General features: G+C 72.8%; 856 protein-coding genes, 7 tRNA genes, 1 other RNA gene, 4 pseudogenes and 2 riboswitches (1 of these 870 only partly in view). Of the genes and pseudogenes, 479 read left to right on the top strand and 389 right to left on the bottom strand.

The features are described from left to right. The 19 genes from J2X64_RS04875 to J2X64_RS04785 all read left to right on the top strand — a co-directional run. Positions 1-4,510: the 3' portion of a DUF4082 domain-containing protein gene (locus J2X64_RS04875; RefSeq protein WP_310150439.1), read on the top strand. 1,694 nt of this gene lie to the left of the window's left edge; the window shows 4,510 of its 6,204 coding nt (coding positions 1,695-6,204); the start codon falls outside the window, past its left edge; the stop codon is at positions 4,508-4,510. 14 nt (positions 4,511-4,524) lie between these two features. Then, positions 4,525-5,592 carry a glycosyltransferase family A protein gene (locus tag J2X64_RS04870; protein WP_310150437.1) on the top strand — a complete coding sequence of 356 codons (1,068 nt, stop codon included), beginning with the start codon at positions 4,525-4,527 and terminating at the stop codon, positions 5,590-5,592. 256 nt (positions 5,593-5,848) lie between these two features. Continuing rightward, on the top strand, positions 5,849-6,550 hold the full coding sequence (locus tag J2X64_RS04865; protein WP_310150434.1) for a nucleotidyltransferase family protein: 702 nt from the start codon (positions 5,849-5,851) through the stop codon (positions 6,548-6,550). Further along, positions 6,547-7,536, top strand: a complete 990-nt coding sequence (locus J2X64_RS04860; RefSeq protein ID WP_310150431.1) for a hypothetical protein — start codon at positions 6,547-6,549, stop codon at positions 7,534-7,536. The genes J2X64_RS04865 and J2X64_RS04860 overlap by 4 nt, the downstream gene beginning before the upstream one ends. 24 nt (positions 7,537-7,560) lie before the next feature. Continuing rightward, positions 7,561-8,685 carry a DegT/DnrJ/EryC1/StrS family aminotransferase gene (locus tag J2X64_RS04855; RefSeq protein WP_310150429.1) on the top strand — a complete coding sequence of 375 codons (1,125 nt, stop codon included), beginning with the start codon at positions 7,561-7,563 and terminating at the stop codon, positions 8,683-8,685. Next, entirely contained in the window at positions 8,685-9,815 is a 1,131-nt protein-coding gene (locus J2X64_RS04850) for a DegT/DnrJ/EryC1/StrS family aminotransferase (protein ID WP_310150426.1), read from the top strand. The genes J2X64_RS04855 and J2X64_RS04850 overlap by 1 nt, the downstream gene beginning before the upstream one ends. Positions 9,816-9,857: 42 nt before the next feature. Next, positions 9,858-11,378: a lipopolysaccharide biosynthesis protein gene (locus J2X64_RS04845; RefSeq protein ID WP_310150423.1), complete on the top strand. Its 1,521-nt coding sequence runs from the start codon at positions 9,858-9,860 to the stop codon at positions 11,376-11,378. 167 nt (positions 11,379-11,545) lie between these two features. After that, on the top strand, positions 11,546-12,865 hold the full coding sequence (locus J2X64_RS04840) for a nucleotide sugar dehydrogenase (protein ID WP_310150421.1): 1,320 nt from the start codon (positions 11,546-11,548) through the stop codon (positions 12,863-12,865). Then, positions 12,862-14,154: a glycosyltransferase family 4 protein gene (locus J2X64_RS04835; protein WP_310150417.1), complete on the top strand. Its 1,293-nt coding sequence runs from the start codon at positions 12,862-12,864 to the stop codon at positions 14,152-14,154. Before J2X64_RS04840 ends, J2X64_RS04835 begins: the two co-directional genes overlap by 4 nt. Positions 14,155-14,165: 11 nt before the next feature. After that, positions 14,166-16,073, top strand: coding sequence for an asparagine synthase (glutamine-hydrolyzing) (asnB, locus tag J2X64_RS04830; protein ID WP_310150414.1), 1,908 nt, complete (start codon positions 14,166-14,168; stop codon positions 16,071-16,073). 112 nt (positions 16,074-16,185) lie between these two features. Then, a complete protein-coding gene (locus tag J2X64_RS04825; protein ID WP_310150411.1) occupies positions 16,186-18,387 on the top strand; it encodes a bi-domain-containing oxidoreductase in 2,202 nt (733 codons plus the stop codon). Then, positions 18,384-20,486 carry an alginate lyase family protein gene (locus tag J2X64_RS04820; RefSeq protein ID WP_310150408.1) on the top strand — a complete coding sequence of 701 codons (2,103 nt, stop codon included), beginning with the start codon at positions 18,384-18,386 and terminating at the stop codon, positions 20,484-20,486. Before J2X64_RS04825 ends, J2X64_RS04820 begins: the two co-directional genes overlap by 4 nt. Further along, positions 20,483-22,072 (top strand): Wzz/FepE/Etk N-terminal domain-containing protein, encoded by a 1,590-nt coding sequence (locus tag J2X64_RS04815; protein WP_310150405.1) that lies wholly within the window; start codon positions 20,483-20,485, stop codon positions 22,070-22,072. The genes J2X64_RS04820 and J2X64_RS04815 overlap by 4 nt, the downstream gene beginning before the upstream one ends. After that, on the top strand, positions 22,069-23,700 hold the full coding sequence (locus tag J2X64_RS04810; RefSeq protein WP_310150403.1) for a hypothetical protein: 1,632 nt from the start codon (positions 22,069-22,071) through the stop codon (positions 23,698-23,700). Before J2X64_RS04815 ends, J2X64_RS04810 begins: the two co-directional genes overlap by 4 nt. Next, positions 23,697-24,992, top strand: coding sequence for a hypothetical protein (locus J2X64_RS04805; protein WP_310150400.1), 1,296 nt, complete (start codon positions 23,697-23,699; stop codon positions 24,990-24,992). The genes J2X64_RS04810 and J2X64_RS04805 overlap by 4 nt, the downstream gene beginning before the upstream one ends. Positions 24,993-25,348: 356 nt before the next feature. Next, a complete protein-coding gene (locus J2X64_RS04800) occupies positions 25,349-26,545 on the top strand; it encodes an HAD-IIIA family hydrolase (protein ID WP_310150398.1) in 1,197 nt (398 codons plus the stop codon). 3 nt (positions 26,546-26,548) lie between these two features. After that, on the top strand, positions 26,549-27,691 hold the full coding sequence (locus J2X64_RS04795) for a glycosyltransferase family 1 protein (RefSeq protein ID WP_310150395.1): 1,143 nt from the start codon (positions 26,549-26,551) through the stop codon (positions 27,689-27,691). Continuing rightward, positions 27,688-28,800, top strand: coding sequence for an NAD-dependent epimerase/dehydratase family protein (locus J2X64_RS04790; RefSeq protein ID WP_310150391.1), 1,113 nt, complete (start codon positions 27,688-27,690; stop codon positions 28,798-28,800). Before J2X64_RS04795 ends, J2X64_RS04790 begins: the two co-directional genes overlap by 4 nt. Further along, positions 28,797-30,155 carry a glycosyltransferase family 4 protein gene (locus J2X64_RS04785; RefSeq protein WP_310150388.1) on the top strand — a complete coding sequence of 453 codons (1,359 nt, stop codon included), beginning with the start codon at positions 28,797-28,799 and terminating at the stop codon, positions 30,153-30,155. The genes J2X64_RS04790 and J2X64_RS04785 overlap by 4 nt, the downstream gene beginning before the upstream one ends. On the opposite strand, the gene J2X64_RS04780 is transcribed toward J2X64_RS04785, so the two are convergent. Beyond that, positions 30,062-30,796 carry a phosphatase PAP2 family protein gene (locus tag J2X64_RS04780; protein ID WP_310150386.1) on the bottom strand — a complete coding sequence of 245 codons (735 nt, stop codon included), beginning with the start codon at positions 30,794-30,796 and terminating at the stop codon, positions 30,062-30,064. The two genes, J2X64_RS04785 and J2X64_RS04780, sit on opposite strands and share 94 nt — an antisense overlap. Before the next feature lie 294 nt (positions 30,797-31,090). Further along, positions 31,091-31,708: a hypothetical protein gene (locus J2X64_RS04775; RefSeq protein WP_310150383.1), complete on the bottom strand. Its 618-nt coding sequence runs from the start codon at positions 31,706-31,708 to the stop codon at positions 31,091-31,093. Between the two features lie 209 nt (positions 31,709-31,917). Between J2X64_RS04775 and mfd the strand changes: the two genes are divergently transcribed. The 3 genes from mfd to J2X64_RS04760 are packed head-to-tail and all read left to right on the top strand — an operon-like array spanning position 31,918 to position 37,079. After that, positions 31,918-35,514 (top strand): transcription-repair coupling factor, encoded by a 3,597-nt coding sequence (mfd, locus tag J2X64_RS04770; protein ID WP_310150380.1) that lies wholly within the window; start codon positions 31,918-31,920, stop codon positions 35,512-35,514. A gap of 20 nt (positions 35,515-35,534) precedes the next feature. Continuing rightward, the gene (locus J2X64_RS04765) at positions 35,535-36,071 is read left to right on the top strand and encodes a hypothetical protein (protein WP_310150377.1); all 537 of its coding nucleotides are present in this window, start codon (positions 35,535-35,537) and stop codon (positions 36,069-36,071) included. A gap of 9 nt (positions 36,072-36,080) precedes the next feature. Next, positions 36,081-37,079, top strand: a complete 999-nt coding sequence (locus tag J2X64_RS04760; RefSeq protein WP_310150374.1) for a MazG family protein — start codon at positions 36,081-36,083, stop codon at positions 37,077-37,079. A gap of 13 nt (positions 37,080-37,092) precedes the next feature. Here the strand turns inward: J2X64_RS04760 and J2X64_RS04755 are convergent, their stop codons facing one another. Further along, positions 37,093-37,617, bottom strand: coding sequence for a 2'-5' RNA ligase family protein (locus tag J2X64_RS04755; RefSeq protein WP_310150371.1), 525 nt, complete (start codon positions 37,615-37,617; stop codon positions 37,093-37,095). Positions 37,618-37,690: 73 nt separating this feature from the next. On the opposite strand from J2X64_RS04755, the gene J2X64_RS04750 reads away from it, so the two are divergent. From J2X64_RS04750 to J2X64_RS04720, 7 genes are all read left to right on the top strand, one after another. After that, positions 37,691-38,845 (top strand): carbohydrate kinase, encoded by a 1,155-nt coding sequence (locus J2X64_RS04750; protein WP_310150368.1) that lies wholly within the window; start codon positions 37,691-37,693, stop codon positions 38,843-38,845. Next, positions 38,842-39,768, top strand: coding sequence for a pseudouridine-5'-phosphate glycosidase (locus J2X64_RS04745; RefSeq protein WP_310150365.1), 927 nt, complete (start codon positions 38,842-38,844; stop codon positions 39,766-39,768). Before J2X64_RS04750 ends, J2X64_RS04745 begins: the two co-directional genes overlap by 4 nt. Positions 39,769-39,960: 192 nt before the next feature. Continuing rightward, positions 39,961-41,250, top strand: coding sequence for a phosphopyruvate hydratase (eno, locus tag J2X64_RS04740; protein ID WP_310150362.1), 1,290 nt, complete (start codon positions 39,961-39,963; stop codon positions 41,248-41,250). A gap of 62 nt (positions 41,251-41,312) precedes the next feature. Then, positions 41,313-41,993: a septum formation initiator family protein gene (locus J2X64_RS04735; RefSeq protein ID WP_310150359.1), complete on the top strand. Its 681-nt coding sequence runs from the start codon at positions 41,313-41,315 to the stop codon at positions 41,991-41,993. Then, positions 41,990-42,502, top strand: coding sequence for a DUF501 domain-containing protein (locus J2X64_RS04730; RefSeq protein WP_310150356.1), 513 nt, complete (start codon positions 41,990-41,992; stop codon positions 42,500-42,502). The genes J2X64_RS04735 and J2X64_RS04730 overlap by 4 nt, the downstream gene beginning before the upstream one ends. Beyond that, complete coding sequence (locus J2X64_RS04725; RefSeq protein WP_310150353.1) at positions 42,499-43,452, top strand: Ppx/GppA phosphatase family protein; 954 nt, start codon at positions 42,499-42,501, stop codon at positions 43,450-43,452. Before J2X64_RS04730 ends, J2X64_RS04725 begins: the two co-directional genes overlap by 4 nt. A gap of 198 nt (positions 43,453-43,650) precedes the next feature. Continuing rightward, positions 43,651-45,099 carry an MCE family protein gene (locus tag J2X64_RS04720; RefSeq protein ID WP_310150350.1) on the top strand — a complete coding sequence of 483 codons (1,449 nt, stop codon included), beginning with the start codon at positions 43,651-43,653 and terminating at the stop codon, positions 45,097-45,099. 12 nt (positions 45,100-45,111) lie between these two features. Here J2X64_RS04720 and J2X64_RS04715 read toward each other — a convergent pair whose 3' ends face one another. Beyond that, positions 45,112-45,747, bottom strand: coding sequence for a TetR/AcrR family transcriptional regulator (locus tag J2X64_RS04715; RefSeq protein WP_310150347.1), 636 nt, complete (start codon positions 45,745-45,747; stop codon positions 45,112-45,114). A gap of 53 nt (positions 45,748-45,800) precedes the next feature. On the opposite strand from J2X64_RS04715, the gene J2X64_RS04710 reads away from it, so the two are divergent. The 3 genes from J2X64_RS04710 to J2X64_RS04700 all read left to right on the top strand — a co-directional run bounded on the left by J2X64_RS04710 (position 45,801) and on the right by J2X64_RS04700 (position 48,239). Continuing rightward, entirely contained in the window at positions 45,801-47,294 is a 1,494-nt protein-coding gene (locus J2X64_RS04710) for an NAD(P)/FAD-dependent oxidoreductase (protein WP_310150345.1), read from the top strand. Then, a complete protein-coding gene (locus J2X64_RS04705; RefSeq protein WP_310150342.1) occupies positions 47,278-48,138 on the top strand; it encodes an SDR family oxidoreductase in 861 nt (286 codons plus the stop codon). The genes J2X64_RS04710 and J2X64_RS04705 overlap by 17 nt, the downstream gene beginning before the upstream one ends. A gap of 26 nt (positions 48,139-48,164) precedes the next feature. Then, positions 48,165-48,239 (top strand) — tRNA-Leu (locus J2X64_RS04700). A gap of 68 nt (positions 48,240-48,307) precedes the next feature. Here the strand turns inward: J2X64_RS04700 and J2X64_RS04695 are convergent. Beyond that, positions 48,308-49,141, bottom strand: coding sequence for a hypothetical protein (locus tag J2X64_RS04695; RefSeq protein ID WP_310150339.1), 834 nt, complete (start codon positions 49,139-49,141; stop codon positions 48,308-48,310). 216 nt (positions 49,142-49,357) lie between these two features. Here J2X64_RS04695 and J2X64_RS04690 point away from each other — a divergent pair, with 216 nt between their 5' ends. After that, a complete protein-coding gene (locus tag J2X64_RS04690; RefSeq protein ID WP_310150336.1) occupies positions 49,358-50,215 on the top strand; it encodes a Bax inhibitor-1/YccA family protein in 858 nt (285 codons plus the stop codon). Positions 50,216-50,235: 20 nt separating this feature from the next. Then, positions 50,236-50,520: a hypothetical protein gene (locus tag J2X64_RS04685; RefSeq protein WP_310150334.1), complete on the top strand. Its 285-nt coding sequence runs from the start codon at positions 50,236-50,238 to the stop codon at positions 50,518-50,520. A gap of 33 nt (positions 50,521-50,553) precedes the next feature. On the opposite strand, the gene J2X64_RS04680 is transcribed toward J2X64_RS04685, so the two are convergent. Further along, positions 50,554-51,777 (bottom strand): acetyl-CoA C-acetyltransferase, encoded by a 1,224-nt coding sequence (locus J2X64_RS04680; protein ID WP_310150331.1) that lies wholly within the window; start codon positions 51,775-51,777, stop codon positions 50,554-50,556. 41 nt (positions 51,778-51,818) lie between these two features. Next, entirely contained in the window at positions 51,819-52,997 is a 1,179-nt protein-coding gene (locus J2X64_RS04675; protein WP_310150328.1) for an SGNH/GDSL hydrolase family protein, read from the bottom strand. 181 nt (positions 52,998-53,178) lie between these two features. Here J2X64_RS04675 and J2X64_RS04670 point away from each other — a divergent pair, with 181 nt between their 5' ends. Beyond that, complete coding sequence (locus tag J2X64_RS04670) at positions 53,179-54,555, top strand: cystathionine beta-synthase (protein WP_310150325.1); 1,377 nt, start codon at positions 53,179-53,181, stop codon at positions 54,553-54,555. 43 nt (positions 54,556-54,598) lie between these two features. On the opposite strand, the gene J2X64_RS04665 is transcribed toward J2X64_RS04670, so the two are convergent. Then, the gene (locus J2X64_RS04665) at positions 54,599-55,489 is read right to left on the bottom strand and encodes an ABC transporter substrate-binding protein (protein WP_310150321.1); all 891 of its coding nucleotides are present in this window, start codon (positions 55,487-55,489) and stop codon (positions 54,599-54,601) included. A 35-nt stretch (positions 55,490-55,524) separates the two neighbouring features. Here J2X64_RS04665 and J2X64_RS04660 point away from each other — a divergent pair, with 35 nt between their 5' ends. Continuing rightward, a complete protein-coding gene (locus J2X64_RS04660; RefSeq protein ID WP_310150318.1) occupies positions 55,525-56,046 on the top strand; it encodes a DUF1992 domain-containing protein in 522 nt (173 codons plus the stop codon). On the opposite strand, the gene J2X64_RS04655 is transcribed toward J2X64_RS04660, so the two are convergent. Next, positions 55,967-56,458, bottom strand: coding sequence for a GNAT family N-acetyltransferase (locus tag J2X64_RS04655; RefSeq protein ID WP_310150315.1), 492 nt, complete (start codon positions 56,456-56,458; stop codon positions 55,967-55,969). The genes J2X64_RS04660 and J2X64_RS04655 overlap by 80 nt on opposite strands. 235 nt (positions 56,459-56,693) lie before the next feature. Between J2X64_RS04655 and J2X64_RS04650 the strand changes: the two genes are divergently transcribed. After that, complete coding sequence (locus J2X64_RS04650) at positions 56,694-57,158, top strand: lamin tail domain-containing protein (protein WP_310150313.1); 465 nt, start codon at positions 56,694-56,696, stop codon at positions 57,156-57,158. Between the two features lie 30 nt (positions 57,159-57,188). On the opposite strand, the gene msrA is transcribed toward J2X64_RS04650, so the two are convergent. Then, entirely contained in the window at positions 57,189-57,875 is a 687-nt protein-coding gene (gene msrA, locus J2X64_RS04645; RefSeq protein ID WP_310150310.1) for a peptide-methionine (S)-S-oxide reductase MsrA, read from the bottom strand. A gap of 178 nt (positions 57,876-58,053) precedes the next feature. Here msrA and J2X64_RS04640 point away from each other — a divergent pair, with 178 nt between their 5' ends. The 9 genes from J2X64_RS04640 (at position 58,054) to J2X64_RS04600 (ending at position 66,433) form a co-directional block, all read left to right on the top strand. Continuing rightward, on the top strand, positions 58,054-59,049 hold the full coding sequence (locus J2X64_RS04640; protein WP_310150307.1) for a GNAT family N-acetyltransferase: 996 nt from the start codon (positions 58,054-58,056) through the stop codon (positions 59,047-59,049). Next, entirely contained in the window at positions 59,046-59,414 is a 369-nt protein-coding gene (locus tag J2X64_RS04635) for an MOSC domain-containing protein (RefSeq protein WP_310150305.1), read from the top strand. The genes J2X64_RS04640 and J2X64_RS04635 overlap by 4 nt, the downstream gene beginning before the upstream one ends. 244 nt (positions 59,415-59,658) lie before the next feature. Beyond that, a complete protein-coding gene (locus J2X64_RS04630; protein ID WP_310150301.1) occupies positions 59,659-60,846 on the top strand; it encodes a cystathionine gamma-synthase in 1,188 nt (395 codons plus the stop codon). A gap of 71 nt (positions 60,847-60,917) precedes the next feature. Next, positions 60,918-62,240, top strand: coding sequence for a glutamate mutase L (locus J2X64_RS04625; protein ID WP_310150298.1), 1,323 nt, complete (start codon positions 60,918-60,920; stop codon positions 62,238-62,240). 9 nt (positions 62,241-62,249) lie between these two features. Next, entirely contained in the window at positions 62,250-62,690 is a 441-nt protein-coding gene (locus tag J2X64_RS04620; protein ID WP_310150295.1) for a VOC family protein, read from the top strand. A gap of 105 nt (positions 62,691-62,795) precedes the next feature. Next, positions 62,796-63,770: an ATP-binding cassette domain-containing protein gene (locus tag J2X64_RS04615; protein WP_310150291.1), complete on the top strand. Its 975-nt coding sequence runs from the start codon at positions 62,796-62,798 to the stop codon at positions 63,768-63,770. After that, positions 63,767-64,624: an ABC transporter permease gene (locus tag J2X64_RS04610; RefSeq protein ID WP_310150288.1), complete on the top strand. Its 858-nt coding sequence runs from the start codon at positions 63,767-63,769 to the stop codon at positions 64,622-64,624. The genes J2X64_RS04615 and J2X64_RS04610 overlap by 4 nt, the downstream gene beginning before the upstream one ends. A gap of 52 nt (positions 64,625-64,676) precedes the next feature. Further along, entirely contained in the window at positions 64,677-65,900 is a 1,224-nt protein-coding gene (ilvA, locus tag J2X64_RS04605) for a threonine ammonia-lyase (RefSeq protein WP_310150285.1), read from the top strand. Continuing rightward, positions 65,900-66,433, top strand: coding sequence for a GNAT family protein (locus tag J2X64_RS04600; RefSeq protein ID WP_310150282.1), 534 nt, complete (start codon positions 65,900-65,902; stop codon positions 66,431-66,433). The genes ilvA and J2X64_RS04600 overlap by 1 nt, the downstream gene beginning before the upstream one ends. An 84-nt stretch (positions 66,434-66,517) precedes the next feature. Here the strand turns inward: J2X64_RS04600 and greA are convergent, their stop codons facing one another. Then, on the bottom strand, positions 66,518-67,012 hold the full coding sequence (greA, locus tag J2X64_RS04595) for a transcription elongation factor GreA (RefSeq protein WP_310150279.1): 495 nt from the start codon (positions 67,010-67,012) through the stop codon (positions 66,518-66,520). 248 nt (positions 67,013-67,260) lie between these two features. Next, positions 67,261-67,626 (bottom strand): DUF4307 domain-containing protein, encoded by a 366-nt coding sequence (locus J2X64_RS04590; RefSeq protein ID WP_310150276.1) that lies wholly within the window; start codon positions 67,624-67,626, stop codon positions 67,261-67,263. A gap of 95 nt (positions 67,627-67,721) precedes the next feature. Here J2X64_RS04590 and mca point away from each other — a divergent pair, with 95 nt between their 5' ends. Together mca and J2X64_RS04580 are read left to right on the top strand one after the other, a co-directional pair. Beyond that, positions 67,722-68,657 carry a mycothiol conjugate amidase Mca gene (gene mca, locus J2X64_RS04585; protein ID WP_310150274.1) on the top strand — a complete coding sequence of 312 codons (936 nt, stop codon included), beginning with the start codon at positions 67,722-67,724 and terminating at the stop codon, positions 68,655-68,657. Further along, positions 68,654-68,965 (top strand): hypothetical protein, encoded by a 312-nt coding sequence (locus J2X64_RS04580; RefSeq protein ID WP_310150272.1) that lies wholly within the window; start codon positions 68,654-68,656, stop codon positions 68,963-68,965. The genes mca and J2X64_RS04580 overlap by 4 nt, the downstream gene beginning before the upstream one ends. 7 nt (positions 68,966-68,972) lie before the next feature. Here J2X64_RS04580 and J2X64_RS04575 read toward each other — a convergent pair whose 3' ends face one another. Further along, a complete protein-coding gene (locus J2X64_RS04575) occupies positions 68,973-69,677 on the bottom strand; it encodes a hemolysin III family protein (RefSeq protein WP_310150270.1) in 705 nt (234 codons plus the stop codon). Positions 69,678-69,707: 30 nt separating this feature from the next. Beyond that, the gene (locus J2X64_RS04570; RefSeq protein ID WP_310150266.1) at positions 69,708-70,523 is read right to left on the bottom strand and encodes a thioesterase family protein; all 816 of its coding nucleotides are present in this window, start codon (positions 70,521-70,523) and stop codon (positions 69,708-69,710) included. Between the two features lie 90 nt (positions 70,524-70,613). Between J2X64_RS04570 and J2X64_RS04565 the strand changes: the two genes are divergently transcribed. The 3 genes from J2X64_RS04565 (at position 70,614) to J2X64_RS04555 (ending at position 74,170) form a co-directional block, all read left to right on the top strand. Next, positions 70,614-71,375 carry an isoprenyl transferase gene (locus J2X64_RS04565; RefSeq protein WP_310150263.1) on the top strand — a complete coding sequence of 254 codons (762 nt, stop codon included), beginning with the start codon at positions 70,614-70,616 and terminating at the stop codon, positions 71,373-71,375. A gap of 508 nt (positions 71,376-71,883) precedes the next feature. Then, positions 71,884-73,122 (top strand): PhoH family protein, encoded by a 1,239-nt coding sequence (locus J2X64_RS04560; RefSeq protein ID WP_397444032.1) that lies wholly within the window; start codon positions 71,884-71,886, stop codon positions 73,120-73,122. 298 nt (positions 73,123-73,420) lie between these two features. Then, the gene (locus tag J2X64_RS04555; protein WP_310150257.1) at positions 73,421-74,170 is read left to right on the top strand and encodes a hypothetical protein; all 750 of its coding nucleotides are present in this window, start codon (positions 73,421-73,423) and stop codon (positions 74,168-74,170) included. 78 nt (positions 74,171-74,248) lie between these two features. Here the strand turns inward: J2X64_RS04555 and J2X64_RS04550 are convergent, their stop codons facing one another. Together J2X64_RS04550 and coaA are read right to left on the bottom strand one after the other, a co-directional pair. Continuing rightward, a complete protein-coding gene (locus J2X64_RS04550; RefSeq protein WP_310150255.1) occupies positions 74,249-75,688 on the bottom strand; it encodes a class II fumarate hydratase in 1,440 nt (479 codons plus the stop codon). A gap of 163 nt (positions 75,689-75,851) precedes the next feature. Next, the gene (coaA, locus tag J2X64_RS04545; RefSeq protein WP_310150252.1) at positions 75,852-76,823 is read right to left on the bottom strand and encodes a type I pantothenate kinase; all 972 of its coding nucleotides are present in this window, start codon (positions 76,821-76,823) and stop codon (positions 75,852-75,854) included. A 57-nt stretch (positions 76,824-76,880) separates the two neighbouring features. On the opposite strand from coaA, the gene glmS reads away from it, so the two are divergent. The 3 genes from glmS to J2X64_RS04530 are packed head-to-tail and all read left to right on the top strand — an operon-like array spanning position 76,881 to position 80,609. Then, complete coding sequence (gene glmS, locus J2X64_RS04540) at positions 76,881-78,740, top strand: glutamine--fructose-6-phosphate transaminase (isomerizing) (RefSeq protein WP_310150249.1); 1,860 nt, start codon at positions 76,881-76,883, stop codon at positions 78,738-78,740. 58 nt (positions 78,741-78,798) lie between these two features. Continuing rightward, a complete protein-coding gene (locus tag J2X64_RS04535) occupies positions 78,799-79,149 on the top strand; it encodes a holo-ACP synthase (protein ID WP_310150247.1) in 351 nt (116 codons plus the stop codon). 53 nt (positions 79,150-79,202) lie between these two features. After that, positions 79,203-80,609: an NAD(P)H-hydrate dehydratase gene (locus J2X64_RS04530; protein ID WP_310150242.1), complete on the top strand. Its 1,407-nt coding sequence runs from the start codon at positions 79,203-79,205 to the stop codon at positions 80,607-80,609. Positions 80,610-80,694: 85 nt separating this feature from the next. On the opposite strand, the gene J2X64_RS04525 is transcribed toward J2X64_RS04530, so the two are convergent. Further along, the gene (locus tag J2X64_RS04525; protein WP_310150240.1) at positions 80,695-81,918 is read right to left on the bottom strand and encodes an MFS transporter; all 1,224 of its coding nucleotides are present in this window, start codon (positions 81,916-81,918) and stop codon (positions 80,695-80,697) included. 59 nt (positions 81,919-81,977) lie between these two features. Here J2X64_RS04525 and alr point away from each other — a divergent pair, with 59 nt between their 5' ends. From alr to tsaD, 6 genes are read left to right on the top strand one after another with little or no spacing between them, the layout of a single operon-like run. Continuing rightward, positions 81,978-83,159, top strand: coding sequence for an alanine racemase (alr, locus tag J2X64_RS04520; RefSeq protein ID WP_310150237.1), 1,182 nt, complete (start codon positions 81,978-81,980; stop codon positions 83,157-83,159). Beyond that, positions 83,156-84,346 carry an alpha/beta hydrolase gene (locus J2X64_RS04515; protein ID WP_310150234.1) on the top strand — a complete coding sequence of 397 codons (1,191 nt, stop codon included), beginning with the start codon at positions 83,156-83,158 and terminating at the stop codon, positions 84,344-84,346. Before alr ends, J2X64_RS04515 begins: the two co-directional genes overlap by 4 nt. Next, complete coding sequence (gene tsaE, locus J2X64_RS04510) at positions 84,339-84,845, top strand: tRNA (adenosine(37)-N6)-threonylcarbamoyltransferase complex ATPase subunit type 1 TsaE (RefSeq protein WP_310150231.1); 507 nt, start codon at positions 84,339-84,341, stop codon at positions 84,843-84,845. Before J2X64_RS04515 ends, tsaE begins: the two co-directional genes overlap by 8 nt. Further along, positions 84,845-85,504 (top strand): tRNA (adenosine(37)-N6)-threonylcarbamoyltransferase complex dimerization subunit type 1 TsaB, encoded by a 660-nt coding sequence (tsaB, locus tag J2X64_RS04505; RefSeq protein ID WP_310150226.1) that lies wholly within the window; start codon positions 84,845-84,847, stop codon positions 85,502-85,504. The genes tsaE and tsaB overlap by 1 nt, the downstream gene beginning before the upstream one ends. Then, positions 85,501-85,956 (top strand): ribosomal protein S18-alanine N-acetyltransferase, encoded by a 456-nt coding sequence (gene rimI / locus J2X64_RS04500; protein ID WP_310150223.1) that lies wholly within the window; start codon positions 85,501-85,503, stop codon positions 85,954-85,956. The genes tsaB and rimI overlap by 4 nt, the downstream gene beginning before the upstream one ends. Next, positions 85,953-87,002 (top strand): tRNA (adenosine(37)-N6)-threonylcarbamoyltransferase complex transferase subunit TsaD, encoded by a 1,050-nt coding sequence (gene tsaD, locus J2X64_RS04495; protein WP_310150220.1) that lies wholly within the window; start codon positions 85,953-85,955, stop codon positions 87,000-87,002. The genes rimI and tsaD overlap by 4 nt, the downstream gene beginning before the upstream one ends. A gap of 9 nt (positions 87,003-87,011) precedes the next feature. Here the strand turns inward: tsaD and J2X64_RS04490 are convergent, their stop codons facing one another. Next, positions 87,012-88,271 carry a glycoside hydrolase family 3 N-terminal domain-containing protein gene (locus J2X64_RS04490; RefSeq protein ID WP_310150218.1) on the bottom strand — a complete coding sequence of 420 codons (1,260 nt, stop codon included), beginning with the start codon at positions 88,269-88,271 and terminating at the stop codon, positions 87,012-87,014. 118 nt (positions 88,272-88,389) lie between these two features. On the opposite strand from J2X64_RS04490, the gene J2X64_RS04485 reads away from it, so the two are divergent. Continuing rightward, positions 88,390-89,373, top strand: coding sequence for a nucleoside hydrolase (locus J2X64_RS04485; RefSeq protein ID WP_310150216.1), 984 nt, complete (start codon positions 88,390-88,392; stop codon positions 89,371-89,373). Beyond that, a complete protein-coding gene (locus J2X64_RS04480; protein ID WP_310150215.1) occupies positions 89,373-90,197 on the top strand; it encodes a PfkB family carbohydrate kinase in 825 nt (274 codons plus the stop codon). The genes J2X64_RS04485 and J2X64_RS04480 overlap by 1 nt, the downstream gene beginning before the upstream one ends. Positions 90,198-90,207: 10 nt before the next feature. Here J2X64_RS04480 and J2X64_RS04475 read toward each other — a convergent pair whose 3' ends face one another. From J2X64_RS04475 to J2X64_RS04465, 3 genes are all read right to left on the bottom strand, one after another. Next, a complete protein-coding gene (locus tag J2X64_RS04475) occupies positions 90,208-90,921 on the bottom strand; it encodes a hypothetical protein (RefSeq protein WP_310150212.1) in 714 nt (237 codons plus the stop codon). Between the two features lie 159 nt (positions 90,922-91,080). After that, entirely contained in the window at positions 91,081-92,310 is a 1,230-nt protein-coding gene (locus tag J2X64_RS04470; RefSeq protein ID WP_310150209.1) for a THUMP-like domain-containing protein, read from the bottom strand. 36 nt (positions 92,311-92,346) lie between these two features. Then, positions 92,347-93,135 (bottom strand): GNAT family N-acetyltransferase, encoded by a 789-nt coding sequence (locus tag J2X64_RS04465; RefSeq protein ID WP_310153123.1) that lies wholly within the window; start codon positions 93,133-93,135, stop codon positions 92,347-92,349. Positions 93,136-93,490: 355 nt separating this feature from the next. Between J2X64_RS04465 and groES the strand changes: the two genes are divergently transcribed. From groES to J2X64_RS04450, 3 genes are all read left to right on the top strand, one after another. Continuing rightward, complete coding sequence (groES, locus tag J2X64_RS04460) at positions 93,491-93,784, top strand: co-chaperone GroES (RefSeq protein WP_310150207.1); 294 nt, start codon at positions 93,491-93,493, stop codon at positions 93,782-93,784. A 140-nt stretch (positions 93,785-93,924) separates the two neighbouring features. Beyond that, entirely contained in the window at positions 93,925-95,541 is a 1,617-nt protein-coding gene (groL, locus tag J2X64_RS04455) for a chaperonin GroEL (RefSeq protein WP_310150204.1), read from the top strand. A gap of 189 nt (positions 95,542-95,730) precedes the next feature. Continuing rightward, positions 95,731-97,227, top strand: a complete 1,497-nt coding sequence (locus J2X64_RS04450) for a hypothetical protein (RefSeq protein WP_310150201.1) — start codon at positions 95,731-95,733, stop codon at positions 97,225-97,227. A gap of 13 nt (positions 97,228-97,240) precedes the next feature. Here the strand turns inward: J2X64_RS04450 and J2X64_RS04445 are convergent, their stop codons facing one another. Both J2X64_RS04445 and J2X64_RS04440 read right to left on the bottom strand, forming a co-directional pair. Beyond that, positions 97,241-97,462: an RNA-binding S4 domain-containing protein gene (locus tag J2X64_RS04445; RefSeq protein WP_310150198.1), complete on the bottom strand. Its 222-nt coding sequence runs from the start codon at positions 97,460-97,462 to the stop codon at positions 97,241-97,243. A 19-nt stretch (positions 97,463-97,481) separates the two neighbouring features. Then, on the bottom strand, positions 97,482-97,775 hold the full coding sequence (locus J2X64_RS04440) for a WhiB family transcriptional regulator (protein ID WP_310150196.1): 294 nt from the start codon (positions 97,773-97,775) through the stop codon (positions 97,482-97,484). 230 nt (positions 97,776-98,005) lie between these two features. On the opposite strand from J2X64_RS04440, the gene guaB reads away from it, so the two are divergent. The 5 genes from guaB to J2X64_RS04415 all read left to right on the top strand — a co-directional run bounded on the left by guaB (position 98,006) and on the right by J2X64_RS04415 (position 105,840). After that, the gene (guaB, locus tag J2X64_RS04435) at positions 98,006-99,592 is read left to right on the top strand and encodes an IMP dehydrogenase (protein ID WP_310150194.1); all 1,587 of its coding nucleotides are present in this window, start codon (positions 98,006-98,008) and stop codon (positions 99,590-99,592) included. Positions 99,593-99,928: 336 nt separating this feature from the next. Then, on the top strand, positions 99,929-101,050 hold the full coding sequence (locus J2X64_RS04430; protein ID WP_310150192.1) for a GuaB3 family IMP dehydrogenase-related protein: 1,122 nt from the start codon (positions 99,929-99,931) through the stop codon (positions 101,048-101,050). Positions 101,051-101,207: 157 nt separating this feature from the next. Further along, the gene (locus tag J2X64_RS04425) at positions 101,208-102,800 is read left to right on the top strand and encodes a succinic semialdehyde dehydrogenase (RefSeq protein ID WP_310150187.1); all 1,593 of its coding nucleotides are present in this window, start codon (positions 101,208-101,210) and stop codon (positions 102,798-102,800) included. Continuing rightward, a complete protein-coding gene (locus tag J2X64_RS04420; protein ID WP_397444014.1) occupies positions 102,797-104,545 on the top strand; it encodes an FAD-dependent oxidoreductase in 1,749 nt (582 codons plus the stop codon). The genes J2X64_RS04425 and J2X64_RS04420 overlap by 4 nt, the downstream gene beginning before the upstream one ends. 713 nt (positions 104,546-105,258) lie before the next feature. Then, entirely contained in the window at positions 105,259-105,840 is a 582-nt protein-coding gene (locus J2X64_RS04415) for a hypothetical protein (protein ID WP_310150184.1), read from the top strand. A gap of 109 nt (positions 105,841-105,949) precedes the next feature. Here the strand turns inward: J2X64_RS04415 and J2X64_RS04410 are convergent, their stop codons facing one another. Beyond that, the gene (locus J2X64_RS04410) at positions 105,950-107,728 is read right to left on the bottom strand and encodes an ABC transporter ATP-binding protein (RefSeq protein ID WP_310150181.1); all 1,779 of its coding nucleotides are present in this window, start codon (positions 107,726-107,728) and stop codon (positions 105,950-105,952) included. After that, a complete protein-coding gene (locus J2X64_RS04405) occupies positions 107,725-109,509 on the bottom strand; it encodes an ABC transporter ATP-binding protein (protein ID WP_310150179.1) in 1,785 nt (594 codons plus the stop codon). Before J2X64_RS04405 ends, J2X64_RS04410 begins: the two co-directional genes overlap by 4 nt. Positions 109,510-109,614: 105 nt before the next feature. Here J2X64_RS04405 and J2X64_RS04400 point away from each other — a divergent pair, with 105 nt between their 5' ends. The 5 genes from J2X64_RS04400 (at position 109,615) to J2X64_RS04380 (ending at position 113,635) form a co-directional block, all read left to right on the top strand. Further along, a complete protein-coding gene (locus J2X64_RS04400; RefSeq protein ID WP_310150176.1) occupies positions 109,615-110,361 on the top strand; it encodes an SURF1 family protein in 747 nt (248 codons plus the stop codon). Then, on the top strand, positions 110,351-110,692 hold the full coding sequence (locus J2X64_RS04395; protein WP_397444013.1) for a DUF3817 domain-containing protein: 342 nt from the start codon (positions 110,351-110,353) through the stop codon (positions 110,690-110,692). Before J2X64_RS04400 ends, J2X64_RS04395 begins: the two co-directional genes overlap by 11 nt. Before the next feature lie 77 nt (positions 110,693-110,769). Then, a complete protein-coding gene (guaA, locus tag J2X64_RS04390; protein WP_310153116.1) occupies positions 110,770-112,350 on the top strand; it encodes a glutamine-hydrolyzing GMP synthase in 1,581 nt (526 codons plus the stop codon). 5 nt (positions 112,351-112,355) lie between these two features. Beyond that, positions 112,356-113,081, top strand: a complete 726-nt coding sequence (locus tag J2X64_RS04385; RefSeq protein ID WP_310150170.1) for a lysophospholipid acyltransferase family protein — start codon at positions 112,356-112,358, stop codon at positions 113,079-113,081. Positions 113,082-113,272: 191 nt separating this feature from the next. Then, entirely contained in the window at positions 113,273-113,635 is a 363-nt protein-coding gene (locus J2X64_RS04380) for a hypothetical protein (RefSeq protein ID WP_310150167.1), read from the top strand. A gap of 102 nt (positions 113,636-113,737) precedes the next feature. On the opposite strand, the gene J2X64_RS04375 is transcribed toward J2X64_RS04380, so the two are convergent. Then, positions 113,738-114,982: an AGE family epimerase/isomerase gene (locus J2X64_RS04375; protein WP_310150164.1), complete on the bottom strand. Its 1,245-nt coding sequence runs from the start codon at positions 114,980-114,982 to the stop codon at positions 113,738-113,740. Between the two features lie 117 nt (positions 114,983-115,099). Here J2X64_RS04375 and J2X64_RS04370 point away from each other — a divergent pair, with 117 nt between their 5' ends. From J2X64_RS04370 to J2X64_RS04360, 3 genes are read left to right on the top strand one after another with little or no spacing between them, the layout of a single operon-like run. Further along, the gene (locus J2X64_RS04370) at positions 115,100-116,410 is read left to right on the top strand and encodes a MurT ligase domain-containing protein (RefSeq protein ID WP_310150161.1); all 1,311 of its coding nucleotides are present in this window, start codon (positions 115,100-115,102) and stop codon (positions 116,408-116,410) included. Next, positions 116,407-117,336 carry a cobalamin biosynthesis protein CobB gene (locus J2X64_RS04365; RefSeq protein ID WP_310150158.1) on the top strand — a complete coding sequence of 310 codons (930 nt, stop codon included), beginning with the start codon at positions 116,407-116,409 and terminating at the stop codon, positions 117,334-117,336. Before J2X64_RS04370 ends, J2X64_RS04365 begins: the two co-directional genes overlap by 4 nt. Beyond that, positions 117,333-118,232 carry an aminoglycoside phosphotransferase gene (locus J2X64_RS04360; RefSeq protein ID WP_310150155.1) on the top strand — a complete coding sequence of 300 codons (900 nt, stop codon included), beginning with the start codon at positions 117,333-117,335 and terminating at the stop codon, positions 118,230-118,232. Before J2X64_RS04365 ends, J2X64_RS04360 begins: the two co-directional genes overlap by 4 nt. A gap of 143 nt (positions 118,233-118,375) precedes the next feature. Here J2X64_RS04360 and J2X64_RS04355 read toward each other — a convergent pair whose 3' ends face one another. Then, positions 118,376-118,666: an antibiotic biosynthesis monooxygenase gene (locus J2X64_RS04355; RefSeq protein ID WP_310150152.1), complete on the bottom strand. Its 291-nt coding sequence runs from the start codon at positions 118,664-118,666 to the stop codon at positions 118,376-118,378. Positions 118,667-118,739: 73 nt separating this feature from the next. Between J2X64_RS04355 and J2X64_RS04350 the strand changes: the two genes are divergently transcribed. Further along, a complete protein-coding gene (locus tag J2X64_RS04350; protein WP_310150149.1) occupies positions 118,740-119,504 on the top strand; it encodes a 4a-hydroxytetrahydrobiopterin dehydratase in 765 nt (254 codons plus the stop codon). Positions 119,505-119,619: 115 nt separating this feature from the next. On the opposite strand, the gene J2X64_RS04345 is transcribed toward J2X64_RS04350, so the two are convergent. From J2X64_RS04345 to J2X64_RS04335, 3 genes are read right to left on the bottom strand one after another with little or no spacing between them, the layout of a single operon-like run. Beyond that, entirely contained in the window at positions 119,620-120,081 is a 462-nt protein-coding gene (locus tag J2X64_RS04345; protein ID WP_310150146.1) for a hypothetical protein, read from the bottom strand. Next, entirely contained in the window at positions 120,078-121,145 is a 1,068-nt protein-coding gene (locus J2X64_RS04340) for a lysylphosphatidylglycerol synthase transmembrane domain-containing protein (protein ID WP_310150143.1), read from the bottom strand. The genes J2X64_RS04345 and J2X64_RS04340 overlap by 4 nt, the downstream gene beginning before the upstream one ends. Continuing rightward, entirely contained in the window at positions 121,142-121,963 is an 822-nt protein-coding gene (locus tag J2X64_RS04335) for a PIG-L family deacetylase (RefSeq protein ID WP_310150140.1), read from the bottom strand. The genes J2X64_RS04340 and J2X64_RS04335 overlap by 4 nt, the downstream gene beginning before the upstream one ends. A gap of 34 nt (positions 121,964-121,997) precedes the next feature. Between J2X64_RS04335 and J2X64_RS04330 the strand changes: the two genes are divergently transcribed. Both J2X64_RS04330 and J2X64_RS04325 read left to right on the top strand, forming a co-directional pair. Beyond that, complete coding sequence (locus tag J2X64_RS04330; protein WP_310150137.1) at positions 121,998-123,182, top strand: glycosyltransferase; 1,185 nt, start codon at positions 121,998-122,000, stop codon at positions 123,180-123,182. Then, positions 123,179-123,874, top strand: a complete 696-nt coding sequence (locus tag J2X64_RS04325) for an NUDIX domain-containing protein (RefSeq protein WP_310150133.1) — start codon at positions 123,179-123,181, stop codon at positions 123,872-123,874. Before J2X64_RS04330 ends, J2X64_RS04325 begins: the two co-directional genes overlap by 4 nt. A 90-nt stretch (positions 123,875-123,964) precedes the next feature. On the opposite strand, the gene J2X64_RS04320 is transcribed toward J2X64_RS04325, so the two are convergent. After that, the gene (locus J2X64_RS04320) at positions 123,965-124,702 is read right to left on the bottom strand and encodes a hypothetical protein (protein WP_310150131.1); all 738 of its coding nucleotides are present in this window, start codon (positions 124,700-124,702) and stop codon (positions 123,965-123,967) included. Positions 124,703-124,876: 174 nt separating this feature from the next. Between J2X64_RS04320 and J2X64_RS04315 the strand changes: the two genes are divergently transcribed. Together J2X64_RS04315 and J2X64_RS04310 are read left to right on the top strand one after the other, a co-directional pair. Next, a complete protein-coding gene (locus J2X64_RS04315; RefSeq protein ID WP_310150129.1) occupies positions 124,877-125,995 on the top strand; it encodes a histidine kinase in 1,119 nt (372 codons plus the stop codon). After that, positions 125,992-126,648: a response regulator transcription factor gene (locus tag J2X64_RS04310; RefSeq protein WP_310150125.1), complete on the top strand. Its 657-nt coding sequence runs from the start codon at positions 125,992-125,994 to the stop codon at positions 126,646-126,648. Before J2X64_RS04315 ends, J2X64_RS04310 begins: the two co-directional genes overlap by 4 nt. Before the next feature lie 75 nt (positions 126,649-126,723). Here the strand turns inward: J2X64_RS04310 and J2X64_RS04305 are convergent, their stop codons facing one another. After that, positions 126,724-127,188 (bottom strand): hypothetical protein, encoded by a 465-nt coding sequence (locus J2X64_RS04305; protein WP_310150122.1) that lies wholly within the window; start codon positions 127,186-127,188, stop codon positions 126,724-126,726. Positions 127,189-127,193: 5 nt separating this feature from the next. Then, positions 127,194-128,510, bottom strand: coding sequence for a PspC domain-containing protein (locus J2X64_RS04300; RefSeq protein ID WP_310150120.1), 1,317 nt, complete (start codon positions 128,508-128,510; stop codon positions 127,194-127,196). A gap of 125 nt (positions 128,511-128,635) precedes the next feature. Between J2X64_RS04300 and J2X64_RS04295 the strand changes: the two genes are divergently transcribed. The 3 genes from J2X64_RS04295 to J2X64_RS04285 all read left to right on the top strand — a co-directional run bounded on the left by J2X64_RS04295 (position 128,636) and on the right by J2X64_RS04285 (position 131,086). After that, complete coding sequence (locus J2X64_RS04295; RefSeq protein WP_310150117.1) at positions 128,636-129,967, top strand: PspC domain-containing protein; 1,332 nt, start codon at positions 128,636-128,638, stop codon at positions 129,965-129,967. After that, positions 129,954-130,631: a response regulator transcription factor gene (locus J2X64_RS04290; RefSeq protein ID WP_310150114.1), complete on the top strand. Its 678-nt coding sequence runs from the start codon at positions 129,954-129,956 to the stop codon at positions 130,629-130,631. Before J2X64_RS04295 ends, J2X64_RS04290 begins: the two co-directional genes overlap by 14 nt. Before the next feature lie 92 nt (positions 130,632-130,723). Next, the gene (locus J2X64_RS04285) at positions 130,724-131,086 is read left to right on the top strand and encodes a hypothetical protein (RefSeq protein ID WP_310150111.1); all 363 of its coding nucleotides are present in this window, start codon (positions 130,724-130,726) and stop codon (positions 131,084-131,086) included. A gap of 60 nt (positions 131,087-131,146) precedes the next feature. Here the strand turns inward: J2X64_RS04285 and J2X64_RS04280 are convergent, their stop codons facing one another. The 3 genes from J2X64_RS04280 to J2X64_RS04270 are packed head-to-tail and all read right to left on the bottom strand — an operon-like array spanning position 131,147 to position 134,491. Then, positions 131,147-132,301 (bottom strand): DNA polymerase IV, encoded by a 1,155-nt coding sequence (locus J2X64_RS04280; protein WP_397444012.1) that lies wholly within the window; start codon positions 132,299-132,301, stop codon positions 131,147-131,149. 47 nt (positions 132,302-132,348) lie between these two features. Then, positions 132,349-133,332, bottom strand: coding sequence for a quinone oxidoreductase (locus tag J2X64_RS04275; RefSeq protein WP_310150106.1), 984 nt, complete (start codon positions 133,330-133,332; stop codon positions 132,349-132,351). Between the two features lie 10 nt (positions 133,333-133,342). After that, the gene (locus J2X64_RS04270; protein WP_310150104.1) at positions 133,343-134,491 is read right to left on the bottom strand and encodes a hypothetical protein; all 1,149 of its coding nucleotides are present in this window, start codon (positions 134,489-134,491) and stop codon (positions 133,343-133,345) included. A 159-nt stretch (positions 134,492-134,650) separates the two neighbouring features. Between J2X64_RS04270 and J2X64_RS04265 the strand changes: the two genes are divergently transcribed. Further along, complete coding sequence (locus J2X64_RS04265) at positions 134,651-135,343, top strand: response regulator transcription factor (protein ID WP_310150102.1); 693 nt, start codon at positions 134,651-134,653, stop codon at positions 135,341-135,343. Further along, positions 135,340-136,722, top strand: a complete 1,383-nt coding sequence (locus tag J2X64_RS04260; RefSeq protein WP_310150099.1) for a HAMP domain-containing sensor histidine kinase — start codon at positions 135,340-135,342, stop codon at positions 136,720-136,722. The genes J2X64_RS04265 and J2X64_RS04260 overlap by 4 nt, the downstream gene beginning before the upstream one ends. On the opposite strand, the gene J2X64_RS04255 is transcribed toward J2X64_RS04260, so the two are convergent. Both J2X64_RS04255 and J2X64_RS04250 read right to left on the bottom strand, forming a co-directional pair. Next, positions 136,698-137,267, bottom strand: a complete 570-nt coding sequence (locus J2X64_RS04255) for a GNAT family N-acetyltransferase (protein WP_310150097.1) — start codon at positions 137,265-137,267, stop codon at positions 136,698-136,700. The two genes, J2X64_RS04260 and J2X64_RS04255, sit on opposite strands and share 25 nt — an antisense overlap. Before the next feature lie 7 nt (positions 137,268-137,274). Beyond that, complete coding sequence (locus J2X64_RS04250; protein WP_310153113.1) at positions 137,275-138,081, bottom strand: uracil-DNA glycosylase; 807 nt, start codon at positions 138,079-138,081, stop codon at positions 137,275-137,277. Positions 138,082-138,254: 173 nt separating this feature from the next. Between J2X64_RS04250 and J2X64_RS04245 the strand changes: the two genes are divergently transcribed. Next, positions 138,255-139,589 carry an aromatic acid exporter family protein gene (locus J2X64_RS04245; protein ID WP_310150096.1) on the top strand — a complete coding sequence of 445 codons (1,335 nt, stop codon included), beginning with the start codon at positions 138,255-138,257 and terminating at the stop codon, positions 139,587-139,589. Between the two features lie 136 nt (positions 139,590-139,725). Further along, the gene (gene pcrA / locus J2X64_RS04240; RefSeq protein ID WP_310150094.1) at positions 139,726-142,194 is read left to right on the top strand and encodes a DNA helicase PcrA; all 2,469 of its coding nucleotides are present in this window, start codon (positions 139,726-139,728) and stop codon (positions 142,192-142,194) included. Between the two features lie 85 nt (positions 142,195-142,279). Here pcrA and J2X64_RS04235 read toward each other — a convergent pair whose 3' ends face one another. Both J2X64_RS04235 and J2X64_RS04230 read right to left on the bottom strand, forming a co-directional pair. Beyond that, on the bottom strand, positions 142,280-143,068 hold the full coding sequence (locus J2X64_RS04235) for a M23 family metallopeptidase (RefSeq protein ID WP_310150092.1): 789 nt from the start codon (positions 143,066-143,068) through the stop codon (positions 142,280-142,282). Positions 143,069-143,184: 116 nt separating this feature from the next. Then, a complete protein-coding gene (locus J2X64_RS04230; protein ID WP_310150088.1) occupies positions 143,185-144,063 on the bottom strand; it encodes an alpha/beta fold hydrolase in 879 nt (292 codons plus the stop codon). Between the two features lie 237 nt (positions 144,064-144,300). Here J2X64_RS04230 and J2X64_RS04225 point away from each other — a divergent pair, with 237 nt between their 5' ends. Next, a complete protein-coding gene (locus tag J2X64_RS04225) occupies positions 144,301-144,702 on the top strand; it encodes a cobalamin B12-binding domain-containing protein (protein ID WP_310150085.1) in 402 nt (133 codons plus the stop codon). Between the two features lie 118 nt (positions 144,703-144,820). On the opposite strand, the gene J2X64_RS04220 is transcribed toward J2X64_RS04225, so the two are convergent. Further along, entirely contained in the window at positions 144,821-145,402 is a 582-nt protein-coding gene (locus J2X64_RS04220) for a hypothetical protein (RefSeq protein WP_310150082.1), read from the bottom strand. A 137-nt stretch (positions 145,403-145,539) separates the two neighbouring features. After that, complete coding sequence (locus J2X64_RS04215) at positions 145,540-147,438, bottom strand: alpha/beta fold hydrolase (RefSeq protein WP_310150079.1); 1,899 nt, start codon at positions 147,436-147,438, stop codon at positions 145,540-145,542. Between the two features lie 378 nt (positions 147,439-147,816). Here J2X64_RS04215 and J2X64_RS04210 point away from each other — a divergent pair, with 378 nt between their 5' ends. The 5 genes from J2X64_RS04210 to sucD all read left to right on the top strand — a co-directional run bounded on the left by J2X64_RS04210 (position 147,817) and on the right by sucD (position 154,863). Then, a complete protein-coding gene (locus J2X64_RS04210) occupies positions 147,817-149,856 on the top strand; it encodes a M4 family metallopeptidase (RefSeq protein ID WP_310150077.1) in 2,040 nt (679 codons plus the stop codon). Between the two features lie 110 nt (positions 149,857-149,966). Further along, on the top strand, positions 149,967-151,514 hold the full coding sequence (locus J2X64_RS04205; RefSeq protein WP_310150075.1) for a M4 family metallopeptidase: 1,548 nt from the start codon (positions 149,967-149,969) through the stop codon (positions 151,512-151,514). 106 nt (positions 151,515-151,620) lie between these two features. Next, the gene (locus J2X64_RS04200; protein ID WP_310150072.1) at positions 151,621-152,631 is read left to right on the top strand and encodes a DUF3048 domain-containing protein; all 1,011 of its coding nucleotides are present in this window, start codon (positions 151,621-151,623) and stop codon (positions 152,629-152,631) included. 135 nt (positions 152,632-152,766) lie between these two features. Continuing rightward, positions 152,767-153,951, top strand: coding sequence for an ADP-forming succinate--CoA ligase subunit beta (gene sucC, locus J2X64_RS04195; protein ID WP_310150069.1), 1,185 nt, complete (start codon positions 152,767-152,769; stop codon positions 153,949-153,951). 18 nt (positions 153,952-153,969) lie between these two features. Next, positions 153,970-154,863 (top strand): succinate--CoA ligase subunit alpha, encoded by an 894-nt coding sequence (gene sucD, locus J2X64_RS04190; RefSeq protein WP_310150067.1) that lies wholly within the window; start codon positions 153,970-153,972, stop codon positions 154,861-154,863. A gap of 122 nt (positions 154,864-154,985) precedes the next feature. Here the strand turns inward: sucD and J2X64_RS04185 are convergent, their stop codons facing one another. Both J2X64_RS04185 and J2X64_RS04180 read right to left on the bottom strand, forming a co-directional pair. After that, positions 154,986-156,401, bottom strand: a complete 1,416-nt coding sequence (locus J2X64_RS04185) for a hypothetical protein (protein WP_310150064.1) — start codon at positions 156,399-156,401, stop codon at positions 154,986-154,988. Beyond that, a complete protein-coding gene (locus J2X64_RS04180; RefSeq protein ID WP_310150061.1) occupies positions 156,394-156,894 on the bottom strand; it encodes a SigE family RNA polymerase sigma factor in 501 nt (166 codons plus the stop codon). The genes J2X64_RS04185 and J2X64_RS04180 overlap by 8 nt, the downstream gene beginning before the upstream one ends. A gap of 159 nt (positions 156,895-157,053) precedes the next feature. Between J2X64_RS04180 and J2X64_RS04175 the strand changes: the two genes are divergently transcribed. Next, the gene (locus J2X64_RS04175) at positions 157,054-158,289 is read left to right on the top strand and encodes a DUF6350 family protein (RefSeq protein ID WP_310150058.1); all 1,236 of its coding nucleotides are present in this window, start codon (positions 157,054-157,056) and stop codon (positions 158,287-158,289) included. Here J2X64_RS04175 and J2X64_RS04170 read toward each other — a convergent pair. After that, positions 158,239-159,786 (bottom strand): MFS transporter, encoded by a 1,548-nt coding sequence (locus J2X64_RS04170; RefSeq protein ID WP_310150055.1) that lies wholly within the window; start codon positions 159,784-159,786, stop codon positions 158,239-158,241. The two genes, J2X64_RS04175 and J2X64_RS04170, sit on opposite strands and share 51 nt — an antisense overlap. 108 nt (positions 159,787-159,894) lie before the next feature. Here J2X64_RS04170 and J2X64_RS04165 point away from each other — a divergent pair, with 108 nt between their 5' ends. Beyond that, on the top strand, positions 159,895-160,881 hold the full coding sequence (locus J2X64_RS04165; RefSeq protein ID WP_310150052.1) for an LLM class F420-dependent oxidoreductase: 987 nt from the start codon (positions 159,895-159,897) through the stop codon (positions 160,879-160,881). A 47-nt stretch (positions 160,882-160,928) separates the two neighbouring features. Here J2X64_RS04165 and J2X64_RS04160 read toward each other — a convergent pair whose 3' ends face one another. Continuing rightward, positions 160,929-161,417 (bottom strand): ester cyclase, encoded by a 489-nt coding sequence (locus J2X64_RS04160; protein WP_310150049.1) that lies wholly within the window; start codon positions 161,415-161,417, stop codon positions 160,929-160,931. An 83-nt stretch (positions 161,418-161,500) separates the two neighbouring features. Here J2X64_RS04160 and J2X64_RS04155 point away from each other — a divergent pair, with 83 nt between their 5' ends. The 3 genes from J2X64_RS04155 to purH all read left to right on the top strand — a co-directional run bounded on the left by J2X64_RS04155 (position 161,501) and on the right by purH (position 164,455). After that, positions 161,501-162,109 carry a helix-turn-helix domain-containing protein gene (locus tag J2X64_RS04155; RefSeq protein ID WP_310150047.1) on the top strand — a complete coding sequence of 203 codons (609 nt, stop codon included), beginning with the start codon at positions 161,501-161,503 and terminating at the stop codon, positions 162,107-162,109. 97 nt (positions 162,110-162,206) lie between these two features. Beyond that, positions 162,207-162,833 (top strand): phosphoribosylglycinamide formyltransferase, encoded by a 627-nt coding sequence (gene purN / locus J2X64_RS04150; RefSeq protein WP_310150044.1) that lies wholly within the window; start codon positions 162,207-162,209, stop codon positions 162,831-162,833. Further along, positions 162,830-164,455: a bifunctional phosphoribosylaminoimidazolecarboxamide formyltransferase/IMP cyclohydrolase gene (gene purH / locus J2X64_RS04145; RefSeq protein WP_310150041.1), complete on the top strand. Its 1,626-nt coding sequence runs from the start codon at positions 162,830-162,832 to the stop codon at positions 164,453-164,455. Before purN ends, purH begins: the two co-directional genes overlap by 4 nt. 156 nt (positions 164,456-164,611) lie before the next feature. Here purH and J2X64_RS04140 read toward each other — a convergent pair whose 3' ends face one another. The 3 genes from J2X64_RS04140 to J2X64_RS04130 form a co-directional block, all read right to left on the bottom strand. Then, positions 164,612-165,754: a ring-opening amidohydrolase gene (locus tag J2X64_RS04140; protein ID WP_310150038.1), complete on the bottom strand. Its 1,143-nt coding sequence runs from the start codon at positions 165,752-165,754 to the stop codon at positions 164,612-164,614. A gap of 5 nt (positions 165,755-165,759) precedes the next feature. After that, positions 165,760-166,764, bottom strand: coding sequence for a carbamate kinase (locus tag J2X64_RS04135; protein WP_310150035.1), 1,005 nt, complete (start codon positions 166,762-166,764; stop codon positions 165,760-165,762). A 67-nt stretch (positions 166,765-166,831) separates the two neighbouring features. Then, positions 166,832-168,001 carry a helix-turn-helix domain-containing protein gene (locus J2X64_RS04130; RefSeq protein ID WP_310150033.1) on the bottom strand — a complete coding sequence of 390 codons (1,170 nt, stop codon included), beginning with the start codon at positions 167,999-168,001 and terminating at the stop codon, positions 166,832-166,834. Between the two features lie 200 nt (positions 168,002-168,201). Between J2X64_RS04130 and J2X64_RS04125 the strand changes: the two genes are divergently transcribed. Together J2X64_RS04125 and J2X64_RS04120 are read left to right on the top strand one after the other, a co-directional pair. Then, on the top strand, positions 168,202-169,308 hold the full coding sequence (locus J2X64_RS04125) for a ferredoxin reductase (RefSeq protein ID WP_310150030.1): 1,107 nt from the start codon (positions 168,202-168,204) through the stop codon (positions 169,306-169,308). A gap of 115 nt (positions 169,309-169,423) precedes the next feature. Beyond that, positions 169,424-170,740, top strand: coding sequence for an acyl-CoA desaturase (locus tag J2X64_RS04120; protein WP_310150027.1), 1,317 nt, complete (start codon positions 169,424-169,426; stop codon positions 170,738-170,740). Positions 170,741-170,776: 36 nt separating this feature from the next. Here J2X64_RS04120 and J2X64_RS04115 read toward each other — a convergent pair whose 3' ends face one another. Both J2X64_RS04115 and J2X64_RS04110 read right to left on the bottom strand, forming a co-directional pair. Then, the gene (locus J2X64_RS04115) at positions 170,777-171,277 is read right to left on the bottom strand and encodes a hypothetical protein (protein WP_310150024.1); all 501 of its coding nucleotides are present in this window, start codon (positions 171,275-171,277) and stop codon (positions 170,777-170,779) included. A 108-nt stretch (positions 171,278-171,385) separates the two neighbouring features. Next, positions 171,386-172,555, bottom strand: coding sequence for a CoA transferase (locus tag J2X64_RS04110; RefSeq protein ID WP_310150021.1), 1,170 nt, complete (start codon positions 172,553-172,555; stop codon positions 171,386-171,388). Between the two features lie 155 nt (positions 172,556-172,710). Here J2X64_RS04110 and J2X64_RS04105 point away from each other — a divergent pair, with 155 nt between their 5' ends. From J2X64_RS04105 to J2X64_RS04095, 3 genes are all read left to right on the top strand, one after another. Continuing rightward, positions 172,711-173,634 (top strand): hypothetical protein, encoded by a 924-nt coding sequence (locus J2X64_RS04105; protein ID WP_310150019.1) that lies wholly within the window; start codon positions 172,711-172,713, stop codon positions 173,632-173,634. Between the two features lie 191 nt (positions 173,635-173,825). Next, the gene (locus J2X64_RS04100) at positions 173,826-175,499 is read left to right on the top strand and encodes a M28 family peptidase (RefSeq protein WP_310150015.1); all 1,674 of its coding nucleotides are present in this window, start codon (positions 173,826-173,828) and stop codon (positions 175,497-175,499) included. A gap of 164 nt (positions 175,500-175,663) precedes the next feature. Beyond that, entirely contained in the window at positions 175,664-175,936 is a 273-nt protein-coding gene (locus J2X64_RS04095) for a hypothetical protein (RefSeq protein ID WP_310150012.1), read from the top strand. Positions 175,937-175,983: 47 nt separating this feature from the next. On the opposite strand, the gene J2X64_RS04090 is transcribed toward J2X64_RS04095, so the two are convergent. Further along, entirely contained in the window at positions 175,984-176,370 is a 387-nt protein-coding gene (locus J2X64_RS04090) for a VOC family protein (protein WP_310153110.1), read from the bottom strand. A 204-nt stretch (positions 176,371-176,574) separates the two neighbouring features. Here J2X64_RS04090 and J2X64_RS04085 point away from each other — a divergent pair, with 204 nt between their 5' ends. Continuing rightward, positions 176,575-176,802: a hypothetical protein gene (locus tag J2X64_RS04085; protein ID WP_310150009.1), complete on the top strand. Its 228-nt coding sequence runs from the start codon at positions 176,575-176,577 to the stop codon at positions 176,800-176,802. A gap of 100 nt (positions 176,803-176,902) precedes the next feature. Here J2X64_RS04085 and J2X64_RS04080 read toward each other — a convergent pair whose 3' ends face one another. Continuing rightward, a complete protein-coding gene (locus J2X64_RS04080) occupies positions 176,903-177,334 on the bottom strand; it encodes a DUF309 domain-containing protein (RefSeq protein WP_310150005.1) in 432 nt (143 codons plus the stop codon). A gap of 156 nt (positions 177,335-177,490) precedes the next feature. On the opposite strand from J2X64_RS04080, the gene J2X64_RS04075 reads away from it, so the two are divergent. Further along, positions 177,491-178,225, top strand: a complete 735-nt coding sequence (locus J2X64_RS04075) for a hypothetical protein (protein WP_310150002.1) — start codon at positions 177,491-177,493, stop codon at positions 178,223-178,225. An 83-nt stretch (positions 178,226-178,308) separates the two neighbouring features. Further along, positions 178,309-178,758, top strand: coding sequence for a VOC family protein (locus J2X64_RS04070; RefSeq protein ID WP_310150000.1), 450 nt, complete (start codon positions 178,309-178,311; stop codon positions 178,756-178,758). Here J2X64_RS04070 and arr read toward each other — a convergent pair. From arr to J2X64_RS04030, 9 genes and pseudogenes are all read right to left on the bottom strand, one after another. Beyond that, positions 178,751-179,161, bottom strand: coding sequence for an NAD(+)--rifampin ADP-ribosyltransferase (gene arr, locus J2X64_RS04065; RefSeq protein WP_310149997.1), 411 nt, complete (start codon positions 179,159-179,161; stop codon positions 178,751-178,753). The genes J2X64_RS04070 and arr overlap by 8 nt on opposite strands. Next, on the bottom strand, positions 179,158-179,880 hold the full coding sequence (locus J2X64_RS04060) for a DinB family protein (RefSeq protein WP_310149994.1): 723 nt from the start codon (positions 179,878-179,880) through the stop codon (positions 179,158-179,160). The genes arr and J2X64_RS04060 overlap by 4 nt, the downstream gene beginning before the upstream one ends. 9 nt (positions 179,881-179,889) lie before the next feature. Further along, positions 179,890-180,018 carry a hypothetical protein gene (locus J2X64_RS04055; RefSeq protein ID WP_310149990.1) on the bottom strand — a complete coding sequence of 43 codons (129 nt, stop codon included), beginning with the start codon at positions 180,016-180,018 and terminating at the stop codon, positions 179,890-179,892. Then, positions 180,015-180,683, bottom strand: coding sequence for an arylamine N-acetyltransferase (locus J2X64_RS04050; RefSeq protein ID WP_397444031.1), 669 nt, complete (start codon positions 180,681-180,683; stop codon positions 180,015-180,017). The genes J2X64_RS04055 and J2X64_RS04050 overlap by 4 nt, the downstream gene beginning before the upstream one ends. After that, positions 180,596-180,874: pseudogene (locus J2X64_RS19155) on the bottom strand (arylamine N-acetyltransferase); the annotation flags it as partial. The pseudogene J2X64_RS19155 and the gene J2X64_RS04050, both read right to left, overlap by 88 nt. Positions 180,875-180,940: 66 nt before the next feature. After that, the gene (locus J2X64_RS04045; protein ID WP_310149984.1) at positions 180,941-181,534 is read right to left on the bottom strand and encodes a YdeI/OmpD-associated family protein; all 594 of its coding nucleotides are present in this window, start codon (positions 181,532-181,534) and stop codon (positions 180,941-180,943) included. Positions 181,535-181,629: 95 nt separating this feature from the next. Then, complete coding sequence (locus J2X64_RS04040) at positions 181,630-182,232, bottom strand: hypothetical protein (RefSeq protein WP_310149982.1); 603 nt, start codon at positions 182,230-182,232, stop codon at positions 181,630-181,632. Between the two features lie 407 nt (positions 182,233-182,639). Beyond that, positions 182,640-183,155, bottom strand: a complete 516-nt coding sequence (folE, locus tag J2X64_RS04035) for a GTP cyclohydrolase I FolE (RefSeq protein WP_310153107.1) — start codon at positions 183,153-183,155, stop codon at positions 182,640-182,642. 111 nt (positions 183,156-183,266) lie between these two features. After that, a complete protein-coding gene (locus J2X64_RS04030; protein ID WP_310149979.1) occupies positions 183,267-183,767 on the bottom strand; it encodes a hypothetical protein in 501 nt (166 codons plus the stop codon). 206 nt (positions 183,768-183,973) lie between these two features. Here J2X64_RS04030 and J2X64_RS04025 point away from each other — a divergent pair, with 206 nt between their 5' ends. The 3 genes from J2X64_RS04025 to J2X64_RS04015 are packed head-to-tail and all read left to right on the top strand — an operon-like array spanning position 183,974 to position 185,168. Continuing rightward, positions 183,974-184,213: a hypothetical protein gene (locus J2X64_RS04025; protein ID WP_310149977.1), complete on the top strand. Its 240-nt coding sequence runs from the start codon at positions 183,974-183,976 to the stop codon at positions 184,211-184,213. Then, complete coding sequence (locus tag J2X64_RS04020) at positions 184,210-184,926, top strand: sigma-70 family RNA polymerase sigma factor (protein ID WP_310149974.1); 717 nt, start codon at positions 184,210-184,212, stop codon at positions 184,924-184,926. The genes J2X64_RS04025 and J2X64_RS04020 overlap by 4 nt, the downstream gene beginning before the upstream one ends. Further along, entirely contained in the window at positions 184,923-185,168 is a 246-nt protein-coding gene (locus tag J2X64_RS04015) for a hypothetical protein (RefSeq protein WP_310149971.1), read from the top strand. The genes J2X64_RS04020 and J2X64_RS04015 overlap by 4 nt, the downstream gene beginning before the upstream one ends. Before the next feature lie 93 nt (positions 185,169-185,261). Here the strand turns inward: J2X64_RS04015 and J2X64_RS04010 are convergent, their stop codons facing one another. Further along, the gene (locus tag J2X64_RS04010) at positions 185,262-185,567 is read right to left on the bottom strand and encodes a hypothetical protein (RefSeq protein WP_310149968.1); all 306 of its coding nucleotides are present in this window, start codon (positions 185,565-185,567) and stop codon (positions 185,262-185,264) included. A 159-nt stretch (positions 185,568-185,726) separates the two neighbouring features. Continuing rightward, positions 185,727-185,969 (bottom strand): hypothetical protein, encoded by a 243-nt coding sequence (locus tag J2X64_RS04005; RefSeq protein ID WP_310149966.1) that lies wholly within the window; start codon positions 185,967-185,969, stop codon positions 185,727-185,729. Positions 185,970-186,157: 188 nt separating this feature from the next. On the opposite strand from J2X64_RS04005, the gene J2X64_RS04000 reads away from it, so the two are divergent. After that, positions 186,158-186,457, top strand: a complete 300-nt coding sequence (locus tag J2X64_RS04000) for a DUF1905 domain-containing protein (RefSeq protein ID WP_310149963.1) — start codon at positions 186,158-186,160, stop codon at positions 186,455-186,457. A 158-nt stretch (positions 186,458-186,615) separates the two neighbouring features. Next, positions 186,616-188,412, top strand: coding sequence for a hypothetical protein (locus J2X64_RS03995; protein WP_310149960.1), 1,797 nt, complete (start codon positions 186,616-186,618; stop codon positions 188,410-188,412). Positions 188,413-188,467: 55 nt separating this feature from the next. On the opposite strand, the gene J2X64_RS03990 is transcribed toward J2X64_RS03995, so the two are convergent. After that, the gene (locus J2X64_RS03990) at positions 188,468-190,276 is read right to left on the bottom strand and encodes a SpoIIE family protein phosphatase (RefSeq protein ID WP_310149957.1); all 1,809 of its coding nucleotides are present in this window, start codon (positions 190,274-190,276) and stop codon (positions 188,468-188,470) included. Positions 190,277-190,403: 127 nt separating this feature from the next. Beyond that, positions 190,404-191,195, bottom strand: coding sequence for an SDR family NAD(P)-dependent oxidoreductase (locus tag J2X64_RS03985; protein WP_310149954.1), 792 nt, complete (start codon positions 191,193-191,195; stop codon positions 190,404-190,406). A gap of 130 nt (positions 191,196-191,325) precedes the next feature. Between J2X64_RS03985 and J2X64_RS03980 the strand changes: the two genes are divergently transcribed. Further along, the gene (locus J2X64_RS03980) at positions 191,326-191,832 is read left to right on the top strand and encodes a MarR family transcriptional regulator (protein WP_310149952.1); all 507 of its coding nucleotides are present in this window, start codon (positions 191,326-191,328) and stop codon (positions 191,830-191,832) included. A gap of 64 nt (positions 191,833-191,896) precedes the next feature. Here the strand turns inward: J2X64_RS03980 and J2X64_RS03975 are convergent, their stop codons facing one another. The 12 genes from J2X64_RS03975 to J2X64_RS03920 all read right to left on the bottom strand — a co-directional run bounded on the left by J2X64_RS03975 (position 191,897) and on the right by J2X64_RS03920 (position 208,054). Beyond that, positions 191,897-192,457: an NYN domain-containing protein gene (locus J2X64_RS03975; protein ID WP_310149949.1), complete on the bottom strand. Its 561-nt coding sequence runs from the start codon at positions 192,455-192,457 to the stop codon at positions 191,897-191,899. Between the two features lie 9 nt (positions 192,458-192,466). Further along, positions 192,467-194,413, bottom strand: coding sequence for a hydantoinase B/oxoprolinase family protein (locus J2X64_RS03970; RefSeq protein ID WP_310149946.1), 1,947 nt, complete (start codon positions 194,411-194,413; stop codon positions 192,467-192,469). After that, positions 194,413-196,548, bottom strand: coding sequence for a hydantoinase/oxoprolinase family protein (locus J2X64_RS03965; RefSeq protein WP_310149940.1), 2,136 nt, complete (start codon positions 196,546-196,548; stop codon positions 194,413-194,415). Before J2X64_RS03965 ends, J2X64_RS03970 begins: the two co-directional genes overlap by 1 nt. Positions 196,549-196,606: 58 nt before the next feature. Then, entirely contained in the window at positions 196,607-198,157 is a 1,551-nt protein-coding gene (locus J2X64_RS03960; protein ID WP_310149937.1) for a serine hydrolase domain-containing protein, read from the bottom strand. 55 nt (positions 198,158-198,212) lie between these two features. Next, positions 198,213-198,905 carry a GH25 family lysozyme gene (locus tag J2X64_RS03955; protein ID WP_310149932.1) on the bottom strand — a complete coding sequence of 231 codons (693 nt, stop codon included), beginning with the start codon at positions 198,903-198,905 and terminating at the stop codon, positions 198,213-198,215. Between the two features lie 165 nt (positions 198,906-199,070). Then, positions 199,071-199,967, bottom strand: coding sequence for a carbon-nitrogen hydrolase family protein (locus tag J2X64_RS03950; RefSeq protein WP_310149929.1), 897 nt, complete (start codon positions 199,965-199,967; stop codon positions 199,071-199,073). Beyond that, entirely contained in the window at positions 199,967-200,620 is a 654-nt protein-coding gene (locus J2X64_RS03945; RefSeq protein ID WP_310149926.1) for a carbon monoxide dehydrogenase subunit G, read from the bottom strand. Before J2X64_RS03945 ends, J2X64_RS03950 begins: the two co-directional genes overlap by 1 nt. Next, on the bottom strand, positions 200,617-203,061 hold the full coding sequence (cutA, locus tag J2X64_RS03940; RefSeq protein WP_310149923.1) for an aerobic carbon-monoxide dehydrogenase large subunit: 2,445 nt from the start codon (positions 203,059-203,061) through the stop codon (positions 200,617-200,619). Before cutA ends, J2X64_RS03945 begins: the two co-directional genes overlap by 4 nt. Further along, positions 203,058-203,579 carry a 2Fe-2S iron-sulfur cluster-binding protein gene (locus J2X64_RS03935; RefSeq protein WP_310149921.1) on the bottom strand — a complete coding sequence of 174 codons (522 nt, stop codon included), beginning with the start codon at positions 203,577-203,579 and terminating at the stop codon, positions 203,058-203,060. Before J2X64_RS03935 ends, cutA begins: the two co-directional genes overlap by 4 nt. Next, a complete protein-coding gene (locus tag J2X64_RS03930) occupies positions 203,576-204,460 on the bottom strand; it encodes a xanthine dehydrogenase family protein subunit M (protein ID WP_310149918.1) in 885 nt (294 codons plus the stop codon). The genes J2X64_RS03935 and J2X64_RS03930 overlap by 4 nt, the downstream gene beginning before the upstream one ends. A gap of 82 nt (positions 204,461-204,542) precedes the next feature. Next, positions 204,543-206,180, bottom strand: a complete 1,638-nt coding sequence (locus tag J2X64_RS03925) for a solute carrier family 23 protein (RefSeq protein WP_310149915.1) — start codon at positions 206,178-206,180, stop codon at positions 204,543-204,545. 137 nt (positions 206,181-206,317) lie between these two features. Further along, on the bottom strand, positions 206,318-208,054 hold the full coding sequence (locus tag J2X64_RS03920) for a helix-turn-helix domain-containing protein (RefSeq protein ID WP_310149912.1): 1,737 nt from the start codon (positions 208,052-208,054) through the stop codon (positions 206,318-206,320). A gap of 66 nt (positions 208,055-208,120) precedes the next feature. Between J2X64_RS03920 and J2X64_RS03915 the strand changes: the two genes are divergently transcribed. The 5 genes from J2X64_RS03915 to J2X64_RS03895 all read left to right on the top strand — a co-directional run bounded on the left by J2X64_RS03915 (position 208,121) and on the right by J2X64_RS03895 (position 213,288). Beyond that, positions 208,121-208,993: a DUF2877 domain-containing protein gene (locus tag J2X64_RS03915; RefSeq protein WP_310149906.1), complete on the top strand. Its 873-nt coding sequence runs from the start codon at positions 208,121-208,123 to the stop codon at positions 208,991-208,993. Continuing rightward, positions 208,990-210,627 carry an FdrA family protein gene (locus tag J2X64_RS03910; protein ID WP_310149904.1) on the top strand — a complete coding sequence of 546 codons (1,638 nt, stop codon included), beginning with the start codon at positions 208,990-208,992 and terminating at the stop codon, positions 210,625-210,627. The genes J2X64_RS03915 and J2X64_RS03910 overlap by 4 nt, the downstream gene beginning before the upstream one ends. Further along, a complete protein-coding gene (locus J2X64_RS03905) occupies positions 210,624-212,036 on the top strand; it encodes a DUF1116 domain-containing protein (protein ID WP_310149901.1) in 1,413 nt (470 codons plus the stop codon). The genes J2X64_RS03910 and J2X64_RS03905 overlap by 4 nt, the downstream gene beginning before the upstream one ends. Before the next feature lie 79 nt (positions 212,037-212,115). Continuing rightward, positions 212,116-213,006 carry a bifunctional methylenetetrahydrofolate dehydrogenase/methenyltetrahydrofolate cyclohydrolase gene (locus tag J2X64_RS03900; RefSeq protein ID WP_310149899.1) on the top strand — a complete coding sequence of 297 codons (891 nt, stop codon included), beginning with the start codon at positions 212,116-212,118 and terminating at the stop codon, positions 213,004-213,006. A 12-nt stretch (positions 213,007-213,018) separates the two neighbouring features. Then, positions 213,019-213,288, top strand: a complete 270-nt coding sequence (locus J2X64_RS03895; RefSeq protein WP_310149896.1) for a DUF3017 domain-containing protein — start codon at positions 213,019-213,021, stop codon at positions 213,286-213,288. Positions 213,289-213,421: 133 nt separating this feature from the next. Here J2X64_RS03895 and J2X64_RS03890 read toward each other — a convergent pair whose 3' ends face one another. Continuing rightward, complete coding sequence (locus tag J2X64_RS03890; protein ID WP_310149893.1) at positions 213,422-214,411, bottom strand: malate dehydrogenase; 990 nt, start codon at positions 214,409-214,411, stop codon at positions 213,422-213,424. A gap of 147 nt (positions 214,412-214,558) precedes the next feature. Here J2X64_RS03890 and J2X64_RS03885 point away from each other — a divergent pair, with 147 nt between their 5' ends. Next, positions 214,559-215,659: a GNAT family N-acetyltransferase gene (locus J2X64_RS03885; protein ID WP_310149890.1), complete on the top strand. Its 1,101-nt coding sequence runs from the start codon at positions 214,559-214,561 to the stop codon at positions 215,657-215,659. 9 nt (positions 215,660-215,668) lie between these two features. Beyond that, positions 215,669-216,160: a hypothetical protein gene (locus tag J2X64_RS03880; RefSeq protein WP_310149887.1), complete on the top strand. Its 492-nt coding sequence runs from the start codon at positions 215,669-215,671 to the stop codon at positions 216,158-216,160. A 75-nt stretch (positions 216,161-216,235) separates the two neighbouring features. Here the strand turns inward: J2X64_RS03880 and J2X64_RS03875 are convergent, their stop codons facing one another. Next, on the bottom strand, positions 216,236-216,733 hold the full coding sequence (locus J2X64_RS03875; protein WP_310149884.1) for a DUF2867 domain-containing protein: 498 nt from the start codon (positions 216,731-216,733) through the stop codon (positions 216,236-216,238). 94 nt (positions 216,734-216,827) lie between these two features. On the opposite strand from J2X64_RS03875, the gene J2X64_RS03870 reads away from it, so the two are divergent. Beyond that, positions 216,828-218,309, top strand: coding sequence for a cryptochrome/photolyase family protein (locus J2X64_RS03870; protein WP_310149882.1), 1,482 nt, complete (start codon positions 216,828-216,830; stop codon positions 218,307-218,309). A gap of 101 nt (positions 218,310-218,410) precedes the next feature. On the opposite strand, the gene J2X64_RS03865 is transcribed toward J2X64_RS03870, so the two are convergent. Next, positions 218,411-220,621: an NADP-dependent isocitrate dehydrogenase gene (locus J2X64_RS03865; RefSeq protein WP_310149880.1), complete on the bottom strand. Its 2,211-nt coding sequence runs from the start codon at positions 220,619-220,621 to the stop codon at positions 218,411-218,413. Positions 220,622-220,744: 123 nt separating this feature from the next. Next, on the bottom strand, positions 220,745-221,536 hold the full coding sequence (aqpZ, locus tag J2X64_RS03860) for an aquaporin Z (protein ID WP_310149877.1): 792 nt from the start codon (positions 221,534-221,536) through the stop codon (positions 220,745-220,747). A gap of 270 nt (positions 221,537-221,806) precedes the next feature. On the opposite strand from aqpZ, the gene J2X64_RS03855 reads away from it, so the two are divergent. After that, complete coding sequence (locus J2X64_RS03855) at positions 221,807-222,259, top strand: hypothetical protein (RefSeq protein ID WP_310149874.1); 453 nt, start codon at positions 221,807-221,809, stop codon at positions 222,257-222,259. Here J2X64_RS03855 and J2X64_RS03850 read toward each other — a convergent pair. From J2X64_RS03850 to J2X64_RS03840, 3 genes are read right to left on the bottom strand one after another with little or no spacing between them, the layout of a single operon-like run. Beyond that, positions 222,256-222,573 (bottom strand): PqqD family protein, encoded by a 318-nt coding sequence (locus tag J2X64_RS03850; protein WP_310149871.1) that lies wholly within the window; start codon positions 222,571-222,573, stop codon positions 222,256-222,258. The genes J2X64_RS03855 and J2X64_RS03850 overlap by 4 nt on opposite strands. Beyond that, on the bottom strand, positions 222,566-222,826 hold the full coding sequence (locus J2X64_RS03845) for a hypothetical protein (protein ID WP_310149868.1): 261 nt from the start codon (positions 222,824-222,826) through the stop codon (positions 222,566-222,568). The genes J2X64_RS03850 and J2X64_RS03845 overlap by 8 nt, the downstream gene beginning before the upstream one ends. Then, on the bottom strand, positions 222,823-223,683 hold the full coding sequence (locus tag J2X64_RS03840; RefSeq protein ID WP_310149866.1) for a hypothetical protein: 861 nt from the start codon (positions 223,681-223,683) through the stop codon (positions 222,823-222,825). The genes J2X64_RS03845 and J2X64_RS03840 overlap by 4 nt, the downstream gene beginning before the upstream one ends. Positions 223,684-223,727: 44 nt before the next feature. Here J2X64_RS03840 and J2X64_RS03835 point away from each other — a divergent pair, with 44 nt between their 5' ends. Next, positions 223,728-225,212: a polysaccharide biosynthesis tyrosine autokinase gene (locus tag J2X64_RS03835; protein WP_310149863.1), complete on the top strand. Its 1,485-nt coding sequence runs from the start codon at positions 223,728-223,730 to the stop codon at positions 225,210-225,212. Positions 225,213-225,253: 41 nt separating this feature from the next. Here J2X64_RS03835 and J2X64_RS03830 read toward each other — a convergent pair whose 3' ends face one another. Next, positions 225,254-226,798: a S10 family serine carboxypeptidase-like protein gene (locus J2X64_RS03830; RefSeq protein ID WP_310149860.1), complete on the bottom strand. Its 1,545-nt coding sequence runs from the start codon at positions 226,796-226,798 to the stop codon at positions 225,254-225,256. 49 nt (positions 226,799-226,847) lie between these two features. Here J2X64_RS03830 and J2X64_RS03825 point away from each other — a divergent pair, with 49 nt between their 5' ends. Continuing rightward, on the top strand, positions 226,848-227,651 hold the full coding sequence (locus J2X64_RS03825; RefSeq protein ID WP_310149858.1) for an exodeoxyribonuclease III: 804 nt from the start codon (positions 226,848-226,850) through the stop codon (positions 227,649-227,651). A 131-nt stretch (positions 227,652-227,782) separates the two neighbouring features. Here J2X64_RS03825 and galK read toward each other — a convergent pair whose 3' ends face one another. Genes galK through J2X64_RS03805 form a run of 4 tightly spaced genes read right to left on the bottom strand, consistent with a single transcriptional unit; the run spans position 227,783 to position 232,864 of the window. Next, a complete protein-coding gene (gene galK / locus J2X64_RS03820) occupies positions 227,783-228,946 on the bottom strand; it encodes a galactokinase (protein ID WP_310149854.1) in 1,164 nt (387 codons plus the stop codon). Beyond that, positions 228,943-230,073 (bottom strand): galactose-1-phosphate uridylyltransferase, encoded by a 1,131-nt coding sequence (gene galT / locus J2X64_RS03815; RefSeq protein WP_310149851.1) that lies wholly within the window; start codon positions 230,071-230,073, stop codon positions 228,943-228,945. Before galT ends, galK begins: the two co-directional genes overlap by 4 nt. Continuing rightward, the gene (locus J2X64_RS03810; RefSeq protein WP_310149847.1) at positions 230,070-230,876 is read right to left on the bottom strand and encodes a DeoR/GlpR family DNA-binding transcription regulator; all 807 of its coding nucleotides are present in this window, start codon (positions 230,874-230,876) and stop codon (positions 230,070-230,072) included. The genes galT and J2X64_RS03810 overlap by 4 nt, the downstream gene beginning before the upstream one ends. Before the next feature lie 2 nt (positions 230,877-230,878). Next, positions 230,879-232,864, bottom strand: coding sequence for a beta-galactosidase (locus J2X64_RS03805; RefSeq protein WP_310149842.1), 1,986 nt, complete (start codon positions 232,862-232,864; stop codon positions 230,879-230,881). A 278-nt stretch (positions 232,865-233,142) separates the two neighbouring features. Here J2X64_RS03805 and J2X64_RS03800 point away from each other — a divergent pair, with 278 nt between their 5' ends. The 7 genes from J2X64_RS03800 (at position 233,143) to J2X64_RS03770 (ending at position 241,267) form a co-directional block, all read left to right on the top strand. After that, positions 233,143-234,492 carry an ABC transporter substrate-binding protein gene (locus J2X64_RS03800; protein ID WP_310149839.1) on the top strand — a complete coding sequence of 450 codons (1,350 nt, stop codon included), beginning with the start codon at positions 233,143-233,145 and terminating at the stop codon, positions 234,490-234,492. Positions 234,493-234,557: 65 nt separating this feature from the next. Further along, positions 234,558-235,451 (top strand): sugar ABC transporter permease, encoded by an 894-nt coding sequence (locus J2X64_RS03795; protein WP_310149835.1) that lies wholly within the window; start codon positions 234,558-234,560, stop codon positions 235,449-235,451. Then, the gene (locus tag J2X64_RS03790) at positions 235,448-236,374 is read left to right on the top strand and encodes a carbohydrate ABC transporter permease (protein ID WP_310149833.1); all 927 of its coding nucleotides are present in this window, start codon (positions 235,448-235,450) and stop codon (positions 236,372-236,374) included. The genes J2X64_RS03795 and J2X64_RS03790 overlap by 4 nt, the downstream gene beginning before the upstream one ends. Continuing rightward, positions 236,371-238,527 carry an alpha-galactosidase gene (locus tag J2X64_RS03785; protein ID WP_310149829.1) on the top strand — a complete coding sequence of 719 codons (2,157 nt, stop codon included), beginning with the start codon at positions 236,371-236,373 and terminating at the stop codon, positions 238,525-238,527. The genes J2X64_RS03790 and J2X64_RS03785 overlap by 4 nt, the downstream gene beginning before the upstream one ends. Positions 238,528-238,602: 75 nt before the next feature. Beyond that, entirely contained in the window at positions 238,603-239,625 is a 1,023-nt protein-coding gene (gene trpS / locus J2X64_RS03780) for a tryptophan--tRNA ligase (RefSeq protein ID WP_397444010.1), read from the top strand. A 10-nt stretch (positions 239,626-239,635) separates the two neighbouring features. Continuing rightward, positions 239,636-240,178, top strand: a complete 543-nt coding sequence (locus J2X64_RS03775) for a 2'-5' RNA ligase family protein (protein ID WP_310149823.1) — start codon at positions 239,636-239,638, stop codon at positions 240,176-240,178. Positions 240,179-240,181: 3 nt separating this feature from the next. Continuing rightward, positions 240,182-241,267 (top strand): YihY/virulence factor BrkB family protein, encoded by a 1,086-nt coding sequence (locus J2X64_RS03770; RefSeq protein WP_310149820.1) that lies wholly within the window; start codon positions 240,182-240,184, stop codon positions 241,265-241,267. A 69-nt stretch (positions 241,268-241,336) separates the two neighbouring features. Here J2X64_RS03770 and J2X64_RS03765 read toward each other — a convergent pair whose 3' ends face one another. From J2X64_RS03765 to J2X64_RS03740, 6 genes are all read right to left on the bottom strand, one after another. Continuing rightward, positions 241,337-242,587, bottom strand: coding sequence for a hypothetical protein (locus J2X64_RS03765; protein WP_310149817.1), 1,251 nt, complete (start codon positions 242,585-242,587; stop codon positions 241,337-241,339). Between the two features lie 33 nt (positions 242,588-242,620). Beyond that, entirely contained in the window at positions 242,621-243,385 is a 765-nt protein-coding gene (locus J2X64_RS03760; RefSeq protein WP_310149814.1) for a succinate dehydrogenase iron-sulfur subunit, read from the bottom strand. Continuing rightward, positions 243,385-245,163, bottom strand: a complete 1,779-nt coding sequence (gene sdhA / locus J2X64_RS03755) for a succinate dehydrogenase flavoprotein subunit (protein WP_310149812.1) — start codon at positions 245,161-245,163, stop codon at positions 243,385-243,387. Before sdhA ends, J2X64_RS03760 begins: the two co-directional genes overlap by 1 nt. Positions 245,164-245,197: 34 nt before the next feature. After that, positions 245,198-245,659: a succinate dehydrogenase hydrophobic membrane anchor subunit gene (locus J2X64_RS03750; protein WP_310149809.1), complete on the bottom strand. Its 462-nt coding sequence runs from the start codon at positions 245,657-245,659 to the stop codon at positions 245,198-245,200. A gap of 11 nt (positions 245,660-245,670) precedes the next feature. After that, positions 245,671-246,048 (bottom strand): succinate dehydrogenase, cytochrome b556 subunit, encoded by a 378-nt coding sequence (gene sdhC, locus J2X64_RS03745; RefSeq protein ID WP_310149807.1) that lies wholly within the window; start codon positions 246,046-246,048, stop codon positions 245,671-245,673. Positions 246,049-246,351: 303 nt separating this feature from the next. Further along, the gene (locus J2X64_RS03740; protein WP_310149804.1) at positions 246,352-247,503 is read right to left on the bottom strand and encodes a glycosyltransferase family 1 protein; all 1,152 of its coding nucleotides are present in this window, start codon (positions 247,501-247,503) and stop codon (positions 246,352-246,354) included. 102 nt (positions 247,504-247,605) lie between these two features. Between J2X64_RS03740 and J2X64_RS03735 the strand changes: the two genes are divergently transcribed. After that, positions 247,606-248,685, top strand: a complete 1,080-nt coding sequence (locus J2X64_RS03735; protein ID WP_310149802.1) for a mannose-1-phosphate guanylyltransferase — start codon at positions 247,606-247,608, stop codon at positions 248,683-248,685. A 15-nt stretch (positions 248,686-248,700) separates the two neighbouring features. Here the strand turns inward: J2X64_RS03735 and J2X64_RS03730 are convergent, their stop codons facing one another. Next, the gene (locus J2X64_RS03730; RefSeq protein ID WP_310149799.1) at positions 248,701-250,287 is read right to left on the bottom strand and encodes a polyketide antibiotic transporter; all 1,587 of its coding nucleotides are present in this window, start codon (positions 250,285-250,287) and stop codon (positions 248,701-248,703) included. After that, positions 250,284-251,210, bottom strand: a complete 927-nt coding sequence (locus tag J2X64_RS03725) for an ABC transporter ATP-binding protein (protein ID WP_310149796.1) — start codon at positions 251,208-251,210, stop codon at positions 250,284-250,286. The genes J2X64_RS03730 and J2X64_RS03725 overlap by 4 nt, the downstream gene beginning before the upstream one ends. Before the next feature lie 54 nt (positions 251,211-251,264). On the opposite strand from J2X64_RS03725, the gene J2X64_RS03720 reads away from it, so the two are divergent. The 10 genes from J2X64_RS03720 (at position 251,265) to J2X64_RS03675 (ending at position 263,157) form a co-directional block, all read left to right on the top strand. Next, positions 251,265-251,798 (top strand): MarR family transcriptional regulator, encoded by a 534-nt coding sequence (locus J2X64_RS03720; RefSeq protein WP_310149793.1) that lies wholly within the window; start codon positions 251,265-251,267, stop codon positions 251,796-251,798. Positions 251,799-251,891: 93 nt separating this feature from the next. Beyond that, complete coding sequence (locus tag J2X64_RS03715; RefSeq protein WP_310149789.1) at positions 251,892-253,487, top strand: methylmalonyl-CoA mutase family protein; 1,596 nt, start codon at positions 251,892-251,894, stop codon at positions 253,485-253,487. A 122-nt stretch (positions 253,488-253,609) separates the two neighbouring features. Continuing rightward, complete coding sequence (locus J2X64_RS03710; protein ID WP_310149786.1) at positions 253,610-254,827, top strand: amidohydrolase; 1,218 nt, start codon at positions 253,610-253,612, stop codon at positions 254,825-254,827. A gap of 135 nt (positions 254,828-254,962) precedes the next feature. Further along, positions 254,963-256,027: a BMP family ABC transporter substrate-binding protein gene (locus J2X64_RS03705; RefSeq protein WP_310149783.1), complete on the top strand. Its 1,065-nt coding sequence runs from the start codon at positions 254,963-254,965 to the stop codon at positions 256,025-256,027. Positions 256,028-256,237: 210 nt separating this feature from the next. After that, complete coding sequence (locus J2X64_RS03700; protein WP_310149780.1) at positions 256,238-257,749, top strand: ABC transporter ATP-binding protein; 1,512 nt, start codon at positions 256,238-256,240, stop codon at positions 257,747-257,749. After that, positions 257,746-258,861, top strand: a complete 1,116-nt coding sequence (locus J2X64_RS03695; protein ID WP_310149777.1) for an ABC transporter permease — start codon at positions 257,746-257,748, stop codon at positions 258,859-258,861. Before J2X64_RS03700 ends, J2X64_RS03695 begins: the two co-directional genes overlap by 4 nt. Continuing rightward, positions 258,858-260,126 carry an ABC transporter permease gene (locus J2X64_RS03690; RefSeq protein WP_310149775.1) on the top strand — a complete coding sequence of 423 codons (1,269 nt, stop codon included), beginning with the start codon at positions 258,858-258,860 and terminating at the stop codon, positions 260,124-260,126. The genes J2X64_RS03695 and J2X64_RS03690 overlap by 4 nt, the downstream gene beginning before the upstream one ends. 5 nt (positions 260,127-260,131) lie before the next feature. Next, positions 260,132-260,596 (top strand): cytidine deaminase, encoded by a 465-nt coding sequence (locus J2X64_RS03685; RefSeq protein ID WP_310149772.1) that lies wholly within the window; start codon positions 260,132-260,134, stop codon positions 260,594-260,596. A 208-nt stretch (positions 260,597-260,804) separates the two neighbouring features. After that, the gene (locus tag J2X64_RS03680) at positions 260,805-261,710 is read left to right on the top strand and encodes a DUF559 domain-containing protein (protein WP_310149769.1); all 906 of its coding nucleotides are present in this window, start codon (positions 260,805-260,807) and stop codon (positions 261,708-261,710) included. A gap of 157 nt (positions 261,711-261,867) precedes the next feature. Next, complete coding sequence (locus J2X64_RS03675; protein WP_310149766.1) at positions 261,868-263,157, top strand: thymidine phosphorylase; 1,290 nt, start codon at positions 261,868-261,870, stop codon at positions 263,155-263,157. Here the strand turns inward: J2X64_RS03675 and J2X64_RS03670 are convergent. Continuing rightward, entirely contained in the window at positions 263,138-264,190 is a 1,053-nt protein-coding gene (locus J2X64_RS03670; RefSeq protein ID WP_310149762.1) for an alpha/beta fold hydrolase, read from the bottom strand. The genes J2X64_RS03675 and J2X64_RS03670 overlap by 20 nt on opposite strands. A 65-nt stretch (positions 264,191-264,255) precedes the next feature. Then, complete coding sequence (locus J2X64_RS03665) at positions 264,256-264,855, bottom strand: TetR/AcrR family transcriptional regulator (protein ID WP_310149759.1); 600 nt, start codon at positions 264,853-264,855, stop codon at positions 264,256-264,258. A gap of 66 nt (positions 264,856-264,921) precedes the next feature. On the opposite strand from J2X64_RS03665, the gene J2X64_RS03660 reads away from it, so the two are divergent. Beyond that, entirely contained in the window at positions 264,922-265,284 is a 363-nt protein-coding gene (locus J2X64_RS03660; RefSeq protein WP_310149757.1) for a cupin, read from the top strand. Between the two features lie 65 nt (positions 265,285-265,349). Then, a complete protein-coding gene (locus J2X64_RS03655) occupies positions 265,350-266,471 on the top strand; it encodes an adenosine deaminase (RefSeq protein ID WP_310153104.1) in 1,122 nt (373 codons plus the stop codon). Here the strand turns inward: J2X64_RS03655 and J2X64_RS03650 are convergent. Then, the gene (locus J2X64_RS03650) at positions 266,450-267,337 is read right to left on the bottom strand and encodes an RDD family protein (protein WP_310149755.1); all 888 of its coding nucleotides are present in this window, start codon (positions 267,335-267,337) and stop codon (positions 266,450-266,452) included. The two genes, J2X64_RS03655 and J2X64_RS03650, sit on opposite strands and share 22 nt — an antisense overlap. Before the next feature lie 41 nt (positions 267,338-267,378). Between J2X64_RS03650 and J2X64_RS03645 the strand changes: the two genes are divergently transcribed. Continuing rightward, complete coding sequence (locus J2X64_RS03645) at positions 267,379-268,374, top strand: stage II sporulation protein M (RefSeq protein ID WP_310149752.1); 996 nt, start codon at positions 267,379-267,381, stop codon at positions 268,372-268,374. 118 nt (positions 268,375-268,492) lie between these two features. Here J2X64_RS03645 and J2X64_RS03640 read toward each other — a convergent pair whose 3' ends face one another. Further along, entirely contained in the window at positions 268,493-269,059 is a 567-nt protein-coding gene (locus tag J2X64_RS03640; RefSeq protein WP_310149749.1) for an XRE family transcriptional regulator, read from the bottom strand. Positions 269,060-269,123: 64 nt separating this feature from the next. Here J2X64_RS03640 and J2X64_RS03635 point away from each other — a divergent pair, with 64 nt between their 5' ends. Continuing rightward, on the top strand, positions 269,124-270,734 hold the full coding sequence (locus tag J2X64_RS03635) for a bifunctional NAD(P)/FAD-dependent oxidoreductase/class I SAM-dependent methyltransferase (protein ID WP_310149746.1): 1,611 nt from the start codon (positions 269,124-269,126) through the stop codon (positions 270,732-270,734). A gap of 68 nt (positions 270,735-270,802) precedes the next feature. Here the strand turns inward: J2X64_RS03635 and J2X64_RS03630 are convergent, their stop codons facing one another. The 11 genes from J2X64_RS03630 to J2X64_RS03580 all read right to left on the bottom strand — a co-directional run bounded on the left by J2X64_RS03630 (position 270,803) and on the right by J2X64_RS03580 (position 282,346). Then, complete coding sequence (locus J2X64_RS03630) at positions 270,803-272,095, bottom strand: DUF58 domain-containing protein (protein ID WP_310149744.1); 1,293 nt, start codon at positions 272,093-272,095, stop codon at positions 270,803-270,805. 2 nt (positions 272,096-272,097) lie between these two features. Next, a complete protein-coding gene (locus tag J2X64_RS03625) occupies positions 272,098-273,144 on the bottom strand; it encodes an AAA family ATPase (protein WP_397444009.1) in 1,047 nt (348 codons plus the stop codon). After that, positions 273,141-274,370, bottom strand: coding sequence for a DUF4350 domain-containing protein (locus tag J2X64_RS03620; RefSeq protein ID WP_310149742.1), 1,230 nt, complete (start codon positions 274,368-274,370; stop codon positions 273,141-273,143). The genes J2X64_RS03625 and J2X64_RS03620 overlap by 4 nt, the downstream gene beginning before the upstream one ends. Next, complete coding sequence (locus J2X64_RS03615) at positions 274,367-275,041, bottom strand: DUF4129 domain-containing protein (RefSeq protein WP_310149739.1); 675 nt, start codon at positions 275,039-275,041, stop codon at positions 274,367-274,369. The genes J2X64_RS03620 and J2X64_RS03615 overlap by 4 nt, the downstream gene beginning before the upstream one ends. After that, on the bottom strand, positions 275,038-276,312 hold the full coding sequence (locus J2X64_RS03610; RefSeq protein WP_310149735.1) for a glycerophosphoryl diester phosphodiesterase membrane domain-containing protein: 1,275 nt from the start codon (positions 276,310-276,312) through the stop codon (positions 275,038-275,040). The genes J2X64_RS03615 and J2X64_RS03610 overlap by 4 nt, the downstream gene beginning before the upstream one ends. 127 nt (positions 276,313-276,439) lie before the next feature. Next, positions 276,440-277,042, bottom strand: a complete 603-nt coding sequence (locus tag J2X64_RS03605) for an ATP-binding protein (RefSeq protein WP_310149732.1) — start codon at positions 277,040-277,042, stop codon at positions 276,440-276,442. Continuing rightward, positions 277,039-277,959, bottom strand: coding sequence for an aldehyde dehydrogenase family protein (locus J2X64_RS03600; RefSeq protein ID WP_310149729.1), 921 nt, complete (start codon positions 277,957-277,959; stop codon positions 277,039-277,041). Before J2X64_RS03600 ends, J2X64_RS03605 begins: the two co-directional genes overlap by 4 nt. After that, positions 277,956-279,404 (bottom strand): aldehyde dehydrogenase family protein, encoded by a 1,449-nt coding sequence (locus tag J2X64_RS03595; RefSeq protein ID WP_310149726.1) that lies wholly within the window; start codon positions 279,402-279,404, stop codon positions 277,956-277,958. The genes J2X64_RS03600 and J2X64_RS03595 overlap by 4 nt, the downstream gene beginning before the upstream one ends. Positions 279,405-279,480: 76 nt before the next feature. Next, positions 279,481-280,485 carry a deoxyribose-phosphate aldolase gene (gene deoC, locus J2X64_RS03590; protein ID WP_310149723.1) on the bottom strand — a complete coding sequence of 335 codons (1,005 nt, stop codon included), beginning with the start codon at positions 280,483-280,485 and terminating at the stop codon, positions 279,481-279,483. A 70-nt stretch (positions 280,486-280,555) separates the two neighbouring features. Next, positions 280,556-281,827: a trypsin-like peptidase domain-containing protein gene (locus J2X64_RS03585; RefSeq protein ID WP_310149722.1), complete on the bottom strand. Its 1,272-nt coding sequence runs from the start codon at positions 281,825-281,827 to the stop codon at positions 280,556-280,558. Between the two features lie 156 nt (positions 281,828-281,983). After that, the gene (locus J2X64_RS03580) at positions 281,984-282,346 is read right to left on the bottom strand and encodes a response regulator (RefSeq protein ID WP_310149719.1); all 363 of its coding nucleotides are present in this window, start codon (positions 282,344-282,346) and stop codon (positions 281,984-281,986) included. Between the two features lie 158 nt (positions 282,347-282,504). Here J2X64_RS03580 and J2X64_RS03575 point away from each other — a divergent pair, with 158 nt between their 5' ends. After that, positions 282,505-282,996 (top strand): hypothetical protein, encoded by a 492-nt coding sequence (locus J2X64_RS03575; RefSeq protein ID WP_310149716.1) that lies wholly within the window; start codon positions 282,505-282,507, stop codon positions 282,994-282,996. A gap of 87 nt (positions 282,997-283,083) precedes the next feature. Here J2X64_RS03575 and J2X64_RS03570 read toward each other — a convergent pair whose 3' ends face one another. Then, positions 283,084-284,793 carry a phospho-sugar mutase gene (locus tag J2X64_RS03570; RefSeq protein ID WP_310149709.1) on the bottom strand — a complete coding sequence of 570 codons (1,710 nt, stop codon included), beginning with the start codon at positions 284,791-284,793 and terminating at the stop codon, positions 283,084-283,086. A 12-nt stretch (positions 284,794-284,805) separates the two neighbouring features. Beyond that, a complete protein-coding gene (locus J2X64_RS03565) occupies positions 284,806-285,657 on the bottom strand; it encodes a purine-nucleoside phosphorylase (protein WP_310149707.1) in 852 nt (283 codons plus the stop codon). Positions 285,658-285,740: 83 nt separating this feature from the next. On the opposite strand from J2X64_RS03565, the gene J2X64_RS03560 reads away from it, so the two are divergent. The 4 genes from J2X64_RS03560 (at position 285,741) to J2X64_RS03545 (ending at position 290,050) form a co-directional block, all read left to right on the top strand. Next, complete coding sequence (locus J2X64_RS03560; protein ID WP_310149705.1) at positions 285,741-286,619, top strand: polysaccharide deacetylase family protein; 879 nt, start codon at positions 285,741-285,743, stop codon at positions 286,617-286,619. Beyond that, complete coding sequence (locus J2X64_RS03555) at positions 286,616-287,866, top strand: YncE family protein (RefSeq protein ID WP_310149702.1); 1,251 nt, start codon at positions 286,616-286,618, stop codon at positions 287,864-287,866. Before J2X64_RS03560 ends, J2X64_RS03555 begins: the two co-directional genes overlap by 4 nt. Before the next feature lie 79 nt (positions 287,867-287,945). Further along, positions 287,946-289,361 (top strand): NAD(P)H-quinone dehydrogenase, encoded by a 1,416-nt coding sequence (locus J2X64_RS03550; protein WP_310149700.1) that lies wholly within the window; start codon positions 287,946-287,948, stop codon positions 289,359-289,361. 122 nt (positions 289,362-289,483) lie between these two features. After that, positions 289,484-290,050, top strand: coding sequence for an Rv0909 family putative TA system antitoxin (locus J2X64_RS03545; protein ID WP_310149697.1), 567 nt, complete (start codon positions 289,484-289,486; stop codon positions 290,048-290,050). Positions 290,051-290,126: 76 nt separating this feature from the next. Here the strand turns inward: J2X64_RS03545 and J2X64_RS03540 are convergent, their stop codons facing one another. Next, on the bottom strand, positions 290,127-291,896 hold the full coding sequence (locus J2X64_RS03540; protein ID WP_310149694.1) for a biotin carboxylase N-terminal domain-containing protein: 1,770 nt from the start codon (positions 291,894-291,896) through the stop codon (positions 290,127-290,129). A gap of 73 nt (positions 291,897-291,969) precedes the next feature. Beyond that, entirely contained in the window at positions 291,970-294,060 is a 2,091-nt protein-coding gene (locus J2X64_RS03535) for a PQQ-dependent sugar dehydrogenase (protein WP_310149690.1), read from the bottom strand. Positions 294,061-294,126: 66 nt separating this feature from the next. Here J2X64_RS03535 and kynA point away from each other — a divergent pair, with 66 nt between their 5' ends. Further along, complete coding sequence (gene kynA, locus J2X64_RS03530) at positions 294,127-294,984, top strand: tryptophan 2,3-dioxygenase (RefSeq protein WP_310149687.1); 858 nt, start codon at positions 294,127-294,129, stop codon at positions 294,982-294,984. Here the strand turns inward: kynA and J2X64_RS03525 are convergent. Then, positions 294,981-295,730, bottom strand: coding sequence for a lysophospholipid acyltransferase family protein (locus J2X64_RS03525; protein WP_310149684.1), 750 nt, complete (start codon positions 295,728-295,730; stop codon positions 294,981-294,983). The two genes, kynA and J2X64_RS03525, sit on opposite strands and share 4 nt — an antisense overlap. A gap of 77 nt (positions 295,731-295,807) precedes the next feature. On the opposite strand from J2X64_RS03525, the gene J2X64_RS03520 reads away from it, so the two are divergent. Then, a complete protein-coding gene (locus J2X64_RS03520; protein ID WP_310149681.1) occupies positions 295,808-296,731 on the top strand; it encodes a PfkB family carbohydrate kinase in 924 nt (307 codons plus the stop codon). A gap of 97 nt (positions 296,732-296,828) precedes the next feature. Here J2X64_RS03520 and J2X64_RS03515 read toward each other — a convergent pair whose 3' ends face one another. Then, complete coding sequence (locus J2X64_RS03515) at positions 296,829-297,530, bottom strand: M50 family metallopeptidase (protein WP_310149679.1); 702 nt, start codon at positions 297,528-297,530, stop codon at positions 296,829-296,831. A gap of 161 nt (positions 297,531-297,691) precedes the next feature. Further along, positions 297,692-298,252, bottom strand: coding sequence for a TetR family transcriptional regulator (locus J2X64_RS03510; RefSeq protein ID WP_310149676.1), 561 nt, complete (start codon positions 298,250-298,252; stop codon positions 297,692-297,694). 93 nt (positions 298,253-298,345) lie between these two features. Between J2X64_RS03510 and J2X64_RS03505 the strand changes: the two genes are divergently transcribed. Then, on the top strand, positions 298,346-299,794 hold the full coding sequence (locus tag J2X64_RS03505; protein WP_310149672.1) for an MFS transporter: 1,449 nt from the start codon (positions 298,346-298,348) through the stop codon (positions 299,792-299,794). A 226-nt stretch (positions 299,795-300,020) separates the two neighbouring features. On the opposite strand, the gene J2X64_RS03500 is transcribed toward J2X64_RS03505, so the two are convergent. Then, positions 300,021-300,419 (bottom strand): MerR family DNA-binding transcriptional regulator, encoded by a 399-nt coding sequence (locus J2X64_RS03500; RefSeq protein ID WP_310149669.1) that lies wholly within the window; start codon positions 300,417-300,419, stop codon positions 300,021-300,023. Positions 300,420-300,520: 101 nt separating this feature from the next. On the opposite strand from J2X64_RS03500, the gene J2X64_RS03495 reads away from it, so the two are divergent. Together J2X64_RS03495 and J2X64_RS03490 are read left to right on the top strand one after the other, a co-directional pair. Then, on the top strand, positions 300,521-301,702 hold the full coding sequence (locus J2X64_RS03495; protein ID WP_310149665.1) for an acyl-CoA dehydrogenase family protein: 1,182 nt from the start codon (positions 300,521-300,523) through the stop codon (positions 301,700-301,702). Positions 301,703-301,766: 64 nt separating this feature from the next. Then, positions 301,767-303,389, top strand: a complete 1,623-nt coding sequence (locus J2X64_RS03490) for an acyl-CoA carboxylase subunit beta (RefSeq protein ID WP_397444008.1) — start codon at positions 301,767-301,769, stop codon at positions 303,387-303,389. A gap of 99 nt (positions 303,390-303,488) precedes the next feature. On the opposite strand, the gene J2X64_RS03485 is transcribed toward J2X64_RS03490, so the two are convergent. Together J2X64_RS03485 and J2X64_RS03480 are read right to left on the bottom strand one after the other, a co-directional pair. Further along, a complete protein-coding gene (locus tag J2X64_RS03485; protein WP_397444030.1) occupies positions 303,489-304,154 on the bottom strand; it encodes a Maf family protein in 666 nt (221 codons plus the stop codon). A 37-nt stretch (positions 304,155-304,191) separates the two neighbouring features. Further along, on the bottom strand, positions 304,192-306,063 hold the full coding sequence (locus J2X64_RS03480) for a Na+/H+ antiporter (RefSeq protein WP_310149656.1): 1,872 nt from the start codon (positions 306,061-306,063) through the stop codon (positions 304,192-304,194). Positions 306,064-306,281: 218 nt separating this feature from the next. Between J2X64_RS03480 and J2X64_RS03475 the strand changes: the two genes are divergently transcribed. From J2X64_RS03475 to J2X64_RS03465, 3 genes are read left to right on the top strand one after another with little or no spacing between them, the layout of a single operon-like run. Further along, a complete protein-coding gene (locus J2X64_RS03475) occupies positions 306,282-307,952 on the top strand; it encodes an NAD(P)-binding protein (protein ID WP_310149653.1) in 1,671 nt (556 codons plus the stop codon). Between the two features lies 1 nt (position 307,953). After that, the gene (gene nifJ, locus J2X64_RS03470) at positions 307,954-311,523 is read left to right on the top strand and encodes a pyruvate:ferredoxin (flavodoxin) oxidoreductase (RefSeq protein ID WP_310149651.1); all 3,570 of its coding nucleotides are present in this window, start codon (positions 307,954-307,956) and stop codon (positions 311,521-311,523) included. After that, on the top strand, positions 311,520-312,557 hold the full coding sequence (locus J2X64_RS03465; protein ID WP_310149648.1) for a dihydroorotate dehydrogenase-like protein: 1,038 nt from the start codon (positions 311,520-311,522) through the stop codon (positions 312,555-312,557). The genes nifJ and J2X64_RS03465 overlap by 4 nt, the downstream gene beginning before the upstream one ends. Positions 312,558-312,608: 51 nt before the next feature. On the opposite strand, the gene J2X64_RS03460 is transcribed toward J2X64_RS03465, so the two are convergent. Beyond that, positions 312,609-314,315 (bottom strand): DUF885 domain-containing protein, encoded by a 1,707-nt coding sequence (locus J2X64_RS03460; protein WP_310149645.1) that lies wholly within the window; start codon positions 314,313-314,315, stop codon positions 312,609-312,611. 86 nt (positions 314,316-314,401) lie between these two features. Here J2X64_RS03460 and J2X64_RS03455 point away from each other — a divergent pair, with 86 nt between their 5' ends. Next, positions 314,402-315,088 (top strand): MOSC domain-containing protein, encoded by a 687-nt coding sequence (locus J2X64_RS03455; RefSeq protein WP_310149642.1) that lies wholly within the window; start codon positions 314,402-314,404, stop codon positions 315,086-315,088. 8 nt (positions 315,089-315,096) lie between these two features. Here J2X64_RS03455 and J2X64_RS03450 read toward each other — a convergent pair whose 3' ends face one another. From J2X64_RS03450 to J2X64_RS03440, 3 genes are all read right to left on the bottom strand, one after another. Beyond that, positions 315,097-315,582 (bottom strand): C40 family peptidase, encoded by a 486-nt coding sequence (locus J2X64_RS03450; RefSeq protein ID WP_310149638.1) that lies wholly within the window; start codon positions 315,580-315,582, stop codon positions 315,097-315,099. 350 nt (positions 315,583-315,932) lie between these two features. Continuing rightward, complete coding sequence (locus J2X64_RS03445) at positions 315,933-316,163, bottom strand: acyl-CoA carboxylase subunit epsilon (protein WP_310149635.1); 231 nt, start codon at positions 316,161-316,163, stop codon at positions 315,933-315,935. 74 nt (positions 316,164-316,237) lie between these two features. Beyond that, the gene (locus tag J2X64_RS03440) at positions 316,238-317,881 is read right to left on the bottom strand and encodes an acyl-CoA carboxylase subunit beta (protein WP_310149632.1); all 1,644 of its coding nucleotides are present in this window, start codon (positions 317,879-317,881) and stop codon (positions 316,238-316,240) included. A 24-nt stretch (positions 317,882-317,905) separates the two neighbouring features. On the opposite strand from J2X64_RS03440, the gene J2X64_RS03435 reads away from it, so the two are divergent. The 5 genes from J2X64_RS03435 to J2X64_RS03415 are packed head-to-tail and all read left to right on the top strand — an operon-like array spanning position 317,906 to position 322,449. Continuing rightward, complete coding sequence (locus J2X64_RS03435; RefSeq protein WP_310149631.1) at positions 317,906-318,688, top strand: biotin--[acetyl-CoA-carboxylase] ligase; 783 nt, start codon at positions 317,906-317,908, stop codon at positions 318,686-318,688. Between the two features lie 9 nt (positions 318,689-318,697). Then, entirely contained in the window at positions 318,698-319,918 is a 1,221-nt protein-coding gene (locus J2X64_RS03430; RefSeq protein WP_310149627.1) for an adenylate/guanylate cyclase domain-containing protein, read from the top strand. Beyond that, the gene (locus J2X64_RS03425) at positions 319,915-320,706 is read left to right on the top strand and encodes an enoyl-CoA hydratase-related protein (RefSeq protein WP_310149624.1); all 792 of its coding nucleotides are present in this window, start codon (positions 319,915-319,917) and stop codon (positions 320,704-320,706) included. The genes J2X64_RS03430 and J2X64_RS03425 overlap by 4 nt, the downstream gene beginning before the upstream one ends. 30 nt (positions 320,707-320,736) lie before the next feature. After that, positions 320,737-321,411: a response regulator transcription factor gene (locus tag J2X64_RS03420; RefSeq protein WP_310149621.1), complete on the top strand. Its 675-nt coding sequence runs from the start codon at positions 320,737-320,739 to the stop codon at positions 321,409-321,411. Between the two features lie 9 nt (positions 321,412-321,420). After that, entirely contained in the window at positions 321,421-322,449 is a 1,029-nt protein-coding gene (locus J2X64_RS03415; protein ID WP_310149618.1) for a HAMP domain-containing sensor histidine kinase, read from the top strand. Positions 322,450-322,627: 178 nt separating this feature from the next. Here J2X64_RS03415 and J2X64_RS03410 read toward each other — a convergent pair whose 3' ends face one another. Continuing rightward, positions 322,628-323,107 carry a GtrA family protein gene (locus J2X64_RS03410; protein ID WP_310149616.1) on the bottom strand — a complete coding sequence of 160 codons (480 nt, stop codon included), beginning with the start codon at positions 323,105-323,107 and terminating at the stop codon, positions 322,628-322,630. A 113-nt stretch (positions 323,108-323,220) separates the two neighbouring features. Here J2X64_RS03410 and J2X64_RS03405 point away from each other — a divergent pair, with 113 nt between their 5' ends. The 3 genes from J2X64_RS03405 (at position 323,221) to J2X64_RS03395 (ending at position 326,147) form a co-directional block, all read left to right on the top strand. Then, positions 323,221-324,432: a 5-(carboxyamino)imidazole ribonucleotide synthase gene (locus J2X64_RS03405; protein WP_310149614.1), complete on the top strand. Its 1,212-nt coding sequence runs from the start codon at positions 323,221-323,223 to the stop codon at positions 324,430-324,432. Beyond that, positions 324,429-324,956, top strand: a complete 528-nt coding sequence (gene purE, locus J2X64_RS03400; protein WP_310149611.1) for a 5-(carboxyamino)imidazole ribonucleotide mutase — start codon at positions 324,429-324,431, stop codon at positions 324,954-324,956. The genes J2X64_RS03405 and purE overlap by 4 nt, the downstream gene beginning before the upstream one ends. A gap of 135 nt (positions 324,957-325,091) precedes the next feature. Beyond that, positions 325,092-326,147: a cell wall-binding repeat-containing protein gene (locus J2X64_RS03395; RefSeq protein ID WP_310149609.1), complete on the top strand. Its 1,056-nt coding sequence runs from the start codon at positions 325,092-325,094 to the stop codon at positions 326,145-326,147. A 102-nt stretch (positions 326,148-326,249) separates the two neighbouring features. Here J2X64_RS03395 and J2X64_RS03390 read toward each other — a convergent pair whose 3' ends face one another. Then, positions 326,250-326,705, bottom strand: coding sequence for a CoA-binding protein (locus J2X64_RS03390; protein ID WP_310149607.1), 456 nt, complete (start codon positions 326,703-326,705; stop codon positions 326,250-326,252). 164 nt (positions 326,706-326,869) lie between these two features. Here J2X64_RS03390 and J2X64_RS03385 point away from each other — a divergent pair, with 164 nt between their 5' ends. From J2X64_RS03385 to J2X64_RS03360, 6 genes are read left to right on the top strand one after another with little or no spacing between them, the layout of a single operon-like run. Beyond that, positions 326,870-328,174 (top strand): nucleotide sugar dehydrogenase, encoded by a 1,305-nt coding sequence (locus J2X64_RS03385; protein WP_310149605.1) that lies wholly within the window; start codon positions 326,870-326,872, stop codon positions 328,172-328,174. 2 nt (positions 328,175-328,176) lie between these two features. Further along, positions 328,177-328,770 carry an acyltransferase gene (locus tag J2X64_RS03380; protein ID WP_310149602.1) on the top strand — a complete coding sequence of 198 codons (594 nt, stop codon included), beginning with the start codon at positions 328,177-328,179 and terminating at the stop codon, positions 328,768-328,770. 5 nt (positions 328,771-328,775) lie between these two features. Then, a complete protein-coding gene (locus J2X64_RS03375) occupies positions 328,776-329,897 on the top strand; it encodes a DegT/DnrJ/EryC1/StrS family aminotransferase (RefSeq protein WP_310149598.1) in 1,122 nt (373 codons plus the stop codon). A 2-nt stretch (positions 329,898-329,899) separates the two neighbouring features. Next, on the top strand, positions 329,900-330,913 hold the full coding sequence (locus tag J2X64_RS03370) for a Gfo/Idh/MocA family oxidoreductase (protein WP_310149596.1): 1,014 nt from the start codon (positions 329,900-329,902) through the stop codon (positions 330,911-330,913). A 2-nt stretch (positions 330,914-330,915) separates the two neighbouring features. Then, complete coding sequence (locus J2X64_RS03365) at positions 330,916-332,082, top strand: glycosyltransferase family 4 protein (protein WP_310149588.1); 1,167 nt, start codon at positions 330,916-330,918, stop codon at positions 332,080-332,082. Then, positions 332,079-333,248, top strand: a complete 1,170-nt coding sequence (locus J2X64_RS03360) for a glycosyltransferase (RefSeq protein ID WP_310149585.1) — start codon at positions 332,079-332,081, stop codon at positions 333,246-333,248. The genes J2X64_RS03365 and J2X64_RS03360 overlap by 4 nt, the downstream gene beginning before the upstream one ends. A 6-nt stretch (positions 333,249-333,254) precedes the next feature. Here the strand turns inward: J2X64_RS03360 and J2X64_RS03355 are convergent, their stop codons facing one another. From J2X64_RS03355 to wecB, 3 genes are read right to left on the bottom strand one after another with little or no spacing between them, the layout of a single operon-like run. Beyond that, the gene (locus J2X64_RS03355) at positions 333,255-334,757 is read right to left on the bottom strand and encodes a lipopolysaccharide biosynthesis protein (protein WP_310149582.1); all 1,503 of its coding nucleotides are present in this window, start codon (positions 334,755-334,757) and stop codon (positions 333,255-333,257) included. Between the two features lies 1 nt (position 334,758). Continuing rightward, complete coding sequence (locus tag J2X64_RS03350) at positions 334,759-335,901, bottom strand: glycosyltransferase (RefSeq protein WP_310149578.1); 1,143 nt, start codon at positions 335,899-335,901, stop codon at positions 334,759-334,761. Between the two features lie 9 nt (positions 335,902-335,910). After that, on the bottom strand, positions 335,911-336,996 hold the full coding sequence (gene wecB / locus J2X64_RS03345; protein ID WP_310149575.1) for a non-hydrolyzing UDP-N-acetylglucosamine 2-epimerase: 1,086 nt from the start codon (positions 336,994-336,996) through the stop codon (positions 335,911-335,913). A gap of 150 nt (positions 336,997-337,146) precedes the next feature. Between wecB and J2X64_RS03340 the strand changes: the two genes are divergently transcribed. The 4 genes from J2X64_RS03340 (at position 337,147) to J2X64_RS03325 (ending at position 343,761) form a co-directional block, all read left to right on the top strand. Then, positions 337,147-339,288, top strand: coding sequence for an acyltransferase family protein (locus J2X64_RS03340; protein WP_310149573.1), 2,142 nt, complete (start codon positions 337,147-337,149; stop codon positions 339,286-339,288). Positions 339,289-339,363: 75 nt separating this feature from the next. Further along, entirely contained in the window at positions 339,364-340,428 is a 1,065-nt protein-coding gene (locus J2X64_RS03335) for an LLM class F420-dependent oxidoreductase (RefSeq protein WP_310149570.1), read from the top strand. Positions 340,429-340,540: 112 nt separating this feature from the next. Beyond that, positions 340,541-341,704 carry an acyl-CoA dehydrogenase family protein gene (locus tag J2X64_RS03330; RefSeq protein WP_310149568.1) on the top strand — a complete coding sequence of 388 codons (1,164 nt, stop codon included), beginning with the start codon at positions 340,541-340,543 and terminating at the stop codon, positions 341,702-341,704. Between the two features lie 80 nt (positions 341,705-341,784). Continuing rightward, entirely contained in the window at positions 341,785-343,761 is a 1,977-nt protein-coding gene (locus tag J2X64_RS03325; RefSeq protein ID WP_310149567.1) for a cell wall-binding repeat-containing protein, read from the top strand. A 21-nt stretch (positions 343,762-343,782) separates the two neighbouring features. On the opposite strand, the gene J2X64_RS03320 is transcribed toward J2X64_RS03325, so the two are convergent. Further along, positions 343,783-345,024 (bottom strand): LCP family protein, encoded by a 1,242-nt coding sequence (locus tag J2X64_RS03320; protein WP_310149566.1) that lies wholly within the window; start codon positions 345,022-345,024, stop codon positions 343,783-343,785. A 160-nt stretch (positions 345,025-345,184) separates the two neighbouring features. Here J2X64_RS03320 and J2X64_RS03315 point away from each other — a divergent pair, with 160 nt between their 5' ends. The 4 genes from J2X64_RS03315 to J2X64_RS03300 all read left to right on the top strand — a co-directional run bounded on the left by J2X64_RS03315 (position 345,185) and on the right by J2X64_RS03300 (position 349,791). After that, positions 345,185-346,732, top strand: coding sequence for an LCP family protein (locus J2X64_RS03315; protein WP_310149564.1), 1,548 nt, complete (start codon positions 345,185-345,187; stop codon positions 346,730-346,732). Then, on the top strand, positions 346,729-347,802 hold the full coding sequence (locus J2X64_RS03310; protein ID WP_310149562.1) for a glycosyltransferase family 2 protein: 1,074 nt from the start codon (positions 346,729-346,731) through the stop codon (positions 347,800-347,802). The genes J2X64_RS03315 and J2X64_RS03310 overlap by 4 nt, the downstream gene beginning before the upstream one ends. A 66-nt stretch (positions 347,803-347,868) precedes the next feature. Then, on the top strand, positions 347,869-348,675 hold the full coding sequence (locus J2X64_RS03305) for a methyltransferase domain-containing protein (RefSeq protein WP_310149559.1): 807 nt from the start codon (positions 347,869-347,871) through the stop codon (positions 348,673-348,675). 84 nt (positions 348,676-348,759) lie between these two features. Continuing rightward, positions 348,760-349,791, top strand: a complete 1,032-nt coding sequence (locus J2X64_RS03300; protein WP_310149556.1) for a glycosyltransferase family 2 protein — start codon at positions 348,760-348,762, stop codon at positions 349,789-349,791. 52 nt (positions 349,792-349,843) lie between these two features. On the opposite strand, the gene J2X64_RS03295 is transcribed toward J2X64_RS03300, so the two are convergent. Next, positions 349,844-351,925, bottom strand: coding sequence for a DUF6541 family protein (locus J2X64_RS03295; protein WP_310149553.1), 2,082 nt, complete (start codon positions 351,923-351,925; stop codon positions 349,844-349,846). 142 nt (positions 351,926-352,067) lie between these two features. Between J2X64_RS03295 and J2X64_RS03290 the strand changes: the two genes are divergently transcribed. After that, positions 352,068-354,707, top strand: coding sequence for a glycosyltransferase (locus J2X64_RS03290; protein WP_310149550.1), 2,640 nt, complete (start codon positions 352,068-352,070; stop codon positions 354,705-354,707). Next, positions 354,700-356,226 (top strand): hypothetical protein, encoded by a 1,527-nt coding sequence (locus J2X64_RS03285; RefSeq protein ID WP_310149547.1) that lies wholly within the window; start codon positions 354,700-354,702, stop codon positions 356,224-356,226. The genes J2X64_RS03290 and J2X64_RS03285 overlap by 8 nt, the downstream gene beginning before the upstream one ends. On the opposite strand, the gene J2X64_RS03280 is transcribed toward J2X64_RS03285, so the two are convergent. Together J2X64_RS03280 and J2X64_RS03275 are read right to left on the bottom strand one after the other, a co-directional pair. After that, a complete protein-coding gene (locus J2X64_RS03280) occupies positions 356,155-357,279 on the bottom strand; it encodes a glycosyltransferase (RefSeq protein ID WP_310149544.1) in 1,125 nt (374 codons plus the stop codon). The two genes, J2X64_RS03285 and J2X64_RS03280, sit on opposite strands and share 72 nt — an antisense overlap. Continuing rightward, positions 357,276-360,101: a CDP-glycerol glycerophosphotransferase family protein gene (locus J2X64_RS03275; protein ID WP_310149541.1), complete on the bottom strand. Its 2,826-nt coding sequence runs from the start codon at positions 360,099-360,101 to the stop codon at positions 357,276-357,278. Before J2X64_RS03275 ends, J2X64_RS03280 begins: the two co-directional genes overlap by 4 nt. A 143-nt stretch (positions 360,102-360,244) precedes the next feature. Here J2X64_RS03275 and J2X64_RS03270 point away from each other — a divergent pair, with 143 nt between their 5' ends. From J2X64_RS03270 to J2X64_RS03245, 6 genes are all read left to right on the top strand, one after another. After that, positions 360,245-361,045 carry an ABC transporter permease gene (locus tag J2X64_RS03270; RefSeq protein WP_310149538.1) on the top strand — a complete coding sequence of 267 codons (801 nt, stop codon included), beginning with the start codon at positions 360,245-360,247 and terminating at the stop codon, positions 361,043-361,045. Next, entirely contained in the window at positions 361,045-361,794 is a 750-nt protein-coding gene (locus J2X64_RS03265; protein WP_310149533.1) for an ABC transporter ATP-binding protein, read from the top strand. The genes J2X64_RS03270 and J2X64_RS03265 overlap by 1 nt, the downstream gene beginning before the upstream one ends. After that, positions 361,791-363,905 (top strand): DUF5941 domain-containing protein, encoded by a 2,115-nt coding sequence (locus J2X64_RS03260; RefSeq protein ID WP_310149531.1) that lies wholly within the window; start codon positions 361,791-361,793, stop codon positions 363,903-363,905. The genes J2X64_RS03265 and J2X64_RS03260 overlap by 4 nt, the downstream gene beginning before the upstream one ends. Further along, complete coding sequence (locus J2X64_RS03255; protein WP_310149528.1) at positions 363,902-364,717, top strand: CDP-alcohol phosphatidyltransferase family protein; 816 nt, start codon at positions 363,902-363,904, stop codon at positions 364,715-364,717. The genes J2X64_RS03260 and J2X64_RS03255 overlap by 4 nt, the downstream gene beginning before the upstream one ends. Beyond that, entirely contained in the window at positions 364,714-365,706 is a 993-nt protein-coding gene (locus tag J2X64_RS03250) for a glycosyltransferase (protein ID WP_310149526.1), read from the top strand. Before J2X64_RS03255 ends, J2X64_RS03250 begins: the two co-directional genes overlap by 4 nt. 112 nt (positions 365,707-365,818) lie before the next feature. Continuing rightward, the gene (locus J2X64_RS03245) at positions 365,819-366,223 is read left to right on the top strand and encodes an adenylyltransferase/cytidyltransferase family protein (protein ID WP_310149523.1); all 405 of its coding nucleotides are present in this window, start codon (positions 365,819-365,821) and stop codon (positions 366,221-366,223) included. On the opposite strand, the gene J2X64_RS03240 is transcribed toward J2X64_RS03245, so the two are convergent. Beyond that, on the bottom strand, positions 366,173-366,571 hold the full coding sequence (locus J2X64_RS03240; protein WP_310149520.1) for a DUF2304 domain-containing protein: 399 nt from the start codon (positions 366,569-366,571) through the stop codon (positions 366,173-366,175). The two genes, J2X64_RS03245 and J2X64_RS03240, sit on opposite strands and share 51 nt — an antisense overlap. Continuing rightward, the gene (locus J2X64_RS03235) at positions 366,568-367,236 is read right to left on the bottom strand and encodes a glycosyltransferase family 2 protein (RefSeq protein WP_310149517.1); all 669 of its coding nucleotides are present in this window, start codon (positions 367,234-367,236) and stop codon (positions 366,568-366,570) included. Before J2X64_RS03235 ends, J2X64_RS03240 begins: the two co-directional genes overlap by 4 nt. A gap of 180 nt (positions 367,237-367,416) precedes the next feature. On the opposite strand from J2X64_RS03235, the gene J2X64_RS03230 reads away from it, so the two are divergent. Continuing rightward, positions 367,417-369,828 carry a cell wall-binding repeat-containing protein gene (locus J2X64_RS03230; RefSeq protein WP_310149514.1) on the top strand — a complete coding sequence of 804 codons (2,412 nt, stop codon included), beginning with the start codon at positions 367,417-367,419 and terminating at the stop codon, positions 369,826-369,828. A gap of 52 nt (positions 369,829-369,880) precedes the next feature. Then, positions 369,881-372,277, top strand: a complete 2,397-nt coding sequence (locus J2X64_RS03225) for a cell wall-binding repeat-containing protein (RefSeq protein WP_310149511.1) — start codon at positions 369,881-369,883, stop codon at positions 372,275-372,277. A 106-nt stretch (positions 372,278-372,383) separates the two neighbouring features. Here J2X64_RS03225 and J2X64_RS03220 read toward each other — a convergent pair whose 3' ends face one another. Together J2X64_RS03220 and J2X64_RS03215 are read right to left on the bottom strand one after the other, a co-directional pair. Next, positions 372,384-373,025 (bottom strand): CoA transferase subunit B, encoded by a 642-nt coding sequence (locus tag J2X64_RS03220; RefSeq protein ID WP_310149508.1) that lies wholly within the window; start codon positions 373,023-373,025, stop codon positions 372,384-372,386. Position 373,026: 1 nt separating this feature from the next. Continuing rightward, positions 373,027-373,806, bottom strand: coding sequence for a CoA transferase subunit A (locus J2X64_RS03215; protein WP_310149504.1), 780 nt, complete (start codon positions 373,804-373,806; stop codon positions 373,027-373,029). Between the two features lie 292 nt (positions 373,807-374,098). Between J2X64_RS03215 and J2X64_RS03210 the strand changes: the two genes are divergently transcribed. Further along, positions 374,099-375,571, top strand: a complete 1,473-nt coding sequence (locus tag J2X64_RS03210) for a peptidoglycan-binding domain-containing protein (RefSeq protein ID WP_310149503.1) — start codon at positions 374,099-374,101, stop codon at positions 375,569-375,571. Positions 375,572-375,589: 18 nt separating this feature from the next. Here J2X64_RS03210 and J2X64_RS03205 read toward each other — a convergent pair whose 3' ends face one another. Beyond that, complete coding sequence (locus J2X64_RS03205) at positions 375,590-376,342, bottom strand: TIGR03089 family protein (protein WP_310149499.1); 753 nt, start codon at positions 376,340-376,342, stop codon at positions 375,590-375,592. Positions 376,343-376,375: 33 nt separating this feature from the next. Between J2X64_RS03205 and J2X64_RS03200 the strand changes: the two genes are divergently transcribed. Then, positions 376,376-378,493 carry a hypothetical protein gene (locus tag J2X64_RS03200; protein ID WP_310149496.1) on the top strand — a complete coding sequence of 706 codons (2,118 nt, stop codon included), beginning with the start codon at positions 376,376-376,378 and terminating at the stop codon, positions 378,491-378,493. Positions 378,494-378,559: 66 nt separating this feature from the next. Here J2X64_RS03200 and J2X64_RS03195 read toward each other — a convergent pair whose 3' ends face one another. Together J2X64_RS03195 and J2X64_RS03190 are read right to left on the bottom strand one after the other, a co-directional pair. Then, on the bottom strand, positions 378,560-380,731 hold the full coding sequence (locus J2X64_RS03195; RefSeq protein ID WP_310149493.1) for a cell wall-binding repeat-containing protein: 2,172 nt from the start codon (positions 380,729-380,731) through the stop codon (positions 378,560-378,562). Positions 380,732-380,863: 132 nt separating this feature from the next. Then, entirely contained in the window at positions 380,864-381,655 is a 792-nt protein-coding gene (locus J2X64_RS03190; protein ID WP_310149490.1) for an inositol monophosphatase, read from the bottom strand. 73 nt (positions 381,656-381,728) lie between these two features. Here J2X64_RS03190 and J2X64_RS03185 point away from each other — a divergent pair, with 73 nt between their 5' ends. Genes J2X64_RS03185 through J2X64_RS03170 form a run of 4 tightly spaced genes read left to right on the top strand, consistent with a single transcriptional unit; the run spans position 381,729 to position 386,595 of the window. Beyond that, entirely contained in the window at positions 381,729-382,808 is a 1,080-nt protein-coding gene (locus J2X64_RS03185) for a glycosyltransferase family 2 protein (protein ID WP_310149487.1), read from the top strand. Further along, positions 382,805-384,727, top strand: a complete 1,923-nt coding sequence (locus J2X64_RS03180; protein ID WP_310149484.1) for a glycosyltransferase family 4 protein — start codon at positions 382,805-382,807, stop codon at positions 384,725-384,727. Before J2X64_RS03185 ends, J2X64_RS03180 begins: the two co-directional genes overlap by 4 nt. Beyond that, positions 384,727-385,710 (top strand): lysylphosphatidylglycerol synthase domain-containing protein, encoded by a 984-nt coding sequence (locus tag J2X64_RS03175; protein ID WP_310149482.1) that lies wholly within the window; start codon positions 384,727-384,729, stop codon positions 385,708-385,710. The genes J2X64_RS03180 and J2X64_RS03175 overlap by 1 nt, the downstream gene beginning before the upstream one ends. A gap of 9 nt (positions 385,711-385,719) precedes the next feature. Next, entirely contained in the window at positions 385,720-386,595 is an 876-nt protein-coding gene (locus tag J2X64_RS03170; protein WP_310149478.1) for a class I SAM-dependent methyltransferase, read from the top strand. A gap of 103 nt (positions 386,596-386,698) precedes the next feature. On the opposite strand, the gene J2X64_RS03165 is transcribed toward J2X64_RS03170, so the two are convergent. Continuing rightward, the gene (locus J2X64_RS03165) at positions 386,699-387,400 is read right to left on the bottom strand and encodes a DUF3105 domain-containing protein (RefSeq protein WP_310149476.1); all 702 of its coding nucleotides are present in this window, start codon (positions 387,398-387,400) and stop codon (positions 386,699-386,701) included. Positions 387,401-387,525: 125 nt separating this feature from the next. Between J2X64_RS03165 and J2X64_RS03160 the strand changes: the two genes are divergently transcribed. After that, positions 387,526-388,461, top strand: coding sequence for a DNA-3-methyladenine glycosylase 2 family protein (locus J2X64_RS03160; protein WP_310149473.1), 936 nt, complete (start codon positions 387,526-387,528; stop codon positions 388,459-388,461). A 20-nt stretch (positions 388,462-388,481) separates the two neighbouring features. Here J2X64_RS03160 and J2X64_RS03155 read toward each other — a convergent pair whose 3' ends face one another. Both J2X64_RS03155 and cofD read right to left on the bottom strand, forming a co-directional pair. Beyond that, positions 388,482-389,513, bottom strand: a complete 1,032-nt coding sequence (locus tag J2X64_RS03155; RefSeq protein ID WP_310149470.1) for a coenzyme F420-0:L-glutamate ligase — start codon at positions 389,511-389,513, stop codon at positions 388,482-388,484. 1 nt (position 389,514) lies between these two features. Continuing rightward, entirely contained in the window at positions 389,515-390,489 is a 975-nt protein-coding gene (gene cofD, locus J2X64_RS03150) for a 2-phospho-L-lactate transferase (RefSeq protein ID WP_310149467.1), read from the bottom strand. Between the two features lie 140 nt (positions 390,490-390,629). On the opposite strand from cofD, the gene J2X64_RS03145 reads away from it, so the two are divergent. The 8 genes from J2X64_RS03145 to J2X64_RS03110 all read left to right on the top strand — a co-directional run bounded on the left by J2X64_RS03145 (position 390,630) and on the right by J2X64_RS03110 (position 398,974). After that, positions 390,630-390,995 (top strand): hypothetical protein, encoded by a 366-nt coding sequence (locus tag J2X64_RS03145; protein ID WP_310149464.1) that lies wholly within the window; start codon positions 390,630-390,632, stop codon positions 390,993-390,995. After that, the gene (locus tag J2X64_RS03140; RefSeq protein ID WP_310149462.1) at positions 390,992-391,963 is read left to right on the top strand and encodes an FAD:protein FMN transferase; all 972 of its coding nucleotides are present in this window, start codon (positions 390,992-390,994) and stop codon (positions 391,961-391,963) included. The genes J2X64_RS03145 and J2X64_RS03140 overlap by 4 nt, the downstream gene beginning before the upstream one ends. Further along, entirely contained in the window at positions 391,960-392,523 is a 564-nt protein-coding gene (locus J2X64_RS03135) for a ferric reductase-like transmembrane domain-containing protein (protein WP_310149460.1), read from the top strand. The genes J2X64_RS03140 and J2X64_RS03135 overlap by 4 nt, the downstream gene beginning before the upstream one ends. Further along, positions 392,520-393,608 (top strand): NADH-ubiquinone oxidoreductase-F iron-sulfur binding region domain-containing protein, encoded by a 1,089-nt coding sequence (locus tag J2X64_RS03130; RefSeq protein ID WP_310149457.1) that lies wholly within the window; start codon positions 392,520-392,522, stop codon positions 393,606-393,608. Before J2X64_RS03135 ends, J2X64_RS03130 begins: the two co-directional genes overlap by 4 nt. Next, positions 393,605-393,847: a ferredoxin gene (locus J2X64_RS03125; protein WP_310149455.1), complete on the top strand. Its 243-nt coding sequence runs from the start codon at positions 393,605-393,607 to the stop codon at positions 393,845-393,847. Before J2X64_RS03130 ends, J2X64_RS03125 begins: the two co-directional genes overlap by 4 nt. A gap of 139 nt (positions 393,848-393,986) precedes the next feature. Continuing rightward, positions 393,987-394,250: a WhiB family transcriptional regulator gene (locus J2X64_RS03120; RefSeq protein WP_310149452.1), complete on the top strand. Its 264-nt coding sequence runs from the start codon at positions 393,987-393,989 to the stop codon at positions 394,248-394,250. Between the two features lie 33 nt (positions 394,251-394,283). Next, positions 394,284-397,478 carry a glycosyltransferase gene (locus J2X64_RS03115; protein ID WP_310149450.1) on the top strand — a complete coding sequence of 1,065 codons (3,195 nt, stop codon included), beginning with the start codon at positions 394,284-394,286 and terminating at the stop codon, positions 397,476-397,478. Continuing rightward, entirely contained in the window at positions 397,475-398,974 is a 1,500-nt protein-coding gene (locus J2X64_RS03110; protein WP_310149447.1) for a DUF5719 family protein, read from the top strand. The genes J2X64_RS03115 and J2X64_RS03110 overlap by 4 nt, the downstream gene beginning before the upstream one ends. Positions 398,975-399,120: 146 nt before the next feature. Here J2X64_RS03110 and J2X64_RS03105 read toward each other — a convergent pair whose 3' ends face one another. Beyond that, the gene (locus J2X64_RS03105) at positions 399,121-399,564 is read right to left on the bottom strand and encodes a metallopeptidase family protein (RefSeq protein WP_310149444.1); all 444 of its coding nucleotides are present in this window, start codon (positions 399,562-399,564) and stop codon (positions 399,121-399,123) included. 59 nt (positions 399,565-399,623) lie between these two features. Between J2X64_RS03105 and J2X64_RS03100 the strand changes: the two genes are divergently transcribed. From J2X64_RS03100 to J2X64_RS03085, 4 genes are read left to right on the top strand one after another with little or no spacing between them, the layout of a single operon-like run. Continuing rightward, positions 399,624-400,010 carry a DUF3499 domain-containing protein gene (locus tag J2X64_RS03100; protein WP_310149442.1) on the top strand — a complete coding sequence of 129 codons (387 nt, stop codon included), beginning with the start codon at positions 399,624-399,626 and terminating at the stop codon, positions 400,008-400,010. Positions 400,011-400,053: 43 nt separating this feature from the next. Then, on the top strand, positions 400,054-401,493 hold the full coding sequence (locus J2X64_RS03095; RefSeq protein WP_310149439.1) for a phosphomannomutase/phosphoglucomutase: 1,440 nt from the start codon (positions 400,054-400,056) through the stop codon (positions 401,491-401,493). Beyond that, the gene (locus J2X64_RS03090; protein ID WP_310149436.1) at positions 401,493-401,699 is read left to right on the top strand and encodes a Trm112 family protein; all 207 of its coding nucleotides are present in this window, start codon (positions 401,493-401,495) and stop codon (positions 401,697-401,699) included. The genes J2X64_RS03095 and J2X64_RS03090 overlap by 1 nt, the downstream gene beginning before the upstream one ends. 39 nt (positions 401,700-401,738) lie before the next feature. Continuing rightward, positions 401,739-402,950, top strand: a complete 1,212-nt coding sequence (locus J2X64_RS03085) for an SIS domain-containing protein (RefSeq protein WP_310149433.1) — start codon at positions 401,739-401,741, stop codon at positions 402,948-402,950. 136 nt (positions 402,951-403,086) lie between these two features. On the opposite strand, the gene J2X64_RS03080 is transcribed toward J2X64_RS03085, so the two are convergent. The 4 genes from J2X64_RS03080 to J2X64_RS03065 form a co-directional block, all read right to left on the bottom strand. Then, on the bottom strand, positions 403,087-403,614 hold the full coding sequence (locus J2X64_RS03080) for a YbaK/EbsC family protein (protein WP_310149430.1): 528 nt from the start codon (positions 403,612-403,614) through the stop codon (positions 403,087-403,089). Positions 403,615-403,624: 10 nt separating this feature from the next. Next, positions 403,625-405,076 carry a hypothetical protein gene (locus J2X64_RS03075; RefSeq protein ID WP_310149427.1) on the bottom strand — a complete coding sequence of 484 codons (1,452 nt, stop codon included), beginning with the start codon at positions 405,074-405,076 and terminating at the stop codon, positions 403,625-403,627. 121 nt (positions 405,077-405,197) lie between these two features. Next, the gene (locus tag J2X64_RS03070) at positions 405,198-406,145 is read right to left on the bottom strand and encodes a DUF808 domain-containing protein (RefSeq protein ID WP_310149424.1); all 948 of its coding nucleotides are present in this window, start codon (positions 406,143-406,145) and stop codon (positions 405,198-405,200) included. Positions 406,146-406,253: 108 nt separating this feature from the next. Further along, entirely contained in the window at positions 406,254-406,514 is a 261-nt protein-coding gene (locus J2X64_RS03065; protein WP_310149421.1) for a hypothetical protein, read from the bottom strand. Between the two features lie 334 nt (positions 406,515-406,848). On the opposite strand from J2X64_RS03065, the gene J2X64_RS03060 reads away from it, so the two are divergent. Beyond that, positions 406,849-411,039: a cell wall-binding repeat-containing protein gene (locus J2X64_RS03060; RefSeq protein WP_310149417.1), complete on the top strand. Its 4,191-nt coding sequence runs from the start codon at positions 406,849-406,851 to the stop codon at positions 411,037-411,039. A gap of 82 nt (positions 411,040-411,121) precedes the next feature. On the opposite strand, the gene J2X64_RS03055 is transcribed toward J2X64_RS03060, so the two are convergent. After that, a complete protein-coding gene (locus J2X64_RS03055) occupies positions 411,122-411,988 on the bottom strand; it encodes a glycosyltransferase family 87 protein (RefSeq protein ID WP_310149414.1) in 867 nt (288 codons plus the stop codon). Positions 411,989-412,213: 225 nt separating this feature from the next. On the opposite strand from J2X64_RS03055, the gene ahcY reads away from it, so the two are divergent. From ahcY to J2X64_RS03030, 5 genes are all read left to right on the top strand, one after another. Next, a complete protein-coding gene (gene ahcY, locus J2X64_RS03050; protein WP_310149412.1) occupies positions 412,214-413,650 on the top strand; it encodes an adenosylhomocysteinase in 1,437 nt (478 codons plus the stop codon). A gap of 224 nt (positions 413,651-413,874) precedes the next feature. Continuing rightward, positions 413,875-415,101: a glycosyltransferase 87 family protein gene (locus tag J2X64_RS03045; RefSeq protein ID WP_310149409.1), complete on the top strand. Its 1,227-nt coding sequence runs from the start codon at positions 413,875-413,877 to the stop codon at positions 415,099-415,101. Between the two features lie 47 nt (positions 415,102-415,148). Further along, positions 415,149-415,826, top strand: coding sequence for an MtrAB system response regulator MtrA (gene mtrA / locus J2X64_RS03040; protein WP_310149406.1), 678 nt, complete (start codon positions 415,149-415,151; stop codon positions 415,824-415,826). A 29-nt stretch (positions 415,827-415,855) separates the two neighbouring features. After that, positions 415,856-417,613 carry an MtrAB system histidine kinase MtrB gene (gene mtrB, locus J2X64_RS03035; protein WP_310149403.1) on the top strand — a complete coding sequence of 586 codons (1,758 nt, stop codon included), beginning with the start codon at positions 415,856-415,858 and terminating at the stop codon, positions 417,611-417,613. Further along, entirely contained in the window at positions 417,610-419,379 is a 1,770-nt protein-coding gene (locus J2X64_RS03030; protein ID WP_310149400.1) for an LpqB family beta-propeller domain-containing protein, read from the top strand. The genes mtrB and J2X64_RS03030 overlap by 4 nt, the downstream gene beginning before the upstream one ends. Positions 419,380-419,426: 47 nt before the next feature. Here the strand turns inward: J2X64_RS03030 and J2X64_RS03025 are convergent, their stop codons facing one another. The 3 genes from J2X64_RS03025 to J2X64_RS03015 are packed head-to-tail and all read right to left on the bottom strand — an operon-like array spanning position 419,427 to position 423,447. Continuing rightward, the gene (locus J2X64_RS03025) at positions 419,427-420,650 is read right to left on the bottom strand and encodes a hypothetical protein (protein WP_310149398.1); all 1,224 of its coding nucleotides are present in this window, start codon (positions 420,648-420,650) and stop codon (positions 419,427-419,429) included. A 5-nt stretch (positions 420,651-420,655) separates the two neighbouring features. Then, a complete protein-coding gene (locus tag J2X64_RS03020) occupies positions 420,656-422,083 on the bottom strand; it encodes a hypothetical protein (protein ID WP_310149395.1) in 1,428 nt (475 codons plus the stop codon). Next, positions 422,080-423,447: a hypothetical protein gene (locus J2X64_RS03015; protein ID WP_310149392.1), complete on the bottom strand. Its 1,368-nt coding sequence runs from the start codon at positions 423,445-423,447 to the stop codon at positions 422,080-422,082. The genes J2X64_RS03020 and J2X64_RS03015 overlap by 4 nt, the downstream gene beginning before the upstream one ends. Positions 423,448-423,690: 243 nt before the next feature. Between J2X64_RS03015 and J2X64_RS03010 the strand changes: the two genes are divergently transcribed. From J2X64_RS03010 to J2X64_RS02970, 9 genes are all read left to right on the top strand, one after another. After that, positions 423,691-423,861 carry a Flp family type IVb pilin gene (locus J2X64_RS03010; RefSeq protein WP_310149388.1) on the top strand — a complete coding sequence of 57 codons (171 nt, stop codon included), beginning with the start codon at positions 423,691-423,693 and terminating at the stop codon, positions 423,859-423,861. A 100-nt stretch (positions 423,862-423,961) separates the two neighbouring features. After that, on the top strand, positions 423,962-424,204 hold the full coding sequence (locus J2X64_RS03005; protein ID WP_310149385.1) for a Flp family type IVb pilin: 243 nt from the start codon (positions 423,962-423,964) through the stop codon (positions 424,202-424,204). Continuing rightward, entirely contained in the window at positions 424,201-424,611 is a 411-nt protein-coding gene (locus J2X64_RS03000; protein ID WP_310149382.1) for a pilus assembly protein, read from the top strand. Before J2X64_RS03005 ends, J2X64_RS03000 begins: the two co-directional genes overlap by 4 nt. Next, complete coding sequence (locus J2X64_RS02995) at positions 424,608-425,843, top strand: pilus assembly protein (RefSeq protein WP_310149379.1); 1,236 nt, start codon at positions 424,608-424,610, stop codon at positions 425,841-425,843. The genes J2X64_RS03000 and J2X64_RS02995 overlap by 4 nt, the downstream gene beginning before the upstream one ends. Positions 425,844-425,858: 15 nt before the next feature. Continuing rightward, a complete protein-coding gene (locus tag J2X64_RS02990; protein WP_310149376.1) occupies positions 425,859-426,674 on the top strand; it encodes an RcpC/CpaB family pilus assembly protein in 816 nt (271 codons plus the stop codon). Further along, positions 426,671-427,855 carry an AAA family ATPase gene (locus J2X64_RS02985; RefSeq protein WP_310149373.1) on the top strand — a complete coding sequence of 395 codons (1,185 nt, stop codon included), beginning with the start codon at positions 426,671-426,673 and terminating at the stop codon, positions 427,853-427,855. Before J2X64_RS02990 ends, J2X64_RS02985 begins: the two co-directional genes overlap by 4 nt. Then, the gene (locus tag J2X64_RS02980; protein ID WP_310149370.1) at positions 427,855-429,234 is read left to right on the top strand and encodes a CpaF family protein; all 1,380 of its coding nucleotides are present in this window, start codon (positions 427,855-427,857) and stop codon (positions 429,232-429,234) included. The genes J2X64_RS02985 and J2X64_RS02980 overlap by 1 nt, the downstream gene beginning before the upstream one ends. Positions 429,235-429,245: 11 nt before the next feature. After that, positions 429,246-431,222 (top strand): type II secretion system F family protein, encoded by a 1,977-nt coding sequence (locus J2X64_RS02975; RefSeq protein ID WP_310149367.1) that lies wholly within the window; start codon positions 429,246-429,248, stop codon positions 431,220-431,222. Positions 431,223-431,224: 2 nt separating this feature from the next. Then, positions 431,225-432,148 (top strand): type II secretion system F family protein, encoded by a 924-nt coding sequence (locus J2X64_RS02970; protein WP_310149364.1) that lies wholly within the window; start codon positions 431,225-431,227, stop codon positions 432,146-432,148. Between the two features lie 61 nt (positions 432,149-432,209). On the opposite strand, the gene J2X64_RS02965 is transcribed toward J2X64_RS02970, so the two are convergent. Together J2X64_RS02965 and J2X64_RS02960 are read right to left on the bottom strand one after the other, a co-directional pair. Beyond that, the gene (locus J2X64_RS02965) at positions 432,210-432,860 is read right to left on the bottom strand and encodes a response regulator transcription factor (protein WP_310149359.1); all 651 of its coding nucleotides are present in this window, start codon (positions 432,858-432,860) and stop codon (positions 432,210-432,212) included. Next, positions 432,857-434,470, bottom strand: coding sequence for a histidine kinase (locus J2X64_RS02960; protein ID WP_310149356.1), 1,614 nt, complete (start codon positions 434,468-434,470; stop codon positions 432,857-432,859). Before J2X64_RS02960 ends, J2X64_RS02965 begins: the two co-directional genes overlap by 4 nt. Positions 434,471-434,738: 268 nt before the next feature. Between J2X64_RS02960 and J2X64_RS02955 the strand changes: the two genes are divergently transcribed. The 4 genes from J2X64_RS02955 to J2X64_RS02940 all read left to right on the top strand — a co-directional run bounded on the left by J2X64_RS02955 (position 434,739) and on the right by J2X64_RS02940 (position 438,234). After that, positions 434,739-435,353, top strand: a complete 615-nt coding sequence (locus J2X64_RS02955; protein WP_310149354.1) for a phosphoribosyltransferase family protein — start codon at positions 434,739-434,741, stop codon at positions 435,351-435,353. Between the two features lie 231 nt (positions 435,354-435,584). Then, positions 435,585-436,232, top strand: a complete 648-nt coding sequence (gene hpf, locus J2X64_RS02950) for a ribosome hibernation-promoting factor, HPF/YfiA family (RefSeq protein ID WP_310149351.1) — start codon at positions 435,585-435,587, stop codon at positions 436,230-436,232. Between the two features lie 83 nt (positions 436,233-436,315). After that, positions 436,316-437,014: a response regulator transcription factor gene (locus J2X64_RS02945; RefSeq protein ID WP_310149348.1), complete on the top strand. Its 699-nt coding sequence runs from the start codon at positions 436,316-436,318 to the stop codon at positions 437,012-437,014. Then, positions 437,011-438,234, top strand: a complete 1,224-nt coding sequence (locus J2X64_RS02940) for a DNA glycosylase AlkZ-like family protein (RefSeq protein ID WP_310149345.1) — start codon at positions 437,011-437,013, stop codon at positions 438,232-438,234. Before J2X64_RS02945 ends, J2X64_RS02940 begins: the two co-directional genes overlap by 4 nt. Here the strand turns inward: J2X64_RS02940 and J2X64_RS02935 are convergent. Further along, on the bottom strand, positions 438,184-440,034 hold the full coding sequence (locus tag J2X64_RS02935; protein ID WP_310149341.1) for a histidine kinase N-terminal 7TM domain-containing protein: 1,851 nt from the start codon (positions 440,032-440,034) through the stop codon (positions 438,184-438,186). The two genes, J2X64_RS02940 and J2X64_RS02935, sit on opposite strands and share 51 nt — an antisense overlap. A 214-nt stretch (positions 440,035-440,248) precedes the next feature. Here J2X64_RS02935 and J2X64_RS02930 point away from each other — a divergent pair, with 214 nt between their 5' ends. The 3 genes from J2X64_RS02930 to secA all read left to right on the top strand — a co-directional run bounded on the left by J2X64_RS02930 (position 440,249) and on the right by secA (position 444,994). After that, on the top strand, positions 440,249-441,598 hold the full coding sequence (locus J2X64_RS02930) for an MFS transporter (RefSeq protein WP_310149338.1): 1,350 nt from the start codon (positions 440,249-440,251) through the stop codon (positions 441,596-441,598). Positions 441,599-441,636: 38 nt separating this feature from the next. Continuing rightward, on the top strand, positions 441,637-441,924 hold the full coding sequence (locus J2X64_RS02925) for a GNAT family N-acetyltransferase (RefSeq protein WP_310149337.1): 288 nt from the start codon (positions 441,637-441,639) through the stop codon (positions 441,922-441,924). 172 nt (positions 441,925-442,096) lie between these two features. Continuing rightward, on the top strand, positions 442,097-444,994 hold the full coding sequence (gene secA, locus J2X64_RS02920) for a preprotein translocase subunit SecA (protein WP_310149334.1): 2,898 nt from the start codon (positions 442,097-442,099) through the stop codon (positions 444,992-444,994). A gap of 101 nt (positions 444,995-445,095) precedes the next feature. Here secA and J2X64_RS02915 read toward each other — a convergent pair whose 3' ends face one another. Next, complete coding sequence (locus tag J2X64_RS02915) at positions 445,096-445,722, bottom strand: Rv3235 family protein (RefSeq protein ID WP_310149332.1); 627 nt, start codon at positions 445,720-445,722, stop codon at positions 445,096-445,098. Further along, entirely contained in the window at positions 445,719-446,582 is an 864-nt protein-coding gene (locus tag J2X64_RS02910; protein WP_310149329.1) for a hypothetical protein, read from the bottom strand. The genes J2X64_RS02915 and J2X64_RS02910 overlap by 4 nt, the downstream gene beginning before the upstream one ends. A 125-nt stretch (positions 446,583-446,707) precedes the next feature. Here J2X64_RS02910 and J2X64_RS02905 point away from each other — a divergent pair, with 125 nt between their 5' ends. Further along, on the top strand, positions 446,708-447,250 hold the full coding sequence (locus J2X64_RS02905) for a hypothetical protein (RefSeq protein WP_310149328.1): 543 nt from the start codon (positions 446,708-446,710) through the stop codon (positions 447,248-447,250). A 192-nt stretch (positions 447,251-447,442) separates the two neighbouring features. Here J2X64_RS02905 and J2X64_RS02900 read toward each other — a convergent pair whose 3' ends face one another. Continuing rightward, positions 447,443-447,667 (bottom strand): helix-turn-helix domain-containing protein, encoded by a 225-nt coding sequence (locus tag J2X64_RS02900; protein WP_310149325.1) that lies wholly within the window; start codon positions 447,665-447,667, stop codon positions 447,443-447,445. Between the two features lie 238 nt (positions 447,668-447,905). On the opposite strand from J2X64_RS02900, the gene J2X64_RS02895 reads away from it, so the two are divergent. Further along, complete coding sequence (locus J2X64_RS02895) at positions 447,906-448,574, top strand: SAF domain-containing protein (protein WP_310149322.1); 669 nt, start codon at positions 447,906-447,908, stop codon at positions 448,572-448,574. Next, a complete protein-coding gene (locus J2X64_RS02890) occupies positions 448,571-449,830 on the top strand; it encodes a hypothetical protein (RefSeq protein WP_310149319.1) in 1,260 nt (419 codons plus the stop codon). The genes J2X64_RS02895 and J2X64_RS02890 overlap by 4 nt, the downstream gene beginning before the upstream one ends. Positions 449,831-449,917: 87 nt before the next feature. On the opposite strand, the gene J2X64_RS02885 is transcribed toward J2X64_RS02890, so the two are convergent. Both J2X64_RS02885 and J2X64_RS02880 read right to left on the bottom strand, forming a co-directional pair. Further along, entirely contained in the window at positions 449,918-451,246 is a 1,329-nt protein-coding gene (locus J2X64_RS02885) for a hypothetical protein (protein ID WP_310149316.1), read from the bottom strand. Further along, positions 451,243-451,701, bottom strand: coding sequence for a cupredoxin domain-containing protein (locus J2X64_RS02880; protein ID WP_397444007.1), 459 nt, complete (start codon positions 451,699-451,701; stop codon positions 451,243-451,245). The genes J2X64_RS02885 and J2X64_RS02880 overlap by 4 nt, the downstream gene beginning before the upstream one ends. 40 nt (positions 451,702-451,741) lie before the next feature. On the opposite strand from J2X64_RS02880, the gene J2X64_RS02875 reads away from it, so the two are divergent. Genes J2X64_RS02875 through J2X64_RS02865 form a run of 3 tightly spaced genes read left to right on the top strand, consistent with a single transcriptional unit; the run spans position 451,742 to position 454,588 of the window. Then, a complete protein-coding gene (locus tag J2X64_RS02875; RefSeq protein ID WP_310149314.1) occupies positions 451,742-453,166 on the top strand; it encodes a wax ester/triacylglycerol synthase family O-acyltransferase in 1,425 nt (474 codons plus the stop codon). After that, positions 453,163-454,161 (top strand): patatin-like phospholipase family protein, encoded by a 999-nt coding sequence (locus J2X64_RS02870; RefSeq protein ID WP_310149313.1) that lies wholly within the window; start codon positions 453,163-453,165, stop codon positions 454,159-454,161. Before J2X64_RS02875 ends, J2X64_RS02870 begins: the two co-directional genes overlap by 4 nt. A 4-nt stretch (positions 454,162-454,165) precedes the next feature. Further along, positions 454,166-454,588 carry a DUF6912 family protein gene (locus J2X64_RS02865; protein WP_310149311.1) on the top strand — a complete coding sequence of 141 codons (423 nt, stop codon included), beginning with the start codon at positions 454,166-454,168 and terminating at the stop codon, positions 454,586-454,588. Between the two features lie 109 nt (positions 454,589-454,697). On the opposite strand, the gene J2X64_RS02860 is transcribed toward J2X64_RS02865, so the two are convergent. Beyond that, positions 454,698-455,519 (bottom strand): alpha/beta hydrolase, encoded by an 822-nt coding sequence (locus J2X64_RS02860; RefSeq protein ID WP_310149309.1) that lies wholly within the window; start codon positions 455,517-455,519, stop codon positions 454,698-454,700. 80 nt (positions 455,520-455,599) lie between these two features. On the opposite strand from J2X64_RS02860, the gene pruA reads away from it, so the two are divergent. Beyond that, positions 455,600-457,228, top strand: coding sequence for an L-glutamate gamma-semialdehyde dehydrogenase (pruA, locus tag J2X64_RS02855; protein ID WP_310149307.1), 1,629 nt, complete (start codon positions 455,600-455,602; stop codon positions 457,226-457,228). Positions 457,229-457,328: 100 nt separating this feature from the next. On the opposite strand, the gene J2X64_RS02850 is transcribed toward pruA, so the two are convergent. The 6 genes from J2X64_RS02850 to J2X64_RS02825 form a co-directional block, all read right to left on the bottom strand. After that, the gene (locus J2X64_RS02850) at positions 457,329-457,820 is read right to left on the bottom strand and encodes a DUF2505 domain-containing protein (protein WP_310149306.1); all 492 of its coding nucleotides are present in this window, start codon (positions 457,818-457,820) and stop codon (positions 457,329-457,331) included. A 58-nt stretch (positions 457,821-457,878) separates the two neighbouring features. Beyond that, positions 457,879-459,552 carry a 5-oxoprolinase/urea amidolyase family protein gene (locus tag J2X64_RS02845; RefSeq protein ID WP_310149305.1) on the bottom strand — a complete coding sequence of 558 codons (1,674 nt, stop codon included), beginning with the start codon at positions 459,550-459,552 and terminating at the stop codon, positions 457,879-457,881. 6 nt (positions 459,553-459,558) lie between these two features. After that, entirely contained in the window at positions 459,559-460,329 is a 771-nt protein-coding gene (locus J2X64_RS02840) for a 5-oxoprolinase subunit PxpA (RefSeq protein ID WP_310149303.1), read from the bottom strand. Continuing rightward, entirely contained in the window at positions 460,326-460,841 is a 516-nt protein-coding gene (locus J2X64_RS02835) for a hypothetical protein (protein ID WP_310149300.1), read from the bottom strand. Before J2X64_RS02835 ends, J2X64_RS02840 begins: the two co-directional genes overlap by 4 nt. Beyond that, entirely contained in the window at positions 460,838-461,134 is a 297-nt protein-coding gene (locus J2X64_RS02830; RefSeq protein WP_310149298.1) for a hypothetical protein, read from the bottom strand. Before J2X64_RS02830 ends, J2X64_RS02835 begins: the two co-directional genes overlap by 4 nt. Before the next feature lie 94 nt (positions 461,135-461,228). Beyond that, complete coding sequence (locus J2X64_RS02825; protein WP_310149296.1) at positions 461,229-461,384, bottom strand: DUF6131 family protein; 156 nt, start codon at positions 461,382-461,384, stop codon at positions 461,229-461,231. Positions 461,385-461,626: 242 nt separating this feature from the next. Between J2X64_RS02825 and J2X64_RS02820 the strand changes: the two genes are divergently transcribed. The 3 genes from J2X64_RS02820 to J2X64_RS02810 all read left to right on the top strand — a co-directional run bounded on the left by J2X64_RS02820 (position 461,627) and on the right by J2X64_RS02810 (position 468,835). Continuing rightward, positions 461,627-466,501, top strand: a complete 4,875-nt coding sequence (locus tag J2X64_RS02820) for an NAD-glutamate dehydrogenase (protein WP_310149294.1) — start codon at positions 461,627-461,629, stop codon at positions 466,499-466,501. Positions 466,502-466,608: 107 nt separating this feature from the next. Next, the gene (locus J2X64_RS02815) at positions 466,609-467,289 is read left to right on the top strand and encodes an MOSC domain-containing protein (protein ID WP_310149292.1); all 681 of its coding nucleotides are present in this window, start codon (positions 466,609-466,611) and stop codon (positions 467,287-467,289) included. 52 nt (positions 467,290-467,341) lie between these two features. Next, complete coding sequence (locus tag J2X64_RS02810; RefSeq protein ID WP_310149290.1) at positions 467,342-468,835, top strand: histidine kinase N-terminal domain-containing protein; 1,494 nt, start codon at positions 467,342-467,344, stop codon at positions 468,833-468,835. Positions 468,836-468,920: 85 nt separating this feature from the next. Here the strand turns inward: J2X64_RS02810 and J2X64_RS02805 are convergent, their stop codons facing one another. Then, entirely contained in the window at positions 468,921-469,169 is a 249-nt protein-coding gene (locus tag J2X64_RS02805) for a WhiB family transcriptional regulator (protein WP_310149287.1), read from the bottom strand. 376 nt (positions 469,170-469,545) lie between these two features. On the opposite strand from J2X64_RS02805, the gene J2X64_RS02800 reads away from it, so the two are divergent. Beyond that, positions 469,546-469,980, top strand: coding sequence for a hypothetical protein (locus J2X64_RS02800; RefSeq protein WP_310149284.1), 435 nt, complete (start codon positions 469,546-469,548; stop codon positions 469,978-469,980). A gap of 60 nt (positions 469,981-470,040) precedes the next feature. Here the strand turns inward: J2X64_RS02800 and J2X64_RS02795 are convergent, their stop codons facing one another. Next, the gene (locus tag J2X64_RS02795; protein WP_310149281.1) at positions 470,041-474,297 is read right to left on the bottom strand and encodes an FtsK/SpoIIIE domain-containing protein; all 4,257 of its coding nucleotides are present in this window, start codon (positions 474,295-474,297) and stop codon (positions 470,041-470,043) included. A 178-nt stretch (positions 474,298-474,475) separates the two neighbouring features. Here J2X64_RS02795 and J2X64_RS02790 point away from each other — a divergent pair. From J2X64_RS02790 to J2X64_RS02755, 8 genes and pseudogenes are all read left to right on the top strand, one after another. After that, a pseudogene (locus J2X64_RS02790) lies at positions 474,476-475,300 on the top strand (CpaF family protein); the annotation flags it as partial. Positions 475,301-475,582: 282 nt separating this feature from the next. Then, positions 475,583-475,771 (top strand): hypothetical protein, encoded by a 189-nt coding sequence (locus J2X64_RS02785; protein ID WP_310149279.1) that lies wholly within the window; start codon positions 475,583-475,585, stop codon positions 475,769-475,771. A 1,143-nt stretch (positions 475,772-476,914) separates the two neighbouring features. Then, the gene (locus J2X64_RS02780) at positions 476,915-477,655 is read left to right on the top strand and encodes a hypothetical protein (RefSeq protein WP_310149276.1); all 741 of its coding nucleotides are present in this window, start codon (positions 476,915-476,917) and stop codon (positions 477,653-477,655) included. A 1-nt stretch (position 477,656) separates the two neighbouring features. Next, on the top strand, positions 477,657-478,310 hold the full coding sequence (locus J2X64_RS02775) for a hypothetical protein (protein ID WP_310149274.1): 654 nt from the start codon (positions 477,657-477,659) through the stop codon (positions 478,308-478,310). A 675-nt stretch (positions 478,311-478,985) separates the two neighbouring features. After that, positions 478,986-479,762, top strand: a complete 777-nt coding sequence (locus J2X64_RS02770) for a hypothetical protein (RefSeq protein ID WP_310149270.1) — start codon at positions 478,986-478,988, stop codon at positions 479,760-479,762. A gap of 255 nt (positions 479,763-480,017) precedes the next feature. Continuing rightward, complete coding sequence (locus tag J2X64_RS02765) at positions 480,018-480,728, top strand: recombinase family protein (RefSeq protein WP_310149268.1); 711 nt, start codon at positions 480,018-480,020, stop codon at positions 480,726-480,728. Beyond that, positions 480,725-480,973 (top strand): hypothetical protein, encoded by a 249-nt coding sequence (locus tag J2X64_RS02760; protein ID WP_310149265.1) that lies wholly within the window; start codon positions 480,725-480,727, stop codon positions 480,971-480,973. The genes J2X64_RS02765 and J2X64_RS02760 overlap by 4 nt, the downstream gene beginning before the upstream one ends. Before the next feature lie 376 nt (positions 480,974-481,349). Further along, positions 481,350-482,162: a nucleotide-binding protein gene (locus J2X64_RS02755; RefSeq protein WP_310149262.1), complete on the top strand. Its 813-nt coding sequence runs from the start codon at positions 481,350-481,352 to the stop codon at positions 482,160-482,162. A 73-nt stretch (positions 482,163-482,235) separates the two neighbouring features. On the opposite strand, the gene J2X64_RS02750 is transcribed toward J2X64_RS02755, so the two are convergent. Next, complete coding sequence (locus J2X64_RS02750) at positions 482,236-483,702, bottom strand: recombinase family protein (protein ID WP_310149259.1); 1,467 nt, start codon at positions 483,700-483,702, stop codon at positions 482,236-482,238. A 24-nt stretch (positions 483,703-483,726) separates the two neighbouring features. Between J2X64_RS02750 and J2X64_RS02745 the strand changes: the two are divergent. The 6 genes and pseudogenes from J2X64_RS02745 to J2X64_RS02720 all read left to right on the top strand — a co-directional run. Next, a pseudogene (locus tag J2X64_RS02745) lies at positions 483,727-484,149 on the top strand (ATPase, T2SS/T4P/T4SS family); the annotation flags it as partial. A gap of 1 nt (position 484,150) precedes the next feature. Then, entirely contained in the window at positions 484,151-485,020 is an 870-nt protein-coding gene (locus J2X64_RS02740) for a type II secretion system F family protein (RefSeq protein ID WP_310149256.1), read from the top strand. A gap of 5 nt (positions 485,021-485,025) precedes the next feature. Then, the gene (locus J2X64_RS02735) at positions 485,026-485,910 is read left to right on the top strand and encodes a type II secretion system F family protein (RefSeq protein WP_397444029.1); all 885 of its coding nucleotides are present in this window, start codon (positions 485,026-485,028) and stop codon (positions 485,908-485,910) included. 38 nt (positions 485,911-485,948) lie between these two features. Further along, positions 485,949-486,419: a hypothetical protein gene (locus J2X64_RS02730; protein ID WP_310149249.1), complete on the top strand. Its 471-nt coding sequence runs from the start codon at positions 485,949-485,951 to the stop codon at positions 486,417-486,419. A gap of 149 nt (positions 486,420-486,568) precedes the next feature. Next, positions 486,569-487,285, top strand: coding sequence for a DUF3800 domain-containing protein (locus tag J2X64_RS02725; protein WP_310149247.1), 717 nt, complete (start codon positions 486,569-486,571; stop codon positions 487,283-487,285). A gap of 176 nt (positions 487,286-487,461) precedes the next feature. Further along, positions 487,462-487,719 (top strand): hypothetical protein, encoded by a 258-nt coding sequence (locus tag J2X64_RS02720; protein WP_310149245.1) that lies wholly within the window; start codon positions 487,462-487,464, stop codon positions 487,717-487,719. On the opposite strand, the gene J2X64_RS02715 is transcribed toward J2X64_RS02720, so the two are convergent. The 9 genes from J2X64_RS02715 to J2X64_RS02675 form a co-directional block, all read right to left on the bottom strand. Then, positions 487,716-488,204 carry a hypothetical protein gene (locus tag J2X64_RS02715; RefSeq protein ID WP_310149242.1) on the bottom strand — a complete coding sequence of 163 codons (489 nt, stop codon included), beginning with the start codon at positions 488,202-488,204 and terminating at the stop codon, positions 487,716-487,718. The genes J2X64_RS02720 and J2X64_RS02715 overlap by 4 nt on opposite strands. Next, positions 488,201-488,842: a hypothetical protein gene (locus J2X64_RS02710; protein ID WP_310149240.1), complete on the bottom strand. Its 642-nt coding sequence runs from the start codon at positions 488,840-488,842 to the stop codon at positions 488,201-488,203. The genes J2X64_RS02715 and J2X64_RS02710 overlap by 4 nt, the downstream gene beginning before the upstream one ends. 603 nt (positions 488,843-489,445) lie before the next feature. Further along, positions 489,446-489,676: a hypothetical protein gene (locus tag J2X64_RS02705; RefSeq protein ID WP_310149238.1), complete on the bottom strand. Its 231-nt coding sequence runs from the start codon at positions 489,674-489,676 to the stop codon at positions 489,446-489,448. Between the two features lie 14 nt (positions 489,677-489,690). Continuing rightward, positions 489,691-490,125, bottom strand: a complete 435-nt coding sequence (locus tag J2X64_RS02700; RefSeq protein WP_310149234.1) for a hypothetical protein — start codon at positions 490,123-490,125, stop codon at positions 489,691-489,693. A gap of 421 nt (positions 490,126-490,546) precedes the next feature. Next, positions 490,547-490,993 (bottom strand): HNH endonuclease signature motif containing protein, encoded by a 447-nt coding sequence (locus J2X64_RS02695; protein WP_310149233.1) that lies wholly within the window; start codon positions 490,991-490,993, stop codon positions 490,547-490,549. A gap of 100 nt (positions 490,994-491,093) precedes the next feature. Further along, positions 491,094-491,405 (bottom strand): hypothetical protein, encoded by a 312-nt coding sequence (locus J2X64_RS02690; protein WP_310149230.1) that lies wholly within the window; start codon positions 491,403-491,405, stop codon positions 491,094-491,096. A 295-nt stretch (positions 491,406-491,700) separates the two neighbouring features. After that, entirely contained in the window at positions 491,701-492,381 is a 681-nt protein-coding gene (locus J2X64_RS02685) for a hypothetical protein (protein WP_310149227.1), read from the bottom strand. Positions 492,382-493,095: 714 nt separating this feature from the next. Continuing rightward, positions 493,096-493,368, bottom strand: a complete 273-nt coding sequence (locus J2X64_RS02680; protein ID WP_310149225.1) for a hypothetical protein — start codon at positions 493,366-493,368, stop codon at positions 493,096-493,098. Positions 493,369-494,053: 685 nt separating this feature from the next. Beyond that, a complete protein-coding gene (locus J2X64_RS02675) occupies positions 494,054-495,421 on the bottom strand; it encodes a recombinase family protein (protein ID WP_310149220.1) in 1,368 nt (455 codons plus the stop codon). 159 nt (positions 495,422-495,580) lie between these two features. On the opposite strand from J2X64_RS02675, the gene J2X64_RS02670 reads away from it, so the two are divergent. The 5 genes from J2X64_RS02670 to J2X64_RS02650 all read left to right on the top strand — a co-directional run bounded on the left by J2X64_RS02670 (position 495,581) and on the right by J2X64_RS02650 (position 497,727). Next, positions 495,581-495,778 (top strand): hypothetical protein, encoded by a 198-nt coding sequence (locus J2X64_RS02670; RefSeq protein ID WP_310149217.1) that lies wholly within the window; start codon positions 495,581-495,583, stop codon positions 495,776-495,778. 2 nt (positions 495,779-495,780) lie between these two features. Next, on the top strand, positions 495,781-496,185 hold the full coding sequence (locus J2X64_RS02665) for a pilus assembly protein (protein ID WP_310149214.1): 405 nt from the start codon (positions 495,781-495,783) through the stop codon (positions 496,183-496,185). Beyond that, positions 496,182-496,670: a pilus assembly protein gene (locus J2X64_RS02660; RefSeq protein ID WP_310149211.1), complete on the top strand. Its 489-nt coding sequence runs from the start codon at positions 496,182-496,184 to the stop codon at positions 496,668-496,670. The genes J2X64_RS02665 and J2X64_RS02660 overlap by 4 nt, the downstream gene beginning before the upstream one ends. Next, a complete protein-coding gene (locus J2X64_RS02655; RefSeq protein WP_310149207.1) occupies positions 496,667-497,179 on the top strand; it encodes a pilus assembly protein TadG-related protein in 513 nt (170 codons plus the stop codon). The genes J2X64_RS02660 and J2X64_RS02655 overlap by 4 nt, the downstream gene beginning before the upstream one ends. A gap of 131 nt (positions 497,180-497,310) precedes the next feature. After that, positions 497,311-497,727: a hypothetical protein gene (locus tag J2X64_RS02650; protein ID WP_310149206.1), complete on the top strand. Its 417-nt coding sequence runs from the start codon at positions 497,311-497,313 to the stop codon at positions 497,725-497,727. 90 nt (positions 497,728-497,817) lie between these two features. Here J2X64_RS02650 and J2X64_RS02645 read toward each other — a convergent pair whose 3' ends face one another. Continuing rightward, positions 497,818-499,728: a DUF5107 domain-containing protein gene (locus J2X64_RS02645; RefSeq protein WP_310149203.1), complete on the bottom strand. Its 1,911-nt coding sequence runs from the start codon at positions 499,726-499,728 to the stop codon at positions 497,818-497,820. A gap of 231 nt (positions 499,729-499,959) precedes the next feature. Between J2X64_RS02645 and ngcE the strand changes: the two genes are divergently transcribed. From ngcE to J2X64_RS02575, 14 genes are all read left to right on the top strand, one after another. After that, positions 499,960-501,378, top strand: coding sequence for an N-acetylglucosamine/diacetylchitobiose ABC transporter substrate-binding protein (gene ngcE, locus J2X64_RS02640; RefSeq protein ID WP_310149196.1), 1,419 nt, complete (start codon positions 499,960-499,962; stop codon positions 501,376-501,378). 86 nt (positions 501,379-501,464) lie between these two features. Further along, the gene (locus tag J2X64_RS02635) at positions 501,465-502,448 is read left to right on the top strand and encodes a sugar ABC transporter permease (protein ID WP_310149193.1); all 984 of its coding nucleotides are present in this window, start codon (positions 501,465-501,467) and stop codon (positions 502,446-502,448) included. Further along, complete coding sequence (locus J2X64_RS02630) at positions 502,448-503,356, top strand: carbohydrate ABC transporter permease (protein ID WP_310149189.1); 909 nt, start codon at positions 502,448-502,450, stop codon at positions 503,354-503,356. The genes J2X64_RS02635 and J2X64_RS02630 overlap by 1 nt, the downstream gene beginning before the upstream one ends. Before the next feature lie 105 nt (positions 503,357-503,461). Next, entirely contained in the window at positions 503,462-504,670 is a 1,209-nt protein-coding gene (locus J2X64_RS02625) for an acetyl-CoA C-acetyltransferase (protein WP_310149187.1), read from the top strand. 46 nt (positions 504,671-504,716) lie between these two features. Further along, positions 504,717-505,679 carry a methylmalonyl Co-A mutase-associated GTPase MeaB gene (gene meaB, locus J2X64_RS02620; RefSeq protein WP_310149184.1) on the top strand — a complete coding sequence of 321 codons (963 nt, stop codon included), beginning with the start codon at positions 504,717-504,719 and terminating at the stop codon, positions 505,677-505,679. 74 nt (positions 505,680-505,753) lie between these two features. Then, entirely contained in the window at positions 505,754-507,346 is a 1,593-nt protein-coding gene (locus J2X64_RS02615; protein ID WP_310149180.1) for a serine/threonine-protein kinase, read from the top strand. Between the two features lie 32 nt (positions 507,347-507,378). Next, on the top strand, positions 507,379-509,082 hold the full coding sequence (locus J2X64_RS02610; protein WP_310149178.1) for an FAD-dependent oxidoreductase: 1,704 nt from the start codon (positions 507,379-507,381) through the stop codon (positions 509,080-509,082). A gap of 106 nt (positions 509,083-509,188) precedes the next feature. Further along, positions 509,189-510,274 (top strand): GNAT family N-acetyltransferase, encoded by a 1,086-nt coding sequence (locus tag J2X64_RS02605; protein WP_310149176.1) that lies wholly within the window; start codon positions 509,189-509,191, stop codon positions 510,272-510,274. 82 nt (positions 510,275-510,356) lie between these two features. Continuing rightward, positions 510,357-510,665 carry a thiamine-binding protein gene (locus J2X64_RS02600; protein WP_310149173.1) on the top strand — a complete coding sequence of 103 codons (309 nt, stop codon included), beginning with the start codon at positions 510,357-510,359 and terminating at the stop codon, positions 510,663-510,665. Between the two features lie 137 nt (positions 510,666-510,802). Further along, positions 510,803-513,916, top strand: a complete 3,114-nt coding sequence (locus J2X64_RS02595) for an FtsX-like permease family protein (RefSeq protein WP_310149170.1) — start codon at positions 510,803-510,805, stop codon at positions 513,914-513,916. A gap of 5 nt (positions 513,917-513,921) precedes the next feature. Beyond that, positions 513,922-514,800 (top strand): ATP-binding cassette domain-containing protein, encoded by an 879-nt coding sequence (locus J2X64_RS02590; RefSeq protein ID WP_310149167.1) that lies wholly within the window; start codon positions 513,922-513,924, stop codon positions 514,798-514,800. Further along, positions 514,793-515,491 (top strand): ATP-binding cassette domain-containing protein, encoded by a 699-nt coding sequence (locus J2X64_RS02585; RefSeq protein ID WP_310149164.1) that lies wholly within the window; start codon positions 514,793-514,795, stop codon positions 515,489-515,491. Before J2X64_RS02590 ends, J2X64_RS02585 begins: the two co-directional genes overlap by 8 nt. 23 nt (positions 515,492-515,514) lie before the next feature. Beyond that, positions 515,515-516,030 carry a MarR family transcriptional regulator gene (locus J2X64_RS02580; RefSeq protein WP_310149161.1) on the top strand — a complete coding sequence of 172 codons (516 nt, stop codon included), beginning with the start codon at positions 515,515-515,517 and terminating at the stop codon, positions 516,028-516,030. 183 nt (positions 516,031-516,213) lie between these two features. Continuing rightward, positions 516,214-517,971, top strand: a complete 1,758-nt coding sequence (locus tag J2X64_RS02575; protein ID WP_310149159.1) for a methylmalonyl-CoA mutase family protein — start codon at positions 516,214-516,216, stop codon at positions 517,969-517,971. A gap of 37 nt (positions 517,972-518,008) precedes the next feature. Here the strand turns inward: J2X64_RS02575 and J2X64_RS02570 are convergent, their stop codons facing one another. Next, positions 518,009-518,656, bottom strand: coding sequence for a TetR/AcrR family transcriptional regulator (locus J2X64_RS02570; protein WP_310149156.1), 648 nt, complete (start codon positions 518,654-518,656; stop codon positions 518,009-518,011). 139 nt (positions 518,657-518,795) lie between these two features. Here J2X64_RS02570 and J2X64_RS02565 point away from each other — a divergent pair, with 139 nt between their 5' ends. The 4 genes from J2X64_RS02565 to J2X64_RS02550 all read left to right on the top strand — a co-directional run bounded on the left by J2X64_RS02565 (position 518,796) and on the right by J2X64_RS02550 (position 523,037). Beyond that, the gene (locus J2X64_RS02565; protein WP_310149154.1) at positions 518,796-519,566 is read left to right on the top strand and encodes a hypothetical protein; all 771 of its coding nucleotides are present in this window, start codon (positions 518,796-518,798) and stop codon (positions 519,564-519,566) included. Then, positions 519,563-520,546 (top strand): hypothetical protein, encoded by a 984-nt coding sequence (locus J2X64_RS02560; RefSeq protein ID WP_310149152.1) that lies wholly within the window; start codon positions 519,563-519,565, stop codon positions 520,544-520,546. The genes J2X64_RS02565 and J2X64_RS02560 overlap by 4 nt, the downstream gene beginning before the upstream one ends. An 81-nt stretch (positions 520,547-520,627) precedes the next feature. Next, positions 520,628-521,599: a tetratricopeptide repeat protein gene (locus J2X64_RS02555; protein WP_310149150.1), complete on the top strand. Its 972-nt coding sequence runs from the start codon at positions 520,628-520,630 to the stop codon at positions 521,597-521,599. Positions 521,600-521,726: 127 nt separating this feature from the next. Further along, on the top strand, positions 521,727-523,037 hold the full coding sequence (locus tag J2X64_RS02550) for a hypothetical protein (RefSeq protein ID WP_310149148.1): 1,311 nt from the start codon (positions 521,727-521,729) through the stop codon (positions 523,035-523,037). Positions 523,038-523,548: 511 nt separating this feature from the next. Here J2X64_RS02550 and pgm read toward each other — a convergent pair. Genes pgm through J2X64_RS02525 form a run of 5 tightly spaced genes read right to left on the bottom strand, consistent with a single transcriptional unit; the run spans position 523,549 to position 532,954 of the window. Continuing rightward, entirely contained in the window at positions 523,549-525,192 is a 1,644-nt protein-coding gene (pgm, locus tag J2X64_RS02545) for a phosphoglucomutase (alpha-D-glucose-1,6-bisphosphate-dependent) (protein WP_310149145.1), read from the bottom strand. Continuing rightward, a complete protein-coding gene (gene glgB / locus J2X64_RS02540) occupies positions 525,189-527,708 on the bottom strand; it encodes a 1,4-alpha-glucan branching protein GlgB (protein ID WP_310149144.1) in 2,520 nt (839 codons plus the stop codon). The genes pgm and glgB overlap by 4 nt, the downstream gene beginning before the upstream one ends. After that, entirely contained in the window at positions 527,705-529,144 is a 1,440-nt protein-coding gene (locus tag J2X64_RS02535; protein WP_310149141.1) for a maltokinase N-terminal cap-like domain-containing protein, read from the bottom strand. Before J2X64_RS02535 ends, glgB begins: the two co-directional genes overlap by 4 nt. Continuing rightward, the gene (gene treS, locus J2X64_RS02530; protein WP_310149137.1) at positions 529,137-530,849 is read right to left on the bottom strand and encodes a maltose alpha-D-glucosyltransferase; all 1,713 of its coding nucleotides are present in this window, start codon (positions 530,847-530,849) and stop codon (positions 529,137-529,139) included. The genes J2X64_RS02535 and treS overlap by 8 nt, the downstream gene beginning before the upstream one ends. Then, positions 530,849-532,954, bottom strand: coding sequence for an alpha-1,4-glucan--maltose-1-phosphate maltosyltransferase (locus J2X64_RS02525; RefSeq protein WP_397444006.1), 2,106 nt, complete (start codon positions 532,952-532,954; stop codon positions 530,849-530,851). Before J2X64_RS02525 ends, treS begins: the two co-directional genes overlap by 1 nt. A 152-nt stretch (positions 532,955-533,106) precedes the next feature. Here J2X64_RS02525 and glgP point away from each other — a divergent pair, with 152 nt between their 5' ends. Continuing rightward, on the top strand, positions 533,107-535,701 hold the full coding sequence (gene glgP / locus J2X64_RS02520) for an alpha-glucan family phosphorylase (protein WP_310149134.1): 2,595 nt from the start codon (positions 533,107-533,109) through the stop codon (positions 535,699-535,701). Between the two features lie 150 nt (positions 535,702-535,851). Here glgP and J2X64_RS02515 read toward each other — a convergent pair whose 3' ends face one another. Beyond that, the gene (locus tag J2X64_RS02515; RefSeq protein WP_310149132.1) at positions 535,852-536,454 is read right to left on the bottom strand and encodes a YdeI/OmpD-associated family protein; all 603 of its coding nucleotides are present in this window, start codon (positions 536,452-536,454) and stop codon (positions 535,852-535,854) included. Positions 536,455-536,580: 126 nt separating this feature from the next. On the opposite strand from J2X64_RS02515, the gene J2X64_RS02510 reads away from it, so the two are divergent. Next, positions 536,581-537,201, top strand: coding sequence for a LysE family transporter (locus J2X64_RS02510; RefSeq protein ID WP_310149129.1), 621 nt, complete (start codon positions 536,581-536,583; stop codon positions 537,199-537,201). A 30-nt stretch (positions 537,202-537,231) separates the two neighbouring features. Here J2X64_RS02510 and map read toward each other — a convergent pair whose 3' ends face one another. Continuing rightward, positions 537,232-538,002, bottom strand: coding sequence for a type I methionyl aminopeptidase (map, locus tag J2X64_RS02505; RefSeq protein ID WP_310149126.1), 771 nt, complete (start codon positions 538,000-538,002; stop codon positions 537,232-537,234). A gap of 102 nt (positions 538,003-538,104) precedes the next feature. Beyond that, positions 538,105-540,273, bottom strand: coding sequence for a glycogen debranching protein GlgX (glgX, locus tag J2X64_RS02500; RefSeq protein ID WP_310149123.1), 2,169 nt, complete (start codon positions 540,271-540,273; stop codon positions 538,105-538,107). A gap of 35 nt (positions 540,274-540,308) precedes the next feature. Here glgX (J2X64_RS02500) and J2X64_RS02495 point away from each other — a divergent pair, with 35 nt between their 5' ends. From J2X64_RS02495 to J2X64_RS02465, 7 genes are all read left to right on the top strand, one after another. Continuing rightward, a complete protein-coding gene (locus tag J2X64_RS02495; protein ID WP_310149120.1) occupies positions 540,309-540,800 on the top strand; it encodes a T3SS (YopN, CesT) and YbjN peptide-binding chaperone 1 in 492 nt (163 codons plus the stop codon). Next, positions 540,797-541,576 carry an enoyl-CoA hydratase-related protein gene (locus tag J2X64_RS02490; protein ID WP_310149117.1) on the top strand — a complete coding sequence of 260 codons (780 nt, stop codon included), beginning with the start codon at positions 540,797-540,799 and terminating at the stop codon, positions 541,574-541,576. The genes J2X64_RS02495 and J2X64_RS02490 overlap by 4 nt, the downstream gene beginning before the upstream one ends. Beyond that, positions 541,576-542,544 carry a methyltransferase domain-containing protein gene (locus J2X64_RS02485; RefSeq protein WP_310149115.1) on the top strand — a complete coding sequence of 323 codons (969 nt, stop codon included), beginning with the start codon at positions 541,576-541,578 and terminating at the stop codon, positions 542,542-542,544. Before J2X64_RS02490 ends, J2X64_RS02485 begins: the two co-directional genes overlap by 1 nt. 12 nt (positions 542,545-542,556) lie before the next feature. Then, positions 542,557-543,210 (top strand): acyltransferase, encoded by a 654-nt coding sequence (locus J2X64_RS02480; protein WP_310149113.1) that lies wholly within the window; start codon positions 542,557-542,559, stop codon positions 543,208-543,210. A gap of 102 nt (positions 543,211-543,312) precedes the next feature. Further along, entirely contained in the window at positions 543,313-543,789 is a 477-nt protein-coding gene (locus tag J2X64_RS02475) for a DUF2231 domain-containing protein (protein ID WP_310149110.1), read from the top strand. Between the two features lie 50 nt (positions 543,790-543,839). After that, a complete protein-coding gene (locus tag J2X64_RS02470) occupies positions 543,840-544,520 on the top strand; it encodes a response regulator transcription factor (protein WP_310149108.1) in 681 nt (226 codons plus the stop codon). Further along, positions 544,517-545,773, top strand: a complete 1,257-nt coding sequence (locus tag J2X64_RS02465; RefSeq protein WP_310149105.1) for a HAMP domain-containing sensor histidine kinase — start codon at positions 544,517-544,519, stop codon at positions 545,771-545,773. The genes J2X64_RS02470 and J2X64_RS02465 overlap by 4 nt, the downstream gene beginning before the upstream one ends. A 22-nt stretch (positions 545,774-545,795) precedes the next feature. On the opposite strand, the gene J2X64_RS02460 is transcribed toward J2X64_RS02465, so the two are convergent. Further along, entirely contained in the window at positions 545,796-547,424 is a 1,629-nt protein-coding gene (locus tag J2X64_RS02460) for a 1,4-alpha-glucan branching protein domain-containing protein (protein WP_310149102.1), read from the bottom strand. Here J2X64_RS02460 and arfB point away from each other — a divergent pair. Then, complete coding sequence (gene arfB, locus J2X64_RS02455) at positions 547,417-547,905, top strand: alternative ribosome rescue aminoacyl-tRNA hydrolase ArfB (RefSeq protein WP_310149099.1); 489 nt, start codon at positions 547,417-547,419, stop codon at positions 547,903-547,905. The two genes, J2X64_RS02460 and arfB, sit on opposite strands and share 8 nt — an antisense overlap. A 54-nt stretch (positions 547,906-547,959) precedes the next feature. On the opposite strand, the gene J2X64_RS02450 is transcribed toward arfB, so the two are convergent. Then, positions 547,960-548,721 (bottom strand): methyltransferase domain-containing protein, encoded by a 762-nt coding sequence (locus J2X64_RS02450; RefSeq protein WP_310149095.1) that lies wholly within the window; start codon positions 548,719-548,721, stop codon positions 547,960-547,962. Between the two features lie 132 nt (positions 548,722-548,853). On the opposite strand from J2X64_RS02450, the gene J2X64_RS02445 reads away from it, so the two are divergent. Continuing rightward, complete coding sequence (locus tag J2X64_RS02445) at positions 548,854-549,642, top strand: electron transfer flavoprotein subunit beta/FixA family protein (RefSeq protein ID WP_310149091.1); 789 nt, start codon at positions 548,854-548,856, stop codon at positions 549,640-549,642. Positions 549,643-549,677: 35 nt separating this feature from the next. Beyond that, complete coding sequence (locus tag J2X64_RS02440; protein WP_310149088.1) at positions 549,678-550,637, top strand: electron transfer flavoprotein subunit alpha/FixB family protein; 960 nt, start codon at positions 549,678-549,680, stop codon at positions 550,635-550,637. A gap of 72 nt (positions 550,638-550,709) precedes the next feature. Here the strand turns inward: J2X64_RS02440 and J2X64_RS02435 are convergent, their stop codons facing one another. The 3 genes from J2X64_RS02435 to J2X64_RS02425 form a co-directional block, all read right to left on the bottom strand. Then, positions 550,710-552,173, bottom strand: coding sequence for a S8 family serine peptidase (locus J2X64_RS02435; RefSeq protein WP_310149085.1), 1,464 nt, complete (start codon positions 552,171-552,173; stop codon positions 550,710-550,712). Between the two features lie 139 nt (positions 552,174-552,312). Next, positions 552,313-553,497 (bottom strand): hypothetical protein, encoded by a 1,185-nt coding sequence (locus tag J2X64_RS02430; protein WP_310149083.1) that lies wholly within the window; start codon positions 553,495-553,497, stop codon positions 552,313-552,315. Then, positions 553,487-554,041, bottom strand: coding sequence for a SigE family RNA polymerase sigma factor (locus tag J2X64_RS02425; RefSeq protein ID WP_310149080.1), 555 nt, complete (start codon positions 554,039-554,041; stop codon positions 553,487-553,489). Before J2X64_RS02425 ends, J2X64_RS02430 begins: the two co-directional genes overlap by 11 nt. A gap of 41 nt (positions 554,042-554,082) precedes the next feature. On the opposite strand from J2X64_RS02425, the gene J2X64_RS02420 reads away from it, so the two are divergent. The 5 genes from J2X64_RS02420 to J2X64_RS02400 all read left to right on the top strand — a co-directional run bounded on the left by J2X64_RS02420 (position 554,083) and on the right by J2X64_RS02400 (position 558,864). Beyond that, positions 554,083-555,270, top strand: a complete 1,188-nt coding sequence (locus tag J2X64_RS02420) for a cysteine desulfurase family protein (RefSeq protein ID WP_310149078.1) — start codon at positions 554,083-554,085, stop codon at positions 555,268-555,270. Further along, positions 555,270-556,355, top strand: a complete 1,086-nt coding sequence (mnmA, locus tag J2X64_RS02415) for a tRNA 2-thiouridine(34) synthase MnmA (protein WP_310149075.1) — start codon at positions 555,270-555,272, stop codon at positions 556,353-556,355. Before J2X64_RS02420 ends, mnmA begins: the two co-directional genes overlap by 1 nt. 26 nt (positions 556,356-556,381) lie before the next feature. Further along, positions 556,382-556,780 carry an MmcQ/YjbR family DNA-binding protein gene (locus tag J2X64_RS02410; RefSeq protein ID WP_310149073.1) on the top strand — a complete coding sequence of 133 codons (399 nt, stop codon included), beginning with the start codon at positions 556,382-556,384 and terminating at the stop codon, positions 556,778-556,780. Positions 556,781-556,859: 79 nt separating this feature from the next. After that, entirely contained in the window at positions 556,860-557,846 is a 987-nt protein-coding gene (locus tag J2X64_RS02405) for a methionine synthase (protein WP_310149070.1), read from the top strand. A 7-nt stretch (positions 557,847-557,853) separates the two neighbouring features. Then, positions 557,854-558,864 carry a DMT family transporter gene (locus J2X64_RS02400; RefSeq protein WP_310149067.1) on the top strand — a complete coding sequence of 337 codons (1,011 nt, stop codon included), beginning with the start codon at positions 557,854-557,856 and terminating at the stop codon, positions 558,862-558,864. An 87-nt stretch (positions 558,865-558,951) separates the two neighbouring features. On the opposite strand, the gene J2X64_RS02395 is transcribed toward J2X64_RS02400, so the two are convergent. Further along, the gene (locus tag J2X64_RS02395; protein WP_310149064.1) at positions 558,952-560,454 is read right to left on the bottom strand and encodes a long-chain fatty acid--CoA ligase; all 1,503 of its coding nucleotides are present in this window, start codon (positions 560,452-560,454) and stop codon (positions 558,952-558,954) included. Between the two features lie 165 nt (positions 560,455-560,619). Here J2X64_RS02395 and ligA point away from each other — a divergent pair, with 165 nt between their 5' ends. The 3 genes from ligA (at position 560,620) to J2X64_RS02380 (ending at position 564,781) form a co-directional block, all read left to right on the top strand. Beyond that, complete coding sequence (gene ligA, locus J2X64_RS02390) at positions 560,620-562,830, top strand: NAD-dependent DNA ligase LigA (RefSeq protein ID WP_310149062.1); 2,211 nt, start codon at positions 560,620-560,622, stop codon at positions 562,828-562,830. After that, positions 562,827-563,273, top strand: coding sequence for a DinB family protein (locus J2X64_RS02385; RefSeq protein ID WP_310149059.1), 447 nt, complete (start codon positions 562,827-562,829; stop codon positions 563,271-563,273). The genes ligA and J2X64_RS02385 overlap by 4 nt, the downstream gene beginning before the upstream one ends. Positions 563,274-563,386: 113 nt before the next feature. Beyond that, positions 563,387-564,781: a tannase/feruloyl esterase family alpha/beta hydrolase gene (locus tag J2X64_RS02380; protein ID WP_310149057.1), complete on the top strand. Its 1,395-nt coding sequence runs from the start codon at positions 563,387-563,389 to the stop codon at positions 564,779-564,781. 123 nt (positions 564,782-564,904) lie between these two features. Here J2X64_RS02380 and J2X64_RS02375 read toward each other — a convergent pair whose 3' ends face one another. Then, on the bottom strand, positions 564,905-565,663 hold the full coding sequence (locus J2X64_RS02375) for a FadR/GntR family transcriptional regulator (protein WP_310149055.1): 759 nt from the start codon (positions 565,661-565,663) through the stop codon (positions 564,905-564,907). Between the two features lie 155 nt (positions 565,664-565,818). Between J2X64_RS02375 and J2X64_RS02370 the strand changes: the two genes are divergently transcribed. The 8 genes from J2X64_RS02370 to J2X64_RS02335 all read left to right on the top strand — a co-directional run bounded on the left by J2X64_RS02370 (position 565,819) and on the right by J2X64_RS02335 (position 575,243). Further along, positions 565,819-566,352: a gluconokinase gene (locus J2X64_RS02370; protein WP_310149052.1), complete on the top strand. Its 534-nt coding sequence runs from the start codon at positions 565,819-565,821 to the stop codon at positions 566,350-566,352. Next, on the top strand, positions 566,349-567,764 hold the full coding sequence (locus J2X64_RS02365) for a gluconate:H+ symporter (RefSeq protein ID WP_310149048.1): 1,416 nt from the start codon (positions 566,349-566,351) through the stop codon (positions 567,762-567,764). The genes J2X64_RS02370 and J2X64_RS02365 overlap by 4 nt, the downstream gene beginning before the upstream one ends. Before the next feature lie 100 nt (positions 567,765-567,864). Continuing rightward, a complete protein-coding gene (gene prfB / locus J2X64_RS02360) occupies positions 567,865-568,983 on the top strand; it encodes a peptide chain release factor 2 (protein ID WP_310149046.1) in 1,119 nt (372 codons plus the stop codon). Positions 568,984-569,658: 675 nt separating this feature from the next. Next, a complete protein-coding gene (gene ftsE / locus J2X64_RS02355; protein WP_310149042.1) occupies positions 569,659-570,348 on the top strand; it encodes a cell division ATP-binding protein FtsE in 690 nt (229 codons plus the stop codon). Continuing rightward, complete coding sequence (gene ftsX, locus J2X64_RS02350) at positions 570,348-571,253, top strand: permease-like cell division protein FtsX (protein WP_310149039.1); 906 nt, start codon at positions 570,348-570,350, stop codon at positions 571,251-571,253. The genes ftsE and ftsX overlap by 1 nt, the downstream gene beginning before the upstream one ends. Positions 571,254-571,356: 103 nt before the next feature. Continuing rightward, positions 571,357-572,706 carry a peptidoglycan DD-metalloendopeptidase family protein gene (locus J2X64_RS02345; protein WP_310149036.1) on the top strand — a complete coding sequence of 450 codons (1,350 nt, stop codon included), beginning with the start codon at positions 571,357-571,359 and terminating at the stop codon, positions 572,704-572,706. A gap of 123 nt (positions 572,707-572,829) precedes the next feature. After that, positions 572,830-573,297 carry an SsrA-binding protein SmpB gene (smpB, locus tag J2X64_RS02340; RefSeq protein WP_310149034.1) on the top strand — a complete coding sequence of 156 codons (468 nt, stop codon included), beginning with the start codon at positions 572,830-572,832 and terminating at the stop codon, positions 573,295-573,297. A 74-nt stretch (positions 573,298-573,371) separates the two neighbouring features. Next, a complete protein-coding gene (locus J2X64_RS02335; protein ID WP_310149030.1) occupies positions 573,372-575,243 on the top strand; it encodes a DUF2207 domain-containing protein in 1,872 nt (623 codons plus the stop codon). A gap of 60 nt (positions 575,244-575,303) precedes the next feature. On the opposite strand, the gene J2X64_RS02330 is transcribed toward J2X64_RS02335, so the two are convergent. Continuing rightward, on the bottom strand, positions 575,304-575,477 hold the full coding sequence (locus J2X64_RS02330) for a CsbD family protein (RefSeq protein WP_310149027.1): 174 nt from the start codon (positions 575,475-575,477) through the stop codon (positions 575,304-575,306). A 131-nt stretch (positions 575,478-575,608) separates the two neighbouring features. After that, positions 575,609-578,998 carry a pyruvate carboxylase gene (locus J2X64_RS02325; protein WP_310149025.1) on the bottom strand — a complete coding sequence of 1,130 codons (3,390 nt, stop codon included), beginning with the start codon at positions 578,996-578,998 and terminating at the stop codon, positions 575,609-575,611. A gap of 191 nt (positions 578,999-579,189) precedes the next feature. Here J2X64_RS02325 and J2X64_RS02320 point away from each other — a divergent pair, with 191 nt between their 5' ends. After that, a complete protein-coding gene (locus J2X64_RS02320) occupies positions 579,190-579,591 on the top strand; it encodes a hypothetical protein (RefSeq protein WP_310149023.1) in 402 nt (133 codons plus the stop codon). A gap of 63 nt (positions 579,592-579,654) precedes the next feature. On the opposite strand, the gene J2X64_RS02315 is transcribed toward J2X64_RS02320, so the two are convergent. Continuing rightward, positions 579,655-580,266 carry an NAD(P)H-binding protein gene (locus J2X64_RS02315; protein WP_310149020.1) on the bottom strand — a complete coding sequence of 204 codons (612 nt, stop codon included), beginning with the start codon at positions 580,264-580,266 and terminating at the stop codon, positions 579,655-579,657. Between the two features lie 87 nt (positions 580,267-580,353). Here J2X64_RS02315 and J2X64_RS02310 point away from each other — a divergent pair, with 87 nt between their 5' ends. Continuing rightward, positions 580,354-580,740: a winged helix-turn-helix transcriptional regulator gene (locus J2X64_RS02310; RefSeq protein ID WP_397444005.1), complete on the top strand. Its 387-nt coding sequence runs from the start codon at positions 580,354-580,356 to the stop codon at positions 580,738-580,740. Positions 580,741-580,874: 134 nt separating this feature from the next. On the opposite strand, the gene J2X64_RS02305 is transcribed toward J2X64_RS02310, so the two are convergent. Next, on the bottom strand, positions 580,875-581,519 hold the full coding sequence (locus J2X64_RS02305; protein WP_310149018.1) for a fasciclin domain-containing protein: 645 nt from the start codon (positions 581,517-581,519) through the stop codon (positions 580,875-580,877). Positions 581,520-581,738: 219 nt separating this feature from the next. Here J2X64_RS02305 and ssrA point away from each other — a divergent pair. Together ssrA and J2X64_RS02295 are read left to right on the top strand one after the other, a co-directional pair. Next, positions 581,739-582,105: a transfer-messenger RNA gene (gene ssrA / locus J2X64_RS02300) on the top strand. Positions 582,106-582,194: 89 nt separating this feature from the next. Next, complete coding sequence (locus J2X64_RS02295) at positions 582,195-582,959, top strand: phosphatase PAP2 family protein (protein WP_310149015.1); 765 nt, start codon at positions 582,195-582,197, stop codon at positions 582,957-582,959. A 15-nt stretch (positions 582,960-582,974) separates the two neighbouring features. Here the strand turns inward: J2X64_RS02295 and J2X64_RS02290 are convergent, their stop codons facing one another. Beyond that, positions 582,975-583,352: a thioredoxin family protein gene (locus J2X64_RS02290; protein ID WP_310149012.1), complete on the bottom strand. Its 378-nt coding sequence runs from the start codon at positions 583,350-583,352 to the stop codon at positions 582,975-582,977. Then, complete coding sequence (locus tag J2X64_RS02285) at positions 583,334-583,960, bottom strand: SIMPL domain-containing protein (protein ID WP_310149007.1); 627 nt, start codon at positions 583,958-583,960, stop codon at positions 583,334-583,336. Before J2X64_RS02285 ends, J2X64_RS02290 begins: the two co-directional genes overlap by 19 nt. Before the next feature lie 22 nt (positions 583,961-583,982). Between J2X64_RS02285 and J2X64_RS02280 the strand changes: the two genes are divergently transcribed. The 4 genes from J2X64_RS02280 to J2X64_RS02265 all read left to right on the top strand — a co-directional run bounded on the left by J2X64_RS02280 (position 583,983) and on the right by J2X64_RS02265 (position 588,222). Continuing rightward, the gene (locus J2X64_RS02280; RefSeq protein ID WP_310149004.1) at positions 583,983-584,714 is read left to right on the top strand and encodes a class I SAM-dependent methyltransferase; all 732 of its coding nucleotides are present in this window, start codon (positions 583,983-583,985) and stop codon (positions 584,712-584,714) included. Then, entirely contained in the window at positions 584,711-585,253 is a 543-nt protein-coding gene (locus J2X64_RS02275; RefSeq protein ID WP_310149002.1) for a hypothetical protein, read from the top strand. The genes J2X64_RS02280 and J2X64_RS02275 overlap by 4 nt, the downstream gene beginning before the upstream one ends. A 133-nt stretch (positions 585,254-585,386) precedes the next feature. Then, positions 585,387-586,745 (top strand): amino acid permease, encoded by a 1,359-nt coding sequence (locus J2X64_RS02270; protein WP_397444028.1) that lies wholly within the window; start codon positions 585,387-585,389, stop codon positions 586,743-586,745. A 16-nt stretch (positions 586,746-586,761) separates the two neighbouring features. After that, the gene (locus J2X64_RS02265) at positions 586,762-588,222 is read left to right on the top strand and encodes an NAD-dependent malic enzyme (RefSeq protein ID WP_310148995.1); all 1,461 of its coding nucleotides are present in this window, start codon (positions 586,762-586,764) and stop codon (positions 588,220-588,222) included. Between the two features lie 43 nt (positions 588,223-588,265). On the opposite strand, the gene J2X64_RS02260 is transcribed toward J2X64_RS02265, so the two are convergent. Next, complete coding sequence (locus tag J2X64_RS02260; protein ID WP_310148993.1) at positions 588,266-589,300, bottom strand: LLM class flavin-dependent oxidoreductase; 1,035 nt, start codon at positions 589,298-589,300, stop codon at positions 588,266-588,268. 56 nt (positions 589,301-589,356) lie between these two features. Between J2X64_RS02260 and J2X64_RS02255 the strand changes: the two genes are divergently transcribed. The 11 genes from J2X64_RS02255 (at position 589,357) to J2X64_RS02205 (ending at position 599,555) form a co-directional block, all read left to right on the top strand. Beyond that, positions 589,357-589,731, top strand: a complete 375-nt coding sequence (locus tag J2X64_RS02255; RefSeq protein WP_310148990.1) for a VanZ family protein — start codon at positions 589,357-589,359, stop codon at positions 589,729-589,731. Positions 589,732-589,943: 212 nt separating this feature from the next. Then, complete coding sequence (locus J2X64_RS02250) at positions 589,944-592,052, top strand: DEAD/DEAH box helicase (RefSeq protein ID WP_310148985.1); 2,109 nt, start codon at positions 589,944-589,946, stop codon at positions 592,050-592,052. Between the two features lie 74 nt (positions 592,053-592,126). Then, positions 592,127-592,684: a YqgE/AlgH family protein gene (locus J2X64_RS02245; RefSeq protein WP_310148982.1), complete on the top strand. Its 558-nt coding sequence runs from the start codon at positions 592,127-592,129 to the stop codon at positions 592,682-592,684. A 23-nt stretch (positions 592,685-592,707) separates the two neighbouring features. Further along, entirely contained in the window at positions 592,708-593,016 is a 309-nt protein-coding gene (locus J2X64_RS02240) for a DUF3039 domain-containing protein (RefSeq protein ID WP_310148980.1), read from the top strand. Positions 593,017-593,200: 184 nt separating this feature from the next. Further along, positions 593,201-594,163 carry a zinc metalloprotease gene (locus J2X64_RS02235; RefSeq protein ID WP_310148977.1) on the top strand — a complete coding sequence of 321 codons (963 nt, stop codon included), beginning with the start codon at positions 593,201-593,203 and terminating at the stop codon, positions 594,161-594,163. Between the two features lie 137 nt (positions 594,164-594,300). Next, positions 594,301-596,052, top strand: a complete 1,752-nt coding sequence (locus J2X64_RS02230; protein ID WP_310148975.1) for a DEAD/DEAH box helicase — start codon at positions 594,301-594,303, stop codon at positions 596,050-596,052. 154 nt (positions 596,053-596,206) lie between these two features. After that, positions 596,207-596,827 carry a hypothetical protein gene (locus J2X64_RS02225; protein ID WP_310148972.1) on the top strand — a complete coding sequence of 207 codons (621 nt, stop codon included), beginning with the start codon at positions 596,207-596,209 and terminating at the stop codon, positions 596,825-596,827. Beyond that, positions 596,824-597,573, top strand: a complete 750-nt coding sequence (locus J2X64_RS02220) for a hypothetical protein (RefSeq protein WP_310148970.1) — start codon at positions 596,824-596,826, stop codon at positions 597,571-597,573. Before J2X64_RS02225 ends, J2X64_RS02220 begins: the two co-directional genes overlap by 4 nt. Continuing rightward, entirely contained in the window at positions 597,573-598,142 is a 570-nt protein-coding gene (locus J2X64_RS02215) for a hypothetical protein (RefSeq protein ID WP_310148968.1), read from the top strand. The genes J2X64_RS02220 and J2X64_RS02215 overlap by 1 nt, the downstream gene beginning before the upstream one ends. Before the next feature lie 69 nt (positions 598,143-598,211). Then, positions 598,212-598,496 (top strand): hypothetical protein, encoded by a 285-nt coding sequence (locus tag J2X64_RS02210; protein ID WP_310148965.1) that lies wholly within the window; start codon positions 598,212-598,214, stop codon positions 598,494-598,496. A 183-nt stretch (positions 598,497-598,679) separates the two neighbouring features. After that, positions 598,680-599,555 carry an LLM class flavin-dependent oxidoreductase gene (locus J2X64_RS02205; protein WP_310148962.1) on the top strand — a complete coding sequence of 292 codons (876 nt, stop codon included), beginning with the start codon at positions 598,680-598,682 and terminating at the stop codon, positions 599,553-599,555. On the opposite strand, the gene J2X64_RS02200 is transcribed toward J2X64_RS02205, so the two are convergent. Further along, positions 599,536-600,024, bottom strand: a complete 489-nt coding sequence (locus tag J2X64_RS02200; protein WP_310148959.1) for an Lrp/AsnC family transcriptional regulator — start codon at positions 600,022-600,024, stop codon at positions 599,536-599,538. The genes J2X64_RS02205 and J2X64_RS02200 overlap by 20 nt on opposite strands. A gap of 108 nt (positions 600,025-600,132) precedes the next feature. On the opposite strand from J2X64_RS02200, the gene hppD reads away from it, so the two are divergent. Beyond that, complete coding sequence (hppD, locus tag J2X64_RS02195) at positions 600,133-601,350, top strand: 4-hydroxyphenylpyruvate dioxygenase (RefSeq protein WP_310148957.1); 1,218 nt, start codon at positions 600,133-600,135, stop codon at positions 601,348-601,350. A 98-nt stretch (positions 601,351-601,448) separates the two neighbouring features. On the opposite strand, the gene J2X64_RS02190 is transcribed toward hppD, so the two are convergent. Further along, entirely contained in the window at positions 601,449-602,942 is a 1,494-nt protein-coding gene (locus J2X64_RS02190; protein WP_310148955.1) for an amino acid permease, read from the bottom strand. An 86-nt stretch (positions 602,943-603,028) separates the two neighbouring features. Between J2X64_RS02190 and J2X64_RS02185 the strand changes: the two genes are divergently transcribed. Next, positions 603,029-603,955 (top strand): RDD family protein, encoded by a 927-nt coding sequence (locus tag J2X64_RS02185; RefSeq protein WP_310148953.1) that lies wholly within the window; start codon positions 603,029-603,031, stop codon positions 603,953-603,955. Between the two features lie 25 nt (positions 603,956-603,980). On the opposite strand, the gene fahA is transcribed toward J2X64_RS02185, so the two are convergent. The 3 genes from fahA to J2X64_RS02170 form a co-directional block, all read right to left on the bottom strand. Beyond that, positions 603,981-605,225 (bottom strand): fumarylacetoacetase, encoded by a 1,245-nt coding sequence (gene fahA / locus J2X64_RS02180; RefSeq protein WP_310148950.1) that lies wholly within the window; start codon positions 605,223-605,225, stop codon positions 603,981-603,983. Then, positions 605,222-606,088: a hypothetical protein gene (locus J2X64_RS02175; RefSeq protein ID WP_310148947.1), complete on the bottom strand. Its 867-nt coding sequence runs from the start codon at positions 606,086-606,088 to the stop codon at positions 605,222-605,224. Before J2X64_RS02175 ends, fahA begins: the two co-directional genes overlap by 4 nt. 87 nt (positions 606,089-606,175) lie before the next feature. Beyond that, positions 606,176-607,342: a papain-like cysteine protease family protein gene (locus tag J2X64_RS02170; protein ID WP_310148944.1), complete on the bottom strand. Its 1,167-nt coding sequence runs from the start codon at positions 607,340-607,342 to the stop codon at positions 606,176-606,178. 219 nt (positions 607,343-607,561) lie between these two features. On the opposite strand from J2X64_RS02170, the gene J2X64_RS02165 reads away from it, so the two are divergent. The 4 genes from J2X64_RS02165 to J2X64_RS02150 all read left to right on the top strand — a co-directional run bounded on the left by J2X64_RS02165 (position 607,562) and on the right by J2X64_RS02150 (position 612,201). After that, complete coding sequence (locus J2X64_RS02165; RefSeq protein WP_310148941.1) at positions 607,562-608,827, top strand: homogentisate 1,2-dioxygenase domain-containing protein; 1,266 nt, start codon at positions 607,562-607,564, stop codon at positions 608,825-608,827. Positions 608,828-608,830: 3 nt separating this feature from the next. Beyond that, the gene (locus J2X64_RS02160) at positions 608,831-609,232 is read left to right on the top strand and encodes a DUF5959 family protein (protein ID WP_310148938.1); all 402 of its coding nucleotides are present in this window, start codon (positions 608,831-608,833) and stop codon (positions 609,230-609,232) included. 228 nt (positions 609,233-609,460) lie between these two features. After that, entirely contained in the window at positions 609,461-611,365 is a 1,905-nt protein-coding gene (locus tag J2X64_RS02155; protein WP_310148935.1) for a 5'-nucleotidase C-terminal domain-containing protein, read from the top strand. Continuing rightward, positions 611,248-612,201: an SDR family oxidoreductase gene (locus J2X64_RS02150; protein ID WP_310153093.1), complete on the top strand. Its 954-nt coding sequence runs from the start codon at positions 611,248-611,250 to the stop codon at positions 612,199-612,201. The genes J2X64_RS02155 and J2X64_RS02150 overlap by 118 nt, the downstream gene beginning before the upstream one ends. Positions 612,202-612,221: 20 nt before the next feature. Here the strand turns inward: J2X64_RS02150 and J2X64_RS02145 are convergent, their stop codons facing one another. The 3 genes from J2X64_RS02145 to J2X64_RS02135 form a co-directional block, all read right to left on the bottom strand. After that, complete coding sequence (locus J2X64_RS02145) at positions 612,222-612,821, bottom strand: isochorismatase family protein (protein WP_310148932.1); 600 nt, start codon at positions 612,819-612,821, stop codon at positions 612,222-612,224. A 9-nt stretch (positions 612,822-612,830) separates the two neighbouring features. Further along, entirely contained in the window at positions 612,831-614,090 is a 1,260-nt protein-coding gene (locus J2X64_RS02140; RefSeq protein WP_310148930.1) for an aminotransferase class V-fold PLP-dependent enzyme, read from the bottom strand. A gap of 165 nt (positions 614,091-614,255) precedes the next feature. Beyond that, on the bottom strand, positions 614,256-615,581 hold the full coding sequence (locus tag J2X64_RS02135) for a nicotinate phosphoribosyltransferase (protein ID WP_310148927.1): 1,326 nt from the start codon (positions 615,579-615,581) through the stop codon (positions 614,256-614,258). Between the two features lie 22 nt (positions 615,582-615,603). On the opposite strand from J2X64_RS02135, the gene clpS reads away from it, so the two are divergent. From clpS to J2X64_RS02105, 6 genes are all read left to right on the top strand, one after another. Then, complete coding sequence (gene clpS / locus J2X64_RS02130) at positions 615,604-615,894, top strand: ATP-dependent Clp protease adapter ClpS (RefSeq protein WP_310148924.1); 291 nt, start codon at positions 615,604-615,606, stop codon at positions 615,892-615,894. Next, on the top strand, positions 615,895-616,563 hold the full coding sequence (locus tag J2X64_RS02125; RefSeq protein ID WP_310148923.1) for a DUF2017 domain-containing protein: 669 nt from the start codon (positions 615,895-615,897) through the stop codon (positions 616,561-616,563). A 75-nt stretch (positions 616,564-616,638) separates the two neighbouring features. After that, entirely contained in the window at positions 616,639-617,463 is an 825-nt protein-coding gene (gene murI / locus J2X64_RS02120; RefSeq protein WP_310148921.1) for a glutamate racemase, read from the top strand. Next, the gene (locus J2X64_RS02115; RefSeq protein WP_310148919.1) at positions 617,460-618,227 is read left to right on the top strand and encodes an MBL fold metallo-hydrolase; all 768 of its coding nucleotides are present in this window, start codon (positions 617,460-617,462) and stop codon (positions 618,225-618,227) included. The genes murI and J2X64_RS02115 overlap by 4 nt, the downstream gene beginning before the upstream one ends. Before the next feature lie 34 nt (positions 618,228-618,261). Next, positions 618,262-618,756 carry an ASCH domain-containing protein gene (locus tag J2X64_RS02110; RefSeq protein ID WP_310148916.1) on the top strand — a complete coding sequence of 165 codons (495 nt, stop codon included), beginning with the start codon at positions 618,262-618,264 and terminating at the stop codon, positions 618,754-618,756. Between the two features lie 14 nt (positions 618,757-618,770). Further along, complete coding sequence (locus J2X64_RS02105) at positions 618,771-619,490, top strand: MBL fold metallo-hydrolase (RefSeq protein WP_310148913.1); 720 nt, start codon at positions 618,771-618,773, stop codon at positions 619,488-619,490. Between the two features lie 25 nt (positions 619,491-619,515). Here J2X64_RS02105 and J2X64_RS02100 read toward each other — a convergent pair whose 3' ends face one another. Further along, positions 619,516-620,319 (bottom strand): deoxyribonuclease IV, encoded by an 804-nt coding sequence (locus J2X64_RS02100; RefSeq protein ID WP_310148910.1) that lies wholly within the window; start codon positions 620,317-620,319, stop codon positions 619,516-619,518. A 45-nt stretch (positions 620,320-620,364) separates the two neighbouring features. On the opposite strand from J2X64_RS02100, the gene rph reads away from it, so the two are divergent. The 3 genes from rph (at position 620,365) to J2X64_RS02085 (ending at position 621,865) form a co-directional block, all read left to right on the top strand. Continuing rightward, positions 620,365-621,132, top strand: coding sequence for a ribonuclease PH (gene rph, locus J2X64_RS02095; protein ID WP_310148906.1), 768 nt, complete (start codon positions 620,365-620,367; stop codon positions 621,130-621,132). Between the two features lie 8 nt (positions 621,133-621,140). After that, complete coding sequence (gene rdgB / locus J2X64_RS02090) at positions 621,141-621,749, top strand: RdgB/HAM1 family non-canonical purine NTP pyrophosphatase (RefSeq protein ID WP_310148904.1); 609 nt, start codon at positions 621,141-621,143, stop codon at positions 621,747-621,749. A gap of 34 nt (positions 621,750-621,783) precedes the next feature. Further along, a tRNA-Leu gene (locus J2X64_RS02085) sits at positions 621,784-621,865 on the top strand. A 38-nt stretch (positions 621,866-621,903) separates the two neighbouring features. On the opposite strand, the gene J2X64_RS02080 is transcribed toward J2X64_RS02085, so the two are convergent. Continuing rightward, positions 621,904-622,254 (bottom strand): extradiol dioxygenase, encoded by a 351-nt coding sequence (locus J2X64_RS02080; RefSeq protein ID WP_310148900.1) that lies wholly within the window; start codon positions 622,252-622,254, stop codon positions 621,904-621,906. A 257-nt stretch (positions 622,255-622,511) separates the two neighbouring features. Between J2X64_RS02080 and J2X64_RS02075 the strand changes: the two genes are divergently transcribed. Then, entirely contained in the window at positions 622,512-623,183 is a 672-nt protein-coding gene (locus J2X64_RS02075; protein ID WP_310148897.1) for a DUF72 domain-containing protein, read from the top strand. 60 nt (positions 623,184-623,243) lie between these two features. Here the strand turns inward: J2X64_RS02075 and J2X64_RS02070 are convergent, their stop codons facing one another. Continuing rightward, positions 623,244-623,375 (bottom strand): hypothetical protein, encoded by a 132-nt coding sequence (locus J2X64_RS02070; protein ID WP_310148895.1) that lies wholly within the window; start codon positions 623,373-623,375, stop codon positions 623,244-623,246. A 258-nt stretch (positions 623,376-623,633) separates the two neighbouring features. Between J2X64_RS02070 and J2X64_RS02065 the strand changes: the two genes are divergently transcribed. Beyond that, complete coding sequence (locus tag J2X64_RS02065; protein ID WP_310148893.1) at positions 623,634-624,530, top strand: oxidoreductase; 897 nt, start codon at positions 623,634-623,636, stop codon at positions 624,528-624,530. A 268-nt stretch (positions 624,531-624,798) separates the two neighbouring features. On the opposite strand, the gene J2X64_RS02060 is transcribed toward J2X64_RS02065, so the two are convergent. Both J2X64_RS02060 and J2X64_RS02055 read right to left on the bottom strand, forming a co-directional pair. Then, positions 624,799-625,479: a hypothetical protein gene (locus J2X64_RS02060; protein ID WP_310148890.1), complete on the bottom strand. Its 681-nt coding sequence runs from the start codon at positions 625,477-625,479 to the stop codon at positions 624,799-624,801. 125 nt (positions 625,480-625,604) lie between these two features. Next, the gene (locus J2X64_RS02055; protein ID WP_310148887.1) at positions 625,605-626,069 is read right to left on the bottom strand and encodes an SRPBCC family protein; all 465 of its coding nucleotides are present in this window, start codon (positions 626,067-626,069) and stop codon (positions 625,605-625,607) included. Positions 626,070-626,377: 308 nt separating this feature from the next. On the opposite strand from J2X64_RS02055, the gene J2X64_RS02050 reads away from it, so the two are divergent. Next, positions 626,378-626,677 (top strand): hypothetical protein, encoded by a 300-nt coding sequence (locus J2X64_RS02050; protein WP_310148884.1) that lies wholly within the window; start codon positions 626,378-626,380, stop codon positions 626,675-626,677. Positions 626,678-627,132: 455 nt separating this feature from the next. On the opposite strand, the gene J2X64_RS02045 is transcribed toward J2X64_RS02050, so the two are convergent. From J2X64_RS02045 to J2X64_RS02030, 4 genes are all read right to left on the bottom strand, one after another. Then, complete coding sequence (locus J2X64_RS02045) at positions 627,133-627,660, bottom strand: hypothetical protein (RefSeq protein ID WP_310148881.1); 528 nt, start codon at positions 627,658-627,660, stop codon at positions 627,133-627,135. Positions 627,661-629,233: 1,573 nt separating this feature from the next. Continuing rightward, positions 629,234-629,662, bottom strand: coding sequence for a pyridoxamine 5'-phosphate oxidase family protein (locus J2X64_RS02040; RefSeq protein WP_310148879.1), 429 nt, complete (start codon positions 629,660-629,662; stop codon positions 629,234-629,236). A gap of 437 nt (positions 629,663-630,099) precedes the next feature. After that, on the bottom strand, positions 630,100-630,483 hold the full coding sequence (locus tag J2X64_RS02035; protein WP_310148877.1) for a nitroreductase family deazaflavin-dependent oxidoreductase: 384 nt from the start codon (positions 630,481-630,483) through the stop codon (positions 630,100-630,102). Between the two features lie 326 nt (positions 630,484-630,809). After that, positions 630,810-631,586 carry a hypothetical protein gene (locus tag J2X64_RS02030; protein WP_310148875.1) on the bottom strand — a complete coding sequence of 259 codons (777 nt, stop codon included), beginning with the start codon at positions 631,584-631,586 and terminating at the stop codon, positions 630,810-630,812. A 445-nt stretch (positions 631,587-632,031) separates the two neighbouring features. Between J2X64_RS02030 and J2X64_RS02025 the strand changes: the two genes are divergently transcribed. After that, positions 632,032-632,634 carry a DUF1326 domain-containing protein gene (locus tag J2X64_RS02025; RefSeq protein WP_310148874.1) on the top strand — a complete coding sequence of 201 codons (603 nt, stop codon included), beginning with the start codon at positions 632,032-632,034 and terminating at the stop codon, positions 632,632-632,634. 151 nt (positions 632,635-632,785) lie between these two features. Next, the gene (locus J2X64_RS02020; protein WP_310148872.1) at positions 632,786-633,457 is read left to right on the top strand and encodes a DUF2182 domain-containing protein; all 672 of its coding nucleotides are present in this window, start codon (positions 632,786-632,788) and stop codon (positions 633,455-633,457) included. A 737-nt stretch (positions 633,458-634,194) separates the two neighbouring features. Here the strand turns inward: J2X64_RS02020 and J2X64_RS02015 are convergent. Beyond that, positions 634,195-634,851, bottom strand: coding sequence for a response regulator transcription factor (locus J2X64_RS02015; RefSeq protein ID WP_310148869.1), 657 nt, complete (start codon positions 634,849-634,851; stop codon positions 634,195-634,197). After that, positions 634,848-635,993 (bottom strand): sensor histidine kinase, encoded by a 1,146-nt coding sequence (locus J2X64_RS02010; RefSeq protein WP_310148866.1) that lies wholly within the window; start codon positions 635,991-635,993, stop codon positions 634,848-634,850. The genes J2X64_RS02015 and J2X64_RS02010 overlap by 4 nt, the downstream gene beginning before the upstream one ends. A gap of 211 nt (positions 635,994-636,204) precedes the next feature. Here J2X64_RS02010 and J2X64_RS02005 point away from each other — a divergent pair, with 211 nt between their 5' ends. Continuing rightward, the gene (locus J2X64_RS02005) at positions 636,205-636,645 is read left to right on the top strand and encodes a DUF6326 family protein (RefSeq protein WP_310148863.1); all 441 of its coding nucleotides are present in this window, start codon (positions 636,205-636,207) and stop codon (positions 636,643-636,645) included. Positions 636,646-636,683: 38 nt separating this feature from the next. On the opposite strand, the gene J2X64_RS02000 is transcribed toward J2X64_RS02005, so the two are convergent. Next, entirely contained in the window at positions 636,684-637,721 is a 1,038-nt protein-coding gene (locus tag J2X64_RS02000) for an SDR family NAD(P)-dependent oxidoreductase (protein WP_310148861.1), read from the bottom strand. Further along, positions 637,718-638,902 carry a zinc-dependent alcohol dehydrogenase gene (locus J2X64_RS01995; RefSeq protein ID WP_310148858.1) on the bottom strand — a complete coding sequence of 395 codons (1,185 nt, stop codon included), beginning with the start codon at positions 638,900-638,902 and terminating at the stop codon, positions 637,718-637,720. The genes J2X64_RS02000 and J2X64_RS01995 overlap by 4 nt, the downstream gene beginning before the upstream one ends. A 133-nt stretch (positions 638,903-639,035) precedes the next feature. On the opposite strand from J2X64_RS01995, the gene J2X64_RS01990 reads away from it, so the two are divergent. After that, positions 639,036-639,626: a TMEM175 family protein gene (locus J2X64_RS01990; RefSeq protein WP_310148855.1), complete on the top strand. Its 591-nt coding sequence runs from the start codon at positions 639,036-639,038 to the stop codon at positions 639,624-639,626. A gap of 7 nt (positions 639,627-639,633) precedes the next feature. Further along, positions 639,634-640,257 (top strand): DUF1684 domain-containing protein, encoded by a 624-nt coding sequence (locus J2X64_RS01985; protein WP_310148852.1) that lies wholly within the window; start codon positions 639,634-639,636, stop codon positions 640,255-640,257. Positions 640,258-640,352: 95 nt separating this feature from the next. Here the strand turns inward: J2X64_RS01985 and J2X64_RS01980 are convergent, their stop codons facing one another. Further along, positions 640,353-641,897, bottom strand: coding sequence for a S53 family peptidase (locus J2X64_RS01980; protein ID WP_310148849.1), 1,545 nt, complete (start codon positions 641,895-641,897; stop codon positions 640,353-640,355). A 163-nt stretch (positions 641,898-642,060) separates the two neighbouring features. Here J2X64_RS01980 and J2X64_RS01975 point away from each other — a divergent pair, with 163 nt between their 5' ends. Further along, on the top strand, positions 642,061-643,416 hold the full coding sequence (locus J2X64_RS01975; protein WP_310148846.1) for a CoA transferase: 1,356 nt from the start codon (positions 642,061-642,063) through the stop codon (positions 643,414-643,416). 33 nt (positions 643,417-643,449) lie between these two features. On the opposite strand, the gene J2X64_RS01970 is transcribed toward J2X64_RS01975, so the two are convergent. Next, the gene (locus tag J2X64_RS01970; protein WP_310148843.1) at positions 643,450-644,205 is read right to left on the bottom strand and encodes an ABC transporter ATP-binding protein; all 756 of its coding nucleotides are present in this window, start codon (positions 644,203-644,205) and stop codon (positions 643,450-643,452) included. After that, entirely contained in the window at positions 644,202-646,109 is a 1,908-nt protein-coding gene (cbiQ, locus tag J2X64_RS01965) for a cobalt ECF transporter T component CbiQ (RefSeq protein ID WP_310148840.1), read from the bottom strand. Before cbiQ ends, J2X64_RS01970 begins: the two co-directional genes overlap by 4 nt. 117 nt (positions 646,110-646,226) lie before the next feature. Here cbiQ and bcp point away from each other — a divergent pair, with 117 nt between their 5' ends. From bcp to J2X64_RS01950, 3 genes are read left to right on the top strand one after another with little or no spacing between them, the layout of a single operon-like run. Next, positions 646,227-646,700, top strand: coding sequence for a thioredoxin-dependent thiol peroxidase (gene bcp, locus J2X64_RS01960; protein ID WP_310148837.1), 474 nt, complete (start codon positions 646,227-646,229; stop codon positions 646,698-646,700). Between the two features lie 46 nt (positions 646,701-646,746). Next, positions 646,747-647,016 carry a DUF3618 domain-containing protein gene (locus tag J2X64_RS01955; protein ID WP_310148834.1) on the top strand — a complete coding sequence of 90 codons (270 nt, stop codon included), beginning with the start codon at positions 646,747-646,749 and terminating at the stop codon, positions 647,014-647,016. A 25-nt stretch (positions 647,017-647,041) separates the two neighbouring features. After that, positions 647,042-647,335: a co-chaperone GroES gene (locus tag J2X64_RS01950; protein ID WP_310153090.1), complete on the top strand. Its 294-nt coding sequence runs from the start codon at positions 647,042-647,044 to the stop codon at positions 647,333-647,335. Positions 647,336-647,429: 94 nt separating this feature from the next. On the opposite strand, the gene J2X64_RS01945 is transcribed toward J2X64_RS01950, so the two are convergent. Together J2X64_RS01945 and J2X64_RS01940 are read right to left on the bottom strand one after the other, a co-directional pair. After that, complete coding sequence (locus J2X64_RS01945) at positions 647,430-647,981, bottom strand: rhodanese-like domain-containing protein (RefSeq protein WP_310148831.1); 552 nt, start codon at positions 647,979-647,981, stop codon at positions 647,430-647,432. After that, entirely contained in the window at positions 647,978-648,463 is a 486-nt protein-coding gene (locus J2X64_RS01940; RefSeq protein WP_310148829.1) for a cysteine dioxygenase, read from the bottom strand. The genes J2X64_RS01945 and J2X64_RS01940 overlap by 4 nt, the downstream gene beginning before the upstream one ends. A gap of 408 nt (positions 648,464-648,871) precedes the next feature. Between J2X64_RS01940 and J2X64_RS01935 the strand changes: the two genes are divergently transcribed. From J2X64_RS01935 to J2X64_RS01925, 3 genes are read left to right on the top strand one after another with little or no spacing between them, the layout of a single operon-like run. After that, positions 648,872-650,479, top strand: a complete 1,608-nt coding sequence (locus tag J2X64_RS01935) for a M81 family metallopeptidase (protein ID WP_310148826.1) — start codon at positions 648,872-648,874, stop codon at positions 650,477-650,479. Continuing rightward, complete coding sequence (locus tag J2X64_RS01930) at positions 650,476-651,213, top strand: copper homeostasis protein CutC (RefSeq protein ID WP_310148823.1); 738 nt, start codon at positions 650,476-650,478, stop codon at positions 651,211-651,213. Before J2X64_RS01935 ends, J2X64_RS01930 begins: the two co-directional genes overlap by 4 nt. A gap of 49 nt (positions 651,214-651,262) precedes the next feature. Next, positions 651,263-651,961, top strand: coding sequence for a hypothetical protein (locus tag J2X64_RS01925; RefSeq protein ID WP_310148821.1), 699 nt, complete (start codon positions 651,263-651,265; stop codon positions 651,959-651,961). A 57-nt stretch (positions 651,962-652,018) separates the two neighbouring features. Here J2X64_RS01925 and J2X64_RS01920 read toward each other — a convergent pair whose 3' ends face one another. Next, positions 652,019-652,612 (bottom strand): dihydrofolate reductase family protein, encoded by a 594-nt coding sequence (locus J2X64_RS01920; protein WP_310148819.1) that lies wholly within the window; start codon positions 652,610-652,612, stop codon positions 652,019-652,021. 26 nt (positions 652,613-652,638) lie between these two features. Further along, a complete protein-coding gene (locus J2X64_RS01915) occupies positions 652,639-653,073 on the bottom strand; it encodes an NUDIX domain-containing protein (RefSeq protein WP_310148816.1) in 435 nt (144 codons plus the stop codon). 277 nt (positions 653,074-653,350) lie between these two features. On the opposite strand from J2X64_RS01915, the gene J2X64_RS01910 reads away from it, so the two are divergent. Both J2X64_RS01910 and J2X64_RS01905 read left to right on the top strand, forming a co-directional pair. Continuing rightward, positions 653,351-654,295, top strand: a complete 945-nt coding sequence (locus tag J2X64_RS01910; protein ID WP_310148813.1) for a hypothetical protein — start codon at positions 653,351-653,353, stop codon at positions 654,293-654,295. Beyond that, positions 654,292-655,782 (top strand): choice-of-anchor X domain-containing protein, encoded by a 1,491-nt coding sequence (locus J2X64_RS01905; RefSeq protein ID WP_310148810.1) that lies wholly within the window; start codon positions 654,292-654,294, stop codon positions 655,780-655,782. The genes J2X64_RS01910 and J2X64_RS01905 overlap by 4 nt, the downstream gene beginning before the upstream one ends. A gap of 108 nt (positions 655,783-655,890) precedes the next feature. Here the strand turns inward: J2X64_RS01905 and J2X64_RS01900 are convergent. Together J2X64_RS01900 and J2X64_RS01895 are read right to left on the bottom strand one after the other, a co-directional pair. Continuing rightward, positions 655,891-655,966: transfer RNA gene (locus J2X64_RS01900), tRNA-Lys, on the bottom strand. Between the two features lie 147 nt (positions 655,967-656,113). Next, on the bottom strand, positions 656,114-656,740 hold the full coding sequence (locus tag J2X64_RS01895) for a copper resistance protein CopC (RefSeq protein ID WP_310148807.1): 627 nt from the start codon (positions 656,738-656,740) through the stop codon (positions 656,114-656,116). Positions 656,741-657,043: 303 nt separating this feature from the next. On the opposite strand from J2X64_RS01895, the gene J2X64_RS01890 reads away from it, so the two are divergent. From J2X64_RS01890 to J2X64_RS01880, 3 genes are read left to right on the top strand one after another with little or no spacing between them, the layout of a single operon-like run. Beyond that, entirely contained in the window at positions 657,044-657,250 is a 207-nt protein-coding gene (locus J2X64_RS01890; protein WP_310148804.1) for a hypothetical protein, read from the top strand. Continuing rightward, the gene (locus J2X64_RS01885) at positions 657,247-657,846 is read left to right on the top strand and encodes a hypothetical protein (protein ID WP_310148801.1); all 600 of its coding nucleotides are present in this window, start codon (positions 657,247-657,249) and stop codon (positions 657,844-657,846) included. Before J2X64_RS01890 ends, J2X64_RS01885 begins: the two co-directional genes overlap by 4 nt. 9 nt (positions 657,847-657,855) lie before the next feature. Next, positions 657,856-658,020, top strand: coding sequence for a hypothetical protein (locus J2X64_RS01880; RefSeq protein ID WP_310148798.1), 165 nt, complete (start codon positions 657,856-657,858; stop codon positions 658,018-658,020). Here the strand turns inward: J2X64_RS01880 and J2X64_RS01875 are convergent. Continuing rightward, positions 657,989-658,273, bottom strand: coding sequence for a hypothetical protein (locus J2X64_RS01875; RefSeq protein ID WP_310148794.1), 285 nt, complete (start codon positions 658,271-658,273; stop codon positions 657,989-657,991). The two genes, J2X64_RS01880 and J2X64_RS01875, sit on opposite strands and share 32 nt — an antisense overlap. A gap of 155 nt (positions 658,274-658,428) precedes the next feature. On the opposite strand from J2X64_RS01875, the gene J2X64_RS01870 reads away from it, so the two are divergent. Together J2X64_RS01870 and J2X64_RS01865 are read left to right on the top strand one after the other, a co-directional pair. Continuing rightward, positions 658,429-658,683, top strand: a complete 255-nt coding sequence (locus J2X64_RS01870; protein ID WP_310148792.1) for a hypothetical protein — start codon at positions 658,429-658,431, stop codon at positions 658,681-658,683. Further along, complete coding sequence (locus tag J2X64_RS01865; protein ID WP_310148789.1) at positions 658,683-659,099, top strand: hypothetical protein; 417 nt, start codon at positions 658,683-658,685, stop codon at positions 659,097-659,099. The genes J2X64_RS01870 and J2X64_RS01865 overlap by 1 nt, the downstream gene beginning before the upstream one ends. 753 nt (positions 659,100-659,852) lie before the next feature. On the opposite strand, the gene J2X64_RS01860 is transcribed toward J2X64_RS01865, so the two are convergent. From J2X64_RS01860 to J2X64_RS01555, 63 genes and pseudogenes are all read right to left on the bottom strand, one after another. Then, positions 659,853-660,128 carry a hypothetical protein gene (locus tag J2X64_RS01860; RefSeq protein ID WP_310148787.1) on the bottom strand — a complete coding sequence of 92 codons (276 nt, stop codon included), beginning with the start codon at positions 660,126-660,128 and terminating at the stop codon, positions 659,853-659,855. Positions 660,129-660,137: 9 nt separating this feature from the next. After that, complete coding sequence (locus tag J2X64_RS01855; protein ID WP_310148784.1) at positions 660,138-660,869, bottom strand: peptidoglycan-binding protein; 732 nt, start codon at positions 660,867-660,869, stop codon at positions 660,138-660,140. Next, positions 660,866-661,177, bottom strand: coding sequence for a hypothetical protein (locus J2X64_RS01850; protein ID WP_310148781.1), 312 nt, complete (start codon positions 661,175-661,177; stop codon positions 660,866-660,868). The genes J2X64_RS01855 and J2X64_RS01850 overlap by 4 nt, the downstream gene beginning before the upstream one ends. 3 nt (positions 661,178-661,180) lie before the next feature. Then, on the bottom strand, positions 661,181-661,855 hold the full coding sequence (locus J2X64_RS01845; RefSeq protein WP_310148779.1) for a hypothetical protein: 675 nt from the start codon (positions 661,853-661,855) through the stop codon (positions 661,181-661,183). After that, entirely contained in the window at positions 661,852-662,130 is a 279-nt protein-coding gene (locus J2X64_RS01840) for a hypothetical protein (RefSeq protein WP_310148776.1), read from the bottom strand. Before J2X64_RS01840 ends, J2X64_RS01845 begins: the two co-directional genes overlap by 4 nt. Before the next feature lie 3 nt (positions 662,131-662,133). Then, entirely contained in the window at positions 662,134-662,550 is a 417-nt protein-coding gene (locus tag J2X64_RS01835; protein ID WP_310148774.1) for a hypothetical protein, read from the bottom strand. Between the two features lie 149 nt (positions 662,551-662,699). After that, positions 662,700-663,626, bottom strand: coding sequence for a hypothetical protein (locus J2X64_RS01830; RefSeq protein ID WP_310148772.1), 927 nt, complete (start codon positions 663,624-663,626; stop codon positions 662,700-662,702). A 1-nt stretch (position 663,627) separates the two neighbouring features. Then, positions 663,628-666,381: a peptidoglycan-binding domain-containing protein gene (locus J2X64_RS01825; protein ID WP_310148770.1), complete on the bottom strand. Its 2,754-nt coding sequence runs from the start codon at positions 666,379-666,381 to the stop codon at positions 663,628-663,630. 3 nt (positions 666,382-666,384) lie between these two features. Then, positions 666,385-667,410 carry a hypothetical protein gene (locus tag J2X64_RS01820; protein WP_310148769.1) on the bottom strand — a complete coding sequence of 342 codons (1,026 nt, stop codon included), beginning with the start codon at positions 667,408-667,410 and terminating at the stop codon, positions 666,385-666,387. Between the two features lie 28 nt (positions 667,411-667,438). Then, positions 667,439-667,780, bottom strand: coding sequence for a hypothetical protein (locus J2X64_RS01815; protein ID WP_310148767.1), 342 nt, complete (start codon positions 667,778-667,780; stop codon positions 667,439-667,441). Between the two features lie 21 nt (positions 667,781-667,801). Continuing rightward, positions 667,802-668,206 (bottom strand): hypothetical protein, encoded by a 405-nt coding sequence (locus J2X64_RS01810; protein ID WP_310148765.1) that lies wholly within the window; start codon positions 668,204-668,206, stop codon positions 667,802-667,804. 1 nt (position 668,207) lies between these two features. After that, positions 668,208-668,663 (bottom strand): hypothetical protein, encoded by a 456-nt coding sequence (locus tag J2X64_RS01805; protein WP_310148763.1) that lies wholly within the window; start codon positions 668,661-668,663, stop codon positions 668,208-668,210. Then, the gene (locus tag J2X64_RS01800; protein WP_310148761.1) at positions 668,663-671,896 is read right to left on the bottom strand and encodes a phage tail tape measure protein; all 3,234 of its coding nucleotides are present in this window, start codon (positions 671,894-671,896) and stop codon (positions 668,663-668,665) included. The genes J2X64_RS01805 and J2X64_RS01800 overlap by 1 nt, the downstream gene beginning before the upstream one ends. A gap of 15 nt (positions 671,897-671,911) precedes the next feature. Then, on the bottom strand, positions 671,912-672,265 hold the full coding sequence (locus J2X64_RS01795; RefSeq protein ID WP_310148759.1) for a hypothetical protein: 354 nt from the start codon (positions 672,263-672,265) through the stop codon (positions 671,912-671,914). After that, entirely contained in the window at positions 672,262-672,762 is a 501-nt protein-coding gene (locus tag J2X64_RS01790) for a hypothetical protein (protein ID WP_310148757.1), read from the bottom strand. The genes J2X64_RS01795 and J2X64_RS01790 overlap by 4 nt, the downstream gene beginning before the upstream one ends. A gap of 98 nt (positions 672,763-672,860) precedes the next feature. Then, the gene (locus tag J2X64_RS01785) at positions 672,861-673,373 is read right to left on the bottom strand and encodes a hypothetical protein (RefSeq protein ID WP_310148755.1); all 513 of its coding nucleotides are present in this window, start codon (positions 673,371-673,373) and stop codon (positions 672,861-672,863) included. A gap of 6 nt (positions 673,374-673,379) precedes the next feature. Then, on the bottom strand, positions 673,380-673,640 hold the full coding sequence (locus J2X64_RS01780) for a hypothetical protein (RefSeq protein WP_310148753.1): 261 nt from the start codon (positions 673,638-673,640) through the stop codon (positions 673,380-673,382). A gap of 167 nt (positions 673,641-673,807) precedes the next feature. Continuing rightward, a complete protein-coding gene (locus tag J2X64_RS01775; RefSeq protein WP_310148751.1) occupies positions 673,808-674,230 on the bottom strand; it encodes a hypothetical protein in 423 nt (140 codons plus the stop codon). Then, positions 674,227-674,598: a hypothetical protein gene (locus J2X64_RS01770; RefSeq protein ID WP_310148749.1), complete on the bottom strand. Its 372-nt coding sequence runs from the start codon at positions 674,596-674,598 to the stop codon at positions 674,227-674,229. The genes J2X64_RS01775 and J2X64_RS01770 overlap by 4 nt, the downstream gene beginning before the upstream one ends. Then, the gene (locus J2X64_RS01765; RefSeq protein ID WP_310148744.1) at positions 674,598-675,014 is read right to left on the bottom strand and encodes a DUF6093 family protein; all 417 of its coding nucleotides are present in this window, start codon (positions 675,012-675,014) and stop codon (positions 674,598-674,600) included. The genes J2X64_RS01770 and J2X64_RS01765 overlap by 1 nt, the downstream gene beginning before the upstream one ends. A 16-nt stretch (positions 675,015-675,030) precedes the next feature. Then, positions 675,031-675,432, bottom strand: a complete 402-nt coding sequence (locus tag J2X64_RS01760; protein WP_310148742.1) for a Gp19/Gp15/Gp42 family protein — start codon at positions 675,430-675,432, stop codon at positions 675,031-675,033. A gap of 32 nt (positions 675,433-675,464) precedes the next feature. Continuing rightward, positions 675,465-675,737, bottom strand: a complete 273-nt coding sequence (locus J2X64_RS01755) for a hypothetical protein (protein ID WP_310148741.1) — start codon at positions 675,735-675,737, stop codon at positions 675,465-675,467. Next, positions 675,737-676,765 (bottom strand): major capsid protein, encoded by a 1,029-nt coding sequence (locus J2X64_RS01750; RefSeq protein ID WP_310148739.1) that lies wholly within the window; start codon positions 676,763-676,765, stop codon positions 675,737-675,739. Before J2X64_RS01750 ends, J2X64_RS01755 begins: the two co-directional genes overlap by 1 nt. 14 nt (positions 676,766-676,779) lie before the next feature. Next, a complete protein-coding gene (locus J2X64_RS01745; RefSeq protein ID WP_310148737.1) occupies positions 676,780-677,175 on the bottom strand; it encodes a head decoration protein in 396 nt (131 codons plus the stop codon). A gap of 20 nt (positions 677,176-677,195) precedes the next feature. Further along, the gene (locus J2X64_RS01740) at positions 677,196-677,954 is read right to left on the bottom strand and encodes a hypothetical protein (RefSeq protein WP_310148734.1); all 759 of its coding nucleotides are present in this window, start codon (positions 677,952-677,954) and stop codon (positions 677,196-677,198) included. 67 nt (positions 677,955-678,021) lie between these two features. Next, entirely contained in the window at positions 678,022-678,807 is a 786-nt protein-coding gene (locus J2X64_RS01735) for a hypothetical protein (protein WP_310148731.1), read from the bottom strand. Positions 678,808-678,817: 10 nt separating this feature from the next. Then, on the bottom strand, positions 678,818-680,287 hold the full coding sequence (locus tag J2X64_RS01730) for a phage portal protein (RefSeq protein WP_310148728.1): 1,470 nt from the start codon (positions 680,285-680,287) through the stop codon (positions 678,818-678,820). Positions 680,288-680,307: 20 nt separating this feature from the next. Next, positions 680,308-682,011 carry a hypothetical protein gene (locus J2X64_RS01725; RefSeq protein ID WP_310148725.1) on the bottom strand — a complete coding sequence of 568 codons (1,704 nt, stop codon included), beginning with the start codon at positions 682,009-682,011 and terminating at the stop codon, positions 680,308-680,310. A 1-nt stretch (position 682,012) separates the two neighbouring features. Continuing rightward, positions 682,013-682,642 (bottom strand): hypothetical protein, encoded by a 630-nt coding sequence (locus tag J2X64_RS01720; RefSeq protein ID WP_310148722.1) that lies wholly within the window; start codon positions 682,640-682,642, stop codon positions 682,013-682,015. Between the two features lie 750 nt (positions 682,643-683,392). Continuing rightward, positions 683,393-683,656, bottom strand: coding sequence for a hypothetical protein (locus J2X64_RS01715; RefSeq protein ID WP_310148718.1), 264 nt, complete (start codon positions 683,654-683,656; stop codon positions 683,393-683,395). A gap of 55 nt (positions 683,657-683,711) precedes the next feature. Continuing rightward, positions 683,712-684,308, bottom strand: coding sequence for a hypothetical protein (locus tag J2X64_RS01710; RefSeq protein ID WP_310148715.1), 597 nt, complete (start codon positions 684,306-684,308; stop codon positions 683,712-683,714). 97 nt (positions 684,309-684,405) lie between these two features. Next, the gene (locus J2X64_RS01705) at positions 684,406-684,618 is read right to left on the bottom strand and encodes a hypothetical protein (RefSeq protein ID WP_310148712.1); all 213 of its coding nucleotides are present in this window, start codon (positions 684,616-684,618) and stop codon (positions 684,406-684,408) included. Then, positions 684,611-684,982, bottom strand: coding sequence for a hypothetical protein (locus J2X64_RS01700; protein WP_310148710.1), 372 nt, complete (start codon positions 684,980-684,982; stop codon positions 684,611-684,613). Before J2X64_RS01700 ends, J2X64_RS01705 begins: the two co-directional genes overlap by 8 nt. 184 nt (positions 684,983-685,166) lie before the next feature. After that, entirely contained in the window at positions 685,167-685,634 is a 468-nt protein-coding gene (locus tag J2X64_RS01695) for a hypothetical protein (RefSeq protein ID WP_310148708.1), read from the bottom strand. After that, positions 685,631-687,061 (bottom strand): hypothetical protein, encoded by a 1,431-nt coding sequence (locus J2X64_RS01690; RefSeq protein WP_310148706.1) that lies wholly within the window; start codon positions 687,059-687,061, stop codon positions 685,631-685,633. Before J2X64_RS01690 ends, J2X64_RS01695 begins: the two co-directional genes overlap by 4 nt. Positions 687,062-687,075: 14 nt before the next feature. After that, on the bottom strand, positions 687,076-687,927 hold the full coding sequence (locus J2X64_RS01685) for a hypothetical protein (RefSeq protein WP_310148703.1): 852 nt from the start codon (positions 687,925-687,927) through the stop codon (positions 687,076-687,078). Further along, entirely contained in the window at positions 687,924-688,310 is a 387-nt protein-coding gene (locus J2X64_RS01680; protein WP_310148700.1) for a hypothetical protein, read from the bottom strand. The genes J2X64_RS01685 and J2X64_RS01680 overlap by 4 nt, the downstream gene beginning before the upstream one ends. Then, positions 688,310-688,435 (bottom strand): hypothetical protein, encoded by a 126-nt coding sequence (locus tag J2X64_RS01675; protein ID WP_310148698.1) that lies wholly within the window; start codon positions 688,433-688,435, stop codon positions 688,310-688,312. The genes J2X64_RS01680 and J2X64_RS01675 overlap by 1 nt, the downstream gene beginning before the upstream one ends. Continuing rightward, a pseudogene (locus J2X64_RS19150) lies at positions 688,432-688,623 on the bottom strand (hypothetical protein); the annotation flags it as partial. The gene J2X64_RS01675 and the pseudogene J2X64_RS19150, both read right to left, overlap by 4 nt. 141 nt (positions 688,624-688,764) lie before the next feature. Then, entirely contained in the window at positions 688,765-689,526 is a 762-nt protein-coding gene (locus J2X64_RS01670) for a helix-turn-helix domain-containing protein (protein WP_310148695.1), read from the bottom strand. A 62-nt stretch (positions 689,527-689,588) separates the two neighbouring features. Next, positions 689,589-690,086 (bottom strand): hypothetical protein, encoded by a 498-nt coding sequence (locus tag J2X64_RS01665; protein WP_310148693.1) that lies wholly within the window; start codon positions 690,084-690,086, stop codon positions 689,589-689,591. 118 nt (positions 690,087-690,204) lie between these two features. Beyond that, positions 690,205-690,717, bottom strand: a complete 513-nt coding sequence (locus tag J2X64_RS01660) for a hypothetical protein (protein ID WP_310148690.1) — start codon at positions 690,715-690,717, stop codon at positions 690,205-690,207. Further along, positions 690,717-693,251 (bottom strand): DNA methyltransferase, encoded by a 2,535-nt coding sequence (locus tag J2X64_RS01655; RefSeq protein WP_310148688.1) that lies wholly within the window; start codon positions 693,249-693,251, stop codon positions 690,717-690,719. Before J2X64_RS01655 ends, J2X64_RS01660 begins: the two co-directional genes overlap by 1 nt. Next, on the bottom strand, positions 693,248-694,186 hold the full coding sequence (locus J2X64_RS01650) for a phage Gp37/Gp68 family protein (RefSeq protein WP_310148685.1): 939 nt from the start codon (positions 694,184-694,186) through the stop codon (positions 693,248-693,250). The genes J2X64_RS01655 and J2X64_RS01650 overlap by 4 nt, the downstream gene beginning before the upstream one ends. Beyond that, a complete protein-coding gene (locus tag J2X64_RS01645) occupies positions 694,183-694,569 on the bottom strand; it encodes a hypothetical protein (protein WP_310148683.1) in 387 nt (128 codons plus the stop codon). The genes J2X64_RS01650 and J2X64_RS01645 overlap by 4 nt, the downstream gene beginning before the upstream one ends. Beyond that, positions 694,566-695,126 (bottom strand): hypothetical protein, encoded by a 561-nt coding sequence (locus tag J2X64_RS01640; RefSeq protein ID WP_310148680.1) that lies wholly within the window; start codon positions 695,124-695,126, stop codon positions 694,566-694,568. The genes J2X64_RS01645 and J2X64_RS01640 overlap by 4 nt, the downstream gene beginning before the upstream one ends. Next, positions 695,123-695,503, bottom strand: a complete 381-nt coding sequence (locus tag J2X64_RS01635; RefSeq protein WP_310148677.1) for a hypothetical protein — start codon at positions 695,501-695,503, stop codon at positions 695,123-695,125. The genes J2X64_RS01640 and J2X64_RS01635 overlap by 4 nt, the downstream gene beginning before the upstream one ends. Next, entirely contained in the window at positions 695,500-695,973 is a 474-nt protein-coding gene (locus J2X64_RS01630; protein WP_310148674.1) for a hypothetical protein, read from the bottom strand. Before J2X64_RS01630 ends, J2X64_RS01635 begins: the two co-directional genes overlap by 4 nt. Further along, positions 695,970-696,215: a hypothetical protein gene (locus tag J2X64_RS01625; RefSeq protein ID WP_310148671.1), complete on the bottom strand. Its 246-nt coding sequence runs from the start codon at positions 696,213-696,215 to the stop codon at positions 695,970-695,972. The genes J2X64_RS01630 and J2X64_RS01625 overlap by 4 nt, the downstream gene beginning before the upstream one ends. Beyond that, positions 696,212-696,538 carry a hypothetical protein gene (locus tag J2X64_RS01620; protein WP_310148669.1) on the bottom strand — a complete coding sequence of 109 codons (327 nt, stop codon included), beginning with the start codon at positions 696,536-696,538 and terminating at the stop codon, positions 696,212-696,214. Before J2X64_RS01620 ends, J2X64_RS01625 begins: the two co-directional genes overlap by 4 nt. Then, complete coding sequence (locus J2X64_RS01615; protein ID WP_310148666.1) at positions 696,535-697,044, bottom strand: hypothetical protein; 510 nt, start codon at positions 697,042-697,044, stop codon at positions 696,535-696,537. The genes J2X64_RS01620 and J2X64_RS01615 overlap by 4 nt, the downstream gene beginning before the upstream one ends. Next, positions 697,037-698,035 carry a hypothetical protein gene (locus tag J2X64_RS01610; protein WP_310148663.1) on the bottom strand — a complete coding sequence of 333 codons (999 nt, stop codon included), beginning with the start codon at positions 698,033-698,035 and terminating at the stop codon, positions 697,037-697,039. Before J2X64_RS01610 ends, J2X64_RS01615 begins: the two co-directional genes overlap by 8 nt. Beyond that, entirely contained in the window at positions 698,032-698,316 is a 285-nt protein-coding gene (locus J2X64_RS01605) for a helix-turn-helix domain-containing protein (protein ID WP_310148661.1), read from the bottom strand. Before J2X64_RS01605 ends, J2X64_RS01610 begins: the two co-directional genes overlap by 4 nt. A gap of 92 nt (positions 698,317-698,408) precedes the next feature. Further along, the gene (locus tag J2X64_RS01600) at positions 698,409-698,645 is read right to left on the bottom strand and encodes a hypothetical protein (RefSeq protein WP_310148658.1); all 237 of its coding nucleotides are present in this window, start codon (positions 698,643-698,645) and stop codon (positions 698,409-698,411) included. Beyond that, entirely contained in the window at positions 698,642-700,345 is a 1,704-nt protein-coding gene (locus J2X64_RS01595; RefSeq protein WP_310148654.1) for a DNA cytosine methyltransferase, read from the bottom strand. The genes J2X64_RS01600 and J2X64_RS01595 overlap by 4 nt, the downstream gene beginning before the upstream one ends. Continuing rightward, positions 700,342-700,608, bottom strand: coding sequence for a hypothetical protein (locus J2X64_RS01590; protein ID WP_310148651.1), 267 nt, complete (start codon positions 700,606-700,608; stop codon positions 700,342-700,344). The genes J2X64_RS01595 and J2X64_RS01590 overlap by 4 nt, the downstream gene beginning before the upstream one ends. Beyond that, positions 700,608-700,913 (bottom strand): hypothetical protein, encoded by a 306-nt coding sequence (locus J2X64_RS01585; RefSeq protein WP_310148648.1) that lies wholly within the window; start codon positions 700,911-700,913, stop codon positions 700,608-700,610. Before J2X64_RS01585 ends, J2X64_RS01590 begins: the two co-directional genes overlap by 1 nt. After that, positions 700,910-701,272: a hypothetical protein gene (locus tag J2X64_RS01580; protein ID WP_310148645.1), complete on the bottom strand. Its 363-nt coding sequence runs from the start codon at positions 701,270-701,272 to the stop codon at positions 700,910-700,912. The genes J2X64_RS01585 and J2X64_RS01580 overlap by 4 nt, the downstream gene beginning before the upstream one ends. Then, positions 701,269-701,808 (bottom strand): hypothetical protein, encoded by a 540-nt coding sequence (locus J2X64_RS01575; RefSeq protein ID WP_310148642.1) that lies wholly within the window; start codon positions 701,806-701,808, stop codon positions 701,269-701,271. Before J2X64_RS01575 ends, J2X64_RS01580 begins: the two co-directional genes overlap by 4 nt. After that, a complete protein-coding gene (locus J2X64_RS01570; RefSeq protein WP_310148639.1) occupies positions 701,805-702,266 on the bottom strand; it encodes a hypothetical protein in 462 nt (153 codons plus the stop codon). Before J2X64_RS01570 ends, J2X64_RS01575 begins: the two co-directional genes overlap by 4 nt. Next, entirely contained in the window at positions 702,263-702,460 is a 198-nt protein-coding gene (locus J2X64_RS01565) for a hypothetical protein (RefSeq protein ID WP_310148636.1), read from the bottom strand. The genes J2X64_RS01570 and J2X64_RS01565 overlap by 4 nt, the downstream gene beginning before the upstream one ends. Beyond that, positions 702,457-702,858 (bottom strand): hypothetical protein, encoded by a 402-nt coding sequence (locus J2X64_RS01560; RefSeq protein ID WP_310148633.1) that lies wholly within the window; start codon positions 702,856-702,858, stop codon positions 702,457-702,459. The genes J2X64_RS01565 and J2X64_RS01560 overlap by 4 nt, the downstream gene beginning before the upstream one ends. Positions 702,859-703,102: 244 nt before the next feature. After that, entirely contained in the window at positions 703,103-703,327 is a 225-nt protein-coding gene (locus J2X64_RS01555) for a helix-turn-helix domain-containing protein (RefSeq protein ID WP_310148630.1), read from the bottom strand. 234 nt (positions 703,328-703,561) lie between these two features. Here J2X64_RS01555 and J2X64_RS01550 point away from each other — a divergent pair, with 234 nt between their 5' ends. Beyond that, the gene (locus J2X64_RS01550; protein ID WP_310148627.1) at positions 703,562-703,939 is read left to right on the top strand and encodes a hypothetical protein; all 378 of its coding nucleotides are present in this window, start codon (positions 703,562-703,564) and stop codon (positions 703,937-703,939) included. A gap of 269 nt (positions 703,940-704,208) precedes the next feature. On the opposite strand, the gene J2X64_RS01545 is transcribed toward J2X64_RS01550, so the two are convergent. The 3 genes from J2X64_RS01545 to orn form a co-directional block, all read right to left on the bottom strand. After that, a complete protein-coding gene (locus tag J2X64_RS01545; protein WP_310148624.1) occupies positions 704,209-705,528 on the bottom strand; it encodes a tyrosine-type recombinase/integrase in 1,320 nt (439 codons plus the stop codon). Positions 705,529-705,652: 124 nt separating this feature from the next. After that, positions 705,653-705,725 (bottom strand) — tRNA-His (locus J2X64_RS01540). Positions 705,726-705,858: 133 nt separating this feature from the next. Further along, positions 705,859-706,485, bottom strand: a complete 627-nt coding sequence (orn, locus tag J2X64_RS01535; RefSeq protein WP_397444000.1) for an oligoribonuclease — start codon at positions 706,483-706,485, stop codon at positions 705,859-705,861. Positions 706,486-706,555: 70 nt separating this feature from the next. Between orn and J2X64_RS01530 the strand changes: the two genes are divergently transcribed. The 3 genes from J2X64_RS01530 to J2X64_RS01520 all read left to right on the top strand — a co-directional run bounded on the left by J2X64_RS01530 (position 706,556) and on the right by J2X64_RS01520 (position 709,099). Beyond that, a complete protein-coding gene (locus J2X64_RS01530; protein ID WP_310148619.1) occupies positions 706,556-707,734 on the top strand; it encodes a PrsW family intramembrane metalloprotease in 1,179 nt (392 codons plus the stop codon). A gap of 53 nt (positions 707,735-707,787) precedes the next feature. Continuing rightward, entirely contained in the window at positions 707,788-709,011 is a 1,224-nt protein-coding gene (locus J2X64_RS01525) for a M20 family metallopeptidase (protein ID WP_310148616.1), read from the top strand. Positions 709,012-709,025: 14 nt separating this feature from the next. Next, positions 709,026-709,099, top strand: a tRNA-Arg gene (locus J2X64_RS01520). Between the two features lie 283 nt (positions 709,100-709,382). On the opposite strand, the gene J2X64_RS01515 is transcribed toward J2X64_RS01520, so the two are convergent. Together J2X64_RS01515 and thpR are read right to left on the bottom strand one after the other, a co-directional pair. Beyond that, a complete protein-coding gene (locus tag J2X64_RS01515; protein ID WP_310148613.1) occupies positions 709,383-710,270 on the bottom strand; it encodes a hypothetical protein in 888 nt (295 codons plus the stop codon). A 163-nt stretch (positions 710,271-710,433) separates the two neighbouring features. Then, a complete protein-coding gene (gene thpR / locus J2X64_RS01510; RefSeq protein ID WP_310153084.1) occupies positions 710,434-710,997 on the bottom strand; it encodes an RNA 2',3'-cyclic phosphodiesterase in 564 nt (187 codons plus the stop codon). 80 nt (positions 710,998-711,077) lie between these two features. On the opposite strand from thpR, the gene J2X64_RS01505 reads away from it, so the two are divergent. From J2X64_RS01505 to J2X64_RS01495, 3 genes are all read left to right on the top strand, one after another. Beyond that, positions 711,078-711,905 (top strand): hypothetical protein, encoded by an 828-nt coding sequence (locus tag J2X64_RS01505; RefSeq protein WP_310148610.1) that lies wholly within the window; start codon positions 711,078-711,080, stop codon positions 711,903-711,905. Positions 711,906-712,152: 247 nt separating this feature from the next. Beyond that, positions 712,153-713,844, top strand: a complete 1,692-nt coding sequence (locus J2X64_RS01500; protein WP_310153081.1) for a dynamin family protein — start codon at positions 712,153-712,155, stop codon at positions 713,842-713,844. Continuing rightward, positions 713,841-715,640, top strand: a complete 1,800-nt coding sequence (locus tag J2X64_RS01495; protein ID WP_310148608.1) for a dynamin family protein — start codon at positions 713,841-713,843, stop codon at positions 715,638-715,640. Before J2X64_RS01500 ends, J2X64_RS01495 begins: the two co-directional genes overlap by 4 nt. A 129-nt stretch (positions 715,641-715,769) precedes the next feature. On the opposite strand, the gene J2X64_RS01490 is transcribed toward J2X64_RS01495, so the two are convergent. Then, positions 715,770-716,756, bottom strand: coding sequence for a class I SAM-dependent methyltransferase (locus J2X64_RS01490; protein WP_310148606.1), 987 nt, complete (start codon positions 716,754-716,756; stop codon positions 715,770-715,772). Between the two features lie 153 nt (positions 716,757-716,909). Between J2X64_RS01490 and J2X64_RS01485 the strand changes: the two genes are divergently transcribed. Next, a complete protein-coding gene (locus J2X64_RS01485) occupies positions 716,910-717,506 on the top strand; it encodes a single-stranded DNA-binding protein (protein ID WP_310153079.1) in 597 nt (198 codons plus the stop codon). 55 nt (positions 717,507-717,561) lie between these two features. Next, positions 717,562-719,244 carry an energy-dependent translational throttle protein EttA gene (gene ettA, locus J2X64_RS01480; RefSeq protein ID WP_310148603.1) on the top strand — a complete coding sequence of 561 codons (1,683 nt, stop codon included), beginning with the start codon at positions 717,562-717,564 and terminating at the stop codon, positions 719,242-719,244. A gap of 127 nt (positions 719,245-719,371) precedes the next feature. On the opposite strand, the gene J2X64_RS01475 is transcribed toward ettA, so the two are convergent. After that, entirely contained in the window at positions 719,372-719,668 is a 297-nt protein-coding gene (locus tag J2X64_RS01475) for a hypothetical protein (RefSeq protein ID WP_310148601.1), read from the bottom strand. Between the two features lie 175 nt (positions 719,669-719,843). On the opposite strand from J2X64_RS01475, the gene J2X64_RS01470 reads away from it, so the two are divergent. Continuing rightward, a complete protein-coding gene (locus J2X64_RS01470; protein WP_310148598.1) occupies positions 719,844-720,977 on the top strand; it encodes an acyltransferase in 1,134 nt (377 codons plus the stop codon). Positions 720,978-720,999: 22 nt separating this feature from the next. Here J2X64_RS01470 and J2X64_RS01465 read toward each other — a convergent pair whose 3' ends face one another. Then, positions 721,000-721,623, bottom strand: a complete 624-nt coding sequence (locus J2X64_RS01465) for a TetR/AcrR family transcriptional regulator (RefSeq protein WP_310148595.1) — start codon at positions 721,621-721,623, stop codon at positions 721,000-721,002. Positions 721,624-721,694: 71 nt separating this feature from the next. On the opposite strand from J2X64_RS01465, the gene J2X64_RS01460 reads away from it, so the two are divergent. From J2X64_RS01460 to J2X64_RS01445, 4 genes are read left to right on the top strand one after another with little or no spacing between them, the layout of a single operon-like run. Continuing rightward, positions 721,695-722,849, top strand: a complete 1,155-nt coding sequence (locus J2X64_RS01460; protein ID WP_310148592.1) for an acyl-CoA dehydrogenase family protein — start codon at positions 721,695-721,697, stop codon at positions 722,847-722,849. A 2-nt stretch (positions 722,850-722,851) separates the two neighbouring features. Next, entirely contained in the window at positions 722,852-723,610 is a 759-nt protein-coding gene (locus J2X64_RS01455; RefSeq protein ID WP_310148589.1) for an SDR family oxidoreductase, read from the top strand. Beyond that, on the top strand, positions 723,607-724,407 hold the full coding sequence (locus J2X64_RS01450; RefSeq protein WP_310148586.1) for an SDR family oxidoreductase: 801 nt from the start codon (positions 723,607-723,609) through the stop codon (positions 724,405-724,407). The genes J2X64_RS01455 and J2X64_RS01450 overlap by 4 nt, the downstream gene beginning before the upstream one ends. Positions 724,408-724,445: 38 nt before the next feature. After that, entirely contained in the window at positions 724,446-725,438 is a 993-nt protein-coding gene (locus J2X64_RS01445) for an NADPH:quinone oxidoreductase family protein (RefSeq protein ID WP_310148583.1), read from the top strand. A gap of 13 nt (positions 725,439-725,451) precedes the next feature. Here the strand turns inward: J2X64_RS01445 and J2X64_RS01440 are convergent, their stop codons facing one another. The 4 genes from J2X64_RS01440 to fabG form a co-directional block, all read right to left on the bottom strand. Further along, on the bottom strand, positions 725,452-725,940 hold the full coding sequence (locus J2X64_RS01440) for an SRPBCC family protein (RefSeq protein WP_310148581.1): 489 nt from the start codon (positions 725,938-725,940) through the stop codon (positions 725,452-725,454). Continuing rightward, positions 725,937-726,278, bottom strand: coding sequence for a metalloregulator ArsR/SmtB family transcription factor (locus J2X64_RS01435; RefSeq protein WP_310148578.1), 342 nt, complete (start codon positions 726,276-726,278; stop codon positions 725,937-725,939). The genes J2X64_RS01440 and J2X64_RS01435 overlap by 4 nt, the downstream gene beginning before the upstream one ends. Before the next feature lie 231 nt (positions 726,279-726,509). Continuing rightward, entirely contained in the window at positions 726,510-727,550 is a 1,041-nt protein-coding gene (locus J2X64_RS01430) for a hypothetical protein (RefSeq protein ID WP_310148575.1), read from the bottom strand. Between the two features lie 87 nt (positions 727,551-727,637). Further along, complete coding sequence (fabG, locus tag J2X64_RS01425; RefSeq protein WP_310148571.1) at positions 727,638-728,393, bottom strand: 3-oxoacyl-ACP reductase FabG; 756 nt, start codon at positions 728,391-728,393, stop codon at positions 727,638-727,640. A gap of 188 nt (positions 728,394-728,581) precedes the next feature. On the opposite strand from fabG, the gene glgX (J2X64_RS01420) reads away from it, so the two are divergent. The 3 genes from glgX (J2X64_RS01420) to treZ are packed head-to-tail and all read left to right on the top strand — an operon-like array spanning position 728,582 to position 735,085. After that, positions 728,582-730,747: a glycogen debranching protein GlgX gene (gene glgX, locus J2X64_RS01420; RefSeq protein ID WP_310148568.1), complete on the top strand. Its 2,166-nt coding sequence runs from the start codon at positions 728,582-728,584 to the stop codon at positions 730,745-730,747. After that, positions 730,744-733,245 (top strand): malto-oligosyltrehalose synthase, encoded by a 2,502-nt coding sequence (gene treY, locus J2X64_RS01415; RefSeq protein WP_310148566.1) that lies wholly within the window; start codon positions 730,744-730,746, stop codon positions 733,243-733,245. Before glgX (J2X64_RS01420) ends, treY begins: the two co-directional genes overlap by 4 nt. Beyond that, positions 733,232-735,085: a malto-oligosyltrehalose trehalohydrolase gene (gene treZ / locus J2X64_RS01410; RefSeq protein WP_310148564.1), complete on the top strand. Its 1,854-nt coding sequence runs from the start codon at positions 733,232-733,234 to the stop codon at positions 735,083-735,085. Before treY ends, treZ begins: the two co-directional genes overlap by 14 nt. A 124-nt stretch (positions 735,086-735,209) precedes the next feature. Here treZ and J2X64_RS01405 read toward each other — a convergent pair whose 3' ends face one another. Together J2X64_RS01405 and J2X64_RS01400 are read right to left on the bottom strand one after the other, a co-directional pair. Then, complete coding sequence (locus J2X64_RS01405; protein WP_310148561.1) at positions 735,210-736,157, bottom strand: acyl-CoA thioesterase II; 948 nt, start codon at positions 736,155-736,157, stop codon at positions 735,210-735,212. 23 nt (positions 736,158-736,180) lie between these two features. Further along, positions 736,181-737,632, bottom strand: coding sequence for a PLP-dependent aminotransferase family protein (locus tag J2X64_RS01400; protein WP_310148559.1), 1,452 nt, complete (start codon positions 737,630-737,632; stop codon positions 736,181-736,183). Between the two features lie 62 nt (positions 737,633-737,694). Between J2X64_RS01400 and J2X64_RS01395 the strand changes: the two genes are divergently transcribed. Then, a complete protein-coding gene (locus tag J2X64_RS01395) occupies positions 737,695-738,525 on the top strand; it encodes a hypothetical protein (protein ID WP_310148556.1) in 831 nt (276 codons plus the stop codon). On the opposite strand, the gene J2X64_RS01390 is transcribed toward J2X64_RS01395, so the two are convergent. After that, entirely contained in the window at positions 738,448-739,065 is a 618-nt protein-coding gene (locus tag J2X64_RS01390) for a helix-turn-helix domain-containing protein (protein ID WP_310148553.1), read from the bottom strand. The two genes, J2X64_RS01395 and J2X64_RS01390, sit on opposite strands and share 78 nt — an antisense overlap. Before the next feature lie 104 nt (positions 739,066-739,169). Between J2X64_RS01390 and J2X64_RS01385 the strand changes: the two genes are divergently transcribed. Next, the gene (locus tag J2X64_RS01385) at positions 739,170-739,721 is read left to right on the top strand and encodes an NAD(P)H-dependent oxidoreductase (RefSeq protein ID WP_310148551.1); all 552 of its coding nucleotides are present in this window, start codon (positions 739,170-739,172) and stop codon (positions 739,719-739,721) included. Between the two features lie 33 nt (positions 739,722-739,754). Here the strand turns inward: J2X64_RS01385 and J2X64_RS01380 are convergent, their stop codons facing one another. After that, complete coding sequence (locus tag J2X64_RS01380; protein WP_310148548.1) at positions 739,755-741,872, bottom strand: RecQ family ATP-dependent DNA helicase; 2,118 nt, start codon at positions 741,870-741,872, stop codon at positions 739,755-739,757. 48 nt (positions 741,873-741,920) lie between these two features. Here J2X64_RS01380 and J2X64_RS01375 point away from each other — a divergent pair, with 48 nt between their 5' ends. Beyond that, complete coding sequence (locus tag J2X64_RS01375) at positions 741,921-742,397, top strand: thioesterase family protein (protein ID WP_310148545.1); 477 nt, start codon at positions 741,921-741,923, stop codon at positions 742,395-742,397. Continuing rightward, complete coding sequence (locus J2X64_RS01370) at positions 742,394-743,023, top strand: hypothetical protein (RefSeq protein ID WP_310148542.1); 630 nt, start codon at positions 742,394-742,396, stop codon at positions 743,021-743,023. Before J2X64_RS01375 ends, J2X64_RS01370 begins: the two co-directional genes overlap by 4 nt. Positions 743,024-743,025: 2 nt before the next feature. Here the strand turns inward: J2X64_RS01370 and J2X64_RS01365 are convergent, their stop codons facing one another. Together J2X64_RS01365 and J2X64_RS01360 are read right to left on the bottom strand one after the other, a co-directional pair. Beyond that, on the bottom strand, positions 743,026-744,258 hold the full coding sequence (locus J2X64_RS01365) for a hypothetical protein (RefSeq protein WP_310148539.1): 1,233 nt from the start codon (positions 744,256-744,258) through the stop codon (positions 743,026-743,028). Beyond that, complete coding sequence (locus J2X64_RS01360) at positions 744,255-744,842, bottom strand: TetR/AcrR family transcriptional regulator (RefSeq protein WP_310148537.1); 588 nt, start codon at positions 744,840-744,842, stop codon at positions 744,255-744,257. Before J2X64_RS01360 ends, J2X64_RS01365 begins: the two co-directional genes overlap by 4 nt. 78 nt (positions 744,843-744,920) lie before the next feature. Here J2X64_RS01360 and J2X64_RS01355 point away from each other — a divergent pair, with 78 nt between their 5' ends. After that, on the top strand, positions 744,921-745,820 hold the full coding sequence (locus tag J2X64_RS01355; protein ID WP_310148534.1) for an NAD(P)-dependent oxidoreductase: 900 nt from the start codon (positions 744,921-744,923) through the stop codon (positions 745,818-745,820). Between the two features lie 10 nt (positions 745,821-745,830). On the opposite strand, the gene J2X64_RS01350 is transcribed toward J2X64_RS01355, so the two are convergent. The 6 genes from J2X64_RS01350 to pepN all read right to left on the bottom strand — a co-directional run bounded on the left by J2X64_RS01350 (position 745,831) and on the right by pepN (position 753,824). Further along, the gene (locus tag J2X64_RS01350; RefSeq protein ID WP_310148531.1) at positions 745,831-747,243 is read right to left on the bottom strand and encodes an MFS transporter; all 1,413 of its coding nucleotides are present in this window, start codon (positions 747,241-747,243) and stop codon (positions 745,831-745,833) included. Next, entirely contained in the window at positions 747,240-748,034 is a 795-nt protein-coding gene (locus J2X64_RS01345) for a glycerophosphodiester phosphodiesterase (RefSeq protein WP_310148528.1), read from the bottom strand. The genes J2X64_RS01350 and J2X64_RS01345 overlap by 4 nt, the downstream gene beginning before the upstream one ends. A 114-nt stretch (positions 748,035-748,148) precedes the next feature. Beyond that, positions 748,149-749,852, bottom strand: coding sequence for a glycoside hydrolase family 13 protein (locus J2X64_RS01340; protein ID WP_310148525.1), 1,704 nt, complete (start codon positions 749,850-749,852; stop codon positions 748,149-748,151). Between the two features lie 90 nt (positions 749,853-749,942). Next, positions 749,943-750,338: a globin gene (locus tag J2X64_RS01335; RefSeq protein ID WP_310148522.1), complete on the bottom strand. Its 396-nt coding sequence runs from the start codon at positions 750,336-750,338 to the stop codon at positions 749,943-749,945. After that, entirely contained in the window at positions 750,335-751,267 is a 933-nt protein-coding gene (locus tag J2X64_RS01330; protein ID WP_310148519.1) for a mechanosensitive ion channel family protein, read from the bottom strand. The genes J2X64_RS01335 and J2X64_RS01330 overlap by 4 nt, the downstream gene beginning before the upstream one ends. After that, entirely contained in the window at positions 751,260-753,824 is a 2,565-nt protein-coding gene (gene pepN / locus J2X64_RS01325) for an aminopeptidase N (protein ID WP_310148516.1), read from the bottom strand. The genes J2X64_RS01330 and pepN overlap by 8 nt, the downstream gene beginning before the upstream one ends. 129 nt (positions 753,825-753,953) lie before the next feature. Between pepN and J2X64_RS01320 the strand changes: the two genes are divergently transcribed. The 3 genes from J2X64_RS01320 (at position 753,954) to J2X64_RS01310 (ending at position 756,387) form a co-directional block, all read left to right on the top strand. Then, positions 753,954-754,583: a DsbA family protein gene (locus tag J2X64_RS01320; protein WP_397443998.1), complete on the top strand. Its 630-nt coding sequence runs from the start codon at positions 753,954-753,956 to the stop codon at positions 754,581-754,583. A gap of 115 nt (positions 754,584-754,698) precedes the next feature. Beyond that, positions 754,699-755,166: a ribose-5-phosphate isomerase gene (locus tag J2X64_RS01315; RefSeq protein ID WP_310148513.1), complete on the top strand. Its 468-nt coding sequence runs from the start codon at positions 754,699-754,701 to the stop codon at positions 755,164-755,166. A 126-nt stretch (positions 755,167-755,292) separates the two neighbouring features. Next, positions 755,293-756,387: a PP2C family protein-serine/threonine phosphatase gene (locus tag J2X64_RS01310; RefSeq protein WP_310148510.1), complete on the top strand. Its 1,095-nt coding sequence runs from the start codon at positions 755,293-755,295 to the stop codon at positions 756,385-756,387. 81 nt (positions 756,388-756,468) lie between these two features. On the opposite strand, the gene J2X64_RS01305 is transcribed toward J2X64_RS01310, so the two are convergent. After that, positions 756,469-756,981 (bottom strand): DUF4395 domain-containing protein, encoded by a 513-nt coding sequence (locus J2X64_RS01305; RefSeq protein WP_310148506.1) that lies wholly within the window; start codon positions 756,979-756,981, stop codon positions 756,469-756,471. Between the two features lie 120 nt (positions 756,982-757,101). On the opposite strand from J2X64_RS01305, the gene trmB reads away from it, so the two are divergent. Further along, the gene (gene trmB, locus J2X64_RS01300; protein ID WP_310148503.1) at positions 757,102-757,758 is read left to right on the top strand and encodes a tRNA (guanosine(46)-N7)-methyltransferase TrmB; all 657 of its coding nucleotides are present in this window, start codon (positions 757,102-757,104) and stop codon (positions 757,756-757,758) included. A gap of 156 nt (positions 757,759-757,914) precedes the next feature. On the opposite strand, the gene J2X64_RS01295 is transcribed toward trmB, so the two are convergent. Beyond that, positions 757,915-757,988: transfer RNA gene (locus tag J2X64_RS01295), tRNA-Pro, on the bottom strand. Between the two features lie 83 nt (positions 757,989-758,071). Between J2X64_RS01295 and J2X64_RS01290 the strand changes: the two genes are divergently transcribed. Further along, positions 758,072-758,145 (top strand) — tRNA-Gly (locus J2X64_RS01290). 12 nt (positions 758,146-758,157) lie between these two features. On the opposite strand, the gene J2X64_RS01285 is transcribed toward J2X64_RS01290, so the two are convergent. From J2X64_RS01285 to J2X64_RS01265, 5 genes are all read right to left on the bottom strand, one after another. After that, positions 758,158-758,766: a hypothetical protein gene (locus J2X64_RS01285; RefSeq protein WP_310148500.1), complete on the bottom strand. Its 609-nt coding sequence runs from the start codon at positions 758,764-758,766 to the stop codon at positions 758,158-758,160. 157 nt (positions 758,767-758,923) lie between these two features. Then, on the bottom strand, positions 758,924-760,117 hold the full coding sequence (locus J2X64_RS01280; protein ID WP_310148498.1) for a S53 family peptidase: 1,194 nt from the start codon (positions 760,115-760,117) through the stop codon (positions 758,924-758,926). 447 nt (positions 760,118-760,564) lie between these two features. Then, the gene (locus J2X64_RS01275; RefSeq protein ID WP_310148495.1) at positions 760,565-760,744 is read right to left on the bottom strand and encodes a hypothetical protein; all 180 of its coding nucleotides are present in this window, start codon (positions 760,742-760,744) and stop codon (positions 760,565-760,567) included. 116 nt (positions 760,745-760,860) lie between these two features. Continuing rightward, the gene (locus J2X64_RS01270) at positions 760,861-762,282 is read right to left on the bottom strand and encodes an NAD(P)/FAD-dependent oxidoreductase (RefSeq protein WP_310148493.1); all 1,422 of its coding nucleotides are present in this window, start codon (positions 762,280-762,282) and stop codon (positions 760,861-760,863) included. Beyond that, positions 762,279-762,815: a hypothetical protein gene (locus J2X64_RS01265; RefSeq protein ID WP_310148490.1), complete on the bottom strand. Its 537-nt coding sequence runs from the start codon at positions 762,813-762,815 to the stop codon at positions 762,279-762,281. The genes J2X64_RS01270 and J2X64_RS01265 overlap by 4 nt, the downstream gene beginning before the upstream one ends. Positions 762,816-762,999: 184 nt before the next feature. Between J2X64_RS01265 and tig the strand changes: the two genes are divergently transcribed. Beyond that, a complete protein-coding gene (gene tig / locus J2X64_RS01260; protein ID WP_310148487.1) occupies positions 763,000-764,325 on the top strand; it encodes a trigger factor in 1,326 nt (441 codons plus the stop codon). A 125-nt stretch (positions 764,326-764,450) separates the two neighbouring features. Then, a complete protein-coding gene (locus J2X64_RS01255) occupies positions 764,451-764,906 on the top strand; it encodes a hypothetical protein (RefSeq protein ID WP_310148485.1) in 456 nt (151 codons plus the stop codon). Between the two features lie 15 nt (positions 764,907-764,921). Here J2X64_RS01255 and J2X64_RS01250 read toward each other — a convergent pair whose 3' ends face one another. Further along, the gene (locus J2X64_RS01250; protein WP_310148482.1) at positions 764,922-766,016 is read right to left on the bottom strand and encodes a substrate-binding domain-containing protein; all 1,095 of its coding nucleotides are present in this window, start codon (positions 766,014-766,016) and stop codon (positions 764,922-764,924) included. 83 nt (positions 766,017-766,099) lie between these two features. Here J2X64_RS01250 and J2X64_RS01245 point away from each other — a divergent pair, with 83 nt between their 5' ends. The 6 genes from J2X64_RS01245 (at position 766,100) to J2X64_RS01220 (ending at position 770,414) form a co-directional block, all read left to right on the top strand. Continuing rightward, positions 766,100-767,347 carry an MFS transporter gene (locus J2X64_RS01245; RefSeq protein WP_310148480.1) on the top strand — a complete coding sequence of 416 codons (1,248 nt, stop codon included), beginning with the start codon at positions 766,100-766,102 and terminating at the stop codon, positions 767,345-767,347. Between the two features lie 44 nt (positions 767,348-767,391). Continuing rightward, positions 767,392-767,553, top strand: coding sequence for a hypothetical protein (locus tag J2X64_RS01240; RefSeq protein WP_310148478.1), 162 nt, complete (start codon positions 767,392-767,394; stop codon positions 767,551-767,553). Continuing rightward, positions 767,550-768,614 carry a UbiA family prenyltransferase gene (locus tag J2X64_RS01235; protein WP_310148476.1) on the top strand — a complete coding sequence of 355 codons (1,065 nt, stop codon included), beginning with the start codon at positions 767,550-767,552 and terminating at the stop codon, positions 768,612-768,614. Before J2X64_RS01240 ends, J2X64_RS01235 begins: the two co-directional genes overlap by 4 nt. A 42-nt stretch (positions 768,615-768,656) precedes the next feature. Continuing rightward, positions 768,657-769,298 (top strand): ATP-dependent Clp protease proteolytic subunit, encoded by a 642-nt coding sequence (locus tag J2X64_RS01230; protein WP_310148473.1) that lies wholly within the window; start codon positions 768,657-768,659, stop codon positions 769,296-769,298. A 32-nt stretch (positions 769,299-769,330) separates the two neighbouring features. Then, on the top strand, positions 769,331-769,984 hold the full coding sequence (locus tag J2X64_RS01225) for an ATP-dependent Clp protease proteolytic subunit (protein ID WP_310153072.1): 654 nt from the start codon (positions 769,331-769,333) through the stop codon (positions 769,982-769,984). A gap of 121 nt (positions 769,985-770,105) precedes the next feature. Further along, complete coding sequence (locus J2X64_RS01220) at positions 770,106-770,414, top strand: DNA-formamidopyrimidine glycosylase family protein (protein WP_310148471.1); 309 nt, start codon at positions 770,106-770,108, stop codon at positions 770,412-770,414. Positions 770,415-770,620: 206 nt separating this feature from the next. Here the strand turns inward: J2X64_RS01220 and J2X64_RS01215 are convergent, their stop codons facing one another. Then, entirely contained in the window at positions 770,621-771,760 is a 1,140-nt protein-coding gene (locus tag J2X64_RS01215; protein WP_310148468.1) for a TerC family protein, read from the bottom strand. A 298-nt stretch (positions 771,761-772,058) separates the two neighbouring features. On the opposite strand from J2X64_RS01215, the gene clpX reads away from it, so the two are divergent. Next, positions 772,059-773,336 carry an ATP-dependent Clp protease ATP-binding subunit ClpX gene (gene clpX / locus J2X64_RS01210; protein ID WP_310148465.1) on the top strand — a complete coding sequence of 426 codons (1,278 nt, stop codon included), beginning with the start codon at positions 772,059-772,061 and terminating at the stop codon, positions 773,334-773,336. A gap of 88 nt (positions 773,337-773,424) precedes the next feature. Here clpX and J2X64_RS01205 read toward each other — a convergent pair whose 3' ends face one another. The 5 genes from J2X64_RS01205 to J2X64_RS01185 are packed head-to-tail and all read right to left on the bottom strand — an operon-like array spanning position 773,425 to position 777,534. After that, a complete protein-coding gene (locus J2X64_RS01205; protein ID WP_310148462.1) occupies positions 773,425-773,940 on the bottom strand; it encodes a hypothetical protein in 516 nt (171 codons plus the stop codon). Beyond that, positions 773,940-775,313, bottom strand: a complete 1,374-nt coding sequence (locus J2X64_RS01200) for a DUF58 domain-containing protein (RefSeq protein WP_310148460.1) — start codon at positions 775,311-775,313, stop codon at positions 773,940-773,942. The genes J2X64_RS01205 and J2X64_RS01200 overlap by 1 nt, the downstream gene beginning before the upstream one ends. Next, on the bottom strand, positions 775,310-776,308 hold the full coding sequence (locus tag J2X64_RS01195; protein WP_310148458.1) for a MoxR family ATPase: 999 nt from the start codon (positions 776,306-776,308) through the stop codon (positions 775,310-775,312). Before J2X64_RS01195 ends, J2X64_RS01200 begins: the two co-directional genes overlap by 4 nt. Continuing rightward, on the bottom strand, positions 776,309-776,812 hold the full coding sequence (locus J2X64_RS01190) for a hypothetical protein (protein ID WP_310148454.1): 504 nt from the start codon (positions 776,810-776,812) through the stop codon (positions 776,309-776,311). Then, positions 776,809-777,534: a DUF4129 domain-containing protein gene (locus tag J2X64_RS01185; RefSeq protein WP_310148451.1), complete on the bottom strand. Its 726-nt coding sequence runs from the start codon at positions 777,532-777,534 to the stop codon at positions 776,809-776,811. Before J2X64_RS01185 ends, J2X64_RS01190 begins: the two co-directional genes overlap by 4 nt. A gap of 226 nt (positions 777,535-777,760) precedes the next feature. On the opposite strand from J2X64_RS01185, the gene J2X64_RS01180 reads away from it, so the two are divergent. The 3 genes from J2X64_RS01180 to J2X64_RS01170 are packed head-to-tail and all read left to right on the top strand — an operon-like array spanning position 777,761 to position 780,098. After that, on the top strand, positions 777,761-778,765 hold the full coding sequence (locus J2X64_RS01180) for a sigma-70 family RNA polymerase sigma factor (protein WP_310148445.1): 1,005 nt from the start codon (positions 777,761-777,763) through the stop codon (positions 778,763-778,765). A gap of 7 nt (positions 778,766-778,772) precedes the next feature. After that, entirely contained in the window at positions 778,773-779,351 is a 579-nt protein-coding gene (locus J2X64_RS01175) for a TIGR03086 family metal-binding protein (RefSeq protein WP_310148442.1), read from the top strand. Between the two features lie 45 nt (positions 779,352-779,396). Next, entirely contained in the window at positions 779,397-780,098 is a 702-nt protein-coding gene (locus tag J2X64_RS01170) for a hypothetical protein (protein ID WP_310148439.1), read from the top strand. Here J2X64_RS01170 and valS read toward each other — a convergent pair. From valS to eccD, 5 genes are all read right to left on the bottom strand, one after another. Then, positions 780,029-782,659, bottom strand: coding sequence for a valine--tRNA ligase (gene valS, locus J2X64_RS01165; protein ID WP_310148436.1), 2,631 nt, complete (start codon positions 782,657-782,659; stop codon positions 780,029-780,031). The genes J2X64_RS01170 and valS overlap by 70 nt on opposite strands. 50 nt (positions 782,660-782,709) lie before the next feature. Further along, a complete protein-coding gene (locus J2X64_RS01160; RefSeq protein ID WP_310148434.1) occupies positions 782,710-783,930 on the bottom strand; it encodes a S8 family serine peptidase in 1,221 nt (406 codons plus the stop codon). Beyond that, complete coding sequence (gene eccB / locus J2X64_RS01155) at positions 783,927-785,267, bottom strand: type VII secretion protein EccB (protein WP_310148432.1); 1,341 nt, start codon at positions 785,265-785,267, stop codon at positions 783,927-783,929. The genes J2X64_RS01160 and eccB overlap by 4 nt, the downstream gene beginning before the upstream one ends. A gap of 88 nt (positions 785,268-785,355) precedes the next feature. After that, entirely contained in the window at positions 785,356-786,168 is an 813-nt protein-coding gene (locus tag J2X64_RS01150) for a hypothetical protein (RefSeq protein ID WP_310148429.1), read from the bottom strand. Positions 786,169-786,290: 122 nt separating this feature from the next. Then, positions 786,291-787,628, bottom strand: a complete 1,338-nt coding sequence (gene eccD, locus J2X64_RS01145) for a type VII secretion integral membrane protein EccD (RefSeq protein ID WP_310148427.1) — start codon at positions 787,626-787,628, stop codon at positions 786,291-786,293. A gap of 216 nt (positions 787,629-787,844) precedes the next feature. On the opposite strand from eccD, the gene J2X64_RS01140 reads away from it, so the two are divergent. The 8 genes from J2X64_RS01140 to J2X64_RS01105 all read left to right on the top strand — a co-directional run bounded on the left by J2X64_RS01140 (position 787,845) and on the right by J2X64_RS01105 (position 794,201). Next, entirely contained in the window at positions 787,845-788,144 is a 300-nt protein-coding gene (locus J2X64_RS01140; protein WP_310148424.1) for a WXG100 family type VII secretion target, read from the top strand. A 2-nt stretch (positions 788,145-788,146) separates the two neighbouring features. After that, positions 788,147-788,428, top strand: a complete 282-nt coding sequence (locus tag J2X64_RS01135; RefSeq protein ID WP_310148421.1) for a WXG100 family type VII secretion target — start codon at positions 788,147-788,149, stop codon at positions 788,426-788,428. A gap of 92 nt (positions 788,429-788,520) precedes the next feature. After that, on the top strand, positions 788,521-789,156 hold the full coding sequence (locus tag J2X64_RS01130; protein WP_310148419.1) for a hypothetical protein: 636 nt from the start codon (positions 788,521-788,523) through the stop codon (positions 789,154-789,156). 31 nt (positions 789,157-789,187) lie between these two features. Continuing rightward, the gene (locus tag J2X64_RS01125) at positions 789,188-790,594 is read left to right on the top strand and encodes a S8/S53 family peptidase (protein ID WP_310148414.1); all 1,407 of its coding nucleotides are present in this window, start codon (positions 789,188-789,190) and stop codon (positions 790,592-790,594) included. A 2-nt stretch (positions 790,595-790,596) separates the two neighbouring features. Beyond that, a complete protein-coding gene (locus J2X64_RS01120; protein WP_310148410.1) occupies positions 790,597-792,030 on the top strand; it encodes a WXG100 family type VII secretion target in 1,434 nt (477 codons plus the stop codon). Positions 792,031-792,053: 23 nt separating this feature from the next. Next, positions 792,054-792,992 carry a hypothetical protein gene (locus tag J2X64_RS01115; protein ID WP_310148403.1) on the top strand — a complete coding sequence of 313 codons (939 nt, stop codon included), beginning with the start codon at positions 792,054-792,056 and terminating at the stop codon, positions 792,990-792,992. Continuing rightward, positions 792,989-793,738: a hypothetical protein gene (locus tag J2X64_RS01110; protein ID WP_310148400.1), complete on the top strand. Its 750-nt coding sequence runs from the start codon at positions 792,989-792,991 to the stop codon at positions 793,736-793,738. The genes J2X64_RS01115 and J2X64_RS01110 overlap by 4 nt, the downstream gene beginning before the upstream one ends. A 4-nt stretch (positions 793,739-793,742) precedes the next feature. Continuing rightward, positions 793,743-794,201 (top strand): hypothetical protein, encoded by a 459-nt coding sequence (locus J2X64_RS01105; protein WP_310148397.1) that lies wholly within the window; start codon positions 793,743-793,745, stop codon positions 794,199-794,201. A gap of 16 nt (positions 794,202-794,217) precedes the next feature. On the opposite strand, the gene J2X64_RS01100 is transcribed toward J2X64_RS01105, so the two are convergent. Further along, positions 794,218-794,988, bottom strand: coding sequence for a hypothetical protein (locus tag J2X64_RS01100; RefSeq protein ID WP_310148394.1), 771 nt, complete (start codon positions 794,986-794,988; stop codon positions 794,218-794,220). 77 nt (positions 794,989-795,065) lie between these two features. Beyond that, positions 795,066-796,616 (bottom strand): hypothetical protein, encoded by a 1,551-nt coding sequence (locus tag J2X64_RS01095; protein WP_310148391.1) that lies wholly within the window; start codon positions 796,614-796,616, stop codon positions 795,066-795,068. Between the two features lie 248 nt (positions 796,617-796,864). Here J2X64_RS01095 and eccCa point away from each other — a divergent pair, with 248 nt between their 5' ends. Both eccCa and J2X64_RS01085 read left to right on the top strand, forming a co-directional pair. Next, positions 796,865-800,788 (top strand): type VII secretion protein EccCa, encoded by a 3,924-nt coding sequence (eccCa, locus tag J2X64_RS01090; protein WP_310148388.1) that lies wholly within the window; start codon positions 796,865-796,867, stop codon positions 800,786-800,788. A gap of 16 nt (positions 800,789-800,804) precedes the next feature. After that, positions 800,805-801,551, top strand: coding sequence for a lysophospholipid acyltransferase family protein (locus tag J2X64_RS01085; RefSeq protein ID WP_310148385.1), 747 nt, complete (start codon positions 800,805-800,807; stop codon positions 801,549-801,551). Between the two features lie 25 nt (positions 801,552-801,576). Here the strand turns inward: J2X64_RS01085 and J2X64_RS01080 are convergent, their stop codons facing one another. From J2X64_RS01080 to J2X64_RS01045, 8 genes are all read right to left on the bottom strand, one after another. After that, positions 801,577-803,259 carry a hypothetical protein gene (locus J2X64_RS01080; RefSeq protein ID WP_310148382.1) on the bottom strand — a complete coding sequence of 561 codons (1,683 nt, stop codon included), beginning with the start codon at positions 803,257-803,259 and terminating at the stop codon, positions 801,577-801,579. Between the two features lie 79 nt (positions 803,260-803,338). Beyond that, a complete protein-coding gene (locus J2X64_RS01075; RefSeq protein WP_310148380.1) occupies positions 803,339-803,875 on the bottom strand; it encodes an NUDIX hydrolase family protein in 537 nt (178 codons plus the stop codon). 136 nt (positions 803,876-804,011) lie between these two features. Then, entirely contained in the window at positions 804,012-805,367 is a 1,356-nt protein-coding gene (locus tag J2X64_RS01070; protein ID WP_310148377.1) for an FAD-linked oxidase C-terminal domain-containing protein, read from the bottom strand. Beyond that, positions 805,364-806,332 (bottom strand): ECF transporter S component, encoded by a 969-nt coding sequence (locus J2X64_RS01065; protein WP_310148375.1) that lies wholly within the window; start codon positions 806,330-806,332, stop codon positions 805,364-805,366. Before J2X64_RS01065 ends, J2X64_RS01070 begins: the two co-directional genes overlap by 4 nt. Then, positions 806,329-808,083 (bottom strand): ATP-binding cassette domain-containing protein, encoded by a 1,755-nt coding sequence (locus J2X64_RS01060; RefSeq protein ID WP_310148373.1) that lies wholly within the window; start codon positions 808,081-808,083, stop codon positions 806,329-806,331. The genes J2X64_RS01065 and J2X64_RS01060 overlap by 4 nt, the downstream gene beginning before the upstream one ends. Next, positions 808,080-809,168, bottom strand: coding sequence for an energy-coupling factor transporter transmembrane component T (locus J2X64_RS01055; RefSeq protein ID WP_310148370.1), 1,089 nt, complete (start codon positions 809,166-809,168; stop codon positions 808,080-808,082). The genes J2X64_RS01060 and J2X64_RS01055 overlap by 4 nt, the downstream gene beginning before the upstream one ends. Positions 809,169-809,175: 7 nt before the next feature. Continuing rightward, positions 809,176-810,009 (bottom strand): hypothetical protein, encoded by an 834-nt coding sequence (locus J2X64_RS01050; RefSeq protein ID WP_310148368.1) that lies wholly within the window; start codon positions 810,007-810,009, stop codon positions 809,176-809,178. After that, entirely contained in the window at positions 810,009-811,646 is a 1,638-nt protein-coding gene (locus J2X64_RS01045; RefSeq protein WP_310148365.1) for a prenyltransferase/squalene oxidase repeat-containing protein, read from the bottom strand. Before J2X64_RS01045 ends, J2X64_RS01050 begins: the two co-directional genes overlap by 1 nt. A 158-nt stretch (positions 811,647-811,804) precedes the next feature. After that, a riboswitch (cobalamin riboswitch) is annotated at positions 811,805-811,873 on the bottom strand. 360 nt (positions 811,874-812,233) lie between these two features. Between J2X64_RS01045 and ileS the strand changes: the two genes are divergently transcribed. Beyond that, positions 812,234-815,554, top strand: coding sequence for an isoleucine--tRNA ligase (gene ileS, locus J2X64_RS01040; protein WP_310148362.1), 3,321 nt, complete (start codon positions 812,234-812,236; stop codon positions 815,552-815,554). Then, the gene (locus tag J2X64_RS01035; RefSeq protein ID WP_310148360.1) at positions 815,554-816,969 is read left to right on the top strand and encodes a folylpolyglutamate synthase/dihydrofolate synthase family protein; all 1,416 of its coding nucleotides are present in this window, start codon (positions 815,554-815,556) and stop codon (positions 816,967-816,969) included. Before ileS ends, J2X64_RS01035 begins: the two co-directional genes overlap by 1 nt. Before the next feature lies 1 nt (position 816,970). On the opposite strand, the gene J2X64_RS01030 is transcribed toward J2X64_RS01035, so the two are convergent. Next, positions 816,971-817,963, bottom strand: coding sequence for a hydroxyacid dehydrogenase (locus J2X64_RS01030; RefSeq protein WP_310148357.1), 993 nt, complete (start codon positions 817,961-817,963; stop codon positions 816,971-816,973). Then, the gene (locus tag J2X64_RS01025; protein WP_310148354.1) at positions 817,960-818,790 is read right to left on the bottom strand and encodes a sugar phosphate isomerase/epimerase; all 831 of its coding nucleotides are present in this window, start codon (positions 818,788-818,790) and stop codon (positions 817,960-817,962) included. The genes J2X64_RS01030 and J2X64_RS01025 overlap by 4 nt, the downstream gene beginning before the upstream one ends. Before the next feature lie 196 nt (positions 818,791-818,986). Here J2X64_RS01025 and J2X64_RS01020 point away from each other — a divergent pair, with 196 nt between their 5' ends. Together J2X64_RS01020 and ndk are read left to right on the top strand one after the other, a co-directional pair. Then, positions 818,987-819,391: a DUF4233 domain-containing protein gene (locus J2X64_RS01020; RefSeq protein WP_310148351.1), complete on the top strand. Its 405-nt coding sequence runs from the start codon at positions 818,987-818,989 to the stop codon at positions 819,389-819,391. A gap of 10 nt (positions 819,392-819,401) precedes the next feature. After that, positions 819,402-819,836 carry a nucleoside-diphosphate kinase gene (gene ndk / locus J2X64_RS01015; protein WP_310148348.1) on the top strand — a complete coding sequence of 145 codons (435 nt, stop codon included), beginning with the start codon at positions 819,402-819,404 and terminating at the stop codon, positions 819,834-819,836. A 16-nt stretch (positions 819,837-819,852) separates the two neighbouring features. Here the strand turns inward: ndk and J2X64_RS01010 are convergent, their stop codons facing one another. Beyond that, a complete protein-coding gene (locus J2X64_RS01010; RefSeq protein ID WP_310148345.1) occupies positions 819,853-820,374 on the bottom strand; it encodes a MarR family transcriptional regulator in 522 nt (173 codons plus the stop codon). A gap of 67 nt (positions 820,375-820,441) precedes the next feature. On the opposite strand from J2X64_RS01010, the gene J2X64_RS01005 reads away from it, so the two are divergent. From J2X64_RS01005 to J2X64_RS00940, 14 genes are all read left to right on the top strand, one after another. Continuing rightward, the gene (locus J2X64_RS01005) at positions 820,442-821,770 is read left to right on the top strand and encodes an MFS transporter (protein ID WP_310148341.1); all 1,329 of its coding nucleotides are present in this window, start codon (positions 820,442-820,444) and stop codon (positions 821,768-821,770) included. Between the two features lie 49 nt (positions 821,771-821,819). Next, the gene (gene lpdA / locus J2X64_RS01000; RefSeq protein ID WP_310148339.1) at positions 821,820-823,217 is read left to right on the top strand and encodes a dihydrolipoyl dehydrogenase; all 1,398 of its coding nucleotides are present in this window, start codon (positions 821,820-821,822) and stop codon (positions 823,215-823,217) included. A 69-nt stretch (positions 823,218-823,286) separates the two neighbouring features. Beyond that, entirely contained in the window at positions 823,287-823,868 is a 582-nt protein-coding gene (locus tag J2X64_RS00995) for a GNAT family protein (RefSeq protein WP_310148336.1), read from the top strand. Next, positions 823,778-824,992, top strand: a complete 1,215-nt coding sequence (locus J2X64_RS00990; RefSeq protein WP_310148333.1) for an acyltransferase — start codon at positions 823,778-823,780, stop codon at positions 824,990-824,992. The genes J2X64_RS00995 and J2X64_RS00990 overlap by 91 nt, the downstream gene beginning before the upstream one ends. After that, the gene (locus J2X64_RS00985) at positions 824,989-825,798 is read left to right on the top strand and encodes an SIS domain-containing protein (RefSeq protein WP_310148330.1); all 810 of its coding nucleotides are present in this window, start codon (positions 824,989-824,991) and stop codon (positions 825,796-825,798) included. The genes J2X64_RS00990 and J2X64_RS00985 overlap by 4 nt, the downstream gene beginning before the upstream one ends. Further along, positions 825,795-826,745 carry a BadF/BadG/BcrA/BcrD ATPase family protein gene (locus J2X64_RS00980; protein ID WP_310148327.1) on the top strand — a complete coding sequence of 317 codons (951 nt, stop codon included), beginning with the start codon at positions 825,795-825,797 and terminating at the stop codon, positions 826,743-826,745. The genes J2X64_RS00985 and J2X64_RS00980 overlap by 4 nt, the downstream gene beginning before the upstream one ends. Before the next feature lie 377 nt (positions 826,746-827,122). Continuing rightward, on the top strand, positions 827,123-827,731 hold the full coding sequence (locus tag J2X64_RS00975; RefSeq protein WP_310148324.1) for a helix-turn-helix transcriptional regulator: 609 nt from the start codon (positions 827,123-827,125) through the stop codon (positions 827,729-827,731). A gap of 120 nt (positions 827,732-827,851) precedes the next feature. Further along, positions 827,852-828,121 carry a 30S ribosomal protein S15 gene (gene rpsO, locus J2X64_RS00970; protein ID WP_310148318.1) on the top strand — a complete coding sequence of 90 codons (270 nt, stop codon included), beginning with the start codon at positions 827,852-827,854 and terminating at the stop codon, positions 828,119-828,121. Between the two features lie 160 nt (positions 828,122-828,281). Further along, positions 828,282-830,699 carry a polyribonucleotide nucleotidyltransferase gene (locus J2X64_RS00965; RefSeq protein WP_310148316.1) on the top strand — a complete coding sequence of 806 codons (2,418 nt, stop codon included), beginning with the start codon at positions 828,282-828,284 and terminating at the stop codon, positions 830,697-830,699. 88 nt (positions 830,700-830,787) lie between these two features. Then, entirely contained in the window at positions 830,788-832,011 is a 1,224-nt protein-coding gene (locus J2X64_RS00960; RefSeq protein ID WP_310148315.1) for an FAD-dependent oxidoreductase, read from the top strand. A 155-nt stretch (positions 832,012-832,166) separates the two neighbouring features. Beyond that, complete coding sequence (locus J2X64_RS00955; protein WP_310148312.1) at positions 832,167-834,710, top strand: ExeM/NucH family extracellular endonuclease; 2,544 nt, start codon at positions 832,167-832,169, stop codon at positions 834,708-834,710. A gap of 148 nt (positions 834,711-834,858) precedes the next feature. After that, positions 834,859-835,626: a 4-hydroxy-tetrahydrodipicolinate reductase gene (gene dapB, locus J2X64_RS00950; RefSeq protein ID WP_310148309.1), complete on the top strand. Its 768-nt coding sequence runs from the start codon at positions 834,859-834,861 to the stop codon at positions 835,624-835,626. Further along, positions 835,627-835,974, top strand: coding sequence for a hypothetical protein (locus J2X64_RS00945; protein ID WP_310148306.1), 348 nt, complete (start codon positions 835,627-835,629; stop codon positions 835,972-835,974). Between the two features lie 110 nt (positions 835,975-836,084). Further along, positions 836,085-836,453, top strand: coding sequence for a VOC family protein (locus tag J2X64_RS00940; RefSeq protein ID WP_310148304.1), 369 nt, complete (start codon positions 836,085-836,087; stop codon positions 836,451-836,453). Positions 836,454-836,472: 19 nt separating this feature from the next. Here J2X64_RS00940 and J2X64_RS00935 read toward each other — a convergent pair whose 3' ends face one another. From J2X64_RS00935 to J2X64_RS00915, 5 genes are all read right to left on the bottom strand, one after another. After that, positions 836,473-836,787, bottom strand: coding sequence for an AzlD domain-containing protein (locus tag J2X64_RS00935; RefSeq protein ID WP_310148302.1), 315 nt, complete (start codon positions 836,785-836,787; stop codon positions 836,473-836,475). After that, positions 836,784-837,518, bottom strand: coding sequence for an AzlC family ABC transporter permease (locus tag J2X64_RS00930; protein ID WP_310148300.1), 735 nt, complete (start codon positions 837,516-837,518; stop codon positions 836,784-836,786). Before J2X64_RS00930 ends, J2X64_RS00935 begins: the two co-directional genes overlap by 4 nt. Next, positions 837,515-838,093, bottom strand: coding sequence for a GNAT family N-acetyltransferase (locus J2X64_RS00925; protein ID WP_310148298.1), 579 nt, complete (start codon positions 838,091-838,093; stop codon positions 837,515-837,517). The genes J2X64_RS00930 and J2X64_RS00925 overlap by 4 nt, the downstream gene beginning before the upstream one ends. A 69-nt stretch (positions 838,094-838,162) precedes the next feature. Continuing rightward, on the bottom strand, positions 838,163-838,630 hold the full coding sequence (locus J2X64_RS00920; protein ID WP_310148295.1) for a dihydrofolate reductase: 468 nt from the start codon (positions 838,628-838,630) through the stop codon (positions 838,163-838,165). Next, the gene (locus J2X64_RS00915; protein ID WP_310148292.1) at positions 838,627-839,436 is read right to left on the bottom strand and encodes a thymidylate synthase; all 810 of its coding nucleotides are present in this window, start codon (positions 839,434-839,436) and stop codon (positions 838,627-838,629) included. Before J2X64_RS00915 ends, J2X64_RS00920 begins: the two co-directional genes overlap by 4 nt. 141 nt (positions 839,437-839,577) lie before the next feature. Here J2X64_RS00915 and dapA point away from each other — a divergent pair, with 141 nt between their 5' ends. Beyond that, entirely contained in the window at positions 839,578-840,468 is an 891-nt protein-coding gene (dapA, locus tag J2X64_RS00910; RefSeq protein ID WP_310148289.1) for a 4-hydroxy-tetrahydrodipicolinate synthase, read from the top strand. After that, on the top strand, positions 840,465-842,150 hold the full coding sequence (locus tag J2X64_RS00905) for a ribonuclease J (RefSeq protein ID WP_310148286.1): 1,686 nt from the start codon (positions 840,465-840,467) through the stop codon (positions 842,148-842,150). The genes dapA and J2X64_RS00905 overlap by 4 nt, the downstream gene beginning before the upstream one ends. 162 nt (positions 842,151-842,312) lie before the next feature. Here J2X64_RS00905 and J2X64_RS00900 read toward each other — a convergent pair whose 3' ends face one another. The 3 genes from J2X64_RS00900 to J2X64_RS00890 form a co-directional block, all read right to left on the bottom strand. Then, complete coding sequence (locus J2X64_RS00900; RefSeq protein ID WP_310148283.1) at positions 842,313-842,888, bottom strand: WHG domain-containing protein; 576 nt, start codon at positions 842,886-842,888, stop codon at positions 842,313-842,315. A gap of 1 nt (position 842,889) precedes the next feature. Further along, positions 842,890-843,558, bottom strand: a complete 669-nt coding sequence (locus J2X64_RS00895) for a hypothetical protein (RefSeq protein ID WP_310148280.1) — start codon at positions 843,556-843,558, stop codon at positions 842,890-842,892. Positions 843,559-843,716: 158 nt separating this feature from the next. Then, entirely contained in the window at positions 843,717-845,156 is a 1,440-nt protein-coding gene (locus tag J2X64_RS00890) for an aminotransferase class V-fold PLP-dependent enzyme (protein ID WP_310148277.1), read from the bottom strand. A gap of 39 nt (positions 845,157-845,195) precedes the next feature. Next, a riboswitch (SAM riboswitch) is annotated at positions 845,196-845,308 on the bottom strand. A 357-nt stretch (positions 845,309-845,665) separates the two neighbouring features. On the opposite strand from J2X64_RS00890, the gene J2X64_RS00885 reads away from it, so the two are divergent. From J2X64_RS00885 to J2X64_RS00870, 4 genes are all read left to right on the top strand, one after another. Further along, positions 845,666-848,347, top strand: coding sequence for a DNA translocase FtsK 4TM domain-containing protein (locus J2X64_RS00885; protein ID WP_310148274.1), 2,682 nt, complete (start codon positions 845,666-845,668; stop codon positions 848,345-848,347). Positions 848,348-848,396: 49 nt separating this feature from the next. Further along, positions 848,397-848,927, top strand: a complete 531-nt coding sequence (locus J2X64_RS00880) for a hypothetical protein (protein WP_310148271.1) — start codon at positions 848,397-848,399, stop codon at positions 848,925-848,927. Then, positions 848,924-849,127, top strand: coding sequence for a DUF6186 family protein (locus tag J2X64_RS00875; protein WP_310148268.1), 204 nt, complete (start codon positions 848,924-848,926; stop codon positions 849,125-849,127). The genes J2X64_RS00880 and J2X64_RS00875 overlap by 4 nt, the downstream gene beginning before the upstream one ends. 73 nt (positions 849,128-849,200) lie before the next feature. Next, positions 849,201-850,457 carry a multidrug effflux MFS transporter gene (locus J2X64_RS00870; protein ID WP_310148264.1) on the top strand — a complete coding sequence of 419 codons (1,257 nt, stop codon included), beginning with the start codon at positions 849,201-849,203 and terminating at the stop codon, positions 850,455-850,457. Here the strand turns inward: J2X64_RS00870 and J2X64_RS00865 are convergent. Then, on the bottom strand, positions 850,447-851,235 hold the full coding sequence (locus J2X64_RS00865) for a DUF4118 domain-containing protein (protein WP_310148262.1): 789 nt from the start codon (positions 851,233-851,235) through the stop codon (positions 850,447-850,449). The two genes, J2X64_RS00870 and J2X64_RS00865, sit on opposite strands and share 11 nt — an antisense overlap. A 127-nt stretch (positions 851,236-851,362) precedes the next feature. Here J2X64_RS00865 and kdpF point away from each other — a divergent pair, with 127 nt between their 5' ends. The 7 genes from kdpF to J2X64_RS00830 all read left to right on the top strand — a co-directional run bounded on the left by kdpF (position 851,363) and on the right by J2X64_RS00830 (position 859,618). Beyond that, positions 851,363-851,461, top strand: a complete 99-nt coding sequence (kdpF, locus tag J2X64_RS00860) for a K(+)-transporting ATPase subunit F (RefSeq protein ID WP_310148259.1) — start codon at positions 851,363-851,365, stop codon at positions 851,459-851,461. Continuing rightward, positions 851,461-853,110 (top strand): potassium-transporting ATPase subunit KdpA, encoded by a 1,650-nt coding sequence (gene kdpA, locus J2X64_RS00855; RefSeq protein WP_310148256.1) that lies wholly within the window; start codon positions 851,461-851,463, stop codon positions 853,108-853,110. Before kdpF ends, kdpA begins: the two co-directional genes overlap by 1 nt. Continuing rightward, on the top strand, positions 853,107-855,131 hold the full coding sequence (kdpB, locus tag J2X64_RS00850) for a potassium-transporting ATPase subunit KdpB (RefSeq protein WP_310148255.1): 2,025 nt from the start codon (positions 853,107-853,109) through the stop codon (positions 855,129-855,131). Before kdpA ends, kdpB begins: the two co-directional genes overlap by 4 nt. A gap of 2 nt (positions 855,132-855,133) precedes the next feature. Further along, positions 855,134-855,700 carry a potassium-transporting ATPase subunit KdpC gene (kdpC, locus tag J2X64_RS00845; RefSeq protein WP_310148253.1) on the top strand — a complete coding sequence of 189 codons (567 nt, stop codon included), beginning with the start codon at positions 855,134-855,136 and terminating at the stop codon, positions 855,698-855,700. Further along, the gene (locus tag J2X64_RS00840) at positions 855,697-858,204 is read left to right on the top strand and encodes a DUF4118 domain-containing protein (protein WP_310148251.1); all 2,508 of its coding nucleotides are present in this window, start codon (positions 855,697-855,699) and stop codon (positions 858,202-858,204) included. The genes kdpC and J2X64_RS00840 overlap by 4 nt, the downstream gene beginning before the upstream one ends. Beyond that, positions 858,201-858,890, top strand: a complete 690-nt coding sequence (locus J2X64_RS00835; protein WP_310148247.1) for a response regulator transcription factor — start codon at positions 858,201-858,203, stop codon at positions 858,888-858,890. Before J2X64_RS00840 ends, J2X64_RS00835 begins: the two co-directional genes overlap by 4 nt. 65 nt (positions 858,891-858,955) lie before the next feature. Next, positions 858,956-859,618 carry an ion channel gene (locus J2X64_RS00830; protein ID WP_310148242.1) on the top strand — a complete coding sequence of 221 codons (663 nt, stop codon included), beginning with the start codon at positions 858,956-858,958 and terminating at the stop codon, positions 859,616-859,618. Here J2X64_RS00830 and J2X64_RS00825 read toward each other — a convergent pair. Beyond that, positions 859,599-860,807 carry a dipeptidase gene (locus tag J2X64_RS00825; RefSeq protein WP_310148239.1) on the bottom strand — a complete coding sequence of 403 codons (1,209 nt, stop codon included), beginning with the start codon at positions 860,805-860,807 and terminating at the stop codon, positions 859,599-859,601. The two genes, J2X64_RS00830 and J2X64_RS00825, sit on opposite strands and share 20 nt — an antisense overlap. 55 nt (positions 860,808-860,862) lie before the next feature. Between J2X64_RS00825 and rimO the strand changes: the two genes are divergently transcribed. From rimO to J2X64_RS00800, 5 genes are all read left to right on the top strand, one after another. Further along, a complete protein-coding gene (gene rimO, locus J2X64_RS00820) occupies positions 860,863-862,434 on the top strand; it encodes a 30S ribosomal protein S12 methylthiotransferase RimO (protein ID WP_310148236.1) in 1,572 nt (523 codons plus the stop codon). After that, entirely contained in the window at positions 862,431-863,126 is a 696-nt protein-coding gene (gene pgsA / locus J2X64_RS00815; RefSeq protein WP_310153069.1) for a CDP-diacylglycerol--glycerol-3-phosphate 3-phosphatidyltransferase, read from the top strand. The genes rimO and pgsA overlap by 4 nt, the downstream gene beginning before the upstream one ends. Beyond that, positions 863,123-863,671 (top strand): nicotinamide-nucleotide amidohydrolase family protein, encoded by a 549-nt coding sequence (locus tag J2X64_RS00810; RefSeq protein ID WP_310148230.1) that lies wholly within the window; start codon positions 863,123-863,125, stop codon positions 863,669-863,671. Before pgsA ends, J2X64_RS00810 begins: the two co-directional genes overlap by 4 nt. A gap of 106 nt (positions 863,672-863,777) precedes the next feature. Beyond that, positions 863,778-864,077: a helix-turn-helix transcriptional regulator gene (locus J2X64_RS00805; RefSeq protein WP_310148227.1), complete on the top strand. Its 300-nt coding sequence runs from the start codon at positions 863,778-863,780 to the stop codon at positions 864,075-864,077. A 13-nt stretch (positions 864,078-864,090) separates the two neighbouring features. Further along, positions 864,091-864,678 carry a GrpB family protein gene (locus J2X64_RS00800; RefSeq protein WP_310148225.1) on the top strand — a complete coding sequence of 196 codons (588 nt, stop codon included), beginning with the start codon at positions 864,091-864,093 and terminating at the stop codon, positions 864,676-864,678. 14 nt (positions 864,679-864,692) lie between these two features. On the opposite strand, the gene J2X64_RS00795 is transcribed toward J2X64_RS00800, so the two are convergent. The 3 genes from J2X64_RS00795 to J2X64_RS00785 are packed head-to-tail and all read right to left on the bottom strand — an operon-like array spanning position 864,693 to position 870,940. Continuing rightward, positions 864,693-865,559, bottom strand: coding sequence for a DNA-formamidopyrimidine glycosylase family protein (locus J2X64_RS00795; protein WP_310148222.1), 867 nt, complete (start codon positions 865,557-865,559; stop codon positions 864,693-864,695). Between the two features lie 15 nt (positions 865,560-865,574). Beyond that, positions 865,575-870,428 (bottom strand): ATP-dependent helicase, encoded by a 4,854-nt coding sequence (locus J2X64_RS00790; RefSeq protein ID WP_310148219.1) that lies wholly within the window; start codon positions 870,426-870,428, stop codon positions 865,575-865,577. A 41-nt stretch (positions 870,429-870,469) separates the two neighbouring features. Then, complete coding sequence (locus J2X64_RS00785) at positions 870,470-870,940, bottom strand: phage tail protein (protein WP_310148216.1); 471 nt, start codon at positions 870,938-870,940, stop codon at positions 870,470-870,472. A gap of 255 nt (positions 870,941-871,195) precedes the next feature. Between J2X64_RS00785 and J2X64_RS00780 the strand changes: the two genes are divergently transcribed. The 3 genes from J2X64_RS00780 (at position 871,196) to J2X64_RS00770 (ending at position 873,667) form a co-directional block, all read left to right on the top strand. After that, on the top strand, positions 871,196-872,068 hold the full coding sequence (locus tag J2X64_RS00780) for an ABC transporter ATP-binding protein (RefSeq protein WP_397443995.1): 873 nt from the start codon (positions 871,196-871,198) through the stop codon (positions 872,066-872,068). Further along, positions 872,065-872,823, top strand: coding sequence for an ABC transporter permease (locus J2X64_RS00775; protein ID WP_310148214.1), 759 nt, complete (start codon positions 872,065-872,067; stop codon positions 872,821-872,823). Before J2X64_RS00780 ends, J2X64_RS00775 begins: the two co-directional genes overlap by 4 nt. Positions 872,824-872,902: 79 nt before the next feature. Beyond that, positions 872,903-873,667 (top strand): MerR family transcriptional regulator, encoded by a 765-nt coding sequence (locus J2X64_RS00770; RefSeq protein ID WP_310148211.1) that lies wholly within the window; start codon positions 872,903-872,905, stop codon positions 873,665-873,667. A 4-nt stretch (positions 873,668-873,671) separates the two neighbouring features. Here J2X64_RS00770 and J2X64_RS00765 read toward each other — a convergent pair whose 3' ends face one another. After that, on the bottom strand, positions 873,672-874,403 hold the full coding sequence (locus J2X64_RS00765; protein ID WP_310148208.1) for a hypothetical protein: 732 nt from the start codon (positions 874,401-874,403) through the stop codon (positions 873,672-873,674). A 199-nt stretch (positions 874,404-874,602) separates the two neighbouring features. On the opposite strand from J2X64_RS00765, the gene J2X64_RS00760 reads away from it, so the two are divergent. Beyond that, positions 874,603-875,265 carry a DUF1345 domain-containing protein gene (locus tag J2X64_RS00760; RefSeq protein WP_310148205.1) on the top strand — a complete coding sequence of 221 codons (663 nt, stop codon included), beginning with the start codon at positions 874,603-874,605 and terminating at the stop codon, positions 875,263-875,265. Positions 875,266-875,359: 94 nt separating this feature from the next. Here the strand turns inward: J2X64_RS00760 and J2X64_RS00755 are convergent, their stop codons facing one another. Together J2X64_RS00755 and J2X64_RS00750 are read right to left on the bottom strand one after the other, a co-directional pair. Next, entirely contained in the window at positions 875,360-876,904 is a 1,545-nt protein-coding gene (locus J2X64_RS00755; RefSeq protein WP_310148203.1) for a phospholipase D-like domain-containing protein, read from the bottom strand. Positions 876,905-876,984: 80 nt separating this feature from the next. Further along, complete coding sequence (locus tag J2X64_RS00750) at positions 876,985-877,974, bottom strand: aldo/keto reductase (protein WP_310148201.1); 990 nt, start codon at positions 877,972-877,974, stop codon at positions 876,985-876,987. A 230-nt stretch (positions 877,975-878,204) separates the two neighbouring features. Here J2X64_RS00750 and J2X64_RS00745 point away from each other — a divergent pair, with 230 nt between their 5' ends. The 3 genes from J2X64_RS00745 to J2X64_RS00735 all read left to right on the top strand — a co-directional run bounded on the left by J2X64_RS00745 (position 878,205) and on the right by J2X64_RS00735 (position 883,262). Beyond that, a complete protein-coding gene (locus J2X64_RS00745) occupies positions 878,205-879,119 on the top strand; it encodes a polysaccharide deacetylase family protein (RefSeq protein ID WP_310148197.1) in 915 nt (304 codons plus the stop codon). A 139-nt stretch (positions 879,120-879,258) separates the two neighbouring features. Next, entirely contained in the window at positions 879,259-881,940 is a 2,682-nt protein-coding gene (locus J2X64_RS00740; RefSeq protein WP_310148194.1) for a zinc dependent phospholipase C family protein, read from the top strand. Further along, positions 881,937-883,262, top strand: coding sequence for a hypothetical protein (locus tag J2X64_RS00735; protein WP_310148191.1), 1,326 nt, complete (start codon positions 881,937-881,939; stop codon positions 883,260-883,262). The genes J2X64_RS00740 and J2X64_RS00735 overlap by 4 nt, the downstream gene beginning before the upstream one ends. 59 nt (positions 883,263-883,321) lie before the next feature. Here J2X64_RS00735 and J2X64_RS00730 read toward each other — a convergent pair whose 3' ends face one another. The 3 genes from J2X64_RS00730 to J2X64_RS00720 form a co-directional block, all read right to left on the bottom strand. Continuing rightward, positions 883,322-883,681 (bottom strand): MmcQ/YjbR family DNA-binding protein, encoded by a 360-nt coding sequence (locus J2X64_RS00730; protein ID WP_310148188.1) that lies wholly within the window; start codon positions 883,679-883,681, stop codon positions 883,322-883,324. 98 nt (positions 883,682-883,779) lie between these two features. After that, entirely contained in the window at positions 883,780-884,220 is a 441-nt protein-coding gene (locus tag J2X64_RS00725; RefSeq protein ID WP_310148185.1) for a VOC family protein, read from the bottom strand. After that, positions 884,217-884,801 (bottom strand): dihydrofolate reductase family protein, encoded by a 585-nt coding sequence (locus J2X64_RS00720; protein WP_310148183.1) that lies wholly within the window; start codon positions 884,799-884,801, stop codon positions 884,217-884,219. Before J2X64_RS00720 ends, J2X64_RS00725 begins: the two co-directional genes overlap by 4 nt. Positions 884,802-884,993: 192 nt before the next feature. Here J2X64_RS00720 and J2X64_RS00715 point away from each other — a divergent pair, with 192 nt between their 5' ends. The 3 genes from J2X64_RS00715 (at position 884,994) to J2X64_RS00705 (ending at position 887,872) form a co-directional block, all read left to right on the top strand. Next, entirely contained in the window at positions 884,994-886,115 is a 1,122-nt protein-coding gene (locus J2X64_RS00715; protein ID WP_310148180.1) for an aminotransferase class V-fold PLP-dependent enzyme, read from the top strand. A 133-nt stretch (positions 886,116-886,248) separates the two neighbouring features. Beyond that, complete coding sequence (locus tag J2X64_RS00710) at positions 886,249-887,343, top strand: M4 family metallopeptidase (RefSeq protein ID WP_310148177.1); 1,095 nt, start codon at positions 886,249-886,251, stop codon at positions 887,341-887,343. A gap of 142 nt (positions 887,344-887,485) precedes the next feature. Then, positions 887,486-887,872, top strand: a complete 387-nt coding sequence (locus J2X64_RS00705) for a protealysin inhibitor emfourin (RefSeq protein ID WP_310148175.1) — start codon at positions 887,486-887,488, stop codon at positions 887,870-887,872. A 28-nt stretch (positions 887,873-887,900) separates the two neighbouring features. On the opposite strand, the gene J2X64_RS00700 is transcribed toward J2X64_RS00705, so the two are convergent. From J2X64_RS00700 to J2X64_RS00680, 5 genes are all read right to left on the bottom strand, one after another. Next, positions 887,901-888,632, bottom strand: coding sequence for an isoprenylcysteine carboxylmethyltransferase family protein (locus tag J2X64_RS00700; protein ID WP_310148173.1), 732 nt, complete (start codon positions 888,630-888,632; stop codon positions 887,901-887,903). 43 nt (positions 888,633-888,675) lie between these two features. Then, a complete protein-coding gene (locus J2X64_RS00695) occupies positions 888,676-889,710 on the bottom strand; it encodes an alpha/beta fold hydrolase (protein ID WP_310148167.1) in 1,035 nt (344 codons plus the stop codon). A gap of 198 nt (positions 889,711-889,908) precedes the next feature. Beyond that, on the bottom strand, positions 889,909-890,349 hold the full coding sequence (locus J2X64_RS00690; protein WP_310148164.1) for an SRPBCC family protein: 441 nt from the start codon (positions 890,347-890,349) through the stop codon (positions 889,909-889,911). A gap of 99 nt (positions 890,350-890,448) precedes the next feature. After that, positions 890,449-891,126, bottom strand: a complete 678-nt coding sequence (locus J2X64_RS00685; RefSeq protein ID WP_310148161.1) for a maleylpyruvate isomerase family mycothiol-dependent enzyme — start codon at positions 891,124-891,126, stop codon at positions 890,449-890,451. 20 nt (positions 891,127-891,146) lie between these two features. Continuing rightward, the gene (locus tag J2X64_RS00680; RefSeq protein WP_310148158.1) at positions 891,147-891,776 is read right to left on the bottom strand and encodes a DsbA family protein; all 630 of its coding nucleotides are present in this window, start codon (positions 891,774-891,776) and stop codon (positions 891,147-891,149) included. 73 nt (positions 891,777-891,849) lie between these two features. Between J2X64_RS00680 and J2X64_RS00675 the strand changes: the two genes are divergently transcribed. Further along, on the top strand, positions 891,850-892,284 hold the full coding sequence (locus J2X64_RS00675; RefSeq protein ID WP_310148155.1) for a MarR family transcriptional regulator: 435 nt from the start codon (positions 891,850-891,852) through the stop codon (positions 892,282-892,284). Positions 892,285-892,358: 74 nt separating this feature from the next. Here J2X64_RS00675 and J2X64_RS00670 read toward each other — a convergent pair whose 3' ends face one another. After that, positions 892,359-892,496: a hypothetical protein gene (locus tag J2X64_RS00670; protein WP_310148152.1), complete on the bottom strand. Its 138-nt coding sequence runs from the start codon at positions 892,494-892,496 to the stop codon at positions 892,359-892,361. Then, the gene (locus tag J2X64_RS00665; RefSeq protein ID WP_310148149.1) at positions 892,480-893,355 is read right to left on the bottom strand and encodes a mechanosensitive ion channel family protein; all 876 of its coding nucleotides are present in this window, start codon (positions 893,353-893,355) and stop codon (positions 892,480-892,482) included. The genes J2X64_RS00670 and J2X64_RS00665 overlap by 17 nt, the downstream gene beginning before the upstream one ends. A gap of 282 nt (positions 893,356-893,637) precedes the next feature. Here J2X64_RS00665 and cax point away from each other — a divergent pair, with 282 nt between their 5' ends. Next, a complete protein-coding gene (gene cax / locus J2X64_RS00660) occupies positions 893,638-894,813 on the top strand; it encodes a calcium/proton exchanger (RefSeq protein ID WP_310148147.1) in 1,176 nt (391 codons plus the stop codon). Positions 894,814-894,954: 141 nt separating this feature from the next. Further along, entirely contained in the window at positions 894,955-896,373 is a 1,419-nt protein-coding gene (locus tag J2X64_RS00655; protein WP_310148144.1) for a wax ester/triacylglycerol synthase family O-acyltransferase, read from the top strand. Between the two features lie 55 nt (positions 896,374-896,428). Here the strand turns inward: J2X64_RS00655 and J2X64_RS00650 are convergent, their stop codons facing one another. Both J2X64_RS00650 and J2X64_RS00645 read right to left on the bottom strand, forming a co-directional pair. Then, positions 896,429-897,682, bottom strand: coding sequence for an ROK family protein (locus J2X64_RS00650; protein WP_310148142.1), 1,254 nt, complete (start codon positions 897,680-897,682; stop codon positions 896,429-896,431). Next, positions 897,679-899,598, bottom strand: a complete 1,920-nt coding sequence (locus J2X64_RS00645) for a hypothetical protein (protein WP_310148140.1) — start codon at positions 899,596-899,598, stop codon at positions 897,679-897,681. Before J2X64_RS00645 ends, J2X64_RS00650 begins: the two co-directional genes overlap by 4 nt. A 234-nt stretch (positions 899,599-899,832) precedes the next feature. Between J2X64_RS00645 and J2X64_RS00640 the strand changes: the two genes are divergently transcribed. Further along, on the top strand, positions 899,833-900,456 hold the full coding sequence (locus J2X64_RS00640; RefSeq protein ID WP_310148136.1) for an N-acyl homoserine lactonase family protein: 624 nt from the start codon (positions 899,833-899,835) through the stop codon (positions 900,454-900,456). Between the two features lie 17 nt (positions 900,457-900,473). On the opposite strand, the gene J2X64_RS00635 is transcribed toward J2X64_RS00640, so the two are convergent. Beyond that, positions 900,474-901,409, bottom strand: a complete 936-nt coding sequence (locus tag J2X64_RS00635; RefSeq protein ID WP_310148133.1) for a LysM peptidoglycan-binding domain-containing protein — start codon at positions 901,407-901,409, stop codon at positions 900,474-900,476. Between the two features lie 215 nt (positions 901,410-901,624). After that, positions 901,625-901,852 carry a hypothetical protein gene (locus J2X64_RS00630; RefSeq protein ID WP_310148131.1) on the bottom strand — a complete coding sequence of 76 codons (228 nt, stop codon included), beginning with the start codon at positions 901,850-901,852 and terminating at the stop codon, positions 901,625-901,627. 250 nt (positions 901,853-902,102) lie between these two features. Here J2X64_RS00630 and J2X64_RS00625 point away from each other — a divergent pair, with 250 nt between their 5' ends. From J2X64_RS00625 to J2X64_RS00565, 13 genes are all read left to right on the top strand, one after another. After that, positions 902,103-902,312 (top strand): DUF6582 domain-containing protein, encoded by a 210-nt coding sequence (locus J2X64_RS00625; protein ID WP_310148128.1) that lies wholly within the window; start codon positions 902,103-902,105, stop codon positions 902,310-902,312. Positions 902,313-902,358: 46 nt separating this feature from the next. Next, positions 902,359-902,532 carry a hypothetical protein gene (locus tag J2X64_RS00620; RefSeq protein WP_310148125.1) on the top strand — a complete coding sequence of 58 codons (174 nt, stop codon included), beginning with the start codon at positions 902,359-902,361 and terminating at the stop codon, positions 902,530-902,532. Positions 902,533-902,603: 71 nt separating this feature from the next. Further along, positions 902,604-903,323: a class I SAM-dependent methyltransferase gene (locus J2X64_RS00615; protein WP_310148121.1), complete on the top strand. Its 720-nt coding sequence runs from the start codon at positions 902,604-902,606 to the stop codon at positions 903,321-903,323. Positions 903,324-903,438: 115 nt separating this feature from the next. Further along, positions 903,439-904,032, top strand: a complete 594-nt coding sequence (locus J2X64_RS00610; RefSeq protein ID WP_310148118.1) for a hypothetical protein — start codon at positions 903,439-903,441, stop codon at positions 904,030-904,032. Between the two features lie 55 nt (positions 904,033-904,087). Further along, entirely contained in the window at positions 904,088-904,516 is a 429-nt protein-coding gene (locus J2X64_RS00605) for a hypothetical protein (RefSeq protein ID WP_310148115.1), read from the top strand. Positions 904,517-904,651: 135 nt separating this feature from the next. Next, positions 904,652-906,136, top strand: a complete 1,485-nt coding sequence (locus J2X64_RS00600) for a glycosyltransferase family 39 protein (protein WP_310148112.1) — start codon at positions 904,652-904,654, stop codon at positions 906,134-906,136. Between the two features lie 19 nt (positions 906,137-906,155). Further along, positions 906,156-906,377 carry a DUF3046 domain-containing protein gene (locus J2X64_RS00595; protein WP_310148109.1) on the top strand — a complete coding sequence of 74 codons (222 nt, stop codon included), beginning with the start codon at positions 906,156-906,158 and terminating at the stop codon, positions 906,375-906,377. Beyond that, positions 906,374-907,393 carry a nitronate monooxygenase gene (locus tag J2X64_RS00590; RefSeq protein ID WP_310148107.1) on the top strand — a complete coding sequence of 340 codons (1,020 nt, stop codon included), beginning with the start codon at positions 906,374-906,376 and terminating at the stop codon, positions 907,391-907,393. Before J2X64_RS00595 ends, J2X64_RS00590 begins: the two co-directional genes overlap by 4 nt. Before the next feature lie 81 nt (positions 907,394-907,474). Continuing rightward, positions 907,475-907,789, top strand: coding sequence for a DUF1905 domain-containing protein (locus J2X64_RS00585; protein WP_310148104.1), 315 nt, complete (start codon positions 907,475-907,477; stop codon positions 907,787-907,789). Positions 907,790-907,900: 111 nt separating this feature from the next. Then, a complete protein-coding gene (locus J2X64_RS00580) occupies positions 907,901-908,818 on the top strand; it encodes an ABC transporter ATP-binding protein (protein ID WP_397444027.1) in 918 nt (305 codons plus the stop codon). Next, entirely contained in the window at positions 908,818-909,714 is an 897-nt protein-coding gene (locus J2X64_RS00575) for an ABC transporter permease (RefSeq protein WP_310148099.1), read from the top strand. The genes J2X64_RS00580 and J2X64_RS00575 overlap by 1 nt, the downstream gene beginning before the upstream one ends. Beyond that, a complete protein-coding gene (locus tag J2X64_RS00570) occupies positions 909,711-910,568 on the top strand; it encodes an ABC transporter permease (protein ID WP_310148096.1) in 858 nt (285 codons plus the stop codon). Before J2X64_RS00575 ends, J2X64_RS00570 begins: the two co-directional genes overlap by 4 nt. A 10-nt stretch (positions 910,569-910,578) precedes the next feature. Further along, entirely contained in the window at positions 910,579-911,043 is a 465-nt protein-coding gene (locus J2X64_RS00565; RefSeq protein ID WP_310148094.1) for a GNAT family N-acetyltransferase, read from the top strand. A 144-nt stretch (positions 911,044-911,187) separates the two neighbouring features. On the opposite strand, the gene J2X64_RS00560 is transcribed toward J2X64_RS00565, so the two are convergent. Genes J2X64_RS00560 through J2X64_RS00550 form a run of 3 tightly spaced genes read right to left on the bottom strand, consistent with a single transcriptional unit; the run spans position 911,188 to position 914,481 of the window. Then, positions 911,188-912,351, bottom strand: coding sequence for an ABC transporter permease (locus tag J2X64_RS00560; RefSeq protein ID WP_310148091.1), 1,164 nt, complete (start codon positions 912,349-912,351; stop codon positions 911,188-911,190). Continuing rightward, positions 912,348-913,514, bottom strand: coding sequence for an ABC transporter permease (locus tag J2X64_RS00555; RefSeq protein WP_310148086.1), 1,167 nt, complete (start codon positions 913,512-913,514; stop codon positions 912,348-912,350). Before J2X64_RS00555 ends, J2X64_RS00560 begins: the two co-directional genes overlap by 4 nt. Before the next feature lies 1 nt (position 913,515). Then, the gene (locus tag J2X64_RS00550; protein ID WP_310148083.1) at positions 913,516-914,481 is read right to left on the bottom strand and encodes an ABC transporter ATP-binding protein; all 966 of its coding nucleotides are present in this window, start codon (positions 914,479-914,481) and stop codon (positions 913,516-913,518) included. Between the last annotated feature and the right edge of the window lie 25 nt (positions 914,482-914,506).

Genomic DNA, 914,506 nt, shown 5'->3' with positions numbered 1-914,506 from the left:
CAAGGTGACCATCAGCGGCACGGCCAGCGACACCGGTGGTGTCGTCGCGGGTGTCGAGGTGTCCACCGACAACGGCGCCACCTGGCACCCGGCGACGGGCACGACGAGCTGGTCCTACACCTGGAACGCGCACGGGAGCCCCAGCACGACGCTGCGCTCGCGGGCCGTCGACGACAGCGGCAACCTCGAGACGCCGAAGCCCGGTGTCGTCCTCAACGTCGGCTGCACGTGCTCCATCTGGGGCACCGGTGCGACGCCCACCAAGACGGACTCCGGCAGCGCCACAGCCACCGAGGTCGGCGTGCAGTTCAAGTCGGACGTGTCCGGCTACGTCACCGGCGTGCGCTTCTACAAGGCGAGCACGAACACGGGCACCCACGTCGGCAGCCTGTGGACGTCGTCGGGGACGAAGCTCGCCTCCGCCACCTTCACGAACGAGAGCTCGACCGGCTGGCAGCAGGTGACCTTCTCCTCGCCGGTCCAGGTCAATGCGAACAGCGTCTACGTGGCCTCGTACTACGCCCCCGTCGGGCACACGTCGCGCGACGACGCGTACTTCTACCCGAACCCGTCACCCAGCCCGTACACATACAGCACCGTCGACAGCCCGCCGCTGCACGCCCTGCGCAACGTCAACGGGACGCTCAACGGGCTGTCCCGCAGCGGCGCCGGCTTCCCCACGGCAGGGGCGACCGCGACCAACTACTGGGTCGACGTGATGTTCACGCCGAACACCGGTCCGGCGAACGCACCGGGCGCGCCCACGGGCGTCACGGCCACGCCGGGCAACGCCTCCGCCCAGGTGACGTGGACCATCCCGTCGGACGGTGGCAGCGCGATCACGTCCTACACCGTGACCCCGTACGTCGGCACGACCGCCCAGACCCCGACGACGGTCCCGGGCGGCTCCGCCGACGCGAGTTCCACGATCCAGGGCCTCACCAACGGCACGACGTACACGTTCACCGTCTCGGCGACGAACGCGGTCGGCACCGGACCCGCGTCCGCAGCCTCCAACGCGGTGACGCCCTCGCCCGTGGTCTGCAACCCGTGCACGATCTGGACGCCGACGACCGTGCCCAACACCCTCGACGAGGGCGACACCGGCTCGATCTCCCTCGGCACCAAGTTCACCTCCGACGTGAACGGGCAGGTCAAGGGCCTCCGGTTCTACAAGGGCCCGACCGGCACCGGCACGCACGTCGGCGGCCTCTACACCCTCTCCGGCACCAGGCTGGCCTCGGCGACCTTCACCAGCGAGACGGCGTCGGGCTGGCAGCAGGTCAACTTCTCGACGCCCGTCTCGATCACGGCGGGCACGGTCTACGTCGCCGTGCTCTTCGCCCCGGCCGGTCACTACGCCGCGGACACCGGGTACTTCGCCGCCTCCGGCGTGGACAACCCACCACTGCACGCCCTGCGTGACGGCGTCAGCGGCGGCAACGGCGTGTACATCTACAGCTCGTCGATGACCTTCCCCACCAACACGTTCAACTCCGAGGGCTACTACGTCGACCCGGTGTTCGCGACGGTCACGGCGACCGTGCCCGGGGCGCCGACCGGCGTGGGCGCCACGGCCGGGAACGGGACCGCGACGGTGTCGTGGACCGCCCCGGCGGACGGCGGCAGCCCGATCACGAGCTACACCGTCACGCCGTACGTCGGCACGACCGCGCTCACGCCCACCACCGTCAGCGGCACGCCTCCGGCGACGACGGCGACGGTGACCGGGCTCAGCAACGGGACGACGTACACGTTCAAGGTGTCGGCGACCAACGCGCTCGGAACCGGTCCGCAGTCGGCGGCCTCACCTGCCGTCACGCCCCAGCCCCCGACGGCTCCGGCGGCACCCACGAACGTCGTGGCAACGGCGGGCAACGGCTCGGCGAGCCTCACCTGGACCGCGCCGTCCGACGGCGGGAGCCAGATCACCCAGTACACGATCACGCCCTGGGTCGGCACGACGGCGCAGGCCACCACCACGGTGACCGGCACCCCGCCCGCCACCGGTGGCACGGTCTCCGGCCTGACCAACGGCACGACGTACACGTTCACGGTGACGGCCACCAACGCCGTCGGGACCGGACCGGCCTCGGCAGCGTCGGCCCCGGTGACGCCCAGCAGCAACACCGTCCCGAGCGCGCCCACGGGCGTGACGGCGACGGCGGGCAACGCCTCGGCGACCGTCAGCTGGACCGCGCCCGCGGACGGCGGCAGCGCCATCACGGCATACACCGTGACACCGCACGCGGGGAGCACCACTCTCGCGGCCACCGTGGTCACCGGCACCCCGCCGGCGACGACCGCGACGGTCACCGGGCTCACCAACGGGACCGCGTACACCTTCACGGTCACGGCGACGAACTCCGTCGGCACCAGCGCGGACTCGCTGCCCTCGAACACGGTGACCCCGGCGGCGCCGACGAGCTGCACCCCGTGCACCATCTGGCCGTCGACGACGACTCCGGCGACCGCCAGCGTCACCGACACCTCGTCGGTCGAGCTGGGCGTCAAGTTCACATCCGACGTGTCCGGCTACGTCTCCGGCGTGCGCTTCTACAAGGGCTCCGGAAACACCGGAACGCACGTCGGCTCGCTGTGGTCGTCGACGGGCACGAAGCTGGCCTCGGCCACCTTCACCGGCGAGAGCGCCTCGGGCTGGCAGCAGGTCAGCTTCTCCAGCCCCGTGGCCGTCACCGCCGGGACCGTCTACGTCGCGTCGTACTTCGCCCCCGCGGGCGGCTACGCCCTGGACGGCGGCTACTTCACGGCGGCCGTGGACAACGCACCGCTGCACGCGCTCAAGGACGGGACGAGCGGCGGGAACGGCGTGTACGCGTACGCCGGGTCGAGCACCTTCCCGTCGAACACCTACAACTCGTCGAACTACTGGGTGGACGTCGTCTTCAGCACGACGACCGCCACCAGCGCACCGTCCGCACCCACCGGTGTGACGGCGACGGCCGGTGACTCGAGCGCCACCGTGACGTGGGCGGCGCCCGCGGACGGCGGCAGCCCCATCACCTCGTACACGGTCACGCCGTACGTCGGGACCACGGCGCAGACGGCGACCACGGTGAGCGGCAGCCCGCCGCAGACGTCGGCCACGGTGAGCGGCCTGACCAACGGGACGGCATACACCTTCAAGGTCACGGCCACGAACTCCGTCGGCACGAGCCCGGCCTCGACCGCCTCGAACAGCGTGACGCCCGCGCCGGTGACGTGCAGCGCCTGCACGATCTGGTCGAGCTCCGCCACGCCGACGAACGGCGACTCGGGCGACACGTCCTCGGTCGAGCTCGGGGTGAAGTTCACGTCCGACGTGGGCGGCACCGTGACCGGCGTCCGGTTCTGGAAGAGCACCGCCAACACGGGCACCCACGTGGGCAGCCTGTGGAGCTCCACGGGGACCAGGCTGGCGTCGGCGACGTTCGCCTCCGAGACCGCCTCCGGCTGGCAGCAGGCGTACTTCTCCACGCCGGTCACGATCACCGCCGGGACCGTCTACGTGGTGTCCTACCTGGCGCCCGTCGGCCACTACGCCGCCGACTCCGGGTACTTCGGCTCGGCGGTGGACAGCCCACCGCTGCACGCCCTCAAGGACGGCACGAGCGGCGGGAACGGCGTGTACGCCTACGGCAGCACGAGCACCTTCCCGACCAACTCGTTCAACGCCTCGAACTACTGGGTCGACGCCGTCTTCAGCAACGCGGCGGCCACGGCCCCGGGTGCCCCCACGGGCGTGACGGCCACGGCCGGCAACGCGAGCGCGGTGGTGACCTGGGGTGTTCCGTCCAACGGTGGCAGCGCGATCACGAGCTACGCGGTCACGCCGTACGTGGGCACGACCGCCCAGACCCCGACCACGGTGACCGGCAACCCGCCCGCCACCACGGCCACGGTCACGGGCCTGACGAACGGCACGACGTACACGTTCACGGTCACGGCGACGAACTCGGTCGGCACCGGGCCGGCGTCGACCGCCTCGAACGCGGTCACGCCGAAGTCGGTGACCTGCACCGCCTGCACCATCTGGGCCGCCACGGCGACCCCGGGGACGGCGAGCAGCACCGACACCTCCTCGGTCGAGGTGGGCGTGAAGTTCAAGTCGGACGTGAGCGGCTTCGTCACCGGCATCCGCTTCTACAAGGGCTCCACCAACACCGGGACCCACGTCGGCAACCTGTGGAGCTCGACCGGCACGAAGCTGGCCTCCGCCACCTTCAGCGGCGAGACCGCCTCGGGGTGGCAGCAGGTGAGCTTCGCGACACCCGTCGCCGTCAGCGCGGGCACGGTGTACGTCGCGTCGTACTTCGCACCCATCGGCCGCTACGCCCAGGACAGCCAGTACTTCAACTCGGCCGGGGTGGACAACCCGCCCCTGCACGCGCTGAAGAACGGTGCGAGCGGTGGGAACGGCGTCTACGCCTACGGCTCCAGCAGTACGTTCCCGAACAACTCGTTCAAGTCGACGAACTACTGGGTCGACATCGTCTTCAGCACCGGGTGAGAGGGGACAGGGGTATGAGCTCGGTCAGCGTCGTCATCCCGTGCTACGCGTACGGCCGGTTCCTCGAGGACGCGGTGGCCAGCGTCCTCGAGGACCAGCCGGGGGTCGACGTCCGCGTCCTGATCATCGACGACGCGTCGCCGGACGACAGCGCGGAGGTCGCCGCCCGGATCGCCGCCCGCGAGCCGCGGGTCGAGGTGCTGCTGCACCGGGAGAACAAGGGCAACATCGCGACCTTCAACGAGGGCCTGATGGAGTGGGCGGACGGGGACTACTGCACGTTGCTGTCGGCCGACGACCTGGCCACGCCCGGGTCGCTGCGCCGGGCCTGCAACCTGCTGGACGCCCACCCCGAGGTCGGCTTCGTCTACGGCAGGGCGGCGTGGTTCACCGACGGTGTCCCGACGCCCCCGGCACGCACGCATCTGCGGGGCGAGTCCGTCATCCGGGGAAGGGAGTGGCTGGAGCACCGCTTCCGCCAGGCGGAGAACCCGATCGTCACCCCCGAGGTCGTGGCCCGGACCTCGCTGCAGCACCGCCTCGGCGGCTACGACCCGAACCTGCCCAAGGCCGCGGACATGGAGCTGTTCATGCGGTTCGCGGCGCACGCCGACGTCGGGTTCCTCCGCGGCGTGGACCAGGCCCTCCACCGCCGGCACGGCACCAACATGAGCACGGGCGTGGACCCGCTGGCCGACCTCGTGCAGCGCAGAGCCGTCTTCGAGCAGGTGCTGGAGCGCTACGGGCACCGGCTCTCCGGGGTGCGGAACCTGTCGACGACCGTGCACCGCCAGCTCGCCCGGGAGGCCTTGTGGACCGCCGGTCGCGAGTACGACCGGAGCGCACTCACCCGGTCGGCCCCGGGGCGGCTGTTGCTGCGCAGCACCGGGACCGGCACGGCCGAGGACCGGAACGAGCTGCTCGCGTTCGCCGCCGAGTGCTGGCCGGAGGTCAAGCGGTTCCCCCTCTACCGGACCCTGGAGGGCGGTCACCGGCTCGGGCCCCGCGACGTCGCCTTCATGGCGCGTGAGCGGGGTCGCTGGTGGGCGCGGCGCCGGGCCTGGACCTACCGCGGCTACTAGGACGGCCGCGGCCCTGACGCGGCCCCGGTCGGCGCGCAGACGCGCCCGTCCCGTCGCCCCCGGGGCTCCGAGTGACGGCCACGGCACGGACGCGCCTCATGCCGTCGGCCCCCTCCGGCCTTCAGCAAATGGCTGAGGTGTCCTGCGCGTCACGGCGGAAGGATTGCCGCGTCCACCGCTAAAGGGAGCTGGTGGGCACGGGGGACGCGGCCCGGCCGGGCCGGGCACGCCCGATGCCAGGAGAGGGGACCGGAGCATGAAGGCCGTACTGCTCGCGGCGGGGCTGGGGACCCGCCTGCGCCCGGTCACCGACGCCGTCCCCAAGTGCCTCGTCGAGGTCGGGGGCCGCACGCTCCTGGACACCTGGCTCGACGCGCTGGCGGCCGCGGGCGTCGACGAGGTGCTGGTGAACACACACCACCTCGCCGACCAGGTCGCCGACCACGTCGCGGGCCGCGCCACGGGCCCGCTGGTCCACCTCGCCCACGAGCCGGTGCTCCTCGGCAGCGCCGGCACCCTGCTGCGCAACAGGGACTTCCTCGACGGCGAGGACATGTTCCTCGTCCTCAACGCCGACAACCTCACCGACTTCGACCTGCGCGTGCTGGTGGACGCCCACCGCGAGGGGGGAGCCGTGGCGACCCTGACGGTCTTCCGGACGCCCCGGCCGTCGGAGTGCGGGATCCTCGAGGTGGTCGACGGCCGCGTGGTCGGTTTCGTGGAGAAGCCTGCGGCACCGCGCAGCGACCTCGCCAACGCGGGGATGTACGCGTTCGGTCCCGAGGTCCTGGACGAGATCCCCGACTCCCTGCCACGGGACGTGGGCTTCGACCTGCTGCCGCGGCTGGTCGGCCGTGCGCGGGCGGTCTCGATCGGGGATAGCTGGTTCCTGGACATCGGCACGCCGCAGGCGCTGGAGCGCGCGCGGGCCGAGTGGGGAGCGAGGGCGAGCGCATGATCATCACGCAGACCCCGTTGCGGGTCGGCCTCGTGGGGGGCGGCACGGACCTGCCCGACTTCTACCGCGAGCACGGCGGTCGGGTCCTCAACGCGGCCATCGACAAGTACGTCTACGTGGTCGTCAAGCAGCGGTTCGACGACGACGTCTACGTCAACTACTCGTCCAAGGAGGTCGTCTCCCGCGTCGAGGACCTCCAGCACGAGCTGGTGCGCGAGGCGATGCACATGACCGGCGTCCGGGGCGGTGTCGAGATCACCACGCTGGCCGACATCCCCTCCGCCGGCTCGGGGCTCGGCTCGTCGTCCGCGGTGACCGTGGGCCTGCTGCACGCGCTCTTCGCCTACAAGGGCCGGCAGGTGACGGCCGAGGAGCTCGCCGACCGGGCCTGCGCGATCGAGATCGACCGCTGCCGCAAGCCGATCGGCAAGCAGGACCAGTACGCCGCCGCGTACGGCGGGATCTGCGACCTGCACTTCGGCCCCGGCGACCGCGTCGTGGTGGACCAGCTCGACCTCGCGTCCCCGGTCCGCCGCCAGGTGCAGGACGAGCTGCTGCTGTTCTACACGGGCACGACCCGCAAGGCCGACAACATCCTCGGCGAGCAGAAGGCGAACATCGGCGACCGGATCACCCAGCTCGTGCAGCTGCGCGAGCTCGCGGCCGAGGCCTCCGCCGGCCTGCGCGAGGGCGACGTCGACGCGCTCGGCGTGGCGCTCAACAAGAGCTGGGCCGCCAAGCGCGAGCTCGCCTCGGGGGTGTCCAACAGCCAGATCGACGAGGCGGTCGAGTCCGCCCTCGCCGGCGGCGCGACGGGCGCCAAGGTGACCGGCGCGGGGGGTGGCGGGTTCCTGCTCGTCGTCTGCCCGCTGGAGCGCCAGCGCGCGGTGCGCGAGCGCCTGGCCGCCATGAAGGAGCTTCCCATCAAGATCGACCCGTTCGGGTCCCGCGTGGTCCTGAACGTCCACCGAGACATCTGGAGCTGAGGTGCGTACTGCATGATCCCCGTGATGAGACCGTGGCTCGACGACGCGGAGGCCAGGGCCGCCGCGGACGTCGTCGCCTCCGGCTGGCTGGCCCAGGGGCCGCGGGTCGCCGAGTTCGAGTCGGCCTTCGCCGCCAGGGTCGGCGTGGCCGAGGGTGTGGCGGTGTCGTCGTGCACGACGGCCCTCCACCTCGCCCTGCACCTGCTCGGCGTGGGGCCGGGTGACGAGGTCGTCGTGCCGTCGTTCTCCTTCATCGCCACCGCGAACTGCGTCCGCTACGTCGGCGCCGAGCCGGTGTTCGCCGACGTCGAGGCGCTCGACGGCAACCTCAGCGTCCGCACCGTCGAGGCGGTCCTGACCGACCGCACGAAGGCGGTGGTGGTCGTCGACCAGGGCGGGATGCCGGCCGACGTCCAGCCCCTGCGCGAGCTGTGCGACGCCCGGGGGATCGCCCTCGTCGAGGACGCCGCCTGCGCCGCGGGGTCGACCTACCGCGGGCAGCCCGTGGGAGTGTCCTCCGACCTGGCGGCCTGGTCGTTCCACCCGCGCAAGCTGCTCACCACGGGTGAGGGCGGCATGCTCACGACCACCGACGCCCAGCTCGCCGGGCGCGCCCGCCGGCAGCGGGAGCACGGCATGAGCGTCAGCGCCGCTGCCCGCCACGCCAGCAGGCAGCCCGTGCTCGAGCAGTACCTCGAGGTGGGCTTCAACTTCCGGATGACCGACATCCAGGCGGCGGTCGGCCTGGTCCAGCTCGGCAAGCTCGACGCCATGGTCGCCCGCCGGCGCGAGCTCGCCGAGGGCTACCGGGCGATGCTCGCCGACGTCCCCGGCCTGCGCAGCGTGTGCGACCCCGAGTGGGGCACCTCGAACTTCCAGTCGTTCTGGGTCGAGCTGGAGCCCGGTTTCCCGTTGTCCCGCAACGACCTCCTGGCCCAGCTCGCCGACCGGGGCGTCTCGGCCCGCGCCGGGATCATGGCCGCCCACCGACAGCCCGCGTACTCCGACCACCCGAGGGGGGACCTCACCGTGACCGAACGGCTCACCGACTCCACGCTCATCCTGCCGATGTTCCACACGATGACCGAGGCCGAGCAGCACCACGTCGTCGACTGCGTCCGCGGCGCGGCCGGGCTGAGGGCAGCCTGATGGGCGCCGAGCAGCGGGCCGGGGTGCCCCTGGTCGACCTGTCGGTGCAGCATGCGCAGGTGGCGGAGGAGGTCGCCCAGGGCTTCGCCGAGGTGCTCTCGACCGGCGACTTCATCGGCGGCAAGGCGGTGGGCGCCTTCGAGCGCGCGTATGCCGAGTTCACCGGCGCCCGTGCGTGCGTGGGCGTGGGGAACGGCACCGACGCCCTGGAGCTCGCGATGCGCGCGGTGGGGGTCGGCCCCGGCGACGAGGTCGTCCTGCCGGCCAACACCTTCATCGCCACGGCCGAGGCCGTGCTGCGTGCCGGTGGCACGCCCGTCTTCGCCGACGTCGACGACGACGCGCTCCTGCTCGACCCCGCCGCGGCGGAGGCGGCCCTGACCGCTCGCACCCGAGCCGTCGTGCCCGTCGACCTCTTCGGCCAGGTCGCGCCCTTCGAGCAGCTGCCCGCGGCGCTGGCGCAGCGCGGCGTACGCGTCGTCGAGGACGGTGCGCAGTCGCAGGGGGCGACGCGGCACGGGAAGGCCGCGGGGACCTTCGGCGACGTGGCCGCCACGAGCTTCTACCCCGGCAAGAACCTCGGTGCCTACGGCGACGCCGGTGCGGTGCTGACCGACGACGAGGAGGTCGCCGCGATGGTGCGGCTGCTGGGCGCCCACGGCAGCCCGGCCAAGTACGAGCACACCGTGGTCGGCTTCAACTCCCGGCTCGACACCCTCCAGGCCGTGGTCCTCTCGGCGAAGCTCGCGCGGCTGCGCGGGTGGAACGCCGAGCGGCGCGCGGCCGCCGCCGCCTACGACGAGCTGCTCGCCGACACGGACGGCGTGCGGCTGCCGACGACGCTGGCGGGCAACGAGCACGTCTGGCACCTCTACGTCGTGCGGGTCGACCGCCGGGACGACGTCCTGCGCCACCTCCAGGAGGAGGGCGTCGGCGCCGGTGTGCACTACCCGACGCCGGTGCACCTGACCCCGGCCATGGGCCACCTCGGGTACGGCCCCGGCCGGTTCCCCGTGGCCGAACGGGCAGCGCAGCAGATCCTCTCGCTGCCGCTGTTCCCGGGCATCACCCACAGCCAGCAGGAGCGGGTCGCCGACGTGCTGCGCCAGGCCATGGGTCGCCAGGGGTGATGGTGCCGGCATGACCCCGTGCGCGCCGGGCCCGGTGTGGCCGTGAGCGTCGAGCCGAAGACCGCGCAGGTCGGCCTGGGGCGCGCGGCCGCGTCCGGCGTGCTGTGGCTGGCGGTCCAGAAGTGGCTCGTCCGGCTCAGCGCGTTCGCGACCCTCATCGTCCTGACGCACCACGTCTCGCCCCGCGACTTCGGCGTCGTGGCCGCCGCCTCGACCTTCATCCCGATCATCTACCTGCTGTCGGACGTCGGGTTCTCGACCTACCTGCTGCAGAGCGAGGACTCCGACCGCCGCAGCCTGAGCACCGCGTTCTGGACGACGGTGGTGGCGGGTGCCGTCCTGTCCGGCGTGCTGTGGGTCGCGAGCCCGCTCGTGGGCACCGCCTTCCGGAGCGAGGCGCTGGGCGCGGTGCTGCGCGCGCTCATCCTGTCGGTGGTGCCGACGGTGCTGGCCGGTGTCCCGCTCGCCCTGCTCCGACGGGCCCTGCGCTTCCGCGCCGTGGCCGTGCAGAGCCTCGTCGCCGCGATCTCGGGGCAGGTGGTCGCGATCGTCGTGGCGGTGTCGGGCGGCGGCGTCTGGGCGCTGGTGTCGCAGGTGGTCGTGACGCAGTGGGTCATCGCCGTGCTCGCGTGGTGGAGCGTCCGTTGGCTGCCGGGCCTGGCGTTCAGCCCGCAGAAGTTCCGGCAGATGGCGGCGTTCGGTGTCCGGGTGTCCAGCGTCGACTTCGTCGGCACGGCACGCCTGTGGGCCGAGAGCCTCGTCGTGACGGTGGTGCTCGGCCCGGCCGCGATGGGGCAGCTCAACGTCGGTCAGCGCGTCGTCCAGGTCGCCCAGGACCTCGCCGCCGGCTCGCTCGTGCCCGTCTCGACCGTCGTCTTCGCCAAGGTGCGCGAGGTCCCGGAGCGCCTGGCTGCCTCGTACATCAAGGCGCTGGGCGTGGCGTACGGAGTGGTGTCCCCGCTGATGGTGCTCATCGCCGTGACGGCACCGCAGTCGATCCCACTGGTCTTCGGCAGCCAGTGGTCGGCGAGCATCGTGCCCGCGCAGGCGCTGTCCGTGGCGGCCGTCATCACCCTCGGCGCGATGGTGGACCACGGCCTGTTCTACGGCCTCGGCCGGCCGGGCACGTGGCTCGCGTATGCCGTCGTCATCGACGCCCTGACGCTGACCACCACGGTGGTGGCGGTGCACTGGGGCCTGCCCGGCGTCGCGTTCGGCTTCCTCGTCGTCGCCACCGTCGCCACCGCGGCCCGCTGGGTGCTCGTGGGCCGGCTCCTCGGCATGCGTCCCGCCCAGGTCGCGCGGCCGTTCGTCACGGCGCTCGTGCCGACCGCGGTCACCCTCGCCGTGGGCGGGCTCGTGTCCACGTGGACGTCCCGGGTCCCGTCGGTCTGGCTCGGCCTCGCCCTGCTCGGGGCCGTCACGGTGCTCGTCAACGTCCTGCTCCTGCGGCTCGTCGGGGGCCGCGTCCTGCGCGACGCGTTGGGCCTGCTGCCCGTGCCGGCCAGGGTGACCCGGCCCGTGGTGCGCCTGCTGCGCCTGCAGCCGCTGGACGGGTCCTGAGCACACGCTGACCCCGCGCTGGTCGCGCCCTGACCCGCCTGGTCCGGGAGGCCGTCCGCGGCGGCAGGCGCCTCCACCATTTGGCCTACTCCACGCTTCCGCATCGGGACGACCCGCCTCGCGCTGCTGCGCGGTTCGATGAAGTCTCCAGTGGGAGGGGAAAGCTCATGAAGGTTGCTGTCTTCGGTCTCGGCTACGTCGGCACGGTCACTGCCGCCGGCCTCGCGTCGCGGGGCCACCACGTCGTCGGGGTCGACGTCGACACCATGAAGGTCGACGCGATCGCCTCGGGGCGCAGCCCCGTCGTGGAGCCGGGCATCGACGAGCTGGTGCGCGACGCGGTTGCCGCCGGCCGGCTGCAGGCCACCACCGACGCCAGGCTCGCCGTCGAGGGAGCGGACGTCTCCCTCGTGTGCGTGGGCACGCCGTCCTCGCCGCGCGGCGACACCGACCTGACCTACATCTCGCGGGCGGTGACGGACCTGCGCGAGGCGATGGAGGTCGCCAGGCCGCCGGCATCCGGCATGCACTCCGTGGTCGTCCGCTCGACGGTCCCGCCGGGCACGGTCGCGGGGGTCGTCGCGCCGGTCTTCGACGGCGAGCTGCCGGACGGCTGGGAGGTCGGCACGGCCATGTGCCCCGAGTTCCTCCGCGAGGGCTGCGGCGTCGAGGACTTCTTCGCGCCGCCGTTCGTCGTCGTCGGCACCGCAGACACCCGGACCCGCGCCGCAATGAGCGAGCTGTTCGCGTTCCTGGGCATAGAGATCCACCACGTCGACGTCGCGTCGGCCGAGGCTCTCAAGTACGCCTGCAACGCCTTCCACGCCGTCAAGGTCACGTTCGCCAACGAGATGGGCCGCGTCTTCGCCGCCCACGGTGTCGACAGCCGTCGCGTCATGGAGATCTTCTGCGAGGACCGCAAGCTCAACATCGCCCCGTCCTACCTGCGCCCCGGCTTCGCCTTCGGCGGGTCGTGCCTGCCGAAGGACCTGCGTTCCCTGCAGAGCCTCGCCCGGGTCAGCGGCGTCGAGATCCCGATGGTCGGCTCGGCCATGGTGAGCAACGAGATCGCCGTCCGGGCCGTCGTCGACCGCGTGCTCCAGACCGGCCTGCGCAGCGTCTGCATGCTCGGCCTCAGCTTCAAGATGGACACCGACGACCTGCGCGAGAGCCCCAACCTCGAGGTGGCCGAGCGGTTCGTCGGCAAGGGCCTCGACGTGCGGATCTATGACCCGATCGTCAACCCCGACAAGCTCGTCGGCGCCAACCTGCGCCACCTGCAGAGCAAGCTGGCGCACGTCAACCGGCTGCTGGCGCAGACGCCGGAAGAGGCGCTCGAGGGCGCCGAGGTCGTGCTCGTGTCGTCCTCCGACCCGGCAGCCCTGCGGGCGCTCGCCGCGAGCCGCCCGGCGCTGGTCATCGACCTGCACGGCCGGCTCGGTGCCGACGTCGAGGCGCTGGAGTCCTACGAGGGCGTGGCCTGGTGAGCCGACGGCGCGGCAGCGGCTCGGCGCGGCCCCGCGTCCTGGTCATCGTCCAGAACCTGCCCGTGCCCTTCGACCGCCGGGTCTGGCTCGAGTGCCAGACGCTCACCGGTGCGGGCTACGACGTGACCGTCGTGTGCCCGCAGGGGCACGGGACGGGGGCATCGCAGGTCGTCGACGGAGTGCGGATCCTCGCCTACCGCCCGTACGCCCCGGGCGGGGGAGCGATGGGCTTCATCACCGAGTACGCGTACTCCTTCCTCGCCACCGCGCGGCTGGCCCTGCGCGCCCGGCGCAGCGGCGCGTTCGCCGTCGTCCAGGCCTGCAACCCCCCGGACATCTTCTGGCCGCTGGCGTGGGCCCTGCGCGTCCTCGACGGGACGCGCTTCGTCTTCGACCACCACGACCTGTGCCCCGAGCTGTTCGAGTCGCGCTTCCCGACCGGGCGGCGCGCGTTCCTGCGCGGCCTGCTCTTCCTCGAGCGGATGACGTTCCGGACCGCCGACCGGGTCACCTCCACCAACGAGTCGTATGCCGCGATCGCCACCTCACGGGGCGGCAAGCCGCCGGAGCGGGTCACCGTCGTGCGCACCGGGCCGGACCCGGAGAAGCTCCGTGCCCGCGAGCCCGAGCCGGAGCTGCGGCGCGGCCACGACCACCTGGTTGCCTACCTCGGGGTCATGGGCCCCCAGGACGGGGTCGACGTCGCCCTGCAGGCGGCCGACATCGTCGTCAACCGGCTGGGGCGCACCGACATCGGCTTCGCCCTCATGGGTGGTGGCGACTGCTGGACCGACCTCGTCGCCGAGCGCAACCGGCTGGGCCTCGAGGACCACGTCGAGATGCCCGGGAGGGTCCCGGACGACTTCGTCGTCTCCGTCTTCTCCACCGCCGAGGTCGGGCTGTCGCCTGACCCCCTCAACCCGCTCAACGACGTCTCCACGATGAACAAGACGATGGAGTACATGTCGTTCGGCCTGCCGGTCGTGGCCTTCGACCTGCACGAGACCCGCGTGTCCGCCCAGGACGCCGCGCGGTACGTGCAGCCCGGTGACGTCGAGGCATACGCCCGGGCCATCGTCGAGCTCGTCGACGACCCGGAGGCCCGTGCCGAGATGGGTCGCTACGGTCGCGAGCGGGTCGAGACCCAGCTCGCGTGGGAGCACCAGCGCGGCGGCTACCTCGCCGTGTTCGACGACCTGAGCGGGCGGACCCGGTCCGCCTCCGCCACGCCGGCGCGCTCGGCGCGGTCGACGGCTGCCGGTCGCCCGCGGGTGGGGTCGGGGGCCTAGCCGTGTGCGGTGTGGCAGGGGCGTACCAGCAGCCCGACGGCAAGGTCGTGGTCAGCACGATGGTCGAGCGCATCGACCACCGCGGTCCCGACGCGTGCGGCGTGCTCGAGCTGGTCGACCCGGAGACGTCCGTGGTGCTGGGGCACCGGAGGCTGTCGATCATCGACCTGTCGACCGCGTCGGACCAGCCGTTCGCCAAGGACGGGCTGACGCTGAGCTACAACGGCGAGGTCTACAACTACCGCGAGCTGCGGTCCGAGCTCGAGCGGCACCACGGCATCCGCTTCGCCACCGGCTCGGACACCGAGGTGGTGCTGGAGGCCTGGCGTGCCTGGGGGCCGGCGTCGCTGGCGCGGCTGCGTGGCATGTTCGCCTTCGCCGTCCACGACGCGTCGACGGGCTCGATCACCCTCGCCCGCGACCCGCTGGGCATCAAGCCGCTGTACGTCATGGAGCGCGGTGAGGGAGTCGTCTTCGCCTCCGAGCTCAAGGCGATCCTCGCCGCGGTCGGCCGGGAGCTGACCGTCGACCCGCAGGCGATGGTCGCCTCCGCCCTCTACTACTGGGTCCCGCAGGAGTTCGACTCCGTCCGCGGCGTCTCCAAGCTGCCGCCCGGGACGTGGCGCACCTACCACCGCGACGGGTCGCGGTCCGCCGGCGCCTTCTGGGACGTCGTCGAGGAGGCCGCGCGGGCCTCGCGCGGCCCGCAGGCCGACCTGCGGGAGGTGGTGGCCGAGTCCGTGAAGGCGCACCTCGTGTCCGACGCCCCGGTCGCGTCGTTCCTCAGCGGCGGGCTCGACTCCTCGATCATCACGGCCCTGGCCCACCGCCAGGACCCGTCCATCGAGGCGTACACGATCGCGTTCCGGGCCGAGGACCAGAAGCTCGAGGCCATGCCGGACGACGCGAAGTACGCCCGCATCATGGCCCGCACGCTCGGGATCCGCCTGCACGAGATCGAGATCCGGCCGGACGTCGTCAGCCTGCTGCCGCGGATGGTCGACATCCTCGACGAGCCGATCGGCGACCCGGCGGCGATCAACACGCTCCTCATGTGCGACGCGGCACGCGACGCCGGCGTCAAGGTGCTGCTGTCCGGAATGGGCGCCGACGAGCTCTTCGGCGGCTACCGCAAGCACCTCGCCACCCTCGCCACGGCCCGGTACCGCCGGCTGCCCGCGCCGTTGCGCACAGGCGTCATCGCGCCCCTCGTCCGGGCGACGCCGGTCGCGGTCGGTGGCCGCGGCATACGCACCGTCCGGTGGGCGCAGCGGTTCCTCACCTTCGCCGAGCTGCCGGAGGAGGAGGCGTTCCGGCGCAGCTACACGATGTACGACCGTGACGAGCTGGTCGACCTCGTCGACCCCGCGCTGGCCGGCACGGTCGACCGGGTCCTCGACCGGCACCGCGAGGTGTACGAGGACAACGCGCTCGAGCACCAGGTCGACCGGATGTGCCTGGCTGACGCCCGGATGTTCATGGTGGGGCTCAACCTGACCTACACCGACCGCGCCAGCATGGCCGCGTCGACCGAGGTGCGGGTGCCGTTCGTCGACATCGAGGTCTTCCGGGCCGCGTTCTCGGTGCCAGGGCCGGAGAAGATCCGCGGGCGCGTGCAGAAGGCCGCGCTCAAGGACGCCGCCCGCGCCTGGCTCCCCGACGAGGTCATCGACCGTCCCAAGGCGAGCTTCGGTGTGCCGCTGCGGGCCTGGGTCGGCAACGACCTCAGGGAGCTGGTCGACGACACGCTGCTGCGCGGCGAGCTCGTCGGCTCCGGCTTCCTGCGCCGGGACCCGTTGCAGCGGCTGGTCGACGACCAGCGCTCGGGTCGGCGCGACGAGTCCAAGCAGATCTGGCAGCTGCTGTGCCTGGAGTACTGGTACCGCAACGTGAGGGCCTCGGGGGTGGCCACCGCATGAACGGAACCGACAGCGGCCGCGACGGCAGCTGCAACAGCACCGACAGCAGGAACAGCACCGACAGCAGGAACAGCACCGACAGCGGGAACAGCACGAGCAGGGGGCAGGCGTCGTGAAGCAGGTCGCACAGAACTACCGGTCGGGCGAGCTGACGGTGCTCGACGTCCCGGTGCCGTCGTGCAAGCCGGGGGGTGTGCTGGTCCGCTCGCTGTTCTCGCTCATCTCCACGGGCACCGAGATGATGAAGGTGACCGAGGCGCGGCTGTCGCTGCTGGGCAAGGCGCGCGCCCGGCCCGACCAGGTCAAGAAGGTGCTCGACTCGATGGCCCAGCAGGGTCCGGTCGCCACCTACAAGAAGGCCATCAACACCCTCGACAGCTACACCCCGCTGGGCTACTCGCTGTGCGGGGTCGTCGTCGAGGTGGGCGCCGGCGCGGAGGAGTTCGCGGTCGGCGACCTCGTGGCCGCGGCCGGCAACGAGTTCGCGCTCCACGCCGAGCTCAACTGGGTGCCGCGCAACCTGTGCGTCCGAGTCCCCGACGGTGTCGCCCCCGAGCACGCGGCCTTCGCCACGGTCGGTGCCATCGCCATGCAGGGCGTGCGTCGCAGCGAGCCGCAGCTCGGCGAGCTCGCGTGCGTCATCGGCCTCGGCCTCATCGGCCAGCTCGTCGTCCGGCTGCTCGTCGCGTCGGGGGTCCGTGTGGTCGGTGTCGACACCGTGCCCGCACGCTGCGCCATGGCCGAGGAGGCCGGCGCCATCGCGAGCGGGACGCCCGACGGCGAGGGCGGCGTCGCGCTCGAGCGCGCGATCGCCGCCGCGACCGGCGGCCTGGGCGCCGACCACGTCTTCCTCGCCGCCGGCGGCGACAGCAACGGCCCGGTGGAGCTCGCCGCCCGGATCGCCCGCGACCGCGCGCGCGTGGTGGACATCGGCAAGACCAAGCTCGACCTGCCGTGGAACGCCTACTACGAGAAGGAGCTCGACGTCCGGTTCTCGCGCTCCTACGGACCGGGCCGCTACGACGACCGGTACGAGCTCGAGGGCGTCGACTACCCGGCCGGCTACGTCCGGTGGACCGAGCGCCGCAACCTCGAGTGCTTCCTGCAGCTCCTCGCCGCGGGCTCGGTCGACGTCGGCCCGCTGGTGTCCGGGACGCACCCGATCGCCGACGCCGAGTCGGTCTACGGACAGCTGCGCGACGGCTCGCTGAAGGGCATCGGCTTCCTCTTCGAGTACCCGGAGGCCGCCGACCAGGCGCCGGCCGCGGCGGCGCCGGCCACGGCACACACCCGCACCGTGGCTGCACCGCGGACGGCCGGCACGTCGCAGCGGACCGGCACCGGCACGGACAGCGGGACGGTGCGGCTGGGCTTCATCGGCGCGGGCGCGTACGCCAGCTCGATGCTGCTGCCGCACCTCGCGAAGCTGCCCGCCGCCACGCTCGGCACCGTGGCGACCACCCGGTCCCTGTCGGCGGTGAACGCGCAGCGCAAGTTCGGCTTCCGTGCCCTGACGACCGACGCCTCGAGCGTGCTCGAGGACCCCGCCATCGACGCCGTCTTCGTCGTCACGCGGCACCACTCGCACGCCGACTTCGTCTGCCGTGCGCTCGAGGCAGGCAAGGCGGTGTTCGTCGAGAAGCCGCTGGCGCTGACCGCCGAGCAGGTCGACCGGGTGCTGGAGACCGTCGACCGCACCGGGAACGACCGGGTCATGGTCGGCTTCAACCGCAGGTTCGCCCCACTGTTCACCGACCTGCGGCGGCGGTTCGGCCCGACGGCCGGACCGGTGAGCGTGCGCTACCTCGTCAACGCCGGCGAGCTCTCGTCGGGCAGCTGGTACCTCAACGAGGAGCAGGAAGGGTCCCGCTTCCTCGGCGAGGGCGGCCACTTCATCGACACCGTCGGTGCGTGGATCGGGTCGGCACCGGTGGAGGTGACCGCGTTCCAGACGGGCGACGGCGCAGACCTGCAGGCCACCCTGCGGTACGCCGACGGCTCGCTGGCGACCCTGACGTACGCCACGGACGGCAACGCCCGCTTCCCGAAGGAGACGATGGACGTCTCCGGGGCGGGCCGCAACGCCCGGCTCGACAACTTCACCCGCGCCACGGTCTGGAGCCGGTCCGGCAAGGACGTCAAGCGGTCCTACGCGGGCCAGGACAAGGGCCAGCGCGCCGAGGTGGCCGCGTTCGTCGAGGCGGTCCGGACCGGGGCCCCGATGCCGATCGGCCTGGACTCGCTGGTCTCCACGACCCTCGCCACGATCGCGGTCGAGGAGAGCCTGACCTCAGGGGGGCCGGTCAAGCTGTGAGCAGGTCCCTGTCCTGGTACGCCCGCCGGCTGCGCGCGATGTCGCCCGGCGAGGTCGGTGCGCGCGTCGGTGACCGCGCCCGGCAGCTCGCGTGGGCGCGTCGCCGGGTCGCCCCCGGAGCCGTCCCGCCCGGCGGTGCCGATGTCGACGGCGTCCCAGGGGTCCTCGGCCGGCGTCGGTTCACCTCGACCGTGCCGGCCGGCACGCGCGAGGACGTGCCCGCCGCCGCACGGGAGGCCGTCCTCGCTGCGGCCGAGGGCATCCTCGCCGGGCACTGGCTGGTCCTCGGCGTGCCGCGCCCGGACGTCGCCGACCCCGACTGGTTCGCCGACCCCGTGACCGGGCGGCGCGCACCGCAGGACCTGCTCGCCTTCCGCGTCGACCACAGGGACGAGTCCGTCACAGGCAACGTGAAGTCCGTGTGGGAGCTGTCGCGGCACCACCACCTCACCGTGCTCGCCGCTGCGTGGTGGCTCACCGGCGACGACCGGTATGCCGTGGCCGTGGACCGCCAGCTCCGGTCCTGGTGGGCGGCCAACCCGTTCCTGTCTGGCATCCACTGGACCAGCGGGATCGAGCTGGGCACCCGCCTCGTGAGCTGGGTGTGGGTGCGGCGGCTGCTCGACGGCTGGGCCGGTGCGCCCGCCCTGTTCGAGGACAACCCCGACGCCCTGCGGCAGCTGCGCTGGCACCAGGAGTACCTCGCCGCCTTCCGGAGCCGGGGCTCCTCCTCGAACAACCACCTCGTCGCCGAGGCGGTCGGCCGGCTCTCCGCGGCGTGCGCGTTCCCGTGGTTCGAGGAGAGCGGCCGGTGGCGCCGGTCCGCGGCCGCCAGCCTCGAGTCCTCGTTGCGGGCCAACACCTTCCCCAGCGGCGTGAACCGGGAGCAGGCCAGCGACTACCACCGCTTCGTCGCCGAGCTGGGCCTGCTGGGCCTGGTCGAGGCGGACGCGGCGGGGGAGCCGCTGGGTGCCGGCACCCGCCGTCTGCTGGCCTCCTCCCTCGACGCGGCTGCCGCGATGGTCGACAGCACCGGACGGCCCCCGCGCCAGGGAGACGGTGACGAGGGCCGCGGCCTGGTCGTCGACGACCCCGAGCGCGACCCGTGGGCCTCGCTGCTGGCGTGGGGTGCGGCGGTCGTCGGACCCCGGCCGTGGTGGCAGCCGGTGCCTGCAACCGTGGGCTCGGTGCTGCTCGGCTCGCTGGCCGGGTCGGCGCAGGAGCACCCCGTCGCCGGCCGGCCGGACCGTGCGCCCGTGCAGTTCGCCGACGCCGGCTTCCACCTGCTGCGGACGCGGGACGGCGCTCCCGAGATCTGGTGCCGCTGCGACGGGGGACCGCAGGGGTTCGGCGCGATGGCGGCCCACGGCCACGCCGACGCGCTGTCGGTCGAGGTCCGGTGCGACGGTGTGGACCTGCTCGCGGACCCCGGCACCTACTGCTACCACGGCGAGCCGCAGTGGCGGTCGTACTTCCGCTCCACGGTGGCGCACAACACGATCGAGGTCGACGGGCAGAGCCAGTCGGTCGAAGGCGGCCCGTTCCTGTGGTCGACCCGCACGGACGCGGTGGTCGACGAGTGCGACCTCGACGGCGAGGTGCAGGCCTGGTCGGCGCACCACACCGGCTACCGAAGGCTGGACCCGGCGCTGCGCCACGACCGGCAGGTCCGGCTCGACACGCGGGGGCGGCTGCTCACCGTGCGCGACACCCTGACGTCCTCGCGCCCGCACGCCGTGCGGCTCGCCTGGCACCTCGGCCCCGACGTGGAGGTTGCGCTCGACGGCCCTGTCGCCGAGCTGTCCTGGGACGGCCCCTCCGGCCGCGGAACCGCTCGGCTGCGGCTCCCCGGGGAGCTGGGCTGGACCGCCCACCGCGGCGGGACGGACCCGGTGCTCGGCTGGTACTCACCCCGGTTCGGGGAGCGGGTCCCGGCCACCACCCTGGTCGGCTCCGGCTCGCTGGACGGGGAGCTCGTCCTGACCACCACGCTCGACCTCGCAGCGACCCGCGACATCGAGGCGACGCACCAGCTGGTCGGCGCGACCGACGGCGGCACCCGGACACCCACAACGACCCGGCAGGAAGGACGGCGATGAGCGAGCAGGTGATCGACCTCCGGTCGACGTGGGCCATCCTGCGCCGCCGCGCCGGTGTCCTCGTCGCAGCAGCGGCGCTGGGTGCCGCGGGCGGTGCCGCCACCGCCTACGTGCAGCCCCCGGCATACACGAGCACGAGCATGGTGCTCCTCCCGTCCGCGGCCCCCGGGTCGAACGCTGCGGCCTCGAGCCACAGCATCGACACCCAGGTCGCCATCGCCCAGAGCCAGGCCGTCCTCGGCCCGGCGGGACAGGCGCTGTCGCCGCCCCTGCACGGCGAGCAGGTCTCGCGTCTCGTGACCGTCGAGTCGCCGACGACGGACGTGCTCACCATCACCGCGACTGGCGCGACACCGGCCCGAGCCCAGGCCCTGGCCAACGCCGTTGCCAACGCCGAGCTGCAGTACCTCAAGGACGCCGCGAACTCCCTGACCCAGGACAAGAAGAGCGCGCTGAACGAGCGGTCCACCACGCTCAAGTCGAGCCTGGACTCGGTCACGCGCGAGATCAAGGACGCGCAGACGCGCATCGGCACCGAGTCCCCGACGTCGACGGCCGGCCGGGCGGATGCCGCGGCGCTCGCCGAGCTGACGGCCCAGCAGGCCAACCTCGTGCTGCAGCTCGACCAGATCGAGAAGGAGGCCGCGGGCGCCGGCAGCGGCGACACCTCGGCGGCCCCCAGCGCGAGCGTCATCCAGCAGGCGTCGCCGGCGCAGCGGACCCCGCTCGCGCTGCGCATGGGGCTGAACGGCCTCGCGGGGGCAGGCCTGGACCTCCTCGTCGTGGCCGGGGTCATCGTGGTGCGGGGCCGTCGCGAGCGCAGCATGCGCTCCCGGGACGAGATTGCCGACGCGGTGGGCATCCCGGTCGTCGCGTCCCTGCGCAGCCGGGCCCCGAAGTCGGTGGCGGCCTGGACCACCCTGATCGGCGCCTACACGCCCGACAACGTCGAGATGTGGACGCTGCGGCAGGTCGTGCGCCTGCTCACGCCCGGGCACCCCGGGAGCCTCGTCCCGGAGCCCGACACGGGCGCCGGCCCCTCGCACGTCGTCGTCATCACCCTTGCGGGGGACATGCGGGCGCTCGCCATCGGCCCGCAGCTCGCCTCGTTCGCAGCCTCGACGGGTCTGCGGACCCGGCTCGTCACGGCGCAGACCCACGATGCGGGTGACCCGCTGTGGGCCGCCTGCGCCGGCATACCGACCGAGGCGCAGCCCCGACCCGGTCTCTCGGTGGACACACGCGCCAGCGCCCACGCCACCGGGGACCTGTCCGTGGACCTGGCGGTGATCGACCGGGTCCGGCCGCACGTGCAGCTCAAGGGCTCGGACCGGGCAGCGGTCCTGCTCGCCGTCACCGCGGGAGCGGCCACGGCCGACGAGCTCGCCCGGGCGGCGCTCGCCGCCGACGACTCGGGCCACCCCATCGACCGCATCGTCGTCGTCGACGCCGACCCGCTCGACCGCACGACGGGTCGCCTGGCGCCCGCCGAGCGGGCCCAGCACGTCGTGCTGCCCTCGCTCATGACCGGCTCTGAGGTCGCCGGTGAGGCGACCGCCCTCGACGCACGCAGGAGGCTGCGGTGATCGACGCCACCTGGCGGATCCAGGACGAGGACGGGGACGCCGACCTGACGGGTGCGCCCCGCCCCCTCATGGGCACCTGGCACTACCTGCGCAACTCCCTGCGCCGCGACTGGCGCACCTGGGCCTCGGTGTCCGCGGCCGGCGCCCTGGTCGGGCTGGCGCTCGTCGTCCTCGTGCCCCCGCCCAGCCAGGGCTCGGTGAGCCTGCTCATGGCCCACCCGGCGAACATGGAGGCGCAGTCGGCCATGTCGACGGACGTGAGCCTGCTGACGACCCGGGAGGTGTCGGCCCGGACCGTGGCCAAGCTGGACCTGCCGCTGACGCCGGAGGCCTTCCGCGCCACGATCACGGCCGAGCCGGTGACGACCGAGGTCCTCACCATCACGGTGTCGGCCCCCGACACCGAGTCGGCCGTCAAGCGTGCGGCCGCCCTCACGTCGGTGTACCTCGACTTCCGTGCCACCCAGCTGCGCTCGCTGAGCAGCGGCCTGGTGAACGGCTACCAGGCGCGCGTGGCCGCGATGGAGAAAGAGGTGTCGCAGATCAACGCGCAGTACGCCACGGCGAGCCAGGAGGGCGGCAACCAGACCCGCGCCACCGAGCTGCTGACGCGTCGCAGCCAGCTCGAGTCCCAGATCTACGACATGCAGCAGTCGATCGCCGATGCCGCCCTCACGACCGACGCGGCCGTGTCCTCGACCCACGTGATCGACGCGGCCCAGCCCGTGAAGGGCTCGCTCAAGCGCACGGCGGCCCTCGACCTCGTCTCCGGCCTCATCGGCGGCACGGCACTGGGGGTGGGGTTCGTGCTGTTCCGCGCCCTCACGTCGACCAAGGTGCGCCGCCGCGAGGACGTGGCCCTCGCGATGAACGCCCCCGTCCGGTACAGCGTCGCGTCGCACTCACGACTGGTGCGCCGCCTCCGCGGGCGCCGGCGCGCCACGAGTGACGTCGGCACCCGGCGCGGGGACCTCGACGTCCTCGTCAGGGGGCTGGAGACCCTGCTCGAGGAGTCGGCGCCTCCTGACGGCGGGCGGCTGCTCGCGGCGACCGGTCCGACGCACGGCGTCGCCCTGGCGGCCATCGGCGACCCCAGGATCGCCGCCGCGGTCGTCGACTCGCTGGACGCCAGCCTGCGCGCGCGGGGCCGGACCCCGTTCGTCGTGGACCTCAGCGCCTCCGGCGCGCTCGCGCGGCGCCGTGGCACCGGCCGGCGCGCGCCCCGGGGCCAGACGGGGTCGAGCGCACCGGGAGCGGTGGTCTTCCGTCCCACCGGGGTCCCGGCCCTCGCGACGGGACCGGCAGCCCTGCGTGGCGGACCGGTGGACCTGCCCGACGACGTGCCCTGGCGCGAGGCGTGGGAGCAGGCGGACGTCGTGCTGGCGCTCGTCGAGGTCGACCCCGGCATCGACGCCGAGCACCTGCGGTCCTGGGTCTGCCAGGTGGTCCCCCTGGTCACCGCAGGCGACTCCTCGGCCGAGCTGCTCGAGACCACCGCCGAGCTGGTGAGGGCGGCCGGGCTCGCCCTGCCGTTCGCCATGCTCGTCGGGGCCGACCGCACCGACGAGAGCTTCGGTGCGGTGGCCTTCGGTGAGGCGGTGCCGCGCAGCCTGGTCCCGCAGCCGTGAGCCTCGCCGCGCGCGCCAGGCTGCTGCCGGCCGGTGAGCGGGCAGCCACCGTCTCGCTGCGCGCGAGGGCGAGCGAGGTCCCGAGGCTCCTGATCCTGGCCTGGGGCGCCTTGCTCCTCAACGTGCTCCCGCCCTTCGGCGCCGCGTCGGTCATCCCGATCCCGCACGCGATGAACCAGGCCATCGCCCAGGGCTCGCTGCTCCTCGCCATCGTCCTCGCGCTGCTCGTCAACCCGCGCATCGTCATCCGCCCGAACCTGTTCCTGGTGCTCGTGTCGACGATGGCGGTCGTCGCGCTCATCGTCAGCATCCACAGCGAGTTCATCGTGGGCTCGACGTACCGGGCGATCCGGCTCTGCGGCTTCGTGCTCGCCCTGTGGCTGCTGACCCCGTGGTGGGGCCGTCGCGAGCTCCTGCTGCTCCGCGTGCACCGGCTGTGCCTGTGGGCGGCGGTCGGGTCGGTCGTCCTGGGCCTGGTGATCTCGCCGGGCACCGCGATGGGCGACCAGGGCCGGCTGTCCGGGACCATCTGGCCCATGCCGGCGCCGCAAGTGGCGCACTACGCCGCGGTGCTCCTCGGCACCACCGCCCTGCTGTGGATGTGCCGTGTCATCGGGGGCCGCCATGCCGCCCTGGCCATCGTCGTCAGCGTCGGCGTGCTGCTCGGCACCCACACGCGGACGGCGCTGCTCGGCTGCGTCGTTGGCCTCGCCGTGGGCTCGGCCAGCCTGTTCCTCGGGCACGCGCGGGTGCGGCGCACCTCGGTCTGGACCATCGTCACGGCGATCGTCGGAGGCACGGTGTTCGCCCCCCAGATCGTCAAGTGGCTGGCGCGGGGCCAGAGCGCCCAGGACGCCGCCGAGCTGACCGGCAGGACGAAGGTGTGGAGCGCGGCGACCGAGGGCCAGCGGCCCCTCGTCAACCAGCTGTTCGGCAACGGCCTGTCCAACAAGTCCTTCAACGGCCTGCCCGTCGACAGCAACTGGGTCGCGACCTACATCGACCTCGGCTGGTTCGGGATCGTCATGCAGGTGGCGTTCCTGCTGCTCCTGCTGCTGATGGCGGCGACGCACGTGCGGGGCCTGCGGCGGGCGACCGCCCTGTTCCTCACGGTGTACTGCATCACCTCCTCCTTCACCGAGGTCGGACCGGGGGACGCGTCGCCGTACCTGCTGGACCTGTTCGTCGCCGCCTCCCTCCTCGCGCCACAGCCCGATGCGCTGCGCGCCCGCTTCGTCCGGTCGAGACGGTCGGCGCCGTCGCCGCACGCCCAGCGGCCAGTGCGCGCCTGAGGCCTCGGCAGCCGGGGAGTGCCGCGGTATGCCGTGCGCCGCGCGCCGTGTGTCGCGGTATGCCGTGCGCCGCGCCCGCGGCTCCGGTCGTGGTTCGGGCGGCGCCCCGGAGCCGCCCGGGCTACTGCACGTGCAGTAGGGCCTCGTAGTACCGGGGACCGTGCCGCACACCCGGCCGCGGGACGACGATTCTCGAGTGCTCATCAGCCATGGCGCACCGACGTCCGCGACCGACTCCGCACGGGTCGCGGAGCGGGGACGCCGGGACGCGGCGCGAGTCGACCGAGGTGGTCGAGCCGTGCCGGTGGCTGCGGTCGCGGGGGCGACCGGTTGACGACGGCGCACGGGAGACGGACATGGTTGGTGCACAAGGCGGCCGGGGCGTGCTGCTCGACCGGGACGGGACGATCATCGTCGACAGCGGCTACGTCGGGTCGGTCAACGACGTGGTGTTCCTCGACGGCGCGATCGAGGCCATCGCCCGCCTCAACGCGGCCGGTGTCCCCGTCGCCGTCGTGACCAACCAGGCGGGGGTCGCCCGCGGGTACTACGAGCTCGAGGACGTCGAGCTGGTGCACAAGCACATGGCTGCGGAGATGGCCCGTGGTGGCGCGCACGTCGACGCGTGGTTCTCCTGTCCCTACCACCCGGACGGCACGGTGGCGCCGTTCGCCCGGGCCAGCGCCGACCGGAAGCCGGGGCCCGGCATGGCGATCGCCGCCGCCGGTGCGCTCGAGCTGGACCTCGCCCGCTCGTGGGTCGTGGGCGACAGCGCCTGCGACGTCGGCCTGGCGCGAGCCGTCGGCGCCTCCCCGCTCCTCGTCGGCAGCGGTGAGCCGGCGGAGCCCGGCGTCACGGGCGTGGCGAGCCTCGCCGACGCCGTCGAGCTGATCCTCGCCGAGCTGGCGACGCCGGTGGCACCGGCCGCGGCGAGCGCGTTCCCCGACCACGCCTACGGCGACGCCTCCTGGTTCGCCGGCGACTACGCCGGCGAGCTGACCCGCGCGCTGGCCACGGTCGAGGAGGGCCGGTTCGAGGCGGCCGCGCGGATCCTCGACGCGGCATACACGCGGGGCGCGACCGTCTTCTCCATCGGCAACGGCGGCTCGGCCTCGATCGCCAACCACTTCCAGTGCGACCACGTGAAGGGTGTGCGCATCGGCACCGACCTGCTCACCCGCGTGCAGAGCCTGAGCACCAACGTCGAGATCCTCAGCGCGATCGCCAACGACATCGGCTACGACAGCGTGTTCGAGTACCAGCTGCAGTCGCAGGCGCGTGCCGGCGACGTCGTCGTGGCCGTCAGCTCCTCGGGCCGCTCGCCGAACATCGTCCGGGCGCTGGAGTGGTGCGCCGCCAACGGCGTGGAGACCATCGCGCTCACCGGCTTCAGCGGCGGCCCGTCGCGCGAGCTGGCCACGGTGTCGATCCACGTCGACTCGCTCAACTACGGCGTCATCGAGGACAGCCACCAGGCCTGCATGCACCTGCTGGCGCAGTACGTCCGGCAGTCGCACATGGAGCCCGCGGCGGTCGAGAGCGCGGTGTTCTGAGCGATGCGTGTCGCCATCAACCTGTTGACCGACGACCCCGACCACCCCTCCGGAGCGCACTGGTTCTGGACCCGCGTCATCCCCGAGATGGCCGCCAACCTCACCGAGGACGAGGAGCTGCACCTGCTGGTCAGCCCGCGGACCCGGTCGATGCACGAGGGCTACGGCCGCGGGGTGCACTACGTCACCTTCCCGTGGTCCAACGAGCGGCGGAACCTGCGCACGCTCAGCGAGCACCTCTACGCACCGATCCGCCTGCCCCTGAAGAGGATCGACGTCTTCAACACCCTGATCGCGCCGATGGTCAAGCCGGCGCCCGGTCTCGTCGCGCACTTCAAGACGATGCACGCGTTCACGGCACCGGAGGCGATCGGCGCCGCGGCCCGGATGTACCGGCGCATCGGCTACCCGCGCACCGCGAGCGTGGCCGACGCGATCATCATCAACTCCGAGAGCCTGCGGGCCGAGGTGGAGAAGCACCTCGACGTCGACCCGGCCAAGCTGCGGCTCATCCCCGAGGCCGTGGACCACGAGGTGTTCCGGCCCGGTGACCCCGAGCAGGCGCGACGGCGCCTCGCCGAGAGGTATGCCGTGGACGGGCCGTTCGTGCTCTTCGTGTCCTCGCTGTGGCCCTACAAGAACTGCGAGGGGCTGCTGCGTGCCTTCGCCCTCGTCAAGGGCGACCTCGACGGCCACAAGCTGGTCGTCGTGGGACCCGGCCGCGACACGGCATACGTCGCGCAGCTGCACGCCCTCGCCGAGGAGCTGGGCATCGCCGAGGACGTGGTGTGGGTCGGGGGCGTGGCGCTCGAGGAGACGGTCGACTTCTACCGGGCCGCGGACGTGTTCGTGTACCCGTCGCACAACGAGACGTTCGGGCTGACCATCCTCGAGGCGATGGCCTGCGGGTGCCCGGTGGTGACGTCGGACCGCAGCGCGATGCCCGAGACGGCCGGTGGCGCAGCGGTGCTCGCCGATCCCGAGGCGCCCGAGACGATCGGCCGCGCCATCCTCGAGGCGATGGGGTCGGCAGACGGCCTGCGGGCGCGCGGGCTGGCCCGCGCCGGCGAGTTCACCTGGGCGCAGACGGCGAAGGCGACCCTCGAGGTCTACCGCGAGGTCCACGCGATGAGGAGCGGACGATGAGGATCCTGGTCACCGGAGGCGCCGGCTTCATCGGCTCGCACACCGCCGACCGCCTGGTGGAGCTGGGGCACGAGGTCGTCGTGCTGGACGCGCTCACCGCGCCGGTCCACCGGGACGGCAAGCCGAACTACCTGACGCCCGGGGCGGAGCTGTGGGTGGGCGACGTGCGCGACAAGGACCTGCTCGCGAACCTGCTGCGGCGCGTCGACGCGGTCTACCACTTCGCCGCCTACCAGGACTACCTCACCGACTTCTCGCGGTTCACCTCCACCAACGTCGTCTCCACGGCACTGATCTACGAGGTCGCGGTGGCCGAGGGGCTCGACCTGCAGAGGGTCGTCGTCGCCTCGTCGCAGTCGGCCATGGGGGAGGGCCTGTACTCCTGTCCGGTCGACGGACCGCAGGCCCCGGACATGCGCCCGGAGTCTGCTCTCGCCAGGGGGGAGTGGGACCACCGGTGTCCGCAGTGCGGCGGCCCTCTGGAGATGCTGCTCACCCCGGAGTCGTTCTCGCACCCGCAGAACGCCTACGGGATGTCGAAGTACGGCGAGGAGATGGTGGCGGTCAACCTCGGCCGCCGCTACGACATCCCGACCGTCGCCCTGCGGTACAGCATCGTCCAGGGCCCGCGGCAGTCGATCTACAACGCCTACTCGGGTGCCTGCCGCATCTTCTGCCTGCACTACCTGCTCGGCTCGGCGCCGACGCTGTACGAGGACGGCGGCATGGTCCGCGACTACGTCAACATCCACGACGTCGTCGCCGCGAACGAGCTCGCGCTCACCGACGACCGCGCGGCCGGCCGGGTGTTCAACGTCGGCGGCGGCACGGCATACACGACAGCGGAGTTCGCCGACGTCGTCCGGGCGCACTACGGGTCCGAGCTGCCGGCGCGGGTCTCGGGGGAGTACCGCTTCGGCGACACCCGGCACATCCACTCGGACATCTCCGCGCTGCGCGACCTGGGCTGGGAGCCCAAGCGGATCCCCGCCGACTCCGTCGCGGAGTATGCCGCCTGGCTCGAGGGGATGCCGGGCCTGGACGACGTGCTCGCCGATGCCGACGCGAAGATGCGCCAGCTCGGGGTCGTGCGCAGGGCGGCGACGTGACGCTGCAGCAGCCACGGGATGCCGCCGCGGCGGCGGGCCCGCTGCCGCTGGTCGTCGCGATGGTGGCGCGCGAGCGCGGCATCACCGGGGTGCACACCCACGTCCGGCAGCTGCGCCGCTACCTCGACCGCACCGGCACGCCGGCGGAGCTCGTGACCCCGCACTCGTGGGTGTCGGGCACGGGGGACGCGAGGTCGGCGGGCGCGTGGTGGCGCCGGCTCGTCCTCGCCCCGGCCTTCGGCGCCAGGGTGGTCCTCGAGCGGGTCTGGGGGCCGGGCAACGTGTGGTGGTACCGCACCTCGCACGAGGTCGTCCTGCGCAGCGCCCTGCGGCAGCGCCTCGCCGGGGCGGGTCCCTGCGTGGTCTACGCCCAGTGCCCGGTGTCCGCGCGGGCCGCCCTCGCAGCTCGGACCGGCCCGGAGCAGCGGGTGGTCCTCGCCGTCCACTTCCGGATCTCCCAGGCCGACGAGTGGGCGGACAAGGGTCAGGTCCACAAGGGCGGGCCTGTCTACCGGTGGATCCGTGCGACCGAGCGCGAGGTCGTGCCCGCGGTGGACGGGATCGTGTTCGTCTCGCGGTGGGCCCGCGACGTCCTCCGCGCCTGGCTGCCGGCGGTCGACACGGTGCCCGGCACGGTGATCCCCAACTTCGTGGACGTCACCCCCGCCGACTCGGGCGACCCCGACTCGGGCGACAGCGACCCGGGCCCCGAGTCGGCTGCGGCGGACCCGGGCGCCGCCGAACCGCTCGCGGCGCGCGATGTGGAGCCGGCCGCCGCGGGGCGCACCGCCGACCTGGTGAGCGTCGGCAACCTCGAGGCGGTCAAGAACCACCGCTACCTCCTGCGCGTCCTCGCCGCCGCTCGCGCGCTGGGCCACGACTACACCCTCGACGTCTTCGGGCAGGGGGTCGAGCGGGGGAACCTGCTCGCGCTCGCCCGCGAGCTGGGCGTCTCGGACCTGCTGCGGCTGCCGGGTTTCCAGCCCGACGTGCAGCAGCGCCTACCCGGCTACCGGGCCTACGTGCATGCCTCGTACTCGGAGTCCTCCTCGCTCGCCATCATGGAGGCGATGGCAGCTGGACTGCCCGTCGTGTCCGTGCGCGAGAACGCCCTCGGCGAGCTCTTCGTGGACCCCGACGAGGGCCGGTTCTGGCCGCTCGACGACGCGGAGGAGGCCGCGCGGGTCCTGGTCGACCTGCTCGAGGACGACGCCGAGGTCGCCCGGGCGGGCGCTGCGGCCCGGGCCGCCTTCCTTGACCGCTACGACGCGGAGGTCGTCGCCCCGCGGCTGGTGCGCTTCCTGCTCGACGGAGCTGCATCCGAGGTGGATGCCGGGCTCGAGCGCGTCGGCTGACCGGGCGCCGCGCTGCGGCGCCCCGGTCGCGGCGCGCCGCGCAGCGGCAGCAGGCTGACGCCTGTGAGGACCACGAGGGCAAGCAGGACGCCGCCGGCGACGTCGCTGGGCCAGTGCGCGGCGGAGACGAGGAGCGCCCGGGCCATCAGGGCTCCGGCCAGGACGGCGGGCGCCCAGTGCCACCAGCGCACCCGCGGGGACAGGACCATCACCGAGCCGGCGCAGCACACGAGCACCGCCACCACGTGCCCGGACGGGAAGGCGCCACCGGTGGGTGCGACCCAGCCGTGCGGGTCGGGGCGCTGCAGGGCCAGCTTGACCGCCGCCGTCAGCACGACCGCGCTCGTGGCGAGCACCGCGGCGAACAGTGCCGGCCGCCACGTCCTGCGCCACGCGCACGCGGTGGCCGTGGCGGTGGCCAGGACGAGCACCATGTGCTGGGGCGACAGGCGCGCCATCCACGGGCTCGCGGCGACCTGGGCGCCGCCCCAGGCGTCGCCCGGGCGCAGGCGGGCGGTCGTCGCGACGTCCAGGGCGTGCGTGGCGCCGGTGGCCACGAACAGGCCCAGGGCGACGAAGCAGACCGCGCAGCCGATCCCGAGCCACGCGGTGCCGGGCAGCCTGCCGAGGACGACGCGCATGGACGGGACCCCCTGGGGACGGCGACGGTGGGCCGCGGCGGCTCCGTCGTGCGCGAGCTGCCGGACCCCCATGCCCTGCACATGGGGACGTGCGACTGACGGCCGACGCTACCCGGGGGGAGGGGTGGGGACATCGGCCGGAATGCGTACGCACCGGCACGGACCACGCCATGACGGACGACCGCCGCACTCCAGTGGTGTCGCCCGGCACCGCTGCCCTGCGGAGTGCTGCGGCAGCGGTCAGCCTGTGGGCGGTGTCGCCCGGACCGCCGCCGCCGGCGCTGCGGCAGGCGGTCAGCCCTTGAGCGGTGTCGCCCGGACCGCCGCGGCCAGCGCTGCGAGGTCGGGCTGGTTGCCCTGCCGCAGCACCAGGACCAGCTGGTTCGAGCTGACCCACCCCGCGACGGACCTCGTGCCCGTGGACAGGGCCATGACCTGCGTCCCGACCTTGACGAAGCGCGGCTCGGAGGACGACTTGGAGACGGCGTTGAGCAGCTGCACGACGTACTGGTCCTGGAAGGTGGCGCTCTTCGACGAGCCGGGCTTGAGCGTGTAGACCGCCACGACTCCGGCATCCTTGCCGCCCACCCGCACGGTCGTGACCGACCGCTGGGTCGCCAGGCCGCCCGAGGCCTTGGCCACCGGGCTGAACAGCTGCATGCGACTCGCAGAGGCCTTGGCGTACGACACGTCGGCCAGCTTCGCCGGGCTCACCCGCGGGACGTCGGCGCGGGTGTCCTTGACCGTCGTCCGGGACGGCGTCGGCCCCGAGGTGCCCGAGCTCGAGCTGCCCGCCGGGGCGGCCGTCCCGTGGCTGTTCGAGCCGGACCCGGAGCCGCCGCTGCAGGCGGCGGTGCCGAGGGCCACGACGGCCACGACGCTCGTCAGGGCCAGGCGGGTCCGTGCGGTCATGGTCTCTCCCCGGTGGTCGGTCTGCCCATGCCCTTCGACGGTACGAGCGGCGGCTGGCCGGCACCCCATGCCGATGCTGTAGGCGGTCGTGGGCCGGGTGCACGACCGCCCGTGCCCGGGTGCCCTGTCCGCGGTCGCGGTTACAGTGGGAGCACCCCCACCTGCTCCTTGCGGTGGGGCGTTCGTGCTGCCCCAGGAGAGATATCCCCGTGTCGCTGGCCCCCCTGCTCGACGTCCTCGCCACCGACCCCGCGGTGGCCGGTGCCCTGACCGTCGCCCGCTCCGGCGAGCCGTCGGCCGACCTCAGCGTCGCCGCCGGCGCGCGCCCGGAGCTCATCGCGGCGATGACCCGCGAGTCGGGGCGGCCGCTGCTCGTCGTCACCGCGACCACCCGCGAGGCCGAGGACCTCGTCGACGCCCTCGGCTGCTTCCTCGAGCCGGCTCGCGTCGCCGACTTCCCGGCCTGGGAGACGCTGCCGCACGAGCGCCTCAGCCCCCGCAGCGACACCGTCGGCAAGCGGCTCGCCGTGCTCCGCCGGCTGCGCCACCCTGACCCCACCGACGCCACCTGGGGCCCGCTCGACGTCGTCGTCGCCCCGGTCCGCGCCGTCCTCCAGCCGCTCGCGCAGGGCCTCGGCGAGCTCGCCCCGGTCTCGCTCCGTGCCGGCGACGAGGCACCCCTCGAGCAGGTCGTCGAGGACCTCGCGGCCGCGGCATACACCCGCACCGACCTCGTCGAGCGGCGCGGTGAGTTCGCCGTCCGCGGTGGCATCCTCGACGTCTTCCCGCCCACCGAGGACCACCCCGTCCGCGTCGAGTTCTGGGGCGACACGGTCGAGGAGATCCGCTGGTTCAAGGTCGCCGACCAGCGCAGCCTCGAGGTGGCCGAGCACGGGCTGTGGGCGCCGCCGTGCCGCGAGGTCCTGCTCACCGACTCCGTCCGCGAGCGCGCCCGGGCCCTCATGGACCAGCTGCCAGGTGCCCTGGACCTGCTCGGCAAGCTCGCCGAGGGCATCGCCGTCGAGGGGATGGAGTCGCTGACGCCGGCCCTCGTCGACGGCATGGAGAGCATCCTCGACACCCTGCGCGAGCGCAGCGCCGTCGTCCTGTGCGACCCCGAGCGCGTGCGCACCCGCGCCCACGACCTCGTCGCCACCAGCCAGGAGTTCCTCGACGCCGGCTGGGCCAACGCCGCCGCGGGCAACGCCGTGCCGATCGACCTACAGGGCGTGCTGGGCACCGCCTCGTTCTGGACCGTCGCCGACCTGCGCTCCCACGCCGCCGAGCTCGGTATGCCGTGGTGGGACCTCTCGCCGTTCGTCGCCGACGAGGAGACGGCCGCCGACGACGCGGTCGTGGTCAACACCGGGCTCGAGGAGGCTCCGCGCTACCGGGGCAGCACCCCCGACGCCGTGGCCGACCTGCGCCGCTGGGTCACCGAAGGCTGGCGCGTCGTCGTGGTCACCGAGGGGCCCGGCATGGCCCGGCGGGTGGCCGAGGTGCTCGCCACCGAGTCCGTGCCGGCCCGCCTCGACGCCGACCTCACCGACCTGACCGACGGTGTCGTCCACCTCACGAACGGGTCGGTGGGCAGCGGGTTCCTCTGTCCCGCGAGCAGGTTCGCCGTCATCACCGAGAACGACCTGACCGGCTCGACCGGCACGGGCGGCTCGACCAAGGACATGCGCAGGATGCCGTCGCGGCGCCGCAACCAGGTCGACCCCCTCCAGCTCAAGCCCGGCGACTTCGTCGTCCACGAGCAGCACGGTGTCGGCAAGTTCGTCGAGATGGTCCAGCGCACCGTCGGCGGCGCCACCCGTGAGTACCTCGTCATCGAGTACGCCGCGTCCAAGCGCGGCCAGCCGGGCGACCGGCTGTTCGTCCCCACCGACCAGCTCGACCAGGTCACCCGGTACGTCGGCGGCGAGCAGCCGACGCTGAACCGGATGGGCGGCTCGGACTGGAAGCAGACCAAGAGCAAGGCCCGTCGCTACGTCAAGCAGATCGCGGCCGAGCTGATCCAGCTCTACTCCGCCCGCATGGCCAGCAGCGGCCACGCCTTCGGCCCGGACACCCCGTGGCAGCGCGAGCTCGAGGACGCCTTCGCCTACGTCGAGACGCCCGACCAGCTGTCGTCCATCGACGAGGTCAAGGCCGACATGGAGCGCACGGTGCCGATGGACCGCCTCATCTGCGGCGACGTCGGCTACGGCAAGACCGAGATCGCCGTCCGCGCCGCGTTCAAGGCGATCCAGGACGGCAAGCAGGTCGCCGTGCTCGTCCCGACGACCCTGCTCGTCCAGCAGCACCTGCAGACCTTCACCGAGCGCTACCAGCAGTTCCCGGTGACGGTGAAGGCCCTGTCGCGGTTCCAGTCCGACAAGGAGGCGCGCGAGACGATCGCCGGCCTGGCCGACGGCAGCGTCGACCTCGTCATCGGCACGCACCGGCTGCTGTCCAAGGACATCCGCTACAAGGACCTCGGCCTGGTCGTCATCGACGAGGAGCAGCGGTTCGGGGTCGAGCACAAGGAGCAGCTCAAGAGCCTGCGCACGTCGGTCGACGTCCTCGCCATGTCGGCGACGCCGATCCCGCGCACGCTCGAGATGGCGGTGACCGGCATCCGCGAGATGTCGACGCTGGCCACGCCCCCGGAGGAGCGGCACCCGGTCCTGACCTACGTCGGCGCCTACGACGAGAAGCAGATCGTCGCCGCGATCCGGCGCGAGCTGCTCCGCGACGGCCAGGTGTTCCTCGTCCACAACAAGGTGTCGAGCATCGAGAAGGGCGCGAGCCGCATCCGCGAGCTCGTGCCCGAGGCCCGCGTCGCGACCGCCCACGGCAAGATGGGCGAGCACAAGCTCGAGCAGGTCGTCCTCGACTTCTGGGACAAGCAGTTCGACGTCCTCGTCTGCACCACCATCGTCGAGACGGGCCTGGACATCTCCAACGCCAACACCCTCATCGTCGAGCGCGCCGACGTCCTCGGACTGAGCCAGCTGCACCAGCTGCGCGGTCGCGTCGGCCGTGGTCGCGAGCGGGCCTACTGCTACTTCCTGTACCCGCCCGAGAAGCCGATGACCGAGACGGCGCACGACCGGCTGCAGACCATGGCCAGCCACACCGACCTCGGCGCCGGCATCCAGATCGCCATGAAGGACCTCGAGATCCGCGGCGCCGGCAACCTGCTGGGCGGCGAGCAGTCCGGCCACATCGCCGGGGTCGGCTTCGACCTCTACGTCCGGCTGGTCGGCGAGGCCGTGGCCGACTTCCGCGGCGAGGGCGAGACGGCCCCGGCCGAGATCAAGATCGAGCTGCCGGTCGACGCCCACCTTCCGCACGACTACGTGCCGGGGGAGCGGCTGCGGCTCGAGGCGTACAAGAAGCTCGCCAGCGTCGTCGACGAAGCCCAGCTGGCCGAGATCGTGGCCGAGCTCGAGGACCGCTACGGCACGCCGCCGGAGCCGGTGCAGCACCTGTTCGAGGTCGCGAGGCTGCGCACCGTGGCCCGCCAGGCGGGGGTCGCGGACATCTCCGTGCAGGGCAACTACGTGCGGTTCGGGCCGGTCGAGCTGCCCGAGTCGGCGCAGCTGCGGCTGCAGCGGCTGTACCCGAAGTCGTTGGTCAAGGACGCGGTGCATACCATTCTCGTGCCGAAGCCGACCACGGCCCGGGTGGGTGGAAAACCGCTGCGCGACACGGCAGTCTTGCAGTGGGCCAGCGACCTCATCCGCGCCGTGCTGCTGGGCAGCGTCTCCGACGCGGCCCGCGTCGGTGCCGGTCAGGGAGCGGCGACCGCCCGTTGAGCACCGAGAGAGGGAACTTCGTGAACGCAACTCGCGTCCTGCGCGCGTCCGCCGCGGCCGTGCTGGCTGCCGGCGTGCTGGCCGTGTCCGGCTGTGCCACCGCCGACACCGCCGCCGTCGTCAACGGCGAGCGCATCTCCGAGACCGAGGTGCAGCAGGCGGTGACCTCCATCAAGGAGGTCGTGCCCAACGCGCAGATCGACACGGCGACCGCGCTCACGCTGCTGGTGTACGCCCCGTTCGTCACGCCGGTCGCCGACCGCGCGGGCAAGGGCGTCTCCGACAGCCAGGTGCGCGCGAGCATGGACGACAGCTCCGGCCGGCTCAACGAGGCCGCCGTGGAGCTGATCCGCACGAGCGACCTGCTCAACCCCAACAACCCCTCGGCGCTGGACCAGCAGCAGCAGAACGAGGCGATCGAGGCGCTGCACAAGGCGAAGATCACGATCAACCCCCGCTACGGCACCTTCGACCCGAAGAGGATCGCGTTCGACGCGACGTCGCCCAACTGGATCAAGCAGCAGACGCCCACGGCGACCGCCACGCCCCAGGGCTGACGCGCCGTCGTGGCCGGCCGCCTCAGCCTGCTCATGGCCAGCCCCCGGGTCGCACCGGGGCTGCTGAGCCGGTCCGCCTGGCAGGCCGTCGAGGCGGCCGACCACGTGCTGGCGCGCGGGGCCGACGAGCCGCTGGCCGCCGCCCTCGTGGAGTCCGGTGTGCCGGTGGCGTATGCCGGTGACGTGCCGCCCGCTGCCCTCGCCCGCGACCTCGTGGCCCGGGCGGGGCAGGGGCAGGTCGTCTGGGTGTCGTCGGCCGATGCCGACCCGGGCCTGACGGACGCCGTCGCCGCGGAGGTGTCGAGGCTGCCCGAGCCGCCCGAGGTCGAGGTGGTCGTCGGATCCTGGGACGTCCAGGGTGCCCGGCTGCTCGACGTCGTGGCCGTCATGGACCGGTTGCGCTCGCCGGGCGGCTGCCCGTGGGACGCCGAGCAGACCCACGAGTCGCTGGTGAAGTACCTCGTCGAGGAGTCGCACGAGGCCGCCGAGGCGATCGAGTCCGGCGACCGCGACCACATGCGAGAGGAGCTCGGCGACGTCCTCCTCCAGGTCGCCTTCCAGTCCCGGGTCGCCGAGGAGCACCCCGAGCAGCCGTTCGACATCGACGACGTCGCCGGCGGTCTCGTCGCCAAGCTCGTCCGCCGCCACCCGCACGTGTTCGCCGACGACGCGGCTGCGACGCCCGAGGAGGTCGAGCGCAATTGGGAGCTCATCAAGGCCCAGGAGCGCGCGGCCAAGGCCGAGCGCGCCGGCGGTGAGGCCGAGCACGCCGGCGGTGAGGCGGGGCACGCCGGGCTGCTCCACGGCATACCGGCGTCGCTGCCCGCGCTGCTCGCGGCGGACAAGGTCGTCGCCCGGCTCGAGCGCCGGGGCGACGCGCTGCCGGCTGCCGGGGAGGACGTGGCCTCCCAGCTGCTGGCCCTGGTCGCGCGCGCCCGCGCCGAGGGCACGGACGCCGAGGCCGAGCTGCGCCGGGCGCTGCGCCGGCTCGACCAGCAGCAGGCCTGACCCGGGCGCCGCGTCAGGTGGGCGCCGGCAGGTCCCACCGCTGGCCGGTGCTGCTGTCGACCAGGGCGACCCGGTCGGCGACCGCCCGCAGGGGCAGGATCTCGAAGGCCGTCGTGGCGGCGGTCGCGACGTCGTCGCGCCGCACGCTGGTGGCGAGGCTCGCGTGCGGGATCCACTGGCCCGGGCGGTAGTGCACGTGCAGGTCCGCGCCGGTCGCCTCGCCGGCGGCGACGACGGCGGCCTGGCGAGCGAGGAGCTCCGGGGTGGCGGCCGCGACGAGGGCCGCGCGACGCCGCCGGAACAGCGCGACCGCGTCGAAGTGCAGGGTGACCGGCTCGATGGGGGCCAGGTCGGCGACCGCCGACCTCACCCGGTCCACGTCGAAGGTGCGGTACACGGCATACGACACGTGGGGCACGTGCCGGCGGTGGGTGTGGGTGAGCAGCGTCGGTATGCCGTGCTCCTCGAGCCGGGCCCACAACCCCCGCATCGCGCGGTCGGTCGGGGTGTCGAAGAGCAGGCACACAGCCAGGGCCACGGAGCCATTGTGCGCGACGCGCCCGTGAGATGAGGTCTGTTTGGTTTCCTGAAGATGTCTTAGAGTTCCAAGCATGAGCCTGACGCAGCGCGAGCGCGAGATCGTGGACCTGCTGCGGGCCGACCCACTGCTCGACACCGCAGCCCTCGCCGAGCGCGTCGGGTCGACCAAGGCCGCGGTGTCGGTGCACCTGTCCAACCTCACCCGCAAGGGCGTCATCCTGGGCCGCGGCTACGTCGTGCGGGCGGCGGCGCACTCGGTCGTCGTGGTCGGCGGCGCCAACATGGACATCAAGGCGCACTCCCGGGCAGCGGTGGAGCTGCGCACCTCCAACCCGGGGGAGGCGTTCACGACCCCCGGTGGGGTCGGGCGCAACATCGCCGAGAACCTGGCCCGGCTCGGGACCCCGACCCACCTCGTCGCCCCCATCGGCCGCGACCCATTCGGCGACCAGGTGGTGGCGCTCACCCGCAGTGCCGGGGTCGTGGTCGACCACATGGTCCCCGTCGACGGCCCGACGGGCACCTACCTCGCCGTCCTCGACGCCACCGGCGAACTGCTCGTCGCCATCTCGAACATGACGGTCACCGACGCCCTGACCGTCCGGCAGCTCGGTGCGGCCCGCGACCTGCTCGCCCACGCCGACCTGCTCGTCGTCGACGGCAACATCCCCGCCGCGCCCACCGCCTGGCTGCTCGACTTCGCCCACGCGGTCGGGGTGCCGGTGGTCCTGGACCCGGTGAGCGTCCCCAAGGCCCGGCACCTCGCCGCCACGCTGTCGCCGGAGCGCCCCGTCCTGGCGGTCACCCCCAACTCCGACGAGCTGTCGGCCATCGTCGACGAGCCGGTCGCCGACACCAAGGCCGCCATCTCCCGGGCAGCACGTGTCCTCCACGCCCGTGGTGTCACGCACGTCTGGGTGCGCCGCGGCGTCCGCGGCAGCATCCTCAGCAGCCGGGACGACGACGGCCGCGTCATGGTGACGACGCTGGCCGCGCCCAGCGTGGAGGTCGCCGACGTCACGGGCGCCGGTGACTCCATGACCGCCGCGTTCGTCCACGCATGGCTGCGTGGCGACAGCCCGGTCGAGGCGGCGCGCTTCGGCCAGGCGGCGGCAGGCCTGACCGTGGCCAGCACCGAGACCGTCCGCCCCGACCTGACCGCCAGCCTCGTCGACGCCGAGCTGCGCCGGCACGCACCCCGACCCAGCCAGGAGAAGAAGCGATGACCACCCCGCACCCGTCCCTCGCCCTGCGCGACGAGGTCGCCGACTCGCTGGCCGCCGGCCGGCCGGTCGTCGCCCTGGAGTCGACGATCATCAGCCACGGCATGCCCTACCCGCGCAACGTGGAGATGGCCCTCGAGGTCGAGGGCATCATCCGCGCCGGCGGCGCCACACCTGCCACCATCGCAGTCCTCGACGGGGTGCCCCGGATCGGCCTGTCGCCGGACGAGCTCGAGACCCTCGCCAGCTCACCCGACGTCGCCAAGGTGAGCCTGCGCGACCTGCCGTACGTCATGGCCCGCAAGGTGCACGGCGCCACGACGGTCGCCAGCACGATGCGCCTCGCCGCGCTCGCCGGCATCCGGGTCTTCGTGACCGGCGGCCTCGGCGGCGTGCACCGTGGCGCCGAGCACAGCTTCGACGTCTCCGCCGACCTCACGGAGCTCGGCCGGACCGACGTCGCCGTGGTCTCCGCGGGCGTGAAGTCGATCCTCGACATCGGCCTGACCCTCGAGACCCTCGAGACGCTGGGCGTGCCGGTCGTGGTGCACGGCAGCGAAGAGTTCCCGTCCTTCTACTCGCGCTCCAGCGGCCACCCGGCGCCGCTGCGGGTCGACTCGCCCGAGGAGGTCGCCGCCATGATGCGGGCGAAGTGGGGCCTCGGGATAGAGGGGGCGATCTCCGTGGCCAACCCGGTGCCGGAGGCCGACGAGATCCCGGCCGCCGAGATCGGCCGGCTCATCGAGCAGGCGCTCGCCGAGTGCGACGAGCGGGGCATCACGGGCAAGGACATCACGCCGTTCCTCCTCGGCCGGATCGTCGAGCTGTCGGGCGGGCAGTCGCTCGAGACCAACATCGCCCTGGTGCGCCACAACGCCCACCTCGGCGCCGCCATCGCGGCCGCCTACCAGCGCCTGACCGCCTGACGCCGCACTCCGCGAGGTGGGTGCGCCCCTCTCGCGGACCCGGGGGAGGGCGGGATCAGGTGTGCCGCGCAGCCGGCTGTGCGGCATACGTCCCAATGGTCCGGTCCGGCGAGCGGGTCGGTCGTCGATGCCGACCCGCTCGCCCGGTAGCCTCGGGACGTACCCCTTCGGAGCACCACGATGGAGAAGTCTGTGGCCAGCATTGACGCAGTCGGCGCCCGCGAGATCCTCGACTCGCGCGGCAACCCCACGGTCGAGGTCGAGGTGGCCCTCGACGACGGCACCATCGCCCGCGCGGCGGTCCCGTCGGGTGCCTCCACGGGTGCCTTCGAGGCGGTCGAGCGCCGGGACGGCGACAAGGGCCGCTACCTCGGCAAGGGCGTCGAGGCGGCCGTGGACGCGGTGCTCGACGAGATCAACCCCAAGCTCGTCGGCTACGAGGCCAGCGAGCAGCGGCTCGTCGACCAGGTGATGCTCGACCTCGACGGCACCGACAACAAGGGCAAGCTCGGCGCGAACGCCATCCTCGGCGTCTCGCTCGCCGTCGCCAAGGCCGCGGCCGAGTCCGCCGGCCTCCCGCTCTTCCGCTACGTCGGCGGCCCCAACGCCCACGTCCTGCCGGTCCCGATGATGAACATCCTCAACGGCGGCAGCCACGCCGACTCCAACGTGGACGTCCAGGAGTTCATGATCGCGCCGATCGGCGCCGAGTCCTTCCGCGAGGCCCTGCGCTGGGGCGCGGAGGTCTACCACGCGCTCAAGTCCGTGCTCAAGGAGCGCGGCCTCGCGACCGGCCTCGGCGACGAGGGCGGCTTCGCCCCCAACCTCGAGTCCAACCGCGCGGCGCTGGACCTCATCCTCGAGGCGATCGAGAAGGCCGGCTACCAGCCGGGCACGCAGATCGCCCTCGCCCTCGACGTGGCCGCCAGCGAGTTCCACAACGAGGACGGCACCTACCAGTTCGAGGGTGTCGCCAAGAGCAGCGGCGAGCTGATCGACTACTACGCCGAGCTCGTCGAGTCCTACCCGCTGGTGTCCATCGAGGACCCGCTGGACGAGGAGGACTGGGACGGCTGGAAGGCCATGACCGAGCGCCTCGGCAGCAAGGTCCAGATCGTCGGCGACGACCTGTTCGTCACCAACCCCGAGCGCCTCGGCCGCGGCATCGCCTCGGGCACCGCCAACGCGCTGCTGGTCAAGGTCAACCAGATCGGCTCGCTCACCGAGACCCTCGACGCCGTCGACCTCGCGCACCGCAACGGCTACCGCTGCATGATGAGCCACCGCTCCGGCGAGACCGAGGACGTCACCATCGCCGACCTCGCGGTCGCCACCAACTGCGGCCAGATCAAGACCGGCGCCCCGGCGCGGTCCGAGCGCGTGGCCAAGTACAACCAGCTGCTGCGCATCGAGGAGGAGCTCGACGACGCGGCCGTGTACGCCGGCGCCGGCGCCTTCCCGCGGTTCAGCGCCGGCCGCTGACGCCACCTCAGCGCACGACACGACCGACGACACGCCACCGAGGGGACGAGGGAGGGCTCGACATGGCGGGCACCGGGCACGGCAGCGCCGGCCGCGGGCGTCCGGCACGCCGCACCCCGGCGTCGCCGGGCGGCGCGTCGGGCCGGCCTGCCTCGCCCCGCGGGTCCTCCCCGCGAGGGGCGTCGCCGCGCGGGTCAACCCCGCGCCCGTCGGCTGCTCGCGGTGCGGCCGCCCGGGGCATCTCCGCCCGGCCGGGCGCCGGGCCCGGGCGCTCGCGCGCCACTGCGTCGGGCGCCCTGCGCAGGGCGACGTCCGTCCAGGTCTCGCAGGAGCGCAAGGCCGCCCGCGGCGTCATGCGCGTGGTCGTGCTCGCCTCGATCCTCGTGCTGCTCGCCGTGACCCTCGTGCCGACCCTGCGCTCCTACCTGCGCCAGCAGGGGGAGATCGACGCGCTGCGCGGCCAGGTGGCCAGCCAGCGCGACGACGTCATCGGGCTCCAGAAGGAGCAGGCGCGCTGGAACGACAACGCCTACGTCATGCAGCAGGCGCGGGAGCGGCTCAAGTTCGTCAAGGTCGGGGAGAAGTCGTACACCGTGATCGACGGCAAGCCGGCCGCCCAGTCCGAGCCCGGCGTCGCGAAGGCGCCGGCCGGGGCGAGCGACCACCCGTGGTACGGCCAGCTGTGGGAGTCGGTCCGGGCGGCCGACGCCGGGCCGCGCGAGACGACGGCTCCCGGGAAGTGACCGATCAGCCGACCGCGGCGGACCTCGAGGCCGTAGACGCCCAGCTCGGTCGCGTGCCGCGCGGCGTCGTCGCCGTCGCCCACCGCTGCCCCTGCGGCCGTCCTGACGTGCTCACCACCGAGCCCAGGCTGCCCGACGGCACGCCGTTCCCGACGACCTTCTACGCCACCTGTCCCAAGCTGACCGGCGCCATCTCCACGCTGGAGAGCCAGGGGGTCATGCGCGAGATGACCGAGCGCCTCGGCACGGACGAGGAGCTCGCCGCCGCGTACGCCGCGGCCCACGACGACTACCTCGCCCGCCGCGCGGCGCTCGGCTCGGTCGCCGAGATCGAGGGCATCTCCGCCGGCGGCATGCCGACCCGCGTCAAGTGCCTGCACGTCCTCGTGGCGCACTCCCTCGCCGTCGGCCCGGGCGTCAACCCGCTCGGTGACGAGGCGCTGGCGATGCTGGGCGAGTGGTGGGCCGACGGCTCCTGCGTGCCCGACCAGCCGGCGGCGGACGCGTGACCCGCGTCGGGGCCGTCGACTGCGGCACCAACTCGATCCGCCTGCTGGTCGCCGACGTCGACCCCGCCACGGGCGAGCTCACCGACGTGCTGCGCCGGATGGAGGTCGTGCGCCTGGGCTACGGCGTCGACCGCACCGGCTCGATCGACCCGCAGGCGATGGCCCGCACGCTGGCCATGGCGAGCACGTATGCCGGCCAGTGCCGCGTGCTGGGCGCCGAGCAGGTGCGGTTCGTGGCCACCTCCGCCTCCCGGGACGCCTCGAACGCGGGCGAGTTCGTGGCCGGGGTGCGTGACGCCTTCGGCGACTACGATGTCGCCCCCGAGGTGGTCTCCGGTGACGAGGAGGCCGCGCTGTCCTTCCGTGGCGCGACGGGCGACCTGCGCGCCCACGGCATCCCCGGGCCCTACCTCGTCGTCGACCTCGGCGGCGGCTCGACCGAGCTCGTCCGCGGCACCGACCGGGTGGAGTCGGCCCGCTCCGTCGACATCGGCTGCGTGCGCATGACCGAGCGCCACCTCGTCTCGGACCCGCCCACGCCCGAGCAGGTCGAGGCCGCGGTGCGCGACGTCCGCGCGGCCCTCGACCTGGCCGAGGAGGTCGTCGGCCTCGACGGCGTCGCCTCGCTCGTCGGCCTCGCCGGCAGCGTCACGACGATCACGGCGAACGCCCTGCACCTGCCCGAGTACGACCCCACCCGGATCCACCTGTCGACCCTCACCCCCGACGAGGTCGTCGCCTCGTGCGAGGACCTGCTGCACCGCACGCGGGCCCAGCGCGCCGAGCTCGGCTTCATGCACCCCGGCCGGGTCGACGTCATCGGCGGCGGGGCGCTGATCTGGCGCGAGGTCGTCTCCCGGCTCGCTGCACGCGGCGTCACCCGGGTCGTGACCTCCGAGCACGACATCCTCGACGGCATCGCGCTGTCGGTCGCCGACCGCACCGCCTGACGCCCCACGCCTGACGCCCGAAGTCTGGGACTTCGGGGCTTCACCCCTGTCTGAGTGCCGAAGTCTGGGACTTCGGGGCTTCATTGGGGTCTGAGCCCCGAAGTCCGGGACTTCGGAAGCGCGCCGGAGCTGACCGGCCGTAACCCCGCGGGCCGCCCCCTCGTTGGCCCGGTGACGCACATCACGCGACGAGGGGTGGTGAGGACGGTCGACGGACGCGTGCGACCGCCGCAGGACGACCGGGCAGCCGACCCGGGAGCCCTCGATGCCGCCGTGCTGCCGACCACCCCGACGTCGCCCATCGGCCCGGCCCGAGGCTGGATCGCCCGGCTGAGCGACCGGGCGTACGGCGCGGCCTTCCTCCTCGTGGTGGGCCTCCTCATGGCCCTGTGCGTCGCCGCCTACGCCAAGGTCTTCACCCGGTCGGTCGACGTCACGCTGCTCACCGACCGCATCGGCTCGCAGCTGCAGACCTCCGCCGACGTCAAGCTGCGCGGCCTGATCGTCGGAGAGGTGCGAGGCATCTCGACCACAGGCAGAGGCGCGCGCCTGGTGCTCGCCCTCGACCCCTCGACGGTCGACCTGATCCCGGCCGACGTCTCCGCACGGCTGCTGCCCAAGACGCTGTTCGGCGAGCGGTTCGTCGACCTCGTGCCCCCCGATCACCCCTCTGGGCGCCACCTCGAGTCCGGGGACACGATCCAGCAGGACCGCACGAGCGTGGCGATCGAGCTGGAGAAGGTGTTCGACGACCTGCTGCCGCTGCTGCGGACGGTGCGTCCCGACAAGCTGGCGACGACCCTGAACGCGCTGGCGTCGGCGCTGGAGGGCAGGGGGACGCGGCTGGGCCAGAACCTTGTGCTGGTGGACGACTACTTCAAGGCTCTGAACCCGAAGATGCCGGTGATCAAGGCGGACATCAGCGGGCTGGCGGACCTGGCGAGCACGTATGCCGTGGCCGCGCCGGACCTGGTGCGCGCGGCGACGAACCTGATCACGACGAACACGACGATCGTGACGAAGAAGGACCAGCTGGCGGGCTTCCTGGCCGGGACGGCCGGCTTCGCCAACACGACGGCTGACTTCCTGGACGCGAACGGTGACCGCATCATCCGCGTCGGGCAGGTCGGTCGGCCGACCATGGAGCTGTTCGCGAAGTACTCACCGCAGTACCCCTGCTTCACCCAGGCGCTGGTCGCCTGGCAGCCGCGCATCGACGACGCGTTCCGCGACCAGCGGTTCCACATCACCGTCGAGCTCAGCTCCTCCCAGCGACCGGGGTACCGGCCGGGGGAGGAGCCGCGCTGGGGCGAGCACCGCCCCGCGGCCTGCAACCTGCTGCCGAGCCCGCACGACCGGTTCGGGCACCCGACGAGCCAGCAGTACCCCGTCCCGGGCAAGAAGTTCGACGACGGCACGTCCAACGTCGGCGGCTACAGCTCGGACCCGTCCTACTCCGCGCTGCCGCAGATGTTCGCGGGTGCCGCGGGGGCGGCGATCCCGGACCCGGACGCCGGGCTCGCGGGGACGCTGCAGGAGCAGCAGCTCGTGACGGCCCTCCTGCAGCCGCAGGCAGCCTCGCCGTCGGCGATCACCACCCTGCTCGCGGGCCCGATGCTCCGCGGCAGCACCGTCGACCAGCGCTGACCTCGGGCGCCCTCAGACCGCGTCGGGCTGCAGCGACGCCAGGCCGCCCCACAGCGCCGAGACCACCAGCTCCGTCGCCTCCGCCGCAGTCGTGCCGGGTCGCCGGGCCCGCCACACGGCAACCCGCTCGCACGCGCCGACGACCACCTCGGCATACCCCTGCAGGAGCTCGAGCGGCACCGCGTCGAGCCCGGGCGCGGACGCGAGGGTGCGGGCGATGGCCTCGGACTGCTGCTCGCGGATGCTCTCGATGAGGGGGCTCGCCTGCGAGGCCATCGCGCCCTCCTGCTGGATGAGGACGAAGGCGTTGGCGTGCTCGTCGATGAACTCGAAGAACGCGAGCACCCCCGCCCGGAACACGTCCACGAGCTCGGCGCCGGGCCCGGCAGCCTCCCAGGCGGCCTCGGTCACCGCGCGCAGCTGCGTGCGCGCCCTGACGATGCAGGCGGAGAGCAGGCCCTCCTTGGACCCGAAGTACTCGTAGATGAGCGGCTTGGTGACACCCACGCGCTCGGCGACGTCCTCCATGGTCGTGGCCGAGTACCCGCGCTCGGCGAAGACCTGCTCGGCGACCACGAGGATCTGCGCCTCGCGCTCGGCGCGCGGCATCCGGCGACGGGTCGGGCGGTCCCGGGGGGCGGTGCTCACCCGGCGATCCTAGGGCCTCCCGCCCACAACTTACCCATGGTAAGTTTTGCCGCATGTCCGTCCCCCACCACTCCGTGGCGATCGTGGGCACCGGGTTCTCCGGCCTCGGCATGGCGATCCGGCTCGCCCAGCGCGGCGAGCACGACTACGTCGTCCTGGAGAAGGCCGCCGAGGTCGGCGGCACCTGGCGCGACAACCGGTACCCAGGGTGCGCGTGCGACGTGCCCTCGCGCCTGTACTCCTTCTCCTTCGAGCAGAACCCCACGTGGTCGCGCGACTACGCCACGGCCGGCGAGATCTGGGCCTACCTGCGCGACGTCGCCGACCGGTATGCCGTGCGCGAGCGCACCGTCTTCGGCGCCGACCTGCGCGCGGCCGAGTGGGACGAGCAGGGGCGCCGCTGGCACCTCACCGCCGCCGACGGACGGCAGTGGACGGCCGACGCGCTGGTCCTCGGCGTGGGTGCGCTGCACGAGCCACGCGTTCCCGACGTGCCCGGGCTCGACACCTTCTCCGGGCCGGTGCTGCACACGGCCGACTGGCCCGAGCAGGACGGCCTCGACGGCAGGCGCGTCGCGCTGGTGGGCACCGGCGCGAGCTCGGTGCAGCTCCTGCCCGAGCTGGCCCCGAGGGCCGCGCACACGACCGTGTTCCAGCGCACCCCGGCGTGGACCATGCCGAAGAAGGACCGCCCGTGGAGCCCGCGGCGCCAGCGGCTCTTCCGGCGCTACCCGGCCCTGCAGCGCGCAGTCCGGTGGCGCACCTACTGGGAGCTCGAGGCCCGCGCGCCCCTGTTCGTGCGGTTCCCGGCCATCGCCCGGCTCGTCGAGCGTCTGGCCCTGCGTGAGCTGCACAGGGCCGTCGACGACCCGCAGGTCCGTGAGCAGCTCACGCCGCGCTACCGCATCGGCTGCAAGCGCATCCTGCTCTCGAGCGACTACTGGCCCACCTTCAACCGCCCCGACGTCTCGCTCGTGACGTCTGCCATCGCCGCCGTCGAGGACGGTGCGGTCGTCGCGGCGGACGGCTCGCGCCACGAGGTCGACGCCATCGTCCTCGGCACGGGGTTCGACATCCGCGGCAGCTACGAGCGGATCGACATCCGCGGACTCGGCGGCCGCACCCTCACCCAGGCCTGGGCCGACGGGATGCGCACCAACCTCGGCGTCACGGTGGCAGGCTTCCCCGAGCTGTACGTGCTGCTCGGGCCCAACACCGGCCTCGGCCACAACTCGGTCGTGCTCATGATCGAGCTCGCCACCCGCTACGTCCTCGACTCGCTGGCCCGCGCCCGGGTGCAGGGCCCTGCCGTCACCACGCCCGCGGCGCAGGAGGCGTTCCGCCGCGAGGTGGACCGGCGTTCGCAGCACACGGTGTGGACGACCGGCTGCCACAGCTGGTACCTCGACGAGCACGGCAGGAACGCGACGCTCTGGCCCGGCTCCACGATCTCGTACTGGTGGCGCACCCGGCGCCGCCGCGACGAGGACTTCCAGCCCCTGACCACCCCGACCGCCTCGGAGGCCGACCGTGTTCTCGCGCAGTGACTTCACCCCGCAGGTCTCGATCGTCACCGGTGGCGGGTCCGGCATCGGCCTGGCGATCGCCGCCGAGCTCGTGGCCCGCGGCAGCTCGGTGGTCGTCGCCGACATCGACCCCGCCAAGGCGCAGGCCGCGGCCACGCGCCTAGGGCCCGCGGCGACCCCGGCGACGCTCGACGTGGCCGACGCCGACGCCGTCAGGGCCCTCGTCGACCGCGTCGTGGCGGAGCGGGGCCGGCTCGACGTCATGGTCAACAACGCCGGTGTCGCGATCGGGGGCCTGCTCGAGGAGCTCGACGAGCGGCACTGGGCCAAGGCCCTCGACGTGAACCTGCGCGGCGTCATCCACGGCGTCACCGCGGCATACCCGCACCTGCGCCGGCAGGGGCACGGCTCCATCCTCAACACGGCCTCGCTCGCCGGCCTCATCCCGGCGCCGGCGATGCTGCCGTACACGACGACCAAGCACGCCGTGGTCGGCCTCTCGACGGCGCTGCGCGTCGAGGCCGCCAGCCAGGGGGTGCGGGTGAGCGTGCTGTGCCCGGGCTTCGTCGACACCCCGCTGCTCGACGAGGTGTATGCCGCGCCGCCGAGCTTCGGGGGCGACAGCGTCCGCGCCCGCGTGCGCCTCATGCAGCCGTCGTTCCTGACCCCCGAGGTCGTGGCGCGCAGGGCGGTCGACGGCCTCGCTGCGAACAAGGCCGTCATCCCCGTCGGGTTCCTCGCCCACCTGACGTGGCGCACGCTGCGCTACCTGCCGCCGGTGGCCCGCGGGATGATCCAGGTGCAGGCCACCGGTCACCGCCGGCTCAACGAGCGCGCGGCACGCAGGGCGGCCGCGTCCGCCTGAGCCACGGCCCCCGGCATACTGGGCGCGCCCCCGTGGCCCAACTGGCAGAGGCAGGCGACTTAAAATCGCTCCGGGTGCGGGTTCGACTCCCGTCGGGGGCACAAACGGCACCTCGACCCGCGCGGCCCGGTCCCCGTCGGGGAAGGTCCGGTCGGGGGGCCGGAGGCGGTCAGTCGAGGGGGCAGTGCACCGCACGCGCCTGCGTCTGCGCCGCCTCGAAGGCCGCGAGCTGGCGCTGGCCGGTGTGCCAGTTCCGGCGCCACATCGAGGTCGCCTGCGCGGGCGTGATGTCCCCCATCCGCAGCATCTCCATGTCGTGGATGTGGTGCTGCCAGGTGGTGACCGCCGCGTCGGCCCGGGTGAGGGCGGTGGAGGCGCGCCCCACGTAGGTGACGCACTGGTTGAGCTGGTTCACCGGCCCGTAGGGCAGCGACGCGGCCACGTCCGGGTCCAGCGCCTGGCACTGGGAGCGGCTGTCCCGCGTGGATCCCTGCGTGCGCCGGTACTCCGCGGCGTTCTGGGCCGCCCCCACCCGCGTCTGGTCCCAGAACTGCGTGGCCACCGCGAGGCTGATCTTGCCCGCGACGAGCAGGTTCATCGCGTCGATGTGCTTGTCGAACTGCTGGAGGGACACGTCGGCCGCGCCCATGGAGGCCGCCACGCGGAGGGACGCCAGGCGACAGGTCGCCATGGCCTGCCCGAGCGGCGAGCCGGGGGACACGTCCGTCCCGACCTGGTCGGCTCCCGCGACGTCCCCGCCGCCGGTCGAGGGGGTCGAGGTCGGCCCGGCCGTCCTGGACGAGGAGGTGGGCGCCGGCGAGGCGGTCAGCCTCGCCACGCCGTTCGAGGTCGTGATGACGCTGTGGGCGGCGGTGTCCTGTGCGTCCGAGGGGGTGGCGCGGGTGAGGATCACGTACGGCCCGAGGAGGGCCAGGAGGCCGCCGAGCACGAGGGCGGCGGTGCGCCACCGCGTGCTCGGGTCGCCTGAGCTCGGTCCGACCATGGCAGTGCTCCCCTCGAGTGGCCCCGGTTGCGCACGAGTATGTGCCGGGGTCGCAGCCACCGGGTCGGCCGGGAGCATCAGGGAAAATACGCACAAAGGTGGACGTGTCCGGTTCCGGACCTGCCGTCACGGGAACTGCGCACGGGGTGCCGCACGTAGTCTGGGCAGCAGGCGGCCGACCGCAGGGCCGCCACCAGCCTCCCGAGGAGACGAACGATGGCCAGCAACCCGGTGTTCGACCGGATCGACAAGGAGTCCCGCCGCGGGTACGCCGGATTCGGCCGTGCCCCGCAGCAGCCGACGACGAGCTGGGGCGCGAACGACGCGATGTCGCAGCGACAGCTCGAGGACCTCTACAACGGCCCGTCCGCGGGCCCGGTCCAGACCGGCCGCGTCACGATCGACGACGTCATCATGAAGACGGCGAGCCTCTTCGCGATCCTGCTCGTGTTCGCCTTCGTCGGGTGGAACCTGCCCGTCCAGATGCAGATGGTCGGGCTCCTCGGCGGTATCGCCGTGACGCTGGTCCTGGGTCTGGTGATCGCCTTCAAGAAGACGATCAGCGTCCCCCTGATCCTGCTCTACGCCGTGGCCGAGGGCGTCTTCGTCGGCGTCATCAGCAACGTGTACCACGACGCCTTCCCCCTCCAGCAGGGCCAAGGAGCGCTCCAGGGCATCGTGCCGCAGGCCGTCATGGGGACGCTCGCGGTGTTCGCGGGGATGCTCGTCGCCTACAAGACCGGTGTCGTCAAGGTGACGGAGAAGTTCCGCCGCGTCGTGACCTTCGCGGTCATGGGCTACGCGATCTTCGCCCTCTTCAACTTCCTCTACGCCTGGATCGGGAACCACCCGTTCGGCCTCGGCGGCACGGGCATGCTCGGCTTCGGCATCTCGATCTTCGCGATCGGGCTGGCCTCGCTGATGCTCGCGGTCGACTTCGACTCGATCGACCGGGCCGTCGCCGCCGGCGCGCCCCAGAAGTACTCGTGGCTGCTCGCCCACGGCCTCGTCGTCACGCTGGTCTGGCTGTACCTCGAGATCCTGCGGCTCCTGGGCCGCATGCGCAGCAACTGATCCCGGGGACGGCGCACTCCGTGACACCGACCTCACCGGTGCCCCAGGAGGTGTCGACCGAGCTCGAGCGCGTGGCCCGGCGGTGGCGTGAGCTGCCGCTGGACCACGCGCTCGCTCGCGTCCCCGCGGTGCGGGCCCTCGTCGACGACCTCGCCGCGGCCGACCGTCCCGGCGCGACCGTGCCCGACCTCGGCCCGGCGGTCCTGCTCGACCAGCTCACCGTCCTGGTGTTCGACGCCTGTGCGGCAGGGAGGGGCGAGGGGCTGGACAGCCGCCTGGCCGACCTCCGCCGCACGCTGGGCTGAGGCGCGCCCCGGACGGGGCGCGCCCCCGGCGGGTCAGCTCAGGCGCTCGTAGATGATCGCCATGCCCTGGCCGCCGCCGACGCACATCGTCTCGAGGCCGAACTGGCCGTCGCGCGCCTCGAGCCCGTTGAGCAGGGTCGTCGTGATGCGCGCGCCGGTCGAGCCGAACGGGTGGCCGAGCGCGATGGCGCCGCCGTGCACGTTGAGCTTGTCGAGGTCCATGCCGAGGTCGTCGGCGCTGGGCAGCACCTGGGCCGCGAACGCCTCGTTGATCTCGTACAGGTCCATGTCGCCGATGGTCATGCCGGCGCGGGCCAGCGCCTGCTTCGACGCCTCCACCGGCCCGAGGCCCATGATCTCGGGGGAGAGGCCGGATACGCCGGTCGCGACGACGCGGGCCAGCGGCGTGAGGCCGAGCTCCTTGGCCTTGGTGTCGCTCATGACCACGACCGCGGCGGCGCCGTCGTTGAGCGGGCAGCAGTTGCCCGCCGTGATGGTGCCCTGCTCGCGGAACACCGGCTGCAGCTGCGAGACGGCCTCGAGGGTGACGCCGGCGCGCGGGCCGTCGTCCTTGCTCACGACCGTGCCGTCCGGCAGCGTCACCGGGGCGATCTCGCGCTCGAAGAAGCCGTCGGCGATGGCCTTCTCGGCGCGGTTCTGGCTCGTGACGCCCCACTCGTCCATCCGCTGGCGGGAGATGCCGCGCAGGGTGGCGACGTTCTCCGCGGTCTGCCCCATCGAGAGGTAGACGTCCGGGAGGAGCCCCTGCTCGCGCGGGTCGGTCCAGGTCTCGTTGCTCTTCGCGATCTGCTCCGAGCGCGCCTGCGCGTCGGCGAAGATCGGGTTCTGGTCGTCGCCGGCGGAGCCGCCGGCCCCGGCCCAGTTCGTGTACTGCGACACGCACTCGACGCCGCCGCTGATGAAGACGTCACCCTCGCCGGCCTTGATCGCGTGGTAGGCCATGCGGGTCGTCTGCACGGACGAGGCGCAGAACCGGTTCACGGTCGCGCCGGGCAGGTGGTCGTGGCCGGCGAGCACGGCGATGACCCGCGCCATGTTGGAGCCGTGGCGGCCGGACGGCTCGGCGCAGCCCCAGTAGAGGTCCTCGACGAGGGCGGGGTCCAGGCCCGGCACCTTGTCCAGCGCGGCCCGGATCACCTGCACGGACAGGTCGTCGGGCCGCATCTCCTTGAGCGAGCCCTTGAACGCGCGCCCGATGGGCGTGCGGGCGGTGGAGACGATGACGGCTTCGGTCACGGGGGTTCCTCCTCGTCGAGGGCCGCGCGATAAGCGGCCGCTTAGTCCGTGTCGATGGTATGCCGTGGAGCCGGTCCGGGGGATGTGGGCTTGCTCTCGCCCGAACCGGCCGGGGATGTGTCCCCAGCCCGGGTGCCCGCGTCCGTGGCCCCCACAGGGGTCGCGTCGCTCGGGTCGCCCGTCGTCGCGGTCGCCTCGGCCATCGCATCGACGCTGCGCGTCGACGGCGAGCCACCGCGCGGGCGACGCAGCAGCATCGCCCAGCGGCCGCGCGGTCCGCGGCTCTGGCCGCCGACGTCGGTCGCGCTGACCTCGGTGCCGGGGTCCATGACGGCATACTTGGCGGCCACCGCGACCGGGCCCACGCCCTCGCCGCGGCGCGAGTCCGGGGTGCGGGGCTGGCCGGAGCCGTCCGGCCACACGCCCAGGGCGGCGCAGACGCTGGGCAGCAGCGCGGCCGCAGCCCGCGCGTACCCCGCCGGGGAGGGGTGGAAGCGGTCCGCGCTGAACATCTCGTGCGGGCTCTCGGCGAACTCCGGCCCGAGCAGGTCACCCAGGGACACCGTGCGCCCGCCCGCCTCGACGACGGCGACGGTCTGGGCGGCCGCGAGGTCGCGGGAGAACCGGCGGCCGAGCAGGCGCAGGGGCTGCGGGATCGGCTGGATGGTGCCGAGGTCCGGGCAGGTGCCGACGACGACCTCGGTGCCCAGCTCGCGCAGGGCCCGCACCACCTGTTCGAGGTGGCGGACCGCCACGGCCCGGTCGATCCGGTGGGTGACGTCGTTGGCGCCGACCATGATGACCGCGACGTCGGGCCGGGGGACCACGTCGAGGGCGTTGGCGAGCTGCAGCTCGAGGTCGGCGGACTCGGCGCCGACCACCGCGGTGTTGGTGAGGCGCACCGGCCGGCCGGTCAGGGCGCTGACGCCGTTGCCGATGATCGCGCCGACGGTCTCGTGCGGGTGGTCGCAGCCCATGCCCGCGGCGGAGCTGTCGCCGAGCACCACGAGGTCGACGGGGTCCCCGGTGCCGGCGCCGTAGACGCCGTTGTCGTCGGGCGCGCCGTCGAACGGCTGGCCGACGATGCGGCGCGCCATCATGGCCTCGACCTTGAGCACGCCGTAGCCGAGCGCGCCCAGCGCACCGATCCCGGCCGCCAGCCCACCGCCACCGTAGGCGGCGGTCGCGGCGATCCTGCGTGCGCGTCGAGCCCGGCCCATCGGCACACCCCTCTCGTCGACTCTTCCACTGACGCTAACGGTCGAGGTCGTCATCCTTGTTTCCACCCCCTACCCCCTTCTCCGCATGGTGCACCCGTGACCGGGTCTGCACCTCCGCCCTGCGGCGGAGTCCCGGGGCGGGCGGCCGGATGCGCTGTCCAGCATCTGAGAGGATGACCGGGTGAAGTACGCAGAGCACATCGCCGACCTCGTCGGGAACACGCCCCTCGTCAAGCTCAACACCGTCACGGAGGGGATCGCAGCGACGGTCCTCGCCAAGGTGGAGTACCTCAACCCGGGCGGGTCGGTGAAGGACCGCATCGCCCTGAAGATGGTCGAGGCCGCGGAGGAGTCCGGGGAGCTCAAGCCCGGTGGCACCATCGTCGAGCCGACCTCGGGCAACACCGGTGTGGGCCTGGCCCTGGTCGCGCAGCGTCGCGGCTACAAGTGCGTGTTCGTCTGCCCCGACAAGGTGAGCCAGGACAAGCGCGACGTGCTCAAGGCGTACGGCGCCGAGGTCGTCGTCTGCCCGACCGCGGTCGCCCCCGACCACCCCGACTCCTACTACTCGGTCTCCGACCGGCTGGTGAAGGAGATCGACGGCGCCTGGAAGCCCAACCAGTACGCCAACCCGAACGGCCCGGCCTCGCACTACGAGTCGACCGGCCCGGAGATCTGGGCCGACACCGACGGGACGGTCACGCACTTCGTCGCGGGCGTCGGCACCGGCGGCACCATCACCGGCACCGGCCGCTACCTGCGTGACGTCTCGGCGGACCGTGAGGGCGGCCGCGTCCGCATCATCGGCGCCGACCCCGAGGGCTCGGTCTACTCCGGCGGCTCCGGCCGTCCCTACCTCGTCGAGGGCGTCGGCGAGGACTTCTGGCCGAGCGCCTACGACCCCGAGGTCGTCGACGAGGTCATCGCCGTCAGCGACGCCGACTCCTTCGCCATGACCCGGCGCCTGGCCAAGGAGGAGGGCCTGCTCGTCGGCGGCTCGTGCGGCATGGCCGTCGTGGCTGCCCTGCGCGCCGCCAAGGACCTGCCGGCCGATGCCGTCGTCGTCGTGCTGCTGCCCGACAGCGGCCGCGGCTACATGAGCAAGATCTTCAACGACGAGTGGATGAGCTCCTACGGCTTCATGCACTCCCAGTCCGAGACCACGGTCGGCGAGGTCCTGCACAAGAAGGCCGGCGACCTGCCCGCCCTGGTCCACACGCACCCGACCGAGACCGTGCGCGACGCCATCGAGATCCTGCACGAGTACTCCGTGTCGCAGATGCCCGTCGTCAAGGCCGAGCCCCCCGTCATGGCCGGTGAGGTCGCAGGCTCGGTGAGCGAGCGGGCGCTCCTGGAGGCGCTGTTCAACGGCACCGCCCACCTCACCGACCCGGTCGAGAAGCACATGGAGCAGTCCCTGCCGCTCGTCGGCGCCGGCGAGCCGGTCTCCGCCGCCCGGGCCGAGCTCGAGAAGCACGACGCGATCATGGTCGTCGAGGACGGCAAGCCGGTCGGCGTGCTGACCCGCGCCGACCTGCTCATCGCGCTCGTCGACTGAGCCAGACCAGCAGCAGCTCTCGCTTCTGCCGCAGCTGACGCGGCTACCGCAGCCGCCGCGCCATGTCCGGGCGCGGCGGCTTCGCCGCGTCCGGGTGCATGACCGCCGCGAGCGCCTCGACCCCGTCGACGAGCCGGGGCCCGGGGCGGGCGAACGACGCGTTCGCGTCCACCGCCCACACCGGTATGCCGTCCGGCAGCTCGCCGGTGTCGAGGGCCGCGCGGGCGAGGGCCGTGGACCCCTCCAGGTCGTAGCCGCACGGGGCGCACACGACGACCTCGGGCGCGCTCTCGCGCACGTCGTCCCACGTCACGCGGACGGACTTCTCACGGGCCGAGCCGAGCGCGCTGACGCCGCCGGCGGCCTCCACCATCTCCGGCACCCAGTGGCCGGGGGCGAACGGCGGGTCGGTCCACTCGAGCACCAGCGCCCGCGGGCGGGGACGGTCCCGCACGCGGCGCTCCACGGCATACAGGCGCTCGCGCAGGCCGGCCACGAGGCGGGCGGACTCGTCCTCGCGGCCGGTCGCGCTGCCGAGGGTGAGGACCGAGCCCAGCACCTCCTCGAGGCTGTGCGGGTCGATGGTGAGGACCTCCGCGGTGCAGCCGAGGTGGGCGAGGGCGTCGTCCACCTTCGAGACGTCGACGGCGCAGACGGCGCACAGGTCCTGGGTCACGACGAGGTCGGCGTCGAGGTCGGCCAGGGCGCCCGCGTCGAGGTGGTAGAGGTCCTCGCCCGCGGCCATCGCCCGCGTCACGAACGCGTCGATCCCGCTCGACGACAGCCCCTCGGGGATGGCCGTCGTCGACACGATCCGGCGCTCGCGGGCCTGCGCCGGGGTGTCGCACTCGAACGTCACGCCGACGACGTCGTCGCCCGCGCCGATCGCGAAGAGGATCTCGGTCGTGGAGGGCAGCAGGGAGACGATCCGCACCCGGGCGACCCTACGCCGCGGGTTAGGGTCGGGAGGTGGACCCCTGGGAGTCGCCGGTGGAGCGCGCGATCCGCGAGGCGCAGGAGCGCGGCGAGTTCGACAACCTGCCCGGCGCCGGGAAGCCGCTGCGCGGAATCGGGGCCTCCGACGTCGACGACCCGGACTGGTGGGTCAAGGGGCTGGTCCAGCGCGAGCAGCTGGACATGACCGGCGCGATGCCGCCCGCGATCGCCCTGCGCAAGGAGCGGCAGACCTACCCCGAGTCGCTGCTGGACCTGCGCACCGAGGAGTCGGTGCGGGCCGTGCTCGAGGACTTCAACCGGCGGGTGAAGCTGGACCGGCTGCGCCCGGCGGTGGGCCCGGTGCCGCCGCTGCTGGCGCCCACCGTCGACGTCGAGGACATGGTGGGCCAGTGGCGGCGCCTGCGGGAGGAACGGGCCGAGCAGGCGCGCCGGACGGCTGCCGCGGCGGCCGCTGTCAGCCCAGCGGCAGGTACATCACGTGCAGCCCGACGCGGCCGTGCCGCCTGGATTCGAAGGCTCCTGGGACGGTCGTGAGCACCTCGAACCCGAGGTCGTGCCACAGCCGCACGGCCGCCGTGTTCGTCTCGACCACCGCGTTGAACTGGATGCCCGCGTAGCCCTCGCGCCGGTGCCAGGCCAGCACCTCCTGCGCGAGCGCCCGTCCCACCCCGCGACCGCGGGCGGCCTCGGCCACCATGAAGCTCGCCGTCCCGACGTGCGAGCCGCGGCCCGGCCGGTTGGGGCCCATCTTCGCGCTGCCGAGAAGGGTGCCGTCGTCGTCCACCGCGACCACGGTCCGGCCGGGAGGCTGCTCGAGCCAGACCGCCCGGACAGCGTCCTCGTCGAGGCCCTCCGGGTACGCGTACGTCTCGCCGTCGTCGACCACGGCATGGAAGGTGGGCAGGAACGCCGGCACGTCCTGCGCCGTCATCTCGCGGATCAGCACGAGGGCACCGTATGCCGCCGCGCTGCGCCGCCCGGTGGTCCGGGGCGGCGCAGCGCGGGTGCTCCGACCGTTCGTGGCGCGAACGCCACGGACGGCGCTCCACGGCGGCCTCGCGGCGCCGTTCGTGGCCCCGTGGCCACGAACGTGCCCTCGGTCCTCGTCCGTTCGGCCGGAGTCCGGGCTCGAGGGGACGAATCGGCACGTGTGCCGCACCAGGCCTCAATACGGTCGGGACATGCGCCGCACCGCTGTCTCCCTCGCCCTGTCCGCCACCGTCGCCGTCGGGGTCGGCCTCGCCGTGCCGTCCACCGCGTCGGCCACGACCCCGCCGATCCGCATCGTGAAGATCCAGTACGACTCGCCGGGCTCGGACACCGGCAGCAACTCCAGCCTCAACGCCGAGTACGTCGTCCTGAAGAACACGACGAGCACCAACCGGTCGCTGACCGGCTGGACCCTGCGCGACAAGCAGGGCTACACGTACCGGTTCCCGACGTTCACGCTCAAGGCCGGGGCCTCCGTCACCATCCACACCGGCAAGGGCTCGGCCACGGCGTCGCACCGGTACTACAACCGCTCCTGGTACGTCTGGAACAACACCGGCGACACGGCATACCTGCGCGACTCCAAGGGCGTGCTCCGCGACAGCTGGGCGTTCAAGGACGCCAGCGCTGCGGCGTACTACGTCACCCGCCGCTGACGCACCGCGGGACCCGGCGTCGGACCGCCGTCAGGCGCCCGAGTCGTTGGTGCGCAGGACGCTCTCCTGCGACGGCAGCTGGTCCTGCTTGACGATGCCCACCGGGCAGGTCATGCCCTTGAACCCGTGGTTGCAGTAGCCGCCGGGGTTCTTGAAGAGGTACTGCTGGTGGTAGTCCTCGGCGTAGTAGAAGGGCCCCGCGTCCTGCGCCGACCGGACCTCGGTCGTGATGGCGCCGTACCCGTGCTCGGTGAGGACCTTCTGGAACGACTCCTTGGTGGCCTCGGCCGCGAGCCGCTGCCCCTCGGTGGTCCAGTAGATGGCCGAGCGGTATGCCGTGCCGATGTCGTTGCCCTGCCGGTTCGCCGTCGTCGGGTCGTGGTTCTCCCAGAACTCCTTGAGCAGCAGCTCGGGCGAGGTCTGCTCGGGGTCGTAGGCGACGAGCACGGTCTCGGCGTGGCCGGTGCGACCCGTGCAGGTCTCCTCGTACGTCGGGTTGGGGGTGAACCCGCCCATGTAGCCGGCAGCCGTCGCGACGACGCCGGGCTGCTGCCAGAAGATGCGCTCGGCCCCCCAGAAGCAGCCCATGGCGACGTAGAGCACCTCGGTGCCCTCGGGCCAGGGCCCCTCGACGGGGGTGTGCAGCACCAGGTGCTCCGGTGCGATCGAGAACGGCCGGGTGGGGCGGCCCTGGAGGGCCTCCTCGGCGGTGGGCATGGTCGACTTGCTGCGGCTCCCGAAGATCACGCCCTGTGCAACGCGACCGCCCCCGCGGCTGTTCCTGCCCCCGCACGGACGCCGACGTGCAGCGACGCGACGGCGGCCGTGCCTGCCTCCCCGCCCGGCAGCCACAACCCCTTTGCCGTCGCCGCGCCGGGTGCGACAGGGTGGGCGGGTGGACGGCATCGTGGCGATCGACCCCGACGGGCCGGACGAGGTGTTCCTCGCCTGGTGCGACGTGCTCCACGCGTCCGCGGTGCACGACCTCGGGGACCTGCACTCCGCCCGCACCCCTGAGGAGCGCCGGGTCCTGCTGGGCGACCCCGCCCGGCGCACCATCGCCCTCGGTGCCTGCGACGAGCGCGGTTCCCTGGTCGGTGCGGCGACCCTCGCCATGCCCCTGCACGACAACCTGCGCCTGTCGATGCTCGACCTCGCCGTCCACCCCGACCAACGGGGGCGGGGGCACGGGCGCCGGCTGCTCCAGCACGCGGAGGGCCTCGTGCGCGAGGCGGGGCGGGACCTGGTCGTCGCCGACACCCAGTGGCGCGCCGGCGCGGACGACGTCCACGGCGGGTTCGCCGGCCGGTTCGGCTACCAGGCCGCCCAGACCAACCTGCGCAGCTCGCTGGCCCTCCCGCTCGACCGCGACCGCCCCACCGGCCTGCTCGCCGACCACGACGGTGACGGGTACGTCCTGCGGACGGCGCTCGGCGGCATACCGGACGCGTGGGTCGGCGCCCGCGCGCTCCTGGCGCGGCGGATGAGCACCGACGTGCCGCTCGGCGACCTCCAGATCGAGGAGGAGGTGTGGGACGAGGAGCGGGTCCGCGCGGACTACGAGCGGATCGTGCACGCTGGGCGGACGGCCGTCGACACCTTCGCGTTCACCGCGGACGGCTCGGTCGCCGGCTACACCCAGACGACGGTCACGAGCGACCCGTCCGTCGTGTACCAGCAGGACACGCTCGTCCTGCGCGAGCACCGCGGCCACCGGCTCGGGCTGCGCATGAAGGCCGCCAACACCCTCGCCCTCATGGACCACCTGCCGGGGCCCGCGACGGTCCGGACGTGGAACGCCGAGGAGAACGCACCGATGCTCGCCGTCAACCGCGAGCTCGGGTATGCCGAGGACGCGGCCATGCGCGAGTGGCAGAAGGAGCTGCGGTGAGCCTGGTCGCAGTCGAGCCCGGGACGTCCCTCGGCGAGGTCGTCTCGATCCACGTGGCACCGGCCCGCCGCATCCCGACGCGGTCGGTGCCCGAGGTCGTCGCAGAGGCCGGGGCCGGCCTGGTCGGCGACCGGTACCACGGGTCGCGGCACCGGCACGTGACGATCCAGTCGGCCCTCGACCTCGAGGCGGCGGGCGCGGCGCTGGGGTCGGTCGTGGAGCCCGGCGCGACCCGGCGGAACCTCACGGTGTCCGGTGGCCCGGTGCCGGGGAAGCCCGGGACACGGGTGCGGGTGGGGGAGGTGCTGCTCGAGGTGGTGCGCCCCGCCGCCCCGCCGCCCCGTGCCGCCTGCTCGACGACTTGATCGCTCCCGGTGCCATGAAGGCGATGCACGCCCGGGGAGGCACGGTGTTCCGCATCCTCGAGGGCGGCCGGCTGCAGGTCGGTGACCCGGTGGTCGTCGAGGCTGCGCCGGAGGCCCCACGGGAGGACCCGGCGGGCTGAGCCGCGGGGACCGGCTGGAGGAGCCGCGGGGGGACCGGCGGGCGGCGCCGCAGGAGGACCCGGCGGTGGGCGACGGGTCCTGGGCGACGGCTAGCCTTGCCGCCATGAGCGACGACGTGCGGCAGCAGGGGTTCTCGACCAGGGCGATCCATGCCGGGCAGGAGCCCGACGCGGGGACCGGCGCGGTCATCACGCCGATCTTCCAGGTCTCGACCTACAAGCAGGACGGCATCGGCGGCTTCCGCGGCGGCTACGAGTACTCGCGCTCGGCGAACCCGACCCGCACGGCGCTCGAGGAGTGCTTCGCCGCGCTCGAGGGCGGCGTCCGCGGGTTCGCGTTCTCCTCCGGGCTGGCCGGCCAGGACACCGTGCTGCGCGCCCTGCTCGCCCCCGGTGACCACGTGGTCGTCCCCAACGACGCGTACGGCGGCACGTACCGCCTCTTCAACAAGGTCCTCACGCCCTGGGGCGTCGAGCACTCCATCGCCCCCATGGGCGACGTCGACGCGGTCCGCGCGGCCATCCGGCCCGGCACGACGAAGATCGTCTGGGTCGAGACGCCGACCAACCCGCTGCTCGGCATCGCCGACATCGAGGCGCTCGCGGCGGTGGCCCACGAGGCCGGCGCCCTGCTCGTCGTGGACAACACCTTCGCGAGCCCGTACCTCCAGCAGCCCCTGTCGCTCGGCGCCGACATCGTCACGCACTCGACCACCAAGTACTGCGGCGGCCACTCGGACGTCGTCGGCGGCGCGGTCGTCGTGGGCCACGACATCGCGGTGCCGGGGTACGCCGACGCGGCGGACCGGATCGCCTTCCACCAGAACTCGATGGGCGCGGTCGCCGGGCCGATGGACGCCTGGCTCGTGCTGCGCGGCCTCAAGACGCTCGCGGTCCGGATGGAGAAGCACAGCGACAACGCCGAGCGGGTCGTGGAGTTCCTCAGCAGCCACCCGGCCGTCAAGGCCGTGCACTACCCGGGCCTGGAGAGCCACCCCGGCCACGAGGTCGCGAAGAAGCAGATGCGCCGCTTCGGCGGGATGATCTCGTTCCAGGTCAAGGCGGGCGAGGACGTCGCGGTCAAGGTCTGCGGCGAGACCCAGCTGTGGACCCTCGGCGAGTCCCTCGGCGGCGTCGAGTCGCTCATCGAGCACCCGGCGCGCATGACGCACGCGTCCGTCGCTGGCACCGAGCTCGAGGTGCCGGCCGACCTGATCCGCCTGTCCTGCGGCATCGAGGACGTCGACGACCTCATCGCCGACCTCGGCCAGGCGCTCGACCGCCTCGGCTGAGCCGCGGGCACCGGAGCCACCGAGACACCAGCCACCACGACACCGCCACAGGCGAAGACCCTCCTGCCGCCATGCCCCTCGCGCTCGCCGTCGACTTCGGGTCGACGTTCACCAAGGCCGCCCTCGTCGACACCGGCGACGGCCGGCTCGTGGCGACGGCCTCGACGCCGACGACCATCGGCACCGACGTGCTCGACGGCTACCGCACGGTCCTCGACGAGCTCGCGGCGCACGGCACCCCCGACGAGGTCGTCGCCTGCTCCAGCGCCGGCGGCGGCCTGCGGCTGGCGGTGGTCGGGTACGAGCGCGACGTCACCGCCGAGGCCGGGCACCGGGTCGGCCTGAGCGCCGGCGCCCGGGTCGAGCACGTGGCAGCGGGACGGCTCGACGGCGCCGGGGTGACCGCGCTGCGGGCCAGCCGGCCCGACATCGTCCTGCTCGTCGGCGGCACCGACGGCGGGAACGCCGACGTCCTGCTGCACAACGCGACGCGCCTGGCCAGGGCCCGTGTCACGGCACCGGTGGTCGTCGCCGGCAACTCCGACGCCGCCGACGAGGTGGCCGCGGTCCTCGCCTCGACGGGGCGCACCTTCACCGTCACCGACAACGTCCTGCCGCGGATCGGTGTCATCGCCCCCGACGCTGCCCGGGCCGCGATCCGGGCGGCGTTCCTGCACCACGTGATCGGCGGCAAGGGCCTGTCCCGCGGCCCCGAGTTCGGCCGGCTGGTGCGCGCCGCCACTCCTGACGCCGTCCTCGGGGGAGTCGAGGTGCTGGCCGACGCCGTCGGCGGCGACGTGCTCGTCGTCGACATCGGCGGCGCCACGACCGACGTCTACTCCGTCATCACGCCGCAGGGCGAGGACGCCGGGCTCGCCAAGGACGTCGTCGCACCGCTCTGGCACGCGCGCACGGTCGAGGCCGACCTCGGCATGCGCTGGAACGCCGAGGGCGTCGTCGCTGCCGCCGCCCGCGAGCACCTCCCGGTGCCCGACGGCCTCGAGGCGTATGCCGCGCGGCTGGCCGCCGACCCCGGTCACCTCCCCTCGGACGACCACGAGCGCGGGCTCGACCTCGCCCTGGCCCGGACCGCCGCGGTGGTCGCCGTGCGCCGCCACGCCCGTCCGGCCGGCCCCGGGAGCAGCCCGCGCCCACTCGCGGACGTGACCGTCGTCGTGGGGTCCGGGGGCGTGCTCCGGCACTCGCCGGCGGCGGACCGCGACGCGGTGCTGACCGCCGTCGCGACGGACCACGCTGGCGGCTGGAAGGTCCCCCGGGACGCACGGGTGGTGACCGACACGGCATACCTGCTCGCGGCGGTGGGGCTGCTCCGCGAGCTGCACCCGGAGGCGGCACGGGCGCTCGCCTCGACCGTTGTCGGGGGTCGGGCCTAGCGTCGGCCCATGGCCGACGACACCGCTGTCCCGATCCCGCCCAAGCCCCTGCTCGACCTCGTCATCCTCGACTGCCCCGACGCGCTCGAGCTCGCGAGGTTCTACTCCGAGGTCCTGGGGTGGCCGCTCGAGGACGGGTCCGACCGCGACTGGTCGACCCTCGTGCCCCCGGGTGGCGGCCTCTCGCCGGACAACCCGGACGGACGCCCGGCACTGGCGTTCCAGCGCATCGACGACTACCGGGAGCCGACCTGGCCCGGGGGCTCGCACCCGCAGCAGTTCCACCTCGACCTGTGGGCCGGCGACATCGACGCCGCCGAGCCGGCGGTGCTGGCGGCTGGGGCGCGCGTGCACGACCACCAGCCCTCGGAGACCGGGACGTTCCGCGTCTACACCGACCCGGCCGGCCACCCGTTCTGCCTCATCGGCCGCGCGACCACGACCGGCTGAGACCACGACCGGTTGGGACCACGACCACTTGAGACCACGACCGAGCGCCGGGGGGACGGAGAAAATGGGTCGAACGAGCGTCGCGGACCGGCCTAGGCTCGAACGATGAGCGCGCCCGCGATCGAGGCCGAGCACCTCGTCAAGACCTTCGGCGACACCCGGGCCGTCGACGACGTCAGCTTCGTCGTGCCGGAGGGCACCGTGCTGGGGCTGCTCGGGCCCAACGGTGCGGGCAAGACCACGACCGTGCGGATGATGACGACGCTCACCGCCCCGACCGCCGGGACGGCGCGGGTCGCCGGGCACGACGTGCGCACCGACCCGGACGCCGTGCGCCGCTCCATGGGGCTGACCGGCCAGGCCGCCACGGTCGACGAGCTGCTCACCGGGCGCGAGAACCTGCGCCTCATCGGATCGCTCTACGGGCTGTCCTCCTCCTACGTGCGCAGCGCGAGCCGTGACCTGCTCGAGCGGTTCTCGCTCACCGACGCCGGCGACCGCGTCGTCAAGACGTACTCGGGCGGGATGCGACGACGGCTCGACCTGGCCGTCAGCCTCATCGCGACGCCGCCGGTGCTCTTCCTCGACGAGCCCACCACCGGGCTCGACCCGCGCAGCCGGGTGGAGCTGTGGGAGGTGCTGCGCGGGCTCGTCCGTGACGGGACGACCCTGCTGCTCACGACCCAGTACCTCGAGGAGGCCGACCAGCTCGCCGACCGCATCGTCGTCGTCGACCGGGGGCGGGTCATCGCCGAGGGGACGGCGCTCGAGCTCAAGGACCGCAGCGGCGCTGCGGCGATCGTGCTGACCGTCTCGCGGGCCGAGGAGCTGGACGCCGCCGAGGCGCTGCTGCGCGCGCACGTCAGCGAGGTGCACGTCGACCACGGCGCCCGCCAGCTGACCGCCCCGGCGGAGGGGCTGCGCGACATGACCCGCATCGCGGCAGTGTTCGAGGGCAGCGAGATCGAGCTCGACGACCTCGGCCTGAAGCGTCCGAGCCTCGACGACGTCTTCCTCAGCCTCACCGGGCACCGGGCCGAGGACGGCGAGGCACCGCACGACGAGGAGGTCGTCGCATGAGCACCGACACCGGGGTCCGCCGGACCGCGAGCGGACTGGCCAGGCCGCAGATCCAGCGCACAGGCCTGCTGCGCCAGTCCCTCGCCATCACCCGGCGCAACCTCATCCACATCAAGCGGATGCCCGAGATGCTCATGGACGTCACCATCCAGCCGGTGATGTTCGTGCTGCTGTTCGCCTACGTGTTCGGCGGCTCGATCGCCGTGCAGGGCTCGCCGGCCGGGTACCGCGAGTGGCTGATGGCCGGGATCATGGGCCAGACGATCGCGTTCGCCTCGTTCATCGTGGCCGTCGGGCTGACCGCCGACATCGACAAGGGCATCGTCGACCGCATGCGGTCGCTGCCGATCCACCCGTCGGCCGTCCTGGTGGGCCGCAGCATCTCCAGTCTCCTGCACTCGAGCATCGGCATCCTCGTCATGTCGCTGACCGGCCTGTTCGTCGGCTGGCGCATCCGCGGCGGGTTCGTCGACGCCGTCCTGGCCTACCTGCTGCTGCTCCTGTGGGGCTTCGCGATGATCTGGGTCGGCATCCTGGTCGGCTCGGCCATGCGCTCGGTCGAGTCCGTCAACGGCCTGATGTTCACGACGATGTTCCCGATCACGTTCCTCGCCAACACGTTCGCGCCCAGCGACCGGATGCCGCACTGGCTGCGCGTCATCGCCGAGTGGAACCCGATCTCCTCGCTCGTGCAGGCGGTCCGGCAGCTCTGGGGCAACGACCGCCCCGTGGCCGCGGACGCCCAGCTGCCGCTGCACCACCCCGTCGTGACGACGCTGATCTGGACGGTAGGGCTGACCCTGGTGATGGCGCCGCTGGCGATCCGGGCGTTCAACCGCAGGGTGCACGACTAGCGCCCCCGCCGGGTGGTCCGGAGGGCGTCCGGCGGGTACTAGCCTGCTCGCCATGGCACCACCGATGCTGTCCGTCTCCCTGGAGGACATCCGCGCTGCGCAGGACCTGCTCAGCGGGGTCGTCCGCCCCACGCCCCTCGAGTACAGCCGCGCCCTCACCGACCGGGTCGGCTGCGAGGTCTTCCTCAAGTGCGAGAACCTCCAGCGCGCCGGGTCCTTCAAGATCCGCGGCGCGTACACCCGGATGTCGCGGCTCTCCGACGAGGAGAAGGCGCGCGGCGTCGTCGCGGCCAGCGCCGGCAACCACGCCCAGGGCGTCGCCCTCGCCGGCCAGATGCTCGGCATCGACGTCAAGGTCTACATGCCGCACGGTGCCCCCATGCCCAAGCTGCTCGCGACCGAGGCCTACGGCGCGACGATCGAGCAGGTCGGCACGACCATCGACGAGTGCCTCGTCAAGGCACGGGAGTGGGAGGCCGAGACGGGGGCGGTGCTGATCCACCCGTTCGACCACCGCGACATCGTCGCGGGCCAGGGCACCGCCGGGCTCGAGATCCTCGACCAGTGCCCCGAGGTCAAGACCATCGTGGTCAGCACCGGCGGTGGCGGGCTGCTCGCCGGCATCTCGGTCGCGGTGAAGTCCGCCCGCCCGGACGTGCGGGTCATCGGCGTCCAGGCCGAGCAGGCGGCGGCCTACCCGCTCTCGCTCGCCGCCGGCAAGCCGGTGCCGTACGAGCGCATGCAGACCATGGCCGACGGCATCGCGGTGGGCATGCCCGGCGACGTGCCCTACGAGCTCGTCCGCGACCTCGTCGACGCCATCGAGACGGTGAGCGAGGAGGAGCTGTCGCGGGCGCTGCTGTTCGTGCTCGAGCGGGCCAAGCTGGTCGTCGAGCCGGCCGGGGCCGCTGCCGTCGCGCACCTGCTCGCCCGGGCCGGCCAGCCGGTCGACGGCCCGGTCGTCGCGGTGCTCTCCGGCGGCAACATCGACCCGCTGCTGCTCCTGCGGATCATCCGGCACGGCATGGCCTCGGCCGGCCGCTACCTGCAGTTCCGGGTGCGGGTGTCCGACACCCCCGGCCACCTCGCCCGGCTGCTGGCCGACTGCGCCGCCGTCGACGCCAACGTCCTCGAGGTCGAGCACATCCGCACCGGGACCACGATCCGCGTCGACGAGGTCGAGATCGGCCTGCAGCTGGAGACCCGCGGGCGCCAGCACTGCGAGGAGGTCCTGCGCACGCTGCGGGGCAAGGGCTACCAGCTGAAGTTCGGCTGATGGCCCAGCCCAGGGGACGGGTCACCCGGCTGGTCCGGGAGTCCGACGCCGAGGTGCTCGCCGAGCTGCTCGTCGCCAACCGCGACTTCCTCGCGCCGACCATGCCCGACCGTCCAGCCGGGTACGACACGGTGGACGGTCAGCGCGAGCTCGTCGCGAGCCTGCTCGCCGAGCACCGCGCGGGCACCCGGCTGCCGCTGGTCGTCCTCGACGAGGACGACGCGGTCGTCGGCCGGATCACGCTCAACGAGATCGTCCGCGGACCCTCCCAGTCGGCCAACGTCGGCTACTGGCTCGCCGAGCGGGCCGGCGCGCGCGGGCTGGCGACCGCCGCGCTCCGCGAGGTCGTGGACCTCGCCTTCGGCGAGCTCGGGCTGCACCGGCTCCAGGCGGGCACCCTGCTCGACAACGTGCGCTCGCAGCGCGTCCTGCTCAGGGCGGGCTTCACGGTGATCGGCGACGCACCGTCATACCTGCACATCGCGGGGCGCTGGGCGGACCACCGCCTCTTCCAGCTCGTCTCCGACCGCTGACCGGACCGGCCGCAACCGCCGGGCACGACGAAGGGGCCGCCCGGTCGCGGGCGGCCCCTTCGTTCGTGCGGGTGCTGGGGGAGGTCAGGCGCCGTAGGGCTTGGCGGCCTTGACGGTGACCTCGATGGTCTTGCCGTTGGGCGCCTCGTAGGACGCGGAGTCACCGACCTTCTTGCCGTTGATGGCCGCGCCGAGCGGGGACTTCTCGCTGTAGACCTCGAGGTCGGAGCCGTCCGCGATCTCGCGCGAGCCCAGGAGGAAGGTCATGTCGTCGCCGAACATGTCGACGGTCACGACCATGCCGGGCTCGACGATCCCGTCGTCCGCGGGCTTGGTGCCCACGACGGCGTTCTCGAGCAGCTGGGTCAGCTGGCGGATGCGGGCCTCCATCTTGCCCTGCTCCTCCTTGGCCGCGTGGTAGCCGCCGTTCTCCTTGAGGTCGCCCTCCTCGCGCGCCGCCTCGATGCGCTTGGCGATCTCGGTGCGGCCTTCCCCGGAGAGCTGGTCCAGCTCGGCCTTCAGGCGGTCGAAGGCGTCCTGGGTCAGGTAGCTCGCGGTGGGGGTCGCGGTCTCGCTCACGGTTGTACTCCTTGGCTGGGGTCCCGCCCGGCGCGGTGTCGGCCGGTGTGCGGGGTGCTACGCAATGCGGCCCGGACCCTCGCCACGCAGGTGGCAGGAGGTCCAGACCGCTCGGTGAATGGACGAGTCTAACGCGGCGCCGTCCGAACGGTCCATTTCGTGCCGTCCCGGGCGCCCGTGCCCGAGGGTATGCCGGGAGGCCCGCTCGCGTCCGGGATTTCCGCCCGTCGGGACCGCGAACCCGCTGGTCAGGAGGGGTCGCAGCTCTTGACCGTGCCGGTGACGGCGCGCGCGGCGGTCCGCACGACGACCACCTGGTGCACCGACCGCTCCGCGGACGCCGGGACGCGGACCTCGATCGTGCCGACGACGCCGAAGGACTGGTCCAGCGCGTTGACCTGGCACGTGACCGCCTCGCCCGAGGGGCGGTGGACGTCGAACTCGACTCGGACGCTGCGGTCGTCGACGACCTTGTACCCGGTGTCGACCCACGTCACCCGGCCCACCGAGTTGGCCAGCCCGAGCCAGACGGCGAGGGCCGTGGCGAGGCCGATGCCGACGATGCCGACGACCCACCAGCGGCCGGTGCCGGGCGCGGGGCGGGGGAGTGGCATGACGGAGCCTTCCGGTGCGGTGAGAGGATGAGAGCAGGTGGTGTCCGCTTGATCGCGGACACCCATTGTCCGTGATGACCCAGGAGAGGGTGACAGTGGCTGACCGGTGGCGGCTCATGGCGGTGCACGCGCACCCCGACGACGAGTCGAGCAAGGGCGCGGCGACGATGGCCAAGTACGCGGCGACGAGCGCCGACGTGCTCGTCGTGTCGTGCACGGGTGGCGAGCGCGGGGACGTGCTCAACCCCAAGCTGAAGGGGGACCCGCAGATCGAGCGCGACCTCCCGCAGGTGCGGCGGGTGGAGATGCGCAAGGCGCAGGAGATCCTCGGGGTGCAGCACACGTGGCTGGGCTTCGTGGACTCCGGCCTGCCGGAGGGCGACCCGCTGCCGCCGCTGCCCGAGGGCTGCTTCGCCCTCGAGCCGCTGGACGTGACGACCGAGGCCCTCGTCCGCGAGATCCGGCGGTTCCGCCCGCACGTCATGACGACGTACGACGAGAACGGCGGCTACCCCCACCCCGACCACATCATGACCCACACGGTCTCGATGGCGGCGTTCGCCGCGGCCGGCGACCCCGAGGCGTACCCGCACGCGGGCGAGCCGTGGCAGCCGCTGAAGATCTACTACAACGCGCACAACCGGGCCAAGTACGTCGCCTTCCACGAGGCCTTCCTCGCGGAGGGCCGGGAGAGCCCGTATGCCGAGTGGCTCGAGCGGTGGACCGAGGAGGACGCCCGGACCATCACCACCCGCATCCACTGCGCCGACTGGTTCGACCAGCGGGACCAGGCGCTGCTCGCGCACGCCACGCAGATCGACCCCGACGGTCACTTCTTCCAGGTGCCGCGCGACCTGCAGGTGCGGATCTGGCCGACCGAGGACTTCGAGGCGGCGGTGTCGTACGTGCCGGTGGAGCCGGTGGAGGACGACCTGTTCGCCGGGATCGACGACGTCGCCACGGGCGACGCCCTGGCCACGAGGTCCGGGCTCGAGGTCGCCTACGACGGCCGCGTGGCGGTGTCGGCGTGAACGGCGCGCCGTCCTCGCTGGTCTCGCCGGGCCTGTGGGGCTTCGTCGCCTTCTTCGTGCTGGCGATCGCCCTCTACCTGCTCATGCGCAACATGAACGCGCGGATGCGCCGGATGTCCTACCGGGCCGAGGAGCTGCGCAAGGAGGCCGAGTCGGGGACGGACCGCAAGGCCGCCCAGGGCTCCCCCGAGGCGGACGGCCCGGCGGCCGGCACAGCCGAGGACGGCGCAACCGGGGACGGCGCGACCGGGGACGGCACGGACACCACGACCGGTGAGGGCCCGGACGAGCACCACCGCACCGCCTGACGACGCGTCAGGCGTTGGTGCGGTACAGCGACATCGACGCCGCGATGTAGTGCACGGCGAAGGCGGCCACGGTCAGGGTGTGAAAGATCTCGTGGAACCCGAACCAGCGCGGTGAGGGGTTCGGCCGCTTGATGCCGTAGACGAGCGCCCCCACGGTGTAGAGCACGCCGCCGACCGCGATGAGCGTGACGATGGCCGGGCCGCCGAAGTGCAGCAGCGGGCCCATGTAGAACACGGCCACCCAGCCCAGGGCGACGTAGATCGGCGTGTAGAGCCAGCGCGGGGCGCCGACCCAGAACACCCGGAACAGCACGCCGGCGATGGCGCCGATCCAGACGATGAGCAGCATCTGGGTCGCCTGCGCCCGGGGGAGCAGCATCGCGAACGGCGTGTAGGTGCCGGCGATGATGAGGAAGATGTTCGAGTGGTCCATCCGCTTGAGCACGGCGGCCACGCGGGGCGACCAGTTGCCGCGGTGGTACACCGCGGAGGTGCCGAACAGCAGCCACGCGGTGACCGAGAAGACGGTGGCCGCGATGCGTGCGGGCGTGGTGGGGGCCAGGGCGATGAGGACGATGCCCGCGGCGACTGCCAGGGGCACCATGCCGGCGTGCAGCCAGCCGCGCAGACGCGGCTTGACCGCCGCCACGACGGCCTCGATCGGCCCCTGGTCGGGGGACTCCGGGCTGTGGTGGGTGGGCGTCGGGGTCATGCGGGCAAGCATAACCTACGGATACGTAGGTTACCGGCCGGTAATCTGTGAGGTCGGCCGCACGAGGAGCGACTGCGTGCTCCGCCCGACGAACCCGTGCTCGTCGAAGAGCTCCGCGGCGGCCAGCCCCACGGCGGTCCCGGCCAGCGTGGTCTCGGCCCGCAGCCCCACCCACTCGCCGTCTGGTTCGCGCACGAGGTGGGCCGTGAGCTCGGTGTTCATGAACTGCCACCGGGCGACGTCGAGGGCCGCGCTGGCGCCCGACGCCGAGTCGACGCACGCGAGCAGTCGCTCCACCGGCGTCCACGGCTCGCCCGGCACCAGCGCGGGGCGCGGGCGCATCCACACGGTGGCCGGACCGGGCTGCTCCAGCGCGCCGTCGACCCAGGACCACTCGATGGCGTCGAGGTAGCCGGGGCTCCAGCCGGGCGGCGTCGCCCGGGTCGTCCCCGAGCCCGGACCGGGCGGCACGGCCGGCGGCGGTGTGGCGGGTCCGCCCTCGACCCTGGGCCCGAACCAGCAGGCGGCCCGTGCGACGACACGGTCGGTGTCGAGGTCGGTCAGCCGGCACTCGACCAGCTCGACGCTGCGCCCCGGGCGGGCGACGGTCGCCTGCACCCGCAGCCGCCCCACCGGCACGGGGCCGAGCAGGTCGGCGGTGAACCGCATGACGACCCGTCCCGGGTCGGCCACCCGGGCGGCCTCCCGCGACATGAGCGCCATCGGCGGACCGCCGTGCTGGGCCGTCGCGGACCACGGCCCGGCGGTCTGCGACGTGGCGGTGACCACCGTTGCGTCGGGGGTGACCTCCTCGAGCACGTAGAACGACTCCTGCGCGCCGGACATGGGGTCATCCTGCCGCACCGTCGGGGTCGGACAGGGGTAGCGTGGGAGGTCGGGCGGATCCGTCGTCCCCGGACCACGTGAGGAGTCGTTGTGGCGCTGTCCGACCTCCTGTATGCGGCATACGAACGGCGCCTGAGGCGACGCCTCGACAAGGCCACGCTTCCCCGCCACGTGGGCGTGATGCTCGACGGCAACCGGCGCTGGGCCGCTGCCCGCGGGCACGGGACCAAGGAGGGGCACCAGGCCGGCGCGGACAACATCGCCAACTTCCTCGAGTGGTGCGAGGAGGCGCGGGTCGAGGTCGTCACCCTCTGGCTGCTGTCGACCGACAACCTCAACCGGCCCGAGGCAGAGGTCGTCCCGCTGCTGTCGATCATCGAGAACGCCGTCACCGACCTGGCGGCGACCCAGCGCTGGCGGATCAACCCTGTGGGGTCGCTGGACCTGCTCCCCGCCGAGACGGCGCGCAAGCTCAAGGAGGCCGCCGACGCGACGGCCGCCGTGCAGGGGATGACGGTCAACGTCGCCGTCGGGTACGGCGGTCGGCAGGAGATCACCGACGCCGTGCGCTCGATGCTGACGGCGCACGCGGCCAACGGCACGACGATCGAGGAGCTCGCCGAGACGCTCCAGGTCGAGCACATCGCCGAGCACCTCTACACGAAGGGGCAGCCGGACCCTGACCTCGTCATCCGCACATCGGGGGAGCAGCGGCTCTCCGGGTTCCTGCTGTGGCAGTCGGCGCACTCGGAGTTCTACTTCTGTGAGGCGTACTGGCCGGACTTCCGCCACGTCGACTTCCTCCGTGCGCTGCGCGCCTACTCCGAGCGCAACCGCCGCTTCGGCGGCTAGCCGCCGAACAAGGGCTCAGCGGCGGCTAGCCGCCGAACAAGGGCTCAGCGGGGGCTGGCCGCCGGCGGCTGCTGCACGAACGGTGGGGGACGGCCTCGGGCCAACGGGTTAACTCTGTGTGACACGCCGCGATCCTGCGCGTCGCGGGCCCGCGCGAGCCGTAGCGTCAGCGCTGACGCAGGGCACCCGTCCGGCGTTCGGGAGGTCCACCACATGGGGCGAACTCAGCTCCGGACGGAGGGTCGGACCCGGCCCATCCGTGGGTGGGCGTGGTCCCGGCACCTGGTTCGCGAGTAGGCGCACTGCGCCGGCCGGCGCGCTGTGCCGAGGAGAGACATTGGCCTCGAACGCTTCGACTCCCGACTCCACCCGTCGCGCCCGCTCCGCCGCGCGCGACACGGCGCCCGCCCAGGCCGACCCGAGCGCCACGAGCGCCGCGTCCCGCCGCAAACCGGCCCACCGCACGTTCGTCCTCGACACGTCGGTGCTGCTCTCCGACCCGCGCGCCATGATGCGGTTCGCCGAGCACGAGGTCGTCCTGCCGGTCGTGGTCGTCACCGAGCTCGAGGGCAAGCGGCACCACCCGGAGCTGGGCTACTTCGCCCGCCAGGCGCTGCGGCTGCTGGACGACCTGCGGGTCCGCGAGGGGCGTCTCGACGCGCCGGTGAAGGTGGGCGAGGACGGCGGCACGCTGCGCGTCGAGCTCAACCACACCGACCCGACGAGCCTGCCGGCCGGGTTCCGCCTCGGCGACAACGACACCCGCATCCTGGCGGTCGCCAAGAACCTCTCGCTCGAGGGCCACGACGTCACGGTCGTCAGCAAGGACCTGCCCATGCGGGTCAAGGCCTCCGCCGTCGGCATGCAGGCCGAGGAGTACCGCGCCGAGCTCGCCGTCGTCGACTCCGGGTGGACCGGCATGGCCGAGCTCGACGTCACCGTCGAGGAGATGGACACCCTCTACGAGCACGGCCGGCTGGAGAGCGAGGCTGCCGCCGAGCTGCCGTGCCACACCGGGCTCGTGCTGCTCTCGCCGCGGGGAAGCGGTCTGGGGCGCGTGGGTGCCGACAAGCAGGTGCGGCTGGTCCGTGGCGACCGCGACGCGTTCGGGCTGCACGGCCGCAGTGCCGAGCAGCGCATCGCCCTGGACCTCCTGCTCGACCCCGACGTCGGCATCATCAGCCTCGGCGGCCGCGCCGGCACCGGGAAGTCGGCGCTCGCGCTGTGCGCCGGGCTCGAGGCCGTGATGGAGCGCCGCCAGCAGCGCAAGGTGGTCGTCTTCCGTCCCCTGTATGCCGTGGGCGGCCAGGAGCTCGGGTACCTCCCGGGCAGCGAGCAGGAGAAGATGGGGCCCTGGGCCCAGGCCGTCTTCGACACGCTCGGCGCGCTGGTCTCGCACGAGGTGGTCGAGGAGGTCATGGACCGCGGCATGCTCGAGGTGCTGCCCCTGACCCACATCCGCGGTCGCTCGCTGCACGACGCGTTCGTCATCGTGGACGAGGCGCAGAGCCTCGAGCGCAACGTCCTGCTCACCGTGCTGTCCCGGGTCGGGCAGAACTCCCGCGTGGTGCTCACCCACGACGTCGCCCAGCGCGACAACCTGCGGGTGGGGCGTCACGACGGCGTCGCGGCCGTGATCGAGGCACTCAAGGGTCACCCGCTGTTCGCCCACGTGACGCTGACCCGCAGCGAGCGCAGCCCGATCGCGGCGCTGGTCACCGACCTGCTCGAGGGCCTGGAGGTCTGAGGGCGCACGGACGACCACCGGTGGCGCGCCGCTCCCGAGCGGTGCGCCACCAGTGCGTGCAGCACCTTCGCCACCGGTGCGTGCAGCACCTTCGCCCCCGAAGTGCCTCGGTCAAAGGGATGACTTCTTCGCCTCATTGGTCACATCCGTCCCAGAAACCTGGGGGTAGTTGGAGATCGCAGGCAAAGTTCGGTTAAAGTCTCGGTTTCATAACGCCAGGCCCCCGCGTCGGTCGGGCGGCATGTCCCCCCGACATCGATGAGGCCATCCTCCCGTGGCTTCTTGGAGGAATTCGTACATGAGTCAGCCCTACCAGGGGCGGCACCGCAACGTGCCGCGCCAAGGCAGGTCAGCCTCCCGTTCCTCCGGTCTCGTCCGGGCCGTCCGTCGCCCCGCCGTGACCTCGAGCCTGCTGCTCGCCGTCGTCGCGACCACCGCGGCCGGCTACCAGGCCACCGACGGTCGCCAGACCGGCACCGCTGCGTTCACCGTGAGCAGCGAGGCGATCGAGCAGGCCAACGAGCAGTCCGACAACCAGATCGAGGACACCGCGCGCCTCGCTGCGGACCGCAACGAGACCAACACCAGCATCGCCGCCGCGCAGGAGAAGGACCGCGTCGCCGCCCTGGCCGCGCAGGCCGCGGCCGAGAAGGCCCGTCGCGACCGCGCCGAGCAGGTGGCCCGCGACAAGGCGCGCCAGGCGCTCGAGGCCAAGAAGCAGGCGCTGCTGGCGAACGCCCAGAAGGACCCGCGGGCCGCTGCCCGTGCGCTGATGGGCGACTACGGCTTCGGTGACGGCCAGTGGAGCTGCCTGGACAACCTCTGGATGGGTGAGTCGGGCTGGCGCTGGACCGCCACGAACTCCTCGTCCGGCGCCTACGGCATCCCGCAGTCCCTCCCGGGCTCGAAGATGGCGACCGTGGCCGACGACTGGCAGACCAACCCGGTCACCCAGATCAAGTGGGGCCTGCAGTACATCAAGTCCTCCTACGGCACCCCCTGCGGCGCGTGGAGCGCCTGGCAGAGCCGCAGCCCGCACTGGTACTGAGCCACCACCCCGAACCACGACGAGGGCCGCACCCACCGGGTGCGGCCCTCGTCGTGTCCGGCAGGGGTGTGCCGAGGGTCAGCGGGGTGGGCGGGCCATGCGCAGGACGTCGAGGGCCTCGTCGAGCTGCTCCTCGGTGAGCTCGCCGCGCTCGACGTGCCCGCGCTCGACGACGATGTCGCGGATCGACCGCCGCTCGGCGATCGACTGCTTGGCCACGGCCGCTGCCGCCTCGTAGCCGATGAAGCGGTTGAGCGGCGTCACGATCGACGGCGACCCCTCGGCCAGCTCGCGCGCACGGTCCCGGTCGGCCGTGATGCCGTCGACGCACCGGTCGGCCAGCACCCGCGTGGCCGCGGCGAGCAGCGAGGCCGACTCGAGGACGGTGCGTGCCAGGACCGGCAGCATGACGTTGAGCTCGAACGCCCCCGACGCCCCGGCGATGGTGGCGGTCGTGTCGTGACCGATGACCTGGGCACAGACCATGAGGGTCGCCTCGGGCAGGACCGGGTTCACCTTGCCGGGCATGATGCTCGAGCCCGGCTGCAGGTCGGGCAGGTGGATCTCGCCGAGGCCGCTGCGCGGGCCCGAGGACATCCAGCGCAGGTCGTTGCAGATCTTGGTCAGGCTCACGGCCACGACCCGCATCGCACCGCTGAGCTCGACCACCGCGTCCTGGGCGGACTGCGCCTCGAAGTGGTCGGCCGCCTCCCGGAAGGCGACCCCGGTCTGGGCGCTGACCCGTTCGATCACGGCGGCGGCGAAGCCGGGCGCGGCGTTGAGCCCGGTGCCGGCGGCCGTCCCGCCCAGGGGGAGCTCCGCCGTGGCCTGCGCGCCGACCAGCACGCGCTCGGCACCCAGCTCGACCTGCCGCGCGTAGCCGCCGAACTCCTGGCCGAGGGTGACGGGCACGGCGTCCATGAGGTGGGTGCGGCCGGCCTTGACGACGTCCGCGAACTCCGACTCCTTGCGGCGCAGTGCCGTCGCCAGGTGGAGCAGGGCGGGGGCGAGGTCCTGCGTGGCGGCCAGTGTGGCGGCGACCCGCAGCGCACTGGGGAACGTGTCGTTGCTCGACTGGCCCGCGTTGACGTGGTCGTTGGGGTGGACGTCGAGCCCGGTGGCGAGGTGCGCCAGCCGGGCGACGACCTCGTTGACGTTCATGTTGGTCGAGGTGCCCGAGCCGGTCTGGAAGACGTCGACGGGGAACTGGTCGTCGTGCTCGCCGGCCGCCACCTCGCGGGCCGCGGCGGCGATCGCCTCGGCGCGCGGCTCGTCCAGCACGCCGAGCTCGGCGTTCACCTCGGCCGCGGCCGCCTTGAGCTGGGCCAGGGCGTGGACGACCCCGGCGGGGACGGGCTGGCCGGAGATCGGGAAGTTCTCGACCGCCCGGGCGGTCTGCGCCCCCCAGAGGGCGTCGGCCGGTACCTCGACGTCCCCCATCGAGTCGTGCTCGGTGCGGGTGCGCGGCGGGTCGGCGTCGGCAGGTGCGGTCTGGGCGCTGTCGGAAGCACTCGGCATACCCCCATCATTACCCGGCTGATCGGACCCCGCGCCCTTCGCTCAGCGGACCTTGGCGCACTCAGCACACGTTGCGCCCTGTGCTGAGTGCACGAACCTCTGCTAGCAGAGGTTCGTGCCGGCCCAGCAGGGGTTCGTGCGGCCGCCCGTGGGGGATGCCGGGTCAGAGCTTGCGCAGGCGGACGCGGCGGACGCCGTGGTCGCGGCCCTTGGCCAGCACCAGGGTGGCGCGGCTGCGCGTGGGCAGGACGTTCTCGCGCAGGTTGACCTCGTTGATCTCGGTCCAGATCCGCAGGGCCGTCGCACGCGCCTCCTCGTCGGAGAGCACGGCGTAGCGGTGGAAGTAGGAGCCGGGGTCGGCGAAGGCGGTCTGGCGGAGCCGCAGGAAGCGGTCGACGTACCACTCCCGGATGTCCTCGAGCCGGGCGTCGACGTAGACCGAGAAGTCGAAGAAGTCGCTCACGGCCAGGCCGGTGCGACCGTCCTCGTGGATGCGCGGCGCCTGCAGGACGTTGAGCCCCTCGACGATGAGCACGTCGGGCTGGCGCACCACGATCTGCTCGTCGGGGACGATGTCGTACGTCAGGTGCGAGTAGACGGGTGCGGTGACCTCGGCGCGGCCCGACTTCACCTCGGCGACGAAGCGCAGCAGGGCCCGGCGGTCGTACGACTCGGGGAAACCCTTGCGCTGCAACAGGTTCCGTCGCTCGAGCTCTGCATTGGGATAGAGGAAGCCGTCGGTCGTCACGAGCTCGACCTCCGGCGTGCCCGGCCACCGCGACAGCAGCTCCTTGAGCAGGCGGGCCGTGGTGGACTTGCCCACGGCCACCGACCCCGCGACACCGATGACGAACGGGGTCTTGGCGGGCCGCTCCCCGAGGAAGTCGGACGTGATCCGGTGCAGCCCCGCGGTGGCGCCGACGTAGAAGTTGAGCAGCCGGGACAGCGGCAGGTAGACCTCCTCGACCTCGACGAGGTCGATCCGGTCGCCGAGCCCGCGCACCCGGGCGACGTCGGCCGCCGTCAGGCTGAGCGGCTGGTTCTCGCGCAGTCGCGCCCAGGCCTCCCGGTCGAGCTCCACATAGGGGGAGGGAAGGGTGGAGGTGCCGCCTGCGGGGTGGGTCACGCGCGCCATTGTGGCCCACGGTGCCGGTGGCGTGCGGCAGGCCGGGCGGCCGTTACGCTGCTTCCCATGTGCGGAATCGTGGGATACGTCGGGCCGAACGCCGACGGCAAGGCGCTCGACGTCGTCATGGAGGGGCTGGCGCGGCTCGAGTACCGCGGCTACGACTCGGCGGGCGTCGCGCTCGTGACCGAGGGCGGCGTGGCCACGGAGAAGCGCGCGGGCAAGCTCGTGAACCTCCAGGGCGCGCTCGACGCCGACGAGCTCCCAGGAGCCACCACCGGCATCGGCCACACCCGGTGGGCCACGCACGGCGGCCCCACCGACCAGAACGCGCACCCGCACCGTGGTGGCGACGACGGCAAGCTCGCGCTCATCCACAACGGCATCATCGAGAACTTCCACGCGCTCAAGGGCGAGCTCCAGCGCGACGGCGTGACCTTCGACAGCGAGACCGACACCGAGGTCGCGGCCCACCTCGTGGCCCGCGAGTACGCCAGGACGGGCGACCTGACCGAGGCGATGCGCGGTGTCGTCAACCGGCTCGAGGGCGCGTTCACGCTCCTCGCCGTGCACGCCGACAGCCCCGGCGTCGTCGTCGGCGCCCGCCGCAACAGCCCGCTCGTCGTGGGCCTCGGCGAGGGCGAGAACTTCCTCGGCTCGGACGTCGCCGCCTTCATCGGCCACACCCGCAACGCCCTGGAGCTCGGCCAGGACCAGATCGTCACGATCACCCCTGACTCCTACGAGGTGACCAACTTCGACGGCACCCCGGCCGACGGCACCCACTACGAGGTGACCTGGGACGCCGCGGCTGCCGAGAAGGGCGGCTACCCGACCTTCATGGAGAAGGAGATCCACGAGCAGCCGCACGCCGTCGGCGACACGTTGCTCGGGCGCACCGACTCCGAGGGCCGGCTCGTGCTCGACGACATGTCGATCACCGAGGAGCAGCTCACCCAGGTCGACCGCATCATCATCGTGGCGTGCGGCACCGCGGCATACGCCGGGATGGTCGCCAAGTACGCCATCGAGCACTGGACCCGCATCCCGGTCGAGGTGTCCCTCGCGCACGAGTTCCGCTACTCCGACCCGATCGCCAGCGAGCGCACCCTCGTCGTCTCGATCAGCCAGTCCGGCGAGACCATGGACACGCTCATGGCCGTCAAGCACGCCCGCGAGCTGGGCGCGCTCACCCTGAGCATCTGCAACACCCACGGCTCGACCATCCCGCGCGAGTCCGACGCGGTGCTCTACACCCACGCCGGGCCCGAGATCGCCGTCGCGTCCACCAAGGCGTTCCTCGCCCAGATCACCGCCTGCTACGTGCTCGGCCTCTACCTCGCGCAGCTGCGCGGCGGCACCTTCGCCGACGACGCGCAGGCCGTGATGAAGGAGCTGCACGAGGTCCCGGCCAAGCTCGAGGAGCTGCTCGGCCGGATGGACCGCGTCAAGGAGATCGCCCGGTTCATGGCCGACACGCGCTCGGTCCTGTTCCTCGGCCGCAACGTCGGCTACCCGGTCGCGATGGAGGGCGCGCTCAAGCTCAAGGAGCTCGCCTACATCCACGCCGAGGGCTTCGCCGCCGGGGAGCTCAAGCACGGGCCCATCGCGCTCATCGACGCCGGCCAGCCGGTGTTCATCGTCGTCCCCGGCCCGGGCACGCCGCACGAGCTGCACAAGAAGGTCGTCTCCAACATCCAGGAGATCCGCGCCCGCGGCGCCCGCACCCTCGTCATCGCCGAGGAGGGCGACGAGGACGTGGTGCCGTTCGCCGACGAGGTGATCCGGGTGCCGCAGACGTCGCCGCTGCTCGCGCCGCTGCTGACCGTCGTGCCGCTGCAGGTCTTCGCGCTGCACCTGTCGACGGCCAAGGGCCTCGACGTCGACCAGCCCCGAAACCTCGCCAAGAGCGTCACCGTCGAGTGACCGGCATGCCCCGGCGCTCCACCCGCAGCACTGCGGGCAGCCCCTCGGGGCGCTCGCGGTGATCGTCGGCGTCGGGATCGACGTCGTCGACGTGGAGCGCTTCGGGGCGACGCTCGAGCGCACCCCGGCGCTGCGCGACCGCCTCTTCACCGAGGAGGAGTGCTCGCTGCCGCTCAACTCCCTCGCCGCCCGTTTCGCGGCCAAGGAGGCGCTCGCCAAGGCGCTCGGCGCCCCGGTCGGGCTCGAGTGGCACGACGCCACCGTGCGCCGGGGCGACGACGGCCGCCCGCACCTCGTCGTCTCCGGCACCGTTGCGGCCCGCGCAGAGGCGCTGGGCGTGCACGCGCTGCACGTGTCGTTGTCCCACGACGCGGGGATCGCGTCGGCCGTCGTCGTCGTGGAGGGCTGACCATGTTGAGGGCGTATGCCGCGGACCGCGTCCGCAGTGCCGAGGAGTCGCTCATGGCGAACCTCGGGGACGGCGAGCTCATGGGCCGGGCCGCCCTCGGCCTGGCCGAGGTCTGCCTGGCCCGGGTGCGGGAGCGCGACGGTCGCCGGGTCGTCGGCCTCGTCGGCCCCGGCAACAACGGCGGCGACGCGCTCTGGGCCCTGGCCCACCTCGCCGGTGGGGGCCTGGAGTGCGCGGCCCTCGTGGGCGACTGGCCGGTGCACGAGGCCAGCCGGGCCGCGGCGGTCGAGGCCGGCGTGCGCGTCGTCGGCCCGGGCGAGGACGCGGTGACCGCGCTGGACGGCGCCGACCTCGTGCTGGACGGAGTGCTCGGGATCGGTGGGCGTCCCGGCCTGCCCGACGCGGCCCGCGCCTGGGTCGAGGCGGTGCCGGACACGGCATACGTCGTCGCGGTGGACCTGCCCTCGGGGCACGACCCGGCCGGCCGCTCCGCCTCGGACACGGGGGTCTTCGCGGACGAGACGGTGACGTTCGGCGTGGCCAAGCCCGTGCACCTGCTGCCCGCCACCGAGCCGGCCGTCGGCGCGCTCACGCTCGTCGACATCGGGCTCTCGCTCGAGGGTGCGGCGGACGTGGAGCGCGTCGACTTCGACGACGTGCGCGACCTGTGGCCGGTGCCCGGCGCGTCCGCCGACAAGTACTCCCGCGGCGTGCTCGGCGTCGTGGCCGGTGGCGAGAGCTACACCGGCGCGCCCGTGCTCTGCTGCACCGCGGCCGTGGAGGCGGGCGTGGGCATGGTGCGCTACGTCGGCACGCCGACGCCGACCGCGCAGGTCCGCTCGGCCGTCCCGGAGGCGGTGCTCGGCGAGGGACGGGTGCAGGCCTGGGTGGTCGGCCCCGGCCTCGACACGGCGTCGCGGGCCCAGGGCAGCAAGGCCCAGCTCGACACGGCGCGGGACGCGCTCGCGTCCGACCTCCCGGTCCTCGTCGACGCCGGGGGGCTCGACCTCGTCACGGGTCCCCGCAGGGCCCCCACCCTCCTCACCCCGCACGCGGGGGAGCTCGCGCGGCTGCTGTCCCGCCTCGAGGGCGGCGAGGTGACCCGCGAGCAGGTCAGCACCGACCCCCTGGGGCACGCCCGCCGGGCCGCCGACGCGACGGGAGCGACTGTCCTGCTCAAGGGCGCCACCACGCTGGTGGTGCCGCCGAGCGATTCCGGTGTGCCGGTGCGCTCGCAGCGCGACGCCCCGCCGTGGCTCGCGACGGCAGGGGCGGGCGACGTCCTCGCCGGGATCGCGGGGACGCTGCTGGCCGCCGGCCTCGACCCCGTCGACGCCGGCAGCCTGGCCGCGCTCGTCCACGGCGTCGCCGCCGACTGCGCCAACCCCGGTGGCCCCGTGCGCGCCCTCGCCGTGGCCCGGGCCGTCCCGGGGACGGTCGCCGCCCTCCTGCGTCGCTGAGGCTCCCGCGCCCTTGCCACCCGCGGTCGGCCGGCGCCGGCGGGAGGGTGCCGGTGCACGGCATGGGGAGGCCCTGGTGGGCGCCTCAGCCGGCCCTGCGCGTGGGGAGGCTGGGGGAGAGCAGGAGCACGACGACGGCCGCCGCAGGCAGCGCCCACAGGACCGCCGGCAGCCCTCTCGCCTGCGCCAGCAGTCCCGTCCCCAGCGGTGACAGCAGCAGCGTCACGCGCAGTCCCATCCCCACGACGGTCAGCCCGGACCCCGGGCGCAGACCCGGCACGCCGTCGGCGGCCCGCAGCCCCGCCGGGATGAGGGTGCCGATCCCCAGGCCCACGACGGCGAACGCCGCGACGACTGACGCCGGGCTCGGCACGAGCAGCGCCACGGTCATCGCGGTGCCGGCGAGGACGACACCGGCGCGGGCGACGAGCCGGTCGCCGTGGGAGGTGACGAGGCGGTCGCCCACGAGCCGCCCGCCCGTCTGGGTGACCTGCAGCGCCACGAACCCGAGGCCGCCGACGGCCGCTGCGGCCCCGAGCGACTCGCGCAGGTAGAGGGCGCTCCAGGTGGCCGTGACGTCCTCTATGAGCTGGCCCATCGACGCCACGGCCGCCAGGGCGAGGAGCAGGCCCGCCCGCCGCACGTGGTGGCCGCGACGGGGCGGCGCCGTCGCGGCCGGCTCGTCCTGCGGCAGGGCCTCGTGGCCCGGGAGCATCGCGCGGCCGGCGAGCAGCGCGACCACGGCGGCGACCGCGCCGACCGCCCCGAGGTGGAGGACCACCGGGATCCGCAGGCCCGCGGCGGCGCTGCCCAGGGCACCGCCCGCCACCGCGCCGACGCTCCACATGGCGTGCATGGACCCGAGCACCGACCGTCGCAGGCTGCGCTCCACCCGCAGGCCCTGGGCGTTCTCGGCGATGTCGGTGAGGGAGTCCAGCGCCCCGGCCAGCGCCAGCGCCGTCGCGAGGAGGGCCCACGCGGGCGCGGCGCCGATGAGCAGCAGGTTGGCCGCGACCCCGATGGTCGTGGCGACGGCGAACCGGGCGGAGCCGAAGCGGCGCACCAGCGACGCGGCGAACGGCCCCGCCACGACCGCGCCCACCCCGTAGCCCGCGACCGCCGTGCCGAAGGCCGCGCTCGACAGGTGCAGGGTGCCCGTGATGTCGGGGTAGCGCGGCACGACCCCGGCGAAGAGCGCGCCGTTCGTGGCGAACATCACCGAGACCGCCCACCGGGCCCGCCGCGCCGCCAGGTCGCCGGAAAGGTCCGGTTCGCCGGGGGAGTCCGGGGTGTCGGCGGGCGGGGTCACGCGCCCAGCATGCCCGGTCGCCGTGAGCGCTGGTCGGCGGCATGGAACACTGGATCCCGATGAGCGACACCACCTCCCGCATCCCTCCCGCCCCGGCTCCGCCGGGGTTTCCCGCGTGCGCGCAGGTCGACCTGGGGGCGATCAGCGCCAACGTCACCGCCCTGCGCGAGCGCGCCGGCTCGGCCGAGGTCATGGCCGTCGTCAAGGCCGACGCGTACGGCCACGGCCTCGTGCCGGCTGCCCGGGCAGCAGTTCGCGGGGGTGCCACGTGGCTCGGCGTCGCCCAGCTGCCCGAGGCCGTCGAGCTGCGGCAGGCCGGCATCGAGGTCCCGGTGCTGTCCTGGCTGCACGTGCCGGGGCAGGACTTCACCGAGGCGGTCGCCCTGGGCATCGACCTCGGCATCGCCGCCCAGTGGTCCCTGCAGCAGGCGCTCGACGCCGCTGCCGCCACCGGCCGCACCGCCCGCATCCACGTCAAGGTCGACACCGGCCTGGGCCGCAACGGCGCGTGGGACGCCGACCTCGACACCCTCATCGGCGAGGTCGCGCGAGCGCAGGCCGACGGCGCGGTCGAGGTCGTCGGGGTCTTCTCCCACTTCGCCTACGCCGACGCGCCGCAGCACCCGACCGTGCGCGCCCAGCAGGAGCGCTTCGAGGGGCTCCTCACGCAGTTCGAGCAGGCCGGCATACGCCCCCAGGTGCGCCACCTCGCCAACTCGGCGGCCACGCTCACCAACCCGTCCGCGCACTACGACCTCGTGCGCCCCGGCGTCTCGGTCTACGGCCTGTCGCCGGTGCCCGACCTCGGCGCGCCGGAGGACTTCGGGCTGCGCGAGGCCATGCGGCTCGTGGCCCGGCTCGCGCTGGTCAAGGACTGCCCGGCGGGCCAGGGCATCTCCTACGGCCACACGTACACGACGAGCGAGCAGACGCGCCTGGGCCTCGTGCCCATGGGCTACGCCGACGGGATCCCGCGCCACGCCTCCAGCCGGGGACCGGTGCAGGTCGGCGGGAGCCGGTATGCCGTGGCCGGCCGGGTCTGCATGGACCAGTTCGTGCTCGACCTCGGCGCCGACAGCGCTGCCGAGGCGGGTGACGAGGCCGTCCTGTTCGGCGTCGGCGCCTCGGGCGAGCCGACCGCCCAGGACTGGGCCGTCGCCGCCGGGACCATCAACTACGAGGTCGTGACCCGGGTCGGGGCCCGCGTGCCGCGCGTCCACGTCGGGGGTGAGGACCTGTGAGTCCCGCCAACCGCGGGCTCGTCGGGCTCGGCGTCGGGCTGGCCGCGGCCGGCGTCGCCACGGCCGCCGGGGTGGCCGCGCGGCAGGTCCGGGGGGAGCGGCAGGCGCGGCTGTCCGTGCTCTCGCCTCACGGGACCTACACGCACACCGCCGACCGCGAGATGCAGATCCTCGCGGACGACGGCGTGAGCCTGCACGTCGAGGTCGACGACGGCAACCCGGCGGCCGCCTCGGCGGACAAGCCGACCGTCGTCTTCTCGCACGGGTACACGCTCAGCCTGCGCAGCTGGGTGCTGCAGCGGCGCGCGCTCGTCGAGGCCGGCTACCGCGTGGTGCTCTGGGACCAGCGCAGCCACGGACGGTCGGCGCTCGCCCCGGCGGAGTCCTGCACCATCGACCAGCTCGGCCGCGACCTGCACCGGGTCGTGCAGGAGACGGTCCCGGACGGCCCGCTCGTGCTCATCGGCCACTCGATGGGCGGCATGACCGTGATGTCCATGGCCGAGCAGTTCCCCGAGGTGGTGCGCGAGCGCGTCGTCGCCGCTGCCTTCGTGGCGACCAGTGCCGGCGGGGAGAACATGCTGACGCTGGGGTTCGGCCAGTTCGTCGGTCGCGTCCTGGGCCGTCTCGGACCCCGCCTGCTGTCCCGCCTCGGGACCCGCCAGACGCTCGTCGACACCGCGCGCCGCGTCGGCCGCGAGGTCGAGGACCTCATCGTCGAGCGGTACAGCTTCGCCTCCCCGGTCTCGCCGGAGACGGTGCGCTACACGGCGGACATGATCATGGGCACGCCGCTGCAGGTGATGGCCGACTTCCTGCCCTCGATCGACGTCCACGACAAGCGCAAGGCCCTCGCCCAGTTCCACGGCATCGAGACGCTCGTGCTCAACGGCGCCCAGGACCTGCTCACGCCGCCGGCGCACTCCGAGGCGATCGTGCGGCTCGTCCCCGGTGCCGAGCACGTCGTCGTCGAGGAGGCCGGGCACATCATCATGCTCGAGCACCCCGAGGTGCTCGACGAGCAGTTCCTCTCCCTCATCGAGCGGGGCATGCGCGCGGCCGAGGCCGGCGTCCCCGTCGAGAGCAAGCCCCGCGTCCGCCGCACCCTCACCGACCTGGCCAAGAAGCGCCGGGTCGCCGACGCACGACGGACGCCCGCACAGCGCCGGAGGTCCCGTCGTGCCTGAGCCGTCGTCCGCCGTCAGCCGGCAGTCCTGGTCGGTCACAAGCCCGCCCCTCGCCGCCGCCGAGGACACCCGCGCCTGGGGCGAGCGGCTCGGCCGCGTGCTGCGGGCCGGCGACCTCGTCGTACTGACCGGGGAGCTCGGTGCCGGCAAGACCACCCTCACCCAGGGACTGGCCGAAGGGCTGGGGGTGCGCGGGCCCATCACGTCGCCCACCTTCGTCATCGCGCGCGTCCACCCCTCGCTGGTCGGTGGCCCGGCCCTCGTGCACGTCGACGCGTACCGGCTCGGCGGGTTCGCCGAGCTCGACGACCTCGACCTCGACGCCTCGTTGGAGGACTCCGTGACGGTCGTCGAGTGGGGCCACGGCCTGGCCGAGGACCTCGCGGACGACCGGCTCGAGCTGGTCCTGACCGGCGAGGACACCCGTACGGTGCGGCTCGACGCGCACGGGTCCCACTGGGACACCGAGGCGCTCGCGGCCCTGGCGCAGGAGGCCTGATGCTGCTGCTCGCGATCGACACGTCGACCTCGGCGATCACCGTCGCCCTGCGCGACGACGACGGGACCCGTTCGGCCGCAACGGTCCTCGACGCCCGCGGTCACACCGAGCACGTCAGCCCGCTGGTCGAGCGCTGCCTGGCCGAGGCCGGCTGCACCCCCGCCGACGTCACCGACGTCGTGGTGGGCACCGGTCCCGGCCCCTTCACCGGACTGCGAGTGGGCATCGTGACGGGCGTGGTGTTCGGGCACGCCCGCGGCATACCCGTCCACGGGGTCTGCAGCCTCGACGTCCTCGCCGCGCAGGCGAGCGCCCTCGTCGAGGGCGACGAGCTGCTCGTGGCCACCGACGCCCGCCGCAAGGAGGTCTACACGGCCCGGTATGCCGTGGAGCCGGCCGGCGTGCGCCGGCTCACCGAGCCGCACGTCGACCGCCCGGCAGACCTTCCCGAGGACCTGCGCGCCCTGCCGACGGCCGGTCGTGGTCCCGTGCTCTACCCCGACCTGTTCCCCCGCGCGGTGGACGTCCTCGACGTCGACGCGGCGGTGCTGGCCGAGGTGGCCGCCGCCCGGATCGCGGCCGGGGAGCCGATGCCCGTCGAGCCGTTGTACCTGCGGCGGCCCGACGCCCTGACCACCGCGGAGCGGGCGCGGCGGTGAGGGACGTGCACTGGACCGACATCCCCGCGCTCGACGCCCTCGAGCAGCGGCTGTTCCCCGACGACGCGTGGTCGCAGGCCACCTGGTGGTCCGAGCTGGCCGGCCGCCCGCGCCGGTCCTACGTCGTCGAGGAGGACCCGTCGGGGGCCGTGGTCGCCTACGGCGGCCTGGACCTCGGCGGCGAGGTCGCCGACGTCATGACCATGGCCGTCGCCCCCGAGGCGCAGGGCCGTGGGCTCGGGCGCGCAGTGCTCGAGGAGCTCGTCGCGCGGGCCCGTGCGGACTGCGCCGAGCACCTCATGCTCGAGGTCAGGGCGGACAACGAGCCCGCCCGGAAGCTCTACGACAGCAACGGATTCGAGGTGCTCACGGTGCGACGCCGCTACTACCAGCCTGGTGACGTGGACGCCCTCGTGATGCGTCGCGTCCTCACCGAGGAGGTGCCGGCATGAGCGCCGACCAGCCGCTGGTGCTCGGCATCGAGACGTCCTGCGACGAGACCGGTGTCGGCATCGTCCGGGGCGAGAACCTGCTGGTGGACGCGATCGCCAGCAGCGTCGACGAGCACGCGCGCTTCGGTGGCGTCGTGCCCGAGGTCGCCAGCCGTGCCCACCTCGAGGCGATGATCCCGACGATCGAGCGCGCGACCCGCGACGCGGGCGTCCGCCTGGCCGACCTAGACGCCGTCGCGGTCACCTCCGGCCCCGGGCTCGCCGGCGCGCTCATGGTCGGCGTCGCCGCCGCCAAGTCGCTCGCGGTCGCCCTGGGCAAGCCGCTCTACGGCGTCAACCACCTCGCGTCGCACGTCGCCGTCGACATCGTCGAGCACGGCCCGCTGCCCGAGCCGACCTTGGCGATGCTCGTCTCGGGCGGCCACTCCTCGCTGCTGCTCGTCCCCGACGTCACCTCCGAGATCACCTCGCTGGGGTCGACGATCGACGACGCGGCGGGCGAGGCCTTCGACAAGGTGGCCCGCGTGCTCGGCCTGCCGTTCCCCGGCGGACCGCACATTGACCGCGCGGCCCGTGAGGGCGACCGGGTCGCGATCGACTTCCCCCGTGGCCTGACCACCGGCCGGGACCTCGAGCGCCACCGGTTCGACTTCTCGTTCTCCGGGCTCAAGACGGCCGTCGCCCGCTGGGTGCAGGCCCGCGAGGCGGCCGGTGAGCCGGTGCCGGTGGCGGACGTCGCGGCGTCCTTCCAGGAGGCCGTGACGGACGTGCTCACCCGCAAGGCGGTCGCCGCCTGCAAGGAGCACGGCGTCGAGAACCTGCAGATCGGCGGCGGCGTGGCCGCCAACTCGCGGCTGCGGGCGATGGCGCAGGAGCGTTGCGACGAGGCGGGCATCGCGCTGCGGGTGCCGCGGCCGGGCCTGTGCACCGACAACGGCGCGATGGTCGCCTCGCTCGGTGCCCAGATGGTGCTCAAGGGCCGCACGCCCTCCGACCTCGCCCTGCCGGCCGACTCCTCGATGCCGGTGACCGAGGTCCAGTCCTAGCGGTCGCGGTCAGTCGCAGCTGACGAGCTTCAGGTCGGCCTTGAGGTCGAGCACGCGTGCCGCCGCCGCGTCGACCTGCGCGGCGAACGCGGGGCTCGCCCTCCGCTTCGCGGCGATGGCGGCCAGCATCGTCGACGCCTGACCGGCCTCGGCGGTCAGCACGATGTCGCCACCGGCGGCGATGAAGCGGGTCGCCCGCTGCCCCACGGGGATCGCCGCGACGGCCTGGGCGGCACCGACGTCGTCGGTGATGACGACACCGTCGAACCCCAGCTCGCCCCGCAGCAGCCCGGTGACCACGGCCCTGGAGAACATCGCCCGGTTGTCGGGGTCGATGCGCGGGTAGCGCGCCGAGGAGATCATGACCAGCGGCGCCCCGGCCGCGATCGAGGCCCGGAAGGGTGCGAGGTAGGGGTCGTTGCGGTCGGTCGTGGAGTCGGTCGTGCCCACGGTCGTGACGTCGGTGTTGCCGGTGACGCGCCCCAGCCCGGGGAAGTGCTTGGCGGTGGGCGCGACCCCGGCGGCGAGGGAGCCACGGACGAAGGCCGCGGCATACGTCGCGTTGGTGGTGGGCGAGCCGGGGGCGAAGTCCCGGCGGTAGCGCCCGATCGGCTGGTTCGCCGCGCCGAGCGAGGTCGGGACGGTGTCGGCGACGGGGGCGAGGTTGAGGTTGACCCCGGCGCGCAGCAGCTCGCGCGACCAGGTCGTGACGTTGCGCTGCTCGGTCGCCGCCGAGGTGGTCGCCTGGGTGCGGGCGGACGGCATGCGGGTGAAGCCCGGGCCGCGCAGCTGCTGGACCTGCCCGCCCTCCTGGTCGGCGGCGACGAGCAGGTCGCCCCCGGCCGCGGCCTGCAGCCGCTCGGAGACCACCCGCACGCTTGCCGAGCCGGAGGTCCAGCCCCCGAGGTAGATCACCCCGCCCAGCCCCTGGCGCCGCACCTGGGCGGCGAGCGCCCGCGAGCTGCCGGTGGGCTGCAGCCCGACCATGAGCAGCTGGCCGGCGCGCTGCGCGGGTGTGAGCTTCGCGGCGAGGCGGGTGCCGCAGGACGGGGCGGCCGTCGTCGTGGAGGAGCTCGGTGGTGACGTACGGCTCGGCGTACCCGTGGTCGTCGTTCCCGGGGTCGTGGAGCCGGGGCTCGACGGAGCGCTCGAGGCCGTCGTGGTGCCCGAGCCGCCACCGCTCCCGCTCGTGCACCCCGCGGCCAGGACGAGGGCAAGCACTGTCGCGCCGACGGCCCGGAACGGTCGGGTCCGGCGCGTCCAGGTCATCCCACGAACCTATCCCGGCGCGGGCTGCCGACCGAACCGGCACCGACCGGACCGGCACCGACCGGACCGGCACCGACCGGACCGGCGTCCGCCGGAGCTGCTCTGGCAGGATCGCCGCATGGCTCTGCCGGTCGTGCTGGACGTGGACACGGGCGTCGACGACGCGTGCGCCCTGCTGCTCGCGGCGCAGCACCCTGCCCTCGACCTGCGGGCCGTGACCTGCGTCGGTGGCAACGCCCCGCTGGACACGGTCGTGACGAACACCCTGACGGTGCTCGACGTCGTCGGCCGCCAGGACGTCCCGGTCGCGGCCGGGGCGGCGCTGCCGCTGCTCGAGGACCCGGTCGACGCCCGGCACGTGCACGGTCGGGACGGCATGGGGGACCTCGGCTGGCCAAGGTCCACGCGCGAGCCGGACCCCCGCCACGCCGTGGAGCTGCTGCGCGACGTGCTCCTCGCGGCCGCGGCGACGCGCGACCCGGCCGAGCGCGTCACCCTCGTACCGCTGGCACCCCTGACGAACGTCGCTCTCCTGCTGCGGACCTACCCGCAGGTCGCCGCCGGCCTGCGCGAGGTCGTGTTCATGGGCGGCGCCGCGGCCGAGGGGAACGCCACCGCGTCCGCCGAGTTCAACGTCTTCCACGACCCCGAGGCGGCCGCGATCGTCCTCGACGCCTGCGCCGACCTCGGCATCCCCGTCACGATGTACGGCCTCGACGTGTTCTACGAGCCCCGTGTCTCCCGGGCGTCCGTCCAGCCGCTGCTCGACGCGGCCGCCGGGGACGGAGCGGACCTCGCGGCGCGGCTCATCGCCTTCCAGTGCGACCGTTTCGGGGGCGACTCCGCGACCATCGGCGACGCCGGTGCCGTGTGCGCCGTCATCGAGCCGGCCGGTGTCACCCGCGCCACCCTGCCCGTGCGCGTCGAGCTCGCCGGCACCTGGTCGCGCGGGCGCACGATCGTCGACCGCCGCGACTGGAGCCGCGACCTCACCCACGACCCGCACGGCCGCGCGCGGTCCACGATCGACGTCTGCCTCGAGGTCGACGGCCGGCGCTACGCCACGCTCTGGTTCGACACGGTCACCGGCGGCCTGGCCTGATGGGGCGCGTCCTCGTCCTCGGCTCCCTGAACGTCGACCTCGTCGCGTCCGTCGAGCGGCACCCACGGCCGGGGGAGACCGTGCTCGCCGACCCGGACCTGCGCCGGTTCGCCGGGGGCAAGGGCGGCAACCAGGCGGTGGCAGCGGCGGAGGCCGGTGCCTCGGTGGCGATGGCCGGCGCGGTCGGCGACGACGGCGCCGGCACGGCATACCTCGACCGCCTGCGGGAGCGGGGCGTCGACGTGGCCCAGGTGCGCGTCGTGCCGGGCGTGGCCACGGGCCAGGCCTGGGTCACGGTGGACGGCGACGGCGAGAACGCGATCGTCGTCGTCCCCGGCGCCAACTCGCGCGCCACCACGCCGGACCTCGACGGGTGGGGAGCCGGCGACGTCCTGCTGCTCCAGCTCGAGGTGCCGCTGGACGTCGTCGCGGCGACCGCGCGGGCGGCGCACGCCCGCGGTGTGCGGGTGGTCGTCAACGCCGCGCCGTATGCCGCCCTGCCGCACGACGTGGCCGCGCTCGCCGACCCGCTCGTGGTCAACGAGCACGAGGCGATGCTGCTCGCCGACGGTGACGTGCTGCCCGGGTCGCTGCTCGTGACGTTCGGGGCAGCGGGCTGCTCGTGGGACGGGGTGCGGCACGAGGGTGTCGCTGTGCCCGCGGGCGAGGTGGTGGACACCACCGGCGCGGGGGACGCCTTCTGCGGCGCCCTGGCCGCCGCGCTCGCGGGCGGGGCCGACCGGGCCGGGGCGGTGGCGCGGGCGTCCGAGGCCGGTGCCGACGCGGTGCGCCGGCTCGGTGCCCAGCCGGACCCGGGGCTCTAGGGGGCCGGGGTCAGTTCACCGAGACGTGGACGTGGTCCATGTGGTTGGCGGTGGGGCTGCCGCGGTCGGACATGGCCTTCCACGTGCCGCTGCTGGGGTACCAGATCCGCTGGTACCAGATGACGTACTTCACGTCGAGCTCGGCGGCGTGCTCCATGACGTAGGCCGCGACCGCGTCGCCCTGCGCCTTCGAGCTGATCATCGTGTCGACGGCGTTGCCGGTGCCGTGGTCCATGTCGCCGGCCCGGAAGCCGCCGTAGCTGTGGATCTCGGGGAAGTGGTCGCGGATCGCGTTGAGGACGACGAGTCCGTGCTGGGTCAGCCCCAGCTCCGGGGTCAGGCCCGTGCGCCGGATGCCACGGGAGGCGGCCTTGTCGGCGCGGTCCGCCGACGCGGCCTTCGTGGGGGAGGCGGAGGTGCCGCGACGTGGCGTCGCGGCGAAGCCGATGAGGCCGTAGGTCTGCGGCGCGGTCAGGGCGGTCTCCGGGGCCCGGACCGTGGTGGCGGCGACGGGGCGTGGGGCGTCGGCCAGGTCGAAGACGGGCGCCGCCGTCATCGGACCGGACCACGCGCTCAGGGCGCCGACCGCGGCGACCAGGCCACCGGTGGTCTTGAGCAGGCCGGCGCGGGTCGGGCGCAGGAGGGCGAACAGCAGGGGCCGCGGCAGGGGTCGGGGCGCGGCGGGCGCGCGGTGGCGGCCGGAGCGGGTGGGCTGGTCGGGCATGGGGTGGCAGTTCCTGGTTGGCGGGGGGGGACCAGCGGTCACCGTACCGAAGGCCCTGCCAGGTCACAAAGAGGTCACGGCGAGTCGCTGTGGACGTGAGGGGAACCGTGGGGGCGCCTGTGGACGGACGAGTTTGCTGCGGGTCCCGGCGGGGTCGACTCAGGCGGGGCGGACGATGAGGGCCACCTGGTTGCTGCGCACGCGGGTCAGGACGACGGTCGCCTCGGAGGAGCCCTTGGCCGGCAGGCGCAGCTGGCGGCGCAGCAGGTCCGCGTCGACGGACACGCCACGCTTCTTGACGGTCAGCCGGTCGAAGCCGTGGTCGCGCAGCCACCCGCGCAGCGCCTTGACGTTGAACGGCATCGCCTCGACGACGACGAACCGGCGGGCGAACGGCACGTCCTCAGCCCGGTCGGCGCTGACGTAGCCCACGCCCTCGTCGAGCTCGCACCCGTCGACGGCCGCTGCCACGGCACCCACGAGCCCCGCCCGCAGGACGGCCTTGTCCGGCTCGTAGAGCCACGAGCCCACCGCGCCCAACGACGCGACCCGCTCGTGCTCCGGGGCGTCGGACTCGGTCACGACGACCGGGGCTGTGCCGGGGCGCAGCAGGGCGGCCGTGCGACCCGGCGTCCGGACCAGCGGACCGAACCAGACGGCGCACTCCAGTACCTCGCCGGCGAGGGAGGTCCACTGGGCCTCGGCCCCGGCCGGCAGGGCGTGGTGGGGGAACGCGGGCGCGAGCTTCACGCCGGTCGCGGGCAGCGCACGGGCGACTTCCTGGACCTGCTCCCAGCTCGGCGACATGGCCCCGAGACCGAAGAGACGGCGGGTGCGCCCGTGCACGTCGGCGACCCCGGGCGTACGCCGCGCCGGGTCGAGCCACGCGCCCACGCCGCGGGCGCCCTCGCCCGCAGGGGGCACGAACTCCTCGACCCGGCCCTGGACGGCGGTCGAGTCGGGCCAGTGCCGCAGGTTGACCGCGGCGATGGCTGCCGTCACCTCGTCGGCGTCGATGGCCCGGACCCGCAGGTCGAGGCCGGCCATCGCCATGGCGTCGGCGCCGATGCCGCAGCCGAGGTCGTGGACGGTGGAGATGCCTGCCTGGCGGAAGCGCTGGGCGTGCCGCGCCGCGACGTCCAGCCGGGTCGCCTGCTCGAGGCCGTCGGAGGTGAAGACCATGCCCTGGGCGAACTCGCCGAACTTGTCCGCCGCCCGGGCGCGCAGACGCGACTGGTTGAGCGCCGCCGCGACGAGGTCGGCGTCGAAGCCCACACCGCGCAGCCGGTCCTGCAGCGCCAGCGCCTCCTTCTCGTCGTACGGCGGGAGCGACTGGAGCAGGCCCCACCCCTCACCGGTGGTGAGCCGTCGCAGCAGGGCCAGGTCCATGCGCGGCATTGTTCCCTACCGCGCTCGAGAGGTCGGTCAGCGGCCGCGGCGCCACTCGTAGGGGGTCGTGGTGGTGACCTTGACCAGGCCGGACTGCTCGAGGATGGGGCGGGAGAACTCGGTCGAGTCGCTGTTGACGTACCGCTTGCCGTGGCGCAGGGCCGACCGTGCGCGGGCCGACGTGAGCGCGCGGTAGATGCCGCGGCCGCGCCACTCGGGGCGGGTGGCCCCGCCCCAGATCCCCGCGAACTCGGTGCCCTCGACCGGCTCGAGCCGGCCGGCGCTCACGACCTCGCCGCCGACCTCCGCCACCCACATCTCCATGTCGTCGCGGGTCCGGAGCCGGTGGAAGACCTGCTCCTCGATCTCGGCGGCGAACTCGGGGGAGTCGCCGAACACCTCGGCCTGCATCGCCAGCATCCGCCGGACGTCGCCCTCGTCGGTCACCTGCCGGACGACCACCCCCTCCGGGAGGTCCACGTCGTAGGCGAGCAGCCGGGCCTCGCCGACCATCACCGACTCGGGCTCGTCCGGCACGAAGCCGGCGCCCACCAGGGCCTCGTGCAGGCCGGGGGCGTGGTCGTGGCCACGCGTCTTCCACTCCACCCGGGCTGTCGACGGGTCCTGCTCGTAGTGCGCCAGCGCCGCCTCGACGAGCTCGCGGACGCGCTCCTCGGTCGCGGGCTCGCCGTCGGCGTTCAGGCTCCGGTAGGTGATGAAGCCGCGGCCGCCAAGGTAGGTGGCGCAGTGCAGCGGCCCGATCCGCTCGACCCCGACGGCCGAGGCGACCTCGACGCGCAGCTGCTCGTCGTACGCGCGCAGCAGGGCGGCGGGGTCCGCAGCGGCCCCGGGGGCGTCGGCGAGAGGGGAGTGGGGCGGCGTGCTCACGGGGTCGGTCACGGCCCTGACCCTGCCCGTGGGCGGCCCGCACCGGCAACCGCATTTCGGTGTCGGCCGCGCGGTGGCCGGCCGGCCGCCGTCCGCCCTCGGCGAACGGCGCCACACAGGTTGGCACTCGAGTTGACCGAGTGCTAACACGGTGCCTAGATTTGCCGTTGGCACTCCGGTTCGCCGAGTGCTAACGCAGGAGCCAGGCCGACCCCCGCGACGGCGGCCGAACGACTGCGACGCACAGCATCCACCTGTCCACTCCGACATTCCCGAAGGGGAGGTCACCATCGTGTCGGTTTCCATCAAGCCGCTCGAAGACCGCATCGTCGTCAAGAGCGTCGAGGCCGAGCAGACCACCGCGTCCGGCCTCGTCATCCCGGACACCGCGAAGGAGAAGCCCCAGGAGGGCGAGGTCCTCGCGATCGGTCCCGGTCGCATCGACGACCACGGCAACCGCATCCCGCTCGACGTCACCGTCGGCGACCGCGTGATCTACAGCAAGTACGGCGGCACCGAGATCAAGCACGGCGGCGAGGAGTACCTCATCCTCTCCGCGCGCGACGTCCTCGCCGTCGTCGGCTGACGACGCACCACACACAGCACGCCCCGGCGGGCCCCGCTGGGGTCGCGCGCGGGGCGTGCTGCGTTGTGCGCAACGCACCCTTCCCGCCTATGCCGGCAGCTCGGCATACCGCCGAACTTCACTGAGAACGAAGGACTTTCATGGCCAAGACGCTGGAGTTCAACGACTCCGCTCGCAAGTCGCTCGAGCGCGGTGTCGACGCGCTCGCGAACGCCGTCAAGGTGACGCTCGGCCCCAAGGGCCGCAACGTCGTCATTGACAAGAAGTGGGGCGCCCCCACCATCACGAACGACGGTGTCACCATCGCCCGTGAGGTCGAGCTCGAGGACGCCTACGAGAACCTCGGCGCCCAGCTCGCCAAGGAGGTCGCCACAAAGACGAACGACGTCGCGGGTGACGGCACCACCACCGCCACCGTGCTCGCCCAGGCCATGGTCAAGGAGGGCCTGCGCAACGTCGCCGCCGGTGCCGCCCCGTCCGGCCTCAAGCGCGGTATCGACAAGGCCGTCGAGGCCGTGTCCGACCAGCTGCTCAAGGTCGCCCGCGAGATCGAGGGCAAGGACGAGATCGCCCAGGTCGCCGCGCTCTCCGCGCAGGACCAGACCATCGGGTCGACCATCGCCGACGCCTTCGACAAGGTCGGCAAGGACGGCGTCATCACCGTCGAGGAGTCCTCGACCGCGACGACCGAGCTCGAGTTCACCGAGGGCATGCAGTTCGACAAGGGCTACATCTCGCCCTACTTCATCTCCGACGCCGAGCGCATGGAGGCCGTGATCGAGGACGCCTACGTCCTCATCAACCAGGGCAAGATCTCCGCGATCGCCGACGTCCTGCCGGTCCTGGAGAAGGTCGTCAAGAGCGGCAAGCCGCTGCTGATCATCGCCGAGGACATCGACGGCGAGGCGCTGTCGACCCTGGTCGTCAACAAGATCCGCGGCACGTTCAACGTCGTGGCCGTCAAGGCGCCCGGCTTCGGCGACCGCCGCAAGGCGATGCTGCAGGACATGGCCGTCCTCACCGGTGGCCAGGTCATCTCCGAGGAGGTCGGCCTCAAGCTCGACCAGGCCGACCTCGACGTGCTGGGCCAGGCCCGCCGCGTCGTCGTCACCAAGGACACCACCACGATCATCGACGGGGCGGGCTCGGCCGACGACGTCACCGGCCGGGTCAACCAGATCAAGGCCGAGATCGAGCGCACCGACTCCGACTGGGACCGCGAGAAGCTCCAGGAGCGCCTCGCCAAGCTCGCCGGCGGCGTCTGCGTCATCAAGGTCGGCGCCCACACCGAGGTGGAGCTCAAGGAGAAGAAGCACCGCATCGAGGACGCGATCTCCGCGACCCGCGCGGCCATCGAGGAGGGCATCGTCGCCGGTGGCGGCTCCGCCCTCGTCCACGCCTCCTCGGTCATCGAGGGCCTCGGCCTCGAGGACGACGAGAAGGTCGGCGCCGCGATCGTGGCCAAGGCCGCGGCCGAGCCGCTGCGCTGGATCGCCGAGAACGCCGGCATGGAGGGCTACGTCGCCGTCTCCAAGGTGCGCGAGCTCGAGGTCGGCAACGGCCTCAACGCGGCCACCGGCGAGTACGTCGACCTGGTCAAGGCCGGCGTCATCGACCCGGTCAAGGTCACCCGCTCCGCCCTGCGCAACGCCGCCTCGATCGCGTCGATGGTCCTGACCACCGACACCCTCGTCGTGGAGAAGAAGGAAGACGAGCCCGAGGCCGCAGGCGGTCACGGACACGGCCACGGCCACTGAGCCAGCCGCCTTCCCGGTTCGCGAGGGCCCGCTCCCACCACGGTGGGGGCGGGCCCTCGCCGTGCCCGGCCCCGTCCGGCGTCCCGGGCTTCCCCTGTCCGTCCCTGCACAGCGCCCGGACCGTGTGCGACATTGGGGAGGTCGCCCGGGTGCCACGGGGTGTGCGGGCGCACCGGCTAGGTGGTCGCGATGGAGCGGTATGCGTCCGCGCCGGGCTTCGAGGAGTACGTCGAGGCCCGTGGCGTCGACCTGCTCCGCACCGCCTGGCTGCTCACCGGCAGCGACGAGGGTGCACGCCGGCTCGTGGGGGCGACGCTCGCGCGGGCCTGGCCGCGGTGGGCCCACCTGGCCGAGGTCGGTGCGGGCTCGTACGACGTCGAGCTGCGGCGGGTGCTCGTCGACCTGCACCGGCACGGCCACGGTCGGCCGGGCCGGCCAGGGCAACGGCAGCTCCCGGCCCCGCCGGCGGGGGACCGTGAGGTGCTCCAGGCGCTGATGGACCTCGCGCCCGCCGACCGCGCGCGGGTGGTCCTGGCGCTGTTCGACGGGCTCGCCGACGCCCGGCTCGCCGCGGCGCTCGACGAACCCGTGGCAGCCGCGCGCCGTCGCCGCGAGGGCGCCGTCGGTTCGCTGGCCGCGACCACCGGGCTCGACGAGCCGGCGCTCGCCGCCGCCCTGGACCGCCTCGCCCCGGCGGATCCATCCCTCGACGGGCTCACCGGGGTGCCGGTCCGGCGCCCGCCGAGGGCTCGACGGCTCGTCGGGTGGGCCGGGGCCGCCGTGGTCCTGTTGGGTGCCGCCGCCGTGGCGGCCTCCGTGGCCGCACCCAGGCTGGGGGCACCGGCACCCCCCACGTCGGCTCCCACGCCGTCCCGCACGGCGCTCGGTTCCTCGGACTGCGAGCGGCGCCAGGACGCACCTTCCGTGCCGCCCGGGTCGGGGCTCGGGGCGCCCGGCAACCCGGTGGTCGCGGTCGTGGTGTGCGCCCGGACCGACGACGACTCGGTCTGGACCGGCTACCTGCCCCCGTCGCAGCCCGTGACGGACGCCCGGGCGGTCGCGATGATCTCCATCGCGAGGCGGGATGCCGGGTCGGGCTGCGGCGACGTCCCCCAGGGACCTGCCTTCCGAGTGGTCGTCGAGTCGTCCGACGGCCACGTCGCGACCTATGCGAACGAGAGCCTGCGCTGCAACGGGTGGCCCGCCCTCGACAGCTTCTACCGCGCCGAGGCGGAGCAGGACACCGTGCGCGCCCAGTCGCGCTGGGACGACGGCTTCCTCACCTGCCCGCCGGTCTTCGACCTGCAGCCGGCCGCGTCGCCGGCCGAGCCGCTTCCGCGCGGGACGCGTTTCGACCTGGCGACCCTGTGCCTGCACCCGCTGCCGGTGAGCGGCCGGGTCCCCAGGATGCGCCCCGTCACGAGGCTGGTCCTGGCGCAGTCACAGGTGGCCCAGCTCGACGCCGAGCTCGCGACGCACGGCTCCACCCGCCGGGCGCGACCGCCGTGCCGGCCCTCCAACGGCCTGTTCGTCATCCGGGCCCGGACCACGAGCGGCCGGGTCGTGGACCTCGCGGGGGCGTGCCCGGAGCAGCTCGGCGTCGACTTCGACCGCGGAGAGTGGCTCCGGCTCGGCCCGGCGTCCGCCGCGATGGTCAGCACCGGGCTCGACGTCTCCTACCGCTAGGTGCGATGTCCAGCTAGGCGGGGCCGACCACCTGGATGGACTCCCCGGCATACTCCACGGTCTGGCCGGGACGCACCTGGGTGCCGCGGCGCAGGCAGACGGCGCCGTCGAGCAGGACCTCGCCGTTCTCGACCACCGCCCGTGCCATGGCGCCGTCCTCGACCACGCCGGCGAGCTTGAGCAGCTGGCCGAGCCGGATGGACTCGTCACGGATCGGGATCTCGAGCAGGCTCACGCCCTCGAGTCTAGGAGCGTCAGCTGGCCGCGGGGGCCGCGTGTCCGGCGTAGTGCGCCTCGCGCTCGTCCTCGGTCATCGCACCCCACACGCCGTACGGCTCGCGCACCCGCAGGGCGTGCTCGCGGCACTGGGCCAGGACCGGGCAGCCGAGGCAGACCTGCTTGGCCTCGGAGTCCCGGGACCGGCGGGCGGGCCCGCGCTCACCCTCGGGATGGAAGAAGACGTCGGGGTTGCTCTGGCGGCAGGAGCCCTGCAGCTGCCACTCCCACAGATCGGCGACGGGTCCCGGCAGCCGTGACAACTCAGCCATGTCGTCCTGCTCTCCCGCGGCACGCTGCCGCACGCTTCGGACGCTACCGCTCGGGGAGGACCCCCGGGCCGTGCGGAACGTATGGACTTGTTCAAGGCCGCGCAGGTCCCCGTCGAGGTCCCGGATGGTGGACACCGGGCCGGGACGGCCGTATGCCGTGGCTGCGCCGGCCCGCTGCCCGGGCACCATGCGCGCACGAGGGGCGTCCGCGGCCGGTTTACGATTGGGCAATGAGCCTTGGTGTCGACGACCGCCTGCCCGACCTGACCGCTCACGAGGCCGCTGCGGCCCCCGCGACCGGCGCCGCGCTCGCCGAGCCGGCCCACGACCCCTTCGCCAAGCTGGGCCTGACCTACGACGACGTCCTGCTCCTGCCGAACGAGACGGACGTCATCCCGTCCGACGTCGACACCACCGCCCGGCTGACCCGGGAGATATCGCTGCGGATCCCGCTCATCTCGGCGGCCATGGACACCGTCACCGAGTCGCGCATGGCGATCGCGATGGCCCGACAGGGCGGCATCGGCATCCTGCACCGCAACCTGTCGATCGAGGACCAGGCCTACCAGGTCGACCTCGTGAAGCGGACGCAGACGGGCATGATCAGCAACCCCGTCACCATCGGCCCCGACGCGACCCTCGAGGAGCTCGACCGCCGCTGCGGCGAGTACCGCGTCTCGGGCCTGCCCGTCGTCGACGAGGGCAACCACCTGCTCGGCATGATCACCAACCGCGACCTGCGCTTCACCCCGGTGGCGGAGTGGCAGACCACCAGGGTCCGCGACGTCATGACCCCCATGCCGCTGGTCACCGGAGGCGTCGGCATCTCGCGTGAGGACGCCACCGCCCTGCTTCGCCAGCACAAGCGCGAGCGCCTGCCACTTGTCGACGACGAGGGCCGGCTCGCCGGACTCATCACCGTCAAGGACTTCGTGAAGTCCGAGCAGTTCCCGGACGCGAGCAAGGACGACCACGGCCGGCTGCTCGTCGGTGCGGCGATCGGCTTCTTCGGCGACGCGTGGGAGCGCGCGACCCGGCTCGTCGAGGCCGGCGTCGACGTGCTCGTCGCGGACACCGCCAACGGCCACGCCCGGCTGATGCTCGAGATGGTCCGCAAGCTCAAGGCCGACCCCGCCATGAGGCACGTCCAGGTCATCGGCGGCAACGTCGCGACCCGCGCCGGTGCGCAGGCGCTGGTCGACGCGGGCGTGGACGCGGTCAAGGTCGGCGTCGGCCCCGGCTCGATCTGCACGACCCGCGTCGTCGCCGGTGTCGGCGTCCCGCAGGTCACCGCCATCTACGACGCGTCGCTCGCCTGCCGCGAAGCCGGGGTGCCGGTCATCGGCGACGGCGGCCTTCAGTACTCCGGCGACATCGCCAAGGCCATCGTCGCCGGGGCGGACACGGTCATGCTCGGCTCGCTGCTCGCGGGCTGCGAGGAGTCGCCGGGCGACCTCATCTTCGTCAACGGCAAGCAGTTCAAGTCCTACCGCGGCATGGGCTCCCTCGGCGCGATGGCCTCCCGCGGCAAGAAGTCCTACTCCAAGGACCGGTACTTCCAGGCCGACGTCAGCAGCGACGACAAGATCATCGCCGAGGGCATCGAGGGTCAGGTGGCCTACCGCGGCCCGCTGGCCAACGTCGTGCACCAGCTCGTCGGCGGGCTGGGGCAGTCGATGTTCTACGTGGGCGCCCGCACCATCCCCGAGCTCAAGGCGAGGGGCCAGTTCGTGCGGATCACCTCGGCCGGGCTCAAGGAGTCGCACCCGCACGACATCCAGATGACCGTCGAGGCGCCGAACTACGGCGGTCGCTGACTCGCCCACCTCCCGGCCGGGCACGCCGGGCCGGTCGGCGGAGGTGTCCAGGAGGGCGGGGCCGCGTCCGGCCGGACAGTCCGCGCGGGCGTCCAGACGCGTGCGGGAGGTCGCGTACGCCTTTGGGGTGATCCGCCGCCCGACCGGGCGACCGTACGCTTCCAGGACGGCCCGCCCCCCTCGGGCCGAGCAGGGGAGCACCATGGTTTCGTCGTCACCACGCTGTGCGTGGTACGGCGTCCCAGGCGTCCCGTCGTCGGCACCCCTCACCCGGCGGCGGGGCGCCGTGCATCCCGCGCATTCGGCCGGGCGGGCCGTGGCCGATAGCCTTGCGCGGTGACTGAGATCGAGATCGGACGCGGCAAGCGCGGACGCCGGGCCTACTCCTTCGACGACATCGCCGTGGTGCCCTCGCGCCGCACGCGCGACCCCGAGGAGGTCTCGGTCGGCTGGCAGATCGACGCCTACCACTTCGACATCCCGGTCATCGCGGCTCCGATGGACTCGGTGATGTCGCCCGAGTCGGCCATCGCGCTCGGCCGCCTCGGGGGGCTGCCCGTCCTCGACCTGGAGGGGTTGTGGACCCGCTACGAGGAACCGGCGCCGGTCCTGGCCGAGATCGCCACGCTCGACCCGGCCACCGCGACCGCCCGCATGCAGGAGCTGTACGCCCCGGAGATCCAGCCCGAGCTCATCGCGCAGCGCCTGCGCGAGGTCCGCGAGGCCGGTGTCACCGTGGCGGGCGCCCTGAGCCCGCAGCGCACCCAGCAGTTCTGGAAGACCGTGGTCGACGCCGGGGTCGACCTCTTCGTCATCCGCGGCACCACCGTCAGCGCCGAGCACGTGTCCGGCCGGGCCGAGCCGCTCAACCTCAAGCGCTTCATCTACGAGCTCGACGTGCCGGTCATCGTCGGCGGCGCGGCGTCGTACACCGCGGCCCTGCACCTCATGCGCACCGGCGCGGCCGGCGTCCTCGTCGGCTTCGGCGGCGGCGCGGCGCACACCACCCGCCGCACCCTCGGCATCCACGCCCCCATGGCCAGTGCCATCGCCGACGTGGCCGCCGCCCGCCGCGACTACCTCGACGAGTCCGGCGGCCGCTACGTCCACGTGATCGCCGACGGCGGCGTGGGCACGAGCGGCGACATCGTCAAGGCGATCGCCTGTGGCGCCGACGCCGTCATGCTCGGCGCGGCGCTCGCCCGGGCCACCGACGCGCCGGGTCGCGGGCTGCACTGGGGCCCGGAGGCGCACCACCAGGAGCTTCCGCGTGGCTCGCGGGTCGAGGTCGGGGCGGTCGCCTCGCTCGAGCAGATCCTCTTCGGGCCGGGTCGCGTCGCCGACGGCACGACCAACCTCGTGGGCGCCCTGCGCCGCGCCATGGCCACGACCGGGTACTCCGACGTCAAGGAGTTCCAGCGGGTCGAGGTCGTCGTCGCCCCCTACCAGCAGAGCTGACCCGCGCGGGGGTCTTCCCGACGCGTTGCCGGCAGGACGTCACCGCCGTGCGCTGATGGGCGGCTGCGTGACGACCACGTGGCAGCAAGGGGGCGTGTGGGGCAGGTCGCGTAACTGACTACTGGTAAGGAAGGCATCGCGGACCTAGGCTGACGCCATGGCTCCGGACCTTATCGCCGATCCCGAGACCGACCCCACCGCGACGTATGCCGTGGACCCGGGGCTCGTGCGCCGGCTCACCCGGCGCGTCGTGTGCGCCCCGCGGGCGGCCGAGCACCGCAGCGTCACGCCCTTGACCGGCGCGCCGCTCGCGACGCTCCCGCTCTCGACGCGCGAGGACGTCGCCGTGGCCGTCGACGCCGCCCGCGCGGCGCAGCGGGCCTGGGCACGGACGCCGATGGAGGTGCGGCAGCGCGTCTTCCTGCGCTACCACGACCTCGTGCTCGAGCGGCAGGTCCAGCTGCTCGACATCGTGCAGCTCGAGTCGGGCAAGACCCGCGCGCAGGCCTTCGAGGAGGTCGCCGACGTGGCGATCGTGGCGCGGCACTACGCCCGCTCGGCCGCGGCATACCTGCGCCCGCGGCGGCGCCCCGGTCTGTTCCCGGTGCTCACGCAGAGCACCGAGCACCACCACCCCCGCGGGGTGGTGGGTGTCGTCAGCCCGTGGAACTACCCGCTCAGCCTCGCCATCACCGACGCCATCCCCGCGCTCATGGCGGGCAACGCGGTCGTCCTGCGTCCCGACCTCCAGGCCTCGCTCACCGCGCTCCAGGCCGTGCAGCTGCTGACCGAGGCGGGGCTGCCCGAGTCGGTGCTGCAGGTCGTCCTCGGTGACGGTCCCACGGTGGGCCAGGCGGTCGTCGACCTCACCGACTACGTCTGCTACACCGGGTCGACCGCGACCGGCCGCGCCGTGGCCGAGTCCGTCGCCAGCCGGCTGGTGGGGTACTCCCTCGAGCTCGGCGGCAAGAACTCCATGTACGTCGCCGACGACGCCGACCTCGACCGCGCGGTCGACGGAGCGGTGCGGGCGTGCTTCTCCTCGGGTGGCCAGCTGTGCATCTCGGTCGAGCGGCTGCTCGTCCACGACGCGGTGGCGGAGGAGTTCACCAGCCGGTTCGTCGCGGCCGTGAAGGCGATGCGGCTCGGCGCCGACCTCGCCTACGGGCCCGACATGGGTTCGCTCGTCTCGCAGGCCCAGCTCGACCGCGTGAGCGCGCACGTCGAGGACGCCCGCGCCAAGGGTGCGCGTGTGCTGGCCGGCGGCCGGCCCCGCCCGGACCTCGGTCCGTACTTCTACGAGCCGACGGTCCTCGAGGGCGTCACGAGCGCGATGGACCTGCGTGACGGCGAGACGTTCGGGCCGGTCGTGTCGGTCTACCGGGTGGGCAGCGACGAGGAGGCCATCCGGCTCGCCAACGACACCGACTACGGCCTCAACGCCTCCGTCTGGTCGCGTGACGTCGCGCGGGCCCGGCGCGTCGCGACCGCCATCCACGCCGGCACCGTCAACGTGAACGAGGGGTATGCCGCGGCGTGGGGGAGCGTCGCCAGCCCGATGGGCGGCATGAAGCAGTCGGGCGTCGGCCGGCGGCACGGTGCCGAGGGCATCCTCAAGTACACCGAGTCCCAGAACGTCACGGTGCAGTACGGCCTGCCGATCGCGCCGGCGTTCGGCATGTCGCAGGAGACCTACGTGCGGGTGATGACCTCGGCGCTGCAGGCGCTCAAGGCGGTCGGTCGCCGGTGAGCGTGGACGGCGGCTTCGACCACGACGTGGTGGTCGTCGGGTCGGGCTTCGGTGGATCGGTGACGGCGCTGCGGCTGGCCGAGAAGGGCTACCGGGTGCACGTGCTGGAGTCCGGGCGCCGGTTCGCCGACGAGGACTTCGCCAGGACGTCGTGGGACCTGCGCCGGTACTTGTGGGCGCCGCGCCTGGGGTGCTTCGGCGTGCAGCGGGTGCACCGGCTGCCCGACGTGGTGGTGCTCGCCGGTGCGGGCGTCGGCGGCGGGTCGCTGAACTACGCGAACACTCTCTACGTGCCGCCGGCCGAGTTCTTCGCCGACCGGCAGTGGGCCGACATCACCGACTGGCAGGCCGAGCTCGGGCCGCACTACGAGACCGCGAGCACGATGCTCGGGGTCGTCGATAACCCGTGCGACGGGGTGGTCGAGCAGGTCATGCGGCTCGCCGCCCGCGAACTCGGCGTCGAGGACACCTACCGCAAGACGCCCACCGGCGTGTTCTACGGCATGCCCGGGCGCCGCGTCCCCGACCCCTACTTCGGCGGCGCGGGGCCGGAGCGCACCGGCTGCACCCAGTGCGGCAACTGCATGGTCGGCTGCCGGGTGGGTGCCAAGAACACCCTGGTCAAGAACTACCTCGCGCTCGCGGAGTCGCTCGGCGCCACGATCGAGCCGATGCGCACCGTGGTCCGGGTCGAGCCGCGCCGCGGTGGCGGGTATGCCGTGACGCACGAGCGGACAGGCGCGTGGTCCCGGCGCACCCGGGAGACCGTCACCGCCGAGCAGGTCGTGTTCGCGGCCGGCACCTGGGGCACCCAGAAGCTGCTGCACCGCATGCGGGAGGAGCGGGTCCTGCCGCGGCTGTCCGACCGGCTCGGGCACCTCACCCGGACGAACTCCGAGGCGCTCAACGGCGTCATGACCGAGCGCGTGCCGCAGGACGCCGACCTGTCGCGCGGGGTGGCGATCACGTCGTCGTTCCACCCGACCGCGGACACGCACGTCGAGAACTGCCGGTACGGCCCCGGCTCGAACGCCATGGGCCTGCTCGCGACGATCCTCGTGCCCGGCGGGCGGCTGCCCCGGCCCGTGCAGTTCCTCGTCGAGGCGGTCAAGCACCCGGTCGTCTTCGTCCGGTCGTTCTCGGTGCGGCGCTGGAGCGAGCGCACCGTCATCGGGCTCGTCATGCAGTCCAAGGACAACTCGCTGCGCGTCAGCGGCCGTCGCGGCCTGCTCGGTGGGTGGGGGCTGACCTCGCGCCAGGGGCACGGCGAGCCGAACCCGACCTTCATCCCCGAGGGGCAGGAGGCGATGCGGGTGCTGGCGCGACGGCTCGCCGAGGCGACGGGGTTGCGGGCGTTCGCCGGCAGCAGCCTGGGCGAGGTGGCCGACATCCCGCTGACGGCGCACTTCCTCGGCGGCGTGGCCATCGGCTCCAGCCCGGAGCGCGGCGTGGTCGACGGGTACCAGCGGGTGTGGGGCTACCCCGACCTGCACGTCGTCGACGGGTCGGCCGTCTCGGCGAACCTCGGCGTCAACCCGTCGCTGACGATCACGGCGCAGGCGGAGCGGGCGATGTCGTTCTGGCCGGTCAGGGGCGGTGCCGACCCGCGTCCGGCGCAGCAGGACGGGTACGCGCGCGTCGAGCCGGTGCCCGCGCCGCGGCCGGCGGTGACCCGCTACGGACCGGCGGCGCAGGAGGCGTCGGCCCTGCCCTCGACCGACACGGCGCCCAGCTTCGGCGCCTGAGCGCAGGTCGGGAGGCGCCGCCGGACCCGGCTGCCCGTTCCCTGACACGGAGGACGGTTGACGGGGCCCCCTGCCCCCCGCCAACCGTGACCGTGGGCGGTGTGGCTGGAGACGAGCCGGGGGTGGGTCTCCAGCCACACCACCCAGACAACGACGGCTCCGTCACGGGGTTACGCGCCGTCCCGGAAATTTCTTGCGAGCGTGTTCTCGGCCCGCGTCCCGCGCGTCGAGGGGTCAGGACACGCCGACGGCAGGCCGGGACCTTCGGCGTGTCCTGACCCCTCGACCGGGCGCCCGTCCTGGTGGCTGTGGACAGCCGCGAAACCGCCTCGGCGTCGGACCACAGTGGAGCCGTGGACGGAGTGTGGTTGCCGGAGTCAGTCGCCAGCTCGCCGTTCACGGTCGCGGAGGCCCGTCGCCATGAGGTGCCGATGTGGCGTCTGCGCGCACCACACCTCGTGAGCCCGACGCGGGCGGTGCGGATGCTACGGGCGCCGACCACCACGTCGCAGCGTGCGAGGGCCTTCGCCTTGGCGCTGCCAGCGGATGCGGCTTTCAGCCACCTGACCGCCGCCCACCTCTGGGGGCTCGACCTGCCGGTGCCCCACGCAGTCGACGACGTCCTTCACGTGATGCGGCCCTCCGGCAAGAGCCGGACGCGGCGAGAGGGCTGTCAAGGGCACCGCGGTCTGGAGCGCCGGAAGGTCGTGCGGGTGTCCGGGCTCCGTGTCACCGGCCTGGCGGACACGTGGCTCGACCTCGCCGAGCTCTCTGCTCCCGCGTTCGGCCTCGACGACCTCGTCGTCGCGGGAGACCAGGTCGCGACGCACCTGGTCGGGCCTCCCGAGCCGGGCACCGGCTTCGTCGATCGTGCTGCTGGTGTGCTGGCGATGGGGCGAGCGCTCGACGCGCGGGTCCGACCGCGTGGCGCGACCATGCTGCGAGAAGCCCTCGGGCTCGTCCGGGCGCCGGTGCGCTCACCGATGGAGACGAGGGCACGGCTGATGTTCCTCCGGTCCGGTTTGCCTGAGCCGGAGGTGAACGCCGCTGTCCACGGACGCGACGGGCAGTGGCTGCTCGAGGGGGACCTGGTGTGGCGCCGGCAGCGGGTGGTGGGGGAGTACCAGGGCTCGGACCACGCCTCGATCAGCCGTCGCAGCTATGACGCCCACCGGACCGCCGTGGCGGCGGACGAGGGATGGCAGGTGCTGGAGATCTACGCGGACGACGTCTACCGACCTGCGCAGCGGGCGGACTGCGTGCGACGGTTCGCGCGAGCGTTGGGCCTCGGCTGAGTAGGACGAGGGGTCAGGACACGCCGGTGGCGACCGGCGACCGTCGGCATGTCCTGACCGCTCGACAGGGCGCCGGGCCTCAGGTGGTCGTGCCCCAGGTGGTCGGGCCTCAGGTGGTCGTGCCCCGGGTGGCCGGTTCGTCGCGCCACGACGCCCAGAGGGCGGCATACGGGCCGTCCGCGGCCACGAGCTCGTGGTGCGTGCCGATCTCGCTGACCAACCCGTCCTCCACCACCGCCACCCGGTCGGCGTCGTGGGCGGTGTGCAGCCGGTGCGCGATGGCGACGACCGTGCGGCCCTCGACGACGGCGGCCAGCGAGCGCTCGAGGTGCCGGGCCGCGCGGGGGTCGAGCAGCGAGGTCGCCTCGTCGAACACCAGGGTGTGCGGGTCGGCGAGCACGAGCCGGGCGAGCGCGACCTGCTGCGACTGCGCCTCGTTGAGCACGTGGCCGCCGCTGCCGACGACCGTCGCCAGCCCCTCGGGCAGCCCCAGCGCCCACTCGTGCGCGTCGACGGCGCGCAGCGCCTCCTCGAGCTCCTGCGTGCCGGCACCGGGACGGGCGAGCAGCAGGTTGTCTGCCAGGGACCCGACGAACACGTGGTGCTCCTGCGTCACCAGCGCCACCTCGCCGCGCAGGTCGCCGAGGTCGAGGTCGACAAGCGGCACCCCGCCGACGTCGATCCGCCCCTCGCGCGGTCCGTCGATGCCGGCCATGAGGCGGCCGAGGGTCGACTTGCCCGCGCCGGACGGCCCGACGATCGCGAGCCGCTCGCCGGGCCGCAGGTCGAGCGAGACGCCGTGCAGGACGTCGTGGCCGGCGCGGTGCGCGTACCGGACGTCGTCGACCTCGATCCTCGGGCCGTCGGGGCGCGCGCCGGTGGCCACCCGGTCCGGCGGCACCTCGCCCACGCCGATGACGCGGGCGAGCGACGTGGCCCCGACCTGGATCTCGTCGAGCCAGCCGAGCAGCTCGTCGAGCGGGCCGACCATCTGCTGGATGTACAGCGTCACCGCGGTCGCCACCCCCGCCGAGATGTGACCGTTGACCGCCAGCCAGCCGCCCCACACGATCGCGCCCGCGGTCGGCACGTAGTAGCCGAAGACGACGGCCGGGAACCAGCGCAGCCGCAGACCGAGGGTGTACCGCTCCGCCCGGTAGCACTCGCGCAGCGCGTCGTGGAAGCGGCTGCGGCGCACGCCCGCCAGCGACAGGGCGTCGATGGTGCGTGCGCCGTCGACGGTCTCGGCGACGACGCCGTTGAGCGCGGCGTACGTCGCGCGCTCCCATAGGTACCCGTCGCCGGCCTTGCGCAGGTAGCGGCGCGTCGAGATCCAGTAGAACGGAACGCCGAGCAGGATCGGCAGGGTCGCCAGCGGCGAGGTGAACAGCGCCGCCACGACCGTCATCACGACGGTCATCGAGGCGACGAAGAGCGAGGGCACCCCGAACCGCACGACGTGCGACAGCGCCTCGACGTCGTTGGTCGTGCGGGCGACGAGGTCGCCCGTGCCCGCCCGCTCGACCGTCGACAGCGGCAGGTTGACCGCCCTCGCCACGAACTGCTCGCGCAGCTGGGCGAACACCGTCTCGCCGAGGAGGAACGCCGCCCGCCGGGCCGCCCACGTCAGGCCGGTCTGCACGACGACGGCGACGGCGAGCAGGATGCCGATCCGGTCGACATCGCCGGTGTGGCCGCGACCGCTGACGAGGTCGACGAGCCGACCCACCAGCCAGGGCGCGGCCAGGGCGGCCAGCGCGGCCAGCGCGTGCAGGACCAGCACCTGGGCGACGAGGCCACGGTGCTCGGCCGCGAGCGCGCGCGTGTGCCGCCAGACGGCGGCCTTGTCCGCGACGGGCAGGGTGCGCCGGGCGTGGTCGGTCATCATGCCGGCTCCTCCTCCCTGATGACGATGTGCCGGTATGCCGGGTGCTCGGGGTCCGCGAGCAGCTCGCGGTGGGTGCCGCGGGCGGTGACGAGACCGTCCTCGAGCAGGACCACCTCGTCGGCCTGCCCGAGCAGCAGCGGGCTGACCGAGGTGACGACGGTCGTGCGGCCGCGCCGGTGCTCGGCCAGCCGTTCGGCGACGCGGGCCTCGGTGTGGGCGTCGACCGCGCTCGTCGGCTCGACGAGGACGAGGACGTCGGCGTCGGTGAGGAGCGCCCGGGCGAGGGCGAGCCGTTGCCGCTGGCCGCCGGAGTAGGAGCGGCCGCGCTCCTCGACGAGGCCGTCGAGCCCGTCGGGAACCGCCTCCAGCACGTCGAGCGCGCTCGCCGTCTCGAGGGCGCGGTGCACCTCCGTGTCCGACGCCGTCCCTGGATCCGTCCCTGCCGACCTCCCGCTCCCGCCCCCGGCCGCAGCGGGCGTGGGACGGCGCGCGGCCAGCAGCTCCTCGCGCAGCACGCCGGTGAACAGGCGCGGGTCGGGCTCGCTCACCACGACCGACCGCCGCACCTGCTCGATCGGCAGGTCGTCGAGGCGCACGCCGCCCCACGTCGTCTGGTGCGGCCCGGGCCCGTGGCGGCCGAGGCGCTCGGCGACCGCCGCCGACTCCTCGGGCCGCGCCGAGACGATCGCCGTGAGCAGGCCGCCACGGACGACCGTGCCCGAGAGCGGGTCGACTAGATCGGCGCCGGGGTCGGGCAGCTCCGCGCGTGCGGGCTGGCCTGGGGCGTGGTCCGGCTCGACCGCCAGGACCCGCAGCATCTTCCCGGCTGCGATGTGCGCCCGGATGCCGCGGTCGATCACCTCGACCGCCGTCTGCAGCGGCATGGTGAGGAACGCGGTGTAGCCGTAGAACGCCACGAGCTGTCCCGGCGTGATCCGTCCCTCCACGGCCTGGCGGGCCCCGAGCCAGGTGACGAGCACGACGAAGACGCCGGGCAGCAGCACCTGCGCGGAGTCGAGCGCCGCCTGGAGCCCGGCCACCCGGAACCCCGTGGCGCGCACCCGGGCCGTCTGCGCCTCGTACCGCCGCAGGAACGTCTGCTCCCCGCCGATCCCGCGCAGCACCCGCAGCCCGGCGACCGTGTCGGCGCCGAGGGTGGTGAGCCGTCCGGCCTCCTCGCGCTGTCGGGCCTGGCGCCGCTGGAGCGGTCGCACGATCAGGGTGAGGCTGCCCAGCATGACCGGGCCGCCGAGCAGCACCAGCCAGCCGAGCGGGGGAGAGGCCGCCAGCAGGATCGCCCCCACGACGACGTAGCTGACGATCGCCCCGGCGAACCGGCCCATGACGTCGTAGAGCCCCCCGAGCCGCATCACGTCGTTCGCGAACACCGCGACCACCTCGCCCGACGGCAGCGTCCGGGTCAGGGCGGGCCCGGCCCGCTCGGCGCCGAGGGCGGTGAGCTGGGCACCGCGGTAGGACGCGAAGAGCCAGTTGTGGACCGCGAACCAGTGCCGTACCGCGGCCATCGAGGCGGCCACCGCACCCAGCCCGAGGAGCGCGAGCGCCCACCGGACCAGGCCCGCGGGGTTGCCGGGCACGATGCCCTCGTCGACGCCCTTGCCCACCGCGGCCGGGATGAGGGCGATGGCCAGCATCCAGACCGCGCCGCTGGCCATGCCGACGAGCTGGGTGGGCCACTGCCGCGCCGCGACCCACGCGAGGAACCGGACCGTGCTCCGGGTGTCGGGACGGCCCGGGTCGGGGAAGGGGATCTCGCGCATCAGGGGCACCACGGTAGGCGCGGGCACGGACACGACGACACCGGTTTTCCGGCTGCCCACGGGCCTCGTGTCCGTGCGCACAGGGACGTCACGTAGCCTCGTCGCGTGCTGCGAACCGCCCTGAAGCCGCGCTGGCTCGGCCTGTTCGCGGTCGTCCTGGTCGTGGTCGCCGGCTGCATCCAGCTCGGTCTGTGGCAGCTGCACGTGGCCCAGGACAAGGGCCTGGCCGATGCGCTGCGCAAGGCGCACGAGGCGCGGCCGGCCCTGCTCGACACCGTCATCCGGCCGCACCAGCCGTTCCCGAACCCCCAGTCCGGGCGCAGCGTCACCGCTGTGGGGACGTATGCCGCGGACGGCCAGTTCCTCGTCGGTCCCCGCCGTCTCCAGGGCCGGACCGGCTACTGGGTGGTCACACCGCTGGACGTCACCGAGAGCAGGGCCCGGATCGCCGTGGTGCGCGGCTTCGTGACGGACACGACGAGGCCGGTCCAGCCGCCGACGGGGACGGTCTCTGTGGACGGCTCGCTGGCCCCGGGTGAGTCGCCCTCCGACCCGCCGCAGGGGCTGCCGGCCTGGCCGCAGCAGGCCCGCGGCTCGGTCGACCTGGCCGTGCTCGTCAACGAGTGGCCGGGGGAGCTCTACAACGCCTTCGTCTTCGCCCAGACCGAGCGGACGGCGACCGGGTCCGGCATCCCCGCACCCACCGGGGTGCAGCGGGTGCCCCCGCCCGAGGTGGAGGGCGGCCTGAAGTGGCGCAACGCGGCATACGCCGTGCAGTGGTGGGTCTTCGCGGCGTTCGCCGTGTTCATGTGGTCCAGGATGGTGCGAGAGGATGCCCGACGTGACGACTGAGATCCGGGATGTGCAGGGCGCGCGCCGCGCGCTCGGCTGGTTCAAGGTGATGGCGATCCTCGCGGGCCTCGCGATGTTCGTGCTGATCGCCGAGATGGTCCTGAAGTACGGCTTCGACAACGCGGCGCTGTCGTGGTGGAGCCCGGTGCACGGCCTCATCTTCATGGTGTTCGTGTTCACCGTGGCGAACCTCGGCTTCAAGGTCGGCTGGTCGTTCGGGAGGATGGCGGCGATCGTCGTGGGCGCGTGCGTCCCGCTGGTCGCGTTCTGGATCGAGCGGCGGGTGGCGACGGAGGTCGAGCCGCGGCTGGCCGGTAGCCTTTCCCCGTGACCGACGCCGCAGCCAGTGACGTGACCCAGGCCCAGGACGACGACCGGGTGGAGGCGCCCGAGGGCGACCGCGTCGAGGTGCCCGCCACCCCGCTGCAGTCCCGGCCCGTGCTGGTCGTGGACTTCGGCGCGCAGTACGCCCAGCTCATCGCGCGGCGCGTCCGCGAGGCCGACATCTACAGCGAGGTCGTGCCGCACACCGCGTCCGTCGACGAGCTGCTCGCGAAGGACCCGGCGGCGATCATCCTGTCCGGCGGCCCGTCGTCGGTGTATGCCGAGGGCGCGCCCGGTCTCGACCGCGCGGTGCTCGAGGCGGGGGTCCCCGTCTTCGGCATGTGCTACGGGTTCCAGGCCATGGTGCAGGCGCTCGGTGGCACGGTCGCGCACACCGGCCTCGGCGAGTACGGCGCCACGCCCGCGCAGGTGTCCGACCCGTCCTCCACGCTCTTCAACGGCCAGCCCACCGACCAGTCGGTCTGGATGAGCCACGGCGACTCGGTGACCGCGGCGCCGGAGGGCATGCGCGTGACCGCGTCCACCGCCGGTGCGCCTGTCGCGGCCTTCGAGGACGACGAGCGCCGGCTCTACGGCGTGCAGTGGCACCCCGAGGTCATGCACTCCACCTTCGGCCAGCGGGTGCTCGAGAACTTCCTCTACAAGGGGGCCGGCCTCTCCGGCGACTGGACCGCGGCGCACGTCGTCGACGAGCTCGTCGACGCGATCCGCGAGAAGGTCGGCGAGTCCCGCGTGCTCTGCGCCCTGTCCGGTGGAGTCGACTCCTCGGTGGCGGCGGCGCTGGTGCAGAAGGCCGTCGGCGACCAGCTCACGTGCGTCTTCGTCGACCACGGGCTGCTGCGCTCGGGCGAGGCCGAGCAGGTCGAGAAGGACTTCGTCGCCGCGACCGGGGTCGACCTGGTCGTGGTGGACGCCAAGGACCGGTTCCTCGACGCGCTCGCCGGGGTGTCCGACCCCGAGGAGAAGCGCAAGATCATCGGCCGCGAGTTCATCCGCGTCTTCGAGCAGGCGGCCCGCGACGTCGTCGGCAGCCGCGGCGACGACGAGCACCCGGTCGAGTTCCTCGTCCAGGGCACGCTGTACCCCGACGTCGTCGAGTCCGGCGGCGGCACCGGTGCGGCCAACATCAAGAGCCACCACAACGTGGGCGGCCTGCCCGAGGACCTGCAGTTCAAGCTCGTCGAGCCGCTGCGCTCGTTGTTCAAGGACGAGGTGCGCCAGGTCGGTCTCGAGCTCGGCGTCCCCGAGGCGATCGTCTGGCGCCAGCCGTTCCCCGGCCCGGGCCTCGGCATCCGCATCGTCGGCGAGGTGACGGCCGAGCGCCTGGAGGTCCTGCGCGCGGCGGACGCGATCGCCCGCCACGAGCTGTCGGCCGCGGGCCTCGACCGCGACATCTGGCAGTGCCCGGTGGTCCTGCTGGCCGACGTGCGGTCGGTCGGGGTCCAGGGCGACGGCCGCACCTACGGCCACCCGGTCGTCCTGCGGCCCGTCTCCTCCGAGGACGCCATGACCGCGGACTGGACCCGCGTGCCGTACGACGTGCTCGCCAAGATCTCCACCCGCATCACCAACGAGGTGCGCGAGGTCAACCGCGTGGTCCTCGACGTGACGAGCAAGCCGCCGGGCACCATCGAGTGGGAGTGACGCGGGTGGGTCGGCCCGTCTCGCTGGCGACGCTGGAGGACTCCGCCAGCCGCTGGGTGATGCGGCACGTCCTCATCGGCCCGCCGCTGTCGCTGGCCACCCGCCTGTCGGTCGAGGGCCGCCGGAACGTCCCGCGCTCGGGCGCCCTCATCGTCGCCTCGAACCACCTGTCGTTCATCGACTCGATCGTCATCCCTCTCGCCTCCGGGCGGCAGGTGCACTTCCTCGGCAAGGCCGAGTACTTCCAGGGCCGCGGGCTGCGCGGTGGCCTGGTCCGCTGGTTCCACGCGACGGCGGGGACGATCCCGGTCGACCGGTCCGACCCCCGGGCGGCGATGAAGTCGCTCGAGCTCGGCGAGGAAGTGCTGCGCGAGGGTGGCGCGTTCGGCGTCTACCCCGAGGGCACGCGCTCGCCGGACGGCCGGCTGCACAAGGGCCGCACCGGGGTGGCGCGGATGGCGCTCGCGACCGGGGCGACCCTGCTGCCGTGCGCGGTCGTCGGCACCGACAAGGTGCAGCCGGCCGGCTCCAACGGCTTCCGCCCGGCCAAGGTCACCGTGCGGTTCGGGCCGCCGGTCGACGTCGAGGGGCTGTCGCGGCAGTACTCCAAGGGCGCGCTGCTGCGGGCCGTCACCGACGCGACCATGGACGCGATCGCCGAGCTGTCGGGCCAGGAGCGCTCCGACCAGTACGCCTCCGACGTCAAGGCCGCCCTCGCCTCTGGGAGCTGACTCCCTCCCCGAAACGGCGGTTGCTCGACGAACCGCGGGACAACATCCCGCGGGAAGCCGAGCAACCGCCGTTTCGCGGCTGTCCGGGCTCGCCGGGTCGCCGGTTCCGCCGGGGACCTTCGCCTCTGCACCCCGCTGGGTCTCCGATGGACGCTGGAGGAGTGGAAGGAGGTGTAGTGATGAGACTGACGATGAGAGACCTTGTGGCAACGGTGCTCGTGCTGGCCATCGGCATCCCCTACGTGGGGTACCTGGTCAACGGCGAGATGCCCTTCATCAAGGACCCCCGAGGGATGTCCGCACTAGGCCTGGTTCTGGGTGCTGCGGCATTCCTCACGTTCAGGGGTGCCAACGAGCACGACCGTGTCGGGACGACACAGGCAGTGGTGGCCGGCCTGGCGGCGGTGCTGGGGATCGTGACCCTGGTGCTGGCGGAGACGGCGGCCGCTGAGGTCCTGCTGGCCGTGTTCATGGGATCGATCCTGGTCGTGTGGGCGTTCGAGGTGGCCGACCACGCTGGTTGGGTCCACGCGCACGCCGCTGCGCACAGCTGACCGACCACACCGCGGGTGGGGTGACGACTCGTCACCCCACCCGTCCACGTCCAGGAGGGCGCAGGCGTATGCCGTGGAGCCCGGTGGGCGCCGCCCGGCGCGTCAGGCGGAGGTGGCAGTGCCTCGCAGGGCGCCCGCGAACGAGGCCGCCGGGCGCAGCGAGGGCAGCAGCGCGGCCTGGTAGGCGTGGTACACGTCCGGCTTGCCCTTCCACACGGTGGCCGCGGGCTGGTTGCGCTCGTCGAGCTCGTGCCGCCACGACCCGTGCTTGCGGTCGATGAAGCACGCCTCGGCGTGCGCCCACCACGCGGCACACCAGTCGGCGTAGTCGTCCTCGCCGGTCTCGCGGGAGAGGACCCAGGCGGCGCCGATGCCCTCGGCGACCACCCAGTGCAGCCGCTGGCGCACGACCGGCGTCCCGTCGAAGTCGGTCGTGTAGACGAACCCGTCGCAGTCGTCGGCGTGCCACCCGTCGGCCACCGCGCGGTCGAACAGACCCGCGGCGTCCTCGAGCAGCCAGTCCGGGGCGTCGTCCCCGAGCGCGGTGCGCAGGTGCAGGGTGAGGCGTGACCACTCCAGCAGGTGCCCGATGGTCACGCCGTAGGGGCGGAACGGGTCGGCCGGCGAGTCGCGGTTGTAGTCGGGCAGGGCCGTCCAGTCGGGGGTGAAGTGCTCGGGCAGCCGCCAGTCGGCGTCGCGCGCGAACCCGTGCACCACGCGCTCGACGACGCGGCTCGCCTGCCGCAGCGGCTCGGGGTCGCCGGTGACCTCGTGGACGGCGAGCAGCGCCTCGACGGTGTGCATGTTGGCGTTGACGCCGCGGTAGTCCTCCAGCGTCGTCCAGCCGCGGTCCCACGCCTCGACGGCCATGCCCGCCTGGTCGTCCCAGAAGTGGTCGGCGAAGACGGCCCGCGCCTCGGCGAGCAGCGCCGCACCGTCGGGGTGGCCGGCTGCTGTGGCGCTGGACGACGCGAGCAGGACGAAGGCGTGGTCGTAGCAGGCCTTGCTGGTTGACACCGGCTCGCCGGTGGCGGTGTCGACCGCCGAGAACCAGCCGCCGTGCTCGGAGTCGCGCAGCACCTCGCGCAGGGCCCGGACGCCGTGGTCGAGGACCCGCTCGGCGTCGCGGTTGCCGGCGAGGACCTCGAGGGCGGCGACGTGCGTCATCCGGCAGGTGATCCAGGCCTCGACCGGGCGGTCGAGCTCGGGACGGCCGTCGTCGTCGAGCCACGCGAACCCGCCGGCGGGGTGCACGGAGCCGCGGGCGAAGTCCCATAGCCGCGCGCGCTCGGCGGCCAGCCAGCCTGCGTCGGGGGTGAAGGGCGCGGTGGTGGGCTCCGAAGGCATGGCTGAGATCGTATGCCGCCGTGCCCGGCCGCCCGCGCGGACCCGCGCCGCGGTGCCGTGTCACCGGCACGCGGTGCCGTGTCACCGGTGCGCCGTGTCGCTGGCTAGGGTTGACCCGTGCTGAGGACGACGGCGGCGGTGGTCGCGGGCAAGGCGGCGCGGGCTGCGTCGAGGCTGCGCGGCGGCGGGTCGGCCCTGCCCGGCCTGGTGGCGGAGCGGGTCGACCCCGGGTTCCTCGCCCAGGCGCTGCGCGACGTCCGCGGCGGGATCGTGGTGGTCAGCGGCACCAACGGCAAGACGACGACGACCAAGATGCTCGTGGCGGTGCTGCGCGCGCACGGGCGCACCGTCTTCACGAACCCGACCGGCTCGAACTTCACCCGGGGCGTCATCTCCTCGATGCTCGGCGAGCTGCCGCTGAGCGGCCGCCTCGCCGCCGACATGGCGGTGCTCGAGCTCGACGAGGCGCACGCGCTGCGGTTCGCCGCCTCGGTGAAGCCGACCCACGCCCTGCTCCTCAACGTGGCCCGCGACCAGCTCGACCGGTTCGCCGAGATCGACCACACGGCGCAGCTGCTCGCCTCGCTGGCCGAGCAGACGACGACCGGCGTCGTGCTCAACATCGACGACTCGTTCATCGCCCGGATCCGTGACCGGGTCGGGGCCGGCGTGGACGTGACGTGGTTCGGCGTGGACGCGTCGATCGCCGACCGGCTGCCCGAGCTGCAGGAGCAGGACGTCCGGTTCGAGGACGACTTCACCCCGCCGGTGGCCGGTCCCGACGACGGCCTGCTCAAGCCGGCCGACGAGCGGACCTTCTCGATCCGGTTCGGGGAGAACGGCTCTGCTGCCGTCGGTCCCCTCGAGCTCCAGCAGCGCGGCCTCGCGGCGATGATCAACGCGACCGCCGCGACGACCGCCGCCCGCGCCCTGCTCGGCGACGCGTTCGACCCTGCGGTGGCCGCCGACGCCCTGCGTGCGGTGACCCCGCCGTTCGGCCGCGGCGAGGTCGTCATGGTCGACGGCCAGCCGCTCGAGCTCGTGCTCGTCAAGAACCCTGCGGGCTTCACCGTCGCACTCGGCACCTACGGCTCGACCCCGGTCGCGACGATGGTGGCGATCAACGACAACTACGCCGACGGCCGCGACGTGTCCTGGCTCTACGACGTGAGCTTCGAGAGCCTGCGCCAGCGCGGGGTCGCCCTCACCTCGGGCGTCCGGGCCTACGACATGGCGCTGCGCCTGCAGTACGACGACGTGGCCGTCGGAGCCGTCGAGGCCGACCTCGACCGGGCCCTCGACGCCTTCCTCGCCGGCCACCCCGACGAGCCCAAGCGGATCTTCTGCACCTACACGGCGATGATGGCCCTGCGACGGACCCTCGCGGCCCGGTACGACCTGCCCGACATCGGCGAGGAGGCCTCATGACCGGCGGCCAGCACCTGCACGACGAGGGGCAGCACCTGCACGACGAGGGGCCCGGTCTCCAGGGCGCCGGTCCGGACGGGATGGGCCCGATCCCCTCCGGCGACGGCACGGCATACGCGGGCGCCCACCCGGCACCGGTCGACGTGCCGATCCCCGGGGAGCCGGCCGGCTCCGCCCGGGTGCCCGACGCCGGGCGCGAGGGCAAGGGCGTGATCCACGTCGTGCACCTCTACCCGCGCGAGATGAGCATCTACGGCGACCTCGGGAACACGCGCACCATCGCCGCCCGCATCCGCCGCCACGGCTACGTCCCCGTCGTCCACCAGCACCACCCGGGAGCGCCGTTCCCGGAGGAGGCGCACCTGCTGCTCGGTGGCGGCGGCCAGGACTCCGGGCAGGTCCGGGTCGAGGACGACCTCGAGCGGCTGGGCGACCGGCTGCGCGCGATGGCGACCGACGGCGTGCCGATGCTGATGATCTGCGGGATGTACCAGCTGTTCGGCAACGCGTTCATCACCGTCGACGGCAAGCGCCTGCCCGGGCTGGGCATCCTCGACGTCACGACGCAGGGCAACGCCAAGCGGATGATCGGGCCGGTCGTGCTCGACACGGACTTCGGGCCGGTCGTGGGGTACGAGAACCACTCCGGGTCGACCACCCTCGGTGAGGGGCAGGCGGCGTTCGGCCGGGTCCGTTCCGGCATGGGCAACAACGGCACCGACGGCACCGAGGGCGCGCGCTCCGGCAACGTCATCGGCTCCTACCTGCACGGGCCGATCCTCCCCGCGAACCCCGCCCTCGCCGACGCCCTCATCGGGCTCGCGGCCGAGCGCGCCACCGGCCGCCCGTTCGAGCCGGTCCCGCAGGACGACGCGTATGCCGATGAGGCGCGGACCCGGCAGGTGCGTCGCCTCGTGCGACGGTGACGGAACACCCCGGCGGGACGGCGGCGCCCGGGACGGCGACGCCGCCCGCGTGCCCTGTGCCCGAGCGGGTCCTCGACCTCTTCGCGGTGCCCGGCGACGTGCGGTCGGTGCCGGGCGGCCAGGGGCACAGTGTCGTGGCCGGCGACCTCGTGCTGTCCCCCGGGCGCGACGCGCAGACCGCCGCGTGGCTCAACCCGGTGCTGGCGCCGCTGGCGGTCCGGCTGGACCTCGAGCGCGTCTCCGGGCGGGCAGCGGTACGGGTCGCCATGCCGATCCCGGCGCGGGACGGCTCGTGGGTGGTGGACGGCTGGGGCGCGAGCCGGTACGAGCCGGACACCACCGCGTGCCACGACCCGGCCCTGCTCGCGGCGACCGGCAGGCTGCTGCACGCCCGGTTCGACGAGGCCGTGCGCAGCCGCCCGACCGGGCTCGACGCGCGCACGGACCGGTGGGCGGTGGCCGACCGGCTGGCCTGGGGGCCTTCGGAGGAGCTGGCCGCCGCGGCCGACCGGTCCGGCTCGGCGCTGGTGCGGCTGCTCGTGCAGGAACGCGCCGACGTCGACCTCGGGCCGGACCAGCTCGTCCACGGCGACCTCGCCGGCAACGTGCTGCTCGACGCCTCCGGGACGCCGGTCGTGATCGACGTCGCGCCCTACTGGCGGCCCGCTCGGTGGGCGGAGGCCCTGTGCCTGCTCGACGCGGTGGCGTGGCACGGAGCTGACAGGTCGGTCCTCGAGCCGTGGTCGACGGGCGTCGACCGGCAGGCGTTGGTGCGGGCGGCCCTGTTCCGGCTGCTGGCCGACTGCCTCGACGGCCGCGGGGCGGAGTCGACGAGAGGGGCCTCTCGGCAGGCCGAGCGAGCCTACGGACGGGCGCTCTCGCCACTGCTCGCCTGAGGCGGTGACCTCTGGCGCACGGCATGAGCCCCCGGGGCGACCCACCCGCTGAGCCGACATCCATGTCCTGCCGTGCCCTGACTGTTCGCGCTGCCGATGCACGCGCACGGCGGAAGGGGTGGGAGCGGTTGCGCGCGTGGCGCCTACTGGCCGCTGTCCACCAGGACGCGCATGACGACCAAGGTCGGGTCGGCCGAGAAGCGACGGAAGAGCGTGGGCGCCGCGGGCGGTTCCGGCGCTGCACGCATCGCATCGAGGGCATCCCGGTCGCGCCACGTCGAGGAGATGACCCAGCTTCCCTTGCCGTCACCGAGCAGCTGCGTCCGGAGCAACCCGTCAGGCAGGCCCTCGGCCACAAGTGCCTCGAAGGCGGCGACCAGTTCTGGGGCCCGGCGCTCGTCCACCTGCGCGGACACCATGGTCACGATCCTCATGGACCCAGCGTCCTCCGATTCGCCCACAGTTCACCAGCCTCATGGGGCCGCGGCGGCACTAGAGTCCTCGAGCATGCACATGGTGAGGGGGCGGCAGATCGCCGAGGCGAACCTGACCGACTGGCGGAAACTGGCTCAGGGGCTGCACGCCCGGTACCTCATCGGCGACTTCGGTGCCGGCGTGCGGTTCCTGGCGGCGGTGGGCGAGGCCGGGGACGAGCTCGGGCACCACCCGCGCGTGGCGATGGGCGCAGGGTACGTCGACCTCGAGCTCGTCAGCGACGACGCCATCTACCGCGACGACGAGGGCACCGAGCACGTCGTCGAGTGGGTGACCCAGCAGGACGTCGAACTGGCTCGCCGGGTTGCCGACATCGCACGGGACCACGGGCTGCAGGCGGACCCCGCCTCGGTCAGCGAGATCGAGCTGGGGCTGGAGACCGGGCGGTCGGCGACAGTGGCGCCCGTGTGGGCCGCGCTGCTGACGGGCGACGCCGGGTCCCAGGGCCGGGGCACCCCGGGCGACGAGGTCCGGGACGCCACGGGACGCGTGCCGAACCTGTGGTTCGGCGACGGCGCCAGTGACAGCGACGGCGCCAGTGACAGCGACGGCGCCAGCGACAGCGGCGACGGCGACGCGGCAGGGCCGCGGGGCCAGCGCTTCCACCTCGAGGTCTACGTGGCGCCGGAGGTGGCCGAGGCGCGGATCGCCGCAGTCCTCGCAGCGGGCGCGACGGTCGCCGACGACAGCGGGGCGCCCGGCTGCACGGTGTTCGCCGACCAGGACGGCAACCGGGGAGCCCTCTGCGTCGACACCTCCGCCGCCACTACCGGCTGAGCGGCGACGCAGGCGGCGCAGCGCGACCCGCGCGGGGGCGAACGTCGGAAGGGGGCGCAGCGCGAGAAGCGCCGCCGGACGTCAGTAGTGGTCGCCGGAGCGGTCTGCCGCGCGGTCAGTCGACGAAGTCGTCGCCGGCCTCGAGCCGCAGCCGCAGCAGCTCGGCGAGGGCGATGGACTCGCCGTCCCGCGCGCCCTCACCCACCTGCAGCGGCGGGTCGCTCGGCGCCACCTCCACACCCCGGAACCGCGCGAGCGACCGTGGCGGCACCAGCAGGGAGTAGTAGCGCCCGTCGGGGTCGACCGCCACGGAACGGTCCAGCCGGAGGTACCAGCCGCGCACGCCCGTCCGGTACCGGCTCGAGCCCTTCCACGTGCGCGCCGTGAGGTCGGTGGTCGCGAGCCCGCGCTCCAGCGCCGTGCGGACGAACTCGTCGACCAGCACCTGCGCCTTGGCCGACTCCCGCGCGCGGCGCTGCTCCTGCATGCGCACGTGGTAGTCGGCGCGCTCGGCGGCGTCGTTGACGGGACGCCCGCCCTCGCGGCTCGCCTCGCCCGGTTCGCCCGTGCCGCTCACGTCGTGTGCTCCAGCGGTGCGTCGTCGACGGGCTCCTTCTTGGGGCTCAGGGTCCACGCGGCCCAGCCGAGCGCACCGAGGGGGATCTCCATGAAGTGCGTGTATGCCGAGAACAACACCGCCCCCGCGACCGCCGCGTCGGGCTGGGCGCCCCACGCGACGAGGGCCGCGGCAGTGACCGACTCGGTGATGCCCAGGCCTCCGGGTGTGACGCCGACCGCGGTGGCGAGCCGGCCGATGGCGTAGGCCGCGAACAGCTGGCCGTAGAACAGGTGCACCCCGGTGACGTGCATGCACACGAGGAAGATCGCGTAGTAGACGCCGAAGAACCCGACGAGCCCGAGCGTCATGGAGATCCAGCCGGTCCGGACGATGTCGCTGATGCGGGCGCGGAGGTCGACGACCAGGTCGCGCACGCTCATCGAGCGCCGATGCCACAGCCGGCCCCCGACCCGGTCGATGCCCTGGCCGATCGCGATGGCCGCCCGCTCCGACACGAGGACCGCGACGAACGCCCCGAACAGCAGCGTGCCCGTGAGTGCCCCGGCGAGGGCCGCGTCACCCAGGGTGCGCGGCACGTCCGGGTCGGTCCCGGCATACAGGCCCACGATCGCCAGCAACGGCAGGGCGATCCGCGCAAGGACGTTCCACACCCCGGTGACGATGGCCGACGTCGAGATCTCGCGGCGGGAGAAGCCCCACGACCGGCAGATCGTGTAGGTCGCCGCGAGCCCCACGGCCCCGCCGCCCGGCAGGAGGTTGCCGACGGCCGACCCCGCCACGTTGACGATGAGCGCCTGCCAGTGCCTGAGGCCGTGCATCGACGCGGTCAGCGTGAACGTGTAGCAGTACAGCCCCACCACCACGCCACCGAGCAGGAGGACGGCGGTGGTCCAGTGGACCCGCGTGAGCACGTCCCAGACGTGCGACCACGACGTCTTGCCGAAGTACGGGAGTCCCCAGATCAGCAGCGCGGCGGCCAGGCCGAGCCCGAGGACCGCCTGGGCGACCCGTCGCACCCGGTTGCGGCTCCTCGTCGGCTCGGTGACGACCACCGTGCTCACCCGAGCCCCTCGAACACGTCACGGCTCACCGGCGCGCCCGGCGGCCGCGCGGGGTCGACGTACCACTCGCGCCCGAACACCAGGTCGTAGAGCGGACGCGGGATCCGCAGGAACGCCGCGAGCGTGCGGTCGGCACCGTCGTCGGCCCTGGACTGCGAGGCATGGGCGCGCATGGACGCCCGCTTCTGCGCGGCATACCTCCACACGGGGATGCGGTGGGTGATCTCCGAGCGCGCGCTGAAGGCCCGGGTGAAGGACTCCTTGTCGAACTCCGGCGGGAACCGGTACACCTTCGCGGCGAGGTCGACGGCCCGGACGATCGCGTCGCGCGGCACGGTCGCCTGCAGGACCCGCGGGGTCCCGGCCAGCTCGGCCGCGCGCGCCCCCACCTCGTGCACCCGGACGTGGTCGCGGTGGCCGTAGCCGCCGTTGCGGTCGTAGGTGAGCAGCACCGCCGCCTGCTCCTCGGTCAGGACCTGGGCCAACCGCGAAGCCGCCTCCTCCAGCGGGGCGCGCACGAACCGCACGCGGCCCGGTGGGTCAGGGTGCGTCTCCGGGCCGAGGCCGCTGTCGGCGTACCCGAGGTAGACCACCCGCGAGGCGCGCAGCGCGCTCGCCGAGCGGCGCAGCTCCTCGAGCCGCCGCTCACCCAGCCGGCCGTCCGCGGCGTACTCCGACGAGGTCAGGCCGAGGTCGCCGTCGGTGGCGACCACCACGACGACCCGGTGGCCCTGCGCGGCGGCGCGCGCGAGCGTGCCGGACGTCAGCAGGGCCTCGTCGTCCGGGTGGGCGTGGAACGCCACCAGCGTGTGGGTCATCACCGCCATCCTGTCGCATGGGAGGCTCTTGATCGTGAAGGTGGCCCTCCTGACCGACTGTTACCTGCCCCGGCTGGGCGGTATCGAGGTCCAGACGCACGACCTGGCCGCCCACCTGCTCGCCCGCGGCCACGAGGTGGAGGTCTTCACCGCCACCCCCGGCCCGCGCGGCGAGCGGCACGGCGTCGTGCAGCCCGTCGACGGCGTACCCGTGCACCGGATGGCGGTGCGGCTGCCGTTCGAGCTGCCCGTGAACCCGCTCGCGCCGCCCGAGGTCCGGCGGCGGCTCGCCGGGGGCGGCTTCGACGTGGCGCACGTGCACATGGGAGTGGTGAGCCCCTTCGCGACCGACATGGTGCGGGTGGCCTCGGGCATCGGCCTGCCGACCGCGATCACCTGGCACTGCCTCATGGACCGGTCGGCGCCGCTGTTCCGGCTGCTGGGGCAGGCGCGTCGCTGGGGTGCCGCGGGTGCCGCCCTGTCGGCGGTGTCCGGCATCGCCGCCTCGAACGTGGCCGCGGTCGTCGGCCACGACGTGCCCGTGAACGTGTTCCCGAACGGCATCGACGTGGCCCACTGGCAGGCCCCGGGACCTCCCGACGGCGGTGGTGCGGGGGAGGGCCGGCCCGTGCGCGTCGTGGCCGCGATGCGCTTCGCGGCGCGCAAGCGGCCCCTGGCCGTGCTCGAGGTGGCGCACCGCGCCCGGCAGCTCGCGCCGGCCCACGTCCCGATGTCGCTCACGCTCTTCGGCGAGGGGCCCGAACGCCGCCGGCTCGAGGCGTACGTGCGCCGCCACGACCTCGCCGACTGGGTCTCGCTGCCCGGGCGCGTCAGCCGCGAGGAGCTGCGGGCCGCCTACTGGGACAGCGACGTCTACCTCACCCCGGCGCGGCTCGAGGCGTTCGGGATCGCGGCGCTCGAGGCGCGCACGGCGGGCCTGCCGGTGGTGGCCCGGCGCGACACCGGGGTCGGCGACTTCGTCGTCGACGGCGTCAACGGGCTGCTCGGGGGGGACGACGACGCCCTCGCCCGCGGCCTGGCACGGCTGGTGACCGACCCCGGGCTCCGCCGCACCATCGCCACGACGAACCGCACCGAGCCCCCGGCCCAGGGCTGGTCCGCCGTGGCCGCGCTCGCCGAGCAGGAGTACGCCCGGGCCGCCTCCGCACCCGGCCGGCGGGCCCGCGGACCTGTGGCAGGCGAGTCGGCGGCTCCGTGAGCGCACCCCACTCGGTCCCCATCACCGTCGTCGCCGCCACCGGGCCCGGCCGTGAGGTCGACCGGTTCGCGCTCGAGCACGGCGCAGACCCCGTCCGCGAGCTGGCACGCCGGGGGTGGGCGGTGCTGCGCGTCGAGTCCGCCGACGTCGTCGAGGCCGTGATGCAGCTCCGGTATGCCGTCGCGGCGGCCACCCCCGCGCCCGCGTCGCCCCGCTCGGTGCCCACCGATCCCGGACTGGTCGTGGCGGAGGGCGAGCGCCCGGAGCCGTACCAGCGCACCGCCGCCTACGGCGTCGTGACCAGCATGCGGGGCGTGCTGCTGACCGAGCTGTCCGACCGCACCGCCGCACCCGGCCGCTGGACCCTCCCCGGTGGTGGCCTCGACCCCGGCGAGTCGCCGCTCGCGGCGCTGCACCGCGAGGTGTGGGAGGAGAGCGGGCAGCGCGTCGACGCACCGCAGCTGATCGAGGTGACGACCTCGCACTGGGTCGGCCGGGCGCCGAGCGGCCGGCTCGAGGACTTCCACGCCGTGCGCGTCGTGTATGCCGCGTGGTGCCCGGAGCCGACCGACCCCGTGGTCCACGACGTGGGTGGGTCGACGGAGTCGGTCCGCTGGGTCGCCCGGGACGAGGTGCAGGGGTTGCCGCTCACGGGCTTCGCCACCTCGCTGCCGCGCTGGCTGTCGACCTGAGTCCCCTCGGTGGGCCTGAACGCTTGGCCGCGGTGGGCCCGAGCCCCGCTCACCGGGCCGCGGCCGACCCGTGCCCGATCGCGGGACGGGTCAGCGCGTGGACCGGAGCCAGTACACGGCGAGGGCACCCACCCACAGCTCGTAGCCGAGGGTGCTGAGCGCGAGCAGCGGGAACAGGGCACCGTTCACCAGCGTGGCGCTCCCGGCGAGGGCCAGCGGGACCAGGACCACACCCGTGCGCTGCAGCCACGGCGCCGAGCCGGCGGCCCGCAGGCCGAGGATCACCGCCGCGAGGAAGAACACCCGCGGCAGGGCCGAGAAGGCGAGGCTGAACGGCGCGACCGAGTCCCACCCGGCGAGGATGCGCAGGTCGGTCCCGCCCGCGGCCGTCTCGATCGCCACGTCGTGGAACAGCCCACCCAACGGCCAGATGAGGGAGAGCAGGAGGCCCGCTGCGCCCGCCACCGTGGCGAGCGTCCCGGACCGGTCCGCCCGGCGCAGGTGGGTGACGACGGCGCCGACGAAGCCCAGCAGCAGGGTGCCGGCCACCATGAAGGCGAAGTTGCCCAGTCGGTAGGCGCCCTGGGCGTCGAGCACCCGCTGCCCCCGCTCGAGCGGCGGGTCGCTGGGCGAGCCGGCGCGCGGCAGCACGAGGGTGGCCATGCCGACCATCACGGCCAGCTGGCAGGCGGCGAAGGCCACCCCGAACCGGGTGCTGAGCCGCGTCATCGGGTGGCGCCTGGGGTCGTCGTCCGGACCCGGGCTCCCGGGGGCAGGGCCGGCGGCGGGGACCAGCGACTCGGTCGTCGTGGTGGTCATGGTGGTCATGGTGGTTCCTCTCGTGGACGGTGGGGCAGGTGCGCCCTCGACGTCGACGGTAGGAACAGCCCGCCGGTGTCCACATCGACCTGCGGACTGCACCGCGGTCGGCCCGGGGGCGGGTCGTGCGGTCATCCCGCGGGGTGATGCCCGCCGGCGAGCCCACTGCCTACGCTTCGGCTCGTGGGTGTGGTCGAGCGGCTCCGGAGCACCAGGCTCGACGCTGCCCTCGCCGCGGCGCTCATCGGCGCCGCCCTCGTCCAGCTGGTCGTCGTGCCGTTCGCAGCCCCGGCCGTGGGTGTGCTCTACGTGCTCGGCTCGATGCTGCCCCTCGCGTGGCGGCGCACCTTCCCGGTCGAGTCCGCACTGGTGTCGTCGGCCCTCTGGCTCGTCCCCCTCGAGGGCTACCCGGTGCTCGGCTTCGTCGCCGTGGTCCTCCAGTTCTTCGCCCTCGGGGACCGCGGACGGCCACTCAGGGCCGTCGTGCTGACGACGGGGTGGGCCGTAGGGACGTCGGTGGTCGGCACCCTGCTCGGCCCCGAGGTGCCGGTCGCCGCGGTCGGGGCGGTCCTCGTCGTCGTGGCGCCGGTCCTGGCCGGCCGCGTCGTCCGCCGGCTCCGCGAGCAGAACGCGTCGCTCACTGCGCTCACCCGTGAGCTGCACGAGGAGCGTCGTCGGGTCGAGGAGGCCGCCGTCGGCGGTGAGCGGGCGCGGATCGCACAGGAGCTGCACGACGTGCTCGGCCACGAGCTCACGCTCATCGCGATCCAGGCGGAGGCAGCCGGCATGGCGCTGCAGGTGGACCCCGAGCGCGCGGCTGCCTCCGTCGAGACGATCCGGACGACGTCGCACCGGGCCCTGGCCGAGATCCGCGAGGTGGTCGGCGTCCTGGCCCCGGCGCCGGGTGCCGAGCGGCCCGAAGCCCCCGAGGACCTGGTGGCGTTGGCGGACCGTGCCCGGGCGGCGGGCGTCGCCAACACCCTGTCGGTGAGTGGCACGCCCGAACCCGAGCACACCGCGCTGGGGCTGGCCGTCCACCGCATCGTGCGCGAGTGCCTCACCAATGCCGGGCGCCACGCGCCGGGGCAGACCGTCACGGTGGCGGTGGACTGGGCTGCCCACGAGGTGGCTGTGGAGGCGGTCAACCCCACCGAACCCGGTGCCCGCGTCGAACCGGGTCGCGGGCTGACCGGCATACGCCACCGGGCCGAGCTGCTCGGGGGGACGTACCACGCAGGCGCGGTCGGGTCCCGGTTCGAGGTGCGGGTCGTCCTTCCCCGGGCAGGGCGGGTGGCGTCGTGACGCGGGTGCTCCTCGTCGACGACCAGGACCTCCTCCGCACCGGCCTGCGGACGATCCTCGAGCTGGCCGGGGTGGAGGTGGTGGGGGAGGCGGGCGACGGCGCCGGCGCCGTCACGGCGTGCGAGGAGCTCGACCCCGACGTCGTCCTCATGGACCTGCGTATGCCGGGGACGGACGGGGTGGAGGCGACCCGCCGGATCGTGGCCTCGGGCTCGCGCGCCCGCGTGGTGGTGCTCACGACCTTCGACCTCGACCAGCACGTCCTGGACGCGCTGCGAGCCGGTGCCGTGGGGTTCCTCCTCAAGGACGTCACCGCGCAGGCGCTCGTCGACGCCGTGCACCGCGCCGCTGCAGGGGAGCCAGTCCTCGCCCCGGCGGTGCTCGCCCGGGTCATGGACCACTGGGCGCGCCAACCGCCGCAGCCGGTCGCCCTGCCGACCACGCTGGACGACCTGAGCGAGCGTGAGCGCGAGGTGCTCGCGCTGATCGGGGCCGGCCGGACCAACGCCGAGATCGCCGAGGAGCTCGTGATCAGCATGGCGACGGTGAAGACGCACGTCCGGCACCTCTTCGCCAAGCTGGACCTGCGCGACCGCGTGCAGGCGGTGGTGCTCGCCCGGGACGCCGGTCTCCACGGGCCCGGCTCAGGCTGAGGCGGCCAGAGCGCGCCGGGACGTGACGGGGCCGGCCGGGCACCGCCCGGCCGGCTCCGTACACCGTCCCGCCCGTCAGGTGCTGGGGTGGCGGCGCGAGCCGAGCAGTCCGACCAGGCCGAGCAGCACGAGCAGGGCGCCGATCGCGACGATCCCGAGGGGCCCGACGTTGCCCCAGTCGACCTGGACGTCGGTCACCTCCTGCCAGATCGCGAGGCCGGCGATCGCGAGGCACACGATCCCGAGCAGGACGGGCGGCAGGTGCGGCCCGGTCGGACGCCTCGGCTGCTCCAGCTCGGCCGGGGCGGGTACGGGCGCCGCGTGGGTCGCGCCGCCGTGCGCCGCTGAGGCCCAGGACGGGGATGCGGCCTGAGTCGGCCCGGTCCCGGAGGCGTCCGGGTGCTCGCTGCCGAAGACGCGGGTGTGGGTGGACTCCTGCTCCTGCGTGGGCGGGTCGAGCTCGATCTCGCGGGTGGGGTCGCTGCCCGCGGACTCGGGGCGCTGGGGGTCGCCGGCAGTGCCGGGCGTGGGGGTGGTCATGGGGGTCACTCCTTGCCGATGAGGATCTGGCCGAGGCCGACGTGGGCGTCGACGACGACGTCGGGCGTGCCGGTGCCGAAGGTCTCGGTGGTGCTCACGTTGCGGCCGTCGCGCACGGTGCTCGAGCTGCCGAACAGGTCGGGTTCGGACGGGGAGCCGGGGAAGAGCTCCGGCGCCGGGTCGGTCCGCGACACGTCGCCCGCCCCGACCTCGCTCCGGACCTCCACGGTGAGGTCCTTCGGGATGCGAATGCGCAGCTCGCCGATCCCGACCCGGGCGTCGACGCGGACAGGCGTCGAGGGGGTGGTGGGCACGTTGGTCAGGTCGAGCTCGGCCGAGCCGATGCCGAGCCGGTAGCGCGGGTCGGTCTGGGTCGGGGTGGGTCGCCAGACGCGGTCGCCGATGCCGCCGCCGAGGTTGAGGTTCGGCACCACCGACGCGCTCCAGGTGCTGAAGGCCAGCACGATCGCCACGAATGCGGTGAGCCCGGCCCGGAAGCCCGCCAGCCCGAGGCCGACCAGGGCCACGCCGAAGACGGCGAGCGAGGCGGCGAGGGCGACGGTCTCGCCGCTGCCCGGCCACGAGTTCGCGTCGTGCAGCCAGAGGGTGAGCCCGTAGACCGCGAGGGCGACACCACCGACGAGCAGCGCTCCGACGAAGCCGGCGCCGCGGCGGCGCGGGGGCCGCGGAGCCCTCGGCGGACGCGGGGCGACCGGTGTCGGCGGCACGGGGCCCTGGGGCGGCCCGGCCGGGGAATCGGCGGTGGAGCCGCCGGCCCGGGCGCCCGGCTCCGTGGTCGTGGTGGACCCCGGCGCGGCGTACGTGGCAGGCGCGGCATACGCGGTCCCGCCGGCGGTCGCGCCGGCCGGCCTGGCATCGCGGTGCCTGGTCACGAGCAGGACCACGACGCCGACCAGGATCGCCGCCCACCACAGCCACACGAACCCGTTGTCGTGGCCCGCGATGCCGGGTCCGCCGATGAGCGACAGGGCGATGACGACGAGCAGGATGATGCCGAGGACGTCGCCCTGGCGGATCGCGCGCTCGGCCACGATCTCCTCGCGGTTGTTGGGGATGAACGCCCATGCGAGGAGGTAGACGGTGATGCCGATGCCGCCCATGAGGACGAGCAGCACGAGCGCGGCGCGGATGACGATGGGGTCGACGCCGAGGCGGGTGGCGATGCCGGAGCAGACCCCGGCCAGCCACTTCTCCTCGCCGTCGCGGCGGAGGTCGATGGACCGGAGCCAGTCGAAGAACCGGTCCAGCCCGGAGGCGGGTGCGGCGGTGGGGCCGGTGGCCGGCCCAGGGGTCTGCGTCATACCGACCATGCTGTCGACCGGCCCCGGGCGCTGCCATGAGGGTCGACCCTGAACGGACCCTGAAGCAGCCCCGGACGACCCTTGTTCTGCTCGGATTCGGCTCGCGCGTGCGTCAGGATGAGGACATGCCCACCCCGTACGAGCGACCTGCGTTCACGCAGGAGGCGAGGACCGCCGAGCGCCGCGCCGCCCGGCGCGTGTTCAGCCGTCCTGCCGAGGGCAAGGTCATCGCGGGCGTGGCCGCCGGGCTCGCCGAGCACCTCGGCTGGCCGGTCTGGTGGGTGCGTGCGGCGTTCGTCCTCACCAGCATCCCGACCGGTGCCGGCCTCGTCGCGTACGTCTTCCTGTGGGCGCTGTCGCCGCAGTCGCGCGGAGGCGTGGTCCGGGGTGGTCGGCGCACCATGGACCCCGCGGCCGCCCCGGTCGCGCCGGCGGTGGACCCCGAGGAGGCCCAGGCCGAGGAGGGGGAGCGCGACGCGACGAGGGTCCTCGTCGTCGGCGGGCTCGTCCTGCTCGTCGGGCTCGTCGTGGTCGCGCAGAACGCCGGCTTCAACGCGCGTCTGGGCATCCTCGTCCCGCTGCTCGTCGTCGCCGTCGGTGCGGTGATCGCGTGGTCGCAGCTCGACGAGGCGCAGCGGGGCCGGTGGCTCGGCTCGGAGTCGGGCACCCGTCGCTTCAGCGCCGCCCGGTTCGTCTTCGGCGGCGTGCTCGCGCTCGCGGGCCTGGTGATCATGGCGACCCGTGGCCGCTCGCTGTCGGCGATCTGGGACATCGGCGCAGCCGTCGTCGCCGTCCTCGCCGGGGTCGCGCTCATCGCGGCGCCCTGGGGCCTGCGCCTGTGGCAGGACCTGCGCCACGAGCAGGCGGAGGCCGCCCGCGCGACCGAGCGCGCCGACATCGCGGCCCACCTGCACGACTCGGTCCTGCAGACCCTCGCGCTGATCCAGCGCAAGGCCGACGACCCCGGGGCGGTCACCCAGCTCGCCCGCGCCCAGGAGCGCGAGCTCCGCTCGTGGCTGTATGCCGGGCCCTCCGACTCCGAGGCGACGCTGGCTGCCGCGGTGGCCGGGGCGGCGCACGAGGTCGAGGACCTGCACGGCACACCCATCGACGTCGTGTCCACCGGTGACCGGCCCCTCGACGACGGGGGACGGGCCCTGGCCCGGGCCGTGCGCGAGGCGCTGCTCAACGCCGTCCGGCACGGCGCGCCCCCGGTGTCGCTCTACCTGGAGGTGGGGCCGGCCGGGGTGGAGGCGTTCGTCCGCGACCACGGTCCCGGGTTCGAGCTCGACGACGTGCCGGAGGACCGGCTCGGCGTCCGCGGCTCGATCCTCGGCAGGATGGAGCGCCACGGCGGGACCGCCAGGGTCCGCCGGCTCGAGCAGGGCACCGAGGTGAGCTTCACGCTGCCGCCCGTGGCAGCAGACGTCCCGGAGGAGAGCAATGAACACGCCTGAGACCCGAGTGCCCGTCGTCCTCGTCGACGACCACCGGATGTTCCGGTCGGGGGTGCGGGCCGAGATCGGCGAGACGGTCGACATCGTCGGCGAGGCGCCCGACGTCGACACCGCGGTCGCCGTCATCCGCGAGACGCGACCCGCGGTCGTGCTGCTCGACGTACACCTGCCCGGCGGCAACGGCAACGGCGGCGTCGACGTCCTCCACGGCTGCCGCGGCCTCGAGACGGCCGGCGGCCAGCCGGTGCGGTTCCTCGCCCTGTCCGTCTCCGACGCTGCCGAGGACGTCATCGCCGTCATCCGCGCCGGGGCTCGCGGGTACGTCACCAAGACCATCAACGCGACCGACCTGACCCGGGCGATCCGTCGGGTGGCAGACGGGGATGCCGTGTTCTCGCCCCGGCTCGCCGGCTTCGTCCTCGACGCGTTCGGCGCGGCCGCGGGCGAGATCGCCGAGGTCGACGAGGAGCTCGACCGGCTCAGCGCGCGCGAGCGCGAGGTGATGCGGCTGATCGCCCGTGGCTACCAGTACAAGGAGGTCGCCAAGGAGCTGTTCATCTCGGTGAAGACGGTCGAGACCCACGTCTCCTCGGTGCTGCGCAAGCTCCAGCTCTCCTCGCGGCACGAGCTGACCGCCTGGGCCATGGGCCGCCGCCTGCTCTGAGCCGGTCGTCGCGTCGCCCAGGTCCGTCGCGGCCGACCCCCGTCCCGTCGAGCCGCGTCAGGGTGCCCGGGCCGCCCGGTTAGGGTGGCGCCATGAGCTTCGTCTACAACCTCCTCGTCGTCCTCCACCTGCTCGGCATGGCCGCCCTCGTCGGTGGCTGGGCGGCGTTCGCGTGGAGGGGCCACGACACCGTGGAGCTCATGGCCTGGGGTGCCCGGGCCCAGCTCGTCACCGGCCTGCTGCTCGTCGGCCTGGCCGAGTCGGTCTCCTCCCTGGGCGAGGACCTCAACCACGCCAAGATCGGCGTCAAGCTCGTCGTGGCGATCGCGGCCCTGGCCTGCATCGAGATCGCCCGTGCCCGTGGCCGTCGCGGTGGGCAGTCGACCCGCGGCCTGGTCATGGCTGCCGGCGGCCTCGGCGTCCTCAACGTGCTCGTCGCGGCGCTCTGGAGCTGACCGCTTCCCCCTGCGGCTGACGCTCCCGTCCGGGAGACGAACCCTCCGGGAGGGCCCGGGTCACCGCTCCGGCGCGACCTCCTCGGTCGCGCCGGCCGTCCCCGCACCCCGCGCGCTCGGGCCGCCGCGCCCGGTGCTGCGCGGGTCGGCATACCCGCCCTCCGGCGGCACCATCTCGGCCCGCACGCCGAGCAGCCGGACCGGGCGGTCGTCGTCGAGGGCGCTGAAGAGCTCGAGCGCCGTCGTCGCGATGACCTCGGGGTCGAAGGTCGGGGTGGCGAGCTTGCGCAGGCGGTTGGTCGTGAAGAACGGCGCGAACCGCACCTTGAGGCCGACGCGCTGGCAGGGCCGTCCCTCGGCGCGGATGTCCTCGACCACCTGCGCGGCGAGCGCACGGATGGCGTCCTCGACCTCCTGGGGCGCAAGGAGGTTCGACTGGAAGGTGGTCTCGCGGCCGTGCGCCCGGGCGACCCACGGGGTGTCGTCGACGCGAGCGGAGGAGACCCCGCGGCCGAGCCGGGCGTAGTGCGGTCCCATGGCCGGGCCGAACTCCCCGACGAGGACGGCCTCGTCGGCATCGGCGAGCTCCTGCACCGTCCGGTAGCCGTGGCTCGCGAGACGGGCCGCGATGCGGGTCCCCACGCCCCACAGGGCCGTCGTCGGCCGCTCGCCCATGACCTCGAACCAGTTGTCCCGGGTCAGCTCGTAGACGCCCTGCGGCTTGCCGAAGTCGGTCGCGATCTTCGCGCGGACCTTGGTGTCGCCGATCCCCACCGAGCAGTGCAGCCCCGTCGCCTCCAGCACGGCGGCGCGGATCGACTCCGCGCACGCCACGGGGTCGGCCGTCGTCACCCCCATGAACGCCTCGTCCCAGCCGAGCACCTCGACGACGGCACCCGGTACCGCCCTCAGGGTCTCCATGACCCGGGCCGACGCCTCCTCGTAGACCGGGGCGTCGACGGGGAGGAAGACCGCCTCGGGGCACTTGCGCACCGCCGTCTTGAGCGGCATCCCCGACCGGACGCCGAAGGCCCGCGCCTCGTACGAGGCGGTCGACACCACGGCTCGCTCGGTCGGGTCGCCGCGGCCGCCGACGACCACGGGCAGCCCTGCGAGCTCGGGACGCCGCAGCACCTCGACCGCCGCGAGGAACTGGTCGAGGTCGACGTGCAGCACCCACGGGCGGGCCGTCGGCGAGGTCGTCACGGCACCCATCCTGCCGTGGCGGACCGACGCCCGCCCCTGCCGCGGACCACCGGCGGTCAGGGGACGAGCAGCAGCTTGCCGGTCGTGCGCCGGCCCTCGAGGTCGTCGTACGCCTGCTTGGCGTCGTCGAAGGAGTACCGGCCGCCGATCTCGAGCTCGAGCGCGCCGGACGCCAGGTCGCCGAGGACCGACGTGCCCCGCTCGAGCAGCTCCTCGCGCGTCGCGATGTAGTGGCCGAGCGTGGGTCGGGTCAGGAAGAGCGAGCCCCCCGAGTTGAGCCGCTGGATGTCGAACGGCGGCACCTGCCCGCTCGCCCCGCCGAAGAGGACCATCATCCCGCGCGGCCGCAGCGAGGCCAGCGAGGCGTCGAACGTCGACTTGCCGACGCCGTCGTAGACGACGTCGACTCCCTTGTCCCCGTTGGCCTTCCGCACCTCGGCCGCGAGGTCGGACGACTGCGTGTAGTCGATCGTCGCGGCGGCGCCGAGGCGCCGGGCGATCTCGAGCTTGTCCTCCGACCCCGCCGTGGCGATGACGCGACCACCCTTGGCCGTGATCATCTGCACGAGCAGCTGCCCCACCCCGCCGGCCGCGGCGTGGACCAGGGCGCTCGTGCCCTCGTGCACGGCATACGTGCTCGTGACGAGGTAGTGCGCGGTCATGCCCTGGAGCATGGCCGCGGCGGCCACGTCGAGGTCGAGCCCCTCGGGGACGGGGACCAGGGAGTCCATGTCGCGGTTCGCCACGGTGGCGGCCGCGCCGAGGCCCTGCCCCCACGCCACCCGGTCGCCCACGGCGACCTCGGTCACGCCGTCCCCGAGCGCGGTCACCGTGCCGGCGCCCTCGGAGCAGGCGACGAACGGCGTCTGCAGCGGGTAGACGCCCTGGCGCTGGTAGACGTCGATGAAGTTGACGCCGACAGCGGCCACCTCGACCTGCACCTGGCCGGGCCCCGGCCTCGGCACCTCGACCTCCCGCACCTCCAGGACGGAGGAGTCGCCGGTGCGGGGGACGAGGAGCGCGCGGGCGGTCGTGGTCATACCTGCGACCCTAGGCGAGCGACTTCTGGTAGGCGAGCAGTGCCTTGACCGGGGCCCGACGGGCGAACGCCTGCGCCAGCTTGTCGGGGCTCACGAACCACACGTGGGTCATCGCGCCCGTCTCGCGCTCGGTCGTCCCGGCCGGGCAGGAACCGTTCTCCGGCTTGACCTTCGGCGTGCCGCCGCCGACGCAGAAGGTGTGCGTGTGCCACCGCAGGTACGGCTGGTAGAGCGCGGGCGGCGTCTTCCTCTCGGCCGTGAACATCACCCCGACGAGCTCGAACTTCCCCTGGGCCGTGTGCGCGTAGACCAGCGTCTCCGGCTTGGTCGGGTCGAGGATGCGGCCGTCCTTGCGGTTGGCCTTGTTGGGCACGTGGATCGCCATGACCAGGCCGTTCCTCGGCGTGTGCCCGGCGGCGGTCATCTTCGCCACCTTGCGCTCGTAGGCGGCCTGCACGTCGAAGCCCGCCTTCGTGGCGACGGCCGGGTCCCGGTATGCCGCGGTCGCGGCGATGGTGCGCTCCAGCAGGTCGCGGGCGGCGGCGGTCTGGGCTGCGGTGGCCTTCGAGGTGTCCGGCAGGTTGGGCACGTCGTGGTGGCCGTGCCCGGGGCCGCCGGCCGTGCCGGTGCCCGTGGCGTGGTCGTGGGCTCCGGTCGTGGCCGAGGCGAGGTCGGTGTGGTCGTGGGACGGGGCGGCGAGGGCCGACCCGCCGGCGAGCACGACGAGCGCCGCGACGCCCGCGGTGATGCCCGCGGCCCGGCGGGGTGCCGGCCCGGCGAGGCGCTGCCGCGTCGTGGCGGTGGCGACGACTGCCAGCGCTGCGGCCAGCACCTCGAGCACCCCGCAGACGACGTCGGCGGCACCGACCGGCTCGGCGACGCCGGCCCCCGGCCCGAACGGCAGCCCGCTGGTGCGGGACACCACCCAGAGCAGGACCAGCGCCACCGAGCCGGCAGCCCCCGCCAGGAGGATCGTGCGCGTCGCCGGCCGCGACCAGACCCACAAGGCCCAGCCGATCTGCGCGGCGGCGACGACGAGGAAGAACAGTCCCGCGGCCCACCACTCCGAGAAGTGCTGGCCGGCGACACCGACGTGGACGAGGGCCGCACCGGCAGTGAGCAGGGCGGCGCACCGGACGAGGAGAGTGCGCGTTGTCATGCCGGCAACGGTGCCGGGTCGGTGTGCGGGGAGTGTGACGGGAATGTTCGGGGAGTGTTCGGGTTCGGGCGCAGGGGGCCCTCGATCGGCGCCGACCGCCGCGTCGGCCTTGCCGCGGCCCCGGCACGTCCGCCAGCGTTGCGCCATGGGACCCCGCCGATGACCGCGACCACGGTGCTGCTCGTGGAGGACGAGCCGGCCATCGCCGAGGTCGCCCGGCTCTACCTCGAGCGCGACGGGCACGACGTCGTCCTCGTCGGCGACGGTGCCTCCGCCCTCGACCGGCTCGCAGCCGGTGGCGTCGACGTCGTGCTGCTCGACATCGGGCTGCCCGGGGCCATGGACGGGATCGAGGTGTGCCGGCGGCTCCGCGCGGCCGACGACTGGACGCCGGTCGTCTTCGTCACCGCGCGCGACGACGAGGTGGACCGGATCCTCGGTCTCGAGCTGGGCGCCGACGACTACGTCACCAAGCCGTACTCGCCCCGGGAGCTGGCCGCTCGGGTGCGCTCGCTCGTCCGCCGCCAGCAGCGGGCCCGCGACGCCGCCTCGACCCCCGCGCCCCGCCTCGCCGTCGGCGCGGTCGTGCTCGAGCCGGACACCCGGCGGGCGACCGTCGGCGGGACACCGCTGGCGCTGACCACCACCGAGTTCGACCTGCTGGCCCACCTCATGGCGCGGCCGGGCCGGGTCTACACGCGGGCCGAGCTGTTGTCGGCGGTCTGGGGCTACCCGGCGGACGACGCCTCGCGCACGGTCGACGTCCACGTGGCGCAGCTGCGCTCGAAGCTCGGTGCGGCCAGCCCCATCCGGACCGTCCGGGGCGTCGGCTACGGCGTGGAGCGTTCGTGAGGCGGCCGGGCGACCTCGTCCGCCGCACCGCGGTGGCGATGGCGGCCGTGGCGACCGTCGCCGTCGTCGTGGCTGCCCTCGTCTCCCTCGGGCTCGTGCGGTCGGCCGACCAGTCGCAGGCCCGCAAGGCGTTGCACAGCAAGGCCGACCTCGTCGCCGCAGTCCTCGACGCGAGCCGCCCCGCCGACATCGGCCCGTCGCTGCGCGTCGTCCGGCGGCAGGACACCCCCGCCGCCTGGCTCACGACGACCGGACGGCTCGTCGGCGACCCACTCGCCCGCGCGGCATACACCCGCCTGCCGCAGGGGGACCGGGACCAGGAGGTGTCCCGCACGCTGCGCATCGACGGCCGTCAGGTCCTCGTCGAGGTCCGGCCCCTGGCCTCGGGGCAGGTCGTCGTGTTCGCGCAGCGCACGGACCTGGCGATCGGGCAGACGCTACGGCTCTTCGACCGGGTGCTCCTCGCCCTCGTCGTCGGGCTGGTGGTCGCGGTCGGCGTGGCGGTGCCGTTCGCACGGCGCCTCGCCGCCCCGCTGAGGCGGACAGCGGCTGCCGCCCACCGGCTGGCCTCGGGGGAGCGGTCGGTGCGGGTCACCCCCGAGGGGCCGGCGGAGCTCGCTGAGGTCGGCGCCTCGCTCAACGTCCTCGCCGAGGCCCTCGAGCACAGCGAGCGCAGGCAGCGGCAGTTCCTCATGTCCGTCTCGCACGAGCTGCGCACGCCGCTGACCGCGATCCGCGGGTTCGGCGAGGCGCTCGCCGACGGGGTCGCCACGGGGCCGGCGGTGCCCGCCGCGGGCGCGACCATCGTGGCCGAGTCGTCGCGGCTGGAGCGGCTGGTCTCCGACCTGCTCGACCTCGCCCGGGTCGGCGCCGACGACTTCCGGTACGACGTCGGGCCGTTCGACCTCGGCGGGCTCGTGGACGACGCCGGCCAGGTGTGGCGCCGGCGGTGCGAGGCCGAGGGTCTCGCCTTCGGCCTCGACCGCCCGCCCGGCGCCGTGGTCGTGGTGGGCGACCCTGCCAGGGTCCGGCAGGCGCTCGACGGGCTGGCCGAGAACGCGCTCCGCGTGACGCCGGCCGGACAGCCGCTCGTGCTGGCCCTGCGGGTCGCGGGAGGCGAGGCGGTGCTGGAGGTACGCGACGGCGGCCCCGGGCTGACCGAGGAGGACCGGGCCGTCGCGTTCGAGCGGTCGGCCCTGCACGACCGGTACCGGGGCGTGCGCCCCGTCGGCACGGGTCTGGGCCTGGCCCTGGTGCACGAGCTGGTGACCGGCATGGGCGGCCGCGTCGAGGCGGACGTCGCCCCCGAGGGAGGCGCATGCTTCCGGGTCCGGCTGCCGCTGGCGGCCCGGGGTCAGGCGCCCGTGTCGACCCAGTAGCGGCGCTTGCCCTGGAGCTCGCCCTCGAGCACGCCGCCGCAGGATTCGATGACCCGGGCGGAGGCGACGTTGTCGACGTCGCAGGTCACCAGCAGCCGCGGGATGCCGCGCCGGGCCGCACGCGGGACGACCTGCCGCAGTCCGTCCTTGGCGATGCCGCGCCGCCTCGCCGTGGGCCGGACGCCGTAGCCGACGTGACCGCCGGTGCTGGCCAGCAGCGGGTGGGTGATGCTGTGCCGCAACGAGATCGCGCCGACGTAGCGGTCCGGTTCGTCGGGGTCCTCGAGCCACCAGTGGGTGGCGGTGGTCCAGCCGGGCGGGCGCAGGCTCCCGGGGAGCTCGTCGCCGGTCCGGTTGTCGACGAGGCGCCGGAACTGGTCGGGGTCCTCGAGCCCCTCGCGGGTGAACCGCAGGCCGGGGAAGTCCCCCTCGGGCGGCCAGTCGAGGATCCCGTCGTACTGTTGCTCCCCGGCCGCCCTGAACTCGTCCGCCGCCTCGAGGAACGAGCGGTGGAACCGGACGTGCGGGGTGGCGAGCAGGACCACCCGGGCACTATCGCAGCCGGGCGATCGCGGCGTCGAGCATCGCCTCGGTGAGCTTGCCCGTGAACGTGTTCTGCTGGCTCACGTGGTAGCAGCCGACGAGCCGCACCTCGCGACCGTCGGGCATCCCCAGCACGGCCTCGGCGCCGTGGCCGAACCGCGGCTTCGGGCGCGGCACCACCCACCCCAGCCGGCGCGCCGCGCCCAGGGCGGCGTCCCAGCCGATCGAGCCCAGCGCCATCATCGTGCGCAGCCGCGGTGCCGCCAGCTGCAGGTCGCGGTCGAGCCACGGTGCGCAGGTGGCCTTCTCGGCCGTGGTCGGCTGGTTGGCCGGCGGGGCGCAACGCACCGTCGCCACGATGCGTATGCCGTGGAGCTCCAGCCCGTCGCCCGCCGCCACCGAGGTCGGCTGGGTGGCGTACCCCGCGCGGTGCAGCGCGGCATACAGCCAGTCCCCGGAGCGGTCGCCGGTGAACATGCGCCCGGTGCGGTTGGTGCCGTTGGCGGCCGGGGCCAGCCCGACGATCATCCGCTCGGCGGCGGGGTCGCCGAAGCCGGGACCGGGGCGGCCCCAGTACGGCTGGTCGGCGAACGACGCCCGGCGCCCCGCGGTGGCGACGTCCTCGCGCCACTGCACGAGTCGGGGGCAGGCACGGCAGACGGAGATGCGGGCGTCGAGCTCGGCGACGGTGGTCGCGTCGCCCGCGAGGCGCGTGACGTCGGCAGGCCGTTGCGCCGCGGGGGTGGCTGCGGTCGCCGGGTCACCGGGCCAGCCCGTGCCTGGCGGGACGGGGGAGGGGAACAGCTGGCCGGTCAGCGGGTGCGGCGCCTCGGCGGGGTATGCCGGGGACGGGGACCGCCCGCCACCCGGGCGCCCGAGGTCCTCGACGGCTGCGTCCTGCCCGGTGTCGGCCACCCGGTCACCGTAGACGTCCCTGCCCGGCGTCGCTCCGCCTGTCGCACCGGCCCCGGCCGTGCAACCCTTCCGTGGTGGCGGACAGGAGCCGGGTGCGCGCGGGGCTGTCGGCTGCCGCGGACCGAGCGTGGCCGGGGCGGCCGACGCGCTGGCGCGACGTGCCCGCACGGCTGCGCCCGACCGTGTCCTGGGTGCTCCGGCTGACGACCGCTGCCGTCGTCGCGTGGCTCATCGCGCGCCAGGTGACCGGGATCTCCGTCGACCTCACGGCGCCGCTGACCGCGCTGCTCGTCGTGCAGGCCTCGGCGTTCTCGACTCTGCGGATGAGCCTGCTGCGGGTGGGCGCCGTCCTCACGGGCGTCCTCGTCGCAGTGGGGTTCTCGGCGCTGGCGGGGTTGTCGTGGTGGAGCCTCGCGGCGGTCATCGCCGCCTCGCTCTTCCTGGCCCGTGTGTTCCGGCTCGGCGAGCAGGCCCTCGAGGTCCCCATCAGCGCGATGCTCATCCTGGCGGTGGGGTCGCCCGACGTCGCCGCCGAGGCCCGCGTCGCCCTGACCCTCGTGGGCGCCGCCGTCGGGGTCCTGTTCAACCTCGTGCTGCCCTCGGCCGTGCCCACAGGCCGGGCCGGCGTGGCGGTGCTGCGCGTCGCGTACGCCACGGCGGACTGCCTCGACGGCGCGGCGAGGTCCATGGCCGACCAGCGCCTGCGCCGCGCCGAGGTCGAGCGGTGGGCGGACGAGACCCGCGGCGTGGCCTCGCAGGTGGCCGAGGCGTCGGCGGTCGTCACGCAGGTCAAGGAGGGCAGGCGGTTCAACCCGCGCGCCCTCACCACGGCCGACGTCGAGCCCGGGCTGCGTGAGGGCCTCGACCGGCTCGAGGCGACGGTGCTGGCGATCCGCGCCCTCTTCACGGTGATCCTCGCCGAGCTGCCGCCGGAGGAGGACGAGCACGCCGACGCCGAGGCCGACGCCGCCTTCGACGAGGACGCCCGGCTCGCGTTCTCGGTGGTGCTCGCCGACATCGCCGACTGCCTGCGCGCCTACGGCCGCCTCGTCCACGCGGAGGCGGGTGGCGCCGAGGAGCGGGCCGAGGAGGCGCTCGCGGAGAGCCTGGAGATCCTGCGGGAGACCCGGGCCATCCTCACCGAGCTGCTCACGAGCCGGCCCGAGGGGCGCCTCGAGCTGTGGCTGCTGCGCGGCTCGGTGCTCGCGGCCGTCGAGCAGGTGCTCGTCCAGCTCGACCTCGAGCGACGGGCGCGGCTGCGGTCCGCCTGGCAGCGCCCGGCCCCGATCGCCGTGGTCGCACCGCTGGTCCGCGACGCGCTGCCCCGGGCGCGGGTCCGCCGCACGGCCGGCTGGGGGGACGCGCCGGATGCCGTGTCCGCCCCGACCGGCCGCGACCACCCCCGCTGAGCCGCGGCGCGACCACCCCGGGTGGGCGCTGTACGCACGCGCTGTCCCGATGCTCACGACACCGCCCGCGCCCGCCCTGCTGGCCCGGCTCGTGGCGTTCGTGGGTGTCGTCCTCGCCACGTAGGCTTGGGGGGACATGAGCACGCTGTTCGACGACCTCTTCCCCTCCGACAAGCAGGGGCCCTCCGGCGACTCCGGCGGGCGCCCGAGCGCGGCGACGGCGCGCGCGACCGCCGTCGACGAGCGTGGCGTGCCCACGTGGGCGCAGGCCGCGGCCGAGGGCCGGCCCGGCGGCATACCCGGTGGGCCCGGCGAGGGATCGCACGCCGCGGTCGACCCCGAGGCGCTGCTCGAGGGGCTCAACCCGCAGCAGCGTGCAGCGGTGCTGCACGAGGGCAGCCCGCTGCTCATCGTCGCCGGTGCCGGCTCGGGCAAGACCCGCGTGCTCACCAACCGCATCGCCTACCTGCTCGCGGCCCGTGGGGTGCAGCCGGGCCAGGTCCTCGCGATCACCTTCACGAACAAGGCCGCCGCCGAGATGCGCGAGCGCGTCGCGGCCCTCGTCGGGCCCCGGGCCAAGGCGATGTGGGTCATGACGTTCCACAGCGCGTGCGTGCGGATCCTGCGCCGCGAGGCGGGCAAGGTCGGCCTGAAGTCCACCTTCTCCATCTACGACGCGGCCGACAGCCAGCGGCTCATGGCTCTCGTCCTGCGAGACCTCGACCTCGACCCGAAGCGCTACCCGCCGCGGTCGTTCAGCCACCAGGTGAGCAACCTCAAGAACGAGCTCGTCGACGAGGAGACCTTCTCCTCCCGGGTCACCGAGGGCACGCACCAGGAGCGCATGCTCGCCGAGGCGTACACCGAGTACCAGCGCCGCCTGCGGGCCGCGAACGCGCTGGACTTCGACGACCTCATCATGACGACGGTCAACATCCTGCAGGCCTTCCCCGACGTCGCCGAGCACTACCGACGCCGGTTCCGCCACGTCCTCGTCGACGAGTACCAGGACACCAACCACGCCCAGTACCAGCTCGTCCGCGAGCTCGTCGGCGGCTACGGCTCGGCGCCCGGGCGCTCCGACGGCCCCGTCGTCGAGCCGGCCGAGCTGGTCGTGGTCGGTGACGCCGACCAGTCGATCTACGCCTTCCGCGGCGCCACGATCCGCAACATCATCGAGTTCGAGCAGGACTACCCGGACGCCCGGACCATCCTGCTCGAGCAGAACTACCGGTCGACCCAGACGATCCTCCAGGCCGCGAACTCGGTCATCGCCCGCAACCCCGAGCGGCGCAAGAAGAACCTGTGGACCGACAGCGGCGACGGCGACCTGATCGTCGGCTACGTCGCCGACAACGAGCACGACGAGGCCGCCTTCGTCGCCAAGACGATCGACGAGCTCGCCGACAGGGCAGGCGTCAAGCCCAAGGACGTCGCGGTCTTCTACCGCACCAACGCCCAGTCCCGTGCCCTGGAGGAGGTCTTCGTCCGCGTCGGCCTGCCGTACAAGGTCGTCGGCGGCACGCGGTTCTACGAGCGCCGCGAGGTCAAGGACGCACTGGCATACCTGCGCGTGCTCTCCAACCCCGCCGACACGGTGAACCTGCGCCGCATCCTCAACGTGCCCAAGCGGGGCATCGGCGACCGCGCGGAGGCGTGCATCGCCGCCCTCGCCGAGCGCGAGCGGATCCCGTTCGTCGCCGCCCTCGGCCGTCCCGAGGACGCCCCCGGCATCGCCACGCGCTCGGTCACCGCGATCAAGGGCTTCACCTCCCTGCTCGAGGGCCTCGGCGAGGTCCACGCCGACGACGAGCGCGGCGTGGCCGAGCTGCTGGAGGCCGTGCTCGACCGGTCCGGCTACCTCGCCGAGCTCCGGGCCTCGCACGACCCCCAGGACGAGACGCGCATCGAGAACCTCGCCGAGCTCGTCGCCGTCGCCCAGGAGTTCGACGAGACGCGGGCCGAGACGGGTGAGGTCGCCAGCCTCGAGGACTTCCTCGAGCAGGTGTCGCTGGTCGCGGACGCCGACGAGATCCCCGACAACGAGGAGGCGGCCGACCAGGGCGTCGTCACCCTCATGACGCTGCACACGGCCAAGGGCCTGGAGTTCCCCGTCGTGTTCCTCACCGGCCTCGAGGACGGCACGTTCCCGCACCTGCGGGCGCTCGGCGACCCCAAGGAGCTCGAGGAGGAGCGCCGGCTCGCGTACGTCGGCATCACCCGGGCCCGGGAGCGGCTCCACCTGTCGCGGGCCGCGGTCCGCTCGGCGTGGGGTGCGCCGCAGTACAACCCACCGAGCCGGTTCCTCGACGAGATCCCGGTGCACCTGCTCGACTGGCAGCGGGCCGAGGCTGCGACGTCGACCCGCCGGCCGTCGACGCCCGCCGTGGCGACCCTGGCCGCGCGTCCGGGTGTCCGGTCGCCCGGCAACCGGCCCCTCATCGCGCTGCACGCCGGCGACAAGGTCACCCACGACTCCTACGGCCTCGGCACGGTCGTCAAGACCGAGGGCGAGGGTGACAAGACCCAGGCCCACGTCGACTTCGGCGGCGACACCGGCGTCAAGCGCTTCCTGCTGCGCTACGCCCCCCTCGAGAAGCTCTGACGCCAGCCACGGCCCACCAAGCCAGCACGACGGAGCCCCGCGACCGGGTGGTCGCGGGGCTCCGTCGTGACGGGTGCGAAGCCGGTTACTGCAGGCCGTGGGCGTGCAGCCACGGGGCCGGGTCGATGGCCGCGCCGCCGTTGGGGTGGATCTCGAGGTGCAGGTGGGGGCCGGTCGAGTGGCCGGTGTTGCCCGACAGGGCGACGACCTCACCGGGGTCGACCTTGTCGCCGACCGAGACCTGGATCGAGCTCAGGTGGGCGTACACGGAGAGGGTCCCGTCCCAGTACGTGATCTCGACCTTGTTGCCGTAGCCGCTCTCCCACCCGGCGAACGTGACCGTGCCGGTGGACATCGAGTGGACCGGCGTCCCGACCGGGGTGGCGAAGTCGTTGCCCTCGTGCATCTTGCCCCAGCGCCAGCCGAAGCCCGAGGTGAAGGCGGCCCCCGCGATGGCGGGCACCCACTTCTCGCGGGCCTTGCGGGCGGCCTCGGCCTTGCGCACCGCCGCGGCAGCGGCCTGCTTCTTGGCGATGCTGCGGCGCTCGGCGTCCCGCGCGATCCGCTGGGCCTCGGTGGCGCGGGTGGCGGCCGCGGAGGCCTGCACCTCACGCTGCTGCTCGGACTCGACGCGGTCGAACTCGGCGGCCGCGGCGTTCGCCGCCCTGGTCTTGGCCACCGACCCGGACAGGTCGAAGACGGTGGGGGCGGACTCGGCGACGGTGGCGCCGCTCGCAGTGACGACGAGTGCGGCGGCGGCTGCGCTCGGGAGGAGGAAGCCGCTCTTCAGTCCGACAGGGATGCGGGCACCACGACGGGGTGCGCGGTGGCGACCCGGGGCGCGGTGACGGCCCTCGTAGGAGGAAGAACTCACGAAGTGATGACCTGACGTGCGGGGGGACACGGGAGTCACCGAGGTTAGCGTGACCGGTTCGTTACCCAAAATCGACTCGGCGAAAACCGTCCGTTTCGTCCCGGTATTTTTTCCCGTCAGGACCCGTTCGGGTGCAGTTCCGTGACGCCCGGCGTGACCGTGTGGCCCTCGGTGTCGAGGTGGGCCAGCGTGGAGGAGATGCCGTGGACGACGCTCCCCAGGATCGGCAGCGACATGTGCCCGACCCCGTGGAGCGGGATGTTGCGCGCCGCCAGGTCGGGGTGGTCGAGGGCGCCGTGCCGCTGCGGGAAGACCATCTGGTCCAGGTCCGACCAGTAGACGACGAAGCGGGTGCGGCAGTCCTCGACGGGCTGGTCGAGCTCGCGCATGAGGCCGCTGCCGGGTCGCAGCTGGCGGGTGAGCGAGCTGTGCCAGCCGTATGCCGTGTAGGTGCCCTGGTGCGGGGTTCCGAGTGTGACGAGGGTGTGGACGCGCTCGTCCCCGCCCAGGCGGGTGACGTAGTAGCGCGCGATGAGCCCGCCCATCGAGTGGCCGACGACGTGGATCCGCTCGTAGCCGGTCTCGGCCACCAGGGCCTCGACCTCCTCCGCCAGCCGGGCTGCTGCCGTGCGGACGTCCGTGGTGAAGGGCGAGTAGTTCATGCTGGTCACGCGGCCGAACCCGCGCCGGCGCAGCCCCAGCCGCAGCAGCGTGAAGATCGACCGGTTGTCGACCATGCCGTGCACGAGCAGGATCGGGGTCCCGGCGGCCTCGACGTCGGAGATGACCAGCCCACGCTGCACCGGGGGCAGGTGCTCCACCCGGTAGCCGAGCTGGCTCTCGCGCCCGTGCCGGCCGAGCAGGCCCCAGGGGTACAGGGCCATGTGGGTGGTGAGCCAGGCGGCTTCCACGGCGGCCCCCACCACGCCGGTCGGCGTGGCGAGCGCCTTGGCGGCCCCGCCGACGATGTCGCCCGCGGCCTCGGCGGCGGACACGGCGCGTGCCGCCGCTCGTGCGAGGGGGTGGCCGGGGCGCGCGGGCGAGTGCGACGTGGCCCGCGGCGCTGCGGGACGTCGACGCGGGCGGGAGGCGCTCTGCGACATGACGTGCCGAACCTAGACGGTGTCGGCGCATCCTGCAGGCCGGACGCGCCCGCACGAGACGGCCCTGCGGGACGTGGGTCACCTCACGCCGTGTCGGGGAGGGCCCCGGGGAGTGGCTAGTCTGCGCTCATGAGTGACTCCCCCCTGCGCGTCGTCGTGGCCAAGCCCGGGCTCGACGGACATGACCGTGGCGCCAAGGTCGTCGCCCGCGCACTTCGCGACGCGGGCATGGAGGTCGTCTACACCGGCCTGCACCAGACCCCCGAGCAGATCGTCGAGGCAGCGATCCAGGAGGACGCCGACGCGGTGGGCCTGTCGGTCCTCTCCGGCGCCCACATGACCCTGTTCGCCAAGGTCATGGAGCTCCTGCGCGAGCGCGACGCGGCGGACATCGTGGTCTTCGGTGGCGGGATCATCCCCGAGGGCGACCTCCCCGAGCTGGAGAAGATCGGCGTGGCGAAGGTCTTCACCCCCGGCGCCACCACGACCGAGATCGTCGAGTGGGTCCGGGGGAACGTCACCCCCCTCTGACCCTCGCGGGCACGGATCGAGCACGACGCGGGCACGAGCCGCCCGGGCACGAAGAAGGGGCCGGGCGTCCGCCCCGGCCCCTCCCGTGCCGCGCCGTGGAGGCGCGGCCTGCTGCGGGTTACCGCAGCCATCCGTACCGGCGAACCAGGGACGTACGGGCCCAGCGCTGCCCGAAGCCCCACTCGTCACCGGCGAGGACGAGCGCCAGCGCGATCACGGTGACCGCACCGATGACGTGGTCGTCGATCACAGGGTTGTTGGCCAGCGGGAACGATGCCGCCCACATGAAGGCGTAGAGCAGCGCGCCGGTCGCTGCGGCGATCCGCATCCCGATGCCGAGGGTCAGGGCGAGCCCGATCCCGGCGAGGCCGATCATGAACAGCCAGTCCGCGTAGGCGTGCCCGGCCATGCCGGTGAAGAAGCCGTGGAACCAGTTGCCCGGGTCGACGGACTTCAGGAAGCCCGTCGTGGGGCTGCCGCCGTGGATCCACGCGGCCGGTCCGAACCGGTCCACCGCTCCGGTGGTCTGGCTGGTGCCGGTCGCCCAGCCGAGGGCGAGCAGCTTGTCGAAGAAGGCCCACAGGAAGGTGAGCCCGAAGGCGACGCGCAGCACCGCGAGCATCCTGCGGGCTGCCACATGGGTCACCACGTCATGTTCGACGAGGACGTCGAGCCTGGGGTGGCGCTGGACGGTTGTCATTGCGGTTTCCTCCTCGGTGGGCCGATGGCCCGGTTGTCTGCACCTCCATGCTTCAACCGGCCCACCGGCCCCACGAGGGCCCTAGGTCCTGCGCGGCAACGCCTTCCGTGTGACCCGGGCCACGCCCGGGCGGCGCCTCAGCCGACCGTAGGGATGGACAGCGTCGCGGGCTCCGTCGGCGAGGCGTGCACCGTCACCGGCTGCACGGCATACGCGTTCTTGTATGCCGCGTCGGTGCTGGCCAGGACGAGCCGCAGCCGGTGCCCGGCTTCCACGCGGTGGACGATCGCCGGCAGCTCGATGTGCACCGGCTGGGTGACGTCGGCGACGCGGACCGGGCTGATCAGCTTGTGCACCAGCACCTGCGTGCCGTCGGGCGCCACGTCGTAGAGCTTGGCGAAGACCTGGAGCTGGCCGCTCGGGCCGATGGCCTGCGTCCCGGCGACGACGGGCGAGTCGAACCGGACGTCGAGCGTCGGGGAGCCCACGACGGTCACCGGCGTCGCCAGGGGGGAGGTCGTCCAGGCGCCGAAGGTCCCCGGGGTGTCGTACGGCGTCGTCAGGCCGGACGGCAGCGAGACCTGGCCCTCGAGGCCGGACACCTCGGTGTACGACGCCGGGGCGCCGCCCCCGGGGTTGGACCAGGAGGTGGTGCCGGGCAGGATCGCCGACCTGGAGGACACGAGCTCGTCGCCGGCCGAGAGGTACCAGGACCGGCGGGTCCCGACCGGGTAGCTCGGCGCCGACGCGTAGGCGGGCGCGGCGCTGCCGGTGTAGGACACCCAGTCGCGGAAGTACGCGAAGCCCGGGCCGGTCGAGACGGTGCTGTCCTTGAGGTAGTGGTCGAACCAGTTCTTGATGCGCAGGCCGAGGTAGGTGTCCTCGATGTGCTGGCCGGAGAGGTCGAGCTCGCCCGGGGCCGCGCCGCTGTTGCCGTTGGCACCACCGGAGTGGCCCCACGACTGCCAGGCCATCGTCACCGGCACGCCGCGCGACCGCAGCTGTCGGTAGGTCGCGACCGCCTCCTGCAGGTTGAACAGGGTGTCGTTCTCGCCCTGGATGAGGAAGGTCGGGACGTCCACCCGGTCGGTGTAGTGGCCGACGGAGACCCGGTCGGTGAGCCGGTAGGTGTCGCTCGTCGGGTACCCGAGGGTGTCGAGGGTCGCCTTCGCCTGGCACGCCTCGAGGACGAAGTTGGGGCAGCCGACGTCGCGGGTCGGGTCGACCGTCGCGCCCTGGACGCCGTCGGCGATGCCCACCCCGAAGAACAGGTCGGTCCAGCCGAGCTTCTCCGTGCCCGGGGCCGAGTTGGCGTACGTGACGCCCTTGGTGAAGCTGGTGTTGTTCGGCGCCAGGGAGTACCGCAGGTCGTTCCACGTGATGAGCGGGACGAGGGTGTCGACGCGCGGATCCGTTGCGGCAGTGGCGAACTGGATCTGTCCGCCGTACGAGCCGCCGATCATCCCGATGCGCGGGTCGTGGGTGGCGGCGTCGTCGAGCTTCGTGAAGTCCACGGCCAGCGAGCCCGGCCCGGTCGTCGTGCCGCCCACCTCCGCCGAGTCGTATGCCGCGCTACCGCCGCCACCGAGGAACGTCACCAGCGCGCTCGCGGCCCTGCCGTCGACGCCCGGGTCGTCGAGCGAGATCTTGCAGCCGCTGTCGGGGAAGCCGAGCCCGGTGTACGACAGGACGGCGTAGCCACGCTCGGCGAAGGCCCGGCCCAGCCCGGCCTGGTCGGTCTTGCTCCCGCCGAACCCGTTCGTCGTCAGGATGGCCGGGACGCGGGACGCCGGGCCCGAGGAGTGCGGCCGGTACAGGTCGGCGTCGATGGTGCAGGTCTGCGGCTGCCCGAGGTCGTCGTTCCCGGCCGGGACGCTGAAGTGCAGGCCGGTGTAGACGTCGACCCCGTCGCCGGAGGTGGCGGCAGCGGCGCCGGTCGCGCCCGTCGCCAGCACCCCGGCGCCCGCCAGGACGACTGCGGTCAGGGCCGAGGTGGTGCGGGTGCGGCTGTGGTGCCTGGGGGAGCGGCGCGTCATCGGGCCTCCACGGTTCGGGGGCGGGCCCGCTGGCGCCGCCGGTGTGCTGACAACGAGGCGGCGGGGGAGCGGGTTACGCGCCCACATGCTGGTCGGACGGTCCGCATGCCGGAAGCCTGACCGTTCGGTCGGGTGCGGGCATGGACGGCGCTTGGCGAAAGGCGGGGGAAATCCGGGTCCGTTTTCGGTGTCGCAGAGGGGTTTCCACGCTTTTGGCAAAGTCTTCGCCAGATTCGTTGACCGGCGCTCGGGACGCGGGGTTGGGTCGGCACGGCGCCCGAGCCAGCGACCAATCCCCGCGTCGCGCCGGAGGGACCGCGGCGTCACCCCATGCAGCGCAGGAGCACACACCTGCGCCCGCTCAGAGAAGAGGAACCCGTGATCCGACTGTCCACCGGCGCCGCCCTCGGCGTCGCAGTCGCGGCGGCAGTGGCGACCCCACTGTCCGCAGCAGCAGCCGCACCGCAGTCCGCCACTCCCGCCCCCTCCGCCAGCTCGGCCGCAGCCGACCGCGACCACGACGCGCTGGGCCTCTCCAAGGACCAGACGCTGGTACCGCGGTCCGTCGTCACCGACCGCGACGGCACCCAGCACGTCCGCTACGACCGCACCTTCAAGGGACTGCGCGTGCTCGGCGGTGACCTCGTGCTCGACAAGACCTCGAGCGGTGCCCTGCGCACGGTGCGCTGGAACGCCACCGGCAAGGTCGCGGTCTCCTCCACGACCCCGACCGTCAGCGAGTCGGCGGCTGAGGCCTCGGGCTCGCGCCGGGCCGGCTACGCCCCACGGACCAACAACGGCGACCTGGTCGTCTGGGCGGGCAGCGGGTCCCCGCGCCTCGCGTGGGACGTCCTCACCGAGGGGGTCCGCGCCGACCAGACGCCGAGCCGGCTGCACACGGTCGTCGACGCGAGGACGGGTGCCGTCATCACCTCGTGGGACGAGATCGAGAACGGCAGCGGCAACTCGATGTACTCCGGCACGGTGACCCTGAACACCACGCTGTCCGGCAGCTCCTACCTGCTCAAGGACTCGGTGGGGAACTACACGACCGACCTCAACGGGGCGACGAGCGGCACCGGCACCCAGTTCACCGACGCCGACGACGTGTGGGGCAACGGCTCCACGTCCTCGCGCCAGACCGCGGCCGTGGACGCCGAGTACGGCGCCGAGAAGACCTTCGCCTACTACAAGAACGTGCTCGGCCGGAACGGGATCTGGAACAACGGGACCGGCGCCCGCAGCCGCGTCCACTACGGCAACGCGTACAACAACGCGTTCTGGGACGGCACCCAGATGACCTACGGCGACGGCGCGAACAACGCCAAGCCGCTGACCGCGATCGACGTGGCGGCGCACGAGATGAGCCACGGCGTCACCGAGAACACGGCGGGCCTCAACTACAGCGGCGACGCCGGCGGCCTCAACGAGGCGACCTCGGACATCTTCGGCACCGCCGTGGAGTGGTACGCCAACTCCTCCGCCGACCCCGGCGACTACCTCATCGGCGAGAAGATCGACATCAACGGCAACGGGACGCCGCTGCGCTACATGGACAAGCCCTCCAAGGACGGCGCCTCCAAGGACTGCTGGTCCTCCTCGCTCGGCGGCCTCGACCCGCACTACTCCTCGGGCCCGCTGAACCACTGGTTCTACCTGGCCTCCGAGGGCTCGGGCGCCAAGACCATCAACGGCGTCTCGTACAACAGCCCCACCTGCGACGGCTCCACCGTCACGGGCGCAGGCCGCACCAACATCGAGAAGGTCTGGTACCGCACGCTGTCCACCAAGCTCACCTCGGGCAGCACCTACCTGAACGCCCGTGAGGGCGCCATCACCTCGGCGATCGAGCTGTTCGGCGCGAGCAGCACCACCTGCGCCGCGGTCGAGAAGGCCTTCACCGCCATCGCGGTCCCGGCCGGCAGCGCGAGCTGCAGTGGTGGCACCACGCCGCCGCCGAGCGGCAACCTGCTGCAGAACCCGGGCTTCGAGTCGGGCGCGACGATCTGGACCGGCACGTCCGGCCCGATCACCAACGACACCGGGCGTCCGGCCCGCACCGGCTCCTGGAAGATGTGGCTCGGCGGCAACGGCACCACCGCCACCGAGACCGAGCAGCAGAGCGTCTCGATCCCCTCGACCGTGACCAGCGCGACACTGTCGTTCTACCTGCGCACGGACACCGCGGAGTCGGGCACCACGGCATACGACACGATGAAGGTGCAGGTCGTCGACGGCTCGACCACGACGACGCTGGCCACGTACTCCAACGTCGGCACCAACGCGACGTACACGCTGAAGTCCTTCAACCTCACCGCCTGGAAGGGCAAGACGGTGGCGGTGAAGTTCCTGATGAACGAGGACTCGTCTCTCCAGACGTCCTTCGTCGTCGACGACACGTCGGTCGCCACGAGCTGACGCGTCGCCCCTGAACCGGTGGGGGCGGCCCCGGGCGTCCTCCGGGCCCGGGTCCGCTCCCACCGCACCAGCGCCGCCCCCGGCGCGCCCATCTCATGGAGGAGATCGCAGTGAACCGTCTCACCACCGGTGCCGTCGCAGGCATCGCAGTCCTCGCCGCAGGAGTTCCGCTCTCCTCGGCGTCCGCGGCCCCCGCCGCAGCAGTCCGCCCCGCCCCCGGCGTGGCCGCCGAGCAGTCCCGTGTCGCCGACGCGGCCCGTGCGCTGGGCCTCGGCCCGGGGCAGGCCCTTGTCGTCCGCTCCACGGTCACCGATCCGGACGGCACCGTCCACGTCCGCTACGACCGCACCTTCGACGGCCTGCGTGTCGTCGGCGGCGACCTCGTCGTCGAGCGCTCTGCCGCGGGCGTCACCCGGTCCGTGCGCTGGAACGCCGCCAGGTCCGTCGCCGTCGCCTCGACGTCCCCCAGGCTGAGTGCGGCCCAGGCCTCGTCGCGCGCCGGCGGGGCGACCCGCTCCGACCTCGTCGTGTATGCCGCGAAGTCCGGTGGGCGCCTCGCCTGGGACACGGTCCGCGAGGGTGTCAAGGCCGACCAGACCCCGAGCCGCCTGCACACCGTCGTGGACGCCACGACCGGGGCGACGCTCGACTCCTGGGACGAGATCACTCCCGGCACCGGCAGCTCGATGTACTCGGGCACCGTCTCGCTCGGCACGACCCTGTCGGGGGGCAGCTACCTGCTCAAGGACTCGGTGGGCAACTACACGACCGACCTGAACGGCGCGACCACCGGCACCGGCACCCAGTTCACCGACGCCGACGACGCCTGGGGCAACGGCTCGGTGTCGTCGCGGCAGACCGCTGCGGTCGACGCGCACTACGGTGCCGAGAAGACGTTCGACTACTACAAGAACGTGTTGGGCCGCAACGGGATCTGGGACGATGGCACCGGCGCGCGCAGCCGGGTCCACTACGGCAACGCCTACGTGAACGCCTTCTGGGACGGCACCCAGATGACGTACGGCGACGGCGCGAACAACGCCAAGCCCCTCACCGCGATCGACGTCGCCGGCCACGAGATGAGCCACGGCGTCACCGAGAACACCGCAGGCCTCGTCTACCGCGGTGACGCCGGCGGTCTCAACGAGGCCACCTCGGACATCTTCGGCACCGCCGTGGAGTGGTACGCCAACTCCTCCGCCGACCCGGGCGACTACCTGATCGGCGAGAAGATCGACATCAACGGCAACGGCACCCCGCTGCGCTACATGGACAAGCCGAGCAGGGACGGCCGGTCGCAGGACTGCTGGACCACCAGCACCCGGAACCTCGACCCGCACTACTCGTCGGGGCCGCTGAACCACTGGTTCTTCATGGCCTCGGAGGGCTCGGGCGCCAAGACGGTCAACGGTGTCGCCTACAACAGCCCCACCTGCGGTGGTGCCCCCGCCGTCACGGGCGCGGGCCGCGCAGCCGTCGAGAAGGTCTGGTACCGCACCCTGTCCACCAAGCTGACCTCGCGCAGCGACTACAAGGCGGCCCGCGAGGGCGCCATCGCCTCGGCGAAGGAGCTGTACGGCGCCGGCTCGCCGACCTGTGTGGCGGTCAAGAGCGCGTTCGACGCGATCGCCGTCCCTGCGGGGTCGCAGACCTGCTGACCCCCGCGTGACGCACGTGGTGCGCCGTCGACCCCCAGGTCTGCGGCGCACCCGTGTGCCAGCGCGCCGTTGCCGCGCGAGGGGCGACGCGACCTACCCTGAGGACATGAGGCGCGGTGCCCACCGGGCGGTCCCGGCAGCACTGGCGCTGGCCGTCGTCGCCGGTGCGGCTGCGTGCTCCGGCGGCTGCTCGGGGCCCTCGTGCGGGGGTCCGACGAAGGCGCCGACCACGACGACGGCCACCACCACGACCGCCCCGGCGGGGCCGGTGCCCCTCACCGGCGGCCCGGTCCTGGCCGTCAAGATCGACAACACCTCGGCGGCCCGGCCGCGCATCGGCCTCGACAAGGCCGACGTCGTCTACGTCGAACCGGTCGAGGGTGGGCTGACGCGCCTGCTCGCGGTGTTCAGCCGCCACCAGGCGCGCGAGGTCGGGCCGGTGCGCAGCGGCCGCGAGTCCGACGTCACGCTGCTCGCGAACTGGGGCAAGGTCGCCTTCGTCTACTCGGGCTCGTCGTCCTACACCGCCAGGATCCTGGCGCGGGGCGCGCAGGTGAACCTCAGCAACGACCAGTCCGGCCGCGGCTACCGGCGTGACCACTCCCGGCCGGCCCCGTACAACCTGATCGGTGACCCCACGGCGCTGCTGGCCCGCGCGGGAGGAAGCGTCAGGCCGCACGACATCGGGTTCCGGTACGGCCCGCCGATCGCCGGCGGGGCGGCGGCGACCTCCGTCACCGCCACGTGGCCGGCGGCGACGGTCTCGCTGCGCTGGAACGCCAAGCGGGGGCAGTACCTCGTCGTCACCGACGGCCGCCCCGACGTGAGCCCGTCGGGGACGCAGTACGGCGCGGGCACGGTGGTGGTGCAGTACGTGACGAGCAAGCCGTCGGCGAACCGCGACGTCAACGGCAGGCCCACGCCGGTGGAGCAGCTCGTGGGGTCGGGGAAGGCGATCGTGCTGCGCGGCGGCCGGGCCTGGCAGGCGACGTGGTCCCGGGCCGGCGCGACGTCGCCCACGACGTTCACCGCCTCGGGCCAGGTGGTCACCTTCGCCCCGCAGGGTCCCGTGTGGGTGCTGCTCGAGCCGACCGGACGAACCGCCACCGTGCGCTGAGCGGCGAGCGCGGCCCGTCCACGGACCGTCCGCGGTGAGATTGGTCCCACTCGCCGCACCCGGGAGCACCGTCCCGCACGCACGGGACTAGTCTCGGGCGCGAACCACACCCTTCCCCAGACGAGGACGTCAGACGTGGATCTGTTCGAGTACCAGGCCCGAGACATGTTCGAGGCGCACGGTGTGCCCGTGCTCGCCGGCAAGACCGCCACCACCCCCGCCGAGGCCCGCGCGGCCGCGGAGGAGATCGGCCCGAAGTCCGGCGGCGTGACCGTCGTCAAGGCGCAGGTGAAGACCGGTGGCCGCGGCAAGGCCGGCGGCGTCAAGGTCGCCAAGACCGCCGACGAGGCCGAGCAGCACGCGCAGGCCATCCTCGGCATGGACATCAAGGGCCACACCGTCGGCACCGTGATGATCGCCCAGGGCGCCCGGATCGCCGAGGAGTACTACTTCTCGATCCTGCTCGACCGCGCCAACCGCTCCTACCTCGCGATGTGCAGCAAGGAGGGCGGCATGGAGATCGAGCAGCTGGCGGTCGAGCGGCCGGAGGCCCTCGCGCGCATCGAGGTCGACCCCAACACCGGTGTTGACGAGGCGAAGGCCCGCGAGATCGTCGAGGCTGCCGGCTTCGACGCTGAGACCGGTGCGAAGATCGTCCCGGTCCTGCAGCGGCTGTGGGAGGTCTACCGCGACGAGGACGCGACGCTGGTCGAGGTGAACCCGCTGGTCAAGACCGAGGACGGCGACATCATCGCCCTCGACGGCAAGGTCACCCTCGACGGCAACGCCGACTTCCGCCACCCGGACCACGCCGCCCTGGAGGACAAGGCCGCGGCCGACCCGCTCGAGGCCGCCGCCAAGGAGAAGGACCTCAACTACGTCAAGCTCGACGGCTCCGTCGGCATCATCGGCAACGGCGCCGGGCTCGTCATGTCCACGCTCGACGTCGTCGCGTACGCCGGTGAGGAGTTCCCCGGCTCGCCGAAGCCCGCCAACTTCCTCGACATCGGTGGTGGCGCATCCGCCGAGGTCATGGCCAACGGCCTGCACATCATCCTCGGCGACGAGCAGGTGAAGTCGGTGTTCGTGAACGTCTTCGGCGGCATCACCGCCTGTGACGCGGTCGCGAACGGCATCGTCGGCGCCCTCAACGCGCTCGGCGACGAGGCGACCAAGCCGCTCGTCGTGCGCCTGGACGGCAACAACGTCGAGGAGGGCCGCCGGATCCTCGCCGAGGCGAACCACCCGCTGGTGACCATCGAAGCGACCATGGACGGCGCGGCCCGCAAGGCCGCCGAGCTGGCCTCGCAGGCCAACTGAGCAAGGGACAGAAGCGAAATGGCAATCTTTCTCGACGAGAACTCCAAGGTCATCGTCCAGGGCATGACCGGCTCCGAGGGCATGAAGCACACGCAGCGCATGCTCCGCTCCGGCACCGCGATCGTCGGTGGCGTGAACCCCCGCAAGGCCGGTACGACGGTCGACTTCGAGGACGGCGTGACCGTCCCGGTGTTCGGCACCGTGGCCGAGGCGATGAAGGAGACCGGCGCCAACGTGTCGGTCATCTTCGTCCCGCCGGCGTTCGCGAAGTCCGCCGTGGTCGAGGCGATCGACGCCGAGATGCCGCTGGCCGTCGTCATCACCGAGGGCATTGCGGTCAAGGACACCGCCGAGTTCTACGCGTACTCGCGTGAGAAGGGCACGACCCGCGTCGTCGGCCCGAACTGCCCCGGCCTCATCAGCCCCGGCAAGTCCAACGCCGGCATCATCCCCGCCGACATCGCGGGCTCCGGCCGCATCGGCCTCGTCTCCAAGTCGGGCACCCTGACCTACCAGATGATGTACGAGCTCAAGGAGTTCGGCTTCTCCTCCGCGGTCGGCATCGGCGGCGACCCGGTCATCGGCACCACCCACATCGACTGCCTCGAGGCGTTCGAGAAGGACCCGGAGACCGACGCCATCGTCATGATCGGCGAGATCGGCGGCGACGCGGAGGAGCGGGCCGCGGCATACATCAAGGAGCACGTGACCAAGCCGGTCGTCGGCTACGTCGCGGGCTTCACCGCCCCCGAGGGCAAGACGATGGGCCATGCCGGCGCCATCGTGTCCGGCTCGTCCGGCACCGCCGCCGCCAAGAAGGAGGCCCTCGAGGCCGCCGGCGTCAAGGTCGGCAAGACGCCGTCCGAGACCGCCGAGCTCATGCGCGAGATCATGCGGGGCCTGGGCGGCTGAGCGCGGCCAGGGCGATCGCCCGAGCCCACCGACGAAGGGCCGCCACCCCACAGGGTGGCGGCCCTTCGCGTGTCGCCGGCGAGGCGGTTCCCCTGCGACCCGCCCGCCGGCAGTCCGGTGACCTACTTCTGCCGCGCCAGGGCGAGCAGCCGGTCGAGCTCGGCGAAGCCCTGCTTCGGGTCGGCGACCTTCGTCAGGACGACCGTCGAGACGGCCCCCGGGGTCTTCTGGGCGGTGACGCCGACCCACTCCGACAACGTGGCGGTCCCGTCCTTGAAGACGGTGTCGAGCCGCCAGGTCCCTGCGGTGGGGCCGGGCGTCGCCGTCACCGTGGAGTTCGGCGTCGAGCACCCCTGACCGAACAGCTTCTTCGCCTCGGACAGCCGCGCGTCGACGTACGCCTGCTGCGGGTCCGACCCCGTGGAGTCGTCGAGCTGCACCCGCTGCCGCCCGATGTAGCCGGCCGCGCTCGTGCCGACGCGCACCGACACGACGCCCACCCGGCCGCCCACGGCGGCCTGCTGCTGGTCGGTCTCGCATGAGGCCACCGCGGTCGACCCCTCGAGGGCGCCGGGTCCGGCGTCGGTCGCGGCCCCGCCGGTGAGGGCCGCGGAGCTCCACTGCGACGCGGCGACGAACAGCGACGACGCCGGGAGGGGGCCCGGACCGACGACCGGCATCTGCTCGTCGACCGCCTTGGGGCCGCTCGTGTCCGGTGTGGACGTGGCGGTCTTCGTCGTCCCCGAGCCGTAGCGGGCCAGCCGTTGCTGTGCGACGTCCGCGAGCTCGAGCACCTGCGCGCGGGTGAAGCCGGACTTCGGGCGGTCGTTCTGGTTCAGCTGGAGGACGGCGACGTCGTGGGGGCCCGCCACGACCACCCACCAGCCGGACCCGGCGTCACCGGCGGTGAAGGAGAACAGCCGCGGGAAGGCACCCGACGACTGCGGCGTCACCGCATAACCCGGCGCGAGCTGGCAGCCTGCGATGTCCGAGGCGATGTTCTCGGCAGCCGTCTGCGGGTCCTGGCCCGTCCCGATGCGGAACCGGGTCGCACCGCCCTGGAACTCGGGCGCGCGGGTGACCTCCTCCTGCTGGACCTTGGTGCCCGGCTCGGACGACAGGCACTCGATGGGTCCGAACGGCTTCACCGGGGTGAGCCGCACGGTACCGGTCAGCTGCAGGGCCGAGGTCCACTCCGTCAGCAGCGGCAGGGCACCCGGCACGGCCAGCCTGTCGGTCGCGGTGATGGTCGTCGACGCGGGAGTGGTCGCCGCCGTCCGGGCGCTCGAGGCCGGCGTGACCGGGGTCCGCGACGAGGCGGGGCCCCACACGGCGTACCCAGCGGTGCCGGCGACCACCACGGCAGCCGCGGCTGCGGCGCTCAGCGCGAGAAACCGGTGGCGCCGACGCGCCCGCCCCCTCGCCCTGACGAACCGGACGTCGGGCAGCGGCACCGACTCGACGTCGGTGCGCAGGGTCGCCATGGCGCGGCGCACCAGGGCGTCGTCCGCCGCGGTCCACTCGTCGTGCTCAGCCATGGTCGGTCTCCTCGTGCTTCAGGGCCTGCGCGAGCAGTGCGCGACCCCGGTGCAGGCGGGCCTTGACGGTTCCTGCGGGGGTGTTGGTCTCGTGGGCGATCTGGTCGATCGACAGGTCGCCGATGTAGTGCATGGCCACGGCCTCGCGGACCGGGTCGGGCAGCTCGCGCATCGCGGCCACGACGGCGACCCGGTCCTCGCTCGGCGGTCCGGTGGTCTCGTGCGCGCCGTGCCGCTCGTACGCGCGGTCCTGGCTGGTGCGCTTGCGCCAGGCCGAGATCGCGATGCGCCGGGCGACCGTCCTGACCCAGGCGAGCGGGTCGTCGTGGTTCCGCACGGTCGACCACTGCTGCCAGGCGCGGGCGTACGCCTCCTGGGTGCTGTCCTGCGCGACGGTCAGGTCACCGGTGAACCCGTAGACGAGGTGCACGACGCGCCGTGAGGTGTCGCGGTAGAACGCGTCGAACTCGTCCTCGTCCGACCGCGGTCCCATCGACACCTCCCGGGCGTTGCCTCCTCGGGTCCCCAGTGCCATCACACCGCAGCAGACGCGGCTCGGCACGGACGGGTTGCGGCGCGTTCGGACTTTTCTCGCCCGCCCTCGGCGTTGCTCGGCGGATCGGCGCCGCCGGTCGGCGACCATGGAGCGGTCATGACTGTGATGGAGCTGCTGCGCGGGGGAACGACGACCGGCCGGGGGAGTGTCGACCCCGCCGGGCTGCGGCGGGCGGCGCTCGCCGGGGCCGGTGCGGCCGCCGTCAGCGCCTGCGTCTTCGTCCTGCCCGCCCTGCTCGTCTGGGTGGCCGCGTCGCAGTCGACCGTTCCCTGGACCTCGGCCCTCGGGACCGGTGCCAGCCTGTGGCTGCTCGGCGGAGGCGCGCACCTGCGCGTCGATGCCGCCACCGTCACCGTGGTGCCGCTGCTCTTCCTGCTGCTGGCCGTCCTCGGGGCGACGTGGTCGGCCGGGCGCGCGACGTTCGACTCCGCGCAGGAGCGCGAACCGCGCCCGCTGCGCGGCCTGGTCCACCAGCGCCTCGCCGCCGAGCTCGGGGCCTGGGCCGGCGGGTATGCCGTGTGCGCGGCCCTGTGGTGGCTGGCGGCCGCGCTGGCCGGGCCGGAACCCGTGCTGTGGACCGTGGCCCTGCCGGTGCTGGTGGTCCCGGTCCTCGCGGCCGTGCTCGCCCTGGTGCGGCACGTGCGCCGGCGGCCCGAGCTGCTCGGCGAGGCGATGCGTCGTCCCGGCTGGCTGCCCGCGGCCGTCCCGAGGGGCCTGCGCGCCGGGCTCGAGGGCGCGGCGGTCCTCGTCGCCGCGGGGATCGTCGTCTGCGTCGTGATGGTCGTCCTGCACTTCGACCGGGTGGCCCACCTGCAGTCGGAGCTGGCTCCCGGGGTCGTCGGCGGTGCTGTCCTCGTGCTCGCGCAGCTGGCCGTGCTGCCGAACCTGGCGCTGTGGGCGGTGTCGTTCCTCGCCGGGACCGGGTTCTCGGCCGTCGAGGGTGCGTCGGCGACCTGGACGGGGAGCCGGACGTCGATCCTGCCCATGGTCCCCGTGCTCGGAGCCCTGCCGGAGCCCGGTGCCTTCCCCGGCGCGCTGCCGCTCCTGGTGCTCGTGCCCGTGTCCGTCGGGGCCTTCGTGGGCTGGCGGGCGCTGCGCAGCGTCTCCCGGCTGTCGAGCCAGCGGACCAAGCTGGGTGTGGTGGCCGTCGCGGTGGTCGTGACCGCGGCCGCGGTCGGCCTGCTCGACGTGCTCGGCGGCTCGTCCCTGGGCTCGGCCAGGCTCGCGCGCATCGGCGCTCCTGCCGGGTCCATGACGCTGGCCCTGCTGGTCGAGGTCGCCCTAGGGTCGCTGGTCGCCCTCGGCCGGGACCGGTGGAAGCTCCGCCGCTGACGCGACCGACACCACGGCCGGGGGCGTGGCGACCGAGCACGAGGGCACCGCGTGGGGACGGCGGTGGGGCCGCGGACGCCGCCGCTCGCTCAGCAGGGCTGCCGCAGCGGCGCCGAGCACGAGCAGCCCCACCGCGCACAGCAGCACCCCCCGGAAGCCGGCCGCGAACCGCTCCGGGTCGTCGTACACCTCGCCGGTGAGCCCGGCGAGGGCCGGCACCGCGGCGACGGCGAGCAGGCCGCCGGTCCGGGCGACCGCGTTGTTGACACCGGAGGCGAGCCCGGCGTGCTCGGCGGGTGCCGACGACAGGGCCGTCGCGGTGAGCGGCGCGACGAGGACCGAGAGCCCGAGCCCGAAGACGACCACGCCGGGCAGCACGGTCGTCACGTAGTCCGCGTCCCGCCCGATCCGCAGCATGAGCAGCAGCCCCAGGGCGCAGACGAGCGGCCCGGTGGTCAGCTGCAGCCGTGGACCGATGCGGTCGGCCAGGGCCCCCGACCGGGCCGACAGGACGAGCATGAGCCCGGTCACCGGCAGCAGCGAGACCCCGGCGGCGATGGGCCCGTAGCCGGACACGACCTGCAGCTGGAGCACGAGGACGAGGAAGACGAGCGACAGGGCGCCGTAGACGATGAAGGTCACCACGTTCGTGGCGCTGAAGGCCCGCGAGGAGAAGATCGAGAACGGCAGCATGGGCGCGTCCGACCGTCGCTCGACGACCACGAACGCAGCCGCCGCGACCAGGGCGAGTGCCGCGCTGGCGGCCACCAGGGACGGGCTGCCCCCGCCCCCGACGGCGATCAGCGCGTAGCTCGCGGCGGCCAGGGCGACGGCTCCCAGGACCGCGCCGGGCACGTCGAGGTGGCCCCCGGCGGTCTCGTCATGCGACTCAGGGACGTGTCGCAGCGTCGCCGCCACCACGACCGCCGCGACCGGGAGGTTGACGTAGAAGACCCAGTGCCACGACACCGCGTCGACCAGCCAGCCGCCGAGGAACGGGCCTGCCGCGGTCGCGACGCCGCCGAGACCCGACCAGAGCCCGATGGCGCGAGCCCGGTCGGAGGGGGCGATGGTCGACTGGAGGATGGCCAGGCTGCCGGGGGTGAGGAGGGCGCCGCCGACGCCCTGGAGCGCCCGGCCCGCGGTCAGCAACGGCGCCGACCCGGCGGCGCCGCAGAGCAGGGAGGCCACCGCGAACCAGACGACCCCCACGACGAAGATGCGCCGCCTGCCGAACCGGTCGCCGAGGGAGCCGCCCACGAGGATGCAGGCCGCGAGCGTCAGCGCGTATGCCGTGACGACCCACTGCAGCGACGCGAACGAGGCGCCGAGCGACCTCCCGATCGCCGGCAGCGCGATGTTGACGACGGTGGCGTCGATGCCCACCACGCCCGACCCCAGCACGGTCGCAGCCACGATCCACCGGCCCTGCGCGGTGGCGAGCGGCACGGCCGGTCCACCGCTGGTGGTCGAGGTGGTCGAGGGCACCCCCGTCATGGACGCCGAGCCTACGTCGCCCCGTCCCCGTCGAGGGCTCGAACGGGTGAAGCGCGATCGGCTCTCGCCTGGCGTGCGAGGCCGCGCGGGCCGTGTGAGGTTGGGGTCATGACGCGTTTCGGGTACACCCTCATGACCGAGCAGTCCGGCCCCCGTGAGCTGGTCGGGTACGCCACCGGCGCCGAGAAGGCCGGGTTCGACTTCGCGGTGAGCAGCGACCACTACTCGCCGTGGCTGACCGAGCAGGGGCACGCGCCGTACGCCTGGACCGTCCTGGGCGCCGTGGCGCAGGCGACCGAGCGGCTCGAGCTCATGACGTACGTGACCTGCCCGACCACGCGGTACCACCCGGCGGTCGTCGCGCAGAAGGCAGCCACGCTCCAGCTGCTGTCCGAGGGGCGCTTCACCCTCGGCCTCGGCAGCGGCGAGAACCTCAACGAGCACGTCGTCGGCGAGGGCTGGCCGTCGGTCGGCGTCCGCCAGGACATGCTCGAGGAGGCCATCCACATCATCCGCGAGCTGCACACCGGCGAGCTCGTGACGTGGGAGGGCGAGTACTTCCGGGTCGACTCGGCTCGCGTCTGGGACTGCCCCGACGGCGGCGTGCCGATCGGTGTGGCCGTGTCGGGGGAGAAGTCGTACGGGCGCTTCGGGCCGCTGGCCGACCACGTGATCGCCGTGCAGCCGGAGAAGGAGCTGATCGAGGGCTTCCTCGCGTCGCGCCCGGACTCCGCCTCGAAGCCGCGGGCGATCGGCCAGATCCCGATCTCGTGGGACCCTGACCGCGACACGGCGGTCAAGCGCGCGCACGAGCAGTTCCGCTGGTTCGGGGGCGGCTGGTCGGTCAACGCGGACCTGCCGACCCCGGCCGGGTTCGCCGGGGCGTCGCAGTTCGTCCGGCCGGAGGACGTCGCGGACTCGATCCCGTGCGGCCCCGACCTCGACGGGGTCGTCGAGGCCGTGAGCGCGTACTGGGAGGCCGGCTTCACCGACATCGCACTGGTGCAGGTCGGCGACGAGGGACAGCAGCGCTTCCTCGACGAGGCCGCCGAGCCGCTCCTGGAGAAGCTGCGGGACGCGGCCCCCTCCAGCTGACTCGCCTGCTCCTGCGGCCATCGCCCCCCGTAGGTCCGGCCGGCACGTCAGCCCTGCAGCCGGTCGAGCACACCGGTCTGGGCGAGGAGGGCGAACCGGTCCGGCACGCCCCAGTGCTCGACGATGCGCCCGTCGACGACGCGCACCACGTCGATCACCGTGATCTCCACGGGGCGGCCGCTCGGCGGCCCGAAGAACGGGCCGGTGGCCGTCCCGCGCCCGGTGACGCGTGCCCACAGGGTGTCGCCGCGCTGCACGGCGTCCTCGATCGTGAACTCGATGTCCGGGATGGCCGCGTGCACCTGGGCCATCGCCTCCCGGAGGTGGTCGAGCGCCTCGGTGCCCCTGCCGGCCATGCCGAACTGGTGCTCGACGAGGTCGGGCGAGCAGAGCTCGTCGACGACGGAGCCGTCCCCCGTGGCGAAGCCCTCGTCGAACACGCGACGCAGCACCGTCAGTGCGGGCGGCTCCGGGACGGAGCCCAGGCGGGCAGTGCCGCTGGACCCCGGGGACGAGGTCGTCGTGGTGGTGGTCATGGTGCGCTCCTGTCGATCGAAATACAGTGAAGGTGCATTGAGTGCAGTAATACTGCAGTGAGTGCACTGCTACTGTCCTCCACATGGCGGACGAGGTCAAGAGGTCGCTGTCCCTCCGGGAGGAGCAGGCTGCCGCGACGAGGAGGCGGATCGCCGACGCCGCCCGGCGGCTCTTTGCCGAGCAGGGGTACTCGACGACCTCCCTCGCAGAGGTCGCGCGCGAGGCCGGGGTCGCCGCGCGGACCGTCTACACGGTGTTCGGCACCAAGCGCGAGATCCTCTCCGCGATCTGCGAGGCCTGGCTCGAGGACGCCCGCGCGAGGGAGCGCGCCCAGGAGGTGCTGGCTCTCGAGGACGCCGCCGAGAGACTGCACGGCGCGGGTGCGTGGCTCGCCGCCCTGTATGCCGCGGGCTTCGACGTCGTCCAGGTGCTCGACTCCGCGGTCGACGAGGACGGTGAGACCAGGCGGCTGCTGCGCGCCAAGCTGGCCGGGCGCAACCGGGTCATGGACGCCATGGTGGCTTCGGCGCAGGACCGCCTGGCCGCGCCGCTGCCAGAGGCGCAGGCCCTGTTCCGGGCCATGGCGGCGCCGGGGGTCTACCAGTCGCTCGTCGTGGAGGCGGGATGGGCGCCCGAGCGGTTCGGCTCGTGGCTGGGCGACCTGCTCGTCCGCGAGCTGCTCGGCGGCTGACGGACGTCGCGCCGCCGGGTGACCGGGCGCTCGCCGCTTGACCGCTGCCCGGACGCGGCGGCCGGACCCCGGGCCCGGGTCGGTATCGTTCCTCCACGTGACGACGCCCGAGCGCAGCACCGCTGAGCGGACCGGCATCGTCGTCCTCGTCTCCGGCTCGGGCACCAACCTCCAGGCGCTCATCGACGCCGCCGCCGACCCGGCATACGGGGTCCGCATCGTCGCAGTGGGCGCGGATCGTGCGGGCATCACCGGCCTGCACCGCGCCGCCGCCGCGGGCATCCCGACGTTCGTGTGCCGTGTGCAGGACCACGAGGACCGCGCCGCGTGGGACGCCGAGCTGGCGCGCCGGATCGGCGACCACGAGCCGGCGTTCGTCGTCTCGGCCGGCTTCATGAAGCTGCTCGGCCCGCAGGTCCTCTCGCGCTGGGTCGTCCTCAACACCCACCCCGCCCTGCTGCCGCTGTTCCCCGGCGCGCACGCCGTCCGCGACGCGCTCGCCGCCGGCGCGACCGAGACCGGCTGCACCGTTCACGTCGTCGACTCGGGCGTCGACACCGGGCCGGTGCTGGCGCAGGCGACCGTGCCGGTGCTGGAGGGGGACACCGAGGAGGCGCTGCACGAGCGCATCAAGGCTGTCGAGCACCCGCTGCTCGTCGAGTACGTGGGCCGCGCGGCCCGCGAGGGAATCACCGTCACCGATGGGAAGGCCAGCATTCCGTGAGCACCGTGAGCACCCCCGGGCCGAGCGAGGACGTCCGCCAGGTCCGTCGCGCCCTCGTCTCCGTCTACGACAAGACCGGGCTCGAGGAGCTCGCCCAGGGGCTGCACGCCGCCGGGGTCGAGATCGTGTCGACCGGCGGCTCGGCGTCGCTGATCGCCGGGCTCGGGATCCCGGTGATCGAGGTCGCCGACCTAACCGGCTTCCCCGAGTGCCTCGAGGGGCGGGTCAAGACGCTGCACCCGGTCGTGCACGCGGGGATCCTCGCCGACACCCGCAAGCCCGACCACGTCGAGCAGCTCACCGACCTCGGCGTCGCGCCGTTCGAGCTCGTCGTCGTGAACCTCTACCCGTTCCGCGAGACCGTCGCCTCCGGCGCGACCCCCGACGAGTGCGTCGAGCAGATCGACATCGGCGGCCCGACCATGGTCCGCGCCGCGGCCAAGAACCACCCGAGCGTCGCGATCGTCACCGACCCCGCGGCATACCCGGCGGTGCTCGACGCGATCGCGGGCGGTGGCTTCACGCTCGAGCAGCGGCGGGCGCTCGCGGCGCAGGCGTTCGCGCACACGGCGTCGTACGACGTGGCGGTCGCGTCCTGGTTCGGCACGGTGCTGTCGCCCGGCGAGGACCACTGGCCGGCCTTCACCGGTGCGACGTGGGAGAAGAAGGCGGTCCTGCGGTACGGCGAGAACCCGCACCAGGGCGCCGCGCTGTACACGCACTGGCGGCCGGGGCTGGCGCAGGCGGAGCAGCTGCACGGCAAGGAGATGTCGTACAACAACTACGTCGACGCCGACGCCGCCGTGCGCGCCGCCAACGACCACGGCGACCAGCCGACCGTCGCGATCATCAAGCACGCCAACCCCTGCGGCATCGCCGTGGGCGCCACCATCGAGGACGCGTATGCCGCGGCGCACGCGTGCGACCCGGTCTCGGCGTACGGCGGCATCATCGCGACGAACCGCCCGGTGACCGCGGCCATGGCGGCCGCTGCGAACGAGACGTTCAGCGAGGTCATCGTCGCGCCGGACTTCGACGAGGACGCGCTGGAGCTGTTGCGGCAGAAGAAGAACCGTCGCCTCCTGCGCCTGCCCGCCGACATGGTGCGGTATGCCGACCCGGTCGAGTTCCGGGCGATCAGCGGCGGGATCCTCGCGCAGACGGTCGACCGGGTCGACGCGGTCGTCGAGGGCGACGTGCCCGGCGGCGACGACGCGGAGCGCTGGCGCCTCGTGTGCGGTGAGGCCGCGGACGAGGCGACGCTGGCCGACCTGCAGTTCGCGTGGCGGGCGGTGCGCGCGGTGAAGTCCAACGCGATCCTGCTCGCCAAGGACGGGGCATCGGTCGGCATCGGCATGGGCCAGGTCAACCGGGTCGACTCCTGCCACCTCGCGGTCTCGCGGGCCAACGGCGGGGACGGCGGTGCCGAGCGGGCACGGGGTGCGGTCGCCGCGTCGGACGCGTTCTTCCCGTTCGCCGACGGCCTGCAGGTGCTGCTCGACGCCGGCGTGCGCGCGGTCGTCGCGCCCGGCGGGTCGGTCCGCGACGAGGAGGTCGTCGAGGCCGCGAAGGCCGCCGGCGTGACCATGTACTTCACCGGCACCCGCCACTTCGCCCACTAGGCCCAGCGCCCACCGACCGACCCAGACGCTTTCCGCAAAACGGCAGTTGCTGGCACGAGACGGCAGTTCTGAACCGCCGTTTCACGCCAGCAACTGCCGTTTTGCGCGGTTGGTCAGGCAGCCGACGCGAGCGGATCAGGTCAGGCGGGGCGGCGGTCAGGCGGGTTCGGGGGCGCGGTAGCCGGTCGGCTCACCGGGGCCCAGGTCGACGATCGCAGCCACGGGGCCGCCACCGTCCGGGCCCTGGTGGGCGGCCGACACCGACACGAACACCGCCGGGTCGCCGGTCACCGCGGCCGTCACGCCACCGACCGCGGCCTTGATCTGCCGGTGCCAGTGCACGTCGGAGTCGTCGAGCATCGCGTTGCGGCGACCGCGCACCTGCCCGTCCTGGCTGACCTCGCACTTGAGGAACACGTTGACCAGCCGGCCCTGCAGGTCCGAGGAGTGCGGCCGCTCGGGCAGCTCGAGCCCGGCGTCCCGGATCGCCGACCACACGCCGTCGGCGTCCAGCGCGTCCCGCATGACGGAGTGGCCGATCCGGTACCGGCCGCCCACCCCACGGGCGTTGCCCACCACGACGACCTGCGCCCGGTCGAGCTCGACGCCCGACGAGCACGACGCCACCGACGAGTAGAGCGAACGGTCGCCCAGCACGTCCTCGTCGCGCGGCATCTCGATCTCCCCGAGCGCGACGGCGATGCCGAGCGCCGTCCCGCCGTTGGAGACGTCCATCGAGGCCAGCGTGTCCTCGGTGAAGACGTCGTGCCCGCGGCTCTTGGCGTCGCGGATCGTGTCGATGGTCAGCAGTGGCGTCTTGGTCTGCACGTAGTGCACGTCGGCCGGGTCGGTGATCCCCGCGCGCTCCATGGCGACCTTCACGGCGTCGGCCACCTTGGTCACCATCGCGGTCCGGCCGATGTCCTCCGGCAGCAGCACCTCGCTCATCGCGAACCCGACCGTCAGCCGTGGTTCGTCGGTCGGCTCGGCCTCCTCCGCCGGGACGGTCGCGAAGATCGTCGCGTGCGGGCTGATGACCCCGTCCGTGCCGCCGGACCACACGATCGGCACCTCCTTGACCCGCTCGGCGTCCGCGCCCTTGGCCACCAGCGCCTCGCGGAACGCCCGGTCGGCGAGGATCCGCGTGTAGTCGTTGACACCGCCGTTGCCCTCCGTCTTGCCGATGATGGCGATGACTCGGTCCGCCTCCAGCACGCCGTCGTCGATGAGCTTGGTCAGCTCGGACGCGTCGGAGACGCTGTGGATCGGGACCTTGCGCACCTCGATGGGCTCGGGCATGGGTGTCACCTTCCGTCTCGTGGGGATTCCGTTGCAGCAGTGGGGGACTCGGTATGCCGTGTGCCTGGGGCTGTCGTGCCGCTCACCGTGGTGCCGACGGCGCCCGGGTCGGAGACGGCCTCGGTGATCCGCTCGAGCGAGGTGATCACCGACGTGCCACCCGCCCTCGCGAACCGGAGCGCCGCCTCGACCTTGGGCCCCATCGACCCCGACGCGAACTCGCCGCTCGCGGCACACCCCTCGAGCTCGGCGACCGACACGACGCCCAGCGGTCGCTCGTCCGCGGTCCCGTAGCCGACGACGGCGTGGTCGACGTCCGTCGCGATGACCAGCACGTCGCACCCGACGGCCCGGGCGAGCAGGGCGGCGGTGAGGTCCTTGTCGATGACGGCCTCGACGCCGTGCACCGAGCCGTCCTCGACGCGCACGACGGGGATGCCGCCACCGCCGGCCGCGACGACGACGTACCCCTCCTCGAGCAGCGTCAGCAGCGTCGGCGTCTCGAGCACCTCGACCGGCTCGGGGGAGGCGACCACGCGGCGCCAGCCCCGATCGCCGCGGTCCTCCCAGGTCTCGCCGTGGTTGACGAGCACCTGCGCCTGCTCGCGCGGCAGGAAGCGCCCGATGGGCTTGGTGGGCCGCTGGAAGCCCGGGTCGTCGGCGTCGACCAGGGTGCGGCTGACCAGCGCCGCCACGCGGCGCCGCACCCCGTGCCTGGCGAGGGCCGCCTCGAGCGTGTCGAGGATCGTGAAGCCGATCGTCCCCTGCGTCTGGGCGCCGCACCAGTCCAGCGGCACGGGCGGGACGACGTGCGCGGCGAGCTCGTTCTTGACGAGCAGGTTGCCGACCTGCGGGCCGTTGCCGTGCGTGAGGATGACGTCGTGCCCGGCCGCCACGACCTCGGCGACGTGCTCCATCGCGCCGGCGATCGCGTCGCGCTGGGCCTGTGGGGTGGCGCTGCCGTCGGGGCCGGTCATGGCGTTGCCGCCGAGCGCGATGAGTACGCGCATGCCACCTCCCCGCCCGACGCCCGACCTGTGCGGCGAGCCTAGGCAGGGTCCCGGCGACCTGACGTCGTCAGGTCCTGCCCAACACGGGGGCGGGCGTTGGCAGATCTGCCACCCCCAGCGCGACGAGCAGGTCGGCCACGGCGCGGGGGTCGTCCAGGGCGTCGCCGAACAGCTCGCGCAGCTGCCCCACCCGGTAGCGCACCGTCTGCGGGTGCACGAACAGCGCCTCCGCCACCGGCTCCCGCCGGCCCCGCAGGAGCAGCCACAGCCGCAGGGTCTCCTCGAGCTTCTCGCGTGCGGCGGGGGTGAGGTCGTCCAAGGGGGCGAGCGCCCGGGCGCGCAGGTCGGCCAGCGCCTGCGGGTCGGCGGCCAGCACGATCTCGGCCAGGTGCGCGTCGGTGTCGTATGCCGTGTGCTCGCCACCGCGCGCCAGGCGCCCGCGCAGGGCGCGGGTGTGCGAGGCGGCTGCCTGGCGCCACGGGACGGTCGGTCCGACCACGGCGTCGTGGCCCTCGAGCTGGCGCACCAGCCGGCGGCGGGTCGTCGGCGTGAGACCGGGGACCACGAGCGCCACCACGTCCTCGGGGGCCTCGACGCCCGGCACGTCCTCGCTCAGGACGAGGGTGCGCCCCTCGACCAGCGAGCGGACGTGGTGCGTCTCGGCGTCGGGGACGAGCAGCACGGTCACCGTCCTCGGCAGCTCCCACCCGGCGCGCTCGGCGCGACGGGTGACGACGTCCTCCGTGGTGCCGCGCAGCAGGTCGAGGGCGAGCCGCTCGAGCGTCCGCTGCTGGAGCCGCTCGGCGGAGGCGAGCTGGTCGGCGTGGCCGCTGACGCTGGCGGCGGACAGCTCGTCGATGTAGGCGAACACGAGCTCGGCGAACCGCGCCAGCGCCTCGGCGCTCATCCCCGCGCGCACCGCCTCCTCGCTCAGCCCGCGCCACGAGACGCGGGCGCCGATGCGGTACGCCGACAGCAGGGCGTCCATGCTGCGGCCGCTGCGGGCCTCGCCGCGGCCGAGGTCGTACGACGCGACGAGCGCCGGCCCGAGGGGCGTGCTCGGGTCGTCGGACCTCGCGGCGATCGACAGGAACGTCCCGAGGGCCACCTGCACGGCCGTCTCGATGTTCCCGACGAGGTACTCCCGGGCGCTGGCGTAGCTCGGGACCTCCTCGATGATGGCCTCGACGGCGTGGGTGGCCACGCCCGGCAGGGCGCCCTTGAGGCGGGACAGCACGTCGGGTGGCAGGGTGAGCCCGGCGGCACGCTCCGTGGCCGAGCCGGCCGGCGGCGCGGCGGCTCGTCCACCGCTCGAGGGGCTGGATGGGTCTTGTGGGGCCGATGCGACCATCTTTTGTCTCCTGCGAACAACAATGCGCGCCGAACTCACGCGTCTCGGTCAGGAAACTAGCCTACCCGGGCAGCCATGATGGTTCCATGACCGCAGTTCTCCCACTTCGCACCGCGTCGACGGCGCCCACGAGGCGTCCCCTGCGCACTGCCCTGTGGCGGGTCGCCGAGGCCGTCGTGCACCCCCTGCTCCCCTCCGACTACCTCGACCTCGTCGCGCCGCTGCGCGCCGGGGCCGACCTGCGCGCCCGGGTCGTCTCGGTGACCCCCGAGACCCGTGACGCCGCCACCGTGGTCCTGCGCCCCGGCCGCTCGTGGCGCGGGCACGTCCCCGGCCAGTACATCCGCATCGGCGTCGACGTCGACGGCGTCCGCAACTGGCGCGCGTACTCCCTGACCTCCCCGGTCGACGCCCCCGACGGGCTCATCTCGATCACGGTCAAGGCGATCCCCGACGGCAAGGTCAGCAACCACGTCGTCCGCGCGCTCCAGCCCGGCACCCTCGTGCACCTCGACCAGGCGACCGGCGACTTCACGCTCGGCGAGCAGGCCCCGGCCCGCGCGCTGTTCGTCACGGCCGGCTCGGGCATCACGCCGGTCATGGGCATGCTGCGCAACCACCTGTACGAGCTGCGCGACGTCGTCGTGGTGCACTCCGCCCCGACCCGTGACGACGTCGTGTTCGGCGCCCAGCTGCGGGCCTGGGCGCAGGAGGGCCGCATCCGGCTCATCGAGCGGCACACCGACACCGACGGCATCCTCGCCCCGACCGACCTCGACGAGCTCGTGCCCGACTGGCGCTTCCGCGAGGCCTGGGCGTGCGGCCCGACCGGGCTCCTCGACGCGTTCGAGGAGGCGTATGCCGGGGCCGGCCTCTCCGAGCGCCTGCACACCGAGCGCTTCCGCCCCGTCGTCATCGCCGAGGGCGAGGGCGGCACCGTGACCTTCGGCCGACAGGGGACCGTCGTCGAGGCCGACGGCGCCACCCCGATCCTCGACGCCGGCGAGGAGGCCGGCGTGCTGATGCCGTCCGGGTGCCGCATGGGCATCTGCTTCGGCTGCGTCGTGCCGCTCAAGCAGGGCGCCGTCCGCGACCTGCGCAACGGCGAGCTCACCGTCGCCAGCGAGGGCGACGGCGTCCGCATCCAGACCTGCATCTCCGCCGCCGCCGGCGAGTGCGAGATCGACCTCTGACCCTTCCGGGCGCCGCGCCACGCAGACGCAGCCGCCCCACAGACCAACGCGCCGCCGACCCGGCGCACCGAGACCCAGCTCTGAGACCCCCCACAGAACGGGAGAACCACCACTCATGACCGCCACCGCCAACAAGGCCACCGAGGACTTCGACCTCAGCATCGACGGCTCGCTCGCCGGCACGCCCCGCGCGCCGCAGCGCACGACCTCGCTCAACAGCCGGCTGTCGGCCGTCACCACCGAGCGCCGCCACGTCGCCAAGCCGTCCGGCAAGCCGGACCCGGCGGGACACCTGACCGCCGAGGAGATCGAGGCGCTCGGCGCCGAGCTCGATGCCCTGCGCCAGGAAGTCCTCGACTCGCGCGGTGCCGCCGACGCGGCATACATCCGCAAGGTCCTCAAGTGGCAGCGCGGCCTGGAGATGGGCTCGCGCGCGGTGCTGCTGTTCTCGCTCTTCCCGCCGGCGTGGTTCGTCGGGACGGCCGGCCTGTCGGTCGCGAAGATCCTCGAGAACATGGAGCTCGGGCACAACATCATGCACGGGCAGTGGGACTGGATGCGCGACCCGCGGATCCACAGCCAGGAGTGGGAGTGGGACAACGCGTCCCCGTCGGAGTTCTGGAAGCACTCGCACAACGAGCTGCACCACACGTTCACCAACGTGATCGGGCGTGACAACGACCTCGGCTACGGCATCATGCGTGTCGACGAGGACCAGCGCTGGACCCCGTCCTACCTCGGTCAGCCGGTCTACAACTTCGTCAACATGCTCTTCTTCGAGTACGGCATCGCCGCGTACGACCTCGAGGTCGGCGCGTACCTGAAGGGCCGCGGCAAGGACAAGGAGACGTTCCGCCGCGACGCCGGCAAGGTGCTGCGCAAGATCGGCCGCCAGGCCCGCAAGGACTACCTGCTGCACCCGCTGCTGTCGGGGCCCTCGTTCTTCCACACGCTCGGGGCGAACTTCGTCGCCAACACGGTCCGCAACGTGTGGACCCACTCGGTCATCATGTGCGGCCACTTCCCCGAGGGCGTCGAGACGTTCGCGAAGTCCTCGATCGACGGTGAGACCCGCGGCGAGTGGTACCTGCGCCAGATGGTGGGCTCGGCCAACATCAGCGGCAGCAAGGCCATGCACCTCATGACCGGCAACCTGTCGCACCAGATCGAGCACCACCTGTTCCCCGACCTGCCGAGCAACCGGTACGGCGAGATCGCCCCGCGCATCCAGGAGATCTGCCAGCGGTACGGCCTGTCCTACACGACCGGTCCGCTGCCCAAGCAGGTCGCCTCGGCCTGGAAGCAGGTCGTCACCCTCGCGCTCCCGAACGCGCAGCCGGGTCGGTCGCGCGTCGGCATCGCCGCCGAGGCCGTCGGCAAGAGGGTCCGCCGCAAGCTGCGCGGCGGCCGCGGCTCCGCCCGCACCGCCTGACCCCGGTCACCCTGCCGAGGCCTGACGCTCCCCGCGTCAGGCCTCGGCTGCGTCGTCCGCCGGTTCGGTGTGGGTCATGAACTCCCACACCAGCCAGTGGGCGAGCGTGACGAGCAGGACGAGCAGGATCGCCTCGGCCTGCAGCGGGGTCACGCCGAACGGCTCGGCCAGGACGGGTGCGACGCCGAGCACCGCGACGAGGGCGTAGAGCACCGCGGCAACCCCACGCGGGCGCGCGAGCGAGCCGGCCGAGCCGTTGCGGCGGGAGCGGCTGAGCAGGTGCAGGGTCGACCAGCAGCCGACCCCGGCGACGACCACGAAGGTCGTGCGCCAGACGCCCGGGTCGGTCGTGCCGCCGACCTGCGCGAACAGACCCATGAGGGCCGGCAGCAGGAACGACAGGTACACGCCTCCGGCGTCGCGTCGCCCGGCAGCGGTGTGCAACCAGCCCTCGTGCCGCTGGACGACGTTCCACCACAGGCCCACCAGGGTGAAGCAGGTCGCGGAGAACAGGGCGTAGAAGGTGGACACGTCCATACGGGCCTCCGGGTCATGCGACGGCCGACGTCGTCCCCTCGACGGTCGCAGGTCGGCGCCGTACCGGTCCAGCCCCCGGGGCATCCGTGCGCCGGTGGCCGTGGCGCGTCAGTCCAGCTCGTCGAGCCACGTCCGGACGGACTCGTCGTGCTGACCCAGCGTCGGCGGGGCGACGTGCTCTGCGCGCCCACCGGCATACGCGTTGTCGTCGAAGCGGATCGGCGGCCCGGGCAGCTCGATGGTGCCCAGGGACGGGTGGTCCACCTCGATGACGAGGCCCTGCGAGCGGGTCTGGTCCCAGTCGTAGACGCGGTCGATGGTGCGCACCTCGCCGGCGGGTATGCCGAGTGCCGCGAGCCGGGGGAGCAGCTCGGCGAGCGGGTGGTCGGCGAACGCGGCGTTGAGGGTCGCGGTGACCTGGTCGCGGTTGACGGTGCGCTCGCGGTTGGTGGCCATGCCGGGGGCCGCCGGGTCGATGCCGAACGCGGTGGCCAGCTTGACCCACAGGGACTCGCTGCCGCAGGCGACCTGGATGTCGCCGTCCTTGCAGTGGAAGAGGCCGTAGGGCGACAGGCTCGGGTGGTGGTTGCCCTGCGCGCGGCCGACGTGGCCTGCGACCGTGTAGGCCGTGCCCTGGAACGCGTGCGCGCCGACGATGGCGGCGAGCAGGCTGGTCCGCACGACGCGTCCGCGGCCGGTGCGGAACCGCTCGTGCAGGGCCGAGACCACGCCGTACGCGCCGTACATGCCGGCGAGCAGGTCGCCGATCGGCACGCCGACGCGCTGCGGGGTGTCGGCGTCGGGCCCGGTGACGGACATGAGGCCGGCCTCGCCCTGGGCGATCTGGTCGTAGCCGGGGCGTCCGCCCTGGGGGCCGTCGTGTCCGAAGCCGCTGATGGACAGGACCACCAGGCGCGGGTTGAGCTCGTGCAGCTGGTCGACGGGGAAGCCGAGGCGGTCCAGGACGCCGGGGCGGAAGTTCTCGACGAGGACGTCGGCGGCGCGCACGAGCCGGGTGAGGACGTCGCGGCCGTCGTCGGACTTGAGGTCGAGGGTGATCGACTCCTTGTTGCGGTTCGCGCTGAGGTAGTAGGTCGAGACCGGGTCGTCCTCGGGCCCGACGAAGGGCGGACCCCAGCCCCGGGTGTCGTCGCCGGCGCCGGGCGTCTCGACCTTGATGACGCGGGCTCCCATGTCGCCCAGCATCATCGCCGCGTGCGGCCCGGCGAGGGCGCGGGAGAGGTCGACGACGGTGATGTCCTCCAGCGGTGCTGTCACGGGGTCATCCTGTCAGCGCCCGGCGCCGGGCAGTACGCCATTTGGCGGTGCCGCGCGGCGTCCCGGCGGCGTGCGCTGGGGGTGCCGCCCGCGCAGGGAGGCCGGCACGGACCCACCGGCGTACCCCGCGCCGGGCGCGCGAGAGGACCAGGTCGATGGCGTCGAAGCTGCTGAGGTCGGTACTGGCCGTGACGACGGCCGTGGTGGGAGGTGTGGCCCTGCTTGCAGGTCCTGCGGCGGCCACGGTGGGGACGGGGGCCATCACCCTGCCGGGCGCGACCGGTACCGAGGGGGTCGCGGCGGCCGGTGGGACGGGCTTCTACGCCGGCGACCTGCTCACGGGTGACGTCTACCTCGGCGACATCCGCACCGGCACCGCGGCCAAGGTCGTGCACGCCCCCGCCGGACGGTGGGCGGTGGGGATGAAGGCCGACCTCGCCGACCACCTGCTGTTCGTCGCGGGTGGCCCCACGGGCGACGGGTACGTCTACGACACGCGATCCGGGTCGCCGGTCGCGGCCTACCACTTCGCATCGGCGCCGACGTTCGTCAACGACGTCGCCCTGGTGCCGGGCGGTGCGTGGTTCACCGACTCCTCACGGGCGACGCTGTACTTCGTCCCGGTCATCGACGGTGTCCCCGGCGCGCTGAGCACGCTCGCCCTGAGCGGTCCCGCGGCCGACACCAGCGGCGCCTTCAACAACAACGGCATCCAGGCGACGGCGGACGGGCGCTGGCTCCTCGTCGCACACACCGGCCAGGGAGCCGTCAACGTCGTCGACCCCACGACGGGGACCAGCCGTGCGCTGCCGGGGGTGTCGGTGCCGAACGTCGACGGCATCCTGCTGTCGGGCCGGACCCTCTGGGCCGTGCGGAACTTCGACAACGAGGTCGTGCAGTTCCAGCTCGCCGGGGACCTGAGCGGCGGCACGCAGACAGCGGTGCTGACCAGTCCGCTGTTCGAGGTGCCCACCACGGTGGCCAGGCTCGGCGACCGGCTCGTCGTGGCGAACGCCAAGTTCGACACCGGGCTCCCACCGACGGCACCGAGCTACGAGGCGGTCGTCATCCGCCGCTGACGGCGTGCCGGGTCGCCACCGAGGCCGTCGCCCGCGCTCGGCCGGGCTCCACGGCATACGGGGGCCTCCGGAACGAGCCGCACGCAAACTACGCAGATTGGGGGGTGTGGGGTCTACGGCGGGGGCGAAACATGGTGGCGGTTCGTGACATTTCCGCCCGAGCCGGAGCGCTGTCAACAAGGGAGCACACCATGAGCCCACGACGCGGACGCCCACGAGGACGCCGGCTGGCACTCGTCATCGCAGCAGCGGTGGCGGCGACGACCGGATTCCTGCCCATGCTCGCCTCGAGCGCGGACGCCGGCACGGCGTCCGCGGCCAACCCGACGGCCTGCGCCCAGCGGGTCAACGACACCCCGCAGAAGCTCGTCGACTGCGTGACCAGGGCAGACCTGTGGGCGCACATGGTCAGGTTCCAGCAGATCGCGGACGCCAACCCCGGTGCGGACGGCCACCCCTCCCGCAACTCGGGTGAGCCGGGCTACAAGGCGTCGGCCGACTACGTGGCCGACGTGATGAGGGCTGCCGGCTACGACGTGACGCTGCAGGAGTACACGTTCCACTACTTCAGCTTCGTGGGTACGCCGGTGCTGAAGGAGGTCTCGCCGATCCCGAGGTCGTTCGTCCTCGGCACCGACTTCAACCCGGGACCTGTCGCCGGAACGACCACCGCGAGGCTGCAGCCCGCACGGGGCATCGTCGTGCCGCCGACGCCCACGCCGAGCTCCGCGAGCGGCTGCCAGGCCGGTGACTTCGCCGGCTTCGTGCCGGGCAACATCGCGCTCATCCAGCGCGGCACCTGCACGTTCTCGCAGAAGGTCGCGAACGCCCAGGCCGCCGGAGCGACCGCTGCCGTGATCTTCAACGAGGGCAACCCCGGACGCACCGGTGTCTTCGCCGGGTCCCTGTCCGGTGGGGAGCGGATCCCGGTCATCTTCACCTCGTATGCCGTGGGCAGCCAGCTCCTGGGCCAGACCGCGGGCGGCACGGGCCCCATCCTGACGATCGACGTCAGGGCGATCGACGACCCGAACCGGTCCGACTGGAACGTCATCGCCGACTCCAGGGGTGGCGACCCGAACAACATCCTCGTCGTCGACGCGCACCTCGACGCCATCTACGGGGCAGGGATGCTCGACAACGCCTCGGGCTCGGCCGCGATCCTCGACATCGCGCAGCAGCTCAAGAACACGAACACCCGGAACAAGCTGCGCTTCATCTGGTTCGGCGGCGAGGAGCTGGGCCTGCTCGGGTCCGACTACTACGTCAACACGCTGCCGGCCGACGAGCTCGCCAAGATCAAGTACGACCTCGACGCTGACGTGCTCGCCACGCCCAACTACGTTGCCGGCGTGCTCGACCCGAAGGACGGGGTGGACCTGTTCTCGCGTGACCCCGGCACGCCGATGCCACCGAGCATCTGGGCCCCGTCGGCGATCGCCCGTGACTACGGGATCGACTACCTGAGCTCGATCGGGAAGAACCACATCCTCTTCTCGGCCGACGGCACGGACGCGTTCATGTTCCAGCTGGCGGGCATCCCGGCCAGTGGCGTCCTCACCGGCCAGGACTGCTGCAAGCTCGCGTCCGACGTCGCCCTCTTCGGCGGCCACACGGGCAACTTCGAGGGGACGGTGCCGGGCGACGACGGCGGCTGCGTCGACAACCCGTTCCGGTGGTGCGACAACCTGTCGAACAACGACCCCGACGTGCTGACCTGGATGTCGAAGACGTTCGCGAACATGGTCGGCCACATGGCCTACGACCGACAGGCGTTCACGTCCTCGCCGGCCAACGGCGGTCACGCGAAGAACCTGTCGCACCCCGTGCGGGTGGGGACCCTGAAGGGTGCCGTCGCCAGCTGAAACCCACGCGTGGTCGGTGACCTGGGACGGTCGGAACCGACGACGCGGAACCCGCAGTGTCCCGACCGGTGCACCACCGGTCGGGACACTGCGGCCGGGGCGACGGGGAGTGGCCGTCGTGGGCGGCGGGCATGGCAGAGGTCAGGTGCTGGAGGAGGAGGCCGATGAAGCTCTACATCTGCTGGGGCACCGGCGGCAGCGACCACCACGACTGCCACAAGGCGCACCAGGCGCTGGTGGACGCCGGTCACACACCCGAGGTGGTGAAGGCGCGAGGACGGGAACACCTGCCCTCGTTCCTGCAGCTCAGGGTGCGGCGGGAGGTGCATGCCCTGACCGGCTCCTACTTCGTGCCGGTCCTCGTCCTCGACGACGGCACGGCCATCAGCCGTCCTGACGACATCGTCGCCTGGGCGAAGGCGCACCCCACCCGCTGAGACCGGTCCGGCGAAGGATCCGGTTCAATGCTCGACGGCCCTCGGGCCTAGTACGACTGGCCTTTTCGCCATGCCATCTCCTGCAGCTCGAACGAGTTGCCGTCCGGGTCGGAGAAGCTCGCCCCCCTGACGCCTCCGCCGTAGTCGCGTATCTCGCTGACCTGCACGCCTCGACCGACCAGCTCGGCCCGTGCCTCGTGGAGGTCCTCGACGACCAGGTGCAGCCCCCTGATGCTCCCCGGCTCGCCTCCGTACACGTCCAGTCCGGTCCCGAAGCCGACCGAACAACCCGACCCGGGCGGGGTGCACTGGACGATCCGCACGCCCTCGCTGGGCCGCACGTCCACGTCCTTGGCAAAGCCGAGCATCCCGACGTAGAAGGCGATCGCCCGCTCCACGTCGGACACGGGCAGCGGGGTCAGCTCGAGCTTCATCTCCACGGTGCTGACCCTCCCACACCCGCATTCCTCAGCATCGCCCCAGTTGTTGCTCGCCCGCCAGTGTGGGTCCCGTAACGGTCCGGCGCCGCGTCATGCCGCGTGGTCGACTGAGTGGTCTGGAAGCCGTTCGCCGGCTCGGACCGACGCTTCTAGAGTGGTGACCGGCCACAGGGTTCGGCCGGCGCGACGGGATGTGAGGTGCGTGCGATGGCGGAAGTAGTGCTGCGGGTCCGACTCGTGAGTGGCGACCAGCTCGATGTCACGTTCGAGGATGACGGCGACGAGGCCGAGGTCCTCGAGCGGGTCGTCGGCACCCTCGCGGCGCCCTCCGGCGTGCTCCGCACGAACCATGGTGAGCGGCTCCTGGTCCTCTTTGCCAGGGGTGTGGCCGCGGTTGAGGTGGCGCCGCGCGGCGCCGTCCTCTGAGCGCAGCCGAACGGTCTCCTCCGAGCCCGAGCCCACCGCAGGCCCCTGTCGGGCGATCTGTGGGAAGGACGCGTCAGCTCGCCGCCGGGCCGGGGTGCGTTCAGAAGCTCCCGATGTGACGGCGCGCCTGCTGCGCGGCTGCTGCCACGTCCAGGCCGTAGGCCGGACGTCCCGTGGCTGCAAACTGGGCCAACCGTTCGGCGGCACGTTCGAAGAGTCGATCGGCTCCCACCTGGTTCCCACGCGCCGCGTGTGTCATGGCGACGCAGACCTGCGCGAGGCCCTGCCAGAGATCCCGCTCCTCGATCGGCCCCGCCTTCCACCGTGCCTCCAGCACCTCATGGGCGGAGAAGGGGCGGCCGGCCGCCACGAGTCCTCGCGCCGCGGCGAGCGTCTCGTTGGGCGGCAACGGGTCCTCCGATACCGGCTCGACACCGGAATCGCCGTAGGGCAGAGGTCGCCCCAGGGCATCGCGGGGCCGTGCCTGGCGAGCCCGGCCCTCGGTGTCCCGGTCGCGATCAGAGGCCGTCATAGGACCAGTCTGCCAACAAGAGCGTCCACACCGGACTTCCGGACAGGTCCTGAAGACCCGCTGGTGGGAGGGTGCGGCCAACTCCGAGGCAACCGGAACGAGTCGGGGGCAAACTACGACGATTGCATGGTGACTCGACCTGACCGGGATCGAACCATGGTGAGGGAGAGCAACGCCCGCTGCGACCGAGCAGGCAGCCGCGAGGGCCCGGGAGATCCGCTGCGGCCGCAGGTATGGGACGACGGCCAGCACGAGGCAGAGGAGATGCCGCCCATGGTCGAGGGACGGCGAGCAGGCTGGTGGTCCACCGCGCCCGGTGTCCTGACGGCGGTCGCGGCCCTGATCACGGCAGCCACGGGGCTGCTGCTGGGCCTGAACCAGGTCGGCTGGCTCAGCGCCTCGTCCACGCCGTCGACCTCAGCAGCCAGCACGAAGGCACCACCGCCCGTTGGGCTGACCGGTTCACCCTCGGTAGCCGCGGCGACCGGGTCCCTTCCGGCCTCGGGCTCGTCCGGGTCCGGCTCGACCTCCGCGTACAAGGTCTCCATCCCGTTGAAGCGCGAGTTCCGTGTCGGGGACATCTCCTACGAGGTCCTCGCAGCCACCGCCAGGCCGGACGCCGACGGCAAGCTCGCGCTGGTCATGTCGGTGCGAGGGCGCAGCTACCGTGCCTACGACGCGAACTTCTGGGACGCGAGCTTCGCCGTGACGGTCGGCGAGGACATCGTGCCGGCCTCGGGCGGACTCGATGAGCTCCTCCCGGCGAACGCCACCCAGCGGGGCGACGTGCTCTTCGTGGTTCCCGCGGACACGCGGAACGCGGTCCTGACCCTGCGGTTCCAGGGAGGGGAGACCCGGACGGTCCCCTTCCGCATCGCGCCGAGTCCCTAGCGAGGTCGTGGTGGCCGCGACCGGGAAGCCGGCATCGCGGCATACCCATCTGTGCGTCCTGGTCCTAGGGTGGCTGGGTGCTCATGAACAGGTCAGCGCCGCACGCCCGCGTCACCCCTGTGCTCACCGTGGCCGACGTCAGGGAGGCGGTCGCGTGGTACGAGGACATCTTCGGTTTCGTCGAGCACGTCCGCATCGGTGAGGGGCACCGTGCGCAGCTGGGTATGCCGGACGGGCCGGCGGCCGAGCTGGTCGTGGCCGAGGTGCGACCCGGTCGGCGGACGCCGCAGGAGATGGTCTCCCACCAGGTGATGCTCAAGGTCGCCGATGTCACGGCGGTCGTCGAGCGCGCGACCTCGCAGGGTGCAAAGGTCGTCGACCCTCCCCATGACTGGCAGTACGGCGAGCGCCAGGCCTGCGTCACGGATCCGTTCGGGCACCAGTGGGTCCTCAACCAGACGCTGCGGGACGTCGAGCCTGAGGAGTGGGGCGGGCAGACCGTGACACCACGCCCGTCGTCGCAGGTCAGTTGATGATCTCGCCGCGTTCGTCGGCGAGGACGGCAGCCAGCCGGTCGCGCCAGGCCTGGAGCGCCTCGGGCGCCAGGCGCGTCCAGTCGTCCACCCCGCCGACGACCCTGAGGGGCTCGGTGCTGCGGTAGGACCGGGTCGGGTTGCCGGGGAACTTCTTGTCGGTCACGTTCGGGTCGTTCTCGAAGGCGCCCGTCGGCTCGACGAGGTAGACCCGCGGGGCGCCGTCCCTGGCCGCCAGCTCCGCGGCGAGACCGGCACCGTCCCGCAGGGCGGTGAAGTAGATGTGGTTCATGACGACCTCGGGCCGGTAGTTCGACCGGAAGCCCGCGGTGAGGAGGTCACCCACCGCCAGGTCCGCCTTCGTGCCGTGGAAGAACGGCCCCTCGTCCAGCACGTCGGTCACCGCGACAGCGTAGGTCGTCCCAGCTTGTCGAGGTCACGGACGCAGAACCCGTGGTGCGCCCACTCCTCGTTGAGCACGGTCCCCAGGCACTGCCGCACCGTCCGCCCCGCGGCATACGGGGGCCACCGGTCGTCGTCGGGGACGGGCGCGACCTGAGCGAGCCGGTCGGGGGTGACCCCGGCCAGCCAGGCCTCGACCTCCGCACCCTGGCGGCGTCGCACGGCGAGCACCTCGTCCAGCCTCGGCTGCGCGGACGGGTCCAGGTCGTCCTCCCGCTCCATGACGTCATCGGGACCCAGTCCGAAGGCGGTGAACGGCTCGGTCAGGCCGAGCACGCACCGCCTGAACCAGGAGTCGTGCACGAAGACCAGGTGGCGCAGGGTCTGGACCATCGACCACTCGCCGTCCACGCCGCGGTGCTCGCTGCCCCCGGGCATGGCCCGGACCCGCTCGGCGGTCCTCGCCCAGTCGTCCTGGAGCCGACGCCACGCCTCGCGCAGGTCGTCCGGCCGGTCGGAGCGGATCAGCACGCGCACCGGGTGGCGGCGGTCGAGCTCGGCCTCGACGTAGGGCATGACGTCGACGCCGTTGACCACGAGGTTGGTGACCAGGCCGTCGATCTCGGCGTCCTGCATGACCACGCCGACCATCCGCACCCTGCTGAGGTCGCACTCGCGGAACTCGGCGCCGGTGAGGTCCTCGTCGTCGAAACGTCGCATGCGGTCAGGCTAGGGCGCACCGCCGACGACGACGCCGACGCCGACGCCGACGCCGACGCCGACGCCGAACCCCGACGCCGAGCCGACCCGCACCTGGCGCCAGACTCGGCTGCCCCACCGGAGGGGGCGCCTGCTCACGCCTCGGTGTCGCGCGACCCCTGCTCCTCCAGCCACCGTTGGTGCGCAGCCGCCGCGCTGGTCCAGAGCCGGTCGCGGGCCTCGGGCTCCAACCGGTCCAGCCGCAGCCCGAAGAGCTGCGCCAGCGCGTCGAACCACGCGTCCCGGTCGGTGACGGCCTCGCTGCGGGCGCCCTCCCCGATGCGGCTCATGAGCAGGCCGCGGACGACGTCGACGCCCGTGGCGTCGCGCCGCTCTGCCATGGGCACCTGGACGAAGCCCGACTCCGGAGAGGTCGAGAGCCGCTGGTGCTGCTGGGCGAAGTCGTCCAGCCCCGCCTCGGCCATGTCCCACGTCATCCCCTTGAACCCACCCCGCGGGTCGTGGACCAGGTGCCACCGCGTCCCGTCCGGGGAGCCCTCGAGCGTGAGGTCGAACGGCCGCTGCCGGTGGGTTCCCGAGACGAGCGGCAGCGGATCGTGCAGCGCGTCCCCGAGTCCGGTGTCGACGTACCAGACGCCTGTCGGGCTGGCCTCGCTCGGCGCCAGGTCGACGGTGAGCACCAAGTGGTTCCCTCGCGACGAGGGCGAGGGCCCTCGGGTCCGTGGACGCCGCCGACGTGGGCGTGGACGGCATACCCGAGCGAGGTGAGCAGCAGACCGAGCGCCCCGTTCAGGTGGTAGCAGTAGCCGCCCCGACCGTGACGGGCGATGCGCTCGGCCGACTCGACCGGGTCGATGCCCCATCCCTCCCCGGCCTGGATCCAGAGGGTCTCGTAGGGCACCCGTTCCGCGTGGCGCCGGACGAGCAGTCGCAGCGCCTGCTCGGAGGGCGCTTCCGGGGCGACGCCCAAGCGGTCCAGGTACGCCTGCCGCACGCCGGCGTCGAGGCGGGGCAGCTGCGCGAACACGTGGCGATTATGGTCCGCCGACGGCGCCGCGGGTCAGTGGATCGCCTCGTGGTTGTGGCACATCGCGACGAACTTCTCGATGCGGGCGGCTCGGGTCTCCGGCTTCTTGGCATCGTTGACCCGGTAGAGGATCGCGTAGCGGTTGGCGCCCGAGAGGGTCTCGAAGAACGCCTTCGCCTCGGGGTCGGCCGCGAGCGCGGCCGCCAGGTCGTCGGGCACGGTCGCGGACCGCTGTCCTGCGTATGCCGCCGCCCACCGGCCGTCCGCTTTCGCCGCGTCGACCTGGGCCTGGCCTCCTGGGCGCATCCGCCCGGCCTCGACCAGTGCCTCGGCCTTGTCCCGGTTGACCTGCGACCACGTGCTCCGTGGGCCTCGCGGGGTGAAGCGCTGCAGCCAGTGGCGCTCGTCGTACCCGCGCTTCTGGCCGTCGATCCAGCCGTGGCAGAGGGCGACCTCGAGCGCCTCGGCATAGGTCACGGTCTGCGCCGCGCCCGTCCGCCCGATCTTGAGCCAGATGCCGCGCTGGTTGGCGCCGTGCTCGGCGAACCATGCCTCGCAGTCCGGGACGCCCGCGAACGAGACCACCGGCAGCCCGGCCAACTCCTCGAACGGCTCCTTCTCGAGCATGCGGTCATCCTGTCCAGCGCTTGTCGACATCTCGGCCCCCTCACTGAGCAAAGTGGCTCCTAGGCCTATGGCTCTCGCCCTGCGTACGCCGCGCATCAGTGGGCTTCCCGCCAAGACTCAACTACCCGGTCCACGGTTCTGTAGTGACGAACCATTTCTCTCGTCTGCCAAACGGAGACCACGATGAAAAGGAGCGCCAAGCCTGTCGAGAATGTGAATGCGGTGCCGCCATCCCCGGCGGGCTTGGACCACGTGATCTCGGTGATGAGGGAAAGAGTGGCCGCCACCAGGCTCAGGACGAGGAGTTGGAACGCTTCATTCCCCAGGAGCAGCACGCCAGCCAACCGCCGGGTGCGACTCCGTCGAACCTCATCGATGAAGATCTCGTATTGCAGGACGTCCCGGCCGACGAGCTGTGCGATTCGGGGGCGAAGGACGGACCGGACGTACGCCCCATAGTCGGCGATATTGACCTCGTGGTCGAGCTGGCGCAGGTGAAATGTGCTGAGCAGCAGGCTTGTCACAGGAATGAGGAGCGCCACCTCTCCTTCGAACAGCCTGGGGAGCCCCTTGCTGCTGGCGTAGACCACGAGATATCCAGTGACGCTGGTGACTAGAACGAGGGCCACATTCATGTTTCGGTGCTCGAGGTCCTGGCGGTGTCGGATCGCCTCTGTGCGCGCCTTCAGCTCCTCCACCAAGACGGCCAACTGACCCTGTTTCACTGACAGTTCAGGTGCCTCACTGACCGATCCACCAGCAGAACCTGTATTTGGCGCGCGTCCGTGTACTTGGGCTCGACCGCGTGTCCAGAACCCCATGACATCCCCCACTTCTCGGCTCACCGCCACCCTGCCCGGACGCCGCCGGCTCCGGGTTCACCGGTATGCGGTGGCAACGACTCCGCCACCGAGGTCGGACTCTATCGGTGGATGCATCGACAGCGAGGGGCTGATCGTGGTGGACGTTGACTGGCGTGCTACGGGTGGCGGACCCGTGCTGGGGCCGCTGGCCTGATCGACCGAGCCCGCGAGGCCAAGGCAATCCCACATTCAGCGGGGCCTCTCCCACGGCCACAGGCTCGACCCCCTATCCGGCCTCCCTCTCAGGGTTTCGCGCGGGTCAGGGCAAGGAACTCGGCACGCGTACGGGGGTCGTCGCGCAGCGCGCCGAGCAGGCTCGAGGTGACCGTGGTCGTCCCGGGGGCCTGGACCCCGCGCAGTGTCATGCAGAGGTGCTCCGCCTCGATGACCACCCCCACCCCGGCGGCCCCCAGCCGGTCGCGCAGCCACGTGGAGACCTGCGTCGTCAGGCGTTCCTGCACTTGAGGCCGCCGGGCGAAGTGCTCCACCACCCGGGCCAGCTTGGACAGCCCCAGGATGCGGTCGCCCGGGAGGTAGCCGATGTGCGCGGTGCCGACGAAGGGCAGCATGTGGTGCTCGCACAGGGAGGTGACGGGTACGCCGCGGGCGACGATGAGCTCGTCGTAGCCGCCGTCGTTGGGGAAGGTCGTCAGCTGGAACGGCCGCGGCGTCAGCATCTCGGCCAGGGCCGAGGCCATCCGCTCGGGCGTCCTCAGCAACGACTCGGTGCCCACGTCGATGCCCAGCGCGGCGAGCATCGCCAGCGCTCCGGCGGTCGCGCCGGGCAGGTCCACCTCCTCGACCGCCCCTGTGCCGGACCAGCCGCCCGCGACGGCGATGTGTGCCGGTCCCGGCGACCGCCGGCACGGTCATGCCGCGGCCTCGCCCGGCCGCACCGGGGCGTCGGCAGCTCGCCGCAGTGGCCAGAGGACCGGTCGCGGGTCGTACCGCGTCGCGAGGCGTTGCAGGGCAACGGCGGCGAGCAGCAGGCCGAAGTCGCGGAGCGCCACGTCGTAGTAGCCGGGGATGAGCATCAGGTTGACGATGATGCCGGCGAGCCAGGCTGCGACGACCAGCCCGCCCAGCCGGGGATGGAGGAGGACGACGAGACCGGCGACCACCTCGACGACGCCCACGGCATACATCGCCTGGTGCGGTGAGACGGGCAAGGGGTTCGACAGGACGGGCGCCAGGTAGCGGTCCCAGTGGACCAGGACGTTGCTGAACTTGTCCAGGCCGAAGACGATCGGGGCGATCGTGAACGCGCCCCGGAGCACGGTGAACGCCTGCTGGCCGGCGTCGGCGCGCGCTGTGGGGGCGGCGACGCCCTGCCGCCGCTGGGTCGACCTGTGGGTGGAGGTGGTTGCCACGACGAGCTCCTCGCTGGTTGCGATGGTCCTCACCGAGGGCCGGGGCGCCGGGGTCCGAGGACCCGCTGACGCCGACGTCCTTGCGGTGGGAGGCTGACAGCGTGTTAGTCGTCGGGTCGCGAGGATGTCTTACCGACCGCGGTGCGGCCGGGTCCGCCAAGGCACTGGCCGGTAAGACGAGCCCGTCGACCGACGGCACATAAGGCATGACCACCCATCCGAGCCAGACCACGCGGAGGTGCGCGTCCCCGGGACCGCCTGTCGACGTCAGGGAGTGGCGCACGTGCCGGCTGCTCGAGGCCGGCTTCCCGAGGGAGCTCGCCACCTCGCTCGCTGCCGGTCACGTCGACCTGCACGCACTCCTCGAGCTCGTCGACGCCGGGTGCCCGCCGGAGCTCGCCGCGCGCATCCTGTCCCCGCTGGACGAGCCCGTGGGCCCCCGATGAGCGCCCCCAGCCGGGACGGCTCGGCCGAGCTGGCAAGGACCCGGTCCGGTCGGCAGGCGGACCGGGACGAGCCGGCTGACTGGGTCCAGGCCCTCGGCTGCAGCGGTCCGGAGCAGGACCGGGCGATGAGGCAGCTGCACTCCCTCATGCTCCGGGCCGCCGGGCACCAGGTCAGCCGCATGCGCAGTGCGCTGCCCGACAGTTCACCGGGTGCTGTCGACGTCATCGTCAACCAAGCCGCCGACGAGGCCATGACGGCCCTGCTCGCCAAGCTGCACACCTTCGAGGGGCGCAGCCGCTTCACGACCTGGGCGTACAAGTTCGCGATCCTGCAGGTGGCCACCGACGTGCGCCGGCTGCAGTGGCAGCACCGGGAGGTCCGGCTCCGTGACCTCGACCTCGAGTCGGCGCCCGCAGACGTGGGCCGGAGCCCCGAGTGCGTCGCCGAGGCGGGCGACCTGGCGTCCGCCTTGGCGCAGTCGATGCGTACGGTCCTCACGCCCCACCAGCGCCGCGTCGCGATCGCCCTCCTCGTCGACGGTGTGCCGATCGACGTCCTCGCCGAGCGCCTCGGGACCAGTCGGGGCGCCCTCTACAAGACCGTGCACGACGCCCGTTGCCGGCTGCGCGCCGACCTCACGAGCAGGGGCTACCTGGCTCCAGCCGCCCGTCCCGAAGTCCGACCCTCGCAACCCTTGGCAGGCACGCCGTGACCGAGAACCGATCGCACGCCGAGCGGGCACTCTCCCCGCGCGCCGTCGACGCACTCCTGCTCGACACCACGCCGTGGCTGTCCTGCGACGACTGCTTCACCCGGATGGACACCCACGTGGAGGCACTCCTGCGCACCGGCACCTCGCCGGACCCCGTCATGGACCGCCACCTGCAGGGCTGCGTCGCGTGCAGCGAGGAGGCCGAGTCAATGCTCGCGCTGCTGCGGGACGACTCCCTCTGACCTGTGCCTGCCGGGCAGGCGCGTCCGCGCCCAGCGGACGCGACAGCGCGCGGCGGGCAGTGCCCGCCGCGCGCCGTGGTCGAGCTCAGCCCGTCACGGCTCCTCGCCGCCACCGGCCAGGAAGCCCGTGTGCCCGTTGCAGGCGAAGCCCGGGGCGGGGACGGCGTCCTTGAGCCCGACCCTGACCAGCTGGCCGTAGCTCTGCACGCGCCCGCCCTCGGGGAACGGGTCGTTCGGGGTGTCGTTCTGCCCCGAGTAGGCGCAGATCGAGTTGGCGTGGGTGGCGCCCTGAGCGGGCTTGCCGTTGCCGGTGATCTCCCCGGCGCTGGCCGAGGACACCCCGACGAGGACGAGGGCCCCGGCGACTGCCGGGACCAGGATGATGCGCTTGCCGACCATGGCGCTCCTTCATGTTCAGTGACGGTCACAGCTGAACGCGCTGTGCCGTGACCCTAGGAGCGGCGCCCGGGTGGCGCCTCGGCCATGGTGGCTAGGCGAAGTGTCCAGTGCCTCCCGTGCAGGAGGGTGACGGCTGCACCGGAGCTGTCCGCGGTCCGACTACTGGCGGGGCGGCTGGTGCCCCTGGTCGCGGCCCCCTGTCGCGGGACGACTTCCCCCTGCTGCGGGACGGCTTCCCTCGGACGCGTCGACGTGCAGCGCACGGTCGATCTCGGCCTGGCACAACGGCTCCGGGGAGTCCGCCACCTTCTCGAGGAGCTCGGCCAAGAGCTCGATCTCCTGGCGCAGGGCGGTGTCGTCCAGCTCCTCCGCCGCAGGCCCCACGTCGTCCCTCTCAACCACCGTGCCCGGTTCCCTTCTCTGCCCGCTCCCGTACGTGCCCGGTACAACGAGACGGCACACCGCGCGGTCCGGCCGGGGTGCCGGATTCACCCGAACGGTCGATGCCAAAAGCCCCATGCGAGGGACAAACGGGCGTGCCAGCCACGCTCGTCCGATGAGTCCCGCCGCCCCGCGCGGTCCAATGGAGCATGAGCACTGCAGCGCACGGCGTGGGCCGGTTGGACGTCACCTTCACCGAGACCCTCTGCAAGGCCACGAGCAGCGACGACGCGTGGACCTGCGTGAAGTGGGAGCCGTCCGTCGAGTACTTCGGGACGCGGGGGAGGGTCAAGGTCCGCGGCACCATCGACTGCCGGCCGTTCACGACCTCGTTCATGGCCCTCGGCGACGGCAGCCACATGCTCCCGGTCGCAGCCACGCTGCAGAAGCAGCTCGGCAAGGGTGTCGGCGATGCCGTCGAGGTGCGGCTGGAGGAGCGCCTGGCCTGACAAGCGGTTGCGACGACCCGGAGCGGAACCCGCTGCTGCCTACGACATTTCGCGCATTTGGGTCCGTTCGAGGCCGGACGGGTATCAGTGCCTCCGGCCGCTGCTCCTTCAGGCGTACAGGCTCGTCGGGTCTGCCGTACGCAATAGGAGTCAAACCCATGTCACACGTGATCTCGGGCCGCCTCGTCGGCCTGCTCTGCGACGACTGCTGGGAACCGCTGGTGGGAGCCACCATCCGCCTCGTCGGCGCCACCGGCGACCGCGTCAGCCAGGCTGCGGCCGCGGAGCCGAAGCACACCACGACGGTGCTCGAGGAGTCCGTCGCCACCGAGCGTGCCACGTCCCTGCTCGGCGAGGGGGTCGTCGGGCAGGACGGAGCCTTCACCATCGAGCTGCGCGAGGGCTACGAGGGCGGCGCCTTCGACGTCGACGTCTACTGCGGCACCATGACCGGCCACAAGGTCCCGCCCAAGCCGCTCACCTTCACGCTGACGACGCTGGCGCCCCAGTGGCGTGAGAGCAAGGAGGGGTATGCCGCGGCGTGGTCGTACGAGATCCCGCACCGCATCTGGTGCGGCCTGCGCGGGCGGCTCGGCTGGTGGTCGATCTGCGGCCACGTCCGGGTGTGCGACACCGAGATCGGCGTGCCCGGGGCGAAGGTCAGCGCGTTCGACGTCGACTGGATCCAGGACGACGCCCTCGGAAGCGCCACGACCGACGTCAGCGGCCACTTCCGCATCGACTACACGGTGGCGGACTTCAGCCGGACGCCGTGGTCGCCGTGGATCAACATCGAGCTCGTCGCCGGTCCGGACGTCTACTTCCGGGTCGACGGCCCCACCGGTGTGCTGCTGCAGGAGCCGCGCTCCCGCGGGCGTGCGCAGGACCGCCAGAACGTCGGCCCGTGCTTCTGCGTCGACCTGTGCGTCAAGGACGTGCCGGGCGACACCGACCAGCCCTACCCGTGGTTCGACCACATCGGCGTCTACAAGACCGTCACCGGCTTCGACAGCGGGCCCGGCGGCACCGGGCGCACGTTCGGTGACGACCGCGCCTTCTACTCCGCGCTGCGGCTCAACGGAGTGCTCGGCCGGCTGCTCGGCGGCCAGCCGGCGGAGTACCGGTTCGAGTACGACGACGGCAGCAGCTGGAAGCCGGTGCTACCCGGGCAGATGGTGCCGATGCAGATCGGCACGTGGGAGCGGCTCACCGGCTCGCTACCACCCGTCGAGACCAAGGCGGTCGTCGTCCTGGGAGCCAACGGGCCCGACCAGATCGCTGTGACGCCCGACGCCCAGGGCTGGATCGCCGTGCCGCAGGACAACAGCCTCACGACCGGCCTGTTCGTGCCGAACAACAACCTGCTCGGTCTCGACAGCCGCGCCCTCTCCTCCCAGACGCACGACCTCGCGGCGGTCGTCGCCGGCCAGAGCACGGCGTCGGCGGGCCTGGCGGTCGACGAGTACGTCTCGCTGCGGATGGTCATGCGCCAGGTCGGCCAGCCGACGACCGAGGTGCAGGCCGGCATCGCCGAGCGCGTGGCCCTCGCCAACACGGCATACGACCACGTGCAGAAGCACGGCTCCTGGGTGCCGACGCGGGTGGACGGCCAGCTCGGCGCCGTGAGCATCGACATCGAGGAGCTCATCGGGCACGGGTGCGCGCGGATCCACAACAGCCTCACGGTCGACTACACGGCGGCGCACCCGAACCTGGGGAGCATGTCGCTCGGCGTCTCGGGGCCGGGCGGGCCGTACCACTACGCGCTGCCCGCGATCGCGCCGGACTTCCACGGGACCGTCAGCCAGCTGCTCGACGCGGCCGACAACCCGGTCGCCGTGTCGTCGCTGCCGAAGTGCAGCTACATCCTCACGGCGTCGATCGACCTGCTGCTCACGACCGGTGACTCCACGCCGCTGCCGATCTACGACGACATCGCGTTCACCACGCAGTAGGCGCGGTCCGGTCCGGTCGGCGCAGGCGGGGCCTCGACCGGACCGGGGGAGCGCCTCAGGCCGGCTGTCGGCGCAGCGCGAGGATCGCGACGTCGTCGTGCCGCTCGGGCCCGAGCATGCGCTCCGCGAGGGCCACCAGGAAGTCGCCGAGGGTTCCCTCCCGTGCGTCGAACCGCACGCCCTCCGCGACGACCTCCCGCAGCTCGCGCAGCCGTTCCCCGAGGTCCTCGCCCCGGCGCTCGACCAGCCCGTCGGTGAACAGCAAGAGCATGTCGCCGGGGCCGAACGAGAACGCCGACGCCGCGCGTTCCGTGGGCCCGACCCCGAGCAGGGGCGAGCGCCCGAGCTCCATGAACTCGGTCGAGCCGTCGGCGCGGACCAGCAGGGGCGGCGGGTGGCCAGCAACGGTCGCCCAGGCCTCGTCGTGGTCCTCGTCGAGCAGCAGGTATGCCGCGCTCGCCAGGGGGATGAGCGGGTCGCGTTCCATGAACGCGTCCACGGCGGTCGCGAGGGCGTCGGGGTGCGGGTCCTGCGTCATCAGGACCCGCGTGGCGGCGCGCAGCCTGGACCCGGCCACGGCCGCGTCCACCCCGCGGCCCATGACGTCGCCCATGACCACCGCGAGCCGGCCGTCCGGCAGCACGTCGACGTCGTAGAAGTCACCTCCGACCTCCGTGCGTCCGGACTGCTGGTAGAGGTCGGCGAACTCCCAGCCGCCGAGCGCGGGCAGCTCCTGCGGCGAGAGCGTTGCCTGCAGCTCGGCCGCGACGCGACGGCTCTCGGAGTACAGCTCGGCGTTGTCGATCGCCAGGGCCGCGCGGCGCCCGAGGTCCTCGGCGAAGGGGATGTCGGCCGCGGAGTACCGGCGCCCGGACTCGGCGGAGACGAAGGTGAGCACCCCGAGCACCCGCTCGTGCGCGCGCAGCGGCACGGAGAGGGCGCTGCGCAGCCCGAGCTCGCGGGCGACGCGCAGGTGCTCGGGGTCCCGGGTGCCCTCGACGAGCATCTCGTCGGTGACCTCCTCGATGAGCAGGCTCTGGCCGGTGCGGGCCACGACGGCCGACCCGCTCGGCCGCTCCGGGTCGGACGGCCAGCGGGACTGCACCTCCCGCGCCAGCGCGACCTTCGCGGGGTCGACGTGGGCGACCGTGAGGCTGCGCAGGACCCCCGCCTCCAGCACCTCGACCGCGCACCAGTCGGCGTGGAACGGCACCGCGAGGCCGGCCACCTGGGTGAGGGTCTCGTGGTAGTCGGTCGTCGAGGCGAGCACGGTCGAGGCGTCGGCCAGGAACTGCAGGCGTGCCTCCTGCTCCGCGCGCTCCGCCTCGGCGGCCAGCCGCTGCACGGTCGCGGCGCACACGTCGGCGAGCACCGACAGGACGGCCAGCTCGTCCTCGGCCAGGTCCACGCAGCGGTCGTCGAACCGGAAGGCCATCGCGCCCAGGGCGGTGGTGTCGTCGCCGCGACCCAGCAGGGGCAGCGTCACCGAGGACCGCTCCACACCGTCGTCCAGGGACGGGTAGCGCGCGACGAGGTCGGCGCGGTCGCGGATCCGGACGACGGCACCCGTGCGCACCGCCTCACCGAGCGGACCCTCGAGGTCGAGGTCGAAGACCGAGTACTGGGTGATCTGCTCCGGGGTGAGCCCGACCGTGCCGTGGGCGCGGAGCAGCCGTGGTCCCTCGCGGACGACGACGATCGCCGCATCCGCCTCGAGCACCCGGCCGGCCTCACGGGTGATGACGTCGGACATGGTGGCCAGGTCGTCGGCCTGGGCGAGCTGCGCCGTGACCGCGGACAGCGCGACGAGCCGCGACGACGCAGCCGCGTCGCCCTGCCGGGCCGCCGCTGCCCTGCTCGCCATCGGTCCTCCTCCTCGAGATGAACGCGCGACGGTGCGCGTCCGCTCCATGGAGGCCGTGGGCTCGACCGCATGCTCGATGGCCCAAGGTACCGCCCAGCGGGTGCCCTGCACCCCTATCGCTGCGAACTCAGAGCATCGTCGTGAGGACTCCGCCGTCGGCCCGCAGGGCGGCGCCGTTCGTGGCGGACGAGCGGGGGCTGGCGAGGTAGACGGCGAGGTCCGCGATCTCGGACGGCTCGAGGAAGCGCTGCACCAGCGACGTCGGGGTCGCGGCGGCGAGGTCCGACCGCAGGTCATCGACCGACCTGCCCATGCCGTGCGCGACCTGCTCGACGGCCCGGGCCACGCCGTCGGACCAGGTCGGTCCGCCCAGGATGGTGTTGACCGTGACGCCCGTGCCCCGCGTGCGCTTGGCGAGCCCGTTGGCCAGCGCGAGGGTGGCCGCCTTGGTGACTCCGTAGTGGACCATGTCGGCCGGGACGTTCACGCCGGACTCGCTGCTGACGACGATGATGCGGCCCCACCCGCGCTCGAGCATCGGTCCGAGCAGCCGCCGGGAGAGCCGGACGGCACTCATGACGTTGACGTCGACGTAGCGCTGCCAGTCTTCGTCGCCGATCTCCTCGAACGCCCTGACCTCGAACAGGCCGACGTTGTTGACCAGGATGTCGACGTCGTCCAGCGCGGCCACGAGCCGGCTCACCTGGTCGGCGTCGGCGAAGTCGGCCGCGATGCCGCCGACGGTGCTGCCCGGGTGGTCCACCTCGAGGCTCTTCACCGTCTGCCGAACCGTGTCCTCGTCGCGGCCGTTGACGACGACCGCCGCTCCCTCGGCGAGCAAGGCCCGGGCGGTGGCCAGCCCGATCCCCTTGGTCGAGCCGCTCACGAAGGCCCTCTTGCCGGTCAGTCCCAGGTCCATGCTGTCTCTCCACATCCGCGTCGTCGGCACTGCATTTACTTGACTGAGCAAGTGACCGTAGACGACGAGGAGTTTCCTGATCAAGTCAGTCCGGCCGCGGACCACCGGCCTGCTCGCGTACGCTGCCGCCATGCCGGAGCAGCCTGCGCCCACCCGCCTCACCACCGAGGCCCTCGAGACCTGGGCCTCGCTGGCCACCGTGCTGGAGTGGCTCCCCGCCGCCCTCGACGGTCAGCTGCAGCGGGACTCCGGCCTGACACACTTCGAGTACGGCGTCCTCTACGCCCTCGCCGACGCCCCCGAGCACACGCTGCGCATGAGCGTCCTCGCCGGCTACGCCAACAGCTCGCTGTCACGCCTGTCGCGCGCCGCCACGAGGCTGGAGTCGAGGGGCTGGCTGCGCCGCACCCCGGACCCGGGCGACGGGCGCTTCACGCTCGCCCAGCTCACCGACGAGGGGCTGGAGGCCTTCGAGGCGGCGACGCCCGGGCACGTGCGCACCGTGCACGACCTCGTGCTCGACCGGCTGACCGCAGCCCAGGCCAGGCAGCTCCGCGAGATCACGCGGCGGATCATGCTCGCCATCCGCGAGGAGGGCGGCTGGGCCCCCGCCGCGGACGCGAGCCCACCCGCCTGACCGACGTCGACGTGGCCCGACCCTGCGAGCGGATGTCGCCCACACGCCGGGACGCTCCCGGCGTCTAGAGGAACTGGACCGGGTCGAACTCCTCGATCGGGATGATGCGGACCCGGGGGAGCCGATCGTTGAACGCCTGCACGTCGTACTCGAGGTCGAACATCTCCAGCCCGTCCTCGGCGAGCTCGACGAAGTCCCGGTTGCGGAACTCGGTGAAGCCCACGAGCCCGACCCGGCGCCCGTCGAGCAGGTTCTCCACCTGGTCGACGAAGTCGCCGTCGTTGCTCACGAGCAGCACGTCCGCCTCGCGGCACCGCAGCTCCTCGAGGGTCCGCTGGATGGCGATGTCGACGACCTTCTGGCCGGCCGCGCCGGACAGGGCGATCGGCCGGTAGCCGATGGCGAGCAGCGCCTGCACGAACGCCATCGGCAGCTCGGTGTTGGCGGCGAGGAAGAACAGGCCGCTCGCGTCCTGGCCCCAGCGCTCGCGGGCGAACTGCAGCAGCCGCTCCCACCGAGGCCGCTCCTCGGGCCGGGGCCGCCGGCCCAGGATCGAGTTGCCGAGGGTGGCGTCGAGGTTCTCCCCGTCGACGAGGACGTAGGTCGTGCGCGCGGCCTGGGACATGACCCGAGGCTAGAGCCAGTCGACGTCGGCCGCCGCACTGCCGTCGGCGAGGCGGGCGTACCCGGGTCCGCGGTCGAAGAACGGCTGCCCGCCCGCCCCTTCCCGCTCGGCGCGCAGCCGGGCGCGCAGGGCGTCGCTCGCCGGCTCGTCGACGACCGGCTCGTCCTTGCCGCCCGACGCCACGACGCCGTATGCCGCGTGCGCGCCCTCGAAGGACACCTTCCCCCAGCGCAGGTCCTGCTCGACCTCGGCGTAAGGCCGCTCGAGCGGGTCGCCCCACCCGCCTCCGCCGGTCGTGCGGATCCGGATGACCTGTCCCGCCCGCACCGGTTCGGCGTCGGCCAGCGCGTCGACCTCCCGCTCGTCCGGCCCGCCGGGGTCGATGGTGACGCTGAACGGCATACCGGCCCTGCCTCCCTTGACCCCCCAGCAGGCGAGGATCGAGCGGTCGGCGATCGACATGAAATGGGCGTCGCGCAGCATCCGGATGTGCTTCTCGTAGCCCAGACCGCCGCGGTGCCGCCCGGCACCGCCGGAGTCGACCGCCAGCCCGAGCCGCTCGACGACGAACGGGAAGCGGGACTCGGTGAACTCGGTCGGGAGGTTCCGGCTGTCGGGAACGACGTGGATGGTGTCCTCGCCGTCGGCGTAGTAGCGCCCACCGGATCCGCCGCCGAGGACCTCGCGCATGAGGTAGTCGTTGCCGTCGCGGTCCTTGCCGTAGACGCCGGTGTAGCGGATCGTCTCCTGGTCGGCCGGCATCCGGCCGTCGACCGCCTTGGCGACGACGCCGGCGAGCACCCCGAGCAGCCGCAGGATGACGAACGTGCGGGCGTTGGTCGGGGCGGGGTAGATCGGCGTGAGCAGCGTGCCCTTGTCGGGGAAGCGCATCTCGATCAGCGGCACGACGCCCTCGTTGACGTCGAGCTCGGCCATCCGCTCAGGCGACTCGGCGAGGTTGCGCAGGATCGGCGCGAGCCACTTCTTGAGGAAGTTGCCGCCGACGTAGTCGCCGCAGTGGTTGATCGGGCCCTTGGCCTGCGGGCTCGTGCCGGTGAAGTCGATGACGAGGCGCGGTCCGGCGGGACGGCCGTTCTCGGGGTCGGCCGTGGCGTCGCTGACCTTGGTGAGGGTGATCCGCTGCGTGTGCAGCTGTGGCTCGTCGACGCCGTCGTGCTCGGCGTAGTCCTCCCAGACGTAGGTGCCGTCCGGGATCTGCGACAGGATCTCGCGCCGGTACGTCTCGGTGGTGCGGTCGAGGATCGTGTCGAACGCCGCCTCGATGTCGGCCCTCCCGTAGCGCGCGAACAGCTCACCGAGGCGCCGCGCGCCCATCAGGCAGGCGGAGCACTCGGCGTCGAGGTCGGCGGCCAGGCTGTCGGGCATGCGGCTGTTCCGGGTCATGATGCGCAGGGCGGCGCGGTTCGGGACTCCCTTGTCCCACAAACGGATCGGTGGCACCGACAGGCCCTCTTCGAAGACCGTTCTCGCGTTGCTCGGCATCGACCCCGGCACCGCGCCGCCGATGTCGTCGTGGTGCCCGAACGCCTGCACGAACGCGACGACCTCGCCCTCGTGGAAGACGGGCACGGTCACGCACAGGTCCGGCAGGTGCCCGATTCCGCCCTCGGACTCGTAGACGTCGTTGTGGAAGAACACGTCGCCCTCGGACATCTCGGCGATGGGGAAGTCGCGCACGACCGGGTGGACGAGCGCGGAGTACGAGCGCCCGGTCAGCTTGCGCAGCTGCCGGTCGTGGATGCCGGCTCGGAAGTCGTGCGCGTCGCGGATCATCGGGCTGCGGCTGGTGCGCGCGATGGCGGTCTCGACCTCCATCTCGACGCTGGCCAGGGTGCCCTGGACGATCTCGACGAGGATCGGGTCGACGTCCGTCCCCTCGGGGGTGAGCCGCTTCCCGTGCTCGTATGCCGTGGGGAGCCCGGCGTTGTTGACCATCAGTCCTCCCTGGTGACGACGAGGTTGCCGAGCTGGTCGACGCGGACCGCGAAGCCGGGGTGGACCGGCACCGTCGAGCCGAACTCCTCGACGACAGCCGGCCCGGCGAACGTGTCCCCGGCGCGGAGGTCGGGCCGCCACAGCACCGGGGTCTCGACATACCCCTCGTCGGCGTCGAAGCAGACCCGCCTGCTCGAGGTCTTTGAGCGATCCGGGCGGTCAGGGGCGCCGGGATCGCTCAAAGACTCGGGGCGGGACGGGAGGTCGCGCAGCTCGGGGCGGGACGGGAGCGCACGGAGCTCGGGACGCGCGATCGGGCCGATGCCGGTGACCCGCAGGTTGACCCACTCGACCTGCTGGGTCGGGTCGCCGGCGAAGTCGTAGCCGTAGAGCGCACGGTGCTCTGCGTGGAACGCGTCGGCGACGGCATCGGCATACGCCGCGTCGACCTGTCCCGACCCGCCACCGGGCGCGGGCACGCGCACCTCGAAGGCCTGCCCGAAGTAGCGCAGGTCGACGGTCCGGACGTACCGGTGCCGGTCGCGCGGGAAGCCCTCGGCGTCGAGCGCGGAGGCTGCGCGGTCGGTGAGCTCGTCGAACGTCTTCTGCACCGCGGCGAGGTCGAGCGACCCGTGCCGGGCGACCATCGTCTGCACGTAGTCGTTCTTCACGTCGACGGTGAGCAGCCCGAACGCGCTGACGTTGCCCGGGTCCCGCGGCACGACGACCCCGGCCAGGTCGAGGATGTCCACGAGCCGGCACGCGAGCAGCGACCCCGAGCCCCCGAACGTCGCGAGCATGAAGTCCCGGACGTCGAGCCCGCGCTTGACCGACACCTGGCGCAGCGCGTTGGCCTGGTTCCAGGCCGAGATCTCGAGGATGCCGGAGGCGCAGCGGACCGGGTCGAGGCCCAGCCGCTCGGCCAGCGCCTCGACGCCCGCCCGGGCGGCGTCGACGTCGAGCGGGATCTCGCCACCGAGCAGGTGCGGCGGGATGCGGCCGAGGACGACGTGCGCGTCGGTGATGGTCGGGTCGGTGCCGCCCTTCGCGTAGCAGAGCGGGCCGGGGTCCGCGCCCGCCGACTGGGGTCCGACCTTGAGGGTGCCCTCGGGGGAGACCCACGCGACCGAGCCGCCGCCCGCACCGACCGTGACCACGTCGATCATCGGGATCTTGCTGGGGTACGCGCCGACGGTGCCCTCGGTGGTCAGGGTCGGCTCGCCGTCGAGCACCACCGACACGTCGGTCGAGGTGCCTCCGCCGTCGCACGTGAGCACCTTGGCGAACCCGGCCCGGGCGGCGACCAGCCCGGCACCGAGCGCGCCGGCCGCTGGGCCGGACAGCACCGTGGTGATCGGCTGGTGCACCACCTCGTCGGCCGACAGGACGCCGCCGTTGGACTTCATGATCGAGAACGGGACACCGGGCGCGATCGCGTCGAGCCGCTCGTGGATGTTGGCGACGTAGCGCGACACGCTCGGCTTCACCGCGGCGTCGACGAGCGTCGTCATCGCCCGCTCGTACTCGCGGTACTCGCGCAGCACCTCGCTCGAGATCGACACGACGGCCTCGGGGTGCTCGCGCCGCAGGACCTCGCGCATGGCGACCTCGTGCCGGTCGTCGGCGTAGGAGTGCAGGAAGCAGACGCCGATCGTCGTGATGCCGCGGTCGCGGAACCAGCGGGCTGCCCCCACCGCGCCCGCCTCGTCGAACGGCCGGATCTCGTTGCCCTCGTAGTCCATCCGGCCACCGACGGTGCGGACGTGGTCAGCCGGGACGATGCGCGGCGGCTTCACCCAGAAGTAGGAGTTGCCGTACCCGTCGGGCACCGCCTGGCGCGCGATCTCGAGCAGGAACTCGTACCCCTCGGTCGTCACGAACCCGAGCCGTTCGACCTTGCCCTCGAGCAGCTTGTTGGTGGCGACGGTCGTCCCGTGGCTGACCGACGTGACGTCCGCGCCGGTCGCGTCCATGAGGCCGAGGACCTTCTCGACGCCCGTGATGAAGCCGTCAGCAGGGTTGGCAGGGGTCGAGGGCGTCTTGGTCGTGACGAGGTCGCCGGTGTCCTCGTCGAGCGCGACGACGTCGGTGAACGTCCCGCCGGTGTCGATGCCGATCCGGATCCGTCGCGCCATGCGAGCGATTCAACCCATTCGCCCCCGCACGGGCGTCGGCACATGTTGCCAACCGGGCCTAGGGGGAGAGGTAGGCCCGGTCCCCGGGTAGGACGAGCGCGAGCGGGTCCGACCCGTGCAGCGGCACCTGGTGCCAGCCCAGCCACGCGGTGCCGTCGTGGCGCGTGCGCACGAGGACCCGGTGCGGGGTCTCGACGAGCCGCAGGTCCGCCTCGAACGTCCCCTCACCCGTCCAGCCACCCGACGCGGCGACGACCAGCTCGACGTCGCCGACGGTGAGCCGCGTGTCGACCCAGCGCCCGTCCCCGACCTCGACCGTCGCCGTGGTGCCGTGCGCCTCGACCGTGAGCCGGTATGCCGCCGAGCCGCCGGTGGCCTGCCCGGCGTCTGTCGCCTCACCGGCGCCTGTCGCCTCACCGGCGGGGCCAGGGCCGTCGACCCCTTCGACGCGCACCCCGGCATACGCCTCGGGGAGCTGGCTGTCGGCGGACCGGGTCCAGGACCCCATGCCGAACCGGCCGGGGGCCGACCGTGGCGTCGGGACGGCGAGGGCGGCCATGCGCGCTGCCAGCGCGTCGTCCGCCCCCGGGTCGCCGTCGCGGTCGACCGCGGGGAGCAGGTGCTCCCAGACCAGGTCCAGGACTGCCTGCATGTCGACGGTCTCCGACGTGATGGCCAGGGCGATGTCCTGCTCGGGCAGCACGATCGCGTACTGGCCGTAGGCGCCGTCGCCGCGGTAGCCGTGGCTGGCGCCCCAGAAGGAGCAGCCGTACCCGTGCGTCCAGTCGGGGTTGGGGGCGGGCTCGCGGTTGGGCAGGCCGGTCGGGGACGTCGCCGTCGAGACCCAGTCGGGGGACAGCAGCCGGTCGCCCGCCCACGTGCCGTGGTCGAGGTAGGTCTGGGCGAGACCGAGGATCGCGTCGGTGCCGACGTGGATGCCCGAGAAGCCGAGCTCGCGGCCGGTCGCGGTGCGGTGCCAGCGCACGCGCTCGGCGCCTGCGGGGTCCAGCACGGACACGACCCGCGAGCGGACCAGGTCGAGCACGCCGCTGCCCGTCACCTCGCGGACGCACGACGCCGCCAGGTAGGTCGCCAGCTGGTTGTACGCCCAGGCGGTGCCCGGCTCGTGCTCGGGCTCGTGCGCCAGGATCGCGCCCAGCACGGGGTCGGTGCCGTCGTTCGACGGCATGGTCGCCGACAGGGCCACCCGCCCCGGCCAGGCGTCGACGTCGTGGCCGGTCGCCATGGTGAGGCAGTGGCCGAGGGTGAGCTTCCTGTACCGCTCGGACACCTCGGCTCTGGCCGGCAGCAGGCTCGCGGGCAGCACGTCGAAGACGCGGTCGTCGAGCGAGAGCCGCCCCTCGTCGACGAGCAGCCCGACCGCCGTCGCGGTGAACGACTTGCTCAGCGAGTACACGAGCTGGACGCGCTCCGCGGCATACGGCGCCCACCACCCACGTGCCACGACGTGGCCGTGCCGCGCGAGCAGGAGGCTGTGCGGGTCGTGGCCGTCGGCCTCGAGGGCGTCGACGAGGGCGAGGACGCCGCGGGCGTCGATGCCCTGGGCGGACGGGGAGCTGGTGGGCAGGACGGGGGAGGCTGCGGTCACCCTGCCGACGCTAACCCGACGACGGCCGACGCGCCCCGTCGAGTCCCGCGGTGCGTCAGCGGGTGGGCCGGACGACGTTGAGGTCCACCGGTCCGTCGACCCCGTCGACCCGCGCGCGGTTGCTCGCCTGCCACCAGACCCACGCGCCGGGCGGCCGCACGACGATGCTGCGGACCCAGCGTGGGCGGTCGCGGTTCGGCGGGTACCTCGCGTCCCAGCTGTTGAGGACGTAGTAGCGGACCGGCCGTCCCGTGCCCTTCTCCACCGCGTCGACGAAGGCGTCGAGCTCGCGCTGGACGGTCGCGCGCGGCGGCCGGGCGGAGCAGTTGCCGCTGAGCTCGAGGTCGACGACGACCGGCAGCGAGCGGGTGTCGCGGCGGCCTTCCACGCCGTCGAGGGCGCCGAGGAGGTTCACCGCCTGCTCGGCCCCGCCGCGGCAGAGCGTGAAGAAGTGGTACGCGCCGACCTCGAGCCCCGCCGCGCGGGCCTGCTGCCAGTTGCGCGCGAACGCCGGGTCGCGGAACGTCGCGCCCTCCGTCGCCTTGAGGTATGCCGCGGACACCCCGTCCGCGGCGACGGCCGGCCAGTCGATGGTGCCCTGGTGGGCGGAGACGTCGACGCCGTAGGTCTCGCCGGCCAGCAGCGCGGGGCGCCGGCCGGGCAGCCACAGCTCGATCGCCAGCACGCCCGCGAGCGTGAGCACGAGGACCGCGCCCAGGAGGACGACCACCCCCCGTCGCCGTCGCATACGGGCACCCTAACCGCGCGGCGGCGGACCGGACGACCGATCGTGGCGTCTGGGCCACGAACGGCGGCTCGCGCCCGGTCGGACGACCGTTCGTGGCCTCTGGGCCACGAACGGCGGCTCGCGCCCGGATCGGACGACCGATCGTGGCGTCTGGGCCACGAACGGCTAGTGGGGGAAGGAGGTCCGGGCCTCGCCCTCGAGCTCGGCGCGGTGCCGGCGGATCAGCTCGAGGTTGCGGTCACGGAGGTGGTCGAAGCCCTGGCCGATGTTCGAGCCCGGGGTGAGCGAGGCCAGCGCCGTGTCGGGGTCGAGCAGGGCGCTCACCCACCCCTCGTGCGAGGCGGCCTTGGCGACGATGTGGCCGACCGGCGTCACGATGTGCGAGTTGCCGAAGTAGAGGACCCCAGCCGGGTCGGTGCCGGTGGCGTTGGCCCCGACGACGAAGACGTGGTTGTCGTAGGCGCGCGCCCGCGACGTGAGCTCCCAGACGTCGGCCGAGCGCAGCAGCGCCGACGGCCGGACCATCACCTCGGCGCCGCGGACCGCCTGGATCCGGGACAGCTCGGGGTAGTCGCCGTCGAAGCAGATGATCATGCCGATCCGCCCGAGGTCGGTCTCGACCACCGTGACGTCGTGGCCCGGGGTGACCCAGCCGCCGCCGTCGACGTGCTCGGTGCAGAACGGGTGCGTCTTGCGGTAGACCCCCGCGACCTCGCCGTCGCGCCCGATGAGCACGGCCGCGTTGTAGACCACGCCTCGCTCGGGACCGCGCTCGTACGTGCCGAGGACGACGTGGACGCCGAGGTCGCGTGCCACCTGCTGCACCGGCTCGGTCACCGGACCCGGCACCTCGGAGACGAGGTCCCACAGCTCCTCGGTGGAGCAGTCCGGCGTGAACCCGGTCGTCGCGGTCTCGGGCAGGACGACCAGCTCGGCGCCGGTCGCGTCGACGCAACGGCGCACGAAGTCGACGCACTTGTCGAGGTTCTTGCGCACGGTCTCGGGCGACAGCGGCCCGGGAACCGGCGCGACCTGGATCGCGGCCGTGGTGAATGCGCGCATCAGCGTCCTCCGATCGCCCATCCCACGATAACCCCGGCCAGCGCGACCACCCCGCCCGTGAGCACGCCCCAGCCGAAGTCGCGGTTGCCGCGGCCCCCGGCGCCCATCCCGGCCTCGGCGGCAGGCACGGCCCGCCGCCCGGCATACACGGGCGCGCCGGCGGGCGCACCGGGGTGGCGGGTCAGGACGGGCTGCTCGATCGGCACGGGCCGCACGCCCGCGATGTCGTCGTCGACGGCGGTGAAGAACTGGCCGGCCATCTTGCGCGTGACGCCGGTGAGCATCCGCTGCCCGACGCCGCCGAGCATGCCGCCGACGGTGGCGTCCGCGTCGTACGCGAGGGCGGTGCCGCCCCCGTCGGCCGCGGCCAGCCGCACGACGACGTCCGCGTCGACGGTGCCCGGGCTGCCGGCGCCGCTCGCCTTGAGGGTGAAGCCCTCCGGCGGGTTCGGGTCGTGCAGCGCGACCGTGCCGTCGTAGGTCCCCTTGACCGCCGCGACCCCGGCCGTGACCGTCATGGCGTACCGGTACGGACCGATCTCGGTGAGCGACTCGCAGCCGGGCAGGCAGCGGGCGAGGACGGCGGGGTCGTGGAAGGCGTCGAACACCTGCTGCGGGTCCGCCTTGAGCTCGGCGGTGCCGGAGATCCTCATCGCTGCTCCTCGGGTCGGGTGGCGGTGTCTGGTGTGCCGTGGACGTGCCGCAGGGAGGGCCACTCGCCGCGTTCGTGCCGCCGGCGCAGCTCCCACAGCTCGACCGGCGAGATCGGCATCGAGCGGATCGGGAAGCCCTCGGCGTCCTCGATCGCCGAGGCGATGACGGCCGACACCGGGATGCAGCCCGCCTCGCCGGCTCCCTTGATGCCCAACGGGTTCAGCGGCGAGGGCGTCTCGAGGTGGTCGGTCTCGATGAACGGCACCTCGGACGCGTACGGCATGAGGAAGTCCATGAAGCTGGCGTTGAGCAGCTGGCCGCCCTCGTCGTAGACCATCCGCTCGTAGAGTGCGCCGCCGACGCCCTGCGCGACCCCGCCGTGGACCTGGCCCTCGACGACCATCGGGTTGATCATCGGCCCGCAGTCGTGGACGACGCAGTAGCGCAGGATGCGGACCTCGGCGGTGACCGGGTCGGTCTCGACGACGGCGGCGTGCATGCCGTTGGCGAACGTCGCCTGCGTGGGGGAGTAGAAGTCCTTGCCCTCCAGGCCGGGCTCCTCGTCGTCGGCGACGGGGGGCCGGTCGGGGTCGTTGCTGCCGGCGAACTGCGTGGCCGCCTTGGCCGCCTCGTCGAACGCGTAGCGCAGCGGGTTCGACATCACCGAGACCGTGCCGAGGCCCATGTGCGTGTCGGGTGCCCCCTTGACCCGGACGTCGCCGTCGACGATCTCGAGGTCGTCGGGGCTGACCTCGAGCGCGTCGGCCGCGATCCGCAGCGCCTTGGCCCGGACCTGGCGGGCCGCGAGCGCGATCGCGTTGCCGCTCATGACCGCGGCGCGCGAGGCGAACGTGCCCACGGCATACGGCATGCGCCTGGTGTCGCCGGTCGTGACGTGGACGTCCTCGAGCCGCACGCCGAGCTCGCTGGCCACCACCTGGGCGAACACGGTCTCGTGCCCCTGACCCTGCGAGGTGAGGCCGGTCGAGACGTTGACGCGGCCGCTGGTCTCGACCTGGATGTGGCCGCCCTCGTAGGGGCCGACGCCCGTGCCCTCGACGTAGCAGCCGATGCCGAGCCCGACCCTGCGCCCCTCGGCGCGCGCCTGCTCCCGGTAGGCCGCGAAGTCGTCCCAGCCGACGAGCCGCTCGAGCATGGCGAGCGTTGCCGGGAAGTCGCCGCTGTCGTAGCGCAGCGGCCGGCCGTCCTGGAAGAGCAGACCGTGGTCCCACGGCATCTCGTCGGACTGGATGAAGTTGCGACGGCGGACCTCGGTGCGGTCCAGGCCGAGGTCGTCGGCGATGGCGTCCATGGTGCGCTCCATGGCGAAGCAGCCCTGGGGTCGGCCCGCGCCGCGGTACGGCGTGACGAGGACCGTGTTGGTGTAGAGCGACCAGAACTCGACCCGGTAGGTGCCCGGCTTGTACGGACCCAGCAGCTGGGTCGAGGTGATGATCGGGACGATGATGCCGTAGGGCGTGTAGGCGCCGTTGTCGTGCCAGAACCTCACGTCGAGGGCCAGCAGCCGGCCGTCGTCGTCGAACCCGACCCGCACCCGGTGGAGCTGGCCGCGCTCGTGCGCGCTCGAGACGAAGTGCTCGCGCCGGTCCTCGGTCCACTTCACCGGACGCCCGAGAAGCCTTGCGGCCCAAGGGACCAGGACCTCCTCGGGCCACGGGTGGTTGATCTTGACGCCGAACCCGCCGCCGACGTCGGGGGCGATGCACTCGACCTTGGCCAGGGGCAGGTCGAGCTTGGCGGCGACCGCGGCCCGCACGCCCGTCGAGGTCTGCGTGGAGGAGTAGATCCGCAGCTCCTCGCGCTCGTCGTCCCAGCGCGCGTAGACGCCCCGGCCCTCCAGCGGCATGCTCGCGCTGCGCTCGATCGACAGCTCGAGCTCGAGCGTGTGCGGCGCCGACGCCATGGCGGACTCGACGTCGCCGACCTCCTGCAGCATGTGCGCCGAGACGTTGTCGGGGACGTCGTCGTGGACGAGATGCGTTGCGGCACGGGCGTTCTCGATCCCAACGACGGGAGTGAGCAGCTCGTAGTCGACGCGGATGCGCTGGCAGGCGTCCTCGGCGACGTAGCGGTCACGTGCGACGACGAGGACGACCGGCTCGCCGACGTGGTTCACCTCGTCGCGGGCCAGGGCGTACTGGGTGCGGCCGTGGGTGAGCGTCGGGTGGGGGATGAGCAGCGGCAGGGGCTCGCCGACCCGTCCGGGCAGGTCCTCGTGGGTCCAGATGCCGACGAGCCCGTCGACCTCGAGCGCGTCGGTGACGTCGATGTCGCGGATGCGGGCGTGCGCGTGCGGGCTGCGGACGAGCGCGGCGGCCAGGGCGTCGTGGCCGAGGTCGTCGAGGTAGCGGCCGCCACCGGTGAGCAGCCGCGGGTCCTCGCGCCGCTGGACGGGCGCCCCGAACATGCTGGTCGTCACGAGCCGGCCCCGGTCCCGTCACCGGCGGCCTCGCGCAGCTCGGCGGCGCGCAGGACGGACTTCACGATGTTCTGGTACCCGGTGCAGCGGCACAGGTTGCCCGAGATCGCCTCGCGCGCCTCGTCCTGCGTCGGGTGCGGGTTCTCCTCGAGGTATGCCGTGATGGTCGTGAGGAACCCCGGGGTGCAGAACCCGCACTGCAGGCCGTGGCACTCGGCGAACGCGCGCTGGACAGGCCCCATCGCCTCGCGGGTGCCCAGCCCCTCCACGGTCGTCACGGTGTGCGCCTGGGCGGTGACCGCGAAGACGAGGCACGCCCTCGCGGGCCGGCCGTCGAGCAGGACGGTGCAGGCGCCGCACACCCCGTGCTCGCAGCCCACGTGGGTGCCGGTGAGGCCGAGGTCGTGGCGCAGGAAGTCCGACAGCAGCCGCCGGGCGGGGACGCGCGCGTGGCGCGGGACGCCGTTGACGGTCACGGTGACGTCGAGCAGCTCCTCGACGACGGGGTCGCCGCTCATGCCGCACCTCTCCCGGCCCCCGGAGCGGCGGAGCGTGCCGCCTCGGCCAGCGCGATGCGGGAGAGCTCGACCGCCAGCATGCGGCGGTACTCGGCGGATGCGTGGATGTCGCCCTCCGGGGTGACCGCAGCGGCGACGAGGTCGGTCGCGCCGGACCAGTCGACCGCGGAGGGCTCGGCCCCCGCGAACGGCTCGGTCACGTCGAGGACGACCGGCACGTCGGTCACCGACACGAACGTGAGCCGCGCCCGGTCGACGGCCCCGTCGACCACCGTCACCGCTGCCCCCACGCCGGCGAGCGCGTAGTCACCGTGCCGGCGGGCGCGCTCGACGAAGGTCGTCCCCGTCCCCTGGGGAAGGCACCCGAACCGGACGGCGACTGCGAGCTCCTCGGGCGCGAGCGAGGTCTCAAGTGGGCCGAGGAAGAAGTCGTGCCAAGGGATCTCGCGCGTCCCGGAGGCACTGGCCACCTCGACGACGCCGTCGCACAGGGCCAGCACCGACGGCATCTCGCCCGCCGCGTCGGCGTGCGCGATCGATCCGACGGTGGTGCCCCGGTTGCGGATGACGGGGTGGGCCACGTGGCGCAGGGCCTGCCGCAGCAGCGGTGACGCGGCATACGCCTGCTCGTGCCGCTCGAGGTCCGCGTGCCGGACGAGCGCGCCCACCCGGACGTGGTCCGCGGTGACCTCGACCCCGTCGAGTCCGGTGACGCGGTCGAGGTCGACGAGGTGGGCCGGTGTGGCCAGGCGCATGTTGAGCATCGGCACGAGGCTCTGCCCGCCGGCGAGGACCTTGCCGTCGTGGCCCACGTCGGCGAGCACGCTCGTGGCCTCGTCCACGGTGCGTGGCGCGTGGTGCACGAACGGTGCTGGCTTCACGGGGAGAGCTCCTGCCTGCTCGGGCCTGCGGGGGAGGGGGCGTGGGCCCCCGACGCGGTCGGGGGCCCACCCGGCAGACAGGTCAGGGGTTCCCGTCTCCGGCCTGTCCCGGGAGCGACCCGGAGTGCGGGGTGCGGCCCGCGCCGGTGGCGTCGGTGCCGGCCGCCCCGGTGTGGGTGCCGGGCATGCCTGCCGAGCCGGGCGTGCCCGCCGAGCCCGTGGTGCCCGTCGTACCCGCGCGGTGCGCGCCGACGTGGCCCGCGTGGGTGTCCTGGTAGAGGTCGTCGACGTCGCTCTCGCCGTACGTGTCGCGGCCCAGGACGATGGCCGCACCGCCGGGCCGGTTGGCGCGGTCGCGCAGCTCGCGCGGGGCCACGGCCTTGGCGAGGTGGTAGCCGCCGACGGCGACGATGGTGCCCAGGGCGATGCCGCTGAGGGAGAAGTTGTCGGAGAACTTCAGCGCGACGTTGCCGATGCCCATGATGATGCCCGCGGCGAGCGGCACGAGGTTGATCGGATTGCCGAAGTCGACGCCGTTCTCCTTCCAGATCTTGGCGCCGAGAAGGCCGATCATCCCGTAGAGCACCACCGTGATCCCGCCGAGGACGCCGCCGGGGACGGAGGCCACGAGCGCGCCGAACTTGGGCGACAGGCCGAAGACGATCGCGACGACCGCGGCGACGTAGTACGCGGCGGTGGAGTAGACCCGGGTGGCCGCCATGACACCGATGTTCTCGGCGTAGGTCGTCGTCGGTGAGCCGCCGACCGACGTCGCGAGGACGGTGGCGATGCCGTCGGCCGCGATCGCACGACCCATGTAGGGGTCGAGGTCGTGGCCGGTCATCTCGGCGACGGCCTTGACGTGGCCGGTGTTCTCGGCGATGAGGGCGATGACCGCGGGCAGGACGAGCAGGATCGCTGTGACGGAGAAGGACGGCGTGTGCCAGCCGACGACCTCCTTGCCGTCCGCGGCGATGGTGGTCTGAGACGGGAAGCCGAACCAGGCGGCCTCCTTGACGGCGCCGAAGTTCGTGCGGAAGTGGTCGGTGGCCTTGGTGGCGCCGCCGAGGACGCTGTTGATCTGGCCAGCCGTCCTGTCCAGCACCCACGACAGGACCGTGCCGAAGATGAGCGCGAGGAAGACCGCGATGCGACCGATGAAGCCGCGGAACGCCACGGCGCACACGATGGTGAACACCATGACCGCCAACGCGACCCACTGGTCCTGCGGCCAGTAGATGCCGGCGACGACCGGGGCGAGGTTGAAGCCGATGAGCATGACGACCGCACCGGTCACCGACGGCGGCAGGACCTTGTGGAGCAGCCCCGAGCCGAGGAAGTGGATCAGCAGGCCCACGATCGCGAGGACGACGCCCGCGACGAGGATCGCCCCGGTGACCTCCTTGGAGTCGCCGCCCTGGGCACGTATGGCCGCGACACCACCGACGAACGACGCCGACGTGCCCAGGTAGCTCGGCACCCGGCCGGAGACGATGAGCAGGAACACGATCGTCGCGATGCCGCTCATCATGATCGCCAGCTGGGGGTTGAGGCCCATGACGATCGGGAAGACGAAGGTCGCGCCGAACATGGCGACGACGTGCTGGGCGCCGAGGCCGACGGTCTTGCCCCAGCCGAGGCGCTCGTCGGGGGCGACGACGTCGTCCGGTCCGGCGAGGTTGCCGTCGCCGTGCAGCTTCCAACCCAGGCCCAAGCTCATCCGGACTCCTTCTCGCGGACCGCGTGCCGGCAGGCACGCGGCATACGGTCCCTGCAGGTTAGGCGGCAACCTAGCGGCCGGGACAGCACCTGCGTTGGGCAATTGTTGCCATCGGAGGGGGAGGTCGTCCGGCGGAGTCAGATGCCGCGCATCTGGTGCACCTTCAGGGCCAGCGCGAGCTTGAGCCGCAGCTGCGGGTCGGTCGTGAAGGGGCCGAGCATCCGCTCGAGCTTGGCGATGCGGTAGCGCAGCGTGTTGTAGTGGAAGAACAGCAGCCGGGCGGTCTCGGCGACGTTCATGTTGGTGTCGATGAGGATGCTGAGGGTGGTGCGCAGGTCGGCGTGCTCGGGCACGTCGTCGTTCGCGAGCGGCCCCAGCGCCTCCTCGACGAACCGGCGCAGGTCGGCGCTGTCGGGCACGAGGGCGAGCAGCCGGAAGATGCCGAGCTGGTCGAAGTGCGCGACTGAGCCGTCCCCGTTGAGCTGCCGCCCGACGCTGACCGCGCTGAGCGCCTCCTCGTAGGCCCGCGGCAGGTCCGCAGGCGACTCCACCGGGCGGGAGACGCCGGTGGAGAACGTCCGTCGGCCACCGCCGCCGTCGCCGCGCACCACCCGGACGACCTCACCGACCGACCGCATCACCGTGTCGGTGTCCGCATCGGCCGCCACTGCGAACAGCGCCACGACCTCTTGGCTGAAGCCCATCACCGGCGCCCGCGGGTCGCGCACGGCCATGGCGCGGCTCCACGCCCGGGAGAACCGCTGCTGCAGGTCGGTGACCTCCTCGCTGGTGCGGCTCGTGTGCTCGTCGTCCTCGTCGGTCTCGGCGACGACGACGACCAGCGGGCGGTCGATGTCCCAGCCGAGTGCGGCCGCGTGCAGCAGCGCCTCGGCCGGCGCACCGGCGCGGCCGGCGAGCGCGTCGCGCAGGAACTCGGCGCGGTACTTGCCCTCGACGGCCGACACCGCCTGCTCCTTGGTGATGGCCAGGGCGGCCACGGTCGCCGCCCGCTCGAGCAGGTGGACGTCGTCGGCGGTGAGGCTGCGGTCCGGCACGAACGCGGCGAGCAGGCCGTGGCCCACGCCGCCGGCGACGATCCGCACCAGGGCCCGGCCGGACGACGGCGTGCCGGGCGGGCGGATGCCCACGGCCTCGCGCTCGGTCACGAGCCGGCCGGTGCGGTCGAAGCAGTCGAGGGCGTGCGCGGCTGCAAGCGCCTGCTCGGACCCCGCCTCGGCCAGCACCCGCCCGTCGGTGCTCGTCACCATCGCGGCGCCGCCCAGGAAGCCGGCCAGCCGCTCGCACAGGTCCTCCAGCCCCCCGCCGGCGAGCACGACGTCGACGAGGATCCGGTGCGCCTCGTCGACGCGCGCGAGGATCGCCGTCTGCTGGTCGAGCAGGGCGCCGAGGACCTCCGTGACGACCGCGTCCGGTTCCCCCGCGTCGAGGACCAGCATCGGTATGCCGTGCAGTGCCGCCCGCTCGCGTGTCGCCTCGAGCTCATCAGCCGCGGCGGTGGAGGCCGTCGCGGACCCGGTCACGAGGAGAGCAGCTGCCCCGGCGGCCGCCAGGGTGGCGACGACGTCGTGGTCCTGCGCCTCGTGCTGGGCCAGGACGTCCGCAGGCACGACGACCAGGTGGCCCGCACAGCCCGGCAGCGGTGCGTCCGGACCGCCGAGCCGGCTGGCCCGGGTGAGGACCGCCCCGGTGTCGGCGACGGTGGTGGCCACCCGCGCACCGGCGAGGGACGGCAGGGAGAGCAGGCGCTCGAGCGACAGGCCGGCGACGAGCTCGCGGACGGCGGGGGAGGTGGCTGCCGTCGCGGATGGCAACTCCACGTCACGCAGGTCGCGATCGTTGGCAACATTCACCATGAGGTGACTGTAATCGCACTGGATACGGTCGCAGGACCTGTCCGCGAAACCCTCGGAGGTCGGTCGGTGTCCCTGCCCGCGACGGCCTGGCCGGCGGCTGCGTCGTGCCGGTCGTCGCAGGTGCTCGACCAGCCCACCCGGCCGGCGACCGTGCTGGCGGCGTTCCCCGCCGCGCTCTACCTCGACGTCGACGGGTCCCTGCTCCCGGTCGTCACGCCCGACGGCCTACGGCCCCCGACCGCCCTGGTCCTCGGCGGCTGCCTGCCGCCGTCCGGCTGGGGCGTCGGGCCCGGCGACACCGTGGACGTCGGCGCGGGCCGGGTCCGGCTGCCCGGGGCCGTCGTCGTGGCGGTGCGCACCTGGCAGCCGCAAGGGGTGGCGCCCGCCCCCGGACCCGTCCGCGTGCCGGCGGGCTTCGACCGCGGCAGCGAGACGTGGCGGCTGGCGGCCGCCGACCTGGCCGGGCTCATGCTCGACGGAGTCGACCCCGCGCCGGCGGTGGGCGCGCTGGTGGGTGCGGGGCAGGGGCTGACGCCGGGTGGTGACGACGTGCTGTGCGGCGTGCTGCTCGGCCTGCGGCTCGCAGGCCACCTGGATGCCGTGGCGCGGCTCTGGGCCGCGGTGCGCGGCAGGCTCGGTTGCACGACCACGCTCTCGGCCGCGCTGCTCACCGAGGCCGCCGACGGGTATGCCGTGCCGCAGGTCGTGCGGCTCGCCTCCGCCCTCGCGCGCGGGGACTCCGCAGCCGCCGTCGGGGCCGCCGGTGCGGTGGCCGCGGTGGGCCACTCCTCGGGAAGGGACCTGCTCGCCGGACTCGTCGGCGCGCTCGAGGCCTGCGCGCTCGAGGCCGGCGCGCTCGAGGCCTGCGCGCTCGAGGCCGGCGCGCTGGAGGCCTGCGCGCCCGCGGCGGGCGCCCCGTCCCTCAGGGAGGCGTCGTGACCGAGCACGTGGAGGTGAGGCGCGGGGCGTACCACGACTCCGTGAGCCTCATGCAGGTCTCGCGTCAGGTCGCGACGAGTCCCGGTGTCACGGCCGCGCAGGTGGCGATGGCGACCGACCTCAACGTCGACGTGCTCCGCGGCATGGGGTTCGAGGTGCCGGCGGACGCCCGTCCCAACGACCTGCTGCTGGCCGTCCGGGGCGAGGACGATGCAGCCGTCCAGGCCGCGCTCGCGACGGCCGCGGCCGCCCTGGACGGGCTGCGCACGGCGTCGCAGCAGGCGGGAGGGTTCGGCGACGCGCCTGCACCCCGGACGCTGGGCCGGGCCGTGGACGCCGGCGGAGCGACGCTCGCCCTCGTCTCGGTGCCCGGCCCGTACGCCGTGGTCGAGGCCCTCGACGCGATCGAGCACGGCGTCTCGGTCATGGTGTTCTCCGACAACGTCCCGGTCGAGGACGAGGTCCAGCTCAAGGACCTCGCCGCCGAGCGGGACGTGCTCGTCATGGGCCCGGACTGCGGCACCGCGGTCGTGGGTGGCGTCGCCCTCGGCTTCGCGAACGTCGTCGACCGCGGCCCGGTCGGCATCGTCGCGGCGTCCGGTACCGGCGCCCAGCAGGTCATGGCCCTGCTCGACGCGGCGGGTCTCGGCGTCAGCCACTGCCTCGGCGTCGGCGGGCGCGACCTGTCCGCCGCCGTCGCCGGGCGGTCGACCCGCCAGGCGCTCGCCGCACTCGCTGCCGACGAGGGCACCGAGCGGATCGTGGTCGTCTCGAAGCCGCCGGCGCCCGAGGTGCTCGCCGACCTCGAGGCACATGCCGCGGGGCTGGCCGTGCCGGTCCACTGGGCGACGCTCGGGCCCGGCCGTCCCGACCTGACGGCCGCGGTCGAGGAGGTCGTGGCGGCGGCAGGCGGGTCGCTGGGCGAGGGCTGGCCGCCGCAGTGGCACCCGCGCCGCGACCCGGACGGCACGGCCGCCCGGCAGGAGGGCGAGTCGCTCCTCCTGGACGGGCTGGACGAGGCGCCGGAGCGCGATCTCGGCTCTCCGACCTGGGCGCTGGCTCCCGACCCCGCGGAGGGCGGCCACGACACCGCCACCGCACCCGGGACCTACCTGCGGGGACTCTTCTGCGGGGGGACCCTCGCGGACGAGGCGATGCTCGTCGCGGGCGAGGCGCTCGGCCCGATCCGCTCCAACACCCCGCTGTCGCCCGAGCTGGCCCTCGGCACGGACCTGCGCGCCGACGCCCACGTCGTCATCGACTTCGGTGACGACAGGCTCACCAGGGGCCGGGCCCACCCGATGATCGACCCGACGCTCCGGCTCGAGCGCATCGCGGCCGAGGCCGCCGACCCGACCTGCGGGGTGCTCCTGCTCGACCTGGTCCTCGGCCACGGCGCCCACCCGGACCCGGCCCCCGAGCTGGCCGCGGCCGTCACCGCGGCCCGGGCCACCGCCGCGGACGCCGGCCGCGAGCTGCCCGTCGTCGTCTCGCTGACGGGTACGCCCGGCGACCCGCAGGACCTGTCCGCCTGCGCCCGGCAGCTCACCGCCGCCGGCGCCCACGTCCACCTCTCGAACGCCGCCGCTGCCCGGCACGCGGTCGAGCTGCTCGCCCGCGAGGAGGAACGGTGACCTCACCGCTGCACGGCCTGCTCTCGGAGGACCCGGTGGTCGCGACCGCCGGCGTGGGGCTGTTCGCCGACGCCCTGCGCGACCAGGCCGTCCCGGTCACCGAGGCCGAGTGGCAGCCGCCGATGGAGGGGACGGAAGGCCACCTCGCCACCGTGCTCGCCGACCGCCGCCGGGCGGAGGCCAACGCCCTGGCCTTCGAGCGGATGACCGCCGCGGGTGCCGACCTCGTCGACGTCCGCCCGGCCCGCGAGGCGCTCGGCCTCGAGCGGGGGACCTTCCTGCACGCCGGACCGCCGATCGAGTGGGAGCGGGCCTCGGGCCCGCTGCGGGGTGCCCTCGTCGGAGCCGTCCTGTTCGAGGGACTGGCCGACACCGCGGAGGAGGCGGAGCGCCAGCTGGCGGCCGCGGCATACGACCTCGAGCCGTGCCACCACCGCGACGCGGTGGGGCCGATGGCGGGGGTGGTCTCACCGTCGATGTGGGTCTACGAGCTGCGCGACGAGGTGCACGACCACACCTCGTGGTGCTCGCTCAACGAGGGGCTCGGGAAGGTGCTGCGGTACGGCGCGTACGGCCCCGAGGTGATCGACCGGCTGCACTGGATGAACGCCGTCCTCGGGCCGCTGCTCCGGCAGGCCGTGCGGGCGCGGGGCCCGGTCGACATCAGGGCGATCCTCGCCCAGATGCTGCAGATGGGCGACGAGGGGCACAACCGCAACCGCGCGGGGAGCCTGATGCTGCTGCGCGAGCTGCTGCCGACGCTCATCACGGCCGACGGCAGCTCCGCGGACATCGCCGAGGCCGTGCGGTTCTCCGGCGCCAACGAGCACTTCTTCCTCAACCTCGGCATGCCCGCCTGCAAGCTCTCGACGCTGGCCGCGGAGGGCATCCCCGGCTCGACGGTCGTCACCACGATGGCGCGCAACGGCACCGACTTCGGCATCCGGACCGCAGGCACGGGCGACCGCTGGTTCACCGGGCCGGCCAACACCCCCGACGGCCTCTTCCTGGGCGACTACGGCCCCGACGACGCGAACCCCGACATCGGCGACTCGGCCATCACGGAGACCGCGGGCATCGGCGGCTTCGCCATGGCGGCCGCCCCGGCGATCGTGCGGTTCGTCGGCGGCGACGTCCCGATGGCGCTGCGGGCCACGCGCACGATGTACGAGATCACCGTCGGCGAGCACCCGGCGTACCAGGTGCCCATCCTGGAGTTCCGCGGCACGCCCACCGGCATCGACGTGGTGGCCGTCGCGCGGACCGGCATCCTGCCGCAGATCAACACCGGCATGGCCGGACGCGTCGCCGGGACGGGGCAGGTCGGGGCCGGTCTGGTGACGCCGCCGGCCGGGTGCTTCCCGGCGGCGCTGGCCGCGCTCGCGGACGCCGTGCCGTCCCGGGACTGAGGAGCCTCCCGTATGCCGTGCAGCCCGCCCGCGTGGGCGGCTCCGGTGGCGGCCCGGCGCCGTGGCAGGATGGGCGTCCGTGACGGCAGGCATCCTCGACGGCAAGGCGGTCCTCGCGACCATCAAGGACGAGCTCAAGGTCCGCGTCGCGGCCCTGCGTGAGCAGGGGGTCGTGCCCGGTCTGGGCACCGTCCTCGTGGGCGACGACCCGGGCAGCCGCTGGTACGTCGGCGCCAAGCACAAGGACTGCGCCGAGATCGGCATCACCTCGATCCGCCGCGACCTCCCGGCCGGGACGCCGCAGGCCGAGGTCGAGGCCGTCATCGACGAGCTCAACGCCGACCCCGAGTGCACCGGGTTCCTCGTGCAGCAGCCCACCGGGCTCGACGAGTTCGCGCTGCTGTCGCGGGTCGACCCGGTCAAGGACGTCGACGGCCTGCACCCGACCAACCTCGGCTGGCTGGTGCTCGGCAAGGCCGCGCCGCTGCCCTGCACTCCCGCGGGGTGCATCGAGCTGCTGCGCCGGTTCGACGTGCCGATCGCCGGGGCGCGGATCGCCGTGGTCGGCCGCGGCATCACCGTCGGGCGCCCGCTCGGCCTCATGCTGACCCGCCGCTCCGAGAACGCGACCGTCGTGCTCTGCCACACCGGGACCCGCGACCTCGCGGCCGAGGTGCGCCAGGCCGACATCGTCGTCGCGGCGGCCGGTGTGCCCGGTCTGGTCACGGCCGACATGGTCAAGCCCGGCGCCGCCGTGCTCGACGTCGGTGTCAGCCGGATCGAGGCCGAGGACGGCCGGTCGGTCGTCGCCGGTGACGTCGCCCCCGACGTGGCCGAGGTCGCCGGCTGGGTCAGCCCCAACCCCGGCGGTGTCGGCCCGATGACCCGCGCCATGCTGCTGTCCAACATCGTCGCCGCCGCAGAGCGCCAGGCAGCCGCCGGCGGCCGCGGTGCCGCCGCTGCGGGCTGACCCGGTCCGCACGTGACGCCGCCCAAGCTCGGCTGGTGGTGGGTCGCCACCCCGGTCCTGCTGCTCGGGCTGTACGCGTTCACCCGGGGTGAGGTCCGGCTGGCCGGCTACGTCATGGCCGCCGGTGTCGGCCTCGCCGCAGTGCTGCGGCTGGTGCTGCCCGCCGGCCGCGGGGGAGGGCTGGCGGTCCGGTCGCGGTTCGTCGACGTGGCGACGCTGGTCCTGCTGGCCCTCGGCCTCGCCGTCATCACCCACGTGCTCGACCTGCGCCCCCGCGGCTGACCCCACGGCATACGCCCGTCGCACCACGGCTCCCACGCACAACGGCGGTTGCTCGGCTTCCCGCGGGACAACAACCCGCGGTATGCCGAGCAACCGCCGTTTTGCGGTCGGGGGCCGACAGCCCCCTGGTGCGTCAGATGAGGCCGAGACCCTTGACGGCCTCGCGCTCGTCGGCCAGCTCGGCCGTCGAGGCGTCGATCCGCGCGCGGGAGAAGTCGTCGATCTCCAGGCCCTGGACGATCTCCCACTGGCCGTCCTTGACGGTCACGGGGAAGGAGGAGATCAGGCCCTCCGGGACGCCGTAGGAGCCGTCGGAGCAGACCGACATCGACACCCAGTCGCCCTCGGGGGTGCCGAGCGCCCAGTCGCGGGCGTGGTCGACGGTGGCGGAGGCGGCCGACGCCGCGGACGACGCGCCCCGGGCCTCGATGATCGCGGCGCCGCGCTTGGCGACGGTCGGGATGAAGGTGTTCTCCAGCCAGTCCTGGTCGCCCACGGCCTCGGCGGCGTTGCGGCCGCCGACCTCGGCGTGGAACAGGTCGGGGTACTGGGTGGCGGAGTGGTTGCCCCAGATCGTCATCTTGCGGATCTCGGTGACCGGCACCTGCAGCTTGGCCGCGAGCTGGGAGATCGCACGGTTGTGGTCCAGGCGGGTCAGCGCGGAGAAGCGCTCGCGGGGGATGTCGGGGGCGTTGCTCATGGCGATGAGTGCGTTGGTGTTGGCCGGGTTGCCGGTGACGGTGACGTGGATGTCGTCGGCCGCGACCTTGTTGAGGGCCTTGCCCTGCGGGGCGAAGATGCCGCCGTTCGCCTCGAGCAGGTCACCGCGCTCCATGCCCGGGCCGCGGGGGCGGGCGCCGACGAGCAGGGCGTGGTTGACGCCGTCGAAGATCTTCTCGGCGTCGTCGCCGATCTCGACCTTGGCCAGGGTCGGGAACGCGCAGTCGTCGAGCTCCATGACGACACCCTCGAGCGCCTTGAGCGCCGGGGTGATCTCGAGCAGGCGCAGCTCGACCGGGGTGTCCGGTCCGAAGAGCGAGCCGCTCGCGATGCGGAACAGGAGGCTGTAGCCGATCTGGCCGGCCGCGCCGGTGACGGCGACCTTGACGGGGGTAGTGCTCACGGTGGGGACCCTTCGCGTCGCTGGTGGGGTGTCTGCGGCCGACGCTAGCAGGATGGCCGTGCGCGCCGACCGGGTGGTTGCCGCCTCCTGCGGGGGTGCGCAGTGGCCGACCGGGTCCGGCGGATGCCGGGTGGCTAGGGTCGGTCCATGCCCGTCCCCGAGTTCATCGTGGCCCTGCGCGAACGGGTCGGCACCGACCTGCTGTGGCTCAGCGGTGTCAGTGCCGTCGTCCGCAACGACCGCGGCGAGGTGCTGCTCGTCCGGCGGGCCGACAACGGCCAGTGGGCGCTGGTCAGCGGCATCCTCGAGCCGGGCGAGCAGCCTGCCGAGGGGCTGCGCCGAGAGATCGAGGAGGAGACCGGCGTCGTCGCGACCGTCGACACCCTCACCGGCGTCTGGACCCTCCCGCCGATCGAGTACCCGAACGGTGACCGCGCGCAGTACCTCGACCTCTGCTTCCTCGCGACGCACGTCTCCGGCGAGGCCCGGGTCAACGACGACGAGTCGCTCGAGGTGGGCTGGTTCGCACCGGACTCGCTGCCCCCCATGATGGAGCGCTCGCGGGTCAGGCTCGACCGTGCGCTCGCGCACGACGGCCGCGTCTGGTTCCTCACCGGCGACGCCTCCACCGGCGATGCCCCGACCGGCGACGTCTCCACCGGTGACGTCTCCACCGGTGACGTCCCCAGCGACGGGCAGGACGGGTATGCCGGCCGGCCGGCTCGCGACGAGCCCCTCGCCACCCTGCGCGACGGGGACCGCGAGGTCCTCGTGCGCCGGGCCCACGAGGCGGACCTGGCCGCCATCGTCCACCTGCTGGCCGACGACCGGCTCGGGGTGACCCGCGAGGACGAGGGCGACCTCACGGCATACCGGCGCGGGCTCACGGCGATCGACGCCGACCCCAACCAGCTCCTCGTCGTCCTCGACGACGACGGCGACGTGGTGGGGACGCTGCAGCTGACCTTCATCCCGGGCATCTCGCACGGCGGCGCCTGGCGCGCGCAGGTCGAGGGCGTGCGCGTCGCGACCGACCGGCGGGGCAGCGGTCTCGGCGGCCAGCTCATGGAGTGGGTCGCGCAGGAGAGCCGCCGGCGCGGGTGCCGGATGGTGCAGCTGACGACGAACAAGACGCGCACCGACGCCCACCGGTTCTACGAGCGGCTCGGCTTCGTCGGCTCGCACGAGGGCTACAAGCTCGACCTGGGCGCGCGGCCCGCTGCGGTGACGGACGACGTCGCCCCCTAGGTTGGCCGCATGAGCGATGTGGGGGAGCGTGTCGTCACGCAGGGGTTCTACGTCCGGCCGAGGTACCGCAACTACCTCGTGCTGCACCCGGCCATCCTCACCGTCGCCGAGGGGCGGATGCGCCTCGTCGACCACAAGGACCGCGTGCTGCTCGACGCCCCGGCGACCGAGGTGTCGGCGCGGTTCAGCCGGTTCGGGCTGATGCACCTCACCCACGCCGGCCGGCGTCTCGCGCTCCAGCGGCAGGGGCTCAACTGGTCGCCCAACTTCACGACGCGCCAGGTCGAGCAGCTCAAGGCCGTCGGCATGCCGGTGCCGGGGCTGGCGGGCGGCATGTCCGGCGGTGGTGGCGACGGGCTGGTCGACGCCCTGGCCGGGCTCTCGGCGCTGGGGGAGGCGGCCGACGGGGTCGCGGAGCTGGCTGCCTCGGGCGGGCCGCTCCGGCGCACCTGGACGCCGATCCTCACCGCGCTCGGGTGCCGGGTCCAGACGCGCGGCTGACGACACCGGGCGGGACGGGCACGCCGGCGCCGGGAGCCGGGCGCCCGGGACCGGACGGGCCGCGCGGCGCGGTCGTCAGCGCGTGGCGGCCGCCTCGGCGGCGCGCAGCATCGCCGTGCGCATCCACGCGTACAGCGCCTGGTCGCCCGCGGCGGTGGTCAGGCCGTAGGCGAGCCCGGCCGGCCCGGACGGCGTGAACACGTGCCGCACCGTGAGCCGGCTGCGCGAGGCCGCCTCGCGGTCCACCTCGAGGTGCAGCTGCATCGTGCCGGGCAGCTTCGTCAGCGGGCTCAGGACGAGGCGCCGGTGCGGGCCCGTGGCCACGACGTCCTCGACCCGCCAGAAGTCGAGCAGGTCGCCGGCGCGCGGTGGGCGGTCGGGGCGGGTGCGACGCCGGCCGGGTCCGCCGAGCAGCCGGTCGACGCCGCAGCGGGCGGCCCACACGACCTCAGGGGTGAACCACCCGGTGTCGCCGCCGACCGAGGTCACGACCCGCCACAGCCGGTCCACCGGCACCTCGGCCGTGCCGGTGTGCGTGCCGCTCAGCAGGTCGGTCGGGTCGGGGAGGTCCACCGCTCCCACGCTAGGGCCTCGCGCGCGGACGTGCCGGGTCGGCGCCCGTCGCCGAGACTGGCCGGGTGAGGACGACGAGGGGCGGGACTGCACGATGACGCGGCGCTGGCTGTTCGCGGACCAGCTCGGCCCGCACTTCGACGTCGGCCGTGACGGGGTGCTGCTCGTCGAGAGTCGCGCCGCCTTCGGGCGCCGCACCTACCACCGGCAGAAGCTGCACCTCGTCCTGTCGGCGCTGCGCCACCGTGCCGCCGAGCTCGGCGACTCCGCGGTGCTCCTGCGCACGAGGACGTATGCCGAGGCGCTCGCCGAGGTGGGGGAGCCCGTGCGCGTCTACGAGCCGACGTCGCGGTCGGCGGAGCGGTTCGTGCAGCGCCAGGTGGAGGCCGGCACGGTCGAAGGGGTGGACCCGACGCCTGGTTTCTCGTTGCCGCGCACCGAGTTCCGGTCCTGGGCCGACGGCCGGCGCCAGCTGCGGATGGAGGACTTCTACCGGTTCCAGCGCCGCCGACTCGGGCTGCTGCTCGAGGGCGACGGCCCGGTGGGCGGGTCGTGGTCCTACGACTCGGAGAACCGCGAGCCGCCGCCGAAGGGGGCCGAGCGGCTGGACGTTCCGGCGCCGTACAAGCCTCGCGAGGACGACGTCGACGCGCAGGTCCGCGACGACCTCGACCGGTGGGAGCGCGACGAGGGACTGCGGACGGTCGGCCGCGACGGACCGCGGCTGTTCGCCGTGACCCGCAGGGAGGCGCTGGCCGCCCTCGAGCGGTTCGTCACCGAGCGGCTGGCCGCCTTCGGGCCGCACGAGGACGCGATCCTCGGGGGCGACTGGGCGATGGCGCACAGCCTGCTGTCGGTCCCGATGAACCTCGGCCTGCTCGACCCGGTCGAGGTGGCCGAGCGTGCGGTCGCCGCGTACCACGACGGCAGCGCACCGCTGGCCTCGGTGGAGGGCTTCGTGCGCCAGGTGGTCGGCTGGCGCGAGTACGTCTGGCAGCTCTACTGGCACTTCGGCCCGACCTATCGCCGGCGCAACGCGCTCGCCGCACGCCGGTCCCTGCCGGCCTGGTTCGACGAGCTCGACGCCGACGCGGTCGAGGCGGCCTGCCTGCGGGACGTCCTCGAGGGCGTGCGCGACCGCGGCTGGGTGCACCACATCCCGCGGCTGATGGTGCTGGGGAACTGGGCGGCGCAGAGGGGCTACGACCCCGCCGCCCTGACCGAGTGGTTCCAGACGCGGTTCGTCGACGGGTACGACTGGGTCATGCCGGCCAACGTCGTGGGCATGAGCCAGCACGCCGACGGCGGCGCGATGGCGACCAAGCCCTACGTCTCCGGCGGGGCCTACGTGAACCGCATGTCCGACTACTGCGGCGGCTGCCGCTACGACCCGAAGGTCCGCGTCGGGGAGCACGCCTGCCCGTTCACGGCCGGGTACTGGGCGTTCCTCGACCGGACCGCCGACCGGCTCGAGGGCAACCTGCGGATGGCGCGGCCGCTGCAGCAGCGGCACCGGCTGGCCGACCTCGACGACCTCGTGGAGCAGGAGCGCCGCCGCGGAGCCGCCGCCCCCTGACACGCGCCCCGCGACACGACTCGGGGGTGCAGGGTGACGGGTTCGTCACTCCTGCACCCCCGAGGTCGGTGCGAGGTGCGGCGGGTCGTCCCCGCCTGCAGTCAGCGCAGCTCGGCGAGCACCGCGTTGAACGTCGCGGACGGGCGCATCACGGCGGACGCCTTCTCCGGGTCGGGCCGGTAGTAGCCGCCGATGTCGGCCGGGTGGCCCTGCACGGCGAGCAGCTCCTCGTTGATCTTCTGCTCGTTCGAGGTCAGGGCCTCGGCGACCGCGGCGAACGCCTCGGCCAGGGCGGCGTCCTCGGTCTGCCTCGCCAGCTCCTGCGCCCAGTAGAGCGCGAGGTAGAAGTGGCTGCCGCGGTTGTCGATCTGGCCGACCTTGCGGGCCGGCGACTTGTTCTCCTCGAGCAGGGTGCCGGTCGCGCGGTCGAGGGTGTCGGCGAGCACCTGCGCCCGGGCGTTGCCGGTCGTGGTGGCCTCGTGGCGGAAGGACTCGGCCAGCGCGAGGAACTCACCGAGGCTGTCCCAGCGCAGGTAGTCCTCGGCCACGAGCTGCTGCACGTGCTTGGGGGCCGAGCCGCCGGCGCCGGTCTCGAAGAGGCCACCGCCGTTCATCAGCGGGACGACGGAGAGCATCTTGGCCGAGGTGCCGAGCTCGAGGATCGGGAAGAGGTCGGTGTTGTAGTCGCGCAGCACGTTGCCGGTCACCGAGATGGTGTCCTCGCCCTTGCGGATCCGCTGCACGGACAGGGTCGCCGCCTCGACCGGGGACAGGATCGAGATGTCCAGGCCCTCGGTGTCGTGCTCGGGCAGGTACGCCCTCACCTTGGCGATGAGGTTGGCGTCGTGCGCGCGGGTCTCGTCCAGCCAGAACACCGCCGGCGTCTGCGAGGCGCGGGCACGCGTCACGGCGAGCTTGACCCAGTCGCGGATCGGGGCGTCCTTGGTCTGGCACGCGCGCCAGATGTCGCCCGGCTGCACGTCGTGCGACATGAGCACGTCGCCCCCGGCGTTGACGACCTCGACGCGGCCCGCCTCGGCGATCTCGAACGTCTTGTCGTGGCTGCCGTACTCCTCGGCCTTCTGGGCCATGAGCCCGACGTTGGGCACCGAGCCCATGGTGGTCGGGTCGAAGGCGCCGTTGGCCCGGCAGTCCTCGATCACGGCCTGGTAGACGCCGGCGTAGGACGAGTCGGGGATGACGGCGAGCGTGTCGTGCTCCTGACCGTCGGCACCCCACATGTGGCCGGAGGTGCGGATCATCGCCGGCATCGAGGCGTCGACGATGACGTCGCTCGGCACGTGCAGGTTGGTGATCCCCTTGTCGGAGTTGACCATCGCGAGCTCCGGGCCGTCGGCGAGGGCGCGGTCGAAGGCGGCCTTGATCTCGGCGCCGTTGGGCAGGGCGTCGAGCCCCGCGAGGACCGCGCCGAGGCCGGCGCTTCCGTCGAGGCCAGCCGCGAGCAGGGCGTCGCCGTGCTCGGCATACACGTCGGCGAAGAAGGCGCGCACCACGTGGCCGAAGACGATCGGGTCGGAGACCTTCATCATCGTGGCCTTGAGGTGGACGGAGAACAGCACGCCCTCGGCCTTGGCCCGGGCGACCTGGTCGCGCAGGAACGCGTCGAGCGCCGCGGCGCGCATGACGGTCGCGTCGACGACCTCGCCCTCCAGCACCTTCAGGCCGTCCTTGAGGACCGTCGTGCCGCCGTCGGTGACGAGCCGGATGGTGAGCGTGTCGGCGGCCGGCATGACGACCGACTGCTCGTTGGAGCGGAAGTCGTCCTGCCCCATGGTGGCGACGTTGGTCTTCGAGTCCGGCGACCAGGCACCCATCGAGTGCGGGTGCTTGCGCGCGTAGTTCTTGACCGACTCCGGAGCTCGGCGGTCCGAGTTGCCCTCGCGCAGGACGGGGTTCACGGCGCTGCCCTTGACGCTGTCGTAGCGCGCCCGGGCGTCCTTCTCGTCGTCGGTCCTCGGCTCGTCGGGGTATGCCGGGAGGTCGTACCCCTGCGCCTGCAGCTCGGCGATCGCGGCCTTGAGCTGCGGCACGGAGGCCGAGATGTTGGGGAGCTTGATGATGTTCGCCTCGGGGGTGGTGGCGAGCTGGCCGAGCTCGGCCAGGGCGTCCCCGATGCGCTGCTCCTGCGGCAGCTTGTCGTCGAAGGCGGCGATGATGCGCCCGGCGAGGGAGATGTCACGGGTCTCGACGTCGACCCCGGCGGTGCCGGCGAAGGCCTCGATGACGGGGAGGAACGAGTAGGTCGCCAGCATCGGCGCCTCGTCGGTGAGGGTGTAGATGATCGTGGCCATGGTGCGCGTGGACGCTCCTCGCTGTGTGGTCGTTCGCTGGGTCGTGCCGATTATCTTGATGTCAAGACAAATCCTACCGGAGTCACCCGCCCCGGGGAACCCGGAGCCCGGGTCGCGGGCGCCTCAGGCGACCGGCGTGAGGTCCTCGGGGTCGACGACGCCGGTGATGTCCTCGTCACGCCGGTCGATGCCCGTGACGAGGTGGTACGTGGCGCCCGCGATGGCGGCCCCGAGCAGCGGCGCCACCCAGAACGCCCACAGCTGGGCGGGCGCCCCGTCGCCGTTGAAGAACGCCACGGCGGTCGACCGCGCCGGGTTGACCGACGTGTTGCTGATCGGGATCGAGATGAGGTGGATCAGCGTGAGGGCCAGCCCGATCGCCAGGGGTGCGAAGCCGACGGGCGCCCGCTCGTCGGTCACGCCGAGGATCACGTAGAGGAAGAACGCCGTCAGGATCGCCTCCGCGCACAGGACCGCCACCAGCGTGTAGCCGCCGGGGGAGTGGTCGCCGTAGCCGTTGGCCGCCAGGTGCCCGGTCGGGTCGAAGCCGCGGACGCCCCGGGCGACGCCCCACAGGGCGAGGCCGGCGAGCAGGCCGCCGACCAGCTGGGCGACGACGTATGCCGGCACGTCCCGCCAGGGGAACCGCCGCGCGACCGCGACGCCCAGCGTGACCGCGGGGTTGAAGTGCGCGCCGGAGACGTGCCCCACGGCATACGCCATCGTCGTCACGGTGAGCCCGAAGGCCAGCGCCACGCCGAGGAACCCGATGCCGAGCTGCACGCTCTGGCCGGCGACGACGTTGGGGGCCAAAAACTTCGCCGCGAAGACCGCGCTCCCGCAGCCCCCGAAGACCAGCCAGAACGTGCCCAGGGCCTCGGCGGCCAGGCGTGAACGCAGTGCAGGAATGCGCATGGGTGTCCCTCCCGGTGCGGCGGACCCCGCGGCGGGCCCGGTCGGGACCACTGTCCCGCACCGGGGCGCCGTGCACACCCCGGATTCCTCCCTCGTCCGAACGGATGAGGCCCGGGTCGGCGCATACGTCGGATGAATGAGGCGCAACCCGCGCGAACCGGACAGACGTCCTTACCCTTTCTTTACCAAAGCGAGGCATTCCTTTGACTAAGCCGCCACGATGGGTCCACACGAGAGGGGCCTGCGGGGGCCCCGGACAAGGGGTGGAACATGGACGAGCGACCCAGCAGGGTGGGCGCCGCCGACAACGGTCTGGTCAGCAGACGGACCGTCAACCTGGGGGCGGCGTGGTCCGTCCCCGTCGTCCTCGCGGCGGTCGCCGCCCCGGCGGCCCAGGGGTCACAGCCGCCGGTCGACCAGCGGTCGGCGTCCTTCGGGACGATCACGGCCCAGAAGGGCATCAAGGTCGGTGGGAACCGCCAGGTGATCTTCACGCTCCTGTTCACCAACGTGGTGGGGAGCAACACGGTGCAGATCACCGACATCGACACCGGCGGTCCGTGGCAGACGCTGCCCACCCCGGACGTCACGGTCACCCCGACGAGCACCAGCGCGACCTTCACCCTGCTGCGGCCGGACAACAACGCGGCCCTCCTCGGCGTGAAGGTGACCTACCTCCTGAACGGCCAGTCGTTCACGACGACGGTCGACATCAAGAACTAGGGGCTCGTGGTGGCGGGGGTGGCGTCCGTGTCGTCGGGCGGGGGCTCGACGACACGGACGGCTGCCAGCCGCAGGAGGAAGCCGGCGACGTCGGCCTCCACCTCGGCGGCGGGGACGCCCACCGCGTCGGCCACCCGCCTCGCGACCTCCTGGCTCGTCCCCGGCTCGTCCAGGGCGTGCCAGACGGCAGCCGCCGGGCCCTCCAGCACCATCGGGCGGCCGGTGGCAGGGTCCGCGAGCGGGAGCACCACGACCCGGGCACCGCGGTCCACGACCGCGACCTCGGCGCAGCGCCGCCACCGCCCCTCAGCCACGCTCGACCAGCCGGTGCTCGGTGAGCGTCGCGAGGGCCCGGGCAACCAGCTCCGCAGGGTCCTCGCCCCCGGGCGGCGTCCCGAACCGCTCCACCAGCAGTGCCACGAGCCGCTCCTCCTCGGTCCAGTCCGGGCAGGCGTCGAGCAGTGTCGTGGCCAGCGCCGAGAGGCGAACCACCTCGCGGCCCACGAGCACCACAGACTCCCCGTCGCGGTCCACGCGGTCCGCGACCGGCAGCCGGCGAGCCCTCACCGGGGCACCGCCAGCCAGCCGTCCACCAGCTCCGCGAGATCCGCGGACTCCCGATAGGTCACCAGATGCACTCCACCGAGGGACTCGACCAGCGCGGCGACGCGCTGGAGGGGCCGGTCGAGCGACGGCAGGTGCGACGCGTGGTGCGTGAGCTCCACGACCGCGTCGAGCGTGCCGAGCGTCGTCACGGCCGGGCCGCCGACGTGCGCGTCGTCGCGGCGCAGCACCGCCAGGGCAGCAGCGCGGACCGGGCCGGTGGGTGCCTGCAGGCCGGCAGCGCTCGGGGCGGTCTCGTCCTTGAAGAGGCTGCCCGGTGCGCGACGCACGGACAGGGGTTTGGGGTACGGCTCGATGCTCCCGTCGGCACGGATCACCGCGGTCTCGTCGGTGACGTACCAGCGGCCGGGGCCGAGGGTGCGCACCAGGGTCGTCTTGCCCGTGCCGCCCGGCGCGACGAAGACGGCCGCGCGGCCACTCCCCGGGTCGGCGAGGCACGCGGCGTGGAGCATGAGGTGACGGCCGGCGAGGGCGTCGATGGCCGCGACGGTGACGCGCTGGGTCAGCAGCTGCAGCAGGTCCTCGAGCTCGGCCGCGGCAACGGGCTCGGCGCGGTGGCGGACCGGGCCGCGGGCGCCGGGCGGGTCGCCGTCCGCCGCGCCGGTCGTGTCGCCACGACCGTCGAAGTGGACCGGGACGTGCGTCTCGGGCACCGCGTCGTGGGCGGCGCGGCAGTGCTCCCAGAGCTCGGGCAGCCGGGCGAGCACCTCGCCGGCCCGGGCACCGGTCACCTCGATGCCCACCACGACGCCCATGGCCGACACGGCGGTGCGCAGCGCCGCACCCCTGTCGTCGGTCACAGCTCGCAGGGTAGAGGACGCTCCACCACGAGGGGGGCGATCGCATGGAGCTGACCGACTACCTGCGCGTGGTCCGGGCCTACTGGCGCGGTGTCGCCCTGCTCGTCCTGCTGGGCATCGGCGCCGCGGCCGGGCTCAGCCTGGCCACGCCGAAGGTGTACCAGGCCGACGCGAGCGGGTTCGTCTCCGCGGGGTCCGCGACGACGACCGGTGAGGCCTCGGTCGGGGACAGCCTGGCCAAGTCGCGCGCCGCGTCCTACGTCGACCTCGCGACCTCCCGCGCGACCGCCCAGGCGGTCATCGACGACCTCCACCTCACGGCGTCGCCGGCCGCGCTCATCGGCCAGGTCAGCGTCACGCAGCCGACCGACACGGTCCTCATCAAGATCAGCGCACGTGCCGCGTCCCCGCTCGGGGCACAGCACCTGGCCGACGCGTGGGTCCGCGCGCTCAGCGAGCAGGTGCGCAAGGTCGAGGACCCGGCCGGCACGTCGCTGCAGGCCCTGCGGCTCGAGCCCGTCGAGTCCGCGTCGCTGCCCACCGCCCCGATCTCGCCCAACCTCACCCGCAACGTCGGGATGGGCTTCGCCGCCGGGCTGCTGCTGGGCCTGGGGTATGCCGTGGTCCGCAGCCAGCTCGACCGCAAGGTCCGCCGCGCGGAGGACGTGCAGCGCATGTTCGGCGTCACCGTCGCCGCCACCATCCCGCGGAGCCCGGCGATGGTCCGCAAGGACGGCGACCTCGTGCCCCTCGTGGTGGGCACCGAGCGCCGCGACGACCCCGCCCACGCGGCGGAGGCGTTCCTCAAGCTGCGCACCAACCTGCAGTTCATGGACATCGACGACCCGCCCCGGATCATCGTGGTGACCAGCCCGCTGCCCGGCGACGGCAAGTCCAGCGTCGCCGCCAACCTGGCCGCCGCCCTGTCGCTCTCCGACCGCCGGGTCGTGCTGATCGACGGCGACCTGCGCCGGCCCGTGGTGGCCGAGTCGTTCGGCCTCGTCGAGGGCGCCGGCCTCACCGACGTCCTCATCGGGCGGGTGCGGTTCGCCGACGTTGCCCAGGGCGTCGGCTCGCTGCCCAACCTCACCGTCCTCGCCGCCGGTGGCACCCCGCCCAACCCGAGCGAGCTGCTGGGGTCCAAGGCGATGGGGCGCCTGCTCCGGGGCCTGGCCGACCGCGGGTACACCGTGATCGTCGACGCCCCACCGCTGCTCCCGGTCACCGATGCCGCGGTCCTCACCGCGTCGGCCGACGGCGCCCTGGTCGTCGTCACCGCCGGCCAGACACTCGACAGCCAGCTGGGCGCCGCCCTCGGCAACCTCGACGCCGTCCAGGGACGCACCCTCGGCGTCGTCCTCAACCGGGTCGCGCCGCGGGCCACCGACAGCGGCCACTACGGCGGCTACTACGGGCGCGGGCACGCCACGGCCCCGGTGGCGCTCGCCGCCCTCGAGCCCGACGAGCTCATCCTGCCCACGCCAGGGGCGGCCGCGACCACCGACCAGCTCGTCGCGAAGTCGGCCTAGCCGCGAAGGCGCGTCCGGGCCGGACGCGCTGCCGCGAGGGCCTACCCGCGGGTGCTCGCGCGGGTCACGAACGCGGCCAGGTCCGCGCTCTGCGCCAACCGGCTCGGCTCGTGCACGTACATCATGTGACCCGCCTCGTAGTAGGCGTGCTCGATGTTGGCCCGCAGCTCCGGGGTCAGGTCCAGGTGCGCCACGGCGTCCTCGGCGGCCCAGTACGGCGTCGCGGCGTCGTGGTACCCGTAGGACACGTGCACCTGCAGGTGGGGGTTTGCCCGCATCGCCCGCGACAGCTTCCCGCTCACGTCGACCGGCTTGCCCTCGAACTCCTTGAACGACCACTCCTTGTACGCCCGTGACGAGCTGGCGGTGTAGGCGAGGTCCTGCCGGTAGCCGAGCTCCTGCCGCAGGTAGTGGTTGAGCGCTGCCGAGTACGGCCCGAGGATCGCGTCCATCGAGGGGTCGGCGTCCCAGGTGGCGGCGTTGCCGTGGTGCAGGGGGCCGGTGAACCGCGTGTCGAGGCGGCCGACGGCCAGGCCCCGGTCGCGGAGCAGCTCGGTGAGGAAGTGGACGTGCTCGATGCGCAGGTCGGCCCGGTCGACGTACTCCGGCGACAGGCCGGTCAGCTCCGAGATCCGCCGCACGTGCTCCGCGCGCTCGGCGGCGGTGAGCCGGGAGCCGCGGGCGAGCGCCCACGGGTAGTCGCGCGCGGCATACTCCTCGGCCTCGGCGAGCACGGTGCGCAGGGCCTTGCGTCCGTGCTTGCCGTGGTGGTGCGCCGTCGCGGCATACGTCGGCAGGTAGTCGACGTACGCGCGGTCGTTGCGGTACTCGAAGTCCACGGTGTCGAGGTCCAGGACCGAGCTGATCAGCATGATGCCGTTGAGGTACAGCCCGTGGGCGCTCTGCAGGTGCTCGGCCAGCGCGGCCGCGCGCACGGTGCCGTAGGACTCGCCGGCGACGAACTTCGGTGACAGCCAACGGTCCTCGCGGCTGGTCCACATGCGGATCAGCTCGCCGACGCTCTCGATGTCGCCCGTGAAGCCGTGGTAGTCCTTGGCCTTCCCGCCCTGCACGGCGCGGGAGAATCCGGTCGACACCGGGTCGATGAAGACGAGGTCCGAGACGGCCAGCAGCGACTGCGGGTTGTCCAGCAGGCCGTACGGCGGCGGCGTCAGGGCGCCCGCATCGCCGGAGTCGACGCGTCGCGGGCCGAGCAGCCCCAGGTGCAGCCACATCGAGCTCGACCCGGGGCCGCCGTTGAACGCGAAGGTCACCGGCCGGTTCGTCCCGGCCGGCGCGTCCACGACGTATGCCGTGATGCTCAGCTCCGCCTTGGCCCGCAGCCCCTTGAAGACGTCGTCCTCGAAGACCTCCTCGCGCAGCACGACCCGGCCCGTGGTGGCCGTGTAGTGCAGGCGACGCCGGCCCACCGCGAGGGTGTGGCGGGTGGTGACCAGGTCGTCCTTGGGCGGCGCCGGGGTCGTCGTCACCGTGGTGGTGTCGGTGGTGGTCGTCGTCGAGGAGCCCTCCGCCCTGGCGGTCTCGGCGGGCGTGGAGGTGGGCGCGTGTTGGGCGTCGTCGGCCATGGCTGCACCCTAGTGCGGGGAAGCCGCACGGGTCCCGGAGAATGGGCGGGTGCGTGTGATCTCGGCCAACGTCAACGGAGTTCGCGCTGCCGCTCGTCGCGGTGGCATGGAGTGGCTGGCCGAACAGCAGCCGGACGTGCTCTGCCTGCAGGAGGTGCGGGCCTCGGACGAGCAGCTCGCGCAGGCCCTGGAGACCGGCGGGATCGGCGACTGGCACGTCGCCCACACCGAGGCCGAGGCGAAGGGCCGCGCCGGCGTCGCGGTCGTGAGCCGCGACCCGCTGCTGCGCGTGGCGACGTCCGTGGGCACGCGCGACTTCGACGGGGCGGGCCGCTGGGTCGAGGCCGACGTGGCCACCCCGGCCGGCACGGTCACGCTGGCCTCGACGTACGTGCACACGGGGGAAGCCGGCACGCCGCGGCAGGAGGAGAAGTACCGCTTCCTCGACGCGGTCACCGCGCGGCTCACCGAGTGGGCGGCCGCCGGTGCGCTCGCTGTCGTGACCGGCGACCTCAACGTCGCCCACCGCGAGGACGACCTCAAGAACTGGAAGGGCAACCGCACCAAGTCCGGCTTCCTCGCCGACGAGCGCGCCTACCTCGACCGCTGGTTCGCGGACGGTGACTGGGTCGACGTCCACCGCCGGCTCCACGGACCCGGGCCGGGGCCGTACACGTGGTGGTCCTGGCGGGGGAAGGCCTTCGACAACGACGCGGGGTGGCGCATCGACTACCAGGTCGCCAGCCGCGACCTCGCCGCCAGGGCGACGGCTGCACGGGCCGGCCGCGCTGCCGCCTACGACCAGCGCTGGTCCGACCACGCCGCGGTCGTCGTCGACTACGACCTCGGCTGACCGGCGGACAGCCGCGCCTCCGGAGTCGCGGGCCGGCCCACCCGGTAGCCCCGTCCTCGGCGTTCCCGCCCCACGAGGCGCGGGGAGGTGGCACTGCCCGGCCGGGCTGGACGGCCGGCCGGGCAGGCCGTCTAGTGGTCGCGCGCGGCAGCGCCCGAGGCCGTCACGGCGAAGGCCTGCGGGGCCCGGAAGCCCTTGTCGGCGAACGCCGCCTCCACCCGCTCGGTCGTCGCGTCGACGGCGTCGGCCCGCACCAGCGCGATGGCGGACCCGCCGAAGCCGCCGCCGGTCATGCGCGCGCCGAGCGCCCCGGCCGCGACCGCGGTCTCCACGACCGTGTCGAGCTCGTCGACGGAGATCTCGAAGTCGTCGCGCATGGAGGCGTGGCTCTCCAGGAACAGGGCACCCAGCCGCTCGAAGTCGTCGTGCCGCAGGGCCTCCCGGGCGTGGACGACCCGGTCGATCTCGGTGACGACGTGCCGGGTGCGACGGCGCAGCAGGTCCGAGGAGAGCCGGCCCAGCGCGTCGTCGAGGTCCCCGACCGCCACCTCGCGCAGCGTGGGCACGCCGAGCTCGCGGGCCGCCTGCTCGCAGCTGTCGCGCCGCTCGGCGTACTGGCCGTCGACCAGCGCGTGCTCGGCCCGGGTGTCGACCACGAGCAGCGCCAGGCCGGCCTCGGCCAGGTCGAACGGCACCTGCTCGGTGTGGTGGTCACGGCAGTCGAGCAGCAGGGCGTGACCGGGCTCGGCGAGCATCGCGGCGGACTGGTCCATGCCGCCGGTGGGCGCCTGCGCGACGGTGTTCTCGGCGTCGACGCACGCGGCGGCCAGGGCAGTGCGCCCCGCCGCGTCCGCGAGCAGGCCGAGCCCGAAGAGGTCGGACGCGGCCGCGGCCACGGCGCACTCGAGCGCGGCCGAGCTCGACAGGCCGGCACCCAGGGGCACCCGGCCGTCGACGGCGACGTCGAGGCCCGACACCTCGTGCCCCGCCCGGCGGAGGGCCCACGGGACGCCGGCGACGTACGCCGCCCATCCCTCGGGCCGCCCGGGGCCGACGTCGTCGAGGGCCACCTCGACGACGTCCCCGCCCTGCGCGGACACCATGCGCAGCATCCCGTCGTCGCGTCGGCGGACCGCCGCGAACGTCCGCTGCGGCAGCCCGATCGGCAGGCAGAGGCCGCCGTTGTAGTCGGTGTGCTCGCCGATGAGGTTGACGCGGCCCGGGGCCGACCAGACGCCCTCGGGCTCGGCGGCGAAGGTGTCGCGGAAGACCGCGGAGGCCGACTCCGTGCTCATGCACCCACCTCGCGCAGCCGGGCGGCGATGTCCTCGGGGGACACGTCGTTGACCCAGCCGCCGACACCCGACTCCGACCCGGCGAGGTACTTCAGCTTGCTGGGCGAGCGCAGCACCGACATCACCTGCAGGTGCAGCCGCGAGACGTCCCGGCCCTCCTTCGCGGGGGCCTGGTGCCACCCGGCGATGTACGGCAGTCGCACGTCGCGTCCGTCCTTCTTCAGGTAGTAGCGGTCGAGCCGCTGGAGCAGCTCGAGGTAGAGCACCGCGAGCTCGTCCCGCTCGTCGTCGTCGAGCGCGGGCAGGTCGGGCACGTCGCGGTGCGGGGCGAGGTGCACCTCCACCGGCCAGCGCGCGGCATACGGCACGTATGCCGTCCAGCGCTGCCCGCTGAGGACGACCCGCCGGCCGTCGCGGCGCTCGGCCTCGAGCAGGTCCGCGCCGAGGAGCCGCCCGGTGGCGGCGTGGTGTTCGCGCGCCCGGGCGAGGATCGCGGCCGACCGCTGCGGCACGTAGGGGTAGGCGTAGATCTGGCCGTGCGGGTGGTGCAGGGTGACGCCGATCTGCTGGCCGCGGTTCTCGAAGCAGAACACCTGCTCCACCTCGGGGACGGCCCCGAGCGCGGCGGTCCGGTCGGCCCACGCGTCGATGACCGTGCGGGCGCGCTGCGGGCTCAGCTCGGCGAAGGTCGAGTCGTGGTCGCTGGTGAAGCAGACGACCTCGCAGCGGCCCAGTGCGGGGCCCGAGCGTTCCAGGTCGGAGCGGTCCTCGGGGGCGAAGTCGGACACCGGGGCGTAGGAGGGGAACCGGTTCTCGAAGACGACGACGTCGTACGAGCTCTCCGGGACCTCCGACGGGACCGTGCCGGTGCCCGTCGGGCAGAGCGGGCACTCGTCCTTCGGCGGCAGGAAGGTCCGGTTCGAGCGGTGGCCCGCGATCGCGACCCAGTCGCCGACCAGGGCGTCGTAGCGAACCTGGCCCGCGCGCGCCCGGGGACCGAGCGGGCGGCCGTCGACCGCCTCGCGCGGGGGCGCGTCCGGGCTGTCGTCGAAGTAGATGATCTCGCGGCCGTCCGCCAGGGTGCGGCTCGTGCGACGCACGCGGACGCGCTCACCGTGGGTGGTCATGCGGTGCCCTCCCGTCGGTCGGTGCGGCCGTGGTCGCGCGCCACGACGAGGGTGTCCACGACGTCGGCGATGGTCGCCCGGGCCCGCTGCGACAGCTCGTCGTCGGTGACGAGGACGTCGACCTGGTCGAGGTCCAGGAACGTGCTGAGGCCGATGACACCGAACTTCGAGTGGTCGACGAGCACGCAGGTCCGGCGCGCGCAGGCGACGAGGGCGCGGTTGGTCTCGGCCTCGACCAGGTTGGGGGTGGTGAGGCCTGCGCCGGCGTCGACGCCGTGCGCGCCGAGGAACAGCAGGTCCACGTGCAGCGAGCGCAGCGCCGCGACGGCGACCGGGCCGACCAGGGCGTCGGACGGGGTGCGGATCCCGCCGGTGAGGACGACGGTCTGCCCGGGCGTACCCGACTCGTGCAGCAGCTGGGCCACTGGCACGGAGTTGGTGACGACCGTGATGTCCGGGACGGCGCGCACCGCGCGGGCGAGCTCGTAGGTCGTGGTCCCCGCGGAGATGCCGATCGACGACCCCGGCTCGACCAGCCTGGCGGCTGCCTCGCCGATGGCCCGCTTCTGGGCCGTCATGAGTGTCGACTTCGCGCGGAAGCCCGGCTCCTCGCTCGTCGGCGTGCTCACCGCGACCGCACCGCCGTGGACGCGCTCGAGCAGGCCCTGGTCCGCCAGCTGGTCGATGTCGCGCCGGATCGTCATGTCCGAGACACCGAGCTCGGCGACGAGGTCGGACACCCGGACGGCGCCGGTCTGCTCGACGAGGTCGGCGATCCGGCTGCGGCGCTGGCTGGCGAGCACGGCTAGGACTCTCGGACCACGGCGACGCCGCCGGCCGGCAGCGTCACCTGCGGCCCGACGGCCGCCTCGCGCACCAGGTCCGTGCCGGACGCCGGGACGGTCTGCTCGCTGTCGGTGTGGTTGACGAGGAAGAGCCACGAGCCGTTTGCGCCGCTGCGCCGGACGGCCTCGACACCGGGGGGCACGGCCGCGGCGGGCTCCACGCCCGCGTCGGCCAGCACCCGGTCGAGCAGGCTGCCGAGCAGCTCGTCGTCCGGCAGGGTGCCCAGGTACCACGCGCTGCCCTCGCCCACGGTTGCCCGCGTGATGGCGGGCTTGCCGGCGAGCGGGCCCGACGCATACGCCTCGACGGTCTCGGCGCCGGCGGTGGTGAGGTCCTCGCTCCACAGGCTGCCGGTGCCGGAGCCCACGGCGACGGTCTCGCCGACCCGCAGCGGGAAGAACTCCTCGGCGCGGACCTGGAGCAGGTCGCGGAACGCGCCGGGGTAGCCGCCGAGCCGCGCGTGGTCGTGCTCGTCGCTGATCCCGGAGAAGAAGGTCACGATGACGTGGCTACCCGAGGCTGCCGCCTCCGTAACACGGCGGGCGTGCTCGTCGGTGACGGAGTAGAGCGTGGGCACCACGACGACCCGGTATGCCGAGAGGTCGGCACCGGGGTGCACGACGTCGGCCGTCACGCCCCGGTCGCGCAGCAGGCGGTGGACCGCGTGCGGGACGGCGGTCGGGTGCAGGGCACTCGATGGCATCGCGGGACCGGTCGCCGCCCAGTTCGACTGGTAGTCCCACAGGATCGCGACCTGCGCCTCGACCGTGCTGCCGACGACCTCGCCCAGGCGCGACGCGAGGGCGCCGAGCTCGGCCACCTCGCGGAAACGGGCGCTGTCACGGCCCGCGTGCGGCACGAGCGCGGAGTGGAACTTCTCGGCGCCCGCCCGCGACTGGCGGAACTGGAAGAAGCCGAGGGTGTCGGCACCTCGCGCCACGTGGACCACGCTGTTGCGGGTCATCTCGCCGGGCGCCTTGGCGGGGTTGACCGGCTGCCAGTTGACCGCGCTGGTCGAGTGCTCCATGAGCAGCCACGGCCGGCCGCCGGCGAGGCCGCGGGTCAGGTCGCCGCAGAAGGACAGCTCGGCCTGCGGGTGCTCGAGGGCGTCGACGACGTAGTGGTCGGTGCTGACGACGTCCTGCTCGGGCGCCCACTGGGAGTAGTCGAGGTGCTCGAAGTGGGCGAGGGTCATGAAGTTCGTCGTGACCGGGACGCCGGGGGAGACCTCGGTCAGGACGGCCTTCTCCGCGCGGAAGAAGTCGAGCAGCTGGTCGGACTGGAACCGGCGGTAGTCCAGCACGTGCGTCGGGTTGTGGAACGTGGTCGTCCGGCGCGGGGGGAGGACCTGGTCCCACTCGGTGTACCGCTGGCTCCAGAACGCGGTGCCCCACGAGTCGTTGAGGGCGTCGAGGCTCTCGTGCCGGCGGCGCAGCCAGACCCGGAACGCCGCGGCGCAGGTGTCGCAGTAGCAGGGGATGTTGTGGCAGGCGTACTCGTTCGAGACGTGCCACAGCGCCAGGGCCGGGTGGTCGTGGTACCGCTGCGCCAGCTGTCGGGTCAGGGCCAGGGCGTACTCGCGGTACACCGTCGAGCTCGGGCACCATGCCTGCCGGCTGCCCGGCCACAGGGTGTGGCCGTCGACGTCCACGGGGAGGATGTCGGGGTGGGCCGTGGAGAGCCACGGCGGGGGAGTGGCGGTGGCGGTGGCAAGGTCGACCGCGATGCCGTTGGCGTGCAGCAGGTCCATGACGTCGTCGAGCCAGCCGAACTCGTACTCGCCCTTGGCAGGCTCCAGCCAGGACCACGAGAAGATCCCGAGGGACACGAAGCTCACGCCGGCCTCACGCATCAGGGCCATGTCCTCGTCCCAGACCTCACGCGGCCACTGCTCGGGGTTGTAGTCGCCACCGAAGGCGATCCGGTCACTCGGCCATGAGCGCATGACGGCCAGTGTCGGGACTCGTCTGGCAAATGTCAACAGAAACCAACACGTCTCCAGACCGGCCGCGGAAGTTGGTGCCGCCGGCTGCATCGCTGCTGAAAATCGTTGGCGCCACGCACGAAGGCGGCGGGAAAGAAGTGGTGACGAATCGGTTTCAAGCCCTTGACAGAAATATGACCGCCGGTCATTCTCAGTCCGGAGCTGTTGGTTTCTGATCGAATGTGTGGCTATCGATCCGGAGCCCTCGGCGCATCGTCGTCGCGTCAAAGGAGACCGTCATGACCCGCCCCGCCACCGAGGCCGAGTACCTCGCCAGCCTTGTCCCGCCCTCCGTCCGTGGCGTGGACCGCCGGACCCTGCTGCGCGGTGCCCTGGGCGCCGGGACGCTGCTGGCCGCCCCCTCCCTGCTCGCTGCGTGTGGCGGCGGGGGGAGCACCGGCGGTGGCGGTGGCAAGGCCACCGGCACCGTCACCCTCGGCTCGAACCAGTCGGACGCCGTGCCGAAGGCTGCCGTCCAGTCCGTGATGGACGCCTTCCAGAAGGCCAACTCCGGGATCACGGTCAAGATCAACACGATCGACCACAACACGTTCCAGGAGAACATCAACAACTACCTCCAGGGCTCCCCGGACGACGTCTGGAGCTGGTTCTCTGGCTACCGCATGCGGTTCTTCGCCAGCAAGGGCCTCGCCGGTGACATCTCGGACGTGTGGAAGGACCTCTCGGGGATGTCCGACGCGCTGAAGAAGGCGTCGACCGGCGACGACGGCAAGCAGTACTTCGTGCCGTCCACCTACTACCCGTGGGCCGTCTTCTACCGCAAGAGCGTCTTCGCGGACAAGGGCTACCAGATCCCGAAGACCCTCGACGAGTTCAAGGCCCTCGGCGCGCAGATGAAGAAGGACGGCCTCGTCCCGATCGCGTTCGGCGACAAGGACGGCTGGCCCGCCATGGGCACCTTCGACCAGCTCAACCTGCGGGTCAACGGCTACGACTTCCACGTCAGCCTCATGGCCGGCAAGGAGGCCTGGAACGGCGACAAGGTGAAGAAGGTCTTCGACACCTGGGCAGGCCTGCTCGACCTGCACCAGCCCGACTCCCTCGGCCGCACCTGGCAGGAGGCCGCGCAGAGCCTGCAGCAGAAGAAGGCGGGCACCTACGTGCTCGGCGCCTTCGTGGCCCAGCAGTTCGCCAAGGGCGCCGAGCAGGACGACCTCGACTTCTTCAACTTCCCCGAGGTCGACTCCGCCATCGGTGCGGACGCCATCGAGGCGCCGATCGACGGCTACATGATGGCCAAGCGACCGAAGAACGAGGCGGCGGCCAAGAAGCTGCTGGGCTACCTCGGCTCCGCGGACGCGCAGAACCTCGCGGTCAAGGCCGACCCGTCGGTCATCGCCACGAACGACGGTGCCGACCAGGGCAGCTACACCGCGCTGCAGAAGAAGTCGGTCGAGTTCGTCAAGCAGGCCAAGTCGATCGCGCAGTTCATGGACCGCGACACCCGGCCCGACTTCGCGTCGACCGTGATGATCCCCGCGATCCAGAGCTTCATCAAGAACCCGAAGGACATCGACGGGCTCTGCAACAGCATCGAGAACCAGAAGAAGAGCATCTTCGGCTCCTGAGCCACCGGGGCCCGGGCGGAAGCTCCCGCCCGGGCCCCGTGCTCGCCCCCATCGAGGAGGTTCTCGTGGCGAGACGCAAGTACAAGGGCATCGACCACCTCAGCCCGGTCGACCGGGTAGTCGTGGCGCTGATGATCGCGGTCCCGACCGTGCTGGTGCTGTGGCTGGTGTGGGTACCGGCCGTCGGGTCGGTCCTGCTGTCCTTCACCGACTGGGACGGCATCGGCCCGATCTCGTCGGCCAAGGTGATCGGACTGAAGAACTACCACGACGTCGTGAGCATCTACCCGCCGTTCTGGCCGGCGGTGCAGCACAACCTGATCTGGCTGGCTGTCATGTTCCTCGTGGCGACGCCGTTCGGCATCTTCCTGGCGGTGCTGCTCGACCGCGAGCTCAAGGGCACGCGGATCTACCAGACCGCGATCTACCTGCCGGTCGTCCTGTCGCTGGCGCTGGTCGGCTTCATCTGGCAGCTCATCTACAGTCGCGACCAGGGCCTCATCAACCAGGTCACCGGCAGCACCATCGACTGGTACGGCGACCAGCGGTACAACCTCTGGGCCGCGCTCGTCGCCTCGAGCTGGCGGCACGTCGGCTACATCATGCTGCTGTACCTGGCCGGGCTGAAGGGCGTCGACCCCAGCCTGCGCGAGGCCGCCAAGGTCGACGGCGCCAACGAGCGGACCACCTTCTTCAAGGTCGTCTTCCCGGTGATGGCGCCGATCAACATCATCGTGCTGGTCGTGACCGTCATCGAGTCCCTGCGCGCCTTCGACCTCGTCTGGGTCATCAACAAGGGACGCAACGGCCTGGAGCTCATCTCCACGCTCGTCACCAGCAACATCGTCGGTGAGGCCAGCCGGATCGGCTTCGGCTCGGCGCTGGCGACGATGATGCTGCTCATCAGCTCGATCTTCATCGTCTTCTACCTGCGAATCGTCATGAGGGAGCAGCGATGACCGCCTCCGAGACCCCCGTCGCGGCCCCCGCGGGCGCCAACCCGCTCACCGCCAAGCGCGCCAAGCCCGCGGGTGGCGCCCGGGGCCACGTGCTCATCCAGGTGTTCCTGGCCGTGGTCGCCCTCCTGTGGATCTTCCCCGTGGCGTACGCCGTCCTGGGCAGCTTCCGGGACTACGCCTACACGTCCAAGCACGGGTACTTCTCGTTCGGCGGGTTCACCCTGCAGAACTACAAGGACGCGTGGCAGCAGGCGAACTTCTCGCACACGATGCTCAACTCGGCGATCATCACGATCCCGGCGGTGCTGCTCACGCTGTTCCTGTCGTGCTGCATCGCGTTCGTCGTGGCGCGGTTCTCGTGGAAGTTCAACCTGGCGCTGCTCGGCGTGTTCACGGCGGCGAACCTCCTGCCCCCGCAGGCACTGCTGATCCCGGTCTACCGGATGTTCCGGTCGATCGAGGTGCCGTTCTGGTTCAGCGAGTCCGGCACCCTGCTCAACAGCTACTGGGGCCTGATCGCGGTCAACGTCGCCTTCCAGACCGGCTTCTGCGCCTTCGTCCTGTCGAACTACATGAAGACGCTCCCGCGCGAGCTGTACGAGTCGGCCGTCGTCGACGGTGCCGGCGTGCTGCGCCAGTTCTTCAAGCTGACGCTGCCGCTGTGCCGGCCGCCGCTGGCCGCGCTGGCGACGCTCGAGGTCACCTGGATCTACAACGAGTTCTTCTGGGCGACCGTGCTGCTGCAGTCCGGTGACAAGTTCCCCGTGACGAGCTCGCTGAACAACCTGCGCGGCCAGTTCTTCACCGACAACAACCTGGTCGCGGCCGGGTCGGTCGTGGTCGCCCTGCCGACGTTGATCATCTTCTTCGTCCTGCAGAAGCAGTTCGTCGCCGGTCTGACGCTGGGAGCAACCAAGGGATGAGCCCCGACCTCGAGGTCCTCCGATCCGCCGGCACCCTCATGGTGCTCGACACCTCGGGGCCGGGTCTCCCGCGGGTGCTGCACTGGGGTGCCGACCTGCCGGACGGCGCGGTCGAGGCGCTGCCCCTGCTCGCGCAGGGTCCCGTGCCGCCGAACGCGCTGGACCAGCCGTGGCCGCTCACGCTGCTGCCCACCGGCAGCGACGGCTGGCTGGGGACGCCGGCGTATGCCGCGCACCGCGCTGGCGGCGCCACGGCGCCGCGGTGGCGGGCCACCACGACCCGCGAGGGCGCGGGCACGGTCCGCACGGTCGCCGAGGACGGCGGGGTCCGGGTCGAGGTCGTCCTCGAGCTCGACGACCACGGGGTCCTGCGCGTCGCCCGCTCCGTGACGAACGCGGGCTCCGACGCGACCGACGGCGGCGCGACGCTCGACCTCGCGGCGCTGCGGGCGGTGCTGCCCCTGCCGTCCCGCGCCACCGAGGTGCTCGACCTCACCGGTCGCTGGTGCCGGGAGCGTTCGCCGCAGCGCGCAGCCCTCGACGAGGGCACGCACCTGCGGGCCTCGCGCCGTGGCCGCACCGGGCACGACGCCACCTTGCTGCTGCTGGCGGGGACTCCCGGGTTCGACTTCGGCCACGGAGAGGTGTGGGCGACGCACGTCGCGTGGAGCGGCAACCACGAGCACCTCGTCGAGCGGCTGCCCGAGGGCGCCGGCATGCACGGTGCCGTGCTCGGCGGCGGTGAGCTGCTCGAGGCGGGCGAGGTGCGCCTCGCGCCCGGCGAGGCGTACACGGCTCCCGACGTCCTCTTCGTGCACGCGACCGACGGGCTCGACGGCATCTCGTGCCGGCTGCACCGCCGGCAGCGGGCCACCCGCACACGGGCGACCGGCCCCCGGCCGCTGGTCCTCAACACGTGGGAGGCCGTCTACTTCGACCACGACCTCGACCGGCTCAAGGGCCTGGCCGACACCGCCGCCTCGATCGGCGTCGAGCGGTTCGTCCTCGACGACGGCTGGTTCGGCGGGCGCCGCGACGACCTCCGGGGCCTCGGCGACTGGGTGGTCTCGGACGAGGCGTGGCCGACCGGGCTCGAGCCGCTCGTGCGGCACGTCAAGGACCTCGGCATGGAGTTCGGCCTGTGGTTCGAGCCGGAGATGGTCAACGAGGACTCCGACCTCGTGCGGGCACACCCCGACTGGGTGCTCGGCCCCCGCGCCGGCCGTCCCCGCGAGTCCCGCCACCAGCAGGTGCTCGACCTGGCCAACCCCGAGGCAGCGGCGCACGTCGAGCGGCAGATCAGCTCCCTGGTCGGCGACCTCGGCATCGACTTCATCAAGTGGGACCACAACCGCGACCTGCACGAGGCCGTCCGCAGCGACGACCGCGGCACCGACCGGCCGGCCGTGCACGAGCAGACGCTCGCGTTCTACGCGCTGCTCGACCGGCTGCGCGAGGCGCACCCGGACCTCGAGATCGAGTCCTGCTCCAGCGGGGGCGCGCGCGTCGACCTCGGGGTGCTGTCCCGCACCGACCGTGTCTGGACCAGCGACTGCAACGACCCGCTCGAGCGCGTCCAGATCCAGCGCTGGACCTCGCTGCTCGTGCCGGCCGAGACGATGGGCACGCACGTGGGGCCGGCGACCGCGCACACCACCCACCGCACCTTCGACCTGCCGTTCCGCATGCTCGTCGCCCTGCAGGGCCACGCGGGGCTGGAGTGGGACGTCAGCGCCTGCACGCCCGAGGAGCTCGACACCCTGCGCGCCTGGGCGGGCCTGTACCGCGAGCTGCGCGGGCTCCTGCACACCGGTGACCTCGTCCGCGACGCCGTCGACGACGGCACGCTGCTCGTGACCGGCACGCTCGCCGCGGACCGGTCGCAGGCGGCATACACGGTGCTGCGCACCGACAGCGCGCGGCGGGCCACGCCCGGCCTCGTCCGGTTGCCGGGACTCGACCCCGAGCGCAGGTATGCCGTGCGGGTGCGGCCCGAGGCCGGCTTGCCGGCTCTCGTGCAGCACGTGGCCCCGGGGTGGTGGGAGCAGGCGCTCGCCGGCGACCTCCACCTCGACGGCGCGCTGCTGTCGCAGGTCGGGCTGCCGATGCCGGTGCTCGCACCGGCCCAGGGGTTCCTGCTCCACCTGACCTGATGCCACGCCGCCCAGGCCCGGAGCCGACGGCACCGGGGCCACCCGGCGCGCGGCCCACCTGACAGAATGGCCGCCATGTCCGATGCGCCCACCCAGCAGGCGCTGCCCCGGATCCTCTCCGGCATGCAGCCCACCAGCGACTCGCTCCACCTCGGCAACTACCTCGGGGCGCTGGTCAACTGGGTGAAGCTGCAGGACGACTTCGACGCGTTCTACTTCGTCGCCGACCTGCACGCGCTGACCGTGCCGACCGACCCCGAGGTCCTGCGCCGCCGGACCCGGGTCACGGCCGCGCAGTTCATCGCCGGGGGAGTCGACCCCAAGCGCTCCGCCGTGTTCTGCCAGAGCCACGTCACCGAGCACGCCGAGCTCGGCTGGGTGATGAACTGCCTCACCGCGTTCGGCGAGGCGAGCCGGATGACGCAGTTCAAGGACAAGACCGCCAAGGGCCAGAACGCCAACGTCGGGCTGTTCACCTACCCGATGCTCATGGCGGCCGATATCCTCATGTACGACGCGGCCTACGTGCCCGTCGGCGAGGACCAGCGCCAGCACCTGGAGATCACGCGTGACCTCGCCGAGCGGTTCAACACCCGCTTCGGCGGCGGCCTCGTCGTGCCGGAGCCGTACATCGTCAAGGGCTCGGCCAAGATCCAGGACCTGCAGGACCCGACCGCGAAGATGAGCAAGACCGGCTCGTCACCCAAGGGCCTCATCGACCTCATGGAGGACCCGGCCCGGATCGCCAAGAACATCCGCTCGGCCGTCACCGACACCGAGGCCGAGGTGCGGTACGACCCGGACGCCAAGCCCGGCGTCTCGAACCTGCTCGTCATCCACTCCGTGCTCTCGGGCACGCCGGTGGAGCAGGTCGCGGACTCGTTCGCGGGCAAGGGCTACGGCGACCTCAAGAAGGAGGTCGCCGACGTCGTGGTCGCGGCGCTGACGCCGTTCCAGGAGCGCATGCGCGAGCTGCTCGACGACCCGGCCGAGCTCGACCGGATCCTCGCCGACGGCGCGGACCGGGCGCGCGAGGTGGCCCGGGGCACCATGGCCCGGGTCCGCGACCGGGTCGGCCTCCTGCCCGCAGTTCGGTAGGGTCGCTCGGGTGCCGACCATCGGTGTGTCGATCGCCATCCCCTCACCGCACGCGGAGATGCTGCAGGCGAAGAGGGCGTCCTTCGGCGACCCCCTCGCCGACTCGATCCCGACGCACGTGACCCTGTTGCCGCCCACCGAGGTGGAGCCGGAGCGGATGGACGTCGTCAACGAGCACCTGACCCAGGCCGCCGCGAGCCGCGAGCCGTTCCCGATGGTGCTGCGGGGCACGGGCACCTTCCGGCCGATCTCGCCGGTCGTCTTCGTCCAGGTCTCCGGCGGCATCGGGGAGTGCGAGCTGCTCGAGCAGGCCGTCCGGCGGGGCCCGCTCAAGCGCAAGCTCGACTTCTACTACCACCCGCACGTGACCGTGGCGCACCACGTCCCGGACGAGAGCCTGGACCGCGCGTTCAAGGAGCTCGCCGACTTCGAGTGCACCTTCGAGGTGACCGAGTTCCACCTCTACGAGCACGGTGCGGACTCCGTGTGGCGGCCGGTGACGTCGTTCCCGCTGGGCGGCTGCCCGGACGCGTCCCGACCGAGCGGAGCCTGACCGGTGCAGACCCTCAAGCAGTGGTGGGCCCGGTTCCAGACCACGTCGGCCTGGCGCGCCTGGAAGCGGTACGGCGACGCGCGGGGCAACCTGCTCGCGGGCGGCGTGGGCTACTTCGCCTTCTTCTCCGTCTTCCCGGCGGTGCTGCTCGCCTTCACGATCTTCGGGTTCGTCCTGCGTGGCCAGCCGGGCCTGCTCGAGGAGAGCAAGAACGCCATCAACGACCTGCTGCCGGGCTTCGTGCAGTCCAAGGCCAACCCGAACGGCGTCATCCGGGTCTCCATGCCGACGTCGGCGACCCTGTCGGTCAGCGGCATCATCTCCGTCGTCGGCCTGGTGCTCGCCGGGACGGGGTGGCTGAGCGCGCTGCGTGACGGCATCCGTGCCGTCTTCGGTGTCGAGGGGTCGGTGGGCAACCCGGTCGTGGCCAAGCTGCGGGACCTCGGCGTGCTCCTCGTGCTCGGGGTCGGGATCGTCCTGTCGGCCGCGGTCGGGGCCGTGGCCGGGGCCGCTGCCAGGTGGCTCGGCGGCCTCATCGGCCTCGGCGGGCAGGGCTGGGTGCTCACCCTCGTGTCGCTGCTCGTCGGCGTGGCACTCGACGGCGCGATCGTGCTCGTCATGCTGCGGCTGCTCTCCGGGGTCGACGTCCCGTGGCACGGGCTGCGCAACGCCGCGGTCTTCGGCGGCATCTCCCTGACCCTGCTCAAGAAGTTCGGGTCGGTCCTGCTGGCCAGCACCACGCACAACAAGCTCTACCTCGGCTTCGCGCTCGTCGTCGGGCTGCTCGTGTGGCTGAACTTCATGTCGCGGGTGCTGCTCATCTCCGCCGCCTGGGCCGCCAACGACCTCGACGAGAGCGCCGGCACGGCCCGACAGCTCTCGCCGGCCCAGCGGGACAAGCTGCGCGAGGGCCCCGCACCCGAGCCGCTGGACTCCGTGCGCGCCCGCACCGACGCCGGCCTGCCGACGTTCGGGCCGGTGGCCGCCGACCGCACCACCCTCGCGGCCGGCCTCGTGCTCGGCGCGGTCGGGGCGACCGCCCTCGGGACGGCCCGCCGGGGCCTGCGCGCCCTCCTGCGCCGCCACTGACCCCCCGGGGCCCACACACCCGGCATACCCCCTCGCCCCGGCACCCGGCATACCGGGCGCGCGGCTGCGTCAGGAGAGGGCGCGGTGGCGGCCCCGGACGGCGCGCTTGGCCCGCAGGCGCAGGCCGGCGACCGCCCCGACGAGGGCCGCGAGACCACCGAAGCCCAGCCACGGCGTCACGGAGGCGGCCGACCCGAGCTGGGCCGGCGGCACCGCCGCAGCGGCGGCGGTCCGCTGGGCCGGGGACCCGCCGTCGCCGGGAGCACCCGCGGCGCCGGTGGGCGGAGCTGCGAGGGGCGCGGTGACCTCGCCGGGCTCCACCAGCCGACCGACGGGACGCGCCTTGGACGCGTACCGGAACGCCCAGTCGTACATCGCCGCCTGGGGGCGCCACGAGTGGTCGAGGCCGTACATCTCGGTGAGCAGGTACGTGTGCCCGCCGCGGGTGACGGCCGAGATGAACGTGCGGTGGGCGGCCACCGTGTAGCCGTTCTTGACCCCGATCGTGCCGGGGTAGTTGTACAGCAGGGCGTTGTGGTTGTTGATCTTGTACGTCTTGCGCTTCTTGGTCCTCGGGTCGACCAGCCCGGGGAAGTCGGCCTGCTTGGTCGTGACGTAGGCCCGGAAGTCGGGCAGCTGCAGCGCAGCGCGGGCGATGAGGGCGAGGTCGTAGGCGCTCGACGTCTGGCCGGGCGCGTCGAGCCCTGACGGGTCCTTGGCGACCGTGTCGTGGGCGCCGAGGTGGGCGGCGTTGGCGTTCATCTCGGCCAGCACCTTCTCGCGGCCCCCGCCGGCCTCCGCGAGGGCGTATGCCGCGTCGTTGCCGGACGACATGAGGAGGGCTTGGAACAGCTGTCGGCCGGTGTAGCTCTGCCCGGGGACCATGCCCACGCGGGTGCCGTCCGCCGCGGCGTCGGCCGGGCTCGCCTTGACCAGCTGGTCCTTGGGCACCTGCGGGATCAGCGTCAGGGCCGTGAGCGTCTTCAGGGTGCTGGCGGGCAGCAGCCGCGCGTGCGGTGCCTTGGCCGCGACGACCTCACCGGTGTCGAGGTCGGCGAGCAGCCAGGAGACGTCCCGCAGCTTCGGCGGCGCCGGGACGCCGGGGGGCAGGTCGGTGACGACGCCGGTCGCCGCGAGCCTCGGGCCGCCCACGGACTGCAGCGGCTGCACCGTCGCCCGCGGCACGGGCAGCGTGGGGGTGGGCGCCGGCGTCGGCTTGGGGGCAGCCGCAGCGGGCGCGGTGAGGGCGGGAACGACGACGCCGCCGACCGCCAGCAGGGCGCTGGCGGTGGCGGCGGTCAGGTGTCGTCGGCTGAGCACTGGCGACAGTGTGCCCCAGAGGGGGCCGTTTCGTCAGAACCTGCTGGTCAGGAGGGCGCGCTTGACCTCCTGGATGGCCTTCGTGACCTGGATCCCGCGGGGGCAGGCCTCCGTGCAGTTGAAGGTCGTGCGGCAGCGCCACACGCCCTCCTTGTCGTTGAGGATCTCCAGGCGCTGGGCCCCGCCCTCGTCACGGCTGTCGAAGATGAACCGGTGGGCGTTGACGATCGCGGCCGGACCGAAGTACTGGCCGTCGTTCCAGAACACCGGGCAGCTCGTCGTGCACGCGGCGCACAGGATGCACTTGGTGGTGTCGTCGAAGCGGTCGCGGTCGGCCTGGCTCTGGATGCGCTCGCGAGTCGGCTCGTTGCCCGTGGTGACGAGGAACGGCATCACCTCGCGGTACGCGTCGAAGAACGGCTCCATGTCGACGATGAGGTCCTTCTCGAGCGGAAGGCCCTTGATCGGCTCGACGGTGATCGGCTTGTCCGGGTTGACGTCCTTGATGAGCGTCTTGCAGGCGAGCCGGTTCTTGCCGTTGATCCGCATGGCGTCGGAGCCGCACACCCCGTGGGCGCAGGAGCGGCGGAACGACAGCGAGCCGTCCTGCTCCCACTTGATCTGGTGCAGGGCGTCGAGCACGCGGTCGGTGGCGTGCGAGGTGACCTCGTAGGTCTCCCAGTGCGGCGCGCTGTCGACCTCGGGGTTGTACCGCTGGACCTTGAGGGTCACCGTGAAGGTCGGGACGGCCCCTGCCTTCTGCTCCTCGGTGGTCTGCTTCTCGGCAGTGGCAGTCATCAGTACTTGCGCTCCATCGGCTGGTAGCGGGTCACGGTCACGGGCTTGTAGTCGAGGCGGACCTCGTCGGCGAAGGACGGCCCCGCGCTGAGGTCGCCGTCGACCGCCGGGCGGTAGGCCATCGTGTGCCGCATGAAGTTCACGTCGTCGCGCGCGGTGTAGTCCTCGCGGAAGTGGCCGCCGCGGGACTCCTTGCGGGCGAGGGCACCGAGCGTGATGACCTCGGCCAGCTCGATGAGGAAGCCGAGCTCGACGGCCTCGAGCAGGTCGGTGTTGTACCGCTTGCCCTTGTCCTGGACCACGACGTTGGCGTAGCGCTCCTTGAGCTCGTCGATGACGCCGAGCGCCTCCTTCATCGAGGCCTCGGTGCGGAACACCTGGACGTTGCGGTCCATGGTCTCCTGCAGCTCGCGGCGCAGGTCGGCCACGCGCTCGCCGCTCTCGCGCGAGCGGATGCCCTCGACCAGACCGGTGACGAGCGACTCGGGGGCCTCGGGGAGGTCGACCCACGGGGCGTCCACGGCATACTCCGCGGCGGCGATGCCGGCGCGGCGGCCGAAGACGTTGATGTCGAGCAGGCTGTTGGTGCCCAGGCGGTTCGAGCCGTGGACGGACACGCACGCCACCTCGCCCGCGGCGTACAGGCCGGGGACGACGTCGGTGTTGTTGCGCAGCACCTCGGCCTCGACGTTGGTCGGGATGCCGCCCATGGCGTAGTGCGCCGTCGGGTAGACCGGGACCGGCTCGGTGTACGGCTCGACACCGAGGTAGGTGCGGGCGAACTCGGTGATGTCGGGGAGCTTGGCGTCGATGTGCGCCGGCTCGAGGTGGGTCAGGTCGAGCAGGACGTAGTCCTTGTTCGGCCCGGCGCCACGGCCCTCGCGGACCTCGTTCGCCATGGAGCGGGCGACGATGTCGCGCGGGGCGAGGTCCTTGATGGTGGGGGCGTAGCGCTCCATGAAGCGCTCGCCGTCGGCGTTGCGCAGGATGCCGCCCTCACCGCGGGCCGCCTCGGACAGCAGGATGCCCAGGCCGGCGAGGCCTGTCGGGTGGAACTGGAAGAACTCCATATCCTCCAGCGGGATGCCGCGGCGGAAGGCCACGCCCATGCCGTCACCGGTGAGGGTGTGGGCGTTGGAGGTGGTCTTGAATACCTTGCCGGTTCCGCCGGTGGCGAAGACGACCGACTTGGCCTGGAAGATGTGCAGCTCACCGGTGGCCAGCTCGTAGGCGACGACGCCCGCGGCGCGCTCGACTCCGTCTGCGCCGGTGTTGAGCAGCAGGTCCAGGACGTAGAACTCGTTGTAGAACTCGACGCCCTGCTTGACGCAGTTCTGGTAGAGCGTCTGCAGGATCATGTGTCCGGTGCGGTCCGCGGCGAAGCAGGACCGGCGCACGGCGGCCTCGCCGTGGTTGCGGGTGTGCCCACCGAAGCGGCGCTGGTCGATCTTGCCCTCGGGCGTGCGGTTGAACGGCAGACCCATCTTCTCGAGGTCGATGACCGCGTCGATGGCCTCACGGCACATGACCTCCGCAGCGTCCTGGTCGACGAGGTAGTCGCCGCCCTTGACGGTGTCGAAGGTGTGCCACTCCCAGTTGTCCTCCTCGACGTTGGCGAGGGCGGCGCACATGCCGCCCTGGGCCGCGCCGGTGTGGGAGCGGGTCGGGTAGAGCTTGGTGAGCACGGCGGTGCGGGTGCGCTTGCTCGACTCGAGGGCGGCGCGCATGCCGGCCCCGCCGGCGCCGACGATCACGACGTCGTACTTGTGCGTCTGCATGGGTGTCTGTGTCCTTACTGCGCGGGGTGCGGGGTCAGCGCGTGCACACGGAGAGGGTGGAGTTCGGGTCGATGCAGGGGTCGAAGGTGAAGATCACCAGCGTGCCCAGGACGACCGTGAAGAAGGTCGCCAGCACCAGCAGGCCCTTGAGGACCCAGCGCGTGTTCTCGCGCTCGGTGTAGTCGTTGATGATCGTCCGGACGCCGTTGAAGCCGTGCAGCATCGCCAGCCACAGCATGAGCATGTCCCAGACCTGCCAGAACGGGCTGGCCCACTTGCCGGCGACGAACGCGAAGTCGATCGCGTGGATGCCCTCGCCCAGCATGAGGTTGACGAACAGGTGCCCGAAGACGAGCACGAGCAGCAGGATGCCGCTGCCGCGCATGAAGACCCACGACCACAGCTCGAAGTTGCCGCGGCCGCGGCTCACCCGGCGGTAGGGGGACTGGCGGACCGGCTCGGTCGGCACAGGGGTGGTCTGGCTGGTGGCGCTCATTCTCTGCCCCTTCAGTGCGAGAAGACGTTGGTCAGGTGCCGGACCGCGAACGGTGCGAACAGCACGACGAAGCCGACGACGACGCCCCAGAACATCTGCCGCTGGTACTTCGGGCCCTTGCCCCAGAAGTCGACGGCGATGATCCGCAGGCCGTTGAGCGCGTGGAAGATGACCGCGGCCACGAGGCCCGCCTCTCCCAGCCCGACGACCGGGTTCTTGTAGGCCGACATGACCTCGTTGTAGGCGTCCGGCGAGACCCGGACGAGCGCCGTGTCGAGCACGTGCGCGAAGAGGAAGAGGAAGAGGAGTACGCCGCTGATGCGGTGGGCCACCCACGACCACATGCCCTCACGGCCGCGGTAGAGAGTCCCCGTGGTTGCCTGCGCCACTGCGCGTCCCTTTCGAGAAGGTGGAGACGGCGTCGCTCGTCCGACGAGGGCGGCGGTTGCCGTAGTTCGTCCGTCAGGTTATCTGGCCGCTCCGCGGACCCGCGCGCCGCCCGCCTGTGAGAAACAAGACAGGACTGGTTACCAGTGGGTATGCCGCGTGGTCGCGCGACGCCCGACCCCCAGTCTCCCGATTCACGCTCGTCTGCGCGCAGACCTCCGTCCCACTGCGCTCGGACCCGCTCTCTGCCCAGTGACACGCGGGTCTGTGCGCAGACCTCCGGGCCGCGGCTCAGGCGACCCGGCTCAGGCGACCCGGTGCCCCGCGGCGACGTGCTCGTAGTGGTCGACGAGCGCTCCGGTGACCGACGCCCAGCTGCGGCCGGCCACGCGCTCGAGCCCGCCCCGCCCCAGGGCCTCGCGCTTGGCGCGGTCGCCGACGAGGTGCCGGACGGCGTCGACGAGGGCCGACGGGTCGTCGGGGTCGAAGAGCAGGCCGGTGCGGCTGTGGTCGACGAGGTCGAGCGGGCCGCCGCGGGCAGGGGCGGTGACGGGCAGCCCGGTCGCCGCCGCCTCCTGCAGAGTCTGGCCGAACGTCTCCCTCGTGCCGGTGTGGACGAAGACGTCGAGCGCTGCGTACGCCCGGGCCAGGTCGTCGCCGTCGCGCCGGCCGAGGAGCGCCGGGGCCGGTGCGCCCGCGGACTCCGCGGTGCGGGTGAGGGCGGCTCCGATGCGCTGGTGGTCGGGGCCGTCCCCGACGAGCACGAGCCGGGTGCCGGGCAGCGTCGCCACCGGGAGGAGCCGGTCCAGCTCCTTCTCGGGGGCCAGCCGCCCGACGTACCCCACGACGACCTCGCCCTGCGGCGACAGGCGCCGGCGCAGCGCGCGGGTGCCGGCGTCGAGGCGCCAGTGGGGGGAGAACTGGCGGGTGTCGACACCACGCCCCCACAGCGCCGTCCGCGCGACCCCGTGGGTGTCGAGGTCGGCCAAGGCGGCGGTCGACGGTGCGAGGGTGAGGTCGGCCATGCCGTGCAGCCGCCGCAGCCAGCGCCACGCCGCGCGCGACGCACCGGCGCCCACCGCGGCGGGGGCGTGCTGCTTGAGGTAGGACGGCAGGTCGGTCTGGTAGACGGCCACGCTCGGCAGCCCGAGGCGGGACGTGGTGGCGAGCGCGCTGGCGCCGAGCACGAACGGCGAGGCGACGTGGACGACGTCGGGGCCGAACCCGCGCAGCACGTCCTCGATCTCGCGTGACGGCATCCCGAGGGGGAAGCCCCGCACGGGCACCGAGGCGACCCCGTGCACCGGGCACCCGGCATACGACTCGGGGGCCGGTCGTGGCGCCACGAGCAGGACGTCGTGACCCGCGGCGACGAGGCACTCGGTGACCCGGCACACGCTGGTCGTGACGCCGTTGAACGTCGGGAGGAAGGACTCGGTGACGATGGCGACCCGCACGTCCCCCACGGTCCTTCGCCGGGGTGTGGTGACGGCGACACCGAGGGGGGTGTCGGGTGAGCGGCAGGTGACGGGAGGGTGCGGTCGGCTAGCGTTCCGGCCATGTCGACCGAGCACTTCTGGGCCGTGATCCCGGCCGGGGGAGCGGGCACCCGCCTGTGGCCGCTGTCGCGCGCCGCCGCCCCGAAGTTCCTGCACGACCTCACCGGCAGCGGTCGCACGCTGCTCCAGGCGACCTGGGACCGCCTCCTCCCGCTGACCGGCGACCGGGTGCTCGTGGTCACGGGCGCCGCGCATGTCGACGCCGTCCGCGACCAGCTCCCCGACCTGCCCGGCGACCAGCTGCTCGCCGAGCCGGCCCCGCGCGACTCGATGGCCGCGATCGGCTGGGCGGCCGCGCTGCTCGAGGCCCGTGACCCCGAGGCGGTGCTGGGCTCGTTCGCGGCCGACCACGTGATCCGTGACGAGGACGCGTTCCGGGCGTGCGTGACGGCTGCCGTCGAGGCCGCGGCCGACGACCTCGTCGTGACGATCGGCATCGAGCCGACCCACCCGGCGACCGGGTTCGGCTACATCGAGCTGGGTGAGCAGCTGGGGGACGGCCCGGCGCACGCGGTCGCGCAGTTCGTCGAGAAGCCGGACCGCGAGCGCGCGGAGCAGTACCTCGCCACCGGCCGGTTCCGGTGGAACGCCGGCATGTTCGTCGTCAAGGCCCGCGTCCTGCTCGACCTGCTGGCGCAGTGGCACCCCGAGCTGGCCGCGGGACTGCGGGCCCTCGCGGCCGACCCGTCCCGGCTCGACGACGCGTGGCCCGGGCTGGAGAAGATCGCCATCGACCACGCGGTCGCCGAGCCCGCGGCCGCCGCCGGCCGGGTCGCGGTCGTGCCCGGCGGCTTCGGCTGGGACGACGTGGGCGACTTCGCCTCCCTGGGTGCGCTGCTCCCCGACGCCGCCGGTATGCCGGGGGTGCAGGTCCTCGGCTCCGCCGACACGGTGCGGGTGGCCGACGCCACGGGAGTGGTCGTGCCGGGGACCGGCCGCGTGGTGGCGCTCGTCGGGCTCGACGACGTCGTGGTGGTCGACACCCCGGACGCCGTCCTCGTGGTGGCCAGGGACCGCGCGCAGGAGGTCAAGGCCGTGGTCGACGCGCTGCGGGCGCAGGGGCGCACCGACCTGCTCTGAGCCGCCCGGCCGGGCTCAGGTGACGAGGTCGCGGCGGCGGAACCCGGCATACCCGAGCGCCCCCGCGGCGAGCGCCACGAGCAGCAGGCCCGTGAGGCCGACCGGGTTGGCGTCGCCGCCCGGCAGGCTGCCCAGGTGGTCGAACGGCGAGAGCCCCATCGCCCACCCGGGCAGGTCCACCAGCGGCCCGAGCTCGCCGATGAGGACGAACGCCGCGAGCAGCCCCCAGGCGGCAGCCGTCCACCGCGGCACGGTCCCGAAGAGCAGCACCGTCAGCGCCACGCACACGAGCACGGCCGGGGCGGTCGCCAGCGCGGCGGGCAGCACCTCGGCGACGCCGACGTCGCTGACCGCGCCACCGGAGAGGCCGGCGGACAGCCCCATGACGACGAGCAGCCACAGCGACCCCAGCACCGCCACGAGCACGTGGCTGGACAGCCACCGGTACCGGCCCACGTGGGTGGCGAGCGTGACCTCGGCGCGGCCCCCGCTCTCCTCCGACCGCAGCCGCAGGGCCGTGGTGATGCCGTATGCCGCGGCGCCGACGGCGAGGAACCTCACCTCGGTGCCGAAGAAGACCTCGAGCAGGGACCCCTGGCCGCCGCTCATCTTGCGGAACATCTCCTCGATGCCGGGGCTGCTGGCGATCTCGTCGACGGACCGGGCGATGCTGCCGACGACGAGGCCGAGGACGGCGTACCCGATGGTCCAGCCGAGCAGGGCCCCGCGCTGCAGCCGCCAGGCCAGGCCGAGCGGGGAGCCGAGGGAGGCCGACGCGCGCGACGCCCCGGACCGAGCGGCCCACAGGCCGGACCCGAGGTCGCGCCGCTGCAGCAGGACGTCGGCGACGACGAGCAGCCCGGCCAGCGCGGCCAGGGCCGGGAGCACGAGCCAGAGCCGGTTGTCTCCGAACGGGCTGACCCGCTCGGCCCAGCCGAGGAAGGAGGCGTACGCCAGGTCCTGGCCGTCGGTGGACGTGTCGGCCACCGCCCGGACGACGAAGGCCAGCAGCAGGATCGTCAGCGCGAGCCCGCCGGCCCCCCGTGCGGTCGTGGTCAGCTGGCAGGCGACGGCCGTGATGCCGACCATGACGAGCCCGGCCACGACCTCGACCACGCCGAGGGCCAGCGACCCGGTCGGGTCGACGCCGGTCGCCACGAGGCTGAGGGCGGAGAAGCCGCCAGTGGCGAGGACCGTCGCCGTGGCGAGCAGGACTGCCGCGGCCAGCGGCGCGCGGCGCCCGACCACGCCACCGGCCACGAGCTCGAAGCGGCCTTCCTCCTCCTCGGTGCGGGTGTGCCGCCGCACGAGCGCGAACGCGAGGAAGGCCGTGAAGACGCTGCCGAGCATGATCGTCTTGAGCACGCCGACGGCAGGTGCGGTGAGCGAGGGGAGCGGGCCGTAGAGCGCGGTGATGGAGGGGTTGTCCGCCATGACCTTCGCGCCGGCGGCCGCCTCGGCGTCGGTGGGGTAGAGGTCGAGGGTGGCCACCATCGAGGAGTAGGCCGTCACCACGAGCGCGAGCACGCTGGCGGTCACCACCCACCGGTCGCGCCGCCACGCCAGGCGCAGCAACGGCCAGGTCCCGGCGAAGGTGCTCACGCCCGGACCTCCTCGCCCCTGTCCGCGGCGGACAGGTCGTCGCGGTACTGCGAGAGGAACAGCTCCTCGAGGGTCGGCGGCTGGCAGGTGAGGGCGTCGATGCGGTAGCCGCCGAGGCGGCCGACCACGTCGCCCACGGCGCTGGACTCGACCGACATCACCAGCCGGTCGCGGTCGAGGCGCACCACGTCCACGCCCGGCCACGCCCGGACCTGCGCCAGGTCGGGCACGGTGCCCAGGGTCGCGGTGACGCTGGTCCGGGTGAGGTGCCGCAGGTCGGCGAGGGTGCCGGAGTCGACGATGCGGCCGGCCCGCACGATGCTCACCCGGTCGGCGGTGGCCTCCACCTCGGACAGGATGTGGCTGGAGAGCAGGACCGTCCGGCCCTCGGTCCTGGCCCGGGCGACCTGCGCCTCGAAGACCTTCTCCATGAGCGGGTCGAGGCCGGAGGTCGGCTCGTCGAGCACCAGCAGCGGGACGTCGCTGGCCAGCGCGGCCACGAGGGCGACCTTCTGCCGGTTGCCCTTGGAGTAGGAGCGGCCCTTCTTCGTCGGGTCGAGCTCGAAGAGGGTGAGCAGCTCGTCGCGGCGCGCCCGGTCGACGCCGCCACGCAGCCGGCCGAGCAGGTCGATGACCTCGCCGCCGGTGAGGTTGGGCCACAGGACGACGTCGCCGGGGACGTAGGCGAGCCGGCGGTGCAGCTCGGTGGCGTCCCGCCACGGGTCGCGGCCGAGGAGGGTGACCGACCCGCCGTCGGCGCGCAGCAGCCCGAGCAGGATCCGGATCGTCGTGGACTTCCCCGCGCCGTTGGGGCCGAGGAAGCCGTGGACCTCGCCGCGGCGGACCGTGAGGTCGAGGCCGTCGAGGGCGACCGTGGAGCCGAACGTCTTGCGCAGGCCGGTGGCCTCGAGCACTGCATCCATGCGGCCGAGTGTACACAGTATTCAGAAGATACTGAATGATCTAAAGTTGCTTCCATGACCACCCGCGCCGCCCGCCAGCCCGACGCCGGCACCAGGCCCGGCGAGCGCCGACCCGACGAGTGCCGACCCGACGCCGCCAGGTTCGTCGAGCGGTTCGGCTCGGCCCTCACCGAGGCCGGGATGCAGCGACTGCCGTCGCGGGTCTTCGCCGCGCTGCTGGCCGACGAGGACGGGCGGATGACGGCGGCCGAGATCGGCGAGGCGCTGTCCGTGAGCGCGGCCTCGGTGTCGGGTGCGGTGCGGCACCTGCAGCAGATGCGGATGATCCACCGCGAGCGCGAGCCGGGCACCCGGCGCGACGTCTACGTCGTGGCCGACGACGCCTGGCACGACGTCATGCTCAACACGCCCCGGATCTACGAGCCGCTCACCGCCGCCCTGCGCGAGGGCGTGGAGGAGGTCGGCGGTCGCGGGTCCGGCGCGGGGGACCGGCTCGCGCTCAGCGTCCACTTCCTCGAGTTCGTCACCGAGGAGATGCAGCAGCTCTCCGCCCGGTGGGACCGCCGACGGGCCGAGCTGGGCTACTGACCCGACGGGTGTGTCGCGGCCACACGCCCCCCGCGGGTGAGGTTGGCCACGAGCCATGAGCAGGCGGCATACCGGCTCACTATCGTGTCCGGCATGGCCGCCGACGTCCCCGACGCACGTTCCGAGTCCGACCTGCCGATCAAGGCGGTGTACGGGCCGGAGGACCTGTCCGGCTTCGACGCGGCGGCCCAGCTGGGGGAGCCGGGCGCGTTCCCGTACACCCGCGGCGTCTACCCGAACATGTACACGGGGCGGCCGTGGACGATGCGGCAGTATGCCGGGTTCGGCACCGCCAAGGAGTCCAACGAGCGGTACCACGAGCTCGTCGCGAACGGCACCGGCGGCCTGTCCGTCGCCTTCGACCTGCCCACCCAGATGGGCTACGACTCCGACGAGGCCATCGCCCACGGCGAGGTCGGCAAGGTCGGCGTCGCGATCGACTCGGTCGACGACATGCGCACGCTCTTCGGCGGCCTGCCGCTCGGCGAGCTGTCGACCTCGATGACGATCAACGCGCCAGCCTCGACCCTGCTGCTGATGTACCAGCTGGTGGCGGAGGAGATGGGCGCCGACCCGACGCGGCTGGCCGGCACGATCCAGAACGACGTGCTCAAGGAGTACATCGCGCGCGGCACCTACATCTACCCGCCGAAGGCGTCGCTGCGGCTGATCAGCGACATCTTCGCCTACTGCGCCAAGGAGCTCCCGCGCTGGAACACGATCTCCATCAGCGGCTACCACATGGCCGAGGCGGGGGCGACGCCCGCGCAGGAGATCGCGTTCACCCTCGCCAACGCCAAGGAGTACGTGCGGGCAGCGATCGCCGCCGGGCTCGACGTCGACGAGTTCGCTCCGCGGCTGTCCTTCTTCTTCGTGGCGCGCACGACGCTGCTCGAGGAGGTCGCGAAGTTCCGGGCGGCCCGCCGCATCTGGGCCAGGGTGATGCGCGACGAGTTCGGGGCGAAGAACCCCAAGAGCCAGATGCTGCGCTTCCACACGCAGACCGCGGGCGTGCAGCTCACCGCCCAGCAGCCCGAGGTCAACCTCGTCCGCGTCGCGCTCCAGGGCCTGGGTGCGGTGCTTGGCGGCACGCAGTCGCTGCACACCAACTCCTTCGACGAGGCGATCGCGCTCCCGACCCAGAAGGCCGCCCGCCTCGCGCTGCGCACCCAGCAGGTCATCGCCTACGAGACCGACGTGACCAAGACGGTCGACCCGTTCGCCGGCTCCTACGTCGTGGAGTCGATGACCGACGACGTCGAGGCCGCCGCGCTCGAGCTCATGCAGGCCGTCGAGGACCGGGGCGGCGCGGTCGCCGCGATCGAGCAGGGCTTCCAGAAGTCCGAGATCGAGCGCTCCGCGTACCGGATCGCCCTCGAGATCGACCACCGCGAGCGCACCGTCGTCGGCGTCAACCGGTTCACCCTCGACGAGGAGGAGCCGTACGAGCCGCTGCGGGTCGACCCGCAGATCGAGGTCGACCAGCGCGAGCGCCTCGCCGCCCTGCGCGCCGACCGCGACAACGCCGCCGTGGAGGCCGCGCTCGAGGCCGTCCGCGAGGCGGCCCGCGGCACCGACAACGTGCTCTACCCGATGAAGGAGGCGCTGCGGCTGCGCGCCACCGGTGGCGAGATCAGCCACGCGCTGCGCGACGTCTGGGGCCTGTACGTCCCGCGCGAGACCTTCTGACCCCCGGCTGGCCGCCGGGTGACGGGCGGGCCGGCCGCCGGGTGACGGGCGGGCCAGCCGCCGGGTGGCCGCCGCCCGACCTGCGGTCGCCACCCGTGGGGGCGCGGGTACAGTGCGCCCTGATGACCACGAACGCCCTGCTGGACGCGGTCTGCGCCAGCGTCGAGACCCTCGCCCCCCACCTGCTCGAGGTCCAGCGCGACGTCCACGCGCACCCCGAGCTGTCCCGGGGGGAGCTGCGCACCACCGCCCTCGTCGAGCGGCGGCTGCGCGAGGCGGGCATCGCCGTCACCACGCTGCCGGTCTCGGGCCTGGTCGCCGACCTCGGCGCCGAGCAGCCGGCATACCGGGTCGCGCTGCGGGCCGACCTCGACGCCCTGCCGGTCAGCGAGCGCACCGGGCTCACCTGGTCCTCCACCACCGAGGGCATCTGCCACGCCTGCGGCCACGACGTCCACGTCGCGGCAGTTCTCGGCGCGGGACTCGCCCTCAAGGAGCACGAGGACGGCCTGCGCGAACGGGGGATCGGCGTCCGGCTGCTGTTCCAGCCCGCCGAGGAGGTCATCCCCGGCGGGGCGGTCGACCTCATCGCCGCCGGCGCCCTCGACGGGGTCGACGCCGTCTTCGCGGTGCACTGCGACCCGACGATCGACGCCGGCAGCGTCGGCCTGCGCGAGGGCCCGATCACGGCCGCGGCCGACCGCGTGACCGTGCACCTCAACGGCCGGGGCGGCCACACCTCGCGCCCGCACCTCACCGAGGACCTCACCTTCGCCCTCGCCAAGGTCGTCACCGAGCTGCCCGCCGTCCTGTCGCGGCGACTCGACCCCCGCACCGCCTTCGCCCTCGTCTGGGGCGAGGTCCACGCAGGTCAGGCGGCCAACGTCATCCCGCCGAGCGGCACCGCCGCCGGCACCCTGCGGATGCTCGACGCCACGGCGTGGACCACGATCGGCCCCCTGCTGTCCGAGGCGGTCCAGCACGTCGTCGCCCCGTATGCCGTGACGGCGGTTCTCGAGCACGTCCAGGGCGTGCCGCCCGTGGTCAACGACGTCGCGGCGATCGACGTGCTGCGCCAGGCCACCGAGGGCAGTGGCATGACCGTGGTCGGTACGCCGCAGTCGCTGGGCGGGGAGGACTTCGCGTGGTACCTGCGCCGGGTGCCCGGTGCCATGGCCCGGCTCGGCACGCGCACGCCCGGCGGCCGCACCTACGACCTGCACCAGGGGGACCTCGTCGTGGACGAGACGTCCGTGGCCCACGGCGCCCGGCTGCTCGCCGGCGCTGTCGTGGCCGGGGTGGTCAAGAGTTCGGCCGAGCGCACCGTCGCGGATCGGTAACGGTTTCCGGGAATTGCAAGTTCTACGGCCAAAGGCGGTCGGAGGGCCGAGTTCTTGCGGCTATCCTGCCGCCCTAGTGGCGCACCATGGCGCCTCGTGCAGACCAAAGAACAGGAGACAGCCTTGCGTCACACGATGAAGGTTGCAGCGGTCGTGTCAGTGGCAGCACTGGCGCTGGCCGCGTGCGGTGACTCGGGCAACGGCTCGGGCGGTACCAGCTCGAGCAGCGGGGGCGCCAGCAGCTCGAGCTCGAGCGGCAAGAAGCTCAAGGTCGGCATGGCCTACGACGTGGGTGGTCGCGGTGACCAGTCGTTCAACGACGCTGCCGCAGCCGGCCTGGACAAGGCCAAGTCGGAGCTGGGTGTCGACACCAAGGAGGCCGCGGCCGTCAACGGTGAGAACGAGGCCGCCCGCGAGGAGCGCCTGCAGCAGCTCGTCGACGCCGGCTACACGCACGTGGTCGCCGTCGGCTTCGCGTACGCCGCCTCGGTCGGCAAGGCCGCCAAGGACAACCCCGAGGTCCACTTCGCCATCGTCGACGACGCCTCGGCCGACTCCAAGGGCCCGAACGTCGACCAGATCACCTTCGCCGAGAACGAGGGCTCGTTCCTCGTCGGTGCGGCGGCCGCGCTGAAGACCAAGACGAACCACATCGGCTTCGTCGGCGGCGTGAACGTCCCGCTGATCAAGAAGTTCGAGGCGGGCTACATCGCCGGCGCCAAGGCGGTCAAGCCGGACATCAAGATCGACTCCCAGTACCTCACCCAGCCGCCGGACTTCAGCGGCTTCGGTGACCCGGCCAAGGGCAAGACCGCGGCCGAGGGCATGTTCCAGAAGGGCGCGGACATCGTGTACCACGCCGCTGGTGGCTCCGGTGGCGGCGTCTTCACGGCGGCCAAGGCTGCCGGCCCGAACCACTGGGCGATCGGTGTCGACTCCGACCAGGCGCTCACCGCCCCGGCCGCGGTCCGCGACATCATCCTGACCTCGATGATCAAGAAGGTCGACGTCGCCGTGTACGACTTCATCAAGTCGGCCTCGGAGGGCAAGGAGCTCACGGGCAACAACGTCTACGACCTCAAGGCCGGCGGTGTGGACTACTCCACGACCGGCGACCACCTGTCCGACATCAAGGCCAAGCTCGACGCCTACAAGGCGGACATCATCTCCGGCAAGATCAAGGTCCCCACGACCCCCTGATCACCGGCTGAGGGTTGGTTACACGGCCCGGGCGGCGCGGTAGCGTCTGACCCGGGCCGTGTGCTTCCCCGAACCGAGCCCCTCCGCTCGCCGCGACGGCGGGCCCCAGCGCCACACTGCTCGCGACGCCGCGGGCCCGGACCAGGAGCGTGACCCATCACCGCCTCCCCACCCCTGCAGCGGACCGCAGCGCAGACGTCTCCCGCGGGCGTGCCCGCCGTCGAGCTCGAGGGCATCACGAAGCGGTTCCCCGGCGTCGTCGCCAACAGGGACATCACCTTCGCCGTCCAGCGCGGCACGGTCCACGCGATCGTCGGCGAGAACGGTGCCGGCAAGTCGACGCTGATGAAGATCCTCTACGGCGTGCAGCGCCCCGACGAGGGCACGATCAAGGTCGACGGCACGGTCGTCGACCTGCACTCGCCGTCCGACGCGATCGCCGCCGGCATCGGCATGGTGTTCCAGCACTTCATGCTGGCCGACAACCTCACCGTGCTGGAGAACGTCGTCCTCGGCGCCGAGAAGCTGCACGGCATCGGTGACGGCGCCCGCCGCGAGATCGCCCGCATCTCCCAGGCGTACAAGCTCGACGTCGACCCCGACGCCCTCGTCGCCGACCTCGGTGTCGGCTCGCGGCAGCGCATCGAGATCCTCAAGGTCCTCTACCGCGGCGCCAAGACCCTCATCCTCGACGAGCCCACCGCCGTCCTCGTGCCGCAGGAGGTCGACGAGCTCTTCGACCAGCTCGCCGAGCTCAAGGACGAGGGCCTGACCGTCCTGTTCATCTCGCACAAGCTCGACGAGGTGCTGCGGGTCGCCGACTCGATCACGGTCATCCGTCGCGGCACGACGATCGACACGGTCGACCCGTCCTCGGTCAACGCCCGCCAGCTCGCCGAGCTGATGGTCGGCTCCGAGCTGCCGTCGCCGACGACCGAGGAGTCGACCGTCACGGACCGTGTGCTGCTGCGCGTGGAGGACCTCGTCCTCGGCGACGGCACCGGCCGCCCGGTCCTCGACGACATCTCGCTGACCATCCACGCCGGCGAGGTCCTCGGCATCGCCGGGGTCGAGGGCAACGGCCAGGCCGAGCTGGTCGAGGTCATCATGGGCATGCGCGAGCCCACGTCCGGCAAGGTCTTCCTCGGCGACACCGACATCTCCGAGTGGGGAGTGCGCGAGATCCGCGAGGCCGGCGTCGGCTACATCCCCGAGGACCGCCACCGCCACGGCCTGCTGCTCGAGGCGCCGCTGTGGGAGAACCGCGTCCTCGGCCACCAGACCGAGGAGCCCAACGTCAAGGGCGCCCTCATCGACGCGGCCTCCGCCAAGGCCGACACCGAGCGCATCGTCAAGGAGTACGACGTGCGCACGCCGTCGATCTTCGTGACCGCCGGCTCGCTGTCGGGCGGCAACCAGCAGAAGCTGATCATCGGCCGCGAGATGAGCCACCACCCGAAGGTGCTCATCGCCGCCCACCCGACCCGCGGCGTCGACGTCGGCGCCCAGGCGAGCATCTGGGACCACATCCGGGCGGCGCGACGCGAGGGCCTGGCGGTGCTGCTCATCTCCGCCGACCTCGAGGAGCTCATCGGGCTCTCGGACACCATCCGCGTCATCCTGCGCGGCAGGCTCTCCGGCGACTTCGACCCCGACCACGTGACCGCAGAGGACCTCGGTGCCGCGATGACCGGCGCCGGCGAGAAGGAGCAGACCGCATGAACCGGCTCAACCCCCGCCGGGTCCTGCTGGGCCTCGCGGCACCGGTGCTGGCGCTCGTCGTGGCCTTCGTCATCACCTCGCTCATCCTCGCGCTGTTCGGCGACCCGGTCGGCGACGTCTGGAAGACGATCCTGCACGTGCCGAAGCCGCGGCAGACGGTCCAGATCGTCAACGCCGCCACCGTCTACTACCTGTCGGCCATCGCCGTGGCGGTCGGCTTCCGGATGAACCTGTTCAACATCGGCGTCGACGGCCAGTACCGCGTCGCCGTCTTCGCGGCCGCGGTCTTCGCCGGCCAGGCCTGGCTGCCCGGCTGGCTCAACATCCTCGCGGCCATCGTCGTCGCGATGGTGGCCGGCGGTCTCTGGGCCAGCATCGCGGCATACCTCAAGGTGAAGCGCGGCGTCTCCGAGGTGATCTCCACGATCATGCTCAACGCCATCGCCACCGGCGTCGTCAGCTGGCTGCTGCTCAAGGTCGCCGACCGGCAGGAGGGGAGCAACGCGGTCAACACCAAGACCATCCCCGACTCCTCCCAGCTGCAGGGCCTGAAGCTCATCCCCGGCGCGACCAACCGGGTCTACACGCTGATCGTGCTGGCGATCCTCGTCGGCCTGGCGTACTGGTTCGTGCTCGGCAAGACGCGGTTCGGCTTCGACCTGCGCGCCACAGGCAGGTCCGAGACCGCCGCGGTCGCCAGCGGGGTCAAGGTCCCGCGCATGGTGATGACGGCGATGATCGCGTCGGGCGCGCTGGCCGGGCTCATCGGCATGCCGCTGCTGTTCGGGCAGGACCACAACTACGGCACGACGTTCCAGTCCGGGCTCGGGTTCGCCGGCATCGCGATCGCCCTGCTGGGCCGCAACAACGCCGTCGGCATCGCGTTCGCCTCGGTGCTGTGGGCGTTCCTCGACATCCAGTCCAACGCCCTGCAGATCACTGCGGGCGTGGCCCAGGAGATCGTCTTCATCATCCAGGGCGTCATCCTCTTCGCGGTCGTCATCGCCTACGAGCTGATCCGCCGCACCGACAAGCGCCTCGAGCAGCAGCGCGTCGCCCGGGAGCTGAGTTCGCAGGGCAAGGTCCCCGCGACGGAAGGAGCCCCGGCATGAGCGCCGCAGGACTCGAGGTCGGCGCCAAGCCGGTGACCGACCGCGCGCCGAAGCGGCGCCGTTACGGCCTGCGCGAGTACGCCCTGATCGCGGTCGGCGTCCTCGCCGTCATCGCCGTGCTGCGCGTGGTCACCGGCGCCGACGACATCGCGTCGTCGGGTGCGCTGGCCGCCGCCATCGGCCTCGCCGTGCCGATCGGCCTCGCCGGCCTCGGCGGCCTGTGGTCCGAGCGCGCGGGCGTCGTCAACATCGGCCTCGAGGGCATGATGATCCTCGGCACGTGGGGGGCCGGGTTCTTCGGCTACCACATGGGTCCGTGGATGGGCGTCGTCGGCGCGATCCTCATGGGCGCGCTCGGCGGCCTGATCCACGCCGTCGCCACCGTGACCTTCGGCGTCGACCACATCGTCTCCGGTGTCGCCATCAACATCGTCGGCCTCGGTGTCGCGAAGTACCTCGCAGCCCGGTTCTTCAGCGGGCTGCCCGGCGGTGGCCCGACCCAGTCGCCGCCGATCAAGGACCTGCCGGCCTTCACCCTGCCCGGGGTCTCCGACGGGCTCGGGACGGTCGAGCGCAAGAACTGGTTCTTCGTCAGCGACGTCGCCGCCGTGCTGCGGGCCCTGTGCACCAACCTGTCGATCCTGACGATCATCGCGGTGCTGCTGTTCGTCGGGACCTGGTGGGTGCTGTGGCGCACGCCGTTCGGGCTGCGGCTGCGGTCCGTCGGCGAGTCGCCCGTGGCCGCGGAGTCGCTCGGCGTGCACGTGCTCCGGTACAAGTTCCTCGCGGTGCTGGTCTCCGGTGGCCTCGCCGGCCTCGGTGGCGGGTTCCTCGCCCTCGTCGCCGCGAACATCTACCGCGACGGCCAGACCGGCGGCCGCGGCTACATCGGCCTCGCGGCGATGATCTTCGGCAACTGGCGACCCGGTGGACTGCTCAGCGGCGCGGCCCTGTTCGGCTACACCGATGCGGTGCAGCTGCGTGGTGGCGCGACCGTGCACGCGTTCCTGCTGCTGTTCGCCGTCATCCTCGTGGCCGTCGGCGTGTGGCAGATCGTGCGCAACCGCCGCCTCGTGCAGGGCATCCTGGCGCTCGTCGTCGGCGTGCTCGTCGCCTGGTGGTACTTCGCCGCCGACGCCGTGCCGGCCGAGCTGACCGGCACGACGCCGTACGTCACGACGCTGCTGGTCCTCGCGTTCGCCTCGCAGCGGCTGCGGATGCCGGCCGCCGACGGCCAGATCTACCGCAAGGGCGAGGGGGCCTAGTGCCCATGCCCGAGCACGCGCCTGCCCCGGTCCACGGCAGCCCGCACGGTGCCGAGCACATCGACTGGGAGGTCCTGCGCGAGCAGGCCGTCGCGATCATGCGCAAGGCGTACGCGCCGTACTCCGGCTTCCCGGTCGGTGTCGCGGGGATCGTCGACGACGGCCGCGTCGTCGTGGGCTGCAACGTCGAGAACGCGGCATACGGCGTCGGCCTGTGCGCCGAGTGCGGCATGGTCTCCTCGCTGCACGCCAGCGGCGGTGGCCGGCTCGTCGCGGTGTCGTGCGTCGGGGGCGACGGGCAGCCGCTCATGCCGTGCGGTCGGTGCCGCCAGCTGCTGTGGGAGAACGGTGGGCCCGAGTGCCTGCTGCTCACCCCCGAGGGCGTGCTGCCGATGCGCGAGGTGCTGCCGCAGGCGTTCGGCCCCGACAACCTGACCGCCGCGGCCGCCCGGGAGACCCACCCCGCCTGACCCGCGCCGCCCGGCCTCCGGCCCAGCCACCACGGTGCCGTTCGTGACGTCGGGGCCACGAACGGTCGTGAAATGGCCCCCCGGGTCGACCGTTCGTGGCCTCGCGGTCGCGAACGTCTTCGCGTGCGCCGGGCGAGACAGGGCTCCGAGGCGTACCAGGCCTGTGGACGACGGCTGGACCCTCTGGTTTCCGGGACAGGCTCGGACCATGGAGGGGAGCAGCCTGCCGCTGGTGTTCAGCCGGTCCGAGGCCGTAGCCGCAGGTGTCAGCGTGGGCCGGTTGCGTGGCCCGGCATACCGCCAGATCTTCCACGACGTGCACTCGCGTGCGTCGGATTCCCGAGACCTGAGAGTGCGGGCCGTTGCGGCGCTGCGGGTGGCGCCTGAGGGGGCGCTCGTGGCTCGTCGGACAGCGGCAGAGCTGCTCGGCGGGGTGGTCCCGCGGAGCCGGGAGATCGAGGTCGCGCTGCCCTCGGGGCGCATGCGGGTGCGCGGGGTGCGCGCTCGGCGGCGCGTGTCAACGTCGACTGCTCGGATCGGTGGGGTGCCGGTGACCACGGCGGAGGACACGTTCGTCGACCTGGCGGGTGAGCTGGGGCTGGTGGACCTCGTGGTGCTGGGGGACTCGCTCGTCGCGCGGCGTCGCACCACTCCCGAGGCGCTCGTGGCGGCCGCCGCTGCCGTGCGGGGACGGCGTGGGGCGCTGGCTCGGCGGGCAGCCGGCCTCGTCCGCGCTGGTGTCGACTCGCCGATGGAGTCACGCCTGCGCCTGCTGCTCGTGCTGGCCGGTCTGCCGGAGCCGGTGGTCAACCACATCGAGTACGACGAGTGGGGCCGGTGGGTGCGCCGGTACGACCTGTCGTACCCCGATCTCCGGCTGGCGGTCGAGTACGACGGGCGCCAGCACGCGGAGTCGCAGCGCCAGTGGGAGCGGGACGTCGAGCGCCGCGAGGAGCTGGACGTCGAGGGCTGGCGGATCGTCGTGGTCCTCGCGAAGGGGATCTACCGCGAGCCCGAGCGCACCCTGGCCCGAGTGACCGCGGCGCTCGCCGCCCGGGGATGCCCGGCACGGGTCACGTCGGACGAGTGGCGCCTGCACTTCCCGAGCGCCTGAGCGGTGCCCTGCCTGGTGGCCGCGTATGCCGTTCGCGGCACCTGTGCCGCGAACGGTCGCCGATGTCGTGGTGAGAGTGCCGTTCGTGGCCGTGGCGCCTTGAACGGCGGCCCGAGGGTCGTGGTGGGGGCCGCAGCCGGTCTGACACGATGAGCCCATGAGTGAGTCCTTCGACGCCGTCGACGTCATCATCACCAAGCGCGGCAAGCGGGAGCTGTCCGACGCGCAGATCGACTGGGTGATCGACGCCTACACCCGCGGGGTCGTCGCGGACGAGCAGATGTCGAGCCTGGCCATGGCGATCCTGCTCAACGGCATGAACCGGCGCGAGATCTCGCGCTGGACGGCGGCGATGATCGCGTCCGGCGAGCGGATGGACTTCTCCTCGCTCTCGCGGCCCACCGCCGACAAGCACTCGACCGGCGGCGTCGGCGACAAGATCACCCTGCCGCTGGCCCCGCTCGTGGCGGCGTGCGGCGTGGCGGTGCCGCAGCTGTCGGGCCGCGGTCTCGGCCACACCGGCGGCACCCTCGACAAGCTCGAGTCGGTCCCCGGGTGGCGCGCCGCGCTCAGCAACGACGAGATGATGCGCCAGCTCGAGGACGTCGGCGCGGTCATCTGCGCCGCCGGCGCCGGGCTGGCCCCGGCCGACAAGAAGCTCTACGCGCTGCGCGACGTGACCGGCACGGTCGAGGCGATCCCGCTCATCGCCTCCTCGATCATGAGCAAGAAGATCGCCGAGGGCACGGGCGCGCTCGTCCTCGACGTCAAGGTCGGCAGCGGCGCCTTCATGAAGACGGTCGAGGACGCGCGCGAGCTCGCCCGGACCATGGTCGACCTCGGCACCGACGCAGGCGTCAACACCGTCGCTCTCCTCACGAACATGCAGGTGCCGCTCGGCCTCACCGCGGGCAACGCCCTCGAGGTCCGCGAGTCCGTCGAGGTCCTCGCCGGAGGTGGACCCGAGGACGTCGTCGAGCTCACCCTGGCGCTGGCCCGCGAGATGCTGGCTGCGGCGGGTCGCGACGACGTGGACCCGGCCGACGCGCTGGCGGACGGTCGCGCCATGGACGCCTGGAAGGCGATGATCCGCGCGCAGGGCGGCGACCCGGACGCCGAGCTGCCCGTCGCGAAGGAGACGCACGAGGTGCTCGCGCCGGCCGACGGTGTCCTCACCGAGCTCGACGCCCTCAAGGTGGGTGTTGCGGCCTGGCGCCTCGGCGCCGGCCGGGCCCGCAAGGAGGACCCGGTGCAGGCCGGAGCCGGCGTCGAGATGCACGCCAAGCCCGGCGCCGTCGTCCGCGGCGGCGAGAAGCTGCTGACGCTGCACACCGACACCCCGGAACGGTTCGAGCGCGCCCTGGAGGCGCTCGATGGCGCCTTCACGATCGCACCCGAGGGCTCGCGCCCCGACCTGCTGCCGCTCGTCATCGAGCGGATCGCCTGACCTCCTCCGCCGCGTCATCCGCGAAGCCGGCGACGCGGGCGACGACGTCCGGGTGCCACATGACCCGGTGGTGACCGAGGCGATCGGTGACCAGCAGCCGGGCGCCGTGCCACGCGGTGACCAGCTCGACCGCGCCCGCGAGCGGCGCCTCCCGGTCGTGGCGGTCGTGCACCACGAGCAGCCGGGGGAGCGAGCGCTGGCGTGAGGCGAGGTCGACGAGGTCCAGGGCCTGCATGGGCAGGCCCACGCGGCGCTCGGCGCGCTCGCGCATGACCCGCTCCGACCGCGGGCCGACGCCCAGCGACGTCGCCACCAGGCGCTGGATCGGCTCGACCGAGACCGGTGGCGCGAGCAGCGCCAGCGCCTCGACGTCGAGGCCCGCGTCGATGGCCAGCAGCGACGCCATCGCCCCGGCGGAGTGCGCGACGACGACGGCAGGACGACCGAAGTCGGCGGCGACCGCTGCCAGGGCCTCGCCCATCTCGACGAACGTGGTCGACCGGCCGCCGAAGCGACCGGCGTCCGACCCGCCGTGGCTGGGCGCGTCGAACGCCACGACGCACATCCCGCCGTCGACCAGCGGCTGGATGTGCGCGGACAGCTGCTGCCACCAGCCGCCCCAGCCGTGGACGAGGTATGCCGTGGGCAGCCCCCAGTCGCCGTAGACCCGTCCGCGGACGACGCCGCCGGCCCAGGTCGTCTCGAACGGCTCGCCGCCCGGCGGGGTCCGTCGCTCGCGCTCGGCCGCGGACGGGGGTGCGGGAAGGCGGAACCAGAGCCGCTCGGCGAGCCAGCCACCGACCGCGGGCGTGCGCTCGAGCTGGCCGAACGCCAGCCGCACCAGCGGGAAGATGGCCGGCGGCCCGGTCCGCCGTGCGCGTCGCAGCGGGGCGGCGGGCGGCGTGGCCGCGACAGGTGGCGGTGGCGACCCGACGGGCGGCGGGACCGGCGGCGACGTGGGGTCCGGCAGCGACGCGGCGGCCCCTGGGACCGGCGACGGCGCGGCCGCGAGTCCGGCGGCGGCACCCGGCATACGGAAACGATCGATCGTGCTTTTTTCTGCCGACATGGCAGCTCCTCGGGGAGGTGACCCGCAGGTCAGGCGCGGATGTGGTCGATCAGGCGGTCGAAGGCCGCCCGGGCGCGCTCGGCGGCTGCGTCGTCGCGCAGCAGCCGGGCGGAGAAGTTGTAGCCGAGGACGATCGCCAGCATGTCCTGGGCGAACGCTCCGGCATCGGTGTCCTCGGTGAACTGGCCCTCGGCGACGCCGCCGCGGACGATCGTCTCGATCGTGTCGAGGAGGTCGCGCTCGGTGGTGACGACCTTGTCCCGGACGGGCGTGTCCGGTTCGTCGTCGAACTCGCTTGCGACGGAGACGAAGATGCAGCCGCCGGGGAGGGCGTAGTCGCTGTACCCGCCCCAGCCGAGCCAGCGCTCGAACAGCATGCGCAGGCGGGGCTCGCCACGCGGCTCGCGCAGCGCGGGCCGGATGACGAGGCGCGCGAAGTGGTCCGCGGCGAACTCGAGGACCGCGGTCTGCAGCCCCTCCTTGGAGCCGAAGTGCGAGAACAGCCCGCTCTTGGACATGCCCATCGCGTCGGCGAGGCTGCCGATGGTGATGCCGCGCAGGCCGACCCGGCTGGACTGGGCCAGCGCCTCGGCCAGCACCGCCTCGCGGGTCTCCTCGCCCTTGCTCACCGACCCATAAAAGCACGACCGTTCGGATCCGGCAAGAGGGCGGAGCGCACGGACTAGGGTGGGCCCGTGCCAGAGCTGATCGCGTCCCCCACCACCATCCCCGTCCCCGGCGGCAAGGTCATCGACGAACACGTGGGCCGGGTGAACACCGGCTCCGAGGGCGTCTCGATCGCCCACATGAAGGCCCCGGCGGACTGGACCGAGCCGTTCCAGGCGCCGGCCTTCGACGAGTACACCCTCGTCCTGGCCGGTGCGGTGCTCGTCGACCACGACGGCGGCCGGCTGCGGGTCGAGGCCGGGCAGAGCGTCCTGACCCGGGCGGGCGAGCGGATCCGCTACTCCACGGGCGCTGAGGGCGCGGAGTACGTCGCGGTCTGCCTGCCGGCGTTCTCGCCCGAGACGGTCAACCGCGAGGAGGAGGGCGCGTGATCTTCGGACGCAAGGACGGCAAGGACGGTCAGGACGGTCAGGGCGCCGAGGGCGGGACCGCCGCGCTGACGACCGAGGAGCTGATCGCCCGAGCGCCCAAGGCGCTGCTGCACGACCACCTCGACGGCGGCCTGCGCCCGCAGACGATCCTCGAGATCGCCGACGAGGTCGGCTACACCGGCCTGCCGGCGGGCGACGCCGAGGCACTCGGCGACTGGTTCCGCGAGAGCGCGGACTCCGGGTCGCTGGTGCGCTACCTCGAGACGTTCGACCACACCCTGGCCGTGATGCAGACCGCCGACGGCCTGCGCCGCGTCGCGCGCGAGTGCGTCGTCGACCTGGCCGCCGACGGTGTCGTGTACGCCGAGAGCCGGTACGCGCCCGAGCAGCACCTCACGCAGGGCCTGGAGCTCGAGGACGTCGTCGAGGCGGTCAACGCCGGCTTCCGCGAGGGCGAGGAGGAGGCGGCGAAGGCAGGCAACCCCATCCGCGTCACCGCGCTGCTCACCGCCATGCGGCACGCCGCCAAGAGCACCGAGATCGCCGAGCTCGCCGTCCGCTACCGGGACCGCGGGGTCGCCGGGTTCGACATCGCCGGTGCGGAGGCAGGCTTCCCTCCCACCCGGCACCTCGACGCGTTCGAGTACCTCCGCCGCGAGAACGCCCACTTCACCATCCACGCCGGTGAGGCGTTCGGCCTGCCGAGCATCTGGGAGGCGATCCAGTGGTGCGGCGCCGACCGGCTCGGGCACGGCGTCCGCATCGTCGACGACCTCGTCGTGAAGGGCCGTCCCTTCGGCGACGACGTCGCGGCGGCGATCGCCGCGGACCCGGCCGACGTGCACCTCGGCCGGCTCGCGGCATACGTCAGGGACATGCGCATCCCGCTCGAGATGTGCCCGAGCAGCAACGTCCAGACGGGTGCAGCGGAATCCATTGCGCTGCACCCGATCTCGCTCCTCAAGCGACTGCGGTTCCGGGTCACGGTCAACACCGACAACCGGCTCATGAGCGGCACGTCGATGAGCCGCGAGATGGGGCTGCTGGTGCAGGAGGCCGGCTGGTCGCTGGAGGACCTGCGCTGGGTCACGATCAACGCGATGAAGTCGGCGTTCATCCCGTTCGACGAGCGGCTCGCCATCATCGACGACGTCGTGAAGCCGGGTTACGCCGAGCTGCTCGCCTGAGTCGGCGCGCCGCCGGAGGCAGCTCCGGGCGTCGGCGGCTGGGGGTGGACGCCGCCCACGGGGTCGGGCGGGAGGAGCCGCTCGCGCAGCCGCGCCTCGCGGGCCAGCCGGTCGGCGTCGCGGGTGCGGCGCTCGGCGAGCATCGCCATGAGGACGTACTCGGCGTGGTGGCCGGGCGGGGGCGCCGGCGCGACGTACGGGCGCGCCTCCTCGAGCAGGCGCGTGCCGAGCTGCTCGCGCACGGGCGGTGCGAAGGTGTGCGCCCGCGCGAGGAACTGGCGGACGGCGACGGCCAGCTGGTCCGGCAGCGGCGCGAGGTCCGCGGTGGCCGCCCAGCCGGCGAGCTGCTGCGGCATGGGCGTCGGTGGCGTCAGCTTGATCCGCTGGCGGTCGCGCACGACGTAGGTGCCGGCCAGCAGGTCCCCGAGCCGCTTGCCCCGGGACGACACGGCCGCACTCACGAGCGCGGGGACGCCGCTGCACCCGTACACCTCGACGACGCCGAGCATCGCCCGGGTGAGGGCCTGGCGGAAGCCGATCGGGCCCGCGTCGTCGCGCACGGTCCGCAGCCCCAGCGCCAGGTGACCGAGCGTCTTGCCGCGGGTGAGGGTCTCGAACGTCGTGGGCAGGGCGACGAGCGCAGCGATGGTCGCGAGGGTGGTCATGGCGAGGGCGATCGCCGTGTCCACGCCGCCGAAGACCGCGTCGGCGCCGATCTGCAGCGCGATGAGGACGAGCATCCCGACGACGTAGTCGATGAGGCCCGAGACGATGCGCAGGCCGATGCCCGCGCTCGGCAGGTCCAGGGCGACGGCCTCACCCGTCACCAGGTCGTCCGCACCGACCCCCACGGTGCTGCTGCTCATGTCGGCCACTGTAACGGCGGCCGGCGGTTAGGGTGGCCGATGTGGACCTGGACGCCTTCGTGGCCGCCCACCGGGGGGAATGGGAACGGCTCGACGAGCTGACCAGGCAGCGACGGCTGACCGGGGCGGACGCCGACGAGATCCTCGACCGCTACCAGCGCGTGGCGACGCACCTGTCGATGATCCGCTCGACCGCGCCCGACGCCTCGCTCGTCGGCTACCTGTCGATGCTGCTGGCCCGGGCCCGCTCGCGGTCGGCCGGCACGCGGGCGCTGTCGTGGTCGGACGCCGGGCGCTTCGCCGCCGTGTCGTTCCCCGCCGCGCTGTACCGCATGCGCTGGTGGTGGCTCACCGTCCTCGTGGTGAACGTCGTCCTCGCGTTCGTCATCGGCTGGTGGCTGCTCGACCACCCCCGCGTGGAGAGCTCGTTCGCGACCCCGCAGGAGATCGACCAGCTCGTCAACAACGACTTCGCCAGCTACTACAGCGAGTACGCCGCGACGTCGTTCGCGCTGCACGTGTGGACCAACAACTTCTGGCTCGCCGCGCTGTGCGTGGCCCTCGGCGTCTTCTGCCTGCCCGTCGTCTTCCTGCTCGTCACGAACGTGCTCAACGTCGCGGTCGTCGGCTCGATCATGGTGCGCCACGGCCGGGGCGACCTGTTCTTCGGCCTGATCCTGCCGCACGGGATGCTCGAGCTCACCTGCGTCTTCGTGGCGGCCGGGGTGGGGCTGCGGCTGTTCTGGGCGTGGGTGTCGCCGGGTCCTCGCTCGCGCGTGCGGGCGCTGGCGGAGGAGGGGCGTGCGGCCCTTGGCGTCTCGCTCGGGCTCGTCGTCCTGCTGCTCGTGTCGGGGCTGATCGAGGCGTTCGTGACACCGTCCGGCCTTCCCACCTGGGCCCGGATCGGCGTCGGCCTCCTCGCCGAGGGCGCCTTCCTGACGTACGTCTTCACCCTCGGCCGGTGGGCCCACCACCGCGGCGAGACCGGCGACCTCGCCGAGTCGGAGCGCGGCTTCGACGTACCCGTCGCCGGCTGACGCCGCGCCGGCTCGACCCGGGGCCGGCGGAGCTCGAGCGCGCCCATCCAACAGGCGCGGGCGGGTATGCCGTGGAGCTGCGCCCCGACGTGTCACCGTCCCCGACGTGTCACACGGGCTAATCCGTGGCGCCGTGGACGTGGGCGCGCTGGCCGTCTCGGTCGAAGATCATCAGCAGCTCCGCAGGTCCGTCGATCGCGACGAACGCGTGCGGGGTCATCGTGGCGAACTCAGCGGCCTCGCCCTCCTCGACGGTGATCTCGCGATCGCCGAGCAGGAGCAGGAGGCGTCCGCTGAGGACGAAGAGCCAGTCGTGGCCGGGATGGACCCGCTGGCGGGGCCGGGCCGCGACCGGCTCCACCCGCGTCTTGACTGCGACCGTGCTGCTGTCGGGTCGGCTCAGCGCCCAGGTCGTGCGTCCTTCGGCACGACTCGGCGTGGGCCGGATCACGACGTCCTCGTCGCCACTCACGTCGAGCAACACGTCCAGCCCCACCTGGAGCCCGGCGGCAAGCGGCAGCAGCACGTCCAGGCTGATGGTGCGCTTCCCGGTCTCCACGCGACTGATCGTGGAGGGACTCAGGTTGGTCCGTGCGGCAAGGTCGTCGAGGGAGAGGCCGAGCGTCGTCCGCAGGCTGCGCAACCGGGTGCGGACGACGTGTTCGATGTCGGCGAGGGCGGTCATGGTTCTCCTTGCGAATAGTGCAAGGAGTCTAGCGGTTAGTGCTAGGCGTACCTAGGGTCGTGCCATGAACAATCCGCACCAGCACACCGATCCGCACCACCACGCGGATGCCGCCACCCCGGCACTCGTACGCCACTGCGACGTCGCCGTCATCGGCGGATCGGCCGCCGGTCTCGCGGCCGCGCTGCAGCTGGGTCGTCAGCGCCGGGCGGTGATCGTCGTCGACTCCGGTGAGCCGCGCAACGCGCCCGTCGCGCACATGCACAGCTTCCTGGGCCGTGATGGCACCGACCCGGTGGAGCTGCTCGCCACGGGCCGGGCGGAGGTGCGCAGCTACGGGGGTGAGGTGCTGTCCGGCCGGGTCCTCCAGACACAGCGCGACGGCGAGCGGTTCGTCGTCGACCTCGCCACGGGGGACAGCATCGTGGCGCGCCGGATCGTGGTCGCGACCGGTCTGGTCGACGAGCTGCCCGACGTCGAAGGGCTGACCGAGCACTGGGGTGGTGCGGTCATCCACTGCCCGTTCTGCCACGGCTACGAGGTGCGGGACCAGCGGTTGGTCCAGCTGGTCACCCATCCGATGGGGATGCACGTCGTTCCGCTGCTGCGCCAGCTCACCGACCGACTGACCGTCCTGGTCCCCGACGGGGTCGGCATCGACCAGGACGAGATCGACACCCTGACCGCTGCGGGCGTTGACGTGCGCGTGAACACGACAGCGCAGCGAGTCCTCGCCGACTCCGACGGCCGGCTGACGGGGGTCGACCTGGCCGACGGGTCGCGGGTGGAGGCCGACGCGATGCTCGTGGGACCACGGTTTCGGCCGCGCACGGAGCCATTCGCCGGGCTCGGGTTGTCTGCGGCGTCGCACCCCTCGGGCCTGGGTGACGTGATCGAGGTCGACGTCACTGGTGCCACTGCTGTGGACGGGGTCTTCGCCGCCGGCAGCATCACGGACCCGGGCCAGCAGGTGCTCCCAGCCGCCGCCCACGGCAGCCGTGTCGGTGGTGCCGTGGCGGTGAGCCTTGCCGCAGAGGACGTGCAGACGGCTGCTCGGTCGTCCGGCTCGGTCGCGGACTGGGACCACCGCTACTCGGGCGACCCGGTCTGGAGCAACCCGAACGGCTCACTGGTCGCCGAAGTCACCGACCTGGCCCCCGGGCGAGCCCTGGACGTGGGCGCAGGCGAGGGCGGCGATGCGCTCTGGTTGGCCGAGCAGGGCTGGGAGGTGACCGCGACGGACATCTCCTCGCGCGCGCTCCACCGGATCCAAGCCGAGGCTGGGCGGCGCGATCTGCAGGTTGCCTGCCAGCTCGCCGACGCGAACGCGCTCGAGCCGTTCCTGCGCAGTGGGTTCGACCTCGTCACCGCTGCGTACGCGTCCATCCCGCGCACGCCCGACCTGCGCGGGGTCCACAACGTCCTGGGGGCGGTCGCCCCCGGGGGCACGCTCCTCGTCCTCAGCCACGACCTCGATGCGATGCGCGACCCGCAGCACCAGCATCGTCCCTTCGACCCCGAGGCATACCTCCACATCAACGACTTCAGGGCGGTGCTCGCTGGCACGTCGACCTGGACGATCGAGGTGGACGAGAAGCGTCCACGGCCGGCCGGATCAGCCAGCGCCGCTCACCACGCCGACGATCGCGTCCTGCGCGCGCGCCGGACGAGCTGACCCAGCCGACCCCGCAAGGTGAGCACTGGCCCGCCGGCACCCACGCCTCACTGCTGAGGGCACTCCCGTCAGAGCAGGCCGCGGGACTTCAGCAGCAGGTAGTGGTCGGCGAGGGCGACGGGCAGCTGCTCGGGATCGGCGTCGAGGACGTCCACCCCCAGCCGGCCCAGGGCGGCACCCGTGCGCTCGCGCAGCGCGATCGTGCGCGCTGCGGCAGCCGCGTCGTAGGCCGCGCGGCCGTCGTCGTGCGCCTCGACCATCGCCGTGAGCGCGGGGTCCGACACGGACGCGAGCACGACGCGGTGGCGCTGCGCGAGGACGGACAGCGGCGCCAGGAGCGACTCCTCCACGGCGGACGGCTCCAGCGGCGTCAGCAGCACCACGAGCCCGCGCTGGCGGCTCACCCGTGACACCTCCGAGACGAGCAGGGACCAGTCCGCCTCGACGAGGGCCGGCTCGAGCGGCGCCATCGCGGTGACGAGGTCCGGGAGCAGCTCGGTCCGGCTGGCCCCGACCACCTTGCGGTGCACCCGGCGGTCACCAGCAACGAGGTCCACGCGGTCGCCCGCCCGGGACGCCAGGGCCGCCAGCAGCAGCGCGGCATCCATGGCCGAGTCGAGGCGCGGGACGTCGCCGACCCTGCCCGCGGACGTCCGGGACGTGTCGAGCACGAGGATGATGTGGCGGTCCTTCTCGGGCTGCCAGGTGCGCACGACGGTGGTGCGGCGCCGGGCCGTGGCGCGCCAGTCGATGCTGCGCACGTCGTCGCCGTCGACGTAGTCGCGCAGTGAGTCGAACTCGGTGCCCTGCCCGCGGGTGCGGACCGCCGAGCGCCCGTCGAGCTGGCGCAGCCGGGCCAGTCGCGACGGCAGGTGCTTGCGGGAGTGGAACGGCGGCAGCGCGCGGACGTGGCCCGCGACGACAACCGACACCTGCCGACCCACCAGACCCAGCGGACCGAGCCGGCGGACCGTGACGCGGTCGGCGAGCCGGTCGCCGCGCCGGGTGGGCAGCAGCGACGTGGTCACCTGCCTGCGCTCGCCGGCCGGCACCGCGAGGCGGTGGCGCGTCCCGGTGGCGCCTGCCGACGGCTGCCACGCGTCGCGCAGCGAGCCACGGAACCGCCGGGTGCCCGGGTTGTCGACGAGCAGGGTCGTCAAGGTGCCCTCGCCGAGGCGCACAGGCGCCACCGGCACACGGTCGACCCGCACCGCACGCGGCGACCCGGTGAGCGCCAGGTCGAGCGCGGCCGCGACGAGGCACACCCCGACCCAGGTCCACACGGTGGTGGTGTCCGGGCGCACGAGGACGGGCACGGCTCCGAGGAGCACGAGCGCGAACAGGCGGCCGGTGACGAACACGGTCAGCGGGGCACCGGCACCGAGCCGATGGCGGCGTCGAGCACGGCCGACACGGCCACACCCTCGAGCTCGGCCTCCGGGCGCAGCGAGAGTCGGTGCGCGAGCGTCGCCTGCGCGAGCGACTTCACGTCGTCCGGCGTGACGAAGGTGCGGCCGTTGAGCCACGCCCAGGCGCGGCTCGTGGCGAGCAGCGCCGTCGCCCCGCGCGGGCTCACCCCGAGGGAGAGCGACGGTGAGCTCCGCGTCGCCCGGGCGATGTCGACGATGTATGCCGCGACCTCCGGGCTCACCTGGACGTGCCGGACCCGCGCCGCACCCGCCTCGACGTCCTCGGCGCTCGCGACCGCGCGCAGGCCCGCTCCCGCGAGGTCGCGGGGGTCGAAGCCGGCCGCGTGGCGGCTGATCACCGAGATCTCGTCCTCGCGCGGCGGCAGTGGCAGGACGGCCTTGAGCAGGAAGCGGTCGAGCTGGGCCTCGGGCAGCGGGTAGGTGCCCTCGTACTCGACGGGGTTCTGGGTGGCGGCGACGAGGAACGGGGTCGGCAGCCGGCGCGGGGTTCCGTCGACGGAGACCTGCCGCTCCTCCATCGCCTCGAGCAGGGAGGCCTGCGTCTTGGGCGGCGTCCGGTTGATCTCGTCGGCCAGCAGCAGGTTGGTGAAGACCGGTCCCTCGCGGAACGAGAACTCGGAAGTGGCGTTGTCGTAGACCAGCGACCCGGTGACGTCGCCCGGCATGAGGTCGGGGGTGAACTGCACCCGCTTGGTCTGCACGTCCAGGGCCGCGGCGACGCTGCGGACCAGCAGGGTCTTGGCCACGCCCGGCACCCCCTCGAGCAGGATGTGCCCGCGGCACAGCAGCGCGATGAGGATGCCCGCGACCGCGGCGTCCTGGCCCACGACCGCCTTGCCCACCTCGGTGCGCACCGCCATGAGGGCGGCGCGGGCGCGCTCGTCCCGCTCGTCGCGCGCACCCGACGGCGGGTGGGACGTGCCGATCGAGGTGGCACCGGTCCCGGTGGACGGGGCGGGGGTGGTCGGGTGGTCGGTCATGCGCGGCGCACATCCTTCTCGAGTTGCGACAGGTCGTGGGCGAGGTCGACCAGGGTCGACTCCGAGGTTGGGGGAGGCCCGGCCAGCGTGGCCGAGACGTGGACCGGGTTCTGGCCGGTGGCCTCGGCCGCGGCCTGGGCCACGGCCGCTGCGGACGCACCGGTGGGCAGGCCCAGCCGAGAGGCGAGGCGGCGCACGGCCCGGGCGCGGAGGGCCTCACCGGCCCGGCCGGCGTCGCCCGCCTTGCGGTAGAGCCGGCCGCGGCTCTGGGTCGTCTCGATCGCCTTCACCACGGCGGGCAGCGGCTCGGTCACCAGCGGCCCGAAGCGGCGACCCCGCCAGACCATCAGCACCAGCAGCGCCCACATCGCCAGGAACGCCAGCGGGCCGATGGCCTTCGGGACCTCCGAGGTGGCGGTGGTGTCGCGGCTCGTGATGTCGAGGAACGACGGCACGTACCAGACCACCGAGTCGCCCCGGGCGAGCAGCCGGACCGCCACCCCCGCCGCGTCGAACCGGGTGATGGAGTCGTTCCGCAGCAGGTCGGTGTCGCCGAGGACCACGACCTCGGGACGTCCGCCGGACGGCGGCAGGGCCACGAGGCCCGAGCCGTCGCCGACGGTGAAGCACGAGGTGGCTCCCGGCGCCTCGGCGGTGTACCGGTCGGCGCCGCCGGCCACCGTGTCGGTCGGCGAGAGCCCGTCCAGCGTGCACCCGGCCCGAACCACCCGCGGACCGGTGGCGGACGTGGCCGGTGCGACCGGCAGCTCGAGTTCCCGGAGCACGAACCGGCTGGGACCGACGAGGACGACGCGTCGGGCGCCGCGGGCGTGGTCGAGCAGCGAGCGGGCGGTCTCGGCGGAGAGCGCGTCCGTGCGGGTCACGACCACCGTGGTGCCGCCGTCGACCTCGGCACCGTTGAAGGCACCCTCGCTCCGGACGATGCGCACCCGCGTGCCGTGGTCGTCGACGACCCGGGCCACGGCGCGTGCGCCCTCGGGGCCGGTGTTCTGCGGGTCGAGCTCCTGGCCCTTGTGGGCCGACCGGGTGAGCCCCACCTGGACGGCGATCGCGACCAGTGCCAGCGCCGCCAGCACCGCCGCGGCCCAGAGCAGCCGCCCGCGCCAGCGTCGCCGGTCGCGGGCCGGCGGCTCGCCACCGCCGGGCGACCCCGGGGCCGCGTCCGCCGTCGCCGCGGCCGCGCGCTCCCAGACCTGCAGTGTCACGGCAGCACCACCGCACCGACGGGCTCGTGCTCCACGCGGACCGGACGGGTCGCGGACACCGCCCGCTCCAGCCGCAGCAGCTCCGCAGCCGCCTCGCGGGTCGCCGGCTGCTCGCCGTAGGCCACCGCGTCGAACAGGTCGGCCGCCTCCCGGAGTCCGGTCGCGTGCTGTGGGAAGACCGGCCCGAGCCGGGTGGCGATCTCGTGGGCGGTGAGGGACGGCGCGTCCTGCAGCAGGGTCCGCTCGACGGCACCGGCGGCGACGGCGCGCACGGCGTCGAGGACGCTCGCGGCATACCGGCCCTCCTCCAGCGCGCGGGTGGCGCGGGCGCGGTACTCGGCAGCGGTGAGCGCGTCGGTGCCCAGCACCGGCAGGGGGCTGTCGTCGGCGCGACGCGCGGTGCGGCGCACGTACCTCAGGGCGACGAGCGCGAGCACCAGCAGCAGGACCGCCACGACTCCGGCGACCACCGACGGCAGCAGGGTCGACGGCCCGTGGACCCCGCTGAGCAGGTCCGAGAGCCACCGGCCGAAGGCGTCGAGCGCACGCTGGAGGGGGTCGCGGGTGTCGCGGTAGACCGGGTCGGACAGCTCCCTGCGCAGCCACGCGCGGGCCTCGTCGTTGCCGGGGTCGAGCCGGGCGGGCAGCGCGGCGAGGGCCGACAGGGTCACAGACCCACCGGGGCGCCGGAGACGGCGCGGGCCAGGGCGAGGTCGAAGCCCTCGGCCCGGATGCGCGCGTCGGTGTAGAGCAGGGCCGAGACGGCCGCCGAGAACGGCTGGGTGAGCAGGGCTGCCAGGCCGGCACCGAGCACGGACGTCCCGACGGTGACGAGCGCGACGAGCGGGCCGTTGGGGTCGCCGTGCGTGGTCGACACCAGGCCGAACCCGAGCGCCATCCCGGCGAACTGGAAGCCGAAGCCCAGCACCTGCTGGACGATCCCGACGAGCAGGCCGGTCACGATGAGCACGCCGAGGGTGCGCCAGAAGCGCCCCTCGGTCAGCTGCCACGAGCGCTTCAGCGACGCCACGACGCCGAGGTCCTCCAGCACCAAGGCCGGCGTGGACAGCACCAGCCGGATGGTCAGGTAGACGGTGAGCCCCACGGCCACGAACACCGCGAGCAGCGCCACGACCCCGCCGGCGTCCGACCCGCGGCTGAACGCGAGGACGACCAGCGCGATGAGCCCGCCGAGGACGGCGACGACGGGTATGAGCAGGAGCAGGCAGAGCCCGGTCAGCCGGGGGATCATCCGCCGGGTGTGCCGCCACACCTCGCCGGTGGTCGGCTTGCGGCCCAGGACGGCCTCGCCGACGGGGTAGGAGAGCATGCCGGTGAGGACGACGCCGGTGACCGCGCTGAGCGCGTAGAGCACGGTGAGGCCGCCGACGGCGCCCGCTGCGAGCACGGCGTCGCTGGCCGAGCCGCCGAGGGTGGTCGCGGCGAGGTAGCCCAGGGCGCCGAGGGCGCCGAGCAGGACGACGACGGCGAGGGTCACGAGCAGCGCCAGGCCGAAGAAGGTGCGCGGGTTGCGCCGCATCGCCGCGAAGCCGCCCTCGATCATGTCGCCGAGCCCGAGGGGGCGCAGCGGGATGATGCCCGGCTTGTGCGCCGTGAGGGCCGAGGACCAGTGGGCGGCCGGGAGTGCGGTGCCGGGCGCCCCGCTGCCGGCGTATGCCGGTGCCTGCGGCGGGTACTGCGCCTGCGGGTACTGCGGCGCGGGGGACTGCCACTGGGCTGGCTGCTGCGCCGACGCCGGGTACTCAGGCGGTGGGCCGGGCGTGACAGGCGACCCGGGCGGGACCGCTGCTCCGGGCGGGACCGCTGCTCCGGGCGGGACCGCTGCTCCGGGCGAGACCGGCGGCTCGGGAGGGGTGGGGGCCCCGGGCGCGGACCAGCCGGGCGTCGCGGCACTCCCGTTGCCGCCCGCGGGTTGCGTCATCCGACCTGCCCCCTCCTGGTCCACCCCGTGCGTGGTGCGAACCTACCAACTCCGCGGGCGTTACCGGAGCCGTTCGGGGAGCTCGTCAGGGAGGTCCCGCCACACCGGTGCCGTCAGGGAGGTCCCGTCAGCGGGCCAGGGCGGACAGCAGCGGCTCGAGCTCGCTGGCCCGGGCCGGGTGGGCGCCCAGGGACTCCTGGCGGGCGACGACCCGCGGCTCGTCGCGCATCAGCGCGAGACCGCGGCGCACCAGCGTCCACGGCGGCTTGCGGCGCTCGGAGAGGTCACGCGCCAGCCGGTACACGAAGGTCACGAACCGGTGGTGGTGCACGCAGTACGCGCCGGCCAGCAGCCCCCGCTCGCGCAGGTCGGCGATGATCTCCGCGGCGAAGATGCCCTCGGTCAGGACCAGGTCGTCCGGGTGCGCGGTGACGACCGTCGACCCCACGGCCCGGCTGAGCCCGATGTCGTAGACCGGGGTCGCGACGGAGCCGGTGGCCACGAGGGTGGCCAGCGCCTCCACGGCCGCCTCGCGGTTCCACGAGTCGGGGTGGTCCCAGTCGACGATGCCGAGCTCGGCCGAGCGCGGCATCGCCGGGTCGTCCTCGTCGCGGTAGAAGTCGTCGAGCCGGACGATCGGCCACCCGTGGGCGTCGTGCAGCCGGGCGGCCAGGCGCGACTTGCCGGCCCCGCTGGGGCCGGCGAGGACGACGACGCGGGCCGCGGTCAACGGCCCTTGGGGTGCCAGACCGTCTTGGTCTCGAGGAAGGCGGTGACGCGGGACAGGTCGGGCTCGCGCGTCCAGTCGGGCTCGACGGCCTCCGTGCCCTCACCGGCGGGTCGCACGACCCGCTTGAGGTTCTCGGCCGCCGCGAGCTCGAGGTCTCCCCAGCTCACGCCGTCGGCGTCGGCCGCGCCGGCGAGGTCGATCGCGTTGACGTCGCGGTGCGAGGCGACCCACGGCGCCACCTCGGCCGTGCGGCCGGTGACGAGGTTGACGACGCCACCGGGGACGTCGGAGGTCGCCAGCGCCTCGGACAGCGTGATCGCCGGCAGCGGCCGCTGCTCGCTCGTGAGCACGACGGCGGTGTTGCCGGAGACGATGACCGGGGCGAGGACCGACACCAGACCGAGCAGCGAGGAGCGTTGCGGCGCAAGGACGCCCACAACGCCCGTGGGCTCGGGGGCGGAGATGTCGAAGTACGGCCCGGCCACGGGGTTGAGCCCGCCGAGGACCTGCGCGAGCTTGTCGGCCCACCCGGCATACCAGACCCAGCGGTCGATGGACGCGCTGACGAGCGCCTCCGCGCGGCGCTCGGTGACGCCCTCGCCCGCGCGCACCTCGGCGACGAACTGGGCGCGACGCCCCTCCATCACCTCGGCGATGCGGTAGAGGACCTGACCGCGGTTGTATGCCGTGGCGCCGGCCCAGCCCGCGAACGCGCCGCGCGCCGCGACGACGGCGTCACGGGCGTCCTTGCGCGAGCCCTGCGCCGCGTTGGCGAGGAACCGGCCGCGGGAGTCGACGACCTCGTAGGAGCGGCCGGACTCCGAGCGGGGGAACTTGCCGCCGATGTAGAGCTTGTAGGTCTTGCGGACGTCCAGGCGGGTGTCCGCCGCGGCGGACCTCTGGGCGGTGGGGCTCACTTGGCGTCTCCCGTCGTGACGTAGGCGGACAGGCCGTGGCGCCCGCCCTCGCGGCCGTAGCCGGACTCCTTGTAGCCGCCGAAGGGGCTGGTCGGGTCGAACTTGTTGAAGGTGTTGGCCCACACGACACCGGCCCGGAGCTGGTCGGCCATCCAGAGGATGCGCGAGCCCTTCTCGGTCCAGATGCCGGCGGAGAGGCCGTACGGGGTGTTGTTCGCCTTGGCGACCGCCTCGTGCGGGGTGCGGAAGGTCAGCACCGACAGCACCGGCCCGAAGATCTCCTCCTGGGCGATCCGGTGCGTCTGGCTGACGCCGGTGAACACGGTCGGTCGGAACCAGAAGCCCCTGGTCGGCAGCTCGCAGCCGTTGTCCCAGCGCTCGGCACCCTCGGCCTCGCCGACGGCGGTGAGCTCGGTGATGCGGTCGAGCTGGGCGCGGGAGTTGATCGCGCCCACGTCGGTGTTCTTGTCGAGCGGGTCGCCGACGCGCAGGGTGGCGAGGCGGCGCTTGAGCCGCTTGTCGACCTCGTCGGCGATGGACTCCTGGACGAGCAGCCGGGAGCCGGCGCAGCAGACGTGGCCCTGGTTGAAGAAGATGCCGTTGACGATGCCCTCGACAGCCTGGTCGATGGGGGCGTCGTCGAAGATGATGTTCGCGGCCTTGCCGCCGAGCTCGAGGGTGGCCTTCTTGCGGGTGCCGGCGATCGAGCGGGCGATCATCTTGCCGACCCCGGTGGAGCCGGTGAACGCGAGCTTGTCGATGCCCGGGTGGTCGACGATCGCCTGGCCGGTCGCGCCGGCGCCGGTGACGATGTTGACGACACCCGGGGGGAGCTCGGCCTGCTGGAGCACCTCGGCGAAGAGCAGCGCCGACAGCGGGGTGGTCTCGGCGGGCTTGATGACGACGGTGTTGCCGGTGGCCAGGGCGGGGGCTATCTTCCACGCGAGCATGAGCAGCGGGAAGTTCCACGGGATGACCTGGCCGACGACACCGTGCGGTCGGGGGTTGGTGCCGAGGCCGGCGTAGTCGAGCTTGTCGGCCCAGCCCGCGTGGTAGAAGAAGTGCGCCGCCGCGAGCGGGACGTCGACGTCGCGGCTCTCCTTGATCGGCTTGCCGTTGTCGAGGCTCTCGAGCACCGCGAACTCGCGGGCGCGCTCCTGCAGGATCCGCGCGATGCGGAAGAGGTACTTGCCGCGGTCGGCGCCGGACATCCGGCTCCAGACGCGGTCGTACGCCCGGCGGGCGGCGGCGACCGCGCGGTCGACGTCGGCCTCGCTCGCCTCGGTGACCTCGGCGAGCACCTCCTCGGTGGCGGGGTTGGTCGACTTGAACGCCGACCCGCCCTGGGACTGCGTGAACTCGCCGTCGATGAACAGCCCGTAGGAGGGCTGGAGGTCGACGACGGCACGCGACTCGGGTGCCGGTGCGTACTCGAAGGTGGCCATCGGGTTCGTGTCCTCGGTTCGGTGCGGATGGAGGATGGACGGGCGGGGGCCGCGGCCGGTGGGCGCGGCGGGGAGGTCAGTACAGGCTGGGGGAGTCGTCGGTGACGTAGTCGGAGCCGGAGTACGCGCCGATCCGCATGCGCTGGCGCTGCAGCAGCAGGTCGTTGAGGAGGCTGGAGGCGCCGAAGCGGAACCAGTGGTTGTCGAGCCAGTCCTCGCCCGCGACCTCGTTGACGGTGACGAGGAACTTGAGCGCGTCCTTGCTGGTGCGGATGCCGCCGGCGGGCTTGACCCCGACCATCTCGCCGGTGAGGTCGCGCCAGTCGCGCACCGCCTCGAGCATGACGAGGGTGACGGGCAGGGTCGCCGCGGGCGAGACCTTGCCCGTGGAGGTCTTGATGAAGTCGCCGCCGGCCAGCATCGACAGCCAGGAGGCGCGGCGGACGTTGTCGTACGTCACGAGCTCGCCGGTCTCCATGATGACCTTGAGCCGCGCGGACCCGCAGGCCTCCTTCACTGCCGCGATCTCGCGGAACACCGTGAGGTAGTCGCCCGACAGGAACGCACCCCGGTCGATCACCATGTCGATCTCGTCGGCCCCGGCCTCGACCGCCGCGGCCGTGTCGGCGAGCTTGACGGGCATGATCGCGCGGCCGCTCGGGAAGGCGGTGGCGACAGCGGCGACCTTGACGCCGCTGTCGACGCCCAACGTCTGCTTGGCGGTGGCGACCATGTCGCCGTACACGCACACGGCCGCGGGACGCGGGGTCGTCATGTCGGTGGCGTCCGGGGTGAGGGCCTTGGACGCCAGGCCGCGGACCTTGCCGGGGGTGTCGGCGCCCTCGAGCGTCGTCAGGTCGATCATCGAGATCGCGGTGTCGATGCCCCACGCCTTCGACGTCGTCTTGATCGAGCGCGTGCCGAGGGACGCGGCGCGGGCCTCGCAGCCGACCTGGTCGACGCCGGGCAGGCCGTGCAGCCAGCTCGTCAGCGCGCTGTTGGACAGGCGCGAGACGCCGAGGAGGTCACGGGCGCGCGCCGTCGCGTCGACGACGGGGGCCGCGGCGGGGGAGGTGCTCACCGACCAATCCTAGCCGGGCCACGGGGGTGCCCCGGCCGGGTCGGCGAGCGCACCCCCGCCGGGCCGCGCGTCAGTCCGCGGGTCCGGAGCCGAGGGTCACGGTCGCGTGGTGGGCCGCCCCGGAGGAGTCGACCCAGGCGACGACGACCCGGTCGCCGGGTGAGCGCCGCGCCAGCACACCGGTGAGCCCGGTCTGGGACGAGACGGCCGTGCCGCTCACCCGGGTGATGGTGTCGCCGGCCTGCAGGCCCGCGCGCTCGGCGGCGGAGCCGCTGACGACGCCGACGACCGGCACGCCCGCGGCGGTCGACCCGGCATACGCCGTCGCGCCACCGGTCTGCACGCCGAGGAACGCCGGCAGGCCCTGGTGGTACGTCGCGTCGTCGGTGCCGGAGAGGATGGCGGCGGCGACGTCGAGCGCGTGGTCGACCGGGGTGGCGTATCCCGCGACGGTCTGGCCGCCGTAGCCGCTGGTCTCGGCGGCCGTGTCGATGCCGACGACCTTGCCCGCGCTGTCGAGGAGCGGTCCGCCGGAGTCACCGGACTGGATCGGCGCGCTCGTGCGGATGAGGCCGGTGACCGTCTCGCTCGTGCCGTCGCCGTCGCTCGCGGTGACCTGCTGGTCGAGGGCCGTGACCGTGCCGCTCGCCGCGGAGGTGCCCGGGTCGTTGCCGGCGTTGCCGACACCGGTGACCGCGTCCCCGACGGCGACCGAGGACGACGTGCCCATCGGTGCCGCGGTGAGGCCGCTGGCGCCGCGCAGGCGCAGGACGGCGAGGTCGTTGGTCGGGCTCGTGCCGACGACCGTGGCGGCGTAGCTGCGCCCCGTCGACAGCACGGTCACGGTGATGGTCGTGGCGCCGTCGACGACGTGGTTGTTCGTGAGGACCTCACCGCCCGAGGTGAGGACGATGCCGGTGCCGGCGGCCTGGGACTGCCCGTAGTCCACCGTCGTGACGATGTCGACGACGCCCCGCAGCTGCCGCGCGGTGGCCTCGGTGGTGGTGCCGGTTGCCGTCACCGTGCCGGCGCTGCCGGTGCCCCCGCTACCGCTCCCTGTGCCGCTGCCCGCGCCGCCGGTTCCCCCGCTGCCCGTGCCGCCGCCCACCGAGCCGCCGCTGCCGGCGCCCGACCACCCGTCGCCGTCCCACGTGCCCCCGGCATACCAGCGACCACCCCAGCGGGCCGGCTCGGTGCCGGCGCGCGTGCCACCCACCGCGACCGCGGTGCCGGAGGAGCGCAGGGCGCTCTCGAGCTGGTACCCGCCGTAGCCGACGGCTCCGCCGGCCAGGGCGGCGGCGGTGACGAGGGAGAGGGCGAGGGGGCGGCGGAGGGTCGGCATCGGGGTCACCTGCGGTTCGGGTCGGGGATCGATGGACCCCACGACACACCCCTCGGGTGGACCCCGGCTGTACCGAGCCTTTGTGGTCGCTGTGGGAGCGCCCGCCCGACGACCGCGCGACGACCGCGCCGGCACCGAACCTCGCGTGGCGCGCCGTCAGCGGGTCACGAGGTCCCGGACCCGGCTGACCAGCTCGCGCCCGCGGAACGGCTTGACCATGTAGTCGTCGGCCCCCGCCGTGAACGCCTGGTCGATGTCGGCCTCCTGCGCCTTGGAGGTGAGCATGAGGACGGGGACGTCCTTGGTCCGCGGGTCGTCACGCAGGGCGCGGCAGACCTCCACCCCGCTCATGCCCGGCATCATCCAGTCGAGGACCACGAGGTCGGGTGCCTGCGCCAGGGCGGTGGCAAGGCCGGTCCAGCCCTCCGCCTCGGCGACCACGGTGTGGCCGTCACGAGTGAGCAGGGTGACGACGAGGTCCTGGATGTCCAGGTCGTCCTCGACCACGAGAACCTTCATCGCTGGTCCTTCCCGAGCGCCGTCACGGCCGGGAGGGACGGCCGGAAACCTCACCCCGCACCCTATGGTGCGGCGGCCCGGATCCGGGCGGATCGGGGCGACGCGCCGCGAGGTGGCGCCCGTTGCCGTTTCCGCCCAAGTCGGGCACGCTCGCACGCGTGGACCGTGCCGAATTCATGCAGCTCCGGGAGGCGGTGACCAACAACCTGCCGCCCGCCTCCGGTGCGCCGCTGGCCGACGCCGCGGCCCGGCTGCGTCGCCGGCTCGTCGCCAGCGTCATGTTCGCCCAGGTCGAGGTGGAGGTCACCGACGACCCCGAGCGGCTGCTGGTGGCCCTGGTCCGCTACCGGCCGGGCACGCGGCCGCGGCAGGTGTCGAGCTTCCTCGAGGCGGTGTGGATCACCGAGCTGCGCCTGTCGGCCCTGGACGCCTTCAACTTCCTCGTCGAGGACGGCCAGGTGGAGCTCGAGGCCGTGACGGGGGACCAGGGGGCCGGCTACTTCGTCAGCCTGCTTCTCGTCGCCCTCGAGGGCGACGCCCAGGACTTCGACGGCGAGCCGAAGCCGGTCGACGACGCCGACGCCGCCACGCCGTCCCCCGAGCCGGCCGACGCGTCGCGGGCCAGGAAGCGGTTCTGGCGGAAGTCCTAGCCCGGCGCAGTGCCCGTCCGCCCGGGCCCAGCCCGGTCCCGGGCGGACGGCGCCCAGCCTGACGGAGGGCTCGGCCGGGCCGAAGCCTCAGGCGGCGGTGAGCGCCGCCATCGCCTCGCGCAGGCCCGAAAGACGCTCCGCGGCGACGGCCTTGGCCGCGTCCAGGGCGTCCTCGTCGGCGACCGGCTCGACCACCTCGAGGTAGACCTTGAGCTTCGGCTCGGTGCCGGACGGCCGGACGATGACCCGGCTGCCGTCCTCGAGGTGGTAGCGCAGCCCGTCGGTCGGCGGCAGCGACTCGCTGCCCTTGGCGAGGTCGTCGGCCCGGGCCACGGCGGTCCCGCCGATGTCGGCCGGGGGCTGCTCGCGCAGCCGCGCCATGACGGTGCCGATGAGCGACAGGTCCGCCACCCGCACCGAGAACGAGTCGGTGGCGTGGACGCCGTGCTTCACGGCGAGCTCGTCGAGCAGGTCCGTGAGGGTGCGCCCCTCCGCCTTGAGCGTGGCGGCCAGCTCGGCCATCAGCAGGCAGGCGCTCACGCCGTCCTTGTCGCGAACGGTCGCGGGGTCGACGCAGTAGCCCAGCGCCTCCTCGTAGCCGTAGCGCAGCCCCTCGACCCGCGAGATCCACTTGAAGCCGGTAAGCGTCTCCTCGTGGCGGATCCCGGCGTCCTTCGCCATGGCCGCGAGCAGCCGCGAGGACACGATCGAGTTGGCGAACACGGCATCCTCCGGCACGCCGCGGGCCAGCAGGTGAGCCCCGAGCAGCGCACCCACCTCGTCGCCGCGCAGCATGTGCCACTGCCCGCCGTCGGGGACGGCGACGGCGCACCGGTCGGCGTCGGGGTCGTTGGCCAGGACGATGTCGGGCCGGACCTCCTCGGCGAGGGCGAGCGCGGCGTCGATGGCGCCGGGTTCCTCCGGGTTGGGGAAGGTCACGGTCGGGAAGGCGGCGTCCGGGTGCTCCTGGCTGGCCACCGGGGTGGGCGCCGGGAAGCCGGCCCGCTCGAAGACCTGCATGAGGGTGTCGCTGCCGACGCCGTGCAGGGCGGTGTGCACGACCGACAGGTCGCGCGGGCTGTCGGGCGCGACCACGCGCGCGGTCGCGTCGAGGTAGGCCTCGAGCACGTCGTCGCCGAGGGTCTCCCAGCCGTCGTCGGCGAGCGGCACGTCGGCGACCTGCGCGACCCGGGCGATGTGCCCGGCGATCCGGCTGTCGGCCGGCGGGACGATCTGCGAGCCGTCGCCGAGGTAGACCTTGTACCCGTTGTCCTGCGGCGGGTTGTGGCTCGCGGTGACCATCACGCCGGCGTCCGCCCCGAGGTGGCGGATGGCGAAGGCCAGCACGGGGGTCGGCAGCACGTGCGGAAGGACCATGGCCCGGCCGCCGGCCCCGACGACGACCGCCGCGGTGTCGCGGGCGAAGACGTCGGACTTGGTCCGCGCGTCGTAGCCGACCACCACGAAGGGCTCGGGGTCGGTCTCCTGGAGGTATGCCGTGAGCCCGGCGGCCGCACGGATGACCACTGCGCGGTTCATCCGGTTGGGACCGGCGCCGAGGGCGCCGCGCAGCCCGGCGGTCCCGAACTCGAGCATCCCGGCGAACCGGTCCGACAGGTCGGCCAGCGCCTCCTCGTCGCCCTGCTTGGCGCGGACGAGGACCTCACCGAGCTCGACCCGGGTGTCGTGGTCGGGGTCGTCGTCGATCCAGTGCTGGGCGGCCTCGACGAGCTCGTCCTCGTGCCCGTGGGTCTCCGGCGTGGACCCGTCGCGTCCGTGGCGCGCGGCATACGTCATGGGGTGCTCCTCTCAGATCCGGCCGACGACGGCGGCGAGCAGGCGGCCGCACCGTTCCGCGGCAGCTTGGCCGGCCTCGAGGACCTCCTCGTGCGAGAGAGGCTGGTCGCTGATGCCGGCGGCGAGGTTGGTGACGAGGGAGATGCCGAGCACCTCGAGCCCGCTCTGGCGTGCCGCGATCGCCTCGAGGGTGGTCGACATGCCGACGAGGTCGCCGCCGATCACCTTGGCCATCTGCACCTCCGCCGGCGTCTCGTAGTGCGGGCCGCGGAACTGCACGTAGACGCCCTCGTCGAGGTCGGGGTCGACGGTGCGCGCGAGCTCGCGCAGGCGGGGCGAGTACAGGTCGGTCAGGTCGACGAAGTTCGCGCCCTCGATGGGGGAGTGCGCCGTGAGGTTGATGTGGTCGCGGATGAGGACCGGGGTGCCGGGGCGCCAGGCGGGGTTCAGCCCGCCGCAGCCGTTGGTCAGGACGATGGTCGAGCAGCCTGCTGCGGCAGCGGTGCGCACGGCGTGGACCACGGAGCGCACGCCGCGGCCCTCGTAGAAGTGGGTGCGGGTGCCGTAGACGAGGGCTCGCCTGCCGGTGTCGCCGATCGCGACCGAGCGCATCGTGCCCGAGTGGCCGGCGACGGCCGCCCGGCCGAAGCCGGGGACGTCCTCGTTGTCGACGGTCGCGAGCGTCTCCCCGATGAGGTCGCCGGTCTGGCCCCAGCCGGAGCCCAGGACGAGGGCTACGTCATGGCGCTCGGCGCCGGTGCGCTCGGCGATGACTGCGGCGGCGGCGCGCGCCACCTCGAAGGGATCCGTGGCCGGGTCGGACAGGTCGGGGGCGCCCGGCGACGGGCGGCTCTGCTCACTCACCCCGGAAGCGTAGCGACGGCCGGGGCCCTGCGCGCAGGCGCGTCTTGATCGACTTCCCAACTTGACCTGCGAGCATGCCCGCCGTGAACAGCGACGCAGAGCCGGTCCTGCCCGACCCCTCACCCGGGCGGACGCCGGCGCCCACGCGGCGGGCGGTGCTCGGGGCCGCGGCCGTCGCCTTCACCACCGCGGCGTGCTCGACCCCGGACCACCCGGGCGGCCAGTCCGGTTCGGGTGGCTCGTCGAGCTCTGCGTCCTCGCCCTCCACCTCGGGTGCGGCGACCACGACGGCGACCGGGTCGCCGACGGCCACGGCCGGCGGCGGCCTCGTGAAGCCGGGCATCGCCTCCCGCCCCGGCGACGACATCGTCCACGGGCCGCGCGACCGGTCCGAGGTGGCGCTGACCTTCCACGGCCAGGGGCCGGCCTCGCTCACCACGCAGGTGCTCGAGGCCTGCCGGGCAGCGGACGCCCACATCACCGTCTTCGCGGTCGGCACCTGGGTCACCGCCGCCCCGGAGCTCGCCCGCGCCGTGCTGGCTGCCGGGCACGAGGTGGGCAACCACACGTGGAGCCACCAGCAGATGAAGACCCTCGACGCCGCCACCGCCGACGCCGAGGTGGCCAAGGGCGTCTCGGCGCTGGAGAAGGCCGTCGGCACGGCCGGCTGGTGGTTCCGGCCGAGCGGCACCCTGCACAGCACGGCGCGCATCCGCGCAGCGGCCCGCCGGGCTGGTTACGCTCGCTGCGTGTCGTACGACGTCGATCCCCAGGACTTCCTCGACCCCGGTGCCGTCGCGGTCCGGCAGCGCACCCGCACCCAGGTGCGGGCCGGGTCGATCGTGAGCCTCCACCTGGGGCACGCCGGCACCGCCGAGGCTCTGCCCGGCATACTCACCGACCTGTCCCGGATGGGGCTGCGCCCGGTCGGGCTCAGCACCCTCCTGCGGGACGTCGCGTGAGGACAGTCCGACCGGCCGGCGCACGCCTGCGCCTCGGCGCGATCGCCGCCGTCGTCGCGGCCGGGTGCGCGCTGTCCGCCTGCAGCCCGTCGGTGCGCGACACGGCAGGGACGACGACGCCGTCCGGCAGCACCTCGACGACACAGTCGTCGAGCACGACCACGGCCGCGACGACGAACGTCTACGAGCACGACGGCGCGGGCATGCTCTCGCCCGAGGCGGCGAAGGCCCGTGCGCTCGTCTACGTGCCCAACACCATGGCCGACACCGTGCAGGTCATCGACCCGCGCACCTACAAGGTCATCCGCCGGTTCAGCACCGGGCGCGAGCCGCAGCACGTGGTGCCGTCGTGGGACCTCAAGACGCTCTGGGTCAACGACGACCTCGGCAACGACCTCATCCCCATCGACCCCGTCACGGGCAAGCAGGGCAAGGCCGTCCCGGTGGCCGACCCGTACAACCTCTACTTCACGCCCAACGGCAAGCACGCCCTCGTCATGGCGGAGCGGCTGCGGCGCATCGACGTCCGCGACCCGCGGACCATGAAGCTGCAGCGCTCGCTGCCGGTCCCGTGCCACGGCGTCAACCACGCCGACTTCAGCGCCGACGAGAGCTTCTTCGTCGCCAGCTGCGAGTTCTCGGGCAAGCTGCTCGTGATCGACGCGGAGGCCCGGAAGGTCCGCAAGGTCATCGACCTGAACAGGGTGAAGACCCCCGGGGCGACGTCGCCGCACGAGGCGATGAACATGCCCGGCAGCCCGAAGCAGGGCCTGATGCCCGGGGCGTCGGCCATGCCGCAGGACGTCCGGCTCACCCCGGACGGGCGCTGGTTCCTCGTCGCCGACATGCTGCGCAACGGCGTGTGGGTCATCGACGCGAAGACGCAGAAGATCTCCCGCTTCATCCACACCGCCATGGGAGCCCACGGCATCTACCCCTCGCGGGACGCCAGGCGACTGTTCGTGTCGAACCGGGACGCCGGCTCCATCACCGTCCTCGACAGCAGCACCCTGGCCAAGGTCGCCCTGTGGAAGATCCCGGGCGGCGGCTCTCCCGACATGGGCGGCGTGACCGCGCTGGGTGACGAGCTGTGGCTCGCCGGACGGTACGACCACGTCGTCTACGTGTTCGACACCACGACCGGCAAGGTCACCCACACGATCAAGGTCGACAGCGGCCCCCACGGCCTGGCCGTCTGGCCGCAGCCCGGGCGGTTCTCGCTGGGCCACACCGGCAACATGCGCTGACGGCCGACGCGGTGGCGGTCGTCGCGGCGGTCCGGCCGGCCCTGACGCGGTGGCGGGCGCCGACGGCCCCAGTGGTTGGATGGGGGCCGTGAACGCGCCCCAGCCCTCCGTCGTGATCCTCGGTGGCGGCCCCGGCGGGTACGAGGCCGCCCTCGTCGCCGCCCAGCTCGGCGCGTCCGTGACGGTCGTGGACCGCGACGGCCTCGGCGGCGCGGCGGTGCTCACCGACTGTGTCCCGTCCAAGGCGCTCATCTCCACCGCGGACTTCCGCTCCCAGTTCGAGACGGCCTCCGACCTCGGACTGCACCTCGAGGACCACGAGGGCGACGAGGTGTCCGACTCGGTCGCCGAGCTCGTCACCGTGAACCGCCGCGTCATGGCGCTCGCCGCCGCGCAGTCCCGTGACATCGGCGAGCGGCTGGCGTCCGACGGGGTCGAGGTGCTTCGGGGCACCGGTCGGCTGCTGTCGCCCTCCAGGGTCGAGGCCACGCTCGAGGACGGCTCGACCCGCACCCTGGACGCCGACGTGGTGCTCGTCGCGACCGGCGCCACCCCGCGCGTGATGGACACCGCGCGGCCCGACGGGGAGCGCATCCTCACCTGGCAGCAGATCTACGAGCTGCCCGAGCTGCCCGAGCACCTCGTCGTCGTCGGGTCCGGCGTCACCGGTGCCGAGCTGGCCCAGGCCTACCTCGGCCTGGGCGCCCGCGTGACCCTCGTGTCCTCGCGCGACCGGGTCCTGCCCGGCGAGGACGCCGACGCCGCCACGGTCATCGAGGACGTCTTCCGCAAGCGGGGCATGGAGGTCCTGGGGCGCTCGCGGATGGAGTCCGTCCGGCGCACCGACGACGGGGTCGTCGTCCGGCTCGTCGACGGCCGCGAGGTCGAGGGCTCGCACGCCCTGCTCGCCGTCGGCTCGGTCCCGCAGACCTCCGGGCTCGGCCTCGAGGAGGTCGGGGTCGCCCTGAGCGAGTCCGGTCACGTCGTCACCGACCGCGTCTCGCGGACGTCCGTGCGAGGCGTGTATGCCGCGGGCGACTGCACGGGGGTGCTGCCCCTCGCGTCCGTGGCCGCCATGCAGGGGCGGATCGCCATGGCCCACGCCCTCGGCGACGCGGTGGCCCCGCTCAACCTGCGCGGCGTCTCGGCGAACATCTTCACCGACCCCGAGATCGCCACGGTCGGCTACTCGCAGAAGGACGTCGACGAGGACACCGTCGATGCGACCTGCGTGATGCTGCCGCTCGCGACCAACCCCCGCGCCAAGATGCAGGGCATCACCGACGGCTTCGTCAAGCTCTTCGCCCGTCGCGGGGTCGGCACGGTGGTGGGTGGGGTGGTCGTGGCGCCCAAGGCGTCCGAGCTCATCTACCCCGTCACGATCGCGGTGCAGCACGGGCTGACCGTGGACCAGCTCGCGGGCACCTTCACGGTGTACCCGTCGCTGTCCGGCTCGATCGCCGAGGCCGCGCGCCAGCTCCACCCCCGGGACTGAGCCATCTCCGATCGGAGTCGGCGGCCGCCTGCACGACGGGCCGGGTGGGGCGGGCGTCGGTAGGGTCGAAGGACGGGTGCCGCCCGGTGCCCGGCACGACCCGTTCCAACCGGAGGCAGACGATGGCTGGCGAGTGGCTCGACAAGATCAAGGACTTCGCGAAGGGGAACCCCGACAAGGCCGACTCGGCGATCGACAAGGTCGAGGACCTCATCGACCAGCGCACGGGCGGCCGGTACGCCGACCAGGTGGACAAGGGTGGCGACGTCCTGCGCGACAAGCTCGGGCTGCCGCCGCAGGGCGTGCCGGCCGACCCGGACCCGGGCCAGCCGCCGACCGCACCGGCACCGGTGCCCACTCCCGAGCCCGAGCCGCTGCCGACCCCGGAGCCCGAGCCGCTGCCCACCCCCGACCCGGAACCGGGCCCCGGGTCGTCGCCGGAGCCGCCTTCGGCGTCGCAGGACAGCCCGGTGCCGGCGCCGAACCCCAGCCCGGGCACCGGTGACCCGGAGCCGGGACAGCCAGTCGACGCCGGGTCGCCGGCCGACGTCCCCACCACCCCGGAACCCAGGGACCCGGACGCCGACCCGCTGCCGCAGGGCGGCCCGACCCAGCAGGGTGAGCCGCAACCCGAGGAGCCGGCTCCCGGCGGGGAGCAGCCGGACAGCGGTGGACCGCTGCGGTCCTGACCGACCACGGACGACGAGGGGCGCCTCCCGGCCGGGAGGCGCCCCTCGTCGTGTGCGCGGGACGGGGCCGGGTGCGTCAGTCCTTGATCTCGGCCAGGACCGCGCCGTTGGTGACCGTCTGGCCGACCTCGGCCGCGAGGCCGGTGACGGTGCCGGCCTTGTGGGCGTTGATCGGCTGCTCCATCTTCATCGCCTCGAGGACCACGACGAGCTCGCCGGCCTCGACCTGCTGGCCCTCCTCGACGGCGATCTTGACGATGGTGCCCTGCATGGGGGCGGTGAGGGAGTCGCCGGATGCCGCGCCGCCGCCCTTGGCGGACGACGAGCGCCGGGGCGCCTTCTTCTTGGCGGCGGTGCCGCCACCACCGAGGGAGAGCCCGCCCGGAAGGACGACCTCGAGCCGCTTGCCGCCGACCTCGACGACCACCGTCTGGCGCTCGCCGGCCTCCTCGGGCGCGTCGGCGACGGGCCCGGCATACGGCTGGATCTGGTTGTCGAACTCGGTCTCGATCCACCGCGTGTGCACGGTGAACGGCTTGTCGCCCTCCGGCGCGAAGGCCGGGTCCTCGACGACGACGCGGTGGAAGGGCAGCACCGTGGGCATGCCCTCGATGACGAACTCGGCCAGCGCCCGGCGCGAGCGCTCGAGCGCCTGCTGGCGGTCGCGTCCGGTGACGATGAGCTTGGCCAGCATCGAGTCGAACGCCCCGGCGACGACGTCGCCCGAGACGACGCCGGAGTCCAGGCGCACGCCCGGGCCCGACGGCGGCTCGAACACCGACACGGTGCCGGGCGCGGGCAGGAAGCCGCGGCCGGCGTCCTCGCCGTTGATGCGGAACTCGATCGAGTGGCGCACCGGCTCCGGGTCGTCGTAGCCGAGCTCCTCGCCGTTGGCGATCCGGAACTGCTCGCGGACGAGGTCGATGCCGGTGACCTCCTCGGTGACCGGGTGCTCGACCTGCAGGCGGGTGTTCACCTCGAGGAAGGAGATGCGGCCGTCCTGGGCGACGAGGAACTCGCACGTGCCGGCGCCGACGTACCCGGCCTCGGACAGGATCGCCTTGGACGCGCGCCGCAGCTCGGCGTTCTGCTCGTCGGTGAGGAACGGCGCGGGCGCCTCCTCGACGAGCTTCTGGTGACGGCGCTGCAGCGAGCAGTCACGGGTGGAGACGACCACGACGTTGCCGTGCTGGTCGGCCAGGCACTGGGTCTCGACGTGGCGCGGCTTGTCGAGGTACTGCTCGACGAAGCACTCGCCGCGGCCGAAGGCGGCGACCGCCTCGCGAACCGCGGAGTCGTACAGGTGCGGGATCTCCTCGATGGTGCGGGCGACCTTGAGGCCGCGGCCGCCGCCGCCGTAGGCCGCCTTGATGGCCACGGGCAGTCCGTGCTCCTGCGCGAAGCCCACGACCTCGTCGGCGTCGGCGACCGGGTCCGCCGTGCCGGCCACGAGCGGGGCGTTGGCGCGGGCGGCGATGTGCCGGGCCTTGACCTTGTCGCCCAGGGAGTCGATGGCCTCCGGGGGCGGGCCGATCCAGGTCAGCCCGGCGTCCATGACGGCCTGGGCGAAGGAGGCGTTCTCGGAGAGGAAGCCGTAGCCGGGGTGCACCGCGTCGGCGCCCGCCTTCTTCGCGACCTCGATCAGCTTCTCCTGCACGAGGTAGGAGTCGCCGGGCGTGGTGCCGCCGAGGGCGTAGGCCTCGTCGGCCACGCGCACGTGCAGGGCGTCCCGGTCCGGCTCGGCATACACGGCCACCGACGTGAGGCCGCTGTCGGCGCAGGCACGGGCGACGCGGACGGCGATCTCGCCGCGGTTGGCAATGAGGACCTTGGAGATGGGCGCCATGTCGCGGAGCCTAGCCGTTTCCGCCACGGCACCCACGGCGACGGGGGTGTGGCATGGGTGACAGTCCTGCGGGTCAGCGCAGCGCCCCGCCGACCTTGCTCCAGCCGTACCGGCCGGCCCTGCCGTCGTAGGCGTACAGCGCCCCGTCGAGGCCGCGTCCCAGGCCGACGAAGCTCGTCGAGCTGCGTGACGTCACGGCGGGCGCGCCGCTGAGCTGACCCGACCCCATCGCGATGGCGAGCCGGCCGCGGATGTACACGGGCGTGGTGCCGTTGCGCGTCAGGACGACCCGGTCGGCACCGCCCTGGCTCGCGCCGAGGCCCGACCAGGTCTGGCGGCCCCACCGCTGCCAGCCGGTCGTCCGGCCGGCGGCGGTCCAGCTCGACCCGTAGACGAACGCGTCGGACCCGCGGACCAGCACCGCGATGGTGCCGTGGGCGCGGTCCGCGGAGGCGGCCGGGGCGGCGCTGAGGACTCCGCCGCCGCTGGTCCACGGCAGCCAGCGCGAGCCGTCCCAGCGCCGGTGGACGAGCGCGTCGCCGGTGCCACGCGCGAAGACGTCGATCGTGCCCCTGCTGAGCGAGGCGGCGGACGGTGCGCTGGTGAGGCTGCCGCCCAGGTCCTCCCACCGACGCCAGCCCGTGCCCGGGTCCCAGGTGTGCAGCAGGTGGCCGGAGGCGCTGCGGGCGAAGACGTCGACCCGCGAGCCGTCCCAGGAGACGGCGGTCGGGGCGGACGCGACGGTCCCGGGCAGCGAGCGGAACGAGGCCCAGGCGCCGCCGGCGCCGGCCTGGCTGGTGTACCAGACCCTGTCGTCGGTGCCGCGCACGAACGCCAGGACCTGCTGGCCCCGCAGCACCGTCCCGACCCCGCTGGGGGAGACGTCGGTGCCAGGGCTCCATGCGGGCGTCGCCGGAGGGACGGGGGCGACCCGGGCGAGGCGGTCGCCCGAGCCGTTGGAGGTGGTCAGCAGGAAGGCACCGCCCGGCACGGACTGCACGGTGCGCACCCGGCCGACGGTCCCGTCGAGGGCCGCGACCTGCTCGCTGCCCGTGACGCGCCCGTCCGGAGTCATCGACAGCACGCGCACGCCCGCGCCCTTGAGCTCGGCGACGGCGAGCGCCCCCTCCCAGCGGCCCCAGCTGCTGCCCTGCAGGAACGTCAGCCCGCTCGTCGCGACGGTGGGGTAGCCCGAGCTCCAGCGGGCACGGACGGCCGAGGGGAACTTCGCGGTGTCGGTCATGGGGACCGTCTGGTTGTAGCCGGGCACCGGGTCCCAGCCGTAGTTGCCGCCGCGCACGAGCGCGTTGACCTCGTCGTCGCGGTCGGGCCCGTGCTCGGCGCTCCACATCTGCGTCGTGCCCGGGCGCAGCGCCAGCCCCTGCACGTTTCGGTGGCCGTACGTGTAGACCAGCGCGGCCCGGCCACCGCGGGAGACGAACGGGTTGTCCGCCGGCGCGGTGCCGTCGGTGCGCACCCGCAGCGTCTTGCCGCCCAGCGAGGACAGGCTCTGGGGGTTGGTACCGGTGATGGCGTCACCGGTGCCGACGTGCAGCGTCCCGTCGGCGGCGAAGCGCAGCCGGCAGCCGCCGTGCTGCCCCGTCGTGATCGGTATGCCGGTGACGACCGGCGCGCCCGACCGCGCCGCCGAGGTGCCGTCGGCTGAGAGCACCCAGCGCAGGACGCGGATGTCGATCGGCGAGGCGCCGGTGCCGCGGTAGGCCTGGCAGGTGTAGTACCGACGGTTGCTCGCGAACGCCGGGTCGAGCACGACGCCCATGAGCCCGGACTCGGACCCGACGAACAGGTCGGACTGCGTGGTCGCGACCACCTGCACCGCGCCGGTGGTGCGCCGCAGCGAGGTGGTGCCGGCCTTCTGCGTGAAGAGCACGTCGCCGTTCGGCAGCTGGGCCGCGTCCCACGGCAGCGCCAGGCCGCTCGCCAGCGTCGTCAGCGTCACCCCGGGGGTCGGCGGGGCGGCGGAGACCAGCGACGGTGGTGCGGACACCGTCGAGGGCGGTGCGGACACCGTCGACGGCGGGGCGTGCCCGGGCGCGGATGCCGCGGCGGGCGCGACCTGCGCGAGCGCCGGGAGCAGCGCGGCGGCGGACACCAGCGCCACCGTGGTGGTGCGGTGCGTGGACACGTTCCCCTTGACGTGCATGTGTCGAGGGTAGGTCGGCTCGGGCGCCTCCGCCTGCGCAGACTGCCGGGCCCTATCGTGTGCCCCATGAGCTCCGCCGACGACGCCCGCGCCCTGCGCCACCTCGAGGAGACGGTCGAGCGCGACTTCTCCCGCGCGATGTCCTACGGCGACTACCTCGACCTCGACCGGCTGCTGTCGGCGCAGCACCCGCGCAGCGTCCCCGCCCAGCACGACGAGCTCCTGTTCATCATCCAGCACCAGACGTCCGAGCTGTGGCTCAAGCTCATGCTGCACGAGCTGCGCTCGGCCCGGGACCTGCTCGCCGCCGACGACCTCGCACCGGCCCTCAAGCGCCTCGCCCGGGTCAAGCACATCCAGGTGGTCCTCACGGGCCAGTGGTCGGTGCTGGCCACCCTCACCCCGAGCGAGTACGCCCTGATCCGGCCGTTCCTCGCCACCAGCTCGGGCTTCCAGTCCTGGCAGTACCGCGCGGTGGAGTTCCTCCTCGGCAACAAGAACGCCGAGATGCTCCAGGTCTTCGAGCACGACGAGGAGGCCCGCGCGATGCTCGCCGAGCTCCTCCACCAGCCGAGCCTCTACGACGAGTTCCTGCGCTACCTGTCCAGGGCTGGGTATGCCGTGCCGCAGGGCCTGCTCGAGCGCGACTGGTCCCAGCCCCACCGGGCCGACGAGGAGCTCGTCGACACCTTCGCGAAGGTGTACGCCGCGCCGCACGACCACTGGGGCGTCTACGAGACCTGCGAGGAGCTCGTCGACATCGAGGACAACTTCCAGCAGTGGCGCTTCCGCCACCTGCAGGTCGTCACGCGCACCATCGGCCACAAGCGGGGGACCGGCGGCTCGTCCGGCGTCGACTTCCTGCGCCGCGCGCTCGACCTCACCTTCTTCCCCGAGCTCTACGCCGTCCGCACCCGCGTCTAGGGACGGTGCGCTGCCCGGCGCGCCCTCTCCTCGGCGTCGAGCCGGGCGGCCTCGTCGGGAGTCGGCGCCGAGCCGCCGAGCCGTGCCGGGAGCCACCACGACCCGGGCGGCTGCTCCTGCGCCGGGTGCGCGGCGATGGCGCCCTCGAGCATCCGCCCCATCACCGCGCGCAGGTCGGCGGTGTCGGCGACCGGGTCGCTCGCGGCATACGTCCTCGGGGCGCCGACCCGGATGGTGACGGTGCGCCCACGTGCGAGGTCGCGCGGGTGGTCCTTGGTGAGCACCCGCTGGGTGCCCCACAGCACGACCGGCACGACGGGCACGCCGGCCGCCGCGGCGATGCGCACGGCGCCGGTCTTGAATTCCTTGAGCTCCATCGACCGCGAGATCGTCGCCTCCGGGAAGATGCCGACGGCCTCGCCGGCGCGCAGGTACTCGACCGCGGTCTCCAGCGACTTCCCTCCCTCGGCCCGGTCGACCTCGATGTGGTGCACGCCCCTCATGACCGGGCCGATCCACCGGTGCTCGAACAGCTCGCGCTTGGACAGGAACCGCACCAGCCGCCCCGACGGGTCGGCGGCCAGCCCGCCGTAGACGGGGTCGAGGTAGCCGACGTGGTTGAGCGCGAGCACGACGCCGCCGTGGCGCGGGACGTTCTCGGCGCCGGTCAGGTCGACCCGCTGGCCGAGCAGCCGCAGGCCGAGCTTGGCCGCGACCACGATCGGCGGGTACACCAGGTCGCGCACGTCCCCTCCTGCCCTGCCCGGGCCGGGGTTCGCCGGCCTCCCTGCCGACGGTAGCGGCCACCGGCATACTTCCGGGCATGACGCGGGTGATCCACACGGCACAGGCCCTCGTCGACGTGGTCGTGGAGGTGGACGCACTGCCGCGGCGCGGCGGGAACGCGGTGGCCCGCAGCTACGAGCGGTATGCCGGGGGAGCCGTCAACATCCTCGTCGCCGCCGCCCGCTCGGGCGCCGATGCCGTGCTCGCCGGGGCGGTGGGCGAGGGGCCGAACGGCGACCTCGTGCGCTCGGCGCTCGCGGCCGAGGGTGTCGTGGTGTCGAGCCCGGTCGTCGACGGCCTCGACACCGGGATCTGCGTCGTCATGGTCGAGCCGAGCGCCGAGCGGACGTTCGTGACGACCCAGGGTGCCGAGCGGCGGATCAGCGCGGCCAGCCTCGCGACGAGCCGTCCGGTCGCCGGGGACCTCGTCTGCGTGAGCGGGTTCTCGCTCGTGGGACGGACCCGCGACCCGCTGCTGGAGTGGCTCGACGACCTCGTGGACGGTGTGCTGGTGGTCCTCGACCCGGGTGCGGCGTTCGGGGACCTCGCGCCCTCGCTGCAGCAGCACGTGCTCGAGCGCACCGCGGTGTGGACGAGCAACGCCGAGGAGGCGGGGCAGCTGACCGGTTGCGCCGACCCGGCTGACTCCGTCGCGGCGGTCGCCGAGCGGCTCGCCGAGGGCGCGGTGGCGGTGGTGCGCGACGGCGCGCGCGGGTGCCACCTGCGGCTGGACGGCCGCACCGAGTCGCTGCCCGGGTACCCGCAGGAGGCCGTCGACACCAACGGCGCCGGGGACACCCACACGGGCGTGCTGGTCGCCGAGGTCTCGCGAGGGACCGACTGGGTGACGGCGGCACGGCGGGCCAACGCGGCCGGGGCAATCAAGGTGACGCGTCGCGGACCGGCGACGGCGCCGACCGCCCCCGAGATCGACGCCTTCCTGGCGGCCCGGCACCCCTGACCGAGCCCCGTCGAGCGGCCAGGACATGCCGGTGCCACGGCCGCGTCGTCGGCATGTCCTGACTCCTCGACGCCCCCGCAGGTGAGCGGACGCAGGGTCAGCGCACGAGGTCGAGCAGCACCCGGCCGGCCCACGCGGTCGCGGCGGCGCAGACGAGGACGAAGGACGCCGTCCAGAGCCCGCGCGGCACGCGGGTCAGCGCGGCGAGCACCGCCGGGTCACTGCCGCGCTCGCGGCTGCCGGCGACGGCCCCCAGGTGCCGCCAGGCCCCGACGAGCAGGACCACGCCGAGGGCGACGAGCACGGTCGCCTGCAGCCGGTCGTCCCGCCACCACCAGAGGGCCCCGTTCGCCGCGAGGACGAGCACCATCACCACGCCGGTGAGCGCCGACCGCACCCGCAGCAGCGCGACCACGAGGACGACCAGGCCGGCGGTGACCATCGGGGCCGACCAGCCGCGACCGGCGGCCCAGACCATGACCGCGCCGAGGACGGCCGGGGCCGGGTAGCCCGCCCACGTCGTCACCACGCGCCCGGCGCCACGCGAGGGCCCGACCGTCACCGCGTGGCCGGACATGTCGCCCCGCAGCACGAAGCCGGTGAACCGTCGGCCGACTGCGAGGCCGACCACCGCGTGGCCGAGCTCGTGCACCAGCGTCACGACGACGCGCAGGGACTGCCAGACCGGGGCGACGCCGACCACGACGAGCGCGGCGCCGAGCGCGGTGAGCGCGGCCGACGGGGCCAGCGCGATGCCGGCGGTCGGTACGACGCGTGCGCCGACCTCGTCCCAGTTCACGGCGGCGAACCTAGCCCACCGCGCTGGGCGCCCGCTGTGGCGGGACGGCTGGATGTACTCGGCCTGGAGGTTGGTGACAGGTAGGCGTTGACGGTGCGGAGCGGCGGACCACGAGATGGACAAAGCATCGGCAAGGCCGCCTCACGCTGGTGTCCGGAGGATCAGTCGCCAGCCACCAGCCGGCGGACGCTCTCGACAACTACCTCGCGACAACGCGCGCGGTTCGGTCGTCGTACGAGCGCGAGCTCTGGTGTGTGCAGGTGCCAGCTCATGCACAGGGCGCGCACTTCGGTGAGCAGCTCGAGCGCCGAGTACGTAGTCGTCAGGAGGCCGGCCTCCTGTGCCTGCTCGATCTTGGCGAGCTTGGCGTTGTTCGACTCGACGATCGCCGGCAGCCGACCGTCGGCGCGCTCGAGCTGGTACCACGTCGAGAGCCGGAGCGTGTTCGGGTAGCGCTCGTACAGGTCGAACGCCCGACCCGCGTACCCAGGCAGGTCCGTGGCGTCGAACTCGACTTGGTCGACGAACGACAGGGCGCGCGCGGCGAAGACGGCGTCGAACAGCTCCTCCTTGCTGCCGAAGTACTTGTAGATCAGCGCCTTGTTGGCTGAGGCGGTCTCGGCGATCCGATCGACGCGAGATCCAGCGATGCCGTAGCTCGCGAACTCGGCCTCGGCCGCGTCCAGGATCCGCCCTCGGGTCGCTTCTGCATCTCTCGCCATGGACGGATCCTAACAAGTAACCGGTTAGTTGCATGGAAGGAGCAGACGTGATTCACTGGAACAACCAACTTGTTAGTTACTTAGGAGGAGCCCATGTCCGTTCCCGCTCTCCGTCCCTCGACACGGAAAAGGGGCGTCGTTCTTGCCGTCATCCTCGGCTGCCAGCTGATGATGACGCTCGACGCCTCGATCGTGACGACGGCGCTGCCCCACATCAAGGACGAGCTCGAGTTCACCGACTCCTCGCTCTCCTGGATCCAGAACAGCTACGTGCTCGTGTTCGGCGGCCTGCTGCTGCTCGGTGCCCGCACCGGCGACCTCGTCGGCCGGCGCCGCGTCTTCATGGTCGGCACGGGCCTGTTCACGGCGGCATCGCTGCTGGCCGGCGTTGCCCAGTCTTCGGAGGTCCTCGTCGGTGCACGGGCCCTGCAGGGGCTCGCCGCGGCCTTCGCGATCCCCGCGACGCTGGCACTGCTCATCACCAGCTTTCCCGCCCCTGAGGAGCGCACTCGCGCGATCGCGATCTACAGCGCTGTGATCGGCGCGGGTGGCAGCGTCGGCATCATCGTCGGCGGCGTCTTCACGGAGTACCTCTCGTGGCGCTGGGGCCTGCTCGTCAACGTCCCCATCGGAATCGCGATCCTGGCGCTCTCGCCGCGCCATCTGCCCGACACCGGCCGCCAGTCCGGCCGCGTCGACGTCCTCGGGGCCATCTGCATCACCCTGGGCATGTCGGCCCTGGTCTACGGGCTCGTCGAGGCCGCCGAGGCCGGCTGGGCCAGCCCCACCACCTTGGTGCCGCTCGGGTCAGCGCTCGCGCTCATCCTCGCGTTCGTGCTGCTCGAACGCCGCCACTCCCAGCCGATCGTGCCGCTGCGCCTGTTCGCAGACGTCGAGCGCTCCGGCGCCTACCTCGGACGCGTCCTCATCGTCGGCGCCATGTTCTCCACGTTCTACTTCCTGAGCCAGTTCCTGCAGAACGTCCGCGGACTCAGCCCACTGGCCACGGGATTCGCCTACATCCCGCTGACCGGGATGTTCTTCGCGATGGTCTACGTCGTCCGCCTGCTCGCTCCACGCGCGAGCAAGGCCGTACTCCTCGTCGTGTCGCTGGCCCTCGCGACCATCGGCATGGCCTGGTTGAGCCGCATCGACGCCGGCACCGCGTTCTGGCCCGGCATCCTGCTGCCGCTTCTCGTCCTCGGGGTCGGACAGGGCATCGCCATCATCCTGTTCACTGACTTCGGGATGTCCGGGATCGAACCCCACGACGCCGGCGCCGGATCGGGCCTGGTCAACACCGCACATCAGCTCGGGGGATCCATCGGCCTGGCCCTGCTGACCGTCGTGTTCGGCTCCGCGGTGGACCACGACAACAGCCCCAGCACTGTCCTCGCCGCCCACGGCTACGCCACCGTCTTCGAGGTCGCGACCCTCTTCTACGTCCTGGCGGTCCTCGTCGGAGTCGCGATCCTCACCGCCGACCTCCGCCGCAGGGTGCAACCGGCGAACGCGACTCCGGCTTCGGTCGCGACTAGCTGAGCACCCCAGCTGCAGCGCTACTCCCCGAATCACCATCTGCATGGAATTAACGCACCCATGTCCACCCGGGCATCACCGGAGCCTCGACCGGTCTCGGCCGGCTCCTGACCGCACGAGCGCTCGAGGAAGGACACCACGTGGTCGCCGTCGGCCTCGACGTCGCTCCTCTGGCCGATTCGGCCGCCGCCCACCCCGAGAGGCTGGGCGAGCGGAGAGACGGGCAGGTTCAGCGGAGCCGGTCGAGGTCCTCGCGGCAGCGGCGCTCGAACTCGTCGAGCTCGGTGAGGGCGTCCTCGAGGTCGCGGCGGCGCTGCTCGAGGTCGGTGCGGCGCTCGTCGATCTGCCCCAGGACGTACTCGAGCTGGCTGGCCTTGCCCCGCGGCCGGTCGTAGAGGTCGATGATCGTGCGGATCTCCTCGAGCGGGAACCCGAGGCGCCGACCGCGCAGGATCAGGCCGAGGCGGGTGCGGTCGCGGCGGTGGTAGACGCGCTGGGTCCCGCGACGCTCGGGGGAGATGAGCCCGAGGTCCTCGTAGTGCCGGACCGTGCGGTGCGTGACCCCGAACTCCTCGGCCACCTCGCGGATCGTCCAGGTCCGCTGCTCGGTCACGGTGGGGCTTGGCATACCCGCGAGTATTGCTTTACGTTTACGTCAACGTCAAGCAATGACACGGATGCCGCGCGGCCGGGCGACCCCCGAAGGCGCATGCCACGAAGGAGTGAGCGATGTTCGAGCTGAGCAAGGAGCACGAGGACTTCCGCAAGGTCGTGCGGGAGTTCGCGCAGGCCGAGGTCGAGCCGCACATCGCCCAGTGGGACAAGGACCACCACTTCCCGTCCGACCTCGTGCCCAAGATGGGCGAGCTGGGGCTCTTCGGCCTCGTCGTGCCGGAGGAGTTCGGCGGCATGGGCGACGACGGCGACTTCACCTCGCTCTGCGTCGCGATCGAGGAGCTGGGCCGGGTCGACCAGTCGATCGGGATCACCCTGTCGGCCGGCGTCGGCCTGGGCATCAACCCGATCCTCACGTACGGCACGCAGGAGCAGAAGGAGCGCTTCCTGCCCGACCTCGTCGCCGGCCGCGCGCTCGCCGGCTTCGGCCTGACCGAGCCGGATGCCGGCTCCGACGCCGGCGCCACCCGCACCAGGGCCGTCCGCGAGGGCGACGAGTGGGTCGTCAACGGCGCCAAGGCGTTCATCACCAACTCCGGCACCGACATCACCTCCGTCGTGACCGTCACCGCCCGCACGGGCACGGCCGACGACGGCTCCGCCCAGATCTCGGCCATCATGATCCCTTCCGGCACAGCGGGATTCACGGTCGAGCCGGCATACGACAAGCTCGGCTGGCACGCCTCCGACACCCACGGGCTCACCTTCGAGGACTGCCGCGTCCCCGCCTCGAACCTGCTCGGCAACGAGGGCGACGGGTTCAAGCAGTTCCTCAAGACGCTCGACGACGGCCGCATCGCCATCTCGGCGCTCGCGGTCGGGATGAGCCAGCGGATGCTCGAGGAGACGACCGAGTACGCGAAGACCCGCAAGGCGTTCGGCAGGCCGATCGGGATCAACCAGGGCGTGTCGTTCCAGATCGCCGACCTCGCCGTCATGGTCGAGGCGTCGCGCCAGCTGACGTACAAGGCCGCCTGGCTCAAGGACGAGCTCGAGCGCGGACGCCGTTCGGTCAAGGAGGTCAAGCAGGCCGCAGCGATCTGCAAGCTCTACTCGACCGAGGCCGCGGTCACCGCGACCCGCATCGCCACCCAGGTCTTCGGCGGCAACGGCTTCATGGAGGAGTACCCCGTCGCGCGCTTCTACCGCGACGCCAAGATCCTGGAGATCGGCGAGGGCACCTCGGAGGTCCAGCGCATGGTCATCGCCCGCCACCTCGGCCTGCCGACCGCCTGAGCCGGCCGCGCCGCAACACCCTGCCCCACAACGCTTTCCGTCGTCCACCGAAGTTCGAGAGGGTATGCCGGTGACCTCCACCCCAGCGTCGTCCACCCGTCCCGGGTCCGCACCGTTCGCGGTCGGGGGTGACTCGGGGTCCGACCCCAAGGTGACCGACGTCCGCGAGCGGCTCGCCGCGGCACACGAGGCCTCCGCCTCGGCGCCGGAGAAGGCCCAGGCCAAGCTCGACGGCCAGGGCAAGCTCTACGTCCGCGACCGGATCGCGCTGCTGTTCGACGAGGGCTCGTTCGTCGAGGACGGCCGCTACGCCAACGCGACCGCGTCCGGCCTGCCGGCCGACGGCGTGGTCACCGGCCGCGGGACGGTCGACGGCCGCCCTGCCATCGTCATCGCCAACGACCCGACCGTGAAGGCCGGCTCCTGGGGTGCGCGCACGGTGGAGAAGATCGTCCGGGCGACCGAGATGGCGCTGCGCGAGGAGCTGCCGGTCTTCTGGTTCGTCGACTCGGCCGGCGCGCGGATCACCGACCAGGTCGAGATGTTCCCCGGCCGACGGGGGGCCGGACACATCTTCCACAACCAGGTCGCGCTGTCCGGCAAGGTGCCGCAGGTCTGCTGCCTGTTCGGGCCGAGCGCGGCGGGCGGGGCGTACATCCCCTCGTTCACCGACCTCGTGATCATGGTCGAGGGCAACGCGTCGATGTACCTCGGCAGCCCGCGCATGGCCGAGATGGTCGTGGGGGAGAAGGTGTCGCTCGAGGAGATGGGCGGCGCCCGGATGCACTGCACCGTCTCCGGCGTGGGGGACCTGCTCGTGTCGGACGACGCCGAGGCGATCGAGATGGCCCGGCTCTACTTCTCCTACCTGCCGGCGTCGTGGCGCTCGGAGCTGCCGACGTACGCGCCCGAGGAGCCCTCGCGCCCGCTGACCCGGCACACGGTGCCCGAGCGGGAGAGCCAGCCGTTCGACATCCACGAGGTGATCGACGGCCTCGTCGACGACGAGTCGTTCTTCGAGGTCAAGCCGCTGTTCGCGCCCGAGCTGGTCGTCGGGTTCGGCCGGATGGCCGGCGAGACGGTCGGCATCGTCGCCAACAACTCCGCGGTCAAGGGCGGCGTGCTGTTCACCGACAGTGCCGACAAGGCCGCCCGGTTCATCTGGCTGTGCGACGCGTACTCGATCCCGCTCGTCTACCTCGCCGACGTGCCGGGCTTCATGATCGGCTCGGAGGTGGAGCGCGGCGGCATCATCCGCCACGGCGCCAAGATGGTCTCGGCCGTCTCCTCGGCGACCGTGCCGCAGTTCTGCGTCATCGTCCGCAAGGCCTACGGCGCAGGGCTCTACGCCATGGGCGGCCCCGGGTTCGCGCCCGACGCGACGATCGCGCTGCCGACCGCCCGCATCGCGGTGATGGGTCCCGAGGCAGCCGTGAACGCGGTCTACGCCAACAGGATCGCGGCCATCGAGGCCGAGGAGGGCGCCGAGGCCAAGGACGCGTTCGTCCAGCGGATGCGGCGCGAGTACGAGGAGGACGTCGACCTCGAGCGGCTCGCCGCCGACCTCGTCCTCGACCAGGTCATCGAGGCCGACGCGCTGCGTGCCGAGCTGCTCCTGCGACTGCGGTACGCGAGGAACCGCGAGCGCCACTTCGCCACCAAGCGCCGCGACATCCCCCCGGTCTAGACCGCCCGGTCCGGGGTTGCCCCGCAGAACGGCGGTTGCGCGGCATACCGCGGGTTGTTGTCCCGCGGGTCGTCGAGCAACCGCCGTTCTGCGCGCGGGTCAGGCGCCGCGCTCGCCCTGGGCGCCGCGGAAGGCGGCGGCGCGCAGCTCGCGCCACGGCACGCCGACCTCGGCGAGCAGCTCGCGCAGCAGGGGCAGCGAGAGACCGACGACGTTGCTGGGGTCGCCCTCGATGCCGGCGACGTAGGGCGCGCCGAGCCCGTCGAGGGTGAACGCGCCGGCGACGCGCAGCGGCTCACCGGTGGCGACGTACGCCTCGACCTCCTCGGGCTCGAGGCGCGCGAAGTGGACGGTGGTCGCCGCCGTCGCGCCGAGGGTCGCGCCGGTGCCGCCCTCGTCCGCGTCGCGGGTGTCGACGACCCAGTGCCCGGTGTGCAGCACGCCGGAGCGGCCGCTCATCCGCGACCAGCGCGAGACGGCCTCGGCGGCCGACGCGGGTCTGCCGTGGATCTCGCCGTCGAGCTCCAGCACCGAGTCGCAGCCCAGCACGAGCGCGCCGTCGACCTGCGCGGCGACGTCCTCGGCCTTGGCGCGGGCGAGCAGGAGGGCGACGTCCTCGGCACCGAGCTCGTCGCCGTGGATGTGCCGGGCGTCCCGGACGGCCGCGTCCTCGTCGACCTCGCTGACGACGACGCTCGCCTCGACGCCCGCGGCGACGAGGAGCTTCTTGCGGGCGGGGGAGGCGGATGCGAGGACGAGGTGCAGGGTCACGCGCACAACCTAGCCGGTGCCGCCGGGCCGCTCAGCCGACCTGCTCGTCGACGAAGCACCAGCGCCAGGCCTCGCCCGGCTCGAAGCTGCGCATGACCGGGTGGCCGGTCTCCTCGAAGTGCTTGTTCGCGTGCTTGTTGGGCGAGGAGTCGCAGCAGCCCACGTGCCCGCAGTCCAGGCACAGCCGCAGGTGCACCCACGTGTCGCCGAGCTCGAGGCACTCCTGGCAGCCGTGCGGCGTGAGCGGCGGCACGAACCGGTCGTGGTGGGCGGCCAGGTGCTCGCACTCGTCGACCGCCCGCTCGGGCGGCAGCAGCGGGTCCTCGCGCAGCTCGTCGGTGCGCTCCTCGATCCGGTCCAGCATCGACTCCTCGAGGTCGAGCTGGGCCAGCACGTGGACCAGGACCTCCTGGTCGACGTTGCCCGCGTCGCGGATCTTGAGCAGCTCCTCGCGCTCCGCCGTGAGCATGTGCATGCGCAGGCGCCGGTATGCCGCGCTGGGGGTCTCGCTCGCGTCCTCCCGGCCCTGCCCGAGCCGCTCCCAGACGATGTTGGTCCGGTTCTCGGCGCGACGACGCAGCTGTTCGATGGTGCCCTCGTCCGCCTCGTCGTGCTCCTCGAGCGCCTTGAGGCCCGCCGCGACGGACGCCTGGAGGATGGTGGCCTCCTGCAGGGCGTCCTCGCGCGGGTCCGGGCCGCGCACCCCGAGGCGTCGGGCCAGCCACGGCAGCGTCAGGCCCTGGAGCAGCAGGGTGCCCACGGTGACGGACATGGCGGCCAGCACGAGGACCGGCCGCTCCGGCGTCTCCTCGGGCAGCGCGAACGCGGCCGCGAGGGTCACGACGCCGCGCATCCCGGCCCAGGAGATGACGGCGCTGTTGGACGGCCGGTACTGCGGGCCCCCGCCCTTGAGCTTCGACTCGACCCACTTGAACGGGAAGACGTACAGGGGCCGCAGCACCACGACGGTGACGACCACGAGGGTGCAGATCCCGATCAGCCGCCCCAGCCCGACCCCGGAGTCGAGGGCGTCCTTGACCAGCCGGCGCATCTGCATGCCGAGCATGAGGAAGACGACGTTCTCGAGGATGAACTGGATCGTGCGCCAGTTGATCCGCTCGCTGAGGCGCGACGACGCGTTCTGCACCACGGGTGACTTGTGGCCCAGCACCAGGCCGGCGACGACGACGGCCAGCACGCCGGACCCGTGGAAGTGCTCGGCCGGCAGGTAGGCCACGTAGGGAACGATGAACGAGATCGAGGTGTCGATCACCGGGTCGGTGACCTTGCGGCGCACGAACGCCACTCCGAAGGCCACGAGTGCCCCGAAGCCGACACCGAGCACGACGGCCCGGCCGAAGTCCACGGCCGTGGAGGCGAAGGTGACGCTGCCGGCGGCGACGATCGCCGCCGACGCGGTCCGCAGCGACACCAGGGCGGTCGCGTCGTTGAGCAGCGACTCACCCTCGAGGATCGTCACGATCCGGCGGGGGAGGCCGATCCGCCGCCCGACGGCGCTCGCCGCCACGGCGTCGGGCGGGGCGACGACGGCGCCGAGGGCGAAGGCCACCACGAACGGCACGCCGAGGGCCCACCACGTCACGAGACCGACGCCGACGGCCGTGAACAGCACGAGCCCCACGGACAGCGCCAGGATCGGGCTCGCGTTCGCCCGGAAGTCCACCAGCGACGTGCGGATCGCGGCGGCATACAGCAGCGGGGGCAGCAGTCCCACGAGGACGAGCTCGGAGCTCAGCGCCGGCTCGGGGATGACCGGCACGAAGCTGATGCCGACCCCCACGACGAGCAGGGCCAGGGGAGCCAGGAACCCGAACCGCTGGGCGAGCCCGGCGACGACGACGACCGTGGCGATGATGGCGACGATCACCGTTGCTGATTCCACGGGGGGAATCCTCGCACCCGCCGGGGCACGCCGCCGACTCCCGTCTCACCACGGGCCGCGGGAGCTCGCGGGCCGCGGGAGCCCGCAGGCCGCGGGAGCCCGCCGCTGCGGCTCCGTCCCGCCAGGGCCACGGGTCGGCGCCGTGCCCCGCGACCGTGACCAAGGGCCCTGTCCGGCTTGTCCTCCTGCCGTGAGCATCGGACGCGACGGAGGTGGACATGGGACTCGACGACCGCGACCTGACACCCGTGGCCCCCCTGGGGCTCGGGCGGCTGCGAGCCGGCCCGCAGCGTGCCCAGCGGCCGGTCTACGTGGACCTGCTGCCGCCCTGCAACGCAGGGTGCCCCGCGGGGGAGAACATCCAGGGGTGGCTGGCGCTGGTGCGTGCCGGCAGGCACGAGGACGCGTGGCGCCTGCTCACCACCGACAACCCCCTGCCCGCCGTGCACGGCCGCGTCTGCTACCACCCGTGCGAGGGCGCCTGCAACCGCGTCGAGCTCGACGACGCCGTGTCCATCCACGGGGTCGAGCGGTTCCTCGGCGACCTCGCGATCGAGTCCGGCTGGCGCTTCGACCCGCCGCCGCAGCGCACCGGTCGGCGGGTGTTGGTCGTCGGCTCCGGGCCCAGCGGCCTCAGCGCGGCATACCACCTGGCCCGCCTGGGGCACGAGGTCGTGGTCAGGGACAACGGACCGGAACCCGGCGGCATGATGCGGTACGGCATCCCCTCCTACCGGCTGCCGCGGGACGTGCTCGATGCCGAGATCGCGCGGATCGCCGCGCTGGGGGTGGTCTTCGAGCAGGACCACCGGGTCACCGACCTCGCCGCCGAGATGCGCGACGGCGGGTTCGACGCGGTGTTCGCCGCGGTGGGTGCGCACCTGTCCAAGCGGGTGGACATCCCCAACGAGGACGCCAGCCGGGTGGTCGACGCCGTCTCGTTCCTGCGAGGTGTCGAGTCCGGTGAGCAGGGCTCGCTGGCAAGCCGCCACGTGGCCGTCTACGGCGGCGGCAACACCGCCATGGATGCCGCCAGGGTGGCGCGCCGGCTCGGCGCCGACGACACCGTGATCGTGTACCGGCGCACCCGCGCCCAGATGCCTGCCCACGAGGAGGAGGCGGCCGACGCCGAGCGCGAGGGCATCCGCATCAGCTGGCTGCGCACCATCAGCTCCATGAACGAGCACGAGCTCACCGTGGAGGTCCAGGCCCTCGACGAGGACGGGCGGCCCCACGGGACGGGCCAGTTCGAGAAGCTTGCCGCTGACACCGTGATCCTGGCGGTCGGCCAGGAGAGCGACACCGGGTTCCTGCGCTCCGTCCCGGGGGTCCGGCTCGACGGCGACACCGTGCAGGTGGACCCCGTCACCCTCATGACCGGCGCACCCGGGGTGTTCGCCGGTGGCGACGCCGTGCCGAGCGAGCGGACGGTGACCGTCGGTACCGGGCACGGCAAGAGGGCGGCCCGCAGCATCGACGCCTGGCTCAGCGGCCGGGAGCACGTCCCGCAGCCGAAGCACCCGCCGGCCGACTTCGGGAAGCTCAACCTCTGGTACTTCGGCGACCACAGCCGTCGGGACCAGGTCGAGCGCGACCCGGCCGAGCGGGTGCACACCTTCGTCGAGGTGACGGCGGGGCTGACCCCGCAGGAGGTCGCCTACGAGGCGGCCCGGTGCCTGTCGTGCGGCAACTGCTTCGAGTGCGACGGCTGCCTCGGGGCCTGTCCGGAGGACGCCGTCGTGAAGCTCGGCGCCGGCCACCGGTACCGCTTCGACTACACCGCCTGTACCGGCTGCGGCACGTGCTACCGACAGTGCCCGGTCCACGCCATCGAGATGGTCGCCGAACCGGTGGCGGAGGGCCAGGACGTCTTGGGCGGGGGGATCTGACGTGCGGGCGACCGTCGACGGCAACGAGGCCGCAGTCGGGGTGGCCTACCGGCTGAGTGAGCTGTGCGCCATCTACCCGATCACCCCGTCCTCGGCCATGGCCGAGCTCGCCGACGAGTGGGCGTCGCGCGACCGGCCCAACGTCTGGGGCAGCGTGCCCACCGTCATGGAGATGCAGAGCGAGGGCGGCGCCGCCGGGGCGCTCCACGGCGCGCTCCAGGGCGGGGCCCTGAGCACCACCTTCACCGCGTCGCAGGGCCTGCTGCTGATGGTGCCCAACATGTACCGGATCGCCGGCGAGCTGACCTCGACCGTCTTCCACGTGGCGGCCAGGTCCCTCGCGGCCCAGGGGCTGTCGATCTTCGGCGACCACTCCGACGTCATGGCGGTGCGCCAGACCGGCTTCGCGCTGCTGGCGTCGGCGTCGGTGCAGGAGGCGCACGACCTCGCCCTGGTGGCGCACGCGGCGACCCTGCGCTCGCGGGTGCCCTTCGTCCACTTCTTCGACGGCTTCCGCACCTCCCACGAGCTGGCCACGGTCGAGCTGCTGCCCGACGACGTGCTCCGTGCCCTCGTACCGGAGGACCTCGTCCGCCAGCACCGGCTGCGGGCCCTCAGCCCCGAGCGTCCCTTCGTGCGCGGCACCGCCCAGAACCCCGACGTCTACTTCCAGGCCCGGGAGACGGTGAACCCGTTCTACGCCCGGACGCCCGGCATCGTGCAGTCGGTCATGGACGAGCTCGCCGAGCGCTGCGGCCGGGCCTACCGGCTGGTGGAGTATGCCGGCCACCCCGAGGCCGAGCGGGTCGTGGTGGTCATGGGGTCGGCAGCGCAGACCGTCCGGGAGACGGTGGACCACCTGGTGGCGAGGGGAGAGCGCGTGGGCGTGCTGCAGGTGCGGCTGTACCGGCCCTTCCCCGCCGAGCAGGTCGTGGCGGCGCTCCCGTCCGGTGTCCGCGCGGTGGCCGTCCTCGACCGCACCAAGGAGCCGGGCTCGGCGGGGGAGCCGCTGTTCCTCGACGTCGTGGCCGCCCTGGCCGAGGCGCACCAGCGCGGCGACCGGGGGCACATGCCCGTCGTCGTCGGAGGTCGGTACGGCCTGTCCTCCAAGGAGTTCACGCCCGGCATGGTGGCAGGCGTCCTGGAGGAGCTCGCCAAGCCCGAGCCCCGGCCACGGTTCACCGTCGGCATCGTCGACGACGTCAGCGGCACCAGCCTCCCGTGGGACCCCGACCTCGACATCGAGGACCCGGCCACGGTGCGCGCGGTCTTCTTTGGGCTGGGCTCCGACGGCACCGTCGGGGCCAACAAGAACACGATCAAGATCCTCGGCGCCGACCCCGGGATGCACGCCCAGGGCTACTTCGTCTACGACTCCAAGAAGTCAGGCGGCCAGACCGTCTCGCACCTGCGCTTCGGGCCGCACCCCATCCGTGCGCCCTACCTGGTGCACCGCGCCGGCTTCGTCGGCTGCCACCACCTCGGGCTGCTCGAGAAGGTCGACGTCCTCGGCCGCGCGGCCGACGGCGCCACCCTGCTGCTCAACGCCCCGCAGCCGCCCGACGAGCTCTGGGACGCCCTGCCCGGGACCGTGCAGCAGCAGGTGATCGACAAGGGCCTTCGGCTCTTCACGATCGATGCCGACCGCGTCGCCCGCGAGTGCGGCCTGCCGGGCCGGACGAACACGGTCCTGCAGACGTGCTTCTTCGCGATCTCCGGTGTGCTGCCACGCGAGCGGGCCGTCGAGCAGGTCAAGGCCGCCATCCACCGGACCTACTGGAAGCGCGGCAGCGCAGTGGTCCGCAGGAACGAGGAGGCGGTGGACGCCGCCCTCGCCGCCCTGCACCGGGTGCCGGTGCCTGCCGTGCAGACGTCGCGGCGGGTCTCGCCGCCCGCCGTGCCGGCCTCAGCACCACAGTTCGTCCGGGAGGTGACGGGAGCGATGATGGCGGGCCGCGGCGAGGACCTCCCCGTGAGCGCGCTACCGGTGGACGGCACCTTCCCCAGCGGCACCACCGCCTACGAGAAGCGGCGCATCTCCGACCTGGTCGCCCAGTGGGACCCCGACACCTGCATCCAGTGCGGCACCTGCTCCTTCGTGTGCCCGCACAGCGTCATCCGGGCGAAGTACTACGACGAGCAGGACCTGGCCGGTGCACCCGCCGGCTTCGCGTCCGCGCCGCTCGATGCAGTGGGGCTGCCGTCGGCGCGGTACACGCTGCAGGTCTACGCGGAGGACTGCACCGGCTGCTCGCTGTGCGTCGAGGCGTGCCCTGTCAGCCCGATCGGGAGACCGGACCGCAAGGCGATCAACCTCACGGCGGCCGCCGAGCGGTTCGAGGTCGAGCGCGAGAACATCGCCTTCTTCGAGACGCTCGACGTCAACGACCGGGCCCACGTCGACTTCGGGACGGTGCGTGGGACGCAGTTCCTGCAGGCGCTGTTCGAGTTCTCGGGGGCGTGCGCGGGCTGCGGTGAGACGCCGTACCTCAAGCTCCTCACCCAGCTCTTCGGCGAGCGGGCGGTCGTGGCCAACGCGACCGGCTGCTCCTCGATCTACGGCGGCAACCTGCCGACGACGCCGTGGGCGAAGAACGCGGCCGGGCGCGGCCCGGCCTGGTCGAACTCGCTGTTCGAGGACAACGCCGAGTTCGGGCTGGGCATGCGGCTCGCCGCGGACCTGCACTCGCGGCTGGCGCGCGAGCGGCTGGTCGAGCTCCGCGACGAGGTCGGCGCGGAGCTGGTCGACGCGATCCTGGACGCCCCGCAGGTCCGCGAGCACGAGCTGGTCGCCCAGCGCGACCGGGTCGCCGAGCTGCTGCGCCGCCTGACCGACCTCGACGGGCCGGCGGTGGCGGACCTGCGCAGCGTCGCGGACCACCTCCTGCGACGCAGCCTGTGGATCGTGGGGGGAGACGGGTGGGCCTACGACATCGGCTCCGGCGGGCTCGACCACGTGCTGGCGAGCGGTCGGGACGTCAACGTCCTCGTCCTCGACACCGAGGTGTACTCCAACACCGGTGGGCAGTCCTCCAAGGCGACGCCGCTCGGCGCCGTGGCCAAGTTCGCTGCTGCGGGAAAGACCGCGGCCAAGAAGGACCTTGCACTGCAGGCGATCGCCTACGGCAACGTGTACGTGGCGCGCGTCGCGATGGGGGCCGACCCGCAGCAGACCCTCACCGCGTTTCGCGAGGCCGAGGCCTACGACGGGCCGTCACTGATCATCGCGTACAGCCACTGCATCGCCCACGGCATCGACATGAAGGACGGGCTCGACCAGCAGTACCGCGCCGTCGCCAGCGGGCACTGGCCGCTGGTGCGCTACGACCCGGTGGCGCGCGACCACGGCCGCAACCCGTTCCAGCTCGACTCGCCGAGGCCGCGGATCCCGTTGGCGGACTATGTCTATCGCGAGCTGCGCTACCGCCTGCTGCGCAACTCCGACCCGGCTGAGGCGGAGCGCCTGCTCGGGCTCGCCCAGGACGCGGTGGACCTGCGCTGGGCCACGTACGAGGAGATGGCGACCCGTGGGCCGGCAGCGTTCACCGCCGACGCCAGGAGGAGCAGGTGACCGACCTCGCGACGCGCTACCTCGGGCTGGCCCTGCGCAACCCGCTCGTCGCCTCCGCCTCCCCGCTCTCGCAGACCGCGGAGGGCGTGCGGGCCCTCGCCGACGCGGGAGTCGGCGCCGTGGTGCTTCCGTCGCTGTTCGAGGAGCAGGTCCGGCAGGAGCAGCTGCGCGACCTGCGGGTCACCGAACCGCACGACGAGTCGTTCGGGGAGGCCCTGTCGTACTTCCCCAGCCGTGCGGATTCTGCCGGCGCGGGCGCCCACTACCTGCACCTCGTCGAGCGCGCGGTCGGGGCGGCAGACGCCCTGGGGGTGCCGGTCGTCGCCAGCCTCAACGGCTCGAGCCCGGGTGGGTGGGCCGGCTTCGCCGCGTCGCTGCAGGACGCCGGGGCGGCGGCGATCGAGCTCAACGTCTACCTCGTCCCGGGTGACCCGCACGTCTCTGGCCGTGACGTCGAGGACTGGCACGTCGAGATCCTCCGGACCGTCCGCGACGTGGTGTCCGTCCCCGTGGCGGTGAAGCTGAGCCCGCACTTCAGCTCGGTCGGCGAGATGGCCCTGCGGCTGGACGGTGCGGGGGCCGCCGGACTGGTGCTGTTCAACCGGTTCCTGCCGCCGGACGTCGACCTCGAGACGGTCTCCGTGCATCCCCACGTCTCCCTGTCGGGACCCGAGGAGGCGCGGCTGCCGCGCACCTGGATCGCGATCCTGCGCAGCCGCGTGCGCGCCTCGCTGGCCGCGACGACGGGGGTGGCGACCGGCGAGGACGTGGTGAAGTACCTGCTCGCCGGAGCGGACGTCGTCATGACCGCCTCCGCCCTGCTGCGTCACGGGGAGGCGTATGCCGCAACGCTTCTCGCCGGGCTCGAGGACTGGATGGTGCGCAAGGGCTTCGCGTCGGTCGACGACGTGCGTGGTCTCCTGGCCGTACCGCCCGGCACGGACGCCACGGCATACGAACGGTCTGCGTACGTCAGCGCGCTGGACGGGGCGCGACGCACGTACGGCGACCTGCGGATGCGCGACGACGCCTGACCTGCCGGGACACCCCGCCGGGCGCCGTCCCGGGCGACCGGCGGGGTGGAGTCAGCCGAGCTCGCCGAGCACGGCCTCCCGCAGCGTGTCGAGGCCGACGCCGCCGATGTCGAGCGCCCGGCGGTGGAAGTCCTTGAGCGAGAACGACTCGCCCTCGCGCTCGCGGACCTGGTCGCGCAGCTGCATCCAGAGCCGCTCGCCGATCTTGTACGAGGGTGCCTGGCCCGGCCAGCCGAGGTAGCGGTCGAGCTCGAACCGCAGCCACGCCTCGCCCTGGTTGGCGTGCGCGGTGAGGTACTGCCACGCCTTGTCGTAGGTCCACTCGCCGCCGCCTACCTCCTCCGGCGCCTCGAACCCGCAGTGGACGCCGATGTCGATGACGACGCGGGCCGCGCGCAGCGACTGGCTGTCCAGCAGGCCCATGAGGTTGCCGGGGTCGTCCATGTACCCGAGCTCCTCCATGAGCCGCTCGGCATACAGGGCCCAGCCCTCGCCGTGGCCGGAGGTCCACGCGGCCATGCGCCGCCAGGAGTTGAGCAGCTCGGAGCGGAAGACCGTCTGGGCGACCTGGAGGTGGTGGCCCGGGACGCCCTCGTGGTAGACGGTCGTGAGCTCCTTCCAGGTGCCGAACTCGGTGACGCCCTTGGGCACCGACCACCACATGCGGCCCGGGCGGGAGAAGTCCTCCGACGGCCCGGTGTAGTAGATGCCGCCGGTCTGGGTCGGGGCGATGAGGCACTCGATGGTGCGCACCGGGTCGGGGATGTCGAAGTGGGTGCCGGCGAGGTTCGCGATGACCTCGTCGGCGCGCTCCTGCATCCACGCCTTGAGCGCGTCGGTGCCGTGCAGCTGGTACGCCGGGTCGGCGTCGAGGGCGGCGATCGCCTCCTTGACGGTGGCGCCGGGCTTGATGCGCTCGGCGACCTCCTCCATCCGGGCGGTGATCTGCGCGACCTCGGCCTGCCCCCAGCGGTAGGTCTCCTCGAGGTCGACGGTGGCACCGAGGAAGGAGCGGGACAGCAGGGAGTAGCGCTCGCGCCCGCACGCGTCGGCCTCGGGGGCGCGGTCGAGCAGGTTCTCGCGCAGCCAGGTCCCGAGCTCCCCGTATGCCGCGGACGCCGCCTGCGTCGCAGCGGCGAGGCCGGCGCGTGTGCCCTCCGAGAGGTCGCCGTCGTCCTCGCCATCGGACAGGCGCGCGTCCTTGAGCAGGGTCGCGAAGTAGCCGTCGCCCGCGGTGAGGTCGGCGCACTGCTGGATGCACGCCTCGACCTGGCGGCGCGGCGCGACGTTCCCCTTCCCCGCGGCGGCGAGCAGGCTCTGCTTCCACTGCTCGAGGGCGGCGGGCACCTTCTCCATGCGCCTGCTGATGACGCCCCAGTCCTCGTCGGTGGCCGTCGCCATGAGGTCGAAGCAGCCGCGGACCTCCTGCAGGGGGGAGGCGATGACGTTGAGCGCCATCTCGTCCAGCCCGGCCGCGTGGGTCTCCTCGGCGAGGCCCAGGCGCTCGCGCATGGCGGCCAGCGTGACCCGGTCGATGTCGTCGACGGGCGAGGCGGCCTCGAGCCGGGACAGGGTCTCCCGCCGCAGCTCGGCGTGGGCCTCGTGGCCCGCGGGGGAGAAGTCGTCGAGCTCCTCCTCGTGCCCCGGGATGCCGAGGTAGGTCGCCGTGATCGGGCTCAGGGTCACCACGGCCGAGAGGTACTCGTCGGCGATCCGGTCGATGTCGGTTGCTGGGCGCGGGGTCGTCTCGGTCGTCACAAGGGGGGAACGTACCCCAGGGTTCCGGGAGGAGGCATCGGCAATATCCGGGCGATTCCGGCGGCCGCTGCTCGTAGGGTGGCGCCATGAGCGCCTCCGTCCTGTCCCTCAACGTCGGGGCGCCGCAGCCCAACAGCGCCAAGAAGGTGGGCACCACCGGCATCGGCAAGGTCCCGGTCGAGTCCGTCGAGGTCCGCGCCCCGGGGCCCAAGCACGGTGGCCTGGGCAGCGGGCTGGTCGGCGACTTCCTCGGGGACACCCGGCACCACGGTGGCGACACCCAGGCGGTCTATGCCTTCGCCCGCGAGGAGCTCGACTGGTGGGCGGGCGAGCTCGGCCGCGACCTGCCCAGCGGGATGTTCGGCGAGAACCTCACGACCACCGGGCTGGACGTCGACGGCGCCCTCGTCGGCGAGGTGTGGGCGGTCGGCGACGAGGTCGTGCTCGAGGTGTGCGGCCCGCGGATCCCGTGCTCCACCTTCACCGCGCGCATGGGCGAGCGCGGCTGGGCCAAGCGGTTCGCCGCCCGGGGCCGCACCGGGGCATACCTCTCCGTCGTCGTGCCCGGCACGATCCGCAGCGGCGACGCCGTCGTGGTGCGCTCGCGGCCCGACCACGCCATCACGGTGCCGGTGACGTTCCGTGCGTTCATGGGCGACCTCGACGCGGCGCGGCAGGTGCTCGACTCCGGCTGCCTCGTCGAGACCGAGGCCGCCGAGCTGCGCGACATGGTCGAGCGCCGCGCCCCCGCCGGGGTCGAGCTCGACGCCTGACACGACAGTCAGCGGACGCGGCCGTAGGTGACGGCGGTGGTCCAGAGGCGGACCTTGGCGACCCGCTTACCCGGCTTGGGGGCGTGCCAGATCCAGCCGGAGCCGGCGTAGACCGCGACGTGGTAGATCGTGCTGCCGCTGTGGAAGAACACGAGGTCCCCCGGGCGGGCGCTGCTGCGGCTGATCCGGGTCGACGCGGCGTACTGCTGCTGCGCCGTCCGGGGCAGGCGCTTGCCGGCGCGTCCGTAGGCGTAGAGCGTCAGGCCGGAGCAGTCGAACCCGGTGCTGGGGCTGGTGCCGCCGTACCGGTACGGCACACCGACCTGGGCGGCGGCGACGCGGGCGGCGGACGACACGGTGCCGAGGGACACGGCGGCGTGCGCCTCCGGGGTGGCGACCGGGCTCACGACGAGCCCGAGGCCGAGCAGGAGGGCGAGGAGGTGGGCCGGCCAGGACGAGGGCAGGGCACGGCGCAGCGAGGTGGGACGGGACATGGGGAGGGGCCAATCTTCGGACCGCCTGCGAAGAGTGACCTGTCGGGTTCGGGCTACCGAACTGCCCGGCCCTGGCTGTGTGCCAGCGGCTTCACCCCGAGGAAGCGCTCGTACCGCTCCCGTCCTGCTGGGTTCTCCGTCCCCGACACTCTCGGCAAGAGTTCTCTTGCCGTCCGCACGGGTGTCGGGGCTCGGCGACCGTGCGGACCGCCCCACCCTGGCTGGCGGGGACTGGCTTCCACGGTAGGTCGGGCCCCGGCGAGGACCTAGCCGCGCGCCGGATCCCGGCCGAACGGCCCATGCGGCCTCGGGGTCGTTGGTACTAGTGCGTCAGGGTGGTGCCGGGTGGGCTATCGGGGCCAGCCCGAGGCGCGCCAGGCGCCATGGCCGGGGGTGTGCGGCCGGCGCACGGCGCGCTCCCGCGAAGCCCACCGGGACACCGGTCGGGGCGCCGGCGCTGGGTCCTCGCCGCCGGCGGCCGCGGACAGCACCGCGAGCAGTGCGGCGACCTCCTCGGGGGTCGCGTCACCCCGCACGAGGCGCAGCGGCGGGCGCTCAGCCCCCGGCTCCTCGCCGTTCACAACCTGCTCGTTCGCCTCCGCGCTCCCTCCGGGCCTCGCTCGTCCCTCGCTCGGGTCCTCGCTTCGCTGTCGGCTCACAGCGGGATGTTCCCGTGCTTCTTGGGCGGCAGGGTCTCGCGCTTGGTGCGCAGCGCCCGCAGCGCCTTGGTGACGTTCATCCGGGTGTTGCTCGGGGTGATCACCGTGTCGACGTAGCCGCGCTCGGCCGCGACGTACGGGTTCGCGAGGGTGTCCTCGTACTCGGTGATGAACCGCTGTCGGACGTCGTCGACGTTCTCGCCGGCCTCCTGCGCGGCCGCGAGCTGGCGGCGGTAGAGGATGTTGACCGCGCCCTGCGCGCCCATGACGGCGATCTGCGCGGTCGGCCAGGCGAGGTTGATGTCGGCACCGAGGTGCTTGGAGCCCATGACGTCGTACGCGCCGCCGTACGCCTTGCGGGTGATGACGGTGACGAGCGGGACGGTGGCCTCGGCATACGCATAGATGAGCTTGGCACCGCGCCGGATGATGCCGTCCCACTCCTGGTCGGTGCCCGGCAGGAAGCCCGGCACGTCGACGAAGGTGAGCACCGGGATGTTGAAGGCGTCGCAGGTGCGCACGAACCGGGCGGCCTTCTCCGAGGCGTCGATGTCGAGCGTGCCGGCGAACTGCATCGGCTGGTTGGCGACGACGCCGACCGAGCGGCCCTCGACCCGGCCGAAGCCGCAGACGATGTTCGGCGCGAACAGCGGGTGCACCTCGAGGAACTCGCCGTCGTCGAGCACGTGGTCGATGACCGTCTTCATGTCGTACGGCTGGTTCGCGCTGTCGGGGATGAGGGTGTCGAGCTCGCGGTCGTGGTCGGTGACCTCGAGGTCCGCCTCCTCCTCGAACGCGGGCGGGTCCTCGAGGTTGTTGCTCGGCAGGTAGGAGATGAGCGCCTTGACGTAGTCGATGGCGTCCTGCTCGTCGCTGCCCATGTAGTGGGCGACACCGGACCTGGTGTTGTGCGCCTTCGCGCCGCCGAGGTCCTCGAACGACACGTCCTCGCCGGTGACGGTCTTGATGACCTCGGGGCCGGTGATGAACATGTGCGAGGTCTGGTCGACCATCACGGTGAAGTCGGTGACGGCGGGGGAGTAGACGGCGCCGCCCGCGCACGGGCCCATGATCAGTGAGATCTGGGGGATGACGCCGGACGCGTGCACGTTGCGCCGGAAGATCTCGCCGTAGAGCCCGAGGCTGACCACGCCCTCCTGGATGCGGGCGCCGCCGGAGTCGTTGAGCCCGATGACGGGGCAGCCGACCTTCATGGCGAAGTCCATGACCTTGCAGATCTTCTCGCCGAAGACCTCGCCGAGGGAGCCGCCGAAGACGGTGAAGTCCTGCGCGAAGACCGCGACCGTGCGCCCGTCGACCGTGCCGTAACCCGTGACGACCCCGTCGCCGTAGGGCCGGTTCTGGTCCTGGCCGAACGCCGTCGAGCGGTGCCGGGCGTACTTGTCCATCTCGACGAACGAGCCCTCGTCGAGCAGCATCTCGAGCCGCTCGCGCGCCGTCTTCTTGCCGCGCGCGTGCTGCTTCTCGACCGCCCGCTCGGAACCGGCGTGGGCGACCTCGGCAACCCTGCGCTTGAGGTCCTTGAGCTTCCCCGCGGTGGAGTGGATGTCGATGTCGTCAGGGACGTCCGTGCCGCCCGTCGTGGTGAAGCTGTCGAGGGGATCGGTGGTCGAGGCCATGGCGGCGAGCCTAGCCTTGGAGTCATGCGCGGACCCCTTGACAGTGAGGCATTGCACGAGGCGTTGGTCACGTCGGGGACGCCGTGGACCGGCGTCGACGTCCACCCCGCCCTCGGCTCCACCAACGCGGAGGCGGCGCGGCTCGCCCGCCCGTTCCACGTCGTGGTCACCGACCACCAGCAGGCGGGCCGGGGACGGCTCGGCCGCACCTGGGAGACGCCCGCCTCGACCTCGGTGACCATGTCGGTCCTGCTGCCGGCCCCCGACGCGGGCCGCGGGTGGATGCCGCTCGTCACCGGTCTCGCCGTCCGTGACGCCGTCGCCGAGGTGACCGGCCTGCAGGCGGACCTCAAGTGGCCCAACGACGTGCTCCTGCCCGCCGACGAGGAGCGCAAGGTCTGCGGCATCCTCTGCGAGCTGCAGCCCGGCGGCGTCGTCGTGGGCCTGGGGATCAACGTCGACCAGTCGCGTGAGGAGCTGCCCGTCGACACGGCGACGTCCCTGCGCCTCGCCGGCGCCGAGGACGTGCGGCGCGAGGACCTCGTCGTGGCGGTGCTCGAGCGGCTGGCCCACTGGCACGGCCTGCTCTCCTCGGGCCCGCAGGGGCGCGCGGAGGTCCACGCGGCATACCGCAGGGCGTGCGTCACCATCGGGCGCGAGGTGGACCTGCACGTCACCGGGGGCGACGTCCGGCGCGTGCGCGCCGTCGGCGTGGACGACGACGGGCGCCTCGTGGTGGCCGGCGCGTCGGGGGAGTATGCCGTGGCGGCGGGTGACGTGGTCCACGTGCGGTCCGCCGCTGGCTAGGGTGGCGGCGTGACGGACGCCGGTCGACACCGCATCGTGCGGCCCGAGGACCTGGCGGGGCTCAGCCCCGACGACCTCGAGGCCCGCCTGCTGGGCCGACCGGCGACGATGGGGCGCCGGGACGTCAGCCGCGGCGCCGAGGTCTCGCTGCTGTCGGCCCGCAAGTTCTGGCACGCCCTCGGGTTCCCGATCGTCGAGGACGAGGACGCCATGTTCACGGAGGCGGACCTCATGGCGCTCAAGGCCGTCGCTCGGCTCGTGCGCGACCAGGAGCTCGACGAGGCGACCGCGCTGGCGATGACCCGCGCCTTCGCCCGCACCGCTGACCGGCTCGCCGTCTGGCAGACCCAGCTCATGGCCGAGGCGCTCGCCGCCCCCGACACCGAGGCCGCCCTCGACGAGGCCGACGCCCGCGCCGTGCCCGACCTGTCGGCCGCCCGGGCGTCCGCCCTCAAGCTCGCCGACATGGCGGACGAGCTCGAGCCCCTGCTCGTGTACGCGTGGCGGCGCCACCTCACCGCAGCGATCTCGCGCATGCTCGCCGACGCCGACCCGCAGTCCTCCTCCGAGGGAGTCGTGCGGGTCGTGGGCTTCGCCGACCTCGTCAACTTCACCTCCCTGGTCCGCCGGATGACCGAGCGGCAGCTCGCCGTCATGGTGCAGCGGTTCGAGGCCCTGGCCACCGACGTCGTGACGGCGCACGGGGGACGGGTCATCAAGACGGTGGGCGACGAGGTGCTGTTCGTGCACATCGAGCCCTCGCCCGCAGCCGCCATCGCGCTCGACCTGGTCGACCTGATGGGCGAGGACGAGCTGCTCCCCGACGTGCGCGTCGGCATGGCGTTCGGGCCCGTGCTCTCCCGCCTCGGCGACGTCTTCGGCACGACGGTCAACCGGGCCAGCCGGCTGACGAGCGTCGCGCCGGGTGGTGGCGTGCTCGTCGACGACGCGCTCGCGACCGCGCTCGCCAGCCTGTCCGGCTTCCAGACCACCCCGCAGCGACGTCGGACCCTGCGCGGCATCGGCCAGGTCACCCCGAGCGCCCTGCGCCGCTCCGCCGGCGGCCGGTCGGCGGTCCTCGCCGACCTCGACCTCGTCGGGACGCCGGTGGGCCTCGCCCCGCTGCCGACCGGCCCGGGAGACGGTGAGGGCGGGGCCTCGACGGACGAGGACGCCGCGGGGCTCGCGGTGACGACGTGGAACCCGACGACGAGAGGAACGACCTCATGACGACCGACCTGGTCCGGATCGAGCGCCACGGCGAGGACGGGCACGTCGCCGAGCTCGTGCTCGACCGTCCCGAGGCGATGAACGCCGTCTCCACCGAGATGGCGCACGCGCTGGGCCGCGCCACCCGCGAGGTCGCGGGCGACCCGACCGTGCGGGCCGTCGTCGTCAGCTCCACCCACCCCAAGGCGTTCTGCGTCGGCGCCGACCTCAAGGAGCGCAACTCCTTCACCGACGAGCAGCTGCGCGCCCAGCGCCCGCTGGCGCAGGCGGCATACCGGGGCGTGCTCGACCTGCCCGTCCCGGTGGTGGCGGCGGTGGACGGGTACGCGCTGGGGGGCGGCTTCGAGATCGCGCTGTCCTGCGACCTGGTGGTCTGCGGGGAGGCCGCGGTCGTCGGGCTGCCCGAGGTGTCGGTCGGGGTCATCCCCGGTGGCGGGGGCACGCAGCTCCTGACCCGGCGGGTCGGCTGGAGCCGTGCCGCGCGGATGGTCTTCACCGCCCAGCGGTTCACGGCACAGGAGGCCCACGACCTCGGCGCCGTCGACGAGGTCGTGCCGGCCGGTACCGCGCGGGAGCGTGCGCTCGAGCTGGCGACCGTCGTCGCGGGCAACTCGCCGGTCGGCGTGCGCAACGCCAAGGCGGCGATGCGCCGCGGCTTCGACACCGACCTGGCCGCCGGGCTGCGCATCGAGGACGAGATGTGGGCGGCCACGGCGTTCTCCGCGGACCGTGCCGAAGGGGTTGCCGCGTTCAACGAGAAACGCCGACCACAGTGGCCCGGTCGCTGAGAACGCGTCGCTTTGCCTACGATTCCCCCCATGACCCGAGTGCTCCTCGCTGAGGACGACCCCGCCATCTCCGAGCCGCTGGCCCGCGCGCTGCGCCGGGAGGGCTACGACGTCGACGTGCGCGCCGACGGACGGGCAGCGCTCGAGGCCTCCGCGGAGAACCCCGACCTGGTCGTGCTCGACCTCGGACTCCCGTACGTCGACGGCCTCGAGGTCTGCCGCCGGATCCGTGCCGAGGGCCGCACCGTCCCGGTCCTCATCCTCACCGCGAGGGCCGACGAGGTGGACACCGTCGTCGGTCTCGACGCCGGTGCGGACGACTACGTCACCAAGCCGTTCCGGCTGGCAGAGCTGCTGGCGCGCGTCCGGGCGCTCATGCGCCGCAACCCGTCCGACGCCCCGGCCGCCCACGAGCTCGTGCGCATCGACCCCGAGGGCCGGCGGGCGTGGTTCAAGGACGAGGAGCTGCAGCTCACCGCCAAGGAGTTCGACCTGCTGCGGGTGCTCGTGCGCGAGCAGGGCAAGGTCGTCTCGCGGGAGCAGCTCATGCGCGAGATCTGGGAGACCGCGTGGTTCGGGTCGACCAAGACCCTCGACATGCACATCTCCGTCCTGCGCCGCAAGCTCGGCGACGACGCCGCGCAGCCGCGCTACATCGCCACCGTCCGCGGTGTCGGCTTCAGGTTCGAGCGCGACGACGTCTGACCCGGACCCATGCGTCAGCAGCTGATCCGTTCGACGGTGCTCGCGGTCGGCCTCGCCATCGTCATCACGATGGCGCCGGTCGGCTTCGCGATCTGGAACGCGAGCGTCGGCGACGGGCGGGGGGTCGTCGGCCGCTGGCTGGCGGACGGGACGCCGTCCCAGACGTCGATGCGGCTCGTCGGTGTCGTGGTCGCGCTGGCGGTCCTCGCCCTGGCGGCGGGGGTCTTCGTGGCCATCCGGCAGGCGCACATGATGTCCCAGCCCATGCGGGCGCTGGCCGACCGGGCCGAACGGCTCGGCGCGGGTGAGTCCCGCATCCAGCCGCTGCACTCCGGGATCGCCGAGCTCGACCAGGTCTCCGAGGTGCTGTCGCGCAGCGCGCAGCGGCTGACCAAGTCGCTGGCGTCCGAGCGCGACTTCGCCGCCGACGCGTCGCACCAGCTGCGCACGCCCCTCACGGCGCTGCTCATGCGGCTCGAGGAGATCTCGGTGACCGACGACCTCGACGTCGTGCAGGAGGAGGCCACGATCGCCATCGCGCAGGTCGAGCGCCTCACCCGGGTCGTCGACGACCTCATGGCGCGCACCCGGCGCGGCGGCGACGAGCCCAAGGCGACGGTCTCGCTCGACTCGGTCATCGCCGCGCTGCAGAGGGAGTGGCAGCCGGCCTTCGAGCAGGCGCGCCGCAGCGTGCACGTGCACGGCGAGCGCGGCCTCGTGGTGCAGGCGAAGCCGGTGGACCTGTCGCAGGTGCTGTCCACGCTGCTGGAGAACGCGCTGGCACACGGCCGCGGGACGGTCGACGTCCACGCCCGGCGCAGCGGTCCGTCGGTCGTGGTCGAGGTCAGCGACCAGGGCGAGGGCGTCCCCTCGACCATCGCGCCGCACATCTTCGAGCGGTCGGTCACCACCACGGGCACCGGTCTCGGCCTCGCCCTGGCGCGCGACCTGGCCGAGTCCAACGGCGGCCGGCTCGAGCTGATCCAGGCCCAGCCGGCGATCTTCGCCCTCTTCCTCAGCGAGTCCGACGCCGCCTGACCGGCCACGCCCACCCGCTGCGAACCGCCGGCTGCCCGGCACACCCGCACCCCGGCATACCCGCGCGCCTCCGGGTCGTCCCCGCAACACGGCAGTTGCTGGCGTGAAACGGCACCTCAAAGGTGCCGTTTCATGGCCGCAACTGCCGTTTTGCCGGAAGGGCGCTCGGCCCGAGGGGTCAGTGGTGCTCGGAGATGGGGGAGGTGTCGACCAGGGGCTCGCGGCGGAAGACGAACTGGCGGTAGGCCCAGAACCGGAAGAGCGTGCCGAGGGCGATGCCGACGACGTTCGCGATGTTGTCGGCGGTCAGCGACTTCAGGCCGAACCCGTAGTGCGACAGCGCGATGCAGCCGGCACCGATCAGCAGCGCGATGCCGTTCGTGAGGAAGAACAGGCCGGCCTCGTGGTGCGCGGGACGGTTGCGCCGGTGCCGGAAGGTCCACGCGCGGTTGCCGATCCACGCGATGGCGGTCGCGACCGAGGCCGAGACGACCTTGGCGCCCGTGGGCTTGTCCTCCATCACGGTGTGCCGCAGCACGTTCATGAGGCCGACGTCGACGACGAACGAGACCGCACCGACGACGCCGAACTTGATCATCTCGCGGTAGAGGACCCCGACGGCACCGCGGGCGCGGTCGAGGACGGAGGTGGGGGCCACCGCTGGAGCGTACCGGGGCAGCCTGTGCCCGGATGCCACCACGACCGGGTGCCGGACGAACGGGACCGGGTGCCGGACGAACGGTGGGCCCCGCCCGTCGCTATCCTCGCGGCGTGACCTCCCCGCAGCGCGCCCCCGGCGGCTTCCCCGTGGTCGGTGTCATCGGTGGCGGCCAGCTGGCCCGCATGTGCGCGGGCCCGGCCGCCGAGCTCGCCGTCTCCCTGTCGGTCCTCGCCGAGGCGCCCGACTCGGCGGCGGCGCAGGTGATCCCCTCCGCCCCGGTGGGGTCGCACACCGACGTCGACGCGGTGCTCGCCTTCGCGGCCGAGTGCGACGTCGTCACCTTCGACCACGAGCACGTGCCGCCGGAGGTGCTCGCGGCGCTGGAGGAGCGCGGCGTCGCCCTGCACCCCAGCCCCGCCGCGCTGGTCTTCGCCCAGGACAAGCTGGCGATGCGCCACCGCCTCACCGAGATCGACGTCGCCTGCCCGGCGTGGGCCCAGGCCCGGACCGCCGCGGACGTCGAGACGTTCGCCGAGCAGGTCGGGTGGCCCATCGTCGCCAAGACGCCACGGGGCGGGTACGACGGCAAGGGCGTACGGGTGGTCGGCTCCGTCGAGGAGCTCGCGGACTGGCTGGAGCAGGCCGACAGCGATGCCGCGCAGGGCAGCGGACCGCTGCGCGACGGCCTCCTGCTGGAGGAGAAGGTCGACTTCGTCCGCGAGCTGGCCGTCCTGGTGGCGCGCAGCCCGTCGGACCAGGCCGCCGCGTGGCCGGTCGTCGAGACCGTGCAGACCGACGGCATCTGCACCGAGGTGCTCGCCCCGGCCCCCGACCTCGACCCGCACCTGGCGGCCGTGGCCACCGAGGCCGCGCTGCGCATCGCCGAGGACCTCGGCGTCACCGGCGTCTTCGCCGTGGAGATGTTCGAGGTGCGCGACCCCGAGACGGGCGCGCCCGAGTACGTCGTCAACGAGCTGGCCATGCGCCCGCACAACTCCGGCCACTGGTCTATGGACGGCGCCGTCACCGGGCAGTTCGAGCAGCACCTGCGTGCGGTCCTCGACCTCCCGCTCGGCTCGCCCGCAGCGCGGGCGCCGTGGACCGTGATGGCCAACGTGCTCGGCGGCGACTACCCGGAGCTCTACCCGGCATACCGGCACGTCATGGCGCGCGACCCCGGGCTCAAGGTGCACCTGTACGGCAAGTCCGTCCGTCCCGGTCGCAAGATCGGCCACGTCAACGTCAGCGGCACCGACCTCGCCGACCTGCGCGAGCGTGCCCAGCACGCCGCCGACTACCTCACGGGAGTGGTGACGGAATGAGCGACACCGAGGCGACGCAGCCCCTCGTCGGGCTGGTCATGGGCAGCGACAGCGACTGGCCGGTCATGGAGCAGGCGGCGCTGGCGCTGGAGGAGTTCGGGGTGCCCTACGAGGCGGACGTCGTCTCCGCGCACCGCATGCCCGACGAGATGGTCGCCTACGGGCAGCAGGCTGCCGGCCGCGGTCTGCGCGTCGTCATCGCCGGGGCCGGGGGAGCCGCCCACCTGCCCGGGATGCTCGCCGCCGTCACGCCGCTGCCGGTCATCGGCGTGCCGGTGCCGCTCAAGCACCTCGACGGCATGGACTCGCTGCTGTCGATCGTCCAGATGCCCGCGGGCGTGCCCGTCGCGACCGTGTCGATCGGCGGGGCGCGCAACGCGGGCCTGCTCGCCGTGCGCGTGCTGGCTGCCGGCGAGGGTGCGTATGCCGAGGGGCTGCGCGAGCGGATGACCGCCTTCCAGGCGTCGCTGCGCGACGCCGCCCACGCCAAGGGCGCCGCGCTGCGGGAGCGCACCGCCCGCTGAGGCATCCGCGTCGACCGGCGGGCGACACGTGGGGTTTTGTCCGTTTCGGGCCCGCGGCGGGGTGCGGCGGGCTAACCTCAGGCGTCACATCTCCCGCGGGCCGCACCTCCCGCGCGTACGGAAAGACGCCACCGCATGAACCGTCTTCGTCTGGTGCTGCCCGTCGTGGCAGCCGTCACCCTCGTCGCGGGGAGCACCACCGCCCTCGCCGCCCCCAGTGCCGCGCCGGGCGCCGCCCCCGCGACCGCCACGGCCCTCACGGCCCTCACGACGGGCCGCCTCGCCGGCTCCGACCGCTACAAGACCGCCGTCGCGATCTCCAAGGCGAACTTCGTCGCCCCCCAGGACTCCGTGGTCGTCGCGTCCGGGCAGTCGTTCCCGGACGCCCTCGGCGCCGGCCCGATGGGTGCGTTCCTCAACGCGCCCCTCCTGCTCGTGCCCACCTCCGGCACCCTGCCCTCATCGGTCGCGGCGGAGCTCGACCGGCTCCAGACGCAGCAGATCATCGTGGTCGGTGGCCCGGCCGCGGTGAGCAACTCGATGGTCGCCCAGCTGGCCAAGCACGCGCCGGCCAACGCGACGTTCACCATCGACGGCCTCAACCGCTACGACACGGCGGCGCAGACCTCGGACGGTTTCCAGCCGCCGATCACCGGCGTCCCCGTCTACCTCGCGAGCGGCACGACCTTCCCCGACGCCCTCGGCGGCGGCGCGGCGGCCGCGATCGCCGGCGGCACGCTGCTGCTGACCACGCCCACCAAGCTCCCCAGCGAGACGGTCACCGCCCTGAAGCGGATCAAGCCCAGCAAGGTCGTCGTCCTCGGTGGCACCGGGGCGATCTCCGACACCGTCCTCGGCCAGGTGAGGTCGACGGTCGGCAGCGCCGTCCCGGTGACCCGGGTCGGTGGCGCGAACCGCTTCGAGACGGCGGCCAAGGTCTCCGCGGCCACGGTGCCCTCGGCCCAGGAGGTGTTCCTCGCCAACGGCATGAACTACCCGGACGCCCTGGCGGGTGCGCCCGTGTCCATCTACGGCCCGGGTGACACCTTCCGGCCGCTGCTGCTCACCCAGGCGAACTGCGTCCCGAAGGCCACGCTGGCCGAGATCACCCGGCTGGGGGCCACGAAGGTCACCGCGCTCGGTGGCACCGCGGCCGTGTCCGACGCGGCCCTGGCGCTCAAGCCCTGCTGACGCCGCCGGCCGCCGCCTGACCCCTCGGGGCCGGGTGGCGGCGGAGGTGTCCCGCACACCGGCCGGGGTGGTCCTGAGTGACCGCCCCGGCCGTGCCATGTGTCAGCGGGCCATGCCGGCGGAGCGCACGGTCCGCCACTCGATCCGGGGACAGGTGTCCATGACCACCGCCAGGCCCGCCTCCCGGGCCCGGTGCGCAGCCGCCTCGTCGACGACGTCGAGCTGCATCCACACGGCGTCGATCTGCAGGCGGTCGCGGTGCTCGATGGCCTCGTCCACGACGGCGCCGACGTGCTCGGAGTTGACGAAGCAGTCGACCACCTTGAGGTCGGTGCCGTCGGGGATCGCGGCGAGCGAGGCGTACGCGGGGGAGTCGTGCACCTCCTGCGCCGAGGGGTGGACCGCGATGAGGCCCTTGCCGAGCTCCATCTTCAGCCAGCGGGCGACGTCGTAGGCCGGGCGGTCCCGGTTGGGGGACAGGCCCACGACGGCCCAGATCCCGGGGTCGACGAGCAGCTCGCGGATGAGGTCCGGGTCGTTCTGGTGCTTCAACGTCACCCTCCCAGCATCACACGTGGCGCCGAGCACGCAAGGCGCACCCGGTGCGTCACCCGTGCATCCCCCGCGCATGCCCGTTGCACCCTCGGGGCCCGAGGTGCGCGGACGGACCACCTGCTGGGACCCTCTAGGATCGACCGGGATCCCCAACGTGAAGGAACACCGTGAAGATCACAGTCGTCGGGCTGGGCAAGATCGGCCTGCCCCTCGCCGTCCAGTTCGCCAAGTCGGGCCACGAGGTCCTCGGAGCAGACGTCAACGCAGGCGTCGTGGAGCAGGTCAACGCCGGCACCGAGCCGTTCCCGGGTGAGGCGCACCTCGCGGAGTACCTCGCCGAGGTCGTCCCCGCGGGCAACCTGCGGGCCACCACCGACACCGCCGCCGCGGTCGCCGAGAGCGACGCCGTCGTCGTGGTCGTGCCGCTGTTCGTCGACGAGGAGGCCCGCCCCGACTTCGGGTGGATGGACTCCGCGACCGACGACATCGCCCGCGGCCTCAAGCCGGGCACCCTGGTCGTCTACGAGACCACCCTCCCCGTCGGTACCACCCGCACCCGGTGGAAGCCGAAGCTGGAGCAGGGCAGCGGCCTCACCGAGGGCACCGACTTCCACCTGGTCTTCTCCCCGGAGCGCGTGCTCACCGGCCGCGTCTTCGAGGACCTGCGCAAGTACCCCAAGCTGCTCGGCGGCCTGTCCGACGAGGGCGCCAAGCGCGCGGTCGAGTTCTACGAGCAGGTGCTGCAGTTCGACGAGCGCCCCGACCTCGCCCGCCCGAACGGCGTCTGGGACCTCGGGTCCGCCGAGGCGGCCGAGATGGCCAAGCTCGCCGAGACCACCTACCGCGACGTCAACATCGGCCTTGCCAACCAGTTCGGCGCCTTCGCCGCCAAGAACGGCATCGACGTCTTCCAGGTCATCGAGGCCAGCAACTCCCAGCCGTACAGCCACATCCACCGTCCCGGCATCGCCGTCGGCGGGCACTGCATCCCGGTCTACCCGCGGCTCTACCTGTGGAACGACCCGGACGCCACGGTCGTCCGTGCCGCCCGCGAGGCCAACGCGGCCATGCCGGCATACACCGTCGGGCTCACGGTCGGCGCCGCCGGCGGCTCGCTCGAAGGCAAGACGGTCGCCGTGCTCGGCGCCTCCTACCGCGGCGGGGTCAAGGAGACCGCGTTCTCCGGTGTGTTCGCGACCGTGGACGCCCTGCGCGAGGCCGGCGCCTCCGTCGTGGTCCACGACCCGATGTATGCCGCGGACGAGCTCGCGAAGTTCGGCTGGGACGCGTACTCCGTCGGTGAGCCGGTGGACGTCGTCGTCGTCCAGGCCGACCACGCCGAGTACCGCGACCTGTCCGCCGCCGACTTCCCGGGCGTCCAGGTCGTCGTCGACGGCCGTCGGGTCCTGGACCCGGCCCGCTTCGACGGGGTGCGCTTCCTCGTCGTGGGCCAGGCCGAGAAGGTCGGCTGAGCGTGACCGCCCGCATCGTCGACTCGGCCGACGTCTCCCCGGAGGCGACCGTCGGTGACGGCAGCTCGATCTGGCACCTCGCGCAGGTGCGCGAGGGCGCGACGCTGGGCAGCAACTGCGTCGTCGGCCGCGGTGCCTACGTCGGACCCGGCGTGACGCTCGGCGACAACTGCAAGCTGCAGAACTACGCCCTCGTCTACGAGCCGGCCGTCCTCGAGGACGGCGTCTTCGTGGGCCCGGCCGTCGTCTTCACCAACGACTTCTACCCCCGCGCGGTCAACCCGGACGGCACGCTCAAGAGCGGCGCCGACTGGGAGGCCGTGGGGGTCACCTGCCGCACCGGCGCGTCCATCGGCGCCCGGTCCGTCTGCGTCGCCCCCGTGACCATCGGCCGCTGGGCGCTCGTCGCGGCCGGCTCGGTCGTCACCAAGGACGTCCCCGACTTCGCGCTCGTGGCCGGTGTGCCGGCCAGGCGCATCCGCTGGGTCGGCAAGGCCGGCACCCCGCTGGAGCCCGGCAGCGAGCCGGGCACGTGGGTGTGCCCCACGACCGGCGACACCTACCTCGAGAACAACGACACCCTCACGGAGGCCTGACCGCCATGTCCCAGACCACCAGCACGGCGACCGGCGAGTTCATCCCGCCCGCCAAGCCGCTCATCGGCGACGAGGAGCGCGAGGCGGTCGACCGCGTCCTGCGCTCCGGGATGCTCGCGCAGGGCCCGGAGGTCAAGGCGTTCGAGGAGGAGTTCGGCGCCCACTTCGGCCTCGGCCGCGCCTGCGTCGCCGTCAACTCCGGCACCTCGGGCCTGCACCTCGGCCTGCTGTCCTCCGGCGTCGGCCCCGGCGCCGAGGTCATCGTCCCGTCGTTCACCTTCGCGGCGACCTGCAACTCGGTCGCGCTGACCGGTGCGACCCCGGTCTTCGCCGACATCAGCGCCGACGACTTCTGCCTCGACCCGGCCGCCGTCGAGGCTGCCATCACGGACAAGACCGTCGGCATCATGCCGGTGCACCTGTACGGCCACCCGGCCAAGATGCCGCAGCTGCAGGAGGTCGCCGACAAGCACGGCCTCAAGGTGTTCGAGGACGCCGCGCAGGCCCACGGCGCCTCGCTCGGCGGCACGCCGGTCGGCGCGTTCGGCCAGTTCGCGATGTTCTCGCTCTACCCGACGAAGAACATGACCGCCGGTGAGGGCGGCATGGTCTCCGTCGCCGACGACGAGACCGAGCGGCTCATGCGGCTCTACCGCAACCAGGGCATGCTGCAGCAGTACCACAACGAGGTCGTCGGCCTGAACAACCGCATGACCGACATCCACGCCGCCATCGGCCGGGTCCAGCTGACCAAGGTCGACGGCTGGACCAAGCAGCGCCAGGACAACGCCGCGTTCCTCTCCGCGAACCTCGAGGGCGTCACGCCCCCGCCCGTCGCCGAGGGTGCCGTGCACGTCTACCACCAGTACACGGTCCGCGTGCCCCAGGACCGGGACGGCTTCGCCAAGGCGCTGCGCGAGGAGTTCAACGTCGGCTCGGGCATGTTCTACCCGGTGCCGAACCACCAGCTGAAGCCGTTCGCCGGCACCACGTCGGACTCCGACCTGCCGGAGACGATGAAGGCCGCCGCCGAGTGCCTGTCGCTGCCGGTCCACCCCTCGCTGAGCCAAAGCGACCTCGAGCGCATCGTGACCGCGGTGAACACCCTCGCGAAGGCGGGTGCCTGACGATGGCGAACCTGCGCGCGGGCCTCATCGGCCTCGGCATGATGGGGCGCCACCACGCCCGTGTCCTCGGCTCGCTCGAGGGCGTCGACCTCGTCGCCGTGGCGGACCCGGGTGGTGACGTCCACGGTGTCGCCGGCGGCCGTCCCGTCCTCGAGACGGTCGAGCAGCTGATCGAGACCGGCATCGACTACTGCATGGTCGCGGTCCCGACCGCGTTCCACGAGCAGGTCGGTCTCGCCCTGGCCGAGGCCGGGGTGCACGCGATCATCGAGAAGCCGCTCGCCCAGGACACCCCCTCGGCCACGCGGCTCGCGGAGGCGTTCGCGGCCAAGGGCCTCGTCGGCGCCGTCGGGCACATCGAGCGGTACAACCCCGCCCTCCAGCAGGCGCGGGCGCGGCTCGAGGCCGGCGAGCTCGGCGACGTCTACCAGGTGACCACGCGGCGCCAGGGCCCGTTCCCGGCCCGCATCGCCGACGTCGGCGTGGTCAAGGACCTCGGCACCCACGACATCGACCTCACCGCCTGGGTGACCCAGCAGGAGTACACCTCGGTCGCGGCGCGCACGGCATACAAGTCGGGGCGCGAGCACGAGGACCTCGTGGCGGTCGTGGGCCAGCTGGCCAGCGGCACGGTGACCAACCACCTCGTCAACTGGCTGTCGCCGCTCAAGGAGCGGGTCACGGTCATCACCGGCGAGCGGGGCACGTTCATCGCGGACACCCTCACCGCCGACCTCACGTTCTACGCCAACGGCGAGATCCAGACCACGTGGTCTGGCCTCGCGCAGTTCCGCGGCGTGTCCGAGGGCGACGTGGTGCGGTACGCCATCGCCAAGCCCGAGCCGCTGCGCGTGGAGCACGAGAACTTCCGCGACGCGGTCCTGGGCAAGGACGCCGACATCGTCACGATGGAGCAGGGCCTGAGCACCGTGCGGGTCGCGGAGGCGTGCATCGAGTCCGCGAAGACCGGGCGCTCGATCGACCTCACCGCGGCGGCGCTCGACTCCACCTCCTGACCGTGGGCGCGCCGCTCGTCCGCATCACGGCGCGGCTGTTCGCACCCGAGGTGGCCGCGGCGGCGTTCCGCCTGCGGACCCTCGGGCAGGCGTTCGCCGACACGGGGTGCCGGGTCGAGGTGCTCACCACCCGGCCCCCGGCCGGCTCGGCCCCGGCGGACGACGGCGCCCTGCGGGTGTCGCGCTGGCCGGCCCTGCGGGACGAGAACGGCAACATCCGCGGGTACGTCCAGTACCTCAGCTACGACCTGCCGCTGGTGCTGCGGGCGCTGCTGCGCCCCCGCCCGGACCTGTACGTCGTCGAGCCGCCGCCGACCACCGGCGCGGTGATGCGGGTCGTCGCCGCGCTGCAGCGACGGCCGTACGTCTGGTTCGCCGCCGACATCTGGAGCGAGGCGTCCTCGGCGGCCGGCGCACCGGGCTGGGTCAGCCGGGCGCTGCGGTTCGTCGAGTCGCGGGTGCTGCGCGGGGCACGGGCGGTGCTGTCGATCTCCGACGGCGTCACCGAGAAGGTCGAGGCCCTGGGCGTGCCCGCCGAGCGGGTCGTCACCGTGGGCAACGGCGTCGACACCAGCGTCTTCCGCCCCGACGGGCCGCGCACCGAGGCCGCGGAGCCGTACTTCGTCTACACCGGCACCATGTCGGAGTGGCAGGGCGCCACCGTCTTCGTCGAGGCCCTCGCCGAGCACCGGCGGCGCGGCGGCCGCAGCCGGCTCGTCTTCGTCGGCCAGGGCAGCGAGCTGCCGCACCTGCGCGAGCTCGCCGAGCGGCTCGTGCCCGGCGCGGTGGACTTCCCCGGGGTGGTCGCGCCCCCCGAGGCCGCGACCTGGCTGCGCGGGGCGCAGGCGGCCCTGGTGTCGATCCGCCCCGGCCTGGGCTACGACTTCGCCAAGCCGACCAAGATCTACGCGGCCACGGGCTGCGGCACGCCCGTGGTGTTCGCCGGGGTGGGGGCCAGCCGCCAGCTCGTCCACGACGAGGGCCTCGGCTGGGCGGTGGACCACGACCCGGTGGCCGTCGCCGACGCCATGGACGCCGCCACCACGGGAACGGTCCCGGCGGCGGACCACCTCGTCACCTGGACCGCCGCGAACGCCTCGCTCGACGCCGCCTGCCGCGCCGCCGCCGCGGCCGTGCTGGAGCGGGTCGGACAGGTCCCGGCACGGTGAGCGGGTCCGGCGCGGTGAGCGGACCCGGCGTCGTGAGGGGGCCCGGCGCCAGGCCGCGCGTCGCCGTCGTCCACGGGACGCTGCGGGTGCCGCCGACGTACTTCACCCTCGAGCAGGCGCTGCCGCTGCGGGACCGGTTCGAGATCGAGTTCCACGCCCTCGCGACGCAGATCGCCGAGCCGCTGCCCCTGCCCGTCCACGACGCGCTCGGCCTGCACCGGGTGCCGTTCCGCCGGCGCGAGTTCCTGCTGCCGCTGGTCCTCGGCCGCCTCTCGCGGGAGCTGCGGCGGTCCGGGCCGGACCTGCTGCACCAGCAGTTCGGCACGTGGTCCAGCCCGGCGCGCCACGCCGCGGCCGCGCTGCGGGCGCCTCTGCTCGCCACCCTGCACGGCTCCGACGTCTTCACGACCTCGTATGCCGGGCGCGACCCCCGCTACGCCTGGCACCGCCGCAACGTGCTCGGCGTGCTCCACGAGGCCGACCGCGTGTTGTGCGTGAGCCGGTTCCTGGCCGACGCCGCCGTGGCCGCCGGCGCCGACCCCGGCCGCGTCGAGGTGCACCACCAGGGCGTCGACACCGACTTCCTCACGCCGGGGGAGGGGCCGGACGCCGCTGCCGGGGCGGGACCGCCACGGGTGCTGTTCGTCGGACGGCTCGCGGCGTACAAGGGCGTCCCCGACCTGGTCGAGGCCTCGCTCGACCTCGCGCGGCGCGGCGTCGAGCACGAGCTGGTCCTCGTCGGGGACGGCCCGCTGCGGCCGGTCCTGGAGGAGCAGGCCCGCAGAAACCCCCATCTCACGGTGGCGGGCCCGCGGGACCGGGAGGGGGTCCGCGACGCGCTGCGCGGGGGGCACGTCCTGGTCCTGCCGAGCACGCCCCGTGAGGCTGCCGGTCTCGTCCTGCTCGAGGCGCAGGCGTGCGGCGTGCCGGTGGTCGCGTACGCCAGCGGTGGCAAGCCCGAGATGCTCGAACCGGACCGCACGGGCTCCCTGGTGCCCCACGGCGACGTGACGGCCCTCGCCGACGCCGTCGCCGGCATACTCGGCCTCGACCCGGCCGAGCACGCGGCCATGGCGGCGCGGGCCCGCGAGTTCGTCGTGACGCAGCGCAGCATGCCGGTCAGCGCCGCCGCCCTCGGCGAGCACTACGAGGCGCTGCTGGGCTGAGGCGCGTCAGCGACGGCGCAGCCGCTGCAGGCGGCCGCCCACGAGGGTGCGCACCTCGCCACGGCCGGCGACCAGCCACGCCGCGAGGAAGAGCACGGCGGTGCCGAGCTGCGCGACCGCTCCCCACTGCTGCTGCCAACCGACGACGCACGCCGCCCCCACGGCGACGACCGCGACGAGCAGCCTCAGCACCAGGCCGGCCCACTCGTGGCCGTACCGGCGCCAGGTGGCCACGAACGGCACCCCGGCGATGATCGTCGTCCCGGCGAGGTACCCCAGGGCCACGCCCATCGGGCCCATCGACGGCACGAGCAGCAGCCAGGCGACGACGCCCACGAGCATCCCGGCCAGGCTGGCGAGGGTGGTCAGCAGCATCCCGCGACGCTCACCGGTGGTGATGGCGTTGACGCTCGCGACGCCGAGGGTCGTGGCCAGCACCGCGGCCAGGAGCACCGGCAGCAGGCGCCCCGTCTCGACGTAGGCCGAGCCCCAGATGAGGGCGACGACGAGCCGGCCGCACAGCGCGAGGGTCCCGAAGACGGCGACCATCGTGACGAAGAGCGCGCGCGTCGCCTGGTCGGTCTGGCGCCGGAAGCCCTCGACGTCCGCACGCCCCCACGCCTCGGCCATGGACGGGAACAGCACGAGGCTGAGCGAACCGGCGAGCAGGGAGGCCGGGGTGGCCAAGGTCATGGCGGCGGCGTAGTGCCCGGCCTCCGCCTTGTCCGAGACGGCCTTGACGACCAGCATCGACAGCTGGAGGAAGCCGGCGCTGGCGATCGAGCCGGCCGCGCCGAGCGCGACGAACGAGTCGATCTCGCGGCGCAGGTCGCGGTCGAGGGTGCCACGGGAGCCGTGCGGCCAGCCGGCGAACGTGTAGAGGCCGTACGTGCACGCCAGCGGCAGCAGCAGCGCCGGCCCGCGCACCCCGGCGGCGAGGGCGATGCCGGTCGCCACCAGGCCCAGGCTCGAGGTCATGACGTCCCAGACGGTGCCGCGCCACACCTCACCCACGCCGTACTGCACGCCCCGGCTGAACGCGTACCCGCTGTAACCGAGCACGAGAAGCACCACGCACAGGGCGCCCGGCACGCTGACGTCCTCGCCGGAGGTGAACCACCACAGCGGCGCGGCGGCCACCCCGAGCAGCAGACCGGCCTGGACGGTCCGCCGGGACAGGTGCGCGGCCACGGCCCGGGCCTGCTCGGGGTCCTGGGCGCCACGGGCCCGCGCCAGGAACTTGGCAGCGGCCGATCCGGTGGTCGTCGGCCACAGCAGCGACAGCAGCATGGCCAGGGAGATCGCGCCCTGGAACGCGCCGAGCACGGCCGGCCCGGCGAGGCGACCGACGAGGGCGTTGGAGAGGAACCGCAGCGCCCCCTGCGAGCCGGTGCCCATGAGGCCGAGCAGCCCCCGCGTGGCCATCGACGTCGTCACCGGCCGGTCGAGCCGGACCGGCCGGAAGAGGACGGCGCGACCCGACGCGGGCTGGTCGGACGGAGTGGTCACGTCAGCGGCCGAGCAGCCGGGTCACGAGCGCGTGCGAGGTGGCCACGTCGGTGGCGCTGCTCAGCTCGTGCGCGTGGCGGTCGGACGCCGCCTTGTATGCCGTGACGGACTCGGGCGTGAGGGTGCGCAGGGCCTCGACGAAGGACTCGCCCGAGTAGTCGGCGCTGACGACCCCGAGGCCGTGCTCCCGGACGAACCGCGCCATCTCCGGCGACGGGCTGACGGCGAACGCGAGCCGGGCCTGCAGGAAGTCGAACAGCTTGTTCGGCAGGCAGTTCTCCATGTTGAAGTTGTCCGGCGGCAGCGAGAACACGCCGACGTCGTAGGCGTTGAGGGTGCGCGGCAGCTCCGACGGCGGCACCGGGTCGTGGATCGTGACGCGCTCGCTGCCGCCGGCCCGCTCCTGCAGGGTGCGCAGGTACCTGCCGCCGTCGCCGGCCGGGACGAGGTAGAGGTCGAGCGTCAGGTGGGGGAGGGCGAGGGCCGCGTCGACCAGCATGGTCAGGTTGCGGTTCGGCTCGGCCCCGCCGCTGTGCACGAGCCGCAGCGTGCCGTCCTCGGGCACCGGCTGCGGGGTCAGGGCCTCGAACGGCCGGGCGTTGCGGACGAGCTCGGGGGTGACGCCATAGACCCGGGCGTACTCCTCGACGAGGCTCTGGGCGACCGTCGTCACCGCGGCGCAGCGCGGCAGGTAGGTGCGGCACATGTGGTCCATCAGCGGCGCGACCATGTGCCGCCAGACGAAGTACTGGTCGCGCTGGCCGGGCGCCCACTCGTGCATGTCGCCCCAGACCGGGGCGCCGCCGGCGACCTCGAACGCGAACGCCAGGGCCCGCGCGTCGTTGGCGACGACGAGGTCGAACGACTGGCCGGCGAGCGCGCCGAGTGCGTACTTCACGGCGGGGGCGTCGAGCTCGGCGCTGCGCAGCCGGTGCAGCGCCAGCTTCACCACGCCGACCGGCGTCTGCGGCAGCGTGAGCGCCGAGTCGGGGACCTGGACGTGGGAGGTCGCGTGGGCCGGGGTCGGCCCGTAGCCCACCGTGGTCACCTCACCGTGCTCGGCGAGCACCGCGAGCTGCCGGAGGACCCGTGCGTCCCGGTGGATCGGGGACAGGGAGATGCACAGGATCCGGGGGCTCGGCACGTCGGAATCCTATGCGAGCGCGACGTCCCGGCCCGCGTGCGCCTCGACCAGGGCGGCGACGGCCCGGTCGGCGGCGTCGCCGGTGCCGTACGGCGCGGCGTCCGTCGGGGAGGGGGCCGGGCGCGCGACGGCGACGGCCAGGGTCGACGGGTCCGGCACCAGGACGTTCCAGCCCAGGTCCACCGTCTCGGTCCACTCGGTCTCGGTGCGGATCGTGGTGCAGGGCACCCGCAGCAGGAAGGCCTCCTTCTGCAGCCCGCCGGAGTCGGTGACGACACCCACGCTCGACATGACCGCGCGGATGAGTGCCGGGTAGGGGAGCGGGTCGGCCACCGTCAGGGCCCCACCGGCGAGGTCGAGTCCCATCTCCGCGGCCTTGGCCCGCAGCCGCGGGTGGGCCAGGAGCAGGACCGGCTCGTCGAGGCCGGCCAGCGCCTGCACGATGGCCCGCAGGCGCTGCGGGTCGTCGGTGTTCTCGGCCCGGTGCAGGGTCGCGACGCGGTACGGCGCGCCCTCGTCCAGGCCCGGGGGCAGCTCGGGCTCGCGGTCGGCGACGGCGTCGCGGACGGTGAGCAGCACGTCGGTCATGACGTCACCGACCATGACGCTGCGCGCGGCCAGGCCCTCGTCGGCGAGGTGTCGCATGGCCACGTCGGTGGGGGCGAGGCACAGGTCGGCGGCGTGGTCGGTCAGCACGCGGTTGTGCTCCTCGGGCATGCGCCGGTTGAACGAGCGCAGACCGGCCTCGAGGTGGGCGAGCGGGATGTGCATCTTCACCGCGGCGAGGGCGCCGGCGACGGTCGAGTTCGTGTCGCCGTAGACGAGGACCCAGTCCGGTCGGTGCGTCTCCAGCACCTCGTCCATGGCGGCGAGCATGGCCCCGGTCTGGCGGCCGTGGGTGCCCGAGCCGACCGCGAGGTGCACGTCCGGCTGCGGGATGCCGAGGTCGCGGAAGAAGACGTCGGACATCCCGGCGTCGTAGTGCTGCCCGGTGTGCACGATCACGTGCTCGCTGCCGGCCCGCTCCAGGGCCGAGGCAACGGGTGCGAGCTTGACGAACTGCGGGCGCGCGCCGACGACGCTGAGGACCTTCACGAGCGGAACCCTACTGGCCCGGGGACCGGGACCAGACGCCGCGCCGGGGCCGTCGGTTGGGGTCCGGGGCGCCTCCTGGCCTATCCTCGACGGCGGCCCGGTGATCCCGGGCCCGTGGACGCGAGCACAGGACGACGAGGAGAGCGCGGCATGGCCGGACGGTCCCCGTCGGGCTTCCGCGCCGACGTCCAGGCCCTGCGGGCGCTCGCGGTCACCGGCGTCGTGCTCAACCACCTCTGGCCGAACCGGCTGACCGGCGGCTACGTCGGCGTCGACGTCTTCTTCGTCATCTCGGGCTACCTCATCAGCCTGCACCTTCTGCGCGAGCTGACCACGACCGGCTCGGTCGACCTGCTCGCCTTCTACGCCCGCCGGGCCCGCCGCCTGCTCCCGGCCGCGCTGCTCGTCGTCACCGTCACCCTGCTCGCCATGCTCCTGGTCGTGCCCGTGACGGTGTGGGACCGGAACATCGGCGAGGCGGTCGCGTCGACCCTCTACGTCGAGAACTTCCAGCTCGTCCGGCTGTCGGTCGACTACATGGCCCACGACCAGGCGGCGAGCGCGTTCCAGCACTACTGGTCGCTGAGCGTCGAGGAGCAGTTCTACCTGCTGTGGCCGGGCCTCCTGCTGGCCGCGGTCGCGCTCGGCCGCCGCTGGGCGGCGAGCCGCGCCGAACGGGATCCCGCCCCCGTGCTGCGGTCCGTGGCCACCGGGGTGTCGGCCGTCGTGCTCACCTCGCTGGTCCTCAGCGCCCTGCAGACCGCCCACAACCCCACGGGCGCGTACTTCCTCACCTGGACCCGCGCCTGGGAGTTCGGGGTCGGGGCCCTCGTGGGCGTCCTCGCCACGGCACGTCTCGGGCGCGTGGCCGAGGGCCGGCAGCGGCCCCGGCCCCTCGTGCCCGCCACCGTCGCGGGCGGCCTCGCGGTCGCGGGGTGGGCGGCCATGGGCGTCGCCATGGTGGTGTTCGACGCGAGCACGCCGATCCCCGGCACGTGGGCCCTGCTGCCGGTCCTCGGTGCCGCAGCCGTGATCGCCGGGGGCGAGGGCCGGGCCCGGGCGCCGCTCGCGCCGCTGACCGGCCTGCGGCCCGTGCAGCTGCTCGGTGACGTGTCGTACTCGGTCTACCTGTGGCACTGGCCCCTCATCGTGGTGCTGCCCTACGTGACCGGGGAGGACGGCAGGCTGACCCGCGCCCTCGTGCTCGCCCTCACCGTCGTGCTCGCGTGGTCGACCCGCCGGTACGTCGAGCTAGCGGGCCAGCGCTGGGCCCCGCTCAAGGCGACCCGCCGGCGCGCCTTCGTCGCCACCGCCGCAGGGATGGCCACCGTCCTGGCCCTCTCCGGCGGTCTGGTCCTGGTGGGCGACGCCCGGACCGCGGCGGCGGCCGACCGGCTCGCCGCCGCACGCACGGGGAGGTGCTTCGGCGCCGCGGCCCTCGACCCCGCCTGCGGGGACCCGTACCGCATGCCGCTCGTCGGTCCCGTGTCCGCCGCCGACAAGGACTTCCACCCGGCAGCACCGTGCGCCGAGGACCCGGACACCACCGTGGCGGACTGGAAGCCGCGGACCGACTGCGACTTCTCCGGTGGGGACGACGCGGCCCTGTCGGTCTTCCTCGTCGGCGACTCGCACGCCCAGATGTACCTGCCGGCGCTGGCGCGGGCCGCCCGGCAGGAGGGCTGGCGCGCCACCGGCATGGCGATCGGCGGCTGCCTGCCGTTCAGCGTCCCGCAGTCGCCACGCGGCATACCGGGACGCGCGGCGAAGGTGTGCCCGGGCTTCGGGCCGGCCATCGACCGGGCGATCGCGCAGGACCACCCCGACGTGGTCGTCGTCTCGGTCGCGAGCACCCGCGAGTGGCTCCAGGACGGCTCCGGCCGCGGCCAGGACGAGCAGTACCGCGACGCCATGGCGGCCGCCTTCGGCCGGTGGCGGCAGCAGGGTGCCGTCGTCCTGGGGCTGGTGGACGTGCCGAACAAGCCCGGCGTCCTCGACCCGGGGTGCACCAACCAGCACCTCGACGACCTGTCGGCCTGCTCGGTGGAGCGCTCGTCGGTCGCCCGTCCGGGCCCGTTCGAGAACGCGATGCGGCAGCTGTCGCGCGGCACCGGCGCGGTGGCGCTGGTCGACCTCACCGACCACGTCTGCGACCCCCGGACGTGCCGCAGCGTCGTCGGCGGTGCCAACGTCCTGCACGACACCAACCACCTCAGCGCCACCTACTCGGCCACCCTCGGGCCGTACCTCGCCCGGGCGGTCCGCGAGCACGCGCCCGACGACGGCTCCTGAGCCCGCGCGGCGTGCGCCCGGCGGCACACCTAGGGTGAGGGTCGTACGCCGCAGGCACGCGACCCGAGGAGCGCCATGAAGTTCGGACTGTTCATCCCGCAGGGCTGGAAGATGGACCTCGTCGGGATCGACCCGAGCCAGCACTGGGGCGTGATGGCCGGTCTCGCGCGCCGTGCCGACGCCAACGAGGACTGGGCGTCGATCTGGGTGTACGACCACTTCCACACCGTGCCGGTCCCCACCGAGGAGGCCACCCACGAGGCGTGGACCCTCATGGCCGCCTTCGCCGGTGTCACCGGCCGGGTGCGGCTCGGGCAGATGTGCACCTGCATGAGCTACCGGAACCCGGCCTACCTGGCGAAGGTCGCGGCCACCGTCGACGTCGTGTCCGAGGGCCGGCTCGAGATGGGCATCGGCGCCGGCTGGTACGAGCACGAGTGGAAGGCCTACGGCTACGGCTTCCCCGGGGCGGGCGAGCGGCTCGCGCGCCTCGACGAGGGCGTGCAGATCTTCCGCCAGATGTGGACCGAGGGGACGTCCACCTTCTCCGGCAAGCACTGGACCACCGACGGCGCGCTGTGCCGCCCGCTGCCCCTGCAGGGGACCGCCCAGCCGGGTTCGAAGGCCAACAACATCCCCATGTGGGTCGCCGGCGGCGGCGAGAAGGTCACCCTGCGGATCGCCGCGCAGTACGCCGACTACACCAACTTCGGCTCCGGCGTCCCCGAGGACTTCCAGCACAAGTCCGAGGTGCTGCGGCAGCGGTGCCAGGACGTGGGTCGCGACTTCTCCGAGATCACCCGCACCACCAACCTCGACATCGTCATCGGCGCGGACGAGCGGGAGATCGCGGACCGCCTGGCCTGGCTCGACGACCACATGAAGGGCGCCGGTGTCCCGGACGCCCAGCGCGAGCGCCGGATGGAGGAGCTGCGCCGGTCGCCCGGCGTCGGCACCGCCGAGCAGCTGGTCGAGCGGCTGCGTGAGCTCGAGGGCCTCGGGATGCGGTACCTCATCACCTACTTCTTCGAGGCGGCGTACGACACCACCGGCATCGCGATGTTCGAGCGCGACGTCATGCCAGAGCTGCTCGACCGCGAGGAGCACGGCCACCTCTGGCACCTCCGCCAGGAGATCTGAGGCCCGTGCCCACCCGCTCCGGCCCGCGCCCCACCGCGGTGCCGCGGGCGTGGTGGGCACCACAGCCGGGAGCGGTGCCGCCACGGCGTACCAGCGGGTAACCTGACCCCCTGTGAGCGGTAACCCTGACTTCGACCTCTTCCGGATCTCCGAGGACCACGAGGCGCTGCGCGAGGCCGTGCGCGCCGTGGCGCAGGACAAGATCGCCCCGTATGCCGCGGCGGTCGACGAGGAGGCGCGCTACCCGCAGGAGGCGCACGACGCCCTCGTCGCGAGCGACTTCTTCGCCCCGCACATCGGCGAGGAGTACGGCGGCGTCGGCGCCGACGCGCTCGCGACCTGCATCGTCATCGAGGAGGTCGCCCGGGTCGACGCGTCGGCGTCCCTGATCCCGGCGGTCAACAAGCTCGGCACGATGCCGCTCATCCTCGCGGCGAGCGAGGACGTCAAGCAGCGCTACCTGCCGCCGGTCGCCGAGGGCCGGTCCACGTTCTCCTACGGCCTGTCCGAGCGCGAGGCCGGCTCCGACACCGCATCGATGAAGACCCGTGCGCGGCAGGACGGCGACGGCTGGGTCTTGAGCGGCCAGAAGTCGTGGATCACCAACGCCGGCGTCTCCGACTACTACACGGTCCTCGCGGTCACCGACCCCGAGGGCCGCCGCGGCGCCAACGTCACCGCGTTCGTCGTCGAGAAGTCCGACGAGGGCTTCTCCTTCGGCGAGAAGGAGCGCAAGCTCGGCATCAAGGGCAGCCCCACCCGCGAGCTGCACTTCGACAACGTCCGCATCCCCGGCGACCGGGTCGTCGGCGAGGTCGGCAGCGGCCTGAAGATCGCCCTCGAGACCCTCGACCACACCCGCGTCACCATCGGCGCGCAGGCGGTCGGCATCGCCCAGGGTGCGCTCGACCACGCCGTCGCGTACGTCAAGGAGCGCAAGCAGTTCGGCAAGCACCTCGCCGAGTTCCAGGGCCTGCAGTTCATGCTCGCTGACATGGCGATGAAGGTCGAGGCCGCCCGCCAGATGGTGTATGCCGCGGCCGCCAGGTCCGAGCGCGGCGACAAGGACCTCACCTTCTTCGGTGCCGCCGCCAAGTGCTACGCCTCGGACGTCGCGATGGAGGTCACGACCGACGCGGTGCAGCTGCTCGGTGGCGCGGGGTACGTCCGCGACTTCCCGGTGGAGCGGATGATGCGCGACGCCAAGATCACCCAGATCTACGAGGGCACGAACCAGATCCAGCGCGTCGTGATGGCCCGCCAGATCCTGAGGTAGGGCGCCCGCCCGGGTCCGACACCGGCGGGACCGGGCGGTTTGGCCCGGTCTGGGCCCTCCCGTCCGTTACGGTGTGCGTCATGCGGGGGAGAGGGATGCGGGCCGCGCTGTGCCTGACCGCCCTCGCCTCGGTCCTCGCGGTCTCCCTCGTCCACCCTCCGGCGGCTCACGCCGACGACCGCAACCGTGAGCCCGCGCGGCTCGCCGCAGCTGCGACGCGCGGCGGCCTCGTGACGTCGACGTCCGCGGCACCCGTCTCCACGAGGGTGCTGGGCGGACCTGCCGTGGTGCCCGACGCCGTGCTGGGCCGTGCCGACCTCGTGTCGGGCACCGCCTCCCGGCTGGCCGGCCCCGACCGGTACTCGACCTCGGTGGCGGTCTCCCGGTCCGTCGCGCCGTCCGGTGCGACCGAGGTCGTGCTGGCGTCGGGCGACGACTTCCCGGACGCCCTCTCGGCGACACCGCTCGCCGCACGGCTGCACGCCCCGCTCCTGCTCACGACGAGGACCCGCCTCCCGGCCTCGGTCGCCGCGGAGCTGCGTCGCCTCGCCCCGCGCCGGATCACGGTGGTGGGCGGCTCGGGAGCGGTGGCCGACGCGGCGGCCTCGGCGGCGCGGTCGGCGGCAGGCGGCACCAGGGTCGCGCTGCGACGCCTGGCCGGCTCCGACCGGTACGCGACGTCCGCCCGCGTCGCCGCGGAGTACGCCGGCGGTGTCGGCGGCGTGGTCCTCGCCTCCGGCGCCACCTTCCCCGACGGGGTCTCGGCCGGCCCGGTGGCCGCCGGCCTCGGAGGCCCGGTGCTCCTCACCGCACCCACGCTGCTCCCGCCGTCCGTCCGGACCCAGCTCCTGCGGCTCGCCCCCAAGCGGCTCGTCATCGCCGGCGGGTCGGGTGCCGTCGGCACCGGACCGGAGGGCGCGGCGAGGACGGCCACGGGCCGGACCCCCGAGCGGGCCGCCGGAGCCGACCGGTATGCCACGTCCTCCGCCCTCGCGCGCCTCCTCGCCACCGTGCGGGACGCCCAGGGGGCGGCCGTTGCCACCGGGGCCGCGTTCCCCGACGCGCTGGTGGGCGGCGTCGCGGCCGCCGCGAAGGGGGGTCCCGTGCTCCTGTCCGGACCCCAGCGTGGGTCCGTCGCGACCCTCGCGGCCGACCTCGGCCGCGTCCGGCGGGTCGGGGACTGGCTGCAGATGTCCCTGGACCTGCTCGCCCGGCAGCAGTCCCTGTCGGCCGGCGCCTATGTCGCGTACGACGCGGCATACCAGGCGGCCTCCATCGCCACCCTCTACGGCTGGGACGACCCGGAGGCGCTGGCCCAGCTCGCGCGCCTGCGCTCGGTCCGCAAGCCCGACGGCGGCTACGGCATGGAGCGGTCGTGGGACGCCTTCGGCGACGGCACCGTGAACCCCGCCTCGACGAGCTACCTCATCAGCGTCACCGACCACGCGGGCGTCGGCCTGCTGGCGGGGCTGCGCGCCGGTGCGGTGCCACCCGCCGAGGTGGGCGCCCTCGTCGACCTCGTGCTGGCGTGGCCACGCGTGACCGGCGACGACGACTGCCTCGCGTACTCGACCGCGCTGTGGGACCGCCGCACGTGCGTCTACAACGTCAACTCGTCCGCGGCGTGGTTCCTGCAGTCCGCCTGGGACGCGGGCGTGCAGCGGCCCGGGCAGCAGGAGCTGGCGCAGCGGCTGTACCAGCACGACGTGGCGCTCGAGTACGGCGGCTGGTGGCCGTACAGCGCGCTCACCCCGACCCGGCGCCAGGACTGGAACCACAACGCCGCGAGCATCGACTTCCAGTTCCAGCTCGACGCGCCCGCGGGCCAGGCGTCGCTCGACGACGTCATGCCCGGCGGCTGGCTGCACCCCGACCCGGCGTCGCGCACGGCGGCGGACGTCATGGGCTACCTGCGGCTGCTGCCCTATGCCTGCGGGTACCGCGACGGCGTGCCCGACGCGGCCCGGTCCCTCGCGGCGTCCCAGCGCAGTGCCAGCGAGGTCGGCCAGGTGACCCTGTGGTCCGTGCGCACCACCGCGTCCTGCGGCGGGGCGTGAGACCGGAGCCCGGGAGGCGGGTCAGCCGGCGGAGGGCTTCCCGTCGGTGCCGGCCGGTGGCGTCTCGAGCGGCTTGTCCTCGCGCAGGTCGGCGAACAGCGCCCGGGCCCGCGCGGTGTTCCACTTGACCGACGACCCGGCGCTGGTCTGGTAGTTCAGGCTCTGGATCGGCACGACGAGGCTCAGGCCCTGGTCCTGCGACACGGCCCGCATCGCCAGCAGCACGCGGCTCGCGTCGCGCATCGACGTGTCGTCGCCGACGATGAGGCCGCGGGCGGCGGCGTGGGTGAAGTCCCAGTAGCGCGTCGGCACGAGCACGGTGGACGGCGTCGCCGCCTTCTTCATGATGGCGCCGAGGAACTGGCGCTGGCGCTCGGCGCGGCCGATGTCCCCGCGCGGGTCGGAGTACCGCGCCCGGACGTACCCGAGGGCGTTGCGACCGTCGAGGAGCTGGCAGCCCTTCTGCAGGTTGATGCCGGCCTTCTTGTCGTTCATGTGGAACGGCACGCAGATGTTGACGCCGCCGACGCTGTCCACGACACCGGCGAACCCGGCGAACCCGATCTCGACATAGCCGTCGATGCGCAGGTCGGTGACCTTCTCCACGGTCTCGACGAGCAGCTTGGGGCCGCCGAAGGCGAAGGCGGCGTTGATCTTGTTGCTGCCGTGGCCGGGGATCGGCACGTAGGAGTCGCGCGGGATCGAGATGAGCACCGGCTTGCCGCCGCTCTGGGAGGTGTGCACCAGGATGATCGAGTCGGTGCGGCGCCCGACCGCGTTGCCGGTCGAGTACGCCTTCTTCTGGGCCTTCGTCAGGCCCTCGCGGCTATCGGAGCCGACGAGCAGGTAGTTGTAGCCCTTCCCGGCGGCCGGCCGCTGTCCAGCGGGAGTCGTGTCCTCCTTGTGCACCGAGTTCCACGCGGAGATCGGGGTGTAGACCATGAACGCCAGCCACGCCGCCACGAGCAGCAGGACGAGGCGCACGACCGGCACCCGGCGGCGGCGCCGCGGGGCGTCGTCCTCCCAGTCGCCGTCCACGGGCGGTGCGGGCCGGCGCCCGCCCGCCGCGGGCCGTGCCGCTGCTGCGGCGACGCCGTCACGGCCGGCGCCGCCACGTCCGGCCCCTCCGGCGGGCCGGGAGCCCGTCCGCCGGCGCCCCCGCACGTCGACGGTGTAGACCTCGCCGGCGTCGTCGGGGTCGCCCGAGGCGCCACGCTGGGGGATGGCGCGGGCGTCGTCGGGGCCGGCAGCGCGTGAGGACATGCCGACCAGTGTCGGGGGAGTGGCTGGGAGTGGCAAAACGCGGCGGGGACCCGGCGCACGGGGAAGCGGACGAAGCGGTCACCCGTACCACGACGCGCCGACACTCGGAACATCACTCACGTCACAGAAATCACAGGAGTCACGCGGATACTGGTCCACCATGAGCCGGACCCTCGTCGCGCCGCCGGACGCCGACCCCGACGTCCACCTCTCCGGGCGACGCGACCGCAGCCTGGCGGACGCCGACGTCCTCGGTCCGCGCATGCACCGCCGCCGCGCCTTCACCCTCGTCCTGCTCACCCTGCTCGTGCCGGGGAGCGCCCAGCTCGTCGCCGGCAACCGCCGCGTGGGCCGGGCCGCCCTGCGGCTGTGGCTCGTCGCCGTCGCCCTGCTCGCGGGGCTCGGCCTGCTCTTCGTCGCCAGCCGGTCGACGGCCATCACCCTGCTCGGCCACAGCTGGGTGCTCACGGCCCTGCAGGCCCTGCTCACGGCATACGCCGTCGGGTGGGCGCTGCTCTTCGTGGACGCCTGGCGCCTCGGGCGCCCCAGCTCGATGGTGATGCGCGGCCGCCGCTGGCTCACGCTGGTCACCGCGGCGCTGCTCGTGGTCACCTCCGGTGGCCTCGTGTATGCCGCCAACACCGTGGGTGCCGGGCGCGACGCCATGAACTCGCTGTTCACGGGCAAGGACGCGGTGCCCCCGTCGAAGGGGCGCTACAACATCCTGCTGCTCGGGGCCGACAGCGGCGGGGACCGGGTCGGCACCCGGCCCGACAGCATCCAGCTCGTCAGCGTCGACGCCAGGACCGGGCGCGCGGTGACCTTCGGCTTCGCCCGGGACACCGAGAACATCGACTTCCGGCCCGGGTCGACCATGGCCCGGCTCATGCCGCAGGGGTGGAACTGCGGTGACCAGTGCCTGCTCAACGGCCTGTACACGTGGGGCCAGCAGCACCGGGCGGAGTTCCCCGCGGGCACCAGGGACGCCGGCCTCGTCGCGACCCGCGAGGCGGTCGAGGCGCTCAGCGGCCTGGACATCCAGTACTACGTCATGGTCGACCTTCAGGGCTTCAGCAAGATGGTCAACGCCGTGGGCGGTCTGGACGTCAACGTCAAGTACCGCACCCCCATCGGTGGCGGGACCTCGCCGATCGTCGGGTGGATCGAGCCCGGCCACCGGCACCTCGACGGCTGGCACGCCCTCTGGTACGCCCGGTCGCGGCAGGGGTCGACGAACTACGAGCGGATGGCCCGCCAGCGCTGCGTCATGACCGCGATGGTCGACCAGCTCGACCCCCAGACCGTGCTCACCCGGTTCCAGAAGATCGCGGCGGCCAGCTCGGGCCTCATCTCGACCGACCTGCCCGCCTCCGAGCTCGGGAAGTTCGCCGACCTCGCCCTGCAGACGCGGGCGCAGAAGATCCGCAGCGTGAACTTCGTCCCGCCCCTGATCAAGCCGTGGGACTACGACCCGACCGTGGTGACCAGGACGGTGGCCTCCGCCATCTCGGCCTCGGAGAAGGCCTCGAGCGCGAGCGCCCGTGCCCGGCCCGCCACGGCGCACCGGCCGGCGAGCACCCGCGGCGGCACCTCCTCCGGCTCGTCGTCGGCCACCCGGCCGGCGCGCGGCGCCGTCACCGACCCGGCGAAGGCTGCGGGCAACGCGGCGGAGAGCGACCTCTCCTCCGTATGCTCGGCAGCCTCATGAGCAGCACACCCCCCGGAACGACTCCCGACGGACCCCTCCCTCCCGACCCCCGTGTCGGCGTGGTCATGCCGATCCTCGACGAGGAGCGGCACCTGCGTGAGGCGGTCGACGCCGTGCTCGGCCAGGACTACCCCGGCCCGGTCCACCTCGTCCTGGCGCTCGGGCCGAGCCACGACCGCACGGACGAGATCGCCGCGTCCCTCGCAGCGGCCGACCCCCGGGTCCGGACCGTCGCCAACCCCTCGGGGCGGACCCCCGAGGCGCTGAACGCGGCGATCGGGGCGCTCGACGACGTGGACGTCGTGGTGCGGGTCGACGGCCACGGCGTGCTCGACCGCGACTACGTGCGCACGGCGGTCGAGCTGCTCGCGCAGACCGGTGCCGCGAACGTGGGCGGGCTCATGGACGCCGAGGGCGTCACGTCCTTCGAGCGGGCCGTGGCTGCCGCGATGACCTCACGGCTGGGGGTGGGGGCGTCCCGCTTCCACACCGGGGGCGACGCCGGTCCGGCCGACACGGTCTACCTCGGGGTCTTCCGCCGCGAGTGGCTGCGACGGATGGGCGGGTACGACCCGCGCTTCACCCGCGCCCAGGACTGGGAGCTCAACCACCGCATCCGGGAGGCCGGCGGGCTGGTGTGGTTCTCGCCCCGGCTCCGCGTGGCCTACCGCCCGCGGCCGACCCTCGCCGCGCTCGCCCGGCAGTACCGCGACTACGGGCGGTGGCGGCGGGTGGTGGCGCGCACCCACGCCGGCACGATCAACGCCCGGTACCTCGCGCCCCCGGCCGCCCTGGTCGGCGTCGTCGTCGGGGTGGTCGGCGGCTTCGCCTGGTGGCCCCTGTGGCTCGTGCCGGCGGCATACCTCGTCCTCACGACGGTCGGCGGGCTCACGGTGCGCGACGCCCGCCTCGAGCCGCGGGACCGCTGGTGGCTCCCGCTGGTGCTGCCCACCATGCACCTCGCGTGGGGGTGGGGCTTCCTCACCAGCCGCGTGCGCATCGCGGCCGTGCCCCCCGGCACGCAGCAGGACGTGACCACCGGGACGGCGGACGACGCGCCGTCGAGTTGACCACCGCGCGGCGCGCACCCGTACCCTCGGGGCCACACCGACGACAGCAAGTGGAGGAGCCGCACCATGACGCCCGAGCCGGACCACAGCCAGCCGACCACTGCCGGGAGCAGCCCACGGACGACCTCGGTCACGGAGGAGCCGGCGGCAGGGGCCGCGGCCCCTGCCGTCGCCGGCGACAGCGTCCTGCAGACGGTCTCGCTGGAGTCGCTCTCGGAGGCGCAGCGCTACCACTCCTGGCTCACGGACCTGGCCTTCCCGCACCTGGGTGACTCCCCCGTCGAGATCGGCAGCGGCCTGGGCGGCTATGCGCGCACGTGGCTCGAGGCCGGTCTGCCCTCCATCACGGTGACCGAGCGCGACCCGAGCCGGCTGCAGGTGCTGCACGACACGTTCGGGGAGGACCCCCGCGTCTCCGTCAGCGACCTCGACGTCTTCGCGCCCCCGGCCGGTGAGCACTCGGCCATGGTGGCGATGAACGTCCTGGAGCACATCGAGGACCACGTCGGCGCCCTGCGGGCCGCGCACACGCTGCTGCGCCCCGGCGGCAGGGTCATCATGTTCGTCCCCGCGTTCCAGTTCGCCATGAGCCGCTTCGACCGGGCGATCGGCCACTACCGCCGCTACACCGTGCCCTCCCTGCGCGGTGTGTACGAGGCGGCCGGCCTCGAGGTCGAGTCGATCCACTACGTCAACGCGCCGGGCCTGCTCGCCTGGTTCACCGGGATGCGGCTGCTGCGGATGACGCCGAAGTACGGGCCGACGGTCAAGGTCTGGGACTCCGCGGTCGTGCCGGTGGCCCGGGCGGTCGAGACCCGGGTGCGGCCGCCGTTCGGCCAGTCGGTGTTCGCCGTCGGGCGGGTGCCTGCCTGAGGCGCCACGCCGCCACACGCGCCCGCCGGGGTCGCGCCCGTACACTGCGTCGTCACCCGTCCGCGCCCAGGAGTCGTCCACTTCATGCCCCAGACCCGGAACATCGCCGCCGTCGTCCCGTGCCACAACGAGGAGGCCGCGATCGGCACCGTGGTGCGTGACCTCAGGGCCGCCCTGCCCGACGCCGTGATCTACGTGTACGACAACGCCTCCACCGACCGCACCGTCGAGGTGGCGCGCGAGGCCGGCGCGGTGATCCGGCACGAGCCGCGCAAGGGCAAGGGCAACGTCATCCGGCGCGCCTTCGCCGACGTCGACGCCGACGCCGTGCTCATCATCGACGGGGACGACACCTACGACGCGTCCCGCGCCGGCGAGCTCGTCGACCTGCTGTTCGAGGGCCCGTACGACCAGGTCCTCGGCGCCCGCGAGGAGGTGTCGAGCGAGGCGTACCGGCCCGGCCACGCCATCGGCAACAGGATGCTGACCGGCGCCGTGGCCGCGCTGTTCGGCCGCGAGGTGACCGACATGCTCAGCGGCTACCGCGTCTTCTCCCGGCGGTTCGTGAAGTCGTTCCCGGCGCTGTCCTCGGAGTTCGAGACCGAGACCGAGATGACCGTCCACGCGCTGCACCTGCGGCTGCCCAGCGTCGAGGTCAAGACGGCGTTCAAGGACCGGCCGGCCGGCTCCGAGAGCAAGCTGCGCACCTACCGCGACGGCTGGCGCATCCTGCGGCTCATCGCCAGCCTGGCCCGCCGGGAGCGGCCGGCCCTGTTCCACGCGATCCTGGCCGGGGTGCTCGCGCTCGTGGGCCTGGTCCTCGGCGTGCCCGTCGTCGCGGAGTACCTGCGGACCGGGCTGGTGCAGCGCTTCCCGACGGCGATCCTCGCGGCGGCCGTCATGATCATCGCCGCGGTCGTCCTCATGGTCGGCTACGTCCTCGAGGCGACGGCCCACCAGCGGCAGGAGGCGGCGCGGCTCGCCTACCTGCAGTACCCGGCTCCCGCGGTCCCGCCGGAGGTCGGCCGGGCGGCCACCTCACCGGCCGGTGCTTCTGCGGGCGAGGCTTCGCCGGCGGGCGAGGGCTCGCTGGCGGGGGAGCCCGGCTCGGCCTGACGAGTCGTCAGGTGCCCGCGCCGCGGAGAGCCCGGCTCCACCGGACGAGCGGTCAGCTGCCGGCGCAGCGGGTGAGCCGGTAGAGCGTGTATGGCCCGGCGGTGGCCACCTTCGTGAACGCGGGGGACGTGCCGACCCCGTCGATGCCGCGGTAGAGGGCGACCCGTGCCGCGCCGGCCCAGGCGAACGGCCGGCCGCCGACGATGGCGTATGCCACGTGCTGGCGCCGGGCGGCCGCGCACACCTCCGGGGACGTGCCGGCCTGGTCGAGCCGCTCGGCCAGCAGGGTGCGGTCACCGGCGAACAGCGCCTTCTCGGTGGGCACGAGCAGCGGGCGGCCACTGACGACGTACAGGTAGGTGCCGCCGTTCCAGGCGTTGGCCGCCGTGACCGCGCCCGGGGGGATGTGCCCGGACAGGGTGCGCAGGGCGCGCAGCTCGGTGTCGCTGGCCCAGGAGTGGGCGCTGTCCGGGTGGTAGTAGGAGTCGAGGAAGTCGCGGTGGACCCGGGCGTAGCCGGCCGTGCCGACGACGAACAGGCCGACGACCAGCAGCGTGCCGAGCAGCGGCGTCGCCGTGAGGCGGCCGCGGCCCGGGACCCGGCCTCTCGCCGGCAGCCGGTCCGGCTCCCGGTCCTCGGCGGGCGCGGGGTCGTCGGGCAGCGCGTCCCGCCGGCCACCGGTCAGGCGCCTCAGCCCGGCCGTGAGGGCCGTCCCGATCGCGACGAAGCCGGCCGCCGCGCACAGCACCGCCGGCAGCGAGCCGGCGACCGCGAGCCGGATGGCGTTGTTGTACCAGGGCCAGGTCAGGTACCGGGTCGCGTCGTCGTCGACGACGACGTTGAGGAGGTACAGGCCGGCGAAGAACGCGCCGGCCACGGGCACCCAGCCGGCGCCCCGGTGCCGCCACCACAGCCAGAGGCCGCCGACGAGAACGACGAGGCTCAGGGCGTGCAGCTGCTCCGCGTCCCGGGGGCCGAAGAAGACGGTGTCGACCAGCGCGCCGCGCAGGGGCTTCTCGCCCCCGGGCGCCCCGGTGGCGACCATGGACGGGCTGCGGACGGCCACGGACGCGGCTGCGGTGGCGGCCACGAGCGCCGCCACGCCCACGACCAGCGCGCCCGCACGTGCCGGGCGCCGCCGCGACTCCCACGCCCCCCGCAGGCCCGCGGCCACCACGACGAACAGCCCGAGCACGAGGAAGGTGACGAGGGCGTTCGGGTGGGCCGTGGTGAGCCCGGGCACCGCGGCGACCGTGACGAGGGCGGCCGGGACGGTCGGTCCCACCGGGGCGCGGTGGGGCACGACCCGGGCGACGGCCGCGAGGGCAGTGGCTACCACACCCGGCAGCAGCGCCTGGCCGAACAGGTTCGGCCAGAGCACGCCGAACCCCATGATCGTGTACGGGAAGGCGGTGAACAGGACGCTGGCGACAGCAGCGCTGCCGACCACCTCGGGCCGCGGGCCGAGCAGGGCGCGGGCGAGCAGGACGACCCCCGCCGGCCAGACGACGCCGGCCATGACGAGCACCGCGGCCTGCGTCGCCACCACGATGTTGGCGCCGCTCAGCATGCTCGTGGTCGCCGTGACGAGGTGGAACGCCGCCGGGTAGAGCGAGGTGCGACCGGCCTGCATGAACCCGTAGGCGTGCAGCAGCGACACGTCGCGGTGCTGGGTCATCCAGAGCGCGTCGCCGAGGTGGAAGATCGTGTCGGGGTGCTGGGGGAAGTGGTCCGGGGTCCGGGTGACGGCGACGAGGACCACCGCGACCGAGGCGAAGGCGAACGCGATCCCGGCCAGCGCGGCGAGCGCGGACAGTCGATCCTGCGACCGGTGGGGGCCGCCCCTCGGGACCCGTGACCAGCGCCGCAGCGGCAGCCCGACCAGGGCGGCGACGACCCAGCCGGCGAGGGTGGTGACGAGCACCGGCCCGAGGCCCCAGGGGATCCCGGCAGCGCCGCACGCCACGCCGGCCCCGACGAACAGGCTCGTGCCGACGGCGGGCCCCACGCCCACCGCCGCCCACCAGCGGAGGCCGAGCAGGCGTACCGCAACGGGCCCGGGGAGGAGCAGCAGGACGGCGGCGACGGCCACCGCCGGGACGGCTTCGAGCCACGTCGTCGCGCCGGGGGTCACGCCGTGCACAGTACCGGTCGCGCCCGAGGGCCCGGCAGCCACGGCGTCCGCCGGCCACGGACCCGGGGGCGCCGGGCGGTTAGCATCGTGGGGCCGCCGTGCGGCACGACGCACCCGAGGACGAACGGACACCACCCCTGCGATGGGTACCACCGCCAAGCTGACCAGCCTCGCCCGCCGGGCCACCGACCCCAAGCGCTGGCTGCGGGTCGCCCGCAAGACCGTGAAGTCGGCCCCGGTCGAGTGGCGGGCCCAGGTGCGGCGGATGCCCGTCCGGCCCGAGCTGGTCGTCTACGAGTCGTTCGCGGGCAACGGGATGCTCTGCAACCCCGAGGCCATCTTCCGCACGCTGCTGGCGGATCCGGAGCGGCAGCACCTGCGCCACGTCTGGGTCCTCACCGACCCCAAGGCGTTCCCCGAGACCGTGGCCGAGTTCGCCGGCGACAAGCGCGTCCGGTTCGTCAAGCGGCGCTCGTTCGCGTACTGGAAGGCGCTCGCGACGGCGGGCCACCTGTTCAACAACGCGACCTTCCCGCCGGAGTTCGGCAAGCGCGAGGGGCAGGTCTACGTCAACACGTGGCACGGCACGCCGCTCAAGGCGATGGGCTACGACGAGCCGGGCGGGGCGGTCGGCGCCCGCAACGTCATCCGCAACTTCATGATGGCGGACTTCCTGCTGTCCACGAGCCCGTTCATGTCCGAGCAGATGTACGAGAAGGCCTACCGGCTGACGAACGTCGCTCCGGGCCGCATCGTCGAGGTGGGGCACCCGCGCACCGACCGCCAGCACCTCACGGCAGCGGAGCGCGAGCGCCTGCTGGGGTCCCTGCGGGCGTCCGGCGTGCGCCTGGGCGACGGAGAGACCGTCGTGCTCTACGCGCCGACCTGGAAGGGCGAGTCGTTCCACACGCCGCTCGACGAGTCGGCCGAGCTGGGGGAGCGGGTCCGCGAGCTGGCCTCGCGGCTCCCCGCCGGCCACCGGGTGCTGCTCAAGGTCCACCAGCAGGTCTACGAGCAGGCGCGCCGCCGCCCCGAGCTCGCGCCGCTGCTCGTGCCGAACCACCTGGCGACGAACGCCGTCCTCGGCCTCACCGACGTCCTCGTCACCGACTACTCGAGCATCTTCTTCGACTTCCTCTCCACCGGCCGCCCGGTCGTCTTCTTCACGCCGGACCTCGCCGAGTACGACGGCTACCGCGGCCTCTACCTCGACCCGGACGACCTCCCCGGTCCCCGCGTGGCCACCGCCGCCGAGCTCGCCGACGTCGTGTCGGCCGTCGGCACCGGCACCACTCCCGACCCGCTCGTCACCCATGCCGAGGCGTATGCCGCCGCTCGCGACCGGTTCGCGCCGCTCGACGACGGCGAGGCGACGCAGCGCGTGGTCGAGGTCGTCCTCGACGGGCGCGTCGAGGGCCGGGTCGTCCGGCAGCCGGCCCGGGACGGGCGGCAGACCCTGCTGGTCTACCTCGGCGGGATGAAGCCGAACGGCATCACCGCGTCCGGCCTGAACCTGCTTCACCACATCGACCACGACCGGTTCGACGTCTCCGCGCTCTACGGCCACGCGACGGACCCCGCCCGCGCGTCCGGCGTCCGGGCCATCGACCCGCGGGTGCGGCACTTCCCGCGGGTGGGTGGCTTCGCCCCGAGCAAGTCCCAGCGCCGCCGCCGGCGCGCGCTGCAGACGCGCGGCACGGCCATCCCCGCGACCGACCTGGCCATCATGGACGGGCTGCTGCGCGAGGAGTGGCGCCGGTGCGTCGGCGACGCCCGCTTCGACCACATCATCGACTGGAGCGGGTACTCCTCGTTCTGGGCGTTCCTGCTGACCGCTGCTCCCGCGGGGTCGCACTCGATCTGGCTGCACAACGACCTGCGCGCCGACCAGCTGCGCGAGGTGGACGGGCGACGCCCGCACTTCCACAACCTGCAGGCGACGTTCTCGGCATACGGCCGCTTCCAGCACCTCGTGTCGGTGTCGCCGGCGCTGCGCGACGTCAACGCCGAGAAGCTCGCCGAGTTCGCCCCTGCGGAGAAGTTCGTGGCGGCGCGCAACACCATCAACCACGAGCGCGTGCTGCTCAAGGCGAACGGGCTGCCGGGGGCCGCGGAGGCGCTCGACGCCGCCTGGCCGGGTGACCACGTCCTGGCCGTCGCCGCGACGGACGTCCTCGAGGCCGTCGAGTCGATCGTGGCCGAGCACGGGCTGCAGGAGCACTACGACGAGGTCGAGCGCCGGGTCGCGGTGTCCTCGGTGGCGCCGCCCGAGCCGGGCGTGCGGACCTTCGTGACCGTGGGCCGTCTCTCCCCGGAGAAGAACCACAAGCGGCTCGTGAAGGCCTTCGCGGCGGTCCACGGCGAGGACCCGCTCACCCGGCTGGTCATCATCGGCGGCGGCCCGCTGCTGCCGGCCCTCACCAAGCAGGTGCGCAAGCTCGGGCTCGAGGACAGCGTCGTGCTGGCGGGCCCGCAGCCGAACCCCTGGGTGATCATGCGCGAGTGCGACGTCTTCGTGCTGTCCAGCGACTACGAGGGCCAGCCCATGGTGATCCTCGAGGCGCGGACGCTCGGGCTGCCCGTCGTGTCGACGGCGTTCTCCTCCGTCGCCTCGGCCCTCGGCCCCGGGGAGGGGCTGGTCGTCGACCGCAAGGTCGACGCGCTCGCCGACGGCATGCGCAAGGCGCTCGCCGGCGGCGTGCCCAACGCCCCGTTCGACCCCGTGTCGTACAACGACGCGGTGCTGCGTGAGTTCTACGCTGCCATCGGTGCCGATGCCTGAGCCGCAGACCGAGCCGAACCGCGTCCAGGACGCCCCGGCGGGGCAGGAGCGCGTCCAGGACGCCGAGTCGGAGCAGGAGCGCCCCGTGCCGACCCCCGGTCGCCGACTCGCACGCGTCGCCTCCGGGCGCGGCTGGACCGTCCTGCTCGGCGTGGCGGCCGTGGTGCTCGCCCTCCTCGGCGTGGCCACGTTCGCCCCGGGGTTCATGAGCAACGACACCCTCTACCAGCTGCGGCAGGCCCGCGGTGTCGACCCGCTCACCGACTGGCACCCGCCGGTGATGAGCCTGCTCTGGCGGCTGCTCATCTCGCTGACGGGCACGTACGCCAGCATGGCCGTCGTCCAGCAGCTGGTGGTGTGGGCTGCCCTGTTCGGGATCGCCGCGGTGGTGCACCGTGCCACCGGCTCACGGGGCTGGTCGCTCGCCTTCCTCGCCATCGGGCTCGCACCGCACGTCGTCACCTTCTCCGGCGTCGTCTGGAAGGACGTCCAGATGGCGCAGGCCATGCTGGCCGCCACGGCGGTCGTCATGCTCGGCATGGTGTGGCGCCGGCCGCCGGCGTGGGCGCGGTGGGTGCTCGTCCCGCTGGCCGTGCTCCTGCTCGCCTACGCCCTGCTCGTGCGCAAGAACGCGGTCGTGGCGATGCTGCCGATGCTCTACCTGCTCTACCGCGCCTGGTTCCCCGTCCGGTCCCGCCGGGCGCTCGCCGCGGTGGTGGTCGGCTTCGTAGCCGTCTCCGTCGTCGCGTCCGGCCTCATCACCGTGCTGGCGAAGCCGCAGGGCACGGCGCAGCTGTCCGCGATCGCGATCGACGACGTCATCCACGTGGTGCCGCGCCGCGCCATCGAGAGCTCGGACCTGCCCCCGCGGCTGAAGGACAAGCTGGTCGCCGCCCAGGCCAACTGCCTGAAGCGGAACTCGCTCATGAACAACTACTGGACCTGCTACGGCCGGGGCGAGCACGGTGCCTTCACCCCGATCGCCGACCACGCCGAGCTCACCGCGGCGTGGCCGCGGCTGATGCTGGAGCGGCCCGTCGGCTACCTGCAGTACCGCACGCAGGTGTACACCCAGTTCCTCTTCGACAACCGCGACCTCTGGCAGGAGGGCGTGCTGGCGAACAACCAGGGCATCACCGTCGACAACCCCCGGCTCGTGGCGTCCCTGCGCAGCTACGTCCTCGACCTCGGCAACCGCAACCTGCCCTGGCTGTTCGGCGCCTGGTTCTGGCTGGTCGTCGCGGCCGTGCAGTCGACGCGCTGGCGGGCGTCGCGCCGCTCGACCTTCGGGGTGCTCGTGCCGTGCCTGGGGCTGTCCTCGCTGCTCTACATCGCCGCGTACTTCCCGACGGCCCCGGCGACCGACTTCCGGTACGTCTACTGGCCGGCGGTGGCCGGGACGTTGGGCCTGCTGGTCATGGCCCTCGACCGGTTCGGCCCGCGACGCTCAGCGCATGGTGCGGGCGATGAGGTCCTCCCAGCGGTCCATCACCCGGTCGACGGAGAAGCGCGAGGCTGACTCGCGGGCGGCCTGCGCCATCCGGCCCCGGCGCTCGTCGTCGCCCATGAGCTCACGCAGGGCGCCCACCAGGCCGCTGACGTGGTTCTGGGCCACGACCCTGCCGCTCTCGCCGTCGGTGACGATGGCGCGCACGCCGGGGGAGCAGTCGTACGTCACCGCCGGCACCCCACACGCCATCGACTCGGCGAGGGTCATCGGCAGGCCCTCGTACCGTGAGCACAGCACGGACAGGCTCGACCCCAGCAGCACGCCCTCGACGTCGTCGGTGACGCCCATCAGCTCGGCCGTGTCGCCGATGCCGAGCTCGTCGATGACGCCCTGCAGTCGCGCCCGGTCGGGCCCCTCGCCGTACAGCTCGAACCGCCAGTCGGGGAAGTCCGGGCTGACCCGGGACCAGGCGGTCAGGGCGTGGTCGAGCTGCTTCAGCTCGTCGTAGCGCGCCACCGCGACGATCCGCTTCTGGCGGGGGGTGTCGACCGAGGCGGGGAAGAACGAGAGCGGGTTGGGCATCCAGCCGGTGTTGTTGAAGTTGTGCCGGCAGAACGCATCGGCGTCCTGCGGCGTGAGCAGGAGGAACTTGTCGATCCGGCGGTAGACCCGGCCGATCCGGTCGAAGTCCTTGGTGGTGTGGGCCGCCTCGTACGACGAGTGGTACATGCCGATCATCCGCGGGCCCGACGCGATGACGTCGTCGAACCCGACCTCGGCGACGTGCTCGGCGACGAACACCTGCATGCAGATGAGCAGGTCGTCCCGGTACTCAGCGAGGGTGGTCCGCAGCGTGTCGACGGCCTCCGCCCGCATCGCCCGGCGGGTCACCCACGGCCACGGCTTCTCGCCCGGGGGCTTCTCCGCCACCGGCGACATGAAGCCGGTCGTGTAGCTCGGGTCCGTCATCGGCATCGCGTGCTCGGCGGTCGGCCTGATGCCGCGCAGGGCCACGTCGTAGCCGCGTGCCGCGAGCCCGGCGGCCACGCCGTGGGAGACCCGCTCGGCACCGCCGAGGCCGTCGATGTGGTTGGCCATGATGAGGATCCGGGGCCGGCTCACCGGGCACCTCCAGCGTCGCCGAGCAGGGCCCGGACGGCGCGCTCGGACGCGTGGCCGTCCTCCTGCCCGCAGTAGTCGGTGAGGAACTTCTCGTAGCGCCCGGCCCACGGGCTCGGGTCGGCCAGCACGCCCGCGACGGCGTCGACGAGCTGTTCGGTGGTGGTGGCCATCGGGCCCGGTGCGGCCTCGACGAGGTCGAAGTAGGTGCCGCGGCCGGCGAGGTACTCGGTGTAGTCGTAGGTGTAGAGGACGACCGGCCGTCGCAGCAGCGCGTAGTCGAACATGACGGAGGAGTAGTCGGTGACCAGGACGTCAGCCGCGTGGTACAGCACGTTGACGTCCTCGACCTTGGACACGTCGAGGGTGTTGTGGCGCCGTGACACCGGGACCTTGATCCGGTTGAGGTAGTGCGGGCGCAGCAGGACGTACGCGTTCTCGCCCAGCCCCTCGAGCAGCGCCTCGACGTCGAACGGCACGGTGACGGCCACCTCGCGGTTGGCGTTGTCCTCGCGGAACGTCGGGGCGTACAGGACCACCGTCGCGTCCGGCGGCAGGTCGAGCGCGCGGCGGGCGTCCTCGCGGGTCATGCTGCCGTCGACGAGGGGGTCGTTGCGCGGGGTGCCGTACCGCACCAGCCCCTGCCCGTACTCGAAGGCGGGGACGAACGTCTGCTCGAAGTACGGGTTGGGCACGACCAGCTCGTCCCACGCACCGGTGCCACGGTCCGGGAGCTGCTTCGGCAGCCGGACGCCGATCTTGTCCTTGCCCATCTTCTTCAGCGGGATGCCGTGCCAGGTCTGCAGGTACCGCTGGCCGGGGCGCTTGCGGACGTACCGGGGGAAGGTCTGGTTGTCGACCCAGTACGCGGCCCGGGCCAGGGCGCGCATGTACGCCAGCGTGCCCCGCTGCACGACGTCCACGTCGGGGTGGGGTGGGCGGTGCCCCTTGGGCAGCACCCACACGGCCTTCTTCTCCGGGTGCAGGCGGCGCATCGCCTCGTGGACGTACTTGGGGCTGTCGCCGTAGATGGTGCCGAGGTTGGCCTCGTACACGACCAGGTCGTGGTCGAGCGGCAGGTGGCGCCAGCCGGAGTAGAGGCGGCGCAGGACCCGGCCCTTCTCGACCTCGTCCCACCGGGTGCGGACGCGCTCCTCGTAGACGGGCAGGTAGCGCTTGACCATCCGGTTGGTCACCTTGCGGCGCAGCCCGGGTGCCGAGGACAGCGTCACCTGCGCGGTCCCCGCCTCGCCCGGCCCGAAGCGCCCCTTGGCCGCGAGGGCCACCGCGGAGGTCGGGGGCACGGGCATGGCGATGGGCCGGACCCCGGGGTGCCAGATGAGCGGCGTCTTCGACACGTGCTCGCGGATGCGCGTGCGGACCCACAGGCTCCACGTCACCTCGGTGTCGACCGGGGTCAGGGCGTGTGTCGAGCGCAGGACGGCGTGCCAGTGCACGTCGTGCGGGCCGACCCGGTCGACCGTGATCTCGAACGGCACGCGTTCCTTGGTGATCGGGCGCTGGGCGAGGAGCGAGAGGCCCCAGTCGCCGGCCGCCTGCAGCTTGCCGAGGGTGTCGTACGTGCGGCCGGTGATCTCGACGCGGCCGCCCAGCCGGGTGCGCACCCCCGTGAGCTCGTGCATGAGGTGGTAGGTGCCGACGGGCGCCCGGAGGACGGGGTCGCCGGTGGCCTCGAGGAACGTGTTCTCCGGGGCGTCGAGCGGGTGGTCCGGGTCGGGTCCCGGCGGCCGCTCGGCGTTGGACAGGTATGCCGCGCCGTCCTGCTCGCTCACGCGCGGCGCCAGGATGTTGCGCCGGTCGAAGAGCATGAGCTGGCGCAGGCCCTCGAGGTCGTGCCGCAGGGCCATGCCGTAGGCGCCGCGCAGGGCCAGGGGCAGCGCGCGGTACCGGTCCTCGGGGATGGCCCGCAGGTACTCCTCGCCCTCGCGCAGGACCTCTGCGGTGACCGTGCCGTCCCCGTCGATGATGTCGGCGAGGTAGAGCCGCATGTCGTTCTGGAGGAACTTGAGGTCCTTGGCCCGCTGGAGCTCGGGCGTGCCGTGCTCGGCGATGTACGCGTCGAGCCTGCGGTGCACCTCTAGCCGGTCGTGGAAGTTCGTGATCTGGTTGCGCTGCTGGGTGATCGAGCCCTCGGTCCGGACCGGGAAGATCCGCCAGAGGTAGACGTTCTCCGGGATCACCGCGATGCGGCGCGCCGAGTTGTACGCCATGAGGCTGAACAGCTGGTCCTCGTAGTGGACGTCCTCGGGGAAGGCCAGGCCGTGCTCGGCGAGGAAGGAGCGCCGGTAGAGCTTGTTGACCGACAGGACGTCCTGGATGAGGTCCGGCTCCTCGGCCAGGCCCGCCACGACCCGACGCTCCTCGAACAGCGCCGGGTACCACTTCGTCTGGCGCCCGGTGGCGACGTACTGGCGCCGCACCAGCCCCATCGCGAAGTCCGCGCCCGAGTCCTCGAGCGCCTCGAGGAGGTTCTTGCAGGCGTGCCGCTCGAGCCGGTCGTCGCTGTCGAGGAACATGACGTTCTGCCCCGCGGCGTGCTCCACGCCCACGTTGCGCGGCCGTCCGCAGCCGCCGGAGTTCTGCGGCAGCCGCACGTAGCGGACGCGCGGGTCCTCGGCCTGCAGGGCTGCCGCGACCTCGGGCGTCTCGTCGGTCGAGGCGTCGTCGGCGATGACGACCTCGACGTTGCGCAGCGTCTGGTTCAGGACGGAGCGGACCGCAGTCGGCAGCCGGCGGGCGTCGTTGAAGACGATGACGACCACGCTCACATCGGGGCCCGGGGCCGGGATGGGGGGCTGCGTCACCGGGTCACTCCTCGGGGCCGTCGGGTGGTCGGTCAGGATAGCGTGGCGCCCGGGCGCCGCCGGGGACGGGCGGCGCGGGTGCACGCAATACAATTCCCCGTCACGTGCACATCCGCTCGGCAGACAGGTAGGTCGCCCGCATCATGATCCTGGCCCCCCAAGTCCGGGGGATCGTGGCCAAGCGCCGCATCCTGCGGACACTCGTGGTCCGCGACCTGCGCGTCCGGTACGCCGGGTCGGCCCTCGGCTACCTCTGGACCATCATCGACCCGCTGGCGATGGCGGCGATCTACTTCGTCGTCTTCACGGTGATCTTCAAGTCCCGGCACATCGGCTACCAGCCGTACGTGCTGTTCCTGATCATCGGGCTGCTCGCCTGGCAGTGGTTCTCCAACTCGCTCACCGACACCTCCCGGGCGCTGCTGGCCGAGTCGCGGCTGGTGCGCTCGACCAACCTGCCGCGCGAGCTGTGGGTCGTGCGGGTGGTCATCGCCAAGATGATCGAGTTCCTGCTGTCGGTGCCGGTGCTGGCCGGGTTCACGATCTTCTACCTGTTCAAGGGCCAGGCGCACCTGAACTTCCGGCTGGTCTACATCCCGCTCGGGCTGTTCCTGCAGTTCGTCCTGCTCGTCGGCATCGGCCTGCTCCTCGCGCCGATCACGACGCTGGTCACCGACACCGCCCGCGTCGTGCGGATCCTGCTGCGCATGGGCTTCTACTCGACGCCGATCATCTACGGGGTGCACGCGGCGCCCAAGGGCATCCGGGACGTCCTGCTGTTCAACCCCATGACCGGCATCCTCGAGTGCTACCGGGCCGGCTTCTTCCATGCCGACCTCAACCACAAGTCGGTGGTGTTCTCCGCCGTGATCTCGTTCCTCGTGCTCATCGCGGGCACGCTCGTCTTCGAGCGGCTCGAGCCGAGCGTGCTCAAGGAGATCTGATGGCCAAGCCCGTGATCGAGACCGAGAACCTCGGGATCGAGTTCTTCCGCAACCGCCGGCGCAAGATGTCGCTGCGCGAGATGCTCTTCAAGGGCGGCAGCTCCCACGACAAGGAGAAGTTCGCCGCCCTGCAGGACGTCAGCTTCAAGGTCATGCCGGGCGAGGCCGTCGGCCTCATCGGCGGCAACGGCAGCGGCAAGTCGACGCTGCTCAAGATGATCGCCGGCGTGCTGCTGCCCGACCAGGGCAAGGTGCGCGTGCGCGGGGGAGTGGCCCCGCTCATCGAGCTCACCGGCGGTTTCGTGGGCGAGCTGTCGGCCCGGGAGAACGTCTACCTCGCCGGCGAGCTGCACGGCCTCACCAAGCGCCAGATCGACGAGCGCTTCGACGAGGTGGTCGACTTCGCCGGCCAGCAGGTCAAGGACGCGCTCGACACGCCGTTCCGGCACTTCTCCTCCGGCATGCAGGTGCGGCTCGGCTTCGCGGTGATCACCACCCTCGACGAGCCGATCGTGCTCGTCGACGAGGTGCTCGCCGTCGGCGACCGTGCGTTCCGCGAGCAGTGCTACGTCCGGATGGAGCAGATGCTCAGCGGCGGCAAGACGCTCTTCCTGGTCTCGCACAGCGAGTCCGACCTGCAGCGCTTCGCCGAGCGCGGCCTCTACCTCAAGCAGGGCCGGCTCGTCGGCGACGGACCCGTCCAGGAGGTCATCGACCAGTACAACGCCGACGTGGACTCCGGGAAGTGAGCCTGACCGCGACGCCGTTCGTGGGGACGGCGTCGGCCCGTGCCGTGCACGGGTACTCGGCAGGTGCGACCGCCGTGCTCGTCCCCGGGCCGGTCGCCGGCCCGCGGGACGGCGAGCCTCCGGGCCCGCCGGCAGCCGTCGGCGCGCAGGACGTCGCCGAGGCCCTCGTCGAGCTGGGGCTGGTGCCGCACGTGCTGCCGGGCGTGGTCCCCGCAGCAACGCTGACCTCCCTGGCCGAGCAGGCCGAGGCGCTCGTGGAGGCCTCTGCCCGGCAGCCGCTGGCCGTCGTCTCGGCGGACCTGCGTGTGTCGGCGGTGGCCCTGCTCGACCTGTTCGACCGTCCGCGCGCCCGCACGTCGGTGGCGACGCTCGAGCCCGACGTCGTCCCCGGCGACCCCCGGGGCTTCACGACGGTCCGGGTCGAGCGCGACCAGGGGCTCGTCCACTCCGCCGGCTCAGCCCGCCACGTCGTGACCGCGCCCACCGGCCTCGCCGCCGGCGCCCTCCTCGTCGCTCCCGGCGACCTCGCCGCAGCCGCCCGGGTGTGGCGGGACGCAGCGGCGTGCAGGGTGTCCGCGGACACCGCCGTCGACGCGTTCGACCTCGCCCTCGTCGCGCTCGTGCGCGGTGGGGTCGACGTGGCCGCCCTCCCCATGGGGCCCTTCCTCGTCGGGCGCGGTCCGAGCGCCGCCGTCGGTGCGGCCGGCTCCCCGTGGCAGCAGCGGCTGCGCGGCGCCTCGCGCGGCGGTGACGGCTTCTTCTCCACCTTCGCCGTGCGGCCCCTGTCGCGACGGCTGACCGGCTTCGGCCTGGCCCACGGCTGGACCCCCAACGTCGTCACCGTGACCAGCCTGCTCATGGGGGTCCTCGCCGCCGCGCTCGCGGCCGTCGACACGCGCCCCACGTGGGCCCTGGCCGCCGTGCTGCTGCTGCTCGCGCTCGTCGTCGACTGCGTCGACGGCGAGATCGCCCGGTTCACGCGCCGGTTCAGCGCGCTCGGCGCCTGGCTCGACGCGGTGGGGGACCGCGTCAAGGAGTACGCCCTGCTCGCCGCCGTGGCGTGGGTGTCGGTACGCCGCGGCGAGCCGCTCTGGCTGCTCGCCTGTGTGGCCCTGGCGCTGGTCACCGTGCGCCACCTGGAGGACTACGCGTATGCCGACCGGGGCCGCGGGTCACGCGCCGGCATCCACCCGGACCGGCTGGGACTCGACGAGGAGCGCGACCTGGGGCCGCAGGGCGCCCGGGTCGACCTCCCCGCCCCGCAGACGCGGCGCCAGCGCTCGGTCCACTGGGCCAAGAAGGTCGTGCACATGCCCATCGCGGAGCGCTACCTGCTCCTCGCGCTGGGCCTGCTCACCTTCAGCACGCACGTCGTGCTCTGGGCCCTCACCGTGGCCGTGGCCGTCGCCCTCGCGTGGACCGCGGGGGGACGCACCGTCAAGGCACTCCTCGGCACCGACGGCTTCCGTCGCGACGAGCGCCTGTCGGCCGGTGACTCCGGACACCTCGACCACCAGCTCGACCTCGGCCCCCTCGCCCGGGCCTGCGGCCGGCTGGTGGCCCTGCCCTTCCCGGCCGCGGTGGCGGGCGTCGCGCTCGTCGTCGTCGCGGCGGCCACCGCCCTCGTCGCCGGGTCCGTGGGCTGGCTGCCCGTCGTGCTGGTCGTCGCCGGTGTCGTGCTCGTAGGGGCCGGCTGTCGGCCGCCGCTGCAGCACCCCCTGGGCTGGCAGGCCTCCGCGCTGCTGTGGGGTGCCGAGGCGGTCCTCGTCCTCGCGGTCGCCGCCCCGCTGGCCGGCGCCTCGCAGTGGTGCGCATACGCCTACCTCGCTGCCGTCGCCTGGCACCGCTACGACGTGGTCTACCGACTGCGCGACACCGGTGAGCCCGCAGCGGCCTGGGTCACCACGGTGACCCTCGGCGTCGACGGACGCCTGGTCGCGCTGGCGGTCCTCGCCGCCCTGGACGCGCCCATGGCGCCGGTGCTGGCCTGGGCCGCGCTCGCGCTCATCGTCGTCTACGGCGCCGAGTCCGGCCGCGGCTGGCGCGAGTGGCTGCGCGCGCAGTCCGCCCGTGAGGCCTCCCGCACCGACGGCGCGGAGGTGGCGGCATGAGCGCGCCGGCGCACGACCCCACCGAGGACCGCCCGAGCCTGGCCGAGCTGCGCGCGGTCGCGCAGCCGCCGGAGCACATCGCGCGGTACAACTCCGAGCACTGGGCGGGCGCGCTCTACATCCGGCACGTGTCGATCCACGCGACCCGCGCCCTGCTGCCCACCGGCATCACCCCCAACGGCGTGACCTGGCTGATGGTCGCGGTCGGCGTGCTGGGGGCGTCCGCGCTGCCGCTGCCCGGGCTCGTGGGGCCGCTGCTGTGCGTGCTCGCGATGCAGCTGCAGATCCTGCTCGACTGCAGCGACGGCGAGGTCGCCCGGTGGCGCCAGCGGTTCTCGCCCGCGGGCATCTACCTCGACCGGGTCGGGCACTACCTGACCGAGGCGGCGATCCCCGCGTTCCTCGGCCTGCGGGCCGACGGGTGGACGCTCGCCCACCCCGGGCGCGTCGGCGGCTGGACCGTGCTGGGGCTGCTCGTCGCCGTCGTCGTGCTCCTGAACAAGGCCTTCACCGACCTCGTGCACGTGGCCCGCGCCAAGACCGGCCGCCCCCCGCTGGAGGACGTGGCCGACACGGCGCGCTCGCGGGTGTCGGGGCTGGCGGCGGTCCGCCGGGCGGTCGGCTACCTGCCCTTCTTCCGCGCCTTCGTCGCCATCGAGGCCTCCCTCCTCGCGCTCCTGGCCGGCGTCGTCGACGTCGCGCACGGCGACCTCCTGGGCACCCAGGTCCTCGTGGTCGTCCTCGTGCCGCTCGCGGTCGTCACGGCCGGGGGGCACCTGCTCGGCGTCCTCACGAGCTCGAGGCTGCGATGAGGGTCGTGCAGTGGGCCCAGGAGCACGGTGAGGTCGGGGGCGTGATGAACGCCCACAGCGAGCTCACCCGCCTGCTGCGCGGGGAGGGCCACGAGGTCCGCTACGTCGACACCGGGTCCGCGAGGCGCGCACTGGCTGCTGCGCCCGGGCTGTGGCGGCGGAGCCTGCACGTCTTCCACATCACGCGGCTGTGGCGGGCCGTCGTCATGGCGCCCCTCTTCGCGGTGCTCCCCGGCCACAGCATCCTGGTGCTGCACTCGGGCTCCACGCACCTGCAGCTGCAGCGCCAGTCCGCCCTGCTGCGAGCGGTGACCCGCCTGTCCCTCCGGGCGTACGACGAGGTCTGGGCGGTCAGCGGCCAGATCCGCGAGGCGCTGCCGCCCGGGCTGCGGGACCGCGTGTCCGTCGTCCGGTTTCCGGTGGTCGTCGGCCCGGCCGCCGCGTCCGCCGAGGACGCCGGCGCGACCGGCCCCGCACCTGCCGCCAGCCGCGACCCGCACGCCGTCTCCGTGGCCACGAACGCCGGCCAGTGGTACTACCACGCCGACCTCGCGGTCGAGGCCGTGCAGCAGGTGCGGCAGGAGTGGCCCGACGCGACGCTGCGGATCCTCGCCTACGGCGACGACGGGGCCGACATGGCACGGCTGCGCGAGCTCGTCGGCGGCCTGCCGTGGGTGACCCTGTCCTTCGACGCCGGTCCGCAGGAGGTGGCGTCGGTGCTCGAGCGGTCGGGCGTCTTCCTGCGCCCGACGGCCTGGGACGGCGACTCGCTCATCGTCCGGGAGGCCCAGGGGGCCGGCGCCCGGGTCGTGGCCAGCGACACCTGCCCGCGCGCGGCGGGCGTCGAGCTGAGCGCCCTCACCGCCCCCGCCCTCGCCGAGGCGATCCTGCGCGGAGGCGAGGTCAGCGACGGTGCCGGTCTCGCGGAGACCACGATGGAGCAAGCGGCCCTGCGGGCCGTCGCCGCGCTCGGCGACCGCCGCCGCTGACGGGCCCGCCGCCGGTGGCCGCCGTCCCCGGACGGTAGCCTTCGCCAATCGTCCGCGACCCCGCAGCGGACGCGCCGGCACCGCCGGCCACCCGGCATACGAGGAGCACCTGGTGAGCAGTCGCACCGTCATCACGTTCGGCACGTTCGACGTGCTGCACGTCGGGCACGTCCGCGTGCTCAAGCGGGCCGCGGAGTTCGGCGACCGGCTCGTGGTGGGCATCTCCTCCGACGAGCTCAACATGGCCAAGAAGGGCCGTGCGCCGGTCTTCGACCAGGACGAGCGGCTCGAGATCGTCAGCTCGCTCGCGGTCGTCGACGAGGTGTTCGTCGAGGAGTCGCTGGAGAAGAAGCGGGACTACATCGTCGAACACGGTGCCGACGTCCTCGTCATGGGCGACGACTGGACCGGCAAGTTCGACTGGGTGTCCGACGTGTGCGAGGTGGTCTACCTGCCCCGCACGCCGTCAGTCTCCACCACCGGGCTCATCGAGCACATCGCCAAGATCGCCCCCTGAGGCGGACGGCGGCCGGGTCATGGCCGCCTCGTCGAGCGCGAGCCGGCGGGCCAGCTTGGTGTAGCGGGTCTCGAGCTCGCGGAATCGCAGGTAGGTCGTCACCGTGAACGACAGGAACGCCACCACCAGGGCGTAGAGCACCATGTCGGTGCCCCGGCCGACCCCCACGACGTGGGCGATGCGGTTCCACACCTCGGGGAAGAGGATCGACACCACGGCGAACGCGGCGAACAGCACCAGGCCGAGCCGCCGGATCGCCTGGGCGCGGGCGCCGCGCGAGCGGAACAGCCGTGCCACGACGACGATGACGACGGCGATCAGGAGGATCTGGATCAGCACGAGCTTCATCGCAGCATCAGCTCCACGAGGATGTTGACGGCGTTCCACAGGGACTGGCCCTTGGAGCGCGAGTAGTCGGTGTACAGCACGTGCACGGGGCTCTCGCCGTAGCGGACGTCGAGGGCGCCGATCTGCGCGACCAGCTCGGACGCGTGGGCCATGCGGTTCTGGGTGATGTTGACGCGGGACACCACGTCGCGGGAGATGACCCGCAGCCCGTTGTGCGCGTCGGTGAGCTTCGTGCTCGTCGTGAGGTTGGTGTAGGCGACGGCAGCGCGCAGGACCAGCTTCTTCAGCACGCCGGCCTCGGTCCGGTCGTCGAGGAACCTCGAGCCGAAGACGACGTCGAGCTGCTCGGTACGCGCCTTGTCGAGCATGGCGACGACGTCCTGCACCTGGTGCTGCCCGTCGGCGTCGAACGTCACCACCCAGCGCATGCCGGGCACGGCGAGGGCGTACTCGAACCCGGTCTGCAGGGCCGCGCCCTGGCCCAGGTTGACCGGGTGGCGCACGACGACGGCCCCGGCCCGCTCCGCCTCCTGGGCGCTGTCGTCGCCGGAGCCGTCGTCGACGCACACCACGTTCGGGAAGACCGCCCGCGCCTGGCGGACGACCTCACCGATCACGGCGGCCTCGTTGTACAGCGGGACGACCAGCCACACTTCCTCGTTCATCGGGGGGAAGCCTAGTGAGGTGCAGGGCCGGTCCGGGACGCGCCGTGCTGGCAGCGCGGGGACACCGTGCCAATCCATCACAATTCGGCCACGGGTCGGGATGACGGTTGGGACGCATGTGACTGCTGTGTGACTCTGGACGGGCTGCCTGCCTGCCGAGACCACCGTCTGGACCTCTCCATGAGACTGCCGCTGCGCCTGCGTGCCCTGTCCGTCACGACCCTCACGACCAGCCTCGTCCTCACCGGGGCCGTGCTGAGCACCCGGCCGCCGTCGGCCCAGGCGGTGCCGCACCCGGTGGCGAGCCAGGACCGCCAGGTGGGCCTCGCGCCGATGAGCGCAGCGGGGGTCCGCGACGCCGCGGGCACCCCGCAGGTCGACGACCAGGGACACCGGACCCGCCGGTCCACCGCCCCCAGGGCAGGGCTCGAGACGGCCGCCCAGCCGACTCGCGGCCGGCTGCACGTCGTCGGCGTCACCTGGCCCGAGGGCTCCGTGCGCCCAGGGGACCAGGTGGAGTACCGCGTCCAGGACCACGGTCGCTGGGGCCAGTGGACGACCATGGTGAGCGATGCCGACCACGGCCCCGACCCGGACACCGCCGAGGGGCGCCGCCAGCGCGGCGGCACCGACCCGTACGTCGTGACCTCGGACGCCGTGCAGGTGCGCGTGCTCACCGGCGCCACCCGCGCACCCCGGGACGTGCGCCTCGACGTCATCGATCCTTCGACGTCGGCCGCGGACCAGCCCCCGTCCACCGGTGGGGCCGCGCAGGCTGCCGGCACCCGGCCCACGATCTACACCCGGGCCCAGTGGGGCGCCGACGAGAGCAAGCGGACCGGCGTGCCCGAGTACGGCACGATCAAGGCCGGCTTCGTCCACCACACGGTCAACGCCAACAACTACACCGCGGCCCAGGTGCCGGCGATCATCCGCGGCATCTACGCCTTCCACACCGGCTCCCGGGGCTGGAGCGACATCGGCTACAACTTCCTCATCGACCGCTTCGGCCGCACGTGGGAGGGCCGGGCCGGGGGAGTCGACCTGCCGGTCATCGGCGCGCACACCGGCGGGTACAACTCCCAGCTGTTCGGCGCGGCCGCCATCGGCACCTTCAACACCGCGACGCCGTCCTCGGCCATGATGGCCGCGTTCAACCGGCTCTTCGCCTGGAAGCTCAGCCTCGCCCACGTGAACCCGGCGGCCACGGTGACCCTCACCGGCATGAGCCGCGCGATCTCCACGGTCTCGGGGCACCGCGACGCCGACGGCGCCCCCAACGACACCGAGTGCCCGGGCAACGCCCTCTACGCCCGGCTGGGGTCGATCCGCACCGCGGGGGTCTCCCTCATGGGCGCCGCGTTCTTCAACCCGCGGATCGACGTCACGCAGTGGAGCTACGGCCAACCCGTCACCACGACCGTGCGCGCCACCCCGAACCGCAGCATGACCTGGACCCTGCAGGTGCGCAGCGTGTGCCGGACCGACGTCCTGGCCACGGCCCGCGGCTCGGCCACCACGGCCGGCCTGAGCGCCTCGTGGGACGGCAGGCTCGCCGGCGGCGCGTTCGCCCCACCCGGCGACTACGACGTCAGCGTCTCGGCGAGCGCCGGCACCGGCACCATCAACTCGGTGCCGCCCTACACGGCCCGGGTGCGCGTGCTCGCGACGCCGGGGTCGCCTCCCGGCTACTGCCCGCCGCGCATCGGCGGCTCCGACCGGTACGAGACTGCGGTGCTCGTGGCCCGCGCGGCCAACCCGACGAGCCGCAGCGTCGTCCTCGCGAGCGGCGACGACGCGAGCATGGCCGACGCCCTCGTGTCGGCGCCCCTCGCGTCCGCCAAGGGTGCGGCGATGCTCCTCACCGCCCAGGGCTCGCTGCCCTCGGTCGTCTCCTCCGACCTCCGCCGCCGGGGCGCCACGACGGCATACATCGTCGGCGGGACCGGGGTCATCTCGACCACGGTCGAGACGCAGCTGCGATCGCTGGGCGTCACCACCATCGACCGGGTGGCGGGGCGCAACCGCTTCGACACCGCGGCGGGCGTCGCGTCGCGGATCGGCCCCAGCCCCGACGTGCTCGTGGCGTCGGGGAACCAGCCGTCGATGGCCGACGGGCTCGTGCTCTCCGGCCCCGGAGCCGCGCTGAAGCGTCCCGTCCTGCTCGTGTCGGCCACGACGGTCCCCGCCGAGACCCGGTGGGCGCTCACCCGCGTGGGCGCCAAGCGCTCGGTCGTAGCCGGTGGGTCGGGCGTGGTCCCCGACTCGGTCCTGCGGGCGCTGCCCGGACCGCGCCGCGTCGCCGGCGCCGACCGGTATGCCACGGGCACCGCCGTCGCGTCGTGGGCCCGGGGGCTCGTCCCCGCATCCTCCGTCCTGCTGTCCTCGGGCCAGCCGGCCGCACTGGTCGACACGCTGTCCGGCGGCCAGTTCGGCCGGATCACGCTGTACGCCATGGCGACGACCATGCCCTCGACGACGGCTGCCTGGCTCGACGCGGCCCCCGACCTCACCTCGGTCACCGTGCTCGGCGGCACCGGAGTGCTGAACGACCTCGTGGCGGGTCGCGCCCAGCGCGCGGTCCTGCAGTGAGACCCTGACCTCCGCACCCGGCTCCCGCCGGTCCCCGAAAGGAAGTACTGCCGTGCGACGAACCTCCGTCGTCCCGCCACGCCCCCGGCGTCGTGGCGGCTCCACCCGGCGCGCCCTGCGCTCGGGCCTGGTCGCCGCCGTGGCCGTCGGGCTGGTCGGGATCGCGGTCCCGTCCGGTGCCTTCGCCGCCGGTGGGACCCCTGGTCCCGAGTGGGGCGCCGACCAGGCCCGCCCGGTCGGTCCCCCCGGCGGGGCCTCGGCCGTCCCCGACGGCACCGGCCAGGCCGTGCCGCGGGGCACGACCAGCCTGTCGCCGATGACGTCGTCGCGGACCGCGACCGACAGCACCACCACGGCAACGGCCAGCGCCGCCGCGACCCCCGGGTGGGTGCTGCACGGCGCCGGCTGGGGCCACGGCATCGGCATGAGCCAGTACGGCGCCTACGAGATGGCCAAGGACGGCTACAAGGCCGCGCAGATCCTGAACCACTACTACACCGGCACGTCCTACTCCGCGGTCCCCGACGACATGTGGGTCAACGTCAACATCGTCTACGGCGCCACCAACGCCAGCGCGACGACCAGTCCCGTCACGTCCGGGAACGGAGGAGGCGGGTTCACCCTGACCCTCGGGGGCGGGACGATGACGTCGGCCACTCCCACCACCGTCGCCTTCTCGGTGGCGGGCGGTGTCGTCAAGGCGACCTGCTCGACCTGCGCGGTGACCTCCCTGACCGGTGCGCAGGCGGTCCTCAACTGGGACCACGCGCCGTACACGGGCGACAAGACCCTCGTGAAGATCGGCGGCGGGCAGTACCGCGACGGCGCCCTCATCATCACCCCGAAGTCGTCGACGACGATGAACGTGGTGAACCAGGTGATCGTGCACGACGAGTACCTCGACTACATCGCCGAGAGCCCGTGGTCCTGGAACGTGGAGGCCCTCAAGGCGCAGGCCGCGGCGGCTCGTGGATACGTCCTGGCCAAGTACAACCGGCTCGGCGGCAAGGTGCAGTCGTCCTGCAACTGCCACGTCTTCGACACCACGATGGACCAGGTGTACGGCGGGTACTCGACCGTCCTGAGCAACGGCAACGCCCCGTACTGGCAGAACTGGAAGAACGCCGTCCGCGCCAGCGGCTCGACCACGACCGGCTACGTCGCCACGTACGGCGGCAGCATCATCCAGGCCTTCTTCTCCTCCTCGTCCGGCGGTCGCACCGAGAACAACGAGGACGTCTGGGGCGGGACACCGCTGCCCTACCTGCGCGGCGTGTCCGACCCGTGGAGCCTGCGTCCCTCGAACCCGCTCCGGGCGTGGAAGCAGACCACGAACGGCTCCTCCATGGCCGCTGCCTTCGGGCTGCCGGACGTCCAGCGGCTCGACCTGCGCGACCGGACCGTCAACGGCGGCGTCCACACCGCCGTGGCCACCTCGAGCACGGGCCAGACCAGCACGATCACCGGCGACCGCATGCGCGGCATCGCAGCAAGCGGCTCGGCGTACTCCAGTGCGCTCAACTCCACGATGATCCGTCACCTCACCGGGCGGCTCGCCGGCTCGGACCGGTACGCCTCCGCGACCGCGGTCGCCTCGCGGGTGCCCCTCTCGGCCCCGGCCGTCGTCATCGCCGGTGGGGACACCACCCTCTCCGACGCCTCCGTCTCCGGCCCGCTGGCCACGACGGTCGGCGGCCCGCTGCTGCTCACCCAGCAGGGGCAGCTGCCCGCAGCCACCGTCGCCGAGCTGAACCGGCGCGGCTCGGCCGTCAAGACGGCATACATCGTCGGTGGGACGGGCGTCGTCTCCTCGGCCGTGGAGACCCAGCTGCGCAACCGCGGGCTGGCCGTCACACGCCTCGGTGGCCGCGACCGGTACGAGACCTCGGCCCTGGTGGCCAAGGCGATCCGCGCCAAGCGGTCGACGCCGACCGTGGTCGTCGCTGGCGGCGACGGCCTCGTCGACGCCCTCGGTGCCTCAGGCCCGGCCTCCGCGCTCAAGGAGCCGATCCTGCTCACCCAGGCGAACACCCTCACCCCGTCGACGAGCGCGGCCATCACCGCGATCGGGGCCACGCAGTCCCGGATCGTCGGCGGCACGGCGGTCGTCTCCTCGACGGTGCAGAGCCAGCTGGCGGCCATGGGGGTCAAGCCGATCCGGCTCGCCGGCGCGGACCGCTACGGCTCCTCGGCCGCGGTGGCGTCGTTCTACCGGCCGTACATGCCGACGCGGTCCGAGGTCGTGCTGACGTCCGGCGCCGACACGTCCCTCGTGGACTCGCTGGTGGCAGGGACGCTGCAGCGGCTCATCGTGCTCACGGCGAAGTACTCGCTGGTGGAGGCGGCGGCGCAGACGCTGGAGACGACCCCGGCCCTCGAGACGGTCACCGCCGTCGGCGGCACCGGATCGCTCGCCGCGTCGGCCCTCACGGCGGCAGCCAACAGCTGACCCGACGACGAAGGGGCCCGGACGCAGCGTCCGGGCCCCTTCGTCGTCGGGTCAGCACCGGCCGGGCCGGGTCACCGCTGGAGTGGGCTACTGCGTGAGGTCCGTCCTACTGCGTGAGGTCCACGGCGAACGTGGGCTCGGTCCGCTCGCGCACCTCGTCCTCGGTGACCCCCTCGGCGAGCTCGCGCAGGACGAGGCCGTCGTCGGTGACGTCGAAGACGCACAGGTCGGTGATGATCCGCTGGACGACGCCGCGGCCGGTGTAGGGCAGCGAGCACTCGTCGACGATCTTGTACGAGCCGTCCTTGGCGTTGTGCTCCATCAGGACGATGACCTTCTTGGCGCCGTGGACCAGGTCCATCGCGCCGCCCATGCCCTTGACCATCTTGCCGGGGATCATCCAGTTGGCGATGTCGCCCTTGGCGGACACCTGCATGGCGCCGAGGATGGCCGCGTCGACCTTGCCACCGCGGATCATCCCGAAGGACGTGGCGGAGTCGAAGAACGAGGACCCGCGCCGCAGGGTGACGGTCTCCTTGCCGGCGTTGATGAGGTCGGGGTCCTCCTCCCCCTCCACCGGGTAGGCGCCGACGCCGAGGATGCCGTTCTCGGACTGCAGGACGATCTCGACGTCGTCGGGGACGTAGTTCGGCACGAGGGTCGGCAGGCCGATGCCGAGGTTGACGTACGAGCCGTCGGACAGCTCGCGGGCGGCGCGGGCCGCCATCTGCTCACGGGTGAGTGCCATGTCAGGCCTCCTGCTTGGGTCGGACGGTGCGGCGCTCGATCCGCTTCTCGGCGGCCTGCTCCGGGGTCAGCGGCAGCACGCGGTGCACGTAGATGCCGGGCAGGTGGATCGTGTCGGGGTCCAGCTCGCCGGGCTCGACGAGCTCCTCGACCTCGGCGACCGTGACCCGGCCGGCCATCGCGGCGAGGGGGTTGAAGTTGCGGGCGGACTTGTTGAAGACGAGGTTGCCGTGCCGGTCGCCCTTCCACGCGCGGACCAGGCCGAAGTCGGCGACGATCGCGTGCTCGAGGACGAACTCCTTGTCCTCGCCGTCGACCGTGAAGACCTTGGTCTCCTTGCGCGGCGACTGCGTGACGACGTTGCCCTCGGCGTCGTACTTCCACGGCAGGCCGCCCTCGGCGACCTGGGTGCCGGCACCGGTCACGGTGTAGAACGCCGGGATGCCGGAGCCGCCGGCCCGCAGCCGCTCGGCCAGGGTGCCCTGGGGCGTGAGCTCGACCTCGAGCTCGCCGTGGAGGTACTGGCGCTCGAACTCCTTGTTCTCCCCGACGTAGGAGGAGACCATCCGGCGGATCCGCTTGTCCTTGAGCAGGATCCCGAGCCCCCAGTCGTCGACGCCACAGTTGTTGCTGATCGCCTCGAGGTCGCTCACCCCCGCATCGTGGATCGCCGCGATGAGCACGCTCGGGATGCCGCAGAGCCCGAAACCGCCCACCGACAGGGAGGAGCCGTCGACGATCCCGTCGATGGCCTCGGCAGCAGTGGAGACGACTTTGTCCATGGCGTGGACTCTAGTGGGCCGGTGCGGGGCGTCCTGCGTGGCGCCTCCCCACCGTCCGGCCGGAAGCGCGTGGCCCGGCCACACCCCGCAGCAGCGACCGGTCGAGCGCCGGGCTGCATCGTCCGAACGGCTGATGAAAGGAGGAGTTCCACGTCTGTAGTTCGCACGACGGGCTTGTGACGGCTGTGAACTGCTGGGACAAATGTCTGGCCCGGTTGCACGACACAACCGGGTGCCCCCGTCAGACCCGCCGCACCATCCCTGCGGCACGAGCCTCCCGGAGCGTCAGCCAGTGCGAGCGTCCTACGCGGTCCGCGCCATCGGTGCGGTCACCATCCCCGCCGTCACCCTCCCGCTCGCCGCGGCGTCGGTGAGCGCGTCGGTGCTGCCGGCTGCGACCGTGACGATCCCGCCGCCCCCGAGCAAGGCCCTCCCGTCGGCCCTCGACATCGCCGAGCCGTACGTCGGCCAGACCACCTGCGACCCGACCGCGAAGCCCTACGTCGTGAAGTTCGGCGACCTGCTCAAGAGCCACTACGCCTCGGTGACCACCACCTCGTACGGCATCGGCCGCAACTGCAACAGCGGGGTCACCGAGCACTCCGAGGGCCGCGCGCTCGACTGGATGCTCAGCGTCAACAACCCCACCCAGAAGGCCGTGGCCGACTCGGTGACCCAGTGGCTGTCCGCGCCGGACGCCCAGGGCCGTCCCGGGGCCATGGCCCGCCGCTTCGGGATCATGTACATCATCTGGAACCGCAAGATGTGGCGCGCCTACGACCCGGGCCGCGGCTGGGCGCCCTACACCGGCTCCGCCCCGCACACCGACCACATCCACTTCTCGTTCTCCTGGGACGGCGCCTACGGCCGTACCTCCTGGTGGACCGGCAAGGCGCTCACCGTCGCCGGCACCCGCAGCGGCACGCCCCTGTCGACGACGCCGACCACGCCGCCCCCGACGACGGGGCAGGGGACGGTCTACGGCGTCCTGTCCCAGGGCGCGACCGGGCCCGACGTCGCCCTCGCCCAGAAGGCGCTCAAGGTCACCGCCGACGGGGTCTTCGGGCCCAAGACCCTGGCCGCCCTCACCGCCTGGCAGAAGGCGCAGAAGCTCCCCGTCACCGGCGTCCTGGACGCGGCCACGTGGACGCGGATGATCGCCCTCAAGCTGGTGCCCGCCCGCCCGGTCGCGAGCAGCCCGGTCCCGCCCTCCACCGAGGGGTCGCCCGCCACCGGCGGGACCACCCCACCCGTCACCGGCGGGGCGACCTCCTCGCCGAGCAGCACCCGGGTACCCCTGATGCGGACGGTCGTGAACCCGTCGGCCGCGACGGCATACACCCCCTACCTCGGCACCGTGCTCCGGTCCGGCTCGCGCGGCGAGGCGGTCAAGGCGCTGCAGCGGGCGCTCGGCGGCCTCGCGGTGGACGGGGACTACGGGGCTCGCACGGCCAGCGCCGTCTCGACCTTCCAGAAGTCGGCCCGGCTCAAGGCCACCGGCGTCGCGGACCCGGCCGTCTGGACCGCGCTCGAGACGCGCGACTACCCGTTCAAGGCCTACTACGGCCGCGTCCTGCGGCTCGGCTCGACGGGGCCTGCGGTGACCGCCCTCCAGCGGGCGCTGCGGATCCCGGCCTCGGGGTCCTACGACCTGTCGGTGGTCTCCGCGGTCAAGGCGCTGCAGGGTCGCTCCAAGCTCGCGCGCACGGGGTCGGTCGGGACGCTGACCTGGCAGGCGCTCGAGGCCGAGCTGCGCTCCCGGTAGGACGCAGCCGGGAGTCGGCTAGGCGCCGGCGAGGTCGAGGGTGACGCCCTCGGACTCCAGTCGGGCGGCCCGCCCGGCGGCGCCCCCGGGTCCCCGTGACAGGACGACGGAGCCGTCGACCGCCCACGCGGCCAGCGCCACCTCGAGCAGCTCGGCGAGGTCGTCGCCGGCCACGTGCACGCGGACCTGCGCCGGCCAGTCGCGCCGGGGCACGACGTCCTCGTACGCCGTGGTGCCGGCGGCCGTCCGCACCGCCGGGTCCTGCTCCCCGGCCTCGTCCCAGGCCGCGAACTGGTCGCCGTAGGTCGACAGCTCCCTGGCCTCGTCCATGGCGTCGGCGGGTACGGGCTCCCCGGACTGCCGGGCGAGCGCCGCCAGGGTCACGAGGACGGCCGGGCCGTCCGCCGCCGCGGCTGCCTCCGCGTCGTCGGTGACGAGGAGGTCGACGGGCGTCGCACCCGCGTCGGCCGGTGAGCCGGCACCGGCCCCGGCCCCGAGGACCACGGTGGCGCCGACCGACCACGTGGCCAGGGCCCAGTAGAGGGAGCGCCAGTGCGCCGGCAGGTCGAGGCGCACGGTCGAGCCGACCCCGAGGTCCCACTCCTCCTGCAGCGCGTTGGCTGCCTTGCTCACCCAGTTGCCCAGCACCTTGGCGCTCAGCTCGATCCGCTCACCGGCGGTCGGGCCGGGGGTGTCGTCGTAGCAGGTGATGCGTGGGCGGCCGGGGTCCGTGCGGAGCATCGTGGCCAGGACGTCGGACGGGGTCGGCATGCTGCCACCCTAGGGGCGCTAGCGTTGCGGGTTGTGAGCAGCCGCGCGCCCCGCAGCTACCCGTACACCCCCGACCCCGGCGACCTGCCCCTGCTGCGGGGTGAGGCGTGGGGCGGCCTGCTCGTCTCCCGCATCGTGGTCGGGGTCGCCTCGTGGCTCGTCCTCGGCGCGGTCGCCGCCGGTGTCCTCGCCCTGCTCGGGTGGTGGCAGCCGTGGGTGGCCGGACTCGTCCTGCTCGTCCTGCTCGCCGTGGCGGCTCGGGTCGCCGCGATGGTCCCGGCCCGCCCGCTGCCCGTGTGGTCAACGGCGCTGCTGCTGCTCGTGTGCGTGGGCGCGACCGTGTGGGCCGGCTCGACGCACTCCGAGCAGGTGCTGCCCCGCCGGGACTCCGGCTCCTACCTGCAGTCCGCGATCCAGCTGGCGGCCGGGCACGCCCGTCCCATCGACGTGCCGGCCCGGTCCGTCGGTGGTGCCGGCGTCCTGCGGCTGCCCGGCGTCACGCTGGCGAGCCCCGCCTTCTACTCCGTGGGGTCGCCGACCTCACCGACGATCCAGCCGCAGTTCCCGATCGGCCCCAGCGCCTGGTACTCCGTCGCCTGGTGGCTGGGCGGCGCGGACGCGGCGTTCTGGCTCGCGGCGGCGTTGTTCGGGGTGACCGTGCTCGCGGTCGGGCTGCTGGGCTCGCTGCTCGTCGGCCCGCGGTGGGGACCGCTCGCCGCGCTCGCCACCACCCTGCTCTTCCCGCTCCTGCACGTCGCGCGGTCGACCTACTCCGAGCCGGTCGCGCTGCCGGCCCTCGGCGCCGCGCTCGTGGCGCTCACCATGGCGGCGCGGTCGGGCACTGCGGGGGACGCAGCCGCGTCGCGACGTGCCGCCGTCGTCGCGGGCGTGCTGCTCGGTGGCAGCATCGTCGTGCGCGTGGACGCCCTGCGCGAGGTGGTCCTGCTCGTCGTCGTGGCCGCGCTCGCCGGCGCCCAGCGGCAGGTGTGGGCCCGGGCCCTCGTCGTGAGCGCGCTCGCCGCCTCGGCCGTCGCGTTCGGCCTGACGTGGCTGACGTCGTCCGAGTACCTCGGCAGCATCGCCGGCTCGCTCCTCCCGCTGGTCGCCCTGGCCATGGTCGTCGGGGTCGCGGGTGCCGTGCTCGTCGCCGGCGCGCGCCGCGGCTGGTCCCTCGGCACCCTCGTGACCGCGTGGCTGCCCCGGGCGCTGACCGGCGCCTTCCTGCTCGTCGGGGCCTTCCTCGCCTCGCGGCCCCTGTGGCAGACGGTGCGGCAGTCCGCCGCCGACCCCGGGTCACGGGTGGTCGCCGGCCTCCAGGCGCGCCAGGGGCTCCCCGTCGACGGGGGCCGCACCTACGCGGAGCAGTCGGTCGTCTGGATGTCGTGGTGGCTCGGGCCCGTGGCCCTGGTGCTGGCCCTGGTCGCCACCGCCGTCCTCGCCCACCGGGCCGCGTCGTCCTGGGTGGACGGGCGCGAGCTGCCGGCATGGACCGGTCCGGCCGTGGTGGGGGTGGGGTCCACGCTCCTCACCCTCTACCGGCCGGGCATCACCCCCGACCACCCGTGGGCCGACCGGCGCCTCGTGATCGCGCTCCCGACGGTCGTGCTGCTCACCGTGGCGTGCGCCGCGGTGGTGTCGCGGTGGTCCACCCGGCGCCTGCCGTATGCCGTGAACGTCGCCACCAGCCTGCTCGTGGCGGTGGCGCTCGTCGTCCCGGCGGCCCTGGCGACCTGGCCGCACCGCGACGAGCAGGTCGAGCAGGGGGAGCTGACCGCGGTCGACGCGGTGTGCTCGGCGATGCAGCCCGGCGACGTGGCGATCATGGTCGACTCCCGCGCGGCCAACGAGTGGCCGCAGGTGCTGCGCGGCTACTGCGGGGTGCCGGCCCTGTCGATGACGACCGCCCTGCGCCAGGACCCGCCACGGCTGCGCTCGACCCTGTCGCAGGTCGCGTCAGCGGTGCGGGCCCGCGGTGGCCGCCTGGTCCTCGTGGCCGCCGACGGCCCGAAGGCCCTCACGGACCTCGGGCTGACGACCGGGACCAAGGCGGTGGACACCACGGTCCGCGAGGACGCGCGGCTGCTGGAGCGCCGGCCCGACGACCTGGTCGACCTGCCGCTGCTGGTCTGGCTCGTCCGGCTCGACGGCTGAGCCCGCAGACGGCGACGGCCGCCCCCGCGGGTGCGGGGACGGCCGTCGGCCTCTCGGGCTCGCAGGTCAGCGCACGGTGCTCCGCGGGTCGAACTGCGGGCGGACCTGGTCCGCGCCCAGCCGCGACGTCCCCAGCCGGGAGGAGCCGACCTTGCCCGGCTTGGCCTGCAGGCTCCGTGCTGCCGCCGAGGTGGCCGGGTAGTACGGGTTGTCGTCCCAGGCGGTGTCCGGGCCCCAGACGGCGGTCTGGGTGCCGGCCGCGGTCGCCAGCGCGCCCCGCACCGCGTCGGACACGACGGCCGAGCCGCCGAAGGTGAGGACCTCGTCGGTGGTCGGGCGGTACAGGTTCGCCATGCTCGACACCGGCGCCGGGGTGCTGCCGGCCTGGACCAGCATCAGCGGCTCCCACATCGCGCTCATCAGCGCGCCACCGGTGAGGGCGTCGGGGAAGGTCATCCCGTTCGCGTAGCCCACCGTGAGCGCGTCCGCGAAGAACCGCTGGGCCACCTTGGCGCTGGTGTCGAACCGGTCCTTGCCGACGATTCGCTCACCGGCACGACCACCGAAGACCCCGACGGCCTTGGCGGCGTTCCCGCCGATGGCGTGGACGGTGCGGATGTTCGTGCGACCGTTGACGTAGCTCTTCACCGACGTGGGGACCGAGGTCTTGTTGGTGAGCAGGACCGGGCCGTAGAACTGCGTGGCGACAGGACCCGCCGACAGCGCGTCGGGGAAGTTCATCCCGTCGGCGAGCACGGCCGTCGTGCGCGGGCTGGTGCTGCCGGAGTACCCGTCGTCGAGGTTCCTTGCCACCGCGACGCTGGTCTCGAAGCGGTCGCGCCCGGCGAGGCGGACGACCTGGAACCCGTTGGCCTCCAACGTCTTCCGGACGGCGTCGGACACCGAACCGGTGCCGCCGACGATGAAGACGAACCGGCTGTTCGCCGTGGGCATGAGCCGCTTGAGCTCGGCCAGCACGCGGCTGTCCAGCGACGACTTGCCGGTGACAAGCAGCGGGTAGCCCGCGGCGCCGGAGAGCGGACCCGCGACGAGCGCGTCCGGGAACGACTCGGCGCTGGCGATGATCGCGCCGTCGGTGCCCGTCGGGTAGCCGTGCTGCGAGACGGCGATGCCGGTCGCGATGCGGTCGCGCCCACCGAGGCGCGTGTTGGCGGCCTTCGGGGTCTTCGCGCGCCACGAGGCGTTGGCGAAGTGGTGGGTGACGGTGGTCGTGTCCAGCGCGGTGCTGGCGACGACGGTGGCGTCGGTCCCGCCGACGAAGGAGTTGCCGGCCTTGTCCAGGACGTGCAGCACGCTGGCCGTGCAGCCGCCGGACGACGCCACGTACGCCAGCGACTTGCCGCTGGGGGCGAAGGCCGGACGCTGCGTTCCGGCGCAGTCCTCGCCGAGCTGGGCGACGGCGACTGCACCCTTGCCCTCGTCCACGAAGACGGCGGGTCCGTCGGTGCTGGTGCCGACGAACGCGAGCGTCCCGTCATTGGAGACCACCGGGTCGTGCGGGGCGAGGGAGGCGTAGCCGAGCGCCGTGGGTGCGGCGGACGGCCGGTTGTTGGCGGCGTTGCCCTGGCGCGGGAAGCCGGTGACGACGACGCCGAGGTCGGTGTTGCCGCCCGAGTCCTTCATGACCACGACGGTGCGGTTGCCCAGCGGTCCCACGGCGCCGGCGCCGGGGCTGGTCGCCTGGGTGGGGGTGAGCGCGTCGCTGGTGTTGCGGGCGACCCACTGCGCCCGGGCCTGGTACGACCCGGCGCTCCCGGTCGCCCCGACCGTGCTGTCGCCGTAGGGCGACCACAGGCTCGGGGTGGGCCGGCTGATCTGGGAGACCCGCTCCAGCGGCGTCGGAGAGATGGTCGTCGTGGTGAAGCCGCCCGCCGGGACGGTGAGCAGCTGGTCGCCGGCGGGACCCCAGGCGAGGTCCTTGGCGTTGAACCGCGAGGCGTACTGCACGGCGCTGCCGCCACGCGTGTAGGAGACGACCTCGGAGTTCTTGGCGTCGGCGTTGTCGACCAGCGCGAAGGAGATCTCCCCGTCGGTGCTGGTGGCCGGCGTCCACGGCAGCGCGACGCTGGTGATGTCCCAGATGCCGTCGGCCGCCTGGGCCGGGCCGCCGGTGGCGACGGTGAGCCCGAGGGCGGTGGTGAGGGCGACGACCGCCCCCGTGGTGGTGGCTGTCCTTCGACGCGACGACGGCGCGCACAGTCCAGTGGTCCTGGTCATGGTCTCCCCTGAAGATGCTGCCCCCCGTGGGCAGAGCGTGCTCATGCTAGGGGCGGCCACGAGAGGTTCGTGCCGTTGTGCGGCATTCCGCTAACGGCGGATCTCCGCCACCGAGGCGCCGGGCCCGTGCGGTCAGCCGCGGCGCGCGAAGGCGTCCGCGGCGAGCCGGCGCACGGCGGCATACGTGCCCCGGTCGGCGGCCACGATGATGCCGGGGGTCATGGCGGAGGGGGAGTAGGGCGTGCCGTCGGGGTGACCCACGGTGCCGCCGGCCTCGCGCACCATGAGCGAGCCGGGGGAGTGGTCCCAGGGGCTGTTGCGCGCATAGAGGATGTAGTCGGTCGCGCCCTCGATGAGGCGCGGGTAGTCCACGCCGCAGCAGACCCACGACCCGGTGAGGGCGGGCAGGTCGCCCAGGCTGTGCCCGCGCAGCGGCCAGATCGAGGTGACGCCGTGGGGGGCGACGTCGTCGGCGACCGGCTCGCGGGTGACGCGGCGGCCGTTGCGGTAGACGCCGGCGCCCTTCTCGGCGACCCAGCCGACCTCGTGCTCGGGCTGCCAGATCCAGCCGCGCACGGTCTCGCCGCCCTTGACCTCACTGACCATCACCGCGTGGTCGGGGGAGCCGTGGACGAAGTTCTTGGTGCCGTCGACCGGGTCGACGGTGAAGGCGTGGTCGGCTGCGACGAACCGGCTGATCGCCGTGGGGTCGGTGGCCGTCCGCTCCTCGCCGAGGACGAAGGCGTCCGGGTATGCCGCGGAGAGCTCGCGCGTGAGGATCGCCTCGGACTCCTGGTCGGCGACCGTGACGAGGTCGCCCGGGTTCTTCTCCATCACCTCGCCGTCGGCCAGCGACCGGAAGCGGGGGGTGATGACCTCGGCGGCCACGGTCTTGAGCAGGTCCAGCACCTCGTCGGTGTCCACGGACCCACCGTTCCACACCGCGCCGCGCCGCACGAACTCGGGGCGGGCCCCGGCCGGTAGGCTCGCGGACGAGATGAGCGAACCTACCCAGACCTTCCCGGTGCCCGAGAGCCCGGCGACCGAGGTCATCAGCACCGGCCTGTCCGACCCGTCGACGACGACCCCGGCCGCCCCGGCACACGGTGACGTGCCGGTGCACCCGGCCGACGCGGCATACCTGCCGGCCACGGAGGTGGCCACCCGCGCGCCCGGCGACGACGCGGCGAGGCCGTACGTCACCATCGTGCTGCCCTGCTACAACGAGGGCCGGCACGTCATGCGCGAGATCGAGCGGATCACCGCGGCGATGGACGTCAGCGAGCTGACGTACGAGCTGCTGTGCATCGATGACGCGTCGACCGACGACACCCTCGAGGTGCTGCACCGGGCGGCCGCCGAGTACCCCAACATCCGGGTGATGCCGTTCCGTCGCAACGGCGGCAGCGGGACGGCCCGGCGGATCGGCACCCAGCAGGCGTACGGCGAGATCGTGGTCTGGACCGACGCCGACATGACCTACGAGAACGAGCGCATCCCCGAGCTCGTGCGGATCCTGCGCGACGACCCGACCTACGACCAGGTCGTCGGCGCCCGCACCACCGAGGAGGGCACGCACAAGTGGGCCCGCGTCCCGGCGAAGTGGCTCATCCGCAAGATCGCGGAGAAGCTCACGAACCAGACGATCCCCGACCTGAACTCCGGCCTGCGCGCGTTCCGGCGCGAGGTGTCGCTGCCGTACCTGCGGCTGCTGCCGCCCGGGTTCAGCTGCGTCACGACGATCACCCTGGCGTTCCTGTCCAACCAGCACGACATCAAGTACGTGCCGACGAGCTACGCCAAGCGGGCGGGCGAGAGCAAGTTCCACTTCGTGCGCGACGCCTACCGCTACATCCTGCAGGTCCTGCGCATGGTCATGTACTTCGACCCGCTCAAGGTCCTCATGCCGCCGGCGCTGTGGATGCTGGTGATCGGCGTCGTCAAGGCCGTGGTCGACATGGTCCGGCACCCGTTCTACTTCCCGGCGAGCACCGTGCTGCTGATCGTCAGCGGCATCATGATCGGGTCGCTGGCGCTGCTGTCCGACCTGGTCGTGCGCTCGCGGGCGGGTGTGTGAGCACGGCGTCGCTCAAGGTCGCGGTCGTCGGTCCGACCCACCCGTACAAGGGCGGGGTCGCCGCCCACACGACGAGCCTCGCGCACGAGCTCGCTGACGCCGGGCACGACGTCACCCTGGTCTCGTGGTCGCACCTGTACCCCAGCCGGCTCTACCCCGGTGAGCAGGCTGTCCCCGGCGGCGCCCCCGACGTGGAGCCGTTCCCGCGCACCGTCCGCGCCCTGAGCTGGGCGCGCCCCGACACGTGGGTGCGCACCGGACGCCGGCTGCGCTCGTTCGACGTCGTGCTCGTCGTGCACGTCATCCCGGCCGTCGTCCCGGCACACCTGGCGCTGCTGCGCGCCGCCGGCGTCGGTCGCCGCCGGGCCCCCCGTGGTCCCGGCCGTGGTCCCGGGCACCCTCGCACCGTGGTGATCGCGCACAACGTCCTGCCGCACGAGCCCCACGTCGGCGACCGGGAGCTCATGCAGCAGTTCCTCGAGCGGGTCGACGCGGTGCTGGTGCACAGCGAGGACCAGGCCCGCCTGGCCCGCGAGCTGCACGCCCCGCACGTCAGCGTCGCCGAGCTGCCGCCGCACCTGCCCGGCGGCCCGCCCGTCGACCGGCCCGAGCACGACGGCCCGCCACGCCTGCTCGCCCTCGGGCTGGTGCGCGAGTACAAGGGCGTCGACCTCCTCCTCGAGGCGCTCGCCGAGGTCCCGGGCCCCACCCTCACCGTCGCCGGGGAGATGTGGGGCGCCGCCGGTGACCGGGTCAAGCAGCTCGCCGCCGACCCGCGGCTGCGCGGCCGGGTCGAGGTCCACGGCGGCTACGTGCCCGCCGAGCGGCTCGCGCCGCTGCTGGCCGGCCACGACGTCCTCACCCTGACCTACCGCAGCGCCACCGCGTCGCAGAACGCCCTGCTCGGCCAGCGGCACGGCCTGCCCGTGCTCGCCACCGACGTGGCCGGCTTCGGCCGCCAGGTGCGCGACGGGGTCGACGGGCTCGTCGTGCCCCCCAACGACCGCGAGGCCCTCGTCGGCGCGCTGCGCCGCCTCGCCGAGCCCGGGTATGCCGAGCAGCTCCGGTCGGCCGTGCGGCCGCCGGACCTGTCCGGGCCCTGGGCGCGCTACCTCGGTGCCATCGAGGCGCTCGCGAGCGTCGAGCCGGCAGCCGAGCCCGACTCCACGGACGAGGACGAGCCGCGCGAGACCGGCGCCGCCGCGGTCGCCGGCCGGCTCGGCCGACGGCTCGCGACCGGGGTCCGCGGGCTCGTGGCCGCAGCCCGGCCCGACGTCGAGGTCGGCCCCACCGACCTGCCCGACTGGATCCGCCCCTCCGACGTCCTCGCCGACGCCCAGGACGCCGACGACGCCAAGGCCTTCGCCCGCGCGCTCGGCCTGCCGCGGTGCTCCGACGGCATCGCCGCGTGGGCGGCCCTCGGCACACTCGCCGCGATCGTGCGCGTGCGCGACGACGGCCGGCGCAGCGCGGTCATCGTCGACGAGAGCGGCAGCCGCTCGCCCCTGTCCCGCTGGGCCCGGGCGATCGGCTTCGCGCCGGTGGAGCTCGAGCTCACCGGACCGCGCTCCAGCGTCGAGGTGCTCGACGTCGACACCGCCTCGCTCGACGTCATCGTGCGGCTCCACCCCGGCGGCTGCGACGCCGACGACGTCGACGAGGCCATGAGCCAGGCGTCGTGGGCGCTGCGCTCCGGCGGCCTGCTCTGCCTCACCCTGCCGATCGGCCACCCGGGCGCCGACGGGGCGCTCGGCCCGGCCGACGTCCGCGGTGTCCTGGCCCGCGCGCACGACCTCGGCTTCGTCCTCGTGGGCGACCTCGACGGCGACATCACCGAGCGCATGCGGCGAGCCAGCGGCACCTCGCGGCGCACCGACGCGGCATACAGCCTGCTGCGCCTGACCCTGAGGCGGCGCTGATGACGCGCGCCCGGGTGTTCACCGTCCTGCGGATCGCCCTCGCCCTGCTGGTGGTCGCGGCCGTCTCGCTCGCCGTCGCCCGCAACTGGGCCGAGGTGTCGGAGGACATCGACCGCATCGACGGCGGCACGTTCGCGCTCGCTGCCCTGCTCGTCTGCATCCCCCCGGTCCTGACCATGCTGGGGTGGCGGGTGCTGCTCGCCGACCTCGGCACCCCCCTGCACGTGGCGCCGGCCGGCGGCGTGTTCTTCGTCGGCCAGCTCGGCAAGTACCTGCCCGGCGCCGTCTGGAGCATCGTCGCGCAGGCCGAGATGGGCGCGCGGCTGGAGATCCCGCGGCGCCGCTCGGCCGTGGTCGCGTTCGTCAGCGTCGCACTCGCCGCGATCTGCGGGCTCATCGTCGGGCTCCCCGCGCTGCCGCTGCTCCTCGGCCTCGGCGGGGGAGCGGCGACCACCGGCTGGTTCCTCCTGCTCGTCGTGCCGCTGCTCGCCGTCGTGCTCTACCCGCGGCTGCTCAACTGGGGCATCGCCCTGGTGCTGCGCGTCCTGCGCCGCGAGCCGCTCGAGCACACCCTGTCCGGCCGCGCCGTCCTCACCTCCAGCGCCCTGTTCATCGGCGCGTGGGTCGCCTCCGGATCCCACGTCCTGGTGCTGGCGCGGGCCACGAGCAGCGGGTACGACGGCGGCAAGCTCCTGCTCGGGACCCTCAGCGGCTTCGCCCTGGCGTCCTCGCTCGCGATGTTCAGCGTCCTGCTGCCCGCGGGTGTCGGGGTCCGCGAGGGGCTGCTCGTGCTCATCCTCGGACCCGTCACCTCGACCTCGGCCGCGACGGCAGTGGTCGTGATCTCGCGGTTCCTCACCGTGATGGCCGACGTCCTCTTCGCACTCGTCGGCTGGGCGTACGCCCGCTCGCACCACCTGCTGACCTCGCGCGAGGAGCGGGTGGCGGAGCACGTCGTCGTGCCCGAGGACCGGGAACGATAGGTTGCGCCAATGACGACTCCAGACGAGGCCGCCGCCTCGGGCCAGGTCGCCGCGCCGCCCGGGGGACCCCTGCTCGCCGTCGCCAAGCGGGCCGCCGAGCACGTCCTGTGGGCGCGTGTCGCCGTCCAGCGCCGGGCAGAGGCCCGGCGCGGGTATGCCGCCAACCGCCCCGTCCCGCGGTCGGTCCCCCCGACCGCGGTCCTGCGGACCGCCGCCGACTGGGAGCGCGCCGTGGCCGAGGGCAGGCACCTGCGGCTGCCGCTGCACCGCGACGCCCCGAAGAACTGGGACGCCCTGGGTGCGGTGGGCGCCGTCCTCACCCTGGCCGACGACGGCTCGCGCACGGCGCGGGTCATGGACGCCGGGAGCGCGCGCTACTCGCCCGTCCTGCCGTGGCTGCGGCTCTACGGGCTGGGCGACGCCCCCGACTCGCTCCTCGGCATCAACCTCGAGTTCGGCGACGAGGTGCGCCGCGACGGCGTGGTGTTCCGGCACGGCGACGTCACCGCGACGGGCCTGCCGGACGGCTCGCTCGACGCCATCACCTGCATGTCCGTCATCGAGCACGGCGTGCCGCTGGAGGGCTTCCTGCGCGAGAGCGCGCGGGTGCTGCGTCCCGGCGGGGTGCTCTGCGTCTCGACCGACTACGACCAGGACCCGCCCGACACCACCGGCCGCACGGCATACGGCACGCCGGTGAAGATCTTCGGACCGGCGGACATCAGCGCCCTCGTCTCGATGGCCGACGCCGCCGGCCTCGAGCTGGTCGGCGACCTGTCGACGTCGGACGCGCTGTCGCACGCCGAGCGGCCCGTCCACTGGGACCGGGTCGACCTGGACTACACCTTCATCCTGCTGACCTTCCGCCGGCGCCAGGCCCGCTGACGCACGAGGGCCGCCCGCGGGTTGCGGGCGGCCCTCGTGTCGGTCGTGGTGCGGCTCTCGCGCCGGGTGGCGCGGGGCCGGCGTCACGCCGTGCCGGGCGGCGTCAGGCCGCGCCGGGCTCTTGGGTGTTGTCCTTCGGGTACTTGGTGATGAAGTCCATCACGGCCTTGCCGGACAGGTCGCCGCACATCTGGCGGTGACCGGCGTCGGAGGCCCAGTGCGACAGGGCGTACGGCGTGCCGGCCGGGAACGCGCCGCGGCTGGCGTCCCACTCGACCACCTTGAACTTGCCGGAGGCCTCGGGCTGCTTGTCCGCCTTGTCGGCGATCTCCTTGAGCAGCTTGGTGTCCTTCACCTTCGTGCCGTCGTACCAGAGGATCGTGTAGCCGTGCTCGAGGTTGTGCACCAGCACCTCGAGCGGCGGCCGGTCGGCGGCGGTGTAGAAGTCGCGGCCGCTGACGTCCGGGGTGGCGAAGTGGGGGCCGTGGCTCGGCGGGACCGTGTCGTACTTCACCGACGTCTCGTCCGGCTTGTTGGTGCCGGGGCCGACGTGCTCGCCGCTGCCGGTGTTCGGGTCGGTGGTGATCGGCTGGCACTTGGCGGCCGCGAGGGAGGCCCCGAGGTTCGGCAGCTGGCCCGCCTTGGCGTCGTTGACCGCGAACAGCACGACGCCACCGAGGGCGGCCAGCAGCACGAGGCAGCCGACGATGATCATCCCGGCGACCCTGCGCTCCTTGGCCTTCTGCTGCTGTTGGATCTCGGCCAGTCGGGCCTTGCGGTCCTGGCTCGCTCGCTTGTTGCTCACGGGTTCCTCGGGGAGTCGGGGGCGGTTCGCGCAGAGTCTACGGTCCCTGCCCGGTGGCCCGGTCGGAGTCCGGCGAGCTGCCGGGCGACCGGTGGTCTGTCGGGGCAACGCGCGAGAATGGCCGGGTGTCCCCGTCCGCCGAGTCGACCCGCGTGTGGCGGCCCGGTCGCCCGACGGCGGTCGGGCTCGTCGTGGCGGCGTTCCGCCGTGGCGCCGGCGACCCGACGTTCCAGTCCGACCGGGGCGACGGCTGGTGGCTGGGGCTGCCGACGCCTGCCGGTCCGGCGACGCTGCGGCTGGTGCAGCGCTCGGACCTCGCGGAGGTCCACGCCACGGCCTGGGGCCCCGGAGCAGCGTGGGCGCTCGAGCAGGTGCCGTCCCTGCTCGGGGCCGAGGACGACGACAGCGACTTCGTGGCGCACCACCCGCAGGTGGCACAGGCGCACCGGCGGTATGCCGCGTGGCACGTCCCGCGGTCGGGCCTGGTCCTGCACGCCCTCGTGCCTGCCGCCATCGAGCAGAAGGTGACCGGGCAGGAGGCGTTCGGCGGGTACCGCGTGCTCGTGCGGCGGTTCGGGTCGCGCGCGCCCGGGCCCGGGGCCGACCGGCGGCTGTGGGTCGCGCCGGACGCCGCGGGCTGGACGGCCATCCCGTCGTGGGAGTGGCTGCGGGCCTCGGTCGACGGCGCCCGGTCGGGCACGGCCGTGCGGGCCGCCAAGGTCGCCGGCCGGCTGGAGCAGGCCACCGCGATGACGACGACGGAGGCCTCGCGGCGGCTGCGGGCGGTGCCCGGCATCGGGGTGTGGACGGCGGCGGAGACGGCCCAGCGCGCGTTCGGTGACGCCGACGCGGTGAGCTTCGGCGACTACCACGTGGCCAAGAACGTCACGTGGGCGCTGACCGGCGAGGCGCTCGGCGACGAGGAGATGGCCGAGGTGCTCGAGCCGTACCGCGGGCACCGGTTCCGGGTGCAGCGCCTGCTCGAGCTGAGCGGCGCCATGCGTCCCCGGCGCGGGCCCCGGATGGCGCCCCGGACCCACCTGCCCAACCGCCAGCGCTGACGCGGCCCTCCCCCCGGGCCCTAGGGCGTGGGGAGGTGCAGGACCGCCTCGAGCCCGGTCGGCTCCGCGGGCTCGGGCACCTCGACGCCCTCGCCCCACAGGGCCGTCCGGAGCCGGCTGACGGCCACCCCGAGCTGGTAGCCCGAGTCGGCCTGGACGCGCAGGTGGCCGGGACCGACGTCGACGGCGGCGTCCGGGCAGCCGCGCAGCGCCACCCGCACGGCCCGGGCCACGCGCTCGGCCACGACCTCGGGGGCGACGGAGGCGATGCCGTCCTCGAGGGCGGCGGGGGAGCCCGGTGGGACGCCCAGCGCGGACCGCACCGCCTCGACCCGGCCGAGGCCGAACCAGTCCTCGCGACCCGTCCGGACCAGGGAGCGCGCGCCCGCCCCGACGACCTCGGTGGCCCAGCCGGAGCCGCGGACCACGGCGGCAGGGACGTGCGAGACCTTGCCCTTGACCAGGTCCGCGGCGGCGGCGAGCTCGTCGGCCACGGCCCGGCTCGTCACGCTCAGGGCGGCGCCGTCGGCGTCCGCCGCACCGCGCAGGTCGTCGGTGACCTGCACCCCGGCGGAGCCGAGGGCGAAGTCGGTCTGGCCCACCCGCCACGGGCGGCCGGCGGTGTCGCTCACGACCACGCCGAGCCGGGTCAGCCCGGTGAGCACGAGCAGCCGCTCGCGCAGCCGCGCGGCCTCGGCGTCGGGGTCGTCGGGCAGGAGCAGCAGGCCGTCGACCCCGCCGGTGTTCGAGGCGTCGACCCCGGCCGCGGCCATGACGGGGCCGCTCGTGGCCTGCACGATCCGGGTCACGCGGTCGCCTGCCATCCGCTCGGCGACCACGCGCACGGTCTGGCCCACCACGGCGGCGGTCCGGTCGCGGGCGTCGGCCCAGAGGCCGAGCGACTTCGACACCACCTTGCTCGACACGACGACCACGTCGCCGTCCACGAGGTCCAGGGGCATCGCCGCGCAGGCGGCGACGAGGAGGCCGGCGAGGTCGTCGTCGGCACGGACCTCCGGGACCCCCTCGACCCCGACGACCTCGAGCCGCACCTCAGCGCGCCCGGAGCTCGAGCGCGAGGTCGAGGGCGGCGCCGGCGATGTCGGCTGCCGCCTCGCGGTCGGTCATGAGCAGGGGGCGCCCGAGCACGGTGGCCCGGGAGAGCTTCACCGCGTCGACGTCGTCGGGGGCGACGAGCCAGCCGTCGAGGAAGTCCTCGTACAGACCGGCCACCGCGCCCGCGGTGGACTCGACCCCGATGGCGGACAGGCAGGCGTCCGCGTGCCCGCGCACCGGCATACCGCCGATGAGCGGTGACACGCCCACGACCGGCGCACGGCTGCCGCGCAGGGCGTCGCGCACCCCGGGGACCCCGAGGACGATGCCGATGGAGACGACCGGGTTGCTCGGGGGCAGCAGGACGACGTCGGCCTCACGGATCGCCTCGAGCACGCCGGGCGCAGGCGTGGCCCGGTCCATGCCCACGGCGAGGAACTGCTCCGCCGGTACCCCGGCCTGCATCCGCACCCACCACTCCTGGAAGTGGACCGCGCGCCGCCCCTCGTCGTCCTCGACGACGACGTGGGTCTCGACGGGGGAGTCGGTCATGGGCAGCAGCGTGATCCCCTTGGCCGGCAGGCCCCACCGGTCGGCCAGGCGCGCGGTGACCTCCGACAGGGTCAGGCCCTGGCCGAGCCACTGGCTGCGGACCACGTGGGTGCCGAAGTCGAGGTCGCCGAGGGCGAACCACTGGGGCTCCGCGCCGTATGCCGCGAGCTCACCCTGGAGCCGGTGGCTCTCGTCCGCGCGGCCCCACCCCTGGCCCTCGTGGACGCCGCCGCCGAGGGTGTAGAGCAGCGTGTCGAGGTCGGGGCAGACCCGCAGGCCGAACAGCGTGATGTCGTCGCCGGTGTTGCCGACGACGGTCAGGGTCGCGTCCGCGAGGTCGGGGGTGCGGTCGAGGTGGTCGCGCAGCCCGCGCAGGAAGCGGGCGCCGCCGACGCCACCGGCCAGTGCCGTGATGCGCATGCCACGCAGTCTGTCAGTGCACCTCGACGGGCTGCTCACGAGGGCGGGAGAGAACCCCCATGGCTGCCACAGCAACCACACAGGGAGCGACTCCACGGTGGGGACATGGACAGGACCCTCGACCGGGGAAGGACCCAGCGATGACCCGCCGCACCCACCCGCTGACCACCGCACGACGGTGGACCACCGGGGCCATGCTCTCGGCCACCGCCATCAGCGCCGCGCTCGGCCTCCACCTCGCCGAGGACCACGGCAAGGCCACCGCGGCGGGCAGCAGCACCGGCAGCAGCTCCACGACCGGCTCGGCCTCGAGCTCCTCGACCCCGTCGTCGAGCACCTCGAGCTCGTCGACGACGTCGGCCGCGAAGGCCAAGGCCAAGGCCAAGGCCAAGGCCGCGGCGAAGGCGTCGACCTCGTCCTCGTCGTCGTCCTCGAGCAGCTTCGGCTCGGTCGGGTCGGTCGGCTCGGGGACCGGGTCCTCCCAGGCGACCTCGAGCGGGTCATGACCACCCGCCACGACGCCCGCGGCGCCTTCACCGCGGCCGCGACCTTCCGCGCCATCGGGACCACCCACCGCATCGTGGTGACCCGCCCGGAGGTCCTCGGCGACGCCATCGTCACCGCCCGCACCCACCTCGCCGAGCTCGACCGGGCGGCCTCGCGCTTCCGCGCCGACTCCGAGGTCAGCGCTCTCGCCCGCCGGGCCGAGCGCGGCCCCGCCACCGCGCTGGTGTCCGAGGTCCTGGCGGACGCCCTCGACGCCGCGCTCGCGGCCGCCCGGCTGACCGACGGCCTCGTCGACCCGACCGTGGGGGCGGCCGTCGTGGCCAGCGGCTACGACGACGACCTCGAGGTCGTGCGGGCGGGCGACCGCCCGCTGCGGACAGCCCACCCCCTGGCCGGCGCCTGGTGGCAGGTGCGGCTCGACCGCGAGCTGGGCCTGGTCGGCGTGCCGCAGGGTGTCCTGCTGGACCTGGGCGCCAGCGCCAAGGCGCACGCCGCGGACGTCATCGCCGCCAGGCTCGCCGCCGCCCTGCCCGGCGGGTTCCTCGTCGGGCTCGGCGGCGACATCGCCGTCTCCGGCGAGCTGCCGCCCGGCGGGTGGCAGATCGGCATCGAGGGCACGGCCGGCGAGGAGCGCCAGGTGGTGACCGGGACGGGGCAGGCGTTCGCCACCTCCTCGACCACCCGGCGCACCTGGACCCAGGGCGGCCAGCCCCGCCACCACATCGTCGACCCCCGCACCGGGCGCACCGCCTCCAGCCACTGGGAGCAGGTCACCTGCGCCGGCGCGACGGCTGTCGAGGCCAACGCGGCCTCCACCGCGGCCGTCGTCCTCGGGCCCGACGCGCCCGCCTGGCTGGCCCGGCACGGCATACCGGCCCGGCTCGACCGCGCCACGGACGGCGCCGTCACGACCACGCCCGGCTGGCCGGACCCGGCCCGCCACGACCTCACCGGGAGTGCGGCATGAACGAGCTGCTCTGGTACACCTCACGCGCCACCGGCGTCGTCAGCCTCGCGCTGCTGACCGCGGTGCTCGTCCTCGGGGCGCTCACCGCCGGCCGCCGCGCACCGCACCGCGTGTCGCCCGCCGTCGTGATGGGCCTGCACCGCTCGCTGGCCCTCGGGACGACGACGTTCCTGCTCGCGCACATCGCGACTGCCGTGGGGGAGACCTACGTCAACATCGACCTCGTCTCGGCGTTCCTGCCGTTCACCTCCGGCTACGAGCCGCTGTGGGTCGGGTTCGGGACCATCGCGTTCGACCTCGTCCTCGCGCTCGTCGTCACCTCCCTGCTGCGCCACCGCCTGCCGGAGCGGCTCTGGAAGGCGGTGCACGTCCTCGCCTTCGCGCTGTGGCCCTCCGCCGTCGTCCACGGCTGGGCGATGGGCACGGCCAACCAGCCCCTGCTGCGGGGAGCCACCCTCGCCTGCGCCGCCATCGGGCTCGCCGCCCTCGGGTGGCGCGTCGTCAGCACCCACCACGACCGCGACCGCCGTCGTGCCGTCGCCCTCCAGGAGTGGTCATGAACCTTCTCGCCCAGCTCGACTCCGCCGGCCTGACCGGGCGCGGTGGATCCGCCTTCCCGACGGCCACCAAGATCCGCTCCGCGCACCAGCACCGCGCGTCGCTCATCGTCAACGCCTGTGACGGCGAGCTCGGGGCGGCCAAGGACGCCTTCGTCGTCGAGCACCACCTCGACGAGCTCGTCCGCGGCGCGCGTGCCGTCGCCGGCAAGCGGGTCCGCTTCGCCGCCCACCGCGACTCGGCCACGGCGGCGCGTCTGCACGCGGCCCGCCTGCCCGTGCTCGAGGTGCCCCACCGCTACGTCTCCTCCGAGGAGTCCTCGCTGATCTCCCTGGCCCAGGGCGGCCTCGCGAGGCCGATGACCAAGCGGGCGCCGTTCGTCGTCGGCGGCTCGGACTCCACCGGGCGCCGGATCGCGCCCACCGTGGTGCTCAACGCCGAGACCGTGTGGCGGGTCGCCCAGGTGCTCGAGCACGGGCCGGAGTGGTTCCGCCTGCACGGCACGGCCGCCGAGCCGGGCCCGCGCCTGGTGACCGTGAGCGGTGCCGTGAGCCGGCCGGGCGTGGTCGAGACCGCTGCCGGGGCCCGCCTGGCCGACCTCGTCGAGGCTGCCGGTGGCCCGCTGCCCGAGGGGCCCGTCGTCGTCGGCGGCCTCGGCGGGGTGCTGCTGTCCGCCGAGGAGGCCCGGACCCTGCGGTGGTCGCGGGAGGACCTGGCGGCGTACGGCACGAGCACCGGTCCCGGCGTGGTCCACGTGCTGGACCCGGCCGTGTGCCCGGTCGAGGAGGTCGCGCGGTGGCTGCGGTATGCCGCGGGCGAGAGCGCGGGGCAGTGCGGCCCGTGCATGTTCGGGGTGCCCGCGCTCGCCGAGGACTGGGAGCTGCTGGCCGGTGGAGCGGTGTCGCGCAGCTGGGACGCAGCCCTGGACCGGATCGGCCGACGGGCCGAGCTGCTGCAGGGGCGTGGGGCGTGCCGCTTCCCCGACGGGGTCGCGGGCTTCGCGACCTCGGCCGTGCGGGTGCTCGCCGAACACCTCGGGGAGCACGCGTCCGGCCGCTGCTCGACCACCTCGGGGGTGGCCGCATGAGCGCCGGGGCGAGCCCAGGGGTCGGCACGGCGCACGCCGGTGCCGCCGAGCTGAGGGTGGACCGGGTGGCCTGCAGCGGCCACGGGATCTGTGCGAGCCTGCTGCCCCGGACCGTCGAGCTCGACGAGTGGGGCTACCCGGTGCTCGCGCCCGGCGGCGGGCACGACGACCCGGCCGACGTCGAGGCCGCCGTGCGCCTGTGCCCCGCCCGCGCGCTCTACCTCATGGACCGCGGCTGAGGGCACCCGGGTCCGCCCACCTCCTCCGATCGGGCGGATATCAGAGTTCGGCTTGACGAACCACGTATGACACGCGTGTAATTCCAGTGTTGTGACGAACCGGTCACGACGACGGCGGCACCGGGTCGAGGAGGAAGCCGTGCAGGAACTTCAGTTGATCGCCCTCGACGGGGGCGACGAGGGTGAGCTGTCCTGGCAGGAGCGCTCGCTGTGCGCCCAGACGGACCCCGAGGCGTTCTTCCCCGAGAAGGGCGGGTCGACCCGCGAGGCCAAGAAGGTCTGCGTGGGGTGCGAGGTCCGGTCCGAGTGCCTCGAGTACGCGCTGGCCAACGACGAGCGGTTCGGCATCTGGGGTGGGCTGTCCGAGCGCGAGCGTCGCAAGCTCAAGAAGCGTGCGGTCTAGCCGCCCGCGCGGCGGCCCCCTCGTGACGAGCGCATGACGCTTGCCCCACCCCAGCACGGCCTGACCGACCCCCCGGGTGGGTCCCTCGCCGACGCCGTGGTCACCGCGGTGCTCGTGCTCCGGGGGCCGGCATCGGCCCTCGACCAGACCCTCGACTCCCTCGCGCGGCAGACCCGCCGCCCCGACCGCCTCGTCGTCGTCGACGCGGGCCTGGACGGCAACGCCGTCGAGCAGGTGCGAGCCCACGACGGCGTCGCCTCGGCCGTCCCCGACATCCTCTACGTCACCATCCCGCGCCTCCGCTCGGTGTCCGCCGCCGTCCGCACCGCCCTGGCGGAAACCTCCCACCGACCACTGACAGCCGGGACCGCGAACGGGTCCGACGACGTCGTGCGCCACGTCTGGGTGCTGACCTCGGACAGCGTCGCGGCCCCCATGGCCCTGGCCCGGCTGCTCGACGCGGTCCGACGCAGCCCCTCCGTCGGCGTGGCCGGTCCCAAGCTCCTCGACTGGGAGCGCCCCGGCGCGCTGCACTCGGTCGGCGTGCAGCTCACGCGCTCGGGACGGGTCATCCCGGCGCCCGCGCCCGGTGAGCCCGACCAGGGCCAGTACGACCGGCGCACCGACGTCCTGGCGGTCCCCTCGACCGGCATGCTCGTGGAGCAGGACCTCTTCGAGCACCTCGGTGGCCCCGACCGGGCACTCGGCGACTTCGGCGGCGACGTCGACCTCGCGTGGCGCGCCCACCAGTCCGGCCGCCGGGTCGTCGTCGTGCCGCGCGCCACCGTCCGCACGGGCGCCCCGGTCCTCGAGGGCGACGCCGCCCCGCCGCCCGACCTCCCCTCCCGACGCCGCCGCGAGGCCCGGCGGGTCGCGCTCGCCCGGTGCGCCACCTGGGCCGTGCCCTTCCTCGCCGCCTGGGTCGTCCTGACCAGCCTCGCCGCCGCCGCCGCGCTCCTGCTGGCCAAGCGCCCGCGCGCCGCCTGGACCGAGCTCTCGGACGTGGGGGCGGTGCTCACGCCCGGCCGCGTCCTCGGCGCCCGGTGGCGCTCGCGCGGCACCCGCCGCGTCCGGCGTCGCGACCTGCACGGGCTGTTCGTCCCGCCCCGGACGGTCCTGCGCCACACCACCGACCTCATCCACGACCAGGTCGGCGTCGACGACACCGACGACCCCCGCGTCGACGGGGCGGAGTCCGGCCCCGTCGCGGACGAGGCGCAGGACCTGCACGTCCTCGGCTCGACCTGGGCCTCCCGCGCCGCCCGGAACCCCGGCCTGCTCGCCGTGGTGCTCATGGCGGTCGTCGCCGTGGTCGGCACCCGCCACCTCGGCGGCAGCTGGGTCGACCGGCTCGGCTCGGGGATGAGCGGCGGCGAGCTGCTGGGGGTTCGCGCCACGTCGTCCTCGCTCCTGCACGCCTGGCTCGACGGGTGGCACGGTGCCGGTCTGGGTGGGTCCGGCGAGGTCGGCCCCCACCTCGTCGTGCTGGCCGGCCTGGCCTGGGTCGTCTCCCACGTGCCGTTCCTGTCCGCCCCGGACTCTCCCGCCGGTGCCGCCGTCGCGCTGCTCGTCACGCTCGCCCTCCCGCTGGCCACGACCGTTGCATACCTCGCCGGCCGGGTGGTCACCCACTCGCGCTGGCCGCGCGCCCTGGCCGCCCTCGTCTGGTCCACCACGTCGGTGCTGACGTCGGCCGTCGCCGGCGGCCGGCTCGGCGGCGTGGTCGCCGCCGTCCTCCTGCCGCTCGTGGCCGCCGGGGTCGTGCTGGCGGCCCGCCGCTCGGGCACCGCGACCGCGACGGCCGCCACGGTGCTGGCGGCCGCGGCGCTCGGCTCCTTCGCGCCGGCCCTGCTCGTGCCCGTGCTCGTGGCCGGCCTCGTGCTCCTCGTCGCCGGGCCCGGGGGCCGGCGCTGGCGCGGCCTGGCCCTCCTCGGCGGACCGCTCGCCCTCCTCGGACCCTTCGTGGGCGCCGTCCTCGACCGGCCCGCCCTGATCGTCACCGGCCCCGGCCTGGCCGTGTGGGGGACCGCCCAGGCCGCCCCGTGGCAGCTCGCGCTGCTCCACCCCGGCGGTCCCGGCTCGTTCCCGGTCCTGCTCTCCGCCCCCGTGGTCGCAGCCGGGCTGCTGGCCCAGCTGCGCGCCGGGCGCAGGGGAGCTGCCGCCGGCGCCGTCGCGCTGCTCGGCCTCGCCGGGCTCTCGTATGCCGTCGTGGCGCCCCGCCTCGTCGTCGGCACCGTCCCCGACGGCCTGCCGCACGCCGGGCAGCCCGTCACCGTGTGGGCCGGGACCGGCCTGCTGCTGTGGGCCCTCGGCCTGGTGGCAGCCGCACTCCTGGGGGCCGACGGCCTGCCCGTGAGCCGCGCCCGGGGCGGGTGGCTCGCGCTGCTGCGCTGGCCGGTCGGGGTCGCACTCGTCGCGGGCGTCCTGCTCAGCGCGGGGTGGACCACGTGGCGCACCGTCGGGTCCACGCTGGGGGCCTGGTCCGACCCGCGCCCGGCCGTCGCCGTCGACCAGGCCGAGAGCGGCATCTCCAACCGCATGGTCCTCATCGCGCCCGCGGGCGACGGCCTGTCCTACCGGCTCGTCGGTCGCGAGCCCGGCGACGTCGCCCGCTCCCTGCCGGTGCCGACCGAGCGCCCGGACACCCGGGCCCTGTCCATCGCAGTCACGACCCTCTTCCAGGAGGGGGACGCACCCACGACGAGCCCCACGGCGACCCTGTCGGACCTCGCCGTCGGCTTCGTCGGGCTGCAGGCCGACTCCGACGACCCGCGGGTGCGCGCGCTCGACGCGACCGCGGGCCTGAGCCGCCTCGGCGAGCACGACGGCACGATCTTCTGGCGGGTGCTGCCCGGTGGCGGTTCGGCGGCCGACGACAGCCTCGCCCCCGCCCGCGCACGGCTGGTCACGAAGTCCTCCGAGCAGGTGGTCCCCACCGCCGGCGACCACGCGCGACTCGACGCGCAGGTCGTGGCCCCGCAGGGGACGACCCTCGTGCTGGCCGAGCCGCAGGCGTGGACCCGGCACGCCCGGGTCACCAGCGACGGGCAGGTGCTGGCGCCGGTCGGCGACGCCGCGGCATACAAGGTCCCGGCCGGCTCGCACCGGCTCGAGGTGACAGTCCTGCCCAGCGACACGTACTGGCGCTACCTGCAGGGCCTGGCCCTGCTCGTGGCGGCGTTCCTGGCCATCCCGTTCGGCAACCGCGCGTCCCGGAGGCGTCGATGACCGTCCCCGTCGCCGCCCTCGTCCGCACCGCCCTCGTCGCCGCAGCCGGCGCCGGGGTCGTCCTGGCCGCCACCCAGCACGACGGCGCGTTCGCCATCGGCTCCGCCGCCCGCGCCACCCCACCCGCACCGGCCAGCGCCGCGGTGCGCGATGCCTCGTTGCTGTGTCCCGGACCGGAGCTGCGGGGCGTACCCGGCCTCGATGACGAGTCCGTCCCCGTCGGGGTGGCCGCGGTGACCGCTCCGGACCGCGTGCTCGGCAGCACGCGGCCGCTGGGGACCGGGGGCCGGGTCACGCTGCGCACGATGCCCGGGGGCGCAGCCCAGGGGTCGCCGGCGACCCAGCGCGGGGGGAGCACCTCCACCACCGTGGGCGCCTCCGCGGGCGTGCAGGTCCGCGCCACCCAGGACCTCGCCCCAGGCCTCGCCGCCGCGCAGTCGTGGCTGGAGCCGTCCGGTGACCGCCGCGCCCTGTCGGTGACGGCCTGCGGCGACCCCGGCTCGGACCTGTGGCTGCTCGCCGGCGGTGGCGCGCCCGGCCGCCAGGAGCGGCTCGTGCTCACCAACCCCGGCGGCAACCCCGTCTCCGTGGACGTCACCCTGCACGGCGCCAAGGGACCCGTCGCCTCGCCCGGTGGCTCCGGCCTCGTGGTGCCCGCGCACGGGCGCACCGCCTTCCTGCTCGACTCGATCTCCTCCGACCTGGCCAACCCGGCGGTCCACGTCGTCGCCCACGGCGGCGTCGTCGGCGCCGTCGTGGCGGACACCTGGCTCGACGGCACCCGCCCCGCCGGCTCGGACGACGCGGTGCCGAGCGCGTCGCCGTCCCGCGAGCAGGTCGTCCCCGCCGTGTCGGTCAACGGGCACGCCACCCTGCGCGTGGTCGTCCCCGGCCGCGACGAGGCCGTCGTCCAGGCCCGCGTGCTCACGAGCAACGGACCCCGAGCCCTGCCCGCCGGCGGCGTCGTCCGCGTCGACGGCGGCGCGGTCCACGACATCGACCTGTCGGGGCTCCCGGGCGGGTCGTTCGCCCTGCAGGTGCGCGCCGACCACCCGGTCGTCGCGGCCGCCATGGTGGTCCGCGACGGCCCCGGCAAGCCGGGCGACCTCGCGTGGACCTCGTCCACGCCCGCCATCGCCGGGGTGGCCGGTATGCCGCTCACGAAGCCGGCAGGGACGCCGGACGGCTTCGCCCTGCGCCGCACCCTGCTGCTGACCGCCACGGGCGCGCCCGCCGGGGTCGAGGTCGTCACCGTCGACGCGTCCGGCGCCGCCTCGTCCAACCGTGTGTCGGTCGCCGCCGACAGCACCACCACGGTTGACGTCTCGGCGGCGTCGTCGGTGTGGGTGCACCGGGTCTCGGGCTCGGGCGCCCTGCGCGCCGGGGTCGTCTCGTGGGGCAACGACTCGTCCGGGACGCTCATCTCGAGCACGCCGCTGCGGGACACGACCCTGCGCTCGACGACCGTGGCCGTGCGCGAGGCCCCCCAGGGCTGACCGGCAGGCGCCGTGGCCGGGACGGTGCCCGCTGCCACGATGGTGCCCGCGGTCGGCTGCCGCGTGGTCGGCGGGCCGCAGGGCTACCCGTCGAGCCGGTGACGTGCCGAACCTGCAGGCCGCCGAGTGGGATCGCGTCGAGCCGGCTACTCGTCGTCGTAGCGGGGGTCGAGCTCCTCGGGGTTCAGCCCGAACAGGGCCGCCACCTGCTCGACGACGACGTCCTGGACGACGGCCGTGAGCTCGCGCGAGCTCTCCGCCCGGTTCTCGACCGGGCGCCGGTAGACGACGACCCGGGCCGGCTGCCGTCCGTGCGCGGGGAAGGTGCGCCCCAACGGGACGCCGTCGCGCTCCCACGGCGCAGGGTCGGAGGGTGGGACGTCCTCGACGGCGAACTCGACGTCGCGGATCCGGGGCCCGACGCGGCCCTCGAGCCGGGCCGCGCTGTCGAGCACGAGGTCGTCGAACTGCTCGCGCCGCGTCGCCATCGCCGGCACCGCGGGCCACGCCAGGGGGCCCCTCAGGCCGCGGCCGCGGCGGTCGCGGGTGCGCCCGCGCCCCTGCCCGGACGCCCCTCGGGTCGAACTCACGCAGCCACCCTACGGCGTGCCGGGGCGGCGCTGTCGGAGCCGTGGCATACAGTCCTCGCGTGAGTCTGTCGAGAAGGTGCTCCCGCACCGCGTGCCCCAAGGCAGCCATCGCCACGCTCACCTACGTCTACGGCGACCAGACCGCGGTCGTCGGGCCCCTGGCCACCTACGCCGAGCCGCACACCTACGACCTGTGCGCCGACCACGCCGACCGGCTCACCGCCCCGCGCGGGTGGGAGATCGTGCGGCTGTCCGGCGAGTACGTCGAGCCCGAGCCCTCGCACGACGACCTGCTGGCCCTCGCCAACGCGGTCCGCGAGGCCGGCCGCCCCAAGCTCGGCGAGCCGCCGGCTCCCTCCCGCGTCGTCGGCCAGGCCGACGAGGGGTCCTCGGGCGCCGTCGAGACCAGCCGTCGCGGCCACCTGCGCGTCCTGCGGGACCTCTGAGCCTGCGACCGCCGTGCCCGGCGGCCCCGCTAGGGTCTGTGCCGTGCCCGTTCCCGTGCTGACCGACTTCGTCAAGGCCTACGACGTCCGTGGTGTCGTCCCCGAGCAGCTCAACGTCGACGTGGCGTGGGCGATCGGTGCGGCCTTCGCCCGGCTCGTCGCCGCGGACGGGGCCACCGGCGTCGTCATCGGTCACGACATGCGGCCCTCCTCGCCCGAGCTGTCGCGCGCGTTCGCGGACGGCGTGACGGCGCACGGCCTGGACGCGACGCTGATCGGCCTGTGCAGCACCGACGGCCTGTACTACGCGAGCGGTGCGCTCGACCTGCCCGGCGCCATGTTCACCGCCTCGCACAACCCGGCCCGGTACAACGGCATCAAGCTGTGCCGCGCCGGCGCCCGACCCGTCGGCCAGGACTCCGGCCTGGCCACCGTGCGCGACACCGCGCAGGCGCTGCTGGACTCCGGGACCTCCGCGGGACCGACGGACGTCGAGCCGGGGACGCTGCACGAGCGCGACGTCCTCGCCGACTACGCCGCGTTCCTGCGCGGCCTCGTCGACCTGTCCGGCGGACGCCCGCTCAAGGTCGTCGTCGACGCGGGCAACGGCATGGGCGGCCACACCGTCCCGGCGGTCCTCGGCACCGGCGCCGGCCTGCCCGAGCTGCCGCTGGACGTCGTCCCGCTCTACTTCGAGCTGGACGGCACCTTCCCCAACCACGAGGCCAACCCGCTCGAGCCCGAGAACCTGCGCGACCTCCAGGCGGCCGTCGTCCGCGAGGGGGCCGACATCGGGCTGGCCTTCGACGGCGACGCCGACCGGTGCTTCGTCGTCGACGAGCGCGGGGAGCCCGTCAGCCCGAGCGCCGTGACGGCCCTGGTCGCCTCCCGCGAGGTCGCCCGCGAGGTCGCCGCCGGGCGCGACGCGGCCGAGGTCGGCATCGTCTACAACGTCATCTCCTCGGCCGCCGTCCCCGAGATCATCGGCGAGCAGGGCGCCCGCGGCATCCGCACCCGCGTGGGCCACTCGTTCATCAAGGCCGAGATGGCGCGCGAGGACGCGGTGTTCGGCGGGGAGCACAGCGCGCACTACTACTTCCGCGACTTCTGGTTCGCCGACACCGGGATGCTCGCGGCCATGCACGTCCTCGCCGCCCTCGGCGAGCAGGACGAGCCGCTCAGCCGGCTCACCGCGGCATACAGCCGGTATGCCGCGTCCGGCGAGATCAACTCGACGGTCACCGACGCGGGTGCCGCGACGGGCCGCGTGCGCGAGTGGGCGGCCGGGCAGGGTGCCGAGTTCGACGAGCTGGACGGCCTCACGGCGACCCACGCGGGTGGCAACGGCGACCCGATGTGGTGGCTCAACCTCCGCGCCTCGAACACCGAGCCGCTGCTGCGGCTCAACGTCGAGGCGGCGGATGCAGACACGATGGCACGGGTGCGGGACGATGTCCTCGCCCTGGTGAGAGGAGAACAGTGATGGCGCACGACACGGGGGCGACCGCCTCCATCGAGCCGTGGCTGCGCGAGATCCTGCGCTGCCCCGCCTGCCGGTCCGAGCTGGCCGACGCGCAGGGTGAGACCGGCGCCGAGCTGCACTGCACCAACACCTCGTGCGGCCTGCAGTACCGCATCGACGAGGGCGTCCCGGTGCTCCTGGTCGACGAAGCCCGCAAGCCCGCCTGAGCCGAGGGCGACATGGCGCCGTTCCTCGACGAGGCTCGCATGGACAGCGAGGAGGCGGTCGCCGCCCTCGACTCACGGCAGACCCTGCGCGGGCTCGCGACGGCCGGCGCCCAGGTGCGCGAGGCGGTGGCGCTCGCCACGGAGGGCGGTATCGACCGCGTCGCCGGGGGAGAGCGGCCGAGGTCGGTGCTCGTGGCGTCGCTGGGTGGTTCCGCGGTGGTGTGCGACGTGCTCGACCTGCTGGCCGAGCCGGGGTCGCCGGTGCCGGTGTCGACCCGGCGCAACGTGCCGCTGCCCGGGTGGGTGGGGCCGCTCGACCTCGTCATCGCGGTGTCGCTGTCCGGGCGGGCGGCGGGTCCGCTGGCGCTGGCGGCGGAGGCCGCCCGGCGCGGTGCCGCACTGCTGACGGTGGGGGCCTCGGACTCGCCGCTCGCGGACGTCTGCGCGCGGGCGCGCGGGGTGCACATCGACATCGGCCGGGAGCGGGCGTCGTCGCGCACGGCCCTGTGGTCGCTGCTCGCGCCGGTGCTGCTGGGCGCAGGGCGGCTGGGGCTCGTCCACGTCGACGAGCGCGTGCTGTACGACACCGCGGACCGGCTCGACGAGGTGGCCGAGGCCTGCCGGCCGTCGTCGGAGTCGTTCGTCAACCCGGCCAAGGTGCTGGCCACCGACCTCGCCGACGGCGTGCCCGTGATCCTCGGCGACGGGCCGCTGGCCGGTGTCGCCGCCCTGCGCGCCGCCTCGATGCTGGCGCGGACGGCTCGTGTGCCCGCGACGACGGGTGAGCTCCCGGACGACGCGGCCCAGGTGGTCTCGTGCCTCGACGGCCCGTTCACGACGGCCTTCTCCGGGGTGGGCGGACCCAGCGGCTCCGGTGGCCTGAGCGGGTCCGGTGGGTCCGGCGGGCCAGGTCGAGGGTCGGGTGAGGTGGACATCTTCGCGGACCCCTACCTCGACGGCCCGGCCCCACCCCGGCTGTCGCTGCTCATGCTGCGCGACGCGCCGGTCGAGCCGCCGACGCGGGAGTCGGACGAGGCGTTGCGGCTGGCCGACACCGTGGCCGACGCTGCCCGGGAGGCCGGGGCGCGCGTGACCGAGGTCGTGGCCCAGCCGGGGGAGCCGGTGACGAGGCTGGCCGGGCTGATGGCCACGACCGACTTCGCGTCCACTTACCTTGCTCTGGGGCTGGGGCTCGACCCCGGCGTCTCCCCGCACGTCGCCGACCTCGCCGACCGCACCGGCCGGGGCTGACGCGCCTGAGTGGCTGATCCGCGCCCCGGGGCTGGCGCGCGAACGGCAGAGCTGACAGGCGCCCCGGGCCGAGCGGGGAAGGACAGGGGCCCCGGGCCGAGCGGGGAAGCCAGAGCGCGCCCGGGAGGGCCAGTGGTCAGAGGGACAGCTGCAGGACCTCGGCCGTGGGCAGGGCGGCGAGCTCGGTGGCGGCCACGAGCAGCTTGCTCGCGCGGATGCCGCTGCCGATGACGACCGTCCCGGCGGCCATGACTCCCTCGTCGACCAGGACCGGCCAGTCGCCGGGCAGACCGACCGGCGTGATGCCGCCGTACTCCATCTCGGTCAGCGCCACCGCCTCGTCCATCGGCGCGAAGCTGATCTTCCGCACGTCGAGGTGACGCCGGACGACCCCGTTGATGTCGGCCCGGTCCGTGGCCAGCACCAGGACCGCGGCCCGCCGGACCTCGCCGCCGCGCTTGCCGGCCACCACGACGCAGTTGGCCGAGTGCGCCGGGTCGCTGTCGTACGCCTCGCAGAAGGCGGCCGTGTCCGCCAGCGTCGGGTCGATCGGCGCGACGCGGGCGGAGGGGGCGTGGCCCAGGGCGGCGGCGACGGGCGGTGCGAGGAGGTGCGGGTGCTCGGTGGCGGGCGCCCAGGAGAGGGTGCCTTCGGGGGTGGCCATGCTGTGCAGGCTACCGAGGCGTCCCCGGCTCGAGCAGCACGTACCCGGCGTCCTCGCCCAGGACCTGCCAGCCCCGGGAGCGCAGGGCGTCCACGACGGGAAGGCCCTTCTCCAGGATGGCCGCGCGGGGGGCGAAGTGGTCGAGGTCCTGCTCCCACCCGGGTCGGGCGGCCATGACGTCGAGGTAGGAGCGCACGAGGACGGGACCGTAGAGCTCGGCCCTCGTGTCCGCCGTGTGCACGAGCCCGGGGTGGCTGTACATGAGCCAGCCGCCCAGCAGGTCCGTGTTGTAGACGACGGTCCCGGCAGGCATCGCCCGCAGGCGTGGGTCGAAGGCGTGGGGCACGCCGGCGGGAGTGCTGGGCCCGGCTGCGGCCAGCAGGCCGGACAGGGCGACCGCCGCCAGGATGGACGCCCCCACGACGACGCGCTCGCCACGCTCCACCCGGTTGCGCTCCCGGCCGAGGAGGGTGGCGAGGGCCTCGGCCGCGAGGGGCGCCGCGATGATGGCCCCCACGGCGACCGTGCGCATGCTGCTCGCGCCCCACGCCACCGCCAGGAGCCACAGGACGACGCGGGTCCAGGCGACCTGCCGCCGCCGCAGGACCCACACGAGGGGCACGAGCAGCAGCAGGGCCGCAGTCACCAGCACGGAGGGGGTGGGAGTCGTGGGGACTCGCCACTCCTGGATGTACGGGCTCACCGCCCGCACCGCCGAGAACGAGGTGAGCAGGCTCGGCCCGACGGGCGTCACCAGGGCCACGAGCCCGGACGCGACGGGGACCGCGGCCAGCCGAAGGAGCTGCCCGTCGCGAAGCCGCACCCGTCGGTCGAGGAGCAGGCCCACGACCACTGCAACGCCGACCGTGACCCCGACGACCCACGTCCCGTGGGAGCACGCCCAGAGGTAGGCGACGGGGACGAGCCACCAGCGTGGCCGCAGGTCGGACGCGGTGCGCAGCCAGGCGTCGACCGTCAGCACCAAGAGGGCGAAGCCCACGAGCTGGGGGCGCGGACTGAGGCTGTCCGCGGTGCCGAGGACGGCAGCCCCGGCGACGAACGCCGCCGGGAGGCTGCCGGCCCGACGGCGGCACGCGGCATACAGCAGGACGCACACGGCGAGCCGCGCGAGCTGGGCCAACCAGGCGACGGCGGCCAGGCCACCGACGCGGTCGGCGCCGGCCATGACGAGCTCGGGCAGCCACTGGTTGAGCACCCAGGGGCCCCTCGTGAACATCGAGTACGGGTCGGGCCCGTGGAACTGCCAGGTGTCCCACAGGTGGCGTCCGGCCAGCACGTGCCAAGGCGTGTCCGGGTCGGTGATGCCGGTGCCGGCGTTGCGCGACAGGCCCAGCAGCAGCAACCCGAACGCGACCACCGGTCCGAGCACGAGCAGTGCGGGCGGCCGGCTCGGGGCGGCCCGACTGCGAGCGGGGTCTGTCGCGCCCTTCACCTCGGTCATGCCGGCAGCCGAGGGCCCATCGAGCGGCATCGAGCTTGATGGGCGCATCCGGGCAGTATGGAGCGGTTGGCGGTCGGAGTCCTCACGACTGCGAGAGGTGGGTCCGAAGGGACGACCCCGCTCACGCAGTGGCCGCCCGGCGGCGCCGCACGGAGTGCACGGCGTGGGCGGCTGCCACGACAAGCGCACCGACCGCCAGGCCGAGGATGGCCGAGCCCACGGTGTTGGTGACCCAGCCGAGCACGCCGCCGAGGGGACCGGTGGCGTCGTGGACGGCTTCCTCCGCGTAGTGCACCCAGGAGTACGGGGCGTGGAGCCCGAGGTCGTCGAGACCGACGAGGAGGATGTGACCCCCGACCCAGATCATCGCGGCGACGCCCACCACGGACAGGGTCGACAGCAGGCGGGGCATGCCGTGGACGAGTCCCCGCCCCAGGGACCGGGTCGCGCCGGACCCCGTCTCCGACAGGTGGAGGCCGACGTCGTCCATCTTCACGATGAGGGCGACCACGCCGTAGACGAGGAGCGTGATGAGCAGCGCGACGATGACGAGGATGACCGCGCGGCTGAGGAGGGGCTCGCTCGCCACCTCGTTGAGCGAGATCACCATGATCTCGGCGCTGAGGATGAAGTCGGTCCGGATGGCGCTGCGGGTGATCTCGTCCTCGTCGGCCGCGGCGCCGTCGTCGCCCGAGGCGCCCTCGCCGCCGTGCCCGCTGAGGCGCTCCCAGATCTTCTCGGCGCCTTCGAAGCACAGGTAGGTGCCACCGAGCATGAGCAGCGGTGTGAGGGCGACGGGCAGGAACTGGCTCAACAGCAGGGCCGCCGGCAGGATGAGCAGGATCTTGTTGCGGAGGGAGCCGACCGCGATCTTGCGGATGATGGGCAGCTCGCGCGCGGGTTCGATGCCCTCGACGTAGCGCGGCGTGACGGCTGTGTCGTCGACGATCACGCCGGTCGCCTTGACGCTGGCGCGCCCGGCGGCGGCCCCGACGTCGTCGATCGACGCAGCGGCCGCCTTGGCCAGGACGGCCACGTCGTCGAGCAGGGCGAACAGTCCACCGGCCATCAGCAGGCCACCGTGGCGGACTCGTCCCGGGTGCGGACCAGGATGAGTGCAGGGGTCACCCGGTCAGCCTAGTTGGTGGCCGCCGGGGTCACCGGCGCTCGACCGGTGTCAGGACGGACCGGGTGCGCCGACGTTCTCCTCGTCGTCGTCGTCCTCGTCGCCGGGTGCGACCCGCTCCTCCTGGCTGTTGGGCACGGGCTCCCCGCCGGGGTTCACCTGGTAGTCGCCCTTGACCTTGTCCCAGGCCTCGAGCTTCTCCTCGTCGACGTCCAGCTCCACCCGCTCCGGCTGGTCCCCCCGCTCGGACTGGGGCTGCTCGACCTCGGCATCGGCGATCTCGCTCGGGACGCCGCTGCTCGGCTCACTCATCGCTGCTCCTGTGCTGGTTGTCGGAAGGGCGGCCGGAGCGGCCCGGACGACTCCCTGTCTACCCGTGCCGCGTGCCGGTCGCGAGCCGAGGAGCGTGTGACGCAGGGTCCCGGTTCGTCGCGTCCCCGGTTCACCGGGCGTCGTTCCCGGCCATTGCTCGCGGTGCCAGGTCCGAGCCGGCAGGCCCCGTCCTCGCCTCGGCCGAACGGACGATGTGGTGGGCGAGATTGGCCAGAGATGTCTGACTTCTCTGGGCGGCGCCGCCCCGGCCCACCAGACTGCCCGCGGCGGACCTGCAGGGGACGGTCTGCGCCTCGACCTGAAGGAAGACCAGATGCACTCACGACTCGTCACCGCGGCTGCGCTCGCGGGCGTCCTGCTGGCCGGGGGACTGGCCGCAGCACCGTCCGCCTCCGCGGCTCCGCCGGCTCCGGTACTCACGTCCGTGGCGGGGGGTGCATCGAACCCCGTGCTGTCGTGGGCTGCGTCCACCGGCGCGGTCAAGTACTCCGTCGACGTGGCCAGCCAGTCGGACTTCGCGTCGGGGACCGTCCGGTACAGCATCACGACGGGCAACACGGCGGCGACGCCGCCGAACGACCTGGCACTGGGCACCTACTGGTGGCGCGTGCGCGCGCAGGACAGCGCCGGAGCCTGGGGCTCGTATGCCGTGGGCAGCTTCGCCAAGACGGCGAGCACCGTCCCCGCCCTCGCGACCCCCGCCGACGGCCAGGTGCTGAACTACCCGGACAACCCCCTCGTCCTGTCGTGGGCGGCGCTTCCCGGCGCGAAGACCTACGAGGTCCAGGTCGACGACGACGCCGCCTTCGTCGGCGCACCGGCCCCGGTGTCGACCACGAACACCGCGTACACGCCCGACAACCCCTCGTTCAACACGGACGTGTTCTGGCGCGTGCGGGCCAAGTCCGCCCAGGGCGTGGCCACCGACTGGTCGGCCGTGCGCTCCTACCGCATGACCTGGCCGACGACGCAGGTGCCGACGCTCGTCTCCCCGGCGGACCTCGCCAATGTCGAGGAGGTGACGCTCGACTGGGCGCCGCTCAAGGGTGCCAACTCCTACGAGCTCCAAATCAGCCCCGACCAGTTCTTCAACAACCCCATCGGTGGGACTGAGACGGTGAACTCGACGTCCTTCTCGCCGAGCCCGACGCTGGCTGCCGGCTCGTACTACTGGCGCGTGCGTGGCCTGAGCGCCGTCCTGAACTCGGCACAGACCCCGGAGCCGAGCCAGTGGTCCGCGGTGCGCACCTTCACCCGGGCCTGGCCCTCGACCGGCTCGCTGCCGCGCGGCACCGACCCCGCCGCGAGCACGACCTCGAGCCAGGTCAAGGCCGCCTCGGGCCTCCCGCAGGTAACGCTCGTGTCGCCGGCCAACGGTGACTACTCCGGCCCCCGGGAGCCCACCTTCGTGTGGAACCCCCAGCGCGAGGCCTCGAACTACGAGATCCAGATCGGCAGCGACCCCAACTTCTCGCCGAGCACCTACAACTCGTGCGTCACCGACCACACGGTGTTCACCCCGTACAACAGCTACAAGCCGTTCACGCTCTCTGGGCAGGGTCCCTCCTGCAATCCAGTCGGCCCCAACAAACCTAGCCCCGGGGCGGTGAGGTACTGGCGTGTCCGGGCGCTCGACGGTCCGGCCACCAACCCCGTCGTGTACGGCGCGTGGAGCGACACCCGCAGCATGCAGTACAACCCCAGCGCCCTCGTCCAGAGCAGCAACACCAGTGACACCGCCCCGGTCCTGAGCTGGACGCCGGTGCCGAACATCAGCCGGTACAAGGTCACCATCGCTCCCGCCTCGGGCAACACGAACACCAAGTGCACGGTGGTGACGGCGTTCACCTACAACACGTCCTACGTCCCGGAAGGGCTGGACCCCGCCTGCTCCGGGCAGCTGGCGTGGACCGTCCAGACGGCCGAGTCGGACAACGACCTGGGCAAACTGGCCTACCAGCCGTCGTGGCCCACGTTCTACCTCGTGACGCCCACCCCCCAGTCCTCCATGGGCACGGTCCGCACCATACCGAGCGATGGCCTGAAGCCGCCGACGATGCTGTGGGACGGGCTCACCAACGCCACGAAGTACAAGATCTGGTACTCCCTCGCGGGCGCCAACTCCTACTCCCTCGCTGGCATGTCGACGCTGCCCGGCAACGCGTACACCGGCACGGTGTCCGGCGGTGGCTGGCCGGCGACCCTGGCGGCAGGGAACTACACGTTCTACGTCGAGGCCTACGACAAGAGCTCGGTCCTCATCGGGAACACCCAGATCGGGTCCTTCTCGATCGCCAGCACCTGGCCGTCCGTGACTCTGAACGGTCCCTGCGTGGGCGTCGGGAACTGTGAGCTGGCTGACACCCCCACGTTCTCGTGGACGCCGGTGCCCGGGATCGGGATCTACCACGTGTACGTCGCCACCGACCCGAACTTCACCAACACGGTGTGGGACTGGGGAACGAACTTCTCCACGGTGACGCCGATCATGTCCCTGCCGGACTCCCAGGCCGGGCAGGCCTACTACTGGTACGTCCGGCCGTGCACCACGGACACGTCGTGCGCGCCGTTCGACTCCAGCGTCTTCGGCCGGGCCGGCAGCTTCCGCAAGGTGTCCAAGCCCGTGGAGGCCCTCTCGCCGACCGCGCAGTCAGCTGCCCCGGCCGACGAGGTCACCTTCACCTGGCGGGACTATCTCGCGACCAACTACGCGGACACGGTGCAGCGCACCAACACCTCCGACCAGTACAACCAGAAGGTCAACCAGGAGGCCGCGTCCTACCAGGTGCAGGTCTCGACCACCGCAGAGTTCACGAACATCATCGAGACCAGCCCCCTGGTGGACCAGACGACGTACACGCCGCAGACCGTCACCTATCCGGACGGGCCGCTCTACTGGCGGGTGCGTGCGTTCGACAAGACGGGTAACCCGCTGACGTACAGCTGTGCGCCGGTGGCGACCTCGTCCCAGCCCGCGTGCTCCACCTTCGGGTTCCAGAAGAAGTCGGCCGCGCCGACGCTGGACAAGCCCACTGCCGGCGCGACGGTCCCGAGCGCCCCTGCCCTGCAGTGGCTGCCGATGCCGTACGCCAAGTCCTACGACGTGGAGGTCTACACCGGCAGCTCGGTGAACCCGGCCAGCCGGGTGGTCGCCCTCTCCACCAAGGGGACGTCGGTGATCGCGCGCACGCCGTTGGCCAAGGGGACGTACGGCTGGCGCGTGCGCCGGGTCGACGCCCGCGGCATCGCCGGCAGCTGGACCAGCGAGTTCGCCCTGCGCACGTTCGTCGTGTCGGGCAACCCGGTCACCCTCTACCTGCCCGGCAACGGGGCGACGACGCCCGACAACCGGGTCGTCCTCCAGTGGCTCCCCGTGGCGGGTGCCTCGCGGTACAAGGTCGAGGCCAGCGTGGACTCGGGCTTCGGGACGCTGCTGGAGTCCATGACGACCGACATGACGTCCTGGGCCCCGAGCCTGGTCGGGCCGAAGTGGCCGACCGGTCGCATCTACTGGCGCGTCACCTCACTCGACGCCAACAACTCCGCGCTCGCCACCTCGGCCACGTGGTCGCTGGTGCGCGGGTCCGGCACCACGCCTCCGCCTCCCACGGGAGGGACCGGCGGGATCGTCCGGTACGCCGGCAGCGACCGCTACGGCACGGCCGTCGCGGTGTCCAAGGCGACGTTCCCCAGTGGTGGGGTCCCTGTGGCCTACATCGCCACCGGCACCAACTTCGCCGACGCACTGTCCGGCGGCCCGGCGGCCAGCCGTCAGGGTGGTCCCGTCCTCCTGGTCACCCCGACGGCCATCCCGAGCGCGGTGGGCACCGAGCTGTCCCGGCTCAAGCCGGCCAAGATCGTCATCCTGGGTGGCACGGGCGCGGTCTCCGCGGGGGTTGCCACGAAGCTCGACGCCTTCACCACGGGTCCGGTCGTCCGGCTCGCCGGGTCGAACCGCTTCGACACCGCCGGCAAGGTCGCGCGCTACGCCTTCGGCACCTCGAGCAAGGCGTACGTCGCCAGCGGTGAGAACTACCCTGACGCGCTGGCCGGCGCCGTCGCGGCCGCGGTCAAGGGTCAGCCGCTGCTCCTCGTGACGCAGAAGGCGGTCCCCGCGCCGACCAGCACCACGCTCCAGGCGATGGGGGTCACCTCGACCACCGTCCTCGGTGGCACCGGTGCGGTCAGCGACGCCGTGATGCGCAGCGTGAAGGGGACCGTGCGGCTCTCCGGCAGCGACCGGTACGCGACCGCCGCGGCGATCTCCAGGGCGACGTTCGCCACGGCTGCGGGGGTCTTCCTCGCCACCGGGCGCAACTTCCCCGACGCCCTGTCGGGCACGCCTGGCGCGGCTGCGAAGAAGGCACCGCTGCTGCTCGCCAACGGTGGCTGCCTCACCGCTGCGACCGCCGCGGAGATCAAGCGGCTCGGCGCGAAGACGGTCTACGTCCTCGGCGGCACCGGGGCGGTCCCGCAGTCGGCGGCCCAGCAGACGATCTGCTGACAGAGCAGTACCGGAGGGGGTGGTGCGCCGAGGGGCGCACCACCCCCTCCGTGCGTCGCGCAGCGGCTGCCGGTCCGTGCCGTCAGGTGCGTTGCCGGCGTGTGGGCCGCGGGTGCTCCGCGTCCCCCTCCGGGCTGTGGTGGGCCGCGGGGACGGCGGGCCCCAGGAGCTGGGGGATGGCGGCGAGGAGGGCGAACGAGCCCATGCCCACCACAGGGGTGCTGAGCAGCATGACCGGGGCGAGCACCCACGGCCGGTTCCTCCTGGCCCCCCACACGAGCACCGCCAGCGCCGCCGGGAGCCGCACCCACAGGGGTGGCACGAACCCGAGGCTGGCGGCACCGGTGTCACCGCCGTGCTCGGTGAGGAAGGCGACCCACTGCCGCCACAGCTCCGGTGTCATGGCGACCGACAGCGCGGTCACCGCGACCAGTGCCCCGCCGAAGGCCCAGAACCGCCGCCACTCGCCGCGCAGGAGGAACCAGAGCGGGCCCGGAGTGGGAAGCACCTTGGTCAGTGCGGGCAGCACCCAGGGGTACCCGCGTCGCACACCGACGACGGCGACGACGGCGAGGAGCCAGTAGATGTTGCCGGAGAGGATCTCGGGCGTGAACGCGAACCACAGGGGGATGCCGACAGACCGGCGCAGCGGGCGCAGGAGCCACGCGGTGCCCAGCGCGGCCGCGGCGACGAACAGTCCGCAGAACACCGGCCAGGGGAGCTGGACCAGCGGCCAGATGGCCTGGGCGAAGGCGGGGCTGTAGTTGTACGCATCGACCCTCCCGGGCGGGATGTCGTACAGCGAACCCGGCCAGGCCAGGAAGTAGGCGTGGGCGTCCCAGCCCAGGCCGTGGCGCAGAGCGCCACGCACGGCGACGTAGGTGTCAGCCGCACCGACGACGACGGCGAGGTCTCGCGGCAACCGGTCACGTACGGACACCGTCCCCATGGCGCGCACCGTAGCGGAACCGGTGGCCCGATCGGGCGCCCCGCGCCCCGGGGCGTGACCAGGGCTGGGCGCCGAGCGCCCGCAGCGGCCCGTTGGGTTGGGGCCCTCGAGGCCTGCTCCGGTAGAGTGGGAGGTCGCCGGCGCGGGTGATACCCCGCTCTCGTGAACGCCCAGATGGGCTGCGCCGGGTCCGCACATCGTGAAGTCAACAACAGGAGATGTCTCATGCCTTTTGACTACAAGGTTGCCGACCTGGGCCTCGCCGAGGCCGGCCGTCACCAGATCCGCCTGGCCGAGCACGAGATGCCCGGCCTGATGGCGCTGCGCGAGGAGTTCGGCGAGAGCCAGCCCCTCAAGGGCGCCAAGATCGCTGGCTCGCTGCACATGACCGTGCAGACCGCCGTCCTCATCGAGACGCTCACCGCGCTCGGTGCCGAGGTCCGCTGGGCCTCGTGCAACATCTACTCCACCCAGGACGAGGCCGCTGCTGCCGTCGTCGTGGGGCTGCACGGTTCTCCCGAGGACCCCCAGGGCGTCCCGGTCTTCGCCTGGAAGGGCGAGACCCTCGAGGAGTACTGGGACTGCACGGAGCAGATCCTCACCTGGCCCGGTAGCGAGGGTCCGAACATGATCCTCGACGACGGCGGCGACGCGACCATGCTGGTCCACAAGGGCCGTGACTGGGAGGCCGCCGGCCAGGTCCCGGCGACCGACGAGCAGGACTCCGAGGAGTTCGGCGTCTTCAAGGCGCTCGTCCGCCGCACCATCGCCGAGGACCCGAAGAAGTGGACCACGGTCGCGGCTGGCATCAAGGGCGTCACCGAGGAGACCACGACCGGCGTGCACCGCCTGTACGAGCTCGCCCAGACCGGCGACCTGCTCTTCCCGGCGATCAACGTCAACGACTCGGTCACCAAGTCCAAGTTCGACAACAAGTACGGCTGCCGCCACAGCGTCATCGACGGCCTCAACCGTGCGACCGACGTCCTCATCGGCGGCAAGGTCGCCGTCGTCGCCGGCTTCGGTGACGTGGGCAAGGGCGTCGCCTCGGCGCTGGCCGGGCAGGGTGCTCGCGTCGTCGTCACCGAGATCGACCCCATCTGCGCGCTGCAGGCCGCGATGGAGGGCTACCAGGTGGCCCGCCTCGAGGACGTCCTCGACATCGCCGACATCTACGTGACCACGACCGGCAACTTCAACATCATCACTGCCGAGCACATGCAGAAGATGAAGAACAAGGCGATCGTGTCCAACATCGGCCACTTCGACAACGAGATCGACATGGCCGGCCTGGCCCGCATCCCGGGCGTGACCAAGACGCAGATCAAGCCGCAGGTCCACGAGTGGACCTTCACCAACGGCAACTCGATCATCGTCCTGTCCGAGGGTCGCCTCATGAACCTCGGCAACGCCACCGGCCACCCGAGCTTCGTCATGTCGAACTCCTTCGCGAACCAGACGATCGCCCAGATCGAGCTGTTCACCAAGAACGACGAGTACGACAAGCAGGTCTACGTGCTCCCGAAGCACCTGGACGAGAAGGTCGCCCGCCTGCACCTCGACGCCCTCGGCGCCAAGCTCACCGAGCTCACCAAGGAGCAGGCCGAGTACATCGGCGTCGACGTCGCCGGCCCGTACAAGCCGGAGCACTACCGCTACTGAGGCACCGCACGGCACCCCAGCACCACCCGGTATGCCGCCCGCTCACCGCCCACGCAGAGCGTGGGACCCAGAGCGGGCGGCATACCTGTCTGCGGCCGCTCCGCCGAACGGACGCATCCGGCTCGTCCGTCCGTCCGGGCGGCGGCGTGGGGCGCCGGTGGTCCGGGCCCCGTCCGGTTGACTGTCCCCAGCAGCAGGCACCGTCGAGGAAGGGCGCGCACCCCGTGAGCCACACCAGCCGGACAGCGCTGCGTGCTGCCCCCGGGTCGCGAGTGCTGCCCCGGACCGCGTGGTCCGTGGTCCTCGTCGGTGTCGTGGTCGCGCTGTTGCAGCGCTGGACCACCCTCGGACCGTGGCACCCCCTGGACCTCGACGTCTACGTCGCCGGTGGTCGGGCGGTGCTCGACGGGTCGGACCTCTACGGGGTGGTCGTGCGCAACGGTGTCGACGGGATCCTCCGCTTCACCTACCCGCCCTTCGCGGCCCTGCTGTTCGTACCCCTTGCGGTGCTGGGGCCCGCCGCAGACGTGGCGTTCACCCTGGTCTCGTCCCTCGCCTACCTCGTGGTCGTCCTGGTGAGCGCCCGTGCGGCGCGCCTCGGCCGTCTCCAGGCCTTGGTCGTCCTGGTCCTCGGCCTGGCGCTCGAACCGGTCCAGCGGACCCTGCTCTTCGGCCAGGTCAACCTCGTGCTGCTGGCGCTCGTGCTGGTCGACGCCTTCGAGGTCCGCGGGAGGTGGCGAGGGGTGCTCGTCGGGGTCGCGGCCGGCATCAAGCTCACGCCCGCTGTGCTCATCGTCTGGTTCCTGCTCCGGCGTGAGTACCGCGCAGCCGCGACGGCTGTGGTGACCTCCGCCGCGACGGTCGCCCTCGCCTGGGTCCTGCTGCCCCGGGACTCCTCCACCTTCTGGTTCCACGCCCTCGGCGCCAAGGACCGGTTCGGCCCGGAGGTGCGACTGTGGGGCAACCAGGCCATCGGGGCCGTGGTGGACCGGGCCACCCAGCTCCACGGGCTGCCTCCACTGGCGGTCACGGCGGCCACCGTCGTGCTCTCGGCCCTCGCCGCCGGCCTCGCGCTGCTTGCCGCCCGCCGTGCCCACCGCGCGGCCAACGACCTCGCAGCGCTGGTCGCGGTGGCCCTCGGCGGCCTCCTGGTCGCACCGGTCACCTGGACCCATCACTACGTCTGGGTCGTCCCCGTCCTCGTCGTCCTCCTCACGGCCAGGGCGTGGCTGGTCGCGGGCGCCACAGCCGTCGTGTTCTTCCTGCCGCCCATGTGGGCCCTCGCGGGACGCGCCAACGACGCCCTGGGCTACAGCGTCCCGGAGGTGCTCCTGTCCGCTGCGTGGGCGCTCTGGGCGGTGGTGATCCTGGGGTGGGTCCTGCTCGCCCGGTCGGTGGACACGCGGCGCGGGGTCAGCGAGGGTGACCGCGTGCCCAGCACCCGTGTGTGAGAATTCTGGAGAATCTCTTGACCAACTGTTGGGGAAAGGGCTGACGCGTGAACGGTCGCGTGCTCATCGTCGACGACGACCTGGCGCTCGCCGAGATGCTGGGGATCGTCCTGCGCAACGAAGGCCTCGAGGTCACGCACGTGGCCGACGGGGCCGGGGCCGTCGGCGCGTTCCGGGACTCCAAGCCCGACCTGGTGCTGCTCGACGTCATGCTCCCCGGGCTGGACGGCATGGAGGTGTGTCGGCGGATCCGTGCCGAGTCCGGCGTGCCGATCGTCATGCTCACCGCCCGGACCGACACGGTCGACGTCGTCGTGGGGCTGGAGTCCGGCGCGGACGACTACGTGGTCAAGCCGTTCAAGCCGCAGGAGCTCATCGCACGGATCCGTGCCCGGCTGCGCCGCGGTGAGGAGCCGGAGCCCGAGCGCCTCGAGATCGGCGACCTGAGCATCGACGTCGCCGGTCACTCGGTGCGGCGCGACGGCCAGCCGCTGTCCCTCACGCCGCTCGAGTTCGACCTGCTCGTCGCCCTCGCGCGCAAGCCCTGGCAGGTCTTCACGCGCGAGGTGCTCCTGGAGCAGGTCTGGGGCTACCGCCACGCCGGTGACACCCGCCTGGTCAACGTCCACGTCCAGCGCCTGCGCTCCAAGATCGAGAAGGACCCCGAGCACCCCGAGATCGTCGTGACGGTCCGTGGGGTCGGGTACAAGGCGGGGCCCGGCTAGTCGTGTCGCTCTCGCCCGGCCCATCGCCCGTGAGGTCGCCGGAGGGACCGGCGGGCTCCCCGGGCGCCGGTACGCCGTTCCTCGCCCGCGGGCGCGGGCTTCTCGACCGCACGCGGCCGGTCGTCCGGCGCTGGCTGCGCCGACTCGTGCACGCGTGGCGCCGGTCGCTGCAGTTCCGGGTCGTGACGAGCACCATGTTGCTCGGGCTCGTCGTCGTCATGCTCCTCGGGTCGTGGCTCTACTCCTCGATCTCCGACGGCCTCGAGCAGGACCGGATCGACACCGCGCAGGTCGAGGCGGCCCGGCTGAGCAGCGACATCCAGCGCCAGTTCGACAGCACCGACCGCACCGGCAGCGCAGGGCAGCTCAACCTGTTCGCCCAGGACCTCATCCAGAAGACGGCGGCCCAGTCCGGCGACAGCGAGCGGTACCTCGTCTTCACGCGCACCCTCGGGAACTCGCGCCCCACCTACGTGCAGACGGTCGAGTCCGGCGCGGTCGGACTCGCGGATCTGCCCGACGACGTGCGGGCCGCCGTCCGCGCGGACCCACGGAGGCAGCAGGTCCGCCTCATCGGCATCACCGATCCTGCTACGAGACAACGGGTTCCGGCGGTGGTCGTCGGCTCGCAGGTCGAGGTCCCGGTCGCCGGCGCGTACGACCTGTACGCGATCTACCCGATGCAGCGCGAGGAGGCGACCCTCGGCCTCATCACCCGCACCTTCGCCATCGGCGGGGTGGCGCTGGTGCTGCTGGTCGGTGCCATCGCCTGGGTCGTCACCCGGCAGGTCGTGCTGCCCGTGCGGCGCGCGGCCGTGGTGGCCGAGCGGCTGTCGTCCGGCCGGCTGAACGAGCGGATGCGTGCCCGGGGGGAGGACGACCTGGCGCTGCTGGCCAAGTCCTTCAACGAGATGGCCGACAGCCTGCAGGCGCAGATCCGCCAGCTCGAGGGGCTGTCGCGCGTCCAGCAGCGGTTCGTCTCGGACGTCTCGCACGAGCTGCGCACGCCGCTGACCACCATCCGGATGGCCGCCGACCTCATCCACGACTCGCGCCGGGAGTTCGAGCCGGCGGTCGGGCGCTCGGCCGAGCTGCTGCACGCCGAGCTCGACCGCTTCGAGGAGCTGCTCGCCGACCTGCTCGAGATCAGCAGGTTCGACGCCGGTGCCGCGGCACTCGAGGCCGAGGACGTCGACCTGCGGGACGTCGTCGCCCGGGCGGTCGACTCCGCGCGAGCCCTCGCCGAGCGCTGGGGCACCGTCATCACCGTGACCGTGGGGGAGGGGCGGATGTCGGCCGAGGTCGACGCCCGCCGCGTCGAGCGGATCCTGCGCAACCTGCTCGTCAACGCCGTCGAGCACGGCGAGGGCAAGCCCGTGGACGTCGCGATCGCGAGCAACGCCACTGCCGTCGCCGTGACCGTCCGCGACCACGGCGTCGGCCTTCGCCCGGGCGAGGCTGCCCTCGTGTTCAACCGTTTCTGGCGGGCCGACCCGGCGCGGGCGCGCACCACCGGGGGGACGGGCCTCGGCCTCGCGATCTCCCTGGAGGACGCCCGGCTGCACGAGGGATGGCTGCAGGCCTGGGGCGAGCCGGGCAACGGCTCCTGCTTCCGCCTCACGCTGCCGCGCCGTCAGCACGTGCCCGTCAACGAGTCGCCCTTGCCGCTCAAGCCGGACGACGGACGCTCCCGCCCGCCCGGTGGCACGCCGCTCGTCGCCGGACGGGCAGGCAGCCTCCCGGCCCGGGCGCGCACCGGTCCGCCGCTCGCACGGAGCCCCGAGTGAGGGCGGGACGGCTCGCCGCCGTGGCGTGTGCCGCCGCCCTGGCCCTGTCAGCGTGCGGGGGCCTGGCGACCAGCTCGCCGGTCCGCCCGGGGCTCGAGGTGGGCGACGTGCAGGCCAACGAGGTGAGGGTCCTACCGGCCGGTCCGAGCGACGGGTCCACCCCAGTCGACGTCGTGACCGGCTTCATCCGCGCGGGCGCGGCGACCGACGACGACTACCAGGTCGCCCGCTCCTACCTCGCCCCGTCTCCGGAGTCCACGTGGCGCCCGGACGGCTCGGTGATGGTCTTCACCGACGAGTCGTCGCTGACCATCGCGCAGGTGCGGCCCGGGGTCGTGCGCGCGACGGCGAAGGTCACGGGCGCCATCGACGCCTCCGGGCGGTATGCCGAGCGAGACCCGGGTTCGGTCGTGCAGGCCGACTTCGGCCTGCGCCAGGTCGGCGGCCAGTGGCGCATCGACCGGGTGCCCGACAGCTTCGGCACGTGGTTGAGCGAGTCCGACACCGACCGCCTCTACGACCCCTTCCGGGTCTACTTCGAGTCGGCCACGGCACGCCAGCTCGTCCCGGACATCCGCTACTTCCGGCTCGCCAGCGGCCTCGCGACCCGGCTCGCGAGGGCGCTGCTCGGCGGCGTCCCGGCATACCTCGCGGGGGCTGTGCGCACCGAGCTGCCGGCGGGCGCGCGCCTGGCCGTGGACGCCGTCCCCATCGACAGCGGCACGGCGACCGTCGACCTCGCCGCCACCAACCCCGTGGCCGACCCCGCGCAGCGGCAGGCCCTCGCCGCCCAGGTGCTCGCGACGGTCACGCAGGCGCCCGGGGTCGACAAGGTCGTGCTCCAGGTGGACGGCACGACGCTCCAGGTGCCCGGGGCGCCGACGAGCCTGGACTCCCTGAGCGCACTGGGGTTCCTCACCGACACCCCGCCCGCGGTCAAGCCGATCCTGCGCACGGGGACCTCGCTGGTGCGGGTCGACCCCGAGCAGGTGGGGGACCCGGCACGCAACGCGCCCCGGCCGTCCGGCTCCAACCTGCCCGACGTGCCGGAGGGGTGGGCCTACCTCGCGCTGTCACGCACGGGGCAGGAGATCGCAGCGGTGAGCGGCGACCGGCGGCAGCTGTCGCGGTGGCGGGGGACGACCCAGCTCACCGTCTCGGAGGTCGACGGCGACCACCTCACCACCCCGACCTACGACGTCCGCGACGTCCTGTGGGTCGGCGGCCACGCGCCGGGTGAAGGTCGCATCTGGGTGCTGAACACCTCGGCCCAGACGGCGGACCGTTCGCCCGGACCCCCGTCGGCCGTGTCGACCCCGTGGCTGGGCAACCGGATGGTCGTCAGCCTGCGGGTGTCCGACGACGGGCAGCGGGTGGCGGTCATCAGCACGAACCCCTCCGGCCAGGACCCGCGGCTCGACGTCGCGGGGGTCCGGCGCCAACCGGACGGCACACCCACCGCCCTGTCGACCCCCCTCACGCTCGCGCCGTCGCTCACCCTGATGCGGGACGCGGTCTGGGTCGACGACTCCACGCTCGCCGTGCTGGGCCGCAAGTCGGCGAACCAGGTAATCCGACCGTGGTTCGTCCCGCTGGGCGGCCCGATCACGGCAGGTCCGGGACTCGCCGGCGCGGTCGCCATCACCACCGTCAGCGGTGAGCGGCAGCTGGTCGTCACCACAGACGGCGGAGAGGTCTACATCCGCGCGGGCAACAACTGGCAGAGCGTGGGCAAGGGCAGCGCCTTCCTGGTCGCAGCCCGCTGACGGGGGTCGCCACCCCTCCCGGGGACGTCCGCTCCGCGCGGCGCGGGTCAGGGCATCGCAAACCGTTCCGACGCAGGGCCGACGACGAGGAAGTGGCGGATCCAGTACCACTGCAGGGCGATCCCGAGCAGGGCGAGCACGGCCACGGTGACCTTCTGCGCGGCCGGCGTGGGCTGTCGCTGCGGCAGCACCCAGAAGAGCGGGAAGCCCAGGAGCATGAGGCGGACGAGGCTGGTGGCGGCGGGGGCGACCGCGAGGAGGTAGGTGGGGTACGCCGCCGCCCAGGCGCGGACCTCCGGCCCCCAGCTCGGCGAGTCCCTCCGCAGCACCAGCCAGAGGATCACCAGCGACACCAGCGCGACCGCGAGAGCACCCGTGACCCCGGACTGTTCGTAGAAGGCGCTGTAGAGGCCGAAGGGTCCGGTCGTCGCCGGGTGGTGCCGCCACGCACGCTGCGTGTCGGTGAAGGCCGTGGCGCGCCCCGTCGCGACGGCGGCGACGACAGGCCACGCGGCGGTGGTGAGGGCGCCCGCGACAACGGTTGCGAGGGCCCTGGGGTCCCAGCGTCCTTCACGGCGCCGGCGGAGGACCGCGTGCACCGCGAGCACGACGAGGAAGGGCGCGACGACGTGGCGGGTGAGCCCGAGGGCCAGCACGGTGAGGGCCGTCCACCCGTAGCGCCGCCGACGCAGCAGGAGCAGTGCAGCGGCGACGAGCGCCAGGGCGGGCCCTTCGGTGTAGGCGATCTGAAGCACCGGCGCCGCCATGCTCGTGCAGAGCAGCAGCGTCGTCGCTCGGGCCGGGAACGGGCCGGCGGTCTCCGCCACCAGCTTGTGCACCAGGACGACGGCCAGCAGCGACAGGACCAGTGTCAGCACCGTCGCGGTGACCGCGAAGCCGGCGCCCGTGACCGCCATGAGGCCCCGGACCGTGAGGGGGTAGAGCGGGGCGAAAGCCCACTCGTTGAGCCAGACGAGGTTCCCGCGCATGGGGAGCGAGGCCGGGTACCCGTGCTGCGCGATCGTCCAGTACCACTGGGCGTCCCAGTTCGTTGCCACGCCCAGGTACCCCGGTGCTGCGGGGGTCGGGGAGGTCGTCCTGTAGTCGGCAATCGAGCCGTCGAGAGCGATCTGGTGCCTGGCGGCGACGACGATCATCAGGGCGTCGACGAGCCGGCTGAGGACGAACACCGCCACGGGCCAGGCCCACCACCGCGGCGCGAGCCGTGTGTGGTTCGTGCCTGCCGTCTGTGTGGCGTCCGATGCGGTCATGACGCTCACGACGACGCCCCGGGTGCGGCCAAGAGGACGAAGCGTGCACTCGTCGCCTCCGTTCGCCAGCCCTTCTCGCGGACGAGCGCGTCGCCCAGCGCCGAGCTCCGCTCGACCAGGGCGTAACGGGCGTGCACGTCGTGCAGGTAGCTGTCCCAGCCCGGCTTGGCCTCGGCTGCGTCGAGGTAGCGATGCAGGTAGGAGTGCGAGTACGACTCCATGCGCAGGTCGGCGCTGGGGGTGAGGTCGGGGTGGCGCCACAGCAACCAGCCGCTCACGCCGAAGTCCACCATGACGACGCTCCCGGCCGGAGCCCGCCCCAGGCTCGCGTCGATGTCGCGCATGCCGCCCGGGTAGGTGAAGGCCGCGGTGCCCTGCGGACCGGCGCAGACGAGGGCCGCAACGGCGAGCCCCGCGGCGACGACCGCCACGAGGGAGCGTCGTTCCCTGTGGCTGAAGGGCTCGCGGGTGCCAGCCAGGACCGACTGGACCGCACCGGCTGCCAAGGGGGCGACGAGCACGACACCGAGTGGGACCAGCCGCCACATGGCCAGCACGAGGACCGCGCCCAGGGCGAGCCAGGCGTACTGCCACGTGGGCCGGCGACCCGGCCGCACCAGCCAGCACACGACCGTCAGGAGGACGAGCACCAACGCCATGAGGGCGAAGGAGTTGGTGACGGGGGTGGCCCTCCACTCGTCGGCCACGTCCCGGGCGTTGCCGGCCACGGTGAACGGCGCGAGCAGGAGGCGCGGGCCCAGGGGCGTGAGGGCGAGGACCGCGATGCAGGCGGCTTGGAGGGCGGCGAGCGGTACGAGCCTGCTCCGCAGGTCGCCGCGTCGCGCGAGGTGGGGCAGGAGGGCGAGCGTCGTGACGGCACCGAGGAGCACCCCGAACATCCACAGGCCGTGGCAGCAGGCCCACACCCAGAAGACGGGCACCAGCCACCACCGTGGCCGCAGATCGCGTGCGGTACCCATCCAGGCGTGGACGACGACGGCGAAGAGGATGAAGCTCACCAGCTGCGGCCGGGGGTTGAGCCCACCGCTCGCGCCGAGGACGGCGAGCCCCGTGGCCAGGGCGGCGGGGAGGCGACCGCCGAGGCGGCGACACGCGGTGTAGACCAGCAGGGTGAGCGCGAGGATCGCTGCGGCCCGCAGCCACAGCACGCCGCCGAGGCCCGTCCAGCGGTACGCCTGGGCAGCCACTGCCTCGGCGAGCCACTGGGTGGCCGCGTAGGGCTTGTCCGCGAAGTGCGACCACGGGTCGGTCCCGTAGACCTGGTGGGTGTCCAGGACGTGCTCGCCCACGCGCAGGTGCCACCACACGTCCGGCTCGAAGAACGGGGCCAGCCCGCGCACGAGCGCCACGACGAAAACCAGGGCGGTCGCCGTGACGGTGAGGAAGGCAGGCGTGCGACGTGCGGTGCTCACGAGGCCGCCATCAGCACGTAGCCGTCGTCACGAGCGACGGTGCGCCAGTGCCACTGGGCGCCCAGCGCCGAGACGAGGGGGGAGTCCTGCTTGAGCAGGGCCGCCCGGGTGCCGCTCTGCCGGAGGTACGAGGTCCACCCGGGCTTGGCCGCTGTCGCGTCGATGAAGCCACGGATCCGCGACGGCGTGTAGACCTCCACGCGGATGTCGAACACCGGCTGTGCCTTCGGTGCGACGAACATCACCCAGCCCGACATGTCGCCGTCGGAGAGCACGCGAGTCCCGTCAGGCAACGAGCTCAACGACGAGGCCAGCCCGGTCGGTACGCCCAGGGCGTGTTGCGCGCGGACCTGGGCGAGCGGCACGGCGGCGACGACACCGACCAGTGCTCCTGCGAGGAGCCCCAGGAGCTCCACGCGTCGCACACCGGGCGGGGTTGCCAGGCGACCCCGCGCGACCAGCAGGTGCTCGGCGTTCTCGGCCACGAGGAAGGCCGCGAGGATCGCTCCGACCGGGACCGTCCGCCGCATGACCAGGGTGAGGCCGACCGCAGCCACCCACACCAGCAGCTGCCACGAGGAGGGCCGCTCGCCGAGGCGGAACCACACGGCGAGCACCAGGGCGAGGACGACCAGGGTGAGCGCGACCGAGGGGGCCCGGGCCGAGGAGGCCATCCACTCGCTCACGAACTGGCGTCCGTTGCCGCCGACGGCGAAGGGTGAGGCCGTCAGCCGCGGACCCAGCGGGGTGAGGGCCGTCGCCGCCAGGGACGCGAGCAGGCACAGGGCCATCCGCGTGCGCTGGTCACGCCGGAACGAGTGCTCGAGCGTGAGCCCGACCACCACCAGGAGGCCGATGCCGAGTCCGATCGACCAGACCCCGTGGACGCAGGCCGCGAGCCAGGTCAGTGGCACCAGCCACCACCGCGTGCGTCCGTCGTGCGCGCTCCGCCACCACGCGCCTACGGTGACGACGAGGAGGACGAAGCCGGCCAGCTGCGGCCGTTCGGTCAGTGCGGGCCAGGAGCCGGCCACGGCCAGCACGGCTGCGAGCAGGGTCAGTGACGGCCGAGCCACCGACCGGAGGGCGAGCAGGAGCGCCAATGCGAGGGCGATGATTCCGGCCCCCCTCACCCAGGCCACTGCGGGCAGGCCCCACCACCCGTAGAGCAGGGCCGTACCGACGGACGGCAGCCACTGGGTGGGCTCGTAGTGCCCCTGCGCGAAGGGGGCCCACGGGTCCTGCGCCCCGAAGCGTCCGCCGTCGACCAGGAACCGGCCCACCTTGAGGTGGAGCCAGGGACTGGGGTCGGAGACTGCGCGAACTGTCAGCGCGCCGGCGGCGAGGGTTGCGGCTGCGGCCACGGTCCAGACGGAATCGGGCAGGCTCCGCACGGTCGGGCGGCGGAACACCCGGCCACCCTTGCGCGCGCGAGGCTAGCGGAGCAAGTCGCGGCCCGGTCCATCAACCGTTCGTCCGATCTCGGCGGTGCAAAGGTCTAGTCGTGAGTGGCTTGACAGTGGATTTGCCGGACCCCTGCCGATTGGGAGTCTTGCTGCCGCAGACGCCCGTCTGCCCACCTTGTTGGTCTCGAAAGGACTCACGACATGACCAAGTTCGTCGCCAAGCTCCAGTCCCGCCTCGTCCGCGAGGAGGGCGCCACCGCCGTCGAGTACGGCCTGATGGTCGCGCTCATCGCGATCGTCATCATCGCGGCCGTCACCCTCCTGGGTGGCAACCTCAGCTCGCTGTTCAACACCGTCGCCACCTCGGTCTGACCCAGACCCACCCGCGACGCGTCCGACAGCGTCGTCTCTAGATCGAAGAATCCACACAGGTGGCACCGACGGGTCGGAAGCCACGTACTGAGGAGGGGCCATGAACGAGTTCGCCACTGCGGGTCACGCCGTCGCAGACACGTGCAGTGCAAGTGGTGGTTCCAGCTCCCCGTCAGCACGCGGTCTCCGTGGTCGCCCCGGCTTCGGCCGGGGCGACCACGGAGCCACCGCTGTCGAGTACGCGATCATGGTCAGCCTCATCGCGGTCGTGATCGTGAGTGCCGTGGCCCTCTTCGGGCAGAACATGATCCAGCTCTTCCAAGTTCCGTCGAGCGCGCTGTGAAGCTGACTCGAGCCCTCCGTGCCACCGGCCGCGAGCGGGGAGCCGCCGCGGTCGAGTTCGGTCTGATCCTGCCCGTCCTGCTCATGCTGGTCGGCGCGGTCATCGACTTCGGCAACATGTACCGCCAGCAGATCCAGCTGACCAACGCGGCGCGCGACGGCGTGCGCCAGGTCTCGGTCAACAGCTCGACGGGCTGGACCCAGGCGCAGATCCAGAGCCGCATCACCACGGCCGCCAGCCCGCTGGCGGTGAACTCCACCGCAACGGCCTGGTACTGCTCCACGTCCGGGTCGACGGTGACGGTGACCGTCACGCCCGTGACGGCCTACAACTACACGGTCCTGCGGTTCATCCCAGGGCTCCCCCGCCCAGTCCTCAAGGGAACGGCGTCGATGACATGCGCATGATCTTCTCCCGCGGCAGCAGGGTGCGCCGGCTCGTGATGGCCCCCGAGCGTGGCGCTACTGCAGTCCTGACGGTCATCCTCCTGGTGCCGGTGCTGTTCGGTGCCGCGGCCCTGAGCGTGGACGTGGGCAGCCTGATGTGGGAACGGCGCCAGCTCCAGAACGGCGCGGACTCCGCGTCGATGACGGCGGCCCAGACCTGCGCCGAGAAGCCGTCGCTCTGCCCGCCCAGCATCACGTCCGGAGCGGTCGCCACGATGGCGAACTCCAACGCCAACGACAACGCGTCGACGGTGACCTCGATCTGCGGCAACAGCGTGGCCCGCGCGACGTCGCCCTCGCTGAGCCTGTGCAGCACGCCGGCCACGCCCGGGATCACCGACTGCGCCCCGGTGCCGTCGGGCGCGTCCACCCTCCCGTACATCGAGGTCCGCACGCTCACGAAGACGCGCACCGGCGCGAGCTCGATCACCAACCGCTTCGCCCGGATGATCACCCAGACGAACGCGCAGACCGGCGTCCGCGCCTGTGCCCGCGCCGGCTGGGGCGGCGTCAACCCGGCGAACCTCAACGTCCTGCCCATCACCGTCTCGTACTGCGACTGGAAGGCGGCCACCGGTTACACCGGAACGCCCGGCAGCACGACCTACCCGCCGGCCCCCGACTACTCGATCAACTCCTACGGCTACGGCGGCACCAACCCCTGGCAGACCAGCTGGCAGCGGACGATCTACACCAAGGGCAGCCCGAGCACCTGCTCGACCTGGAACGGCCACGTGGCCCCCGGTGGCTTCTCCCAGCTGGACACCAACACCGTGTGCAGCGTGTCGACCACGAACGGCGCCTGGTACCACGGTCAGCCGGGCAACTCCACGCCGTGCCCCTCCACGAGCTTCGCCGGACTGCTCGGCACGGTCGTCTACCTCCCGGTGTTCGACTGCATGACCGTTGCGCCGACGACCATCACGGCCGCCACGGACTGCAACTCCGGCAGCGGAAGCAACCTCTACTACCACGTGTCGGGCTACGCAGCCTTCTACCTCACGGGCTGGTACTTCTCCAGCACCCCGCAGTCGTCCATCGTCGGCGGTGGCCTGCCGTGCACCGGCAGTGACCGCTGTATCGAGGGCTGGTTCCTCAAGGACCTCATCACCGCCTCCGACATGGCCAGCCTCATCAACCCCACGCCGGGTGCGCCCAACTACGGGCTCACCCAGGTCGCTCAACTCGGTTAAGGAATCGGAACTCCCATGGGACGTCGAGTCATCGCCATCTTCGCCGCCGCCCTGATCGCCCTGGTCGGCGTCGCGGCAGTGCTCCTGTATGCCCGTGGCGCCGACAGCCGTGCCGTGGCCGCCAACCAGCCGACCACGGTGTACGTGTCCAAGGCGCTCGTGCCGGCCTCGACGACGCTCAAGGACGCGGTGCGTTCCGGGCTCATCGTGCGCACCCAGGTGGCCAAGAAGGCCGCTCCGGCGGGTGCCCTGACCGACGTCAACGACGTCAACGCCAACCTGCTCGCCGTCGCCGACATCGCACCGGGGGAGTACATCCAGTCGGCCCGCTTCGGCACCACCCCGACCGGCACCAAGGCCATCGAGGTGCCCCAGGGCATGATCGCGATCTCGGTCTCGCTGAGCGACCCCGCGCGGGTGGGCTCGTTCGTGACGCCCGGCAGCCACATCGCGATCTTCGACACGTACAACATCAAGGCCATCGGGGCCGACGCGAAGTCCAAGGCCATCAACGACGCGGGCATCAGCGGCACCAGCCTGCTGATGGACGACGTGCTGGTCATCGGCATGGGCGGCTCTGCGCTCAACCCGGGGGAGAGCAACACCGCCACCGTTGCCGACGGGGAGAACCCCAAGGCCGCGACGCCGGCCACCGGGGAGGCCGCCTTCCTCGTGACCGTCGCCGTGAGCCCGGCGGACTCCACCAAGCTGGTCCACGCGATCCAGAAGGGCAGCCTGTACGCCGGCCTGCGCAGCGCGGACCTCAAGATGGGCCAGGTCAAGCGTGCGGACGACCTCAACCTCGTCGACCTGACGGGCCTGGGCAAGTGACCCTCCTCTGGGACGCCGACCCCGGCGCCGTCGAGCGGTTCCAGGTCGCGCTGGGTGGGGTCACCCGGCACGACTCGCCCACCGCCTTGACGCGTGCGCTCGAGGGCGACCCGACCGAGTTCCTGGTCATCATCGGCCCGGACGTCGACCTCGGCTCCGCCTGCGACTTCTCCGAGAGCGTGCGCGTGCAGCGGCCGGAGGTCGGGGTCATCCTCCTCCGTCGCCGCGTCGACGTCACCGTGCTGGCGCAGTCGCTGCGGGCAGGCGTGCGCGAGGTCGTCCAGGCCGACGACCTGACCTCGCTGGCGGACGCCGCCCGGCGCAGCCGCGAGATCTCGCAGAAGGTCGCGGGCCACACGACGTCGGACACGAGCCGCGACGGCAAGGTGATCACCGTCTTCTCGGCCAAGGGCGGGGTCGGCAAGACCACGTTCTCCACCAACATCGCCGCCTACCTGGCGACCTCCGGGTCGAGGGTGCTGCTGGTCGACCTCGACCTCGCGTTCGGGGACGTGGCGATCAGCCTGCAGATGCTGCCCACCACCTCGATCATGGACCTGGTCGGCATGGCCGGCCACATCGACGAGCAGGGCCTCGCGTCGGTCGTGACCCGCCACAGCAGCGGCCTGGACGCCGCAGCCGCGCCGTCCGACCCCAGCGATGCCGACCGCATCCCCGGGAGCACGATCAGCGAGCTCCTGCGCGTGGCAAAGACGGTGTACGACTTCGTCATCATCGACACCCCGCCCGCCTTCACCGAGCACGTGCTCGCGGCGTTCGACAACAGCGACCTGCTGGTCCTCATCGCCACCCTGGACATCCCGGCGGTCAAGAACCTGCGACTGAGCCTGGACACCCTCGACCTGCTCGGCACCCCGAAGGACTCGCGCCTCGTGGTCCTCAACCGCTCCGACGCCAAGGTCGGCCTGCGTGCCGAGGACGTCGTCACGGCGATCCGCCAGGACATCGCGCTGATGGTGCCCACCAGCCCGGCCGTTCCGGCCTCGGTGAACAAGGGCATCCCGCTCGTCATCGACGAGCCGCGGCACGCCGTCAGCGTCGCCTTCAAGGAGCTGACCGAGAAGTTCCTGCGCAACCCCGGTCCGGTCGAGTCCCGGGCCGAGGCCAAGGCCGACGCCGGCAGCCAGCGCCGCTGGAGCCTCACCCGAGGAGGTAAGTGATGAGCCTCGCCGACCGCCTGGACAGCGTCCGCCGCGCGGCCCAGCCGAACGCCCCCGAGACCCAGGCCAAGACGGCCGGTCAGCACCAGCCCGAGCGGCACCGCATCGTCGACCCCTTCGCGACCGTCAAGGCCAGCGTGCACCAGGCCCTGCTGGACTCCCTGGGTCCGCAGCTGTACGACCCGCACCTGGACCAGAACGAGCTCGAGACCCGCGTGCGGCACACGCTGCAGGAGGTCATCGACCAGGAGGAGACGCCGCTCTCGCTCTCGGACCGCACCCGCATCGCGCAGGAGGTCTCCGACGAGATCCTCGGTCACGGTCCGCTGGAGCCCCTCCTGCGCGACAGCGAGATCTCCGAGATCATGGTCAACGGCGCCGAGTCCATCTACGTGGAGCGTGCCGGCAAGCTGTACCCCGTCGAGACGCGGTTCGCCAGCGAGGCGCACCTGCGCCGCACGATCGACAAGATCGTCGGTCGCGTGGGCCGTCGCGTCGACGAGGCGAGCCCGCTGGTGGACGCCCGCCTGCCCGACGGCTCGCGCGTCAACGCGGTCATCCCGCCGATCGCCCTCGACGGCGCCATGCTCACCATCCGGAAGTTCTCGACGGACCCGTTCACGGACAAGGACCTCATCGCGTTCGGGACGTTCACCCAGCGCGGTCGCGACTTCCTCGACGCGTGTGTCCGCGGTCGTCGCAACATCATCATCTCGGGTGGTACCGGCTCCGGTAAGACGACGCTGCTCAACGTCGTCTCCTCCTTCATCCCCGAGGACGAGCGCATCGTCACGATCGAGGACGCCGCCGAGCTCCAGCTGCGCCAGGACCACGTCCTGCGGCTGGAGTCCCGCCCCTCCAACATCGAGGGCAAGGGCGCGATCCCGATCCGCGAGCTCGTCAAGAACTCGCTGCGTATGCGACCCGACCGCATCGTCGTCGGTGAGATCCGTGACGGCGCGGCGCTCGACATGCTGCAGGCCATGAACACCGGCCACGACGGCTCGATCACGACCGTCCACGCCAACAGCCCGCGTGACAGCCTCTCCCGCCTCGAGACCCTCGTGCTCATGGCCGGCGTCGACCTCCCGGTCCGCGCCATCCGGGAGCAGGTCGCAGGCGCCGTCGACCTCGTCATCCAGCAGGCCCGCCTCAAGGACGGCTCGCGCCGGATCGTCGCCATCAGCGAGGTCTCCGGCATGGAGGGCGACATCATCACGATGCAGGACATCTTCACCTTCAACTACTCCGCCGGCCGTGACGAGCAGGGCCGCTTCCGCGGCACGCTCGTCAGCACCGGTCTGCGGCCGAAGTTCGCGGACGAGCTCCACGACCTGGGGATCGACTTCCCGCCCGACATGTTCATCCGAGGCGTCTAGTGAGTGTGCGTATGCAGATCGGCCGACCGGCACGGAGGGCTGCCGCCGTCGCGGCGGCCGTCCTCGTCGGAGCGTTCGCGGGCGCCGGTGTCTCCGTGGCTGCCGAGCCACCGGCGCCGGCATCCTTGAGCGCACTCGCCCACCAGGGCGACGACCTCACCGGCGTCCTGAGCGTCCGGGGTGGACAGGACGCGCTGACCATCGACACGACCTCGCTGCGCGCCACGGTGGGCGGCAAGACGTACCCGGTCAGCACGCGTCCGGTGTCGGCGTCTCGCCGCGCCACCATGCTCGTGGTCGACACCAGCGGTTCGATGGGACAGGCGGGCATGGCGACGGTCCGGACCTCGGTGGCGGCCTTCCTCGCCGACGCTCCCCGCGATGTCGCCGTGGGCCTGATCTCCTTCGCCGGCACGGCGGGCGTCGACGTCGCGCCGACGACCAACCGCGCCAAGGTGCAGAAGGAGGTCGACGCGCTCGAGTCACGCGGCGAGACGTCCCTCTACGACGCCGTCGCGCTCGCGGCCTCGGCGCTCTCGGGCTACGACGACCGCAGCCTCATCCTCCTGAGCGACGGCGGGGACACGGTCAGCCACAAGGCGACCAAGACCTCCGCCACGGCGGCGCTGCGCAAGTACGGCGTCCGGGCCGAGGCCGTTGCCTTCAAGACCGCCGAGAGTGACAACTCGGTGCTCAGCGGCTTCGCGCAGGCGGGCGGCGGCAGCGTCGCCGCGGCGAACAACACCGCCGCCGTCAAGGCGGCGTTCGAGGCCGCAGCCAAGGTGCTCGACTCACAGGTGAGCTTCACCGTGCGGCCCGATGCCGGGTTGTCGGCCGTCGTGCCCGTGTCCGTCACGGGCACCGCCGGAGGTCGCCCGTTCAATGCCCAGTCGAGCGTCGACTTCGGGGCACCGACTCCGGCGCCCGTCGCCACGACGGCGATCCCGGTCCCGCTCGACGAGGGTGGCGCACCGGCCAGGCTGAAGGGCGTCAGCGAGTCCAGCACCACGATCATCGCGGCGGCCGTGGCCATCTTCCTCGGCCTGCTCGTCCTCGTCATCGCGTTCATGGCCCCCCAGCTGCGGTCCGGGCGCTCCAAGCGCGTCGAGACCATCGAGCGGTACGTCAACCCGACCACGTCGGTGTCCATGTCCGGCCCGAGCGTCTCGGCGACCAGCATCTCCGCCAACCTCGTCAACCTCGGCGAGAAGGTGATGGAAGGTCGGGAGTCCACCAGCAAGACCATGGCGCTCATCGAGCGGGCGGACCTCCCGCTGCGCGCCGGGGAGTGGTGGGTCCTGCGGATCGTGGCCGTCGTGGCCTCGACGGCGCTGGTCATGATCCTGATGCGCGGCGGGCCGGTCATGACGATCGTGTCCGCCCTCCTGGGGGTCGGTGCCGGCATCATCCTGCCGGCCGTCGTCCTGCGTTTCCTGGCCAAGCGACGCTGCAAGAAGTTCGAGGCGCAGCTGCCCGATGTGCTCACGCTCGTCGCCTCCAGCCTCTCTACCGGGTTCTCGCTCCTGCAGGCCCTCGACGCCGTCGCCAAGGACGCGGCCGAGCCGGCAGCGAAGGAGTTCGGCCGCGCGCTGGCCGAGACGCGGATCGGCGCCGACATCAGCGAGTCGCTCGAGCGCATGGCGGAGCGGACGGGCAGCGTCAACATGAAGTGGACGACGATGGCCATCCGGATCCAGCGGGAGGTCGGCGGCAACCTCGCAGAGACCCTCAAGACGACCGCCACGACCCTCCGCGAGCGCGAGGCGTTGCAGCGCCACGTCCGGGCGCTGTCGGCGGAAGGCAAGCTCTCGGCATACATCCTCATCGCCATGCCGATCGGGATCTTCCTCTACACGATGCAGACCAACCGCAGCTACATCGAGCTCCTGTGGACCCGTCCGCTCGGTCTCGCCATGCTGGTCGGCGGCATCATCTCCTTGTCGGTCGGCGTCTTCTGGATGCGCAAAGTCGTGGATGTGCAGGTGTGATGATGACCTCGATGCTTCTCCTCGTGGGTGTGGTCGCCGTGGCCGGTGGCCTGGTGACCCTGGTCTGGGCCGTCGGCTCCGGGGCCGGCGAGGTCACCGGTGTGGCTCGATCGCTGGCACTCATCGAGCGCACCGTGGACGCCAAGGAGGTGGGGAAGGCCGACCTCCCGGCCTACGAGCGCCTCTTCCTGCCCGTCCTCACCGCCATGCGCGGGTTCGCGTTCCGGCTCTCGCCCGAGGGCACGTCGGACAAGATGCAGCGGCGGTTGGACCTGGCAGGCAACCCCAAGGGCTGGACGGCCGAGCGCATCATGGCGGGCAAGGGAGCCGGTCTCCTGGTCGGTGGTGTCATCGGCCTCATGTTCGGGGGGATCTCGCTCAAGGGCCTGATGTTCGCGCTGGCCGGAGCGGTCCTCGTCTTCTTCGTACCCGACCTCCTGCTGTACAACCAGGGACTCAAGCGCCAGGAGGAGCTGCAGCGCGGGCTGGCCGACGCGCTGGACATGCTCACCGTCTGCGTGGAGGCCGGTCAGGGCTTCGATGCCGCCCTGCTGCAGGTGGCGCGCTCCGTCGACGGCCCCATCGCGGGTGAGTTCGCCCGAGTCCTGTCCGAGGTGCAGATCGGCAAGTCGCGCGGGGAGGCGTTCTCGTCCCTCGCGGCCCGCACCACCGTGGCCGAGGCGAAGAACTTCGTGAGCGCCCTGGTCCAGGCAGACCGTCTCGGCCTCCCGATCGCGAACGTGCTGCGCGAGCAGTCACAGCAGATGCGGCTCGTGCGTCGTCAGCGAGCCGAGGAGAAGGCGCAGAAGGTGCCGGTGAAGATCCTCTTCCCGATGCTCCTGTGCATCTTCCCGGCGCTGTTCATCGTCATCATCGGCCCGGGCGCCATCCGCATGGTCGACACGTTCAGCGGGCTGGGCGGCTGACCTGACACGCCGAAGGGTGGCACCTCTCCGAACGGAGGTGCCACCCTTCGGCGTTGGGGCGTCAGCGGTTGGTCTGGCCGACCGCCTCCGCCTTCACCAGGCCGAGACGCAGCGCCGCCATGACGGCCGACGCGCGGTTGTGGGCGCCGAGCTTCTCGTAGACCTTCGACACGTGGGTCTTCACCGTGGACTCGCTCATGTAGAGCCGCTTCGCGACGGCAGCGATCGAGTCGCCGGCGACGAGCCGGTCGAGCACCTCGGCCTCGCGGGGCGTGAGGCGCGGCTTGTCGTTGGAGTCGCGGCGGCGCAGGGCCTCGGCGAGGCCCGTGGCCATGAACGCGTCGGGCGCCACGGCGGCCCGGCGCACGGCGGCGATGACCTCGTCCGAGGGCGCCGACTTGAGCACGAGGGCGGACGCGCCGAGATCGAGGGCCTCGAGCAGCGTCTCGTCGTCGTTGTGCATCGTGAGCACGACGATGCCCAGACGGGGTGAGGCCTCGCGCGCCGCACGGGCCAGGACGAGGCCGGAGCCGTCCGGCATCGACACGTCGACGACGAGGACATGGATGAGGTTGGCGGCGAGCACGGCCTTGCCCTCGGCGATCCCACCAGCCTGGCCGACCACCTTGAGGTCGTCCTCGCTGTCGATCATCCGGCACACCGCCTCACGGACGAGGGTGTGGTCGTCGATCACCACGACGTTGATGGTCATGACGGTTGGGGGATCCTTTCGTTCGACAGCGTTGCCGACGGAGCGCCGCCACGTCCCCGCATACGCATGCGGATGGCGACGCCGTCACCAGCGTAGGGCTCGACGACGATCTCGCCGCCCAGCCCGGTCAGGGGGTTGTCGGTGAAGTCACGCTCGGTGAGGGAGCTGGTCCCGTTGTGGCCCATCCAGAGCTCGACGCGCGGGGCCGCGACGTTGAGGCGGACCTCGACCGTGGTGGCGTTGAGCGAGTGCCTCGCGTCGGCCAGCACCTGGAGGAAGAGCCGGTAGATGAGCACCTCGGTGTGCGCCGGCAGCCGGAAACCGTTCTCGCTCAGGTGCATCCGCGTGGTGACGCCCGAGCTGGAGCCGAAGTTCTGGAGCCGGGCGCCGATCATCGCGCCGAGGCCGGTGTCGGGGCGGACGGCGATCCGCAGGTCCGCGATGTGCAGCCGCAGGTCCGCCAGCACCCGCGAGACCTCCTCGCGCAGGCCGTCGAGGTCGTCGGCCAGGGCGGAGCCCTGGTTGCGCGCCGTGCGGCGCAGGGAGTCGATCCCGAACCCGAGCGCCACCATCTCCTGGGCGATGCCGTCGTGCATCTCCCGGGCCAGCCGCTCGCGCTCCTCCAGCCCGGCTCGCTCGCGCAGGCCGGCGAAGAGGACCGACAGGTCGATGTTCGTGGAGTGCCGCTCGGCGACTACCACGGCGGCGTCGAGGTCGTCGGCCGTGAACGGGGTGACGAGCGGCCGGTCCGCGACGAGCAGGCCCATCCGATGGCCGTTCTCGTCGTTGAGGGGGACAGCGAGCAGCGACCGGCCGACGAGGTCCTCGGTCCACTCGGTCAGGGTCGCGGTGCCGTTGTGCCACGCCGGGCCCAGGACGGAGCCGGGCTCCGTCGGGTCGGGCCACGGGGTGCGGTCGGCGCCGCGGATCGCCAGCGGGACGGCTGGGTCGGTTCCGTACCCGACGAGGATCGCGCTGCGGGCCGCGCGCATTTGGCTGGCGAGGTCCTGCAACGCCATCTCGGCGGAGGCCGGTGCGTCGAAACCGGTGTCGAGCGTGTCGGCCAGCTCGTGCAGCCGGCGCAGCAGCAGCCCCGCCTCAGCTGCGACGTTGGCGTCGACGGTCGGGGCCTCGGGCTCGAGCGCGTGCGACCAGGCACCGAGCATCCCGAAGAGCAGGGCGAGCAGGACGGCCAGGCCGATGCTCACGGCCTCGGCGGGGTCCAGACGGTGGAGCTGCCACGCGGTCAGCAGGGCGATGGGTGCGCTGAGGGCCGGGACGACGAGCGCGCCGCGGTGCCGGAACCTGGTCCCTGCGTGGTATGCCGGGATGAGGACGAGCAGCTTGGCCCAGCCACCGGCGTAGCCCATGGCGAGGCCGGCGACCAGGGCCGACCCGCAGAGCAGCGCCCAGACCTGCGCCCGCCGGACCGCCGTGTCGAGGACGGTGAGGTAGGCCAGCCCGGCCGCGGTGAGGTCGAGGGTGAGGACGAGGAGAATCCAGGGGAGGCCGGCGAGCAGGTTCCCGTCGATGTACGCGAACATTCCCGCGAGCAGGGCGAACGCCAGGCGGAGCCTGGTGGACACCGCGAGGTGGGGCATCCACTTCATCTGTGCCTCCCGTCTCACCCGGCTCCGACGTCCCGCTGTCCACAGGCCGGTCCACAGCCTAGTCGCGTCCACAGGTCCGCGTCGCCCGATCGCCTGCAACAGCCGAGGTCACGACTCTGGTGCGGTGCCCGTCGTCGCAGTTCTGAGGAGCCTGGTGGACCTCGCGGTGCCGCCGTCGTGCGCTGCCTGCGGCCGACCCGACTGCGGCCTGTGCGGGACGTGCCGGGACGAGCTGGCGTCGGCGCGCTGGCCGGATGGTCCTCGCGCCGTGGCACCGACCCCCTGCCCCGACGGCCTGCCGCCGGTCGTGGCGAGTACCGCCTTCGCGGGCACGGCCGCACGCCTGGTGGTGGCCCACAAGGATCGGGACCGCAGGGACTGTGCCCCGGTCCTGGCGCACCTGCTGGCCTCGAGCATCGAGGGCGCGCTGGTCCTGCAGCCGGCCCTCGCGAGCTCGCTGGCGGCCGGCGCCGGACCGCTGCTCGTCGTCCCGGTCCCGTCCTCCGCCCGGGCGCGCCGCGCGCGGGGCGACTCGCCGCTGGTCGACCTGGCCCGCCGGGCGGTCCGCGGGTTCCCGCCGGGGGAGGTGGTCGTGGCGCGGGCGCTCACGGTCAGGCGGCGCGTCGCGGACCAGGCGGGTCTGGGCGCCGCGGACCGGGCGGCCAACCTCGAGCACGCGTTCGCCGTCCGCCCCCGGTGGCGCGACCTCGTGGGGCGGTCGCCGTGCCTGCTCGTCGACGACGTGCTGACCACGGGCGCGACCCTCGCGGAGGCCGCGCGCGCCCTGCGTGCGGCGGGTGCTCCGCGCGTCCTGGCGGCGGTCGCCTGCGCCACCGAGCGCCGGATTCCGGGCATTCGGAACGGGTCTGCCAGCACCGGGTAAACGTTGGGTCAGATGCGCTGTCGCATTCCCGCCGGAGCGTCTACCGTCGGTACATGGCCCCCCTGGCCCACGCGCTGGACGCGTACACAGGGCGTCGCGGACCGAGTCCGACCGGCGCCCCGGCGAGGGGAGCGGACTCTCCTGTCGTCGCGGTCGGGAGGTGGTGCCGCGGCTGACTTCCCGGGTCCTGCCGCTCCCGACACCCCATCCGCCGTAACCATGGAGGACACCGTGGAAATTGTCGTCACCGGACGTCACATGCAGGTCTCGGACCGTTTCCGTGCCCACCTCGACGAGAAGCTGGCGAAGATTCCCCAGCTCGCTCCCCGCGCCCAGCGGGTCGATGTCGTGGTGAGTCACGAGCCGAACAAGCGCCAGTCGAAGGCGTGCGAGCGGGTCGAGATCACCTGCCACGTGAAGGGCCCGATCGTGCGGGCGGAGGCCTGCCTCGACGACAAGTACGGCGCGCTCGACCTCGCCATGGACAAGCTCATGGAGCGATTGCGACGGGCACAGGATCGCAAGCGGGTGCACCGTGGCCGGCACACGCCCGAGTCCGTCGCGGAGGCGAGCGCCCGGTTCGAGGCGAACGGGTCCGCGGTCGTCGAGGACGCCGGCTCCGCAGCCGACGAGTCCGACCACGACCGCTTCGGGACGCAGGGCAACTCGCCGATCGAGGTCCGGGAGAAGATCCACGCCTCGACGCCGATGGGCCTGGACCAGGCCGTCCGCGAGATGGAGCTCGTCGGGCACGACTTCTACCTCTACCACGACGAGGACACCGGCCAGCCGAGCGTCGTCTATCGCCGCCGGGGCTGGTCCTACGGCGTGATCCACCTCGACGTGGCCGAGCCCGAGACCTCCCGAAAGGTCTCCTGACCTGCACCGACGAGGGCCGGCGCGGCGGGGTCCGAACGTGGAGACCTGCCGCAGCCGGCCCTCTGTCATGACAGAATGCGCAGGTGACCGAGGACCCGCAGGCCGCGCCGGCTGCCGACCCCATCCGGGTCGTCATCGCGGACGACCACGTCCTCTACCGTCGCGGGCTCCAGATGGTCGTCTCCCAGGACGACGACATCGAGATCGTCGGCGAGGCCGGTGACGGCAAGGAGGCCGTCGACCGCACGGTGGAGCTGCTGCCCGACGTCGTCCTCATGGACGTGCGCATGCCGCACACCTCCGGCATCGAGGCGTGCCAGAAGATCAAGTCCCAGGTCCCGTCGACCAAGATCATCATGCTGACGATGTCCGACGAGGAGTCCGACCTCTACGAGGCCGTCAAGGCCGGGGCCAACGGCTACCTCCTCAAGGACGTGCCCGGCGAGGAGATCGCCGACGGCGTCCGCGCGGTCCACAACGGCGACTCGCTCATCTCGCCGTCGATGGCCTCCAAGCTGCTCGCGGAGTTCGCCCTCATGAGCCGGCGCCAGGGGGAGCGGCCGTCGGCCGTCGGCGCCCCCCGCCTCACCGAGCGCGAGCTCGAGGTGCTGCGCCTGGTCGCCCGCGGACTGGCGAACAAGGAGATCGCGCACGACCTGTTCATCTCCGAGAACACCGTCAAGAACCACGTCCGCAACATCCTCGAGAAGCTCCAGCTGCACTCGCGCATGGAGGCCGCGATGTATGCCGTGCGGGAGAACCTGCTCGAACCCGACGAGTGACCGGCCCGGCCGCCGTGCGCCTCACGACGTCCCAGGCGCGACGGGTCACCCTCGCGGCGCAGGGGTTCCTCGACGCCCGGCCTGAGCCCGGTGCCGCGACCATGCGGCACCTCCAGCGCGTCGTCGACCGGGTGCAGGTCGTGCAGATCGACAGCGTCAACGTCGTCACCCGCAGCCAGTACCTCCCGTTCTTCTCCCGGCTCGGGCCCTACGACACGGCCCTGCTCGATCGTGCGCGTGACCGGTCGCCGCGCCGGCTCGTCGAGTACTGGGCGCACGAGGCGAGCCTGGTCCCGCCGACCACGTGGCCGCTGCTGGACTTCCGGATGCGTCGCGCGCTGGACGACGCCTGGGGCGGGATGCAGCGGGTCGCCCGCGACCACCCGGAGCTCGTCGAGGCGGTGTTCGCCGAGGTGGTCGAGCGGGGGCCGGTGACCTCCCGGCAGCTCGAGGCCGCGATCGAGCACGACCTGCCGCGCGAGCGCGACCAGTGGGGCTGGAACTGGTCGCTGGTCAAGAACGCCCTCGAGCACCTGTTCTGGTCGGGCCGCATCTCCTCGGCCGGCCGGACCCAGCAGTTCGAGCGCCGGTACGCCTCGCTCGAGCGGGTGCTGCCCAAGGAGGTGCTGGCGGTCGCGGCCCGCCCGCAGGACCGCCCGGACGACGCCACCGCCTTCCGCGCCCTCGTCGAGCTGTCGGCCCGCGCGCACGGCGTCGGCACCGAGCAGTGCCTGCGCGACTACTTCCGGCTCAAGCCCGACCAGGCCCGTCCGGCCATCGAGTCGCTGGTCGCCGAGGGGGTCCTGGTGCCGGCCACCATCGACGGCTGGCGGCGCCCGGCATACCTGCACGCGGAGGCCCGCCGGCCGCGGCGGGTGGACGCGCGCGCCCTCCTCAGCCCGTTCGACTCCCTCATCTGGCAGCGCGACCGCACGGCCGCCCTCTTCGGCTTCGACTTCCGCCTCGAGATCTACGTGCCCGCGGCGCAGAGGGTGCACGGGTACTACGTGCTGCCGTTCCTCTTCGGTGAGCACCTCGTCGCCCGCTGCGACCTCAAGGCCGACCGGGCGACGGGGGTGCTGCGGGTCCACGCCGTCCACTGGGAACCGGGGGCCCCGGTCGAAGCCCGCGCCGCCCTCGACGAGGAGCTCGCGTCGCTCGCCGGCTGGCTAGGCCTGTCCCGCGTGACCGGCGAGCTCGTGGGTGCCCTCGCCCGCTGACCCGCCCGAGGCGCGCAGGAGCAGCACCGCCAGGTCGTCCTCGAGCTGGCCGCCGTGGAAGCCGCGCACGGCCTCGACGAGGTGGTCCACGACCGCCTGTGTGTGCTCGTCGCCGTGGCGGGCCAGCACGGTCTCCACCCGCTCGCTCTCGAACATCGCCGGGCCCCGGCGAGACTCCACGAGCCCGTCGGTGAAGGCGCAGACCAGGTCACCGGGTGCCAGCTCGACGGTCGTGTCGTGCAGCTCGGGGGAGTCGAGCAGGCCGAGCACCGTGCCGGGTACGCCCTCCTCGCTGGTCATGCCGCCCCGGACGACCACCGGCAGCGGGTGCCCGGCCAGGCAGAAGGTGAGCCGGACGCCGTCCGCGTGCGGCTCGACCTGCCCGTAGACGGCGGTGCAGAACTGCTCCGGGTCGGTGGCGCCGACGAGCCGTGTGTTGACGGCCCGCAGCGTGCGGCTCGGCGGGTGCCGCGGGTCGGCGAGTGCGCGGATCGTGTAGCGGGCCGCCGCACTCACCGCCGCGGCCTGCGCGCCCTTGCCGCTCACGTCGCCGAGCACGAACCCCCACGTCCCCGGACCGAGCGCGAAAACGTCGAGGAAGTCGCCGCCCACCTCGCTGCCGTCCCCGGCGGGATGGTACGCGCTGGCGAGCTCGCAGCCGGGCACCTCGGGCAGGCGTCCCGGGACCATGCTCGCCTGCAGGGCGGTGGCGACGCGCTGCTGCTCGGCCAGCACGTGCTGCAGCTCGTTCCGGGCGCGCACGCGCTCGGTCACGTCGCGCAGCACGACCAGCTCGCCGGCGGCGCGTCCGGTCCGGTCGGTGAGCTGCTGTCGCAGCACGTCGAAGGACCGCCGGCCGGTGGGCCCGTCGACGTGCACCTCGGGTATGCCGCCCTCGGGTATGCCGCCCTCGGACGTGCCCGGCTCGGACGAGGCGACCGCGAACCCGACCTCGTGCGGCAGGACGTCGGCGAGGCGCCGCCCGACGAGCGAGCCCCGCGTCGCGGACAGGACCTGCGTGCCGGAGGGGTTGACGTCAGCCACACGCCCGAACGCGTCGAGGACGAACACGGCGTCCGTCATGGTCTCCACCACGGCGCTGCGGGCGAGGGGGGCCAGGTCGGTGAGGCGCTCGCGGAACAGGCCCCACACGAGGACCCCGCCGGTCACGCTGAACGCGAAGGGCGTGAGGTCGATGCGCGCGAACGGCCCGACACCGCCGTTGTGCAGGAAGTTGGCGACCCAGGGCAGCAGGCCCGACGCCATGAGCACGAGAGCCAGCCGCCGGTAGGTGCGTGCGAGGCGCACCATGCTCGTCATGAAGAGCACGGTGGCCACGACGAGCAGCCCGTTGACGTAGACGAGGTGCACCCAGAACAACGGGCCGGTCTCCACCACGACGAGCTGGTCGGTCGCGATGCGCGGCGGGTAGTGGTGCACGAGGTCGTGGGTCGCCGGCACGGCGAGTGCGGTCATGACGACGACCGGCTCGACCGCCAGCAGGAGCAGCAGCCGGCGCGTGACCCGGTGGCCGCGGCCGGTGTACTGCAGGACGAAGCACAGGAACGCCGGCCCGAGCGTGCTGACGCCGAGGTACTTCAGGTCCCCCCACAGGGACTTGGTCGCGACGGCGTCGGAGCTGAGCTCCACGGCATACGCCAGGCCCCACCAGGCCACGGAGCCGAGGACCGCCGCGAGGCTCCAGCCGGTGGGGGTGTCCCGGCGCCAGGCGGCGTACAGCGCCAGGGCGGCCAGCAGCGCGCCGGCGACCGCCATCGACGTCGCGAGCAGCTCCAGCACGCTCGACCCCCTGCCCGGGCTCCTGTCCCCGCGTCCGTCGTGCCCGCAGAGCCCTGCCCAGACCGTAGCCGGGGGAGCGCTGACCCGGGGGCGAAGTGACCAGAACGAGACCCGCCCACCTGCGGGGACGCCGGGGCGGGGGCTGGCGGGAACCGGGCGGCCGTTGTCCGGATCGCGCTGGTCGGGTGGTGACGATGGCAGATACCCTGCGCAGGTGACCGTTCCTGCCGCGCCGCCGGCTGCCCGTCCCTCCCGCGCCGCCGGCCACCGCGCCTGGTGGGTCGCCCTCGTCGTCCTGGGTGCGCTCGTGGCCGCCGCCGGCTTCCGCTCCTCGACCGGCGCCCTGCTCGTGCCGCTCGAGACCGAGTTCGGGTGGTCGCGCGCCACGACGTCCGGGGCCGTCACCGCCAACCTCGTCGTCTACGGCCTGACCGCCCCGTTCGCCGCCGCCCTCATGGAGCGCTTCGGCGTCCGCACCGTCGTCGTGGCAGCGCTCGCGCTCGTAGCCGCCGGCTCGGGGCTCACGACGGTGATGACCGCGCCGTGGGAGCTCTGGCTGCTCTGGGGCCTCGCGATCGGCGTCGGCACCGGTGCCATGGCGCTCGTGCTGGGCTCCGTGGTCGCCAACCGCTGGTTCGTGGAGTCCCGCCGCGGCCTCGTGACCGGGGTCTTCTCCGCCGCGGGGGCAGCCGGCCAGCTCGTCTTCCTGCCCGGGATCGCGGCGCTCGCGACCGGACCCGGCTGGCGCTGGGCTGCGCTCGTCGTCGCCGGCGCCTCGGTGCTGCTCGTGCCCCTGGTCCTGCTCGTGGTCCGTGACCACCCGGCCGACGTCGGGCAGCCCCCGTACGGCTCCGAGCCCGGTGCCCTGCCCGAGCCCGCGCCGCCGCGTCACGCCCCCGGCCGTCCAGGCCCGGCCCGGACCGCTGTCGCCGTCCTCCGGTCGAGCACGCGGTCCCGGACGTTCTGGATCCTGTTCGCGACCTTCTGGATCTGCGGCTGGTCCACGAACGGGCTCATCGGCACCCACTTCATCCCTGCCGCGCACGACCACGGCATGCCCGAGACGACCGCGGCCGGCCTGCTGGCCCTGGTCGGGGTCTTCGACCTCGTCGGCACGATCGCCTCGGGCTGGCTCACCGACAAGGTCGACCCGCGGCTGCTGCTCTGCGGCTACTACGGGTTCCGCGGCCTGTCGCTGCTGTTCGTGCCCGCACTGCTCGGCCCGGACATCCACCCCAGCCTGTTCGTGTTCATCGTGTTCTACGGCCTGGACTGGGTGGCGACCGTGCCGCCGACGATCGCGCTGTGCCGCCGGCACTTCGGGGTGGCCCGCTCGAGCGTGGTGTTCGGCTGGGTGTTCGCCGCCCACATGGTCGGCGCCGGCGTCGCCGCGTCGTACGCCGGGTGGGTGCGGCAGGCGACCGGCGACTACTACACCGCGTGGCTCACCGCGGGCGGGCTGTGCCTGTTCGCGGCCCTCGCCTGCCTCGCGATCTCCCGGTCGCCGGGCGAGGAGCGCGACGCGGCGCCGCTCGAGGAGGCCGAGGTCGCGGCCGTCGCCTGAGGTGCGGCAGGGCGGCCCGACGTGATGGGGTTGGGCCCATGAGCGAGACCACCGTCAAGGACAACCCAGACCTCGGCCGCTTCGAGGCCCACGTCGATGGCGCGCTCGCCGGCTTCGCGGCATACCGGCTCTCCGGGGGCCACATCGTCTTCACCCACACCGAGGTGGACGACGCCTACGAGGGCCAGGGGGTCGGCGGCGCGCTGGCGCGCGGCGCCCTGGACCAGGTGCGCGCGGCGGGGGAGCACGACGTCGTGGCGATGTGCCCGTTCATCGCGGCCTGGATCGAGCGCCACCCCGACTACCAGGACCTCGTCGCGCCGTAGCCGCCCCGTGGCGCCGCGCCCCCTCGGAACCGCTCGGCGGGACCCGGCGTTGGCCCTCGAGGGGAGAGTTCCCCCACGCCGTGCGTCCGCGGGTCGGGACCGGTCGACTAACCTAGAGCGGGCCGCCGGCGCAAGGGTCGTCGGAGGCCGCACACTTCCCAGGAGAGACTGCGTGTCCAAGATCGTCGAAAAGCTGCTGCGTGCCGGTGAGGGACGCATCCTCAAGAAGCTCCAGGGCATCGCCGCCCAGGTGAACGCGATCGAGGAGGACTTCGAGAAGCTCAGCGACGCCGAGCTGCGCGCCGAGACCGACGTCTTCCGCAAGCGTCTCAGCGACGGCGAGACGCTCGACGACATCCTCCCGGAAGCGTTCGCGGCCGTGCGGGAGGCGGCCAAGCGGACCATCGGGAAGCGGCACTTCGACGTGCAGCTCATGGGTGGCGCCGCCCTGCACCTGGGGAACGTCGCCGAGATGAAGACCGGTGAGGGCAAGACCCTCGTGGCGACCCTGCCGTCCTACCTCAACGCCCTCGAGGGCAAGGGCGTGCATGTCATCACGGTCAACGACTACCTCGCCGAGTACCAGTCCGAGCTCATGGGGCGCGTCCACCGCGCCCTCGGCCTCGAGACCGGCGTCATCCTCTCGTCGATGACCCCCGAGCAGCGGCGCGCCGAGTACGCCAAGGACATCACCTACGGCACCAACAACGAGTTCGGCTTCGACTACCTGCGCGACAACATGGCGTGGTCGATGGACGAGCTGGTGCAGCGCGGCCACAACTTCGCCATCGTCGACGAGGTCGACTCGATCCTCATCGACGAGGCCCGCACGCCGCTCATCATCAGCGGACCCGCCGACGCCGCGACCAAGTGGTACACCGAGTTCGCGCGCATCGCCCAGCGGCTGACCCGCGGCGAGCTCGAGTCCGGCCAGGGCGACTACGAGGTCGACGAGAAGAAGAAGACCGTCGGTGTCCTCGAGGCCGGCATCGCCAAGGTCGAGGACTACCTCGGCATCGACAACCTCTACGAGTCCGTCAACACCCCGCTCATCGGCTACCTCAACAACGCCATCAAGGCCAAGGAGCTGTTCAAGCGGGACAAGGACTACGTCAACATGAACGGTGAGATCCTCATCGTCGACGAGCACACGGGCCGCATCCTGGCCGGTCGTCGCTACAACGAGGGGATGCACCAGGCGATCGAGGCGAAGGAGGGCGTCGAGATCCAGAACGAGAACCAGACGCTCGCCACGATCACCCTGCAGAACTACTTCCGCATGTACGACAAGCTCTCGGGCATGACGGGCACCGCCCAGACCGAGGCGGCCGAGCTGTACTCGATCTACAAGCTGGGCGTCGTGCCGATCCCGACGAACCGGCCGATGATCCGCATGGACCAGCCGGACCTCGTCTACCGCACCGAGGAGGCGAAGTTCTCCGCGGTGGTCGACGACATCGTCGACCGTCACAAGAAGGGCCAGCCCGTCCTCGTCGGCACCACCTCGGTCGAGAAGAGCGAGTACCTCTCCGACCAGCTGCGTCGCAAGGGCGTCCCGCACGAGGTCCTCAACGCCAAGCAGCACGAGCGTGAGGCCGCGATCGTCGCGCAGGCCGGCCGCAAGGGCGCCGTCACCGTCGCCACCAACATGGCCGGTCGAGGCACCGACATCATGCTGGGCGGCAACCCCGAGTTCATGGCCGTCGCCGCCCTCAAGCAGCGCGGCCTCGACCCCGAGGAGACCCCGGAGGAGTACGAGGCGGCCTGGGACCAGGCGCTCGCCGAGGCCGAGGAGGCCGTCAAGGCCGAGCACGACGAGGTCACCGAGCTCGGCGGCCTGTACGTCCTCGGCACCGAGCGGCACGAGTCGCGCCGCATCGACAACCAGCTGCGTGGACGCTCCGGTCGCCAGGGCGACCCGGGTGAGTCGCGGTTCTACCTGTCGCTGCAGGACGACCTCATGCGCCTGTTCAACGCCGCGATGGTCGACCGGTTCATGACCACGGCCAAGATGGACGACGAGGTGCCGATCGAGTCCAAGATGGTGAGCCGCTCGATCCAGAGCGCGCAGGGCCAGGTCGAGGGCCGCAACTTCGAGATCCGCAAGAACGTCCTCAAGTACGACGACGTCCTCAACCGGCAGCGCACGGTCATCTACGACGAGCGCCGCCGCGTGCTCGAGGGCGAGGACCTGCACGAGCAGATCCGCCACTTCGTCAACGACGTCATCGACAGCTACGTCGCCGCCGAGACCGCCGAGGGCTTCGCCGACGACTGGGACTACGACCGCCTGTGGTCCGCGCTCAAGACCCTCTACCCGGTCTCGATCACGCCCGACGACGTGGCCGACATGGCCGGTGGCCGGTCCGGCATCACCGCCGACCTGCTGCGCGAGCAGATCACCTCCGACGCCCACCACGCCTACGACGCCCGCGAGGCCGAGCTCGGCGAGGACGTCATGCGCGAGGTCGAGCGCCGCGTCGTGCTGTCGGTCCTGGACCGCAAGTGGCGCGAGCACCTCTACGAGATGGACTACCTGCAGGAGGGCATCGGCCTGCGCGCCATGGCCCAGCGCGACCCGCTCGTGGAGTACCAGCGCGAGGGCTTCCAGCTCTTCGAGGCCATGAACGACTCCATCAAGGAGGAGTCGGTCGGCTACCTGTTCAACATCCAGGTGGAGGTCGACCACACCCACGAGGAGACGCCGGCCGTCCAGCCGGTCAGCGTGTCGGACATGCTCGCCGGGTCCGGGCTCTCGAGCGCCGAGCGCGCCGAGGCCGAGGGTGCCGAGGAGCAGCCGGTCGAGGCGCTGACGCCGGCGGAGCCGACGGGAGCCGCGGCCGCGGAGCCCCAGCCGTCGTTCCGGGCCAAGGGCCTCGAGCAGCCGGAGCGCCGCCCGCAGCAGCTGCAGTACTCCGCGCCCACCGAGACCGGTGACGTCGAGCACCGCGCGGTCGGGACGGCGCAGGACACCCTGACCCCCGAGCAGCTCCGGGGAGCTTCGCGCAACGGGCCCTGCCCGTGTGGCTCGGGCAAGAAGTTCAAGATGTGCCACGGCAAGGACCTCTAGCCGAACCCTCACCGGGGCACCTGGTTGCTCCGGCACGGCATACGGACGGCGCCGCCCCCACGGGCGGCGCCGTCCGCGCGTGCTGGGCCCTGGTATAGCGGTCAGCCCACCTGGAGCGCCTCGACCCGCCACCGCCCGTCGAGCCCGACGAGCCGGAACGCCAGGGCCCGGACCCGACCGCCGTCGACGACCACGGCGCTTGCCTCGGCGACCCCGTCGGCGGGCTCGCAGAGCCGGACGCTGCGCACCACGGCCCGGCCGGCGGCGGGTGCCCCGCGACGTCCCTCCCCGGCCGCACGCCTGGCGGAGACGGCGGCGCGACGGGCGACCACGGCATACACCTCGGGCACGGTCCAGCGCAGGAGCTGCGGCGCCGGCCGCGAGCCCGACATGACCTCGACGAGCGCCTGGGCGATGTGGCCCGCCCACTCGCGCGGGTCGGGGAGGTCGTCGCGCCGGGTGGGGCGCGCTCCGAACAGCTGCTCGTCGGTGAGGCTGTCGAAGTCGACGGCCAGGGCGCCCTGGACGTAGCGGGGGTCGTCGCCGTCGCCCTCCGGCCACCACTCGGTGTCGGTCAGCACGGGCGGCCGGTGCCGCGGTGCGGGCATGACGCGCAGCGGGCGCAGTCGCGAGCGTCCGGGCTCGCCGGTCGGCGGGGGCCCGCCCGCGGGCACCGGTGCGCCCGGGTCGGCCGGGCCGGAGGCGGAGGTCCGGGTGGCGGGGCTCATCGCGCCACCGCCTCGGCGTGGGGCGCCCGGAGGACCTGCCCGGGCAGCAGGAGGTCGGGGTCGTCGCCGATGACCGAGCGGTTTGCGGCGTGCCAGCGCGGCCACTGGGCCGCGACCTCGGCGTCGCTCGCCTCCGGGCCGAGGTGGCGCGCCACGATCGACCAGAGACTGTCCCCGCGCAGCACCACCACCTCGGCGGCGGGGGTCCGGCGTGGCGTCCCGGCCACGAGGTCGGGTGACGCCTGCGGTCGCACGACGGGCCGCTCCGGCACCCAGCCGGGCGCGGGGGCCTGCAGGCGGTCCTCGGCCGGGGCGGGTGCCGTCACGGTGAACCCCGGCACCCCGGGGCCGTGACTGCCCCCGGCCCCACCCGGCGCGGCGACGGCCGCGGGGGTAGTGGTCGCGGGGGTCGTGGCCGCTGGGGCAGTGGTCGAGAGGGTAGTGGTGGTTGGGGCCGTCACCGCGAACCCCGGGGAGGGAGCCGGCGCGGCCGAGCCGACGGCGGAGCCCGGCGCGAGGACGCCGCTGACACTCGCGCCGACGAGCACCGCAGCCACCCGCCGAACGACCGCGGGGGACCACGACCGGGACCACCTGTCGAGCGCGCGCCCCACCCGGCCGGGCAGGTGCCCGAGCAGCGACGCCAGGGTGGTGACCGCCAGCCAGGCGCCGACGAGAACGGCCGCAGTGGTGAGGACGGCTCCCACCACCTCGTCGGGCCGGGCGGGACCCGGGGCGAGCACGGCGCCCCACTGGCCGCCAGCCGCGGCGGCGAGCACCGCCTCCAGGCCTGCCCCCACGGCGAGTGCCCCGGTGGCGAGCGCCGCAATTCGTCCCCTTCGTCCGGTCTGTCGTGCCATGTCATCCCCCTGACCATGCCGTTTGCATGTGTTTGCGTGTGTTAGAACGTAACGCCGTGCGTTCGTCGAGGCAAGGGGTCGACGGTGCCGTACGCTCACCACGCCGATCGACGAGGGGGGATGGGATGCGCTGGGAGGACCTGTTCGCGGACCTGGAGTCCCAGTGGGACGCGGAGCAGCGGCGCGAGCTCGACGCCGAGGTCGCGGACCGGACCCGCCGGGAGCGGGCGACGGTCACGCTGGGGGACCGCCTGGCGGGGGCAGGTGCCGGAACCCTGACGGTGACGGTGCGCGACGGGTCACGGGTGGGTGGGCGGGTCGCCGACGTGGGTGAGGGCTGGTTCCTGCTCGGGGAGCCCGGGCGCGCGCCGTGCCTGGTGCCGACGGCGGCGGTCGTGTCGGTGACAGGCCTGCCGGCCAGGGCGGTCGAGAGCTCCCTCGGCCGCAGGTTCGGGCTGGGCTACGCGCTGCGCGCGGTGAGCCGTGACCGCGCCGTCGTGCGGCTCACCGATGTCACGGGATCCACCTGCACCGGCACCATCGACGCGGTGGGCTCGGACCACCTCGAGCTGGCCGAGCACGCTGCTGACCTGCCCCGACGCTCCGAGAACGTGACCGGCCACCGGGTCGTGCCGTTCACTGCGATCGTCCTCGTCCGCCCGGTCTGACGCCGACGCGAGGCGGCGTCGCACCCGCGGGGGCGCCCCCGCCGGCCGTCCCTCGAGGCGGGGACGAGGACCGGATCGGGTCGCAGCCACATCGACTGCGACCGGGGGGTGGCGCTTTCCGAGCCGGCGGGTGCCACGCTCCGCAACTGCGCGTCGGGGTGGACCTGCGGATCGGGGTGGGGCGTCAGCCGGTCAGTCCTGGCCCTGCCCGAAGGGGTGTGCTGCGACGAAGCTCTTGGTCTCGTTGTACATCCGCTGGATGTAGCTCTCGAGCTCGGCGACCTCGACCCGCCACTGTCCCCGACCCCCGACCTTGATCGCGGGCAGCTCGCCGGAGCGGACCAGGGCGTACGCCTGGGCCGAGGAGATGTCCAACACCTCGGAGACCTCGGACAACTGGATGAAGCGCTTGGCCACGGCCAACCCCTCTCTCGCCCCACTTGACTGGGAACTAACCTTCTCTTGACCAACTTTTTACCATGATCGTGCGATGGCGTCTGGTCGATCAGGGAATTCTCGCATCCTCGACCGTTCGGGGGAGTTGACAGCCCGGCCCTGTGGATGACCCCCCTGCTGTGGATTAGCCGGGCGGAACGCCCGTTGGGTGCGCCATGATGGCCGCCGGGGGGACGGACCACAGATCGAGGGGGAGACCGTGAGTGACCTGCCCGTGCCATCGGCGAGCCGGCTGCGTCGGCCCGGCTGGCGTGACGCCCGCCTGCTGGTGGGCCTGCTGCTCGTGCTGGGGTCGGTCGCGCTGGGGTCGTACGTCGTCGCCCACGCCGACGACCGCCTCCCCGTGTACGCCGCAGCCGGGCCGCTGGTGCCGGGCCAGCCCCTGACCGAGGACGACCTGGTCCGGGTCGACGTGCAGCTCGGGTCGCACACGGGCACGTACCTGTCGGCAGCGGCGGGTCTCGCGCCGGACCGCTACGTGCTGCGCGAGGTCCCTGCCGGGGAGCTCGTCCCCGCGTCCGCCGTGGGCGGGCGCGAGCGGGTCGAGGTCCAACCGCTCACCCTCGTCGTCGACGCGGGCTCGGCGGCGCCGCTGCGGGTCGGGACGCGCGTCGACGTCTACGTCAACCCGGTCGACCCGGCCGCGACGGGCACCGCCAAGCGCTACACCGGGCCCGAGCTGGCCCTGCAGGGCGTCTCGGTCGCGGGCCTGCCGAAGACGTCGAGCGGCCTGGGGTCGGGCACCGGGGCCGACCGGCCGATCCAGGTGATGGCGCCGACGGACCGGGTCAAGGACATCATCGGCGCCGTGGACCTGGGCGCACGGGTCACGGTGGTGCCGGTGGCCGGCACCGGGGGAGCCCGGTGACCCGCAGCGTGCTCACCGCCCTGACGGGGGCGTGGGAGCCTGACGTCGTGACGGCGCTGGAGGCCACGTCCGGGTATGCCGTGGCGCGGCGCTGCGCCGACCTCGCCGACCTGCTCGCGACCGCTGCGGCCGGGCTGGGCGACCTGGCGCTCGTCTCCGCCGAGCTCCGCGCGCTCGACCGCCCGGCCCTGCACGAGCTGGCCGAGCACGGGCTCGGGGTGGCGGGAGTGGTGGCCCCTGGCGACGAGGCCGGTGAGCGGCGGCTGCGCCAGCTAGGCCTGGCCGTCGTCGTGCGGGCCGACGTCTCGGCCCCGGAGCTCGAGGACGCCCTCGACGAGGCGGCGTCGGGGTCGCTCGGGGCCGCCGCGGACGCCGCCGTCGACGACCCGGTGGCCGACGACCCCGTCGACCTGACCGCAGGACGCCCCGGCCGGGTGCTGGCCGTGTGGGGCCCCACCGGCGCGCCCGGTCGCAGCACGGTCGCGCTCAACCTCGCCGCCGAGCTGGCCGCCCACGCTCCGACCCTGCTCGTCGACGCCGACACCTACGGGTCCTCGCTCGCCCAGGCCCTCGGGCTGCTCGACGAGGCGCCGGGGATGACGGCGGCCTGCCGCGCCGCCGACCAGGGCGGGCTGGACCTCCTGGCCCTCGCCCGGCTGGCGCCCGAGGTCAGCCCCGGCCTGCGGGTGCTGACCGGCACCCCCAGGCCGCACCGCTGGACCGAGCTGCGGGCCCCGTCCGTGGCCCAGGTGCTCGGGATCGCGCGACAGCTGGCCACGCACGTCGTGGTCGACTGCGGCTTCTGCGTCGAGGACGACGAGGAGCTGTCGTACGACACCCTGGCCCCGCGGCGCAACGCCGCGACCCTGACCGCCCTCGAGGAGGCCGACGACCTGGTCGTCGTGGGGGCGGCCGACCCGATCGGGCTGCAGCGGCTCGTGCGCGCCGTCCAGGACCTCGCCACCGTGCCCTCGCCCACCCCGACCGTCGTCGTCAACAAGGTGCGCGCGTCGGCGGTCGGCTCGCGACCCGAGCGCCGGATCGCCGAGGCCCTGGGGCGGTTCGCCGGGATGGACGATCTGACGTACCTGCCCTGGGACCAGGCCACCCTCGACGCCGCGATGTTCGCGGGCACCACCCTGGTCGACCACGCGCCCCAGTCGGAGCTGCGCCGGGCGCTGCAGTCCCTGGCCACCCGGTGGGCCGGGGACACCGCAGGGGTCAGCCGGCGCTCGCGCCGGGCCGTTCGGCGCTGACACAGGTGAGCTCGCTGAGCTGAGTGGCGCCCGACCGTGACGCGGTCGCGACGCTGACGCGCTCGCGGCGCTGAACCGCCCGCGCGGTCAGGAGCTGAAGAGCAGGGTGAGGCCGCCGACCGTGTAGAGGACCATGAGGACCAGCAGGGGGACCTGGCCCACCACCGCTGCCCGGCGCGGGAACAGGGTGAGCGCGCGCTCGTGCGCGACCACCACCCCCAGCACGTGGCCGGTGATGATCGCGACGACCTGGATGCCCGCGACGAGGCCGGGTGCGATGAGGGCGACCGAGGGCCGCACGCCCGACGTGCCGAGCCAGTCGGCGCCCGTGCCGAGCGGGTCGGAGAACTTGGCCAGGCCGTTGGTGCCCTCCCACACCCAGAGCGACCAGTAGTGGGCGACGAAGTACCCCGCCGCGATCGGGATGAGCGAAGGTGCGAACGCGCTCGCGACGCCGCGGGCAGACACCCGGGCCAGCCGGGCGGAGACGAGGGCGGCCAGGGCGAGCGAGCCGGCCACGACCAGGCAGACCGCGACGAGGCCGCCGGTCTCCCACAGGCGCGGCACTGCCCGGGCCTGGACGAAGGAGTACCACCGGGTCTCGCCCGAGAAGCCGTCGTAGGCGGTCGAGCCCAGCATCACCGCCGTGACGGCCAGCAGCCCCGGTTCGGGGCGCACCTGCAGCGGGCCGTGCAGCGGCGTCCGCAGCACCCAGCGCCCGTCGGTGCGCCGGCCGAGCGGGCTGAGCGTCCCATAGAGGCCGGACCAGGCCCCGAACGGGTCGCCGTGGCGCAGGTACGGCTGCCCGAACGCGAGTGCGAGCACGAGGCTGAGCAGCAGGTAGCCGAGGACGGCGACCCGCAGCACCGGCAGCGTCGCGTTGTCAGGGGCGACGAGCTCGAGCCAGACGAACGCGGCGAGCCCGGCCGCGGCGGGCCAGTAGCCGAGCCGGTAGTCGGCGAGGGCGAACTCGGGCTCGATCCGCGCCACCTTCAACAGCCCTGCGTGCAGCCAGCGCACCGGGTTGACCACCCGCCACACGCCGCCGACCAGCATCGACAGGAAGGCGAGGCCGACCCAGAGCCAGACGTAGACGACGTACGGGACGGGGTTGTTGGCATCGTCCTTGCCCAGGACGAGGGCCACCAGCGTCCAGGCGGCGACGACCAGCGTGAGGAGGACGACGACGACGCGCAGGGCGCGGCTGTCGAGCACCCGGCCGAGTCCCTGCGGCAGCGGCACCCCGTCGTCGGCACCCAGCCGCGGCGTGCGCCACAGCGCCCCCAGCGCGACGAAGGACACCACCAGGGCCGCGCCGGCTCCGACGAGCAACAGCGAGAACGGCAGCGGCAGGTCCTCGCGAGAGCCGACGCCGTGGGCTGGCAGGGCCAGCGAGGGCAGCAGTGGCAGCCTCACCGGACCGCGATCTTGAGCAGTCGCAGCTCGGGGTGGTGGGTCTCGACCTCGTACACGCCCGGCGACTCACCGGTCAGCTCGACGCTGACCGGGGTGCCGGCGGGGAGCTCCTTCTCGATGTCGAACCCGTGCACGTGGAGCTGGTCGGCGTGGTCGCTGGTGACGGTCAGCGTCATCGTCTCGCCCACGCCCAGCTCGACCGTGCGGGGCGCCGGGGTGACCCGGCTGCCCCTGACCGTCACGGTGACGGTCCGCTGCGCCGGGCTGCTCGACGATGACGCCGACGACGAGCCCGAGGGTGACGGCGACGACGAGGAGGCGGTGGACGTGGCGGCGGAGCTGGCGTCGTTCGAGGACGTTCCCGAGCTTGGTGCCGCGCCACAGGCGGCGAGCCCTGCGACGAGGGCCGCGCACCCGGCATACCGCAGGGTCGTGGGCCACGTCATCTTGGTCACGATCCGAAGTCTAGACAGGCCTTTCTGACACGATGTGGGGGTGCCCGACCGCCTCACCTCGCTCGACGCGTCGTTCCTCTACCTCGAGGAGTCGACGACGCCGATGCACGTGGGCTCGGTCATGGTGTTCGACCCGCCGGAGGACGGCTTCGACTACGACCGCCTCGTGCAGCTGGTGTCGACGCGGATCGCGTTCGTGCCGCGCTACCGCCAGCGGATCCGCCAGGTCCCGGGCCGGCTGGCCAACCCGGTGTGGGTGGACGACGAGAACTTCGACGTCACCTACCACGTGCGGCGCTCGGCGCTGCCGCGGCCGGGCACGGACGAGCAGCTGCAGGAGTTCGTCGCGCGCATCCAGCCGCGGGCGCTCGACCGGCGCCGCCCGCTGTGGGAGGTGTACCTCGTCGAGGGGCTGGCCGAGGGCCGGTTCGCGATCGTCACCAAGTCGCACCAGGCACTCGTCGACGGCGTCAACGCGGTCGACATCGCGCACGTCATCGTCGACGGCGACCCGGCCGCCGATGGCTTGGTCACCGACACGTGGCGGCCCTCGCGCGAGCCGAGTGACATCGAGCTTCTCACCGGTGCCCTCGTCGACGCGGTGCGCCGCCCGAGCGAGGTCGTGGACAACATCCGCGGCGGCACGGCCGACGTCAAGGCACTCGGCGCGCGGGCGCTGACCGCAGCCGGTGACGTGGTCTCCACGCTGGCCCGCACGGCGGCCCGGCCCGCGCCGCACTCGCCCCTCAACGCGACCGTGGGCGAGGCCCGCCGCTACGTCATGATCGGCACCGATCTCGAGGACTACCGCAAGGTCCGGGCGCGGCTGGCCCGCGGCCGCTACGCCGACGACGTGTCGATCAACGACGTCGTGCTCGCGACGATCTCGGGCGCCTTCCGCTCCTGGCTGCTCACCCGCGGTGAGTCCGTGCACTCCGGCACGACGGTCCGCGCGATGGTCCCGGTGAGCGTCTACGACGAGGGCGCGCGGCACGTGAGCAGCCGCCTGACCGCCTGCTTCGTCGACCTGCCGGTGGGGGAGCCGGGGCCGTCGATGCGGCTGCACCAGATCGCCTTCGCGATGCGCCAGCAGATGGAGGGCGGGCAGGCAGTGGGTGCGGAGTCGCTCGCCGGACTGGCGGGCTTCGCCCCGCCGACGCTGCACTCCCTGGGGGCGCGACTGGGCTCCGCGGTCTCGCGCCGCCTCTTCAACGTCGTCATCACCAACGTGCCGGGCCCGCAGCACACCCTGTATGCCGCGGACGCCAAGATGCTCTCGACCTACCCGGTCATGCCGCTGGCCCGCGGGCAGGCGCTGTCGATCGGCCTCACGTCGTACGACGGCGGGGTCTACTACGGCCTCAACGCCGACCGCGACTCCATGCCCGACGTCGACGTGCTCGGCCAGAGCATCGTCGACTCGCTGGCCGAGCTCCTCGACACGCAGCGGTCGACGCGACGATGACTGCGCACGGGGGCGACGGCACCCGCCGGGGACTCGTCCTCGGTGGCGGCGGCGTCCTCGGCGCTGCGTGGATGGTCGGCGCCCTCAGCGCGCTCGAGGCCCAGACCGGCCTGGACGCGCGGGACTTCGACCAGGTGGTCGGCACCTCGGCCGGCTCGGTGCTGGCCGGGCTGTTGGGTGCTGGCGTCCCGGTCGCCGACCTGCTGCACCACCAGATCGAGGGCTCCATCGACGCGGGACCGCTGGCCGGCTACCTCTGGGACTACGAGCGCGACACCGGCGGCGACCGGCCCGGGTTGCCGCGACCCGGCCTCGGGTCGCGAGAGCTGTTGCGCCGCAACGCCCTCCACCTCCGGAGCCTGCCACCGACGGCGGTGCTCTCGGCGATCCTCCCCGAGGGGCGGGGCAGCCTCGAGGCCGTCGGCGCGATGGTCGGCCACGTCGTGCCGTCGGGCTGGGTGCCGCGCGAAGGCATCACCGTCGTCGCCCTCGACTACGACACGGGGGAGCGTGTGCCGTTCGGGCGGGAGGAGGCGCCGCCGGTCGACCTGCCGGCCGCGGTCATGGCCTCGTGCGCCATCCCCGGTTGGTACCAGCCGGTGCGGATCGGGGAGCACCGCTACATCGACGGCGGGGCGTGGTCCTCGACCAACCTCGACCTCATGGTCGGCCTCGGCCTCGACGAGGTGTACGTCCTCGCGCCGCAGGTCAGCTTCGTCAAGGACACCCCGACCCACTGGCGCACCCGGGTCGAGCGCCAGTGGCGCAACCGGGTCACGCTGCGCGCGCTGCGCGAGCTCCACCGGGTGCACGCCGACGGTGCCGAGGTGACGATCCTCGGCCCCGGCGAGGAGGACCTCGAGGCGTTCGGCTCCAACCTCATGGACGTCAGCCGGCGCCCGGGTGTCATCGCGACGTCCCTGCGCACCTCCGCCGCCGCCCTGCGCGACCCCGCCCCCCTGCCCGACCACAGCACCTTCGAGGATGTGGGATGACCCCATGACCCAGACCCGGATCTACCTGCCGCTCACGCCCTCCGACGTGCAGGCGCTCGCCGAGCGCCGCGAGGTCGGCCCGGCGCCCGTCGCCGCGTATGCCGTGACCCGTCGCCTCGAGCGCTCGCTGCCCACCGCCGACGAGGAGGAGTGGGAGTACGCCGCGCTCACCGAGGCGGTCGAGGCGGCGGAGGCGGCCCAGGGCACCATGGTCGCCAAGCGCGTCGTGGCCGCGGCCGACGTCGACCCGGCGTGGGTCGAGGACGATGCGACGCGGGACGGGCTCGGCGCCGTCAGGGTCACCTCGCCGGTGCCGCTGCGGCTCGTCGTGTCGCTGCACGTCGACGAGACGGCCGGGGACCAGGGCATGGAGGACCTGCTCTGGTACGACGTCACCGAGCTCGACGAGGTCCTGCGCATCCTCTGACGCCCGCCTCCTCTCGTCCTTCCCCTGGTCTCTGCGCGGTTCCGGCGGTCATGACCGCGGCGATCGCGCAAAGACCAGAGAGTCGACGGGACGGGCGGCCGTGGGCGGGTCAGGCGTGCCGGGCGAGGAAGGGGTCGACCAGGGCGTGGTACGCGTCGGCCCGGTCGCGGCGGATGCAGTGCCCGGCACCCTCGACGACCCGGATGTCCATGTGGCTGTTGCCGATCCGTGCCGCGCGCTCGCGGACCTCGGGCAGCACCGGGCCGCCCTGCTCGGCGAGCAGGACCAGTGTCGGCACCGCGATCGCGGCCACGACCTCGTCCCACGGCTGGACCAGGTTGGCGATGCCCAGTCTCAGGAAGTCGAGGTCGACCTGCGCCTTGGACGCCACCCACGGGTCGAGCTCTGACTCGGGCCAGGTCGGGTTGTCCGCGCGGCCCTCCTCGCGCGACCCGGCCGGGTCGTCCGCGAAGGCCCGGCACTCGGCGACCCGCTCGCGCACGACCTCGGCGGGCTGCACGCGGTACTGCGGGTCGCGCCAGGCGGGGTCCTCGAGGACCGCGGCGGCGACGAGGTCGGGGCGACGGGCCGCCAGAGCCCCTGCGATCCCGCCACCCATCGAGTGGCCGACGACGAGCACCGGGCCGCCGTGGTCGGCTGCGACCCGGGCCAGGGTGGCCTCGGCGGCGGCATACATCGCCTCCATCGGGTCCTCGGACGTGAGCTGCGCCGGCGTGAACCGCGGTGACCGGCCGTGGCCGAGGGCGTCGACGCCCACGACGCGGTAGGTCGGGGACCACCGGCGGACGGCGTCGGGCCAGCAGTCGCCGGAGTCGCCCAGTCCGTGCAGGAGCACCAGGGTCGGCGTCGTCGGATCCGCGGGGCCGGCCCAGCGGTAGGCGAGCTCGGCGCTGTCGTTGGAACTCGGCATACGTGACACCATAGGTGCGCCCTCCCGGCAGCACGGGAGGTCCCCCTTCTCCGACGCGACCCCGAGGAGCCCCGCCCACCATGGATGCCGTCACCCAGGTGCCCGCCCCCGTCAACGAGCCCGTGCTCGACTACGCGCCCGGCAGCCCCGAGCGCGCGTCGCTCGAGGTGGCCCTCGCGGAGCTGGGCAGCACCGCCATCGACCTGCCGCACACCATCAACGGCAAGCGGGTCATGGGTGGCGGGCGCAAGATCGAGGTCCGGCAGCCGCACGCGAAGCGCAAGCTCCTCGGCACCATGCGCAACGCGACCCTCGCCGACGCGCAGGCCGCCGTCGACGCCGCCAAGGCCGCCGCCCCCGGCTGGCGCGCCCTGTCCTTCGACGACCGCGCGGCGATCCTGCTCAAGGCGGCCGAGCTGCTCTCCGGCCCGTGGCGCGCGCACCTCAACGCGGCGACGATGCTCGGCCAGTCCAAGACGGCCTACCAGGCCGAGATCGACGCGGCGTGCGAGCTCATCGACTTCTGGCGCTACAACGTCCACTTCGCCCGGCAGATCCTCGCCGAGCAGCCGCCGGCGAACTCCAAGGGCATCTGGAACCGCACCGACCACCGCCCGCTCGAGGGCTTCGTCTACGCGATCACGCCGTTCAACTTCACCGCGATCGCGGGCAACCTGCCGACCGCCCCGGCGCTCATGGGCAACACCGTCGTGTGGAAGCCGAGCCCGACCCAGCAGTTCGCCGCTCAGCTGACCATGTCGCTGCTCGAGGAGGCCGGCATGCCGCCCGGCGTCATCAACATGGTGACCGGCGACGGGATCAACGTCTCCAAGGTCGCGCTCGCCGACCCCGACCTCGCCGGCATCCACTTCACCGGGTCGACGCCGACGTTCCAGCACCTGTGGCAGGAGGTCGGCGCCAACCTGCCGAGCTACCGCACGTACCCGCGCCTCGTCGGCGAGACCGGCGGCAAGGACTTCATCCTCGCGCACCCGTCGGCGGACCCGGACGTCCTGCGCACCGCCATGATCCGTGGCGCGTTCGAGTACCAGGGGCAGAAGTGCTCGGCCGCCTCGCGCGCCTACGTCCCGCGCTCGCTGTGGCGCAAGATCAAGGCCGACCTCGTCTCCGTCACCGAGGGCCTGAGCCAGGGCGACGTCACCGACCTGTCGAACTTCATGGGTGCGGTCATCGACCAGCGCGCGTTCAGCAAGCACTCGGCCGCGATCGACCGGGCGCACGCGACGTCCGGGGTCGAGGTCGTCGCCGGCGGCACGTACGACGACAGCGAGGGCTGGTTCGTCCGGCCGACGATCCTCGAGATCGACGACCCGAGCGACGAGTCGTTCCGCACCGAGTACTTCGGCCCGATCCTGTCGGTGCACGTCTACCCGGACCGCCAGTTCGACAAGGTGCTCGACCAGATGGAGTCGTTCGCCCCGTACGGCCTCACCGGCTCGATCATCGCCCAGGACCGGATGGCCATCGCCGACGCGACCGAGCGCCTGCGCTTCGCGGCCGGCAACTTCTACGTCAACGACAAGCCCACGGGCGCCGTCGTCGGGCAGCAGCCGTTCGGCGGTGGCCGCGCGTCGGGCACCAACGACAAGGCCGGTGCGGCGCAGAACCTCCTGCGCTGGACGAGCGCGCGCTCCATCAAGGAGACGTTCAACCCGCCGACCAACCACGCCTACCCGCACATGGGCTGAGGCTCACCGGCATACGCGAAAGGCCCGGAACCGCAATGGTTTCCGGGCCTTTCGCGTATGCCGTGGCGCGTCGCCCCGGCGGACGAGCCGCTCCCAGGTCCTAGCGGGCCAGCCACTCGTGGGCGGTCATGCCCTCGATGGTGATGGCGTCCTCGATCGCGGGGGACGCGGCCTTCTCGATCTTGCCGCCGACGAGCGGGATGCTCGCCTTGAGGTCACCGTCGAGGTGCTCGACGGTGCCGGGGCCGCCCGGCTCGAGGGCCAGCCTTCCCTTGAGGGTGATCGGTGCGCCGGGCACGGTCATGGCGACGGTGCCGGTACGGGCGCCGTCCGCGCCGGGGGCCTCCCACGTCTGCGTCTCGACGACCTTGAGGGTGTTGCCGACCATGGACCGGGCGAAGTCGGGCAGGCCGTCGGCGGGCAGCTCGCGCTCGGTGGTGATGACCGTCGCGTCCCCCTCCGCCTTCACCGAGGCGGTGTACGAGATCGCCCCGGTGGCAGCGCACTTGGCCTCCTGGAAGGCCACGTCGGCGAGGACGGCGAAGACCTCCTCGGGGGTGGCGGCGTACTCGAGGGTGCGGGCGATCTTCATGCGGGCTCCTGTGGTCTGGGGGGCGGGCAGGCGCGCTCAACCCTAGCGGCGCGCCCACTCAGGCACGCGACCACCGGAACCGGACCTGCTGGCCGGGGACGGCCTGGGCGAGCAGGTCCTGGGCCGGCTCGCTGAGGACCGCGACCACGGGGTAGCCGCCGGTCACCGGGTGGTCGGCGAGGAACACGACCGGCTGCCCGTCCGCCGGGACCTGCACGGCTCCGCGGACCACGCCCTCGCTCGGCAGCTCGCGGCCCTCGAGGGAGGCCGGGCGCGGCAGCCGCTCGCCAGCCAGCCGGACGCCGACCCGGTCACTGGCCGACCCGACCGTCCACTCGCCGCGGACGAGGGCGTCGGGTTCGGCCAGCCACGCGGTGCGCGGGCCCTGCACGACGTCGAGGACCAGGGTGCCGAGGGGCGGCGCGGGGTGTGGCGCGACGTCGACGCTGGGGTGGCCGCCGTGGCGACCGACCGGCAGCCGGGACCCGGCCGTGAGCGGGCCGGGACCCAGGCCCGACAGGGTGTCCGTCGACCGCGACCCGAGCACGGCGGGGACGTCGAAGCCGCCCCGGACCGAGACGTAGGTGCGCAGACCGCGCTCCGGTGCGGGCACGCGGAGCACGGACCCGTCGGCGAGGTGGAACGGTGCGGCATGGCCCACGGGGGTGCCGTCGACGGTCGCCGCCGTCGCCGCTCCCGTGAGGACGAGCGTGACCCCGCCGTGGGCACGGACCTCCAGACCGCCCGCGTGCACCTCGACCGCGGCGGCGTCGATGTCCTGGCCCAGGAGGCGGGCGCCGAGCGCGTGGGCACCACGGTCGGCAGCCCCCGACGGCCCGACCCCGACACCGGCGTGGCCGGCCCGGCCGGAGTCCTGGAGCAGGGCGAGCGGTCCGGGGGAGAGCACCTCGAGGTGGGGGCGCCGTGCGAGGTCGGCGTCGGCCGTGGCCGTGGCGCCCGCTCCGGCCGTGGGAGTGGTGGTCGACGGCGCCGTCGCCGACGGCTGACGGGAGAGCGCCGTCGACGAGGCGGCCGCGCTGTCGCTGTGTCCGGCGTCGACGAAGCGCACCCGCATGCCTGGCCGCAGCAGCGCGGGCGGGTCGGCGGCGAGGTCCCACAGGACGACGTCGGTGTGCCCGATCAGCTGCCACCCGCCGGGGGAGGAGCGGGGGTAGATGCCGCTGAAGGGGCCGGCCAACCCCACGGCGCCCGGAGGAACGCGCGTGCGCGGCTCTCCCCGTCGCGGGACCTCGAGCCTGGGGTCGCCCCCGGCCAGGTAGGCGAACCCCGGGGCGAACCCGCCGAAGCCGACGGTCCAGGGCGTGCCGGTGTGGGCGGCGACGACCTCCTCGGGCGTCAGGCCGGTGTGGTCGGCCACGTCCCGCAGGTCCGGCCCGTCGTACCGGACAGGCACCTCGACCTCCCCCGGTCCCTCGCGTCCGGGGCCTCGGCGGCCGGGCCGTGCAGGGTCGGGCCGTGCAGCGTCGGGCCGTGCAGCGTCGGGCGCCGGTCCGGCGACCAGCGAGCGGTCGACGCCCTCCAGCCGGGAGCGCACGCCCGGGAGGTGCTGCGGCGAGGACACCACGAGCAGCAGCGTCCGGGCCCCCGGGACGGCGTCGACCAGGCCCTCGGGACGGTCGTGCTCCCACAGCAGGCGGTGCAGCGCCAGGGCCTCGTCGAGGTCGTCGCACTCGACGAGCACCGCCCGCGGTCCCGACGGCAGGACCTGCACCTGCGCTCAGCCCCGGCCGTCGACGAACGGCGCCAGCCGCATCCCGGCCGACTCCAGCGAGCGGCGCACCTCGGTCGCCAGGGACACGGCACCGGGGGAGTCGCCGTGGACGCAGACCGACTGGGCACGGACCTCCACGATCGACCCGTCGACCGCCTCGACCACCCCGTCCACGGCCATCCGCACGGCGCGGGCGGCGACGACCTGCGGGTCGTGCAGCACGGCGCCGGCGTGGCTGCGGGGCACCAGCCGGCCGTCGGGGGTGTAGCCGCGGTCGGCGAAGGCCTCGGTGGCGGTCCGCAGCCCCGCGTCCTCGGCGAGGGACAGCAGCGCCGAGCCCGGGAAGCCCAGGACCACCAGCTCGTCGTCGATGCGGCGAACGGCCTGCACCACGGCCTCGGCCTGCGCCTCGTGGTGGACGACGGCGTTGTAGAGGGCGCCGTGCGGCTTGACGTAGGCCACCCGCGTGCCGGCGGCGGCGCAGAGGCCCTGGAGCGCGCCGACCTGGTAGACGACGTCCGCGACGAGGTCGGCCGGGTCGATGTCGACGAAGCGTCGGCCGAACCCGGCGAGGTCGTGGTACCCGACCTGGGCACCCACGACGACGCCGCGCTCGGCGGCGGCGACGCAGGTCTGCAGCAGGGTGGCGGGGTCGCCGGCGTGGAAGCCGCACGCGACGTTCGCGCTGGTGACGAGGTCGAGCATCGCCTCGTCGTCGCCGAGCTGCCAGCGCCCGAACGACTCACCGAGGTCGGCGTTGAGGTCGATGACCGTCATCGGCGCAGTGCCTCCGCGTGCGTGGCGAGCAGGTCGCCGGACCTGCGGACGGTGGTGGCCAGCCGGGCCCGGCGGGTGCGCAGCAGCGACTCGACGGAGTCCAGCCGCTGCTGCAGGTCGGAGCGCAGGTCGTCCTGTGCCGTGGTCGCCCGGGGGTCGGCCACCCCCGCGACCCCCCACCGGGGCGCCAGCCGGCCGGACCTCTGCTCGAGGCCTGCGGCGGACGCACGGTCCAGCAGCTGCCTGGCGTCGGACAGCGCCTCGGCGAGGTCGCTGGAGTGCGCCTGCAGCGCCGACCCGACCTGGTCGAGCTCGGCCACGGCGACCGCGAGGGAGTCGGCCACCTGCGCGCCCCGGCGCCGGGCGCGCACGACGGACGCCGGCGGCCTCGGGGCGTCGGCCGGGTCGACGGCCGCGTGCAGACGGCGCTGCTCGGCGCGGAGCGCCGCCGCCAGCCGGCGCAGGGTCGAGCCGAGCTGGGAGCAGGAGGCGGGGTCACCGGCGACGGTCACGGTGCCCTCCGGGAGGCGTGCTGCGGAAGGACCTCGTCGCCCGCCACCGGGCGTCCGCGCCCGCCGGCGAGGCGGACCCGGTCGGAGAGGTCGCCGCAGGACGCCTCGACCTCCCGGAGCAGGTCGGCGACCTGGTCGAGGTAGGCCTCGAGCGTCGACTGGGTCTCCCGGTCACCGAGCTCGGGGTAGTGCGAGAGCACCTCGTCGGCGCCGTCCCGGGCCGCGTCCCGGACGCCCTCGAGGGCCGCGCCGAGCGCGGCGAGGGGGTCCGGGGGAACCGGCGTCCGCGGCATACGGCCACTGTAGTGACCCGGACGCGGACGACCCCCGCGCTGCCCACAAGGCAGCCGGGGGTCGTCGTCGCGTGCGGGCCTCTAGCCCGCTTCGTCAGTACCAGGTCTTTCGTCCACCGATGGCGCGGCCGGTGGCGCCCAGGAGGGAGAGGATCAGGCCGACGACGATCAGGATGATGCCGATGGTCGTCAGGATGGAAATCGAGGCCACGAGGCCGATGATCAGCAGAATGATGCCGAGGATGATCACAGGGATTTTCCTTTCATCCACTGTAGGGGGTGGGAACAGCCAACCACCGGTTGGCCGGTTCCGCATCCCTGACCTGCGCCGACACACCCCTCGGCGGCGCGCGACGGGGGCTCGACCGTGCCCTACCGACGGGTTCGCACCGTCGTGCGTCGGCACTCGCGCGCAGCGATAGTCTCGGTGCACGGGTGCACGACGAAGTGCCCCGATGCGCACATCGACACGTGAGGATGAAGCCGACCGACATGTCTGGGTCGCTGGAGCAGTCTCGTCAGCAGCTGTTGCACACCGCCGCCGAGCGGGCCGACCACGCGGGCGGTGAGGGGGTCGAGGCGTTCCTGCGCAGCTACTACCGGCACGTCGCCACCGAGGACCTCCTGGCCCGCGCGCCGGAGGACATCCTCGGCGCCGCCCTGGCCCACCGGGAGCTGGCCCAGCACCGACCCGTGGGGACGGCCACCGTCGACGTCTTCAACCCCGAGGTCCAGGAGCAGGGCTGGACCAGCGGGCACACCGTCGTCCAGGTCGTCACCGACGACATGCCCTTCCTCGTCGACTCGGTCAGCTCCGAGCTGCTGCGGATGGACCGGGTCGTGCACCTGGTGGTGCACCCGGCGATGACGGTGCGCCGCAACGCCACCGGCGACCTCGAGGAGGTGTTGCTCGACGGCAACGGCCACGGGACGGGCGGCTTCGGTCAGGTCCGCGAGTCGTGGATGCACCTCGAGATCGACCGCGACAGCGACCCCGAGAGCCGCGCGGAGGTCGCCGAGAACCTGCGCCGCGTGCTGTCCAACGTGCGCGAGGCCGTCGAGGACTGGCCGAAGATGCGGGCGGCCTGCCGCCAGGTCGCCGCCGACCTCGAGACCGAGCCGCCGCACGGCATACCGGCCGAGGAGGTCGAACAGACCCGCCAGCTGCTCGACTGGCTCTCGGACAACCACTTCACCTTCCTCGGCTACCGCGAGTACGCCCTGCACCACGGGACGGACGCGGACCGGCTCCAGGCGGTCCACGGCACCGGACTCGGGCTGCTGCGGTACGACCCCACCGGCGACGGCGTGCTGCTGTCAGAGCAGGCGCGGCAGGTCGCCCGGACCCGTGAGCTGCTCATCATCACCAAGGCCAACTCGCGGGCGACGGTGCACCGCAACACCTACCTCGACTACGTGAGCGTCAAGCAGTTCGACGACCAGGGCGAGGTGACCGGGGAGAAGCGGTTCCTCGGCCTGTTCACCTCCAGCGCCTACACCGAGTCCGTCACGCGCGTGCCGGTGGTGCGGGACAAGGTCAACGCCGTCTTCGAGCGCAGCGGCTACCTGCCCGACTCGCACTCGGGCAAGGACCTGCTCGAGGTCCTCGAGAACTACCCGCGCGACGAGCTGTTCCAGACCGACGAGGAGACGCTCCTCGACAACGCGACCGACGTGCTGCACCTGCAGGAGCGGCGCAAGACCAAGCTGTTCCTGCGACGCGACCGGTTCGGCCGGTTCGTGTCCTGCCTCGTCTACATCCCGCGCGACCGCTACAACACGGCCGTCCGCCTCAAGATGGAGACGATCCTGCGGCGGGCATTTGCCGGCGCGAGCGTCGACTACACGACCCGCGTCTCGGAGTCCGTGCTCGCCCAGCTGCACTTCGTGGTGCGCGTGCCGTCGGGCGCGTCCATCCCCGACGTCGACGAGTCGGTGCTCGAGCGCCAGCTCGTCGACGCCACCCGCACGTGGGAGGAGGACCTCGGCGAGGCCGCCCGCACGGAGCACGGCGAGGAGGCGGCCGCCCGGCTGTCGGGCCTCTACGGGCGCGCCTTCCCCGAGGCGTACAAGGAGGACTTCAGCCCCCGCGTGGGTGTCGCGGACATCCGGCAGATGGAGGGCCTGGCCGACGACGACGCCACCGGTCTGAACATGTACCAGGAGCCGGGCGCCCCGGCGAACGAACGCCGGTTCAAGCTCTACCGCCGCAGCCCGCTGTCGCTGACGCAGGTGCTGCCGATGTTCACCCACATGGGCGTCGAGGTCGTCGACGAGCGGCCGTACGAGATCGAGCGCAGCGACGGCGTGACGCTGTACGTCTACGACTTCGGGCTGCGCGTGCGCAACGACAGGCTCTGGAGCGGTGAGGGCGGCCGGGACCGGCTGCGCGAGCTGTTCCAGGACGCCGTGGGCGCGGTGTGGCAGGGCCGCGCCGAGAGCGACGGCTTCAACGCCCTGGTGCTGGGGGCCGGGCTCACCTGGCGCCAGGTCGTCATCCTGCGCACCGTCGCGAAGTACCTGCGCCAGACCGGCTCCACGTTCTCGCAGGACTACGTCGAGAGCGCCCTGGTGCAGAACCTCGGGCTGGCCGGGAAGCTCGTGTCCCTCTTCGAGACCCGCTTCGACCCGAGCCGGTATGCCGGTGAGGCCGGCGGGGCGCGCGCGGCCGCCGAGGCCGAGGTCGTCGAGGCTATCACCGCCGGGCTGGACGACGTGAGCTCGCTGGACCAGGACCGCATCATCCGCGCCTTCCTCGGTGTCATCACGGCGGCGCTGCGGACGAACTTCTACCAGGTCGACGACGAGGGCCACCCGAAGTCGTACGTGTCGGTCAAGCTCGACCCCACGAAGGTGCCCGACCTGCCGGCCCCACGGCCGCAGTTCGAGATCTTCGTCTACAGCCCGCGGGTCGAGGGCGTGCACCTGCGGTTCGGGCCGGTGGCCCGTGGCGGCCTGCGCTGGTCGGACCGCCGGGAGGACTTCCGCACCGAGATCCTGGGCCTGGTCAAGGCGCAGATGGTCAAGAACGCCGTCATCGTGCCGACGGGGTCCAAGGGCGGGTTCTACGCCAAGCAGCTGCCCGACCCGTCGATCGACCGCGACGCCTGGCTCGCCGAGGGCATCGCGTCCTACAAGGTGTTCATCTCCGGGCTGCTCGACCTCACCGACAACCGCAAGGCCGGCGAGGTCGTGCCGCCGCCGTCGGTCGTGCGCCACGACGTCGATGACTCCTACCTCGTCGTCGCGGCCGACAAGGGCACCGCGACGTTCTCCGACATCGCCAACGGCGTCGCGCAGTCATACGGCTTCTGGCTCGACGACGCGTTCGCCTCGGGCGGCTCGGCGGGTTACGACCACAAGGCGATGGGCATCACCGCCCGCGGTGCCTGGGAGTCGGTCAAGCGGCATTTCCGCGAGATGGGCGTCGACACCCAGTCCGAGGACTTCACCGTCGTCGGCATCGGCGACATGTCCGGCGACGTCTTCGGCAACGGCATGCTGCTGTCGGAGCACATCCGGCTCGTGGCCGCCTTCGACCACCGGCACATCTTCATCGACCCGAACCCCGACGCGGCGAGGTCGTACCCGGAGCGCAAGCGGCTCTTCGAGCTGCCCCGGTCCTCCTGGGCCGACTACGACCGGTCGCTGATCTCGGCCGGTGGTGGCGTGTTCGAGCGCACCCTCAAGGCCATCCGGATCACCCCGGAGATGACCGAGGCGCTGGGGCTGCCCAAGGGCGTGACCAGCATGACGCCGGCCGAGCTGATGAAGGCGATCCTGCTCGCCCCGGTCGACCTGCTGTGGAACGGCGGCATCGGCACCTACGTCAAGGCGTCCGGCGAGTCCAGCTCCGACATCGGCGACCGCGCCAACGACGCGATCCGCGTCGACGGCGCCGACCTGCGGGTCAAGGCCGTCGGCGAGGGCGGCAACCTCGGGCTCTCCCAGCTGGGCCGGATCGAGGCCGCCCGCAACGGGGTCCGCGTCAACACCGACGCCATCGACAACTCCGCGGGTGTGGACACCTCCGACCACGAGGTCAACATCAAGATCCTGCTCACCGAGCAGGTGCGCGGCGGCGACATGACGCTCAAGCAGCGCAACTCCCTGCTGGCCTCGATGACCGACGACGTCGCCCACCAGGTGCTGCGGCACAACTACGAGCAGAACGTGCTGCTCGGCAACGCCCGGGCCCAGGAGCACCCGATGCTCCCGGTGCACCAGCGGCTCATCCACTGGCTCGAGGAGCGCGGCGACCTCGACCGCGGGCTCGAGTTCCTGCCCAGCGACTCCGAGATCGACCGCCGGTTCGCCGCGGGCGAGGGCCTGAAGTCGCCGGAGTTCTCGGTGCTCGTCGCCTACGCGAAGCTCGCGCTCAAGGAGGACCTGCTCCCGACCGAGCTGCCCGACGACCCGTGGTTCCAGCAGACGCTGACCGACTACTTCCCGCCGGCGCTGCGTGAGCAGTTCTCCGCCGAGCTCGGGCAGCACCCGCTGCGCCGCGAGATCATCACCAACTCGGTCGTGAACTCGATGGTCAACCGGGGCGGCATCACCTTCGCCTTCCGCGCGATGGAGGAGACGGGGGCGACGCCCGAGCAGATCGCGCGTGCGTTCGTCGTGGCGCGCGAGATCTTCGACCTGCCGTCGTTCGTGGCGCAGGTCGAGGCGCTCGACAACGTCGTCTCCACCGACGTCCAGAGCCGGCTCTACCTGGAGTTCCGCCGGCTCATCGACCGGGCGATCCGGTGGTTCCTCACCTCGCGGCCCTCGCGGCTCGACGTCGCCGGCGAGGTGGCCCGCTTCGGCGCTGTCGTCGCCGAGCTCGCGCCGAAGATCCCCGAGCTGCTGCAGGGTGCGGAGCTGAAGCGGTTGCAGCGCAACGCCGCCGGCCTGGAGAAGGCCGGTGTGCCGGAGGCGCTGGCGATGCGGGCTGCGAGCCTGCTCGACCAGTTCTCGCTGCTCGACATCGTCGACATCTGCACCGACACGGGCGAGTCGCCGGCCGACGTGGCGCCGCTGTACTTCGTCCTGTCCGAGCGGTTCGGCATCGACGGCATGCTCAGCCGCGTCACCAACCTGCCGCGTGACGACCGCTGGGACGCCTTGGCCCGTGGCGCCCTGCGCGACGACCTGTATGCCGTGCTGGAGAGCCTGGTGCGCAGCGTGATCGACGCGTCGACCACAGGGGCGGAGCCGGCCAAGCGGTACGCCCAGTGGGCCGACGCGAACTCCGAGTCGCTGACCCGGGCCAAGGCCGCGCTGCACGGGATCGAGCGGCTCGACAAGCCCAACATCGCGGCGTTGTCGGTGGCACTGCGCACGCTGCGCTCGGTCATCCGCTCCGGCGCCGCGACGACGTGACGCAGCCGGAGACGGAGCCGCCGTCGGTGACGGCGGCGCCGGGAGCCGGTGCGCCAGAGGCCGTCGCGCCGGAAGTCGGTGCCTTGGAAGTCGGTGCCTTGGAAGTCGTGGCCCTGCAGCGGTTCCCGGTGAAGGCGACCGGAGCCCAGGCCTGTGCCCGCGTCGACGTCGACGCGCGTGGGCTCGTGGGTGACCGCGGGTTCGCGATCTACGACGCCGCCGGCACGATGGCGTCGGGCAAGCACTCGCGCCGGTTCCGGCGGATGGACCCGGTCTTCGAGCTCGAGTCGAGGCTGGACGACGACGTCGTCCAGCTCCGGCTCCCGGACGGCACGACCGTGACCGCGGGCTCGCCCGAGGCGGACGAACGGCTGTCATGCCTCTTCGGTGAGCCGGTCGTCCTGCGGGCGGAGGCGGGCACGCCACACTTCGACGCCGGCAGCGTCTCCCTCGTCGGCACCGCCACCCTCGCCGAGCTGGGCCGGCACGAGGGCGACGGCCGGCCGCTCGACCCGCGGCATCTGCGGGCCAACGTCGTCGTCGCCACCACCGAGCCGTATGCCGAGGACGCCTGGGTGGGCCGCGAGCTCACCGTGGGCGGGGTGCGCCTGCGCGTGCTGGAGCCGATCGAGCGCTGCCGCATGGTGGGGGTCGCGCAGGTCGACCTGCCGGCGCGGCCGGGGATGCTCAAGGCCGTCAGCGACCAGCACGACCTGTGCGCCGGGGTGTACGCGCAGGTCCTGCAGCCCGGGACCGTCGCCGTCGGTGACGTCGTCCACGTGGGCTGAGCACGCGGCATACGCCTGCGGGCCTGCCGGCCCCGCTCGTTAGGCTCTGCGCGTGGCCACCCTCAACGAGGTCCTCTCGTCCTCGACCGACCTCGCCCCGAACGAGGTGGAGTGGCTGCAGCTGCTGGTGGGGGACTGGCAGCTGATCTCGGACCTGTCGTTCGCCGACCTCGTGCTGTGGGTGCCGGGCGGCATCGAGGGGTGGCTGGCCGTCGCCCACGTGCGGCCCACGACGGGGCAGATGGTGTTCTTCGAGGACGTCGTCGGGCGCCGCACGCACCGCGGGCGGCAGTCGCTGCTCGACCAGGCGTACCTCGACCGGCGGATCGTGCGGCAGAAGGACCCGATCTTCCGCGACGACATGCCCGTGCGCGAGGAGGCGATCCCGGTCGTCAAGGACGGCCGCGCGCTCGCTGTCATCACGCGGCACACCAACCTCGCCGCGATGCGCACCCCCAGCCGCCTGGAGCTGACCTACCAGGCGCTCGCCGACTCCCTCGCGCGCATGATCGCCGCGGGGGAGTTCCCCAACGTGTCGGCGCCCACCGGGCAGCGGCGTGGGGCGCCCCGCGTCGGTGACGGCGTGATCCGCCTGGACGTCAACGGGATCGTCACCTACGCCAGCCCCAACGCGCTGTCGGCGGTCCATCGCCTCGGCCACGTCGGGGACGTCATCGGCGAGCTGCTGGCGAAGGTCGTGGCCGACCTGCTGCGCGACGAGTCGCCGGTCGACGAGTCGCTGGCCGTCGTCGTGACCGGGCGGGCGCCGTGGCGCACCGAGGTCACGAGCCGTGGTGTCAGCGTCTCGATGCGCGCGATCCCGCTGACCGAGGGCGGCCACCGGGTGGGGGCGCTCCTGCTGCTGCGCGACGTCTCCGAGCTGCGGCGCCGCGAGCAGGAGCTGATGACCAAGGACGCGACCATCCGGGAGATCCACCACCGGGTGAAGAACAACCTGCAGACCGTGGCGGCGCTGCTACGGCTGCAGGCGAGGCGGCTGCCGGAGGGGGAGGCCGGTCGCGAGGCGCTGGAGGAGGCCGTGCGCCGGGTCGGCGTGATCGCGCTCGTGCACGAGACGCTGAGCCAGGGGTTCGACGAGACGGTCGACTTCGACGACATCGCCGTGCGCGGGCTCCAGGCCATCACCGAGGTGGCCAAGGCCGAGGAGCCGATCACCTCACGGGTCGTGGGGTCCTTCGGCATGGTGCGCGCGGAGGACGCCACCGCGATGGCGATGGTGCTGTCCGAGCTGGTGCAGAACGCCGTGGAGCACGGCCTCGCGCCCACCGGCGGGGGCACCATCACGGTCGAGGCGCAGCGGTCCACGAACGACACGGGCGACGACCTGCTCACGGTCACCATCACCGACGACGGGATGGGCCTGCCGGACGGCTTCCGGCCCGGCGGGTCGGGCCTCGGGACCCAGATCGTCACGTCCCTCGTGCAGGACCTGCGGGGCCGGATCGTCTGGGAGAACGCGGAGCCGCGGGGGACACGGGTCCGGCTGGTGGCGAGGCTGCGGCCGCTGGGCCGCGACGGCAGCTGAGCGGTCAACGGTCAGGCGGCTGCCTGACGTCGACGCGGGTGGGGCCAAGCTGCCGTGGCCCGCGACGGGATCGAGCGGGCGGGACTCAGCCGGCGCGGCGCGCGCGGGCGTTCCGCCGCTTGAGGGCGCGACGCTCGTCCTCGGACATGCCACCCCAGACGCCGGCGTCCTGGCCGGACTCCAGCGCCCACTTCAGGCAGGTGTCGATGACCTCACACCGACGGCAGACAGCCTTGGCCTCCTCGATCTGGAGGATGGCCGGGCCGGTGTTCCCGATCGGGAAGAACAGCTCGGGGTCCTCGTCGAGGCAGGCAGCGCGGTCGCGCCAGTCCATGAAGATCGTGCTCCTTGTGATGCAGGGGGTGTAGCGGGTCCGGGGCGCGTGGCCCAGGGTGCGGACCACACGGCACGGCCGCTTCGTTGCGGGGTGTGCTGGGGTCGTGCTCGCCCTCGCCCGGAGGTGTTGCCGTCCGATTTTGGCGCAGGCAGAAACGCGTGCGGGGACCATTGTGGTGGTGTAGGGGCACCTGTGCCAACGGCAACACCCACGTTTCTGTTCCAGCCTCACAGACGTGGGGGCATTTGTGGAGGGTTGCCGGCAAGTAACCGGCTTGTGACGGTGAGGTTTTGCTCACATCGCGGACAGGTGCACCCTTTCGCGTAGTGCGAAGGCACCAGAAGGCCGGGGCCCGGGTCGTAGCCTGAGCCGCGTGAGCGACGTCCCCCCTTCTGCCGCACCCGCCACTGCACCCGCTCGGCGCGACCCGTTCCGCATGCTCGCGGCCGCGCTGTGTGGCCTGCAGGCGGTGGTGCTCCTGGGGTTCTGCGCCTTCTACCTCTGGGAGCTCGTGCAGGGTGCCGGGGACGACCCGACGCGGGTCGTGATGTCCATCGTGCTCATCGCGGTGTTCGCCGTCCTCCTCGGCGTGCTGGGCCGGGCCTGGCTCCGTGGGGCGAACTGGCCCAACACCCCGACGATCGTGTGGAACGTGCTCCTGCTGCCGGTCGCCTGGTCGCTGTTCCAGGCGGGTCGCGGCGTCTGGGCCCTCGCCCTCGGTGTCGTGGGCATCCTGGGCATCATCGCGGCAGTCCGTGCCGACACGTCGGACGCGGACGGGTCAGGGGACAGGGCCGACACCGCGTAGTCGTCGAAGTCCTCGAAGCCGCCCATCGTCCCCCTCCCCGGTGGCCGTTCCCCCGGCACATCATCCACGACGGTCCGGCGGCTGGTTCCGGGTGGAACCCGCGAGCGCCACCTGGATGGGGGTGGCGGTCCCCCTGGAGACGAGCAACCCCCTCCCGGGTCTCTCGGCGCCGCCATCGGGTCCCCGGACCCCGAGCAGGTCGGCCTCGAGCGTCCCGCACCGGCCGAGGAGCAGGCCCGTGCGGTACCTCGCGACCTCGATGGCGGGTCCGCGGTACTGGCCTGTGAGGGCGGTCGCGTTCGCCCCGCACACGAGCAGGGCGCGGTCGCGCTCCACGAGGGCTGCGATCTCGCGAACCACGGGGTCGACTGGGGTGTCGACGAGGGTCTCGGCGTCGTCGACCACCACGACGAGGTTGGGGGTGGACCGGCGGAGCTCGACGAGGGCCCGGGGATCGTGGACGTCGCACGGGATGACGCCGGCGGGCACGGTGTCCACGGGGTCGTGGCCGAGCAACGCCACCGTGCGTCCCGCCGCGACGGCCCGGCCCGCGATGAGCCGCAGCGCGGTGGAGACCCCGCTGCGGGGTGCTCCGCAGACGAGCCAGCGGCGCCCGTCGGCGGCGGGGTCGAGGGAGAGGACGCCACCGTCGTCGCCCCCACGCCCGAGCGCGACAGGGCCGGGTGAGGCAGCCCCGAGGTCGTCCTCCGTGACCAGGGTCGGGAGGGGCTCCACGCGCAGCGGCCGACGCGCCGGGGTGCCGGCGCTCCCGCAGGCCGGCCGCACTGGCTCGGCTGCCGCGAGCTGCACCTCGGTGCCGTCGGCGAGGACGCCTCGCCCCGGGGGCTGGTGCCGCGGCAGCACCTTGGGGGACAGTCCGACCAGCAGGGCGTCGGCGGGGTCGGACGGGCGGAGCAGGACGCGGTGGGGCGCAGCGGTGGCGGTCCGCCCGACGAGCAGGGAGCGCCCGCCGGTCAGGACCGCCGTGAGGCCGAGGCCGTCGCCCTCGCGGAGCAGGGCCAGCAGGCGGTCGGTGAGGCCGCCGGCCGACACCTCGTGGGCGCGGCCCTGGAGCAGGTCCCAGTCATCGAGCAGCAGGAGGATGTGCGGCGGGGCTTCGACCGGGGCCGCGGCGCGCCACGCTGGCAGGGACGGGTACGGGCTCGCCGCCAGCTCTGCCCGGCGCGCCGCCATCGACTCGGCGAGCCGCTCGACGAGGCGGTGCAGACGGGGCAGGTCGTCCCACGACACGTGCACGCCGCAGTGCGGGAGGGCCTCCACGGCCACGAGGGAGCCGCCACTCACGGCATACAGGTGCAGGTCCGTCGGAGGGAGCTGGACGGTGGCCGTCGCGGCGAGCGCGAGGAGGGCGGTGCTGCGCCCACTCCCGCCGGCGCCGACGAAGGACCAGTGCCCGGGAGCGGAGAGGTCGATGGTGAACGGCTCCTGCACCTGCTTGCCCGGGCGGTCGGACAAGCCCAGCACCAGCGCAGTACGCGCCAGCCCCTCTGGTCTCGGCGGCGGCTGCAGCAGGTCGGGCAGTGGCGGCAACCAGGCCGCGGGAGGTGGTGGCACGTCCAGCCGGTCGGCAGCCCCTCGCGCTGCCCGGACGAGGACCTCGAGCTCGGTCGGACCCTCCACCTCCTTGGCCGTGGGCGCTGCCGGGCCGGCGGCGCCGACAGGGGCGACCGGGCGGCCCAGCCGGAGCTCGCGGACACGGACGCCGCTCGCCGGTCGCGAGGGAGCCGGGCCCCCGACGTGGGCGGCCTGGAACGGCACCGGCGTGGCACCACCCGCCGAGCACAGCGCCCGACCCGGGGCGGTGGGTGCGATCCGTGCCGCGTCGCCGGTGCCGATGACGTCCTGGGACTCGGCGTCGTCGCGCATCCGCAGCGCAATGCGCAGGTTGACGTTGGCCTTGATGTCGGCCGTCACGACACCGGCCGGTCGCTGGGTGGCCAGCACCACGTGCACGCCCAGCGACCTGCCCAGCGCCGCGAACCGCACCATGCCGTCGACGAACGCGGGCAGCTCGTCGGCCAGGGCCCGGAACTCGTCGACGACCACCACGAGCCGCGCCAGTGGCTGGGCGCCGGACGCGGGATGTCGTTGGTATGCCGTGAAGTCCGGGACACCCGCCGCGTGCAGAACGCGTTCGCGCCGCTTCAGCTCGGCGGACAGCGAGGCCAGCGCCCGGTCGGCGAGGTGCTCGTCGAGGTCGGTGACGAGCCCGCTCACGTGGGGCAGGTCGGCGCACTCGCGGAACGCGGCTCCGCCCTTGTAGTCGACCAGCACGAGCGACAGCCGGTCGGGCCGGTGGTGCACCGCCAGCGAGGCGACCAGCGTGCGGAGGAACTCGGACTTGCCGGCCCCGGTGGTCCCGCCGACCAGCACGTGCGGGCCGTCCGCTGCGAGGTCCAGGACGAGCGCACCGTCAGGGCCCGCTCCGACGGGTACAGCGGTGACGGCGGGGGCCGTTGCCCAGCGGTCGGCCAGCGCCGCGGCGTCCCAGGTGTCCGTGCCCGTCACCGTCGTCAGGGACACGCGCTCGGGCAGGGAAGCGCCGCCGGTGACCGGGGTCGCGTCGCGCAGCGGAGCCAGCGCCCGGCTGAGCCTGTCGGCCCACCACCCACCCACGCGGTCCACCACGAGGTGCTCGTGGGCGGTGCCGGGAAGCTCGAGCCGGGGCAGGGCCGGGCGCGCGAGGTCGAGGACGGCACCGCAGACCGGCGGGAGGGCTCCGCGCTCGGGCGACAGCACCAGGGCCACCACGCCGGCCGCGGTTCCCTCCGTCAGGACCTCGGCCAGTCCGGGCACCTGAGCCAGGTCGGGACCGCCGTCGACCACGAGCACCGTCCACGGACCGGGCGGGCCCTCCCCCGACGACGGCCCGTCATGCCAGCGCCCGGCCACCAGCTCGCCGAGCCGCGACACGACATCGGCGGCTTCCACGGGCCCGACCGCCAGGGCCCCGTCGAGCAGCGCACCGTCGTCGCCGCGCAGGTGGGGGAGCCGCACCAGCCACTCCCAGTCCCCGGCGTGGTCCTCGGCCGTGAGCAGCACCAGCCGCACGTCTGCGGGCGAGTGCCACGTCGCGACCTGCCCGATGACGGACCGGGCCAGCCCGAGGACGTGCTCGCGCGCACCGCAGAGGCCGGCCGTGCCCACCGAGGACCACGGCAGGACGCACGGGACCCCCGACAGGACGACGTGGTCGGGACCGGGATCTCCCTGCGGCCGGATGATGCGGGTCCCGGACGGCCGGTCGCACGTCCCCAGTGAGACGTGGAGGCCGTCGCGGTCGCGGCGGCGGCGCTCCCAGATCTGGGCGGTCGGGCCGCATGCCGTGGCGAGGACCGCGGCCGGGTCGGGATGTGCTCGTCGCAGCTCGGCGGCCTCCTGCCGGGCGGTCCCGTCCACGCGGGCCATCGCCTCGGAGAGGCGGCGCGCGTGCTGGGCCGACTCCTCGGCATACCTGCGGCGCGCGCCGAAGCGATCGGCCAGGGCGGTCCCCGCCATGACGGCGGGGCCCATCACGGCGAAGGCGAGCATCATCGGCCCGAAGAAAGCGGCCAGGACCGCGGCGAACGGGATGGGCAGGAGCATCGCCACCCACGGGACGCGGGCGCGCACGGGTGCGTCGGGAGGGGTCGGCAGGGCGATCGCGGTGGGGACGGTTGGGTCGAGCACGCGCGGGCGTCGGTTCACCGCGGTGGTGCCGTCCATCCGGGGGCGGGTCGCGGCAGGGACCTCGACGGCGGGACCCAGCAGGAGCACCGAGGAACCTGCGGTCACGAGCGCCCCGGACCGGGCGGCGCGCGGGCCCGCGCCGAGTCGCTCGCCGTCGAGTCGGGTGCCGTTCGTGGACCCGAGGTCGGCGACCTGCACGCCGTCTGAGGACACGTGCACCTCGGCGTGCACCCGCGACAGCCCCGGGTCGTGCAGGCAGATGTCGGCGTCGCGCGAGCGGCCGAGGGTGTGGGTGCCGGGGTGGAGCTCGAGGGTGCGGCCGGAGTCGGGGCCGTGCGCCACGCACAGCTGCACCGGGCTGCGCGGGTGCGGACGGCGCCCGCCTCCCGTCCACGCGCCGCCGAGGGTGAGGGCGGCGCCGTCCACGAGGGGCGCCACTCCCACGAGCGACTCCGACGGCACCGGCCGACCGCGGCTCCACAGGGTGTCGGCGGCCACGCCGAGGTGCGAGGACAGAGCCCGGGCGAGCTCGCCGGAGGTGCAGCCGGCCGCCGCCTCGACCTCGAGCTCGTGCGTGGCAGGCGCACCACCGCCCTCCTGGGTCGACACGGTGAGGTGGAGGCGCATGCGCCGACGCTAGGTCCGCCGCGGCCCACGACCTCGTGCTCCTCCACCGCCTGTGGATGACCTGAGGCGGTGTGCGCCGATCCGCCCTAACATGCGGCGTACGTCCGGAAGGTCCGAGGAGGGGCCCGCGCCAGGGGGTTGGCGGGAAGCCGGACGGTGGAGGGGAGGGGAGTCCCGGGTGGATGCCGTGACCACCGTCGAGTCCGAGGTCCGTGAGCTGATCCGCCGCTCCGGTCTCGACCCGGCGCGCGACGTGCGCGAGCTCGACCGGCTCGTGCGCGAGGCGGTGGCCGACTACGACGAGCGGTCGCTGCACGGCGGCCTGCCCTCCCTCGCGAACGTCGAGGACGCGGTCAAGTCGGTGCTGGACGCCGTCGCCGGCTACGGCCCGCTGCAGCAGTACTTCGACGACCCCGAGGTCGAGGAGATCTGGATCAACGAGCCCACCAAGGTCTTCATCGCGCGAGGCGGCGTGGCCGAGCTGACCACCACGATCCTCACGCCCGACCTCGTCCAGGACCTCGTCGAGCGGATGCTCAAGACGAGCGGGCGCCGGGTCGACCTGTCGAGCCCGTTCGTCGACGCGGTGCTGCCCGACGGCTCCCGGCTTCACGTCGTGATCCCCGACATCACCCGCCGCCACTGGTCGGTCAACATCCGCAAGTTCGTCGTGCGGGCCAGCCACCTCGACGACCTCGTGGGCCTCGGCACGCTGACCCCGCAGTGCGCCCGCTTCCTCGGTGCAGCCGTCGCCGCTGGCCTCAACGTCCTCGTCGCGGGCGGCACCCAGGCGGGCAAGACCACGCTGCTGAACTGCCTCAGCTCCGCCATCCCGCCGCGGGAGCGGGTCGTCACGTGCGAGGAGGTGTTCGAGCTCAAGATCCCCCTGCGCGACGTGGCGTCGATGCAGTGCCGCCAGCCGAGTCTCGAGGGCACCGGCGAGATCCCGTTGCGGCGCCTCGTCAAGGAGGCGCTGCGGATGCGGCCCTCGCGCATCATCGTCAGTGTTCGTGAGGGCCGCATGAATTCTCGGCGGCCTGCGTGACCGCGAGTCGAACAGTAGTTCGCGGAGCAAAGTTGTGCCGCCACAAAGGGATTCCGGATTCGGCCCTGCGCGACTCCCCGAGGTGCTCCATCAAGAGTCGCACGCTGGTATGACGAAAAGTGTTTAACACCAACAGATTCGGCGCAATTCTCATGTTGCGTGCAGTGCCGTCCCAGTGCTCCACTACCCCCATGCGGGGACCCCCCGCACTAGGGAGTTCTCGGAGAAGGGTGCGACTCGGTGGCAGCGGTTCACACAGCGGCGGCGCACAAGGCTCATGCCAGGACGGCGGCCGAGCGTCGCAAGTGGGCCTCCGAACTGGCGACGGAGCAAATCAAGGCCTACGCCGCCAAGATCGTGGCCGAGGCGCCACCGCTCACCCAGGACCAGTGCGACCGCATCGCGGCCGTGCTCCGGGGTGGCGCATGAGCTGCGTCGAGGTGTGCCAGCCGCGCCGGGGTCGGTCCGATGGGTGACGCCCTCATGAGGCAGGTCATACGGGATTGGGGCCACCTGAGCGGCAACCAATACAAGGTGCTGATGGTCATGGCGTCCTGCGCGATGGACGACGGCGCCCCGCCGATCTACTTCGGGGGATGGGAGCGGCTGGCCCTCATCGGCCTTGGACGCCGGGATTGGCCCGCTGACACGGATGACACGCCGTGCGCTCGGAAGTTCCGGGACTCGTGTTCCGAGGTCGTGCGTCGAGCAATTTTCGAACTGTGCAGGGAGGGTGCTGTGGCCGTGCATAAGCGCGGGCGGCCCGGAACGCGGGCCGAATTTGCGCTCACCCTGAACCAACGTTTCGTTGGGAAAGAAGCCAACGAAACGTTGGACGCTTCCCAACAGATCGTTGGCGATCGGACCGGAATCGTTGGGGCCAAATACCAAGACTCTCAACACTCCCAAGCCCAGAACCCCACATCACCAAGGTCTCTGCGTCACCAGGGCTCGCGGTCGGCTGTGGACAAAGCCAGATCGACCCCCGAGAGCCTGGCGCAGGCGCGCGCCCAGCTTGCTGGCGAGGAGGTCGCCTCATGAACTCACAATCCCGTCCGGCCGCCCTGTTCGACGCCGAAGTCGGCCTCGGCAACGGATACGCCATGGCCGAAGCCGTTGAGACCGACGGCACGACCTCGTACTGGCTCGTCACAGATCGGCCCGATGACGACCTGGGCTGCTGCTGCCGCGAGTGCGCACCGCATGAGCGCGTTGGACGCCTGCCTGCCCAAATCCGTGCCCGGATCGCCACATGCGGCGCCACAACTCGTGACGGCACCCCATGCCGACGGACCACCGCCCCCGGTGAGCGGTGCCCTTGGCACCGGGAGGCCGGATCGTGACCGACGACCACGACGGGGAGCTGCACGAACTGACCTCGTGGACGGAGCTGGCCTCACCGCCAGTACCACCCGTTCGCGGCCCGCACAGCCCCGATCGACTCCCGCGCCCACCGGCAACACCCGCTGCGGCCCATAAGAGCCAGACGGCGGCATCTGCGGGCACCTGAGCACCGTCTCGCGGCGACGCTCACCCCACCGATGCATCACCGAACGACAGAAGGAAATGAACATGGCACGTTTCACCGAACAGGCATACGGCGACCGGCTCGTGGGCAAGGTCGACCCCCTGGACCAGCGCCCCTCGCAGCTCCCACCGGACAGCCCGTACCACCGGCCCGAAGTCCGGGACGCGGCCCTGGCTGCCGCCGAGCGCGCCCAGGACGCCGTCGAGGCGAGTGAGCGGGCCCACGACGACTGGAACCGCGACAACGCCAAGCGCGTGCATGCCCTCCGCGAACGGCAGGCAGCAAGCGCGGCTGCCAAGGAGGCGCGAGAGGAAACGGCGATGGACCCGGTGAAGGCCGTGAGGGCGCTTCACCAGCTCATCCGTGAGGCCCGCACCCCAGGGGATCGACAGCAGCTCATGGCCGCCGTCTCCGCTCTCACGAAGTCGAAGGCAACGAAGAAGTCGCAGCATGCGGATTCCGCGGCGGGTGCACTGGACCGCGCCGTGCTGACAAAGGTGCAGGGCATGGTCGCGTCGGCCCTCACGAAGGCGGACGAGACGCACAAGGCCGAGCTGGCTGGCATGCGCACGGAGCTGGCTCGGCTGAAGGAACAGCCGGTGGCCGGTGGGCCGGTGCGTATCCGCGTGGGGCGCGACCGTGCTCGCGCAGGCGGGACGGATGCGCGCTCGCTGCTTGCACAGGCGGACGAGTACGAAGCCAAGGCCGACGCGGCCGACGACCAGACCCTGGCTCACGGCTATCGCGCCATTGCCCGGGACCTCCGGATGAAGGCGGGCCGCTGACATGACCACGACACTTCTCACCCCCGAAGAGACCGCCCGGGAGGCCAACCTCGTCGCGCACATCGCCGCCCTCACCACAGCCCGCGATGAAGCCGCGACCGCCCTGTCCGACGCCACCGCGCTGCATGAGGCCGCGGCCAAGGGCGGAGACCCAACGGCCGCTATGGACGCGTCCAAGGCGATGCGCCGCCACCGGGCGGAGCTGAGAGACGCCGAAGCCGACCTCCAGATGGCGGAGGTTTGGCTGGCCGAGCTGCGCGCCGTCGTCGCACGACGCCGAGCAGAGCTGGCAGCCAAGGAGGCAAGGGAGGAGGCCCGGGCCGCCGTTTCGCAGTACGTGAAGCTGTTGAACGCCGTCCGTCAGTCTGTCGAGGCGCGCGTCGACGCGCTGGCCGACATGGTCGAAGCCCAACGCGGCGACTTCGCCGCCCTCCGCGCGGCGAAAGACGCCGCGACCGGTGCAACAGAAAGGGCCCGCGCCCTCTCAGGCGGACCGGCACTCGCCGCCGACCCGTTGGAGCAAACGCTCGACAGGGCCCTCCGCGGAAGCGAGACCCTCACCCGCGGCTGGCGTGTGCCACCTGGGCACACCGCACCCGCCATGCTCAACGCCATGGTGGAGGCCGTCCGCGCCGCACGGCCGGAGCTGCGATGACCACGCGAGGCCGCCCCAGCAAGCTCACACCGGAGCGGGCCGACCGCATTGTGGAGCTCATCGGCTCCGGCGTTTACGGCGCAGTCGCTGCGCGAGCCAGCGGCATCTCCGGCTCCACATACCGGGCGTGGATGGCCCGTGGTCGCGATGCCTCAAGGGATGCGGAGGGCCGCGCGCTCGAGGAGGCGGACGCGCCGTATGCGGCGTTTCACGACGCCGTCCGGACGACTCAGGCGCAGGCGGAGGCGGAAACGGCTGCGGGGGTCTACACGGCAGGCCAGGGGTCGTGGAAAGCCGCTGCATGGTGGCTGGAACGCAGGTACCCCGAGCGGTGGGGCCGCAAGGACCGCCTCCGCCAGGAGGTCACTGGCCTAGCGGGTGCGCCGCTGCACGTAGACGCCAAGGCCGAGCTGCTGGCCCTGCTGGCGGTCCGAGGCCTTCCCCTCGCCGTGTCCGAGACACCAGACCGGCGGGATTCCTAGCGTTTCTGGCGCCTCGCGCGCGTTGGGCGCTGGCACCGGCCGCCGGATGCTTAAATCGGGCTCCTGACACGGCTAGCGGCCTTCCGAGGCCTGAGGGGGCGGGGCCCCGTCATTCTTCCAACGTGCGGACCCATGCCGTGATGACTGGGAGACTCCGAGGGTTGGTCTAGCTCAAGCAGGGGAGGGCATCGCCATGTGGGCGTGGCTGGAAAGACAAGACTGGCTGTTCGGTCCGCGGGTCACCTACGGCACCGAGAGAGACAACATGCTCGCCTCGTATGAGCGTCGACGTGTTTCGGCGGATGACCTCAGGAACATCGAGCAGTGGATGAACGTCGTGCCGTTCGCCCGGGTCGTCATCAGGTCTGGGTCCATCGCCGCACCTCCGGTTGGTGACAGCACGCATGTTCGCGACTCCTTGGACGATCTGTTCGCTCAGTCTTCCGTGCACCAGCAACTCGTGACCTTGGTTGCCACTCGGGACGACGGCTGGGAGTTGTCCGTGATGATCACCGGAAGAGGGGCGATGATGCAGCGCCACCTCGCTGATGACTTCTACAACAGCGCCGAGGCCCAGAAGGTTTACGGGAACGTGGATCGAGTGCTGGTGGCCACGCCACGCATGTGGCCTAGCCATGCTGGCTGGGAGCTGATCGAGCGCGTCGTGTGGGGCATGGCGGCTGTCGCGGCCGCGGGCTGGTTCGCCTGGTGGGTGCACGATCTGCGGCTGGCGGTCCTCGGTCTTGGCATCGCCCTGCTGCTGGCGAGGGCCGGCGCACAAGGACGCTGGCTGTACCGGTGGGGCGACAGGCACACCCCCCTGGATTGGTTGGACCTGGATCCGCGCGAGGAGGTGCGGGCGCGGCGTCGCAACAGCAAGGAGAATACGAAGGTCTTTTGGAAGACCGCCGCGGTGGTCGGACCGGTGGCTGCCCTGCTCGGCGCCTTTGCGAACGCGATGCTCAAATGAGCCTGCCCGTGGCATCGTTGGCCGCATGGACGAGAGTCGAGCGCTGGGCGGTCAACACGCCGCGGAGGCCGCGGCTTCCCTAAGAGGCATGGTCGAGGCCCTGGACTCGACACAAGCCGAGCGCCTGTTCCTCCTAGGCGCTGCAACCGCATTTGAAGCGGTCGCCAACGGTGCCACGGGCGACTCGGCAGGGCCGTTGTGAGCAATATGAGCTAACTACTTTTAACTAAGGGGTCGGTTAGTTAAAGTGGGCGCATGACGAACCGCATGCGCCGCGCCGCGCGAGCCCGCCGAGAGCGTCCCCTTGCCCTGGCCTATGTGCGTGTCTCCACGGAGGAGCAGGCGACCGAGGGCGAATCGCTCGGCGCCCAGGAGGACGCTCTCCGAGCGGAGGCCGCGAGACGCGGCTGGGACGTTGAGGTGATCGCCGACGAAGGCGTCTCCGCGAAGTCGCTTGACCGGCCGGGCATGGCCGACGCACTGGGCCGTCTAGACCGCGGAGAGGCCGACGTGCTCCTGGCCGTGCGCACCGACCGCGTCTCCCGATCGGTGCGGGACGTGGCGGTGCTTGCGGAGACGGCGAAGGGGCAGGGGTGGCACGTGGCCCTCCTAGACGGCTTCCTCGACACGACCTCCCCAGCGTCCACCCTCATGACGCACGTCCTGGCCTCCGTCGCGCAGTTCGAACGCGAGCTGATCGGACAGCGCACCCGCGAGGCCATGGCCAAGCGGCGCAGCAACGGCGCACACATGGGGCGACCCTTCACCCTGCCCGAGGCCGTGCGCTCGCGAATAGTTGCGGAGAGGGAAGCCGGCTCCGGCTGGACCGCCATCGCAGCGAGCCTGAACGCCGACGCCGTGCCCACCGCCCGAGGTGGACGTGCATGGGCTCCAGCTACGGTCCGGGCCGTCTACCTCTCCGCTGACAGGGCGGCCGCTATGCAAGACGGGGGCGCGAGAGCATGACCGCCACGGCACCCAAGACGCTGCACATGGCATTCGCACCGCTGCCCAAGAGCGCCACGATCGTTGTGGCTCCGGAGGCGGGCTTGGCTATCGCGGCGGACTGGCTCACGTGGGAGCAGGCATTGGCGTGTCTGGCCAAGATGCTTGACGGGCGCAACGGCGCGTGGTGCGTCAGCCCGCCCCTAAGCGTGTTGTCCGCCCGTGAGTGCGCCGAGAGTGCGCAGGGCCTGGTCTCGGGCCTCTAGCCCTAGCCGAGGTACTCCTGAGCGCGAGCGACGGTGGTCGCGTCATAGCACTCGGGATGATCAACAACGACGCGGGCGGCGATCCGCACGTCCGCCGCGCGCGGCCCTGTCGTCTGCCCCATCCAGTCGACCGTCGAGGTAACAAGGGGAGCGAGTTGCTTGTCGATGTCATCGCAGCTTGACGGGCGCGTCATCCCTGTCGGCGGCGTCGTTGGTGATGCGGATGGAGACTCCGGGGCACAAGCCCCTAGGAGCCCCGCGCAGGCGAGGACGGAGCCAATCGTGCGGATCCCCATGCCCTGACGGTAAGGGTTGAAGTGCTCCTTGCGCTCCCGTTTCACCCGCTCCGGTCGGGTATGGCCGATAGGGTCAGGCCGTGCAGAAGAAGGTCAAATACCCCAGGGCCAAGTTTGCGCCCGAGGTTATCGAGGAGGCTGAGCGGCTGCTGGGTCTACCGTCACCGGCGCCGGGCACTTCGACAGTGGCGATAAGCGGCCATGAGGAGTGGACCTTCGAAGATCCCTCCGAGTTCTACGCTCAATACCGGAAGCCATGTGTCCACGCCGCGCACCAGAGGTCAAAGTCTCCGCTGGGCCTTTCGATCTTCTATCACTTGGGCTACTACACCGAAGTCACGGTGACGGCCTCATCGCGGGCGGCGATCGAACAGACTTTCGCGGTTTTTGAGCGACACCGCGACGAATCGACCACGCCAGAGCCCCCACCTGCACCTGCCGCGCTACCAGAAGCCCCGAGGGTCTTCATCGGTCATGGCAGAGCGCCTGATTGGCGGGACCTGAAGGATCACTTGCACGAGCAGCATCTCTACGCAGTTGAGGCGTATGAGACGGGGGCCCGAACAGGCCATGCGGTGCGCGACGTACTCGACACCATGCTTCAGCGGGCAGCCTTCGCGGTTCTCGTCCTCACTGCGGAGGACGAGATGTCGGACGGACAACTCCGACCGCGAGAGAATGTTGTCCACGAGACCGGGCTGTTCCAGGGCCGGTTGGGCTGGACACGCGCGATCATGCTTGTGGAGGAAGGCGTAGAGCCCTTCTCGAACGTGGCGGGGATCCAGCAGATCCGCTACCCCCATGGACACGTTCGTTCCACATTCGGGGACGTGCTGGCTGCATTGCGAAGAGAGTTCGGCCCCGGTCCGTTCAGGCAACCAGCGAGCGATTGAGAGGCTCCGCTGGTGCGTGCACACTCCGGGTTGCGGTTGTCAGGTGCTCACGTCTTCCCTCGTGCTGAATGGCTCAGCCCGGCTCCGGCATCTCCCAGCGTGGCGTAACAACGATTCGGCTGAGACGGCCGCCATCGCGGTCACGGGAGACTTCCACCCGTCCGATGAGGGCTGCGAGCACGTCCCGGAGGCCGCGGGGGTCCCCCGCCACCAGCTCATCCCAAGACCCGAGCAGTGTTCGGGGCACCTCCGGCCCAGGCAGTGGCCCCGGGACCACAATGGCGCTCGCTTCCTTCTGCGCCTCCAGCAGCTCCGCCTCCAGACGGGCAGCGCTCCGGTCGAACGCACGCCGCAAGGCTGGCGTCATCTCCCGACTGGCGTGCTGGGCGAATAGCCTGTCGAGCTCAGCCTCCAGTCGTGCCACCCGAGCCTCGGCTCGCCGCCGACGGTGTCGCACCGAATCCCGTCTCCGGTTGTCCTGAGCCAGTGCCTGGGCCTTTGAATCCACCTCCTCCGCGACGGTGGCAAGGAAGGCCTTCACGGCCGCGAAGACGCGCGCCTCGGCAGCCCCAGCACCTTCCGGACATGCGGCCGCCCCGTACGTCTTGCGGCGAATGCACTTGAACGTGCGGGCGCCCGAACCAGCCACTCCAGCCGTCATGCCTGCGCCGCAGGCGCACTTGATGATGCCCGTCAGGGGTTGAGCCCCCCGCCGGTACGTCAATGACTGCTGCCGGCCAGCATGGCGAGCCCGCTTGTAGTCAGCCCAAAGCTGGTCGCTGATGATCGGATCGTGAGCCCCCGGTCGTTCCTCGCCGGTCGTCCTCATCCGCAGCAGTCCGGCAGCGAAACCCGAGTCGAGCATCGCCTGAACCCCATGCTCCGTGCGTTCGATACCGGTGCTCTTGCGGAGGAGTTCGCGTAGCTGGGCCGGACGGTCGCCATGGTAGGCGTAGCGCTCATACATGAGCCGGACAACTGGCGCCTCCACCGGGTGCGGCTCATACCGGCCCCCGCTTTTGGCGTATCCGAGGCGGCGCTGGCCGCTGGCAGGCAGGCCACGGGCGATCCGGCTTCGGTGCACCTCCCTCCACACGTCGCCCTTCTGCTCAGCCTCCCAAGCGGCCACCTCCGCGAGCATGCCCCGCCCCAGGCGGCCGGTCGAGGTCGTGGTGTCCAACTGCTCGGTTGCCGACTCCAGCACCCCGCCAGCCGTCTCCACGCGGTCCAGCGCGATGGCCCACCGACGGCGGTGTCGTGCCGCTCGGCTGTACTTCCACACCACGATCCCGTCGGCCTCCCCGCGTTCCACGCGCTCGACCGCTTCGTCCAGACGGGCCCACCAACGAGAGCGCGCCTGCGAGGCCGACTCGTCCAGGGCTTCCACCCAGTCAGTGACCTCGTAGCCGCGCATCGAGCAGTAGTCGCTGACAGCCGTTCTCTGCATATCGGGCGACAGGAGTTCGTCCCCTCGCGACCCGACCTTGGAAACACGCACCATGCCGATCACCCGGCGGCTCCCGCCGCCTTTTCGCGCCATGGGTGGACGGTATCTCTTAGGGGTATGTCGTGTAAACGTATGATCGTCGGCGAGGTGCGCCAGGCCGAGAGCCTCGACCTGCTCATCGCCCTCAACAGCGGGCTGCCCGGCATGTGCACGATCCACGCCAACAGCGCTCGCGAGGCCATCACCAAGATGTGCACGCTGCCGCTGCTGGCGGGGGAGAACGTCGGCAGCCGGTTCGTGGTCCCCACGGTGGCGGGCTCGATCGACCTCGTCGTCCACGTGGCGCTCGAGCACGACGGCGTGCGCCGGGTCCGTGAGGTGGTGGCGGTCCCGGGTCGGGTCGAGGGCGACGTCGTCGAGACGGCGGACATCTTCACCCAGCGCGACGGCGTGCTGCGCAGGGCCGACGGCTTCCCGCCGCACCCCGAGCGGTTCCGGCGTGCCGGCTACGACGTGGCCGCCCTGCTGGGGAGGGACTGACGTGACCGGGATCCTCGTCGGCCTGCTGCTCGGGTGCGGCCTGTTCTGCGTGTGGTGGTCGATGTGGGTGCCGTCCGAGCCGGTGCGACCCGGTCCGCGACGCACGACGCTGGGTGACAGGCTGAGGGACGAGCTGGTGCAGGCGGGGTACGAGTCGGTGGGCCCGCGCAGCCTCGTGACGGGGTGCGCCGTGGCGTTCGCCGTCGTCCTGCTGCTCGTGCTCGCGACGACCTCGGTGGCGCCGGTCGCGCTGTGCTTCGCCCTGATGGCGGGGTATGCGCCGCTCGCCCTCGTGCGCTCGCGGGCCCGGCGCCGCCGCGCGAGCCTGCGCGACCTGTGGCCCGACGCCGTCGACAACATCGCCTCGGGCCTACGGGCGGGGCTCGCCCTGCCCGAGGCGCTGGGGCAGCTCGGGCGGCGCGGACCGGAGGAGCTGCGGCCCGCCTTCGCCGCGTTCGCGGAGGACTACCGCACGACCGGCCGCTTCCAGGACTGCCTGGACCGGCTCAAGGAGCGCCTCAGCGACCCGGTCGGGGACCGGCTGGTGGAGTCCCTGCGCATTGCCCGGGAGGTCGGTGGCAGCGACCTCGGTCGCCTGCTGCGGACCCTGTCGACCTTCCTGCGCGAGGACGCACGCACCCGCGCCGAGCTGGAGACGCGACAGGGCTGGACGGTCAACGCCGCCCGGCTCGCGGTCGCCGCGCCGTGGGTGGTCCTCGCCATGCTGGCGACCCGACCCGAGTCGATCTCGGCCTACAGCACCACCACCGGTGCGCTGGTCCTGGCCGCGGGCGCGGCGGTGACCCTCGTGGCCTACCGGCTCATGCTCCACATCGGGCGCCTCCCCGAGGACGAGCGGGTGCTGCGGTGACCGGGCTGGGCCAGGTCGTGTCGTGGCCGGGAGCGCTCCTCGGGGCGGTCCTCGCGCTGGGCCTCGTCCTGGTGTGGAGGGGGCTGCCGGTGAACCGCCGCGCGACCCTCGACGACCGCCTGCTGCCCTACCTGCGCGACGCGCCCCGACCGTCCCGGCTGCTGTCGGCCCGCCAGGTCGGTGGGAGCGGCGCCCTCGCCGAGCTCACACGTCCCGTCGTCGCCGGGCTGGGTGCCCGGCTCGAGCAGGTCCTCGGCGGCGCGAGCTCCGTGCGCCGCCGCCTCCTGCGGGCAGGGCGCAGCCCCGAGGTGGAACGGTTCCGCGCCGAGCAGGTGCTCTGGGGTGCGGGTGGCCTCGTGCTGGGCTCGGTGGTCGGCGCTGCCATGTGGCTCGGCCAAGGCGGTTCGGTCGTGCCCTCGGTGGTCGTCACGTTCTGCGGCGCGGGTGCCGGCGTGGTCGCCCGGGACCGGTGGCTGACCCGCGAGGCGGAGCGGCGCGAGCAGCGGATGCTGGCGGAGTTCCCCACGATCGCCGAGCTGCTGGCCCTCGCGGTCGGCGCCGGGGAGGGTGCGGTCGGCGCGCTGGAGCGGGTCTGCCGCCTGTCCCACGGTGAGCTCTCCGCCGAGCTCGCACGCTGCCTCGCCGATGCGCGCGCCGGGGCGAACCTGCCGACGGCCCTCCAGGGCCTGGCCGACCGCACCGGCCTCACCAGCCTGGCCCGGTTCGTCGACGGCATGATCATCGCCGTCGAGCGCGGGACGCCCCTGGCCGAGGTGCTGCGCGCGCAGGCCCAGGACGTCCGCGAGACCGGCCGCCGGGCCGTGATGGAGGCCGGCGGCAAGAAGGAGATCGCCATGATGGTCCCGAGTGTCAACGTTTCCCTGTCCTAGTTCCCGGACGGAGAACACGACCAGACGGAGTAACCACCATGAGCACGACCACCACGAACACGATCCCAGCAGCGAACCACCTCAGCGAGGCGCCAGACCCCCAGGACCCCGCCGACACCGTGAAGGTCTGGGGCTACTGCACCGACTTCTGCATCGAGTCTGGACCTGCCAACGGCATGTCGGTGGAGGAGCACGGGAAGGTGTGCGAGTCGCGGTCCCTGTCCGTCTCGCAGGTCACGAGCGACGACGGCCGCGGCTTCGGGATCTCCTCTCGGGTCGTGCGGCCGTACTACCACGGGGAAGTGCACCGCTCCCTTGTCTACGGCGACGCGCGGGACAGTCGCGTGGAGCTCGAGCTGTCGGCAGACGACGCTCCGTGGGGCAGTGAGCCCGAGCGCTTGCGCCTGAGCCCGTCGGCGGCCCGCAGCCTCGCCCGGCACCTGCTGCACCTGGCAGACACTGCGGAGGGCGTTCAGAGTTTCCTTGGAACCAAGGAGCGCCGAGCCTGACCACGACCCCAGCGCCACAGCACCCCGGCAGGGAGCGAGCCTGCCCGGGTGCGCGACTGGGAGCCGGTCCACCACACGTTCCTGCTACCCCGGCGGAGCATTTTCTCCGTTTTGTCACAACACGCGTGCGTCATACCTAGGCTTCGGGTGTGGGAGAACTAAGCAGGCTGATCTACGTGGACGATTCGGGCGCCTGGGGTGTGGGCGACAACCTAGTCGTCTACGGCTGGGTAGAGGTTGCCCCGGTCAATTGGCGCGGCGCTTTGCGTGTCTGGCTTGACCTGAGGAAGTACCTCTGGCGTGAGTACAAGGTTCCCGTTTCGCAGGAGTTGCACTGCACTCGATACATCAACGGGCGCGACAGGATCAGCGCACGCCCTCCGGCGAAGTTCCGGGGGCCCAACGGACAGGTTCTCAAGAAGGACTTGGGGCGCGAGGTGGCAGTTAAGTGCCTTGAGACTTTGCGCGACTGTGCGGACATCTCAGTGGGGGCGATCTTCAAGCGCCTGCCGGGCGTAACCGGCGTCCAGCATGGAGCGGCGAAGTACGACGTCTACGGCGATCTCGTCAGGCGGACGGACACTCAGCTATCAGCGGCGGACTCTTATGGGTTTCTCACCATGGACGGAAGCGACCTTGGCTACCGTGCCGCGCACCGCGATCTCAAGTTGGACACTCGGCACGTAGTGGAGGATCCGGCGTTTCACGACAGCAAAATGTCGCAGTGGACTCAGATGGCTGACCTGGTGGCCTATGTCACCTACCTGCACCTTCAGCCACACCCCTCGAAGGCCTTCGCCAAGACTTGGTATAGCGACTATTTGCAGGGATCGGACGTGAACGGTGCCCCACTAGAGTGCCTCTAACGGCCCTGGGAAACAGCTAGACCCGCCATGTCCACGAGTGTGGGGCGGGTCCGCTTGATGAAAGGTACGGCATTCGCCCGTTAGTGTCAACGCCTAACCTCCCAGAAGAACGGCGCCCCCGGTGAGCCGTGCCGGGGGCGCTGCGGTCTGTCGGACGGTCGCCGTACCGTCGAGGTATGCGCGCGACCGAGCCCGTCCACCGAACGTTCCTGCTCCATCCGGACATCGACATCGAGGCCGCCAAGGACGCATACGAGACGCAGGGCTGGATCCGTGATGGCGACGGCTCCCTGTGCACCATCGACGGCGTGCGGTACCGACTACTCGGCTTCAAGCGCCTAGGGCGCATCGTGAACCGCGACTGGCGTCGCGACCCGAAGCAGCCCTACGACGTGCCGCCTGGCTGGGACGTGCCGCAGACGCAGCGACGCTAGGCGTTTAGCTCTGGCGGCAATGTGGAGTCGGCCACAGCCGGCGGATCATCCGTGACCCGGACGGACCCTGCCTGAAGCAGCCCTAATATTGGCGCGTCCAGTCGGAGTCGGCTCGCGGCCTGATGCAGCGCCTCTCGTATGAAGGGATAGACGGCCATGACGCCGACCCGTTCCACGAACTCGCGAACAACCTCGGCAGAGAGGTCGAGCGGTTCATCGAAGTCGTATTGGGCTGCAGCGTCGATCGTGTAGCGCCCGCCACGCGCCGCCCAATCGAGCCGACACCGAACCTCCATCACTTCGGGACCGTGTCGCTCCTGGATGGCGAAGCTGGTATCGGCTTCGTCCCTCTCGTCGCCCTCCGGCGCTGCGTCATCCTCGAGCCGCTCAGCGTCGACCCGATAGAACAGGATGTCCCGCAGCGTCACATGCCCGAGCAGTTCGCGGGCATCGGCGATAGGCCTGCCGACTGGTGCCTCGGTCACGAAACCAAGGCGAAGTCAGTGCGCTTTGAATTCGCGGCGTCCGCTAGATCCACGCGGGATGCCTTCGTGGCGTGCGAGATCGAGGCATGAGCGACGGCGATGACGCTCGACGTGAAGACGAAGTCGGGGTGCGGACCGGATGGCCGGTACCGCAGGGTCCGGCAAGACCCCGCCTTCTGCTCGGCCGCCAACAGGACCGTCATTTGGGCAACTTCTAGGGCGGTGGGTCGGCGCAAGTCGTCAACCGGCCGGCCTAGATCCGCCAGCCAGTCGGCGACCTCCTGCCAGCGCCATAGACCGCCGCCCGAGAGAATGACGGGGTCCGGGAACGGCTGAGCGAGCCTCCGCTCGCCGCGCGCCCAGTTACCGACTGCCTGAGTCGAAGTCCCCAGACGCGAGGCGATCTGCGACCGGTCAACGATGTCGTCATGGACCGCTCGAACTTCGATGCCCAGCGACTTCATGGTGGCGGTCGCACGGTGCATGCCGTCGATGACGGTCGGGCCTGGCACGGTGAGAGTGACGATGGTGACGTTTCCGTGGCCGCCGACGAACGCGTCAACGGTCGACACGAGCTCCATCTCGACGGACTCGTCGATGGCGTCGGTTACGAAGGCCAGCTCGAACTGGGTGGACATGACTCGTCTCCCTCCCCCTGACATATGTGTAGTACACAGAACCCACGTCCTGTTGTCAAACGACAACGGGACTACTTGATTAACTCATGACCGTCGGGGCAACGTTCCCGATTCTGCAAAAGTCGTCTTGCAACGTTCCCAGGGTTCGGGGGCGTGCCCGGGACTGGGAAGCTTCGGCCGCCCTCCTCGCGACTGCACGGACAGTTGACCCGGTATCCGTGCCCTTGACGCCGGATGCCCCAACCCTCGTTGTAGAGCACCTTCATGGCGTCCCGGACCTCCTTGGGCAGCCCAGTGAGGTCCGCTGGCGTCAGCCAATCGTCAGGCATCGTTGTGTGGACCCCCCAAGCGTCGAGGAGCCAAATGGTGCCACATCGGCACACTCCAGAACCGCAACATCGCTGGTCGGGGCCGGATCGCGCATTCGGTGGCGCCCCCAAGGATGGGGGCGCCACCGCGCTCAGGTTCGGTCTGAGCGTCCTGCTGCGCAGGATCGACTGGCCCAGGAAGTGGGGGCTTCGTGGCCGTCCTTCGTTCCGTGCTCCCCGGGACCATGAGCAATGCAGCACCCGGGGCGGTGACGTTGACGCAGGGGTTTGTGGGTCAGAGGGAGCGCTTGCGGGCGAGCTCGAGGATGTTCTGCCGAAGGTCGCGCATGCGCATCTCCTCCACCCGGCGCAGCGCCCTCTGGGAGGTCGCCCCTCGGCGAGTGATGTTCATGGCGACCCAGAGCGCGCGCTCCTCGCTGAACGTGGTGCCAGGCGGCGTGCCCCACTCGGGCGGGAAGACGCCAAGCCCGCGGGCATGGGAGGAGCTCTCGACGGATCCGGTCATCGTGATCGGGCCTTTCAGACGGGTTGGATGGTGCGGAAGGACTGGGAGACGCCGCCCAGTTGGTCGCGGACCTCTCGGGGGAGGTCTCGCTCGGCCTCGGCAACCGCGTTCCATGCGACCGCCTTGGCGTGGATGAGGTCCTCACGACGAGCCGCGGTGCCGGCGAGCGCGGTCGCAAAGGCGCGGTCGTAGACGTGCTCACGCTGCTGCTGGGCCGTGTAGACCGCCGCCCGGAACTCCGCGTTGCGCTGGGCCTCGGCCTCTGCGACCTTCTGGCGCTCGCGCACCTTGTAGGCGTCCTCGAGTGAGATGGCCTGCCGGCCGAGGTAGTCCTCGACCAGGCGCACGCCGTTCAGAGCGGCCCACGCCTCGATGTCGCTGGCGTACATGGTGGTCGGTGCGACCTCGCTGATGGGCACCGTGCACCGGCAGCCGGTGTTTCTAGGCATTCTCGTGCTCCTCGTGAGTAGTGGTCATGCCGCAACGTTGGACTTTGCGGGGAGTTTGCGGCGAGCAGGCGAACAGGTCAGGCAGCGCACTCGCGGCCGACCCGTGCGAGTCGGGGGAGGGAGCTCTCCACCGCACAGCCGGCACGTCTGCTCGGGCTGGGCGAGCAGTGCTGCGGCCAACTGCTGCGGGACGTGGGCCAACGGGTGACGATCGCTGGCAAGCTCTGACGCAAGCCACCGCAGCACGCGCACGGCCCCGCTGAGCTGTTGCTGAGTGGCCATCAGAGGACCGCGCTTTTATGGCTGAGGCGAGCATCAACCGCGCACCAGAAACGCCGAGGGGGAGCCGTTTCTTTTTGTTTGCGGCCCCCATTGACCCCGCCCTCGAAACCTCTTACACACACAGAGAGCTCCGGGGCTTTCACAGCGACCACCGGAGATTCGACTCGGTGTGCTGGGTCCCGTCGGCGTAGTAGGTCGTCTTGGCGTTGCCGTGCTCGACGACGTACGGGTAGCTCCTCGGGGCGGGGACGCCCTCCTCGAGCCCTGGGAGGTCGTTTCGGACGCGAGACGCCTTGGAAGCGTTGCAGGGGCCGCAGATCGGTCGCAGGTTGCCGAGATCGTACGGCGCCCCGCCTTGGGACAGCGCGACGATGTGGTCGACCTGCGTAGCAAGCCGGCCACAGCTCGGCACCGCGCAGGGCGGATTGCCGGCGAGGATCTGCTGGCGCAGGGTTCGCCACCGCTTGCCATCGATCTTCGCGTGGTTGCTGCGGCAGGCGTCGCATCGGGTCCGTGGACGGCCGCCACGCCAACTCGCCCGGGGAGGCGCGAACGGATTGCCACACTTGGAGCAGAGAACGCTCACTCTGTGTCACCTCTCCCGAGTATCTCGTGGAAAAAATCGCGGGGAGAGAAAGGGTTTTTGCGGCGCGGACGATGGGGGCGCCGCACAAAAGAAACGTCCTTCACGCGGACTCACCTCGCCTGCTGCGGCGACGCGTGCGGGCCTCGGCCTCCTGCTGACACGTTGCGCAGCCCTTGCCGCCTGGGGTGACGGAGGAGAAGTGGGCACGGCATACGAAGCCCGTGTGCGCGGCACGTCGACTCGGCTGCCCTGTCTCGAGGTGCTGGTCCGCGTGGACGATCCAGCGGGACAGGCAGCTTGAGCAGTGGGCGAGCTGGTCGCCGAGCTTCATCGGGATCAGCTTGGGCTGGGGCTTGGGGCATCCGTCGTCGTGGTACTCGGCCTTGCGGATGCGCTGCCATTCGGGAGTCATCGTCCGCCCCCTGCCTGCTCGGGCTGGCTGGGACGGCGTACGCAGGTGGCGTGACAACTGCCGCACTCGTGGAGCATTGACCCATCCGCTTGTCGGGTGACCGAGCCGCCTCCTCGGCAGCCGGGCCGGTGCGACAGCTCAGGATCTAGCGTCGGGGCCTCGTGGTCGGGGCAGGGCCAGCCGCGGTCGATCAGGGCTTGGGCGAACATGTGGTGCGCCAGCGTGGTTGCAGTGCACCCCTTGGCCTTGCATTCGACGAGGACACGGGCGTGGCGCTTGTCGGGGTAGGGCTTGGTCATCGGGGGGTCAGTCCTTCTGCGCGAACGACGACGGGCTTGATGTGTCCAAGGCGCACGTCGGCGTTGAGGTGGATGGGGATGCCTGCCGCGGTAACGCGGCGGCAGAACTCGTAGTCGTTGCCGTCGACTCGGCCGTGGCGCACGACCTCTTGGAACCAGGGCTGCGGTCGCGGGTTGTCTTGGGCGACGCGTTCGAACACGGTGCGGTGCACGACCATGGCCCCGGCCCCGACGAAGTCCACGGGGATCAGCCCGCGAGCGGTCTCGGGATTGGGGAGCAGTGCGCCCGTCGGGTGGTCGTCGTCAAACCAGCCGCACTCCAGGTTCGCTATGCCTATGTCCTGACCCGTGCTGCGATACATGGCTCCGACGACCAGACGCTGCTGCGCGTCGGCGGAGTCCAGCAGTCGGTACATGTCGTCGGGGGTGAAGGTCATGTCGCTGTCGAGCATCAGCAGCCAGGTCAACGCAGAGGCGAGGAAGCGGTCGACCAAGCTGGTTCGGGCGGCCGATACCTGTGGGCCGCTGGGGACGTAGACCGAGTTGCCGATGCGCCTTCTTGTGGACTCGGTCCACATCAACTCTCCGAGGCTTGCCGCGAACCTGCTGTGACACATGGCGGGAGCCACCCAGCCGACCATCACGTCCTGCTGGGCCGCTTCGTTGCTGGCACTCATGACGCAGCCTTGGGTGCGGGGTGGGAAACAGAATCAGAACAGAGGTGCTCAGGCGTGGAAACCGCCACCACGTGGCGTGTTCGAGCCGCGAAGCCGCCATGTGGGGTTGATGAATGAGAGTCGTATCCGCCGTCCAGTGGCGTGTTCGCACTCGCGAAGCGCGCGTGCCGGGGCGCCAAGGGGCACGGGTTCGGTCGTCGCATCAGGTCGCCTCGGCGGATGCTGTGCGCTGGGACGATGAGGCATCCCCAGTAGGACCCGTCCTCCAACCATCCGAATTCCACCGCGTCGGCAATGGCGCGCCCCACGTGCCCGTAGGGCTGGACCTCGCCCGTGTCGTGGTCGACCGTCGCCAGGATCAGCGCGAGCTGCCCACGCTTGAACACGGCGTGCCCGTTCTCACCGTGGGCTCCGTAGGCAGCCGCAGCCACGCGAAGCCAGTAGGGCAGGCGCCTGTCGCCAGCGCGCGCCTGCCAATCGTCCTGATAGTGGCGCGCCCAGACCCGGCTCATGCCGCCTCCCGCTCGGCATAGGTGACCTTCGCCCCCACGGCCTCCATTCGGGCTACCAGGTCCGCAATGCGACTGCAGTGGACCCAGAAGCCACCGTGCATGGGGGACCGCAGCGCAGGCACCTTCTGGTCGCGGAGCCACCACCCCGGCACGCCGCGGAGGAGCCCGTACCGCTGCCCGCGCGTGTAGCGGACAGAGGCCCTCATGCCGCGCTGTCCTTGCGCGCGAAGGCCACCCGCAGGGCGCCAACGAGGGCGCCAACCCCGGCCGCGTGGTTGCCGATCACGACGACCTCACGCGCCGGACGAACGGCCCTGATGAGCTCACCGAGGGTGATGTCGACAAGCGACTTTGCCTGCCCGATGTTGAGCTCAACTCGGACGCCGGCCGGGACGTTGAGCGCAATCATCGAGGCGGCTCGAGTGTCGAGGAAGCCAAAGTCGTCCACGGCCGGGGTTAGGTCGACGCACAGCACGCCCGAAACGGCGGGGGAAGGGTCAGGCTGCGGTCCCATTGGTGGCACCGCCCCTCAGCAAGAGGGCGAGCTTGTCTCTCTGCTCGGCGGTCAAGGGCGGCGCAGCGTCGACTGTCCTCTGGATGTGGTCGGCCAGCGCTGCGGCTCTGATTTCGGCGTCCAGACGAGCCGCTTCATCGACTCGTCCGAGCCGAACGGCTACGCCCTTAGCGGCCCGCAGGTGTCGCCGGGTGGCCGCGATGTCCTCAGGAATGCCAGAGGGCATGGTGAACCTTCTTTCGGTTCACGCATGCCCATACGTGGAGGTCTACGGCGTTGGCCAGACGGGCGACTTTGACTTGTGGTCAGAGTCTACGGGAACGGGGTGACAGTACGTAGTCCGTTTCGGTGCCCGTTTGACGCGATCGTGCCCAAGCCGGTCGTAGGTCCCTCCATGGCACCGAGTGCATTAGCTGGCCCGGCTGGGCTGGCGCCAGTCCTCGGTCCGCCCGGCGTCCATCGAGTTCATCTAGCGTCCGGGGGACCCCTCCGTGTTTGCGGCAGCCCTCGACCCACACGCCAAGTGTCGGGTCGGTCCAGGCAGGGTCATCCGAAGGTGGGAACTGCTGGGGCGCTTCACCTCCGATGCGGCCAAGGATCCGGTTGCATCCGCGCACCGCACATCGGATGACCACTGTCGGAGCCGTCATCGCTCCCTCCACTCGAGTGCGACGTGCCGAGGGTCGAATCGCACACCCTTGCCGGACGGCAGAATACGCACGTTCATGAGGGTTCGGATCGCCTCCCGGAGCTCGCGAAGGCTCATTCGTTCCACCGCCGCAGCCACGTCGGAAGCCTGAGCGAGCACCGCAAGCGGGTCGGCTCCTGTCGCGTCGGCGATCTGTCGCTCGAGCTGGTCAATCAGGTCCGTCAGGCGACGCGCCTGTGTGCGCGCAGCGTCGGGCGAGAGCAGGCCGTCCGCCAACATCCCGGCGAGGGCATCGCGCCTCTGGCGCGCGTCCACGACCTTCTCGCGTAGGTCCGTCACGTCGACATCGGTGGCGAGCAGGTCGAGAGCGTCAGGGCGGCTCAGGCGCTCCACGAGCACCCCCATGACGACGGCGTCCACGAGGTCCAGCCGTCGCGTGCCGTAGCACGTCCGACACCTGTACACGGTCACGCCCTTGGCGTTCGAGGTCGCATACATAACGGCGTCGTCGCAGGACTCCCGGCCGCAGCGCACGAGCCCCGACAGGAGGTACTTGACCTCGGTCGACGGGGGAGCGGCCTTGCGTGCGGGATCGCGCAGCAGCGCTCCAAGGCGATCGGCCGTCTCCGGGTCGAGGATGGCCGGCGCATCCCCGCCGTAGTCCTCACCCTTGGACACGACGCGCCCCGCGGTGCGTGGATTGAGCAGAACGCGACGCACTGCTGTGACGGTCCAGGGCTTGCCAAGGGTCGTCGTCACGCCTCGTGCGTTGAGGTCCGCAGCGACGCTCGCCAGCGTGGCCCCGGAGAGGACCGCTTTGGCGGCCTTGCGAATCTCGGCAGCCTCGCCCTTGACGACCTTGACGCTCGTCCCGTCGCGATCGAACCCGAACGGGCGACGCGCCCAGAGCACCAGGCCGTTCTGCGCGCGCTGTCGGTTGGCTGCGATCTGACGCGCCGCCTTTTGCTGCACCTCGTATGAGGCGACGGAGCCGAGCAGAGAGGCAACCATCCGGCCGGCCGGCGTCGAGAGGTCGAGGTCCGACGCCCGCACCGTGGCGATCTTGATGGAGCGGCGCTCTGCCAGTTCGACAAGGTCGACGAGGTCGCGGAGACGTCGGTAGAGCCGGTCGGTGTGCCAGCAGATGAGGACGTCGTGGCGGCCGGCCCGCAGGTCCTCGAGCAGCCGGGCGAACTCGGGGCGGGGCTTGCCGTTGGTCGCACTGCGGTCGTTGTCTTGGTAAACCTCCGCGACCTCCCAGCCGTTGCGCTCTGCCAGCTCGCGGCACTCGGCGACCTGCCGGGAGACCGCGAGGGAGTCGCCGCTCTTGTCGAGCGACTGACGCGCGTAGATGGCTGCCCTCATGGGGAAAATCATAACAGGTAACTGTTGACATTTAGTGTCCCGGTCGTCTTCCTCGTCCTTCCCGTCACCGTCCTGTTCGCCGTCTACCCGGGATTCGCGTTCCTGCGCTTCTCGATCTGAGGCCCTGTCCCGACGACAGCCGCTACGAAAGGAAGACCGATGACCGTCCTCGCCAAGGCCCTGCTGCGCACGCAGTGGGCCCTCACCGACGTCGTGCGCCGTGGGGAGCGCGGCGACGTCCCGGGCTGGGTCATGATCACGCTGATGACCGCCGGGCTCGTCGCCGTCCTCTGGAAGGTCGCCGGCAGCGAGCTCGAAGCCATGTTCCACCGCGCGATGTCCAACGTCACGGGCTGACCGTGCCCCGACGCCCGGCCCTCCCGCGCACGCCGCGCGGCGAGGGCGGCGCAGCGGTCGTGGACTTCGTCCTGGTCGGGATCGTGGTCACGGTGCTGTTCCTGGCCGTGTTCCAGCTGGGGCTGGCGCTGCACGTGCGGAACACGCTGGTGTCCTGTGCCTCCGAGGGGGCGCGCTTCGGCGCCCGCGCCGACGTCGACCCGGGCGTCGGAGCCGAGCGTGCGCGCGAGCTGATCTCGCAGTCGCTCTCCCCGCGGTTCGCACGGGACGTCTCGGTGTCGGTCGGCCAGGCCGACGGGGTCGCGGTGGTCGTCGTCCGCGTCGTCGCGCCGTTGCCCGTGCTGGGGCCGCTCGGCCCCGACGCCGGGCTCGACGTCGTCGGCCGCGCGTTCGAGGAGAGCCAGTGACGCTGCGCACACGGCTCGTGCTGCACCGGCTCCGCGCCGGCACCACCGCGCGTCTGCGCGCGGGAGGGGAGCGGGGGAGCGCCCTGGTCGAGTTCGTCTTCCTCGCCGTGCTGATGATGGTGCCGCTCATCTACCGCGTGATGGTCCTCGCCCGACTCCAGGCCGGGTCGTATGCCGCGTCGGCAGCCGTCCGCGAGGCCGGCCGCGCGTACGTGACGGCCCAGCGCCAGGAGGATGCCGGTCCACGGGCCGACGCCGCGGCCCGGATCGCCTTCGAGGACCAGGGATTCCGCGGTGACGGACTGCTGACGATGAGCTGCGACGGTGACCCGTGCCTGCGTCCCGACGGCCGGATCACCATGCAGGCCACCGTGACCGTGCCCCTGCCGCTGGTTCCGGCGTTCGCCAGGGACGTGCTCCCGCTCGAGGTCCCGGTCACCGCCAGCCACGTCGCCGTGGTCGACCGCTTCCGGGGCACGCCATGAGGAGGTCGGCGCGGCGCGCGCTGCCGCAGAAGGGCGTCCGCGCGCGTCTGCGTCGTCGCGGCGCCGCCGGTGAGTCCGGACAGGTGACCCTGCTCGTCCTCGGGTACACCCTCGTGGCTGCCCTCCTCATCATGGGGACGGTGGCGGTGACGTCGGCGCAGCTCTCCCGGGTGCGCCTGCTCGACGCCGCCGACGGTGCAGCCCTCGACGCTGCAGACTCCTTCGACCTCGGCGCCTACCGGTCGGGCCTGGACGACGCCGTCGCGGTCAGCGACGACACCGTCCGGCGCACGGCGACGGACTACCTGGCCGCCCGACCCCTGCCTCCGGCGATGCGCGCCTGGCAGGTGTCCGCCGGGACGGGCAGCCCGGACGGGCAGACGGCGGTCGTCCGGCTCACCGGTGAGGCCGACCTGCCGTTCGTCGGGCCGCTCCTGCACGCGTTCGGCAGCTCGGTCACGATCACCGTCGAGTCCCGGGCGCGGGCCGACCTCGAGCCGACGCCCTAGGCCTCCCCACCTGCCGCTACCGCGAGGTGGCGCAAGGACCTTCGCCCCTGTGGCCGCCCGCTGCCCGGGCACAGCGTGGTTCGGAGCGGCGCACCGCGCCGAGTGCAGGGACCGCCGACGAAGGAGACGTCATGACGACCATGTCCAAGGAGCGGGCCACGCACCTGCACATCCCCGGGTACCTCGAGACGTACGAGCAGGACATCGACGGCTGGACCGTCTCGATGGAGCGCACGCTCACGGACCTCGACCTCGCACCGTTCTACCGCGGCGGCGAGGGCGACCTGTGCCAGGCGCACCACGTCGGCTACGTGATCAAGGGCAAGTTCGGCATCCGCGCGCCCGACGGCACCGAGGAGGTCTACTCCGCGGGCGACGCCTTCGTCATCCAGCCGGGTCACACGCCGGTGCAGTACGCCGGCGGCCAGTACGTCGCGTTCACGCCCACCGCCGAGGCCCGCGCCCAGGCAGCCGTCATCATGCCCAACATCGTCCGGTACGCGCAGGAGCACGGCATCGAGCTGCCTGCCGAGCTCCGCCCCACCTGAGCTCCCCCCACCTGAGCGGACCCCGACTCCAGTGCGGCCGCACCCGACCCAGCGCCCAACCGTCCTCTCGAGCCTGCGGAACCCTCCGCCCTACGCCTCGCGCGACATCCGGAAGTCCAGCCGCTCGGGCACCGGCTCGCCCGGCCGCAGCACGTGCCACAGCTCGGCGGTCGGGATGTCGCCCTCGGCGAGGTCCGGCACCTCCAGCGTGCCGAGCAGCTCCAGCGCCGCCTCGTGGTCGCCCCGCGCGACGAGCGCCTGCGCGAGCAGTAGCTGCGTGCGCCCGTGCCCGCGCAGGTCCTCCGGCATGCCCTGGGCCGCCTGCACCAGCGCGTCCGGCCGCTTCGCCGCCAGCAGCGCCACCAGCCGCTCGGTCCACAGCTGCCGGTCCCGGGGCGCCAGCTCGAGCGCCCGCGCATAGAGCGCGTCCGCCTCGTCGACGTCCGCCGAGAGCACCGCGAGCCCCCGCAGCGCGGGTGCCGTGGGCCGCAGTTCCACGCTGCGCTCGTATGCCGCGCGGGCAGCGTCGAGCTCGCCGCGGGCGTGGTGCCCCACGGCTCGCGCGTAGGCGAGCCACCAGCCGCCGTCCGCGGTGTCGCCCGTCCCGTCCGACCTGCGGCCGCCCTGGTGGCCGGACGCCTGCTCGGCGGTGCCGTCGCCGGTGGCCGCTTCATCAGCGGTCGCGAACGCCTGCGTCCAGCGCGCCGAGACCGGCGGGATGGTCGGTGCGTCGGCGGGGACCTCGTCCAGCGCCGAGACGTCCCCGGCCGCGAACCGTGCCAGCGGAGCGCTCGCGTCCTCGACGGCGGGAAAGACCAGCCCCGCCGGCGCGTCCTGGCCGCGCAGCACCAGTTCCGCGTGGCCCCAGCCCGAGCCCGTCTGCACCAGCTCGCCGGGCGGCAGCTCGGCCACCTCGGCCAGCCACCGTGCTTGCACCTCCTCGAGCTCGGCCGGCGGCACGGTCGCGTGCACCGCCGCGCGCGCGGACTCGGACGCCGCGGCATACTCCCCACCGGCCTGCTCAGGGTCGAGGTCGACGGCCACGAACGCCTCGGTCCACGACCGGGTCGCGCCGCCCTCGATGACGTCGTGCTCGAGCTGGGTCTGGCAGACGCCCGCCTGGATCTCGAGGTAGCGGGTGTCGGGCGTGCTCAGCCACTCCTGCCAGCGGCGGCCACCGGGGCCCGTGCCCCACAGGAAGAGCTTGCGGCCGGTGAGCTCACTGGTCGACGTCTGCGCGAGCCCGCGCCCGTCGGGCTCGACGGCGCACACCAGCCGCCCTTGCTGTTCGGCGACCTCGTAGAAGTAGTCAGCGGCATACGTCGACGCCTGCGGCCGGCTGATGTCCACGTCACCGTCGGGGAAGGGCACCTCGACCCGGTCGAGCATCCCCGTGTAGTCGGTGCGCCAGGCGTGCGTCGCCGGGACGAGCACGCGCGTGCCCGGTGTCTCCGGGACGGCGATGTTGGTCCACCAGTACAGCGGCTTGGGCTGCGGGTCGGGGTTGACCACCCGCGTCGAGGCGAGCAGCCGGGTGCCGTCGAGGCGCAGGTCGACCTGCATGACGAGGTCGCGCGTGCGCTCCCACTCCCACAGGCGCACGACCGGGCCGTCAGGGCCGTCGACCACCGCCGCGTGCACGGGTCGCGAGGAGAGGGTGGTGTGCCCGGTGGACCCGAGGTTCCACTCGATGCCGCCGGCGAACCACGCGTCGGTGAGGCCGAAGTTCGCGAACCGCAGCCGCGGGTTGACGAAGAGCAGCTCCCGGTCGCGGGTGTGGTCGACCAGCGACCAGACGCGCCCGCCAAGGCCCGGCAGGACGGTCGCGGTCACCAGCCCGTTGGACAGCTCGAGCGCAGGAAGCTCGAGGTCAGCGGTGCCCCGGTCGTACTCGCTCTGGATGCCGTAGGGCAGCGGGCTGCCCAGCCGGCCACGCCCGACACGCTCGCGCATCTGCGCCGACGCCGCCTCGGCGAGCCTCGGGACGACGCTGCGACGCACGTGCTTCAGTGGCGGGAGCTGTCCTTCCGGGCCGGGGAGAGAGCCGCGCACGGGGAGCGAGAGGACACGGACACGCGCCGGTCGGGGGGTGTCTGGCATGAGCGCACCCTGATCGATATTGATTGGTTCTGTCAATGTTATTGACACAACCAATCACGCGCACCACGATGTGGGGATCATGCCGAGCGGTGGCCAATGGCGGTCAGCCGATACGTGGAGGTAGGGAAACTGATGGATCTACGTGGTGAGCAGGTCGAGCGGCGCACGATTCTGCGCCTGGCCTTCGCAGCAGGCCTGGCCCTGCCGGCGGCAGGCGCGCTGGCGGGGTGCGCGACCGGTGGCGGGGGGAGCTCCAGCAGCAGCTCGGCCGCAGGCGGGACCAAGAGCGACAAGAACCCGTTCGGCATGGCCGACAAGTCCACCGTCGAGGCGGTGATCTTCAACGGCGGGTACGGCTACGACTACGTCACCTTCGCGGCCGACGTCATGCAGAAGAACCAGTCGGGCAGCAAGGTCACGGTCAAGCCGTCGACCCAGATCGCCCAGGAGCTGCAGCCGCGGTTCGTCGGCGGCAACCCGCCGGACCTCATCGACAACTCGGGCGCCAACGCGATCGGCCTCAACACCATCGCCGACCAGCTCGAGGACCTCAAGGACGTGTTCGCGGCCAAGAACATCGAGGGCACGACCATCCAGGACACCCTGTACCCCGGTGTCGAGGCGCCCGGCACGATCAACGGCAAGCTCGTCGCGATCAACTACGTCCAGACCGTCTACGCGATCTGGTACTCCGCCTCGCTGTTCGAGCAGAACGGCTGGACCCCGCCGAAGACGTGGGACGAGGCCATCGCGCTCGGCGAGAAGGCCAAGGCCAAGGGCAAGTACCTCATGCTCTGGGGCAAGGAGGCCGCGACCTACTACCAGACCCTCGCCATCGCCTCGGCGATCAAGGAGGGTGGCGACGACGTCCGCCTGGCGCTGGAGAACCTCAAGCCCGACGCCTGGTCCAAGCCGGCCGTGCAGGGCGTCTTCAAGGCGCTGGAGACCATCGTCAAGAAGGGCTACATGAAGCCCGGTGGTGGCGGCACCCAGTTCACCGCCGCCCAGGCCCAGTGGTCGAACGACCAGGCCGCCCTGCTCTACCCCTCGGGCTCGTGGATCGAGAACGAGATGAAGAAGCAGACCAAGCCCGACTTCAAGATGACCGGCGCCCCGGAGATGACCCTCACCTCCGGCTCGAAGATGCCGTACACCGCGCTGCACTCCGCGGCCGGTGAGCCGTTCGTCGTGCCGAGCAAGGCCAAGAACGTCGCCGGTGGCAAGGAGCTCCTGCGGACCATGCTGTCCAAGGAGGCTGCCACCAACTTCGCCAAGACCAAGCTGTCCCCGACGATCGTCAAGGACACGGTCCCCGCGGACGGCTTCGGCTCCACCGCCCTGCAGTCCCAGGGCGCGATGCTGAAGGGCGCGGGCTCCGACGTGTTCACCTGGAACTTCGTCGACGTCTACGGCATGAACCAGGACATGCTCGTGCCGTGGAACGCCTTCCTCGCCGGCCAGATCGACGCCAAGGCGCTGACCAGCCAGCTGCAGAAGATCACCGACAAGGTCGCCAACGACCCGTCGGTCAAGAAGGTCGAGGTCAAGTGACGCCCCGCCCGGCCCGGCGTGGGACCCCTCGGGGGACCACGCCGGGCCGGGCCGTCGCCTGACCGCCACCTGATCGAGAGGCCACCATGAGCGCAGTCGTCCCCTCAGCCCCGTCGACGGCAGTGGCCGCGGCCGCCAAGCGCCGGCGCCGACGGATGCCGATGTCCCGCCGGATCTTCGTCCTGGTGACGCTCGGCCTGCCGTTCGCGTTCTACGCCGTGTTCGTACTGTGGCCGTTCGTCCAGGCGTTCATCTACAGCCTGACCAACTGGAGCGGCTTCTCCGACACCTTCCAGTTCGTCGGCATCAACAACTACAAGGCACTGCTGCAGGACGACATCTTCCTCAAGGCGGTCCGCAACAACCTGCTGCTCGCGATCGTCGTGCCGCTGGCCACCATCGCGCTGTCGCTGGCGCTCGCGACGATGGTCACCGTCGGCGGCTCGAGCACCGGCTCGGTCCGGGGCCTGTCGCGCTCGTCGTTCTACCGGATCGTCTCGTTCTTCCCGTACACGATCCCGGCCATCGTCATCGGCCTCATCTGGTCGCAGATGTTCGACCCGTCCGCGGGCCTGGTCAACGGCCTGCTGACCGGCGTCGGCCTCGACCACTTCAAGTCCTTCGCCTGGCTCGGCGAGGTCAGCACCGCGATGCCGGTGACCATGTTCGTCATCGTCTGGGGCTTCGTCGGCTTCTACATGGTGCTGTTCATCGCCGCCATCAAGGGCATCCCGGCCGAGCTCTACGACGCCGCCCGGGTCGACGGGGCCGGCCGGTTCCGGATGACGATGATGGTGACGATCCCCATGGTGCGCGAGACCGTGCAGACGGCCTACATCTACCTCGGCATCCTCGCCCTCGACGCCTTCGTCTACATGGCCGCCCTCAACCCCAGCGGCGGCCCGCAGAACTCCACCCTGACGATGACCCAGGACCTGTTCAACACGGCGTTCAAGAAGGGCCAGTTCGGCCTGGCGAGCGCCATGGGTGTCGTCCTCGCGGTGCTGACGCTGCTCTTCGCGGCGATCGTCTTCCTCGTCAACCGACTCACCAAGGGGAAGGACCGCTGATGAGCGTCGCGAACCCGCCGCGGACCCCGCGCACCGAGGCTCCCGAGGCCACCGCCGTCCCGACCGCGTCGCCGCTGTCGAAGGGCGACCGCACGGTCACGGTCGTGTCCCACGTCGTGCTGACGCTGTGGTCGATCATCGTGATCCTGCCGCTGGTCTGGGTCTTCCTCTCCTCGTGGAAGACGACCGGCGAGATCTTCTCCTCGCCGCTGGCGCTGCCGCAGCACTGGAGCTTCGACAACTACATCGGCGCGTGGAACGACTCCCACATCGGCCGGTACATGCTCAACTCGGTCATCGTCGTGACCTCGGCCCTGGTGCTCGTCATGGTGCTGGGCTCCGCCGCGGCATACTCCCTCGCCCGCTACCCGTTCCCCGGCAGCGGCATCGTCTACTACCTGATCCTCGCGGGCCTGACCTTCCCGATCTTCCTGGCGATCGTCCCGCTGTTCTTCGTCCTGAAGAACACCGGCCTGCTCAACACGCTGCCCGGCCTCATCGCCACCTACGTCGCGTTCGCCTTCCCGTTCACGGTGTTCTTCCTCTTCCCGTTCTTCCGGGCGCTGCCGCAGGAGATCGCCGAGGCCGCCGAGCTCGACGGCGCGGGGGAGTGGCGCACCTTCGCCCAGGTCATGCTGCCGATGGCGCGGCCGGGCATCGTCGCCATCGCGATCTTCAACTTCCTCGGCCTGTGGAACCAGTTCCTGCTGCCCGTCGCCCTCAACACCAACGAGGACAACTACGTGCTGTCGCAGGGCATGGCGCGGTTCGCCTCCCAGGCGGGGTATGCCGTGGACTTCGGCCAGCTCTTCGCGGCGGTCGTCATCACGATCGTCCCCGTCCTCGTGGTCTACATCTTCTCCCAGCGCCAGCTCCAGGGCTCCCTCTCGCAGGGCACGCTCAAGTAGCCGCCGGGGTGTGGTCAGCGCCACCCGACCGGGCGGTCCCGCCCCGAGGTGGCCGCACTAGAGTGGCCGGAGGTTGATCCCCAACGGCGCTGGAGGCCTTTCGTCATGACAACTTCGCCTGACCGCACGGTGTCGGTGATCGTCGCGGGTGCCCGCACCCCCATGGGCCGGCTGCTCGGCTCGCTCAAGGACTTCTCCGGGGCCGACCTCGGCGCCGTCGCCATCAAGGGCGCCCTCGAGAAGTCGGGCGTCGCGCCCGAGCAGGTCGACTACGTGATCATGGGCCAGGTCCTGCAGGCCGGCGCCGGGCAGATCCCCGCCCGCCAGGCCGCCGCGAAGGCCGGCATCCCCATGACCGTCCCGGCCCTGACCATCAACAAGGTCTGCCTGTCCGGCATCGACGCGATCGCCCTGGCCGACCAGCTCATCCGCGCCGGCGAGTTCGAGGTCGTGGTCGCGGGCGGCCAGGAGTCGATGACCAACGCGCCGCACCTGATGGAGAAGTCCCGCGAGGGCTACAAGTACGGCGACGTGACGATGCGCGACCACATGGCCTTCGACGGCCTCTGGGACGCCTTCACCGACCAGGCGATGGGCCTGCTGACCGAGCAGGCGAACACCGGCCAGCAGCAGTTCACCCGTGAGCAGCAGGACGAGTTCGGCGCCCGCAGCCACCAGCTCGCCGCCCGCGCCTGGAAGGACGGCCTCTTCGACGACGAGGTCGTCCCGGTCTCGATCCCGCAGCGCAAGGGCGACCCGATCGAGTTCAAGACCGACGAGGGCATCCGCGCCGACACCACGCCCGAGACCCTCGGCAGGCTGCGCCCGGCGTTCAGCAAGGACGGCACCATCACCGCCGGCACCGCCTCGCAGATCAGCGACGGGGCGGCCGCGGTCGTCGTCATGAGCAAGGCCAAGGCGCAGGAGCTGGGTCTGACCTGGCTCGCCGAGATCGGTGCCCACGGCGTCGTCGCCGGCCCGGACTCCACGCTCCAGCAGCAGCCCGCCCGCGCGATCGTCAAGGCCTGCGAGAAGGAGGGCATCACGCCCGCCGACCTCGACCTGGTCGAGATCAACGAGGCGTTCGCCGCGGTCGGCCTCGCGTCCGCCAAGGAGCTCGGCATCGACCTCGACAAGGTCAACGTCAACGGCGGGGCGATCGCCCTCGGCCACCCCATCGGGATGTCCGGCGCCCGCATCGCCCTGCACCTCGCGCTCGAGCTCAAGCGCCGCGGTGGCGGCGTCGGCGCGGCCGCCCTCTGCGGCGGTGGCGGCCAGGGCGACGCCCTCGTGATCCGCGTCCCGCAGGCCTGAGCCGGCTCCCACCGGCCCGACACCGCTCCCGCACGGAGGACACCGCTTGGCTCCCCGCACCGTCGACGTCCCTGCCCTGGTCGAGTCGGCCAGGGCAGGTTCGCCCCGGGCCGTCGCCCGCCTCATCTCGCTCGTCGAGGACGCCCACCCCGCGCTGCGCGAGGTGATGGCGGCGCTGACCCCCCACACGGGGAACGCGCACGTCATCGGCATCACGGGCAGCCCGGGCGTCGGGAAGTCCACGTCGACCAACGCGCTGGTCACGGCATACCGCGAGCAGGGCAAGCGGGTCGGGATCCTGGCCGTGGACCCCTCGTCGCCGTTCTCCGGCGGCGCGCTCCTCGGTGACCGCGTGCGCATGCAGGACCACGCCCTGGACCCGCAGGTCTACATCCGCTCGATGGCCAGCCGCGGCCACCTCGGTGGCCTGTCCTGGACGACCCCGCAGGCGCTGCGGGTGCTCGACGCCGCCGGCTGCGACGTGGTGCTGGTCGAGACCGTCGGCGTGGGGCAGTCCGAGGTGGAGATCGCGGGCCTGGCCGACACGACGATCGTGCTGCTCGCGCCGGGCATGGGCGACGGCATCCAGGCCGCCAAGGCGGGCATCCTCGAGATCGGCGACGTCTTCGTCGTGAACAAGGCCGACCGCGAGGGCGCCGACGCCACCGTGCGCGACATCCGGCACATGATCAGCCTCGGCGACCGCACGGAGCCCGGTCTGTGGCGGCCGCCGGTCGTCAAGACCGTGGCGGCGCAGGGGCAGGGCGTCGACGAGGTGGTCGAGGCCATCGAGAAGCACCGGTCCTGGATGGAGGGCAACGGCACGCTGCGCCGGCGCCGGATCCGCCGCGCCGGTGACGAGATCGAGTCGATCGCGATCAAGTCCCTGCGCGAGAAGATGGGCGACCTGCGCCACGGCAACGGCGTGGACGAGCTCGCCGCCGCGGTCGTCGAGGGCCGCACCGACCCGTACACCGCAGCCGACCAGGTCGTCGCCGCGCTGGGGTGACCGCCCGGACCGAGGTGTGGACGACGGCGCCGCGGGCAATAGGGTGATCCCCGGACCCGACGGAAAGGAACCCTGTGCCGCTCCAGGTGATCGCCGGACGCTACGAGGTGCTGCGTGCCATCGGCAGCGGTGGCATGGGCACCGTGTGGCTGTGCCGTGACACCGTCCTCGGCCGCGAGGTCGCGGTCAAGCAGATCGGTTCACTGCCGGGTGACCCGGCGGCGCAGGCGCGGGCCATGCGCGAGGCGCGGATCGCCGCGTCGCTGAACCACCCCAACGCGGTGGGGGTTTTCGACGTCGTCGACCAGGACGACAGCCACTGGCTGGTCATGGAGTACGTCCAGGGGCAGAGCCTCGCGGAGCAGATCCGCGACGAGGGCGCCCTGCCGGCCACCACGGTCGCCGGCATCGGCGCGGCCGTCGCCGGCGCGCTGGCCCGGGCCCACGAGCGCGGCATCGTGCACCGCGACATCAAGCCCGGCAACATCCTGATGGACGGCTCCGGCACCCCCAAGATCAGCGACTTCGGCATCGCCCGCGCGCACGCAGACGACCAGCTCACCCAGACCGGCTTCATGACCGGCACCCCGGGCTACCTCTCGCCCGAGCTGGCCCGCGGCGGCGACCCGACCGCCGCTTCCGACGTGTGGGCCCTGGGTGCCACGCTCTACTACGCGGTGGAGGGCCAGCCGCCGTACGAGCCGAACGCCAACCCGCTCGCGACGCTGCAGGCGATCGCCAACGGCGAGGCCCGCCCGATGGAGCACGCCGGACCGCTGGCGGGCGCCATCACCGCGATGATGGAGCACGACCCCTCCCGCCGCTGGGACATGGGCACCGCCAGCGAGCGGCTGCGCCGGGTCGCGGACGGCGACACCACCCTGGCCCTGCCCGCCGGCGCTATCCCCGGGGCCGCCGCTGCCGTGGGTGCCGGGGCCGCAGCCACCGAGCTGATCGCCGAGCCGGTCGAGGGCACCCAGCGGATGGACCAGGCCCCCGTCGCCGCACCGTATGCCGCGGAGCCCGAGCCGTACCCGGCCGGCCCGGTCCCGCCGGCGGGACCGCGCGGCCCCCGCGACGACCGTGACGGGGGCGGGAACAAGGCGCTGCTCTGGCTGGTGGGCATCCTCGCCGCCGTCGCGCTGCTGCTGGGCGTCCTGTACGCGGTGACCGACGGGTTCGGGAGCAACACCCCGCAGACGCCGACGACGACCACGGTGACCGCCCCGGCCAAGACCGAGACCCCGTCGTCCTCCTCGTCCTCGTCCTCGTCCAGCTCCTCGAGCAGCAGCTCCAGCAGCACGACGACCACCCCGTCGACCACGACGACCACGACGACGTCGTCGGCCAAGGACGACAAGGCGCTCGCGGACTTCATCAAGACCTACTACGCGGACGTCACCCAGGCCGACAAGCGCGACCAGACGTGGGCCGAGCTCACGCCGACGATGCAGGCATCGGCCGGTGGCAGGGACGGCTACGAGGGCTTCTGGTCGACCATCGAGAAGGTGGACGTCGGCAAGACGCAGGCGGACGCCCAGGCGGGCGAGGTGCGCGTCGAGCTGACCTTCCAGCCCAAGAGCGGCGGGAAGATCAAGGAGAACCATGTGCTCACCGTCGTCCGCAAGGGCGACTCGTGGCTGATCGACTCGGACTCGCAGGTCTAGCGAGGCCGCATGACCCCGGGAGGCGGGACACCATGAGCGAGCCGGCCCGTCCACGCCCTGCCCTGCTCCTGGCCGTCGAGCCGGAGCAGTGCCCGATCGTCACGAGCGAGTTCCAGCGCTACGCCCGGGACTACGAGGTCGTCTGCGTCGAGAGCGCCGAGGAGGCGCGCGCGGCCGCCGCCCGGATGCAGGGGGCGGGTCAGCCGGTCGCCCTGCTCGGCGTGGGGTGGCAGGTGCCCGGGATCGACAGCGGCCTGCGGCTGCTGGCCGAGCTGCACCGCATGCTCCCGACCGCCCGCCGCATCTGCCTGACCACCCGCGACGCGTACGGCCTGTCGCTGCCCAAGCTGCGCGAGTCGCTGGCCCGCGGCAAGTTCGACACCTACCTGCTCATCCCGCAGGGCGCGCGGGACGAGGAGTTCCACACCGCCGTCACCGAGTACCTCTCGGACTGGGGGTGGACGGCGTCGACGCCCGAGGTCGAGGGCGTGCGGATCATCGACGGCGCCGGCACGGCGGAGACCTCGCGCATCCGCGACTTCCTCGACCGGATGGGCATCCCGCACCGGCTGTACTCGCCCGACGACGCCGCCTCCCGTGAGGTGCTCGCGGGCCTGCCGTCGGTGCAGGGCGGCGCCGCACCGGCATACCCCGTCGTGACGTCGGGCGTCATCGGTGGCGCGGTCCTCGAGGCGGCCACCGCGCAGCAGGTGGCCCGCCTGGTCTACGGCTCGCCCCAGCCGGTGGACACCGACGGCATCGTCGACCTCGTCATCGTCGGCTCCGGGCCGGCCGGTCTCGCGGCTGCCGTCTACGGCGCCTCCGAGGGCCTGGACACCGTCGTGCTCGAGGCGGAGGCCGTCGGCGGCCAGGCCGGGACCAGCTCCCTGATCCGCAACTACCTCGGCTTCCCGCGCGGCATCTCCGGCATGCGGCTGGCGCAGCGCGCCCGGTTCCAGGCCACCCGGTTCGGTGCGCGCATCTACACCGGTGTGCCCGCGGAGTCGATCGAGCCCGCAGCCGCCCCCGGCGAGCCGCACGTCGTCCACACCGACGGCGGCTCGCTGCGCGCGCGGGCGGTGCTCGTCGCCACGGGCGTGCAGTACCGCCGGATCGGTATCGAGTCGCTCGAGGAGCTCGTCGGCCTCGGCGTCTACTACGGCGCCGCGACGAGCGCGACGCGCGAGATGGAGGGCCGGCCGGTCTTCGTCGTCGGTGGCGGCAACTCCGCCGGTCAGGCCGCGGTCTACCTCGCCCGGTACGCCAGCAGCGTCACCATCGTCGTGCGCCGTGACAACCTCGCCGAGACGATGTCGGACTACCTCGTGCGCGAGATCGCCGCCACACCGCCCATCACGGTGCGCACCGGGACGCGGGTCGTCGACGGCGGCGGGGAGACGCACCTGGAGTGGCTCGAGCTCGAGGGCCCGGACGGGCGCGAGCGGCTCGAGGCCGGTGGCCTCTTCCTGCTGCTGGGCGCGGACCCGTGCAGCGACTGGCTGCCCGAGGTCGTGGCCCGGGACGAGCGCGGCTTCGTCTACACCGGCCGCGAGGTGCCGATGGACCGCTGGACCAGTGGGCGTCCGCCGGCAGCGCTGGAAACCACCGTCCCCGGGGTGTATGCCGCGGGCGACCTCCGCGCGGGGTCGATGAAGCGCGTCGCGTCGGCCAGCGGCGAGGGGGCCGCCACGGTCGCCCTCGTCCACGCCCACCTCGCTACCCTCACCGCCCGCTGACGAGCCCCGGGCTCCCCCAAGACGGTGCGGTGGGACGCGTGGCGCATCGACCTGCAGGGGCGAAAACCCGTTGCCGCACAGGGGATCGCGGTCTGACACTCGAGGCATGGCCACGACGACAACGCCCCGCACGGCGTCCTCGACCGTCCCCGGCCCCGGCACCGCCGACGGCCCCGGGACGGACGTCGTCGTGCGCCTGCTCGACCTCGCGGACGACGCCGAGCTCGCCGCCGCCCACGCCGCGCGCCAGGCGTCCTGCCTGCACGAGCGGCCCTGGGCCAAGACCTGGTCGGTGCGGGAGATGGCCGTCCAGCTGCGCTCGGAGAACACGGTGGAACGGGCCGAGCCGTACGTCGCCCTGGTCGACGGCCACCTCGCCGGGTTCGCGCTGCTGTGGTTCCCGCTGCTGGACAACACCCAGTTCACCTGGGCCGAGGTCGACGTCGATCCGGCTTGGCGCGGCCGTGGGGTCGGCAGCGCCCTCGCCGACCGCATCGCCGAGCGGACGCGGGAGGAGGGCCGGCGGACGGTGCTCGTCGAGGTCAACGTCCCCGACGACCAGCGCGAGGACCACGGCTACGTCCGGTTCGCCCAGCGGCACGGCTACTCGTACGCGAACACGGAGGTGCGCCGGATCCTGGACCTTCCCCTCGACCCCGCGCGCCTGTCCGCGCTCGCGGCGGAGGCCGCCACCCACCACGAGGGCTACCGCATCGAGTCGTTCGTCGGCGGCCTGCCCGAGGAGCTGCGCGAGTCGTACTGCGCCTGCTGGAACCAGCTCGCCGTGGACGCACCGACCGGTGAGATCGAGTTCGAGGAGGAGGCGCTGAGCCCCGAGACCTACGCCGAGGAGCTCGGCCGGCTGGAGAGGCAGGGGCGCACCATGGTCCACACCGTCGCCATCGCCCCCCAAGCCGTCGTCGTCGGCTACAACGACCTTGTCGTCAGCGCCGACGACCCCGAGGAGGTCATGCAGTGGGGCACGCTCGTGCGCCGCGAGCACCGCGGCCACCGGCTCGGCCTGGCGGTCAAGGTCCGCGGCCTGCAGGAGCTGGCCCGGTTCGCGCCGCAGGCCAAGCGGATCCAGACCTGCAACGCGGAGCAGAACGCCCACATGGTCGGCGTCAACGTCGAGCTGGGCTTCCGCAAGGTCGAGGTGCTGATGTCCTACCAGCGCCACCTCGACGACTGACGGGCTGTTCCGCGCCGCCGGGTCGCCGTCGCACGCGGCGACCCGGCGCACGCGCCCGGACCACGCGGCATACGGTGGGCTCATGCTCGTCGCCTTCTCCGTCGCCCCGTCCGTCGCCGCCGACTCCGCCGGCTCCGTGAGCGAGGCGGTCGCCGCCGCCGTCGCCGTGGTCCGCGAGTCCGGCCTGCCGCACCGCACCGACTCGATGTTCACGACCGTCGAGGGGGAGTGGGACGAGTGCATGGCCGTGGTCAAGGCTGCGGTCGACGCCGTGGCCGCCTTCGGCCCGCGCGTCAGCCTCGTGCTCAAGGCGGACATCCGCGAGGGGTATGCCGGTGAGCTCACCGGCAAGCTCGAGCGGCTCGAGGCCGCCATCGAGCGCCGAGGCTGAGCCGCCCGCCGGACGATCCGTCGCGGCCCCCGTGGGGCCCCGCAAATCGTTGCCGGAACGTAGCCCCCAGCTGCAGGAAGTCCCCCTAGGGTCGGGCGGGAACTCGATCGTTCGGCACCGGGGAGGGCGACGACAGCATGTGGGCGGCGATCCGCTACCGCCGGGCGCAGGCGCTCGTCCTCGTCCTGCTGTCCGCGCTCATCGCCACCTGCGCCGTCGTCGCCCCGCTGTACCAGCGGGCCCTCGGCCAGGCGCAGCTGCGCCAGGCGGTGGGGGAGGCCTCACCGGCTGACACCGCTCTCGTGGTGCGAGCCGGCCGCAACCCGGCGAACCCCGACTTCGGCAGTCGTGACCTCGAGGGGAACGTCCAGCCCGCGCTGGCCCGCCTCTACTCCGGCGGTGTCGGGCAGGTGTCCCAGCCGCTGGAGATCATCCCCCGCAAGGGCCTCAAGCCCTCACCGGTGACGATCCTGTCCCGCGACGACAGCTGCGAGCACCTGTGGCTCACCCAGGGCCGCTGCCCGGCCGCGGCCGACGAGATCCTGGTGTCGGCCAAGGACCTCGCTGCCTGGACGTGGCCGATAGGCCACACCTTCGACGTGGCCGTCCCCGGTTCCGAGGCGCTCGGCCCGGTTTCGTTCGCCAAGCTCGTCGTCGTGGGTGCGTACGAGGTGGTGCCCGACGCCCGCTACTGGCTGACCGAACAGCTCGACGGCAAGTCCGGGACCCTCCTGTCCATCGGGCAGGACCTCATCCCGGCCGTCGACGACTTCGTCACGACCGAGCAGACCTTCACCCCCAGGTGGCGGACGGCGCAGGTGACGCTCAGCCTGCCGCTCAACCGCCACCTGTTCACGCTGGACAACCTCGACGAGATCCAGCGCGTCCTCGCCGACCGGACGACTCGGACGGGCGGCGTGCCCGGGGCGCTGGTCAGCACCGAGCTGCCCGGGATCATCGACGGCCTCGGCGTCGGCCAGTCCCGCCTGCGGGTCATCGTGCCCCTCCTCATGGCGCAGCTCGGCCTGCTGGCAGCCGCGATCCTCCTGCTCGTGGCGCAGGCGGCGGTCGAGCAGCGGCGACCCGAGGTGGCCCTCGCCAGGCTGCGAGGGCGCAGCCGCGAGGGAGCCGGTCGCCTCGTGATGGGCGAGCTGGCCCTCACCGCGGCGCTCGGCCTCCCGCTGGGCTTCGGCCTCGCCCTCCTGCTCACGAGCGTGGCCCGGTGGTTCGTGCTCCCCGACGGGGTGCCGTTCGAGGTGCCCTGGCAGGCCCTCGCCGCGCTCGTCGTTGCAGCGGTGGCCTGTGGGGTGGCCATCTGGCTCGCAGCCAGGCCGGTGCAGCGGCTGACGGTCTCCTCGCTCCTGCGCCGGGTCGCGCCGGAGCGGTCGAGGTCCGTCACCGTCGTGGACGCCCTCGCCGTCGCCCTCGCCGTCTTCGGCATCGTCGGTCTCGCGACCGGGACCCTCGAGGGCCCCCTCGCCCTGCTGACGCCGACGCTCGTCGCGCTCGCCGCGGGGCTGGTCGCGACCCGGGTCGTCGTCCCCGTGGCGAGGGCGGCCGGGCGCCGCAACCAGCAGCGGGGACGCGTGGGCCACGCCCTCACGGCATTCGGCCTCGAGCGCCGGGCCGGCCCGCGCAAGGTCGTCACGGTCGTGAGCGTCGCGGTGGCGCTCACCGTCTTCGCGGCCAACGCCGTGGCCGTCGGCGACCGGAACTGGCAGGCGCGTGCCGAGGTGCTCTCCGGGGCACCGATGACGCTCGTCACCGACAGCCGCAACCCGGCCACGCTGCTGGCCGCCGTCCGCAAGGCGGACCCGACCGGTCAGCGTGCGACGCCCGTGGCCGTCATCCGACGCGTCGACGCAGGCTCCACGGCCACCCTGGCGGTCGTCTCCCGGTCGCTCGACTCGGTGGCGTTCGCGCCACCGGGCGGCACGTACCGGACCGGCGCGCTGGCACCGCCGGACGTGCCCACCGTCGAGCTCCGCGGGAACCGTGTGACCGGCCGGATCGCGTGGGACCTGCAGACCCCGCCCGTGAAGACGATCGACCCGCCGACGGGGCAGTCGGGCCAGCCGAGGCCGCCGGTGAAGGTCGCGCCGCTGGGCGAGCCCTCGGAGCTGCGCATCGCGGTCACGACGGCCGAGGGCGAGCGGCTCACCCGTGTCATCGCGCTGGTCCCGCTGTCGGGCAAGGGCTCGGCACGCCTCGACGCGCCGCTGCTCTGCCCGGACGGCTGCAGGCTCGACGGCCTCGAGTTCCGCAAGACCGACCCACTCGCGTCGCAGGTCACGGGAACGCTGACGATCACCGGTCTCGGGGTCGACGGCACGTCGCTCCGGCTCGGCGACCCCTCGCAGTGGAACCCCTACCTGCCGCCGACGGACAACACCCCGGACCGCATGGAGCTGAGCAGCGCCGGACCGGACTCGCTCGGCCTCAGCATCATCAACAGCGGCTTCTCGGTCACCGTCACCCACGCGGACGTGCCCGCCGTCCTGCCGGGGCTGCTCGCGGGAGACGTGCCACCGGGGGGTACGGCGGAGTCCTTCGACGCGGCCGGTCTCAACGGGGCGCCGATCCGGGTCGCCTCGACGCAGAAGGTCGACACGCTCCCGCTGCTGGGTGCCAAGGGAGTGCTGGTCGACTACGAGACCCTCGCGCGGCTCGGCGGCCAGCTCGCGGACACCGGCACGCTCTCGGTCTGGCTCCGGGACCCGGCCGACGCCGCCGCCATGACGCAGTCGCTCGGCGCCCAGGCGATCGGCGTCATCGGCACCCACCGGTACACCGAGTCCAAGCAGCGCCTCGACGACGCCGCCTCGGCGCAGGGACTGCGGCTGGCGGTCTTCACGGGGGCCATGGGCATCCTGCTCGCCGCGCTCGTCGTCATCGTCATGACCGTCACCGGCTGGCGCACGGTGGCGCGCGACATGGCCGCCCTCCACATGTCCGGGGTCAGGCTGCCCGTGCTGCGCCAGGCGCTGGTCCGCGAGCAGGTCATCCTCGTCGCGATCGGGTCGGTCGTGGGGCTCGTCTGCGGCGCGGTCAGCTCGCTGCTCGCCATGCCGCTGCTGCCGCTGTTCGACGACGACGCGACACCGGTGCCCCCGCTCGAGCTGGCGCCGGCGCTCGGGGTGGTCCTGGCGGCCGCCGTCGCCGGGGCGGTCGTCCTGGTCGTCGTGGGCTGGCTCGCGGCCCGCGGTGCGGGGCGGCGGATCACCCTGCAGAGGGTGAGGGAGAGCCTGTGACGGCGATGGCGACCGACCGGAGCGCGGAGACCTCGGCCCGGCGCGGGCTGCAGGTCTCGACGCGCGGGCTGGTGCACATCTACCGCGCCGAGGGGCACGACGTCGCGGCGCTGTCCGGCGTGGACCTCGTCGTCCACCCCGGCGAGGTCGTCGGGCTCCTGGGCCCGTCGGGTGCGGGCAAGTCGACGCTGCTGACCCTGTTCGGCGGCCTCATGCGTCCCAGTGCGGGTCGCGTGCTCGTCGGCGAGCACGAGCTGTCGACCATGACGGAGGCCGAGCTCGACGCGTTCCGGGCCGCCGAGGTGGGCCTGGTCCTCCAGGGCGCCGCGCGCAACCTGCTGCCGTACCTCACCGCTCGCCAGAACGTCGAGTTCGCCCAGCGCTCGGCGCTCAAGGCGGGGCGCGACGTACCGGCCGTGGGCGAGGTGCTCGAGCTCGTCGGGCTCGACCGCGAGGCCACGGCGCCGCTGCCGTCGCTGCCGCCGGGCCAGCTCCAGCTCGCCGCGCTCGCGGTGGCACTCGCCAGCCGGCCCGGGCTGCTGCTCGGTGACGAGCCCACGAGCCAGCTGCACCACACCTCGCGCGACGTCGTCCTCGACGCCCTGCACCGCGTCAACCGCGAGTGGGGCACGACCATCGTCGTCGTCACCCACGACCCCGAGGTCGCCGCGCGGCTGCCGCGCACCGTGACCATCCGCGACGGCCGGGTGGGCGGCGAGGGCCGGGCCGGCGAGGAGTACGCCGTGGTCGCGGCAGACGGCTCGCTGCCCCTGCCGCCGGCGGCGGTGGCTGCGTTCCCTCCGGGCGCGCTAGTTCGGGTGCATCGCGCCGAGGACGGCACCTGGGTGCTGGTGCCCGAGGGTGGAGGTGGCCGGCATGGGTGAGTCGCTGCACGCCGTGGACCTCGACGAGCGCGTCGAGGTCCCGCCGCTCGAGGTGTCGGGGGTGACCGTCCGCTACGGGTCCACCGTGGCCGTCGACTCGGCGAGCTTCGAGGCGTACTCGGGCGAGTTCCTCGCGGTGACCGGCCACTCCGGCGCCGGGAAGTCCTCGCTGCTGTGGGCCATCGCCGGGGCCGTCCAGGCCGAGGGCGACGTGCGGCTGGGGGAGGACGTGGTCGGCGACCGCGCGGGTGCGGCCGCGCTCGGCGTCGAGGTCATCCCGCAGGGGAGCGCCCTGGCCCTGCTCCTGACGGCGCACGAGAACGTCGCGCTGCCGCTGCTCGCCAAGGGGGTCCCGGCGGACGAGGCGCGCCGTCGGGCGCAGGAGGCGCTCACCGCGGTGGGCCTCGAGGAGTCCGGCAGCCACCTCGCCGAGGAGCTGAGCGGCGGCCAGCAGCAGCGGGTGGCGGTCGCGCGAGGGCTCGCCCTCCGGGGGCGGGTGGTCCTCGCCGACGAGCCCACGAGCGAGCTCGACCACGACAACCGCGAGCGGGTCCTGCGGCTGCTGCGGGCCGAGGCGGAGCGCGGCGCCATCGTGGTCATGGCGACCAACGACCCGGAGGCCGCCGAGGAGGCGGACGGCGAGCTGCGACTCGACGACGGACGGTGTGAGACGGTCCGCCTGCCGCGCTGACCATCGCACTACCCTTGCGAACCGTGCCCAAGCCGATCCGCCTGCCGTTCGACCCGATCACCCGGGCGGCGCAGCTGTGGACACGTCGCTGGGGACGGTCGTCCCAGCCCGTCGCGATGGCGAGCGCCACGTCGATCATGCGCGTGCAGCAGCTGCTCATCACCGACTACGACGCGATCTGCGCCCGGCACGGGCTCAGCTTCGCGCGGTACGAGGCGCTGGTGCTCCTCGCGTTCAGCCGGGACGGGCGTCTGGGGATGAGCAAGATCGGCCAGCGGCTCATGGTCCACCCGACGAGCGCGACGAACATCGTCCAGCGGCTGCACGCCCAGGGATTCGTCGAGCGGGTGCCCAACCCCGACGACGGGCGCGGCACGCTCGCGGTGATCACGCCGGCCGGGCGGGACGCCATGGAGGCGGCCACGGCCGACCTCGTCGGCATGCGGTTCGGCCTCGGCATGCTCAGCGCCGCCGAGCACGAGCAGCTCTTCGAGCTCCTGCGCAAGGTCCGCGTCGGCGCCCACGACTTCGACGCCTGACCCAGCCCCCCGGCATACGCCTCGCACAACGGCAGTTGCGGACGTGAAACGGGACCGACGAAGTCCCGTTTCGTGCACGCAACTGCCGTTTCGCGGGGGCCCCAGCCGCACGCGGACGCCGCCTGAAGGGCCGGCGGGAGGCCGTGTTGGTGGTTACTAGGACGTCCTAGTAAATTGCGGGGTATGACGCAGACCACTCCCGAGCAGTCCGGGGCCGCCCGCTGGCAGGCCCGCTACGACGCCGCGCAGGCCAAGGGCCAGGTGCGTGACGCCGACTTCACGACGCTGTCCGGGATGCAGGTCGACCCGGTGTACGGCCCGGCCGACGGCTCCGAGGTGCCCGAGTCGATCGGGTGGCCGGGGGAGTTCCCGTTCACGCGCGGCCTGTACCCGACGGGCTACCGCGGCCGCACGTGGACGATCCGGCAGTTCGCCGGGTTCGGCAACGCGGTGCAGACCAACGAGCGCTACAAGATGATCCTCGAGCGCGGGGGTGGCGGCCTGTCCGTCGCGTTCGACATGCCCACCCTGATGGGCCGCGACTCCGACGACCCGATGAGCCTCGGCGAGGTCGGCCACTGCGGCGTGGCGATCGACTCGGCCAAGGACATGGAGGTGCTGTTCCACGAGCTGCCGCTCGAGGACATCACCACGTCGATGACCATCAGCGGGCCGGCCGTGCCCGTCTTCTGCATGTACCTCGTCGCGGCAGAGCGCCAGGGCGTCGACCTCGGCGTCCTCAACGGCACCCTGCAAACCGACATCTTCAAGGAGTACATCGCCCAGAAGGAGTGGCTCTTCGCGCCGGAGCCGCACCTGCGCCTGATCGGCGACCTCATGGAGTACTGCGCGGAGAACATCCCCGCGTACAAGCCGCTGTCGGTCTCCGGGTACCACATCCGCGAGGCCGGCTCGACGGCCGCGCAGGAGCTCGCGTTCACCCTCGCCGACGGCTTCGGCTACGTCGAGCTCGGCCTGTCCCGCGGCCTCGACATCGAGACCTTCGCGCCCGGCCTGTCGTTCTTCTTCGACAGCCACGTCGACTTCTTCGAGGAGGTCGCCAAGTTCCGCGCCGCCCGCCGCATCTGGGCCCGGTGGATGCGCGACGTCTACGGCGCCACAACCGACAAGGCCCAGTGGCTGCGGTTCCACACCCAGACCGCCGGCGTCTCGCTCACCGCCCAGCAGCCGTACAACAACGTCGTCCGCACCGCCGTCGAGGCGCTCGCGGCGGTCCTCGGCGGCACCAACAGCCTGCACACCAACGCCCTCGACGAGACCCTCGCCCTGCCGACCGAGCAGGCGGCGGAGATCGCCCTGCGCACGCAGCAGGTGATCATGGACGAGACCGGCGTGACCAACGTCGCCGACCCGCTCGGCGGCAGCTGGTACGTCGAGGCGCTCACCGACCGGATCGAGGCCGAGGCCGAGAAGATCTTCGACCGCATCCTCAGCCTCGGCGGCAGCGACCTGACCTCCAAGGACACCGAGCAGCTCGCGGCAGTCATGCGCGAGAACGCCGGGCAGGCCGACGTGGGCCGGTGGCCGATGACCAAGGGCATCCTGCGCGGCATCGAGGAGGGCTGGTTCATGAGCGAGATCGCCGAGGCCGCCTTCCAGTACCAGGTCGCGCTCGAGAAGGGCGACAAGAAGGTCGTCGGCGTCAACACCCACACCGGCAGCGTCAGCCACGAGCTCGAGATCCTGCGCGTCAGCCACGAGGTCGAGCGCGAGCAGGTCGCCATCCTCGCCGACCGCAGGGCCGGGCGCGACGAGGCCGCCGTCACCGCCGCCGTCGCCCGCATGGTCGAGGTCAGCCGCACCACCGGGAACATGGTCCCCGCCATGCTCGACGCCGTGCGGGCCGAGGCCACCCTCGGCGAGATCTGCGACGCGCTGCGCGACGAGTGGGGCGTCTACCGGGAGCCCGCCCGCTTCTGACCCACGAGGCCGCCGTGGCGGCGGTATGCCGTGTGCCTCAGTCGGCCGCGGCTGCCGCCGCCTGCTTCTGGGCGCGGTGGAGCCGGGCCCAGGCGACGTCGGCGAGCAGCTCGATGAGGGCGTCGACGAACGCGGCGTCGGGCTCGCCGGTGACCAGGGCCCGGTGCATGACCGAGCCGACGACGATGTCGGCGAGCAGGTCGACGTCGACCATCTCGGGGCGGATCTCCCCACGGCGGATGGCCCGCTCCACCGACGTCGCGACGAGCGCGTGCAGCCGGGTGGAGAGCGACTCGCGCACCTTCACGCCCACCCCGTCGGGGTCGCGGGCCGACTCCGCCAGCAGCGCGGCATACGCCCCGCCCGTGGACGGGTCGCGCAGGAGGGTGGCGGCCTCCTCGATGCCGGCACGCATGTCGGCGGCGAGCGAGCCGTGGTCCCCGACCTCGATCTCGTCGAACTGGACGGCGACGGCGTGCACGGCGAGCTCGACCTTCGACGGCCAGCGTCGGTAGAGGGTGCTCTTGGCCACACCGGCCTTGGCGGCGACGTGCTCCATCGACATCCGGGACACGCCCTTGGCGGCCAGGACCTCGCGGGCGGCAGCGGTGATGGCCTGCTCCGTCGCCTCCTCGCGGGGCCGCCCGGGGCGCCTGGCCCTGCCGTGTCGCGTTCGTGCGGTCATCCCGGCGATCATGCCACTGATGTCCCGATTTCAGGGGCCGAGGATTTGTCCTCGTCGGGGGCGTTGGGTCATGGTGGAGGGAATGCCGGCTGTGGGGACGCCTCCCACGCCGGCCGTCTCACGTAAAGGAATTCGAACTGTGTCGATCCTGGCCAAACGCGTGCTCCTGGCCGCGCTGACAGGCATCGGGCTGGTCCTGCTCGTCGTGGGCGCGTGGTTCACGTCACACCTCGGCACCTCGGGGAGCGCGACGTTCCGCGCCACGCCCGGCACCGGCGTCGTGGTCCTGGAGCCGAGCGTGCTCAACCGCGTCGACGACCCGGTGGACGTGACCGCGACGACGAAGGACGGCGGCCAGGTCTGGATCGGACGGACCTCGCCGTCCGACGCCAAGGCCGTCGTCGGTGGCTCTGCGCACACCAGCATCACCGGCTCCCGGGTGAGCACCTGGAAGCTCGCCGGCACCACCTCCGGCACCGGTGCCCCCGCCGCCGACCTCGCCGGCGCCGACGTCTGGCGCCAGACCGTGACCGGCAAGGGACGCGCGCACGTCGAGGTCGACCAGGGCGACGCGCCCGAGGCGCTCGTCGTGGCGGCCCCCGGCGGCACGGTCACGTCGGTCACGCTGACGATCAGCCGGGGCACGTGGTTCGCCCAGAGCCTGCTGACGGCGCTGGTGGGGCTCATCCTCGCCGCGGTCGGTGCCGTGGGCCTGGTCGGCACGTGGCGGCGCTCCTCCGGCGGCCCCGCCGAGGGCGCCGACGACACGAACGGCACCCCGGCGGTCGCCACGCACGACGAGCAGGGCGACGCGCGCGACGAGCAGGGCGACGCGCGCGACGAGCAGGAGACAGACGTCCCGGCGTCCTCGAGGGACGCCACCGACCCCGCCCCGGAGGTGAAGGCATGACCCCCACCCCCAAGGTCCTGGTCGGCGCGGCCCTCGCGCTGGCCCTCGCCGGGTGCGGCGCCGCCGAGGCCGTCGTCGGCCTCCACGACGCGCCCGCGCAGGTGACCACCACGGCCCCCATCGCGCCCGACACCGCGGAGCAGATCGCGACCCGCGTCCTCGACCAGGCCGACGAGGCCTCGCGCGCCACCGGCGACAAGGCCGACGCCCTGCGCAAGCAGGCGCTCACCGGCAGCGCGCTCGCGGTCGCCGAGGCCGCGGCCAAGAGCGAGGACGGCACCTCGGCCGCCGACGCGCCCCTGACCCGCAGCACGCCGCCCAAGGTGCTGGCCGTCTCGCGGGGCACCGCGTGGCCGCGCGTCATGGTCGTGCAGACGGCGGGCAAGGACGGCGCCACCGAGCTCAACCTGCTCACCTCGCCCGACCCGGCGACCCCGTTCAAGCTGGCCGCGTCGGCCCGGATGCACCCCGGTGCGACCGTCGCGGCGCTGGACTCGCTGCGCAGCGGCTCGCCCCTGGTCACCGACGGCGCCGACCTGTCCGTGCCCCCGGACAAGCTCGTCCAGGAGTATGCCGGTGCGCTGGCGTACCCCAAGGCCTCCCCGGCGCCGGACGTGGAGACGGGCGACCCCTTCGCGCTCGCCGTGCGGGCCAACGCGGCGGCCCAGGCCAAGTCGTTCGGCAAGCTCGCGACGCTGACGCAGAAGCACGTGCCGCAGCCCGGCACGACCGCCATCCGGCTCAAGGACGGTGGCGCGCTGGTGTTCGCACTGATGCAGCGCACCGACGCCATCACGCTGAGCAAGGGCGGCAAGTCGCTGACGGCGAGTGCCGACTTCCAGAAGCTGGTGCGCAAGAAGACGCTGACCCGCAGTGCGCAGCTGCAGACCTACGAGATGGTCGTCTTCACCGTGCCCGCGCAGGGCAAGGCGAAGATGGTCGCCGTCGACGAGGTGCTGTCCTCGGCCAAGGGCTCCTGAGCAGGACCCTCGTCGTGTGGCGGCCCGGCGCGACCCGGGGCGGCTGGGCGGTCCCGGCGCCGGTGGGGAAGAATCAGCGGCATGACTGATCAGCCGAACCCCGGTGGTGTGCGAGGAGCGGTGGACCTGTCGGGTCTGCAGAGCGCAGCGGCCCCTGCCGGAGCCACCGCGACCCCGTCCACCGGCTCGTCGGCAGGTGGCCACGCGGCCGCCGCGCCGGGCGTGCCGGGCCGCAGCGGGGTCGTCGTCGAGGGCACGGACGCGAACTTCCAGGAGATCGCGAACGCCTCGGTCAGCGTCCCGCTGCTGCTCGTCCTCTGGGCGGCCCGCCTGCCCGAGTCCCGCGCCTACCTCGACACGGTCGTCTCGGTGGCCGGCTCGTACGAGGGCCGGTTCCAGGTCGTCTCGATCGACGTCGAGGCGAACCCCACGCTGCTGCGCGCGTTCCAGGTGCAGAGCGTCCCGGTGACCATGGGGATGGTCCAGGGCCAGCCGGTCCCGATGTTCGCCGGCGTGCAGGCCGAGGCCACGCTGCGCCAGGTGCTCGACGAGTTCCTCGGCCTGGCCGTCCAGCACGGTGTCGCCGGCCGGGTCGACGTGTCCGCCGCCGGCAGCGCCGAGGAGGGGGAGGAGCCGCCCCTGCCCCCGCTGCACCAGGAGGCGTACGACGCCATCGAGCGCGGCGACCTCGAGGCTGCCGCCGCGGCATACACCTCGGCCCTCAAGCAGGACCCCGCCGACGCCGACGCCCAGCTGGGCCTCGCGCAGGTCGGGCTCATGCAGCGCACCCAAGGCGCCGACCTGCAGTCCGCCCGCGCGGCCGCGGCGGAGCACCCGCAGGACGTCGCCGCCCAGACGCTGGTCGCCGACCTCGACGTCCTCGGCGGCCACGTCGAGGACGCCTTCCTGCGCCTCATCGACCTCGTCCGCGCCACGAGCGGCGACGAGCGCGAGGCCGCGCGCGCCCACCTGCTCGAGCTGTTCGCCGTCGTGGGGTCCCACGACGAGCGCGTGCGCAAGGCGCGCACGGCGCTGATGTCCGCCCTGTTCTGACGTCCGCCCTGTTCTGACGTCAGCCCTGTTCTGAGGTCGGCAGCGCCCGCGGCGGCCCTCAGCCCCACTGGGCCGGGGGCCGCCGTCTCCACTTTCGGCATCGGCGAGCAGCCGCAAGTATGGGCGCATGTCCTCCTCACGGAACCACCTGATCGGACTCCTGCTCGGTGCCGAGGGCGACTGGCCGGCGGCGTTCGAGTCCCTCGTCGAGCGGCTCGGGACGGTGACCGGGCCGGACGGCACCCAGCACCGGGTCACCACCGAGCGCGTGACCATCGAGCCGTTCAACCTGCGTGACAAACCACGGCACGACCTGGTCATCGACCGGCTGGCGCACTGGTACTACCACCCGCGCGAGTGGCTCAAGAAGGTCGCGCTCATGGACGACGTGTACCTGTTGAACAGCCCGTTCACGTTCCAGTCGATGGAGAAGCACTCGGCCTACTGCGCCCTGCTGCGGCTCGGGATGAACGTCCCCGAGACCGTCCTCGTGCCCTACAAGAACCCCATCGACAACGTGCGCTGGGCGTTCACGTCCTCGAAGTACAACAAGTCCTTCGACCTCGACGAGATCGCCGAGGAGCTCGGCTACCCGATGTTCATGAAACCGTTCGACGGCGGGGCGTGGCGCGGCGTCTCGATGATCAAGGACCGCGACGACCTCCACTCCGCGTACAACGACTCCGGCGAGATGCTCATGCACCTGCAGAAGGCGGTCGACGGGTTCGAGGTCTTCGCGCGGGCGCTCACGATCGGGCCGGAGACGATGGTCATGAAGTTCCGTCCCGACGAGCCCATGCACGAGCGGTATGCCGTGGAGCACGGCTTCCTCTCGGAGGCGGTGGGCAGCGAGGCGATCACCATCGCCCAGACGGTGAACTCCTTCTTCCGCTGGGAGTTCAACTCGTGCGAGATGCTCGTCAAGGACGGCGTGGTCTACCCGATCGACTACGCCAACGCGTGTCCCGACGTGGCCGTGACGTCGCTGCACTACTACTTCCCGTGGGCGATGAAGGCGCTGCTCAAGTGGTCGGTGTTCTGCGTGGCGACCGACCGACGGGCGCGCACGCAGGTCGACACCGACCCGTGGTTCGCGGTGGCCGACGACCCGGACCTCGACTACCAGGGCAAGCTCGCCGCATACCAGCGGCTGGCCGACCAGCACTTCGAGACCGAGCGCTACCGCGAGTTCTGCGACGCCGCCCTCGGCCACGTCGACGAGCTGGTGCTGGAGTGGGTGGACTCGGACGCGTTCCGGTCCCTGCTGACGAGCACGATCCAGCAGACGTACCCGCCGCACGAGTGGGAGCGGTTCGAGGGCCACTTCGGCGGCCTCACCCGGCTGTGGGTCGACGACGAGCGCTCGCGGCTGGGCTCGGGCGCCTCCCGCACCGACGAGGCGGTGGTGGGCGGCCCGGCGCCGGCCGTCTCCGCCTGAGACCCCCCACGCGCGCGACTGCGGCCGCCAACCGAACGCACGACGGCCCGGACACCGTGTGGTGTCCGGGCCGTCGTCGCGCGCTGTGCTGGCGGGAGCCGTGGCTCAGCAGGCGCTGCACTCCTGCGGCACCTGGTGGCGGCGCGCCTCCGGCGTCATCAGACGGGGGCGGCGCAGTCCTCGCAGCTGGTCGAGCGTCGCGAGGTTGGGGCCATGGTCACCGGAGCGAGGGAAGGAGGTACGGGTCGGTCGGGGGCTCTGGCGCGTCGTCATGTCCCATACAACGGAGCAACCCTCCGTTTAATTCCGGAGGATCCCTCCGAATCCCGCCGGGTTCGCGATCCACCTCACCCAGTCGTTGCCACCACGTGGTCACGGCGGCCTCCCGGAGGCCATCTGGTGACGACCTGCCGGCAACAAGTGGGGTGGGGGTGGGAGCGTGCGGAGGGGCGGGCGCGGAGCGCGCACGGGCAGGCGCCGAACGGGAGGGTTGCCCGCTGAGTGAGGCGCCTCAGCCGCCGAGGGCGGCGCCGACCACCTCGCGCGCCTCGGCCTGCACCTGCGCCAGGTGCTCGGGGCCGCGGAACGACTCCGCGTAGATCTTGTAGACGTCCTCGGTGCCGGACGGCCGGGCCGCGAACCAGGCGCTCTCCGTGGTGACCTTGAGGCCGCCGATCGCTGCCCCGTTGCCGGGCGCCTCGGTCAGCTTGGCCGTGATCGGCTCGCCCGCGAGGCTGTCCGCGGCGACGTCGCCGGGGGAGAGGGCGGCCAGCTTCGCCTTCTGCTCGCGGTTCGCCGGGGCGTCGATGCGTGCGTATGCCGGGTCGCCGTGCCGCGCGACCAGGTCGCGGTAGTGCTCGCTGGGGGTCTTCCCGGTGGCGGCGAGGATCTCGGAGGCCAGCAGCGCGAGCAGGATGCCGTCCTTGTCGGTCGTCCACGCCCGGCCGTCGCGGCGCAGGAACGAGGCCCCTGCCGACTCCTCGCCGCCGAAGCCGAAGCTGCCGTCGATGAGCCCCGGCACGAACCACTTGAACCCGACGGGCACCTCGACGAGCCGGCCGCCCAAGTCGGCAGCCACCCGGTCGATCATCGAGCTGGAGACCAGCGTCTTGCCGATGGCGGCGCCGTCGGGCCAGTCGGCGCGCGCACCGCCGAAGAGGTACTGGATCGCCACGGCGAGGAAGTGGTTCGGGTTCATCAGCCCGGCGTCCGGCGTGACGATCCCGTGCCGGTCGGCGTCGGCGTCGTTGCCGGTCGCGAGGTCGTACTCGTCCTTGCGCGCGATGAGCGAGGCCATCGCCGAGGGGGAGGAGCAGTCCATCCGGATCTTGCCGTCCCAGTCCAGCGTCATGAAGCGCCACGTCGGGTCGACGAGCGGGTTCACCACGGTCAGGTCCAGGCCGTGCCGGTCCGCGATCTCCCCCCAGTACGCCACGGACGCCCCGCCCAGCGGGTCGGCCCCGATGCGGATGCCCGCCTCGCGGATCCTCGCCACGTCGAGGACGCTCGGCAGGTCGTCGACGTAGGTGCCCAGGAAGTCGTACGCCCCTGCCGCAGCACGCGCGCGGGTGAAGGGCACGCGCTTGACCTCGCCGAGGCCGCCGGCGATCAGCTCGTTCGCCCGCGCGGCGATGACCTTGGTGGCGTCGGAGTCGGCCGGCCCGCCGTGCGGCGGGTTGTACTTGAAACCGCCGTCGGTCGGGGGGTTGTGCGACGGCGTGACGACGATGCCGTCGGCGAGCCCGCTGCCGGTCGTCCGCCCGTCGTTGGCGCGGATGATCGCGTGCGAGACCGCCGGCGTGGGCGTGTAGCCGTCGCGGTCGTCGACGAGCACGGTGACGTCGTTGGCGACGAGCACCTCCAGGGCGGAGGCCCAGGCGGGCTCGGACAGGCCGTGGGTGTCACGTCCCATGAAGAGCGGTCCGTCGTAGCCCTGGGCCGCCCGGTAGTCACAGATGGCCTGCGTCGTGGCCAGGATGTGCGCCTCGTTGAACGCCGTCCTCAGGCTCGAGCCGCGGTGCCCCGACGTCCCGAACGCCACCTGCTGGTCGACGTCCTGCGGGTCCGGCTGCAGCGTGTAGTACGCCGTGACCAGGTGCGGGACGTCGACGAGGTCGGACGGCTGGGCCGGCTGACCGGCGCGCGGGTCGCTCACGGCGCGGCCACCTCCTCGTCCTCCTCGATGGGCGCCAGGTAGACGGCGGACAGCTTCGCCACCGTCACCTCCACGGAGTACGGCTGGCCGTCCGCCGGGACGTCCTGCGCCTCCAGCTCGACGCCGGCCTGGCTGGCCGTGCCGAACTCGTCGAACCCGCTCGTGTCGAGCACCACCCGCCAGCGGCCCGCCCGGGGCACGCCCAGGCGCAGCGGGTCACGGGAGATGCCGCCGAAGTTCACGGCCACCGCCAGCACGTCGCCCTGCCGGTCGGGCGTGCCGAAACGCAGGTAGGAGTAGGTGTTCCCGGCGTTGTCGTTGGCGTTGAGCCACTCGAAGCCGGCCGAGTCCGAGTCCAGCGCCCACAGGGCCCGGCTGTCCTTGTAGACCCGGTTGAGCTCCTTGACCAGGTTGTGCACCCGGTAGTGGGCCGCGTGGTCGAGCAGCCACCAGTCGAGCTCGCGGCCGTCCGCCCACTCGGCCTCCTGGGCGAACTCGCTGCCCATGAAGATGAGCTGCTTGCCCGGGTGGCTCCAGATGTACGCGAGGTACGCGCGCACCGTCGCCAGCTGGTCGTACCGGCTGCCCGGAACCTTGCGGAGCAGCGAGCCCTTGCCGTGCACGACCTCGTCGTGGCTGATCGGCAGCAGGTAGTTCTCGCTGTACGCGTACATGAGCGAGAAGGTCAGCAGGTTGTGGTGGTACTGCCGGTGGACCGGGTCCTCCTTGAGGTAGCGCAAGGAGTCGTTCATCCAGCCCATGTTCCACTTCAGCCCGAAGCCCAGGCCGCCCGCGTCGGTCGGCTTCGTGACGCCCGGCCAGGACGTGGACTCCTCGGCGATCGTGACGATGCCGGGGACGCGCTTGTATGCCGTGGCGTTGGCCTCCTGGAGCAGGCCCACCGCCTCGAGGTTCTCCCGGCCGCCGTGCACGTTGGGGATCCACTCGCCGTCGCGGCGCGCGTAGTCGAGGTAGAGCATCGATGCGACACCGTCGACGCGCAGGCCGTCGACGTGGAACTCCTCGAGCCAGTACACGGCATTCGCCACGAGGAAGTTGCGCACCTGCTGGCGGCCGAAGTCGAAGATGTAGGAGCCCCACTCGGGGTGCCAGCCCTTGCGCGGGTCCGGGTGCTCGTACAGCGGCAGCCCGTCGAACTGGGCCAGCGCCCACGGGTCGGTCGCGAAGTGGCCCGGCACCCAGTCCAGGATGACGCCGATGCCGGCCCTGTGCAGCCGGTCGACGAGGTACCGGAAGTCGTCCGGCGTCCCGAACCGCGCGCTCGGCGCGTAGTAGCTGGTGACGTGGTAGCCCCACGACGGCGGGTACGGGTGCTCCATCACCGGCATGAACTCGACGTGGGTGAAGCCGAGGTCGCGGGTGTAGTTGACGAGGTGCTCGGCGAGGTCGCGGTAGGACTGCCCCTTGCGCCAGGAGCCCAGGTGCACCTCGTAGACGCTCATCGGCCCGGTGTGCGGGTCGTTCTCGGTCCGGTGGCGCAGCCAGTCCTCGTCCTGCCAGTCGTAGCGCGAGTGCTCGACCCGCGACGCGCGTCCCGGCGGCAGCTCGGTCGAGCGCGCCATCGGGTCGGCCTTCTCCCGGACGCGGCCGTCGGCCCCGCGGACCATGAACTTGTAGAGGGCGCCGTCGCCGACCCCGGGGACGAAGAGCTCCCACACGCCGGACTCGCCGAGCAGGCGCATCGGGTGGCTGCGGGTGTCCCAGCCGTTGAAGTCGCCGACGACGTGCACGGCCTGGGCGCGCGGGGCCCACACGGCGAACGACGTCCCGACCACGGAGCCCATCGGGCCGCCGTACTCGCGCACGTGGGCGCCGAGCACGGTCCAGAGCTGCTCGTGCCGCCCCTCGCCGATGAGGTAGCGGTCGAGGTCGCCCAGCGTCGGTGCGAACCGGTACGGGTCGTCCTGGACGTGCTCGATGCCGTCGCCGTAGGCGACGAGCAGGCGGTAGTCCTGCGTCTGCGTGGCGCCGGGGCGCAGTCCGCGCCACACGCCGTCGGACTCGTGCTCCATCGCCACGTGCTCGCCGTCGGCGAAGCGCACGACCACGGAGGCCGCGAACGGCCGGAAGGCGCGCACCACGAGGCCCTCGGGCTCGAGGTGGTGACCGAGCAGGTCGTGCGGCTGCTGGTGCCGCCCGTCGATGAAGGCGCGGATGGCCTCCTCCGGCGTGGCCGGCACGGGGACCGGCTCCGGCTCGCGGCTCACTGGGGGCTCGGTCACCTGGCCCGGCTGGGCCCCCGGACTCGCCGGGGGCTCGGTCACCTGACCCGCGGTGGGTTCACGGCTGACGGGCGGCGCGGTCACCCGGCCCGACCCAGGGGCAGCCGGGTCCGGGTGGGTCCCTGGAGCGGCCGGCGCCTGCGACGTGTCCACGGGGTGCGCGTCAGGCGTGGCCTGCGTCCCGTCGACGGGGGCTGCGGTGGGCGTGCTGTCGCCCTGGGGGTCCTTCGGGTCCTTCGGGTCCTTCTTGTTCTTGCCGAACTTGGGGCTCATGCCAGGTCCCTTCGTGCGTCGTCGAGCAGTCGGGCCACTGCGGCGGTCGGGATGGTCAGCCACGGTGGGCGGTTTCGTGCCTCGTACACCACCTCGTAGAGGGCTTTGTCGAGCTGGAACGCGATGAGCAGCGCGGGGTTGTCGCGGGGGTCGGTCCCGGCCGCCGCGGCATACCCGTCGAGGAAGGCGGCCTGGGTGGCGGCGGCCCACTCGCGCGCGCTCCTGCCGGGGTGGGACTGCTCCCACGACCCGGCCGCGTAGTCGAACGAGCGGAGCATGCCGGCCACGTCGCGGACCGCGAGGTCGGGGCGGCTGCGCTCGGCCAGCGGCCGCAGCGGCTCACCCTCGAAGTCGAGCAGCACCCACCCGCGACCGGCCACCTGCAGCACCTGGCCGAGGTGGTAGTCGCCGTGGATCCGCTGGAGCCGGGGCCAGGGCGCGTTGACGGCCCGGTCGAAGACCGACGCGATCCGGTGCTCGAAGGCGGCGAGGGCCGGCACCTCCGACGCCGCGGCGATGTAGCGCCCGCGCATGCCTGCCACCACCTCGGCGATGGCGGCCTCGGTCACGGGCTCGGTCGGCAGCACCCGCGCCAGCAGGTCGTGCACCTCCGCGGTCGCCGCACCGAGCTCGCGGGCCGGTGCGGTGAAGTCCTCGCCCGCGCCGATCGCACGCAGCGCCACCCGCCACGCGTCCTCGGTGCCGGGGAAGAACTCCTGGGCGAAGGCGAGGTGGCCGGCGGCGGACGGACCGCCCTCGACGGGCGACGGCCAGCGGGCGGACACGGCGCCGACCATGCCGGGCACCCGCGTCGAGCCGCCCTCGGACAGTGCGCCCTGGACGGTGACGTCGGGGTTCTCCCCGTCGTGGAGCATCCGGAAGACCTTGCAGATCAACGGTTTCGGGGCCCCGTCCGCGTCCACGCAGTCGAACACGATCGAGGTGTTGGACTGCTCGCCGGACAGCACCCGGGACCCGCGCAGGGTCACCTCCTGGGTCCACGACCGGTGGCGCTCGCCGACCACGTCGGGCTCGACGGTGTCGGACTGTGAACCGGCCTGCGGCACGGCCCGGCCCAGCGCCAGCTCGAGGAGCTGCGCGGCGTACACCGGGTCGTGCGGTCCGTCGTAGACCCACCGGCGGCCGAGGACGGTGTGCTCGGTCGTGCCGACCAGGGCCGACTGCCCGCCCTCCAGCGGTGCGGCCCGGTAGGTGAGGGGCACCTGGTAGAGCACGGGCGCGGGGCCGGCCTCGTCGACGACGAGGATGGTCTCGATGCCCACCTGCCCCGCGGGGTCGTCGAGGCGCCACGACCAGAGCTTGCGCAGGCGCGGGGTGCTGCCCTTGGCGGCATACCAGCGCTGCCGGCCCATCCAGCCCTCGAGCAGCTCCAGCTTGGTCGGCGACAGCGAGGCCGTCGTGTGGATCTCAGCCACGGGCAGCCGCCGGAGCCAGTCGGAGCCAGAAGAAGTCGCGCGAGCCCAGGGTCAGGGTGATGGTCCCGTCGTCGGAGACCTTGGGGAAGCCGAGGCCGCCGAACAGGTCCGTCGTCTGCGCCCCCTTGAACTCCTCCGGCACCTTGATCGTCGTGGCCTGCGGCCGGCTCGTCAGGTTGTTGACGCAGAGCACCGCCTCGGAGTCCTGCGCGTCGCCCTCACCGGCCCACTCGACCCGCAGGTAGGACAGCACGCCCTCGTTGTCGCTGGGACAGACCTCGAAGTCACCGCGCCCGAACACCGGGTGGTGCCGGCGGATCTCGAGCATCGCCTTGACCCAGTGCAGCAGCGAGGAGCTGTGCGCCATCTGGGCTTCCACGTTGACGTTGTTGTAGTGGTAGACGAGCGAGGAGATGACCGGCAGGTAGAGCTTGCCGGGGTCGGTCGTGGAGAACCCGGCGTTGCGGTCGGGCGTCCACTGCATCGGCGTGCGGACCGAGTCGCGGTCGTTGAGCCAGATGTTGTCGCCCATGCCGATCTCGTCGCCGTAGTACAGGCACGGCGAGCCCGGCAGCGAGAGCAGCAGCGCGTGGATCAGCTCGATCTCGGCCCGGCTGTTGTCGAGCAGGGGAGCCAGGCGTCGCCGGATGCCGACGTTGGCGCGCATGCGCGGGTCGGGGGCGTACCAGCCGTACATCGCGGCCCGCTGCTCCGGTGTCACCATCTCGAGCGTCAGCTCGTCGTGGTTGCGCAGGAACGTGCCCCACTGCCCGCCCTTGGGGATCGGTGGGGTGTCGGCGAGGACGTCGATGATCGGCGCCGCCTTCTCCTCGCGCAGCGAGTAGTAGAGCATCGGCATGACCGGGAAGTGGAAGCACATCTGGCACTCGGGTGAGTCCTCGGTGCCGAAGTAGTCCACGACGTCGGCCGGCGGCTGGTTCGCCTCCGCGAGCAGGATCCGGCCCGGGTACTCCTCGTCGACCATCCGCCGCAGCTTGGCGAGGAACTCGTGGGTCTTCGGGTGGTTCTCGCCGTTGTGGCCCTCCTCCTCGTAGAGGTAGGGGACCGCGTCGAGCCGGAAGCCGTCGATGCCCATGTCCATCCAGAACCGCACGACGTCGAACATCGCCTCGTGGACGGCGGGGTTCTCGAAGTTGAGGTCCGGCTGGTGGGAGAAGAACCGGTGCCAGAAGAACTGTCGCCGCACGGGGTCGAAGGTCCAGTTCGACACCTCGGTGTCGATGAAGATGATGCGCGCGTCGGCATACTTCTCGTCGGTGTCGGACCACACGTAGAAGTCGCCGAACGGCCCCTCCGGGTCCGAGCGCGACGCCTGGAACCACGGGTGCTGGTCGCTGGTGTGGTTCATGACGAAGTCGGTGATGATCCGGATACCGCGGGCATGGGCCTGCGACACCAGCTCCTGGAAGTCCGGCAGTGTGCCGAACTCGGGCAGGACCGCGGTGTAGTCGGCGATGTCGTACCCGCCGTCGCGCAGCGGCGAGGCGTAGAACGGCGGCAGCCACAGGCAGTCGACGCCGAGCCACTGCAGGTAGTCGAGCCGGTTGATGAGCCCGGTGAAGTCACCCGCCCCCGACCCGTTGGAGTCGCCGAAGCCGCGGACGAGCACCTCGTAGAACACGGCCGTCTTGAACCACTCGGGGTCGTGCTTGAGGCCGGGCTGGTTGAGGTTGAGACCCTGCATCAGAACCTCCTGATCTCGACGACGTGCACGGGCTCGGTCTCCGGACCCAGTCTCACGTAGACGTTCTCCTGCCACTGCCAGGACTGGTCGGTGACCAGGTCGTGCGCGGCGACCGTGTCGTGCCAGCCGAACCCGAGGGCCGGCATGTCGAGGTGGACCATCGACTCGCGGGTGCTGTGCGGGTCGAGGTTGGCGACGACCACGACGACGTCCTCGGTGCCGTCGGGCAGCACGCGGCGCTTGGAGAACGCCATGATGTTCTCGTCGTCCACGTGGTGGAAGGTGATGTTCCGCAGCCAGTGCAGCGAGGGGTGCGCGCGGCGGATCTCGTTGAGCCGCGCGAGGTAGCCGGCCAGCGACTGCCCCTCCTTGGGACCGCCGGGCTCGTAGTCCTCCCAGTGGCGGTTCTTGTACTGGTACTTCTCGTTGTCGATCTGCTCCTCGGCGCCCGGGCGCGCCACGTGCTCGATGAGCTCGTAGCCGGCATAGATGCCGTAGGTCGGCACCAGCGTCGCGGCCAGGGCCGCCCGCAGCTTCCACGCGGCGGGGCCGCCGAACTGCATGTACGGCGTGAGGATGTCGTGGGTGGTCGGCCAGAACGACGGGCGCATGTATGCCGCCGCGTCGCCGGCCAGCTCGCGGACGTACTCCTCGAGCTCCCACTTCTGGTTGCGCCACGCGTAGTACGTGTACGACTGCTGGAACCCGACCTTGCCGAGGGTGTGCATCATCGCCGGCTTGGTGAACGCCTCGGCGAGCCAGATGACCTCCGGGTGCTCGCGGGCGACGTCCTCGATCAGCCACTGCCAGAACTCGACCGGCTTGGTGTGCGGGTTGTCGACGCGGAAGATCTTGACCCCGTGGTCGATCCACACCTGGATGACCCGGCGCACCTCGGCATACGAGCCAGCGGGGTCGTTGTCGAAGTTGAGCGGGTAGATGTCCTGGTACTTCTTCGGCGGGTTCTCGGCGTACGCGATGGTGCCGTCCGCGCGCGTCGTGAACCACTCGGGGTGGCTGGTGACGTACGGGTGGTCGGGGGAGCACTGCAGCGCGATGTCGAGCGCCACCTCGAGCCCGAGCTCCTCGGCGCGCGCGACGAAGGCGTCGAAGTCCTCGAAGGTGCCGAGGTCGGGGTGGATGGCGTCGTGGCCGCCGTCGGGCGAGCCGATGGCATAGGGGCTGCCCGGGTCGTCGGGGCCTGCGTCGAGGGTGTTGTTCGGGCCCTTGCGGGCCGTCGTGCCGATCGGGTGGATCGGGGTGAGGTAGACGACGTCGAAGCCCATCTCGGCGATGGCGGGGAGGCGCTTCGCGGCGGTCCGCAACGTGCCGGACGTCCACTTCCCGGTCTCCGGGTCCTGCACCGCTCCCTCCGAGCGCGGGAAGATCTCGTACCACGCGCCGTAGAGCGCGCGCTCGCGCTCGACGAGCAGCGGCAGGTCGGCGGACGGGCTCACGTAGTCGCGCAGCGGGCGGTCGTGCAGCTCGGTCCGCACGGCGGGGTCGGTGCCGACCTGGAGGCGGGCCTGCGGCGGTCGCCGGGTGTCGCGCAGGGCGGTCACGGCGTCCTCGAGCAGGGTGCGTGCGGCGGCGGGGCGCTCGACCTCGGCCAGGGCGCGCTCCAGCACGCGGGCACCCTCCTCGAGCATGAGCTCGGAGTCGATGTCCGCGGCGACCTTGATCGAGGCGTCGTGGTCCCACGTGGCGTAGGGGTCCGACCAGCCCTCGACCCGGTAGCTCCAGAGCCCGAGCTCGGCGGGGGCGACGACGGCCTCCCACGCGTTGAGCCCCGGGTTGACCAGGGTCATCGGCACGAGCGTCTCGGCCCCGGTGGGGGAGGTGAGCACGACCGAGGCGTTGACCGCGTCGTGGCCCTCGCGGAACACCGTGGCGGAGACCGTGAGCTCCTCACCGACGACGCTGGCCGCCGGTCGCGCGCCGTGGTCCACGCACGGGCGGACGTCCTGGACCGGGATGCGGCCGACGGGTCGCTGGGGAGGGGTGGAACGCGGCGGTTTCGACGCTCCCGTCCGGGTCGTCCCCCGGGCGTCCGCGGACGGCGCGGCGGGGGTGGGTGGTGTGGTTGCTCGGGGGGTCGCAGTCACGCGCCCGACGCTACTCGGTTAGCCCGCTGGGCACATGTTCGCGACGCCCGGCGGACGCCTTTGCGCAGGCCAGGGGCGTGACGCTGAAATCCCCTGAAAGATCTGCAAGAAACCAACAATGACGGGGCCCCGAGGGCTTAGGATGGCCCCTCGTGAAGGCCATCCGACGCTTCAGCGTCCGTACCGTCCTGCCCGAGCCCATTGCAGCGCTCGGCGACCTCGCAAGCAACCTGCGGTGGTCGTGGCACCCCCCGACCCGGGACTTGTTCCAGCGCATCGACGCCGACCGGTGGGCCAAGGTCCGCCACGACCCGGTGCGCCTCCTGTCGGCCCTGTCCCCCCAGGAGCTCGCCGACCTCGCCGGCAACCACGACTTCGTCGCTGCCGTCGCCGCAGCCAAGGCCGACCTCGACGAGTACCTCACCGAGCCCCGCTGGTACCAGGCGTGGGCCGAGGGCCAGGAGCCGGACGACAAGGGCCGGCGCGCCCCCCAGGCCATCGGCTACTTCAGCCCCGAGTTCGGCATCACCGAGGTGCTGCCGCAGTACTCGGGCGGCCTCGGCATCCTCGCCGGCGACCACCTGAAGACCGCCTCCGACCTCGGCGTCCCGATCGTGGGCGTCGGCCTCTTCTACAAGACCGGCTACTTCAAGCAGAGCCTCAACCGCGACGGCTGGCAGCAGGAGACCTACCCGGTCCTCGACCCCGACGGCCTGCCGCTCAGCCTGCTGCGCGAGGACGACGGCACACCGTGTGTCATCACCCTCGACCTGCCCGGCGGCCGCGAGCTGCACGCCCACGTGTGGCGGGCGCAGGTCGGCCGCGTGCCGCTGCTGCTCCTCGACTCCGACGTGCCGGAGAACGACGAGGCTGCGCGCGACATCACCAACCGGCTCTACGGCGGCGGCGGCGAGCAGCGCCTCCAGCAGGAGATGCTGCTCGGCATCGGGGGCGTGCGCGCGCTGCGCCTGTGGTCGCGGCTCACCGGGGCCCCGGCTCCGGACGTCTACCACACCAACGAGGGCCACGCGGGCTTCCTCGGCGTCGAGCGCATCCACGAGCTCACGCAGACGGCCGGGCTCTCCTTCGACGAGGCGCTCGAGGCCGTGCGTGCGGCCACCGTGTTCACCACGCACACCCCCGTCCCGGCCGGCATCGACCGGTTCGGCGCCGACCTCATCGAGCTGCACTTCGGCGGTGACAACGCCGTCGCCGGCGTGCCGATCGAGCGACTGCTCGCCCTCGGCGCGGAGGACTACCCCGGCGGCCAGGCGGGCATCTTCAACATGGCCGTCATGGGCCTGCGCCTCGGCCAGCGCGCCAACGGCGTGTCCCAGCTGCACGGCGTCGTCAGCCGCGAGATGTTCGACGGCCTGTGGCCGGGCTTCGACGACGACGAGGTGCCGATCTCGAGCGTCACCAACGGTGTCCACGCCGGCACCTGGGTCGACCGCCGGGTCTACGAGCTCGCCGCGAAGCACCTCGGCACCACCGACATCGAGCGCGACCACGCCTGGGACCGCATCTCCGACGTCCCCCGCCACGCGATCTGGGAGACCAAGCGCGAGATGCGTGCCCAGCTGGTGCAGGAGGCCCGCCGGCGCACCCGCTCGTCGTGGAAGAAGCGCGGCGCCAGCCCGGCCGAGCTCGGCTGGGTCGACGACATCCTCGACCCCGACGTGCTGACCATCGGCTTCGCCCGCCGCGTGCCGACCTACAAGCGCCTCACCCTCATGCTGCGCGACCCCGAGCGGCTCAAGCGCCTCCTGCTCGACCCGGAGCGCCCGATCCAGCTCGTCATCGCCGGCAAGTCCCACCCCGCCGACGAGACCGGCAAGCAGCTCATCCAGCAGATGGTCCGCTTCGCCGACGACCCGGAGATCCGCCACCGGATCGTCTTCCTGCCCAACTACGACATCGCCATGGCGCAGTACCTCTACCCGGGCTGCGACGTCTGGCTGAACAACCCGCTGCGGCCGTTCGAGGCGTGTGGCACGTCGGGCATGAAGGCTGCCCTCAACGGCGGGCTCAACCTCTCCATCCTCGACGGCTGGTGGGACGAGTGGTTCGACGGCGAGAACGGCTGGGCGATCCCGACCGCCGACGGCGTCGAGGACGCCCACCGGCGCGACGACATCGAGGCGGCCGCGCTGTACGACCTCATCGAGACCGTCGTCGCCCCGCGGTTCTACGACCGTGACGCCGAGGGTCTGCCGCAGAACTGGCTCGGGATGATGGTGCACACCCTGCAGACACTGGGCCCGAAGGTCCTGGCGAGCCGCATGGTGCGCGACTACACCACCCAGCTCTACGGCCCCGCGGCCCGCGCGGGCTGGGCGCTCAACGGCGACACCTTCGTCGGCGCCCGCGAGCTCGCGGCCTACAAGGCGAAGGTCACGGCCTCGTGGCCGAACGTCCGCGTGGACCACGTCGAGTCCTCCGGCGTGGGCGACAGCCCGCAGATCGGCGAGACGCTGCACGTGCGGGCGTACGTCTCGCTCGACGGCCTCGACCCGGATGACGTCGACGTCCAGGTGGTGCACGGCACCGCCCGCGACAGCGACGAGCTCAAGGACGTCGAGGTGAAGTCGCTGGACTTCGTCGAGTCCTACGAGGGCGGTCGGCACCAGTTCGCCGGCGACTTCGCCCTCTCGCGGACCGGCTCGTTCGGCTACACCGTGCGGATCCTGCCCAGGCACGACGGGCTGGCCAGCACGAGCGAGCTGGGGCTGGTCGTCAACGCCTGACCCGCCTCCTCACCCGTCGGTATGCCGCGTGCGCGCCCTGCGCACGCGGCATACCGCTGTCCGGGGCCGGGTACAGCCCTGCCCCTGAACCGTGTCGCGCCGCGTCCGCCCGGGGGCGTCACCTCGGCTACTCCCGTGGGAGCAGCCTCGTCACGGTCGGGGCGGTCGCGCCGCCTGCGGCATCGGCGTCTCGCCCCGGGCCAGCATCTCGACGAAGCGACCGATCCTGCGGGCACGGGTGTCCGCGCGCCGGGCCTCGCCGACGTGGAAGACGATGGCGTGCCGGTTCGTGGGTGTCAGGACGTCCCACGTTGCCCGCGCCGCCGGCGACGCCTCGAGGGCGGCGCGCAGGTCGTCCGGCACGGTTGCCGGGGTGGCGCCTCCATAGGCGCGGTCCCACCGGCCGTCGGCCCTGGCTCGCTCGACCTCCGCCAGGCCGGCAGGTGCCATGCGGCCGGCGGCGAGCAGCCGCTCGACGTTGCCCACGTTGCGCGCCGACCACGGGCTGCGCGGCCGCCGGGGCGTGAACCGGACGAGCTGGCTCTCGCCGTCGCGCTTCCTGAGGCCACCGTCGACCCAGCCCTGGCACAGCGCCTCGTCGAGCGCCTCCTGGTAGAGCAGGCGCGTCGGCCCGACGGCTCCCGGCCGGCACAGCACGAGCCAGACCCCGCCGGGGGTCGTGCCGTGGTGGTCGGCGAGCCAGCCACGCCACGCGGCCGCGTCCGCGACCAGCAGCTCCGGGGGCTCGCCCATGCCGCGATCCTCACCGTCGGACCGCGGCGTCGTCCAGCGGGCCGAACCAGCGGTCCTGCCGGGTGGTGTGTCTCGGCACGCGTACCGACCCGAGGTGCGGACCCAACCCGTCGTTAGGATCCCGCCGTGTCGTGGTCGGTGTGGTTCGCCCTCGTGGGGGCGGCGGTCCTCATCTCGCTGACCCCCGGTGCGGGCGCCATCAACACCATGACGAACTCGATCGGCGTGGGCTGGACCCGGTCGATCTGGGGCATCCTCGGCCAGCAGCTGGCCCTGCTCGTGCACATCGCCGTGGTGGCCGCCGGGGTGGGCGTGCTGGTGGCGGAGTCGCACGTGCTCTTCGAGGTGATCCGGTACGCCGGCGCCGCCTACCTCGTGTACCTCGGCGTCCGCCAGCTGCTCGCGCGGCCCGAGGCGGTCGACGCCGAGGCGCCCGTGGTGCGGATGACCGCGTGGCAGATGTTCCGGCAGGGGGTGCTGGTCAACCTCACCAACCCCAAGGCCGTCGTGTTCTTCCTGGCCTTCACACCGCAGTTCATCCGCCCGTCGCGGCCCGTGCTGCCGCAGTACGGCGTGCTCGCTGCCACCGTGGTGGTCGTCGACGTGCTGGTGATGTGGTTCGTCTTCGCGGTGGCCGCGCGCGGGCTGCGCCGGATGACGCGCACCCCCTCGGGGCAGCGCCGGCTCAACCGGATCTTCGGCGGCCTCTTCGTCGGCGTCGGCGTGCTGCTCGCCTCCGTCCACTGAGGCGGCCGGGGCCGCTCAGGTGGAGGTCGCTCAGCGGGGGAGGGTCAGGACCTCGGCGCCGTCGTCGGTGACGGCCACGGTGTGCTCGCTGTGGGCGGTCAGGCAGCCGGTGGCGCTGCGCAGGGTCCACCCGTCGTCGTCGGTCACCAGCCGGTCGGTGTCGGCCATGACCCACGGCTCCAGCGCGAGGAGCAGGCCCGGGCGGAGGGTGTAGCCGCGACCGGCGCGCCCGGAGTTCGCCACGTGCGGGTCCTGGTGCATCGTCGACCCGACACCGTGCCCGCCGAACTGGGTGTTGACGCGGTACCCCGCCCCGGTGAGCACCTCACCGATGGCGTGGGAGAGGTCGCCGACCCGGGCGCCCGGCCGCACCGCCGCGATGGCCGCGGCCAGCGCCTGCTCGGTCGCGGTGATGAGGTCCAGTGCCCCGTCGGGACGCCGGTCGCCGACGACGAAGCTGATCGCGGAGTCGGCGACCACGCCGCCAAGCGAGATCGCCAGGTCGAGGCTGAGCAGGTCGCCGTCGGCGAGGGCGCGGTCGTGCGGCAGGCCGTGCAGGACCGCGTCGTTGACCGAGGTGCAGATGTGGTGGCCGAACGGCCCGCGCCCGAACGACGGCTCGTAGTCGACGTAGCAGGACAGCGCGCCGGCGCCCTCGATGCGCTCGCGGGCCCAGCGGTCGATGTCGAGGAGGTTCGTCCCGACCGTGGTGCGGGCCTTGAGGTCCTGCAGGATGTCGGCCACGAGCGCGCCGGTCTCCCGGGCCCGCGCCACCTCGGAGGGGGTCAGGATCTCGATCACGCTGCACCCTTTCACGACGAGGGCGCCGTCCACGAGTCGCGGGGCACGTCCCGTCGGGATCCGCGTCGCCCGTGACACCGGCGCGCCGGTCCCGCCGTGGGGCTAGGTCTCGTCCAGCGCCCGGTAGACCCGCATGCTGCTCCCGGTCACCTCGACCGGCCCGGGTGCCATGGGCGGACCCGGCTCGCCGGGGGCCTCGTCGGCCGAGTCCCAGAGCAGCTCGTATGCCGTGAGCCCGGGTGGCGACGGCAGCGTCACCTTGCCGTCCGACGCCTCTCCGTGCAGGACGACGAGCAGGGAGCGCTGCCCCAGCCACGCCCCGCCGAGGTACATCGACAGCGTGCGGGTGCCGGTGTCCTCCCACCGGGCGCTGTCCATGGGGAGGCCCTCGACGTCGAACCACGCCAGGTCGGTCGAGCGGTCCTCGTGGACCTCGCGACCGGTGAAGAAGGTGCGCTGCCGCAGCACGGGGTGCTCGGCGCGCAGCCGGGCGAGGAAGGCCGTCGTGCGGAGCAGGTCGCGCTGCCACGGCTGGAGGTCCCAGTCGACCCAGGAGATCTCGTTGTCCTGGCAGTAGGGGTTGTTGTTGCCGCCCTGGGTGCGACCGAGCTCGTCGCCGGCCAGCAGCATCGGCACGCCCGTGGCGAGCAGCGTGGTGGCGATCAGGTTGCGCATCGAGCGCCGCCGCACGACCTCGACGGCGGCCAGCTCCGCGGGTGCCGCGCCGGACTCGGCATACCCCTCGATCCCGTGGTTCCACGAGCGGTTGCCGTCGCTGCCGTCGCGGTTCCCCTCGCCGTTGGGGCCGTTGTGCTTGGCGTTGTAGCGGGTCAGGTCGGCGATGGTGAAGCCGTCGTGCGCGGCGACGTAGTTGACGGAGGCGACCGGGCCGCGGTCGCGCGCCCCGAACAGGTCCTGGGAGCCGGCCAGCCGGGTCCCGAGCTCGCGCACGCCGTGCCCGGCGTCGTGCCCCGAGGCCTGGCCGCCGACGTCCTGCAGCCAGAAGGTGCGGACCGTGTCGCGGAACCGGTCGTTCCACTCCGAGAACGGCGGCGGGAACTGCCCGGTGCGCCAGCCGTGGATCCCGACGTCCCACGGCTCGGCGATGAGCTTGACCCGGGAGAGGACCGGGTCGGTGCGCAGCGCCACGAGGAAGGGGTGGTCGGGGTCGTAGTCGTCGGTGCGCCCGCGCCCGAGCGCGACCGCGAGGTCGAACCGGAAGCCGTCGACGTGGCACTCCTGCACCCAGTACCGCAGCGAGTCCAGCACCATCCGGCAGACCATGGCGTGCCGCAGGTCGAGGGTGTTGCCGCAACCGGTGACGTCGATGTCCTGCCCGCGCTCGTCGAGCCGGTAGTAGGCGCGGTTGTCCAGCCCGCGCCACGACAGCGAGGCGCCGGTGCGCGAGGACTGCTCGGCGGTGTGGTTGTAGACGACGTCGAGGATCACCTCGATGCCCTCGGCGTGCAGGAGCCGCACCATGCCCTTGAACTCGTCGAGGGCCCCCTGCGGGTCCGGGGTGGAGGCGTACGCGGCGTGCGGCGCGAAGAAGCCGAGGGTGTTGTAGCCCCAGTGGTTGACCAGCCCCCGGCGCGCCACCTCGGGCTCGGTGGCGAACGCCTGCACGGGTAGCAGCTCCACCGCGGTGACGCCCACCTCCTTGAGGTGGGCGACGACGGACGGGTGGCACAGGCCGGCATACGTGCCGCGCAGGTGCTCCGGGACGTCGGGGTGCAGCCGCGTCATCGACTTGACGTGCGCCTCGTAGACGACGGAGTCGGCGAGGGGCACGTGCGGGTGCCGGTCGTCGCCCCAGTCGAAGCGGTCCTCGACCACGACGCACCGCGGCACCGCTCCCGCGCTGTCGAGCCGGGAGCGGATGACGTCGTCGCCGCGCAGGAGGTCGTCGACCTGGTGCCCGAAGACCCGCGGGTCCCAGGTCACCTCGCCCTCGACCGCGCGGGCGTAGGGGTCCAGCAGCAGCTTGGCCGGGTTGTAGCGCAGGCCCTCGGCCGGCCGCCACGGGCCGTCGGCACGCAGGGCGTAGCGCTGCCCGGGGCCGACACCGGGGAGGAACCCGAACCAGATGCCGTGGGTGCGCTGGCTCAGCGGGATCCGGCGCTCGGTGCTGCCGTCGGTGTCGCCCTCGTCGAACAGGCACACGTCCACGGACTCGGCGTGCCCGGCGTAGACGGCGAAGTCCGCACCACCGTCGACGAGGGTCATCCCGAGGGTGGGAGGAAGGTCACGCGTGAGCGTGGCAGGCGCCATGGCCCTCAGCCTAGGCACTGGTTACGGTTGACCCCATGAGCGACCCGACCGCCCTGCCCAACTTCCCCCCGCCGCCCGGAGAGCACCCCCTCCGCGGCCGGGTGCTGGACGCCCTCATCGACCTGGGAGTCGCGCCGAATGTCGACGGTGACGGCGACGTCGCCTTCACCGTGCAGGAGCAGCAGCTGTTCGTGCGCTGCACCGAGGGCGACTTCCAGATCATGCGCGTGTTCGGGCAGTGGGCGATCAGCGAGGCGGTCCCCTCCGACCCGCTGACCCGGCTGGCCACCTGCAACGAGATCACCCTGCAGATGAACAGCGTCAAGTGCGGCCTCGCCAACGACACCCTCGTCGTGACCAGCGAGCACATCGTCGACCAGAACAGCGACGTCGCGGCCCTGGTCAACATCGCCATCCAGCTCGTCCTCACCGGCGTGCAGCTGTGGCACGAGCGCATCATGGGCGGCGACGGGGGAGCCAGCGGCCCCGGGTCCGGCCAGCCCGCCCCGGACGGCGACCCCGCATGAGCGACCTCGTCTCGCTCGAGGTCGAGGGCGGCCTCGCGACCATCCGCCTCGCCCGCCCGCCGATGAACGCCCTCAACGCCGAGGTCGCCGACGTGCTCATCGGGCTGGCCCGCGAGGTCACCGAGCGCTCCGACGTCTACGGCGTGGTCGTGTGGGGTGGCGAGAAGGTGTTCGCCGCCGGCGCCGACGTCAAGGAGATGGCGCAGAAGTCCTACGCCGAGATGGCCGAGTACTCCCACCGGCTCCAGGACTTCGCCCGCTCCATCGCCCGCATCCCCAAGCCGACGGTCGCCGCGATCACCGGCTACGCCCTCGGTGGCGGGCTCGAGCTCGCGCTCGCGTGCGACTTCCGGGTCGCGGCGCGCAACGCCAAGGTCGGCCAGCCCGAGATCCTGCTCGGCGTCATCCCGGGCGCCGGTGGCACCCAGCGCCTGGCGCGGCTCGTGGGGCCGGCCAAGGCCAAGGACCTCGTGTTCTCCGGCCGGTTCGTCAGCGCCGACGAGGCGCTGACGATCGGGCTCGTCGACGAGGTCGTCGAGGCCGAGGACGTGTATGCCGCGGCGCGCGCCCGGCTCGAGCCGTACGTCGGCGGGGCGAGCGTGGCGATCCGCGCGGCCAAGGAGGCCATCGACCGTGGCCTCGAGGTCGACCTCGAGACCGGGTTGGAGATCGAGCGGATGCTCTTCCACAGCCTGTTCGCCACGCGGGACCGCGAGATCGGCATGACGTCCTTCGTCGAGAACGGTCCGGGCAAGGCCAAGTTCGAGGGCCGGTAGTGGCCGTCCCCGCCGATCCCCCCCCGGTCGTCGACGCCACCGCGGAGATGGTGGCCGCGGCCTACGAGGACAACAAGCTCGCCCAGGTGCTGTACCACGACTGGGAGGCGCAGACCTACGACGACAAGTGGTCGATCTCCTTCGACGAGCGCTGCGTCGAGTACGCCCGGGACCGCTTCGAGGCGATCGTCGGCGACGTCCACGAGCCGCTGCCGTACGCCACGGCGCTCGAGCTCGGCGCGGGCACGGGCTTCTTCTCGCTCAACCTCAAGCAGGCGGGTGTCCTCGACGAGGTGCACGTGACCGACCTGTCGCCCGGCATGGTCGAGGCGGCCAAGGCGAACGCCGAGGCCCTGGGCTTCACGGTACAGGGTCGCGTGGCCGACGCGGAGCGGATCCCCTACGACGACAACACTTTCGACGTCGTCGTGGGCCACGCGGTCATCCACCACATCCCCGACGTCGAGGCCGCGTTCCGCGAGATGCTCCGGGTGCTCAAGCCGGGTGGCCGGTTCGTCGTCGCGGGGGAGCCCACCACCATCGGCGACTGGTACGCCCGCCGGCTGGGGCAGCTGACGTGGAAGGCCACGACCGCGATCACGCACCTGCCGCCCCTGCGTGACACGTGGGCCAGGGACCGTGAGGCGCTCGACGAGTCCTCGCGAGCTGCAGCCCTCGAGGCCGTGGTCGACCTGCACACCTTCGACCCGGCCGACCTCGCGGCCATGGCGCAGCGGGCCGGTGCCGTCGACGTGCGCACGCGCACCGAGGAGCTGACCGCCGCGTTCCTGGGCTGGCCCATCCGCACGTTCGAGGCCGCGGTCAAGCCCGGCGTGCTCGGCTGGGGCTGGGCGATGTTCGCGTACGGCTCGTGGAAGCGGCTGTCGGCCGTCGACCGGCTCCTGGCGCGTGCCGTCCCGGCCCGGTTCTTCTACAACGTCGGCATCACCGGCGTGAAGCCCTCCTGACCGACCCCGACCATGTCCGAGGCCGCGAACGCCGACATGTCGCCCGCCGAGCACGGCGAGGGCGCGCCGTGGGGCCTGCCCCGTCCGGTCGCGTGGCTGCGCTGGGTGGGCTGGGCGCTGCGGCACCGCGCGTTCACCCGGCACCACCTGCTGTCCTACCTGCGCATGGCGCGGGCCAGCGCGCGGTACCCGTCGCTGCGCTTCGAGGGGCCCTGCTTCATCGGCCCGGACGTGCGCTTCGAGGTGCGTGAGGGGTATGCCCGGCTCGTCGTGGGTGCCTACACGCACGTCGGCGCCCACGCCCGGGTCCGGGCCCACGAGGGGACGCTGCGCATCGGCGAGAAGTCCGTCATCGGCATCCGCAACACCATCAACTGCTGGCTCGACATCTCCATCGGTCGCACCTGCCTGTTCGGCGACGACGTGTACGTCTGCGACTTCGACCACGTCACCGAGCGTCTGGACGTGCCGATCAAGGACCAGGGCATCGTGAAGTCCCCGGTGCGCATCGGCGACGACGTCTGGCTCGGCACGAAGGTCGTCGTCACCCGGGGCACCCTCATCGGCGACCACAGCGTCGTCGCCGCCTCCGCGGTCGCTCGCGGCACCTACCCCGAGCGGTCCGTCGTGGCCGGCATACCCGGCCGGGTGGTCAAGGAACGGTAGGGCGAGGTCAGGGAAGGACAGCCCACCCGAACCCTTGAAACGGCCTTGAGAAACGGCTGGAACGGTCGAGCTCGACCTTGTCCGCATCCTCAAGGAGCTCCCGTGCCCGCCACGATCTTCGGACTGCCCACCCACCCCCTCGTCGTCCACGCGGTCGTCGTCCTCGTGCCGCTCGCGTGCCTGCTCGCGCTCGCCTCGGCGGTGTCGCCCCGGTTCCGCCAGTGGGCGCGCTGGGCAACCCCGATCACGGCCGTCGTCGGGCTCGCGCTCGTGCCGGTCGCGACCGACTCCGGCGAGGGGCTGGAGTCCCGGGTCGGCCACAGCGCCCTGATCGAGAAGCACTCCGAGCTCGCGGACAGCCTGCTCCCGCTCATGGCGGTGCTCGCGCTCTTCGTGATCGTGCTCACCGTGCTGCACCGGCGCGGCGCGCGCGGCGCGGCGACGATCGCCGTGGCCGGCCTCGTCGGCCTGGCCTCCGTGGCGACCCTCGTCCAGGTCGTGCGCATCGGCCACAGCGGCGCGAACGCCGTGTGGCACGGCACCCCGGCCGCCCGGTCCGGTGGCGGTGACGAGGGCTGAGCCCCGTTCCTGACGGCACAGGCGCCGGGCTGGCTGACATAGTGGGGATCGTGCAGGACGACCCGACCGCCCGCCCGGGGCTGCTGCTGCTCGAGGACGACGCCGACCTGGCCGGCATGCTGACCGAGGTGCTCACCACCGAGGGGTGGGACGTCACCCCGGTGCGCACGCTGCAGTCGGCCCTGCACTCGGCGCTGACCCACACCTACGACCTGATGCTGGTCGACCGCCGGGTGCCCGACGGAGACGGTGTCGAGCTCATCGGGCGCCTGCGCAGCCGTGGCCTGACCACCCCGGCGCTCGTGCTCACCGCCCACGGCACGGTCCGGGACCGGGTCGAGGGCCTCGACGGCGGCGCGGACGACTACCTGGTCAAGCCGTTCGAGGTCGACGAGCTGCTCGCCCGCGTGCGCGCGCTCATGCGCCGCCACCTCGACGCCGCACCGACCGTGCCCTTCGGCACCGGCGCCCTCGACATCGAGGGCCAACGGGCCACGCGGCCAGACGGCACCGTCGTCGAGCTCACGCCCGGCGAGACCGCGCTGCTCGCCCAGCTCGGGCGGCGGCCCTCGCGCGTCTTCAGCCGCGAGGAGCTGCGCGACGTGATCTCGCCCGGCTCCAACAGCGCCTCGCTCATCGACACGTTCGTCTACTCCGTCCGGCGCAAGCTCGGCGCCGAGGCCGTCCGGACGGTGCGCAGCGTGGGGTACCGCGCCGGCCAGTTCCAGTGACCACCGAGGGGGCCGACCGGGCGCGCGCCCGGCGGCTCATCTCGCTCCAGGCCCTGGGCGGGGCCCTCGCCGGGGTGGCCGTCGCCGGCCTGGTCGTGCTGGGCGTCGTGCTCGTGGGCCAGCGGCGCGACCTCGACTCCCAGCTGCGCGAGCTCGTCGCCACGACGCCGACCGAGGGCCTGCCCGCCGGGACGTGGGTCGTGACGGTCGACGCCTCCGGCAGCCGCAGCGCAACGACCGGCGCGCCCGAGGAGGCGCTGGAGCAGCAGGAGCAGGTCGAGGCCGCCCGACGGTTGCCGAAGGCGCGGATCACCGAGCTGCAGGCGGGCGCGCGGGAGTACCAGACGATGACCGCGGTCCGCCGCGGGGTGGTGGTGCAGGCCGGCGTCGAGCTCGGCCCGTACGAGGGCGAGCGGCACCGGCTGCTGGTCGGCCTGCTGCTCGCGGCGGTCGGCGCCGGAGCCGTCGCGCTCTGGCTGGGCACCCGCCTGGCGCGCCGGGCGGTCGGCATCTGGGAGCAGGCGCTGACCCGCCAGCGTCGGTTCGTCGCCGACGCCAGCCACGAGCTGCGCACGCCGCTGGCGCGCATCGCGCTGCGGGCCGACCTCGTCCAGCGCCGGCTCGCGACCGACCGGGCGCGGTCCGCGGACGTGGAGCAGGAGGAGTGGTCGCGCCTCGCCTCCGACGTCGCCCTGCTGCGCCGCGAGGCCACCGGTCTGGCCGACGTGGTCGAGGACCTGCTGGCCGCCGCCGACCTCGACGAGTCGCCCGAGTCCGGCGAGCTGGTGGACCTCGCCACCCTGGCCCGCGACGTGGCCTCCCGCAACGAGGTCCTTGCCGAGCAGCGGCAGCGGACGCTCGGGCTGGAGGTGGAGGAGGTGCCGCCCGTGCGTGGGGCCGAGCCTGCGCTGCGCCGGGCCGTGGACGCACTCGTGGACAACGCGCTGCGGCACGCCGAGAGCCGGGTCGTCCTCGGCGTCCGGACGGCCGAGGGCTGGGCAGGTGGCACCGCCGGCGGGGCGCCGATGGTCGTCGTGACGGTCGACGACGACGGGCCCGGGTTCGCGGCCGGGGACACCGACCGCGTGTTCGAGCGGTTCGTGCGCGGCACCGCCAGCAGCGAGCACGGCTTCGGCATCGGGCTGTCGCTCGTGCGCGACGTCGTGCTGCGCCACCAGGGCACGGTCACCGCGCAGACCGCCCCGGGTGGGGGAGGGCGCGTCGAGGTGCGCCTGCCCGTCGCCCAGGCCTGAGCCGGCCCCGTCGCCAAGGCGGTCAGCCGGCGAGGTGGGTACGGGCGTCGAGCGCGGGGAAGGCCCCGTCCCGCAAGGCGAGCCGTGCCGCCTCCTCACGTGCCTCGTCGCGGCGGCCGTCCTCCACGAGCTGGGCGAGCCCGTGGAAGTCGCGGCGGTGCCCCTCGGCCCGGCGTCGCGCGTAGTCGACCGACTGCCCGCGCGTGACGAGGAACGCCCAGTCGCTCGAGAGGGCGTGGAACAGGGTCGTGAGGAGCTGGTCGAGGTCCGGGCGGCGCACGCCCAGGCGCCCGGCAGCCCGCTCGCGTGCCGTGAGGTCCAGCCACCGCCGCTGCAGCCACTCGTTCTCGTGGGCGATGTCGCGCACCTGCCGTCCGGCCCACACGGAGAAGTCCTTGCCCGCACCCCAGGACCCCGGCCCCAGGTCGAGGTCGCCGGCGACCAGGCCGTCGTCGAGGGCCCGGGCCACGGTCGTGACGCGCACCCCCGCGTCGCGCAGGGCGCGAACCGCCGCGCCGAGGAACGCCGGCCCCTCGTGCCACCAGTGCCCGAACAGCTCGGTGTCGTATGCCGCGACCACCAGTCCGGGCGCGGCCGTCGCCTCGGCCACCGACTCCAGCCGCCCCCGCACCGCCCCCACGAAGTGCTCGACGTCGCGGGCCACCTGTGCCCTCGCCGCCTCCGGGTCGTATGCCCGCTTCGACCCGACGCCGACGTCCGGTGCGGTGATCGCCCAGAGCCGGGTGCCGGTGAACTCCTCCCTGGCGTGGAAGTCGCGGTAGGCCGCTGCCGCCGGGTAGCCGGTGCGCGAGGACCACACCAGGTTGGTGACGTCGAGGTCGCGGGGCACGGCCACGAGGTCTGTGCCCCGGACCCGCCACGCCCCGTGGGGGTGGCCGCCGGCGTCCCTGACCGTCTGCTCGTCGACGAGGAAGTGGCGCACCCCGGCCGACGCCAGGTCGCCGGCCAGGTGCGGCGCCCAGGCGCACTCCGGCAGCCAGGTCCCGGCAGGGCGCTCACCGAGGCGCCACAGCGCGTCGTCGAGCCCGGCGCCCAGCGCCGTGGCCACGAACTCGGGCTGGAGCAGCGGGAGGATCGGGTGGGCGGCCGGACCCCCGAGCAGCTCGACGACGCCGTCGTCGCGCAGGCCGCGCAGCACCGGCGACCCGCCCGCCGACCACCGCGACTCGAGCAGCGCCGCGCAGTGACGGGCGGCGGCATACTCCCGCTGCGCCGCGTCGCGACGGGTGCCGTCCCGGTCGAAGCCGAGCTCGCGCGCCCGCTGCTCCCACAGCCCGACCCACGTCGCGGTCTCGGCCCGCATCCGCGGGTGGTCGAGCTGGGCAGCCAGAACCGGCGTCACCCCGAGGGTCAGGACGTCCCGATGTCCCTCTGCCGCAAGGGAGTCCAGCTCGGCGACGAGGGGGACGTAGGACTCGGCCCAGGCCTGGAACAGCCACTCCTCACCCAGCGGCCAGACGCCGTGCCCCGGCAGCCACGGGAGGTGCGAGTGCAGCACGAGGCAGAAGGCACCCGGCACGGCCGACGTCATGACCAGCCAGTGTGCCGCACCGTCGTCGCGCGCCTGCGCGGCCGTGCCGTCGTGCGAGGTCAGGCGGCGCGGCGTGTGGTGGAGTGGGTCCGTGAGCACCGCGCCCGCCAGCCGACCCCAGCCGGGGGCTGCCCTGACGGTCCCGCCCGGGCCCGGGCTGCCGCACGGCCTGCGGATCGACGCGGGCGAGCTCGTCGAGCGGTTCTCCCGTGCCTCCGGTCCCGGCGGCCAGGGCGTCAACACGACGGACAGCCGGGTCGAGCTCGAGCTCGACCCGGGCGCCTCCGCCGCGGTGGCCGCCCTGCCCGAGGCCGTCCGCGAGCGCATGCTGGCGCGGCTGGAGCCGCACCTCGTCGGCGGCCGCCTGCTGGTCGTCGCCTCCGAGCACCGCGCGCAGCGCCGCAACCGGGTCGCCGCCCGGCAGCGGCTGGTCACGCTGCTGCGCGACGCCGCCCTCCCGGGACCGGCCGCGCGCAGGGCCACCCGCCCCACGGCGGGCTCGCGGCGCCGGCGTCTCGACGCCAAGAAGCAGCGCGGGCAGCTCAAGGCCGGCCGGGGACGCTGGAGCGGCGAGGGCTGAGCAGCCGAGGAGAGAGGACCTGCCCGGCCCCCGTCTCCTTCGGACCCCTGACCGTCAGCCGGCCGGAGTGACGACCGCGACGAGGTCGAGGCAGTCGTCGTCCGCCGGACCGAGGACGAAGTCGTCGACGGTCACCGACCCCACGAGCGCCCGGACCGGGTCCGGCCACCGGTCCGGGTGACCGGCCACGGCGTCCGCCACCGCCCCGTGGGCCGCCTCCCAGCCGCGCAGCCGCGTCCCGTGGTGCAGCCCGGCCACGACCGCCTCGTGGCCGGGCAGCCAGCGACCCAGCTCGGTGGCGAGCTCCTCGGCGTCGTACTCGCGGCAGTGGTACGCGTTCGGCGGCGCGTCGTGGCGCCCCAGCCCGGGGGAGAACGTGGTGCGGTTGGGGGTCGACAGCACCAGCGCGCCGTCCGGGCGGGTGACGCGCGCCAGCTCCCGCACGTACTCGCGTGGGGTCCAGATGTGCTCGAGCACCTGCAGCGAGACGGTGGCGTCGACCACCGCGTCGGCGAGCGGGAGCGAGGTCAGGGCACCTCGCAGGTATGCCGCGTGCGGCCCCGCGTGGTGGCGTGCGGCGTGCGCGCAGGCCGACGCGTCGTAGTCGACGCCGACCACGCGCACGCCCGGCCACGCGGCGCTCAGGAGGCCCGCGGCATACCCCTCACCACTGCCGGCGTCGAGGACGACGGCGGGGGTGGAGGGGAGCAGGTCGGGTACGGCGGCGTACACGACCTCGTGGCGGCGGTACCAGTAGTTCTCGTGCCAGACGCCGGGGACGGTGCGCTCTCCGGTGATGCCCAGTGGTGTGTCCACCGTCACCTCCTGCGGGTCCTGCGCCCACCCGTGGTGAGCGTCACGCGCCTCCCGCGTGGGGAAACCCGGTGCGGGCTGTAAGGATGGCACCTGACCAGATTTCGCTCCCACATGGAAGAGGACGATCAGCGCATGAACATCGTCGTCTGCGTGAAGTACGTGCCGGACGCACAGTCCGACCGCACGTTCAACGAGTCCGACAACACGACCGACCGGGTCGGTGTCGACGGGCTGCTGTCCGAGCTCGACGAGTACGCCGTCGAGGAGGCCCTGAAGATCGTCGAGGCCGGCGAGGGCGAGGTCACCGTCGTGACCGTCGGCCCCGACCAGGCCGCCGACGCGCTCAAGAAGGCCCTCCAGATGGGTGCCGACAAGGCCGTCCACGTCAAGGACGACGCCATCCACGGCTCGGACGCCCCCGCCACCTCGCTCGTCCTCGCCGAGGCCGTCAAGAAGATCACCGGCGGCAGCCCCGAGCTCGTGCTCACCGGCATGGCCTCGACCGACGGCACCATGAGCGTCGTCCCCGCGATGCTCGCCGAGCGCCTCGGCCTCCCGCAGGTCACGTTCGCCTCCGAGCTGACCGTCGACGGCGGCTCGGTGACGATCCGCCGTGACGGCGACGCCGCGTCCGAGACCATCACCGCCTCGCTGCCCGCGCTCGTGTCGGTCACCGACCAGATCAACGAGCCGCGCTACCCCTCGTTCAAGGGGATCATGGCCGCCAAGAAGAAGCCCCTGGAGGAGTGGAGCCTCGCCGACCTCGGCGTCGACGCCTCGCAGGTCGGCCTCGAGGCCGCCTGGACCAAGGTCGAGTCGTTCACCCAGCGCCCCCCGCGCGAGCAGGGCCAGATCGTCACCGACGAGGGCGACGGCGGCACCAAGCTCGCGGAGTTCCTGTCCGCCCAGAAGTTCGTCTGAGCCGGCCGGACCAGCAGGAAGGAAACCAGATACCCATGGCTGAAGTTCTCGTCCTGGTCGACCACGCGAACGGCACCGTTCGCAAGACGACCGCCGAGCTCCTGACCATCGCCCGCCGCCTCGGCGAGCCCTCCGCGGTCTTCGTCGGCGACGGCTTCGACGCCGCCAAGGAGACCCTCGCCAAGTACGGCGCGGAGAAGGTGTACCGCGTCGAGTCCGCGGACGTGACGGGCCACCTCGTCGCCCCGCAGGCCGAGGTGCTCGCCCAGCTCGTCGAGAAGACCTCCCCGGCCGCCGTGCTCATCCCGAGCAACAGCGCCGGCAAGGAGATCGCCGCGCGGCTGTCGATCAAGACCGAGTCGGGCCTGATCACCGACGCCGTCGACGTGCAGGCGGGCGAGGGTGGCGGCGTGTCCACCACCCAGTCCGTCTTCGCAGGCTCGTACACCGTCAGGGCCACCGTCACCAAGGGCACGCCGATCATCACGGTGAAGCCGAACTCGGCCGCCCCCGAGGAGGCCGCCGGAGCGGCCGCCGACGAGGTCGTCGAGGTGAGCATCTCCGACGTGGCCAAGGCCGCAACGATCACCGAGTCCAAGCCCAAGGAGGCAACCGGCCGTCCCGAGCTCACCGAGGCCGCGATCGTGGTCTCCGGTGGCCGCGGCACCGGCGGTGACTTCTCGCCGGTCGAGGCGTTCGCCGACAGCCTCGGTGCCGCCGTGGGCGCATCCCGCGCGGCCGTCGACGCCGGCTGGTACCCGCACACCTCGCAGGTCGGCCAGACCGGCAAGCAGGTGTCGCCCCAGCTGTACGTCGCGTGCGGCATCTCCGGTGCCATCCAGCACCGCGCCGGCATGCAGACCTCGAAGACCATCGTCGCCATCAACAAGGACGAGGAGGCGCCGATCTTCGAGCTCGTCGACTTCGGCGTCGTGGGCGACCTCTTCCAGGTCCTCCCGCAGGCCACCGAGAAGGTGCAGGCCGCCAAGGGCTGACGGCCCTCTGCAGACGGAGCCCCCGGTCCCCCCTCACGGGTCCGGGGGCTCCGCGGCGATGCCGCTGGGCTGTCAGCGGATCGCGTTCGCGGCGGCCACGACGTCGACCAGGCCGTGGCCCTTGTCGAAGCTCGTCGTGCCGTTGGTGCCCGGCTCGTAGGGAGCGCCGTCGGCGTACTTGTGCGCGGTGGACTCGATCGCGGCCTCCACCTGCGCCGGCGTCGCGCCCGGGTTGGCCTGGAAAAGCTGGGCGACGATGCCCGAGATCATCGGTGTGGCCATCGAGGTGCCGGAGATCGTGTTGTAGTCGCCGCCGTCCCTCGGGTCGAGGCCCGTGCTGCACACGGGCAGGTAGATCCGGCAGGACGACGTGATGTTCTCGCCGGGCGCGGAGATGTCGGGGTACGTCGACTGGTCGCCGCGCTTGCCCCGCGAGGAGAAGTCCGAGACGGTCCCGTCGCGGGTGCCGGTGTCCTGGTCGTTGTACGACGCGACCGAGATGATGCCGGGGGTCGGGTCCATGCCGGGCGGGTTCGACAGGCTCGCCGAGCCGTCACCGCCGTCGTTGCCGTTGGCCCAGACCGTGACCACTCCCTGCTTGACCAGCTCGCGCTGCAGCTTGACCGTCGCCGAGCTCGGGTCGAAGGCGCCACCGCCGCTGGGGCCGTAGGAGTTCGACGTCACCTTGATGGGCGGGCAGGTACTGGCCGGGACGCCTGCGCCGCAGGGGGCCGCGTGGTTCTCGAGGACCCAGTTGAGGGCGGCGTCGGCCCCGACGATGAACAGGGCGGCGCCGGTGCTGATCGACACCAGGCTCGAGCCGGGTGCGGCGCCGTGCATCTTCGTGCCGTCGGAGAGCGTGACGTCGCGACCCGCCACGATGCCGTTGACGTGCATGCCGTGGCCGCCCACCGAGAGCAGGTCGGTGTCGGCCGGCCCGGCGTCGACCGGTGCGCAGAAGCTCTCGGTCAGGGGCTCGCAGACCATCTTGAGGTTCTCCACCACGGCCGAGCTGCCGTCGGGGTTCTTGAGGAACGGGTGCGAGGGGTCGACGCCGGAGTCGATGACGGCCACCGACACACCCCGGCCGTCGAGCTTGCTGCCGTCGGCGCCGACCAGGGTGCTGCGGGCCTCGTCGCCCCGGGTCGCCTGGTTCGCGGTGGCGAGGTTCATGGTGATCGGCTGGTTGCCCTCGACGTAGGTCACGCCGGGCTGGGCGCGCACCGCCTGCACCTGGGCGGGGAGGCCGGTCGCGACGACGACGCCGATCGCGCGGAACGTCGTCACCTGCCGCAGCCCGGCGGCCTGGACCGCCTTCGTCGCTGCGGCCGTGTCGGTGCCGTGCACCAGCACCGTCGTCGGGGTGGCCGACCGCAGCAGGCCGAGCTGGTCGGCGAGCCACGGTTGGACGGGGGCGAGGGTCTGGCCGGCGGGCAGCAACCCGGCTGAGGCGGGGGTCGCTGCCAGCACGGAGGCGAGGGCGCAGGAGGCGGCTGCAGCCACGAGGGTCGTGCGGGACGTCGTGAGCGAGCGCATGGGATCCCTTCCGGAGCGGGACCAGCGCTGTCGATGGTCCCTCTACCGGGCCCAACGACCCCCTCGGCACCCGGTTACGGACCGACCGGGTAAAGACCGGGCAAAGCGGGCGCCCCGGCGCGGGGGTGCGCGCGGCCTGTCACTGCAGGACGCCGATGCCTCCCGCCCGTCCCTGGAACCGGGCGTCGAACCCGACCACCTGGTCCGGGCGGCCCTCGACGAGGACGGCGAACGGCGTGAACGGCAGTCCGCTCTGCCCGGCTGCGACCGGCCGGCCCACCCGGGCCCCACCGGTGACCCTCACCGTGGGCGCCGAGGCCCCTTCGGGCAGCACACCCCACACCAGGGTCCTCCCGTCGGAGAGCGGCACCCGTGCCCAGCCATAGGCGGACTCCGGGTCGGGCCCCTGCAGCCGCAGCTCCCGACCCGTCTGGCCGACCGGCGTCGCCGCACCACCGTGCGGTTCGAGCTGCGCTGTGCCACCGAGCATGGCCTGGAAGGAGATCGTGAACGAGACGGCGGCGCGTGCCGCCGTGGTCGTCGACGGCGGCCCGGTCACGGTGACGTCGTAGGGCGGAAGGAGCGACGGCACCTCACCCGCCATGTCGAGGGCGAACCCTGCGCCGGCCGACCCGCCCTCACCGACCGACCAGGTAGGCAGGCCCGCGTCGTGGGTGAGCCACCCGACGTCCGTGGCGACCGCCTCGCCCGCAGGCGGTTGGGTGAAGGAGACGACGTATGCCGTGAAGTCACCCGCGGCGGCAGTGGCGACGCTGTGCGGGGCCATGTTCCCGCCGTCAGCAGGCCGGTAGACGATCTTCTCGGCGCCGCGCGGTGCCACGCCGACCAGGACCGGCTGGCCGGCGGTGCCGATGACCTGGCGCCAGACCGCACCGCTGCGCAGCACGGCGGCCTCGGCAGGGGTGCCCGGCACGCCGTGCTCCGTGACGCGCACCGTCATGACGCCACCGGCCACCGACACGGCATACGAGCCACCCTCGACGCGGATGGTGGCCCGGCCGGACAGGTCGGCATGCTGGGGGAACCAGCCGGCGAGGCCGCTGACCGGGCCGTCGATCGTGGTGGACGACGAGCGCAGGGTCGAGGGTGCGGTCGCCGCAGGTGCGGTGGCGGGGCGGCCCTGCCCGCTCAGCGCGACGGCGGCGGCAACGACGGCGGCTGCGCCCGCGAGCCCCACGGCCGCGCCGAGGCGGCGTCGGCGCACCCGGGCGCGGCCCAGTGCGGTCACTGCGGCGAGGTCCACGGTCATGGCCGGTGCGGGGTCGGTGCGCAGGCGGTCGAGCAGGTCGAGGTCACTGGACACGGGCTTCCCCCTTGTCGTCGATGAGGGCGCGCAGCCGCTCCAGGCCGCGCGAGGACGAGGACTTCACGGTGCCGACGCTCACGCCGAGGAGGTCCGCGACCGCCCGCTCGGACAGGTCGGCGTAGTGGCGCAGCACCACCACCTCGCGCTCGCGCTGCGGCAGCGCCTGCAGGGCCCGGACCAGGTCGACGCGGTCGCCGGAGGTGCCGTCAGCGGGGCGGGGCTGGTCGCGGACCTCCTCGACGAGCACGAGCCGGCGGTCCCGCCGCCACTGGCTCACCACGTGGTTGCGCAGCACGCGGTGGCAGTACGCCTCGGGCTCCTCGAGCCGGACCCGGGGCCACACGACGTAGACGCGCACGAGCGCCTCCTGCGCCGCGTCCTCGGCCCGGGCGGCGTCCCCCGTGAGGAGCCACGCCGTCCGCAGCAGCCGGGGGAGCGCACGCTCCGCGAACTGCTCGAACGACCCGTCGTCCCGCGGCCCACCGCCACACCCCCTGCGCCGAAGTCTGCCGCGTGTGCGGCTGCCGTACCCGACGCCCACGCCGTCCGGAAGGTTGAGCGGTCGACCCGTAAACTTTGCGAGTGCCCGCGTACCTCGACCATGCCGCCACGACGCCCCTGCGCGCGTCGGCGCTCGCGGCCATGACCGAGCAGCTGCAGGTCACTGGCAATGCCTCCTCGCTGCACACCGCCGGCCGCCGCGCCCGCCGCGTGGTCGAGGAGTCGCGCGAGCAGCTCGCCCGGGCCCTCGGCGCCCGCCCCTCCGAGGTCGTCTTCACCTCCGGCGGCACCGAGTCCGACAACCTCGCCGTCGCGGGGACGTTCGCCGCCCGTCGCGAGGCTGACCCGGCCCGCGTCCGCATCGTTGCCAGCGGCATCGAGCACCACGCCGTCCTCGACTGCGTCGAGCACCTGGTGACCCACGAGGGCGCCAAGGTCACGTGGGTCGAGCCCGACGAGCTCGGGGTCGTCAGCGCGGAGGCCGTCCGCGCGGCGATCAGCGACGACCCCGGATCGGTCGCGCTGGTCACCGTGATGTGGGCCAACAACGAGGTCGGCACCGTGCAGCCAGTGGCCGAGATCGCCGCGGTGGCGCACGAGCACGGCATACCGGTCCACACCGACGCGGTGCAGGCGGTCGGTCACGTGCCCGTCGACTTCGCCGCCAGCGGCGTCGACCTGATGACGGTCACCGCGCACAAGCTGGGCGGCCCGGTCGGCGTCGGCGCCCTCGTCGCCCGGCGCGACGCGGTCCTCACGCCGCTGACGTTCGGCGGGGGACAGGAGCGCCAGGTCCGCAGCGGCACCCTCGACACCCCGGCGATCCGCGCGTTCGCCGTCGCGGCGCAGGAGGCGGTGGCCGAGCTCGACGCCGAGGCGCGGCGGCTCGTCGCGCTGCGTGACCGCCTCATCGAGGGGGCGCTCGACCTCGGCTACGGCATCACGGTCGGGGGAGCGTGGCAGCCCGGCGACGCCACCGGCCGCCTGCCCGGCAACGTGCACCTGCTCGTGCCCGGCTGCGAGGGGGACTCGCTGCTCTACCTGCTCGACGCCGCCGGTGTGGAGTGCTCGACGGGTTCGGCGTGCCAGGCCGGCGTGCCGCGGCCCTCGCACGTGCTGCTCGCGATGGGCCTCTCGGCGGAGCGGGCCCGTGGCGCGCTGCGGCTGACGCTCGGCCACACGTCCACCGACGCGGACGTCGACGCGGTGCTCGCCGCCATCCCCACGGCCGTCGAGCGCGCCCGCCGGGCGAGCGGGTGGGCAGGCTGATGCGCGTCGTCGCCGCGATGTCGGGCGGGGTCGACTCGGCGGTCGCCGCCGCCCGGATGCTCGATGCGGGCCACGAGGTCGTCGGCGTCCACCTGGCGCTGTCGCAGTCGGCCGCGACCCTGCGCGAGTCCGCGCGCGGCTGCTGCACCATCGAGGACGCCGGGGACGCACGGCGGGTGGCCGACGTCCTGGGCATCCCGTTCTACGTCTGGGACATGGCCGAGCGGTTCCGCCGCGACGTGGTCGAGGACTTCGTCGCCGAGTACTCCGCCGGCCGCACGCCCAACCCGTGCCTGCGCTGCAACGAGAAGATCAAGTTCGCCGCCCTGCTCGACAAGGCGCTCGCGCTCGGCTTCGACGCGGTTGCCACCGGCCACTACGCCCAGGTCGTCGAGCGGCCGGACGGCACCCGCGAGCTGCACCGGGCGGTCGACGCGGCCAAGGACCAGTCGTACGTCCTCGGCGTGCTCGACGCCGACCAGCTGGCGCGCGCCTTCTTCCCCCTCGGCGACACCGCCAAGCCGCAGATCCGTGAGGAGGCGCGCGAGCGCGGCTTCTACGTCGCGAACAAGCCGGACTCCCACGACATCTGCTTCATCAGCGACGGCGACACCCGCGGCTGGCTCGCCCAGCGGCTGGGGGAGCAGCCCGGCGAGGTCGTCGACGCGGTGTCCGGCGAGGTGGTCGGGACGCACACCGGCGCCTACGCGTACACGGTCGGGCAGCGGCGCGGGCTGGGGCTCGACCGTTCCTCGCTGGACGGCACCCCGCGCTACGTCGTCGACGTGGACACCGCCGACAACCGGGTCACCATCGGGACCGCCGAGCTGCTCGGCGTCGACGCGGTCCGCGGCGACCACGCGCGCTGGTGCGGCACGGCGCCCGAGGGCGTGGTCGAGGTGGGCGCGCAGGTCCGGGCCCACGGCGAGGAGGTGCCGGCGACGGCCTGGGCCGACGGCGACGAGGTGCAGGTACGCCTCGCGTCCCGGCTGCGCGGCGTCGCGCCGGGGCAGTCCGTGGTGCTCTACGACGGCACGAGGGTCGTGGGATCCGCCACGATCGCCTCCGCGTGGCTGGAGCGCTGAGCGCCGGTATGCCGGACCGTCCGGAGGTGCCTGACCGCACCATCCACGACGGGTCGCCGCTGGCGAGGGTGCGGGCCCTGTGCCTCGCCCTCCCAGGCACCGAGGAGCGCGCGTCCCACGGCGAGGCGACCTGGTTCGCGGGCGGCCGCAGGGCCTTCGTCATGGCCGCGGACCGGCACCACGACGACCGGGTCGCGTTCTGGGCCGCGGCGCCCGACGGGGCACAGGAGGCGCTGGTGCGCGAGGACCCGCGCCGGTGGTTCCGCCCGCCCTACGTCGGGCACCGCGGCTGGGTGGGTGCCTGGCTCGACGTCGAGGACGTCGACTGGGACCGCGTCGAGGAGGTCGTCGAGGACGCCTGGCGCTGCGTCGCCCCGAAGCGCCTCCTCGCCGAGCACGACGCCTCGGGCCCGGCCGGCGCCTGACGTCCCCCGTGGCCGTGGCCGGTCACCCTCCCGCCCCCCGGCCTCGCCCGGTGTCGGAGGGCGTCGCTAGCCTCCATCCGTGGCACGTGCGACCGGCATCGGATCCCTTCCCGGCACCGACGTCCGGGAGGCGCTCAAGGGCGTCCGCGAGGTCCTGGGCGACGGGCACCTGCCCTACCTGCCAGAGCTCCCCGCGCGCGGCCCCGGCGCCGACATGGTGGGCCGCGGTGCGGCGCTCCTCGTGGAGCTCCCGGTCGACCTGCAGCCGTCGGGCTGGCGGTTCGTGGACCGGCCGGGGCGCGACGCCGAGCGGGCCGCCGCCTACCTCCGCCAGGACCTCGACGAGCTGGCCGAGGCGTTCGACGGCTACGAGGGCGACCTCAAGGTGCAGGTCACGGGCCCGTGGACCCTGGCCGCCGCCGTCGAGCTCAACCGCGGTGAGAAGGCCGTCTCCGACGAGGGGGCCGTCCGCGACCTCGTCGGCTCCCTGTCCGAGGGCCTGCGCGTGCACCTCGCGCGCGTACAGGCCCTGGTCCCCGGGGCCCGGCTCGTCCTGCAGGTCGACGAGCCGTCCCTGCCCGCGGTGCTGGCGGGCCGGCTCAGCACGGCGAGCGGCTACGGGCACCTGCGTGCGGTCGACCCCCAGGTCGTGGCCACCGGGCTGCGCGACGTCCTCGCCGCCGCGCCCGAGGGCACGGTGACCGTCGTGCACTGCTGCGACCCCGGCATACCGCTGCCCCTGCTGCGCCAGACCGGCACCGGCGCCATCGCGCTCGACACGACTGGGCTCACCCCCCAGCGCTGGGAGTCGGTCGCGGCGACCGTCGAGTCCGGTGTCGCCGTGTGGGCCGGGTGCCTGCCCACCGACGGGTCGGGCACCGCGCGTGCGGCGGCGGCCGCCGTGGAGCGCGGCTGGACCGACGCCGGTATGCCGCGTGCCGGGCTGCGCGACCTCGTCGCCACCCCCGCGTGCGGGCTCGCCGGGCTCACACCCGAGGGGGCCTGGCGCGTTCTACGCGCAGCGGTCGACGTGGCCGCGGAATGGTCCGAACGAGCCGAGAGTTGACGCCCCAGTGAGCAGCACCGTCGCCGCCCCACCCAGGACCCCCGACACGACCACGCCGGCCGCGCCCCGGGTGCCCTGGCAGGCCAAGTACCTCCTCCTCGCCCTCATCTGGGGCTCGAGCTTCCTGCTCATGAAGGTCGGGCTGCGCACCATGGCGCCGCTGCAGATCTCCGGGCTGCGCATCCTGGCTGGCACGCTGACCCTGCTCATGCTGCTGTCGGTCACGGGCGGCCGGCTGCCGCGCGAGCCGCGCGTGTGGGGACACCTCGCCGTGTCGGGCGTGTTCCTGACGGCGCTGCCGTTCAGCCTCTTCGCCGCGGGGGAGGAGCGCGTCTCCTCCGCCCTGGCCGGCATCGGCAACGCCACGACGCCGTTGGCCGCCGTCTTCTTCGCGCTGGTCCTGCTGCCCACCGACAGGCTGTCGCCGCGCAAGCTCGCCGCGGTGCTGCTCGGCTTCGTCGGGGTCGTCGTCATCATGCAGCCGTGGGAGTCCGCGGGGCGGCCCGACCTGCTGGGCTTCGGCATGACGCTGGTCGCCGGCGCCTGCTACGGCCTCGGCTGGACGTACAACCGCCGGTTCCTCGGCAAGGCAGACCTGGGCGGCCTGTCGATGCCGACGGCCCTGCTGCTGGTCGGGACCGCCCTCATGGTGCCGGTGCTCCTGGTCTGGTGGCTGCTGCACCGCGACGCGTACGCCGCTCCCTGGTCCGGCCACGCCGACCCGTCGGGCGGTGGCTGGGTGCTGCCGCTGCTCGCCGTCCTCGCCCTCGGCGTCGTCGGCACGGGCCTGGCCTACATGCTCCAGTTCGACGTCGTCCGCGGCGCGGGCGCGACGGTGAGCACCACGGTGACCTACCTCATCCCCGTGGTGTCCGTCGTCCTCGGCGTCGCGGTCCTCGGCGAGCACCTCGCGTGGCCGCAGCTCGTCGGCGCCGCGGTCGTGCTCGCCTCGGCCGTCGTCATCGGCCTCCCGGCCCGCTCGCGCAAAACGGCAGTTGCGGACGTGAAACGGCCCTAGGGAACTGCCGTTTCGTGCCAGCAACTGCCGTTTCGCGAGGGGCTGTCCGGACCAGTCCTGCGGAGCGTCAGCCAGTGGGGGACCCTGTCAGGCGTCGGCGGGCTTGCTGACCTCGCGGCGCAGGATCTTGCCGGTCGCGGTCTTGGGCAGCTCGTCGACCTGCCAGATGTGCCGCGGGTACTTGTAGGCCGCGATGTTGTCCTTGACGAACTGCCTGACGTCCTCGAGCGTCGCGGTCGCACCCGGGCGCAGCGCCACGGCCGCGCCGACCTCCTCGCCGAGCAGGTCGTCGGGCACGGAGACCACGGCCGCCTCGACGACGTCGGGGTGCTGGTAGAGCACCTCCTCGACCTCGCGCGGGTACACGTTCATGCCGCCGCGCAGGATCATGTCCTTCTTGCGGTCGACGATCGTGTAGTAGCCGTCCTCGTCGACGGTGGCGAGGTCGCCGGTGCGGAACCAGCCGTCCGGGATCGCCTCCTTGGTCGCCTCGGGCTTGTTCCAGTAGCCCTTCATCACGTTGTCGCCGCGGATCGCGATCTCGCCGACACCCTCGCCGGGGCCGACGTCCTGGCCGTCCATGCCGACGAGCTTCATCTCGCAGCCGGGGATCGCGACGCCGATCGTGCCGGGCTTGCGCTCGCGGTCGGGCATGTTGAACGACGCGACCGGGGAGGTCTCCGACAGGCCGTACCCCTCGAGGATGATGCAGCCGAACTTGTCCTCGAACGCCTTCTGCACCTCGTGCGGCATGGCCGACCCGCCCGAGCAGCAGACCCGCAGCGACGAGGCGTCCATCCCGTCCGAGCGGGGGTGGTTGAGGATCGCGGCATACATCGTCGGCACGCCGAGCATGATCGTGACGCGCTCCTTCTCGATCACCTCGATCGCCTTCTCGGGGTCGAACCGGGGGATGAGCGCCAGCGACGCGCCCGCGACCACGGCGGCCTGCAGGCCCACGACGAGCCCGAACACGTGGAACAGCGGCAGGCAGCCCATGACGACGTCCTCGGGGCTGGTGTGCTGGATGTCGACGGAGCTGCGCTTGGCGTTGAGGTGGATGTTGGAGTGGGTGAGCTGGGCGCCCTTGGGCCGACCCGTGGTGCCCGAGGTGTAGAGGATGAGCGCGTCGTCGTCGTCCGCGCGCTCGGTGGGCGCTGCGATCGGCTCGCCGCCGGGCAGGACGCCGTCGACGGGGCCGAGCGGCGTGCACTGCACGATGGTCGTACCCGAGTTCTGTGCCCCCTTGGTGGCCTCCTCGACGAAGTCGGGCCAGACGAACGCGACCTTGGCGCCGGAGTCGGTGAAGAAGTAGTCGATCTCGCCCGACTTGAGCAGCGGGTTCATCGGCACGACCACGCCACCGGCGAGCAGGATGCCGTAGAACACCACCGGGAACGCCGGCACGTTCGGCAGGATGATCGCCACCCGGTCGCCTGGCTCGACGCCGGCCGCCCGCAGCTGCCCTGCCACCTTCGCCGCCATGGCGTGGAGCTGGCCGTAGCTGATGCTGTTGCCGTCGATGCGGATCGCCGACTGCTCGGGGGTCCGCTGGGCGGTGGTGGTCAGGTCGGTGGCGATGTTGGTCATCGGGGGCGCTCCACTCCGTCGGGGACGTTTGGCTGCATCCTCCCTGCTCGCGCGGGCTTTGGCTACGGATCCGCGGTATGCCGGGGGGCTGCCACCCGGGACAACGCACTGGCCGCGTGCCGCGTGCCCGCCGTCGCGGGCGGGACGTCGGTGGGGTGCGGCAGGATGAGGCGCGTGAGTGAGAACGGCTCGAGCGCTGCTGCCCCCGACACCCTCGTCTCCGAGGTCGTGCCCGAGGGGGCGCGGCACGAGTGGGCCGACCTCGCCGACCGGGCCAGCGCCGCCCAGTTCGCCTACCACGTCAAGGACGCGCCGACGATCAGCGACGCCGAGTACGACCAGCTGATCCGCCGCCTGGGCGAGCTGGAGGAGGAGTACCCCGAGCTGCGCTCGCCCGAGAGCCCGACCCAGCAGGTCGGGGGTGCGGTGTTCTCGACCGACTTCCAGGCCGTCGACCACCTCGAGCGGATGCTGTCGCTGGACAACTGCTTCTCGCCCGAGGAGCTGGCGCAGTGGGCGGGGCGGGTCGAGCGCGACGCCGGCACCACCGACTTCCATTACCTCTGCGAGCTCAAGATCGACGGGCTCGCGGTCAACCTGCTCTACGAGAACGGCCGGCTCACGCGCGCGCTGACCCGTGGCGACGGCCGCACGGGCGAGGACGTCACCAACAACGTCAGGACGATCGACGGCATACCGCACCAGCTCGAGGGCACCGACCACCCGGCGAGGGTGGAGGTCCGCGGCGAGGTGTACTTCCCGGTCGAGGCGTTCGCCGACCTCAACGCCTCGCTCGTCGAGGCCGGCAAGGCGCCCTACGCCAACCCCCGCAACACGGCGGCGGGGTCGCTGCGGCAGAAGGACCCCCGGGTCACGGCGAGCCGCGGGCTGCGGATGCTGGTGCACGGCATCGGGTTCCGCGAGGGCTTCGACCTCACCCGGCAGTCCGAGGCGTACGAGCTGTTCCGCGCCTGGGGGCTCCCGATCTCGACGCACTTCAAGGTGCTCTCGACGGTCGCCGAGGTGCAGGAGTACGTCGCGTACTACGGCGAGCACCGGCACAGCGTCGAGCACGAGCTCGACGGGATCGTCGTCAAGGTCGACGAGGTCGCGCTCCAGCGCCGGCTGGGGTCGACGTCGCGGGCTCCCCGGTGGGCGATCGCGTACAAGTACCCGCCGGAGGAGGTCAACACCAGGCTCCTCGACATCCAGGTCAACGTCGGCCGCACCGGGCGGGTGACTCCGTTCGGCGTCATGGAGCCGGTCGTGGTCGCCGGCTCGACCGTCGAGCGCGCCACGCTGCACAACGCCGACGAGGTCAAGCGCAAGGGCGTGCTGATCGGCGACACCGTGGTGCTGCGCAAGGCCGGTGACGTCATCCCCGAGATCCTCGGGCCGGTCGTGGACCTGCGTGACGGCACCGAGCGCGCGTTCGTCATGCCGACGCACTGCCCGTCCTGCGGCACCGAGCTGCGCCCGGAGAAGGAGGGCGACAAGGACATCCGCTGCCCCAACGCCCGCACCTGTCCCTCGCAGCTGCGCGAGCGCCTGGCCGGGCTCGCGGGCCGGGGAGCCTTCGACATCGAGGCGCTCGGCTGGGAGGGCGCGGGGGCGCTGCTCGACTCCGGGGTGATCGAGGACGAGAGCGGGCTGTTCGGGCTGCGCGACGAGGACATCGCCCGCGTGGCGCTCTTCACCCGGGCGGCGAAGAAGAGCGACCCCGAGGACGCCGTCGTCGACGGCCGCGTGCTGTCCGCCAACGGTGCCCGGCTCGTCGCCAACCTCGAGCAGGCCAAGACCCAGCCGCTGTGGCGCGTCCTGGTGGCGCTGTCGATCCGACACGTCGGCCCGACCGCGGCGCGGGCGCTCGCCCAGCACTTCGGCACGATGCAGGCGATCCGCGACGCCTCCCGTGAGGAGCTCGCGGGGGTCGAGGGTGTCGGTGGTGTCATCGCCGACGCCGTCCGCGACTGGTTCGACGGCGAGGGCAACGACTGGCACGTGCGCATCGTCGAGCAGTGGGCTGCCGACGGCGTGCGGATGGAGGACGAGCGCGACGAGTCCGTCGAGCAGACGCTCACCGGCATGACCGTCGTCGTGACCGGCTCGCTCGAGGGCTTCAGCCGCGACGAGGCCAAGGAGGCGATCCTGGCCCGCGGTGGCAAGGCGTCCGGGTCGGTGTCGAAGAAGACCGACTGGGTCGTCGTGGGAGAGAACGCCGGGTCCAAGGAGGACAAGGCCCGCGAGCTCGGCCGTCCCATCCTCGACGAGGCCGGCTTCCGGCAGCTGCTCGAGACCGGCACGGCCACCCCTGTGGGAGGGTCGGCGGACGTGGCGGCGCAGCCTGCCGACGATGAGGCGGGGGAGGACGCATGATCACGGCCGAGGTGTACCTGCGGTTCTGCGACGAGGCGCTCGTGGCGATGCGCGACATCGTCACCGAGCTCGGCGACGACCTGGCGAACCGGCGGCCCGACCTGCCCGGCGCCAACAGCCCGTTCCAGATCCTCACGCACTGCCTCGGCGTGTGCGCGACGTGGGCGTCGACGATCAACCTCCACCGGCTTGTGCCGCGGGACCGCGCCGGCGAGTTCACCGCGAGCGGACCGGTCGCCGAGCTTGCCGCTGCCACCGACGCCCTGCGCGCCGACTTCGCACGCTGGGTGCGGGCGGCGAGCCCCGACCAGCCTCCCGCGCACCCCGAGGGCGGGGACGAGTACGCCACGCAGGGCGAGGTGCTGCTGCACGTGTACGAGGAGCTGGCCCAGCACCGTGGCCAGCTCGAGATCACCCGCGACCTCCTGCGCGCGACGGCCTAAACCCGCCGGGCGACCGAACGGCATACCTGCACGTCAGGGGCACACCGGGCACGCGGGCACTGTGTGCCGCCCCCACATTGAGCCCCCTGCGGGCCGCGCGAACGATGGCCCCCATGCGCCCGACAACGACGTCACGCCGGCGGTACGCCGCCCTCGCCACCTCCGCAGCGCTCGCCCTCGGCACCGCGCTGCTCACCGCCGGCCCTGCGGCCGCCGACAAGCCGCAGGGTGCGCACTGTGCCCGCGAGTCCACGATCCGCGTCCCCGGCGCGGAGGTCCAGAAGACCGCCTGCCTCGAGGACCTCACCACGGCCGGGACCACCAAGACCGGCCACACGAACCCGAGCGACTGGGCCGGCCTCAACGCACCCGGCACGGTGAACCCGACCGGCGTCCCCGGCATCCAGGTCGACGGCTACTTCCCCGACACCTCGACGTCGAACACCGACAACGGCTGGAACCACGACAGCCAGTTCGTCCTGCGCATCCCCGACCACTGGAACGGCGGCCTCGTCGTCAGCGGCTCGCCGGGCAACCGCGCCCAGTACGCCAACGACTTCATCATCAGCGACTGGGTGCTCTCCAAGGGCTACGCGTTCGCCGCCACGGACAAGGGCAACGTCGGGTTGAAGTTCTACGACGACGGCTCTTCGCCCGGCGGCTCGGTCCGTGAGTGGAACAGCCGGGTCACCCAGCTCACCATCGCCTCGAAGAAGGTCCTCAAGCAGGTCTACGCCAAGGCGCCGGCGAGGACGTTCATGTTCGGCATCTCCAACGGCGGCTACCTCACCCGGTGGCAGCTGGAGAACCGTCCCGACCTCTACGACGGCGGCCTGGACTGGGAGGGCACCCTCTTCCGCGCGGACGGCCCGAACCTGTTCACCTACCTGCCGACCGCGCTGAAGAACTACCCGGCGTATGCCGCGACCGGCGACCAGGCGGCCCACGACGCGATGATCGCGGCCGGGTTCGTGCCGGGGTCGGAGTTCCTGTGGCCGTTCCACTACTCGGTGTACTGGGACCTCACCCAGCGCATCTACCGCGAGGAGTTCGACCCGTCCTACGACGGCGACCTCAAGGCGGGCACGCCGTTCTGCGCCAGCGGTACCCCGGCCTGCGACGCCGACTACGACTACGCCTCGCGGCCGCAGTCGGTGAAGGACGCCGTCGCGAGCGTCCAGCTGACCGGTCGGGTGGGCAAGCCGCTCATCACCGTCCAGGGCTCGCTCGACACGCTGCTGCCACCGAGGACCGACGCGGACGTCTACGACCGGCTCATCGACGCCGCCGGCCGGGGTGACCTGCACCGGTACTACACGATCACCGACGGCACCCACACCGACGGCCTGTATGCCGCGTTCCCGGACAAGCTGCGCCCGCTGCTGCCGTGCGCGCAGTCCGGCTTCGACGCGCTCACCGCGTGGGTGGACCGGGGCGTCGAGCCCCCATCCGACCGGACCTACCCGCGGCCCGCGAGCGGCGACCTGGTCAACACCTGCCCGCTCTGAGTGGCTGGACGCCCCGAAGGCGGGGTCACGCCCTGACGCGCTGGGTGACGCTGCGAGCGGCTGCCCCGGCGGGTCAGGGCGCTCCGACCATGCTGAGAGACCGAGGCCGCCGGCCCCCGGGAGTCACTCCCGGGCGTCGGCGGCCTTGATCGCGAGCAGGGCCGAGCTCGCCTCGTCGATGATCGCCCGCATGGCCGCCGAGGCCGCCTGCGGGTCGCCGCTGCCGATCGCCTCCGCCACGTCGCCGTGCAGGCGGATCGCAGCCGGGTTGGGGTTGGTCGGCATGAGGCGGTGGTGGGTGCGGCCGGCCAGCACCTCGGAGACCACCGTCGACAGCGCCGCGAGCATCTCGTTGCCCGAGGCCTGGAGCATCGTCGTGTGGAACAGGGTGTCCGCGACCAGGTAGCCCTCGAGGTCCTGCGCCTTGGCGTGCACGCCCATCTGCACCACGGCACCCACCATGGCGCCGCACTGCTCCGGCGTGGCCCGCTGGGCCGCGAGCTCGGCGGCGACGGGCTCGAAGCCCCGGCGCAGCTCGCCGAGGGAGACCAGCTGGTCCTCCCGGCCCGGCCCGGCCAGCCGCCACCGGATCACCCGCGGGTCGAAGACGTTCCACTGGTCGCGCGGGCGCACCCGCACCCCGAGCCGGCGCCGGGTCTCCACCAGCCCCATCGAGGCGAGCACCCGGACCGCCTCCCGCACGACGGAGCGGGACACGCCGAAGCGGGCGTCGAGCTGGTCGATGCGCAGGACCTCGCCGACCGCCACCTCGCCGCCGACGATCTGCGCCCCGAGCGCGTCCAGCACGCTGGCGTGCAGGCCCGGCTCCGCGCCGACCGGCGGGCGTGCGGGCGGGGCAGGGGAGTCGGCGCTGCGCGGCATGCCCACAAGCGTGCCAGACCACCGTCTTGTGCCGTGATCGCGACCACTAAGTCAGATTTATTGCTCATAAACTCTTGTCAAACCGGTTCTGATGCGTCACCGTGGACGGCGATGCGGCTCGACGACGAGCCCGGAGCCGGACGAAGGAGTTCGCGATGACCTCGACCTCACCCCCACCCCCACCGCTGGTGGTCGTCATGGGGGTCTCCGGCTCCGGCAAGACGACCGTTGGTGCCGCGCTCGCCCAGCGGCTCCGGGTGCCGTTCGCCGACGCGGACGACTTCCACCCCGAGGCCAACATCGCCAAGATGTCGGCCGGCGTCCCGCTCGACGACGACGACCGACGCCCGTGGCTGGAGTCGATCGCCGCCTGGCTCGCCGAGCACGAGTCCACCGGTGGGGTGGCCAGCTGCTCGGCGCTCAAGCGCTCCTACCGCGACATCCTCGCCGCGCAGGCGCCCCGGACGACGTTCCTGCACCTCCACGGTGACCGGGACGTGCTGGCCCAGCGGGTGGCGGCGCGCCCGGCCCACTTCATGCCGGCCGCCCTCATCGACAGCCAGTTCTCCACGCTCGAGCCGCTCCAGCCGGACGAGCACGGCGCGGTCCTCGACGTCGCCCACCCCGTCGACGACCTCGTCACCGAATCCCTCTCCCTCCTCACCTCGAAGGACATCCACACCGCATGACCACCGACCTGCTCCCGACGCTGCACCTGCTCGCAGCCTCGCCGGCGGCCGATGCACCGGCCATCCCGGCCGCCCGGCTCGTGCCCGCCGCCCTCATCGGCATCGCCGTGATCGTCCTGCTGATCACGAAGTTCAAGCTGCACCCGTTCCTGGGCCTGACGATCGGCTCGCTGGCCGTCGGCGCCGTGGCCGGCGTCGCCATGTCCGACGTCATCGACAGCTACACCAAGGGCTTCGGGTCGACCGCGGCCAGCGTGGGCACCCTGATTGCCCTGGGCGCCATGTTCGGCAAGCTGCTCGTCGACTCCGGCGGCGCCGACGAGATCGTCGACACCATCGTGGGCCGTTCCTCGGCGCGCACCCTGCCGTGGGCGATGGCCGGCGTCGGTGCGCTCATCGGACTGCCGATGTTCTTCGAGATCGGCCTCGTCCTGCTGATGCCCGTCATCTTCCTCGTCGCCCGTCGCTCGGGGCTGTCGATCATCAAGGTCGGCATCCCGGCCCTCGCCGGCCTGTCGGCGATGCACGGCCTCGTGCCGCCGCACCCCGGCCCGCTCGTGGCGATCGACGCGCTCAAGGCCAACCTGGGGATCACCCTCGGCCTCGGCGTGCTCGTGGCGGTGCCGACCGTCGCCATCGCCGGGCCGCTGTTCGCCCGGTTCGCCGGCCGCTGGGTCGACGCCGCCACCCCCGAGCTGTACTCGACCCCAGAGGACGAGGAGCGCGAGGGCGGCAAGCTGGTCCGCCGTCCGTCCTTCGGCGTCACCCTCTTCGCCGTGCTCACCCCCGTCGTGCTCATGATGGGCAAGGCGCTGGCCGACATCTTCGCCGCCGACGGCAACGCCGTGCGCACCGTGCTCGACTTCCTGGGCACGCCGCTGGTGGCCCTGCTCATCGCCGTCATCGTCGGGTTCTTCACCCTCGGCCGGGGCGCGGGCATGGGCACCCGTGCGCTCGCCACCTCCATGGAGAAGTCGCTGCCCCCCATCGCGGGCATCATCCTCATCGTCGCCGCGGGCGGTGGCTTCAAGCAGACCCTCGTCGACACCGGCATCGGCAAGCTCGTCGCCCAGTGGGTCGAGGGCAGCGGGATCTCCGTGCTCCTGCTCGCCTGGGTGGTGGCGGTCCTCATCCGCCTCGCCACCGGCTCGGCCACCGTCGCCACCGTCACCGCCTCGGGCATCCTGGCCCCGCTCGCGGCCGGCATGAGCACCGGCGAGGTCTCGCTCCTCGTGCTCGCGATCGGCGCCGGCTCGGTGTTCTTCTCCCACGTCAACGACGCCGGCTTCTGGCTGGTCAAGGAGTACTTCGGCCTGTCGGTCGGCCAGACCATCAAGTCGTGGTCGCTGATGGAGACCGTGCTGTCGGTGACCGGGCTCGTGTTCGTCCTCGTGCTGGGCCTGGTGGTCTAGCCGCAGTCCCGCCCCAGGAACGTCGTGTGTGCCGCGTGGAGCCTCCACGCGGCACACACGCGTCCGGGGCCCGGACGCAGGTGCCCTAGGCTTGACCCTCGTGGCGACCGACTTTTCCCAGGAGATCAAGGACCTTCGCAGCACCATGGACTCGGTGCGCGAGGTGACCGACCTCGAGGCCCTCCGGGCGCAGATCAAGGACCTCGAGGCCAAGTCCGGCGCACCCGACCTCTGGGACGACCCCGAGGCCGCCCAGCAGGTCACCTCCGCCCTCTCCCGGGCCAACGCCGAGTACGAGCGGGTCACCGGGATGGACTCCCGGATCGACGACCTCGAGGTGCTGGTCGAGATGGGCACCGAGGACGGCGGCGACGCGGCCACCATGGCCGAGGCCGAGACCGAGCTGGCCTCCCTGAAGAAGGCCGTCGCCGAGCTGGAGGTCCGCACCCTGCTGTCGGGGGAGTACGACGAGCGCGAGGCCGTCGTCACCATCCGTGCCGGTGCCGGTGGCGTCGACGCCGCGGACTTCGCCGAGATGCTCATGCGGATGTACCTGCGCTGGGCCGAGCGCCACGGCTACCCGACCAAGGTCATGGACACGTCCTACGCCGAGGAGGCCGGGCTGAAGTCCGCGACCTTCGAGGTCAACGTGCCGTATGCCTTCGGCAACCTCTCGGTCGAGGGCGGCACGCACCGGCTGGTCCGGATCAGCCCGTTCGACAACCAGGGCCGGCGCCAGACGAGCTTCGCCGCCGTCGAGGTCATCCCGCTCATCGAGTCGACCGACTCCATCGACATCCCCGAGAACGAGATCAAGGTCGACGTCTTCCGCAGCTCGGGCCCCGGTGGCCAGTCGGTCAACACCACCGACTCCGCGGTCCGGATGACGCACATCCCGACCGGCATCGTCGTCTCGATGCAGAACGAGAAGAGCCAGATCCAGAACCGCGCCGCCGCCCTGCGCGTGCTCCAGTCCCGGCTGCTGCTCCAGAAGCAGGCCGAGGAGGCTGCCGCGAAGAAGGAGATGGCCGGCGACATCAAGGCGAGCTGGGGCGACCAGATGCGCTCCTACGTCCTCCAGCCCTACCAGATGGTCAAGGACCTGCGCACCGAGTACGAGGTCGGCAACCCCTCTGCCGTCTTCGACGGCGACATCGACGGCTTCATCGAGGCCGGGGTCCGCTGGCGCAAGGAGCAGGAGAAGGCCGCCCAGGCCTGACCCCACCCACGACGCCGGCTCGTGGGTGGGGTCAGGCCAGGACCCACCCCGACGGCACCGTGGGGTGGGTCCGACGGCTCACCGCGAGGAGCGGCCCTGCTGTGCCAGCGCGAGGGCCTCGGGACCCTCGAAGGCGTTCGGGGTCCCGGACCCGTCGAGGGCCAGGTCCCGCAGGCTGCCGGTCACGTAGTCGCCCCAGGCGGTGTGGCACACCGTGTAGCACTCCGCGGCAGGGGTGAGTCCCTCGTGCGTGAAGACGAGCTCGGTGCCCTCGTCCGTCGCCCGGATGTCGAAGCGGACGGTGGTCCCGTTCCACTCCTTCTGGTCCTCGGGGAAGCTGAGCCAGCTGTCCAGCGTCAGCCAGGTGACGCCGAGACGGTGTGCACCACGTGCGGCACCGTCGTGGCGCGGGACGTGGCAGCGGAGCCGGGGCCCGGGATGCCCCTGGAGTACCTCGAGGACAAGCGCGCCCGCCGAGCGGGGCGTGCCGCACCGCCTGCACGGCGCTGACCGGGCGTCCGGCAGCCGCTCCGTCGGCCCGGCGCAACGCCGAGGACCGGCGGCTGCGCGGCATACGGAGGTTGCCGACCTATCCTGCGGTGGTCGTGCGTGGCGCCCCGCGTGCGGCGCGGTATGCCGTTCCCTTCCCCCTCCCGTAAGGCTTCCCCTCCGCGCATGATCCGTTTCGAGAACGTCAGCAAGGTCTACCCGCGGTCCACCCGCCCGGCGCTGAGCGACATCACCCTCGACGTCGAGCGCGGCGAGTTCGTCTTCGTGGTCGGGGCCTCGGGCTCGGGCAAGTCCACCCTCCTGCGGCTCGTGCTCAAGGAGGAGGGCGTCACCCAGGGCAGCGTGCTCGTGGCCGGCCAGGACGTGGGGCGCCTGCCCTCGCGCAAGGTGCCGCGGCTGCGCCGTGAGATAGGGACCGTCTTCCAGGACTTCCGGCTGCTGCCGAACAAGACCGTCTACCAGAACGTCGCCTTCGCCCTGCAGGTCCTCGGGCGCTCGCGCCACGCCATCCGCCAGGTCGTCCCCGAGACGCTGGAGATGGTGGGCCTCGAGGGCAAGGAGAAGCGGCTCCCGCACGAGCTCTCCGGTGGTGAGCAGCAGCGCGTCGCCATCGCCCGCGCGTTCGTCAACAAGCCGCCGATCCTGCTGTGCGACGAGCCGACCGGGAACCTCGACCCCACGACCAGCCTCGACATCGTGCGGCTGCTGGACCGGATCAACCGCACCGGCACCACGATCGTGATGGCCACCCACGACGACGACATCGTCGACCAGCTGCGCAAGCGGGTCGTGGAGCTGCACAACGGTCACGTCGTCCGGGACGAGAACAAGGGCGTCTACGGAGGTGGTCGCTGATGCGCGTGCAGTTCATGCTCAGCGAGATCTGGATCGGCCTGCGCCGCAACGCCTCGATCGCCGTCTCGGTCATGCTCGTCACGATGGTGTCGGTGTACCTCATGGGCATCGGGTTCCTCGCCCAGAGCCAGGTGACCACCCTCAAGGGCTACTGGTACGACCGCATCCAGGTCTCGATCTTCATGTGCGGCAAGGACTCGGTCGACGCCAACTGCCAGGGCAAGGCCGTCACGCCCGAGCAGCGGGACGCCCTCAAGGCGCAGCTCGAGCAGATGAAGCCGCTGGTCAAGAACGTCTACTACGAGTCCGAGCAGCAGGCGTTCGACCGGTTCAAGGAGCAGTACCGCAACTCGCCGCTGTCGGAGTACCTCCAGGTCGGCGACATCCCGCAGAACTTCCGCGTGCAGCTGTCCGACCCCAAGAAGTTCGACGTGGTCGTGAGCGCGTTCGAGGGAGCCCCGGGGGTGGGGCGCGTCCAGGACCAGCAGAAGACGCTCGAGAAGCTGTTCGCGGTGATGAACGTCGTCACCGTCGGCTCGCTGTTCCTCGCGCTGCTCATGGTGCTGTGCTCGGTGCTCCTCATGGCGACCACGATCCGGCAGGCGGCGTTCAGCAGACGCCGCGAGACAGGGATCATGAAGCTCGTCGGCGCCTCGAACTTCACCATCCGGCTGCCCTTCGTCATGGAGACGGTGCTGGCCGCGCTCGGCGGCACCGGCCTGGCGATCGCGGGCCTGTGGGCGACGACCCACTACCTGCTGCCCAAGGTGTCGGCCGTGCTCCAGGACGCGCCCCTCGTGGGCACGAGCGACATCTGGTACGTCGCGCCGTGGCTGGCCGCGCTCATGCTGGTCGTCTCGGTGCTCACCAGCTGGGTGACGCTGCGCCGCTACCTGCGCGTCTGACCCGACCGTGGGCGGCGCGACGAGGGGGCCTCGTCAGCCGTCCGGAGGATCCTGCGTCGCGCTTCCCCCGAAACCGCTGTGGTTTGTGTTACCAATGAGGCCTATGAGCGCGTTCCCCCCGTCTCAGCGTGCCTCGCGGCGGCTCCGCCTGTCCGCCTTCGGCCTCGCCCTCGCCTGCTCCGTCGGCATCGCCGCCCCGTCGGCCGCCCTTCCGCTGGCCGCCACGACGGGCAACGCCGTCGTGGCCCCGGGCGCGACCGACCCGAACAAGGCCAAGAAGCAGGTCGACAAGGAGATCGAGTCGCTCAAGCAGCAGCTCGACGACACCTCGGTCGCCCTGCAGAACACCTACTTCGCCCTGCGCCGCACCCAGGCCGCGCTGCCCGTCGCCCAGGCCACGCTCGACAAGGCGACCGCCGACGTCTCGGCCGCCGACGCGTACAACGACGACATGGCGGTCAAGCTCCAGGTGGCGCAGGCCAACGAGGCCCGCGCGGTCGACGAGCTGAGCTCGACCCGCGCGCAGCTCTCGGCCAGCCGCACCCGCGTCGCGCGGTTCGCCTCCCAGCTCTACCAGGACCAGGGGATGGGGCAGCTGTCGGTCGCGCTCAGCGCCACCACCCCGGACGACTTCGCCAACCGCATCGCCATGAACGACACGGTGATGGACGTCCAGCAGCAGTCGTTGCAGCGGCTCGCGACGGCGCGCGCCGCCGCCACCGCGCAGGAGGCACACATCCGTGCGCTGCGCGAGGACGTCGCCGCGGCGAAGAAGGCCGCCGAGGCCGCCCTCGCCAAGGCCCAGGACGCCCGCGCGAAGGCCGCCGACGCCAAGGCCAAGCTCGACGCGCTCGCCGTCCAGCAAGCCGCGCAGTCCAAGACCCTCGAGGCCCAGAAGGCGAACGAGCGCAAGAGCCTCGACGCCGCCCAGAAGGAGCAGGCCCGCCTGCAGCGGGTCCTCGTCGCCCGCGCCAAGGCGGCGAAGGCCGCGGCCGCCCGGCGGGCCGCCGCGCTGCGCAAGGCGCACAAGCGGGTGCCCTCCGCGCCCCGGGTGAGCGCCCACGGCTTCCTGTCGGCTCCCTCGGACGGCTGGATCTCCAGCGAGTTCGGGATGCGCTTCCACCCGATCCTGCACTACTGGCGCCTGCACGCCGGCCGTGACTACGCGGCCAACTGCGGCACCCCGATCCGCGCCGCCGCGCCGGGCACCGTCATCTCGGCCGGCTGGGCCGGCGGCTACGGCAACCGGATCGAGATCGACCACGGCATCCTGCGAGGTGTCGACCTGGTCACCGCCTACAACCACATGGAGCGCATGGTCGTCCGCAGCGGCCACGTCAGCCGTGGCGAGGTGATCGGCTACGTCGGGACCACCGGCGAGTCCACCGGCTGCCACCTGCACTTCGAGACCTACGAGGACGGCATCCCGAAGGACCCGCGTCGCTGGCTGTGACGCCGGACCACCGGTGACAGGCCGCTCGGGGAAACCTCCGGGCGGCCCCGCTCGTCGGACCGGTAGCGTTGCACCGCCGGTGGCGCGCGACGCGGCACCGGACCGACACGGACAGGAAGAGCAGTGGCCAAGGAACAGGCGCGCAAGGTGGTCGCCAGCAACCGCAAGGCCCGCCACGACTACCTCATCGAGGACACCTACGAGGCGGGTCTGGTCCTCATGGGCACCGAGGTCAAGTCGCTGCGCATGGGCCGGGCCTCGCTCGTGGACGGGTATGCCGCGTGGCGCGGCGACGAGCTGTGGCTCGAGGGCGTCCACATCCCCGAGTACGTCGAGGGCACGTGGACGAACCACACGCCGCGGCGACGCCGCAAGCTGCTGCTGCACCGCGACGAGCTGACCAAGCTCCAGCGCAAGTCCAGCGAGACCGGCCACACCATCGTCCCGCTGAGCCTGTACTTCAAGGACGGCCGCGCCAAGGTCGAGCTCGCGGTCGCCAAGGGCAAGCGGCAGTACGACAAGCGACAGTCGCTGCGGGAGCGCCAGGACCGGCGCGACGCCGAGCGCGCCCTGCACTCCAGGGGGCGGTGACCGTGGCAGGGGGGACGACGCGACACCGGGCCGGGGGGCGGCGTGGCGCGAGGGGGGCGGGTGCCGTCCTCGCGGTGCTGCTCACCCTGACCGCGATCGTGTTCACCCCAGCGGCGGCCAGTGCGGTCGGGGACGAGAAGGCGACCCGCTACCACGTCGACTTCACCCTGCGCGCGGACGGCTCCGCGGACGTCGTCGAGACGATCACGTGGCAGTTCCCCAGCGGTGAGGACCGCCACGGCATCGAGCGGCTCGTCAAGATCCGCGTCGGCTACCAGGACAGCCCGACCACCTACCGCCAGTACCCGCTCAGCGACGTGTCGGCCAGCTCGCCCTCGGGCGCGCCGGCTGACACGCGGGTGATCGACGAGAACGGCACGTACGCGACCATCCGCGTGGGTCGCTCCAACGAGACCGTCCGGGGCACCCAGACGTACGTCGTGAAGTACCACCTCAGCTCGGTCATGAACGGCTTCAGCGACCACGCGGAGTTCTACTACAACCTCATCGACTCCTCGAACAGCCAGCTGTACGAGGACGTCAGCGCCTCGGTCACCGGGCCGCAGCCCGTCGACCGGGTGGAGTGCTTCATCGGCGAGCTCGGCTCGACCCGGCGCTGCCAGGGCAGCCCGGGCGCGACCGCCACGTTCTCCGCCCCGGCCGCCCAGCCGCGCGAGGGCATGACGATCCTGGCGTCGCTGCCGCTCGACGGGTTCGGCGACCTGACGCCGTCGCTGCGGCAGGGGACCGTCTCCCCGGACGGCCAGGTGACGACCGAGGAGGGCTCCAAGGCGCTGGGCGCCCTGGCCCTCGGGACCGGCATCACCCTGCCGCTGCTCGCGGCCGGCCTCATGGGCGTGCTGGTCTGGACCCGCGGCCGCGACGAGCAGTACGCCGGCCTCACGCCGGGCCTCACGCCGGGCGTCGGCCAGCAGGCCGTCGTCGTGCGCGGCCCCAGCCCCACGGTCGCCGTGCAGTTCACCCCGCCCGAGGGCGTGCAGCCCGGGCTCGTCGGGACGCTCATCGACGAGACGGCCAACACCGTCGACGTCGCCGCCACCCTGGTCGACCTCGCGGTGCGGGGCAGGCTCCGGATCGAGCAGATCGGGGGCGGCGGGCTGGGCCACCGCAAGGACTGGCGGCTCACCCGCACCGAGCCGACCCCCGAGCAGGCCCGCACCCCGCTGCGCATCTACGAGGCCGAGCTGCTGGCCGGCGTCTTCCGGGACGGGGCCCAGGTCGTCGACCTCTCGGACCTGAAGAACCGGTTCAAGCCGACCCTGACGAAGGTGCAGGCCCAGATGTACGACGAGGTCGTGCAGCGCGGCTGGTTCCGGCGCTCGCCGCAGCGGCAGCGGGGCACCTGGCAGTCGCTCGGCTTCCTCCTCACGGCAGCCGGGTTCATCAGCCTGTTCTGGCTGCACGAGCCGCTGTCGCGGGTCGCCTCCGGCGCGGGCATGCCGTTCTCGCCGTCCTATGCGCTGTCGATCGGCACCCTGCTCGCCGGCGTCATCACGATGTTCCTCGGCAGGAGGATGGCCGCCCGCACCGCCGACGGCAGTGCCGTGCTCGCCCAGTCCAAGGGTTTCAAGCAGTACCTCGTGACCGCCGAGGCCAGCCAGATCCGGTGGGAGGAGGCGCAGGACGTCTTCAGTCGGTACCTGCCGTACGCGATCGTCTTCGGCGTCGCCTCGCAGTGGGCCTCGACGTTCCAGCAGGTGGCCGAGGCGGCTGCCGCGGCCGGGCACCCGCTGGTGATGCCGACCTGGTACCTCGGCGGCGACTACGGCTCGTTCGGCGGCATCGCGGACGGCATGGACTCGTTCGCGAGCACCGCCGGCAGCACCTTCACGAGCACGCCCGGCAGCTCGGGCGGCTCCGGCTTCTCCAGCGGGGGCGGCTTCTCCGGCGGTGGCGGGGGCGGCGGGGGCGGCGGCTCCTGGTAGGCGCCCCCGCACACGACACCGCCCGCTCGCGTGGGCGAGCGGGCGGCATACGGCGTCGGGTCAGTTCTTGAACGCGTCCTTGACCTTCTCGCCGGCCTGCTTCATGTCGGCCTTGGCCTGGTCCGTCTGGCCCTCGGCCTCGAGGCGCTCGTTGTCGGTGGCCTTGCCGGCGGCCTCCTTGGCCTTGCCCTCGGCCTGCTCCGCGGCGTTGCCCAGCTTGTCGTCCATGCCCATGTCGCACTCCTTGGTGTCGTGTCGTTCCGGTCGGACGCCCGGCCGCTTCTTGACCGTGCTCCTTCGACCGTAACGCGGGTCGCACGAACCTGCAGGACTCGCGACGTCGCAGGTCAGCCTCATGCGGCCGGTCAGGGCGCGAGGACGAGGAGCAGGTCACCGCCCTCGACCTGCTGCTGGCCGCCGATGGCGAGCCGGCTCACGGTGCCGGCGACGGGGGCGGTGATGTTCGCCTCCATCTTCATCGCCTCGATGGTCGCGACGACCTGGCCGGCCTCGACCGTGGAGCCCTCCTCGACGCCGAGGCTCACGACCCCGGCGAAGGGTGCGGCCACGTGCGAGCGGTTCGCCGGGTCGGCCTTCTCGGCGGTGCGGACGTCGACGCTCACGCTGGTGTCGCGGACCTGGATGGGTCGCAGCTGGCCGCCCATCGTGAACATGACGGTACGCATGCCGCGCTCGTCGGGGTCGGAGACGGACTGCAGGCCGATGATCAGCCGCTTGCCCGGCTCGAGGTCGATCTCGTGCTCGTGGCCGACCTCGATGCCGTGGAGGAACTCGCGGGTTCCGAGGACCGCGAGGTCGGAGTACGCCTCGCGCGACCGCTGGAAGTCGGCGGTCGGTCCGGGGAACAGCAGGCGGTTGAGGGTGGCCCGGGGCTCGGCCTTGAGGGCCTCGCGGTCGGCCTCGGACAGCTCGGTGACGCGCGGCTTCGGCGTGCGCCCCTGCAGCGCCTTGGTGCGGAACGGCTCGGGCCAGCCGCCGGGCGGGTCGCCCAGCTCGCCGGACAGGAAGCCGATGACGGAGTCGGGGATGTCGTAGGCCGTGGGGTTGGCCTCGAAGTCGTCGGGGTCTGCCTTGGCGCCGACCAGCGCGAGGGCGAGGTCCCCGACGACCTTGCTGCTGGGGGTGACCTTGACGATGTTGCCGAGGATGCGGTTCGCCGCGGCGTACATGTCCTCGATCTCCTCGAAGTGCTCGCCGAGCCCGAGGGCGATGGCCTGCTGGCGCAGGTTCGACAGCTGCCCGCCGGGGATCTCATGCGTGTAGACGCGTCCCGTGGGGGAGGGCAGGCCGGACTCGAACGGGAAGTAGAGCTGGCGCACCGCCTCCCAGTACGGCTCGAGGTCGTTGACCGCCCGCAGGTCCAGCCCGGTCGCGCGCGGCGTGCCGTCGGTGGCGGCCACGAGGGAGGACATCGGCGGCTGGCTCGTCGTGCCCGACATGGCGGCGTTGGCGACGTCGACAGCGTCCACGCCGGCGTCGATCGCGGCGAGGAGCGTGCCGAGCTGCCCACCGGCCGTGTCGTGGGTGTGCAGGTGGACGGGCTGGTCGAACCGCTCGCGCAGGGCCGTGACCAGGGTCCGGGCGGCGGGTGCACGCAGCAGTCCGGCCATGTCCTTGATCGCGATGACGTGCGCGCCGGCCTCGGCGATCTGCTCGGCGAGGCGCAGGTAGTAGTCGAGCGTGTACAGCTTCTCGCCCGGGTCGGTCAGGTCGCCCGTGTAGCAGAGGACGACCTCGGCGACCGCGGTGCCGGTGGCCCGGACCGCGTCGATGGCGGGACGCATCTGCCCGACGTCGTTGAGCGCGTCGAAGATCCGGAAGATGTCGATGCCCGTCGTGGCCGCCTCGGAGACGAACGCGTCGGTCACCTCGGTCGGGTACGGCGTGTAGCCGACGGTGTTGCGGCCGCGGAGCAGCATCTGCAGTGGCAGGTTGGGCATGGCCTCACGCAGGGCGGCGAGGCGGTCCCACGGGTCCTCGGACAGGAACCGCAGCGCGACGTCGTACGTGGCGCCGCCCCAGGCCTCCACCGACAGCAGCTGCGGCGTGAGCCGGGCGACGTGGGGGGCGACGTGCATGAGGTCGCGGGTGCGCAGCCGGGTCGCCAGCAGCGACTGGTGGGCGTCGCGGAACGTGGTGTCGGTGACGCCGACCGGCACCTGCGCGCGCAGGTCACGGGCCCACTGTTCCGGCCCGACACGCAGGAGCCGGTCACGGGCGCCGGCCGGCGGGGGAGTGGAGCGGTCGATCTCGGGCAGCTTGGACCGCGGGGAGACCCGGGTGCGACCCGGGCCGTGCGGCTGGTTGACGGTGACGTCGGCGAGGTAGGTGAGCAGCTTGGTACCGCGGTCGGCGGGGACGCGCGCGGTGCGCAGGTAGGGCCGCTCGTCGATGAATGCCGTGGACAGCCGGCCCGCCTGGAAGTCCGGCTCCTCGAGCAGCGCCTGGAGGAACGGGATGTTCGTCGACACACCACGGATCCGGAACTCCGCGAGCGCACGGCGGGCGCGGCGTACCGCCGTCGGGAAGTCCCGGCCGCGGCAGGTGAGCTTGACCAGCATCGAGTCGAAGTGCGCGCCGATCTCGGCGCCGACGAACACCGTGCCGCCGTCCAGGCGCACGCCGGCACCACCGGCGGACCGGTAGGTCGTCACGTGGCCGGTGTCGGGGCGGAAGCCGTTGGCGGGGTCCTCGGTCGTGATGCGGCACTGCAGCGCCGCGCCACGGATCTGCAACGCGTCCTGCGAGAGCCCGAGGTCGGCCAGGGTCTCGCCGCTTGCGATCCGCATCTGGCTGCTCACGAGGTCGACGTCGGTGATCTCCTCCGTCACCGTGTGCTCGACCTGGATCCGCGGGTTCATCTCGATGAAGACGTAGCGGCCGTCGGGGGCGAGGAGGAACTCGACGGTGCCGGCGTTGACGTAGCCGATCTCGCGGGCGAAGGCGACCGCGTGGGCGCACATCCGCGCCCGCAGCTCGGGGTCGAGGTTGGGTGCCGGCGCGATCTCGACGACCTTCTGGTGGCGTCGCTGCACGGAGCAGTCCCGCTCGAAGAGGTGGATGACGCCGCCCTCGGTGCCCGTGCCGTCGCTGAGCACCTGCACCTCGATGTGCCGCGGGCTGACGACCGCCTCCTCGAGGAAGACGGTGGGGTCGCCGAACGCGGACTCGGCCTCGCGCATACAGGCCTCGAGCGCCTCGCGCAGGTCCTCGCGGCGCTCGACGCGGCGCATGCCGCGACCGCCGCCGCCGGCCACGGCCTTGGCGAAGACGGGGAAGCCGATCTCCTCGGCGCCGCGCACCAGCTCCTCGACGTCGGTGCTCGGCGGCGCGCTGCGCAGGGTCGGCAGCCCGGCCTTCTTCGCGGCGGCGATGGCGCGTGCCTTGTTGCCCGTGAGGTGCAGGACCGGGGCCGGCGGGCCGATGAAGGTGATGCCGGCGTCGGCGCAGGCCTGCGCCAGGTCGGGGTTCTCGGAGAGGAAGCCGTAGCCCGGGTACACGGCGTCCGCGCCCGCCTCGAGGGCGACCCGGACGATCTCGGCGGGGTCGAGGTACGCCCGGACCGGGTGCCCCTGCTCGCCGATCCGGTACGCCTCGTCGGCCTTGAGCACGTGCTCGGACTTGCGGTCCTCGTAGGGGAAGACCGCCACCGTCTTGGCGCCCAGCTCCGTGGCGGCGCGGAAGGCTCGGACGGCGATCTCGCCACGGTTGGCGACCAGGACCTTGCTGAACACGGGACCTCCTCGGTGCGGACGGGGAGTCCGCGGGGGACGGGCGGTGCGTGCTCGATCCTAATGAGGTCCCGATGCATGAGACAGGGCGCCCGGAATGCGGACAGCTACAGTGGGTCGCGGCTGCAGGGGGCCACGACGCGACGGTATGCCGGGGTCGCGTCGTCCGTTGGGAAGCGACCCCTGGAGGGCCAGTGGCAGGACGACATGCGGCACGCCGTCGTGCCCTGACGCCCGCCCGCCTGCTCCTCGCCGCGACGGTGCTCGCCGTCGCGGCCCTGGTCGTCGTGGTGGGCCCGTTCGGCCGGTCGGACGCCCCGGCGCCCCCGGTGCCCACGATCCCCGGGACGCCCACGCCGGGCGCCGTGACGACGCCCTCCACCAGTGGCACGTCGGGCTCGACGACCTCGAGCCCGACGACCACGACGACGACCGCGTCACGGACCACGACGAGCGGCTCGCCGGCCGGGACCCCCGCCCCGACCTCGTCGACCGCTCCCACCACCCCGGCCACCCTCCTGCCGTCGCCGACCAAGCGGACCGGCAAGCCGACCGGGCCGCCCGGGCGGCCGACCACCCCGCCGCCGCGCAAGTGAGCCGGTGCCTGGCGCGGCCGGACGCCGGACGCGGTCGGCGGCGCCGTGTGGCGCCCGGCTCGGTCAGTCGGCGACGGTGAAGCGCTGCCGGCGGTGGTGCGGCTGCTCGACCTCGTCGAGCAGGGCCGCGGCGTAGTTCTCGGCCGACACGGACACCCCGGCCGGTGTGTCGAGGGCGGTGCGGTAGGTGTCGGTCCGCTCACCGGGTGCGATGACAGGGGCGGGGGACAGGAAGGTCCAGTCGAGCGACCCGGGCGCTGCGAGGAAGGCCTCGAGCGCTGCCGCGCCGCTCCGGGCCTCGGCGAGGTACTCGGCCGGGAAGTCGGGTCCGTCCAGCAGGCGGGTGCCGTCGGGGCCGACGAGCGACCCGGCGCCGCCGACGAAGAGCACCCGGGCGGTGCCCGCGTGGTCGATGAGGGTCTGCACTGCTTCGAGCCAGGGCTCGTGCGGTCCGCCGCTGCGGTCCGGACCGGTCGCCGACACGAGCACGTCGTGGCCGGCCGCCGCGGCCTCGACCGTGGTCGGGTCGGCGAGGTCGCCGGTGGCGGCGTGCGCGCCCTCCGGCAGGTCGCCACCGCTGCGGGTCCACCCGGTGACGTGGTGGCCTCGGGACAGCGCCTCGCGCACGATGCGCGAGCCGATCATGCCGGTGGCGCCGAACACTGCGATCTTCATGGGGGTGAGCTCCTGGGGTCGGGGTCGTGCGAACCCCTCCACGGTAACCATTGGTAACCAAGCACTTCAAAGTGCTATAAGTACCTCGTGGTTACCATCGACCGCGGAGACGCCTTCGACCCCGACTGCCCGACGCGCCTGGTCCTCGACCGGGTCGGCGACAAGTGGACGGTGCTCGTCATCGACGCGCTCTCCGACGGACCCCTGCGCTTCACCCAGCTCCGCGACCGGATCGGTGGCGTGGCGCCCAAGGTGCTGACCCAGACGCTGCGCACCCTCGAGCGTGACGGGCTGCTGACCCGGACCGTCCACGCCCAGGTGCCGCCGCGGGTCGACTACGAGGTCACCGAGCTGGGGCGGTCCCTCAGCGGCCCGCTCGCCACACTCACCGACTGGGCCGAGACCCACGTCGGCCGGATCCTGCGGGCGCGCGAGGAGTACGAGCGCGCCGCGGCCGAGGCGGCGCGCGGCTGACCGAGCGGCACCAGCGGGCGCGGCCGGGTCACGGCACCACCGGCCGCGGCGGCCCCGGCACCGACGTGGCCGCCGCCCCGGTGGGAGCGACGGCCACGGGCTCCACTGGTGGAGTCAGGGCGTGACCGGGTGGGTCACAGGTCCACGGGTCGCAGGACCTGGGAGATGCCGTGGGCGATCTGCACGTTGCCCTTGTTGATGTTCGGGCGCACGACCCACGCGTTGGCGTCGTTCGGGTCGGCGTCCACGAGGGTCACCCACCGGTGCCAGCGGACGTCCACCGTCAGCGTGCCGCCGGACGCGGTGGTGAGCTCGGCGCCGTCGGCGGCACGGGCGGCGCGGTAGTCGATCGTGGCGCCCGGCACCACGTGGTAGAGCAGCACGGCCTCGACGGTGTCGATGCCGAGCGAGGCGACGGCCGCGAAGACCGCGCTCTCGCTGGTGTACTGCTGGTGGGTGAGGTCGGTGGCGAGCCGGCGGAAGGCGGCGTCGGTGGGAAGGAACGCCGTCAGCGGCACGGAGCCGTCGGCGAGCACGGCCACGGGGGAGGAGGGCTTGGCGGCCAGGACGGCCTGGACCGCGTTGTCGACGATGTCGAAGTCGTTCCAGTTGCGGTCGAACCCGGACCCGTCCTGGGCGAGCACCGCCGCGAGGCTGCGGGTGCCGGTCGGTGCGGGTGCGCTGCCCTCGTGGGCCGAGGCGCTGCCGGCCCCGACGAGTGTCAGGGCGCCGGCGAGGGTGGCAGTGGCCAGGGCGGCCACGACGCGTCGTACGTGCATGGGAGTCTCCAGTGTGCGGACAGCGGCTCCTTCCGGGGCCCTGCCGTGGCCGCCGCCGGCGCCACTCCCCGGTTCATCCCTCGCCGCCTGTTCGGTGCCGTCGCGGAACCGGATTGGTCGGCCGCGAGGAAATGTTGTCGGGGGCCCGCGCGTTGGACGGTAGGCTTGTCCCACAACTCAACAGCGGATGTGTGAGCACCCCTGCACTCGCAGGAGCACGGGGGTGATCGGTTTCGACATTGGTCGGTTGTCCAGGGGAAGCGGGTCGAGGATGCAAGGTCATCTCGTCAACGCTCCTTGCAAACCAATAGGTGCCAATTCCAAGCGCACCGACTTCGCCCTCGCCGCCTGAGCGAGCCTCGAAGTCCGTCAGCCTGAGCTAGTTCCCGTCTCAGTGCCTGGCGTCAGCTAGGGAACTCGCTGCGCAGTCATGCCGAGGGGCTGCGCGGGACTCCTACTCGGCTGGGCCTGTCAGCGGACGTGTGCGTGCGAGCGCTGGGGCCGAGAAAATCCGTAGCGCACTGCACCCGGAGAAGCCCTGGTAAGCCGTCAGTGGACGCGGGTTCGATTCCCGCCACCTCCACCACCGTGGTGCTCGCACATCGCCGTTGAGCCGCGAGGGCCCGGTCACGTCCGTGACCGGGCCCTCGCGCGTCCCCCGGCTTAGGGTGGGGCATGGCCGAGACCGAGGTGCGCGAGCGGGCGCTGCACACCGCCGGCCGGTATGCCGAGCGGCTGGGCTGGTGGACCGTCGCCAACTGGGTGCTGGTCGTGACCGCCCTCGTGGGCCTGGCGCTCACCGCCGCACTGACCACGCTGGCCGAGGACGTGTACGAGTCGGTCGTCGAGGCCGACGGCGTGGCCGTGCTCGACCAGCCCGCGCTCGACCAGGCCGTCGCCTGGCGCTCGCCCGGGCTGGACCGGGCCGTCACGGCATACACCGACGTCGGGGGGCCGATCGGCATGCCGCTCCTGACCCTGGCGGCCGTCGCGGTGATGGTCTGGGCCTGGCGGTCGTGGACGCCCGTGGTGCTCCTCGTCCTCGCCACGGCGGGGTCGCTGGCGCTCACCATCGCCGGCAAGGACCTCGTCGGCCGCGCGCGGCCGCCGCGCATGTTCGCGGTGCCGCCCTACGAGTCCTCACCGTCGTTCCCGAGCGGCCACACCCTCAACGCCACGGTCATCGCCGCCGTCGTGGTCTACCTGCTGCTGCGCAAGGTCCGCCGCACGTGGGTGCGCGTGGGCGCGGTCGTGCTGGGGGTGGCGTTCATGCTGACGATGGGCCTCAGCCGCGTCTTCCTCGGCCACCACTGGCTGTCGGACGTGGTCATGGGCTGGGTGCTGGGGCTCGCGTGGGCGACCGTGGTGGTGACGGCGCACCGCCTGTTCCTCGCGGTCCGCCGCGAGGCGGCCCGCCGCGGCGCGCCCGCCAGGACCTGAGCGCGCGGTCGCGGCTCAGCCGGGCTGGGCGCCGGACCGCTGCTGCTCGACCTGCGCGCGGACCTCGTCCATGTCGAGCGCCTGCACCTTGCCGATGACGTCGGCCAGCATGGGCGCGGGGAGGGCGCCCGCCTGCGCGAAGACGAGGATGCCGTCGCGGAAGCCCATGAGGGTCGGGATCGAGGTGATGTTCGCCGCGGCGGCCAGCGCCTGCTCGGACTCGGTGTCGACCTTGCCGAAGACGATGTCGGAGTGCTGCTCCGACGCCGCCTCGTAGACCGGCGCGAACCGCTTGCACGGGCCGCACCAGTCGGCCCAGAAGTCCACGAAGACGGTGCCGCCCTCGAGGACGGTCTTCTCGAACGTGTCGGCGGTCAGCTCGACGCTCGCCATGTCAGCTCCCATCGGACCGCGACGGTCGCGGTCACCGTGTTCTCGCCCAGCTCGAGCGAGGGGCTCCCCGCGCCGGCCGCCATCCGGGCGAACCGGGGCTGGGCACCACCCTCGACAACGTCGCGCACGCGCACAACCTTCCCCAGGCCGCGGCCCGCCAGGGCGGCATACTGCTCCGCCTTGGCCAGGGCGTCGGCGAAGGCGGCCTCGCGCGCGGCGGCCAGCAGCGGCGCCGGGTCGGCGAGGTCGGTGCCGACGGAGTCGATGCTGAGGGCGTTGCCGGCAGCGCCTGCGAAGGCGTCGACCAGGGCGCCCACCAGTGCCGGGTCGCGGACGGTGACGGCCAGGCCCTGCTGGGCGGAGTACCCCACGACGGACGTTCCGTCGCGGTCGTAGCGCGGCTGCACCCCGCTGCTCGTGGTGCGCAGGTCGCGCTCGTCGACGCCGTGGTCCCTCGCCGCCTGCGCCAGGGCGGCCGCCCGGCCGGCGGCATCCGAGAGCGCGGCGGAGACGTCGGCGGCCTCGCAGCGCACGCCGGCGCTGACGCGCACCACGTCCGGCACTGCGGACGCGCGGCCCGTGCCGGTCACGTCGATGTGCCCCGTCATGGCGCCAGCCTAGGCTGAGGACATGGACACCGAGCAGATCCGCCAGTACTGGGACGAGGCCGCGGAGGAGTACGACACCTTCGTCGACCACGGCCTGCTCGACTCCGACGTCCGGGCCGCCTGGAAGGACCTGCTGCGCACGTGGCTGCCCACCACCCCGTCCGACGTCGGCGACCTCGCCTGCGGCACCGGGACGATGAGCGTGCTGCTCGCCGAGCTCGGCCACCAGGTCCGCGGCATCGACCTGTCCGGCGAGATGGTGGCCCGCGCCCGGGCCAAGACCGCGCCCTTCGGCGGCGCCGTGGACATCGCGCAGGGGGACGCGGGGGACCCGCAGTGGGAGGCGGGCAGCCTCGACGTCGTCTTCGCCCGGCACATCCTCTGGACACTGCCCGACCCGCAGGACGCGCTGCGCCGGTGGGCCCGGCTGCTGCGCCCTGGTGGCCGGATGGTCCTCATCGAGGGCCGCTGGGGCATCGAGTCCGCGGGGGCGGAGCCGGCCCTGCCCTGGCAGGCAGGCGTGCCGTCGCAGGAGCTCGCCGCCGTCGTGCGCGAGCTGGTGGGGGAGCCCACAGTCGTTCCGCTGTGGGACACCGTCTACTGGGGCAAGGAGCTCGAGCACGAGCGGTACCTGCTGACCGCCACCGCCTCCCGCACCTCGCAGGCCCCACACGCGGCCGAACGCACCGCCGACCGGGCCCCCGACAGCACCGCCGACGCGCAGCCGGCCGGCGCGTCGACCGCCAGGCCATGACCGGGGAGGCGGCCTCCGGGCCGGTCCACGGCCGTCCCATCCGTCGCGTCGGGTGGGTGTTCGCGGTGCTCGCGCTGCTCACCGTCCCGTGGACCATCTGGCTCGCGGTGCAGCTGCCCAGCTCGAAGCCGGCCGCCCACTACGACCTCGCGTGGGGCGGCTTCGACGCCGCGCTCGTCCTGGTCCTGCTCGCGACCGCGTGGGCCGCGGTCCGGCTCACGCCGTGGCTGCCCGCCGTGGCCGCGGTGAACGGCACGATGCTGGTCGTCGACGCGTGGTTCGACGTCGTCACCGCACCGACCCAGGAGGAGCGCTGGCTCGCGGTCGGCATGGCCGTGGTGGTCGAGCTGCCGCTGGCCGCCGTGTGCCTCTGGCTCGCGGTGAGCGGGCAGCAGCTGCTCCGGCGCCGTCTGCTGCGCCGTGTGTGGCGCCAGCAGCGCCGCGCGATGCACGCCGGGATGGTCCCGCCACCGGCCGTCGTGGCTGCCGGCACGCCGGAGCCGGACGTCGTCGAACCTCCTGACCTGCAGCGTTCCTAGTCGATTTGCGGCATACGTCACCCGGGTCCACGCTGCCCGGGTGAGCGCGACGACGAAGCACCAGCCAGACGTCCCCGGCGACGAGCCGGCGCCCAGCCAGCTCAAGGCGGGGCTGAAGCCACGGCACATCACCATGATCTCCATCGCCGGGGTCATCGGTGCGGGCCTCTTCGTGGGGTCGGCCAACGCCATCGCCACCGCCGGCCCGGCCGTCCTCATCGCCTACGCCCTGGCGGGGACGCTGGTCGTCCTGGTCATGCGGATGCTCGGCGAGATGGCGACCGCCCAGCCCGACACCGGGTCCTTCTCGACGTATGCCGACCGCTCGCTCGGGCGGTGGGCCGGTTTCTCGATCGGCTGGCTGTACTGGTGGTTCTGGGTCATCGTGATCCCGGTCGAGGCGACCGCCGGGGCGCTGATCCTGGGGGACTGGTTCCCCGCGGTGCCGCAGTGGGTCTTCGCCCTCGTCATCACCGGGCTGCTCGTGGGGACCAACCTGTTCAGCGTCGGGAACTACGGCGAGTTCGAGTTCTGGTTCGCCCTCGTCAAGGTCATCGCGATCGTGCTGTTCATCGGGCTCGGCGTGCTCGCCATGGTCGGCGCGCTGCCCGGCTCGAAGACCTCGGGCGTCGGGCACCTGTGGCAGGACGGCGGTTTCCTGCCCCACGGGATCGGCGCGGTCTTCGCGGCCATGCTCATCACGATGTTCACCTTCATGGGCACCGAGATCGTCACCATCGCCGCGGCCGAGTCGCCGAACCCCGAGGCCGGCATCCGCAAGGCGGTCAACTCGGTGATCTGGCGGATCAGCCTGTTCTACCTCGGCTCCATCTTCGTCGTGGTCGCCCTCGTCCCGTGGAACGCCAAGGGCCTCGCGGCCGAGGGATCCGGCTCGTACCAGTACACCCTGGAGCGCATGGGCCTCGGCGGGCTCACGACGGTGCTCGAGTTCGTCATCCTCACGGCGGTCGCCTCGTGCCTGAACTCCGCGCTCTACACCGCCTCGCGCATGGCCTTCTCGCTGTCGACCCGCGGTGACGCCCCGGCGGCGTGGTCGCGCACGACCGACCGGGGAGTCCCGGCCTGGGCGATCCTGGCGAGCTCGGTGGTCGGCTTCCTCGGGGTCATCGGCAACTACCTCCTGCCGGAGAAGATCTTCGGCTACCTGCTGGCGAGCTCCGGCGCGATCGCGCTGTTCGTCTACCTCGTCATCGCGCTGTCGCAGCTGCGGATGCGGCGCCAGCTCGACGCCGAGGGCCACAGCCCCGCGGTGCGGATGTGGCTGTACCCCGGCCTGACCTACGCGACGATCGGGTTCATCGCCTTCGTGCTGGTCCTGATGCTGGTCCAGGAGGGGCACCGGCTCGAGCTCGGCCTGAGCCTGGCGCTCGCCGCCGTCATCGTGGCGATCGGTGTCGCCCGCACCCGTGGCGAGCGGACCGCGGCGGCTCCTGCCCAGGGGGCGGTCGCGTTTCGGCGTACCGCTGAGTAATCAGGAGAATGCCGGCATGACCGCCGTGCCCTCCGTGTCCAACTCCATCACCGTCCGCCTCACCCTCCCGGCCCGCGCCACCGCGGTGTCGGAGCTGACCGGGGTCATCGAGGCGGGAGGCGGCCTGGTCACCGGCCTCGACGTGACGGCGTCGGGGGCCGACCGCCTCCGGGTGGACGTGACCGCAGCGGCCCGCGACACCGCCCACGCGGACGAGCTCGTCGAGGCGATGCGCGGCGTGCACGGCGTGGACATCGGCAAGGTCTCCGACCGCACCTTCCTCGTCCACCTCGGCGGCAAGCTCAAGGTCGAGTCGAAGGTGCCGATCCGCAACCGCGACGACTTGTCGCTCATCTACACCCCGGGCGTGGCCCGCGTCTGCATGGCGATCGCGGAGAACCCCGAGGACGCCCGCCGCCTGACCATCAAGCGCAACACCGTCGCGGTCGTGACCGACGGGTCGGCCGTGCTGGGGCTGGGCAACATCGGCCCGCTCGGGGCGCTGCCCGTCATGGAGGGCAAGGCGGCCCTGTTCAAGCGGTTCGCCGACATCGACGCCTTCCCGATCTGCCTGGACACCCAGGACACCGAGGAGATCATCCGCACCGTCAAGGCGATCAGCCCGGTCTTCGCGGGCATCAACCTCGAGGACATCTCGGCCCCGCGCTGCTTCGAGATCGAGCACCGGCTGCGCGAGGAGCTCGACATCCCGGTCTTCCACGACGACCAGCACGGCACCGCGATCGTCACCCTGGCCGCCCTGCGCAACGCCCTGCGGGTCGTGGGCAAGGAGCTGGCGGAGTGCCGGGTCGTGATGTCGGGCGCGGGCGCCGCCGGCACCGCCATCCTCAAGCTGCTGCTCAAGGCCGGCGCGCGTGACGTCGTCGTGGCGGACCAGTTCGGCGTGCTGCACCCCGACCGCGAGGACATCGCCTCGGGCGACCACCCGCAGCTGGCGTGGTCGGCCGAGCACACCAACCCCCGCCGGGTGAGCGGGACGCTCAAGGCCGCGATCGCGGGCGCGGACGTCTTCATCGGCGTCTCGGCCCCCGGCATCCTCACCGGCGACGACATCGCCACGATGGCCGACGACGCGATCGTCTTCGCGATGGCCAACCCCGAGCCCGAGGTCGACCCCATCGCCGCCGCGCAGCACGCCGCCGTGGTCGCGACCGGGCGCTCGGACTTCGCGAACCAGATCAACAACGTGCTGGTGTTCCCCGGCGTCTTCCGCGGCCTGCTCGACGCGGCGTCGCGCACCATCGACGAGGACGTCATGCTCGCCGCGGCGACCGCCCTGTCCGAGGTCGTCCACCCCGACGAGCTCAACCCGGCCTACATCATCCCCAGCGTGTTCCACCCCGACGTGTCGAAGGTGGTCGCCGCCGCGGTGAAGGCGGCCGTGCTGGGCACCGCTCCTGAGGCAGTCGAGCGGACGTCGTCGGTCGCTACGGACGAGGCCGAGCTGATCGGCTGACCGCCGTTGGCGCCGGCCACGCGCCCGGCGCCCGGCGCCGGGGTCAGCCCCTCGGGGTGAGGCCGAACTCGGCCGCCAGCAGCTCCAGGCTGCGCAGCTTCGCGTCCAGGTCCGGGGTCGGCGCGACGAGGGAGACCTCGTCCGCACCGGCCTCGTCGGCGAGCGCGGTGAGGCCCTTGGCGACCTCGGCCGGCGGCCCCGCATACACCCGGCCCTGGAGGCTGGGCTCGATGGCGGCGAACTCGGGGCTGAGCCGGAACGTGCGGATCTCCTCCGCGCTGGGGCGCGTCGTGGCGCCACTGCGGATGCGCTGCATCTGCAGCGCCCAGCCGGCGCGGAAGTCCGCAGCGACGTCCGGGTCCTCCGTCGCCAGGGCGAGGACCGAGATGATGACGCGCGGCGTGTCACCGAGGGGGCCGGGCCGGAAGTCGCGGCGGTATGCCTGCAGCGCCTCGACGGCGAGGCCGGGGCTCATGTGGTGGGCGAAGACCGTGGCCATCCCGTTGACGGCCGCGAAGGAGGAGCCCCACCCGCTCGAGCCGAGCATGAGCAGCTCGGGGCTGGTGTCGACGACCGGGGTGGCGCGGACCGCCTTGAACGGGTGGTCGTCGGGCCAGCTGTCGGACAGGAACGCGATGAGCTCGGCCGCCTGCTGGGGGAAGTCGTCGGCGGTGAGGGCCTCGCGGGAGCGCCGCAGCGCGAACGCGGTGAGCTGGTCGGTGCCGGGCGCACGCCCCAGGCCGAGGTCGATGCGCCCCGGGTGCAGCATCTCCAGCGTCTTGAACCACTCCGCCACCTTGAGGGGGGAGTGGTTGGGGAGCATGATCCCCGCCGCGCCGACGCGGATGCCGGTGGTGAGCGAGGCGAGGTGGGCGATGAGGATCTCGGGCGAGCTGCTCGCCAGCCCGGCGAAGCTGTGGTGCTCGCTGATCCAGTAGCGCGCGAACCCGAGCCGGTCGGCGGCCTGGACCGTGCGCTCGCTGCGGGCGATGGCCTGCTGGGCGGTCATGCCCGAGGGCACGTCGACGAAGTCGAGCAGGGACAGCGGGCGCGGGGTACCGGGGGTCGGCGAGGTCACGTCGGGTGCCAACACCGGTCACCCGCCGGCGATTCCGCCCGTCTACGCTGCACCGGGTGAGCGACACGACGACCAGGACCTCCTCGGCGCGCTCGGCCTCGGTGGCGCGCGCCGCCTTTGCGCTGCTGCTGGTGGTCCACCTGTGCTGCCTGTACTGGCCGCGCGTCGACGTGCAGGGGCCGGTGACGTGGACCGACAAGGTCGTCCACCTCCTGCTGTTCGGGGTGCCGACCGTCGTCGGTCTGCTCGCGGGGCTGCGGCCTGCGTGGCTCGTCGGCCTGCTCGCCCTGCACGCCCCGGTCAGCGAGCTCGTGCAGCACTACCTGCTGCCGCACCGGGACGGCGACGTCTGGGACGCCGTGGCGGACCTGTCCGGCGTCGTGCTCGGCGTCACGCTCGTCGTGGTCGGGAGGGCTCGGCGTCGCTGGTAGACTGGTCGGGCTCAGTTCGGCGGCGCCTGGCAGCGCCACCCGCGGCAGTGAAGCCGCACCGATGTCCCCGATGCCGACTGACGCCCACCGGATGACGACCGTCGATCCGGTCCACCGGGCCCTTCGTGGCCTGAGGCTCGTCTTTCCCGGTCTCCCTCGCCAGGTGGCTCGAGACGTGTCTACCTCGAGTACCTGAAGTGAGTTGAACACCTGTGCCCAAGAACCTGCGATCCGCCGCGCCCAAGAAGGCCCGCTGGACTGCTGACCAGAAGGCTGCCGCGAAGAAGGGTCCCAAGAAGGCCCACCGCGGACAGTCGACCAACCGCCCGGCGCGTGACGCCGACCGCCTCGTCCGTCGCGAGTTCGACCGTGACGACCGTCCGGCGAAGCGTTTCGACCGTGACGACCGCCCGGCGAAGCGTTTCGACCGTGACGACCGCCCCGCGCGTCGTTTCGACCGTGACGACCGTCCGGCCAAGCGTTTCGACCGTGACGACCGCCCGGCGAAGCGTTTCGACCGTGACGAGAACCGTGGCCCGCGCCAGTACGACCGCGACGACCGCCCGGCGCGTCGTTTCGACCGCGACGACCGTCCGGCGAAGCGTTTCGACCGTGACGAGAACCGTGGCCCGCGCCAGTACGACCGCGACGACCGCCCGGCCAAGCGTTTCGACCGTGACGAGAACCGTGGCCCGCGCCAGTACGACCGCGACGACCGCCCGGCCCGCCGTTTCGACCGTGACGACCGCCCCGCGCGTCGTTTCGACCGTGACGAGAACCGTGGCCCGCGCCAGTACGACCGCGACGACCGCCCGGCCCGTCGCTTCGACCGCGACGACCGCCCCGCGCGTCGCTTCGACCGTGACGACCGCCCTGCGCGTCGCTTCGACCGCGACGACCGCCCGGCCCGCTTCGAGGACCAGGTGGACCCCGAGGCCGAGCGCATGGAGGCCGACACCTGGGTCAAGGCGACCCGCACGTCGGTCGACGGCCCCGTGACGGTCGAGGCCGACAACGGCTTCGCCGCCCTCGGGCTCGCCGAGCGCCTCGTCGAGCGGCTCGCCCGCGACGGGATCACCACCCCGTTCCCGATCCAGGCGGCGACCATCCCGGACGCCCTCGCCGGCCGCGACGTCCTCGGCCGTGGCCAGACCGGCTCCGGCAAGACCCTGGCCTTCGGCCTGCCGATGCTGGCCCGCCTGGCCGAGCGCCCCAAGGCGGCCCCGCGCCGGCCGCGTGCGCTCGTCCTGGTCCCCACCCGCGAGCTCGCCATGCAGGTCTCCGACGCGCTCGAGCCGCTCGTGCACGTGCTCGGCCTGCGCCACAAGCTGGTCGCCGGCGGCCTCTCGTACACCACCCAGATCAACGCCCTGAACCGTGGCGTCGAGGTCCTCATCGCGACCCCGGGCCGCCTGAAGGACCTGCTCGAGCGCGAGGCCGTCGAGCTCGGCGAGGTCGAGGTCGCGGTGCTCGACGAGGCCGACCACATGGCCGACATGGGCTTCATGCCCGAGGTCACGGCGATCCTCGACAGGATGCCCGAGGGCGGCCAGCGGCTGCTCTTCTCGGCCACGCTCGACAACGGCATCGACACCCTCGTCGAGCGCTACCTCACCGACCCGGTGACCCACTCCACCGACGACGCCAAGGCGTCGGTCACCACCATGGAGCACCACGTCCTGCTCATCGAGCCGGTCCACAAGAAGGTCATCACCGCCGAGGTCGCCAACCGCGAGGGCCGCACCGTCGTCTTCGTGCGCACCAAGCTCGGCGCCGACCGCGTCGCGATGCAGCTGCGCGAGCAGGGCGTCTTCGCCGCGGCGCTGCACGGCGGTCTCGGCCAGGGCGCGCGCAACCGCGTGCTCGGCGCCTTCCGCGACGGCAGCCTGCCGGTGCTCGTCGCCACCGACGTGGCGGCCCGCGGCATCCACGTCGACGACGTCTCGGTGGTCCTGCAGGTCGACCCGCCGGCCGACCACAAGGACTACCTGCACCGCTCCGGCCGCACCGCCCGCGCCGGTGACAAGGGCACCGTCGTGACCCTGGCCCTCCCGCACCAGCGCCGCACCATGGAGCGGATGGCGCGCGAGGCCGGCATCGACGCCGTCCCGACCAAGGCCGTCCCCGGTGACGAGCGCCTCGCGGCCACCGGCGCCAGCGCCCCCAGCGGTGTCCCGGTGTCCGAGGAGCGCTTCAAGCGGCTCCTCGAGGGCGAGAAGCGCCAGCACCGCGGCGGTCCGCGCGGCCCGCGCTCCGGTGGCCCCCGCGGCCGCCAGGGGGGTCGCCCCTACGGCGGCGCCCGTCGCAGCCCGCGCGACTGACCCGCAGGTCAGCCGTTCCGCCACAGCCCCGGTCCCCGTGACCGGGGCTGTGGCTTTGTGGGCAGAATGGAGGGGTGGAGAACGAGGACCTGTCCGGCAGCCTGCTGCTCGCGACACCCCAGATCGAGGAGGGGGTGTTCCGCCGCAGCGTCGTGCTCCTGCTCCACCACGACGCCGAGGGGGCGCAGGGCGTGGTGCTGAACCGCCCGCTCGACGCCCGCGTCGACGCGGTCCTGCCGGAGTGGCAGGACCACGTGACCGCGCCCCAGGTCCTCTTCGAGGGCGGCCCGGTGGGCCTGGACAGCGCACTCGGGCTGGTCACCGTCCCGGGTGACGTCGAGCCGATGGGGGTCAAGCGGCTCTTCGGCGGGGTCGGCCTCGTCGACCTCGACACCCCGCCCGAGCTCGTCATGCCCGAGGTGGCGGGGATGCGGATCTTCGCCGGGTATGCCGGGTGGTCGCCCGGGCAGCTCGAGGAGGAGGTCGACAGCGGGTCCTGGTACGTCGTGGAGGCCGAGGGTCGTGACGCGTTCGACGACGACCCGCAGAGCCTGTGGGTGCGCGTGCTGCGCCGCCAGCGCGACCACCTCGCCTTCGTGGCCACCTTCCCGGTGGACCCGGAGATGAACTGAGGCACCCGGCATACACTCGGGGGATGAGCGAGCCCCAGATCCCCCTGGACGACCCGCACGCGCCGCAGGCGCAGCCGCAGCAGCAGACGAGCACGGCGGTGCTCGAGCGCGAAGAGGTGCAGGAGCAGCTGCAGGAGCCCGGCGACCACGAGCGCTTCTCCCACTACGTGCGCAAGGAGAAGATCCTCGAGAGCGCGCTGTCGGGGGAGCCGGTGACCGCCCTGTGCGGCAAGGTCTGGGTGCCAGGCCGCAACCCCGACCGGTTCCCGGTGTGCCCCACGTGCAAGGAGATCTACGAGGGCCTGCGCGCACCGCAGGACGGCGAGGACTGAGTCAGGGGACTGGGTCCCGCAGGTCGCGTTTGCCTGCGGACGCCTCTGCTGTTGCCCCAAGCATGGTGGACTCTTTACCTCTGCCTGTGCTTTCGCGGCAGTGCCGCTGACGAACGCGCTCCTAGCGTGCGCAGGAGAACTGCCCGCCGCACCGGGCTGGTGGTCCTCCTGCGAAAGGACGCACATGTTGCTTCGTTCCCGACTCGCGCTCTCCTCGTTGGTGCTGGGGGCTGCAGCCCTCGCCCTCGGGCAGGGCAGCGCACTGGCCCAGCCGATGGCGGGGGAGTCCACGGTGGCCGCGGAGTGCGCGACGCACTCGGACCCGGTCAACGCGGCGCGCTCGGCCCAGGGCGGCAACCGCAAGGACGGCAACGAGCTGTCGGCCGCGCAGGTCCGCTCGTACGAGGACGCGTTCGCCAAGGCCATGGCCGCCAAGGGGTACACCAAGAGCCCCAACGGCTCGGCGCGCAAGCCGGGCGGGGGAGGCGCGTTCTCCCCGACCACGGTCAACGTCTACTTCCACGTCATCACCAGCGGCACGACCGGTGACGTCTCGGGGCTGGTCTCCAAGCAGATGTCGGTGCTCAACGGCGCCTACAGCGGCACGGGCTTCTCGTTCGTCAACGCCGGCGTGGACAAGACCGACAACGCCTCCTGGTACAACCTGTCCCAGGGCAGCACGGCCGAGCGCGCGATGAAGACGGCCCTGCGCAAGGGCACGATGGACGACCTCAACATCTACACGGCCAACCTGTCGGGCGGCCTGCTCGGCTGGGCGACGTTCCCCAAGTCCAGCTACGACGTCATGGACGGCGTGGTCGTCCTCGACCAGAGCCTGCCCGGCGGCACGGCCTCGCCGTACAACCTCGGCGACACCGCCACGCACGAGGCGGGCCACTGGTTCGGGCTCTACCACACGTTCCAGGGCGGCTGCACCGGCCAGGGCGACTCCGTCGACGACACCCCCGCCGAGGCCTCCCCGGCCTTCGGCTGCCCCACGGGTCGGGACAGCTGCACGCGCTCGCCGGGCCAGGACCCGATCAAGAACTTCATGGACTACACCGACGACGCCTGCATGGACACCTTCACCCCGGGCCAGACCACGCGGGCGCAGAACGCCTGGGTGACCTACCGCCAGGGGAAGTAGCCGGCACACCCGGCAACGGCCGTGGAGGACCCACGCGGACCTCTCCGGCGACACGCCCTAGCACACCCCCGAGGCCCCGGCAGACATGCCGGGGCCTCGGCATGTCGTTGTCGGGCAACGGTTATCGTGGCGGGCCTATGAGTACTGCCGCCGCCTCCCACCTGTCACCAGCGTTCCCGGAGCGGGCGGCCTGGGGGACGGCGTCCAAGCTGCGCGCCTGGCAGCAGGAGGCGCTCACGACCTACCTCCGGTCCACGCCTCGCGACTTCCTCGCCGTCGCGACGCCCGGCGCCGGCAAGACGACCTACGCCCTGCGCCTGGCCACCGAGCTGCTCGGGCGCGGGACGATCTCCGCGGTGACGATCGTCGCCCCGACCGAGCACCTCAAGGTGCAGTGGGCGGAGGCGGCGGCCCGGGTGGGCATCCACATCGACCCCCGGTTCTCCAACTCCTCGGCCCGGCACTCCAGCGAGTACGACGGCGTCGCCCTCACCTACGCCCAGGTCGCGAGCCGCCCGTCGCTGCACCGCACCCGCACCGAGACCGCGCCGACCCTGGTGATCCTCGACGAGGTGCACCACGGCGGCGACAACCTCTCGTGGGGTGACGCCATCCGCGAGGCGTTCGAGCCCGCCACCCGACGGCTCGCCCTGACCGGTACCCCCTTCCGCTCCGACACCTCGCCGATCCCGTTCGTCCGCTACGAGATGGACCAGGCCGGCATCCGCCGGTCCGCGGCGGACTACACCTACGGGTATGCCGAGGCGCTGCGCGACGGCGTCGTGCGCCCCGTGCTGTTCATGGCCTACGGCGGTGCCATGCGCTGGCGCACCAAGGCCGGCGACGAGATCGCCGCGCGCCTCGGCGAACCGCTGACCAAGGACGCGATGGCGCACGCGTGGCGCACCGCCCTGGACCCCAAGGGCGAGTGGATCCCCGCCGTGCTCGCCGCGGCCGACAAGCGGCTGACCGAGGTGCGTCGCGGCGTGCCCGACGCCGGCGCCCTCGTGATCGCCTCGAACCAGACCAGCGCCCGCGCGTACGCCCGGATCCTGGAGTCCATCACCGGCACGAAGCCGACCGTCGTCCTGTCCGACGACGCAGGCGCCTCGGCCCGCATCGAGGAGTTCGCCTCCAGCGACTCCCGGTGGATGGTCGCGGTGCGGATGGTCTCCGAGGGCGTCGACGTGCCCCGCCTGTGCGTCGGCGTGTATGCCACGTCGACCTCGACCCCGCTCTTCTTCGCCCAGGCGGTCGGCCGCTTCGTCCGGGCCCGGCGCCGCGGTGAGACCGCCTCGGTGTTCCTGCCCTCCGTGCCGGTGATCCTCGAGCACGCGGCCCGCCTGGAGGACGAGCGCGACCACGCCCTCGACCGCGTCACCAAGGACGACTCCGAGGCCTCGATGTGGGCCGAGGAGGACGCGCTCGTCGCCGCCGCCAACCGCACCGAGAAGACGGTGGGCCTCGACGAGAGCACCTTCGAGGCGCTGGAGTCCGACGCCGAGTTCGACCACGTGCTCTTCGACGCCAAGCAGTTCGGCCTCGGTGCCGCCGTCGGCTCCGAGGACGAGCAGGAGTACCTCGGCCTGCCAGGGCTGCTCGAGCCGGACCAGGTGGCGCTGCTGCTGCACGAGCGGCAGACCGCCCAGAGCGGCCGGCGGACCAAGGCCGCGCCGCAGCCCGTGTCGGCGCACCGCGCGCTCGCCGCCCAGCGCAAGGAGCTCAACGGGCTCGTCGCGGCATACGCCCGCAAGACCAACGCGCCCCACGGCGTGGTGCACAACGACCTGCGCCGCGCGTGCGGCGGCCCGTCCCTCGATGCGGCGACGTCGTCCGAGGTCGCGGCACGCATCGAGAAGATCCGCGCCTGGCTGGTCGGGCGCCGCTAGCGCTGTCGGCCCCTCGTCCCGGACGCTGCGACGCCGGGGGGCCCCGGTTGGGGAGTGCTCCCCACGGTGCTGCGCGACGCTGGCCGGTAGGGTCGGGCACGGCGCTGGCGGAAGGGGTCCGCGGGCGCCGAGACCACCGCCTGAGGGGGAGACGATGACCATCGAGGTGAACTACGCCGGGATGCGCGAGCTGGCCCACGCGGCCGAGCAGCAGCGCTCGTACCTGCGTTCGGTCCACTCGTTCGTGGCCGGGAGCTGTGCGAACTTCGGGGCGTTCAGCGGCTTCATGACCATCTTCGCCGGCCAGTACCGCTCGGCCTACTCCGACGCCGAGGCCAGCCTGTCGCAGAGCCCGGAGGCGGCCCAGGGCATGGCCTCGAAGATCCGGACGACCGCGTCCAACTTCCACGACAGGGACATCGCCGCCTCGGACCGCATGAAGGCGTTCGAGACGAAGATCACCACCGCCGGCCTGCCGACGATGGGACCCGCCGGCCCGATGGCCCCGGCCGACCCGGGGCCGGTCGTGTCCCGCGGCGACAAGAACATCGCCGGCGGCACCGGCGTCGTGGCCGACGTGACGCGCGAGGGCGAGAACCTGTTCAACCCGCACGTGCCGGCCCACGCCTGGGACGACGGGCCGAAGAGCCTCAACCCGTTCTCGCCGATCGCCCTCGCCGGCGAGATCGAGAGCGCCGTCAACACCACGGCGGACGCCGCGAGCGTCGGCGACGACCTCGAGGACTACGAGGCGTTCGAGGCGGGGGAGAAGTGAGCACGCTCGCCCTCAGCGACCCCGCCGGGTACCTGCACGGGGCCAGCGGGTCGCAGGCCTTCGGGGACGTCATCGAGAACGCCAAGGGCAACTGCGGGCCCATCCTGCAGGGCATCGACTGGGCGATGACGAAGATCCTGCACTGGTCGCCGATCGAGGCGATCATGAGCCCGATCGCGGGCGACTTCAACGGCGTCGACGAGATGCGCAGCAACTGGGAGTCGACCAGCAAGGCGCTGCACGAGGTCTCGGAGAACTACCGGCGCATGGCCGGGCACGTCGACCAGGCCTGGCGCGCCCACTCGGCCACCCTCGCGAGGGCCGAGCTGCTCGACCTCGCCTCGGCGCACGGCAGGCAGAGCACCGCGACCAGCCTGATGAGCCGCCAGCTGGGCAACATGCTGTCCGCGACCTCGCAGGTGGTGCAGGCCGTGGCGGGGATCCTCGGCCTCGTCGAGGAGTGGGTGGTCACGCTCAGCGTGGCCAAGCTCGCCAAGGAGCTCATCACCATGGGCTCGGGCATCCGCCGGGCGATCTCGCTCATCAACCAGGCCATCGACCTCATCGTCAACCTCTCCAAGCTCATCCCCGCCCTGGTCGAGGCGTGCGGCATCTTCGCCCTCGTGATGCAGGGCGTGAACGTCGTGCTCGCCGGCGCGGCTGCCGCGACGCACGGCAAGGCCGGCTCGCACGTCGACGAGACGGCCGGCGCGGGCTTCCCCGGCACCGGACCGGGTGACCTCTGATGACTGCGACCCCCGGCGACCGCGAGCTAGACGAGCTCGTCCACCGGGCCGAGGCCGCCCTGCGCCGGCAGGAGTCAGAGATCGCCGAGGTCCTCGCCGGCGTCGAGCGGGCGAAGGCGCTGACGGAGCGGGCCCGGGTCGAGATCGAGCAGGGGCGGGCGCAGGACGCCGCCGACCGGCGCGCCGAGGAGGACGAGGCCCGCCGCGGCGAGCACGGTCACGACCGGCAGGTGCTCCAGCGCCGGCTCGACGCCGAGCAGACGACGTGGCGGGCGGTGCTCTCCGGCGCCGACGAGCACGAGAGCGCCGTGGCCTACCGCGACGCGGTGGGCGTGCAGGCCCGGGCCGTGGTCGACCGCCTCAGGGAGGAGGACCCGGAGTGGGGTGCCGCGTTCGACCGCTTCGGCCCCGACTCCCCGGTCGAGTTCCCCGAGCGGCCGGTCGACGACCGCATCGACCCGCTGCGACCCGGTGCCCTGGGCCAGACCGGCCACACCGAGCCGCCCCGGGGACCCGGTCACGGGTCCGACGGCCCGCGGCGGCCCCCGAACGGTGGCGGCGTGTGGTGACGGGCCGGCCCTCGACCGTCCTGCCAGCCCGTCCCCGTGACCGACGTCCTTCCACCGAGAGGTAGCACCGTGGCCAACGCCTACATCGAGACCCGCATCAAGGTCACCCGGGTCCTGCTCATCGTGCTCGGCGTGGTCATCGCGGCGCTCTTCACGTGGGGCGCCGTCGCCGTGCCCGAGCCCGGCTGGTGGGTCGCGCTGCCCCTCAACGCCCTGGCCATCGCCCTCGTGCTCGTGGGCAGCCGCCGGAGGATCGCCACCCGCGGCGAGGCCGGCAACGGCGTGATGTCCCTGGGCGGGCTGCTCATCGTGGCCTCCGTCTTCGTGTCCTTCGCCCTGGGCAACGCGGCCTGACGCTGACGGCGTCGCCCCGGCCGCGCATCCCGACCCCGGCGGCCCGCGGCACCGGGGTCGGCCAGTTGCGCCGATTCCCGCACGCGACCCCGAGCGCGGGTGGAACGATCGGGGTCGACGTGAGCGACCCCGCGGCGGCCCAGTCCCCGTCGCCGCGGGCCGCCCAGTGCCGGAGGAGGTCCGATGCGGCTCGGTGCCCTGGTGCTCCCGCAGGAGTCGTGGCGGGACGCGCGGCACACGTGGACGCGCCTGGAGGAGCTGGGCTTCGACGCCGCGTATGCCGCTGACCACCTCACCCACCCCACCGTGGCCGGCCGCTGGTGGGCGGACGGGTGGACGACCCTCGCGGCTGCCGCCGGGGTCACGAGCACGATGCGCCTCGGCACCCTGGTCGCGTCGGCAGCGGTCCGCAGCCCCACCGTCCTGGCCCGCACCTCCACCACGCTGCAGGACATCAGCGACGGGCGCTTCGTCCTGGGCCTCGGTGCCGGACTGCCCGGGGACGTGCTGGCGGACCGCGGTGAGCTGGTGGCGATGCGTGACCTCTGGGACCGCTACGAGGAGTCGGTGTCGGCGCTGCGGGCACTCTGGCTCGGGGGTTCGACCTGGGAGGGCAGCGTCGTCCGGATCGAGGGGGTGCAGCCGGCCGCGCACGCGCCCGGACGGCTTCCGCCCCCGGTGGTCATCTCTGCGGGTGGGCCCCGTGGGTTCGACCTCGCGGCTCGGCAGGGCGACGGCTGGGTGACCTTCGGCGGGGCCGCGCTGGCCGAGCTCGACGGAGCCGGCTGGTGGAAGGCCCTGGCCCGCCAGTCGCGTCGCGTGACGGTGGCCTGCGAGCGGATCGGGCGCGACCCGGCCGCGATCGGGCGGTCGGTCCTCGTCGGGTGGGGGACGCTGCGCCCGCTCGCCTCCGTCCAGGCGCTGGCCGACACGGTGGGCGAGGCGACGGATGCCGGCTTCGACGAGGTCGTCGTCTACGCGCCGCTGGGGGAGCCGGGGGACCGGTTCTGGGCGGACCCCGACGTCGTCGCCGAGGCGGTCACTGCGCTGCGTCGCTGACGGGCGTCGCCGCCGCCTGCACCAGCGGCAGGGTCCGCAGGGGTATGCGCGTCGCCAGGGAGATCGCGGTGTTGGCCCGGACCACGTGGCGGTCGTCGACCACGGCGTCGATGACGCGCTGGAGGTCGGCGTTGTCGCGGGCGACCACGGAGATGAACAGGTCACCGGAGCCGGTGATGGTGTGCGCCTCCAGCACCTCGGGGATGCGGGCGAGGTGCTCGACGACGGGGGAGTGGCCGCGGCCCTGCCGGATCTCGAGCGTGCAGAACGCCGAGACGGGGTAGCCCATCGCCGCCGGGTCGAGCTGCGGCGCCCACGACCGGATCACGCCGCGCTGGGCCAGCCGGTCGAGCCGGGCCTGCACCGTGCCCCGGGCGACCCCGAGCTCGCGCGAGGCGCCGAGCACCCCGATCTGGGGCTGCTCGGTGAACAGGGTGACCAGCCGCCGGTCCAGGTCGTCGAGGGACATGGACACATTGTCCACTGGATCGGCGCTTGCGGCGACCATTTCGCACATCCTGCGCAGCCGCACGGCACACGGTTGCACACCTCGGCAGCACCGCGGCACCCTGCCGCCATGACGACCACCAGCGACACGAACCTCGACCTCACGCCGCAGGAGCGCGAGGCCAACCTCGACCTCGAGCAGCTCAAGCAGCTCGTCGGCCTCGTCGAGTACGACGAGTCGAAGGACCCGTTCCCGGTCACCGGCTGGGACGCCATCGTCTTCGTCGTGGGCAACGCCACCCAGGCCGCGCAGTACTACCAGTCCGCCTGGGGCATGGAGCTCGTCGCGTACTCGGGTCCGGAGAACGGCCAGCGCGACCACAAGTCCTTCGTCCTGAAGTCCGGCTCGATCCGCTTCGTCCTCAACGGTGCCGTCAGCCCCGACAGCCCGCTCGTCGAGCACCACGCGAAGCACGGCGACGGCGTCGTCGACATCGCCCTCGAGGTGCCGGACGTCGACAAGTGCATCGCCCAGGCCCGCTCGGCCGGTGCCCGCGTCGTGCGCGAGCCGGAGGACCTCACCGACGAGCACGGCACGGTCCGCATCGCCTCGATCGCGACCTACGGCGAGACGGTGCACACCCTCGTCGACCGCTCGCGGTACGACGGCCCCTACCTGCCCGGCTACGTCGCCAGGGAGTCGACCTGGGTCAAGCGCGAGGGCGCGCCGAAGCGGCTGTTCCAGGCGCTCGACCACATCGTCGGCAACGTCGAGCTCGGCAAGATGGACGAGTGGGTGACCTTCTACAACAAGGTCATGGGCTTCGTGAACATGGCGGAGTTCATCGGCGACGACATCGCCACCGATTACTCGGCGCTGATGTCCAAGGTCGTCGCCAACGGCAACCACCGGGTCAAGTTCCCGCTCAACGAGCCGGCGATCGCCAAGAAGAAGAGCCAGATCGACGAGTACCTCGAGTTCTACCGCGGCCCCGGCGCCCAGCACCTCGCGCTCGCGACCGGCGACATCCTGCGCACCGTCGACGAGCTGCGCGCCAACGGGATCGAGTTCCTCGACACCCCGGACTCGTACTACGAGGACGACGAGCTGCGCGCCCGCATAGGCGAGGTCCGCGTGCCGATCGAGGAGCTGCAGAAGCGCAAGATCCTCGTCGACCGCGACGAGGACGGCTACCTGCTGCAGATCTTCACCAAGCCGCTCGGCGACCGGCCGACCGTCTTCTTCGAGATCATCGAGCGGCACGGGTCGCTCGGCTTCGGCAAGGGCAACTTCAAGGCGCTGTTCGAGGCCATCGAGCGCGAGCAGGACGCGCGCGGCAACCTCTGACCCGCCCCACCCCCCGACATCGGGGGTGTGGAGGTGACGGATCCGTCACCTCCACACCCCCGATCGTCGTCCCCGGGGCCAACGGGGCGTGGGCGGCCTCAGGCGGAGCGCGCCGGCCCCGGCACGCGCTGGGCCAGGCGGGCGTTGCGCCGGCCGTACACGGCATACAGCACCAGGCCCAGGACCATCCACACGGCGAAGCGCAGCCACGTCTCCAGCGACAGGTTCGTCATGAGGTAGAGGCACGCGAGGGCCGACAGGACCGGCACGACGGGTGAGAAGGGAGTGCGGAACGGGCGCGGCAGGTCCGGCTTGGTGCGGCGCAGGATCGGCACGGCGATCGAGACGACGACGAAGGCGAAGAGGGTCCCGATGCTGACCAGGTCGGCGAGGGCCTTGAGCGGCACCAGCCCGGCGAGCAGCGCCACGAGGACGATGGTGCCCATGGTGATGCGGTACGGGGTGCCCCACTTCGGGTGAACCTTCGCCACGGCGGGCGGCAGCAGGCGGTCGCGGCCCATCGAGAAGCCGATCCGGCCCATGGCGACGATGTCGACGAGGATGACCGACGTCAGGCCGGCGACGGCTGCCACGGCGATGAGGTTCGCCGCCCAGTGCGCCCCGACGGCCTCGAAGGCGCTCGCGATCGGCGCGCCCTCGTTGAGCTTGCGGTAGTCGACCATCCCGGTCAGGACGAGCGAGACGCCGACGTAGAGGACCGTGCAGATGCCGAGGGTCCCGAGCAGGCCGAGGGGCAGGTCGCGGCTGGGCCGGCGGGTCTCCTCGCCGAGGTTCGCCACCGCTTCGAACCCGGTGTAGGAGAAGAACACCACGGCCGCGGCGGTCAGCACGCCGGCGAACCCGAAGGCGGTCGGCTGGATGCCGAACACGGCCTGGCTCAGCGGCTGCGCCAGGCCCGAGGTGCCCTGCTTGACCGGCTGGGCCGGCGGGATGAACGGCGTCAGGTTGGACGCCTTGACGAAGAAGGCCCCGGCGATGATGACGAAGACGCAGATGGCGACCTTGATGAGCACCAGCGTGTTCGTCACCCGGGCGCTCTCGCGGATGCCGATGACCGCCACGATGCCGAGGACGAGCACGATGGCGACCGCTCCCACGTTCACGGTCGAGGTCTCGCCGAACAGCCCCGTGGGCAGGTCGAACAGCTCCTGCATGTAGCCCGACCAGCCGCGGGCCACCACGGCCGCGCCGAGGGCGAACTCGAGGATGAGGTCCCAGCCGATGATCCAGGCGAAGACCTCGCCGATCGTCGCGTACGCGTAGGTGTAGGCGCTGCCCGCGGTCGGCACGGCCGACGCGAGCTCGGCGTAGCAGAGCGCGGCGAGCAGGCTCACCACGCCGGCGACGGCGAAGGAGATGACGACGCCGGGGCCGGCGTGGTTCTTGGCCTCGATGCCGGTCAGCGTGAAGATGCCCGTGCCGATGACGATGCCGATGCCGAAGCCCATGAGGTCCTTGGCCCCGAGGCGGCGGGCGAGGCGGGTGCCGTCGCCCTCGCTGCCGGCGTCGCCGGCCTGGGCCAGGACGTCCTCGACGGGTTTGGTCCGCAGGACGGAGTCGTTGCTGCTCATGGCGTTTCACCCTAGGTGCGGCGGAGCGCGAGCGCGCGGCGGGGCCGTGGGCCGGAACGGGGCAGCGTGCGTGAGAGGCTGTCGCCATGAGCACGCCATCGAGCCCGGGCTGGTACGACGACCCGGAGGACGCCGCCCTGCTGCGGTACTTCGACGGCGTGGTCTGGACCAGGCACACGACACCCAAGAGCACCCGTCCCGCGACCACCGCCGAGCAGGCGGCCCAGGCGGGGGCCGAGGCCGCCCGGCACTGGGTGGCGCCCGGTGGCCACGGACCCGGTGGGCGCGGCGCGGGCCCGGGCACCCAGGGCGGTGTGCCGGGTGCGCAGGGTGGTATGCCGGGTGGTGCGCCGGGCGCGCAGCCGGGCCGCCCCAACCCGCAGTTCCCCGGGGCGCCGCAGCAGCACCAGTGGAACGCGCCGCCGATGGGTCAGGGCTGGGCGACGGGTCCGACCACACCGGACGGCCAGCCGCTGGCGAGCTACTGGCAGCGCGTGGGCGCCTACATCATCGACGCCATCATCACCGGCGTCGCGAGCTTCGTCCTCGGCGGCTGGCTGCTCTACCGGGCGATGCAGCCGTTCTTCGACGGGTTCGCGAACGCCGTCCGCTCCGGGGACACCGCGGCGATGGACCGCATCACCTCGCAGATCGACTACGGCTACCTCGCCGGGTTCAGCCTCGTCGCGGGCGTGGTCGCGTTCGCGTACCAGGTCTTCTTCCTGACGCGCAGCGGCGCCACCCCCGGCAAGGCCGTCTCGGGCATCTCGGTGCGGCTGCGCGAGCGGCCGGGCCCGCTGTCGCTCGCGGACGCCTCACGGCGCGCCTCGGTGCAGGCGGTCCTGGGGATGCTGGGCAACATCCCGCTCATCGGCACGTTCGCGTCGATCGCCGCCCTCCTGGACCTGCTGTGGCCGGCGTGGGACGCCAACCGCCAGGCGTGGCACGACAAGGTCGCCGCCACCAACGTCGTCGTGGGTCGGCAGCCTCGTGACGGGCGGCCCGGGCAGTAGCGGCAAGCGGCAACCGGCAGGTGGCCTAGCCGGCGGCCGGGACGACCGTCCCGCTCACCTCGCCGAGCCCGATCCGCACGCCGCCGGGTCCGGGCGCCCAGGCCCGCAGGACGAGCGTGTCGCCGTCCTCGATGAAGGACCGGGTGCTGCCGTCGTCCAGGGTCACCGGCTCGGTGCCGTTCCACGTGAGCTCCAGGAAGCTGCCCCGCGTGCGCGGCTCGGTGCCCGAGATGGTCCCGGACCCGAACAGGTCGCCGCTGCGCAACGAGGCGCCGTTGACCGTCAGGTGCGCGAGCATCTGCGCCGGCGACCAGTACATGTCCCGGTACTCGGGCCGCGACACCACGGTGCCGTTCCACACGACCTCGTAGTGGACGTCGAGGCCCAGGGCCGCGTCGCCGGTGCCCCGCAGGTACGGCAGCGGCTCCGGGTCCTGTCCCGGGAGGTCCACGCGGGCCGCGGCCAGCGCGTCCATGGTGACGACCCACGGTGAGATCGACGTGGCGAACGACTTGCCGAGGAAGGGGCCGAGCGGGACGTACTCCCACGCCTGGATGTCGCGGGCGCTCCAGTCGTTGAGCAGCACGACGCCGAAGAGGTGCTCGCCGGCCTGGTCGATCGGGACCGGGTGGCCGACGCGGGACGAGCCGCCGACGACGAAACCGAGCTCGGCCTCGATGTCGAGCTTGCGGCTGGGCCCGAACGTCGGCGCGGGGTCGCTCGGGGCCTTGCGCTGCCCGCTCGGCCGGACGACGTCGGTCCCCGACACGACGACCGTGCCGGACCGGCCGTGGTATCCGATGGGCAGGTGCTTCCAGTTGGGGGTCAGCGGCTCGGAGTCGGGGCGGAAGATCCGGCCGACGTTGGTCGCGTGGTGCTCGCCGGCGTAGAAGTCGACGTAGTCCGCGACCTCGATCGGCAGGTGCATGACCACGTCGCCGACCGGGACGAGGTGGGGGCGGGTGCGCTCCTCGTGCACCGGGTCCGTGAGCACCTCCTGCAGCCACGACCGGGCGACCGTCCACGCGGGTCGCCCGAGCTCGAGGAACGCGTTGAGGCTCGGGCGCTCCCACGCGGCGGTGAGGTCCGGGCCGTCGCCCACACCGACGGCGTCGCGGCCGATCCGCGCCACCGCGCCGGCGTCGAGCACCCACTCGCCGACGCGCACCCCCACGCGGGGGTCGGTGCCCTCGGTGGAGAAGACGCCGTACGGCAGGTTGTCGAGGCCGAACGCGTCGTCCTCGGCGAGGTCGATCCAGGACGTGGTCATGCGTGCTCCTCCAGGAGGCCGAGGGCGGCCAGCTCGGTGATCGGGTCGGTGACGCCGCAGCAGCCGTATGCCGGGAAGAAGGCACGCACGATGGCGGCGTCGGCGGCGCTCATGCGGGTGACGTGGGGGACCAGGACGCCCGGGTCGCGCTCGGACAGCAGCGGCACCAGCTCGTCGACGTCGTCGCCGTTGAGGGCCCACCGCACAGCGACGAGGACGTTGAGCAGGCCGTGCTGCTCCTGCCCGTCGTGGGAGCCGCGGACGGCGTGGTGCAGGCCGCCGGTGAGCTTGAAGCCGAGGTCTTGGTCGACCGCGGTGCGCACGAACGCCGCGAGCTCGCGCTCGTCGGGCCAGGCCCACGTGTCGGTGGCACCGGTGCGGAACTTCGCCTGCAGCGGGCGGTTGTCGGAGGCGTCCGCCGCGATGTCGGCGACCGCCTCGACCTGCGCGTCGCCGCGCGGCACCTCGAGGGTCAGTGGCACGCCCGGGTCCGGCGCCTCGCGCCACGACGGCTCCCACCCGCGCTCGACCCCGACGACCTCGACGCCGTCGGCCGACCGCAGCCGGGCGACCGCGTCGACCACCTGCTCGACAGGGGTGCCCGGGCGACCGATGACGGCCACCCTCAACGGGTCGGCGTCCGCGCCGGCGGCCAGCGGTACGAGGTCTCCCGCCGCGGAGGCGGGGACGAGGAGCGGGCCGACGAGCCCGGCATACCAGCTGGTGCGGTGCACCCGGTGCATCCGCACGGCCTCGTCGAGGGGGGCGTTGCCCGGCGGGAAGACCGCCGCGTCGTCGACGAGGCCGGCGAAGAGGCCGGGCTCGGCGGGGCGGGGTGCGGCGGCGTCCGACAACCTCGTCATGACGCGCACCCTACTGGCGCGCGTCGGCGCCGCGCGGACCGGCCGCGCGGCGCCGACTGCGACGCCGGTGGGGCTCCAGGACGGCCGTCAGGCGCCCATGGTGTCGTCCATGTCGCCGAGGGCCCGCGCCGCCTCGCGCAGCGACCCGACGGCGTCCGCGAACGGCACCGGCTCACCGGCCGGCAGCGGTCCGACGGCGGTGAGCGGGACGAGCTGGTCGCCCTCGCCGCCCTCGTAGCTCAGCCACAGCGCCTCGAAGTTCAGGGCGGGCACGCGGTAGAGCCGCAGCTGGCACTCGCGCTCGTCCTCCCCGGCCCGGTCGACCGCGACCTCGAGGGCGGCGCGGAACGGCTCGAGGTGGTGCGGGGACGAGGACATCCCGCGGACCTCGCCCTCCCGGCTGTCGTCGACGTCGAACCACGCCTGGGGCACGCCCTCCAGCGTCTCGTAGACCCGCAGGCCGACGGGTTCCCCGGTCGGCGCCGCCTTGCGCCGCCCGGTGAGCGCGTCGAGGCCGACGGAGTAGACCGGCTGGGCCAGGCCGAGCGAGGCGCTGGTGTCGCCGGCGGACTCGCGGGCGGCCTCGGCATACGGCGCCTGCTTGAGCTTGAGCAGCGGGCGCACGTCCCAGATCTTCCGCAGGATCGGCTCGGCCACGAGGATCGGGATGATGGGCAACCTGAAGTACCTCTTCGTGTAGTACGTATGGGTCCAGGTGCCGCTGCCCTGGTAGTTCGTGGAGAAGTCGGCGACGCTCAGGTGCGACTTGCCGTAGATCGGGTCGTCGATGTCAAAGTACTCGTGGCCGAGGAACCGGCTGTAGCCGTAGATGCACATGAAGTGGCCGCCACCGCCGCTCCAGCCGATGCGGGCGCCGACGGGCCGGCCGGCGTCGATCTCCGCCTTCACCTGGCTGAAGGTCGCCGGGCCGGTGATGCTGACGAAGTTGTTCGTGCGGGTCAGGGCGCGGTCGAGGTACCAGGGCACGTTGGCCGCGGCCGGGACCGGGGTGTTGCAGGCGTCCGTGCGACCGAGCTCGGCGTTGGCGACGCGACACTGGGTCCACGAGCTCCAGAACCAGTAGTAGTGCGACACGCTCGTCGACGTCGCGGCCCAGCACCAGTTGGACTGCGTCTGCGCCTGCATGTCGAACCCGAGCTGGCGGGACTGGAACAGCGTCCCCCACCAGTCGAGGTCCCAGAGCAGCGATCGGTACGGTCGCGACGTCGCCGCGACCAGGTCGTCGATGGACATGGGTCGAACCCCTTTTTCTCGAAGGTGGCGCCACCGTTTGCAGTGGCCTTGGAGGGGGTTGGCCCGAGTCTCCCGCGATGCCGTGCGGTCGGGCTCATCCAGGTGCAGTAGCGCCCACCTGCGCCGTCGCCACCGGGCGCGGGGGAGTCGGGCCACGGGCGCGTGACCGGCGTGACATGCTCGGACCCAGCACCCCTTTCGACGACGAGAGAGCGAGCGATGGCGCACTACCAGGCGATGGGCAGCATCCCGCCCAAGCGGCACACCCAGCACCGGCGTCCCGGCGGCCGCGGCAAGCCCGGTGAGCTGTACTACGAGGAGCTCATGGGGGAGGAGGGCTTCTCCTCGGACTCCTCGCTGCTCTACCACCGCACCATCCCGTCGACCGTCTCCGGCGCCCGCGAGTGGGTCCTGCCGGACCTCTCCACGACGCCGAACCACCCGCTCCAGCCGCGGCACCTCAAGCTGCACGACCTCTTCACGCCGAAGCAGGTCAAGGACACCGACGTCGTGACCGGGCGCCGGCTCGTCCTCGGCAACGGGGACGTGCGCATCTCGTATGCCGTGGCCGGTGCGCCGAGCCCGTGGTACCGCAACGGGATCGGCGACGAGTGCGTCTACGTCGAGCGCGGCCGGGCCCGGGTCGAGACGGTCTTCGGGGCGTTCGACGTGGCCGAGGGCGACTACCTCGTCATCCCGCGGGCGACCACCCACCGCTGGATCCCCAAGCGCTCGACCAAGGACCCGCTGCGGGCGTACTGCATCGAGGCCAACAGCCACATCACGCCGCCGAAGCGCTACCTGTCCAAGTACGGCCAGCTGCTCGAGCACGCGCCGTACTGCGAGCGCGACCTGCGGGCGCCGCAGGGACCGCTGCTCGCCGAGGACGTGGGGGACAAGGCCACCGACGAGTCCGAGGTCTACATCAAGCATCGCGGGAACGGCCCGTCCGGCATCGTCGGCACCGTCCACGAGCTGCCGTTCCACCCGCTCGACGTCGTCGGCTGGGACGGCTGCCTGTACCCCTACGCCTTCAACGTCCGCGATTTCGAGCCCATCACCGGTCGCGTGCACCAGCCGCCGCCCGTGCACCAGGTGTTCGAGGGCTGGAACTTCGTCATCTGCAACTTCGTGCCCCGCAAGGTCGACTACCACCCGCTGTCGATCCCGGTGCCGTACTACCACTCCAACGTCGACAGCGACGAGATCATGTTCTACGTCGACGGCGACTACGAGGCGCGCAAGGGCTCGGGCATCGGCAGGGGCTCGATCTCGGTGCACCCCGGCGGCCACGCGCACGGCCCGCAGCCCGGGGCGTCCGAGGCGTCGATCGGCGTGGAGTACTTCGACGAGCTCGCCGTCATGGTCGACACGTTCCGGCCGCTGGAGCTGGGGGAGGCGGGGCTGGCCGTCGACGACGGGAAGTACGCCCTGTCGTGGAGCGCCGGGCGCTCGCGGGACGGTTCCGACTACTCGATCGGCTGACCCGTGGAGCCGGGGCCGCTGGAGCTCGTCCGGCTCGTCGACCCCACGGCCGGCCTCGTCGTCCGGGTCCTGGGGGCCCCGGAGGGCTCCGACGACCTGGACGTCGTGGTCGAGGTCGTCGGAGCGGTCCGTGCGAGCTGGCCCGACGTCGTGTCCCGCGCCGACCTGGCCGAGTGGGAGGCGGGCCTGGACGAGCTCGAGCAGGGCCGCCCGGTGTCGTGGCGTGACGGCGGCAGCGGCGTCGCGCTGCGGCTGACCCCGTGGCCGGCGGGGGACAGGGTGGACGTGCGGGTGTGGGACGAGGCGAGCACGGGCATCGAGGTGGGTATGCCCGTGCGGCCGGCGCCGGGCTGGGTCGCCGAGCACCGTTCGCTGGTCGCCCGCGTGCGCACGGCACACCCCTGAACGAGCCCGCCGGCGAACCCCGGACGACCCGCTGGCGACGGCTGGATGGCCGCCCGGCGAACCGTGGCATGGCCGGTCGTGCTGGCCGAATCCATACCGTCCGGGGTCTCCCCGGGCCGTCGGGCCGAGGCTAGGGTGGAGCCTTCGCCACGTCGCCGACGCCCGCACCCGCAAGCCGTCGCGGACGCCCACCGACCCACGAGGTCACCGAGGTCCCAGGAGGTCCTGATGCCCACTCCCGACTCCGCCGTCGCCCGCCTGATCGCCACCGAGCGCTCCCGGAGGGAGATGCTGGCGATGGCCGCCGTCGGTGGTGCCGGCGCCGGCGCCGCGTTCCTCGGCAGTGGCACCGCCCACGCGGCCCAGGAGAAGGGGCCGAAGCAGGGTGGGTCCGCGTCCTACCGGCTCACGGTCATGGGCACCACGGACACGCACGGCAACGTCCTCAACTGGGACTACTTCAAGGACGCCGAGTACGACGACTCCAAGCACAACGACGTCGGCCTGGTCAAGATCGCCACCCTCGTCGCCGGCGTGCGCGCCGAGCGCGGCACCGACCGGACCCTCATGCTCGACGCCGGCGACACCATCCAGGGCACGCCGCTGTCGTACTACTACGCGCGCATCGACCCGATCACGGGCGGCTCGAAGCACCCGATGGCGATCGCCATGAACCAGATCGGCTACGACGCCGCCGCGCTGGGCAACCACGAGTTCAACTACGGCATCGACACCCTGCGCACGTTCGAGTCCCAGTGCGACTTCCCGCTGCTGTCGGCCAACACGGTCGACTGGACCACCGGCGCACCCGCGTTCAAGCCGTTCCTCATCCGCAGCTTCAAGGTGCCGGGCGTCGCCAAGCCGCTCAAGGTCGGCATCCTCGGTCTGGTCACGCCCGGCGTGGCCATCTGGGACAAGGCCAACGTCGACGGCCAGCTCCGCTTCCCCGGCATCGTCGAGCAGGCCAAGGTCTTCGTGCCGAAGCTGAAGCAGGCCGGCTGCGACCTCGTCGTCGTCGCGTGCCACTCCGGCTCTGAGTCCACGTCCTCGTACGGCGACGCCCTGCCCTACCCGGAGAACGCCTCCACCCAGCTGGCCGAGCAGGTCGCCGGCATCGACGCCGTCCTCGTCGGGCACTCGCACGTCGAGATCGTCGAGCGCTTCGTCGACAGCAAGGTCACCGCGGGCAAGAAGGTCCTGCTCACCGAGCCGCTCAAGTGGGGCATGCGCCTGTCGGTCATCGACTTCGACGTCACCCACGACGGCAAGCGCTACGTGCTGCAGGACGTGCACTCCCACCTCCTCGACTCCAAGAACGTCCCCGAGGACGACACCGTGGCCGCCCTCCTCGCCGACGACCACGCGGTCGTGCGCACCTACGTCAACTCGGTCATCGGCACGTGCACCCTGGCGATGTCCGCGGCGACCGCGCGGTTCGAGGACACCGCCGCCCTCGACTTCATCAACCACGTGCAGGGCCAAGCCGTGAAGGCCGCGCTCGTCGGGACGCCGCAGGAGTCGCTGCCGGTGCTCTCGATCGCCGCGCCGTTCAACCCCGACGCCGCGATCCCGGCCGGCAACGTGACCGTCCGCGACGTCGCGGGGCTCTACATCTACGACAACACGCTGCTGGGGATCGTCTTCACGGGCGCCCAGGTCAAGGACTACCTCGAGTACTCCGCCCGGTACTTCCAGCAGGTCACCGGCACGGGCCCGTACAACCCCGACCAGGTGACCCGGGCCGTCACGTCGACGGCGCCGAACGGCACGCCGGACTACAACTACGACGTCATGGGCGGGCTCGACGCCTCCCTGGCCTACGACATCGACATCGCCCAGCCCGTCGGCTCGCGGATCACCAACCTGACCTACGACGGCAAGGCGCTCGACCCGGCCGCGCAGTTCGTCATCGCCATCAACAACTACCGCCAGTCCGGTGGCGGCGGCTTCCCCGGTGTGACGACGGCGCCGGTCGTCTACAACGCCCAGGCGGAGATCCGCCAGCTCATCATCGACTGGGTCACCCAGCAGGGGACGATCGACCCGACCACCTTCACCACCTACGACTGGAAGCTCGTCGCCGACGGGCAGCCGGTCATCGTCGAGGGTGCCTCCGAGGGCGGCCGCCACTGACCCGTCTGCTCGTCACCGGCGCCAGCGGGGCGCTGGGGCGGGCGGTGGCCGAGCGCGCGCAGGCCGCCGGTCACGACGTCGTCGGCACGTTCCTCACCTCGCGCCCTGCGGATGCAGCGGGGCGCGAGGTGAGGCGGGTCGACCTGCGCGAGCTCGCGGCGACCAGTGCGCTGCTCGCCCAGGTGCGCCCGGACGTCGTCGTCCACACGGCATACCGGCAGGACGACTGGGCGACCACGGCGGGTGGCGCCGCGCACGTGGCCCTCGCCTGCGCCGACCACGGCGCACGGCTGCTGCACGTCTCCAGCGACGTGGTCTTCCGGGGCGACCGCGACCACTACACCGAGGACGACGAGCCGGATGCCGTCGAGCCGTACGGCCGCTCCAAGGTTGCCGCGGAGCAGGCGGTGCTCGCGTGCGCGCCCGGGGCCGCGGTCGTCCGTCCGTCGGTGGTCCTCGGCTCGTCCCGCGGACGCCTCTCGCCGACGGAGCAGCTCGTCCACGACCTGGCGACGGGGACCCGGGAGGGCGCGCTGTTCACCGACGACGTCAAGTGCCCGGTGCACGTCGACGACCTTGCCGACGTGCTGCTCGAGGTCGTCGAGCGGGAGCTCTCCGGGGTGCTCCATGCCGTCGGGCCGGACGCGCTGAGCCGACACGAGATCGGCCTGCTCGTCGCCGCTCGCGACGGGCTCGACGCCTCGCGCCTGGCCAGCACGACCCGGGCCGAGGCGGGGGTCGGGGGTGCGGCCCGGCTGGTCCTGGACGGCAGCCGCACGCGGGCCCTGCTGCGCACCCGCATCCGCGGCGCCCACGAGTTCCTCACCGCCGGCTGACGGCGCCGACGGAGGTGTGCTCAGGCGCCCGCGGGGTGGCCGGTCAGGACGACGCCCGCGGCCGCGAGCTCCTCGAGCGCTGCCGCGGTCGTCTGCGGGGCCACTCCCGCGGTGAGGTCCAGCAGGACCGTGGTGACGAAGCCCTCGCGCGCAGCGTCGAGCGCGGTCGCACGGACGCAGTGGTCGGTGGCGATGCCGACGACGTCGACCTCCTCGACGCCGCGCTGGCGCAGCCAGTCCGCGAGCCCCACACGCCGGTCGCCCTCGGCCGTGGACCCCTCGAAGCCGCTGTAGGCCGCACTGTGCTGGCCCTTGCGGAAGACCGCGTCGACGTGCTCGAACGCCTCCTCGGCGCCGGGGTGGAACAGGGCGCCGTCCGTGCCGACCCGGCAGTGCACCGGCCAGGAGTCGACGTAGTCGGGGGCGTCGCTGAAGTGCGCACCCGGGTCCTCGTGCCAGTCGGCGGTGGCGACCACGGCGGCATACTCCCCGTGGTGGTCGCGCACGTGCGTGCTGATCCGGCGCGCCACCTCCGCACCACCGGCCACGGCGAGGGAGCCGCCCTCGCAGAAGTCGTTCTGCACGTCGACGAGGACCAGGGCGCGGGGGGCGGGTGCCATGGCGCGACGCTACTGGAAGGCGTCGATCCGCTCGACGGTGTCGCGCAGCGCGGACATGCCGTCGACGACCTCGGCGAAGCTGGTCGACAGGGGCGACAGGCCGATCCGGATGCCGTCGGGGTCGCGGTAGTCGGGGATGACGCCCTCCTCCCACAGCGTCGCGGTGACGGCCCGGAAGCCGCGGCGCCGCAGGGTGACGTGTCCGCCGCGCAGGTCGGGGTTGCGCGGGCTGGTCACCTCGACCCCGAGCGGGGCGAGCTCGGCGTCGGCGATGCGCAGCGCGAACTCGGTCAGCTCCACCGACTTGGCGCGGATCGCGGCCATCCCGGCCTCCTCGATGAGGTCCAGCGTCGTGTCGAGCGGGACCATCGCGAGGATCGGCGGGGTCCCGGAGACGAAGGACCGCAGCCCGGCCGCGGGCTCGTACCCCGGCCCCATGTCGAAGGCGTCGCGCCGTCCGAGCCAGCCCCAGATCGGCTGCTGGAGCGCGTCCTGGTGGCGGGTCGCGACGTACGCCCACGCGGGCGCACCCGGGCCGCCGTTGAGGTACTTGTAGGAGCAGCCGACCGCGAGGTCCGCACCCCACGCGTCGAGCTCCGCCGGCACCGACCCGACCGTGTGGCTGAGGTCCCACAGCACGACACCGCCGGCCTCGTGGACGGCCTCGGTGATGCCGGGGCCGTCGGCGATGTGGCCCGACCGGTAGGCCACGTGGCTGAAGACGGCCAGGCCGGTCTGCGGGCCGACGACCTCGCGCACCTGCTCGAGGGTCACCCCGGCGGACGGGTCGGTCTCGATCCACCGCAGGGTCAGGCCCCGCTCGGCGGCGATGCCCTCGAGGACGTAGCGGTCGGTGGGGAAGTTGTCGGTGTCGAGGACGACCTCGGTGCGTCCCTGCGCGGCCATGGCGTCGACGGCGGCGCGGCAGAGCTTGTAGAGCAGCACGGTGGTGGAGTCGCCGACGAACACCTGGCCGGGACCGGCACCGAGGCACAGCCGGCCGAGCCGGTTGCCGACCTCCATCGGCCAGTCGAGCCAGCGCTCGTCCCAGGACCGGATGAGCCGGTTGCCCCACGGGCCCGCGACGAACTCGGTCAGCCGCCTCGCCACGTCCGCGACCGGGCGGCCGAGGGAGTTGCCGTCGAAGTACGCGACCAGGTCGCTGCCCTCGGGGGTGAGGAACCGGTCACGGAAGCCGGCGAGCGGGTCGCGGGCGTCGAGCTCGGCGGCCTCGGCGCGGAAGTCGGCGGGAGCGTCCTGGGCGGTCATGACCGCATCCTACGGACGGCGGTGCAACGGCGGGGAGGCGTCCGGACCGCCCGGCGGGGAGGCGTCCGGACCGCCCGGCGGGGAGGCGTCCCGACCGCCCGGCGGGAAGGCCTGCCCGGACCGCCCGGCGGGAAGGCCTGCCCGGGCGGGCGGACCCCCCTGCGGTCAGTCCTCGTACACGGTCGGGATGGCGGGCTCTCCCCGCTGCAGCCTCAGGGCTGCGGGCGGGAGCTCGGCCCGGGACTCCCGGTGCCGGGCGCGCGCCGCATCGAGGCCGGAGTGCGGACCGTCGACGACCTCGCCGCGGCGCATGAGCGGGACCAGCAGCTCGCGGTCGTCGCCGTCGTCGGCCGGGCGATCGCCGATCCCGATCACCTCGGCCTCGGCGACGCCCCGCGGGTTCCGGCGGCGCAGGGCGTACTTGCGGCCGGCCACCGAGGCCTTGTCCTTGCTCTTCTTGGCGACCCCGACGAGCTCCCCGCTGGAGTCCTCGCGGGCGACGAGCTTGTAGACCATCCCGGCGGTGGGCGCCCCGGACCCGGTGACGAGCGAGGTGCCGACGCCGTACCGGTCGACCGGCGCCGCGGCCAGCGACGCGATGGCGTACTCGTCGAGGTCCGAGGTGACGACGACCTGCGTGTCGGTGGCGCCGAGCCGGTCGAGCTGGGCGCGCACCTCGCGGGCCTGCGCGAGCAGGTCGCCCGAGTCGATCCGCACGGCACCGAGGCCCGGGCCGGCCAGCTCGACCGCGGTCTCCACGGCGCGTGTGACGTCGTAGGTGTCGACGAGCAGCGTGGTGCCCTTCCCGAGGGAGGCGATCTGCGCAGCGAACGCGGCCCGCTCGTCGTCGTGCAGCAGCGTGAACGCGTGCGCGGCGGTGCCGCCCGTCGGGACGCCGTACCGCCGGCCCGCCTCCAGGTTCGAGGTGGAGGCGAAGCCGGCGACGTATGCCGCGCGCGCGGCGGCGACCGCCGCCTCCTCGTGGGTGCGCCGCGACCCCATCTCGATGCAGGGCCGTTCTCCAGCCGCGGCCGTCATCCGCGAGGCGGCCGAGGCGACCGCGCTGTCGTGGTTGAGGATGCTCAGCACGACGGTCTCGAGCACCACGGCGTGCGCGAAGTCCGCCTCGACCACGAGCACCGGGGAGCCGGGGAAGTAGCACTCGCCCTCGGCATACCCCCACACGTCGCCGTCGAAGCGGAAGTCCGCGAGGAAGGCGAGGGTGTCCGCGTCGACGACGTCGCGCAGCCACTCGAGCTCCGCGTCCCCGAACCGGAAGGCCTCGATCGCCTCGAGCAGCCGTCCGGTCCCGGCGACGACGCCGTAGCGGCGGCCGTCGGGCAGGCGGCGCGCGAAGACCTCGAACACGCACCGCCGTGAGGCCGCGCCGGAGCGGAGGGCGGCCTCGACCATCGTGAGCTCGTAGTGGTCCGTGAGCAGGGCGCTGCTGGGGCGGGGAGCCGGTGCGCTGCCGGGTGTTCGGGAGGTCACTCCGGCAGCCTATGGTGGTGCCGTGTCCATCGCCCCCGTCGAGCAGCAGAGCGCCTCGACCGACGAGGTGGCCGAGGTCGACGTCCCCTGGATCACCCTGGTGTGGAACGACCCGGTGAACCTCATGTCGTACGTGACGTTCGTCTTCCAGTCCTACTTCGGCTACCCCAAGGCCAAGGCCGAGCGGCTGATGATGGACGTGCACGTCAAGGGCCGGGCGGTCGTGTCCACCGGGTCGCGCGAGAAGATGGAGACCGACACCGAGGCGCTGCAGGGCTACGGGCTGTGGGCCACCTTCCAGAAGGACTCCTGAGTGGCCCGGGGTTTCAAGCGCCGTGACGGCCGGTATGCCGCGAAGCTCGACGCCGTCGAGCGCGGGCTGGTCGTCGGGCTGATGGAGCAGGTGCTCGAGCTGATCGCGCCGGAGCAGGCCGACCCGCCGGCCGGTCTGGGCGCAGGGGGTTCCGATGACAGCGCCCGGGGCGCCGACGGGCCGGACGAGTTCGACCAGATCGTGGCTGGGCTCGGCGGCATAGGCATGGGCGTCTCACTGTCCGCCGAGGACCAGGTGCCCGAGCTCGGCGGGTCGGTCCCGCAGCCGCGCGACCCCGCCCTGGACCGGATCTTCCCGACCGCGAACCGGCAGGACGAGCAGGTGGCCGCGGAGTTCCGGCGCCTGACCGAGGACGGCCTGCGCTCGCGCAAGGCCGCGAACCTGTCGACCGCGATCGCCGCGCTGTCCGGGCTGCAGGACCAGAAGATCAGCCTCGACCAGCAGGAGGCGCTGGCCCTGCTCGTCGCCCTCACCGACGTCCGGCTGGTGCTGGGGGAGCGGCTGGGGCTGCGGGCCGACGAGGACTTCGAGCTGCTCGAGGAGAAGGCGCGCAGCCTGCCGAACGACGACCCGGCGGTGTACGCGCTCGCGGTCTACGACTTCCTCACCTGGCTGCAGGAGACGCTCGCGCACGCACTGACCCCCTGACGCCACAGGCACGTGTGAGCAAGCAGACGGGGCGTCGATGCCGGGCCACGCGCACCGCAGCCCTAGCCTTGACCCGTGGCTGATGCACCCATCGGGATCTTCGACTCGGGCTACGGCGGGCTGACCGTCGCCCGAGCCGTGCTCGACCAGCTGCCGCACGAGACCGTTGCCTACTTCGGCGACACCGCCCGCGCCCCGTACGGCCCGCGGCCCATCGCCGAGACCCGCGGGTACGCGCTCGAGTGCCTCGACCGCCTCGTCGACCACGGCGTGAAGGTCCTCGTCATCGCGTGCAACACCGCCAGCGCCGCCGTCCTGCACGACGCCCGCGAGCGGTACGACGTCCCCGTCGTCGAGGTGATCCGGCCCGCCGTGCGCCGCGCCGCCCGGGCCACGCGCAACCACCGGGTCGGCGTCATCTCGACCAAGGGCACGCACCAGTCCGGCGCCTACCTCGACGCCTTCGCCGCCGCCCCGCACCTCGACGTGACGAGTGTGGCCTGCCCCCGGTTCGTCGAGTTCGTCGAGGCCGGGGTGACCAGCGGCCCCGAGGTGCTCGAGACCGCGCGCGAGTACCTCGCCCCGCTGGTCGAGCGCGACGTCGACACCCTGGTCCTCGGCTGCACGCACTACCCGCTGCTGACGGGTGCGATCTCCTATGTCATGGGCGACGGCGTCACCCTCGTGTCGTCCGCCGACGAGACCGCCAAGGACGTCTACCGGGTGCTCGCCGACCGTGACGCGCTGCGGCCGGCCGACCTGCCGCCGCCGAGCCACGGCTTCACCACCACCGGCGACGCCGAGGAGTTCCGCGTGCTCGCGCGCCGGTTCCTCGGGCCGGAGGTCGGCGACGTCTACGGCGGCTCCGTCGTCCGCCACTCCGCGGTGGTGGGTTCGTGAGGCTCACCGTCGTCGGCTGCTCCGGCTCCTTCGCCGGCCCCGACTCGCCCGCGTCCTCCTACCTCGTCCAGGCCGAGCACGAGGGCCGGACCTGGTCGATCGTCCTCGACCTCGGCAACGGCGCGCTCGGGCACCTCCAGCGCCACGTCGACCCGGCCGAGCTCGACGCGGTCTTCATCAGCCACCTGCACCCCGACCACTGCGTCGACGTCACCGGCCTCTACGTCACCCGCAAGTACCGCCCGTCCGGGCCGGTGCCGGGGCAGCTGCCCATCCACGCGCCGACCGGGGCGGGGGAGCGGTTCGCGCTGATGTACCACGGCCTCGAGTACGGCGGCATGACGGCCGAGTTCGCCGTGCACGAGCTGGCGGACACGCTCGTCACCACGGTCGGGCCCTTCACCGTCACCTCCCACCGGGTGCACCACCCGGTCGAGGCCTACGGCTTCCGGGTCGAGGCCGACGGCGCCGTCCTGGCCTACACCGGCGACACCGACTCCTGCGACGCGCTCACGCCGCTGCTGACCGGCGCCCACCTGGCCCTCACCGACAGCGCCTTCGTCGACGACCGCGACACCGCCACCGGGATCCACCTGTCCGGCAGCCGGGCCGCCGCCGCCGCGGTCGAGGCCGGCGGGGTGAAGCGGCTGGTGCTCACGCACATCCCCGCCTGGAACGACCCGGAGGTATGCCGCGCGCAGGCGGCGGCGGTGTGGGACGGCCCGCTCGAGGTCGCCACCTCCGGCGCCGTCTGGGAGATCTGAGCTCGGACCGCAGCCGGCGCCTAGGGTGGCGGGCATGAGCGGGCCCGTGCCGATCGACCGTGCCGTCGGTGCGGCGATGTTCGCGGCATACCGCGACGCGACCCCCGGCCTGCCGCCGGAGGACGACGTCGTCGTCGCCTGCTTCGGGGACAGCCCCGAGCTGGCGGACGAGCTCATCGCCTTCGTCGTCGACGGTCCCAAGCGCGCGACGGCCGGCCTGGTGGCCGGGTATGCCGCGGACGGCGAGCCGCTGCCGCGCATCGGCTCGCACTGGGTCGCCTGCGACGGGTCCGGGCAGCCGCGGGCCGTCCTGCGGGCCACCGAGCTGAGGGTCGGACCGCTGCACAGCGTGGACGAACAGTTCGCCTGGGACGAGGGCGAGTACGACCGGACGCTGGAGACCTGGCTGGACGGGCACCGCAGGTTCTTCCGGCGGGAGTGCGAGCGGATCGTGATCGAGTTCTCCGACGACCTCGAGGTCTGCTTCGAGCGGTTCCGGGTCGTCTGGCCGCCCGACCTGGCCGACTGACCTACGCTGCGGGCATGGCGAAGTCGGCGACCGTCCAGCTCGCGCCCGGTGTGTGGCGCATCCCCCTCGTCGGGGACTACGTGAACGGCTTCATCCTGCGCGACGACGACGGCCAGGTGACGCTCGTCGACATGGGCGTCAAGCAGTCCGGCCCGAAGGTGCTCGCCGCGCTCACCTCGATCGGTTCCGGCCCCTCGGACGTGACCCGGCTGCTGCTGACACATGCCCACCCCGACCACGCCGGCGGGGCGGCCCACGTGGCAGAGGCGACCGGGCTGGACTTCGGGATCCACGAGGACGACGCCATGTACGCCCGCGCCGGGAAGTCGCCGCAGCGCGACCCGCGCATCGCGCTCGGCCGCCTGATGAACCGTCTCGGCGGAGGGAAGTTCGACGCCGTGCGCGTCGGCGAGACCTTCACCGACGGAGACGTCGTCCCCGTCGCCGGTGGTCTCGAGGTGGTGCACACGCCGGGGCACTCACCCGGCCACGCGGCATACCTGCACCGCTCGTCGGGGGTGCTGATCACGGGTGACTCGATCTTCAACGTGCGCGGGCTGCGGTGGCCGATCAAGTCGTTCTGCACGAGCTTCCGCCTGACCCAGCAGACGGCGCACCGGCTGGCCGACCTGGAGTACACGACCGCGGCGTTCACGCACGGGCCGGAGATCCGGCTCACGGCCCGCGAGGAGATCCGCCGCTTCCTGTCGAAGCAGACGGTGCCGCAGGACTGACGCTTGCGTCAGCGGCCCACGTCGGTCAGAGGCGCTCGCGCAGCCAGTCGAGGTCGGCGACCTGGCCCTCCAGGCCACCGCGGGTCTCGATGACGACGGGTGACCCGGCCGAGCGGACGGCGGCCACGAGCTCGTCGGGGTCGATGAGGCCCTCGCCGAGGTTGGTGTGGCGGTCGGCGCCGGAGTCGAACTCGTCGCGGCTGTCGTTGCAGTGCACGAGGTCGATGCGGCCGGTGATCGCGCGGACCTGCTCGGCGGCGGTCGCCAGCGGTATGCCGCCGGCATGCGCGTGGCAGGTGTCGAGGCAGAAGCCGACGTTCTCGGACCCCTCGGCCGCGGAGATCGCCTCCCAGGTGCGGGCGATGCGCTCGAGCGTGCGCGCCATGGCGTTGTCGCCGCCGGCGGTGTTCTCGAGGAGGAGCGGCACCTTGAGGTCGGTGGCGTCGACGGCCTTGCGCCAGTTGTCGAAGCCCTTCTCGACATCGGCCTCGGACTCGACGTGGCCGCCGTGGACGATGACGCCCTTGGCGCCGACCTCGGCCGCCGCGTCGATGAACTGCTGCAGCAGCTTGCGGCTGGGGATGCGGATGCGGTTGTTGGTCGAGGCGACGTTGATCAGGTAGGGGGCGTGGACGTAGAGGTCGACGCCGGCCGCCTCGGCGGCCTCGCGCAGGGCAGCCGCGCCCCCGGCATACTCCACGACCGGTCCCTTGTAGCTCTGCGGGTTGCCGAGGAAGAACTGGCTCAGCCCGGCACCGCGCTCCTGGGCGGCGGCGACCGGGTCGGTCGAGTCGACGTGGGCTCCCATGCGGACGGTCGTGGCTGCCATGGGGCCAGCCTAGGGCGGCCCACCGACGCGGCTAGCCTTGGCCGTGTGACTGACACGACCACGCAGCAGGCCCGCCACGACGGGCGCACCCCGGACGAGACCCGGGAGGTGCGGATCACCCGCAACTGGCTCGACCACGCCGAGGGGAGCGTGCTCGTGGAGTTCGGGCGCACGCGCGTGCTGTGCGCGGCGTCCTTCACCGAGGGCGTGCCGCGCTGGCTCAAGGGCAAGGGGACCGGTTGGGTGACGGCGGAGTACGAGATGCTGCCGCGCTCCACCAACACCCGCTCGGACCGCGAGTCCCGCAAGGGCAAGGTCGGTGGGCGGACCCACGAGATCAGCCGTCTGGTCGGCCGGTCGCTGCGCGCGATCATCGACACCAAGGCGCTGGGGGAGAACACGATCGTGCTCGACTGCGACGTGCTGCAGGCCGACGGCGGGACGCGCACGGCGTCGATCACCGGCGCCTACGTCGCCCTCGTGGACGCGATCGAGGACGCTCGGGCCAAGGGGCTCATCGCCAAGAACGCGAAGCCGCTGACCGGGTCGGTGGCGGCGGTGTCGGTGGGGATCGTCAACGGGCAGCCGGTGATCGACCTCGACTACCCCGAGGACTCGACCGCCGAGACCGACATGAACGTCGTCATGACGGGCGACGGCCGGTTCGTGGAGGTGCAGGGCACTGCCGAGAACGGTGCCTTCGACCGCGCGATGCTGGATGCGCTCTTGGACAAGGCGACTGCCGGGTGCGCCGCGCTCACCGCTGCCCAGCAGGCCGCGCTCGCCGCGACGCCGCGCACCCGCGAGCTGTGAGTGCTGCCGTGACCAAGGTCGTCCTCGCCACCCGCAACCAGCACAAGGTCGTCGAGCTGCGGCACATCCTGGCCGACGTGGTCGAGGAGCTGGGGCTCGAGATCGTCGGTGCCTCGGAGTTCGAGGGCGCGCCGGACGTGGTCGAGGACGAGGTGACGTTCGAGGGGAACGCCCGGCTCAAGGCGGTCGCGCTCGCCCGGCACACGGGACTGCCGGCGCTCGCCGACGACTCTGGCCTGGCGGTCGACGTGCTCGGTGGGGCGCCGGGCATCTTCTCCGCGCGCTGGGCGGGGCGGCACGGCGACGACCTGGCCAACCTGCAGCTGCTCCTCGACCAGCTCGCCGACGTCAAGGACGAGCACCGTCAGGCCGGGTTCGTCTGTGCCGCGGTGCTGGCGCTGCCGGACGGCACGCTGCGGTCGGCGGAGGGCCACTTCCGCGGGACGCTGGCGCGGGAGCCGCGTGGTGCCAACGGGTTCGGCTACGACCCGCTGCTCGTCGTCGAGGGTGACACGCGCACCGCGGCCGAGCTGAGCCCGGAGGAGAAGAACGCGATCTCCCACCGCGGCAATGCGTTCCGCGCGATGGTGCCGCACCTGCGCGAGCTCCTCGGCTGACCGGTCGGCTCGTCGCGCATACAATCCACACCGCGCGCAAGTGGCGAAATCGGCATACGCGCCAGACTTAGGATCTGGTGCCTTCGGGCGTGCGGGTTCGAGTCCCGCCTTGCGCACTGCATGCGAGGCGGTGAGACGGGCGCATCAGGGGCGTTCACAGATCAATCGCTAGGGGATGGTGGGGCTCGTACATCCCAACCTCGGCACCACCCGGCAACCGGAAACGAGTCAGCCGTCCCCACCTCGCCTCTGAGACGTCCACGGTGAAATCGACGCCCTTGGCGGACAGCTCGTCCATCGTGGCGTCCAGGTCGTCGCACATGAAGTACAGCTCCTGTCCGGTGGAACCACCGGAGGGATGTACAGCCAGCTCCGCCGGGGGCACCTTGAAGATCAACCAGCCACCACCGGCGTCGACGTGCGGTTGTCCCAGGACATCAGCGAAGAACACGCGGTCCGCTTCCGCGTCGCGGCTGTAGACGATGAGGTGGCTGCCCATGATCATCTTCTGACCCTACGCACCGGAGGACGTGAGTGGGCCGCCATGCGTGGAGGCTCGGCAACAGCCGGCGCCCGCACGATGCCGAGTCGCGTTGGGCGTCATGCGTCACGTGTGGGCGGCCGTTCGGCGATACTCCACTGCATGGTCGAGGGGAACGTTCCGCCAAGGTCTTTGAGAGGCCCCTGGTGACGCCTGGGGCGCGAAGGGCGGTCGATGTTCGCGTAGGGCTGTGTGGTTGGACCGTCTCGCAGGCTTCGTATGTGCGTCGCTTCCCTGTCGTCGAGGTGCAGCAGACGTTCTACGAACCGCCAGCCGACGCCGTGCTGGCTCGTTGGCGGACCCAGGTGCCGGAAGGCTTCGAGTTCACGATCAAGGCGTGGCAGGTCGTCACCCACGAGTCCAACAGCCCGACCTACCGACGTATGAAGCGCCCTCTGCCGGACACCGCACGTGGCCGCGTGGGAGGGTTCCGGACGACGCCAGAGGTCCTCGACGGTTGGCAGCGGACCCTGGACTGCGCTCGGGTCCTGCAGGCGACCGCGGTGCTGCTCCAATGCCCGAAGAGCTTTGGACCCACGGACGAGAACGTCGGGCGGTTGCGTCGCTTCCTGTCGCAGGTGGAGCGCCCCGCCGGACGCCTGCTGTGGGAACCCCGGGGTGCGTGGCCCACACAGCTGCTCAGGGAGCTCTGTACCGAGCTGGACCTGGTCCACGTCGTCGACCCGATGCAGGGCGAGACGGTGACACCGGAGCAGACCTACTACCGGCTGCACGGCACGACGGGTTGGCGGCACGTTCACACCGATGACGAGCTGCGCCGGCTGCGGGACATGGTCGAAGGCCGGCCGTCGCCGTACGTCATGTTCAACAACATCCCCCGGGTGGGAGACGCAGAGCGCTTCCTCGCCCTGCTCTCCGACCGAGGTGCGTGAACCGACGGCAGCAGGCGTGCCGAGCTCGGCAACCGGGCGGGCCGGCTGCCTCGACGAGGCCTATCTCTTGCGGATGTCGCCGATGTCGAGGTGGTCCTTGGCCTGCGCCTTGGCGTGCTTGTCGGCCCGCTTCTCCTTGATCGACTTGCTCGCCTTCTTGGCCATGTGCTGTCGAGGTGACTTGTCGGCCATGACTGTGCTCCCAGCGCTAGGAAGCCTGGATGGCTCCATACCTCACAGTACGCCGTGCCGCTGCGGGCGTCCCGATCCCGCGGTCGGCCCGCGGATCAGGTGCTAGCTGGATCAGGTGCCAGCTTGTGTCGGGCCCCTCCAGTCCTCGATGAGTGCGCTCCTGCCCCTGGGAGGTGACGACGAGACCGGACACCTCACGGCATACGCTGCAGTGGCCGGCGATCACCCGCGGGCGCCGACGACCCGCGGGAGTGGACCATGGCTTGGAAGCCCACCGAGATCACCGACCTGAGCGGCACGACCGCCATCGTCACCGGCGCCAACTCTGGCATCGGGTTCGTGGAGGCCCGAACGCTGGCCGAACACGGCGCCCACGTCATCCTCGCGGTCCGCAACGTGGACGCGGGCCGCGCGGCCGCCGCAAGGATCAACGGCAGCACCGCCGTCGAGGCCCTCGACCTGGCGTCCCAGGAGTCGGTGCGCGAGTTCGCAGCGCGCATCGACGGCCCGGTCGACCTGCTCGTGAACAACGCCGGCGTGATGGCGCCCCCGACCCGCCGGACCACCGTCGACGGGTACGAGCTCCAGTTCGGGACGAACCATCTCGGGCACTTCGCGCTGACGGCTCGACTGCTGCCCGCACTGCTGGCGGCCCCCTCACCGCGGGTGACGACCGTGGCCTCACTGGCACACCGCCAAGGTGATGACCGGGTCGTCGACGGCAATCCCCCGGAGGACTACGACCCGAGGGTCTCGTACGGTCGCACCAAGCTGGCCAACCTCCTGTTCGCCCTGGAGCTCCACCGCCGGGCCACTGCCGCGGGATCACCACTGACGTCGACGGCGGCCCACCCGGGGGTGGCCGTCACCAACCTCGTCGCGAGTCGCGACGGCATGGGTGCGCGATGGATCGTGCGCACCTTCGCACCGCCCCTCATGCGCCTCCTGCTCCCGGGATCCGAGGGCGGAGCCGAGGCGATCCTGTATGCCGCGACTGCGGCTCCCGCGGGCTCGTACAGCGGGCCCCAAGGGCCCGGTGAGGTCCGCGGCAAGGTGGGCCCAGCGAACCTCAGCCCGCTGGCGACCGACCCCGACCTCGCCCGTCGACTGTGGACCGTCAGCGAGGAGCTCACGGGCATGCCGTTGGACATCTGAGGCGAAGACGGCCTGAGAGCCATGGCGGCCGGCCGGGCCCCGAGCCTCACGGATTCCCTCGGAACTGAACTCGCCGAGCGGGATGGCACGGGCCTGAAAGTGCCCGGTCCGCAGTCACCGTGTCTGATCGCCTTCGCGATGCATCGGTCCGCCCACACGCGGCGGTATGACGCGGCTGTTGGAATGCTGTGAGAACGCGAGATCCGCTTGTTGCGGCGAGGTGAGCACCTTCGGAGACCCGGAGGCCGGTGTGGGTTTCGCGACGCGGTCACACTTCTGGGACGCGGGTGCTCTTTGCCCGGTCGTCAGCGGCGGCTGCGGGCGGATCCGGGGGGCGGCGCCCGAGTGTGTGCAATCTCAAAGCGGTCAGGATGAACCAGGTCGGCAGGAGCAGGCCATACAGCAGGTAGCCGTATTCGATCACGGGGCGCAGTGTCTCGGCGACGATGCCCACGGCCCCAGTGAGGACACCGAATGCCGCGACCGGCGCTGGCACGGGGCCGCGCCACGCGACCAGGGAGAGAACGAGGATGCCGGCAGCGGTCAGGACCCCGGCCCAAGGCATTGCGTTCGTCGTGGCGATGATCGCGTCTGCGGAGCTGGACAGACTGGCTCGCTGGTCGGCTGAGGACGCCGACTCGTAGGCAGTGCTCAGCGCGACCAGGCCGCCGTTAAGTGACTGTGGGCTGCTGCCGACAGCCAGGGCGGTGACCTCGGAGGCAACGCCGAACAGCCCCCCGATCAGGGCCACTGAATTGTCCACGTGCTTGAGCGCCATGGCCCAGGCCGTGAACACGACCATGGCTGGGACGCTGAGCGCGACGAAGCAGACCAGTTCGACGAGATAGACCACGCGGTGGGAGTCGATGTACTCCAGTACTGCCGCGCCCGACGACGGAGGGAGGGGTGCGGTGGCAAGCAGCACCAGCGGAATGAGCACCAAGGCCACATACGCAGCGGCTGCCCAAGCACCGACCCGGTACAGACCTTGCCAGGACGGGTCGGGCGGCGTGCGCTGCCCGCGCGGCTGCTGCGCGACGGGAGAGCGAGGTGTTCGCCCTACTCTGGTCGTTGTCACGCCAGCCCCTCCCTCGGAGGTCGTGCCGCACGATCTTCCAGGAAATGCTTGAGGCCCCCGAAGATGGCGCGCTCCTGACGACGGCCAATCACCGAGACCAACGGGCCAAGGACACGGGCTCCAGTACCGACCTGGACATCCCAGTCCCAACTGAGTCTCGTGCCGGATCCCGCTGGGTCGAACCGGACTCGTCCCAACACCGTGTTCCGCCCCATCACGCTCTGGGTGGCGATCTCAGTAGGACGCTCGAAAGCCGTGACCTCGATCGCCACCTCTTGTGGCTTGCCGCGAGTCAGAACGGTAGCCAGGAAGCGCGTCCCCACCCCGATCGTCCCGTCGTCGAGTCGGCCCGAGTCAGTCATCGACGGGTTGTAGAGGGGTTCGTTGGTCTGGTCGGCCACGACATCGAACACCTCATCGACCGGGCGCTCGATATCGATACTGCCCCGCACGCGTGCCATCAGCTTTTCAACCCCAACGGGGGCTGGGGCACGTCGGTGTCCCTGAAGGCGCGCCCCGCTGCGGGTGACCCCTGACGGATGTTGCCAGACATGGTGACCCCCTCCCTCCGGACCCGGGAGTGCCCCGGCACATTCACCGTCTTCCCCGGTGACGCCCCCGACCAGAGCCAATGGTCCTTGCGGCGTTGCGAACGGTCCGAGAAGCTCCAATCGGGGCCTTGGCGGCGAGGTGACGCGCCTCCGATCCGGACGGATCGCGGCATGAGCGTTCGGAACCTGTGAGTGCGTTTCGGTTCTACTCTTGTGTCATGCCCGCAATGCTCATCGCGAAGTTCGTCGGCGACGTCGACGAACTGAAGGCTGTGTATGACCGTGGGCACGCACTGATCATGGAGCGTGGAGGGGCCGTTCCCTTCGGTGAGCTCCGCCACCACTGCGCCACGAGTGAGGATGCGCTCTACATCATCGGCGTCTGGGAATCGGCCGACCACATTCGCCGTCGGTGGGCGGATGACGAGTTCAAGAAGGTCCTCGACAGCGTCGGTTTCCCGACCGAACCGACTGAACGGATGATTCTCGACCTGCACCAGATCGAGCCGCCGCTGTAACCGAGCGACTCGCGGCAGGAGCGGACGCTAGCAAGCGGCGCGACCAGCGGCATGTGATTGCATCTCAGGCGTGATGGTGTGCCTGGCGGTTTCGGTAGAACTCGATGGCCACCAGGGCGACTCCGATTGTGATCGTGCCGATCCAGACACCAGCTGCGCCACCGCCGAGTACAAGCATGACTGCGCCGGTGAGCATGAGGGCTACGGCGATCCAGATTAATGGCTGCCTCATGGCGAACACCTCCCAAGGTGCTGCCGTATCTCGCCCTCTGCTCATCATCCTGACCACGGTCGTTTGGAGCCTAGAGGCCTTGGTCCCTGTGAGTATGGCGCTCTTTGGCTAGATGCGTAAAAGCTCGCCTGCCTCGGCTGGCCGGCTCGCGGCCCAAAGACGCGACGCGCCGGTTGCCGGGCTCGGTCGACATCGGCGCGGTACGGGAGCCGGAGCGCTTGGGCTATTGGGTGCTGCTGGCGTTGGGTGGCTTGTTCATCCGCTCGATATTGCGTGTGAGTACCACCAACATCCGCGCCTGCATGACCCACACGATGCCGACACCGAAGAACGAAGAGAGCCACGCAAGCCATCGAGGGCGGAAGGCTTCGTAACCGCCTATGACCAGACGGGTCCGGCCGTCTGGCAACGGGGCCAACAGAAAGCCCCACAACCCCTCGGTGTAGGCGGACGGCCGTGATTGCTTGGGGTCTAGGGGTTGTCCGCGCAGATCGCTCAGGCCGTGGAGCCCCAAGAATCGGTTGGGTTCAAGCGCTGCAACTGTCCACCCGTCCACTGGTCCGCGCCGGCGTGTCCAGTATTTGACGGTGTCGCCAAGGGCGAGATCTTGCCAGTCAGGGTGGATTTCTCGTGCACTTTGCCTACCGGCGTTGTCCAGATAGTCCCAGGAGTACCAACCGCCGCGGTCCCCACCCAGTTGGACCAGCCACGGCCACACCCGGTCCGGGGGCGCGTTGATAGTCGCAGCCATGGTGGGCCCACGTTTCCCGTTGGGGACTATCTCGGCACCGGGATAGGGACCAGAGACTTCCTCGTCGGTTACGCCCCAGCGCATCAGCCTGGGGCGTACCCAAGCGCCATAGACCACTGCTGCCATACCGGCCGAACCCGCGAGCTTCCGTGCGAATGTCACCTGACAAGGTTCGGTGTCTCTGCATTGCCATTGGAAGGGACCAAGGGCTCTCAGGGGCCGGCGTCACGCAGCCACGGTCCGAGCAGTGCCAGGCGCGCCGGCCACTCGGCAGCCCACGCCGTGGCGATAAGAAGCATTGGCGCCGGCCGGGATTGGGAGTGCGTAGCGCCTCGAGGGTGCGCATTCAACGCCGCCCGGGGCAGCTGGTGACAAGCACGCTCCGCTACGCGACTACGCCTTTTGACGGACGTTGGCGGCTCCTGCACGGAGGACTGTCGATGGAGGCGGCGAGTCCCGATTGCCGTGAAAGGGGCGGGAAGCCATGAGCAGTCTCCGTTCGGCCTTTCAAAGGCTGCGTGTGGGCGCAAAGCGGATCAGGTCACTGGTTCGGGACGCAGACCATGACGACTGGTACGACACCCATCTGGATAAGAAGGTCAGGCCACCCAACCTAATGGGACCGGGGTCTCAGAGCGGGGGCTGACGACCCGGGCACCGTTAGAGGACCGCCAGCGCTCCAACCCATGGCTAATCCCACAGTTGACGCTCGCGGACGCAGCGCACGGTCGGCCTAGCGGCCAAGGCGCCCCCTCTTCCCGGCGAGAAGGACGTTGGTCGTCCGATCCTCGGTGCTAGCGCCGGGCGCCGACGCGCTCGACCTGGCCTCAGGGCGTTGAACTACTAGGTGTGGCCCTCCCGGGGTCGCTGATTCGAGCAGGCCGCAGGGGGACGCCTAGCCCCTGTGTCGAAACATCATGCCCACCGTTGGCATTCCGGCGGCTCGGTGGGACGATTCGGGAGGGTGGTTGCACGAGCGGCCGGAAGGACCCACGCTATGTGGTTCTTGAGCATCGCGGGCATCTTTGTGGTTGTGCTCGTGGTTGGCGCTTGGCTGTGGGATCGAGGTCACGGTACAAGCGGAACCAGGATAGAAATCGTTGACGCCGCCCGGACTCAGACCGCCCCGGCGTCGGGTGATAGGGCCAAGAGACCACGGCATAAGACTTCGGCCCCGTCCGCTGCGGATCTCGTGTGAACGATCACGTCGCTTGTTGAGCTCGAGGCTGAGCTTGGCGGTCCGGGCGCCTTGTTTACTGAAGCCTGGCTTGGCATCGTCGACTCCCACGCTCAAGTCTTGCTGGACTCGCTGGCCGCCCCAACTACTTGAGGTAAGCCAGCTCGAGGTCGCTGTCGGGCATCCCATCCGGCATGGCAGTGCGCCGGCAGGCGGCGGTACGACGCACATGTGAGAACGGGTCCTGTAGCGCGCTTGGGAGGGCTCCTCGTCGGACCGGTTCTTGCAGTCCGTCGCCAGTCGCCGCTTCAGTCGTCCTCGAGGTGGATGAACAACGGGTGCAGGTATGCGGCACCCGACCAGCGAGCCGGCATCGTCGCGGCGGCGGTGCATGTTTCAGGAGTCGGCTTCCGCAGCCCAGCCGGAAACGGCGAGGATCCTGCATACGATGACTCTGCGAAATGGGCGGTTGACGTATTGGGGCACTGCGTTCGCCAATCGGGTGGTGAGCTCGTCGGCGACGGCCGCCGATGGGTCTGGCACGTACTCCAGTGTTGCCCGTACCCACCACAGCCGGGACCAGTCGGCGGGGTCCCATAGCTCAACCAGCAGCGCTGCCCGAGGATCTGCCGCAAGGTTCTTTTCCCGTTGCAGGTAGGACGAGACCTTGGGCTTCACACGGTCGATGGGTATGCCGATGTGGCCGCCGCCCACCGCGTACACGACTGGAACCGCGTCAGGTCCGCGATCAGGGTGAACGGTGCAAAGCACGCCGTGCACCTGCGAGGTGAGTCGTGCTCGGGCCTTGCCAGCCTTCAACCTCATCGTGACACCCCCGTGCGCGGTCGACGGCCCGGGCGGCCCGTGCGGCATCATGCCGTCGTAGCGGTGATCGTAGAGGTGGCAACAGCCTCGATGGGAGCGCGGGATGTCAGCCTGCGGCTTGGGAAGGACGCTGGGAAAGCGTCGGATCCGGTAGGCCTCAGCCGGTGACTCTCAGCGCGTGGTCCCCTCGGCTGGAGGTGCGATTGCCGCCGGCGTGGCCGAAGGACGCCACCAGCGGCGTGGGTCCCCAGCGCCCCCACATGTCCTCACACAGCACCCGCGCGACTGGAACCGGACTGTCACGGCATGCCGGCCCTGGCCGAGGAGACTCGGGGCGAATTGCGGCACGCCGGCGGCCCGTCAGGTTCGGTCTGTGTGTGCATGGAGTTCACGTCGTTCTGGCTCAGCACGCGGCGACCCCGGGGACGCGGAACGATTCAGTCGGCCCGGCGTTCGAGCTGGATGAAACCGTGAGGGAAGGAGGCGCGTCGGAGGATCCACCGCGTGGGGCCGTGCGCGGCTGCACGAGCCACCTCTTGGTCGACGAACACGGGCGCGATGCACTCGTACTCGACGCCCTTCCACCGGATCGTGCACGCGCCCGCCGCGCGGACGTTGCGAACCCAGTCCGTACCCTTACCCCAGGGCAGTCCGATGAGGAAGCTCGTCGGCGTCGCGATCACTGCGACCGGCGTGGCGTACAGCTTTCCACTCCTGCGACCTCGGTGTCGCAGCAGAGCCCACACGGGGATAAACCGGCGTCCGGCGAGGTGGACCGCGACCTTGTTGAAACGCTTTGTCGCGGCCGGGACTCGTGCCATGCCTCGAGCATCCTCCGTTGCCCACCCGGCCACCAGCCTCTTCGCCGCTGCAGGCCGCGATGATGTGCCGCACGATGCACGTCCTCTTGGTGCGGCTGCGGCGCACCCTTGGGGTGTCCCCCTCGTGTGGCGGTGTTGAGCATCCACCCCGCCGCAACACCGAGACCTTCCCACCGGTTCATGGCGCGGCCCTAGTACGGTCGCACTAGCGTCCACCGGTGACCGTGGGACTAATCTGGCGGAACGCAGACCGGGGAAGATTCACGTCCTCCCCTGAACCCCGGCGGCGCCGACCGGCGACTCCTACCTCTGTCGGGACGCACACGTCAGAAGTCCAACCCAGCCTTGGGGACTGTCAGCGGCGCCACCCGGGTCGAGCGTAGGGCACTGGCCATGAGGGCCTCGGTGTCGCCGATGAACCGGTCGATGCCGTGGGCGATGCAGACCAAGATGGTCTCGACCGACTTCACCGGTTGGGCCCAATGCAGCAGAATCGGCCTGGGTAGCGCGTCCCGCATGAGCTCGATCCGTCCGAAGCCGACCTTCCCGCCGCGGATGGCACCGCCCTGCACCGCGTGCACCCCAGCCGCCGCGAGCCGACCGCAGGTGCCAGCGACCTGCTCGTTGCTCATGTCCTGCGCGTTCAGGGCAACACGGACCGTGACACCGGTATCCCACACGGCGGCCTGCACGGCTGCCACCTGCTCGAGCAGCAGATCCGTCGTGGCCTCGGCAACCGCGCCCGGCGCAGCCAGCAACGACACCTCGTGCGCGCCGAGCTCGACCATGCGCGCTGCCTCCGTGGCGAGGTCCCCCTGTGAGCGGACAGGCGCGTTCGGGTCGTGGAAGGCCAAGCCCGTCACCACCCGCACCCCCGAACCCGCCAACGCGCTGGTGGCAAGCTCCACCTGCTCGGGACGGCACAAGACTGCCGAGATTCCGTGCTGGGCCGCGTACGCGCACCCGTCACGGAACTCCTCCTCGGTGATGTCCGCCCAGTGCAGTCGGTGCTCGAGCCGTCCCGCGAAGTCCTCCAGGGTGAGCTCGACCCGCCCCCGATGCGGGCCGCTGACTGAGCTGTTCGGTGAGGGTTGAGGCTGCATGACGCTCCCTTCCGGTTGCGGACCCCGACTCGAACCCGACAACCCTCCCAGATACCCGCGAACCTCGCCTCGGCACCTGCGGCCCCTGACGACGCCAGGACCTTGGGCGCTGTGTCCGCCGGCGCGCGCCGAAGGATGCGCATGCGGGAGTCCCATTCCTGATCTTGTGACCCCCGCCGCGCCCCCGGTGTCCATCCCGCATCGGTGGCGCCCACCAGACAAGTATCCGCACCGTGGCCCCCTCAATGGTTCGGCGCGTCGACAGACCGTTGCAGTGAGCTGCCGCCGCGTCGGGGTCGTGGAACCGTGCAGCCGGGCGGGACATCCGTCAGCTGTTTGTCTGGAACGCCGGAAGTGCCGGAATGGCCTGTGCCCCAATGGCCGCGCAGGCCGTTGACGCCCCGCGACGTCGGCGGGAAACTCGTCTGGGGCAATGGGAGGTCCGATGTCTTGGAACCTGGCTGGTAGCTACGTCGAGACCTGCTCGTGTGAGCTGATGTGTCCGTGCAACCTGTCGCTCGACCACGGGGCCACCTACGACTTCTGTCGGGTGACCCTGGTGTTCAACATCCGCGAGGGCGCGGTCGATGGGACGGACATCGCGGGGTGCCGGGTCGCTCTGATCGCTGACACGCCCAAAGTCATGACCGAGGGCAACTGGCGGGTCGGGGTGTTCGTCGACAACGGTGCGAGCGACGAACAGTTCGAACGCCTCGTGCAGGTCTTCAGCGGGCAGCTCGGGGGACCCATGGCCGGACTGGCACCCCTCATCGGACAGATGCTGGGCGTCGAGCGCGCGCGGATCCACATCGAGGACGACGGGCTGCGGCACAGCGTCAGCATCGGGGACGGCATCGACTTCGAGATCGAGGACATCGTTCCCTTCGGTGTGGAGTCCGGTGAGCCGGTGAAGTTCTCCGGGATGTTCCACCCGGTCGGTTCGGACCTGACCATGGCCGAAGCGCGGCGGTCCCGGATCAGCGCCTTCGGTATCGAGTACGAAGGGAAGACGGGACTGTCGAAGTCCGACTTCGCCTGGACTGCCTGAGAACATGACAGGCACCAGGTCGGTAGCTGCTTCCGCCCGCGAAGGCCTGCGTCCTGCACTCGCGGCGAGCCGGGCCCACCGGGGGCTGGTCGCCGTCCTCTTCGCCGTCGCCGCCCTCGCGTGGTGGTGGACGGCGACGTCCACGCGTGGGATGGATGACGGGCCGTGGAGCGGCCTCGGCGCGCTGGGCTGGTTCCTCAGCCTGTGGCTCGTGATGATGGCGGCGATGATGTTCCCGTCGGTCGCGCCGACGGTCGCGCTGTTCGCGCGGATGAGCGGGGGCTCACGCGTGCGGCCATTGGTGTTCACCGGCGGCTACCTGCTGACCTGGGTTGGTGCCGGCCTCGCCGCGTTCGTCATCGGCCTGACAGCAACCGGGTTGGCCGGCGATGCGCTGTCATGGGAGCGCGCCGGTCGGCCCGTGGCCGGTGCCGTACTGGTCATCGCGGCCGGCTACGAGCTGACGCCGTTGAAGGACGTCTGCCTCGGCAGGTGCCGCAGCCCCCTCGGGGCCCTCCTCGGGTCATGGCGCGACGGCTGGCTCGGCGCCGCACGCATGGGAGCCAAGAACGGTGCCTGGTGCCTGGGGTGCTGTTGGGCGCTGATGGCATCACTGTTCGCCCTGGGAGTCATGAGCGTCGTCTGGATGACAGTCGTCGCCGCCTTCATCGCGCTCGAGAAGCTCCTGCCCTGGCGTCGAACAGCCACCTACGGGACCGCGGCCATCCTCCTGCTGCTGGGAGTGCTGGTCCTCCTCGCACCGAACGCGCTGCCCGGCCTGACCGTCCCGTCGGACGGCCAGATGCCAGCCATGTCACGGTGACCCGACACGCGGTACAGCGGTGCTACCCGATTCAGCTCTGCTTTTCGTTTTGCCCCAAGGGCGATGCGTGAGCGTCCCCACCGTGCGGGGGAACACGGTGGGGACGCAGCAACGACCGACACCTGCGTTGGGGGGCAACGCGCCGGTCGCCGCGCCACAAGGTTAGGGCGCCAGCCATCCGCCCGACCGCCCTTGATGCAATCTTGACGCCCAAGGACCGCCAGGACCGTCAGACCCTGACGTGTGGGTGCCCAAGCACCTCACATGTCACCCAGGTGCCGCCACGAACGACCTCAGTCGTGGGCGGCCAGCGCAAAGAACCGGCGCGACCACACCACAGCCGCGACAAGCGTCACTGGCATGACCAGCACACCGGCGGTGAACCAGCCCAGCCCGTCAGGGGACGTGGCGTACCGGAAAGGTGCTGCTCGAATGCGCGGACCGCGTCCCACAGCCGGCAGCAAAAGGGCTGCGGTGCGGTTCGGGGCGGGGTGGTCACGGGGCGATGGCGCCCTGGCGGCCGCGCTCGGCGGTGGCCTCACCAGCATGGGGCTGCCTGGGCTTCGAGTACGTCAGGCTCGCCCGGTGGCGGCCTCCCATCCAGGCGGTACCTCGTAGGGATGCTGCGGGTCCCGCCCCCCACCGCGGGCCGGTTCGTGGATGCGCCCTAGTCGACGCACGCTCACGCGGCGGAGTGTGTCGCCTCCGAGGCGCTGGTGCGCGCCGATCGAGATGCGCTAGTCGGCTCGAACGCGTCTGGTGTCGTGGGCCCACATCGCGATCTCGACGCGGTTGCGGGCGCCGAGCTTGGTCATCAAAGAAGCGACGTGGCTCTTGACCGTGCTCAGGCCGACGTAGAGCTCGGTGGCGATCTCGGCATTGGTCCTGCCGCGCGCCACCAGTGCGAGCACCTCCTCCTCGCGCTCGGTGAGGGGGTCGATGGGCTGGACCGGTACCGCCGGCGCCTGGTCGGCGAAGGCCGCCAGCAACCGGCGGGTGACGTTGGGGGCGATCAGCGCATCACCGTTGGCCGCTGCATGGAGGGCCTGCACGAGGAGCTCCGGCCCGGCGTCCTTGAGCAGGAACCCCCGGGCGCCGGCGCGCAATGCGCCGAGGACGTACTCGTCGAGGTCGAAGGTCGTGATCACGACGACCGCCGTCGGGTCGGCAACGTCCGGTCCGGCCAGTCGACGCGTCACCTCGACGCCGTCGAGCCCGGGCATCCGGATGTCGACGAGGAGCACATCGGGACGCAGCCGGTTCGCCAGGTCGAGCGCTGCGAGCCCGTCTGCCGCCTCACCCACAACCTCGATGCCCGGTTGGGCGCCGAGGATCATCACCAAGCCGGCCCGCACCAGGTCCTGGTCGTCGGCCACCACGACGCGGATGGTCATGCCAGCGCCTGCACAGGAAGCACTGCCTCGACCACCCAGCCGCCCTCGGGGCCCGGTCCCGCGGACATCGATCCGCCGAGGAGGTGGGCTCGCTCGGTCATGCCCAGCAGGCCGAACCCGGGCTCCGGCGCTGCTCCCGGATCGGTCTGTCCGTCGTCGCTGACACGCAGCCGCACGACGTCGCCCTCGCGGCATACGTGGATCCCGACGCGGGTCACGCCGCGGGCGTGCCGTACGGCGTTGGTGAGCGACTCCTGCGCCATCCGGTAGAGCGCGGCGTCCACGGGCGGTGCCAGCGGAGAGAGGGGACCGTCCAGCGAGACGTCGACGACGGGCATCGCGTCGGCGCGCGCCAGGGCGGGCAGGTCCGCAACACCCCGCTGCGGTGCGTAGGCGACGGCTTCGTCCTCGCGCAGCACCCGCACCATGGACCTCATCTCCGACAGCGTCCGCGAGGCCTCGGACTCGATCGCGGCCAGGACCTCGGCAGCCTTGTCCGGCTGGACCCCGGCAACCACGCGACCGGCCTGTGCCTGCACCGCGATGGCCGAGACGTGGTGCGCCACCGTGTCGTGCAGCTCGCGCGCCAGCGCCACCCGCTCCTCGTTGCGGACCTCTCGTTGCTGGCGGCGCCAGAGGTCGGCGCGGTAGCGGAAGACCGCGGCGAGCGCGACGACGAACAGCAGGAGGGCGATCCCGCCGAAGAGCTCCGCCCCGCCGGCCGACGCGGCATACATCCCGAGCGCGACGACGACCGTCACGAACGCCGTCCCCGCCACGATCTCGCGCCCCGAGCCCCACCGCACGAGCGAGTACAGCAGGACCAGGACGGCCGTCATGGAGTCGAGCCCGACGTCCCCGGCGGGCCGGGTCAGCTGGAGGACCGAGAGCAGCCCGGCGACGCCCCACCCCACCAGGGCGGCGACGAGCGGCCGGTCCCGCCGCCACGGCAGGGCAGGCACGAGCAGGAGGGCTAGCGCCATCACCGGATACCGCCAGGCCAGACCCGGTCGGAGGACGCCCTCGACCAGGACGGCGAGCGCGTAGGTGCCCACCAGCAGCCAGTCGAGACGACCGACCGGCGGGGCACCAGCAGGCCGCGGCTCGTCCCAGAGGGAGAGCCGGCGGCGGACGGTGACCACGGCTGCAGCCTAGGGAAGCGCGGAGTCGTGCGTACCCGCCGAAAGTACAAGAGGCGAACCGTTCCATCGGCCGGGCGGACTGCGGCCTCGGGGCGGATGCAGCGGCGATGAGTCTGCGGCGAGAGTCGAGCCAACCGATCCCACCAGTGAAACGGAGCCCGTCGTGAATACCCGCCAACCCACCACCACCCTCGAGGACCACCGACTCCCGGTGAGGGCCAAGCTCGTCGCGGCATGGACGAGCTTCGTGCTCCTCTACGCCTACGTGGACATCCTCGGCTTCTACACGCCCGGCACCGTCACGGACATCCTCAAGGGAAAGGTCCACACCTTCGATCTCTCGCAGACCTTCTCGATCAGCGCGCTGACCCTCGTGTCCGTCCCGATCTTCATGGTCGTGCTGTCGGCGGCGCTGGCTCCCCGGGCGAACCGGATCGCGAACCTCGCCGTGGCCGCGATCTACGTCCCCGTCACGGTGTTCAACGTGGCGGGCGGGTTCTACCTGTACTACTACGGCTGGGGCGTCGTCCTCGAGCTCGTCGTCCTCGCCCTCATCGTGCGCTGGGCCTGGACCTGGCCCCGGACGGCGCCAGCGGCGACCGGGTCGACCAGCCCGCGCCGCGAACCGGTCCGCGTCCAGCGGCAGGTGTGATGCGGTCACAGCTTCCCGGTGCGGTCACGGCCGCGCGGTCACGGCCTCCCAGCGCGGTTGACGCCGCGGACGGCGGTGGCCGCCAGTCCGGCACCTGCCGCGACGACGCCCAGCCCGACCGAGGCGACGGGCCGCAGCCACTGCCGGCCCCACCGGCCGTGGACCGCCTCGCCCTCCGGGGTGGGGGACAGGACGTTGCCGGGGGAGTTCTCGACCTCTCCGCGGGACAGGCCGCCGAGCTTCATCAGCGGGGTGACGAGCACGTCGAACAGCCCTGGGAAGAGCCGGAACCCGGTGACCGTGATCGGGTTCGCGAGCCCGACAGACACCTCGCGGCGCGGCTTCCACAGCGCGGCGACGACCGCCCGCGCGACCTTCTCGGGCGAGTCGACCGGAGGCGGCGGGCGACCGTGCCGCTTCAGGTAGGTGCCGGCCTGGAGGTAGACCGGGGTGTCGACGCCACCAGGCCAGACCAGGCTCACGTGAGTGTCTGGCGTCGTGCGCGCCTCGATCTGCAGGGTGCGCACGAGCCCGTGCACTCCCCACTTCGGCGTCACGTACGAGCTCATGAACGGTGTGCTGATCTTGCCCAGCAGCGACCCGACGACGACCAGGCTGCCGCCGCCCGACTCGGAAAAGGCAGACAGCGCGCAGCGGGCCACGTTGGCGGTCCCGCCGAGCGTCGTCAGCACGGCCTTGTCGAAGACCTCTGCCGGCACGTCCTCGAACCGTCCGTACGACAGCGCTGCCGCCGAGTGCACGACCCCGTCCAGCCGGCCGAGCTCGCGCACGGCGGTGGAGAAGGCAGCCTCCAGCGCGTCACGGTCGGTGATGTCGGCGACGGTCACGACCGCCCTGACTCCGTGCGCCTCGCACTCCCGCTGCACCTCGGCGAGCACCGAGGCCGACCGCGAGAGCAGCACGACGTCGGCGCCCTCCGAGGCGAGCTGCAGCGCCGTGGCACGGCCGACCCCGCTGGACGCCCCCGTGATCAGGACGGCCTTGCCCCGGAAGGCCGCCTTGTCCCGGGAGGCCGCCCTGCCCGGGGAGGCCGCCTTGCCTGAAGAGCTGGTCACGGCTGCAGGACGACCTTCACGCAGCCGTCCTCCTTCTTCTGGAAGATGTCGTACCCGTGCGGTGCCTCGGCCAGCGGCAGCAGGTGCGTCGCCAGGTCCTCGGTGCCGAGCGGGTCGGCGGGGTCGAGCACGAGCGGCATGATGTCGTCGATCCAGCGCTTCACGTGGCACTGGCCCATCCGCATCGTGATGCCGCGGTCGAACATCTCCATCATCGGCAGCGGGTCGACCTCGCCGCCGTAGACGCCGCTCACCGACACCGTCCCCGCGCGCCGGACCGCCTTGAGGCAGGTCGTCAGGGCGTCGAGGCGGTCGATGGCCATCCGGTCGATCAGCGGCTTGGCGAGGGCGTCGGGCAGCAGCCCGACGGCAGCCTGGGCCGCCTTGGCGTTGGGGGAGCCGTGCGCCTCCATGCCCACCGCCTCGACGACGCCGTCCGGCCCGCGCCCGCCGGTCATCTCGATGAGGGCCTCGGCCGCGTTGTCGACCTCGCGCAGGTCGAGGGTCTCGATGCCGTGCTGCGCGGCGAGGGCGAGCCGCTCGGGCACGAGGTCCACGCCGATGACGCGCTCCGCCCCCAGCTGCTTCGCGATCCGCGTGGCGAACTGCCCCACGGGCCCGAGCCCCACGACGGCGATGGTGTCGCCCGGCTTCGCGTCGGCATACTGCACGCCCTGCCAGGCGGTGGGCAGGATGTCGGACAGGTAGAGGAAGCGGGTGTCCGGCAGCTCGTCCGGCACCTTGATGGGCCCGAACTGGGCCTGCGGCACCCGCAGGTACTCCGCCTGGCCGCCGGGCACCGCGCCGTAGAGGCTGGTGTACCCGAACAGGGTCGCCCCCTTGCCCTGGTCCTTGACCTGGGTGGTCTCGCACTGCGCGTAGAACCCGCGCTCGCACATCCAGCACGAGCCGCACGAGATGTTGAACGGGATGACGACCCGGTCGCCCGGCTTGATGTGGGTGACCTCGGGGCCGACCTCCTCGACGACGCCCATCGTCTCGTGCCCGAGGACGTCACCGGGGGTGAGGTAGGCGCCGAGCACCTCGTACAGGTGCAGGTCCGAGCCGCAGATGGCGGTCGAGGTCACCTTGATGACCGCGTCGTTCGGCTCCTGGATCTTGGGGTCGGGCACTTCCTCGACCCGCACGTCTCGCTTGCCCTGCCACGTCAGTGCCTTCACGGGAGTCCCCTTCGTCGGTGGCCGCGACCCGGGTGGGCGGCTCCCCACCAACCTCTCCCGGCCGGCGCGAAGGGGCAATCCGAGCAAAAGCGACACGTCCGGATGCCGGGCACGACGTGCCTAGACTTCGCGCATGCGGACCGGGCGGCTCGAGGCGTTCAGCGACGGGGTCCTGGCGATCCTCATCACGATCATGGTGCTCGAGCTCAAGGTGCCCGAGGAGCCGACCTTCGAGGCGCTGCGGCCGTCGCTCGTGGGGCTGCTCACCTACCTGCTGAGCTTCGTCTACATCGGCATCTACTGGAACAACCACCACCACATGTTCCAGCTCGTCCGGCACGTCAGCGGCGCCATCCTCTGGGCCAACCTCGCGCTGCTGTTCATGCTGTCGCTGGTGCCGTTCACGACCGCGTGGATGGACGACACGCGCTTCGCCCCGCTGCCCGTCGGGGTCTACGGCGCGAACCTGCTGCTGGCGGCGGTCTCCTACTACGTGCTGCAGCTGGCGATCTTCCGGCGCGAGGGACGCGAGAGCCTGCTGCGCCAGGCAGTCGGGCGCGACCTCAAGGGCAAGCTGAGCCCGGTCGTCTACGTCCTCGGCATCCTCGGGACGTTCGTCTCGCCGTGGCTGGGCGTCGCCGCCTACGTCGCCGCCGCCATCACCTGGCTCGTCCCCGACCGCCGGGCCGAGCGCTTCGTGCACGAGCACGCCCTGGAGGACTGAGCCGACCATGACCGCCGTCGACGACGACCTCACCTACCCGCCGCCGCTCCAGGTCGCCTCCTGGAGACGCGAGGTGCACTCCCTGTATGCCGCGGTGCGCGCCGAGCGCGACCCTGCGGCCGCCCACGCCCTCTGGGTGGAGGGGCGGACCGAGCTGTTCGAGACCCACCCGGCGTCACCCCGGCGGCCGGGGCAGCGGATGCGGCACGCGGCATACGACCCGTCCTTCCGGTTCACGGTGCCGGTGGTGCCGGCCGAGCTCGACGGCTGGAAGTTCACGACGGGCACCGACGGGGTCGTGCCGTTCAGCGGGATCGGCACGGTCGCGCTCGGCGACCTCGGCGAGGTGGCCGTGTGGTGGCTCGACTCCTACGGCGGCGGCGTGTTCCTGCCGCTGCGCGACGGGTCGGCCGGGAGCGAGACGTACGGCGCCGGCCGATACGTGCTCGACACGGTCAAGGGCAGCGACCTCGGTCGGGACGGGGACGCGTGGGTGGTCGACCTCAACTTCGCCTACAACCCGTCGTGCGTCTACGACTACCGCTGGGTCTGCCCGCTCGCCCCGCCAGCCAACCGGATCGCCTCGGCGACACCCGTGGGGGAGCTGCTGCCCGAGGGCTACGACGCCTGACGAGCTGCACCGGACGCACGTCGGCCCGGGTCCGGAGAGGACCCGGGCCGACGCGTTCTCAGTGCGTCACAACGGGATTCGTGACACCGACCGCGTCACGGTGCCGCGGTCAGCGCCGCCACGTAGCCGGGGGCGTTCGGGCTGCCCCAGCCAGTGGTGAGGTCGTAGCCGGTGGTGGTCGGCCAGCCCGGGACCGGGCCCGGGTGCACGAACCCGTCGGCGCCGTACTCCCACATGCGGTTGTCCTGCAGGACGCCGCTGGGGGCGGTGCCGTAGGTGTGGGCGACGACGTCGCTGAAGGCCGTGGCCCGCGGGAACGACGGTGCGTAGATCGTCTCGTTGAGGTTGCCGATGCCCGGCTTGCCGGCGGCCTTGCGGGCGGCGTTGGCGATCGCGGTCACCGCGGCGACCTGCGGCGAGGAGGCGGAGGTGCCGCCGAAGACGCCCCAGGCCACGCCGTCGAGGTTCTGGAAGTAGGAGTGGTAGACGAGCACCCCGCCGTTGACCGCCGCGTTCCAGGCGACGTCGGGGACGCCGCGGTGCGAGCCGACCACCGACGCGACGCCGGACTGCCAGGACGGGCGTGGGTAGACGCTCGACTGGCCGCCGCCGGTGCCGATCCCGGCCCAGCTCTCGTTCCAGACGGCCTGGCTGCTGCCGCCGGAGTTCCAGGCCCAGTACAGCGGGTTGCGGCTGCCGTCGTCGTTGAACGGCTTGTCCTGCGTGGGGTTCCACGTCCATCCGGACTGCACCTGGGTGCCACCGACCGAGGTCACGTACGGCGAGGAGTTCGGGTAGCTCACCGACGGGTGGTCCAGCGTCTGGCTCTGTCGGTGCGCCCGGCCGACGCCGAGGGACCCGTCGTCACCGGAGGAGGCGAAGAAGGTGTCGTGCTTCGCCAGCCCGCGCTGGAAGGTCTGGTCGAACTTGGCGAACTGCCCTGCAGCAGACGCACCCCCGAAGGCCTCCTCGCTGGTGCCGAACGACATCGAGAACACCGTGCCGGCCGGGTACTTGGCGACGGCCCAGTCGATGGCCTTCATCATGTTCGGCATGCCCTGGACGCCCTGGGTCTCGGCGACCGGCGTGCCGATGAGGACGATGTGCGCCTTGGGTGCGATGGCGTAGGCCCACTGGACGTCGAGGTTCGCCTCGCCGGCCCAGCCCTCGGCGGAGGTCGGGCCCGCCTGGCCGCTGCCGTTGCCCGTGGCGTGGGTGTAGTCGACGTTGCCGATCGGGAAGACGGCCTCGAAGTCCGGCGTGGGCCCGTTGAAGGTCTTGGCGAAGAAGGCGACGTCCTGCGCGGCGGTCGGGCTGCCGTAGGAGTCGACCAGGACGATGGTCTGCCCGGCGCCGTCCGTGGTGCTCGGGGTGAGGGGTTCCAGCCCGTAGAACGCGCGGATCTGGTCGGGGGTGTAGCAGTGGAGGGTCGTCGAGACGCGACCGTCGGGTGCCGGCCGCGTGCACGCGACAGCGCCGGCGTCGGCCCCCTTCGCGTGGAACGCGGACTCCGGCGCCTGCGCCGACAGGTCCGTGCCGGTCAGCACCGGCGCGGTGGACGCGGCCAGCGCGGGGCCTGCGGCCGCGAGGCCGAGACCGGCGGCCACCACGGCGGCGACCACACCGAGCTTCAGGGTCATCGTGTGCTCCCTTGGTTGGACGGCGGGGACCGGTCGGTCCCCGTGGACACCATCGGGTCGGGGCCCTCCGACAGGCTCGAACGTTCGGGTGATTTCGGGCATGACAAACGTCATGGATTCGCGGACGGCTCGGATCGGGTCGCCGTCGTCCTAGGGTCGTGCCGTGAACCCCTTGCTGCGTGACGTGCTCCCCGTGCTGGGCCTCGACGAGGCGTATGCCGTGGAGCACCTCGACCTCGCGGGCGGCAGCTTCCTGCCGTCCGCCCTGCCGGTCGGCACCCTGGCCGCCGGGTCGGTGGCGGCGGCCGGACTGGCCGGGCTCGCGCTCACCGGCGCCCGCCGCGTGCACGTCGACCCCAGGCAGGTTGCGACCGCGTTCCGGGCCGACCAGGTGCAGCAGGTCCACGGGCGCCCGGTCGAGGGCTTCGCCCCGCTGTCCGGCTTCTTCGCGGCCTCCGACGGCTGGGTGCGCACGCACGCGAACTACCCGCACCACCGCGACCGGCTGCTGCGGGCGCTCGACCTGCCGGCGGACGCCGGACGGGCGGAGGTCGTCGCAGCGGTCGCCGAGCGCCCCGCCCAGGAGGTGGAGGACGTGGTCACCGCCGACCACGGCATCGCGGTGCGCGTGCGCACACTCGCGGAGTGGATGGCGGGGGAGCAGGCGCGCGCCGTCGACGCCCACGACCTCCTCGCCGTCGAGCGTGACCCGGCCGCAGGCCCCGTGGGCCCGGTGGACGTGGCGACCCTCGGGCGCAGGGTGCGTGTGCTCGACCTCACGCGCGTCCTCGCGGGGCCGGTCGCGACCCGGACGCTGGCCTTCCTCGGGTGCGACGTCCTGCGGGTCGACAGCCCGCACCTGCCCGAGCTCGAGGCGCTGCACCTCGACACCGACGCGGGCAAGCGGTCCACGCTCGTCGACCTGCACGTCGAGCACGCGCGCGCCCGGGTGCACGAGCTCCTGGCGCAGGCCGACGTGCTCGTGACCGGCTACCGCCCCGGTGCGCTCGCGGCATACCACCTCGACGCGGCGAGCGTCGCGGACCGGCACCCGCACGTGGTCCACGCGAGCCTGTCCGCGTGGACCCCCGACGGGCCGTGGGGCGGCCGTCGCGGGTTCGACTCGATCGTCCAGGCGGCGACCGGCATCTCCCTGCTCGAGTCGGCGGACGGCGCCGTCCCGGCGGCCATGCCGGCCCAGGCCCTCGACCACGCCACCGGGTACCTGCTGGCGGCGGGCGTCCTCACGGCCCTGCGCGCCCGCGGCGAGCAGGGCGGGACGTGGCGGGTCCGGGCGCACCTCGCCCGCACGGCGCACTGGCTGCTGCGCAGTGACGCGCTGGACGGACCCGCAGCGCCGGTCGCCGACACGGGCCCGTGGACCGTGGGGACTCGGACCGAGGCGGGGGTGGTGACGGGCCCCCGGCCGGCGTTCCGGGTCGACGACGGGCCGACGGAGTTCGCGTGGGTCGGCCGCCGGTGGGGGAGCGACGAGGCGGAGTGGGTCGACCGGGGCTGATCGGTCGCGGAGGTCGCCGCGGCGGCGCCCCCCTCAGTGCTGGGGCGCCGGGACGTTCCGCGGGTCGAACCCGAAGGGCAGCTCGAGGCGGTGCGCGGCCATGAGTGCGTCGTCGGTGAGGACGTCCCGGGTGGTCCCGTCGGCGACGACCACGCCACCGGACAGCACGACGGACCGAGGGCAGAGCTCGTACGCGTAGGGCAGGTCGTGGGTGACCATGAGGACCGTGACGTCCAGCGAACGCAGGATGTCCGCGAGCTCGCGCCGCGACGCCGGGTCGAGGTTGGACGAGGGCTCGTCGAGGACGAGGACCTCGGGCTCCATCGCCAGCACCGTGGCGACCGCGACGCGGCGGCGCTGGCCGAACGACAGGTGGTGTGGCGGCCGGTCGATGTGCTCGAGCATCCCGACCTGCTCCAGCGCGTGGACCACGCGGGCCTCGAGCGCGGCTCCCCGCAGCCCGAGGTTGGCGGGCCCGAACTCCACGTCGGCCCGCACGGTCGGCATGAACAGCTGGTCGTCGGGGTCCTGGAACACGACCCCGACCCGGCGGCGGACCTCCATGAGGTTCTCGTCCGTGACCGGCAGCCCGGAGACCTCGACCGACCCGGCCCCGCCGGACAGGATGCCGTTGAGGTGCAGCACCAGGGTGGTCTTGCCCGCGCCGTTGGGCCCGAGCAGGGCGACCCGCTCGCCGCGGTGGACGTGCAGGTCGACCCCGAAGAGGGCCTGGTGGCCGTCGGGGTAGGCGTACGCGAGACCGCGGACGTCGAGGACGGGGGTGGTCACGCGGCGACTCCCAGGAGCAGGGCGGCGAGGGCCGCGACGGGCAGGGCTGCGGCGAGCCGCCACTGGGCGGCGGTCGCGGTCATGGGGTGCGGCACCGGCATACGCCCGGTGTAGCCGCGGGACAGCATCGCGAGGTGGACCCGCTCGCCACGCTCGTAGGAGCGGATGAAGAGGGCCCCCACGGTGGACGCGAGCGCTGGCCAGGACCGCACCGACCGGGCCCGGAAGCCGCGGGACTCGCGGGCCACGCGCATCCGCGAGAGCTCGCCGGTCACCACCCCGAGGTACCGGATCATGAAGCCCATGATCTGCACGAGCTGGTGCGGCATGCGCAGCCGCTCCAGCCCGGCGACGACGTCCCGGGGCTCCGTGGTGGCCGCAAGGAGCAGCGACGCCAGCACGCCCAGGGTGCCCTTGACGAGCAGGGCTGCGGCACCGGCCAGCCCGTGCTGGGACAGGCTGAGCGGGCCGACGGTGACCCGAGGGCCGGTGGCGACGAAGGGGAGCAGGAGCGCGAAGACGACGAAGGGGACCTCGACGACCATCCGGCGGGCCAGGTAGCGCACAGGTACCTGCGACACCGCGACGGCCACGCCGAGCAGGACGGCGTGGACCGCAAACACCCAGGGCAGCTCCCGCGGCGTGGCCACCACGACGACGACGTAGGCCACGAGGGCCACGAGCTTGGTGTGGGCCGGGAGGCGGTGGATCGTCGAGTACCCGTGGAAGTGCAGGTGGTGGCCGTGGCCGGCGCCCGTTCGGGTTGTCCTCGCGGGCTCGCTCGCGCTCGCGGTCTCGGCGTCGGGGCGGGCCTTGCGGCGCAGGTTCCAGAACAGGCCGGCGCCGAGGGCGGCGACGAGGACCACGCCGACCACGCCCGCCAGTCCCCGGGAGAGGCGGACGTCGCCGATGCCCCGGGTCGCGTAGCCGGAGAACGGGGACCCGTCGGACGCGTGCGGGGTGGCGGTGCTGCCGAAGCCGAGCGTGCGGGCGACGTGGTTGAGGCCGTCCGGGTGGCTCGAGGCGTAGAAGGAGACGACGCCGGCGAGCAGCAGGGCCACGACGAGCCCGGTGAGCAGCAGGGAGCGCGAGCTCACCGACGGGCGGGCGCCGGAGCGACTGCGGCCCGGGGCGGGCTCCGCCGGCGCGGGGGTGGTGGGACCACCTGTCGCGAGTCCGGGTGAGCCCGGGTGGGGTGCCGGGGTCCCGTGCGACACGGCCACCCCGGCGCGGACGGCGAGCTCGCGCCGGGCCAGGACGCGGCGGGCGCCGTGGACGAGGTCGGGGCGCACGGCGAGGATCGAGGAGACGGCCAACCCGGTGATCATCGCCTCGCCGATGCCGATGAGCAGGTGCCAGCCGACCATCGCGGTCACGAGGCGGTCGAGCGGGATGGCGGCCTGGCCGCCCACGGCATACAGCCCGCAGAAGGCCAGCGCCGCGACCGGGACGGAGACGAAGGCCCCGGCGACGGCCGCCGGCGCGACCATCGACACGCGCCGGGGGAGCGCGGACTGGACCAGCCGGAAGACGAGGTACCCGGCCCAGACCCCCACGAGGCCCATGAGCGTGATGTTGGTGCCGAGGGCCGTGAGGCCGCCGTCGGCGAAGAGCAGGCCCTGCACGAGGAGCACGACCGTGAGGCACAGCGTGGCGGTCGCGGGGCCGACCAGCACGGCCGCCAGCGCCCCGCCGAGCAGGTGGCCGCTCGTGCCGGCGCCCACGGGGAAGTTGAGCATCTGCGTGGCGAAGACGAAGGCTGCCACGAGACCGGCCAAGGGGGCCGTGCGGTCGTCGAGCTCGCGGCGGGCCGCGCCGACGAGGGCCGATCCGACACCGGCCGTGGCGACGCCGGCGGTGGCCCACGACGTGGACGCGTCGAGGAATCCGTCGGGGACGTGCACGGGGCTCCTGCCAGTCGGGTGGACCGCACCCACCTGGGATAGGTTGGGGACGCTGCTGGAGACCACCTTATTGCAAACGAGTTGCAACAACAGAACCCCGGCGAGAGCGAGGCGACCATGGCTGACCGTCTGACCCCCGGCGACACCGCCCCCGACTTCACGCTCCCCGACGACAAGGGCGGCAAGGTCACCCTGTCGGACCTGCGGGGCAAGCAGGTCATCGTGTACTTCTACCCGGCTGCCATGACGCCTGGCTGCACCACCCAGGCCTGCGACTTCAGCGACAACATCGCCAGCCTGCGTGGCCACGGGTACGAGGTGCTCGGCATCTCCCCGGACTCGCCGGACAAGCTGGCGAAGTTCCGCGAGAAGGACGGCCTGACCATCACGCTGCTCTCCGACGCCGACAAGGTCGTCATGCAGAGCTACGGCGCGTACGGCGAGAAGAAGCTCTACGGCAAGACCGTCGAGGGCGTCATCCGCAGCACCGTCGTCCTCGACGAGAAGGGCACCGTCACGCAGGCCCAGTACAACGTCAAGGCCACCGGGCACGTGGCCAAGCTGCGCCGCGACCTCGGCATCGACGACTGATCCCGGCCCACCGCCGAACCCATCCGCCGGCCCGCAGGAGACGACCATGAGCGAGCACACCGCACCGAAGTCCGTCGACGAGATCGAGGCCGAGATCGCTGCTGCGCGCAGCCGTCTCGCCGGCACCGTCGACGAGCTGCACACCCGCACCGCCCCGCAGGAGATCGCCCGGCGGCAGGTCGAGACCGCCAAGGCGAAGTTCACCGAGGCGACGCGCACCCCCACCGGGGAGCTGCGCACCGAGCGCATCGCCGCCCTCGCCGCGGCAGCGGTGGCCCTCATCGGGCTGGGTGCCGTGCGCCGTCGTCGTGGCTGAGGACACCTCCCGCCTGCCGATCCGGATGCTGCACGACCGCGTCCTCGTCGCCCTCGAGGGTGAGGGGGAGCGGCGCTCCGGCGGCGGCATCGTCATCCCGGCGACCGCGAGCATCGGGCGACGCCTGTCGTGGGGCTCGGTCGTCGCCGTCGGGCACAACGTGCGCCAGGTCGAGCTGGGCGACCGCGTGCTGTTCGACCCCGAGGACCGCGCGGAGGTCGAGGTGCAGGCCAAGGACTACGTCGTCCTGCGCGAGCGCGACATCCACGCCGTGGCCGCCGCCCGGGTGGACGACGGCCAGACCGGCCTCTACCTCTGAACCTTCGTCGCGAGGGTGAGGCCGTGACGGCGGCGTGCTCACGGAGGTGACGTGCGCCGGCCCCGACGCCCGCGGAGGTCGGGGCCGCCGGACGTCACGCGGCCACGGGCAGCCCCGCCTCGCGCCATGCCCGGAAGCCGCCGACCACGTCGGTCGCCCTTCGGATCCCCAGCCGCAGCAAGGCGTCCGCCGCCAGTGACGAGGTGTAGCCCTCCTGGCAGAGCACGATGACGCGCGTGTCGAACGCTGCCTCGGGGCGACGAGCCGCGCTGCGCGGGTCGAACCGCCACTCGAGCACGTTGCGCTCGACGACGAGCGGCGCGAGGTGGGCCGCCACCTCGCCCTCGGCCGCCCGCTGGGCCGCGGGGCGGATGTCGACCAGGACCGCCCGGCCGAACAGCACCTCCTGGTAGGCGGCCCGCGCGCTCACCCTCAGCAGGCGGCTGCGGGCGTCGCGCAGCTGGTCGTCGATGCCGTCGTAGAGCGGTGCGTCCCAGCCCCGGCCGGCGCCGGGTCCGTCCGCCGCCGCCGGCGCGCTCGACGGGTCGCTGTAGAGGCGGGACTCCCAGAAGACGGAGGCGGTGACCGGCGCAGTCGCGGTGACCGGGGTCGTCGCGGCGACGGGCGCCGTCGCGGTGGCGGTCACCACTGCTCCCCGGCACGCTCGACGCCGAGGCGACGCAGGACGTCGTCCACGAGCGCGTAGCGGGTCATCCCGCGCAGGGCGGGGGAGTAGACGTGCACCGACAGCGCCGGACGGTCGCCGAGGTTGACGACGTTGTGCACGTGGCGGGCACCGAACGACCGGCCCTCGCCCTCCCAGAGGAACCGGTCGTGCACGGTGCCGGACGCCCACGACTGCTCGGCGAGCTCGCCGCGGACGGTGAGGAACGCGCCCTCGGACTCGAGGTGGTCGTGCCAGCCCGTGCCGCTGCCGACCGGCCAGCCGATGAGCCAGATCTCGAGGTGCTCGGTGGCGTCGAGCCGGGTCCAGGTGCGCTCGCGCGCGTCGAGGTCGACGAGGCGGTGCAGGTCAGGGTCGGAGGCGAAGAGGCGCGCGGTGCGCAGCAGCTGGTGACGGGTGAAGCGGTTGACGCCGGGGGTCCCGGCGGTGGTGGCGATGCTCACGGTGGTGCTCCTGGTCAGTGGTCTGGATGTCGGAATGCGTTGCGGGGCAGCACATTCGGGGACATACGGACCCCTGCGTCAGGTGCAGGTCGAGGTGGATGCGGCGGTATGCCGTGTGGCTGGTCGGCGTCGTGGCCATGGGGTGGTCTCCGGTCTCGTGCGTCCTGCCGGGAACGGCGGACGCGGGCTGGTGCGGGCTGGGGTCAGGCGCAGCAGCGACACCGCATGACGCCGTGGCACATGGACACCATGTGCGTGCGCGTCGTGGCGGTGGAGGAAGTCACGACACCAGTGGAGCACGGGGCCGCCCCACTCGTCCACGAGGGGCGTGCCGCGTCTCGCGGAACGGGATGCGTCAGGGCCACGCGGGGTGCGGGGACGCACGGAGGGAGTCGGTAGCGTGAGGCCGTGCCGAGCCCGACAGCCCCTGACCGCCCGCTGCGGATCGCCGTGGTGGGGATGTGGATCGAGTCGTCCACGTTCTCGCCGCACCGGGCGGAGGCCCGAGACTTCCACGTCATGGAGGGGGACGAGCTCCTTGCGCGGCACGGCATACGGCCGCAGGATGGCGACGGGATCCGTTGGTACGGAGTGCACTTCGCGCGCTCACTCCCCGGTGGGGCGGTCCTGGCCGAGGTGTACCACAACTACCTCGACCGCATCCGTTCCGGTCTCCGGGCGCTGGCCGACGACGGCGGCCTCGACGGCGTGCTGCTCGACATCCACGGTGCGATGAGCGTCGTCGGGCTGGACGACGCCGAGGCCGACCTCGTGCGCGCTGTGCGCTCGGTCGTCGGCTCCGACACGGTGCTCGCCGCCGCGATGGACCTGCACGGCAACGTCTCCCGCGACCTGGCGGAACGGGTTGACCTGCTCACGTGCTTCCGGATGGCGCCGCACGAGGACGCCGACGAGACCCGGGCCCGCGCCGCGGCGACGCTCGTCGAGGTGCTGCGCGCGGGCCGACAGCCGGTGCGGGCGTGGGTCCCGGTCCCCGTCCTGCTGCCGGGCGAGAAGACCAGCACGAGGGTGGAGCCCGCGCGTGGCCTGTATGCCGCGGTGCCCGAGGTGGCTGCCCGCGAGGGCGTCCTCGACGCGGCCGTGTGGGTGGGGTACGCGTGGGCGGACGAGCCGAGGTGCAGTGCCGCCGTGGTGGTGCAGGGCTGGGACGAGGACGCCTGTGCCGCCGGCGCCCACGAGCTGGCCGAGCGGTTCTGGGGGCTGCGCGACGAGTTCGCCTTCGTCGGTCCGCCGGGGACGCTCGACGAGGCGGTCGACGCCGCGCTCGCCACGACCGCACGGCCGTACGTCATCTCCGACTCGGGCGACAACCCCGGCGCGGGCGGGACGGGCGACGTGACGTGGACGCTTTCCCGGCTGCTGCGGCGGCCCGAGCTCACCGGTCCCGGCGCGCCGACCACGCTGGTGGCGTCCGTCTTCGACGCGGGTGCCCTGGCCCACATGCGCTCCTGCCGCGTGGGCGACGAGGTCGACGTCGAGGTCGGTGCGCGGACGGTGCCCTCGCCGGCGCCGCCCGTCCGGCTGCGCGGGGTGCTCGTCTCGCTGCACGAGGGCGACCCGCAGGCGGGGGGAGTGGCCGTCGTCCGGGTCGGCGGCCTGCACGCCGTGGTCACGGAGTTCCGGACGGCATTCCACGACGTCGCGGACTTCACCGCGATCGGGCTCGACCCGGTCGCGGCGGACGTCGTCGTCACCAAGATCGGCTACCTCGAGCCGACGCTGCACGACCTGGCGGCGGGCTGGACCCTCGCGCTGACCCCGGGTGGTGTGGACCAGGACCTCGCACGCCTGGGGCACCACCGCATCCGACGGCCCATGCACCCGTTCGACGACGTGGCGCGCGTTGGCGGCGGCTGGGAACCGGACCTCGCGCCCGTCGTGCTCAGGGGGCCGGCCCGGCTCGACGGCCCGCCCGCGACGCCGACGCCCGCGACGCCGACGCCCGCGACGCCGACGCCGGCGACGACACCGACACCGGCGGGAGGGCAGGCATGACCGCCCGCTCGGCGGGGACGGTGCCGGCCCTGGAGCTGGCGGTGCAGGACGTCGCCGGGGTCCGGGTGGCGGTGCGCCTCCGGGTCGAGCGGGTCGAGCTCTGCTCGGCGCTGGCCCTCGGTGGGCTGACACCGTCCCTCGCGGTCGTGGAGGCTGCGGTCGCGGCAGCGGGGGCGGTGGGAGTCCACGTCCTGGTGCGTCCCCGTGCGGGCGACTTCCGGTACGACGCGGACGAGGTCGCCGTGATGGTGGCCGACGTGCGCCGCGCGGTCGTCGCGGGCGCGGACGGCGTGGTCGTCGGTGCCCTCGACGGGACTGGGCTCCCCGACCTGGCAGTGCTCGACCGGCTGCGGGAGGCAGCGGAAGGGGTCCAGGTGACGTTCCACCGGGCGGTGGACGTGAGCGCCGACCCGGTGACCGCCCTCGACCTCGTGGCCGGCTCCGGCGTCGACCGGGTGCTCACCTCGGGCGGCGCCGCACGCGCCGTCGACGGCGCGGACCGCCTGCGTCGCATGGTCGGCGTCGCCGCGGGCCGGCTCGAGGTCATGGCGGGGGCCGGCGTCGACGCCGCGGCCGTCCCCGCCCTCTTGGCCACGGGGGTGGACGCGCTGCACTTCTCGGCCAAGCGACGGGTGGCCGCACGCGGCATACCGCTGGGGCAGTCCGAGGACGGGCACGACGTCACGGACGAGGGACTCGCCGCCGCCGTCCTCGCCGCGGTACGAGGCGGGTGACGGTGTGCCGCCGCTGCGACCCGTGTCGTGAGGCGATAGACCTGAGGGCGTGACGCAGCACCACCCACCCCAGCGTAAGCACCCGGGAGAGGCGCGCCTGCCCGCGGCCGTCGCCGTGGCCGTCGCCGTCGGGCTGTACGCCACGCTGCCCCAGGGGCTGCTCGTCGCGCCCCGCGTCGTGGTGCCGGTCCTCGAGGTCCTGCTCTTCCTGCCTCTCGTGGCCGCCAACCCCCGTCGGATGACGCGCGAGAACCGGTGGCTGCGCCGTCTCGCGATCGGGCTCGTCCTGCTCATCGCCGCCGCCAACGCGACCTCCCTCGGGCTGCTCGTGAACGCGCTCGTCACGGGCAAGGCCGAGCAGGGGCCGCGGCTGCTGCTCGCGGCCGGACAGGTGTGGCTGACGAGCGTCATCGTGTTCGCGCTGGCCTACTGGGAGCTCGACCGCGGCGGCCCGGTCGTGCGCACCCAGAGGCCGAGGCCGCAGCTGCCCACCGCCGACTTCCGCTTCCCGCAGGACGAGGACCACGACGCCATCAGCGAGGTGGCGCGGGGGTCGTCCGCCCTGTCGGGGTGGGCGCCCGGCTTCATCGACTACCTGTACGTGTCGGTGACGAACAGTTCGGCGTTCAGCCCGACCGACACGATGCCCCTGACGCCGCGCGCCAAGATGCTCATGGCCGTCGAGTCGGTGTCCGCCCTCATGCTCTCGGTCCTCGTCATCGCCCGCGGCATCAGCCTGATCAAGTGACGGTCCTGGTCGCGCCACGCGACCTGTCGGGGTCGACGGCACGGCTCGGTCGGCGGGTCAGCGCACCCGGTCGAGGAGCACGCAGGTCGTGCCGAGCTCGCCGGACCGGCTGTGCACCGGAGCCCAGGTCGAGGACTCGAGCCCGTCCTCGAAGAGCCGCGTCCCGCCACCGACCACCTGCGGGCAGACCGTGAGGCTGAGCCGGTCGACGAGGTCCGCGCACAGCAGCGCGCGGATGACGCTCGAGGAGGCGAGCACCACCAGGTCGCCGCCGGGCTGTTCCTTGAGCTCGGCCACCACGGTGGCCGGGTCGTCGGCGGTCAGGGTGGTGTTGGCGCAGAGCGGCTCGGTCAGGGTGCGGCTGAAGACGACCTTGTCGGTCTCCGTGAAGAAGCGGCTGAAGCGGCGGTCCCGCGGATCGGCCTCGGGCATGTCGGCCACGGCCGGCCAGAACCCGGAGAACCCCTCGTAGTTCTTGCGGCCCAGCAGGATCGTCGTGGCGGGGGTGATGACGTCGACCATGTGGTCCCGGGCGACGTCGGTCAGGGCGTGTGGCGCGATCCAGCCCATGTCGTGCTCGCCCGCGGGTCCGTGGGTGCGGCCGTCCAGGGAGAGGGTGATGTTGGCGACGACGGTGCGTGAGGTGGTCACGGTGGGATCCGTTCTCTCGATGGGTGTCACCGCTGGGACGGAGCCCCGACCTCGTTCTCGACATCGCCGCCTGCGATCGCGTGGAGCAGGGCGGTGCGCACGGGCGCGTGCGCGGGCGGGGGCAGCTCGCCGACGTCGAACCACTCCATCCCGTCGTGCTCCTCCGGAGCGAGGTTCGCCGGGGTGCCGCTCCAGTCGCGGACCAGCCAGGCGCTGAGGCGGGCCGGCTCATCGCCGGGCCGCACCTCCAGCCGGCACAGGAGGGAGGCCGTGTCCGTCGCCACCTGCACGCCGAGCTCCTCGTGCAGCTCGCGCGTGAGCGCCTCGAGCTCGGACTCGCCGTCCTCGACGACGCCGCCGGGCAGCTCCCACACCCCCGGGTAGGCACGCTTGTGGGCGCTGCGGTGGACCAGCAGGACCCGACGACCACTCACCAGCGCACCCACGACGACCTCGACCACCCGCACAGGGAACCACGAGCGCCCGACAGGCGGGCCAGAGCCCGATGGCTTGGTCTACGTCATTGGCGTGAGGACAGGCCCGGTCACCTCGGCTTGTACTTGTTTGCAGGTCCAGAGGTCGGTATCTGCCCGTCGAGGACGGGATGCAGTCCGTTGGACCGGTGCGAACCGACCCGGGGGGCCGGGCGAATCGGTCCGTGGGACCGGCAGACAGGGCGGCCGTGGCAGGGGCGGACACCCGCAGCACCAGTGGGCTCCGACGAGGAGGAACAAGACCATGGCTGCGACGACGCTCGAGATCCGCGACGGCAACCCGTGGTGGCTGAGCACCGACATCTGGGTCGTCCCGGGCGACGACCCCACCGGCCCGCCGGGCAGCCCCGTCGGGGGGCAGACCGCATACGTGTGGGCCACGGTGACCAACCAGGGCCCCACGGACGTCGCCGACGCCCGGGTGGACTTCGTCTGGGCCGACCCCTCGCTGCAGGTGGCCAGGTCCACCGCGCACCCGATCGGCTCCGGCTACGTCACCGTCGCGGCCGGTCAGTCCATGGACGTGCTGTGCCTGACGCCGTGGCTGCCGGTCGTCGTCAACGACGGCCACGAGTGCCTCGTCGCCGTGGTCGTGTCCTCGGCGGACCCGCTCCCGTCCCCGCTGCCGGACGCCTACGACCCGCCGACCTACCACCAGGTGGCCCAGCGGAACCTGACCGTGCTCGAGGCCGGTGGCCAGATGAGGGTCCTGACCCTGACCCTGGTCGCACCGGCCAGGGTCGCCAAGTCCGCCCACGTCCGGATCGAGGAGCGCCAGAGCCTGGACCGCGACCTGGCCGAGCACCTCGGCCTGTCCCACCTGAAGCCAGCCCGGCCGGGCACCGTCAGGGCCACGCTCGCGGTCGGTCCGGCGCTGTGCCCTGACCCCTCGTCCGAGGCCAAGGGACACCACGAGCTCGACGTCCGGGTCGCGGCCGGGACCCGGGTGCCGCTGCGGCTGGCGATCGACGGGCGCCGCCTCCAGCGCGGCCAGTACGAGGCGGTGCACGTCGTGGAGCACGACGGGGACCGCGAGACGGGAGGAATCATGTTCGTGGTCACCCATGCGAGGGACACGGGCGCGCACCGGGACGACGAGGGGCAGCACGACGGCGACCGCCAGCATGACGGCGACCGCCAGCACCACGGGGACAAGCACCGTGCTGGCGAGGGGGAGGAGCAGTCATGACCGCCACGCCGCTCCAGGTGCTGAGCCGCCCATTCGCGGTCGAGCCGATCACCCACGTCATGCTGCCGGACGGCATCTTCGACAACGCGATCTACAACCTCGAGATCACCTGCCACGTCACGAACACCTCGTCGGCCGACCTGACCGACGTCGAGGTCTACCTCGAGGGCGTGAGCGACCCCGGGGTGGCCGTCGTGCCGCAGACCCACACCCTTCCCCGGGTACCGGCGAACGCCACCGTCACCGTGTCCTGGCGGGCGAACTTCGAGAACGCCAGCCCGGGCAAGCCGCGGGTGAGCGTCGTCGCCACGGCGGCGGGCTTCTCGTCCCGGCGCTCGCTGAGCCAGATCTTCGTGACTCAGACCCGGTTCGACACCACTGCGCAGGCGTGGACCTGCACCCTGGACGAGGGGACCCTGACGATGTCCAAGGTCAAGGTCATCGGACCGGGTGACGCCTGGGACCGGGATCCCGCGGACGGGAAGTGCCACGACACGCCGCTCGGCCCCTGGGTGCCTGTGGGGTTCACGGCGGAGTGGCAGCCCAACCCGGCATACGAGGGTGTGCACGGGGACCTGCCGTTCTCCGACCCGTGGTGGAAGGTCGTGGCGCTGATCGTCTTCATCATCGCGGCCCTCGTGGGCATCATCGCGGCCGCCGCCGGGGCGGGGACCTTCAACGTCGGCGTGAAGGGGACGTTCGAGGAGACCGACCCGAGCGTGAGCTGCTGCACGCCCGCCCCCAAGACCGAGTGGACCGTCGCAGGGGTCGCCGGCGTCGTCGCCAGCGTCGCGCTTGCGGTCGCGTGCTCGGACGCCGCGGACCCCTGGTGGCGCGGGCAGGAGGCGACCCCGCCCGGTGCCGGGGAGAAGACGCTGGCGGAGAAGGTCGAGGCGTCGTGGAGCCTGCCCCAGGCGCCGAACGCGGGGGAGGCGTACACGGCCGACGTCGAGTGGACGTACACCCGCACGACCGACGCCGGCACCTACACGCACTCGGTGAGCGAGACCCAGACGAACATCCACGTCTGCGACGACGTCACCGTCACCACGCCGTCGGTCGTGCACCTGTGGGACCCGCTGTGGGTCAACGCGACCTTCACCCGCCCGGACACGTCGCAGTTCCGCGGACCGGAGCTCTACGGGCTGTGCGTCTTCAGGTCGCCGGGCCCGGACGGCCTGTTCTTCGTGGAGAGGCTGACCGACGACGGGCTCGGCAAGGACCCCGCCGCCAACGACGGCACGTATGCCGCGACGTTCGACCTCGAGCGCGCCGCGGGCATCCTCGCGAAGAACAAGCTGCCCGTCGACGGGCGGTGGCGCGTCTTCGTCTACGGGCAGGACGTCAACCTCACCAAGCCCGGCACCCCGCCCGAGGTGGCCGCGCAGACGATCGGTGGCTTCATGGTGGCCAGCGCGCTCACCCTGACCTTCGACCCGAACCTGCCGTGTCCGCTCAAGGCGCAGGCCGTGATCGACGTGGTGTGAGGCCCCGCCACCGGGGGTGCTCGCCGGTCGTGCCGTCCCCCACGCACGCACCGGCCAACCCCCGGGACGGCCGAAGGCCCGCGACCGTGAGTCGCGGGCCTTCGGTGGTGGTGCGCCATCAGGGACTCGAACCCCGAACCCGCTGATTAAGAGTCAGCTGCTCTGCCAATTGAGCTAATGGCGCGCGAGGAGAGACATTAGCAGGACGGTGCCGTGCAGGTGAAATCGGCTGCTGCGGCGGTCCTTTCGCCGCACGGAACGGGCCTGCCGCCCTGCGCTGAGGCAGGTCGCCCGCCTCGCCGCGGAGGGTCGGCGGTCACGCTGCGTGCGGTCAGCCGGCCCGGCGGCGGCGCGTCGCGGCGACGACGGCCGTGCCCGCTGCGAGGGCCAGGGCGGCGACCCCGACGGCCAGCCCCAGGCGCTTGGTGCGCCCGTCGTCGGCGCTCGCCGGGGCCGCGTCGGCCTGGGCCGCCGTCGCCGTCGCGGAGCCCGTGGGCGCGGGCGACGCGGACCCGGCCGACGGCGTCGCGGCCGCGGTCGCGCTGGGCGACGGCGACGCGGCGAGCTGGAACGTGGTCGTGTCGGACACCGGGTGGCCGTCGGCGCTGACGACCCGGAAGGCCACCGTGTAGCGACCGTCCGCCAGGCCGGGGCGCAGCGCCTGCGTCACCACCGCGCCGTCGACCACCGCGCGACCGCTGCCGACGGAGCCGCCCGGGCCGGTGACGGTCACGGTCGCGAAGCTCTCGCTGATCGGGTCGTCGAAGGTGAGCACGACCTGCGTCGGGGCGGTGGTCAGCTGCGCGCCGTCCTTGGGGGAGACGGTCTTCAGCGCGGTGTGGGCGTCGGCCCCCACCGCGAACACCACCTGCGCCAGCACTCCCAGCAGCAGTCCGAGCACCGCCGCCCAGACCGTGATGCGGACGACCTTCTGCTGGCGCTTGGTGGGGACGAACACGCCCTCCATGGTGCCGGACGCGGCCGGGGACACGGCGAGGGCCCCCGGACCTGTCGGTCGGGGGCCCTCGGTGTGGGGTGAGTGACGGGACTTGAACCCGCTAATGCACCACCTCTGACCTGCGCTTTTGCGTCGCTGAGCACGAAACTGTGCGTTCTCATGGGGTCATCTTGGGCCCTGATGGCTGCTCTTGGCGGTCGGTGTGACCACGGTGTGACCACAGAGGGTAGACAATGACTGCTCTTTGTCTGCATACTGTGGTCACTGTCCACGTCGGATGGTCAAGGATTCAAGGGGAACGTCATGCAGATCACCTTCACCACCGTTCGCCGCGGCGAGCGAGTCGGAGCCGTGGGGGACCGGTACATCGGCCGGGTCTTGGGCGACTTCGCCACGGGCTTCTGGGCCATCCGCCCGGACGGCCACCGCCTGCCCGGACACTGGGACGCCCCCGAGGAGGCCTTCGAGGTGCTCGCTCTCGAGGCGGCCTTCGCGACGGTGGCGGCGTGAGCATCCTCAGCCGCATGGTGATTCCGCGGCACGAGCCGTCGAGCGGCGAGGTGACCCTGCCGCCCCTGGACGTGCGCAAGCCGCGGCTGTGGGACGCCGACGACCTCGGCTACACCCAGCCGCGACGGCTCGGCTGGTGGCGACGCGAGCGCTGCACCGACGGGATGCACCTGTTCGACGTCCTGGTCGCCGAGCAGACGCGATACGCCGACGACGACACCGAGACCATCCGATTCGACGCCACCCTCACGTGCGTCCGGTGCGGCCTCGTCCAGCGTTGGGACGGCACCCGAGCAGCGGGCGACGACAACCACCACGACATCGACCCCACCCCCGTGCAGGCCGGCGAGCTCCTCGCGCAGCAGATCCGCAGCGGGTCCCTCCCGCACTGGATCATCCACCGCGACGGCGCACCTGTCGGCGCGATGGAGGCTGCTCGCACGCGGCGCGGCCGCTCGTACATCGCGGCACGCCTGGACGAGTGGGCGCCGGGCGACACCGTCGAGGGGAAGGACCCCCGTGGGGCGCTGCGCGCAGTGGCACGAAGGGTGCAAATGGGTAGTCCTACTGACGCGGAAGCCGGACAGCGTCCATAACCTCTGGACATGGCGATGATCACCGACGTGCGCGATCTTGAGCTCGCGGCCGAACACGTTCGGCGCTGCCAGCGCTGCCGTGCCGTGGACCGCCGGGGGCTGCGCCGGATCAGGGGACTGATGCTGTGCGGGCTGTGCGAGCTCATCGCGAAGGCGCGCTGGCGCCTGCAGTAGGCCCGTCCCAGCCCGGCGGGACGTCGTACGGCTGTTTGGGGTCGCGCGCCTTGGCCCGCTGGGGGTCGATGACCCGTCCGATGCGCATGGCGCTGACGCGGTGGTACTCGACGCCGTTGATCCGGCACCTGGCGCCGCGGCCGACGAAGGTCCAACCCTCGGTCGCGAAAGCCTCGGCGGCTGCGTCGACGTCGATGTCGGGGTGGAGGTCAATCAGCCGGTAGGTGGGCTCGGTCGCGCGGGTGCCGCTCATGTTTCGAAGGCTAGGCCTGGCCCCAGACGGCGGCATTGTCGGTGGCGTCCGCTTCACTCAAGTCAAGTCCAAGTTGACGACGTTCCCGTCCAGCCTGGAGTACCGTGGAACCCATGTCTCAGGGGGATGACCAAGTGACCATCAGCGTAGAGACCGTGAAGTTCGAGCTGCACGGAAGACTGGACGACCTCCTACCTCAGGTCGGGAAGACCCACATCAGTGTGCGTTGGGAGCCGAACTCGCGCATCCTCCGCGTCGGCGTCTGCATCGACAACTACGACTGGGACAACCGGATGGTCGTGCTTGAGCGACTCCTCCAGTTTGAGGGGGACCACCGCGACGATTTCGCTCTAGAGTTCGACATCGTCCCCCTGATCGCCGTCGAGGACCCCAGTTTCGCCACTGCCTGATGGGAGCCAGGGCATGGCATGTTGCGCGGGCGGAGCGCAACAAGGAAGCGGCCGACTTCCTCGCCGAGGCGTTCGAGGAGTGGTCGATGACCGCCCTCTTCTACTCGGCCTTGCACTACGTGCACTCGACGTTGGCCGACGAGGCCTCCATCCCCAAGGACGAGCGGCATCCTCGCAAGCACACTCAAGTTGGTGGCGCGGATGGCCGCGGCGTCAACCAACTCGTACGTGACCTGTATCCCGAGATTCACCCCCAGTACCGGTCGCTCTTCGAGCTGTCCTATCGGACCCGCTACGACGTCGCGCAGCTGGGGCCGATGGCGGCCATGATGGCGGAGAAGCAGTGGCGCGATGTCCGTGACTTCTGCCTCGGCAAGAACCAGGGCAGGCAAGCGCTGAAGGCCAGGGACGTATAGCGTCGTCCTCGGGGAAGTGCGCCCCCGCTGGGGGATAGCCAGCGGGGACGCGACGGCCGTGGACGGGACTAGTGTCCGGCCGTGCGCGCAACGCTCGTGGCATTGGGGGCGCGCGCACATGGACCAAGGTCCTGCGACGGGCCTGGCTTGGTGGGTCGGCTGCGTCGTCCAGACAGTGGGCGCCCCCGCCGGGTGGACTGGCGGGGGCGCGGCGGGTTGACCAGGAAAGGGCCCGCACTCGTCACTGTGTCGGCGACGCCGAGCCACGGGCAGGGACCATGGTCCCTGCCCGAGAGGATTCGGTGGGTGACGGACGAGGAGCGCCCCCACCGCGCAGGGGTTCACGGTGGGGGCGCAGCTGCGACCGGCTTCTAGGCGTGAGGGTTACCTGCGGTCGCCGCGGCCTTCAGCGTAGGTGCACCAGGACCGGCGTGACTGGTGCGCACGCGCTACGGCGAGCCGTCCTTTTGGTGGAGGCAGGGGCTCGTGCGGCGGGAGCATGCTGGCGGGGGTTGTGAGGGCGCTCGCGTCAGGGGTCTGCGGGCGGTCGCCGCGCTGGGTAGGGGACGGCCTGGCGCGGCGGCGGGACCTGCAGGCACGACGAAAGCGCCCCTCCTACCCGAAGGCAGAAGGGGCGGGGGACCTTGGTCAGGGACGGTCCCGTTCTGAGGCTACTGGCTCAGTACTCGAGGTTGATTTCGGGGCCGCGGTGCACCGGGGTGGCAACGCCGTCAGGCGCGCCAGTCCGTAGAATCACGGCTCGTCGGCTGGGGCCGGGGTGATGGCGACGTCCGCGGGCGCCTCGACGACGGCGGTGTTGCTCTTGGTCGTGTTGGACGCGGCCATGCCGGCCAAGGCGGCACCGATGGGAACGAGCGCCCCTCCGGTGCCGATGGCCCACTCCGGGACGTCGTGCTGCAGGGCGCCGGCGTAGGCCGCGACGGCCGAGATGATGAGCGTGGCCACGCCGTACACGAGGTAGAGGTAGAGCCGCACCTGGGCGGGGATGATGACGAACGGGTTGGTCACGGTGCCTCCTCAGGCGAAGATGGACTTCCAGGTGTCGGGCCCCACGACGCCGTCGACGTCGAGGAACGTGTGCTGCCGCTGCCACTGGCGGACGGCGCGCTCGGTGGCCGGGCCGTAGTCGTTGTCGACGACGAGCCGCGGGGACGGCTTCATGCGCGCGTTCAGCTGGCGCTGGACTTGGCCGACGTACCGGTTCCGGGCGCCGAGGTGCAGCTCGTACGGGTACCGGGGCGCCGCGAGCTTAGGTATCGACGACGCGGGCGGGGCGTCGTACGCCGGCCGGTAGTAGCCGCGGATGCCCCACGACCGGGTGCGCTTCCGGCGGTACACGCCTCCGCCGTTGTTCTGCGAGCCGGAGTCGTCGGGGCTGGTGTTGCCCTCGATGGTCTGGATCGTGGTCGCGTTGACCTTCTCGACGATGCCGATGTGGATCGCCTCGGACGCGCCGAAGCTGTACAGCACCAGGTCGCCGACGCGGGGGCTGGCGAACCAGCGGCCCTTCCGTTTCGCGAGCGCCTCGATGGCGGGGCAGTAGAACATCGCCTGCCCGTCGAACTCCTCGAGCTCGCCGCCACGGTTGAGCCAGTCTGACACGGCGGCCGCGCACCAGGGCTGCCCCTGCCAGCTCGGCCGGTACTTCTCCCAGTAGCGGGTGATGTTCCCGTTCGGGTGCTGGGCGTCGCGGCCCTCGACGTACCCGATGTCGGCGGTGGCGGCGCGGAGGGTGGCGGCGAGCGTCACTGGTCTGCCTCCTGCGGTGCGGTCTCGACGGTGTCGTCCTCCGGGACGGTGTCGACGGTCGGGTCCTGGTCCGCCGGCTGGCCAGCGGCGTGCTCGGGCGGCACCGGCCCGGCATCGACGAAGGGGAACGGGGTCTCGGACATGGCGGGCTGCCCCTTTCGCGGGGTGGAGGTGATGAGGTGGTCGAGCTCGTCGACGAGGACCCAGAGGACGCGTGCGCTCTCACGGTGACCGGTCCGGGCTTCGTCGTAGGCGCGGGCGTGGAGCCGGTCCCGTAGGTATTGCAGGGCGGCGATGAGGGCCGTCATCCGTCAGAGGCAGATGCCGAGGACGCAGACGGGCCCGGGGATCGGGTCAGCGGGTTTGGTGGCCGTTGGCGTCGGGCCGGGTGCCGTCGTGGCCGTGGGCGTTGCCCTTGGGGTTGGCCTTGCCTCGGTTGGGGCCGGGTCCGGCCGGCCCGGTGCTTTTCCCGACACGGTCCCGGCTTCGGCCGTGGTGCCGGTAGGTTGGGGAGTGGCCGGCGCGGGGGCGGCGTCCCCTGCCGAGCGAGCCGTACTCCCCGTGCCCGTCGGCGTCGGTGAGCTGGTCGAAGTAGGTAGCGCGGCGCAGCGCAGATCCGTGGCCGCCTTGGCCAACACCCTCCGGGCTTGGGGTCGCGCGGACTGCTCGAGGGTGCGGATCGCGGAGCACAGGACGGCCCGCTGCTGGTCTAGTTGGGCCTGCGTCTCGGTCTTCTCGCGGTCCCGCTGCTTGCCGCGGTCGGAGAGGAACTCGCGCAGCTGGCGGGTCTCCTCCTGCGACAGGGTCGCCGAGTCCTGGGCGCTGGTGGCCTTCTCGTTGAGGTACAGCGTGATCCCGATGACGGCGGCGATGATCCCGAGCAGCCCGATCGCGGTGATCCAGTAGGCGCGGATGCGGCGGATGCCGGGGGCGACGGGGTCGTCGGTGCGCATGGGTCCGCCGTGGGCTTCATGGCGTCCGGTCATGTTGCCCCCTGATCGTCGTGGACCCGGGCCGGGGAGGCGGGGTCGATGCCGTGGGACCACAGGAGGGTTTGCAGGCGCGTGTTCTCGATGCGCAGCTTGCTGTTCTCCTCGTCGAGCTCCTTGTTCTCGGCCTCGGAGTCGGCAAGGCGCTTGTCGACGCGCTGGTCGAAGTCGCGCTGGCGTCCGGTGCGGCCGGACATGATGACGCCGAAGAAGGCCAGGAGGCCGGAGCCGGCGATGGCAGCGAGGAGCTGGCCGAGGGTGAGGCCGCCCATGGGCTACCCCCGCCCACGCAGGGACCTCGCGCGCTGTGCCAGCCAGTAGATCGCCCGGTCGTACCAGGTGAAGCCGCTGGGGGCGACGGCGCGGGCGCACAGGTAGTAGAGGACGGCGAACGCCAGAGGCTTGGACAGGGCGCCCCAGGCGGGAACGCTGCCGATGCTGACCCACGCGGCGACGATCATGCCGGCGAAGAAGAGGTAGTAGCCCACCCCGATGGCCAGCGTGATGTTGAGGGCGCGGGGGTGTTCGTGCCCGTCGCGGCCGATGCCCCAGGCGACGGCCAGCGCGCCGGCGAGCAGAAGCACGCCCCAGGTGCGCATGCCGCCGGGGACGGCGGACAGTGCAGCGAAGGACCCGGAGGTGGCGACGGCGTTGCCGCCGTACGCGTAACCGGCGCCGTCGAACAGGGCCACGCCAACGAGTAGCCAGGCGAGGGTGTGGACGGCGACAGTTCGAGACGGGTGCGGGACTTGCGGCGCATGCATGGGGTCCTCCAGCGGAGGGATGGGTGTTCCTTGTGGTGATGCCACGGGGCCTCCCTGCGAGGTCGGGTGGTGCGGGGTCAGTACGAGCCGCGGAGGCGGCCGGCTTGGTGGGTGGCGCCGCCGGTGCGGAGCCGCTTCGGGGTCACGCCGAGGCCGTCGCCGCGGTGCAGCAGCCGGACCCAGGACTTCTTGGTGTCCGGCTTCCAGTACCGGAACCTCGGTGGGGCCATGTGCAGGCTGATGTTGAATGTCGTCTGCGCGATGCCGACAACCTGCTCAGAGACCAGCGGCAGGCTGCCGTGGGCGACCTCGGTGACGACCTGCATCTTGCGCTCGACCGTCCGGAACGCGGCGGTGTTGTCGAGGCCGGCCGCGCCGACGAACTCGAGCACGACGTTCCCGCTGAACGCGGTATTGGTGAACACCGGGTCGTTCGGCTCGAAGTAGGGCTCGGTCGGCCATGCCACGTTCGCTGCCTGCACCGACGTCAGGACGTGGAGGTCGGTCAGCTGGTCGGTCCCGATCGTGGCCTGCGTGATGGTCAGGGTGAGGTAGCCATCCCAGCTGTCGAAGTCCGACACCTGGGACGCGGTGTTGCCGTCCTCCCACACCACGTAATCGGACGTGCCGGGTATCTCCGTGTAGTCGACCCCGTACTCGAGGTCGTTGAGCTCCCACGGGAACGACTCCCGCTCCGGGCGGACCCGCAGGGCATCGAACATGGCGGTGGTGACGAGCCGCTGCACGAATGCGCCGGTGTTGCCGTTGCCAGCGTCGAGGTCCGCCTCGGACGCAGCCCTTGCCTCGAAGGCGTTGCGCTGCTCGACCGAGCTCGTCGCACCCGACCACGCCTCGGCGGCAGGGTGCAGCGGCGCGAGGAGCGTGTCGGGAGGCGTGCCGATGGCAGCCTGCCCGTCGACCTCGACGACCGTGACGACCGTGTCGATCGGGCCGAACACCGAGTACGAGCGGATGCCGGGGTCGACCCAGTCAGACCACGGCACGTCACATCTCCTGCGGCGCTGCGCGCATGTCGCCCTCGATGAACGTCGAGGCCGCGGAGAACTCGGCGACGTACAGGTACCCGGTGGGGGACCAGTACTCGATGCCGGCGTCCTGGAACCGCCCGGTCAGCGGGGCATTCGTGCCCTCCGAGCCGGGGTAGTAGCCGAGGGCGTCGCCGTTGCGGCCCCAGCCCTCGAGCCAGCCGAACCGGTCCTCGAGCAGCTCGCGGTGCGTCTCGCCGGGGGAGTCCAGCGTGAGGGGATTGGCTCCGATGTACCGGACGCAGTCGGCCGAGGTGATCGGCTGCGCGAACAGGAACACCGCGAACCGCGATGCCGGCGCGGTCCGCATCGCGATGCGGGACACGCTGCCGAACTCGGACATGGGCACCCGGATGACCGTCCAGAGGCCGCCGAACAGGGCGTGCCGCTCGATCTGGCCGGCGCCCGACTCGCAGTCCCACGGGTCGATGACCGGCTTCGTGCGCGTCTTCCCGGGGCGGCGAGCTGGGTCCTGCCGGTTCGCGTTGTTCCGGGCCCGGATCTGGGCGAGCGTGAGGGCGTCGGTCGCCTTCTCCGCCACCTGCAGGGTCACCGAGCCCTTGCCGGTCCAGTCCCGCGACCGCTGCGCGATGTGCAGCACGACGTCGCGTCCCTCATAGCCGATCAGCTTGATCCGGTCGCCGGGCTGGATCGTGAAGCGGGAGCCCTCGCGGGGGTCGACGGACAGGGTCAGCGTCCCGGTCACGCCGGCCGGGTTCTCCCGGTCGATGATCTGCTGGGCGGACTTGATGCCGTCGGCCAGGGTGACGTCGGTCCCGAAGTCGACCTCGTCGGAGACGACGGTCATGGTCGGGTCGTATGCCGGGTCCTTCCCGACGATCGAGCCGGTGGCGCCGTACCGGTACCGCTGCGTCCCGGGCACCCACGCGAGGGGAAGCCGGACCCACGCGTCGGGGTTGCCGTTGAGCGCGCCGACGTCGAACGTCTCCGCCCACGTCTGCGGGCCCACGACCCCGTCGACCTGGATGCCGTACTGCTGCTGCAGCTGCCGGCAGACGGTGGCGTCGTTGCTGTTGTAGACGCCGTCGACGGTGATCCCACGGAAGCCGAGCGCGATGGCGCGGCGCTGCCAGGTCGAGACGCCGTCGCCGGTCGAGGTGGCCGCGTCGGTGGTGCCGATGGTCATCACCGCACCCGGCGAGCTGAACGGGTAGGCCGGGGCGTGCGTCCCGCGGGGGAAGCGCTTGTTCATCCAGACGCCGCCGTCGCTGCGCTGCCCGCGGCCGTAGATGACGTTCCGTCGCTGGGTCGTGTCGGTCGACAGGGACACGGTGACGCCGCGCTGGCCGTTCGTGATGGTCCAGTCGACGCCGGTCTTCTTCTGCCGCATGACATACGTGCAGGCGGTGCCGGGCTTCTTCGCGACGGTCCACTGGTTGCCCGAGGTGGTCCACGCGTCGCCGAGCAGGCCCTGGACGTACTCCATGATCTTCTCGCCGGACGCGCCGCGCTGCAGGGTGCGGATGCCGGCGCGGACGGTCGGAACCTTCGGGTACCGGCGCGAGGGCACGCTGTTCAGCGTCTTCGGGATCCAGAAGCCGATGTCCTGCGCGGTGTAGAGCTGGCGCGGGATGTGGGCCGCCGACGCCGCCGCATACAGGGTGCCGCGGGCCTCCCACGACTTCTGCGCGGAGGTCTCGTCGTTGCCCGAGTCGTCGGACACCAGGTACCCGTGGAACAGGGTGTCGATGACGCCGGTCGGCCCGTTCTCGTCCCAGCGCTGCATGACGTAGTGCACCGTCGCGTCGGCGCGCAGCCATGCGAGGGCCGGGTCTGTCTTCTTGTCGAGGGTACTGATCTGCGGGAACTCGACCGACAGGGAGCCATCGCCGAACGGCTCGGACGCCGTGTCGGACTTGACGAGGGTCCGCGACCCGCGGAAGTAGGTCACGTCGCGGCCGGCGATCAGCAGGTGCGGCACGCCGACGATGCCGCGGGTGACGGGCAGTTCGTCGTACACGTTGTCGGGCACGACGAACTGGCCGGTGTCCGGGTCGACGCGCGCGCCCGCGAGGGTGGTGAGGTCCGGCACGACACGCGACGCGCGCATGATCGGCCGCTCGTCGATCGTCGTCGGCATGGCCGCGAGGGGAGGCACGAACGTCGCCGAGCCAGACCCGATGATGGGCATGAGGGTGCGCTGCGACAGGTCGGACGACCACGGGGTCCCGACGGCCGGCTCCGAGCCCGTACCGACGCCGAGGCCGTTCCAGTTGAGCGCGCCAAAGCCCGAGCCGTGCGGCGTCGTGTCGACGACCGGCGCGGTCCCGTGGCCCACACCGGTCCAGCCGAACGTGCCGGTTCCGCTGCCGTGTCGGTTCGCGACGCCGGGCTTGTGGCCAGACCCCGAGCTCGTCCAGCCGAAGGTGCCGGTGCCGGTGCCATGGCGGACGGCCATGGCCGGGGCGTGGCCGGTCCCGGCTCCCGTGATGGTCAGGGCGCCGGTCCCGCTCCCGTGACGGCGGCTGTGGCCCGTACCGGACCCGGTACGGGTCAGGGTGCCGGTGCCAGCTCCGTGAGGCTTCGGCGCGACCGCCGGGACCAGGGCCTCGGCATACGCGACGACGAGCTTCGACGGGGTCGCCGACGGGGCGGCCAGCGCTTCGACGGCGAACGCGGACAGGCGCCGCGGGGTGGCCGTGGGCGCGACAAGGGCGTCGACGCCCTCGGCGAGGAGGCGGGAGTCGGTCACGGGTTAGGCGACCTCGGCGCCGGCCTCGAGCGCGTTCACGCCCGCGGCGGTCCATGCGGCCGACGTGGCAGGGTCCGACTCGCGGATGGTGCCGGACCATGCGGGCGACGTCGCCAGACCGACAACCGGCCCGTAGTACACGCCCGCCCCGGACTTCACCGCCGTCTTCATGTTCGCGTTCCCGGCGTCCGACTTCTGCGCGATCATGCAGTTCTGGATGCCGTGCACGACCCCGGAACCACTCGGCAGGTCGCCGAGGGCGTAGGTGTCCCGCTGCCCGACGACCGCAGACGCGTTGTAGTCCGCCGCGTCGAAGGGGGTCTCGTCCACGTTCTGCCAGTTCGTGGCCGACCCGGTCGGTGCGAGCTGGGTGCTAGAGCCGGCCCCGCTGGGTCGGAGCGTGACGACCTGGCGGTCGCCAAGGAAGTCGTTGTTCGGCATCCCCGCAATCCCCGAGTCGACCCCGGAGCAGATGTACACGTCATCGAACCAGTACCGGATCGACCCGCCGATGACAGGCTGGGAGAGTGCCAGCGCGTCGAGCGTGGTGTTCGTGCCGCCGTTCTTCGTGTCACCGGTGAAGTCGATGACGGTGATGCCGTCGACCTTCACGATCGCGCGACCGCCCGAGTCCGCGACGGTGGCGGACACCTCGATGTAGTGGAACACGCTGAGGTCGACACCGGATGCGGTGGCGATCACTGTACCGCCGCGGGTGAGCTGCAGCTGGTTCCCCGATCGGGCCCGCAGGCTCAGGTGGGAGGTGGCCCCGGCGTCGCCCTTGAGGATGAGGAAGTCGCCGTCGTCGGCGGTGTTGTTGCGCTTCACGCCGAGGCCCACGATGACCTTCGCGGACGCGGTGAAGGAGCGCTGCCGCGTCTGGACGCCGCTGCCGCTGGTCAGGCCCAGGCAGAAGCCGGTGCCGAGACGACCTGCGGCGTACTCGACGGCGGCGGTGTTGCTGCCGATGGTCGCCCAGCGCAGGTCGCAGTCCTGCATGTCGAAGCCGTCCATGTAGAGCAGAGCCATGCTGGCCCCCTGTCTGAGTCGCGGTCGGTCAGGCGCTGGCGGCGGTCTCGGTGACCGAGTCGACGACGTACTCGCCGGCGGCGTTGAAGGCGTTGTCCCCGGCGAGCATGGCTCCGCCGCGGTAGGTGCCGCCCGATGCCGCCGTCCAGTACCCATACCGGACGGCCGGGCCGTTCGCGGCGCCGCCGGTGAAGGAGATCGGGCCGGCGGTCAGGTTGCCGTTCGCGTCGGACACCAGGGCGATGGGCTGGCGCGGCGCGGTGGACTCGCTGCCCGAGCTGGACGTGTCGCCCGCGGTGTGGATGGACAGGTGGGTGATGGCGGCGGCGATCGCGTCCGAGCCGATCTTCACGGTGGCGGGGGTGAACATGGGGGCGTCTCCTTGGGTCGGTCAGGCGAGGTCGGTGAAGTTGTCGGGGGACTCGACGCGCAGCGTCAGGGTGATGTTCGAGGTGCCGGCGGCGAGCTCGAGCGGCTGCGCGAACCGCCCGGACCACGCGACCACGCCCTGCCCCGGGGTGGGGCTGTCCGCGAGCGCCCACCAGCCGATGACGCCGAGGTCGTCGACCGTGTCGGGCCAGATGACGTCGAGCTCGACCGCCCGGTCGGCGGCGGCCGGCCACGCCGAGGCGGGCACCTGGATCCGCTGGTAGCTCGGGGCGTCCGGCTCGGTGATCCCGACGTACCCGTCGGGGTCGAACACGGGCTCGGTCTGCGACAGCAGTAGCCAGCGGGTCGGGCCGCCGGCGAACCGGGAGTCGAGGGCGGCGTTCACTTCGGAGTCGATGCCGAACACGTCAGGGCTCCTGGGGGAAGGTGATGGCCGGGGTCGGCTGGACGGGCACGGTCAGGTACACGACGCGGCGCCGGTTGAGGACGTCGACCGCGCTCACGGCCGGGGACGACACGTCGGCGGCCGAGGCGCGCCACACGTACGAGACGCCCTCGATGACGCGCTCGAGCAGAAACGGCCCCGCGACGGCGTCGAACAGCGCCTCCTTGCGCTGCTCGACCTCCGCCCAGGTCGCGCCCTTCACCCGGATCGCGACCGTCTTACTCAGCGCCTGCTTGCGCGCCGGGCCAGCCTCGCCATCACCGTCGACCCACGGGGACGTGACCGTCTTCCGGTCCCAGCGGACCTCGTCGTCGGAGAAATCGGCGAGCCGGTACCCGTTGCGGCCGTCGCCGGCCTCGAGCACCACCAGGCCTGCCGTGTCCCGGATCCGGGCGATCCCTTCGATGACCCTGCGCATCATCCGTCCTGACTGATCAGGGCAGCCTCGCGGCGCCGCTGGAATGCCTGCTGCTCGAAGTCGTGCACGTCGGCCGAGACGAGCTGGTCAATGTGGATCGGGGTGTGGTGCGTGACGCTGCTCGACGACGACGCGGGGCCGCCCCCGACGGACGCCGGGTGCAGCTGCATCGCGTTCGCGGCGGCGAAGAAGCGCTCCCCGTAGAAGTCGACGGCCGGCTTCTGGATGACCCATTCGCCGTTCGACCCCATGAACGGGACCGAGTCCGACTTCGACGTGCCCCCGCCGACGATGGGGCCACCGCCGGCGCGGTGAATCTTCGGGGTGCTGTCCCCGGGGAAGGTGATCGTCAGCCCGCCCTGACCCTTGCTGTTCGCCGCGTCCTGGCGGCGGTCGCGCTCGTTGGCGATCTTGGTCTCGATGTACGTGTGCGCCACGGCGCCGTCGAGGTTCAGCAGCTCCTGCCGGGTGTCGCGGATCCGGCGGAGCGCCTCGCTGTTGCTGACGGTCAGCTTCACCGGCTTCGGCGCCGGGATCGCGAGGGCGATGCCGAACTCGGCGGCGACGCGCTCGATCTCGGACTTCTTCGAGTGCAGCGCCTTCGCGAGCTGCTCCGCAGTCGCCTTCCCGCCCTGCGACGCCTTCACCTGGGCGATGCCCATCGCGACGTCGAGGTCCTGCGCCAGCGCGTCCGTCGGGGCGTTCACGGCCATGGACGTCAGGCGGGCCTGCTCGACGACTGAGGCGTTCAGCTTCCGGATCTGCGCCTCGGAGTCGTTCATCATCTTGATGAGCGTCGCCGAGTTCTTCCCGACGAGGGCCTCGAGCGCCGGGCCGGCCTGCGTGGGCCCCTCGGCCAGCAGCTTCGCGACGACCTGCGGGTCCAGACCCTTCCGGGTGACGGTCGCGATGTCGTTCGTGAACTTCTGCGCGGTCGCGATCGACGACTTGTACATCGCCTCGAGCCCGGACGCCCCGACCTTTGCGTTCGCCTCGGCCTGCGCGTCCCGGGCCTTGGACACGGCAGCGTCGGCGCGCTCGATCGCCTGGGTGTCGGAGATCGTCTTTTTCTTCTTCGCGGCGATCCGCTCGCGGGTGTCCTGCGCCGACTTCTCGGCGGCAGTGACCTTGTCCGCGGCCGACTTCGCGTCGTCGGCTGCCTTCTGCGGGTCGTACTTGCCGAGGACGTCGAGGTCGCGGGAGAACGCGGTCGAGGCCGCGTCCATGTCGCCCTGGATCTTCTTCGAGAGGGCGTCGACGGCGTCCTTCGCCGTCTCGGCGTTCTTCCCGAGCAGCAGCACGGTGGAGGCCATGGCGCCGCCGGCGCCCTCCGCGCTGCCGAACGCGACCGCGGCGTGCCCACTGGAGCGCGCGAGCAGCTCAGTGGTCTTCTGGGTCGCGGTGGTCTGCTGCTCCGCGCTGGCGAGGGCCTCGCTGTACGAGGGGAGCGCCTTCTTGATGTCGTCGACGCCCAGCCCGGCCTTGGACCCGGCGATGGCGAGCTGGGAGAACACCTCGGACGCGCGCTTGCCGTTGCCGCTGTTCACGAGCTGCGTCAGGACGGTGTCGATCTCGCCGAGCCGCTGGTGCGCGACGTTCATGTTCGAGAGGTTGTCGAAGCCGAACATCGACAGGGTCCCGGAGAACGCGGCGTCGAACTTCTCGAGCCCGGACGGGTCCAGCGCGGACTTCAGCGCGTCACCGACGCTGCTGACGCCGAGGTCGATGTTCGACAGCTTCGCCGACTCGGCGAACCGCCGGTTCAGCACGGCGAGGGCGTCTGCGTTCGAGGTGAGGTCGTTCGCGAGCTGCTGGTCGCCCCACGCGGCGAGGGACTTCGACGGGTCGCCGCCGGCCTGCCCGGCCACGGTCAGGGCGGTGGTGGCGAGCGCGAGCCCGCGGGCCGCCTTGCCGGCGATGGTCATGCCGCGGGCGGCGCGCTCCTCGGACGCGATGCCGAGCTCGACGATCGCAACCTTCGCGGCCTGGATCTTCGGCACGGCGGCGAGGAACGTCCCGCCGAGCAGGAGACCGCCGGTGGTGAGCGCGGCCGCCGCGACGGCCGTGGTCTGCATCCCGTCGGGGAGCTGGCCGAAGGTGTCGACCATGTGCTCGGCGTTCTGCGTGAGCCCGCGCAGGGCGCCGTTGGCCTTCGACCCGTTCTTCACGAACACGGCGTCGAGGGAGCCGCCGAGGCGCTCGATGTCGCCCTTCCAGTTGTCGGTCAGCTTCGCAGCCTGACGCTGCGCGTACCCGGCGTCGTTGACCTCCTTCGTCCACGACTGGATCGCGCTGGCGCCGCCCTGGTACAGGGCGATGGCGCCGTTCATCTGCTCGTTGCCGAAGATCTGGCCGAGGGCCTGGTTCCGGGTGGCCTCGTCGAGGGGGCTGAGGCGCTTCTGCAGCTCGGCGGCCGCGCCCTCAATCCCGATGAACTTCCCGCGGGCGTCGTACATGCTGATGCCGAGGTCGTCCATCGTCTGCTTCGCGATCTTCGACGGCGACGTCAGCGACAGCAGCATCCCGCGGAACGTGGTGCCCGCCTGCTCGCCGACGATGCCCTTCGATGCGAACAGGCCGAGCGTGGCGGTGGTCTGCTCGATCGACACGCCCATGCTGGCCGCGGTGACGCCGGCGTACTTCTGCGCCTCCGCGATGTCGGCGACGGAGCCCTGCGCCTTGCCGGCAGCGGCGGCATACAGGTCGGCGACGTGCGACACCTGGTTGCCGCGCAGCCCGAACTGGTTGATCGCGGTCGCGGCGATCTCAGCCGCCTGCCCGACCTCGAGCTGCCCGGCCGCGGCCAGGCTGAGGGCGCCCTTCAGGCCGCCACCGAGGATGTCGGTGGCCGAGATCCCGGCCTTTGCCATCTCGGTGATGCCCTGCGCGGCCTCGGTCGCCGAGAACTGGGTGTCGGCGCCGAGCTTGATCGCGAGCTGCCGCAGGTCGTCCATCTGCGCGCCAGCGCCGGGCAGGGCCGCGGCGGCCGCGGACATCGCCTGGTCGAAGTCGGCGAAGCGGTGCACGGCATACGCGAGCCCGGCACCGAGGGCGAGTCCGGCGACCTGCGCCCGGGTGCCCATCTTCTCCCAGTCGGTGCCGGCCTTCTTCGTCGACTTCTCGGCCTCGTCAGCGAACTGCCGGACCGTCGCCCGCATCTGGTTGACCGGCTGCACGAAGCGGCTGATGACGGCTTCGTACCGGACGGATACAGCGCGGTTGCGGTCAGGCACAGGACACCTCCCGGGTCAGGTCTCGTCGTCGCTGGTGTCCCTGATGAACAGGACCTGGCCGGGCTGGGCCGCTTGGGGGTTCGCCTTGCGGTACTCCTCGAGCGCCGCGCAGGCGTGGCATACGAGGGTGTCGTCCACTTCGTAGAAGCCGGACTTCGCCTGGTCGAACGACTCGGACTGCGGGTGCCCGCAGGTGTGGATGCTGTTCTCGAACTCGACCAGGGCCACGGCCGCCTGCCGGTCCTGTGGGGTCCAGACCTGCGGGTCGCGCCCGTGCCGGATCGTCCCGAGTGGGACGCCCCAGCGGGCCGCGGTCCGCAGCTGCAGCAGGATGTGGCGGTTCCTCGGCTTGCCGAGGCCCTGGATCACAAAGGGAGGTCGACCTGCCCCTGCGTGAGGTTCGTCATGGCCGTCGTGATCTTCGTCCACTGGCCGGCGTTCAGCTTGTCGCGGAGCTGCTTCGCGCCGTCGAGCGTGAGCTCGTCGCAGCCCTCGGCCACGATGGCGATGAGGTACGCCGCCGAGTCGAGCTTCCCGTCCTTCGTGTGCTCCTTCAGGAGCTCGTCGATCCGGGACTGGGGCAGGCCGCGCAGGTGGAAGGTGCGCGCCGAGCGCTTCATCAGCGCGTAGTTCGCGTCGATCTGCTCGGTGATCGCGGCGGACTCATGACCGTGGTCGGCGCCCCGGTCGTCCTCGGGGACCGCGTTCTCGCGGTCGAGGGCCTTCCGCAGCTCGAGCTGCAGGCGCTCGTCGATCGCCAGCAGCTTCCCGGCGCCGTACACGGTGACGTCGCCCTCAGGGAGGCTGAGGTCGTCGAGCCACGCATCGAGGGACTGCGACTCGGCGGGGGTGGTCTGGTCTGTCACGGGTTCTCCTTCACGGGTGGTCACGGGTGGTCACGGGTGGAGCGCCCGCCGGCCCCGCACCCGTGACAGGCGGGGCCGGCGGGAGTTCATCGGCTCGATCAGGCGCCGGCGCCAACGATGGCGCGGGAGTCGACGAGCTCGGACTGGACGAAGAAGTCCTGGCGGAACTTCTCGAACCCGCCGTTGTCCGGGACGGGCAGGTTGCGCGGGGTGCCGGTGATGACGCCGTACACGGCGACCTCGTCGGTCGCGGTGATGGCGACGTCGAACCGCTTGCCCTTGCGCTCGACGAGGAAGCCCTCGATGCCCTTGTGCGTGAACGTGGTCCACGCCTTGTCCTCGGCGGTGTCGGTGAAGCGGAAGAAGTCCATCCCCGCCTCGTAGTTCGTGTTCCCCGGGACCGAGGAGTTGCCATCGGCGCACAGGGCCGGGTCGTTGACCGACTCGTCACCGGTGGGGCCGAGGTTGTAGTTCGCCTTCGTGACCAGGCACGAGAGGTCGAGGACCCCCGCGGCGGTCAGCTCGGCGACGGTCGGGGCCGACGGGTCGGCGATCCCGCCGTCGGGCACCCAGAGCAGCTTGGTGTTGGCCTGCGCCAGCATCTTGGTCATGCGGTGTCACTCCTTGGTGAACTGGGCGACGAGCTCGTCGCGGGTGAGTGCTTCGGCCTCGTCGCTGGTGAGGCCATTCCGGGCGGCATAGGACCGCCAGGTCTCGGTGGAGGCGGACTTCGCCGGCATCTCGTCCGGGTTCTCCGCCTGCGCGCGCCGCTCCTTCGGGGCGAGCTTCAGCTCGCCCGCGACGAGGGGCGGGTAGGTCGCGGCGACGCGGCCCTTGCGGCCGTTCGCGTTGACGATCGTTCGCATGGGAACGGCCATGGGTGTCCTCCCGCTGGGTTCGGATTGGGTCAAAACCGGCGCGTCGGATGCCCCGGTCGGGTTCAATGGCGGGCTATGCGCAACCTGCCTGCCCTGTTCGCCCTGCTGGTCGTCTTCCTGGTCGTCGTCGCGCTGGCGACGCTCGTCGTGAAGAAGGTCTGGAAGGGCTAGTCGTCGGTGGTGACGGTGAAGCCGTTCACGCTGTAGAAGACGAGCCGCTCAGGGTTGTCCCGGTCCGGCCGCGCCGGGCTCGAGGTGACATGCTCGATGAAGCCGGTCCGCCCTTCCGCGGACAGCGTGCGGCCGGCCAGTGTGGTGACCCGCTGGCTCACGTACCGCACCATCCCGGGGCTGTCTCCGACGCTGGTGACGGTGAAGTCCGACACGGCCCGCGACGTGCGCCCGGACAGCTCCTCGCTGCCCCACACGCCGTCGTCGGCCGCGAGCACGGCATACGGCAGCTCCGGGTCCTCGAGATCCGCGGTGTCGTCGAACGTGCGGCCGGCCTCGGTGTCGTACACGCGGGACACGCCGGCGGCGACCAGCGCGGCGACGATGTCACCGAGGGTCGGCTCGACCGGGTTCGTCACAGGACACCGTCGATCACGGCGTCCATGTACCGCTCGATCACGGGCGCCTCGTGGTGCAGCGCGAACGCCGGGTCCTTCAGCACCGGGGCGGTACGCGAGTTGCCGTAGTACAGCAGCGCGAGGGAGCCGACGTCGCCGGTGGTGGGACCGACCTCGAACGCGATACGCGAGCGGGTGACCGTGCGGTCGTAGGTGATGTCGGCCGGCATACCGGGCGCGTGACGGACGCCGCGGGCCTCGCTGCGCATCTGGTTCTTGATGTTCAGGGCGCCCTTTGACGCGACCTGCCCTAGCTCGCGCACGACGCGGCTGCCAGCTGCGGCCAGGTCGCGCTCGAGCGCGCGGACTTCGCTGACGTCGACCTGCATCACTCGGCCTCCTTGCAGCGCATCCGGCGGGCGGTGGGGTAGCTCTGCTGCGCCATGGGCGCCTCGTACGAGAACGACCGTCCGGCGAGCTCGGGGTCGCCGGTGGGGTTCACGGTGACGATGCGGACGGTCGCCTTCCGCGCCGGTATGCCGGCGCGGCCCTGCTCGGTGTAGCCGTCGCCGGCGAGCGGGATGGACACGATGCGGTCGCTGACGGCGAGCGCCTGCCCGGCCGCGTCGGCCTCGGCAGCGGCGAGGTTCGGCTGGCGCACCCGGCAGGGCCCGGAGTACAGGGTCACCGGGGCGGGGGCTTCACGCTGCCCGGTGTCGGGGTTGAGGGGGCCGCGGCCGGCGCCGGGCACGGTGATCTCGCAGGTGTCCTGCATCATCGCCAGTGCGGCGGCCTGGCCGCGCATGGCGGCCGCCTCGGGGTTAAGCACCCGGCACCCGCCAGGACGGGATGCCGATGCGGACCGAGCCGAAGAAGCGCTGCGAGCGCAGCGCGAGCAGCGCGAGCTCGGCGGGGCTGATGTACAGGGCGCCGGTGGAAACGGCGGCGTCGATGGTCTCGGAGTAGTCGTCGATGCTGGTCGACCGGACCGCCCCCGGGTTCCGCAGCACGCGGATGACCATGTCCTCGACGACGCCCTTCACGGTGTCCTCGTCGAGGGTGCCCGCGTCGATGCGGGCCTGGATACCGGCGGCGCCGCCGGGCAGCCGGCTGATCGCCTTCGCGATGAGCCGGTCGATCTGCCCGTCGACGTCGTTGTCGGCGGGGATGGTGAGCCCGAAGGCTGCGAGCCGCACGTCGGCGGCAGTGATCTGCAGAGCCATCAGGCTCACCATCCCTTCGTCATGTCAGGTCCTCAGGCCTTGCCGAGGATCGAGACGATGTCGGCCTTCGTCTTCGCGTCCCCGAGGTCGACCGAGTTGTCTGCCGCGTAGGCCTTCAGCTCGTCGACCTTCCAGTCCTCGGAAGGGGTGCCCTCCGGGTAGGACCGGGCGTCGGACGAGTCGGACTCGCCCCACGCCTTCGGGTTCGTGATCTCGTCGGCGACGTCCTTCGGCGGGGTCGAGCCCGCCTCGTAGAGCGTCCCGTCGACCCACACGTTGGCCGCGAGGGCCTTCCCGCCGGCCATCAGAGGACGTCCGCCGCGAAGGACAGGTTCGCGTTGGCGAGGACCGGCATGCCGATCGCGTCGCCGATGACCTCGACGCCCATCGGGGGCTTCGGGTTGCGGTAGACACCGGCCACCAGGCCGGGCTGCTCCGCGTCCGCGATGCCCCAGTCGGAGTCGGTCGACGTCAGGGTGCGACCCCAGAACGTCGCGCCGAGCTCGGTGCCCATCCAGTCGTCGGTCGCGACGGGGGCCGGGAGCAGGAGCACCCGGTCGTCGGAGACGACCTTCTGGGCGACGCCGTCGACCTGGACGCGCCGGTCGTACAGCTCGATCGGCGGCAGGCCGGCAGCGACGATGGTGTCGTTGACGTCCTGCAGCGTGGCCGGACGGGACGCGCCGTTGAGCAGCTGCGTCTTCATCTGGTCGAGCTTCGCCAGCGCCCGGGCGGCCCGGGTGGACATGACGATGGAGCCGGGCATCTCGCCGTTGGTGTCGACGTAGGTGTCGCACCAGCCCTGGATCTGGCCCAGGGCGTCGGTGCCGGCGACGGACCACAGCGCCGGCGCGACCACGGTGTGGCCGGCCGAGCGGCCGAAGTCGTCGTCGGCGCCGATCTCGGCGATGGTCGCCTTGCCCGTGACGAGCACGGTACCGCGGAGGCGCTCGATCGAGTCGGCCACCGCGCGCACGACGGCGTCGGTGGTCTGCTGGATCGCGGCGAGCGCCTGCGCGTCGGAGACGTTGCCGCCGCGCGCGCGCAGCTGCTCGTACTCCGACACCGGGATGTTCTGCCCGAGGGCGGGCAGCTCGAGGGTGACGCGCTTGCCGGGGCGGCGCTTGCCGACCTCGGGCTCGGCGTCGTACGCGCGGAACTTCGCGGTGTCGACGAGGCCGTTGGCGCCCTGCACGAACCGCGCGACGATGTCGGCGATCTCGCGGTTCGGCAGCCAGCGCGCCAGGGTGCCCCGGCGCGCCTCGTAGTCCGCGAGCGAAGCGCGCGCGTACCCGCTGAGGGTGGCCGGGTCGATGATGTCGGTCCAGAGCATGACTCAGACCCCTCTCAGATGTAGACGATGGTCGTGGCGGCGCGCTTGGCGGCGGCGACCGGGGCGGTGAACGCGTTGGCGCCCTGCGGCACCTTCGCGACCTTGACGCGACCGTGGTCGAGGACGGGAACGCCGAAGTCGTTCGTGCCCACGACCGGCTGGTCGGTGAACAGGTGGCCGGCGAGGACGCCGGCGCCGTTCACGGTCGCCTCGGTCGAGTCGTAGGGCACGAGGACCCCTCCGACCTTGGCGACGGGGGTGCCCGACGGGATGAACCCGTTCGGGAAGTGCGTGGCGGCGGTGAACGTGCTGATGTCGAGGACCTCGGTCCGGCACTCGTGGATGCCGTGCGAGGACCCGAGCCAGGACTGGTCGCCAGCGCCGATGGTCTCGGTGGTGAGACGAGGCATGGTCGATTCCTTCCGAATCGTCAGGTGGTCTTCTGCTTGCCGCGGGATGCGGCGAACAGGTCGGCCCCGGCGGAGACGCCCTTCGCGGGCTTGTGGTCCCCTCGGTTCCCCTGGCCCGTGTCGGGCCACTCCTTGCCGCCGGCGGGCGCGAGCCCGGCGGCGTACTGCGTCACCTTGTCGGTGTCGACCTCACCCGTGTCGGTGAGGAACTTCGTGAGGTCCAGCCCGTCGACGAGGGTCTGGATCCCAGCGGCGTCGCGCTTCCCCGCCAGCGCGGCCTTGAACTCGGCGGCGACGAGCTGGCCGGCGAACTTGCCCCGCAGCTCGGCCTCGGCGGCGGTGCGGGCCTCCTCGCGCGCCTTCTCGACGGCCTTCTCGGCGTCGGTCTGGGTGGCGGCGCGGAGCCGGTCGCGCTCGGCCTTGATCTCGTCGTAGTCGGCGCGGTTCCGCGAGGCGTGCTCGTGCTTCCGCGCCTTGTGGCGCCAGTACTCCTCGCGCTGCTCGGACGTCATCTCGGACGTGGGCTTCCCCGTGGGGAAGTTGTACGTCTCGCCGGTGTCCGGGTCGGTGAACGTGTCGGTGCTCTGCCCGCCGTTGCCACCAGCGCCGCCGTCGTTGCCGCCCTGGCCGCCGGCGCCTCCCTGTCCGCCGTCGCCGCCGGTGTCCTCCATGCGGAGGCCGCCGAAGCGGGCGTGGTGGAAGGCGAGGATCTCGGCCGGGCTGACGGGGCCGCCCTCGACGGGGAAGGCGGACCGGAACGGGCTGGTGTGACGCGACATGCTGTCTCCCTGTCGGGTGATGGGGTGGCCCTGTCGGACCGTGGGTGGTGCCGTCCCTCTGTCGAGGTCAGGCGACCGCGGCGACCTGCTCGGGGCCGCGGATGTGCTGGCCGGCCACGCGGAGCTGCGGGCCGAGCTCGCCGTGCTCGAACACCTCGACGCGGACCCGCTTCAGGTCCGGGCCGCGGGTCGAGCCGGCTGCCTTGTACAGCTCGCGCAGCGTGTCTTCGTTCAGTTGCGAGCCGGGGTCGGTGTTCGCGGTGACGGCGATGACGCCGCACCTGCAGCGAGAGTGAATCGGCATCAGGTCGCCGCGGTAGTAGATCCGGTCGGACGCGGCCGCGCAGAGGCCGCACGCCTTCTCGGACCGGATGACCCGGCGGTACCGGGTGACGTTCCGGGCTTCGTTGAATCGGCGGACCTGGTGCTGGTGCGCGAGCCCGAGGTCGGTGCCGACCATCTCCCGGGCCCTGGTAAGCGCCGTGGTGAGCGCGGCGCTGTCGGGGTTGCCCAGGTACCGCTGGTACCGGTACTCGGCGGCGACGCGCCCGTACACCTCCTCGTGGTCCTTCACGCCCATGCGGAGCGTCTGGCCCATCACGAGCGGCACACCGGAGCCGGTGACGGTGCGGCCGAGGACGTACGAGGTGACGCGGGCGAGGTACGCGTCGGTCAGGCCTGCGATGCCACGCTGGCCGGCGGCGAGCTTGGCCGCGACCTGCTTCGTGACCTCGTCGACGAGCTGGGTGGAGTACCAGCCGTCGAACCGCTCGAAGTCGGCGACGACCAGGTCGGTGATGCGGGTCTCGAGGTCCTGCCGGCGGGCCGCGTGCGCGTCGAAGACGCGCGTCACAGCGCCGAGGTCAGGCTGCTGGGGTGCCATCGCTGGCGGTGCCCGGCTGCGCGGGTGCGGGCGGTGCGGCGGCCGCCGCCTGCCCCTGCGCGGTGACCTCGGGGAACAGGATTGCGTCGTCGGCGCGCTCGGTCGCCATCTGCTCGACCTTCTCTGGGCCGAACTGCATGATGTCGAGCATCCGGGTGCGCCACGGGACGCCGGCGTTCTTCGCGGCCACCGCAGCGGTCGTCTTCTCGCTGATGGAGAAGCGCTCGGCCGGGGCCCAGCCGACGGTGATGTCCTCGGCGTTGCCGCGGTCGGCGAGGCCCTCGGTCAGGCGCAGGATGTATGCCGCGACCTGCGCGTCGGCCGCGCCGATCCGGGCCTGCTTGTCCTCGACCTTGAACGTCATCCCCTCGCGTACCAGCGACGCGCCCTGGGCGGACTGGTTGGCTCCCTCGGGGGTGAACATGGACATGGGCGTGAACGTCACGGCCGACAGCCGCTCGGTCTCCTTCGTCACCCAGCTGGCAATGGGGGTGACGTCAACGACGCCGGACTCCCACAGGTCGGCCGTCTGCGGCAGCTTCCACAGGGCGGCCGGGTCGGCGGAGAACACGTCGTTGTAGTCGATGACCTCGCCGGTGTCGGGGTCCTTGTCGGGCATCTCCGCCGGGTCGACCTTGATGGCGCGCTGCTTGAACGCCTGCAGGGTGGCGACGACCATCCCCTGCAGCACCATGTGGTCGATCCGGTCGAGCAGGTCGAGGTGCCGCTCGAAGTCGCCGATCGCCTCGTCGTTGCGGTACCGCACGACCATGACGTCCTTCTCGAAGCCGGCCGGCAGCGCCTGCCCGTCTGCGCCGCCCTTCGTGTCGTCCCACTCCCACGCGCTCGAGAAGCGCACGGTCGGCTTCGCAGTTCGGGTGCCGCGGCGGCTGCGGACGTTCTTCGCGACGTACACGCGGCCCGGCCGGTGGAGGTACGCGTAGTCGGTGCCCTCGTCGGCGTCGTGGAAGAACTTCGCGCTCGCACGGATGACGGACTGGCGCACGGGGTCGTGCATCGTGACGACCTGGCGGGGGTCCTCACTGGTCGCGGCCGGGCCGTCGTCGTACTGGGCGACGAAGGCGTACCCGTCGCCGGCGACGAGCATGTTCCGGACGATGTCGGGGTGCTCGACGATCATGCCAGCGCGCTTCCACGCCTTCCACGCTTCGGCGTCGCCGGTCTCGCCCGAGTCGGCCGACGTCTGCAGGCTGACGACCTTCAGCCGGTACCGGATCGACTTCACGACCATCTCGGCGAAGTTGGTCCGGCACGTCTGGAAGAAGCGCTTCGCCGCGTCGGGCGCGCCGTCCATCGACTTCGGCAGGGGCGCGTTGCCCTCGTACCGGGCGAACAGCGGGTCGATGCGCTCCCGGCGCTGCTCGAGCTTGACGAAGCACCGGCGCAGCCACCAGCCGGGGGAGTCGGGCGTCTCGACGTCGATCGTCACGAGGCTTGCTCCTCCCTGGGTCAGCGGATCCGGCGGGGCCGGCTCGGGGTGCGTTGCACGTTGGCGCCGACCTTCGCGGCGTCGAGGTACACCTGCCACGACAGGCACGCGGCCATGGCGATGTCGAACTTCCGGTCGGGGTGGATCTTCTGCAGGATGAACAGCGGCCGGCCCTCGTCGTCGAGGAAGTTAGTGTTCTGCTTGCCGGCGTTGCCGATGTGCGTGGTCAGGTCACCGGAGAACGGGTGCTCCGACGACCAGCCGACCGCGCCGGATGCCATCGCCTCGCGGTATGCCCGCACGGCGTATGCCATGACCTTGTACCGGTTCGTCCACCACTCCTCGACGAGGCCCTTGTGCCGGCCCGCCCACGTCCCCATCTCGGTGACCCAGTACGGCGGGTCGCCGTACATGCGCCACACCTTGTAGGTCGCGAACACCTCGTCGACGGCCTGGTCGACCTCGCCCTCGGGGACCTCCCAGTCCTCGTCGTCGAGGTCGCGCTCCCAGCGGGCGAAGCACTCCTGCGTGCCGGTGATCAGGTCGGTGATGACGATCCCGGTGGAGTCGCGCCGGCGCGCGCCGTCGAACCCGACACCCACCAGGGCGCCCGGCTTGATCCGCGGCCGCAGCTCACTCTCGGGGTTGCCGCCGATGAACTTCAGCTCGTTCTTCCACCGCTTGATGTCGAACGCCTGCTCGCCGGACTTCACCCACCGGTTCAGCCACACCCGCTCGAGGTACCCGGTGTCGGCGCCGGGCCGGTCCCACTTCGACGCGATGTCGTCGAACTGGCCCGGGCCCCACTCGCCGGCCGGCCCAGTCGCCTCGGCCACGGCCTGGATCCGCTCGGCCTTGTTCTCGAGGTTGTGGCCACCGTCGTCGGTCCGATACAGGTAGAACAGGTCGGGGCGCTCGATCTTGCCGTCGCGGATCTGCTCCGCCTCGGTGTGCAGCTGCTCCGCGACCGAACCCTGCCCGAGCTCGCCCGCGGTACCGACGTACAGCGACCACGGGTCGTCCAGCGGGCGCTTCGGCAGGTTCGCGTCCATGGTCTCGTGCGCCTTCAGGTGCCGAGGCATGTACAGGCGGTGCGGCTCGTCGAACGCGTTCATCGTCGTGCGGCCGCCATCGCGCGAGTCCGGCGAGTTCGCCAGCGGGTACGCGCCACCATCGGCGCGGCCCCACTCGTCGAGCCGCAGAGCCCGCTCGAGCGACACGTCGAACAGGTCCGCGTCGGGCCCGTTCTCGATGACGTACTTCAGCGCCCCGTATGCCAGCTCCTCGACCTGGTCGAGGGAGAACGCGAGCATCGGCACGTACGGCGCGCGCACCGGCGCGGCCACCGGGTCACCGTCAGCGTCGAACCCGTCACACCGGCCCGGGCCCTCCGCGTGGATGTGCACGTAGACGAGAAGGGCTTCCTTCTCCGTCTTCGCCAGACCCTTCCGCACCGACAGCCCGACCCGCTTGAACCGCCGACGACCAGCCCACGGGTGCGGGTCGATCGCGTGATCCTTGCCGCCAGGCAGCGGCCGCCGCACCTTCTGCGGGTACACCTCAGAGGCGCGGTAGATGAACGCCCGGAACTCCGGGTCGATCTCGTACGGCTGGCCCTGCAGCGACCCGGGCCCGTATACCGCGCGCTCCTCGATGAAGTCGCAGATGTCGGGACCGAGCGTCGGCCACGGCTCCGGGTCAGCACCCGGAACGACGAGCAGCACGTCAGCTCACGGCATACAGGCCCGCACGCGGGTCCGCAGCAGCCTTCTTCGCAGCTCGCTTCTTGGCCGGGGCCGCCGGCGAGCTCGAGCGCCGGGCATCGCCCTGCGTCTCGGCCGCGTCCGACCGCTCGACCTCCTGCTTCAGCTTGTGCAGCGCCAGCGGGTTCAGCCCCAGCCGGTCCGACCACATCCGGGCTTCCTTCGCCGCCTCGATGTTGCCGTTCTCCGCCCGGATCTGGAACCGCACGAACATCGCGACCGCACGGTGCGCGTGCGTCCGCTCCCACTCCGTAGCCTGCGGAGTCCCCCACAGGGACGACCACAGACCCAGCTCGGCATCAGCCGACGCCTCGATGATCGCGCCCAGCTTCTCCGCCTGGACCATCGCCTTCTCGAGCGCCTTCGTCAGGGTCCGACGCTTCCGGCCGTCAGTCTCCCGGTCGAGCGCCTCCTCGGCCTCGCACACCATCGCGTCCGCGACCCGCTTCTCCGCGAACAGGCTCAGGTCCGCCGACAGCGGCCACGCAGGCGCCTTCCCCGACCGGCCCGCGACCGGCAGCCGGGTGACACCGGGAGCCGGCTGGTTCGCACGAGCTCGACGGCTCGGGTGCTTCGGTGCAGGACCGGTCATTGCAGGCCTCCATGTCGGAGCGGGCCGCCCGGCCATGGCGGTCAGGACGGCTTGGTGTTCTGTCGCGAGTTGCACGAGCGGCACAGCACCGACAGCAGGGAATGCACCCCGCCTCGAGCGACCGCGGTCGAGTGAGCCGCCGTCAGGTCCTTCGACTCGTGGGCCGGGCGCTCGTACCCCGGACACACCCAGCCGTTCGTCCGCACCCACGCCGCGACCGCAGCCGCGCGCCGGCGACGCTCCTCAGGATCCCGAGCTGCCAGCGACGACGGCGACGCCGGCCGACGCTCATGCTCCGGGCAGAAGGTACGGCCGACGACCCGCACCTGGCAGGCCTCCCGGCCGCACTTCTTCGGCGCCCGCGGCATACCGCCCCCCGAGGTATTGCAGATTCTGAGACCCTCCGCCGAACCCGTAGCCCCCAGAATCCGCAGACCCCTGCGGTCCGGCGAAGGATGGGGGGGAGGGGGTCCCGGGGGCACCCTGGACGCGGTCGGCGTGGGGTGCTCGAGGTGTTCGTGCGTGTGCCGAGCGCTGGGCGATGGTTCGCCACCGCGCCCGTGGTTCCTCGGGGGTCTGTGCATCCCCCGGGCGGTCCGTGCAGTCCGGTGTCAGTCCGCTCGGTACTACGCGCTGAAGGCGCGGGGCCCATGGTGGGTCACGTCGCGCCTTCAGCGCATAGCGTACCGGTTTTCGATTCCCGGTTTGTCAAGTCTCGGGAATCGGTGAGGTGCGTGTCGCCGTCTGGCGTCAGGTGTGGGTGGGCTCGTCCTGTGGGGGCAGGTAGATCCGCTCGGTGGGCTGAAGGGTGAGCCCCACTGAGGACCCGTTCTCGATGGCGTTGGCCAGGACGATCCGGACCGTTCCTTGGGGGCCGGTCTCGACCATGGCGATCTGTCCGTACACCTGCTCGCTGGCGTCCTCCGACTCGTAGGCGAAGCGCATTCCGATGAAGTCGGCGCTGAGGTATGCGGCGGCGAGTTCGCGGTCGTGGTGGCCCACGTTGAACGTCATGAGTTCTCTCCTGGGGTCGGCGTGCTGGGTTGGTTGGGGTGTTGCGGGAGTGGTGTCACGTGGCGACGAGGATGGTGACGACGATCGCGATGATGCCGGCGACGGCGGCGATGCTGGACACGGCGAGGTTCCACTTCTGCATGGTGTGGTCGCGTTGGTCGCGGGCGGCGTCTTCGGCGTCGCGCTTTTGGGAGCGTTCGTACTCGGCCTGCTGGATCGCCAGGATGGCGGCTTGGTGCTGGTCGGTCGCCTTGACCTGCTCGATGAGGCGGCGGAGGAGGTCGACCTCTGGGCGGGGCGGCAGCTTCACCACCTCGAGCTGGGACTCGGGCCTTTGCCTGATCTGCTCCGCGGCGCGGCTGATCGATGAGCTGCGTGTCGTGGTGCCCAGTCCGGAAGCGCGAATCACGTCAAGCAGCGAGGCGCCGGCCTTGCCGAAGATGTCGGGGTTCTTGGAGACGATCTGGTCGACGATCTCCTGCGCGGGTAGTGCCTTGCCGCCGGCCGCCTTCCATGCGGAGCGGGCCAGCTCTTCGGTGTTCGCGGTGATCCGCTCCTGCAGTTCGGGCGGGAGCGGGACGCGCGCAGCAGCGGAAACCTCCTGCTGTCCGGCGTTCTTGGATGCAGGGGGTTCTTGTGCGTCCTTCGTCATGGGTCCAACGGTAAGCCGGGGCGGTGACGGTCTCCGGCGTGTCGCTGGACGTGTCATTCCGTGTCGGGGTCGGCGCGGATCCGCACGGCGCTGCCTCCTAGTCACGGAACCGCTCCAAGGTCGCCTCGCGCGCCGCCTCGATGAGGCCCATCGAGGTCCAGATGTTGGGGCCGTGCCGGAAGATGTGCAGCGTCGTCTCTCCGTTCTCGTCGTAGACCTCGGTGACAAGCACCCACGCGCCGTGCAATCCCAAGGCGGCGGAGAGGGCCTCGTCGATCTTCTGAGTCTCGATGTCGCCGGTGTCAGCCATCGTCGCCGTCCTGGGTGTCGAGGACGAACGCAAGGACCTTGGGGTTGCTGCGCAGGGTGTGAAGCAGGAGCGGTGTGACCATGAGGACCCACTGCTCTTCGGTGCGCTTTCTGTCGTGGAGCTGGCCGGCGGAGAACGCGACGGCGTGGAGGAGCTCGTGCACGAGCGCGAGGGGGCGCATCCGCTTCGCCATGCGTGGGTGGAGCAGGATGACGGCTTCCTCGTGGTCGCCGTGGTCCTCGTCGGGGGTGAGGATGCAGGCGACTCGCCGGTCGTGGGCGCATGGCCGGCACAGGCAATCCGGGTCGTCGTGTCGGGCACGCTGCATGGCCAGTCGCAGCTGCTCGCCGGTGTCGTGGTTCATGCACCTTCCCTCCATGCTTCGGCGAGGCGTTCGCCGGCGGCGCGTATGCCGTAGGTGCGGCGGCGGAGGACGAGGGGGAACGGGGCGGGCCGGTGGTCGTACAGCAGGACGGTGGTGCGGCGGGTGCGGCGGAGCCGGACGGTGGCCGCTGCTGCTGGGCTCGCGGGGAGCTTGCCGGGGCCGGTCACAGGCACACCTCGCAGCCGTAGCCGGTGGGGTAGTCGGCGGCTTCGCCGATGCTGGACAGGTCGCGGGTGCCGGTGGGGTTGACCAGGCGTACCTCGACAGACCCGCAGTGGGTGCACAGGCCGTACGTGGCGGGGCGCTCGACGTGGGCGCCGGCCAGCTCGGTGAAGCCGTCGCCAGTGACGGGGTTCGCGTCGGCCGGGCCGACGGCGATCCCGGCGCGGGACAGGTCGAGGACGGCTGCGCGTGGCGCGAGCGTTGCCCACTGGGCCTCGGTGCAGGCGTACTCGGCTCCGCACTCGGTGCAGCGCATGAACCGGGCGTCGTTGACGGTGCGGGACCGGGTGAAGGTGTGGGCACCGTAGCTGCAGGCGATGTTCCAGCGGCGGCCCTCGTCGCGGAGGATAGCGGCGACGGTCCCTCCGCGGCGTTCGTTGCGGCGTCGTCGGTTGCGGCTGCGGCTCACTGGTCGGCCTCCGTCTGGGGGATGGTGCCGCCGAACTCGGCCGCCTCGCCCCACGGGCCGCCGTCGGCGTAGCTGGACCGCGCCTGGTCGATGAAGTTCTCCCACGCGGCCTCGGTGCTGACGTACGGGGGCAGGCTGGCGCGGTATGCCACGCAGAGCCGCTTCGCCTCGGCGACGAGGGCAGCACGATCGGCGCATGGCCCGTCGTGGGTGCTTCCGTCGCAGCCGGGCGCGTGGCCCTCGGGGGCGCCCTCCTGCTCGGCGGGTGACGTGTGCTCATCGCTCGGCCGACCGCAGTACGTGGCGTCGGTCCCGTCGCTGCGGAAGGTGCACTCGTCGTCGTCGGGGTGCCCGGCGACCGGGAGGAACTCGTGGTCTGGGGTGGCGTTCGGACGCTCGGCGGGTGACGCGGCCGGGGCGGCCGCCGTGGCGGGCACGGCGGCCATGGTGTCCGTGATGAGGCGCAGCCACTTGCCGAGGAGTGGCCGGTCGGTGATCGGCGCGAGGGCGCGCGCGATGGTGCGCGACTCGTCCTGGTCGAGGGTGCCAGTGGCCCAGTCGTCGTCGCCTGCGTCGTCGCGGAAGCCGACGGTGAGCTCGACACCGGACAGCGCCTCGGTGATTGGCCCGGTCTGGTCGGCAGCGAACTGGTCGGCGATGGCGCGCAGGTCGAGCGCGACACCGGAGGGGAGGTAACCGTGCCCGTCACGGCCGAGGACAGCCTCGAGCGCCTGCAGGCGGGCCTGTGCCTGGCCGTGGGCGTCCTGCCATCCGGCGCTCTCGCGCTCGAGGTTGGCGATGCCCTCCTGGTATGCCGTGGCCCGGGCGCCTGCGTCTCCCCAGCGGCGCACTACCTCGCGGACGTGGGCTACGGCGGTCTCTGGCCGGCCGTCGGTGGCCCAGTCCAGCGGCGCGCAGGCGAACACGATCTCGTCGAGGGCGGAGCGCAGCTCGGCGACGAGCGCCTCGGCGGCGTGCATCCGGTTGCCGCCGGTGTTCTCGTGCACGGCGCACGCGGGCTCGAGGGTGTCCTCGTGGTCGTGGCCCTGGTACCAGCGCCAGCCGGTGGCGGGGCGCTCGCAGGGGGAATCCTCGCCTTCGCGGGTGACGGTGAAACTGCAGCGCTGCGCATCAGGGTGCTCGCTGGTCTCGTGTGTGCGGGAGTCGCACTTCACGCACTGGCCGATGAGCTCAGGCGACGCGACGGTCTCCTTCCCGTCCGGCCAGAGCACGCCGATGACGATGGGCGGCTCGACCGGCGCGGTGCGGGGGCCCATCGCGTTGTTGTGGCGGATGCGCTCGGGCTCGCACCAGCAGTAGCCGCCGAGGTGGTGCTGCTGGCTGGGACCGAAGTGGCGCAGGTTGTGCCCGACGTGGGCGGGTAGACGCTCGATGAACGCCTCGTCGTCTCGCTGGGTGTTCGTCACGGGTGGTTCCTTCCTCAGGCGGTGGCGGTGCGGGTGTGGCGCTTCACGGCTCGGCGGATCGCCTTGTCGCGGTGCATGACGTTCACGGCCTCCCTGACCTCGCCGATGCGCAGGAGGGTGACTGTGTGGTGGTGGCCGGCGTGGTCGATCTCGCGGCGGGTGCCGCGGGCCATGACCAGGCCGTGGTCGATCAGGCCGCGGATCATGCGCTCGGACACGTCGTCGCCGAACGTCTCGCGCAGGAGCCGGCTGATCTCCTTCACGGTGCCGAGGTACGCCTCGACACCGGCGGCGAGCTCGTCGCGGCGTTCGCTGATCGGGGTCTCGTGCTTGCACTTCGGGCAGGCGACGACACTGGCGCCGTTCTCCCTGTCGGCGTACAGCGACGCGTCGCACCCGTCGTGTCCGCAGGGGCCGACGTACAGCCGCTCCGGGGGCGCGTCGAACAGCTTCACCAGCTGCTTCGCCGACGCGTTGAGCCGCTCGATCATGGCCGGGCCGCGGGGGTGGTGCCGCAGGACGTCGACCTTCGAGGTGAGCCAGGACGCGAGCGCAGCTGGGTGGTCGGTGGCGTACACCGGTCCCTCGCTGCCGGACTTGCGGACGTGGTCGCGGGCTGCGCGGAGGGTACGGCCGACGGACCCCACGACCACGGTGACGCGGGGGTCGTAGGGCAGCGGCTGCTCCGGGGTGCGGCCGATCGTGCCGGCGCGCCAGGTCGAGCCGAACCGGGCGCGCTTGTCGTCGGCGTACCGGCACAGGTCGGCGACGAGTCGCAGGCGGCTGATGGTCTTCCGGCCGCAGTCGCGGCAGACGAACGCGTCGCCGGCCGGGCGGGTGCAGATGGCGCAGGCGTGCAGCGTCATCGGGTCTCCTTCGTGAGGGTGGCGGCCCATGCGGGGATCAGTCCTCGGGCTGGCGGGATGGTGTCGACGGGCACCTCGACGGACGGCTTCAGCGGCAGACGGCCGGTCGAGTGCGCCGGCTTCTTCGGTACGTCGAGCTCCTCGTCCCACTCGTACTCGACGACGTCGGCGACGAGCCCGCCGTCAGGTGTCGCGAGCCGGACGCGGAGGCCGCCGTCGGCGGGGATGCGGCGGCCGTTCAGACCGTGCCGGTCGCACCACTCCATGACGAGCTCTACCGCACGGCCAGTCGGGGGCAGGGGGTTCACGACCCACACGACACCGGGGGCGAAGAACGCGTCGGGAGTGACCTGGTTCTCCTCGGCGAGTGGCATGGTCGGCATCAGTGCTGGCTCCTCTGGCGGGTGGTGACGCATGGGCGGGGTTGGTGGTGCTCGGCGTTGTACTTGCGGGTGCGGCGGTAGTGGCGTCGCTCGAGGTCGGCGAACCAGCGCCGGATGGTGTTCACCGCAGCCCCCGCACCCACGCGACGACGGAGCCGTCGAGCAGGTCCATCGGGCGCACGACGCGCGCCTTCATCCCGGCAGCGACGAGGTCCGAGAGGAACGCGCCCTGCTCGGTGGTGACCTTCCCGCCCTGGGCCTTCAGTTCCCAGAACTCGACCTGCCGGCCGACGATGATCAGATCCGGCAGCCCCTGACTTCGACCGGCGGGAGTCGGTCTCGTGGTGCCAGCGGATCTTGAACCGGTCGAGCAGCTCCGTGATCGTGGTCTGCAGCTCGTCCTCGGTCATGGCCTTAGCGACTGCGGTCAGCGCGGGGCGCCGGACGATGCTCGTCATGCCGCCCACCCCGACTGGATTCCGAGGCGGGTGCGCCAACGCAGGATCGTCTGGTCGCAGACGTGGAGGCGGCGGCCGATCTCACGGTCGGAGTGCCCAGCGGCTGCGAGCCGCTCGAGCGCGACTGCGCGCTCGGTGTCGGTGAGCGTGACCGGGTCACCGTTCATGGCGCGCTCGACCACGACTTCGTCGACGACATCGTCCGTGCCCTGCTCGCCGGGCTGGGGGTCGGTGTCGGGGTCGTCCCACGCCGCAGGGGGCAGCCACCCTCGGTTACGCGCCCGGGCGCCGGCGTAACGGCAGTTGCCCTCCTTGTCCGCGAGCTCGTCGTACAGCCGCTCGACCGCTGCGGCGAACTTGGGGCGTGTGGTGCGGTGCTTCGGGTCGCGGAGGGCGTGCAGGGTGCTCTCTGCGACGTCGCAGCGTTCCGCGAGGTCGGCCATGGACCAGCCCATGACGGTGAGGGCCTGCAGGCGGCGCACGGTGCCGGTCGACGGCACCCACCCGCCTCCACCGGTGGGCCGGTCCGCGGCGTCCATGATGCGGCGGGCGGTGGAGTGGTGAACCAGCCGGGCCCGGCCGGCGCGGGCGTCGTTCGCCATCCCGTCGGCGGTCCGGCGGCGCACACCGGCCAGCCCGGCGATGACGGTGGGGGAGTAACCGGCAGCGACCCACTGTGTGATGCGCTCCCACGCCTGGTGGCGCACGTCGACGACCACGGGCCGGCCGTTGCGGCGCAGCTTCGACTTCCTGGCCATGTCAGCGCGGCACGGCTGGCACGGGCACATGGTCCACTCGGATCCGGGCTTGCGGATGCAGGTCATGAGGTCGTCTCCTCCTCGTCGATGCGGTCGCGGGCGGCGTCGACCGCCGCGGTGTCAGTGGGCTGAGCGGCGCGCCTGGCTTCGTTGTCGGCGGCGCGGTGCGCGACCGCGTCCTTGCCGCGGCGGACGTCGGCGAGCATCTGCTCCATCAGGTCCGCCGGTGGGCGGCACGGCTGGTCCTCAGCGATGCACTGCGGGCAGTTCGGGAGGACACTCAGCGGATGCCGATGGCAGTACACGTTGTGGTCGCCACGACGGTCCGGGAGTTCCCCGTCAGGGCGCCTCCAGTGCGGGCCCTTGCCGGGCAGCAGCCCGGGCGTCTGCACCGACGGCTCGGCAGCCAGGTTGATCAGGGCCCGGGCCACGTCGAACGCGTCAGCGGTAGCGGCTGCCTTCTCGATCGCCGCCACCACACCGGCGTGACGCCAGTCCGGGCGCAGCCTGGTCACGAGCGTCGCCAGCGCCTCGGTCTGGACGCGGGTCAAGGTGTTCATCGATCCACCACCCCGTCGCCGGGCTCGCCCGGTACGGAACCTGACGATGTGGTGGAAGGAGGAACACGACCGGGGGAGAGGGGAAGGGAGAAGGGGGAGGGGTAGTTGGGCATCCGTTTCACGCACCCTTCGGGAAAGGGATCGGCAAAGGGTTCCCGGATGCCTTCGACCGCAGCGCGTCGAACAGGTCCGGGTTCAGCGACCGCACCGCAGCCCAGCCGCGGGCGTCAGGGTTGTCCTCGAGCTCACGCGCCAGCTCGGTCCTGATCGACGTGAGGATCCGCTTCGACCGGACCCGGTCCATCGCCTTCACCATCGCCTTCGCGACGTTCGGCTGGGCCAGGATGCCGTCGTGCCGCACGAAGGTGCGGACGAGGATCTCAGCGGTGCGGTCGTCAACGACGAGGAACTTCCGGTGCGCGAGGACCCGCAGTGCGTCGGCGACGCGACGGTCGGTGAGGTCCTTCGACGACCCGACGAGTCGCTGCGGCAGGAGCGGGTGGACGCCGCACCACGACGTGTCCTTCGACGAGCACAGCGCGAGGTACACGGTCTGCTGTGCGGAGGTGAGCGCGAGCCAGTCGTCGTCCTCCCAGACGGAGACGTGTAGGCGCATGTGGGTGCGTGCCATCAGGCAGCGCCTTCATCACCGTCGAGGTCGAACAGCGACGGCATGGACCTCTTCCGTTCCTCCGCCTGGAGGTACTTCACGCCGTCGAGGAAGTACCCGGCGTTGAGCTCGGACGCCCGGCCGCGCCGGCCGAGGGCCAGGGCGCGGACGGGGACGGTGAAGAGCCCGCCGAACGGGTCGAACACGAGCTCGCCGGGGTTGCTGTACCTGCGGATGAGCCGGTCGACGATGTCGAACTGCAGCGGGCACACGTGCATCGCCTGGGCGCGTCGCGACTGCTCTGTGTTGAGGGTCAGCATCCGGTTGACGTCGTGCCAGACGTCGGGGTGGTGCGAGCCGGGTGCCAGGCTCATGAACGTGGCAGGGAGGGCGCCACGGCCCTCGAGCGCCTCGCCCACTGCGATGTGCGACTCGTAGTCGTAGACGTCCCGCAGGGTCTGCTCGGTGAACAGGCGCGACCGCTCTTCAACGGGGAGGCTGGCCAGCTCGTCAGGGGTCAGGGAACGGTTGCCGGAGGACCGCCAGAACGCGTGTGCGTCGACCTGCCACCGGGCCCGCGTGTAGGTCGCCTTGTCCTTCGTGACTGGGACGTCGGCGTACCCCTTGGACCGGTCCGTCTGCGGCTTGTGGAACAGCAGGATGTACTCCGGCGACCCGACGCCCATCTTCGTGCCGTCCTTGCACTGCTCGGACCAGCCGAGGCGGTACGTCTGGTTGTTCTCCCGGACGACGTCGGTGACGACGGTGATCATGCCCATGTAGTCAAAGCCGTGCTTCACGCCGTGGGCGATCGCCTCGGCGTGGAAGGGGCTCACGGTAGGGACACCGGCGCCGGTGACGTTGCCGAACAGGATCCGGTCCTTGACGTGGCAGGCGTACATCCGGCCTGGCCGCAACACCTTCAACAGCTGCGGGGTGAGGTAGTCCATCTGGGACCAGAAGTGGCTGTTGTCGTCGGTGTGGCCGAAGTCCTCGTAGGCCGGGGTGTACTCGTAGTGGTTGCTGAACGGGATGGACGTGACGATCAGGTCGACCTCGTTCTCGCCCATACGGTCGCGGGTCTCGGCCACGCAGTCGTTGTTCGCGACGAACCAGCCGTCGCCCTGGGCGGTGATGCGGTCGACGCCGATCGAGCGGGTCAGCGCGGCGGCGATGCTGTCCGAGGACAGGCCGTGCTCGCGGATGATCTTCGTCATGGTGGCGGTGAGCTCCTTGTGCTGGCCCCACTTCGCGCGGATCGTCTGCACGACCTCGCGCTCGGACTCCGCGTGGATGAGGTGGGCGACGCAGGGTCGCGTCTGCCCGTAGCGCTGGATCCGGTGCAGGGACTGGATGAGGTCGTTGAACTTGAAGGTGATGCCGACGTACACGGCGGTGTTGCACTGCTGGAGGTTCATGCCCTGGCCGAGCATCACCGGCTTGCCGATGAGGGCGTACGTCTGCCGGTCCTTCCACTGCCCGAGCCGGGCTTCGACCTCGTCCGGGTCCAGCGACCCGTGCACGGACGAGTAGGTGATGCCCTCGGCCGTGAGGGCGTGCTCGATCGCGCGCTGCTCGTCGTTCAGGTCGCACCAGAGGATGACCTGATCGCCCGGGTGTGCCGCCCGGTGCTCGCGCACGATGGCCATGAGCCGGCCGACTCGGGCAGGCATGCTGCGACGCTTCTCCGCTGCGGCCTCGGGCAGCCCGAGCGCGACGCCGCGGACTAGGTGCCCCTGCCCGTCACGGTCGACCTGGGGTTCGTCGTCCTCGGCGACGTCGACCTCGTGCCACACGGTCTCCAGCGGTGGCAGGTCGTACCCGGTGGCGTCGAAGCCGAGGTCGGCCGGCGACTGCAGGAAGATCGCCCACGTGTTCAGCCACAGCCAGAACTCGCGCTCCTTGTGCGGGTACAGCGTGAGGTTGTTCGCCTTGGTGGAGTCGCGCTGGAAGAAGCGGGTGAGGGCGTTGCCGGTGTCCATGATTCCGAGGAACCCGGCGTAGTGGATGAGCTCCTTGTACCGGTTCGGTGACGGGGTGGCGGTGGCGACGAACCGGTACGGCACCTGGTCGAACAGGGTGAGGAACTCCTGGTATGTCTTCGACCCGAATGAGCGGAGCACCGAGGCCTCGTCGAGGCTGACCGCGGTGAACAGGTTGACATCGAGCTTCCCGTCACGCACCGACTCGTAGTTCGTGACGTAGATCCCCGGCCCGTCGACTTCCTCGGTGCGGCGCACGAACCGTGTCTCGATGCCGAGCATGGCGGCGTCGTGCGCGAACTCGATCCGCACCCCGAGGGGGCACACGATCAGGGCGCGAGCATCCGGGCCGAGCCCGTCGAGGGTGAGGCGGAGGGTCTCGATCTGCATGACGGACTTGCCGATGCCGAACGCGGCGAAGATCGCACGCCGGCCGCCGCGGACCGCCCAGCACACGATCGCGCGCTGGTGCGGCTTCAGGAGAGGGTGCACCTGGTCAGGCGTGACGTCGTGGCCGAAGAACTGCTCGAAGTCGACCTTGTCCGCGATGAACTCTTCGTACGTCGTGGTCACGCGGTCACCGCCTTCGGCCAGGCCGTGTGCTGGCGGCCGTCGAGCACACGCCCCGCCGTCTTCTTGCCGACGCGGCGGATGGTGATGGCGTCGCCTCGGGCGCGCGGCGGGTCGGTCGGTATGCCGTTCACCAGCGGGCGGCACATACCGTCGGCGTCGAGGAACGCTGCGGGGGCGTTGTCGCGGTGCTTCAGGAACGACTCGGGAACCCACTCGCCCCACTGCTTGAGGAAGAAGGCGATCTCGGCCTCAGCGCACTGGTCGCGCAGCCGGCGCGCCCAGTTCGGGTGCATGGGGCGCGCGCCCGGCCCGGACTCGCCGCCCACGATGACCCAGTCGAGCTGGGGGTTCCGGTCGATGGACGAGCGCGAGAACAGGTCGATCGGTCCGAGTAGCGGCTCGGCGCTGATGAACCGGACCGCGGCGGGGGTGTCGAGCAGCGCGGGGATGCGGAGCTCGGCGCGCTGCTGGTCCTCGGTGGAGACGCCCAACCACACGTTCGGGAGGGGGTACCGCACCTCGTAGCCGCGGCCAGCCGCCAACTCGTGGATGAGCTCAGGCAGAAGGGTCTCGCTCCACCAGCGGTCCGACAGCAGCGACCGCATCCGCCCGTGCCGCTTCGTCAGGATCTGGAACGTGTGCTGCGACGCCAAGGCCATGACGGCGAACACGCGGGCGATGTACTCGTCGGGGATATCGCGGTGGAACAGGTCCGACATCGAGTTGACGAACACCATCCGAGGGCGGGTCCAGCGCAGGGGCTGCTCGAGGCGCTCGGGCCGCAGGGTGACGTCGAACCCGTTGGGGTAGGCCTTCGTGCCGGCGAACCGGTGGGCGATGCCCTCGGCGTAGCAGTGGTCGCAGCCGGGGGAGACCTTCGTGCACCCAGTGACCGGGTTCCACGTCTCGTCGGTCCACTCGATCTTCGTGCTCATGACGCCACCCCCGGGCGGCGACCATCTTCGATGGACACGGACGGCACGAGAGAAGGCGGGGTCACCTGGCACGCGTGCTCCGGGACGGTTTCGTTGGTGCGGACGTAGAGCAGGACGCGGCCGCCCTTGCCCTGCTCCCGGTCGGAGGCGATACACCCGAGGACGCGCTGCCCGTGCCAGAGGTACGGCTTCCCGGTGGGGTCATGCGCGACGAGAGCGGAGAGGTACCCGGCGTTCATCGCCCGGGTGAGGGCACCGGACTTCTCCGCGCTGGTGAGCTGGGCCGAGTCGGTGGCGACGCGGAACGAGTCAGCGGACACGACCTCGTCGGCGGGGATGCTGGACAGGATCCGCAGCAGCGTGCGGTACGCGTGGTCGCTCACCGGGCGCCGCCAGCCATGAGGTGGTCCCAGATGTCGCGGGCCAGGGTAGCGTCGCCGAGGGCGGTGTGGAGCCGGTCGTGCTCGTACCGGACGCTGAGCGCGTCGGCGCAGTCACGCAGCCCGCCGGGGTCCTTGCCGAGGTAGCCAGCGGTCATGGTCTCCACGCAGCGAATTCGGTGGTTCCACGACGGCAGGTACCCGTGGTGGCGCAGCATCCGCCCGAGGACCTCGGTGTCGAACGAGGGGACGGCGCCGACGATGGTCGCCCCGAACGTCCACTCCATGACGAACTTCGCGGCGTCATGGCTGCTGTACACGGTGGCCGAGTCGCCCGGCGACGGGGACTTCCCGACCATGCGCCGGCCGGAGGGGTGACGGTCCCAGAACCGACCGATCTGAAGGGCCTTAGGGTCGGAGTCGCGCAGGTCGAGGGCGACGTACATGGTCAGGGTGCGCTCGGTGCCGTCGCTGTCGCGGCGCACCATGGCGATCTCCCACGGGCGGCGGGCCGCGTGCAGCCCATCCGTCTCCGTGTCGAGGAACACGATGGGGTTCACGGGGTGGTCTCCTTGACTGGTGAGGGGGTGTAGCCCTCGTTCGTGAGGTACGTCAGGCCGTGCTGGTGGTGCAGGACGGGGATGGCGCCCGGGTCGATGCCCTGGTGCACGAGGTAGCCGTCGTCGTAGGCCTCAGCCCGGTTGGACTCGACGTGCGCGTGGCAGTCGGCGCACAGCAGCAGCCCGTTGACGGGGGCGTTCGTGACGGGGTCACTGGACCCGCCCATGGCCCGGGGGCGCCGGTGATGGTGCTCGTACCGGGCGAGCGCCTGCCAGGTGGTGCCGTTCCAGATGAGGACGGTGGTCCCGCAGCGGACGCACTGGCCGCCGTCGCGGTCCTTGATCACGTTCTTCGTGACCGTCGTGAAGCCAGTCACGACCCTGCCCCGATCTGCAGCAGGGGCCGCATCTGACCTGTCGCGTAGGCCTGATCGATCGCAGGGATGACGTGCTCGGCTGCGGTCCTGCCGTCGGGCAGAACCATGTGCATGCCGAACTCCTGCTCGAACGAGACGATGCCCGCCTCGACCGCTTCCAGCTTGGCCTTGATCACGAGGGCGAGGGCGCGCCAGCGCTGCTTCACGCCCTGCTCGTACGCCTTGGCCGCCTCAGCCTCCGTACGACGGTTTCCGCGCGTGGGGGTGTGGGTGAACTCGCGGGCGGCCCGGTCGGGCATCGGCAGGACGAACCGCAACTGCCGGCCGTTCGCGGTGAAGCCGACCATGGCGCGCGACGCCTCCCAGGCGTACGCGAACGACGTTGCGCCGTACCGGATGAGGGTGCGCTCGATCTCCCCGCGGCTCGCCTCGCTGGACACTCCGGTCTGCGCGGCATACGTGGGACTCATGCTCGGGCTCCGATCATGCTGGCGAGGCTCTGGAGGAACTCGCGGATGGTGTCGGCGGCGTTGCTCCCGGCGATGTCGTCGGAGATGTACGGGACCTGCGCGTCGACCATCGCCTCGGCCAGCCCGGCGAGGAAGTCCGCCTGCTGGGTGCTGTCGGCCTGGTTCGCGACGTGCCGGCCGAAGGCGCGCCAGTCGGTGACGACGGTCCTGACCTCGGTCGTGATGCCAGCGATGCCGCTCATGCCGTCCCCCCGATCGACTCGGGCTTGACCTGCCAGAGCTGCATGGTCGTCTCGTGCAGGTTGACGTACTCCGCTTTCGGGGGCAGGAGCATCGCCATGGTCACGTCGTCGGGGATGAACCGCTCGCGGGCGTCAGCGATCTCATCCCAGGTCGGGTAGCGCTTCGGGTGTGACACCGACAGGTGCCACAGGCCCATGTCGCGGGACACGATCGCGCGCAGGCCCAAGGGCTCGACGTAGACCGTTCCAGCGAGGACGCCGCCGGAACGGGGCGCGAGCCGCCACTCGATGGCGCGAGTGCTCTGGACTGCGGTGCGGTTCACGAGCCGGCCTCGATCGAGAGACGCTCGACGTTGTCCAGCAGCTCGGCGAGGGACAGGCCCTCGTCGGCGATCGCGGCGGCGATGATCTGCTCGGCCCCGGAGTCGGGGACCACGCGCAGCTGGGGGACGCCGGTGATGACCTGCACGCCGGGGACGTCGACGACCTCACCGGTGTCCGTGTCGGGGAGGCCGCCGCAGTCGGTGATCACCTTCAGGATCGACTTCTCGAAGGCGGCGTTGACGGACTCGACGGTCTGGATCTCCTCGGGCCGGTGCTCACGCACCCAGGCACGGAAGGCTGCACCGTCCGTGATCCGAGCCGCTGGCTTCGGCTCCGTTCGGGTGGCGGCCCCGATCTTCTGGTCGCCGATCCGGCCGGGCACGCGCTCGCCGGCGTCGAGGCGGGCGGACAGGAGCTCGCGCACGCGGGCGTCTGCTGCCTCGACCTTCTTCTTGACGACCTGCACGGTCAGTGCGAGGCGGGTCAGGTCCTTGGTGTCACTCATCGGTGGAGCCCTTCTTGACCTTCTCGGCCAGGTCGTCGCGGAGGAGCTCGAGCGCTCCGATGTCGGTGGTTTCGGCGATGGCTTCGCCGGGGTGGGAGTCGGCCCAGTCGTTGACGATCTGCTGACGGGGGATGCCGAGTCGGGCGGCGAGGTCACCGATCTCGTTGAGCAGCGCGACGACGGCAGCGCGGACGGCGTCGACGGACTGCTCACCTGTGGCGGACACGTGGGAGCGGGTGCCAGCGGCTTCGGCCAGACCCATCTCGGTCCAGAGCGCCTCGACCGTGAAGCCCGGGAACGCGCGCCGCTGCGTGTGGGCGTTCTTCACCCGCAGTGACCGGACCCCGGTCAGGACGGCCTCACCCGGTGCTGGTAGCTCGACGATGGCGCCGACGTCGTAGGGCAGCGACTTGTGCGCCTGCACCTTCCACGTCTTGTCCTTCGTGGGGTCGCCCTTGTCGTTGACGACCGCGGTGAGGTCGAGGCGGGCGGTGATGATCGACGGGCCCTGGTGCTCGCGCAGGCAGTCCATGACGTGGTCCCACCGCTGTTTCGCGGTGTTCCAGAGGTCCATGCCGATCGTGGCGTCGTCGTCCGGGGTGGGGCGGTTCGACCGGGCTGCCTTTGCCGCGGCGCGGCGGTTGGCGACGGCCTGAGCCTCGTCGCTGAGCAGGTTCCACAGGCGGGTGCCGGAGTCGATGACGATGAGACCGGGGGTCTCGTCCTTCGCGAGCTCGGCCACGCACTCGTCGAGGGCGCCGAGGATCTGCCGGTACGTCCCGTCGTGCTCGACGATCTCGAACCGGGCGCCAGGTATGGCGCCGTACTCGTCCGGGGCGTCCTCACCGATCGTGACCCACAGGGTGCGCCCGATCAGCGACGATGCGGAGGCGGCCGCGGCGGCGTACGTCTTGCCGGCCTTCTCGGTCCCGGCGAGGAGGAGGATCGGCCAGGACGGGAGGCCGGTCGGCTTCCGGGTGCGCAGGATCATGACGCGTCCTTGCGGTAGCGGTGGGCCTCGCGACGCTGCACGCCCTGGTCCTCCAGGGCCTTGTAGACCGTGCCGGTCGTGCAGCCGAGGAGCTTCGCGATCTCTGGGCCGGACGCGCCGCGCCGGTACAGGGCGGCGACCTCGACCCGGTCGATCCGAGTGGCGCCGCGGGCAGGTCGGGCGGCCTGCGACGGCGGCTCGACGTACACGTTACGGATCTGGGACAGCGGCGTGAGGCTGATGGGGGAGACCCGCTCGCGAGCGGCCGCGAGGCGGGACACGATGTCCGACCCGGGACGGGACGTCGGCCCGCTCGGGAGTGGGACTCCGCGGCCGCCCGCCGGGCCGCCGGGGCTGGCGTTGCCGTACGACTTCACAGGAGTCCTCCAGTCGGGACGTCGACCACCGGGGCAGCCGTGGGAGTGGGGGTGTCGGGGCAGCCGCAGTCCTGCTCCCAGCAACCGGGCTGGCCCTCGCAGTGGCCGTCGTCGGCGCAGTGGCAGCAGCAGCCGCACGCGGTGCACTTCGTGCCGGTGCAGTCGCCCTGGTGGGGGTACCGCCCGTACAGGTCCTCGTTTCCTTGGACCGGCAGCGTTGGGTGCTGGCTCATGCCGCCACCTTGAGCCCGAGGGAAGCGGCGACGGCCGCGATGAGGTCGCGGGCGGCCGGGGGAGTGACGGCGTTGCCGCACATCTTCACCTGCTCGCGACGGTTCCCGAGGATGACGTAGTCGCCGGGGAACGCCATGGCTCCCTTGACCTCGTGCGGCTCGAGCATGCGGAACAGGACGTCGTCGACCTGCGCCTCGGCGGCTGCGATGTCGCCAGGCGTGAGGACGGACTGGTGGCCTGCGGTGGTGATCGTTCGGACGGGCTCGCGGACCGGGGTGACCATCTCTGCGCCGCCGCTGTTGTTCCGCATGACGAGGGCGTGCCGGTCAACGGTGGTCACGGTGTCGAGCGCCTCCGACGCCGGCTTAGCCGAGTCGTTGTTCCCGTAGTAGCTCGTCACCAGCGCGTGGTGGTTGCCGGATGCGGTCACGGTCGCCAGCGGGTCGGCGGTGTCGCGTGCCGTGGACCCACCGCCGCGCAGCTCGGCGATGAACGGCCGCGTCACGAGGGCGGTGCCGTCGTTCGTCGTCTGCGTGCGCAGCGGCTCGCGGTGGATCGGGATGCTCTTGTCGTCCCACGTGCCGCCGACCGGCACAGCCAGGGCCGTCTCGAGCCGGGTCGTCTGCGTCCGCAGTGCGGCGCTCATCGGCTGGGCGACCTTGCCCTCGCGGCCCTCCACGGGGATGGCCAGCGCCTTCGACTCCGATCCGTGCATGGTGCGCATCGGCTCGTCGATCGGCCACGCCCGGTAGTACGAGTTCGGGTCGCCGTGCCGCTTGTGCTTCGGGTCCGACGCGTCGTACCCGTTCATCGTCTCGACCTGCAGTGGTCCCCAGTACCGCGCTATGCCAGCCGCGATCCGGCGACGCGTCTTGTCCGCGAGCGGCTTCGCCCGATCGCCGATGCGATGCCCCTTGATCGACCAGTCGATGATCGCCGCTGCGGGAAGCCAGCCGGGCTCCACGACCTGGTTGCGGCACGAGACGTTCGGACAGCGGTACACGTACTGCTGTCGGATGCCGTACCGGCCGGCGCTGTTGTGGTCCAGGCGCTTCCACGACTGGATGGACCGCACGACCTCGTCGCAGGTAGGGCAGTAGGCGGAGGGCCGCTGCATCTCCTGCAGGTCGGGCCGCTGGTTCCCCTTGCGGTGGAACACGATGTACAGGCGATCGCGGGACTGCGGGGCCGGCATCCCGTATGCCTGAGCGTGCATCGAGTTCAGCGACACGATCTGGTGGCCGTAGCCGAGCGAGTCCATCGCGAGCAGCCACGCCCGGAACGGCTCCCACTGCGCGGCCTCGACGACGTTCTCGACGATGATCGCCTGGTAGCGGTGGTGCTCGGTGAAGCGGACGACGTCCCACATGGTTGCCCGGGACCGCTCGGCCGCCTCGTTGGGGACGCGCTCCTCGAACAGGTCGCCCTGCAGCGTGCTGGTGCGCTTCTTGCCCTTGGCGCGGGAGTGGTTCGTGCACTCCGGAGACGCCCACAGGATGTCGGAGGTGGGGAAGTACGCCGGATTGATCTGGGACAGGTCCGCGCAGATGTGGTCGGCGTCCTGGTGGTTGGTGTTGTGTGTGTCGACTGCGAGCTGCCAGTGGTTCGACGCCACTCGGACGGTGATGCCGGGCACCTGAATAGCGCCGGTCGACGAACCTCCTGCGCCGCAGAACAGGTCGGTGATGGTGAGGCTCACCGGGAGCCTCCTTTCGTGGTGGGGCCGTGCTGACACGGCGCGCAGGTGGTGCCCGGGCGGCTGACGCCATGCGTCCGGCAGCTCGGGCAGAGGAAGGTGGCGCGCGCCGGCACCCGCGCAGGGGAGGTGTCGGGTGCCGGCGCGGCGTTCTGGAGGGCCCGCGCATCGAGCTCGGCGACGATGGCCTCGCACAGGTAGTAGGCGAGCGCGACGGTGCCGACGGACAGGACGGTGACGACGAGGGCCGTGATGAGGAACCGCATCACTCGCCCCGTGCCGCTTCGAACGACGCGTCCTCGGCGGCGCCGTACGCGCGGATGTCGCGGGCACACAGGTCGTCGCCCTCGATCCGTCCGACGGCGTCGTCGCCGCACTTCACGCAGGGGCGCTGAGGCCACAGGGGCAGGTTGTTCCGCTCGAACTCGCGGACCAGGACACCGAGGTCGGCCTCGTCGAGCAGGACCGGGTCGATGGTGAGGGAGTCGGGGATCTCCGCCCAGCCGAACGCGATGCGCCCGTCGTCGGTGCGGCCGAGGACCTCGAGGGTCAGAGTGGCGGGGGCGGTCATGCTGCACCTGCCTCGTCGTCGAGGTAGCGCCACTCGATGCGGGTGACGACGTCGTGCGGGTCCATGCCCTGGGCGTCGATGAAGAAGCGCTCGACGAACTCGTCCTGTGACATGTCCGGGAAGCCCTCGCGGGCGACGTCGTCGAGGGTGATCTCGCCGAGCACCTCACGGCGGACGCTGACGATCTCGACGTCGCAGATGCGCTCGAGCGGCTCGCCCTTCCGGCGGCCCATGACCTTCCGGCAGAGGGTGACCCGATCCCCGGGCTTCGCGAACAGCCAGCCCTTCCGCCGGGTGACCGTCTTCGAGCGGTTACGTACGGCGGCCTCGGTGAAGGCGACCGACATCAGGCGGCTCATCGGTCGCCCCCGGTGTACCCGCGGCCGCGGCAGGTGCGGCAGTAGAAGTGGCCGGCGGCGCACCCCTCGTTCCGGCAGCGGCCCCCGGCGCGACGACCGGTGCCGTGACACTTCGGGCAGGCCTCGGCCTTGCCGGTGCCGTCGCAGGGCTCGCACCTCGTGCCGGCCGCGAGGACGCGCTGCATGAGGGCGTACGTCCGGGGCGCGGACGCGGAACCCCCGCTGTCGCGGTCGCGGAAGCCCGGCACCTCGGCCGTGAGCTCAGCGAGGATCTCGTCCCAGGCGTCGACCAGCCGGGCCCACGCGGGGCTGACGGTGCGCATCGTCGGGAAGGTCAGCCCGGCGACAGGGACGGCCTCGAGGAGGACGACGCAACGGCGGAAATCCGCGGGGTCGTGCGGGTGGTCGCCGTGGCCCCAGCGGCTGACGGCACTCCCCGTCAAGTGGGTCACGATCGCCTCGGACGACAGACCGCGCTCACCGAAGGCCAGCCAGTTCGTGAAGGACGTGAGCGGCAGAAGGGCGGTCGTGGTCATCGCTGCACCGCCTTGAAGATGAAGCGGCTGCAGTCGACGATCAGGTGCGCCTCAGCGCTGGACGCGGCCGCCCGGACCCGGAAGGTGCGGGGCTGGCCGGGCTCGAGCACGACGACGGTCGACGAGCTGTTGCCGTCCTTCGCCTCGAGCAGGACGTCGGCGGCGCCGACGAGCAGCGCGTCCTGGTGGGCGGACGTCCAGAACACGACGGGCACGGACACGGCCCCGGCGTTCAGGTTGGTCACGGTGATGCCGTCGCCCGTGACGAGCTGGAAGCCGTTGCCGTCGTTGCCCTTCAGTTCACCGTTGGCCAGCGGCTTGAACAGCAGGTTCGGGGTGCACGGGTCGAGGGGGATCTGCGAGCCCTGCGCGGCCGGGGCCGCGACGGCTGCGAGGACGACGGGGACGGACCACGCTGCGCCGAGGTTGACCTGGCGGCGGGTGAGGTCGACGGTCATCGCCGCACCGCCTTCGCGTGGCGCGGTGCGTACCGCTGCCCGATTAGTCGGGCGCGGTCGTCACGGATCTGACCGCGGACGGCTGCCCGGTACGAGGTGTCGCGGTGGCGGCCGACGTGGGTGAGCTTGCGGAACGCCTCGCGGAAGGACTCCACGCCGACGCGGATCTGGAGGAGGTCGACCGGACTGCTCACGCCGTCGCCGCCTCGTGGTCGGCGCTGTCGCAGTCAGCGGGCAGCTGCGCGGGCGCGTCCTCGACGACGACGGCCCACACCCGGACCGACTGCCACGGCGCGAACGCGCGACCGGTGTAGTCGGTGAAGCGGCGCTGCGTCTCGGTGTCGACGCGGCTGTTCGCGTAGGTCAGGCCGAGGACCTTGATCAGCTCGTCGAGCGAGCCGTCGCTGCCCTGGACGCGGATCTGGTGCGGCGTGACGTCGATGTTGTACGCGGCCGGCGCCAGGCGCCCCAGAACCGGGGCGAGGCTCGCGACGACCTCGAGCGTGGTGGCGGACACCAGCGGCTCGGAAGCCTTGGCAGGGGAGTCCACCGGCAAGGACGTCGTGTCGCTGGTGATGATCGTGTCCGTCATGGGACACTCCTCTCGGTTGGTGCCCGATCCCCGGCTCGGAAGGCTGTGTGGGGTCGGGCGCTGCTGTTTCGTCAGGCGTTGCGCTGCTCGGCCAGAAGGCGAGCGGCCTCGTCGGCCAGCTGCTGCTGGCGCTTCTCGTCGAGCTCCGCGAGGTCGCGGAGGATCTGCTGCTTCATGTCGAGCAACGTATGCACCCCTGAGTCAGTGACTAATCTCGATGGTCACGGCGGGCAAAAAAAGAAGGTCAGCCGGCCTTGCGCCGGCGGGGCTGCTGCACGATCGGCTCGACCGCACCCATGCGGATGATCGCGTCGATCTGCTCCTGGGTGAACCGGATGTTCCGGCCGTTCAGGTGCTTCGTGTGCGGCCACTCGCCTGAACGGACGCGGGCGTAGATCGTGTCCGTCGAGCAGTCGAGCTGGTCGGGGGCGGCCGCCTCGGCGACGGTCAGGAGTCGCTTGTCTGCCATGTCACCTCCTTCGTTCGTACGAGCGGGCATCAGTGGAAGTACGTATGGCGTAGTTCTACGTTGTCCACACAGAATAGTCAAGGACCACACGGAACTGACACGCGACACCCCTACGTCATAGGAAAGTGGTCAAGTTCCAAACAGGTCGGACAGAATCAGACAGCAATCGTGCAAGGGCCTGCCGCCGAAGGTGGCAAAGTGCTACTCGTGATGGACAGGAGCAAGTGGGTACCGATGAATGCCCTCCAGCAACTGGTGGCTGACTACCTGTCTGACAACCCGGGGGAGTCGTACTCCTCCATCGCCCGACGAGGCGGCCTGCCACGGCAGACCGTGTGGGCCATCGCGAAGCGCGAGTCCTCGCGCCAGACGCCCCACCCTGACACCATCGACGGGCTCGCCCGCGGCATGAACATGCCCGAAGCGCGCGTCCGCGCCGCGGCCGGCATGGCGGCTGGCTACCCAGGCGCGGTGTCGAGCACCATCAGCTCGGAGCGCGGGCAGCTCATCGCCGAGGCCTTGAACGAGCTCGACGAAGAGCGCCTGGAGATCCTCGCTAGGCGCGCGCGCTTCCTCTTGGCTGAGCAGCGAGACGAGCAGGGCGACAGCTGACGGTCACGTCGAGGCGACCCAGCAGCCTGGCCAGCGTGGCGAACTGGGCTTCCTCCGGCAGCCCGCTTGCGACGATTACGACAGCGTCTCCACCCTCCTGGTAGACCGCCCCGTACTCCCCTGGGCCCATCTCCTCCAGCACAACTTTCAGCACGCGATTCCCTCACTGGTCGTCCCCGACCCCCGGCTCGTATCTCCTCCGTTGAAGGCACCCACTCCTTGAGCCCCCACAACGGGAGCAGTGAATCACGCCACATGGACATCCCGTGTTACGCGACAGGACGCCCCTCGATGGTGGCCCGTTCGACCGATGGGCTGACAGTGCCGGCCGGTAGAACTGAGCCTGTGCGCATGGCCGCGAACGCGTCCAACGAGGTCTGCGACACGTCCGTCAGCATGCTTCCGTAGACGTCGATAGTGGTCTTGATCGATGCGTGCCCGATGCGCGACTGCAGTTCGGGCAGGGTCGCCTTCCCGAACATGACCATCCACCCGACGTGGGTGTGACGCAGCCAGTGCGGTGTCGGCCGTCGTGACAGGTTCGCCGCCTCGACCGCCGGGTTCCAGTAGCGCTCCATGAAGTTCGAGTAGTGCCACTGGGAGCCGCCGAGGCCGTTCGCGCGACCACCTGATCCGCCCGCTGCGACACGACCGGTGGTGAACACCAGCGACCCGGGCGCCTTCCCCACCAGGCGGCGCCGGACCATGTCGGCCGCGGCCGAGTCGAGCTTCACTCGCCGCAACGACGCGTCCGCCTTGCCGTCCTCGACGATGACGAACTGGCCGGCCGCATTCCGCCGGACGACCTGCGCCATGTTGAGGTACATCGCGTCGCCATAGTCCTCGACATGGTGAGTCGTCACGGCCGCGACCTCGGACCAGCGCCAGCCGGTGGCGAGCAGGCACTCGGCGACGTCGGCGGCGTCATGGTCGATCAGCGCCAGCGCCCGGTGCAGGGCCGTCCACTCCGCAGGCATGATGCCCTTCGGCTTCTTCCTCGTCCGCGGCGGCAGCTCCGTGCCCTGGCACGGGTTGAAGTCGCTCGACGCGACCTTGAACATCCCGGAGAGGATCGCGTGCTTGTCAGCGATTGTCTTCGGCGCGAGGCCGCCCTTACGCGCGGGCGGCTTCTTCCGCGCGTGCGGCTTGCGGTCCTCCACCGGCCGCTCCGGCGCGACGATCGACCCGTCGAGCATCCCGTCGACCCAGTCCTGCACCTCGAGCTCGGTGATCGTCATGAACTGGCGGCCGCCGAACGTCGGCAGGATCCAGTTCTCGATGTCGCGCCGGTAATCGCTCGGCGTCCGGTCGGACCGGGCCCGCTTCGTCCGCTGAGCCAGGTACGCCTCCGCGACCTGCTCGACTGTCTCCGTGCCCGGGATGGTCAGGGCGCCTGAGGTGTCGGCGTCGTCCGGCCACTGGTGACCGCACGCCTCGACCTTCGCCGCGAACCGCTCCGCGCCGAGCGGGCCCTTCAGCTTGGCGAACGTCGCCGTTTGCCACTTGCCGTCACGGGCCCCGCCGAGGCGCCAGCGGACGCGGTACTTCACCACGCCCTTGGAGCTCGTGCGCGTGTCGATGGTCGCCATGACTACCCCCTGCGGTCGCTGTCTGCACACATCAGTCTAGCCGTGTGACCCGCGTGTGACCGTGGGGGAAAGCAAGAACCGCCCGGCCTCGTGACTGAGCACGAGACCGGGCGGTTCCCTTCCGGGTGAGTGACGGGACTTGAACCCGCGACATCTGCGACCACAACGCAGCGCTCTACCAGCTGAGCTACACCCACCATGCGTCGCGGCCGGACGCTGCCGGCCGCTGAAGCGACGCCAATAGTACCTGCTCCCGGCGGGTGGTCGTGACCACCCTGCCCAGCCGCCTTCCGGGCGGCGCTGCGGCCGCACGGCATACCTCTGGCAGCGTCAGCCGTGGTCGACCACGTGCTGGGCGGCGATCGACTTGGCGGTGTCGCTGTCCGGGCCGGGCGGCGGCACGAACACGGCCTGGCGGTAGTAGCGCAGCTCGGCGATGGACTCGCGGATGTCGGCGAGCGCGCGGTGGCCGCCGGACTTCTTCGGGGCGTTGAAGTAGGCCCGCGGGTACCAGCGGCGGGACAGCTCCTTCACCGACGACACGTCGATGATCCGATAGTGCAGGTGCGCCTCGAGCTCGGGCATGTCCCGGGCGAGGAACCCGCGGTCGGTCGCGACGGTGTTGCCGCCCAGGGGTGCCTTGCGCGGCTCGGGGACCCACTCGCGGACGTACGCGAGGACCTGGGCCTGCGCGTCCTCCATCGTCGTGCCGCTCGCCAGCTCCTCGAGCAGCCCCGAGGTCGTGTGCATGTCGCGCACGAAGGGGTCCATCTGCTCCAGCGCCTCGGCAGGTGGGGCGATGACCACGTCGACGCCGTCGCCGAGCTGGTTGAGCTCGAAGTCGGTGACGAGCGCGGCCACCTCGATGAGGGCGTCGTCGCGCAGGGACAGCCCCGTCATCTCGCAGTCGATCCAGACGATGCGGTCGTTGACGGAACGTTCGGTCGGGGTGCTCACGACCGCCACCTTATGGCGCGCGCCGCCGCGACGCGGGCCGGTCCCCAGGTGCTGCACTAGCCTGCCCGTCATGACCTGGGGACAGGAGCAGGGGTATGCCGGGCCGCCGGTGGCGGGCGCGGGGCCCGATCCGGAGGACTCCGGCCGCGGCAGCGGCCGGGCTGCCGTCCGGCGGTGGCTGCTCGGCGGCCTCGTCGTCGTCGGCTTCGCCGTCGCCGCCGTGGTCCTCGCGGTCTACTACAACGCCACGCTCGGGGTCGTCACGACACTGCTCGCGGTGCTGCTGGCCGCGATCCCGCTGGGCATCGTCATCCCGTCGTTCCTCTGGCTCGACCGCTTCGAGGCCGAGCCGAACCGCTACCTGGTCGTCGCGTTCCTCTGGGGTGCCCTGGTCGCGGCGCTCGCGGCCGGCGTCTTCAACACCGGCGCCAACATCGCCTTCCGCGCCGCCACCGGCGCCGACGAGCCGGCGATGCTCGCGACGGCCATCTTCTCCGCGCCACTCGTGGAGGAGGCGTCGAAGGGCCTGCTCGTGCTGCTGGTCTGGCGGCTGCGCCGGCGTGAGTTCGACGGGATCATCGACGGGATCGTCTACGCCGGCGTGGTCGCGGCCGGGTTCGCCTTCACCGAGAACATCCAGTACCTCGGCATGGCGTATGCCGACGGGGGAGACCAGGCGCTCACCGGCACCTTCATCGCGCGGTGCCTGTTCACGCCGTTCGCGCACCCGATGTTCACCGCCATGACCGGCATCGGCATCGGGATCGCCGCGTCGACCCGCAGCCGCACGCTCAAGGTGCTGGCCCCGGTGGGCGGCTACCTGCTGGGTGCCGCCCTGCACGCGCTGTGGAACCTCGCCGCCTTCAGCGGGGGCAACGGCCTGCTCGCGGTCTACCTCGTCGTCGAGGTGCCGATCTTCCTCGGGTTCGTCGTCCTGGTGGTCTGGGCGCGACGGCGCGAGGGCCGGCTCATCGGCCGCTACCTCAGCCAGTACGCCGACGCCGGCTGGTTCAGCCGCGGCGAGGTGCAGATGCTCTCGACCATGTCGGGGCGTCGGGCGGCGCGGGCCTGGGCCAGGGGCGCGGGTGGTCGTCGGGGCCTGTCGTCGATGCGCAGGTTCCAGGACGCGGCGTCCGAGCTCGCGCTCCTGCGGGCCCGCATGCAGCACAGTGCGGCCGACCAGCAGGCGCTGCAGACCGAGCGCGAGCTGCTCGGCTCCATCACCGCCGCGCGACAACGGTTCCTCTAGACGCGGCCGCACGCTCGGCTCGCGCCTCGGCAGCGGCGTACTAGCGTGCACGGATGCGCACCCTCGACCTCGCCGAGTCCCTCCGACCCGACCTCGTCGCCCTGCGACGCGAGCTGCACCGCTTCCCCGAGGTGGGGATGCACCTGCCGCTGACGCAGCAGGCCGTCGTCGACGCCCTCGCAGACCTCGACCTCGAGGTCACGCTGGGCCGCGACCTCTCCTCGGTCGTCGCGGTGCTGCGCGGCCGAGGCGGCGACCCCGGGTGCGAGCGCCCGGTCGTGCTGCTGCGGGGAGACATGGACGCGCTGCCGGTGACCGAGGACCTGCCGCTGGAGTACGTGTCGAAGCACGAGGGCGTCATGCACGCGTGCGGCCACGACCTGCACGTCGCGGGGCTCGTCGGCGCGGCCCGGATCCTGCACGAGCTGCGGGACGAGCTCGAGGGCGACGTGGTCTTCATGTTCCAGCCGGGGGAGGAGGGCCCCGGCGGGGCGAAGCCGATGATCGACGAGGGCCTGCTCGACGTCGCCGGGCGTCGCGTCGACGCGGCATACGCCCTGCACGTCTACTCCTCCGAGCACCCGCGCGGCACGTGGTTCGGGCGGCCCGGCCCGCTCATGGCGGCGGCGGACGAGGTGTACGTGCGCATCGTGGGCGCGGGCGGCCACGGCTCGCAGCCGTTCCGGGCCAAGGACCCGATCCCCGTCGCGTGCGAGGTCGTGGTGGCGCTGCAGACGCTGGTGACGCGGCAGTTCGACGTCTTCGACCCGGTGGTCGTCACGGTCGGCAAGTTCGTCGGCGGCACCAAGGACAACATCATCCCGGACGACGCGGTCTTCGAGGCGACCGTGCGCAGCCTGTCCCCGGAGAGCCGCGCCGAGGTGAGCCGGCGGATCGAGCAGCTCGCCACCGGCATCGCCGCCGCGCACGGGCTGACCGCCGAGGTGACGCACCTGCCGGGCTACCCCGTGACCGTCAACGACGAGGCCGAGTACGCGTTCGCCAAGGACACCATCGTCGACCTGTTCGGCGAGGACCGGTACACGCACCAGCGCGACCCGGAGATGGGGTCGGAGGACTTCTCCTTCGTCGGGGAGCTCGTGCCGAGCGCCTACGTCAACCTCAGCGCGTGCCCTGCCCAGGACCACGAGTCGGCCCCGGACAACCACTCGCCGCGCGCGGACTTCGACGACTCGGTGGTGCCCGAGGGCGCGGCCCTGCTCGCCGAGCTCGCCCTGCGGCGCAGTGCACAGCTGCGTGCGGGGATGCGCCCCTAGACTGTGCGGGCCCAGCCCCCGTAGCTCAGCTGGATAGAGCAAGGGCCTTCTAATCCCGAGGTCGCAGGTTCGAGTCCTGCCGGGGGCGCTGGACGGCGAAGCGCAGCGAGCCGTCAGCGACCCCGGTCAGGACGATGGGAGCCGGTCGAACGGAGTGAGACCGGCGGCTCCTGCCGGGGGCGCTGGACGGCGAAGCGCAGCGAGCCGTCAGCGACTCCGGTCAGGACGATGGGAGCCGGTCGAACGGAGCGCCCCCGGCGGCTCCTGCCGGGGGCGCTGGACGGCTGGACGGCGAGGGCCCGGGGTCGGCATCGCTGCCGGCCCCGGGCCCGACTCGTCACCGGCGTCGTGTCGCGCCGATGTCGAGCGCCCTACTGGCAGTACACCTCCACGCGGTACGTGGTGTCGTCCCCGGCGTTCCACGGCGCGACGGTCACCGAGACCGAGTAGCTGCCGCTGCCGTTGCGGTACCGCTCACCGTTGGGCCCGGTCACGTAGTCGATCGTGCAGCCCGGCTGGTCGGAGACCGTGATGGTGTGCGTGCCCTCCTCGGCTGCCTCCACGTGCGCCTCGTTGTAGGCGAGGATCGCGGGGTTGTACTCGGAGTACTTCACGTTCGACGCGCCGACGGTGTCGGTCCAACCGGCCGCCATGCCGAGCAGGGCGTTGCCGTTCTTCCAGAAGCGGGTGTCGATCTCGACGATCGCGTTCTCGAGGACCTTGAAGTTGTCCGTCTTGCTGTAGCGCGGGTTGAAGCAGCCGTACTTGGCGAACCGGCCGCAGTCCAGCCGCGACGTCGGCGTGACCCAGGCCTTGTAGACGCCGCCGGGGTTCGGGGTGTCGGCGTACGGGTACAGCTGCACCGTGATCCCCGGGTCGTCGGCACTCGTGCCGGTGGCGTGCGCACACGCGCCCGAGGGCGAGACGCTCTGGATGACGCCCGAGGCGTCCACCATGAACTGGCGGCAGGCCAGCGCGTCCGAGCTGAGCAGCTGGGTCGGCTTGGGCCCGGTGACCTGGAACGTGTACGTCCCCGCGGGGAGCCCGGCAGCGCCGATCGGCGCGTTGATGCCGGGGCCGCCGTTGAGGTAGACGTCCTGCTTGGCCGCGTAGTGGTTGAGGTTGACCGGTGCACCGGTGACGTCGGTGGTGAAGATGGCGCCGGAGACCTGTCCGCCCTGCGGTGCGGCGTACGTGCTCGGCGCCAGGGCGATCATGGCGAGCGGCACGACGGCGGCACCCGTGAGAAGTCTGCGCATGGAGGTTCTCTCGCTTCCAGACGGCCCCGTCCCTTCGGCGGGGCGATCCCGCCACGGTGGCACCACGCAGTCGTGGACGGATCGCCCGAAATGCGTATGCGGGTCTACGTATCCCGTCAAACACATGCCAACGCAGGCATCGACGGCTCAACGCCCGCGAGACCTACGCGTCGCCCTCCCCGAGCGGCACGACGGCCACCGGCTCGTGGCGCGGACGGTGCCTGTGCCCCTCGCCGAGGTGCGACGCGAAGAGGGTGACCTCGGCCGCCGTCCACGCCGGACCGGCATACGCGTCCAGCACCCGCAGCCACCGCGTGGACTCGAACGGCCTCCGCGACCTGGCCACCGTCACGTGCGGGTGGAACGGCCCGCCCTGCGGCGACGCCCCGGCGCGTACCGCCGCCCGGCGCACGCCGCGGGCCAGGGCGGCCAGCGCGTCGGGCGAGCCGTCGACGCCCGCCCACAGGACCCGGGCGTCGTACACCTCGGGGAACGCGCCCGCGCCGCGGATCCGGAGGGACAGGGCGCCCCGCCCCATCACCGCCTCGTGAAGCTCATCGACGAGGCGGTCGAGCGAGCGTTCGGGCACGTCCGCCATGAACGCGAGCGTGACGTGCCACTGGTCGGGGTCGGTCCAGCGCAGGCGGTCGCCGGCGTCGCGCCGCGGCTCGAGGAAGGCGTCGAGGTCCTCGACCGCCTCGGCCGGCGGCACCAGCGCCGCGAACATCCGCACCACCCCATTGTGTCGGGGCCGTTGTGCGGGCGCGGCCGCCAACTAGATTGGGTCCCGACGAAGGGGGAGCAGGTATGCCGTCGTGGCGCCCGGACTGGACACCCGCCCGCACGTGGTTCGTCACCGTGCGCGTCCTCGAGGCGGCGGCCGCGCTGCTCGTCCTCGGACAGGTGCTCGACGCGGTCACGGCCTGGCGACAGGTCGTCGCCTTCGGCCCGACCGGCCCGGACGGAACGGTGCTGCACCTGACCTTCCTGCAGCACGTGACGGCGTTCGCGCAGACGAGCGTGTACCGGCCGGTGGTGCTGTCGGCGCTCTTCACGGCCCTGGTCGTCCTCGCCGGTGTCGCGGTGCTGCACCGCGTCCGCCCCGTGTCGCACGCGCGGCTGCTGCGCTGGGAGCTGCTGGTGCTGGGGGCGGTCCAGCTCCTGGTGGCCCTCGTGGGCGTCGCGGCGAGCGTCGTGTCGATGTTCGCCAGGAACCCGTTCGAGACGGCGCCCGACCCCGGGACCGTGACGGTCTGGACGGGCCCGGGGCCGATCGAGCTCGGGCTCGTGGGGCTCGGCCCCTCCGTCGCGACCGCGGCGGTCCTCGCCGTCGCGGTGCTGTGGTGGGTGCGGCTCCCTGCGGAGTTCGAGGAGGACGGGGTTGCGGCGCTCGAGGACGCCGCGCCCGGCGACGACTCCGCTGTCCCCGACGACGGCAACGGGTCCGGCGTGCGGGACGCCGCCTCTGCCGGTCGTCGCCGGCCGCGGCGCCGGGCGCTGGCCGGTGGTGGGGCCGACGACGCCATCGTGCTCGACGGCGTCGAGGAGATCGCGCCGGTCGAGCGGCTGAGCCCGGTCGAGGGTGGGGACGGCGCGACCGCCAGCGGTTACGAGGACTGGCTGCGCCGCTCCTGAGCCTGCGACGCCCCATCCTCCGACGCTCGTGAGGCGCACCGGCTCTCGCCCGGTTGCAGTGCGCGGTTGCAGTGCGCGACGCGCCCGGGCGCGGGGGCGTGCTGCGGACGCGCCCCGGTGCGCCCACCCTCCTCCGTTCGGACGAAGTTGTGACCAAACCCGTGCGTCGCCGTGGTCTGTCGCGGCGAGCACATGCGTACGGGTTCGTTAGGCTCGCCCCGTGCTTTCCCCCGACGACGCCACAGTCATGGTGGGCGCCGTCTCGACCCTGCGCGAGCAGGTGTCCGCTGCGGCGCTGCCCCTCGACGTCCCCGACGTCGCGACCGCCCGCGCCACGCGCGCCGCGCTGCTGAGCCAGCTCGACGACTACGTGCTGCCCCGCCTGCGCTCGCTCGACGCGCCGCTGCTCGCGGTCGTCGGCGGCTCGACGGGTGCCGGCAAGTCGACCCTCGTGAACTCGGTCGTCGACGCGGAGGTGTCGGCGTCGGGCGTCCTGCGCCCCACGACCACCGTGCCGGTCCTGGTGCACCACCCCGACGACGAGAAGTGGTTCCTCGACGACCGGGTGCTGCCCGGCCTGAGCCGCACGACGGGTGCCGCCGCCACGGGCGAGGGCGCCGGCGACACGACCACGCTGCGGCTGGTCGCCTCGCGCTCGCTCCCTCCGGGCATGGCCCTGCTCGACGCCCCCGACATCGACTCCGTCGTCAGCGCGAACCGCGCCCTCGCCGGACAGCTGCTGTCCGCCGCAGACCTCTGGCTGTTCGTCACGACCGCGGCCCGGTACGCCGACGCGGTGCCGTGGGAGCTCCTGCGCCAGGCCTCCGACCGGGGGACCGCCGTCGCGATCGTCCTCGACCGGGTGCCGCCGGAGGCGATGTCCGACATCCGCAGCCACCTCGCCCACATGCTCCGTGAGCAGGGCCTGTCGACCGCGCCGATCTTCGGCATCCCGGAGGCCACGCTCAGCGGGCAGGGGCGGCTGCCCGAGGGCGACGTCGCCCGGCTGCGTTCCTGGCTCACCGCGCTCGCGAGCGACTCGCGGGCCCGCTCGGTCATCGTCCGCCAGACGCTCGAGGGCGCCCTCGGTTCGCTCGACGACCGGGCCGCGCTGCTGGTCACCGCCTCCGAGCACCAGGCCGACGCGCTCGCCAAGCTCGAGCGCGCGGCCGAGGACGCCTACGCCACCGCCCTGCAGAACGTCGAGCAGGGCATGACCGACGGCACGCTGCTGCGTGGCGAGGTGCTGGCCCGCTGGCAGGAGTACGTCGGCACGGGCGAGTTCTTCAAGCAGGTCGAGTCGACCGTCTCCAAGGTGCGCGACCGGATCACGGCCGCCCTCAAGGGTGCTCCCGCTCCGTCCGGCAACCTCGGCGAGGCGCTGCAGACGGGCGTCGCCGCGCTGGTCCTGGCCCAGGGCCAGGGCGCCCCGCTCGTGGCGGCCCGCGCCTGGCGCGGCCTGCCCGGCGGTGACGTGCTGCTCGAGCGCTCCGAGGACGACCTCGCCAAGCCGTCGCCCGACCTGGCCGTCCGCGTCGAGCGCCTCGTGCGCGACTGGCAGGGCGACGTCCTCGACCTCGTCCGCCGCGAGGGCAAGGACCGGCGCACCACGGCGCGCATCGCGGCTTACGGCCTCAACGGCGTCGGGGTGATCCTCATGCTCGTGGCCTTCGCGCACACCGGGGGGCTGGTCGGTGCCGAGGTCGGCATCGCCGGCGGCACGGCGGTGCTGGCGCAGAAGGTGCTCGAGGCGATCTTCGGCGACCAGGCCGTGCGCGACATGGCGCGCAAGGCCAGGGAGAACCTCCTCACCCGCGTGCGTGACCTGTATGCCGTGGAGCAGGCGCGCTACGACGCGGCCCTGGGGGACGTGGACGTGACGACGGACCAGGCCCGGCGCCTGGCAGATGCCGCGGCAGCGGTGAAGGCGGTGCGATGAGCCCCCTGATCATGGGTGGTGCACGGGTCAAGGGCATCACGGCCAAGGAGCTGGCCCAGAAGTCGGCAGCCCTCGAGCAGGCGCTCGCGGCGGGCAACGGACAGCTGGACCCGGGGCGCAGTGACGACGCGCGGTCCCTGGTCGCCAAGGTGGCCGGTCGGACGTCCAAGGCCGGCGGCCACACGGTCGTCGCGCTCGCGGGTGCGACCGGGTCGGGCAAGTCGAGCCTGTTCAACGCGCTCGTCGGCGAGGACGTCGCGATGGTCGGCGCGCGCCGCCCCACGACCTCCCGGCCCGTCGCCGCGGTCTGGGGCGAGCAGGACGCCGGCGAGCTGCTGGACTGGCTCGGGGTGCAGCAGCGCCACCGCGTCGCCCCCGACGACGAGGCCGAGCTGGACGGCGACCTCGAGGCGGGGGATGTCGCCGCGGCGGACGGTCGCGCACGGCGCGAGGCGCGCGGCGGCGAGGGGCGTGGGCCGGTCGGCCTCGTCCGCGGACGGGTGGGCCGCCGGCGCGAGGCGCGCCCGGGCCGGCTCGACGGCCTGGTCCTGCTGGACCTCCCCGACTTCGACTCCCGGGTGCTGGCGCACCGTGAGGAGTCCGAGCGCGTGCTCAAGCTCGTCGACGTTTTCGTCTGGGTGACCGACCCGCAGAAGTACGCCGACGCGCGGCTGCACGACGACTACCTCAAGGTGCTCGCCAGCTACGACGCGGTCACCGTGGCGGTCCTCAACCAGACCGACCGGCTCACCCCCGACGCCGTCGGCCAGGTGCGCTCGGACCTGTCCCGGCTCGCAGCCGACGACGGCATCGCCCAGCTGCAGGTCCTCGCCACCTCCGCCCGCACCGGCGAGGGGGTCGAAGCCCTGCGCATGCGGCTGGCGACGGCCGTCGCCGCCCAGAACGCCGCGCAGCACCGGCTCGCCGCCGACATCCGCGCCAGCGCCTCGGCCCTGCGCGCAGACCTCGGGGTCAACGAGCCGCAGCTCACCGCGGAGGTCGACGACGAGCTCGTCGACGCCCTCGCGCGGGCGGCCGGCATACCGGTGGTCGTCAACGCCGTGGAGCGGGACTACCGGCACCAGGCCTACGGGCGCACGGGCTGGCCGTTCACCCGGTGGGTGCGCGCCCTGCGTCCCGACCCGATGAAGCGACTGCGCCTCAACACCCGCGACGAGGTCGAGGAGAAGCTGGCCGTGACGGCCGGCGACGTGCGCACGGTCCTCGGCCGGTCCTCGCTGCCGCCGCCCACCCCCGCCGCCCGTGCCGCCGTCGAGCTCGCCACTCGCCGGGTCGGTGCCGACGCGGCCGAGGGGCTCCCGCACCGCTGGGCCGAGGCCGTCGCCGACGCCGCCACGCCTCCCGGTCCGGAGCTCGCCGACGCCCTCGACCAGGCCGTCGTCGGCACGTCGCTGAAGATGCGACCCCCGCTGTGGTGGCGCGTCTGCGGTCTGGCCCAGCTGGTGCTGGCCCTGCTCACCGTGATCGGCGCCCTGTGGCTGGCCGTGCTGGTCGTCCTGGGGTGGCTCGCGCTGCCGGCGGTGGACACCCCGCGGGTCGGGTCGGTGCCGGTGCCGTTGCTGCTGCTGGTCGGGGGGCTCGTGCTGGGCCTCGGCCTGTCCGCGGCCGCGCGCTGGTTCGCGGTCATCGGGGCGAGGCGACGGGCCGAGCGCGTCCGGCGACGGCTGCTCGACGCCGTGGCCGCCGTGGCGGAGTCGCGGATCATGGCGCCGGTGCGCGAGGTGCTCACTCGGCACAAGACGACCCGCGAGGCGCTCGACCTCGCCGCCGTCTGACTGCCCTCGCCTGCCCTCGCCTGCCCGCGCCTGCCCGCGGCGCACGGGGCGCACGGGGCGCAATCTCGGCGCGGTCTGACGCCCCCGCCGGCGCGGGGCGCTCGACCTCTCGCCGCGGTCCGAGGCGGGTCAGCGGCGGGTGGCCACGGCCAGGCGGCCGTTGCGCATCGAGAGGGCGTTGGCGCCGGGCAGGTCCATCCCGGCCGACAGCGTGAGCAGGTCGTCGTCCGCCACGACGCGGAAGCCGTGCCGCCCCAACGCCCGGGCCATCTGCGCCGGCGACCAGTGGGAGCGCCACGGCTCAGCCCGCAACGGGTCCTGCTGCCGCAGCAACCGCGCGACGAGGCGCATGCCCCTGCGCAGCACGGCGGTCACCCAGGACCGTGCCTGGTAGTTGACGACGAGCGTGCTCCCCGAGGCAGCGAGCTCGCCCACCTGGCGCAGCGTGCGGTCGACCTGCTGGCGGGTGAGGTAGGGCACGACGCCCTCCCACACCCAGGTCGACGGCTGCCGTCGGTCGAAGCCGGCTGCCTCCAGGGCTGGTGCGAGGGGCTGGTCCGCGAGGTCCACGGCGACCCACTCGAGGCGCGCCGCGACCGGCGGCCGACCGCCCACGCGCCGTCGCATGTCCTCCTGCGAGGCGGGGTGGTCGACCTCCCAGACGGTCGATCGGGCCAGCTCCGCCATCCGCCAGGCCCGGGCGTCGAGCCCGGCACCAAGGATGACCACCTGGCCGGTGCCGCTCCCGTCCGCGACCGCACCCGAAGCCCGGGCAGCCACCGCCTCGGCCACGGCGTCACCCGCGGCCTCACCAGCGACCTCGGCCGGAGCCCGGGCCAGCGCCTCGGCCACGGCCTCGGCCACGGCCCGGTCGATCGCGACCGTCCGGGGCACCATGCCGAGAGCGGTCTGGCGGACCAGCTCCCACGCCATCCGCGCGCCGCCGGTGGTCGGGTGCAGCCCCTCCCGTACGTCGTCGACGAGGGCACGCTCCGACGGGTCGAGCAGCTCCCGCGCAACCGGGTCGGAGAACCTGCCCACCGCGAGGCGCCCGTCGGCCACGGCCCGGCCCTGGCAGACGAGCACCGCGGTGCTGCTCGCGGCCCTCGAGGTCACCTGCGCGAGTGTGCCAACAGGGGCGGGGTCCGTCCACAGGGCCGTCAGAGCCGGTTGGTCGTCCACAGGCGGGCGACGACGCCCTCGTCGGGCTCCGGTCGCCTCGTCACTCTGGTCGCACCACAACAGCACACGAATGACGAGGTGAGCGAGATGAACGAGTCCTACATCACGGTGACCGGCCGGCTGGTCGCCGACCCGGAGGCCCGCACGACGCGGACCGGGGTGCCCTTCGCGGCGTTCCGGGTCGCGTCGACGGTGCGGCGCCTCAACGCCAGGACCGGCAGCTACGAGGACGCCGGCACCAGCTTCTTCAACGTCACGGCGTTCCGGGCCCTCGGGGCGAACGTCGCGAACTCCGTGCACAAGGGGGAGTCGGTGGTGGTCCATGGTCGGCTGCGGGTCAACCAGTGGATGCGCCAGGACAACACCCCCGCGACCTCGGTCGAGATCGACGCCTACACCGTGGGCCACGACCTCAACTGGGGGACCACCGCGCTGCACCGCGTCACCCGGGCCCAGCTCGACCAGCACGACCGCATGGCCGACGCGGGTGTGCAGGACGTCATGGCGGCCCTCGAGGGGGAGGAGGTGCCGCCGGCCGAGGACCTGGGCGACTTCGAGCCCGGCGACCTGGCAGCACGCCGGCGCGACGGCGGTGACCCCGACACCGACGAGTACGAGGTGGCGGTCGAGCCGACCGGGCTGGTGCCGCGCGAGGGTGGCGAACGCGCGCTGTCGGGCGTGTGACGAGAGGCCTGACGCCGATTCGGGCGTGGGGGCGCCGGCAGATAGCCTTGCCCCCATGCCCGAGTTCATCTACGTCATGTCGAAGGCCCGCAAGGCCCATGGTGACAAGGTCATCCTCGACGACGTCACCATCTCCTTCTACCCCGGCGCCAAGATCGGTGTCGTGGGGCCCAACGGCGCCGGCAAGTCCTCGGTGCTCAAGATCATGGCCGGCCTCGACCAGCCCTCCAACGGTGACGCCCGACTGACGCCGGGCTACTCGGTCGGCATCCTCATGCAAGAGCCGGAGCTCAACGAGTCCAAGACCGTCCTCGGCAACGTCGAGGAGGGCGCCGGCGAGATCAAGGCCAAGCTCGACCGGTACAACGCGATCTCCGCCGAGATGGCCGAGCCGGACGCCGACTTCGACGCCCTCATGGAGGAGATGGGCAAGCTGCAGGAGGCCATCGACGCCGCCGACGCCTGGGACCTCGACTCCCAGCTCGAGCAGGCCATGGACGCGCTACGCTGCCCGCCGCCGGACGCCGACGTGACCGTCCTCTCCGGTGGCGAGCGCCGCCGGGTCGCCCTGTGCAAGCTCCTGCTGCAGAAGCCGGACCTGCTGCTGCTCGACGAGCCCACCAACCACCTCGACGCCGAGTCGGTGCTCTGGCTCGAGCAGCACCTCGCCGCCTACCACGGCGCCGTCGTCGCGGTGACGCACGACCGGTACTTCATGGACAACGTGGCGCAGTGGATCCTCGAGCTCGACCGCGGCCGCGCGTACCCGTACGAGGGCAACTACTCCACCTACCTGGAGAAGAAGGCCGCGCGTCTGGAGGTCCAGGGCAAGAAGGACGCCAAGCTGGCCAAGCGCCTCGCCGAGGAGCTGACCTGGGTGCGGTCCAACGCCAAGGCCCGCCAGACCAAGTCCAAGGGGCGCCTGGCCCGGTACGAGGAGATGGCTGCCGAGGCCGACCGGACCCGCAAGCTGGACTTCGAGGAGATCGCGATCCCGCCGGGCCCGCGCCTGGGCAGCAAGGTGATCGAGGTCCGGAACCTGCGCAAGGGCTTCGGCGAGCGCATCCTCATCGACGACCTGTCGTTCACCCTGCCGCGCAACGGCATCGTCGGCGTCATCGGCCCCAACGGTGTCGGCAAGACCACCCTGTTCAAGACGATCGTGGGCCTCGAGGAGGCCGACGGTGGCCAGGTCGACGTCGGCGAGACCGTGAAGATCTCCTACGTCGACCAGAGCCGTGGCGGCCTCGACCCGAACAAGAACCTCTGGGAGACGGTGTCCGGCGGGCACGACTACATCAACGTCGGGCAGGTCGAGATCCCCTCGCGCGCCTACGTGTCGCAGTTCGGGTTCAAGGGCCCGGACCAGCAGAAGAAGACCGGCGTCCTGTCCGGTGGGGAGCGCAACCGCCTCAACCTCGCGCTGACCCTCAAGGAGGGCGGCAACCTGCTGCTCCTCGACGAGCCCACCAACGACCTGGACGTCGAGACCCTGGGCTCGCTCGAGAACGCGCTGCTCGACTTCCCTGGGTGCGCCGTGGTCATCAGCCACGACCGGTGGTTCCTCGACCGCGTGGCGACGCACATCCTCGCCTACGAGGGCGACGACGAGAACCCGGCCAAGTGGTACTGGTTCGAGGGCAACTTCGAGGCCTACGAGGCCAACAAGGTCGAGCGGCTCGGTGCCGACGCCGCCCGCCCGCACCGTGTCACCTACCGCAAGCTCACCCGCGACTGAGCGCACGCGCGACCGACCGCACGCGCCCAGGGCGGCGCATGCGGCGCCGGACGCACACGACCGAGGGCCCCAGCCGCACGCGGCTGGGGCCCTCTGTCGTCCACCGGTGTCGCCGGCACGCAGTCGGTCAGCGCAGGACGGCCACGACCACGACGAGCAGCAGGACGCCCAGCGGCAGGAAGATGCTGAACCGCTTCCACGGGCTCGGCCGCAGCTCCTCGCCACCGAGCAGCCCGCGCGCCTCGGCGTCGCTGATGGGCCGCGTCGCCCAGCCCTGCTCGGTCGCCGTGGCGAGGGCGTACCGGTACCCCCACGTGGTCGTGAACAGGAACATCAGGTGCAGGTACCGGTACATCAGGACGACCGCCTGGTTCGGCGACACCTGTCGGTTGATGCTCTTGCCACCCCAACCCCAGAACAGCATGGTGCGAAACCCCCTCGTCGACGGGCGCCCGGCCGGACGCCGCGGTCACTGTAGCGACTGCGGCGACCCGACGGGCCGGGACGCGGCACCGGACGCGACACCGGACGCGTGACCAAGGGCCCGGGTGGGTGGACGGCCCGCGCCCCTACGGTGAACCCGCCGAGGGGAGGTGGCCGTGTCCCTGTCCGCCCGGACCGACGTCGCGGGCACCGTCGCGCGCCTCTCCTGGGTCGACCGGCTCAAGGTGGTCACCATCGCCGGCGTCGTGGTGGTCCACGTGGCGACGGCCTACGTCGTCGACATCGGCTGGTACTACGAGGAGCGGACGACGTCGCAGGTCACACCCGTGCTGCTCGGGGTGCCCGCCTTCCTCGCCGGCGTGTTCGGCCTGGCGCCGCTGTTCCTCGTGGGGGGCTGGATGGCGGCCGGGTCGCTGGCCCGCCGTGGCGCCGGCGCGTTCGCGCGCGCCAGGCTGCTGCGGCTGGGCGTGCCGACCGTCCTCTACTTCCTCCTCGTCGACCCCTTCGCCGACTACCTCGGCGGCCGGGTGCAGGGCGAGCCCCGCACCCTCGTCGACTACCTCACGGACCTGGGCGGTGACCGGGACCTCGGCCCGGTCTGGTTCATCACCGTGCTGCTCGTCCTCTCGCTCGCGTATGCCGCGTGGCGCCGGGCGTGGCCCGCCCGCCCGAGGACCGGACGGCTCACCGCGCGAACGATCGCGACCACAGCGCTGGTGGTCGCGGCCGCGGACGTCGTGATGTGGCTGCGCTGGTCCTACTTCTCCGACACTCTCTGGAACCTGAACTGGCAGCACTGGCCGCAGGCCGCCGGCGTCTTCGCCGTGGGCGCACTCGCGCGGGAGCGCGGCTGGTTGGACACCGTCCCGCGCCGCCTGGGCCGGGGGAGCGGCCTCGTGGCCGTCGCCTGCCTCGTGGTGTTCACGGCGTTCGCCGCATACGGCTTCGCCACCGAGGACGAGGCCCTCGTCCGGGGCCTGCACCCGTTCGCGCTCACGTTCGCCGTGGTCGACGGGTTGGGGGCGCTGACCCTCGCCGTGTGGGCGTGGTGGTGGTTCCGCGAGCGCTGGTCCGGCCCGCAGGGGCCGGTCCTGGCGGGGGCGTCGCGCGGCGCGTACGCGGCATACCTGCTGCACCCCGTCGTCCTCGTCGCGCTCTCGGGCGCCGTGCACCCGCTGCCGTGGGCGCCGGAGGCGAAGTTCGTGCTCGTGTCCGTGGTGGGCGTGCCGGCGGTCTTCGCCGTCGGCTGGCTCGTCACGCGCGTGCCCGGGGTCTCCCGGGTGCTGTGAGGGTGCGGTCGGGGGGCGACCGTCAGCGGGCGCTGACCAGCCGCAGCCCGAGCTCCGCGTATGCCGTGCCGATGGCCTCCGGGGTCCGCTTGATCTCCGGGTCGTACCAGCGGGCGACGTCGACGGCCATGGACATGAGGGCGAGGGTCGTGTCCGGCACGTCGTCGACGTCGAACTCGCCCTGCTCGACGCCCTGGGTGACCACGGTCCGCACGACCGCGTCGATCTCCTTGCGCAGCCGCAGGACGTCGTCGCGGTGCTCGGGGGTGAGGTTGCCGAACTCGTACTGGACGATGCGGGCGACCCGGAAGTGCTCGGCGTGCCAGCGCGCGAAGGTCGCCATGATCGCGCGCAGCGCCCCGGTCGGCGTCTGCTCCCGGGCGGCGGCGTCGCGCAGCATGTCGCGGGCGACGACGTGGCCCTCGCGGCTGAGCTGGTAGAGGAGCTCCTCCTTGGTGGCGAAGTGCACGTAGACCCCGGCGGGGGACAGGCCGGCCCGGGCGGCGATGTCGCGGGTGGTGGTCGCGTGGAAGCCGCGGTCGGCGAAGGCCTCGGCGGCGGCCTGGAGCAGCCGCTGCGCGGTGTCCTGCGGTGCCTGGGTCGTCGCCGGTGCGGTGGCGGCGACCGGACGGGCGGGGCTGGGCATGTTGACAGCATGCCCGACACATCAGAAACTAAGCAAGCGCTTAGTCAGCATCGTGTCACGCAAGGAGAGCCATGCCCCGCAACCTGTACGGCCCCGACCACGAGGCCTTCCGCAGCTCCGTCCAGGAGTTCGTCGAGCGGACGCTTCGTCCGCGCGCCGAGCAGATGCTCGAGGTCAAGTCGATCGACCGCGACATCTGGAAGGAGGCCGGCAAGCAGGGGCTCTTCGGCCTCGACATCCCCGAGGAGTTCGGCGGCGCCGGCGCCGGGGACTACCGCTTCAACGCGGTGGCGGCCGAGGTCATCGCAGGCTTCAACTTCGCGGTGTCGAGCTGCTTCGGCATCCACTCCGACGTCTGCCCGCCGTACATCGTCGACCTCGGCACGAAGGAGCAGAAGGAGCGCTGGCTGCCCGGCATGGCCAACGGTGACCTCATCTGCGCCATCGCGATGACCGAGCCGTCGGGCGGGTCCGACCTCGCGGCCCTCAAGACCACCGCCGTGCGGGCCGACGACGGCTCCGGCGACTGGATCCTCAACGGCTCCAAGACCTTCATCACCAACGGCTACCAGGCCGACCTCGTGATCGTGGCGGCCCGCACCGACCCGTCCAAGGGCGCCAAGGGCATCAGCCTGCTCATGGTCGAGGCCGGCATGGAGGGCTTCAGCCGCGGCCGCAAGCTCGACAAGGTCGGCCAGGAGGAGGCGGACACCTCGGAGCTGTTCTTCGAGAACGTGCGCGTCCCGGACGCCAACCGCCTCGGCGAGGAGGGTCTCGGCTTCATCTCGATGATGCAGCGACTGCCGCAGGAGCGGATCGGCGCCGCCGTCGCGAACACCGCGCACGCGTTCCAGATCCTGCGCGAGACGATCGAGTACACCAAGGAGCGCAAGGCGTTCGGCCAGCCGGTCGGCTCGTTCCAGCACAACAAGTTCAAGATCGCCGAGCTGCAGACCCGCCTCGAGGTCACCCAGGCCTACGTCGACGACTGCATCGCGGCGCACGCCGAGGGCAAGCTCACGCCGGTCGACGCGGCCAAGGCCAAGTGGTTCTCCGCGCAGGTGCAGAACGACGTGCTCGACGAGTGCGTCCAGCTCTACGGCGGCTACGGCTTCATGAACGAGTACCGCGTGGCGCGGGCCTGGCGCGACGCCCGGGTCTCCAAGATCTGGGCCGGCTCGAACGAGATCATGAAGGAGCTCATCGGCCGGGACCTCGGGCTCTGAGCGTGGGCGCACACGACGGCAAGGTCGCCATCGTCACCGGCTCCTCCCGCGGCATCGGCCTGGGCATCGCTGCCCGGCTGGTCGCGGAGGGTGCCCGCGTGGTCCTGACGGCCCGCAAGCCCGACGCCCTCGCCGAGGCTGCCGAGCAGCTGGGCGGCGCCGACCACGCGGTCGGCGTCGCCGGCAACGCGGCGGACGACGCACACCAGGACGAGGTCGTCCGGACCGCGCTCGAGCGGTTCGGCGGCCTGGACCTGCTCGTCAACAACACGGGCATCAACCCGGTCTACGGGCCCCTGCTCGACACCCCGCTCGACGCCGCGCGGAAGATGTTCGACACCAACGTCGTCGCGGCCCTCGCGTGGGTGCAGAAGGCGGTGGCGGCGGGTCTGGGTGCCGACGGACGACCCGGTGCCGTCGTCAACGTCGCCTCGATCGCGGGGATCGGCGCGGCCGGCCCGATCGCCTGGTACGGCGTCACCAAGGCGGCCCTGATCCACCTCACCACCGAGCTGGGTTACCAGCTCGGCCCGGGGATCCGGGTCAACGCGGTGGCCCCGGCCATCGTCAAGACGCAGTTCGCCCAGGCGCTCTACGAGGGCCGCGAGGAGAAGGTCGCCTCGGCGTACCCGATGAAGCGGCTCGGGGTGCCGGAAGACGTGGCCGGCGCCGTGTCGTTCCTGCTCTCGGAGGACGCCGGCTGGATCACCGGCCAGACGCTCGTCGTCGACGGCGGCGTCACGCTCGGCGGCGGCCTGTGACGCTCGACCTCACCGGCGCCCGCGTCGTGGTGACGGGCGCCGCCCGCGGCATCGGGGCGGCCTACGCCCGTGCCTTCGTCGACGCGGGCGCCCGGGTCGTCGTCAACGACCTCGACGCCGAGGCGCTGTCGACGACGGCCGAGTCGCTCGGCGCCCACGGGGTCGCCGGTGACGCGTCGAGCGAGTCGGGGGTCGAGTCCCTCGTGGCCGCCGCCCGCGACCACCTCGGTGGCATCGACGTCTACTGCGCCAACGCCGGTGTCGCCCGCGGCGGCACGGAGGCGGTGGCGGAGAAGGCGTGGGAGGTGTCGTGGAACGTCAACGTCATGGGGCACGTCCGCGCCGCGCGCCTGCTCGTGCCGGAGTGGCGCGAGCGGGGGAGCGGCACCTTCGTCGCCACCGTGAGCGCCGCCGGCCTGCTGTCGATCCCCGGCGCCGCCCCGTATGCCGTGACGAAGCACGCGGCGCTCGCGTTCGCCGAGTGGATGTCGATGACTTACGGCGACAAGGGGATTCGCGTGCACGCCGTGTGCCCCCAGGGTGTGCACACGGACATGCTGCGCAGCTCCGGTGCTGCCGGTCGGGCACTCATGGAGCCGACCGCGGTCTCGCCCGAGAAGGTGGCGGAGGACCTGTTCTCGGCCATGGCCGAGGGGCGGTTCCTCGTCCTGCCGCACCCCGAGGTGGCGCAGATGTACGCGCACCGGGCGGCCGACCCCGACCGCTGGCTCGCCGGCATGCGTCGCATGGCCGGCGCACTGCCCCCGGTGACCATGGGCGCCGACTGGCCCGCCTGACCGAGTGACCCGACCGACCCACCGACCCAGGAGGCACCGTGAAGGCGTGGCAGGCAACGACCCTCGGCGAGCCGGGGGAGGTGCTGCAGCTGGCCCAGGTGCTCGAGCCCACGGTCGGGCCGGGGCAGCTGCGGGTGCGGGTGCTGGCTGCCGCCCTCAACTTCCCCGACGCCCTCATGGTCCGGGGCCAGTACCAGGTGCGTCCCGAGCCGCCGTTCACGCCGGGCGTGGAGGTCTGCGGCGAGGTGCTCGAGGTCGGTCCCGGTGTCGACCCCGACAGGTACCACCTCGGTGACCGCGTGGTCGGCACCACCGCGGTCCCGGCCGGCGGACTCGCCGAGCAGTGCCTGATGCCGGCCGGCGGGGCGTTCCCGTCGCCGCCGTCGTGGTCCGACGCACAGGCGAGCTGCCTCACGATCGGCTACCAGACGGCATACGTCGGGCTTGTGCGCCGGGCCGCCCTCCAGGCCGGGGAGACCCTGCTGGTGCACGCCGCGGCCGGAGGTGTGGGGACCGCGGCCGTGCAGGTCGGCAAGGCCCTCGGTGCCCGGGTCGTCGGGGTCGTCGGCGGGGCCGCCAAGGCCGAGGTCGCGCGTGCCGCCGGCGCCGACGTCGTCGTCGACCGCACCGAGGGCGACCTCGTCGGTTCGCTGCGCGAGGCGCTGGGCCGGGGCGGGGCGGACGTCGTGTTCGACCCCGTGGGCGGGCCGTCGTTCGAGGCCTCGACGAAGGTCGTGGCCTTCGAGGGGCGGATCGTCGTCGTGGGGTTCACCAGCGGCACGATCCCGACGCCGCCGCTCGGGCACGCGCTGGTCAAGAACTACTCGCTCGTCGGCCTGCACTGGGGCCTGTACCTCGAGCGGAACCCCGCGGTGGCGCGGGACGCGCACGCGCGGCTGCTCGAGATGGCCGCCTCCGGGGTGGTCGAGCCCGTGGTCTCCGAGCAGGTGCCGTTCGCCGACGCCCCGGCCGCCCTGACCCGCGTGGCGTCGGGCCGGACGACCGGGCGGGTCGTCGTCCTCGGGGCCTGACCCCTGCCGGGCGTCAGGCGCCCTGGAGCCGGGCCAGCAGGTCGTCGATGGCGTTGTAGGACGACTGCAGGCCGCTCTCCATGCCGGACCCGACCACGGCCTCGACGGTCTGTGGCGAGTCGTAGGTGCACACCGCGTGCAGCGTCGTGACGCCGTCCTGCTCGGTGAGCGTCGTGACGATGGTCGACGGCTCGCTGTCGGGCATGGCGTCGAACTTCTCGGTGTGCACCATGCGGCCCGGCGGGTCGAGCTCGAGGTACTCGCCCGAGAAGGAGACCTCGCGCCCGTCGGGGGTGACCTGGGCGAAGTGCCAGCGCCCGCCGACACGCAGGTCGACCTCGCAGGTCGTCATCTCGCCGTGGCCGGCGCCCCACCACTGGCGGACGTGCTCGGGCCGGGTCATGGCCTCGTAGACGAGCTGGGCGGGGGCGGCGAACTGCCGGGTGATGACGATGTCGGAGCCGTCGGTGGTGACGCGGGCGGAGTCGGTCGTGGTGGTCATGGCTGCTGTTCCTCCGGGTGCTGCTGGATGCGGGTGAGGTAGGCGTCCAGGCTGTCGAGGTTGGCCTCCCAGAAGCGGCGGTACTCCTCGAGCCAGGTGGTCGCGGACCTCAAGGGCGTGGCGGAGATGCGGCAGTGCCGTCGCACCCCGTCGCGGTCCTTGGTGACCAGGCCGGCGCGCTCGAGCACCGACAGGTGCTTGGAGATCGCCGGCAGGCTCATCGAGAACGGCTCGGCCAGCTCGCCCACCGTCGCGTCGCCCCTGGCGAGGCGCTCGAGGATGGCGCGGCGCGTGGGGTCGGCGAGGGCGGCGAACGTCGTGCTGAGCGAGTCGTCCATCATCAACCAATCGGTTAATTAACTGATGAGGCAACTGTGCGCCCGAGACCCCGGGCCCGTCAAGGGCCGAACCGCCCCACTCCTCTGATCGCTGGTCTGCGCACAGACGAGCGTCCCACTGCGCATGGAGCGGATCCGTTCGCAGTGGGACGCGGGTGTGTGCACAGACGCGGGGGAGCGCCGGCCCCGCGTGAGCCGAAAGGGCAACGAGGGGTATGCCGGGCGGCCGGCTCAGCGGGTGGCCACCCGGCGCTGCAGGTCGGCCAGCTCGGTCGGCGGGATCAGGGCGCGGGGCAGGAAGAGGTGTGGCCGCCCGCGACCGAGGTCGACCCGGACGTGGCGGCGGCCGACGTGGCAGCCACGCGCCGCCCCCAGGGGGTAGGTGTCCACGAGGTCGTCGCCGGTCTGCAGGCGCAGGCCGTCAGCCGTGAGGCCGGCGCGCACGACGGACCCCGGGAGGTACGCGCGGCCGAAGATCCGGGCACTCCTGACGACCCGCAGGCCCCAGAAGGTCAGCAGGACGGCGGCGGTCACCGCGTCCACCCACAGGTGGGCCCAGGCGGCGACCGCGACGAGCAGGGCGGAGCATGCAAGCAGCAGCACCATCTGCGGTCGCCGGACCGTCCAGGCCACGACTGCCCGGCGCAGGTCGCGTCGGATGCCGGCGGTCACGACCAGGATCAGCGGCATCTCCGTGACGGCGGAGGAGGGCGGAGGGGCCCCGGTCGCGGCCGGTGCGAGCAGGAACGCCAGGTCCTCGTCGGTCAGCAGCGCGCTCGGGAGGAATCCGCGGCGCCGGTTCCGCCGCAGCCGGACGCTGGTGACGGCGCCTCGACGCCCTGCCGACTGCAGGGAGCCCGGACGCAGGTCGGTCCGCCCGCCGCCCGTCTCCACCGCGAGGAGGTCGGGTGCGGCATACCAGCTGCGCACCGAGCCGCCAGGGGGGAGCGTCCGGCGCATCGCGCGGCCCAGGCCGCGGACCACCGTCAGGGCCTGGAGGAGGTACAGGCCGGTCGCGGCCAGCGCGACCTGCCACCACGGGGCGGCACCGTCACCGGCGACGACCAGGTACCCGAACCCGGCGGCGAGGACGACCAGGATGGCGCCGCGCAGGCCCAGCAGGGATGCCCGCACGGCCGCGCGCGTGGCGGTGCGGACGAGGGCGTCGTCGCACGCGAGGACGATCGGCGGCCTCGCCGGAGCCACGCCCGCCGTCGGCAGGGCACCTGCCCATGCCGAGACCACCGAACCGTTCCCCTCGTCAGCCCCCACGGCCACGGAGTGTAGGTGCGACGTGCGGCCCCGGGGGGCGCGATCGCGCGATGGGTCGGCCGGTCGGACGAGGACGGCGGCCGAGGGTCAGTCGAGGGGGCCGCCGGCGACGTAGATGACCTGGCCGGAGACGAAGCCGGCCTCCTCCGAGCACAGGAAGGAGATCGTCGCCGCGATGTCCTCGGGCTGGCCGACCCGCTGCACCGGGATCTGCGACGCGGAGTGCTTGATGAAGTCCTCGAACGGCACCCCGATCCGCTCGGCGGTCGAGGCCGTCATGTCGGTCTGGATGAACCCGGGCGCGACGGCGTTCGCGGTCACGCCGAACCGCCCCAGCTCGATCGCGAGCGTCTTGGTGAAGCCCTGCAGGCCGGCCTTGGCGGCGGAGTAGTTCGCCTGGCCGCGGTTGCCCTGCGCGGAGGAGGACGACAGGTTGACGATGCGGCCGTACTTCTCCTGCGTCATGTACGCCTGCACGGCCCGGGTGAGCAGGAACGCGCCCTTGAGGTGGACCGCCATGACGGCGTCCCAGTCCTCCTCGGTCATCTTGAAGATGAGGTTGTCGCGGATGATGCCGGCGTTGTTGACCAGGATCGTCGGGGCGCCGAGCTCCTCGGCCACCCGCTTCACGGCCGCCTCGACCTGGTCCGCCTTGCTCACGTCCACACCGACGGCGAGCGCGCGCCCGCCCGCAGCGGTGATGGCGTCGACCGTGCCCGCGCAGGCCGCCTCGTCGAGGTCGAGCACCGCGACGGCGTTCCCGTCCTTGGCCAGGCGCAGGGCGGTGGCCGCCCCGATGCCGCGGGCTGCTCCGCTGACGACTGCGACGCGCTGGGTGGTCATGGGTCCTCCGTCGTGGTGGGTCGGGTCGACCGGCGCGTGGGTGCGCCGGGACGTGGCTGCACTCTACTGAGCAAGCGCTTAGCGGCACAGGTCGGGCGGCGGTGGCGGGCGGCCGGTTCCCGACTAGGGTTTCCGTGGACGGACCCGACCACCGCAGGACCACCGCACGACCCACAGCAAGGACACACATGGAGATCTGGCCCGGCAAGTCCTACCCGCTGGGGGCGACGTACGACGGCACAGGCGTCAACTTCGCCGTCTTCTCGGAGGTCGCGACCCGCGTCGAGCTGTGCCTCGTCGACGACGACGGCGGGGAGACCCGCGTCGACCTGCCCGAGGTCGACGGCTTCGTCTGGCACGGATACCTCAACGGGCTCCAGCCGGGGCAGCGCTACGGCTACCGCGTCCACGGTCCCTACGAGCCGGCCGCCGGGCACCGCTGCAACCCCTCGAAGCTGCTGCTCGACCCCTACGCCAAGGCGATCGACGGCATGGCCGACGGCGACCAGTCGCTCTTCTCCTACGACTTCGACGACCCCAGCGACGAGCCGGAGAAGGCGAACACCCAGGACAGCCGCGCCCACACCATGTACTCCGTGGTGATCAACCCGTTCTTCGACTGGGGCCAGGACCGTCAGCCGCGGCACGAGTACCACGACACCGTGATCTACGAGGCGCACGTCAAGGGGCTCACCGAGCTGCACCCCGAGGTGCCCGAGGAGATTCGCGGCACGTATGCCGGGATGGCCCACCCGGTGACGATCCAGCACCTCAAGGACCTCGGCGTCACCGCCGTCGAGCTCATGCCCGTGCACCAGTTCGTCGACGACTTCACGCTGCGCGACAAGGGCCTGCACAACTACTGGGGCTACAACACGATCGGGTTCCTCGCGCCGCACAACGGCTATGCGGCATACGGCACCCGCGGCGAGCAGGTCGCGGAGTTCAAGGGCATGGTCAAGGCCCTGCACGAGGCCGACATCGAGGTGATCCTCGACGTCGTCTACAACCACACGGCCGAGGGCAACGAGCTGGGCCCGACCCTGTGCTTCCGCGGCATCGACAACGCCGCCTACTACCGCCTCGTCGACGGCGACGCCTCGCACTACTACGACACGACCGGCACCGGGAACAGCCTGCTCATGCGGCACCCGCACGTGCTGCAGCTGATCATGGACTCGCTTCGCTACTGGGTCACCGAGATGCACGTCGACGGGTTCCGGTTCGACCTCGCGGCCACCCTCGCGCGCCAGTTCCACGAGGTCGACAAGCTGTCGGCGTTCTTCGACCTCGTGCAGCAGGACCCGGTGGTCAGCCAGGTCAAGCTCATCGCCGAGCCCTGGGACGTCGGCGACGGCGGCTACCAGGTCGGCAACTTCCCGCCGCTGTGGACCGAGTGGAACGGCAAGTACCGCGACACCGTCCGCGACTTCTGGCGCGGTGAGCCGGCGACGCTCGGCGAGTTCGCGTCGCGCATCACCGGCTCCAGCGACCTGTACGAGCACAACAGCCGCAAGCCCATCGCGTCGATCAACTTCGCCACCGCGCACGATGGCTTCACGCTGCGGGACCTGGTGTCCTACAACGAGAAGCACAACGACGCCAACGGCGAGGGCGGCAACGACGGCGAGGGCCACAACCGTTCCTGGAACTGCGGTGTCGAGGGCCCGACCGACGACCCCGAGGTCAACGCGCTCCGGCTGCGCCAGCAGCGCAACTTCCTCACCACGCTGCTGCTGTCGCAGGGCGTGCCGATGCTGCTGCACGGCGACGAGCTCGGCCGCACCCAGCAGGGCAACAACAACGGGTACTGCCAGGACAACGAGCTGACGTGGGTCGACTGGGAGCTCGACGACGAGCAGCGCGACCTCCTGGCGTTCACCCGCAGGCTGGTGCAGCTGCGCGCCGAGCACCCGGTCTTCCGGCGTCGCCGGTTCTTCGCCGGGTCGGCCGACCACGGCGGTGAGAGCGAGGTCGGCGACATCGCGTGGTTCGAGCCCGGCGGCGGCCACATGGACGAGGCCTCGTGGAGCAACGGCTACGCCCAGGCCATGACGGTCTTCCTCAACGGCCAGGCGATCCCGGAGCCCGACGTGCGGGGCCGTCCGATCGTGGACGACCACTTCGTCATCCTCTTCAACGGGTCCGACGACGAGATCGCGTTCACCCTGCCCGACGCCGACTACGGCGAGCACTGGACGACCGAGATCGACACGGCCGCCCAGGAGGTCGACGACACGGTGTTCGGACCGGGTGACCAGGTCACCGCGCAGGGGCGCAGCGTCGTCGTCCTGCGGTGCCCCCACGACGTCGAGGTGGGTGCGCCGGCGGGAGCCTCGGTGGTGCGGCGATGACCGCAGCGGCGGGGGCGGCCGGGCACCGCCCCGGTCCCGACCGGATCGTCCCCACCGCCACGTACCGCCTGCAGGTCCACGGCGGCTTCACCTTCGACCAGGCCGCCGAGCAGGCGCGCTACCTCGCCGACCTCGGCGTCTCGCACGCCTACCTCTCGCCGGTCCTCCAGCCCGCTCCCGGGTCGACCCACGGGTACGACGTGGTGGACCACACGCGCTGGAACGAGGAGGCGGGCGGCAGCGAGTTCACGAGGCTGAGCCGCACGCTGGCGCTGTTCGGCCTGGGCATCATCGTCGACATCGTCCCCAACCACATGGCCACGCCCGCCCCGGCCTGGCTCAACGCCCCGTGGTGGTCGCTCCTGGCCGGCGGTCCCGCGTCCCCGCACGCGCACTGGTTCGACGTGGACTGGGAGGCCGAGGAGGGCCGGGTCCTCGTGCCCGTGCTGGGCTCCTCGCTCGACGAGGTGCTCGCGGCCGGCGAGCTCACCGTGAGCCGCGACGGCGGACCGCACGGCGACGAGTGGGTCGTGCGCTACCACGAGCACGCCTTCCCGGTCGCCGAGGGCACCGAGCAGCTCGACCTCCCCGAGCTCCTCGCGGCCCAGCACTACCGGCTCGCGGACTGGCGCGAGGGGGGCACGAAGCTCAACTACCGGCGCTTCTTCGACGTCACCTCCCTCGCGGCCATCCGCGTCGAGGACCCCGACGTGTTCGACGCGACGCACCGCCTGCTGCTGGACGCGTATGCCGCGGGCCACGTCGACGGGTTCCGCATCGACCACCCGGACGGCCTGGCCGACCCGGCCGGCTACCTCGAGCGCCTCGCGGACGCGACCGGCGACGCGTGGGTGGTGGCCGAGAAGATCCTCGAGGGCCAGGAGGAGCTGCCGGGGTACTGGCGGTGTGCCGGGACGACCGGCTACGACGCACTGCTGCGGGTCGCCCAGCTCTTCCACGACCCGGCCGGCGCCGAGCGCCTCACCGCCCTGTCCGCCGAGCTGCTGGGAGAGCGGCAGGACCTGCTCGCCATGGTCACCGCGGCCAAGCAGGAGGTGGTCGCCGAGGTGCAGGCCGCCGAGGTCAACCGCCTGATGCGCCTCGTGCGCGACGTGCTGCCCTGGGACGACGTGGACTCGCTGCGCCGGGCCCTCGGCGCGCTGCTCGTCGCGATGGACCGCTACCGCGCCTACCTCGGTGACGGCGTCCCCGCCGAGCAGGCCCAGGGCCACGTGGTCTCGGCCGCCGAGGAGCGCGCCCTCGCCCTGCTGCCCGAGCGCGACCGCCTCAACCTGCGCGTGATCGCCCAGCTCGCCCGTGGCGGCCGCCTGCAGGAGGCGTACGCCGACTCCGAGGCCGCGCGGCACGAGTTCGTCCAGCGCTTCCAGCAGACGACCGGCCCGGTGATGGCCAAGGGCATCGAGGACACCGCCTTCTACCGCTACGTCCGGCTCACCGGCCTCAACGAGGTGGGCGGCGACCCGGGCGAGATCGGCAAGGCGCCGCAGGCCTTCCACGACTACGCCACCCACCGCCTCGCGACGTGGCCGCTCACCATGACGACCCTGTCGACGCACGACACCAAGCGCAGCGAGGACGTCCGCGCCCGGCTGGCGGTGCTGTCCGAGCAGGCCGACGCGTGGTCGCGCTGGGTGCGCACGGCCCGCGAGCTCGGGTCCGCGCACCGCTCCGAGCGCCTCGACCCCGCGACGGAGTACCTGCTCTGGCAGACCCTCGTCGGGGCGTGGCCCATCGACGCCGAGCGGCTCGCGGCATACGCCACCAAGGCCGTGCGCGAGGCCAAGCTGCACACGACGTGGACCGACCCCGACGCGTCCTACGAGAAGGCCGTCGGCCGGTTCGTCGACGGGGTCACCGGCGACCCGGCGGTGGCCAGCCACGTCGAGTCCTGGCTCTCGGCGACGGCGGAGTCGTTCCGCGCCAACGTGCTGGGCCAGAAGCTCGTCCAGCTCACGATGCCCGGCGTCCCCGACGTCTACCAGGGCAGCGAGGTCGTCGACCTGTCCCTCGTCGACCCCGACAACCGACGCCCGGTCGACTACGCCCGCCGGGCCGCGCTCCTCGCCCGCCTCGACAAGGGCGAGCGACCCGCCGACCTCGACGCCGAGAAGCTGCTCGTCACCTCCACCGTCCTGCGGCTGCGTCGCGAGCGGCCCTCGTGGTTCACCGGCCCCGACTGCACGTATGCCGCCGTGCCGACCTCCTCGCCGCACGCGGTCGCTTTCGCGCGCGGCGACTCCGACGGCCCGGGTGCCGTGGCGGTCGCCACGCGCCTCGCGGGACGCCTGTCGGCAGAAGGTGGTTGGGGTGAGGCCACCGTCAGCCTGCCGCCGGGTGAGTGGCAGGACGCGGTCACCGGTCGGGTCGTCGTCGCCGGCGCGGACGGTGGGCGCACCCGGCTGTCCCGGGTGCTGGCAGACCTCCCCGTCGCGCTGCTGGTGCGGCATGGCAGCCTTGGGACCGATGAGCACTCCTGAGGCGCCCGACGCCGGGCGGCGTCCCGAGATCACCGTGTGGGCCCCCTGGGCGCAGCAGGTCCAGGTCGAGTGGACGATGAGCAGCACGACGGCCACCGACGACATGCAGGCCAAGGGCGACGGCTGGTGGCGCTGGGACGCCCCGGCACTGCGCGACGGCGCCGTCCTCGACTACGCGTTCCGCGTCGACGGTGGGGACGCGCTGCCCGACCCGCGGTCGGCGTGGCAGCCCAAGGGCGTGCACGGTCCGAGCCGGTGGTTCGACGCCTCCGCCCACGAGTGGCGTGACGCGACCTGGGCCGGCCCGCAGCAGGGTGACGGCGTCCTCGGCGGTGTCGTCTACGAGCTGCACGTCGGCACCTTCACGCCCGAGGGCACCCTGGACGCCGCGCAGCGGCGCCTCGGCCACCTCGTCGAGCTCGGTGTGGACGTCGTCGAGCTCATGCCGCTGGCGGCCTTCCCGGGCCGCTGGAACTGGGGCTACGACGGCGTCGGCCCGTGGTCGGTCCACGACGTGTACGAGGGCCCGGCGGCGCTGCAGCGCTTCGTCGACGCCTGCCACGCCGTCGGGCTCGGCGTCTGCCTCGACGTCGTCTACAACCACCTCGGGCCGGTGGGGAACTACCTGTCGCAGTTCGGCCCCTACTTCGCCGGCACCCACCCGACGCCGTGGGGTCCGGGTCTCAACCTCGACGGCGAGGGCAGCTTCCACGTGCGCCGGTGGATCGTCGACAACGCGCTGCGCTGGTTCGCCGACTTCCACGTCGACGCCCTGCGCCTCGACGCCGTGCACGAGCTCCACGACGACTCCGACCGGCACGTGCTCGCCCAGCTGTCCGACGAGGTCGCCGCGCTGTCGCAGCGGCTGGGCCGCCCGCTCGCGCTCATCGCCGAGAGCGACCTCAACGACCCGGTCATGGTCACGCCCACTGCCGACGGCGGGATGGGCATGGACGCCCAGTGGGACGACGACGTCCACCACGCGCTGCACGTGACGCTCACCGGGGAGACGCAGGGCTACTACCGCGACTTCGCCGGCAACAGCCCCGCCATGCCCGAGGGCGGCCCGCTCGACGTGCTGGCCAAGACGCTCACCGGCGTGTTCCTGCACGACGGCTGCTACTCGACCTTCCGCGGGGAGCGCTGGGGTGCACCGGTCGACCGGGCCCACACCGACGGCCGGCGGTTCCTCGCCTACCTGCAGACCCACGACCAGGTGGGCAACCGCGCTGTGGGCGACCGGATCTCCGCGGTGGTGCCGATGGCGCGGCAGGCGGCCGGCGCGGCCCTCTACCTCACGTCGCCGTTCACGCCCATGGTCTTCATGGGGGAGGAGTGGGGCGCCAGCACGCCGTTCCAGTTCTTCACCGACTTCGAGGACCCGGCGCTCGGCGAGGCCGTCACCGAGGGGCGGCGCGCCGAGTTCGCCGAGCACGGCTGGGCCGCCGACGAGGTGCCCGACCCGCAGGACGAGCACACGTTCCGGCGCTCGCAGCTCGACTGGGCCGAGCCGCACGAGGGCGAGCACGCCCGGCTGCTGCAGTGGTACCGCGACCTCATCGCGCTGCGTCGCGACCGCGCCGAGCTCGGCGACGGCCGGCTCGACCTGGTCGAGGTCGACGTCGACGACCGCGAGGGCTGGGTGGTCGTCAGCCGCGGACCGCTGCGCGTGGTGGTGAACCTGTCGGAGTCGCGCTGGACCGTCCCGCTCGACGCCACCCCGGACGAGGTGGTCCTGGCCTGGGAGCCGGAGCAGACCAAGCCGCGCCCGGGCGGGCTGCACCTGCCGCCGGGGACGGCCGCGATCGTGCGCATCGGCCAGGACGGCGCCGGGGTCTGACCCGTGCGGTCGGCCCCGTCGGGGCGATTCGTTACCGAAGCGGCGCGAGTCGCCCCTCGATGCCCGGGATGGGGGCCGTTCGTGACGGAACCGGCGCGACTCGCCCTGAGCGGCGCCGGCTGGGTCAGGACGGCTTGACCCGGACCATGCCCTCCTGGGCGACGGTGGCGACGAGGGTGCCGTCGGCCGAGAAGATGCGCCCGATGCCCAGACCGCGCCCACCGGAGGCCGACGGGGACTCCTGGCTGTAGAGCAGCCACTCGTCGGCGTGCACCGGACGGTGGAACCACATGGCGTGGTCGAGGCTGGCGGGCCGCAGCCGGCGGTCGGACCAGGCCAGGCCGTGCCGGCGCAGCACCGACTCCAGCAGCGTGTAGTCGCTGGCGTACGCCAGCACCGCCGCGTGGACCAGCGGGTCGTCGGGCAGCCGCCCGATCGCCTTCATCCAGACGTCCTGGTGGGCGACCCGGTCCGGGCCCGGCTCGGCGAAGACGTCGCCCTGCACGTGGCGCAGCTCGACCGGCCGGCGCAGCAGGTGCCTGGCCGCGGGGTGGTCGACGCCACCGAACCGGTCGGTCAGCGAGGGCAGCGCGTCGGGCTGCGGCACGTCCGGCATCGCGTCGTGGTGGTCGAGGCCGCCGGCGTGCTCCTGGAACGAGGTGATCATCGACAGGATCGGCAGGCCGTCCTGGATCGCGTGCACCCGGCGGGTCGAGAACGAGTTGCCGTCGCGCATCCGCTCCACCGCGAACCGGATCGGCTTGGTGTCGTCGCCCGGCCGCATGAAGTAGCCGTGGAGGGAGTGGATGCGGCGCGGCCCGTCGCCGTCGTCGACCTGGGCCATGGTCCGGCCGGCGGCGATGATGCACTGCGCGAGGACCTGGCCGCCGAAGACCCGGCCGTGCGGCATCTTCTGGCTGCGTCCGAGGAAGACCGTCGCACCGGACTCGCCGAGGTCGATCGAGTCGCCGACGCCCTCCACGGTGATCCGGGCCGTGCCGAGCTCCTCGAGGTCGAGGGTCTGCAGCAGGTCGTCCAGCGGGTCGAGCTCGGCGGGGGTCTGGGCGCTCACAGCCCGACCCTAGCGGGACCCGGTCACGCGACCAGGGGCGGCCGCCTCGTGCCGCCGACGCGTCCGGAGGTGGCCTCGTCCCACGCGGCCGCCAGCCGGTCGACGGCGTCGGCCACGACCTCCGGGGCGTGCCCGGTGAAGGGCAGTCGCAGGTAGCGGTCCAGGCCGCCGTCGACCCCGAACTGGGAGCCGGGCGCCAGCACCAGCCCCCGGCGGTCGGCCGCCACGCACAGCGGCGTCGACAGCGCCTCGGGCAGCTCGACCCAGAGGCACAGCCCGCCGTCGGGCACGCGGAACCGCCACTGCGGCAACCGGTCCCGCAGCCCGGCGACGAGCGCGTCCCGGCTGCGCACCACGGCGTCACGGCGGTGGGCCAGCACCTCCTCGCGGTGGGCGAGCAGGTGCACGAGCACGAGCTGCTCGAGCACGGGCGCGCCCAGGTCGAGGGTGAGCCGGGCACTGAGGAGGGGTGCCACGAGGTCGCGGGGCGCACGGACCCAGCCGATGCGCAGCCCGCCCCAGAACGACTTGCTGGCACTGCCGAGGCTCACCGTGCGCCCGTGGTGGGCCGCGAGCGGCCGCGGCATGGGCAGGTCGGGGTCGTGGGCCAGCTCGGACAGGGTCTCGTCGACGATCGCCACGGTGTGGGTGCCGGACAGGGCCGCGCCCACCGCTGCGCGGTCCGCGTCGTCCATGAGGGCGCCGGTGGGGTTGTGGAAGTCCGGGATGAGGTATGCCGCCCGCGGGGCCGTCTGCCTCAGCGTCGCGTCGAGGGCGGGGGCGTCCCAGCCGCCGGGCTCCAGCGGGTGGGCGACCGGCCGCGCTCCCGCGCGCCGCACCGCCTCGACGGCGTTCGGGTACGTCGGGTTCTCGAGCACGACCCGGTCGCCGGGCGCCAGCAGCGCCCGGCAGGCCAGCGCCAGCCCGGACAGGGCGCCGCTGGTGACGATGACCTGGTCGGCGGTCGTGGCCAGCCCGCGCTCGGTGTACCGCTCGGCGATGGCCTCGCGCAGCCGGGCGAGCCCGAGCGGGTGGTAGCCCGTCCCGGCGAGGTAGCGGGGGAGCTCGGCGACGGCGGCCTCGTAGGCCGCGACCGTGCCGGGGGGCGCGCTCATGGAGGCGCACGTGAGGTCGATGAGGTCCCCGGCCGTCTGCTCGTCGTGCGGGTGCAGGGCGGTGCCCTGGCGGGTGTCCGGCAGGTCGCCTGGCAGGGCCGTGACGCTGCCCGAGCCCTGGCGCGAGGTGAGGTAGCCCCGGTCGCGCAGCTCGGCATACGCCCTCGTCACGGTCGTGCGGCTGACGTCGAGGGCGGCGGAGAGCTCGCGCTCGCTCGGGAGGCGGCTGCCGACGGGGACCCGGCCGTCGGCGACGAGGAGTCGCACGGCGTCGGCGAGCCCGCGGTAGGCGGGGGAGGCGTCCAGCGCCGGCCTCAGGAGCGGGACGAGGCGGCGGACGGGGACGGTACGGGGACCCATGGGAACCACTTTGACAGAATTGGCTCTGTGACAACAGGCCAGTTGAGGCCATTCTCGTCGACGTGACCCGCACCCAGCTCGCGCCCCTCACCCCGCTCCAGCAGCTCGCCGCCGGGCGGCGGACCCGCCGGCTCGTGCAGCTGGTCGTCGGGCTCGTGCTCTACGGGGTCTCGATGGCGATGATGGTGCGCGCGGGGCTGGGGCTCGACCCGTGGGACGTCTTCCACTTCGGGGTCGCCCAGCACCTGCCGGTCAGCTTCGGCACCGTGGTCATCGTCGTCGGGGCGCTGGCGCTGCTGGCGTGGGTCCCGCTGCGGCAGTGGCCGGGGCTGGGGACGATCGCCAACGTCGTCGTGATCGGGCTGGCCACCGACCAGGCGCTCGCGCTGCTCCAGCGCCCGGACGCGCTGGCGGCTCGGGTGGCCCTGCTCCTCGGCGGCATCGTGCTGAACGGCCTGGCCGGCGCGCTCTACATCGGCAGCCAGTTCGGCCCGGGCCCGCGCGACGGCCTCATGACCGGGCTGGTGCGTCGGACGGGTCGGAGCGTCCGGCTGGTCCGCACGACGCTGGAGCTCACGGTGCTCGCGGTCGGGTGGGCGATGGGCGGGGTGGTCGGCATCGGCACCGTGCTCTACGCCCTCGCGATCGGTCCGGTCGTGCAGCTCTTCCTGCCGCTGCTCACCGTCCCGCTGCCGCACCCGGGCGCCACGCGGGACGCCACGTCGGACACCACGACCGGCACCGTGCGGGACATCACGGCTGGGGCAGCCCCGGTCGTGGACGGGTCGGTCGTGGGTGGGTCGGTCGAGGCGGGCTCAGGACGGGGCGGGCGTCCCCGTCACCACGCGGTGTGCGAGGTCGGCCCAGGCGCCGGCGATCTGGTCGAGGGGTAGGTCGTCCAGGGCCTCCGTACCGCCGGCCCGGTCCAGGGCCACCGCCTCCAGGGGCGCGAGGAGGGCGTGGGCGAGGAAGCCACGGTTGCCCGTCACCCCGAGCTCGCCGAGCAGGTGGGCGAGGTGCAGGGCGCTGAACGAGCGGGCGCCCGTGGCGCGTCGACCCACCCGCCCCGCTGCCTCGATGAGCCGGGCGGCCTCGACGTTGTAGGCGAGGCGCTCGCGGCCGAACGCCAGCAGCCGCTCCATGGCCGGCGCGCCGGGCCCGAGCGGCGGTGGCCCCGACAGGACCCGCCCCTGGAACTCCTGCTCGCGGAAGTCGAGCATGGCCGCCATGAGCCCGGCCCGGCTCTCGAACCGGCGGAAGACGGTGCCCTTGCCGACGCCGGCCGCCTGCGCGACCGCCTCCATCGTCACCGCCTCGACGCCGCAGTGCTCGATGAGCCGCCGGGTGGCGACGAGCAGTGCCTCGCGGTTGCGCGCCGCGTCGCGACGCTCGACAGGCGGCCCGCCGAGCAGCGGCAACGGCACCTCGCTCATGCGCCGATCCTAGGGTCGGGGTGGGTGCGCCCGAGGGGAAATAAAGCGGACCGCGGTCCGGTTGAGGGTGGGTGCAGGCTTCCCCCCACCTGAAAGGTCCCACCATGTCCGACACCCGTGTCGTCGTCCTCGTCGGCTCGCTGCGCGCCGACTCGCTCAACCGCCGCATCGCCGAGCTGCTCGTCGAGCGCTCGCCCGAGGGCGTGACCATGGAGATCGCCGAGGGCCTCGGCGAGATCCCCTTCTACAACGAGGACCTCGACCGTGCGGGCGAGGTGCCCGCCGCAGCGCAGGCCCTCCGCCAGCTCGTCGACGGCGCGGACCGCGTGCTGGCCGTCACCCCCGAGTACAACGGCACCATGCCTGCCGTCCTCAACAACGCGATCGACTGGCTGTCCCGTCCCTACGGCGCCGGTGCCATCAAGGGCAAGCCGTTCGCGGTGGTCGGCGTGACCCCGACCCCGTACGGCGGCCAGTGGGCGCACGAGCACGCGCGCCGCTCCGCCACCATCGCCGGTGCCATCGCGCCCGAGGACATCGCCTTCTCGCAGACCTCGATCGACGTCGACGTGCTGACCGACGAGGAGGTCGTCGGCCGCCTGATCGCCGCCGTGCGCTCCCTCGCGGCCGTCGAGCCCGCCCCCAAGGCGGCCTGAGGCCCCAGAGGCGGCTTCGGACCCCGAAAGGCCTCAGGCCTCGAGCGCCAGGACGAACGGCAGCACGCCGGGCGCGCCGGCGCGGCGCAGGACCTGAGCCGCGACGGTGAGTGTCCAGCGCGACGACGCCAGGTCGTCGACCAGCAGCACCGGACCGGTGAGCCCGCTCACCGCCCGGTGCTGCTGCACATCGAGGCCCAGCCGCTCCCAGACGTTCGCGAGGCGGAAGGCGCTGTTGCCGCCGGCCTCGCCGACCGGCCCGCCGTCGACGAGCTGCAGCGGGCCGAGCCACTCCAGCCGGCCCATCTGCGCCAGGCCCTGCCCGAAGGACTCCACCAGCTGCGGTCGGGTGCGCGAGGGGACCGCCGCCACGGCGACGGGCCGCTCCTGCCAGCCCCAGTCGCGCAGGATCGGCACGCAGGCTCGCAGCAGGGCGGGGTCGACCGGCGCGTCGGGGGAGCGGAGCAGCTCGCGCAGCCGCTGGCCCCAGCCGAGGTCGGTCAGGCGCGCCACGGCATACCCGGGCTGCATGGACTCCTCCGCGGGGATCCGGCCCTTGACGGGCACCCCCAGCCGGTCCATCCCGGTCGGCCACTGCGCGCGCGGCTCGAGCTCGACGCCGGCGCGCTCGAGCCGGCCGCGGGCGGTGGTGACGGCGGTGTCCGGCACCTCGGTCGGGAACCACGGCCCGGCGCACCCGTCGCACCGCCCGCAGGCGGCCGCGCTGTCGTCGTCCAGCGACTCCTGGAGGAACGCCATCCGGCACCCGTCGGTGCGCTCGTAGGCGACCATCAGCTCCTGCTCGCGGACCCGCGCCTGCGCCACCCGCTCGTAGCGCTCGGCGTCGTAGGTCCACGGCTGGCCGGTCGAGGTCCAGCCGCCCGACACGCGCTGCACCGCGCCGTCGACGTCGAGCACCTTGAGCAGCAGCTCGAGCCGCGTGCGGCGGATGTCCACGATGGTCTCGAGGGCCGCGGTCGACAGGGCGCGGTTGCTCTCGGCGAGGGCGCGCAGCACGGCGTCGGCCTGCTCCTGGCGCGGCATCGAGGCGGAGGCGAAGTAGGCCCACACCTCCTTGTCCTCCGGCCCGGGCAGCAGCAGGACGTCGGCCCGCTCGGTGGCACGACCGGCGCGCCCGACCTGCTGGTAGTAGGCGACCGGCGACGACGGGGCTCCGAGGTGCAGCACGAACCCGAGGTCCGGCTTGTCGAACCCCATGCCGAGCGCCGATGTCGCCACCAGGGCCTTGACCCGGTTGTCGCGCAGCATGGCCTCGAGCTGCTCGCGGTCGGCCGGGTCGGTGCGCCCGGTGTAGGCGCGCACCTCGTGACCCGCGTCGCGCAGGGCGGCGGCCACGTCCTCGGCACCCGACACGGTGAGCGCGTAGATGATGCCCGACCCCGGCAGCTCGTCGAGGTGGGCGAGCAGCCACGCCAACCGCTGCTCGGGCGAGGTCTGGCGCATCACGCCGAGCCGCAGCGAGTCGCGGGCGAGGCCGCCGCGCAGGGTGAGCACGTCGTGGCCGCCGACCCCGAGCTGCTCGACGACGTCGGTGACCACGCGCGCGTTGGCGGTGGCCGTGGTCGCGAGCACCGGGGTGCCGGCGGGGAGGGTCTGCAGCAGGTCGCGGATGCGGCGGTAGTCGGGCCGGAAGTCGTGGCCCCAGTCCGAGACGCAGTGCGCCTCGTCGACGACGAGCAGCCCGCACCGCCGGGCGAGGTCGGGCAGCTGCTCGTCGCGGAACCGCGGGTTGTTGAGCCGCTCCGGGCTGACCAGCAGGACGTCGACCTCGTCGCGGGCGAGGGCCGCGGACACCTCGCCCCACTCCTGGGCGTTGGCGGAGTTCATCGTCACCGCGCGGATGCCGGCCCGCTGGGCGGCCGCGATCTGGTCGCGCATGAGCGCCAGGAGCGGCGACACGATGACCGTGGGGCCTGACCCCTCCTCGCGGCGCAGCACGGTGGAGACGAAGTAGACGGCCGACTTCCCCCAGCCGGTGCGCTGGACCACGAGGACGCGCTGGCGCCGCTCGACGATGGCGAGCACCGCCTCGAGCTGCCCGTCGCGGAAGTCGGCGTCGTCGCGCCCGACCAGCCGTCTCAGGACCGTGGTCGCGCGGGTCGTGAGGTCGACGTCCGAGGCAGTCTGCATGCCGACCACCGTAGGCCGCCCGCCCGACAGCCCTGCGAGGATGTCCCCATGTCCGAGGACCAGGCGACGCCCCCGCCGGAGCGCTACCGCGTCAACGTGCCGCTGCGCTGGAGCGACATGGACGCCTACGGCCACGTCAACAACGTGCAGTTCCTGCGGCTGCTGGAGGACGCACGCGTCATCGGGTTCGAGGAGTGGTTCGGGCAGGACCGGTCCGTGCTGTCCGAGGGCATCCTCGTGGCCCGGCACGAGATCGAGTACCTCGCGCCGCTGCTGTTCCGCGTCGCCCCGATCGCCGTGGAGATGTGGCCGACCCGGATCGGCGGCGCGGGCTTCGACCTCGGCTACGAGGTGCGCGACGGCCGCGAGGGGGAGCAGGGCGAGACGGTCTTCGCCCGGGCCGAGACGACCCTGGTCCTCTACGACTTCGCCACCGCCCGACCCCGGCGCATGGACGACGCGCTGCGCGCCGTCCTGCAGGCCCACGCCGGCGACCCGACGCCGTTCCGGTGGCGGCGCCGGTGACCACGTTCCGCTTCCCGGACGCGCAGGGCCTGGCCGACCTCGCGGCGTACGTCCGTCGCGCCAAGGTCGTCGACGACGACGGGGCGATCCGCCTCCAGGCCGCCGGCACCACCCTCGCCGGCTACGTCTCGGTGCTGCCCGGTGCCGGGCTGATGGGCGAGGGTGCGGTGCTCGGGCTGCGCGTCATGTCGCTGGCCGAGCCCGCTGAGCTCGACACCACCGTGCCGCTCGCGGGCGTCCTCGACCGGGTGGCGCGGGACCAGGCGGCGACCGAGCTGTCCGTGCCACCGACGACCGTGCGGGTCCCGTGGGCGGCGCTGTCGCCCCCGCGGTCCGGCTGGGAGCGGGTGGGTGTCGTGTCGGCCGACGAGCTGAATGCCGTGGCGCGGCAAGGGATCTCGGAGGTCGCCGAGGGTGCGCCGGCCGAGGCCGGCGGCCACGCGGTGACGGCGCTGCGCAGGCAGGTGTGGGCGCGGGCGACCGCGACGACGCCGCCGGTGCCCGCGGGCGGGGCGTTCGCGGCATACGTCCTCGGGTTCAGTGCCCCGGGCGCCGAGGTGACGGTGTGGACGCACGGCCGGTGGACCCGGCTGTCGACGCCCGTCGGGCACGTCCTCGTGCGCTGAGCTCAGCGCACGGCTGCGACGAGCACCCGTCTCGTCCCGCCTGCGGCCCGGACGACGACGGCGAGGAGCCCGCTCCGGGCGGCCACCGCCTGCACGTCGCCCGTCGGTGCGGCCCACACGGACCACGTCCCGGCGCCGTCCCGGCGGACGAGCGCTGCCCCAGAGTGACCGCGCACGACCACCCAGAGGGTCGCGCCGTCGAGCGCCGTCAGGGCCCCGGTGGCCGACGTGGTGGCGACGGTGCCGGGTAGCGGCACCCGGTCCACCACGACGTCCGGATCCGCGACGTCCGGACCCTCCGGGGACGGTGCCGAGCGCGCGGTGAGGCGCCACAGGGCGGCGACGTCGCCGTCGGTGCCGACGAGCCAGCAGCCGGTGCGGTCACAGGTGCTCCCCGTCACGCGGGCCGCCGAGGTCGTCCCGGGGAGGTCGTGGCGCTGCCACGGTCCGCGCGGGTCCCGTGACGTCCAGGCGACGGGGTGCTGGGAGGGCGCCGAGCCGGAGAGGTCCGTGGCGGCACCGGCGACGACGACCGTGGGCGGGTCGCCGGACGTGCCCGTGAGGCCGACGGACGCGACCTGCACCAGGTCCGTGGACGTGCTGGCCAGCGCGGTGCCGCCGCCCGGCAGGCGGTCCCACCGCCCGGCGCTCCGCAGCCAGACCGCTCCGTCGAGGCCGGGTCCGCCGTCGTCCCAGGCGCCGACCACGACGTCCCGTCCGGCGCCGGTGGCGACTGCCGCCAAGCCACCCGCCCTCGGCCCGCCGAAGGTCTCGAACGGCTGCGGACGCTCCTGCACGCCGGTGGTGCTGCCGTCCCACACCGTCCACCGGGGCAGGCCGTGCGCGCCGCCGGTGGCGCGTCCCACCCCGACCACGTGCTGTCCGTCCACGGCCAGGTAGGCCCAGCGGGCCGGGTGGGCGTAGGTGCTGTGCGGGGAGAGCGGCACTGCGACGAGGCTGCGTCCGTCGGCCCCCACCGACCAGAGGGCGGGGCCGGTGGACGAGGTGGCCCCGACGATGACGGCACCCGGTGAGGCGGCGGAGGTCGCCAGGGTGAGGGGTACGTCGCCGCGCGGGAGCGGGACGGGCGACCAGGCGAGTGGCCGGGCCGTCGGTGCGGGCGCCGGCCCCTGCGAGCCGCTGCAACCCACCAGCGCTCCTGCCAGGGCCGCCAGCGCCACCAGCGTCGCGGTGACCGCCGGGAGCAGCCGGGTCGTGGCCCGCGGGACGGTCACGGCCGGGCGGCGTCCAGAAGTGGTCCGAGCTCGCGCGCCACCGTCCGCAGGGGCGCGGTGTCGTGGTCCGCCCGGGACAGGATGACCGCGCCCTCGAGGGCGGAGAGCGCCAGGACCGCCAGTGAGCCGGCGCGCCGCCGGGGCACGCCCATGGAGGCGAACCCCTCACGCAGGGGCCGCTGCCAGGTGGCGAGCGCGTCCGCCGCCGCCCGGCGCAGGTCCTCGCTGCCCTCGGCGCAGTCGACGACCGTGGCGGCCACCGGGCAGCCACGCGCGAAGTCGCGCCGCTCGAGCTCGTCGACCCACTCGCGCACGACGGCGGTGAACAGGCCGGAGGGGCTGGGCGTGCGCGCGCGCTCCAGGTACGCGGTGACCCGCGAGGCCGCGAAGCCACCCGCCCACGCGAGCGCCTCGGTGACCAGCTGGTCCTTTCCGCCGGGGAAGTAGTGCTGGAGGGAGCCGCGTGGAGCACCGGCCTCCGCGGCGACCGTGCGCAGCGCAGCCCCCGCGACGCCCTGCTCGCGCAGCTTCTGCGCTGCCACGTAGACCATGTTCTCGCGATGGGTGCGACTGTCGCTGTTCACGCGTCGACTCTATGACGACCGTCATATCCATGACTACTATGACAGGCGTCATAGTAGTCGGCGCGTTGGAGGTGCGCGATGGTCGTCGGGTTCGTGGGACTGGGTGTCATGGGGCGTCCGATGGCGCTCACCCTGCTGGGCGCCGGCACGGACCTGGTCGTCTGGAACCGGTCGCCGGCTGCGGCCGACGAGCTCGGCCGTGTCGGCGCCCGTGTCGCGGGAGACGTCGCCGAGGTCTTCGCCGCCGCGGACGTGGTCCTCCTCATGCTCGCCTCGGAGGAGGTGCTCGACAGGGTCCTCGGGCGCCACACGCCTCGCTTCGACGCCCTGGTGGCCGACCGGACCGTGGTGCACATGGGCACGACGTCACCGGAGTTCTCCGTGCGCCTCTCCCGCGACGTCGTCCGGGCCGGGGGCCGGTATGCCGAGGCGCCCGTCTCCGGGTCACGTCCCGTCGCGGAGGCGGCCCAGCTCGTCGTCATGCTGGCCGGTGACGAGGCGGTGAGGGCCGCGGTGTCCCCGGTGCTGCAGCCGCTGGGCCGTGCGGTCGTCGAGACGGGCGGGGTCGGCTCCGCCCTGCTGACCAAGCTCGCGGTGAACCTGTTCCTCATCACCCAGGTGACCGGGCTCGTCGAGGCGTTCCACTTCGCCGCCGAGCACGGGCTGGACCTCGAGACCTTCCGCCGGGTGGTGGAGGAGGGGCCGATGGCCAGCACCGTCGCCCGCGCGAAGCTGGGGAAGCTGCTCGACGGCGACTACGAGGTGCAGGCGGGGGCGGCGGACGTGCTGATGAACGCCGAGCTCATCGTCGCGGCGGGACGCCGGGCCGGGCTGGCCACCCCGGTGGCGGACGTCTGCCGCGACCTGTTCGCCGAGGCGGTCGCGGACGGCTGGGGCGACCTCGACATGGCCGTGGTGCTCGAGGCGGTGCGGGAGCGCTCGCGGGCCGGACGCGTGGCCGCCGCGGCCAAGGCGTGACCGCCGCGCGTCAGCGGGCGCGGATGCGGGAGCCGGCGAGCACCACGCAGGCCGCGACCGCGCTCAGCCCGAGCCACATGCCGACGAAGACCGGCACGTCCTGCCCCGCGCGGGTGTGCAGCGCGGCGAACACCGCACCGGCCGCTGCGATCCCGATCACCGAGCCGAGGACATCGGCCAGCTGCAGCGACGACGACGTCGCCCCGTGGTCGGCCGGGGGAGTGAGCGTCAGCGACAGCACCGAGAGGCTCGCGGTGCCGAGCCCCATCCCGGTGCCGCAGGCCACCAGGGCGAGGGCGATGAGCCACGGGTGCCAAGCGAAGTGGGTGACGGCGACGACGCCGAGCAGGCCCGCCGTCAGCAGCACGCCACCGGCCACCACGAGGTGGTCGCGCCGGCCGGCCCAGCGGTCACGGCCCTGGACCCAGGAGCCCGCGGACCAGCCGAGCGACCCCACCGCGAGGATCGTGCCGGCCGTGCCGAGGGACTGGCCCCGCTCGTTGACCAGCATGAGCGGGATGTAGGTGATCGTCCCGAAGAAGGAGCAGGTCAGCAGGAACCGGGCCAGCATCACCGACGGCAGACCGCGCCGCAGCAGCCACGTCCCGGCCGGCAGCAGCAGCGGTGCCGCGACCGCGATCCCGGCGACCCCCACGACGGCGACCGCGGTCTGCACCGACCACTGAGCCGACAGGTCGTGCGTGCCCCACTGGAGGGCGCCGGCGGAGGCGGCGATGAGCAGCCCGAACCAGGCGGCCCTCGTGTGCGCACGGTGGTCGCGGCTCGAGGCGTCGATGCCGTCGTCCGCCGCGGCGATCTGGGCGCGGCGGCTCAGCACCATCGTCATCGCCAGGACCACCGGCGCGACGACGAGCCAGAACACCCACCGCCAGGACCACGTCGTCGTCACCCAGGCCGCGATCGGCGGCCCGAGGAGCGACGGCAGCACCCACGCGGCGGAGATGACGCTGAACACCTTGGGGCGCAACGAGTCCGGGTAGACGCGGCCGATGACGACGTACCCCGCCACGATGATGAGGCCCGCGCCCAGTCCGGCGACGCCGCGCCCCACGAGGAACAGCCCGAACGTGCCGGACGCACCGCACACGGCACAGCCGGCCGCGAAGAGGAGCTGGCCGGCATACAGCGACGGGAGGGGGCCGGAGCGGTCGCACCACACGCCGGCGAGGACGATGCCGAGCAGCTGGGTGGTGAGCATGACCGAGAAGGCGAGCCCGTAGGAGCGGACCGCGTCGAGCTCACGGGCGGCCTGCGGCATGGCCGTCGACACGGCCATCCCCTCGAAGGCGATGACGGTGATGAGCGCCACCAGCGCCAGCGAGACGAGGGCGTGTGCCGGGCCGAAGACCCCGCCCCCGGCGCCGGCCGCCGTCGTCCTCGCGGTCGGTGCGGGGCTGGTCACCCGCTCAACGGTACGCCGCGCTCGGCCAGCACCTCGGCAAGGGTGTCGATGCGGTCGGAGACGATCCCGTCGACCCCGAGGTCGAGCAGCCGGTGCATCTCCTGGGCGTCGTCGACGGTCCAGACGTGTACGTGCTTGCCCATGCCGTGGGCGCGGTCGAGCAGCTCGGGGGTGACGAGCTCGACGGTGCGGCCGCCGACCACGTGGGCGGTGGGGACCTGCAGCGCGGCGGCGGGGGAGCGCAGCCACTGCGCCAGGCGTTCGGGGGCGAAGCGCAGGGCGGCGACCTCCGCAGGACCGGCCGAGGTCGCCAGCCCGGGGCCGAGGAGCCGGCGCACCGCACGCAGGCGCCGGTCGGAGAAGGAACCGACGCAGACCCGGTCGACCGCCCCGTGCCGGGCGACGACCTCGGCCAGGGGTGCAACGGCCCCGGGCGCCTTCACGTCGATGTTGAGCCGCGCGGTCGGCAGCTCCTCGAGGAGGTCCGACAGCAGCGGGATGGGCTCGGTGCCGTTGATCCGGGCCGAGCGCACCACCGACCACGGGAGATCGGCGATCCGGCCCGCCCTGTCGGTCACCCGGTCGAGGACGGCGTCGTGGAAGGCCAGCAGGACGCCGTCGCTCGTGGCGTGGACGTCGGTCTCGAGGTAGCGGTAGCCGAGGTCCACCGCGCGCCGGAACGCGGCGAGGCTGTTCTCGAGGTGGAGGTTGTCCGCCAGCTTCGCGCCGCCCCGGTGGGCCAGGCCGATCGGGGTCGGGGCGTCGAAGTACGCGAAGTCGGCGGCTCGCACGGCGTCAGTCTGCCGTGCGCGCCGCCGCCGGTCCCGTCGGGTGGTCCCGACGGGACCGGCAGCGGTCGTCCGCGACCGGGCGTCGGCCGGTCGGGGACGGTCACACCGCTGGGCTCAGGAGGTGGTGGCCCAGACCGTGGTGTCGGTCGGCACGAGGCCGTCCTCGGTCAGCGGACCCGAGGCCACCAGGACGGTCGAGCCCTCCGGCAGGGCCACCGGCTCGGCGCCGAGGTTGGTCAGCACGAGCGTCGGCTCGCCCTGGCCGGTGTTGACCAGCGCCACGACGTCGTCGCCGTAGCCGACGAGGTCGGCGAGGCCGCCGGTGCCCAGCTCGCGCTCGCGGCGCACGCGCAGGAGGTCGCGGTAGAGCTCGAGGGTCGAGCCCTCGACCCCGACCTGCTGGTCGACGGCGTACTCGCCGTAGACCGCGGGCTGCGGCAGCCAGGTCGCCTCCGAGGGGCCGAAGCCGAACGACGGCGCGTCCTTGACCCAGGGGATCGGCACGCGGCAGCCGTCGCGACCGATCTCCTTGCCCTGCGTGCGGATGAACGTCGGGTCCTGGCGGAACTCGGCCGGCATGTCGGTCGAGTCCGGCAGCCCGAGCTCCTCGCCCTGGTAGACGTAGGCGCTGCCCGGCAGGGCCAGCATGAGGGTGGACGCGGCGCGGGCACGACGCAGGCCGAGCTCGCGGTCGGGCTGCGGGTCGTCGGCGCTGATGCCGTTGGGGCGGCGCTCGCCCACGGGCAGCCCGAGGCGCGACGCGTGCCGGACGGTGTCGTGGTTCGACAGGACCCAGGTGCTCGGGGCGCCGACCGAGTCGGCCGCGGCGAGCGAGGTGTCGATGACGGCGCGAAGGTCGGCGGCCCGCCACTGCGACTGCAGGAAGTCGAAGTTGAACGTCTGGTGCATCTCGTCCGGGCGGACGTAGCGGACCGCGCGCTCCTGCGGCCGCACCCAGGCCTCGGCGCACAGGATGCGGTCGGGCTCGCCGTAGCCGTCGAGGATCTTGCGCCACGCGCGGTAGACCTCGTGCACGCCGTCCTGGTCCCACATGGGCGGCTTGGGCGCACCGGGCTTGAGCTCGCCGTCGAGGATGTGCAGCTCGGCATCGTAGTCGGGCAGGCCCGGCTCCTTGATGAGGCCGTGGGCGACGTCGACGCGGAAGCCGTCGATGCCCCGGTCGAGCCAGAAGCGCAGGATCGACTCGAACTCGGCGTGGACCTCGTCGTTGTCCCAGTTGAGGTCGGGCTGCTTGGAGTCGAACAGGTGCAGGTACCACTGGCCGGGCGTGCCGTCGGCCTCGGTGACGCGGGTCCAGCCGGCACCACCGAAGACGGAGTGCCAGTCGTTCGGCGGCTCGTCGCCACCGGGGCCGCGGCCGTCGCGGAAGATGTACCGGTTGCGCTCGGGGGAGCCAGGGGCGGAGGCGAGCGCCTCCTGGAACCACACGTGCTCGTCGCTGGTGTGGTTCGGGACGAGGTCGACGATCACCTTGAGGCCGAGCTCGTGCGCGCGCGCCACCATCGCGTCGGCGTCCTCGAGGGTCCCGAAGAGCCGGTCGATGTCGCGGTAGTCGGCGACGTCGTAGCCGGCGTCGGCCTGCGGGGAGGTGTAGAAGGGGCTGAACCAGACGGCGTCGACACCGAGGTCGCGCAGGTGCTCCAGGCGGGCGGTCACGCCGGGCAGGTCGCCCACGCCGTCACCGTCGGAGTCGGCCCACGACCGCGGGTAGATCTGGTAGATGACAGCGTGCCGCCACCACGCGGCGTCGGCGGAGTCTGCGTGGTGGACGAGGTCCGTGGAGAGCGTGTCAGTCACGGGGAACCATGCTCCCGCATGGCCCCCACAGGACGAAATCCACCCCGCCGGTGACCGTATGCCGGGCACGCGGCTCCGGTGGCCTGCGGGCTACTCGTCGAGCGAGTTCACCAGCGAGTGCGCCGCACGCTCGAGGTAGTCGCGCAGGAGCAGGTCGTCGGCCGGGGCGAGGTCGAGGGTGTCGACCGCCGCCATCATGTGGTGCAGCCACCGGTCGCGCTGGGCAGGCGTCACCTTGAAGGGGTGGTGCCGCATCCGCAGGCGGGGGTGGCCGCGCTGCTCGGAGTACGTCGTCGGGCCGCCCCAGTACTGCTCGAGGAACATGCGCAGCCGCTCCTCGGCGGGGCCGAGGTCCTCCTCCGGGTACAGCGCCTTGAGCGGCTCGTCCTGCGCCACCCCGCGGTAGAACTCGGCGACCAGCCTGCGGAACGTCTCGTGCCCGCCCACCTGGTCGTAGAAGCTCGTCGGCTGTCCGGGGGTGCTCATCGGCCGCCCACCGGACCCGGACCGAACGGCGTCATGACCGGCGCCTTGATGCCGTTCTCGTCGAAGGCCGCCTTGACCCGCTCGCGGATCTCGCGGGAGATGCCGTACTGCTGTTCGGGCGCGGTCTTGGCGAGCACCCGGATCGTGATGACCGAGCCGGTCATCGACTCGACCCCCACGACCTGCGGCTCCTCGAGGAGCTTGTCCTGCCAGGCCTCGTCCTCGTCGAGCCGGTGCACCACGTCGCGGATGAGCGGGATGACCTTCTCGAGGTTCTCGCTGTAGGCGACCGGCAGGTCCACGACCGCCGTCGACCAGCCCTGGCTCTTGTTGCCGATCCGGACGATCTCGCCGTTGCGGATGTACCAGACGACGCCCTGCCCGTCGCGCAGCCGCGTGACGCGCAGCGAGACCTCCTCGACGGTGCCGATGGCCTCACCGGTGTCGATGACGTCGCCCACGCCGTACTGGTCCTCGAGGATCATGAAGATCCCTGACAGGAAGTCCTTGACCAGGCTCTGCGCGCCGAAGCCGAGGGCGACGCCACCGACGCCGGCCGTGGCAAGCACCGGCGCGAGGTTGATGCCCACGATCCCCATCACGGTCAGGATCGTGATGAGGGCGATGACGAAGGTGACGGTGCTGCGCAGCAGCGACCCCATCGTCAGCGTCCGCTGGCGGTGCCGCTCGTGGGCGGTGCCCGTGGCACTGGCGATCGCGCGGCGGGCGCGACCCGGCTCCTGGGCCCGCCGGGCGTCGGCGCGGGCCAGGGTGACCTGGACGGTGCGGCCGATGGAGCGCAGCAGGACCCAGCGCGCCAGGAGCGCGATGAGGACCACCACGACGATCTGGAGCGGGGCGCCGAGGAACCAGTCCAGGGTCCCCTTCCAGGTGAGCTTGGTCAGCTCCTGCACGACGTGATCAAGCATCGGCGTCCCGTGCCTGGGCGCGCAGGGCGCGCGCGACCGGGTCGCGGTTCTCGACCACCAGGCGCCTCAGCGCCGCAGGCGCGTCGGGGTGGGTGTCGAGCCACTGCTGGGTCGCGTCGTGCAGCTCCTGGTTGGCCAGCACCATCGGGTAGAAGCCGGTCACCAGGATCTCGACGATCGCGTGCGAGCCCTTGGACTCCACCGTGTCGAGCATCTGGTGGTACCTCGCGACGTAGGGCTCGAGCAGCGACACGTCGTGCACCGTCGTGAAGCCCAGGGCGATCGCCTCGATGACCGAGTTCGGCAGGCCGTCCTCCTCGACCGCGCGCCGCCAGGCGGCCGCCTTCATCTCGGCGGTGGGGATGGACGCCAGGGCGCGGGCCCACCGCTCGCGGCCGGTCGCGGTGTTGTCGCGCTCCTTCTCGGCGTCGACCTCCTCCTCGGTGGCTGCGCCGACCGAGGCGAGCGAGGTCAGCAGGGTCCAGCGCATGTCGGTGTCGACGGCCAGCCCCTCGAGCACGTCGGAGCCGTCGTACAGGGCGCGCACCCACCGCGCGTGGTCGCCACCCGGCTGCACGCCGGCATACGTGGTGAGCAGCTGCAGCTGGGCGTCGCTGCCCGGGGTCGCAGCCTCGGCCAGCGCGCGCAGCCGCGCGGAGGCGGTGCTCACGGCCTCGGCACGGTGGTCGGGGGCGACGTACATCTCCAGCGTGGTGCGCAGCTGCCCGAGCAGGGTGCGGAGCATCGTGGAGTTCGTCTCGCCGGACAGCGTGGTGAGGACGAGGTCGACGAAGTCGCGCCCGGGCATCTCGGCGTCGCGGGTCATGTCCCACGCGGCGCCGAGCACGAGGGCCCGGGGCAGGCTGTCGGCGAACGACCGGGTGTGGGCCAGCGCGGTGGCGAGCGAGCGCTCGTCGAGGCGGATCTTGGCGTAGGCAAGGTCGTCGTCGTTGACGAGCAGCAGGTCCGGGGCCGGACGACCGACCAGCTCGGGCACCGGGGTGCTCTCGCCGTCGACGTCGAGCTCGACCCGGTGGGTGCGCACGAGGCTGGTGGTGCCGTCCTCGGCGGTGTCGACGTCGTAGAGGCCGACGGCGAGGCGGTGCGGGCGCAGCGTGGGGTACTCCTCGACCGCGGTCTGCTCGATCACGACCGAGGACAGCAGCCCCTGGTCGTCGGTCTCGACGACCGGGCGCAGGGTGTTGACGCCGGCGGTCTCGAGCCAGAGCTTGGACCACGCGCCGAGGTCACGGCCGGAGGTCGTCTCGAGCTCGGACAGCAGGTCGTCGAGCGTGGTGTTGCCCCACGCGTGCTTGGCGAAGTACGCGCGCAGGCCGTCGCGGAACGGCTCGCGGCCGACGTAGGCGACGAGCTGCTTGAGCACCGACGCGCCCTTGGCGTAGGTGATGCCGTCGAAGTTGACCTCGACGTCCTGCAGGTCGCGGATCGGCGCCACGATCGGGTGCGTCGAGGACAGCTGGTCCTGGCGGTACGCCCACGCCTTCTCGGCGATCCCGAAGGTGGTCCAGGCGCTCTCCCACTCGGTGGCCTCGGCCTGGCACGTGGTCGAGGCCCACTCGGCGAACGACTCGTTGAGCCACAGGTCGTTCCACCACTTCATGGTGACGAGGTCGCCGAACCACATGTGCGCGAGCTCGTGCAGGATCGTCACGCCGCGGCGCTCGACCATCGCCTCGGTCACCTTGGACCGGAAGACGTAGATCTCGCTGATGGTGACGGCGCCGGCGTTCTCCATCGCGCCCATGTTGTACTCGGGCGTGAAGAGCTGGTCGTACTTCTCGAACGGGTACTCGCAGTCGAACTCCTCCTCGAAGAAGGCGAACCCCTTCTTGGTGAGCTCGAAGACGTTGTCGGCGTCGAGGAACTCCAGCATCGAGCGACGGCAGAAGATGCCGAGCGGCACGGTGCCCTTGCGCGTCTGCACCTCGTCGCGCACCACGGCATACGGGCCGGCCACGAGCGCGGTGATGTAGCAGGACATCCGCGCGGTCGGGGCGAACGCCCAGGTGGCCACGCCCTCGCGCACCGGCGCAGGCTCGGGGGTGGGGGAGTTGGAGACGACCTGCCAGTGGTCCGGCGCGGTCACGTTGAAGCCGTAGGTCGCCTTGAGGTCGGGCTGCTCGAAGACGGTGAAGACCCGCCGGCAGTCGGCCACCTCGAACTGGGAGTAGAGGTAGACCTCGCCGTCGACCGGGTCCACGAGGCGGTGCAGCCCCTCACCGGTGTTCGTGTATGCCGCGGTCGCGTCGACGGTGAGCGTGTTCTGCTCGGCGGTGGTCGGGATCGTGACCCGCACGCCGTCGAAGTGGGTGGCCGGGTCGAGCGACTCGCCGTTGAGGGTGATCGCCTCGACCGAGGGGGCGATGAGGTCGATGAAGGTGCCCTCACCGGGGCGGGTGCTCGTGAAGGTGACCGTCGTCGTGCTGCGGAACGTCGTCTCGGACGTGGTGAGGTCGAGGGCGATGTCGTAGTGGTCGACGTGCACGAGACCGGCGCGCTCGGCCGCCTCGTCGCGGGTCAGGTTCTTGCCAGGCACAAACAGCTCCTGCGGTGGGTGTCCAGGGGTCGGCCCATCCTGTCACGGGCGACCGACCCCGGGAGGGCGCACCCGGGGTCCCCACCACCCGGCGCGACCGGCCGCCGGGCCAGTGGCAGGATTGGGCGTGTGAGTGCTGCGACCGACGTATCGACCACCCGCTCCGCCGCCGAGTTCTGGTTCGACCCGCTCTGCCCGTGGGCGTGGATGACCTCCCGCTGGATGATGGAGGTCGAGAAGGTCCGTCCCGTCGACGTGACCTGGTCGGTGATGAGCCTGTCCGTGCTCAACGAGGGCCGTGACCTGCCCGAGGAGTACCGGGCGATGATGGACAAGGGCTGGGGCCCGGTCCGGGTCATCATGGCCGCGCGCCGCGAGCACGGCGTGGAGGTCACCAAGCCGCTCTACGACGCCATGGGCACGCGGATCCACCTCGGTGGTGAGAAGGACTTCGCCCAGGTCATCGTCCCCGCCCTCGAGGAGGTCGGGCTGCCGGTGGAGCTGGCGCAGTACGCCGAGAAGGACGACCTCGACGACGAGCTGCGCGCCAGCCACCAGCGCGCGATCGACCTGGTGGGCGACGACGTGGGCACGCCGGTCGTGGCGGTCAACGGCGAGGCCTTCTTCGGCCCGGTCGTGACCCCCGCCCCGAAGGGCGAGGCGGCCGGGAAGCTGTGGGACGGGTGCGTGCTGGTCGCCGGCACCCCCGGCTTCTACGAGCTGAAGCGCAGCCGCACCGTCGGTCCCATCTTCGACTGACGACGACAGCGCGAGGATCGCAGCGAGCGCCAGCGAGCGAGGACCGGAGCGCCGAGGAGTCAGGCGCACTGGTACAGACTGACGACAGCCTGAGCAGGAGACGGAGAACACCACCATGCGCGTCCACATCGGCGGCGACCACGCGGCATACGACCTGTTGAACGAGCTCGTCTCGTTCCTGGAGTCCGAGGGGCACGAGGTCACGAACCACGGTGCCCACTCCTACGACGCCGAGGACGACTACCCGGTCTTCGTGCTGCGCGCCGCAGAGGCGGTGGCGGCCGACCCCGAGTCGCTGGGCGTCGTGCTCGGCGGCTCGGGCAACGGCGAGCAGATGGCGGCCAACAAGGTCGCGGGCATCCGCGCCGCCCTGTGCTACAACACCGAGCTGGCCCAGCTGGCGCGCGAGCACAACAACGCCCAGGTCATCTCGATCGGCGGCCGGATGAACACCGTCGAGGAGGCCAAGGACATGGTCCGGACCTTCCTGGCGACGCCGTTCTCGAAGGCTCCGCGGCACGAGCGGCGGATCGCGATGGTCGGCGAGTACGAGAGTACCGGGACCCTCCCGCCCCTTCCCTGATCTGTGGAAATGCCGCGGGGGCGCAGGACCCGCCACTAGGGTGTGCGCAGGGATCGGGAGGGGCCGAGCCCGTTGCCGCGACGTAGCGGGGCCACCGCCCCCCGCCTTGCCGAAGGACCTCATACGTTGGACGTCGACAGGACGCTGCTCGTACGCCGAGCCCTCGCGTCCCGGGTCCAGCGCGGCCGGGCCCGGTGGGTCCGGTGGGGCAACGCCGGGACGGTGCTCGTCCTCCTCGTCGCCGCGGGGGTCCTCTGCTGGGCCATGACCCGCTGGCCGAGCACGGTGCCGTTCTCCGCGTACATCCCGGTCGCCGTGCTCGCCGGGTTGTTCCTGCCGCCACGGCGCCTCGCGCTGGTGGACGTGGTCATCATCGTCGCCGGTGTCACGACCGTCCTCCAGCGGGGCGCCCAGGCCACCCTCGTCGGCGCGTTCGTCGTGCTCGTGGCCATGATGGCGCTGATGTTCTGGGTGGCGGCGTCCCGCGCCCGTCTGGGCGTCCAGGGCAACCTCGGCGAGTCCATGCTCGTGGACCTGCGGGACCGCCTGCGCACGCAAGGTGAGCTGCCGCCGCTGCCCGAGGGCTGGGGGGCCGAGCTGGCGGTGCTGTCCGCCTACGGCGACTCGTTCTCGGGCGACTTCGTCGTCACCAGCAAGACGGACTCGGTGCTCGAGCTCGTCCTCGTCGACGTGTCCGGCAAGGGCATCGCCGCCGGCACGCGGTCGCTGCTGCTGTCAGGCGCGTTCGGCGGGCTGCTGGGCTCGATGCCGGTCGACCGGTTCCTGCCGGCCGCCAACTCCTACCTGCTGCGCCAGGCCTGGGACGAGGGATTCGCGACGGCCGCCCACGCGATGCTCGACCTGGAGACCGGCGAGTTCAGCGTCGGCTCGGCCGGCCACCCGCCGGCGGTGCGCTTCAACGCCGGCTCGGGTCGGTGGGAGGTGCTCGAAGGCGACGAGGGGCCGGTGCTGGGTGTGACGGAGGGCCTGACCTTCCCGCGCATCACGGGTCGGCTCGGGCGCGGCGACGCCCTGCTGCTGTACACCGACGGGGTCATCGAGGTGCGGGACCGCGACCTGCGCGACGGCATCGACCGCATGCTCGGGACGGCCGAGCGGATGATCTCCAAGGGCTTCGAGGGCATGGTGGCGCGGATGTGCGCCGCGGCCCGGGCGGGGGAGACCGACGACCGCGCCGCCGTCCTCGTCTGGCGCCGCTGACCGGGCGCCGCTGACCGCGCCACGCTGACCGGGCGGTGCCGATCAGGCGTTGCCGACCCGCCGACGGTGACGCGCGGCCGCTCAGGCGGTGGGGGTGGCCTGGGCCGTGGTGCGGGCCGCCGCGCGGCGGCCGATGTTGGCGCAGTCGACGCAGACCGACTCGGGGATGAGCCCGATCCGCATGAGCCCGGCGAAGACGAGGCAACCCACACAGATCCCCGCCAGCGCCTCCAGCGCGGGGAAGACCACCATGACGACGCCGATGACGACGACGGGGACGGCCTCGCCGGCCAGCCAGGACCCGGTCGCGGCGAGCGTCAGCACGGCGCCGATGGTGGCCGCGAACCGCTTGGGCGGACCGGCCGTGTACCGCGGGGCCGCGGCCACGCGGGGGCGGACGAAGCGGCCGACGAACCGGGCGACCGGGCTGGCGGAGGGGCCCCAGCCGGCGCGCAGCACGAAGTCGGCGGCCAGCACGGCATACAGCCACCACTGGTGCGCGGCCAGTGCGAGGACGCCCAGGACGAGCACGACACCGGCGATGAGCCGGACGGTCACGTCGTCGACGATGTTGGGGAACCGGGAGATGCGCATGCTCCCATTATGGATCAGATAACGATTGGTTATCGCGTGGGGTCCGTCACGCGGACGGAGCGGCCGGGCCGGACCGGGGTCGGGACCGAGATGCGCCTGCCGGTCTGCCACGCTGGGGTCGTGGACGAGACGGGACACGTGCGCAGCTACAACGCGCGCCGGGGGCGGATGTCGGCGCTCACCATGGAGCGGGTCGAGTCCCTGTTCCCGCGGCACCACATCCCCGACGGCCCGTTGGACCCGGCGGCCGCCTTCGACCGCGTGGCGCCCGTGGTGCTCGAGATCGGCTGCGGGCACGGCGCCGCGGCGGTCGCATACGCCGAGACGCACCCAGGGCACGACCTGCTCGCCGTCGACGTCTTCACCCCGGCCCTGGCCCGGATGCTGGCGGAGGCCGACCGGCGCGGCGTGCGCAACCTCTGGCTGCACCAGGGGGACGCGGTCGCCCTGCTGCGCGACCGCATCGCCCCGGGCGCGCTCGCCGCGGTGCACCTGTTCTTCCCGGACCCGTGGCCCAAGGCCAAGCACGCCAAGCGCAGGTTCCTCGCGCCGTACACCCTCGACCTGGTCGCCTCCCGGCTCGTGCCCGGCGGCCACCTGCTCGTGGCCACCGACCACGAGACGTATGCCGTGCACGCCCGGGCGGAGCTCGCGGCGCACCCGCGGTTCGCGGTGACCGAGGGGGATCGGCCGGCGTGGCGGCCGAGGGACGGGTTCGAGGCCAAGGGCCTGGCCGCCGGGCGACGTGTCACCGAGTTCCGCGCCGACCTCGTCTGACCCACCTCGGGAGTCCCGCCCTCCCCGCGCCCGCGTGGGCGTCCGTCGGGGTAGCCGGAGCCGCCGTCGCGGACGCGCCTCGTTCCTCGGCGCGCACGCTCCGGCTCCCTGCATCCGGCTCCCCCGCCACGCAGCGTCGCAGGCTCCGCTGCCGTGTCGGGGTAGCCGGATTTGAACCGGCGGCCTTCCGCTCCCAAAGCGGACGCGCTACCAACCTGCGCCATACCCCGTCGCTCGCAGGTGTCGATTTCATCCCAGCGGAGCGCGGCCATTAGGCTAACGCCTCGGATTCGCGACGCCGTCGCGGGCCCGCGCGGGTGTAGCTCAATGGTAGAGCCCCAGTCTTCCAAACTGGCTACGCGAGTTCGATTCTCGTCACCCGCTCCACCGCTCGCGCGCCTACGCGCGGGGTCGGCGCAGGGAGAGGGACCCAGGCGCGGTCCGGCCGGCGCCGCCCGCCACGAGGACCGCCGCCGCGGCACCGACATCCACCACCAGCAGGGTGACCAGGCCCCAGCGGTGGACGTTCTCGAAGCCCGCCACGTCGAAGGTGGTCACCGCGACGGTCACGGCCGGGTCCGACTGCGCCGCGTCGACGACGTCGACGACGACCCGCAGGTCGACCAGCCCGGCTCCGGCAGGAACCTCGAACCGTGCCACCTGGCGGCCCTCGCGGTGCGGGCCGTACCCGAACGTGGACGACGTCAGCGTCACCGGCAGGGTGGAGCCGTCGGGGGCCGTCACCGACACGTGGGAGACCCGGGACGCGTCCTCGGTGTACACGAACCACGGGTCAGGGTGCGTCGTCACCATGACGCCCGACGGCGGCCCGTGGGTGGCCGCTTCGAGCGAGGCCGTCACGGCCGTCGTGACCGCGGAGGACCATAGCAGCGCTGCGAACGCGCCCACGAGGGCCAGGACACCGGCGAGCAGGATCCACGCCAGCCTGCCGCCCGGACGCGAGCGCGTCACCTCGGGTGGTGCGGGGACGAGGGACCGGGTCGACATGACGCCCACCTCCTGACCCCACCGTGCCGCCGACGCCTCACGTCCGGCACGGCCCAACGTCCCGGGACCGAGCACGACGGCCCGCCACCGCTTGGGTGGCGGGCCGTCGTCGTCCCGGGGGTCAGTGCCCGGGCCGTCCCCTGACGGGTCGTGGGGGTCAGAAGGCGCTGGTGCCGTTCGGCGTGCCCAGGCCGGTGGGGCCGTCCCAGCCGGTGCCGGCGGTGCACCACGAGGCGCACGTGCCGTTGCTGCCCGACGTCACGTCGAACAGGCCCGCGGAGTTGGCGTACGGGAGGGTGTTCGCGTAGCCGGCGGTGTTGCCCGACAGGGCGTAGACCGACGCGACGAGCGGGGAGGACAAACTGGTGCCGCCGTACTGCGCCCACCCGGAGGTCGTCTTGGTCGACGGGGCGTAGACCGCGAGGCCGGTGTTGGGGTCGGCGACCGCGGACACGTCGGCGATGGCACGACCCGAGCAGCTCGTCATGGCCGTGGTCTGGCCGGACGGGGCGGCGTTGAGGGTGGTGCAGCCGGAACCGGCACCGCTCCACGCGGACTCGGTCCACCCGCGGGTGTTGGACGCGGCATACAGCGACGTCCCGCCGACGGCGGTCACGTAGTGCGACGAGGCCGGGAAGCTGCCGCCCTGGTAGCCGTTGTCACCGGTCGAGGCGGTGACCGCGATGCCGGGGTGGTTGTAGTAGCTGCCGTAGCTGCTGTCGGCGAGGTCGCCGCCACCGTAGGAGTTGGAGATCGCCACGACGCCGGGCTGCTTGGCGGCGGTGTTCACCGCGGTGCCGAGGTTCGTCAGGCTCGACGACGAGGCCTGCACGAGGACGATCTTGCAGCTCGGGCACGCGGCCGAGACGGCGTCGAGGTCGAGCGCCTGCTCCTGGGCCCAGCCGTTGTCGTAGCGCGGCAGGCTCGTGCCCCCGGTCTGGTTCATGATCTTCAGGCAGCCGTTGGCGGTGGTGCAGGCGGGCAGCCCCCACTGCGAGCGGTAGACCGCGAGGTCCTGCTCGGCCTTGGCGTAGCCGTAGGCGTCGACGATGGCGACGGTGCGGCCGCCGGCCGACAGCCCGGCGAGCTTGTACGCGCTCTGGATGTCCGTCGGGGTCTTGCCCGAGATCGCGGCCGGCGTCACCGTGCGGCCGGAGGGGCTGACCGCCGTGCCGTGGTCGTCGACCAGCTTGAGGGCGTCGCACGCAGCGACGGTGGGGGACGTCGGTGCACTGCACACGCGCGCCGCGTGGGCGCGGGGTGAGGCGGCCGAGGCGGACGTGGTCGCGGTGGCGACCAGGCCCGTGGTTGCCGTGGCGGCGAGCGCCACGGCGAGGAGCTGCTTGCGCATGGGTCATCTCCTGCATGGGGGGCAGGGGCGACGGCTGTCGTCCCGGGGCGAATCTGTGACGAATCCCCCTGCCGCACAAGATTCCTCACCAAGTCCGGAAGGTCCTGTCGGAACTTGGTCAGCGCTTGTGAGAGAAATGGAGAAGGTTCATGACGGATGTCATGGGATCGCGAGCAGGTCGTGCTGCATGGCGCCGACCACCCGTCGCCGCGTCAGCTGCCCCTGCCGCCGCCCGCCCGGAACTGCTGCCAGGCGTCGCTCATGCGGTCGGCCTGGCCCGGGGTGAACATGTCCATGCAGGAGTCCTGCGTGTAGTCCATGAAGTTGTGGATGGGGTCGAGGCCCAGCCGAGCAGGCCGCGGCGTCGCCCTCGTAGAGCGCGGACTTCATCTCCTTCTCCACGCCGCTCTTGCCGGGAACGACCGTGTACCAGGTGGGGTTGACCGACTAGGTCACCTCGGACAACGTGAAGCGGAACGGGGTGTCAGCGGCGTCCGCGGCCGTGGCGCCGGAGTAGGAGTCGTTGAGGACCTTCATCTGGGCGGCGATCAACGTCTGCCAGCGGGCCTTCTCGGTCGCCGTGTTCCCGTGGTCGGAGACCATGTGGAACACGACGGGGATGGTCACGGACCCGGCCGGCAGGGTGGGCAGGTCGGGGAGCAGCCCGTGCGGAGGGGCTTCCGGCGGACGCTACCCGGCGGGCCGAGGGGGCGGAACCCCCCGAGCCCGCACCTTCGCGCAGGTCAGAGGCCGTACTCCTCGAGCAGGCGAAGCCAGATCTCGCTCATGGTCGGGTACGACGGGACCGCGTGCCACAGCGTGTCGATGGGCACCTCGCCGACGATCGCGACGGTCGCGGCGTGCACCAGCTCCGCGACGTCCTGCCCGACGAAGGTCGCGCCGACCACCACCCGCCGGTCCTCGTCGACGAGCATCCGCGCGCGACCCTGGTACCCCTCCGCCTGCAGCCCCGACCCGGCGGCGCTGTCCATCGGCACGTCGACGACGCGGACCGACAGGCCACGGTCGCGCGCCTCGGCCTCGGTGAGCCCGGCGGCGGCCACCTCGGGGTCGGTGAAGACGACCTGCGGGGAGCCGAGCGACGCGGCGTACGGCGTCATCCCCGGCTCGTCGTCAGGACGACCAGCCGCACGGGCGGCGACGAGGTCGCCGACCGCCCGTCCCTGGTACTTGCCCATGTGGGTGAGCAGGGCGATGCCCGTGACGTCGCCGACGGCGTAGAGCCAGGGGTCGCCCTCGGGTCCCTTCACCTCCATGCGGTCGGAGACCTGGACGTACCCCGGCTTCGAGGTGACCGCACCGACGGTGTCCAGGCCGAGGCCCTCGGTGGCCGGCCGGCGGCCCACCGCCACGAGCAGCTCGTCGGCGACGACGGTCGACCCGTCGGACAGCGTCACCGTGACCTCGCCCGAACCACCTGGACGGTCCACCGACTCGGCCTTGGTCGACAGGCGCACGTCGACGCCGTCGGCCTCGAGCGCCGCGCGCACGGCCTCGCCGGCGAACGGCTCGTGGCGCCCGAGCAGGCCGTCCGCCTGCTCGATGATCGTCACCGTCGAGCCGAGCGCGGCATACACCTGCGCGAGCTCGGCAGCCACGACACCGCCGCCGAGGACGGCGAGGCGTCCGGGCACGGTGCGGGACGTGGTCGCCTCGCGGTTGGTCCACGGGTTGGCGGCCCACAGGCCCGGCAGGTCCGGGACCAGCGGCGCGCTGCCGGTGGCGAGGACGACGGCCTGACGCGCCCGCAGGGTCCGGTCGCCGACCTCAACGGTCCGCACCCCCGTGAGCCGTGCCTCGCCGCGGACAAGGTCGATGCCCACGTGGTCGAGCCAGTCGACCTGTCCCGAGTCGTCGAGCCGGTCGCTCGTGCCGACCCGGTTGACCCAGGCGTCCCTGCGGGCGAGGACGCCGTCGCGGTCGACCCGCGCGCCCTCCGAGCCCTGCACCCGCTGGGAGGCGCGGGTGGCGTGGATGGGCCGCAGCAGCGCCTTGCTGGGGGAGCAGGCGTAGAAGCTGCACTCCCCGCCGACGAGGTGCTTCTCCACGATGGCGACCGTCAGGCCGCCCTTGTGCGCGCGGTCGGCGGCGTTCTCACCGACCGGCCCCGCGCCGATGACGATGACGTCGTACTCGTCGGTCATGACAGAAGTGCTCCGTTCTGGCCGGGCTCGCGGCCGTGCATGGTGTCGGTGAGGTAGGACCGTCCCCCGTCGCGGTCCAGCGAGCGCTCGACGCGGCCGAGGACCCGCGTCCCGGGCCACCCGTGCAGGAGGAGGAGTGCGAGGGTGAGCACGACGCCGATGACCACCGTCATGCCCGTCTGCGGTCTCACGGCGAACGCCAGGGCGATCCCCACGAGGCTGACGGCCTCGCAGACCGCGAGCCGCAGGAATGTCGACTGCTGGAAGGCCGCCCGCGCCGCCGTCGCAGCCTCGTCGGGCGCGGTTCCCGGTGCCACGGCCGGGACGCGGTACCCCACCGCGGTGCAGACGAGATGGGCCACGACCGTGAGCGCGCCGAGCAGCCAGGGCACCCACGTCAGTGGGTACCCGTGCAGGCCGAGCACGACACCTCCGAACAGGATGGCGACGACCACGAGGCCGCCCATCACCGCACCGATGGTGGTCTTCAGGGCCTTCAGCGGTGTGCCGGTCGTGGTGGCGGGGACGGTCATGTCGCCACCCTAGGAGGACGGCCCCGCTCCGCGCTCGACGGCCGGCTCGGGCCCTGGCCTGGGCGGCGGGTTCGGCACCGCGCTCGCGGACGGCTAGCATGAGCGGTGGCCCGGCCGACCGTGCGCGCAGCCGTCGCGCCGCCCGGGTCCTTCCCTTTGCCCCACGAGCATGGAGTGCCCTGCAGTGAAGAGTGCCGTCGAGACCCTCAACCCGACCCGGGTCAAGCTGACCGTCGAGGTCCCGTTCGAGGAGCTCAAGCCGAGCCTCGACGCGGCGTACGCGACGATCGGCAGCCAGATCCAGGTCCCCGGCTTCCGCAAGGGCAAGGTCCCCAGCCGCATCATCGACCAGCGCGTCGGGCGCGGCGCGGTCCTCCAGGAGGCCGTCAACGAGGCCCTCCCGCAGTTCTACGGCCAGGCCGTCGAGGAGAACAACGTCCGCCCGATCGGGCAGCCCGAGGTCGACGTCACCGAGGTCCCGGCCGAGGAGGGCCAGGAGCTCAAGTTCACCGTCGAGGTCGACGTCCGCCCCGAGGTCACCCTCCCCGAGGACTTCAGCACCATCACCGTCGAGGTCGACGAGGCCAAGGCGTCCGACGAGGACGTCGAGGAGCGGCTCGTCGCGCTGCAGGAGCGGTTCGGCACCCTCAAGGGCGTCGAGCGCGCCGTCGAGGACGGCGACTTCGTCTCGATCGACCTGCGCGCCACCATCGGTGACGAGGAGATCGACTCGGTCACCGGCATCTCCTACGAGGTCGGCAGCAAGAACATGCTCGAGGGCCTCGACGAGGCGCTGGTCGGCATGGAGGCCGGCGAGACCAAGAACTTCACCGCCCCGCTGGCCGGTGGCGACCGCGAGGGCGAGGACGCCGAGGTCACCGTGACCGTGCAGTCCGTCAAGGTCCGCGAGCTCCCCGCGCTCGACGACGACTTCGCCCAGCTCGCCTCCGAGTTCGACACCCTGCGCGAGCTCCGCGAGGACGTCACCAAGCAGGCCGAGCGCGCCAAGAAGTTCGAGCAGGGCGTCCAGGCCCGCGACAAGGTGCTCGAGCACCTGCTCGACAGTCTCGACATCCCGGTGCCCGACGGCATCGTCGAGGCCGAGGTGCACGCCCACCTCGAGGGCGAGAGCCGGCTCGAGGACGACGAGCACCGTGCCGAGGTCGACGCCAGCACCCGCAAGGCGCTCAAGGCCCAGTTCCTGCTCGACGCCATCGCCGAGCGCGAGGAGGTCAGCGTCGAGCAGCCCGAGCTCATCGAGTACCTCGTGATGTCCGCCCAGCAGTACGGCATGGACCCGAACCAGTTCGCCCAGGCGATCGACCAGCAGGGCCAGGTCCCGGCCATGGTCGCCGAGGTCGCCCGTCGCAAGGCGCTCGCCGCGGTCCTGGAGAAGGCCAAGGTCGTCGACACCGCCGGCACCGAGATCGACCTCAACGAGGTCACCGCCACGGACGTGGCGTCGCAGCTCGTCGAGGACGCCGACCACGAGGGCCACGACCACGCCTGACGAGGCCCGTCGCCCCTGACCGGGGCGCCAACCGCACGCAAACGTATGCCGTGCACCCGACGCGGGTGCACGGCATACGTCATCTGCGTGATGGCTGCCGCGGCCTGCCCACAGGACCATGAGCCATGGACCAAGCGGCCTTTCACAAGCTGCGTCTGGCAGTGCAGGAGAACGCCCACCCGGCGGAGTCCCAGCACGCCCGGGCACTCAAGCGCACCGTCGAGACGGCACTGGAGGACAGCGGCCTCTTCGCCGAGGTCGAGCTCGGCCGGACCGACGACGTCGACCGGCTCGTCATCGGTGTCTGCCGGTGCGCCGAGGACGTGCTGCCCTGGGAAGCGGGGATGGGCATGGAGCGGGTGTGGGCGACCGCGGTCGTGGACGCCCGCTGGGAGGCGCACACCGTGGTGTGCACCGACAGCATCATGGAGTTCGAGGGCGCCTTCACGGTCGACGAGCGCGGCAGCTACGTGACGCTGCAGCTCGTGGCCGAGCCGCCGATGGCGGCGGCCCCGGAGCAGCCGGGCGCCGTGGGGGACGGCGTCGTCAACGGCGCAGGGGCCACCGGGACCCGGTCCTAGGACGCCGACGGTCGTCTAGGAGCCGGGGGGCTGCCGGGACGCGTCTGTCGGGGGAGCGGTCGTCGTGCCCACCCGCAGGGTGGTGGGGTGGACGGCCGCCTCCGGCTGCCGGTCGTCGAGCAGGGCGCGCACCATGGCCCCCAGACGGCGGCCCTTGGCCTCGCCCTGCTGGTCGACCGTGGTGAGCACGCCGTCGAACCAGGGGAGGTCCACGCCGTCGAACCCCGTCACGCTGAGGTCCTCGGGCACGCGCAGGCCGAGGTCCCCGGCGGCCCGGATCGCCCCGAGGGCCAGCAGGTCGGACTGTGCCACGACGGCCGTGGGGCGCCGGCCCTCCGGCAGCTCGAGCAGCGGGCGGACGGCCAGCGCTGCCTGCTCGACGTCCGGCAGGGCCGTCTGCACGAGGGGCATGTCCGGACCGAACACGTCGGCGAACCCCAGGGCGCGGTCGCGGGTGTCGACGAAGACCGCGGTGTCGACCTCCTCGAGCGTCGTCGGGCCCGTGGCGGCGTGGGGTCCGAGCGGCATGAGCAGGTGCGCGACCCGACGGTGCCCGAGGTCGCGGACGAGCCGGGCGACCTCGGCGCCCGCGCCACGGTTGTCCAGGGAGAGGTTGACCACCCGCGGGTCGGCCGGGGCGCCGTCGCCGATCATCGGGATGCCGCGTGCGGCGAGGTGGTCCACGGCGGGGTTGGTGTCCGGCCCGCACAGCGAGAACACGACGGCGTCGAGCGCCGCGGAGCCGAGGTGGGCGATGGCGCGGTCGGGGTCGCCGGCGGGCTGGGCGATGAGCAGCATCCCGGCGGGCACCTCGTCGAGCACCTGGGACAGGCCGTCGAGCACCGACACGGCGAACGGGTCGCGGAACGCGTGCCCGAGCCGGCCCTCCACGACCACCCCGACGACGCCGGAGCGTCCCTGGCGCAGCGAGGAGGCGAGCGGGTCCGGGCCGGTGTACCCGAGCGCGGCGGCGGCCGCCAGCACGCGCTCGACCGTCCCGGGGGCGACCGGGCCCTTGCCGCTGAAGGCCAGCGACGCGGTCGAGGTGCTCACCCCGGCGGCGTCGGCGACGGCGCGCAGGGTGACGCGAGGTTGACGGGGACCGGCCATGCAGGACAGACTATCGAATCGATTCGATCGAAACGATTCGACCTCCCGTCTCCAGCCCGTACCGACCTCCCGAGAAGCTTTCCGTGACCCAGACCCTCGCCCCCGACCTGACGCGGGTGCGCACCGCCCGCAACGCCGTCTTCGTCGTCTTCGCCCTCGCCGGCGTCGTGTTCTCCTCCTTCGCCTCCCGCATCGCCGACAGCAAGGCCGAGCTCGGCCTCAGCGCCGGACAGCTCGGCCTCACGCTGTTCGCCGCCTCGTGCGGCTCGGTGCTGGCCCTGCCCTTCGCCGGCCGGGTCGCCGACCGGATCGGCGCCTCCCGCACGGTGGTGGCCGGAATGGTCGTCTCGGCGGTCGGGCTCGTCTGCGTGGGGCTGGCCGTCGACGTGGCCCGCTCCCGGCCCCTGATGGCCGCCGGGCTCTTCCTGCTCGGCATGGGCGTGGGCCTGTGGGACGTCGCGATGAACCTCGAGGGTGCCGCCGTGGAGCGGCTCCTGGGTCGCAACGTCATGCCGCACTTCCACGCCGCCTTCTCCGGTGGCACCGTGGTCGCGGCGCTGGTCGGCTCCCTGATGTCGTGGGCCGGTGTGTCGCTGGTCCCGCACTTCCTCGGGGCGCTGGCCGTCTCCGCGGTCCTGGGCTGGTGGGGCGTGCGCGCCTTCCTGCCCCGCGCGGTCGAGGAGCAGGCCACCGGCGACGACGAGCAGGCAGACGCCGCCGTGCCGGCGACGGCGAAGCCGCGTTCCGCGTGGCTCGAGCCGCGGACCCTGATGGTCGGCATGGTGGTCCTGGCCGCCGCCTTCACCGAGGGCACGGCCAACGACTGGATCGCGGTCGGCTTCGTTGAGGGCCACGGCCTGCCGGCGTGGGCGGGGGTGCTCGCCTTCGCGGTCTTCCTCAGCTTCATGACGGTGGGCCGCATCCTGGGCACCGGCTTGCTGGACCGCTACGGCCGGGTGCCGGTCCTGCGCGCGACGTTCGCCCTCGCGGCGGTCGGCTCGCTCATGGTGATCTTCGGCAACCCGGTGGTCGCCTACCTCGGCACCGCCGTCTGGGGCGTGGGTGCCTCCCTCGGCTTCCCGGTGGGGATGAGCGCCTCGGCCGACGACCCCGCCCGCGCGGGCGCGCGCATGTCCGTCGTCGCGACGATCGGGTACACCGCCTTCATCGGCGGCCCGCCGCTGCTGGGCTTCCTCGGCGACCACTTCACCGTCCTCAAGGCGCTGCTCGTCGTCACCGCCGTGGTCTTCCTCGCGATGCTCGTCATCCCCGCCACGCGGGAGAGCGGCACGCTCGTACCGGGTGCCCCCGAACCCGCCGGAACTGAGTAGCGCGGCGGACGCGGGGGCCTGCGCCGGGCCCCTAGCGTCCGCCCATGGACGAACCCCTCGACAGGCCCCGCCCCACCTCCTGGGGCCGCATCCTCACCATCGTCGCCCTGGCGGTGGTCGCCGCCGCCGTCGTCGCCGGACTGGTCTGGTTCGGCTTCCTGGTGTTCATCGTGGTGGCCATGGGCTCCTACGGGAGCAACAAGTGAGGGCGTACGCGCGCATCGCGTGGGCGATGCTGCGACCTCCGGTCCTCCTGCTGCTCGTGCTGTATGCCGCGTGCGGCCTGGGCGTCGCCGGCTCCGCCTCGTCGTGGGCCCTGCTCCGCGCGGTCCTGGTGCTGCTGCCCTTCCTCGTGTGGTCGGCCGTCGTCAACGACCTCGCCGACGCCCGCATCGACGCCGTCAACCTGCCCGACGACGCACGACGGGTGCTGGCCGGCGGACGCGCCCACCGAGCCCAGCTGCGGACGGTGGCCGCGGTCGCCCTCGTCGCCACCCTGGCGGCGGCAGCGGTCCTGGGACCGGCGGCGCTGGTCGTGGCGGCGGCGGGCCTCGCCGTCAGCACGGCATACTCGGCCGGTCCGGTGCGGCTCGCCGAGCGGGGTGCCGTCGCGTCGCTCACCCTGCCCGCCCTGTACGTCGCGGTGCCGTACCTGCTCGGCGTCCTCGCCGCCCGCGGCGCGGTGCGACCCACCGACCTGCCGTTCCTCGGCGCGCTCTACGTCGGCTTCGTGGGCCGGATCGTCCTGAAGGACTTCCGCGACGTCCGCGGAGACACGCTGTTCGGCAAGCGCACCTTCCTCGTGCGACACGGCCGGGTGGCGACCTGCCGGTTCAGCGCGGCCTGCTGGGTGGCAGCCTCGGTGCTGGCCCTCCTTCTCTCGCCCCACCGCACCCCGACCACCGTCGTCGGCACCCTGCTCGCGACGGTCGCGGCCGTGCACCTGCTCCGGGTCCTTGCCTCGGACCCCGGGCACCGCCGCGAGGAGTGGGTCGTGTCGGCGCTGGCGGTGGTCGGCCGCGGCACGGTCCTCGTGCTGCTGGCTCCCCTCGCAGGGAGCGCCGCCGGCACCCGGCCGCTCGTGACGGACCTGCTCGCAGCCGGGGTCGTCGTGCTCACCCTCGGCCAGGCGGCGCAGATGGTCGACCACGGGCCCTCGCGGGGGAGCAGGTCCACCGCGGCCGGTGCCGGCCCGCTCCTTGAGCCCTCTGCGCTCAGGGCGAACACGGGGGGATTCGGGGACTGTGTGGCAAGGGGGCCACGTTAGGGTCATCGACAGGTTCAACACCGGCGAGTGATGGAGACGAGCGTGACCAGTAGTGAGATCGTCGCTCAGGACGAGCGGCCGCAGGGTGGTCTGGACGACCACATCTACAACCGTCTGCTCAAGGAGCGGATCATCTTCCTCGGCTCCGACGTTCGCGACGACAACGCGAACGCGATCTGTGCCCAGCTGCTGCTCCTGGCGGCCGAGGACCCGGGCAAGGACATCTGGCTCTACATCAACAGCCCCGGCGGCTCGATCTCGGCGGGCATGGCGATCTACGACACGATGAAGTGGATCCCCAACGACGTCGCGACCGTGGCGATGGGCATGGCGGCCTCGATGGGCCAGTTCCTGCTGTCCGCGGGCACCAAGGGCAAGCGGTACGCCACCCCGCACGCCCGCGTGATGATGCACCAGCCGTCGGGTGGCATCGGCGGCACCGCCTCGGACATCAAGATCCAGGCCGAGCAGATGCTCTTCGTGAAGAAGCAGATGGCCGAGCTCATCGCCGAGCACACCGGGCAGCCCCTCGAGCAGATCGAGAAGGACTCCGACCGCGACCGCTGGTTCAGCGCCGAGGAAGCCAAGGCGTACGGCTTCGTCGACCACGTGTTCAGCAGCGCCTCGCAGGCCGGCGGCCGCCGTGGCAGCGACGACGACAACCCCGTCACCGGGGACAAGTGAGGAACGACGTGAACGCGAACATCAACCCCCGCATGCACGGTGCCGCCTCGGGCGGCCTGCACGTCCCGGGTCCGTCCAGCCGCTACATCCTGCCGCAGTTCGAGGAGCGCACCTCCTACGGCATGAAGCGGCTCGACCCCTACACGAAGCTCTTCGAGGACCGCATCATCTTCCTCGGCGTGCAGGTCGACGACGCGTCCGCCGACGACGTCATCGCCCAGCTGATCGTGCTGGAGTCGCAGGACCCCGACCGCGACATCCTCATGTACATCAACAGCCCCGGTGGCTCGTTCACGGCCATGACCGCGATCTACGACACCATGCAGTACATCCGCCCCGACGTGCAGACGTTCGTCGTGGGCCAGGCCGCCTCGGCTGCCGCGGTGCTGCTGTCGGCGGGTGCCAAGGGCAAGCGGTTCGCCCTCCCGAACAGCCGGATCCTCATTCACCAGCCGGCGCTCGCCGGTGGCGACTACGGCCAGGCGTCCGACATCGAGATCCAGGCCAACGAGGTGCTGCGCATGCGCAGCTGGCTCGAGGAGACCTGGGCCGAGCACTCGGGTCGCACCGTGGAGCAGGTCCGCAGCGACATCGAGCGCGACAAGATCCTGTCCGCTGCCGAGGCCAAGGAGTACGGCCTCATCGACGAGGTGCTCGCCTCCCGCAAGGCGTCCTTCGAGGACTGACGCCTCACGCACGGCCGGTATGCCGCCCGCTCACCTCGAGCGGGCGGCATACGCATGTCCGGGGCCGGGTTGACGCCGTGGCCGGCGAGCGGAGCCGCGGCCCGGCACCGGGACTGTCGGGGTGCCGGACCTGCCCGCGGCGGAGAGTGGCCGCGCGGTCGTCGAGGCGACCGCGTCCGGGCGACGGATCGCCGACGTCGACGACCGCGACACGTGGCAGTGCCGCCCGCACGCGCCCGGTGAGATCCGGGAGGCCCTTGTGGGCCGTCACCTCACCGCGGCCCGCCGTCAGGGCAAGTCGACGGGCGGCGACCACCTGGGGCAGGGCGTCGTCGGCGCCGGTCGTCAGGCCGACCGCAACCCGGTGTGGCTGCGGTTCGACCTCGAGGTCGACGCGCTCGGCCCGGACGTCCTCCACGGGGCGCGTTGACGCCGAGGTCTGGGACTTCGGCATCCCAAGACCCTGGATGCGCCGAGGTCTGGGACTTCGGCATCCCAAGACCCTGGGTTATGCCGAAGTTTGGGACTTCGGCATCCCAAGGCCCTGGGTGCGCCGAGGTCTGGGACTTCGGCGTCGCCGGCCACGGGCGTCACGCGTGGTCCGGGGCCGCGCCGGGTGGGCGCGGCCCCGACGGGTCAGGACCGGGGCTGGCACTCCGCGGTGGGGTCGGCCCCTTCGGCCCTGACCCCGCCCGCGCTCACCGCCACGCCTGCGTCCTCGGTCTCGCCTGAGCCATCGACCCCGTCTGCCACCCCGTGCCCGTCCTGGGCGCGCCGGGAGGCGACCAGGCTGGTCACGGTGACCAACGCCAGGACGCCCACGATGACGCCCAGGGAGGCCAGCGTCGGCACGACCGGGACGGCCGGCCACGTCCCGTGGGCCCAGTGCAGGACGAGCTTGACCCCGATGAACCCGAGGATCGCGGCGAGCCCGTAGCCGAGGTGGACCAGCTTGGACAGGGCGCCCTCGAGCACGAAGTAGAGGGCCCTCAGACCGAGGAGGGCGAACGCGTTGGTGGCGAAGACGAGGTACGGGTCTCCGGTGATGCCGTAGACGGCGGGCACCGAGTCGATCGCGAAGACGATGTCGGTGCCGAGGATCGCCACGGTGACCAGGGCGAGCGGGGTGAGGGCCCGGCGGCCGTCGCGGCGCACGGTCATCCGCGGGCCCTCGTAGGTGTCGGTGACGGGCAGGAACCGGCGCAGCAGGCGCACGCTGCGCAGGTTGGCGGCGTCGACGTCGTGGCCGGACCCGCGCAGGGCGTCCCGGAGCAGCTTGACGCCCGTGGCGAGCAGGACCAGCCCGAACAGCAGGAACGTCCAGTCGAAGTGGGCCAGCATCTGGGCCCCGAGCGCGATGAACACGCCGCGGAGCACGAGCGCCCCGACGACGCCGATGAGCAGGACCCGCTGCTGCAGCTCACGGGGTACCGCGAAGCCGGCGAGGACGAGCATGAAGACGAAGAGGTTGTCGACGGACAGCGACTTCTCGACGAGGTAGCCGGTGTAGTACTCCAGCCCGGTCTGGCCCCCGAACCGGCTCCAGATCCAGGCGCCGAACGCCAGGGGCAGGGCGACGTAGAAGGCGGACCACCCGACGGCCTCGCGCATCGAGACCCGGTGCGGGCGCCGGGTCAGCAGGAAGTCGAGCACCACGAGCGCGAGCACGGCGGCGAGGGTGACGCCCCACAGCAGGGGACTGGCCACGGAGGGGCCGGAGGCGGCGGGGTCGGCCGCCGCGAGGAGGTCGGTGGCGGCAGGGGGGAGAGCGGGCATGGTCGTCCTCGGATAGGTGTCCGAGGTCTCCTTCACCGCTGGGCGGTGCCGGGCCGGGAACGCTGTGGAGCGCTCGTACTGACCGGTCCGGGCTTGGGAAGTACTCCCCTCGTTGACGATTCTACGGGATCCGCGGGCGGTTGTCCGCTCTGAGCGGACAAGGGCGACCCCGGCGGGGTCTCGGCGATTCAATGGGGAGAATGGAGTGGTCCGGCGGGTACCGTCGGACCTGCTGCCGCCGGACCGGGCAGCACCGGAGGCGGGCACCGCGCCCGCACCAACACACGGAGGACGTCGCGTGGCACGCATGGGAGAGAGCGGCGACCTGCTGAAGTGCTCGTTCTGCGGAAAGAGCCAGAAGCAGGTCAAGAAGCTCATCGCAGGACCGGGCGTGTACATCTGCGACGAGTGCATCGACCTCTGCAACGAGATCATCGAGGAGGAGCTCGCCGAGTCCTCCGAGCTGGGCCTGGACGAGCTGCCCAAGCCGCGCGAGATCTACGAGTTCCTCGAGAACTACGTCGTGGGGCAGGACGTGGCGAAGAAGGCCCTGGCCGTCGCCGTCTACAACCACTACAAGCGGATCCAGGCCGGCGAGCACGCGAGCGGCAAGAAGGACGCCGAGTCGGTCGACATCGCCAAGTCCAACATCCTGCTCATCGGCCCCACCGGCTGCGGCAAGACCTACCTCGCCCAGACCCTGGCCAAGATGCTCAACGTGCCGTTCGCGATCGCCGACGCCACCGCCCTCACCGAGGCCGGCTACGTCGGTGAGGACGTCGAGAACATCCTGCTCAAGCTGATCCAGGCCGCCGACTACGACGTCAAGAAGGCCGAGACGGGCATCATCTACATCGACGAGGTCGACAAGATCGCCCGCAAGAGCGAGAACCCCTCGATCACCCGCGACGTCTCGGGCGAGGGCGTGCAGCAGGCGCTGCTGAAGATCCTCGAGGGCACGACCGCCTCGGTCCCGCCGCAGGGCGGCCGCAAGCACCCGCACCAGGAGTTCATCCAGATCGACACGACGAACGTCCTGTTCATCGTGGGCGGCGCGTTCGCCGGCCTGGAGAAGCTCATCGAGTCGCGCAACGGCAAGAAGGGCCTGGGCTTCGGCTCCGAGCTGCACACGCCCAAGGACCTCGCCGAGTCGATCCACGAGGTCATGCCCGAGGACCTCATGAAGTTCGGGCTCATCCCCGAGTTCATCGGCCGCCTGCCCGTCATCACCACGGTCAGCCCGCTCGACCGCGATGCGCTCGTGACGATCCTGTCCGAGCCGCGCAACGCGCTGGTCAAGCAGTACAAGAAGATGTTCGAGATCGACGGCGTCGAGCTCGAGTTCACCGACGACGCCCTCCAGGCGATCGCCGACTCGGCCCTCAACCGCGGCACCGGTGCCCGTGGGCTGCGCGCGATCATGGAGGAGGTCCTCCTCCCGGTCATGTTCGACGTGCCCAGCGACGACGGCATCGCCAAGGTGGTCGTCACCCCCGAGGTCGTGCGCGAGAACGTCCTGCCGACGATCGTGCGCCGCGACGAGGAGCCCAAGCGCACGCGCAAGCGCTCCGCCTGACCCCCCCGGCGGGCTCCGTCCCGTCATGCAGACCAGCCCCGACGGCACGTGCCGTCGGGGCTGGTGCGTTCCTGCCGGCGGGCCGAGCTCAGTGCTGCGGCTCGCGGGCGACCAGCCAGACGCCCAGCGCGAGCAGCGCGGTGCCTGCGATCGCGGCATACGTCAGCGTGCCCTCACCCGGGGTGGCGCTGCCGCTGACGACGCTCGTGACGGCCCAGACCGGCACGCAGCCGGCCACCACGAGCGCGGTCCGACGGCTCCAGCGGCGCACCGCCGCCGGAGGCAGCGGTGCGCCCTGCGGGTAGGCCGCGGCGAGCGCGGCGCTGGTGTGCAGCAGCAGCGCGAGCAGGGCGGCCAGGACGGTGAGCAGCCACGCGCGCCCACCCACGGGGGCCGGGACCGTGGCGAGCCAGTGCAGCAGGTGCGCTGCGAGCAGGACCGTCACCGCGTGCGTGCCCGGACGCAGCGCGGCGTATGCCGTGACGACGACGAGCAGGACCGCCACCACCCACAGCGGGCTCACGGCGGCCACCACCGTGACGACGGCGAGCCCGACGGAGGCGGCGGCGAGAACGGCCCTCAGGACCAGGTGCGAGCGGGCCATCAGCGGCTCACCACCCGGGGTGCCCGGGAGCGGCGCCCCAGGTCGCGCAGCACCAGGTCGAGGGTCCTCGGCCCCGTCCACGGCACGATCGGCACACCGGCGTCCCGGGCGCGCAGCATCTCCCGCTCGCGCTCGAGGAGCCGGATCCGCCAGGCGAGGCGGGCGCCCACGGGGTGGTCCTGCACCGACGTGAGCTCGGCCAGGCGGTCGTCGGGGAGGTCCGGGCGGGCGAAGTCGGCCGGCAGGGTGTCGATGGCGACGACCGCCACGCCGCGCCGGGCGAGCGAGACGGCGTGGGCCAGCACCTGGACCGAGACGGCCGGGGTGAGGACGACGACGAGGGTGCCGGCACCCACGTGGTGGCGCAGCTGGCCGCGCAGGCGCTTCTCGTCGCTCACCGTGCTGTCGGCGACCCGCACGCGGGAGAGCACGTCGAGCAGTCGGCGGAGGTGGTTGTTGCCCGCCGCCGCCTGGACGCGGGGCAGGTCGCGCGCGCCGAGGACGAGCAGTCCCACCCGGTCACCGGTGCGCAGGTAGTGCTCGGCGATGGCCCCGGCCGCGCGCGCGGCGTTGTCGAGGCTGCTGCTCGTGCCGCCGGGCCCGCTGCTGCGGCCGAGGTCGTGCATGGCGTCGACGAGCAGCAGGATCTCGCTGTCCTGGTCGGCGTGCGTGGCGGTGACGTGCAGGGTGCCGGTGCGGACCGACACCGGCCAGTGCACGCGGCGCAGCCGGTCGCCGAACCGGAACGGGCGGATGTCGGCGAGCTCGCCGCCGTCGCCGAGGTGGGCCGAGCGACTGCGCCCGACGAGGCCGTCGGGGTGCGGGACCTGGGCGCGGGCCGTGAAGTGGTCCGGCAGCGGCACCGTCGAGACCGGCTCGGAGCTGACCGGCTCGGGCTCCCACGTGAAGCCGCCGAAGGCGCTGCCGACGGCGATGGTGGCCGGCCCGAGGCTGCGGTGCCCCCAGCGGGTGCTCTGGCACACCAGGTCGAGGCGGACGGGCTCACCGTCGGGCGTGAGGGCGGCGCCCTGGGCGCGGCCGACGGGGGTGTAGCTCGTGTGCGGGGTGGGCAGGAGCACCACGCCGACGTCCTCGACGCCGGGTGCCGGCTGCACCGTTGTCGTCCACGCGGTGGACTGTCCCTCGCGCAGGACCGTGTGGCGCACGCCGGCGTGCACCTCGGGGGAGCGGGCCGGGCGGACGGCCAGGGCCCACACCGCGACGACCACGAGGGGAGCGGCCAGCGCCACGGCGTCGGGCCGGCGCAGCAGCACCCCGGTGGCGAGCAGGAGGAAACCGAGCAGCGTGGCGCGCACGTGCGCCGGCGTGGCCTGCCAGCGCGCCTGCAGCCGCCTGCCGACGGGTCGGCTCACGGGCGCTCGAACCCGCTGCGGGCCCCGTCGCCGGTCGCGGCGGGCGTCGGCACCGACGTGAGCACGGAGTCGACGACGCTCGCGGCGGAGACGTCGTTCATCCACAGCTCGGGGCGCACGGCCACCCGGTGGTCGAGAGCGGCGTGGGCGACGGCCTTCACGTCCTCGGGGGTGACGTAGTCGCGGCCGCGCAGCACGGCATACGCCCGGCTCGTGAGCAGCAGCGCGAGCGAGCCACGGGGGGAGGACCCCATGAGCAGGTTCTGGTGGCTGCGGGTCGCCGCGACGAGCTTGACGCAGTACTGGCCGACGCCCTCGTCGACGGTCACCGTCTCGACCGCGGCCTGCATCGCGAGCAGGCCCTCGGCGTCGGTGACCTGGGCGACCTGCTGCTCCTCCTGCCGGCGGCCCATGCGGCGCTGGAGCACCTCCCACTCGTCGGGGGCGGTGGGGTAGCCGAACGAGACGCGCAGCAGGAAGCGGTCGAGCTGGGCCTCCGGGAGCGGGTAGGTGCCCTCGTACTCGACCGGGTTGGCCGTCGCGAGCACGTGGAACGGCTTCGGGAGGTGGAAGGTCTCGCCCTCGACGGTCGCCTGGCCCTCCTGCATGGCCTCGAGCAGGGCGGACTGGGTCTTCGGGGGCGTCCGGTTGATCTCGTCGGCCAGCAGGAGCCCGGTGAACAGCGGGCCCTTGCGGAAGGTGAACTCCGACGTGCGCTGGTCGTACAGGAACGAGCCGGTGAGGTCGCTGGGCAGCAGGTCGGGGGTGAACTGGGCCCGCGCGAACTCCAGCCCCAGCGCCTGGGCGAACGAGCGCGCCGCCAGGGTCTTGCCGAGCCCGGGGAAGTCCTCCATGAGCACGTGGCCGCCGGCGAGCACGCCGGAGAGGACGAGCTCGAGGCTGTGCCGCTTGCCGACGACGGCTCGCTCGACCTCGGCCAGGATCGCACCGGCCCGCTCGGTGACCTCGGTCAGGGACAAGGTGGTGGTGCTCACTCAGATCTCCTCCAGGGTGGTGACGTACGCCTCGACGCGGTCGGCGGTGAGCCGTCCGGTCGGCGGGTTGGCGAGGTATGCCGTGAGGTCCGGGCCGAGCGCCGCGCGCACGTGGGCGGCGTCGTCGCCGGAGAGGCCGAGGCCGCGGCGGCGACGCAGCCGCTCGTCGGCGAGTGCACGCAGCGTCGCGTGCAGCTGGGTCTGGGCGACGGCGTCACCGGCGACGGCGGCGTCCACGGTCTCTGCGAGGCGGGTGACCCGCACGTCGCTGCCGCGGGCGGCCGCGGTGTCGGTGAAGCTGTTGGACCAGTCGGTCGCGTGCTGGTGCTGCCACAGCCACTGCACCAGGACGCCGAGGGCGGCCACGACCCCCACGCAGCCCAGCAGGATCGCCGGGTTGACGAGGACGGGCACCGCCACGAGCAGGGCCCCCACGAGGACCGCGACGCACACCGCGACGGCCAGCTGGCCGGTCGCGGGCAGCGCCCGGAGGCGGGCGATCACCGGCGTGCCCCGGCCATGCGCTCGCGGGCCGGCCGCGGCGGACGGCCGCGCGAGATGTCGGCCTGGACCTGCCGGAGCGCCTCGCGCGCCTGGGTGCGCAGGTCCTCGCCGATCTCGTGCCGGGAGAAGCGGGCCTCGCGGTAGAGCGCGCCGAGGCGGTCGAGCGCGCCGGCGTCGACGTCGAGCCGCCGCAGGACGGTGCCGACGAGCTCCTCCGACGTCCGGGACCGGTCGTCGCCGATGCCGGCCGAGCGGGCCGCCTCCTCCAGGGCGACCCAGGCCGCCACCACCGCGTTGGCCGGGGTGCCGGTGGCGAGGAGCTCCTCGCCCTCGCGGACGGCGGCGAGCATCACGTCGGGGGCGACCTCCGCCGTGGTCGAGGGCCCGTCGTCGGCGCGGGCCGTGGTGCGCAGCTGGGCGAGGACCGCCCGGCCGATGGCCACGAGCACGGCGAGCACCACGAGGACGAGCACCACCTTCACCGACCACGCGACCACCTCGGCGACGGCGGACGACTGGGGCGCCGTGCGACCCTTGCTGCCGAGCTGCTTCACGGTGCCCTGGAGGGCTCCCGAGGCGTACTCCTCGCCCGGGGCGCTGGTTCCTGGGCCGCTGAAGTCCTGCCGGGCGAAGACGCCGACCGGTCCGGCCGCGGACACCCAGGCGGCCAGCAGCAGCGTCACGCCGGCGCCACCGAGCAGCGCCCATGCCTTGCGGTTCACACCTGCCCCCGTCCCCTCCGAGTCACGGACCGACCCTAGGGAGCAGGCGACCGGGTGGCAAAGGAGTTGCCGACCTTCGGGCGCGATTCGTTATACAGATCAGTCCGGCGGGGCGGGCCGGAAAATTCTGGGGCCGAGGTGCGATGAGTTCTGCGGAGTGCTGCGGTCTGTCCCTGCGTGACGCCCTGCGGCCTACGCTGGGACGGGGACCGATGGAGGAGACGGCATGACCGAGGTGCGCGAGCGGGCGGCGGCGGAGGACTTCCCGGAGCTGTCCGACACCTACCGGCGCGAGCTGACCGCCCACTGCTACCGCATGACGGGGTCGATCCACGACGCCGAGGACCTGGTCCAGGAGACCTACATCCGGGCCTGGCGCGCGTACGGCGCGTTCGAGGGGCGCTCCTCCGTGCGCACCTGGCTGTACCGGATCGCCACGAACGTGTGCCTGTCCTCGCTGGAGGGCAAGGACCGCCGGCCGCTGCCCACGGGCCTGGGCACTCCCGAGAGCGACCCGGGGGAGCGCGTCGTCGCCTCGACCGAGGTGGCCTGGCTCGAGCCGGCCCCTGACCCGCTGGTGGCGGCCGACACGGCCGACCCCGCCAGCATCGTCGCCGAGCGCGACAGCATCCGGCTGGCGTTCGTGGCGGCCCTGCAGCACCTGCCCGCCCGGCAGCGGGCCGTGCTGATCCTGCGCGACGTGCTGCGCTGGCGGGCGGCCGAGGTCGCCGAGGCGCTGGACACGACCGAGGCGGCGGTCAACAGCGCGCTGCAGCGGGCGCACGCCCAGCTGGCCAGGGTCAACGTCACCGCCGACACGGTCGAGGACCGGCTCGACGACGACCAGCGGGCCCTGCTCGACCGGTACGTCCAGGCCTTCTGGGACAAGGACATCAGCTCGATCGTCAGCATGCTCACGGCCGACGCGGTCTGGGAGATGCCGCCGTACCCGGGCTGGTACCGCGGCGCCGAGACGATCGGCCGGCTCATCGACACCCAGTGCCCCGGTGGCGTGCACGACATGCCGATGGTCGCCACGTCGGCCAACGGCCAGCCGGCGTTCGGGCTGTACATGCGCCAGCCCGACGGCACGTTCACGCCGTTCCACCTGCAGGTGCTGACCGTGACCGACGGCCGCGTCAGCCACGTCGCGGCGTTCTTCGACGTGCGGCTCTTCGAGACGTTCGGCCTGCCCGCGGTGCTCCCCGCGGACCACGTCGCCACGACGTGAGCCCGCGATGACCACCGCGACCGGCGTGGGCCGGCCGCCGGGTGCGGTCGAGCTGCTCGAGCGCGCGGTCGCGTACACCGGAGCCAGCCTGCGCCTGGTCACCGAGGCCGACCTGCGCAACCCGACCCCCTGCGCCGAGTGGGACCTGCTCGCGCTGCTGACGCACATGGAGGACTCGCTCGACGCCATGGCCCAGGCGGCGCGGGCGCCGCGGCTCGAGCTCGTCCCGGCCGAGCCGGGAGAGGGCGGCAGGGCGCTGCTGGACCGCATCTGCGCCCGGGCCCGTGCACTCGTCGGGCACTGGCACCCCGCGCCGCTGGGCGACGTCGGGCTCGGCGGGCTGACCCTGTCGCGCGACCTGCTCGGTGCTGTCGGAGCCCTCGAGATCACGCTGCACGGGTGGGACGTCGCCCAGGCGATCGAGCAGCCGCGCCCCATCCCGCCGGGACTGGCGATGGACCTGTGGCCGGTTGCCCGTGACGCCATCACCGACGCCGACCGGCCGGTGCGGTTCGGGCCCGTCCTGGACGTGCCCGACTGGGCGGCGCCCCAGCACCGGCTGCTCGCCCACGCCGGACGCTGCTGACCTGCGTGGTGGACGGCCCCGTCGGCACCGGGAAGGATGGGGCGCATGACCACGGGCTTCCGGTTGCGCAACGGTGACGTCGGCCCGGTCCAGCAGAGCCCGGTCACCTGCGGCTCGGCCTGCCTCACCGTGGCCCGGATGCTCGTCAACCCCGAGTTCGCCCGGTGGATCACCACGGGCGAGGGGCCGCGTGCCGACGCCCCGCCCGGCGCCACCGAGCAGGAGCGGTTCGCGGCATACGAGCGGGTGGTCATGCGCCGCACGAACCGGCTGTTCTCCGGCGGGGGACGGCTGAACCTGCCCTGGCCACGCGCCCTGGGAACGCCCCCGTGGGGCGCCCTCAAGGAGCTGGAGTTCGGCGCGGCCCGCCGGGGCACGCAGTACCAGGTGCGGCCGCTGCGACAGCTCGGGCGGGGCGGTCTGGCCGCCGCCCACGCCCGCCTGCTCGACGTCGTCGCCGACGGCGAGCCGGCCCTGCTCTACATCGGCTCGGCCACGCTGCCGCGCCACGTCACCCTCGTGCTGCCGGGCGACGGCGACCGGCTCCTCGACGTCTACGACCCGGCCACCGGCCAGGTCACGCTGCTCGACGAGGCACGGTTCACGACCCGGGCCCTGGGCATCGCGGGCTGGGACGTCCCGTGGGTCACGGTCCAGCCCGACGGCGCCCGCAGGGTTCAGGCCTTCGGCTTCTCCACCGGGATCAGCTCGGCGTCGCGCGCCTCGGGCGTCTCAGCCTCGGCGTAGCCCACCGCCCCGGTCACCCGGCCGGCCGCGCGCAGGTCCGCCTCGGTCCGCTGGACCCGCTGCGCCCACGCGTCGGGCCCGGCCAGCGTGATCGCGGCGACCTCGGCGCGCATGCCGACCTTCGCCTCGGACTTGGCCTTGCGGATGCCGGCCAGGGCCTCGCCGACCGCGACGAGGACCTCCGGGTCCCCACCCACGCCGGCGGCCACGTCGTCCGTGGTCGGCCAGGCGGCGCGGTGCACCGAGCCGTCGTGCCACCAGGACCAGACCTCCTCGGTGACGTACGGCAGCATCGGCGCGAACAGGCGCAGCAGCACGTCGAGCGCGATGCGCAGGGCGGCGCGGGCGGAGGCCGCCTCGGCCTCGCCCTGGCCGCCGTAGGCCCGGTCCTTGACGAGCTCGAGGTAGTCGTCGCAGAAGGTCCAGAAGAACGACTCGGTGACCTCGAGGGCGCGGGTGTGGTCCCACGCCTCGAAGCCCGCGGTGGCCTTGGCAACGACGTCGCCGAGCGCGGCGAGCATCGAGCGGTCGAGCGGGTTGGTCACCGCGGTGGCGAGGTCGCCGTCCACCTCTCCGAACGACAGGGCGAACTTGGTGGCGTTGAGGATCTTGATCGCCAGCCGGCGCCCGACCTTCATCTGCCCGGTGTCGTATGCCGCGTCGGCGCCCAGGCGCCCGCTGGCGGCCCAGTAGCGCACGGCGTCGGCGGAGTGCTCCTTGACGACGTCCTCGGGAGTGACGACGTTGCCCTTGGACTTGCTCATCTTCTTGCGGTCGGGGTCGAGGATCCACCCGGACAGCGCGGCGTTGCGCCACGGCACGGAGCCGAACTCGAAGTGCGAGCGCACCACCGTGGAGAACAGCCAGGTGCGGATGATGTCGTGCCCCTGCGGGCGCAGGTCCATCGGGAAGACGAGGTCCATGAGGGCGTCGTCGCCGCGCCAGCCGCCGGCGATCTGCGGCGTGAGCGAGGACGTCGCCCAGGTGTCCATGATGTCGGGGTCGCCGACGAAGCCGCCGGGCTCGCCGCGCTGCGACTCGTCGTAGCCGGCGGGGGCCTGCGCGGCCGGGTCGACCGGCAGCTGGTCCTCCGAGGGCACCAGCGGGGTGTCGTAGACCGGCTCGCCGTCGGCATCGAGGGGGTACCAGACGGGGATCGGCACGCCGAAGAAGCGCTGGCGCGAGATGAGCCAGTCGCCGTTGAGGCCGCTGACCCAGTTCTCGTAGCGCGAGCGCATGAACGCCGGGTGCCACTCGAGCTCGCGCCCGCGCTCGATCAGCGCGGCGTTGAGCTCGGTGTCGCGACCACCGTTGCGGATGTACCACTGGCGCGAGGTGACGATCTCGAGCGGCTTCTCACCGCGCTCGTAGAAGTTGGCCTTGCGCTGGGTCGGCGTCGGCTCGCCGTCGAGGTCACCGGACTCGCGCAGCGCGGCGACGATCGCCTCGCGCGCGCCGAACGTCGACTTGCCCGCGACCTGCTCGGCGAACAGCGCCTCGCCAGGGCCACCGGCGAGCCACTCGGGCACCTCGGCCTGGATCCGGCCGCTCCGGGTGATGACCGACCGCGTCGGGAGCTGCAGCTCGCGCCACCACAGGACGTCGGTGAGGTCGCCGAAGGTGCAGCACATCGCGATGCCGGCGCCCTTGTCCGGCTCCGCGGCGTGGTGCGCGAGCACCGGCACCTCGACCCCGAACAGCGGTGAGCGGACCGTGGTGCCGAACAGGCCGGCATACCGCTCGTCGTCGGGGTGGGCGATGAGGGCGACCACCGCGGGGATGAGCTCGGGCCGCGTGGTCTCGATGTACACGGGGTCGGCACCGTCGGTGGTCGGGTGGAAGGCGACCCGGTGGTAGTGGCCGGGGTAGTCCTTGGCCTCGAGCTCGGCCTGGGCGACCGCGGTCTGGAAGGTCACGTCCCACAGGCCCGGCGCCTCGGACTGGTATGCCTCACCGCGGGCCAGGTTGCGCAGGAACGCCTGCTGCGCCGTCGCGCGCGAGCGGTCGTCGATGGTGCGGTAGGAGATGCCCCAGTCGAAGGACAGGCCGAGGCGGCGGAAGAGGCTCTCGAACGCCTCCTCGTCCTTGACCGTCAGCTCGTCGCACAGGTCGATGAAGTTCTGCCGCGAGATCGGCTGCGCGTCGGCGGCCTTGGTGCTCTTGACGTCACCGCGGTGCGCGGGCGTGAAGTCCGGGTCGTAGGGGAGCGAGGCGTCGCCGCGCACGCCGTAGTAGTTCTGCACGCGCTTCTCGGTCGGCAGGCCGTTGTCGTCCCAGCCGATCGGGTAGAAGACGTGGAAGCCGGACATCCGCTTGTACCGCGCCATGCAGTCGGTGTGCGTGTAGGAGAACACGTGCCCGATGTGCAGCGACCCGGACGCGGTCGGCGGCGGCGTGTCGATCGAGAAGACGCTCTCGCGGCCGGCTGCGGTGGCCGCCTCGCGGTCGAAGGTGAAGGTGCCCTGCTCGCGCCATACCTGCGTCCACTTGTCCTCGAGCCCGTCGATCGAGGGGCGGTCGGGGATCGTGGCGGCACGAGGCGTCATGAGGGCGTCGGTCATGGACCGAATCCTCCCATCCGCGGGGGCGCCGGTACCAACCGGTCGGCGGGTCAGGTGGCGCGGCGGCGGGCGCGGCCCGTGCGCATCACCCCACCGAGGGCGAGGGCGACGAGGGCCCCGGCGCCGAGCAGGCTCCACCACAGGGCGGCCGTGCGCTCGGGGGCGTAGGGGTCGCGGCGGGCGCTGAGGTCGATCCGCTCGGGCGCGGGCGTGACCACCGGGCGCGGCTTCTCGCCGGGGGCTGGCGGGCCGCCGACGCTGGCGTCGGTCAGGGCCGTCAGCGCCTCGTACGGCTGGACCAGGCCCCAACCGGCGGCGTCCGTGCGCTGGTCGCGTCGGTCACGGGCGGCGGTCGACTCCAGGCGGTGCTTCCAGGCGGCCGGTCCCTCGGTGGGGAACCGCTGGGCCAGCAGCGCGGCCGCGGCGCTGACGTAGGCCGTCGCGAAGCTCGTCGACTCCTCGTCCTGCTCGAGCAGGCAGTCACCGGCGTCGAGGTACGTCGTGAGGATCCGGGTGCCGGGTGCGGCCACGTCGACGTGCGGGCCGTGGATCGAGCCCTCGCCGACGGTGTCCGAGACGTCGACCGCGGCGACCGCAACCGCCTCGGGGTAGGCGGCCGGGTAGCGCGGCGAGTCGCTCTTGTTCTCCGAGACGTTGCGGTTGCCGGCCGAGGCGACGACGAGGGCACCGCGCCGCGTGGCGTAGGTGACGGCCTCGCGCAGGGCGGCGTTGTCGGTGGGGGTGCTCATCGAGACGTTGACGACCTTGGCCCCGTGGTCGGCGGCGTAGCGGATGCCGGCGGCGATCCGGTCCGGGCGGGGGCCCACCCCCGCGCTGCGGGACTCCTCGTCGTCGGAGTAGAAGACCCGCACGGGCATGACCTTGGCCTCGGGGGCCAGTCCCAGCAGCCCCGAGCCCTTGACCCCGCGGGCGACGATCTCCCCGGCGACGGCGGTCCCGTGGCCGAGGTCGTCCCGGTTGGCGGGCAGCTTGGGGACGAACGACCGGCCCTCCACGAGGGCGCCCTTGAAGTGGGCGTTGCGCGCGTCGACGCCCGAGTCCACGACTGCGACGACCACGCCGCGCCCGGTGGCCTGGGTCCAGGCGAAGCGCGCGTTGAGCCGTTGGAGGGCCAACGGCTCCTCGGGCACGTACTGCACCTTGCCCGGCTGGCACTGGGCCGCGGCCGCCGGGGTGGCACCGGCCACCACACCACCGAGGCCCACCACGAGGGAGGCGACGGCGGCGGCCGCGGTCCGGCGCGGGCTCATTTCCTGGTGCTGACGGCGTTCTGCGCCGCAGCGATGCTCAGCACGGGACCGGACGCGAACAGCCCGACCCACGCCTGGGGGACCGGCACCACGTCGCCCTTGGCGTACCCCAGCCGGGCCAGGACGTCGTCACCGCCGACCACGCTGTATGCCGTGGCGGTCTGGTCCACGACGAGCACCGGGCCGCGGTTGATGATGTTGTCGCCGATCGAGCGCACCAGTGCGCCCGACCCGGCCTCGACCTCGGTGACCTGGCCCTCGGTCGCCTTGACCGTGGTCGAGGTCGACAGGGCGGTCGACGGCAGCGTGTTGGGCCCGGCGGTCAGGGTGGCGCAGGGCGGTGCGTCCAGCGGCTGGGGGATCTGCTCCGGCCACTGCGCCGGCACGACCTGGCGGTCGGTCGTCTTGAGGCCGGCGATCTCGGCCGGGGTGACCTGGATGTCCGCGCCGACGGTGCGGCCGGATCCGAGCTGGTAGAGCGCGTACGCGAACGGGGTGATGAGGGCCAGCTCGCCCGTGCCGAGCACGACGTAGCGGCGCGGGGTCGAGGTGCCGGAGTCCTTGACCGCCAGGACGGAGCCGACGACGGCGCCCGGGGGCAGACCGGCCCGGGCCTTGCCGGCGTCGGGGATGCGGAAGGCCCCCAGGGTCGGGCCCTGCGGGAAGAGGCTGGTCCACGCCGCGGGGGCGGGGATCGGCGTGACCGACTCCAGGCGCAGCTGGCGCAGCACCGAGGCGGCCTCGTCGCCCTTGACCGGCAGGCGGTAGCCGCCGGTGACGACGAACAGGCCGTCGGCGGTGCGGACCACTGCGGCGCTTGCGGTCGCAGGCGTGCTCACGGCGCGCTGGCCGACGACCGTGCGCTGCGCGCCGGACTGCGCCACGCACGACACCCACCCGGTGCGCGACAGCCGGCCGGCCGGCGTCAGCGAGTCGGGGGCACCGAGGATGCCGATGGCCGCGCCGCGCGGGGTCGTGGCGATCTTGTCGTCGTTGACGGTCACGACCTTGAACTCGTCGGCCGGGATCAGCAGCCGCGCGCTCGTGGTGTTGATGACCGGGTAGAGCGTCTTCTTGATGGCGACGTACCGGGCGCCGCTCTTCTTGGCGATCACCAGGCGGTTGTCGTCCCAGCCCGACGGCAGGCCCGGACTCAGCACGCCGGCGACAAGTCCCCCGACGGCGACGAGGGCGGTCACGGCCAGCCCGCCGATGATGGCCCGCCACGGCCGCTGCGGCTCGACCTCGCGGCCGCCCGGGGCGCCCGCGACGAAGGCGGTGGTCAGCCTGCGGCGGCTGAAGGCCTGGGCCTCGACCAGATCCTTCTTCGTGGCCACGGCCGGTTCCTGCCTCTCGCGGTGGGTGCTTCGACGACGGCCACCCTACGGGGCGGCGTCGCCGTGGTGGTGGGGGTCGGGTGCCGCGTCAGTGCCGGCGACGGTATGCCGGGGTGAGCCGCTGGCGGGTCGCCAGGACGAGGGCCCCGGCGAGCAGCAGGACACCAGCGAGCGTCGTCATCGAGCTGATCGGCGAACCGGTCCGGGCCAGGACGGCCGGCGCGGTGCCGGCCGGGTCCGCCGCGGCGCCGGCGGCCGAGGCCGGGGCGTTGGGCGTGCCGGTCGCGTCGGCGTAGGAGCCGGCGCAGAACAGGCCGCAGTCGCCGCGGCCGACGTTGCCCTCGACGGCGACCGGGTCGGTGCCGAGCGTGCCGGTGGGGACGCTGCCGCCGGTGGACCCGCCGCCGGTGCTGCCGGGGTTGCCGCCGCCGCCGTTGCCGTTCCCGTTGCCGTTCCCGCCGCCGTCACCGTTGCCGCCACCGGAGCTGCCGCCGCCGTCACCGTTGCCGCCACCGGTGCCCGGGTCGGACGTCGTGGTCGTGGGCACCGTGGGGGTGTCGCTGGTGGGCGGCGTGGACGGCACGTCGGTCGTCGTCGTGGACGGCTGGTCCGTCGGCTCGGGAGCCGTCGAGGTGGGGGACCCGGTCGTCGACGACGTGTCCGTCGGCACCTCGGTGGGGATGGTCGGGCAGACCGGCAGCGGGTCGAGGATGTCGCACAGGTCGCTCGGCAGGCCGACCGGCGGAGCCGCCTGCAGCTGAGCGGAGATCCCTGCGACCTGGGTCGTCACGACGGGCGTGGGAAGGTCCTCGGCCTGGGCCGACTGGGCCCCGACGGCGATGAGGCCGGCCCCGAGCAGGGCGGCGGCGGACAGTGCGGACGCACGACGGATGGTGCTCACGGTGAAGGGTCCCCCTGGACGTTCGAAACGATCAGTCCCCGGCGCCCGGCGTCACGCGGACGCCCGGCCGGACAGAGCATAGGGGACGTCCCACACCATCGGCACGTCAGGCGCGAACCGGGTCAGAACACCCCGGTCGCCGCGACGGCCAGCGGCAGCACCGCCACGAGGCAGGCGCCGTCGATGGCGTCCGCAGCCCGGCCGAGCCGCACGCGCGACCGCGGCGCGATCAGCGCCAGCGCCACGACCAGCGCGGCACCCGCAGCCATGCCCACGCCGATCGCGGACCGCCAGCCGGGGTGGGTCACCGCGGCGGCGATGCCGACCGTGGCCAGCCCGAGGACGCCGGCGACCATGGCGACCAGGACCGTGGCCCGCGTCCGGCTGTGGCGCGTGCGCAGCAGCACGGCCACGAACCCGACGACGCCGAGGACGGTGCCGAGGATCCCGGTCGCGGCCGCAAAGGGCGCGGCGAGGAGGGCGACCGCCCCGGCCGCGACCGAGAGGCCGAGCATGAGGTCGTGGCCGGCCAGGACCTGGCGGCGCACGGCGCGGTTGTCGATGGCCGGGGGGTCGGCGTAGATCTCGCCCTCGGTGCGCGGGGGGTGGGTGGTGAGGCGGCTCGAGGACAGCGCGAACCACGGGAGCAGGCCGCCGACCAGCACGGCCACCGCGAGGACGCAGCCGGCCACCGACCCGATCGACCAGCCGGCGAAGTGGACCAGGGCTCCGGTCACGGCCATGACGAAGCCGACCACCGCCACCGCGGCCACCACGGGGCGGTGCGCGGTCACGGCGAGGACGCCGAGACCGCCGACGACGGCGGTCGCGGCACCGGCATACAGCAGGGGGAGGCCCCAGACGGAACCGCCGGTGCCGACCGCGAACCCGGCCACCGCGGCATACGCGCCCGCGGTGACGGCCAGAGCCGCTCCGGACACCTCCTGCCGGCGGGCGTGGGACAGCACGGCGGCGGCGACCACGAGCAGCACGGCCACGACAGCGGCCAGGCCCACGACCAGGGCGCCGTGGGTGCGCGCGGTGAAGAGGGCGACCGCGCCGGACAGGAACAGGACGACGGCCGCCCCCAGGGCGGTCCGCGCGCTGTGCTCGGGGGTCCAGGGCGCGAACGAGGACTCGACGAGGTCGGCGACGGCCTCGACGACGTCGTCGTAGACCTTGAGCTCGATGGGGTCACCGGCCGGCTCGAGGGCCAGGACGAAGCCGTCCTCGACCCCCTGCGCCGCCAGGCTGCGGTCGGGCTCGACGGGGATCCCGTCGTGCCGGACCAGGCGGAAGCCACGGACGGCGGTGGCGGGGTCGAGCTGCCCCAGCTCGCGGGCGAGCTCCGGGAGCAGCTCGGCGACGGGTATGCCGCCCGGCACGCCGAGGTCCGCCCGGCGTGAGCCGGCGGTCACCGACACACGGATGAGCGATGCGGACGTGGTCGCCTGCGTCACGAGTCCCCTCCCGGTTGCACGAGTGCACCTCAACTACCCCTCGGTCGAACGCAGCATAGAGGGGAGTGCTCCCCATGTCGCACTTCGGACATCGTTGCTAATGTCGGGCACCGGACCTCGGGGGAGATCGAAATCTTGGGGTCCGCTCCGTGCGACAGACGCAGGGATTCCGTGTGCCCCGAGGGGGGCCAGACGCGTGGAAGTTGGGAGGCACTGATGCTTGCAGCTGGTGATGGCGTACTCCAAAAGGGCGCCGCAGTCGTCGCTGACTACAAGGGGCAGCTCGATGGCGAGCTCGCCGCGCTGGAGGGTCGGCTGGCTGGACTGAAGTCGATGTGGCAGGGGCAGGGCGCGGCGGGCTTCGACCGCACGTTCAACCTCTGGAAGGACGACTCGAAGAAGATCATCGCGGCGCTCGACACGTTCGAGGCCAACCTCCGCGAGACCGACCGCACCTTCCGGGAGCGGGACGAGAACGCGGCCCAGGCGATCAGCAACAAGTACGGGGGGATGTGACCATGCTCGTCGACCACGGTGGACTGAGCCAGGCGGCCGGCGACCTCGCCCAGTCCGCGGGCAAGATCGAGGCCAAGCTGGCCGAGATGGACTCGGCGCTCGCGCCGCTGCAGAGCGAGTGGGACGGTACGGCCAAGGCCGCGTACCACGAGGCCAAGAAGAAGTGGACGCAGGCGCTCACCGACATGAAGGTCCGCCTCGCTGAGATCGGCGCCGCCGTCGACACCAGCAACCAGGACTACATGGACGGCGACAAGAAGTCGGCCGGCCTGTTCGGCGGCTAGTCGTCACGGTCGTGCCGGGGCTCTCGCCCCGGCACGTGCCGTGTCGACTGGGCGAGGACGAACGACCACACACTGCAGGGGGACGAACGACCATGGGCCTTCCCGACGAGGACAAGCCGACCGGGTACCGCTACGCCAACGGCAAGCTCAAGGCGGACTTCGAGATCATCCGCACCCTGGCCCACAACCGGGGTGCGACGTGGACCGAGAAGGCGACCGAGAGCCACAGCAAGGTCGCGGGCACGACGCTGACGGCGAACTCCTTCTCGGGGATCGACTCCTGCCGCGACTTCGGCACGGTCTACGCGGCCGCCAAGAAGATCTACGAGGACACGCTCAAGGGCGTGGAGGAGGACGTCAAGGAGTACCAGGCGAAGCTGCTCCAGGTCGCCAAGCACCTCGAGGACAGGGACAACTCCGCCGGTGACGTCTTCGCCGGTCTCGCGACGAGCGACCCCTCGCGACGTCAGGACCTGCACGCGGACGCCCAGAACAAGCAGGCGAACGCCAGCAAGGAGGCCGAGGACGCCGAAGCCGTCCAGGACGAGGCGGTCCGGCAGTCCTCCGCAGCCGGTCAGCACGGCGCCGGGCAGCAGCCCGCCGGTCAGCAGCCCGGGGGGCAGGACGGCGTGCCCACGGCACCGGCGACGGGTGACAACACCGTGGGCGGTGGTGCGCCACCCGCACCGGCCGACGACAGCCAGACCCAGGTGAAGGCCTCGCGCTGACGCGCGGGTGACGAAGGAGTCGCTACCCCCGATGCAACGCGGAACCGGACGCCGTCGGCGTCGTCTCCTCCCCGTCGCCGCGCTCGTCGCCCTCGCGGCGCTGCTGCCCGTGCTCGGGGGCGCAGCGACGCTGCCCTCCGCGCAGGCGGTGCAGCGGCCCTGGTGGCCGGCGGCGATGGGGTTCGACGATCTGCACCGGCAGGGCGGCACCGGCAAGGGCATCACGATCGCGGTCCTCGACGGCCTGATGGACACGAAGGCGGCCGACGTCAGGGGCAGGGTCGCCTCGAGCGAGAGCGTCTGCTGGGAGAAGGAGACGAGCGCGACGACCACCGAGGCGGACCACGCCACCCGGATCGCCCAGCTCATCGTCGGCACGGGCACACCGGCGAACGGGATGCCGGGGGTCGAGGGCATCGCCCCGCAGGCGACGCTGCGTCACTACATGATCGGTCTCGGCGAGCACCTCGACTGCGCCCCGCCCGACGACAAGCACCTGAACAGCACGGCGACAGCCATCGAGCGGGCGCTCGAGGCCGGAGCCAAGATCATCACGATGAGCTACGGCCAGAGCGGGTTGGACGAGGACATGAAGCGGGCCATGGCCGAGGCCCAGCACGCCGGCGCCATCCTCGTCGCCGCACCCGCACCGAAGGTGCTCGACTTCCCGTCGGGCTACAACGGCGTGGTCGCCGTCAACGGCTGCGACAAGACCGGAAAGGTCTCACCTCACGCGGCTCCCTACGGCGGGAACGGCATCGCGTTCTGCGCGCCGGGGGTCGGCATGGCCCTGGGCACCCACGACAAGCAGGGGCGGTGGCTGCCCCAGGGTGTCGTCGCCGACGGCTCCTCGTATGCCGCGCCCCTCGTCGCCGGGGGCCTGGCGGCGTACTGGTCGAAGTACCCCTCCGCAACGGCGGGCCAGGTGCTCCAGGCGGCGCTGCACAACCCGGGCATGAAGCAGGGCACCAGTACCACCGGGAAGAAGGGCTGGATCTGGTGGTACCGGCGGGAGGGCAGTGGGTTCCCCAAGATCGTCGGCACGTCGCGGACCGGGTTCGGCTGGGGCATCTTCGACGCCACCGACCTCATGTCGGTGGACCCGGCCACGTATCCCGACACCAACCCACTGGTCGGGGACGGCGGCATCGCCGGTCCCACCGCCCAGGAGATCGCCGCCGGCCGCCTGCTCACGAGCACGACGGCGTCCTCACCGTCGTCGACGCCGGGAACGGCGACCGCGACCGCGGCGCCAGGCCCCTCGGCCGGCTCGGCCGGCGGCCCGCCGACACCCTCGTCCTCCACGTCGGGCGGCGTCCCCGTGTGGGTCTGGGTCGTGGTGGTGGTCCTGGTACTGCTCGTCGCGGGTGGCGCCTTCATGTTCATGCGCAGGGGACCGGGCGCTCGTCCGGTCGCACAACCAGGGGAGGGGAGCTGACAGTGGGACCCAAGGAGAGCGAGCTCGCGAAGATCCGCGACGCGGCGTCCGACATCAAGGCACAGGGGGAGGACTGGGAGGCCGCGGCCGCCCGGATCGACGCCCTGGTCGCCAGCGTCAAGAGCACCAAGAACGACCTCGGCCTCGACTGGGAGGGTGAGGGCGCCGACGCCGCGTTCGCGGCGATGGACCGCCTGACATCGAGCCTCACCGAGCACGCCAAGGCCCTGCGGAAGGTCAAGTCGAGTCTCGACCTCGCCGACACGGCCGTGACCACGGCGCAGACGGCGCTCGCCGACAAGGTCGAGACGGTCGACACCTCCCCGGACCGGGCCGCCTACGTGCGCCAGACAGGCCTCGAGCCGGGCAGCACCGAGCCCGTGGGGAAGACGTTCGACCAGGCGGCCTACGACGCGGCAGTGTCCCAGCAGGAGCAGCAGCGGGAGGCCGCCGCAGCAGCGGCCCTTCGCCAGCTGAGCACGGACATGGCCTCGGCCACCAGTACCCTGCCGGTCGAGGCTGCCCCCCACGGGGACGACCAGACCTCGAACCTGCCCAGCGGTGGAGGCGGCGGAAGCACTCCGACCGGCGGGGGGAGCACCCCGACCGGGTACTCCGGGGGACACACCGGCGCCGTCCCCACGGTCGGCTCCACGAGCGGCTTCGTCCCGTCGGGCGGCGTGTACCACCCCGGCATCGACCCGACCATCCCCACCACGGTCCCCACCGGCGGCCTCATCGACGACTCGGGCACCACGGCGGACGGCGTTGTCTCCGGGACGGTCCCCGGGTTCACCGGCGTCAGCGGCACGACGGGCGTGAGCGGCAACCTCGGCGGTTCTGCCCTCGGGGGCGTGGGCGGGCTGGCCGGTGCGGTCGGAGGGATCGGCATGGTCGCGGGCGGAGCCGCGGGCCTGGTCCGCGGCGCCGGCGGCTCAGCCGGTGGGCTCCTGTCCGGCCTCGGCCGAGAGGCCGGCGGCTCCCTGTCCGGCCTCAGCCGGGCCGCGGGTGGTTCGGCCCGTGGAGCGCTGGGCAACCTCACGGGCACCTCGGCCGTGCCCGGCGGCAGCGCCTCGGGCGGTGGGACCGGCGTGGCCGGGGCGGCCGGAGGACGCGGCGGCGGCATGGTCCCCGCAGGCTGCGGTGGTGCCGGAGCCGGGAGCGGCTCGTCGGTGCGTGGTGCCTCGGCGGGGGGCAAGTACGGCGTCCCCAAGCTCGACGGTGCGTCCGGGCGTGGCGCCGGTACGGGGGGCCCGGGCGCGACGGCGTCCGGGCAGGGTGCCGGCAGCCGCGGTGCCAACGGCGTCGCAGGCGGCGGTGCCGGGGGCGGCGCCGGCGGCGGCAGCGACAAGAAGAAGGGCAAGGAGTTCCTCACCCACGAGGACGAGGAGAACTGGTACGACGACGCCGAGGCGAGCGACTCCGTCTGGGAGTAGCCGTCCCGAGAGGGGGAAGCACGATGGCACCGAAGATCAAGGTCGAGATCGCCCAGCTGGACCTCGCCCAGCAGGTCCTGGACCGGCAGCGGACACACATGGACGGCGCGGGGCGGTTCGTCCAGGCGAACTGCCGCGCCAGCGGCGCCTTCACCGGCGTCCTCGGGCTGCTCGAGGGGCACTACTCGCGCGCCTACGAGGCGGGCACCCGCGGCATGTCCAACGGGTCGACGATCGCCGACACGTGCGCCACGCTGACGAACGGCACGCGCAAGGAGTTCATCGCGCGCGACCGGGCGGCCTACGAGGCGATGGCGAAGAAGGGCGTGAACCTCCCGCCGTACGAGGCGCCCACGGGCGGGACCGTGCGCAGCGGGGTGCCGGTCGGCCCGGTCTCGGGCACGCCGTCCGGCGGCGGCTTCCTCGACGGGATGAAGTCGTGGAAGACCTACGTCGACAATGCGACCCACTACTCCAAGCCGCTGTGGCAGAACCCCAAGGAGATCTGGCGCATCCAGCAGGGCAACTTCGACTCCACCCAGCGCACCGACCCCAAGTACTGGATCCAGCGCGGTCTGGACAAGCAGTTCAACGCGCTGCGCAAGAAGATCGACGGGATGTCGCCGACCGAGCGCGGCAACTACCTGCGCAACCGGCAGCGAGCCGCCTACGCCGACGGCCAGGACTTCGCCCGGAGGCACCCGTACCTCGACAACGACCCGGCCTCCCCGTCGCCCGCGGCGGGGGCGGTGACGGCCCGCGACGCCAGTCGCATCGACACCGCGAGCAAGGCGCTGCAGGCGCCCACGGCGCTGGTGAGCGAGGGGCAGGACGTCCTCAAGGCGGGCGAACGGCTCGGCGACACCATCGACCAGACGCAGCAGGTCAACGACGCCGTGAACGGCCCGAAGAACGACGGCGGCATCACCTGGGCGAAGAACCACAAGGGAGGCACCTGGTGAGCGTCTACGAGAAGGTCGACCCCTCGGCCTACGCCTCGCAGAGCCTGGCCGTAGCGTCCGACGACGACTTCGCCAAGGAGTTCGAGTCCAGCTGCGGCTTCCTCATCGGCCACCTGCTCGGCTTCTGCCGCGAGGCCTTCGGCACCGACCCCCTGCTCGAGCTGGTGAAGCCGCTGTGCGGCGACTGGGGCCTCATGGGCGTGGCCCAGCAGGGCTGGGGCGGCGCGGGCAAGATCTGCACCGCGGTCGGTGAGAACTTCACCGCCCTCGACGCCGGCACTGCCGACGTCTGGGACGGCGAGGCCGCCACCGCCTTCCGCTCGCGGATGACCTCGCTCGGCGGCACCTACGCCATCTACGCGCAGGGCTGCCAGCTCACCGGCGAGCTGACCGGCAGCCTCATCGAGGTGGCCAGGTCGGCGTGCCTGGGCATCGGCACGCTGATCTCGTTCATCAGCGACATCCTCGAGCGGCTCATCATCGAGGCTTCGGTGCCGGTCGTCGGCTGGCTGGTGGGAGCAGCGGACATCGCGATCCACATCCGCAGCTTCTGGCAGAAGTTCGACCGCGCCATCAGCCTCATCCGCCGCGTGCTGGACGCCATCGAGAAGTTCGTCAAGGCCATCTACTCGGTCATCAACATCATGCACGCGCTGAAGCTCGCCATGACCACCGTCGCCGGCGGCCTGGCGATGTACAACGGGTCGCGGATCGACGAGGCCGCCCAGAACAACTTCGGAGTGTGACGAGATGAGCGAGGCAGACCGCGCGATCGCGGAGGTCCGCGCCCTGCTGGGGGAGATCCGCAGCATCCAGGCGGACATCGAGCGCGACACCCGCGAGGCCATCGAGGAGCACGAGGCATACCTCGCGAAGGTGGAGCCGGAGGACGAGGAGCGCGCGGCGAAGGCGCGTCGGGGCGAGCTCGGCCCCGACTGGCAGCGGCTCCAGCGCCAGATCGACCTCGGCGAGACGAGCGCGACGGCAGTCGTGGCAGGGGTCGACGAGTCCCCGGCCGCCGAGAACGTCCGGCGCACGGCCGCGGAGAACGCCCGCGAGGTGATGCGGGTCCAGGAGGACGCGCTGGAGTCGGACGACCCGGCGAGCGAGGACCTGTCGGCGTCGATCGGCGCCGCCCGCCGCAACCTGCGCGAGATGCGCGAGCAGATGGAGCGCATCCGGCAGATGCCGCTGCCCGACGTCGACTGACGCGGGCGGCAGTCGCTCAGGCGCTCTCGTCCGCGGTGTCCTCGGCGACGGTTGCCCTGGTGCGGGACCGCTTGGCCTTGGGTCCGCCGAAGCGTCCCTTGTCGTCGACGGCCATGATCTGGCTGCGCCGACGGGTCAACGCGGAGAAGCAGATCAGCTCGAGGTACGCGAGCGACACCAGGGACACCGAGGCCCACAGGGGCGAGGTGCGCGAGTCGGGTGACCCGGCCCACCCCTGGGGTCGCAGCATCGGTACGGACAGCCCTGTCGGGTCGGTGATGAGGTCAGCCTTCTGGCCGGGCCGGACGACGGAGTACTGGTAGTAGTTGGGTGTCCGCTGCCCGAGGGTGGAGTACGCCACGGTCTCGCCGGGGTCCGCACCGGTCACCCGCACGCGGTAGCCACCGTTGAACAGGTGCTCGGACTGCGTGACGGTGACGTTGCTCGTCGGCTCCATGACGGCGGTCGTCCACACCCGGTAGCCGGCGTACTGCACGAAGAACGTGGCGAACGGCACCAGGAGAAACATCGCGCACAGCCCCGTGAAGGGGATCCTGTCCGTCACCTGGAGCAGGACGAGCAGGAACCCGCAGACAACCGCCATGCCGAGGGTCTTCGGGTACATCCCCGGGGTCGTGTTGTGGTCGCCGAGCCTGGGGTGCCACGACCACCAGACCGCTGCGAGCAGCAGCAGGTGGGCGACGACGACGAGCAGCACCCGGCCCCACAGCCGCATGCCGTCCTCCCTCCGGCCGGCTCGGGCCGTGCTCTTCGCCGTGGTGCTCACCGGGTCCTCGTTCCGTCGGGGGCGCGTGGTCATGGGCCGCTGGTCGGGGGCTGCTGGTCGTCGGGTCGGGTCGCCGGTCAGCCGGAGGTCAGCCGCCGGAAGGCCTCGATGCCGTCGGCGGCGACGGCAGCCACGGGCAGGCTCAGCACCACCGCGAACGACTCGAGCAGGTCGGACAGGCGGGACAGGCGGGTGGAGTGCCAGCCGCGGGCCAGCGCGACGGCGCCTCCTACGGCGACCAGCCCCAGGACCGTCGCGAGGGCCAGCAGCAGGAAGCCCCAGGCATCCGCGAGCCGCGCCCCTGCGGCATACGTCCCGAGCAGCGCAGCAACGCCCGCGGTGGTGAGCATCGCGGTGCGGGGGAGCCGGTCGCGCACCGTGCGCGACTGGTAGCCCAGGGCGAGGGTGACGGCCGCGCACAGCCCGACGCCGCCCCACGTGGCGAGCGCGGACCGGCCCGGCGTGGCCACGAGGACGGCAAGCGCGACGGCGGCGACGAGGCAGCCCCACACCGTGCCGGCAGCCACGGTCTCCCGTGCCTCGTGGAAGACGCCGTCCACCTCGCGCGGCCGCAGCCGCCGGAAGCGACGCACCTGCTGCACGCGCGCGGTCCAGATGGTGGTGGCGAGCCGATCGACGTCGACGAGCTGCTCGTCGGGCAGGTCGAAGCCGAGCGAGGGCAGCAGCCGCACGACCGCCGGCACGAGCCCCGCCACGACGGCCGCCACGGCGAACGACGGCCAGTCGAGCAGCACCCCGACGACGCACAGGCTCCCCACGGCGGCGAAGGCCGTCATGGCCGCGCGCGAGGCGCGGTCGGAGGGGCCACCGACGATGCGGGACACGCCCGCGAGCGCGGTGGCGAGGACGCAGCCGGCGAGGACGGCGATGCGTCCGGAGCCGGGGGAGTCGCTGACGGGCAGGGCGAGGCCGGCAGCGAAGCCGAACACCGGCGCCACCAGCCGGGAGAGCCGGCCGTTCGCCGACGCGTCGAGGGCCAGCGCCAGGCCGGGGACGAACAGCAGGAGGGAGGCCGCCGCCGGCCAGGACGTCCCGCTCGACAGCTGTCCGCGGAGGGCGCCGAGGCCGAGGACGAGGGCTGCGGCCGCTGCGACCCCGGCTGCGGCCCACCGGGCCAGCGCCTGCGGCTGCAGCCACGCGGCCGAGGGCGCGGTCGGCGCGAGCGGGAGGGCCGCAACGGCCACGGCCGCCGCCGGGTCCGCCGAGGCCTCGACGGACAGGTCGCCGCGGCGGCGCGTGACCTCGGACAGCTGGCGGCGGGCGACCGTCGCCTCGGACGGGGGCACGTACCGGCCGCCCTGTCCCTCGGGCGAGCGCGCCCCCGCCGCCACCACGGACGGGTCGAGGTTGCGCACGTCGCGGGGCACCTCGTGGGTGGTGGCGCGGACGACGGTGAGCAGGGCGCCCTCGGGCACGGCGTCGGCGAGCACCTCGTGCAGCGCGATGACGCGGCCGGCCGGCGTGGCGACGGCATACGGGCTGTTGCGCGGGGCGATGCCGAGGGCGGCGAGCAGGTCGCCCACCTGCGCGTTCGCGGGGGCCACGAGGTCGTACCGCCGGTCGTCGGCGAGCAGGGACACCCGGTGCGCTGACTCCTCGCCGGACACCCTGCCTCCCCTCGCTGCGTACGTCCTGCCCCCACGGCTCCCCGGAACAATAGTGCCTGACCGTGGCCGGGCCGCACGTCAGCGCGCTGCCCCGGCGGGGGAGAGGGTAGGTTGGGCCCGCACGTGCAGGGGTGCCGTCCGTCTCGGGGGAGTCGGTGGCCGCCTGATGGGGACAGTCGGTCGTCGAGGAGGGCGCACACCACATGGCAGTGACGTTGCGGAGGGGGCCGCGCGAGCAGGCTCCTGAGGTGCCCTCCGGCCGGATCGTCCTCCAGTCCCCGCCGGAGATCACGCCGAGCGAGGGCGCCAGCTCCCTGCTCATGAATGCCGTGCCGATGCTCGGCAGCGTCGGCTCGATCGCCTTCGTGGCCCTCTCACAGCCCGGGATCAAGGGCTACATCGCCGGCGGCATGTTCCTGCTCGCCTCGCTCGGGTTCGTCGGCGTCAACGGCTGGAAGCAGCGACAGCAGCACGCGGCCGGTGTCAGCGAGGCCCGGCGCGAGTACCTCGCCTACCTCGGCGAGGTCCGCTCGACCGTCCGGGAGGCCGCGAACCGCCAGCGTGCCGCGGCCCTGTGGAACAACCCGGCGCCCGAGGCCCTGCCCGCCGTGTGCGAGGAGCGCACCCGGGTCTGGGAGCGCTCGACCGGCGACGACGACTTCCTGCGGGTGCGGTTCGGGCGCACGAACCAGCCCCTGTGCATCACGCTCGAGGCCCCCGACACCCCGCCCATGGCCCAGCTCGACCCCGTCGCCGCCTCCGCGCTGCACCGGCTGCTGTCCACCCACCGGGTCCAGCCCGACCTGCCGGCGTCGGTGAGCCTGCCGTACTTCTCCCGCATCGAGGTCACCGGCGACGCCGAGCCGGCCCGCGCCCTGGCCCGCAGCATCATCGCCGCGGCCACCACCCAGCACGCGCCCGACCAGCTCCAGGTCGCGGTCGTCGCCGGGTCCGACGCCCTCCCCGAGTGGGAGTGGGTCAAGTGGCTGCCACATGCCCACAGCCAGCGCGAGCGCGACGGGGTCGGCCCGGCCCGCATGGTCGCCTCGTCCCTGTCGGACCTCGAGCCGATGCTGCCCGCCGAGCTGCGCGAGCGCCCCCGGTTCGGGTTCTCCGAGACCATGACGCTGCCGCACGTGCTCGTCGTGGTGGACGGCGGCGACGTGCCCCCCGGCAACGCGATCGTCACCGAGGACGGCGTGCTCGGCGTGACCGTGCTGCACCTGCCCGAGCGCTGGGACGAGCTGTCCGTGGACAGCCGCATGCGCCTCGCCCTCGGCCAGCCGGCCACCTCCGGCCCGTACGCCGGCCGGGTGCCGATGCAGATCCTCACGCTGGCCAGCGAGCCCGCGCGCGGGTTCGCCGACCAGATGTCGCTCGTGCAGGCCGAGGCCGCGGCGCGCCGGCTCGCGCCGCTGTATGCCGGTGCCGAGCCCGAGCGCCGCGACGCCATGACCGGCACCACCGAGCTCGTGGACCTCCTCGGCCTCGGCGACGTGCGCGACTACGACCCGGAGGCCGCCTGGCGGCCGCGGCTGCAGCGCGACCGGCTGCGGGTGCCGATCGGCGTCGGTGCGCAGGGGCAGGTCGTCTCGCTCGACATCAAGGAGTCGGCCCAGCAGGGCATGGGCCCGCACGGCCTGGTCATCGGCGCCACCGGCTCGGGCAAGTCGGAGGTGCTGCGCACGCTCGTCCTCGCGCTCGCGATGACGCACTCGTCCGAGGCGCTCAACTTCGTCCTCGTCGACTTCAAGGGTGGTGCGACGTTCGCCGGCATGGCCGACATGCCGCACGTGTCCGCCGTCATCACCAACCTCGGCCAGGAGCTCAGCCTCGTCGACCGCATGCAGGACGCCCTGCACGGCGAGATGGTGCGCCGCCAGGAGCTGCTGCGCGCCGCCGGCAACTTCGCCAACGTCACCGACTACGAGAAGGCGCGCGCCGCGGGGGCCGACCTCGAGCCGCTGCCGGCGCTGCTCATCGTCGCGGACGAGTTCTCCGAGCTGCTGGCCGCGCGGCCGGAGTTCGTCGAGCTGTTCGTCGCGATCGGCCGGCTCGGCCGGTCGCTGTCGATGCACCTGCTGCTCGCCTCCCAGCGGCTGGAGGAGGGGCGACTGCGCGGCCTGGAGTCGCACCTGTCGTACCGGATCGGCCTGCGCACCTTCTCCGCGTCGGAGTCGCGCACCGTCATCGGCGTGCCCGACGCGTACGAGCTGCCGGCCGTGCCGGGCCTCGGCTTCCTCAAGCCGGACCAGACCACCCTGCTCAAGTTCAAGGCGGCCTACGTCTCCGGTCCGCCGCCGGCCCGCCGGCGCGCCCACACCGGCAACACCGGGACCACCGGCGAGATCATCCCGTTCTCCGCCGCGCCGGTGCTGCGCCTCAGCACCGAGACCGAGGCGCCCGTCGTCGACGAGGGCCCCCGCGAGGACCGCGCCACCTTCGACATCGCCGTGGCCAAGATGCGCGGCAAGGGCCGCCCCGCCCACCAGGTCTGGCTGCCGCCGCTGGACGTGCCGGACTCCCTCGACCGCCTCTTCGGCGACCTCACGACGCACGACCAGCTCGGCCTCGTCTCGCCGTCGTGGCGTGCGGCCGGGTCACTCGTCGTCCCGCTGGGCATCGTCGACCGGCCGCTGGAGCAGCGCCGGGACGTCCTGTCCGTCGGCCTCGGGGGAGCGGCCGGCCACGTCGCGATCGTCGGCGGCCCGCGCAGTGGCAAGAGCACGCTCGCCCGGACGCTGGTGACGGCCCTCGCGCTCACCACGACGCCGCTCGAGTCGCAGTTCTACGTGATGGACTTCGGCGGCGGCACGTTCTCGCCGCTGGTCAAGCTCGCCCACGTCGCCGGGGTCGCCAGCCGGAACGAGCCGGACGTCGTGCGCCGCATGTTCGCCGAGCTGCGCGGCATCGTCGACAAGCGCGAGGCGTACTTCCGCGCGCAGGGCATCGACTCGATCGAGACCTACCGGCGGCGCCGGGCCGAGGGCCGGGCCGACGACGGGTACGGCGACGTGTTCCTCGTCGTCGACGGCTGGCCCACGCTGCGCGCCGAGTTCGACGAGCTCGAGCTGCAGATCCAGGAGCTCGCCGGGCGCGGCCTGACCTTCGGCCTGCACCTCGTCGCCACCACGAACCGGTGGATGGACTTCCGCAGCGCGGTCAAGGACGTCTTCGGCACGCGCCTGGAGCTGCGCCTCGGCGACACCAGCGACTCCGAGATCGACCGCAAGCTCGCGGCGAACGTGCCGAAGGGCCGGCCGGGCCGCGGCATCGAGGCGACCCGGCACCACTTCCTCGCCGGGATCCCCCGCATCGACGGCAGCGGCGACGCCGGCAGCCTCGGCGCCGGCGTCGACGACCTCGTCGAGCGCGTCAACGCGGCGTGGCAGGGCCCCAGCAGCCCCAAGCTGCGGCTGCTGCCGGACCGGATCGACCTCGAGCAGGTGCGCGCGCAGACGCGGCCCGCGGACCGGCGCATCCTGCTCGGCATCGACGAGGGCAACCTCGCCCCGATCGGCGTGGACCCCACGGAGGAGCCGCACCTCTACCTCTTCGGCGACAGCGACTCGGGCAAGACGGCCATGCTGCGCACCTACGCCAGCGAGGTCATGCGCCTCTACACCCCGCAGGAGGCGCAGATCTTCGCGGTCGACTACCGCCGCGGCCTGCTCGGCGAGATCCCCGACGAGTACCTGCGCGAGTACTTCACCACCGAGGACCAGGTGGCGCAGAACATCCCCGAGCTCGCGGCATACCTGCGCTCGCGCCTCCCCGGACCGGACGTCACGCCCGAGCAGCTGCGCACCCGGAGCTGGTGGAAGGGCGCCGAGGTGTTCGTGCTCGTCGACGACTACGACCTCGTGGTGACCTCGGCCGGCAGCCCGCTGGCGGCCCTCGTGCCGCTGCTGGCCCAGGCCGGCGACGTCGGCCTGCACCTCGTCGTCACCCGGCGCACCGGTGGGGCGAGCCGGGCGTCGTACGAGTCGGTCATGCAGAGCCTGCGCGACCTGGCCAGCCCCGGCATCCTGCTCTCCGGCAGCCCGGACGAGGGCCCGCTCATCGGCAACATCAAGCCGGTGCCGGCCGTACCCGGGCGCGGACGCCTCGTCTCACGTGAGACAGGCAACAACGTGATGCAGGTTGCCTGGACCCCGTCACGCCACGGCTGACCTCTAGGCTGGGCCCATGGAGCCGGTCTACTCGTCCGTGATCGGTGTCGCCCGAGCGCTGTTCGCCTTCCAGGGGTTGAAGATGCGCCTGCGCGGGCTCGACCACGTCCCGCGCACCGGTGGCGCCGTCATGATGATCAACCACACGGGCTACTTCGACTTCACGTATGCCGGCCTCGCCGGTGTCGAGGCCGGCCGCCTCGTGCGGTTCATGGCGAAGAAGTCGATCTGGGGCAACCCCGTCGCCCGCCCCCTCATGACGGGGATGCGCCACATCCCGGTCGACCGCGAGGCGGGCCAGGAGTCCTTCGGGACGGCGCTGTCCGCGCTGCGGTCCGGTGAGATCGTCGGGGTCTTCCCCGAGGCCACGATCAGCCGGTCTTTCGAGCTCAAGGAGTTCAAGTCCGGGGCGGTGCGGCTGGCGCAGCAGGCCGGGGTCCCGGTGCTGCCCGTGACGATCTGGGGCTCCCAGCGCATCTGGACCAAGGGCCGACCCCGCCGGATGGGTCGCCACCACGTCCCGCTGTTCATCACCGTGGGCGCTCCCCTGGTGGTTGCGCCTGACGAGGACCCGGTGGCGGCGACGGCGCGGGTCAAGGAGGTCATGCGTGCCCAGCTCGAGGCCGACCAGGCCGCCTACCCGGCGTGGCCGGACGCCGAGCGGGACCTGCTGCCGGCGCGCCTGGGCGGCACTGCGCCGACCCTCGAGGAGGCCGACACCATGGACGCGGCCGACCGCAGGGCACGGCGCACCGCGGGCTGAACCGCCCCGGGACCGTCCGGACCGCTCAGGCCTTCTTGCCCTTGGCCTGGGCCGCCTTGGCCTTCGCGGCCTTGGTCTTGGCCGCCTTGGCCTTGGCGGCCTTGGTCTTGGCCGCCTTGGCCTTGGCGGCCTTCGCCTTCGCCGCCTTGGCCTTCGCGGCCTTCGCCGCCTTGGCCTTGTCCGCCTGGGCCCTGACCTTGGCTGCGGCCCGCTCGGCCTTGGCCTGGGCGCGAGCAGCCGCAGCCGCGCCCTTGGCCTGTGCCCTGGCGGTGGCAGCAGCGGTCTTGGTGGGGGTGTGGCCGGTGGCCGTGCCGGGGATCGGCTTCCCGCTGCCCGTCACCGGACCTCCGGAGGTAGTGCCGCCGCCCGTCACGGTGCCGCCACCGGTGACGGTGCCCCCGCCGGAGGTCGCAGGGGGAGGGGTGGACGAGCCCGCGGCGCCGCCGGAGGAGCCACCTGCGGGGGTGGTGCCACCGCCTGCGGGGGTGGTGAACGCGGCGGTGCTGATCACGACCGTCCCGGCGGTGCCGGTACCGGTCAGGTCCACGGGCTCCACGGTGCCTCCGCCGACCGGCGGCTCACCGGGCTGGGTGCCCGGCTGGGTGCCGGGTCCGGTGGGCTCGACGCCCGGGGGCGTCACGACGGGCCCGCCGCCGGATGCGGTGGGGCCGGGCACGACCGGGCCCTGGGCGGTCACCACGGGACGGTTCACCGGTCCGCGGAAGAGGTTGTCGACGACGGCCGGCAGCAGCCCGCTCATGGCGGCGGCAGCTCCCACGCCGCCGAGCGCGATGACCCAGGCGGCCGCGCCGGCACCGGCCCGGGCGCCGCGGGAGGCCTCGCGGGCGCCACGAGGGGGGACGGGGCGGACGAGCGTGGGGCCGGCCGCAGGGGCCTGCCACGTGAGCAGGTCGACGACGGACGGCTCGGTGAGCGCAGCGCCGGCGACCGGGGTGAGCGTCACCGGCGGGACGGCGTCGGGGCCCGGTGCCGCGCCAGCGGCAGTGGCAACGGCAGCTGCAGCCGCACCGGACGCGAGCGTCCCGGGCACGACCGGAGGGGCCACGGCGCGCGACTCGTCACCGAAGAGGCCCTGGACGACGGCGGCGTCGGCGAGCTCGTCGGGCCGCGCCGGTGCCGCCATCGCGGCATACAGCTCCTCGAGGGGGAGCGTCAGGCGGTACTGGCCGCGGCGCACGAGCTCGAGCACGGCGGTCGGCTCCTCGCCGGTCAGCCGGGCCATGGAGTCCCGGCCCAGGCCGGCCACGACGGCCATGGCCAGCACGTCCGCGGAGTCCTGACCACAGGCCCGGAGAGCCGCGACGCCGGTGTCCACGGGGTCCGCGCCGACATTCGCCACGGCGTCCGCGGAGGTTGCGCCGGACGGCGTCGCGCCGGCCGGGTCCGCGGTGGCGGTCGAGGGGGTCGGCGGGGCGCTGGTGCCGAGGGCCGGGGAACCACCGGCGGTCGCGATCTCGCGGGCCGTGCCCACGGCGAGCTCGAACCAGTCGTCGTCGTCGGCCGGGCACGCGGGCAGGCGGTTGAGCAGGGTGGGCCAGCTCGCGAGGGCCATTCCGGCGGCGTCGTCGACGCCGACGGACCTCAGGTAACGGACCAGGACGGGGTTCGTGGCGGCGTACAGGCGCGCAAAAGCCTCCTCGTCGCCCCCTTGGGCGCCGAGGAGGTATGTGGCGATTTCCCCCGGCACGTCACCCAGTGTCCCCTGATGCCTGCGGTTCACACCTCAGCCGTTCGGTTGATGTCGGGGGAATTCGGCTGCGAGATCGTCAGATCGCGTGCCCGAGGTGCGCCAGGGCCTGGCGCAGCAGCACGCCGTGGCCCCCGGCCATCTCCTCGACCACCGAGGGCTGGAGGGCCTCCTCGGGGCTGAGCCAGGCGAGGTCGAGGGCGTCCTGCTGCGGCTGGCAGTCGCCGGCGACCGGGACGACGAAGGCCAGGGAGACCGCGTGCTGCCGCGGGTCGTGGAACGGCGTGACCCCCGGGGTGGGGAAGTACTCGGCGACGGTGAACGGCTGGGGGCTGGCCGGGACCTGCGGCAGGGCCATGGGTCCGAGGTCCTTCTCCAGGTGGCGGATCAGGGCGTCGCGCACGCGCTCGTGGTAGAGCACGCGACCCGACACGAGCTCGCGGTTGATCTCGCCGTCGGAGGCCCGCAGGAGCAGCCCGACCGCGGTGACGGCCCCGCGCTCGTCCACCCGGACCGGCACGGCGTCGACGTAGAGGATCGGCAGTCGCTGCCGCGCCGCGTCGAGGTCCTCGCGGGACAGCCAGGACTCACTGCGTTCGAGCTCGAGCGGACTCATGACCCGTTTCTACCAGTGATGGCCGCTGCGCTCCCGACCGGTCCGCGCTGCACCCCCGACCGGTGCGCGCCGGGTCGTCGACAGTTCCGTGGACGGGTCGGCAGCCGGTCCGTGGCCGAACGCCGGGACGCGGTGCTCAGGACCAGTAGACGCGCCCGGGGTTGAGCACGCCGCGGGGGTCGAAGACCGCCTTCACCGCCCGCTGGCGCTCGAGCTCGGCGGTCCCGAGCTCCTCGGCGAGCCACGGCGCCTTGAGCGTGCCGACGCCGTGCTCGCCGGTGATCGTGCCGCCCATGCCCAGCGCGGTCGTGACGACCTGGCTGAAGGCCGCGTGCGCCCGCTCGCGGCTGCCGGGATCGTCGGGGGAGAAGAAGATGCTCGGGTGCAGGTTGCCGTCGCCGGCGTGGCCCGCCATGACGATTTCCAGGCCGGAGTCGGCGGCGATCCGCTGGCCCTCGCGGATGAGGTCGGTGAGCCGCCCCACCGGCACGCAGACGTCCTCGAGGTAGCGGGGACCCTTGGCCTCGAGGGCGGGGCTGAGCGCACGCCGGCCCGCGAGCAGCAGGTCCGCCTCGGCGGGGTCGTCGGCCACCGCGACCTCGGTCGCACCCGCGTCGGTGAGCAGGCCGGCATACCGCTGCACGTCCTCGCCGGTGTGGCCCGGGCGGTCCGACTGCACGAGCAGCACCGCCTCGCAGTCGGACGGGAAGCCGTAGTCCGCGAGCGACTGGACCGCGGCGACGGCCGCGCGGTCCATCAGCTCGACGAGACTGGGCACGTGCCGCTCGCGACGCAGCGCGACGATGGCGGCGCTCGCCGCGTCGAGCAAGTCGAACGTCGCCAGGACGGTCAGGGCCGGGTCGGGCGCCGGGATGATCCGGGTGGTGACCTCGGTGACGACGCCGAGCGTGCCCTCGGAGCCGACGAACAGGCCGGTGAGGTCGAGGCCCGCAGTGCCCTTGGCGGTCCGGTGGCCGGTGCGGATGACCTCGCCGCCGGCCAGGACGACCTGCAGCGAGCGGACGTAGTCGGCGGTGACGCCGTACTTGACGCAGCACAGGCCGCCGGCGTTCGTGGCGACGTTGCCGCCGATGGTGCAGAAGGCAGACGAGGCGGGGTCCGGCGGGTAGAACATGCCGTGCTCGGCGACGGCGTCCTTGAGCTGCTTGTTGACGACGCCGGGACCGCAGACGGCGATGCCCTCGAGCGGGTCGATGGTGGTGACCGACGCCATCCGCTCGGTGTTGAGGACGATGCCGCCGTCGATCGCGACCGAGCTGCCGGTGAGGCTGCTGCGGGCTCCTTGGGGGACGACGGGGGTGCGGGTCTCGTGCGCCCACCGCATCACCTCGACCACGTCGGCCAGGTCGCGGGCCCGCACGACCTCGAAGTCCGCCGGGGCGGTGGCGCCCACGGACTCGTCGGTGCCGTAGCCCGCCTTGACGTCCGGGTCGGTGACCGTGTCGACGGCGAGGTCGGTGGTGGTCGTCATTCCCGCAGCGTATGCCGAGCTGCCGGCTCCCCGTCGGGGTGCGGCCCGCCTCCCGTCGCCGCGGTCGGAGCCCCTGCCGGTGCCGCAGCGGTCGACCCGTCGAAGGCGGTCTCGGTGTCGAAGGCGGCCCGGCGGGCGGCCCGGCGCAGGGTGGCCAGCACGGCTCGGCCGGTCACGGCGATGAGGACGACGTTGGTGACCGCCCGCCCGAGGTCCCACCACAGGCTGGTCGCGGCGGAGAAGACGGCGAACCGCCGGAGGTTCTCCCAGGCCGGTGCGCCCGCGACGAAGGACAGGTGGCCGTCGAGCCCGGTGGCGAACGGCCAGAACGAGAAGTCGAGCGCCACGCCGTACAGCAGCCCGGCCAGCGCCCCGTAGGCGCAGAGCAGCGGGACCTCCCACCGCGGGCGGGTGCGGGGCAGCAGGCCGGCGCCCAGCCCGACCCAGGCGGCGCCGAGCATCTGGTACGGCAGCCACGGCCCCACGCCACCGGTGACGAGCGCGGAGGCGAACAGGGTGGTCGAGCCGAGGACGAACCCGAACCCGGGCCCGAACACGCGTCCGCCGAGCACGAGCAGGAAGAACACGGTCTCGAGCCCGGCGGTCCCGGCCCCCAGGGGTCGCAGCGCGGCGCCGACCGCGGACAGCACGCCGAGCATCGCCACGGCCTTGACGTCCAGGCCGCCCTCCGCGATCTCGGACAGCACGACGGCGAGCAGCAGCGGCAGCAACAGGGCGAAGACGAGGGGGGCGTCACCGCTGCGGCCCAGCTGCGAGTCAGCGCTGGCCAGCAGCGGCCACAGGAAGGCCAGCAGGCCGGCGACCGAGACCAGGGCCAGCGCGGCGGTGGACCGAGGACGCAGGGCGACGGCGGAGCGGGCGCGCCGGGTGGGGGTCGAGCCCGCGCCGTGTCGTTCCGCGGCCCGACGGGAGGACGGCTGCGGGTCGGCGGTGTGGGCGCTCACCGTGGGACCTCCTGGCCGGAGAGCGTCGCCAGCGTGGACACGGCCTCGGCCACGGTGAGGACCCGGGTGGGCGCCAGCACCTTGGCGACCTGTGGGGCGAACTCGGGGGAGCCGGCCAGCACGTCCCGGGCCTGGCCGTCCGCCACGACCCGCCCCTGAGCGAGGACGACCACCCGGTCGGCCACCTCCGCGGCGAACTCGACGTCGTGCGTCGCGACGGCGACCGACCGGCCGTCGGCGGCGAGGGCACGCAGGACCTCGACGAGCGCCTCCTTGCCGGGGTGGTCCAGGCCTCGGGTGGGCTCGTCGAGCAGGACCACCCCGGGGGCGGCCGCGAGCTGGACGGCCACGGCGAGTGCGAGCTGCTGGCCCTCGGAGAGGTCCCGCGGGTGGACGTCGTCGGCTACCCCCGGTGCCAGGCGGTCGAGCAGGCCGCGGGTGGTTCCGCGCGCGGTCCCCGACTCGTGGTCGGCCTGGCGGCACTCGGCCCCGACGGTGTCGAGGTAGAGCAGGTCGGGCGCGCTCTGGGGCACGAGGCCGACGAGCCGGCGACGGGTGCGGGGGCTCGCCGCCGCGGGATCGAGGGCGGTCCCGTCCGGGCCGGCGACAGCCACCGTCCCGGCGGAGCGGTGGCCCGTTCCGTGCAGCGCCCACAGCAGCGAGGACTTTCCCGACCCGTTGCGTCCCATGAGGGCGAGGACCTCGCCGGCGCCCAGGTCGAGGTCGACGCCACGCACCGCGTGCACCTGTCCGTGCCGGACCTCGAGCGAGTGGCAGCCCAGCCGGGGGCCGGTCACGACGGAGTGTGGCTCCCGCGTCGCGGTCCTGTAGGGCTCTCGGGGCGCGCCCGCCTCGGGCTCCCGGGTCGAGGTCCCGTCGGGCTCCGGGGTCGAGGTCCCGTCGGGCTCCGGCGCGTCCGCGACCTGTGCCTGCAGCCGCTGGCGCAGGTCGGCGGCAGCCCTGCGGGCCTCGCGGACCGTGAGCGGCAGCGGGTCCCAGCCGGCCCAGCGACCGAGCTCGACCACAGGAGGAGCGAGCGGGAAGTCGGCCAGCACCTCGCGCGGCGCCCCCTGCCGGACGGAACCGTCGTCGCCGACGGCCAGCACGACATCGGCCGCCCCCACGACGCGTTCCAGCCGGTGCTCGGAGACCACGACCGTCAGCCCGAGGTCGTGCACGAGGCGGCTCAGGGTGGCGAGCACCTCCTCGGCTCCGACCGGGTCGAGGGCCGAGGTGGGCTCGTCGAGGACGAGCAGGCGCGGCCCCGCGGTCAGGACGGCCCCGATCGCGACCCGCTGCTGCTGGCCCCCGGAGAGGTCGCGCAGGGGCGCGTCGCGCAGCTCGGCGATGCCCAGCACGTCGAGGACCTCCTCGACCCGGCGGCGCATCGCCGGCGGGTCCACGGCGAGCTGCTCGAGGGTGTACGCGAGCTCCTCCTCGACCGTGTCGGTGACGAAGCCGGCCAGCGGGTCCTGCGCGACGACCCCGACCGTCCCGGCGAGGTCACGCGGGCGGTGCGTCCGGGTGTCCAGCCCCGCGACCGTGACCCGGCCGGAGAGGTGTCCGCCCGTGAAGTGGGGCACGCGGCCGCTCACGGCGCCGAGCAGGGTCGACTTGCCCGAGCCGGTGCGGCCCACGACGAGGGCGAGCTCGCCCTCCTCGACGACGACGGACGCCGACCGGAGCGTGGGCGCCGGCGCACCGGCATACCGGACGGTGACGTCGTCGAGCACGACGACGGGGGCGGTCACGACGACTCCCGGCGCGGGACGGGGGGAGACGGGGCCAGGAACGCCGGCAGGGCCGCCACGAGCAGTCCGGCCACGGCGAGCAGCGGGAGTGCCGGCGGCGCGAGCGGCGACAGGGGCTGGGCCAGGCCGGCCGCCGCGACGGTGGCCTGCGCCAGCACCGCGACGGTGGCCAGGACCCCGCTGCCGGCCACGACCCACTCGGGCAGGGCCCACGGGTCGCGGCGGTACACCGTGCGGTGGACGGCCCGGCCGCCGACCACCATGCCGGCGGCGCAGAGGCCGAGGCCGGCCACGAGCATGGGGGCGCCGACGAACGCGGCTGCGGTGGTGTCCAGCAGCCCGTAGGTCCCGAGCGCGGCCCCCAGCAGCCCCACGAGGGTCAGGCTCGCCGTGGCCCGGCGTCCCAGCGTGCCCTGGGCGACCCGGCGGCCGTAGCCCCGCGAGTCCATCGCGGACGCGAGCAGCAGCGACCGGTCGAGGGTGTCCTGGAGCACCGGCAGGGCCACCCTGCCGACCGCACGCAGCCCCGTGCCGCCCTCCCCACGCAGGGCCCGCGCCCGGCGCACCCGCTGGACGCTGTCGGCGAGCTGGGGTGCGACCGTCACGGCGATGACGACCGCCGTGCCGACCTCGTGCAGCGCGGCCGGCACCGCGCGCAGCAGCCGCTTGGGGTTGGCCAGCGCGTTGGCCGCCCCCACGCAGGCGATGATGGCGGCCAGCCGCAGCCCCTCCACCGCGGCGGCCAGCAGTCCCTCGAGGTACAGCGGCCCGAGGAGCGTGATGCCGGGCAGGTCGACGCTGGGCAGCGTCCACAGCCGGTGGTCGCCGAACTTGAACCCGACGAGCACGTGCAGCACGACCCGCACCACGACGACGAACGCGCCCAGCCCGAGGTAGAGCCGGAACGCCCGCGCCCACGGCGAGCTGCCGCGCTTCGCCACGACGACCAGCCCCGCCACGGCCACCGCCAACAGCAGCAGGAGCGGGTTGGTGGTGCGCGAGCAGGCGACGGCGAGCCCGACCGCCCACACCCACCAGGCGACCGGGTGGAGGTGGCGGGGGAGCGGTGCGCCGAGCCTGCTCATGGACGCCCTAGTGCTGCTGGGCGCGGCGGCGCAGCGCGAGGTATGCCGCGGCGGCGCCGACCAGCACCACCAGTCCCGCTCCTGCGAGCAGGGTGGTCGCCGAGCCGGACCCGCTGGTGGGCTCGCTGGCCGTCGCCGCGGCGGTCTGCTCGGTGGAGCCGGACGCCGGGGCCTCGGTCGTGGTCGTCGCGGACGACGTCGTGGTCGTGGTGGGCGCCCGGCTGGTGGTCGAGGCCTTGGGCCGTGCCGTGGCGGACACCGTCGCGGTGGTGCCGTTCGGCAGCACGGTCGTGCGGGTGGACGGGCGCGAGGAGCTCGTCGCGCGCGGGGTCGAGGAGGTCCCCGTGCTGCGGGGAGTGGTCGACGTCGAGGAGGGGCTCGGCCTCGGGGACGCCTTCGGCGCGGCCGCGGGAGGAGGCGAGCTGGGCGCGCCGCCGGACCCGAAGGCGAAGCCGATGACGGTCCCCGCCGGCGGGTCGTACTCCGCGACGCCGCTGCTGCTGTAGACCCACGAGCCACCACGGGTCGCGTGGAAGAAGGCCCAGTAGGCGCTCTGCGGGGGCATCCGGGTGCACGGCTGCGACGGCACGCTGTTGATCTGGCAGACGACCGTCCCCGGGTACTGCGGCGGGTAGGTGACGGAGGCGACCGAGGTCAGCACGCGGATGGCGCTCGACGCGTCGGGTCCGCAGAGCGTGCTGGAGGTGGACCCGTAGTCGATGACGACCGTGACGCCGGTCGTGCCGGAGCACGCCGCCGCCTGCGCGGCCCCGCCCGGGAGGGCGAGGCCGCCGGCGACGACGAGCCCGGCTGCGGCCAGGAACCGGCCGAGGCGGCGCATCAGGCGTGCGCCCCCTTGCGGCGGGCCAGGACGATCGCGGCGATGCCGCCCAGCAGGAGCAGCAGGCCGAGCACGGCCGTGGCCGCGACGTCGGCGCCCGTGAAGGCGAGGCTGCCCGGGGTGGCCGAGGCTGCGGCCGGGGCTACCGGCGCCGGGGCGGCGGTGGTCGTGGCGGGCGGGGAGCCCGCCGGTGCCGTGGTGGTCGAGCTGCTCGTCGAGGTGCTCGGTGCCACGAGGCACGACGGCGCGGGAGCCGCGGTGGAGGCCCCGTCGGAGGTGACGGTCAGCAGGTCGCCGCCGGCCAGGCCGAGGGTGGCCTGCGGTGTGGCGCGCAGGGCCCGGTCGAGGGCCGCCGTGGTGCCGGGGGTCTTCGTGAGCGTGGCCCGGTCCGCCGCGGTGAAGGCGATGCCACCACGCAGGGCGGCCGTCGCCGTGCAGTCGAGCTGGAGCGAGGCGAGGAACTGCTGGGCCCGGGCGAGCTCGACCGTGCGGCCGCCGGCGGCGAACGCCTGCGCGGCGACGCCGGCGGTGTTGGCGTTGTACTGGCCGTCGCCGTTGAGGAAGCCGCCGTTCGCCGCCTGCCGGGCGGCAAGGAAGGACAGCGCCTTGGTGACGGCCGGGTCGCTCGCCCCGAGGAGGCCGATGACGGCCTGGGTGGCGAAGGCGGTCGCGTCGACGTCGCTGGTGCAGGCCCCGCCGGCCGCGGCGAGGTCGCCGCGGAAGCCGCCGTCGGCGCACTGCTGCGCGAGCAGGTAGTCCGCCGCGGACTGCGGGACCGTACCGGTCGCCCGGCCGACGCCGATGACGTCGAGCGCCTGGCCGATCGTGTTCGAGTAGTCGCAGGGGCTGTAACCGCAGCCCGTCACGGGCAGGTCGGAGTAGCGGCCCGGCTCGGCGGCGCCCAGCGACTTCCCGAGCTCGGCCAGCAGGTCGAGGTGCGTGGGGCCGACGTCGCGCGGGTTCCCGCCCTGGGCGACGACGGCGAGGAGCGCCTTGCCGGTCGGGCCGGCATACAGCGAGGAGTAGTCGGTCCCGATGTACCCGCCCACGTTCGAGGTGAGGTAGGCGAAGGCGGACCCCGCCTCGGTGCTGCCGAGGCCTGCGCCGTCGAGCCCGAGCACGGCGTCGATGGTGTTGCCGCCGTCGAAGAAGGTGCTGCCCGGGTAGTTGTAGTGGTGGCCGCGCGCGGCCAGCGTGCGCACCATGAAGCCCGCGGCGTAGCCGGCCTGGGCGGACGTCCCGCCGGGCAGCAGCCCCTTGGGGGCGGTCCCGCCGCCGAAGGGCACCTGCGGGTCGGCGGCGCTCGTCGTGGCGGCGACCTTCGGCGCGGTCGCGTTCGTGCTCGTGCGGGGAGCGGTCGTGCCGGAGGTTGCGGAGGCGGTCGGGGTGCCCGACGTGGTGGTGCCGGTCGGGCTGGGCGTCCCCGTCGCGGTGCTGCCGGACGTCGTCGGTGAGGCGGTGCCCGTGCCCGACGTGGTCGGCGCCGAGGAGCCGGTCGGCGACGCGGTGGTCGTCGTGGCCGTGCCGGTCGTGGGGGAGGGGGTGGCGGCCAGGGCCGCGCCCGGCGCGAGCAGGGCGGCCGCGGCGGCGAGCGTCAGCACGCCGACCGCGCGGGTGCCGAAGGGAAGGAGCTGCATGGTGCCTCTCGAAATGCGAGCGGTGTCGCGACCGGGCACCGGCACCAGACGTGACAAACCCCGGTGCCGCGCTCGCGCGGACAACCGGGGGCAGCTCGGACTGGGTCCGGGCTCCGCCCCGCGTACCTCGACGGAAATGGAGCCGCTCCGCGCTCCCAGGCATTCCGGCTCGCCACCTCGCGGTGGCCTACGGTTGCGGGTCAGCGCCGGACTCGGACCGGCTTCCCCTGGAAAGGCGTCGTGGTGTCACCCGAGGGCGACGCCTTCACCCTACACCCGGCCCGCGACCTGCCGGAACGCCCGCGACGAGACCCTCGCCACTGCGGCTAGACTGTCCGCACAGGCGTCGACCCGGCCATCACCGGCGAGCCTCCGGAAGAACGGCACCCCGCGGCATACCGGGGGGTGCTCACTAGAACCGGACGACGGGGCCACGTCACGGCCTTGGGCAAGAGCGGTCGTATGCCGCGGGCGCACCTGGTGCGCACCGGCTGCGGCAAGCGAGGTGGTACCGCGGTGGCGCCGGGAATCCCCGGTGGCGTCGTCCTCGTGGCACACGAGCGACGACGACGAAGGACTCGGACCCCATGGCCTACCCGAAGGTCTCCAGCGACAGCGCCGACCAGCCCGCCACCGCGGGTGTCCCCGCCTCCCCGCGCTTCCCCGAGATCGAGGAGCGCATCCTGCGCTACTGGGACGAGGACGGCACCTTCCAGGCGTCGGTCGACAACCGCGCGGCCGGCGAGGACGGTGACAACGAGTTCGTCTTCTACGACGGGCCGCCGTTCGCCAACGGCCTGCCGCACTACGGTCACCTGCTGACCGGCTATGTCAAGGACCTCATCCCGCGGTATCAGACGATGCGCGGGCGCCGGGTCGAGCGCCGGTTCGGCTGGGACACCCACGGCCTGCCCGCCGAGCTCGAGGCGATGAGCCAGCTCGGCATCAAGACCAAGGACGAGATCGTCGAGCTCGGCATCGAGAAGTTCAACGCGGCCTGCCGCAGCTCGGTGCTCAAGTACACCGACGAGTGGCGCGACTACGTGACCCGCCAGGCCCGCTGGGTGGACTTCGACCACGACTACAAGACGCTCAACCCCGACTACATGGAGTCGGTGATGTGGGCGTTCAAGTCGCTGCACGACAAGGGCCTCGTCTACGAGGGCTTCCGCGTCCTGCCCTACTGCTGGAACGACCAGACGCCGCTGTCGAACCACGAGCTGCGGATGGACGACGACGTCTACCAGGTGCGCCAGGACCCGGCGGTCACCGTCGGCGTGCGGCTCGAGACCGGTGAGCTCGCGCTCGTCTGGACGACGACCCCGTGGACCCTGCCGAGCAACCTCGCGGTGATGGTCCACCCCGACATCCACTACGTCGTGGTCGAGACCGACGTCCCGACCGGCCGCACGGAGCGGTACCTCATCGGCGCCGAGCGGCTGCAGGCGTACGCCCGCGAGCTGTTCGGCGACGCGAAGGCCGACGTCGAGCCGTACGTCGTCGAGCGCCTCACCGGCCGCGACCTGCTGGGTCGCTCCTACACCCCGCCGTTCTCCTACTACGAGGGCCACGAGAACGCCCACCGCGTCGTCGAGGCGGACTTCGTCACGACCAGCGACGGCACCGGGCTGGTCCACAGCGCCGGAGCGTTCGGTGAGGACGACAAGGTGGTCACCGACCGCGAGGGGATCGAGCCGGTCATGCCGGTCGGCCCCGACGGCTGCTTCACGTTCCCCGTGACCGAGTACGAGGGCATGCTCGTGTTCGACGCGAACGCGCCGATCATCGACCACCTCAAGGCCGCGACCCGCGGCGAGGGCGACCACGGCAAGGTGACCGAGGGCACGGTGCTGCTGCGCCGCGAGTCCTACGCCCACTCCTACCCGCACTGCTGGCGCTGCCGGCAGCCGCTGATCTACAAGGCCGTCTCGAGCTGGTTCGTCGAGGTCACGAAGTTCAAGCAGCGCATGCTCGAGCTCAACGAGCAGATCGCCTGGACGCCGGAGCACACCAAGCACGGCCAGTTCGGCAAGTGGCTGGAGAACGCCCGCGACTGGTCGATCACGCGCAACCGGTTCTGGGGCAGCCCCGTGCCGGTGTGGCGCTCGGACGACCCGCAGTACCCGCGGATCGACGTCTACGGCTCCTTCGAGGAGCTCGAGCGCGACTTCGGCCGGCTGCCGCGCAACGCCGACGGCGAGGTGGACCTGCACCGCCCGTTCGTCGACGAGCTGACCCGCCCGAACCCCGACGACCCGACCGGTCGGTCCACGATGCGCCGGGTCGAGGACGTCCTGGACGTGTGGTTCGACTCGGGGTCGATGAGCTACGCGCAGGTGCACTACCCGTTCGACAACGCCGCGTGGTTCGAGCACCACTTCCCGGCCGACTTCATCGTCGAGTACATCGGCCAGACGCGCGGGTGGTTCTACACCCTGCACATCCTGGCGACGGCGCTGTTCGACCGGCCCGCGTTCAGCTCGGTCATCTGCCACGGCATCGTGCTCGGCTCCGACGGCCAGAAGATGAGCAAGTCGCTGCGCAACTACCCCGACGTGCGCGAGGTCTTCGACCGCGACGGCGCCGACGCGATGCGCTGGTTCCTCATGTCGAGCCCGATCCTGCGCGGGGGCAACCTCGTCGTCACCGAGCAGGGCATCCGGGACGGCGTGCGCCAGGTGATCATCCCGCTGTGGAACACCTGGTACTTCTTCTCGTTGTACGCCAACGCTTTTGTCGGCGGGCACGGCAAGGGTGGCGAGGGGTATGCCGCGAAGTGGTCGACCGCCTCGACCGACCCGCTCGACCGGTACCTGCTCGCCAAGCTGCGCGAGTACGTCGAGACCATGACCAGCCAGCTCGACGCGTACGAGGTCGCGAGCGCGTGCGAGACCACCCGCGGCTTCGTCGACGTGCTGACCAACTGGTACGTGCGTCGCTCGCGGGAGCGGTTCTGGGACACCGGCGGCCAGGCCGGCGGCGGTGCGGAGCAGGCGTTCGACACGCTCTACACCGCGCTCGAGGTCGTGTGCCGGGTGACGGCGCCGCTGCTGCCGCTGGTCACCGAGGAGGTCTGGCGCGGCCTGACCGGCGGTCGCTCGGTGCACCTCACCGACTGGCCCGAGGCCTCGGACCTGCCGTCCGACCACGCGCTGGTCGCCGGCATGGACCGGGCCCGCGAGGTCTGCTCCGTGGCGTCGTCGCTGCGCAAGGCCGGCGGCCTGCGCGTGCGGCTGCCGCTCGCGCGGCTGACGGTCGTCGTCCCCGATGCGGTGTCGCTCAAGGACTTCGGTGCGATCGTGGCCGACGAGGTCAACGTCCGCGAGGTCGTCCTGCACGACATCAGCGAGGCGAGCGAGGCCGACTTCGGCATCTCGCAGAAGCTCACCGTCAACGCTCGCGCCGCGGGTCCGCGGCTGGGCCGTGACGTGCAGCAGGCCATCAAGGGCAGCAAGTCGGGCGACTGGTCCGTCGCGGCCGACGGGACCGTGACGTCCGGTGGCCTCGAGCTCGTCGAGGGGGAGTACACGCTCGAGACCGTCGTCGACGACACGCAGGGCGGGTCGACGGCGACGGCGATGCTCCCCGGTGGCGGCTTCGTCGTCCTCGACACCGAGGTGACCCCCGAGCTGGCCCGGGAGGGCCTGGCCCGCGACGTCGTCCGGGCGGTCCAGCAGGCGCGCCGCGACGCGGGGCTCGAGGTCTCCGACCGGATCTCGCTGACCGTCACCGGCTCGCAGGCGGTGTGGGAGGCGACGGTCGCGCACCAGTCGCTCATCGTCGAGGAGACGCTGGCCAGCCAGTTCGGCTCGGCGCCGCAGCTCGACGCGCTCCCGCAGCGCAGCGACGTGGCGGAGGCGGTCGTCGGCGACGGCGAGCCCGTGCGCATCAAGGTGATGAAGCTCTGATGGCCGGCTCGACGAACCCGGGACGCTCCGGACGGCCGGACGCCGCGCAGCGCGAGGCGGCGCACAACCTCGAGGTGACCAAGCGGATGCGCGAGGTCGAGGAGGCGATCCTCGCCCGCGCGCCCGAGCACGACCTCGAGCCCAGCCTCGACCGCATCGCTGCGGTCATGGAGCTGCTGGGCGACCCGCAGCGCGGGTACCCCGTCATCCACCTCACCGGCACCAACGGCAAGACCTCGACCACCCGGCTGGTCGAGACCCTGCTGCTGGAGATGGGGCTCAGGACCGGCCGGTTCACGTCCCCGCACCTGCACTCGATGCGTGAGCGGATCGCGTTGTCCGGCCAGCCGATCAGCGCCGAGAAGTTCCTCGCGGCGTACGACGAGGTCATCCCGTTCATCGAGATGGTCGACGCGCGGTCGGTCGCCGAGGGCGGCCCGCTGATGACCTACTTCGAGGTGCTCGTGGCCGTGGCGTATGCCGCGTTCGCCGACGCGCCGGTGGACGTGGCCGTGGTCGAGGTGGGCATGGGCGGCCGCTGGGACGCCACCAACGTCGCCGACGGCTCGGTGGCCGTCGTGACGCCGGTCGACCTGGACCACCAGCACTTCCTCGGCGACACGGTCGAGCTCATCGCCACGGAGAAGTCCGGGATCATCAAGGAGGGCGCCATCGCCGTGTCGGCGCTCCAGCCGCACGCCGAGGTCGTCGAGATCCTGCGCGAGCGGGCGCTGGAGGTCGGGGCGCGGCTCGCGGTCGAGGGCGTCGACTTCGGCTTCAAGGCCAGCGACGTCGCGGTCGGCGGCCAGCAGTTCTCCATGCAGGGCCTCGCCGGCGACTACGACGACCTGTTCCTGCCGCTGTTCGGGCCGCACCAGATGCAGAACGCCATGACCGCCGTCGCGGCGGTCGAGGCGTTCGTCGGCGGTGGCGAGACCCGGCTCGACCCCGACGTCGTGCGCTCGGCGCTGGCCAAGGCCGCGTCGCCGGGCCGCCTGGAGGTGGTGCGCCGCTCGCCGACCGTCGTCGTCGACGCCGCGCACAACCCGGCCGGTGCGGTCGCCCTGCGGCAGGCGATCGAGCAGTCGTTCAACTTCGCGCGGCTGGTCGGCGTCATCGCCATCCTCAAGGACAAGGACGCCACCGAGATGCTCGAGGTGCTCGAGCCAGTGCTCGACCACGTCGTCGTCTCGCGGACGACCTCGCCCCGGGCGATGGACCCCGACGAGCTCGGGGAGCTGGCGGTCGACATCTTCGGCGAGGGCCGGGTGACCGTCGTCCAGAGCCTTCCCGACGCCCTCGACACCGCAGCCGGCCTCGCCGACGAGGGCGGCGTGTCCGGCGGCGTCCTCGCCACCGGGTCGGTCACCACGGCCGCCGAGGTGCGGATGCTGCTCGGCACCACCGAGGTCTGAGTCAGGCCCGGCGGTCCAGCTCCTCGCGCCGCACCGGGTGGGCGAACGGCTGCCCTCCCGCGAGCCGCTCGAGCTCGGCGACCGCGACCTCGCCGAGCCGGGTGAGCTCGGTGCCGAGCGAGCCCGCCACGTGCGGGGTCAGCAGCACCCGTGGGTGGTCCCACAGGGGTGACCCGGCCGGCAACGGCTCCGGTTCGGTCACGTCCAGCACGGCGCTGATCCGCCCGGCGAGCACCACCTCGGTGAGGGCCTCGGTGTCCACCAGCGCCCCGCGGGCGGTGTTGACCAGGGTGGCGCCGGTCCGCATCGACGCCAGCCGGCGCCGGTCGAGAAGGTGCCGGGTCTCGGGCAGGTCGGGGGCGTGCAGCGAGACGACGTCGCTCGTGGCGACCAGCTCGTCCAGCTCGACGCGTGTCACGCCCAGCGCCGTCGCTGCCGCGTCGTCGAGGTAGGGGTCGGCCACCACGACCTCGACGTCGAACGGCCGCAGGAGCTCGACCACCCTGCGGCCGATGGTCGAGGCGCCGACGATGCCGACCCGCTTCCCGACGTTGCCGATCCCGGGGAACCGGGTGGACCAGTCGACCGGCGCGCGGGTGCGCCGGAACTCCTCGGCCACCTCCAGCACCGCCTTGCCGGCGAGCAGGACGACGGCGAGCGTGTACTCGGCGACGGGCAGCGCGTTGGCCGCGGTCGCGCTGGACACCTCGACCCCGCGCCGCCAGGCGGCGTCGGTGACGTGGTGCTTCACCGATCCGGCGCAGTGGACCACGGCCCGCAGCGACGGCATCGCGTCCAGGGCCGTCGCGTCGAGCGGGGGACAGCCCCACCCCGTGACGAGGACGTCGGTGTCAGCAGGAGGCGCCCCTCCGGTCCACACCTCCTCGCGGACGTCCGCGACCGCTGCCAGCCTCGCCAGCGCCGCCGGCGTGAGGAGCCGCTCCCGCAGCCCGTCCTGCATCCCGAACGCCACGCGTGGTCTCGAGGTCGTCATGCCGTTCCCCTCCGGTCGGGTCGTGCGTCGCCCGAGCCCACGCCCGGCTCCGCAGCCTCCAGCCACGGACGCGTGGCGGCCAGGGCGGTGTCCAGGTCGGGCAGGTCGGGCGACCAGGGCCGTTCCCACTCCAGGCTCAGCCACCCGGCATACCCGGCTCCGGCGAGTGCGGCGAGGACGTCGGCGACGGGCAGCGCCCCCTCGCCGGGCAGGGTGAGCGGGGCCCCGGTGGTGCGGTCGGTGGCGTCCTTGACCTGGACGAGGCGCAGCCGCGGCCCCAGGGCCCCCACCGCCTCGGCGGGTGCCTCGCCCGCGCGCCAGGTGTGCAGGACGTCCCAGACGGCGCCGACCTGCGGGAGCGGCTCCAGCAGGCGGGCGACGGCGGTCCCCGTGGGGTGGCTGTCGTGCGTCTCCACGAGGACGTCGACGCCGAGGCCGCGCGCCTCGTCCAGGACGAGGGCGAGCCGCTGCCGGGCGCGCTCGTCGTCGTCGCCGTCGCCCACCCCGCCGGGGAAGACCCGCACCCCGAGCGCCCCGACGTCGGCGGCCAGCCGCAGGTGCGCCCGTAGCTCGTCCACCACGGCGGCGTCGTCGCCGGGCGCGCAGACCCGCACGTACGAGGACACGTCGAGGGCGGTGAGGCCGCGCTCCCGCAGGGCCGCCGCCACCGACACCCGCCCGGCGGGGGAGAGGCCGACGTGCACGGGCTGGTCCGGCGCGGCCCGCAGCTCGACCCCCGTGCAGGCGTGGCGCACGGCGAGGTCCAGGAAGGTGGGTAGGCCGGCCTCCGGCATCCCGAGGCTCGACACGGCGAGGGGCCAGCGCACCCGGGCAACCTACCGGGCCGGCCCGGGCGCGGGCCCGTGGTGCCGGCGGACGGTGGCCGGGCTGGGCCGGGCCGCCGCACACGAGAGCCGGGCACACGGCATACCCTCGTCGCATGAAGGTGCTCGTCGTCGTGCTGCTCGTGGTGGTGGCGTTCCTCCTGCTCGTGCGGTGGCGCGAGAACGGGCGGGGCCGGCGGTGAAGGGCATCGTCTTCTACGGCAGCCTCGGGAAGTTCACCTGGCGGATGCTGGCCACGGTCCTGGGCGGCCAGGGCGTCGTCGTCTTCCTCGGCGCACTGGTGGCCCGCGGCGTCGGGCTCGCGCAGGGGGACGACAACGCGCACGCCTGGCTCTGGGTGGGGATCGGCCTGGCGGTGCTGTGCTTCCTCGCGGCCGGTGCCATGCGGCGGCCGTGGGGGGTGACCCTGGGCTGGCTCATCCAGGTCGTGACCTTCGTGAGCGCCGTGGTCGTGCCGGCGATGCTCGGGGTGGGCCTCATCTTCACGGTGCTGTGGGTCGGCTCGCTGGTCCTGTGCCACCGCGTCGAGCGCCAGGTCGCCGAGCGGGACCGCGTGGCGGGGGCCGACTCGACCGCTCGGTAGGCTGGCGCGCGTGACGACGCAGATCGAACGTTCCCTGGTCCTGGTCAAGCCCGACGGGTACGCCCGCGGCCTCACCGGGGAGGTGCTGCGCCGCATCGAGGCCAAGGGGTACACCCTGGTCGCGCTCGCGGTGACCACCCCCACCCGCGAGATGCTGGCCGCCCACTACGCCGAGCACGAGGGCAAGCCGTTCTACGAGCCGCTGGTGGAGTTCATGAGCAGCGGCCCCGTGACCGCCGCCGTCATCGAGGGCCAGGGCTGCATCCCCGGCTTCCGCTCGCTGGCGGGCGCCACCAACCCGACCGAGGCCGCGCCCGGCTCGATCCGCGGCGACCTGGGCCGCGACTGGGGCGAGAAGGTGCAGAAGAACATCGTCCACGGCTCGGACTCGCCCGAGTCGGCCCAGCGCGAGATCGCGATCTGGTTCCCGGGGCTCGGCGCCTGACGGAAGCCCTGACCGACTAGGTCGGGTCGACCTCGTCGAGCCCGGCGATCACCACCTCGAGGAGCGCGGCCAGCTGGTCGCGCTCCTCGCGCGTGAGGGGGGCCAGGACGTCGGACTCGACGACGTTCGCCTCGCGGACGGCGGACTCGAACAGCTCCCACCCCTGCGTGGTCAGCTCGACCAGGACCCGGGTGCGGTTGTCCGGGTCGGGCGAGCGGCGCACGAGCCCGCGCTCGGTCATCTTGTCGAGCCGGTGCGTCATCGAGGACGCGGCGACGTTGCCTGCGTCCGCGAGCCGGGTGGGGGTCACCGGCTGGCCCTCGGACGTCGCCAGCAGCGCGATGACCGACCACTCGCCGTGGGAGAGGTCGAGGTCCGCGAGCTGGCGCGTGTACCACTGGTCGAGCTTGCGGCTGAGCGAGCTCACGGCTGTGATGACCCGCTGGACCGACTCCTCGCCGCCGGCCGCGACGTAGCTCGCCACAGCCTCGCGGTACTGCTCCTGGGCGGTGCGCCTGCGCCGCGACCTCGGTGTCATGGCGGCATCATGGCATGGTAAATTTCGATTTCGAAATATTCGTTATCGAAGAAGTGTTGACCCACCCATGCGCGCCCGTCTCCTCATCGTCGCCTCCGCCGTCGCCATGCTCGGCTGGGGTACCGTCCTGCCCTACCAGTACGCGTATGCCGCGTCGACGCGTGGCTGGGGCTCGTTCGCCGCGGCCGCGGCGTCCAGCCTGTTCTCCGTGGGCGCGCTGCTCGCGGCCCCCCTGGGCGGGCGCCTGGCCGACCGGGTCTCGCCCGTGCTGGTGGCCGTGGCCGCCAAGGTCGTGGCGGCGGCCGGGGCCGTCGGGCTCGGGTTCGCCGACTCGCCCGCGGCCTTCCTGACCGGCATGTTCGTCTTCGGGCTCGGGATCACCGCGGCCGCGCCGGCGCAGTCCGTCCTGGTGCTGCGCTGGGTGGGTGGCGGCGACCGCCGCAAGGTCTTCGCCTGGCAGTTCACCGGCCAGGCGCTCGGCATGGCCGTCGGCGCGTTCGCCGCGGGCTACGTCGTGGACCTGCACAGCGAGTCGGGCATGTGGCCCGCGTTCGCGGCCGCTGCCGCCGGGTTCGTCGTCTCCGCCGGGCTCATCCTGCTCGCCGGTGCCCGTCGCTGGGGACCCGCCGGTGCGGGCACCGACCTCGACGTCGTGGACCCGTCGGCGACCGTCGCCGGTGCCGACCTGGCCGCCGGGGACGCCGTGGGCACCCCCGGCGGTGAGGTCCGTGCGCCTGGAGTCCTGCAGGCGTGGCGCCTCATCTGGGCCGTGCCGGCCCTGCGCTGGACTGCCCTGGTGACGGTCACGCTCGCGCTGGGGTTCTACGCCCAGTTCGAGTCCGGGCTCCCGGCATACGCCCTCACGGTCCTGGACGTGCACGAGACCACCATCGGCCTGGCGGCCGCGGTCAACTGCGTCGTCATCATCGCCCTGCAGATGGTCGTCGTCCGGCTCACCGCCCGCCGCAGCGGGCCGGCCCTGCTCATCGCCGTCGGCGCCATCTGGACGCTGTCGTGGCTGGTGCTCGCCGGGGCGTCGCTCGTCGCGGGCTCGGCCCCCGAGCTGGCCGCGACGCTGTTCGTCACGACCTTCGGGATCTTCGCCGTGGGCGAGACCATGTACGCGCCGGTGCTCAACCCGCTCACGGCCAGCCTGGCGCCCTCGGGCCTGGTGGGCACCACGCTCGGGCTGTTCACCGCGCTGCAGACCGGGTTCTCCGCCGTCGGCCCGCTCGTCGCGGGCCTGCTCCTCGGGGCTGGGCTGGGCAGCGTCTTCGTGGGCGCGCACGTCGGCATCAGCCTGCTGGCCGTGTTCGGCGCCTGGCGCCTGCGGGCCGTGCTCAGGAGCCGCCGCACCGTCCCGGCGCCCGCGCCCGAGGCCGCGCTCGCCGCCTGAGGGGTGACCCTCGGCGGCGAGCCGGCGGACAGTCAGTAGTCTTGCCGTCATGGCTGACTTCGACGTCGTTGTCCTCGGTGCCGGTCCCGGCGGGTACGTCGCGGCGATCCGCGCCTCGCAGCTCGGGAAGAAGGTGGGCATCGTCGAGTCGAAGTACTGGGGCGGCGTCTGCCTCAACGTCGGCTGCATCCCGTCCAAGGCGCTGCTGCGCAACGCGGAGATCGCGCACATCATCACGCAGGAGAAGGCCACGTTCGGCATCTCCGGCGACCCGACGATGGACTTCGGCGTCACGCACTCGCGCAGCCGCAAGGTCGCCGAGGCCAGCGCCAAGGGCGTCCACTACCTGATGAAGAAGAACAAGATCGAGGAGCTCGAGGGCTGGGGCACCCTAACCGGCCCGACCTCGATGGACGTCGCGCTGACGTCCGGCGACCGGCGCTCGATCACGTTCGACAACCTCATCATCGGGACCGGCGCGACCACCCGGCTCATCCCGGGCACCAAGCTCTCCGACCGCGTCGTGACCTACGAGGAGCAGATCCTCACCGACCAGCTCCCCGAGTCGATCGTCATCGCCGGCTCGGGCGCCATCGGCGTCGAGTTCGCGTACGTCATGAAGAACTTCGGGGTCGACGTGACCATCGTCGAGTTCCTCGACCGCATGGTGCCGACCGAGGACGCCGACGTGTCCAAGGAGCTGCTCAAGCAGTACAAGAAGCTCGGCGTGAAGGTCCTGCTGTCGACCAAGGTCGAGTCGATCGACGACAGCGGCGAGAAGGTCAAGGTCACCGTCTCCCCGGCTGCCGGTGGCGAGTCGACCGTGCTCGAGACCGACAAGGTCCTGCAGGCGATCGGGTTCGCCCCGCGCCTCGAGGGCTACGGCCTGGAGAGCACCGGCGTGCAGCTCACCGACCGCGGCGCCATCGCCGTCGACGAGCGCGGCCGCACCAACGTCCCGAACGTCTACGCGATCGGCGACGTCACCGGCAAGCTCATGCTCGCGCACACCGCCGAGGCCATGGGTGTCGTGGCGGCCGAGACGATCGCCGGCGCCGAGACCATGGAGATCAACTTCGACATGATCCCGCGGGCGACGTTCTGCCAGCCGCAGATCGCCTCGTTCGGGTACTCCGAGGAGCAGGCGAAGGAGCGCGGCTACGACGTCAAGACCGCGTCGTTCCCGTTCTCCGCCAACGGCAAGGCGCGCGGCATGGCCGAGGGCGTGGGCTTCGTCAAGATCGTCGCCGACGCCAAGCACAACGAGCTGCTCGGCGCACACCTGATCGGCCCCGAGGTCACCGAGCTGCTCCCGGCGCTGACGCTGGCGCAGCAGTGGGACCTCACCGCCGACGAGGTCGCCCGCAACGTCTTCGCCCACCCGACCCTGTCCGAGGCGGTCAAGGAGGCCATCGAGGGCATCGCCGGGCACATGATCAACCTCTAGCCCGGGGACATCGACCTCCAGTCCGCGACGACCGGTCCGGGCCGAGCCGGCCCGGAGGCAGGAGCAGGTATGCCGCGCGTGCGGCTCCCGATCACGACCGATCGCCTCGTGCTGCGCAGCCTGCGGCCCGGGGACGAGCGGCACGTGTTCGCCTACCGTTCCCTGCCCGACGTGGTGCGGTACATCCCCGGCGAGCCCAAGACGCTCGAGCAGGTGCAGGACATGGTCGCCGAGCGCGCGACCGCCGGGCGCATCGAGCCCTCCCAGCCGGTCTGCACCCTCGCGGTCGACCTCGACGGCCGCGTCATCGGTGACGTCCTGCTGCACCTCGACGGACCCGACGGGCACGACGGACGCCAGGCAGAGATCGGCTGGGTGCTGGCGCCCGACATGCAGGGCATGGGCTACGCCACCGAGGCGGCTCGCGCCCTCGTGCGGGTGGCCTTCGAGGAGCTGGGCGTCCACCGTGTGTGGGCGCAGCTCGACGGCGAGAACACCGCCTCGGCCCGCATCTGCGAGCGGCTGGGGATGCGTCGCGAAGCCTGGTTCGAGCGCGGTTCGTGGTTCAAGGGCCGGTGGACCGACCTGGCCGTGTACGCCGTCCGCGCCGACGAGTGGGGCGCCCGGGAGAGCAAGGCGGGAGACCACTGACGGCGGTCGCCGGCCAGCGCCGTCCCGCGCTGCCGGCGCTCACTGGGCTGCGCGTGCTCGCTGCGGTCTGGGTCGTGCTGTTCCACTACCGCGACGACGTCGAGGCGTTGCTGCCCTGGCTGGCCCCTGCCGACACGCTGCTGCGTGCGGGGTACCTCGGGGTCGACCTCTTCTTCCCCCTGAGCGGGTTCATCCTCGCCTACAACTACGCCGACACCATGCGCCGGTTCTCCCGGGGCTCGTCGGTGTCCTTCGTCCGCAACCGGTTCGCGCGCGTGTGGCCGGTCCACTTCGTGGCGCTCAACATCGACCTCGTGACGGCGGCGCTGGTCGGCACCCTCGGGATCGGCGAGAACGGCCACCGGCGCACCGCCGGCGCCTACGTCGAGAACGTCTTCCTCGTGCACAACTGGTGGCACGACCGGCCGAGCTTCAACGGCCCTGCGTGGTCGATCGGGTCGGAGTGGTTCGCCTACCTGACTGCGCCCCTGCTGTTCGTGCTCCTCGCCCGGGTGGTCCGCGCCCGCACCGCGCTGGCCGGCGCAGCCCTCTCGTATGCCGCGATGCTCGCCGTGTTCGCGGCCTTCGCCCTGCCGAACGGCAACCTCGAGCACATGTTCTACGTGCGCATCATGGGGGAGTTCGTCGGTGGCGCGTTCCTCTGCCTCGCGTGGGTGCGCGGCGGACTGCGCCTCGCGCGGCTCGCGCCCTGGCTGCTCGTGGTCCCGGTGGTGCTGGCACTCGTGCCAGCGGCGTCCGCGGGCGACTACTGGGCGGCTCCGGCGCTGGGGCTCGTCGTGGCGGTCGTGGCGTCGTCACAGGGTCTGCTGGCCCGGTGGCTGTCGACGCCGTGGATGGTCCTCGCGGGTGAGGCGTCGTACTGCCTGTACATGACGCACTACCTGCTGCGCGGTGTCGTCTCGGCGCTGCGCGAGTGGGGACAGGGCGCCTGGTGGTCGGCCGGGCTCGCCGTCGTCGCGATCGCCCTCGTGCTCGCCGCTGCGGCGTGGGGCATGCACGTGCTCGTCGAGCGACCCGCCCGCCGCCTCCTGCACGCCCGGACTCCGCGTCCCGCCACCACTGCGACGGATACGGTGACACCACACGAAAGGACCCCCGCATGACTCCCACCATCGATCCCGTGCCCGCCGAGGTGCCCGCCGGCTCCGAGCTCAGCGGCGCCGCATTCGCCTCGGTCGCCGCGCAGGCCATCTCCGCGGTCGCGAGCTCGCAGGCCACCGGCATCGCCGCCGCGGCCGACCTCATGGCGGACTGCGTCGCCGGCAACGGCGTCCTGCAGGCGTTCGGCACCGGCCACTCCGAGGCGTTCGCGATGGAGATCGCGGGGCGCGCGGGCGGCTTCATCCCCACCAACCGGCTGGCGCTGCGCGACGCGGTGGCCGCCGCCGGCGCGGAGGGAGCGGCCACCGACCCGGAGCGCGCCGGCCTGCTCGAGCGCGATCCGTCGCTCGCCCGGCACATCTACGACCTGGCCCTCGACGCGCAGCCGCAGGACGTGTTCCTCATCGCCTCCAACTCCGGCGGCAACGGCAGCATCGTCGAGTTCGCGCGCCTGGTGAAGGAGAAGGGCCACCCGCTCATCGCCGTCACGTCGCTGGCGCACACCACCCAGGTGACCTCGCGCCACCCCAGCGGGCTGCGGCTATTCGAGGTCGCCGACATCGTGCTCGACAACGGGGCGCCCTACGGCGACGCGGTGCTGCCGCTGCCCGGTGGCGGGACGGCGTGCGGCCTCTCCTCGATCACGGCCGCGCTGCTGGCGCAGATGATGGTGGCCGAGACCCTGGCGCGGCTGGTCGCGCGCGGGGTGACGCCGCCGGTCTACCTCTCGGCGAACATCCCCGAGGGGGACGAGCACAACAACGCGCTCGAGGCGCGCTACGCCGGTCGCCTCCGCCGCCTGCTGTGACCCTCGTCGCCGGCATGGACGTCGGCGGGACGAGCAGCCGCGCGCTCGTCGCCGACCTGTCCGGGAACGTCGTGGGCACCGGGCTCGCGGGTGGCGGCAACCCGATCTCGCGCGGTGTCGGCCCCGCGATGGTCGCGATCCGGTCGGCCCTCGAGCAGGCGCTCGAGGGCGTGGACCGGTCGCTGGTGCGGGGCAACGTCATCGGTGCCGCGGGGTTCGGCTCGGAGACCGGTGCGCACGAGGCGCTGCGGCAGGTCTGGCACGAGCTGGGGCTCCCCGGTGGGCCGGTGCTCATCGGCGACATCGACGTGGCGTTCGCGTCGGGGACGCCGGAGCCGGACGGCTCGGTGCTGATCAGCGGCACGGGTGCGATCGCCGGCGAGTTCGTGGGAGGGCACGCCGGGCGGGTCGCCGACGGCCTCGGCTGGCTGCTCGGTGACCACGGCTCGGGGTTCTGGATCGGGCGGGCGGCGGTGCGCCACGCCTGCGCCCCGGTGGCGACGCCGGGCGACCCGCTCGCCGAGGCCGTGGCGCAGCACCTCACCGGACGCGCGGAGGTGGACCGCCAGGCCGTCGTCGGCGCCGCGTATGCCGTGGAGCCGGTGCGCATCTCGGAGCTGGCGCGTGTGGTCGTGGAGTGCGCGGAGGCCGGGTCGCCGGCTGCGGCCGCGATCCTCGAGGCCGCCGCCGACGAGCTGGTCACGACGCTCGGACAGGTTCGGGACGAGGGCGACGCGAGCGTCGTGGTCCTCGGCGGCGGGATGCTCGGCACGGCGCGGCTGCGTGGCCTGGTCGAGGAGCGCATCGAGGCGCGGTGGCCGGGCGCGCCGGTCACCCGCTGCGGTTCGGGCGTCGGGGGAGCGGCCTGGCTGGCCGCACGCGACCTCGGCGAGGAGCTGCCCCCGGACCTGCACGCCACCCTCACCGGCGCCCAGCCCGCGACCTGACCTGATTCGGTCGGCAGCCACCCCGGAGGTTAGGGAGGCGCAACCCACCTGCCCGCAGGTGCGCCGCGTGCTACGTCCCTGATCCGGACTGTGGTCAGTGACGTAGGTGGTGCCCGGATGGGTGCCGCCTGCCACGTCCCTGATCCTGACTGTGTTCAGTGACGTAGGTCGTGCCCGGATCGATGTCGCCACTGCTACGTCTCTGATCCGGAGTGTGGTCAGTGACGTAGCAATGGCGACGCACTCTGGGCTCCCGCTGAGGCCGGCCCGCGCCTGACGTCACTCCGCTCCACTGTCGGCGCCACCTGCCACAGTTTCGTCAGGCGCAGGGTGAGCGCCCACCAGACGACGCAGGGAAGCGTGACGCAGGGGGAGCCATGGGTGACTTCGACCTCTCGGGGGTCGTGGCGGCGGCCCGTCGCCGCGCCGACCTCAGTCAGCGGGAACTCGCCGCGCTGAGCGGCATTCCGCAGTCCACGGTCGCGGCTGCCGAGTCGCGCGCGCGTTCGATGCAGGTCGCGGTCCTCGTCCGCCTGCTCGACGCGGCCGGCCTGCGCCTGGCGGTCCTCGACGAGGACGGGGCCGAGGTGCGGCCCTTCGACAGCCGGGCCGCCCGGGACAACGCGGGTCGCCGCTTCCCCGCGCACCTCGACGCCACGCACCCGGACGTCGTGGACCCCTACGTCAGCCGCCCCCGGTACGACCGGCCCGCCGACCGCAAGGCCGGGTTCGAGTGGCGAGAAGGGCGCGACCGCCGGCGCAGTCGGGACGGTGCCGTCCCGACCCGCCACGTCACGGCCGGTGAGGTCGAGCTCCGCCGGCTCGACCGGCGGTACGGACGCCAGCCGGCATACTGGGCGCGACGCGAGGGAATCGTGCGCGAGCTGGGCGTCCCGGCAGAGGTGGCCAGGGCAACCGACCCCACCCCGCCCGGGTGGGACCCCGCGCCGCGGGCGCGTAGTCGGGGCGCCGCAGGCACGGATTAGGGACCACCTGCCCCCGCTGGTAGCCTGATTCCTGCCGTAGAACGGCCGCGGATCGAGAGAGCCCGGTGGGACAAGCCCCGGCGCACCGCGCAACAACCCCGAGAAGGAGAGTGTCGCCCCATGTCGTTGGACGCCGACGTCAAGAAGAAGATCATGGCCGAGTACGCCACCGCCGAGGGCGACACCGGCTCGCCGGAGGTGCAGATCGCCCTGCTCACGCAGCGCATCAAGGACCTCACCGAGCACTCGCGGACGCACAAGCACGACCACCACAGCCGCCGCGGGCTCCTGCTCCTCGTGGGCCGTCGCCGCCGCCTCCTGCGTTACCTGGAGAGCGTCGACATCGAGCGCTACCGCTCGCTGATCAAGCGCCTCGGCCTGCGCCGATAAGCATCCGACTGGGACGGTCTCCACACGGGGGCCGTCCCTTTCGCATGGACAACTGAATACGGGACGGCGGTCCCGCACCAGCTGCGGAACCGCACACAGAAGGAAGCCCGCGCACAACGACGATGCGCGAGGTTCGCTGAGAGAACAGAACGGAGGGCCCATGGAGGGTCCAGAGATCACCTTCGCCGAAGCCACGATCGACAACGGCAAGTTCGGCACCCGCACGGTCCGGTTCGAGACCGGACGACTGGCCAAGCAGGCCGGCGGCGCCGTCGCCGCATACCTGGACGAGGACACGATGCTCCTCTCCACCACCACCGCCGGGAAGCACCCGCGCGAGGGTTTCGACTTCTTCCCCCTGACCGTCGACGTCGAGGAGCGGATGTACGCCGCGGGCAAGATCCCCGGCTCGTTCTTCCGTCGTGAGGGTCGCCCGTCGACCGACGCCATCCTCACCTGCCGCCTGATCGACCGCCCGCTGCGCCCGACCTTCACCAAGGGGCTGCGCAACGAGGTTCAGGTCGTCATCACGGTCCTGGCGCTCAACCCCGACCACCAGTACGACGTGCTCGCCATCAACGCGGCCAGCGCCTCGACCCAGATCTCGGGCCTGCCGTTCAGCGGCCCGGTCGGTGGTGTCCGGGTCAGCCTCATCGACGGCCAGTGGGTCGCCTTCCCGAACTTCAGCGACATCGAGCGCTCGACGTTCGACATGGTCGTCGCCGGCCGCATCGCGGGCGACGACGTGGCGATCATGATGGTCGAGGCCGAGTCCACCGAGTCCACCTGGGACCTGGTGAAGAACGAGGGCAAGCAGGCGCCGACCGAGGAGGTCGTGGCCGAGGGCCTCGAGGCCTCCAAGAAGTTCATCCGCGTGCTCTGCGAGGCGCAGGCCGAGCTGGCGAGCAAGGCCGCCAAGCCCGTCCAGGAGTTCCCGATCTTCCTCGACTACGAGGACGACGTGTACGCCGCGGTCGAGGCCGCCACCTCCGCCGACCTGGCGCAGGCGCTCACCATCGCCGGCAAGCAGGAGCGCGAGGAGCGCATCGACGAGATCAAGGACGCCGTCAAGGAGTCCCTCGCCGGTGAGGGCAAGGAGTTCGAGGGCCGGGAGAAGGAAGTCTCCGCGGCATACCGCTCCGTGCAGAAGAAGCTCATCCGCCAGCGCATCCTGCGCGACAAGGTCCGCATCGACGGCCGTGGCCTCGCCGACATCCGCGCCCTGGGCGCCGAGGTCGAGGTCCTGCCCCGCGTGCACGGCTCGGCGCTGTTCGAACGCGGCGAGACCCAGATCATGGGTGTCACCACACTGAACATGCTGCGCATGGAGCAGCAGCTCGACACCCTCTCCCCGGTGACGCGCAAGCGCTACATGCACAACTACAACTTCCCGCCGTTCTCCACCGGTGAGACCGGTCGCGTGGGCTCGCCCAAGCGCCGCGAGATCGGCCACGGCGCGCTCGCCGAGCGGGCGCTCATGCCCGTGCTGCCGACGCGCGAGGAGTTCCCCTACGCGATCCGCCAGGTGTCCGAGGCCCTCGGCTCCAACGGCTCGACGTCCATGGGCTCGGTCTGCGCCAGCACCCTGTCGCTGCTCAACGCCGGTGTGCCGCTGCGCGCCCCGGTCGCCGGCATCGCGATGGGCCTGGTGTCCGACGAGGTCGACGGCGAGACGCAGTACGCCGCGCTCACCGACATCCTCGGCGCCGAGGACGCGTTCGGCGACATGGACTTCAAGGTCGCCGGCACCCGCGAGTTCGTCACGGCCATCCAGCTCGACACCAAGCTCGACGGCATCCCCGCCTCGGTCCTGGCCGGCGCGCTGACCCAGGCCCGTGACGCCCGCCTGCACATCCTCGACGTCATGAACGAGGCCATCGACACGCCCGACGAGATGAGCCCCTTCGCTCCTCGCGTCATCAGCGTGCAGGTCCCGGTCGACAAGATCGGTGAGGTCATCGGCCCGAAGGGCAAGATGATCAACCAGATCCAGGACGAGACCGGCGCCGACATCTCGATCGAGGACGACGGCACGGTCTACATCGGCGCCACCGACGGCCCGTCCGCCGAGGCGGCTCGTGCCATGGTCAACGCCATCGCGAACCCGCAGATGCCGGAGATCGGCGAGCGCTTCCTCGGGACCGTCGTGAAGACGACGACCTTCGGTGCGTTCATCTCGCTGCTGCCCGGCAAGGACGGTCTGCTGCACATCTCCGAGGTGCGCAAGCTCGTCGGCGGCAAGCGGATCGACGCCGTCGAGGACGTCCTGGCCGTCGGCCAGAAGGTCCAGGTCGAGCTCAAGGAGATCGACCCGCGCGGCAAGCTCTCGCTGGCCGCGGTGCTCCCGGAGGGCGAGGGCGGCAACGCCTCCTCCGAGGCCGGGTCCGACGCCTCCGAGGCCGCCGGCTCCGACGACGAGTCGGGCTCCGAGGGCGGCCAGGCCAGCTCCGAGGACCGCGGTGAGCGGCGCGAGGGCGGCCGCAGCCGCAACCGCCGCCGTCGTGGCCGTGGCGACTCCGCCGAGGGTGGCGAGGAGCCGGCAGCGGCCCCCGCGACCTCCGAGGACGCTGCGGGCTGACGCACGCACCACCCGTCGAGCGGGCCGGCACACCACGAGGTGTGCCGGCCCGCTTGCGGTTGGCGGGGGCGCACCGAATGCTGGGCCCATGGCTGACGACCGGACGTTCGTGGTGGTGGGTGGCGGGCTCGCAGGGGCCAAGGCGGTGGAGCAGCTGCGTGAACGCGGCTTCGAGGGCCGCGTGGTGCTCCTCGCGGGGGAGGCCCACCTGCCGTACGAGCGACCGCCCCTGTCCAAGGACTACCTCAAGACCGGTGAGGGGCTCGACGACGCCTTCGTCCACGACGAGGGCTGGTATGCCGGGCACGACGTCGACGTGCGCACCGCCACCCGGGTCGCCTCGGTCGACCGCGACGCCCACGAGGTCGTCCTCGAGGACGGGGAACGCCTGCACTACGACCGCCTGCTCCTCGCCACGGGCAGCTCCCCGCGCCGGCTCGACCTGCCGGGCGCGGACCTCGAGGGCGTCCTCACCCTGCGCACGATCGAGGACAGCGACCGACTGCGTGCCGAGCTGCGCGAGGGGCGCCGCGTCGTGCTCGTCGGCGGCGGTTGGATCGGCCTCGAGGTGGCCTCGGCCGCCCGCGACGCCGGCGCGCAGGTGACGGTGCTCGAGGCGCTCGACCTGCCGCTCGTGCGCGTGCTCGGCCAGCGGGTGGCCCGGGTCTTCGCGGACCTGCACCGCGACCACGGGGTCGACCTGCGCACGAACGTGGCAGTCGAGGAGCTCACCGGCGAGGACGGGCACGTGACCGGCGTGAGGCTGGGGGACGGCACGGTCGTCGACGCGGACGTGGTCGTGGTCGGCGTCGGCGCCGCCCCGAACGTCGAGCTCGCGAAGGACGCCGGCCTCGAGGTCGACAACGGGGTCCTGGCCGACGCGGTCGGCCGCACGAGCGACCCGGACGTGTTCGTCGTCGGCGACGTCGCCAACGTCGAGCACCCCTTCCTCGGTAGGCGCGTCCGGGTGGAGCACTGGGCCAACGCGCTCAACCAGCCGCAGGTCGTCGTCGCGGCCATGCTCGACCAGGACGGCCCCGAGCCGGAGCTGCCGTTCTTCTTCAGCGACCAGTACGACCTGGGGCTGGAGTACCGCGGCCTCGGCAGCCCGGACGACGACGTCGTGGTGCGAGGCGACCTCCCGGGCCGGGAGTTCATGGCCTTCTGGCTGCGGGGCGGGGTCGTGACCGCGGGCATGAACGTCAACGTGTGGGACGTCGGCGACGAGGTCGAGGCGCTCATCCGCTCCGGGAGCGCGGTCGACCCGGACCGGCTCGCCGACACGGGTGTCCCGCTGCAAAACCTGACCTGACCTTTACCCTCCAGCCGCTTCGCGGCCGTTCCGCAGTCGCCGACGACGTGGTTCGATGCCCCCTCGGGCCCGGACCACCGTCCGGCGCCCGCCGTTTCCGTGTCTGGCTCTGGAGGAGTGCTGTGCGCGTACATCGCAGGCAAGTGATGGGGGCGGTGGGGGCAGCAGCCCTGGCCGCCGGGGTCGTGACGACCGCCGCAACGAGTGCGGGGGCGGCGCCGTCGCCGTCCGCCGCCGTCGTCATCAACGAGGTCTACGGAGGTGGCGGCAACAGCGGCGCAGCCTTCAACCGCGACTTCATCGAGCTGGTCAACAAGACGGGCGCCGCGGTCACCTTGGACGGCTGGTCGGTCCAGTACGCCTCGTCGACCGGCTCGTTCTCGGGCAAGACCGACCTGACGGGCTCGATCCCGGCGGGTGGGCGCTTCCTCGTCGGCGAGGCCTTCGGCAGCGACCGCACGCTGCCCGGCATCACCCCCGACCAGGACGGCACGATCGCCATGAGCGGCAGCACCGGCAAGGTCGCCCTGGTGAACAACGCGACCCTGCTGACGTCCACCGTCTGCTCGCCCACCAAGGGCGCGACCGGCTGCTCCAACCTGCCGCAGGTCGTCGACTTCGTGGGCTGGGGCGCGGCCAGCGACTGGGCCGGCAGCGGCACCGCACCGGGCACGTCCAACGGCACCTCGGTCTCGCGCAACACGACCAGCACCAACACCGCCGACAACGCGACCGACTTCAAGGCCGGGACGCCCACCCCCGGCGCCGGTGGCACCCCGCCGCCCGGGACCCCGGTGGAGAAGACCATCGCCGAGGTCCAGGGCACGGGCGACGCCTCACCCCTCGTGGGTCAGAACGTCGTCGTCAAGGGCGTCGTCACCGCGGCATACCCCACGGGCGGCTTCCACGGCTTCTTCCTGCAGACCCAGGGCACCGGCCCCGAGCCCGACCCCAGCGGCGCGTCGGACGGCGTGTTCGTCTTCCAGTCCGGCTCGAGCACACCGCTCGACGCCGACGCGGTCGTCGGCAACTACGTGCAGGTGACCGGCAAGGTCAGCGAGTTCGGGGGCCTGACCGAGGTCACCGCGGCGGGTGCCGACATCGTCGACGCGGGCAGCGACTTCAGCCCCGTGCAGCCGCTGAGCATCCCGTGGCCGAAGACCGACACGGGTCGCGAGTCCATCGAGGGCATGCTGTTCCAGCCCACCGGCGACTACACCGTCACCAACACCTTCAGCACCAACCAGTACGGCGAGGTCGGCCTGGCCGTCGGGGACCACCCGCTCCTGCAGAACACCGAGGTCGCGGCGCCGGGCAGCCCCGAGGCCGCAGCGGTGGTCGCGGACAACGCCCAGCGCAAGGTCACCCTCGACGACGGCTCGTCGAGCAACTTCACCGCGAGCAGCTACACGGTGAGCGCCTGCGGCACCCGCCCGGTGCCGTGCCTGCTCAACGGCGACCTCACCCCGGCATACGTCTCGAACACCGAGCCGGTGCGGGTCGGTGCTGCAGCCACGTTCACCGAGCCGGTCGTCGTCGACTACCGGTTCGACCTGTGGCGGTTCCAGCCGACCGAGCAGGTCGTCGGCCCGGACAACGCAGCCTCGCCGGCCACCTTCGCCGACACGCGCACGGCGGCGCCCGACGTGGCGGACATCGACCAGCGCGGCACCGCCGACCTCAAGGTCGCCTCGTTCAACGTCCTGAACTACTTCACCGACCTCGGTGACCAGGACCCGAGCTGCCAGGCCTACTGGGACCGCGACGACAACGGCGACACCGTCCGCACCGGCTGCGAGCAGCGCGGCGCGTGGGACAGCGCCGACCTCGCCCGCCAGACCCAGAAGGAGGTCTCGGCCATCAACGCGCTCGACGCCGACGTCGTGGGCCTGATGGAGATCGAGAACTCGGCCAAGTTCGGCCACGACCGTGACGCGGCCCTCGCGTCCCTCGTCGCCAGCCTCAACGCCAAGGCGGGCGCCGGGACGTGGGCGTTCGTGCCCTCGTCGACGGACCTGCCCCCGCTGGACCAGCAGGACGTCATCACCTCGGCCATGATCTACAAGCCGGCCAGCGTCATGCGGGTCGACCGGTCGCGGGCGCTGGGTGACCAGAGCGGTGACGGCCAGGCCTTCGTCAACGCGCGGGAGCCGATCGCCCAGACGTTCAAGGCGAAGTACGGCAAGGGCGACAAGTTCCTGTTCGTCGTCAACCACTTCAAGTCCAAGGGCTCGCCCGGGCCGTTCCCCGGCGACGAGGACACCGGTGACGGGCAGGGCTCGTCGGTGACCAGCCGCATCCTGCAGGCGCAGGCCCTGCGCGACTGGGTGCCCGGCGTGGCCGCCGAGTACGGCGCGAAGGCCGTGGTCATGGCCGGCGACTACAACTCCTACACCAAGGAGGACCCGCTGGACGTGCTGTACAAGGCGGGCTACACCGACGTCGGCTCGACCTTCGACCCGAACAGCTACTCGTACTCCTTCAGCGGCCTGTCGGGCTCGCTGGACCACATCCTCGTCAACGACTACGGCCTGCGGATGTCGACGGGGGCCGATCACTGGAACATCAACTCCGGTGAGTCCGTGGCCCTGGAGTACAGCCGGTTCAACTACCACGCCACCGACTTCCACGACCCGGGCCCGTACCGTGCCTCGGACCACGACCCGGTCGTGCTGGGCCTCAAGGCCTTCGTGAAGTAGTGAGCTCGTAGAGCGAGAGGTATGCCGCGTGCGCGGCACGACGGGCCCGTCCCCACCGTGGGGGCGGGCCCGTCCGTCGCACGGGCTCGTCCCGCGGTACCGGGACGCCGGGCCGTGCCGGCACGAGGCGCGTCGTTAGGCTGGCCCGGTGAGCGAGACGACGCAGGGCGGCACGACGCGGGTGGCGGTGGTCGGCGCGAACGGCCGGATGGGGCAGCAGGCCTGCCGCGCGGTCGAGGCGGCCGACGACCTCGAGCTCGTGGGCCGCTACGGCCGGGGCGACGACCTCGGCGACCTCGGCGGGGCGCAGGTCGTCGTCGACCTGACCGTGCCCGACTCCTCGCCCGGTGTGGTCGCCCACTGCGTCGAGCGCGACGTGCACGTCGTCGTGGGCGCGACCGGCTGGGACGACGCCCGCCTGGAGACCGTCCGTCACCAGCTCGCCGACCACCCGCGGGTGGGCGTGCTCATCGCCCCCAACTTCGCGATCGGCGCGATCCTCATGATGCGGTTCGCCGCGCAGGCGGCCCGGTTCTTCGAGTCGGTCGAGGTCGTCGAGCTGCACCACCCGGCCAAGGTCGACGCGCCTTCCGGGACCGCGGCCCGCACCGCCCGGATGATCGGCGAGGCGCGGCGCGACGCCGGGCTCGGCGACGTCCCGGACGCCACCACGCACGACCCGGACGGTGCGCGGGGTGCGCGCGTCGACGGCATACCGGTGCACTCGGTGCGGCTGCGCGGGCTGGTGGCGCACCAGGAGGTCCTGCTCGGTGGCCCGGGCGAGCTGCTCACGATCCGGCACGACTCCTTCGACCGCGAGTCGTTCATGCCCGGCGTCCTGGCCGGCGTGCGCGGGGTGGCCGACCACCCCGGGGTGACCGTCGGCCTCGAGCACTACCTCGGCCTGGGGGACTGAGTGCGCGAGAAGTTCACCGCGGTCGTCCTGCTGGTCGTCCTCGCGTTCTACTCCGCCACGATCGGCTGGCGCGGCTTCGCCCTGATCGCCGACGGGCGCCTGGTGCCCGTGCTGCTCGGCCTCGGCGTGGTGCTCGTGCCCGTCGTCGCGCTGCTGGCGATGGTCCCGCTGGTCCGCCTCGCCCGCGACGGGTCGCGGATGCTGGCCGAGGCGCACGCCGGGAACGCCGCGCCGCAGGTGGTGCAGGAGCTCGAGCTGGCGGAGGACTGCCGGGTCGGCAAGGACCGGGCAGGGGAGCAGCGGCACTACCGGGCCGCCGTGCGCGCCTGGCGTGCCCAGCGGCACTGAGCGCCGTCCGGGGTCTGCGTGCGCGCCCGCGCGGCCCTGACCACCGGACTCGCGGCCGGACCCGACGCAGGGGGCGCGCGAGGAGGCCGACGCGGCCTACGGTTGCTGCCATGCACCGTTCACGCATCGGTCTCGTCCTCATCGACCACGCCCCTGAGCACTACGACGCCGGGATGCAGTTCTGGGCCGGTGTGCAGGGCGTCCGGCCCCGGCCCGACGGCGAGTACGCCTCGGTCGGCGAGATCGGCACCGTCAGCCTGGAGACCCAGCGCCTCCAGGAGGGGCCGTCGCGCATCCACCTCGACATCGAGACCGACGACGTGGCCGCCGAGGTGGCCCGGCTGGAGGGCCTCGGCGCCCGCGTGGTGCAGCGGCACGAGACCTACGTGGTGATGGCCGATCCCGGGGACCTCGTGTTCTGCGTCGTACCGGTGCAGACCGGCGACCGGTTCGTCGAGGACGCGCTCGAGTGGCGCTGAGCGCCGTCCCGCTCTGCGTCTAGGCCATCCCGGCCAGGCGCAGCAGTGCCGCGGTGACGGCCGCCAGCACGACGACCACGAGGAACGGCGCGCGCAGCAGCAGCGCCACGACCGCCACCGCGACGGCCACGGCTCGCGCGTCCGCCGTCAGGTCACCCCCGGTCTTGGTGAAGGTCTGCACCGCCACGAGCGCGGCGAGCAGCGCGACGGGCAGCGCGGACGTCACCCGAGCCGTGCGCTCGCCCTCCAGCCAGCGCACCGGCACGACGTGGCCCAGGACCTTGAGGAGGTATGCCAGGGCGCAGCCGAGCAGGACCGCGGTCCACGTGCTCACGGGGTCGGCTCCTCGTCACTCCAGTGGTGCGGCGGTCGCGGGTCCTGGTGCGCCCGGCGCCACACGCCCGCGAGCAGGGCGCACAGCGCAGCCACGAGCACGGGGACGCCTGCCGGCGCGTGCGGGGCGACGAGGACCGAGACCAGGGCGGCCAGCGCGGCGATCGCGAAGGCGTCCCACGACTTCAGGCGCGGCCACAGCAGGGCGCAGAAGGCCGCGGCTGCCGCGGCGTCGAGACCGTAGGTGCGGGGGTCCCCGATCTGGTTGCCGACGAGTGCGCCCACGAGCGTCATGGCGTTCCAGCAGAGGAAGACCCCGAGCCCGGTGGCCCAGAACCCCAGCCGCCCCGCGGCCGCCTCCGGCTGGCCGACGCCCACGGCGGTGGACTCGTCGATGGTGAGGTGGGCGGCCAGCAGCCGCCGGGGGCCGCGGGCGCCCAGGAGCTGGGACACCTGCAGGCCGTAGAGGCCGTTGCGGATGCCGAGCAGGCTCGCGGTCGCCACCGCCGTGAGCCCACCGGTGGGCGCGCTCGCGAGGATGCCGACGAAGGCGAACTGCGAGCCACCGGTGAACATCAGCAGCGAGAGCACCTGCGTCTGCCAGGTGCTGAGCCCGGCGGCGACCGACAGGGCTCCGAAGCTGATGCCGTAGGCGCCCGTGGCGACGGACACCGATGCCGCCTGGCGCAGCACCTGCCGTCGGCGCCCGGCTGCGAGCGCCGCGGTGGTCATGCCGGTGGTGGCGCCGTGATGTCGGCGACCAGGCGGACCTCGCGCGCGGTCGTGCCGTCGGGGGAGACGACCCGGTCGCGGAACGCGCCGTCGGGGTGCAGCCCGGCCGTCATGAGGAACGCTCGGGTGGCCTCGTCCTCGGCCAGCACCCAGGTGGAGAGGGCCTCGGCCCCGGCGCCGCGCAGGGTGTCGACGGCGGCGTTGAGCAGGCGGGACCCGTGGCCGCTGCGCCGCGCCTGCGGGTGCACCCCCAGCACGCTCAGCTCCCCGGTCTCCGGCGAGGCGTCGGGGTCCTGGCTGGGCCCGATCGAGGCGAACCCGACCACCTGCTCACCGGCGCAGGCCACGAGCAGCCGGTAGACCCCGCTCGGCGGGGACGCGAGCGACCGCCGCCAGGCGCTCGCGAAGGCCTGCGGCTCGAAGCCGTCCACGACCTCGCCGGGCAGCACCCCGGCATACGCCTCACGGAAGACGGTCGCCTGCACCAGGCCCACGGCCGGTGCGTCGCTCTCACGGGCGGTGCGCACGCTCGCGTCAGCGAGCGGTCCGGGCGGGTGCGGGTGGTCGTGCGCCATGGCCGCCATCCTCCCAGCACGTCCCCGCGGGGGCGTCCGGGGGCCCGCAGGCCGGTCGTGGCGAGGGGTTCAGGCGCGCTCGTACGCGACCCAGCTGAAGCCGTCGCGGTGCTCGCGGCTCACCTCGCGCCACCGGGCGCGGTCGATCGTCGGGAAGGTCACGTCGCCGTCGGGCGCCTGGTCGACCTCGGTGATGAGCAGCCGCTGGGCGAACGGCATCGCCTCGGCGTAGACCTGACCGCCGCCGCACACGAACACCTCGTCGGCCGGCCCGGCCAGGGCGAGGGCCTCGCTCAGCGAGTGGGCCGTCTCGACGTCGGCGTGCGACCAGTCGGGTTGGCGGGTGATGACGATCGTGCGGCGGCCCGGCAGCACCCGGCCGATCGAGTCGAACGTCTTGCGCCCCATGACCATCGGGTGGCCCATCGTGGTCCGCTTGAAGAACGCGAAGTCCTCGGGGAGGTGCCAGGGCATGTCGTTGTCGGCGCCGATGACGCCGTTGCGCCCGACCGCCGCGATGAGCGTCACCGAGGTCATACGGCGATCGGTGCCTTGATCGAGGGGTGGGCCTCGTAGCCGACGAGCTCGAAGTCGCCGAGGTCGTAGTCGTCGATCGACGCGTGCGGGGTGATCCGCATGGTCGGCAGGGGGAGCGGCTCGCGGGTCAGCTGCAGCCGCGCCTGCTCGAAGTGGTTCGAGTACAGGTGGGCGTCGCCCAGGGTGTGCACGAACTCGCCCGGCTCGAGGTCGGTCAGCTGGGCGACGACCATCGTGAGCAGGGCGTAGGACGCGATGTTGAACGGGACGCCGAGGAAGATGTCGGCCGACCGCTGGTAGAGCTGGCAGGAGAGGCGCGCGCGCCGGCCGTCCGTCGCCGGGGTGACGTAGAACTGGAACATCGTGTGGCACGGCGGCAGCGCCATGTCGTCGACGTCGGCGACGTTCCACGCGCTGACGATGTGGCGGCGGGAGTCGGGGTTGGTGCGGATCGACTCGATGACCTTCGCGATCTGGTCGACGTGGCGGCCGTCGGGTGTCGGCCAGGACCGCCACTGGTAGCCGTAGACGGGCCCGAGGTCGCCGTTCTCGTCGGCCCACTCGTCCCAGATCGTGATGCCGCGCTCCTGCAGCCAGCGGACGTTGGAGTCGCCGCGCAGGAACCAGATGAGCTCGCCGATGATCGACTTGAGGTGCAGCTTCTTGGTGGTCAGGACCGGGAAGCCGTCGGCCAGGTCGAACCGCATCTGGTACCCGAAGACCGAGCGCGTGCCCGTCCCGGTGCGGTCGGACTTGTCCACCCCGGTGGTGAGGACGTGGTCGAGGAGGTCGAGGTACTGCTGCACGCTCGCAGGGTATCCCGGAGCGGTGCCGGGACCGAGGGAACGGCGCGGGAGCGCCAGCCGGCGCCGGGTTCCCGCCGTTCTGGGGTGGTGGATGCGGCGCCGGGACCGGAGCCGGCCCCCCGGGGCGATAGCCTGCAGTGCATGAGCACGCACAGCCCGTTCGGCCGCCTCCTGACGGCCATGGTCAGCCCGATGCGTCCGGACGGCAGCATCGACGAGGAGGGCGCGCGCCGGCTCGCGACCCACCTCCTCGACACCGGCCACGACGGCATCGTCGTCAACGGCACGACGGGGGAGTCGGCCACCCTGAGCGAGGACGAGAGCATCGCCATGGTGCGGCTCGTCGCCGAGACCGTCGGCGACCGCGCCCAGGTGGTGGCCGGGGTCGGCTCCAACAACACCGCCCACAGCGTCGAGATGGCCCACCGCGCCCAGGACGCCGGGGCGACCGGGCTGCTGCTCGTCAGCCCCTACTACAACAAGCCCACGCAGCCCGGGCTCGTCGCTCATTGCAAGGCCGTCGCCGCGGCGACCGAGCTCCCGGTGATGCTCTACGACATCCCCGGCCGCACTGGCATACCGTTCACGACGGCCACCCTGCTCGAGCTGGCGCAGGTGCCGACCATCCGCGCGGTCAAGGACGCCAAGGGCAACGCGTTCGGGACCAGCAAGGTGCTCGCCGCGACCGACCTCCTCTACTTCTCCGGCGACGACGCCACCACGCTGCCGTGGCTGGCTCTGGGCGCGATCGGCACCGTGAGCGTCGTGGGACACGTGGCGGGCCGCGAGTATGCCGCGATGCTGGCCGCCGTCGACGCCGGCGACCTGGCCGCGGCGCGCGAGGTGCACGAGCGGCTGATCCCGGCCGTGGAGGCGATCATGACGCCGTCACAGGGCGCGATCATGGCCAAGGCCGCCCTCGTCGAGCTCGGGGTGATCGAGCACGCGACGGTCCGGCTGCCGCTCGTCGAGTCGCCACCGGAGCACCTCGAGGCGCTCCGCGCCGGTCTGAAGGAGTCGGGTCTCCTGTGAGCCACCCCCACCCCGAGCTGACCACACCCGCTCCGCTCGTCGACGGCGGCGTGCGCATCGTCGCCCTCGGCGGCCTCGGTGAGGTCGGCCGCAACATGGCCGTCATCGAGCACGCCGGGCAGCTGCTCGTCATCGACTGCGGCGTGCTGTTCCCGGAGGACCACCACCCGGGCGTCGACCTGATCCTGCCCGACTTCGAGTACATCGAGGACCGCCTCGACGACGTGCAGGCGATCGTGCTGACGCACGGCCACGAGGACCACATCGGCGCGGTGCCGTACCTGCTCAGGCTGAAGCCGGACATCCCGCTGGTCGGCTCCATGCTGACCCTCGCGCTGGTCGAGGCGAAGCTCAAGGAGCACCGCATCACGCCGTACACGCTCGGTGTCAAGGAGGGGATGCGCGAGCGGCTCGGCGTCTTCGACTGCGAGTTCGTGGCCGTCAACCACTCGATCCCCGACGCGCTGGCCGTCTTCGTGCGCACGCCGGGCGGGACGATCCTGCACACCGGCGACTTCAAGATGGACCAGCTGCCGCTGGACCGCCGCCTCACCGACCTGCGGGCGTTCGCCCGGCTGGGGGAGGAGGGTGTCGACCTGTTCATGACCGACTCGACCAACGCCGAGGTCCCCGGGTTCACGACCCCCGAGCGCGACATCGCGCCGGCGATCGACAAGGTCTTCCGGCACGCGGAGCGCCGGATCATCGTCGCCTGCTTCTCCTCGCACGTGCACCGGGTCCAGCAGGTCCTCGACGCCGCGGAGAAGTCCGGGCGCAAGGTCGCGATGGTCGGACGCTCGATGATCCGCAACATGGGCATCGCCGCCGACCTCGGCTACCTGCACGTCCCCGACAACGTGCTCGTCGACGTCAAGAAGCTCGACGACCTGCCCGACGACCGGGTGGTCCTCATCTGCACCGGGTCCCAGGGCGAGCCGATGGCGGCCCTGTCCCGCATGGCCAACCGCGACCACCGGATCGACGTCGGCGAGGGCGACACGGTGCTGCTCGCGTCGTCGCTCATCCCCGGCAACGAGAACGCCGTCTACCGCGTCATCAACGGCCTCATGCGCCTGGGCGCGAATGTCGTCCACAAGGGCAACGCCAAGGTCCACGTCTCCGGCCACGCCAGCGCCGGAGAGCTTCTCTACTGCTACAACATCGTCAAGCCCCGCAACGTCATGCCGGTGCACGGCGAGTGGCGCCACCTCGTCGCCAACGCCGCCCTCGCCGAGCAGACGGGCGTCGACCGCGACCACGTCGTCGTGGCCGAGGACGGAGTCGTCGTGGACCTCGTCGACGGCCGCGCCCGGATCGTGGGGGCCGTCCCGTGCGGCTACACCTACGTCGACGGGTCGTCGGTGGGCGAGTTCGACGAGGCGCTGCTCAAGGACCGGCGCATCCTGCGCGACGAGGGCTTCATCTCGGTCATCGTCGTGATGGACGCCGCCACCGGGAAGATCGCCGCTGGGCCCGAGATCCAGGCGCGCGGTTTCGCCGAGGACGACGAGATCTTCAAGCAGGTGCGGCCCAAGATCGAGCAGGCGCTCGCGGAGGCGACCGGCAAGGGCGTCACCGAGTCCTACCAGCTCGAGCAGGTCATGCGCCGGGCGCTCGGCAGCTGGGTCGGTGGCAAGATCCGCCGTCGCCCGATGATCATCCCCGTCGTCATCCAGGCCTGACCCGCGCCGGCCGCCTGCCCCGGTCGGCGGGCGCCCGGCATACCCACGCAAAACGGCAGTTGCGGACGTGAAACGGCAGTTCTGGACCGCCGTTTCATGCCAGCAACTGCCGTTTTGCGGCTGCGGTGGGGAGCGGGTATGCCGGGTGGCCCCGAGTGGGGGTCAGGAGGGCTTGGCGACGTGCTGGCTGAGGGCGACGTCGAGGCCGGCCAGCAGGCGGTCGAAGGACTCGTCCACCGACTCCGGCAGCCCGAACCCACCCGCGGCCTCGAGCACCACGAAGCCGTGCAGCGTGGCGCGGACGGCTCGGACGGCGTGCACGGTGTCGGAGCCCGTGATGCCGTAGTCCTCGAGCACCCCGGCGAGCACCGCGACCGCTCGTGCACCCGCTCCGGCGTGCTCGTCGTCGTCCGGTGCGGGCGCGCGCACGGAGGCTGCGACCCGCCCGGGGTGGCGCGCGGCATACGTGCGGTAGGCGACGGCCACCGCCTCGAGGGCCCCACGTCCCCGGAGGTCCTGACGGGCGTCGCCGATCGCCAGCGTCAGCTCCTCGACCGCCCGCACGGCGACGTCGCGCCGCAGGGCTTCGATCCCCGGGACGTGCTTGTACAGCGCCGGTTGCGAGACGCCCAGCCGTTGCGCCACCGCGGACAGGGTGAGCGAGTCGAACCCGACCTCGTCGGCGACGTCGGCCGCGACGCCCGCCACCTGCTCGCGGGTGAGCCCCCGGCGGGGCACCTCAGGCCTCCTGCCCGCCGCGCCGTGCGGACGCGAGCCCGGCGCCAGTGACCCAGACCGTGAGCAGGGGCAGGGAGGCATATGCCGCCACGGCCAGCCCGTCGACGAGCAGGAAGTACCCGACGCCGGACACCGTGACGGTCAGGGCGAGCAGGACGGCGACGGGGGTCAGCCACCGAGGAAGGCGACCGCGTCGCCCCGCTCGTGCTCCGAGCATGGCGAGGACCGCGATGAGGAGCATCTTGACGCCGTCAGTGCGGCTGACGGCCTGGAACAGGCTTCCGGCGAGACCTGCGTCGTTGGAAGGCACCGCCACGAGGGCGAGGTAGACGCCGAGCGCTGCTTGGACGAGGCTCAGCCCGCCGACGACTGCGCCGAGGGCGGCGATCAGGCGGTCCCCGGCCCGGTGGGCGACGGCTCGCAGGGTGAGGACGAGGGCGATCGCGGTCACGATCTCGGTGACGACGTACTGCGCGGCCACGACGCCCGTGCTACCGGAGGCGGCCGCCAGGACCTCGGCACCGGTGGAGCCCACGGTGGTACCGGTGGAGGTCAGCGTCAGGCCGACGACCCACGCGAGGCTGTACCCGAGGCCGGCGACGGCGACGGTGCGGTCCGGGTACGCGCGGGCGGCGGGCGTGGAGTGGACGAGGGGTGGGGCGACGGTCACGACAACTCCGTGGTTAGAGGTTCTAACCAAAAGTTAGACACTATAACCAGTTGCTGTCAAGGGCCCCTCTGCGGGTAGCCGCAGCGGGGGTGACCGCGCGCGGCCGGGGGCGCCCGGCGGGTATACCGGGCGGCCGGGGAGGGCGCGGCGTGTGCCGGCTACCAGGGGCGGGCGACGTCGAGGGCGCGCGGGTCCTCGACGGGGGCCCAGCCCGACGGGCCGTGGACGTACTCGGCGGCGGGACCGTTCGCGGCGAGCTCGGCCACCGCGGACAGCAGCCGCTCGACGTGCTCGGCCGTCGTCGCCAGGCCGACGCTGGCCCTCACCGCGGTCGTCGGCGCCTCCTCGTCCACGTCGTCGAGCAGCGCGTCGACGCACAGGTGGGCGCAGAACTTGCCGTCGCGGACCCCGATACCGTGCTCGGCCGACAGCGCCGTCGACACGAGCGAGGAGTCGAGCCCGTCGACGGTGAAGGTCGCGACCGCGACCCGCTCGTGGTCGGGACCGAAGATCGAGTAGGTCTGCACGCCCTCGACGGCGGCCAGGCCCTCGAGCAGCCGACGGCCCAGGGCGCTCTCGTGGGCCTCGACGGCGTCGCGGTGGGCTCGCAGGGCCGAGCAGGCCGCGGCGAGGGCGATGGCGCCGATGACGTTCGGGCTGCCGGCCTCGTGCCGGGCGGCGCCCTGCTGCCAGACGACACCGCGGTCCGTCACTGCCTTGGTGGCACCACCACCGGCGAGGTAGGGCGCGGCGGCATCCAGCCAGTCCGCGCGCCCGGCGAGCACGCCGGTGCCGAACGGCGCGTACAGCTTGTGCCCCGACAGCACGACCCAGTCGACGTCCAGGGCCGCGAGGTCGACGGTGCGGTGCGGGGCGTACTGGGCGGCGTCGAGGACGACCCGGGCCCCCGCCCGGCGGGCGATCCGCGCGAGCTCGGCGACGGGCCAGACCTCGCCGGTGACGTTCGAGGCGCCGGCGAGGACGACCAGCCGGTTGCGAGACGGGTGCTCGCGCAGGGCCGTTCGCAGCAGGACGGCGGCGTCGGCCGCGCTGCCGGGCACGGGCAGGCGGTGGGTCCGCCGCGAGGACCAGGGCAGCAGCGCCGCGTGGTGCTCGGACTCGAAGACGAACACGGACGTGTCGCGGGGGAGGCATCGCGCCAGCAGGTTGAACGAGTCGGTGCTGTTGCGGGTGAAGACGACCTCGTCGCCCTCCCGCGCCCCGACGAAGGCGGCAACTTCGGCCCGCGCCTGCTCGTACCACGACGACGTCACGCGCGAGGCCCAGCCGTTGCCCCGGTGGACCGAGGAGTACGTGCGCAGCGCGGTGTCGACGGCCTGCTTGACGCTCACCAGCGCCGGGGTGGAGGCCGCGTGGTCGAAGTTCGCGTAGTCGACGACCCCGGTCAGCGTCGGGACCAGCAGCCGCTCTGACACGACGGCCGGGACGGCGCCGGTCTCGCCGAGCGGCGACGACCCGGTCGTCCGGACGTCCGGCACGGGCCGCAGGTGCTGGCCGCGGGCGTGCGCGAGGGGCGCGCTGCGGCGGGCGGCGGTGGGGTCCGCGTCACGGTGGGAGTCGGTGGTCGCGATCGACATGCGAGGGCCTCCTGGGTCCGGTGGGACCCGGCGCTCGCGGGTCCGCGCTTGCCGGCAGCGGGCGCAGCCGGCCCGGTCGTCACCCGGAGCACCCCACCGCGGAGGAGGGTTGCTGGTCAGCGAGCCGGGGCTTGACGCTGACACTCATGACCTTGGTCGTCGACGGTAGCCGGGGCGGGCCGGTCCGGGCCACCGCGGCCCGGAGCTTCCCGCGATGCGAGACAGGCCGTCCGTCCGGTGGATGCTCCGAGCCGGGGCGGAGGCGCCCCGCCGGGCCGTGGGGCCCCTGCGCCGGCGAACTCGTGGTCGGTCCGCCGGCGCAGGCCCCGCCAGACGCAGAACGAAGCGTGGCACCCGTCACCCCCACCGGGGAACGGGGCGGCGCAGGTGCGGACCGAAGTGGAGACCGCCCGCTCACCCGTTCGGGGGAGGGACCCGGGGCGTAATGTCTGGCCACGGGGTGCGTGTGACGCGTGTGTCCGGTGGGACGGTCGCGTACCCTGCGGAGCATGGCGACACGTCCGTCCACCTCCACGCGCTCCTCGAGCGGCCGGAGCACCGCAACCCGCCCGGCCAACCGGCGCGGGGCGGCGCCGCGCACCGCTGCCGCGCGCGGCAAGGGCAAGGCGCCCAAGGGCGGTGGCCTCCCGCTGCCCTTGCGCGCGCTGCGGGGCACCTGGATGGGCATGGCGCACGTCGCCGGGGGCGCGGTCCGCCGCGTCGGGACCAGCGCCCGCGACCTCGAGCCCGAGCACCGTCGTGACGGGTTCGGCTTCCTCCTGCTCGGCCTGGCCATCGTCGTCGCCGCGCGCGAGTGGTGGTCCTTCCAGGGCCCGGTCGGCGACGTCATCCACGCCGTCGTGGCCGGCACCTTCGGCCGCGTCGCGTATGCCGTGCCGCTGGCCCTGCTCTTCCTCGGCGTCCGCCTGCTGCGCGCCCCTCAGGAGGGCGCGGCGAACTCGCGCATCGGCATCGGGATGGGCGCCCTCGCCTTCGCCGCGTCGGGCCTGACCCACGTCGCCGCCGGGGTGCCCGAGCCGCCGCAGGGCGCCGACGCGATGCGCGACGGCGGCGGCATCATCGGCTTCCTCGCCTCCAGCCCGCTCGAGGCGGCCGTCTCGGTCTACGGCACGGTGCCGATCCTGCTCATGCTGGGCTTCTTCGGCCTGCTCGTCATGACCGCCACCCCGGTCCACATGATCCCCGAGCGGCTCTCCGAGCTGCGCGACCACCTGCTGCACCGCGAGCACCTCGAGGAGCCGGTGGCCGAGCCCGTCGCGGAGAAGCCCCGCCGCCGGCGCCGCCCCGAGCCCGAGGGGCCGATGGAGGGGGACGAGGCGTTCGAGCAGGCCGCGCTCGTCGACAAGGACGGCAAGCGTCTGCGCCCCGGGCAGAAGCGGCCCACCGCGCCCGGTGTCCTGTCGCCGGCCGGCGAGAAGACGCCCGGCAGCGCGGCCCAGAGCCCGGCCGTGGAGGTCAAGGCCCCGCTGGAGGCGCCCCCGACCACGCCGCTGCCGCAGCGCGTCGAGCAGCTGGCGCTCGCCGGCGACGTCACCTACACGCTGCCCGACAACGCGATCCTCGAGCCCGGCTCGCCGCACAAGACCCGCAGTGCCGCCAACGACCGCGTCGTCGAGGCCCTGACCCAGGTCATGGAGCAGTTCGACATCGACGCCCAGGTCACCGGCTTCACGCGTGGCCCGACCGTGACCCGGTACGAGGTCGAGCTCGGCCGCGGCACCAAGGTCGAGCGCGTCACCGCCCTCTCCAAGAACATCGCGTATGCCGTCGCCTCGGCCGACGTCCGCATCCTGTCCCCGATCCCGGGCAAGTCCGCGATCGGCATCGAGATCCCCAACACCGACCGCGAGAAGGTCAGCCTCGGCGACGTCCTGCGCAGCCAGGCGGCCCGCAGCAACGAGCACCCCATGGTCATGGGGGTCGGCAAGGACGTCGAGGGCGGCTACGTCGTGGCGAACCTCGCGAAGATGCCGCACCTGCTCGTCGCCGGTGCCACCGGCGCCGGCAAGTCCTCCTTCGTCAACTCGATGATCACCTCGATCCTCATGCGCTCCACCCCGGACGAGGTGCGCATGGTGCTGGTCGACCCCAAGCGTGTCGAGCTCAACGGCTACGAGGGCATCCCGCACCTCATCACGCCGATCATCACGAACCCCAAGAAGGCCGCCGAGGCGCTGCAGTGGGTCGTGCGCGAGATGGACACGCGCTACGACGACCTCGCCCAGTTCGGGTACAAGCACGTCGACGACTTCAACAAGGCGGTCAAGTCCGGCAAGGTCAAGCCGCTGCCGGGCAGCGAGCGGGTCATCCAGCCGTACCCGTACCTGCTCGTGATCGTCGACGAGCTCGCCGACCTGATGATGGTCGCCCCGCGCGACGTCGAGGAGTCGATCGTCCGCATCACCCAGCTGGCGCGCGCCGCCGGCATCCACCTCGTCCTGGCCACGCAGCGCCCGTCCGTCGACGTCGTCACCGGCCTCATCAAGGCCAACGTGCCGAGCCGGATGGCGTTCGCGACCTCGAGCCTCGCCGACAGCCGCGTCGTGCTCGACCAGCCGGGTGCCGAGAAGCTCATCGGCCAGGGTGACGCGCTGTTCCTGCCCATGGGTGCGAGCAAGCCCATGCGCGTCCAGGGCGCCTGGGTCACGGAGTCGGAGATCCAGCAGGTCGTCAAGCACGTCACCGACCAGCTCAAGCCGAACTACCGCGACGACGTCACCGTTGTCGCGGCGAAGAAGCAGGTCGACGACGACATCGGCGACGACCTCGACCTGCTGCTGCAGGCGACCGAGCTCGTCGTCACCACGCAGTTCGGCTCGACGTCGATGCTGCAGCGCAAGCTGAGGGTCGGCTTCGCCAAGGCCGGGCGGCTCATGGACCTGCTCGAGTCCCGCGGTGTCGTCGGGCCGTCCGAGGGCTCGAAGGCGCGCGACGTGCTCGTCAAGCCCGACGACCTGCCCACCACCCTCGCGCTGATGCGTGGCGAGGAGGTGCCGGACCCCGAGCCCGTCTTCGACGCCGAGGCCGCCGAGGACTCCACGGGCGAGGTGCCCACCGGTGCGTATGCCGCGGACCCGCGGTATGCGAACGACCCCGTCGCGGCGCAGTTCGCCGGGGTCGAGGAGGTCGAGGAGTCGCAGGACGCCTGGGAGCTCACTGGCCGGGACTGAGTCTCCGCCTGGGCGTCCCCGGGCCCGGCCCGGTCCGGCCCTCGGCATCGTGCTGGGCGCGACCGTGGTGCACCTCGTGCGGGCCAACGTCGTGGACGTCGCGGTCTTCCTCGGCACCTCGGTGCTGATGCTGGTGCTGCTGCGCCACGACCGGCCTAGCCGCAGGCCGCCGTGGTGGCTCTCCCGGCCCTGGTCGGGCCCTGCGGCCGCAGGTCTCCTGGGGCTCGTGGTGGCCGTGCAGCCACGGACGTCCGCCGCTGTGCAGCTCGCCCTCGCAGTCGTAGGGGCGCTCGTACTGGTCCTCGTGCTGCGGGCCGGGGCAGGGGGACCGGTCCCCAGGACGTCGACGCGCCGCGCCTGGGTCTGGGCCCTACCGCTGTTGGCGGGGTGCCTGCTCGAGCTCGCCGACTTCCTCAGCCAGCCGGACGCCCGGACGGACAATGCGGACCACCCCACCATCAGCGCGCTGGTCGACCCGACCCTGGACGGACGTCCCGTGCGGGTCGCCGTCACGGTGGTCTGGGTGCTGGTCGGGTGGGCGCTGGTGCGCGTCCTCACGGAGCGGGGGAGCAGGCCGTGACGTCGCGCGCCCTGACGGCAGCGGGGTACCTGGTGCTGGCCGGGTGCCTCGTCGCCGCGGCTCTGGTCGGGCGGCAGCGCCCCGACGTCCTGCCGCGGGTGGCCGACGTGGTCCGGCACGTGGCACGCACCCGGGCGGGGCAGCTGGTCCTGCTCCTGGTCTGGTGGTGGCTGGGGTGGCACTTCGTGCTCGCAGCCTGAGACGGAGGACGGCTCCGGAATGGATCGCGGGCCTGCGGTCGTTGCGACCCCTGTGACCGCAGCCCCCGAGACCGTGACCGACGCAGCACTCGACCACCCGCCCGCTGTGGAGGTGGTCGGGCAGGAGCAGCCCACCGGCGCGGCATACGTCCGGTTCGTCCTCGTCCTCGGCGCCCTCATCGCCATCGGGCCGCTGACGATCGACACCTACCTGCCGGCGCTGCCGTCCATCACGCGGGACCTGTCGGCGTCGGAGACTGCGGTGCAGGCCACGCTCACCGGCATCCTGCTCGGGATGGGCCTCGGGCAGCTGCTCGTCGGGCCGCTCTCCGACGCGGTGGGCCGCCGCCGGCCGCTCATCGCCGGCATCGCGCTGCACATCGCGGCGTCGCTGTTCTCGGCGTTCGCCCCCACCATCCAGCTGCTGACCGTGGGCCGCGTGCTGCAGGGCCTGGGCAACGCCTCGGTCGCCGTCGTCTCGATGGCGATCGTGCGGGACCGGTTCGAGGGGAACGCGGCGGCGACGATGCTCTCGCGGCTCATGCTCGTCATGGGCCTCGCGCCGGTGCTCGCGCCCACCCTCGGTGGCGCGATCCTGCAGAAGACGTCGTGGCGCGGGGTGTTCGTCCTGCTCGCCATCGCGGGTGTGGTGCTGGTGACCATCGCCGCGCTGGCGCTGCGCGAGACGCTCCCGCCCGAGCGGCGCCGGCCGCTGGCGGCGCGCGAGGTGCTGCGCACGTACGGGTCGCTGCTGCGGGACCGCACCTTCATCGGGCTGACGCTGATCAGCGGTCTGATGTTCGCGACGCTGTTCTCGTACATCGGCGGGTCGTCCTTCGTGCTGCAGGACATCTACGGCCTCACGGTCGCGCAGTTCGGGCTCGCGTTCGGGCTCAACTCGATCGGCTTCCTGTCCGGCTCGCAGCTCAACCCGGTGCTGCTGCGCCGGTTCGAGCCGCAGGTGCTCGTGCGGTTCGGCGTCGGCATCGCGACCCTCGCGGCCTTGGCGCTGCTCGCCGGCGCGGCCACCGGTGTCGGCGGCCTCGTCAGCGTGCTCGTGCCGCTGTGGCTGATCCTCTTCGCCTGCGGCCTCACGCTGCCCAACACGCCGGCTCTGGCGCTGACCCGCCACGGCGAGGCGGCCGGCACCGCAGCGGCAATGCTCGGCGCCGCGCAGTTCGTCATCGGCGGCGCGGCGGCCCCGGTGATCGGGCTGCTCGGGTCCGGCTCGGCCGTGCCGATGGCCCTGGTCATGGCCGTCACCGCCTCCCTGGCGGCGGTCACCGCGGCGCTGACGCTGCGCGGACGGCTCGTCGCCGTCAGCGACTGACGCCGAGCAGGCCCGACAGCTGGTCGGCCAGCAGGACGGCCACCCGGCGCTGCTGCTGCGTCGGGCGGGCGACCCGTGAGGCCGCGGTGAGGGCGAAGTAGCCACGCTGTCGGCCGCCCGCCTGCACGGGCAGCAGCACCACCTCGTCGATCGGCAGCCCGCTGCGGTCGACGTCCAGCGCGATCCCCGAGCGGGTCACCGAACCGTCCCGGCCCAGCACGGGTCCGCCGGGGAGGTGCTCGGAGGCGTGGTACTCGCAGGCGTCGAGGTGGAGCACGTCGCGGATGCGGGAGGCGACGGCGGCGGTCACCGGTGAGGAGGCCTCGCCCGGCGCGGCGACGGCCTCGGCCGTGGCCATGACGCCGTCGAGGTAGCCGCGCTCGCGCCCCAGCTCGGCGCGCTGGCGCTGGCCCCACAGGGCGAGCTCGTTGACGGCGAACCCGACGAGCAGCAGCAGGACCGCGACCTGCACGTCCTCGGCGTCGTGGATCGCCAGGCTCTCGTAGGGCCGGGTGAGGAAGTAGTCGAAGCCGACCGCGCTGGAGACCGACGCGCTGAGGCCGGCCGACCGCAGGCCGGTCGCCGACGCCGCCACGATGAGCAGCGCCAGCCCGACGACCGCGCTGGCGTCGGGCACGGGACGCCCGGTCGCGGCCAGGAGGGCGCACAGCGCGAAGGGGACCACCGCGGCCACGACCGCGACCAGGGTCCGTCGCGAGGACAGGAGCTCGTCGATCTGCACACCACCATGACGCGCCCGGATCTCGTTGCCGGTCAAGGGTCTTGACGCCTTCCTGATGCCGGGACCACGGCCCACGACGGTCCCCGGTCACGTAGGCCGTCAAGATCGCGTCAACGCCCGTCAGCAGCCCGTCAAGGCCGCGTCCGGTGGGCGCGGGCGGCCCTTGACTGGCAGCGTGATCGAGAACCTCGTGGCCGGAGTCGTCGGCACCGCCCTCCTCGCGTACCTCGTCTACGCACTGGTCCGCCCGGAGCGCTTCTGATGTCGGACGCCGTCAGCGGCCTGCTGACCATCGCCCTGCTCGTCGCCCTCCTCGCCATCGCCTACCACCCCCTCGGGGCGTGGATGGCGCGCGTCTTCACGGACACGCGCCACTGGCGGGTCGAGCGGCTCGTCTACCGCGCGGTGCGGGTCGACCCCGACTCGCAGCAGGGGTGGCGGGCGTACGCCACGAGCGTCCTGGCGTTCTCCGTCGCCGGCATCGTGGCCCTCTTCCTGCTCATCGTCGTCCAGACCCACCTGCCGCTGCGCCAGGGCGCCGCCGGCATGGGCGTGACGACCGCGGTGAACACCGCGATCTCCTTCGTCACCAACACCAACTGGCAGTCGTATGCCGGTGAGGTGGGTGCGACGCCGGTCGTCCAGACCCTGGGGCTGACGGTCCAGAACTTCGTGTCCGCCGCCGTCGGGTTGGCGGTCGCAGTCGCGCTCATCCGGGCCCTGACCCGCCGGGCAGGCCACGACCTCGGCAACTTCTGGGTCGACCTCGTGCGCGGTGTCGTCCGCGTCCTGCTGCCCCTGTCGTTCGTCGCGGCGATCGTCCTGCTGGCCGGGGGAGTGGTGCAGAACCTCTCCGCGCCGACGACCGTGACCGGGCCGTCCGGCGCCCACCAGGTCGTCCGCGGCGGGCTGGTCGCCTCCCAGGAGGCGATCAAGGTGCTCGGCACCAACGGCGGCGGTTACTTCAACGCCAACTCGGCGCACCCGTTCGAGAACCCGAACGCCCTCACCAACCTGCTCGAGGTCTTTCTGCTCCTCGTCGTGCCGTTCGCCCTCACCCGCACGTACGGCCTCATGGTCGGCGACCGGCGCCAGGGCTGGGCCCTGGGTGGTTTCGCGGCCACGCTGTGGGGCGCCGGCGTCGCGCTCACGACGTGGGCGGAGGTCCACGCGAGCGGTGCGGTCACCGGCTCGATGGAGGGCAAGGAGCAGCGCTTCGGTGTCTGGGCCTCTAGCCTGTTCGCGGCCTCGACGACCAGCACCTCGACGGGCGCGGTCAACTCGATGCACGAGAGCTTCAGCCCCCTCGGCGGTGGTGTGGTCCTCACCAACATGGTGCTGGGCGAGGTCTCGCCGGGCGGTGTGGGCTCGGGCCTGTACGGCATCGTCGTCATCGCGCTCATCTCGGTCTTCGTCGCCGGGCTCATGGTCGGCCGCACCCCCGAGTACCTCGGCAAGACGGTCGGGCGCCAGGAGATGACCTGCGCGGCGCTCTACGTGCTGGTGATGCCGGTGCTCGTCCTCGTCTTCGCGGGGCTGTCCCTGGCGATGCCCGGGCCCCGGTCGACGATGCTCGCCACCGGGCCGCACGGCCTCACCGAGGTGCTCTACGCGTACGCCTCGGCGGCCAACAACAACGGCAGCGCGTTCGCCGGGCTGACCGCCGACACGCCCTGGTACAACCTGACGCTCGCCGCCTGCATGCTGCTCGGCCGGTTCGTACCCCTGGTGCTCGTCCTGAGGCTCGCCGGCCTGCTCGCCGAGCAGCGCCCACGCCCGGCGACCGCAGGCACCATGCCCACCCACACCCCCCTGTTCGTCGGGCTGCTGACCGGCATCGCCGTCATCGTCGCCGGGCTCACCTTCTTCCCGGCGCTCGCCCTCGGTCCCGTCGCGGAGGCCCTGTCATGACCGTCCCCCTGTCCACCGTGGCCGCGCAGGCCGTCGCCAAGCTCGACCCCCGCCACCTGTGGCGCGCGCCCGTCATCTTCGTCGTCTGGGTCGGTTCGGTGCTCACCACCGTCCTGGCCGCCGTCGACCCCAGCACCTTCGCGTGGTCCGTCGCCGGGTGGCTCTGGGCGACGGTGCTGTTCGCGAATGCCGCGGAGGCCGTCGCCGAGGGCCGCGGCAAGGCCCAGGCGGCGAGCCTGCGCGCGACCAAGCGCGAGACCACCGCGCGCCGGCGCCGGCCCGACGGCTCGATCGAGACCGTGCCCGGGAGCGAGCTGTCCGTGGGCGACGTCGTGGTCGTGTCGGCCGGCGAGGTCGTCCCCGGCGACGGCGAGGTCGTCGAGGGGGTGGCCACCGTCGACGAGTCCGCCATCACCGGCGAGTCGGCGCCGGTCATCCGCGAGTCGGGAGGCGACCGCAGCGCCGTCACCGGCGGCACGACGGTGCTCTCCGACGAGGTGGTCGTGCGCATCACGACCCGCCCCGGGGAGAGCTTCATCGACCGGATGATCGCGCTCGTCGAGGGCGCCGAGCGGCAGAAGACCCCCAACGAGATCGCCCTGACGATCCTGCTGACCACCCTGACGATCGTCTTCCTCGTCACCGTGATGGCGATCCAGCCGCTCGCCGCCTACTCCGGGCGCCCCCAGCCGGTCGTCGTCCTCGTGGCCCTGCTCGTCTGCCTCATCCCGACCACGATCGGCGCGCTGTTGTCGGCCATCGGCATCGCGGGCATGGACCGGCTCGTGCAGCGCAACGTCCTTGCCATGTCCGGCCGGGCGGTCGAGGCCGCCGGTGACGTGTCCACCCTGCTGCTCGACAAGACCGGGACCATCACGTTCGGCAACCGCCGCGCCACCGACCTGCGCGCCCTGGCCGGCACCTCGGCCCACGAGCTGGCCGACGCGGCCCACCTGTCCTCGCTCGCCGACGCCACCCCGGAGGGGAAGTCGATCGTCGACCTGGCCCACACGGCATACGGCGTGGACGGGGGACGCACCGCGGAGGCCCTCGCCCTCGACGGCGCCGAGTTCGTCGAGTTCAGCGCGACGACCCGGATGTCCGGTGTCGACCTGCCCGACGGGACGCGCATCCGCAAGGGCGCGGGCTCGGCCGTCCGGGCGTGGGTCGAGGAGACGGGCGGAAGCGTGCCGGCCGAGGCGCAGGTCGTCGTCGACGCCATCAGCGGCGACGGCGGCACCCCGCTGGTCGTCGCCCGGCAGGCCGGGCCGCTCCCAGCGGCCGTCCTGGGGGTCGTGCACCTCAAGGACGTCGTGAAGCCGGGCATGCGCGAGCGGTTCGACGTCATGCGCCGCATGGGGATCCGCACCGTGATGATCACCGGCGACAACGCCCTGACGGCCAAGTCGATCGCGGCCGAGGCGGGGGTCGACGACTTCCTCGCCGAGGCGACGCCCGAGGACAAGATGCGGCTGATCAGGGCCGAGCAGGAGGGTGGCCGGCTGGTCGCCATGACCGGCGACGGCACCAACGACGCGCCCGCGCTCGCCCAGGCCGACGTCGGTGTCGCGATGAACTCGGGCACCGCAGCCGCCAAGGAGGCCGGCAACATGGTCGACCTCGACTCCGACCCGACCAAGCTCATCGAGGTGGTCGAGATCGGCAAGCAGCTGCTCATCACCCGCGGGGCGCTGACGACGTTCTCGATCGCCAACGACGTCGCGAAGTACTTCGCGATCATCCCGGCGATGTTCGTCGGGCTCTTCCCGGGACTCGACGCGCTCAACGTCATGCGGCTGCACTCGCCCGAGTCGGCCATGCTCTCGGCCGTCGTCTTCAACGCGCTCGTCATCGTTGCCCTGATCCCGTTGGCGCTCAGGGGAGTCCGCTACACGCCGTCGAGCGCAGCCGCCCTCCTGCGGCGCAACCTGCTCGTCTACGGCGTGGGTGGCGTCGTCGCCCCCTTCATCGGCATCAAGGCGATCGACCTGGTCGTCTCCCTTCTCCCCGGATTGGCCTGACCATGACCTCCACCACGCGCCAGCTCATCGCCTCCGCACGCAGGCTGTTCGTCCTCACCGCCCTGCTCGGCGTCCTCTACCCGGCGGCCGTGTGGGGGGTCGGACGGGTCGCGTTCCCCGGCCAGGCCGAGGGCTCACTGGTACGACGCGACGGCGTCGTGGTCGGCTCGAGCCTGCTGGGGCAGGACTTCCGGGGCGACCGCTGGTTCACCGGCCGCCCGTCCACCAGCGCGTATGCCGGTGGCACGAGCGGGGGCTCGAACCTCGCCGCCTCCTCGGCCGACCAGGTGAAGGCGGTGCGCGGGCGGGCGGCGGCATACCGGACGGCATACGGCACCGCGGCCCCGGCGGACGCGCTCACGGCCTCTGCGAGCGGGCTCGACCCGCACATCTCACCCGCCGACGCGGCGGCGCAGGTGCACCGCGTCGCGGCGGCCCGCGGACTGCCCGACGCGACCGTCGGCCGCCTCGTCGAGCAGCACACACAGGGGCGCGTCCTGGGCTTCCTCGGCGAGCCCCGGGTGAACGTCCTCGAGCTGAACCTCGCGTTGGAGACAATCGGCAGGTGAGCAGGGGAGTGCTGCGGGTCTACCTCGGCGCCGCACCGGGCGTCGGGAAGACCGTCGCCATGCTCTCCGAGGGCCACCGCCGACGCGACCGCGGCACCGACGTCGTCATCGGCGTCTGCGAGAGCCACGGCCGGGCGCACACCGCCTCGCTGCTGGAGGGGCTCGAGGAGGTGCCGCGGCGCGCGGTCGAGCACCGGGGCGCGACCCTGACCGAGCTCGACGTGCAAGGCGTCATCGCCCGGCGGCCCCAGGTCGTCCTGGTCGACGAGCTCGCCCACACCAACGTCCCCGGCAGCGCGCACACCAAGCGGTGGGAGGACGTCGAGGAGATCCTGGCGGCCGGGATCGACGTCATCTCGACGGTCAACATCCAGCACCTGGAGTCGCTCAACGACGTCGTCGAGTCCATCACCGGGGTGCGCCAGCAGGAGACCGTCCCCGACGACGTGGTCCGCGGGGCCGACCAGATCGAGCTCGTCGACATGTCGCCGCAGGCTCTGCGGCGGAGGCTGGCGCACGGCAACGTCTATGCCGCCGAGCGGGTCGACGCGGCCCTCGCCAACTATTTCCGCGAGGGCAACCTGACCGCCCTGCGCGAGCTGTCGCTGCTGTGGCTGGCCGACCGCGTCGAGGAGGGGCTGGATCGGTACCGCTCCGACCGCGGCATCACCGAGCCGTGGCCGACCCGGGAGCGGGTGGTGGTGGCGCTCACCGGCGACGCCGAGGGACGGACCCTCCTGCGCCGGGCCGCGCAGATCGCCTCCCGCGGCGCCGGCGGCGAGCTGCTCGCCGTCTACGTCACGCCGCCGGACGGGCTCGTCGACGCCAGGCTGGAGCAGCTCGACGAGCTGCGGCGGATGACCGTCGAGCTGGGCGGGACGTTCCACACGGTCAAGGGCGAGGACATCGCCACGGCACTGCTCGAGTTCGCACGCGGGGTCTCCGCACGGCAGATCGTGATCGGGGCGTCACGGCGACGGCGCTGGCAGGAGGTCCTGTCACCGGGCGTCGGCCAGAAGGTCGTCGAGGGCGCGGGCGAGATCGACGTGCACCTCGTGACGCACGAGCTCACCCGGTCGGTGCGCGCGCCGTGGCGGTTCGGCCCCGAGCTCGGGCGCCGCCGCACGGCCCTCGGGTGGGCGCTCGCCGTGGTGGGCACGGCGGCGCTGACCGCGCTCCTGCACCTCACGCCCGGCTGGCACGACCTGCCGCTGGAGGTGCTGCTCTTCCTGCTCCTCACCGTGGTCACCGCCCTGGTCGGCGGCGTCTGGCCCGCCGTCGCGGCCGCGGTGCTGGGCAGCACCACGATCAACTGGTTCTTCACGCCACCCGTCCACACCCTCACCATCTCCGACCCGCAGAACCTCGTGGCGCTCGCCGTCTTCCTGCTCGTCGCGGTCGCGGTCTCGTCGGTGGTCCACGTCAGCGAGCGCCGGGCCGCCGCGGCGCGCGAGGCCCAGCGCGAGGCCGCCGCCCTGGCCACCTCGGCCGAGTCGCTGCTCGCCGAGCGCGACCAGCTGCCGGCCCTGCTGCGCCAGGTCGTGGACTTCTTCGGGGTCGCGTCCGCCGCGGTGGTCCGCCGGCCGACCGTCCGCGACCCGTGGCAGGTGCTCGCGGCCACCGCCGGGTTCGACGTCGACGCCGTCCGCGACGCGTCGGTGCGGGCGCCGGTGGACGACACCACCTCGCTCGTCCTGCTCGGCCGGGTCGTGTCGGCGCAGGACCGACGGCTCGTGTCGGCGTTCGCCGAGCGGGCCGGCGCCATCCTGCGCCGCGAAGAGCTCGTCCGGCTGGCAGACGAGGGCCGGGCGCTGGCCAAGGACAACCGCGCCCGCACCGCGCTCCTCGCTGCGGTGTCACACGACCTGCGCACACCCCTGGCCAGCATCAAGGCGGCGGCGTCCAGCCTGCGCCAGCCGGACGTCGTCTTCGGCGAGGCGGACCGTGCCGACCTGCTCGAGACGATCGAGGAGTCGACGGACCGGCTCACGGGGCTGGTCACCAACCTGCTCGACATGTCGCGCCTGCAGAGCGGTGCCGTCGTGCCCCGCACCGGGCCGGTGCTGCTCGACGCGGCCGTCGCCACCGCGGCCGCGACCCTGCCGGAGGGGCAGCGGGTGCGGCTCACCGCCGACCCCGAGATGCCCCCGGCCCTCGCCGACCCCGGCCTGCTCGACCGCGTGCTCGCGAACGTGCTCGAGAACGCCCTGCGCCACTCCACCGGTGAGGTCGTCGTCGCGCTGTCGGCGACCGCGGACCGGGTGCTGCTGCGGGTCGTCGACCGGGGGGTGGGCGTGCCCGAGGGCGCCAAGGAGGCGATCTTCGCGCCGTTCCAGCGGTACGGCGACGCCCCGAGGGGCACCGGCGTCGGCCTCGGGCTCGCCGTGGCCCGCGGGCTCGTCGAGGCGATGGCGGGCACGATCGGCGCCGAGGACACGCCCGGCGGCGGCCTCACCGTCGTGGTCGAGCTGCCCCGGTCGCGCCCTGACAGGATGGACGTGTGAGCCGGGTCCTGGTGGTCGACGACGAGCCGCACCTGCTGCGCACCCTCGCGATCAACCTGCGGGCCCGCGAGTACGCCGTCGAGACCGCCGGCGACGGCCGCAGTGCGCTGCAGGCGTTGCACGACGGCGGGGCGGACGTCGTCATCCTCGACCTCGGGCTGCCCGACCTCGACGGCGTGGAGGTGCTGCGCCGCATCCGCGACTCCTTCGACGTGCCCGTCATCGTGCTGTCGGCCCGCACCGACTCCGTCGACAAGGTCGAGGCGCTCGACCTCGGCGCCGACGACTACGTCACCAAGCCGTTCGCGATGGACGAGCTGCTGGCGCGGATCCGGGTCGCACTGCGCCGGAACGACGGCAGCACTCCGTCGACCCTGCCGCCGCTCCGCACGGCCCACTTCGAGCTCGACTTCGCCGAGCGCCGGGCGTTGGCCGGCGGTGCGCCGGTGCGGCTGACGCCGACCGAGTGGAGCCTGCTGGAGGTGCTGGCCCGGCACGCCGGCCACCTCGTGCCGCAGCGCGACCTGCTGCGCGAGGTGTGGGGGCCGGGGTACGGGCGCGAGTCCAACTACCTGCGTGTCTACGCCAACCAGCTGCGCCGCAAGCTCGAGCCCGACCCCGCGGCGCCGCGCTACCTGCTCACCGAGCCCGGCCAGGGCTACCGGCTCGTCGACCCCGGCGCCTGACCACCGTCGGTCCGCGCCGGGTTCGGTGTCCGCGTGGGCGAGGCTCCAGTCCCTAGGGTGGGGCCATGCGCGCGTGGTTCCAGGACGTCAAGGGGCACCCGAGCGGGGTCCTGCTCACGGCCCAGCTCGTGGCGGTGCTCGCGTACCCGTTCTTCGGCGACACCCCCGGCGGTCGGACGGCGATCGGCATCTTCGGCGTCCTGGTCCTGCTCGTCGCCGTGTATGCCGTGCGCGCCACGCCTGCCCTCACGTGGGTCGCCGTCGTCATCGGCGTCCCGGTGGTGGCGCTGACCGTGGCCGAGGGCCTGGTGCCCGACAACGAGACGGTGCTCCTGTGGTCGGCGCTGCTGCACGCGGCCTTCTACGGCTACACGGGCTACGGCCTGATCCGCTACCTGTTCGACGACACCTGGGTGACGCGGGACGAGATCTTCGCGGTCGGCGCGAACTTCACGGTGGTCTCGTGGATGTTCGCCTACCTCTACATGGCGCTGCAGATCGTGTACCCCGGGTCCTTCGTCGCCTACCAGGGCGAGGGCACCCGCAGCTTCCTGGAGCTGCTGTACCTGTCGTTCGCCAACCTGACCAGCGTCGGCCTCTCCGACGTCACGGCCGTCCTGCCGCACGCCCGGGCCGTCGTGATCATCGAGCAGGTGGCCGGCGTCATGTACGTCGCGCTCATCATCGCCCGCGTCGTGGGCCTGACCATCACGCGCTGGCGGAACTGACCCCCGGGCCGTCGTCCAGCTCGCCGATCGTGGCGAGGCTGGGGCCGCGCTGCTCCTGCAGGGCCCGGGCACCCTCCTCCGCCTGTTCCATGACGCGCAGGATGTTGCCGCTGGTGAGCTTGCCGAGGTCCTCGTCGGACCAGCCGCGGTCGGCGAGCGCCTCGAGCAGCCGCGGGTAGCCGGTGACGTCCTCCAGGCCCTCGGGCAGCTCGGCCACGCCGTCGTAGTCGCCCCCGAGCCCCACGTGGTCGACACCTGCGACCTCGCGGACGTGCTCGACGTGGGCGACGACGTCGGCCAGTGTCGCCTTCGGCGTCGGGTGCTCGGCCTTGTACGCGTCGTAGAAGGCGGAGTACGCGTCGGCGTCGGCTGGGGTGACGCCCTGCTCGGCGGCGGCGGCGTTCAGCTCCTCCCGCCAGGCGGCCGCGTCCGGGTTCACGAAGGTCGGGACGAAGGTGACCATGCACACGCCGTTGTTGTCGCGCAGCGCCTCGAAGACGTCGTCGGGGGCGTTGCGCGGGCTGTCGCAGACCGCCTTGGCGGAGGAGTGGCTGAAGATGGCCGGGACCTCGGCCACGCGCAGGGCGTCCCGCATCGTGTCGGGGGAGACGTGCGAGAGGTCCACGAGCATGCCGATCCGGTTCATCTCGCGCACCACCTCGACGCCGAACGCGCTCAGGCCACCGAGCACCGGCTCGTCGGTGGCCGAGTCGGCCCAGTCCACGTTGCTGTTGTGGGTGAGCGTCATGTACCCGACGCCCAGCACCCGCAGCATCCGCAGGGTCGCGAGGGAGTTGTTGATCGAGTGACCGCCCTCGGCGCCGAGCAGCGAGGCGATCCGGCGCGACTCCCAGGCCGCACGCACGTCGGCGGCCGTGCGTGCGAAGGCCAGCTCGTCGGCATACCGGGCCACCATCTGGTGCCCCGCGTCGACCTGCTCCAGCGTCGCGCTCACCGCGTCGTCGCCGGCCAGCGACGCAGGCACGAAGACGGACCAGAACTGCGCCCCCACGCCGCCGCGGCGCAGCCGGGGCAGGTCGGTGTGGGTCGGCGTGCCGCCCGCGCCCACGTCGAGCCGGTCGAAGTCGTAGCGCACCTTCTCGCGCGCCTCCCACAGCAGGTCGTTGTGCCCGTCGAGCACGGGCTGGCGGGCGAGCAGGGCAGCGACGCGGTCTGCGGTGGCGGTCATGGCGGCCACGCTACCGATGCCGGTCCACGGCGCGGCCACCCCTAGAGTGGGCGGCATGAGCACGACCGCACAGCGCAGCGTCGCCCTGGTCACCCTGGGGTGCACCCGCAACGAGGTCGACTCCGAGGAGCTGGCCGGCCGCCTCGCCGCCGAGGGGTGGCTGCTCGTCGACGACGCCGACGACGCGGACGTGGCCGTGGTCAACACCTGCGGCTTCGTCGAGCAGGCCAAGAAGGACTCCATCGACGTGCTGCTCGAGGCGTCCTCGCGCAAGGGCGAGGGCCGCACGCAGGCCGTCGTCGCCGTCGGCTGCCTCGCCGAGCGCTACGGCCAGCAGCTCGCCGACGAGCTGCCCGAGGCCGACGCGGTCCTGGGCTTCGACTCCTACGCCGACATGTCCTCCCACCTGCGGGCCGTGCTCGACGGGCACGCCCCGGCCTCGCACACCCCCTCGGACCGCCGCCGGCTGCTGCCGCTGTCTCCCGTGCAGCGCCAGGACGGCGCCGCGGGTGTGGCGCTGCCCGGCCACGGCACCACCGCCGCGGGTGCGCCCGGCGACCCCACGTCCCCCGAGCAGGCCTCCGGTGGCGCGGCGCCGGCCCCGGCCGACCTGCCCGACGGGCTCGCCCCTGCCTCCGGCCCCCGCGTGGTGCGGGCGCGGCTCGACGGCCGCCCGTGGGCGCCGCTGAAGATCGCGAGCGGGTGCGACCGGCGGTGCGCGTTCTGCGCCATCCCGATGTTCCGCGGCGCGTTCGTCTCGCGTCGCCCCCACGACATCATCGCCGAGGCGCGCTGGCTCGCCGAGCGCGGCGTGCGCGAGCTGTTCCTGGTGTCGGAGAACTCCACGTCCTACGGCAAGGACCTCGGCGACCTCGCCCTGCTCGAGAAGCTGCTGCCCGAGCTGACCGCCGTGCCCGGGATCGAGCGCGTGCGCGTCTCCTACCTCCAGCCCGCCGAGATCCGCCCCGGCCTGCTCGAGGCCATGACGTCCGTGCCCGGCGTCGTGCCGTACTTCGACATCTCCTTCCAGCACGCCTCGGCACCGCTGCTGCGCACGATGCGACGGTTCGGCGGCCGCGAGGCGTTCCTCGGCCTGGTCGAGCAGGTCCGGGCGCTCGCGCCCGAGGCAGGCATCCGCAGCAACGTCATCGTCGGCTTCCCCGGCGAGACCGAGGCCGACCTCGACGAGCTCGAGGCCTTCCTCGTCGCCGCCCGCCTCGACGTCGTGGGCGTCTTCGGCTACAGCGACGAGGACGGCACCGAGGCGCAGGGGTATGCCGCGAAGGTGCCGGAGGACGAGGTGGCGGCGCGGGTCGCCCGGTTCACCGCCCTCATCGAGGAGCTCACGGCCCAGCGGGCCGAGGAGCGGATCGGCGAGGTCGTCGAGGTGCTCGTCGAGTCCGTCCCGGCTGCCCTCGCGGACGAGGAGGGCGACGACGAGGACGCCGCGTTCGACGAGGACGACGACGAGGCGTACGTCGTCGGCCGGGCCGCCCACCAGGGACCGGACGTCGACGGGGTCACCCTCGTCGACCCGGCGCTGCTGCCCGGCGTCGAGGTCGGCTCGATCGTCCGTGCGGTCGTCGTCGGGACCCAGGGCATCGACCTCGTGGCGGAGCCGTGCTGAGCGAGTCGTCACCGGCTCCCGACCCGGCCGCCACGCCGGTGGCCTCGCCGGCCCCCAGCTCGTGGAACCTGCCCAACGCGCTGACGGTCGCCCGCATCCTGCTCGTGCCGGTCTTCGGCTGGCTGCTGCTCTCCAAGGGCGGGGACGACACCGCCCTGCGCTGGTGGGCGACCGCGGTGTTCGTCGTCGCGACGGCGACGGACCGGGTCGACGGCGACCTGGCCCGGCGGCGTGGCCTCGTCACCAACTTCGGCAAGATCGCCGACCCCATCGCCGACAAGACCCTCATGGGGATGGCGTTCGTCGGCCTCTCCGTCCTCGGTGAGCTGCCCTGGTGGCTCACGGTGCTCGTGCTGGTGCGCGAGTGGGGCGTGACCGTGCTGCGGTTCTGGGTGATCCGCCACGGCGTGATGCCCGCGGGCCGCGGTGGCAAGGTCAAGACGACGCTGCAGTTCTTCGGCCTGCTGCTGTTCACGCTGCCGCTGTGGTCGTTCCCCGGTGCGGACGCCTGGGTGCTCGCGGCCCGCATCGTCATCGGGCTGGCGGTGGTGGTGACCGTCGTGACCGGGGTGGACATCGTGGTCAAGGCGCTGCGCATGCGGCAGACGAGCGAGCGCTCGGCGATGAAGCGCGCCCGCCGGGCGGCAGCCCGCCGGGAGCGGGCGGGCCGGCAGGAGCGGGCGAGCCGGTGACCACCGGGAACGCAGCGCTCGCCACGCAGGTCGTGGCTGCGCTGCGTGCCGCGGGCGTGACCGTGGGGACCGCCGAGTCGCTGACCGGCGGGCTGGTCTGCGGCGCCCTGACGGACGTCCCCGGCGCCTCGGCGACGGTGCGCGGCGCGGTCGTCGCGTACGCCACGGAGCTCAAGGCCGCGGTCCTGGGCGTCGACGCTGGGCTGCTCGCCCGGGGTGGCGCGGTGCAGCCCGAGGTGGCCGAGCAGATGGCACGGGGCGTGCGGACGGTGCTCGGTGTCGACGTCGGCGTCGCGACCACGGGCGTCGCCGGCCCGGACCCGCAGGACGGGCAGCCGGTGGGGACGGTCTTCGTCGCGGTGGCGGACGCGGACCGCGTGCTCGTGCGTCGTCTGGCGCTGTCGGGGGACCGCGCCGCCGTGCGGGCGGGGAGCGTGGCGGGGGCGCTCGGCCTCGTGGCCGAGCTGCTGGGCGCCGGTCCGGCCGGTGCGGGCGCGGGCAACCCGCTGGAGCCCGCGGAAGAAGCAGGACCGGCCGGTCGTTGACGCAGACGTGTCGATGAGATTGGCAGATCCCGCGCGCGCCGCGGGGGGCCCTCGGGGTAACGTGGGAACCCGCAGCACGACAGCACGACCACCGAAGGAGGCGCCCATGATCCTGCTCCGTCGCGAGCTCGGGGACGTCCTTCGCGAGCAGCGCCAGTCCCAGGGGCGGACCCTGCGTGAGGTGTCGGCCGCCGCGTCCGTGTCGCTCGGGTACCTCAGCGAGGTCGAGCGGGGCGAGAAGGAGGCCTCCTCCGAGCTGCTCGCCTCCATCTGCGGGGCCCTCAACACGCCCCTGTCCGAGGTGCTCAGCTCGGTGTCCGAGCGCGTCGCCGAGACCGAGGCGCTGACCGCGCCGCTGGCCCTGCCGCTCCCGTCGGCGCAGGTCGTCTCCGCGTCCGCTGCCTGACCTGCGGGTCCGCGTGGTCCAGGACGACCCACCCCCGCCGTCTGCGGTCGTCGGCGACGTGACGCCGTATGCCGTGCCCGTCGTGGTCGAGGACTACGACCCCGCGTGGCCGGGTCTCTTCCAGCAGGAGCACGACGCCATCCGCGGCGCCCTCGGGGCCACCGCGATGACCGTCGAGCACGTCGGGTCGACCTCCGTCCCTGGCTTGCCCGCGAAGCCGGTCATCGACGTCCTCCTGCTCGTGCCCGACTCGGCGGACGAGCGGACGTATGTCCCCGCGCTGGAGGAGGCCGGCTACACGCTGCGGATCCGCGAGCCCGCCTGGCTGGAGCACCGCGTCCTCTACCGCCGGCTCGAGGACGGCAGCCCGCACAACGTCAACGTGCACGTGTTCTCGCCGGGCCGGGCCGACGCCGAGATCGCGCGGATGCGGATGTTCCGCGACTGGCTGCGCGCCCACCCCGACGACCGGGAGCTGTATGCCGCGACGAAGCGCGAGCTGGCGACCCGCCGGTGGCGCTACGTGCAGGACTACGCGGACGCCAAGACCGAGGTCGTCGAGGCGATCCTCGCCCGCGCCGGGGCGCCTGCCACGCCGTAGGCGCAGGCTCCCGTTCAGGTCCGGCGGTAGGGGTTCGCGCGCCCGCCGGCGGAGCCCATCGGGCGCTGGGTGCGTCCGTCGTCGTCGGGGGCCAGCCCGCCCTGGCAGATGGGGCAGTAGAACATCGTGCGGTCCTGCGGCGCCCTGCCGATCATGGCGACGCGGACCGTGTTGCCACACCGCCGGCAGGGTCGTCCGGAACGCGCGTGGACGAAGTGCTCCTCGCCACGACGACGGGACCCGGTGCTGGACTGGACGGCGTGCAGGCGCGACACGTCGAGCAGCTTGGAGATGCGCGCCACCAGTGACTCCAGCCGTTCGCGGGGCACCTGTGACGCCGGGGTCCACGGGTGCAGCCGCTCGAGGAACAGCGACTCCGACGCCCAGAGGGTGCCCACACCCGCGAGGTTGCGCTGGTCGAGCAGCGCGCTGCCGACGGGCTGCGGGTCGGCAGCGAGGTTGTCGACCGCGCGGGCCGGGTCCCAGTCCGGCCCGAGGACGTCCGGGCCGAGGTGCCCGACGACCTCGCCCTCCCGGGCCGTCGGCAGCACCTCGAGCATGCCGAGCCGCAGGCCGATCGCAGCCCACTGCGTGGTGCCGAGGGCGGCGCGCAGGTCCGCCCGGCGCAGCCACCGGCCGCTCTCGTCGGCGCGCTCGACGCGCCACTGGCCCTCCATCCGCAGGTGTGAGTGGACCGTGACGCCGTTGTCGAGCCGGTGCAGGACGTGCTTGCCGCGGCTGACCACCTCGGTGGTCGTGGCACCGGTGAGGTCGACCGTGGCGATCTCGGGGAAGCGCAGGTCGCACAGCACCAGCTCCTCGCCGGAGAGGGCCTGGTGCAGGCGGTGGGCCGTCCGCCAGACGGTGTCGCCCTCGGGCATGTGGCGAGACCTCCCTCAGCGGCGCAGCCGCAGGCCGCGTGGGGTCGCGTGGAACCCGGCGTTGGCCAGCGCCTGAACCAGCGGGTGCTCGGAGCCCAGCAGCATGCCGCCGTCGGCCTTCTCGACCGTCAGCCGACCCAGGGCCCCCTCGCGCACGGCGAGAGCCAGCGCGTCGGCGGCTGCCTGCAACCGGGAGTCGTCGTCGGTCCACGACAGGAGGGTCTTGCCTCCGCGCTCGACGTAGAGCACCAGGTCCCCGTCGACGAGGACGACCAGCGACCCCGCCTTGCGGCCGGGCTGGTGCCCTCGCTTGCCGCCCACGCTGCCGTCGGAGCCGGTGGTGGCGTCGCCGGACCCGCCCTGGCGCCGGCCCTTCGGCTCGTCGTCGTCCGCGGCGCCGTGGCCGGGCCGGTCCGGCCACGGCAGGGCGGCGCCCCACGCGTTGGCGGGGTCCGTCGCCGCCAGCACGACGGCAGCGCGGCTTCCGGCCTCGGGGTCGTCGCCGGCCTGACGGGCGCCCGCCCGCAGCCGGTCGACGGCGCCCGTGGTGGAGAACTGTGCGGCGCCGAGGGTCTCGACGAAGTACCCGCGACGGACGCGGCCCGACTCCTCGGCTGCGGCCAGCACGCGGTAGACCCCGGCGAACCCGCCCGGGACGTCCTCGGCGACGACCGACCCGCGGGTCACGACGCCGTACCGGTCGAGCAGCACCTCGGCGGTCGCGTACGCGCGCACGGTGGCGTCGGCCTCGACCTCGGGAAGCAGCGACCAGCGGCCAGCGCCCGTGGGCGGTCCGCTCCGGGTGGGCAGGGACGGCCGTCCGAGCGCCCGCCCGCCCGAAAGGCTGCCGAGCGCTCCCCGGCGCCTGGCATACCGGGTCGCCCGGGGGGCGGAGGTGGTGCGGCGGTGGGCCGTCCGACCACCGCTGAGCAGCGCCCGCACCGGCGCGAACGTGTCGCCGGTGACGTGGCCGGACCAGACGAGCGTCCAGAGGTCGGTGAGCAGCTGCTCGTCGTCGGTGCTGCCGGCGGCGTCGGACAGGGTGCGGAAGAAGTACGCACCCCCGCCGGACAGCGCGTCGAGGACGGCCCGCTCGCCGTCGGTGAGGACCCGGTCCTCGGGCGGGGCGAGGGTGAGGTGGGCGGTGTCGGCCAGATGCAGCGAGACCCAGCCGTCGTCGCCGGGCAACGAGCCGTGGCCGCGCCAGACGACCTCGCCGCTCGAGGTCAGCTCGTCGAGCAGCGCGGGGGAGTAGTCGACCACGCGGGCGGGCAACACCAGAGTCTCGAGCGCGCTCGCGGGCAGCACGGCCCCGGCCAGCTGCTCGATCGCGCGCACGAGTCCGTCACGGCCGCGCAGGCCGCCCCCGACGCCCTGCCAGCTCGGGAGGAACCGGGCGAGCTCGACCGCGTCGACCGGCTCGACCTCGGCGCGCAGCGCGGCGAGCGAGCGGCGACGCAGCATCCGCAGCACCTCGGCGTCGCAGTAGTCCATGCCGTGGCGGCCGCCGCCGTTCTCGACCGGGAGAAGCTCTCCCTCGACGAGGCGACCCGACGACACCAGGCGACGTAGCGCGTCGAGGGCGACGGCTGGTCCGACGCCCCACCAGGCGGCGACGTCGGCAGCGGGGAAGGGGCCGTGGGTGCGGGCATACCGGGCGACGAGGTCGCCCAGCGGGTCCGGCACCGGCTCGAGGAAGGCCTGCGGCACGCCGACCGGCAGCGAGGCGCCGAGGGCGTCACGAAGCCGCCCGGCGTCCTCGATCGCGGCCCAGCGCTCCTCGCCGGCGACACGGACCCGGATGACCCGGCGGGCACCCTCGAGGTCGACCAGCCACGAGCCGATCTCGGTGTGGGACAGGCCTTCCCGGGACCTGCGCTGGATCGCGGCCAGGGGCAGCGGACCCAGGACACGAAGCAGGTCGGCGACGTCCTCGGCGTCACGGCACGCGCGCTCGGCCACGAGCCGCTGCAGCTCGGACTCGGTGCGCGTGACCTGCTCGGGGTCGAGGAGGTCACGCAGGGACAGTCCCTCACCGCGGCCGAGCAGCTCGGCGAGCAGGGACGGGTCGAGGGCGAGGGCGGCGGCGCGCTTCTCGGCCAGCGGGGAGTCGCCCTCGTAGAGGAACTGGGCGACGTACCCGAACATGAGCGACCGGGCGAACGGCGACGGCTGCCGCGACTCGACGTCGACCAGGGTGACCTCGCGCGAGGCCACGGATCGCATGAGCGCCTCGAGCCCCGGCACGTCGAACACGTCCTGGACGCACTCACGCACCGTCTCCAGGACGATCGGGAAGGACGCGTACTGCGACGCGACCTCGAGCAGCTGGGCAGCCCGCTGCCGCTGCTGCCACAACGGCTGTCGGCGGTCGGGCCGTCGGCGGGGGAGCAGCAGCGCCCGCGACGCGCACTCGCGGAAGCGCGCCGCGAACAGGGCCGACCCGCCGATCTCGGCCGTCACGAGGTCGTGGACGTCCTCGGGGTCGAGGGTGACGAGCTCGAGCAGCTCGGCGCCGACGCCACGGGAGCGCCCGGTGCGGCCGGGACCGCCGTCGGCCGGCTCGTCCTCGAACTCGAGGTCGGGCAGCCGGAACACGATGCCGTCGTCGCCGTGCATCGCCTGCACGTCGACCCCGAAGCGCTCCCGCATCCGGGCCGACACGCACAGCGCCCAGGGGGCGTGGACCTGGCCCCCGAACGGGCTGTGCACCGCCACCCGCCAGTCGCCGATCTCGTCGCGGAAGCGCTCGACGACGATGGTGCGGTCGTCGGGGACGTGGCGCGTGGCCTCCTTCTGCTCGGCGAGGTACGCGAGCAGGTTGTCGGCCGCCCACTCGTCGAGGCCGGCCTTCTCGACCCGAGCCCGTGCCCTGGCCGGGGAGAGCCCGACGACCTCGCGGACGAACGCACCGACGGCCCTGCCCAGCTCGGCGGGGCGGCCCTGCTGGTCGCCCTTCCAGAACGGCAGCTTGCCGGGCAGTCCCGGCGCAGGCGTGACGAGCACCCGGTCGTGGGTGATGTCCTCGATCCGCCAGGTGGAGGTGCCGAGGGTGAACACGTCGCCGACCCGCGACTCGTAGACCATCTCCTCGTCGAGCTCGCCGACCCGCCGGCCGGCGCCCTCGGCGGAGGCGAGGAACACGGCATACAGGCCGCGGTCGGGGATGGTGCCGCCCGAGGTGACGGCGAGCCGCTGGGCACCCGGGCGCCCGGTCAGCGTGCCGGTGACGCGGTCCCAGACGATGCGCGGGCGCAGCTCGGCGAACTCGTCGCTGGGGTAGCGCCCGGAGAGCATGTCGAGCACGGACTCGAGGATCGAGCGCGGCAGGCTGGCGAACGGGGTGGCCCGCCGGACGACCTTCTCGAGGTCGTCGACGGTCCACTCGTCGAGCGCGCACATCGCCACGACCTGCTGGGCGAGGACGTCGACCGGGTTGGCGGGGATCCGCAGCGACTCGATGGCGCCGGCCCGCATCCGCTCGACGACCACGGCCGTCTGCACCAGGTCGCCGCGGAACTTCGGGAACAACACGCCCCGGGAGACCGCGCCGACCTGGTGACCCGCACGCCCGACCCGCTGGAGCCCGGAGGCCACGGACGGCGGGGACTCGACCTGGACGACGAGGTCGACCGCGCCCATGTCGATGCCCAGCTCAAGGCTGGACGTGGCGACCACCGCCGGCAGCCGCCCGGCCTTGAGGTCCTCCTCGATGAGCTGGCGGTGCTCCTTGCTCACGGAGCCGTGGTGGGCGCGCGCCAGCACCGGCGGCGCGCCGGCCGACGTGCCCGCCTGCGCCATCACCTGGGCGGGCGTGCGCGACGCGCCGGTGTGCCGGGTGCCCGCCGCGGTGCGGCCGTCGACCGCAGCGTCGGGAGACCCGTCGCCGGTGCCGCGGGCGCCCTCCTTCTCCCGGAGCTCGGCCATCGTCTCGAGCCGGTCCTCCCAGATCTCGTTGAGCCGGGAGGTGAGGCGCTCGGCCAGCCGCCGGGAGTTGGCGAACACCAGGGTCGAGCGGTGCGAGGAGACCAGGTCGACGATGCGCTCCTCGACGTGCGGCCAGATCGAGGCCCGGCGCTCGGCACCGGCAGCGGGACCGGACAGGTCGTCCTCGATGACCTCGCCGAGCTGGCTCATGTCGGCGATCGGGACGACGACGTCGAGCTCCCACTCCTTGGTGGACTCGGGGCGGACCACCTCGACGGGCCGGCCGCCGGCGAGGTATCGGGCCACCTCGTCGACGGGCTCGACGGTCGCGGACAGGCCGATCCGCTGCGCGGGGCGCTCGAGCAGCGCGTCGAGGCGCTCGAGCGACAGCGCCAGGTGGGCGCCGCGCTTGGTGCCGGCGACCGCGTGGACCTCGTCGAGGATGACGGTCTCGACGCCGGCCAGGGCCTCGCGCGCCTGCGAGGTGAGCATGAGGAACAGGGACTCGGGCGTCGTGATGAGGACGTCCGTGGGCGTGCGTGTGAAGGCGCGCCGCTCGCTCGCCGGGGTGTCTCCGGAGCGCACGGACACCGTGATGTCGGGCGGGGTGAGGCCGAGCCGGGTGGCGGCGTGGCCGATGCCGACCAGCGGCGAGCGGAGGTTGCGCTCGACGTCCACGGCCAGCGCCTTCATCGGCGAGACGTAGAGCACCCGGCAGCGCCGGATCTTCTCCTCCGGCTTGGGCTCGCTCGCCAGCCGGTCGAGCGCCCACAGGAAGGCCGACAGCGTCTTGCCGGAGCCGGTGGGGGCGACGACGAGGGCGTGCTGGCCCGAGCTGATCGCGTCCCAGGCGCCGGCCTGGGCCCTGGTGGGCTCGCTGAAGGAGCCCGTGAACCACTCGCGGGTGGCGGGGGAGAAGCGGTCGAGCACGTCTGCTGCCATCAGGCGTCCAGCCTCTCACCCGCCACCGACACCCGCCGGTCTCAGAGGTCGTACGTGCCCTTGATGACGAAGAAGGACCCGCGGATCGTGCCGGCCAGCTTCGACTTCTGCCGGGCGAACTTGAACGTGTCCGCGAGCTCCTTTGGCACCTCCATGCCGTCGGAGAGCTTGAACCCGACGGCGCGCTTGCCGCCGTCCTCGAGCGCGTACATGACGTTGATGGCGAGCCCGTCCTCGTAGAAGACGTACGTCCACCGGGTCCCCTCGGCCTCGAAGGAGGTCGCCTCGAGCGGCCTGGCCGCGATGGTGAGGTCGCGCTCCTTGAGCAGGATCGAGTGGACGTACTGGACGAGGTCGGTCGCCTCCTCGGCGGGCTCGACCGTGAACGTGTGGTCGTACTTGTTCCTGAAGTAGCGGGCCTCGTTGGCCCGCAGCCCGGCGAGGGCTTCGGCGACGGGCGAGGTCTCCAGCCCGGTGGTGGAGACGTTCTGGAAGTCGACGACGTAGGACATGGGTTCCTCCTGGAGATGACCCGCGTGGTGGGCGGGTGTGGTCGTGGTGGTGGTGCCGACGGCCCCTCGTGCAGCTCGTTCCCGAGGCCTTCCCCCCACTGACGTCCCGGGCGAAGCGGATGTGACCGAGGCCGGTCGGCCCAGTCCCCGGTGCGGCGCCGCCGGCGCCGCGACGACCGCGACCGTCCCTGTCATCGGGACCGCCGCGAAAGTCCGCTTGACCTTGACGCAGCGTCAGGGTTGCACGCTGTCCGCATGACCACCACACCAGCACCCACTGCGACTCCCGCAGCCATCACAAGGGCGGCCGTCGAGGTCGTGGGCCTCACCAAGGCATACGGGGACAACGACGTCCTGCGCGGCGTCGACCTGACCGTTCCGGCCGGCACCGTCCTCGCCCTCCTGGGCTCCAACGGCGCGGGCAAGACGACGCTCGTCCGCATCCTGTCGACCCTGCTCGCGGCGGACGGGGGCAGTACGTCCGTGGACGGCCACGACGTCGGGTCCGAGCCCGCGCTCGTCCGTGCGTCGATCAGCCTCACCGGCCAGTTCGCGGCCGTGGACGAGGTGCTGACCGGCCGGGAGAACCTCGTCCTCATCGCCCAGCTGCGCCGCCAGCCCGACCCGGGCCGGGTCGCTGACGACCTGCTCTCGCGGTTCGACCTCGTCGAGGCCGGGAGCCGTCGCGCCGCCACCTACTCCGGCGGCATGCGCCGCCGCCTCGACATCGCCATGAGCCTCATCGGTGACCCGGCCGTGCTGTTCCTCGACGAGCCGACGACGGGCCTGGACCCGCAGTCGCGGCTCGAGGTCTGGGACACCGTGCGCGAGCTGGCCGGCCGCGGCACGACCGTCCTGCTCACCACCCAGTACCTCGACGAGGCGGAGCAGCTCGCCGACCGGATCGCGGTCCTGCACGAGGGCCGGATCATCGCCGACGGCACGCTCGCCGAGCTCAAGGCGCTCCTCCCGCCGGTCGAGGTCGAGTACGTCGAGAAGCAGCCCTCCCTCGAGGACGTCTTCCTCGCCATCACCGGCCACGACCGTGCCGCCCCCGCGGCCACCGGGCCGGCCACCGTCCACTCCTCCACCACCCCCGCCCAGCCGACCGCGAAGGATGCCCGATGAGCACCGTCCTGCACGACACCACAGTCCTGACCAAGCGGTCGCTGCGGCACGTCCTGCGCAGCCCCGACACGATCATCACGACCGCGGTCACCCCGATCGCGATGCTGCTGCTGTTCGTCTACGTCTTCGGCAGCGCAATCGACTTCGGCGGCGGCCGCTACGTCGACTACCTGCTCCCGGGCATCCTGCTCATCACCGTGGCCTCGGGCATCGCCTACACCGCGTTCCGCCTCTTCACGGACGTGTCGGGCGGCATCGTCGAGCGGTTCCAGTCGATGCCGATCGCCCGGTCCGCGGTGCTGTGGAGCCACGTCCTGACGTCCGTGGTGGCCAACCTGACCTCACTCGTCCTGGTCGTGCTCGTCGCCGTGCTGATGGGGTTCCGTTCCGGCGCAGGGGTGCTCGCGTGGCTCGCGGTCCTCGGGATCCTCGTCCTCTTCACGCTCGCGCTCACCTGGTTGGCCGTCATCCCCGGCCTCACGGCGAAGACCGTGGACGGTGTCAGCGGCTTCTCCTACCCGCTGATCTTCCTGCCGTTCCTCAGCTCGGCGTTCGTGCCCACGGCGGGGATGCCTGGGCCCGTGCGGTGGTTCGCCGAGCACCAGCCCGTCACCTCGATCGTGGACACCATCCGGGACCTGTATGCCGAGCGGCCGGTCGGGAACGGGGTGTGGGTCGCGCTGGCGTGGTGCGTCGGCCTGCTCGTGGTCGCGTACGTGCTGGCGATGCGGACCTACCGCGCCAGGGTCGCGTGACACGGCATACGGCGCCGGCGGCGCCGGCCACCCACCCGAGGTGGGCGGACCGGCGGAGCCTCGTGGGGAGAATGGGGCCATGCTGACGATCGGCGAGCTCGCGACGTATGCCGGGGTGACGGTGCGCGCGGTCCGCCACTACCACGCCAAGGGGCTGCTGCCCGAGCCCGAGCGCGACTCCTCGGGGTACCGGCGCTACGACGCGGCGGCGGTGGTCGAGCTCGTCCGGATCCGCACCCTCGCCGACGCCGGCGTGCCGTTGTCGCGGGTGCGCGAGCTGCTGTCCGCAAGCGGGGACGAGTTCGCGACCGCGGTGGGGGAGATCGACCGCCGCCTGCGGGCCGAGATCCGTGAGCGACAGCGCCACCGCGAGCGGATCGCCCTGCTGGCCGCCGGTGACAGCCTGGCGCTGCCGCCCGAGGCGGTCGCGTACCTCGACCGGCTGCGCGCGGTCGGCGTCCCGGAGCAGATGGTCGAGGCCGAGCGCGACGCGTGGATCCTCGTGGCCGCCCACCTGCCCGAGCGGATGCCGTTCTACATGCAGGTCAAGGAGGCCCAGCTCGACGACCCGAGCATCCAGCAGCTCTACCGCGAGCTGTTCGACATCAGGACGTGGGCGCCGGACGACCCGAGGCTGGACACCGTGGCCGACCGGCTCGTCGAGCAGTTCGAGGCCGTGCCGGCGGACGCGTGGGACGAGGGCGCCCTGCCCGACGACCTCGCGGCGCTGCTGGACGGGGTCTTCCTCAGCTCGGTCCCCGGCGCGCAGCGGATCCTCGACCGGCTCGAGGCCCACGGCTGGACCGGCTGGACCAACATCCGCCCCACCCGGTCGGCTCACTGACCGGTCAGTGCTCGCCGCGCTCGCCGAAGCCGTGCGAGGCCCAGCTGCTGTCCGCGTGCACCAGCACGACCGCCAGCGCCGCGGCGCCGAGCACCATCACGGCGAACCACAGCACGCGGGCCCACCGCCCCGGCACGGCGCGCTCGGCCCCGGGTCCGCGGAGCACCGTCGCCCGCAGGGCCGGGACGATGCGACCGAGCAGGTGCAGCCCGACCGCCCCGCACCACACGGCGAAGAAGCCCTGGTGCGCGGTCACCCAGTCGGCGCGGAACCCGAGCACCGTGAGGCTCGTGCGCCGCGCCTGCTCCTCGCCCAGGAGGATGAGCAGCACGCCCGTGGCCAGCAGCCCCAGGGTGGAGACCACGACCAGCGGCCCGAGCAGGCGCATGAGCAGCGGTGGTGGTCCGGCCTCCTCGTAGGGTCGGCGGCCGAGGTAGTAGCTGGCCATCCGCCAGCCGGTGCTCGCGGTCTTCATGACGGCCGGCGGGATGAGCAGTGCGCCCAGCGCGACGTGCCAGGAGATCAGCCCTCGGACGTCGAAGAGGGTCAGCAGCTCGGCGACCGACAGGGCCAGCAGCACCAGCGCGGTCCACGCGGTCAGCAGCGCGTTCCCGGCGGGGCCGCCGGTGCCGGCCACCACGGGGTTGTCGCGCAACTCGCGTCCGGTCGCCTCGGCCAGCGTGTCCGAGACGGCGCGCTGGAGGGCGCCTCCAGACCCCTGCGTCGCGGACTGCACGGCGTCACTCTGCCACCCGTCGCTGTGGCGCGCCTGTGGTTCGTATCGCGACGTGCCCGTGGCCGGACCGGGTGCCCCCATCTCCCGAGGGCCATGACATCCGGCAGGGTGTTCCCGCAGGTCAGCGCGGTACCGTCGCGCCCATGTCGCCAGCCCCCACGCCGCAGGGAACCCCGTCCGCGCCCACCACGAGGCCCGCGTGAGCGCCGCGCCGCGCGGCGGGATCCGCGGGGCCGGGGCTCGCCCCAGGCTGCTCTCCTCGCTGGCCGTCGGTCTCGTCGCCGGGGTGGGGACGTCGGCGACGCCTGCGGGCTGGCAGCTGGGCCTGCTCGTCGGGTGGATGGCGGGTGCCGCCCTCTACGTCGCGTGGATGTGGTTCACCATCTGGCCGCTCGACGGCAGCGCCACGAAGCAGCACGCCTCGCGTGAGGACCCGGGCCAGAAGTCTGCCGACGTCGCCGTCCTCACCGCCGCGATCGCGAGCCTCGGCGCGGTCGGCCTCTTCCTCGGCACCGGGTCGTCGGGCAGCGGGTCGGGCAAGGTGGTCGAGGCCGTCCTCACCGTCCTCAGCGTCGCGCTCGCCTGGGCGATGGTGCACACGCTCTTCACCGTCCGGTACGCCCGGATGTACTACCGCGACGAGCCCCACGGCGGCATCGACTTCAACCAGGACGAGGACCCGCGCTACAGCGACTTCGCCTACCTGTCCTTCACCCTGGGCATGACGTTCCAGGTCTCCGACACGGACATCAGCCGCCAGGACCTGCGCGCCACGATCCTGCGCCACATGCTGCTGTCGTACCTGCTCGGCGCGGTCGTCATCAGCGTCACGGTCAACCTCGTCGCAGGTCTGGCCAAGTAGCCGCGAGGGCTCAGTCGCGAGGGCTCAGCCGTGAGGGTCCACCCGCCAGGGCCCAGCCGCCAGGGCCCAGCCGCCAGGGCCCAGCCGCGAGGGGTCACATCCGGCGGCGGAGCCTCAGCGACAGCGGCCTGCCGTCGGGGTCGTAGACGTACCGGTACGCCACCTCGGCCCAGGCGCGGGTGAGCCGGCCCAGCGCCGGGTCGTGGACCGGCCGCACCTGCCCGGGCGGTCGTGTGCCGCTGCGCCCCTCGCGGTGCCACCGCTCGAGTGCCGATGCCCGCTCGGCGAAGGCGTCGAAGAGGTCCTCGACACCGGGGGTCGGCTCGGCGTCGTGCAGGCCGAGGTGCTCGCGCACGAGCTCCTCGCGCAGCCCTCGTGCGTACCCCTCGTGCGCGACGGCCGCCGACACCTCCGAGTCGTGCGTCCACGACCTGCGGTTGAGGTTGTCGGACCCGACACTCGCCCAGGAGTCGTCGACGACGCAGACCTTGGCGTGCACGTACACCGGCGTGCCCTCGGCATTCTCGATGCCGTAGAAGGCGACCCGCCCCGGCGCGACCTCCCGCAGGTGCCGCAGGACGCGGTCGCGGCCGACGAGGTTGGGCGGCATGGAGAGCCGGCCGTCCTGGTCGGGCCGGTGCGGGAGGACGGCGACCAGGCGCAGCCCCGGGTTGCGCCGCAGGGCGTCCGCGAAGGTCCGCGCCACGTCCGGCGACCAGAGGTACTGGTCCTCGACGTAGAGCAGCGACTGGGCCCGCCGCACCGCCTTGGCGCAGCCCCGGGCGACGCTGCGCTCGCCGCGCGGGGCGAAGGGGTAGCCGCCGGCGCGGCGCGGGTACGTGCGCAGCAGCTGGACCGGGTGCGGCCCGGTGGGCGCAGGGTCCGGCAGCTGCGGCGGCAGCGGGGTGGGGCGGACGCGGTCGTGGTGCAGCGCGTCGTCCGCCCACCGCAGCGGCGAGCGGCTGGTCACCTGGGGGTCCTCCCACCGCTCCCGGAACACGGTCTCGACGTCGCCGACCACCGGACCGGTCAGGCGCAGCTGCACGTCGTGCCACGGGGGGCGCGGGCCGTATGCCGCCGCCATGGCCTGGCGCTGCGGGTCGCCGCGGTGAGTGGCGTCGTCCCGGCGGCTGTGGCACAGGTCGATGCCGCCCAGGAACGCCACGTCGCGCTCGGGCCGGCCGGGGTGGCGCAGGACGACGAACTTCTGGTGGTGCGAGCCGCCGGTGCGCACCCGCATGTCGAGCAGGCACTGGCCGCCGGCGGCGTTGACGTCCTCCTGCAGGGTGCGGTTCTCGGTGCTGGAGAACGCGAGCCGGTCCCAGTGCGAGCGCCACACCAGCCCGCGCACGTCGACGCCGCGGCGCGCCGCCGCGGCGAAGACGGCTGCGACCTCGCTGCCGCGCTCGCCCGTGAGCCGCTCGTCCGGGTCGCCGCGCCAGTCGACGAACAGGAGCAGGTCGCCCCGCTCGAGCTCGTCGACGCGCGCCACCAGCTCGGCGAAGTAGGTGGCGCCGTGCACGAGCGGGTGCACGAGGTTCCCCTCGGTCCAGCCGGTCGCCGGGCTGTGCCGGCTGTCGAGCCGGGTGGCGGGGTTCCCGCGCTCGGCCGGACTGAGGTACCACTCGGCGAGACCCACGTTCGGATCGTAGCCAGCAGCCGACCGCCCCGCCCGGGTCGGACGGACGCGCGCGTCGGGGCGACGACCCAGGACGGACCCTACGAGCGGTCGATCATCGCCTGCATCGCCGCCGGGTAGCGGTCTCCCTGCACGTCGGCGGCGTCCGACGCGGCCGTGAGTTCCGCCAGGTCGTCCTCCCCGAGGTGCAGGTCGGCGGCGGCGAGGTTCTCGTCCAGGCGCTCCAGGCGACGGGTGCCGGGGATCGGCACGACCCACGGCTTGCGGGACAGCAGCCACGCGATCGCCACCTGGCCGGGGGTGGCGCCGACGCGCTCGGCGACGGCCGTCACCTTGTCGACGAGCGCCAGGTTGTGGTCGAGCGCCTCCCCGCTGAACCGCGGGAGGTTGGCGCGGATGTCACCCTCGCCGAAGGTGTCGCCGCGCTTGACCTGCCCCGTGAGCAGCCCGCGCCCCAGCGGGCTGAAGGGGACGAAGCCGATGCCGAGCTCCTCGAGGGTGCCGAGCACCGACTCCTCCGGCTCGCGCCAGAACAGCGAGTACTCGCTCTGCAGCGCCGTCACGGGCTGCACCGCGTGCGCCCGGCGGATGGTCGTCGGCCCGGCCTCGGAGAGGCCGAAGTGCCGGACCTTCCCTGCGTCGATGAGCTCCTTGACCGTGCCGGCCACGTCCTCGATCGGGACGTCGGGGTCCACCCGGTGCTGGTAGAGCAGGTCGATGACGTCGGTGCGCAGGCGCCGCAGCGAGCCCTCGACGGCCGCGCGGATGTGCTCCGGCCGGCTGCTGACACCGTTCTGGCGGCCGTCCTCGTCGAATGCGAAGCCGAACTTCGTGGCGATGACGACCGAGTCCCGCACCGGCTCCAGGGCCTCGCCGACGACCTCCTCGTTGGCGTACGGCCCGTACACCTCCGCGGTGTCGAAGAACGTGACGCCGTGGTCGACGGCCTGCCGCAGGAACTCGACCATCGCGGGTCGCTCGGGCGACGGGCCGAAGCTCTGGCTGATGCCCATGCAGCCCAGGCCGATGGGCGAGACGGTGAGTGCGTTGCCGAGGGTCCGGGTGTCCACGTGCAGTCCTCCTGGGGTCGGGTCCCTCCACCGTATGCCGGGCGCGGGCGGCTCGCCGGGGTGGCCGACCGCCGGGCCCAGGGGGGCCGGCTGCGGCGGCCCGGGGCGCCTCCTCCGAACGGTCGGTTCACGTGCGGCGCGGGCGTGTCTTGAACCCGCTCCCAGCATCCGTTGCCACCGTGGTGGGGCGGTCCGCCGGGGCCGGCACCGTCCACCGAAGCGAGGTCCCGATGTCGTCTCTCGTCGCCCGTCGTGTGGTGCTCGCCGCCGGCGCTGCCGGCGTGGCCGCCACCGTGGTGCGGGCGCTCGAGGAGCGGGACGCCGCCGCCGTCGCCCGGAGCGCACGCGGCAGCAGCGCAGGCGCCTCCGTCCTGCCGGGCGGCCGGGCGCGGCACACCACCAGGGCGGCGGCGGCGCGCCCGTCGGCCCCGCAGCTCACCCGTCCGAGCCGCGCCACCGAGGTGCGCCGGTATGCCGGCCTGTCACCTCGCGCGTGGGGGATGGACCTCCCGGGCATCACCACCGACCTGGCGCCGGCACGGGCGGTCGCGCTGACGTTCGACGCGTGCGGCGGCCTGCACGGCGACGGGTACGACGCGCGCCTCGTCGACGCCCTGCGTCGCCACCAGGTTCCGGCGACCTTCTTCCTCAACGCCCGGTGGGTGCGCGCCAACCGGGCGGTGGCCGCCGAGCTGGCGAGCGACCCCCTGTTCGAGGTCGGCAGCCACGGCGTGCGCCACGTGCCGCTGTCGGTGACGGGCCGCGCGGCATACGGGATCCGCGGGACCGCGGACGCCGGTCAGGTGTGGGACGAGGTCACCGGAGGTGTCTCGGCCGTCGAGGCCCTCACCGGGCGGGCACCGCGGTGGTTCCGCTCGGGCACGGCGCACTACGACGACGTGGCCCTCCGGGTGGTCCGCGACCTGGGGGTGGAGGTCGCCGGGTTCGACGTCAACGGTGACGCCGGGGCGACGTTCTCGCCGAGCCAGGTGGCCGCGCAGCTGGCGACGGTGCGCCCGGGTTCGGTCGTGATCTCGCACGTCAACCACCCGGCCGGCGGCACGGCTGCCGGGTACGAGCACGGGCTTCCCCGCCTGCTCGAGCGCGGCCTGGTGTTCCGACGGCTCTCGGAGCCGTCGGGCTGAGCGGACGTCGTCTCACTCAAACGGTGGAGGACAGGGGCAAGTCGCGCTGCCACAGTCAAATGCTGAACGCGGCGACTCAACGGGGCACACCCACCACATCCGACACCGTTTCGCACCACCGGCCGAGCCGAGGTCCGCCATGCCTGGTCACTTCACCCACATCTACACGGCGCGCCGGGTCGCAGACCTGCTGGCGAGCGGGCAGTTCGACGACTGGCCGGGACTGGGGGGTGGTGACGACGTCCCCTCCGCGTTCACCCCGCAGAAGTGCGCGCAGGTCATGCACGACTGGGAGAAGTTCACCTCCGTCGGGGCCATCGGCCCGGACCTGTTCTTCTTCTCCCAGGACTGGAGCAACGACGTCCTCGGGCCGCGCTCGGACCTCATCATGCTGGCGCTGGCGACGTACTACTACTTCGACGCCGCCAAGGAGGACGACTGGGAGCCGCTGCTCGTCATCCTGGAGGAGGTCAACTCGACGCTGGCCGGGATCATCCGCTTCCTCATCAAGCTCGACAAGATCTGGCAGGACTTCACGAAGTGGTGGGACAAGACCCTCGGGCCGCTCGTCGACACCGTGGGCGAGCTCGCCGACGACCTCACCGGCGGCATCCTCGGGGAGATCCAGACCGGCCTCGAGGAGCTGCTCGTCGCGATCAAGCAGATCGGCCTCGAGGAGCTCACCTCCTTCGCCGACATCTGGGGCCTGATGAACACGGTCATCCAGAAGGGCTGGCCCGAGGAGGACTTCCTCTGGAGCGACATGGCCCACTACCGCCGCACCTCGGCCATGTGCCAGGCCCTCGTGCGCCAGGCGCAGGCGCTCGACGACGGCACCGACGAGGGCAGGGAGCACTCCGACCAGTTCCTCGCCTTCGCGCTGGGCTACATCGTCCACGTCGGCACGGACACGATCGCCCACAGCTTCGTCAACGAGCAGTGCGGCGGCCCGTACCGCGACCACCCCACCCGGCACCACCTCATCGAGAACCACATCGACGCGTGGAACTACCAGCAGTCCGGTGAGGGCGGCACCATCCCGCAGGACCCGTGGGGCAAGACCGACGACTACCCCGAGCTGTCGATGTCCGCCCTGTGGTTCCTCGTCCAGCTCACGCCCGACGACCCTCACGGCGCCCAGCGACCCTCGCCGCTGTCGGACGACCCCGACACCCGCAAGGAGCAGCTCGACGTCGACGGCGAGATGCCGGGCTGGATGGCCGACGCGATCGTCAAGGCGATGCTCGAGACGTTCCAGGACCACCCGCACCCGAAGATCTACCAGGGCGACGCCTTCCAGCAGACGATCGACAGCGGGCTGCTCACGACCGTGGTCAAGGACGTCACGGGCCACGGCCTCGACAAGCCGTTCCAGGAGATCCTCGACGGCATCGCGCCGCCACCGGGATTCCCTGTGCCGCAGGGGTTCCCGATGCCCTGGCAGGTGCAGACGATGTACCGGCTGATGATCACGCTGTACAAGCTGAACTTCAGCGGGTCGTGGGAGCTGCAGAAGCCGCGCAAGCCCGACTTCGTCATCGTGCCGCCGGCCTCCGACTTCACCAACCTGTTCCAGCCGCCGGACTTCTCCGGTGTCGACTCCTCGAACCCGATCGTGGACGTGTGCGAGGTGTTCGTCGCGCTCATCGAGTGGGCGATCAAGGAGATCGAGGACGCGCTCAAGCTCGTCGGCGACCTCATCAAGATGGCGCTCAGCCCGCTGACCTACCCGGTGCGGCTCGGCATCTACGAGCTCGCGATGAAGATCTGGGACATCGCGGCCAAGACGCACGACGTCATGGCCCACACCGGCATCCTCATGCCGCACGGGGAGCAGCGGTACGAGGACGGCGAGCTGCGGCTGCCCAACGAGATCGACCTGCCGCTCATCACCCTCGGGGCCACGGTCGACGGCGCGTTCCAGCAGGCACTGGCCGACGCGATCGACCCGCTGGGGCACCTCGACTCCGACCCGTCGGTCATCGTCAGCCACTCGACACGCGACCCGAACTACCCCTACTACCCGGTGCTGCGCTACCACGGCAGCGTCGGATCCGACTGGGAGGACTGGGAGTTCCGGCGTCCGTGGGCGTACCCGAGCACGAGCCTGCTCGACACCGGCGGCAGCTCGGACACGAAGATCACGACGCCGACGGAGACCTACGACCCGAGCGCCGCGGACCCCAAGGGGCCGGCCACGGCATACAAGCCGATGCGACCGGGACCGTATGCCGAGGGCACGCGGCCGGACGAGGTGTTCTTCCGGACCACGGCGCCCCCGGACCGCGAGGCCCGGTACCGGTACGAGCGCGCGCAGACGCCGTGGCAGACCGACCAGCTCAACGAGGCCTTCATCGGCAAGGCGCGGGTGCGTCAGAGCCCCCTGGGCGACCCGGTGCCGTTCTCGGCCTACCTGATCGGGCAGCTGGCGAACCCGACCGGCTACTCGACGCAGTTCAACCTCGACGCGGACCGCGCGTACGCGTACCTCACCTGGGACTGGATCCGGGGTGAGGAGACGGACACGACCGACCTCGGGATCCCTTACCGCACACCGCTGGTCGAACCGCAGCTCTACGACGGGGCCCACACCAAGTGGCGGCCCCAGCCGGCCCTGAAGCTGCACTACGTCGACGCACCGGGGTCCGGCGTCCCGGTCCCCGGGACCCACGACGGACCGTCCACGCACGGGCCCGGCACGCATGGGAACCAGGGCGACCCCGGAAACCAGGGCGACCACGGCAACCCCGGCCACGAGCATCCCGGCAACCCCGGCCCGGACCATCCGGGCAACCCCGGTGGGGGAGGTGGCCCGCGATGAGCCACGACTGCTGCGCCCACGGGTCTGGGCACGACTCCCACGGCCACGACCACCGGGCCGACGAGCGTCGGCACGGATGCTGCTGCTGCGGGTGCACCTGCGGCTGCCACACGGGCCGCTCCCACGGCGACCACGACGGCCACGACCACGACCACCGCGGCTGCGACCACGGCCACGGCGATCACGGGCACTGCGACGGCGACCACGGGCACGGGGACGGGGACCACGGGCACGGCGACCACGGCCACGGGGACGACGGGACGACCGTCGGGTGGAAGAACCCGAAACGGCCCGGTCACCACTGCGGGACATCGACCGGCCAGCTGCCCGGCGGCGTGGTGCAGCCCGGCAACTTCGACCACCACCCGCCCAACCAGTGGCCGGGGCCCCGGGACCAGATGTACCTGCCGTTCCTCTTCATGCGGGCCAACCCCGGCGACCTCGGGGCGCGGCCGGTCGTCGGTCCGTTCTGGGAGAGCCCGGACATCCTGCTCCTGGCAGGCGTCGAGCCGGCGTTCGCCCCCGAGATCCCGCCGGACCTCGGGCAGACGGCCCTGGCAGGCATGCCGAACACCCTCTACGCCCACGTCTGGAACTTCGGCCGGGCACAGGCGCCGAACGTCATCGTCCAGTTCTTCTGGTGCGACCCGTCGCTCGGCATCGGCCCTGGCAGCGCGAACCTGATCGGCGAGACCATCGTCTCCCTCGGCGCCCGCGACAGCGGCCGCAGCCACCGGGTGGTCAAGTGCCCGACGGTGTGGGAGCCGACCTTCGTCAACGGTGGCCACGAGTGCCTCGTCGTGCGGGTCTGGGACGAGACGTCCGACGGGCTGGGCACGCCGCCGTGGGACGCCGCGCTGAACCGCCATGTGGCACAACGGAACATCCATGTCATCGCCACCGGCGCCGGGCAGGGGATCCGGGCACGTGGCGGGCTGGAGGCGGTCGCGGCGGCTGCCCTGGTGGACGCCCCGCTCATGCTGAGGGTGGGCCCGCTCTACGACGAGCCGGCGACCGTGGCAGTCGAGCGCGTCGTCCCGGTGGGTATGCCGTGGCTCCAGCTGCGGACGGGCGTGCGGGGGCAGTTCCCGGCCGGGGCGCCGCCGACCGGCGACGTCCTGCTGACGCCACCCCGGGACATCGGTGGCGGGGGAGTCGGGGTCGGCGGAGCCACCACACACCAGGTGACCTCCGACCACCAGCAGGTCGGGTTGACCACCACCGACGAACCGCCGCCCCCGGGCTCGGCGCACGTGTACCGCGTGACGGCGAGCCAGCAGGGGCAGATCTTCGGCGGCTACACCGTGGTGGTCCTCGGCTGAGGTCCCGGGCCCGGGCAGGTCGGCACGCACTCGTGGGCGCCGAGCGCGGTGCGCGACCCTCAGCCCGGGCCCTCCGGGTGCGCCAGGTCGTAGGCGCGCGACAGCTTCTGCGGCACCACCATGCGCCAGGCGTCCACGACGAGCTCGCGCGCCTCGGCGGGTTCCAGGGCGCCCAGGTCCGCGTGCACCCAGTTGAACCGAAGGTCCGAAGTGGACGGCATCGAGAACCGCCGAGGGTCGCTCGCGACGAGGGCTTCGCGCTCCTCCCTGGGGAACGCGAAGCCCATGACCGCCTCGTCACGCGAGAACGCCACGTAGACGATCTGCCCGACCCGGAACTTGAGGCGGCCGCGTACGTGGACCGGGTACGAGCGCTCGAGCTCCCTCCCCAGCGGCAGGACGTCCTCGATGCTCGCCACGCCCCCGCCTCCTGTCCACGGCGACCGCCACCCGGCCGCACGGCATACCACCACGACCCCGGCACACGCCGGAAGTCATCGGGGAGCCGGTAGCCGGGTCAGGACACGCGCTCGGCCAGGGACACGATGATCCCCTCCGGGCCACGGACGTAGGCCATCCGCCAGACGTCCTCGAACTGCCCGACGGCACCGACCAGCCCGTACCCGTCCGCGGCGAGCTGGTCGAGGACGAGCCGCAGGTCGTCCACCTCGAAGCAGACGTTGCGCAGGCCGAGCTCGTTGGCCATCGCGTGGGGCGACCCGGGCTCGTGGTCGGGGCGCACGAAGCTCGACAGCTCGAGCGCGGTGCCACCACCCGGCGGCCGCAGCATGGCGATCTCGGTCCGGGCGCCGCTCATCCCGATCACCGTGTCGAGGAACTCGCCCTCGATCGGCATCCGGCCCTCGAGCTCGAGCCCGAGGCCGGTGAAGAACTCGATGGCCCGGTCGAGGTCGGCGACGGTCACACCGACGTGGTCGAAGCGCCTGATGTGCGTCATGCGGTCTCCCCTCCGGGGTTCGCCACGCGGTACGCGAGGAGCAGCGTGGAGCTGGGCGTGGACTGCGCACCGACCAGCTGGAGCCGCCGGGTGGCGTCGCCGTCCGCGAACAGGCGACGGCCGGTGCAGCCGATCGTCGGCCCGACCACCAGCTGCAGCTCGTCCACCAGGCCCTGGGCGAGCATGGAGCGGGCCAGCTCGATGCTGCCGTGGACGCCGATGTCCCCGCCCGGTGAGGCCTTGAGCTCGCGGACGAGGTCGGCGACCGGTCGGTGGACCGCCTCGGCGCCGTGCCACTCGGTGGTCAGCGGGGTGGAGGTCAGCACGTACTTGCGCACACCGTTGATGAAGTCGGCGAAGGGCTGGTAGTCGGCCGTGGGCCAGAAGCGCGCCCACTGGTCGTACATGCCGCGCCCGAGCAGGACCGCGTCCTGGGTGCCGATGACCTTCGCCTCGTTGGCCTCCATCACGTCGTCGAACTCCGGGACCTCGGCGTCGTCGCCGACGGGGGCGAAGTAGCGGTCGGGGTGGTCGACGGCACCGTCGAGGGACATCAGGGTGTAGAGCACGACCTTGCGCACGCGGGCCTCCGGAGTCGGGTGTGGGGGGAACAGGGTGGCAGACCGGCGCCCTGCGCAGAACTCATCGGCGCGCGGGTGGGTGCGGGCGGGAACGCCCGGTCCCGGGAGGCTGCCTCACCGGCAGCCCCCGCCGGACGGCTCGCCCCGCAGCCCCGGACCGCGGCCGGGGCCCACCTGTGGCAACCTGCTGGGGTGAGCCTTCCCCGCCCCGAGATCGACCCCGACGGCCTCCTCGAGTACTCGGTGGTGTTCACCGACCGCTCTCTCAACCACATGTCGAAGCGCTTCGTCGGCGTGATGCAGGACGTCATCGACGTGCTGCGCACCACCTACGGCGCCGACACCGTGGCCGTCGTCCCGGGCGGCGGCACGTATGCCATGGAGGCGGTCGCCCGGCAGCTCGCCACGGGCCGGCGCTGCCTGGTGGTCCGCAACGGCCTGTTCTCCTACCGCTGGAGCCAGATCCTCGACGCGGGCTCGGTGGCGAGCGCGACGACGGTGTGCCGCGCCCGGCCCGCCTCCGACGAGCCGCAGGCACCGTGGGCCCCGGCGCCGGTGGAGGAGGTCGTCGAGGCCATCGAGCGCGACCGGCCCGAGGTCGTCTTCGCGGCGCACGTCGAGACGGCGGCAGGCATCCTGCTGCCCGACGACTACGTCCGCCGCATCTCCGCCGCCACGCACGAGGTCGGTGGTCTCTTCGTCCTCGACTGCATCGCATCGGGTGCCATGTGGGCCGACATGCGCGACCTGGGACTCGACGTGCTCCTCAGCGCGCCGCAGAAGGGCTGGAGCGGCTCGCCCTGCGCGGGGTTCGTCATGCTGAGCGAGGCCGGCCGGGCGCAGGTGATGGCGACGACGTCCACCAGCTTCGCGGTCGACCTGCAGAAGTGGCTCACCATCACCGAGGCCTACACGCAGGGGCAGACGCCGTACCACGCGACGATGCCGACCGACGCCCTCGCGCGGGATGCCGCCCTCATGCTCGAGACGCGCGACGCCGGGCTCGACACCCTGCGCAAGGCTCAGGTCGACCTCGGCACGCGAGTGCGGGCGCTGTTGGCGGACAACGGTTTCCGATCGGTCGCGGCGGACGGCTTCGCGGCGCCGAGCGTCGTCGTGTCGTTCACCGACGACCCGGAGGTCCGCACCGGCGCGAAGTTCAAGCAGCGCGGTGTGCAGGTCGCCGCCGGGGTCCCGCTGATGTGCGGCGAGCGCGACGACTTCTCGACCTTCCGGCTCGGCCTCTTCGGGCTCGACAAGCTCACCGATGTCGACGGGACCGTCGAGCGGCTGGCTGCCCACCTGGCCGGCTGACCGGCACACACCGCCCCTGCGGTCCCCAACGTGACGTCAGCGGGCGCACAGTCACGCAAACGCATGATGACAACCCCTCACGCGGCGAGGAGCCTCGAGGCAGGTCTCGTTCCCGCTCGGGAGAGGAGTGGACATGCCACAGACGCCAGCCACCAGGGAACCTCGGGAGACAGGGTCGGTCCGCCGGCACGCGATCGCGTGCATCATCCCGCCGGACCTGCTCGCCCGTGTCGCGCGGGAGGCCGACCCGGACCAGCGTGAGGCGCTGCTGGAGACCCTCCAGCTCGACCAGAGCTTCCGCGTCACCCGCGCGGAGGCTGCCGCCAGCATCGTCGCGGCCGTGCACCCGGTTGCCGTGCGCGCCGGTGCCGGTACGCCGAACCGGGCGATCTACGACCAGCACCACTCGACCGCGACGACGCCGGGGACGCTCGTCCGGTCCGAGGGCCAGCGCAAGGTCAAGGACGTCTCGGTCAACCAGGCGTACGACAACTTCGGCTACACGTACAAGCTCTACTGGGACCAGTTCCACCGGGACTCGATCGACGACCAGGGCATGCAGATCCAGGGTCTGGTCCACTTCGGCACCAGCTACGACAACGCCTTTTGGGACGGCGCCGGTCACATGTTCTTCGGTGACGGCGACGGCCAGATGCTGACCGACACGACCAAGGGCATCGACGTCGTCGGCCACGAGCTCACGCACGGGGTGACCCAGCACGAGGCGAACCTGCGGTACTCCGGCCAGTCGGGCGCGCTCAACGAGTCGGTCTCCGACGTCTTCGGCTCGCTGGTCAAGCAGTACCACCTCGGGCAGGACGCGGCGGCAGCCGACTGGCTCATCGGCGCCGACATCGTGGGGCCGCAGCTGGCACCCGCGCTGCGGTCGATGAAGGCGCCCGGCACTGCGAACCCGTACGACAACCAGCCCTCGACGATGGACGGGTACGTCCACACCACGTCGGACAACGGGGGAGTCCACACCAACTCCGGCATCCCCAACCACGCGTTCTACGTCGTCGCGACGACCCTCGGCGGCAACGCGTGGGATGCGGCGGGCCAGATCTGGTACGACACCCTCGCGGACCCGCGCCTGCGGCCCACGGCGACCTTCGCCCGGTTCGCCGCGCTGACCCTGCGCTCGGCGAGGACGAGGTACGGCAGCAGCAGCACCGAGGCGGACGCGGTCAGGACCGGCTGGGACGCCGTGAAGGTCAAGGTGCGCTGACGGCGCACCGAGGCGGACGCGGTCAGGACCGGCTGGGACGCCGTGAAGGTCAAGGTGCGCTGACGGCGCACCGAGGAGGCCGGGCTGCGGCGTCGTGCAGGAGGCCGAGCCGAGACGGCCGACTCGGACCTATCCTCGATCCGTGGCCACAGAGGAGCTCCACATCACCTACCGCCGCAGCGGTGGGTTCGCCGGGATCGACATGGCGGCCGAGTGCCTCGGCGCCGACCTGCCCGAGGAGCAGGCCCGGGTCGCGGCCGACCTGCTGGGCGCCACCGACGACGGCCAGGCGACGGCGGCGACGACCGGGACGGGCGACGACGGCCGAGCACCGGCCGCGCCAGCAGGGGAGAGGGCCACAGCCCGGTCCGGGCCGGGACCGGGCGCTGACCAGTTCACCTACACCGTTCGCGTCGTGCAGGGGGGCCGGAGCCGCACCGTCACGTGGGCCGACACGACCGTGCCCGAGGAGGCCCGCCCGTTGCTCGCCACGCTGGGTGGCCTCGCCAGCCCGAGAAGGAGCGGGTGACGCCGGTTCGCCGGTGCAGGGACCGACCTCAGCGACCTCGCCGCAGGCCCGGCACGAGCGCGGGCACGCGAGCGGCATACGCGTCGTAGGCGGTCCCGAACGACGCCCGCAGGTCACGCTCCTCGAAGGCGGTGCCGACCGCGATGTACCCCGTCGCGGCGAGGGTGAAGACGAGGTGGCCGACGCCCAGGTGCGGCGTCGCCCAGAACGCGACCAGCAGCCCGGTCATGAGGGGGTGTCGCACCAGTGCGTAGAGGCCGTCCTCCTTCAGTCCCGCCCCTGATCGGCGCGATCGCGGCGCCCAGCCGGCCTGGCGCAGGCCGGTGAGCTCGAGGTGGTCGACGGCGAACGTCGAGGCGACCGCCAGTGCCCAGCCGGCCGCGCACAGGACCCAGACGACCACCGCGGCCGGGCCGTCGAGGTGCCAGACCCGTCCCTGCACCGGCTGCCAGAGGGCGAGCAGGAGGACGAGGCAGAGGTCGGTGGCGAGGACGTAGGTCGCACGCTCGAGGTCGCCGGGAACGCGCCGGGCGAGCCGTGCCTTGACCGAGCGGCGTGCCATCACCGAGTGCTGCAGCGCGAAGAGCAGCAGCAGCGCCACATCCACGGCGAGCGCGGGACCGGGGGTCGTGCGCACCGGAGCGTCGACGGTCCGGGGGACGAGGACGCCCGCGAGGAAGGCTGCCGTCCAGAGCGTGACGGCGCCGAAGCCGACCCAGCCGACGGCGGAGAGGGCCAGGGAGGTGGGGCGTCGGGTCATGCCTCCATGGTGGGGACGGCGGCGACCGGGAGCAGCCGTGGAACTACCGCACTTCGCGGGCGCTGCTCGCGACGTGCCAGGCCGCGATCTGGGACCGGGACCGGAAGCCGAGGCGCAGCCGGATCCGTTCGACGTGCGACTCGGCCGACCTCTCGGTGATGCCGAGGCGGTGCGCCACCTCTCGGTTCGTCAGCCCCTGTGCGACGAGGGCCGCGACCTCGGACTGCCGTGATGTGAGGCCGGTCGCGACCGCCCGGCGGGCTTGCGGCAGGCCGAGGAACCGCCTGACCTCGGCCACGACCGCCTCCGCGTCCCCCATCGCAGGCAGGTGCGAGCGACCCTCGAGCTCGACCAGCTCGGCTCCGGGCACCGACTCGGCGAGGACCCTGGCCTGGGCGACCGGTGCAGCCCGGTCGCCGCGCCGGTGCAGCACGAGGGTGGGCGCCTGTACCCGGGGGAGCGCCGCGCGGACGTCGACGGCGTAGGCGAGCTGCAGGAGCGCGACCGCCGTCGCGGTCGAGGACGCTGCGCGCTGGTATGCCGCGAGCGCCCGTCGGGTGCCGGGGTCCGCCTCGGGTGCGAACAGCTCGGTGAGGACGTCGGAGCCCAGGCCCCAGTGCGCGGCCAGCAGCTCGGGCAGGAGCCGCCTGCTGTCCTCGTCGCCCACGTCGCTGCCGTTGGCCCAGCCGCCGTACAGGACCAGCCGGGAGACCGTGTCCGGCCGCTCCGCCGCCCACTGTGCGGCCACCGCGGCGCCGAGCGACCACCCGAGGACGTCGACCCGGCCGAGGCCCGCGTCCGCGAGGACCGCATCGATCGTCGACAGCTCGAGCTCCAGGGTCCGTGGGCCCGAGTAGTCGTACGACAGCCCGCAGCCCGGCCGGTCGTAGCGGACCAGGGTGCGCCCCGCGGACAGGGCCTCGTGGAACGACCGCTCGGCCGGGATCGCCCAGCCCAGCTCCAGGTGGCTGAGCCATCCCGGCACGACGAGGAGCCCCGGTCCGGTGCCCGTCACGGCATACGCGATGGCGCCCACACCGTCGAGCCGAGCCGATCCGAAGCGCTGCCCTGTGCGCACGCCACCAGTGAACCCCAAGGGGGTCGCGCACGGACGTACCTTCGCGGACACGCCCTGGCAGACACGCCGCCGCGGAGACACGCCGCCGCGCCCAGGAGAGCCGCAGCAAGCGCTGCCGCCACCGCCGATCGAGGAGACCATGACAGGGTCTCCGGCTCAGGTCCCGGCCCTCGTGCGCCACACCCGCCTGCCCACGGGTCAGCGCCGGCCGGACTCGACGAAGTGCTTGAGCCCCAACCAGTTCCGTCGCTCCCAGCGTGGTCCGACGAGCGCGAGCACGGGGGACAGCAGACGCATCGGGCCGACGAGCCTCATGTCCCAGTCCCAGTGCAGCCGGGTCCCGCCGCCGTCGGCCTCGAAGGTCACCTCACCGTCGACCCGCAGGTACGACGAGCTCACGCGGTTGTGCAGGCGGTGGGGCCGGTCGTACTCGAGCACGTCGACGGTCATCGTCCCGCCCGCCCCCGTCCCGCGAGGCAGCGCGAGGAACCGTGACCCCGGCCCGACGGGTCCGTCGCCCATCTTCTCGGCGCGCGTGATCCGCGGGTTGTATGCCGGCTCGTTGCGTTCGTCGGCGACGAGGTCGAAGACCTCCTCGACCGGCGCGTCGATCGTGACGCCTCCACGGATGCGGGCCATGGCGACACCCCTCCCCGGGCTGAACGGCTCCACTGGCGACCGTTGCAGGAAGCCAGGACGGCAGGGCAGGGACCTTCGTCCGGGTTCGCCGACGAGGCCTCACATCTCCGCGAGGCGCAGTGCGTCCGCACCCTCACCGGAGAGGTGTGAGAGGGCCGCTGGACGTCCGGTCAGCAGGAGCAGGAGCGCCCCGACCGGCCCGGTGACCTCCGGTCCGTCGCCGCGGGTCCACTCGATGTCGGAGGCCCGCAGCCGGTAGCCCTCGATCGGGAGGCGGCGGTTGACCCGGGCGAGCCAGGTGCCCCGGGTGTCCCAGCGTCGGGCGGCGGCCAGCGCGGAGGGCCCGGGTGCCATGTCCAGCTCGTGGCCCAGCGGGATCGCGATGTCCTGGCTGTGCACGAGGATGTCCGTGAGCGTCTCCAGGGGCGTGACGAACGGGTTGTGCCGCCGCGACCCGATGCCGGCGCGGATCCGGCCGACGACCTCCTGGGTCGACAGCAGCTCGGCCTGCACGACGGCGACGTCGTGGATGAAGGCGTTCAGCGACCGGCTGCGCAGCAGGTGCGGGTGGCGGCCGACGAACGCCGCCGCGTCACGCGGGCGCTCCCGCTGCAGGGTGAGGTGGGCGGCCACGTGCCGCACCGTCCAGCCCTCGCACAGCGACGGGTGCTCCCACTGCTCGGGCGCGAGTCGCTCGAGCAGCTGGGCAGTGCGTTCCCGTTGGTCGTCGATCCCCGCCCACAGGGCGTCCGCCTCGGCGGCGGTGGTGCGAGTCATGGCTCCTCCTCGGGTGGGGCTCAGCTGAAGACGGGAGGGCGGACCCTCGTGCGCTTGAGCTCGAAGAACTCCGGGTATGCCGCGAGCTGCCGGGCGCCGTCGAACACCTGGACGGCCTGCTCGCCGCGAGGGATGGCATTGAGCACCGGGCCGAAGAAGGCGACCCCGTCGATGGAGGTGATGGGCGTGCCCGCCTCGCGGCCCACCAGCGCCACCCCGCGTTCGTGGCTGGCGCGCAGGACCTCGTCGTACTCCTCGGTGTCCATGGCGTCCTCGAGGTGCGCCGGGAGCGCGAGGTCGCGCAGTGCCTTCCGGACCACCGCGTGGTACTCCTGCGCCGACGGGCGTCGCCAGACGTCGAAGACCCTCTGGCCGAAGGCCGTGTAGAACCGCTCGAGCGCCGGTCCACCGCACCGCAGCGCCACCCCCGCGGCCACCCGGGCCGGACCCCGGCTGGCCTCGACGCTGCGGCGGTAGTCGGGCGCCACGTCGGACCGGTGCTCGTTGAGCAGGTACAGGCTCATCACGTGGTGACGGACCATGATCGCCCTGGACGCGGCCACCTCGGCCAGCCAGCGTGAGGCGGTCCACGAGTACGGGCACACGGGGTCGAACCAGAAGTCGACGGTCGTGTCGGGTGCGGGCGCCATGGTCCCTCCGCGGTAATATAGTCCTATAAGCGAACCAATATAGTTCGATCAGCGGACTAGTGGAAGAGGGTCGATGGAGCGGGAGCTGCCCACCAGCCTGTTGATGTTCATCGCCTCGCGATCGGCGACGACCCGCGTCTTCCAGGCGTTGCAGGACAGCGGTTTCGACGACCTGACCATCGCCCAGAGCCGGCTGCTCATGGGCATCGACCCGCAGGGCACGCGCCTCAGCGTGCTGGCCGACCGCGCACAGATCGCCAAGCAGACGGCCACGGCGCTGGTCGACAAGCTGCAGGTCTCGGGATACGTCGAACGAGTACCTGACCCCGCGGACGGCCGCGCCCGCCTGGTGCGCATGACGGCTCGCGCCGAGTCGGCGATCCCGCACGCCCGGGCCGAGGAGGAGCGCATCGAGGCCGAGTGGCGACAGCACCTGGGTGCGGCCCGCATGAGGCAGCTGCGCGCCGCGCTGACGGACCTGCGGGAGATCACCGACCCCTACCGCTGAACGCGGACGGCCCCGTCTCCGAGGAGGAGACGGGGCCGACCGGTCGGGCAGTCGCCCGGCGCCGCTGGGCGGGACTAGCCCCAGCGGGCCAGGAGCATCGTGACGGCCCAGACCGAGACCGCCGCGCCCGTGACGAAGACGGCGGAACCCGCCACGAACCCGGCGCCGAGCGTCAACGCGCGCGGCAGCCGGCGGTCATGAGCGGCGGACATCGTTCGGGTTCCACGCCACGGTCGAGTCGTCGTCGTACTGGTGGTTGCCGCCCTGGGGCGAGAACGTCGGGTCCTCCACGGCACCGGTCGTCGTCGGGGACGGGCTGTGCGAGCCGTTGCCGCCCGGACGGGCGCGCTCGGCCATGTCCCGCACCTGCTCGCGGGCCGAGGGGGCGCGCTCGGCCTCGGCGCGGACCTTCCGCGTCTCGGTCGACATGGTGTCGAGGTACTGCTCCCAGCGGGACTGCATCGGGCGGATGAGGCCCCCGCCCACACCCACGACGAGGATGCCGGCGATGGTGCCGAGGACCGCGATCAGTACGGGCATGGTCACGGTCGTGGCGATGCCCACCTGGTTGAGCGCCGCGATGATGCCCAGCCCGATGATGAAGAAGGCGGCGATGTTGGCCAGGGTGCGGCCGTAGGACAGGCTGCTCAGGGTGCTGCTCACGATGTCGCGCACCGCGGCGGCGATCGCTGCGGCGACGACGACGATGATGATGGCGACGATCGCCTTGGGCAGGAACGCGATGACACCGGTCAGCAGCTCGCTGATCGGGTTGGGCCCGAAGACGCCGAAGGCCATCTGGAGCACGAACAGCACGAGGGCGTAGTAGACGAGCTTGCCGACGATGGCCGAGGCGTCGTACTTGCTGCGCTCGAGGGCGCGGCGTATGCCGCCTCGCTCGACCGCGCGGTCGAAGCCGACGCGCTCGAGCACCTTGTCGATGGCCTTGCCGACGGCCTTCGCGACGAACAGGCCGATGATGAGGATCAGCAGGAATGCAACGAGCTTCGGCACGAAGGTGGCGACGGCACTGAGTCCGTCCCCGACCGCGTTCTGGAGTCGATCGGTCATGTTTTCTGCCCCTTTCGGTGGACTGCGCCTTCGTACCCACCGCTCCGCGGGGCAAACACGCGTCGTCGTGGCGGGCCTCGGTTCGACCCGTGACCGCGCGACCACGCCCCCGGGGAGTCGTTCGAATCGCGGGGCCACCACCCGGCTGCCACCATGTCCGGGACCCGGAGGTGACGGCATACAGCCTCCGGCGCCCGGCCCTGGTGTGCCGTGGCCACCGGAGCGAGGAGGGCGACAGGTGACGACGACGAGGTGTCCCCACGACGTGTCGGGAGGTCGGCGATGAGGGCGGCGCTCGGCCCGTGGCGCGTGCTGGACCTCATGGTCGTCGCGTTGCCGGCCGCCGTCGTCGCCGAGGTGCTCGGCCTCGGGGCACCGGTGCTGTTCGTGCTGTCGGCGCTCGCCGTCATCCCGCTCGCCGGGCTCGTCGGTCGCTCGACCGAGGTGCTCGCCGAGCGGGTCGGCGGGAGCAAGGGCGCCCTGCTCAACGCGACCTTCGGCAACGTCGCCGAGCTGCTCATCGCCGCGCTCCTCGTGGTGAACGGCGAGATCGCCGTCCTCAAGGCCTCGATCACCGGCTCGATCATCGGCAACCTGCTGCTGCTGCTCGGCGTCTCGATGGTCGTCGCGGCGCACGACAAGAGCGAGGTGCCGATCACGGTGACCTCGCGCGTGCAGGCCACGATGCTGTTCCTGGCCATGGGGATCCTGCTGCTGCCGACGGTCTTCTCGTTCCGACCGGAGAGCTCCACCACTCGCCTGGACGAGGTCAGCGGTCTCGTGGCCCTGATCCTGTTCGCGGTCTACGCGCTGTCGATGCTGTTCATGCTCCGCACCAACCGACACCAGTTCCAGGAGGACGGTGAGGGGTCCAGCGGCGAGGGGTCCGATGGCAAGGGTTCCGGCGGCGACGGGTCCGGCCGCGGCGAGAGGGAGCAGGCTGGCGAGGAGGGGCAGGCGGGCGGGGCTGCCGAGGACGGGCGGCCGACGTGGTCGGTCAAGGGTGCCGTCGTCGTCCTGGCCGTGGCCACCGCGCTCGTGGCGGTCGCGGCGGAGATGGTCGCCAGCAGCGTCGAGGAGGCGGGGTCGGCGCTGGGGCTGCACAGCGGCTTCATCGGCTTCGTGATCCTGCCGCTCGTGGGCAACGCCGCCGAGCAGTTCAGCGCGCTGGGCCTCGCCGCCAAGGACAGGCTCGGCGTCGCCAGCGAGATCGCCGTCGGGGCCAGCATGCAGCTCGCGATGTTCGTCGTGCCGATCCTCGTCCTGCTGGGCCTGGTGACGGGGAACCCGTTCGACCTCGCGTTCAGCCCGCTCGAGCTCAGCGCGCTGATCATCGGCACGCTGCTTACCCGCCACCTGCTCGACGACGGCAAGGCCAACTGGCTCGAGGGCGTCATGCTGCTCGGCCTCTACCTGGCCTTCGCCGGCGCCGTCTTCTTCGCCGACCTCAACGGCTGACGGTCAGCTCACGCGTGGGGGTACGCGCACGCCCGCTCCGCGAGGACCATCGTCCCTAGGCCGCTGGTCGCGCGCGGGCGGAGGCTGGCGAGGTCGGAGCCGGGGTGCTGCCCCGGGAGAGTGCCGCAGCTGGGAGCCGTCATGGCCGGGAGCACGCGCAGGCGCACGGAGCCGGTGGACGCGATCTGGCTCAGCATGGACCGCCCGAGCAACCGCATGGTCATCGTCACGCTGATGTTCCTCGCGTCCCCTCCGGACTGGGACGAGGTGGTCCGGCTGATCCGGACGCGCGTGGTCGAGCGGTACCCGGTGTTCCACCAGCGTCCCGTCGCCGCGCCGCTCGGTGTGGGCCTGCCGCGCTGGGAGGACGACCCGGCCTTCGACCTGGACCGCCACGTCTCGCGGCTGACCCTGGCCGAACCTGGTGACGACGCTGCGCTGCAGTCCCACGTCGAGGAGTACCTCCACCTGTCCTTCGACCCGCGCCACCCCCTCTGGGAGGTGCAGCTCATCGACGGCCACGGTGACGGGGCGGCGGTGTTCGCCCGCATCCACCACGCAATGGCCGACGGCATCTCGCTCGCACGTGTGCTCCTGTCGATGACCGACGCGGTGGGGAGCGGCCGCGGGCGGAGGGGACACGTACGCGCACCGGCTCCCGGGCGGGAGGCGCCCGGGGACGAGTCACCCCCGGAGGCCGCCGACGGGAGGTCCGGCGGGCTGGGTGGCAGCGTGGTGGCGGGGGCCGCGCTCGTCCGCGACGGCCTCGGCCAGGTCGTCCGGCTGGGCACGCCCTCCGGCGGGATGGCCCTGGTGCAGAACGGGATCCTCGCGGCCGAGGTCGCCGCCCAGCTCCTGCTCACCCACACGCGGGCGAGCCCTCTCGGCGGCGACCCCTCGGCATACAAGCGCGTCGTGTGGACGCGCCAGCTGCCCCTCGACGCGCTCAAGCAGGTGGCGCACCTCGAGGGCGGGACGCTCAACGACGTCCTGATGGGGGCCATGGCCGGGGCGCTGTGCCGCTACCAGCAGGGGCACGGCGTGAGTCCGGTGGACCTCGTGACGATGGTGCCGGTGAACCTGCGCCCCCTGGACAGGCCGCTGCCGTCCACCCTCGGCAACCGGTTCGCCCTGGTGTTCTTCACCTACCCGAGCGGCACCACCCAGCCACTGGCGCGCCTGGCCGAGACCAAGCGTCGGATGGACTGGCTCAAGCGCTCGCCCGAGGCGCCGATGACGTTCGCGCTCATGGGTCTCATCGCGCGGACCGTGCCGCCGGTGGAGCGCGCGCTGGTCGACTTCTTCGCGAACAAGGCGATCGGTGTGACGACCAACGTCGCGGGCCCGCGCGCGCCGCGCCTGCTCGGCGGCGTGCCCGTGACCGGGGTGCTCGGCTGGGTGCCGGGGTCGGGGCACCACACGCTCGGGACGTGCATCTTCACGTATGCCGGGACCGTCCGTGTCGGTCTCATGGCCGACGCCGGCGTCGTCCACGACCCGGAGGAGCTGCTCGCCGCGTTCGAGGACGAGGTGGCCGCGCTGGTGCGCCTGGCCAAGTGACGAGGTGCCCGTCCGCGTGACGTCCCTGTGGGACGGGCCCGCCAAGGGTTGGCCGCTAGAGCTGGCCGACGCCCGCACGGATGGCCAGGGTCGCGGCGCCCCGCGTCCAGAGGTCCGCCTGGGCCGGGTCCACCTCGATGCGCACCTGCGACGCGATGCCGGAGAAGCCGTGCACCGCCAACGCCTCGCGGACGGCCGGCTCCATGAGCTCGTAGGCCGCCGCGCTCTCACCGGCGATGATGACCAGCTCGGGGTCGACGAGGTTGCACAGCCCTGCCAGGGCACGGCCGAGCGCACTGCCGGCAGAGGCGAAGGCGTCCCTGGCCCGACGCGCCGCCGGGTCGCTCCCCGTGGCCACCTCCATCGCCTCGGCCACGCTCGTGCAGCCGCTGGCGCCGCAGATCGCGGCGTCGCCGGCGAGTGCCTCGAGGCAGCCCCTCGCCCCGCAGGTGCAGACCGGGCCCGCCGGGTCGAGGGGGAGGTGCCCGAGCTCACCCGCGATGCCGTGCCCACCGGTGTGGAGCCGGTCGTCCAGGACCAGGCCGCACCCGATGCCGATGCCGAGCGTGACGACGGCGAGCGTGCGGGCCCCCCGTCCCCGCCCGAACCAGTGCTCCGCCAGGGCCAGGGTGTTGGCGTCGTTCTGCACGGTCACCGGGAGCCCCAGCCGGTCCGCGAGCGGGTCGCGCACGGCCACGTCCCGCCAGCCGAGGATGGCCGACAGGCGACAGGTGCCGGACTCGCGGTCGACGTGACCGCTCAGGCCGACGCCGACGCCGAGCACGTCCTCGCGGGCCGCCCGCGAGGAGTCGACCAGCTGGCCGACGACCGTCGAGATGGTGTCGAGCACGGCGGTCGGCTCGGTGGATCCCAGCCGCGCCTCGTGACGGCCGAGCACGGTCCCGCGCAGGTCGGTGCACACCGCACTCACGAGCGAGGGACCGAGCTTGACCCCGACGGCGACGTGACGAGCAGGGTTCACCGACAGCGACTGCACGGGCCTTCCGCGCCCCCCGGCGGTCGGGCCGGAGGCGGGTGGCCCCGACTCACGCAGGTAGCCGTCGTCGATCAGCGGTCTCAGCGACCGGGTGACTGTCGAGGCGTCCAGTCCCGTCCAGGCCGCGAGCTGCGCGCGGGTGACCGGCTCGAACCTCAGGGCGAGGGAGAAGAGCTCGGCCTGCCGCGGCTCGACGAGCCCGGCCGCCTGGCCGCCGGCCCCGCGCGCGCGGATCCCGGCGACGGACTCCCTGGTCGCCCCGGCGGCCGGTCGACGTCGTCGACGGCCGCCGGGGGCGTGCGGGTGGCTCATCCGAGCTGGAGCTCCATCCAGTTGAGGTTGACGGCACCGGTGTCGGTCGCGCCGCGGCCGATGGTGACCAGGTTGAGGCCGGCGCCGAGGCGCAGTGTCCCGGCCACGGTGTCCCACGCGTCCCAGCCGGCGGTCGCGGGGAACGAGACCCGCTGCGGTCCGTCGACGACGCTCCGGTCGGCGCGCTCGCTCGACACGGTCATCGTGCTGGGGGAGCCGAGGCCGTTGGCATAGCGCCAGCGTACGGAGTAGGTCCCGGCCCGTGGCGCCTGCACCGCGAAGGTGACCAGCGGGTCGCCAGGGTCGCCACCGGCCTCGAGCTTGTCGACGAAGCCGGACCCGGCATACCCCGGGTGGTTGTTGTTGAAGTTCGCGCCGCCGCCCCAGGTGGCCCACGCCGCGTGGAAGCGCGTGACGCCGCGCTGCGGGGTGACGTGGAAGAGGGCGCAGGCGTGCGGCGCGAGGGTCGCGCTCGCCTCGCTGCGCTGACCCAGGTCGCGCCCCGCCCAGACGTCGCGCACCGCGGCGGAGCCGTCGATGCCGAGGTCGCGGCGCAGGTGCAGAGACTTCGTGACGGTCGCGGTGTCGCCGCGGTTGAAGAGGGCGACGACCCACGTGCCGTCGGGCAGCTGCCCGGCCCAGCGCTCGGTGTCACGCGAGCCCGGGTCGACCGAGTAGGGGGTGCCGTTGTGGTACAGCGGCTTGCCGACGAGGCCGGCCTCGTGGAGGCGGAGCACCTCCGGGTGGGTGAAGACCCAGCCACCGTCGCCGATGTCGGAGTAGAGGTCGGCGATCGCGATGGGGGAGCCGGCGATGGTCATCAGCGTGACGGCGGTCTTGCGCTCCTCGTCGGAGGCGAACGTGTGCGCCCGCAGGAAGTCGCCGTCGAGGATGAGCTGCCCGCGACCGTTGCGGTGCGACCAGCCGGTGAAGCCGCAGAACGGGTTGAACCAGTTGGGCCACGCGTCCTGCCAGTCCTGGCGACCACCGCTCAGCCGCTCCCAGCCACCCTTGTCGGCGTCGGCGTTGATCCGGACGAGGTCGCCGTTGGCGAGCTCGGCCGAGGCGTTGTCGAACAGGTGCGGCATCACCAGCGAGACCTCGAGGTCGTCACCGGCGGCCTCGTTGATCCAGTGCAGTGCCGTGACGTAGTTCTCGCGGCCGTGCGGCTCGTTGACCTGGCCGATGTTGGCGTCCATCCCGTTCTCGTACCAGGACAGGAAGTCGATGCGCAGGTACGGGACGCCGAGGTCCTTGAAGTACTTGACGTAGCCCTGGACGTACTCGCGGGCGCCGGGCTTGGTGACGTCCACCCAGTAGAGGGTGTCGCCGCCGATGTCGCGGGCGAAGAAGTCGCCGGGCTCGACGATGTCGGCGATCCGCACGTCGGGGCGGCCCACGACCGTCTTGCTCGTGTCCTCGACGGCCGCGCGGTGGACCCAGAGCGGGTCGTAGTAGACGCCGAGCTTCATGTCCCGCTGAGCGAGATAGGCCGCCCAGTACGCCCAGTCGTGCGTCCACGAGTCGTTGTAGCTTGTGATGTAGCCGTGCTCGGTGGTCCGCGAGGAGCCCTCGATCCAGCCGTCGGTGCAGGCAATGTCGTAGCCGCTCGGGGCGAAGTCGCGGGCCAGCCAGTCGATGTTGGCCTTCCACTCGTCCTCGGGGATGGGGGCGTTGTGCGGGAAGGACCAGCCGTAGATGTTCCAGTAGAGCGGCCCTGCGCCGCTGCGGGTCCAGGGGCTGTTGCGGCTGACCAGCGACAGGGGAGGGGCCGGCGTGGCGGGGAGCCCCGTCGTCGCGGCCGTGGTGCCGGTCGGGGTGCGTGTCCCGGCGTATGCCGGGTCGGCCAGCTCGAGCGCCGTGGCCAGCGAGATGAGTCCGCTGGAGGCCAGGAGTGCGCGTCGGGTGATCGCCATCGGTCGTGCTCCTTCGGGGTGGTCCGGGGACATCGCGGTGGGCGATGTGCGGCTTTTGCTCCCGTCGACCATCCTCCGGATATTTAGATGCGTCAAGCAAAAAATTAGTCAAGACAGGTCGCGGCGGCCACGAACCGGGCGACTCACGCGGCGACCGATGAGTTCTGTCGGCCGGCGGTGTCATAGTGCTGTCCCCTCCGCACAGGGCGCGCTGCGCCCAGGGAAGCGAGCGCCATGAACAGCACCGTCACCCCCGTCCTCGTCGCCGAGCTGCTCGCGGACGGTGACCGCATGCCGGTGTACGTCCACGTTCTCGACCATCCCGGCGGGCGGGTGCTCGTCGACACCGGCATGACCGAGCTGCACCCTGCGGTGGCGGACATGGACCCCCGCCTGGTGCCGTTGAGCGAGCAGGACGGCTTCGACGTCGACAGCATCGACCTCGTGGTGAACACCCACCTGCACTACGACCACTGCGGCGGCAACCACCTCTTCGCGGGCAGGCCCGTGCACGTCCAGCGACGCGAGCTCGAGGACGCCCTCGGCCGCGACGACTACACGATCCGGGAGTGGGTCGACGCGCCCGGCGTCGAGTACGTGCCGGTCGACGGTGAGCACGAGCTCCTGCCCGGCATCCGCCTGGTCCCGGCGCCGGGCCACACTGCGGGGTCGCAGGTCGTCCTCGTCGACACGGCCGACGGGCAGGTCGTCATCGCCGGCGACACCGCCGTGTTCTTCGAGGAGCTGGACGAGCCGCGCACCGAGGGCCAGCGGCTGATCCGGTCGCTCCAGCCCACGCAGGTCTGGCTCGCGCACGCCCACGAGCCGTGGCGTCCGGACGCAGGCGAGCGCCCCTGACGTGCCGGTGCGTCAGGTCAGGCGATCCTGATGCGGAGCCCGGCCGGGACGCGGTCCGGGTCGGCGATCGCGTTGAGCTTCACGAGGCGGTCGACCGTCGTCCCGAAGCGGCGCGCCACCGCGCTGAGGGTGTCGCCCCAGACCAGCGTGTAGAAGTGCGGGGACGCGACACCGGGGACACCGGCGGTGGCCTGGCCCGGGATGCGCAGGACCTGGCCCACCCGGATCACGTTGGCGTCCGGGATGTTGTTGAGCCGCTGCAGCACGGCCACAGTCGTGTGGAAGCGCGCCGCCAGCTCGCCGAGGGTGTCCCCGGGTTGCACGACGTGGACCCGCCCGGCCGGTGCCGGGCTCGCGACCGTCGCGACGGCGCCCGTGCTCGGCACGATGGCTGAACCCAGCGCGCGAGCCGCGTCCCAGACCTGTCGGCGCGTCGCGAAGCCGTTGGGATCCCGTGTCGAGAAGGGGTCTCCGCGATTGACGGCGTTCGAGATCGACTTGATGTCGCCGTCGTCGCTGACCTGGACCAGCGTGCGACCCCAGCCGTGGTTGGCGGTGAAGTACCAGACGCCACCGAGCCAGGCCCACCGCAGGTCGGCCAGCTGGTCCTGTGCGCGCACGAAGACGTCGGCCCGGCCCACCAAGCCACGTTCGTGTGCCCATGCCCCGAAGCGCTGGTAGTTGTCCCGCCACGTGACCTGCATGAAGGTCCGGCCGTAGTAGGGGAAGTACTCGCGGCCGGCTCCCTCGCCGAACTCCTTCGTGGTCCGGAGGAACGCCGACTCCTGGATCGTCTGCGAGAGAAACCCGGCGCACCGGTTGATGGTGTTCATGCCGCCGAGTCGCATCGCGTCGGTCGCGCCCCGGGCGAGCGTGTCCAGGGTGGCGATCTGGCCGCCCCGGGCACCTGCGGCGTCGAGGATCGTGCCGAGCATGGTCCCGTTCAGTGTCATGATCCGACTCCCATCGGCGACATGCCAAGGCGAGCGGTGAGCTGCGACGTGACGGTGCGGCCCGTGATCGCCCTCTGCCAACCCATGCTCCGCCGGGCGGTACGCCACCACACCCGACAATCGGCGTACCCCTACAGCCCGCACAGGCCTAGAGCTCGCACATGCCTGGAGCCCGCACCGGCCTCCAGCCCGCACACGCCTCAGCCCACAGACCCCTACAGCCCGCACATGGCGGCGCCGACGGCGGCGAAGTTCTGCTGGGCCGTCGGCGCGCTGTGCGAGTCCTCGGAGGCCTGCGGATTGTGGGTGAGCACACTCGCGCACGCGGTGCCGGTGTGGGCGGGCGCCTGGGGGTTCGGGTTCGGCGCCGCCACGGCGGGCACGGCGGCAACGGTGCTGAGGGCCACGGTGGCGAACACGGCGGCGCAGGTCTTCCGGATCATGGTGGGAACCTCCGAGCGGGATCGGTGCGATCAGGCGTCGTGGACCGATTCGTGTCGCCCTGCGCGGACCGGCGCACCGGATCGACCGGTCATGGCGCCCTCTTCCGGCCGGGAGCCTAGGGCGGCGACGGGGCCCCGACCACCGGCTAAAGACGTAGGACTGGCCGGGGTCAGGGCGGGGGAGTCGACTGGGGTTCGGCGAACCACTGAACGGGTAGGGACACAGGACGACCCACGAGAGGAGACCGCCGTGTCGAAGGACCTCAGCAACAGCAAGAACCGCGACAGGCTCGAGAAGTCATCGTTCGCACTGCCCGACGAGGAGAAGTACCCGATCCCCGACATCGAGCACGCCCGCAACGCCCTGGCCAGGGTGGCCCAGCACGGCTCGGAGGCGGAGAAGAAGAAGGTCCGGGCGGCGGTCGAGAAGAAGTACCCGAGCCTGAAGAAGGACGACTGACGAGGTGGCCGGCGACGGCCCGAGCAGGGAGCGTGACGTGCCACGGATGCGGCTTCGCGACCACAACGCGTGGGACCTCGCCCTGACGGCGCTGACCCTCTCGGCGACCGCTGCGGCGGCGGGCCTGGAGGTCGGCCGCCGGCTCGGCCGTCGCCGTCACGCCCGTCGGGCTCGGGCCGGCACGTCGTCCCACCGGGGCCGGGAGCGGACGAGCCGCTGAGGGCGCTCTCGGTCGGTCATCTGCCTGCGCGCCGGGTTGGCGCAACTGCCCCATCGGGGTAGGAATCGGTCATGCCCGAACCCGTGAGCCAGTCCGCTGCCCCCGTCGCCGACTACGACGAGTTCGCGGCCGCGTACTCGGCGAGCAACGAGAGCAACCTCTTCAACGCCTGGTACGCGCGCCCGGAGATGGTGCGTCTCGCCGGTGACGTCGCAGGCCTGGACGTCCTGGACGCCGGGTGCGGGTCCGGCCCGCTGATGCAGGACCTGCGTGCTGCCGGTGCCAGCGTGTCCGGCTTCGACCTCAGCTCGGCGATGGTCGAGCTGGCTCGGCAGCGCCTGGGCGACGACGCAGACCTGAGGGTCGCGGACCTCGGCGCCCCGCTGCCCTACGCCGACGACGCGTTCGACGTGGTCGTCGCGTCGCTGTCCCTGCACTACGTCGAGGACTGGGTCCCTGCGCTGGCCGAGCTGCGGCGCGTGCTGAGGCCCGGCGGGCGCCTCGTGGTGTCGATCATCCACCCCACTGTGTATGCCGTGGTGTACCCCGAGGCGGACTACTTCGCCCTCACCCGCTACTCCGAGGACTACGACTTCGGCGAGGGGACCGTCTGGTTGACCTACTGGCACCGCCCGCTGCAGGACGTCGTCAACTCCTTCATCGGCGCGGGGTTCACGGTCAAGGCGGTCACCGAGCCGCCGCCCGCCGCCGGCACCCCGGCGGAGCTGCTGCCCCACGAGGACGGTCGGTCGTTCATCTGCTTCCTGTTCTTCCAGCTCGAGGCCCCCTGACCCCGTGAGGTGCTGACGGAGCTCGCGCGGGAGGCAGCGAAGGACCTCGGCAGCGCCGGACGAGCGGGTCCAAGGGCCCTGACCGCCCGGGGCGGCCACCGGCGACGCTGGACGCGTGAGAGGCAACGTGGAGAGGTACCGCCGGGAGTGGGCGGCTCGGGTCGTGGGTGTCGGTTCCCTCCAGTGGGGCGCCGTCGCGGTCGCGCTGGGGTTCGTCGGCCTGATGGGGCTGTTCGTCGGCGGCGACGCCGTCGTGGACCCCGGCGGGTGGGTGGGGATCGGCGGCACGGCTGCCTGGGTGCTGGCAACGCTCGGCCTGTGCCTGCTGGCCTTCTACCGGCCCGTGGCCGCCGTGGTGGTGCTGGCCGTCGCGGCGTGCGCGCCGCTGGCCTTCGGCGCGTGGTCGCTCGTGGACTACGGCGCCGCCCACGCGTGGGAGGACAGCCATGGTCCACTCTCGCTGGTGCTCGTCCTGTCCGTCTGCGGACCGGCGGCGGTGGCGGGTCTCTTCCGTCCGCGTGCGGCCGGCTACCTCATCCTCACCGTGTGCGTGGTGCCCCTCCTGCTGGCGGCGGTGGGCGCGGCATCCCACTTCGTCGAGCCCTTGTCGGTGGGGCTGCTGCTCGTGCCCTTCGTCGCCTCGGGTGTCCTGTTGCTGCTGTCCGCTCGGCGCCAGGGACGGGCCCACCCCCTCCTGAGCGCCTCCTGAACCGCGGGGCTACGGTGCTGGAGAAGAACTCAGGACTCGGGTGGAGGGATCTCCGGTGGGTGCGTCGGTAGCCGCTGCGGCGACGTTCGTGTGGTTGGGCATGGTGCTCGGCATCTCCTTCCTGGAGGCGCCGCTCAAGTTCCGGGCCCCCGGCGTCACGCTCCCGGTCGGCCTCGGCATCGGGCGCATCGTCTTCCGCGCGCTCAACCTCGTCGAGGCCGGGCTGCTCGTGGTGGCGGTCGTGGCCGCCGCTGTCGGTGGCGCCTCCACGACCGCCTGGGTCCTCGTCGTCGTCGCCGCAGTCGTCCTCGCGGCGCAGCTGCTGGCGGTGCGCCCGGCGCTCAACCGTCGCACCGATGCCGTCCTGGCTGCCGCCGACCCCGCCGAGGTCCCGCGCTCGCGCGCCCACTTCGCCTACGTGGGCCTCGAGCTCGTCAAGGTGGTCGTGCTCATCGCACTGGGGTCCGCCCTCCTGGCCAGCTGAGCCGCGCGTCCTGGCGGGCTGCGCCGCCACCCGGTCGCGGCCCGCAGGCCGGCCACCCCGCCCCCACCGCGCTGACCGGAGCCGGATCGGCGGAAGTCGCTCGACACGGCCCCAGGCACGCGACACCCTGTGCCCATGACGGCCGTGGGGGACAGCCAGCGCCTGCCCGTCCGCCACCCCGTCTGGTGGGCCGCCGTGCTCGGGGCCGCGCTCGCCCAGGCGGCAGCCCTCACCCTCGGCTCGAGCGGCTACGGCTACCACCGCGACGAGCTCTACTTCCGGATGCTGCCTCGCGCCTGGGGCTACGTCGACCAACCCCCGCTCACGCCGCTCCTCGCGCACCTGACCACCTACCTCGCCGACGCCCCGTGGGCGCTGCGGGTCCCGGCGACGCTCGCAGCCGCGACCTCGGTCGTCCTCGTCACACTCATCACCCGCGAGCTCGGCGGTGGCCGAGGGGCGCAGGCGCTCGCCGCGTGGGGCTACGCCTTCGCCGCCATCCCGCTGATGCTCGGCCACCTCCTGCTCACCTCGACGGTCGACCTGCCGCTGCTCGCCCTCGTCGTGCTGGCGGTGCTGCGTGCGACCGGTGGTCACCCGCGCTGGTGGCTGGTCGCGGGGGCAGTCGCGGGCCTCACGACGTACAACCGCCTGCTGGTCGCCGTCGTCGTGGGCTCCCTCGGCATCGGGATCCTCGCGCTGGGGCCCCGACGCTCCCTGCGCGGCCGGTGGCTCCTCGCCGGGGCGGCCGCCGGCCTCGTGCTCTCCCTGCCGAACCTGCTCTACCAGGCCACCCACGGCTGGCCGCAGCTCGCCATGGGCCGCGCGCTCGCCGACAACAACGCCGCCGACGTCCGCGGCGGCCTGCCGCTCCTCCTGCTCGTCATGCTGGGCCCGCCGCTGGTGGTGGTGTGGGCGACCGGGCTGGTCTGGCTGCTGCGTCGGCCCCAACGCGCCCAGGCCGGCTACCTGGCCGTCGCGTGCCTGCTCCTCGTCGCCTTCACGTGGGTCTCCGGAGCCCAGCCGCACTACCCGGCCCACCTCCTCTCCGTCGCGTATGCCGCCGGCTGCGTCCCCGTCGCCCGCTGGCTGGGCCGCCGCCGCTGGGCGGCCGTGACCGCGGGCGTCCTCGTCGCGGTCAACGCCTCCGTCTCCGTCCTGCTCGCCCTGCCGGTGGTGCCGGTGGGCACCGTCGGCTCGACGCCGGTCGCCGACGTGAGCCCGCTGGTGGCCGACCAGGTCGGCTGGCCGCGCTACGTCGCGCAGGTGGCCGCGGCATACCGGACCGCACCCGGTCACCCGACGCAGGTGGTCACGTCCAACTACGGCGAGGCCGGCGCCATCGCCCGCTACGGGCACCCCCTGGGCCTGCCGCGCCCGCTCAGCGGCCAGAACGCCCTCGCCGACGTCGCCCGCCCGCCGGACGCCACGCAGACCATCATCGTCGTCGGGTACCAGCTCGACGGCGTGCGGGACCTGTTCGCGTCCTGCCGGGTCCTCGACCGGCTCGACGACCGTGTCGGCGTCGACAGCGAGGAGCAGGGCGCCCCCGTCGCGGTGTGCACCGGTCCGCGCAGGCCGTGGACGGCGCTCTGGCCGCGGTTCCACCACCTCGACTAAGCGTGCCTAGACTCCAGTGGTGCGGTTGAGCCACTTCTGGGAGCTGATGAACGACGAGTTCGGCGAGGCCTACGCCTCCTCGCTGGCCCGCAGCCACACCCTGCACGCGCTGGGTGACCAGACCGTGCAGCAGGCCCTCGACGCCGGCGAGTCCCCCCGCCGGGTGTGGCTCGCGCTGTGCGACGACATGGACGTGCCCGAGTCGCGCCGCCTCGGCGTGGAGCGGAAGCCGGCCAAGTGACCCGGCTCGACTGGAGCCGCCATCCCGTCGTCGTCGCACCCATGGCCGGCGGCCCCACCACCGTCGAGCTCGCGGTCGCTGCAGCGCGCGGCGGCGCCTTCCCCGTCCTCGCCGGCGCCTACCTGGCGCCGGAGCGTCTCCGGGACGACGTCGCCGCCTTCCGCGCCGCGTCGTCGGCACCGTTCGGCGTCAACGTCTTCGTCCCGTCGCCCGACCCGCCGTCCGTCGCCGCGGACGTGATGGCGTATGCCGAGCTGCTGGCACCGTGGGCGGCCGCAGCGGGCGTCGACCTGGGCCAGGCCCGGTGGGACGACGACGCCTACGCGGCAAAGGTCGACGCGCTCGTCGAGGCGGCCCCGCCCTTCGTGTCCTTCTCGTTCGGCTGGCCGTCCGCGGAGGACGTCGCCCGCCTGCACGCCGCGGGCACCGCCGTGTGGTGCACCGTCAACGAGCCCGAGGAGGCGGACTGGGCGGTCGAGCTCGGCGCCGACGGGCTCGTCGCACAGGGGTGGGAGGCCGGTGCCCACCGCGGCGGCCCGGTCGACAGCGGTCGCGAGCAGCCGGTGACGCTCGACCTGGTCGCGGCCCTGCGCTCGCGCACCGACCTGCCGGTGATGGCGGCCGGCGGGTTCGCCACCGGCGCCGACGGTGCTGCGGCGCTGGCGGCCGGGGCGAGCGCCGCGGCCTACGGCACGGCGTTCCTGCTCTGCCCCGAGGCCGGCACCTCGCCCGTGCACCGTCACGCCCTGGTCCACCGGCGCGGCACCACGGTGACGCGCGCCTACACCGGCCGCAGCGCCCGCGCGCTGGTCACGAGCTGGACCGAGCTGTACGGCGAGGCGGCACCCGCGGCATACCCGCACGTCCACCACCTCACCGCACCGCTGCGGGCGCACGGCAGGGCCACCGGCGAGGCGGAGCTCGTTAACCTCTGGGCGGGCACGGGCCACGACCGGGCGCGCGAGCTGCCGGCCGAGGAGCTCGCCCGCACGCTGCTCGCCGAGCTCAGGGCCTGAGGCTCCCGGCGTCGAACCCCCGGCAGTCCGACCCCGCCGTCGGACCGCCGGCCGTCGGCGGTCGGGGCTAGCGTCGTCCACGTGGACGGGAACGGGCGGCACAGCTGGGAGGTCACGGCGCCGCTGTGGCTGTGGGGGAGCAACGCGTCGTGGCACTTCCTCACCGTGCCCGAGGAGACGAGCGACGAGATCGCGGACCTCGCCGAGGGGCGGGCCGGCGGGTTCGGCTCCGTGCGCGTGGAGGTGACCTGCGGCGACACCACCTGGCTCACGTCGCTGTTCCCCAGCAAGGAGCAGGCCGCGTACATCCTGCCGATGAAGGCGGCCGTGCGCCGGGCCGAGGGGCTGGCGGCGGGGGACCCGGCGACGGTCCGCATCACCGCCGTGCACCTCTGAGCCGCGTGCCGGAAAAGGAGGGGAACGCTGTCGGGGTCCTCGGTAGCGTTGTGACACGTGTCCTCCGCACCCGCCCCGTCCACGTCCACCGCACCGGCTGCCGCCGACGAGATCCTGCTCAGCGCCACGGGGCTGACCAAGACCTTCGGGGAGTTCACCGCCGTCGACGGCATCGACTTCTCGGTGCGCAAGGGGGAGTGCTTCGGGTTCCTCGGGCCGAACGGCGCGGGCAAGTCCTCGACCATGCGGATGGTCGGCTGCGTCTCGCCGGTCAGCGGCGGCGACCTGCGGCTCTTCGGCCTCGACCCGGCGACGGACGGCCCGGCGATCCGCGCCCGGCTCGGAAGCTGCCCGCAGCGCGACACCCTCGACGAGGAGCTCACGGTCGAGGAGAACCTCTGGATCTACGGCCGCTACTTCGGCCTGTCGCGCAAGGAGGTGCGGTCCCGCGCGGCCGAGCTGCTCGACTTCGCCCAGCTGACCGAGCGCGCCAAGGACAAGGTCGAGCCGCTCTCCGGCGGCATGAAGCGCCGCCTCACGATCGCCCGCTCGCTGATCAACAGCCCCGAGATCCTGCTGCTCGACGAGCCGACCACCGGGCTCGACCCGCAGGCGCGACACGTGTTGTGGGACAGGCTGTTCCGGCTCAAGCGCTCGGGCGTCACCCTCGTCCTGACCACGCACTACATGGACGAGGCCGAGCAGCTCTGCGACCGGCTCGTCGTCATGGACCACGGCCGGATCGTCGCCGAGGGCTCGCCCCGCTCGCTCATCGACGAGTACTCCACCCGCGAGGTCCTCGAGCTGCGATTCGACGCCGAGGAGCAGGGCCACTTCGCCGAGCAGGTCTCCGGCGTCGCCGAGCGGGTCGAGGTGCTGCCCGACCGGCTGCTGCTCTACACCGAGGACGGCGACGAGACGATGGCCAAGGTCCACGCCCGCGGGGTCGAGCCGCTGTCGTCGCTGGTGCGCCGCTCCACCCTCGAGGACGTCTTCCTCCACCTCACCGGCCGGACGCTGGTCGACTAATGTCCGTCGCCCACTCCCAGCCATCGGCCTCGCAGCCGCCGCCCGGCGACAGCGGCCACGGCCCCGCCGACGCCTCCACCGTCGCCGGGAGCCGCGCCGCGCACGGCGTCCGCGCCCCCATGTCCGGGGGTGAGCGGCTGCTCGCCGTCCTCGTTTACCACGCGACCGTCTACCGGCGCACCTGGCGCGGCTCGGTCATCACCCGGGTGCTCTCGCCCGTGCTGTTCCTGCTCGCGATGGGCGTCGGACTCGGCTCGCTCGTCGACTCGCGCGCCGGGGGCGTCAACGGCACGCCCTACCTGCACTTCGTGGTCCCGGCGATCGTCGCCGCCCAGTCGATGTGGGTCGCGTGGGGCGAGTCGAGCTACCAGGTGCTCGGCTACATCAAGTGGAACATGGGCTACCACGCCCAGCTCGCGACCCCGCTGCGCGTGCGCGACGTGCTGGCCGGCCACTTCACGATGGTCGGCCTGCACCTGGTCATGGCGACCTCCATCTTCATGGTGATCGCGGCGCTGTTCGGCGGGTTCGACTCGTGGTGGGCGGTCCTGTGCCTGCCGATCGCGGTGCTGACCGGCCTGGCGTTCTCCACGCCGATGTTCGCCTTCACCGCCACCCAGGAGGGCGACAACGGGTTCAACATCCTCTACCGCTGGATCATCACCCCGCTGATGCTCTTCTCCGGCACGTTCTTCCCGGTCGACCAGCTCCCGGCCTGGATGCAGCCCGTCGCCTGGGTGACCCCGCTGTGGCACGGCGTCGCCGCCGCCCGGTCGGTGTCGGTCGGCGACGTGTCCGTGCTGCCCTTCCTGGGCCACCTGCTCGTGCTCGCCCTGTATGCCGTGGTGGGCGCGCTGCTCGCGCACCGCACCTTCACCAGGAGGCTGGAACCGTGAGCACGACGTCGACGACCCCGACCCGGCCCGGCGGACCGTCCCGCCCGACGGCCGCGACGCGGCTGGCCCGCGCCGTGCCTGTGCCGGCCGGTGCGGGGCTCGCGCGGATGCTGGTCGAGCGCAACGTCACGTCGTTCCGGCACGGCTGGATCGCGCTCGTCACCGGGTTCGCCGAGCCGGTGTTCTACCTGTTCTCGCTCGGCGTGGGCATCGGCGCGCTGGTGAGGACCGTGACGACCGACAGCGGCATGGTCGTCACCTACCCCCAGTTCGTGGCGCCCGCCCTGCTGGCCGCGTCGGCGATGAACGGTGCCGTGTTCGACTCCACGTTCAACGTCTTCTTCAAGCTCAAGTACGCCAAGCTCTACGACGCCGTGCTCGCCACACCGATGGGTCCGCGTGACATCGCCGTGGGCGAGATCTCGTGGTCGCTGATCCGCGGCGGCCTGTACTCGCTCGCCTTCCTCGTCGTGGCGCTGCTCGCGGGTGCCGTGCACTCGTGGTGGGCGCTGCTGGCGGTGCCCGCTGCGGTGTTCATCGGGTTCGCGTTCGCCGCGCTGGGGATGTTCGCCACGACGTTCATGCGCTCGTGGGTCGACTTCGACTACGTCACGCTGGCGATCCAGCCGATGTTCCTGTTCTCGGCGACGTTCTTCCCGCTGGCGACCTACCCCGACGCGCTGCAGTGGCTGGTCCGCGCGACGCCGCTCTACCACGGTGTCGCGCTCGAGCGGGCGCTCATGCTCGGCGACATGGGCTGGGGCGTGCTGGGACACGTCGCCTACCTCGTCGTGCTCGGCCTCGTCGGCGTGCTGGGGGCGGCCCGTCGCCTCGAGCGGCTCCTGCTCTCGTAGCCTCGTCGGTATGCCGCACGAGCTCGACACCCCGTCCCCGCCCGAGCCACCGGTCCGGGTGGCGACGTTCGAGCAGCTCGACGCGCACACGGCATACCGGCTCTGGGCGCTGCGCTCGCAGGTCTTCGTCGTCGAGCAGGACTGCCCCTACCTCGACCTCGACGGCCGCGACGCGGAGCCCTCCGCCCGGCACCTGTGGGTCGAGGTCGACGGGCTGCCCGTGTCGACGCTCCGGCTGCTCGAGGACGGTGAGGCGCTGCGGGTCGGTCGCGTCGCCACGGCCGAGTCGGCGCGCGGTGCCGGCCTGGCCGCTGCGCTGGTGCAGGCCGCGCTGGGGCTGGCGGGGGAGCGCGACGTCGTGCTCGACGCCCAGTCGCACCTGGCCGACTGGTACGCCGCGTTCGGGTTCGTGCCCGACGGCCGCGGCTTCGTCGAGGACGGCATCCCGCACACGCCGATGCGCCGCCGCGGCTGACCGGAGACACCTCACCCCCGCCAGGCGGCCTCCCGGGTGACTCCGCGCCGCCCGCGACACGCTCGTCTGCGCACAGACCTCAGTACCAGTGCGCCGAGAGCGGATCCATGGCCACCCACACCCCCGTCTGCGCACAGAGCCCCGTCAGCCGGTGACGAGGGAGCGGCGCAGGCGGAACGTGGCCGTCCCGAGCAGCAGCACGGCGAAGCCGGACAGCACCGCCAGCGGCCCCAGGATGTCGCCGACCCCGCCCCCACGCGACAGCAGCGTCACCCAGGCGTCGACGGCCCAGGCGTGCGGCGTCAGGTGGCCGGCCGCCCGCACCCCGGCCGGCACGATCTCCAGCGGCCACATGCAGCCGCCCAGCATCCCGAAGGCGATCCCGACCGCCGGCCCGATCGCGCTCGCCTGCTCGGGCGTGTGGAAGAGGGTGCCGCTCACGAGCCCGGCCCCGGTCCCGACGAGGCACCACACGCCGATGAGCAGGGTGGCCGCGAGCGGGTTTCCCCAGCCGACCCCGAACACGACCGCGCCGACCACCACGATGAGCGCGGCCTGGGCGGCGGCGAGCGCGAGGTAGCACAGGCCCTCGCCCAGGACGAGGTCGCGCGGGCGGACCGGGGCGGCGAGCGCCCGGGAGAAGATGCCGAACCGGCGCGTCTGGATGATCGCGGCTCCGCCGGCCGTGGCGTTGATGAAGACGAAGAGCACCAGCATCGTCGGCGCGCTGTAGCTGAAGCCGAGCGGCAGGTAGTTGCTCGCGCTGTCGACGACCACGGTGCTGACCCCGGTCACCGGCGCCTGGCGCTGCAGGGCAAGGGCCCGCGCCTGGTTCTGCGCGAACGTGCCGCCGACACGTTCCGTGGCGAACGCCGCGGCCTGCACCGTGGCCGCCTGCCGGGCGACCACGGACCGGATGGTCGTCAGTGTCGAGCCGCCGGAGCCGACCGCGCCGGTGGTCAGCACGGGCAGGACCACCGAGCGCCCCGCCTGGAGCGTCGTCGCGAAGTCCGCAGGTACGAGCACGACGGCCGTGACCTCACCGGACCGCAGCCGCTGTACGCCCGCCCCCCGGTCCGCCACCCGCACGACCTGCAGGCCCGGGGCGGCGTCCAGCTCGGTGACGAGCGCGTTCGCCATGGTGCTGCGGTCGCCCTGCACCACGGCGACCCGCTCCTGCGCGAACCCCGACGTCGTTACCCCGATGAGCAGGATCACCATGAACGGCAGGAACAGCGCGAAGAACAGGAACGTGCGGTCCCGAGCCGCGCGCCGCAGCTCGGTCCAGGCCAGGACCACGGCCGTCATCGCGCGAGCACCCGACCACGCAGCAGGAAGGCGACCAGGGCCGTCCCCGCGGCGAACGCCAGCACCGCCAGAAGGGGAACCACCGCCGCCGTCCAGGGAGCCCCGCCCGAGAGGTCGGTGAAGGCGCGCAGGGCCCACCCGTTCGGGGTGAGGCGGGACAGCGTGCGGACCGCGTCCGGCGCCTGGGAGATGAAGACGAAGTTGCCGCCGAGCAGCACCAGCCCGAACGTGATGATCGAGGCGATGCCCTCGGCCTGCCGCTCGGTGCGCGCGAGGGTGATGACGAGGGCGGTGAGGCCGACGAGGGTGAGGGCGAGGGCGAGGACCAGTGCCACCACGACGGGTGGCGGACCCCAGTCGGCCCCGAACGCGAGCGAGCTCACGAGCGCCACCGTGCCCAGGCTGGCCGCGCCGTAGACGAACGTCGCGAGCGACTTGCCGGCGAGCACAGCGCCCATCCCCAGCGGCGCCACGGCCAGCCGCTCCAGGGTGCCGCCGCTGCGCTCGAGGAACCAGCCGCGCGAGCCGAACCCGATCGCGAAGAACATGAAGAACGTGCCCATCGCCGGCGCGTAGTAGCTGACCGCGGTGAGGGTCTTGGCGCCGGACGCCCGGGGCTGCGCCTGCTCGGGCAGCTCCCTGGTCGAGGCCTGTGCCGCGAGGGCTGCGACCGCGCTCGGCGGAGCGCCCGCCGCCACCGCCGTGCGCACCGACAGCTGCACGCCCTCGAGGTGCGCGGTGAAGGACTGGGCGAGCGCCCGCGCCACCTGCGCGGCCACCGTGGCGTCGACGCTGGCCAGCACCGTGATGGGCCGGCTGCCCCCGGCGGTCACCGCGTCGGAGAAGCCGGCCGGGATGACGTATGCCGCGCCGAGCGTGCCGTCCGCGACCTTCGCCCGGGCGTCGGCGCTGCCCGAGACGGTCCGCACCGTCAGCAGGCCGTGCAGGTCGGGGCTGCGCAGGAACTGGGAGAAGCCGGCCGCGATGGCGCCGTGGTCCTCGTCCACCACGGCCACGGAGGTGTGGAACGCCTGCGCGCCCCCGAACGCGAGGCTGATGAGCGCCGCCACCAGCAGCGGTGCGACGAACCCCAGTACCCACACCGACCGGTCCCGCAGCCGCTGCCGCAGGTCCTTGAGGGCGATGGCCACGACGGGGTGCACGTCACTCCCTCAGGGCCGTGCCGGTCAGGTGCAGGAAGACCGCCTCGAGGTCGGGCTCGACCACCTCCACCGAGCGCACCGCCGCGCCCGCGCTGCTCGCCGCGGCCAGCACGGTGGGCAGCCGCAGGCGTCCGTCCGTGGCCAGCAGCTCCACCGTCGAGTCGGAGACGTCGACGCTGTCGATCCCCTCCATCGACCGGCAGGTCTCGGCGAACGTCGCGAGGGAACCGGTGGCGGACAACAGGATCCGGTCGCGTTCCCCCACGCGGGCGACGAGCTCGCGGCGCGTGCCCTCGGCGACGAGGCGTCCGCGGTCGATGATGCCGACACGGTCGCAGAGCCGCTCCGCCTCCTCCATGTAGTGCGTCGTGTAGAGCACGGCGAGGCCGGAGGAGCCCAGGGCGCGGATGCTCTCCATGATCGCGTGGCGGCTCTGCGGGTCGACCCCGACCGTGGGCTCGTCGAGGACGAGCAGCTCGGGCCGGTGCAGCAGGCTCGCACCGATGTTGAGCCGGCGCCGCATACCGCCGCTGTAGGACTCGACCCGGTCGTCGCCGCGGTCGCGCAGGTCCACCAGGTCGAGCACCTCGTCCACGCGGGCGCGCAGCGTCGGGCCCGACAGTCGGTAGAGGCGGCCGAAGAAGGCGAGGTTCTCCCGGGCGGTGAGGTCCGGGTAGAGGGACACGTCCTGCGGGACGTACCCGATGCGGGCCTTGGCGCGGGTCGCGCCGGCGCTGACGGGGATGCCGGCCACCTCCACGGAGCCCTCGTCGGGGGTGAGCAGCCCGCACACGAGTCGGATCGTCGTGGTCTTGCCCGCACCGTTGGGACCGAGGAGCCCGTAGGCCTCCCCGGGCGCGATGTGGAACGAGACGTCGTCCACCGCCACACGGTCGCCGAACCGGCGCGTCAGGTGCCGGGCGACGAGGACGTGCTCGTGCGACGGGGTGCCGGCTGGGGCGCTCATGGCGGCGGGGGTGGGTACGGTCCGC

It is taken from the genome of Phycicoccus sp. 3266 (assembly GCF_031456495.1).
Classification (GTDB): Bacteria; Actinomycetota; Actinomycetes; order Actinomycetales; family Dermatophilaceae; genus Pedococcus.
Note: the sequence above shows the minus strand (reverse complement) of the source record. Positions and strands in the feature narration are given on the sequence as shown.

Bases quoted from the DNA above. Each gene is read 5' to 3' on its own strand.
- J2X64_RS04870 (WP_310150437.1), top strand. From the start codon at position 4,525: ATGAGCTCGGTCAGCGTCGTCATCCCGTGCTACGCGTACGGCCGGTTC.
- J2X64_RS04865 (WP_310150434.1), top strand. From the start codon at position 5,849: ATGAAGGCCGTACTGCTCGCGGCGGGGCTGGGGACCCGCCTGCGCCCG.
- J2X64_RS04860 (WP_310150431.1), top strand. From the start codon at position 6,547: ATGATCATCACGCAGACCCCGTTGCGGGTCGGCCTCGTGGGGGGCGGC.
- J2X64_RS04855 (WP_310150429.1), top strand. From the start codon at position 7,561: ATGAGACCGTGGCTCGACGACGCGGAGGCCAGGGCCGCCGCGGACGTC.
- J2X64_RS04850 (WP_310150426.1), top strand. From the start codon at position 8,685: ATGGGCGCCGAGCAGCGGGCCGGGGTGCCCCTGGTCGACCTGTCGGTG.
- J2X64_RS04840 (WP_310150421.1), top strand. From the start codon at position 11,546: ATGAAGGTTGCTGTCTTCGGTCTCGGCTACGTCGGCACGGTCACTGCC.
- J2X64_RS04815 (WP_310150405.1), top strand. From the start codon at position 20,483: ATGAGCGAGCAGGTGATCGACCTCCGGTCGACGTGGGCCATCCTGCGC.
- J2X64_RS04800 (WP_310150398.1), top strand. From the start codon at position 25,349: ATGGTTGGTGCACAAGGCGGCCGGGGCGTGCTGCTCGACCGGGACGGG.
- J2X64_RS04795 (WP_310150395.1), top strand. From the start codon at position 26,549: ATGCGTGTCGCCATCAACCTGTTGACCGACGACCCCGACCACCCCTCC.
- J2X64_RS04790 (WP_310150391.1), top strand. From the start codon at position 27,688: ATGAGGATCCTGGTCACCGGAGGCGCCGGCTTCATCGGCTCGCACACC.
- J2X64_RS04780 (WP_310150386.1), bottom strand. From the start codon at position 30,796: ATGCGCGTCGTCCTCGGCAGGCTGCCCGGCACCGCGTGGCTCGGGATC.
- J2X64_RS04775 (WP_310150383.1), bottom strand. From the start codon at position 31,708: ATGACCGCACGGACCCGCCTGGCCCTGACGAGCGTCGTGGCCGTCGTG.
- J2X64_RS04750 (WP_310150368.1), top strand. From the start codon at position 37,691: ATGAGCCTGACGCAGCGCGAGCGCGAGATCGTGGACCTGCTGCGGGCC.
- J2X64_RS04745 (WP_310150365.1), top strand. From the start codon at position 38,842: ATGACCACCCCGCACCCGTCCCTCGCCCTGCGCGACGAGGTCGCCGAC.
- J2X64_RS04735 (WP_310150359.1), top strand. From the start codon at position 41,313: ATGGCGGGCACCGGGCACGGCAGCGCCGGCCGCGGGCGTCCGGCACGC.
- J2X64_RS04710 (WP_310150345.1), top strand. From the start codon at position 45,801: ATGTCCGTCCCCCACCACTCCGTGGCGATCGTGGGCACCGGGTTCTCC.
- J2X64_RS04695 (WP_310150339.1), bottom strand. From the start codon at position 49,141: ATGGTCGGACCGAGCTCAGGCGACCCGAGCACGCGGTGGCGCACCGCC.
- J2X64_RS04690 (WP_310150336.1), top strand. From the start codon at position 49,358: ATGGCCAGCAACCCGGTGTTCGACCGGATCGACAAGGAGTCCCGCCGC.
- J2X64_RS04675 (WP_310150328.1), bottom strand. From the start codon at position 52,997: ATGGGCCGGGCTCGACGCGCACGCAGGATCGCCGCGACCGCCGCCTAC.
- J2X64_RS04650 (WP_310150313.1), top strand. From the start codon at position 56,694: ATGCGCCGCACCGCTGTCTCCCTCGCCCTGTCCGCCACCGTCGCCGTC.
- msrA (WP_310150310.1), bottom strand. From the start codon at position 57,875: ATGCCCACCGCCGAGGAGGCCCTCCAGGGCCGCCCCACCCGGCCGTTC.
- J2X64_RS04630 (WP_310150301.1), top strand. From the start codon at position 59,659: ATGAGCGACGACGTGCGGCAGCAGGGGTTCTCGACCAGGGCGATCCAT.
- J2X64_RS04625 (WP_310150298.1), top strand. From the start codon at position 60,918: ATGCCCCTCGCGCTCGCCGTCGACTTCGGGTCGACGTTCACCAAGGCC.
- J2X64_RS04620 (WP_310150295.1), top strand. From the start codon at position 62,250: ATGGCCGACGACACCGCTGTCCCGATCCCGCCCAAGCCCCTGCTCGAC.
- J2X64_RS04615 (WP_310150291.1), top strand. From the start codon at position 62,796: ATGAGCGCGCCCGCGATCGAGGCCGAGCACCTCGTCAAGACCTTCGGC.
- J2X64_RS04610 (WP_310150288.1), top strand. From the start codon at position 63,767: ATGAGCACCGACACCGGGGTCCGCCGGACCGCGAGCGGACTGGCCAGG.
- ilvA (WP_310150285.1), top strand. From the start codon at position 64,677: ATGGCACCACCGATGCTGTCCGTCTCCCTGGAGGACATCCGCGCTGCG.
- J2X64_RS04600 (WP_310150282.1), top strand. From the start codon at position 65,900: ATGGCCCAGCCCAGGGGACGGGTCACCCGGCTGGTCCGGGAGTCCGAC.
- J2X64_RS04590 (WP_310150276.1), bottom strand. From the start codon at position 67,626: ATGCCACTCCCCCGCCCCGCGCCCGGCACCGGCCGCTGGTGGGTCGTC.
- J2X64_RS04575 (WP_310150270.1), bottom strand. From the start codon at position 69,677: ATGACCCCGACGCCCACCCACCACAGCCCGGAGTCCCCCGACCAGGGG.
- J2X64_RS04570 (WP_310150266.1), bottom strand. From the start codon at position 70,523: ATGTCCGGCGCGCAGGAGTCGTTCTACGTGCTCGAGGAGGTCACCCCC.
- J2X64_RS04560 (WP_397444032.1), top strand. From the start codon at position 71,884: ATGATGCGGTTCGCCGAGCACGAGGTCGTCCTGCCGGTCGTGGTCGTC.
- J2X64_RS04555 (WP_310150257.1), top strand. From the start codon at position 73,421: ATGAGTCAGCCCTACCAGGGGCGGCACCGCAACGTGCCGCGCCAAGGC.
- J2X64_RS04550 (WP_310150255.1), bottom strand. From the start codon at position 75,688: ATGCCGAGTGCTTCCGACAGCGCCCAGACCGCACCTGCCGACGCCGAC.
- coaA (WP_310150252.1), bottom strand. From the start codon at position 76,823: ATGGCGCGCGTGACCCACCCCGCAGGCGGCACCTCCACCCTTCCCTCC.
- glmS (WP_310150249.1), top strand. From the start codon at position 76,881: ATGTGCGGAATCGTGGGATACGTCGGGCCGAACGCCGACGGCAAGGCG.
- J2X64_RS04530 (WP_310150242.1), top strand. From the start codon at position 79,203: ATGGCGAACCTCGGGGACGGCGAGCTCATGGGCCGGGCCGCCCTCGGC.
- alr (WP_310150237.1), top strand. From the start codon at position 81,978: ATGAGCGACACCACCTCCCGCATCCCTCCCGCCCCGGCTCCGCCGGGG.
- tsaB (WP_310150226.1), top strand. From the start codon at position 84,845: ATGCTGCTGCTCGCGATCGACACGTCGACCTCGGCGATCACCGTCGCC.
- tsaD (WP_310150220.1), top strand. From the start codon at position 85,953: ATGAGCGCCGACCAGCCGCTGGTGCTCGGCATCGAGACGTCCTGCGAC.
- J2X64_RS04490 (WP_310150218.1), bottom strand. From the start codon at position 88,271: ATGACCTGGACGCGCCGGACCCGACCGTTCCGGGCCGTCGGCGCGACA.
- J2X64_RS04485 (WP_310150216.1), top strand. From the start codon at position 88,390: ATGGCTCTGCCGGTCGTGCTGGACGTGGACACGGGCGTCGACGACGCG.
- J2X64_RS04480 (WP_310150215.1), top strand. From the start codon at position 89,373: ATGGGGCGCGTCCTCGTCCTCGGCTCCCTGAACGTCGACCTCGTCGCG.
- J2X64_RS04475 (WP_310150212.1), bottom strand. From the start codon at position 90,921: ATGCCCGACCAGCCCACCCGCTCCGGCCGCCACCGCGCGCCCGCCGCG.
- J2X64_RS04470 (WP_310150209.1), bottom strand. From the start codon at position 92,310: ATGGACCTGGCCCTGCTGCGACGGCTCACCACCGGTGAGGGGTGGGGC.
- groL (WP_310150204.1), top strand. From the start codon at position 93,925: ATGGCCAAGACGCTGGAGTTCAACGACTCCGCTCGCAAGTCGCTCGAG.
- J2X64_RS04450 (WP_310150201.1), top strand. From the start codon at position 95,731: ATGGAGCGGTATGCGTCCGCGCCGGGCTTCGAGGAGTACGTCGAGGCC.
- J2X64_RS04440 (WP_310150196.1), bottom strand. From the start codon at position 97,775: ATGGCTGAGTTGTCACGGCTGCCGGGACCCGTCGCCGATCTGTGGGAG.
- guaB (WP_310150194.1), top strand. From the start codon at position 98,006: ATGAGCCTTGGTGTCGACGACCGCCTGCCCGACCTGACCGCTCACGAG.
- J2X64_RS04425 (WP_310150187.1), top strand. From the start codon at position 101,208: ATGGCTCCGGACCTTATCGCCGATCCCGAGACCGACCCCACCGCGACG.
- J2X64_RS04410 (WP_310150181.1), bottom strand. From the start codon at position 107,728: ATGATGACCGACCACGCCCGGCGCACCCTGCCCGTCGCGGACAAGGCC.
- J2X64_RS04405 (WP_310150179.1), bottom strand. From the start codon at position 109,509: ATGCGCGAGATCCCCTTCCCCGACCCGGGCCGTCCCGACACCCGGAGC.
- J2X64_RS04380 (WP_310150167.1), top strand. From the start codon at position 113,273: ATGAGAGACCTTGTGGCAACGGTGCTCGTGCTGGCCATCGGCATCCCC.
- J2X64_RS04375 (WP_310150164.1), bottom strand. From the start codon at position 114,982: ATGCCTTCGGAGCCCACCACCGCGCCCTTCACCCCCGACGCAGGCTGG.
- J2X64_RS04365 (WP_310150158.1), top strand. From the start codon at position 116,407: ATGACCGGCGGCCAGCACCTGCACGACGAGGGGCAGCACCTGCACGAC.
- J2X64_RS04355 (WP_310150152.1), bottom strand. From the start codon at position 118,666: ATGAGGATCGTGACCATGGTGTCCGCGCAGGTGGACGAGCGCCGGGCC.
- J2X64_RS04350 (WP_310150149.1), top strand. From the start codon at position 118,740: ATGCACATGGTGAGGGGGCGGCAGATCGCCGAGGCGAACCTGACCGAC.
- J2X64_RS04335 (WP_310150140.1), bottom strand. From the start codon at position 121,963: ATGACCCACACGCTGGTGGCGTTCCACGCCCACCCGGACGACGAGGCC.
- J2X64_RS04320 (WP_310150131.1), bottom strand. From the start codon at position 124,702: ATGACCACCATGACCACCACGACGACCGAGTCGCTGGTCCCCGCCGCC.
- J2X64_RS04305 (WP_310150122.1), bottom strand. From the start codon at position 127,188: ATGACCACCCCCACGCCCGGCACTGCCGGCGACCCCCAGCGCCCCGAG.
- J2X64_RS04300 (WP_310150120.1), bottom strand. From the start codon at position 128,510: ATGACGCAGACCCCTGGGCCGGCCACCGGCCCCACCGCCGCACCCGCC.
- J2X64_RS04295 (WP_310150117.1), top strand. From the start codon at position 128,636: ATGCCCACCCCGTACGAGCGACCTGCGTTCACGCAGGAGGCGAGGACC.
- J2X64_RS04290 (WP_310150114.1), top strand. From the start codon at position 129,954: ATGAACACGCCTGAGACCCGAGTGCCCGTCGTCCTCGTCGACGACCAC.
- J2X64_RS04285 (WP_310150111.1), top strand. From the start codon at position 130,724: ATGAGCTTCGTCTACAACCTCCTCGTCGTCCTCCACCTGCTCGGCATG.
- J2X64_RS04280 (WP_397444012.1), bottom strand. From the start codon at position 132,301: ATGGGTGCCGTGACGACCTCGCCGACGGCCCGCCCGTGGGTGCTGCAC.
- J2X64_RS04275 (WP_310150106.1), bottom strand. From the start codon at position 133,332: ATGACCACGACCGCCCGCGCGCTCCTCGTCCCCCGCACCGGCGACTCC.
- J2X64_RS04270 (WP_310150104.1), bottom strand. From the start codon at position 134,491: ATGACAACGCGCACTCTCCTCGTCCGGTGCGCCGCCCTGCTCACTGCC.
- J2X64_RS04265 (WP_310150102.1), top strand. From the start codon at position 134,651: ATGACCGCGACCACGGTGCTGCTCGTGGAGGACGAGCCGGCCATCGCC.
- pcrA (WP_310150094.1), top strand. From the start codon at position 139,726: ATGAGCACGCTGTTCGACGACCTCTTCCCCTCCGACAAGCAGGGGCCC.
- J2X64_RS04225 (WP_310150085.1), top strand. From the start codon at position 144,301: ATGAGTGACTCCCCCCTGCGCGTCGTCGTGGCCAAGCCCGGGCTCGAC.
- J2X64_RS04220 (WP_310150082.1), bottom strand. From the start codon at position 145,402: ATGACAACCGTCCAGCGCCACCCCAGGCTCGACGTCCTCGTCGAACAT.
- J2X64_RS04215 (WP_310150079.1), bottom strand. From the start codon at position 147,438: ATGACGCGCCGCTCCCCCAGGCACCACAGCCGCACCCGCACCACCTCG.
- J2X64_RS04200 (WP_310150072.1), top strand. From the start codon at position 151,621: ATGAGGCGCGGTGCCCACCGGGCGGTCCCGGCAGCACTGGCGCTGGCC.
- sucD (WP_310150067.1), top strand. From the start codon at position 153,970: ATGGCAATCTTTCTCGACGAGAACTCCAAGGTCATCGTCCAGGGCATG.
- J2X64_RS04185 (WP_310150064.1), bottom strand. From the start codon at position 156,401: ATGGCTGAGCACGACGAGTGGACCGCGGCGGACGACGCCCTGGTGCGC.
- J2X64_RS04180 (WP_310150061.1), bottom strand. From the start codon at position 156,894: ATGGGACCGCGGTCGGACGAGGACGAGTTCGACGCGTTCTACCGCGAC.
- J2X64_RS04175 (WP_310150058.1), top strand. From the start codon at position 157,054: ATGACTGTGATGGAGCTGCTGCGCGGGGGAACGACGACCGGCCGGGGG.
- J2X64_RS04170 (WP_310150055.1), bottom strand. From the start codon at position 159,786: ATGACGGGGGTGCCCTCGACCACCTCGACCACCAGCGGTGGACCGGCC.
- J2X64_RS04165 (WP_310150052.1), top strand. From the start codon at position 159,895: ATGACGCGTTTCGGGTACACCCTCATGACCGAGCAGTCCGGCCCCCGT.
- J2X64_RS04160 (WP_310150049.1), bottom strand. From the start codon at position 161,417: ATGACCACCACCACGACGACCTCGTCCCCGGGGTCCAGCGGCACTGCC.
- J2X64_RS04155 (WP_310150047.1), top strand. From the start codon at position 161,501: ATGGCGGACGAGGTCAAGAGGTCGCTGTCCCTCCGGGAGGAGCAGGCT.
- J2X64_RS04140 (WP_310150038.1), bottom strand. From the start codon at position 165,754: ATGCCCGAGCCCATCGAGGTGCGCAAGGTCCCGATCCACAGCGTCTCC.
- J2X64_RS04135 (WP_310150035.1), bottom strand. From the start codon at position 166,764: ATGCGCGTACTCATCGCGCTCGGCGGCAACGCCATGACCGGCCCCGAC.
- J2X64_RS04125 (WP_310150030.1), top strand. From the start codon at position 168,202: ATGACCGCAGTTCTCCCACTTCGCACCGCGTCGACGGCGCCCACGAGG.
- J2X64_RS04120 (WP_310150027.1), top strand. From the start codon at position 169,424: ATGACCGCCACCGCCAACAAGGCCACCGAGGACTTCGACCTCAGCATC.
- J2X64_RS04115 (WP_310150024.1), bottom strand. From the start codon at position 171,277: ATGGACGTGTCCACCTTCTACGCCCTGTTCTCCGCGACCTGCTTCACC.
- J2X64_RS04105 (WP_310150019.1), top strand. From the start codon at position 172,711: ATGGCGTCGAAGCTGCTGAGGTCGGTACTGGCCGTGACGACGGCCGTG.
- J2X64_RS04100 (WP_310150015.1), top strand. From the start codon at position 173,826: ATGAGCCCACGACGCGGACGCCCACGAGGACGCCGGCTGGCACTCGTC.
- J2X64_RS04095 (WP_310150012.1), top strand. From the start codon at position 175,664: ATGAAGCTCTACATCTGCTGGGGCACCGGCGGCAGCGACCACCACGAC.
- J2X64_RS04090 (WP_310153110.1), bottom strand. From the start codon at position 176,370: ATGAAGCTCGAGCTGACCCCGCTGCCCGTGTCCGACGTGGAGCGGGCG.
- J2X64_RS04080 (WP_310150005.1), bottom strand. From the start codon at position 177,334: ATGACGGCCTCTGATCGCGACCGGGACACCGAGGGCCGGGCTCGCCAG.
- J2X64_RS04075 (WP_310150002.1), top strand. From the start codon at position 177,491: ATGGTGAGGGAGAGCAACGCCCGCTGCGACCGAGCAGGCAGCCGCGAG.
- J2X64_RS04070 (WP_310150000.1), top strand. From the start codon at position 178,309: ATGAACAGGTCAGCGCCGCACGCCCGCGTCACCCCTGTGCTCACCGTG.
- J2X64_RS04060 (WP_310149994.1), bottom strand. From the start codon at position 179,880: ATGCGACGTTTCGACGACGAGGACCTCACCGGCGCCGAGTTCCGCGAG.
- J2X64_RS04045 (WP_310149984.1), bottom strand. From the start codon at position 181,534: ATGCTCGAGAAGGAGCCGTTCGAGGAGTTGGCCGGGCTGCCGGTGGTC.
- folE (WP_310153107.1), bottom strand. From the start codon at position 183,155: ATGCTCGCCGCGCTGGGCATCGACGTGGGCACCGAGTCGTTGCTGAGG.
- J2X64_RS04025 (WP_310149977.1), top strand. From the start codon at position 183,974: ATGACCACCCATCCGAGCCAGACCACGCGGAGGTGCGCGTCCCCGGGA.
- J2X64_RS04020 (WP_310149974.1), top strand. From the start codon at position 184,210: ATGAGCGCCCCCAGCCGGGACGGCTCGGCCGAGCTGGCAAGGACCCGG.
- J2X64_RS04010 (WP_310149968.1), bottom strand. From the start codon at position 185,567: ATGGTCGGCAAGCGCATCATCCTGGTCCCGGCAGTCGCCGGGGCCCTC.
- J2X64_RS04000 (WP_310149963.1), top strand. From the start codon at position 186,158: ATGAGCACTGCAGCGCACGGCGTGGGCCGGTTGGACGTCACCTTCACC.
- J2X64_RS03995 (WP_310149960.1), top strand. From the start codon at position 186,616: ATGTCACACGTGATCTCGGGCCGCCTCGTCGGCCTGCTCTGCGACGAC.
- J2X64_RS03990 (WP_310149957.1), bottom strand. From the start codon at position 190,276: ATGGCGAGCAGGGCAGCGGCGGCCCGGCAGGGCGACGCGGCTGCGTCG.
- J2X64_RS03985 (WP_310149954.1), bottom strand. From the start codon at position 191,195: ATGGACCTGGGACTGACCGGCAAGAGGGCCTTCGTGAGCGGCTCGACC.
- J2X64_RS03980 (WP_310149952.1), top strand. From the start codon at position 191,326: ATGCCGGAGCAGCCTGCGCCCACCCGCCTCACCACCGAGGCCCTCGAG.
- J2X64_RS03975 (WP_310149949.1), bottom strand. From the start codon at position 192,457: ATGTCCCAGGCCGCGCGCACGACCTACGTCCTCGTCGACGGGGAGAAC.
- J2X64_RS03970 (WP_310149946.1), bottom strand. From the start codon at position 194,413: ATGGTCAACAACGCCGGGCTCCCCACGGCATACGAGCACGGGAAGCGG.
- J2X64_RS03965 (WP_310149940.1), bottom strand. From the start codon at position 196,548: ATGGCGCGACGGATCCGGATCGGCATCGACACCGGCGGGACGTTCACC.
- J2X64_RS03955 (WP_310149932.1), bottom strand. From the start codon at position 198,905: ATGCGACGGCGACGGGGGGTGGTCGTCCTCCTGGGCGCGGTCCTCGTG.
- J2X64_RS03950 (WP_310149929.1), bottom strand. From the start codon at position 199,967: ATGCGCGCATTCACCACGGCCGCGATCCAGGTCGCGCCGGTTCCCGGG.
- J2X64_RS03945 (WP_310149926.1), bottom strand. From the start codon at position 200,620: ATGAGGATCTCCGGCACCGCCGAGCTCAAGGCGGACCCGCAGCAGGTG.
- J2X64_RS03935 (WP_310149921.1), bottom strand. From the start codon at position 203,579: ATGAGCGGCGACCCCGTCGTCGAGGAGCTGCTCGACGTCACCGTGACC.
- J2X64_RS03925 (WP_310149915.1), bottom strand. From the start codon at position 206,180: ATGAGCTTGGGCCTGGGTTGGAAGCTGCACGGCGACGGCAACCTCGCC.
- J2X64_RS03920 (WP_310149912.1), bottom strand. From the start codon at position 208,054: ATGGTGAATGTTGCCAACGATCGCGACCTGCGTGACGTGGAGTTGCCA.
- J2X64_RS03885 (WP_310149890.1), top strand. From the start codon at position 214,559: ATGCCCGTCCCCGAGTTCATCGTGGCCCTGCGCGAACGGGTCGGCACC.
- J2X64_RS03880 (WP_310149887.1), top strand. From the start codon at position 215,669: ATGAGCGATGTGGGGGAGCGTGTCGTCACGCAGGGGTTCTACGTCCGG.
- J2X64_RS03870 (WP_310149882.1), top strand. From the start codon at position 216,828: ATGACGCGGCGCTGGCTGTTCGCGGACCAGCTCGGCCCGCACTTCGAC.
- J2X64_RS03865 (WP_310149880.1), bottom strand. From the start codon at position 220,621: ATGGCCACGATCATCTACACCCTCACCGACGAGGCGCCGATGCTGGCG.
- aqpZ (WP_310149877.1), bottom strand. From the start codon at position 221,536: ATGCGCATTCCTGCACTGCGTTCACGCCTGGCCGCCGAGGCCCTGGGC.
- J2X64_RS03855 (WP_310149874.1), top strand. From the start codon at position 221,807: ATGGACGAGCGACCCAGCAGGGTGGGCGCCGCCGACAACGGTCTGGTC.
- J2X64_RS03835 (WP_310149863.1), top strand. From the start codon at position 223,728: ATGGAGCTGACCGACTACCTGCGCGTGGTCCGGGCCTACTGGCGCGGT.
- J2X64_RS03830 (WP_310149860.1), bottom strand. From the start codon at position 226,798: ATGGCCGACGACGCCCAACACGCGCCCACCTCCACGCCCGCCGAGACC.
- galK (WP_310149854.1), bottom strand. From the start codon at position 228,946: ATGAGCACGGAGTCGGCCTCCGCGGTCTTCCGCGACACCTTCGCCGCC.
- galT (WP_310149851.1), bottom strand. From the start codon at position 230,073: ATGACCACCCACGGTGAGCGCGTCCGCGTGCGTCGCACGAGCCGCACC.
- J2X64_RS03805 (WP_310149842.1), bottom strand. From the start codon at position 232,864: ATGCGCTCATGGCCGAGTGACCGGATCGCCTTCGGTGGCGACTACAAC.
- J2X64_RS03800 (WP_310149839.1), top strand. From the start codon at position 233,143: ATGACCCGCCCCGCCACCGAGGCCGAGTACCTCGCCAGCCTTGTCCCG.
- J2X64_RS03790 (WP_310149833.1), top strand. From the start codon at position 235,448: ATGACCGCCTCCGAGACCCCCGTCGCGGCCCCCGCGGGCGCCAACCCG.
- J2X64_RS03785 (WP_310149829.1), top strand. From the start codon at position 236,371: ATGAGCCCCGACCTCGAGGTCCTCCGATCCGCCGGCACCCTCATGGTG.
- trpS (WP_397444010.1), top strand. From the start codon at position 238,603: ATGTCCGATGCGCCCACCCAGCAGGCGCTGCCCCGGATCCTCTCCGGC.
- J2X64_RS03760 (WP_310149814.1), bottom strand. From the start codon at position 243,385: ATGACTGCCACTGCCGAGAAGCAGACCACCGAGGAGCAGAAGGCAGGG.
- sdhA (WP_310149812.1), bottom strand. From the start codon at position 245,163: ATGCAGACGCACAAGTACGACGTCGTGATCGTCGGCGCCGGCGGGGCC.
- J2X64_RS03750 (WP_310149809.1), bottom strand. From the start codon at position 245,659: ATGAGCGCCACCAGCCAGACCACCCCTGTGCCGACCGAGCCGGTCCGC.
- J2X64_RS03735 (WP_310149802.1), top strand. From the start codon at position 247,606: ATGTCGACCGAGCACTTCTGGGCCGTGATCCCGGCCGGGGGAGCGGGC.
- J2X64_RS03725 (WP_310149796.1), bottom strand. From the start codon at position 251,210: ATGGATGCAGTGCTCGAGGCCACCGGCCTGCGCAAGACGTTCGGCTCC.
- J2X64_RS03720 (WP_310149793.1), top strand. From the start codon at position 251,265: ATGACCACCCGCGCCGCCCGCCAGCCCGACGCCGGCACCAGGCCCGGC.
- J2X64_RS03715 (WP_310149789.1), top strand. From the start codon at position 251,892: ATGGCCGCCGACGTCCCCGACGCACGTTCCGAGTCCGACCTGCCGATC.
- J2X64_RS03710 (WP_310149786.1), top strand. From the start codon at position 253,610: ATGACCACGAACGCCCTGCTGGACGCGGTCTGCGCCAGCGTCGAGACC.
- J2X64_RS03705 (WP_310149783.1), top strand. From the start codon at position 254,963: ATGAAGGTTGCAGCGGTCGTGTCAGTGGCAGCACTGGCGCTGGCCGCG.
- J2X64_RS03695 (WP_310149777.1), top strand. From the start codon at position 257,746: ATGAACCGGCTCAACCCCCGCCGGGTCCTGCTGGGCCTCGCGGCACCG.
- J2X64_RS03690 (WP_310149775.1), top strand. From the start codon at position 258,858: ATGAGCGCCGCAGGACTCGAGGTCGGCGCCAAGCCGGTGACCGACCGC.
- J2X64_RS03685 (WP_310149772.1), top strand. From the start codon at position 260,132: ATGCCCGAGCACGCGCCTGCCCCGGTCCACGGCAGCCCGCACGGTGCC.
- J2X64_RS03680 (WP_310149769.1), top strand. From the start codon at position 260,805: ATGGAGGGGAGCAGCCTGCCGCTGGTGTTCAGCCGGTCCGAGGCCGTA.
- J2X64_RS03675 (WP_310149766.1), top strand. From the start codon at position 261,868: ATGAGTGAGTCCTTCGACGCCGTCGACGTCATCATCACCAAGCGCGGC.
- J2X64_RS03670 (WP_310149762.1), bottom strand. From the start codon at position 264,190: ATGCCGGGTGCCGCCGCCGGACTCGCGGCCGCGCCGTCGCCGGTCCCA.
- J2X64_RS03650 (WP_310149755.1), bottom strand. From the start codon at position 267,337: ATGAGCAGCAGCACCGTGGGGGTCGGTGCGGACGACCTGGTGACGGGT.
- J2X64_RS03640 (WP_310149749.1), bottom strand. From the start codon at position 269,059: ATGACCGCCCTCGCCGACATCGAACACGTCGTCCGCACCCGGTTGCGC.
- J2X64_RS03635 (WP_310149746.1), top strand. From the start codon at position 269,124: ATGAACAATCCGCACCAGCACACCGATCCGCACCACCACGCGGATGCC.
- J2X64_RS03625 (WP_397444009.1), bottom strand. From the start codon at position 273,144: ATGACCGACCACCCGACCACCCCCGCCCCGTCCACCGGGACCGGTGCC.
- J2X64_RS03610 (WP_310149735.1), bottom strand. From the start codon at position 276,312: ATGACGCAACCCGCGGGCGGCAACGGGAGTGCCGCGACGCCCGGCTGG.
- J2X64_RS03595 (WP_310149726.1), bottom strand. From the start codon at position 279,404: ATGGCCACCTTCGAGTACGCACCGGCACCCGAGTCGCGTGCCGTCGTC.
- J2X64_RS03585 (WP_310149722.1), bottom strand. From the start codon at position 281,827: ATGCCGACCCTCCGCCGCCCCCTCGCCCTCTCCCTCGTCACCGCCGCC.
- J2X64_RS03580 (WP_310149719.1), bottom strand. From the start codon at position 282,346: ATGAAGGTTCTCGTGGTCGAGGACGACCTGGACATCCAGGACCTCGTC.
- J2X64_RS03570 (WP_310149709.1), bottom strand. From the start codon at position 284,793: ATGACGTATGCCGCGCGCCACGGACGCGACGGGTCCACGCCGGAGACC.
- J2X64_RS03550 (WP_310149700.1), top strand. From the start codon at position 287,946: ATGGGGGCCGTGAACGCGCCCCAGCCCTCCGTCGTGATCCTCGGTGGC.
- J2X64_RS03545 (WP_310149697.1), top strand. From the start codon at position 289,484: ATGGCTGGCGAGTGGCTCGACAAGATCAAGGACTTCGCGAAGGGGAAC.
- J2X64_RS03540 (WP_310149694.1), bottom strand. From the start codon at position 291,896: ATGGCGCCCATCTCCAAGGTCCTCATTGCCAACCGCGGCGAGATCGCC.
- J2X64_RS03535 (WP_310149690.1), bottom strand. From the start codon at position 294,060: ATGCACGTCAAGGGGAACGTGTCCACGCACCGCACCACCACGGTGGCG.
- kynA (WP_310149687.1), top strand. From the start codon at position 294,127: ATGAGCTCCGCCGACGACGCCCGCGCCCTGCGCCACCTCGAGGAGACG.
- J2X64_RS03520 (WP_310149681.1), top strand. From the start codon at position 295,808: ATGACGCGGGTGATCCACACGGCACAGGCCCTCGTCGACGTGGTCGTG.
- J2X64_RS03510 (WP_310149676.1), bottom strand. From the start codon at position 298,252: ATGGCGAGAGATGCAGAAGCGACCCGAGGGCGGATCCTGGACGCGGCC.
- J2X64_RS03505 (WP_310149672.1), top strand. From the start codon at position 298,346: ATGTCCGTTCCCGCTCTCCGTCCCTCGACACGGAAAAGGGGCGTCGTT.
- J2X64_RS03500 (WP_310149669.1), bottom strand. From the start codon at position 300,419: ATGCCAAGCCCCACCGTGACCGAGCAGCGGACCTGGACGATCCGCGAG.
- J2X64_RS03495 (WP_310149665.1), top strand. From the start codon at position 300,521: ATGTTCGAGCTGAGCAAGGAGCACGAGGACTTCCGCAAGGTCGTGCGG.
- J2X64_RS03490 (WP_397444008.1), top strand. From the start codon at position 301,767: ATGCCGGTGACCTCCACCCCAGCGTCGTCCACCCGTCCCGGGTCCGCA.
- J2X64_RS03475 (WP_310149653.1), top strand. From the start codon at position 306,282: ATGGGACTCGACGACCGCGACCTGACACCCGTGGCCCCCCTGGGGCTC.
- J2X64_RS03455 (WP_310149642.1), top strand. From the start codon at position 314,402: ATGAGCGCCTCCGTCCTGTCCCTCAACGTCGGGGCGCCGCAGCCCAAC.
- J2X64_RS03450 (WP_310149638.1), bottom strand. From the start codon at position 315,582: ATGTCCCGTCCCACCTCGCTGCGCCGTGCCCTGCCCTCGTCCTGGCCG.
- J2X64_RS03440 (WP_310149632.1), bottom strand. From the start codon at position 317,881: ATGGCCTCGACCACCGATCCCCTCGACAGCTTCACCACGACGGGCGGC.
- J2X64_RS03435 (WP_310149631.1), top strand. From the start codon at position 317,906: ATGCGCGGACCCCTTGACAGTGAGGCATTGCACGAGGCGTTGGTCACG.
- J2X64_RS03425 (WP_310149624.1), top strand. From the start codon at position 319,915: ATGACGACCGACCTGGTCCGGATCGAGCGCCACGGCGAGGACGGGCAC.
- J2X64_RS03420 (WP_310149621.1), top strand. From the start codon at position 320,737: ATGACCCGAGTGCTCCTCGCTGAGGACGACCCCGCCATCTCCGAGCCG.
- J2X64_RS03415 (WP_310149618.1), top strand. From the start codon at position 321,421: ATGCGTCAGCAGCTGATCCGTTCGACGGTGCTCGCGGTCGGCCTCGCC.
- purE (WP_310149611.1), top strand. From the start codon at position 324,429: ATGAGCGACACCGAGGCGACGCAGCCCCTCGTCGGGCTGGTCATGGGC.
- J2X64_RS03395 (WP_310149609.1), top strand. From the start codon at position 325,092: ATGAACCGTCTTCGTCTGGTGCTGCCCGTCGTGGCAGCCGTCACCCTC.
- J2X64_RS03375 (WP_310149598.1), top strand. From the start codon at position 328,776: ATGTCCCAGACCACCAGCACGGCGACCGGCGAGTTCATCCCGCCCGCC.
- J2X64_RS03370 (WP_310149596.1), top strand. From the start codon at position 329,900: ATGGCGAACCTGCGCGCGGGCCTCATCGGCCTCGGCATGATGGGGCGC.
- J2X64_RS03340 (WP_310149573.1), top strand. From the start codon at position 337,147: ATGGCCGGACGGTCCCCGTCGGGCTTCCGCGCCGACGTCCAGGCCCTG.
- J2X64_RS03335 (WP_310149570.1), top strand. From the start codon at position 339,364: ATGAAGTTCGGACTGTTCATCCCGCAGGGCTGGAAGATGGACCTCGTC.
- J2X64_RS03325 (WP_310149567.1), top strand. From the start codon at position 341,785: ATGCGGGGGAGAGGGATGCGGGCCGCGCTGTGCCTGACCGCCCTCGCC.
- J2X64_RS03320 (WP_310149566.1), bottom strand. From the start codon at position 345,024: ATGTCCTCACGCGCTGCCGGCCCCGACGACGCCCGCGCCATCCCCCAG.
- J2X64_RS03315 (WP_310149564.1), top strand. From the start codon at position 345,185: ATGAGCCGGACCCTCGTCGCGCCGCCGGACGCCGACCCCGACGTCCAC.
- J2X64_RS03310 (WP_310149562.1), top strand. From the start codon at position 346,729: ATGAGCAGCACACCCCCCGGAACGACTCCCGACGGACCCCTCCCTCCC.
- J2X64_RS03305 (WP_310149559.1), top strand. From the start codon at position 347,869: ATGACGCCCGAGCCGGACCACAGCCAGCCGACCACTGCCGGGAGCAGC.
- J2X64_RS03300 (WP_310149556.1), top strand. From the start codon at position 348,760: ATGCCCCAGACCCGGAACATCGCCGCCGTCGTCCCGTGCCACAACGAG.
- J2X64_RS03290 (WP_310149550.1), top strand. From the start codon at position 352,068: ATGGGTACCACCGCCAAGCTGACCAGCCTCGCCCGCCGGGCCACCGAC.
- J2X64_RS03285 (WP_310149547.1), top strand. From the start codon at position 354,700: ATGCCTGAGCCGCAGACCGAGCCGAACCGCGTCCAGGACGCCCCGGCG.
- J2X64_RS03270 (WP_310149538.1), top strand. From the start codon at position 360,245: ATGATCCTGGCCCCCCAAGTCCGGGGGATCGTGGCCAAGCGCCGCATC.
- J2X64_RS03265 (WP_310149533.1), top strand. From the start codon at position 361,045: ATGGCCAAGCCCGTGATCGAGACCGAGAACCTCGGGATCGAGTTCTTC.
- J2X64_RS03255 (WP_310149528.1), top strand. From the start codon at position 363,902: ATGAGCGCGCCGGCGCACGACCCCACCGAGGACCGCCCGAGCCTGGCC.
- J2X64_RS03250 (WP_310149526.1), top strand. From the start codon at position 364,714: ATGAGGGTCGTGCAGTGGGCCCAGGAGCACGGTGAGGTCGGGGGCGTG.
- J2X64_RS03240 (WP_310149520.1), bottom strand. From the start codon at position 366,571: ATGAAGCTCGTGCTGATCCAGATCCTCCTGATCGCCGTCGTCATCGTC.
- J2X64_RS03235 (WP_310149517.1), bottom strand. From the start codon at position 367,236: ATGAACGAGGAAGTGTGGCTGGTCGTCCCGCTGTACAACGAGGCCGCC.
- J2X64_RS03230 (WP_310149514.1), top strand. From the start codon at position 367,417: ATGAGACTGCCGCTGCGCCTGCGTGCCCTGTCCGTCACGACCCTCACG.
- J2X64_RS03220 (WP_310149508.1), bottom strand. From the start codon at position 373,025: ATGGCACTCACCCGTGAGCAGATGGCGGCCCGCGCCGCCCGCGAGCTG.
- J2X64_RS03215 (WP_310149504.1), bottom strand. From the start codon at position 373,806: ATGGACAAAGTCGTCTCCACTGCTGCCGAGGCCATCGACGGGATCGTC.
- J2X64_RS03205 (WP_310149499.1), bottom strand. From the start codon at position 376,342: ATGCCGACCCCGTCCGACGTCCTGGCCACGATGCTCCGCACGGACCCC.
- J2X64_RS03195 (WP_310149493.1), bottom strand. From the start codon at position 380,731: ATGACCAGGACCACTGGACTGTGCGCGCCGTCGTCGCGTCGAAGGACA.
- J2X64_RS03185 (WP_310149487.1), top strand. From the start codon at position 381,729: ATGAGCGAACCTACCCAGACCTTCCCGGTGCCCGAGAGCCCGGCGACC.
- J2X64_RS03175 (WP_310149482.1), top strand. From the start codon at position 384,727: ATGACGCGCGCCCGGGTGTTCACCGTCCTGCGGATCGCCCTCGCCCTG.
- J2X64_RS03170 (WP_310149478.1), top strand. From the start codon at position 385,720: ATGACGACTCCAGACGAGGCCGCCGCCTCGGGCCAGGTCGCCGCGCCG.
- cofD (WP_310149467.1), bottom strand. From the start codon at position 390,489: ATGCGCATCACGGCACTGGCCGGTGGCGTCGGCGGCGCCCGCTTCCTG.
- J2X64_RS03145 (WP_310149464.1), top strand. From the start codon at position 390,630: ATGACCCGCCGCACCCACCCGCTGACCACCGCACGACGGTGGACCACC.
- J2X64_RS03140 (WP_310149462.1), top strand. From the start codon at position 390,992: ATGACCACCCGCCACGACGCCCGCGGCGCCTTCACCGCGGCCGCGACC.
- J2X64_RS03135 (WP_310149460.1), top strand. From the start codon at position 391,960: ATGAACGAGCTGCTCTGGTACACCTCACGCGCCACCGGCGTCGTCAGC.
- J2X64_RS03130 (WP_310149457.1), top strand. From the start codon at position 392,520: ATGAACCTTCTCGCCCAGCTCGACTCCGCCGGCCTGACCGGGCGCGGT.
- J2X64_RS03125 (WP_310149455.1), top strand. From the start codon at position 393,605: ATGAGCGCCGGGGCGAGCCCAGGGGTCGGCACGGCGCACGCCGGTGCC.
- J2X64_RS03115 (WP_310149450.1), top strand. From the start codon at position 394,284: ATGACGCTTGCCCCACCCCAGCACGGCCTGACCGACCCCCCGGGTGGG.
- J2X64_RS03110 (WP_310149447.1), top strand. From the start codon at position 397,475: ATGACCGTCCCCGTCGCCGCCCTCGTCCGCACCGCCCTCGTCGCCGCA.
- J2X64_RS03090 (WP_310149436.1), top strand. From the start codon at position 401,493: ATGGCGCACGACACGGGGGCGACCGCCTCCATCGAGCCGTGGCTGCGC.
- J2X64_RS03085 (WP_310149433.1), top strand. From the start codon at position 401,739: ATGGACAGCGAGGAGGCGGTCGCCGCCCTCGACTCACGGCAGACCCTG.
- J2X64_RS03080 (WP_310149430.1), bottom strand. From the start codon at position 403,614: ATGGCCACCCCCGAAGGCACCCTCTCCTGGGCGCCCGCCACCGAGCAC.
- J2X64_RS03075 (WP_310149427.1), bottom strand. From the start codon at position 405,076: ATGACCGAGGTGAAGGGCGCGACAGACCCCGCTCGCAGTCGGGCCGCC.
- J2X64_RS03070 (WP_310149424.1), bottom strand. From the start codon at position 406,145: ATGGCCGGTGGACTGTTCGCCCTGCTCGACGACGTGGCCGTCCTGGCC.
- J2X64_RS03065 (WP_310149421.1), bottom strand. From the start codon at position 406,514: ATGAGTGAGCCGAGCAGCGGCGTCCCGAGCGAGATCGCCGATGCCGAG.
- J2X64_RS03060 (WP_310149417.1), top strand. From the start codon at position 406,849: ATGCACTCACGACTCGTCACCGCGGCTGCGCTCGCGGGCGTCCTGCTG.
- J2X64_RS03055 (WP_310149414.1), bottom strand. From the start codon at position 411,988: ATGGGGACGGTGTCCGTACGTGACCGGTTGCCGCGAGACCTCGCCGTC.
- ahcY (WP_310149412.1), top strand. From the start codon at position 412,214: ATGCCTTTTGACTACAAGGTTGCCGACCTGGGCCTCGCCGAGGCCGGC.
- J2X64_RS03025 (WP_310149398.1), bottom strand. From the start codon at position 420,650: ATGACCGCATCGGACGCCACACAGACGGCAGGCACGAACCACACACGG.
- J2X64_RS03010 (WP_310149388.1), top strand. From the start codon at position 423,691: ATGACCAAGTTCGTCGCCAAGCTCCAGTCCCGCCTCGTCCGCGAGGAG.
- J2X64_RS03005 (WP_310149385.1), top strand. From the start codon at position 423,962: ATGAACGAGTTCGCCACTGCGGGTCACGCCGTCGCAGACACGTGCAGT.
- J2X64_RS02995 (WP_310149379.1), top strand. From the start codon at position 424,608: ATGATCTTCTCCCGCGGCAGCAGGGTGCGCCGGCTCGTGATGGCCCCC.
- J2X64_RS02990 (WP_310149376.1), top strand. From the start codon at position 425,859: ATGGGACGTCGAGTCATCGCCATCTTCGCCGCCGCCCTGATCGCCCTG.
- J2X64_RS02980 (WP_310149370.1), top strand. From the start codon at position 427,855: ATGAGCCTCGCCGACCGCCTGGACAGCGTCCGCCGCGCGGCCCAGCCG.
- J2X64_RS02975 (WP_310149367.1), top strand. From the start codon at position 429,246: ATGCAGATCGGCCGACCGGCACGGAGGGCTGCCGCCGTCGCGGCGGCC.
- J2X64_RS02970 (WP_310149364.1), top strand. From the start codon at position 431,225: ATGACCTCGATGCTTCTCCTCGTGGGTGTGGTCGCCGTGGCCGGTGGC.
- J2X64_RS02965 (WP_310149359.1), bottom strand. From the start codon at position 432,860: ATGACCATCAACGTCGTGGTGATCGACGACCACACCCTCGTCCGTGAG.
- J2X64_RS02960 (WP_310149356.1), bottom strand. From the start codon at position 434,470: ATGAAGTGGATGCCCCACCTCGCGGTGTCCACCAGGCTCCGCCTGGCG.
- J2X64_RS02925 (WP_310149337.1), top strand. From the start codon at position 441,637: ATGAGCGAGACCACCGTCAAGGACAACCCAGACCTCGGCCGCTTCGAG.
- J2X64_RS02915 (WP_310149332.1), bottom strand. From the start codon at position 445,722: ATGAGCCCCGCCACCCGGACCTCCGCCTCCGGCCCGGCCGACCCGGGC.
- J2X64_RS02910 (WP_310149329.1), bottom strand. From the start codon at position 446,582: ATGGCACGACAGACCGGACGAAGGGGACGAATTGCGGCGCTCGCCACC.
- J2X64_RS02905 (WP_310149328.1), top strand. From the start codon at position 446,708: ATGCGCTGGGAGGACCTGTTCGCGGACCTGGAGTCCCAGTGGGACGCG.
- J2X64_RS02870 (WP_310149313.1), top strand. From the start codon at position 453,163: ATGACTGCGCACGGGGGCGACGGCACCCGCCGGGGACTCGTCCTCGGT.
- J2X64_RS02865 (WP_310149311.1), top strand. From the start codon at position 454,166: ATGACCCAGACCCGGATCTACCTGCCGCTCACGCCCTCCGACGTGCAG.
- J2X64_RS02860 (WP_310149309.1), bottom strand. From the start codon at position 455,519: ATGCCGAGTTCCAACGACAGCGCCGAGCTCGCCTACCGCTGGGCCGGC.
- pruA (WP_310149307.1), top strand. From the start codon at position 455,600: ATGGATGCCGTCACCCAGGTGCCCGCCCCCGTCAACGAGCCCGTGCTC.
- J2X64_RS02850 (WP_310149306.1), bottom strand. From the start codon at position 457,820: ATGAAGATCGCCCGCACCCTCGAGTACGCCGCCACCCCCGAGGAGGTC.
- J2X64_RS02840 (WP_310149303.1), bottom strand. From the start codon at position 460,329: ATGACGGTCATCGACCTCAACGCCGACCTCGGTGAGTCGTTCGGGCGC.
- J2X64_RS02830 (WP_310149298.1), bottom strand. From the start codon at position 461,134: ATGCCGCGGACGCCGGTTCCCCCGGACCCCCTCGCCGCGCTCGGCGCG.
- J2X64_RS02820 (WP_310149294.1), top strand. From the start codon at position 461,627: ATGTCTGGGTCGCTGGAGCAGTCTCGTCAGCAGCTGTTGCACACCGCC.
- J2X64_RS02805 (WP_310149287.1), bottom strand. From the start codon at position 469,169: ATGGACTGGCGCGACCGCGCTGCCTGCCTCGACGAGGACCCCGAGCTG.
- J2X64_RS02795 (WP_310149281.1), bottom strand. From the start codon at position 474,297: ATGCGCCTCCACCTCACCGTGTCGACCCAGGAGGGCGGTGGTGCGCCT.
- J2X64_RS02780 (WP_310149276.1), top strand. From the start codon at position 476,915: ATGGCACGTTTCACCGAACAGGCATACGGCGACCGGCTCGTGGGCAAG.
- J2X64_RS02775 (WP_310149274.1), top strand. From the start codon at position 477,657: ATGACCACGACACTTCTCACCCCCGAAGAGACCGCCCGGGAGGCCAAC.
- J2X64_RS02770 (WP_310149270.1), top strand. From the start codon at position 478,986: ATGTGGGCGTGGCTGGAAAGACAAGACTGGCTGTTCGGTCCGCGGGTC.
- J2X64_RS02765 (WP_310149268.1), top strand. From the start codon at position 480,018: ATGACGAACCGCATGCGCCGCGCCGCGCGAGCCCGCCGAGAGCGTCCC.
- J2X64_RS02760 (WP_310149265.1), top strand. From the start codon at position 480,725: ATGACCGCCACGGCACCCAAGACGCTGCACATGGCATTCGCACCGCTG.
- J2X64_RS02750 (WP_310149259.1), bottom strand. From the start codon at position 483,702: ATGGCGCGAAAAGGCGGCGGGAGCCGCCGGGTGATCGGCATGGTGCGT.
- J2X64_RS02730 (WP_310149249.1), top strand. From the start codon at position 485,949: ATGAGCACGACCACCACGAACACGATCCCAGCAGCGAACCACCTCAGC.
- J2X64_RS02720 (WP_310149245.1), top strand. From the start codon at position 487,462: ATGCGCGCGACCGAGCCCGTCCACCGAACGTTCCTGCTCCATCCGGAC.
- J2X64_RS02710 (WP_310149240.1), bottom strand. From the start codon at position 488,842: ATGTCCACCCAGTTCGAGCTGGCCTTCGTAACCGACGCCATCGACGAG.
- J2X64_RS02705 (WP_310149238.1), bottom strand. From the start codon at position 489,676: ATGACCGGATCCGTCGAGAGCTCCTCCCATGCCCGCGGGCTTGGCGTC.
- J2X64_RS02700 (WP_310149234.1), bottom strand. From the start codon at position 490,125: ATGCCTAGAAACACCGGCTGCCGGTGCACGGTGCCCATCAGCGAGGTC.
- J2X64_RS02690 (WP_310149230.1), bottom strand. From the start codon at position 491,405: ATGACTCCCGAATGGCAGCGCATCCGCAAGGCCGAGTACCACGACGAC.
- J2X64_RS02685 (WP_310149227.1), bottom strand. From the start codon at position 492,381: ATGAGTGCCAGCAACGAAGCGGCCCAGCAGGACGTGATGGTCGGCTGG.
- J2X64_RS02675 (WP_310149220.1), bottom strand. From the start codon at position 495,421: ATGAGGGCAGCCATCTACGCGCGTCAGTCGCTCGACAAGAGCGGCGAC.
- J2X64_RS02670 (WP_310149217.1), top strand. From the start codon at position 495,581: ATGACCGTCCTCGCCAAGGCCCTGCTGCGCACGCAGTGGGCCCTCACC.
- J2X64_RS02655 (WP_310149207.1), top strand. From the start codon at position 496,667: ATGAGGAGGTCGGCGCGGCGCGCGCTGCCGCAGAAGGGCGTCCGCGCG.
- J2X64_RS02650 (WP_310149206.1), top strand. From the start codon at position 497,311: ATGACGACCATGTCCAAGGAGCGGGCCACGCACCTGCACATCCCCGGG.
- ngcE (WP_310149196.1), top strand. From the start codon at position 499,960: ATGGATCTACGTGGTGAGCAGGTCGAGCGGCGCACGATTCTGCGCCTG.
- J2X64_RS02635 (WP_310149193.1), top strand. From the start codon at position 501,465: ATGAGCGCAGTCGTCCCCTCAGCCCCGTCGACGGCAGTGGCCGCGGCC.
- J2X64_RS02630 (WP_310149189.1), top strand. From the start codon at position 502,448: ATGAGCGTCGCGAACCCGCCGCGGACCCCGCGCACCGAGGCTCCCGAG.
- J2X64_RS02625 (WP_310149187.1), top strand. From the start codon at position 503,462: ATGACAACTTCGCCTGACCGCACGGTGTCGGTGATCGTCGCGGGTGCC.
- J2X64_RS02610 (WP_310149178.1), top strand. From the start codon at position 507,379: ATGAGCGAGCCGGCCCGTCCACGCCCTGCCCTGCTCCTGGCCGTCGAG.
- J2X64_RS02605 (WP_310149176.1), top strand. From the start codon at position 509,189: ATGGCCACGACGACAACGCCCCGCACGGCGTCCTCGACCGTCCCCGGC.
- J2X64_RS02600 (WP_310149173.1), top strand. From the start codon at position 510,357: ATGCTCGTCGCCTTCTCCGTCGCCCCGTCCGTCGCCGCCGACTCCGCC.
- J2X64_RS02595 (WP_310149170.1), top strand. From the start codon at position 510,803: ATGTGGGCGGCGATCCGCTACCGCCGGGCGCAGGCGCTCGTCCTCGTC.
- J2X64_RS02590 (WP_310149167.1), top strand. From the start codon at position 513,922: ATGGCGACCGACCGGAGCGCGGAGACCTCGGCCCGGCGCGGGCTGCAG.
- J2X64_RS02585 (WP_310149164.1), top strand. From the start codon at position 514,793: ATGGGTGAGTCGCTGCACGCCGTGGACCTCGACGAGCGCGTCGAGGTC.
- J2X64_RS02575 (WP_310149159.1), top strand. From the start codon at position 516,214: ATGACGCAGACCACTCCCGAGCAGTCCGGGGCCGCCCGCTGGCAGGCC.
- J2X64_RS02570 (WP_310149156.1), bottom strand. From the start codon at position 518,656: ATGACCGCACGAACGCGACACGGCAGGGCCAGGCGCCCCGGGCGGCCC.
- J2X64_RS02560 (WP_310149152.1), top strand. From the start codon at position 519,563: ATGACCCCCACCCCCAAGGTCCTGGTCGGCGCGGCCCTCGCGCTGGCC.
- J2X64_RS02555 (WP_310149150.1), top strand. From the start codon at position 520,628: ATGACTGATCAGCCGAACCCCGGTGGTGTGCGAGGAGCGGTGGACCTG.
- J2X64_RS02550 (WP_310149148.1), top strand. From the start codon at position 521,727: ATGTCCTCCTCACGGAACCACCTGATCGGACTCCTGCTCGGTGCCGAG.
- glgB (WP_310149144.1), bottom strand. From the start codon at position 527,708: ATGAGCCCCAAGTTCGGCAAGAACAAGAAGGACCCGAAGGACCCGAAG.
- treS (WP_310149137.1), bottom strand. From the start codon at position 530,849: ATGCAGGGTCTCAACCTCAACCAGCCCGGCCTCAAGCACGACCCCGAG.
- J2X64_RS02515 (WP_310149132.1), bottom strand. From the start codon at position 536,454: ATGGGCGAGCCCCCGGAGCTGCTGGTCGCGGACGCGGCCGCGTGGCGT.
- glgX (WP_310149123.1), bottom strand. From the start codon at position 540,273: ATGGCGCCTGCCACGCTCACGCGTGACCTTCCTCCCACCCTCGGGATG.
- J2X64_RS02495 (WP_310149120.1), top strand. From the start codon at position 540,309: ATGAGCGACCCGACCGCCCTGCCCAACTTCCCCCCGCCGCCCGGAGAG.
- J2X64_RS02490 (WP_310149117.1), top strand. From the start codon at position 540,797: ATGAGCGACCTCGTCTCGCTCGAGGTCGAGGGCGGCCTCGCGACCATC.
- J2X64_RS02480 (WP_310149113.1), top strand. From the start codon at position 542,557: ATGTCCGAGGCCGCGAACGCCGACATGTCGCCCGCCGAGCACGGCGAG.
- J2X64_RS02445 (WP_310149091.1), top strand. From the start codon at position 548,854: ATGAACATCGTCGTCTGCGTGAAGTACGTGCCGGACGCACAGTCCGAC.
- J2X64_RS02440 (WP_310149088.1), top strand. From the start codon at position 549,678: ATGGCTGAAGTTCTCGTCCTGGTCGACCACGCGAACGGCACCGTTCGC.
- J2X64_RS02435 (WP_310149085.1), bottom strand. From the start codon at position 552,173: ATGCGCTCGCTCACGACGTCCCGCACGACCCTCGTGGCTGCAGCCGCC.
- mnmA (WP_310149075.1), top strand. From the start codon at position 555,270: ATGCGCGTCGTCGCCGCGATGTCGGGCGGGGTCGACTCGGCGGTCGCC.
- J2X64_RS02395 (WP_310149064.1), bottom strand. From the start codon at position 560,454: ATGACCAACATCGCCACCGACCTGACCACCACCGCCCAGCGGACCCCC.
- ligA (WP_310149062.1), top strand. From the start codon at position 560,620: ATGAGGCGCGTGAGTGAGAACGGCTCGAGCGCTGCTGCCCCCGACACC.
- J2X64_RS02385 (WP_310149059.1), top strand. From the start codon at position 562,827: ATGATCACGGCCGAGGTGTACCTGCGGTTCTGCGACGAGGCGCTCGTG.
- J2X64_RS02380 (WP_310149057.1), top strand. From the start codon at position 563,387: ATGCGCCCGACAACGACGTCACGCCGGCGGTACGCCGCCCTCGCCACC.
- J2X64_RS02375 (WP_310149055.1), bottom strand. From the start codon at position 565,663: ATGCCGCGCAGCGCCGACTCCCCTGCCCCGCCCGCACGCCCGCCGGTC.
- J2X64_RS02370 (WP_310149052.1), top strand. From the start codon at position 565,819: ATGACCTCGACCTCACCCCCACCCCCACCGCTGGTGGTCGTCATGGGG.
- J2X64_RS02365 (WP_310149048.1), top strand. From the start codon at position 566,349: ATGACCACCGACCTGCTCCCGACGCTGCACCTGCTCGCAGCCTCGCCG.
- ftsE (WP_310149042.1), top strand. From the start codon at position 569,659: ATGATCCGTTTCGAGAACGTCAGCAAGGTCTACCCGCGGTCCACCCGC.
- ftsX (WP_310149039.1), top strand. From the start codon at position 570,348: ATGCGCGTGCAGTTCATGCTCAGCGAGATCTGGATCGGCCTGCGCCGC.
- J2X64_RS02345 (WP_310149036.1), top strand. From the start codon at position 571,357: ATGAGCGCGTTCCCCCCGTCTCAGCGTGCCTCGCGGCGGCTCCGCCTG.
- J2X64_RS02330 (WP_310149027.1), bottom strand. From the start codon at position 575,477: ATGGGCATGGACGACAAGCTGGGCAACGCCGCGGAGCAGGCCGAGGGC.
- J2X64_RS02315 (WP_310149020.1), bottom strand. From the start codon at position 580,266: ATGAAGATCGCAGTGTTCGGCGCCACCGGCATGATCGGCTCGCGCATC.
- J2X64_RS02305 (WP_310149018.1), bottom strand. From the start codon at position 581,519: ATGCACGTACGACGCGTCGTGGCCGCCCTGGCCACTGCCACCCTCGCC.
- J2X64_RS02295 (WP_310149015.1), top strand. From the start codon at position 582,195: ATGGCCGAGACCGAGGTGCGCGAGCGGGCGCTGCACACCGCCGGCCGG.
- J2X64_RS02290 (WP_310149012.1), bottom strand. From the start codon at position 583,352: ATGGCGAGCGTCGAGCTGACCGCCGACACGTTCGAGAAGACCGTCCTC.
- J2X64_RS02285 (WP_310149007.1), bottom strand. From the start codon at position 583,960: ATGACGGGGCACATCGACGTGACCGGCACGGGCCGCGCGTCCGCAGTG.
- J2X64_RS02280 (WP_310149004.1), top strand. From the start codon at position 583,983: ATGGACACCGAGCAGATCCGCCAGTACTGGGACGAGGCCGCGGAGGAG.
- J2X64_RS02275 (WP_310149002.1), top strand. From the start codon at position 584,711: ATGACCGGGGAGGCGGCCTCCGGGCCGGTCCACGGCCGTCCCATCCGT.
- J2X64_RS02270 (WP_397444028.1), top strand. From the start codon at position 585,387: ATGATCTCCATCGCCGGGGTCATCGGTGCGGGCCTCTTCGTGGGGTCG.
- J2X64_RS02265 (WP_310148995.1), top strand. From the start codon at position 586,762: ATGACCGCCGTGCCCTCCGTGTCCAACTCCATCACCGTCCGCCTCACC.
- J2X64_RS02240 (WP_310148980.1), top strand. From the start codon at position 592,708: ATGAGCGAGCCCCAGATCCCCCTGGACGACCCGCACGCGCCGCAGGCG.
- J2X64_RS02235 (WP_310148977.1), top strand. From the start codon at position 593,201: ATGTTGCTTCGTTCCCGACTCGCGCTCTCCTCGTTGGTGCTGGGGGCT.
- J2X64_RS02230 (WP_310148975.1), top strand. From the start codon at position 594,301: ATGAGTACTGCCGCCGCCTCCCACCTGTCACCAGCGTTCCCGGAGCGG.
- J2X64_RS02225 (WP_310148972.1), top strand. From the start codon at position 596,207: ATGACCATCGAGGTGAACTACGCCGGGATGCGCGAGCTGGCCCACGCG.
- J2X64_RS02215 (WP_310148968.1), top strand. From the start codon at position 597,573: ATGACTGCGACCCCCGGCGACCGCGAGCTAGACGAGCTCGTCCACCGG.
- J2X64_RS02205 (WP_310148962.1), top strand. From the start codon at position 598,680: ATGCGGCTCGGTGCCCTGGTGCTCCCGCAGGAGTCGTGGCGGGACGCG.
- J2X64_RS02200 (WP_310148959.1), bottom strand. From the start codon at position 600,024: ATGTCCCTCGACGACCTGGACCGGCGGCTGGTCACCCTGTTCACCGAG.
- hppD (WP_310148957.1), top strand. From the start codon at position 600,133: ATGACGACCACCAGCGACACGAACCTCGACCTCACGCCGCAGGAGCGC.
- J2X64_RS02190 (WP_310148955.1), bottom strand. From the start codon at position 602,942: ATGAGCAGCAACGACTCCGTCCTGCGGACCAAACCCGTCGAGGACGTC.
- J2X64_RS02185 (WP_310148953.1), top strand. From the start codon at position 603,029: ATGAGCACGCCATCGAGCCCGGGCTGGTACGACGACCCGGAGGACGCC.
- fahA (WP_310148950.1), bottom strand. From the start codon at position 605,225: ATGACCACGTCCTGGATCGACCTCGCCGAGGACGACGCGTTCGGCCTC.
- J2X64_RS02175 (WP_310148947.1), bottom strand. From the start codon at position 606,088: ATGACGAGGTTGTCGGACGCCGCCGCACCCCGCCCCGCCGAGCCCGGC.
- J2X64_RS02170 (WP_310148944.1), bottom strand. From the start codon at position 607,342: ATGTCCATCGACGACCTGGTCGCGGCGACGTCGCGACCGTACCGATCG.
- J2X64_RS02165 (WP_310148941.1), top strand. From the start codon at position 607,562: ATGGCGCACTACCAGGCGATGGGCAGCATCCCGCCCAAGCGGCACACC.
- J2X64_RS02155 (WP_310148935.1), top strand. From the start codon at position 609,461: ATGCCCACTCCCGACTCCGCCGTCGCCCGCCTGATCGCCACCGAGCGC.
- J2X64_RS02145 (WP_310148932.1), bottom strand. From the start codon at position 612,821: ATGGCACCCGCCCCCCGCGCCCTGGTCCTCGTCGACGTGCAGAACGAC.
- J2X64_RS02140 (WP_310148930.1), bottom strand. From the start codon at position 614,090: ATGACCGCCCAGGACGCTCCCGCCGACTTCCGCGCCGAGGCCGCCGAG.
- J2X64_RS02110 (WP_310148916.1), top strand. From the start codon at position 618,262: ATGAGCGGGCCCGTGCCGATCGACCGTGCCGTCGGTGCGGCGATGTTC.
- J2X64_RS02105 (WP_310148913.1), top strand. From the start codon at position 618,771: ATGGCGAAGTCGGCGACCGTCCAGCTCGCGCCCGGTGTGTGGCGCATC.
- J2X64_RS02100 (WP_310148910.1), bottom strand. From the start codon at position 620,319: ATGGCAGCCACGACCGTCCGCATGGGAGCCCACGTCGACTCGACCGAC.
- J2X64_RS02080 (WP_310148900.1), bottom strand. From the start codon at position 622,254: ATGATCATGGGCAGCCACCTCATCGTCTACAGCCGCGACGCGGAAGCG.
- J2X64_RS02070 (WP_310148895.1), bottom strand. From the start codon at position 623,375: ATGGCCGACAAGTCACCTCGACAGCACATGGCCAAGAAGGCGAGCAAG.
- J2X64_RS02065 (WP_310148893.1), top strand. From the start codon at position 623,634: ATGGCTTGGAAGCCCACCGAGATCACCGACCTGAGCGGCACGACCGCC.
- J2X64_RS02055 (WP_310148887.1), bottom strand. From the start codon at position 626,069: ATGGCACGCGTGCGGGGCAGTATCGATATCGAGCGCCCGGTCGATGAG.
- J2X64_RS02050 (WP_310148884.1), top strand. From the start codon at position 626,378: ATGCCCGCAATGCTCATCGCGAAGTTCGTCGGCGACGTCGACGAACTG.
- J2X64_RS02045 (WP_310148881.1), bottom strand. From the start codon at position 627,660: ATGGCTGCGACTATCAACGCGCCCCCGGACCGGGTGTGGCCGTGGCTG.
- J2X64_RS02040 (WP_310148879.1), bottom strand. From the start codon at position 629,662: ATGAGGTTGAAGGCTGGCAAGGCCCGAGCACGACTCACCTCGCAGGTG.
- J2X64_RS02035 (WP_310148877.1), bottom strand. From the start codon at position 630,483: ATGGCACGAGTCCCGGCCGCGACAAAGCGTTTCAACAAGGTCGCGGTC.
- J2X64_RS02030 (WP_310148875.1), bottom strand. From the start codon at position 631,586: ATGCAGCCTCAACCCTCACCGAACAGCTCAGTCAGCGGCCCGCATCGG.
- J2X64_RS02025 (WP_310148874.1), top strand. From the start codon at position 632,032: ATGTCTTGGAACCTGGCTGGTAGCTACGTCGAGACCTGCTCGTGTGAG.
- J2X64_RS02020 (WP_310148872.1), top strand. From the start codon at position 632,786: ATGGATGACGGGCCGTGGAGCGGCCTCGGCGCGCTGGGCTGGTTCCTC.
- J2X64_RS02015 (WP_310148869.1), bottom strand. From the start codon at position 634,851: ATGACCATCCGCGTCGTGGTGGCCGACGACCAGGACCTGGTGCGGGCC.
- J2X64_RS01990 (WP_310148855.1), top strand. From the start codon at position 639,036: ATGCGGACCGGGCGGCTCGAGGCGTTCAGCGACGGGGTCCTGGCGATC.
- J2X64_RS01985 (WP_310148852.1), top strand. From the start codon at position 639,634: ATGACCGCCGTCGACGACGACCTCACCTACCCGCCGCCGCTCCAGGTC.
- J2X64_RS01980 (WP_310148849.1), bottom strand. From the start codon at position 641,897: ATGACCCTGAAGCTCGGTGTGGTCGCCGCCGTGGTGGCCGCCGGTCTC.
- bcp (WP_310148837.1), top strand. From the start codon at position 646,227: ATGGCTGACCGTCTGACCCCCGGCGACACCGCCCCCGACTTCACGCTC.
- J2X64_RS01955 (WP_310148834.1), top strand. From the start codon at position 646,747: ATGAGCGAGCACACCGCACCGAAGTCCGTCGACGAGATCGAGGCCGAG.
- J2X64_RS01950 (WP_310153090.1), top strand. From the start codon at position 647,042: ATGCTGCACGACCGCGTCCTCGTCGCCCTCGAGGGTGAGGGGGAGCGG.
- J2X64_RS01930 (WP_310148823.1), top strand. From the start codon at position 650,476: ATGACCGCCCGCTCGGCGGGGACGGTGCCGGCCCTGGAGCTGGCGGTG.
- J2X64_RS01910 (WP_310148813.1), top strand. From the start codon at position 653,351: ATGGCTGCGACGACGCTCGAGATCCGCGACGGCAACCCGTGGTGGCTG.
- J2X64_RS01905 (WP_310148810.1), top strand. From the start codon at position 654,292: ATGACCGCCACGCCGCTCCAGGTGCTGAGCCGCCCATTCGCGGTCGAG.
- J2X64_RS01890 (WP_310148804.1), top strand. From the start codon at position 657,044: ATGCAGATCACCTTCACCACCGTTCGCCGCGGCGAGCGAGTCGGAGCC.
- J2X64_RS01880 (WP_310148798.1), top strand. From the start codon at position 657,856: ATGGCGATGATCACCGACGTGCGCGATCTTGAGCTCGCGGCCGAACAC.
- J2X64_RS01875 (WP_310148794.1), bottom strand. From the start codon at position 658,273: ATGAGCGGCACCCGCGCGACCGAGCCCACCTACCGGCTGATTGACCTC.
- J2X64_RS01865 (WP_310148789.1), top strand. From the start codon at position 658,683: ATGGGAGCCAGGGCATGGCATGTTGCGCGGGCGGAGCGCAACAAGGAA.
- J2X64_RS01850 (WP_310148781.1), bottom strand. From the start codon at position 661,177: ATGACGGCCCTCATCGCCGCCCTGCAATACCTACGGGACCGGCTCCAC.
- J2X64_RS01845 (WP_310148779.1), bottom strand. From the start codon at position 661,855: ATGACCGGACGCCATGAAGCCCACGGCGGACCCATGCGCACCGACGAC.
- J2X64_RS01840 (WP_310148776.1), bottom strand. From the start codon at position 662,130: ATGGGCGGCCTCACCCTCGGCCAGCTCCTCGCTGCCATCGCCGGCTCC.
- J2X64_RS01820 (WP_310148769.1), bottom strand. From the start codon at position 667,410: ATGGCTCTGCTCTACATGGACGGCTTCGACATGCAGGACTGCGACCTG.
- J2X64_RS01815 (WP_310148767.1), bottom strand. From the start codon at position 667,780: ATGTTCACCCCCGCCACCGTGAAGATCGGCTCGGACGCGATCGCCGCC.
- J2X64_RS01805 (WP_310148763.1), bottom strand. From the start codon at position 668,663: ATGCGCAGGGTCATCGAAGGGATCGCCCGGATCCGGGACACGGCAGGC.
- J2X64_RS01785 (WP_310148755.1), bottom strand. From the start codon at position 673,373: ATGACCAAGATGCTGGCGCAGGCCAACACCAAGCTGCTCTGGGTGCCC.
- J2X64_RS01780 (WP_310148753.1), bottom strand. From the start codon at position 673,640: ATGGCCGTTCCCATGCGAACGATCGTCAACGCGAACGGCCGCAAGGGC.
- J2X64_RS01770 (WP_310148749.1), bottom strand. From the start codon at position 674,598: ATGCAGGTCGACGTCAGCGAAGTCCGCGCGCTCGAGCGCGACCTGGCC.
- J2X64_RS01765 (WP_310148744.1), bottom strand. From the start codon at position 675,014: ATGCGCGGCCAGGCCGCCGCACTGGCGATGATGCAGGACACCTGCGAG.
- J2X64_RS01760 (WP_310148742.1), bottom strand. From the start codon at position 675,432: ATGGCTCTGCAGATCACTGCCGCCGACGTGCGGCTCGCAGCCTTCGGG.
- J2X64_RS01755 (WP_310148741.1), bottom strand. From the start codon at position 675,737: ATGGCCGGCGGGAAGGCCCTCGCGGCCAACGTGTGGGTCGACGGGACG.
- J2X64_RS01750 (WP_310148739.1), bottom strand. From the start codon at position 676,765: ATGCTCTGGACCGACATCATCGACCCGGCCACCCTCAGCGGGTACGCG.
- J2X64_RS01745 (WP_310148737.1), bottom strand. From the start codon at position 677,175: ATGCCTCGTCTCACCACCGAGACCATCGGCGCTGGCGACCAGTCCTGG.
- J2X64_RS01740 (WP_310148734.1), bottom strand. From the start codon at position 677,954: ATGTCGCGTCACACCAGCCCGTTCCGGTCCGCCTTCCCCGTCGAGGGC.
- J2X64_RS01720 (WP_310148722.1), bottom strand. From the start codon at position 682,642: ATGACCGGTCCTGCACCGAAGCACCCGAGCCGTCGAGCTCGTGCGAAC.
- J2X64_RS01715 (WP_310148718.1), bottom strand. From the start codon at position 683,656: ATGACGTTCAACGTGGGCCACCACGACCGCGAACTCGCCGCCGCATAC.
- J2X64_RS01710 (WP_310148715.1), bottom strand. From the start codon at position 684,308: ATGACGAAGGACGCACAAGAACCCCCTGCATCCAAGAACGCCGGACAG.
- J2X64_RS01705 (WP_310148712.1), bottom strand. From the start codon at position 684,618: ATGGCTGACACCGGCGACATCGAGACTCAGAAGATCGACGAGGCCCTC.
- J2X64_RS01700 (WP_310148710.1), bottom strand. From the start codon at position 684,982: ATGAACCACGACACCGGCGAGCAGCTGCGACTGGCCATGCAGCGTGCC.
- J2X64_RS01685 (WP_310148703.1), bottom strand. From the start codon at position 687,927: ATGACGCTGCACGCCTGCGCCATCTGCACCCGCCCGGCCGGCGACGCG.
- J2X64_RS01680 (WP_310148700.1), bottom strand. From the start codon at position 688,310: ATGCCGACCATGCCACTCGCCGAGGAGAACCAGGTCACTCCCGACGCG.
- J2X64_RS01670 (WP_310148695.1), bottom strand. From the start codon at position 689,526: ATGGCCAGGAAGTCGAAGCTGCGCCGCAACGGCCGGCCCGTGGTCGTC.
- J2X64_RS01665 (WP_310148693.1), bottom strand. From the start codon at position 690,086: ATGAACACCTTGACCCGCGTCCAGACCGAGGCGCTGGCGACGCTCGTG.
- J2X64_RS01660 (WP_310148690.1), bottom strand. From the start codon at position 690,717: ATGGCACGCACCCACATGCGCCTACACGTCTCCGTCTGGGAGGACGAC.
- J2X64_RS01650 (WP_310148685.1), bottom strand. From the start codon at position 694,186: ATGAGCACGAAGATCGAGTGGACCGACGAGACGTGGAACCCGGTCACT.
- J2X64_RS01630 (WP_310148674.1), bottom strand. From the start codon at position 695,973: ATGAGTCCCACGTATGCCGCGCAGACCGGAGTGTCCAGCGAGGCGAGC.
- J2X64_RS01625 (WP_310148671.1), bottom strand. From the start codon at position 696,215: ATGAGCGGCATCGCTGGCATCACGACCGAGGTCAGGACCGTCGTCACC.
- J2X64_RS01615 (WP_310148666.1), bottom strand. From the start codon at position 697,044: ATGAGTGACACCAAGGACCTGACCCGCCTCGCACTGACCGTGCAGGTC.
- J2X64_RS01610 (WP_310148663.1), bottom strand. From the start codon at position 698,035: ATGATCCTGCGCACCCGGAAGCCGACCGGCCTCCCGTCCTGGCCGATC.
- J2X64_RS01600 (WP_310148658.1), bottom strand. From the start codon at position 698,645: ATGAGCCAGCACCCAACGCTGCCGGTCCAAGGAAACGAGGACCTGTAC.
- J2X64_RS01590 (WP_310148651.1), bottom strand. From the start codon at position 700,608: ATGCGGTTCCTCATCACGGCCCTCGTCGTCACCGTCCTGTCCGTCGGC.
- J2X64_RS01585 (WP_310148648.1), bottom strand. From the start codon at position 700,913: ATGACCGCCCCCGCCACTCTGACCCTCGAGGTCCTCGGCCGCACCGAC.
- J2X64_RS01580 (WP_310148645.1), bottom strand. From the start codon at position 701,272: ATGAGCCGCCTGATGTCGGTCGCCTTCACCGAGGCCGCCGTACGTAAC.
- J2X64_RS01575 (WP_310148642.1), bottom strand. From the start codon at position 701,808: ATGACCACGACCGCCCTTCTGCCGCTCACGTCCTTCACGAACTGGCTG.
- J2X64_RS01570 (WP_310148639.1), bottom strand. From the start codon at position 702,266: ATGACCGTCGACCTCACCCGCCGCCAGGTCAACCTCGGCGCAGCGTGG.
- J2X64_RS01560 (WP_310148633.1), bottom strand. From the start codon at position 702,858: ATGACGGACACGATCATCACCAGCGACACGACGTCCTTGCCGGTGGAC.
- J2X64_RS01555 (WP_310148630.1), bottom strand. From the start codon at position 703,327: ATGGCAGACAAGCGACTCCTGACCGTCGCCGAGGCGGCCGCCCCCGAC.
- J2X64_RS01550 (WP_310148627.1), top strand. From the start codon at position 703,562: ATGAATGCCCTCCAGCAACTGGTGGCTGACTACCTGTCTGACAACCCG.
- J2X64_RS01545 (WP_310148624.1), bottom strand. From the start codon at position 705,528: ATGGCGACCATCGACACGCGCACGAGCTCCAAGGGCGTGGTGAAGTAC.
- J2X64_RS01530 (WP_310148619.1), top strand. From the start codon at position 706,556: ATGACCTGGGGACAGGAGCAGGGGTATGCCGGGCCGCCGGTGGCGGGC.
- J2X64_RS01525 (WP_310148616.1), top strand. From the start codon at position 707,788: ATGCGCACCCTCGACCTCGCCGAGTCCCTCCGACCCGACCTCGTCGCC.
- J2X64_RS01515 (WP_310148613.1), bottom strand. From the start codon at position 710,270: ATGCGCAGACTTCTCACGGGTGCCGCCGTCGTGCCGCTCGCCATGATC.
- thpR (WP_310153084.1), bottom strand. From the start codon at position 710,997: ATGTTCGCGGCGCTGGTGCCGCCGGCCGAGGCGGTCGAGGACCTCGAC.
- J2X64_RS01505 (WP_310148610.1), top strand. From the start codon at position 711,078: ATGCCGTCGTGGCGCCCGGACTGGACACCCGCCCGCACGTGGTTCGTC.
- J2X64_RS01500 (WP_310153081.1), top strand. From the start codon at position 712,153: ATGGTGGGCGCCGTCTCGACCCTGCGCGAGCAGGTGTCCGCTGCGGCG.
- J2X64_RS01495 (WP_310148608.1), top strand. From the start codon at position 713,841: ATGAGCCCCCTGATCATGGGTGGTGCACGGGTCAAGGGCATCACGGCC.
- J2X64_RS01485 (WP_310153079.1), top strand. From the start codon at position 716,910: ATGAACGAGTCCTACATCACGGTGACCGGCCGGCTGGTCGCCGACCCG.
- ettA (WP_310148603.1), top strand. From the start codon at position 717,562: ATGCCCGAGTTCATCTACGTCATGTCGAAGGCCCGCAAGGCCCATGGT.
- J2X64_RS01475 (WP_310148601.1), bottom strand. From the start codon at position 719,668: ATGCTGTTCTGGGGTTGGGGTGGCAAGAGCATCAACCGACAGGTGTCG.
- J2X64_RS01465 (WP_310148595.1), bottom strand. From the start codon at position 721,623: ATGCCCAGCCCCGCCCGTCCGGTCGCCGCCACCGCACCGGCGACGACC.
- J2X64_RS01460 (WP_310148592.1), top strand. From the start codon at position 721,695: ATGCCCCGCAACCTGTACGGCCCCGACCACGAGGCCTTCCGCAGCTCC.
- J2X64_RS01440 (WP_310148581.1), bottom strand. From the start codon at position 725,940: ATGACCACCACGACCGACTCCGCCCGCGTCACCACCGACGGCTCCGAC.
- J2X64_RS01435 (WP_310148578.1), bottom strand. From the start codon at position 726,278: ATGGACGACTCGCTCAGCACGACGTTCGCCGCCCTCGCCGACCCCACG.
- fabG (WP_310148571.1), bottom strand. From the start codon at position 728,393: ATGACCACCCAGCGCGTCGCAGTCGTCAGCGGAGCAGCCCGCGGCATC.
- glgX (WP_310148568.1), top strand. From the start codon at position 728,582: ATGGAGATCTGGCCCGGCAAGTCCTACCCGCTGGGGGCGACGTACGAC.
- treY (WP_310148566.1), top strand. From the start codon at position 730,744: ATGACCGCAGCGGCGGGGGCGGCCGGGCACCGCCCCGGTCCCGACCGG.
- treZ (WP_310148564.1), top strand. From the start codon at position 733,232: ATGAGCACTCCTGAGGCGCCCGACGCCGGGCGGCGTCCCGAGATCACC.
- J2X64_RS01400 (WP_310148559.1), bottom strand. From the start codon at position 737,632: ATGGGTCCCCGTACCGTCCCCGTCCGCCGCCTCGTCCCGCTCCTGAGG.
- J2X64_RS01390 (WP_310148553.1), bottom strand. From the start codon at position 739,065: ATGAGCGAGGTGCCGTTGCCGCTGCTCGGCGGGCCGCCTGTCGAGCGT.
- J2X64_RS01385 (WP_310148551.1), top strand. From the start codon at position 739,170: ATGTCCGACACCCGTGTCGTCGTCCTCGTCGGCTCGCTGCGCGCCGAC.
- J2X64_RS01380 (WP_310148548.1), bottom strand. From the start codon at position 741,872: ATGCAGACTGCCTCGGACGTCGACCTCACGACCCGCGCGACCACGGTC.
- J2X64_RS01375 (WP_310148545.1), top strand. From the start codon at position 741,921: ATGTCCGAGGACCAGGCGACGCCCCCGCCGGAGCGCTACCGCGTCAAC.
- J2X64_RS01355 (WP_310148534.1), top strand. From the start codon at position 744,921: ATGGTCGTCGGGTTCGTGGGACTGGGTGTCATGGGGCGTCCGATGGCG.
- J2X64_RS01335 (WP_310148522.1), bottom strand. From the start codon at position 750,338: ATGAGCACCCCCGGACAGCCGACGAGCTTCTACGACCAGGTGGGCGGG.
- J2X64_RS01330 (WP_310148519.1), bottom strand. From the start codon at position 751,267: ATGCTTGATCACGTCGTGCAGGAGCTGACCAAGCTCACCTGGAAGGGG.
- J2X64_RS01315 (WP_310148513.1), top strand. From the start codon at position 754,699: ATGCGCGTCCACATCGGCGGCGACCACGCGGCATACGACCTGTTGAAC.
- J2X64_RS01305 (WP_310148506.1), bottom strand. From the start codon at position 756,981: ATGCGCATCTCCCGGTTCCCCAACATCGTCGACGACGTGACCGTCCGG.
- J2X64_RS01285 (WP_310148500.1), bottom strand. From the start codon at position 758,766: ATGTCGACCCGGTCCCTCGTCCCCGCACCACCCGAGGTGACGCGCTCG.
- J2X64_RS01280 (WP_310148498.1), bottom strand. From the start codon at position 760,117: ATGCGCAAGCAGCTCCTCGCCGTGGCGCTCGCCGCCACGGCAACCACG.
- J2X64_RS01270 (WP_310148493.1), bottom strand. From the start codon at position 762,282: ATGACCGACGAGTACGACGTCATCGTCATCGGCGCGGGGCCGGTCGGT.
- J2X64_RS01265 (WP_310148490.1), bottom strand. From the start codon at position 762,815: ATGACCGTCCCCGCCACCACGACCGGCACACCGCTGAAGGCCCTGAAG.
- J2X64_RS01255 (WP_310148485.1), top strand. From the start codon at position 764,451: ATGGACCAAGCGGCCTTTCACAAGCTGCGTCTGGCAGTGCAGGAGAAC.
- J2X64_RS01250 (WP_310148482.1), bottom strand. From the start codon at position 766,016: ATGGCCGGTCCCCGTCAACCTCGCGTCACCCTGCGCGCCGTCGCCGAC.
- J2X64_RS01240 (WP_310148478.1), top strand. From the start codon at position 767,392: ATGGACGAACCCCTCGACAGGCCCCGCCCCACCTCCTGGGGCCGCATC.
- J2X64_RS01225 (WP_310153072.1), top strand. From the start codon at position 769,331: ATGCACGGTGCCGCCTCGGGCGGCCTGCACGTCCCGGGTCCGTCCAGC.
- J2X64_RS01215 (WP_310148468.1), bottom strand. From the start codon at position 771,760: ATGCCCGCTCTCCCCCCTGCCGCCACCGACCTCCTCGCGGCGGCCGAC.
- J2X64_RS01205 (WP_310148462.1), bottom strand. From the start codon at position 773,940: ATGGCCCGCTCGCACCTGGTCCTGAGGGCCGTTCTCGCCGCCGCCTCC.
- J2X64_RS01180 (WP_310148445.1), top strand. From the start codon at position 777,761: ATGACCGAGGTGCGCGAGCGGGCGGCGGCGGAGGACTTCCCGGAGCTG.
- J2X64_RS01175 (WP_310148442.1), top strand. From the start codon at position 778,773: ATGACCACCGCGACCGGCGTGGGCCGGCCGCCGGGTGCGGTCGAGCTG.
- J2X64_RS01170 (WP_310148439.1), top strand. From the start codon at position 779,397: ATGACCACGGGCTTCCGGTTGCGCAACGGTGACGTCGGCCCGGTCCAG.
- valS (WP_310148436.1), bottom strand. From the start codon at position 782,659: ATGACCGACGCCCTCATGACGCCTCGTGCCGCCACGATCCCCGACCGC.
- J2X64_RS01160 (WP_310148434.1), bottom strand. From the start codon at position 783,930: ATGAGCCCGCGCCGGACCGCGGCCGCCGCCGTCGCCTCCCTCGTGGTG.
- J2X64_RS01140 (WP_310148424.1), top strand. From the start codon at position 787,845: ATGCTTGCAGCTGGTGATGGCGTACTCCAAAAGGGCGCCGCAGTCGTC.
- J2X64_RS01135 (WP_310148421.1), top strand. From the start codon at position 788,147: ATGCTCGTCGACCACGGTGGACTGAGCCAGGCGGCCGGCGACCTCGCC.
- J2X64_RS01130 (WP_310148419.1), top strand. From the start codon at position 788,521: ATGGGCCTTCCCGACGAGGACAAGCCGACCGGGTACCGCTACGCCAAC.
- J2X64_RS01125 (WP_310148414.1), top strand. From the start codon at position 789,188: ATGCAACGCGGAACCGGACGCCGTCGGCGTCGTCTCCTCCCCGTCGCC.
- J2X64_RS01115 (WP_310148403.1), top strand. From the start codon at position 792,054: ATGGCACCGAAGATCAAGGTCGAGATCGCCCAGCTGGACCTCGCCCAG.
- J2X64_RS01105 (WP_310148397.1), top strand. From the start codon at position 793,743: ATGAGCGAGGCAGACCGCGCGATCGCGGAGGTCCGCGCCCTGCTGGGG.
- J2X64_RS01085 (WP_310148385.1), top strand. From the start codon at position 800,805: ATGGAGCCGGTCTACTCGTCCGTGATCGGTGTCGCCCGAGCGCTGTTC.
- J2X64_RS01075 (WP_310148380.1), bottom strand. From the start codon at position 803,875: ATGAGTCCGCTCGAGCTCGAACGCAGTGAGTCCTGGCTGTCCCGCGAG.
- J2X64_RS01070 (WP_310148377.1), bottom strand. From the start codon at position 805,367: ATGACGACCACCACCGACCTCGCCGTCGACACGGTCACCGACCCGGAC.
- J2X64_RS01055 (WP_310148370.1), bottom strand. From the start codon at position 809,168: ATGAGCAGGCTCGGCGCACCGCTCCCCCGCCACCTCCACCCGGTCGCC.
- J2X64_RS01050 (WP_310148368.1), bottom strand. From the start codon at position 810,009: ATGCGCCGCCTCGGCCGGTTCCTGGCCGCAGCCGGGCTCGTCGTCGCC.
- J2X64_RS01045 (WP_310148365.1), bottom strand. From the start codon at position 811,646: ATGCAGCTCCTTCCCTTCGGCACCCGCGCGGTCGGCGTGCTGACGCTC.
- ileS (WP_310148362.1), top strand. From the start codon at position 812,234: ATGGCCTACCCGAAGGTCTCCAGCGACAGCGCCGACCAGCCCGCCACC.
- J2X64_RS01035 (WP_310148360.1), top strand. From the start codon at position 815,554: ATGGCCGGCTCGACGAACCCGGGACGCTCCGGACGGCCGGACGCCGCG.
- J2X64_RS01030 (WP_310148357.1), bottom strand. From the start codon at position 817,963: ATGACGACCTCGAGACCACGCGTGGCGTTCGGGATGCAGGACGGGCTG.
- J2X64_RS01010 (WP_310148345.1), bottom strand. From the start codon at position 820,374: ATGACACCGAGGTCGCGGCGCAGGCGCACCGCCCAGGAGCAGTACCGC.
- J2X64_RS01005 (WP_310148341.1), top strand. From the start codon at position 820,442: ATGCGCGCCCGTCTCCTCATCGTCGCCTCCGCCGTCGCCATGCTCGGC.
- lpdA (WP_310148339.1), top strand. From the start codon at position 821,820: ATGGCTGACTTCGACGTCGTTGTCCTCGGTGCCGGTCCCGGCGGGTAC.
- J2X64_RS00995 (WP_310148336.1), top strand. From the start codon at position 823,287: ATGCCGCGCGTGCGGCTCCCGATCACGACCGATCGCCTCGTGCTGCGC.
- J2X64_RS00985 (WP_310148330.1), top strand. From the start codon at position 824,989: ATGACTCCCACCATCGATCCCGTGCCCGCCGAGGTGCCCGCCGGCTCC.
- J2X64_RS00975 (WP_310148324.1), top strand. From the start codon at position 827,123: ATGGGTGACTTCGACCTCTCGGGGGTCGTGGCGGCGGCCCGTCGCCGC.
- rpsO (WP_310148318.1), top strand. From the start codon at position 827,852: ATGTCGTTGGACGCCGACGTCAAGAAGAAGATCATGGCCGAGTACGCC.
- J2X64_RS00965 (WP_310148316.1), top strand. From the start codon at position 828,282: ATGGAGGGTCCAGAGATCACCTTCGCCGAAGCCACGATCGACAACGGC.
- J2X64_RS00960 (WP_310148315.1), top strand. From the start codon at position 830,788: ATGGCTGACGACCGGACGTTCGTGGTGGTGGGTGGCGGGCTCGCAGGG.
- J2X64_RS00940 (WP_310148304.1), top strand. From the start codon at position 836,085: ATGCACCGTTCACGCATCGGTCTCGTCCTCATCGACCACGCCCCTGAG.
- J2X64_RS00930 (WP_310148300.1), bottom strand. From the start codon at position 837,518: ATGACCACCGCGGCGCTCGCAGCCGGGCGCCGACGGCAGGTGCTGCGC.
- J2X64_RS00925 (WP_310148298.1), bottom strand. From the start codon at position 838,093: ATGGCGCACGACCACCCGCACCCGCCCGGACCGCTCGCTGACGCGAGC.
- J2X64_RS00920 (WP_310148295.1), bottom strand. From the start codon at position 838,630: ATGACCTCGGTGACGCTCATCGCGGCGGTCGGGCGCAACGGCGTCATC.
- dapA (WP_310148289.1), top strand. From the start codon at position 839,578: ATGAGCACGCACAGCCCGTTCGGCCGCCTCCTGACGGCCATGGTCAGC.
- J2X64_RS00890 (WP_310148277.1), bottom strand. From the start codon at position 845,156: ATGTCGATCGCGACCACCGACTCCCACCGTGACGCGGACCCCACCGCC.
- J2X64_RS00885 (WP_310148274.1), top strand. From the start codon at position 845,666: ATGGCGACACGTCCGTCCACCTCCACGCGCTCCTCGAGCGGCCGGAGC.
- kdpA (WP_310148256.1), top strand. From the start codon at position 851,461: ATGTCGGACGCCGTCAGCGGCCTGCTGACCATCGCCCTGCTCGTCGCC.
- kdpB (WP_310148255.1), top strand. From the start codon at position 853,107: ATGACCGTCCCCCTGTCCACCGTGGCCGCGCAGGCCGTCGCCAAGCTC.
- kdpC (WP_310148253.1), top strand. From the start codon at position 855,134: ATGACCTCCACCACGCGCCAGCTCATCGCCTCCGCACGCAGGCTGTTC.
- J2X64_RS00830 (WP_310148242.1), top strand. From the start codon at position 858,956: ATGCGCGCGTGGTTCCAGGACGTCAAGGGGCACCCGAGCGGGGTCCTG.
- J2X64_RS00825 (WP_310148239.1), bottom strand. From the start codon at position 860,807: ATGACCGCCACCGCAGACCGCGTCGCTGCCCTGCTCGCCCGCCAGCCC.
- rimO (WP_310148236.1), top strand. From the start codon at position 860,863: ATGAGCACGACCGCACAGCGCAGCGTCGCCCTGGTCACCCTGGGGTGC.
- J2X64_RS00805 (WP_310148227.1), top strand. From the start codon at position 863,778: ATGATCCTGCTCCGTCGCGAGCTCGGGGACGTCCTTCGCGAGCAGCGC.
- J2X64_RS00795 (WP_310148222.1), bottom strand. From the start codon at position 865,559: ATGCCCGAGGGCGACACCGTCTGGCGGACGGCCCACCGCCTGCACCAG.
- J2X64_RS00790 (WP_310148219.1), bottom strand. From the start codon at position 870,428: ATGGCAGCAGACGTGCTCGACCGCTTCTCCCCCGCCACCCGCGAGTGG.
- J2X64_RS00785 (WP_310148216.1), bottom strand. From the start codon at position 870,940: ATGTCCTACGTCGTCGACTTCCAGAACGTCTCCACCACCGGGCTGGAG.
- J2X64_RS00780 (WP_397443995.1), top strand. From the start codon at position 871,196: ATGACCACCACACCAGCACCCACTGCGACTCCCGCAGCCATCACAAGG.
- J2X64_RS00775 (WP_310148214.1), top strand. From the start codon at position 872,065: ATGAGCACCGTCCTGCACGACACCACAGTCCTGACCAAGCGGTCGCTG.
- J2X64_RS00770 (WP_310148211.1), top strand. From the start codon at position 872,903: ATGCTGACGATCGGCGAGCTCGCGACGTATGCCGGGGTGACGGTGCGC.
- J2X64_RS00745 (WP_310148197.1), top strand. From the start codon at position 878,205: ATGTCGTCTCTCGTCGCCCGTCGTGTGGTGCTCGCCGCCGGCGCTGCC.
- J2X64_RS00740 (WP_310148194.1), top strand. From the start codon at position 879,259: ATGCCTGGTCACTTCACCCACATCTACACGGCGCGCCGGGTCGCAGAC.
- J2X64_RS00735 (WP_310148191.1), top strand. From the start codon at position 881,937: ATGAGCCACGACTGCTGCGCCCACGGGTCTGGGCACGACTCCCACGGC.
- J2X64_RS00725 (WP_310148185.1), bottom strand. From the start codon at position 884,220: ATGACGCACATCAGGCGCTTCGACCACGTCGGTGTGACCGTCGCCGAC.
- J2X64_RS00710 (WP_310148177.1), top strand. From the start codon at position 886,249: ATGCCACAGACGCCAGCCACCAGGGAACCTCGGGAGACAGGGTCGGTC.
- J2X64_RS00700 (WP_310148173.1), bottom strand. From the start codon at position 888,632: ATGACCCGACGCCCCACCTCCCTGGCCCTCTCCGCCGTCGGCTGGGTC.
- J2X64_RS00690 (WP_310148164.1), bottom strand. From the start codon at position 890,349: ATGGCCCGCATCCGTGGAGGCGTCACGATCGACGCGCCGGTCGAGGAG.
- J2X64_RS00685 (WP_310148161.1), bottom strand. From the start codon at position 891,126: ATGACTCGCACCACCGCCGCCGAGGCGGACGCCCTGTGGGCGGGGATC.
- J2X64_RS00680 (WP_310148158.1), bottom strand. From the start codon at position 891,776: ATGGCGCCCGCACCCGACACGACCGTCGACTTCTGGTTCGACCCCGTG.
- J2X64_RS00675 (WP_310148155.1), top strand. From the start codon at position 891,850: ATGGAGCGGGAGCTGCCCACCAGCCTGTTGATGTTCATCGCCTCGCGA.
- J2X64_RS00670 (WP_310148152.1), bottom strand. From the start codon at position 892,496: ATGTCCGCCGCTCATGACCGCCGGCTGCCGCGCGCGTTGACGCTCGGC.
- J2X64_RS00665 (WP_310148149.1), bottom strand. From the start codon at position 893,355: ATGACCGATCGACTCCAGAACGCGGTCGGGGACGGACTCAGTGCCGTC.
- cax (WP_310148147.1), top strand. From the start codon at position 893,638: ATGAGGGCGGCGCTCGGCCCGTGGCGCGTGCTGGACCTCATGGTCGTC.
- J2X64_RS00655 (WP_310148144.1), top strand. From the start codon at position 894,955: ATGGCCGGGAGCACGCGCAGGCGCACGGAGCCGGTGGACGCGATCTGG.
- J2X64_RS00650 (WP_310148142.1), bottom strand. From the start codon at position 897,682: ATGAGCCACCCGCACGCCCCCGGCGGCCGTCGACGACGTCGACCGGCC.
- J2X64_RS00645 (WP_310148140.1), bottom strand. From the start codon at position 899,598: ATGGCGATCACCCGACGCGCACTCCTGGCCTCCAGCGGACTCATCTCG.
- J2X64_RS00640 (WP_310148136.1), top strand. From the start codon at position 899,833: ATGAACAGCACCGTCACCCCCGTCCTCGTCGCCGAGCTGCTCGCGGAC.
- J2X64_RS00635 (WP_310148133.1), bottom strand. From the start codon at position 901,409: ATGACACTGAACGGGACCATGCTCGGCACGATCCTCGACGCCGCAGGT.
- J2X64_RS00630 (WP_310148131.1), bottom strand. From the start codon at position 901,852: ATGATCCGGAAGACCTGCGCCGCCGTGTTCGCCACCGTGGCCCTCAGC.
- J2X64_RS00620 (WP_310148125.1), top strand. From the start codon at position 902,359: ATGCGGCTTCGCGACCACAACGCGTGGGACCTCGCCCTGACGGCGCTG.
- J2X64_RS00615 (WP_310148121.1), top strand. From the start codon at position 902,604: ATGCCCGAACCCGTGAGCCAGTCCGCTGCCCCCGTCGCCGACTACGAC.
- J2X64_RS00600 (WP_310148112.1), top strand. From the start codon at position 904,652: ATGACGGCCGTGGGGGACAGCCAGCGCCTGCCCGTCCGCCACCCCGTC.
- J2X64_RS00575 (WP_310148099.1), top strand. From the start codon at position 908,818: ATGTCCGTCGCCCACTCCCAGCCATCGGCCTCGCAGCCGCCGCCCGGC.
- J2X64_RS00565 (WP_310148094.1), top strand. From the start codon at position 910,579: ATGCCGCACGAGCTCGACACCCCGTCCCCGCCCGAGCCACCGGTCCGG.
- J2X64_RS00560 (WP_310148091.1), bottom strand. From the start codon at position 912,351: ATGACGGCCGTGGTCCTGGCCTGGACCGAGCTGCGGCGCGCGGCTCGG.
- J2X64_RS00550 (WP_310148083.1), bottom strand. From the start codon at position 914,481: ATGAGCGCCCCAGCCGGCACCCCGTCGCACGAGCACGTCCTCGTCGCC.